Genomic DNA, 913267 nt, shown 5'->3' with positions numbered 1-913267 from the left:
GCTTCGGCGGTGATGAAGCCGTCGCCGACCTCGACGATCGCCTTGGCGCGGGTGGTGTCGATCACGAGGCCGCCCTGCATGGGGATCGCCTGGCCGTAGTTGCCGGTGCCCTTGCCGCGCACCGTGATCGGCACCCCGTGTCGCGCGGCGGCGGCGACGGCGGTGGCGATCTGCCCGGCATCCGCGGCGAAGACGACGAGGTCGGCCAGGCCCAGCGGAAGCTTCGCGGCGATGATCGGCGACATCGGCGAGCCGTCGACGCTGGCGCGTTCGCGCACGCGCGGTTCGGTGCTCACGGCCGCGGGGCCGAGCAGGTCGAGCAGTTCGTCCTCGAGGGAGAGGACGCGGGTGGCGGTGTCGCTCATGGGGGTGTCTCCGGGTGGAACGATGGGGCGGATGCCGAGGGGCTTGGGAGGTGGCTGAGCCTGTCGAAGCCACCGGGCGTGTTTGCGGGGTTGCGGTCGGGAGGTGGCTGAGCCTGTCGAAGCCACCGGGCGTGTTGCGGGGTCGTGGTCGGCAGGTGGCTGAGCTTGTCGAAGCCACCGGGTGTGTTGCGGGGTCGTGGTCGGGAGGTGGCTGAGCTTGTCGAAGCCACCGGGCGTGTTGCGGGGTTGCGGTCGGGAGGTGGCTGAGCCTGTCGAAGCCACCGATCTCCGCTGGGCGCGGTCCCTTCGACAAGCTCAGGGACCTGGGTTCGGCGTGATGCCGGGTTCGGGCCCTTCGACAAGCTCAGGGACCTGGGTTCTCAGGGACCTGGGTTCGGCGACCGGCGGCCCGGCCCGCACGAGGCGGACCGGGCCGGGCGGGTCAGAACGAGATCGAGGAGTCGATGAACTCGTTCGTGTAGAGGTCGGCGGGGGTGTAGCCCGATGCCGGCGGGGTGCCGAGGTCGGTGTACACCTTGCTGGCCTTGGAGAAGAAGTCCGCGAAGCGGGCGTCGTCGAAGTTGCCGTAGGTGGAGTCGGGGCCGTCACCGACGAGGCCGAGGTCGACCTGCGTCTTGACCGAGTAGTCGGCCACGCCCTGGGTGTAGGTCCAGCCGGTCGCGTACTCGTCGACGAGCTTCAGGATGAGGTCGTTGGCGGCCTTCGGGTCCTTGTAGTAGTCCACGCCGGCCTTCTGCAGCACGGGCACGAGCTTGCTGAGGCAGGGCGACAGCTCGTCGAATTTGTCGGCCTTGACCGACATCGACGACTGGTACGTCTGCCATCCGGCGTCGTGGATCAGCGCGAAGTCGACGGGCTTGCCCCACGCCGACACCTCGTTCTGGTACACGTACGGCTCGGCCGAGGCGAAGCCCTGCTGCATGTCCTTGCCGCCGGCGGCGACGAAGTTCGACGGGGTGCCGTCGTACGAGCCGTCGAGGATCGCCGAGTCGGCCAGGCCCGCGCTCTTGAGGTACTCGATGTAGGCCGAGCCGTCGAAGTAGCGCCACACGCCGCCGGTCGCCGTCAGGGCGCCCTTGACGTCGTCGATCGTCTTGACGTTCGGGTAGGTCGCGGGGTCCCACATGACCATGGTCGGGCTGATGTCGAGCGGTGCGAACACGGCCTTGGTGGGCGTGGTGCCCGAGAGCTGGATCGCCTCGTCGGTGCTGACGTAGCCGAGGGTGATCTTGTCGTCCTGGTACATCTGGGCCGACACGGTCTGGAAGCCGATCGCGGGACCACCGGCGCGGATCTCGAGGTTGACGCCGGTGTATCCGCCGTCCGCCATGAGCGGGCCGGTGACGGCCTTGGTGTTGGCGTCGATCGTGTAGTTGTCCTTGATCATCTCGTAGAGGTGACCGTGCTCGGCTTCGGGGTTCCAGTCGGTCTGCACGACGATGGTCGAGGGGCAGTCGGCCGACAGGTCGACCGAGCCGATCGCCATGTCGGTGGCGGCGGGGGCGCTTTCCGCTGCGCTGCCGGCGCAGGAAGTCAGCGTGAGGGCGATCGCGACGGCGCCGGTGACGGCGGTGCCGCGAAGAAGGGTGGAGCGCTGCATGCTGGTTCGCTTTCTGTGACGGGTGGAGCTCTCGGGTGCGGGTGTTTTCGGGTACTCCGGATGCCGCCTCCCGCACTCTCGCGCGGGAGGGGCTGTGGCATCCGGGATCTGGGGGCCTAGAGGGTGCTGTCGTACCAGCGACCGACGGCCACTTTCGACAGCCAGCCGAACAGGGCGAAGATGACGACGCCGAGGAGGCAGGCCGCGAGGATTGCGGCGAACAGCTCGGCGCTCTGCAGGCGCGACTGGTAGTTGGAGATGAGCGAGCCGATGCCCGGCTCGCCGCGGCGGAAGAAGTAGTCGCCGACGATCGCGCCGATGACCGACAGGCCCGCCGAGGTGCGCATGCCGACGAAGATCGAGGGCAGCGCCGCGGGGAGGGTGAGCTTGGTGAGCACCGTCCACTTGTTCGCCTTCTGCAGGCGGAACAGCTCGCGCTGCGACTTGTCGACCGACTGCAGGCCGAACAGGGTGTTCGACACCATCGGGAACAGCGCGATGAGCACGCAGACGATGACGCGGGCGAGGAACTCGTAGCCGAACCAGAAGCCGACCAACGGCACCAGGGCGAGGATCGGGATGCACTGGAGCATCACGGCGTAGGCGTAGGTCGAGCGCTCGACCCAGCGGGCGAGCGACATGGCGATGGCCCAGCCGATGCCGATGACCATCGCGATCGCGAGGCCGGTGAGGGCGACGCCGGTGGTGCGGAACAGCGCCACCCAGATGTCGGCGCCCACCTGCGGGTCGAAGAAGCCCAGGGTGAACATCTCGTGCGGCATGGGCATGAGGAAGCCCTTGCCCGAGGCGGCAAGTGCGATCGAGACGCCGTACCAGGCGCCCAGCAGCACGACCAGCACACCCAACGGCGGCAGGATCATGGCGACGCGCGCACCGAAGCCGCGGCGGCGGGTCGCCGTGGTGCGGGGTGCGGGCGGCTGGACGGGCGGAACGGATGCCGTGGGCTCCGACGTCTCGGTGACGACGGGTTCTGCAGACGTGGTGCTCATGAGTGTCCTTCCCGGAGGGCGTGGGAGACCTCGCCGACGAGCTTGGCGAATTCCGCGGTGTAGCGGATCTCGGGGTCGCGGGGCATGTCGAAGGGGACTTCGAAGGTGTCGACGAGGTGGCCGGGGCGACCCGACATCACGACGACCTTGGTGGAGAGGTAGATGGCCTCGGAGACCGAGTGGGTGATGAAGAGTCCGCCGAACTTCTGCGCGACGAAGATCTTGAGCAGCTCGTCGTTCAGACGCTCGCGGGTGATTTCGTCGAGGGCGCCGAACGGCTCGTCGAAGAGGAACAGTTCGGGGTCGAGCGTGAGCGAGCGCGCGAGCGAGGCGCGCATCTTCATGCCGCCCGACATCTGCTTGGGCAGGTGCTTCTCGAAACCCTTGAGGCCCACGAGGTCGATCGCCCACTTCGCCTTGGGCGTGCGCACCCGCTTGGGCTGCCAGTTGAGCTCGGCCAGCAGTTCGACGTTGGCCTGCACGTCGCGCCAGGGCAGAAGCGTGGCGTCCTGGAAGACGTAGCCGATGCGGTCGGTGGCGACGGAGGCGGTTCCTTCGCTCGCGGTCTCGAGACCCGAGGCGATGCGAAGCAGGGTCGACTTGCCGCAGCCCGAGGGGCCGACAACGCTGACGAATTCGCCGCGTTCGACGGTGAGGTCGACGCCGGAGAGGGCGGTGGTGCCGTTGGGGAACGTCATGGCGACGTTGCGGAAGTCCAGCAGAGGGGCGGTGGATGCCGCGACGTCTGCGGGAGCGGGGGAGGCCAAGGTCACGGGGGCGCTCGCTTTCCGTTCGGGTGGTCAGGAGGCCGTCGCGGGCGCGGCGGTCGGGGTGGGGACGGCGGTGAGGGTGGTCACCGTGGTGCGGCTCACGAGTCGCCCCCGGTGGAGCACGACGCGGTCGGCGTCGGCGAAGGCCACGGCGTCGCCGAGGGAGGCGGCGCGCACGGCGACGAGGTCGGCGCGGGCGCCGGCCACGGGTCCCGCGAAGGGGAGGTTCATGACGTCACGGGCGCCCACGGTCACGGCGTCGAGGGCGTCGGCGGGGGCCAGGTGGCCGGCGGCGACGAGCAGCGAGGCGGTCTCGAGGTGGTCGCACCGGCCGACGGGGTTGAAGGGGTCGCGCACGTTGTCGGCCCCGGCGGCGACGCGCACGCCCGCGGCCTTGAGGCGGCCGATCGGGGCGATGCCGCGCGGCACGGCGTGGTCGGCCTCCCACCCCTGCAGGTACAGGTTGGTGATCGGCAGGGCGATCACGCCGATGTCGGCGGCGCGCACCTCGTCGGCGAGGGCGGCGAGGTCGGTCGCGGGCATCATGCTGAGGCGCACGCAGTGACCGGCGGTGCACGGGCGGTTCCACCCGGCGACCAGGCGGGCGTACGCGGCGAGGGTGTCGGCGCCGGCGAGGCTCTCGTCGGTGTGCAGGTCAAGACCCACGTCGCGACGACGGGCGAGCGCGATCAGCCGCTCGAGGTCGGCGATCGGGTCGTCGGCCAGGTGGGGTGCGCCTCCGACCAGGTCGACTCCCGCGTCGAGGGCCGCCTCGAACACGGCATCCGGGATGTTCGGACCCCCGAGGGCGACGAGCTCGATGTCCATGAGACCGTCGAGCTCTTCGCGCAGGCGCACCAGGGCGCGCACGCCGACCAGAGCGTCGTCGCCGCGCAGCAGATCGACGTGCGTGCGGACGGAGGTGATCCCGGATGCCAACATGCGCAGCGCCGTGGAGCGTGCGCGCCGCAGCGTGTCGTCCTCGTCGAGGGTCGCCGCGAAGGCATGCCAGCTCTCGATGGCGCGCTCGAGGTCGCCGAAGGCGGGCTGGATGGCGTCCCACGACTGCGACTTGTCGAGGTGGGCGTGAGGCTCGGCGCCGGCCGTGGTGACGAGGTAGCCGTCGAGGTCGAGCACCTCGCCGTCGGTGTCGGGGAGGGGGCTGCCGGCGGGAACCACCGCGAGCACCTCGTCGCCGTCGAGCGCGATGTCGACGAGCGCGCCCGAGGTCAGGCGCACGCCGCGCAGTGCGGCGATCGAGACGGGTGGAGCGGCAGACACGAGGGCCTCCGGAGAAGTCGAGAAGACAAGCGCAAGACGGGAGCCACATCAGTGGGGCCGAGCCGCTTGTGGCGGCTGCGTCAGTGTTGGTGTGACCAACATCCGGCGATGATCCGATGCTAGGAACCGTGCGTTTCCGCTGTATTTCCCCCGCATGACCCTCTCGACAAAGTTGTCGGACAGGCGGGGCTCTCCCCAGGTGGCTGAGCGTGTCGAAGCCTCTGGGCGCGGCTGTGGGTACCGGTCCCTTCGACAAGCTCAGGGACCTCGGTACAGCGCGGGGCCTCGACCCAGGTGGCTGAGCGTGTCGAAGCCTCCGGGCGCGGCTGCGGGTACCGGTCCCTTCGACAAGCTCAGGGACCTCGGTACAGCGCGGGGCCTCGACCCAGGTGGCTGAGCGTGTCGAAGCCTCCGAGCGCGGCTGCGGGTACCGGTCCCTTCGACAAGCTCAGGGACCTCGGTACAGCGCGGGACCTCTCCCCAGGTGGCTGAGCGTGTCGAAGCCTCCGGGGTCAGCTGTGGGTGCCGGTCCCTTCGACAAGCTCAGGGACCTCTGTACAGCGCGGGGCCTCTCCCCAGGTGGCTGAGCTTGTCGAAGCCTCCGGGCGCGGCTGTGGGCGGCGGTCCCTTCGACAAGCTCAGGGACCTCTGTACAGCGCGGGGCCTCTCCCCAGGTGGCTGAGCGTGTCGAAGCCTCCGGGCGCGGCTGTGGGCGGCGGTCCCTTCGACAAGCTCAGGGACCTCGGTACAGCGCGGGGCCTCGACCCAGGTGGCTGAGCCTGTCGAAGACCCCGCGACCTCGACCCAGGTGGCTGAGCCTGTCGAAGCCCCCGGGCGCGGCTGTGGGCGGCGGTCCCTTCGACAGGCTCAGGGACCTCGGAACAGGCTCAGGGACCTCGGTGCGGGCTCAGGGACCTATGGCCCTACAGTTCGAGCGTGATCCGCGGGCAGGCCGCGCGCGAGACGCACGGCATCATCGTGCGGTTGGCGTCCTGCTCCTCGGGTGACAGCACCGAGTCGCGGTGCTCGATGTCGCCGTCGATGACAGCGACCTCGCACGTTCCGCACGTGCCGACGCGGCAGCTGGAGGGCACGACGATGCCCTGCTCCTCCACCACGTCGAGGATCGAGCGCTCGGGCGGGACTGTCACTGTGAGGCCCGACATCATCAGGTCGACCTCGAACGGCTCCGCCCACACCGGCGGGCCGAGCACCTTGGCCTCGAAACGCTCCACGTGCAGGCTCCCGCGCGGCCAGCCGGCCATGGCGGCATCCAGTCCCTCGAGCAGCCGAGCGGGCCCGCACGCGTAGACGACCTCGCGCGCGACGGGGGTGGCGAACCGCGCACCGAGGTCGAGGCGGCGCCCCTCGTCGGCGGCGAAGACCTCGACGCGATCGCCGTAGCTCTGCTCGAGCTCGTCGACGAACGCCATCGTGCGCCGTGAGCGCCCGGTGTACAGCAGGGTCCACGTCGTTCCCGCGGCCTCCGCCGCCTCGAGCATGGGCAGGATCGGGGTGATGCCGATGCCCCCGGCGACGAAGACGTACGACCGCCCCGCGGTGGGGGCGAAGAGGAAGTGGTTGGCCGGTCCCCGCACGCGCAGGGTCTCTCCGACCTGCGCGTTCTCGTGCAGCCACACCGAGCCCTCGCGCTCGCGCAGCACGCCGATGCGCCACGTGCCGCGGGCGGTGGGCGACCCGCACAGCGAGTACTGGCGCTCGATGCCGCCCGGCAGCACGACGTCGATGTGCGCCCCGGGTGACCAGTGCGGCAGGGTGCCGGTCGCGCGCTCGAGGTCGAGCACGATCACGCCGTCGGCGGCGTCGCGCCTCTCGCGGACCACCGCGTCGAAGGTCACCCCTGCACTCACGAGAACTCCTGTTCGCTAGACGTCGGTCGCGTCGTCGGCGCCGTCGCCGTGCACGACCTCTTTGACGATGAGAAGGCGGTAGGTGCGCCCGCCGGGCGAGTGCCAGCGGTGCGGTGTGCCCGACCGGCAGTAGACGGAGTCGCCGACGTGCAGCGTGCGCTCGCCGAAGGGACCGAACGAGATCACGACCGAGCCCTCGAGCACGGTGAGGAACTCGTCTTCGTCGTGAACGTAGTGATCGCCGGGCTGATCGTTCGAGCCGGTGAACTCCAGCGGTTCGAAGCGCCGGGGTCCCTCGGCCAGCAGGCGGGCGGTGCCCTCGGCGTAGGGGCCGACGACGCCTTCACCCGCGGCGACGAACGAGGGCTGCGCGTCGTGGTCGGCGCGCGGGGGCTCCGAGGCGGCGATCAGTTCGACGCGGCTCGTGCCGAGGGCGCGGGCGAGCCTCTCGAGGCTGGCCATGCTGGGGCGGGCGAGGCCGCGCTCGAGCTGGCTGAGGAAGGGGTGCGACAGGGTGGCCGCTTCGGCGAGCTGGGTGAGGGTGAGGCCGCGCGCCTTGCGGAGTCCGCGCAGGTGGGCGCCGAGGCGCTCTTCGCTCGTGGGCGTCGTCTCGGCGGGAATCGCGGGGGCCATGGTCGTCATCGTCCCACCCTCTCGAACAGCCGGGCGACGATCTCGGCCTCGTCGGCGTCGACCAGTCGCGCCTCGTCGACGACGACCCGACCGCCCACGATCACCGTGCGCGGTCGGCGCCCGGGCGCAGCCCACAGCAGTCCGGCGATCGGATCGGCCACGCCCGCGTCGGCGACTCCCGACACGTCCCAGACGCACACGTCGCCCGCCGCCCCGGGGGTGAGTCGGCCCAGTTCGGGTCGACCGAGTCCGTCGGCCGAGCCCGCCGTCGCCATCGTCAGAACCTCGGATGCCGGCAGCTGCGGGCCCACCAGGGCCGAGACCTGCATCGCCAGGCGCGCATCGGCCAGCAGATGCCCGGCGTCGTTGCTGCCGCCGCCGCTCGTGCCGAGGCCCACCGGGATGCCGGCGTCGAGCAGGCGTCGGACAGGGGCGACGCCCCAGCCCATGGGCACATCGCAGCCGGGGGCGTGCGTCGCCGTGACTCCGGCGGCCGCGAGGCGCGAGATCTCGTCGGCGGTGACGTCGCACAGGTGAGCGAGCGTCACATCGGCATCCACCCACCCCCAGTCCTGCAGCAGGTCGATCGGCCGCCGGCCGTAGCGCTCGAGGGCGACCTCGACGTCGACGACCTCGTTGGCCTGGGTGCGGCGCCGCAGTCCGTGGCGGCGCGCGACCTCGGCGAGAAGATCGAAGGTCTCGCGCGGGTCGCTGTGCACGCCGGCCGGGCCCACGGCGACCTGCAGCATGCCGTCGATGCTGACCCCGTCGGGGCGTTCGGCGACGAGGGCCTCGACGATCGCTTCGGCCGAGGCGGCGGCCTCTTGGGGGTCGTCGCGAGCGGCGCCGCGCACGAACACGAGCCGGGCCCCGAGGTCGGCTGCGGCGGCGGCCGCGGCGCGTGCCATGCCGACGTCGTCGGCGCCCTCCGGCCACGTCAGGTGGTGGTCGGCGACCGTGGTCACTCCGCTCAGCAGGGCCTCGGCGAGGCCCGCGCTCGCCGCGAGTCCGGTCAGTTCGGGGTCGACGCCCGCGGCACCGTAGGCCGCGGCCATCGCGGGCAGCCACTCGCGCATCGGGAGGCCGCGCGTGCCCGGCAGCGTGCGGAACGCCGTCTGCAGCAGGTGGTGGTGGGCGTTGACGAGTCCGGCCGTCACCACGCAGCCCGTGGCGTCGATGATGCGCGCGCCGGTGGTGTCCGCGGACTCGACCACGATCCCGTCGTCGATGACGACGTCGCCGGTGCGCACGCGACCGGGTCCTTCGAGCACGGCGACCGCGCCCGTCACGACGACGATGCTCACGCGATCCTCACCGCGCACGAGGCGGCGACCGCCTCGGCATCCGTGTCGCTGACGGCGTGGAGGTGCGGCCCGCGTCCTTCGCGGAGCGGGCGGGCGCTCGCCTGGTTGCGGCTCGCGACGATCTCGGCGATCACCGACAGGGCGGTCTCTTCGGGCGTGCGTCCGCCGAGGTCGAGGCCGAGGGGGGAGTGCAGCCGGGCGAGCTCCGCGTCGGTCACCCCCGCCGCGCGCAGCAGCGCCGCGCGTCGCGCGACGGTCGCCCGCGCGCCCATCGCCCCGACGAAGCCCACGGGCATGCGCAGGGCCGCCGCGAGGGCGGGGACGTCGAGGCGTTCGTCGTGGGTGAGCACGCAGACGGCGGTGCGCTCATCGACGTCGTCGAGCGCGGCGAGGAACTCGTGGGGTGCGGCGACGACGAGCTCGCTCGCGTCGGGGAAGCGCTCGGCCGTCACCAGCAGCGCCCAGTCGTCGCAGACGGTCACGGCGAAGCCCGCCGCGGCACCCAGCCGGCAGAGCGCCGCGGCGTGCTCGCCCGCGCCCAGGACCAGCAGGCGGGGGAGCGCCGGCCGGTGCAGCACGAGGGGGTCTCCGTCGAGGGTGAGGTGCACGGTGGCTTCGCGTCCGGCGCGTGCGGCCTCGAGGGCGGGCAGGGCGGACGCCTCGACCGGGTAGGCGACGACGTCGACGGCCCCGCCGCATGCGAGCCCGGCCGCGATCGGGGTGACGGTGCCGTCGTCGGTGAAACCGAAGCGCGCGCGACGCACCGAGCCGGTGCGCAGGGCGTCGAGCCCGAGCATGACGGCGTCGTTCTCGACGCACCCGCCCGAGATCGATCCGATCACGCGCGCGTCGCGGGTGACGGCGAGCGTCGCCCCCACTCCGCGCGGTGCGCTGCGCACGACAGCGGTCACCGTGACCGCCGCGACGGGCACGTCGGCCGCCAGCAGCGGCACCAGATCGGCGGCCAGTTCGAGCATGTCGGCGACGGTAGTCGGGGCGTGTTTCGCGCACGCTACGCTGTCGTGACCATGGCCACCGACCCTCCCGTGCCGACGTCGGGGCTCGTGCTGGCGGCCGGTGCCGGGCGGCGCTTCGGCGGCCCCAAGGCCCTCGCGCGCACCTCCGCAGGCGCCCCGTGGCTGGCCCTCGCGGTGCGTGCCCTCGTCGAGGGCGGATGCCGCGAGGTCGTCGTCGCACTCGGTGCGGCGGCCGACGACGCGGCCCCCCTCGTGCCCCCGGGCGCCCGGATCGTGCGGGTCGACGACTGGGCCACGGGCATGGCGGCGTCTCTGCGTGCGGGGCTCGGAGCGCTGGCATCCGGAACCTCGACCGCCGTCGTCGTGCTGCCCGTCGACACTCCGGGGGTGTCGCCCGCGGCAGTGGCGCGTCTCGCCCGACGGGCCGCGCCCGACGCCCTCGCGCAGGCGACTTACGAGGGCGCGCCGGGGCATCCGGTGCTGCTCGGCCGAGCGCACTGGGCGCCGCTGGCGGCGTCGGTCCGCGGCGACATCGGGGCGCGGCCGTACCTCATCGCGCAAGACGCCGAGCTCGTGGAGTGCGGCGACCTGTGGTCGGGGCGCGACCATGACACGCGCTGACCGGCCTCGTCGAGACCGCTGTCCGATGCCTGCGCCGGGCCGAAAATCACGCTCAGGTCACGGTGTGCGTAATTTTGACGTGGCTATAGACAAAACCCCACCGGATGGATATTTTTTCGGAGCCGTCATAATTCGACGGGTCACACAGCCGGGACGACGACGTACCCGATCCGACGCCGGGGAGGGCGCGGGTACGACCATGAGGGTCCCTGCAGTTCAGAGAGGAACGCAGATCACATGCTGAAGAAAATCCTGACCGGAGCGGCCATCGCCGCTCTCGCGGTGGGTCTCGGAGCCTGCAGCTCCACCCGTCCGGCCGACGGCGGCGGCGCCGCTGCCTCCGGCGGAACCGGAGAGTGCAACGTCGGCATCGCGATGCCGACCCGCAGCCTGGAGCGCTGGATCAACGACGGCGAGCAGCTGCAGAAGAAGCTGACGGATGCCGGCTGCACGGTCGACCTGCAGTACGCCGACAACAAGACCGACCAGCAGATCAGCCAGATCCAGAACCAGATCTCGGGCGGCGCGAAGATCCTCGTGATCGCCGCGATCGACGGCTCGACCCTCGGCCCGGTGCTCGAAGAGGCCAAGTCGCAGAACGCCACCGTCATCGCCTACGACCGTCTCATCAACGGCAGCGAGAACGTCGACTACTACGCCACCTTCGACAACTACAAGGTCGGCACCCTGCAGGGCCAGTTCATCGAAGACCAGCTCGGCCTGAAGGACGGCAAGGGCCCCTTCAACCTCGAGCCCTTCGCCGGCAGCCCCGACGACAACAACGCGAAGTTCTTCTTCGCCGGTGCGTGGGACGTGCTCAAGCCCTACGTCGACAGCGGCAAGGTGGTCGTCCCCAGCGGTAAGTCGCCCGCGAACGACGACGCGTGGGCGTCGATCGGCATCCAGGGCTGGGCGTCCGACAAGGCCCAAGCCGAGATGGACAACCGTCTGTCGTCGTTCTACGGCGACGGCAAGAAGGTCAACGTGGTGCTCTCGCCCAACGACAGCCTGGCCATCGGCATCGAGGCCTCGCTGAAGTCGGCCGGCTACACCGCCGGTGCCGACTACCCGATCATCACGGGTCAGGACGCCGACAAGGCCAACGTCAAGGCGATCCTCGACGGCACGCAGTCGATGACCGTCTGGAAGGACACCCGCGCGCTGGGTGACCGCGTCTTCACGATGATCCAGGAGATCAAGGACGGCAAGACCGTCGAGGTCAACGACACCAAGACCTACGACAACGGCAAGAAGGTCGTGCCCTCGTACCTGCTGACGCCCGAGGTCGTCGTCAAGGACGACGTGCAGTCCAAGCTCATCGACTCGGGCTTCCTCAAGGCCTCCGACGTCGGGCTCTGATCCACTCTGCGGCGGGGCGGGTTCGCCCGCCCCGCCGCTCCCCGTGCCGCCTTCGGGCGGCGGAGCAGTAGAGCCGCCTGCGGGCGGTGGAGCCGAACAGCCGCCCGGAGGGGCGGGAGAGGGACACACCATGACCGAACCGATCCTGCGTATGTCGGGGATCTCGAAGTCGTTCAACGGCGTGCCGGCCCTGGCCGACGTGTCGATCGACGTGTACCGGGGTGAGGTGCACGCCGTCTGCGGCGAGAACGGCGCGGGCAAGTCGACGCTCATGAAGGTGCTGAGCGGCGTCTACCCGACCGGCAGCTTCGACGGGACGATCACCCTCGAGGGCGAGCAGATGGCCTTCCGCTCAATCAACGACAGCGAGGCCGCCGGCATCGTCATCATCCACCAGGAGCTGGCGCTGAGCCCGTACCTCTCGATCGCCGAGAACATCTTCCTCGGCAACGAGAAGTCGCGCCGCGGCGTCATCGACTGGAACGCCACCAACACCGCCGCCGCCGAACTGCTCAAGCGCGTGGGTTTGCGCGAGAACCCGGCGACGAAGATCTTCGAGCTCGGCGTCGGCAAGCAGCAGCTCGTCGAGATCGCCAAGGCGCTGGCCAAAGAGGTCAAGCTCCTCATCCTCGACGAGCCGACCGCCGCGCTCAACGACGACGACTCCGCGCACCTGCTCGACCTCATCGACCAGCTGCGCGCGCAGGGCATCACCTGCATCATCATCAGCCACAAGCTCAAAGAGGTGCTGCGCATCTCGGACCGCATCACCATCATCCGCGACGGTCGCACGATCGAGACGATGATGCGCGACGACCCCGAGACCGACGAGGGGCGCATCATCCGCGCCATGGTCGGTCGCGACCTGAACAGCCTCTTCCCGCCGCGCGAGCCCGACATCGGCGAAGAGCTGTTCCGCGTCGAGAACTGGACCGTTCACCACCCGGTCGACACCGAGCGCGTGGTCATCGACGACGCCTCGTTCATGGTGCGCGCGGGAGAGATCGTCGGGTTCGCCGGTCTCATGGGTGCCGGCCGCACCGAGCTCGCGATGAGCATCTTCGGGCGCATGTACGGCACCGGCATCTCGGGCGAGGTCTACAAGAACGGCAAGGCCATCGACGTGCGCACGGTCGACGCCGCGATCAAGCACGGCATCGCGTACGCCACCGAAGACCGCAAGAAGTACGGTCTGAACCTCATCGGCGACATCCAGGTCAACGTCTCGGCATCCGCCCTCGCCCGTCTCGCGCGCCTGGGCGTCGTCGACCGGTACCGCGAGTACAAGGTCGCCGATTCGTACCGCTACAAGATGAACATCAAGGCGCCCAGCGTCGCGGCGATCACGGGGCGGCTCTCGGGCGGCAACCAGCAGAAGGTCGTGCTGTCGAAGTGGATGTTCACCGGACCCGACGTGCTGATCCTCGACGAGCCGACCCGCGGCATCGACGTGGGTGCGAAGTACGAGATCTACGGAATCATCAACGAACTCGCGGCCCAGGGTAAGGCCGTCATCGTCATCTCGTCGGAGCTGCCCGAGGTCATCGGCCTCTCCGACCGTATCTACACCATCTCCGAGGGACGCATCACGGCCGAGGTCAGCCGCGACGACGCGACCCAGGAGACGCTCATGCGGCACATGACCGCCGGAAGGAACTGAGAGCAATGGCCACCGCATCCACCCAGACGGTCGAGGCGCCGACGCAACCGGGGCCGCGCCGTCGCGGCATCCTGTCGCGCATCAACTTCCGTCAGTTCGGCATCCTCGCCGCACTCGTCATCATCATCGCGCTGTTCCAGGTGCTTACCGGCGGTCGCCTGCTGCTGCCGGGCAACGTCAACAACCTCATCCAGCAGAACGCCTACGTGCTGATCCTCGCGATCGGCATGGTCATGGTCATCATCGCCGGGCACATCGACCTCTCGGTCGGCTCCGTCGTGGCCATGGTCGGCGCGATCGCGGCGATCGCGATGAACCAGTGGGGTCTGCCCTGGTACCTCGCGGTCGTCCTCTCGCTCGTCGTCGGCGCGATCGTCGGCGCGTGGCAGGGATTCTGGGTCGCGTTCGTCGGCATACCCGCCTTCATCGTCACCCTCGCCGGCATGCTGCTGTTCCGCGGTCTCACCCTGGTGCTGCTCACCGGCGGCACGATCAGCGGTCTGCCCGACAGCTTCACGGCGATCGGGGCCGGCTGGCTGCCGCCGTTCCTCGGCTACCTCGGCAACTGGGACGCCCTGACGCTCCTGCTGGGCGCGCTCGCCAGCGTGCTGCTCATCGTGCAGCAGCTGCGCACCCGTGCGACCCTGCGCCGACTCGAGCTGCCGCGCGAGGTGGCGTGGTCGTTCTGGCTGAAGAACGCCGCGGCCGTCGTCGTGATCATGGCCGCAGCCTTCACGCTCGCGACCTACAACGGCACCCCGATCGTGCTGATCATCCTCGCCGTGCTCGTGCTGGCGTACACGTTCGTGCTCAACCGCACGACCTTCGGTCGGCACATCTACGCGATGGGTGGAAACCTGTTCGCCGCCGTCATGAGCGGTGTGAAGACGAAGTGGGTCAACTTCTTCATTTTCGTGAACATGGGCGCCCTCGCCGGTCTCGCCGCGGTGGTCAGCACCGCCCGTGCCGGAAGCGCGGTCGCCGCGGCCGGACAGAACTACGAGCTGGATGCCATCGCGGCGGTCTTCATCGGAGGCGCGGCGGTGCAGGGCGGGATCGGCACCGTGGTCGGCGCGGTCGTCGGTGGCCTGGTGATGGGCGTGCTCAACATGGGTCTGTCGATCCTCAGCGTCGATGCCGCCTGGCAGATGGCCATCAAGGGAATCGTGCTGCTGCTGGCCGTCGCGTTCGACATCTTCAACAAGCGGCGCAACGGCGGTGCGTGATCGGATGGGGAGCGCGGCCCCGGGGCCCGCTCCCCATCCGCTCGACTGCTTTCCGCCTCGCCGCTTCGTGATGCGATGATGGGGGAGGTGCGACCCTCATGACCCCCGCCGTGTTCGAGCCCGCAACCCCGCTCGCGCCGCCGACTGGCCGTACGACGAATGATCTGATCCGTCAGCAGAACCTCGCGTCCGTCCTCTCGCTCCTTCACTCCCGGGGTGCTCTCTCGCGCGCTCAACTGGGTGCGACGACCGGTCTGAATCGCTCGACCGTCACCGGTCTGGTGATGGAGCTGACCGAGCTGGGCCTCGTGCGCGAGGCCCCCGGAGGCGAACGCACCGGCAAGGTCGGGCGCCCGACGCTCGACATCGAACCCGAAGACCACGTCGCCGCCCTCAGCGTCCGCGCCGAGCCGCACGCGGTGACCGTCGCCCTGGTCGGTCTCGGCGGCGTCGTGCACGCGCGCCTGCGCCACGACACCGCGAGCGCCCCCTCGCCCCGGCGCTTCGTGCAGATCGTCGCGTCGTCGGTCGAGGCGATGCGCGCCGACATCGACCGCCACTACCGCGTGGTCGGCGCGGGTCTCGCGGTGCCGGGTCTCGTCAACGCCAACGGCTCGGTGCTCGTCTCACCGACCCTCGGCTGGAGGCGGGATCCCGTCTCGGCCCGCCTGAGCGACGAGCTCGGCATGCCGGTGACCGCGGGCAACGACGCCAGCATCGGCGCCCTTGCCGAGTCGCGCTTCGGCGTCGGAGTGGGGGTCGGCAACCTGCTCTACCTCGGCGGCGCGATGCACAGCATCGGCGGCGGCCTGATCATCGACGGAACGCTGCTGCGCGGCACGTCGGGCTACGCCGGCGAGCTGGGGCACACCGTCGTCGACCCGCGGGGACGTGCGTGCGTGTGCGGTCGTCGGGGGTGCCTCGAGGCCGAGGTGAGCCTCGACCTGCTCGAACCCCTGCTGGGCCGTCGCAAGCTCGACGAAGACGAACTCGACGTCGAGCTCGGCGTCGCCCGCAATCCCCGGGTGATGACTGAGGTGACCCGTCAGGTCGAGATGCTCTCGCTCGCCCTGACCAACTTCGTCAACGCCTTCGCCCCCGAGACCGTCGTGCTCTCGGGCTATCTCGGCGCCCTGCTCTCGGTGAGCCGCGAGCGCCTGGCCGACGCGGTACGGGTACACCCTCTCGGCGCCGAGGGTCGCACGATCCGCCTCGAGCGCGCGCACCTGCGCTCGCGTCTCATGCTGGTGGGACCCGCCGAGCTTGCCTTCGCCGACCTGCTGTCGAACCCGGCCGGCTTCCGCGGCTGACCCGCGCTCCCAGAGGCCTGTCGAGCGTCCGAGAAACGCCGCGTGCGGTCGGCTGGAACGGCGCGTCCTGGACACTCAACCGGAGGCGGCGCGGCTCAGCCGCCGAGCACCACGTTCTCGGGCTCCTCGCCGCGCAGCAGGTGATCGATCTGGCGGCGCACCAGGCGCGCCATGCGGGGGTGCATGGCATCCGTCGCCCCTCCCACGTGCGGGGCGATGAGCACGCCGTCGAGGCTCCACAGCGGGTGGTCGGCGGGCAGCGGCTCGGGGTCGGTGACGTCGAGCGCCGCGCGGATGCGGCCACGGCGCACGTGGTCGACCAGGGCATCGGTGTCGACGAGCGGACCGCGGCCGACGTTGACGACCAGCGCCCCGTCGGGCAGCGCCGACAGGGCTTCGTCGTCGATGACGTGCCGGGTCGCGTCTCCGCCGGGGAGCGAGGCGATGAGCACGTCGGTCTCGGCGAGCACCTCGTACACCTTGCCGAGGGGGAAGACCTCGACCTCGTCCTGCAGGCGGCCGTGAGAGGCGACGGCGCGGAGAGACACCTCGAACGGCTTCAGCCGCGCCGCGATCGCACGCCCCACGCCGCCGAAGCCCAGCAGGGTCACGCGCTGGTCGGCGAGGCCGGTCGCCCCGCCGCCGAGCCAGTCGCTGCGATCCTGCGCGCGCACGAACTCGGGGATCCGCCGCTGCGCGGCGAGCGTCAGCGCGACGGCGAGCTCGGCGGTCGCGGTCTCGTGCACGCTCGAGGCGTTGGCGAACCGGATGCCCTCGGGCAGGCGCCCCTCGACGTTGTCGTACCCGATCGACTGGCCCTGCACGAGGCCGACCTCGATCTCGGACAGGCGCTCGATCACGGCGTCCATGCCCATGTAGGGCGGCACCACGATGTCGAAGCGGTCGTGCGGGGCGGGCCCGGTCATGTCCCACACGACGACCTCGACGCCGTCGGGAAGCGCGCCCAGGTCGTCGCGGAGGCGGTCGGTGGGCACGGAGACGAGGAGGGCAGTCGAGGGGGTCACGACAGCGACGCTACCTCCGAAGTCGCGGCGGGCTGCGGTGCTTGCGCCCGGCGGCCGATGTGCACTCCCACCGGCACGTCGTAGGCGAGATACTCGGCGAGCAGGGCATCGGCTCGGTGCTCGAACAGGCGCCGCGAGAGCGCGGCGGCGAGCTTCGTCGCCCCGCCCACGAGTCCCGGGATCTGGTGGCTCAACATGCCCTGGCTGAGGCGCGCGCCGTGGTTGAACATGTGGATCCGCGACAGCGCCGACCGCTCGGGTGACGTGCGGCTGACGAGGCCGAAGTCGTCGTCGAGGTAAGGGAACGCCGCCAGGCCGGGGTTCTGCGCCACGGCCTCGGGCGTGAGGCGGTCGCTCCACAACGCGGCATCCGGGGCCACTTCCACCAGCTCGGGGCGCTGGGCGAGGTCGGCGGCGATCCCGGTGGCGGCGAACACGACGTCGTAGTTCCGGATGCCGTGCGGCGTGGTCACCGCGATGTCGCTGGTGGTCCACTCGACGTGCTGCCACGGCGACGAGGTGACGAAGCGGAAGGAGTCGAACGCATGGGCACGCCAGAGGGCGTTCTGCGTGGCGGGCTGGTCGACGGCCGAGAGGTGCACGTTGAACTCCCACTTCTGCGCGTCGGTGAACGAGCCGTAGTTCTCGATGAGGCCGGCGAACTCCATCCACCGGTACGGGCTCACCTGGGGCATTGCGGGGCGGCGCATGTGCACCTCGACGCTGGCCGCGCCGTGCTCGAGCGCGGTCGCGGCGTTGTCGAACGCGCCCGTCCCCGCCCCCAGGACGCCGATGCGCAGGCCCGCGAGGGCGTCGAAGTCGATGTCATCGTGCGTGTGGAAAACGCGGTCGGCGGGGAGCGATCGCAGCAGCGGCGGAAGGTGGCGGCCGCCGGCGCCCTCGATGCCCGTGGCGAGCACCACGTGTCGAGCGGTGAGGGTCCAGTCGCCGTCGGGTCCGGTGAGATCGAGCTGCAACGGGTCGTCGGCGCCGGCCGTGCGCAGCGCGGTGACCCGCGTCGAGCCCACCGTCAGAACCGACGACACCTCGCGGTACCACTGCAGAAATCCGTGCCACGCGGTGGTGGGGAAGTACTCGAGGGCCTCCCACGCCTCGACCCCGTACACGGCCTCGAACCACGCCCGCGGGCTCACGGCCGGGGTGCCCCACGTGGGCCACGCGATGTCCTTCGGCGTGCGCAGGGTGTGCATACGGGCATAGGTGGTCCAGGGGCCTGTCGCGTCTGCGGGGGCGGCGTCGATCACCACGACGTCGTCGATCCCGCGGCGGTGCAGGCCGCGCGCGAGCACGAGACCCGCTTGGCCCGCGCCCACGATCACCACGGGGTGCACCCCGTCGCGCTCGCCGACCCACGAACGTCCGTCTCCGGCGCTGAGGGCGCTCTGGTGCGCGGCCTCGCGTTCGAGGGCGGCGAGGCGCGCCGCGGCGTCGGGCAGGGGGCTCAGCACGCTCACTCCCCGACGATCACGACGCGCACACCGTAGGCGTCGTCGAGGCGGTGGTTGTGGTGGTCGCTGACGTTGGTGTCGTCGAGCTCGAGGTTGACGAAGTCCATGCTCGGCTCGGCGAAGAAGGGGCCCGCGTGCCAGGTGCCCTTGCGCATCGTGATGGCGGTGCGCGGCGGGATGCGGAACGCCCGCAGGTCGTCGAGCGTCGGCTCCTCGATCCCGGGGGCGGCGACGGCGATGGTCCACTCGACGTCGCCGACGGCCATGAGCGTCTGCGTGGTCTCGAGGTGGCGTGTCACGCGCACGAACTCGGGCGCTTTGTCGTCGAGGTGCATGAGGTAGAAGCGGGGGATCCCGTTCGAGACGTCGAGCACGGCCTCTTCGGCGGTGAACGGGGTGCCGTCCTCCATGGGGGTCAGCAGCACGCCGTACGGCTCGAAGGCCGAGGCGGTGAGCGGCTCCGCCGACAGGTGGTGGGTGGTGAGGGTGTCGGTCATGGGGTCCTCGCTTCGCATCGGGTGGATGCTGCGAGGCTACGCTTGTCCGACAAGTGGCGGGACTGCTTGTCGGACAAGTTCACCGAGCGGTTACACCCGCGAAACGCTCAGCCCCGGTGCACGCGGCGGATCAGGGCGTTGCGCAACCCCGCGGGGGCGGGCAGCTGCACCTCGCGCGACCAGTACCCCACGCGGTCGTCGGCGCCGTACCCGCAATACGTCATCTCGATGACCGGCAGGCCCGGCCGGGTCTGCAGGGCCTCGGCGCGCTCGGCGTCGAGGGCCACGGCATCCACCCACATCGTCTCCCACGCCACCTGCACGCTGTTGCCGGCCTCGGCCAGGTCGAACACCGGCAGGTGCGGGTCGAGGTCCGCCTCTCGGGTGACCGGGATGAGGTCTTCGGCGAGGGCGTAGGGCCGATCGTCGACGCTCCACATCTTCACCGTGCGCAGCACCTCGGTCCCGTCGGGCAGGTCGTCGAAGCGGGAGGGGGCGGATGCCAGCGTGCGGCGCTCCGCCGACACCACCTGCAACCGCGGCTCGTACCCCGCCGCGCGGATCGACAGGGAGTGGTCGAACTGCTCGTCGATGCGGCGTCCCACCTCGGGCAGGCGCCGGTTGGCGGTGGTGCGGGTGCCCTGCGTGCGGTGGACGTAGCCGCGCTCCTCGAGGCGGATCAGCGCCTCGCGCACCGAGGCGCGGCTCGCGCCGGTCAGCTCCGCCAGGCGCGGCTCCGACGGCAGCGTGTGGTCATCGGTGTTCCAGAGCGCCAGAATGCGGTCGATGACGGGATCTTGATCGGGTGCGCGCACACGCCCATCTTCTCCGATCGGCGCGAGAGCGAGGTCACGGCGACGGCGACCGCAGGGCGACCAGCGCGTCGGCCCGGCTCGAGACGCCGAGCTTGCCGTAGATCGACCGCACCTGCGACTTCACCGTGTTGACCGAGACCCCTCGTCGCTGCGAGATCTGCGTCAGCGAGAGGTCGGAGAGCAGCATCCGGGCGAGCTCGCGCTCGGCGGCGGTGAGGTCGATGCGTCGCTCCTTCTGCGAGGGTGCCGTGGGCAGGGGGAGGGCCGCGCGGGCGGAGTCGACCATCACCCGCAGGGCCGGTCGTTCCGCCTCGACGAGGTCGAGGAGGCGCTCGGCCTCGCCGCTGAGGATGAGCAGGAACGAGATCTTCGAGCCGCCGGTGCGTTCGATGAGGGTGAGGGCGGATGCCATGCTCGCAGCGGCCCGCTTCTCCTGGCCCAGGCGCAGCAGGGCGACCGCGCGCCGGCTCAACAGCGCCGACAACGGGGAGAGGCAGTGGTCGTCCATCGCGACGCAGGCGTCGGTGGAGTCGATGAGCTCCTGGTCGCGCCCGAGCTGCAGCAGCACGGTGGCGCGCTGCGATTCGAAGCAGATGGCGTGGCCGGGGTGACTGACCCGATCCGCGATCATCGCGAGGGCCTCGCCGTACTCGCCCTGCACGGTCAGCAGACCGCTCGTCATGCTCACGAGTCGTTCACGCATGAGCCGGTAGCTGCGGGTGCGGCCCGAGCCGTGCAGTAACTGCCGTGCCTTCGCCAGGGCGATCGCGATGTCGCCCTGCAACCACCGGCCGACCACCCGCATGACGCCGGCGGAGAACCGCCAGTAGGGGTCGTCGGGTCGCGCCCGCTCGAGCTCGTCGGCGCTCGAGAGCAGGGGAGCTGCGTCTGCGTGTGCCACCCCGATCAGCGACTCCGCGAACAGCAGGCCGTGCGAGATCTCGCTCGCATCCCACCCCTCGCCGTGGAACAGCCCGCGTGCTTCGGCGACGATCCCGCCCGCCTCACCGAACTCGCCATTGATCGCCAGGGCCTCGGCGTGGGTGGCGAGGGCGCGGTACCTGTCGCCCGGCGAGTCGGCGAACAGCAGCGCCTCGGCGGCGTAGCGGGCCGCCACCTGGGGGCGGCCGATGGCGTTCAGATACTCGGCGGCGCTCGTGAGCAGTTCGGCGCGCGCCGAGGCCGGGAGCGACGCGGGCCGGGTGAGCCGTGCGTCGTCGAAGTAGCGCTCGATGAGCGCGATCCCCTCGCCGAGGGCGTCGGTGCGGGCGCGCGCGACCAGGGCCGCCGAGAGCAGTCGCGCCTGCGGCTCCGTCCACGCCCGCGGAGCGGGGCCCAGGTCGACCTCGGCCAGCAGCGCGAGGTGCCTCAGCAGGGGGACGCCGTTGCCGGGGGCCAGGCGCGGTGACACATGGACGGCAGCGGCGCGGACGGCCGCGGTACCGCCGCCGTCGTTCTCGCTCATCCCGCCCCCGTCGCGCGTGGGGCCGCTTGTTCTCCCCCGAACCCTTCGAGATTACGTCGTCGGCGGGGGTGAGCGGGTCAGACGGAGGCGTTCACCACGGCCGCGATCGCCGAGGTGAAGAAGCTGAGTCCGTCGACGCCCGAGCGCATCGCCGCGGAGGTGCCGGGGCCGAAGCCCGGTTCGACCGCGTGCTCGGGGTGAGGCATGAGGCCGACGACGTTGCCGCGTTCGTTGGTGAGGCCGGCGATGTCGTCGAGAGAGCCGTTGGGGTTGACGCCCAGGTAGCGGAAGGCGACCTGGCCTTCACCGTTGACGCGGGCCACGGTCTCGGCATCCGCGATGTATCCGCCGTCGGCGTTCTTCAGCGGGATGACGATCTCGTCGCCCTCGGTGAAGTCGCTCGTCCACGCGGTCGACGCGTTCTCGACGCGCAGGCGCTGGTCGCGGCGGATGAACTGCTGATGCGCGTTGCGGATGAGACCGCCGGGCAGCAGGTGGGCCTCGACGAGCATCTGGAAGCCGTTGCAGATACCGAGCACGGGCATGCCCTTGGCGGCGGCGTCTTTGACCTCGGCCATGATCGGCGCGAAGGCGGCGATGGCGCCGGCGCGCAGGTAGTCGCCGTAGCTGAAGCCGCCCGGCAGCACGAGGGCATCGACGCCCCGGAGGTCGTGCTCGCCGTGCCACAGCGCGACGGGCTCGCCGCCGGCGAGGCGGATGGCGCGCTGGGCGTCGCGGTCGTCGAGCGACCCGGGGAAGGTGATGACCCCGATGCGGGCCGTCATTGCACGACCTCGATGTTCACGACGTCTTCGATGACCGCGTTCGACAGCATCTCGTCGGCGAGCTCGCGCGCACGCGCCAGAGTGGCCTCGTCGACCTCGCCCTCGACGGTGAGCTCGAAGCGCTTGCCGATGCGCACGTCGGAGAAACGGGTCTCACCGAGCCGCGACAGGGCGCCGGCCACGGCCTTTCCCTGGGGGTCGAGAAGCTCGGCCTTGGGCATGACGTCGACGACGATGGTGGGCACTTCAGCTCCAGATGTCGGGTGGCGTTGTGACGCCCAGTCTACGGGAGGCCCCGGTCGTCCCCGTCGCACTGCGCGGAGGCTCTCCAGCCCCGTGGGTGAATTCCGATAACGATCCGGATGCTTTCGCTTGACCTCATGGGAGCGATCCCATAGCGTCGACTCTCGATCGGTGAGAGCGCTCCCAAACATTGTGCGGGAGCATCCCACAGCACCGGTCCGCACCCACCACAAAGGAGTGATCTGTGAAAAACCGCGCCCTGCGTCGTGTGGCCCTCGTCGCCGCCGTCGCCTCCACCTCCGCCCTCGTCCTCGCCGGCTGCTCCGGCGGAGGCGCCGCCTCGGGCGGCGACGGACAGGTGACCCTCACCGTCGCCACCTTCAACGACTTCGGATACACCGACGCGCTCCTGAAGGAGTACACGGACGCGCATCCGAACGTGAAGATCGTGCACAACAAGGCGGCGACCAGCAACGACGCCCGTGCCAACTACTTCCAGAAGCTCGGCAAGACCGGCCTCGCCGACATCGAGGCGATCGAGGTCGACTGGCTGCCCGAGGTCATGGAGTACGCCGACCTGCTCGCCCCCGTGCCCGACGACCTGAAGAGCCGCTGGCTCGACTACAAGGTCAAGGCCGCGACCAGCACCGACGGCAAGCTCATCGGGTACGGAACCGACATCGGCCCCGAGGGCGTCTGCTACCGCTCCGACCTGTTCGCCGCCGCGGGCCTGCCGACCGACCGTGAAGAAGTCGCGAAGATGCTGCAGGGCGACTGGTCGACCTACTTCGCCGCGGGAGACAAGTACGTCGCCGCCACCGGCAAGGCCTTCTTCGACTCCGCCGGCGGCACCTACCAGGGCGCCATCAACCAGGTCGAGGACGCCTACGAGAACCCCGCGAACGGCGAGATCACCGCCACCACGAACCCCGAGGTCAAGAAGATCTACGACGAGGTGCTCAAGGCGAGCGCCACGCAGTCCGCGCACCTGGGCCAGTGGTCCGACGACTGGATGGCCGGGCTCTCCAATGGCGCCTTCGCCACCATGCTCTGCCCGGGCTGGATGCTCGGTGTCATCGAGGGCAACGCCCCCGAGGTCAAAGGCTGGGACATCGCCAACGTCTTCCCCGGCGGCGGCGGCAACTGGGGCGGCTCGTACCTGACCGTTCCCGCGAACGGCAAGAACGTCGCGGCCGCGCAGGAGCTCGCCGACTGGCTGACGAGCCCCGACACCCAGATCAAGGCGTTCGAGAACGCGGGCACCTTCCCGAGCCAGACCGAGGCGCTCAAGAACGAGACGCTGCTGAGCAACAAGAACGCCTACTTCAACGACGCCCCGGTCGGCCAGATCCTCACCGATCGCGCCGAGGCCGTGAAGGTGTCGCCGTACAAGGGCAAGTTCTACTTCCAGATCAACGACGCCATGCAGAAGGCGCTGACGCGAGTCGAAGACGGCACTCAGGATGCCGCGACCTCGTGGCAGCAGTGGGTGACCGAGGTCGACGCCCTGAAGTGACCGACGCGGGCGGATGCCGGGGGCTGCAGCAGCGGCCCTCGGCATCCGTCCCTCGTCTCGAGGAGGAGACACCATCGTGACAAGCACACTCGAACGGCCCACCCGGTCGGCCTCGGCGCCCACCGGCGCACGGCAGCCGCGACGCATCGGCTTCGGCCAGCGGCGCAGTGCGTGGGACCTGAAGTTCTCGCCGTACCTCTACATCTCGCCGTTCTTCATCCTGTTCGCGATCACGGGCCTCTTCCCCATCGCCTACACGGCCGTGATCTCGTTCATGGACTGGGATCTCGTCCGCAACTCGGGCCACTTCATCGGCTTCGACCAGTACACGTGGGTGCTCTCCCAGCCCAAGTTCTGGGTCGCGCTGCGCAACACCTTCAGCATCTTCCTGCTCTCCAGCGTCCCGCAGCTCATCCTCGCGATCTTCATCGCGGCGATGCTCGACCAGAACATCCGCGCGAAGACGTTCTGGCGCATGAGCGTGCTCATCCCCTACGTCATGGCTCCGGTCGCGGTGGCCCTCATCTTCAGCAACATGTTCGGCGACCAGTACGGCGTCGTGAACACCACGCTGCAGAACCTCGGTCTTCCCGCCGTCCCGTGGCACTCCGACGCCCTCGCCAGTCACGTCGCGATCGCCACGATGGTCAACTTCCGCTGGACCGGCTACAACACCCTGATCCTCCTCGCGGCGATGCAGGCGATCCCGCGCGAGTTCTACGAGGCGGCCACGGTCGACGGCGCAGGCAAGGCGCGTCAGTTCTTCTCGATCACCCTGCCGAGCCTCAAGCCGACGCTCATCTTCGTGATCATCACCTCCACCATCGGCGGTCTGCAGATCTTCGACGAGCCCCGCATGTACGACCAGTACGGCACGGGCGGCGCCGACAACCAGTGGCTCACCGTGACGCTGTGGCTCTACAACATCGGATGGGGCGAGTGGAACTTCGGCCGCGCGGCCGCCCTCGCCTGGATCCTCTTCATCATCATCTTGGCCATCGGCGCGATCAACATGTTCGTGACCCGTTCGCTCGTGCGCGACGAAGGCGGTCGCGACCAGCGCTCCCGCCGCGAGCGCCGGGCTCAGGCGCGCGCTGCGAAGCAGCGTCTCGAGGCCGATGCCGATCGCCGTTCCACCCCTCGAAAGGAGGCGCGTCGATGACCGCCGTCACCCCGGCCCCCGTGCCCGTGATCGACCGCGACCTGCCCGCACGTGGGCGTCGCCGCCCGCGACCGGTGCGCGGCTCCCGCCCCGGCTGGATCGTCTACGCGAGCCTCGCTGCGGTCCTGTTGGCCAGCATCTTCCCGTTCTACTGGTCGCTGCTGATCGGATCGGGCGACGCCTCCACGGTCCGCGACCCGAACATGTCGTGGATCCCGGGCGGCAACTTCTTCGCCAACGCCGCGGCGGTCATGGGCGACCCGGCCGTCAACTTCTGGCCGGCGCTCCTGAACTCCATCATCAGTTCCGCCCTCATCGCGGCATCCGTCGTCTTCTTCTCGACCCTCGCGGGCTGGGCGTTCGCGAAGCTGAAGTTCCGCGGCGGTCCCTGGCTGCTGCTGTTCGTCGTCGGCACGATGGCGGTTCCGATGCAGCTGGGCGTGGTGCCGCTGTACATCCTGTTCAGCGAGCTCGGGTGGACCGGACAGCTGGGCGCCATCATCATCCCCGCGCTCACGAGCGCGTTCGGGGTGTTCTGGATGACGCAGTACCTGCGTCAGGCGGTGCCCGACGAGCTCATCGAGGCCGCTCGCGTCGACGGCGCGACCTCGTTCCGCACGTTCCTCACCGTGGGCGTGCCGGCGGCGCGCCCCGCGGCCGCGATGCTCGGACTGTTCACGTTCGTCAGCGCGTGGAACAACTTCTTCTGGCCGTTCATCGTTCTCGACCGCCAGAACCCGACGCTGCCGGTGGCCCTGTCGCTGCTGCAGTCCAACTACTTCGTCGACTACTCGAAGGTCCTCGCGGGCGTGCTGCTGTCGACGATTCCGCTGCTGGTCTTGTTCGTGTTCGCGGGCAAGCAGCTGGTCAGTGGCATCATGCAAGGGGCGGTCAAGGGATGACCCTTGCGCCCACGGAAGGAACCCGAACCATGTCCGACGCCCGAGCCTTCCCCCAGGGCTTTCTCTTCGGTGCCGCCACGGCGGCCTACCAGATCGAGGGGGCGGCGTTCGAAGACGGCCGCACCGCGTCGATCTGGGACGCCTTCAGCCGTGTTCCGGATGCCGTGATCAACGCCGACAACGGCGATGTCGCGTGCGACCACTACCACCGCTATGCCGGCGACGTGCAGCTGATGAAGCAGCTCGGCCTGCAGACCTACCGCTTCTCGACGTCGTGGTCGCGCGTGCGCCCCGACGGCGGAGCGCTCAACCCGAAGGGCGTCGACTTCTACAAGCGTCTCGTCGACGAGCTGCTGGGCGCCGGCATCCTGCCCTGGCTGACCCTCTACCACTGGGACCTGCCGCAGGCGCTGCAGGATCGCGGCGGCTGGACCGTGCGCGAGACGGCCGACCGCTTCACCGAGTACGCGCTCGACATGCACGACGCCCTGGGCGACCGCGTCGACGTGTGGACGACGCTCAACGAGCCGTGGTGCTCGTCGTTCCTCAGCTACACCGCCGGTGCGCACGCTCCGGGCCACTACTCGCAGGCCGAGGGCATGCTCGCCGCGCACCACCTGCTGCTCGGGCACGGTCAGACCGTGCGGGAGCTGCGTGCGCGCGACGCCTCGCTGAACCTGGGGATCACGCTGAACCTCACGGTGGCGGATGCCGTCGACCCGGCCGATCCCGCCGACCTCGACGCCGCGCGGCGCATCGACGGGCAGTTCAATCGGTGGTTCCTCGACCCGGTGTTCCGCGGCACCTACCCGGCCGACATCATCAAGGACTTCCGAGACACCGACGCCGAGGCCGTCGCGCGCTGGCAGGAGGCCGTTCAGCCCGGCGACCTCGACGTCATCTCGACGCCCATCGACTCGCTCGGCGTGAACTACTACCACGGCGAGTACGTGGGCGGCACGCCCCCCGAGGTGGACCCGCCCGCCGGCGATGCGCCCACCCCGCGCCCGATCGGCAAGCCGTTCCCCGCCAGCGAGAACCTGTACTGGCACGACCGTGGCCTCTCGCGCACCAACATGGGCTGGGAGGTGCAGCCCGAGGGGCTCACCCGCCTGCTCGAGCGCGTGAGCGACGAGTACGCGGCCGAGGCCGGCGTGGCGCTGTACGTCACCGAGAACGGCGCCTCGTACGACGACGAGCCGGTCACCGAGGCGGGCGAGACCCGCGTGCACGACGCCGAGCGCGTCGAGTTCGTCGAGGCGCACCTGGGAGCGGTGCTGGATGCCGTGGACAAGGGCGTCGACGTGCGCGGCTACTTCTACTGGTCGCTCATGGACAACTTCGAGTGGGCCTGGGGCTACGCCAAGCGCTTCGGCATCGTCTACGTCGACTACGCCACGCAGGAGCGCACGATCAAGGACTCGGGGCTGGCGTACGCGCGGGTCATCGCGCAGCGCGCGCTGGAGCCTGCCGTCGTCCGCTGAGTCGGAAGAGCGAGGGCCCGGCCACCCACCCAGGGAGCCGGGCCTTCGTTGTCGGTGCCAGCTGATGCAGCGTCGTGATCCGGCCTCGCGCGTGGTCATGGGCCAGAGACATACGGTGTAAGTTTGGCCTGTTCCCGTACCCGGGTGTCGCTGCGCGCAGCGCTCTCGCCCGCAGTACGCTCGCACTATCGCGGGGCCGGTCACCACCGGCACCCGTGCAGAAGCCGTCTCACCGGCCCCCGAAGGAGGGAAGCGTTGGATCTCGCACCCGCGCGGGGCGCCGCCACGATCGAAGAGGTCGCCGCGCGCGCCGGAGTGTCGCGCTCGACCGTGTCGCGCGTCGTCAACGGCTCCACCGCCGTCTCGCCATCGGCGCTCGAGGCCGTGCGTCGAGCGATCGACGAGCTGCAGTACGTGCCCAACCGCGCGGCGCGCTCGCTCGCGAGCAGGCAGACCCGCGCCATTGCGCTGGTGATCCCCGAGCAGACCGACCGTTTCTTCGGCGACCCGTTCTTCGCCTCGATCGTCGCAGGCATCGGCGAGGTGATCGGCGAATCCGACTACATCATGAACATGCTGATCGCGAGCGACGACGCCAGCGCCAAGGCGCTCGGATACCTGCGTAGCGGCAGCGTCGACGGCGCGATCGTCGCCTCGCACCACACCAGCGACACCTTTCTCGACCGGGTCGCCGACGTCGTGCCGGTCGTTTACGGCGGACGCCCCGCGCGCATCCGCTCGGACGATTACTACGTCGACGTCGACAACGTCGAGGGCGGCCGACTCGCGACGGCCTACCTGATCGAGCGCGGACACCGGCGCATCGCCACGATCTCGGGACCGCCCGACATGCCCGCGGGCATCGACCGTCTGAAGGGCTTCCATGCCGCGATGACCGAGGCCGGCGTGACCCCCGTGGCCGTCGAGAACGGCGACTTCACCGAGTCGGGCGGAGCGAGTGCGATGACCCGCGTGCTGTCGGCGGGCGAGAGGCCGGACGCCCTCTTCGTCGCGAGCGACCTGATGGCGCGCGGCGCCTACGAGGTCTTGCGCGAGAAGGGCATCGAGCCCGGTCGCGACATCGCCGTGATCGGCTTCGACGACTCGGCCGTGTCGACCGCGGTCTCGCCGGCGCTGACCACCGTGCGTCAGCCCTCGCTCACGCAGGGGCGGCACATGGCATCCGTTCTGCTCGACATCCTCGCCGGGCGGCCCGCCGTGCACGCCACGATCCTGCCCACGGAGATCATCGAGCGCGCCTCGGCGTGACCGTCACGCCCACTCGGCGGTGTCGGGGTCGATGCCGTGCGCGCGGGCGCTCGCCTCGATCGCCTCACACAGCCACGTGGCCAGGCCCGGACGCACGCGGTCGTAGTGCGCGGTGAATCGCTCGTCGGCCACGTACATGTGCCCGAGGTGCACGTGCATCTGCCGCGAGACCGGGTAGAACGCCGACAGGGCCTCGCGGTGACGCTCGACGAGGGCGGCCGCCGTCGCCTCTTCGGGGCGGATGCCGGCGGCCATCGCCGCGCCCAGCTCGGCCTCCACCCCGGCCAGCGTCGACGTGACCGCCGCCCAGTCCTCCGCTCCCCGCGAGGCGGAGCGCTCGGCCGCCTGCTGCCACTGCGGCGACGAGCCGTGGGCGTCGCGCGCCTCGGCCGGCCAGTCGGTGTTCCAATCGGGGCCGAAGACCGCCCTCTGCTCGTCGGGCGAGAGCAGGACGCCGTGCTTCTGGGCCTCGATCATGCGGCCGAGGTCGTCGTCGAGTTCGCGGAGCTGGTCGATCCGCTGCGCGAGCTGCGCCCGCTGCACCCGCAACTGCGCCGAGACGTCGTCGCCGGGCTCGTCGAGCACCGCGCGGATGGCCTCGAGATCCAGGCCCAGTTCGCGGTAGACGACGATGCGGCGCAGGCGTTCGAGGTCGGCATCCGTGTACAACCGATAACCGGCGGCCGAACGCGCGGCCGGACGGGCCAACCCGATCTCGTCCCAGTGGTGCAGGGTCCGCACCGTCAGCCCGAGCTGCGCAGCGGTCTCGCCGACCGGCAGCCCGTCTCGTGTCATGGCGTTCATCATGCCGACAAGGCTGCGCCCTCACGTCGCGTGAGGGTCAAGCCGTCCGTCACGAGAACAGGGGATGTCACGAGAACAGGAGGTTCCGGCCGACATCGTCCTGTTCCGGGCGCGGAGCCTGTTCTCGTGACGACGCCGGGCGCGGACGCCGCTCAGCGGGCGTCGGGCAGCGGCCGCTGGTACACGTCGGGGATGTCGTCGCCGTCGGCATCCACCTCTTCGTCCTGCTCCAGCTGCTTGTAGCGGCGGTTGCGCACCAGCAGCACGGCGGAGGCGAAGACGGATGCCAGGAGCGAGGCCGCCATGATCGCGATCTTCGCGTCGTCGGTGTGCGGAGAGCCCCCGGGGAAGCTCAGCTCGGCGATCAGCAGAGACACGGTGAACCCGATGCCGGCGAGCAGGCCGACCCCGGCGAGGTCGATCCACTTCAGCGCCGGGTCGAGGCGCACCTTCGTCACGAGGGTGAGCACCCGCACGCCCAGCAGGATGCCGATCGGCTTACCGAACACGAGGCCGGCGACCACGCCGATGGTCACGGGGTCGGTGAGCGCGCGCATGATGCCGTCGCCCCCGCCGACGGCGACACCCGCGGCGAAGAACGCGAAGATCGGCACCGCGATGCCGCTCGAGAGCGGGCGGAAGCGGTGCTCGAATTGCTCGGCGAGGTCCATGCCGTGGTGCTCGGGCTGACGCCGCGAGGCGGCGACGGGGATGGTGAAGGCCAGGGCGACACCGGCGATCGTGGCGTGCACGCCCGACGCGTGCAGGAACGCCCACGCGGCGAAGCCGATCGGCAGCAGCACGACCCACGCGCCCCACGCGTGGCGCGCGAACCAGGCTCGAGCCCGGTGCGCGATCACGCCGTAGATCACGACGAGCACCGCGAACACGGCCAGGGGCAGCAGCGAGATGTCGCTGGTGTAGAAGATCGCGATGATCGCGATGGCGATGAGGTCGTCGACCACCGCGAGGGTCAGCAGGAAGATGCGGAGCGGCCCGGGCAGGTGCGAGCCCACGAGGGCGAGCACGGCGACGGCGAACGCGATGTCGGTCGCGGTGGGGATCGCCCATCCGGCCAGCAGGCTCGGCTGCGTGTGCACGATCGCGACGTAGATGAGCGCCGGAACCGCGACGCCCGCGAACGCCGCCGTGACCGGGACGATCGCGGTGCCGAAGCGGCGCAGGCTGCCGCTCACGATCTCGCGCTTGAGCTCGAGGCCGACCATGAAGAAGAACACCGCGAGCAGACCGTCGGCCGCCCACGTTCCCAGGCTCAGGTCGAGGTGCCACGGCTCGTAGCCGATGCGGAAGTCGCGCAGCGCGAAGTAGGCGTCGGATGCGGGGGAGTTCGCCCAGATGATCGCGATGATCGCGGCGACGACCAGCAGCATGCCGCCGACGGATTCGCGGCGGAGCAGCGTCGTGACGCGGTGGACTTCGCGGTAGCCGGGCCAGCTCGGCGCGCGGGTGGTGTCGTGGCTCATGAGGCCTCCTGAGGGGTCGATCGACGAAATGTCGACCAGACTTCCCGACGCACCGAGACCCAGTTTACCGTGGCGCCGCTCGTGCCTCAGGCGGTGCGACGGAACGTGACCACATTGCGCGTCGAACGGAGGTCGTCGGTGCGGCCGTAGGCGAAGTGCCCCCATGCCGTGCGCATCAGCACGCCGGTCCGGTCGAGGTCCGCCGCGGTTGCGCCGGCATAGGGGGCGAGACCGGATGCCGCGTTCTCGGAGCCGAAGACGAAGGGCACCTCGATCGCGTGCGAGGAGCCGAAGTTATTGCGCGGAGCCCGCCAACGGAAGGTGAAGCGCACGACCTCGCCGCCGGAACGCTCGTACGCGCGCGCGAAGGCGCGGGCGGGGCCGCTGTAGACCCAGGTGGTCAGTGCGCGATCGACGAGGGAGACCACCAGAGGACCGAGCACGGGGACCCTCGACACTCCGCGCAGAGCGGGAACGAGGGGAAGGAAGAGGCGTGCCTCGTGAGCGGTCGTTCCGATCAGCAGCGGAATGCGCGGCGCGACGTGCGCCCATCGCTCGCGCATCCCGTTCTCGTCCGGCAGAGGATCCTGACCCGCCTGGGGTCCGAACGCCATCAACGCGACCGGGCTCTTCCGGGCCGCCCGGGCCACCGCCGCCTGCGCCACCTCGAGGTCGAGGCCGTCGCCGTCGACCAGCGTCTCGTCGAGAGCGGCGTTCATCGCCGCGCCGATCCCCGCGCGACCGCGGATGGTGCGCAGGGGAGCGCTCTGCACGATCGCTCGTGAGAACAGCGAGGCGGCACCGTCGACCGTCATCAGATGCAGCACGGCATCGGCCCCCGCCGACTGGCCGAAGGCCGTCACCCGCGCCGGGTCGCCCCCGAAGGAGGCGATGTTGGCTTGCACCCACCGGAAGGCCGCGAGCTGATCCAGCAGCCCGAGATTGGCGGGTCGTCCCACGCCGTCGCCGACGTAGCCGAGGACGCCGAGTCGGTAGGTGACGGTGACGACGATCACGCGTTCCTGGAGGACGAGCGCGCGGGGGTCGTACAGGGGCAGATCGCCCGCTCCGCTGACGTACGACCCGCCGTGGATCCACACCATGACGGGCAGGGGCTCGTCCGCGGCGCCGTGATCGGCGGGGAGGGTGACGGTCAACCGCTGGCAATGCTCGCTCTGCGGGAGCCCGCCGGTCTGATCCCCGATGATCTCGAGCGCCTCGGTAGGCACCTGGGGGCAGGCGGGCGAGGCCTCGAAGGCGGGGAACGGATCGCTGCCGAGGTGCGTGAGCGCGCGCGGCTTCTCGAACCGGTCCGCGTGAGCGTAGGGCACGCCCGCGGCGCGCACGATGTCACCGTCGACGACGGCTTCGATCTCGCCGACGGATGTCATGAAGACGCGGGTGCGCCGACCGTGAGATGTCATGTCCCGTGTGCGACCGAGCCGTCAGCTCGGGTCGCCGCCCAACGGGCCGACCGCGGGGATCGGACCGCCGTCGTCGGCGCCGGTCTTGCGGGCGCGGGCGATCGCGTTGCCGAGGTGGTAGATCAGCAGTGCCGCGACCGAACCGAGCACGATCGCGCCGAGCTGGAAGTCGCCCCACTGCATCGTGAACCCGGCGATCGCGAGCACCAGCGCGACGGCGCCGGTGTACTGGTTGACCGGACGCGAGAAGTCGACGCGGTTGTCGACCCAGATCTTGATGCCGATGATGCCGATCAGGCCGTACAGCGCGGTCGTCACGCCACCGAGCACGCCCGGCGGGATGGTGTTGAACACCGCGCCGACCTTGGGCGAGAGGCTCAGCACGATCGCGGTCAGACCGGCGACCCAGTACACAGCGGTCGAGTAGACGCGGGTCGCCGCCATGACGCCGATGTTCTCGCCGTAGGTCGTGGTGCCGGAGCCGCCGAAGGTTCCGGCGAGGGTCGTGGCGACACCGTCGGCGATGAGGGCGCGACCGGTGGAGCGGTTGGCCGTGGCATCCGTCATCGCCGCCACACCCCGCACGTGACCGACGTTTTCGGCCACGAGCACCAGCACGACGGGAAGGAACATCGCGATGACCGACCAGGTCGCGGGCGTCGTGAAATCGGCGAACTGGAAGGTGGGCAGGCCCACCCACGGCGCCTGCGCGACGGCGTCGAAATCGATGAGCGTCTCGCCCGAGACGGCCTGGATGATCACGGTCGCGACGTAGCCCACGATCACGCCGAGGAAGATCGAGATGCGCCCGAGGAAGCCGCGGAACAGCACGCTGAACAGGATGACCGCGACGAGCGTGATGGTGCCCGGCAGGGGCTGCAGCTGGAAGTTCGACCACGCGACGGGCGCCAGGTTGAAGCCGATGAGGGCGACGATCGCGCCGGCGACCACCGGCGGCATGACCTTGTCGACCCAGCCGAGGCCGGCGAACTGCACGATGACGCCGATGACGGCGAGAAGCACACCCACGGCGACGATGCCCGCGAGCGCCGAGCCCGTGCCGGCCATGGTCGTGGCGGCGGTGATCGGCGCGATGAACGCGAACGACGACCCCAGGTAGCTGGGGAGGCGGTTCTTCGTCACGAGCAGGAACAGCAGCGTGCCGATGCCGGAGAACAGCAGCGTGGTCGAGACCGGGAACTTCGTCAGCACCGGCACGAGGAAGGTCGCGCCGAACATTGCGATGACGTGCTGGAGGCCGATCGCGACCGTCGCGCCCCAGTTCAGGCGTTCGCCGGGGGCGACGACGGCCCCGGGCTCGACCGTGCGGCCGTTGCCGTGCAGCTTCCAGCGGAACATGTGTCTCCTTGGGGGATGTGGTCGGGGGGCCCTTCGACAAGCTCAGGGGCCGTGGGCGGCTCAGGGACCGTGGGCGGCTCAGGGACCGGGTCGCGGCTCAGGGACCGGGTTGCGGCTCAGGGACCGGTTGCGGTTGCGGTGAGGCTGTCGAAGCCTTCGCGGGCGCGGGTCAGGCGCCGGTGAGCAGGCCGAGCAGCGTCGCATAGCGCTCGCGCGTGCGCTCGACGATCTCGTCGGGAAGCGCGGGCGGCTCGCCCTGCTTGTCCCAGTTCTGGGCCAGCCAGTTGCGCACGATCTGCTTGTCGAAGCTCGCCATGCGCTCCGCGGGGGTCGTGCCGGTGCGCCAGGCCTCGGCATCCCAGTAGCGCGAGGAGTCGGACGTGAGCACCTCGTCGGCGAGGGTCAGCACGCCCGCGTCGTCGAAGCCGAACTCGAACTTGGTGTCGGCGAGGATCAGGCCGTGCGCCTCGGCGGTCGCGGCGGCGCGGCGGTAGATCTCGAGCGAGAGGTCGCGCAGGGCGGCGGCCGTCTCGGCACCGACGAGCTCGACCGAGCGCTCGAAGGTGATGTTCTCGTCGTGCTCGCCCATCGGCGCCTTGAAGGCGGGCGTGTAGAGGGGCTCGGGGAGGCGGTCACCGTCGTTCAGGCCCTCGGGCAGACGGATGCCGCACACCGTGCCCTCCGCCTGATACTCGGCCCAACCCGAGCCGGTGAGGTAGCCGCGCACGACGCACTCGATCGGCTGCATGTCGAGGGAGCGGACGAGCATCGCGCGCCCCCTCACGGCATCCGGGATCAACGACACCGGGTCGTCGCCCCGCAGCGTGTGATCGGCCGCCAGATGGTTCGGGATCGCCCGACCGCCGTCGGCTCCGGCGAGCTGGTCGAACCACCACAGGCTCAGCGTGGTCAGCAGTTCGCCCTTGCCCGGGATGCCGGGGGAGAGCACGTGGTCGAAGGCGCTCACGCGGTCGCTCGCCACGACGAGGAGGTGCGCGGGGGTGGCGTCTGCGGCGGTGTCGGCGGGGACGTAGAGGTCGCGCACCTTGCCGGAATAGACGTGGCGCCAGCCGGGAAGCTCGAGCGGGGGAGCGGTGGTCACCCGCTCATTATCGCGGGTGCGACCGGCCGCCCACGACGGCGCGGAAGGCTGATTCTGTCACAACGCCTCCGGCGACGCCTGCCCCCCGAGCGCGGCGGACCCGTTGACTACCCTCGGGGGAATGACCGATGACTCCCCCCGAACCTCGGTAGCCATCGACCCCCACGCGGGGAGCAGGCACTCCACCATCCGCGGGTGGGTCTTCTGGCCCGCCGCCGCGATCGCCCTCGCCTTCATCGCGTTCGCGATGCTCTTCCCGGCTGCCGCCGAAGCGACGTTCGGCGCCGTGCAGACCTTCATCGTCTCGGCGTTCAACTGGTACTACGTGCTGATCGCGGCCTTCTTCGTCGTCTTCGCGCTCGCCATGGGCTTCAGTCGCTTCGGCAACATCAAGCTCGGGCAGGACGACGACGAGCCGGAGTTCTCGACCATGTCGTGGTTCTCGCTGCTGTTCGCCGCGGGAATGGGCATCGGCCTCGTCTTCTACGGCGTGAGCGAGCCGCTCAGCCATTTCATCGAGCCGCGGCCCGGCGTGGAGGGCACTCCCAACCAGCTCGCGCAGCAGGCGATGTCGCAGACCTTCCTGCACTGGGGAGTTCACGCGTGGTCGATCTACGTCGTGCTCGGTCTCGCCCTCGCCTACGCGTTCCACCGCCGTCGCCGGCCGCGAACCATCCGCTGGGCGCTCGAGCCGATCCTGGGTGCGCGTCTCGTGCAGGGCGGCTGGGGCAACGCGATCGACGTCGCGGCCCTCGTCGGCACCCTCTTCGGCGTGGCCACCTCGCTCGGCCTCGGTGTCATCCAGATCAGCGCGGGTCTCGACTACCTGGGCGTCGTCTCGCCGTCGGTCATCAGCCAGGCGATCATCGTCGGCATCATCACCGGATTCGTGCTGTTCTCGGTGCTGTCGGGCGTCGGCAAGGGCATGAAGTGGCTGTCGAACATCAATCTCGTGCTCGCGGGGTTGCTCATGCTGTTCCTGCTGTTCGTCGGCCCCACCGAGTTCCTCCTGCGAGATGTCGTGCAGTCGATCGGCAACTACATCCAGAATTTCGTGAGCCTGTCCTTCACCACCAGCGCGTACTCCGGTGACGAGGGCGTGGCCTGGCAGGGCACCTGGACCGCGTTCTACTGGGGCTGGTGGATCTCGTGGGCTCCCTTCGTCGGCATCTTCATCGCGCGCATCTCGCGCGGTCGCACCGTGCGCGAGTTCGTTGTCGGCGTCATTCTCGTGCCCACGCTCGTCGGCATCCTGTGGTTCACCGTGCTCGGCGGAACCGCGATCTACGGCGAGCTCACCGGCACGGTCGAACTGGTCGGCGCCGACGGGTCGGTGAACGTCTCGACGGCGCTGTTCCAGATGCTGCAGAGCGTTCCCGGATCGGTGGTGATCTCGGTGGGCTTCCTCATCCTCATCGGGATCTTCTTCGTCACCTCGGCCGACTCCGGCGCTCTGGTGATGGGGATGATCGCCACCGGCGGCGAAGAGGAGCCCAAGCGCTGGGTGCGCGTGTTCTTCACGCTCGCCACCTCGCTCATCGCCTTCGCCCTGCTGCTGGCGGGTGGGCTCACGGCGCTGCAGACCGCGGCGATCAGCATCGCCCTGCCTTTCAGCGTCGTGCTGCTCGCGATCTGCTGGGCCACCGTCGTGGCGTTCCGTCGTGAGATGAAGGCCTATGACAAGGCCGAGCGGGCGCAGCTGCGCGATTCGATCGGCGAGCACTACGGCCTCGAGGTCGAGGAGCCCAACCAGCGCGGGATCTTCGGCATCCCCGCCCGTTGGCGCCAGCGACGCGCGGTTTCGGCGCAGGCCGAGGCACGCGAGGAGGCGCGAGCGGAGGCCGAGACGGTCTCGGGCGACTCGCCGTCGGCCTGAGTCCCGGCATCCGGAACCCCTCCCGAACACGCCGCGTCCGCACCGGGCGCGGCGTGTTCTGCGTCGGGCGCAAGCCCTCCGCGCCGACGACCACCCGGGCGTTGACTGTGCGCGGCGGCGAGGGCGGTGCGATACGCGATGTTCACCCGCGCGAGTTCGCCTCAAGCGCCGCAACAGCGTATAGTCCACGTGGACTAGTCGACACGGACCATGGAAGGGGACGCATGCCGGAGCCCAGCCGCCTCACCCCGGTCGCCGTGATGATCCTCGCGACGCTGCGCGAAGGTGACATGCACACCTACGAGCTCGTTCGGCTGCTCAAGGAGCGTCGGGACGACCGCCTCGTGCCCCTGCAGAAGGGCACGATCTACCACACCGTCGCGCGCCTCGAGCGGGACGGTCTGCTGGCCGAAGTGGGCGTCGACCGCGACGGCAATCGCCCCGAACGCACCACGTATACGATCCGGGATGCCGGGCATCGGGCCGTCGAAGAATGGGTGCGCGCCGAGCTGCCCCAGATCGACCGACCGAGCGACTTCCGCGTCGCGCTGTCGGAGGCCCACAATCTCGACCGCGCCGAGGTGATCGACCTGCTGGACGCCCGCCGCGCCCTGCTCCTCGACTCTCTCGACGAACACCGCGCCGGCCTCGTGAACGCGGCCGAGCGCGAGACCCCCGAGCAATTCCTCGTCGAGCTGCAGCGGCAATCCGCTCTGCTCGACGCTGAACTCGCGTGGCAGGACTCCCTGCGTGCGCGCCTCGCCGATCGCTCCCTCGCCTGGGGCATCGCCGAAATCCCCGAACACATCAAGAAGAAGCATCGCGTCTCAAAGGAGACCACCCCATGACCGACTCCCGCGCCGCCTCCGCGGCCTCCACTCGCACCGGGTCGCACAAGACCACCGAACGCAGCCCCTGGCCGGCCCTCTGGGCCCTGGTCATCGGGTTCTTCATGATCCTGGTCGACACCACGATCGTCTCGGTGGCGAACCCCGCCATCAAGGCGGCGCTCGACCCGAACACCAGCAACCTCGACAACGTCGTGTGGGTCACCAGCGCCTACCTGCTCACCTATGCGGTCCCCCTGCTGATCACCGGACGCCTCGGCGACCGCTTCGGACCCAAGAACATCTACCTGACGGGTCTCGCGATCTTCACGATCGCCTCGCTCGCGTGCGGACTCGCCCCCTCGCTCGAAATGCTCATCGTCGCCCGCGCCGTGCAGGGCCTCGGCGCCGCGCTCATGACGCCGCAGACCATGGCCGTCATCACGCGCACCTTCCCGCCGCAGAACCGCGGTGCGGCCATGGGCCTGTGGGGTGCCACCGCCGGTGTCGCGACGCTCGTCGGCCCGCTCGCGGGCGGCCTGCTCGTCGACGGCCTCGGGTGGGAGTGGATCTTCTTCATCAACATCCCGGTCGGCATCATCGGCTTCATCGCCGCGGTGATCCTCGTGCCGCAGCTGCCGAAGACCGCTCACAAGTTCGACATCCTCGGGGTGATCCTCAGCGCCGTGGGCCTCTTCCTCATCGTCTTCGGCCTGCAGGAGGGCGAGCACTACTCCTGGGCGACGTGGATCTGGGTCATGGTCGCCGCCGGTGTCGTCGTGATGGGCGTGTTCATCTGGACGCAGGCGCGCAGCAAGGGCGAGCCCCTCGTGCCCCTCGACCTGTTCCGCGAGCGCAACTTCTCCGTCGCCAACCTCGCGATCGCGACCGTCGGCTTCACCGTGACGAGCATGGCCCTGCCGCAGATGTTCTACCTGCAGCTCGCGCGGGGTCTCACCCCCACCGAGTCGGCGCTGCTGCTCATCCCTCTCGCGATCCTCTCGGGGGTGCTGGCACCCTTCGCCGGCAAGCTCCTCGACCGCACCGACCCGCGCTTCCTGCTCGTGCCGGGCCTGCTGCTGGTCGGCGGATCGCTCGGCCTCTACCTCGCGCTGATCCTCAACGACGCGCCGATCTGGGCCTTCCTCATCCCCTCGGCCCTCATGGGCGTCGGCAACGCCGGAATGTGGGGCCCGCTCGCCACCACTGCGACGCGCAACCTGCCGCCGCGTCAGGCGGGCGCCGGCGCCGGCATCTACAACACCACCCGCACCGTCGGATCGGTGATCGGCTCGGCATCCATCGCCGCGTTCATGCAGGCGCGCCTCGAAGCGAACCTGCCCGGTGCCGCCGACGCGTCGGCGAGCTTCGGCTCGGGTGCGCTGCCGCCGCAGGTGGTCGCGGGCTTCTCGACGGCCATGGGTGAGTCGCTGATCCTTCCGATCTGCGTCATCGCGGTCGGTCTCGTCGCGGTGCTGTTCATGAAGCGCCCCTCGGTGATCCGCCCGCACGGCGCCCCACGCGATGCGGCACCCGCGCAGCAGGCGGCCCAGGCCGCCCCGGCGGCCGCGGGGGAGTAACCCTTCCGTGGCAACGCCGTCGTCCCCTCGTTCGGGGGCGGCGGCGTTTCGCGTTCATCGGAAGGGATGCTCGCGGATGCCGCGGACTCGATCCTGCGCCCGGGGAAGAAGGTCCTGAACGCGTTGTCCCGGGAGCAGGTTCTCCACATCACCGGGATCGCCTCGACGCACGTGGTTCGATCGCGCCAGCGTCGCAATCGGGGTGGTGACGCACGAGGGCGGGATGCCTTCCGGTGCGGGTAGGGCCGTGACGCTAGCGGCGCTGTTTCGCCGCTACCACTTCGCTACGGTGTGGCCGTAATGAAAACGCGTGAGCGAGGTGGGAGCGGGCAAATTCTGGACAGGTTCCGGCGACGATCCCACCTTTCGCCGGGTTGGCATGGCGACCGCTACTCCTTACCCTCTCGAAGATTGACCTATACGTGTGTATAGTCATTTCTCGATCGAGCCCCTCGACCCGCTTCCACGCCTTGCCACTCATTGAAGGAGTCACCCGTGACCGCTCCCGCCCCCGCTGTCCGACCGTCCGCGCTCGCCGCCACCGTCCGCCCCTCGTGGCCCCGGGCCGCCGGCATCCTGATCCTCACCGGGGGTGTGCTGTTGACCGTCGCCACCGCTCTCGAGATCGGAACCGACGTCTCGACGGAACCCGGCCCGGCCACCGCCTTCTGGGTGCTCTTCCTCGCCAGTACCCTCGCGCACGTCGCGGCGATGTTCCCGCTCGCCCTCGGGCGCGGTGATGGACGGGGGGCCGTCGGCTCGTCCGTCGCCGGAAAGCTCGCGCTGCTCGGATTCGGGGCGTTCTTCCTCGCGAACCAGAGCCTGTATCTGCTGGCCGGGTACCTGCTGCCGATCTCGGAACCCGTTGACGGCGCGACAGCGTTCCTGTTCGGGATGAGTGCCGTCCAGGGTCTTTTGCTGACGATCGGGGGCATCATGATCGTCCGCGCACGTGTGCTCACGGGCGCGGCGCGGTGGGCGATCCTCGTGCTCTCGCTCGTCGGCTTCGCCCTCGGTGCGGTGATCAACGCCAACTCCGTCGAGGCGCTGACGAACACCATGTACTTCGTGTCCACCGGCGCGCAGATCATCGCGGGGCTCCTCATCGCCCGGGCAGGCATCACCGCAGCGAAGTAGCGTGTGGGACGTGCCTCGCAGCTATCAGTCCCCCAAGCGGCAGGCCGACGCCGCCGCCACGCGCGCGAACATCATCGAGACGGCGGCCCGGCTCTTCGTGCGCGACGGCTACGTCGCCACATCCATCAAGGCGATCGCCGCCGAGGCGGGGGTGTCGATCCCGACGGTGCACCTCAACGGACCCAAGCACGCCCTGCTCATCGCCGCCTTCGAGCGCACGTTCGCCGGCGACGAGGGGCGGCATCCGCTCACCGAGCGTCCCGAGCTCGTCGCCATCATGAGCGAGCCCGACACGGACACGGCAATCGCGCTGTATGTCGACTTCCTCATCGAGGCGAACAAGCGCTCCGCGGCGATCGTGCGGGCGATGCTCGCCGCCGCAGACGGCGACCCCGAGGTGCGTGCCGCCTATCTCGACCTCGAGATGCGGCGCCACCGTGACATGACGATCGCGGCCGGCTGGTTCCTGCAGCGCGATCGCATCCGCATCGACCAGCTCGCTCTCGCCGCCGACGTCCTCGGCCTGATCACCGGCCCCGACCCGTGGACGCACTTCATCGTCGCCCGCGGGTGGGATGTCGCGGCCTACCGGTCGTGGCTCACCGCACAACTCACCCGCCTCGCCGACAATCTCGCGTGAGCCCTCGGCGGGGCCGTCCTCGAAAGACAGAGACATGACCTCCTCCGCCCTGATCTGCAGCATGCCCGCCGTCGGGCATGTCGGTCCCCTGCTCGTCGTCGCCGCCGAACTCCAGCGACGCGGGTGGGATGTGCGCCTGCTCACGGGCGCCCGCTATCGAGCGATGGTCGAGGCCACCGGCATCCGGTTCCTGTCCCTCCCGCCCGAAGCGGACACGCTCGACGACATCGGCATGGACGGCGACGAACGCGAACGCGGGCTCGCCACGATCAACCGCGGGGTCGAGCGCGCTTTCGTCGAGCCCGCGGCCCCGGCGGCGTCGGTGCTCGAGCGCATCCTGCGCGACGAGCCGGCCGACGTCGTGCTGCACGACATGACCTTTCTCGGGGTGCAGACGCTTTTCGCCCGGCCGCGCTCGCAACGGCCGCTCACCGTCATGTGCGGCATCACCGCGGCCGGTTTCTCGAGCCGTGACGCGCCGCCTTACGGGCTCGGCCTCACGCCGTTGCGTCAGCCCCTGCTCAATCGTCTGCGCAACCGGGCCTTGGGGGTGACGGCCAAGGCCGTCTTGCGCCCCGTGCACCGCAGCCTCGACCGGTTCCTCGCAGATGTCGGCGCGCCACGCTTGAACGGCGCGTTCTTCATGGACGTCCTCTCGCGCAGCGACCTGCTCGCGCACTTCACGGTCGAGGAGTTCGAATACCCGCGCAGCGATGCCCCCACGCACCTGCGCTTCTACGGCCCCATGCCCACGGCGTCCGCTCGTCCCACCCCGGCGCCGGATTGGTTCGACGACCTCGATCCACGCCTCCCGCTCGTGCACGTCACGCAGGGCACCGTCGCCAACACCGACTACAGCGAGGTCATCCTCCCGACCCTCACCGCGCTCGCCGACCTGCCCGTGCAGGTCGCCGTCACCACCGGCGGCCGGCCGGTCGACACTCTTCCTCCCTTGCCCGCGAACGCCTTCGCCGCGAGCTACCTCCCCTATGACGAACTCCTCGCCCGGACGAGCGTCCTCGTGACCAACGGCGGATACGGCGGTCTGCATCACGCCATGCGCCACGGTGTGCCGATCGTCATCGCCGGGGACTCCGAAGACAAGGTCGAGACCTCCGCTCGCGTGCACTACGCCGGTGTGGGAGTGAACCTCCGCACGGGTCGCCCGACCCCGGATGCCGTGCGCTCGGCGGTTCAGCGGATCCTCGCCGACCCGCGCTACGCGGCGAACGCCCGCCGGATCGGGCAGGCGATTGCCGTTGCGCCGGGCGCTGCGGGCCTCGTCGACGATGTCGCGGCTCTGCTCTCGCCTCGATCCTGACCGCGCATCGCCGCAGCCGCGCATCCGCAGAGCGCTGTGCCGAGTCGCGGCACCCGGCCGACGCGGAAATTGGGGGCGCGTCGGCCGGGCGGTCTCGGAGTCCGCACAAGCGGCACATGGGTAAGACGGGGTGACGGGCAGTTTCGTCACGCCGGGTTCGTGATCCGATCGCGCGGGACGCTCCGGAGGGGATTCGGCGAGGGGAGGACGGATGCCGCGGCGGCGGTCCTCCGCTCGCCGAAACTCCTCCGCTCGGGTGGCGTGTCAGGTCGAGAACTCACTGGCGCCGAAGTGCGAACGCACCATTCGCCGTTCCATCAGCCCCGTGCCTTCATCGAGCTGCGGATCGCCGAACGCAACGAACCCGTGGCGCCGATAGAAGCGTCTGGCACGCTCGTTGACTTCGAAGACCAGGAGGTGTGCGTCCTCCCGGCCGATCGCCTCACGGAGGAGCTGATCCGCAAGACCCGTTCCACGGACATCGGTGCGGAGGGAGAAAGAACACAGCTCCGTCGAGGGCAGCCCGTAGTGCGGAGGCGTCCCCTTCGAGGTGCTCGCCACCCCCACGATCTCGCTCCCGATTCGCGCGAGAGTCACGTCGCGTTCGCCGGTCGAGATTCGTTCCGTCCACCGTGACGTGCGGTCGGTCGAAGTCGCCGCGAGCATCTCCTCGGCGATCAACCCGCTGTACGTCTGGTCCCACACCATCGTCTGGAATGCGGCGACGGCTGGGGCGTCTGCCGCGGTGGCACGCGCGAATTGCCACGACCCGAACTCGCTCACGCGGCCCGCCGCTCGCAGGTGAACGCACCGACGGGGCGCTCGCCGCGGGTCGAACGCGTGTGCGTCTCGGTCACGTCGAACCCGGCGGCATCGAGGCGGTCGGCGAGAGTCTCGACCGGCCAACGCCACGCGGGGGCGACGGCGTGGGTGAACGGCTCGAGAGTCGCGCCAACGAAGAAGCCGAGCAGCAGCGTGCCGCCCGGCCGCAGCACCCGCGCGAACTCGCGCAGCGGGGTGCCGATGTCGGCCGGCGCGTGGTGGATGGTCGAGAACCACGACACGACGCCGGCCAGGGCGGCATCCGGAATCTCGAGGTCGTCGATGCTGCCCAGATCGAACCGGATGCCGGGATGCGCCGCCCGCGCGTGCGTCACGAACCGCGGCGCGAGGTCGACGCCCCGCACGTCGAGGCCGCGTCCGGCGAGGTGCGCGGTCCAGTGTCCCGGGCCGCAGCCGGCGTCGAGGACCGGTCCCTCCACCGCTCGTGCCCACGTGTCGACGATGCCGCGGTCGACGGGGTGCACGGCATCCATCGACCCGAGGGCGGCGATGTACTCGTCGGCCCGGGCGTCGTATGCGGTCGAACTCATCGGTCGAGGCTACGGCGTGATCTCGTCGACGAAGCCGCGGGCCTCGGCGATCAGGGCGGCCCATCGGTCGGGTCCGGCCTCGACCGTCACCTCGGCCCATTCGCGCATCGGTCGCCCCCGCATGACCATCGGCTCGGCATCGCCGGCGGCGGCGAGGTCGCCGACCCGCTTCTCGGGCAGCTTCACGACCAGCGAGCCGTTGTGCGCGACGAAGGCGTAGACCTTCGTGCGGATGCGGAGTCCTTCAGTGCCGAACATTCGCCCGATGTCGACGCCGGGCAACGCGCATTCGCGCTCGGCGATCGGGTCGAAGACCGCTCGGCCGCGTTCCATGGCGTCCCTGTCGACCATGGCCCATACGTTAGCGGCGCACGTGCCGACGATGCACGCAGGGGCGGTGAACCTGGCAGTTGGTCGCCAATAGCTCCGAATAATCCTATGAGCCAGCTGAGTGCAACATACTTCGAGAACCGGAGATCATGCGTCGTCGACGTTCGCTTATGCCTCTTCGTCATCAGACAGGGGCCACTATGGCCACGTCCCGCAACATCCGCCCTCTCACCCTGGCCATCACCGGTGTGGGCCTCGCTGCACTTCTGGGGGCCGGGTTGATCTCCCAGGCCTCCGCCGCCACCGTCGCCGACGGTCCCATCGACCTCGGCACGGCGATCGACTACGGCGTCTTAGGCGCCAGCGCCGTCACCAACACCGGTCCCACGGTCGTCAACGGCGACCTCGGGATCGCTCCCGGCACATCGATCACCGGCTTCGGTGGTCTGCCCAACGGTGTCGTCAACGGAACGGTGCACCAGACCGACGCCGTGGCCGTGCAAGCGCAGCGCGACGCGCTGACGGCATACGGCACCGCCGCTTCGCTCACACCGACCCGCACCGGGCTCGCCGAGCTCAACACCCTGTCGCTGTCGCCGGGCGTCTACTCGGGCGGGGCGCTCTCGCTGGCCGACACCGGCACCCTGACACTCACGGGTGGCGAGGACTCGGTCTGGGTCTTTCAAGCCGAATCCACTCTGATCATCGGATCGTCGAGTCGCATCGCCATCACCGGCGGAGCGACGGCGTGCAACGTGTTCTGGCAGGTGGGCAGCTCGGCCACCCTCGGAACCGCGGCCGATTTCCAGGGCACCGTCGTCGCCGACCAGTCGGTCACCGTGACCACCGCGGCTCAGGTCGAGGGGCGAGTCATCGCGCTGAACGGGGCTGTGACGCTCGACACCAACACGATCTCCGCCGCCGAGGACTGCCCTCCGCCCGGAACGCCGTCCGAGCCGAGCCCGTCGCCGTCTGAGCCGGGTGCGAGCCCTTCGCCGTCGCCCTCGAGCCCGGGTGCTGGTCCGTCGCCTTCGCCGTCGCCGTCGAGCCCGGGTGCTGGTCCGTCGCCGTCGCCGTCGAACCCGGGTGCTGGTCCGTCGCCGTCGCCGTCGAACCCGGGTGCGAGCCCCTCGCCGTCGCCATCTGCGCCGGGTGCGAGCCCGTCTCCGTCGCCGTCGAGCCCGGGTGCTGGTCCGTCGCCGTCGCCGTCGAACCCGGGTGCGAGCCCCTCGCCGTCTGCGCCGGCTGCGAGCCCGTCTCCGTCCACCCCGGGTGCGAGCCCCTCGCCGTCACCGTCTCAGCCCGTCGTGAGCCCCTCGGCATCGCCGTCGGTGCCTCCCACCTGGTCGCAGCCGAACACCCCGAGCAGCCCGAGCGGACTCGCCGTGACCGGTACCGACGCCACCGTGGCGCTGGCCCTCGCTGTCGGTCTTCTCGTGGCCGGCCTGACCACCGTGTTCATCGTCCGTCGCCGAGCGCGTCGCTCCTGAGCCTCTGAACCGAGACCCCCGGCCCCTGCGGTCGGGGGTCTTCGTCGTGTCGGCGGTCGACCGCTCGTCGGGCTCGGTCGCGCTCTCGAGGGCCGCGATGCGAGTCCCCGCGGGGGCGCTCAGCTCTGGGCGACCCGCGCTGCGATGTCGGTGCGGAACTGCCCGCCCTCGAGGCCGATGCGCTCGAGCCCCGCGTAGGCCGCCTCGCGCGCCTCGGCGAAGGTCGTGCCGGTCGCGACCACGCTCAGCACTCGCCCGCCGGTGGCGACGAGCTCACCGTTACGCGCGGCCGTAGCCGCGTGAGCGACGTGCACTCCGTCGACCTCTTCGGCCGCGTCGAGTCCGGTCAGCACCCGTCCCGTCAGCGGGGCCTCGGGGTACCCCTCGCTCGCGAGCACGACCGTCACGGCGGTCGCTTCGGCGAAGGCGGGGCGCGGCTGATCCTCGAGCGTGCCCGAAGCCGCCGCCAGCAGAAGGCGGGACAGGGGGTCGATCAGTCGCGGCAGCACGACCTGCGTTTCGGGGTCGCCGAAACGGGCGTTGAACTCGATGACCTTCACGCCCTGCTCGGTCAGGATGAGCCCGGCGTAGAGGAGTCCGATGAAGGGGGTGCCCTCGGCATCCATCTGCCGGATCACGGGCTCGGCGATCTCGCGCGTCACGAGGGCGACGAACTCGTCTTCTCCGCCGAAGCGCTCGTCGAGCCACGGCAGCGGAGAGTATGCGCCCATGCCGCCCGTGTTGGGCCCTTCGTCGCCGTCGCGGAGGCGCTTGAAGTCCTGCGCGGGGCTGAGCGGGGCGACGTGGTCGCCGTCGCTCAGGAAGAAGAGCGAAACCTCGGGGCCCGAGAGGAACTCCTCGATCAGCACGGCGCCGCTCGGCAGGTAGCTCTCGGCGTGGGCGAGGGCGGCGGCGCGGTCGGAGGTCACGATGACGCCCTTGCCCGCGGCCAGCCCGTCGGCCTTGACGACGTAGGGGGCGCCGAACCGGTCGAGGGCGGCTTCGACGGTGGCGCTGTCGTGCGCGCGCACGGCTCCTCCGGTGGGCACGCCCGCGGCATCCATGATGCGCTTCGCGTAGGTCTTCGACCCCTCGAGCTGGGCGGCCGCCTTGCCCGGGCCGAACACGGGGATACCGTGCGCGCGCAGCGGGTCGGCGACACCGGCGACGAGAGGTGCCTCGGGGCCGACGACGACGAGGTCGATCGCCTCGCTCTTGGCGAACTCGAGCACGGCCGTCGGGTTCATCGGGTCGAGGTCGACCAGGTGAGCCTCTCGGGCGATCCCGGCGTTGCCGGGGGCGGCGAAGATGGCGTGCGAGGCCTCCTCCGAACGCAGGGCGAGGATGATGGCGTGCTCGCGCGCGCCCGAACCGAGGACCAGGATTCTCACGCGGTCAGCCTATCGAGCGCGGGTCCGTGCCTTCGCGCCGCGATGCGGAAGGCGCGCACGCTCAGCGATCTGTGTAACCTCAGCCCGCGGCGGTGGGATGCCACGGAGGTTGTGCGAATCGCTGAGCTCGTGCGCGGGTGTCGGCGTGGGGAAGGCGTCACACCCTCCGTCATCTGCGCAACCTCAGCCCGCGGCGGTGGGATGCGGCTGAGGTTGTGCGAATCGCCGAGGTTCGCGCGCGCCGCGAGACGCAGACCCCCCCTGCTCCGCGGGTACCGTGGATGCCATGCCTCCCCGCCGCATCGAGATTGGAGACGGTCGCGCCGCGCTCGCCGCGGTCGCCGCCGGAGACGCCCCGCGCCCGGCGACCGCCACGGCCGTGCGCTACCTGCTGCAGCTGCTCGTCGAAAAGGCCCCGGGCAACTCGGTCGAGATGCGCGTGCCGCCCTTCGGCGCGGTGCAGGTGATGGAGGGCCCCCGGCACACGCGCGGCACTCCGCCCAACGTGGTCGAGACCGATGCGGCGACGTGGATCGCCGTGGCGACGGGGCAAGAGCATTGGGCGGATGCCGTGACCGCCGGCCGCATCGTCGCCTCGGGCGTGCGCGCCGACATCAGCGCGCTGCTGCCGCTGCGGCCGTAGCCCGGGTCGCGGCATCCGCGGCTCTCCGCCGGGTGCACGATCCGCTCGAGATTCCCCGAACGAGCTGCGCAGGATCGCGTGATCTCGAGCGGTGGTCGGGGCAGCGCCGGTCCGACCGCGTCAGCGCCGGACCGGGTCGCCGCCGCCGGTGAGGAAGCGCTCGAGGTCGCGGCGCGTGGGCGCGGCTTCCCAGTCGCCGGGCACGAGACAGGCCATCGCGCCGCAGGCGTTGGCGCGGACCAACGTGTCGGCCACGTCGAGGCCCTCGAGGTAAGCGCTGAGGTAGCCCGCGACGAACGCGTCGCCCGCGCCCACGGTGTCGAGCGGGTCGATGACGAAGCCCGGAGCCTCGGTGGCACCGGTCGCCGTGAAGGCGGCGGCCCCACCCGGGCCGCGCTTGACCACCACGTGCTGCACGCCGTCGTCGAGCAGCGACTCCGCGGCATCCGGGGTCATCAGCGCGAACTCCTCGACCCCGCCGAACACCAGGGTCGACAGCGTCGCGATCTCGCGGAGGATCGGCCCCGCGACCTCGGGCGACGCCAGGCCTGAGCGGTAGTTGACGTCGAAGCTGACCGGAACGCCGGCGGTGCGGGCGCGCTCGACGGCCGAGAGCACGGCGGCGCGAGCGGTGTCGGACAGCAGGGGCGTGATGCCCGTGATGTGCAGCAGGTCGGTGTCTTCGATCCATCCCGCCGGAACGTCGTCGGGCGCGAGGCGCGACCCCGCCGAACCGCGGCGGTAGTAGTGCACGGCGGTGGATGCCGCGGACGGGCGCTCCTTGAGCATCAGGCCGGTCGGCGCCTCGGCGTCGACGATCGCGTGCACATCGAGTCCTTCGCCCCGCAGCTCCCGCGCGATGCGCTCGCCGAGCGGGTCGTCGCCGACGCGGCCGAGCCACGCGGCATCGACGCCCAAGCGGCGCAGGCCCACGGCGACGTTGGTCTCCGCGCCACCGATGCCGAGCGCCAGGCCCGCGGCGTGCCGGAGCGAGCCGACCTCGGTCGTGCGGGCGAGCGCCATCGTCTCGCCGAGGGTGACGACGCGGGTCACGCGCTCCGCCCCGCGAGCAGGTCCGACCCCGCGCACACCGCGACGAACCGCTCGGCCCGCTCGCGGAGCGCACCCAGGTCGCCGCCGCGGAACGCGTCGCCGAGCAGCGGACCGCCGACGCTGACCGCCACGGCGCCCGCCGCGAGCCAGGCGGCCGCGCTGTCGGCATCCACCCCTCCCGAGGGGACGACGGCGATGTCGGGGAACGGTCCGCGCAGATCCTTCAGGTAGCCGGGGCCGACCTGACCGGCCGGGAACACCTTCACCGCCGAGGCGCCCGCCGACCACGAGGCGAACAGCTCGGTGGGGGTGAGGCCACCGGGGATGATCGGCATGCCCGCGGCGACCGCGTGCTCGACCAGAGCGGTCGAGGTGATCGGGGTGACGACGTAGTCGGCGCCGGCGGCGATCGCGCGCTCGAGCTGGTCGAGGTTCGTGACCGTGCCGATGCCGAGGTCGCCGTCGAACGACGAGCGCAGGTCGGCGAAGGCGTCGAAGGTGCCGGGCGTGGTGAGCGTCAGCTCGACGCTCTGCACCCCCGCCTCGGCGAGCGAGGCCAGCACGGGCGCGTAGTCCGACGCGGCGGATGCCCGGGCGACGACGACGAGCTTCGACGAAACGGTGCGGGCGGGAAGCTCACCAGTCATGGACGGTCCCATCGAGAAGGCGGTTCACGGGCAGGTACGCCTTCGTGTACTCGAACGCGCCGGCGGCCTCTTCGTCGAGCTCGACGCCGAGGCCGGGCTGGTCGCCCGGGTGCAGGAAGCCCTTGTCGAAGGTGAACGAGGTCTGGAACACCTCGAGCGTCTGCTCGTTGTGCGGCATGTACTCCTGGATGCCGAAGTTGTGGATCGCGAGATCGAGGTGCAGGGCCGCCGCCATGCCGACGGGGGAGATGTCGGTGGGACCGTGGATGCCGGAGCGGATGCCGTAGATCGCGGCGAAGTCGAGGAGCTTCTTCATCGCGGTGATGCCACCGGTGTGGGTCACGGCCGAGCGCACGTAGTCGATCAGGCGTTCGGTGATGAGCGTCTGGTAGTCGTACACGGTGTTGAACACCTCGCCGATCGCGAGCGGCGTGGTCGAGTGCTGGCGGATGAGGCGCAGCGCCGTCTGGTCTTCGCCGGGAGTGGCGTCTTCGAGCCAGAACAGGTCGTAGGGCTCGACGTCCTTCGCGAAACGCGCGGCTTCGATCGGCGACATGCGGTGGTGGCCGTCGTGCAGGATGCGCAGGTCGGTGCCGAACTCCTCGCGGATCTTCGAGAAGATCCCGGGCATGTGGTTGAGGTACTGGCGCGTGTCCCAGGTCTCTTCGGCGGGGCGGTCGCCCGAGCGCTTCGCGGGCTCGTAGTCGTACCGCACGCCCGGGCCCGCGGCCGAGACGCCGTAGATCTGCCCGAGGCCGGGGACGCCGGTCTGCACGCGCACGGCGGTGAAGCCGAGCTCGCGGTATCCGGTGATTGCGTTCGAGAGGGCCTCGAAGTCGGTGCCCGAGGCGTGGGCGTAGACGCGCACGCCGTCGCGGCTCGCGCCTCCGAGCAGCTGGTACAGCGGCATCCCGGCCTTCTTGGCCTTGATGTCCCACAGTGCCATGTCGACCGCGGCGATCGCGGCCATGGTCACCGGTCCGCGGCGCCAGTACGCCCCGCGGTAGAGGTACTGCCAGGTGTCTTCGATGCGGTCCTCGTCGCGGCCGATGAGCATCGAGGCGAGGTGGTCGGAGAGGTACGACGCCACAGACAGCTCGCGGCCGTTGAGGGTGGCGTCCCCCCACCCGACGACACCGTCGCTCGTGGTGATCTTCAGGGTGACGAAGTTGCGGCCGGGGCTGGTGACGGTGACGTCGACGGAGGCGATGCTCATGTGCGGACTTTCTGGCGGAGGGAGGCGGCGGGTCGAAGTGGGGCGCGATTCGTGGCCCCGGGGCGCTGGATGGGGCAGCGCGGCACACGCGGGGCGTGGGATCCGGTCCCGGGGCGTCGAACGTGGACCCGGGGCCACGCTGGGCGCCCCGGGAGGACGCGCGGGAGGGGAGGGATGCCGGGCGGGTCCGCCGTCACGAACCCGCCCGGGTGCGGGGCCGCCCGAGAGCGACCCCGCGGGATCACATCGCGGGGCGGGGATCCCGCAGATCGCGACCGGTCCACTCGGGGGCCACGATCGCGGCGACCAGGGCCGACGCGGTGAAGATGCCCATGAGCACCATGATCGGGACGATGCTGCCGGTGGCGGCGGCCACCCAGGCCGCGGCGACGACGGGGCCGATACCGGTGGCGATGATCGCGGCGACCTCGCGGACGACGGCGGTGAGGGTGTAGCGGTTGCGGGCGCCGAAGATCTCGGGGATCGAGATGTTCTCCATCGACGCCAGGCCCAGCACCGAGATGTTGTGGATCAGGGCGTAGCCGACGAAGATCGCGCCCACCTCGCGGGAGTTGATCATCAGCAGCGCCGGCACGATCAGCAGCAGCGACAGCGCCGACATGACGATGTACATGCGGCGGCGGCCGAACTTGTCGCCGAGGAAGCCGACGAGCGGGATCGTGAGGAAGCCGATCAGCGACGAGACGATGACGATCTCGGGACCGACCTCCTTCGAGATCGCGAGGGTGATCGTGATGAACGAGATGAGGTACGTCTGCACGATGCCGGAGTTGCCGGCCTGGCCGAAGCGCAGGAAGAACGACACGAGAACGGCCTTGAGCGGCTTCTTCTGCAGCGACTCGAGCGTGCGGATGTCGTTGGTCTCGGTGGCGACCTTGTGCAGCTCGGCGCGCGAGAGCGCCTTGCCGTCGACGACGTCGGTGCGCTCCTCGAAGACCGGGCTCTCCTTGAGGTTGAAGCGCACCCACAGGGCGAAGAGCATGATGATCGCGCTGCCGATGAAGGGGATGCGCCAGCCCCAGGCGATGACGTCGCTCTCCATCATCACGGCGAGCAGGATCGCCCAGATGCCCGAGGCGAACAGCGTTCCGCAGTTGGTGCCGAGCGCGACGAGCGAGGCGACGACGCCGCGGCGGTTGTCGGGGGCGTACTCGGCGAGCATGACGCCCGCGCCCGAGATCTCGGCGCCGGCGCCGAAGCCCTGGGCGAGGCGGAGCACCACGAGGAGGATCGGGGCCAGGATGCCGACCTGCTCGTAGGTGGGCAGCACGCCGATGAGGGTGGTCGCCGCGCCCATGAGCAGGATCGTGTAGAACAGCACCTGCTTGCGGCCGATCTTGTCGCCGATGCGGGCGAAGAAGAAGGCGCCGACCGGGCGGGCGACATAGCCCACGCCGTAGGTCGCCATCGCGAGCACGACGGCCATCGCGGCGTCGCCGCCGGCGAAGAAGATCTGGCTGAACACGAGGGCCGCGGCGAGCGAGTACAGCTGGAAGTCCATGAATTCCAGGGCGGTGCCGAGCCAGCCCGAGACGGCGGCGCGGGCGAGGTCGCCGACGGACCGTGTGGCGACGGGCGGCGACGTCGAGGCGTCGACGCCGGGGGCGGATGAGCTGCTCATCGGATTACTCCTTCGTAGGTGATGCGTAGCGGAATCGCTGGGGTGTCGGGGGATGTTCGAGGGGCTTGCTCACAGAGCGAGCAGGACTTTGGCGGATGCCGAGGAGTCCCGTGCAACGGCGAACGCGCTGACCGCGTCGGCGGCGGGGACGACGTGCGACACGACGGTGTCGAGCGCGTCGGTCGAGGCGAGCATCGCGATGGCGTCGTCGATCTCGCTCGAGAAGCGGAAGGCTCCGCGCAGCGTCAGCTCCTTCGCGAGCATCGGGGCGAGGTTCACCCCGAGCTCGGCATCCGGGAGCATGCCCACCTGCACGACGGTGCCGGCGCGGCGGGCGGCGCGGACGGCCTGCGTGAGGGCCACTCCGACGCCGGAGCACTCGAAGACCACGTCGAACGACTCGTTCTCGATCGTGTCGGTGCCCACGAGGAAGGTTTCGCCCGCACCGAGGGCGCGGGCGCGCTCGAGCGGTTCGGGGCGCACGTCGCTCGCGCCGACCAGCTCGGCTCCCGCGTGCACGGCGGCCGCCGCGACGAGCAGGCCGATGGGGCCGGAGCCGATGACGAGCGCGCGTTTGCCGGAGAGGTCGCCCGCGAGGCTCACCGCGTGGATGGCGACGGCGAGGGGCTCGGCGAGGGCGGCGCGCTCGAGCGACAGCCCCTCGGGCAGGACGCGGATCATGTGCTCTTCGACCACGAGCAGCTCGGCGGCTCCGCCCTGTCGGTGCGGGAAGCCCGCGGCGCTACCGAGGTAGTCGCCGCCCGCACGCAGGTGCGGGCGCTCCTCGAGGCCCGGCACCGAAGGGCCGAAGCGCGCGGGGTGCACGGTGACGGGCGTGCCCGGCGCGAGCCGACCCGAGGGGTCGAGGTCGACCTCGGCCGACAGCTCGTGACCGGGGGTCAGGGGCTCGCGCACCGCGTACTCGCCGTTCTTGCCGTGGAAGTAGTAGTGCAGGTCCGACCCGCAGATGCCGACGTAGCGCACGCGCAGCCGCACCTCGCCGTCGCCCGGTTCGGGGGCGGGGCGGTCTTCCCAGCGGATGTCTTCCGCGGCGTGGATCGCGAGAAGCTTCATCGCGTCTCCTTCGAGTCTGTGCGCCCGGGTGGGCGCGGATGGGTCAGGGGGCGGTGGGGGCGAGGGTGCCGGATGCCGAGAGGCTCTCGGCGATCGCACTGTCGACGCCCCGCTCGACGATCGTGTCGAGCAGGTCGCCCACGCGGTCGACGAAGGCGGTGCGGTGCGCGAGGTCTTCGCCGAACAACTGGAGATCGACGATCGCGCGGGCGGCGAGGTCGCGGCCGCCGCGGGTGGCGACGGCGGTGAGGCGCTCGCGCGCCGGGTCGGTCATCGCCGCGGCGTGGGGGCCGGGGTCGAAGCCCGCGGGCGGGGCGATGCAGGCGAGGTATGCGGCCACCGTGAGGGCGATCAGGTGCGGGAACTCCCCCCGCTCGAACGCCTGGGCGACCGGGCCGGGGACGCGCTGGCCGAGCTTGACCGACCCGTCGGAGCCGACCTGGCTCGTGCGGTGTCCGAGCGCGCTGTTGCCCCAGCGGGCGAACAGGTCGCGCTCGTACGCCGCGATGTCGACGCCCCGCGGAGCGGTGACCGAGGGCTCGTACTCGCTCCGCAGGATCGCGGTGGCGGCGGCTTCGACGTCGGCCAGGGCGATGGCATCCGGGATCGTGGGAACCCCGCGCAGGGCGCCGAGGTAGGCGATCAGCGAGTGCGTGCCGTTGAGCAGGCGCACCTTGAGCAGCTCGTACGCGCCCACCTCGTCGGTGAACACTGCGCCGCCGGCCTCCCACGCCGGGCGGCCGCCCGCGAAGCGGTCTTCGATCGCCCACATCGTGAAGGGCTCGGCCGGCACGGGGACCTCGTCGCGCACGCCGAGGAGAGCGGCCACGCGGTCGGTCAGCTCGGGGGTGGTCGAGGGCACGATGCGGTCGACCATGCTCGAGGGGAAGGTCACGGCGCGGTCCAGGTAGGCCAGGGCGTCGGCCGATTCGGCATCCGGAAGCTCCTGCAGGAAGGCCCGCACGAGCTTCTCGGTGTGCGAGCCGTTCGACAGCAGGTTGTCGCAGCTGAGGATCGCGATCGGCTCTCCGCCCGCCGCGGCCCGGCGCTGCAGGCCGCGCGTGAGCTGGCCGATGGTCGAGCGGGGGGCGCCCCCGCGCAGGTCGGCGGCGACGATCGGGTCGGCGACGTCGAGGCGCTGGGTGGCGTTGGAGTAGCTGTAGCCGTTCTCGGTCACCGTGAGCGTCGCGATGCGGATGCGCGGGTCGGCGAGGTCGGCGACCACGCGGGCCGGGTCGTCGGCGGCGACGTACGAGTCGGTGTGCACCCCGGGGATGTCGAGGGTCGTGCCCGCGGGCGAGACCGTCGCGACGGAGTAAAGGTGGTCCTGCGCGTGCAGGGCGTCGACGACCCGGCGCGAGCGCGAGGCGACGCCGACGATGCCCCAGTCGCCGCCCTCGGCGCGCATCGCGGCCGCAGTGTAGACGGCCTGGTGGGCGCGGTGGAAGCTGCCGAGTCCGAGGTGCAGGATGCCGGCGCCCGAGGGGGCGGAGGGGATTGCCGTGGAGAGGCTCGCGCCACGGCGCAGGATCGCGCTCATGCGCGGGCTCCCGTCGGGGCGGCGGGGCTCGACCGGGTGAGATCGTCGATGATCGGCATGAAAGCAGTGTGCAGGGTTTGTACAAACTTGTCAACAGTTTTCAGGTCGGCATGCACGATGATGGAACGACGGCAGAGAGACGGTGGTGATGGCGGCGAACCTGACCGAGGTGGCACGGCACGCGGGTGTGTCGATCGCCACGGCGTCGCGCGCCTTCGGCGAGCCCGACCGCCTCGCCCCCGCGACCCTCGAGCGAGTGCGCCGCGCCGCGGCCGAGCTCGGCTACGCCACGCCGCAGGCGGCCGTCGGCACCCGAACGATCGCGGTGGTGGTGCCGGATGCCGCGAACCCGGTCTACGCGACCCTGCTCAAGGCGATCCAGGGGCAGGCGTGGCACGGCCGGCATCGCATCGTGCTGTTCGACGCCGACGAAGACCTGCGCCGCGAGCGCGAGGCGATCGAGCTCGGATGCCGCACCGACGGACTGCTGCTGTGCTCCCCGCGCCTTCCAGAGCGCGAAGTGCTCTCGCTCGTGGCCGACACCCCCCACGTCATCGTCAACCGCGTGATCGACGGCGCCGTGTGCGTCGTGATGGACGCCGAGCGCGGGCCGACCCAGGCGGTCGAGCACCTCTCCGCCCTCGGCCACCATCACGTCGCGTACGCCTCCGGCCCGCACGGATCGTGGGCCGACGAACAGCGTGCCGACGCCGTGGCGCGCGCGTGCGAGCGCTTCGGCATCCGCCTCACCCGTCTGAGCAACCACGCTGCCTCGATCCAGGGCGGGCGAGCGGGAGCCGCGGCGGCCGTCGCCAGCGGCGCCACCGCGGTCATCGCCTACAACGACCTCGTCGCCCTCGGGCTCGAAGCCGGCATGGCCGAGCTCGGGCGCGTGTGCCCCGACGACGTCAGCCTCGTGGGCATCGACGACATCGAGCTCGCCGGAGCCGTCACGCCGAGCCTCACCACGGTGCGGATGCCGATCGCCCGCGCCGGGGCCCTCGCCGTCGACCTGCTGCTGCAGGCGATGTCGGGCACGGCGTCGATCGGCGAGACCGTGCTGCCCTCGCAGCTCATCGTGCGCGGCTCGACGGCCCCGCCCTCCGCCGCGCGCTGATCCGCGGCGGCGTCCCTCGCCGGGCGGAACCGCCGAATCGCCGACGCCGCGCGAATGCGGTCTCGGCGAAGGGGTGCGTCCTCGGCATCCACCCCGCGCGAACCCCCGACCCGCTGCGCGCCCGGCGGTGGGACAATGGGCCTATGGCCGAGCAGCCCGCCCCCGAACGACCGGTGTACGTCCGCGACGACATCGAGACCGTGACCGTCCGCCGCGCGCCGAAGTACGGCGTCTTCCTGGCCGCGGGTGCCTTCCTCGGCATCCTGGCCGCCCTCATCCTCACGTTCGCGATCGACGGCTCCAACCTCAGCCCCTACACGCAGGTCGTGTACTCCGAGCTGCAGGTCTTCGGCTTCACCGCGCTGATCTGCGTCGTCGTCGGTGTCGTGCTCGCCGCGATCGTCGCCCTCATCTTCGAGCGCACGCTCGGTGGCCGCACCCGCCAGGTGATGGTCGACCACGAGCAGTACGAGGTCTGACCCGCGTCACGCCAGTTCGGCGATGATCGGGTGGATCGCCGTGTCGAACGCGGCGACGTCGCCGCGCAGGCCGTCGGTCACCGCGACCGTGAGCGAGCCGATCCACCACACGCCCCGCTGGGCGAGCGGGAGCACCTGCACGTTGAGTTCGAACGAGTGCGCGCGTCGCCCCACGATGCGCTCGTGCGCCGCGATCGCGCTGGCGTAGGCGCGGTACGACACCCCGGGGCGCGCCGCCGCCTCGCGGGAGTATCGGTCGTGCGACAGGCGCGCGAACTCGACGGCGTCGTCGGCGTGGTCGTCGATCGCCGTCCGCAGTGCCTCGGCTCGCCCCTCGGGGAGGGTCACGAGAGTGTCGAAGCCGTCGATGAGCTCGAGGGGGACGGGGGAGGGGTGCGCCTGCGGTTCGACGGTCATGGCCCAGTACTCCCGCCACTCGCGTTCGAGCCGGGCCTGCGCGTCGTCCGACCTCGACACCGTGAGAGGCGTGGGCACGCGGCGCAGCGCCGGGAGCTCTTCGGGGGCCCGGATGCCGATGACCTGACGCAGATAGAGCGCGACGAGCACCGATTGCGCCGCGTCTTCGCGGATCACCCACTCCGGCTGCCCGCCCGTCATGGCGTCATTGTAGGGATTCGCACCGCCTGTGCGACCGGGCCTTGCGTCGACGCGCGGACACCCGCGCGTGTCGAGCCCGGGTAGTCTGTTGCGGTGGCTTCCGCTCCCCACGAAAACCCATACTCCGCCGCAGGCGTCGATACCGCCGCCGGAGATCTCGCCGTCGAACTGATGAAGTCGGCCGTGCGCCGCACGCACGGGCCCGAGGTGCTCGGCGGGGTCGGCGGATTCGCCGGTCTCTTCGACGCCTCCGCCCTGCGCGACTACGCGCGGCCCCTGCTCGCGACCAGCACCGACGGCGTCGGCACCAAGGTCGCGATCGCGCAGGCCATCGACAAGCACGACACGATCGGCGAAGACCTCGTCGGCATGGTCGTCGACGACATCGTCGTGGTCGGTGCCCGTCCGCTGTTCATGACCGACTACATCGCGTGCGGCAAGGTCGTGCCTCAGCGCATCGCCGACATCGTCGCGGGCATCGCGCGCGGCTGCGCGATGACCGGCACCGCGCTGGTGGGCGGCGAGACCGCCGAGCACCCCGGCCTGCTGGGCATCGACGACTACGACGTCGCGGGAGCGGCGACCGGTGTGGTCGAGGCCGACCGCATCCTCGGCGCCGACCGCGTGCGCAGCGGTGACGTCGTGCTGGCGCTGGCCTCCAGCGGCCTGCACTCCAACGGCTACTCGCTCGTGCGTCACATCATCACGGGCGCGGGCATCGCGTACGGCTCGGCCTCGGCCGAGCTCGGCGGCACCTGGGGCGAGTTACTGCTCGAGCCCACGCGCCTGTACACCTCGCCGCTGCTGCGCCTGCTCGACGACGGTGCGGTGGGCCCCGGCATCCACTCCCTCAGCCACGTCACGGGCGGCGGCATCGCCGCCAACCTCGCGCGCGTGCTGCCGCAAGACAGCTGGGTCGACGTCGACCGCTCGACGTGGAGCCCGTCGCCGGTGTTCCGCGTGCTCGCCGACATGGGCGGCCTCGAGCTCACGGCCACCGAGGGCACCTGGAACCTCGGCATCGGCTTCCTCGCGGTCGTCGCCCCCGAGGTGGCCGAGGCCGCGATCGCGGCACTGCAGGCCGAGGGCATCGCCACGTGGCAGGTCGGCGTCGTGCGCGACGGCGCCCGCCCCGAGGGCGAGTACGAACAGGGCGCCAAGGGCGTCGACGGCGGCGCCGTGCGCTTGGTCGGAACGTATGCGGATGCCGGCACGCCGGCGAACGGAGCCAGCTAACACCTCATGTGCGGCATCGTCGGCATGGCCGGGCAGGGCCCGGTCAACCAGGAGATCTACGACGCGCTCCTCCTGCTCCAGCATCGGGGACAGGATTCCACGGGCATGGCCACGGCCGAGTCCAGCGGCGTGTTCCACATCCACAAGGCCCGCGGCCAGGTGCGCGAGGCGTTCCGCACCCGCGACATGCGCGCCCTGCTCGGCGACATCGGTCTCGGGCACGTGCGCTACGCCACCAAGGGCACCGCGTCGAACGAAGAAGAGGCCCAGCCCTTCTACGTCAACGCGCCCTACGGCATCGTGCTGGTGCACAACGGCAACCTGACGAACACGCGCGAGCTCACGGGCGAGCTGTTCCACAAAGACCGCCGGCACCTGAACACCAGCAGCGACACCGAGCTGCTCGTGAACATCCTCGGCTCCGAACTGCAGTCCGAGATCACCGGCCCCGACCTCGACCCCGCACAGGTGTTCCGCGCGGTGGCGCGCGTGCACGAGCGCGTCGAGGGGTCGTACGCCTCGATCGCCCTCATCGCCGGCTACGGCCTGCTCGCGTTCCGCGACCCCTTCGGCATCCGCCCCCTCATCCTCGGCAAGCGTCCCGCAGCGCAGGTGCCGGGCGGCGAGCCGCGCGACGAGTACATCGTGGCCTCGGAGTCGTTGGTGCTCGAGAACGCCGGCTTCGAGGTCGTGCGCGACCTGCTGCCCGGCGAGGCGGTGTTCATCACCCTCGACGGGACGCTGCATTCCCAGCAGTGCGCCGAGAACCCCACGCTCGCGCCGTGCTCGTTCGAGTACGTCTACCTCGCCCGCCCCGACTCGGTCATGAACGGCATCTCGGTGTACGAGACGCGCCTGCGCATGGGCGAGCGCCTGGCCGACACCGTGGCGAAGTACACCCCGGCCGGGACCATCGACGTGGTCATGCCGATCCCCGACTCCGCGCGTCCGGCCGCGATGCAGGTGGCCCGCAAACTCGGCATCGAGTACCGCGAGGGCTTCTATAAGAACCGCTACGTCGGCCGCACCTTCATCATGCCGGGGCAGGCGGTGCGCAAGAAGAGCGTGCGCCAGAAGCTCAACGCCATGTCGACCGAGTTCCAGGGCAAGAACGTGCTCCTCGTCGACGACTCGATCGTGCGCGGCACGACGAGCCGCGAGATCATCCAGATGGCGCGGGATGCCGGGGCCAAGAGCGTGACGTTCGCCTCGGCGGCACCGCCGGTGCGCTACCCCCATGTGTACGGCATCAACATGCCCTCGCGTCACGAGCTCGTCGCCCACGGCCGGACGATCCCCGAGATCGCCGAAGAGCTCGGCTGCGACTACCTGGTCTACCAGGAGGTCGACGACCTCAAGGCGGCCATCATGGAGGGCACCGACCTCACCGACCTCGACATGAGCTGCTTCGACGGTCGCTACGTGACGGGGACCGTGTCGGAGGAGTACCTCGCCTGGGTCGAGGGCAGCCAGGAGTCTTGACCCGCCGCAGCGCGGGAACCATCGCCCTCGCCGCCACGGCGATCGTGCTGCTGGCGTTGACGCTGCGCATCGCGGTGGCGTCGTTGTCTCCTCTGCTCGATGCGATCGGTCGCGACTTCGCGCTGCCCACGGCGGTGGTCGGTCTGATCGGCATGGCGCCCCCGGTCGCGTTCGCGCTGTCGGGCATGGTGACGCCCGCGATCGAGCGACGAGTCGGGCTCGAGCGCACGGTGCTGATCGCGGCGATCGTGGCGGCCGCGATGCTCGCCGCGCGGGCGGCCGCGGGCAACGCGTTGACGCTGCTGGCGGCGACGGCCGGGGTGTTCGCGGCCGTCGGGGTGGCGAACGTGCTCATCCCCACCGTGGTGAAGAAGTACTTCCCCGAGCGCATCGGCCTGATGACGACCGTCTACAGTACGACGATGGCGGTGGCGACCTTCACGCCGCCGCTGGTCGCGGTGCCGCTGGCGGGAGCCGTGGGATGGCGCGGGTCGTTCGTGGTGTGGGCGGTGGTCGCGGTCGCGGCGGTGCTGCCGTGGGTGGCGTTGAGCCTGCGTGCCCGCGCGTCGCGCATCGACGCCGTCGACGAGCCGCGGACGGCGGTGCTCTCGCGCCTCGTGCGCGTGCCGCAAACGTGGGCGCTGGTGGTCACGTTCGCCGTCAACTCCTCGGTGGCGTACGGCATGTTCGCGTGGCTTCCGCCGCTGCTGATCGATGTGGCGGGAGTGGAGGCCGCGGAGGCCGGCGGACTGCTCGCGCTCTTCTCGTTCATGGGTCTGCCCGTGTCGCTGCTCGTCCCCCTGTTGGTGGCGCGCCTCGGGCGCACGACCCCGTTCTACGTCGTCGCGGTGGTGACCGGCGTCGTCGGAGTGACCGGATTGCTCGTCGCCCCCGGTGCCGCGACCGTGCTGTGGGTCGTGCTCATCGGCATCCCGCCGCTGCTCTTCCCGCTCACCCTCGTGCTGTTCGGCCTGCGGACGCGCCAGCACGAGACGACCGTGGCGCTGAGCGGGTTCGTGCAGAGCGTGGGATACGCCATCGCGGCCCTCATGCCCCTCGCGCTCGGCCTCACGCACGAGATCACCGGGGGCTGGACCACCGGCTTGATCGTGCTCGGCGCGGTCATCGCGTGCGCGGCCCCCGCGGGGATCATCATGGCGCGCAGCGAGAGCGTCGAAGACGCGTGGGAGCGCCGCACCGGCCGCACGTGGTGAGCCGTTCGACGCACACGAACGAAGGGCGGTGACGAGAAACGTCACCGCCCTTCGGCGTATCTGTTCATCGGGGTACGACGATCACCGCTCCGGACCGATACGGCCTCGCGAGGGGAAAGACGAACGCGAAGGCGTCAGGCCTTCTCGTTGTCGTACTCGTCGCTGTACTGGTCGGCCCACTTGTCGACGTACGCGTCTTCACCCGGAGCGGGTGCACCCAGTTCGCGCTCGAGAGCCGAGTAGTTCACCGAATAGGTGTCGTACTTCAGCTCACGGGCGATCTTGGTGTTCTTCGCCTTCTGACGGCCACGCCCCATGCGAGACCCCCTCACGATCGACGTCGAGGGCCGCTTGAGAGCCCTGCGTATTGCGGTTCCGGACCGAGCCGGTAAGAGTAACAGCCAGGATATCACGGCGCATTCCGGCCGAGCCGTCGTGGGCTCGCGGGGGAGCGCCCCGTCGCGACAGGAGCCGTCATGACCGATCAGCCCCGCCCCGAGACCGCGACCGGCGCGGTCATCGCCGGTGTCGTCCCCGGGCAGTCGCCGCGGGTCGTGCGCGAAGCGGCCCGGTACGCCGCACTGTCGAAGGCGCCGCTGATCGTGGCGCACGTCGACACCACGCGCTTCGTCGCGTTCGAAGACCCCGACGGCTACGTGCACTCCTCGACCGTCGACGTCGCGGGCGCCGCCGCCAAGGCCGCGCTCGACGAGGTGCGTCGCGCGGCGGGCGAAGCGCTGGCCGCCCGCGACCTCGACTGGAGCGTCCGGCAGGTGATCGGCGACCCCGCCCTCGCCCTCATCCAGCTCGCTGACGAGGTCGACGCCGGGCTGCTCGTGGTGGGCACTCGCAAGCGCGGGATCGGCGAGTCGTTCCGGGAGTTCCTCACCGGTTCGGTCGCCGCGCGGCTCAGTCATCGCCAGCGCCGGCCGGTTCTCGTCGTTCCGCTCGGAGAACCGGCCGCCGCCGATGAGGAGCTGCCCTGGGAGTGAGGCGTCAGCCGCGCATCGCGCGGGTCACGGCCTCGGACGCATCGCGCAGTGCCGACTCGATCTCGTCGACTCCGGATGCCGCGAGCTCGCCGCCCCGCGCGACGTGGGCGCGCAGTTCGCTGCGCACGCGTCCGCGGAACTCGTTGATCGCCGCGTCGGCGCGCGAGAGCTGCTCGCGACTGCGGGAGCGGGGATCGTCGGCGGGCACCGACTGCGCCTGCTCGCGCTCCTCGCGGGATGCCGCGGCGAGATCGGCGCGCAGGCTGCGCATGGCGTCGCGGACGCTTCCGCGCACCTCGTCGGCGATGAGCCGCACGCTGTCGGCGAGGCCGGCCTGGATGCCCTCGAGATCGCCCGAACGCGATGCGACCTCGGCGCGACCGGCATCCGTGATCTCGTACACGGTCTTGCGACCGTCGACCGACTTGGTGACCAGGCCCTCTTCCTCCAGCTTCGACAAGCGGGGGTAGATGGTGCCGGCCGAGGGGGAGTAGGTGCCGCCCGTGCGCGCGGACAACGCCTGCATGAGGTCGTAGCCGTGGCGCGGGGCCTCATCGAGCAGGCTCAGGATGTACAGGCGAAGATCGCCGTGCGAGAAGACGGGGCTCATCACCACTCCTCCTCTCCGGCGAGTTCCTCGGGACGAAGACCGGAGATGCCGCGGCGCAGCACGGTGATCTCGCCCGAGACGGTGTTGGCTCGGACGTCGACGAACTGACCCGCGAGGGCGCCGGTCGACCCGGTGTAGTTGGTCGGGCCCTTGCCCGAGCGCACCTGGCCGTCGATCTGCACGCGGCCGCTGACCGACCGCGACACGTAGTTGGCGGGCAGCGAGCGGTCGAGGCGGATTGTGCCGGTGCCGCTCACCGAGTTCAGCGAGATGGACTGCGTCGGTCCCGTCGAGTCGACGAGCATGGCACCCGAGACCGTGTCGATCGAGGCCTTGGTGATGCGGCCGGTCGCGGCGACGTCACCCGAGACGCTGTTGGCGCTGAGGGCACCGTCGAGCTCGCGCACCTGCACGTCGCCGGAGACGGCGTTGAGGTCGACGTCGCCGACGAGGCCGTCGACGATGATGTCACCCGAGACGGTGTTCAGGCGCACGTCGGTGCGCAGCCCCGAGACCAGTGCGCTCGCGCTGACCACGCCGAGGGTGAGGGCGACGTTGCGGGGGACCGCGACGCTGACCTCGGCCTTCGGGCCGCCGGCGCCGAAGTTTCGGAAGACCTCGAGGAAGTTGTCCCACCGCAGCTGCGGGTGGTCGATCTCGAGGCGGCCGTCGACCATCTCGATGCGCAGGTCTTTCACCGTGACGCCGTGCACTTCGATGCGTGCCTCGGGTTCGTCGTGGGCGATGACGTCGACCTGGCCGCCGACGAGTCCGATCTTGAGCTCGCGCAGCGCGCCGACGTCGATGACGCGGGTCTCGCCGGGGTGGACGATCCATTTCTCCATGGTTGATGCTCCTCACTCGCGATATATCGCGTTAGGTCGAGTATCGCGATATATCGCGAGTTCGTCAACCCCCGCCACGGATGAGTGGGCTGTGAGGTCGCCGACAGCGAGGTCGCTGAGCCTGTCGAAGGGACCGGGACCCGCGGTGACCTCGGCACGGATGGAAAGGTCCCTAAGCCTGTCGAAGGGACCGGGACGCGCGGTGACCTCGGCACGGACGGAAAGGTCCCTAAGCCTGTCCAAGGGACCAAGACGCACGGGTGCCCGAGCGCACGGGGAGGTCCCTGAGCCTGTCGAAGGGACCGGCGCGCGCGGTGACCTCGGCACGGCCAGGGAGGTCCCTGAGCCTGTCGAAGGGACCGGGGCGCGCGGGGTCCGGTGGCTTCGACAAGCTCAGCCACCTCTGTACGGCCGGTGGCTTCGACAAGCTCAGCCACCTCTGTACGGCCGGTGGCTTCGACAGGCTCAGCCACCTCTGTGCGGCCGGGGACTTCGACGGGCTCAGCCACCTCGGCAGGAGGGGGGTACCGCGGGGTTCCGCTGGCTTCAACAGGCTCAGCCACCTGTCCTTCTGAAACGACGGATGCCGCGCCCTCGGTGAGGACGCGGCATCCGGAACGGGTGATACCCGCGTGGTCGTGGGGCGCCCTTGAGGCGCCGGCGCGACGATCAGACGGGCTTGCGACCGCTGATGAGGCGGAACAGCAGCACGATCAGCGCGATGAGGCCGACGATGATGGCGACCCACAGCAGGAAGCTGGCCGCCTGGCTGAGGCCGCTGACGATCGCGATGACGATCGCGGCGATGATGATGATGATCAGGAAGATGTTCATGAGGGGCTCCTTGCTCGCCGCCTCGTGGGCGGCACCTGGCGAGTGGGTTTTGTCCAGCGTGTCACTGTCGGCGTCGCCCGCCCCCGGGCTTGACGCCCCTCGAAATCGGCTGATAGCCGGGCTGTTGTCAACCCCGCGGACCGCGGCGCGAGCGCGGTCGTACGGTCGAGCCATCCGTCGGAAGGAGCCGATCATGCCCCAGGGGCAAGGATCCAACAGCCTGAAAGATCCCGATCTGTACGAGGAGCTGCGCACGCAGGGCGACTCGAAGGAGAAGGCCGCGCGCATCTCGAACGCGGCTGCGGCCCAGGGCCGCGGCACGGTGGGCGCCAAGGGCGGGCACGCCGAGGGCTACGAAGACCGCACGGTCGCCGAGCTGAAGCAGCGCGCGAAAGAACTCGGCATCTCCGGGTACTCGGGCAAGAAGAAGGCGGAGCTCATCGACCTGCTCCGCTCGCACTGATCCATGGCGCGACTGATCCGCGTCCGGCCCTATGAGGACCCGGGCTATCGGCGCGTGCGCTCCGGTTCGGGGTTCCGCTTCGTCGACCACACCGGGGCTTCGGTGCCCGAGCGCGAAGCGGAGCGCGCTCGCGGTCTGGTCATTCCGCCCGCGTGGCGCGAGGTGTGGATCGCGAAGGAGCCGAACGCGCACATCCAGGCCGTCGGCACCGACGAGGCGGGGCGACGGCAGTACACCTATCACGCGGACTGGTCGAAGAGGCAGGACAAGGGCAAGTTCGCCCGCGCCCTGCAACTGGCCGAGGCGTTGCCGCGGGCGCGCTCCCGGGTGACGCAGTCGCTCCGACGGGCCGAGGCCGATCGCGAACGCGTGCTGGCGGTGTCGTTCCGCTTCCTCGACCTCGTGGCGCCGCGCGTCGGCAACGCGCGCTACTTCGTCACCAACGGCAGCCGCGGCCTGACGACCCTGCAGCGCCGGGATGCGACCGTCGAGGGCGACCTCATCCGTCTGTCGTTCCCCGCCAAGAGCGGCAAGCGGGCGGAGCTGTCTCTGCGCGACGCGGAGCTCGCCGCCATCGTCGAAGAGCTCGCGCTCGGGCGCCCCCGGGCGGCACTGCTGACCTTCAAGCGGGGTCGGCGGCGCGTGCCCCTGACCCCCGGCGACGTCAACGGGTACGTGCGCTCGCTCACGGGCGGGCCCTTCAGCGCGAAGGACTTCCGGACGCTGCGCGGAACGATCCTCGCGGCGGAGTCCCTCGCGAAGGTCGGCGCCGTCGGTGGCAAGAACGAGCGCAAGAAGGCCGAGGTCGCCGCTGTCCGTGCGACCGCAGAGGCCCTGGGCAACACCCCCGCCGTGGCGCGGGCGAGCTACATCGACCCGCGTGTCTTCTCGCTGTATCGCAAGGGCCGCACGATGGAGCTCGGCGGCTCGAAGGACGCCGCGATCCGGCGACTGATTCTGGGGGAGTGAGAGTGGGCCCGACCCCGGACACTCCCACCAGTCCGCGCGTTTCCCTGTCCCGGGGCGGGGTCGCCGGGCAGATGGAGGCTCCGACGCGTCTCTTCGGTCTGCTGACGCCGGAGGCCCGCGCGCTGTACCGTATGGTCCCTGGTGCCCAGGAGCTGTTTCGACCGACCGGCGCTTCGCGGGGGGTCCTGCGGCGGGGACTCCGTCAGGACGACGCCTTCCGAAACCTTCTGCGCGCCGCCGAGCAGAACTCCGCTGAGCCGCGCGGGTGGCGGCGCGACGAGTGGACCGACGAAGAGGTCGCTCGACTGGCCGCGGATCCGCTGGTTCTCGCGACAGCCCGGGCCATGTCGAAGAGCACGGCGCCCCGCGGCTGGAAAGCGACGTGGAAGAAGCGTCGGCAGCGTGAGACGGCGGTGCTCGCGGTCATCGCGTATTCGTTTGCGGCCGTCGCCATGGCGTTCGTGACCGGCATCGCCTGGCTCGCGCTCATCGGCGCGGCGGGGGTGCTCGCGACGGTGGCTTACGGGATCCGGCGACGATACGTCGAGGGCCGACCCGGTGGCGCGCCCCACCCCTCGGCCGCGGACGACAGCGCTCCGCCACCGGAGGACGGGATCGACCGGCCTCTCTTCGTCGTCGAGCGCGCGCCTTCGCAGCACCTGATCGCCCGCGGCACGGGTCTCGTCTTCCTCGCGGGAGCGGGCGTCCTCGCCGTCACGGAGATCGTTCAGGGTGGGCCACTCGCCGTCGTAGGAGTCATCGTGTGGCTGAGCACCCTCGGCTGCCTCGGTGCGGTCATCTTCCTCTGGGCGCTCTCGGCCGGGCGCGCGCGCATCGTCGGCTACGACGATCACCTTCTCGTGCGCCCGGGACTCCGCCGGTCGCGGAGGGTCGCGGCATCCGAGATCGCATCGTTCTCGTGGCGGTCAGGCGGACGGCTCCGCGGCACCGATGTGCGGGGTCGCACGTTGTTCACGACGATGAGCGTCTTCGACGACTTCCCGGATCTGGTCGCGTGGCTCGAGGCGAGGGTTCCGCAGCCGCCGCAGGCGTAGGGTGGCGCGGTGAGCATGTGGCGTGACGTCGTCCTCGTCGCCGTGGGCGGCGCGATCGGCACTGCCGCGCGCGCGGGGCTGACGCTCGCGTTCGGCGACGACCTGGGGCCTGCTCTCGTACCGATCGTCAACGTCGTGGGGGCGTTCGCGATCGGCATCCTGTTCGGGTGGAGAGCCCGGATGCCGGAGTCGTCGCGCGCCCAGCGGGTGCAGCTGTTCGTCGGTACGGGAGTGCTGGGCGGCTTCACGACCTATAGCTCGCTCGCCGTCGAGTCGGCGGATCTCGGGCTGCTGTGGTGGGGTGTGGCGACGGTCATCGTGGGGACCGCGGCGGCCTGGGTGGGCGTGTTGCTCGGTCGGGGTGGGCGCGCCCGCGTCTGACGCTTGTCGAACCGGTCGAGAAAGTGGTACAAATGTGCCACTTACCGACGTGGGTTCGCCGCGCCGGTGACCCGACCCCGGAGGTTCGACGATGAACGCCGCCCCCCAGATCGTCACGCTCGGCGCCCACGTGCTCGACACGATCGTGCAACCCGTCGACGAGATCCCCGAGGGGCAGGGGTCGCTGCTCGTCGATGAGATCGTCATGTCGGCCGCCGGGCCCGCCGGGGGCACCGCGCTCGTGCTGACCAAGCTCGGCGCGCGAGTCGTCACGAGCGGCGCCGTGGGAGAGGACGTCGCCGGACGCGTGCTCGTCGGTCTGCTGCGCGACGCGGGCGTCGATGTGACCCACCTCATCACGGGTGAGCTGCCCACCTCGGCATCCGTCCTCCCCATCCGCTCCGACGGATCGCGACCCGCCCTGCACGTCGTCGGGGCGAACGCGCTCGCGGCCGACGTCGTGCCCTGGGAGGCGCTCGCCGCCGCCGCGCACGTGCACGTCGGCGCTCCCGAGCTGCTCGGGCCCGAGAACGTCGTCGAGATCCTCGAGTACGCCCATGCTCACGGAGCGACCACCTCGCTCGACTTCCTCATCGGCGGCGAACCCGCCTTCTACGCCCTCATCGAGCCGCTGCTGCCGCACACCGACTACGTGCTGCCCAACGCCGAACAGGCGATGGGGTGGACCGGCGCCGCCGACCTGGTCGCCGCCGCCCGCGCCCTGCACGCGGCCGGAGCCCGCGTCGTCGCGGTGACCGACGGGGGCGGCGACGTCGTGGTGGTCGAGGAGGATGCCGTCGCGTTCGTCCCGATCGTCCCCGCCGAGCCGGTCGACACCAGCGGCGGCGGCGACGCCTTCTCGGCGGGCTTCGTGTACGCCAAGCTCCGCGGGCAGTCCTCTCGCGACGCCGCGCGCTTCGGTTCGGCCACGGCGTCGCAGGTGGTCGCGGGAGTGGGCACCGACCACGGCGTGTACGACGCGGCATCCATCGACGCCCTCCTCTCGGCGGCGGCGCGATGACGGCCGCGACCGTGGGGGATGTGCGCGAGGCCGTGGCGAGCGCGTGCCGCTCTCTCGCCGCACAGGGGCTCGTCAAGGGCACCGCGGGCAACGTGAGCGTGCGGGTCGAGGGCGGCATCGCCATCACCGCGACAGGGGTCGTGTTCGCCGAGGCCGTCGCCGACGACGTGGTGGTCGTCGACGCCGACCGGCGCGTGGTGACGGGCGCGCTCGCCCCCAGCTCCGAACTCGATCTGCACCGGGCGGCCTACACCGACGACGCCGTGGGTGCCGTCGTGCACACCCACGCGCCGGCGGCGGTGGCGGTGTCGCTGGTGTCCGACCGCCTGCCGTGCGTGCACTACCAGCAGATCGCCCTGGGCGGCGAGATCGAGGTCGTGCCGTTCTCGGTGTTCGGCTCGGCCGAGCTCGCCGCCGACACCGGTGCCGCCCTCGCCGGGGCCAACGCCGCGATCCTCGCCCACCACGGGGCCGTGACCACGGGAGGCGACCTCGCCGATGCGGTGGCGAACACCGCGGTGCTCGAGTGGGCGTGCGACATCTACCTCCGCGCCCGCGCGGCCGGCGACCCGGCCGAGCTCACCCCCGAGCAGCAGGCCGCGGTGATCGCCGCGGCCGTGGCGACGGGGTACGGACAGAAGCACGAGGTGTGAGATGGATGCCATGACCACCACGACCTTCTCGTCGACGAGCCCGCTCGACGGCAGCGTCGTCGACACGTTCCCGGTGCACAGCCCGGACGACGTCGACGCGGCGGTCGATCGTGCCCGCCGCGCGGCGGCGTCGTGGCGGGCCCTCGGCTTCGCCGGGCGGCGCCGCGTGCTGCGGGCCTGGCGCCGCGACATCGTGGCGCACCTCGACGACCTCATCTCGCTCGTACGCGCCGAGACGGGCAAGCCTCGGGGCGACGCGCGCCTCGAGATCATGCTCACGCTCGACCACCTCGCGTGGGCGGCCACGCACGCCCCGCGCATCCTGCGCCGACGGCGGGTCGGATCGGGCGTGCTCATGCTCAACCAGCACGCGAGCGTGGGATACGTGCCCTACGGCGTCGTGGGGGTGATCGGGCCGTGGAACTACCCGGTCTTCACGCCCATGGGCTCCCTCGCGTATGCGCTCGCCGCGGGGAATGCCGTCGTGTTCAAGCCGAGCGAGTACACCCCCGGCGTCGGCGCCTGGCTGCAGCGGGCGTTCGTGCGCGCCGGCGGGGCGGCCGACGTGTTCGCGGTGGTGACCGGGTTCGGGCCCACCGGCGCCGCCCTGTGCCGAGCAGGCGTCGACAAGGTGGCCTTCACCGGATCCACCGCGACGGGCAAGGCCGTCATGGCCGCGTGCGCGGAGACCCTGACCCCGGTCGTCATCGAGGCCGGCGGCAAAGACGCCCTCCTCGTCGATGAAGACGCCGATCTCGCGGCGGCGGCCGAAGCGGCCGTGTGGGGTGCGTACTCGAACGCGGGGCAGACCTGCATCGGCATCGAGCGCGTCTACGCCCACGCGAAGGTGTACGACCGGTTCGTCGAGGCCGTCGCCGAGCGCACGCGCGAACTGCGCGCCGGAACCGGCGACGACGCCACGCTCGGTCCGCTCACCATGCCGCGCCAGGCCGACGTCGTGCGTGCGCACGTCGCCGACGCGCTCGCGCGGGGCGCGACGCCGCGCGTGGGCTCCGTCCCGGGCGCGGGCACGACCGTGCAGCCGGTGCTGCTCACCGACGTCGACGAGCGGTCATCGGCCGTGCGGGACGAGACCTTCGGCCCCACCCTGGTCGTCAACCGCGTGGCATCCATGGACGAAGCCATCGAGAAGGCCAACGCCGTGCGGTACGGGCTCTCGGGCGCGGTGTTCTCGAAGCGTCGCGGCCGCGAGCTCGCGCTGCGCCTGCGCGGCGGAATGATCGCGATCAACTCGGTCATCTCGTTCGCCGCGATCCCCGCCCTGCCGTTCGGCGGCGTGGGCGATTCGGGCTTCGGGCGCATCCACGGGACGGACGGCCTCCGCGAGTTCGCGTACCCGAAGGCGCTGACGCGTCAGCGGTTCCCGCTGCTGACGCTCACGACCATGCGCCGCACCGCCACGGTCGACCACATCGTGGAGCGGATCATCCGGGCGCTCTACGGCTGAACCCCGAAGGTGCGGATGCCGCGGGCTCCCGGCATCCGTCGACGATCACCGCACCGAGCGCACCCGCATGATGATGACCGAGCCCAGCAGACCCGCCAGGCCGCTGGCGAGGAAGAGGCCCGCGAACCCGCCGAAGAGCACGACCGCCCCGGCCCCGAGCAGCGGACCGAAGGCCTGCGGACCGGCGAGGGCGATGTTCATGATCCCGACGTCTTTGCCGCGCGTCTCGGCCGAGGGGAGCACCTGCGTCGCGAGGGCCTGATCGACCGCGAAGAAGCATCCCTGACCGAGGCCGAGCAGCACGGCGCCGATCACGGCGGTCGATTCGGCCGGGGCGACGGCCAGCAGCAGAGCCGAGACGGCCTGCGCCACCCCCGAGGCGAGCACGAACACGCGTCGGCGCTGCACGACGTCGCTGAGCTTGCCGAGGGCGACGGATGCCACGATCGTGACGACCATGTAGATCACCGTCGTGAAGACGAGGAAGCCGGTCGGGTCGGCCACGCGCAGCGCGAAGGTGAAGAAGTACAGCAGCATCGTCGTGGCGATGGCGTTGCCGAGGTTGATGAGCACGCGGCTCGCGACCGTCCACGCGAAGTCGGGGTGACGCCGGGGGTCGACCCAGATCGAGGAGAGGATCGTGCGGGCGGTGAGGGGGCCGAGCAGCGCCGCCTCGGCGTCGGTCAGCGGCACGTCGCGCAGCACGAGCAGGACCGGCACCGCGAGGGCGAGATTGCACACGGCCAGGGCGAGGTAGCCCGAGGCCGTGGTGGTGAATACCGCGGTCACCAGGACGATCCCGAGCAGGATGCCGAGAGCGTTCGGGGCCGAGATCCAGCCCGAGACGAGTCCGCGCTGACCTGCCGGCACGCTGTCGGCCATCACCGCGGTCAAGGCGGCCGAGGCCATGCAGAAGCCGAGCATCACCGCGGTCCACATGACGACGGTGCCGAGCGTCTCGGTCTGGATGCCGAGGAGGGCGAGTCCGACCGACGCGACCACGACCCCGCCGAAGATCCAGGGTCGTCGCCGGCCGAAGCGGGAGCGCGTACGATCGCTCAGCGCACCGACGATCGGATACGCGACCACCACGAAGGTCCCCGCGACGGCGCTGACCAGGCCGTAGGCGACCAGCGAGACCAGCCAGTCGTCCGACGCGTGCTGGGCCGCGATCTGCAGGGGCAGCAGCACCTGCACCGGCACGAGCTGGGCCATCCACAGCCCGAGCCAGACGCCGGCGAACGCCGCGATCCACCCCGCCCGCACGGGGCGCGTCGGTTCGGCGTAGGCCGTGGGCGTCACGAGCGGAGCGTCGGGGATCACCGGCGGCCGCCCGTCCGCGCGGCCGAGAGCGTGTCGAGGGCCCACCGCCCGGCATCCGCCACCGCCTCCCGGGCGTCGCGCAGCGCTCCGCACGCGTTGAAGAAGCCATGGATCTGGTCGGTGTGCGTCACGAGCCGCGTGGGCACGCCCGCGGCCTCGAGGCGCTCGGCATACGCGACCCCCTCGTCGCGCAGCACGTCGAAACCCGACACGGCGACGTAGGCGGGAGCGAGGCCTGCGAGGTCGGCGGCTCGCAGGGGAGAGACCAGGGGATCCTCCGCGCGGCCGCCGCCGCCGCTGAGATAGTGCGCGGCATACCAGTGCATCTGCGCCGCGGTGAGGAAGAACCCGTCGCGGAACAGCTCGTACGACCGGTGTTCCCGAGACAGGTCGGTCACGGGGCAGAACAGGATCTGGAAGGCGGGGGCGCCGCCGGCATCGTCGCGCGTCACCGCCGCCACGACCGCCGCCATGTTGCCGCCCGCGCTCTCGCCGCCGACGCCGACGGTCTCGGCGGTCCCGCCGAACCGCGCCGCGTTGTCGCGCACCCACCGGAACGCGTCGACGCCGTCGTGCAGCCCCGCGGGGAAGGGTGACTCGGGCGCCAGGCGGTAGCCGACCGAGACCACCGTCAGGCCCGAGGTCTTCGCGAGCGTGCGGCACGTGGCATCCGCGCTGTCGACCGATCCGAGAACCCAGCCCCCGCCGTGGAAGTAGACGATGATTCCGGATGCCGCCACGTCGGTGCGCGCGCGGTAGACGCGGCCCGGCACGGTGCCCGCTCGCGTCGGGATCTCGATGTCGGAGCGCTCGGCCAGGCGGATGCCGCTGGCGAAGGTCCACGCCTCGAGCTCGATGTGCGCGCGGGCCTCGTCGAGCGGGAGGCGCTCGAAGTGCGCCCCGGGGGAGTCGTTCATCACGCGTAGCGATGCCTGCACCGCGGGGTGCAGGGTGTGGCCGTCGACCACGACGGGGCGGCCGTTCGCGACGCGGAGCGCGGCGCGCGGGAGTGAGCCCAGGGCGCGCGCGCCCCAGCGGAGCAGGTGGTCCTGGGGACGGGGTCGGATCATCGCGGAGCCCTTCTGTCGATCACGGCATCGGGATCGACTATCGGGTCACTTTATTGCACACACGTACCGTTTTGTGTGACGAAGACGTGAATTCGCTCGCGAGGAGCAACGATGCGCGCGAGAAACCTGTACGTTTGTGCCAACTAAGCGGGCGAGTGATCCCCTTCGCCGAGTGACGACGTCGCGGCGAGGGTCACGAACCCCACGATGGCGGCGCGCAGGGCGTGCGCCAGGGACTGGAACTGGACCTCTTCGGAACGGGCGATGCGATGCAGGGCGAAACCGTCGATCAGCGCGACGACCGCAGCGGCGGCGTGCGGATCGGTCACGCCGTTGGTCTGCAGCACGGCCGCGGCGAGCGCCCGCGTCTCGTCGAGGATCTGCGCGACGTGCACGCGCAGCGCCGGATGCCGCGACGCGAACAGGTAGATCTCGAACTGCGCGACCGTGTGGTCCTGCGACTGGCTGCGCACGATCTCGACGAACTCGTCGATCGCCGCCCCCGGACTGTTCGCGCCCGAGACGAGCACGGAGCGGAACTGCTCGAGTCGCTCGAGCTCGGCGGCCATGGCGTGCGCGACGGCCTCGCCGATCATGTCGTCGAGCGAGGCGAAGAAGTAGGTCGTCGACGAGTGCGGCACGCCCGCCGCGGCGGCCACCGCCCTGTGCGTGACGGCGGCGATGCCCCCCTCGGCGATGATCGCGATCGTGGCGTCCAGCAGCAGCTCGCGACGCGCGCGGCCGCGGGCCCGCATCGATCGACTCGTCGTCTCGCTCACGTTGTCCTCCTCGCCGGCCGCACCGGTCGGTGTCGCACCAGAAACGGAGCAAGCCTATGACCGCACCCTCGAGAGCCGTGGACGAGTCGGCCGCTGCCGACGTCGATGTCGTCGTGATCGGCGCGGGCCTGTCGGGTCTGACCGCCGCTCATCGCCTGCGTCAGTTCGGGGCGCGCGTCGCCGTGTTCGAGGCCGCGTCGCGCGTCGGCGGGCGCGTGGCGTCGGCGCGGGTGGGCGGCGTGCACGTCGACCTCGGGGGCACCTTCGTCGGTCCCGGGCAGGATCGCATCGTCGCCCTCGCCGACGAGGTGGGGGTCTCGCGCTTCCCGACGTACACGGCGGGGCAGAACGTCATCCGCTGGCGCGGTCAGCATCGCCGCTACCGCGGCACCGTGCCGCCGGTGGGGGCGAGCCTTCTCGACGTCGGGCGCGTGCAGCTGACGCTCGACCGCCTCGCCCGGTCGGTGCCCTGCGGCGACCCCGCGTCCGCGCCGCAGGCCGCGCAGTGGGACGCCGAGAGCCTCGGTTCGTGGCTGCGCCGCTCGCACGCCTCCGCCGCCGCTCGCGACCTCATCGCGATCGCCGGGCGCACGACGTGGGGCTGCGAGCCCGACGAGATCTCGTTCCTGCACGCCCTGCACTACATCCACCAGGCGGGTGGGCTGTCGGCGATGCTCGACACCGCCGGCGGCGCGCAGGAGGAGCACTTCGTCGAGGGCTCGCACGAGATCGCCGTGCGTCTCGCCGCGGGTCTCGGCGACGCGCTGCGCCTCGACTCTCCCGTGCGTCGCGTCGAGGCGGAGGGTGACGAGGTGCGGGTGTCGACCGATCGCGAGACGGTCCGTGCGCGGACGGTGATCGTCGCCGTGCCGCCGTCGCTGCGCACACGCATCGAGTTCTCGCCCGCGCTGCCGCCCGTGCAGACGCAGATGTCGCAGCGCTGGCCCGCGGGAGTGCTGTCGAAGGCCTACGCGGTGTACGACCGTCCGTTCTGGCGCGACCACGACCTGTCGGGTCAGGGGGTGTCCGACACCGGCCCTGCCTTCATCACCTTCGACGCCGGTCCCGCCGGCCCCGACGCTCCCGGCGTTCTGCTCGGCTTCATCGGGGGTGTCTACGCCCGTGAGTGGGACGACCTGCCCCTCGCCGAACGCCGTGCCCGCGCCCTGTCGTCGTTCGCCGACCTGTTCGGACCGAAGGCGCTGGATGCCACGGGCTACATCGACCAGCGATGGGGTGCCGAGCCGTGGGTCGCCGGCGGCCCCACCGCCGCCCCCGGGCCGGGAGCGGTCGTGCCCTACGCGTCCGCCCTCGCCACCCCGGTCGGCCGCGTGCTGTGGGCGGGCACCGAGACCGCGAGCCGGTGGACCGGCTTCATGGACGGCGCGGTGCGCGCGGGGGAGCGCGCCGCGCTGCAGGCCCGCGCCCTGCTCTCCGACCCCTGGACCGACGACGAACAGACGGGAGCCCTGTGATGACCTGGCGCCGCGAATACACGCACCTGACGACCGCCTCCGCCGAGGCGGTGTGGAAGAGGTGGACGACCCCGGCCGACTGGGCCGTCGACGACCCCGACCTGCGCGAGGCCGTCTTCGCGGTGCCGCCGCGCGTGGGCTCGACCGGTCGCGTGCTCAACCACGGCACTCCCGCGCAGCGCTTCACCTTCACCGAGCTGCAGCCGTGTGTCGCGATGAACTTCCGCATCGGTCTGCCCGGGGCGGTGCTGTCGTTCCCGCACCGCATGCGCCAGACGCCGAACGGCCTGTCGGTGACGCACGCCGTGGAGATCTCGGGTCCCCTCGCCGGGGTGTTCGGTCCGCTGGTCGGGCGCAAGATCGCCGCGGGTCTGCCGGCGGTGGTGCGCCTGGTGACGACGAACGCGCTCGCCGACATGGCCGCCGACGCGCGCGAGGGCTAGCCCGTGTCGGTGTCGATGACGCTCACGGCGGGGGCCATGTGGGTGAGTGCGCGGTCGGTCCGGCGGGCGCTCGCACGCGACGACTACCTCGACACCCTCGACCCCGATCGGTGGCCCGCGGAGCCGCCCGCGCGCCTTCGCCGGTCGGGTCGCGTGGTCGTCTCGCGCGAGGGCGACCTGCCGGTCTACCGCTACGAGCCGGCGGCGCGCACTCCGGGGCTCGAGCTGATGTACCTGCCCGGTGGGGGACTCGTGAACCCGCTCGTGGCCGAGCACTGGTGGATCGTCGAGCGTCTCGCCCGGGCGACGGGGGCGGCGATCACAGTGGTCTGCTATCCGCTGGCGCCCGAGCGCGGCGCAGACCACACCCTGGCCGTGATCGATGCGCGATACGAGCGCCTCGCGGCGCGGGCCTCGAGGCTCTGGGTGGCCGGAGACTCGGCGGGCGGCGCTCTCGCCGTCGGTCTGGCCCTGCGCGCCTCTCGTCGCCCCGACGCCCTCGTGCTGTTCTCGCCCTGGCTCGACCTGGGCCTCGAGAACCCCGCGATCGCCCGGCGGGCGCGTCGCGATCCCTCGTTGCGGGTGCCCGGACTCCGCGCGGGAGCGGCTGCCTGGGCGGGCGAACGGGGCTGGACGACCCGGCGATCGATCCCGCGCGCATGGATCCGACCGGTCTGCCCCCGACTCTGTTGTTCCAGGGCGGCCGCGACATCTTCTTCGACGACGCGGTGGCGTTCACTCGGCGGGCGGATGCCGTCGGAGCGCCGGTGCGCCTGATCACGGCGCCGGCCGGGTTCCACGTCTACGTCGGGGCGTTCTGGACGCCCGAATCTCGCTCGGCGTTCGCCGAGGTGGGTGCTCTGGCCCACGCGACACAGTCGGCGATGACATAACGGTACATATGTGCAACAATCTGCCGAGGGGTGCGACGATGCGCCCACCCACGGAGGAAAAATGGCCGCTCGATACGACCTCGCCAAGATCAAGCTCGGCAAGCTGATGACCGATCCGGATGCCGAGGGCATCATCCTCGACGTCATCCCCGACCTCAAGGCCAGCCCGACCTACCTCGTGGCGCGCACCCTCACCGCGAGCGCCGCCCTCAAGCTCGCCGAAGCGCAGATCGGGGCCGACAAGGCGGCCGAGCTGCGGCGGCGGGTGGAGGCCCTCGAAGCCTGACCGGGCCACGGCGACCGCGTAGATTGGCGGCGTGACACCCCTCCTCTTCCTCGCCGTCGCCGTCGCCGGTGGCATCGGAGCGGCCCTGCGCTACGTCCTCGACGTGCTCATCCGCCGGCGAACGGGTGAGGGGTTCCCCTGGGGGATCCTCGTGGTGAACCTCACGGGAGCCCTGGTCCTCGGCATCCTGAGCGCCCTTCCCGCCGACGAGACGTGGCGCTGGATCCTGGGGACCGGCCTGCTCGGCGGGTACACCACCTTCAGTGCGGTGGCCGTGACGACCGCGCTCCTGGCCGAGGAAGGGCGCACGCGCGCCTCGTTGTCGTACGCCGTCGTCTCATTCGTGGGATCGGTGCTCGCCGCCGCGCTCGGATTGACGGTGGGCTCGCTGTTCTAGAGCGGACCGCCCTCGGAAACCCCATGGGATACTGAGGTTCGATACACACCTGTATCGAATGTGATCCCGGAGGGTCCTTCGTGTCGTACCTGGCCGTTCTCAGCCTGAAGAACCGCGCCCTCATCGCCCTCGTCACGATCGTCGCCGCGATCTTCGGCGGTCTCGCGTTGACGAGCCTCAAGCAAGAGCTCATCCCCTCGATCGAGTTCCCGCAGCTCGCCGTCGTCACGACCTACCCGGGTGCGTCGCCCGAGGTCGTCGAGACAGACGTGTCGACGCCGATCGAGAACGCGATCCGCGGGGTGGAGGGGCTTGAGTCCACCACCGCCACCAGCACGACGAACTCGTCGATCGTGTCGGCGTCGTTCACCTACGGCACCGACCTGGCGGCCGCGCAGCAGAAAATCCTCGCCGCGATCGCCCGCATCAACGACCAGCTGCCCGACTCCGCCGACACGACGGTGGCGTCGGCGAGCATCGACGACTTCCCCGTCATCCAGCTCGCCGTGACGGGCTTCACCGACGCGCAGGCGACGCAGGCGACCCTCCAGACGAGCGTGGTTCCCGACCTCGAAGACGTCGCGGGCGTCAACGGCGCGCAGATCGTCGGCGGCACCGGCGAGCGGGTGACGATCACTCCGGATGCCACCCGCCTGGGCGAACGCGGGTTCAGCCAGCAGGCCATCACCGACGCGCTCGACGCGAACGGCGTGCTCTTCCCGGGCGGCTCGCTCACCGAGAACGACCAGACCCTCACCGTGCAGACGGGCTCGAAGCTCACCAGCGTCGACGAGATCTCGGCTCTGCCCCTCGTTCCGACCGACGCCGCGCAGATCGCGGCCGGCCAGACCACGATCGCCGACGTGGCCGACGTCGCCCTGCAGACCGACCCGGTGACGACGCTGTCGCGCGTCGACGGCAAGCCGGCGCTGACCATCGCGGTGACGAAGCTGCCCGCAGCCAACACCGTCGACGTCTCGCGCGGAGTGCTCGCGGCGTTGCCCGCCCTCGAATCACAGCTGGGTGAGGGGGCGACCTTCACCGTCGTCTTCGACCAGGCGCCCTTCGTCGAGCAGTCCATCGAGGCCCTCGCGCAAGAGGGTCTTCTCGGCCTCGTCTTCGCGGTCGTGGTGATCCTCGTCTTCCTCATGTCGGTGCGTTCGACGCTCGTCACCGCCATCTCGATCCCCACGAGCGTGCTGATCACCTTCGTCGGCCTCCAGGCGTTCGGCTACTCGCTGAACATCCTGACCCTCGGAGCTCTGACCATCGCGATCGGCCGTGTCGTCGACGACTCGATCGTGGTGATCGAGAACATCAAGCGCCACTACGTTGGCGACGCCGACAAGATCCCCACCATCGTGCGCGCGGTGCGCGAGGTGGCCGCGGCCATCACGGCATCCACCATCACCTCCGTCGCGGTGTTCCTGCCGATCGCCTTCGTCGGCGACGTCACCGGAGAGCTGTTCCGCCCGTTCTCGCTCACCGTGACCATCGCGATGGCCGCCTCGCTGCTCGTCTCGCTGACGATCGTGCCCGTGCTGGCGTCGTGGTTCCTGAAGCCCGGCAAGGTCATCCGCGACGACAACGGCGACCCGGTCGATCCCGAGGCCGCCGACGCCCCGCCGTCGCGGCTGCAGAAGGCCTACGTCCCGATCCTCACGTGGACGCTGAAGCACTCGGCGGTCACCCTCGGGGTGGCGGTGCTCATCCTCGGCGGCACCCTCGCCACGTTCCCCCTGCTCAAGACCGATTTCCTCGGCGATTCGGGTCAGAACACCTTCACCGTCACGCAGAAGATCGGCCCGGCACCCAGCCTCGACGCCGAAGACGCCGCGGCCCAGAAGGTCGAGGCCGTGCTGCTCGACACCCCGGGCGTGCAGACCGTGCAGACCTCGATCGGCTCGAGCGGCTCGGCGCTGCGCGACGCCTTCTCGGGCGGCGGCTCGGGCATCACGTACTCGATCACCTCCGAGTCCGGAGCCGACCAGGTCGAGCTCCGCGAGCGCGTGCGCACCGAGCTCGAACAGCTCACCGACGCCGGAGAGATCGAGGTCGCGGCATCCGGAGGCGGCTTCGGCTCCACCGACATCACCGTCGACGTGACCGCCGCCGACGGCTCGTCGCTGCAGCAGGCGAGCGATGCCGTCGTGTCGCAGCTGCAGGGTCGCGAGGGCGTGGGCCAGGTCACCAGCAGCCTGTCGGCCTCGCTGCCCTTCGTGTCGGTGCGTGTCGACCGCGCCGCGGCCGCGGAACGCGGTCTGTCGGAGCGCACGGTCGGCGCACTCGTCTCCGGGGCGCAGCAGCCCCGTCAGGCGGGCACCGTCGAGCTCGACGGCCGCGGAGTGACCGTGTACCTCGCCACCGCGAATCCTCCGCAGACGATCGACGACCTGCGCGCTCTCGAGATCCCGAGCGCGAGCGGAGCGGTGCGCCTCGACCAGATCGCGACCGTCGAAGAGAGCCAGACGGCGCCCTCCATCACGACCGCGCGCGGCCTTCGCACCGCGACGATCACCGTGACGCCGACCTCCGACGACCTCGGCAGCTCCTCGGCGACCGTGCGCGACGCGCTCGCCGACGTGCAGCTGCCCGAGGGCGCTACGGCCGAGGTGGGTGGTGTGGTCACCAGCCAGCAGGATGCCTTCGGCCAGCTCGGCCTCGCCCTTCTCGCGGCGATCCTCATCGTCTACGTCGTGATGGTGGCGACCTTCAAGTCGCTGCGCCAGCCGCTCGAGCTGCTCGTGTCGGTGCCGTTCGCGGCGACCGGAGCGATCCTCATGCTCCTGATCACGGGCGTGCCGCTCGGGGTCGCGGGAATGATCGGCGCGCTGATGCTCGTCGGCATCGTCGTGACCAACGCCATCGTGCTGATCGACCTCGTCAACCAGTACCGGGCGCGGGGTCTCAGCGTGTTCGAGGCCACGATCGTCGGCGGAGCGCGACGTCTGCGGCCGATCCTCATGACGGCTCTCGCGGCGATCTTCGCGCTCGTGCCGATGGCGCTCGGCATCACCGGCCACGGCGGGTTCATCTCGCAGCCGCTCGCGGTCGTGGTGATCGGCGGACTCGTGTCGTCGACGTTCCTGACGCTGCTGGTGCTGCCGACGCTCTACAACCTCATCGAAGGAGCGAGCGAGCGCCGCCGTCAGCGCCGCGCGGAGCGAGAGTCCGTGCAGAGTGCGCCGACGGCCCACGACGACCACCCGTTGAGCCGACGCGAGCTGCGCGAGAAGCACTGATCGCGAGCGAGCGAGAGGCGGCGGGGCCCCGAGCGGCGACGTGCGTCCGCGCGGCCGTGGAAGCCTCACCCGCGTTGGCCGTGAGGTGCCGCGCGGCGACGTGAGTCGGCGGGCGACCGTCGACACCGCGTTGCGGCGCGGTGCGGGTGTTCGCCGAGGTGAGGACGGTTCCGGATGCCACGACTCCGGTGCGGTCGCTCGTCGGCAGCGAGCGCTCGGTGCGCGCGAGCACCGTCAGGAAGCGCTCGAGGGGCGAGGCGGACAGGGGCGTCATCACAATGCGACGCGTCTGCGCCGGGCGGGGGAGTGCGCGGGCGGTGCCGAGCGGGCGCAGCGAGGCGCGCGAGCGCGCGGCGACCACCGAGCGGCTCCGGCGGCGCGGGGCGACGTGGGCGACGGCGGGAGCCGCGGTATCCGCCACTTCCTCCACGACATCGCGCGTGGTCTTGGCGGACGCACTCGCGAGGATCTGCGTGAACATGCCCGACCACGCGAACATCGCCGCGCACGAGATCGTCTCGAAGAGGGCGAGGTTGATCGTGGCCGACACGAACAGCGAGATCGAGGCGATCAGCCACACGAGTGCGATGCCCGTGCCGATCGCCATGCGCTTGCCGAGGCGGTTGAGCATCAGCGGAGCGCTGAGCAGCAGCACAAGGAAGCCGAGCACCATGGAGCCGGCGACCTTGTCGTGCAGGTCTTTGTCGGTGTTGAGGGGAATGCAGCCGACCAGGGCGAGATTCACACCGACGCAGTTGAGGCAGAGGAAAGCAACGGTTGCCGCACCGCGGCGCACGGGACCGCGACCAAGACGCGCGATGTCACGACGCACGCAGAAGGCGAAGACCACCACGATCATTCCGCTGACCTTGAGCGTGGTGTTGAAGAATGCGCTGGAAAGATCGCCGAAGATGCCGAGCTGGCTGAAGTGCAGCTGCCACCACAGCGGGTCGCTCGTGGTCGCGATCGCGAGCAGCAGGCCGCCGACCAGCGTGGTCAGTGCGGCAGCGCCGACGTGAAGCGAGGACAACGCCGCGAGTCGACGCGTGAGGCCGGTCAGACGCGGCACCGAGACAGAAACGGGGACGGCGAAGCGGAGCGCGGTGCTCATGATGGGGGATCTTTCCTTCAGACGGAACGGGGATCCCCCCTCATCGCGGGACCCTCGGCCCCCGTCGGCTCGTTCGGGTAGAAGGCAAGGGGAAACCTTGGTCCTCTGCCTCCCCCGGCCTTGACGGAAATCCGTCACCGCTCATGGTAACGTTCGCGCCGCCTTCGTAGGAAAGCCCTTGCCTGGGATTTTCCCTGGTCATATGGCTAATTCTTTGTCCCCCATTTGGGGGACAAGAATGCGTCACGCGGTGAAGCGCACGCCCCATTCCCGGCGCATCGACGACCCGGGTTCGAGCTTTTCGAGGTCGGTTCCCGTGGCGAAGGCGTTGGCGGGGGCCGTCATCGGCTCGATCGCGACGGCGAGCGGGTGACCCGGATACCGGTCGGTCGTGAACACCTGGGCCCAGCGGAAGCCCTCGTCCTGCCAGAGCTCGAGACGGCGCCCGTCGGGAGCGGTGAGCGTGTGGCGCGCGCGTCCCTCGGCGTCGCGCTCCAGCCCGCGGTAGCCGTTGTCGAGGCCGGCGTCGCCCAGGCGCTTGCCCGCGCGCAGATCGGTGGCGGCATCGACCGGCACCTCGGCGACGGGGATGTTGCGCTCGTCGACGACGAGCGTCGAGGTACCAGTGGAGTGCACCACGAGATCGGCCGTCGGCACGCCCCCGATCTGCAGGTAGGGGTGCACGCCGAGCGCCACCGGCGCCGTTCGTGCTCCGACGTTTTCGATGTCGTGAGTGACGTGCAGCCCGTCGTCGCGCAGGTCGAAGGTCACGCGCGTGCGCAGGTGGAAGGGATACCCGGTCTGGGGCACGACATCGGCCCCGAGCACGAGCCGGGCGTCGGTGTGCTCGATCGCCTGGTACATCCCGAACCGCAGCAGTCCGTGGCTGGCGTTGCCGAACTTCGGCTCGCTGATGGCCAGCTGCAGGTCTTCGCCCTCGAAGGTGTACTTGCCGTCTCGGATGCGGTTCGGCCACGGCACGAGCACGACCCCGGATGCCGCGGGCGTCGGGGCGTCGTCGGGGTAGCTCGGCACGAGATCGACCCCGTCGACGGTGAGCGCGCGCAGCGCTGACCCCACCTGGGTGATCTCGGCCGACGAGCGCTCGCCGCGCAGGCGGAAGCGGAATCCGGTGGGGTCGGCGGTCATGACTGTGCCTTTCGCGATCGGCGGGGGCGCTGCAACCAGGGCTGCAGCATGCGGGTGACCCACGGGAGCACCGCGTAGGTCATGACGGGGGTGAGCATGAGGGTCGTCGCGAGCACGCGCAGCACGAGCGGCACCTCGGCGAAGCCCGGAATGAAGCCCAGCAGCCATGACGCCAGCAGATTGGTGGGGAAGAAGCCGACCCAGATCGTCACCGCCTGCTTCCAGCGCGGGGGAGCCGGGGGCACGGGCTGCTGGATCGGCTGGGTTCCGGCATCCGTTACCGTCGCCGCTTCGAGGATCGAGCCGTGCGGGGCGTCGAACCAGCCCTCGATCCCCGTGCGGCGCTCGCTGCGCTCCTCGCGCGCGAACGGGCGGCCCGAGTCGAGCCACCACTGCCGCTGCGGGGAGCTCTCCCACTCCTCGAGCGTCGTGATGTCGCGGAAGCGGTACAGCATGTACCAGAGGTCGCTGTCTTCGCCCGCGCGCACCCAGCCCGAGCCGAGGAAGCCCGGAAAAGCGGTCGCGAGGTCGGTGCCGGCCTGCATCCAGGAGGTCGCTTCGGCGGTGCGCGTCGGGTCGATGCGCCGCTCGATCGCCACCGTGATGGGGTGGGCGTCGGTGTCTGCCATGCGTCTATCTTCCGTCAGCGCAACCCTGAGTCCCTCTCTCCCCGAGATTGTCCCGGTCCCGACCACCCCTGTCCCTCTCTCGACCACCCTCGTCCCACTTTCGGTGGGGTGATGTCCCAGGTATGGCTGTGTGATGCGTCACGAAAGCGCCATAAGTGGGACATGGGTCATCCGGGGGGGGGGGCATGGATGCCATTCCCAGGCGCCACCTGTAACGTGGTGAGGTCGGCTCTGGACACCGCGCGTGATGCGCGGATGGGTTTGTAGTCCAAGGGGCCGATGGACAGGACGCGATCGCGGCCTCGACCATCACTAGTGAATTGGCCCCCGGCCGACGAGAGTCCGGGTTTCGCACCGCCACGAGCGGTGTCGCTGTTTCGCGCGAACAGAACCCAGGAAGTTTCTCCATGCCCAAGAACAAGAAGCCCGCCGGCGGCCGCGCCGCCAAGAACTTCGAGCCCCGCTACGGCGCCAAGACTTCGTTCCAGGACCGCAAGCGTCGTCCCGGTACCGAAGGCCCCGCCAAGCCCGGCAGCAAGAGCCCCAACCACCGCGGCTACCGCCCCGAGTCGGAGGCCACCCCCGACAAGGGGCGTTGGAACGCCGCCGACCGCGCCGGCCGCACCGAGGCCCGCAACATCCGCACCTCGGCTCGCGACGACCGTCCGGCCCGTTCGTTCGACGATCGCCCCGCGCGTTCGTTCGACCGCAATGACCGTCCCGCGCGTTCGTTCGACCGTGACGAGCGTCCCCGTCGTGACGCCGGTGAGCGTCCCTCGCGTTCGTTCGACCGCAGCGACCGCCCCGCGCGTTCGTTCGACGAGCGTCCCGCCCGCTCCTTCGACCGCACCGAGCGTCCGGCTCGGTCGTTCGACCGCACCGAGCGTCCTGCGCGTTCGTTCGATCGCGATGAGCGTCCCCGTCGTGACGCCGGTGAGCGTCCCGCGCGTTCGTTCGACCGCAGCGACCGCCCCGCGCGTTCGTTCGACGAGCGTCCCGCCCGCTCCTTCGACCGCAACGAGCGTCCGGCTCGTTCGTTCGACCGCACCGAGCACCCTGCGCGTTCGTTCGATCGTGACGAGCGTCCCCGTCGCGACGCCGCTGACCGTCCGGCCCGTTCGTTCGACCGCAACGACCGTCCCGCCCGCTCCTTCGACCGCACCGAGCGTCCCGCGCGTTCGTTCGATCGCGATGAGCGTCCCCGTCGCGATGCCGGTGAGCGTCCCGCCCGGTCGTTCGACCGCAGCGAGCGTCCGGCCCGTTCGGTCGAGGACCGTCCGGCTCGCTCGTTCGACCGCACCGAGCGCCCCGCGCGTTCGTTCGATCGTGACGAGCGTCCCCGTCGCGACGCCGGTGAGCGTCCCGCTCGCTCGTTCGACCGCAGCGACCGCCCGGCCCGCTCCTTCGACGAGCGCCCCCGCCGAAACGACGGCCCGAGCCGTGACGACGGCCCGAGCCGCAGCGACTGGGGCCACGCGCCCGGAGGCTCCGCCCGACGCGACAGCGGCGGGTGGAGTGGGCGTGGGGAGAACAACACCCCGAAGCGCTCCGCCGAGCACGAGCAGCGCGTCGACGTCGTGCACGAGCGCCTGCAGGCCGAGGCCGTTGACGCCGCGACCGTGACCGGTGCCGGCTTCGCCGAGCTGGGTCTGGGCGACAACCTCGTCCGCGCCCTCGCCGGTCTCGGCGCGGCGAGCCCCTTCCCGATCCAGGCGGCCACCGTCGCTCCGATCCTCGAGGGACGCGACGTCCTCGCCCGCGGCCGCACCGGCTCGGGCAAGACCATCGCCTTCGGCGCACCGCTGGTCGAGAGCATCCTGCGTTCGCAGGCGGGTCAGCGTCGTGAGTTCGCTCGCGCCCCCAAGGCGATCATCCTCGCCCCCACGCGCGAGCTCGCCCTGCAGATCGACCGCACCGTGCAGGCGCTTGCGCGCAGCGTGGGCCTGTTCACCACCCAGGTCTACGGCGGCGTGCCCCAGGCGCGTCAGGTCGGTGCGCTCAAGAAGGGCGTCGACATCGTCATCGGCACCCCGGGTCGCATCGAAGACCTGCTGAACCAGGGCAAGCTCGACCTCTCGCAGGTGCAGGTCGCCGTCCTCGACGAGGCCGATCACATGTGCGAGCTCGGCTTCCTCGAGCCCGTGCAGCGCATCCTCCGCGCGACCAAGAAGGGCAGCCAGAAGCTGCTCTTCTCGGCCACGCTCGACCGCGAGGTGGCGGCCCTGGTCGACGAGTTCCTCGTCGAGCCGGCCGTCTACGAGGTCGCCGGTGAAGACCAGGACTCGAGCACCATCGAGCACCGCGTTCTCGTCATCGAGCACCGCGACAAGGCGCAGATCCTCGACTCGCTCGTCGACCGCGCCGGCAAGACGCTCGTCTTCGCCCGCACCCGCGCCTATGCCGAGATGCTCGCCGAGCAGTTCGACGACGCCGGGATCTCGGCCGTCGCCCTGCACGGTGACCTCAACCAGCAGAAGCGCACGCGCAACCTCGAGAAGCTCACCTCGGGTCGCGTGAACGTGCTCGTCGCGACCGACGTCGCCGCCCGCGGCATCCACGTCGACGACATCGACCTGGTCATCCAGGCCGACGCCCCTGACGAGTACAAGACGTACCTGCACCGCTCGGGCCGCACCGGTCGCGCCGGTCGCGCCGGCACCGTGGTCACGCTCATCACGCGCCAGCGTCGTCGTCGCATGACCGAGCTGCTCGACCGTGCCGAGATCGAGGCTCCTTTCGAAGAGACCGCGCTCGGCGACGACGTGCTCGAGGAGCTCTCGGGCCGTCAGCTCTCGAACGTCGACGCGTAATCGTCGTCAGGGAGGCCCTCGTCCGCATCGCGCGGACGGGGGCCTTCGTCGTTCGCCGGTCACGTCGCAACCTCAGAACAGCGTGGGCTCGCTCGCCGGCGCGACACGGGGGCGGGCGGATGCCGGGACCCCGGTCGACCTGATGGGTCCGAGGCTGCTCGCCGGCGTCGGCGTGCGTGCCGCGAGGCCGGGCTGCGGTCGACCGCGCGGGTGGTCGTCTTCGTCCCACCCGTCGAGGCGGTGCATGCGCAGGAGCGGTCGCATGCGTTTGCCGAGCCAGGTGCGGTAGGCCTTCGGGGCGGAGGTCGACACACCGGGGTACAGCCCCCGGTACGACGACACGAGGTGCGGGTGCTCGCGTTCGAGCCACTCGAAGAACCACTGCTTCGCCCCGGGGCGCAGGTGCAGCGCCCCGTAGACGACGCGCGCCGCACCCGCGGCGCGGATGCGCGCCAGGGCGTGATCGAGCGCGGCGATCGAGTCGGTGAGGTGCGGGATGATCGGCATGAGGAACACCGTCACGCGGAACCCCGCCTCGGTCGCCGCGCGCACCGTGTCGAGGCGCGCCTCGGCGCTGGGGGTGCCCGGCTCGATCGAGTGCTGCAGCGTGTCGTCGAACACCGCGATCGACATCGCCAGCGACACCTTCACCTGTTGCGCCGCCTCGGTGAGCAGGGGCAGGTCGCGTCGGAGCAACGTGCCCTTCGTGAGGATCGAGAACGGCGTGCCGTTGTCGGTCAGGGCGCCGACGATGTCGGGCATGAGGCGGTAGCGCCCCTCGGCGCGTTGGTAGGGATCGGTGTTCGTCCCGAGCATGACGGGCTCGCGGGCCCACGACCCGCGCCGCAGCTCTGTGCGCAGCACGTCGGCGACGTTGACCTTGACCACGATCTGCGAATCGAAATCGGCCCCGTAATCGAGGTCGAGGTATTCATGCGTTTTCCTAGCAAAGCAATATGAACACGCATGAGTGCATCCGCGATAGGGATTCACTGTCCAATCAAATGGCATCGCCGAAACCCCGGGAACGCGATTCAATGCGCTTTTGCACAGCACCTCGTGGAAGGTCATGCCCGCGAACTCCGGCGTCGTGACCGAGCGCACGAGGCCGTCCATGCGCTCCATGCCCGGGAGGGCTCCCGAGTCGTCGACGCCGAGTTGTTGACCTTGCCACCGCATACTCACATTCGAACACATGTTCTACATCAGGGCAAGCCCCGGCATCCGATAATCGCTCCCATGCTCGAATGCTCTCGCGATACTGTGACAGGCGTCGCTGGTTCGTCTGCCGCGATGGGAACGAGGGGCGCATGGAGACCGTGCGACACGTGCGAGGCCACGCGCTGCTGACGGCGGCCGGGCGCCGCCTCGAGCCCCTGCATCCGTCGTGGGTCGAACGTCACCCCGCGGCCGCAGGATGGATCTGGCTCGCGGCGATGGCCGTGCTGATCGTCGTCGTCGACCTCGCGGACGGCCCGGAGCCCCTGCGGGTGGCCGTGTCGTTGAGCGCCGCGCTGCCCTCGCTGGGCGCGACGCTGCTCGTGCTGTCGCAGACGCCCCGTGCGCACCTGGAGTCCGAACCGTCGATCCTCGGTCACTTCTTCGCGCGCTTCTTCGCCCTGCTCGGGGCGCTCATCCTGTGGATCGGATCCGTCGTGCTCGGTGCGGCCGTCGCGGTGCAGCTGACCGAGGATTCCCGCTCGAACACCGAAGCGGCGTGGGAGGAAGCTCTCGAGATCTTCGGCGCCGTCGTGCCCTTCATCGTCGCGGTGCTGTGGGCCGTGCTCATCTTCCGCTGCGTCGGGTACATCGCGCGCCTGCGCGGGTGGGCGCCGGTGCCGACGCGGCACCGCATCCCCGAGCAGTTCTTCGCCGAGTCGCCGCGCACCCGGCGCGTGGTGGTCGGGCTCGCGCATCCCGCCCTGTTGCTCGTCGCCGGCACGCTCAGCATCGTCCTCGTGTTCGTCGCGGCGGGCGAAGTCGCCTTCAGCGACGCGCTGTGAGGGCCGCGCGGGCGTCCATCGGGTGAGGCGGGGTCGACCGGTCCGCGGTCCCGGGAGACAATGGGACCAGTCATGTCCCCCGATTCCGAGCTCTCTCCCCGCCGCGCCGCGCGCGCGGAAGCTGAGCGACTCGCGACGGCGGCACTCCCCGTGCCCGTCGCCCCGGCCGCGCCCGAGGCCTCCGCGTCACCGACGCGCCGCGCTCTCCGCGAGGCCGGATCGAGCGCGGCCCCGCTTCGTCGTCGCTCGTTCGCGCCGGTCGAGGCCTCGCACTCCTCGTCCGAAGGCGGCCGACTCCGTACCGCGACCGAGTGGTTCTCCGCTCTGCCTACGGCCCGCCGTCGCCGGCTCGCGGTCGTCGCAGGAGCGCTCGCGGTGGTCGTCGCCACCGCGACCGTGGCCGCCGGTCTGGCGATGGGGGCGGGGGCGGATGCCACGGCTTCGACGAGCGCCAACGACGCTGCCGTGACGGCGTCGATCGCCGGTCCCCCCGCTGTCCCCTCCGAGGGGCTCCCCGTGCCCGCGGTGTCAGCGGTGGCGGCAACGGCCACGCCGTGCGACGACCCGGCCGTCACGACGGCGCTCTCTGCGGGCGACGACGCCGCCGCCATCGCCGCGGCCGGCGGAGGCAGCGCCTTCCGTGTGGCCGTGGCATCCGGGATCGCGCCCTGCGTATCGCTCTCCGACCCGAACCGCGAATGGGTCGTCGTCAACAAGCAGCGGCCGCTCGAGCCCGTCGACTACTACCCGGGCGACCTCATCATGCCCGCGAACGTCCGCGCCCTCGAAGACTCCGCGCTGCGCACGCCGGCGGCGAACGCGCTCACCGCGATGGTGAAGGCCGCCTCCGACGCGGGAGCCGGCGAGATCGGCTACCTGAGCGCGTTCCGCTCGTACACGACCCAGAAGTCCACCTACGCCGGCCGCGTGCGCGTCAGCGGGGTGGAGGGTGCCGATCGCGAGAGCGCCCGACCCGGCTACAGCGAGCATCAGTCGGGTCTGGCCGTCGACATCGTGCCCTGCAACGGTTCGTGCCGCACTCTCGACGACGTCGCCGCGTCGGCTCAGGGCGCGTGGGTGCGCGAGCATTCGTGGGAGTTCGGCTTCGTCACGCGGTACGCGGAGGGTCGCGAAGCGGTCAGCGGATACGAGCCCGAAGCGTGGCACCTGCGCTACATCGGTCCTGAACTCGCTCGCGCCTACCACGAGGGCGGCTTCACCACCCTGGAGGAGTTCTTCGGACTCCCGGCGGCGCCGACGTACTGAGTTCAGCCCCGCCGCCTCCGCGGTGTGAGACGCACGCCTGGCAGGGGCGGCGCCGGAATGCGCTCGGGGCCGTGGTCGATCACGGTCCCGAAGCGCGGCGCCTGTGCTTCCCACGCCTCGCGGGCCTCGACGATCTCGTCGTGCGAACGGCCCACGAAGTTCCACCACATGACGATGTCGGCCTCGAACGGCTCCCCGCCCAGCAGGAACACGCGGGCACCCCCGTCGCTGCGCAGCTCGACATGGTCGCGGCCGCGGCCGAGGTAGATCAAGCGAGTGTGGTCGACGGATGCCGTGGACCCCGGCTCGGCAGGAGTGCCGGGGCGTCGCGCGGCGTCGGCGTTCACGGCATCCGCCCCCGTTTCGACCTCGGCAGTGCCCGTCATGCCGTATAGGGCGTACTCCCACTCGGGGCGCAGGGGGACACGCACGGTGACGCCGGCCGGCAGACGGAGTTCGGCGCCCACGATCGGGGTGTGCACCGTCGCGGGCGAGACGACCTCGCCAAGCGTGCCCATCACCACGACCGCATCGGCCCCCTCGCCGAGGTCGAGCACCGGCAGGTCTTCGTGACGCTCGAACGCGGGCTCCCCGTGCCGCCGCGACTCGGGCAACGCCACCCAGAGCTGCAGGGCGTCGAGGGGGATGGGCCCCTCGCCGACCGAGTACTCGGAGTGCGCGATCCCCGCGCCGCTGGTCATGAGGTTCAGGGCGCCCGGGCGCACGACGACGTCACTGCCCACGGCATCGCGATGCCGGACCTCGCCGATGATCGGCCAGGTCACCGTCTGCAGTCCGATGTGCGGGTGCGGCTCGACGCGCATGAGCGTGTCCTGCGGGCCGAAGCGGTCGAGGAAGCACCAGGCGCCGACCATCGGCAGCGAGCGGTGGGGGAGGGTGCGGTGCACTTCCATGCCGCGCACGCCGCCCAGCGGCACCTCTCGTGCCTCGACGATCAACGCGCGGGGGCCGTCGCAGTCGATCGGACCCTCGGATGCCGGGGGAGCGACGTCGAGTCGGGTCACGACCGGTCGCCGCCTCCGGCCGGGTCGGTGTCGCCCTGCTCGGGCTGGTCGACGGACAGGCCGGGCACGTCGTGCTCGCTCAGGTAGTGCGCGACGAAGGGGCACGAGGGGATGATCGTGTCGCCGCGGCGAGCGAGGTCGGAGAGCGCCTCACTCGCGAGGGTCGAGCCCAGGCCGCGACCCTTGAACGCCGGGTCGACCTCGGTGTGGGGCAGCTCGGTGCGGTCGCCGCTCGCGGGGCGGAACTCCATGAAGCCCCCGAGCTCGTCGCCCACGTGGATCTCGTAGCGGCCCGCCTCGTCGTTGCGGGTCACGGTCAGTTCGTCGGCCATGGAATCTCCTTGATCGGTGTCCACAGCAACGTATGCGCTGGCATGGATGTTCCGCCATCCCCACGTCATGGCGGAAGTCGTGGGTTAGGGGGGCGTCGAGCCCTCGCCCTACCCGAGGCGCGAGCGGTGCCTCCGCACGGCGGCGCGGTTGGCGCAGCGCACCGAGCAGTAGCGCTGACGGCCGTTGCGGGTGACGTCGACGACGACGTTCGTGCACGGGTCGGCGGCGCAGCGGCCGAGGCGGTTCATGCCGCGCGTGACGAGGTGCAGAGAGGTGCCCACCGAGATGACGGCGGCGAGCACGCGGGGGAGCGCCTCGTCGCTGTCGCGGTAGTGCAGGTGCCACCCCTCGCCGTCGTGGTCGGTGAGGCGCGGGTAGGCGGTGACCGCGGCCATCTGCGCGTTCAGCAGCGCGGCGCGCGCGGCGGGGTCTGTCTCGTCGACCACGCGGAGCCACTCGTCGATGACCGCGCGGGTGCGTTCGTGATCTCCGGATGCCACGGGGAAGGTCATCGTCATCCCCATCTCGCGCGTGCGCTCCTCGATGCCGGCGCGATCGGCGGGCCAGTCGTTCGCGAGCGACGCGGCCAGCAGGACCGCGTACTCCCCGTAAGGGTTGAGATGCATAACGGCATTACATCACGCTGGGATCATGACCGCCTCAGACCTGCTCGCCCTCGCCGTCTCGGCATCCGCCCCTCACGAACACGGCTGGATCACCGAGTCGGCGCACTCGACCAGTCAGGGTCGGGTGCGGTACGTCCGCTGCTCCGCGTGCGGGGCGCGGCGCGTCGACCTCGAGGCCGCGAGCGTCGTCGTTCCCCTCGCGGTGTCGCGGATCTCGCCCCCTGCCGGCGAGGTCGGAGGCCACCCCGCACGGTAGCGTCGAGTCAGACCGTCGACGGAGGACGCATGGATGCTCTGAGCCTGATCGCCGTGACCGCGGGAGCGGTGCTGGTGCTGGCCCTCGTGCTGCACGTCTGGTACGCCATCGGCCTGTCTCGCGTGTTCGCGGGCCGCGGGGGCGAGCCCTGGCGGGCGTGGATCCCGCTGCTGAACGAGGCCGAGATCTTCCGCCTCGGCCGGCAGGACCCGGTGCGGGCCGTACTGCTGCTCGTCCCGGGCGTCAACGTCTACGGGCTCGTGCTCAAGGCGCGCGCGGCGCACCGTCTCGGCGAGCCGACCGGTCGCGGGGCGGGCACGACGGCCCTCGCGCTGGTGTTCCCTCCCGTGTGGGCGGGCGTACTCGCCGCCGGGGAGAAGACTCCGGATGCCGTGGATCATGCGACCGATGACGACGCCGAGGTCGTGACCGTAGCCGAGGGCGAGCCCGCGCCGATCACCGCCGTGCCGGGGGCGGAGGCGACGGCGGGTGAGGCGTCGACCGCGGCAGCCTCCGCGACGACTTCTGCGACTCCCTCTTCGGCTTCCGCTGCGACGACGGATCCGCCTCCGCCGGCTGCCGCGGCCGGAGGTCGCCGCGCGCGGTCGGCCACGCAGGAGACGCCGAGTATCCCGGTGCTGCCAGGGCCCGTCCTCATCGGCGAGGTGCCTGCGGAGGAGACGACCGTGGCACCGAGCGTCACCGCCCCGCTCGACGACGGAGAGGTCGCCGAGGCGCCGGACGCCGTGCCCTCCGTCGAGGTGCCGAGCTCCGCCCCCGTCGCCGAGGTGCCCGCCGTCGCTGCCGGCGCCGAGACGCCCACCATCGCGGCCGCCGGCGCGCCCGCCGCGGAGGGCGAGGAGCTCGGCCGGGTCGCCGAGACGACCGATTCCACGGCGCAGCGTCCCGACGAGCAGTCGTCGGCCGCCGCCTCGCCCATCGAGGAGATGACGCAGACGGCACGTCCGCGGTCACGCCGCCGTGGCGAGTGGAGCCTGCACCTGCCCGGTGGAGAACTCGTCGCCCTCGAGAGCCGGACCGTCGTGCTCGGCCGTCGTCCGTCCGTCGACGACGAAGGCGTGCAGTACGTCACGGTGACCGACGACACGCGCACCATGTCGAAGCGTCACGCCCGCCTCGACTGGACGGTTACGGGCTGGACCATCACCGACCTCGAGTCGACCAACGGAGTGACCCTGGTGCACGACGACGGTCGCACCGAGAAGCTGTCGGCCGGGGGCACGGCGATCGTTCCCAGCCGCTTCCGGCTCGGCGACGCGCAGGTCGAACTGCGCCCCGAACCGACGGCCTGACGTCGCGGGGCGTTCCTACTCCGCGGGGTCGGGACCGTACAGGCCGCGACCCGTCGGCGCCGGGCGCCGCGACGCGGTCTCTTCGCGACGGCGGCTGACGTACACGGCCAGTGCGCCGATGGCGCCGAGCGCCACGAGTCCCGCCACGCCGATGCCGGTCATGGTCGAGATGGCCGCGGCATCCGGACCCGGCCCGACGACCACGGCCACCGGAGCGGGCGTTCCGGTCGGCGATGCGGTCGGCGAGGCGCCGGGGAACGGGCTGTTCGGCCCGCGCAGCCCCGAGCCGGGGACCAGCACGATCGCGTCATAGGGCTGCACGAAGCCCCACCCGGTGATGTTCGAGCGATCGTCGGGCTGCGGCCGCACGGCGGTCGCCTCCAGGCGGTACGCCCACTGCGCGGGGGTCTCGCCGGGGTGCGCCGCCGCGACGAGAGCAGCCGCCCCCGACACGTACGCCGCGGCGTAGCTCGTCGCGGGTTGCTCCTTCGCCACCACGCAGTCGCCGCCCAACGGCCAGGCCGAGGCGATGGCCTGACCTGGAGCGGAGAGCCGCACGTGCGTGCCGCGGATGCTGTCGCTCGTGACGGCGCTCTCGAGGTTGGTGGCCGAGACGCCGATCGCGCCCGAGAATCCGGCCGGGTAGCGGATGCCGTCGGCGTCGCTCTGCTCGACCGCGGCCGTCGAATCGCGGTTGCCGGCGCTCGCGATGACGAGGCTGCCGTGCGACTTCGCGTAGGCGACGGCGTCGGCCAGGGCGCCGTTCTTCTCGGTCGTGCTCATCGAGACGTTGATGACCTGCGCGCCCCGGTCGGCGGCGATGCGGATGCCCTCGGCCATGCGCGCGGTGTTCGGGCCGATACCCGCGTCGATCTGCGACTTCTCGTCGCCCGCGTAGACGCGGATGGGCAGGATCTTCGCCTCGGGCGCGAGGCCCTGCACCCCGGAGCCCGAGATCACCTGCGCGGCGATCTGGCCCGCGATGACGGTGCCGTGACCGTAGGTGTCGGTGCGTCCGTTCGCGTCGGTGCCGTCGGGTACGAGGTTCACCCCCGGCACGACGTTGTCGTCGAGGTGCGGGTTCTTCGCCACCCCCGAGTCGACCACCGCGACGGTGACGCCCGCTCCGCGAGTGAGCGCCCAGGCCGCGTCGCTCTGCAGCTGGGCGAGCGCCAGCGGGGTCTGGGTCACGCGCGTCGACGCATCGCACTGCTCCTGCGTGGCCGACACGATCCCGGATGCCGGGCCGAGGCCCTGCGCCGAGATCGGGGCTCCGACTCCGGCGTGCGCCGCGGCGGGCACTCCCGCGAGCAGGATCCCGGTCGCGAGCGCGACCGCGCCGACGCGTCGGATGCCCGCGATCACTTCGTCTCCGGCGTGGTCTGCGCGGCGCCCTCCGTCAGCGACGGGCCGGTCGCGAGCAGGGCCGTCCACCCGTCGGCCACCGCGCCGACGTCGTCGGTGCTGTATCCAAGGCGGGAGATGACCTCTCCGCTCGCGCCGGGGAGGGGATACGCCGTGCCGGTGGCATCCACCAGGGTGAGCACGCTCGAGTTCTGGTCGCCGCGCCCGCCGGCCCGCACGAGGGCGCCGTGGCTGGGCTCGACCTGCACCCCGGCGGTGACCGCCGTCGACGTCGGCTGCGTGGCCAGGGCCGTGACGGCTTGACCCTCGCCGCCCTCGAGCACGGCGCACGGGCGCTGGTCCGCCGCGACGGTGTCGAACGCGGTCTCGGGCCAGTCCTGACCGAGGTCCTGCGTCGCGGTCGGGAGGTTGCGGGTCTCGTCGATCGAGACCTCGGTGACGCTCGTACCGAGGGAGCTGCCGCTTCCGAGCTGGTACAGCTGCCAGGCGAGAGGGGTCAGGCGCACGAGCACACCGCCGGTCTGCACCAAGTAACGCTCGTCGTCGGGGGTGCCCGTCTGTCGGATCACCTCGCCGACCTTGAGCGAGGTGCCCGGTACGCCCTGGCCGAAGTTCTTCAGCATGATCGGCGTCAACGGCGTGCCCGCTGTGAACAGGTCGAGCCAGGCGGCCGAGACCGGCACCGGGTTCAGCGACGAGATGCCGGCGGCGCGCAACACGGCATCCGGATCTTCGTTCGACACTGCGAAGCTGCGCTCGCCCTGCACCACGTGCAGAAGGCCGTCGACGGAGACCACGACGGCCTTGCCCGTGGCGGGAGTCGGAGCCGCGGCCGTGCTCACTCGGACGTCGACGGCGGCGTCGTCGGTGACGCACGCGCTCCAGCCCGAGTTGATGAGACCCGATGCGGGGGGCAGTTCGTCGGGGGCGCCCGTGATGCCGAGGGTGTTCCCGACGGGGGTGCCGGCGAGTGTCGCCTGGTCGGTGGAGATGACCCCGAAGTTGTCGGCGGGCAGCAGCAGGCGGGCGCTGGCGGTGTTGATCACCGGGTGGAGCACGCCGTCGACGGTGACGAAGCGTGCTCCGGTGTCGGAGACCAGCACGAGCTTGCCGTTCTCCCAGCCGGTCGGAAGACCCGGGCGGATGAGGCCGTAGAACACACCCACCAGCACGACGATCACGGTGAGGGCGATTGCAGCGATCACCGCGCGCAGGGGAGAGGTCGGCTGCAGCTCCTTGCCGCCGGGGGCGCCGCTGACGAACGCGGTGAGCAGGCGTCGGCGCGAGAAGTTCTGCGCCTCGATCAGGTCGCCCTTGGTGGCCATCGGGTCAGGCCAGTCCGGACGAGATGACCGACAGCGGCAGGAGCGAGGCGAGCACCAGCAGCTCGACGGTGTCGGCGACGCGGATGAGGCGCAGGCGCGTCTTGGGCGCCAGCAGGGTCACGGTCACCACGCTGACGGTCGCGACGGCGAGCACGATCAGGATGCCGACGCGCAGACCCGGCTGCGCGAGCGACGCCACGACGCCGGCCACGACGAGGCCGAGCACGCCGGTGGCCATCACCGTGAGCACGCCCGAGCGGGCGTAGGTCTGCCGCGAGGGGAACATCATGCCGGCGAAGGCGAGAGCGCACAGGATCGCACCGGTGGCGTTCTGCGCGGCCACGAGCGGGGTGGCGACCAGCACGGCCGCGGCGAGGGCGAGCCGCAGGGCGATGAGGATGCGCTTGCCCTGGGCGACGCGAGCGGCGATGTCGTCGGCGTCGATCGGCTCGGGGTCGGCGAACATCTCCACGTCGCTCTGGGGCGAGAACACGCGCAGCCGCGTCGTGCCCATCGCGAGCCAGGGGAGGGCGCCCGCGAGCGTGCCGACGACGCCGATCATGAGCGTCCACACCATGGCGGGAGGGAAGAAGGCGGCGAGGGTACCCGCGACGCCGATCGCGCCGCCGGCGACGAGGGGAGCAAGCTGAAGCTCGGCGTGTGCTCGTGTCAAAGCGAGCGAGACGCCAGCGATGACGAACGCACCGCCACCGGCTGCGGCCATCGGCCATCCCCACATATCGATCGCCGCGGGGATCGCGAGATAGCCCGCGACGGCGCCGAAGACGGCCGCCGCCATGCCGAGACCCTGGCCCGCTTCGCGCTGCCCGAGACGTGCGACCACGGCGGAGACGACGAGGAGCACGATGGCACCGCCGCCGGCGACGAGGGCGCCGAGGGGCAGGGTGCGGCCGGCGGCGAGGAGCAGCACCGCGCAGACGCCGAGGAGAGCGAGGCTCACGGCCAGGGCGGTGCGGGCATTGTCGCGCGTCGTCCACGGCCGGTTCTGCTGCGACGTCGCGTCGAGCACCGCTTCGACGATGTCGTCGTAGACCCGCGGCTGGGCGACGAGGCCGCCGCGCACCAGCGTCAGTACCTCGCCGTCGACGATGCCCTGGGCCGAGGCCCCGAGCGAAGGATCGACGGTCGTTCCGTCCGCGCGGTGCAGGGCGTAGCCCGCCGAGGTCATCGACGGATCGAGCACACCGAGAGAGCGCGCGAAGCCGGGGAGGAACTCGATCACCGGCACCTGGGCCGGTACGGCGATGTCGAGACGCCGCCCCTCGCTCTGCACCGACAGACGCAGCAACGCACGCGTCGCGTTCATGACGTCAGCCATCCGCGGCCCCTTCTTTCCGGACCGAAGCCCCCCTGCGGTCAGACCCCGAAAGCCTATCGGGGCGGTGCGTCACGCCCCGTCGAACCGCGCCGCGGAGGCGCGGTCGGCGCTGACGTAGTCATCGGCGATGGAGTCGGTGGCGTTCGCGATGCGCTGCAGCACGTCGCGCATCTGCTCGAGGGTCGCACTCCACTGCTGCTGGGCGTTGTTGTAGGCGACCTGGGCCATGCCCTCCCACTGGCCGCGCAGTCGTGAGACCTCGGCGTCGAGTCCACCGAGGGTCGCATCGATGCGGGCCGACTCGGCGCGCAGGCGACCCGCCGCCGAATGGAGTGCTTCCGGGGTGACACGTAGGTCGCTCATCATTCGCCTCCCAGCATCGAGCCGAGTCCGTGGATGGTGGTGCGGTGCTGTTCTTCGACCGCTTCCTGGTCTTGTGCGGTCGAGCGGAGCGCGGCGCTGAGCGTCACGAGCGTGCTGTTCAAGCGGTCGGCGCTGGCCGTCCACTCGTTGACCAGCGCGCTGTACGACGAGGCGGCGTCGCCGACCCAGTTACCGGCAAGCTCGTCGAGCTCGGCGAGCACGCGCCGGACGCTGTCGTTGACGTCAGCGTGCGCGCCCGACACCGCTTCGGCGCCCCGGACGAGCGCGCCCTCTCCGGCGGAGATGCGGTCAGACATCGTGATTCTCCTCTTTCGTGGAGTCGATCAGGCAGGGACGTGTTCGGCGAGCGGTCACTCGTCGCGACCGCCGGCCTGCGCGTTCTCCGACCGGGGGGCGATCTCTTCGTCGTCTTCCATGCGAGGAGCGATCGGGCCTCCGAGGCCGCGCGCGGCTTCGTCCTTGCGTTCGGAGCGCGAGCCGGGGCCGCCCATGCCGCCCACGCCGCGCGAGCCCGAGGCCGCTCCGCGGCCGCCGCCGGCGGCAGAGCCGCCTCCGACGCCGCGGGCCCCGCCCTTTGCGGACCCGCCTGTTGCCGAGCCGCCTCCGACACCGACGCCGCGGGCGCCGCCCTTGGCGGATCCACCGGCTGTGCCCGTGCCTCCGGCACCGCCCGCTCCGCCGAGGCCGGTCGCCCCGCCGCGTACACCGGCGCCACGGGCCGCGGTCGAACCGGGCGTGCCGCCGCCGCCGGCGGCGAGGCCGCCGACGCCACGGGCGCCGAGACCGGAGCCACCGGGGGTCTTGCCGAGCAGACCCCCAGAGCGGGCGCCACCGCCGGCCTTGGCGGAGCCTCCGGCCCCGCCCGCCCCTCCGCCGAACAGGCTGCCGCCGGCACCGGCTCCACCACCGCCCATGCGTCCGAGCGCCAGAGCGCCACCACCGCCGGCGACGAGGCCCGCGCCGAGCCCCGAACCGATGCCCGCACCGGGTCCGCCGGGTGTACCGCCGACGAGACCTCCACCGGGCATCGTCGAGATGCCGCCAGGAAGAGTCGGGCTGCCGATCACGGGACCGTCAGGCGTCGGGTCGGGCGGAACGTTGCCGATGTCGATGGGCGCCGGGCCACCGGGAACCGGGGTCGGGGTCGGGAACGGGCCGTAGTCACCGGGGCCGGGGCCGGTCGGTACCTCACCGCCACCATTACCGCCGCCGCCGATCTCGCCACCGCCGCCGATGTTGCCGCCGCCGACGTTGCCGCCTCCGCTCGAGCCGCCGTCAGGGGTCATGTCCCAGTCGGGGTACGACTGGAAGCTTCGGCCGCTGGTGGAGCCGGTACCGCCGTCGGGGTCGTACGGCGGCGGCGGGGGCGGCGGAGGCGGGGGAGGCGGGAATTCGCCCCCGGTGAACGGAGGGGGTGGATCGAGCGCCACATCGTCCAACTGGTTCGAGTGCTTCTCCACGGCCTCTCGAGCAGCCGCCTCGCGCTGCGAAGCCATGTAGTCGTTGATGGCACGGCCCGCACCCTCCCCGGCGAGGAACGCAACCGGACCGAAGATGATGGAGGCTCCGGCGGCTGCCCCGCGGACCATGGCCTGCTGCCCGGGGTCCATCTGGCCTTGAGGAAGGGACGCCGCGGAGTCACGCGCTTGCTGGCGTACCTCGTTCGCCTGGTCGAGCCGACTCGGAACGTGCTCTCGGAGGTAGACGAGTTGGTCGTCGATCTCGAGAGACGTCCGAGTGAACTGCGCTCGTGCCGCGTCGCCTGACGCGCCTGCGAGGCCCGGGTCTTCCGCGGCAGAGTCGAGGACCTGCTTGAGTGCCTCGAGCGCCCCGGCCAGCTCCCACCTGGTCGGGAGGTCCCACGGCACGCCGCCCTCGGCGAGATTCTGCAGACGTTGCTCCCAGATACCTGTCACGATCTGTTCCCCTTTCCAGCCTTGCGGCGTTGGGTGACGACGATGAGGACGATGACGACCACGGCCGCCACGATGAGGGCTCCGATACCGATCGCGGCCCACATCACCAGCGCTCCGAGATCGGAGCCGGTGGAGGTGGGCTCGGCGTCGGCGTACTGGTCGACGCTGCGGGGTTGCTCGTCGGGGGTGAAACCTCCGGCGGCGACAGCGCGGTCGATCTGCTCCGTTGTCGGGAAGCCCGCCGGTTTGTTCATGAGCGGTGTCTGGTCCGGATAGCCAGTGGGATCGATGCTGAGCATCGTGGGCAACCACGCGGCGCCGTAGCCGTACCCGTCTTCGGTGCGCGTCGGATCGTGCTGCGTCCCGTTGGTGGTCGCGATCATCGCCTGGACCAGTTGATTGCCGGTGGCCTCGGGCCACTTCTGCGCCGCGAGGGCGAGCATTCCGCCGACGACCGGCGCCGAGAAAGACGATCCGGTGGTGACCCCGCTCCTGTTCCAGTCGCCGGAGACTCCCACGGTCGGGAGGTCGACTCCCGCGGCCACGATGTCGGCGTGAGCCACGCCGAAGGGCGATGCGCCGTCACCGGGCTGGAGGGCGCCCGAGCTGTCGATGGCCGAGACCGCGACGACGCCGTTCATGGTGCTCAGATCGTTCGACGCGAGGGAGCTGGAATCGGCGTTCGGAGTGGCCACGAGCACGATCGCCCCCTTTGCGACCGCGTAGGCGATGGCCGTGGCATCGCTCGGGGAAGCCGACATCGACACAGAGGTCGTGATTATCTTCGCGCCGTCATCAACAGCGGTCTTGACCGCGAAGCCGAAATCGCGCAGGCCGGCTTCGGGGCTCTCGCAGAGTTCCTTCTTCTCTGCGGAAGATCCATACCCGTAGAACGTCACGGCCGCATCGGGCGCGATACCGCGAACGCCGCTCGGGCCGGCGCCGTTACCGATGATCATGGCCGTGATCGTGCTGCCGTGGACGGACGATTCGTTGGCGGACTCCGTCGCCGAGGCCGCACCGTTCTTGCACGGCTGAGCCTCGCTCACGGTGAGGTTGCGGCCTTCGAACACCGGGAGGCTCGGATCGATCTGCCCGTCGATGACGGCGACCTTCACCCCGGCGCCGGTGATGCCCGCGTCGTGCGCGGTCTGCACCTGGTAGGCCTCGTACCACCAGTCGTATTCGCCGCCGGCGGCGGCGGTCGCGGCCGGCACGGCCCCGCCGAGCGCGAGGGCCCCGGCCACCAACATCGCTCCGAGAGTGCGTCCGACGAGAACCTGCCGACGGGTCACCGGGGCGCACCCGGGAGGACGGACCGCACACCGGCTGCTCCCCCGCCGGACGAGGGGTCGCTTACCGCAGCGGGCTCCGCCGCCGATTCGACGATCGACAGGGCGTTCTGCGACATGAGCGAGCCAGAGGTGTCCGTCTCTTGCAGGGACTGGGCCGCTTGAGAAAGGGCCTCGGCGTTGTGAGCGACCGTGGAGCGCAGGTTCTCGACCTGATGGCTCAGTTCGATCGCCTGCTGACGGATTTGATCGGTCAAGCGCGCCGCGGCGGGCTCGGTGCCGTTGCCGTCGACGATCTCGATGGCTCCCGAGGAGGGGAGCTCCTCGGGCACCTGGGTCAGTTGCAGCACGCGCTGCAGCGCCAGCTCGAGATTGAGGAAGATCGACTCGGACATGGGGATCACTCGTTTCTCTGTGATCGGAATGTATGGAGGGCAGCAAAATGCTGCGCACGGGCGTGAGCCCGGGAGCCGGCGGCCGCCGCAGCGACCGCCGGCTCCGAAGGGGGTCAGGCGAAGCGGCCTGCGGCCGACTTGTCGGTCGAGGTGTAGCCCTGGGCGATCTCGTCGGTCTTGCCGGCGATCTGCTGGAGCAGCTCGTTCAGGCGGGTGATGGACTGCGTCCACTGGGCCTGCGCCTGGTCGTACGCGGTCTGCGCGTCACCGTCCCACGAGGAGCGGAGGGCGTTGACCTGCGACTCGAGCTCGTCGAGACGGGTGCGGATGCCGGAGGCACCGTTGCGGATCTGACCGGAGAGGGCGATGACCTGCTCGGGACGAACGGACATGGACTGCATGAGAGTTCCTTCTTTCGTGTCGAGCGGGGTCAGCCGAGCAGCGAGCCCAGGTTGCCGATGGTCTGCTGGTGCGACTCTTCCGAAGCCGCCTGGTCGCGCTCGGTGCCGCGCAGGGCGTCTTCGAGCGTGACGAGCACGTTGTTGAGCTTCGTCGTCTCTTCGTTCCAGCGCGCCATGAGCTGCGTGTACGAACCGGCCGCTGCGCCGGTCCAGAAACCGGCAACCTGGTCGAGCTCGGAACGGACCTTGCGGACCTGCTCGTCGATGCCGCCCTTGGCGGTGTTGACGGCTTCGGCTCCGCGTCGTAGCGCACCCTCCTGGGCCGCGATGAGATCTGCCACGTGTGTCTCCTCGATGTTCCTCCGGGCGAACCCGGGCGTTGCGGATCATGTCTGCACACGCGGGATTCGGCCCCGCGCGCGGGATCGATGAAGAACCGGAGCCCCCCACCGGGTCACGACCATATGTAAAGCGGTGCCGGGATACAAGCCACTTGCGCTTTTTCGAAGATGACAAAACTCTCATCTTTATTCCCGGTGGTGGGAGGAAAGACCGGAGCATGCCCGCGGGGTGGATACGCTGGTGCGGTTGCGGCGGCCCTGGGGCCGGTGGCGCGAGAACGAGGGGGACCGTTGAGCGCGGAAGTGATGCAGGGGCGACGTGTCGCGCTCATCGACGGCGCTGCGCGTTTCGACCTCGTCGTCCCGCTCCACGCTCGCATCGACGACGTGCTGCAGGCCGCCGGGTCCGCTTCCGATGGGTCGGTGCGCGTCGTCGGCGTCTCGGGGCGCGAGATCGACCGCTCGACTTCGATGGCCACCCTCGACGACGGAGTCGTGCTCGTCTTGGTCGATCCGCGCGCCACCGTCGCGCAGGCGACGGGGCGATCCTCGCGACCGGTCGCGTCGTCGCGCACTACGGCGGCCTGGTGGGTCATGGCGGCCGCCGGTGGCATCCTGGCTCTTGTCCGCCTCATCGGTGCCGACGCCCTCCCGCCCGACGTGCGCGCGGTCGTCGCCGCCGCGGCTCTGCTGGCGGCGCTCGCCGCGGCGACCGTCTTCGCCCTCCGCGCGTCCGCTCGCACCGCGACGCTCGCTCCGGTCGTGGGTCTCCTCGCCCTCGCCTTCGGCGGAGGCGTCGCGGTCGTGCCCGACCAGCCCGCTTCGACCGAGCTGGTCGCCGTGTTCACGGGGCTCCTCGCGGGCGCCGTCGTCACAGGCGTCGTGGGAGTGCTCGGCGCGACTGACACCCTGCGCGCGCAGGGGCGCACCGCCACGATCGTCGCGGCCATCCTCGCCGCCGTGTGGGGGCTCTCTCTCCTGCTACATCTCGACCCTTCGGCGCCGGCGGCGATCACCCTCGGACTCGTCCCGGTCGCGCAGCGGGTGCTCCAGGCCAGCCTGGTCGACGTCGAACCCGGCACCTTCATCGACTACGGCCGCTTCCAGAGCACCCGCTGGACGGTGCGTCAGAACCTGCCTGACGAGGTGCGCACGATCGAGGCCGACGACGCCGACGCCCTGGTCGAACGCTCGACCGCGCGGTTGACGATCGGCGTCGTCATGCTCGTGACGGCGGGCGCTGCCAGCGCGTTCACGGCTCTGCCGACCTTCGCCGTCGACAACCCCGTCGTGATGGCCGGGCGCATCGCGCTGGCATCCACTGTCGTCCTCGCTCTTCTGCTCGGTTCGCGCAAGAGCACGGTGCCGTTCCTGCGCTGGGTGGCCCGCGTGGGGGCAGCCGTCGTCGTCGCGGCGGTGCTCGCGGCCCTCGTGCCGACGATTTCGTCGGGGCTCCTCGTGGTCGTGGCGGGACTCCTGCTGGTGGGGGGCCTCGGCGCCGCGCTGCTGGTGGTGCCGGTGGGGCGCGGACTGCGCTCGCTGGGGTGGTCGCGCACGGGCGACGTCTTCGAGGCGCTGGCGACGGCGTTCTCTCTTCCGGCGGGCATGTTGGCCGCCGGAGCGGTGGAGATCGCGCGTGCGATGATGGCGACATGACGCAGACGCCGCCGTTCGGCGCGCCCGCGACGGTGGGGGTGCGACTGGGTGCCTTCAGTGTCGATGCGGCCCTCGTGGTCATCTCCTCGGGCGTGGCATTCCTCCTCGGCTCCCCGGTCCTCGGCATCGCCGTGGCCGCCGAAGCGCTCCTGGGCCTGTGGATCCTGCAGGCGCGACGCGGCCTGACGCCGGGCGCCCTGCTCTTCGGCCTGCGCGCCGCGCGCGTCGACGAGCCTGTCGTCCCGGGCGCGGGGCGGGCGTTCGTCCGCGGCTCGCTCGTCGTCCTCGGCGGTCTCGTGCTGGTGGCGGGTGCCTGGGTCGTCGTGGCATCCGCCGCGTTCGACAAGAGCGGTCGGCGACGGTCGTGGGCCGATCGCGCGGCCGGAACCGTGTTGCTGGCGGTGCCCAAAGACAAGACGACGGATGCCGACGAGGCCCGTGGGCTGTCCGAGCCCACGGTGCACGCTCGCCCCTCCACCTCGCGCGAACCGCTGCGGGTCGACGCGGCCGTCGTCGACCTCCCCGAGGCCCCCGCGTGGGAGACGCCCCTCGTCGCGATCGACGCTCCGGCCGCCGCCGGCGAGCGGGCCCCGGTCATCGCCCCCGGTCCCGTCGCGGTGACCCCCGAGCCCGCGGCATCCGCCCCGCGCACCGAGCACGCGCAGCTTCTCATCGTGTTCGACACCGGCCAGCGCGAGCAGCTCGACCTTCCCGCCGCCGTCAACTTCGGTCGTGCGCCCGTTTCGAACGAGCCCGGCGACCTGCTCATCGTCGTCGACGATCCCGACCGCCTGATCTCGAAGACCCACCTGCGGCTCGAGCACGACGGCGAGAACGCCTGGGTCATCGATGCCGGGTCGACCAACGGCTCCGAGATCATCTCCGACGACGGCACGGTGCACGCCCTGCGTCCCGGAGCCCGCACGCTGCTCGAAGACGGCGCGCGCGTTCGTCTGAGCGAACGAGTCTTCACCCTGAGTCGCCTGATCGGAGGTCCGGTGTGAGCACGGGTCCGCGCATCGCCCCGCCGTCGCAGCCCAACGGACGCATCGTCCTGCAGCCGCCGCCCGAGCTCGTGCCGAACGAGGGCGGCAGCGGCATCCTGACCTCCCTCCTGCCGATGCTCGGCAGCGTCGGCGCGATCGTCATGGTGACGATCTCGAACAGCGGCCCCACCGGCTTCCTCATCGGCGGCATGTTCCTGCTGTCGTCGCTCGGCTTCGTCGCGGTCAACGGCTGGCGCCAGCGCGCGCAGCGCAACGCCGAGGTGCTCGGCAACCGCCGCGAGTACCTCGCCTACCTCGCAGACCTTCGCGAGACGGTGCGCGTCGCCGCGCGCAAGCAACGTCGTCACGGCGGGTGGATCATGCCCGCCCCCGCGGCCCTGCCCTTCATCGCCGAGGAGCGCTCGCGGGTGTGGGAGCGCCAGCCGGGCGACGAGACGTTCCTGCTCGCGCGCATCGGCGTCACGGACCAGCCCCTGAGTCTGACGCTGGAGGCGCCGGAGCTTCCGCCGCTTGCCCAGCTCGACCCGGTGGCGGCCTCCGCCGCGCACCGCTTCATGCTCACGCACGAGATCCAGCGCGATCTGCCGCTGGGCTTCCCGCTCGCCGATTACGCGCGGGTCGAGCTGGTCGGCTCCGACGAAGAGGCCGTGCGCAGCCTCGCCCGCTCGCTCGTGGCGTCGGCGGCAACCCTGCACGATCCCGAAGACGTCGTCGTCGCGGTGCTGGCCGGCCCCGGGCAGACCGCCGCCTGGGACTGGGTGAAGTGGCTGCCGCACGCGATGTCGTCGCGGGTGCAGGACCGCCTCGGGCCGGCGCGCATGATCGCGGCATCCGTCGACGAACTCGTCGACATGCTCCCCGCGCAGCTCGCCTCGCGCCCGCGGTTCGCCCCCGGCGCCGGAGTGACCCCGCACGTCCTGCTCCTCGTCGACGGCGTCGAGATCACGGGCCACGAGCAGCTCGCGGGGCTCGAAGGGGCGCAGGGCGTCACGATCGTCGACCTGCCCGTCCGGTGGGATGAGCTCGACGACCCCCTCAGCGCGCGCGTCGCCCTGGCCGATGCCCCCGCTCCGGTGCGGGTGCGCCGTGGTGACGAGAAGGCGCCGACGGCGACCGCGGAGTTCATCGACGGTGCGGGCCGCGCGCAGACCTTCGTTCCGGATGCCATGACCGTGGCCGAAGCAGAGGCCACCGCCCGGCGGCTCATGCCGCTGCGCCCCGCTCCGATGGTCGTCGTCGATGCGCCGACGACGCAGGGGCAGCTCGAGCTGACCGAACTGCTCGGGCTTCCCGACGTGCGTTCGGTCGACTTCGACCGCGCATGGGCTCCCCGCCTCGAGCGCGATCGCCTGCGCGTGCCGATCGGCCAGGAGCCCTCGGGCACCCCGCTCGTACTCGACTTGAAGGAATCGGCGTCGCAGGGCATGGGACCGCACGGCGTGATGGTCGGTGCGACCGGTTCGGGCAAGTCCGAGGTGCTGCGCACCCTCGTGCTCGCGCTGGCGATGACGCACTCGCCCGAGCAGCTCAACTTCGTGCTCGTCGACTTCAAGGGCGGCGCGACGTTCGCCGGCATGGCCGAAATGCCCCACGTGTCGGCGGTCATCACCAACCTCGGCAGCGAGCTCGCGCTCGTCGACCGCTTCCAGGACGCTCTTCAGGGTGAGGTCGTGCGCCGTCAGGAGCTGCTGCGCGCCTCGGGCAACTTCGCCAACGTCGGAGAGTACGAGGCCGCCCGCCGCGGCGGCCGTACCGATCTCGCCCCGCTTCCGGCCCTGCTCATCGTCGTCGACGAGTTCTCCGAGCTGCTGACCGCGAAGCCCGAGTTCGTCGACAGCTTCCTCAACATCGGTCGCGTCGGCCGCTCGCTCCACGTGCACCTGCTCCTCGCGTCGCAGCGACTCGAAGAGGGCAAGCTCCGCGGCCTCGACACGTACTTGTCGTACCGCATCGGTCTGCGCACCTTCTCGGCATCCGAGTCCCGCACGATCATCGGCACCCCCGACGCCTACACGCTCCCGCAGGAGCCGGGCGTCGGCTTCCTCAAGAGCGACACCGAGAACCTCGTGCAGTTCCGTGCGGCCTACGTGTCGGGGCGCCCCAAGGGCATCGCGGGCACCGCTGTCGACGAGTTCGGCGGTACGTCTTCGGGTCCGGCGCGCGTGGAGGTCTTCACCGCGCTCGCGCAGCCCGACGACGACCAGGCCGATGAGACTCCGGATGCCGCGCCCGCGGCCATCGCGGCACCGGTGGCCGAGAAGCGCTCGACGTTCCAGATCGCCGTCGACCGCATGAAGGACCGCGGACCCGAGGCCCACCAGGTGTGGCTTCCGCCGCTGGCCGAGCCGTCGCCGCTCGACGCCCTCATGCCCGATCTCGCCGAAGACCCGGCCCTCGGGCTCGTCTCGAAGCGCTGGCGCGACGCCGGAGCGCTCACGGTGCCGATCGGCGTCGTCGACATCCCGCTCGAGCAGCGCCGCGACAACCTCACCGTCTCGCTCGGCGGGGCGGCCGGTCACGTCGCCATCGTGGGCTCGCCCCTCAGCGGCAAGTCGACGCTCGCCCGTACGCTCGTCTCGGCCCTCGCCCTGACGGGCACCCCGCAGGAGTTCCAGTTCTTCGTGCTCGACTTCGGCGGTGGAGGCTTCACCGCGATGCAGCAGCACCCGCACGTCGCGGGCGTCGCCACGCGCACCGAGCCCGAGGCCGTGCGACGCGCCGTCGCCGAGGTCGAGGCCGTGCTCGACGCGCGCGAGCAGTACTTCCGCCGCAACGCCGTCGACTCGATGGACACCTACCGTTCGCGTCGGCGCGAAGGCCGGCTCGACGACGGCTTCGGCGATGTCTTCCTCGTCGTCGACGGCTGGTCGACGCTGCGCTCGGAGTTCGAGCCGCTCGAGGCGCGCGTGCAGACCATCGCCGCGCGAGGACTGAGCTTCGGCGTGCACGTGGTCGTCACGGCCAACCGGTGGCTCGAGATCCGCGCGAACCTCAAGGACCTCATCCAGACGCGCGTCGAACTCCGCCTCGGCGACCCGACCGACTCCGACGTCGACCGCAAGCAGGCCGCGAACGTCCCGGTCGGTCAGCCGGGACGCGGACTCAGCCCGACCAAGCTGCAGATGCTCACGTCGGTGCCGCGCGTCGACGGCTCGGACGATGCCGCGACGATCGCCGACGGCGTGTCCGACATGATCGCCAAGGTCTCCGCCGCCTGGCACGGCGAACCCGGTCCGAAGCTCCGGCTGCTGCCGGAGGACATCTCGCTCGACGAGGTGCGCGCGCTCACCGAACCCGGTGACGGTCGACTGCTGCTGGGCATCGAAGAGGCGCAGCTCTCCCCGTTCGGCATCGACCCCCGCGTCGAACCGCACCTGTTCGTCTACGGCGACTCGGGAATGGGCAAGTCGTCGTTCCTGCGGGCGACGGCCGCCGAGATCCAGCGCCTGTACACGCCGACCGAGGCGAAGATCTTCGTCGTCGACTACCGCCGCGCGCTGCTGGGCGAGATCCCCGACGACTACCTCGGGGCCTACCTGACCTCGCACGACCTGGCCACCGGCGGCATGAACGACCTCGCGCAGTACTTCTCCACGCGCATCCCCGGTCCCGACGTGACGCCCGCGCAGTTGCGCGAGCGCAGCTGGTGGAAGGGCGCCGAGGGCTTCATCCTGGTCGACGACTACGACCTCGTCGCCACCAGCCAGGGCAACCCGCTCGCGGTGCTCCAGCCCCTGTTGGCGCAGGCCGGCGACCTGGGCCTGCACGTCATCCTGACGCGACGTTCGGGCGGCGCCAGCCGTGCGGCGTACGACCCGATCATCCAGCGCTTCACCGACCTGGGCGTCACCGGCATCCTGCTGGGCGGCAACCCCGAAGAGGGAGCGCTCATCGGGCGTGTCAAGCCCGAGCGCGCGGCTCCCGGCCGTGCGCAGATCGTCAGCCGCGAGCACGGACTCGTGGCCGCGCAGCTGGCGTTCTCACCGCCCGCGCACTGAGCGACGTCCTCTCCTGAGCCGCCGCGGCTTCCACGACGGATGCCGCGGCGGTCTCCGTCCCGCCCGTCCGGGGGCCACGCCTTCTCCACAGTTGCCCTGTCGTCCCCGGTCATCCCCCGACGGATGCCGGGGCGGTGTCGGTGTCGGTGGCCCGGGTTACCGTTGTCGGGTGACTTATCCCGGCGCCGCCTCCGAGCCCTACGCCGACGCGCCGCCCGAGCCGTTCGACGTCCCCGACGACCCGTACGCCGGCGCCGACTGGGACCCCGATCTGTTCGGGCCGCCCGACGACTTCGACGCCCCGCCCCCGCCCGTCGATCCCACGTCGGCATTCGCCCGCGCGGCGGCCGCGACGGGCACCGCGCGCGAACTGCCCGCGGTGCGCGACTTCACCGGGCGCGACCCGCGCGAGGTGCTGCACGAGGTCTACGGGTACGACGCCTTCCGCGGCGACCAGGCAGACATCGTGCAGCACGTGGTCGACGGGGGCGACGCCGTCGTTCTCATGCCGACCGGTGGCGGCAAGAGCGTCACCTACCAGGTGCCCGCGCTCGTGCGCCCGGGCACGGGCCTGGTCGTCAGCCCGCTCATCGCGCTCATGCACGACCAGGTCGAGGCGCTGATCGCCAACGGCGTGCGCGCGGGCTACCTCAACTCCACCCAGGCTCCGGCCGAGCGTCAGGCCGTTGAGCAGGCGTATCTCGCGGGCGAGCTCGATCTGCTCTACGTCGCCCCCGAGCGCCTCAACGGGGCGCAGACCCTCGGCCTGCTCTCGCGCGGCCGACTGAGCGTCATCGCGATCGACGAGGCGCACTGCGTGTCGCAGTGGGGCCACGACTTCCGCCCCGACTACCTCGCCCTGGGCGATCTTGCCGAGCGCTTCCCCGGCGTTCCTCGCATGGCTCTCACGGCCACGGCGACGCCCGAGACGGCGCAAGAGATCGTCGAGCGTCTGCGCCTGCGCGACGCCCGGGGGTTCGTGGCGAGCTTCGACCGACCCAACATCCAGTACCGCATCGACGCCAAGGTCGACCCGCGACGCCAGCTCGTGCAGTTCATCCGATCGCAGCCCGAGGGCTCGGCCGGCATCGTCTACGCCCTCAGTCGCAAGACCGTCGAGCAGACCGCCGCCTACCTGTCGTCGCAGGGGCTCAACGCCCTGCCGTACCACGCGGGTCTCGACTCGTCGGTGCGGGCGACGCACCAATCGCGCTTCCTCCGTGAAGACGGGGTCGTCATGGTCGCCACGATCGCCTTCGGTATGGGCATCGACAAGCCCGACGTGCGCTTCGTCGCCCACATCGACCTGCCCAAGTCGGTCGAGGGCTACTACCAAGAGACCGGTCGCGCCGGTCGCGACGGTGACCCCTCGGTGGTCTGGATGGCCTACGGCCTCGGCGACGTCGTGCAGCAGCGCCGCATGATCGACCAGTCACCCGGCGACCGCTCCTACAAGATGCGACTCGGACAGCATCTCGACGCGATGCTCGCCCTCTGCGAGACGGTCGGCTGCCGTCGGCAGAACCTTCTCGACTACTTCGGGCAGCGCTCCGAGCCGTGCGGCAACTGCGACACGTGCCTCACCCCGCCCGACACCTGGGACGGCCTCGTCGCCGCACAGAAGCTTCTGTCGACGATCGTGCGGCTGCAGCGAGAGCGCGGCCAGGCCTTCGGCGCGGGACACCTGATCGACATCCTGCGCGGAGCCAAGACCGAGCGCATCTCGCAGCAGGGGCACGACCGCCTCAGCACGTACGGCCTCGGGGCCGATCTGAGCGACCAGGACTGGCGCAGCGTCATCCGTCAGCTGCTCGCCCGCGGCATCGTCGTCGCGCAGGGCGACTACGGCACTCTCGCGCTGAGCGAGGCCTCGGCCGGCGTGCTGCGCGGCGAGACGCCGGTGCCGCTGCGACGCGATGCGCTCGGCCGCACCGGCGGTGGGGGTGGCGGCGGCAGCCGGCAACGGAAGTCGAGTGCCGATGACGTGGCCCCCGGCGACCGCGACCTGTTCGAGGCGCTCCGCGCCTGGCGCGCCGAGAAGGCGCGCGAGCAGGGCGTGCCGGCCTACATCGTCTTCGGTGACGCGACCCTGCGGGCGATCGCCGCTGCGCGGCCGGCCGCGATCGCCGATCTCGACGGCATCACCGGCATCGGTGCGAAGAAGCGCGAGGCGTACGGCGACGGCATCCTGACGGTGGTCGCCGCGAACTGAGCTCTGCGCGGGCCCCGGTCCCTTCGACGGGCTCAGGGACCTCGCTCGGTGTAGGTGGCTGAGCTCGTCGAAGCCACCGCGAACTGAGCTCCGCACGGGTCCCGGTCCCTTCGACAGGCTCAGGGACCTCGCTCGGTCGCGCGCGACCGCTCAGTCCTCTCACGGGAATGTTGACCACCCACAACGACCTCTCGCAGCGGGGCCCGCGGGTGTTGTGCGTATCGCACAGGAGGTTTGGGTTGTCGTTGTGGGACACCTACCGTGAGAGTCGTCCTTTGCAACGTCGAAAGGTGCCGAGAATGACCGACGCCGCCGTCCGTCCCACCACGCCCGCCACGAGCACGCGTACGCCCGTCGGGGGTGCGCCCACCGCGCCGCACTCCGCCGCCGAGGCCTCCGAGGCGCGTATCGATACCGAGCGGGTCACCGACCTGCTGCTCGGCACCTGGGGCGACACCCGCCGCCAGGCGCGCGAGCTGATCAAGGATCCCGCCCTCTGGCGCGACGACAGCCTCGGCATGGACGCGCACCGCGAGCGCACCCTCAGCCAGCTGCACCTGCTGGTGCAGAACAAGGCCGTGCACCGCGCCTTCCCGAAGCGTTTCGGGGGCGAAGAGAACAACGGCGCCAACATTGCCGGCTTCGAAGAGCTCGTGGCCGCCGACCCGAGCCTGCAGATCAAGTCGGGCGTGCAGTGGGGCCTGTTCGGCTCGGCGGTGCTGCAGCTGGGCACGCGCGAGCACCACGACAAGTGGCTCCCGGGCATCATGAGCCTCGACATCCCCGGCGCCTTCGCGATGACCGAGACCGGGCACGGCTCCGACGTGTCGGCCATCGGCACCACCGCGACCTACGACCCCGCGACCGAGGAGTTCGTCATCCACACGCCGTTCCGCGGTGCGTGGAAGGACTACCTCGGCAACGCGGCCCTGCACGGCAAGGCAGCGACGGTCTTCGCCCAGCTCATCACCGACGGCGTCAACCACGGCGTGCACTGCTTCTACGTGCCGCTGCGCGACGACGAGGGGAACTTCTTCCCCGGCATCGGCGGTGAAGACGACGGCCTCAAGGGCGGTCTGAACGGCATCGACAACGGCCGTCTCCACTTCGACCAGGTGCGCATCCCGCGCACCAACCTGCTGAACCGCTACGGCGACGTCGCCGCCGACGGCACCTACTCGAGCGACATCGCCAGCCCCGGTCGTCGCTTCTTCACGATGCTCGGCACGCTCGTGCAGGGTCGCGTGTCGCTCGACGGTGCCGCGGCCTGGGCCTCGGCCATCGGCCTCACGATCGCCATCACCTACGGCAACCAGCGTCGTCAGTTCGACTCCGGCAGCGGCACCCCCGAGGTGACCCTGCTCGACTACGGCAAGCACCAGCGTCGCCTGCTCCCGCGTCTGGCCACCACGTACGCGCAGATCTTCGCCCACGACGAGTTCCTGCAGAAGTTCGACGGCGTCTTCAGCGGTCGCCTCGACACCGACGCCGACCGCGAAGACCTCGAGACCCTCGCCGCGGCGCTCAAGCCGCTGTCGACCTGGCACGCGCTCGACACCCTGCAGGAGTCGCGCGAGGCGTGCGGCGGGCAGGGCTTCCTCTTCGAGAACCGCCTCGTGGGCCTGCGCGCCGACCTCGACATCTACGTGACGTTCGAGGGCGACAACAACATCCTGCTGCAGCTCGTCGGCAAGCGACTCCTCGCCGACTACGCCCGCCAGTTCAAGGGCAAGGACGCCAAGCAGCTGGCCGCCTTCGCGGTCGGTCAGACCGCCGGCAAGCTGTTCCACGGCGCGGGCATGCGTCAGCTCGGCCAGGCCGTGTCCGACTTCGGCTCCACCGCCCGTGCGGTCGAGCGGGGCCTGCGCGCCGAGCAGCAGCACGAGCTGCTCGCCGACCGTGTGCAGCAGATGATCGCCGACATCGCGGGGCGCCTGCGCCCGGCATCCAAGCTCTCGCGCGAAGACGCGGCGGCGCTGTTCAACGAGAACCAGGCGCAGCTGATCGAAGCGGCGCGCGCGCACGGCGAACTGCTGCTGTGGGAGGCGTTCACCGACGCCATCAACCGCATCACCGACCGCGACACGCTCACGGTGCTCACCTGGCTGCGCGACCTCTTCGGCCTGCAGCTCATCGAGAAGCACCTCGCGTGGTACCTCATCAACGGCCGCCTCTCCGCGCAGCGCGGGGCCGCGGTGTCGAGCTACATCGACCGCCTGTGCCGTCGTCTGCGCCCGCACGCGCAAGACCTGGTCGATGCGTTCGGCTACGGCCCCGAGCACATCCGGGCGTCGATCGCCTCGGGTGTCGAGGACGACCGCCAGAACGAGGCGGCCGCGTACTACGCCGAGCTGAAGGCGTCGGGCACGGCTCCCGTTCCGGAGAAGAAGCCCGGCAAATAACGCATCCGCACGAGAGCAGGCCGATCCGCGACGGGTCGGCCTGCTCTCGTGTCAGCCCCGTCCGCGAGGCAGGACGAGGTTCCGGATGCCGCGGTGTCGGAGGTCCCCTCTAGCCTGGGTCCCATGACCGATCTCGTGACCGGAGCCGACGGCATCCGGCGCTGCGCCTGGGCGGGCGCCGACGCCGAGTATCAGCGCTACCACGACGAGGAGTGGGGCACGGCGCTGCACGGCGACCGTCGCCTCTTCGAGAAGATGAGCCTCGAGGGCTTCCAGGCCGGGCTCGCCTGGATCACGATCCTGCGCAAGCGTCCGCGCTTCCGCGAGGTGTTCCATGACTTCGATCCGGCGGTGGTCGCCGCCTTCGGCCCCGACGACGTCGAGAGATTGATGCAGGATGCCGGGATCATCCGTAATCGCGCCAAGATCGAGGCCGTGATCGGCAACGCCGGCCTCCTCGAACGCATGGCCGACGGGGAGCTCGACGCCCTGATGTGGTCGTTCGCGCCGGTGGCGCACACCCCTCCCCGCACGTTCGCCGAGGTGCCCACCGTCACCGCCGAGTCGACCGCCTTGAGCACAGAGCTGCGGCGCCGGGGTTTCCGCTTCGTCGGGCCCACCACGATGTACGCGCTCATGCAGTCCGCGGGCATGGTCGACGACCACGTCGCGGGGTGCTGGCGCGCGGAGGCGTGACGCCCCGCTAGACTGGTCTCATCGGGAGCCTTCGCTCCCTGCGTCGTCGAACGCACCGGCCCCTTCTTTCGGGCCTTTGACCTTCACGGCGAACGGATGCGCCACTCGGCGCCTTCGCCCACTTGGCCGCAGCTTCGCGGCATCCCGAATCGCCGTGCGCGCGTGCGCCGCGGCAGGAGTATTCATGACGTCCCAGACTTTCGCCGACTTCGGCGTGCCCGCCCCTCTCGTCGACGTTCTCGCCTCGCAGGGCAAGAACGACGCGTTCCCCATTCAGGCCGACACCCTGCCCGACACCCTGGCCGGCCGCGACGTGCTCGGCCGCGGCAAGACGGGCTCGGGCAAGACCCTCGCCTTCGCGCTTCCCCTCGTCGCCCGCCTCGCCGGCAAGAACGACCGCCGTCGTGGCCGCAAGCCCCGTGCGCTCGTGCTCGCCCCCACCCGTGAGCTCGCCAACCAGATCGACGAGGTCATCAAGCCCCTCGCCGCGGCCTACGGCCTGGTCACGACCACCGTCTACGGCGGTGTGAACCAGAAGCGCCAGGTCGACGCGTTCGCCGGAGGAGTCGACATCCTCGTCGCGTGCCCCGGTCGCCTCGAAGACCTCATCGGTCAGGGCTACGCGAGCCTCGACGACATCGAGATCACCGTGCTCGACGAGGCCGACCACATGGCCGACCTCGGCTTCCTCCCGGGCGTCACGCGTCTGCTGTCGCGCACGCCCGCCGGTGGTCAGCGCCTGCTGTTCTCGGCCACGCTCGACAATGGTGTGGACAAGCTCGTCAAGCGCTTCCTGCGCAACGAGGTGCTGCACTCGGTCGACGAGGCGCACTCGCACGTCGCGGCGATGACCCACCACGTCTTCGCTCCCGCCGACGCCGACGCCAAGAAAGACCTCGTGCAGACGCTCGCCTCGGGCACCGCGCGCCGCATCCTCTTCATGCGCACCAAGCACCAGGCCAAGAAGCTCGCGAAGGCTCTGACGGCTGCGGGTATCCCCTCGGTCGACCTGCACGGAAACCTGTCGCAGCCGCAGCGCGACCGCAACCTCGCCGCCTTCGGCGACGGACGCGCCAAGGTGCTCGTCGCCACCGACGTCGCCGCCCGCGGCGTGCACGTCGACGGTGTCGAGCTCGTCGTCCACGTCGACCCGCCCGTCGAGCACAAGGCGTACCTGCACCGCTCAGGCCGCACCGCCCGTGCCGGCACCGCCGGTGACGTCGTCACGATCATGCTCCCCGAGCAGCGTCGCGACACCCTCGACATCCTGCGCAAGGCCAAGATCTCGGCCACGCCCACGGCCGTGACCCCGACCTCTCCCGAGGTCGTCGCGCTCGTCGGCGAGGTCGCCGCCTACGTCAAGCCCGAGCCCATCGTGGCCCAGCCGCAGGGCGGCGGCCGCTCGCAGGGCGCCAACGCCCAGCGCAAGCGCGCACAGCGCACGCAGGGCACGGATGCCGTGGCTCCCGCCGCCGGTGGCGGTCGCCAGCGCCGCGGTCGGGGTGGCAGCGCCCAGGGCACCGATGCTCCCGCCGCCGGACGGGCCCCGCAGGGCGGTCGCGGCCAGGGTCAGCGTTCCTCCGGTGCAGGCCGCGGCCAGTCGGCCGCCGGTGGTCAGCGCACGGGTGCAGGTCGTCCGCAGGGCGCCGGGCGCTCGGCATCCGGAACCCCCACGACCGGCATGGTCGTCGGAGCACGCAGCCCCCGCACGAACCGTCGCGCCCAAGGCTGAGTCGACTTTCCCATTGCCCCCGCAGATCCGTCTGCGGGGGCATCGTCGTCTCCGGAGGCAGCTGCCGTCGTGCGGATGTGGACCACGCCGCGCCGGATGCCGAACGCCGAGGAGCGGCGTGTCACCCGTCGGATCCGCACGGCAGCGCCTCCCGGTCCGTCGCGCCTCGCGAATGTCGGAGGTCTCCGCCACACTGGGGTCGATCCGAGGAGACGCCCATGACCGAATCCGACGCCCACGACGTCATCCACGTGCGCGGCGCCCGCGAGAACAACCTGAAGAACGTCGACCTCGACGTGCCCAAGCGTCGGCTCACCGTGTTCACCGGGGTCAGCGGGTCGGGCAAGTCGTCGCTCGTGTTCGGAACGATCGCGGCCGAGTCGCAGCGGCTCATCAACGAGACCTACCCCACGTTCGTGCAGCAGTTCATGGGCGAGCTGTCGCGGCCCGACGTCGACGCGCTCGAGAATCTCAGCGCCACCATCCGCGTCGATCAAGAGCGCATGGGCGCCAACGCGCGCTCCACGGTCGGCACGGCCACCGACGTGCAAGCGATGCTGCGCGTGCTGTTCAGCCGGATCGGGCAGCCGCACGTCGGCTCGTCGCAGGCGTTCTCGTTCAACGTGCCGTCGATCTCGGGCGCGGGTGCCGTGACCCACGCGACCGGTGCCAAGAAGGGGCAGAAGGAGCGCCGCTCGTTCGAGATCACCGGCGGCATGTGCCCCGAGTGCGAGGGACTCGGTCAGGTCAGCGAGATCGACCTCGATCAGCTCGTCGACAAGACGCTGTCGCTCAACGCCGGCGCCATCCTCGTGCCGGGCTACACCGCCGACGGCTGGATGGTGCGCGTCTTCAGCGAATCGGGCTTCTTCGACGCCGACAAGCCGATCGAGCAGTTCACCGAGCAGGAGCGCAACGACTTCCTGTACCGCGAGCAGACCAAGATCCGCATCGCGAACACCAACATGACCTACGAGGGCCTCGTGCTCAAGATCACGAAGTCGATGCTGCAGAAAGACCGCGACGCGCTCCAGCCGCACATCCGCGCCTTCGTCGACCGCGCGGTCACCTTCGTCGCCTGCCCGGCGTGCGAGGGCACCCGGCTCAACGAGGGTGCTCGCTCGTCGCGCATCGACGGAGTGAACATCGCGGATGCCGCGGCCATGCAGATCACCGATCTCGCCGCCTGGGTGCGCACGGTCGACGATCCGTCGGTCGCGCCTCTCGCGCAGGGGCTTCGCGAGACGCTCGACTCCTTCGTGCACATCGGCCTCGGCTATCTCTCGCTCGACCGCGCGAGCGGAACGCTGTCGGGCGGTGAGGCGCAGCGCACGAAGATGATCCGGCATCTCGGCTCGAGCCTCAGCGACATCACCTACGTCTTCGACGAGCCCACCGCGGGCCTGCACCCGCACGACATCCAGCGCATGAACGAGACGCTCCTGCAGCTGCGCGACAAGGGCAACACCGTGCTCGTCGTCGAGCACAAGCCCGAGGTCATCGAGATCGCCGATCACGTCGTCGATCTGGGCCCGCGAGCGGGGCGTGCGGGCGGCACGATCCAGTTCGAGGGCGACGTCGCAGGACTCCGTGCCTCCGACACCCTCACCGGGCGCTTCTTCGACCATCGGGCCCAGCTGCGTGAGAAGGTCCGGTCGGCCACGGGGTCCATGCCGATCCGCGGCGCGACCCAGCACAACCTCCGGGGCGTCGACGTCGACGTGCCTCGCGGGGTCTTGACCGTGGTCACGGGGGTCGCCGGCTCCGGCAAGTCGTCTCTCATTCACGGCAACCTGCCCGCGTTCGACGACGTCGTGGTCGTCGACCAGACCGCGATCAAGGGGTCGCGGCGCAGCAGCCCCGCCACGTACACCGGCATCCTCGACGCCGTGCGTGCGGCGTTCGCGAAGGCCAACGGGGTCAAACCCGCCCTGTTCAGCGCGAACAGCGAGGGCGCGTGCCCGGCCTGCCGAGGCCTCGGCGTGATCGTCACGCAGCTGGGCTTCCAATCGACGGTCGAGACCGTGTGCGAACTCTGCGAGGGAACAGGCTTTTCCGACGACGTGCTCGAGTACACCCTCGACGGCAAGAACATCGCCGAGGTGCTCGCGATGTCGGTCGACGAGGCGGCCGATTTCCTCACGAAGGGTCCGGCGGCCGCGGTGCTCGGTCGCCTCCGCGACGTCGGGCTCGGCTACCTGACCCTCGGTCAGTCGCTGAGCACCCTGTCGGGAGGCGAGCGCCAGCGGTTGAAGCTCGCGATCTCGATGGCGAAGCCGGGGGCCGTCTACGTGCTCGACGAGCCGACCACCGGCCTGCACCTCGCCGACGTCGACACGCTGCTGCGGCTGTTGGACCGCCTGGTCGACGACGGCAACACCGTCGTCGTCATCGAGCACCATCAGGCCGTCATGGCCCACGCCGACTGGATCATCGACCTCGGCCCGGGGGCCGGGCGCGACGGCGGTTCGATCGTGTTCGAGGGGACGCCCGCGCAGCTCGTCGAGCAGCGCTCGACCCTGACGGGGGAGCATCTCGCGCGCTACGTCGGCGCCTGAGGGGAGCCCCGGTCCCTTCGACGGGCTCGGGGGCCTTCCGTGCGACGACGGCAGCGCCTGGCGAAATGCCCGGTCCCTTCGACAGGCTCAGGGACCTTCCGTGCGACGACGGGGCCCGGTGCGCCGGTCCCTTCGACAAGCTCAGGGACCTCCCGCGCGAAGTCGGCGGGGCCCGGTGAAGTGTCCGGTCCCTTCGACAGGCTCAGGGACCTCCCCGCGCGACAGCGGCGGGGCGGCTGCGCCTCAGCCGTGCGTGTGGAGCGTCGCGTCGTGCAGGTGGCGGTCGCCGTGCGACAGCACCTTGACCATGACGCCGCGGCGACGCAGATCGGCGACCGCGCGCGTCTCGTCCTCGCGCGTGAGGCCGAGTGCGTGCACGCTCGCGACAACGAGGACGTCGCCGCGCGTAAGGGTTCCGAAGAACCGGTCGAGGCGGCCCGCCCATCCCTCGAGCGTCTCGGGGGCGGGGTGACGGAAGCCCTCGATCGGCACCCCGAAGCGGGTCAGGTCATCGCGCTGCTGCTTGACCGACTCCATGTCGGGGCGTGAGACCACAAGGCCGACCAGGCGGGATCCCGACGGGCGGGCGCGCCACCAGTCGCGGTCGCTCTGCAGCTCGGTGAAGCACTTCGGGCACTCGGCAGCCGCGTGCGCGAGGGGCACGGGGCTGGTCCCGGCGGCATCCGCAGATGACGGCATCGTCGGGATCGGATCGCTCATGGAAACCTCCACCTCCATTGTGCCGTACGGCCCCTGCGAATCCCCCTTCCCGCCCATCGGTGGCCGTCCCGGCCGTGGCCAGCACACCCGCGTCCCGACCACCCACCGACGCTACGGGCCCGCCGCGCGCTGCGCGACGGGCCCGGGAACGACGGGGCGGACTCAGTGGGCCGAGTACCCGCCGTCGACGAGGTGGTAGCTGCCCGAGATGAACGACGCGTCGTCGCTCAGCAGGAAGAGCGTGAGCGCGGCGACTTCGGCATCCGTTCCGAGGCGGCCGGCGGCGTGCTCGGTCTCGAGGTGCGCGAGCGCTTCGGGCGAGAGGCTGGCGCGCACGAGGGGGGTGTCGATGAAGCCGGGACCGACCGCGTTGGTGCGAACACCCTGCGCGGTGTACTCGAGAGCGGCGACCTTCGTGAGTCCGACGAGCGCGTGCTTGGTGGCGACGTAGGCGGAGCTCTGCGCGATGCCGACCGAGCCGAGCACCGACGCCATGTTGACGATCGCGCCGCCGCCCGAGGCGACGATCGCGGGCAGCTGGAACTTCAGTCCGTAGAAGACGCCGTCGAGGTTGATCGAGCGCACGCGGTCCCACGCGTCGACGTCGTAATCGCCGATGGTGGCCGCGGGGCCGCCGATGCCGGCGTTGTTGACGGCGAGGTGGAGGCCGCCGTAGGTCTGCTTCGCGAAGTCCACGGCTGCTTCGGAGTCCTGCCACTTCGCGGTGTTCTGAGCGAACGCGGCGGCGGTTCCGCCGGCCTCGGTGATCTGCGCGACGACCTTCTTCGCGGCGTCCTCGTTGATGTCGGTGACGACGACCGAGGCGCCTTCGCCGGCCAGCTTCCGTGCGATCTCGGCACCGATTCCGCTTCCGCCTCCGGTGACGAGGGCGACCTTCTGGGCGAACCTGCTCATGGATGCTCTTCTCTCCCGCCGTCGAGTCGCCACGACTTTCGCGGTGACCGCATGCGCATGAATGGAAACGGCGTGGAGGGGCGGGGTATTCCGCGTCAGTCGTCGTCGCCGTCGTCGATGCGCAGCTCGAGGCTGAGCTGGTCGGCGTCGAGCTCGGCGAGAGCGTGGCGCAGCGCAGCCGTGCTGTACCGGCCATCGCGACTGAGCGCCCCGAGGCGATGACGCATCGCCTCGATCGAGGCCAGGCGCAGCTCGAGCAGATCGCGCACCCTCTCGGTCGCCTCCTCGTCGGGCGGGCGCACGACGAGGGCCCCGGCGCGCTCGACCAGCTCGGGGGAGAAGGCGTCGCCGTTGCGGCGCGTCAGCGCGCCCGAGGCGACGGCCGAGACGGCGGCTTCGCGCAGCTCGAGGTCGAGAGCCTGCTGCTCCTCGCGGGACGGACCCTCTCCGCCCTTGCCGGTGAGTCCGACCGCGCGCACGACGGGCCCGAGGGTGAGTCCCTGCAGCACCAGGCTGAACAGCGCCACGAGGAACGCGACGAAGATCAGCAGCGGGCGCTGCGAGGTATTTTCCGGCAGCGTCTGCGCGGCCGCGAGAGTGACCACACCCCGCATACCCGCCCAGACGATGACGGTTCCGTGGCGCGCCCCCAGCGGGGTGTCGCGGTAGTAGTCGAGGTCGGCCATGGTGCGCGAGATGCGGCCGCGCATCCAGCCGATGCGCCGCTCCGCGCGCTCGGGGTTCGCCGCCGACGCGCCGAACTGCTCCGGCGCGTTGCGGTAGGCCTCTTCGAAGCGGTCGAGTCGTTCCTGCGCTCCGTCGATCCGCTCCTGATGGCGGTCGGCCCGCCGGCTGCGGCGACCCTGCACCCAGACGAGGTTCGACACGTACAGCGCCCGCACCGCGAGCGTGATGCCGAGGGCCGACAGAGCGAGCCACGTGCCGTGCCAGAGCCCCTCGTGCTCGCGCAGGTTGGCGGTGACGATGTCTTTCAGCTCGAGGCCGAACACGAGGAAGACCCCGCCCTCGAGGATCAGCTCGATCGTGCGCCAGTTCAGCCGGTCGCTCATGCGCTGCTCGGGGGTGAAGCGACGCGCCGCTCCCTGCCCGGTGACGATCCCCGCGACCACGGCGGCGACGAGTCCCGACCCGCCGAGGTGCTCGGTGGGGAGGTAGGCGATGAAGGGGATTGTGAAGCTCAGCGCGGTGTTCGCTGCCGAGTTGGTGACGCGCTCGCGCACGCGCAGATTCACCCAGCCGATGACCGCGCCGAGGACGAGGGCGATCACGACGGCCCAGGCGAAGTTGGCAAGGGCGTCGCCGAAGGCGAATCCGGATGCCACGGCGGCGACCGCCGTGCGCAGCATCACCAGCGCGGTGGCGTCGTTGAGCAGGCTCTCGCCCTCGAGCATGGTCACGACCCGCGGAGAGATGCCGAGGCGTTTCGCGATCGAGGTGGCCACGGCATCCGTCGGACTGAGGATCGCGCCCAGCGCGATGCCCAGCGCGAGGCCCAGCCCGGGGATGACCGCCCAGAAGAACACCCCGAGCACGAGCGAGCTGAAGACCACCAGCAGCACCGAGAGCCCCGCGATGGGGGCGAAGTCGCGGCGGAACTCGATCGCGGGCAGCTGCACGGCCGCGGAGTACAGCAGGGGCGGGAGGACGCCGATGAGGATGACCTCGGGGTTCAGCGCGAAGGGCGGAACGAACGGCAGCAGGCTCACAGCCGCGCCGATCGCGAGCAGCACGAGGGGCCCCGCGACGTTGAAGCGCGGCGCGATGACGGTGGCGAGGGCGACCACGACCACGCCGGCGACGACGAGGATGAGGGGATCGATCACCCTCCGAGGCTAGCCCTCCGCTCCCGGCGCCCTCGATGCGCGAGCCCGGTGTCGGCCCTCAGCTCTCGGCGCGGACGGCGGCGGCGACCGCCTCGAGGCCGGTGAGGGTCTCGGCGAAGCTCGTCGACAGCGGTGACAAGCCGATCCGCAGTCCATGCGGGTCGCGGTAGTCGGGGATGACGTCCTGTCGCCACAGGCGTGCCGTCACCGCGCGCATGGCGGGGTGTGACAGCGTGACGTGGCCGCCGCGCTCCGCGGGATCGCGAGGCGAGGCGAGCCGCACACCGAGCGGGGTCAGCAGCGCGTCGCTCGCGCGGAGGGCGAACTCCGTCAGCGCGATCGACTTCTCGCGCACGGCGGTGATCCCGGCCTCCTCGAGCAGGTCGAGGGTGTCCTGCATCGCGATCATCGCGAGCACCGGGGGAGTGCCCGACAAGAAGCGGCGCATGCCGTCGGCGGGCCGGTACACCGGACCCATCGAGAACACGTCGGCCGCGCCCATCCACCCCTGCACCGGCTGGACGAGGGTCCCCTGATGACGCTCGGCGACGTATGCGAACGCGGGGGAGCCGGGCCCGCCGTTGAGGTACTTGTAGGTGCAGCCCACGGCGAGATCGGCGCCCCACGCGTCGAGCTCGACCGGAACCGAGCCGGCGGAGTGGCACAGGTCCCACAGCACGAGGGCCCCGGCGCGATGCGCGATCGCGGTGAGCTCGGTCCCGTCGGCGAGGAAGCCCGAGCGGTACGACACGTGACTGAGCAGCACCACCGCGGTCCGTCGGCTCACGGCGGCGTCGAGCAGATCGGCATCCACTCCCCGCGTCGTGTCGACGTCGACCCACACGAGACGCGCACCGCGCTCGGCGGCGATGCCCTCGACGAGGTAGCGATCGGTGGGGAAGTCGTCTCGACCCACGACGATCTCGACCCGCTCGGGATCGGCGACCATCTGAAAGTCGAGCGCCGCACGCAGCAGCTTGTACAACAGCACCGTGGTCGAGTCGCCGATCACGGTCTGACCGGATGCCGCGCACAGGGCGACCCGCCCGATGCGGTCGCCGATGGCGAAGGGGAGGTCCATCCACGACTCGTCCCACCCGCGGATGAGACGACCGCCCCACTCCTCGGACACGAAGCGGGAGAGGCGCGCGGCCGTGGCCCGCGGCGGTCGGCCCAGCGAGTTGCCATCGAAGTAGACCAGCGAGGTCTCGGCTCCCACGAAGGCGTCGCGGTGGGCGGCGAGGGGATCGGCCGCGTCCGCACGTGTCGCGTCGCCGCGGAGCGAGCGGTGGGGCACCTCGAGGCCGTCGACGGAACCGAAGTCGGGGGTGGGGTCAGTCGACACGGGTGAGCTCCTCGGTGGGGACGACGGTTCCGCGGCTGAGCCACGTCGGCACGTCGTCGGGGTCGGTGGGGGCGGGGCCCGCGATGAACGTCGACACCGCGTCGTCGGATCGGACCGCCGGCCACGGATCGGTCAGCGCGTCGATGAGCGCGTCCCCCCGCACCCCGGCCTCGTGCAGGGCGAGCAGCTCCCGGCGGTTCAGGCCGACGGGCAGTGAGCCGTTGCCGAGGTCGGTGCCGTAGAGCACGCGCCCTCCGCGCGCGGCGAAGGCTCGGAGGTTCGTGATCGCCCGCGCGCGGTCGGCGCCCTTGTGGATGTCGAGCGTCGAGATCCACGCCTGTCCCCCCGACACCGCGCGCGAGATCTGCCGGCGGGTCACGGGTTCGTCGAACGGTGTGTGGGCCAGGGCGTCGACTCCGGCCGCGATGGCCCGGTCGACCTGCCCGCGACCCTGGGCGTGCGCGACGGTCGGCAGACCACGCTCCCGCGCCGACGCCACGATGGCCGCGAGCTCCTCGTCCGACACGACCGGCCCCGCGTCGGCGTGCAACGCGATCTTGATGACCGAGGCCCCGGCATCCGCCTGCTCATCCACGGCGGTTCGGGCTCCGCCCTCGACTCCCGGATGCCGAGACGCGTCGGTAATCGTGCGCACGACGGGCGCCGGCGCCCACGACCTGCCCGAGGGGTATCCGCCGGGTGCGGTCAGGAAGGCTCCGGCGAACGACACCCGCGGCAGGCCGGAGGTGCGTCGGGCGAGGGCCATGGGATCGCCGCCGAGGTCGACGACCGCGGCGATCCCGCGAGAGGGCAGGCCCGCGACGTCGATCAGGTGCAGGTGCACGTGATGATCGACGAACGCGGGCACCGCCGTGCCGAGCTCTGCGGTGAGCGCGCGGCGCACCGGCCACGCGGCGGAGAGGGTCACGCCGACCCGATCAGATCAGCGAGAGCTCGCGCAGCTTCGACTCGACGTCGGCGTTCGAGGGCTCGACGTGGTGGCTGGAGTCGGGGTAGACGACCACGGGGATGCTGGTGCGACCCGAGATCTCCTTGGCGACGTCGGCGGCCGAGGGGTCGGCCACGAGGTCGATGTACTCGTAGTCGATGCCGAGCTCGTCGAGCTGCTTCTTCGTACGGATGCAATCGCGGCACCAGTCGGCGCCGAACATACGGATGGGTGCGTCGGAGGACATGTCTCCAGCGTACGCCGCCCCCGGCAGCCGGGCGTCAGGCCGTGACTTCGTCTTCGAGGGGCTCGATGGCGTGGACGACCTTGCTGACGCGGCTCTTCTTGGGCGCGTAGACCACGAGGGCGTGGAACACGAAGCGCACGACGAACGCGGCGACGAGGGTCAGCGCGGCAGCCACGACGCTCTGGAAGTGCGCCTGGCTCACGAGCACCCAGATCACCGGGATGCGCACGATGGCCTCGACGCCGTTGAACGTGAACGATTTGATGAATCGATGCCGCATGAGACCCGACTCCGCGCGCATGTCGGCGAAGACGAGGTACTCGAGGGCGAGGAAGTTGGCCACGATCGTCACGATGCTCGCGATGACGGCGGCGATGAGGTACTGCACGCCCACGGCCTGCAGCGCCCACATGATCGCCAGGTTCGCGAGGGCGCCGAGACCGCCGACGAGCGCGAAGGCCGACATGCGGCCGAAGCGCAGCATGGTCAGCTGCGTGAGGAAGCGCATGCCCTGGCTGAACGACGCCTTGGACTCACCGGCGAAGCGCGGAGCGAACGAGAACGGCACCTCGGCCACGCGCATCTGCTTGCGGGCGAGGATCTCGAGCAGGATCTTGAATCCGCGGGGCTGCAGGGTGTCCATGTCGAGCGAGCGCCGGTCGACGAGGAAGAAGCCCGTCATCGGGTCGGAGCAGTTGTGCAGCTTCTTGGGGAACATCGCCTTGGTCAGCAAGGTCGATGCGCGCGACACCGTGGTGCGCACGGCGTTGGCCAGACCGTCGGAGGTGCCACCGGCGATGTATCGCGAGGCCACGACGACGTCGGCGTCGCCCTCTTCGGCGCGGGCGAGCAGCTCGGCGATGACCTCGGGCGGGTGCTGCAGGTCGCCGTCCATGACGACGCACCGGTCGGCCGCCGCGGCGCGGATGCCTTCGACGACGGCCCCGCCGAGACCGCCCACGGGGTCGTCGCGGTGGATGAGGCGAACGGGGATCTCGGATGCCGCGGCCACGGCCCGGATGATGTCGGGGGTGTCGTCGGTGGAGTCGTCGACGAAGATGACCTCGACCGTGCGGCCGAGCAGTGCCTGCGTGGTGCGCCGGACCAGCTCTGCGACGTTCGGGCCTTCATTGAAGGTCGGAACGATGACGGATAGATCCATGGGTGCTCGCGTTTTCGTCGGTAAGCCAGAAATACACAGCGTAGACCGGCCGACGCGTGCTCAATCTGGGATTGTGGCGGAGTTCCCTGGGAGGTAGCGGATGTTCGCCCCAGTGATCCATGAGAAACCGCCCGTGAGACGGCGAAAACGCGGCGTCGTCACCCGATGCTCGCACGCAGGTCGTCGACCGTCATGCCGTAGTTGACGCGGATGACGGGGAGCGCCAGCTTGTCGGTGCCGATGCGCACGTAGCCGTGCTCGATCGTGCGGCCCAGGTCGAACCCGGCCTGTCGCACTCCTTCTTTCCTCGTGTCGTCGTAGTGGCCGTAGGGGTAGGCGACGACCTCCTTCGCCCCCAGGATCTGCGCCGATTGCTCGAGATCTGCCGCGATCGTGGCGGCGTCGTCGTTCACCATACGCCCCCGGCCGTTCGCCCCGGCTCGATGCATGTCGTGCGTGTGCGAGCGCTGCAGGACGAACGGGTTGGGCGCGGGCGCGGTGCGGGCGGAGGTGATGACGAACGAGGTCGTGAGCACCCCGCGCGCGGCGACGATGGGGGCGGCGAGATCGAGCCACGAGCTGTCGGCGTCGTCGTCGGTGACCACGACGGATCGCTTGGGCAGGAAGAGGCGTCCGTCGATGAAGGCGCTCACCTCGTCCCACGTCGGTAGATAGAACCCACCGTCCTGCACGTAGGCCATCTGCGCGTCGAAGTCGCCGATGTCGGCGTAATTCAGGCGGAGCCAGCCGTCTTCGCCCCCGGGCTTCTGCGTGAACTGGTGGTACATCAGGATCGGCAGCTGCGTCTGCTCGGCCGCGTTGGCCTCGGGGGTGGTCCACCCGGCGTGCAGGGTGCGCCGGCGATCGGTGCACGAGACGAGGTCGGCTCCGTTGATGCGCTCCGTGAGCGAGAGGGTGCTCGCCGCGCCCGCGTCGGCGTACCAGCCGGCGAACACGCGCCCGGGCTGTGCGGGAAGGGGAAGTGCCTCGTACCGTGCGCCGATGATCTGCAGCTGCGGGGCGAGCGCGAGCGAATCGCCCTCGAACGACACGGCGCAGGCGTTCGGATCGGTGGCGGTCGCCAAGAGCTGCTCCGCCGGCGTGAGCGGAGTCTGCGTGGGCGTCCCAGCCGGGGTGGAATTCTCCGCGGTGGGCGAGGAGCCGGCCTCCGGGCGAGCGACGCCGCGGGTGACCGCGAGGGCCGTCACACCGGTGGCGATCAGGACGACGGACAGGACGGCGGCGACGACGGAGCGGCGTCGACGGACGGCGCGCGATGTGCGGCGGCGCTGCGCGACTCGGGTGCTGTGCATGGGGCCTCGGGATCGGGTGGGCGAATCGGCGAGAGCATAGTGAGATGACGCGAACGCTCGGATACGCGATTCGATCCGCGCGCACCCGTCGCGGGAGGATGAAGGAATGATCCGCATCGGCATCGTCGGCACGAGTTCCATCTCCGAGCAATTCGCCCGCGCGGTGGGTGTCGTCGACGGAGTCGAGGTGTCGCGCGTCGCCTCCCGTGACGCGGCGCGGGCGCAGGAGTTCGCCGATCGTGTGGGGGCGCCCGGCACCGCCGAGGGACTCGACGCCCTCCTCGCGGCCCCCGACGTCGACGCCGTGTATCTCGCGAGCCCGAACGCGGTGCACGCGGAGCAGGTGCGCGCAGCGACGGATGCCGGCATCCCGGCCCTCGTCGAGAAGCCCGCGGTCCTGACCGCGGACGAGTGGGATGCGGCGGTCGCGCACGCACACGAGCGGGGCGTCGTGCTGCTCGAGGCCATGCGCAGCGCCTACGACCCCGGGCTGGCGGAAGTGGAGCGGCTCGTGCCCCGGCTCGGACGACTGCGTCGCGTCTCGTTCCGGTACGAGAAGCGCTCGGCGCGGTACGACCACGTGCTCGCGGGGGAGCAGACCAACATCTTCGACCCCGCGCTGGGCGGTAGTGCGCTGCGCGACCTCGGGGTCTATCCGCTGCACGTTCTGGTGCGGCTGTTCGGTGCGCCGCGCGCGCTGCAGGGCGCACGCGTCGGCATCGCCTCCGCGACCGACGGCCTCGGTTCGGCGCTCGCCGCCTACGACGGCTTTCTCGCCGACGTCGCGTGGTCGAAGATCACCGACACCTCCCTGTTCAGCGAGATCCAGGGCGAAGACGGCTCGCTCGCGATCGATGCGATCGAGGCCCCTCGACTGCTGACCCTCACTCCGCGCGGGGGCGCGGCACAGGTCGTCCGCGTCGAGGCCCCCGACAACCCGATGGTCGGAGAGATCGAGCGCTTCCGCGAGGCGATCGGCGGCGTGGACATCGCCCGCGATCAGGAGCTCACCGGGCTCACGCTGCGGGCCATCGACCAGATCCTCGCTGTTCCGTTGGTCTGAGGATTCACCTCCCGTTTCCCCCAGAGGAAGAGAATCGGCGGATGACGCGAGACGGCCGGGTGGAAGAGGTGTTCCGGGCGTTCCTGCGCCTCGGAGTGTCGTCGTTCGGGGGGCCCGTCGCGCACCTCGGCTACTTCCGCGACGACCTCGTCGTGCGGCGCCGATGGATGGACGATCGCGCCTACGCCGACCTCGTCGCGCTGTGCCAGTTCTTGCCCGGGCCGGCTTCGAGCCAGGTCGGCTTCGCCATGGGGCTGCAGCGCGCGGGCATCCTCGGCGCGCTCGCCGCGTTCCTCGCCTTCACCCTTCCCTCCGCGATGCTGCTGGTGCTGTTCGCCGGCGGGGCGGCGCTGGTGGGGGGACCGATCGGCGACGGAGTGCTGTCGGGCCTCGAGATCATCGCGGTGGCCGTCGTGGCGCACGCCGTGTGGGGGATGGCGCGCACCCTCACCCCCGACGCCCGGCGGGCGGGTATCGCGGTGGTCGGGCTCGCCCTCGCGCTGCTGCTGCCCGCGGCGCCGGGGCAACTCGGGGCCCTCGCCGTCGGCATCGTGGGCGGGCTGCTGCTGTTGCGCGGGGTGCCCGAGGCCGAGGGGCCGCGGCTGCCGTCGTTCGGGGTGCCGAGGGCCGTGGCGATCGCGTGTCTCGCCGCCTACGCCGCGCTCCTGATCGCTCTCCCCCTCGCGGCGACGACGACGGGGGCGGGCACCGCGCAGTTGGTCGACGCCTTCTATCGCGCCGGGGCGCTCGTGTTCGGCGGAGGTCACGTCGTGCTGCCGCTGCTGCAGGCGGGCGTCGTCGAGACCGGATGGGTGTCATCGGGCGATTTCCTCACCGGCTACGGCGCCGCGCAGGCCGTGCCGGGTCCGCTGTTCACCTTCGCGGCCTACCTCGGGTCGATCTCGAACGTCGGCCCCGGAGGCGTCGCGGGTGCCGCCCTCGCGCTCGCCGCGATCTTCGCACCTGGATTCCTCGTGCTGGTCGGAGTCCTGCCCTTCTGGGACGCCGTGCGCGAGAGGCCGCGGGTACGCGCGGCGATGCGCGGCGCGAACGCGGCCGTCGTCGGCATCCTGGCCGCCGCCCTCTACGCCCCGGTCTTCACGACCGCGGTGACCGGTCCGGGCCCGTTCCTGCTCGCGGCGGTGGGCTTCGTGCTGCTGACCGCGTTCCGTGCCCCGGCATGGGCCGTGGTCATCGTGGGCGCGGCCGGGGGAGTAATTCTGGCCTTCCTCTGAGTCGGCCCGACACGTCGGGATCGATGCCAGGATGAGCACACCGCAGCGCCGCGGCGAGCATCCTCGAGGGAGAGAACCGTGTTCCACAGCCCCCACCCGAGCGTCGAGATCCCCGACCACAGCATCTACGACTACCTCTTCGCCTCCCTCGACGACGCCGATCTGGCCCGCGTCGCGCTGATCGACCCGACGTCGGGGGCCGAGACCACCTACGGCACGCTCCGGCAGCAGGTCGACGCCTTCGCCGGGGCCCTCGCGCACCGGGGGGCCGACACCGAGACGGTCGTGGCGATGCTGTGCCCGAACGTCCCCGCCTTCGCCACCGTCTTCCACGGCATCCTGCGCGCCGGGTCGGTCATCACCACGATCAACTCCCTCTACACCGAGCGCGAGATCGAGACCCAGCTCCGCGACGCGCGGGCCACGTGGCTCGTCACCGTCTCGCCGCTGCTGCCCCAGGCGCGCGAGGCGGCCCGCGCCGTCGGCATCCCGGACGATCAGCTCATCGTGCTCGACGGAGCCGACGGACACCTCGACCTGCGCTCGCTGCTCGCCGAGGGGCGCACGCCCCCGGAGGTGCGGTTCGACCCCGCCACCCACACCGCGGTGCTGCCCTATTCGTCGGGGACGACGGGCGTCCCCAAGGGAGTGATGCTCTCGCACCGCAACCTCGTCGCCAACGTGGCGCAGTGCCGGGTCGTGATCGAGATCGCCCGCGACGACCGGGTGCTCGCGGTGCTGCCGTTCTTCCACATCTACGGCATGACCGTGCTGCTCAACCTCGCGCTGCGCCAGCGCGCCGCCCTGGTCACGATGCCGCGCTTCGACCTGACCGACTTCCTCACGACGATCCAGGAGCGCCGCTGCACCTTCCTCTTCATCGCCCCGCCGATCGCGGTGGCGCTCGCCAAGCACCCGGCCGTCGAACAGTTCGACCTCTCGAGCGTGCACAGCGTGTTCTCGGGGGCCGCGCCCCTCGACGGGGAGACGGCCGAGACCGCCGGGCGACGCATCGGCGCGCGGTTCTACCAGGGCTACGGCATGAGCGAGCTCAGCCCCGTCTCGCACGCGATCCCGGGGAACTCCGACATGCCGGTCAGCTCGGTCGGCGTGCTCATCCCCAACTGCGACGCGAAGCTCGTCGACCCCGAGACCGGAGCCGAGCTCGAGGAGCACGGCGACGACGGTCTCACCGCGCCGGGCGAGATCTGGGTGCGCGGGCCGAACGTCATGCTCGGTTACCTGAACCGCCCCGACGCGACGGCCGAGACGCTCGACGCCGACGGCTTCCTGCACACCGGCGACATCGGCGTGCACCACGTCGACGGGTACTTCACGATCGTCGACCGGCTCAAGGAGCTCATCAAGTACCACGGGTACCAGATCGCCCCGGCGGAGCTCGAAGCCCTGCTGCTCGCGCATCCGAAGGTCCAGGATGCCGCGGTCATCGGCGTGCGCGACGACGAGGGCGAGGAGATCCCCAAGGCCTTCGTGGTGGCGGCTCCGGATGCCGGCCTGACGGCGGAGGACGTGATGGCCTTCGTCGCCGAGAACGTCGCTCCGCACAAGAAGGTGCGCCGGGTCGAATTCATCGACGTCATCCCCAAGTCGACCTCGGGCAAGATCCTGCGGAAGGACCTGCGCGCGCGCGAGGCCGCGGCCTGACACACGACGAAGGGCGGGGCGTCGTGCGACGGCCCCGCCCTTCGTGGGTGCGGACTACGGTGCGATCAACGCACCGGACTGGGCGGCGGCCTCTTCGGCACGCTCGTCCTCTTCCTTCTTGCCTCGGCGCTCGTCGGCGGCCTCCTGCAGCGCCGACTTCGCCCGCAGCGGCGGCGTGCGGAAGAACAGCGACAGCACGAAGGCGAGCAGCACCACGCCCATCGCGGTCCAGTAGACCGTCGTGGCGGAGTTGTTGAACCCGACGAGGAACGGCTTCGTCAGCCGTGCATCCGCGCCCACCAGGAACGAGGTGTCGTCGAGGGTCGACCCGCCGATCGAGGTGTTCTCGTCGCCCGAGGTGAAGCGGTCTTCGAGGGTGGTCGCCACGGTGTCGACGAAGGCGGCGCGATCCGTCGCGTTCGAGAAGTCGAGGCTGACCGTGCCGTCGGCGGCGACCCGTGCGACGGGCACCTGCTGCTGGATCTGCGTGGCGGCGGCCTGCACGGCCTGGGCCACGGCGGCCTGCGTCGCCTGCGCCTGAGCGGCCGCGGGGATCTGGCCGGCGGCGACCTGCGCGGCGACGGCCTGAGTCGCGGCATCCGTCGCCTGCTGCACACCCTGCTGTGCCTGCTGCGTCACGGCCTGGGTGGTCTGCGCGACGATGGGGGCGTAGATCGACGACATGATCTTCTCGTTCGCGGGCGCCGACGACACGGTGGGGTCGAACGCCGCGTCGAGCGCGTCGGTCAGGGTGCCGCGGTCGGAGAACGATCCGATGATGTTCGAGGGCATCAGCGTGAACAGCAGCGACAGCAGCACCGCGGTGCCCAGCGTTCCACCGATCTGGCGGAAGAAGGTCGAGCCGCTCGTGGCCACGCCCATGTCGCGCAGGCCCACCGAGTTCTGGCTGGCGATGGTCAGCGTCTGCATGAGCTGACCCAGACCCAGGCCGATCACGAGCATCGCGACGGCGACGTGCCAGTAGGGGCTGTCGTACTTCAGGAACGTCAGAAGGAAGAAGCCGATCGACATCAACGCCGTGCCCAGGATCGGGAACATGCGGTACCGCCCGGTGCGGGCGATGATCTGACCGCTCGCGATCGAGGCGATCATGAGGCCGAGAATCATCGGCAGCATCTCGAAACCGCTCTGCGTCGGCGAGGAGCCGAGCACGAGCTGCAGGTACAGCGGCAGGGTCAGCATCGCGCCGAACATGCCGAAGCCCACGAGCACGCCGATGATGGTCGCCATCGAGAAGGTCGGCGACCGGAACAGCTTCAGCGGGATGAGCGCGTCGTCCTTCATCGCGGTCTCGGCGATGACGAAGGCCAGGATGCCGAGGGCGCCGATGACGTAGCAGGCGATCGCGATCGGCGAGCCCCAGCCCCACTCACGGCCCTGCTCGGCCACGAGCAGCAGCGGGACGAGCGCGACGATCACGGTCGTGGCGCCCCACCAGTCGATGCGCACGGAGTGCCGCGGCTGCTTCGGGATGTGCAGGAAGCGCCAGACGATCGCGAGCGCGACGATGCCGATCGGCACGTTGATGAGGAAGACCCAGCGCCATCCGGTGATGAACAGGATCTGGCTGGCGCCGGCGAACAGACCGCCGACGAGCGGGCCGATGACGCTCGAGATGCCGAAGACGGCCAGGAAGTAGCCCTGGTACTTCGCGCGTTCGCGCGGGGCGAGGATGTCGCCCATGATCGCGAGCGGCATCGACATCAGTCCACCGGCGCCGAGGCCCTGGATGGCGCGGAACGCGGCGAGCTCGACCATCGAGGTCGAGAAGCTCGCGAGCACCGAACCGATGATGAAGATGAGGATGGCGATGAGGAAGAGCGGGCGCCGACCGAAGATGTCGGAGAGCTTGCCGTAGATCGGCGTCGAGATGGTCGACACGATCAGGTAGGCCGTCGTGACCCAGGCCTGAAGGCTCAGGCCCTGCAGGTCGTCGCCGATCGTGCGGATCGAGGTGCCGACGACCGTCTGGTCGAGGGCGGAGAGGAACATGCCGGCCATGAGGCCGAAGATCACGAACATGATCATGCGGTGTGTCATGACCGTGTCGGTCGCCCCGGTGGTGGGCGAGGCCGCACGGGCGCGTCTGGTTTGAGTGATGTCTGACATCGGGGCCTCTTCGAGAGAAGGCCTGGCGGACGGCTCGGGTGGCTCAGTCGGGCGCCAGGTGTTTGCTAAAAGTCAACAAATAGTAGCGCTGTCCGGAGGCGTCCGTAACCACCCGCGGCTGTGGGGAAGCTATGCGGGCGTTCGTCGCGGTGTCCGGCGCGGCGCGGCGCCTCCGCCGGTCACGAGAACAGGGGGATGCCACGGGGACAGGGCGATATCGCGGAGAACGGCCTGTTCTCGACGCGCGTCCTGTTCTGAGGGCAGCGGGGTGCGGTGAGGGATCCTCGCCGGGGAAAAGACGAAACCCCCGCCATGTAGAAGCTAGACGAGGGTTTCTAAGGTGACTGTAATGATCACCCTGTGGCTCCGACGGGCGTCGATCCCGTGACCTCACGATTTTCAGTCGTGCGCTCTACCAACTGAGCTACAGAGCCGAGCGACATGTCTGCCGCTTCCTAAACGAAAGGCCTCCTCGAAAGAAGGCCCGTCGCTATGGAGCGACCCTGACGGGACTTGAACCCGCGACCTCCGCCGTGACAGGGCGGCACGCTAACCAACTGCGCTACAGGGCCATGCGTTTTAAATTGTACTTCACCGGAAAGTGACCCCAACGGGATTCGAACCCGTGCTACCGCCGTGAAAGGGCGGCGTCCTAGGCCGCTAAACGATGGGGCCGGATGAGCCTGAAACCTTGCGATTTCATCCTCGCTTGCCGACGACCGAGCCTACTTCACATCTTCGGAGATTGCCAATTCGGGGCGTGGCGTGCGGCTCCCGCGCGTGTCGAGGGCCCAGGATGGGCCGCGGCAGCGGGAACTCGCCCTGTTGTACGTGTGACTCGTGTTGCTACTGTTGGCCGAGTTGCGACCGGTGAGATGAGGTATTCCCGTGACGCTCGAGCACCTCGACGAAACAGACGACTGCGGCTGCGCGCCCAGTCCGGCCGAAAAGCGACGGTTGTGGCCGACGTTCGACCGCCGTGGCGCGCTGAAGTTCGGCGTGATGGGGGCCGTCGCCGTCGGTGCGTTCGGCGCCGCGGCATCCGGCTTCAGCTCTCCCGCAGTCGCCGCCGACTACCCCTCGTGGGACGACGTCCAGGCTGCCAAAGCCAATGAATCCGCCAAGGCGGGTGAAATCGCCCGCATCCAGGGCCTCATCGCGGGGCTGCAGTCCGAGGTCGCGCGCACCCAGGCCGAGGTGCAGGCACGCTCCGACGAGTACTTCACCGCGCAGCAGGCCTACCTCGACGCCGACTACCGCGCGCAGCTGATCCAGACCCAGGCCGACGCCGAAGCCGCAAAGGCGACGGATGCCGCGACCAAGGCCGGCAAGGTCGCCGCGCAGCTGTACCGCTCGGGCGGAGACGACACCTCGCTCGACCTGTTCTTCTCGGGCTCGGCGGCCACGGCCGACGACCTGCTCGCCAAGCTCGGCACGATGGACAAGCTCCTCGAGCGCAACCGCTCGGTGTACGCAGCCGCCGTGACGGCCCGCGACAACGCGCAGCAGCTGAGCAATCAGGCCAACGACGCCCGTGCCGAGCGCGACCGCCTGCAGAAGATCGCCGAAGACAAGATGGTCGCCGCGCAGCAGGCCGCTCAGGCCGCGCAGGAGGCCCTGGCCGCGCAGCAGGCCAACCAGGTCACGCTCGAAGCGCAGCTCGCGGCCCTGCAGGACACCACGGCCAAGACGATCGCCGACTACCAGGCCGGCGTCGAAGCAGAACGCAAGGCCCGCGAGGAGCGCGAGCGTCAGGCCCGCGAAGAGGCCGAGCGCCGCGACCGCGAACGCCGCGAGCAGGAAGAGCGCGACCGCCAGAACGCCGCGAACAACAGCGGCGGTGGCGGCGGGGGCGGAAGCAGCAGCGGCGGCGGCGGCGGTGGCGGCGGAAGCAGCAGTGGCGGCGGCGGCGGCGGTGGTGGTGGCGGAAGCGTCGTCGGGTCGGGCTGGGCTCGCCCGTCTTCCGCGTACACGTCGTCGGGCTACGGCCCGCGCACCGGCCAGTGCAGCGCCAGCTACTGCGCGAGCACCTGGCACCTCGGTCTCGACTTCGGCGCCAGCTGCTGGTCGCCCATCTACGCGGCCGCAGCCGGTCGCGTCACCTACGCCGGCCGCTACGGCGGGTTCGGCAACTACATCCGCATCCAGCACGACGACGGCTCGGGCACCGGATACGGACACATCGTCGACGGCGGCATCTACGTCTCGTACGGTCAGCGCGTGGGAGCGGGCGAGCAGATCGCCGCGACCGGACAGACCGGCAACTCCTTCGGCTGCCACCTTCACTTCGAGGTCTATCCGCCGTGGGGTGGAACCACCGATCCCGCGCCCTGGCTGCGCGATCGGGGCGTCTCGGTCTGACCGAGCCCACGAGAAAACCCCCGGTCGCAGGACCGGGGGTTTTCTCGTCTGCAGAAGATCAGAGGGTGTTCGGAGCCTCGCCCGAACCCTGCGTCTTGGTCTGAGCGTCGTGCTCGTCGAAGCGCGTGAAGGCCTCGGCCACGAGACGCTCGGCCTCCGCGGCATCCGCCCACTCGTCGACCTTGACCCACTTGTTGGGCTCGAGGTCCTTGTAGTGCTCGAAGAAGTGCGAGATCTCCTTCTTGGTCCACTCGTCGATGTCGTCGACGTCCTGGATGTGGTCCCACCGCGGGTCCTTGGCGAGCACGGCCACGACCTTGTCGTCGCCGCCGGCCTCGTCGCTCATCTTCAGCACGCCCACGGGGCGCACCTTGGCGAGGATGCCGGGGTGCAGGTCGCGGTCGAGCAGCACCAGCACGTCGAGCGGGTCGCCGTCTTCGCCGAGGGTGTTCTCGAAGAAGCCGTAGTTGGCCGGGTAGCCGAACACCGTGTACAGGATGCGGTCGAGGTAGACGCGGCCGGTGCCGTGGTCGACTTCGTACTTCACGCGGCTTCCGCGGGGGATCTCGATGACGGCGTCGAAAGCGCCCATACTCGTGCTCCTTAGATCTGTGGATTTCCGCGGCCCAGCCTAGTCGGGCGGGCGCGCGACACCCACGCGCAACCAGACCGCAGGAGTTCGCGGTCGACGAGGGCTGACGAGACGCGGCGTCGGCGCGTCACCGCCCGGAACTCCTGCGTCATGTCACGGGCGGAGCAGGCGGCGCCGCCACGGCCCGGCGATAGCGTGGAGACATGGATCACCGCCCCGGCCTCGACCCGTCCGTCGCCGAGGTGCGCCGTGCCGTGCGCACGGCCCTCGACGAGATCGAGGGAGCCGTCGTCGTCGCTCTGTCGGGCGGACCCGATTCGCTCGCCCTCGCGCTGGCGACCGCGTTCGAAGCTCCGCGCCGGGGGGTCCGGGCCGAGGCGGTGGTGATCGACCACGGTCTGCAGGAGGGGTCGGATGCCGTGGCCCGGCGCGCCGCCGACGCCGCCCGATCGTTCGGGCTCGAGGCCCGGGTCGTACGCGTCGAGGTCGTGCCGGCGGAGGGCCCCGAGGCCGACGCGCGTGCCGCGCGCTACGCCGGGCTCGCGCGGGCCGCGGAGGAGATCGGGGCGGATGCCGTGCTGCTCGGCCACACGCTCGACGATCAAGCCGAGACGGTGCTGCTCGGACTCGCCCGCGGATCCGGTACGGCGAGCCTGGCGGGGATGGCTCCCCGGCGCCGCGACGAGACCGGACCCACCTGGGTGCGCCCGCTGCTGGGGGTGCGCCGCCGTACGACCGTCGCCGCGTGCGCCGCGGAGAGCGTCGAGCCGTGGACCGACCCGCACAACGCTGATCCGACGTTCTCGCGGGTGCGGGTGCGGGAGCACGTGCTCCCGGTGCTCGAGGCCGAGCTCGGCCCCGGAGTGGCCGAGGCGCTCGCGCGCACAGCCGAGCAACTGCGCGAAGACGCCGAAGCGTTCCAGGAGATGATCGACGAGACGATCGAAGACATCGTCGAGCACGCCGAGGCCGGGATCTCGATCTCGGTGGCGGCCCTCGCCGCGAACCCCGCAGCGCTGCGCCACCGGATCATCCGCTACGTGGCCGACAGTGAATTCGGCGTCTCGCTCTCGCGCACCCAGACCCTCGAGGTCGCCCGGCTCGCGACCGACTGGCGCGGGCAGGGGCCGATCGACCTTCCGCGCTGCCTGGCCCGCCGGGTCGGCGCCCGCATCGAACTGGTCGCGCGGGCGTGACCGCGCCGACGGTCGGAGTGTGAGCGTGCCGTCGTACCGCGAGGCCGAGGAGCTGGCGCAGCTTCGGGAACGCGTCTACGGTGCGCCGTCGCTCGAGGCGATTCCTCCCGCGACGATTCGCCGCCTCCAGGAGTTGGAGGACCAGGAGGTCGCGAGCGCAACGGAGCCCGTTTCCGACGAGGTACCGTCCCCTCCGCTCGCGGAACCATCCGCCGCGCGGGAGGAGGAGGCACCGGAGAGCCCGGCCGTGAAGCCGCGGCGCCGACGATCGCTCGTCGCCCTCTTCGTCGGCGCGGTCGCGATCTTCGTTGCCGGCGCCGCCGCGGGCGGTCTCTTCACTCCGCGGCCGGGAGACGGCGGCATCCCGGAACTGGAGTGGGCCCAGGCGTCGGAAGACGTGATCTTCTCGACGATCAGCGGGCAGGACCTGAGCGCGGGACTCGAGCCCGATTCGGTCCGTTTCATCGCGAACGTGGAGAACACCCTTCTGTACATCGGCCATCAGGCCGGGACGACGAACGTGTGCCTCGTCGTGATCACCACGATCGAGCCGCGCCCCTCCGTCACCTGCGGCGGCACGGGTGTGACCGCGGAGGTCCGGGACGACTTCCTCGTCGAGGTCGGTCCCGTCGACGACGGCTTCCGTGCGCGGATCGGGCCGGACCTGACCGAGCACCGCCTGTCGGCGAGCGTCACCGCCTTCTACGTCCCCTCCCCGAAGGTGTGAGGGGGTCGCCCGGGCGGCGATGGCGGATCCGCCGACGTAGACTTTCCCAATGCGCGCGGCCGACATCTCCGACGACATCAGCGAAGTCCTCCTCACCGAGGAGCAGATCCACGGAAAGCTCGCCGAACTGGCGACGCAGGTGGCCGCCGACTACGAGGGGCGCGACGTCGTCCTCGTAGGCGTGCTGAAGGGTGCGGTCATGGTCATGGCCGACTTCGCCCGTCACCTGCCGATGCACGTGTCGATGGACTGGATGGCCGTCTCGTCGTACGGCGCCTCGACCCGCTCGAGCGGTGTCGTGCAGATCCGCAAAGACCTCGACACCGACATCACCGGCAAGCACGTGCTGATCGTCGAAGACATCATCGACTCCGGTCTGACCCTCAGCTGGCTGCTCGAGAACTTCGCCTCGCGCGGAGCCGAGTCGGTCGAGGTGCTCGCCCTCCTGCGCAAGCCCGAGGCGATGAAGGTCGAGGTCGACTGCCGCTACGTGGGCTTCGACATCCCCAACGACTTCGTCATCGGCTACGGCCTCGACTACGCCGAGCGCTACCGCAACCTGCGCGACGTCGCGGTGCTTGCGCCGCACGTCTACTCCTGAGATCGGGCGCCGCCGAGGTCGGCCGAACACCGACATCGAGCATTCGGCGTACGCCCACGACGAACGCACAGGCCCGGCATAGTCCTCGCGCGTTAGCCTGATGCGACCGCTTTTCTGCGGAGCACACGAAAGGGCTGGGCTCGCCCACCATGAATTTCAAGAAGATCACGCGTAATCCGATCGTCTACGTTCTGCTGGTCGGTCTGCTTCTGGTCATCGGTTTCTCGCTCATCTCCAACCTCAGCGGCGCCCGTCAGGTGTCGACCAAGGAGGGTCTGGAGCTCCTCAAGGGCGGCACCGTGACCCAGGCGGTGACGAACGATCCCGACCAGCGTGTCGATCTGACGCTGTCGACGCCCTTCGAGGGCGCGAACGACGTGCAGTTCTACTTCAGCCAGGCGCGCGCCAGCGAGGTCGCCAGCGCGATCGACTCGGCGAACCCCTCCGACGGCTTCAACGACGTCGTGCCCAAGCCCAGCTGGTTCGATGGCTTCCTCGGGCTGATGCTCCCGCTCGTGCTGCTCGGTCTGCTCTTCTGGTGGCTGCTCTCGAGCGCCCAGGGCGGCGGCAGCAAGGTCATGCAGTTCGGCAAGTCGCGCGCGAAGCTCGTGACGAAAGAGACGCCGACCGTCACCTTCCAGGATGTCGCGGGCTCCGACGAGGCGATCGAAGAGCTCGACGAGATCAAGGAGTTCCTCAAGGACCCGAAGAAGTTCGAAGAGGTCGGTGCCCGCATCCCCAAGGGCGTGCTGCTGTACGGCCCTCCCGGAACCGGTAAGACCCTGCTCGCGCGCGCCGTCGCCGGTGAGGCGGGCGTGCCGTTCTACTCGATCTCGGGTTCGGACTTCGTCGAGATGTTCGTCGGCGTCGGCGCCAGCCGCGTGCGCGACCTGTTCAACCAGGCCAAGGAGAGCTCCCCGGCCATCATCTTCATCGACGAGATCGACGCCGTCGGCCGCCACCGCGGCGCCGGCATGGGCGGCGGTCACGACGAGCGCGAGCAGACGCTGAATCAGATGCTCGTCGAGATGGACGGCTTCGACCCCAAGGTCAACGTCATCGTCATCGCGGCGACCAACCGCCCCGACATCCTCGACCCCGCGCTTCTGCGCCCGGGCCGCTTCGACCGCCAGATCGGCGTGGACGCGCCCGACCTCAAGGGCCGTCAGCGCATCCTCGAGGTGCACGGTCGCGGCAAGCCGCTGTCGGACTCGGTCGACCTCGAGGTCGTCGCGCGCAAGACGCCCGGGTTCACCGGTGCCGACCTGGCGAACGTGCTGAACGAGGCGGCGCTGCTGACCGCCCGCTCGAACGCGCAGCTCATCGACAACCGCGCCCTCGACGAGGCCATCGACCGCGTGATCGCCGGTCCCCAGCGCCGCACGCGCGTGATGAAGGACAAAGAGAAGCTCATCACCGCCTACCACGAGGGCGGCCACGCCCTGGCTGCGGCGGCCATGAACCACACCGACCCCGTCACCAAGGTCACGATCCTCCCGCGCGGCAAGGCGCTGGGCTACACGATGGTGCTGCCGCTCGACGACAAGTACTCGATCACCCGCAACGAGCTGCAGGACCAGCTGACCTACGCGATGGGCGGCCGCGTCGCCGAGGAGATCGTGTTCCACGACCCCACCACAGGCGCGTCGAACGACATCGAGAAGGCCACCAGCATCGCCCGCAAGATGGTCACCGAGTACGGCATGACCAACGAGGTCGGCCCCGTCAAGCTCGGCTCGTCGTCGGGCGAGGTGTTCATGGGCCGCGACATGGGACACGGTCGCGACTTCTCGGAGCGCATCGCCGAGCGCGTCGACGCGCAGGTGCGCGCTCTCATCGAGCAGGCGCACAACGAGGCCTACGAGGTCATCAACGCCAACCGCGAGGTGCTCGACCGTCTGGCTCTCGAACTGCTCGAGAAAGAGACCCTCGACCACCTCGAGCTCGCCGAGATCTTCAAGGACGTCAAGCGTCTGACGCCGCGCCCGCAGTGGCTGTCGTCGGGCGATCGTCCGGTCTCGAACCAGCCTCCGGTCGAGGTCCCCCGTCGCCAGGCTCCCGCCGGCATCGCGGCATCCGCCGAAGCGGAGTCGCAGGCGACGGCCCAGGCGCAGCACCGTCCCAGCGGACAGACGCGCCCGGCAACCGCCTGAGGCGCCGTGGCCGTCGATCGAGAGCGCGTCGCCGCTCTGGTACGTGAGTTGCTGGAGGCGATCGGGGAAGACCCCGATCGCCCCGGCCTCCGCCAGACCCCGACGCGTGTCGCCGACTCCTGGGCGGAGTTCTTCTCCGGCGTGAATCAGGATGCCGGGGAGCCCTTGCAGCACACCATCTCGGTGTCGCGCGGACCCGCCCCCGACACGCTGCCCTCGGGGGCCGTGATGCTGCGCGACATCGCCTTCCGGTCGATGTGCGAGCACCATCTGCTCCCTTTCCGCGGTCGCGCGCACGTCGCCTACCTGCCGGGCGAAGAGGTCGTGGGTCTGGGGGCTCTGCCCCGGGTCATCGACATCCTGGCCGCCCGTCCGCAGGTGCAGGAGCGCCTGGGGGAGCAGGTGGCGGATGCCATCGACTCGGCCCTCGACGCGCGTGGCGTGCTCGTGGTGCTCGACGCGACGCACGAGTGCGTGACCATGCGGGGAGGGCGCCAACTCGACGCCTCGACCGTCACGATCGCCGCGCGCGGCGTGTACACCGACCCCGCCGCCCGATCCGAGCTGGTCGCTCTGATCGGGGCGCGCGCGTGACCCTCATCATGGGGATCGTCAACGTCACCCCCGACTCCTTCAGCGACGGCGGCCGCTACATCGACCCCGACGTCGCGATCGCCCACGCGCGGAGCCTGCGCGACCAGGGCGCCGATCTCCTCGACATCGGCGGCGAGTCGACGCGCCCCGGGGCATCGCGCGTGGCCCCGCGGGTCGAGCAGCAGCGCGTGCTCCCGGTCGTGGAGGCCCTGGTCACCGAGGGTGCGTGGGTCAGCATCGACACGATGAACGCCTCGACGGCCGTCGCCGCGGCGCGGGCGGGTGCGCGGCTGATCAACGACGTCTCGGGCGGACTCGCCGACCCCGAGATGCTCTCCGCCGTCGCCGGAACCGACGCCGAGATCGCCCTGGGGCACTGGCGCGGCCCATCGACCGAGATGTACGCGCGGGCGGACTACGCCGACGTCGGTCGAGAGGTGGCCGCCGAGCTGGCCGAGCGGGTCGAGGCGGCGCGCGCAGCCGGCATCGATCCGGCACGCATCGTCGTCGACCCGGGCATCGGCTTCGGCAAGCGCGGAGCGCAGAACTGGCAGACGCTGCGCGCGCTGCCGCACCTCGTCTCGTCGGGGTACCGCGTGCTCGTCGGCACGAGTCGGAAGCGATTCCTCGGCGACGCGCTCGGCGACGACGCCGATCTCGCGCGCCGCGATCTGGCCACCGCCACGACGAGCGTCCTGGCGGCGCGCGACGGCGCCTGGGCCGTGCGCGTGCACGACGTACCGACCACCCGCGACGCGCTCGCCGTCGCCCGCGCTTGGGAGGCTTGATGGATGCCGTTGACCGCATCACGCTGACGGGGGTGCGCGCCGTGGGCTTCCACGGTGTGTATCCCGACGAGAAGCGCGACGGACAGGAGTTCGTCGTCGACGCCGTTCTGCACCTGCCGCTGCGACGTGCGGCCGAGACCGACGACGTGGTCGACACCGTCCACTACGGCGAGCTCGCCGAACGCCTCGTCGCCGTCGTCGAGGGGGAGCCCGTCGACCTCATCGAGACGCTCGCGCAGCGCCTCGCCGACGAGGTGCTGACCGATCGACGCGTCGAGACGGTCACGATCACGGTTCACAAGCCGAAGGCACCCATCACGGTGCCGTTCGGCGACGTCTCGGTGACGATCACGAGGGGGCGGTCGTGAACGTGCGTCTGGCCCACGGCCTCGACGCGGCTCCGCGCTCGACGCCCGTGCCCGCGGTGGTCGCCCTCGGCGCCAACCTCGGTGAACGCGCCGAGACACTGGCCGCGGCGGTCGACGAGCTGCGGCGCTTGACCCTCACCTCGGACGTGCGGGTGTCGCATCCGATCGAGACGGTCGCGGTGACCCTCGACGGCGAGGACGAGGACGCGCCCCGCTACCTCAACGCGGTCGCGGTGCTGCAGACGCGTCTCTCGCCCGCCGAGCTGCTGGCGTCGCTGCACCGCATCGAGGCGCGCCACGGTCGCGTGCGTCGCGAGCGCTGGGGCGATCGCACCCTCGATCTCGACCTGATCGCGTACGGAGACGAGATGATCGACCGCGACGACCTGGTCGTGCCGCATCCCCGCGCGCACGAGCGCGAGTTCGTCCTCGCGCCGTGGGTGCAGATCGATCCGGATGCCGAGATCCCGGGCCGCGGCCGCGTCGCCGACCTGCTCGCCGGACTCCGGGGGAGCGACCGATGAAGCGTACGGGAGCCGGCATCCTGACCATCGCCGTCATCATCGGGCTCGTCTGCGGCTTCGTCCTCGACACCGCGCTGACGGCCATGGGGCGCGCGACGTTCTCGCCGGCCGTGAGCCTGCCCACGATCCTCGCGCTGCTGGGCGCGGTCATCGTGGTGCTCGCGGTGCCGGTGTTCCGCGCGAGCCGCGGGCGCAGCGAGCGGCGCATCGACCCGTTCCGGGCGCTGCGCATCGCGATGCTCGCCAAAGCGTCGTCTCTGCTGGGGGCGGCCGCGGCGGGATTCGCGGTCGGCCTGCTCGCCTTTCTGCTGAGCCGTCCGGTGACGCCATCGGTAGGCTCGATGGGGACGATCATCGCGACGCTCGTGTGCGCTGTCGTCCTGGTCGTCGCGGGACTCGTGGCCGAGCAGCTGTGCACCATCCGGAAGGACGACGATGACGACACCCCCGGAGACCTCCCCGCCGGCCCCGTCGGGATCTGACGCCCCCGCGCCCTCGCCGGAGGCGGTGACGCAGGGTGCCGTGCTGAGCGAGCGCACCTACGACCGCATTCTCGAGCCTCGTTCGGAGCGACGGCTGCCGCTGGGCGACGGCACCTGGTACCAGCTCGCGCGGGCCTACGTGCGGGTGCAACTCATCTCGCAGGGCGCGGTGTTCGTGCTGGTGGCCGCCGCGGCGCTCGTCGCGCAGCTGCTCACCGGAGTGATGTGGCAGTGGATCCCCGCGGGAGTGATCCTGCTCGTCACCGCCATCGGGCTGATCATCACGCCGCGGCAGGCGCGATCGGTCGGGTACCAGTTGCGCGACGACGACCTGGTCTTCCGTCGCGGCATCCTGTGGCAGCGCGTCGTGGCCGTGCCTTACGGCCGCATGCAGCTCGTCGACATCACCCACGGGCCGCTCGATCGCGGCTTCGGCATCGCGCAGCTCAAGCTCGTGACCGCCGCCGCCTCGACGGGCGTCACGATCCCCGGCTTGACGCAGGAGGCGGCCGAGCACCTGCGCGACACCCTCGTCGCCGTGGCCGAGACCCGTCGGACCGGCCTGTGAGCGACCCGGCGCCTCCGGCCGGCGCCCCGGCTGACTCGACGCCGCCGAGCCCGATGGGCGCGCCGGAGGCTGACGCTCTTCCGCCCGCAGCAGCCGCCGGCGCCCCTCCGCCCGTAGTGGGCGCCGACGCCCGTCCGTCCGCAGCCGCTGCCCCCGCCGCCGACGCCCGTCCGCCGGGCGCGGTCCCCGCCGTGCCGCGCGTCAGCGTGCGATCGCCGTACAGTGACGGCGAGTGGCACCGGCTGCATCCGCTGACCCCGCTGTTGCGTGGCGGTCTTTCACTGCTCGTCATCATCGGTGTGCTCGTCGCCAACCTCCGTGAGCGGTTGATCGAGTGGTTCTTCCCCGTGGTCACCGAGCTGCCTCCCGGCGGAATGCCGCCCGACCCGGTCGACTTCCTGTTCTCCCACAACCTGATCCTCATCGCGGGTGGGGTCGCTCTCGCCGTGGTGCTCGTGCTGCTGGTGCTCTTCCGTTTGTCGTGGCGGTTCCACACCCTGCGCATCGGTGACGACGACGTCGAGGTGCGTTCGGGCGTCCTCTTCCGCACGCATCGGCGCGCCCCGCTCGACCGGGTGCAGGGCGTGAACCTCACGCGCCCGATGCTCGCCCGTCTGCTGGGGCTCGCCAAGCTCGAGGTCGTCGGCGCGGGCCTCGACGCGAACGTGAAGCTCGAGTACCTCTCGGGCAAAGACGCCGAGGCGATCCGTGGCGACATCCTCCGCCTCGCCTCGGGTCGTCGGCTCGCCGAGGCGCGCGAGGCCGGGGGAGAGCGGTCGTCTCTCGTGCGCCAGGCGGCCGCGACGGTCGGCTCCGGGTTGCAGGGCATCGTCGATGGTGAGGACTTCTCCGACGCCGAGCCGCAGAGCATCGTGCGCATCCCCCTGGGGCGCCTGGTGGCCTCTCGCGTGCTGAGCGGGTCGACGCTTGTGCTCATCGCCCTGGTGGTCGGGATCATCGTGGCCGCGTCGGTGTCGACGCTGTGGCTGTTGTTCACGGTCGTGCCGATGTTCCTCGCCTTCGGTGCGTACTACGTGCGCTCGATCGCCCGGGGGCTCAGGTACTCGATCGCCCCCACCCCCGACGGCGTGCGCGTCACCTTCGGGCTCTTCACCACGGTGTCCGAGATCGTCCCGCCGGGCCGCGTGCACGCCATCGAGGTGCGTCAGCCGCTGATGTGGCGCCCCTTCGGATGGTGGTCGGTCTCGGTCAACCGCCTCTCGGGCCGCGCGTCCACCGACACCAGCAACGATCAGCTGGCCGCGGTGCTGCCGATCGGCACCCGCGCCGACGTCGAACGGGTGCTGGGGATCTTCGCGCCGGGGCTGTCCGACGACGAATGGACACTCGTCTTCCGCGACGGCATCCTGGGTCCGGTGGAGAACGACCCCTACGTCACGACCCCGCGCCGCGCGCGGTGGCTGCGGCCCTTCTCGTGGCGCCGCAACGGCCTGCTCGTGACAGCCGATGCCCTGCTGATGCGCCGCGGGTGGATCTGGCGCTCGCTGAGCGTGCTGCCCCTGGCCCGGTTGCAGTCCGTGGGGCTGCAGCAGGGCCCGATCGCGCGCGCCGCGGGAACCGCGACCGTGACCGGACACGTCATCGCCGGCAACGTGCAGACCTCGATCGGCGCGATCGACCGCGCCGACGCGCTGGAGATGTTCGCGCGCGCGGCGCGAGGCGGCGTCGCCGCCGCGGCCACCGATCGCAGTCACCGGTGGGCCGGATGAGCGGCGGTCGCGACGGGCGCTTGGGCGTCGGGGTGATCGGCGCGGGACGCGTCGGCCCGGTGATCGCGGCAGCCCTCGCCGGTGCCGGGCACGCGCTCACGGGGATCACCTCGGGTTCCGACGACGACCGCGTCGAAGCGATCCTGCCGGGTCTGCCGGTGCTGGCAGCCGACGAGGTCGTGCGCCGCAGCGAGCTCGTGGTGATCGCCGTTCCGCACGACGAGCTCGCGGGCCTCGTCGCCGGACTCGCTGAGATGGGTGCCTGGCAGCCCGGTCAGCTCGTGCTGCACACCGACCCCGCGTACGGTTCGCGCGTGCTGGATCCGGCTGCGCGCCTCGGCGCGATCCCCCTCGCCATCCACCCGGCGATCGTCTTCACCGGGGTCTCGTCGGTCGACCTGCGCCAGCTCGCCCAGTCGTACGCCGCGGTGACGGCTCCCGCTCCGGTGCTCCCGATCGCCCAGGCCCTGGCCGTCGAGCTCGGGTGCGAGCCCGTCGTCGTGGCGGAGGACGACCGCGCGACGTACGCGGAGGCGATCGCGACGGCCACGGAGTTCTCGCGCTCGATCGTGCGCCAGTCATCGGAGCTCCTCGGGCGCGTCGGTGTCGAGAACCCCGGCGGATACCTGTCGGCCCTCGTGCGCTCCAGCGTCGACCAGGCGCTCGTGGAGGGCGCCGGGCGGGGCGGACTCGTCGGCGACGCTACGATCGACGAATGATCCGCACCCTCGAGGATCTGCGCACCCGACTCGGCGAGATCCGAGGCGCAGACCGATCCTCCAGCGGCCCCCGCGTCGCGCTCGTCTCGACTCTGGGCGCCCTGCACGACGGCCACATCGACCTCATCCGCGAGGCGCGCGCGCAGGCCGAGGTCGTCGTCGTCTCGACGTTCGTCAACCCGCTGCGCTTCCGCACCGCCGACGACACCGCACGCTACCCGCGCTCGCCGGAGGCCGACGAGATCGTGCTGCGCGATCTCGGTGTGGACGTGGTCTTCGCCCCGAGCGCGAGCGAGTTCCTGCCCGCCGGCATTGCCACGACCCGCGTCTCGGCGGGCGACGTGGGCCTGCGCTACGAGGGCCGGGTGCGTCCGTTCTACTTCGACGGTGTGCTCACGGTGGAGGCGAAGCTGTTCCACCTCGTGCGGCCCGACGTCGCCGTCTACGGGGAGCGCGATCTGCAGCGGATCTTCCTCGTGCGCAAGATGGTGCGCGATCTCGACTTCGCCGTGTCGGTCGCGACCGTGCCGACCGTGCGGACCGACGACGGGCTGCCCGTCTCGAGCCGTGTGGCGCTGCTGGAGCCGGCCGACCGCCGCGCGGCGGCGGCCCTGCCCCGGGCCTTGGAGGCCGCGGCATCCAACGCCGACCTCGGGGTCGACGCGTGCATCGCGGCGGCGCAGTCGTCGCTGATGGGCGAGGCGCGCATCACGCTCGAGTACCTCAGCGTCGTGGATCCCGAGACGTTCCTGCCCGTCGACGACGGTCACCACGGCCGGGCGTTCGCCCTCATCGCCGCGACCGTGGGCGGGCACCGCTTCATCGACAACGCGGAGATCTCGCTGCGCTGACCTCGGGCCGGTCAGCGCCGGGACGTCGGTGGGCCACAGGGCCCTCGAGCGCGGCGAATAGACTGGAGCAGACCCCGAGGAGCCTTTCTGATGACCGACGCGCCCGCGAACGACGCCGCCGAACCGACCGAAGACGAGGTCTTCGAACAGAAGGCGGTACGCCTGGCCAAGCGCGAGCGTCTGCTCGCCGAGCGCACGGATGCTGCGGGTGGGCCGTACCCGGTCGGTGTTCCGATCACCACGACCATCCCCGAACTGCGCGCGCGCTTCGGCGATCTCGAGGCGGGGGCCGAGACCGGCGAGACCGCCGGCGTCGCGGGTCGCGTCGTGTTCAGCCGCAACACCGGAAAGCTCTGCTTCGCCTCGCTGCAGGCCGGCGACGGCAGCCGCATCCAGGCGATGGTGTCGCTCGCCAGCGTGGGTGAGGAGTCGTTGCAGGCGTGGAAGGAGCTCGTCGACCTCGGCGACCACGTCTTCATCTCGGGCGAGGTGATCTCGAGCCGTCGCGGCGAGCTGTCGATCATGGTCGCCGAGTGGAGCATCGCGGCCAAGGCCGTGCTGCCCCTTCCGAACCTGCACACCGAGCTGAGCGAAGAGAGCCGCGTGCGCAGCCGCTTCCTCGACCTGATCGTGCGCGACCGTGCGCGCGAGACCGTTCTGGCCCGCGCCAAGGTCAACGCGAGCCTGCGCCGCACCTTCACCGAGCGCGACTTCGTCGAGGTCGAGACCCCCATGCTGCAGGTGCAGCACGGTGGCGCGAGCGCGCGCCCGTTCATGACTCACTCGAACGCGTTCGACACCGAGCTGTTCCTGCGCATCGCGCCCGAGCTGTTCCTCAAGCGCGCCGTCGTCGGCGGCATCGACCGCGTGTACGAGATCAACCGCAACTTCCGCAACGAGGGTGCCGACTCCACGCACAGCCCCGAGTTCGCGATGCTCGAGGCCTACCAGGCCTACAGCGACTACAACGGCATCGCCGATCTGACCCAGACGCTCATCCAGGACGCCGCGATCGCGGTCGCCGGCTCCACCACCGTGACCTGGGCCGACGGGACGGAGTACGACCTGGGCGGGCAGTGGGATCGCATCTCGATGTACGACTCGCTGTCTGCGGCATCCGGTCACGAGATCACCCCCTCGACCTCACTCGACGAACTGCGCGCCCTCGGTGCCGAGGCCGGAGTCGACGCGCCGCCGCACGAGACGCACGGCAAGTGGGTCGAAGAGCTGTGGGAGCACTTCGTCAAGGGTGGCCTGACCCGCCCGACCTTCGTCATGGACTTCCCGCTCGACACGAGCCCGCTCGTGCGCGAGCACCGCTCGATCGCGGGTGTCGTGGAGAAGTGGGACCTGTACGTCCGCGGCTTCGAGCTCGCGACCGGGTACTCGGAGCTCATCGACCCCGTCATCCAGCGCGAACGCTTCGTGGAGCAGGCGAAGCTCGCCGCGCGCGGTGACGACGAGGCGATGCCCATCGACGAGGAGTTCCTGCGGGCGCTCGAGCACGGCATGCCGCCGACCGGTGGAATGGGCATGGGCATCGATCGTCTGCTGATGGCGATCACCGGTCTCGGAATCCGCGAGACGGTGATGTTCCCGCTCGTGAAGTAGGTCGCTCGAACACCCACTCGGGCAGGCGGCCGCCGTCGATCATGCTCAGCATGATGCCGCTGAGGCCATGAGCGCTGTCGATGTCGAGCGCGTGCTCGGCGTAGGTGGCGGCGTGCGTCGAGCGCCCCACCGCCCAGGCGAGCCACGCGCACGCCGAGAGCGACCCCGGGCGTCGTCGTGACGGTACGGTCGCGGCGATGAGGCGGCACAATGCCAGCGCGCGGAGCAGGCGGTCCGGATCGGGGTGAGCCCCCTCGCCCCACATGGGGCGCGCGAGGTCTTCGGGGAACGCCGCGCCCGCGTGGTACGCCGTCTGGGCGCCGAGCACGGCGTACCCGTCGCGGATGTCGCCCGCCCACTGCATGAGGGCGACGTCGCGCAACGACGGGCGCTCGAGGCAGAACGAGACGGCGGCGAGCTCGCGCGGCGTCAGCTCCGACGGGGCGCGCGAGATCGCGTCCTCGAAGAGAAGGGGCGGTTCGGCCAGCAGCGACGCGGTGGCCGTGGCGACGGCGACCCGATCGAGGGGCAGGCGGCGGCGCTCGGCGACCGTTCCGAGCACGTGCTCCATCGCGTCGATCGCCTCGGCCACGACCTCCTTGAGGTCGTCGTCGACCCCGGGCAGTTCGGCTGCGGCGTACTGGTCGTCGTCGATGCGGGTGTCGGGTAGCCCGCCCTGCGACTCGTCGATCTCCGGGAGCGGATACGGCCCGCTCGATGACGGCGCGCGGTGATCATCCCACCCGTCGGCACCGACGATCAGCGCCTCGGTGATGCGCAGGCCGCAGATCTCGGCTCGCGCGATGGTCGCGTCGACGAGCGGGCCGTGCGCCGACGCGGCCGCCTCGGCGAGGGGCTCGTCGGCGTAGACGACGACGGCCACGGCGTCGGCCGTCGCCACCTTGCAGGCCATGCCGATCACGGTGGAGGCCACGCTGACGCAGGCGGTGGGGTCGCTGCTCGGGGGCAGATCGACGCGCATCGCGCCGAGCGAGCGCCCGCGTGCGAACGGCACGAGGACGAGGCTCCGGCGCGGAATGCACCCGAGCAGGTGGGGGACGAGGGAGAGGAACGAGGCGGGTGTGGACGCGGGGATGATCGTGGTCATGCGCACGAGAGTGCCGGGATGCGCGGGGCGCGCGCGGCGGCCGATACCTCGATCGTGGACGAATCCGCCGAACCCGCTCCTGGGGAGAAGGGGGAGCCGGCCGGATGCCGGGGCGCCGCGGGTATCCTGGAGTCATGGACGAGACCTGGACCGCGATGCTGTGGGCGATCCTGCCGACCCTCGTGGTGTCGGTGGTCTTCTTCTTCATCCTCCGCAACGTCATCCGCATGGATCGCACCGAGCGCAAGGCCTACGCCCGCATCGAGGCGCAGGAGCGCGCCAAGCGCGGTCTCCCGCCGGTCGCGCGCACCGGCGACGGACCCGCGAACTGACACCGGCGCGGCCCGTGTCGGGGGCCGTCGCTACGCTGGGTGCACAACCCGCCCAGGAGGATCCGTGATCAACGCCACGTTCGACGCGAGCTGGCTCGTCATCACGCTGTTCGTCGTCGACCTCGTGGTGCGCATCGCCGCCATCATCATCGTGCCGCGCAACCGCCGCCCGACGGCCGCCATGGCGTGGTTGCTGGCGATCTACTTCATCCCGTTCGTCGGGGTGTTTCTGTTCCTGCTGATCGGAAACCCGCGTCTGCCGCGCAAACGGCGACGCAAGCAGGCGGCCATCAACGAGTACATCCACGACACCAGCGCCTCGCTCGAGTTCGGGACGCTGCGCCCCAACGCCCCGCAGTGGTTCCGCTCGCTCGTGAGCCTCAACCGCAACCTCGGAGCCATGCCGATCGCCGGCGACAACGCCGCGACCCTCATCTCGGATTACCAGCAGAGCCTGGATGCCATGGCCGACGCGATCCGCGAGGCGAAGCGGTACGTGCACGTGGAGTTCTACATCCTGCAGTCCGACGACTCCACCGACAACTTCTTCGGGGCGCTCGAAGAGGTCGCGGAGCGCGGCGTGGTCGTGCGCGTCCTGCTGGATCACTGGGCCAACCGCGGCAAGCCGCACTACAAGCGCACGCTGCGCCGTCTCGACGCCATGGGCGCGCACTGGCACCTCATGCTGCCGGTGCAGCCGCTGCGCGGCCGGTACCAGCGCCCCGACCTGCGCAACCACCGCAAGCTGCTCGTCATCGACGGCGACGTCGCCTACATGGGGTCGCAGAACGTCACCGATTCCTCGTACAACCTGCGCAAGAACATCCGCCGCGGCCTGCACTGGGTCGACCTCATGGTGCGGGTGCAGGGCCCCGTGGTCGCGAGCATCAACGCGGTCTTCCTGTCCGATTGGTACAGCGAGACCGACGAGACCCTCCGCCACGAGATCGACCTGTTCAGCGTGACGTCGGGCCCGGGCGATCTCGATTGCCAGATCGTGCCGTCGGGTCCGGGCTTCGACTTCCAGAACAACCTCAAGCTCTTCCTCGGCCTGCTCTTCGCCGCCCAGCAGAAGATCATCATCGTCAGCCCCTACTTCGTCCCCGACGAGGCGCTGCTGCTCGCGATCACGACCGCGTGCCAACGCGGCGTGCACGTGGAGCTGTTCGTCTCCGAGGAGGGCGATCAGGCGATGGTGTACCACGCGCAGCGCAGCTACTACGAGGCGCTCCTGCGCGTCGGTGTCGTCATCTGGATGTACCCGAAGCCGTTCATCCTGCACAGCAAGAGCGTCACGATCGACGACGAGGTCGCCGTCATCGGCTCGAGCAACATGGACATGCGATCGTTCGGTCTCAACCTCGAGGTCTCGCTGCTCGTGCGCGGCGAGGAGTTCGTCCGCGACATGCGCGCGGTCGAAGACCACTACCGGGGTCTCAGCCGCCAACTCACCATCGAGGAGTGGCGTCGTCAGCCGCTGCGCTCCACGATCCTCGACAACCTCGCGCGTCTCACCTCGGCCCTGCAGTGATCGCCCGCCGGCGCGCCGGATCAATGCGCCCGCCCGCCGGACGCGCCGACGTCACGCCGACGCCGTCCAGGAAACTCCGCCATCATGGGCGCAACTCGCCCCGGAGGTTCTCATGTCCCCTCATCGTCTGACACTCATCGCCGCGATCGGCGCCGGTCTGCTCGCGGCCGGTGCCCTCACGGGCTGCGCCACGGCCGCGTCGACGCAGGGTTCGACCCCCGCGTCGTCATCGACTCCGGATGCCGGGGGCACGGCATCCGCCGATTCGATCCAGGTCGGCTGGCTCGAGGGGGGCGCCGCGATCGCCCTCGTCACGCTCGGCAGCTCGTCGTGTCCGCCGGTCGCGGAGGGGGAGCCGAGCGTCGAGGGGACCACCCTGACGGTGGTGCTGGCCGACTCGCCGCGCACGACGTGCACGCGCGACATGGCGCCGCGCGCGACCCTCGTCAGCGTGCCGACCGGAGTGGATCCGACGGCCGGACTCGCGGTGCGCGTCACCGGTGCGGCCGAAGGGGCGGCGATGCTCCCCGGCCTCGCCGCGGCCTCCGCGAGCCCGGAGCAGTTCACCTCGAGCGCGGGATGGGTTGGCCGCGACCTGCTCGCCGTCCTCACTTACGGGAGCTCCGGCTGCCCGCCGGTGGTCGAATCGGTCACCGCGGCAGGGTCCGAGTTGTCGGTGCAGTTCGCGACGCCGCCCGCCGATCGGATCTGCACGATGGACCTCGCCCCTCGTGTGACGGTCGCCGACGTGACCGGCGTCGCCGGGCCCGACGTCACCTCGGTCGCGCTGTCCGGCGGCGGTGTCGAGGCCCCGGAGCCGATCGCCATCCTCGGCTCGCGCTGACCCCGGTCGCCGATGGCGCGAGGCGCTGACCGATGATCACTCAGGACGGGTCGATCACCAGGAGGTCGCCGACCTCGCACTCGAGCACCCGGCAGATCGCCGACAGCGTCGAATAGCGGATCGCCCGGGCGCGGTCGTTCTTCAGCACCGACAGGTTCACCACCGAGACCCCGACGAGCTCGCTGAGGCGGGTCAGCGTCATGCCTCGGGCCTCGAGCAGCTCGTCGAGACGGCAGTGGATGCCGGTGGGGCCGTCGTCGGTCGCCGCCGGGGTCATACGAGGCCCTCGGTGTCGCGCTGCAGGCGGTCGCCGACCGCGAAGGCGGTGCTCGCGAGGGCTGCGACGAAGGCGACTCCGATGAGGGAGGGCAGGTCGACCAGCTGCACGTCTCCGCGGTCGTAGGTGCGCTCGGAGAGCCATGCGATCGCTCCGTTGGCCACCATGTTCTGGAAGAACGGCACCCCGGCGATGCCGACCAGGGCGACGATGCCCGCGGCCGACACCAGGGCGGTGTTGCGACGACTGAAGATGCGCCCGCGCAGGATGTCGGCGGTGAGGACGAGGAGCAGGATCACCACGGTGATCACGACCGCGGCGAAGAGGCCCTCGGCGATGAACAGCGACCACAGGGAGGCGGGAGGAAGGGAGGGTGCGGTCACCACGCCTCCGGTGAGCTCGATCGCGACGGGCGCACCGTCGGGGCCGAGAGGGGCCTGGGCGGACGAATCGAGGAACGGCACCGCGACGCGGACGTTCTGATTCGGGGCGGCGGCGATGATGTTCGCGATGCTGCGGACGACGGCCCAGACGGCGATCGCGGCGCCGGCCACGACGAAGAACCAGAGGGACGCTGCGTCGCTGCGGGAGAGGACGCGGGGAGGTCGGGGGGATGCCATGATCGCTCCTTATCGATGATCGTTGTTATCGGTTTTCGATAAGGTAACGACTATCGATGGGTTCCGCAAGGTCGACCGCGCAGACGGTATGCCCACGGCGAACATGGGTCTCAGGCCTCCGGCCGCTGGTTACTCTCGTTGTACGGCGCGCGGAGGCGTGCCTGTCAGCCCATTTTTGGAGGGACTGAGGATGTTCGAGAGATTCACCGACCGTGCTCGTCGTGTGGTTGTGCTCGCCCAAGAAGAGGCGAAGATGCTCAACCACAACTACATCGGAACCGAGCACATCCTCCTGGGCCTCATCCACGAGGGTGAGGGTGTTGCTGCCAAGGCGCTGGAGTCGCTGGGCATCTCGCTCGACGCCGTCCGCGAGCAGGTGCAGGACATCATCGGCCAGGGGCAGCAGCAGCCGACCGGCCACATCCCCTTCACGCCCCGTGCGAAGAAGGTGCTCGAGCTGTCGCTGCGCGAAGCGCTGCAGCTGGGCCACAACTACATCGGAACCGAGCACATCCTGCTCGGTCTCATCCGCGAGGGCGAGGGCGTCGCCGCACAGGTGCTCGTCAAGCTCGGCGCCGACCTGAACAAGGTGCGCCAGCAGGTCATCCAGCTGCTCTCGGGGTACCAGGGCAAGGAGCCCGCGGGCGTCGCCTCGGGTGCCGGCGAGCAGAGCCAGGGAGCCGCCCAGGGCGGTTCGGCGGTGCTCGACCAGTTCGGCCGCAACCTCACGCAGGCCGCGCGCGACAACAAGCTCGACCCCGTCATCGGGCGCGAGAAGGAGATCGAGCGCGTGATGCAGATCCTGTCGCGCCGCTCGAAGAACAACCCCGTCCTCATCGGCGAGCCCGGTGTCGGAAAGACGGCGGTCGTCGAAGGCCTCGCCCAGGCCATCGTCAAGGGCGACGTGCCCGAGACGCTCAAGGACAAGCAGGTCTACTCGCTCGACCTCGGCTCGCTCATCGCCGGATCCCGCTACCGCGGTGACTTCGAGGAGCGCTTGAAGAAGGTCACGAAGGAGATCCGCACGCGCGGCGACATCATCGTCTTCATCGACGAGATCCACACCCTCGTCGGTGCGGGTGCCGCCGAGGGCGCGATCGACGCCGCGTCGATCCTCAAGCCCCTCCTCGCCCGCGGTGAGCTCCAGACCATCGGTGCCACCACGCTCGATGAGTACCGCAAGCACTTCGAGAAGGACGCCGCGCTCGAGCGCCGCTTCCAGCCGATCCAGGTGGCCGAGCCGAGCCTGCCCCACGCGATCAACATCCTGAAGGGTCTGCGCGACCGGTACGAGGCGCACCACAAGGTGCAGATCACCGACGGCGCGATCGTCGCGGCGGCCAACCTCGCCGACCGCTACATCAGCGACCGCTTCCTGCCCGACAAGGCGATCGACCTGATCGACGAGGCCGGCGCCCGCCTGCGTCTGTCGATCCTGTCGAGCCCGCCGGAGCTGCGCGAGTTCGACGAGAAGATCGCCAAGGTCCGCGAGCAGAAGGAACTCGCCTCCGAGGAGCAGGACTTCGAGAAGGCCGCCGCCCTGCGCGATGAGGAGAAGTCGCTCCTCGCCGAGCGTCTGCGCCTCGAGAAGCAGTGGCGCTCGGGCGACGTCGCCTCCCACGCGGTGGTCGACGAGGGTCTGATCGCCGAGGTGCTCGCCCAGGCGACCGGCATCCCGGTGTTCAAGCTCACCGAGGAGGAGTCCAGCCGCCTCATGTTCATGGAGAAGGCCCTGCACCAGCGGGTCATCGGCCAGGAAGAGGCGATCGCGGCCCTCTCGCGCACGATCCGTCGTCAGCGCGCGGGCCTCAAGGACCCCAAGCGCCCCTCGGGCTCGTTCATCTTCGCCGGCCCCACGGGCGTCGGAAAGACCGAGCTCGCCAAGGCGCTCGCCGAGTTCCTCTTCGACGACGAGGGTGCGCTGATCTCCCTCGACATGTCGGAGTTCGGTGAGAAGCACACGGTCTCGCGTCTGTTCGGTGCCCCTCCCGGATTCGTCGGATTCGAAGAGGGCGGCCAGCTCACCGAGAAGGTGCGCCGCAAGCCGTTCTCGGTCGTTCTCTTCGACGAGATCGAGAAGGCCCACCCCGACATCTTCAACTCGCTGCTGCAGATCCTTGAAGAGGGTCGCCTGACCGATGGTCAGGGTCGCGTCATCGACTTCAAGAACACCGTGATCATCATGACGACGAACCTCGGTTCGTCGGCGATCGCCGGTGGCCCCGTCGGCTTCCAGGTCGAGGGCAGCGCCCAGACCTCGTACGAGCGGATGAAGGGCAAGGTCGACGAGGAGCTGAAGCGTCACTTCAAGCCCGAGTTCCTCAACCGCGTCGACGACGTCATCGTCTTCCCGCAGCTGAACAAGGACGAGCTCCGTCAGATCGTCGGCCTGTTCGTGAAGCGTCTGGCCGACCGTCTGCTCGACCGCGACATGACCGTCGAGCTGTCGGACGAGGCGAAGGACAAGCTCATCGACATCGGGTTCGACCCGACGCTCGGTGCGCGCCCCCTGCGCCGCGCCATGCAGCGCGAGGTCGAGGACCGTCTCAGCGAGAAGATCCTGCACGGCGAGCTCGAGTCGGGCGATCACGTCAAGGTCGGCGTCGAGAACGGTCAGTTCTCGTTCGAGACCAGCCCCCGCGGTGAGAAGGTCGCGATCGGGGTCGGCACGGCCGGCGAGATCGCCGCGACCCCCGACACGCTCGCGGGCAGCTGATCGCATAGCGAAGGAAGGGCTCGGATGCCACGGCATCCGGGCCCTTCGTCGTTGCGGCGTACGCTTGTCGGATGACCTCTTCCGCGCCGTTCGTCGTCCGCCCCGCCGGAACCGCCGACGTCCGCCGCATCCACGAACTGCTCGAGCCGTTCGTGCAGAAGCGCATCCTGCTGGGCAAAGACCTCGTCGTGCTCTACGGGTCGGTGCAGCAGTTCGTCGTGGCCGAGGCCGACGGAGTGGTCATCGGCTGCGGTGCCCTGCACGTGATGTGGGACGACCTCGCCGAGATCCGCACCCTCATCGTGCACGACGACTGGCTTCATCACGGAGTGGGGCGGGCGATCGTCGAGGTGCTCGAGGCGCGGGCTCGCGAGCTGGGCGTCTCGCGGCTGTTCTGCCTCACCTTCGAGGTCGACTTCTTCACGCGGCGCGGCTTCGCTCCGATCGGCGAGCAGGTCGTCGACCCCGACGTGTATTCGCAGCTGGTGCGCAGCCCCGACGAGGGGGTGGCCGAGTTCCTCGACTTGGCGCACGTGAAGCCGAACACCCTGGGCAACACCCGCATGCTCAAGCAACTGTGAGCGTGCCGTGGCGGGGGCGCCTCGCTGCTGCGCCTACCCTTGAACCATGACCGATGCCCCCCGTAGGCGGAGGCAGTCCCCGGCGGTCTACCGTCGACGTCGTCTCGCGGCCGGGCTTCTCGCCCTGATCGTGATCGGCCTCGTCGTGTGGCTCGTCGCGGCTCCGCCGTGGCGCACCGCCCCCACTGCCGATGCTCCGCCCACCCCTGCCGCGAGCACGCCCGCCGTCGCGCCGAGTTCTGCCGCGCCCGCGGTGGCCGACTCCCCGTCGCCCACGCCGGCGGCGCCCTCCGGACCGGTGGAGTGCACGCCCTCCGACATCACGGTCGAGGCGCTGTCGGACAAGGCGGAGTACGCGCAGGGCGAGAACCCTCAGCTCTCGATCCGCCTGACCAACACCTCGGCGAACCCCTGCATCATGAACGTCGGTACGAGCGCGCAGTCGTTCACCGTCACCAGCGGCTCCGACGTGTGGTGGCGTTCGACCGACTGCCAGTCGGAGCCCAGCGACATGGAGGTCACCCTGTCGGCCGGGCAGACCGTCACGAGCTCCGCGCCGCTGACCTGGGACCGCACGCGTTCCTCGGTCGGCACGTGCGAGAGCGAGCGCCCGTACGCGCCCGGCGCCGGAGCGACCTACCACTTGAGCGTGTCGATCGGCGGGATCCCCTCGACGGGGACGGCGTCGTTCGTGCTGCGCTGACCCGAGCATGACGAGGGGGCGGATGCCGCGGCATCCGCCCCCTCGTCTTTGTCCTCAGGAACGTCGGTCGGCGCCGAACACCTCGCCCTCCATGGCGTCGTAGCCCTCCTGCTGCGGGTCGCCGTGCAGCCCGCCGGACAGGGCGTACTCCTCCTCGGGCGAAAGTACGAGGCGGTGCCGACCGTACACGGCGAAGGCCACGAAGATCACCGCGTAGACCGCGATGATCGCGACGATCGCGAGCAGGTACGCGGAGTTCAGCAGCAGGCCGAAGAACACCACGGCGGCGATGATCGCGGCCGAGTACGCGCCGAACAGGCCCCACGGGCTCTTGTAGGGCCGCACGGCGTTCGGGAACTTCCGGCGGAGCACGATGAACGAGACCATCTGCAGGAAGTACGCCAGCACCGCGCCCCACACGGCGATGTTCAGCACGATCGCGCCGGCCGGGCTGGTGTCGCCTCCCGCGGCCTGGACCACCACGAGGGCGATGAAACCGAGGACCGCGCCGAAGACGAGGGCCACCCACGGGGTCTTGCGCTTTCCGGTGAGCGAGAGCCACCGCGGGTAGTACCCGGCGCGCGAGAGCGAGTACATGTTGCGGCCGTAGGCGAACATGATGCCCATCAGCGACGCGAGCAGGCCCACGAGGGCGAGCAGGGACAGGAGCGCTGCGGCCTGATCGCCGACCATCGCGCGGAAGCCGTCGAGCAGCGGTTCGACCGATTCGCCGGTCGCGTCGGCCCCGAGTACGCCGGTGTTGAGGAAGAGCACGATGAGGCCCGTGACGATGAGCGTGCCGCGCGCCCAGAGGCCGGCGCGCGGGATGTCGCGGGCCGGGTCGTGCGATTCCTCCGCGGCGAGGGGGAGCTCCTCGATCCCGAGGAAGAACCACATCGCGAAGGGGAGGGCGAGCAGGATCGATCCGACGCCGAAGGGGAGGAACTCCGTGTTGCCGGGCTCGGGGGTTTGATTCCACAGGGAAGCCCAGTCGAAGGCCCCCGATGCCAGCGCCATGATCCCGAAGACCACGATGATGCCGATCGAGATGATCGATACGACGATCGCGAACCCGAACGAGATGTTGGCGCCCGCCGCGTTGAGCGCGATGAACAGGGCGTAGAGGATGATCCACCACACGAACGCGGGAAGGCTCACGCCGGTGAGGAGCTCGAGGGCCGAGTCGGCGTACTGGCCCGAGAAGTAGACCACCACCGCGGTGGTGGCGACGTACTCGATGGTCTCGGCGAGGCCGGTCGCGAGGCCGCCCCAGGGGCCCATCGCCGACCGGGCGAACGAGTAGGCGCCGCCGGTGTGCGGCATGGCCGCCGCCATCTCGCCGATCGAGAAGGTGAGGCCGTAGTACATGATCACGAGGATGACGAAGGCGATCAGCATGCCTCCGAAGCCGGCGAAGCCGATGCCGAAGTTCCAGCCGGAGAAGTCGCCCGAGATGACGGCGGCGACCGCGAGGCCCCACAGCCCCCACACGCCGGCGGAGCGTTTCAGGGTGCGTTTCTCGAAGTAGGTGGCGTCGGTCGCCGTATAGGTGGCTCCGGCGACCTTTTTTCGTGAGTGGCTCGCGGTGGACATAGGGCCTCCAGACGTGTCGGGCAGGCTTCGGGCTCGCCTTTGCGGAAGATCATGGCCTTCTATTGGTCGACCTGTCTACCTTTGGCGTGTAAGTTCCTCGTTACGTCCTCCGCTCGGGAGGGCGTCGATGAGGCGAGAGGGACACCATGGCGGGCAATCTCACCACCGCGGAGCTGGATGCCGCGATCGATGCGGGAGAGATCGACACGGTCGTCGTCGCCTTCCCCGACGCGCAGGGCCGCCTCGTCGGCAAGCGCGTCGCCGCGCGGTTCTGGCGCGACGAGGTGCAGGGCCACGGTGCCGAAGCGTGCAACTACCTGCTCTCGGTCGACGTCGACCTCAACACCGTCGACGGCTATGCGATGTCGAGCTGGGACAAGGGCTACGGCGACATGCTCCTCGTGCCCGACCTCGACACCCTGCGACGCGTGCCCTGGCAGCCCGGAACCGCGCTGGTGATGGCCGACCTCGCCTCGGAAGACCGCGCGCGCGTGGTGCAGTCGCCCCGCGGCATCCTGAACGCCCAGCGCGAGCGGCTGGCCGAACGCGGCCTGACCGCCTACGCCGGCACGGAGCTCGAGTTCATCGTCTTCGACGACTCGTTCCGCGACGCCTGGGCCAAGGGGTACACGCACCTGACGCCCTCGACCGACTACAACGTCGACTACAACCTGCTCGCCACCACCCGGCTCGAGCCGCTGCTGCGCGACATCCGCGTCGGCATGGACGGCGCCGGCATGTACTGCGAGGGCGTGAAGGGGGAGTGCAACTTCGGCCAGCAGGAGATCGCGTTCCGCTACGCCGAGGCACTCGAGACCGCCGACAACCACACGATCTACAAGAACGGCGCGAAGGAGATCGCCGACCGCCACGGCAAGTCGCTCACATTCATGGCCAAGTTCAACGAGCGCGAGGGCAACAGCTGCCACATCCACCTCTCGGTGCGTGGCGACGACGGCGCGGCCGTCATGGCGGGCGACGAGGAGCACGGGTTCAGCCCCCTGATGCAGCACTGGATCGCCGGCATCCTCGCGACCCTCCGCGAGTTCACGCTGCTGTACGCCCCCACCATCAACTCCTACAAGCGCTACGCCAAGGGGTCCTTCGCGCCGACCGGCGTCGCCTGGGGTGTCGACAACCGCACGTGCGCACTGCGCGTCGTCGGTCGCGGCTCATCGCTGCGCGTGGAGAACCGCGTGCCCGGGGGAGACGTGAATCCGTACCTTGCGATCTCGGCGATCATCGCGGGGGGCCTGTACGGCATCGAGAACGAGCTCGAGCTGCCCGAACCGCTCACCGGCAACGCGTACGCGGCGGGCGTGGACACGCTGCCCACGACCCTGCGCGACGCCGCAAAGCTCTTCTCCGAATCGACGATCGCCCGCGCCGCCTTCGGCGACGAGGTCGTCGAGCACTACCTGAACCAGGCGCGTATCGAGGTCGAGGCCTACGACGCCGCCGTGACCGATTGGGAGCGGGTGCGTGGTTTCGAGCGCCTCTGATCCGAGCAGGACCCCCGTCGTGGGGCTCACCACCTACCTCGAGCGCGCGAAACAGGGAGTCTGGGACGTGCGCGCCTCGTTCCTGCCCCAGCAGTACTTCGACGCCGTGACCGCCTCGGGCGCCACCGCGGTGCTGCTGCCGCCGCAGCCGCGGCCCGAGCAGGCCGCCGCGGCGGTGCTCGACGGGCTCGACGGGCTGATCCTCACCGGCGGCCTCGACGTGCAGCCCGAGCTCTACGGCGCCGAGCGCCACCCCACGACCGACCCCGCCCGCGCCGACCGCGACGCGTGGGAGATCGCGCTGCTCGCGGGGGCGCGGGAGCGCGGCATCCCGGTCTTCGGCATCTGCCGCGGACTCCAGCTCATCAACGTGGCCATGGGCGGCACGCTGCACCAGCACCTGCCCGAGGCGCTCGGCACCGAGCGGTACCGCATCGGCGGCGGCGTCTTCGCCGAGAACGTCGTGGAGGTCGATGCCGACACCCGGCTCGCCGGCCTCGTCGGCGCCGGACCCCTCACCGTCCACAGCTACCACCACCAGGGCGTCGACCGCGTCGCCGACGGCCTGCACGTCACCGCGCGCACCGACGACGGGCTCGTGCAGGCCGTCGAAGTCGACGGCGACGACTATCTGGTAGCCGTGCAGTGGCATCCGGAAGAGAACGCCGAGGACCGGCGACTCTTCCTCGGACTCGTCGCCGCCGCAGCCCGGCACCGGGCCGCCCGTTCCCCTGAACACCAGAAAGCCACCGCATGAGTTCCTTCACCGTCACCGATCCGTCGACCGGAAAGCCGATCACCACGCTCGAGCGCGCCGACGTCGCCGAGGTGGACGCCGCCGTCGCCGACGCCGTCCACGCGCAGCGCTCGTGGGCGGCCCTCGCCCCCGTCGCCCGCGCCGATGCGCTCCGCTCGTTCGCGCGCGTCGTCGAACAGCACGTCGACGAGCTCGCCGCTCTCGAGGTGCGCAACTCCGGACACCCGATCGGCTCGGCCCGATGGGAGGCCCAGCACGTCGCCCAGGTGCTCAACTACTACGCCGGTTCTCCCGAGCGCCTGATCGGGTCGCAGATCCCGGTCGCCGGCGGACTCGATGTGACCTATCACGAGCCCTACGGCGTCGTCGGCATCATCGTGCCGTGGAACTTCCCCATGACGATCGCCGCGTGGGGCTTCGCTCCCGCGCTCGCCGCGGGCAACGCCGTCGTGCTGAAGCCGGCCGAGCTCACCCCGCTCACCGCCGTTCGTCTCGGCGAGCTGGCGATCGAGGCAGGGCTCCCCGAGGGGCTGTTCCGCGTCGTCGTCGGATCGGGCTCGGTCGTCGGCCAGCGCTTCGTCACCCACCCCGACGTGCACAAGGTCGTCTTCACCGGATCGACCGAGGTCGGCACCGACGTGGCGGCCGGGTGCGCCCAGCTGCTCAAGCCCCTGACCCTCGAGCTCGGCGGCAAGAGCGCGAACATCGTCTTCGCCGACGCCGACCTCGAGAAGGCCGCGGCTGGCGTGCCCGGCTCGGTGTTCGACAACGCCGGCCAGGACTGCTGCGCGCGCAGTCGCCTCTTGGTCGAGCGCAGCGTCTTCGACCGATTCCTCGAGATGCTCGAGCCGGCGGTCGCGGCCTGGAAGGTCGGCGATCCCCACGACGAGGCGACACAGATGGGGCCCCTGATCTCGGCATCCCACCGCTCGAGCGTCCAGGGCTTCCTCGACGGCGCCGAGGTCGCGTTCCGCGGGTCGGCCCCCGAGGGCGACGGATTCTGGTTCGCCCCCGCCGTGGTGCTCGCCCAGCCGGGCGACCGCATCGCCCGCGACGAGGTGTTCGGCCCCGTGCTGGCCGTGCTGCCGTTCGACGACGAGGCGGATGCCATTCGCCTCGCCAACGACACCGCCTACGGCCTCGCGGGCTCGATCTGGACGGAGAACCTGGGGCGCGGCATCCGGGTGTCCCGTGGGGTGCGCAGCGGGGTGCTGTCGGTGAACTCCCACTCGTCGGTGCGCTACTCCACCCCGTTCGGCGGAATGAAGGCCTCGGGCCTCGGTCGCGAACTGGGTCCGGATGCCGCCGAGCACTTCACCGAGACGAAGAACGTCTTCTACGCCACCGAGTGACCGCCCCTCTCCCAACCCCGTCCCACGCGTAAGGAACCACAGCTCATGACCATCGACCTCACCCAGCGTCTGCGCGATCGCGTCGCCATCGTCACGGGAGGCGCGAGCGGCATCGGCCTCGCCACCGCCCGTCGCTTCGCCGCCGAAGGCGCCCGCGTCGTGATCGCCGACCTCGACGAGACCACCGGCACCGCGGCGGCCGCCTCGGTCGACGGCGTCTTCCGTCAGGTGAACGTCGCCGACGAGGACTCCGTGAACGCTCTCTTCGACGGCGTGGCCGCCGACCTCGGCAGCGTCGACATCGCCTTCAACAACGCCGGCATCTCGCCCGCCGACGACGACTCGATCGAGACGACCGAGCTGCCCGCGTGGGACAAGGTGCAGGACGTCAACCTCAAGAGCGTGTACCTCTGCTCGCGCGCGGCGCTGCGCCACATGGTGCCGGCCGGTCGCGGGTCGATCATCAACACCGCCTCGTTCGTCGCGCTGCTGGGCTCGGCCACCTCGCAGATCTCGTACACCGCGTCGAAGGGCGGCGTGCTCGCGATGACGCGCGAGCTCGGTGTGCAGTTCGCGCGACAGGGCATCCGGGTCAACGCGCTGTGCCCCGGACCCGTCAACACCCCGCTCCTGCAGGAGCTCTTCGCGAAAGACCCCGAGCGCGCGCAGCGCCGCCTGGTGCACGTACCGATGGGCCGGTTCGCGGAGCCGGAAGAGATGGCCGCGGCCGTGGCCTTCTTGGCATCCGACGACGCGTCCTTCATCACCGCCACGGCGTTCGTGGTCGACGGCGGTATCACCAACGCCTACGTGACCCCGCTCTGAACCCGACGTGACAGGCTGAGAGGGTGAGCGAGGCGCCCCTGGACGACCTGCGACGGGCCGTCTACCGGCCCGTTCGCACCGGCAACGCGCTCGAAGACACCACGGCGCGCATCGTGCAGACCGTGCGACTCGGACTCGTCGCGCCGGGGGAGTCGCTGCCCGCCGAGCGCGAGCTCGCCGCCCTCTACGGCGTCAGTCGCGACACCGTGCGCGAGGCTCTGCGGGAACTGTCGGATGCCGGTTGGCTCGAGACGCGACGCGGGCGCTACGGCGGGACCTTCGTCGTCGACCCCGTGCCGAGGCCGTCGGAGCCGGCGGTCGTGTCACCCGCCGAGCTGTCGGACGTGATCGCCCTGCGCGGAGTGCTCGAGCCGGGCGCCGCGTGGGCGGCGGCGGGTCGCTCCCTCTCCGCCGACGAACGCGACGTGCTGTGGGCGCGGCATGAAGCCGCCGCCGTCGCCGGGGGAGCGGACTACCGCCGACTCGACACGCTGCTGCACCTGACGATCGCCGAGCTCGCCGGCATCCCGTCGCTCGTTCCCCTCGTCGCCGACAATCGCGCGCGCGTGAACGCCTGGCTCGACACCTTTCCGCTGCTGCCGCGCAACATCGACCATTCGACCTCGCAGCATGCGGCGATCGTGTCGGCGATCCTCGCGGGACGACCGGATGCCGCCCACGCGGCCATGCGCGACCACCTCGCCGGGTCGGAGGCGCTGCTGCGGGGGTTCTTGGCGTAGACGGTCGCGCGGGGCGGGCCCCTGCGGTGGGCCAGGTGCGGTTTGGGGCGGGTTCTGCACGTTGGGGCGAGAATTGTCCGCCCCGAACGACGGGATGCGCCCCGAAGCGGCGATGTGGTCGCGGCGCCGACCGTGGGGTCCAGCGGCGCGGGGCCGCGGCTGCGGGCGTCCGCGAGGTGCGGTTTGGGGCGGGTTCTGCACGTTGGGGCGAGAATTGTCCGCCCCAAACGACGGAATGCGCCCCGAACCCTCGATGTGGTCGCGGCGCCGAGCCCGATTAGGCTCGGAGGATGGCCGCAGGCAAGAAGCGCAAGGGGAAGAAGCTCGACGTGGACTTCAAGAACACCGCGCTCAGCGACGCCCTGCAGACGCAGGACATGGCCGCGATCGCTTTCGCGCTCCGCCACGGACCGACTGTCGTGCCGCTGATGACCCCGGGCGACGCCGACAACCCGCTCAGCGTCGGCGAGGTGTGGACCTACCGCGACCCGAACACCGGCCAGCTGGCGCTGCTGCTGTTCAGCGACGCCGCGCACAAGCCCGAGACGCTGCCGCCGCACGTGGCTCTGCAGTCACCGCAGTGGCTGCGCACCTTCCTCGGAACGCATCAGGAAGCCATCACGACGGTGTTCATCGACATCGCCGGGCCGCACCCGATCCAGGCATCGCCCGCCGACTTGATCGCCGCGCTCGACGCCTGAGCCGCGGGACGGTCTGTCGACCGTCTGCGAATCTCGACGGGGTGCATGACGCAGGACGGCGAGGTGAAGGTTCGCGGGTGAAGGACGCAACTCGCGCGGGTGACCCGCGCGTGCAAGACTCGGGCTATGGAGTACCTGATCGCCGGTGCCGTGTGCGCCGCCGGACTTGTCATCCCCGCCGTGCTGGGGATGACCTCCCCGCACCGCCGTCGCCGGTCGGCTCCTCCCGGTCGCTGAACCGGGCCCGACTCTCTGGTCGGCCAGCGCGTCGGCGTCTTCCGTTCGAGTCGATGCGCGACCGCGGTGTCCTCGGCCGGTCGGCCTTCGAAGCCGGACCCGCGTCAGAACCCCGGTTCGCTGTCGTCGCGGGGCATTCCGCGCACCTGCAGCTCGTTGAGGGCCTGCGCCAGCTTGCGCGACGAGGAGTCGAGCACCGTGTGGTACCCGAGGCGCTTCGCTTCGGACGCCCGCTGGGCGGCCTGGGTGACGTTGCGGATCTCGCCCGTGAGGGTGAGTTCGCCGATCGCGGCGAGACGCTTCGACACCTTGCGGTTCTTCACGGCGTTGGCGACGGCGATCGCGATGGCGAGGTCGGCGGCGGGTTCGACCAGGCGCACTCCGCCGACGGTCGAGACGTAGACGTCGCGGTCGGAGAGCGTCAGCCCCATGCGGCTCTCGAGCACCGCGAGCACCATCGCCACGCGCGAAGAGTCGACGCCGTTGACGATGCGGCGAGGGTTCGGCGCGGTCTGGCGCACCGCCAGGGCCTGGATCTCGACGGGCAGGGCCCGCCGACCCTCCATCGCGATGGTGACGCACGTGCCGGGTTCGGGCTCGCCGTGACCGAGGAACAGGGCGCTGGGGTCGGCGACCTCGGCGATGCCGGTGCCGGTCATGTCGAAGCAGCCGACCTCGTCGGTCGGCCCGAAGCGGTTCTTCAGGGCGCGGACGAAGCGCAGTGAGGTCTGGCGGTCGCCCTCGAAGTGGCAGACGACGTCGACGAGGTGCTCGAGGATGCGGGGGCCGGCGATCGAGCCGTCTTTGGTGACGTGGCCGACCAGGATGATCGGCAGGCCGCGCTCTTTCGCGACACGGATGAGGGCGGATGCCACCTCGCGCACCTGCGCGGGCTGCCCGGCGGCACCGTCGCTGTGCGCCGACGAGACCGTCTGCACCGAGTCGACGATGAGCAGGCCCGGCTCGACCTGGTCGATGTGGCCCAGGATCGTGGCGAGATCGGTCTCGGCCGCGAGGAAGAGCTCGTCGTGCAGGGCGCCGGTGCGTTCGGCACGCAGGCGCACCTGTGCCGCGGATTCTTCACCGCTCGCGTAGAGCACGCGGCGACCCGCGCGGGCGCTCTGGGCGGCCACCTCGAGCAGCAGCGTCGACTTGCCCACGCCCGGCTCGCCGCTGAGCAGGATGGCGGCGCCGGGCACGATGCCGCCGCCCAGCACGCGGTCGAACTCGCCGACCCCGCTCGTGCGGCGCGGGGCGTCTTGCGTGTCGATCTCGGTGATGCGGCGCGCAACGCGACCGGCCCCGGGGGTGACCGGCGTGATCGACCGGACGATGCCCGTCTGCTCCGCCGCCTCGACGACGGTTCCCCACGACTGGCACTCGCCGCAGCGTCCGACCCACTTCACCGTCGTCCATCCGCACTCGGTGCACCGGTAGGGCGCGGGGGCTGCAGCGGGACGTCGGGATGCCATGTGCTCAGGCTACGCGGGGCCTCCGACATCGCTCGTCGCCGAGGTCATGGCATCCGGGATCTGCCCTTCTTCACACCCATGGGGCGGACGGGGTCGACGGGAGGGGGCGCGCGGAATCAGTCGCGCAGCGACTCGGCGACGGTCGTCAGCGCGTCGGCGGAGCGGCGCAGGAGCGTCAGTTCGTCGGCCGAGAACGGCGTCGCCGCCAGGGGCACGGCGCCGCGCGCGGAGACGATCGAGGGGACCGACAACGCCGTGCCGCTGATGCCGTGGAAGTCGTCGAGCACCGTGCTGACAGGCAGGATCGCGTGCTCGTCACGCAGGACGGCCTCGACGATGCGGGCGCTGGAGAGGCCGATGGCGTAGTTGGTCGCGCCCTTGCCCTTGATGACCTTGTACGCGGCGTCGCGCACGTCGACGGCGATCGCGTCGAGCTCGGCCTTGTCGAAGCGGGTGCCGTCGGGCAGCTCGAACTGGGTGATGGGGACCGAACCGATCGTCGCCGTCGACCACAGAGGGAACTCCGTGTCACCGTGCTCGCCGACGATCCAGGCGTGGACGCTGGAGGTCGCGACCCCGGCGCGCTGGGCGATCTTCCACCGCAGGCGCGAGGTGTCGAGCACGGTTCCGGAGGCGAAGATGCGGGATGCCGGGAGCCCGGTCGACTGCTGGGCGAGCACGGTCAGCACGTCGCACGGGTTCGTGACGATGACGTACACGGCGTTCGGGGCGACCTCGAGGAGCTTCGGCATCATGTCGCCGATGATGCGGGCGTTCGTGGCGGCCAGTTCGGTGCGCGTCTGACCGGGGTTCTGCTTCGCGCCGGCGGTGATGACGACGACGTGCGACCCCTCGGCGACCGAGACGTCGGCCCCGCCGGTGATGTCGCTCGACCCCGTAAACTGCGTGCCGTGGGCCAGGTCGAGCACCTCGGCCTCGACCTTCTCGGCGGCGATGTCGTACAGGGCGACGTGCCGCGCTGACCCGCGGATGAGGGCGGCGTAGGCGACGCTGGCCCCCACGCTGCCTGCTCCCACGACCGTCAGCTTCGAGTTCTCGATCACACTCATGGCTCGATCCTGGCAGCGGTCGGGAACCGCTTCCAGTGGCATCGTTCGACGGTGGACGAACGGGGGTCGAGCCCCGCTCCCGCGCCGATTCGCGGCATCCCGGAGAGTGTCGTAAGCTAGTCGGCGGTGACGTGTCCGAGCGGCCGAAGGTGCAACACTCGAAATGTTGTGTAGGTTCACCCCTACCGTGGGTTCAAATCCCACCGTCACCGCCACCACGAAGGCCCCGAATCCTCACGGATGCGGGGCCTTCGTCGTTTCCTCGGTCACAGCACCTTCGACAGGAAAGCGCGCGTTCTCTCGTGCTGCGGGTTCGAGAGAACCTCACGGGGGTCTCCGGACTCCACCACGACGCCGCCGTCCATGAAGACCAGCGTGTCCGCGACCTCGCGCGCGAAGCCCATCTCGTGCGTGACCACGATCATCGTCATGCCGGAGCGCGCGAGACCCTTCATCACGTCGAGCACCTCGCCCACCAGCTCCGGATCGAGCGCTGACGTGGGCTCGTCGAAGAGCATGAGCTGGGGCTCCATGGCCAACGCTCGGGCGATGGCGACCCGCTGTTGCTGGCCGCCCGACAGCTGCGAGGGATGATGGTCGCCCTTGTCGTGCAGACCGACTCTGACCAGCATCTCCTTCGCCGCCTTCACCGCTCGGGCTTTCGGGACGCGCTTGACGCGGACGGGTGCTTCGATGATGTTCTCGAGGGCGGTCATGTGCGGGAAGAGATTGAAGCGCTGGAAGACCATTCCGATCTCGCGGCGCTGCCTGGCGACCTCCCGCGGCTTCATCTCGTACAGCCGGTCGTTCTGCTGGCGATAGCCGACGACGGAACCGTCGAACGTGATCCTCCCCGCGTCCACACGCTCCAGGTGGTTGATGCAGCGCAGCAACGTCGACTTGCCCGACCCGGAGGGGCCGATGATGCACAGCACCTCGCCCGGGTCGACGGAGAGCGAGATGTCCTCCAGGACCCTGTGTGCTCCGAAGCTCTTCGAAACGTGCTCGGCGACGACCAGGGGTGTGGTCTCGGCCGCGGATACGGCGCCGATATCGCTCACTCGTCGCCTCCGTCGTGACGTGCGTTCGCGGCCGCGGAGAGGGCGAGGGTCCGCGCGCGTCGGTGGTTCTGCGGTCGCCGCGGACCGGTTCCGCGGGAGAAGCGCTTCTCGAGGAAGTGCTGCCCGATCATCAGGACGGACGTGAACAGGAGGTACCACAGCGACGCCACGATGAGCAGCGGCACCGGGGTGTAGGTCACGGCGGAGATGTCGCGGGCGACCCCGTAGAGATCGGTGGTCAGGGGGATCGCGGCCACGAGCGACGTGGTCTTCAGCATGGAGACGACCTCGTTGCCGGTGGGCGGAATGATCACGCGCATCGCCTGCGGGATCACGATGCGGGTCATCGAGTGCCACCACGACATCCCGAGGGCTGTCGCGGCCTCCTCTTGGCCGTCGTCCACCGAGAGCAATCCGGCGCGCACGATCTCCGCCATGTACGCGGCTTCATTCAGGGCCAATCCGAGGACGGCGATGAGGAACGCATTCTGCATGAACGCGAGGTCGAGAGCGATGTGCAGGTCCGTCCACGGAACGCCGAGGACGATCTGGGGATAGATCAGTGAGAACAAGCCCCAGAACACCAACTGCACGTACACCGGGGTCCCGCGGAAGACCCACAGGTACAGCCACGCCACCGACTTCACGACGGGGTTCGGAGACAGTCGCATCACCGCCAGCGCCAGTCCCAGGACCACGCCGATGGCCATCGAGTAGACGGTGAGTTGCAGGGTGACCAAGGCTGCGGCGCTGATGCGTTTGTCGAAGACGTAGGTGCCGACGTACTCCCAGCCGTAAGCGCTGCGCTGGGCGGCATCGACGACGAACCCCGCGAGTGCGAGCACGAGCACGACGGCGAAGACCGCTCGCCACGGGTGCCTGAGCCTGACGATCGGAAGCGACTCGGTGACGGGAGCGCCGGTCGGGGGCGGGATGGTCCCCGCCCCCGACCGGCTCGAGCGAGCTCGTGACACGGGGTCAGCCCTTCGATGCCGCGTTGACCTCGGCGGTGGTGACGGCGCCGTCCGAGACGCCCCACTGGTCCAGGATCGCTCGGTAGGTGCCGTCGTCGATGAGCGCCTGCACCGTCTTCTGCAGGGTCGGCGTGAGCGTCGAGCCCTTGGCCACGGCGAGGCCGTAGGGAGCGACGTCGAAGGTCTCGCCGGCCGCCTGCAGTTTGCCGTCGGTCTTCGAGATCGCGTAGAGGGTCACGGGGGAGTCCGCGCTGAGAGCGTCGGCTTTGCCGAGGATGACCGCGTTGGTGGCGTCGTCCTGCGTGTCGTAGCGGAGGACCTCGATGGCCGGCTTACCCGCCTGCGTGCACGCGGCGGACTTGGCCGGGACCTCGTCGGTGTCTTCGTAGGTGGCCGTCTGAGCAGCGACCTTCAGGCCGCAGGCGTTGTTCGGATCGACCGTCTTACCCGCTGCGGACGCCCACAGGATGCCCGCGGAGTAGTAGTTGACGAAGTCGACCTGCTGCTCGCGCTCGGTCGTGTCGGTGAAGGACGACATGCCGAAGTCATCCTTTCCTCCCGTCACGGAGGGGATGATGTTGTCGAACTTCGCGATCGCGAAGTCGGCCTTCACTCCGAGCTTGGACGCGATCGCGTTGGCCAGGTCGACCTCCCAGCCGACGGGGTTGCCCGCGGCGTCCTTGAACTCGTTCGGCGGATAGGTGTCGTCCATCCCGATGACGAGCTTCCCGGAGGAGCGGACGGCCTCGGGGAGGGCCGCGGCGAGGGCGTCGTCTTTCGTCACCTGGATGGACGGGGAGCTCGACGGCGACCCGCCATTCTGGGCGGCCGAGTTGTCGACGCACCCCGCCAGCGCCAGGGCGGCGATCGCTGAAAGTGCTGCTGCAGGGACGATTCGTGAAGTGCGCATCGTGTCTGTTCCTCTTCGCGTGGACGGTGGCCGTGTGCGACCTACGGGAGTGCCGTCGGCGCCGGCGACGAGGTGACGAGTGGCCCTCATCCGGTGCGCCAGCGAGACCGCGCGCCGACGCTATCGAGGGGGTTGTTTCCCCCGGATTTCGTATCTCCCTTCTGTGCGGATCCGGCTTCAAATCGGCGATTTACGCCCATGCCCGCGGGAGCTTTTTGGGCGAACCGCCCGCCGAATGAGCGCTTACGGGGATTCGAGTTACACCACCACAGGCGCGCTCCCCGACCCGCGACGAACGGGTTGCGCCGCGGGTGCTTGACCCGACACCATTCCCGGATGGAGAGAAATCCCCCACGAGTCGGATGGTTCTTTCTCGTGATGGGCGTCGTCGTGGCCATCGGCGGCGGCGCTATCACCGCGTTCGTGGACGACGACGACCTCGTTGGACGGTTGCAGATTCCCGCCGGCGTCTACGGACCCGTGATGATCATCGCTGGGCTCGCCATCGCCGCCTACGGCACCGCCATCGTCGTCAGAGCCCGCAGAAGCTGAGTCGCCCCCCAGGCAGCCGCGCCCAGCCCCATCCTCACCCGCCTGCGGCCTGCCACGATGAGTCCATGCCCGTCATCGAGTCCCGCTGTGTCGTCCCGGTCGATGCGCGCACGGCGTTCGCCGTCTCGCAGACCACCGGCGAGATCCGCAAGCGATGGGATCCGTTCATCCGACGCCAGTACTTCGTCGACGGCGCGACCGCCCCGGGGAAGGGCGTGCGGACATACACCGTGCAGCGTTTCGGCTTCCGGATGGAGAGCGAATACGTCTCCTACAACCCGCCGTCGAACGTCGGCATGAAGATGACGAAGGGGTCGTGGTTCTTCGAGCGTCTCGCGGGCGGGTGGAAGTTCACGCCCGTCGCCGACGACCCCGGCAGCACGCTCGCGGTCTGGCGGTACAACTTCGCGTGCCGCCCCCGGTGGCTGGCGCCGCTCGCCGAACGGATCGGCACGTTACTGCTCCAGCGCGACATGGATCAACGCATCCGAGGCTTCGCGCGAGGATGCAGCGACCCGCTCGTGCTGGCGGCTGCGCGCCCGTCACCCGCCTGAGGCGCCGCCGCGCTCGCGTCGTCTTCACCCGCTTCGCGCTTCACACCCGCGGCTGCTGCTGGGTGATGCAGTGGATGCCGCCGCCGCGGTCGAACAGCGGGCGGGCGTCGACCGTCACGACGCGCCGACCGGGGTATGCGTCGCCGATGATCGCGCGGGCGCGGGCGTCGGCGGACTCCTCGCCGAAGCCGCAGAGCACGACGCCGTCGTTGGTGACGAGGTGGTTGATGTAGCTCCAGTCGACCCAGCCCTCGTCGTCGCGGAGGGTGGCGGGGGCGGGCACACCGGTGATCGTCACCGCGCGGCCCCGCGCGGCGAACGCGTCGGACAGCTCACGGCGCACGAGCTGCGACACCTCGAAGTCGGGGTGGGCGGCATCCGTCTGCTCGTGCACGAGCACGTGATCCGGTGACGCGAAGGTCGCGACGATGTCGACGTGGCCGTTCGTGCCGAACTCGTCGTAGTCGCGGGTGAGTCCGCGCGAGAGCCACACGGCATCCGTCGCCCCGATCGTGCGGGCCATCTCGGCCTCGACGCGGGCGCGGTCGGCGAAGGGGTTTCGGCGCGGGTCGAGCTGCACGGTCTCGGTGAGGAGCACGGTGCCGGTGCCGTCGACGTGCAGGCCGCCGCCCTCGGCGACGAGAAGCGAGCCGATGCGTTCGGCGCCGACGTGCTCGGCGACCACGCGTGCGATGCCGGCCGACTTCTGCCACTCGGCCCAGTCGGGGGCGCCCCAGCCGTTGAAGATCCAGTCGACCGCGCCGAGCGCCCCGGGACGATCGGGGTCGGTGACGAAGGTCGGGCCCACGTCGCGCATCCAGAACTCGTCGAGCGGCGCCTCGACGATCTCGACCTCCGCCGACAGCATGCGCCGGGCGCGCGCGGTCTCGGTGGGGTCGACGACCATCGTCACCGGCTCGAATTGCGCGACCGCGTGGGCGACGTCGGTCCACGCGCGGTAGCCCTCCTCGCGGGCCTCGGCTGCGTCTCCGAGGGTGAAGCCCTCGCGCGGGAAGGCCATCCACGTGCGTTCGTGGGGGGCGGTTTCAGCGGGCATGCGCCACATGGCGTGCTCCTCGAGGGTCGGGGCGGGTCAGAATCCGGTGGTCAGGACGTGATCGAGGGCGTCGACGAAGACGTCGACCGACGCCTGCGTGACCACCAGCGGCGGTTTGATCTTCAGAACGTTCTGGAAGTCGCCGGTGGGCTGCATGATGACACCCCGCTCGAGCAGGCGGTCGCAGATCGCGGCGGTCTCGGCGGTGGCGGGTTCGAGGGTCTCGCGGTCGCGCACGAACTCGACGCCCAGGTACAGCCCCGAGCCGTGCACGGTGCCGATGAGGTCGTGCTTCTCGCCGAGCTTCTCGAGGCGTCGCTTGAGGTGACCGCCGACGACCCGCGCGTTCTCTTGCAGCCCCTCCTGCTCGATCACGTCGAGCACGGCCATGCCGATCGCCGACGACACGGGCGAGCCTCCGGTGGACGAGAAGAAGTACCCCTGCGTGCGGTAGCGGTCGGCGACCTCGCGCCGCGTGATGACGGCGCCGAGCGGGTGGCCGCCGCCGATGGACTTCGCCACCGCGACGATGTCGGGCACCGCCCCCTGCTGCTCGAAGCCCCAGAACCACTCGCCCAGCCGGCCATAGCCGACCTGCACCTCGTCGGCGATCGCGAGCCCGCCGTGGCGCCGGATCGCGGCGTACACCTCGGTCAGATAGCCGTCGGGAAGAGCGACTCCGCCCGCGTTACCGAAATAGGTCTCGGCGATCATCCCCGCCGGAGGGCGACCGGATGCCGCGAGCTCGTCGATGACCGCGACGGCTTCGGGGGCGTACTTCACGGCATCCGCCCCCCGGTACTTGCCCCGGTAGGAGTTGGCGGCGTCGACGGTGTGCACCCACGCGGGGCGGGTGGACAACGCGTTCGGGTTGTCGGCGATCGAGGTCGACACCGCATCGCTGGCGTAGGTCCACCCGTGGTACGCCTCGCGCATCGCGACGATGTCGGGCCGGCCGGTCGCAGCCATCGCCAGGCGGATCGCGAGGTCGGTGGCCTCGGAGCCGGAGTTGACGAAGAACACCGTGTCGAAGCCATCGGGGAGGGTCGCCGCGATGCGATCCGCGAAGTCGGTGATCGCGCGGTAGTGGAAGCGCGAGTTCGTGTTGAGCAGGTGCATCTGGCGGGAGCCGGCCTCGACCACTCGGGGGTGCGCGTGACCGACCGAGGCGACGTTGTTCACCATGTCGAGGTAGACCCGGCCGTCGACGTCGACGAGGTGCTCGCGCCAGCCGCGCTCGATGCGTGGGGGAGCGGCGTAGTAGTGCTCCTGCACCTCCGCGAGCACCTCGTGGCGCCGATCGAGGAGGTCGTCGGGGGTCGGGGCGGCGGCGGGAACACCGATCACGGCGCCGGGGTCGCCGGCCACCTCGCGCCACGCGTCGGCCAGCGCGCGGGTGGTGCGCCGCGGGGGAACGTGTGCGTCGAGCGGTCGCCGAGCCGAGAGGCGCGTGCGGGCGGGCAGGGTCGTCACGCTCTCGGCGCCCACCGTCCACACCAGGGCGTCGTCGGCGTCGGCGGGCGCCGCGAGCCAGACGAGCACATCGGTCGGCACGGTCTCGGGGGTCGAGGGCAGCGGGTCGGTCGTTCCGGTCAGGCGCGCGCGCCATGCGGGCACCGTCACGACGTCGGCGCCCGCGTCGATGGCGGCCATTGCCGCGTCGTCGAGCGTGGAGGCGTCGAGCCAGGCGCCCTCGTCGTTCAGCGGTGACTCCGTCGCGGCGTCGAGCTCGACGTGACGGCCGAGCGAGAGCACCGGAGCGCCGGTCCACGCGGGCTCTTCGGAGCGGGAGCGCCCCAGGGCCGCCCGGGTCGCGGCCGTGATCACGGGGATCGGGACGGATGCCGCCTGCTCGAGGATGCGGAACTCGCGGTCGAGCGCGACGCTGGCGTACTCGTTCTCGTCGTCGAGGCGCACCTGCGCGCGGCCGCTGAGCACGAGCACCGCGCCGCGGAGGATGACCAGGGGCCAGAGCGCGGTGAGCTCGTCGTCGGTCAGGTCGCGTACCTGGTCGAACGCGCGGATGGCGGGGAAGGCGGTCTCGGGGGTCGCATCGTCGTGGTGCAGCACCGACGAGACGGTCACCGCGATCTCACCGACGCGCCACGACGCGCACACGTCGCCGAAGTCGATGACCGCGTCGGGGACCGCGGCGCCGGGGGCGCACAGCACGTTGTCGTCGGTGACGTCGAAGTGCCCGGCCTGGACGGGGAGCCGATCGCGGACCGGGGCGAGAGCCGCTCGGGCGGCGTCGGCCGCGCGCTGCACGATCGCCCGCACCCCGGCATCCGGTTCGAGGGGGAGCAGGGTGTCGATGACGCGCTCGGCGTGGCGGAGGTCCCACTGCAGCACGCGAACGCTCGCGGGGTGGGTGAAGTCGGCGAGCGACAGGCTCACCGCCGCCGACAGCGCGCCCATGTTCTCCACCGTCGCGGGGGAGAGGTATCCCGAGCCCATCAGCGTGCGGCCGGCGATGTTCTCGATCACCCGGGCGTGGATGCGGCCCTGGCTGGACTCCCACCACGTCGACATCGCGCCCCGCGGCCCCACGACGATGCGCGGGATGCGCACCTGCGGGCTGCGCTCGGCGACGCGTGCCGCCGCGGCATCCTGCATCTCGATCTCGGCCTCGCTGAAGACCGGGTTGCTGAGCTTGAGCACGCCGAGCGGCTCGGCCGAACCCCGGGCGAAGACGCGGAAGTTCTGATCCTGCTGACTGCCGAGAGCCTGCACGTCGATCTCGCCGCCGAACGTGTCGGCGAACAGGCGCTGCACCTCGTCGTCGGAGAGCGTCGGAGTGGGCAGATCCACCTGGCTGAAGTAGTCGAAGACCGGGGTCGGCGCGATGTCGGTCATGGTGTCCTCGGGCGATTCGGGTGTCAGAGGGAAGAGTCGGATGCCGTGGCGACGGCGCCGGCGACGGCTCCACCGGCGTCACGGACGGCGACCACGACGAGCGGGCCGGAGGGAGCGACCCACGCGCTCACGGCCTCACCGTACAAGTCGGGTGAGACCTGGGCCACACCGCTCACACGGTCGCCGTCCACCCGGACGGGCACGCGCACGCCGTCGACGAAGAGCGCGACGTCGACGGCCGTCCCCCCGGCGACGGTGGCCGTGACGCTCACGCTCTCGCCGTCGCGTACGACGTCGTCGACCGTGACCGACAGGTCGCCCTCCGCCGCCGGGCGCGGGTCGGCGAACAGCGCCTCGTCGGGCAGGGCGGGGGTGCGCGGCGGCGTCGTGCGGCGCTCGCCGAGGGCTCCGATCGCCTGGGCCAGCTGCACGAGGCGGGTGTCGCTGTAGGCGGGACCGGCGAGGGTCAGGCCCACCGGCATCCGGGTGTCGGCCATCGTCCCCATCGGCACGGTGACGGTGGGGATGCCGAGGTGGCGGGGGACGAGGTTGCCGTTCGAGACCCACACGCCGTTGCGCCACGCGATGTCGGCCGAGGCGGGGTTCACGTCGGCGTCGGCGGGGCCCACGTCGGACTGCGTGGGGAAGACGACCGCGTCGATGCCCTCGGCCTGCATCCACTCCTCGAAGTCGACGCGGCGGGTGTGCTCGAGGCCGCGCAGCCCTTCTTCGAGGCTCGGCACGTCGCGCCAGTCGGGGTTCCACTGCTGCGCACGGTCGACGTACTCGCCGATGTCGTACGAGATGTCGTAGTGCCAGATGCCGTAGCGGTCGGGAAGCGCTCCCGGTGGGTGGGGGAAGATCAGGGCCGCTTCGACGTCGGCGAGGCGAGGGAGCCGCGGGTCGGCGTTCGTGCGCAGGAACGTGTCCATCGCCCACACCGCGAGATCGCCCACCTCGTCATCGAGGAAGGTGCGCGTGACGAACCCGCGGTCGAGGAAGTCCTCGTCGCCCGCGTGCAGCTTCTCGTAGCGCTCGACGACGGGGAAGGCGGTCTCGACGACCTCGGCACCCGCGGCTTCGAGGTCGGCGCGCAGGTCGTTCCAGAGGGCCATCACGCTGTCGCGCGTGACGATGGGCGAGGCGTTGTCGGGATCGCCGTTGACGTAGATGCGCGGCACGGCGAGGCGCAGGCCCGCGAGCGGCAACGGCTCGAGCGCCGCGAACGACTCGGGGCGCACCTCCGACGGGCGCGGGAGGTCGATGAACGGCTGCGTGCGCCAGAGGTCGCCCTCGGTCTCGGCGTCGTCGACGACGACCGCGTCGAGCACGAGCTGCAGGTCGGCGACCGATCGCGTGTGCGGCACGACGACGTCCATCGTCGGGACGAGGGGCCAGTTGCCGCGTACCGAGATCATCCCGCGCGAGGGCGTGTACGCCACCAGGGCGTTGTGCGAGGCGGGCGCGCGACCCGACGACCAGGTCTCTTCGCCGAGTCCGAAGGCGCAGAAGCTCGCCGCGGTGGCGGTGCCCGATCCGTTGGACGAGCCGGAGCCGAAGGCGGATGCCAAGTAGTCCCCGTTGTAGGGCGATTCGGCGCGGCCGTACACCCCGCGCTGCATGCCGCCGGCGGCCATGGGAGGCATGTTGGTGAGCCCCAGGAACACGGCGCCGGCTTCGCGTAGCCGCTCGACGGCGAAGGCGTCGTCGCCCGCGACGAGGTCGCGGAAGGCGGGGGATCCGGATGCCACGGGCAGGCCTTCGACGCGGTAGCTGTCCTTCGCCGTGAAGGGAATGCCGTCGAGGGGGCCGAGCGTCTGCCCCTGTGCGCGGCGCAGGTCGGACGCGCGTGCCGCGGCGAACGCGCGGGGGTCGAGCACCGGCACGCTGTTGAGGCGGATGCCGGAGCGGTCGTACGCCGCGATGCGGTTGAGGTAGCGCGCGACGAGCTCGACGCTCGTGATGCGACCGGCGTCGAGGGCGTGGCGCAGGCTGTCGATGTCGGCGTCGACGACGGTGAGGGCCTCGGAGGTCATGTCGAAAACCTACACTGTTTGTTTTACGGTTTCGAGAAGAATCTGCACGAGAAGTGTTTCGCCTGCTCTCGGCAATGGCTAGCCCGAATCACCCCCTTCCTGAGACGATGCGCGGATGGATGCCACCACCGACGAGCCCGCGATCCTGCCCGATCGACCGACGTCCGACGCGCGTCGCCCCATCGCCCTGATCGTGGGAGTGATCGCGACGGTGCTGTTCGTGGCCCTGCGCCTGGCCGTCGATTTGGACGGCGGGGCCCCGCTGGCGTTCGATCAGTGGTGGGACGACGCGATGGCCGCCCTGGCCAACCCCGTCCTGGTGATCGTCGCGTGGATCCCGGCCACCGTCGGCGGCACGATCGGCATGATCGTCATCGGCATCTCGACCACCATCGTCTTCCTGTTGATCAAGCGCCCCTGGGACGCCCTCAACGTCGCGGGGGCGATCGCCCTCGTCGTGCTGATCGGTGCGCCGCTCGCGTCCGTGATCGCCCGCGCCCGACCGGCCGACTCGCTCGCCGAGACCCAGGCGACCTCGTTCCCCTCGGGGCACACCGCCGTGGCGACGACCATCGCGATCACCCTCGCGCTCATCCTGCGCCGCGGGTGGATCTGGGTCGCCGGGGCGGTGTGGGTCCTGCTGATGATGTGGAGTCGCACCTACCTGCACGCGCACTGGCTCTCCGACGTGACGGCGGGCCTGCTCGAGGGCGTCGCCGTGTCGACGTTGGTGTGGGCGCTCGTCGAAGTATGGAGAGTGCGTCGCGCGCAACGGGTGGCCGCCGCGGCTTCCTGAGCGCTATCGTGCCCGGATGACTTCCGCCTCCGCCTCCGCTTCCGCCGCCGCCGACAAAGCGCAGGACTCCACCGCCTTCCGAGCGGCGGCGCGCATCGGCTACGTGGTGCTGGGGCTGCTGCACCTGTTGATCGGGGTCATCGCGATCTCGATCGCCACCGGCAGCGGCGGCGACACCGCCGACCAGAGCGGGGCGCTGGGCCAGGTCGCGAAGGCGCCGGCCGGAATGCTGCTGCTGTGGGTCATCGTGATCGGTCTCGCCGCCCTCGCGGTCTGGCAGATCGCCGAAGCCGTCGCCGAGCGCGACCCCGACACCAAGAAGCGATGGGCCCATCGCGCGAAGGACGTCGGCACCGCCGTCGCCTATGCGGCGATCGCCCTCACCGCCTTCACGGTGGTCTCGGGAGGCAGCTCCGACTCGGGGGAGCAGTCGCGCACGATGAGCGCGCAGCTGATGGCGACACCCGCCGGCGTCGTGGTCCTGGTGGTCATCGGCCTCGCCGTGGCCGCCATCGGCGTCGCCTTCATCATCCGCGGAATCACCAAGGCCTTCATGAAGAACATCTCGAGCCCCGGCGGAACCGCGGGTCGCGGCATCCGGACGTTCGGCATGGTGGGCTACATCGCCAAGGGCATTGCGATCGGTGTCGCCGGAATCCTGTTCCTCGTCGCGGCCTTCGCGCACGACCCGAACGCCGCCGGCGGTCTCGACGCGGCGTTGCGCTCGCTGGCCGGGCTGCCGTTCGGTCAGATCGTGCTCTGGCTCGTAGGCGCCGGACTCGTCGTGTACGGGCTGTTCTGCTTCGCCCGCGCGCGTTACGCGCGCATGTGAGCCGGGCTCACGCGGGAGGGCGGGGACGCGCTCCCGCGATGAGCAGTGACAGGCCGAGCTCGAACGCGCGCGTGGCCACCGGGTCGGCCGGGTCGTGGCTCGAGAGCGTGTCGTAGGCAGCCGCGAAGCGGGGGACGTCCTGCTCCTGCCCCGACGGGTCGAACATGACCGAGGGGCCGGTCATGTCGAGCACGCTGCCGATGATGAACGACTCGAAAGCAGTCAGCAGCGGGAGGATGTCGTCGCTCGACCAGCCGACGCGTTCCGCGGCGATCGCGAAGTCCTCGTACTGCGACATCAGCAGGGGAGCCGACGAGCTCTGCGACATCAGCAGGGGGATGGTCTTCGGATGCCGGCGGAAGGCGTCGCGGTAGGAGCGCGCCCACAGCAGCAGGCCCTCCTCCCATTCGCGTTCGCGGAGGTATGACGAATCGATGCGCGCCGACACGAGGGCGCGGACGTCTTCGACCAACGCGGCGAGATTCGGCACGTGGTTGTAGAGCGAGGTCGGGTGCACCTTGAGGCGGTCGGCGACCCGGCGAATGCTCGCCCCCTGGCTGCCGTCGCGGTCGATGAGGGCGAGCGCGGCACGGGCGATCGCGTCGCGCGAGAGCTTGGGCTGGGTCGGCCGGGGCACGGCGGGGCCTTTCGGTGGGGTTCGACCACGCTACGCGATGCGATGTGTTTCGAACGTGTAAGGCGTTCGTGACGAGTCGGCGAAACGGCCGGGAGCGGGGGAGGACTCGTCGTAGCGTTCAAGAAACCTACGCTGTATGTTTCTCACAGCGTGGGTCACGAGGAGGTTTTCCATGGCGATCGTCGTCTTCACCGGCGGGACGATTCGGGTCGACGGGCAGCAGCCCGACATCGACCGTCTCGTCGTCGTCGACGGTGTCGTGGTCGACGACGCGCATCCCGTGTCGTCCGACGCCGAGCACGTCGACCTCGACGGGGGGCTGCTGCTGCCCGCCTTCGGCGACGGCCATGCGCACCCGCTGCTGGCCGGTCGCGAGCGCACTGGACCCGCCCTGCGCGACGCCGCCCGTGTGGCCGAGATCGTCGAGCGCGTGCGGGAGTGGGCCGCGGCATCCGATGCCGCATGGCTCGTCGGCGGCAGCTACGACGCGACGATCGTCGAGGGCGGCCTGTTCGACGCGCGCTGGCTCGACGACGCCGTGCCCGACCGCCCCGTCGTGCTGCACGCCTGGGATTACCACACCGTGTGGGTCAACTCCGCGGCGCTGCGTGCCGCCGGGGTCGACGCCGACACCCCCGACCCCGAGCTCGGCCGCATCGTGCGTCGAGCCGACGGCTCGCCCTCGGGAACCCTGATCGAGCGTCCGGCGATCGACCTCGTGCTCGATCATGCTCCGCGCCCCTCTCTCGCCGACGACGTCGAGGCGCTCGCCGCCGCCACCGCCGCCCTCGCCGCACATGGCATCGCGTGGGTGCAGGAGGCGTGGACCGAGGCGCCCGACGTGCCGACGTGGATCGCCGCCGCGCGCGCCGGACGCCTGGCGGTCGACGTCGACCTCGCGCTGCGCGCCGACCCCACCCGCTGGCCCGCTCAGCTCGACGAGCTGCGAAAGACGGCCGCGCAGGTGTCGGCCGCGCCCGGGCTGACCTGCCGCACCGTGAAGTTCTTCGTCGACGGCATCCTCGAGAACCACACGGCCCACCTGCTCGAGTGCTACCACGACGCCCGCACGCGCGGCCTGCCCAACTGGCGGCCCGATCAGCTCGTCGACGCCGTCGCCGCGTGCGACGCCGCGGGTTTCGACGTGCATCTCCACGCCATCGGCGACGCCGCGGTGCGCGCCGCCCTCGATGCGGCGGAGGGCATCCGCGAGAGCCTGCGGCGCGGCCGACGGCTGACCATCGCGCACGCGCAGGTGGTCGACCCCGCCGACCTGCCCCGTCTCGCCGACCTCGACGTGACGTTCTGCTTCCAGCCGCAGTGGGCGATGGCCGACGACGTCATGACCGAGCTCACCCTCCCGCGCCTCGGCCCCCACCGCGAGCGGCAGTACCGCATGCGTGCGGCCCGCGATGCCGGAGCACGCCTCAGCTTCGGCAGCGACTGGCCCGTCACCTCGCCCGACGTCCTGGTGGGGCTCCGCACCGCCGTCACGCGGCAGGACGCCGCCGGCCGACCGGCCGGAGGCTGGCAGCCCGACGAACGACTCACCCTCTCCGAAGCCATCGACGCCGCCACGAGCGGCGTGGCCCACCAGGCCGGCGACCATGCCACCCGCGGGACCCTGCGTCCCGGCATGCGCGCCGACCTCGTCTGGCTCGACCGCGACGTGCGCCGCGGCCCCGCCGACCGCATCGCCGATGCCCGAATCCGGGGCACCTGGCGACGCGGTATCCGCACCTATACGGCGCCGGTCCCCGAACCCGCCGCCGTCTCACCCGAACAGGAAAGCGCGTGACCTCCACCGACACCTCGCTGCGGCGAGTCATGGGAGTTCCCTCCCTCGTCATCTTCGGCTTGGCGTACATGGTGCCCCTCACCGTGTTCACGACCTACGGCCTCGTCGCCGTCACCACGGGCGGCCACGTGCCGACCGCCTACCTCGTCACCCTCGTGGCGATGCTCTTCACGGCGTTCAGCTATGCCGCTCTCGTGAAGGCGTTCCCGCGCGCCGGAAGCGCCTACACCTACGCCCGCCGCGCCTTCGGCGGCACGGTCGGCTTCCTCACCGGCTGGTCGCTCATGATCGACTACCTGCTGCTGCCGCTGATCAACTACGTGCTGATCGGCATCTACCTCAACGCGCAGCTGCCGGGGATCCCCCCGTGGGTGTTCGCCCTGGCCGGGGTCCTGCTGATCACGGGCCTGAACATCGTCGGCGTCACGGTCGTGCGCAACGCGAACCTCGTGCTCGTGGGCCTGCAGCTCGTCTTCGCCGCGGTGTTCGTGGTGTGCGCGGTGCTGCACGTGCTGCAGAACCCGGGCGTCTCGCTGCTGCAGCCGCTGTACGACGCGGGCCTCACCTTCCCGGGGCTCCTGGCCGGCGCGGCGATGCTGGCGCTGTCGTTCCTCGGATTCGATGCGATCTCGACGATGTCCGAAGAGGCGCGCGACCCCGAGCGCACGGTTCCCCGGGCGATCGTCCTCACGACGGTCATCGGCGGACTCATCTTCACCGTCATCGCCTACGTGTCGACGCTGGTGATCCCGAACGTGGCCGACATCGAGAATCCGGATGCCGCGGCCAACCAGATCATGGAGATGTCGGCGGGCCGTTGGCTCGAGGTGTTCTTCCTCGTCGCCTACATCGCCGGCTGCATCGCGGCGGCCCTCGCCTCCCAAGCGAGCGTCTCGCGCATCCTCTTCGCGATGGGCCGCGACGGTGTGCTCCCGCGCTTCTTCGCCCGGCTCAGCACGAGGTACCGCACGCCGATCGGTGCGGCCCTCTTCGTCGGCGTCGTCTCTCTCGCCGCGCTCTTCGCCGACCTGAACACCGTGGCATCCCTCATCAGCTTCGGCGCGCTCGCCGCGTTCTCGCTGGTCAACCTCTCGGTCGTGAAGCACTTCCTCATCGACGAGCGTCGGCGCGGGGGCGCGGCGATTTTCCGGTACGGGGTGCTGCCGGGCCTGGCCTTCGCCCTGACCGCGTGGCTGTGGTTCAGCCTGTCGCCCCTCGCCCTGACCGTGGGGCTCGTGTGGATCGGTGTGGGTGTGATCTGGCTGGCGGTGCTCACCCGCGGCTTCCGCCGTCGCACGCCCGAGGTGGAGTTCGACGACGAGGCCCCGGCCCGCGAGCGGGTCGTCGCCTGACGCGCGTCGCCGCGGCGTTCCGGGCGTCGCGGCGACCATCTTGCCCCGCGGGTCCGTCCGGGCGACACCCCGGCCGGTCGTCTCCGGTCGGCATCCACGTCACCCGGTGCCGGCGAGCCAGTGGTCCTCGACCTCCGCGGCCGTCAGGACCCGGTCGTAGATCGCGCCGTACTGGATCGAGCCCGTGAAGAAGGCGGGGTCGCTCGCGGCGGGACCGGTCTGCGACGTCCAGAAGTCGGTCTTGCCGCACCCGAACTTCCAGTAGCCGTCGTACCACTGGCCTCGGGTGGCGCCGTCGGTGCCGACGAGTGCACCGTCGACGTACAGCTGCATGCCGGAGCTCGAGAGCGTCGCGACCACCGCGTGCCACGCTCCGTCGGCGTAGCTTCTGCCCGCGGGCGTGGCGATCAGGGCGAAGGCGTCGGGGAAGTTGCCGTAGACGATGCGCCCGGTCGCGTCGAGGTAGATGTGGCGGTCCCAGTGGTTCTCGTTCTCGGGTGCCGGGTCGGTGCCGAACCCCACGATCTTGCCGCTCGGGGCCGAGGTGGTCGAGAACCACGCCTCGAGGCTGTAGGTCTGCGGGTCGAGCTGGCCGGGCACGTACAGGCACTGCGAGCCGTCGAAGGTCACGGATCTGGCGGGGCTGTCGCGTCGGCATCCTACCGAGCCCGAGGTGGTGGGGGGCTTGCGCCAGGTGCCGGTGCGACCGTGGCCCGAGATGTCGGTCTCGGATGCCGTCGAGGTCGCCGACATCGCGTACGCGGCGTAGAGGTCGGAGGGGTTCTCGGCGGCGAGGCGGGTCACGGCGAAGCGGCAGTCCTGATTGATCGCCCCCGCCGTGTCGGAGGTGTTGCGGATCGATGCGGAGAGGGCGGCCTGGCTTCCGCCGACGCAGGTGAGCGCGATCACGGCGACGAGGGTCGCGATGGCCACGGGGACGAGCACCGTGCGCGCGCGACGATCGGCGCGGACGCGCACGCCCCCGGCCGGCACGACGTCGCTCTCGCAGATCAGGAGGGACGCGAAGAAGGGCAGAAGGCACAGGAGCACGAGCAGGATGCGCGCCGGCAAGTCGGGGTCGGGCACGGGAGTGAGCGAGTACGCACCCGAAGCGATGCGATGAGTGGACAGCACCGTCGCCTGCTCGCCACTGATCAGACGGGTCGTGTCGACGAGCAGGGGCAGGATGCCGGTGTTCACGACGTGCATGAGGGCTCCGTCGCCGCTGTCGGCGGCGCGGAAATCGAGCAGCACCATGTTGAACCAGGGGCGGAGCCAGAAGGTCAGCGCGGTGATCACGACGGCCCATCCGGTCAACCGAACGCTCCACGCCCAGGCGCGACGGCCGGAGCGCGCCCGCGCGAGCGTCTCGACGAGGGCCGCGCCGAGCAGGAGCCAAGGGGCGGCCTTCAGCACGAACCCGAGTCCGGGTGCGATGAGCGTGGCCGCGCCGATGATCTGATCGGGACGCACGTCCCACGGGTCGGCGGAGCCGTTGAGATCGCCACGCGTGCGGAAGACGTCGCCGTCGGTCTCGACGATGCGGTGCGTGATCGTGCGGTCGTCGTGCGTGTACGTCACGACATCGCCCACGTCGTAGTGGCTGCGGGGCTCCGTCACGACGAGCGTGCCGACGGGCGCCGCCTCGGCCATGCTCGGGGTCTCGACGACGAACAGACGGGTGCCCGTGGCCCCGAGAACGGTGGCGATCGCGACCGCGAGCAACGCGATCACGACCGCCATCGGTAAAGCGGATCCGCGACGACCCCGGGCGGGCGGAGCTTCGAGGGTGTCGGTCACGGGGCGGGGCTCAGGACGAGAACGTCCAGGTGAGCGGCTGCGACACCTTCAGGTTCGAGTAGCTGGCGTCGAGGGTGCTCGGCAGGGTCACCGCGAACGTGAAGGTCGCCGACGAACCGGCCGGGAGCGAAGAGGCCCCCACCTTGTCGAGGATGTCGATCGTCGACGACAGGCCGGCGACGGTGCCGTCGTAGAGGACGAAGGCGCCGGAGGTGATCTTGATCTTCATCTGCGAGCACAGGTCGGTGGCGGAGCCGTAGACCGTGCTCGAGGCCGACTGGGTGCACGCGCCGGGGGTCAGCGTGAAGCCCTTCGCGTCGAGCGTTCCGGCGTTCAGGATCGGGATGTTCGTCGTGACCGTCTGGCCCGGTGCCATCGCCAAGTCGCCGCCGTACTTGTTGATGGTCGAACACGTGGCGCTGTTCGTGGACACCCCGCTCGCACCGTCGGTGCTCTTGCAGACGATCTGCCCGGTGGAGTCGTTCTCCTGCATGATCAGCGAGCCCGCGCCGGCGGTGTTGATCGTGTTCTGGATCGACGCGGTGAAAGCGGCGACGGTGGGTGAGAGCCCGAGGGCGAGGATCAGCGAGGCGATGCTGCCGGCGAGGACGACGGGCAGCGCGAGGCGGCGGCGCCGGCGCGCGGGCGTGGGTGAGGACGACGATGAGGACACGGGTGCTCCTTGGTGGGCGAGGACGGGGTTGGGCATCCTCATACAAGGACCCGCGTTATCGCGGCTGAGGGGCGTGCCGACGTCGACCCGGGCGGGTGGAGTGTCGTCCGGCCCCATCACGAGGGCCGCGCGGCGGAGCGCGGCGGCGTCACCCCCACGGCAGGGTCCTCCGACCTCTCACCCGCCCGCCAGATGGAGGTCACCCGCGAACGACGCTCGCCCCCGCGCGACGCGAGGCGGCGCAACCCTCACCGAGAACTCAGGTCGGGCGGGTATCCCGGAGATCCACGGACCCCGACGAGGAGAGCCATGACCACCGCCACTGTTCCGCTGCGCGCGACCGCGGCCGCCGTCGGGGCGCTCGCGCTCGCCGCCCTCGCCGGATGCGCTGCCGAACGGCAGACGGATGCCGGCATCCCGAGCCCCGCGCCGCCCTCGTCCATTGCCCCGTCGCCGTCGCCGTCTTCCGATGCACCGCTCGCCCTCTCTCCGGAGCCGACCACGGTGGTCGAGGGGCTCACGACCCCGTGGTCGGTCGCCTTCGACGCGGACACCGCGCTGGTGAGCCAACGCGACACCGGCGAGGTGCTCGAGATCGTCGACGGATCCACGCGAGTGGTCGGCGAGGTACCCGGGGTCGCGCCCGGCGGCGAAGGAGGCCTGCTCGGCATCGCCGTCTCCGACGGGTTCCTGTACGCCTACGCGACGACGGCCGACGACAACCGCGTGATGCGTCTCCCCCTCGAGGGCGAGCCCGGCTCGCTGCGCCTGGGCGCCGCCGAGACGGTGGTCGACGGCATCCCCTCGGCGAACATCCACAACGGCGGGCGCATCGCCTTCGGCCCCGACGGTCTGCTGTACGTCACGGCCGGAGATGCCTCCGAGCCCGGTGCCGCCCAGGATTCCGGTTCGCTCGGCGGCAAGATCCTGCGCGTCGAGCCCGACGGGGCCATACCTGCCGACAACCCGTTCCCGGGTTCGCCGGTGTGGAGTCTCGGTCACCGCAACCCGCAGGGCATCGGGTGGGATGCCGCGGGCGTCATGTACGCGTCGGAGTTCGGCCAGAACACCTGGGACGAGTTGAACGTCATCGAGCCGGGTGCGAACTACGGCTGGCCCGAGGTCGAGGGCACGGGAGGGCAGGCGGGCTTCGTGGACCCTGTGCAGCAGTGGGCGCCGACGGATGCCAGTCCGAGTGGTCTCGCGGTGATCGACGGGGCGGTGGTGATCGCCAACCTGCGCGGCCAGCGCGTGCGCGTCATCCCGACGGCGGACCTGGGCGCGGCGTCGGAGTACTTCGTCGGCACGTACGGGCGGCTGCGCGACGTCGTCGTCGCCCCCGACGGTGCACTGTGGGTCGTGACGAGCAACACCGACCGTGGAGGCGGCGATTCCGACGCGATCCTGCGCGTGCCCCTCGTCGCCGACTGAGCGTCAGGGGGTCAGGACCGTGACGCCCGCCTCCGCGAGGGCTGCAGCGAGCTCCGCGGACGGCGGTGCGTCGGTGATGAGGTAGTCCGCCTTCTCGAGAGGGGCGATCTGCGCGAACAGGCGCCGGTCGAGCTTGGAGGAGTCGGCGAGGATCGCCGTGCGGTCGGCCTTCTGGATCATCTCGGTCATCATCGTGGCGTCGCCGAGGTTGCTCGTGGAGAAGCCCGACCCGTCGACCGCCCCCACCGCGATGAGGGCGTAGTCGCTGCGGATGTCGACCTCGGGGGAGTGCGAGTTCATCGCGAGGGTCACCGGGCCCGTGGTGGCCTGGGTGATCGTGCGGACCGCTCCGCCGAAGATGAAGAGGTCGCGGAACACCGACGGCGAGATCTCGGCGGGGATGCGCAGGTTGTTCGTCGCGATGGTGAGGTCGCGGTGGTTGCGCAGGGCGCGAGCGACGGCGAGCGTCGTCGTGCCGGCGTTCAGCATGAGCGTGGAGCCGTCTTCGATGAGCTCGACGGCGAGGGCGGCGATGCGCTCCTTCTCGGAGATCTGCATCTGCAGGCGCACGTCCAGCCCGCGATCACGGCCGGGGACCGACATCGCGCTGACGGCCCCGCCGTGCGTGCGCACGACGATGCCCTCGCGATCGAGCTGATCGAGATCGCGGCGGACGGTGTCGATCGAGACGCCGAAGTGCGAGGCGAGGTCGACCACCGTGACCTGTCCGGTGTCGGCGACGTAGGCGGCGAGTTCCGCCTTGCGGCCCGCCGGCAACCGCCGCTTCGTCGTGGCTGTGGTTCCGTCCATGGCGTCATCTTTAGCACGGTTCTGCTGCGGCATCCGCAGGATTTGTGAGAAAACGGCAAAGAACAGCAGCTTTGGTCGGTGATCTGCGTTCTCTGGCGCGCTTTCGTGCGTGAATTGTCACGAATCTGCATCGAACGCTTGACCTTCCCCCGCAAGGACGCGCATACTCATGCTCAAAGATGCAAGAACGCGCAGAACAGCGCGAAATGCAGCAGATCTCAACGAGGAGAAACGATGGACAACAGCGGGCGCCGGCGTCGGAACGCCTTCAAGCTCGTCGGTGTCGCAGCAGCGGCCACGACCCTCCTGGCGATGGCGGGGTGCTCGTCGAACAACGCCGCACCCGCGGACGGCGGGGACGTCACGATCGAATTCGCCCAGTGGTGGGAGCCCGAACTGGGCGACGGGCAATTCCGCGGTCTCATGGACCAGTTCGAGAAGGAGAACCCGGGCATCAAGGTCGACCTGGTCAGCGGCCCGTACGCCTCCACCAAGGAGCAGCTCTTCGCCGGAGCGGCATCCGGCACCATGCCCGACGTCGTCGGTCTCGACGGCGCGTGGGTCAGCGACTTCGCCAAGCAGGGCGTGATCGCCGACCTGTCGAAGCTCATGAGCGACTCCGGCTACGACGAGAGCCAGCTCGCCAGCCAGATCAAGGTCGACGGCAGCACGTACATGATCCCGGTCGTCAACTTCGTCTACCCGATGTTCACGAACGACGGTCTGCTCTCGCAGGCGGGCGTCTCGGCTCCGCCGTCCACGCGCACCGAGTTCGCCGACGCCGCGAAGAAGATCACCGCCCTCGGCGGCGACGTCTCCGGGTGGGTGCTTCCGCTCTCGCTCGAAGCCCCCAACGGCGTGCAGAACGACGTCATGTCGTGGGTGTGGGCCTCGGGCGGATCGATGCTCAAGGACGGCAAGCCCGACCTGACGAACTCCGACGTTTCGTCGGCGACCGACTACATCCAGCAGCTGTGGAAAGACGGCGTCATCGCGCCGGGCTCGTTCACCATGAAGGAGCAGGACAAGGTCGAGGAGTTCACGAACGGCCGCATGGGCATGATGATCGACTCGCTCGCGCACATCAACCTCATCCGCGAGTCCAACCCCGACCTGAAGTTCTCGATCTCGGCGATCCCCGCCGAGGACGGCTTCTCCGGCGAGCGCGGCATCCCCTACGCCTCGTGGGGCATCGGTGTCGCCGAGAACTCCGAGCACAAGGACGCCGCATTCAAGCTCGTGCAGTTCTTGATGGGCAAGGACGTCAACAGCGAGCTGTCGACGATGGCCAAGGCGTTCCCGGGCAACACCGAGAGCGTGCCCACGTTCGTCGAAGACGACGAGCTGTTCAAGACCGCCTTCGACATCTACAAGAAGGGCTACCCGGCGAACGAGTTCACCGGTCTGCCCGTCGCCGAGGACCTGATGCGCCAATTCGGCGAGCAGTTCCAGGCAGCCCTCGACGGTCAGCAGTCCATGAGCGACGCGCTGAAGAAGTCGCAGGACGAATGGACGTCGGAGTTCTGATCCGATCCTGATCCGGGATGCCGCACCGTACCGCCTGGCGGTGCGGCATCCCGCTCATCGAAAGCCGCACACCATGTCAATGCGCACCCTCACTCCCCCCGACACCGAGGTGATCGTCACCGGACGGCCCACCTCGCGCCGCACCCGCCAGCTCCGCAAGGCCGGCGAGGCGTACGTCTTCCTGTCGCCGACCCTGATCCTGCTCTTCGTCCTGATGATCGTTCCGATCGTGATGGTCGTGGGGTACTCCTTCCAGGACAACGTCATCCTGAACAAGAGCCCCGACCTCGTCGGCGTCGACAACTACGTCGCGATCCTGACGGACCCGGGCTTCTGGAAGGCCACCGGCAACACCCTTTTCTTCACCCTCACCAGCGTCGCCGCGCACCTCGTGCTCGGTCTGTCGTTCGCGATGCTGCTCAACAGTCGCCTGATCGGAGCGGTGCCCCGCGCGATCTTCCGCGGGCTGTACGTGCTGCCCTGGCTGTTCACCGTCGCGGTGATCGCGGTGCTGTGGCGCATGCTGCTCGCCCCCAACGGCATCGTCAACTTCCTCCTGAACACGAACATCGAGTGGCTCTCGTCGCCGCAGCTCGCCCTGGGCACCGTCACGTTCATCAACATCTGGGCCGGCTACCCGTTCTTCATGGTCAGCTTGCTCGCCGGCCTCCAGGGCATTCCGAGCGACCTGTACGAGGCGGCGACCGTCGACGGGGCGAGCCCCGCGCAGCGGTTCTGGAACGTCACGATCCCGCAGCTGCGACCCATCATCGTCAGCCTCGTGCTGCTCGACCTGATCTGGACCTCGCAGCAGTTCGCCCTCATCTGGCTGACCACGGGCGGCGGTCCGATCGACGTCACCGAGATGCTCAGCACCTTCACCTACAAGCTCGCATTCGCGAAATACGACTTCTCGATGGCCTCCACCTCGGCGGTGCTGGTCCTGGCGATGTCGATGATCATCGCGGTGCTCTACGTCCGCCAGCAGAAGGCGAGGGACTGACATGGCCTCGACGACCACCACGCCGCGTCAGCGCGTCGGCACCACCGCCCCGCGTCAGCGCGTCGCTACCACGAAGACGCGTCGCCGGCTCGCCCAGACCGGCGTGCTCATCGGCCTCGTCATCGGAGCGGTGTTCGCCGCGGGTCCGGTGCTGTGGATGCTGTCGAGCTCGTTCAAGTCGAACACGCAGATCTTCGAGCTCCCGCCGCGCCTGATCACCGACACCTTCTCGTTCGACGCGTACGTGTCGATCCTCACCAACCCCGAGACGGTGCGCTTCTTCATCAACAGCTACGTCGTGGCGGGAGCGGTGACGATCCTGACGCTCCTCGTCGCGATCCAGGCGGCGTACGCGTTCAGCCGCTTCGAGTTCCGCGGCAAGCGCATCGTCAACGTCATCATCGTCAGCGTCCAGGCCGTGCCGCCGATCACGCTGCTCATCCCGTACTTCGGGCTGATGGTCGGGCTCGGGCTCTACAACACCTATCCGGGCCTGATCTTCACCTACATGGTCTTCACGTTGCCCTACGCGATCATCATGATGACCGGGTACTTCAACACCCTCCCCAAGGAGCTCGACGAGGCGGTCCGCGTCGACGGCGCCGGCTCCTTCACCGCGCTGTGGCGCGTGCTCGTGCCGATCTCGATCCCGGGCATCGTCTCGGTGGGCATCTACACGTTCATGATCGCGTGGAACGAGTTCCTGTTCGCCCTGACCCTCACGCGCACCATCGACATGCGCACCGTGCCCATCGGCATCCAGTTGCTCATGGGCCAGCACTCGTACGAGTGGAACCAGATCATGGCGATGAGCATCCTCGGCTCGATCCCGGTGCTGCTGCTCTTCCTCTTCTTCCAACGCTTCTTCATCAGCGGCCTGACGGCCGGCTCGGTGAAGAGCTGACCGCCGCCCAACCAACCCCGAACAAGGAGTCATCCGTGCTTTACACCGGCAAGTCCATCCTCGACGTCGCCAATGCCCACAGCTTCGCCATCCCGGCCTTCAACATCAGCGACTGGGCGATGTTCACCGGGATCATGGACATCAGCGAGGAGAAGAACGCTCCGGTCATCATCGCGATCCACCCCGACGAGGTCTCGCACATCACCACCGACCTGATCCCGGCGATGCACGCCCGCGCGCACCGCTCGAGCGTGCCGGTGGCCATCCACTGGGACCACGGCGGAACGTACGACCAGATCATCACCGCGATCAAGGCCGGCTTCACCTCGGTCATGATCGACGCCTCGCTCGAGCCGTTCGAGCAGAACGTGGCGCTCACCCGCAAGGTCGTCGAGGCCGCCCACGCCGTCGGCGTGCAGGTCGAGGGAGAGCTCGGCACCATCGGCGCGAACGACAGCTACGGCGAGTCGGGAGCGGCCGAGATCATCTACACCAACGTCGACGACGCGGTGCGCTTCGTCGAGCAGACCGGCGTCGACAGCCTCGCGATCGCCATCGGCACCTCGCACGGGCTTTACCCGGCCGAGAAGAACCCCGAGCTGCGCCACGACCTGCTCGGGCAGATCAAGGCCGCCGTCGGCATCCCGCTCGTGCTGCACGGCGGATCGAGCAACCCCGACGCGGAGCTCGCCCGCGCGGTGTCGCTCGGCATCAACAAGATCAACATCTCCAGCGACATCAAGGTGGCGTACCACGACCGCATGCGCGAGGTGCTCGGCACCGACCGCCGCCTGCGCGAGCCGAACGCCATCCAGCCCGAGTGCATCGCCGCCATGAAGGTGACCGCCGCTGAGAAGATCGACCTGTTCGGCGCCGCCGGCAAGGCCGACCTCTACTGATCGGACGGTGATCGACGTCATGGCGGAAGACCTCGTGCTCGGACTCGGCGGCACCGTCGACTACGAGATCCGGTGGGATGCCGATGTGCTCTCAGCCCTCGCCGAGAGCTACGGCATCCGTGTCGACGAGTTGACCACCACGACGCCGATCATCGACGAGCGGGCGCTCGTCGTCACCGTGCTCGCCTTCCTCGCCACCGGCGGGGGAGGCGAGCGCTTCGTGCTGTCGTCGGAGATCGTGGAGACCTTCGCCGCGCACTTCGACAAGACCATCACCCTCGGCGGGACGGGGGTGCGCGCGGGGATCGCCCTCGACCGCATCGGCGTGCCCACGGTGCAGCATCTCGTGAGCATCGACGACAACGTGCGGCGTCTGCTGCCTGCGTCGATGAGCATCGTCTCGTCGGCCACGCACGACACCCTCGACCCGCACCTCATCGTGCAGTACCCCGAAGCGACGACGGTGCGTCTGGTCGACGGGGCGGTGACGGCGCGGACGTCGAACCGCATCATCTTCGCGAACGACGCCCCGAACCGCGAGATGGCGATCGCGGTCGGCCTCAGTGACGCCCTCGCCGACGCGGCGGCATTCCTGGTGTCGGGCTTCAACACGATGCAGGATGCCGCTCTGCTCGCGTCGCGGCTCGACGATCTCGTCGCGGCGATGCGGCGCCTCCCGCCCGAGGCCCTCGTCTACTACGAGGACGCGGGGTTCTACCGCCGCGAGCTGTCGGCCCTCGTGCGCGAGCGCCTCCTGGAGCGCATCGACGTCTACGGGATGAACGAGGACGAGCTGCAGGAGTACCTCGCCCGCCCGGTCGACCTGCTCTCGCCGGCCGATGTCTGCGCCGCCCTCGCCGACGCGCACGCGCTGATCCCCGCACGGGCCCTGGTCGTGCACACCCGGTACTGGGCGATCGCGGTCGGCCCCGCAGCGGCCGCGCACCGCGCGGGCCTCGAGAGCGCGGTGCGCACGGCGGCCACGCGCTTCCGGCTCGGTGACGCCTGCACGGCGGCCGACCTCGACGACACCGCGCGCCTGGGCCGACACCCCGGCGGCGAGACGGTCGTCGCCGCCACGGAGCGCGAGCTCGGCGCGACGGGAGTGGCGGCCTTCGTCGTCGACACAGCCCAACCCACCACGATCGGCCTGGGCGACACCTTCGTCGGGGGCTTCCTCGCCGCGGTGCCCGCTGCGGCCCGACGCGCCACCGCCGTCGCCCTCGATCGGGCCCTCGACGCGGCGTGCGGCCGGCTCTGACCCACGGCGGCGGGCGGGGTCAGTGCGCCCCGGTGTCGGCATCCGGATCGGAGAACGGCCCGCACGCCGCGATCACGCGGCGAAGGCTCACGGCCGCGGCCCAGGCGTCGAGGGGTTCGTCGTGCGCCTCGAGTGCGCGAAGACGGTCGGTGAAGGTCGTCAACGCCTCCTCGGCAGCGTGCAGCTGGTCGGCCGTACCGACCGGATCGGGCGGTGTCTCGACCAGGTGCGCCACCGTCGTGATCGCTTCGGAGAGGACCCGGCGCGCGTCGGCGGGGAGCTTGGCGTCGACGGAGGGACCGCTGGTGAGGCCGGCGAGGGCGGCGGAGAGTTCCCGCGTGGCGTCGGCCGTGCCCGTCAGGGCGTCGAGGCGCCGCCAGCCGAGGTCCCGCGGCGCCTGCAGCCGGCGACCGCGCGGGTTGTAGCGGCGGCTCTCGTCGGCCAGTTCGACCTCTTCGCGCACATCGGCGAGGGTGCCGCGCAGGCGAGCTTCGGCCTCGTCCGCGGCGTCGGGGTCGAACGAGTGGCCGGCGAGCGAATCGGCGATGCTCCGCAGCGACGCGGCGAGCGCGTCGCGCAGTTCGGCGAGGCGGTCGTCGGCGCGCTTCACGCGCAGGGGCGGGACGACGACGAGGTTCACGATCACGCCGACCACGACGCCGAACGCCATGGTGACGAGGTACGACACGGAGTAGCCGTCGGGGTCGGCGCCGCCCAGCAGCAGCACGAAGAGCCCGGCGATGGCCACCCAGTCGCGGCCCACGCCGAGGGCGCGGACCCCCGCGAGGAGCACGCCGATCAGGATGACGGCGGCCACGGCGGCGATGCGCGGCACGCCGAGGCCCACGACGGCGAGGCTGGCGAGCCCCAGGCCGATGCCGATCCCCAGCCCGACCACGGCCTGCACGCCGCTGGAGGCCGATCGCGCGACCGTCGGATACATGCTGACGAGCACCCCGAGCGGCGCGTAGTACGAGTACTCGCTCTGCGCCCACGGCACGTACGGCGCGAGATACCAGGCGAGAGCGGCGGCGACGGCCGTCTTGGCGGCGAGCAGCAGGCGGTCGGCGGTCACCGCGTCGGCCCACCACCGTCGGGGGTCGAGGGCGGGGGGAACGTTCACAGGCGCAGCGTGCGGGGGCGAGGCGACACCACCCCATGCTGCGTGCTCGCGCCGATCTCGTCGCGGGGGTTGCCGCCGCGCGACGGGGCGGGTAGCCCTCACCCCTTCGGGCGGTAGGCCCTCCAGAGCACCCGGGCGTGACGGGCCTTGGCGCGCTCCACGCCGTTCTCGTCCTTGCGGGCGGCGCTGATCCATTCGGCGAGGCGACTGGCCACCGCTCCGAGCACCATGCTGATGTCGGCGTGCGTCGCGGGCGGCACTGCGGCTTCGGCCGCCGGCATCCGCCCCTTTGGTCCCAGATCGTCGTCGATGTGCCGGAAGACCAGCCGCGCGACGCCGACCGCGTGGCTGTTGACGACGCAGTGCGCGGCGCCCTCGATCTCCCATCGGCGGGCGCTGCGGGCGCGCGCGACGAGACGGGAGTGCAACCGCCGCGGCGACGGGCGATCGAACTCGCCGCGCAGCAGGAGCAGGCGCGCGTGCCCCGCGCCGACGCGGTCCGAGATGCGGTAGCGGAGCATGTGGGGGAGCGCCTCGAAGAAGTACAGCACTCCGCACAGCAGGTAGGCCGAGACGGCCAGGAGGGCGATGTGCAGCGACTCTCGCACGGTCGACTGCACGAAGCGCACGGCCTGGACGAGGGCGTTGGCCTCCGCCTCGTCGACGACCGGACTCACGAGGACGGCGTGCGAGAGGTCGGGGCGCCGGGCGAGCACCTCGGTGACCACCTGCGTCCCCATCGAATGGCCGAGCAGAACGGGGTCGACGAGGTCGTAGTGGTCGAGCACGCTCTCGACCTGGTCGGCGAAGAACGCGGCGGTGGGCTGTTCTCCGGATGCCGGGACCCCACCGAAACCGGGCAGATCGAGCGCGAACACCTCTCCGCGTCCGGCGAGCAGCGGAGCGAGGAACTCGAAATAGGTCGCGGCGACGCCGATGCCGGCGATGAGGACGAAGGCGCGGTCCGCCCGCGCTCCGGTCGACATGCGCGTGACGCGCGTGCGGACCGCGCCCCGCCGGTGCGTCTCGACCTGCACGTCGATGGAGGAGGAGTCGGCCATCGATCCAGGATGCCGTACGCCACGGCATCCGCTGTCAATCCCGGACCCGACGTCGCAGGTGCGGCCTAGCCTTCCTGCATGAGCGATACTTCCCGTGAACACGAGACCCTCGGCGCACAGCGAGAGGGCGACAACCCCGCAGAGAAGGACCCGTCGGACTGGGTCACCGGTGACGAGCCGATGACCGCGCCGCAGGCCAGCTACCTCGACACCCTCGCCCGTCAGGCCGGAGAGGAGATCTCAGCCGACCTCACCAAGGCCGAGGCATCGGAGCAGATCGAGCGTCTGCAGGGCGAAACCGGCCGCTCCACGGAGTGACCCTCACCCGCTGAACGACGAGGCGTCCCCGCGACCGGGTCAGGTCGTGCGGGACGCTTCTTCGTCTGCGGAGATGTCGTCGATGTCCTGCTGCTCTCCGCGCGCGATGTCGTCGAGGAAGTCGGCGACCACGCGGCGTTCGGCGGGGCCGAGGCGCGCCGCCGCGGCCACGGCGGAGGAACGACGCACCGACAGCACACGGCGGGCGGGGGATGAGGGGTCGATGGTCTCGCGGACGACGATTGACCGGCGGTCGCCGGGGTACGGCTCGCGCGCGACCCAGCCGGCGTCGGCGAGGCGGTCGATGAGCGCCGTGGTCGCCGCCGACGAGATGCCGAGCATCGAGGCGAGCAGACGAGGGGTGACGGGTTCGTCGTCGGGGGAGCGCTGCAGCAGGAAGCGCAGCACCTTCGCGTCGTTGGGGCCGATGCCCAGGGAGTTCAGCGCCGCTCGCTCCGAAGCGATGCCCGAGTCGGTGAGGTCGTTGAGCGCTCTGACCACGTCGTCGGCGGAGGCCGTGTGTCGCATCTCTCCTCCTCAGGTGTCTCGGTGATCTAGTGGTTTCGAACCCGATCAAGTAGGCGACTGTTGTATTCCGCCATGCTACCTGTCGATCAACCGCAGGGGCAGGGGGCTGGACGAGCGGCTCTGACATAGGATGCCCAGGTGGAAAACGGGTCGGAAGCGTCGCGCTATTGGTACGGCGCGAGTGAAGAGGATCGCCGCCGTCGCGCGGTCGACGTGCTCCAGGCCTTCCGCGTGTACCGCGCCGCCGAGGTGGCGATGCGTCGTCGCACGCGCGAATCGATGTCGATGGGCGAGAACGAGCTGCTCGTGCTGCGCTACCTGCTGAGGGCCGCCGGCCAGAACCGACAGGTCTCGCCGAGCGAGCTCACCCGTTACCTGGGCGTCTCCACGGCGTCCACCACCGCGATCGTCGACCGACTCGAGAAGACCGGACACGTCACGCGCGTGCCGCATCCCACCGACCGCCGCAGCATCTTCATCGTGGCCACGACCGAGAGCGACGACGAGGTGCGGGCCACGCTGGGCGACATGCACGCCCGCATGATGTCGGCCGTCGTCGACATGTCGCCCGAAGACAGTGCCGCGGTCATCGCGTGCCTCGGGCGCCTGCAGGATGCCGTGGACCAGGTCGACCCGCACCCGGTCGAGGTCGACGTCGCCCACTGAACCCCGATCGCGAACGAGGCGAGTAGCTAGGCGGCCTTCTTTCCCCCGCAGCATTAGGCGGGCGTGACAGCGCGTGAAACCATGGGGGACATGGACGACGATGCACGCGATGCGGTGATCTCTGCGCGCTCGAGCGACGTCGTCCGCGAGGTCGACGGCGTGCTGGTCGCTCCGTTCCGCGAGGTCCTCGGTCGCCTGCGCGCGGACTACCCCGACGAGGATCCCGGCCGTATCGAGGCGATCGTGCTGCGCGAGTGGGAGGCCTTCTCGGCCGGTCGTCCGCTCGTGGTGCCGACCGCCGTCGAAGACGGGGCCCGCGAGATCCTCGGTCCGCCGCTCGTCTGAGTCACGACCCGGGGTGCTCGGGCTCGGGCACGATCAGAAGACCGCCCGAAGAGTTGGCCGAGGTGGCGAGCGCTTCGATCCACGAACGGCTCAGGAGAGCAGGCTCGGGCTCGTCGAACACGAACCGCAGCGGGATCGACGGATGCAGCCACACGGTGCTGCGGCCGACCTCCTGGTCGGGCCCGTGCGTCCACGACAGGGTGAAGCTCTCACCGCGGCGGAGCTTGGTGGCGATGACGACCTTGACGTGCGCGAGGGCGCGGTCTTCGATCTCGATCGGCGTCGCGACGTCGCCGTAGTAGAGCGTTCCCACACCCGCAACGGTAGTCGCGACCTCGAGGGCCGATCGCGGGGGTTGATTCGCGTCCGGTGACGTGGCAATGACGGGTCGTTCCGCGGAAGCGGTCCCATCTGCGTTCCTCGGATAGGCTCGTGCGCATGGGCAGATTCATCTACGACACCGTCGCCAATGCGGTCGACATCGATGACCGCACGCTCGCGCACCTGCGCATCGTCGTGATGAACAAGCTGCGCCGGTCGGAGTCGTTCATGTTCGACGTCGAGGTCGGAGACGGCAGCGGGCGTCGTAGCTTCTGGATGCACCCCTCGGTGCCCATCCAGTTCCACTTCTACGGAAGCCGTCAGCCGCGCATCAACCGCGTGTGGGTCGAAGACCTCATGCTCGCGGCATCCGGCCCCAATGGGCTGGCGATCACTCCCGAACCGAGCGAAGACGCCCTCGTCGAAGAGGGCTGACCCGCCTCAGTGCTTCTCGGCTTCTTCGGCCGGGGTGATGTCTTCGGGCACGAGCATGATGCCGCCCGAGGAGTTGGCCGAATCGGCCAGGCGCTCGATCCACTCGCGGCTGAGCATCGTCGGCTCGGCGTCGTCGAAGACGAAGCGCAGCGGGATCGCCGGGTGCAGCCACAGCGTGCTGCGGCCGCGTTCCTCGTCGTCGCGGTGACGCCACGAGAGCGTGAAGCTCTCACCGCGACGCAGCTTGGTGGAGATCACGACCTTGAGGTGCGCGAGGGCGCGGTCTTCGATGTGCACGATCGTGCCGCTGCCGCCGTAGTGAATGGTCCCCATGCGGCCCACGATACGCCAGGACACCCGGGGGGTACGCGGGGCGTCGGCGAGTGTCAAGGGCGGGGGTCGCGCACCCCGGGCGTGTCATCGTGAAGGGAATGCACGGAAGGAGGGCGCCGTGACATCTCCCCCGAATCCCTGGCACCCTGAACCTGCGGATGGCCACGACGACGATCTTCCCGACGTCTTCGACGGTCTGACCGCGATCGACGTCGTCGACGGCGAGCTCGTTCCGCGTGCTCCCGCGCCGCCGCGAGCGTGAGGCTCCCAGCGACCTCGTAGCGCTGCTGGTTACGGTCGGATCATGTCTGACCCGCTGGACGATCAGCAGATCACCGTTTCGGGGGCCGCGCTGCGCGCGATGCGCGACGAGTTCCAGCGGTTCCTCATGGAGTACCGCTTCGGGCTCGCCGAGGTCGAGACGAAGATCTCGATCCTGCGCGAAGAGTTCCAGGAGATGCACGCGTACAACCCGATCGAGCACGTCTCGAGCCGGGTGAAGTCGCCCGACAGTCTCGTCGACAAGGTGCGCCGCAAGGGCATCGACACCGACTTCGCGTCGATCAGGTCGACGATCACCGACATCGCCGGCATCCGGGTCACGTGCAGCTTCATCGACGACGCCTACCGGCTCTCCGACCTGCTCACCCAGCAGGACGACATCACCGTCCGCGACGTGAAGGACTACATCGCCCAGCCGAAGGCGAACGGCTACAAGAGTCTGCACGTGATCGTCGAGGTGCCCGTGTTCCTGTCGACCGGCAGGGTGGACGTGCCCGTCGAGGTGCAGTTCCGCACGATCGCGATGGACTTCTGGGCGAGCCTCGAGCACAAGATCTACTACAAGTACGACCGGCTCGTCCCCTCCGACCTCCTCGACGAGCTGAAGGACGCCGCCGACATCGCGGCAGAACTCGATCACCGCATGGAGCGCCTGCACCGCGAGATCCGGGGGCCGCGGCCGGGAGTCGTCTCCCTCTGAGGGCATCGAGTGGCCCGGTCGGGCCGCGGTGGCCACAATGGAGGGATGAGCGACGACGCCGCCCGCCTCGACGAGGTCGCCGCAGAGCTGCTCGCGCTTCCGCCGGCGCGCTTCACCGCGGCGCGCAACGAACGTGCCGCGGCGGAGTCGGGGGCGGTGGGCCGACGCATCGCGAAGCTGCGCAAGCCCACGGTGGCCGCGTGGGCCGTGAACCTGCTCGTGCGCGACGGGCAGCTCGGCGAGGCCGTCGAGCTGTCGCGGGCCCTGCACGAGGCGCAGGACGACCTCGACGCCGCTGAACTGTCTCGGCTGGGGCGTCAACGCCGGCAGCTGGTGGCCGCGCTCGCGCGGCGGGCCGGAGAGCTCGCGGCCGAGGCCGGAACGCCCCTCAGCGCGACGGTGGCGGATGCCGTGCAGAAGACGATCAACGCCGCGGTGGTCGACGAGTCGGTGGCGGCGGCCGTGCTCACCGGGCGCCTCGTCGCCCCGATCGACCTCGCCGATCTCGGCGAGGGAGAGCTGACGACGGCCGTCGCGGGGTCGGTTCCCGAGGCGCTCCCGGCGCCGCAGCCGCGCGACGACCTCGCCGCACGCCGGGAGCGCAAGGCCGCCGAGCGTGCGGAACGCGAAGCGGAGCGCGCGCACGCCGCCGCCGAGCGGGAGCAGACCGCGGCGGAGCGCCGACGGGTCTCGGCGCAGGAGCGAGCGGAGCGGTTGCGCGAGCGCGTCGATGGGCTCCGCGCCGATCTCGAGCGCGCCGAGGCGGAGGCCGACGCCGCCGCCCAGGAGCTCGACGAGCGCGAGAAGGAGAGGGCGGATGCCGCTGCGGCGGTGGCGTCGAGCCTCCGCACGCTCGAGAAGGCGCGCGCTGCGCGCAAGGAAGGGGAGCGCGGGTGAACACCGCCGTGGAGGGGATCCTCGCCGCCGCGCGGACGCGGCTGGCCGACGCCCCGCGCGAGCGCCTGGGGGAACTGCAGGAAGGGCGCCGCCTGCTCGGCATCCCGCGGGCCGCGCGCATCGCCCCGCGGGGGACGGCGTGGCATCTCGGAGCGCTGCTGCTCACCGACGACGCGGTGCTGAGCACCGGCGACATCGTGCGCTCGCGCGCCGAGGTGCGCCGCGGATTCGCCGCGGAATCGCAGCGGCGTCGCGCGGAGCTCTCGGCCGCGGCCGCTCGAGGAGGCGTGCCAGAGGGCGAGACGATCCACATCCAATGGGCGCCGGTGGACCTGTCGGCGCTCGGGGAGCGCAGCGCACCGCTCGCGCTCCGGGGCGGGGAGGTGCTCGTGCGCTGGAGCGCCGCGGGCGGGTACATGCCCCTGGAGCGCTACCTCGACGAGCGCATCGAGCTACTGCGGCATCCGCCCGAGAGGGCATAGAGACCCGCGCGCATAGCCGGGGGTGGGGTGGGTGTCAACTGCCGTGACCACGCAGGTTCGCGGAAACGACGCTGGTCTATCGTGAGCGACGTGCAGCAGGTATGGCCAGGATCCAGTTATCCCCTCGGGGCCACTTACGACGGTAATGGGACGAACTTCGCCCTGTTCAGTGAAGGAGCGGAAAAGGTAGAGCTCTGCCTCTTCGATGAAGACGGAACGGAGACGTGCGTCGAGCTGATCGACGTCGACGCGTTCGTCTGGCACGCCTACCTCCCCAACATCCTGCCCGGGCAGCGCTACGGCTACCGCGTGCACGGGGAGTACGATCCCGCGAACGGCAAGCGCTTCAACCCCGCGAAGCTGCTGCTCGACCCCTACGCGAAGGCCGTCGAGGGCCAGATCGACTGGGGTCAGCCCGTCTTCAGCTACGAGTTCGGCGATCCCGACTCGTTCAACGACGAGGACTCCGCCGCCCACATGATGAAGGGCGTCGTCATCAACCCGTTCTTCGACTGGTCGGGCGACCGTCAGCCGAAGATCCCCTACGCCGAGTCGTTCATCTACGAGGCGCACGTACGCGGCCTCACCCAGCTGCACCCCGACGTGCCCGAGGAGCTGCGCGGCACCTACGCCGGCATCGCCCACCCGGTCGTCATCGAGCACCTCAAGAAGCTCGGCATCACGGCGATCGAGCTCATGCCGGTGCACCAGTTCGTCAACGACTCCACTCTCGAGGAGAAGGGGCTGTCGAACTACTGGGGCTACAACACCATCGCGTTCCTCGCCCCGCAGAACACCTACTCCTCCACCGGCGACCACGGTCAGCAGGTGCAGGAGTTCAAGGCCATGGTCAAGGCCCTGCACGCGGCCGGCATCGAGGTCATCCTCGACGTGGTCTACAACCACACCGCCGAGGGCAACCACATGGGCCCGACGTTGTCGATGCGCGGCATCGACAACGAGGCGTACTACCGCCTCGAAGACGACGACAAGCGCTACTACACGGACTACACCGGCACCGGCAACAGCCTGAACGTGGGCAACCCCCACACGCTGCAGCTGATCATGGACTCGCTGCGCTACTGGGTGCTCGAGATGCACGTCGACGGCTTCCGCTTCGACCTCGCCTCGACCCTCGCGCGCGAGTTCTACGAGGTCGATCGCCTCGCGGCCTTCTTCGAACTCGTGCAGCAGGACCCGATCGTCTCGCAGGTCAAGCTCATCGCCGAGCCGTGGGACGTGGGCCCCGGCGGCTACCAGGTCGGCAACTTCCCGCCCCAGTGGACCGAGTGGAACGGCAAGTACCGCGACACCGTCCGCGACTTCTGGCGCGGTGAGCCGCAGGCCCTCGGCGAGTTCGCCTCGCGCCTCACCGGGTCGGCCGACCTGTACGAGCACTCGGGCCGCTTCCCCGTGGCATCCATCAACTTCGTCACCGCCCACGACGGCTTCACCCTGCGCGACCTCGTGTCGTACAACGAGAAGCACAACGAGGCTAACGGCGAAGACAACAACGACGGCGAATCGCACAACCGCTCGAGCAACATGGGCGTCGAAGGTCCCACCGACGACCCCGAGGTGCTCAAGCGCCGTGCGCAGCAGCAGCGCAACTTCATCGCGACGCTGCTGCTCAGCCAGGGTGTTCCGATGCTGCTGCACGGCGACGAACTCGGTCGCACGCAGGGCGGCAACAACAACGGCTACGCGCAGGACAACGAGATCACCTGGGTGGACTGGTCGAACATCGACACCCCGCTGATCGAGTTCACCGCCGCGCTCGCGCGACTGCGCAAGCAGCACCCGACCTTCCGCCGCAGCCGGTTCTTCGACGGTCGCCCCGTGAAGATGGAGGAGGGCGCTCCGGTGCCCGACGTGGTGTGGCTGCGACCCGACGGCTCGCTCATGCAGCCCGAGGACTGGGACAACGGCTTCGGCCTGGCGGTGGGTGTCTTCCTCAACGGCCAGGGCATCCGCGAGCGCGACCGTCGCGGCGAGTCGATCAGCGACGACCACTTCCTCGTGCTGTTCAACGCGGGCGACGACAAGGTCGACTTCCAGTTGCCCGACTTCGAGTACGCCCCCAAGTGGGACGCGTACGTCGACACCGCGGGCGAGCGCGCCAACACCGAGCCGCTCAACCCCGGCGAGACGCTGCCGCTGGAGCCGAAGTCGCTGATGGTGCTCCGCGAGCACCACCTGCCCGAGCCCGAGGTCGACCACTCGGTCGCGGCCTCGCTCACGGCGCAGATCCAGACGCTCGGCACCGACGACCTGCCCGGGCAGGCGCCCAAGCCGGAGCTGTGACCGAGATGCGGCATCCGCTTTCGACGTATCGCCTGCAGATCCGCGAATCGTTCACCCTCGACGACGCCGCCGAGGTCACGGATTACCTCCGTGACCTCGGGGTCTCGTGGGCGTACCTCTCGCCGATCCTCGAGGCCACGCCCGGGTCGGACCACGGCTACGACGTCGTCGACGTCACGCGCGTCGACCCCGCCCGCGGCGGCGCCGAGGGACTCTCGCGCTTCGTGCAGGCGGCGCGCGCGAAGGACCTCGGCATCCTGATCGACATCGTGCCCAACCACATGGGCGTCTCGGAGCCGCGGAGCAATTCGTGGTGGTGGGACGTGCTGCGCCAGGGACGGGCCTCGGCGCATGCCTCCGCCTTCGACATCGACTGGGAGTTCGGCGCGGGCAAGGTGCGCGTGCCGATCCTGGGCGCCGATCTCGCCGAGGTCATCGACGAGATCTCGTACGACCCGACGCCGGCCGACGACGCCCCCGATGGGCTGATCCGCTACTACGACCACGCCTTCCCGGTGGCTCCGGGAACGGGGACGGATGCCGCGGCCTCGGGCTCGCGCGACGCGATCGAGGCTCTGCTCGATGCGCAGAACTTCGAGCTGCGCTTCTGGCAGGACGAAGCGGCCGACCTCAACTACCGCCGCTTCTTCGCCGTGACGACCCTCGCGGGTGTGCGCGTCGAGCTGCCGGAGGTGTTCGAGGCGACCCACGCCGAGATCCTGCGCTGGGTGCGCGAGGGTCTCGCCGACGGCCTGCGGGTGGACCACCCCGACGGTCTCGTCGACCCGGGTGGGTACCTCGACCGCCTCTCGGCCGCCCTGCGAGAGGCGAGCGACGACGAGGTCGGTTATGTACTCGGCGAGAAGATCCTCGAGCACGGTGAAGCCCTGCCCTCGTGGTGGAAGACCGCCGGCACGACCGGATACGACGCGCTCGCCGAGATCGACCGCGTGCTCACGGATCCCGCGGGTGAGGTGCCCCTCGACGCCCTGGATGCGCGCTTGCGCACCGAGAGCGACCTGCCCGCCCTGACCGGCTGGCACGACCTCATCCACGACACCAAGCGCAAGATCGCCGACTCCATCCAGGTGTCGGAGATCCGCCGCATCGTCCGTGGCCTTCCCGCCGAGCTGCGCGAGGAGTTCGAGGCCGAGGTGCTGCAGGACGCCCTCGCCGAGATCCTCGCGTGCTTCCCCGTCTACCGCTCGTACCTCCCGGCGGGGCGCGCGCACCTCGACGCCGCCGCAGGCGAGGCCGAGATCCGCCGCCCCGAGCTCGACGACGTGATCGAGAAGCTCGTGCCGGCGCTCGCCGACACCGACCTCGAGATCGCGTGGCGCTTCCAGCAGACGACCGGACCCGTGATGGCGAAGGGCGTCGAAGACACGGCCTTCTACCGCTACACGCGGCTGGGCTCGCTCACCGAGGTGGGCGGCGACCCGGGCCAGTTCGCGCTCGACGTGCATGGCTTCCACACCGCGCAGGCGCTGCGCCACGCGTCGTGGCCTACCGCCATGACGACGCTCTCGACACACGACACCAAGCGCGGCGAAGACACGCGTGCGCGCATCGCCGTGCTCGCCGAGATGCCCGAGCGGTGGGCCGCGCGACTCGAGGAGTTCCGCGGCATCGCCTCGACCGGGCACGGTCCCTTCGACGCGCTGCTGTGGCAGGCCATCGTCGGGGCGTGGCCGGCCTCGGCATCCACTCCCGGAGGTCTGAAGGACTACCGCGAACGCCTGCACGCCTACGCCGAGAAGGCCGCGCGCGAGGCGTCGGAGGTCACCGGCTGGTGGGAGCAGGACGAGGCCTTCGAAGAGCGCATGCACGCGCTGGTCGATGCGGCCACCGGTCCCGCGGCCGAGCGCGTGCGCGCGTTCGTCGACGAGATCTCGGCCGACGGCTGGTCGAACGGACTCTCGGCCAAGCTGCTGCAGATCATGGGCCCGGGCGTCCCCGACGTGTACCAGGGCTCGGAGCTGTGGGAGCAGTCGCTGGTCGACCCCGATAACCGTCGGGCCGTGGACTTCGCGGAGCGTCGGCGCCTGCTCGCCTCCATCGACGGGACGGATGCCGTGCGCCCGCCCATCGACGGGACCGGGGCCGCGAAGCTGCTCGTGACCTCGCGCGCGTTGCGGGTGCGGAACGACGTGCCGCTGGACGTCTACCGTCCGCTCGAGGCCGCCGGCGTGGCATCCGATCACGTCGTCGCGTTCGATCGCGGCGGGGTGTTCGCGGTCGCGACGCGCCTGCCCCACGGCCTGCGCACCGCGGGCGGCTGGCGCGACACCGTGCTGCTGCTGCCCGACACGCTGGTCATCGACGTGCTCACCGGCAAGCAGTACCAGGGCGGTCCGACCCGCCTCGGCGAGCTGCTGGCGACGTATCCCGTCGCTCTGCTGATCTCCTGACCTGCGCGCGGCGGGGTGTGCGCCCCGTCGCGCGACGACCATCTCACGCGCGAAGGAAAGAACCCACATGAGCATCGACGTCTGGGCCCCCAAGGCCGAGCGAGTGCGGCTGCGCCGTCTCGACGACAGTGGCGACACCGTCGTCGAAGACGTGGAGATGTCGGCGGATGCCGGCGGGTGGTGGACCGCTCCGGTCGACCTCGCTGACGGCGAGCGGTACGGCTTCGTGCTCGGCGACGGCGACGACCTGCGTCCCGACCCGCGGTCGCGGCGCCAGCCCGGCGGCGTGCACGAGGCGTCGGCGTGGTTCGACCCCTCGGTCTACGCGTGGAACGACGCTGCGTGGACGGGCAAGCAGCTCGCGGGCGGGCTGATCTACGAGCTGCACCTCGGCACCTTCACCCCCGAGGGGACCTTGGATGCCGCGATCGGTCGCCTCGACCACCTCGTCGACCTGGGCGTGACCCACGTCGAGCTGCTCCCGGTGAACGGCTTCAACGGTACGTGGAACTGGGGTTACGACGGGGTGCTCTGGTACACCGTGCACGAGGCCTACGGCGGACCGGAGGCCTACCAGCGCTTCGTCGACGCCGCCCATGCCGCGGGTCTCGCCGTGATCCAGGACGTCGTCTACAACCACCTCGGACCCTCGGGCAACTACCTGCCCCTCTTCGGCGAGTACCTCCGCGAGGGCAGCCGCAACACGTGGGGCGACTCGGTCAACCTCGACGAAGACGCCGTGCGCGCCTACATCGTCGAGAACGCGCTGATGTGGATGAGCGACTACCACGTCGACGGTCTGCGCCTCGATGCCGTGCACGCCCTGCTCGACCACCGCGACCCGCACGTGCTGCAGCAGATCGCCGAGCGCACCGATGCCCTGTCGGCGCACCGCGGCGTCCCGCTCACGACCATCGCCGAGAGCGACATGAACGACCCGAAGCTGATCCTCCCGCGCGAGGCCGGCGGCTACGGACTCACCGCGCAGTGGTCGGATGACTGGCATCACACCGCCCACGTCGCCCTGACCGGAGAGACGATCGGGTACTACGAGGACTTCGCCGACCTCGACGCGTTCCGCAAGGTGAGCGAGGGCGGCTTCTTCCACGACGGCACCTACTCGACCTTCCGCGAGGAGAAGCACGGCAAGCCCGTCCCCGCCGACGTGCCGAACTGGCGCCTGGTGACCTTCGCGCAGGACCACGACCAGATCGGCAACCGTGCCGCCGGCGATCGCCTCTCGCAGACGCTCGACTACGACCGCCTCGCCGCGGCCGCCGTGGTCACGCTGACGGCCCCCGGCACGCCGATGCTGTTCATGGGCGAGGAGTGGGGCGCCACCACCCCGTGGCAGTTCTTCACCTCGCACCCCGAGCCCGAGCTCGGCAAGGCCACCGCCGAGGGGCGCATCGCCGAGTTCGAGAAGATGGGCTGGGACGAGTCGACCGTGCCCGACCCGCAGGACCCCTCGACCTTCGAGAACTCGAAGCTCGACTGGGACGAGGTGGGCGAGGGCGACCACGCGCAGCTGCTCGGTCTGTACCGCGAACTCGCGAAGATCCGCCGCGAGCGCCCCGAGCTCACCGACCCCTCGCGCGAGGGTCTGTCGGCCGCGGCCCGCAAGGCCGAGGGCGGGCGCGTGTACGAGCTGCGTCGCGGCGACCTTCTCGTCGTCGTGAACCTGTCGGATGCCGAGGCGTCGGCCTCCGCGGCATCCGGTGCCCGTGTGCTGCTGGCCACCGCCGAGGGCGTCGTGCTCGACGGCACCACGCTGACGGTGCCCGCCGGAGCGAGCGCGATCGTCGCACCGGCTCTCTAAGCGAGGCGGTTCTCCGAGGCCTCCAGGTCAGTCTTCCCGCAGAAGCAGCTCTCCCGCATATATGGGGCAGGCGTCGAGAAGCTCTCCGGCTCGGCTGTTCTCGGTAAGCCACGACGCGAGACCGTCGTCCAGGTACCTGGCGATCTCGATGACTGACGCGTGGGCTGTTTCGAGGTCCAGGCGCACCGGCTCATCGGAGTGGTGGCGTTCACCCACGAGAGGTATGCCCCAGATGATGTGTTCGTGGTGAGCAATCCGGTTGCGGAGGACCTGAACTCTCCGCGCGACATTCTCCACACGCTGGCGTTCGACATCTCCTACGCCGGGGAAGGCTCGACGAACGGCGGCCTTCCAGATAGTCGTGTCATAGATCCGACGCTCACGAATGCCGTTGCGTTCGGCGAACTGCCCGCGGCCGAGCAACTTCACCCAGAAACCGAACATCAGGGAAGCGACGAGCTTGCCGTGCCGCAGTGAGGGGTCATCAGGGAGCTTGCTGAGGCGGATGCGTCCTTTCGCCTCCTCGACAAGTTCGGTCCCGTCCTCGTCCAGAAGTGACCGGTCGTCGTACCACTCCAGCCCGTACCGGTCGGCGAGCTCCCTCGCCATGGCCGAGCGCATGGCGACCTCGACGTGACCGAGATCCTCGAAAACAGCGAGCGCCACAGAGTTGGCCCAGCGATAGAGATCGACACCGTCGACGTCCTGATCGTGTCGGCATGCGTCGTCGTAGCGTTGCATGCGAACCGCGGGGATCGTTGCGCGAAGACGATGCATGAGACCTCATTGCCGACGGGATCTGTTCGAAGTAGAATATCGAACAGCCCCCGACGCAGCGCACCTCGTGTGACGGTCGGGGTTTCTCTTTCGGCTGCCGCAGATTGGCGTAGTCGCGTGCGGGGAACGGCGTCGTTCAGTCGCTGAGCGAGATGCGGCCCATCGCTGCCTGGATCGCCACCGCCGCGGCTCCCCGCGCCCAGGCGGAGAAGCCCGAGCGGTCGGGGTGGATCGAGACGGCGGATGTCGAGCGCTCGCGGCCGCGCGCGAGAGACGCCTCGACCTGGTCGCGCACCAGATCGAACGCCTCCACGCCTTCTCCGGCGAGCACGATGTCGGACTGCAGCGACAGGTTGGCGGCGAGGGCGCACAGGGTTCCGAGGGCGTCGCCTGCGGCTTCCATGACGGTGCGGGCGGCGGGCTCGCCGGCGCGGGCGAGCGAGAGGGCCTCGTCGTACCCGACCTGTCGGCCGAGGGTGTCGGAGACCCGAGCCGAGATCGCGGTCGTCGTCAGCAGGGCGGCGGCGCAGCCGCGGTGCCCCTCGGGGCAGGCGGGGCCGTCGGCCATGAGCGGGAGGTGGCCGACGGTGCCGACCCCGGCATCGGGGGTGCGCACGGTACGTCCGTCGATCACGAGGCCGAAGCCCACTCCCGCGCCGACGGTCACGATCGCGAAGCCCGGGAGGTCGCGACCCACTCCGAACCAGCGCTCGGCCTCGGCGAGGGCGACGACGTCGTTCTCGAGGGCGACCGGCACGTCGAGGCGCGCCGCGAGCGCATCGGCGAGGGCGACGTCACGCCAGCCGAGGAAGGGGGCGTCGACGGCGACCCCGTCGCGCACGGCGCCGCCCAGGCTCACGCCGATCCCGCGCACATCGCTCAGCCCGAGCGCCGCGACCGCGGTGGCGATCTCGTCGATCACGGCCTCCGGCGTCGAACCCGACAGGCGACGGTCGGAGCGCTCGCGCACCTCGGCCCGGATGTCGGTCGCGACGAGGTAGAGGTGATCGCCGGTGAGCTTGACGCCGACGAACGTCCCGGCCGTGGGCGAGATGTCGAGCGGCCGCGAGGGGCGCCCGACCGAACCGTCGACGTCGTCGTCGAGCTCGATCAGGATGCCGGCGTCCACCAGGGGGCGGGTCAGGCGGGTGAGGCTCGGCGGCGAAAGGTGCAGGCGCGCGGCGAGGGCGGTGCGCGACAGGGGGCCGTGGGTCAGCACGGCGCGGGCGACGGCGGCTTCGCTCTCGGTGAGCATCGCGCCTCCGTCCCGTTCGCCCACAGCAGGCGGGCATTTGTTTCGTGGTAGAAATAATGCCATGTCGCACACCGTCGTCGCACCCGAGACCCCTCCGGCGGCGCACCTCCGCGCAGGCGGCACCAGCGTCGTCATCGACCTCACCGCGCTGCCCGCGCCCGCCATCATTCACTGGGGGCCCGACCTCGGCGCCCTCGACGGGGATGCGCTCTCGTCGATGGTCGTGGCCGCGCGTCCGCAACGCGTCTCGGGCGGCATCGACCAGACGCCCCGCCTCACGATCGTGCCGACGGCCGCGGCCGGCTGGCCCGGCGCTCCCGGATACGAGGGAGGGCGCGGCGGCGTCGTGCAGGGAACGGTCTTCTCCCTGGCATCCGTCGACTCCACCCCCGACGCCGTGACGCTGCACCTCGTCGACGCCCAGCGCGCTCTGCGTCTGCGCGCGGATCTTCGGGTGGATGCCGCGGGCCTGTTCTCGCAGACGCTCACGGTGGTCAACGACGGGACCGACGACCTCGTCGTCTCGACCCTGCAGCCGAGCTTCCCGCTGCCGTGGGAGGCCACCGAGATTCTCGACACCACCGGCCGCCACCTGCGCGAGCGCTCGTCGCAGCGCCACGCCTTCACCTTCGGCACGCACCTGCGCGAGAGTCGCCGCGGTCGCCCCGGTGCCGACGCGACCCTGCTGCTCGCCGCCGGACGACCGGGCTTCGGGTTCGAGACGGGTCTGGTGCACGGCATCCACGTCGCGTGGAGCGGCAACCAGCGCGTGTTCGCCGAGCGGCTGCCGCTGGGCGAGGCGCTGCTCGCGGGCGGCGAGATGGCCGCGTGGGGCGAGATCGTGCTCGCACCGGGCGCCGAGGTCTCGTCGCCGCTCGTCTACGGGTCGTGGGGCGACGGTCTCGACGAGCTCGCCGCGCGATTCCACGACACCTGGCGCGCCCGGCCGCAGCACCCGGAGCGCCCGCGCCCGATCACCCTCAACACGTGGGAGGCCGTCTACTTCGACCACCGCCTGCCGAAGCTGCTGCAGCTGGCCGACGTCGCCGCCGAGATCGGCGTGGAGAGGTTCGTGCTCGACGACGGCTGGTTCCGCGGCCGCCGCGACGACACCGCCGGTCTCGGCGACTGGTTCGTCGACGAGGGCGTCTGGCCCGACGGACTGAGCCCGCTCGCCGACCACGTCACGGGCCTCGGCATGGAGTTCGGCCTGTGGTTCGAGCCCGAGATGCTCAACCCCGACAGCGACGTCGCCCGCGCGCACCCCGAGTGGATCCTGCGCGGTCGCGACGAGCTGCCGCCCTCGGCGCGCCAGCAGCAGGTGCTGAACCTCGCGCACCCCGGCGCGTACGCGTACATCCTCGAGCGGATGACCGAGGTGCTGCGGGCCTACCCGATCGCCTACGTGAAGTGGGACCACAACCGCGATCTCGTGGATGCCGCGACCGGGCCCGGCGGCGGCTCGGCCGTGCACGCCCACACGCTCGCCGTGTACCGGCTGATCGACGAGCTGAAAGCGAGCTTCCCGGGCCTCGAGATCGAGAGCTGCGCCTCGGGCGGGGCGCGCGTCGACCTCGGCATCCTGGACCGCACCGACCGTATCTGGACGAGCGACTGCCTCGATCCGGTCGAGCGGCTCGAGACGCAGCGCTACACCGCCCTGGTCGTGCCGCCCGAGATGATGGGCATGCACCTGACCACCCCGCGCGTGCACTCGACCGGCCGCACGGTCTCTCTCGCCTTCAGCGGAGCCGTCGCGTTGTTCGGTCACTTCGGCATCGAGTGGGACCTGACCACGCTCGACGAGCGCGACCGCGCCGTCGTGGGGGAGTGGGTCGCCCTCGCGCGGCGGGTGCGCCCGCTGGTGGCGACGGGGCGTCTCGTGAACGTCGATGTCGCCGACCCCGGCCTCGACGTGCGCGGAGTCGTCTCGGCCGATCGCGACCAGGCGTTCTACACCATCGCGCAGACGCAGACCCTGATCGCCTCACCCGCGGGACGCGTGCGTCTGCCGGGCCTCGATCCCGACCGCACCTACCGCGTGCGCCTGGTGACCCCGGGCGGCCTCGTGCAGGAGCCCGCGCAGTCGCCCTTGCCGTGGGCCCACCTCGACACCGAGCTCACCGGGCGCCAGCTGGCCGTGGCCGGCATCCGTCCGCCCGTGCAGAACCCCCAGCAGGCGGTGGTGGTGGAGCTGACGGCTCGCTGAGCCCCTCAGGCCGAGATGGCGAACAGGCCGCCGATGCCCACGGCGTAGAGCACGAGGACGACGAACGAGTCGATGCCCATCCCGATCAGCCGCCGCTGCGGGCGGAAGATCAGGCCCACGACGTACACGAGCGTCAGCAGGGCGGCGAGAGCCGTCAGGTAGATGTCGGCGGCGTTGGCGCTGGGGAGCACGGCCGTCCCCGAGATCACCGTCGCCACGAGGAAGAGCACCGGCAGGAAGGCGTTGCCGCCGAAGATGTCGCTGATCGCGAGGTTGTCGTCACCCTGGCGGATGGCCTGCAGCCCGGTCGAGATCTCGGGCAGAGAGGTCGCAAGGGCGAGCACCGTCGCGCCGAAGAGCACCCCCGACAGTCCGATCTGCGACGACGCCGCATCTCCCGCGCGCTCGAGCACCACGCCCGCGACAAGGGTGGCGAGTGCCGAGATCGAGAACACGACCACGGCCTTCTTCGTGCTCATCGCCTTCGCCGGATCCTTCTTGTGCGGCTTCGGCGTGGCATCCGGTGCCCGACCGTCCTCGTGCCACGGCAGGTGCGATCCGGCGCGCTGCACGAGGATCAATCCCACGATCCACAGGGCCGCGATCAGCACGACGTCGGGGGTGAGCCGCAGCACCTCGAGTCCGCTCGGCAGCTGGCTTCCCGCGATGACGACGGCCAGGACGGCGACGACGACGAGGCCCTCCAGGACGAGGGTGAGGGATGCCGCGCGGTAGGTCAACGGCTTCACCCCGCGGCCCCGCTTGCCGAAGGCGTCGAGGATGACGAGCACGACCGTCTGCAGGGCGATCCCACCCAGGATGTTGCCCACCGCGACCTCGAGGTTGCCCGAGACGGCCGCCGACACCGTGATGGCGATCTCGGGGAGGTTGGTCGCCACCGCGAGCACGATGAGGCCTCCGAGCGCACTGCCCAGGTGCAGTCGGGCGTCGAGGACGTCGGTTGCTTTCGACAGCTGGATTCCGGCGACCCACACCACCGCCGCTGCGGCGACGAAGATCACGACGAGCAGGAAGAACGGCAGCGAGTCCACCGCCCGATTACACTTCCCGCGCCGTGTGCATCCGCCCCTCTTGCGGGACGGATGCAACGGGTCTAGTCGTCAGTCGACGCTCGGGCGGATCAGACGCAGTACCCGGACGATCACCGGCGGAAGCAGCACGACCGCGGCCACGACGAGAGCGGTCGCGCCGATCGGGCCGCTCTGCGGCTCGCCGGTGAAGCGCTCCACGGCGAGCCAGCTGAGACCCCAGGCGAGGGCGATCGCGGGCGTCACGCGCCACGAGCTGCGCCAGGCGATCGCGAGTCCGATGAGGGCCACCACGATCAGGACCGCGATGCCGATGGCATCCGCCCCCTGCTCCCAGCTCGGCGGGACGATCGTCGTCAGCCATGCCGCGGTATTCGCGACGGTCGCCAGGGTGACCCACCCGAGGTGGAGGCCGGTGACACCGTCGATGAGCACCGAGTCCAGGACGCCGCCCCGCGGCTCGCGGGTGGCGACCGCGACGCGGAACGTCCAGCCGAGCGCCGCGAGAAGCAGCACGATCACGACGACGGTGAGGAAGAGCGTCCCGAAGCGTGCGGCGACCAACCACAGTCCGTTGAGGGTCATCGTCAGCGCGATCAGCCAGCCGAGGGCGCGCTGGCGCGGGGTCGTGCGCTGGCGGGGGAGCGCCTGCCAGATCGAGTACGCGATCAGGCCGAGGTAGATGACCGACCAGATCGAGAACGCGGGACCGGCGGGCGCGAGGTACGAGCCGTCGGTGTTGAGCGCGCCCCCCTGCTGGTCCTGCACGGCGGAGTTTCCGAAGGCGCCCGCACCGATGACGGCCGCGATCAGCATGAACGACACGGCGGAGAGGACGACGATCTGGCGCGCGAGGTCCGAGCCCCGCCACTGAGCTGTTCCGTTCATGTCTAGAACACTAGAAAAGCTAGGTAAATGGGGTGGTCGGGGTTGACATCGCCGGGTCGGGCTGCCGTCGTGCGGATGGGGGGAGGGACACGCCGTGTGGAGACTCGTCGGGGCGGCGTGTCGTCGTCGGGATCCGCAGGACGGCAGCTGCCGCGGGTTCAGGCGCCGTCGTGCGGACGGGGACTGTGACACGCCGGGTGGCTGGGCGTCGGAGCGGCGTGTCGTGCTTGGGATCCGCAGGACGGCACCTGCGTGAGGCGCCGCGCTCGGCCTCCTGCCACGGCGGGCTCAGGCGGCGACGGCGCGGGCGGCGAACGACCGCAGCAGAAGCGTCGGCTGCTCGACCGTGGCCGTGCGCACCTGCGCCGACACCTCGTCGAAGGCGTCGGCGTCGAAGTAGCCGGCCTCGCGGTACACGCGCATGCGGGCGACGAACGCGTCGGCGGTCGGCTCGGGGTGGAACTGCGTCGCCCACAGAGCCGTCCCGGCGCGGTAGGCCTGCACGGGGCACGCGTCGTTCCACGCCAGCAGGGTGGCGCCGGGCGGGACCGCCGCGGTGCCCTCCTTGTGCGCGGTGTACGCCTGGAAGCGGGGGTCCAGGATGCCGAAGAGCTCGTCATCCCGACCGGCTTCGGTCAGCGCGATCTCGGCGGGCCCGGTGTCTTCGGGGTGCTCCAGCGTCACGACTCCGCCCAGCAGGCGCGTGACCACGCCGATGCCGAAGCAGGTGAACATGACGTTCGTGCGGCCCTCGATTCCGGCCGCGGCCAGACGCTCGAGGTCGCGCTCGAGGCGCAGCTGCTCATCGGTCTTGTCGGTGGCGGTCACGTTGAACGGGCTACCGCCCACGACCACCGCGGCGTAGCGCTCGAGGTCAGCTGGGAGGGGCTGGCGGACGAGGTCGTGGTGCACGAGGTCGTCGCCTCGCACCCCCAGCCCGTCGCGGAACGAGGCCCACTCCGCCACGGCCGCATCGCGCTGCGGGCGGGCGCAGACGTAGAGCAGGGGCAGCGGAGTCACCCAGGGATTCTATGCGGCTCGCGCCCCCGCCGAGCAGGGCTGGAAACGCGGCGACACGTGCCGCGCGGAACGGCCCGGCGTTCATGCGCGGGGTGCCCGAGCCGGCGGGGCGGCGAGGGGGCGGATGCCGAGGGCTCGGGGCGTCAGCCGGCGACGGGCCGCGTGAGCACGGCGATGTCGTCGAGGCGCACGCGCACGCGAGCCCCGACCGCCAGCCCGAGGTCGGCGCCGTGCTGCACGTGCACGTGGGAGCCCTCGGCGGTCGCCACCAGCGAGCGGCGGATGCTGCCGAGGAACGTGGTCTGCTCCACCACGGCATCCGTCCCTTCCTCGCCCGCGCCGACGAGCCGAACGTTCTCGGGGCGCACGAACACCTCGCAGGGTCCCTCGTCGGCCGCGGCGAGCAGCGGGAGGCGTCGACCCCACACCTCGACCGTGGCGCCCGTGACGACACCGGGCACGAGGCTCGACGACCCGACGAAGGCGGCGACCTCGGCGTTCGCGGGGCGCGTGTAGAGCTCTTCGGGGCTGCCGACCTGCAGGATGCGGCCGGCGCCCATCACGGCGACGCGGTCGGACACGGCCAGCGCCTCCTCCTGGTCGTGCGTGACGAAGACGGTCGTGGTGCCCAGGCGCTGCTGGATGCGGCGGATCTCGTCGCGCAGCTGCACGCGCACCTTGGCGTCGAGCGCCGACAGCGGTTCGTCGAGCAGCAGCACGCGCGGCTCGGTCACCAGGGCCCGCGCGAGCGCCACGCGCTGCTGCTGACCGCCCGACATCTGATGCGCGTACCGATCGGCGAGGTGGCCGAGGCCCACGAGGTCGAGCGCGTCGCCCGCGCGGCGGCGGGCTTCTGCCGTGCCCACGCCACGACGACGGAGGCCGAACGCCGTGTTCTCGAGCGCGCGCAGGTGGGGGAACAGCGAGTACGACTGGAACACCATGCCGATGTCGCGCTTGTTCGTCGGCACACCCGAGACATCGCGACCGCCGATGCGCACCTCGCCCGCGCTGGCCTGCTCGAGTCCCGCGAGCACCCGCAGGGCCGTCGTCTTGCCGCAGCCCGAGGGCCCGAGCAGCGACACGAACTCGCCGGGCGCGACGTCGAGGTCGACGCCGTGCAGCACGCGCGTGGAGCCGTAGTCCTTCACGACCCCGCGCAGCTCGACGCCCGAGCTCGCGCTCGGCGCAAGCGCGGTCGCTGCGGTGTCAGGGAGGGCGCGGGCGGGGGTGTCGGCGGTGGTCATGAGGTCTTCCTTCCGGGACCGGCGCCGATGCGTCCGACGCGGCCGATGATGAGCAGCAGCACGAACGCGAACGCCAGGGCGAGCAGGGTGAAGAGCGCCGCGACGTAGCCGTCCTGCTTGTTGACCACGACGAGCGCGGTCTGCAGCGTCTGGCGGTTCAGCAGCGAGGCGACCGTGAACTCGCCCAGCACGACCGCGACCGAGATGAGAGCGGCCGCGAGCAGACCCTGCCGCAGGTTGGGCACGATGACGCGCAGCAGCACCGAGCCCCAGCCGGCGCCCAGCGTGCGGGCCGCTTCGGACAGGGTCGTGATGTCGATCGCGTCGATCGACGCCTGGATCGAGCGGTAGGCGAAGGGCAGCACCAGGATGCCGTAGGCGAAGGCGAGCGTCCACGCTCCGGTGCCGAGCGTGCGTCCGATCTGCAGATAGATCGGCGTGAGCCCCACCACCAGCACGATGGCGGGGATCGAGATCGGCAGGAGGGCGACGAACTCGAACACCCGCCGGAGCCGCGGGAAGGCCAGCGCGACGAGCACGAGGGTCGGGGTGAAGAGCCCGAGCACGAGGGCGACCGTGACTGCGGCGAGGATCAGGGAGTTGCCCAGCCCCGTCCAGATCGGGCGGTACTTCGCGGCGTTGGCCGGATCGAAGATGCCCGCCCAGCGATCGAACGACAGTCCCGAACCGCCGGGCAGCGGCGTGAGGGTGAACAGCGCGGTCGCGGCGAAAGGCACGGCGAAGGCGAGGCCGACGACGACCGCGATGATCCAGCGCGCGGTGCGCGGGGGAGCGAGCGGGTTCACGCCTGCCACCTCGCCGCACGGCGCTGGATGAGCGCGTAGACCACCATGACCCCGGCCACCACGACGATCATGCCGAGCGCGAGCGCCCCCGCGAGGTTCTCGCGCCCGAGCACGGTCTCGCTGGTCAGGGCGGTGCGGATCTGCAGGGGCACGATCTGCGACCCCTGGCTCGCGAGGGCCGCGGCGGTCGCGTACGACGAGAACGCGTTCGCGAACAGCAGCAGCAGGCTCGCGAGGAACGATGGGGCGAGCACGGGGATGCCGACGTGACGCCAGAACCCGCCGCGCGTGCCGCCCAGCGTCAGGTGCGCCTCGACCCACTGCGGCTTGAGGGCGGCGAGGGCGGGCATGAACGTCAGCACCATGAGCGGGATCTGGAACACGAGGTAGGCCACGACGACCCCGGGCAGGTCGTAGAGCCACACGCCGTTCTCGTACAGCGAGATGCCGGTGAGCTGACGCAGCATCACCGTCACCACCCCCTGCGCACCGATCGCCGCGATGAGCACGAAGGCGAGCATCACGCCGCCGAACTGCGCGAGCACTCCGGATGCCGCGTCGACGGCGGTCCGCACGGCTCCGGTCTCGGCGAGCCCGAGCAGGGCCCAGCACACCAGGGCCCCGACGACGGAGCCGATCACCGCGGTCACGAGCGACACCCACGCGGAGTTGGCGAACGTCGACAGCACGAGCGGATCGCCGAGCGCGGCGACGTTGTCGAGGGTGAAGGCGCCGCCTCGACCGACGAAGCCCGAGCCCACCGCGAGCACGGTGGGCAGGGCGAGGAAGAGCAGCACGTACGCGGCGAAGGGGACGAGCCCGAGCCACGCCCAGCTCCGACGCGCCGCGCCCCGCGACGCCGGAGCGGGCTGCTCCGACGCCGCGGGGACGACGACCTGGTCGAGAACGGTCACTGGACCGCCGTCGCCCACTTCTGTCCGAGGGTCTCGCCGGCGGTGGTCGACTGAGCCTCGGTCGGCACGACGGTGTCGCTCGGCGCCGTGGGCAGTGCCGCGGCGAGCGTCTTGTCGATCGTGCCCGCCGAGGTCATGGCCTCCATGCGCGCGGGGCGGGCGCCGCCCTTGAGCCACAGGTTCTGCACCTCGTCGCTGTAGAGGAACTCCTGCCACAGGCGCGCGGCGGCCGGGTGCGGGGCGTCCTTGTTGATCGCCTGGTTGTAGTAGCCGGCGTATCCGGTGCCCGGCAGGACCACGGTCTTCCACGTCGGCACGGCCGACGCCTGCGCGGCGTTCAGGTAGTCCCAGTCGAAGACCACGGGGGTCTCACCGCTGGCGATCGTGGCGTCGGTGGGATCGACCTTGAGGAAGTTGCCGGCCTTGTTGAGCTCGCCGAAGAACTCGATGCCGGGGGTGAAGTCGTCGAGCGTGCCGTCGTTCTGCACGGTCGCAAGGCCCACCGCGGCGAAGGCCGAACCCGCCTGCGTCGGGTCACCGTTGATCGCCACGGCGCCCTTGTAGGCCGGCTTCAGCAGGTCGCTGAGCTGGGTGGGCGCGGGGAAGCGCGCGGAGTCGTAGCCGATCGACATGTACCCGCCGTAGTCGCCGACGAACAGACCCGACGACTCCTTCAGCGCATCGGGGATCTCGTCGAAGGTCTGCACCTTGTACGCGGCGAATGTGTCGGTGTTCTGCAGGGCCACGGCGAGGCCGAGGTCGAACACGTCGGGCGCGGTGTCGAGACCCTCGTTGGCGGTCGCGGCCTGGATCTCCTCGGCGCTCGAGACGTCGGGCGACTGCTCGTTGATCGTGATCTCGGGGTAGCGCTGGGCGAACAGGTCGAGGATCTCGCCGTAGTTGGCCCACGTGCGCGGCAGCGCGATCACGTTGAGCTGGCCCTCGGCCTTGGCCGCGGTCTCGAGGTCGGCGAGGGTGCCGAAGGCGGCGACGCTGGTCGCGGTCTTCGCGTCGACGCCGCCGTCGGCGGAGGAGTCGGCGCTGCCGCCCGCGCAGCCGGCGAGCGTGAGCGCCGCGGCCGTGACGAGGGCGAGTCCGGCGACGGTGCGGCCGGCGGAAAGGCTCGGGAATGACATGGTTTCCTCTCGGGTCTCTCGGGAGGGGTGACCGGAACGGCCGACGTGAGACGGAGGAAAGCTACGAGCGCGGCGTGACCGGCGGGGACGCGACGGGTGAATTCGATTCGTCCTGCGGGCGAACGAATCGCGCCCCGGGGCGTTTTTCTGCGGGCAGGCGAAGCGTCAGCGCGACGAGCGCGCGGTGCGCCCGCGCACGATGCCCACGAACTCCTCCACGTCGGGCGTCGTCCGCTCGCGCAGCCAGGCGAGGGCGACGGTCGAGACCGGTCCGTCGCGGAGCACGCGGTACTCCACGTCGCGCCGCTGGTGAGCCCGGGCGAGCGACATCGGCACCACCGCGATTCCGACCCCCGCGGCGACGGTCGCGATCGCCTCGGCGGTGTCGGAAGGTGGCGCGAAGCTCGGGGCCACGGCATCCGGAATCTCGAGATGCAGCACATCGTCGGCCGGAGTGATCTGGATCTCACCGGCCAGGTCGGCCAGATCCACCTCGTCGGCCGCGGTCAGGTGCGATTCCGTCGACATGACGACCACCGGCTGCTCCTCGTAGAGCGCGATGACGTGAAGATCGTCGGATGCCGCCAGCGGCAGACGAACCAGAGCGGCGTCGACCTCGTCGAGGGCGGCCACCTGCGTCTCGACCGCGATCTCGCGCAGTTCGAGGGCGACCCGCGGCATCCGCTCGCGCCACAGACCGATCCACTTGCCGGGAGTGGCGCCCGGGATCGCGCCGAGCACGAAGGTGCGCGGCGCTTCGCGCGGAGGCCGCGGGGCGGGCTTCGGCTTCGCCTTCGGGGCGGAAACCCGCTTCGCGGGTGCGGCTTTCGAACCCGGTGCCCGACGGGGGGTTCCGCCGCGACCTCGTGACCCGCTGCCGTTCGCCATGTCCCCAGGCTATCCGCGACGCTAACGTGGGGGCATGATCGGCATCCTGGCACTTGTCTTCGCCGGCCTCGCGGCCTTGCTCCACGTGTACATCTTCGTGCTCGAGAGCGTTCGATGGACTCAGCCCAAGACGTGGCGCACCTTCGGGATCGCCGACCAGCAGGCGGCCGACATCACCAAGCCGATGGCCTACAACCAGGGCTTCTACAACCTGTTCCTCGCCATCGGCGCGTTCGTCGGAATCGTGTTCTGGCTGGTGAACGGCATCGGCGACGTGGCCGGACGCACGCTGCTGATTTTCTCGCTGGGCTCGATGGTGGCCGCCGCGCTCGTGCTCGTGACCTCGGGCCGCAAGTACCTGCGCCCCGCATCGATCCAGGGCACTCTGCCGCTGATCGGACTCGTGCTGGCGATCTTCGCCTGACGCTGCGGGGTACCGCCTGCGCTCGCAGAATCGAGCGGGCACGGCGGGATCGCCTCTCGCGGGATCCGGGCAGGCGGCGACCCCGAACAAACGAAAACCCGCACGCTCCGAAGAGTCGTGCGGGTCGTTTGTGCCCGACGGGCGGTGCTCACGCCGCCAGGCGCAGGCCCCGTCGGTCGGTGGCGACGGCTTCCCCGTCGTTGATGATCTCGTCGTCGCCGATGAGCGAACCCACCGCGATGCGAGCGTTGTGACCCACCTGGGTGCGGACGCCGATGTGCGCGCCTGCGCCGATCACGGCACCCGCGCAGATGTGGGCGTGAGGCTCGATGCGCGCTTCCGGGCCGATGACGGCGTCGGATTCGATCCACGCGCCGCGACCGACACGAACACCCGCGGCGATCTGCACGCCGGGTTCGACGTAGGCGCCGTTCTCCACCAGCGCCGACGGGTGGACCTTCGCGCCGTGCGCGACGAGTCCGCGACCATTGACGTGCTTGCGGTAACGCAGCATCTCGCCGTGGTCGTTTTCGATGTCGATGTAGTTCTTTCCCACGATCCCCTCCGGTCGGCTCTCGGGTCCGCCGACATGTATGACAACGGGTCGGGAATGCCCTTCATTCCCTCTGACGGTTGTTCGTCGCCCCCTCGCCGATCGGTTTCCTCGATGTCGAGAGAACGTCGGCGTGGCCCGTTCGCGTCGTTGTCCCTACGTTCTCGCACGTCGTGCCGAGCGCGACGGACGGGTTGACACGGAGAGGCGGAAGACTCGTCGGCGCGGGGGAGAGGGGCGGTGCTCAACCGGGCTGGCAGGTGGGACACCAGAAGACGTTGCGTTCGCTGGTGGCCGAGGCCCCGAGCGTCGTGGCGCGGATCGGCGTGCCGCACCGACGGCATGGCGCCCCCTCGCGCCCGTAGACCCAGAAGCGGCGCCCCGGCCGGCTGTCGCCGGTGAAGGTGCGCTCGGGTCGCGGCAGGTTCGCGCGGATCATGCGCTCGCCGAGGGCGATCGTCGCCTGCGCGTCGATCTCGGTCGCGGGGGTCGTCGGTGCGATGCCTCGGACGAACAGCAGCTCGTTCGCGTAGACGTTTCCGAACCCGGCGACGTTGCGCTGGTCGAGCAGAGCGACGTGCGCGGCGCGGGTGTCGGCGGCGACGCGCCGCACGGCTTCCGCCTCATCCCAATCGTCGGCCAGGAGGTCGGGGCCCAGGTGTCCGATGACGGTGTGCTCGTCGCTGGTGCGCAGCACCTCGACCATGGCGAGGTCGAACCCGACGGCGTCGGCGCCGGTGACGCCGACGATCGCGCGGGCCTTGAACGCCGGGCGACGCCAGCGTTCGCCCGGGCGGTAGACGTCCCACCGGCCCTCCATCTTCAGGTGCGAGTGAAGGGTGTATCCGCCGATGCGGTGCAGCAGATGCTTGCCGCGCGCGGCGACCTCGTGCACCGTCTCGCCGCGGAGGTCGGCCGTCGCACTCCCCGGAACGCGGATGTCGAAGCGGGTCACCACCTTGCCGGTGAGCGCGGCCGACAGTTTGGCCGCGGCGCGGTAGACGGTGTCACCCTCGGGCACAAGTGACTCCGTCGTTTCGGGGGGCGGGGGCCGCAGGCGACTGCTCAGGCACGCGCGGCCTCTCGCAGGGTGTCTCCCGCGGTGACCTTACGCAGCGTCAGGCCCTTGGGCGACTCGACGAAGCCCGCCTCGCGCAGGGCTCGGCCGACGGCGGTGCCGTAGACGAACTCGCCGTTGACCTGCTCGACGGTCAGGGTGTCGAGGCGCCGCTTCTTCGCCGTCTCGGCGAGGTGGCGCCCGGCCGCCTGGAGTCGCGCTTCGTCATCGGTGAAGGCGAGGGCGCTGCGGCCTCCGCGTTCGAGGTACAGCGTCAACTCGCCGTCGACGAGCACCACGAGGCCTCCGGCCTTGCGCCCGGGTCGATGAGTGACACCTTCGATCGCGGGCCATCCGAGGGCGGCACCGTAGGGGTTGGCCGGATCGGTGGCGGCGAGCGTGACCGCCCGGAGCGGGGGCGGATCGGCGACGGCCGCGAACTCGCGCAGACGATCGACGGTCGCCGACGCGGCGAACTGCGCGGCGCCGAGCTTCTCGATGACGTAGCCGCGGCGGCAGTGACCGGCCTCTTCGAACCCGGCGAGGATGCGGTACACCTGCGCGAACCCGCCGGGCACGCCCTCCGACTGCACGGCCCCGCGCGTGACGACGCCGTAGCGGTCGAGCAGCAGGCTCGCCGTCGCGGTCGCGCGGGCTGCGGCATCCGCCTCCCGCTCCGGGAGGAGCGACCAGCGCCCGCCGAGCGAGGGAGGACGGGGAGCGGAGGTCGCGCGCGGGATGGACGCGCCGCGGTACATGCGGGCGCGCGGGGGACGGCGGGCCACCCGGTGCGACTGCCCTCCACCGCTGAGCAGGGTGCGGACGGGGGCGAAGGTGTCGTTGGTGACGCGTCCGGCCCACGTGAGCGCCCACAGCGCGTCGTTGACCGACTGCTCGTTCTCGGCTCCCGCCAGCTGCCGCAGCTGTGCCGAGAAGTACGCGCCTCCGCCCGCGAGCGCCGCGAGCACGCGCGTCTCGAGCGAGTCGGGCGCCGGGTCGTCGGCGTCTTCGGGGTCTTGCAGAGTGAAGGGCGCCGCTTCGGCGGGATGCAGCGCGATCCACCCGTCGCGGCCGGGAAGGGTGCCGTGCCCCGACCACACGACCTCACCCGTCGCGGTCAGTTCGTCGAGCATCGCGGGGGTGTAGTCGGCCACGCGTGACGGCAGGACGAGCGACTCCCACGCGCTGGCGGGGATGGGAACGCCGGCCAGTTGCTCGACCACGGCGAGCACCCCGTCCACTCCTTCGAGAGGGCGGCCCAGGTGCTGCCACACCGGGAGGAAGCGGGCGTACGCCGCCGGTGAGACGGGCTCGACGCTGCCGCGGATCGCCGCGAGGGAGCGCATGCGCAACCGACGCAGCACCTCGGCGTCGCACCACTCCATCTCGTCGCCGCGTCCGGAATCACCGGCCCCCGAGCCCGCCGAGGAGGCGGGAAGGAAGAACCCGCTCGAGAGGCGTCCCTGCGATTCGAGGCGCTGCAGAGTGAGTCGCGCGACCGCGATGCCGACGCCCAGGCGCTGCGCGACGGCATCCGTCGTGAAGGGGGCGTGCGTGCGCGCGAAGCGGGCGACCAGGTCGCCGAGCGGATCGGCGAGCGGCTCGAGGAAGGCGTTCGGGATGCCGACGGGAAGGGCGGCACCGAGCGCGTCGCGCAGTCGACCGGCGTCTTCGATCCCCGCGACCCGGGGGATGCCCGCGATGGTCACGCGGATCGCGCGACGGTCGTCGACCAAGGCCGCGAGATGGCTCTCGGCCTCGGCGAGGGCGTCGCCCTCGGTGTCGAGGCGGTGCGCGACCTCGCTCGCATCGAGCGGGCCGAGGATACGGAGCAGGTCGGCGACGCCCTCGACGCCCCGGGCCTTGCGGTCGGGGTCGAGGCGCTGGGCCTCGCGCTCGAACTGCGCGATGACGTCGGGGTCGAGCAGCTCGCGCATCTCGACCTTGCCGAGCAGTTCGCTCAGCAGCGCCGGGTCGACCGACAGCGCCGCGGCGCGACGCTCGGCGAGCGGGGAGTCGCCCTCGTACATGAAGGCCCCGACGTAGCCGAAGAGCAGATCGCGGGCGTAGGGCGAGGGCTGCGACGTGGTGATCTCGACGAGGCGGATGCGGCGTTCGCCGATCTGCCGGGTCAGTCGCAGCAGGGAGGGCAGGTCATAGACGTCTTGCAGGACTTCGCGCAGCGTCTCGAGGATGATCGGGAACGCGGGGTGCCGCTTCGCCACCTCGAGCAGCTGGGCGGAGCGCTGCCGCTGCTGCCAGAGCGGCGACCGCCGGTTGGGGTTGAGTCGCGGCAGCAGAAGGGCGCGCGCGGCGCACTCGCGGAACCGCGAAGCGAACAGCGCGGAACCGCCCACCTCGTCGGTGACGATCTGCTCGAGCTCGTCGGCCTCGAAGACGAACAGGTCGGCGCCGGGTGGCTCGGCCGCGGCATCGGGCACCCGGGCGATGATGCCGTCGTCGCTCGCGACGGCTGCGCCCTCGACGCCGAGACGCTCGCGGATACGCGCGTTGACGGCGAGAGCCCACGGGGCGTGCACCTGCATGCCGTACGGGGAATGCAGGATGATGCGCCAGTCGCCGACCTCGTCGCGGCTGCGCTCGACGGTCAGCGTCTTGTCGGTGGGGAGGCTCCCTGTGGCCTCGCGTTGCTCGGCCAGATACGCCAGCAGGTTGGTGATGGCGTTGTCGTCGAGGCCCGACTCGCGCAGGCGCTCTTCGGCTTTGCCTCGGTCGAGGCCCGCGACGTCGCGCGAGAACTTTCCGAGAGCCTCGCCGAGTTCGGCCGGCCGGCCGATGCCGTCACCGTGCCAGAACGGGAGCTTGCCGGGCTGGCCGAAGGCGGGCAGCACGTTGACGCGGTCGTGGGTGATCTCGACGATGCGCCAGCTCGTGGTGCCGAGGGTGAAGACGTCGTTGACGCGCGATTCGTAGACCATCTCTTCGTCGAGCTCGCCGACGCGCGCGTTCTGCGACTCTCCCGCGACGAAGACGCCGAACAGGCCGCGGTCGGGGATGGTGCCGCCGCTGGTGACAGCGACGCGCTGTGCTCCGGGTCGACCCGTGAGGGTGCCGGCGTCGCGGTCCCAGACCAGGCGGGGGCGCAGCTCGGCGAACTCGTCGGAGGGGTAGCGGCCGGCCAGGAGATCGAGGGTGGCCTCGTACGCCGAGCGGGGGAGCGAGCGGAACGGCGCGCTGCGCTTGACCGTGTCGAACCACTCCTCGACGTCGATCGCACCGAGCGCCGAGGCGGCGACGGTCTGCTGGGCGAGGATGTCGAGCGGGTTCTGGGGCACCGAGATCGCCTCGATCTGCCCGGCGAGCATGCGCTCGGTGACCACGGCGGTGTGCAGCACGTCGCTGCGGTGCTTGGGGAAGAGCGCCGCCCGGCTGACCTCGCCGACCTGGTGGCCGGCACGTCCGATGCGCTGCAGGCCGGAGGCAGCGCTCGGCGGCGACTCGACCTGGATCACGAGGTCGACCGCGCCCATGTCGATGCCGAGCTCGAGGCTGCTGGTCGCGACGACGCACCGCAGCACGCCCGACTTCAATTCGTCTTCGACCTGGGCGCGCTGTTCTTTCGACACCGAGCCGTGGTGCGCCTTGGCGAGGATCGCGGCGACGCCGGCCGACGAGCCCGCCTGCGCCATGGTCGCCGCGGGAACGGTCGGGTCGGGCACGTCGATGCCCTGCCGTTCGGCGTAGATCTCGTTCAGTCGACCCGTCAGGCGCTCGGCCAGGCGACGCGAGTTGGCGAACACGATCGTCGAGCGTCGTTGGAGGATACGGTCGACGATCGCTTCTTCGACGTGCGGCCAGACCGACCCGGCCATCTCGGTGCTCTCGGGGCGCTCCGAGAACCACTCGCCGTCGACGGCCTCGTCGGGGGCCGGCGAGCCCGGGGGTGGCGGCGGGTTGAGCATGTCGTCGATCGGCACCACGACCGAGAGGTCGTAGGCCTTGGTCGCCCGCGGGGCGACGATGTCGACCGGCTGCGCCCCACCCAGGAACCGCGCTACCTCGTCGATGGGACGCACGGTGGCCGAGAGGCCGATGCGCTGGGCGGGCTTGTCGAGCAGGGCGTCGAGGCGCTCGAGGCTCACCGCCAGGTGCGCGCCGCGCTTGGTGGCCGCGACCGCGTGCACCTCGTCGATGATCACCGTGTGCACGCCGCGCAGCGTCTCGGCCGCCTGGCTCGTGAGCATCAGGTAGAGCGACTCGGGCGTGGTGATGAGGATGTCGGGAGGCGCGGTCACGAGCTTGCGGCGGTCGCTCGAACTCGTGTCGCCCGAGCGTACGCCCACCGTCACCGAGGGCACCTCGATGCCGAGACGGCGTGCCGACTGCCCGATCCCGACGAGCGGTGAGCGGAGGTTGCGCTCGACGTCGACGCCCAGGGCCTTCAGCGGTGAGATGTAGAGGATGCGCGTGGTGGTCGGCGGCGCTTTCGGGGCAGCGCTCTTGCCGCGGCGTGCGGGAGCGGCATCCGGAACCTCGGGGCCCTTCTCGCGGAACACCCGGTCGATCGCGAAGAGGAAGGCCGACAGCGTCTTGCCGGAACCCGTGGGTGCGACCACGAGCGCGTTGCGGCCGGACGACACGGATTCCCACGCGCCCTTCTGCGCATTGGTCGGCGCCGAGAAGGCGCCACGGAACCAGTCCTGCGTCGCAGGACCGAATCTCTCCAACACGTCGGCCATGCCGACATCCTCTCCCGGACCTCCGACATCGGGTCGGGGTTGACGTTCGCCCGCCGCGGAAACGCCCGCTTAGACCGGCTCCTCGCGGAGCCTCCCCTCCCGCAGCTCGAGCCGCAGGTCGAGTCCGAGCCGCGCGAGGAAGGCGTCGTCGTGACTCACGACGAGCACGGCCCCGCGATACGCCTGGAGCGCGGCGACGAGCTGGTCGACGGTGTCGAGGTCGAGGTTGTTCGTCGGTTCGTCGAGCACGAGCAGCTGCGGGGGCGGATCCGCCAGCAGCACGCGGGCGAGAGCGACGCGGAAGCGCTCGCCGCCCGACAGCGACCCGAGCGGTCGGCTGACCGCGTCGCCGCGCACGAGGAACCGCGCCAGTCGATCGCGCACGAGCGGAACGGGAACGCTCGGCGCCGCCGCGCACACCGTATCGAGGACGGATGCCGTGTCGTCGAGGCCGTCGAGGCGCTGCGGCAGGTAGCCGACGTGCGCGACGCTCGCACGGGCGTGGATCGGTCCCTCCGCGGCCACGGTGTGGACGAGGTTCTCGAGAAGGGTCGTCTTCCCCGCGCCGTTGCGCCCCACGACGGCGACGCGCTCGCGGCCCGTGACGATCCACTCCCGCTCCCCGTCGCCGAGCGACATGACCCGCCGCCCGGCCGCGTTGCCCGGATCGGGCAGGTCGATGCGCACCACGTCGTCATCGCGCACACGGGCGGACGCCTCGCTCAGCGCCGCGCGCGCGGCATCCTCCTTCCCCTTCATCTCGGTGCTCAACCGGCCCGCGCTCACCTGGGCCGCGTCGGCTCGGGCTCCCGCGAGGATCTTGGGGACCCGCTTCTCGACCTGCGCCTTGTGCGCGACGCGCGATCGCGTGGCGAGCTTGTCGTACGACTCGATGCGCTGCCGGCGCTCACGCCGCAGGGACTGGGCCGCGTCGCGCTCGGCGCGGACGGCGGCCTCCTGCTCCGCGTCGCGGTGGGCGCGCCAGGCGCTGTACGGACCGCCGACCACATCGAGAGTGTGGTCGTACAGCTCGGCGGTGGCATCCATCAGCTCCAGCAGGCCGATGTCGTGACTGACGACGATCAGCGTGCCGGACCACCCCCGTACGAGGCCGCTCACGCGCGCCCGCGCATCGCGGTCGAGATCGTTCGTCGGCTCGTCGAGGAGTGTGATGTCGGCCGAGCGGGCGCGGAGCCCGACGAGGGCGGCCATCATCGTCTCGCCGCCCGAGAGCTCGCCGACCGTTCGATCGAGGGCTTCGGGCGGCAGACCCGCCTCGGCGAGCAGGGCATGAGCGCGCGCCTCCACGTCCCAGTCGTCGCCGACGGCGTCGAAGCGGTGCGGTGCGACATCGCCCGACTCGATCGCGCGGAGTGCGGTGAGAGCCGTTTCGACGCCGAGAAGGGCGGCGACGGGGCGATGCGGGTCGGCGGCGAGGCGTTGAGGGAGCATCGCGACCTCACCGGACGCCGAGACCGTGCCGGACGTGGGGGCGAGCTGCCCCGCAGCCACCCGGAGGAGTGTGGATTTGCCGGCGCCATTGCGACCGACGAGTCCGGTACGGCCGACCCCGATCACCCCCGAGATCTCGTCGAGGGCGACGGTTCCGTCGGGCCACACGAGGCGCACGCGGTCGAAAACGAGGGAAGAAGGAAGAGATGACAAGACGGAACTCCGATGACGCGGGGTGCGCGGACACCGGACCCGTCCGCATCAGCGGAGGGATGCCGAGAAGACGGCGGGTCGACGGATCAGCGCGCGGACAGGGGCGCGGAAGCGTCGACGTTCTTCACCGGAGGAGACCTCGTTCTCGGGGACAGGAGCATTCACGATAGCCCACACTCGTGCTGCGCGTCACCCCTGGGATCAGCTCGCGTCGGTACCGGCGCGGTCGGCCAGCCGTTCGTCGAGGAAAGCGCGCACGTCGTCGAGCTCGTCCTGCGAGATCGAATGCGTGAGACCCGGGTACACCCGGCCGCGGAGGTCGCTGTGAGCGGGCAGCCACTGCGATGTCGCGTCGACCAGAGGCGTCGGGATGACGTCGTCGGCGGCCCCGCGGCCCCAGAACACCGGTGGGCGTCGTTCGCCGAGCACGGCGTCGCCGGGCAGCTCTCCGCCCGCGGCGTACCCCGCCAGCACGACCGCGAACTGCACGGCATCCGGATCCGCCCGGAGGGTCTGCAGGGCGACGGCACCGCCCTGCGAGAAACCGAGGAGTCCGACGGGGGCGTCACCCACGGCGTCGTGGATCCAGGCGAGCACCGCCTCGGCGGCGCGGGTGACCGCGTCGGGATCACGACCGTCGAGACCCTCGATCGGGTACCACGACGCGCCCGGCATGGGCCAGGGTGGCGAGAGCGGTGCGCGCAGGCTCGCGATCACGAAGGCCTCGGGCAGATACGGCACCAGACCGAACAGGTCGTGTTCGTCGGACCCGTAACCGTGCAGCAACAGCAGGACCGGCCGGCCGCCGCGCTCTTCGGGCGGCACCGACCACCGCACGACGGACGGGTCGAGGGGGGACTCAACGCTCATGCGGCCATTGTGGCAAGGGCCTCCGACTTCGACCGCATCGCGGTCGAAGATCTGCTCCGGCGCGCGGCCCGCGGACGGTACCGTTCCGGTCTCCGTGGGCCGGACACGCGGCACCCGGGCCGGTCGGTTGATATACAGGGAGCATGCCCGTGCGCACTCCCGATCCCGAACCCGGTGACAACGGCGATGAGCGCGAGTCGCTCGGAGCCTCCTTCTCGGGTGCCCCCGCGGCGCCCAACTCCAATCCGGGGTGGCTGAGCGAGGTCGAACTCGCCGAGGCGCGGCGACGCCTGCCGATGCTCTACGTCGAGGCGCTGCCTGTGCGCACCGACGGCATGGGCGCCGTCACCCAGGTCGGCATCCTGCTGCGGGCGACGCCCCTCGGCGAGATGACCCGCACCCTCGTCTCGGGCCGCGTCCGCTACGGCGAGACGGTCCGCGACGCACTCTTCCGCCACCTCGAGAACGACCTCGGACCGATGGCGTTCCCGCTGCTCCCGCCTTCGCCGACCCCCTTCACGGTCGCCGAGTACTTCCCCCTCCCCGGGGTCAGCGCGTTCCACGACGACCGCCAGCACGCCGTGGCGCTCGCCTTCGTCGTCCCCGTCACGGGCACGTGCGAACCGCGCCAGGACGCGCTCGAGGTCACCTGGCTCTCGCCCGAGGAAGCGGCATCCGACGCCCTGTCCGATGAGATGGAGGGCGGCCGCGGCACCCTCATCCGTCAGGCGCTCGCCTCGGTCGGCGCCCTGCGCTGACCCCGGGCCGGGCTCGCGCGCCCGGATCATTGCCTGTGTCGGAGGCCCTGCCTAGGGTCGAAGCATGCCGCATCCTCCCCTGGAACCCCTGACCCTCCCGCGCGATCCCGACGGCTGGCGAGCCTTCGCCGAAGACCGTCCGACCGAGCGCCTCGCGCGCGTGGCCGAGATCGACGCCCGACTCACCGCCGAGTCCGACCTCCCGCTGCGCGAGCGTCTCGCGCTGTGGAACGAGGCCGAGATCGCCCTGAGCGAGGCCGCCGCGCCCTCGCACCTGGTGAGCGAGTCGCACCCCGACGCCGAGGTGCGAGACTCCGCCGAGAAGCAGGCGCAGGCGGTCGACGCCGTGCAGTCGCGCCGGTTGCTCGACCGCGCGCTGTGGGGCGTCTTCGGCGATGCCGCCGCCGACGGACTCGACGCCGACGAGCAGCGCCTGCTCGCCCAGATCCAGCGCGACTTCCGTCGCGGCGGGGTCGACCTCGACGACGCCGACCGCGAGCGCGTGCGCGAGCTCACCGACCGCGACACCGAGCTCTCGCTGACCTTCTCGCGCAACATCCGCGAAGGCCGTCGCGAGATCCGGGTGCCCGCGTCGTCGCTCGACGGGCTCCCCGCCGACTTCATCTCCGAGCACCCGGTCGACGCCGACGGGATGGTCACGCTCACGACCGAGTACACCGACCTCATGCCGGTGCGCGAGTACGCGCGGGACCGCGCGGTGCGGCACGAGCTCATGGGGGCCTACAACGACCTCGCGTGGCCGGTGAACGAGCCCGTGCTCGCCGAGCTGCTCGCGGTGCGCGCCGAGCGCGCGACGCTGCTCGGGTACGGCGACTGGGCCGATTACGAGACCGAGACCCGCATGATCGGGTCGTCGGCCGCGGTGAAGGCGTTCCTCGAGAAGGTGGCGGATGCCGTGGCTCCCGCCGCCGCCGTCGAGTACGACCGCGTGCTCGAGCGTCTCCGCCGCGACGAGCCCACCGCCGACGCCGTCACGATCGCCGACTTCTGGTACGTCCTCAGCGCCCTCAAGCGCGAGGAGTACGACGTCGACTCGCAGCTCGTTCGCTCGTACTTCCGCTTCGACCGTGTGCTCGAGGGAGTCCTCGCGACCACCGCTCGCCTGCTCGATGTGGAGTACGTCCCCGTCGACGCACCCTCGTGGCACGACGACGTGCGCACCTACGACGTCGTGCGCGGAGCGGAGCGCTTGGGGCGCATCCATCTCGACCTGCACCCGCGTGACGGCAAGTACAACCACGCGGCGTGCTTCGGCCTGGCGCCGGGCATCACCGACCGGTCGCTGCCCGAGTCGGTGCTGCTGTGCAACTTCTCGCGCGGCCTGCTCGAGCACGACGAGGTGGTGACGTTCTTCCACGAGTTCGGTCACCTCGTGCACGACATCCTCGGCGGCCACCAGAAGTGGGCGCGGTGGACGGGCGTGGCGACCGAGTGGGACTTCGTCGAGGCCCCCAGTCAGCTGCTCGAGGAGTGGGCGTGGGACGCCGAGGCGCTCGCCGCTTTCGCGGTGAACGACGAGGGCGAGCCGATCCCGGCCGATCTGGTCGCGCGCATGCGCACGGCCGACGCCTTCGGCCGGGCCCTGGAGGTCACGCGTCAGCTCGGGCACGCCACCACCTCGTACCGCCTGCACGTCGACCGCCCCGCCGACCTCGCCGAGGCCGTCGACGGCTACTACCGCGCCGCGAGCCCCGTCGCCCCGCTCGACGGCTCCCACTCGTACGCGGGCTTCGGGCACCTGACCGGCTACGGCGCCTGCTACTACACGTACCAGTGGAGCCTCGTGATCGCCCGCGACCTGCTGTCGGCCTTCGGCGACGACCTGTTCGACGTCGACACGGCCGCACGGTACCGGCGCGAGATCCTCGAGCCGGGCGGCACCCGCGACGCCCGCGACCTCGTGCAGTCGTTCCTCGGTCGCGAGTCGACCTTCGACGCCTACCGGGCCTGGCTCGCCGGAGCATGAACGACGAGGGCCGCGGCATCCCTTTCCGGATGCCGCGGCCCTGGGCGCGACGTGAGTGCGTGGTGGCGCGAGCTCAGGCCGTCGTCTCGCGCGCGATCGCCGCAATGAAGGCGTCGATGTCGGCCTCGGTCGTGTCGAACGAGCACATCCAGCGCACTTCGCGGCGCAGCTCGTCCCAGTCGTAGAAGCGGAAGCTCTGGCGCAGGCGGTCGGCGACGCCGGCCGGGAGGATCGCGAACACGCCATTGGCCTGCGTCGGCTGGGTGAACTTCACGCCCTGGATCGAGCCGTCGGCGAGACCGGCCTCGATGCCCTGGCGCAGCCGCTGCGCCATCGCGTTGGAGTGTCGCGCGTTCGTCAGCCACAGGTCGTTCTCGAGCAGGGCGACCAGCTGCGCCGACACGAACCGCATCTTGCTCGACAGCTGCATGTCGAGCTTGCGCAGGTAGGTGAGGCCGGTGGAGGCCTCGGGGTCGAGCACGACGATGGCCTCGCCGATCATCGCGCCGTTCTTCGTTCCTCCGAAGCTCAGCACGTCGACGCCGGCGTCGCGCGTGAAGGCCCGCAGCGGAACGTCGAGGGCCGCGGCGGCGTTCGAGATGCGCGCACCGTCCATGTGCAGGCGCATGCCGTGGCCGTGGGCGTGGGCCGCGAGCTCGCGGATCTCGTCGACCGTGTAGAGCGTGCCGAGTTCGGTCGACTGCGTGATCGAGACGACCAGCGGCTGCGCGCGGTGCTCGTCGCCCCAGCCCCAGGCTTCGCGGTCGACGAGTTCGGGGGTCAGCTTGCCGTCGTCGGTCGGAACGGTCAGCAGCTTGATGCCGCCGACGCGCTCGGGGGCGCCGCCCTCGTCGACGTTGATGTGCGCGGTGGATGCCGAGATCACGGCGCCCCAGCGGGGGAGCATCGACTGCAGGCCGACGACGTTGGCGCCCGTGCCGTTGAAGACCGGGTAGGCCTCGACGCCGTCGCCGAGGAGCGAGACGAACAGCTCCTGGAGGCGGGCGGTGTAGACGTCTTCGCCGTAGGCGACCTGGTGGCCTTCGTTGGCGGCAGAGATCGCGGCGAGGACATCGGGGTGGATGCCGGAGTAGTTGTCGGAGGCGAAACCGCGCACCGAGGAGTCGTGGAGGGTGGTCACTTCTCCAGCGTAACGACCGCCGAGCCCACCCCTCCTCCCCATCGGGAGATGTGGTCGGACTATCGACTTCTCCGCCGGTGCGGCGGCCCGATGTCGTCCGCCCCGGAGAGAATGACGGGATGCACATGGACCCCGAGGCGATCAGCATCGCCGGCGAGATGTTCTCGTCGGGCGCGATGACCCGGGCCGACCGGCTGCTCATCTACGGCTCGGTCGAGGTGGGCGACGCCAAAGCGTACGACGGCGTGGTGGTGGCGACGGCGCAGTCGTTCGGGCCGACGGGATACGAGCACCTCGAACTGCGTGTGCCGACCGACTTCTCGCGTGTCTCGGGCTGGTGCTCGTGCGGGCGCGGGCCCGAGTGCGAGCACTCCTGCGCCGCGGCCCTGGTGCTCTTCGATCGCATGCTCGCGGTCGGCCGCCCACGCCGGCCCGCGTGGCAGCGGTCGCTCGACGAGCTCTTCGAGGTCGTCCCCCCGGCTCTCGAAGAGCCCTCCGCCGACCTCTGCCTGTTCCTCTCGGTGCGCCGCACGGGCGGCTTCGGGCGCGGGGCGGCTCTCACCCCGGCCGTACGCCCCGGAATCCGCGGCACCCGCGGCACGTGGATCAAGGGCCGGGCCGGGTGGTCGAGCCTGCCCGCGCTCCCGGCCGAACCGCGTGCCCGCGCGGCCCTCGACAGCCTCGGCCGCCTGGGCCGCTCCGCGAACGGCGTCTTCCTCTCCGACGAATGGATGCCGTTGTCGGCGCTCCCTCCGCACTCGCTCTGGCTGCAGCTCGAAGCCGTCGTCGCGGCGGGGGTGCCGCTCGTCTCGGGCGGCGCAGCCCACCACCCCGTGCGCATCCCGGACGGAACCGTCACCGCCGCGGTGTCCGTCGAGCGCATCGGCGACGCGCTGGAGGTGCGCGGAGTGGTGCAGGGCCTCGCCGACGATGCTGCGGGCCTGCCGTCGTGGGTGATCGGCGACCCGGCGGTCGCCGTCGCCGTCGTCGACGATCGCGACGGCGTCGACGAACGCATCACGCTCGCGCGGTTCGCGTCCCCGGTCGCAGGCCCCGTCCGTGCCCTCCTGGCGCAGTCCGACGCCCTCTCGATCGACGCCGCCACCGACACCTTCGTGAGCGAGTACCTGCCCCGCCTGCAGCTCGAGGGCCCCGTCGTCTCGCCGAGCGGCTCCGTCGACCTCCCGCCGGCCCCGCGCAACCTGCTCGAGGTGCTCGTCGAGCACGGGGTCGGTCGGACGTCGGTCCGGCTGCGCTGGGATCGCACCCCCACGAGAGGGCGACGCGACGAGGATCACGAGGCCCGCGTCGGCGCCGCCGTTCGCGCCACGGCGGAGGAGTTCGGCCTCGAGCTCCCCGATCCGCGGGCGGTGGGGGAGTCGTCCCCCGTGATCCTGCCCGCCCCGGTCGCGGCGATCCTCGAGGGAGAGGCGCTGCCGCGACTTCGCGGTCTCGACGACGTCCGGGTCACGGTCTCCGGCGAGACCGTCCGCTATCGGCCGGCCGACGCCGAACCGTCCGTCCACCTCTCGACGGGTGATGACGACGGCAGCGACTGGTTCGACCTGCATGCGCGGGTCAGCGTGGGCGAGATCGAGGTCGACTTCGCCGATCTCTACACGGCCCTCGCGAACGGCGATCGCGCGTTGTTCCTCGGCGACGGCTCGTACGTGCGACTCGACTCGGAGCCATTCGACCGGTTGCGGGAGGTGATCGACGAAGCGCGCGCCCTCGCCGATCGGCCCGGGGCCGATCTGTCGATCAACCGCTACAACGTCGGGTTGTGGGACGACCTCGCCGAGCTCGGCATGATCGCGGCGCAAGAGGCCGATTGGTGGTTGCGCGTGCGCGGGCTGACCGACGAGGCGGCGATCGTGCCGGTCGAACCGCCGCCGGGGCTGCGCGCGACGCTCCGCGATTACCAGCGCGCAGGGCTCGACTGGCTGTCCTTCCTGTGGTCGAACGGCCTCGGCGGGGTCCTCGCCGACGACATGGGACTCGGCAAGACGGTGCAGACGATCGCGCTGATGGAGACCGTGCGCACCGCCGACGCGGACGCGCCGCCGTTCCTGATCGTCGCGCCCACCAGCGTGGTGGGCAACTGGGCTCGCGAGTGCGCGACCTTCGCGCCCGGACTCCGCGTCGCCGTCGTCACCTCGACGCAGGCTCGGCGGGGCGCACCCATCGCCGAGGTGGCCGAGGGGGCGCATGTCGTGGTGACGAGCTACGCCCTCATGCGACTCGAGCAGGAGCAGTACGCCGCCGTCTCGTGGTCGGGCGTCGTGCTCGACGAGGCCCAGCAGATCAAGAACCCCGCCTCGCGCGGCTACCGCGCGGCGCGTGCGCTGGCGGTGCCGTTCACGCTCGTGGTCACCGGCACCCCGATGGAGAACAACCTGCAGGAGCTTTGGGCGCTGGTGTCGCTCGTGGCCCCTGGTCTCCTCGGGACGCGCGAATCCTTCTCCGCCCGGTACCGCGCGCCGATCGAGAAGAACTCCGACCCCTCACGCCTCGAGCTGCTGCGCAGCCGGATCCGTCCGTTCCTCCTGCGGCGCACGAAGGAGCTCGTCGCTTCGGAGCTGCCCCCCAAGCAGGAGCAGGTGATCGAGGTGACCCTCCACCCGGCGCACCGCAAAATCTACGATCGGCGGTTCCATCGCGAGCGCCAGCGCCTGCTCGGCCTGCTCGACGACGTCGACGGCAATCGTTTCGCGATCTTCCGGTCGCTCACCCTGCTGCGGCAACTCGCGCTCGATCCCGCGCTGACCGACGAGGGCGAGGCGCCGTCGGCCAAGCTCGACGCCCTCGTCGACCTCGTCACCGAGGCCGCCGCCGAGGGGCATCGCGTGCTCGTCCTGAGCCAGTTCACGCGGTTCCTCCGGGCGGCGCGGCAGCGGTGCGCCGATGCGGGACTCGGCTCGGCCTACCTCGACGGAGCGACGACGCACCGGCAGGCCGAGATCGATCGCTTCCGCGACGGCGACGACCCCGCATTCTTCATCTCGCTCAAGGCGGGAGGCGTGGGTCTGAACCTGGTCGAGGCCGACTACGTCGTGCTGCTCGACCCGTGGTGGAACCCCGCCGTCGAAGAGCAGGCGATCGACCGCGCTCACCGCATCGGTCAGACGCGCCCCGTGATCGTCTATCGACTCGTGGCATCCGACACGGTCGAAGAGAAGGTCGTGGCCCTGCGCGAGGCGAAGGCCGAGCTGTTCGCCAAGGTGCTCGACGGAAGCGAGGGCGAGACCTTCGCGGGCGAGTCGATCGCGGGTGGGCCGCGCCTCACCGCCGCCGACATCCGCCGCCTCATCGACTGAGCGCACGCGGTTGAACGAGCGCGCCGGGATGTGGGAGTGCGCAGGGTTGCCCGAGCGCGCCGGGCCGCCGCAGCGCCCCGGGCCGCCCGAGCACACGCGACGCCCGGTGATGGTGCCGCCCGTGCGCGCGGGGCCACCCGAGCACGAGCGCGCGAGCGGTGACGGTGGTGCCCTGGTCGATGTCGGAGGTTCGGTCTAACGTGACCCCCATGTCCGAACCGCAGCCGTCCGCCGCCGTCGGCGCCGGTGCGATCGCCGCCCCGGCGGGAGGCAACCGCACCTTCCTCGCCGTGCTCATCAACACGGCCGCGGCCAACGTGACCACCAGCTTCCTGTGGTTCGCCCTGACCTTCTGGGTCTACCTCGAGACGCGGTCGGTGCTGGCCACGGGCATCGTCGGCGGTGCCTATATGCTGCTGCTCGCCGTGTTCGCGATGGTGTTCGGCTCGCTCGTCGACCGGCACCGCAAGCATCGCGTCATGGTGTTCTCGGGCGTGATCACGCTCACGGCGTTCCTCTTGGCGGGCGCGCTCTGGCTCGCGTTCCCCGAGGCCGCGCTGCTCGATCTGGGCGAACCGTGGTTCTGGCTGTTCTCCGGCATCATCCTCGCCGGATCGGTCGTCGAGAACATGCGCAACATCGCGCTCTCGACCACCGTGACGCTCCTCGTCCCCGTCGAACGGCACGCCAACGCCAACGGACTGGTGGGCACGGTGCAGGGCCTCGCCTTCGTCGTCACCAGCGTCTTCAGCGGCCTGTCGGTCGGCTTCCTCGGCATGGGGTGGACGCTCGCGATCGCCCTGGTGTGCACGGCCTTGGCGCTCCTGCACCTTCTGACCATCCGCATCGCCGAAGACCGCCCCGCAGCCGCCGACGAGCCCGGGCCCCTGGTCGATCTGCGCGGGGCCGCCCGCGCGGTCCGCTCCGCGCCGGGCCTGTTCGCACTGATCATCTTCTCGACGTTCAACAACCTCATCGGCGGCGTCTACATGGCGCTGATGGACCCCTACGGACTCGAGCTGTTCGACGTGAAGATCTGGGGCATCGTGCTGGGTGTCACGGCGACCGGGTTCATCATCGGCGGCGGGCTGGTGGCGAAGTTCGGCCTCGGCAAGAACCCCATCCGCACGATGCTGTGGATCGTCATCGGCATGGGCGTGCTCGGCGCGGTGTTCACGCTGCGCGACTGGTGGTGGCTCTACGCCCTCGGCATCTGGGTCTACATGGCGCTCATCCCGCCCGTCGAGGCGGCCGAGCAGACGGTCATCCAGAAGGTCGTGCCCTTCGCGACGCAGGGGCGCGTCTTCGGCTTCGCGGCGGCGTTCGAGTCGGCGGCCGCGCCGGTGACGTCGTTCCTCATCGCCCCGATCGCGCAGTTCCTGATCATCCCCTATATGAACGACGACAGCGGCCGGGCCACGTGGGGCTGGCTGCTCGGCGAGGGGCAGTCGCGGGGGATCGCCCTCGTCTTCCTCATCGCGGGCCTCGTCATGGTGGTGATCGGCGCACTCGCGTTCCTGACCCGCTCGTACCGGATCCTTTCGCGCCAGTACAGCGATGCGACGGTCAACGCCGAGGTGGCCGACCCGGGCGAGACGGATGCCGCCGGGGCCGAGCGATCCGCCGAACGCCAGGCCCCCGCCGAACGCCAGGCCGCAGCCCAGCCGTCCGACCCCGACCGGTCCGCGTCCTAGCCGCCGGCGCCGATCTCGATCACGACGTCGTTCCAGGCATCGGCCGCGTCGTCCCACAACGCGACGAAGGCCGAGGCCACGGCGGACTCGAGTCCTTCGAGACTCCGCACCCGCAGGATCACCGCGGCTGACGACACCTCACGTGCGTCGTCCCGCGCGGCCTTCGCGTACCCCTGCGCGACAGCGCGCACCCACGCTTCGCTGGCCGCCTTGACCGCCGCGTAGTTCGCTCCGCCCGCGAGGGGGCGGGCGACCGCGGTCGACGAGACGATCGCGAGGCGACCCGCGGGGGAGGAGCGCAGGTCGGCGTCGAACGCGCGGGTGACCAGCCGCAACGCCGTGAACGAACGCATCAGGAAGGCGAGGTCGTCGTCGTTCTGACCGGCCAGTCCGCCCCCGCCGCGCCAGCCGCCGACGAGGGGGAACAGGCCGTCGACACTGCCGTGCGCGGCGTGCACGCGATCACGCAGGGCGGTCACGGCATCCGGATCCGTCAGATCGCACACCTCGGTGAACGCCCCCGGCGCCTCGGCCGCCGCAGCGGCCACCCGTTCGGCATCGGAGCCGACGATCATCACCCGCGCCCCGGCGTCGACGAGCGCGCGGGCGCTCGCGCGACCCACCGCGCTCGTTCCGCCGGCGAACAGCACCAGCCGCCCGTTCACTCCTTCGTCGGTGCGATCGGTCATGTCGGCCCCTTCGTCAGTCCGTGCCGCGGATGCCCTCGGTCGAGGCGATCACGGGGCGCATCTTCTTCTCGAGCGCTTCGAAGAACATCGACAGCGGGAACTCGTCGTCGAGCACCGCGTCGGTGTACCCCTTCGGCAGTCCCGCGAGCACCTCGTCGGACAGTCCGCGCGCCCACACCGAGGCGGGGTGGGGCGTGACGACCCCGCGCACGAGGTCGTAAGCCGCGAGCCAGTGGGCGACCTTCGGGCGGTCGATCGAGCGCCAGTACAGCTCGTCGATCGCGTCGGCGAGGGCAATGACCGCGGCGGGCACCTCGTCCCAGTCGAACGCGAGCGAGGTGTCGGTCCAGTGCAGCACGCGGTGCTGGTGCAGCCACGCGAACAGCAGCTGTCCGCCGAGGCCGTCGTAGTTGCGCACGCGCGAGCCGGTGATGGCGAAGCGGAAGATGCGATCGAAGATCACGGCGTACTGCACGAGCTCGGCGTGCTCGAGCATCGTCTTCTCGGTGGCGTCCAGCTCCGCTCCCTCAGCCTGTCGTAGGGACAGGCGCGCCTGCAGCGAGACGCACTCGCGGAACGCGGTGAGGTCGCAACGCAGCTCCTCGAGCGAGTAGAGGAAGAACGGCATCCGCTGCTTGATCATGAACGGGTCGAACGGCAGGTCGCCGCGCATGTGCGTGCGGTCGTGGATGAGGTCCCACATCACGAACGTCTGCTCGGTGAGCGCCTGGTCGTCGAGCATGCGGGCGGCGGCGGCGGGCAGCTCGAGCTTGGTGATGTCGGCGGCGGCGCGGGTCACCCGGCGGTACCGCGCGGCCTCGCGGTCCTGGAAGATCGCGCCCCACGTGAAGGTCGGGATCTCGCGCATCGCCACGGTCTCGGGGAAGAGCACGGCCGAGTTCGTGTCGTAGCCCGAGGTGAAGTCGACCAGACGCAGCGAGACGAACAGGCGGTTGGTGTACTCGGTCTCGAGCCGCGCGATGAACTCGGGCCAGATCGCCTCGACGATGAGGGCTTCGACGTGGCGGTCGCTCGAGCCGTTCTGGGTGTACATCGGGAAGACGACGAGGTGGCGGATGCCGTCGACCCGGTGCTCCTGGGGCTGGAACGCCACGAGGGAGTCGAGGAAGTCGGGCACGCCGAGCCCCTCGTCGCGCCAGCGGCGGAAGTCGACGACCGACGCGGCGAGGTACGCCTCATCGTGCGGGAAGAGCGGCGCGAGCGCGTCGAGGGACTGGATGACCTCGTCGATGAGGGGGGAGGCGGCAGCGGTGTCCTCGATCGAGCCGTCCTTCGCCTGCAGCGCCTGCAGGGCGGTGGCGGCGGTCTTCAGCTGCGTCCATGCGGGGGTCCGTTCGACCGTGTCGACGGTGTGTCCGTCGAGCAGCTCGTGGCCGGCACGGGTGGGCGTCGCGATGGTCATGGCATCCTCCGATCGAGGGTGGAAATATTCCTGTCAAAGCGTCATGCTAACGGAAAACTTACGGCACGCGCCAGAGCGCCGTTTCCCCGCACTGCTACTGTCGAGCGCATGACCGAGGCACCCTCCCGCGCACAGCGACTGGAGGATTCCGTCGATGCCGCGATCGTGCGCGAGATCTCGATCGACGCGCGCGCCACCCTGTCGCATCTCTCCGATCGCGTCGGCCTGTCGGTCTCGGCCGTGCAGTCGCGGCTGCGGCGCCTCGAGGCCCGGGGGATCGTGCAGGGTTACCGGCCGATCCTCGACGCCGAGGCCCTCGGGCGCCCCCTCGCCGCGTTCGTCGAGATCACCCCGCTCGATCCCGCTCAACCCGACAACGCCCCCGAACTGCTCGCGCACCTGAGCGCGATCGAGGCGTGCCACTCGATCGCCGGTGAGGCGGCGTACATGCTCTTCGTCCGCGTGCCCACCCCGCGCGACCTCGAGGCGCTGATCCGCGACATCCGCGCCGCCGCCCAGGTGAACACGCGCACTACCGTCGTGCTGCAGACCTTCTTCGAGGCGCGGCCCATCGAACCCGCCGAGTTCCCCGCCTGATCCCCGCGAGGTACACGCGGATACATCCTGCGGCGGATGCCGTGTCGGAGGCCCCCGCGTAGCGTTGCGGTGATGTTCGTCCTCCGCTCTCTCACCCGCGCGCAGCTGATCACCGATCTCTCGGTCGCCGCGGCGTTCTTCCTCATCGCGCTGGCGATCGAGACCTCGGGCGCCACGAGCTTCGGTGGAATCGCCGGCGCCGTGTTCGTCACGCTCGCCTTCACCGGCGCGGTCGCCTTCCGACGCCTCCACCCGGCGCTGGGTCTTTCCCTCGCGTGGGCGGGCGCCCTGCTGCAGATGGGCTTCGGTCGCGAACCCTCGCCCACCGACGTGGCGATCTTCGCGGTGCTGTACACCACCGCCGCCTACGGCTCCCGGCGCGTGTTCTGGAGCGGCTTCGCGTCCGGCATCGCGGGAGCGGTCATCGTGCCGCTGTATCTCGTGGGTCGCGGGATGACCGCGCTTCCCTCGCCGAACGAGTGGTTCGCGCTGGTCGCTCTGCTGCTGGCATCCGGATTCGCCCTGATGCTGTCGTGGGTGTCGGGCGCGCTCGTGCGCACGGCGATGCGCGCGGCCGACACCAGTCGGGCCCAGCGCGCGGCCGAGGCGCAGACCATCGCCGAGCAGGAGCGCGTGCGCATCGCCCGCGACATGCACGACGTCGTGGCTCACTCGCTCGCGGTGGTCATCGCGCAGGCCGACGGGGCGCGCTACGCCGCGGCGTCGGATCCGGCCGCGACGGCGGAGGCGCTCACGACGATCTCGTCGACCGCGCGCGCGGCGCTCACCGACGTGCGTCTCCTGCTCACCCAGCTCCGCCACAGTCAGGGCGAGGGTCCCCAACCGACGCTCGCCGACCTGCACGCGCTGTTCGATCGCATGCGCGCCGCGGGACTCGCCCTCGACGTGCACGTCGACCCGCAGCCGCCCGGAGAGCCGCCCGCGGCCATCCAGCTGGCGGTCTACCGGATCATGCAGGAAGCCCTGACCAACGCCCTCCGACACGGTGCCGGGGGAGAGGTGCGCGTGCACCTGGGCTGGTGGCCCGATCGCGTCGACCTCTCGGTGCGCAACGCCCGGGGCACGGCATCCACCCCCTCCACGGCCCCGGTCGCGTCGGGTGGACATGGACTCATCGGCATGCGCGAGCGCGCGCAACTCGTGGGCGGGTGGCTCACGGCCGGGCCGGAGTACGGCGAGTTCGCCGTGCGGGCGAGCCTGCCGATCGGCGCGCGGGCGTGAGCGCGGCGTCGACGCGGCGAGCGTCGGCGGGGCAGAGTGGATGCCGACCCCTTCGCGATTCCAGAGAGGTGGCGCCGTCATGACCGCCCCCGTCCGCATCGTCCTCGTCGACGATCAGTCCCTGTTCCGCGCGGGTATCCGCATGGTGATCGACTCGCAGAACGACCTCGAGGTCGTCGGCGAGGCCTCCGACGGGCGCGAGGCGATCGAGGTGGTGCGCCAGGTGCGGCCCGACATCGTGCTCATGGACGTGCGGATGCCGGTGATGGACGGCCTGACCGCCACTGCCGAGATCCTGCGCGAGCCCGAGCCGCCGCGCGTGATCGTGCTGACCACCTTCGACCTCGACGAGGCGGCGGCGCGCGCGATCCAGGGCGGTGCCAGCGGCTTCCTCTTGAAGGACTCCGAACCGGAATTCCTCCTGTCGGCGGTGCGCACCGTGCACGCGGGATCCGCGGTGATCGCGGCCCAGGCCACGCGGGAGCTCTTCGCCCACATCGCCGACGCCGGGTCGACCGAGCCCGTGCCTGCGTCGTTCGGCGCGCTCACCGAGCGCGAGCGCGAGATCTTCGCCCTCGCCGCTGCGGGGTTGAGCAACGCCGAGATCGCGGAGCGCGAGTTCTTGTCGGAGGCGACGGTGAAGACCCACATCAGCCGGATCCTCACCAAGCTCGCTCTGCGCGACCGCGTGCAGCTCGTGGTCTTCGCCTATCGGCACGGGTTGGCCTGAGCCGCACCGCCTGTCAGGAGCGCGAGAGGCGTACCTGGTGAAGGGGGTCTCCCCAGCGGTCGTCGTCGCGACGGGCACCGTCGGGGCGGAAGCCGTGCTTGAGGTAGAACGCGACGGCACGGTCGTTGCCGTCGAGCACCCACAGGCTTGCGGGTTCGCCTCCCAGCGCGGCCTCGAGCAGCGCGGGCCCGACCCCCGTGCCGTGGTGCTGCGCGAGCACATAGAGCGCGTAGAGCTCGCGCTGGTCCGCGGGGAGGTCGGGATCGCGGGTGGGGCCGGCCGAGGCGAACCCGACGACGCGCCCGTCGACGTCGGCGACCCAGGCGTCACCCAGTCGTTCGGCGCCGGCAGGGGTGCCTCCGGCCAGGCGTACTTCCCAGCGCCAGGCCGACAGGTCCTCATCGAGAGCGTCCGAAAGCGATTGCGGCATGGTCCCGGCGTGCGCCTCCGTCCAGCTCCGCACGTGCACCTGAGCGATGCGCCGACCGTCGGCGGGCCTCGCGGAGCGCACCGACAGCACGGTCATGACGAGGCGGGGCTCTCGGGCTCGGGCTCGGACTCCGGGTCGTGCGCCCAGGTCGGGGCGAGGGCCTTGATGCGCGTCGCGCGCCACTGCCAGGTCGCCCACAGTCCCGGCCACAGCGCGGGCGCCGCGGCGCCGCCGATGGTCAGCCGTTCGCGCCAGAGGGTCTTCGACGGATCGCCCGGAGCCGCAGACACCGCCATCTGGTGGTCCCACACGTCGAGCGCCGCGAGCGGACCGGTCAGCGGCACGCCCCAGTCGCGGAACACGCGCACCCGGCCGTTTCCGTCGCGCGTCTCCCGATCGGCCACCGAGATGAGCTGGCGTCCGACCGGCACGAGTCCTGCCACGCTCATCTGCACGGGCACGTCATCGCCTGATTCGAACGACGTGGGCATCGTGCCGAGCGCCTCCACATCGAGCAGGGGACCGTAGAGCTCCGCCACGGCGCGCGGCGAGTGCAGGGCGCGCCAGGCGGCATCCGGGTCGCAGTCGACGACGAACTTCAGCAGAATGCGCATGCGGCCCATGCTGCACGACGACCGTCGGTATCGACCCCGGCTTGACGCGGCGGAGCCGGAGCCTGGCGTTCTAGGCTCGAAGGATGCCGAGCAGTGATCCCCACGCGCAGTCCGACTACCAGGTCCGCTTCGACTGGGGGCGGCGGGGCTCCGACCGCCTCGCTCCGGCGCACGTCGTCGTGGTCGTGCAGACCCTCGGCCTGACCGCCCACGCCCTCTCGGCGGTGGAGCACGGCGCTGCCCTCGACCTGGCGGGCGACGACGACCCCGCGGCGGCTCTCGCGCTCGCCGCAGAGGCCGCGGGAGCCCACGTCGTCGTCGGCGGTCTGCGCAATGCCGCCGCGGTCGCCGACCACGTGCTCGCGGTGCAGCGAGCGCGCGGAGAGCGTACGAGCATCTCGATCGTCGCGGCCGGGTACCCCGACGGCGACGAGGCTGTCCGCTTCGCGGTCGACGACCTGCTCGGGGCGGGAGCGGTGATCGCGGCGCTCGGCGACCTCGGCATCGACCACGCGTCGCCCGATGCCGCGGTCGCGGGAGAAGGGTTCCGCGCCCTCGGGGGCGCCGTGCGGCATCTGCTCACCGCGAGCGGCACGGGGCGGGCGCTGGCGGCCGACGGCGGTCGCGACGGCGTGCTGCACGCGGCGGCCCGCGACGCGGCATCCGTCGTCCCCGTGCTGCGCGACGGGGTGTTCGGCCCCGCCTGAGCAGGTACGCCGCGCAGAACCCGGCTCAGCGCGGCGTCGCCGCCGCCAGACGTGTCGCGGTGCTGATCTCGCGGTGCTCCCACGTCAGCGCGAAGCGCGGGTCGAACGACGGGGCGCAGCGCGCGCACGAGGTCGGCCGGGTGGCCCGGCGGTGTCGATAGGCGATGTGACCGGCCGGGCAGGTGCCCACCCACGGGGCGAGCTCGTTGGCGGTCTCGCCCGCGTGCGTCGTGCCGCCGACGTAACCGAGGTCGAGAGCGACCCGCTTCCAGCCCGAGCCGTGGCCCGCGGCCGGGCCCGCCAGGGCGTGCGCCACCTCGTGCAGCAGCGTCTGGTGGTTGGTGTCGTCGTCGTAGCGGGCGGTGAGGTAGCGCGACACGCTGATGCGCTTGCGGGTGTAGTCGCACAGCCCCGCGCGGCGCTTGGCGTTGTCGAAGGCGAACGTCCACGACGCATCGAGGTGGAGGGCGATCAGCGCCTCGGCCCAGATGCGCACACGCTGCAGGTCGGACATGAGCGGAAGACTAAGCCGAAGCTCCGACACTCAACTCGCGACGACCTCGCGAGCGCGGCGACGGTCGGCGGCGTCGATCGCGAGCAGGGTCGATTCGAGCTGTTTGTCGGTCGCGCCGGAGTTCTGGCGCAGGAAGAGTGCCTGCTTGAAGTCGCGGCGGGCGCCTTCGTAATCGCCCTCGTCGTAGTGCACCTTGCCGCGGTGCTGCAGCGCGAAGGCGGCGATGCTCGCCCAGCCCTGGCCCTCGGCCTCTTCGGCGCACATGGTGAGCTCCTGCTCGGCGGCGGCGTAGGCGCCGCGGCACTGCATGATCGTGGCGTGCAGGATGCGCGCGCGCAGCAGGTCGCGACGGGTGCCGGCCATGCGGGCGACGCGCACGGACTGCTCGGAGATGTCGAGGGCCTCGTCGAAGCGGTCCAGCACTTTCAGCAACCACACGCGCTCGAGCAGCGCGTGCAGACTGCGCTGCGAACCGATCTCCTCGAGACGGTCCGCGCACTCACGAGAGTCGGTGATCTCACGCAACGTGTCGGGGTCGTACCCGTGGATAAAGCTCACCGTCGCTCCTCTCGGTCAGGCAGGGTTCCAGTCTGCGATGCCCGCGCCCCGCGGGCGGGCGCGCCACGCGGTCACCTCTCGAAGATGGATGCCGAGGGCTTGGGCGACGGCGTCGCGTCGGCGTCGGTGGCCGGTCGGGCGTCGCGGATGAACTCGTCGATCTCGGCGCCCTGTGCGACCTTCGCGGGGTGGGGGCCGGCGGCCATGAGCCGGGGGAGCCACTCGACGGGGAGCGCCGCGGCGGAGGCGGCCACCACGAGGTTGCCGAAGCGGCGCCCCTTGAGCACCTGCACCTCGGCGAGCACGATCACCTCGGGCAGGACGGCGCGCACCGTCGCGACCTGTCGACGGGCGAAGGCGAGGCCGGGCCCGTCCGACACGTTGACCAACAGCACCCCGTCGGGGGCGAGCAGTCGCGCGGCGTCGCGGTAGAACTCCACGGTCGTCAGGTGGGCCGGCGTCTGCGCGCCGGAGTAGACGTCGCTCACGAGGAGGTCGACCGCGCCGGTGAGCCCGGCGGGCAACCGCGAGACGCCCGCGCGGGCGTCGCCGATGCGCACGCGCACGGCGGCGCCGCGGGGGAGGGGGAGGTTCTCCCGCACGAGGTCCCAGAGCGCCGGCTCGAGCTCGATGACCTGCTGGCGCGATCCGGGCCGCGTGGCCTCGACGTACCGCGGCAGGGTCAGCGCCCCCGCACCCAGGTGCACGGCGGTGAGGGGTTGCCCCGGCATCCGGAGTCTGTCGATGACGGCACCCATGCGCGCCACGTACTCGAAGTGCAGGTGCGTGGGATCGTCGAGGTCGACGTGCGACTGCGGCGTGCCGTCGACCACCAGTTCGAAGCCCGAGACGAAGCCCGAGGGCGTGACGCGGGCGAGGGATCCGTCCGACAGGCGCGCCGTCGGAGCATCGTCGGGTTCCACGCGCATCCGTGCCATGCGTCAACGCTAACCCGCGGCCCGCCCCGCGCCCGCCCGTGTCGGGCCGCCCGCCGGTACCGTGGCGGCATGCGGGTGGACCTGAACGCCGACCTCGGCGAGACCGTCGACGGTGTGCCCACGGCCGACGACGAGGCGATGTTCGCCGTCATCTCGAGCGCGAACGTCGCGTGCGGTGGGCACGCGGGAGATGCCGCGTCGATGCGGGCGTCGGTCGAGCGGGCCGCGCGCTTCGGCGTCGCCGTGGGGGCCCACCCGTCGTACGACGATCGCGCGAACTTCGGTCGGATCCGCCGCGACCCCGACCCCGCGGATCTGCGCGCGGGGGTCTCCCGCCAGCTCTCCGCTCTCGCCGCCGCCGGGGCGGACCTCCGCTACGTCAAGCCGCACGGCGCCCTCTATCACGCGGTCACCGTCGACCACCGGCAGGCGGAGGCCGTCGTCGCCGCCGTCGCCGACCTCTCCGCGCGGCTCGGCCGCGCCCTGCCCGTGCTGGGCATGCCCGGTGCGATCGCCGGGGCCGCGGCATCCGCGGACCTTCCCTTCGTGCACGAGGCCTTCCTCGACCGCGGCTACACCCGTGTCGGGGGCCTCGTCCCGCGCGACGAACCGGGGGCGTTGGTCGACGATCCCGCGGTCGTGGCGGAACGCGCGGTGCGCCTCGTGCGCGACGGCCTCGTCGAGACGGTCGAGGGGACGACGCTCGAGGTGCGCGCCGCGTCGCTCTGCCTGCACGGCGACACCCCCGCCGCGGTGGCGATGGCGCGGGCCGTGCGCTCGGCCCTCGACGACGCCGGTGTCGAGGTGCGCGCCCCGTGGTGATCCTGCGGCCGATGGGGGAGCGCGCCGTGCTCGCCGAGGTGGCCGACCTCGCGGCCGTCACGCGTCTGCACGCGGCGCTCGCCGCGGATCCTCTCCCCGGCGTCGACGATCTCGTGCCGGCCGCCCGCACGGTGCTGGTGTCCTTCGACCCGCGCCGCACCTCCGCGGCGGTCGTAGGCGCCTGGGTGCGTGCGGCCGAGACGGCGGTTCCGGATGCCGCGCCCCCCGGGCCCCGTGTCGAGGTGCCCGTGCGCTACGACGGCGTCGACCTGGCGGACACCGCCGAGCTCCTCGGCATCCGCCCCGACGACCTCGTCGCCCGCCACCGCGCCGCGGAGTGGACGGTGGCGTTCACCGGCTTCGCACCCGGCTTCGCCTACCTCGTGAGCCCGGACTGGCCCTTCGACGTGCCGCGTCTCGCCCGGCCGCGCACGCGGGTCCCCGCGGGAGCCGTCGGCCTCGCGGGCTCCTTCACCGGTGCGTATCCGCGCGACACCCCGGGAGGGTGGCGGCTGATCGCCTCGACCGACGCGGTGCTGTTCGATCCGGATGCCGCCGAGCCCGTGTTGCTGCCGCCCCGAGCCCGCGTGCGATTCGTGCCCGCGCGGGTGCGGGTGCGGGTCAAGGGAGACACCGGTCGGGTCCTTGCGCCACCCCCGGTGTCCGCCCGGCAGGCGACCCCCGCCCTGCGCATCCTCGCGCCCGGCCCGCTCGCCACCGTGCAGGACCTCGGGCGCCCCGGCCGCGCGTCCCTCGGGGTGGCACGCTCCGGCGCCCTCGACCGGGCAGCGCTGCGCATCGCGAACCGCCTCGTCGGCAACGCCGAGTCGGCCGCGGGCATCGAGATCACCCTCGGCGGCTTCCGCGCACGGGCCGAGGTCGACACCTGGGTCGCCGTGACGGGTGCGCTCGCCGACGTCTCCGTCGACGGCCGCGCCGCCGACGCCTACGCGCCCCTGCTGCTGCCCGCCGGCGCCGAGCTGTCGATCGCGCCCGCCCGCGCGGGCCTGCGGCTGTACCTCGCGATCCGCGGGGGAGTCGACGCGCCCACCGCCCTCGGCTCCCGTGCGACCGACGTGCTCGCCGGTCTCGGCCCCGCGCCGCTGCAGGCGGACGCCGTCGTGCACAGCGGAGCCGCGGTCGGCGAGATCCCCGCGATCGACGGGTTCCCCTGGTCGGTGCCGCCGTCCGTGCTCGAGGTGGGTCTCGGGCCCGGACCCCGGGCGGAGTGGTTCGCCCCCGCCGCCGTCGACGCCGTGATCGAGACGACCTGGACCGTCTCGCCCGACCTCGACCGCATCGGCATCCGCCTCGACGGCCCCGCCCTCGCGCGCGTGCGCCACGAAGAGCTGCCCAGCGAGGGCATGCGCCCCGGGGCGATCCAGGTCCCCCCGCACGGGCGCCCGGTGATCCTGCTGGCCGACGGTCCCGTGACCGGCGGCTACCCCGTGATCGGGGTGGTTCCGGATGCCGCGCTCCACGCTTTCGCGCACGTGCGGCCGGGCGATCGGGTGCGATTCCGGCGCGGCTGAACGGTGCCCGCGAGGGGAATGCCGGACGGGCGCACGCGGTTATACCGCAGGTCCGCAGACGCGTCAAGAATTGGACTGGACACGGCGAGTCCTCCCGCGTATGCTTGGACTTTGCGCTCCTCGATTCCCCCTGCCCTCATATGGTGGTCGGCTGAGCCTGCCCGTCCCCGCTTCATCGCGGTGTGCGGCGAGCAGGTTATCGGGGCAGGAACGCACTCCACCTGACGACAAGGAATCACGAGCCCCTCGCCCGGGCTTCTGGAGGTTATTCCCTTGGCTGCTGCGAGCAACGCATCCACCACCACCACCCCCAAGAGCGGACGCGGAGCATCCCGCCTCTCGTTCGCGAAGATCTCCGACAAGCTGACCGTTCCCGATCTGCTCGCACTGCAGACCGAGTCGTTCGACTGGCTCGTCGGTAACGAAGCCTGGAAGGCGCGCGTCGCCGAGGCCCAGGAACAGGGACGCACCGACGTCCCCGAGATCAGCGGACTCGAGGAGATCTTCGAGGAGATCTCTCCCATCGAAGACCTGAGCGAGACGATGCAGCTCTCGTTCACGAACCCGTACCTCGAGCCCGAGAAGTACTCGATCGAAGAGTGCAAGGAGCGCGGCAAGACGTACGCCGCCCCGCTGTACGTCGAGGCCGAGTTCATGAACCACCAGACCGGTGAGATCAAGACCCAGACGGTCTTCATGGGCGACTTCCCGCTCCAGACCGACAAGGGCACGTTCATCATCAACGGCACCGAGCGTGTCGTCGTGTCGCAGCTCGTGCGGTCGCCCGGTGTCTACTTCGACAAGACGCCCGACAAGACCTCCGACAAGGACATCGTGTCGGCGCGCGTCATCCCCTCGCGCGGAGCCTGGCTCGAGTTCGAGATCGACAAGCGCGACCAGGTCGGCGTGCGCATCGACCGCAAGCGCAAGCAGTCGGTTACCGTCTTCCTCAAGGCCCTCGGCCTGACCAGCGAAGACATCCTCGCCGAGTTCTCCGGCTTCGACTCCATCGAAGAGACGCTGTCCAAGGACACGATCCTCACGAAGGAAGACGCCCTCCGCGACATCTACCGCAAGCTCCGTCCGGGCGAGCAGGTCGCCGCCGAGGCCGCCCGTGCGCTGCTGGACAACTTCTACTTCAACTCCAAGCGCTACGACCTGGCCAAGGTGGGTCGCTACAAGATCAACCAGAAGCTCGGTCTCGACAAGCCGCTGAGCGACTCGGTGCTGACCGTCGACGACATCGTCGCCACGATCAAGTACCTCGTGCGCCTGCACCGCGGTGACGTCACGTTCGACGGTGTCCGCGGTGGCCAGGCCGCCGAGATCCGTCTCGACACCGACGACATCGACAACTTCGGCAACCGTCGCATCCGCGCCGTCGGCGAGCTCATCCAGAACCAGGTCCGCACCGGTCTGTCGCGCATGGAGCGCGTCGTCCGCGAGCGCATGACCACGCAGGACATCGAGGCGATCACGCCGCAGACCCTGATCAACGTGCGCCCCGTCGTCGCCGCGATCAAGGAGTTCTTCGGAACCTCTCAGCTGTCGCAGTTCATGGACCAGAACAACCCGCTCGCGGGTCTGACCCACAAGCGCCGCCTGTCCGCCCTGGGCCCCGGCGGTCTGTCGCGTGAGCGCGCCGGCGTCGAGGTCCGCGACGTCCACCCGTCGCACTACGGCCGCATGTGCCCCATCGAGACCCCTGAAGGCCCGAACATCGGTCTGATCGGCTCGCTGGCCTCGTTCGCCCGCATCAACGCCTTCGGTTTCATCGAGACCCCGTACCGTCGCGTCGTCGACGGCCGGGTGACCGACCAGATCGACTACCTCACCGCCAGCGAAGAGAGCGACCACATCGTCGCTCAGGCCGGTGTCGCCCTCCAGGCCGACGGACACTTCGTCGAGGACCGCATCCTCGCCCGTCGTGGCCAGGGTGGCGAGGTCGACCTCTTCCCGAACGACGAGATCGGCTACATGGACGTCTCGCCGCGCCAGATGGTGTCGGTGGCGACCTCGCTCATCCCGTTCCTCGAGCACGACGACGCCAACCGCGCCCTCATGGGTGCGAACATGCAGCGCCAGGCCGTGCCGCTCGTGCGCAGCGAGTCGCCCGTCGTGGGTACCGGTATGGAGGGCTTCGCAGCCATCGACGCCGGTGACGTGGTCACCGCCGACAAGGCCGGTGTGGTCCTGGAGGTCTCGGCCGACGTCGTGACCATCCAGCTCGACGAGGGCGGCACGCAGGACTACTTCCTGCGCAAGTTCGACCGTTCCAACCAGGGCACGTCGTACAACCAGCGCGTGGTCGTCTCGGCCGGCGAGCGCATCGAGGCCGGCGAGGTCATCGCCGACGGTCCCGCGACCGAGAACGGCGAGCTCGCCCTCGGCAAGAACCTCCTCGTGGCGTTCATGACCTGGGAAGGCCACAACTTCGAGGACGCGATCATCCTCAGCCAGGACCTCGTGAAGGACGACACGCTGTCGTCGATCCACATCGAGGAGTACGAGGTCGACGCGCGCGACACCAAGCTCGGCAAGGAGGAGATCACCCGTGACCTCCCCAACGTCAGCCCCGACCTGCTGAAAGACCTCGACGACCGCGGCATCATCCGCATCGGTGCCGAGGTGCGTCCCGGCGACATCCTCGTCGGCAAGGTCACGCCCAAGGGCGAGACCGAGCTGAGCGCCGAGGAGCGCCTGCTCCGCGCGATCTTCAACGAGAAGAGCCGCGAAGTCCGTGACACCTCGCTGAAGGTGCCCCACGGCGAGCAGGGCACGATCATCGCCGTCAAGGAGTTCAACGCCGAAGACGGTGACGACGAGCTCGGCTCGGGCGTCAACCGCCGCGTCGTGGTCTACATCGCCCAGAAGCGCAAGATCACCGAGGGCGACAAGCTCGCCGGCCGCCACGGCAACAAGGGTGTCATCGCCAAGATCCTCCCGATCGAGGACATGCCCTTCCTGTCCGACGGCACGCCGGTCGACATCATCCTCAACCCGCTCGGCATCCCGGGTCGAATGAACTTCGGCCAGGTCCTCGAGCTCCACCTCGGCTGGATCGCCCAGCAGGGTTGGAAGGTCGAGGGCACGCCCGAGTGGGCCGCCCAGCTGCCCGAGGTCGCCCGCGAGGCGGCTCCCGGCACGAAGGTCGCCACCCCGGTGTTCGACGGTGCGTTCGAGGCCGAGATCGCGGGTCTGCTCGACTCGACGATCCCGAACCGCGACGGCGACCGCCTGGTCGACTCCACGGGTAAGACGCTGCTGTTCGACGGTCGCTCCGGCGAGCCGTTCCCGGCGCCCATCTCGGTCGGCTACATGTACATCCTGAAGCTGCACCACCTCGTCGACGACAAGATCCACGCGCGTTCGACGGGCCCGTACTCGATGATCACCCAGCAGCCGCTCGGTGGTAAGGCGCAGTTCGGTGGTCAGCGCTTCGGTGAGATGGAAGTGTGGGCGCTCGAGGCCTACGGTGCCGCGTACGCGCTGCAGGAGCTCCTCACGATCAAGTCCGACGACATCCTCGGCCGCGTCAAGGTGTACGAGGCCATCGTCAAGGGCGAGAACATCCAGGAGCCCGGCATCCCCGAGTCCTTCAAGGTGCTCATGAAGGAGATGCAGTCGCTCTGCCTGAACGTCGAGGTCCTCTCGGCCGACGGCACGGCTGTCAACCTGCGCGACACGGATGACGACGCCTTCCGCGCTGCGGAAGAGCTCGGCATCAACATCTCCAGCCGCTTCGAGTCCTCGTCGATCGACGAGATCTGAGCTTCCAGCTCAGCGACCCAGCTCAGATTTCAGAGAATTCCGACACAGGAGAACCAGTGCTCGAATCAACCACTTTCGATCAGATCCGTATCGGTCTGGCCACCGCCGACGACATCCGTCGTTGGTCCTTCGGTGAGGTCAAGAAGCCCGAGACGATCAACTACCGCACGCTGAAGCCCGAGAAGGACGGCCTCTTCGGCGAGCAGATCTTCGGACCCTCCCGCGACTGGGAGTGTGCCTGCGGAAAGTACAAGCGCGTCCGCTTCAAGGGCATCGTCTGCGAGCGCTGCGGCGTCGAGGTCACCAAGAGCTCGGTCCGTCGCGAGCGTATGGGCCACATCGAGCTCGCCGCGCCCGTCACGCACATCTGGTACTTCAAGGGCGTGCCCTCGCGCCTCGGCTACCTGCTCGACATGGCGCCGAAGGACCTCGAGAAGGTCATCTACTTCGCCGCCTACATGGTCATCTCGGTCGACGAGGATGCTCGTCACCGCGACCTGGCGACGCAGGAGAACAACATCCGTCTCGAGCTCAAGACGCTCGGCGACCGTCGTGACGCCCGCATCGCGGCGCGCATGGCCAAGCTGGAGGAGGAGCTCGCGGCTCTCGAGGCCGAGGGTGCCAAGGCCGACCAGAAGAAGAAGGTCAAGGACGCCGCCGAGAAGGACATGACGGCGGCCCGCAAGAACGCCGACGAGCAGATCGCCAAGCTCGAGCGCGTGTGGGAGGACTTCCGCACGCTCGAGGTGGGCGCCCTGAAGCCCGAAGACGACGTCTTCCACGAGCTCCAGGACCGCTTCGGTCAGTACTTCGAGGCCCACATGGGCGCGGAGTCGATCAAGCGCCGTCTCGAGGCCTTCGACCTGCAGGCCGAGGCCGACAACCTGCACCTGCAGATCTCCGAGGGCAAGGGTCAGCGCAAGATCCGCGCGATCAAGCGCCTGAAGGTCGTCAACTCGTTCCTGCAGACCGGCATGAGCCCGGCCTCGATGGTGCTCGACGTCGTCCCGGTCATCCCGCCGGAGCTTCGTCCGATGGTCCAGCTCGACGGTGGCCGTTTCGCCACCTCCGACCTGAACGACCTCTACCGTCGCGTGATCAACCGCAACAACCGCCTTCGTCGCCTGATCGACCTCGGTGCCCCCGAGATCATCGTCAACAACGAGAAGCGCATGCTGCAGGAGGCCGTCGACGCACTGTTCGACAACGGTCGCCGTGGTCGCCCCGTCACCGGTACCGGTAACCGCGCCTTGAAGTCCCTGAGCGACATGCTCAAGGGAAAGCAGGGTCGCTTCCGCCAGAACCTGCTCGGAAAGCGCGTGGACTACTCGGGCCGTTCCGTCATCATCGTCGGACCCCAGCTCAAGCTCCACCAGTGCGGTCTGCCCAAGCAGATGGCTCTCGAGCTGTTCAAGCCCTTCGTGATCAAGCGCCTGATCGACCTCGGTCACTCGCAGAACATCAAGGCCGCCAAGCGCGCCGTCGAGCGCTACCGTCCCGAGGTCTGGGACGTGCTCGAGGAGATCATCCGCGAGCGCCCCGTGCTGCTGAACCGTGCACCCACCCTGCACCGTCTCGGCATCCAGGCGTTCGAGCCCCAGCTCGTCGAGGGCAAGGCGATCCAGCTGCACCCGCTCGTGTGCGCGGCGTTCAACGCCGACTTCGACGGTGACCAGATGGCCGTCCACCTTCCCCTGTCGGTCGAGGCCCAGGCCGAGGCGCGCGTGCTGATGCTCGCCTCGAACAACATCCTCAAGCCGTCGGACGGTCGTCCGGTGACCCTGCCCTCGCAGGACATGATCATCGGTCTGCACCACCTGACCACCCTCAAGGAGGGCGCGAAGGGCGAAGGCCGTGCGTTCGGTTCGGTGGGCGAGGCGATCCTGGCCAAGGACGAGGGCACCCTCGACCTGCAGGCCAAGGCGCGCATCCGCATCCCCGGCCTCACGTTCCTCGAGGGCCAGGCGCCCGAGGGCTACGAGAAGCACGGTCTGGTCGACGCGTCGCTCGGACAGGCGATCTTCAACGACACGCTCCCCAAGGGCTACCCGTTCGTCCGCGAGCAGGCCGACAAGGGCAAGCTGTCGCAGATCGTCAACAAGCTCGCCGAGGAGTACCCGAAGGTGGAGGTCGCTGCTTCGCTCGACCGCATCAAGGACGCCGGCTTCTACTGGGCCACCCGTTCGGGTGTCACGGTGGCGCTGAGCGACATCCTCACCCCGCCGAACAAGGCGGAGATCGTCGCGGGCTACGAGAAGCAGGCCGCGAAGGTCCAGGGCCAGTACGAGAAGGGTCTCACCACCGACGCCGAGCGTCGTCAGGAGCTCATCAAGATCTGGACCGAGGCCACCGACGAGGTCCAGAAGGCGATGCGGGACAACTTCCCCGCCGACAACACCATCAACCGCATGGTCTCGTCGGGCGCCCGTGGTAACTGGCTGCAGATCCGCAACATCGCGGGTATGCGAGGCCTGGTGAACAACCCCAAGGGTGAGATCATCCCGCGTCCGATCATCTCCTCGTACCGCGAGGGTCTGTCGGTCGCCGAGTACTTCATCGCGACGCACGGTGCCCGTAAGGGTCTGGCCGACACGGCCCTCCGTACGGCCGACTCGGGGTACCTGACGCGCCGTCTCGTCGACGTCTCGCAGGACGTCATCATCCGCGAAGAGGACTGCGGCACGTCGAAGGGCCTCGAGCTCCCGATCGCCGCCGCCGACTCGACCGGTTCGCTGGTCAAGGACGCCAACGTCGAGAACTCGGTGTTCGCTCGCACGCTCGCCACGGCGGTCGTCGACGCGCAGGGCACCGTGCTGGCCGAGGCCGGCGACGACGTGGGTGACGTGCTCATCAACAAGTTGGTCGAGGGTGGCGTGGAGTCGATCAAGGTCCGCTCCGTGCTGACCTGCGACTCGGCCGTGGGTGTCTGCGCGAAGTGCTACGGCCGTTCGCTGGCCACCGGCAAGATCGTCGACATCGGCGAGGCCGTCGGCATCATCGCGGCCCAGTCGATCGGTGAGCCCGGTACCCAGCTGACGATGCGTACCTTCCACACCGGTGGTTCGGCGTCGGCGGATGACATCACGCAGGGTCTTCCCCGTGTGCAGGAGCTGTTCGAGGCCCGTACCCCCAAGGGTGCGTCGCCGATCGCCGAGGCCGACGGCCGCATCACGATCGACGAGACCGACAAGGCCAAGAAGGTCATCCTCACGCCCGACAACGGCGACGAGCCCGTGGTCTACCCCGTCCTGAAGCGCGCGACGCTCCTGGTCGAGGACGGCCAGCACGTCTCGGTCGGCGAGCCGATCCTGGTCGGAACGCTCGACCCCAAGGAGGTCATGCGCGTGCAGGGTGCCCGCGAGGTGCAGAAGTACCTCGTCAACGGCGTCCAGGGCGTGTACCGCTCGCAGGGTGTGCCGATCCACGACAAGCACATCGAGGTCATCGTCCGACAGATGCTCCGCAAGGTCACCGTCGTCGACCACGGCGACACCGACCTGCTGCCCGGTGAGCTGGTGGACTTCAAGCGCTACCAGACCATCAACCGCGAGACGGTCGGCGAGGGCAAGCGCCCCGCGTCGGGTCGTCCCGAGCTGATGGGTATCACCAAGGCGTCGCTCGCGACCGAGTCGTGGCTGTCGGCCGCGTCGTTCCAGGAGACCACCCGCGTCCTGACGCAGGCGGCCATGGAGGGCAAGAGCGACCCGCTGGTCGGCCTCAAGGAGAACGTCATCATCGGAAAGCTCATCCCCGCCGGAACCGGACTTGCGAAGTACCGCAACGTCACGGTCGAGGCGACGGAAGAGGCCAAGAGCGAGCGGTACCCCAACCGCATCTTCGCCTCGGACGGCGCGTACAGCGACGCCGACCTGAGCTACGTCGACTTCGACAGCTTCTCGACGGACGACTTCACGCCCGGCACGTACAACTGATTGAGGCGAGAGGAGAGCGAGCTCGCTCGCTCGACCGAGCCGATTGAAGTTGCCGAGCGACGAAGTCGCGAAGACAGCTGATTCAGGGATGCCGCGTCCTCGACGCGGCATCCTGATCACCCCGAAGGCCCCCGGCTCGCGCCGGGGGCCTTCGTCGTGTCAGGGCGGTGTCGACGGCGTGTCGGGGCGGGGTCGCGGCGTGTCGGGGACCCGCTCCCGCGGGGTGGTGCGCCTACCGTGGATGCGGAGGAACGCATGGCCCGGATCGGTGGACGCAGCCTGTGGATGGCCTGGCCGGCGGGGTTGTTGTGCGCAGCCGCCGTCGGCGGCCTCGTCGTGCTCGCGATGCCCGGCGTGCCGGTCGCGGTCGATTTCGTCGGTGAGACCCTGCGCGCCGCATCGACGGTCTCGTCCGACACGGCGGAGACGCCCTCGACCCCGGCCTCGGATTGCCGGCACCTCTACTCCCAGCCGCTCTGGTCGTCGCTCGTGTGGTCGCCGGGTGCCCTGCTCTCGCAGCGGCACACGGCCGCCGCCTCGACGCCGGAGGCCGTCGCGGCCGCCGGAGCCACGGTGGTCGTCACGTGTCACTGGCGCGGAGAGGGGGATCGCTCCCTCGAGACGACGGTCTCCACGGTGTCCGCGCAGGGGTCCGCGGCCGTGCAGGCGACGCTGGCCGGTCAGGGCTTCGCGTGCACGACGGAAGCCGACACCGTCCACTGCGAACGCGAGGCGGGCGGGGTGGTCGAGATCCACGACCTGCGCGCCGACCGATGGGTGTCGTCGACCCTGGTCGACTGGCAGCCCCCGGACTACGCCGCGATCGTGGCGTCGCACGCCTTCTTCGGCGAGTGAGGAGTCCCGCGGACCCGCGGCGGGATTACGACCCGAAGATCGACGAGATGATGCTGGCCGTGTACCCCGTGGGCGCCAGGTTCGAGTACTGCGTGTCGATCAGCACGTCGTCGCGCCAGTAGAGCGTGCGCCCGTCGTTGACGGGGTAGGTGTCGTTGATCCAGGTCTTCTCGCAGCGCGTGCCCGCGTCGGGGGTGTAGCAGCTGAACCCCTGCGTCGAGACGAGGTCGTTGAGCATGTCGAGGGCCGGTCCGCGGTCCATGCGCGTGATGTGGGTGACGAGTCCGGTGGTGTCGGCGGCCGGGTCGCGCCAGATGCAGGTCAGCGAGCCGTCGGGCTGTGCACCCGAGGGGCCCATCGCGGGATCGTTCAGGGGAGTGTCGCCCAGCTGCGCCAGCACGTCCGCCGTGAGCATGGATCGGCAGTCCGCGGGGATGCGCACGGCCGTCGCCGTCTGGGTGATCGTCGGGATGGGGGTCGGCGACGAGGAGACGGTCGCCGACGGCGCTGGTGCGGACTCGTCGGCGGCGGGCGCGCACGCGGTGAGAGCGAGCATCGCCGCGCCGAGCGCGACGGCGGTCAGGGCCGGGCGGAGCGGTCGACGAGGCATGCTGACACCCTAAGCGCCCCCGCCGACACGGTCGAGACGACAATGCCCGGCACGCCTGCGCGGTGGCCCGCAGGTCCCGGGATAGCCTTGCGCGGCAAGCATCGCGTGAGGAGACCCCATGAGCGACCATCAGTCGTACGGCGACCCCGTCGCTGAACCCAAGGACGAAGGGCACGACGTCGTCGGCCGAGCCCACGAGGGACTCGCCGACGCCGAGGCGGCGCGCCGCGATGCGGTCGACCCGCAGGAGGCGCAGGCCGCCTGGGACGAGCGCGAAGACCACGAGCGCGAGACCGCGGCTCCGCTCGCCGCGCGCAGCGAGCACACGGCTCCCGTCGTGCACGACGCCTCGCCGGTGCCGCCGCAGTCCACCTCGCAGGCGGATCTCGACGACGAAGACGCTCGCTGGGCCGCCTACGCCGCCTCCGCCGAGTCCGAGAACGCGGCGCCGCGCACCACCGCGTACGACGCCCCCGTGGCGCAGACCGACCACGTCGACCGGACGGCAGCGACCACCGCCGCTCCCGCGGTCGCCGGAGCCGCGGCCGGTGCGGCCGCCGGGACCGGTGCCGCCACCGCATCCACCGCGCCCGTCTACGACGAGCCCGCCCGCGTCGGCGGCGGTGCGCAGCCCATCTTCGTGCAGGCGCCCGAGGCGCCCCGTCCGCGCGGCAACCGCGGCGCGGCCGGCGCCATCGGTCTGCTCGCCGCCCTCGTCTTCGCCGTGCTGTACCTCGCGGCCACGCTCGGTCTGGGCCTGCTCTCCGGAGACTTCGTCGCGGCCGACCTCGGTCGCGAGGCGCTCGCAACCCTCGCCACGGCGGGCCTCTGGGTTCCGACGGTGGCCTTCTACCTCGGCTTCTGGTTCCTCGGCGCGCTGATCAACCGCGGACGGTGGGGCCACTGGGTGGTCTGGGGCCTGCTCGTGGGCGTCGTCGCCTGGGCCGGTCACCTGCTGGGCGTGCTCCTGGGCGCTCCGTTCTGGATGATCACCGCGCGTCAGTCGTTCGAGCTGCTGCAGGACAACCTCCTCGCGCCGCTCGGAATCGTGGCCTTCGTCCTCGGCCGTGAGCTCACCATCTGGTTCGGCGCGTGGGTGTCGGCCCGCGGTCGCCGCGTCACCGAGATCAACGCCGAGGCGCAGCGCGAGTACGAGCGCACCCTCGAGGCCGGCCCTCAGCTCTCTCAGCGCTGAGACCGGATGCCATGACGAACGAGCCGCGACCGGCGGGGGTCACCCCGCCGGTCGCCGTCGTCTTCGCGACCGTCGTCTGCGTCGCGCTGTTGATCGGCGGGCTCGGGGTGGCGAGTCTCGTGCTCGACGCCGACGTCATCCCGGTGCGCGGCCTGGGGGTCGTCCCGGGTGTCATCGGGCAGGTGTTCGCCTTCGCCACCTTCGCGGGCGTGCTGCTGTGGGGTGTGCGGGCCGACCCGCCGTCGTACCTGACGGCGGTGCCGTGTGCCATCGGCGCCTATGTGGGCGAGATCCTCGGCATCGTCGTCGGAGCGCTCGTCAGCGGAGCCGATCCGGCGCGCGGGCTCTCGGCGGCGGGGAGTGTGGCCATCGGATTCGCCGGCCCCGTCGTCGCCCTCGCGGCGCTCCTGGCAGCGTTCTTCGGTGTCTTCCTCGTGCGCGCCCGCAGTAGCGGCCCGCGCTGGCGCTGGGAGGACGACGACGACGACGCGCCCTGATCTCCGCGTGCGACGGCGGCTCCGACGCGGCGCGCAGCACGGCATGCGCGTGCTTCCGGGCGTGTCGCACTAGCCTTAGGGCCGTGGAGCGCTCCCTCGAGTCGCAGGTGAGCCAGGCGGTCGACGCCTGGCTGCGCTGGCTGCCGCGCTGGGAGCCCGCCAACCACCGCGGCCGCATCGCCCCGTGCCGGCGGTGCTTCGGCTCGCCGGTCCTGTCGGCGGCAGGGCTCGGAGCCGACGTGCCCCACGGCGTGCAGCACGGTCTGTCGACCCGGGTGAAGAGCATCGTCGACCACGCCGTCGCCGAGTACACCTCGCGCAACCTGCCGATGCTGCAGGCCGAGCTCGACCAGCAGGCCGAGCGCAATCGCCGCCGCACCTATCGCCCCGCCGAAGACCTCGAGCCGGAGTTCGAGGGCATGCCGCTCGACCCCGACCCCGAGCCCGGTTCGCCGTTCCTGTTCACCCTGTCGGGTCTCGCCGCCGAGGAGGACGCGGCGCTCCCCGCCCTTCCTCCCCTGTCGGATGCCGCCAAGGCCGCGCTGCGGCAGGAGGTGGGTCTCGCCGACGACTACGCCAACATGATCGGTCGAGAGGTGTGCACGGTTCTGCTGCACCACCGACTCCGCATCCAGGCCGCGGTCGCCGAGTACGTCGAGCCGCAGATCGCTGCCCTCCTCGACGAACTGACGCGCTCTCTCGACGCTCCGTTCGATCCGCGCGAACCGGGGCCGTCGGCCACCTGACCCCTGTGGATGAGCGCGCGGGTCTCATCGGCTGCTTTGTTAGCATCGACGGGTTGTCCGCCGCGTCGGTGCGGGCGTGTCGTGCGGGGGAGGGGGCTCGATGCCGCAGCGCCTCCCGTCGTCGCCGCCCATCCTGCCCGGGCTGGCCTACATCCGTCCCCTCGGCTCCGGCGGGTTCGCCGATGTGTTCCTGTACGGCCAGGACATGCCGCGTCGCGACGTCGCGGTGAAGGTGCTGCCGAGCGACGTGCGCGACCCCGATCTCCTGCGCATGTTCAACGCCGAGGCCGACGTGCTCGCCCACCTGTCGGCGCACCCGTCGATCGTCACCGTCTATCAGGCGGGGATCTCCGCCGACGGTCGGCCCTACATCGTCATGGAGTTCTGCCCCGGCTCGCTCTCGCAGCGCTATCGCGTCGAGCGCATGCCGGTGGCCGAGGTGCTGTCGATCGGGGTGCGCATGGCGGGCGCGCTCGAGTCCGCGCACCACGCGGGCCTCATCCACCGCGATGTGAAGCCCAGCAACATCCTCGTCACGACCTTCGGGGCGCCGGTTCTCGCCGACTTCGGCATCTCGTCGTCGCTCGTGCGCCAGGGGGCCGACGAGATGCTCGCGATGTCGGTTCCGTGGAGCGCCCCCGAGGTCGTCGCCGAGCAGACCGTCGGCACCGTCGCCAGCGAGGTGTGGAGCCTGGGCGCGACGGTGTACTCGCTGCTCGCGGGCCAGAGCCCGTTCGAGCGGCGCGAGAAGGGTCAGAACTCCCGCGAGCAGTTGCGCCGTCGCATCGCCCGCGCCTCGTACACCGACATCGGCCGCGGCGACGTCCCGGCTTCGCTGCAGGCGGTGCTGGCCCGATCGATGTCGCGCGACCCAGCCGATCGCCACGCGAGCGCCCGCGCCTTCGGTGAGGCGCTCCAGGCCGTGCAGACCGAGCTGGGGCTGCCGGCGACCCCGCTCGAGGTGCCCGCCGCGGAATGGACGGCCACGGCGCGCGCCGTCGATTTCGCCGACGGCACCCTGCGCGGCCCCGCCCGCTCGCGCATCGAGCGAGAGGGCTCGCGCAAGCTGCGCAGCTCGTCCGGCATCACCGGCTATGCCCGCGACGAAGACACCGACATCGCCTCGGGAAGCGCGGGCGCCTCGCGCGCGCTGCCGTGGATCCTGGCATCCGCCACCCTCGTCACCGCCGGAGCGGTCGTCGTCGCCGCGCTGTACGCCACGGGAGTGCTGCGATGAAGCGCCGCACGATCGCCGGCCTCGGGGCCACCATCGCGGCCGCCGCGCTCGTGGTGACGGCGAGCATCGTCTGGCCCGGGCTCGACGCGCAGCAGACGCCCGAGGTCGACACCTCGGTGTGGGCCCTGCAGACCGGAGACGGGCAGCGCTACGCGCGGGTGAACACCGCCGTGGGCGAGCTCGACACCGTGCGCAGCGCCGGCAACCCGAGTCAGGTCGCGCAGTCGCCCGAGGGCGCGTTCCTCTTCACCGACAGCTTCAGCAAACTCACCCGCATCGACGAGGCCCAGCCCGTCGACCTGCAGGACGACCAGCTCGAGGCCGCCCCCGACACCCCTCCGGGAACGACCTCGGTCGTCACCGCGGGCGACTACGTCGTCTACCGCACCGATGCGGGGACGCTGTTCGCCAGCCGACTCAGCCGTGCCGGGCAGGCGGCCACCGAGCTCGACCCGTTCGACACGTCGTCGGACGACGACGCGCCGGCGTACACGGCCGATGCCGTGGCGCTCGATGCGCGGGGCATGCTGTTCGCCTATTCGTCCGCCGACGGCTCCGTCATCCGCTACGACATCGAGGCCGACGAACTCCGCGGCCGCGATGCGCTCGACGCGCAGGTGACGACGCCGCTGCTCTCGGCGTCGGGCGACACCTGGGTGCTCGTGGACGCGGACTCCGGCCGCACCTGGAGACGCGGGGCGGATCCCGTCGACATCGACGCCGGCGAGCAGCTCGTCGTCTCCGATGCGGATGCCGATGCCCGGGCCGTCTACGTCGCCGATGACCAGTCGCTGTGGAGCATCCCCGCCGACGGCTCGGAGCCGCGGCGCGAGGTCGGCGGCGGCGGCAACGTGCTGGGTCAGCCTGCGCGGCCGCTGTCGCACGAGGGTGTCGCGTACGCCGCCTGGCTCCTGCCCGGCGATGCGCGCGGCACGCTGTGGCGCTCGGATCAGGGCGAGACCGAACTCGACTACGCCGGCCAGACCATGCCCGATCAGCGTCGCCCCGTGTTCGTCGCGACGGATCACGCGGTCATCCTCAACGAGACCCGCACGGGCTGGGTGTGGACGGTGCCCGACGGTGCGCTCGTCGCCTCGAGCCAGAACTGGTCGCTCGACGACCGCACCGAGCAGACCGCCGTGCAGAGCGACGAACAGCTGAGCGTGGTGCTCGATCCCAAGCCGCCGATCGCCGAGCCCGACGTCTTCGGTGTGCGCGCCGGACGCCTCACCACTCTCCCCGTGCTCCTGAACGACCATGATCCGAACGAAGACGTCCTGAGCATCGTCGCCGAGAGCGTCACCGGCCTCGACCCCGGCTTCGGCACGCTCACCGTCACCGACTCCGGCCAACGCCTCGCAGTCCGCGTGGCCGCCGGCGCCACCGGCAGCGCGACCTTCAGCTACACCGTCACCGACGGCACCGCCGTCGACGGGCTCACGTCGGCGCCCACCACCGTCACCCTCACCGTCTCGCCCCCCGAGACGAACGCGGCGCCCGCCTGGTGCGGCGTCGAGGGGTGCCTGCAGCAGTGGCCCACGCCCGAGGTGCAGCGCGGCGGAACCATCACGGTGCCCGTGCTCCCCGGGTGGGTCGACCCCGACGGCGACCCCCTGCTGCTGCTGTCCGTCGACAACCCGGGTGACGTCGGCACCGTGGCCTCGACCCCCGGCGGCGACGTGGTCTACCAGCACGCCGACGACGGCTCGGGCGCGGAGCAGAACGTGCAGCTCGACGTGACCGTCGCCGACACCGACGGCGCCGTGACGACGAAGCCCCTCGTGATCCGCGTCCTGCCCGACCCGGCGCTGGCCGTGCAGTCGTTCGCGCGGATCGACACCGTGGGCACCTCGCTCGCGGTCGACGTCGGCCCGCACGTCACGGGGACCGCCGGCGACGTCTCGCTCACCTCCGTTCGCGTGCTCGACGACGCCGCCGCCACCGCGACGGTCGTCGGGGGGAGCACGACCTTCGACTTCACGGCATCCGCCCCCGGGGTCTACCGCGTCGACTTCACCGTCAACGGCGGGGGGCGCGATGCGACCGGCACCGCGCGCATCACGCTCCTGCCCGCTGATGCGCCGGCGCAGTTGTCGACCTCTCCGGTCGTGGCGTTCGTGCGCCCGCAAGAAGATGCGACCCTCGACGTCTTCAGCGCGGTGTCCAATCCCACCGGTCGCGTGCTGCTGCTCAGCGACGTGACCCCTGCGGCCTCCGACGGGGCGTCGCTCACCGTCGACACGGTCGCCCAGAACGACCTGCGCGTCTCGGGCAGCACCGCCGACGGAAGCGCGGGTCTCCTGGGCACCGTCGGCTACACCGTCAGCGACGGCACCGACGACGAGGGTTCGAGCGTGGTCGGCGAGGCGACGGTGTACCTGCTCCCTCCGGCCCCCGAGATCGCCCCGATCGCCGTCGACGACACCGTGACGGTGCGCGCGGGGGCGCAGATCGACATCCCCGTGCTCGACAACGACATCTCGCCCGCCGGCGGTCGACCGACGCTCGACCCCGCGAGCATCCAGGCCCAGCCCGCCAGCGACGCGCTCGCCTTCGCCTCGGGCGGCGTGTTGCGCTACCTCGCGCCGACCGCACCCGGCTCGTACGAGGTGACCTACCGCGTTTACACGACCGGCACCCCGGCGCTGTGGGACGAGGCGACGGTGCGCATCACCGTGCTCGGCGACGAGGCCAACCGCGCCCCGCTCCCCGACACCCTCGAGGGGCGCGTGCTCAGCGGGGGCACCACCACGATCGACTTCTCGGCGTTCGGCGTCGATCCCGACGGCGACGGCGTCACCCTCGACCGCATCGTCGCCCAACCCGACCGTGGCACCGCCACCGTCGCGCCCGACGGATCGTCGATCGTCTACTCCTCGATCCCCGGCGATCGCGGGCAGGTGTCATTCCGCTACCGGGTGTCCGACTCGGCGGGCGCGACCGGTGAAGGCACCGTGCGCATCGGCATCCTGAACGCCGAGGCGAACCCCAGCCCCGTCACCTTCACCGACTACGTGCAGGTGCAGGCCGGGGCCGACCGCACGATCCGGGTGAGCCCGCTGGCCAACGACATCGACCCGACGCAGGGGCGGCTGACGCTCACGGGCGTGCGCCCCGACCTGCCCGAGACCCTCGTCGACGACAGCGCCAACCCCGAATACGCGCGCATCGCGGGCTTCATCGACACCGTGACCGACACCGGCGTCGTGCTCCGTGCGGGCGAGCAGCCCGGCACGATGTCGTTCCTCTACGACGTCGCCAGCGACTCCGGCAACACCGGTCGAGGCCTGATCGTCGTGAAGGTGGTCCGCGAGAGCGTGCCCGACTACCCGGTGGTGACCGACACCGTGCTGACGGTGGAGAACCGCGACGACTTCACCGGCGGCGTCGACGTGCTCGCCGGTCGCGCGACCTGGGCCGGCGGCGAGGTCGGCGACCTCGACGTGTCGCTGTGGGGCACGCCGCAGGGCGTGCAGCTCGACGGTCGCCGCATCTCGGGCGAGCTCCCGGCGACCCGGCGGGTCATCCCCTTCGCCGTCACCGGACGCGCCGGCGACACCGACGTCACGACCTACGCCTTCCTGCGCGTGCCCGGCGACGACGACGTGAGCCTGTCGCTGCGTCCGGGTTCGGCGCAGCGCGTCGACGAGCTCGCCTCGGTCGAGTTCGACATGGCCTCGCTCGTGGCGGTGCCCCGACGGGCGACGCTCGAGGTCGGCACCGACGTGGCGTCGTCGGGCGCGCGGGCCGAGGGGAAGTGCTCGGTATCGGGCTCGGTCGTGCGCTACGACGCGGGCACCGGTTCGCCGTGGACCGACTCGTGCCAGGTGCCGGTGCGCGTGGCCGGCACCGAGGACTGGACCATCGTCTCGGTGCCGATCGGCGTCGTCGCGCGCGACCCCCAGCCCGAGCTGCGCCCGGGAGCCCTGACGGTCGGCCCCGGTGAAACCGAGACATTCGACCTGCGCAACATGACCACCTGGCAGCTGGGCCGCGAGGACTGGGACGGCATCCGCTACGCCGTCGACTACTCGGGCTCCGCGTTCGACGTCCGACTCGACGGCTCGACGGTGACGGTCGTCGGCGACGACCGGGCGGTCCCGGGCACCGAGAAGGCGGCGGTGATCTCGGTCACGAGCCACAACGCAGTCGCCCCCGCCCGACTCGTCATCCGGGTGGGCGCGGCCCCCTCGACGCTTCCCCAGGGCGGTACGACGTCGGAGCAGTGCTCCCAGGCGTCCGGAAAGAGCTGCGCAATCGACGTGGTCGGTGCCAGCGGCGAGGTGAACCCTCTGCCGCGCACCCCGCTCGAGGTCGTCGGCGTGCGTGCCGCGGCGGCGTGCACGGGAGTGAGCTTCGCCGTGGCCTCGGACTCCGCCATCGTCGCCTCGTGGAGCGACGACGCCCCGGGCGGCACCTGCAGCGCGAGCGTCACTCTGCGCGACGCGCAGGGGCGCACCACGGCATCCACCCGCGACGCCCGGGTCGTGCTCGACCTGCTCGGCTACCCCCGCGCCCCCGCGAGCGTCCGCCAAACGGCGTACGCCGACGGCTCCCTCACGCTGCGCGTCGACGCCGGCGAGGCGCGTCGCGCCTACCCCGCGTTGAGCGGCTTCGTGGTGCGGTACGGGGGAGACGTCGTCGCCCGGTGCGCCCCCGACGGCTCGTGCCCGGCGATCTCGGCGCCCAACGGCGAGCAGCGCGAGTACGTCGTCACCGCGATCAACAGCGTGGGCGAATCGCGCGGCGCCGTGCGCACCACGGCGTGGTCGTACGACGCCCCCGGCCGCCCGTCGGGCGGCGACTTCGTCCCCGTCTCGAACGGGGGAGAGGGCGGCGTCGCCGATCTGACGATCCGCGGCATCGACTCGGCCGAGACGGGCACCCTCGAGGTCAAGAGCGCGGCCGGCGAGACCAAGACCGTCTCGATCGGTCGCAACCAGGACGCCGTCTCGCTGAAGGGCTTCGGCGTCGGCAGCAACTCGTCGACGCAGATCTCGGTGACGCCGATCTCGCGCTTCACCGTGCCTCCCGGGCTCGGCGGTTCGCAGACCGGGCAGACCCTCACCTTCACCGCCCACGGCGTCGGAAAGCCGCAGCAGCTCGCGCTGACGCTGACGTCGAAGCCCACCGGAAACGGCAAGGTCACGATCGTCGCCGAGGGGTCGGCGTCGAAGAACGGCGACGATTCCGAGCTGCGCTACGGCTTCGCCCTCAACGGATCGTGCAAGACGAGCGGAACGCAGGCACGCGCGGAGTTCCCGAACCAGGACGACGGCGAGACCTACACCGTGCGCATGTGCGTCGATTCCGTCTACGACGGCACGGTCTTCGGGTCGGATGCCACGGAGAAGAGCATCGACGCGACCCAGGACTCCGCGGCTCCCCAGGGCTACACGTTCCGCGTCGACGCGCGCCCCGCCGTGAACGGCGACAAGGCGACCTGGACGATCAGCGACATCCAGGAGGGCGACAAGCCCCCGCGCAACAACCGCGTCGTCTACGACGGGTGGGGGCCCGGCACCGACGTGTTCGGACGCGACCCCGGCATCGGCGTCTTCTTCCAGCACAACCTGTGGGGGACGAGGTCAAACCGCGGCGTCGTCGAGGCGGCGGCCGGCAGCGCCCCGTACCAGGTGCGGGCATCGGCGCGCATCGGGTCGTGCGTCGCGGGGAACCCCCTGACCGTGCGCGGCGACACCACCAACGACGCCGGCCGCACCACGGTCGACATCAGCGGGGTCCGCTACTTCGACAAGAACGACCGACCCATCGCGACCACCGACCCCTCGATCGTCCCCAACGGGGCGACCCGCGTCGAGAACGCCAAGATCGCCGTGCACTGGGGCGACCAGGGCTGGAACCTCGACCCCGCCACCCTCGTCACCGGCGGCGGCTGCGACCCGGGCAAGTCCTCGCCCTCCCAACCGCCCAAGGGCAACGGCTGAGCGCCGCCCCCGTCCATCCCCCGACAGGAAGAACGCACCGACATGACGATCACCCAGGAGCAGGCCACCTGGTTCTCCCAGACCTTCTCGCAGATCGCCGACAACGTCGAGCGCGCCGTCCTCGGCAAGCGTCACGTCGTGGAGCTCGTGCTGACGGCGATGCTCAGCGACGGGCACGTGCTGCTTGAAGACGTGCCGGGCACGGGCAAGACCTCCCTCGCGCGTGCCGTCGGGCAGACCGTGCAGGGCACCAACACCCGCATCCAGTTCACCCCCGACCTGCTGCCCGGTGACATCACCGGCATCACCGTGTACGACCAGAAGACCGGATCGTTCGAGTTCCACTCCGGCCCGATCTTCGCCAACATCGTGCTCGCCGACGAGATCAACCGCGCGAGCCCCAAGACGCAGTCGGCCCTGCTCGAGGTGATGGAGGAGGGCAAGGTCACCATCGACGGCGTCTCCCGCGAGGTCGGCGTGCCCTTCCTCGTGCTCGCGACGCAGAACCCCGTCGAGCAGGCCGGCACCTACCGCCTGCCCGAGGCGCAGCTCGACCGCTTCCTGCTGCGCACCTCGCTCGGCTACCCCGATCACGCGGCGACGGTCCGCATCCTCGACGGCGCGGCCTCGGCCACGGCCGATCTGCGCCCGATCATCACGCCCCAGGCCCTCGTCGGCATGGCCGACCTCGCGGCATCCGTGTACGTCGACGCCCTCGTGCTCGACTACATCGCGCGCCTGGTCGACGCCACGCGCACGGCCGACGAGGTGCGTCTGGGCGTGTCGATCCGTGGAGCCCTGGCGCTCACCCGCGCCACCCGTGCCCGCGCGGCCGCCCAGGGGCGCACCTTCGCCACTCCCGACGACGTCAAGGCGCTCGCGGTGGCCGTGCTCTCGCACCGCCTGATCCTGCATCCCGAGGCGGAGTTCGACGGGGTGACGCAGGAGGCCGTCATCGGCCAGGTCCTGCTCGACACGGTTCCGCCCTCGCAGCGCGAGAGCGCCTGACGTGACCGTCGCCGTGGCATCCGCGAGCCGGGGAGGTGACCCGTGCCCGATGTGAACCTCACCGAGTCCCGTCTGACGCGCGCCTCCGCGTCCACGATGGCCACGGGCTCACGCACCTCGATCACCTCCACGGCCGCGCGCCGTCAGCGTCGCATCGTGCGGACGGTGGTGCGGATCGCCGAGTGGTGGCGGGTGGCGACGGATGCCGCGCGGGCCGCGGTCCGCTGGGCGGGACGCACCGTTCGCCCGGCCGGAGCCGTGGTCGTCGCGGCCGCCACGATCGGTCTGCTGCTGGGGATCGTCTTCGGATGGGTGGAGTGGATGGTCGCGGGCACCGCGGCGCTGCTGCTGCTGGCGATGGCCGTGCCCTTCCTCTTCGGTGCGCGCGCGTACGAGGTCGACCTCTCGCTCACCCACGAGCGGGTCGTGGCGGGCACGGGGGTGACCGGCGAGATCGTCGTGCGCAACGTCAGCGCGCGTCCCGCCCTGCCCGGTCGTCTCGACATCCCCGTCGGTCGCGGGCTCGTGGAGTTCGGGGTGCCCCTGCTGCGCCCGGATCAGAGCACGACCGAGCCGCTCGAGATCCCGCCCCTGCCCCGCGGTGTGGTGCGCGTCGGACCGGTGACGACGGTCCGCAGCGACCCCGTGGGGCTGCTCCGCCGCGAGCACGCCTTCGACGACGTGCACGATCTGTTCGTCCACCCCCGCACGGTGGGCCTGCCGTCCACCAGCGCGGGGCTCGTCCGCGACCTCGAGGGCAATGCGACCCGCCGCCTCGTCGACGCCGACATGTCGTTCCACGCGATCCGCGAGTACGTCCCGGGCGACTCCCGTCGTCAGGTGCACTGGAAGTCGACGGCCAAGACGGGCCGGCTGATGGTGCGGCAGTACGAGGAGTCGCGACGCTCGCGCATGGCCGTCGTGTTCGCCGCCGCGACGCAGGAGTACGCGGATGCCGACGAGTACGAGCTCGCCGTGTCGGCCGCGGCCTCGCTGGGCCTGCGTGCCGTGCGCGATGCCCGTGACATCGACATCGTCACGGGTTCCGAGATCCCGCGTGTGGTCAAGGGGCGCCTGCGCGCCATCCGCCATGTGCCGATCGTCTCGCCTCGGGCGATGCTCGACGGGTTCAGCGCCGTGCAGCGGCACGAGAACACCATGCCGGTCGAAGACGTCTGCCGATTCGCCGCCGAGGCCAACGAGCGTCTGTCGATCGCCTTCGTCGTCGTCGGGTCCGCCGTGCCCCTCGCCCGCCTGCGCCAGGCCGCCCTGGCGTTCCCCGCCGACACCGCCGTCGCCGCGGTGATCTGCGACGAGCGGGCACACCCGCGCATGCAGAGCATCGCGGGACTCACCGTCCTCACCATCGGAACCCTCGACGACCTGTCGGGTCTGCTCGTGCGCGGAGCCACCTCGTGAGCGCCGGTCGTCGCGAGCGCCCGACGCGGACGCGGGAGTCCTCCGTGACCCGGTGGGTGGCCGCATCGGCGTACACCGCGGTGTCGGTCGCCCTCGCAGCCGTCGCGGCGTGGCCGGTGTACGCCTCGGGGTCGTTCCTGCTGCTCGTGCTGGTGTCTTCGTTGGTGGCGACGGCGGTCGTCGCGCTCGCCGCGTGGCGGCGCGGCGGAGGGTGGGTGCTCGCCGCCGGGCTGGTCGGCGCGTTCGCGGTGCTCGCGGTGCCGCTCGCCGTCCCCTCGAGACTGACCTCGCCGCTCGACGTGCTGCGCGGGCTGGGTGAGGCCTTCGCGGGTGTCGTCGTCGCGTGGAAAGACCTGGTCACCGTCGACCTGCCGGTCGGCGCGTACCGCAATCTGCTCGTCCCGGCGCTCGTGGTGTTCCTGGTGGGTACCGCCCTCACACTGGCCCTCGCGGCTCGCACCGACCGGCGCGCTCCCGCAGCAGTGGTGCCGGGCCTGGCGATGACCGGGTTCGGGCTGTTCTTCGGCCGGACTTCCACCAGCGCTCCGCTCTCGCTCGGGGCGGTGTCGCTGCCGGCTCCGGTCGAGACCGCCGTCGGACTCGGCGCTCTGCTGTCGGCCGTGCTTTGGCTGGCCTGGCGTGCGCGCGACGAACGCGCCCGCGCCCTGCGGAGGGCTGCCGACGTGACAGCGGTGCAGGTGTCGCGCGGTCGCTCGCGCACCGACTCCCGGCGCGGAGCGCTCGGCGTCGCGATGATCGTCGTCGCGATCGTCGCGACGATCGCGGTGGTGCCGTGGGCCTCTCGCGACGCCGACCGTCAGGTGCTGCGATCGGCGGCCGGTCCGCAGCGTCTCATCGCCGAGGCGGTCAGCCCGCTCGCGCAGTACCGGGCGATGTTCTCCGACGCCCGCAGCGACGACGTGCTGTTCCGCGTCCGCAGCGACGACGGCGCCCTGCCGGAGCGCATCCGCATCGCCACCCTCGACGCCTACGACGGCGAGATCTTCCGCGCCTCGGGAGACGAGGGGACGGGCTTCGTGCGTCTGCCGTCCACCCGCGACGCGGGCACGGGCCGCTCCGTCTCCGCCGACGTCGACATCGCCGATCTGGGCGGCATCTGGATGCCCACCGCGGGGAGCCTGGTGGCGGCGACCTTCGAGGGCGAGCGCCGCGGGCAGCTCGCCGACCGCTTCTACTACAGCGCCGACGCCGAGGCGGGCGTGCAGACGGCCGACGGCGGACTCGAACCGGGCGACTCCTACCGGATCGACGCGGTCGAGGCCGCGCCCGACGATCTCGCCTCCCTGACGCCTCCCGGGGCCGTCGGCGCGACGGCCGGGGGCGACAACCTCCGCCGCTGGGTCGAGGAGCACGCCGATGGATCCGACGGTGCGGCCCTGCAGGCGCTCGTGCAACTGCTCCGCGAGCGCGGCTACCTCAGCCACAGTCTCGCGCCGGAGGGGGCCGCGCCCCCGGCCTGGACCGCCGACCTGCCCGGGTACCAGCTGCAGCCCAGCGCCTCCGGTCACTCGCTGGCGCGCATCGACCGCATGTTCGAGCGGTTGCTCGAACGTGAGGACGACCCCCGGGCCGCGGCATCCGGAAATTACGTGGCCGCCGTCGGCGACGACGAGCAGTTCGCCGTGGCGACGGCGCTCATCGCGCACGAACTCGGCTTCCCGGCCCGCGTCGTGGTGGGAATGCGTCTGTCGTCGCCGGACAGCGCGCTTCCGACGTGCGAGGCGGGGGAGTGCCGTGCGCGCGATCTGGTCGCCTGGACCGAGGTCGAGGGCGACGACGGCCGGTGGACGCCGATCGACGTGACCCCGCAGTGGGAGCAGTCGCCGAGCCTCGAGGTCACCCAGCAGCAGGATCCCGAGAACGTGACGGAGGTGCGCCCCGACACGGTGGACGAGGTCGTTCCGCCCGAGCCCGTGCAGGAGGACAACTCCCTCGACGACGATCAGCGCGCCGACGACGGCGTCGATCTCGCGTGGCTCTGGCCGATCCTGCGAGTGACGGGTCTCGCGCTGCTCGCCCTTCTCATCGTGTTCGGTCCCTTCCTCGCCGTCGTGATCGCCAAGGCCGTGCGCCGCCGCGGTCGGCGCCGCGACCCCGACCCCCGCTCCGCGATCGCGGGCGGATGGGACGAATACGTCGACGCCGGGGTGGATGCCGGTCGCACCGTGCCGCGCGCCCCCACCCGACGCGAGGTCGCCGACGCGTTCGCGACCCCGTCGGGGGCACGGCTCGCCGACGACGCCGACCGCGCCGTGTTCGCGGGCGGCGCGGTCACGGCCGACGAGGTGGCGGAGTTCTGGAGCATCGTCGACGCCGAGCGGCGTGTGCTGGTGCGTCAGCGAGGCTTCTGGCGGCGCGTGCGCGCGGCCGTATCGTTGAGATCGTTCCTGCGGTTCCTCGCTCCGCGCTCCCCGCGCACGAGATCCCCGCATCGCGACGAGAGGGGGAAGCGTCCCACCGCCCCGGGAGGACGCGACACGACATGACCGATTCGACCATGGTGGTTCTCGGCGCGAGCTCTCTCGCTCTCGTCGTCGTCGTGTACGTGTGGTTCGCCCTCGCCCTCGCCGCGGTGTTCCGCAAGACCGGCGAGCCGGTCTGGAAGGCGTGGGTCCCGATCGTGAACGTGGCCACCGTGCTGAAGCTCGGCGGGTTCTCGCCGTGGTTGGTGCTCATCAACCTGGTTCCGCTGTTCGGAACGCTCACCTTCGTGATCCTCTTCATCATCGCCGTGCACCGCATCACGGTGGGCTTCGGCGCCGGTGCGGGCATGACCGTGGTCGGCGCCATCTTCCCCGTCGTGTGGGCGAGCATCCTCGGTTTCGGCTCCGCGCGGTGGGAGGGCGATGCGCCCCGCGGTCCCGACGAGCAGTCGGCACCCGTTCGCCGCGGCCAGGACTTCCAGGGGCCGTACGTTCCGCTGGTCGGCGGATGGACCCCCGCGCCCGAGTCCCGTCCCGGCGACGGCAGCCGCGACGCCGAAGACCACGTTCCGGATGCCGCTGACGCGCCCGCCGAGCCCGCTCCGGTGTCCGAGCCCGTGATCGTGCCGTTCGCCGCTCCGACCGGTTCGCTCGCCGATGCCGTGCCCGCGCCCGGTGGATGGGGTCCTCCGCCCGGTCTGCGTCCCGCGGAGTTCGATGACCGCCGTCGCCCCACGCCCGCCGTCTCCGACGAGCAGATCGCGCCCGCCGAGCGCCCGGCCGCCGCCGCGGCATCCGGATCCTCGGTCTTCGAGGTGCTCGACGCCCTCCGCGACGGTGCCGACGACAACGACTCGTCCCGCAGCGCCGCCCGTGCCGTGCCGTCCGCGGCCGACGACGACGCGTCGACCCGTGCGCTGGTGATCCCCGGCGAGCCCTCGGCGTGGACCCCCGCGCCGGCCGAGCCCGCCCCGGCGCCCCCGACGGTCGACGAACAGTCCGACCCGATCGCCCCGTGGGTGACGCCCGCGCGCCGCACGACCCACTCCGACGCGGCGGCCCCGATCGCCGAGGTGCCGTTGACCCGGCCCGCCCCCGAGCCCGTGCCCGCGCCGCGCGCGTCGGCACCCGCGCCGGCGGACGAGTTCCCCGAGCTCTCCGAGGCGGTCTCCGCGGTTCCCGATGCTCCGGATGCCGGCTCCCCGCGCTCCGCACGCACGTCGGTGTCGTCGCTGTACACGCGACCCGAGGTGCCGGCCGTGGCATCCGACGACGACGATTTCGACGCCCTCGACCGCACGGTGGTGACCAAGCGCAAGCGGATCCCGTGGGCCCTCGTGCCTCCGAGCGGGGCGCCCATCGATCTGACGTCGACCGTCGTCATCCTGGGGCGCCGCCCCGCCGCCGACACCGCCTTCCCCGACGCGCAGCTCGTGTCGATCGTCGATGAGACCCGAACGGTCTCGAAGACCCACGCGCGCCTGCACCTGCGCGGCGAGACGTGGTTCGTCACCGATCTCGACTCCACCAACGGCGTCCTGTTCGCCACGCTGATGGGCACCGAGGTCGAAGCCCCTCCCGGCGAGGAGATCGAGGCGGGGGAGCGGTTCTTCCTCGGCGACGCGGAGGTGCGGCTCGCGCGGAGCAGCGCGTGAGCGGCCCGAACGACCGTCCCGACGATCCCGACGAGGTCACCCTCTGGGCCGGGCGTCTGCGCGCGTGGCCGACTCCTCCGGCGCACGACGACGCCGCGGCGGTGGAGGTCGACGACGACACCGTGCGTGTGCACGCCGCCGGACCGGAAGTCGAACCGGATACCGAACCGGATGCCGACACGGTGCTGTCCGGCGGCGCTCGAGCCGCCGATGACACGGTCGTCTCGACGAGGGACGACGACGGGATCGGCACGACCGCACCGCGGCGTGCAGCGCGGCCCTCCGCTGCTGCGCCCGACCTCGACGACGAGACGATCCGTCGCCCCGCGTCCCCGGCGGTCCCGGACCTCGATGACGCGACGGTGCGCCGTGCCCCGGCCGGGGTCGACCGCGTCGACGACGAGACGATCCGTCGCCCCGCGCCCCCGGCGCTCTCGGACCTCGATGACCAGACCATCCGTCGCCGCGCCCCCGCGGCGGCCACGGACCTCGACGAGGCGACCCGGCGCCGCCCCGGCCTCGAGTCGGCGGGCGTCGACGAGGACACCCGCCCGCGCGCCGCGCCCGCGCGCGGCGACGACGACACCGCCGCGGGGTCCCGTCGGAGCCGGCGCGAGGCGGCGTCGCGTCCGGGCCCCTCCGAGGCGCCCCTGCCGCCCGTCGTCTCGCGCGAAGCGCACGTGCCGACCGCCCTCCGGAGCGACGTCTACGCGCCCCGTACCGACGGACCCGTGCGCGTCGAACGCGCGCTCCCCGTCCCCCGTGCGTCCGCGTCCGACGCGTCCGTCGTCCGCCCGCGCTCCGAGCGCCGCGGAACAGGCCGCCTCGTGGTGCTGGCCCTGGTCGTCGTCGTGATCGTGGCGGCAGCGGTCGTGGGTGGGGCGCTGCTGCTCGGCTGAGGAGCGGCATCCGGCACACTCCCAGCCGGAGGGCCCGCGATCGTTTGCCGCGCCCCCGGAGAACGCGTATCATTGACCGGGTGTGCGTTCACGCGCGCCGTGCGTCATGCCCTCGGGCGGGTCGTACGGATCAACGCTCGCACCATCTCAGGGATCGGCCTGCGAACAGGTCGCCCCCACGGCATATCCACCACGAATCGCGTCAGATCATTCTGTCGCGGGGTGGATCACACGTGAGCCCGACACGTCACGAATCGCAAGATGACCGACATGACGGGGGAGACACGACGCTGTCACCGTGCAGCACCCTGGGCGCCCGAGAGGATCGCCCAGCCAATCAAGGAGAGAACGTGCCAACCATTCAGCAGTTGGTTCGCAAGGGCCGCTCGCCGAAGGTCTCGAAGACCAAGGCTCCCGCGCTGAAGTCGAACCCCCAGCAGGCCGGCGTGTGCACCCGCGTGTACACGACGACCCCCAAGAAGCCGAACTCGGCGATGCGCAAGGTCGCCCGCGTGAAGCTGCGCAACGGCACCGAGGTCACCGCGTACATCCCCGGTGAGGGCCACAACCTGCAGGAGCACTCGCTCGTGCTCGTCCGTGGTGGTCGTGTGAAGGACCTCCCCGGTGTCCGTTACAAGATCGTCCGCGGTGCGCTCGACACCCAGGCTGTCAAGAACCGTAAGCAGGCTCGTAGCCGCTACGGCGCGAAGAAGGGCTGAGAACAATGCCTCGTAAGGGTCCCGCCCCGAAGCGTCCCGTCGTCAACGACCCGGTGTACGGCGCTCCCATCGTCACCCAGCTGGTCAACAAGATCCTCGTCGACGGCAAGAAGTCCATCGCCGAGTCGATCGTCTACGACGCCCTCAAGGGCGTCGAGGCGAAGAACAGCCAGGACGCCGTCGCCACGCTGAAGAAGGCGCTCGACAACGTCCGTCCCACCCTCGAGGTCAAGAGCCGCCGCGTCGGTGGCTCGACCTACCAGGTTCCGGTCGAGGTCAAGCCGCACCGCGCGAACACCCTCGCGCTGCGCTGGCTCGTGAGCTACGCGAAGGGTCGTCGTGAGAAGACGATGACCGAGCGTCTGCAGAACGAGATCCTCGACGCCTCGAACGGCCTCGGTGCCGCGGTCAAGCGCCGCGAAGACACCCACAAGATGGCCGAGTCGAACCGCGCCTTCGCGCACTACCGCTGGTAAAACCCGCGGGGTGTCCGTGACCGCATCCCGGTCACGGACACCCCGATGGGCCCGGCATCAACCTCCCAACAGGTAAGGAAGACACCCGTGGCACAAGACGTGCTCACCGACCTGACCAAGGTCCGCAACATCGGCATCATGGCGCACATCGATGCCGGCAAGACGACGACCACCGAGCGCATCCTGTACTACACGGGAACCAACCACAAGATCGGCGAGACCCACGACGGCGCCTCGACGACCGACTGGATGGAGCAGGAGCAGGAGCGTGGCATCACGATCACCTCCGCTGCTGTGACGTGCTTCTGGGACAAGAACCAGATCAACATCATCGACACCCCCGGTCACGTCGACTTCACCGTCGAGGTGGAGCGCTCGCTCCGCGTGCTCGATGGCGCCGTCGCCGTCTTCGACGGCAAGGAGGGCGTCGAGCCCCAGTCCGAGACCGTGTGGCGTCAGGCCGACAAGTACAACGTCCCCCGCATCTGCTTCGTCAACAAGATGGACAAGCTCGGCGCGGACTTCTACTTCACCGTCGACACCATCATCAACAAGCTCAAGGCGAAGCCGCTGGTCATCCAGCTGCCCATCGGCGTCGAGAACGACTTCATCGGTGTCGTCGACCTCGTCGAGATGCGCGCACTCGTCTGGGCGGGCGACGCCAAGGGTGATGTCACCATGGGCGCCAAGTACGACATCCAGGAGATCCCGGCCGACATGGCCGACGTCGTCGCGAAGTACCGCGAAGAGCTCCTCGAGACCGTCGCCGAGACCGACGAGGAGCTTCTCGAGAAGCACTTCGGCGGCGAAGAGCTCACCGTCGCCGAGATCAAGGCCGCCATCCGCAAGATGACGGTCAACTCGGAGATCTACCCGGTGCTCTGCGGCTCGGCGTTCAAGAACCGCGGTGTGCAGCCCATGCTGGACGCCGTCATCGACTACCTGCCGTCGCCCCTCGACGTGCCGGCCATCGAGGCGCACGACCCGAAGAACGAAGAGACGATCATCGAGCGGCACGCCGATCGTGAAGAGCCCTTCACCGCGCTGGCGTTCAAGATCGTCACGCACCCCTTCTTCGGTCGTCTGACCTACATCCGCGTGTACTCCGGTCACCTCGACTCGGGCGCGCAGATCGTCAACTCGACGAAGTCCAAGAAGGAGCGCATCGGGAAGATCTTCCAGATGTACGCCAACAAGGAGAACCCGGTTCCCTCGGTCACCGCCGGCCACATCTACGCGGTCATCGGCCTGAAGGACACCACGACCGGCGACACCCTCTGCGACGCGCAGAACCAGGTCGTCCTCGAGTCGATGACGTTCCCCGAGCCGGTCATCGAGGTCGCGATCGAGCCCAAGACCAAGGCCGACCAGGAGAAGCTGGGTCTCGCGATCCAGAAGCTGGCCGAAGAAGACCCGACGTTCCGTGTCGAGCAGAACAACGACACCGGCCAGACGGTCATCAAGGGCATGGGCGAGCTGCACCTCGACATCCTCGTGGACCGCATGAAGCGCGAGTTCAAGGTTGAGGCCAATGTCGGCAAGCCGCAGGTGGCGTACCGCGAGACGATCAAGAAGACCGTCGAGCGTCACGACTACACCCACAAGAAGCAGACCGGTGGTTCGGGTCAGTTCGCGAAGATCCAGTTCGCGCTCGAGCCCCTCGAGGTCACGGCCGACAAGACCTACGAGTTCGAGAACAAGGTCAGCGGTGGTCGTATCCCGCGCGAGTACATCTCGCCGACCGACCAGGGCTTCCAGGACGCCATGAACGTCGGCGTGCTCGCTGGCTACCCCATGGTGGGCGTCAAGGCGATCCTGCTCGATGGCGCGTCGCACGACGTCGACTCCTCGGAAATGGCGTTCAAGATCGCCGGCTCCATGGGCTTCAAGGAAGCGATCCGCAAGGCCAACCCCGTCATCCTCGAGCCGCTCATGTCGGTCGAGGTGCGTACTCCCGAGGAGTACATGGGCGACGTCATCGGCGACCTGAACTCGCGTCGCGGGCAGATCCAGTCGATGGAAGACGCTCAGGGTGTCAAGGTCGTGCGGGCGCTCGTCCCGCTGTCCGAGATGTTCGGCTACATCGGCGACCTGCGCTCGAAGACCTCGGGCCGCGCCGTGTACTCGATGGAGTTCGACAGCTACGCCGAGGTTCCTCGCGCCGTCGCTGACGAGATCGTCCAGAAGAACAAGGGCGAGTAACACCGCTCTCACGGATGCCGGGAATCCCGGGTTCTGCTCGGGTTCCCGGCATCCGCTCAAACTGAATACCGACTCTCTAGTAATCTGAGAACCATCCCCGCGAAGAATCGGTCGCAATCCAGTGCCCGAGACGTCGCAACCAACGTCCTGAGGAGGACCCAGTGGCTAAGGCCAAGTTCGAGCGGACCAAGCCGCACGTGAACATCGGAACGATCGGTCACGTCGACCACGGCAAGACCACGCTCACCGCTGCCATCTCGAAGGTGCTCGCCGACAAGTTCCCGTCGGCCACCAACGTTCAGCGCGACTTCGCGTCGATCGACTCGGCGCCCGAAGAGCGTCAGCGCGGCATCACGATCAACATCTCGCACGTCGAGTACGAGACCCCCAAGCGTCACTACGCTCACGTCGACGCCCCCGGTCACGCCGACTACATCAAGAACATGATCACCGGTGCCGCTCAGATGGACGGCGCGATCCTCGTGGTCGCCGCCACCGACGGCCCGATGGCTCAGACGCGTGAGCACGTTCTGCTCGCCAAGCAGGTCGGCGTGCCGTACCTGCTCGTCGCGCTGAACAAGAGCGACATGGTCGACGACGAGGAGATCCTGGAGCTCGTCGAGCTCGAGGTTCGCGAGCTTCTGTCGTCGCAGGACTTCGATGGCGACAACGCCCCCGTCGTGCGCGTCTCGGGCCTCAAGGCTCTCGAGGGTGACGAGCAGTGGGTCAACTCGATCGTCGAGCTCATGGAAGCCGTCGACGAGTCGATCCCCGACCCGGTGCGTGACAAGGACAAGCCGTTCCTCATGCCCATCGAGGACGTCTTCACCATCACCGGTCGTGGAACGGTCGTCACGGGTCGCGCCGAGCGCGGTACCCTCGCGATCAACTCCGAGGTCGAGATCGTCGGCATCCGCCCGACGCAGAAGACCACGGTCACGGGTATCGAGATGTTCCACAAGCAGCTCGACGAGGCCTGGGCCGGCGAGAACTGTGGTCTGCTCCTCCGCGGCACCAAGCGTGACGACGTCGAGCGTGGCCAGGTCATCGTCAAGCCCGGTTCGGTCACCCCGCACACCAACTTCGAGGGCACGGCGTACATCCTGTCCAAGGAAGAGGGCGGCCGTCACAACCCGTTCTTCACGAACTACCGCCCGCAGTTCTACTTCCGCACCACCGACGTGACCGGCGTCATCACGCTGCCCGAGGGCACCGAGATGGTCATGCCCGGTGACACCACGGAGATGTCGGTCGAGCTCATCCAGCCGATCGCCATGGAAGAGGGCCTCGGCTACGCGATCCGTGAGGGTGGCCGCACCGTCGGTGCCGGTACCGTCACCAAGATCGTCAAGTAAGTCCTTCCAGACTTCACTCGGCACAGGCCGGGCCTTCGGGCCCGGCCTTTGTCGTTCCCGGGGGACATCTCTTCCCCCCACAGCATTCCGGCCGGGGCGCACGCGAGCCGCCCGGTAGAGTCGCTCGGGTGAATTCCTTGTCCCGTCTGCTCGGTGTGCTGTCCCTGCTCCTCGCGATCGCCGCCGTCGCGGTGCCCGTCGTGGGGGTCGCCGTGCTTCTGCTCGCGGGCTCGGGTACCGTCGTCGCGCAGGCGGTGGGCACCGGCCTCGCGATCGCTGCGGTGGGCGTGGTCCTCGCGGTCATCGGGTTCGTCGTCGGTCGCCGCGGACGCGCCACGGCCATGCCGGTGGTCGGCGGGCTCACGTCGGCGTGCGTCGCCGCCGGCATCCTGATCGCCCTGCCCTTCGTCTGAGCCGTCTCCCGCGGGGGCCGACGCGGCCCGGTTCGTCGGGGCGATCCCGCTGGTGTCCGCGGAGCGCAATCGCGCCCCAAGGACGTCCAGGGAGCCTCAACTAGAATTCATCCCATGGGTGAACGTCTGCGACGAGATGCGAGAAGTCAGGCGACGCGAGGAGATTCAGACCTCGACGTCTTCGACTCGACGCCGACGGACGACCCCCCGCGTCGGTCGCGGTACGACGACGAAGACGACGCCCCCCGGCGCCGCGTGTGGCCGTGGGTTGTCGGCGGGGTGTTCGGGGTCGTCGGCGGCGCCGCTGCCTTCGCCGGCATCCTGGGCGCCACCCTCGCCGTGCAGGCACTCGACGTGCGTGACGACCTGCTGGCGGCGAAGTCGTCGATCTCGAGCCTCGGTCCGCTCGCCGAAGCCCGTGACGAGGCCGGGCTCCAGCAGGCGGCCGCCGACCTGAGCGAGCGCACCTCGCGTGCGGCAGCCACCGTGAACACCCCGCTGTGGGACATGGCCGCGCAGTTCCCGGTCGTCGGGGTGAACATCGACGCCGTGTCCCGCGTGACCCGCGCCGCGGACATCCTTGTGAAGGACGCCCTTCCGCCCGGCATCCAGATGCTCGCGCAGACCGACCTGTCGAAGCTGACCCTCGACGGCGGCGGCATCAACCTGCAGCCCTTCGTCCAGGCGCAGGACGCCCTGCCGGCGATGTCGCAAGCCTTCAGCGCGGCCAAGGCCGAGACCGACGGCATCGATTCGGACCAGCTGCTCTCGCCCGTCAGCGGTCCCGTCGACGAGATCCGCGACGTGGTCGATCGCGCAGCGCCCGCCCTCGACATCGCGAACCGGTATCTGCCGACTCTTCTCGACATCGCGGGGGCGAACGGTCCGAAGAAGTACCTCGTGGTCTTCCAGAACAACGCCGAGAGCCGCGCGACCGGAGGAAACCCCTCCGCGAACATCATCATGGACGTCGACCAGGGTGCGTTCTCGCTGCTCGACCAGGGCGGACCGAGCACGTTCTACGGTCCCGAGGGTGCCGGCGTGCAGTTCACCGACCTCCCGGCCGAGACCATGTCGCTGTACCCGTCGTCGTTCGCGCACTACTCGCAGGACAACACCATGACGCCGGACTTCCCGACGACGGCGCAGCTCTTCAGCGACGCCTACACGGAGGTGAACGGGGGCCGGTTCGACGGTGTCATCTCCATCGACCCCGTCGTGCTCTCGCACATGCTCCAGGTCGCGGGCCCCGTCGACGTCGCGGGTCAGCAGATCAACGGCGACAACGCCGTGAAGGTGCTGCTGAGCGACGCGTACCAGAAGTTCCCCACGGCGCGCAGCTCGGACGCGTTCTTCGCCGCCGTGTCCGACAAGGTCTTCCGTCACCTCACCTCGACCAAGTGGGACCCGACGAAGATGCTCGACGCACTCACGCAGTCGGCCGAAGAGAAGCGCATCAATCTCTCGTTCACCTCTCCCGAGGCGCAGCAGCTGGTCACCGAGGTCGGCCTCGACGGCGGCCTGCGCGCCGACAACACGGTCAAGACGCAGGTGGGCACTTATCTGAACGACTACTCGGTCGGAAAGCTCGAGTACTACCTCACCCAGTCCGTGTCCGCCGTCTGCGACCCCACCGCGCGCACCATCACCACCACGACCACTCTGTCCAGCTCGGTGCCGACGGAGGGGCGCAGCGCCTACACGCTGGGTGAGCGCAACGCGGCGAACGGTCTGCCCGCGACCTCGATGATGCTGAACGTGCTGTTCTTCGCCCCTCCCGGGGGAGAGATCGTCTCGACCGATCCCGCGTCGAGCGATCGGGGCGGTTTCGACCGGTCGGGCACGGAGAAGGGCAACACCGCGGTGAACCGACTGGTCGTGCTGCCGACGGGGGAAACCCGTACGCTCACCTCGACCGTGAAGCTGCCCGACGGTCCGCTCGGCCCGCTCGAGCTGCGGCATTCGCCGACCGCCACCGACACCTCGGTGACCGTCGACGCCTCGTGCGGTTCGTTGTTCGGGCAGTGACGCGTGCACCGGCCGTGCGCGGGGCGCTCCCCGCGGGCCGGTAGTGTGACTGTCTCGTACGCCAGCGAGCTTCGACCCGCTCCCGAATGATGGAGGCTGCTCTGCTTCCCCTTCCCGGACAGGCCCCGCCGCGCAGCCATGCGCGCGTGGGAAGTGCGTCGGTGCTGCTGTCGATCTACGCGGCGGTCGTGGTGGCGATGACCATGTCGCCCACGCCGTTGGACCGCGGATACCAGGGCGCGATCTCGCGCTTCCTCGCCGTGCTGCACCGCAACGGGGTGCCGGAGTGGTTCGGGTACTCGCAGTTGGAGTTCAGCGCCAACATCGCCATGTTCGTCCCCCTGGGCTTCCTCGTCGGTCTCCTGGTCCCGCGCCGGCTCTTCTGGCTCGCGCTCGTGATCGTGCCGGCGACCTCCACAGCGATCGAGGTGCTGCAGGGGCTCTTCCTCTCGCAGCGCTTCGCGAGCGTGTTCGACGTGCTCGCCAACACGATCGGCGGGTACATCGGCGTCGCGATCGTGATCGTGCTGCGCGTGTTCGTCGAGGGTCGTGACCGCAAGATCGTGGCCCGGGCGTTGTGGGAACGCAACGTCGCGATGATGAACGCCCAGCGCGCCGCCGTCCCTCCTCGACCAGATGCCGCGGGCCCCCGCCCCGGTGCGCCGCGGGCGGATCGCCGATGACGGCCTCGTCCTCGGCATCCGCGAGTGCCTTTTCCCCCACCCCATCCCCGCGCGCCGATCGAGTCGCGCGCGAACGAAGACGGAGTTCCGATGATCGAGATCATGACCGTGTGCACGGGCAACGTGTGCCGTTCGCCCCTGGCCGCCACGATGCTGGCGACCCGGCTCGCCGACCTCGACGTGCAGGTCACCAGCGCCGGCACGTACGGACTGCAGGGCGAGTCGATGACCGACGAGACGAAGCGCCTCGCGGCGCAGCTGGCGGTCGACCCCGCGCTGATCGAGGGCCACCGGGCGACCTACCTCACCGAAGCCCACCTGCGCGCCCCCGACCTCATCCTCGCGATGAGTCGCGAGCACCGACGCCGCATCGTCGAGCTCAACCCGGCACGGCTGCGGTCGACGCTGACGCTGCGGGAGTTCGCGCGGCTCGCGGCGGAGGTTCCGGATGCCGACATCGTCGGCGATGCGTCTGCCGCGGGCGACGACGACTCTCGGCGACTGAAGGCGGCCATCGACGCGGTGACCGGGGTGCGCGGTCTGACGCCTCCTCCCGCGGACCCGGCCGACGACGACATCGTCGACCCGTACCGCCGGTCGTGGGAGACCTACGAGCTCACCGCGTCGCAGTTGGCCCCTGCCGTGGAGCAGGTCGTCCGCGTCGTGCGGCTCGCGCTCACGCGCTGACCCCGCTCCCGGCAGACGACTGCGGCCCGCGACCCTCGGTGAGGGTGCGGGCCGCAGTTGCGTGGCGTTCGGGGGGTTTTCAGCCGCCGACGATCGGCGCCGCCGCGGCGGGGGTACCCGTGGGGGTGGGGGCGGGTACGGGCTCCACCGGGGGCGTCGTGGCCGGAGGGTCCTGGGGAGGTGTCGACGGCTGCGGCTGCTGCTCTTCCTGCTGCTGCTGTTCCTGCTGCTGCTGTTCCCGCAGCTGCTGCTGACGCTGCAGCTCCTGCTGGCGACGACGCTCCGCTTCGGCGGCGGCCTGTCGGTCGGCCTCTTCGATCTCCGCCGTGCGCTGCCCCGTCTTGAGCGCGGCCACGGCGTTCACGAAGTCGCTGATGGCGCTGGGCGAGGTGTGGCTCTCGACGGTGGCCACGCGTGCCGCGAGGCTGGTGACGTTCGTGCGCAGCGTCTCGTCGGCCAGGTCGTTCTCGGCGACGAGCGTGGTGGCCACGGCGGGCAGCTCGCGGCCGACTCCGGCGACGGCCTCCTCGAAGGGCTGCACCGTCTTCTCCAGGGTGGTGCGCAGGTCGTCGAGTTGCGCCGACGCCTCCTGCGCCTCGCGCGTGCGGGTGTCGACGAGGTCGATCGCCGTTCCGACCGACTCGAGCGAGTCGCCGTCGATCGCGGGACGTCGGTACGCGGCGAGCTGGTCGGGCATCTGCACGCCGTCGATCTCCGCCAGCAGCGCTTGACGCGCGGTCTCGGCGGTGGCGACGGCGGGGATCTCGGCGATCTGCGCGAGTGAGGCGAGAGGTGCGGCGAGGGCCTCGGCGTCGCTCTTCGCCGTCTGGCGGGACTGCTCGAGGGCCGAGATGCTGCTGTTGACCCGTTCGATGCTGTTGGCCAGCACCGCCTCGTTCGCCGTGAGGGTGTTGAGGGCATCCGAGGCGGGGGAGGCGGATGCCACCGAGATGCCCACCAGGGTCGAGGCCGACACGACCGAGACGACGGCGAGGGCGGCGGCGCCGATCGACAGCCAGTCGCGGCTGCTGCGGCTGCGGCGCAGGCGGCCGGGCTTCTTCACGCCGCGCAGCTCGGGCTCGGCGACGCGACGGCTGCCGATGAGGGAGTTCAACGCCTGCACCTCGTCGGCGAAGTCGGTGGGCGCCGACGTGACGCGGGGCGCACCATCGAACATCTCCTCGAGACGCCGATCGGTCGCAGGGTCGCCGAGAGTAGTTCGGACGCGTTCGTCGCGTCGCCGCTGAGAAGCGAAGAGGTCCTGCATTCGAGTCATGAGAATTTTCTTGGCGCGTAGTGTGAAAAGATCGTGCGTCGGCATTCAATGCTAACCGGGGCGGACGGTCCCGTTCAGCGCTCGGAGGATTTGCTTTTGCTTTTGCGTGACGTGCTCGCTGCTATTCGGCGCGGCTGGCTGCTCGTCGTCGCTTGCATGGCGATCGGCGCCGCGGCCGGCACGGCCCTGGCCGTGCTGACGCCCACCACCTACAAGGCCTCGGTCGAGTTGTACGTGGCGGCCGAGACGAATGGCACGCCGAACGGCCTGATCCAGGGGCGCAGCTACGTCCGCCAGTCGCTCGAGAGCTTCGTCGACCTCGTCTCGAGCGCCGTCGTCGTCGATCCCGTCATCGCTCAACTCGGGCTCTCCGGTAATGACGACAATATCGAAAGCCGCATTTCGGCTGAGAATCCGCCGAGTACGCAGACGATCGTCATCACGGCGACGGATGCCGTTCCGAGCGAGGCATCGCAATTGGCCAATGCTGTCGCGGAGAGCTTCACGACCGTCGTCGAGAAACAGCTCCAGGCTCCTCGCGGAACCGAGGGGGTGGGACTGCTCCGCGTCGAGACGGTCAGCCCCGCGCGCGTCCCGCTGGAGCCCTCCGCCCCGGACTACCGTCTGAACCTGCTCCTGGGCCTCGCGCTCGGAGCCGGCGCGGGCATCATCCTGGCGATCATCCGCACGATCATCGACACCCGCATCCATACGGCCGCCAGCGTCGAGTCGATCCTGTCGGCCCCGATCCTCGGCGGCATCCCCTTCGACCCCGACGCCTCCAAGCGGCCCCTCATCGTGCAGGAGTCGCCCCGCGATCCGCGGTCAGAGGCGTTCCGCCGCGCGCGCACGGCGCTGCAGTTCGTCAATCTCGACGGACGCGCGCCCGTCTACGTGGTCACCAGTGCCAACCCGGGCGAAGGCAAGTCGACCACCAGCGCGAACCTTGCCCTGGCCCTGGCCGAAGACGGCTCGAGCGTCGCGCTCGTCGACGCCGACATGCGCAAGCCGCGCACCGCGCAGATCTTCGGGATCGAAGGCGGCGCCGGCCTGTCGACCGTCCTGGCGGGTGCGGCGCCGCTGTCGGCCCTTCTCCAGCCGTACGGCTCCGGCCGCCTGTTCGTGCTCCCCGCCGGCGCGCAGCCGCCGAACCCGGCGGAGCTGGTGGGATCGCCGACGATGGAGGCGACGCTCGACACGCTGCGTCAGGCCTTCGACTACGTGATCGTCGACTGCCCGCCGGTGCTGCCGGTCACCGACGCCGCCGTGCTGGCGCGCTTCGCCACCGGGGCCATCCTGGTCGCGGCATCCGGATCCACCCGCAAGCCCCAGCTCGCCGACGCCGCGAAGGCGCTGTCGGCGGCCGATGTACGCCTGCTCGGCGTCATCCTGACCAAGCTGCCGACCCGGGGGCCCGATACCTACGGGTACGGCGCCTACACGTACGGCATGACGCACCAGCCGACCGACGCATGACGTCTGCCCGATGGGGGTATGACAGGATACAAAAGGGGCGCGACAGCTGTGCCCCACGACTGTGATTGAGGGAATTCACCGTGGAGTTGCGCGACTACATACGGATCCTGCACCGAAATTGGGTGCTCATCCTGGTGCTCACGATCCTCGGCGGAGCCGGTGGATTCGGCTATGCGGCGACGCAGACGCCCCAGTACCAGTCCACGACGCGCCTCTACGTGTCGGTGCAGGCCGATAGCGCCGACCCCGCCACGGGCGACCTGGTGCAGGGCACCACGTTCGCTCGGCAGATCGTCGCGAGCTACGTCGACGTCGTCACCAGCGCGCTCGTGCTGCAGCCCGTGATCGACGACCTGAACCTCGACACCTCGGTGGGCTCGCTCGCCTCGCAGGTGACGGCCGAGGCCCCGCTGAACACGGTCAACATCAACATCACGGTCACCTCGACCAGCGGCGCGCAGAGCGCCAAGCTCGCCGACGCGATCGCCTCGAGCCTGGTGGACGCCGTCCAGACCACGCTCGAGCCGCCGGTCAGCGAGGGGGCGGCCAGCCCGGTGCGTCTGACGGTCGTGCAGCCCGCGGTCGAGCCCTCGACCCCCTTCAGCCCGCGCATCCCGGTGATCGTCGTCGTCGCAGCCCTCTTCGGCCTCGTCGTCGCCGTGCTGCTGTCGATCCTCCGCAACGCCCTCGACACCCGCGTGCGCACGCTGAAAGACCTCGAGTCGCTCACCGAGGCACCGCTGCTCGGTGGCATCGCGTTCGACCCCGAGGCGACCAAGCGTCCGCTCATCGTGCAGGAAGACCCCCGCAGCCCGCGGTCGGAGTCCTTCCGCGCACTGCGCACCAACCTGCAGTTCCTGAACGTCGAGGGCGGCCCCAAGCTGTTCGTCGTCACCAGCTCCGGCCCCGGTGAGGGCAAGTCCACCACCACGGCCAACCTCGCGATCGCCCTCGCCGAGACCGGGGCGCGCGTCGCTCTGCTCGACGGCGACCTGCGCCTGCCGCGCATCGCCGACTACATGGGCATCGAGGGCGGCGTCGGCCTCACCGACGTGCTCATCGGCCGCGTCGAGGTGGCGGACGTGCTGCAGAAGTGGGGTCGCGGCCAGCTGTTCGTGCTCCCCTCGGGTCCCGTCCCGCCGAACCCGGCCGAGCTCCTGGGCTCCGCCGCGATGTCGCAGCTGCTCGCCACGCTGACCGAGCACTTCGACTACGTCCTCATCGATGCGCCCCCGCTGCTGCTCGTCACCGATGCCGCCGTCCTCAGCAAGGTCACGCGCGGGGCGATCATGGTCGCCGCGTCCGGCAAGGCCAAGAAGCAGGAGTTCGAGGGCGCGCTGCGCACCCTGCAGACGGCCGGTGGCCGACTGGTCGGCGTCATCATGACGATGCTTCCGACCCGCGGTCCGGACAGCTACGGCTATGGCGCCTACTCCTACGGAGGCGACGCCGAGACGGGGTCGTCGTCGGGCTCCTCGTCGAAGCGTTCGGGCAAGCGCGCCTCGTCGCGTCCGAAGAAGAAGCGCAAGGTCTCCGCGAAGTGAGCTCCGAGGTCGATCACTCCACGTCCGTCGTGCACGTGGTCGATCGCCTCACCGGCGGCGTCCCGGTCGCGGTGTGCGACTACATCCGCAACTCGCCCCGCGGCATCCGGCATACGATCCTGTCGCCGTGGGTCGAGGGCCGGCCGTCGCCGATCTGGGACGACGTCGACGCGGCGCATCTCGACCTGGGCGCGTCGCGTCTGCGCCAGCCGATGCGCACGCGCGCTGCCCTGCGCGGGAGCGACGCCGACGTGATCCACGCGCACTCGAGCTTCCCCGGTGCCTTCGTGCGACTGGTCAGGCCGTCCGGCATCCCCGTGGTCTACTCGCCGCACTGCTTCAAGTTCGACGACCCGAGTGTGTCGCGGGCGCTGCGCACCGCCGTCCGCGGCGCTGAGCGCCTCCTGGCGCGCCGGACGGACGTCTTCGCGGTCCTGTCCGGGCACGAGGCCGATCTGGCCCGTCAGCTCGGCGCAGGGGCGCGCGTGGCGCGCGTGCCCAACACCGCCTCGGTGCCTCCCCGCGCGCCTCGGGCGCATGCGCAGGACGCTCCCCGCCGCATCGGCATGGTCGGGCGCCTCGCAGGGCAGAAGGACCCGGCGATGATGATCGCCCTCGCGCGCGAACTCGCCGCGGGCCCCGCCCCCGTCGAGGCGGTCTGGATCGGCGGCGGCGACGACGCCTGGATGCAGCGTCTGCAGGAGGCGGGTGTGCGGGTCACCGGGTGGCTGCGCAAAGACGAGGTCACGCGCGAGCTCGACGCCCTCTCGCTCTACGTGCACACGGCCTCGTACGAGGGATTCCCGCTGAGCGTGCTCGATGCCGCGGCTCGCGGCATCCCGGTCCTCGGACGCCGCATCCCCTCGCTCGACGAGGTGGGTCTGCTCACCTTCGATTCCGCCTCCGACGGGGCGGCCTCCGTGCGCCGGCTCCTCGATGATCCGGCGGCCCTGCGCGACGCGCAGGAGCGCGGCGAACGCATGCTCGCGCAGATGAACCCCACGACCCAGGCCGACGCGCTCGACGCCGTCTGGCGCGGGATCTGAGCCCCGCGGCATCCGCCCCCTCGTCGCGCGGTCAGCGCACCGCGACGGCCAGCAGCGAGCTTCCGCTCCAGCTCCTGTAGTCCTCGTACCGTTCGATCCTTCCGACGAGGACGGAGACCGGCCCGCCCGGAGTCGGCATCGGACGGAACAGCGGCGCTTCGGAGTCGAGGATCTTCCGGTCGTCGCGCCACAGGGAGGACGTCCCCCCGTCCTCGCCGCAGTGCCAGACGGAACCGTCGACGCCAAAGGACGCACCGCACGGATAGCGCTCGAGGTGGGCGCCCGTCTTTCCGAAGGTGCGCGACGTCGTCAGGCCGTTCTCATCGACGGCGGTCTCGGTGTACACGCCGTCGGGAGAGACGTCTCCCGGGTACTCCACGGTCAGGACCGCGGGCGCGGCGGGAGAGGCACGGACGTCGAGGAGACGGCGGGTGCCGGAGGTCTGCCCGAGCACCGGGGTGAGATCCTCCGCCGACAGATAGGTCGACGACGTGATGTCGTGCGTCGTGCGGGGCTTCATCAGGTCCGTCAGGATGCCGGTGCGCAGGTCGAGCTCGAGCAGATAGACCTCGCTGCGACCGACGGCGGGGTTGTACCCCGCGGCGATGCGCACGGTCCCCGCCGACGTGTCGTCGAAGGTCGAGGTGAGGTACGCCTGCTCGGGGAACGTGATCAGGCGGCGGTACTTGCCGGAGTAGCTCGCCTCGCCGGTGGACCAGTTCACGACCAGTTCCGCGATGCCCCAGTTGAGGTCGTTGCGCAGGAGCACCCAGAACGTGTCGGTGTCGGCGGTCTGGGCATCGGGAATGTGCAGGATCTGGCCGTACGAGACCTTGCTGCCCACGGTGATCTCGGTCACCGGACGGTCGGCGAACGTTTCGGCGCGTCCCGATCCGGGGGCGACGGAGACATAAAAGCCCTCTTCGGTGCCGTGGTGCGTCCACTGCACGAGCGAACCGCGTCCGGGGAGCGTGATGCGCGCCGGCACGTTGTGGTCGTCGACCGGGGCGGTGCCGACCACGGTGCGGGAGGTCGCGCCCGTGTCGTCGATGTCGACGGCCTCCACCTCGCCGGTCTCGCTCAGCGCCGCGGTGGAGTACCAGTCCGACTGCTGCTGCACGACGGGACCGATCCACCACTCCTGGATGGCGTCGTCGATCGTGGCGACGATCTCGGTCGAGGGCGCGGGCTCGGGCGGAGCGGGCGGCCCCGCCACGCACCCGGCGGCGCCGACGGCCACGGCCGCGAGCAGGCCGAGCGCGGCGCTGAGGCGCGCACGCGGACGGCGCCGCACGGGGGAGGTGTCGGCCGGGTCGGACCGGCGCACTTAGTCTCCGATCGCGTTCTGCAGGGCGAGGACGATGTCCGCGCGGGCATCGCGGATGCGCGCCGACGAGTTCATCAAGCGCGCGTCGTAGTCGTCGCGCACCGCCGCGTCGTTCAGCAGGTCGGCGACCTGGGTGGCGACGGTGTCGACGTCGAAGCCGTTGACGCGGTGCACCCAGGGCGAGATCCCGAGGTCGTCGAAGGCGCCGAAGCCCTTGCGCTCGTACGCGAGGTGGACGACGTAGTGGCCCGCGGCCAGAGCCATCAGGGCGGCATGCAGACGCACGGCCACCACCACGCGCGGAGTGCTCCCGGCGCCCATCAGTTCGCTGCGCTCGAGGGTGCGTGCGGGGCTCAGGGTCGCGGATGCCGGGCGGTCGTCGTTACCGCCGATCGTGCTCTGGATGTACCCGTCGTAGGGCGTCATGCGCTCCGCCAGCGCGTAGATGTCGGGGTTGATGCGTCCGTGGACGCTGCGGATCGACAGGACGGGACGGGGCTCCACCGTGGTGCCGGCCTTGCGGGCGTCGGCGATGGACGCCGCGGCCAGATCGGGCGTGCGTACGAGGGTCGGGCCGGCGACCTCGAGGAAGGTGCGGTCGTCGCGCACCATGACCACGTCGATGTCGCGGAGCAGGCGCGTGAGCACGCCGCGCGTGCCGAAACGAGCCGGCCCGATGCTCTGCGGGAGGTAGACCGACGGCGTGGTCGACCGCGCGGCCGCCCGCAGCTGCGGTCCCATGACGAGTGCCGACTTCAGCAACTCGACGGGGGTGCCCGCGCGCAGGTATCCACCGCCGACGCCGACCACGAGGTCGAAGTCGTCGATGCGCGAGAGCACGGCGCGCGTGCGCCGGTCCCATCCGCGTCGGGTCGGCACGGTGGGGAAGGTCGGGATGCCCAGGTCGGCGAAGCTGTCCGGGCGCGAGGCGAGCATCGTGGCATCCACCGCACCGAAGGCGTCTTCGAGCAGCGCCAGCGTCTCGCGCACGAGCAGACCGTCGCCGGCGTTGTCGGCGGAATAGGCGTGCAGGATCAGCACGCGGGGAGAACGGTTCATCGCAGCACCCGCCGGTAGACCTCGAGATGTTTGTCGACGCTGGCGTCCCACGTGAAGCGGCTCGCCCACGCCAGGCCCTCCGCGCGGCACTGCGCGCGGGCGGTGTCGTCGGTGACCGCCGAGACGATGCCGGCGGCGATCGCCTCGGGCTCCAGACCCGGCAGGCGCAGCGACGGGCCCGCGACCTCGGCGAGCGATCCGCGATCCGAGGTGGCCACGACGGCGCCGGCGGCGAGGGCCTCCAGCACGGGGAAGCCGAAGCCCTCGTACAGCGAGGGGAAGAGGAAGACCTCGCACGCCTGCATGAGAGCGGCGCGGTCCTCGTCGCTGACGAACCCGAGCGAGATGACGTCGGGGGAGTCGCGGATCTCACCGAGCGAGTCGTCGGCGTTCCACGCCGCCTTGCCGGCGATGACGAGGGGCAGGCCGAGCGCGCGCACCTCGGGGGTCGCGAACGCCCGCACCAGCGAGACGAGGTTCTTGCGCGGCTCGATGTTGCCCAGGTACAGGGCGAAACGCTCGGGGAGCTTCGCGCGCACCTCGGCCGACAGCTCCACGGGAGTCGAGAATCGCTCCACGTCGATGCCGTGCTCGATGGTCGTCAGACGCTCGGGCTCGACGCCGAAGACCTCGGCGACATCGCGAGCGCTGGAGTTCGACACCGTGATGACGTGGTCGGCGGCGCTGATCGCGCGGCCCACGCGGAAACGCCACGCCTTCTCCTGTGCGGGACGACGTGCGACGTCGATCCACCGACTGGCGACGCCGTGCACCGTGACCACGGTCGGGGTCCGGGTGCCGAGCAGGGGCCCCGTGTCTCCGACGTAGTGCAGCACATCGCCCGCGGCGTGCCGGCGCAGGCCCGCGGCGGTCTCGAGCGCGGCGGTCGCGACCGGGTGCGAGGCGGCCGCGATGCGCCCGACGGGCACCCCCCGGGCCTCGAGCCCCGTGGCGATGTACCGCGCGTAGGTCGTGTTGCCGCCGACGTGGCGGTCGACGAAGCGCGACGGCATCAGCACGCGCAGGCGCGACGAGCCGCTCCCGGCCGTCACGAGCGGATCCCGAGGACCGATTCGACCTCGGTCCACATGCGCTCGTTCTGCGCGAGCAGCTCGGGCACCCGTGCGTCCAGGCGGGCGGCGGTCTCGGTGTCGGTGAGGGTGCGGCGGATGCGTGCGGCGATGGCATCCGACCCGTCCGTCATCCACGCACCGGCGCCGAAGTCCTCGAGGAGCTCGGCGTACTTGTGCGACCACCCCAGCGCGACGACGGGCGTGCGCGACGAGAGGGCGCTGACGAGCGCGTGGAAGCGACTGGCCACCACGATCCGCGCGTCCGAGAGCACGCGCTTGAGCACGAGGGGGTCGGGGCTCTCGAAGATCTCGACCTCGCTGCGCTCGGACAGCGCCTTGGCCAGGGCGCGGTCGTTGTGCTCGTGCACGACCACGACGGCGCGCAGCCCCTGTGCGCGGAACTCCGCCGCACCGTCGGCGAGGAACTGGGTGTACTCCTCGAGCGAGAGCTTGGTGTGGCTGAGCATCTTCGCGTTGGGCACGATGGCGCCGAACTCGCCGGTCAAGGGCGAGGGGATGCTGCCGGGCTTGAGGCCGATGGTGAAGTCGGGGGCGAGGCGCACCTCGGTCTTGGCGCCGAGGGCCGTGACGTAGTCGAGGCTCTGACGGTCGCGGGCATAGACGAGGGCGGCTCCGTCGAGCAGCTCGCGGGTCCACTTCGCCTGCTCGGGGTTCGTGAACGGACCGAACGCCTGCGGAAGGAACACGCGCGGAACGCCGCGCTTCTTCCACGCCGCGCTGATCTTGGCCTCGCGCTTGCTGCGCTGGATGCTGAAGGAGTCGCTGTACGCGAAGCCGGCGGCGTCGAGCACTCCACCCACGTCCTTCGAGGCCACCAGGCCGAACGCGTCCTTGACCGAGCCCGGGATCAGACCGCCCACGGCGCCCGACACGGCGGGCAGCTGGTTCAGCAGGAGCGTCTGGTGGAAGCCCAGAGCGCCGCGGTCGTCGAAGTCGCTGCCGTTGGGCGAGACGGTCAGCTTCGCCCGACCCTGCAGACGGTTCGCCACGGCGATCATCATCAGGTGGGCGCCCTTGTTGTGCGTGTTGACGCCACGCAGTTCGATCCACTCAGCGGTCATAGCGAGTTGTAGCTCCTTAGGGCGTCGAGGTGGCGCTTCGCGGAGTACGGGGTCGTACCCTGCTCGTCCGCGTAGCCGTAGCCGACCAGCATGACCACGCGTTCGTGGGACTGGAGGCCGAGAAGGCGGCTCATCTTCTCGTCGCGCGAGGCGATGTCGGGCCAGTTGATGCAGACCGACGCGACGCCCTGCGACTCCAGGCCGAGGATGAACGACATCGCGGCGAGGCAGCCGTCGGTGTAGATGAGGTGGCGGTCGCGCTCGTCGATGAAGGCCGACATGTCGCCGACGATCACGGCGATGCCGGGCAGGTTCTGCCCGTAGCCGGCGGTGCCCATCGGCACCTTCGCGACCTTGGCGACCTGCTCGGGGTCGTCGAAGAAGCGGAACGAGAACGGCTGGCGGTTGCACGCGGTGGGGGCCTCGGCGGCGACCAGCATGGCCTTGTCGACGACCTCGTGCGGCACCGGGCGCTGCTCGAACCAGCGCACCGACTTGCGGCGCTTGGCGAGGGCGGTCAACGCCTCGATCTCGACCGGCGGAGCATCCACGAAGGGGGCGTGCGGGCCGCTGACGTTGTCGCGCTCAATGTTCCACGAGATGCGGCCGAAGTTCTCGCGGGCACGCGCGATCGTGGGGTCGGAGCTCGACGCCGTCGCCTCGAAGTAGCGCTCGAGCACCTCTCGCGCCCACAGCTCGACCTCGGCCGAGATGATCGGGGGCATCGCCTGCGTCAGGCGGCCGGCGAGGGTGACGGTCTCTTCGATGTACGCCACGGCGAAGGTCTCGCGCCGGGGGCGCATGGTGAGACCCTTCTCGGCCATGTGGATGTTGCGGCGCAGGAGGAACTCGAGCTTGCCGTCTTCGAGACGGCGCCAGTACTCCTGGTTGCCGCGGGCGACCACGAGCCGCTCGCGCCGGTAGGCGTCGCTCCAGAACGTGAAGTAGATCGAGCGCTCGAGGGCGTTGCCCTTGCGAAGGCGAACGCGCAGGCGCTCCCGCAGACGACCTGCGGCCTTACGGAGCTTCTTCTTCATGGCTGCCTTTCTTTCGCGTTCCGCGCACGGCGGAGGCGAGGAGTCGGAGCGGATAAATGAACGCCAACGTCATCTGAACGCCCGCGACACGTGTCGTCTTCGTCGCGAAACACGAAAGGTACGAGGCGACGAAATACGAGAACACCGTCGCCCACGCGCTTCCTAGGATTCCCCAATGCGGGATGAGAAGGAAATTCAGAGCGATGTTGAGAACCGCGCCGAGCGTATTTCTGGTCAGCGAGGCGAAGAGTGCGTTCTCGGCGATGATGAACTTGCTGAACACCGCCGCCATGAAGACGAACGGCAGAGCGAGCACGTGGATCTGCAGCACGGGACCGGATGCCTCGTACTTCGCGCCGTACAGGGTGGTGAGCACCCACGGGCCGATCAGCAGGATCACCACGGCGATGAGCACCCCGGCCCAGAACGCGCGGTCGTAACTGGCCTGCAGCTCCTGCTTGTACTGCCGGCTCTTGTGGCCGTACTCCCGCCGCACCTGCAGCAGACGGGGGAAGGTCGCCGTCATGAACACGACGGGCAGGAAGTACGCCATCTCCGACAGGCGCGCCGCGGCCGAGTACAGGCCGACGGCCGAGCTGCCCAGCAACGCCTGGATGACCACGACGTCGCCGCGGGAGTTGATCTGCGTGGCCAGGCTCGCCAGCATCAGGATCCACGAGCTGCCCAGCAGAGCGCGCGGGGTCTCGATCTCGGGCTTGGCGAACTTGGGGGAGTCGCGGTCACGGGCGTACCGCACCAGGAGCAGGCTCGAGACGACGACCGCTTCGACGACGTAGAGGATGACGAAGGTCATCAGGTCGGCACCGGTGAAGGCCAGGACGAGCCGGATGCCGAGCATCACCAGGACGACGGCGATGCGCACCGGCGCCGTGCTGCCGCTGCGCGCCTGCGCCTGGAACCACAGTTCGCTGGCATCGAGGGCGCGGGCGAACAGCACCAGCAGCGCGATCGCGGTGGCCCCGACGACGGCGGCGTCGCCGACCAGGGCCGAGATCGGCAGGAGCACCAGGTACGCCAGGATCGCGAAGAACTCGCGGATGAGGATCAGCGCCGTCATCGTGCGATGGGCGGATGCCGGCTTGTCGACGAACGCCTTGATGGCGATACCGGCGAGACCCGCGGTCAGGATCGCCGTGCCGATGCTGGCGAGGTTCGTCGCGAAGCTGAACACGCCCAGATCCGAGACGCTGACCGTGCGCGCGAGGATGATGCCGGTGATGGCCGTGCTGCCCAGGGTGACGAACTGCTGGATCGTCGCCCAGACGCCGCTCTTGATCGAGCGGCGGCGAGAGAACGGCGCGGAGGAGGTGCTCACGTCGTCGAGCCCCTGCGCGTCGAGTCCGCGAAGGCGAGAAGGCGCTTCGCCCGGTCGGCCCAGCCCATGTCCTGAGCGGCGCGACGCCCGGCCGCACGCTCGGCCTCGCCGGCTGCCGCGGCCGAGGTGACGGCGCGTGCGGCGCCGACGACGTCGTCGTAGAGGTGGACGTTCGTGTCGGCGCGGCGGCGCAGCTCGTCGGAGGAGCGCGCCACGACGGAGAGACCGGCGGCGAGGTACTCGTAGTACTTCATGGGGCTGCGACCGGCATTCCCGGGGTGGTCCGAGAGCGGGAGCAGTCCGACGGCGTGACGGGCGAGCAGGGCGGGCGCCTGCGCGTACGGGACGGCGCCGACGAGTGCGACGTTGGCGGGGAGGGCCGGGACGACCGCGGGCCGCGGGCCGGCGATGGTGAACGACACGTCGGGAAGCGCCCGGGCGAGGTCGGCCACGAGAGCCCAGTCGAAGCGCGCGTCGAGGGCGCCCAGGTAGACGACACCCGCCCGCTCTCCGCCGTCACCCGCGGAAGCGAACCGGTCGTACTCCACGCCGTTCTCGATCACGGTCGAGGGTCCGGTCCATCCGGTGCCCGCGGTGACCTGCTCGAGGGTCGACGCGGAAGCGGCGGAGATCCCGTCGGCCCGCTCGAGCAGCCGCACCTCGGCTGCGCGGGCGCGCGGGTCGTGGTGCGCGTCGGTGGGGCGGTAGATGATCTTCGCCCGGGGGAAGTCAGCGATCGCCGGACCGAGCAGGGGCTGGTCGACGAACACCACGTCGGCCGACCGGAACGCACCGAGACGCCGCCGGCGCCAGGGGCCCGTCAGGCGCAACTGCGCCTCGTTCACGGTGGTGGGAACCGAGCCGAGCGGAGCGGGGACGAGGGGGACGAACTGACGGACGCCATCGGCATCGGATCGAGGCGCCCGCGCCGATTCGAGACGCGCGCGAACGTCCTCATCGCGCATCGCTTTTCCGAGGTGGGCGAGTGACACGGGCGTCGCGACGTGCGCCACGGAATGTCCGAGGCGAGCGATTTCGCGCGAAAGATGATGGCTTCCGACGCGGAACACACCACTGGGCGCTGTGTGGCTCAGAAAGACGACCCTCACCGATCTGTCCCCGAGCAATGGCCGGGGCCAGGCATTTCGGTCATGGCCTCCAGTCTATGTGCTCCCACGTCGGAGGCCTTTCTGCGCAATGGACGTCATTGCATTGATGCGGGAGGCGTCATTCGTCCGATCCGCGCCCGGTTGGGTACGCTGACGCGGTGAGTGATGTGAGAGCAGCGTTGGCGGAGCGCCTTCCCCCGACTCTCGCGTCCAAGCTCATGTTCATCGCGGTGTGCGCCGTCCCCTTCCAGCAGGCGCTGACCATCGACGCCGGATTCCCGCTGAAGATCAGTGAGATCACCGGCATCCTGGCGGTCGTGCTCTACATGACCAGCGAGCGCACGGGCGAGCGGCGGCGGTACTTCGGCGCGCCGTTGCAGTGGGCCCTCCTCGCCCTGGTCTACCTGTCCACCACGCTGTGGCTCATCATGGGACCGCCCCGCGAGACCGCACTCGGGTACGAGCGCGGGATGAACGCCGACATGCTCCTGTACTTCGTGTACGCGGCGCTCGTCATCGTCCTGTCCTCCTTCGCCGGAACGCGACTCGGACCGGACTGGATCGCCCGCGGCCTCGGCGTGGCGGTCAAGCTCGCAGCGGCCTGGAGCCTGCTGCAGGTGGCGCTGTACTTCGTGGGAGCCGCGTCGATTCTGCGCGAGGTCCACGCCACGGTGCAGATCGGCGCCGCGTACGGCGTGGGTCTCCCGCGCAACGGCCCCTTCCTCGAGGGCAACTACCTCGGCTTCTTCGCGGGCATCGCGCTCTTCGTCGTTCTCCGTCGCCGCGACTGGTGGGGCGTCGCCGCCGCGGCCGGCTGCCTCCTGTACTCGCAGTCGACCGTCGCCCTCGTCGGCGTGGTGGTCGGCGTGCTCGCCGTCGCGGTGCTGCGACCGGCCGGTCGCGTCGTCGGCGTCCTGGCCTTCGTCGCCCTGGTCGGGATCATCGTCGTCTCCACCGTCGACGTGGTCGCGGTGTACATCACACGCCAGCTGGGCAAGCTCGGCCTCATCAGCGACGCGTCGCTCGGTGCGAGCATCGAATACTCGCTCAACAACCGCACGTCCTCCATCCAGCGCGCCATCGACATGTCCGAGGTCTTCCCGTGGCTCGGCGTGGGCCCGGGTCGCTACGGGTACTGGGACGACGCGTTCAGCGACACTGCGGCGGCCATCGGCAACCGCGGTATCGCGAACAACGCGTACGCCCAGGTCCTCGCCGAGGTCGGCGTGGTCGCCGTCGTATGTCTGATCGGACTCATCCTCACGCTGATCCTGCGCAACCTCCGATCACCCCGCAGCGTGCTGGCGATGGCGGTGTTCCTCGCCGTCGGTCTGAACGCCGCGCCGTCGTGGACGGTGCTGCCGATCTGGTTCGCGGTGGCCCTGCTCGCCACGACGCCGAGCGCCAAGGCGCCGCAGAGCGACCTGTTGCCGGAAGGCGCTCTCAAGGGTCAGGCGCTCGACGCCCCGAGTGAACGAGGCGTCGCGGTCACAACGCCGTGATGACGATCTCCTGAATCTGGGTCTCGCCCAGCCCGGTCTTGTCGAACAGCAGCCGCAGGCGGAAGTGCGTGGCCCAGGCGGGTGCACGGCGGTCCCACGTGCCGGCGCCGAACACCCGCCGGTAGTTCGCCGTGCCCGCGATCGTTTTGAGAGGGATCGACGTGGCTCCTCGCGCTTGGTTTCGGAGCACGTTCGGCACTCCCGCCGTCGTCTCCCCGCGCAGGGCCACGAACGACTCGATCAGTTCGAGCGAACCGGTCGAGGTCGTCGAGCCGAAGGTGATGGCCATCGCATAGAGCTTGCCGTAGGCGACCGGCACGTCGAACGCCACCGTGCCGGGCTTGGTGGTGCTGAGTCTCTTGACGACCAGGTTGCCCGAGGCGACGCGCAGCGAGATGCCCGGGTTGGCCGTGCGCGACGTCCGATCGGTGTTGTTGACGTAGGCCTCGACGACGGTGCTCTGCTCGAAGCTGCCGTCGACGAGGACGTTGGCCTGCGGGCTGGGCATCAGAGCGCCCATGGAGGAGCCGGACGCGCCCCCGTCGTACACGACCGGATCGCTGATGGTGATCTGGCCCGTTCCGCCGCACAGGAAGCCGGAGGTCGTGCTGGTGCGCATGAGGGCGGTGCTGATGAGGTGGATGCCGCCACCCCAGCTGGGGTTGCGGGTCTCGAAGATCGCGGGGGCCACGGGGTCCTCGTGGAAGAAGATGTGGCCGCTGGTCAGGATGATCTTCGCGCTCGAGTCGGAGCCCGTGACGAAGTGGGCGTCGGTGGACCGCGCCCCCGTCTCGTTGAACTCGATGTGCGGGGCATCGATGAAGACACCGCCGGCGAGGGCCTCCACCGCGCGTCGGCAGAAGTCGATCGACGTGGAGATCAGGTGGAAGTTACCGTCGGGGTTGGAGTTCTGCACCGCGAGATCGCACGTGCCGATCCCCCCGCCGATGAACTTGATGTTCTCGCCGTAGTTGCGGAGTCCTCCGGGCATCGAGATGCCCACGTTGCAGCGGTAGACGTGGCAGTTGAAGAAGCTGAGCAGGAAGGCGTTCGAACGGAATTCGATCCCCGTCGCGAAGCCGGAGAGCTCCATGCCGAAGATCCCGACCCCGCGCACGTCGGTGGTGGAGGTTCCTTCGAAGACGACTCCCGGAGCCGTCGTCGCCGACGAGCCCGGGCCGAGGATGCGCAGACCCGTGACGGTGGAACGGGTGTTGGGATAGCCGGCGTTGCTGCTGCCGGTGAAGACGAAGGCGGGCTTGTTCTTCACCCCTCGGGCGTCGACGGTGCCCTGGGTGAAGTCGAGGGAGACGTATGAGGTGTCGACGGTGATCGTGTCGGTGATCACCATGCGCCGCGAGATCGTCAGTCGCACCTCCTCCCGGGAGGAGACGAAGCTCGACAGCGCCACGCGCAAGCGAGCTTCGTCGGTCATGCTCGAGTCGCCGAACTCGAGGATGTTGCGGACGCCGTGCACCTGCTGCTTGGTCACGACGTCGGCGGGGTCGGCCGCCGATGCGCGCTGAGCGGGTGCGGCGACGGTGACGGCAGTAGCCGCTGCGGCGATGCCGAGCAGTGCTCGGCGGCGCGTCGTGTTCATTTCTCTCCCCCAGGACATGGGGTGAGCGTAACGTGCGGCTTCCTCATCCGTGGGGTGTTTTTCCGCGGGCCGGTGCGCCGCCGTCGCGCGGCGAGCCTGGGGGAGTGCTTAGCGCGGCGTATGATTAACGTCTGCCGACGACATGGGAGCCCATCGTGACGCGACACACCGCACCGGCAACGCAGCATCGAGATCCATCCTCGGCCGTACCCGGCGCCGGAGTCGACGATGCCCAGAATCCTGCCCCCGGGGCGGGCGAGCACCGCCCCTCGGGCAAGCGCGTCGCGCGGTGGCCCGAGCGCTACGCAAGCCGGCTCTTCTACAGCGACGCCCTCGTGATCGCGCTGTCGTTCTCGATCTACGCCCTCCTCGCGCTGCCCGAGTTGAGCCTCCCCGTCGCCTGGGACGGCGGTCCGCGCATCTCCTACGCGCTGGCGCTCTTCGTCCTCGGCATCATCTGGCTGATCTGTCTCGACGTCGTCGACTCGCGCGACCGGCACACGGTCAGCGAGGGCTTCGCCGAGTACCAGCGCATCGTCAGGGCGTCTCTCCTCGCGTTCGGCCTCGCCCTCGTCATCGCGTTCTTCCTGCGCATCGATCTCGCTCGATCGCTGTTCGTGCTCGCCCTCCCCATCGGCGCGGTGCTGCTCATCGTGTCGCGATCGCTGTGGCGCCGGTGGCTGCACCGCCGCCAGCTGCAGGGCAAAGACGTCCACCGTGCCGTCGTGATTGGCGAGCGCGCGAAGGTGGGGCACGTCATCCGGTCCATCCAGCGTGCATCGCGCGCCGGCTACCACATCGTCGGCGCCGTCACCGAGCGCGGGACCCGAGCGGAGATCGAATCGGTCCCGGTTCTCGGTTCGTACGCCGAGGCCGAGCAGACCGTCGACAGCGTCAAGGCAGACACCGTCATCGTCGCCGGTGCCGACGACCTCGACCCGCAGGCCATGCGCGAGCTGGGATGGGCCATGGCGGACCGCGACGTGGCGTGGATCGTCGCGCCGGCACTGACCGATGTCGCCGGCCCCCGCATCCACGCGCGCCCCGTGGCGGGCCTGCCGCTCGTGCACGTCTCGTTCCCCAAGCTCGAGGGCATCAATCGCATGGCCAAGCGCTCCTTCGACATCGTCGGCTCCGCGCTGCTGCTCCTGCTGCTCTCGCCCGTCATGATCGTCGTCGCGCTCGCGGTGAAGCTCACCAGTACCGGGCCCCTCTTCTACTCGCAGGAGCGCATCGGGCGTCGCGGACGACCGTTCGGCATGTTGAAGTTCCGCTCGATGGTGGCCAACGCCGATGATCAGCTCGCGGGCCTGCTCGACCAGCAGGGCACCACCGACAAGCCCCTGTTCAAGGTGGTCAACGACCCGCGCGTCACGCGCGTCGGTCGCATCCTGCGCCGGTACTCGCTCGACGAGCTCCCTCAGCTGATCAACGTGCTGCTCGGCGACATGAGCCTCGTCGGTCCCCGACCGCAGCGCCAAGCCGAGGTCGAGCTCTACGACGACGCCGCTCACCGTCGTCTGCTCGTGAAGCCGGGAATGAGCGGCCTCTGGCAGGTGAGCGGACGCTCGACGCTGTCGTGGGAGGACTCCCTGCGCCTCGACCTCTACTACGTCGAGAACTGGTCGTTCACGCAGGACATCGTCATCCTGCTGCGCACCTTCCGCGCCGTCGTCGCTCCCGGCGAAACCGCGCACTGAGCGGGAGGGGCTTCCGCGGCACCGCGCGGTCCCTCCAGAATGAGGGCACGGCCGACACCACCGTCGGCCCCGTCAGCGAGGGGGATCACCATGGGTGTGGACGACATCATCGCCAAGGGCAAGAAACTGCTCGACGAGAACCGCGACAAGATCGAAGAGGCGCTCAAGAGCGAGAAGGCCGAAGAGGTGAGCGACAAGATCCTCGACGGTGCAGCCGACGCGATCAAGAAGGTCGTTCCGGCCGAGCAGCACTCCAAGGTCGACGAGGTCCGCGAGAACGTCGACAAGAACATCGGCAACGCCTGACATCAGGTCGCCGGATCGGCGCCGTCCCCGGGAATCGGGGGCGGCGCCGTCGCGTTCGGGGAAGAGTTGCTGAGGATACGCCGCACGCGACACGCCCGGGTTTGCGACACGCGCGGGCGGTCCGTAGACTAGTTCAGTTCCACATTCCGGTGCGCGCTCGGCGCGCGCCAGGATCACTGTCTCGGCAGTGCACAGGCGGCGCGGAAGCGCAGGGTCCTGGGCCGCGGGCAGCAGAACAGACACCGAACCCCTCATCCTTCACCGGATTCGTGCGCGTGCGCACGCGGGGTGGGCCGGATGCCATGGCATCCGGTTTGACAGCTGAACAGCGGTGCAGCATCTCTCGCGCAAGCGAGGGGAAGTGCCAGGGCGCGAGAGCGCCACCGTGCGTCCAATGCCCCAGGTCGGGTAAGACGCGAGAAAGAGAGAGAGCAGACAATGGCGGGACAGAAGATCCGCATTCGCCTGAAGTCGTACGATCACGCCGGGCTCGACTCGTCGGCGCGCAAGATCGTCGACACCGTGACCCGTGCCGGTGCCACCGTGGTGGGCCCGGTTCCCCTGCCGACCGAGAAGAACGTCGTGTGCGTCATCCGGTCGCCCCACAAGTACAAGGACAGCCGCGAGCACTTCGAGATGCGCACCCACAAGCGCCTCATCGACATCATCGACCCGACGCCCAAGGCCGTCGACTCGCTGATGCGCCTCGACCTTCCTGCCGATGTCAACATCGAGATCAAGCTCTGAGGTTCGACATGGCTGACATCAACTCCAAGATCTCCAAGGGCCTCCTCGGCACCAAGCTCGGCATGACCCAGGTGTGGGACGAGAACGGCAAGCTCGTTCCCGTCACCGTCATCGAGGTCGCCCCGAACGTCGTGACCCAGCTCCGCTCGCTCGAGAAGGACGGCTACAACGCCGTTCAGATCGGCTACGGCCAGATCGACCCCCGCAAGGTGAACAAGCCCCTCACGGCTCACTTCGACGCCGCGGGCGTCACCCCGCGCCGCCACCTCACCGAGGTGCGCACGGCGGATGCCGCCGACTACGCGCTGGGCCAGGAGCTCACCGTCGACGGTCTCTTCGAGGCCGGCCAGCTGGTCGACGTCGTCGGCACCAGCAAGGGCAAGGGCACCGCGGGTGTCATGAAGCGTCACAACTTCAAGGGTGTCTCCGCTTCGCACGGTTCGCACCGCAACCACCGCAAGCCCGGCTCGATCGGCGCATCGTCGACCCCGAGCCGCGTCTTCAAGGGCATGCGCATGGCCGGCCGTATGGGTGGCGAGCGCGTGACCGTCCTCAACCTCACGGTGCACGCCGTCGACGCCGAGAAGGGTCTGATGCTCGTCAAGGGCGCCGTCCCCGGTGCTCGTGGCCGCATCGTCTACGTCCGCAACGCAGTGAAGGGTGCCTGAACATGGCTGACTCGACTCTCGCGCTCGACGTCGTGAAGGCAGACGGCAAAAAGGCAGGCTCCGTCGAGCTGCCCGCCGCTCTCTTCGACGTCAAGACGAACATCCCCCTCATCCACCAGGTCGTCGTGGCGCAGCGCGCCGCGGCTCGCCAGGGCACGCACTCGACCAAGCGTCGTGGCGAGGTCTCGGGTGCCGGCCGCAAGCCCTTCAAGCAGAAGGGCACCGGTAACGCCCGTCAGGGTTCGATCCGCGCGCCGCACATGACCGGTGGTGGCATCGTCCACGGCCCCAAGCCCCGCGACTACAGCCAGCGCACCCCCAAGAAGATGATCGCCGCCGCCCTCCTGGGTGCGCTCAGCGACCGTGCTCGTGGCCAGCGTCTGCACATCGTCGACAGCTTCGCGATCGAGGGTGCGCCTTCGACCAAGGCTGCCGCCGCCGCGCTGAAGGCCTTCGGTGCCGTGAAGAACGTCCTCGTGGTCATCGACCGCGACGACGAGCTCACGATCAAGAGCGTGCGCAACCTCGCGTACGTCCACGTGCTGACCGTCGGCCAGCTGAACACCTACGACGTGCTCGTCTCCGACGACATCGTCTTCACCAAGGCCGCCTACGACGCGTTCGTCGCGTCGAAGGCTGCGGCCACCGAGGAGGTCTCGGCATGACCGCCGTCAACAAGGACCCGCGCGACATCATCCTGAAGCCGGTCGTCTCCGAGAAGAGCTACTCGCTCATCGACGAGGGCAAGTACACCTTCCTGGTGGACCCCCGTTCGTCGAAGACCGAGATCAAGCTCGCGATCGAGAAGATCTTCGGCGTCAAGGTGGCTTCGGTCAACACGATCAACCGCGTGGGCAAGGCCCGTCGCACCCGCTTCGGCATCGGCAAGCGCAAGGACACCAAGCGCGCCATCGTGTCGCTCAAGTCGGGCACCATCGACATCTTCACGTCTGTCGGCTGACGGTCGGGATAGAGGACAACAACAATGGCTATTCGCAAGTACAAGCCCACGACCCCCGGTCGCCGCGGCTCGTCGGTGGCCGACTTCGCCGAGATCACCCGATCGACGCCCGAGAAGTCGCTGCTGCGCCCGCTGTCGAAGACCGGTGGCCGCAACAACCAGGGCCGCATCACCACGCGTCACATCGGTGGTGGCCACAAGCGTCAGTACCGTCTGATCGACTTCCGTCGTAACGACAAGGACGGCATCGACGCCAAGGTCGCTCACATCGAGTACGACCCCAACCGCACCGCGCGCATCGCGCTGCTGCACTACGCGGACGGCGAGAAGCGCTACATCCTCGCTCCCGCGAAGCTGTCGCAGGGCGACGTCGTCGAGTCGGGTGCCGGCGCTGACATCAAGCCGGGCAACAACCTGCCGCTGCGCAACATCCCCACCGGTACCGTGATCCACGCGATCGAGCTCCGCCCCGGTGGCGGCGCGAAGATGGCCCGTTCGGCCGGCGCCTCGGTGCGTCTGGTCGCGAAGGACGGCCCTTACGCGCAGCTGCGTCTGCCCTCTGGCGAGATCCGCAACGTCGACGTGCGCTGCCGCGCCACGATCGGCGAGGTCGGCAACGCCGAGCAGTCGAACATCAACTGGGGCAAGGCCGGCCGCATGCGCTGGAAGGGCGTCCGCCCGACCGTGCGTGGTGTCGCCATGAACCCGGTCGACCACCCGCACGGTGGTGGTGAGGGTAAGACCTCCGGTGGTCGTCACCCTGTTTCGCCGTGGGGTAAGGCCGAGGGCCGCACCCGCCACGCGAACAAGGAGAGCGACAAGCTCATCGTCCGCCGTCGCACCGCCGGCAAGAAGCGCAAGTAGGAGTAGAGGAAGATGCCTCGCAGCCTTAAGAAGGGCCCCTTCGTCGACGAGCACCTGCTTCGCAAGGTCGTCTCGCAGAACGAAGCCGGTTCGAAGAACGTCATCAAGACCTGGTCGCGCCGTTCGATGATCATCCCCGCCATGCTGGGACACACCATCGCCGTGCACGACGGTCGCAAGCACATCCCCGTGTTCGTGACCGAGACCATGGTCGGCCACAAGCTGGGCGAGTTCTCGCCCACCCGCACCTTCCGCGGCCACGTGAAGGACGACAAGAAGGGCCGTCGCCGTTAAGGCGACCGAGGAGGAGAGAGAAATGGTGGAGTCCATCGCACGTGTGCGACACATCCGCGTGACCCCTCAGAAGGCTCGTCGCGTCGTCGCGCTCATCAAGGGCAAGCAGGCCGAAGAGGCCCTCGCGATCCTGAAGTTCGCGCCGCAGGGCGCGAGCGAGCCGATCTACAAGCTCGTCGCCTCGGCGATCGCGAACGCTCGCGTCACCGCCGACAAGACGAACGAATACCTGGATGACGCCGACCTGTACGTGAAGAACGCGTACGTCGACGAGGGCACGACGCTCAAGCGTTTCCAGCCCCGCGCTCAGGGTCGCGCCTTCCAGATCAAGAAGCGCACGAGCCACATCACGGTCGTGCTCGCGACGCCCGAGACCGCTGAGGCGGCCCCGGCTCGCGCCAACAAGAAGGCGAGCAAGTAATGGGACAGAAGGTCAACCCGTACGGCTTCCGCCTCGGCATCACCACCGACCACGTGTCGCGGTGGTTCTCGGACTCGACGAAGCCCGGTCAGCGTTACGCCGACTACCTCGCCGAGGACATCAAGATCCGTCGCCTGCTGACCACCTCGCTCGACCGCGCCGGTGTCAGCAACATCGAGATCGAGCGCACGCGTGACCGCGTTCGCGTCGACATCCACACCGCCCGTCCGGGCATCGTGATCGGTCGCCGCGGCGCCGAGGCCGAGCGCATCCGCGCCGACCTCGAGAAGCTCACCGGCAAGCAGATCCAGCTGAACATCCTCGAGGTCAAGAACCCCGAGGCTGACGCTCAGCTGGTCGCGCAGGGTGTCGCCGAGCAGCTGTCTGCTCGCGTGGCGTTCCGTCGCGCGATGCGCAAGGGTCTGCAGGGCGCGCAGCGCGCCGGCGCCAAGGGTGTCCGCATCCAGGTGTCCGGCCGTCTCGGCGGCGCCGAGATGAGCCGCTCGGAGTTCTACCGCGAAGGCCGTGTGCCCCTGCACACGCTCCGCGCGAACATCGACTACGGCTTCTACGAGGCCAAGACGACCTTCGGCCGCATCGGCGTGAAGGTCTGGATCTACAAGGGCGACCTCACCAACAAGGAGCTCGCCCGCGAGCAGGCCAACGCGCCGAAGTCGCGCGGTCGTGACGACCGCGGTGGCGACCGTCGTCGTGGCCCGCGCAACGAGGCCCCCGTGGCAGAAGGAGCGTCGGCGTAATGCTCATCCCCCGCAAGGTCAAGTACCGCAAGCAGCACCACCCCGGTCGCTCGGGCCAGGCCACCGGTGGCACCACGGTGTCGTTCGGTGAGTTCGGCATCCAGGCGCTGACCCCCGCTTACGTGACCAACCGTCAGATCGAGTCCGCTCGTATCGCCATGACGCGTCACATCAAGCGTGGTGGAAAGGTGTGGATCAACATCTACCCCGACCGTCCCCTCACCAAGAAGCCCGCCGAAACCCGCATGGGTTCCGGTAAGGGTTCCCCCGAGTGGTGGGTCGCGAACGTCAAGCCGGGCCGCGTCCTCTTCGAGGTCGCGGGTGTGAACGAGGAACTCGCTCGCGAAGCACTGACCCGTGCCATTCACAAGCTGCCCCTGAAGGCACGCATCATCAAGCGCGAGGAGGGCGACGCGTAATGGCGATCGGCACCAAGCAGCTCGCTCCGAGCGAGCTCGACACGTTCGAAGACCAGCGCCTCGTCGAGGAGCTGCGCAAGGCCAAGGAAGAGCTGTTCAACCTGCGCTTCCAGTCGGCCACCGGCCAGCTCGAGAGCCACGGTCGCATCCGTGCAGTCAAGCGCGACATCGCGCGTCTGTACACCGTGATCCGTGAGCGCGAGCTCGGCATCCGCGCCACCCCGGCCCCGGTCGAGGCGACGAAGGCGAAGAAGAGCAAGGCGAAGAAGGCGGATGCCGCTGACGACGCCACGAAGGAAGAGGCGGAGTAATGGCTACCGCGAAGAAGGCCGAGGCGCAGGTCGCCGGCCACGAGCACGCCGAGAACGACGTCCGTGACGAGAACGCCCGCGGTTACCGCAAGGCGCGTCGTGGATACGTGGTCAGCGACAAGATGGACAAGACGATCGTCGTCGAGGTCGAGGACCGCGTGAAGCACCCGCTCTACGGCAAGGTCATCCGTCGCACCTCGAAGGTCAAGGCGCACGACGAGTCCAACTCGGCGGGCATCGGCGACCTCGTCGTCATCAACGAGACCCGTCCGCTGAGCGCCACCAAGCGCTGGCGCCTGGTCGAGATCCTCGAGAAGGCCAAGTAAGCCTCGCGGCTTACTTGGAATCCAAGGAGTAAACAGTGATTCAGAACGAATCCCGGCTGAAGGTCGCCGACAACACCGGCGCCAAGGAGCTGCTCACCATCCGCGTGCTCGGCGGCTCCAACCGCCGTTACGCCGGCCTGGGCGACGTCATCGTCGCCACGGTCAAGGACGCGATCCCGGGTGGAAACGTCAAGAAGGGCGACGTAGTCAAGGCCGTCGTCGTCCGTGTCGTCAAGCAGACCCGCCGTCCCGACGGCTCGTACATCAAGTTCGACGAGAACGCCGCCGTGATCCTGAAGAACGACGGGGAGCCCCGCGGCACCCGTATCTTCGGACCGGTCGGTCGTGAGCTTCGTGACAAGAAGTTCATGAAGATCGTCTCGCTCGCCCCGGAGGTCATCTGATCATGGCGAAAATCAAAAAGGGCGACCTGGTTCAGGTCATCTCGGGTGCCAAGCCCGAGCGTGGCGGAGACCGCGGCAAGCAGGGCAAGGTCCTCGAGGTCTTGACCGAGCAGAACCGCGTCATCGTCGAAGGCGTGAACTACGTCACCAAGCACAACCGCGTGGGCCAGTCCCAGCGCGGTACGAAGACCGGTGGCATCGAGACCTTCGAGGCCCCGATCCACATCTCCAACGTCGCGCTCGTCGACCCCTCGACCAAGAAGCCGACCCGTGTCGGTCACCGTGTCGAGGAGCAGGTGAAGGACGGCGTCAAGCGCACCGTCCGCGTGCGCTTCGCGAAGAAGTCAGGCAAGGACCTCTGAACATGAGCACCGTGACTGCCGCGGAGGCTGGCAAGATCCAGCCCCGCCTGAAGCAGAAGTACAACGCCGAGATCAAGAAGGCGCTGCAGGACGAGTTCGGCTACGAGAACGTCATGCAGATCCCCGGCCTGGTCAAGGTCGTCGTGAACACCGGTGTCGGCGAGGCTGCTCGTGACAGCAAGGTGATCGATGGTGCGGTCGACGACCTCACCAAGATCACCGGTCAGAAGCCCGTCGTCACGAAGGCCCGCAAGTCCATCGCGCAGTTCAAGCTGCGCGAGGGGCAGGCCATCGGCGCACACGTCACCCTCCGTGGCGACCGTGCGTGGGAGTTCGTCGACCGTCTGGTGAACCTTGCACTGCCCCGCATCCGCGACTTCCGCGGTCTGTCGGCCAAGCAGTTCGACGGCAACGGCAACTACACCTTCGGTCTCCAGGAGCAGTCCGTGTTCCACGAGATCGATCAGGACCGCATCGACCGCGTGCGTGGTTTCGACATCACGATCGTCACCACCGCCAAAACCGACGACGAGGGTCGCTCGCTGCTCCGCCAGCTCGGCTTCCCCTTCCAGTCGGCCGACGCGCAGGCCTGACCCTTCGGGCCCCCGGGGTTTCCGGGGGCCCGTCATCGAAGGTCGGCTGTCGTGTAACGGCAGCCGAAACCTCATGAAAGAAAGAAGCAAGACATGACGATGACAGACCCGGTCGCAGACATGCTGACCCGTCTGCGCAACGCGAACTCGGCGCACCACGACTCCGTGTCGATGCCGAGCTCGAAGCTCAAGACCAACATCGCCGCCATCCTCAAGCAGGAGGGTTACATCGCCGACTGGAACGTCGAAGACGCCCGCGTCGGCCAGACCCTCAACATGACGCTGAAGTACGGCCCGAACCGCGAGCGGTCCATCGCCGGCATCAAGCGCGTGTCGAAGCCCGGCCTTCGCGTATACGCGAAGTCGACCGAGGTCCCCACGGTCCTCGGTGGCCTCGGCGTCGCCATCCTTTCCACCTCCTCCGGTCTCCTCACGGACCGTCAGGCCGAGCAGAAGGGCGTCGGCGGGGAAGTCCTCGCCTACGTGTGGTGATCTGACATGTCGCGTATTGGACGTCTTCCCATCGACATCCCCGCCGGAGTCACCGTCTCGGTGAACGGTCGGGAGGTCAACGTCAAGGGCCCCAAGGGCGAGCTCGCGCTCACCGTTGCGCAGCCCCTCGAGGTCGCGGTCGAAGAGAACCAGGTTCTCGTCACCCGCCCCGACGACGAGCGCGAGTCGCGGTCGCTCCACGGCCTGACCCGCACTCTCATCAACAACAACATCATCGGTGTCACCCAGGGCTACTCCAAGGGCCTCGAGGTCGTCGGTACGGGTTACCGCGTGGCGCAGAAGGGCAGCTCGATCGAGTTCGCCCTCGGCTTCTCGCACCCCGTCCTCATCGAGCCGCCCGCCGGCATCACCCTCACGGTCGAAGGCAACAACAAGGTCACCGTGAGCGGCATCGACAAGCAGGCCGTCGGCGAGGCCGCCGCCAACATCCGCAAGATCCGCAAGCCCGAGCCGTACAAGGGCAAGGGTGTGCGGTACGCGGGCGAGGTCGTGCGCCGCAAGGCCGGAAAGAGTGGTAAGTAGCCATGGCTGTCAAGACAAAGTCCGTAGCCCGCTCGCGTCGCCACCTGCGTCTTCGCAAGAAGATCGTCGGCACCGAGCTGCGCCCCCGCCTCGTGGTGACGCGTTCCGCCCGCCACGTGTTCGTCCAGGTCGTGGACGACAGCAAGGGCCACACCGTGGCCTCCGCTTCCACCCTCGAGACCGACCTGCGCGGTTTCGACGGTGACAAGACCGCCAAGGCCCGCAAGGTCGGCGAGCTCGTCGCCGAGCGTGCGAAGGCCGCCGGTGTGTCCGACGTCGTGTTCGACCGTGGCGGCAACCGCTACGCCGGCCGCGTCGCCGCGATCGCCGACGGAGCTCGCGAAGGAGGGCTGAACCTGTGAGTGACAACAAGGAGACCGAAGTGACCACCGAGCAGACTGCACCGGCTGAGGGTGCGGCTGCGGCTCAGGCCCCCGCCGAGCGTGAGCGCGAGCCGCGTCGCGGTGGTCGCGAGCGCAACACCAACCAGCGCGACCGTGGTTCGCGCGACCGCAACGAGAGCCAGTTCCTCGAGCGCGTCGTGACGATCAACCGCGTGTCGAAGGTGGTCAAGGGTGGCCGTCGCTTCAGCTTCACGGCGCTCGTCGTCGTGGGCGATGGCAACGGCGTCGTGGGTGTCGGTTACGGCAAGGCCCGCGAAGTCCCCCTCGCCATCTCGAAGGGTGTCGAAGAGGCCAAGCGCAACTTCTTCCGCGTCCCCCGCTCGGGCTCGACCATTCCCCACCCCGTCCAAGGTGAGGCCGCTGCCGGTGTGGTGCTCCTGCGCCCCGCCGCCGCCGGTACCGGTGTTATCGCCGGTGGTCCCGTCCGCGCCGTCCTCGAGTGCGCCGGCATCCACGATGTCCTCTCGAAGTCGCTCGGTTCGTCGAACACGATCAACATCGTGCACGCGACCGTCGCGGCTCTGAAGTCGCTCGAGGAGCCCCGTGCCGTGGCCGCCCGCCGTGGCCTGGAGTTCGACCAGGTCGCCCCGGCCCGCCTCGTGCGCGCCGAGGCCGCCGCCCAGAAGGTAGGTGCCTGATGGCCGAGCGTCTGAAGGTCACGCAGATCAAGTCCAAGGTGAGCGAGAAGCAGAACCAGCGTGACACGCTGCGTTCACTCGGTCTCAAGCGGATCGGCGACTCTGTCGTCCGTCCCGACGACGCGCAGACGCGCGGTTACGTCAAGACCGTCGCCCACCTCGTCAAGGTTGAGGAGATCGACTAATGGCTGCCAAGAAGGACGAGACCGCCACGGTCGACGCCCCGAAGAAGGCAACGGCCCGTAAGACGGCCGCCAAGAAGGAAGCCCCCGCGGCGCGCCCCGGCGTGCTGAAGGTCCACCACCTGCGTCCCGTCCCGGGTGCTCACACCGCCAAGACCCGCGTGGGTCGCGGTGAGGGCTCGAAGGGTAAGACGGCTGGTCGCGGTACCAAGGGAACCAAGGCCCGTTACCAGGTCCGGGTCGGCTTCGAGGGTGGGCAGATGCCGCTGCACATGCGCACCCCGAAGCTCCGCGGCTTCAAGAACCCGTTCCGCGTCGAGTACCAGGTCGTGAACCTGGAGAAGCTCGCCGAGCTCTACCCGCAGGGTGGCGACGTGACCGTCGCCGACCTCGTGGCCAAGGGCGCCGTCCGCAAGAACGAGAAGGTCAAGGTGCTCGGCACCGGCGACATCTCGGTCGCGCTGACCGTTTCGGTCGACAAGGTCTCCGGCTCCGCTGAGCAGAAGATCGTCGCCGCAGGCGGCTCCGTCAACTGACGCCCGACCCCGAAGGGGCCGGCGGCCTTCCGGCCGTCGGCCCCTTCTGGGTTAGTCTGATTTGGTGTGCGCCCCGTCGCGCGCCGAGATCGTTCTGGAGGATTCTCCCTTGTTCAGCGCCATCGCGCGGGTTTTCCGCACGCCCGACCTGAGGCGGAAGATCGCCTTCACGCTGGGCATCATCGCCATCTACCGGCTGGGTGCCCACGTGCCGACGCCCTTCGTCGACTTCCCCAACGTTCAGCAGTGTCTGAACCAGTCGGGTGGGACCGAGGGCCTTCTCTCCCTGGTCAACCTGTTCTCGGGCGGCGCGCTCCTGCAGCTGTCGATCTTCGCACTGGGTGTGATGCCGTACATCACGGCGACCATCATCGTGCAGCTGCTGCGCGTGGTCATCCCGCACTTCGAGACGCTGTACAAAGAGGGCCAGGCCGGTCAGGCCAAGCTCACCCAGTACACCCGCTACCTGACCATCGCTCTCGCGCTCCTGCAGTCGACGACTCTCGTCACCGTGGCGCGGTCGGGTCAGCTCTTCGGCTCGGCCGGAGTGCCCGAGTGCCAGCAGCTGCTCACGAACGACATCTGGTGGGCGCAGCTGCTCATGATCATCACGATGACCGCCGGTACCGGCCTGGTCATGTGGTTCGCCGAGCTGGTCACCGAGCGCGGTGTCGGCAACGGCATGTCGATCCTCATCTTCACCTCCATCGCCGCCACGTTCCCCGGCGCGATGATCTCGATTCTCAACGCCCGTGGCGTCGAGGTCTTCCTCCTCGTGCTCGCGGTCAGCATCGTCATCGTCGCCCTGGTGGTGTTCGTCGAGCAGTCGCAGCGTCGCATTCCCGTGCAGTACGCCAAGCGCATGGTCGGACGCCGTACGTACGGCGGTACGAACACCTACATCCCTATCAAGGTCAACATGGCCGGTGTCGTGCCCGTCATCTTCGCCTCGTCGCTGCTGTACATCCCCGCCCTGATCGCGCAGTTCAACCAGCCGCAGGCCGGCCAGGAGCCCGCACCCTGGGTCACCTGGATCTCGCAGTACCTGACGCGCGGCGACCACCCGCTGTACATGCTGATCTACTTCCTGCTGATCATCGGGTTCGCCTACTTCTACGTCGCGATCACGTTCAACCCGGTCGACGTCGCCGACAACATGAAGAAGTACGGCGGGTTCATCCCCGGCATCCGCGCGGGTCGCCCGACGGCCGAGTACCTCGACTACGTGCTCACCCGCATCACGCTGCCCGGCTCGATCTACCTCGGCCTGATCGCCCTCCTGCCTCTGGTTGCCCTGGCGACCGTGGGGGCCAACCAGAACTTCCCGTTCGGCGGAGCGTCGATCCTCATCATCGTGGGTGTCGGTCTCGAGACGGTGAAGCAGATCGACGCGCAACTCCAGCAGCGTCACTACGAAGGGCTGCTGCGATGACCGCGCGTCTTCTGATCGTGGGCCCGCAGGGCTCGGGCAAGGGAACCCAGGGCGTCCGCGTCGGGGAGTCCCTCGGTATCCCTGTCGTCTCCACGGGCGACGTCTTCCGTGCCAACGTCAAGGACGGCACCGAGCTCGGCCTCCAGGTGAAGTCGATCATCGACGCGGGCGATCTCGTTCCTGATGAGCTGACCAGCGCTGTCGTGCGCGACCGCCTCTCGCAGGAGGACGCCGCCGACGGCTTCCTCCTCGACGGGTACCCCCGCAACCTCGCTCAGGTGATGCATCTCGACGAGTTCCTCGAGGGCCGCGACGAGGCGCTCGACGCCGTCATCGCCCTCGTCGTACCGCGCGAGGAGTCGCTGTCGCGTCTCACCGCCCGTGCCGCGGAGCAGGGCCGCGCCGACGACACCGAAGAGGCCATCGCGATCCGCCTCGGCATCTACGAGCGTGAGACGGCGCCGATCCTCGACGTGTACGGCACGCGCGGCATCGTCGATGAGATCGACGGTGTCGGCAGCCTCGACGAGGTCACCGCCCGCATCTTCGCGGCGCTCGAGGCGCGCGGCATCATCGCCACGCCGGCTGCCTGACGTGGTGTTGCGCTCCTCCATCTACAAGAAGCCCGCCCAGCTGCGGTCGATGATCGAGCCGGGGCTCATGACGGCCGACATGCTAGCCGCGGTCCGCGCGATGATCGAGCCGGGCGTGACCACGCTCCAACTCGACGCCGAGGCCGCGCGGGTACTCGGCAGCCGCGGCGCGAAGTCGAATTTTCAGATGGTGCGCGGCTACCGGCACACGATCTGCGCGTCGGTGAACGAGCAGGTGGTGCACGGGATCCCCAACGAGCGCCCCCTGCGAGCGGGCGACATCCTCTCGATCGACGCCGGCGCGGAGTTCCGCGGATGGAACGGCGACTCGGCGTTCACCGTGATCGTGCCGGGCGAAGCATCCGAAGAGTTGGTGGCGCCGCGTCGCCGCCTCTCGGAGGTCACCGAGGGGTCGCTCTGGGCGGGTATCGCCGCGCTCAGCCGCGCCTCACATCTCGCCGAGGTGGGGGCAGCGATCCAGGAGTACATCGACGACAACGCCCCCGCCGGCGGGTACGGCATCCTGCGCGACTACGTCGGGCACGGCATCGGCCGCAAGATGCACGAGTCGCCGAGCGTGTTCAACTACGCCGTCGACGACCTGGGTCCCGAAGTGCGCCCCGGTCTCGCCGTGGCGATCGAGCCGATGGTGGTCATCGGCGATCAGGCGACTCAGGTCGAAGGCGACGGGTGGACCGTCACGACGATCGACGGTACGGCCGGCTCCCACTGGGAACATAGTGTCGCCGTGCATGATGGAGGCATCTGGGTGCTGACCGCGCACGATGGCGGAGCCGAGAAACTCGCGCCGTTCGGCGTGGTGCCGAAGGAGATCGACTGATGATGATGGCCGCTGTGCGGAAGTCCACCAACTGGTTCGCGATCGGAGTCACGGCCGCCGCGGTCGTGGTGGTGTTGATCGTCGGCGGAGTGGTGTGGTTCGCCAACAGCCAGGTGGGATCGCCGGGGACTCTGCCCCAGTCCTCGGCCGTCAACACCGAGACCGGTGCGATCGCGGTGGGCACGGGCCCGAAGACGGTCGACACCTACATCGACTTCATGTGCCCCATCTGCAACCAGTTCGAGCAGAGCTACGGCCCCACGCTCGACCAGCTGGTGGCGGACGACCAGATCACGCTCAACATCCACCCGATCTCGATCCTCGACCGGGCTTCGCAGGGAACCCAGTACTCGACGCGGTCCGCATCGGCTGCGTACTGCGTGGCCGTCGACGACCCGGCGAACGTCCCGGCGTTCGTGAAGGCCCTCTACGCGCAGCAGCCGTCGGAGAACACCGCCGGGCTCGACGACGCGACTCTGGCCTCGATCGCGACCTCGGCGGGTGCATCGGATGCCGTGACTTCCTGCATCAACGACGGAACCTACGAGAAGTTCGTGACGGCGATGACGCAGAAGACGCCTGTGCAGCCGGGGCAGAGCGGCATCGCGACCCCGACGATCGCCGTCGACGGAACCGTGCTGTCGAACCAGAACGATCTGACCGGTGACCCGAAGAAGGACATCGTCGCCCGCCTCGACGGCTGACGACACTCCCGGCGAGTTGCCGGGTCAAGCGATACCACGTATGCTTGATCTTTGGTGCGTTGCGCCTTCATTGGCGTGTCGAAGCACCGAATCCCCATCCACCGCAGACCGGCCGGTCTGCAACTGAGCGTGAGCGAGTTTATGGCGAAGAAAGACGGTGTCATCGAGATCGAGGGCACGGTGTCCGAAGCACTGCCCAACGCGATGTTCCGTGTCGAGCTGACGAACGGGCACAAAGTGCTCGCGACCATCTCGGGCAAGATGCGACAGAACTACATCCGCATCATCCCCGAGGACCGCGTCGTCGTCGAACTGAGCCCTTACGACCTCACCCGCGGTCGTATCGTCTACCGCTACCGCTGAGTCCGGCCGAGAAGTAACGAGCCGCTCCCGCGGCCTCGAAGACAGCGAAACAGGAACATCATGAAGGTCAACCCCTCCGTCAAGCCCATCTGCGACCACTGCAAGGTGATCCGTCGTCACGGGCGCGTGATGGTGATCTGCAAGAGCAACCCGCGCCACAAGCAGCGCCAGGGCTGAGCTTCCAGCTCCACACCTTTCCAACTGAATACACATCGGCAGGATCAGATCCCGTTCGCTGACGCGGACGGGGGACACCTCGGGTCGGAGGCCCGAGCACCGATCCTGCTCCACACCTCCACGACACTCTGAGGAGAGCCGCATGGCACGTCTCGCCGGCGTCGACATCCCGCGCGACAAGCGCGTGGTGATCGCACTTACTTACATCTACGGCGTGGGTCGCACCCGCTCCGTCGAGATCCTGAACGCCACTGACATCAGCCAGGACATTCGCGTCAAGGACCTCACCGACGACCAGCTGGTCGCTCTGCGCGACCACATCGAAGGCACCTACAAGGTGGAGGGTGACCTCCGTCGCGAGGTCGCCGCCGACATCCGCCGCAAGGTCGAGATCGGTTCCTACGAGGGCCTGCGCCACCGCCGCGGCCTCCCGGTGCGCGGTCAGCGCACGAAGACGAACGCGCGTACCCGCAAGGGTCCCAAGCGCACCGTCGCCGGCAAGAAGAAGGCGCGCTAAGCCGCGGGCTGAGCGTCAGGATTCAGGAGAACGCACATGGCACAGGCCAAGTCCGCCGCGCGCAAGCCGCGCCGCAAGGAAAAGAAGAACATCGCCGTGGGTCAGGCCCACATCAAGTCGACGTTCAACAACACCATCGTTTCGATCACCGACCCCTCGGGTGCCGTCATCAGCTGGGCTTCGTCCGGCGGTGTCGGGTTCAAGGGCTCGCGCAAGTCGACGCCGTACGCCGCCGGCATGGCCGCGGAGTCGGCCGCTCGCCAGGCGCAGGAGCACGGCGTCAAGAAGGTCGACGTCTTCGTGAAGGGTCCGGGTTCGGGTCGTGAGACCGCGATCCGCTCGCTGACCGCGGCCGGCCTCGAGGTCGGCTCGATCCAGGACGTGACGCCGCAGGCCCACAACGGCTGCCGTCCGCCCAAGCGTCGCCGCGTCTGATGCGTTTCGTTCCCGGGGAGTGCTCGTCACTCCCCGGGAATGCCGCGCTCTCGCGCGATTCAGACTTCCGGATGCCGCGCGCGGCCGTCGAGGCCACGCGGCATCCCGCGAGTACAACTCAACACCTCACCCCATTACACGTGTCATATAGCGGGCACGTGATCGAAAGGAACACATAGTGCTCATCGCACAGCGTCCCACTCTGACCGAGGAGAAGATCGGGGAGTTCCGCAGCCGTTTCGTCATCGAGCCGCTGGAGCCCGGCTTCGGTTACACGATCGGCAACGCGCTGCGTCGCAGCCTCCTGTCGTCGATCCCCGGCGCGGCCGTCACGAGCATCCGCATCGACGGCGTCCTGCACGAGTTCAGCACCATCCCGGGCGTGAAGGAAGACGTCACCGAGATCATCCTGAACATCAAGCAGCTGGTCGTCTCGAGCGAGCGCGACGAGCCCATCACGGCGTACCTGCGCAAGACCGGCGCCGGTGAGGTCACCGCCGCCGACATCTCCGCTCCCGCGGGTGTCGAGGTGCACAACCCCGAGTTGGTCATCGCGACGCTCAACGACACCGCCAAGTTCGAGCTCGAGCTGACGATCGAGCGTGGCCGTGGCTACGTCTCGGCGACCCAGAACCGCAACGAGTACGCCGAGGCCGGTCAGATCCCGATCGACTCGATCTACTCGCCCGTGCTCAAGGTCAGCTACCGCGTCGACGCCACCCGTGCCGGTGAGCGCACCGACTTCGACAAGCTGGTCCTCGACGTCGAGTCGAAGGCCTCGATCGCCCCGCGCGACGCCGTGGCCTCCGCCGGCCGCACCCTCACCGAGCTGTTCGGCCTCGCCCGCGAGCTGAACGTGGAGGCCGAGGGTATCGAGATCGGCCCCGCGCCGGTCGAGACCGTCCTCTCGAACGAGCTGTCGATGCCGATCGAAGACCTGGACCTCTCGGTCCGCTCGTACAACTGCCTCAAGCGCGAGGGCATCAACACCGTCTCGGAGCTGGTCGCCCTTTCGGAGACGCAGCTGATGAACATCCGCAACTTCGGTCAGAAGTCGGTCGACGAGGTGCGCGACAAGCTCACCTCCCTCGGCCTGTCGCTCAAGGACTCGGTGCCCGGCTTCGACGGCGCCCAGTTCTACAGCGGCTACGACGAAGAAACCGTCTGACGCGTCAGACCCGACCGAACCTTTTCCAGGAGTAACACGACATGCCCAAGCCCACGAAGGGTCCCCGCCTCGGAGGCGGCCCGGCCCACGAGCGTCTGCTTCTCGCGAACCTCGCGGCAGCCCTCTACACGCACAAGTCGATCAAGACGACCGAGACGAAGGCCAAGCGCCTCCGTCCGCTCGCTGAGCGCCTCATCACCTTCGCCAAGCGCGGCGACCTGCACGCGCGTCGCCGCGTGCTGGGCGTCATCGGTGACAAAGAGGTCGTGCACACCCTCTTCACCGAGATCGCGCCGCTGGTGGCCGACCGTGAGGGTGGATACACCCGCATCACGAAGGTCGGCAACCGCAAGGGTGACAACGCCCCCATGGCCGTGATCGAGCTCGTTCTCGAGCCCGTCACGAAGAAGGCGTCGAACAAGGCCGCTGCGGCCCCCGCCGCCGCTGCCGCCCCGGCCGCCGCCGAGGAGCCCGCCGCCGACGAGACCGCCGCTGAGGAGACCTCCAACGACGAGGCCGCCGAGGCCGGCGCCGAGTCGCCCGAGGAGGGCGCGGCCGCCGAGGCCGCCGCCGACGACGCCGTCACGGACGACGCCAAGGCCTGAGCCCTCCCGCTCGCACGAAGCCCCCACCCGTCAGGGTGGGGGCTTCGTCGTTCCCGCGCCCCCTCCGACGCTCATAGGCTGGGGGAGTGCGCATCCGTCTCGACATCTCCTACGACGGCACGCACTTCCGCGGGTGGGCGCGGCAGCCGGGTCTGCGAACCGTGCAGGGAGTTCTGGAGGACGCCCTGTCCCGCATCGTCGGAGGGTCGCCGCGGCTCATCGTCGCGGGTCGCACCGACGCCGGCGTGCACGCGTCGGGTCAGGTGGCCCATCTCGACCTCGACGATGCGCAGACGGCTCGCCTTCCGCGACGGCGTCGCGACAACGACGAAGGCGACGCGGTCGCGGCGCTGGCCGGCCGCGTGCGCGGCGTGCTGGGCGCCTATCCCGACGTGACGGTCCGACGCACCTCCACGGCTGCGAAGGGATTCGACGCGCGCTTCTCGGCGGTGTGGCGGCGCTACAGCTACCGACTGGCCGACGCAGCCACCGGGTACGACCCCCTCGACCGCCTTCGCACGACGACGGTGCGCAGCGCGCTGGATCTCGAGGCGATGGATGCCGCCGCCTCGCGTCTCATCGGGCTCCACGATTTCGCGGCGTACTGCAAAGCCCGCGAAGAGGCGACCACCATCCGTACCCTGCTCGAGTACGACTGGCGCAGAGGCGACGACGGGGTGCTGGTCGCGAACGTCCGCGCGGACGCCTTCTGCCACAGCATGGTCCGCGCCCTGGTGGGCGCCTGCGTCGCGGTGGGGGAGGGGCGGATCGCGGTCGAGGACGTCGTTTCGATCCGCGACGCGCGCATGCGCATCCCCGAGACGAAGGTGCTGGCCGCGCGAGGTCTCGTCCTCGCCGAGGTCGGTTATCCGGCGGACGAGCTCCTCGCCTCCCGCGCGGAGCAGACGCGTGCGCGCCGCGACGCAGACGTCGCCGGTTCCTGATCCCCGAGTCGGCGGCATGCGGAATCGCCCGTTGCGGGTGTGTGCAACCCCTCGGCTCGCCCCGAGCCGACGGTCGTAGGCTGTCTTCGCCATGAAGGTCATCTCGTACAACCTCAACAAGCACCGCGCTGCCGGTGAGCTCGTCGCCCTCGTCGAGGCCCACGAGGTCGACGTGCTCTGTCTGCAGGAGTGCTACGCGAACGACATCCCCGCTCAGATCGGTGGTCTGCGCCTCGCGGAGGCGACGCAGCGCAATCGCCTCGGTCTCGCCCTGTACTACCGCGAGAACACCTTCCGTGCGGAAGAGGTGCGTGCGATCGCGCTGAAGAAGTCCCTGCACGACCGTGTGCTGAAACCGGCTGAAGAGCGGATGCTGGGGGTGCGCCTCAGCGACATCGACACGGGTCGCGACGTGATCGTCGCCTCGTTCCACGCGGCGCCCTTGACCGCGCTGAATTCCCTGCGGCGGCATCAGATCCGTACCGCCCTGACCGAATTGCAGAACCTCGGTCCGGGGCTGCCCGCCTTGATGGTCGGCGATTACAACTACCCGGTCTTCAAGGAGAACCTCGGGCAGAAAGTCCGCGACCAGGGATACGAGCTCACGCTGAGCGATGCGCGCACGTACACGAGGTACCGCGTGTTCCGCGGCCACTACGATTTCGCGACGTCGATCGGCTTCGACATCGCCCACATAAAGACCCTCCCGCAGGGGCTGAGCGACCACCTCCCGATCCTCATTACGGCTGAGGTGACGCAAGGGCACCGCGCCCCCGTCGCCGGCTGACGCGCGGGAGAGCGAACGCGAAAGGAGGGGCCGTCGAAACGACGGCCCCTCCTGCTGTGCGCGTGTCGGTGCTCAGGCCTCGACGCGGCGACGGCGTCGCACGCTGGCGCCGATCGCGACGGCCCCACCGGCGAGGACGAGTGCGCCTCCGCCGATCCACAGGCCGGTCGCGGCGCCGCCGTCGACACCGGTGACCGCGAGTCCGCCCTTCGAGGGGTTCGATGCCGAACCCGAGCCCGCGGTGGTCAGAGTGACCGTGGCGTGCAGGACGTGTCCGCTCGACGCGCCGGTGAAGGTGAAGTCGTACGAGCCCTTACCGTTCGCGGGCATCTTGACCGGGACGCGGAGCGACCCGTTCGACGACTTGCCGCGCAGCGAGGTGTTGGTCTCGACCTTGGCCGAGGCGAGGGTGATGCCACTGGCGTTGATGCCGGTGACCGAGATGAGAACGTCTTCGTCGCCGACGAAGGGGGTTCCGGGAGTGGTGAAGGTGGTGACGTCGCCGGCCGGCAGCGTGGCCGGGTTGGCGACGATGGCGCCGGCGTCGGTGTACGCGTTGGCGGCCGTGGGGGCCATCAGCGCGGCCGCGGCGAGCGAGAGCGCGGCGACGGCCCGGATGATCGTGGTCTTCATGGTGTGCCCCATCTGCTTAGCGTGGTCGAGCCGTGTGCCGTGTCGGAGGGGACACGGCGTCTTCCGCGTCCGCATGACATGGCGGCTCCTTTGCCCGAGTCTGTCGGTCGTGCCGTGTGCGACCCGGCGGAAAGGGCTCGCTTTCACGCGCCGGCGGGGCAGACTTCACCAGGGGGTCCGGCGCGGCGTCACTCACCGGACCGACATGTGCCTGCACGCGGCACCTCGTCGGGGATGCGGGTGGGCGTCGAGACCGCGCTGACCGCGGTCATGCCCGGCACCGAGACGGTGACCTCGAGATCGGCGCTCTCTCCCGGTGCGAGCTGCACCGACCACTTCAGCACCCGGCGGCCGTCGTGCACGCCGCCGGCGAAGCCCGGGGGATCGCCGTCGCTCGTCGTGCGCTGGCCGATGATCTCCGCGCCGGGCGGCAGGTAGACGTAGACGCCGGTCAGGACGTCGCCCGGGGGCACGCCGTGCTCGCCACCACCGGTCACATACGCGGGGAGTGTGGCGGGGTCGGGGGCGTCGCTGCGCAGCGTCACGTGCACGGACGCCGTTCCGTCACCGCACGACGCGGTCTCGACCTGCGGGTGCAGGTAGTAGTCCATCTTCGAGCCGGTGCCGTCGTTGAGGTAGACCCCGAAGACCCCGGTGGTGGCGCCGGAGACGGGCAGCGCCCCCTGCAGGGTGGTGCCATCGAGGAGCGCCTGCTGCGCGGCATCCGCATTCCAGACCAGCAGACGTCGCTCGAGTCCCGCGCGACGGACCGCGTCGATGAGGGCAGCCGGGTCGGCGCGACCGTCGGCGACCGCCTGGAAGACCGCGGTCGACGCGCTCTGGAAGAACGCGTCCTGCTCCCGCGAGTCGGAGTAGCGCCGGTACACCTCGTCGAGCAGGAGGGAGACGGCGTTGTCGGCGGTGAGCTGATCTCCGGAGGGGAGGGCGACGGGTCCGGTGGCGCGCAGCAGGTACGACAAGGTCACCGGGTCGACGGCGACGACGGCGTCGACCTCGGTCCCCGACAGGCGTCGCCACAACTCACGTGCGACGGGGGCTCCCACCGAGAAGTCGGGCACCTGTGTAGCGTTCTGGACGAATCGTGCCGGCCGGGTGTCGTAGATGCTCTGCACGTCGGCCGGGAGCTCGCCTGCGGGCGAGGTGGCGACGGGCTCGAACTCCGGGCTGGAGGCCTGCGCGACGAGCGCCAACCGCCCGTCGTCGGCGTCGAGTTGAGCGACGGCTCCGACGACGCCCCCGAGCGAACGCCACTCGGCGTTGTTCTCGAAGAGCACGAGCGTCGACCGGGGGCCGTCGGCTCCGAGCATGCTCGGGACGAGCAGGGTCGCCCGTCTGAGCGCGTCGGCGTCGTCGGCGGCGGTGTCGAGCTGCTGCGCCGAGGCGGCCACGGCATCGGCGAGCCGTCCGAGGAGCGGAGCCCGTTCGATGCCGGCGACGTCATCGGCGGCGGCCCGCAGTGCGGCGGCGGCCGTCGAGGCGGCGGGCGCGACCGCGGCCAGTCGTGCGACGTCGAAGGCGCCGCCCACCGGCCGGAGGGACTCGGGAGACAGTCCCGCCGAGGCCTCGGCGAGCGGTTCGAAGGCGGTCGCGGCGACGTCGTCGATCGCAGCGGCGGTGCGGGTCAGCGCGTCGAGCTGCGGCCCGACCCATGGGAGCGCCGTCGCCGCGGCCCAGATCGGATCGCTCGTCAATTCCCGCGCCGCGCGGGTGTCGTCAGCGACCGTCGACAGGCGGGAGAGTGCTGCGGCGAGATCGTCGCCGTCGCTGGCCGCGTCGGAGACGCCGGCCTGCGCGGCCGCGAGATGGCCCGCCGCGAGTACCCCTCGCGTGCCGATCCAGGCGGCTGCGGCGAGACCCAGCACGAGCACTCCCACCACCGTCCAGGCGAAGACGGAAACGGCCGGCGTGGCCGACGAGCGGCGGGTGGTGCGGATCACGCCGAAAACTGTAAGCCTGCCTCATCCGCGCACCGGACCGCGTCGACCGCGGCCACCTAGACTGGGAGGAACGACTCGGGGGAGAATCCATGGTGCGGGCGATGCGGCGCGGCAGAGCGTTCTGGAGCGCGGCGATGGTGGGCGCGTCCGTGTTCGCACTCACTGCGTGCGGGGCCCCGCCATGGGCCCAGGGCGGCGGTCAGGGCACGCCCTCGGCGTCGCCGACTGTCACGCAGACCACGGTTCCGCAGCCGGTGCGCAACGACCTGGCGAGCGGCTCGACGCAGCGGACGCTGACGGCGGGTGCCGTCGGTGCCACAGTGGACTACTGGTCGACGCTGTCGATGGACAAGTGGACGCCCACGGCGCTCAAGCCGGTGAACCTGTCGATGGTCACCACCGTCACGCCCAACGACGGGCAGAAGGTGTACCTGCAGAGGGCGACCATGACGGCCGTGCCGGGCAACGCTTCGCAGTCGTTCTCGCCCCTGTCGGCACAGTCGGATCAGACGGATGCCCCGGGATATCTGGTGCTCGCGCCGTACAGCTACTCGCAGACGTTCAACGTCGGCGAGGTCCCGGCGGACGCGACATTTGTCACCCTCCAATTCACCTTCGAGTTCTTGGTCCAGACCACCCCCACGTCCAATGAGTTCGCCAAGCAGACGGCCAGCGACACTCTGACGGTCGCCATCGCCGGGGGCGGCGAAGCGACGCCCGCAGGCTGATCAGGGTCGGACGCGCTCCCACCGATCGCCGCCCTGACGGGTGGCCTCGGCCGCGGCTTCTCCGGCCGCCAGCACGAGGGCTGCGAGGTCGTAGTCGGCGCTCTCGGCGGGCACCCAGCCCACGCTCGCCGACAACTGCACGTCGACGTGGTCGGACACGTCCAACTCGGTGATGCGGCGCAGGGTCGTGCGGACGTGCTCCCGGATCACGGAACCCGGTCGGGCGAGGACGATCACGAGGCGACCCCGCGTCTCGCGTCCGATGTCCGCGTCGGCGGGGAAGCTCTCGTCGACGACCGCCTCGAACTCCGTGACGAGCCGCAGCCACCCGTTCTCTCCGGCCGCGCTGCGGATGTGCGTGGGGTCGTCGAGCCGCACCGTCAGCACCGCCCAGGACTGCTCGCGCGCACGGCGGGCGCGACGCAGACGGTCGGATGCCGTGATCACGAAGTGCGGCCACGTCGACGCCGTGTGGCCCCCGGTCGGCGACACCGAGGTGAAGTACAGCAGCGAGACCGTGGCGCACACCAGGTAGATGAGCATCGCGAGTCCGTTGATCACCCGGGGGAGGGCGAGGTCGCCGATGTCGGCAGGGGCGGCCAACCCCGACACGAGGATCGCGGCTCCGACGGCGACGAAGCCCGCCGACACGATCGTGAGCGGCAGAGCGAGTCGCTCCAGGCGATCGGCGGCGCGCCGCAGCTCGCCGATGGTGAGTCCGGCGAACACGGCCGCACCGACGAAGGCCAGCCGGAAGGCGAGGCCGTAGGCGGCGGCGTCGGTCACCGCCGTGAACGCGATCGCAGTCAAGACCGCCTGCATCCCGCCGATCCACGGGAACGCCGGCACCCCGCGACGCGCGCGGAACCCCGACCAGATCAGGGCGGGCGCACCCAGCATGAGTCCGAGCCCCGCGCGGCGCACGGGCTCGGCATCCGCGATCGATCCCATGATCGTCACCCAGGTGCTCGTCATCGCCAGCACGAAGGCGAGCGACCACAGCAGCGCGGAGCGCGAGGGACGATGCAGGAAGCCGAGGCCGATGATCATCACCGTGGAGACGGTCGCGACAGTCGCCTGCGCGAGTCCGAGGTTCGAGAGGACGTCGGTGGTGTTCATGCGACGGCGGCGTCCGATCGCGAGGGGAGCACCACCGTCACGGTCGTACCCGCGCCCAGCTCGCTCTCGAGGAAGAGCGACCCGCCCTGGTCTTCCACGATGCTGCGGATGATGCCCATGCCGAGCCCCGTGCCGGGCGTCGGGCTCTCGCGCACCGCCTGCGCGCGGAAGTACGGGTCGAACACCCGATCGATGTCATCGGGATGGATGCCGATGCCCGTGTCGGCGAAGTGGAGGATCACGTCGTCGGGGGAGACCTCTCCGCTGATGCGGATGGTTCCCCCGGCGGACGTGTACTTGATCGCGTTGCTGAGGATGTTGTCGAAGGCCTGCCGCAGGCGGAACGCATCGCCGAGCACCTCCGCGGACTCGGGGAGTTCGTCGATCACGCTCACCCGGCGCGCGGCGGCGGCGGGGCGGAACGAGGCCAGCGACGACGCGATGATGCGGCTCGCATCGGCCGTGGCCGGCCCCGACGTCTCGCGGAACACTCCACGGGAGGTCGCGAGGATCTCGGAGATCAGTTTCTGCATGCGCTCGCCGGCCGCGGCGATGACCTCGAGCTGCTCGTGCACCTTGGGGGACAGGTTCGGATCGTCGAGCGCCAGGTCGGCGTGGCCGATGATCGCCGTCAGCGGGTTGCGCAGCTCGTGCGACACGGTCGCGGCCAGTCGCTCCCGTGCGCGCTCGGACTCGATCAGGGCCGTGATGTCGTGGATGATCAACAGCGTGCTCTCGGGCTCGTCCGACGAGATGAGACGACGCGTGGATGCCGAGAGGGCGTGCCATTCGCCGTGCGGATCGAACAGCCACACCCGCTCGTCGTCGAACTGCTCGCCGCGGGCCGCGCGGGCGAAGGGCCGCTCCGACTCGGGCAGCGGTTCGCCGCGGAGGTTCGCGTACTCGACCGCGCCGCCAGGGCGTTGCGGCTCGTCGCGCTCGACGCCGTACAGCGCGACGTACGTGTCGTTGAGGGCGAGCACCTCGCCGTCGGCGGAGAGGCGGGCGATGCCGGTGTCGAGACCGTTGAGCATCTGCGAGACGCGGCGCTCCTGGCCCGAGACACGTTGCAGAGTGCCCTGCAGGCGGCTCGCCTGGCGACGCAGGAGCTGCTTGAACGCCCGCGTCTGTCGCGCGGACAGGTAGGACGTGATCGCGATGAAGGTGAGAGACAGCAGCACCACGATCAGACGCAGCGCGGTGACGGGACCGGTGGCGTTGACGGCGGCGTCGATGACGATGATGACGCCGACCGCGCCGATGGCCGAAATCAGGTAGACGAGGGTGAAATGGGTGGCGATCCAGATGATCGGGAAGACCCAGAAGAAGCTGAAGCGCAGGTCGGTGCCGAAGCTCAAGAGACCGATGCCGACGATGTCACCGAACGGGATCAGGGCGACCGCCGCGCGGGGCAGCTTCTGCCACGGCACCACGATCGCCACCGCGGTGAGGGCGATGATGACGCCGACGCCCGAGGAGAACGGCCACAGGGCGAACAGCGACGGCTCGAGCGCCTGGACGAGCAGCACGGTGATGACGACGCTGGCGCCGAGCACGAGCTGGAGGAGCCAGACCGACCGGGTGCGGCTGCTCGGGTTCGTCGCGTCGTCGTCCGGCACGACCTCGGGAGGAACCGCCGGCGGGACGCTCCTCAGTGATGCCATGTGTTCGAGTGTATAGAGAGTGGTGTAGTCTTCTGCGCGCCATCCTGTCTCTGCTCGCCGCTCGTGGTTTCGCACCCACGCGCCCGGTCAGACTCCCCCTGAGGCCTGCATCCCGCAGCGTGATGGTCGTTCGTCGACCTCGGCGCGTCCGCGCCCATTCCTCAGGAGTCACCTGTGAGCATGACCTCTCGCCGTCGCGTCCGCGCGACCGCCCTGGCCGTTGCCCTCGCCATCGTCGCGCCGGCCACCTTGACCGGTTGCGGTCAGATCGCCGATGCATTCAATTCGCTGCCCGGCCAGCCGGGGAGCAACCAATCGGTGGTCGTGCCGACCGCCGCTCCGCAGTCGTCCGCCGACGCGAAGCCCTTCGACTCGCAATTCACCTACGACGGCTCGGTGCGGCTGACCTCCGAGGTCGCCGACGGCCTCGAGCTGCGTCTCGACGTCTGGGCGGTCGACCCCAAGCGCACCATGGAGTGGACCCCCACCAACGAGAAGCAGCTCGGCTTCGCGGTCAACATCGTCGACAACCGGGTCGACGAGAAGGCGGTCCTCGCCGAGAAGCGACGCGTGTACGTCTCGTCGATCTCGGTGACCTCGCAGACGGCTCAGACCAGCGGTCAGGTGTCGAACCCGTTCCAGTTCAGCGCCGACCCGCGCACCCTGGTTCCCACCGACACCCTGCGCTCCGAGCGCGGGCTGCTGCTGAACAGCTACCAGGGCGGCCTGCTGGTGCCCACGACCTCGATCCGCCAGCTGCCGAACGACACCTACGGCATCACGCTCGAGTTCGCGCTCAACGTGGCTGTCGAGGGGACGGCGAACACCGACACCTCGTTCTCGCAGCAGACCGTCTACCAGTACCTGCCGATCGCGATCTTCGCCGACGACGGACAGGTCGACGGAGGCAGCCAGGGGACCGGTACGCAGAGCAGCACGGGCCGCGCACCCGGCTGGGGCCAGACCAACGGGCAGGGCTGAGCGGGCGGCATCCGCCCCTCTCACTCCGCGCCGTTGTGCCCCTGCCGCGGGCGGAGGCGTCGACTCTCCATGAGCAGCGAGAGATCATCGACGTCCATGACGAGGTAGTGCTCGAACGTCAGGTCGGGAACGTCGTCGTAATCGATCGCCGGCATGCGGCGGGCGAAGGCGCGTCGCACGGCCTGCTCGACCTCGGCGGTGTCGAGAACCGACGGGGCGACGACGAAGACCGTGTCGCGCGCGGGGAGGCCGGTGGCGGCTCCGGGTAGCACGTCCTGGGCCGCCTCGCCGACCGTGCGCAGGATCGTGTCGCCCCGTTCGCCGCTGTGCGCGGCGCGGATGAGATCGATCTCGGGCACGCGCACCAGGGTCGCGCGGACCGGCACGTGCTCCGCGAGCAGCATCTCGGCCTCGCGGCGCAGCGAGCCGCGATCGTGCGCGCGGGTGCCGGGGGCGGGGTCGTCGTCGAGTTGCCGGCCGATCCACACGGCACCGACGGAGACCGAGGCGATCGCGAGCGCGCTGACGACGGCCGTCGTCTCGGCCGATACGGCTCCCGGGCTCAGCAGGGGTGCGATCCCGACGGCGGCCACCACGGCGAGTCGGGAGAGGTTGTACGCCGCGAAGAGGCTGAGCGTCCACGCCATCAGCTTCGCTCCGCCCAACTCGCCCAGCGGTCGTCGTGAGAGCTCGAGCGCGCCGAGGGCGGCGAACACCACCAGCCCCGCGGTCTTGAGCAGCGTGGCGTCGTCGAGGTCGATGAGGTACGTGACCCCGAACATGAGGATCACGACCGCGACAGTGCTCACCCCGCCGATCGCGGAGCGACCGTTCAGCCGCCGCGCGCCCGCCCACTGCAGGCCCACCGCCAGCAGATTCGTGGCGTTGCCCGCCGCCGCGGCGGTCACCCCTCCGCCCGCGGTCTCGACGACGTTCATCGCGCCGCACAGCAGAGCCGCGATGGCCGCCATGCCGAAGTAGCGCACCATGTCGGCGCGGGCACCCCCGCGGTCATCGCCGGGGCGGCCGTGGGCGAGGAACAGCATCGTTCCCGCGACGCCGGCTACGGCGATCGATGCGAGAAGAGCGAGGACGATCACAGGGGTCGTCTCCTTCGGGCGTCAGACGCAATCTTGAGGAAATCTTGCGCAGACGGGGGTGTTCGGCAGTGGTCGTCTTGCGGTGAACCTACCAGAGTAGGAACAAGCCGATACGCCGCTCCACCGACAGGAAGACCCCGCCATGACCGATGCGCGCAACTTCACCCCGCAGTCTCGGGATCTTCGCATACACCCGGGCGAATTGACGGCGACGGCGAGCGAGGAGCACGGCTTCGCCGATGACTTCGCCGCGGTCCTCGAGAACACGTCGGTGCACCGCTCCACCATCGGCTGCGTCATCCCCGCCTACAACGAGGAGGAGTCGATCGCCGATGTGATCGAGGCCCTCCTGGCGCAGACCCGCGTTCCCGACGTCATCCACGTGGTCGTGAACAACACCTCGGACGCCACGGTCAAGATCGCCTCGGAGTACAGCGGACCCCACGAGCTGCACACCGAGCTCGGCGAGCAGTTCACCGAGGTCTTCGTGCACGACATCGGCAAGAACCCCGACAAGAAGGTCGGCGCGCTCAACTACGGCTACTCCCTCGTGGAGGGCTACGACTACCTCCTCGGCGTCGACGGCGACACCATCGCCGACAGCAAGGCCGTCGAGTTCCTCGAGACCGAGGCCGTGTCGGACTCCCGCATCGGCGGCATCTCGGCGATTTACACGATCGACGACAAGCCCATCAAGGGAGTCATCGCGCGCTTCCTGACGGCCGGTCAGCGCACGCAGTTCGCCGCCTTCAACCTGCAGAACATGCTCCGCGGCCGCAATATGGCGGTCCTCGGCGGGCAGTTCTCGATCTTCTCCACGAACGCCCTCCGCGACGCCATGTCGCAGAACCACCAGTCGACCCCGTGGGTGAAGGACTCCGAGGTCGAGGACTCGCTGCTGTCGCTGCAGATCAAGAGCGCCGGCTACCTCACCAAGATCAGCCCGTACGCCCGTGCCGACGTGGGTGGCATGACCACCCTCTCGGGCTACGACGCACAGCAGGTCAAGTGGACCTACGGTGCCATCGAGCTGATGTGGCCCGGCCAGCGTGGTGACACCAAGGGCCAGCCCTTCCACCCGAACCTGCGCCTCCGGTGGTTCGAGAACTTCGGCATGCTCACGAACCTCTTCGTCCGCGTCGCGTTCCTGACGCTGCTCGCCGGTTCGCTGACGCTGAACGCCTTCGTGTTCTCGCCGCTCTGGCTGATCCCGCCCGTCATCGCCATGCTGCTGAACCTGCGCATCGCCCGCACGATGAAGAACGTCAACCGCAACGACGTGCTGTTCGCCGTGTTGTTCTTCCCGGCCGAGTTGTTCATGTGGATCCGCATCAGTCACTTCGTGCGCTCGTGGACCCGCTTCCTCTCACGCAAGAAGGTCGACAACTGGGCGATGCAGGCCAAGGCCGAGCGCGGTGGCGGCCTCGGTCACTGGACGCCGATGATCGTGCTCATCGGCGTGGCGATCGCCCTCGCCGTCATCTGGATCATGGTCGGCCCGATGGTGCAGTCCTCGATCCTGTGGATCGGATGGCCCATCGTCGGCGTGGTCACCGTCCTGCAGACCCTCCTGATGTTCTCCAAGCTCGTCCGTCGCCAGCACGGCTTCAAGGTCTGACGGACCCACGATCTGACCCGAACGCGTCAGAAAGGACGAATGCCTCGGCCCTGGGGAGGGCCGAGGCATTCGTTATGTCCGGGGCGTCAGGGCGCGGCCAGCAGCTCGGAGGTCAGACGGTAGCCCACGCCGCGCACGGTCTCGATGTACCGGGGGTTGGCGGGGTTGTCGCCCAGCTTGCGCCGCAGGTTGGTCATGTGGGCCTCGATCGCGCGCTTGTCCGCCTCGCCGACGAAGTAGCTCGTGACGTAGGACTCGCCGCGCAGGACGAGGGTGAGGTCGGCCTTGCTGCGCACGCGTCGCTTCGACTCCATCAGGGTCGCGAGCAGGTCGAACTCGGTGCGCGTGAGGTCGAGCTCCTCGCCACCGACACGCACGAGGCGACTGTCGGGGTCGAGCTGCAGGTCGCGGTGCGCCACCCAGGCTCCGCCGGTCGGAGTGAGCTCGCCCGCAGCGGCGCGCGGCACGATCTCGCCTCCGGGTGCCGCGGCGCGCGGTTCGGGTCCCTGCGACGACGGCACGACCACCGGTGCGCTCGCCGCGGGGGCCGAGGCGACCGGTGAGGGTGCCGCGGGTGCGGGCGATTCGGTGCGGGCGGCGGGGAACGAGGGGCCGACGCTGTCCTGTCGAGGGGCCGCGGATGCCGCGGAGTCGCCGGCGCGCGGACGTCGCAGCAGCGCCTCGATGCGCGCGCGGAGTTCGCGCGGACGGAACGGCTTGACCACGTACTCATCGGCGCCCGCGCCGAGACCCAGGACGACGTCGGCCTCTTCTTCGAGGCCGGTCAGCATGATGATGTAGGTGTCGCTCTGCTGGCGGATGCGGCGCGCGGCTTCGAACCCGTCGATGCCGGGCATGTTCACGTCGAGCGTGGTGATCAGCGGCTGGTAGGCGATGACCGCCCGCACGCCGTCGATGCCGTTACCGACCGACACGGTGGAGAAACCGGCCGATTCGAGCACTTCGACCAGGAGGTGTCGGATGTCGGGATCGTCTTCGACGATGACGGCTGTCTTCAGCAACTCGGTGCTGTCGCTCATTTCACCCACTCTTCCGGCTTCGCACGAGATCGTGCCCGCGTTCTCCCCCGAGACACGGCGTCGCACAGCGACGAGCGCAATCTTGACACACTTCGCGCGCGGGGAGGACGGTCCGCGCCGTCAGCGCTGCTCTCTGGTCAGCTCCGCGGCGGCCGCCGGCCACCACGTGCCGGCAACCGGGCCCCCGTTGCATTCGCCGTCGCTCTCGCCCGGGGGCTTGATCCACAGGTTCGTGTCGACGACCCCGTCGCCGTAGGAACCGCCCGGGCTCCCCACGAGTCGACCCGCGGGGTTGCACCACTCGGAGCCCGCCGGCCCGGCACCGTTTCGCGAGGTGTCGATGACCGCGTGGATGCCGCCGAGCTGGTCGGAGAGCGCGTGGGCGTAGGCGAACTCCGCCGCGGTGTCCTGGTAGTTCGACACGTTCAGCGCGACTCCGCGCACGTCGGAGAGGAGATTCGTCGCTCGCAGGAGGTCGGCCATCTCGGCCGGCGGATGCCACGAGGAGTGGCCCCCATCGAGGTAGATCCAGGTGTTGGTGCCGCGGATGCTGTCGACCGCCCCGCGCAGGTAGCCCGCGCGGTCCTGGATGGACCCGCACGAGGATGCCAGAGCGATGCTGTCGGGCTCGAGGACGACGATCTTCTGGATGTCGGAGGCATTGCGCAAGGCGTCGCCGATCCGCCCGGTCCATTCGCGGTAGGCGTCGGGGTCGAGTCCGCCGGCGGAGTGATTGCCGCAGTCACGATCGGGGAGTCCGTACACGGCGATCGACAGCGCCGCCTTCTGGTCGCGGGCTTCAGCGGCCAGGTGCGCCACGCGGTCCCACACCTCATCGACCGGATCGATCTCGGGCGTGAGCCAGTATGTCGTGGGCTGGGTCGAGAGCCACTCCGCGGCCGCGTTCTCATCGGCGTCGCCCGCGCCGGCGCGGGCCGCCTGCGCGGCCTTCGACTCGTCGGGAGCGACGATGCGCGTATCGACGGCGGGCGGGCGGGCCCCGAGGGTCTGGAAGAGAGTGGTCACGAGGCTCCCGACCACGGCGATGGCGGCGATCAACGCCGCGATGACGACGATGGCTCCGACGACCACGAGGGCGCGCGGAATCCGTCGTCGGGGCCTCTTCGGCCGGTGCGTTCGCGCCACGTTGAGGACTCTATCCGAGGTGAGCGGGGGTGGCGCCGAGGTAGTTAACTCGGTGAACGGGCATAGACTCTCTCCGTGGGAAAACTGGTTTACAACACGTCAGGTCACTCGTTCGACATCGAGGACCGGACGCTCTCTCACCTTCGTGTCGTCTTCATGAACAAGCTGCGCCGTGGCGAGCCGTTCATGTTCCACTTCCCGATGGGTGACGGCAGTGGCACGCGTTCCCTGTGGATCTCGCCGTCGATTCCGCTGGTCTTCCACTTCTACGGCAGTCGTGCTCCGCAGCTGAACCGCCGGTGGATCGACGACCTCATGAACGAGGCGAGCACCCCGCAGGGTCTCAGCGTCGTCGCCGAGCCCGACCCCGATTCGGTGCCGAGCCTCATCGGGTGACGATCGTCAGGCGCACTCGGCGTCGACGACTTCGCGCACGCGGTCGAGGAAGGCGGCGACCTGGTCGGCCAGCGCGTCGGGAAGGTCGAGGGCGAACTCGCGGATGCGCGCCGTGACCGGGTCGATCGCGTCGGCGTCGGTGTCGCGATCGAAGGGGAGCACGAACTTGCTCCGGCGATCGGCGGGATTCGCGGCGAAGGTGATGAGGCCTCCCGCGTGCAGACGATCGAGCATGCCCGTCACCGACGCCGTCGATACGGCGAGCGACTGAGCGATCTCGGTCGGCGTGACCGACAGGCCCGCGTCGGCCCGCTCGAGGATCAGGCGCATCGCGGCTCGAGCGTTCTCGCTGGGTCCGCAGTCTGTCTGGCGGCGTCGCGCGAGGCGCGCCTCCGCGAGACGCAGTCGCTCCACGGCGCGTGCGGCTGTGGTCGCGTGGTCCTCAGCAGTGTCGAACGTCATAGGTCTCCTCGGGGCTCCGGCCACCCGGGGGCCAGTCTAGTTAGGTCGTCGAGATACACGACAGGCGATGCATTCCGGTTCGAGTCCGACAACGCGAAGGATCCCCGTCGTTTCCCTTCTCTTCCCTTGCGATAGTTAGGCAATCTAGTAAAATAACGAGGGCCGAATCTCCTGGAAGGAGACGCTCATGGGCTTCTTGTATTACGGTTCCTCCGCGAGCCCGATCAGCATTCCCGATCGGGTTCTCGCGCACGTGAAGGTCGTGATCGCGACGAAGCTCCGACGCGGCGAGAGCTTCACGATGTCGTGGCGGCACCCGTCGGGCGAAGAGACCGGACGCAGCACGATCTGGATCCAGCCGTCGATCCCGCTTCGTTTCGTCTTCGGGGCGGTCGAGCCCGAGATGCTCGATCCGCAGTTGTTGCAGACCTACGCGAACTCGGCCAACTCCTCGAGTGGCCTGACCCTCGACATCGAATCGCACGACGTCCCCGTCGCCGAGCGGTCCCGCTGAACCGACTCGACCCGGTCAGACGGTGCCCGTGGCGTGACGGTGAGCGATCGCCGACATCCACTGCAGGCCCGGGCACGGAGGCGCGGATCGTCCGCGCATCCGCTCCCACGCCTCGACGTAGATCCCCTCGAGCAGGGCGTCGGCCCGCTGCGCCAGGCCGGTGAGGGCCAGCAGAGTCGCGTACACGCGCGGCGAGGTCGCATCGTAGAAGGCGACGAACGCGTCGCAGTCTCCGGAGGCCGCGCGCACCAGGAGGGCATCCAGATCGGGATCGCGGGTCGCTGCGGATGCGACATCGGTCATGGTCACGGGCACCTCCTTCGTGTGTGCACCAAGTCAACTCGCGGGCGCGGCCGGCGGCCTGGGGTTGCGCAATACGTACGGGTGTCGTAGCGGTCATCGGCCGATGTCGTGTGTCGGTGCGGAGGCCGCCGTCAAGCCCGCCGGGGTGGCCCTGGAACGTCATAACGTGGGGGTCATGAGAACTCCGGTGCGGTGGGCCCTCGCCCTGGCCATGATGTTCGCCGGTGTCGCGCACCTGACCTTCGCGCGGCGCGATTTCCAGGCGCAGGTGCCCGATGCCCTGGTCGAGAAGCTCCCTCTGGATCGGGACGCCGTGGTCGTGGCATCCGGTGTCGTCGAGGCGGCGTTCGGTCTCGCGCTCGTGGCGTTGCCCAAGGAGCGTCGGCGGATCGGAGCGGCGCTGGCTGCCTTCTTCGTTGCGATCTTCCCCGGCAACATCGATCAGTGGCGCAAGGGACGTTCGGCCTTCGGGCTCGACACCGACCAGAAGCGATTCGGACGCCTTTTCTTCCAACCTCTCCTCGTTGCCGCCGCCTGGTGGTCGACGCGCTGAGCGCGCCATGACGGACGTCGTCAGTCTCGAGCTCGTCTTCGACGACGACACGGATGCCGCGGTGCGCAGCGAGTGGAAGGCCTTGGCCGACGCCGGTCTGCCCAGCCAGGCCCAGCACAAGGGCGAGAGCAACCGGCCGCACACGACGCTGCTCGTACGGTCCGCGCTCCGCGACATCGCGGCGTCGGAGCTCGACAGGGCGCTCCCGGTGGCTCTCACCCTCGGCGCGCCGCTCCTGTTCGGCGCGGGGCGCACGCGTGTGATCGCGCGATCGGTCGTTCCGACCATGGACGTGCTCGCCCTCCATTCCCGCGTCCACGAGCTCGCGGGCCCCGGCGACGACGTCGACCACACGCGTCCCGGTGCCTGGACGGCCCACGTGACGCTGGCCCGTCGGGTGCCGCTCGACCGGGTGGGCGACGCGCTGGAGGTGCTCGCCGCGGCGGGCGGCGCCGATCTCGCGACCCGAGCCGTCGGCATCCGGAGGTGGGATGCCGCTACGCGGACGGTGTCGTCCATCGCCGGACGTGGCACGCTGTAACCGTGCTGACCGACGACGCCCTCGCCTTCATGAGCGAGTACCACCTGGCCACCCTTTCCACCGTGGGCCGCTCCGGCCGTGTGCACTCGGTGCCCGTCGGCTTCACCTACGAGGACGGCGTGGTCCGTGTGATCGGCTCGCGCGGGACCCAGAAATTCGTCAATGCCGCCCGCAGTGGTCGCGCATCGATCTGCTCGGTGGACCGGGGCAGCTGGATCAGCTTCGAGGGCCCCGCCCGGGTCACCGACGACGCCGACGCGGTGGCGCACGCCGTCGACCTGTACGCCGCCCGCTACCGCCAGCCCCGGGTGAACCCCGAGCGCGTGGTCCTCGAGCTGACCGTCGAGCGGGTTCTGGGCTCTCCGTCCTTCCGCGCCTGAGGGGGTCGTCGGCGCGCGGAGCCCCGGCGGCAGACACACCGCGCACATCTCGGCGAAGCGGCGGGGCAGCTGATCGGTGTCCTCGATGTCGATGACGTGCTCGCCCTGGACGCCGGGGTAAGCGGGGCACTCCTCGAAGGCGGACACGGTGCCACGCCTCCGATGACCTGACCGCTCAGGGGCCGGCGCCGGCAGTCCGCGCATGCTCCGGAGCCGGGGCAAGCCACGACACGTGGCCCTCGCGTCGGTCCTCGTCGTCGAAGAGGTGGCCGACGCGCTTGTAGTAGTGCAGCAGGATGGCGCGATCGAGGACGCGCAACTCCAGGCTCCGGGCCAGCTCCGCCTCCAGCGATGCGGCATCCGACAGGTCTCGGAGCCACACGATGACGTAGAGGTTCGATGCCCCGCCCGCGAGGGCGGCGCACATGCGCGTCATCGGCATGTTCGCGATCTGCAGCGCCGTCGCCTCGAGCCGTGCCGCGGGTACCACGAGCCAAAGGGCCAGAGCGTGCGGCCACATCCTCTGTTCGAGCGAGACGTCGATGCGCTGCTGGATCCATCCCGTGCCGAGCAGCCGCCGCACCACGCGACGCGCGTGAGCCTCGGAGCTGCCAAGCCTGGCCGCGATCGCCTGCGGCGACGCGCGACCGTCGCGCTCCAGTTCGTCGAGCACCGCATGCCACTGCGCGGTCGGCGCGATCGGCTCGCCATCGGGGACCGAGGGCAGAGCAACCGCCTGCGGGGGACCGACCGCGCGCCAGCGCGAACCTTCGGAGAACATGCGGGTCACCACGGTCGAGCGCACGCCGATGACCGCCTCGTGCGACCCCAACCACGACTGAATGAGCCGGCGGAAGCGCGCCATGTCCTCCGCGAGGATCGTCAGGACGAGATCGCGGTCGCCCGTCATGCCGGTGACGGAGATGACCTTCGGATGCATGCGCAGCACGGCGGCGACGGCGTCGACGCTGCCCGGTCGGCAGCGCACCTCGGTCAGCCCGAAGAGCATGCCCGCGCCGGAACCCACGTACGTCGTCGCCCATGCGGCCCCCGACTCGACGATCGCCGCCCAACGCCGTCGGGCGGTCGGGGCGCTGACGCCGACGGCGCGGCCGATCGACGCCCACGAGGCGCGTGGCGCGTCCTGCAGAGCGGCGACGAGCGCGAGGTCCGAATCCGACAGGTCGTGCGGGTGGGGCGACGACTCGATGCGCATAACCGACATCTTGGCATCTGTGGGAGTCGGAATCGAACATCCGCCACTGTTTGTGACACGCGATCGGCAAGATGCCAGGCGCAGTCTCTCCGACCGCCACGTCGAACAACACGGAGCCCCCCATGTCGACCGACACCACCCCCGCACTGACCCTCGCCGACGCCAAAGGCCTCGGCGGCCGCATCCTGCGCGGGATCGAACGCGTGGGCAACAAGCTGCCCCACCCCTTCTACCTCTTCCTCCTCATCGCCGGCCTCGTGGCCGTCGCTTCGGCGATCGCCACCCTGCTCGGGGCGGCCACGATCGACCCCGCCACGGGCGAGACGATCCCCATCCGCAGCATCCTGTCGGGCGAAGGCGTCGTCTACGCGCTCACGACCGCGATCCAGAACTTCGTCACGTTCCCCCCGCTCGGCCTCATCGTCACCGTCATGCTCGGCATCGGCGTCGCCGAGCGGCTCGGACTGCTGAAAGCCGCGATGCGCGGCGCCGTGCTCGCGGCGCCCGGCTGGGCGGTGACGTTCGTGGTCGTGCTCGTCAGCCTCATGGGCAACCTGGCGTCCGACTCGGCGATGGTGATCCTGCCGCCCCTCGCCGCAGCAGCGTTCCTCGCCGCCGGTCGGCACCCGCTCGCCGGCTTCGCGGCCTCGTATGCCGCGGTCGTCGCCGGGTTCAGTGCCAACGTCGTCCCCGCGGGCACGGACGTTCTGCTGTCGGGCATCACGACGAGCGCCGCGCAGATCGTCGATCCCGGGGCGTCGGTGTCACCGCTCGCCAACTACTTCTTCATGGCCACCTCGACCCTCCTCCTCGCCGTCGTCATCACGGTCGTCTGCCAGCGTTACGTCGAACCGCGTCTCACCCCCTACGAGGGGGGCCTTGCCGACGAAGACGCGTCCAAGCCGCTCGAGGCGATCGAGCGCCGCGGACTGCGGGTGGCCGGAATCGCCGTCGCCGCCTACCTCGCCATCGTCGCGACGGTCGTCGCCGTGCCCGGGTCGCCTCTGCAGGGCGAAGGAGGGCAGATCCTCCGATCGCCCTTCATGACGGCGCTGCCGATCTTCATCCTGTTCCTCTTCCTCGTCGCGGGCATCGCATACGGACTCGGTGCCCGCACCCTCACCTCGGCGCGACAGATACCCGAGCACATGACGGCAGCGGTGAAGGACCTCGTTCCCTTCATCGTCGTGATCTTCACGGCCGCGCAGGCGATCGCGTGGTTCAACTGGTCTCAGCTCGGCCTGCTGCTCGCGACATCGGGGGCCGAGGCGATGAAGGCGACCGGGCTCGGCGGGCTCGGCGGACTGGTGCTCTTCAGCCTGTTCTGCACGATCCCGGCGTTGCTGCTGGCGAGCGGTTCGGCGTTGTGGACCCTGCTCGCGCCGATCTTCGTGCCGATGTTCATGCTCGCGGGCATCGACCCCGCGTACGTCCAGGCCGCCTTCCGCATCACCGACTCCGCGACCAACCCGCTCGTGCCGATGAACCCGATGCTGCCCGTCGTCCTCGGTCTGCTGCAGCGGTGGCAGCCGAAAGCCGGACTCGGAACCCTCTTCAGCCTCGTCATCCCCTTCACCCTCGTGATCTGGGGCGTCTGGCTCCTGCAGTTCATCGTCTGGGGTCTGCTCGGCCTGCCGGTCGGCCCCGGCCACGGCCTCGAGCTGCAGTGACCGTCATCGCCTCTCCATCCGCCCGCCGAGACCCCCAGGAGGTCCACCCCATGTCCACCCTCACCGTGCGTTCCACCGCCGCAGCGAGCATCGACGCGATGCCGACCACGATCACCGAGCTGCGTCCCTTCCTCGAGCGCAGGCTCGCAACGCTCGTCGACGTCGCCGCAGACCTGCACGCGCATCCCGAGATCCGCTTCACGGAGACGCACGCCGCCGCGCGCCTGACGGCCGAACTCGAGCTGGCGGGCTTCGCAATCGAGCGCGGTTTCGCCGGCCTCGAGACGGCGTTCGTGGCGCGCTGGTCGACGACGGATGCCGACGCCCCGACCATCGCGATCTTCTGCGAGTACGACGCCCTTGAGGAGATCGGTCACGCGTGCGGGCACAACATCATCGCCGCCTGCGGTCTCGGCGCGGGTCTTCTCGTCAAGGACGCGTTGGAGGCGTCGCCGGTGCCCGCGAATCTCGTCGTCATCGGCAGCCCGGGCGAAGAGGGCGCCGCCGGCAAGGTGCCCATGATCGAGGGCGGTGTGCTCGACGGCGTCGACCTGGCGATGATGGTGCACCCGTCTGGGACCGATGCCGTACGCGGCTCGTCGCTGTCGCGCGTCGCCCTCGACATCGACTTCCACGGAAAGGCGGCGCATGCGGCGGCGGCGCCCGAACTCGGTCGAAACGCCCTCGACGGCGCGACGCTGGCGTTGACGGCCATCGGGATGCTCCGACAGCAGATGACCGATGACGTCCGCATCCACGCGATCATCACGAACGGAGGGCAAGCGCCGAACATCATCCCCGAGCGCGCGAGTCTGCGGATCTTCGTGCGGGCGGCAGATCGCGACCATCTGCTCTCGAACGTCGTACCGCGCGTGCGGGACTGCTTCGAGGGTGCGGCGATCGCAACCGGCACGACGGTGGAGATCGCGGAGAACACGCCACCCTATTTCTCGTTGCGGTCCAACCCGACGCTCGTCGACGTCGCCGAGGCCGCCTACAGCGTGCTCGGGCGCGATCTCGAGCCCGACCCCACCGTCGCGGGCTCCACGGACATGGGCAACGTCAGCCATGTCGTCCCGTCGATCCACCCGATGATCTGCCTCGCCCGCGACGTGGCTCCGCACACCCGGGAGTTCGCCGCGGCCGCGGGTTCGGCCGAGCTCGCTCCGCCCACGATCGCCGACGGAGCGCTCATGCTCGCCGCGACGGCGCTCTCCGCGTTCCGTGAACCGAGCGTGGTCGCCGACGCCAAGGCGACCTTCGCGCGGGACTGAGCTCGTCCGGCCCCGCGCCCCTGCGACGCCGAACGCATCCGCCGGCGGCGGGGGAGACCCTGCCGCCGGTCGGACGTGGGTCCGTCGAAGCGGGGCTCCTGCGATACTCGACCCGATGTCCCGCCTTCCTCGATCCCTCGCGCTGCTCAGCGCCGGCCTGATGCTCTCCGCATGCGCCCCCGGTGTCGCGTCGACCGCGTCGACGGCGCTTCCCGCGGCGGACGAGCCGTGCGCGCCCGGGGCGGTGCAGGTCGGTGCCGACGCCGACGCCCTGCAGCGCGCTCTGGATGACGCGAAGCCCGGGGCCGTCCTGCAGCTGGCCGATGCGACCTACACGGGGCGGTTCCGCGCCACCGCCTCAGGGACCACCGATCAGCCCATCGTCCTGTGCGGCGTCGCCGGCAGCGTGATCGACGCGGGCGGTGTCGATCACGGGTATGCGCTGCACCTCGACGGAGCGTCGTACTGGGACGTTCGCGACCTGGAGGTGCGCGGTGGGCAGAAGGGCGTCGTCCTCGACGGCGTCTCGCACACGATGTTGTCCGGCCTGCGCATCTCCCACGTCGGCCAGGAAGGGCTCCACCTGCGTGCGGCGAGCAGCGACAATCTCGTACGCGCGATCACGGTCGAGCAGACCGGGTTGACCGACCCCGAATTCGGGGAGGGGATCTACGTGGGATCGGCCGAGTCGAACTGGTGCCGCCACAGCGCGTGTCAGCCCGACCGCAGTGATCGGAACGTCTTCGAGCAGCTCGTCGTCGCGGACACCACCGCGGAGGCCGTCGACGTGAAGGAGGGCACCAGCGACGGCGTCATCCGGGCGTCCACGCTCGCCACCGCGTCCGGGGCGAGCGTCGACAGCGCGATCGACCTGAAGGGCTCCGGGTGGCGGCTTGAGGGCAGCACCGTGACCGGCCCCGTCGACGCCGTCTCGGTGCACGTCATCGTCGCGCCGTGGGGGGAGCGCAACACCGTCAGCGGCTCGGACCTGCGGGCGGCGGCGGCCGGCGTCGGCGTGCGGCTGGTGGGCGCGGCGCAGAGGGCGGGCAACGTCGTCGCGTGTGACAACACCGTGTCGGCGGGTATCGAGCTCGTTACCGGTCGCTGTACCTGACGACACGGCGGCACCGGACGCGCTATCGTTCACTGTCTCCCCTGGCGCAGCCGACGGCATTGGCCGTCAGGAGGGGACACGGTGCACGACGGCTCATTCGCTGAGCAGCTCATGTGGGTGCTGCCCTTCGGCTACCTCGGGATCGTCTCGTGGGGCTTCTGGCTGGTGCGCAAGATCCTCGCCGCCACCGCCCGTCCCGTGCGAAACGCCTTCCGCACGACCACGACCGTCGTCGTCCCGTCGTTCCACGAAGACCCCGACGTCCTCGTCCGATGCCTTCGCACCTGGGTACGGCAGGGGCCCTCGCGCATCATCATCGTGCTCGACCTCGCCGACATCGAGGCCCAACGGCGCATCGAGGCCCTCGGCATCCCGGGCGTCGACGTCGTCATGTTCCAGCACCGGGGCAAGCGGTCGGCCCTCGGCGTCGGCATCCGGATGGTCGACACCGAACTCATCGTGTTCGTCGACTCCGACACCGCGTGGGACGACGGCATGCTCGCCGCCGTGCAGATGCCCTTCATCGATCCCGCGGTCGGCGCCGTCAGCACCCGGCAGAACGTCTACCTTCCGCGATCGAGCGTGTGGCGCCGCGTCGCGGACTGGATCATCGACCTGCGCTACACCGACTACGCCCCCGCGATGGGGCGGTTCGGGGGGATCATCTGCGCCTCGGGTCGTACCGCCGCGTACCGACGCACCGTGATCCAGCCCCGCGTCGAAGACCTCGAGCACGAGATCTTCTTCGGACGCGAGTGCGTGGCCGGAGACGACGGCCGGATGACGTGGCTCGTGCTGTCGCAGGGGTTCCGCGTCGCGCATCAGGACAGTGCGCGGGCACTGTCGATGTTCCCCGGCACGTTCCGGGCGTTCGTGAAGCAGCGGGTGCGATGGAGCCGGAACTCCTACCGCTGCTATCTCACGGCGATCCGGCGCGGGTGGGTGTTCAAGGTGCCGCTGATCTCGCAGATCACGATGATGCAGATCCTGCTCACCCCGTTCACGATGTTCGTCGCGCTCGGTTACATCGCGCTCTCCGTGCGGTCCTCCCACCCCTGGCTCGCCCTCGGGCTGGCCGTGCTGTGGTTGTTCGTCGGTCGCGGCATCCGCGGCATGTCGCATCTGTGGCGGCGGCCCGAGGACATCGTGCTGCTCCCGCTCGTCACCCTCGTGATCATCCTCGTGGCGCTGCCCATCAAGGTCTACGCGCTGTTCACGATGAACAAGCAGGGGTGGCTGACGCGATCGGCGGATGCCACGGGCGGCGAGGGCCAGACCGAGGCGAGCCTCGGGGGCGAGGGGCAGTCGGCGGCGAGCGTCGGCCTGTCGGGCGCGGATGCGCACGCTGCGGCGGCGACCGGCGAGGTGAGCCGTGGATGACGATGGCGCGCTGACGGCGGAGGAGCGCGGCGACGCCCGGCCCGGCATCCGCGGCCCGGTTCGAGTGGCCATGGTGGTCGCCGTCGTGGTGCTGGTCGTGGGGGTCGTGCTCACGGGCAACTTCGTGCACACCGGCACGTTCCTGCCGTGGGTGGACGCGGCCGCGCAGTCCGACACGCCCCTCGTCGCGCCGTCTCCGTCGGGCTCGGCGGGTTCCGACGGTTCGGACACGCCGAAGACGCCGGCCGAGAGGGTCGCGGCGGAGGACGCCCGGCTCTCCGCGGTTGCGGCGCTGCCCACGGGCGATCCCGCTCTGCTGGACACCTGGAACACCGTGGTGCTTGCTCCTCGCAACGGTCAGCAGACGGGGTACCTCTTCGGCGACCTCGTGGCCCTGGGGGCCGTGCGGGTCGACGACGGCACGACCGCGACCCTCGTCCGCAACGTCGTCATCCGGGCGGGTGCCGAACTCGACCTGTATCCGAGCGCAGCTCAGGGCACGGACACCCTGCGCCTGCTCAGCACGGCGGACACCACCACGAGCATCGTGGGCTGGGGCGGCATCCTCGCGATCGGCGGAACAGCCGACCACCCCGTCACGGTGACCAGCTGGGACGACACGCTGGCCGCCCCCGACACCGATCAGAGCGACGGGCGCGCCTACATCCGTGTGCGCGACGGCATCCTGGGTCTGGTGTCGACACGCCTCTCTGATCTCGGCTTCTGGAGCGGTCGCACGGGTGGGGTCTCGGTGACGGGGAGCGGCAGCGGGTCGATCGCCGCGTTGCAGGACGTCACGACGACGGGACTGCACTACGGGTTCTTCGGATCCGACACCACCGGCATCACGATCACGGATTCCCGCTTCGACGATTCGACGCTGACCGGCGTGGAGGTCACGAACGGCGCGAGCGACACGACCATCGAGAAGACGAGCATCACCGGTTCCGGCGGCGACGGGATCGCCGTCTCGCGGCAGTCGAGCGCCGTCACTCTCGACGACGTCACGGTCGAGGGATCGGCCGGGTGGGGTGTCCGGGTCGACGGAGCCGCGCTCGCCGACGGACCGACGACCGGCGGCTACGGTCTCACCCCCTCCCAGGGGCTCACGCTCACCGAGTGCCGCATCTCGGGCAATCGCGAGGGCGGTGTGCGGGTCATCTCGACCGACGACACCGAGATCCGGCGCACCACGGTCGACGAGACGCGCACGGCCGTCCTCGTCGAGGGGCCCTCGACCGGGCTGACCGTCGCCAACGCCGATCTATCGTCCGCAGATCTGCGCGGTCTCGACATCTCGGGCGACATCACGGATGCCACGGTGTCCGACTCGCGCCTGGTGGGCCGCCGCATCGCGCTGGAGTTGACGCGCGCGGCCGTCATCGTGAGCGGAAACGACATGACCGTGGCATCCGGATACGCGGTCGAACTGGCTGACGGAGCCCGCGCCGACATCACCGGCAACGTGCTGCGCGGCGTCGGTCAGGACGCGGTCGCCCTGTGGTCGGGGGCGCGCACCATGCAGGCAGACAACGATCAGTCCGCCTGGACGTTCCAGTGGGCCTGGGTCGGGTGGATGAACGAGCATCCGATGATGTGGATGTGGGCCCTCGTGCTGCTGGTCCCCGCGATCGGCGTGCCCGTGCTGTGGCGTCGCCGTCGCGAGCATCAGCGTCTGCGCGACCTGCTGCGTGAGGCACTGCTGCGCCATGGTGAGGAGCAGATGGCCGCTTACCCGGGAGGCGTCGTCGAAGCGCCACGCCCGGTCGACGAGCAGCCGGCGGAAGCGACCGCTCCGGTGCTCGTCGGATCGCCGTCATCGACGAGCACGCGCGGAGCGGGACCACGGATGCCGCAGGGTCCGGGGTCGTGGACGCCGGGGGAGCGGTTCGCGACGTCGGAGCCGGTTGGGACCCCGCGTGGTGGGGTCCGTCCGGGGCGCGTGCGGCCCCGATCCTTCGCCGATCTGCGGACGGGGCCCCTGGAGGGGCGCACGTTCGCTTCGCTCCAGGACTTCGCCGTCGCGGCGGTGCGGGAGGGCGGTTACTCCGTCACCACCATTGCGCGCCTGTTCCGGATACAGCATTGGCGTCTGCAACAGTGGGTCGACGAGGCCGATCGCGCCTCGCGTGAGACGGGAGTGAGCGCGTGAACGACGCACCGGAGGCGGATCGCCTCGACGAAGTCCTGCACACCTTGGCTGCCCGCGTGCGCCGCATGCGCGAGGAACGCGATCTGTCGATCACGGCCCTGTCGTTCGAAGCGGGGCTGTCGGAGTCGCGGGTGCGCGCACTCGAAGCCGGTCGGACGACGGCCTCGTTGGCGACCCTGGTCGCCCTGGCCGAGACCTTCGAGGTCGACGTCGCCGAGCTCTTCGCCGACCCGGTACGCGCGGCTGCACCGGTCGAGCCCGCGAGCGCCTACGTCGTTCCCAGCGAGGTCATCTGGGGCGGCGAGCTCCCGCCCGCGCCGTGGATGCCCGAGGCTGCAGCCGCTCCGGCGCCGAGCCCCTATGTCGTGCCCAGCGAGGTCGTGTGGGGAGGCGATCTTCCGCCCGCGGCCTGGACGACCGCGGTGGCCGCACCGACGATGCCGGAGGCGACCTCGGGTGCACGCCCCGCGCCACCGGCGGTGACCCCGACCGAGACGACGTGGGGAGGCTCACTCCCGGACGCCCCCTGGGTAGCGCCGGTACCGGCACCGCCCGTGGCCTCCGTCAGCGTCCCCGTGTCGAGCCGGGTACCCGCCGGCGTGAGCAGGGACATCGCCTCGAACGCCACGTCCGCCGCGGAATCGGTGCACCGCCGTGCGGCCGCCCACGGGGTCGAACACATGTCGCCGTACGTCTTGGTGGTGCAGGGGCAGACCCCGCCCCGCCAGCCGCGGACGTTCGCCGACCTCCGCGAGGGAGTGCTCGCGGGTCGGGAGTTCCGCTCGCTCCGCGAGTTCGCGATCGCCGCGGTGGCCGAGGCGAACCATTCCCCCGTCGCCGTGGCACGGGTTTTCCGTCTCCCGGTGTGGCGCCTCGAGGAGTGGGTGCGCGAGGCGGGATACGTCGCAACCCGCTGAGGCGGATCCCGGATGCCGCCGGGGGGACGCACGAGATGCGCGCCCCCGCGACGGGTCGATCCGGGGGATCAGAGGGCGCGGAGCTTCTCCAACAGGGGAGCGGCGACCTCGTCGACGAACCGCTGCTGCTGCGCGTCGCCGACCTGCACGATGGCGATGTCGGTGAAGCCGGCGTCGATGAACGGGCGCACGCTCTCGGCGAGCTCGTCGAGATCGGGGCCGCACGCGATGGAATCGGCGACGTCCTCCGGGCGCACGAACTGCGACGCCCCCGCGAATCCGGCCGGGGTCGGCAGGTCGGAGTTGACGGCCCATCCACCGGCGAACCACCGGAACTGGTCGTGCGCGCGCTCGATCGCGGCTCCCTTGTCCGGGTCCCAACTGATGGGGATCTGCCCGATCTTGCGGGACTCGCCCTCGTGGTGCTCGTCCCAGCCGGCGATGAGGTCGGCTTCGGGTTCGGTGGTGATGAGGTGGTCGCCCAGCGGGGCGAATCGCTTGATGGAGTGCTCGCCCGACACCGCGACGCCGATCGGGACCCCGCCTTCGGGGGCGTCCCAGACGCGAGCGGAGTCGACGCGGAAGTACTCTCCGTCGTACGTCACGAGGTCGCCCGTGTGAAGGGCGCGGATGATCTCGATCGCCTCGACGAGCATGTCCTGGCGCGCGTGCACCGCGGGCCATCCCTCTCCCACCACGTGCTCGTTCAGGTTCTCACCCGAACCGAGGCCGAGCGTGAAGCGCCCGTCGGAGAGCAACTGCAGGGTGGCTGCCTTCTGAGCGACGACGGCCGGGTGATACCGGATCGTCGGGCAGGTGACATAGGTCATGAGTTCGACATCGGTGGTCGCTTGCGCGACCGCGCCGAGAACCGTCCACGCGTACGGGGCGTGTCCCTGGCTGGTGAGCCACGGCGAATAGTGATCGCTGGAGACGAGGAAGTCGTAGCCGGCGCGTTCGGCGCCGACGGCATAGTCAACGAGGGCCTTCGGGCCGCTCTGCTCGGTCATGAGGGTGTAGCCGAATCGCGTCATGCGGCCACGGTAGGTGCGACCTCGAGGGGGATCGCCGGGGTTGCGCCGACACCTCGGATGCGGCAGGGAACGACGACGGGCCCGCGGCGGCTGCCGCGGGCCCGTCGTCGAAGGGTCAGTCCTCGGGGGCGTGGATGACCTTCTCGCCGTCGAAGGTCTCGCGTTCCTTCTTCTTGTCGTCGTTGCGGGTCTTGCGCAGGCTCGCGATCGTGGCGACGGCGACGGTCGCGGCGATGAACAACAGCGAGAACCAGATGGGGATCTCGGGCACCCACAGCAGCGGCTCGCCGCCGTTGATGAAGGGCAGCTCGTTGACGTGCAGGGCGTGGAACACGAGCTTGACGCCGATGAAGGCGAGGATGACAGCGAGGCCCTGAGCGAGGTAGACCAGGCGCTCGAGCAGGCCGCCGATGAGGAAGTACAGCTGACGCAGGCCCATCAGGGCGAAGGCGTTGGCGGTGAAGACGATGTACGCCTCGTTCGTCAGGCCGTAGATCGCGGGGATCGAGTCGACGGCGAAGACGAGGTCGATGAAGCCGATCGCGATGATGACCAGCAGCATCGGGGTGACGAAGCGCTTGCCGTCCTTCTTCACCGTCAGCTTGTCTTCGTTGTACTCCTCGGTGACGGGGAGGACGCGGCGGACGAAGGTCATGAACTTGCCGTTGGCCGGGTCGCTCTCGCCGTGGGCGAAGGCCTGGCGGTAGGCCAGGACCAGCAGCAGGGCACCGAAGATGTAGAAGATCCACGAGAAGTTCTCGATGAGGGCGGCGCCGACGGCGATGAACGCGCCGCGCATGATCAGCGCGATCACGATGCCGACCATCAGCACCTTCTGCTGGTACTTCTTCGGCACGGCGAAGCCGGTCATGATGATGAGGAAGACGAAGAGGTTGTCGATCGACAGCGCCTTCTCGGTCAGGTACCCGGCGAAGTACTCACCACCGTAAGTCCAGCCCGACACGACGCCGATGCCGACGCCGAACAGCAGCGCGAGCCCGATGTAGAAGGCCGACCAGCGGGCGGATTCGCCGATCGTCGGCTCGTGCGGCTTGCGCACGTGCGCGAAGAACTCGAACACGAAGAACGCGATCGTGACCGCGATCGTGATGATCCAGATGAGGGGGGTGACGCCCATGGCGACCTCCAAGGGAAATAGGTGTACGACAAGACACCAAGGTCTCTTCCGCCCCGGCGAGAGGGCCGACGTCCCGGGATCACGATGGCGTGGTCCGTACTGACGAGATCGTCGCGGTGGGAGTACTCCCCTTGTTGAGAGCGATTGTACGGGATGCCGCTGTGCGCTGCGGGGCTGGACGCTGAGAGTCCCATCGTGGTAGTCAGCTCAGCGCGGGGGGCGGTCCGACGACGACATCGACCAGCGCCAGCATGTCGGCGGAGTCGAAGTGCTCACGGCTCAGCGCGCGCAGGATCACCGCACCGAGGAGAGCGTCGGCGGCCGCCGCGAGACGCGGGCCCCCGGCGTCGCCCATCGCTCGTGACAAGCAGTCCATCAGCGGCGCGGCCAGGATCTCGGATCGCAGGCGCCGACCGGTTTCGGCGCTGCCGGCGGAGGCGGCGACGAGGGAGCGCAGCAGTCCTTCTCCGTCGGCGCTCGCGCGCAGGGTGAAGATCTCGATCAGCCACGCGGCCAGGTCGGCGCGCGGGTCGCCGGTGTCGGGGATCTCGCGCTGGGGGCCGAGCAGGCGGCCCTCGAGGATCGCTTCGGCGAGCACGTCGCCCTTGCTCGGCCACCAGCGGTAGATCGTCTGCTTTCCCACGCCCGCGCGACGGGCGATTCCCTCGATCGTCAGGTGGTCGTAGCCGCGCTCGGCGAACAGGGCGACGGCCGCGTCGAGGATGGCCAGGCGCGCGGCTTCGCTGCGGATGGGGCCACTGCGCGGAAGTGCCATGACCCACATTCTGGACGATGTCGAGCCGAATCGAGACGAGACGGTGCGTGTTATCTTAGTCCCACTGGTCGGAGCCGACGGTGCTCCTGCGTGCGCACCGCACGAGAGGAACACCGCATGGCCGAATTTCTGCACCGTCTCGGGACCTTCGCCGCTCGGCGCGCGTGGACGGTCGTCGTGGCCTGGGTGGTCATCCTCGGCGTCGTCGTCGGCGGCTTCCTGATCGGATTCAAGGGGCTGAGCTCGAGCTTCGACATCCCCGGCACGGCATCCGGAGACGTGATCGCCGAACTCGAAGGCGAGCTGCCCGACTTCGCCGGCGCAGCGGGAGCGGTCGTGTTCCGCACCGACAACGGGTCAGCCCTCGACGACGCGCAGAAGAGCGCCATCAGCGCTCTGGTCGCCTCCGCGGGCGACCTCCCCGACGTGGCGCGCGTGACCGATCCGTTCTCGGCGCAGCAGCAGCTCGACGATCAGCGGCAGCAGGTCGCCGACGGGATTCAGCAGCTCGACGCGGCGCGCGCGCAGCTCGCCTCGGGGCAGCAGCAGCTCGACGCCGGCACCGCTCAGCTCGACACGGGCCAGCAGCAGCTCGACGCGGCTCGTGCGCAGCTCGAGGCGGCGCCCCTGCCCGAGGCGCAGAAGGCCGCGCAGCTGTCGGCGCTCTCCGCGCAGCAGAGCCAGCTCGACCAGCAGCGCGCTGCGCTCGGCGACCAGCAGACGCAGCTGACGGACGGGCAGGCACAGCTCGAGGCGCAGCAGACCCAGCTCGACCAGGGCTCGGAGCTTCTCGGATTCGCGGATGCCGTGCGACTGGTGTCCGAGGACGGCTCGACGGCCATCGTCAACGTGTCCTTCAGCGAGCCCCGGCTCGAGCTCTCGGAGGAATCGAAGCAGGCGGTCGTCGCCCACTTCACCTCGGACCCGGTCGACGGCGTCGACGTCGCGTTCAACACCGAGATCTCGCAGGGGGTGCCCGAGATCCTCGGCGTCGGCGAGGCGATCGGTGTCGCGGTCGCCGCCATCGTGCTGATCGTCGTGCTGGGCTCGCTGCTGGCGGCGTCCTTCCCGATCATCACGGCGCTCGTGGGTGTGGCCATCGGTGCCATGGCGACCCTGTCGTTCTCGGGTGTCGTGCAGATGGCATCCGTCACCCCCATCCTCGGAGTCATGCTCGGTCTCGCCGTCGGCATCGACTATGCGCTGTTCATCCTCTACCGGCACCGCCGGCAGGTCCTGCAGGGGGCGGACGTCGTCGAGTCGATCGGCCTCGCGAACGGCACCGCGGGCAACGCCGTGGTCTTCGCCGGCACGACGGTCATCGTGGCGTTGCTGGCCTTGAACATCACCGGCATTCCGTTCCTGGGGCTGATGGGCACCGCGGGTGCGGTCAGCGTCCTGGTCGCGGTCCTCATCGCGGTCTCGCTCACCCCCGCGCTGCTGGGTCTTGCGGGGCTGCGGATCCTGAGCCGTCGCGCCCGCGCCCGTGTCGCCGCGCTCGGCGCGGCCGAACACCCGCGCCGCGCCGCGCGCACGGGAGTCGCCCCGACGGATGCCGAGGAGCACCCGCGCCGCGCCGCCCGCACCGGTTCGATCCCCACCGCCGGCGCCCCCGTCGCGCCCATGTCGACCGTGCGGGCGATCGTCACGATGCTCGTCGCGACCCTCGCCCTGCTCGTGGTCGCCATCCCCGCGCTGTCGATGCGTCTGGGACTCCCCGACGGCGGCTCGGAGGCGGAGGACTCGACGGCGTACCAGGCCTTCACCTGGACCGAAGAGGCGTTCGGCGCCGGAGCGAACGCTCCTCTGCTGGTCACCGCGGCGCTGCCGGCGGACACGGCCGAAGCCGACGTGCAGGGCATCCAGCTCGACGTCGCCCGCGAGCTCTTCGCTCAAGACGACGTGGTCGCCGTGGCGCCCGTCGCCGTGTCGGAGGACCGCCGTCTCGCCGCTTTCCAGGTGATCCCCGCCGAGGGGCCCAATGCGGTGTCGACCGATCGGCTCGTGCGCGATCTGCGCGCCATCCCGCCGGTCGATGGAGACATCGTGCTCGGGGTGGCCGGGGCCGCGGCCATCAACATCGACATCTCCGAGGGGCTCGCCGACGTCCTGCCCATCTACCTCGTCGTCGTCGTCGGGTTGTCGTTCCTCATCATGGTGGCGGTGTTCCGCTCGCTGCTGGTGCCGCTGATCGCCACCCTCGGATTCGTGCTGTCGCTGTTCGCCACCTACGGCGCGGTGACCGCGGTCTTCCAGTGGGGCTGGCTCGGCGAGGTGCTCGGAGTCCACAACCCCGGCCCGATCCTGAGCTTCCTCCCGGTGATCCTCGTCGGCATCCTGTTCGGGCTCGCGATGGACTACCAGCTCTTCCTCGCCACCGGCATGCGCGAGGCCTGGGCGCACGGTGCCGCTCCCCGGCTCGCGGTCGCGCGGGGCTTCCGGGCCGGACGCACCGTGGTCGCCGCGGCGGCGATCATCATGATCGCGGTGTTCTCCGGCTTCATCGCCTCCGATTCGGTCATCATCAAATCGATGGGGCTCGGGCTCGCCCTGGGCGTGCTGTTCGACGCCTTCATCGTGCGCATGCTGCTGATGCCGGCCATCATGCACGTGCTCGGCGGAGCGGCGTGGTGGCTGCCGAAATGGCTCGACCGCATCGTGCCGAACGTCGACGTGGAGGGCTCGGCGCTCGAGCGCCGGCACCCGTCGCACCACGGCGTCTGAGCATTCTCGGCCGGGGCTGCGCAAGCCCCGGCCGATCCTCTCGCGCGGAGGGGAGGATTCGGGCACGACCCGTACCGAGGAGGACGACGATGACCGATCGCGAAGAGACCCAGGACGCTCCCGTCATGGACGGCGCCACCGACGCCGGTGTGGAGGAGAAGAAGGACGGCGCGCGCGAGCAGCGGGCCGCGGACGCTGCGGTGCAGGACGACGACCCGGCCCAGCAGGACCTGAAGGACGACCTGCGCAGCATCAAGGGCTACGGCGAAGACCGCTGAGCCGGACGACGACCCCCGTCCGGAGCCAGGTGGGGGACAGGCTCGACGAGCGGGAGTCGTCGCGGACGCCGAGATGAGGCGTCATCCGCGCCGGCGATGCCGGGGTCGGGTACGGAAACAGTACGCCCGGCCACCGGCCTCGCTGCGGGAATTCAGCCAATCCGAAGGCGGCGCCGAAGGGTTTCGCGCACACGCCAGGTCGACTGACGCACGCGGTGCCGACGTCGGGCTCGCCGAAGTGTGAGACCCCAGCGCGCGAGCACCGCGTTCTCGTCGTAGGCGCGGGCGCGACCACGCGCACGACGCCGCATGCGTTGCAGCGAGGCGGCGTCGAGGGATGAGGCGGCGACGAGGGCGTCGGCGAGGGCGTCCACGTCACCCGGGGGCACCAGCCACCCCGTGCTGCCGTGAGCGATCAGCTCACGGGGACCGTACGCCACGTCGTACGCGATCGGGAGGCAGCCCGCCGCCATCGCCTCGGCGACCACGAGCGAGAAGGCCTCGGAGCGGCTGGTCAGCAGGAGGAACCCCGTCGACGCGAGGGTGTCTCGAGCCCCGGGCTGGAAGCCGTGGAAGCGCACGCCCTCGCCCGCGCGCTGTTCGAGAGGGAGGCGCGCGGGTCCGTCGCCGTAGACGTCGAGGGTCAGATCGTCGAGGCGGGCGCGGGCGCGCGCAACGGCCTCGATCGCATCCTCCACCCGCTTGATGGGTTCGAGACGAGCGATCACCGTCGCACCCGATCGCGGCCGAACGAGGTCGGCCTCGGGGATCGTCACCGGATGCGGAACAGCGGCCAACAGGGGGAGCACCCCCACCTCGCGTCGGACGTCGCCCGCTTGGCGTGCCGTGCAGAAAACGACGGCGTCGAACGCGCTCAGGCGGGAGAAGACCTCCGCGCGCGAGGGGCGGATCGAGGTGCCGTCGTCGGTGAGGTGCGAGCCGTGCACCACGTGCAGCACGGTGACGCCGGGTCGTCGGTATCCCGCCGCGAACCGCGCCATCGCCTTGCTGTCGACGAGGAGGAAGGAGGGTTCGCCGGCGGTGAGCCGGTCGAGCCACGCCGCGTAGAGCTCCCGCACCCCCCGCCACGCCGAGCGAGGCGCACCGGTGGCGTCGCACGTCACGATCACGCGACGCCGGCGTCCGGACGCGTGCGGGACGTCCCGCCGGTCGCTCGCGGCGAGGGTCCCGTCCGGGCGCAGGTGATCGATCTGCGCGACGGCGCCGCGGGCATCGGTGCGGATCCGTCGCACGAGCGTCTCGCCGGAGTACTCGGCATCCGCGTCGCCTCCGAGGGGGGAGAAACCCGCCCCCGCGCCGACGGCCCGACCGCGCAGATCGTTCTCGCGCAGCCAATCCCACAGGTTGGTCAGTCGCACCCCGTCGGTGAGGGCTCCGCGACGAGCGAGCTCGGCGGTCACCGCCACCCGGTCGTCTCGATCGTCGCAGGTGAGGACGTGCACCGCCGTCCTGCCGAGCCCGGCGAACAGCCGCGAGCGTTGGAACAGGGCCGCGGTGAGACCGCCGTATTCGCGTGGTACGCCCCAGGTCAGAACGAATTGCCGGCCGGCGGGGAGAAGGGAACCGCGCGCCATCACGCGTCGTGGGTGGGGATCTCCCCGGCGGCGATCGCGTCGGCGTAGGTGCGGATGTCGGGGCCGGGCTCGTAGTCGATGAAGCGGTCCTTGATCCGGGCGTTGATCTGCGCGAAGGCCTCGTCCGACGAGATCCCCTCGCTCTCGCGTGCCACGGCGACGACGGCCTCGCGCAGCACCTTGTCGGCGTCGTCGAGGATCTTCTGGCGGGCCGGTTCGTTCCAGCGGATGTCCGAGGTTTCCATGGCGACACCCTACGGCGGCCGCGGCGGGTCGAACGCCGGGGTTGCGTCGCACGGAGGCCTGTGCGGAGCAACCCACCTCCGCGCTCGCGATGAGGCCGCGAGGATGGGCGGATGTCGACGGATGCCGTGCCCCCACGCGACTCGAGGACGCCCGGTGTCCGGGCGCGGAACCTGAGATGGTGGGTGCGCGACTACGGCTACGCGCTCGCCGCGCAGCGACGGGCGGCCTTCGGTCGGTCGCTCCCCGAGGGGTTGACGAGCGGAACAGGCACGCCGATCGTCCTGCTGCCGGGCATCTACGAGACCTGGCGCTTCCTCGAACCCCTCGCCCGGGTGCTGCACGACAGAGGCCACCCCGTGCACGCGGTGACCGAGCTCGGTGACAACCGCCGACCGATCGCCGAGCAGGCTCGCCGCTTGGGCTCTCTGCTCGAGACGAGGGGCCTCGACGACGTCGTGCTGGTGGCGCACAGCAAGGGGGGCCTCATCGGCAAGCACCTGATGGCGTTCAGCCCGCTCGGGGACCGCGTCAGGGCGATGGTGGCCGTCGCGACCCCGTTCGGGGGCTCGCGCTACAGCAGGGTCATGCCGACGCCGTCCTTGCGCGCCTTCGCGTCGGGGGATGCGACGATGCGGGCGCTGTCCGCGGCCGTCGAGGCCAACGCGCGCATCGTCTCGATCTACGGTGTCTTCGACCCGCACATCCCCGAGGGCAGCGAACTGGCGGGTGCGCGGAACGTGCCCCTGTCCACGGGCGGGCATTTCCGCGTCCTCGCCGACCCGCGCGTGGTGGAAGAGGTCGTCCGCGTGGCGGAATGACCCACCCGGCCGCGTGGTGGCACTCAGGCGGCGTCGGGGTGGGCGATGCGCGGTGCGAAGACGGTGTCGGATGCCGCGGACGAAGTCCGGGAGATCATGCAGCACGTGTCGCCGGCGTCGACGCACAGATCGGCGACGGCGCAGCGCATGCGGCGGAGGAACGCCGTCACTGCCTCTGTCTCGCTCTCGGTCATTCCGCGGGTGGCCTGCATCATCCGGGCGTGCATGGCGGTGAGGGTCTCGCGCATCTCGTCATCCGCGTGGGCGGTGGTCGAGACGAGCACCTTGCGACGGTCCACGGGATGCGGCCGGCGCGTCAGGTGACCGGAGCGGTCGAGGCGGTCGAGGAGGGCGGTGACCGATGCCGTGGAGACGCCCAGGTGACGGGCGAGATCGATCGGGGTCACGTCGCGCTGGGCGCTCGCCGCGCGCGTGAGGAAGCGCAGGACGAGCAGTTCGTTCTCGCCCATCGCCATCGAATCCTGCGTGCGTCGGCGCATCGTCATCTCGGCCGCGCGGTACGACCGCATGGCCTCCATGATGCGCGCCCCGCGCTCGTCTTCCCGATTCTCGCTGTACCAGTACGAGGGCGGTGACGGATCTTCGTTCGTCATCTGGTTCCTAATATCTCGCTTGCCTATTCGCTAGTCTAACTAGTAAGTTCTGAAATGAGCAACGAGCAGAGGGGTACATCATGGCGAAGCTCTACTACGGCACGACGACCGAGCCGATCAGCATCGACGACCGCATGTTGGCGCACGTCAAAGTCGTGGTCGCCACGAAACTGCGACGTGGCGAGAGCTTCACGCTCTCGTGGATCCACGGCGCCGACGAGCCCGCCGGCCGATCGACGATCTGGCTGCAGCCGTCCATTCCGCTGCGGTTCGTATTCGACTCCGAGCAGCCCGAGGCTCTCGACCAGAACCTCCTCAAGCGCATGGCGAACGACGCCAACTCCTCGCGAGGGCTGAGCCTCGACATCTCGATGGACGAGCCGGCTCAGCCCGGCTCCGCCACCCGTCCTGCTTCGCAGGGCGCCAAGGCGGCGCGCTCGCTCGCTCGAGCGGCGTGAGCGGGCCGAGGGAGCGGACGGTCGGGACCGCGAGTGGTCCCGTCTCCTTCGCTACGTGGGCGCACACTGAACAACGTCTTCGAGAAAGAGAGCAATGAACCCTCCTGCCACGTGGGACCTCCCCACCGAACCGATCTCCATCGTCACCGCGGAGGAACTCGAGGCGCTCAGTCGACGGTGACGTCTCCGTCAGTCGGCGGAGGCGCGTGCTCGCTGCGGATGCGAATCGTCCCGAGCGCGAAGAGCACCGTGCCGATCGCGAGCAGGCCCAGCTTGGGCTCCGTGGGGGAGTCCGCCGGGAAGAGGAGCGTCGGGGCGGCCAGCACTCCCGCCGATGCGACGCACAGGAGAACGGCCACCGGGCGATGCGTCGACCGTTTCGTCATCGGGCTCCCTCCGGTTCGCCGCTAGCCTAGCGAGCCGCTGAAGCGGAGGCACGGTCTCGCCGTTCGGGTTCCGTGACCGCGAAACCGTGCCTCCCTGAGCAACCGGTCGGCGGGTTGGGAACCTGGGGGAGAACCGTTCGCGCCGCTGCTCGAGGTCGAGCATCGCACGTGATGCAGACGGTCTGAGAGGCTGATCGAGCGTTATCACCCGTCAATGCGTCAGAGATCATCAGACGCTGTCGGCGGGGCCGCTTGCGAAGAAGGTGCGGGCAGAGCGTCGGCATCTTGCGTTTGCGGCCCCCCGGCTCGCATGCGCCGCGTTCGCTCTGCCCGCTGAATCAAGCATCCGACGTCGCGGGGGCAGACTGAAGCCCAAAGGCCCGGAAATCACCCTGACGGCCGCACACCTCACCACGCGGGGCGGGGCAACGGGGCGAAGCGATAGTGTGGCCGGGCGCCACCCGGGAGGACCCATGACCGAAACCGTCGAGCGGCCCGTCTCGGGAGTCCGTCGAGACGCCCCCCATCGGCCCGCTCTGCTGGCGAATGTGGGGGCCGCCGCCGCGTTCGGCAGTGCCGCCCTCATCTGGTTGTGTCGTGCTTGGGATCCGAGCGTCCAATACGTCAGCCAGTTGGGCGCGACCGCGATGCCCACGGCTCCGGTGTTCAACCTCGCGCTGCTCCTGCTCGCCGTGGCCGCGGTGCTGGTGGATCGCGCGCTCGTTGCGCGGCCGGTCGGCTACGTCGTGGGGTGGCCCGTGGCGACGACCCTGCTGATCTGCGGGCTCTGCTTCGGCGTCGCCTCCGTGGTCACGTGCTCGCCGGGCTGTCCCGTTCCCTTCACTCCCGGTTCGCTCCCTCAGGATCTCCTGCACATCACGTTCGCCGTGCTGGGATTCGTGCTCGCGATCGTCGCGATGGGGCAGGTCGCGATGATCCGCCGTCGTCCGTGGATGCGCGCGACGAGCGTGGTCACGCTCATCGCGGTCGGCGTCACCGCTTTCACCGGGGCGATGATCGCCCTCTTCCGGGGGGACACCGCGCTGGGCGGCAACCTCGAGTTCACGGCTGCCACCCTGGCGATCGCCTGGTTCGGTGTATTCGGACTGCAGGTCGCCGCCGACCATCGCCAGGCCGTCCGCCGGGGCTCGTCGGTCTGAATCGGTCCGCCGAGCGATTACCGTGTCTCGCGTGCGACTTCACCGACTCCGACGGCTGCTGACCTGGCTGCTGTCGTTCGCCGCGCTCGTGGTCATCCTCGCGGTGCTGCGCGGTGCAGGCGTTCCCCTCTCGGTGCCGGGGGTGCTGATCGTGGTTGCGGCGCTGGTCCTCGCGCGCGTCGTCATCGGACGTGCGCGTCGCCGGCGCCGCGACCGTGCGATCACTCCACCTCGGTCTCGATGAGACCCCAGGCGTGCGCGGCGCGGATCGCGCTCGATCTGTCGGAGACCTCGAGCTTGCGGTAGAGGCTCTGCAGCTGGGTCTTGACGGTGTTCGGCGAGACCACGAGCGCTCGGGCGATGTCGGCGATCGTCGAGGTCGGCGTCAGCTGTGCCAGCACGACCTGCTCCCGACGCGTCAGGTGCGGAACGCTCACCGACGAGGCGAAGAACGAGGCGCGCTTCTCCACCTGCTCTCGTGCCGTCGGCGACAGCATCCGCAGCACGAGGGCACGGTCCTCCGGCGCGACCGCACTCCACGGACTCCACAGGCCGTAGCGCATGCTCAGCGCCTCGGCGCGCTGCACGGCCGAGCGGTGCGCGGCCACGCCGTTCAAGCGGACGTCGGCGACGATGCTGACCACCAGGCTCTCCAGAGCGGCCCGGGGAGACGGCTCATGGTGCAGACCCCACTTCACGCTCATCACGAAGGCCTCGTGGGCGCGTCCGGCGTACAACTGCGAGAGCGCGATCGCCGGAGCGGTCGTCGACGATAGGGCGAAGGGCCCTTCGAACAGAGCCAGCGCTTTGCGCGCCTGGCGCAGCGCGATGAGCACCCGGGCGCGCGCGGTGAGGATCTGCGTGGACTGGAAGTGCGACGGCGGCGTGCTGCGCGCGCGTGCGGTCCACGACCGTAAAAGACCGAGAGCATCGGGCGCCGCCTCCGACAGCAGGTAGGACTGCACGTGCACGGCAGCGGCGTAGGGCCAGAGCTCGCGCGCGCCCGCAGTGGCGCTGACGTCGTCGAGGATCGATCGCGCAGCGGGAGCGTCGCCCTCTTCGAGGAGGAGCCACGCGGTCGCGATGCGCATCCCTTCCCCCCAGGGCGAAGCCGCCCAGTCGTCCTCGGCGCTCTGACGCGCGATGTTGCGAGCCTCGGCGACGTCGCCCTCCATCAGGGCGATGATTGCGCGGGCCCCCCGGGCGCGGAGTTTGCGGGCGGGGGGAGCGACCCGCTCGGACTGGGCCAGCGCGAGACCGGCATCGCGCAGCTTGCCCATCGCGAACGAGGTCATGGCCACCTGGTACCACCCCTCGGCGGTCGCGTCCGCACCGGATTCCGACGACCGGCGTAGCGCGTCGGAGAGCAGTGAGGCGGCTTCGGTCGCGAGGGCGAAACGGCCGGCCGCTCGCAGGATGCCGACGCGGAGGACGAGCGATTCGACATCGGTCGATGAGGCGCTCTTCGCGTCGGGCAGCTGCGTCAGCACCCGGACGGCGGCGGTCGGGGTCTCGGCCGAGCAGGCGGTCTGCGGATCGAGGGCGAGCAACGCGTCCATGGTCCGCGGAGTCAGCGGCGCCGTCGTCCGCAGCACTCCGACCAGCCGGGAGAAGGCCGCCTTGTCGCGCGCCCAGATCTCGGGTCCGGAGGACCGCAGGATCGAGGCGAGCATCTCCCACCGTTCGGCATCGGCTGCCATCTGCGCGGCTCGCACTTGCTCGCCGCCGCGGACGAGGTGGTCGAGCAGCTTCGACTGGGCGGAGCTGACGAGCTCGGGCTTGCGCGTGCCGATGTCGCGGAGCCACTGCTCCCGGACCGGCTCCGCGAGGGTCAAGCGCGTCGCGCTCGGCCACATGAACCCCGCGCTCTGCAGTTCGCTCAACAGCTGGCGGACCGAGCCGACCGTCGGATCGATCCCCAGCGCGTCCGCGAGGGGCACGGTGACGTACGGGGCGACCGCGAGAAGTCGGACCTCGTCGGTGATGACCTGCGACAGGCGCTCCTCCATGTCGGCCGTCAAGGTCGCCCCGGCGTGCTCCGCCGCGACGATGGCCTCGTCTCGGGTGCGTAACGGGAGGCCCTCGAGCCGGAGGCGGGCGGCGACGAGCTGACACAGCGCCGGCCAGCCGTGCGTGCGCTCGACGAGGGTCTCGACCCCCACCTCTGTGCTCTCGACGCCGTTGAGTGCGAGGACGGACGCCACCTCCTGCTGCGACATCAGCAGGTGCGGGGCGGGACGACCTGCACGTCGAACTCGAGAGCGACCAGCGGGCTCTCGAGCCCTGTCGCCTGGCGGGTGGCGACGACGATGCGAAGGGCCGTGTCGGCGCGCAGGAGGGCGAGGACGTCGTCGGTCGTGAGTCCCTCGGCCTCGTTGAAGTTGTCGATCAGCAGCACGTGCAGGCTCGGTCCGTCCGAGAAGGCGTCGAGGACGCGCGAGAGTTCTTTCGCACCCGTCACGCCGCCGTCGATGAACTGCACGCCGCGCTCCGGGTCGTGCTCCATGGAGGCCGCGAACTGGCGCAGCAGCGAGGTCTTTCCGACGCCGGCGGGACCTCGTAGGAGCACGACGTCGCTCGACATGGCCTCGCGCACGCGGGCGATCGCCTCGTGGCGCGTCGTCCAGAATCGGCTGGTCCGGCGGATCGCACGGATGCCATCGGGCGCTGTCTCCACATCGATCAGCATGAGTACCTCCAAAGTGTCGCGACGTCGGCGCTCTCGGGCGAGCGCGATCTCCACGCGGCGGTGTGCCGTGCGTGTCGAGATGATCTTCGGGGTGATGCGGCATTCGATCCGTCGAAACGGCGATCTTTCATCCCCCTTGTCATCCCCTCATCACCCCCTGCTCTTCACCCTTTTTTCTCACCCTCCGACGGTCCGGCCGGTGGGTCGGTGGTGCCTCGCAGCGCGGGACCCTATCGGTCAACGCGGCTCCGCCGACGAGGCGGCTGATCGGCGAGCGCCGTCTTTCGCCCGTCGCCGCGGTGCGAAGGCGCGCGCGAAGAGATCTCGGACTCGTGCCTATGCTGCGGCGACCCGGCGGTGTCTCCGCCGCATCGCGAAAGGCGGATCCGAGTGGACATGCAGAAGGTCGTGCGCATCTTGCGCGCCTACTGGAAGGCGATCGTCGCCTTGACGATCGTGGGGAGCTTGGCGGGGTTCGCCTGGAGCGCCGTGCAACCGCGCGTCTACACCGCCGACGCCAGCGGGTACGTCGCGGCCACCTCGTCGGACGGGTCGACGGGAGCAGCCCTCGCCGGAGACCAGCTCGCGCTGTCGAAGGTCAAGTCGTTCGTCGACATGGGCTACTGGCGCAGCGTCGCCGAGTCGGCGCGGCAGCAGTTGGGGGTCGATGACAGCCCGGAAGACCTCGTGCAGCGCATCCACGTGTCCAATCCGGTCGACACCGTGAACATCCGGGTGGATGCCACGGGGTCGACGCCCGAAGCGGCCCGCGATCTCGCCGAGGCCTGGATCCACGGCATGACCTCCGAGGTCAACGGATTGGAGACGGGCGGGAACGGTGAAGGCGCCGTGCGTCTGATCGCCGGGGATTCCGCGCGCCTCCCCGACGCTCCGTCGTCTCCGAACGTCAAGCTCGACGTGCTGATCGGCGGTCTGCTCGGTGCCGTGGCCGGTGTCGTGTTCGCGCTCGTGCGCCGGGCGTTCGATCGCCGGCTGCGCAACGCCCGCGACGTCACCGACGCCGTCGACGCGTCGGTCGTCGGTGTGCTCCCCGTCGACAAGGACCTCGCCGGCGGTCGAGCGGTGTTCTCGTTCGACGACATCAAGGACGGTCGGGGATCGTTCGCTCACAAGGAGGCCATGCGCGAGTTGCGCACGAACCTCCAGTACGTCGACGTCGACCGCCCCGCCCGCATCATGGTGATCACGAGTCCGCTCCCCGGTGACGGCAAGTCCACCACTGCGGCGAACCTCGCAGTCAGCATCGCGGCCACGGGACAGTCCGTCATCCTGATCGACGCCGACCTGCGACGACCGGTGCTGGGCGGCATCTTCGGCTTCTCCGATGACGTGGGGCTCTCGGACGTCCTCGCCGGCCGTGCACAGATCGAGCAGGTCGCACATCAGGTCGATGAGCACGGGCGCCTGTTCGTCGTGGCGGCCGGGCGCACGCCGCCCAACCCCACCGAGATGGTCGGTTCTCAGCGCATGCAGGCGCTGACCCGCAAGCTCGCCGAAGACCTCGTGGTGATCATCGATTCCCCGCCCACGTTGGCGGTGGCGGATGCGGCCGTCATCGCGAGCTGGGCGGACGGGGCCGTGCTGGTGGTCACGGTCGGCCGTACGACCGACGACATGCTCACGCGCGCGACCGAGAACCTCGCGAAGACCCGTGGCCGCCTCCTGGGCGTCGTGCTGAACCGGATGCCGCTGCGCGGCGCGGACTCGAGCTACTACGGAGCCCAGTACGGCGGCTACTACGGCTACGGCGTGCCGGCCTCGACTCGGGGACCCTGGTGGCGCCTCCGGCGCCGGGTACCGGCGGAGGCGGGCGCGGTATCGGACGCGGATTCCGCGTCGCGTCGCGCGTCCGGCGGTGTCCCGCCGGAGAACGTGCGAGGGCTGCGGACTCTCGCCCACCGGAGGACGACTGGCGCGCCTGTGGGTGAGCCGACTGGTGATCCGGCCATGGTCGGAGCCCCCTCGGGAGCGGAAGACTCCGCGCACCTGCGCCGTTCGCGGGGGAAGTGAACCTCCGCACCTGACAACGTGCAAAGGGGGGAGGCGCCGATCCGATGGATCGGCGCCTCCCCCCTTGTTCGTCAGTGCGCGGTGTCGCCGGGAGCCACGACCGCCTTGAACGTGCGGGCGAGGATCACGATGTCGCCGACGAGGGACCAATTCTCGACGTAGAAGAGGTCGAGTCGGATGGCATCGTCCCAGGCCAGCGCGGATCTGCCGCTGACCTGCCAGAGCCCGCTCATCCCCGGGCGCACCATGAGCCGACGGTGGGCGTCGTCGTCGTAGAACTCCACTTCCGCGTCGCGCTGCGGGCGCGGGCCGACGAGGCTCATCTGCCCGCCGAGGACGTTGAAGAGCTGCGGCAGCTCGTCGAGCGAGTACTTGCGCAACCATCGCCCGACAGGCGTGATGCGGGGGTCGTTGTCGATCTTGAACAGGGGAGTGCCCTCGCGCCCCTGTTCGGCGAGCAGCTCCTGCAGCCGCGCGTCGGCTCCGTCGATCATCGATCTGAACTTCAGCATGCCGAAGTGCGCGCCGCCCTGTCCGACGCGCTCCTGGCGGAAGAAGACCGGTCCCGGCCCCGAGGCGCGCACGAGCAGGGCGAGCACCGCGAAGACGGGAGCGAGGGCGAGCACGAGCACACCGGCTCCGGCGATGTCGAAGACGCGCTTCAGAACGCGCTGGGTGGCGGAGAACTGCGGCGTCTCGACATGCACGAGGGGTAGGCCTGCGACCGGCCTCGTGTGGAGCCGGGGGCCGGCGACATCGATGAGGTTCATCGCGACGATGAGGTGGTGTCGGCCGGAGTCGAGGCTCCAGCCGATCCTGCGGATGTCTGCGGGCTGGAGGACCGCTCCGCCCGAGACGAGCACGCCGTCGGCGCCGGACGTCGCCAGACACTCGCGCAGGGCGTTCGCCTCCTCGTCCGACCACGCGGGGCCCGATCCCGCGCGAGAGAGGGCGAGCACTCCGACGACGTGGAGGCCGGCGCTCGGCTGGCGAGAGAGTTCGCCGGCGACGCGCTCGTTCTCGTCTGCGGCTCCGACGAGCACCACTCGCGTGCTCATGGCCCCCGCGGCGCGACGGCGGGAGAGCCATCGCCGGCTCAGGAGCCGCCCGCACAGAAGGCCGGCGGTGCCCAGCGGGAGGCTCAACAGGAAGTAGCCACGCGAGAGCTCCGCGTCGCTCAGGTAGGCCACGATCGAGACGAGCCCGAACATCTGCATCGACGCGGCGAGGATGAGGCGGTACTCGGCTGCTCCGTAACCGATGACGCGAGGCTGGCGAGTACCCCGGAGGAACAGGGCCGCCAGCCAGGCCGCCGCGAGACCGAAGGACACCGCCGTATAGGTGACGGGCGCGGATGCCACGTGCACAGGGTCCGGGCCGAGCCAGGCCACCTGCGCACCGAAGACGGCCGCGGCGATCACCGCGGTGTCGACGGCGGCCACCACGTGGGAGTACTTCCTCTGCCAGGGCGTGCGCACGCCCCTGCCGGACCGGGTGAGATTGTCGGACTCGACGGATGAGGCGACGAGTGAGACGGAAGAGTTCATGCATACTCCGCAGTCCATGCCCGGGGGCTGATGATCCCCCCACCGCCCCGGGATGGTTTCGACGGTGGGCGCGGGGACTCTGCCACCTTCGCGGTGGTCGAAAGACCGGGGATCCGGGCGATGGTGCGGGGTGAAGCCCGTTCCTTGGTGCGCTCGTCACTCCGGTGGTGCGTCCACGCCGAGCGGCTCGCCCGCCGCCCGCACCGCACATAGCCCTCGCGCTCACCCCTGCGTCAGTTCGCCTCACCATGCCTCGAAGACCTCACTCAGAGGCGATCGAGGATGACGTAGGCATGTTTACATGTCTATGTGGGGGTGATGCACCGATCAAGCTTTACCTATGACCGATGCGCCCGACCCCTGGTCCGACTTCGTCCGCGAACTCGGCATGCGCATATTCCGCGCGCGCTCCGAACAGCACCTTTCGCAGGAGCAGGTCGCGCACGCTGCCGGGCTCGCGACCTTCACGTACCGGAAGCTGGAGAAGGGCGAGTCCAATCCGGGCACTTCCGCCAACCCGCGTCTGCGGACGATCGTGGCCGTCTCCGAGGTGCTCGGGGTGCCGCTGCCGGACCTCATTCCGACCCCGCCGAAGGGGCTGCCGCCCGAACGGTGAGGGCAGTGTCGGAGGTCTGTTGTTCACTGTGTTCGTGCCCGCCGATGTTCGGGTCGCCGAGTTCTGCGGTGGCCCCGAGAGAGAGGTGTCAGGCATGGCCGCTGATGATCGATTCGCCCGCGAGGTGAAGACCCGACGATGCTCCTACGAATGGTGCGTCACCGCGCACGGGGCGACCGTTCACCCCGACGACGAAGATCATCGCAGCGCGGGTCGCGGATTCCGAGCCTGGGTCCGCGACGGTTCCGGGCGGGGGACGGGGACGCTCAGTGACGTCGAGGTCGGCGCGCTCCGGCGCACCGACGACGATCGCACGTGGGTGGTCGTCGAGACGGGCGCGGGGATCGCCCTGGCTCTCGACGCCGACGCGGCTCGTTCGCTGGGGCGGCGGCTGACCGACGATTTGGGGCCGACCGGCGTCTTGCGATCCGTCTTCGACGACCGGTGATGTCGCTGCCCGGTGGCATGCGGATGACCCACGACGTCGTCGGGCGTCTGTGCGGCCGGAGTCAGGACGCCGCGGCTGCTTTCCGCGCGGCTCGCCGGTCGTGCACCCACGCCCACGCGGCCGAGCCCAGATAGAGCAGGCACAGCGGAAGGGCGATGATGAGCATGCTCATCAGGTCGGAGGGCGGCGTGACCGCAGCCGAGAAGACGACGATGATCACCAGCGCGACGCGCCACCCGCGGATGATCGTCCGTGCGCTCAGCACCCCGACGGCGTTCAGCAGGACCACGGCCAGGGGAGAGACGAAGGCGATTCCTACGCCGACGACGAGCTTGAGGAGGAAGTCGAAGTACTGACTCGCGGTGAGCAGGGTGGTCGAACCGGCCGGCGCGAAGCTCGCGAGCACGTGCACGATCTGCGGCATGACGGTCCAGCCGAAGAAGACGCCTCCGAAGAAGAGCGGAAGCGCCGTAGCGACGAAGACGATGCCCATCCGCCGTTCGCGCGAGGTCAGACCGGGAACGAGAAAGCCCCACACCTGGGTCAGCCAGACGGGGGCCGCGAGCACGATGCCGAGCGTCATGGCGATCTTGAACCGCAGATCGAAGGCTTCGCCGAGTCGCGTGAAGTTGAGGCTGGTCGTCGAGGGACCCTGCACGGAGCTCAGCGGCGCCGATGCCGCCTCGATCACCAGGTCGGAGAGCAGGAAGCCGCCGACGGCCGCGACGATGATGGCGATCGCAGAGACCGTTGCGCGTCGACGGAACTCGGACAGATGGGACAGGAGGGACATGGCCCCGCCGCTCCCTGTGCCGTCGGCGTGTCGGCTTCGGCGCCGATCGCGCACGCGGGTGCGGGATCTCACGTGGACGACGACGGGCCTGACGGATTGCGGCCCGGCTGGTCGTTCGCCGTCGCGGAAGAGGGCGCCGACGCGGGTTCCGTCTTGTCGCCCTTCGCCTCGCGCGTCTCGGCGCGCAGAATGCGAACCGATTCACCGACGCTCTTGGCGAGGCTCGGCAGCTTGGCGGCACCGAACAAGAGGAGGACGACCGCCAGGATGAGGAGCAGGTGCCAGCCAGAGAACGCATTGCCGAAAATACCCATGTGGGAACCCTTCGATAGACGGCGGTACTCCTCATGCTTGACGCCCGACATCATGAGAAGGGGGCGTGGGTGCGCGAACATCGCCCGGACCCCGAGGAAATTCACCCGGTTGGCGAAGAAAGGCCGATCGGCCGACTGCGCCGGTTCACGCGTTCTACTGGAGCGGCGGGGCAAGCTCTCGCAGAAGAGGGGGCGTGATGCGCGCATGCCGTTCATGACCGTCGATCGCATCCTCGTGCTGTGCACGGCGAACATGATCCGCTCACCGTTCGTGGCCGGATTGCTCTCGTCGCGGCTGCCGCAGGCGCGGGCCGGACGCCTCGCGGTGCACAGCGCCGGGACGGCGGCGCGACCCGGGCACGCGGTGCCCGAGGACGTCCTGCGGATCGGACGGACCTACGGGTTGTCGCTCGACACCCATCGCTCGCGCCGTCTGGACGAGAGCCTCCTGCGGGCGGGCGACACGGTGCTGTGCGCGGAAGCCGCTCACCGTCGCGTCGTGCTCGATCTGCGCCCGGATCTCATCGCCTCCACGTTCACGATCCGCGAGTTCGCCCGGCTGACCGAGGCTCCGTCCGTGCGTGGTTCGGCCGGTTCGTGGGCGGAGCTCGTGCGCGCCTGCGCCGGTGCCCGACTCGCCTCGGCGGGCACGAACGCCGAGACCGACGACATCGTCGACCCCGTCGACGGACCCGCCTCGGCGTGGTTCGCGTTCGAGCGCCAGGCCACCGGCGCCGTCTCGGCGATCCTGGGCGCCGTCGGATCGTTGCGACCCACCGGCCCGAGTGCCTCCGCCGCCGATCCGGCCCCCCGCACGCGGCGGGAGTACCGACAGGCGCAGCTCACGCCGTCAGACCCGCCCGCCCCGTGGAGGAAGTGACATGTTCGATTTCGGACTCGACAAACTGCTCCTCGTCGGAATCCTCGTCGGGGTGATCCTCGGACCCTCACGGCTGCGCGAGCTTCGTCAGACGATCCCGCGCTCACTGGGTCGGCTGCACGCCCTTTACCTCGAGGGGCGGTCGCAGGTCGTCGACGAACTCGACGATCTGGCGCCGGATTGGCGCGAGTATGACCCGCGCGCTCTTCATCCGCGCCGGATCCTGCGCGAACTCGCCGACACCGCCGCACGGGATGCGGCGACGGGAGGGGAGCAGACGACCGCGGACGCCGCTCAGGGTGAGTCGGAAGGTGAGGGGGGCGACGCCAACGAACGGCGTGAGTCGAGCGCTGGCTCGCCCCACCCCGTGTCCGTCACGGCGGAGGACTCGCCGAGCGAGGTGCCCTCCGCTCCGCCGGATGGCGAGACGTCAGAGGCGCCCGGAGGGGACGAGCTCGTGCGGGGCGCCCGCGACCGAGATGACCGACTCGGACTCGGCGCGGGTGATCATCCGACCCACCCCGACGCCGACGGCGACGGACGCGAGCGCCCAGACGATGACGGCACAGAACACAGCGGCGAGAGCGATCATGGGACTTCTCCTTCGTAGCCCGATTGCCCACCGGTGAGGTGGTTGATGTCACGGTAGCGCCGCGGACGGCCCGGACGCGGCATCCGGAGACCATCGATTCGCGCGTGTCAGCCTTTTCTGGTGAACGTTCTGCGGACGATGCGCAAGAGTCCGAGGAATCCGAAAAGGCCGATCACGGCGCCGAGCACGCCGAACAGCGTGATCGATCCGCCCAGAACGGGACCCCCGCCGGCGACCACGAGGACCACGGCGAGGACGACGGCGGCGATGGAGACCAGCGTCGAGGCGATCTCGGCGGTGGTGCGGCCGAGGATGCCGCCCACGTCGTCTCCGCTCTCGCCGCGGAGGGTGATGCCGATCGACCCCTTCTCGGCGCCGGCGAGGAGGTTCTCGAGGCGACGGGGGATGCGCTGCAGCCGGGCGAGCGAGATGACGCTCTGCGCTTGCAGGTCGGTGAGCATCTTCTTCGCCGAAACGGTGCGCCGCAGAAGGCTCGGCATGAGCGGGAGGGCTTCTCCGACCATGTCGAAATCGTCGACGATGACCCGGAGGCACCCCTCGAGCGTGGCGAAGCTGCGGAACGCCGAAGCCAGCTCGCCCGGGAGCGCGATGTGGTGTTGGCGAATCACATCCACCATGCGGGTGAAGATCGAACCCTGCCCGGTGGTGCGCAGGTGTTCGGTCGTGAGCACGATACCGACATCGTGGCGGAAGGCCTCGACGTCGAGGTCGTCGGGAGGATCGACGATCAGCAGCAGGGCGTCGGTGGCCGCGACGTCGTTCTCGCTCAGGGCGGCGAGCAGGAACGCGGTCATGTGCTGGCGACGGCTGCGCTCGATCACTCCGACGGCGCCGAAGTCGATGAGCCCGAGGGAGCCGTTCTCGCGGAGGAGGACATTGCCCGGATGCAGATCGGCGTGGAAGACCCCGTAGACGAGGATCTGTTCGATCACCGTCGACATCAACACCCGTGCGAGCCGTTCCCGGTCGTCGGCGGTCATCGCTGCCAACCGCTCGGCGGAATCGCTCAGTGCGGTGCCGTCGACGAGCTCCATCGTCAGGACGCGCTGATGCGAGGCTGCCGCGTGGATCCGCGGAACGGTGACCATGCTGCGGCGGTCGGGCTGCGCGCGGTCGATGAGATCGACCGTCGAGGCGACCATCATGGTGTTGCGGGCCTCGATGCGGTAGTCGAGCTCCTCGAGCAGGGTGGCGGTGAAGCCGCGCGCGACCGACTCGATGCGCAGATCGCGCCCGACGCGCGTGCGCATCTCGGCCCGGTGCGCGAGTCGGCCGATGATGTCGGCATCCGCCTCCACTTGGGCGCGCGCGGCGGGACGCTGCACCTTCACGACCACGGCGGTGCCGTCGAGAAGGTGTGCGCGGTGGACCTGCGCGACGGAGGCAGCGGCGAGGGGAGAGGGGTCCACGTCGGCGTACACCTGATCGAGGGGGCGACCGAGGTCCGTCTCGATCACCGCCCGCACGGTGTCCCACGGCAACGTGGTCGCCTTCGTCTGAAGGGAGGCGAGCGCGCTCAGGTAGGGCTCCGGGATGAGGTCTCGGCGGGTCGAGAGCACCTGCCCGAGTTTGACGAAGCTGACCCCGGCGTCGTTGATGGTCGCGACGATCGCGTTCGCGCGTTCCTCGGAGGTGCTCAACTGCTCTTCGACCCGTGAACGACCGCCGTGGAACAGCCAGCCGACGCCGTGACGCGAGGCGATGGCGAGGATCTCCAGGTACCGGCGCGTGCGCTTTCGCTGGCGCAGCGCGGCGCGTACGAGATCGACGGGGTTGGGGAGCGCGCGCGTGGGGAAGATCGCCTCGCTCGCGACCAAGGCGGCGACGCCCAACGCGAAGACCCACGCGAGGGAGAGGGCGATCAGCCCGACCCACAACCACACGTCGTCCGCGGGGATGGGCGTCGTGGCATCCGGAAGCCCTGTCTGGCGCAACGTCCACTGCGTGAACGGCACGCCGAGGAAGAAGACGAGCAGGCCGACCGCGATGCTGCGTGGCCACCCCACTGCGGTGCCGAGGACGCGGCGCGCCACGAACCCCACGAGCACCGCAGACACGATGGCGGAGATCGAGATGAGCAGAGTGGCGACCACGGGGTCAGCGTATCGGCCCGTCACTCACCCGCCACGAGGCGGACGCGCGGGCGGTCAGTGGTGGAGTTCGCGCAACAGCTTCTTCCCGCGCTTCTCCGCCGCGGACGCGACCTTCTTGGCAGCCTTGTGACGACGCTTGCGTGCCCGGGGGTCGTCCCAGAGTCGCCCCAGTTGGTGCCCGACCGATTCGCGGTTCTTCACCTGCACTCGCGACGAGCGCGCACCGACGACGTACGCGACGACCGCGATCGCGCCGATCAGGATGATCTTGTTGCGCATGGCATCCTCCTCTGGATCCGGATCCGCCGCGTGCCGACACGGAGGTCGTGGGCACGGACGAGACCCTCATCACTCAGACGTGTCGACCACCGCATTCGTCACGCGATTCACGACGGGCGACGCGCAACGACGACGAACGCCCCGACCGGAAGGGGTCGGGGCGTTCGTCATCACGGGAGGCTCAGGGGCGGCCCATGCCGAAGTAGGTCCATCCGGCCGCACGCCAGGCTGCGGGGTCGAGGCAGTTGCGGCCGTCGATGACGACGCGGCCGCGCGCGAGCGACGCGGCGTGCTCGGGGGAGAGCTCGCGGCGGTACTCGTCCCACTCCGTGACCACGATCACGGCGTCGGCATCGCGCAGGGTCGCGTCGAGGTCGGCGTCGTAGGTCAGCTGGGGATGGATGCGTCGCGCGTTCTCGATCGCGGCCGGGTCGGTGAGCGTCACGTGAGCACCGAGCCCGTGCAGGCGGACGGCGACGTCGAGCGCGGGGGAGTCGCGGATGTCGTCGCTGTGAGGCTTGAAGGCCGCACCCAGGACGGCGATCTTCTTCTCGAAGACGCTCCCGTCGAGCGCCTGCGTGGCGAGCTCGACGGCGCGGTCACGACGGCGCAGGTTGATCGCGTCGATCTCGCGAAGGAAGGCGACGGACTCGCCGCGACCGAGCTCCTCCGCGCGAGCGGAGAAGGCGCGGATGTCCTTGGGCAGGCATCCGCCGCCGAAGCCGATCCCGGCGCCGAGGAATCGTCGGCCGATGCGGGCGTCGTGGCCGATGGCGTCGGCGAGGGTCGTGACATCGGCTCCGGTGACCTCGGCGATCTCCGCCATGGCGTTGATGAAGCTGATCTTCGTCGCGAGGAAGGCGTTCGCCGACACCTTGACGAGCTCGGCCGTGGCGTAGTCGGTGACGATGAAGGGCGTGCCCTTGGCGATCGACGGGTGGTAGACCTCGCGGAGGACCTGGGCGCAACGCTCGCCCTCGGCCGTCGGGGCACCGTCGTCGGAGGGGACGCCGGCCACGAGACGGTCGGGATCGACGGTGTCCTGTACGGCCCAGCCCTCGCGGAGGAACTCGGGGTTCCACACGAGGGTCGCACCGCGCTCGGCGACGCGCGGTGCGAGACGCGCGGCCGTGCCCACGGGAACAGTCGATTTTCCGGCGACGATGTCGCCCTCGCTGAGGAAGGGCAGCAGGGCGTCGACGGCCGCGTTGACATAGGTCATGTCGGCGGCGTGCCCACCGGCTTGCTGCGGGGTGCCGACACCGATGAAGTGCACCACGGCGCCCTGCGCCGCGGACATCTCGGTCGTGAACGACAGACGACCAGAGGCGATGCCCTCGGTCAGAATCTCCTGCAGACCGGGCTCGAAGAAGGGGGCCTCCCCGCGGGAGAGCGCCGCGATCTTGCGCTCATCGACGTCGATCCCGACGACCTCGTGACCGATGGAAGCCATCGCGGCGGCGTGCACCGCTCCGAGATAACCGCATCCCACTACAGACAAACGCACGATCAGAGCCTTTCGAGTTGGTGTCGACGCGTCCCCGCGGGGCGGAGGCGCGTACCCGCGATGACGCGGGTGAACTTCACGCGGCGGTTTCGCCCGGCGCCAGGGTGGCGCGGGCGGTTTTGCCGAGGATGACGAAGTCGCCGAGGAGCGTCCAGTTCTCCACGTAGGAGAGATCCAGTCGCACCGACTCCTCCCAGGATAGAGAGGAGCGGCCGCTGACCTGCCACAGACCGGTGATCCCGGGCTTGGCCAGGAAGCGGCGGTGCACGTGATCGGCGTAGACGGCGACCTCGGACGGCAACGGAGGACGCGGGCCCACGAGCGACATCGAGCCGCCGATCACGTTGAACAGCTGGGGGAGTTCATCGAGGCTGAACTTGCGCATGATCCGCCCGATCGGGGTGACGCGCGGATCGTTCTTCATCTTGAACAGCACTTCGTTACCCGAGTCGCGGTCGTCGGCGGCCAGCTGCGCCAGCAACGCCTCGGCATCCACCACCATCGACCGGAACTTGATCATGGTGAACTCGCGTCCGCGGAAGCCCACGCGGGTCTGCCGGAAGAAGATCGGCCCCTCGCTCGAGAGCCGCACGGCGGCCATGAGGAACAGCAGGAGCGGGCTGAGCAGCACGACGCCGACCGATGCCGCGATCAGGTCGACGCTGCGCTTGAGGAAGCTCTGCCCCTTGGAGAACTTCGGGGTCTCGACGTGGATGAGGGGGAGCCCGGCGACGGGGCGCGTGTGCAGGCGCGGGCCGGCGATGTCGACGATGCTCGGGGCGAGCACGAGGTGCTGACGACCCGCCTCGAGACTCCAGGAGATCTGCTTCACCTTGGACGCCGGCAGATCGTCGGCGCTCGTGATGGCGACGGTGTCGGCGCCGGTCGCCTGCAGGGCGCGGGTCACGTCGCCGACCTGGCCCATCACGGGGATCGAGGTCCCGGGGATGACGTCGGCGACCTTTCCGTTGGGGACGCATGCCCCCACCACTCGGTAGCCGGCGCTCGGCGTGCGGGCGAACTCCTGGGCGAGGTGCGTGACCGAGGGGAGGGATCCGACCAGGAGGACGCTCGCCGAAGACAGGCCGCGCGAGCGCTGGAACACGAGCCACTGCCGCCACATCCACCGCGTGAAGATGAGTACGAGGATGCCGGCGGGGAGGCTGATGAGGAGATAACCGCGCGCGACGTCGATCTGCGTGAGGAAGGCGACGATGGCGATCGTGCCGAAGAGGCGGAAGCTCGAATCGGCGATGCGCACGTATTCCTGCGAGCCGGTGCCGATGACGCGGTCGCTGCGGGAGTCGACGAACGACAGCGACCACATCCACGTCACGATGACGATCGCCGAGAAGACCCAGTACGACAGATCCGAGATGCGGCTGTCGCTGCCTGCGGCGACCTGCGCGTTGCCGAGGCCGAACCAGAGCAGCTGCGTGCCGTAGACCACCCAGACGAGCGCGAAGAAGTCGGTGATGGCGAGGTTGCGTCGGTAGCGGCGCCGCCACGGGTCGGGGGACGGCGCTGGGGGCACACGAGGCGCGACGGTCTGCGGCCCCGGGGTCTGCGCCTGTGGGTCGTCAGGAAGCGGTGCGTCCTCGGCGGGCAGGCCCGTCCGCACGTCAAAGGCCACGATGTGATGCCCCTCCCCCGGGGTTCGAGCGCGCCGATATCGACTTGTGAAAGATAACAGGCTCGATTCGTCGGCGTCGGCGACCTTTGCGAACTGTCATTCGTCCGAAACATGAACGTTGCGTCCGTGCGCGGGACGGCCGGGTCGTGGCGGCGGGAAGGACGCGTCGTTTACACTCGGGGCGGGCCGGGGGGACCCCCGGTGTCCGTCATTCTCGGCCTCGCCAGGGCGAGACCCCCACCCGCCGCCGGAAGGCCTTCGATGTCACGCGCTGATCTGCGCCCGAGGCCTCCGCGCCGACGCCTCTCGGCGGGGCTCATCGCGGCGCTCGCCATGGCCGTGGTGGTCGTCAGCGCCGTCGCGGGTGTGTTCGCGTTCGCCCTCCTGCGACCCGGTGGCGACCCCGTCGCGGCCTCCGCGTCACCGTCGGCGTCATCCGTTCCGACGAAATCGCCCTCGGCGCAGCCGACCCCCACCGCGAGCGACACGCCGACTTCGACTCCGACGCCGCCTCCGCCTCCCGCGGTGTCTTCTCCCGCGGCTCAGCCGTGCGAGTCGGGCGCGACGATGCTGACGGTCTGGGCGCATCCCGACGACGACATCATCTTCGCCAACCCGATGATCTCCGACGCCCTCGCTGCCGGCGAGTGCGTCCGAACGGTCTTCGTGACCGCCGGCGACGCGGGCAAGGGGATGGGGTACGTGAAGGCGCGCGAGCTCGGCATCCTCCGCGCCTACAACGCCATGCGAAAGAACGACGGGCTGTGGGATGCGCAGGAGTTCGACCTCTCCTCCGGGCTGCACGTGCGACGGCTCAGCCCCCAGGGCGACGCGCGCGTGTCGGTGCTGTTCCTGCGCCTTCCCGACGGCAACATCACCGACGGGGGATTCTCGGCGACGGGCTACGCCACCCTGAGCAAGCTGTGGGACGGGCAGAGCGCGACGCTCGCGCCGATCGACGGCGGATCCGCCGTCTCGCGCGATCAGCTCGTCGCGTCGATCGCCGAACTCGGAGCCGCGCTCACTCCCGCGCAGATCCTGACGCACATCCCGCGCGGCAGCGCCTTCGCGCCCGGGGACCATCCCGACCATTCGGTGGTGGGCAGCCTCGTGCGCGAGGCGATCGGAGCGAACGCGACCTTGGCACCCGGCATCCGGTACTTCGTCGGCTACCCGTCGCAGAATCTGCCCCGCAACCTCGACGACGCGACCCTCGACGCCAAGGTCGACACGTACCGCATCTACACCCAGCAGGACGACGTCATCCGGTGCGCGGACCGATCGGCGTGCCTGAAGACGCGGAAGTTCGGCGAGTGGCTGCAGCGGTCGTACCCCAAGACCGAGGCAGAGCTCCAGCTGGGCTGAGCGGGATCAGCTCTCGTCGAGGGAGTTTTCGACGGCGGTGCGCGCGTCGCGCTCGGCGATGATCTCGACGAAGTCCTTCACGGGGGCGTCGGCGTATTTGTCGACCGCCGCCACCGCCTCGTCGTGGATGACGTCGGACGGTGCGGCGGGGAAGCGCGCCTGAACGCGCTCCTCCACTTCGGCGATCGTCTCGTCCTTGTCGAAGCCCTCGCTGCGTTTCGTCATGGCCGGACCTCAGTGCTGGTAGGTGCCGTGCAGGATCGCGCGGCCGAGCGTCTTGAACGCCAGGTTGAACGAGACCACGGCGGGGGAGGCGTCGGCGTCCACGCCGAGGGTGTCCTCGCCCACGGCGTGAACGACGAAGAAGTAGCGGTGGATCTGGTCGCCCTCCGGCGGTGCCGCTCCCATGAAGCCGGCCTCGCCGCCGTCGTTCCGCACGTGGAACGCGCCGCCGGGCAGTTCGGCGGCGGCCGCGCCCGTCGCCAGCTCCGTCACGTCGCCGGGGAGGTCGACGAGGACCCAGTGCCAGAACCCGCTCGGGGTCGGCGCGTCGGGGTCGAAGCAGGTGACGACGAACGATTTCGTCCCCTCGGGTGCCCCCGACCAGCGCAGGTGCGGGGAGGTGTTGCCGCCGTCGGCGACCTGGTCGTCCTTCAGCGGCTGTCCGTCGGTGACGTCGTCGCTGACCACCTCGAACGAGGCGACGGCGGGGAGGAGCGGGTAGGGGTCCGGAGTCTGCGCGCGGGAGAGGTCGACCATGACGGGCACGTTAGGCGGCGCAGGTGACGTGTCGCGAGGGCTTGCACCGTGCCCGGCCGACCGGTAGCGGTCAGCGGGTGACGGCGAGGAGCGAGCGGGCGACGTCGTGGCATCCGCCGGGTGAGGGAAGGCCGTAATCGACCTCGACGACCGTGCGGAGTTCGGCCGCGAGGTCGTCGGCCGTGGGGGCGCTTTCCAGAGCTCCGAGGATGGGGAGGATCAGGTCGTCGTACTCGTCGGCGGGCCAGCCACGACCGATGTGGTGCACGCCGATGGGGTCCCATTCGTTGAGGATTTCGCGGATGCGGAGGGCTTCGGGAGACAGTGACCGCGGCGGTGAGGACGTCTGCATGCCCCGAGTGTGGGCAGTGCGCTTCGGAGTGGGCTGAGCGTCGGCCCAGCGCTGGGTGTACGAAGAGTGCAGAGAGCGTCGCGAATGCCGTCGCTCGGAGGTTCTTCAGCAGGATCATCGACGAGCCGATGTAGCGTCGGTAGCCGATATCCGCCGCCGGGGGGCGCTGTACAGGACGGAGTCGCCGTGAGTGACATCGACGAGCCTTCGGGCGGCGACCCCGCGCGCGGCGGCGACCAGTCGTCGCGCAAGAGCGGACTGTCCCGGCGCACGCTCGTCTTCGGGGGGATCGCGGTCGGCGGCTTGGCCGTGCTCGGCGGGGGAGCGCTGGTGTACCGGGAGGTGCGACGCGCCGCGGGACCCGAGGGCAGCTGGGTGAAGTTGAGCCCGATCGTGCCGCTGCCCGAATCGTCGCCCGGCGCCACCTCGCCGGCGTTCGAGCAACCGGGGGCGGACACGACGGTCGCCGTCTGGGCCCACGCCGATGACGACATCATCTTCGCCAACCCGCATCTCGCGGGGATCATCGCCTCGGGCGCGACCCTGCGCACGGTCTTCGTCACGGCCGGCGATGCGGGACGGGGCCTGGAGTACGCGAAGCTGCGCGAAGCCGGCATCCGCGCCGCCTACGACGACATGCGCGGCAGCTCGGAGCCGTGGGACGAGAAGCAGATCACGTTGCTCAGCGGCGCGCGGGTCACGCGCTTCGTGCCGTCGGACGACGATCGGCTGTCGATCACCGTCCTGCGGCTGCCCGACGGCAATCTGAGCGCGAAGGGTTTCCCCGCCACCGGCGATGCGGGCCTGACGCAGCTCATCAACGGCACCGTGCCGGCTCTGCAGCCCATCGATGACGGTCCCACCCTCGACAGCGGGCGCCTGTCGCAGACCGTCGCCGAGTTGATCCACGCGGGTCGGCCCGACCGCGTGACGACGAACGTTCCGCACGAGAGCGCCTTCGCCCGGGGCGACCACCCCGACCACTCGTGCGTGGGATCGCTCGTGCGCACGGTCGCGGCGACGGCGGGGGTGGCGGCGGAGGCCATCACCTACTACATCGGTTATCCGTCGCAGCACCAGCCGCCGAACGTGCTCGGCGCGGACCTCGATGCGAAGGTGGCGGCCTACCAGACCTACGCCGCGCACGACCCCGTCGTGACGTGCGACTCCGCCGCGGCCTGTCTGGCGCAGCCGGGGTTCGGTCAGTGGCTGCGGCGCTCGTATCCCAAGACGGACGGCGAACTGCAGCTGCACTGAGCCTGTCGGGAAGGCCCAGGACGGAGCGCGATACGTGGGGCTCAGCGCTCCGCCCCGGGGGTCGAGGGGAGGTCAGTCCTCCGAGACGGTGACGGTGACCTCGATGTTTCCGCGGGTGGCGTTCGAGTAGGGGCAGACCTGGTGGGCCTCGTCGGCGAGCTGCTGGGCGAGCTGCGCCTCGATGCCCGGCAGGACGACCTCGAGCAGAACGGCGAGCTGGTAGCCGCCCTGTCCGTTGGGACCGATGTGCACGCGACCGCCGACCGACGAGTCGGCGAGCTTCACCTTGTGGCCGCGGGCCACCGCGTGCAGCGCGCTGTGGAAGCAGGCGGCGTAGCCGGCCGCGAACAGCTGCTCGGGGTTGGTTCCGGCGCCGGATCCGCCCATCGCCTGAGGGACGGCGACGTCGAGGTCGATGTAGTCGCCGGCGGTGACGTGGCCGTTGCGGCCCTCGCCGGTCGAGACGGCTTCGGCAGTGTAGAGGACGTCCATGGGGGTTCCTTTCGTGGGGCGGGGCATCACGCGGTGGTGCGTGGCGCCCGGGATGCGGCGATCACTGGTTCGGGGTGGTCCCGCAGGTCTTTCATGGCCTCGGTGAGCTGGTGCAGCGCGTCGATCAGCTCGCGCGCGCTGTCCATGTCGGGTAGGCCCGACCCGGCCGCGATGCAGCGGGGCACGTGGGCGAGTTCGGTGCGCAGGGCCGTTCCGCGCGGCGTGAGGGACACGGTGACGACGCGCTCGTCGGGGCTGCGGCGCGCGCGCGTCACGTATCCCGCGGCCTCCATGCGCGCCAGCATCGGCGAGAGCGTGCCGGAGTCGAGCTGGAGCGCCTCGCCGAGGCTGGTCACGCTCTGGTCGCCGTCGGTCCACAGCGTGACCAGCGCGATGTACTGCGGATAGGTGAGGTTCCAGGGCTCGAGCAGAACGCGGTACGCCTGCGTGGTCGTGCGGTTCGCCGCGTAGAGCGCGAAGCAGACGAGGTGGTCGACAGCGGGCATGGCAGAACTCTTGCACACAACTCAGTTGTGCACAACTTAAATGAGAATCGCTCGCCGTCCGCCATGGACGCAGACGGACCATGGGCCTGATGTCAAGCCCTGACATCCCGACCGCCGACGCCTCAGCATGGGTCGCATGACCAGCCGCAGCGACGCGAGTTTCGCCTCGCCCTCGGGATTCCTCCCCGACGGCGACGGCGACCTGCTCGCCATCAACGGGCACCACTTCGACCTCGGCACGCCTTCGACGTTCGCGGGAGGCGGCGCGGTCTGAACCCGCGTCACCCGCGGTCGGGCTCGATGTCGTCGGCGGGATGCCGCGTCACCAGCAACTGCGAGACGCGCCGACGTTCGATCGCGCTCACCTGCAGCGTCGCTCCCTCGACCTCGACGGTGTCGCCGACCCGCGCGAGTCGTCCCAGGCGCTCCACCACGAATCCCGCGACCGTGTCGGACGCGCCGCGGGGGAGGGGCACGCCGGTCGCTTCTTCGAAGTCCTGCAGGTTGAGTCGACCCTCGACGGTGCCGTGCTCTCCCTCGGACAGGGGCTGCTCGGCATCCGTGTCGTACTCGTCGAAGATCTCGCCCACCACCTCTTCGACCAGATCCTCCAACGTCACGATCCCGTCGGTGCCGCCGTACTCGTCGACGACGACGGCGATGTGACTGCCGTCGGCGCGCATCGCCGTGAGGGTCGGCAGCACTCGCGCCGTCGAGGGGATGTAGCGGATCTCGCGCATGACGGCCGAGAGCGGGCGGCCGGGCTCGTCGTAGAGGTCGCGGACGTGGACGAAGCCCACGACGTCGTCGATGGTCTGCTCGGCGACCGGGTAGCGCGAGTAGGGCAGATCGCGCACGCGTTCGGCCGCCTCGGCGATGGTGCCCCCGGCGTCGAGCGTCACGACCTCCGGGCGCGGGCGCATGACCTCGCTCACGTGCCGATCCCGCAGCGACAGGACATCGTCGAGGATGCGACGCTCGTCGTCGGGAAGCCCCTCGTGGCTGGAGACGATGTCGCGCAGCTCTTCCTCGGTCAACTCCTCGCCGGTCTTGTCGGGATCGCCGCCGAGCAGTCGGACCAGCAGGTTGGTCGAGACCGACAGCAGCCAGATCACCGGTCGCATGAGCTTCGCGAAGCCGTTCAGCACCGGCGCCACCGTGTAGGCGAACGCGGCGTTGCGCTGAATCGCGAGGCGCTTGGGCACCAGCTCTCCCAGCACGAGCGAGAGATAGGCGATCACGAGCGTCAGGGCGATCGTCGCGACCGTCGCGGCGGCGCCCTGCTCGAGGCCCAGAGAGACGAAGAGCGGGGTCACGGAGGGGGCGATCGACGAGGCGCCGTACGCGGCCGACGCAAAACCCGCCACGGTCACGCCGATTTGGACCGCCGAGAGGAAGGTGTTGGGGTTGCGCGCGAGATCGGCCACCTTCTGGCCGCGCTTGCCCCGCGACGCGAGCGCGTTGACCTGGCTCTCGCGCAGGGTGACCAACGCCATCTCGGTCGCGGCGAACACGCCTCCGATCAAGACGAACACCACGACCAGGACGATGTTGAGAGCGAGGTCGTTCACCCGCCGGCCCCGTTCTCTCCGGAGTTCGCGCCCGGGGTCACCCGGGCGTTCGGACTGTGACCGTCGGGACCGCAGGCGTGGCTCATGCGCCGAGTGTACGGAGCGTGCGCTCGGTCAGCGCCGTGAAAGCGGGGGGTTGCGCCGGGATGCGCTCGTCTGCTCGTCAGCGGATCGTGCCGTCGGCGCCCGAGACCCGGACCGTCTCGCCGCCCTCGCGTTCGATGACCCACACCGAGGTTCCGCCCTCGTCCTCGAGCTGCGCTTCGTCGACCGCGGCGTCGCCACCCTCGCCCGCGGCGATGCGCACCGCGTCGGCCAGGGTGGTCGTGATCGCGTCGAGAGCGGTGCGGTCTTCGTCGTCGAGCGCGTCGGCGTCTTGCGAGGACTGCACCGTCGCGCCGTCGGAGCTCACCCGCACCTCGATCGCGCGGTCGCCCGTCGCCACGTGCACCTGCCACTCGCCGTCGTCGGTCTCGAGCTCGAAGGCTCGGCCGCCGGCGCTCGCCTCCGCCGTGGTGATGGCCCGGACCGCCTCGCGGTCGGATGCGGCGGCATCCGTTCCTCCCGCCGGGGTGGACGCGCATCCGCTCAGCGCGAGGGCGGCCGCGGCGATGAGGGCGATGGCGGCGGGGAATCGGATCGAGGCCATGCCCGAAGGCTAATCAGCGCTCCCGCTCGACGCAGGGTGTTGCGCGCGGGGTCGTCGGTGTGCGTTCGGGGGGCATTACCAAGCGGCGGCCGACCCGTCAACGGTGGCCCGACGTCCAGCTTCGGGTTTGATCATCGCCGGCATGAGCGAGATCACCGCACACCATGGACTCCTGACCGACATCGACCTCCACGTCGACGACACGGGCGGCTCCGGTCGCCCCGTCGTCCTCATCCACGGCTGGCCCCTCTCCGGCGAGTCGTGGGCGCACCAGGTCCCCGCCCTCGAGGGCGCCGGGTACCGGGTCGTCACCTACGACCGGCGCGGCTTCGGCCGCAGCGACAAGCCGCGCTCGGGCTACGACTACGACACCTTCTCGGACGACCTCCAGGCCGTGCTCGAGGCCCTCGACCTGCGCGATGTCACTCTCGTCGGCTTCTCGATGGGCGGCGGCGAGGTCGCCCGCTACCTGACCCGGCACGGGGCGGACCGCGTGCACAGCGTCGTCTTCGCGTCGGCGGTGCCGCCGTACCTCGCGAAGACGGACGACAACCCCGAGGGCCCTCTCGACGACGCGACCGCCGACGGGATGAAGCAAGGGCTGAAGGACGATGAGAAGTCGTTCTACCACCAGTTCACGACCGACTTCTTCTCTGTGAACGGCGAGCTGGTGGTCTCGGAAGCCGATCGCGCCGAGGCGGAGCGCCTGGCCGACCAGGCCGATCACCACGCCGCGCTGAAGTCGATGGAGGCATTCGCCACGACGGACTTCCGCGACGATCTGCCCAACGTGACGGTGCCCACGCTCGTCATCCACGGCGACAGCGACGCGACCGTTCCGTTCGAGGGGTCCGGCAAGCGCACGCACGAGGCTGTCGCGGGCAGTGAGCTGCACGTCGTCTCGGGCGCCCCGCACGGCGTGAACGTGAGCCACGCCGAGGAGTTCAACCGCGTGCTGATCGACTTCCTCCAGCGCTGAGCCCTCCGGTCGCCCTCTCGATCTCGCCCGCATCCGCGGAGGGCGCGACCTTTCTTCGACGCCCTCGTCACCATCGGTGGCGGGGGCGTCGTGGCGTCCGGCCGGGTGAGTGTGATCTGCGCGAGGGGTGATGCGTCGGGCGACAGACTCCCGGGGGCCGCCGCAAATGCCGGTGAGGAGCCCGCCTCGTCCCTAGCCTGACGCGCATGTCCGACACCGACGCCGCCCTCCTGCGTCGCGGTCGTCCTCGGCGCCGCGGGTGGCGCGAGGGCGGATCCCGCGTTCGCGGCTGGGATCTCGAGATGCTCGGCTGGGCCGTCTTCGCCCTGGGCGTGGGCGTGCTGCTCGCGCACGCGGCATCCGTCGCCCTCCCCGTCGAGACGTCGTCCGACGCTTCTCGCGTCGTGTTCTGGGTGGCCCTGCTGGCGCCCGCCGTGATCGCCCTGCGCCGGTCGCGACCGCGCGGCCTGCTGCGGATCAGACTCGTCGACCTCGCGTACGGCATCGTCTTCGGTCTGATCGTGCGCGGGGTGCAAGGGGCGCTCGCCGGCCTCGAGGGGCCTGTCGCCTGGCCGTCGACGTTCACGACGGGCGACGGACTGCCGTCGTCGTTTCTGACCGACGCGGTGGGGGACGCGATCGTGGCGCCGCTGTGCGAGGAGATCTTCTTCCGCGGGGTCGTGCTGCTCTGCATCTTCGCGGTGGTGAGGCGGTGGAGCGGCCCGGTCGCAGCGGGCGTCGCGGCCGTGGCGCTGTCGACCGCCCTGTTCGTCGTCACGCACCAGATCCTCGGAGCACCGGATGCCGTGGACCTGGCCGCCCTGGCTCTGCTCGGCGTCGTCACGGGGGTCTTCGTCGTCGGCACGGGGCGCATCTGGCCGGCGGTGGCGGTGCACGTCGTCTTCAACGCGTCGGGTATCGCCCTGGTCGCCATCGGCACCCTGCTCGCGTGAGTGCGACGGCACGGTTTGGCCGTGGCATCCGGATGACGTAGTCTTGATCTTTGGTGCCTGCCTCTCTGCGAGCGGGTCGCCCGAACGTGAGCCCTCCACCGGCCCTGTTCCCCCGCCCCTCGGGCGGAGAACGGACCACCGGAGCGGGATTCACGAACTCCTCCGTTCGATCAAGAAAGCAGCACTACTGTGACGCGCACTTTCACCCCCAAGGCCGCTGAGGTCACGCGCGAGTGGGTCGTTATCGACGCCACCGACGTCGTTCTCGGCCGTCTGGCCTCGCACGCGGCGGTCCTCCTCCGCGGCAAGCACAAGGCGACCTTCGCCAACCACATCGACTCCGGCGACTTCGTCATCGTGATCAACGCCGAAAAGGTGGCGCTCACGGGTCAGAAGCTCCAGAAGAAGATGGCCTACCGTCACTCGGGTTACCCGGGCGGCCTCAAGTCGGTCAACTACGAGGAACTCCTCGAGAAGAACCCCGTCCGCGCGGTCGAGAAGGCCATCCGCGGCATGCTGCCCAAGAACAGCCTCGGCGCGGCGCAGCTCAAGAAGCTCAAGGTCTACCGCGGCGCCGAGCACCCCCACGGTGCCCAGCAGCCCACGGCATACACCTTCGACCAGGTCGCCCAGTAAGCGCCGCCGGATAAGGACGAAACAGTGTCGAACATCGACTCCAGCAACTACAGCACCGAGACGCCGGCCGAGCAGACGGCCGTCGCCACCGAGCGCCCCGTGCTCTCGGTCCCCGGCGGCGCCGTCGGCCGTCGCAAGCAGGCCATCGCCCGCGTGCGTCTGGTTCCCGGCTCGGGCACGATCACGGTCAACGGCCGCACGATCGAGGACTACTTCCCGAACAAGCTGCACCAGCAGCTGATCAACGACCCGTTCACGGTGCTCGAGCTCGCGGGCTCGTACGACGTGATCGCGCGCATCTCCGGTGGTGGCCCCTCGGGTCAGGCCGGCGCGCTGCGTCTGGGCATCGCTCGTGCGCTCAACGAGATCGACGCCGAGAACAACCGCCCGACCCTGAAGAAGGCCGGCTTCCTCTCGCGCGACGCTCGCGTCAAGGAGCGCAAGAAGGCCGGTCTCAAGAAGGCCCGCAAGGCGCCTCAGTACTCCAAGCGCTGAGTTCGAAGCTCCGTATGCCTCTTTTCGGCACGGACGGGGTGCGGGGGCTGGCCAACGGCCTCCTCACCGCCGAACTCGCGCTGCACCTGGCCCAGGCGACTGCTGTCGTCCTGGGCCAGGGTCGTTCCGCGGAGGCGCGCAAGGCCGAGGGTCGTCGACTCACGGCCGTCGTCGCGCGCGACCCGCGCGTGTCGGGGGAGTTCCTCTCGGCCGCGGTCGCCGCGGGACTGGCGTCGTCGGGTGTCGACGTGCTCGACGCCGGGGTCATCCCCACTCCCGCCACAGCTTTCCTGATCGCCGACCACGACGCCGATTTCGGCGTGATGGTTTCGGCGTCGCACAACCCCGCACCCGACAACGGCATCAAGATCTTCGCGCGCGGCGGCACCAAGCTCCCCGACGTCGTCGAGCAGCGCATCGAAAGCGCTCTCGAGGGCGAACGGCTGCAGCCCACCGGCGCAGGCGTCGGACGCATCCGCCGCTTCGCCGACGCGGAGGACCGCTACGTCCTGCACCTGCTCGGCTCGCTCCCGCACCGTCTCGACGGCATCCACGTCGTGCTCGACTGCGCGCACGGAGCCGCGGCCGGTGTGTCGCCCGAGACCTTCAAGGACGCCGGCGCCCAGGTCACCGTGATCGGCGCCGATCCCGACGGACTGAACATCAACGACGGTGTGGGCTCGACGCACCTCGACGTGCTCGCCGAGACCGTCGTGCGCCTCGGTGCCGACCTCGGCATCGCTCACGACGGCGATGCGGACCGCTGCCTCGCCGTGGACGCCGAAGGCAACATCGTCGACGGCGACCAGATCATGGCCATCCTCGCGGTCGCGATGAAGGACCGCGGCGCCCTCGTCGACGACACGTTGGTCGCCACGGTGATGAGCAACCTCGGACTCCATCGGGCGATGCAGGACCACGGCATCCGTGTGCTGCAGACCGCGGTCGGCGACCGCTACGTGCTCGAGGCCATGAACGAGGGCGGATACTCCCTCGGCGGCGAGCAGTCGGGGCACGTGATCATGAGCGAGTTCGCCACGACCGGTGACGGACTGCTCACGGGACTCCACCTCGTGGCGGAGATGGCGCGGCAGGGCAAGACCCTCGCCGAGCTCGCCTCGATCATGACCGTGTACCCGCAGGTGCTCGTCAACGTGCGCGGCGTCGACCGCGACGGAGTGAGCGACGACCAGGTGCAGGAGGCCGTCGCGGCCTCGACCGCGGAACTCGGCGATTCCGGACGTGTGCTGCTGCGCGCGTCGGGTACCGAGCCGCTCGTGCGCGTGATGGTCGAAGCCGCCGACGAGCACACGGCTCGCCTGCACGCCGATCGGCTCGCCGACGTGGTGCGGGAGCGTTTGGCGCTCTAGGGTCCGTCCCTTCGACAGGCTCAGGGACCTTCGACAGGCTCAGGGACCTTCGACAGGCTCAGGGACCTTCGACAGGCTCAGCAGTCTCCGTCCGCGGAGACTGCTGAGCCGTCGTCGTCTCAGTACTCGAGCGACTCGATGTAGCGCAGCAGGACGCCCTCGCGCAGGGCCCACGGCGAGACCTCGAGCTCGTCGACGTCCATCGCCTTCATGGCCCGCTCGACGACGACCGCCGCCGCCACGATCTGGAACGTGCGATCGGCCGTGATGCCCGGCAACGCCTCGCGGGCGTCGGCGGGGATGCGGGCGAGGCGCGGAATCCAGTCCTTGAGCTCCTTGCGCGGAAGCACCATGCGATCGATGCCCGACCACCCCGGCACGGGGTACCCGGCGAGCTTCGCCAACGAACGGATCGCCTTGGACGAGCCGATCACGTGATCGGGGCGGGGGAGAGCAGCGAAGCGCTCGGCGACGGGGGCGAGGACGGATGCCGCGTGCTGGCGGAGCGCCTCGATCTCATCGTCGCTGGGCGGGTCGTGGGGGAGGAACCGCACGGTCGATCGTCCGGCGCCCAGCGGCACCGATTCGGCGAGGTCGGGCAACTCGTCGGCGCCACCGGCGATCTCGAGCGACCCGCCCCCGATGTCGAAGAGCAGGATCTGCCCCGCCGACCATCCGAACCAGCGGCGCACCGCCAGGTAGGTGAACCGCGCCTCGGTCTCGCCGCCGAGCACCTGCAGCGGCTGGCCGAGGGCATCCTCGATCAGGGCGATCACGTCGTCGCCGTTCGTGGCCTCGCGCACCGCCGAGGTCGCGGTGGCGAGCAGCTCGTCGACCCCCTCGGCGCGAGCCCTCTCGCGAGCGGCGGTCACGGCATCCACCAATCCCCTCACCCCCTCGGGCGAGATCGAGCCGTCGGGCTGCACGTAGCGCATCAGGCGCAGGACCGATCGATGCGACGAGGTCGCGGTCGGTCGGCCGCCCGCGCGCGCATTGGCGACGAGCAGGTGGACGGTGTTCGAGCCGATGTCGAGGACTCCCAGGCGCACGGTCCGAGCGTAGTGGGCGGATGCCGCGGACCTCCGGCCGCGGGGCGCTCGAGGGTCCGCGCGGCCGCGCCGGTAGCATGGGCGGGTGTCCGCCGCCGAGACAGCCGCTCCCGCACCGTCGCTGAGCCCCTACCGTCAGATCGACCGCGAGGACTGGGCCCGCATGGCCGGTGGACTCGAGCAACCGCTGACCGAGAACGAGATCGTGCAGTTGCGCGGGATCGGCGACCGGCTCGACCCCCGCGAGGTCGCGGAGGTGTACCTGCCGCTCAGTCGCCTGCTGAGCCTTTACGCCCGCGCGACGCGTCGGCTCGGCGTCGACACGAGCCAGTTCCTCGGCGAGCCGGATGCCACGACGCCTTTCGTCATCGGCGTCGCCGGGTCGGTGGCGGTGGGCAAGTCGACCATCGCGCGTCTGCTGCGCGAGCTCATGAGTCGCTGGCCCGATACGCCGCGCGTGGAGTTGGTGACCACCGACGGGTTCCTCTATCCGAACGCCGAGCTCGAACGGCGAGGCCTGATGGACCGCAAGGGCTTCCCCGAGTCGTACGACCGGCGGGCGCTCGTGGAGTTCCTCAGCGAGGTCAAGTCGGGCGCCGAAGAGGCCCGCGCCCCCTTCTACTCGCACGTGCGGTACGACATCATGCCCGACGCGCACGTGAGCGTGCACCGTCCCGACGTGGTGATCGTCGAGGGCCTCAACGTCCTGCAGCCGCCGCCCTCGCCGAACGAGGTCGCCGTCAGCGACCTGTTCGACTTCTCGATCTACGTCGATGCCGACGCCGCCCACATCGAGCGCTGGTACGTCGACCGGTTCCTCGCCCTGCGCGACAACGCCTTCACGAACCCGACGTCGTTCTTCCGCGTGTTCGCCGACATCAGCGACGAAGAAGCGGTCGAGCGCGCGCTCGGCTACTGGCGCGAGATCAACCTCCCCAACCTCGAAGAGAACGTGCTGCCGACGCGGCATCGCGCGAAGCTCGTGCTGCAGAAGGGCGCCGACCACACCGTCGAGTCGGTGCTGCTGCGCAAGCTCTGAGCCGCGGCATCCGGAACCGTCCGTCCCCGTGAAGGGCCGGTAATCGGCGACGGATCCGAGCGGTACCGACGTCCGTCGCTCGGTATACCTACTGCCCGCGGCCCCGCATTCAAACCGGTACCACAGGTCGTTCACAGACTCCTCACAGCCGACCTAGCGTGACTGCACGGCTCTCTTTCGCGGGATGCCGTGACCTGCGCCGACGGCGGCGCCGGCGTACCGAAGGGGGAGTCATATGTTTCGCGTGAGATGGAGGGACCGGGGTTCCGGTCCCGGCAGCGGGTCGACGGAGAACGGTCGGGTGTGGACGGGCAGTCGCACCGGACGCGCCGCGATCAAGGTCGCCGCAGCGGTGGGTGCGGGATCGCTCAGCCTGTTCGGCGGGGTCACGGCCGCGCAGGCCGCTCCGACGGTGAGCGCCCCGGCGCCCATCCAGCTCGGAGTGCTCGACCTGATCGACGGGACGCTCGACCTCGACGTCACGGACGTGGTCGACGCCCTCGACCTGGCGGACGCCGTCGACACGACGCTCGACATCGACGTCGCGGATGTGCTCGACGCCCTCGATCTCGACGCGGATCTCGATCTGCTCGACGCCGACGCCGACGTGCTCGACGTCACCGACGTCGTCGACCAGCTCGACCTGGACGTCATCGACGCCTTCGACGCGGATGCCGACGTGCTCGACCTCGACGCCGACACCGTCGACGCGACGGATGTGGCCGACGCCGACGCCGCCGACGCGGAGGCGCTCGACGTGCTCGACATCGACGTGACCGACGTGCTGGACGCCCTCGACCTGGACGGCACCCTCGACCTGCTCGACGCGGACGCGGACGTGCTGGACATCGACGGTGACGCCGAGGGTCTCGACATCGACCTGATCGACGCGGATGCGCTGGACATCGACATCCTGGACGCGGACGCCGACGTGCTCGACATCGACGCCGACGGCGCCGACGTCGTCGACGCGGCCGAGGTGCTCGACGCCGCTGACGTGGTCGACGCGACCGAGGTGCTCGACGTGGATGCCACCGACGCGCTGGACCTCCTCGACATCGATGTGACCGACGTGCTCGACGCTCTCGACCTCGACGCAGACCTCGATCTGCTCGACGCCGATGCCGACGTGCTGGACGTGACCGACGTGCTCGACGCGGTGGACGTGCTCGACATCCTGGACGCGGACGCCGACGTGCTCGACATCGACGCCGACACGGTGGACGCCTCGGACGTGGCCGATGCGGATGCCGCTGACGCCGACGCTCTGGACGTGCTCGACCTGGACGTGACCGACCTGCTCGACGCCCTCGACATCGACGGCACCCTCGACCTGCTGGACGCGGACGCGGACGTGCTGGACATCGACGGTGACGCCGAGGGTCTGGACATCGATCTGCTCGACGCGGATGCGCTGGACATCGACATCCTCGATGCCGACGCCGACGTGCTCGACATCGACGCCGACGGAGCGGACGCCGACGCGGCTGACGTTCTCGACGTCCTCGACGTCGTCGACGCTGACGGTCTCGACGTGCTGGACGTGCTCGACATCGACGTCACCGACGTGCTCGACGCGCTCGACATCGACGCCGACGCGGACGTTCTCGACGCTGACGCTGACGTGCTCGATGTGACCGACGTGCTCGACGCGGTGGACGTGCTCGACGTGATCGATGCTGACGCCGACGTGCTCGATATCGACGCCGACGGTGCTGACGCCGCAGACGTGGTCGACGCGGATGCCGCTGACACCGACGCGCTGGACGTGCTCGACATCGACGTGACCGACGTGCTCGACGCGCTCGACATCGACGCCGACGCCGACGTGCTCGACGCTGACGCCGACGTGCTCGACATCGACGGTGACGCCGACGGCCTGGACCTCGACGTGATCGACGCCGACGGTCTCGACATCGACATCCTCGATGCCGACGCCGATGTGCTCGACATCGACGCCGACGGAGCTGACACCGACGTCGCTGACACCGACATCGCTGACGCGGACGTGGCTGACGCCGACATGGTAGACGCGGACATGGTAGACGCGGATGTCGCTGACGCGGACGTTGCTGACGCGGATGTCGCTGACGCGGATGTCGCTGACGCGGATGTCGCTGACGCTGACGTGGCTGACGCCGATGTGGCTGACGCCGACGTGGCCGACGCTGACATGGTCGACGCCGACGTCGCAGACGCGGACATGGTGGATGCCGACATGGTTGACGCGGATGTCGCTGACGTTGCAGACGCCGACGTGGCTGACGCCGACGTGGCTGACGCCGACGTGGCTGACGCCGACGTGGCCGACGCTGACATGGTCGACGCCGACGTCGCTGACGCGGATGTCGCCGACGCCGATGTGGCTGACGCTGACATTGCTGACGCTGACGTTGCTGACGCTGACGTTGCTGACGCTGACGCTGACGTTGCCGACGCCGACATGGTCGATGCAGACGCGACGGACGCCGCTGACGCGGTCGATGCCGCTGACGCGACCGACGCCGCCGATGGCGACGCGACGGACGGGGACCCCACCGCGGGAGCCCGAGCCGACGCGGTGAACGGTGTGGTGGTCCGCGGTACGGACGCCCGTCAGAACATCGTCGTCTCGGGCTTCCAGCCCGGTGAGACGGTCTTCGCGACGGTGTTCTCGACGCCGTTCGACTTGACCCCGGTCACGGTCGATGCCTCCGGCATGGCCCGCATGTCGTTCGCCGTCGGACCGGACTTCGAGCTCGGCGCACACCGCGTCGAGATTCGCGGATCGGTCACGGGCGACCTGCCGCAGGACCGCGAGAACACGGCCTTCCTGGTCGTCGATCCCGCGAACGCCGGCCCCAGCGGGGACGGTGGCGGTGACGGCATCCAGGGCGGTCTCCCGCAGACCGGTGCCGAGGTGAACGCACCTCTGGCTCTCGGTGGAGCAGCTCTCCTGCTGCTCTTCGGCGCCGGGCTCTGGAGCATCCGTCGCCGCGAGAACCGGAGGACGAACGCCGGTGAGTAAGACGACCACGGTGGAGGGCGCCCCTGACACGGGGGTTGCGGAGGGGCGTCCCTCCACCGAGCGGTCGACGAGGGTCGCGGCGGTCGCCGCCGCCGCGACCCTCGCCATCGTCGCCGGATACGCCTTCGTCGCCGGGTCGTTCACCGTCGCGACGTCTCCGACTCGACCGGTCGTGAGCGAGGTGTTCTCGCCCTGGTTCTCGCAGCGCTGGAACGTCTTCGCGCCGAACATCATGAAGGTCAATCGCAACCTCCAGATCCAGGTGCAGTGGCGCGACGGCAACGAGCTCGTCCACAGCGACTGGGTCGACGTGACCGACATCGAGTTCACGTCGGCCCGTGGCATCCCGATGCCGTCGCGCATCTCGAAGAACTCGTTCAACGCGACCCAGGCGATGTTCACGCGGTACCAGGCGCTGAGCCCGCAGCAGCGGGATCGGGTGCGCGACACCTTCATCCGGGGGCTCGGCGGCGGCGCGTTCGAGCCCGTGGACGCCGGAGACCTGCTCACCCAGCTCGACGGCCTCGAGGGCAGTCGGGCCGCCGCGGTGAGCTACCTGCGCTACGACTACATGCTCGTTCGTTTCGCCTCGGCCTTCGGCACCGCGTACTTCGACCGGCCGGTCGAGCGCGTGCGGTGGCGCATCGAGTCGGATCGACCGAACGATTTCCTCCACCGATTCGATCAGGAGCGGCAGACGGAGTTGTCCTACATCACATTCGGCTGGCGTCAGCCGGCCGCGGCACCGACCGACGAGGTCCAAGCCATCTACGACGAGGTCGTCGAGAGGTACACGGGACGATGAACACAACGGCATCCATCGCCCGCCCGCAACCGCTGCGCGAGAGGCTTCGGCCCTCGGCGCTGTGGCCGCGGTTCGTGGACTGGATCATGGACCGGCCGCACGCCACGATCGGCTTCTCGATCCTGCGCATCCTGATGGGGCTGTCGATGCTCATCGTGCTGGTGCCCAGCTACGCCGATCGGCAGTACCTCTGGGGAGCGGGCGCCTGGTGGGTGGAGCCCGAGGCGAGCCGGCGGGGCTGGTGGGAGCCGCTGCGCGTGTTCTTCCCGAAAGACAACGCGGTGGTCTTCGAGATCTGCTTCCACCTCCTCATCGTGCTCGCGGTGGTGTTCGTCGCCGGCTTCAAGACCCGGTGGGTCACCCCCGTGCTGATGGTGTTGTGGGTCGGCCTGTCGACGAACACGACGCTGCTCGGCAACGGCGGCGACACGCTCATGCGCATCGTGCTGGTGTTCGTGGTGTTCGCCGACCTCAGCCGGCATCTCTCGGTCGATGCGTGGGTGCGCCACCGACGCGGCGCCCGTGCCTCGTTCTGGGCACGGCGGCGACCGGCGTGGGTGCCGATGTGGCTCGGGGCGTGGCTGCACAACACGGTGCTGATCCTCTGCGTCTTCCAGATCCTGATAGTGTACTTCGTCTCGAGCGTGCTGAAGTTCCAAGGCGAGGAGTGGTTGAACGGAACGGCGATCTACTACGCGTTGAGCATCGAGCAGTTCCATGTGCTCCCGGCGCTCAGCCAGCTGGCGTGGCAGTCCGCGCCCATGGTCGCGCTGGCCACGTGGCTCGCCCTGTGGGTGCAGATGCTGTTCCCGCTCATGATCCTGTGGAAGCCCACGCGGTACGCCGCGGTGTTCCTCATCACCGGGATGCACCTGGGCATCGCGATCCTGCTGGGGCTGTGGCCGTTCTCGCTCATGATGATCGCCCTTGACCTGCTGCTGGTCAGAGACGGGTCGTGGATGCGACTGGGCGGGCGCCTCGCCTCGCTGCGGAGGGGTTCACTCAGGCCTGCCACGTAGACTCGACCCCATGTGCGGAATCATCGGTTACGTGGGTCCTCGGCAGAGCCAGGACATTCTCATCGCGGGGCTGTCGCGTCTGGAATACCGGGGCTACGACTCCGCGGGTATCGCCGTGATCGACGGCGACGGTCAGCTCGACATGCGCAAGCGCGCGGGCAAGCTCGCGGTGCTGCGCGACGACCTGGCGTCGTCGCCCATGCCCGACGGCACCACCGGGATCGGCCACACGCGGTGGGCGACGCACGGCGGGCCGACCGACGCCAACGCGCACCCGCACCTGGCCGACGACGACAAGCTCGCCGTCATCCACAACGGCATCATCGAGAACTTCGCCGAACTCAAGAGCGAGCTGGTCGGAGAGGGCTTCGCCTTCCGCAGCGAGACCGACACCGAGGTCGCCGCGGTCATGATCGGCCGCGAGTACGCCCGCACGGGTGACCTCGTCGTGGCGTTCCGCGCCGTCGTGTCGCGCCTCGAGGGCGCGTACACGCTGCTCGCGATGCACAAGGACCACCCCGGCCTCGTCGTCGGCGCGCGCCGCAACTCCCCGCTGGTGATCGGACTCGGCGAGGGCGAGAACTTCCTCGGCTCCGACGTGGCCGCCTTCGTCGAGCACACGCGCAACGCGCTGGCCATCGGTCAGGACGAGATCGTCGCGATCACGCCCGAGGGCGTCGAGGTCACCGACTTCTCGGGCGCGCCCGTCGAGGTCGAGCCGTTCGAGGTCACCTGGGACGCCTCGGCTGCCGAGAAGGGCGGCTGGTCGTCGTTCATGGCCAAGGAGGTCTCGGAGGAGCCCGAGGCCGTCGCCAACACGCTGCGCGGTCGGATCCACGAGGGCCGCGTCGAGATTCCCGAGCTCGACGGCATGGACGAGTTCCTCGCCGACATCGACCGCATCCTCGTCATCGCGTGCGGCACCGCCGCCTACGCCGGCATGGTCGGCAAGTACGCGCTCGAGACGTGGACGCGTGTTCCCGTCGACGTCGAGCTTGCGCACGAGTTCCGCTACCGCGACCCCGTGCTCTCCGCGCGCACCCTCGTCGTCTCGATCAGCCAGTCGGGCGAGACGATGGACACGCTGATGGCCGTGAAGTACGCGCGTTCGCGCGGTGCCAAGACGCTGTCGATCTGCAACACCCAGGGCGCCACGATCCCGCGCGAGTCGGATGCCATCGTGTACACCCACGCCGGCCCCGAGGTCGCTGTGGCCTCCACCAAGGCCTTCGTCGCGCAGATCACCGCCCTGTACCTGCTTGCGCTGCACGTGGGCCGTGTGCGCGGCGCCATCGACCCCGTCGTGGCCGTCGAGGCCGTGACCGAGCTCGAGGCCGTGCCCGGCAAGATCGCCCGCGTGCTCGAGACCGAGCAGTCGCGCATCGAGCAGCTCGCGCACTGGATGGCCGACACCCGTTCGGTGCTGTTCCTCGGCCGCAACGTCGGCTACCCGATCGCGCTCGAGGGTGCGCTCAAGCTCAAGGAGCTGGCCTACATCCACGCCGAGGGCTTCGCCGCCGGCGAGCTCAAGCACGGTCCCATCGCGCTGATCGAGCCCGGACAGCCCGTGTTCGTCGTCGTCCCGAGCCCGCGCGGGTCGGGTGAGATGCACAAGAAGGTCGTCTCGAACATCGAGGAGATCCGCGCCCGCGGTGCCCGCGTGATCGCGATCGCCGAGGAGGGCGACGTGGCCGTGCTGCCCGCCGCCGATGAGGTTCTGCGCATCCCGCTCGCGGCCCCCCTCTTCGAGCCGCTGCTGGCCGTGGTGCCACTGCACATCTTCGCGATGGGCCTCGCCGAGGCGAAGGGCCTCGACGTCGACCAGCCGCGCAACCTGGCGAAGTCGGTGACGGTCGAGTAGGACTCGTCGTCTTCGGGGCCGGATGCCGTGGCATCCGGCCCCTTCGTCGTCTCGGGTGCCCGCCGGCACCGGCAGAATGGAACGGATGCCGAGAGGGGAGGGCCCATGATCGTCGGAATCGGCGTCGACCTGGTCGACGTTCCGCGGTTCGAGGAGCACCTCGCTCGCACCCCGCGCCTGCTGCCGCGTCTGTTCGCCCCCGCGGAGCGCGTGCTCAAGCCGAGATCGCTGGCCGCCCGGTACGCCGCGAAAGAAGCGCTCATCAAGGCCCTCGGAGGGTCGGACGGCGTGCACTGGACCGACATCGAGGTCACCTCGGAGCCGTCGGGTCGCCCCGTCTTCGCGCTCAGCGGAGAGACGGCGGCGACCATCGCTGCACGCGGCATCACCGCTGTGCACCTGTCGATGTCGCACGATGCCGGGCTCGCGACGGCCTACGTGGTCGCCGAGGCGGCATCCGGAATCGAACCCACCCGAGAGGACACCGCGTGAGCATGGCATCCGGGGTGCTGCGCGAAGCGCTCATCGACGTCGACGCGATCACCGAGAACGTCCGGCACCTGCGCCGGCTGACCGGCTCCGAGATCATCGCCGTGGTCAAGGCCGACGGCTACGGCCACGGTGCGTTCCGCGCGGCGCAGGCGGCGCTGCGGGGAGGGGCGACCCGCATCGGCGTCTCCGACATCGACGAGGCCCTGGCGCTGCGTCGCGCCGGCATCCGCGCCCCGCTCTTCGCGTGGCTGCACGCGCCCGGCGCGTCGTTCGTCGAGGCCGTGCGACACGAGGTCGAGCTCGGCATCTCCGACCTCGACCAGCTGTTGCGGGCAGCGGAGGCCGCCCAGGGCGAGCGCCCCGCCGCCGTCCACCTGAAGATCGAGACCGGGCTCTCGCGCAACGGCATCGCACCGGCGGACTGGCGGCAGGTGTTCTCGGAGGCCGCGCGTCTGGAGCGGATCGGTCGCCTGCGCGTGGTCGGGCTGTTCTCCCACCTGTCGAACACGAGCATCGACGACGATCGGGCGGCGCTGGCGAAGTTCGAGGAGGGCGTCGTGCTCGCCGCGGGCGTCGGCCTGACCCCTCCGCTGCGCCACATCGCCGCGACGAACGCGGCGATCGCCCTTCCCGAGGCGCGGCTGGGCTGCGTGCGCATCGGCATCGGCATCTACGGCGTCTCGCCGTTCGACGACCGGACGCCCGCCGATCTGGGTCTGCGCCCCGCGATGACCTTGCGCGGCGCCGTCGCGGCCGTGCGCCGCGTGCCCGCCGGCACCGGGGTCTCGTACGGCTACGACTACCGCACGACGACCGACACCACCCTCGCGCTCGTGCCCCTCGGGTACGCCGATGGCGTGCCGCGACAGGCCTCGGGTCGGGGCCCCGTGACGATCGGCGGTCGTCGGTTCACCGTCGCGGGTCGCATCGCGATGGACCAGTTCGTCGTCGACGTCGGCGATCACCCGGTGGCCGTGGGCGACGAGGTCGTCCTCTTCGGCGACCCGACCCTGGGTGTGCCCTCGGCGCGCGAGTGGGCGGAGGCCGCCGACACCATCGACTACGAGATCGTCACGCGGGTGGGGGCGCGCGTACCGCGACGGGAGGGCGGGGCATGAGCATTCCGGACGACCTGCTGGGCGAGCGCGTCATCGACGCCCCCGGCGACATGGAGGAGCTCGGCCGCGCGATCGGTCGCGTCCTCGAGCCGGGCGACGTCGTGGTGCTCACCGGCCCGCTCGGGGCGGGGAAGACGACCCTGACCCGGGGGATCGGCGAGGGTCTCGGCATCCGGGGTCCCGTCCAGAGTCCGACGTTCGTGATCGCGCGCACGCACCCCTCGCTGGTCGGGGGGACTCCGCTGGTGCATGTCGACGCGTACCGGCTCGGGGCGGCCGTCGAACTCGATGACCTCGACATCGACGTGGCCGGATCCGCCGTCATCGTCGAGTGGGGGCGCGGGGTCGCGGAGTACTTGGCCGACCGATGGTGGGAGATCGAGATCTCGCGTCAGGTCGGCGGCCGCGGTGTCGACAACGCCTGCGGTGAGATCGCGGTGCACACCGTCGAGCTCGACGCCGACGCCCCGCGGACGGTCACGATCTCGCGTCGTCCCTGAAACGCCGCGTCTGGCCGGTGGGCCGCTGTCGGCCGCCGGCACCGCGCGCGGGTGCGCGATGCGCCGACCACACCTCGCGGAGGGCGCGCAGCGTCTCGACCGGCTGCTCGACGTGGGCGAAGTGGCCGCTGTCGGCGAGCACGCGGTCGTCGTAGTCGCGCATGAGGCGCGCCCAATCGTGTGCGTCGCGGGCGGAGACGAAGACGTCGTGCTCGCCTCGGACCGAGCGCACGGGGCAGGAGATGCGTCGCCAGACGCCGTCGTCGTGCGTGCGCGACGCCTGCATCGCGGCGAGGAACGCCGTCGGACGGATCTCCGTGGCGAGGGCGTCGGTCACCGCCCGATCCACCCCGTCCGGATGCCGGAACAGGGGCCGCGCCAAACGGTGCAGCAGACCCGTGCGGCGCAGGACCCGCAGCAGCGGGGCGGACAGCGGTCCGAGCGCGCGCAGGATGCGCATGGCCAGAACCATCCCGGCGAGCCACGGCAACCGCGCCGCCTTCGCGATCGGGCGCCGGCCGACGGTACGTGCTCCGGCGCCGCTCGGTGAGACCACGCCGACCGCGACGGTGTCGTTCGGGAAGCGTGCGGCGACGTCGAGGGCGATCACGCCGCCGAGGGATTGGCCGACGATGCGCCAGCGCGGGTAGCCGAGTGCCCGGGCGACGGCGGCGACAGCGACCGCGAGGTCGGCGGGGTCGGGGACCGGGCCCGGCGTCTCGCCCCAGCCGGGGAGGTCGATTGCCACGATGTCGGACAGCGGCAGGCGCAGGGCGTCGGATGCCGCGATGAGCGGTACCCACGTGCGCCACGATCCCGCGGCCCCGTGCAGGAGGACCGTGGCGACGGGGTTCCCCGACGCCCGACCCGCGCGCACGACGATCGGCCCCACCCCCGTCGGAACGACGACGCGGCGCAGGCCGAGGTCGGTGGCATCCATGTCCCTTCTTCGGAGCGGAGGCGGTCCCGGATGCCGTGTCGGAGGCGCCGACTACCCTGGAACCGTGATCATCGGCATCGACACCTCGCTCGGCACCGCTGTCGCGGCCATCGCTCGCGACGGCGAGATCCTCGCCGAGGAGCAGAGCAGCAACCCTCTCGGGCACGCCGAGGTGATCGGCGGCCTGCTGCGACGCGCCACCACCGCAGCTCCCGCGCCGACGCATGTCGCGATCGGCATGGGACCGGGGCCCTTCACCGGGCTGCGCGTGGGCATCGCCACCGCTCGGGTCTATGCGCTTGGTCGCGGCGTGCCGCTGGTCGCCGTGCCGAGCCACGACGGCGTCGCCCTCGGCGTGCTGCTCGCCGACGCCCTGACCGGTACCGAGACCGGCCGCTTCGCCGTCGTGACCGACGCCCGCCGCAGAGAATTCGCCTACAGCGTCTACGACGGGCTCGACGACGACGGACTGCCCGTGCGCGTGACCGAGGCGGCTCTCAGCCCTCGCGACGACCTCGACGCGCGCCTCGAGGAGCGCGGGGCACGCCGCTACGACGCCACGAGCGTGTCGGCCGCGATGATCGCGCTCGCCGCAGCGCGCGCTCTCGACGCCGATCGCACGCTCGCCGGCCCCGAGCCGCTGTACCTGCGCAGCCCCGACGTCGTCGCCGCCCACGCGCCGAAGCGGGTCAGCTGATGTCGACGCGGGTGGCGACCGCCGCCGACCTCGACGCGATCATGGCGCTCGAGCACGCGTCGTTCCCGACCGACGCCTGGAGCCCGGCCATGATGCGCGAAGAGCTGGCCTCGCCGCACGGCTGGTACGTCGTCGTCGAAGAGGCCGGGAGTCTCGTCGGCTACGCGGGCCTGCGCGCGGTGCGCGGGGCTCGGGATGCCGACATCCAGACGATCACGATCTCCGAGTCCGCGCGGGGTCGGGGGCGGGGCCGTGCCCTTCTCGCCGCCCTGCTCGACGAAGCCGCGCGGCGCGAGGTGCACGACGTGTTCCTCGAGGTGCGCGCCGACAACCCGGTCGCGCAGAGGCTGTACCTCTCCGAGGGCTTCGTCGAGGTCGGACGACGACCGCGGTACTACCAGCCCGACGACGTCGACGCGATCGTGATGCAGCTCGACCTGCGGGGCTGGAGCGCGCGGCGTGCGCAGGAGCCGGCATCCGGGATCTCCGAGACCCCCACCACCACCAGCGGAAAGGGATGGTGCTGATGGACGCGCCCCTCGTACTCGGCATCGAGACCAGCTGCGACGAGACCGGCATCGGGATCGTGCGCGGTCGGCAGCTGCTCAGCAACACCATCGCGTCGAGTATGGACGAGCACGCGCGCTACGGCGGCGTCGTGCCCGAGGTCGCCGCGCGCGCCCACCTCGAGGCGCTGCAGCCCTCGATCGACGCCGCGCTCGCCGAGGCCGGCGTGACCCTGGCCGATCTCGACGCCGTGGCCGTGACCAGCGGCCCGGGTCTCGCCGGCGCGCTGATGGTCGGCGTCGGAGCGGCAAAGGGCCTCGCGGTCGCGCTCGACAAGCCGCTGTACGCGGTGAACCACCTGGTCGGTCACATCGCCGCCGACATCCTCGACGCCGACGCGGGCGAGCTCGAATATCCGACCGTCGCGCTGCTGGTGAGCGGCGGTCATACCTCGCTGCTGCTCGTCCGCGATCTCACCAGCGACGTCGAACTGCTGGGCGAGACGATGGACGACGCCGCGGGCGAGGCCTTCGACAAGGTCGCCCGGTTGCTGAAGCTGCCCTACCCCGGCGGACCCGAGATCGACCGGGCGGCCGCCGACGGCGATCCCACGGCGATCCGCTTCCCCCGGGGCCTCTCGCGGGCCTCCGACATGGCCGCGCACCGCTACGACTTCTCGTTCTCGGGGCTCAAGACCGCCGTCGCCCGGTGGGTGGAGCAGCACGAGGCTGCCGGTCAGCCGGTGCCGGTGTCGGACGTCGCGGCGTCGTTCCGCGAGGCCGTCGTCGACGTGCTCGTCACGAAGGCCCTCGACGCGTGCGCGCGATTCGAGGTGCCGCGTCTGCTGCTGGGCGGGGGAGTGATCGCCAACAAGCGCCTGCGCGACGTCGCCCTCGAGCGGGCGGCGGCCGCGGGCGTCGCGGTGCGCATTCCGCCCCTGCGACTGTGCACCGACAACGGTGCGATGATCGCGGCGCTCGCCGCCGAACTGATCTCGTCGGGTCGCCGCCCCTCGACGCTCGCCTTCGGGGCCGACTCGACGCTCCCGGTGACCGAGATCCAGGTGGACGAAGACCCGGATGCCGTGGCTCCGATGCTCCCCTCGGGCAGCGCCCCGTGAGCGAGCCCACACCGCCCACGCGACGCGCCCGCAAGGACGCCCCGCCCGTGCCTTCTCTCGACCCGTCGGACGCCGCCCGTCTCGCCGCGCAGGCGTCGCGGTCTGCTGCCGCCCCGGCCGACGACGACCCCGAGCGACTGCCGACCGCCCAGCTCGAGATGGCCGCCTTCGGCGATCACCTGATCCCCTACGTGCCGCCCGCACCGCCGACCCCGCGGTCGCTCGCACCGGGGGCGCTCGCGGCGGCGATCCTCGCGCTCGTCGCCTCGTTCTTCACCGGCTGGCTGCTGCCGCTGGGCGCCGTCGCGGTGATCCTGTCGATCGTCTCGCTGCGGCGACCCCACGACAGCACCCGGGTGGGGGTCTGGTCGCTGTGCCTCTCGCTGCTGTCGATCGTCTTCAGCGCCGGATGGCTGATCTGGGGTTTTTCGCAGCTCGCCGTGGTCTGACGCGTCGGAGCGGGTCTGTCGTCACACGCGGTCGGCCAGCAGGGCGAGGCGCTTCGAGCCCACGCGGGTGAGGATCAGCGTCGCCGACTCGTCGCCGCGCAGCGACAGCTTCTTGCGCAGCACCGCCGGGTCGACGTCGACGCCGCGCTTCTTGATCTCGAGGGTGCCGATGCCGCGCGCGCGAAGCGCCTGCGCGAGCTTCTTGGGGTCGGCGGGCAGCTGCTCCCGCACGCGGAACGACGACACGAACGGACTCGTCAGCGCCGCATCGGAGGTGAGGTAGGCGATGCCGGGCGCCAGCATCCCGGCATCCAGCGCTCGGGCGACCTCGCCGATGAGGCGCGCGCGGATGACGGCGCCGTCGGGTTCGTGCACGAAAGCGCCGAGCTCGCGCACCTCGACGTCGGGGGTGTCGGCGGGCGCCGTGAGCTCCCACGCGTCGCTCCCGCGCACGACGAGGGCGGCGCGCCGCACGCCTTCGCGGGCGAGGGAGCCCGACCAGAGCACGAGCTCGATGGTCGAGCCGTCGGCGCTGATCCACTGCGCCTCGAGGTCGTCGGGGATCTGGGCGCGGTCGAAGCCCGGCCCGAGCTTCACTCCGCCCGGTTTCGTCTTCAGCAGCTCGAACACCCACTCGAGAGAGGGCGACCACTCGGCGGCCGACACCTGGCGCGTCTCGGAATGGCCCGCCGTGCGTCGCGCGGGGTCGAGCCACACGGCATCCGTCCCGCTGAGGTCGACGTCTTCCGCGCGCGCGTGGGTGACAGAGGCCGCATCGCCGAACGGAGCGAGGTTGTACGCCGCGATCGCCGCGGTGACCTCGTCGGCGTCGACGGCGTGCACCCGGATGCCGATGCCCGCCATCCCGAGGGCGTCGCCGCCGATCCCGCAGCCGAGGTCGGCGACACTGTCGATGCGGGCGGCGCGGAAGCGGCCGGCGTGGCGGGCCGCGATCGACAAACGTGTCGCCTGCTCGAGGCCTGCGCGGGTGAAGAGCATGCGTTCGGCGAACGGGCCGAACTTCGTCGCCGCCTTGACCCGCAGCCGTGCCTGCCCGACGACCGCCGAGACGAGGTCGAGGGAGTGACCCGCGGCGCGCAGGCGCGACACCGTGCGGGCGGCGTCGTCGGTCGAGGCGATGGGTCCGGCCTCGTCGAGGAGGCGCAGGCCCTCGGGCGTGAGCAGGGCGGTCAGCTCGCTGGTGTCCACTGATTCAGCCTAGGCGGGCGGCCGTGTTGGCACTCGCGTTGCGTGAGTGCCAACGCTTCTCTACACTCGGATTAGCACTCTCCCCGCGTGAGTGCTGACAAGTCTTCTGTAACGAGAAAGAAGAGGTAGACCGTGTCGGTTTCCATCAAGCCGCTCGAGGACCGCATCGTCATCAAGCAGGTCGAGGCTGAGCAGACCACCGCGAGTGGTCTCGTCATCCCCGACACCGCCAAGGAGAAGCCGCAGGAGGGCGAAGTCGTCGCCGTCGGCCCCGGCCGCATCGACGACAACGGCAACCGTGTCCCCCTCGACGTCGCCGTCGGCGACCGCGTGCTCTACAGCAAGTACGGCGGCACCGAGGTCAAGTTCGGCGCCGAAGAGTACCTCGTGCTCTCGGCTCGCGACGTGCTGGCGGTCGTCGTCCGCTGATCGAGTGAGATCCTCCGAAGACCCCGGATGCCACGGCATCCGGGGTCTTCGTCGTTCCCGGGATCGGCCGGGGCCTCTGGCAGGAAAGAGTGCACCGGCGTCGCTCGGCCTCTCCTCGCGCCGCGTAGGCTGAATCGGTGACCCCCGCCGCCCCCGCACCCACCGGCGGGAGCAACCGCGGAGTGCTCTACGCCTTCTCCGCCTACCTGCTGTGGGGCGTCCTGCCCATCTACTTCCTGCAGCTCGCCCCCACCGGCCCGTTCGAGGTCGTCGCGTGGCGAATCATCCTGGCGTTCGTGTTCTGCCTCCTGCTGCTCACGGTGCTGCGCACCTGGAAGGCGTTCCTCGCGATCGTGCGCCAGCCGCGGCTGATGGCGCTCACGGCGCTGGCCGGCGTGCTGATCTACGTGAACTGGCAGACGTATCTGTTCGGGGCGCTGACCGGGCACGTGATCGAGACGAGCCTCGGCTACTTCATCAACCCGATCGTCACCGTGCTGCTGGGGGTCATCGTTCTGCGCGAGCGGCTGCGCGTGATCCCGTGGATCGCGATCGGCCTGGCCGTCGTCGCCGTCGCGGTGATCGTCATCGGCTACGGCGCCTTCCCCTGGATCGCCCTGACGCTGGCGTTCTCGTTCGGCTTCTACGGTCTCGTGAAGAAGCAGATCGGGCCGGCGGTCGACGCCGTCAGCGGGCTGACCCTCGAGTCGATGTGGCTGTTGCCGGTCGCCGTGATCCAACTGTTCTTCGTGGCGAACCTCACGGGCATCACCCTCGGCACCGCGGGCGTGCTGCACACCGTGCTCCTGCTGCTCGCCGGCGCCGTCACCGCCGTGCCCCTGCTGCTGTTCGCCTCGGGCGCGCGGCGCGTGCCGCTGACGGTGATCGGACTGCTGCAGTTCGTGGCGCCGATCATCCAGTTCGCGATCGGCGTGTGGGTGCTCGGTGAGCCGATGACCATCGAGCGGTGGATCGGCTTCGCCCTCGTGTGGATCGCCCTGGCGATGCTCAGCGTCGACTCCGTCATCGCGTCGCGGCGCAACCGCCGAGTGGTCGCCGACGTCGTCGAACCCGTCTGAGCGCCCCGCGTCCCCCGTTCGGTCTACAGACGTCGGCGGCGGGGGTCTGCCAGAGTGTGAGCACCCCGCGGGATCGCGCTTCTCGAATCGGCTCCTTCTTCGTAATCGGTCCCGTCGGGTAGGTGCGATGAGGGGCTCCGTCAACGCGCGATGCCAACCGTTATGCGGCCGTGACCGCTTCGACCCACATCGTTAACGAACGGCAACACGCGGAAAATGCGCGGCCGATTAGGTTTGGGGACACCAGGCGGCCCAAAGGGTCGCCGAACGTTCATTCACAGCAAGGAGCCCTATGAACGTCTTCACGCGTACGCGCACCGCGAAGGTCCTCGGCGGTATCGCCCTGGTCGGCGCCAGCGCGCTCGTCCTCGCCGGATGCTCTGGTGGCGGCGGCAGCGAAGCCGCAGCGCCCAGCGCATCGTCCGGCGGCGGGGCAACCTCGACCGCCGACGGCACGTTCCACGTCGGCACGATCCTGCCCGCCACGGGTAACCTCGCCTTCCTCGGCCCGCCCGAGGTCGCGGGTGTCAAGCTCGCCATCAAGGACATCGAGGCCACCGGCGGCGACTTCCCCTTCAAGACCGAGCTGACCGAGCGCGACTCGGGTGACACCACCACCGACATCGCCACGCAGTCGGCCACCGAGCTCGTCGACGCGGGCGCCGACGTCGTCATCGGTGCCGCCTCGTCGGGTGTGTCGTTCACGTTCGTCGACCAGCTGGTCAACGCGGGTGTCGTGCAGATCTCGCCGGCCAACACCTCGCCCGACTTCACGACCTACGCCGACGACGGGTACTACTGGCGCACCGCGCCCTCCGACGTGCTGCAGGGCCGCGTGCTCGGAAACCTGATGACCGGAGACGGTGCCGCCAACATCGGCATCATCTACATCAACGACCCGTACGGCATCGGCCTCAAGGACAACGCGACCAAGGCCGTTGAGGCCGCCGGTGGCGAGGTCTCGGTCGCCGTTCCCTACAACCCGGGTGACACCGTGTTCACCTCGCAGGTCGACCAGCTGCTCGCGGCCAAGCCCGACGCCGTCGCGGTCATCGCCTTCGAGGAGACCTCGTCGATCATCCCGCAGCTCGTCAGCACGCAGGGCTACCCGGCGTCGAAGGTCTACTTCGTCGACGGCAACCTGTCGAACTCGTACGAGTTCCCCGCCGGCACGCTGCAGGGCGCCAAGGGCACGCTGCCCGGCAACCCGGCCGACACCTCCTTCCAGGACCGCCTGAAGGAAGTCGACCCCGCGCTGACCGACTACAGCTACGCGCCGGAGTCGTACGACGCCGTCATCGTCGCGGCCCTCGCCGCGGCGCAGGCCAAGGACGACTCGGGTACCGCGATCCGCGACAACATGCAGTCGGTCTCCGAGGACGGCGAGAAGTGCACGACCTTCGCCGACTGCCTCAAGCTGATCAACGCCGGCACCGACATCGACTACGACGGTGTCTCGGGCCCGATCACCTTCGACGGCAACGGTGACCCGACCGAGGCGTACATCGGCATCTACCAGTACGGTGCCGACAACAAGTACACCCTGCTGAACACGGAGTTCGGTTCGCTCAACGAGTGACCTGAGTTCGTACGAGAGGCCCGGATCCGTGAGGATCCGGGCCTCTTCGCATTGCCGGGGGCGGCGTTCGGGTTGCGGGCGGCGGCGTTCGCGTTGCGGGGTCGCGGTGCGGTGTTCGCGGTGCCGGTCGAGAGCGGGTCGACGGCTCCCGTGCGCGCAGCGCGTGCGGAGGACGCGCCGGGATGCCCGTCCCGGCTCTGTGCGCCTCACAGGCGGAACGGGCGGGTCCCCGGGCCCGGGGACCACTCGCGCCATCCCGACAGCTCACAGAGCGCGTACCGGCGCACGGTCCACGCGGGCGCTCGTGGCCCGAGGCCGCCCCTCGTCGCGATCCACGCGCGCGCCGAAGCTCCCGGAACCACGAGTGCCCCGCGGCCGGAGCCGCGGGGCACTGAAGAGCCGGCGTTACTCGGCGTGGGGGTTCTTGCCGCTGTCGCGCTTGGCGTCCTCATCGGCCGCCAGGGTGCCGAGGTACAGCTCGATGACGCGGGGATCATTGAGCAGCTCGCGGCCACCGCCCGTGTACGCATCCTTGCCCTGGTCGAGCACGTACGCCCGGTGGCAGATCTGCAGGCAGCGGCGCGCGTTCTGCTCGACCATGATGATCGTCACGCCCGCGCGGTTGATCTCTGCGACGCGCAGGAACGTCTCGTCCTGACGCACGGGGGAGAGGCCGGCGGACGGCTCGTCGAGCAGCAGCACCGAGGGGTCCATCATGAGCGCGCGGCCCATGGCGACCATCTGCCGCTCACCGCCCGAGAGCGAGCCCGCGCGCTGACGGCGGCGCTTGGCCAGCTCGGGGAACAGGCCGGTCACGAACTCGAAGCGCTCCGCGAACACCTTGGGGCGCTGGAAGAGCCCCATCTGCAGGTTCTCCTCGATCGAGAGGCTCGGGAACACGTTGTTGTTCTGCGGCACCATGCCGACGCCCTTGCCGACGAGCTTGTCGGCCTTGAGCGCGGTGATGTCGTCACCGTTGAGCAGAACGGAGCCCGAACGGATCTTGACCTGGCCGAAGATGGCCTTCAGCAGCGTCGACTTGCCGGCGCCATTGGGGCCGATGATGCCGATCAGATCGCCCTGGTAGGCGTCGACGGTGCACCCGTTGAGGATGTTGACGCCCGGGAGGTATCCGGCGACCAGGTCGTCGGTGCGCAGCACGGGCGTGCGCGTGTCGGTGGCGGTCTGAGACATCAGAGCTTCCCGTCCTTCTCATCGGCGGTGAGCTCCGCCTCCGCCTCGGCGGCGGCTTCGGCCTGGATGGTCTCGAGCTGCGAGGTGGTCATGTCACCGAGGTCGGTGTCGTGGTGGGCGCCCAGGTAGGCATCGATCACTGCCTGATCGCTCATCACGGTCTCGGGCGGACCCTCGGCCACGACCCGGCCCTCGGCCATGACGATGACCCAGTCGGAGATGTGGCGCACCATGTGCATGTCGTGCTCGACGAAGAGCACGCTCATGCCCTCCTTCTTCAGGTCGAGGATGTGACCCAGCAGGCTCTGCGTGAGCGCCGGGTTGACGCCGGCCATCGGCTCGTCGAGCATGACGAGCTTCGGGTCGCTCATGAGCGCCCGCGCCATCTCGAGGAGCTTGCGCTGACCACCCGAGAGCGACGCGGCGAAGTCCTCGCGCTTGGCGTCGAGCTTGAAGCGGCGCAGCAGGTCGTCGGCGCGCTCGGTGTTCTCGGTCTCCTGCGACTTCCAGATGCCGGGGATCAGGGCGCGGAAGATGTTCTCGCCCTTCTGCCCGCGGGCTCCGAGCAGCATGTTCTGCAGCACCGACAGGCGGCCCAGCGACTTGGTGAGCTGGAAGGTGCGCACCATTCCCTTGCGCGACACCTTGAATGCGGCGACGCCGGCGAGGTTCGACCCCTCGAAGCTCCAGCGCCCGGTGTTGGGCTTGTCGAAACCGGTCAGCAGGTTGAACAGCGTGGTCTTACCGGCGCCGTTGGGACCGATCAGGGCGGTGATCTGACCGCGCGGGATCTCGAGGTGATCGACGTCGACGGCTTTGAGGCCGCCGAACTGGCGGGTGACGCTGTCGGCGACGACGATCGGGTCGACCTTCGCGCAGCCTGGGCCGACCTCGCCCTTGACGAGCGGGTGGGTGACGGTCGTGTCAGACATTGAACGACAGCTCCTTCTTGTTGCCGAAAATGCCCTGCGGCCGGAAGATCACGAGCAGCATCAAACCGATGCCGACGAGGATGAAGCGCACCTGACCCGTCTGGGTGGAGGACATGAAGCCCAGGATGCCGACGTCGCGCAGACCCACGATGATGCCGTTCGACAGCGAGAGCAGCACCCAGAAGAGCATCGCGCCGACGATGGGTCCGAGCAGGGTCGCGGCCCCACCCAGCAGGAGGGCGGTCCAGATGAAGAACGTCAGCGCCGTTCCGTAGTTACCGGGCTGCACCGCGCGGGGGAGGATGAACACCACTCCCGCCAGGCCGCCCATCACGCCGCCGAGCACGAGCGCCTGCATCTTGTAGGAGTAGACGTTCTTGCCGAGGCTGCGCACGGCGTCTTCGTCTTCGCGGATGCCCTTGACCACGCGGCCCCAGGGGCTGCGCATGAGCACGTAGACGAGGATCGTCGCGAGGATGACGAGCAGCCAGCCGAACAGGCGCACCCACCAGTCGTTCGCCGAGTAGGTCCAGGGGCCGATGCCGTAGGTGCCCGCCGGGAGCGGGTTCATCGCCTGGAATTCGCGGTTGTAGCCGTTGAGGCCCTGCGAGCCGCCGGTGATGTCCGTCAGGCCGACGGTCGAGACCACGTACCGCACGATCTCCGCCGCGGCGATGGTGACGATGGCGAGGTAGTCGGCGCGCAGACGCAGCGTCGGGATGCCGAGGATGAAGGCGAACACCACCGAGGCGACGATGGCGAGGAGGATCGCGAGCCACACGGGGGCCGAGAACGACAGGGTCGCGATGGCGAAGGCGTACGCGCCGACCGCCATGAAGCCGGCCTGGCCGAAGTTGAGCAGGCCCGCGTAGCCGAAGTGGACGCTCAGGCCGATGGCGGCGAGGGCGTAGGCCGCGGTGGTCGGGCTGATGAGCTCGCCCGCGGCGTTGTTGATGATCGAAAGCCAGTCCATGTCGTCGTTCCTCAACCGATCCGCTCTTTACGACCGAGCACACCTTGCGGCCGGAACAGCAGCACGCCGATGAGCACGATCAGGGCCACCGCATACCGAAGGTCGGGAGGGATGACGATGGTGGAAAGTTCCGTGATGATGCCGATGATGAGCGAGCCCACGAGAGCGCCGAACGCGCTGCCGAGGCCACCCAGGGTGACGGCGGCGAACAGCAGGAGCAGGATCGCGAAACCCATGTCCCAGGTGACGCCGCGGTAGAGGCCGTACAGCACGCCCGAGAGACCGGTCAGCGCTCCCGCCAGCACCCACACGATGCGGATCACGCGGTCGACGTTGATGCCGGATGCCGCGGCGAGCGAGGCGTTGTCGCTCACGGCGCGCGTGGCCTTGCCGATGCGGGTGCGCGTGAGGAAGTAGGCGACGAAGGCCAGCATCACGATGCTGACGCCCATGCTGATGATCGAGGTCAGGGTCACCGTGACGGGTCCGATGGTCACGTTGTCGGTGATGCCGGTGTCGATGTTGCGCGTGCCGCCGTCGAAGAAGTACAGGTACAGGTAGCGCAGCACGATCGACAGACCGATCGTGACGATGAGCACCTGCACCAACCCCACCCCGCGCTTTCGCAGGGGTTTGAAGAGCACGGCATCCTGTGTCCACCCGAGAGCCGCCGAGAGGGCGACGGTGAGCAGGATCGCCAGGATGATGTTCCAGCCCATGGCCGTGAACACGTAGAAGATGATCGCGCCGAAGGTGAGCATCTCGCCGTGGGCGAAGTTGTTCACGCCGGTGGTGCCGAAGATGAGCGAGATGCCGATCGCGGCGAGCGCCAGCAGCAGGCCGAAGTTCAGGCCGTAGAAGAACCGCGAGAAAAGCGTGTCCCAGATCGTGGCCGTCGCGGCCGTGCCCTCACCCGTGGGGAACAGCACGTTGACCGTGTTGGTCGTGCCGATCGTCACGTCGCGGGTGATGTTGTCGGGGTCGCGCGGGGCGACTCCGTCGGGAAGGGTGTCGACCTGCAGCTGCGCGGTGTACGCGCCCGGCCCCGGGACCGAGACCGACCAGCGCCCGTCGGCGCCGGTGGTGCCGACCTCGCTGAAGCCCGAGCCTTCGACGGTGACCTGAACCCCCTCGAGTGGCTCGTCGCCGGAGCGGATGATGCCGCCCACCGAGTACTGAGTGGACACGTCGCCGGTGCCGGCCGAGGCGGCCGGAGTCGGGGCGGGCGTCGTCTGCGCGCTCGCCGGTGAGGCGAGGAGCAGGCTCAGAACGGCGATCGCACTCGCGAGGAGCGAGACGATCACAGCCATGCGGGATAGGGATCGCGATCGTATCGCGGTGGGGGAGGAATGACCCACGGAGTCTCCAGTTCGGCAGCGCTGACGAAGTCGTCCCGTCAGCTTCGACGGTCGACGCTACGAGCGTAATGTGTCGCGCGTGTTTCCAGTGACGAGTCGTTAGCGAACCGTGTCGTCGCGGCTGCGCACGGCGGACAAACGTCCGGGAATGTCACGGACCCCTTCGACGCTTACACTTTGAGACGGAGCGCTTCGCACGCGTTCCGGCCGACGTCGTCCCGAACAGAGCAGGCGCCGCGCGCGCAGGAGGATCCATGGAGCAGCACGACCCCTTCGGTTTCATCGGACTGACCTATGACGACGTGTTGCTCCTGCCGGGGCACACCGACGTCATCCCGAGCGAGGCCGATACGTCGTCGCGTCTGTCGCGCCGCATCACGGTCGCGACGCCTCTTCTCTCGAGCGCGATGGACACCGTCACCGAAGCGCGCATGGCGATCGCGATCGCACGCCAGGGCGGCATCGGCATCGTGCACCGCAACCTCTCGATCGAGGATCAGGCCGGCATCGTCGACCAGGTCAAGCGCAGCGAGTCGGGCATGGTCTCGAACCCCATCACCACGAACCCGGATGCCACGGTCGCCGAGGTCGACGCGATGTGCGCGCAGTACCGCATCTCGGGCCTGCCGGTGGTCGACCCCGACGGCGTGCTGGTCGGCATCATCACCAACCGCGACATGCGCTTCGTCTCGGGCTTCGAGCGCCAGACCACCAAGGTCAAGGACGTGATGACCAAGGACGGTCTGATCACCGGGCACGTCGGCATCCACGCCAACGATGTCATCGCGACCTTCGCCAAGCACCGCGTCGAGAAGCTGCCGCTCGTCGACGACGAGGGCAAGCTCGCCGGTCTCATCACCATCAAGGACTTCGACAAGAGCGAGAAGTACCCCCTCGCCACCAAGGACGAGCAGGGACGCCTGCGCGTCGGCGCGGCGATCGGCTTCTTCGGCGACGCCTGGCAGCGTGCCGAGGCGCTCCGCGACGCGGGCGTCGACGTGCTCGTCGTCGACACCGCCAACGGTCAGTCGGCGGGCGTGATCGACATCGTGCGGCGCGTCAAGGCCGATCCGACGTTCGACCACATCGACGTCATCGGCGGCAACGTCGCCACGCGCGAGGGGGCCCAGGCGCTCATCGACGCGGGCGTCGACGCCGTGAAGGTGGGCGTCGGCCCGGGCTCCATCTGCACCACCCGCGTCGTCGCGGGCGTCGGTGTCCCCCAGGTGACCGCGATCTACGAAGCCGCGAAGGCGGCGATCCCCGCGGGCGTGCCCGTGATCGCCGACGGTGGGCTGCAGTATTCGGGCGACATCGCCAAGGCCCTCGTGGCCGGCGCCGACACCGTGATGCTCGGCTCGCTCCTCGCGGGAACCGACGAGTCGCCGGGCGAGATCGTCTTCCAGGGCGGCAAGCAGTTCAAGCAGTACCGCGGGATGGGCTCGCTCGGTGCCCTGCAGACGCGCGGCAAGAAGACCTCGTACTCGAAGGACCGCTACTTCCAGGCGGACGTGCCGAGCGACGACAAGCTGATCCCCGAGGGCATCGAGGGTCAGGTGCCCTACCGCGGACCCGTCGCGGCCGTGGCCTACCAGCTGATCGGCGGACTGCGTCAGTCGATGTTCTACGTCGGCGCTCGCACCGTCGAGGAGCTCAAGACCAAGGGCAAGTTCGTCCGCATCACCTCGGCGGGACTCAAGGAGTCGCACCCGCACGACGTGCAGATCGTCGTCGAGGCGCCGAACTACAAGAAGTAATCGCGTCGCACGAAGGGCCGGGCCGATAGCCCGGCCCATTGTGGTCTCAGAGGGACGTGCGCGGCTACGCTGTGCGCATGATCCGACGGCGCAGCCACCCGGCGGCGTCGATGTCGGCGCGGCGGACCGAGGCGTTCACCGACGGCGTCTTCGCGATCGCGGCCACGTTGCTCGTGCTGGGGCTGACCGATCAGTCGCTGGGGTCGCCCACCACGGACGACGCGTTGGCTCGGGGTCTGCTCGATCTCGCCCACCCGCTGTTCTCGTTCGTCATCAGCTTCCTCATCCTGTGCGTGATGTGGATGACCCACGTGCGCCAGTTCGAGTGGATCGTGCGAATCGACGACACCGGCATGTGGATCAACAACATCCGGTTGCTGCTGGTCGTGCTCGTGCCGTTCACCTCGTCGCTGGACACCACCCACTCCGACCTCCTTCTCGGTCGCGTCCTGCTCCCCGTCAACTTCTTCCTCGCGATCGTCATGGGCTGGCTGCAGTGGGCGTGGGCCGTGCACTCGGGGGCGATCGCCGATCTGACGCGGGACGACGCGCGGCGACTGGGTCGCGCGAGCCTCAGCGCGGTCATCCTCAGCGCGGCGGCGATGCTGCTGAGCCCGCTGCTCGGCTCGATCGGCTTCGTGCTGTTCGCCTTCGACGGCCTGCTCACCCGCCTGCTGCGGGGCTCGGACGATCCGCTGAGTCCGCCCTCTGCGTCTGCTGCGCAGTCCGACGCGGCCGACGGCGATGTCGGAGGGCGCGGGTAGGCTGGTCGGGTGACCATGGAGATCGATCTCGGCCGCGCCAAGCGCGCCCGCCGCGCGTACACCTTCGACGACATCGCCGTCGTGCCGTCGCGGCGCACGCGCAACCCCGAAGACGTCTCGACCGCGTGGACCATCGACGCGTTCCCGTTCGAGATCCCGGTGCTCGGTGCGCCGATGGACTCCGTGGTCAGCCCGCGCACCGCGATCGAGCTCGGGCGCCTCGGCGGCCTGGGCGTCCTCGACCTCGAGGGGCTCTGGACGCGGTACGACGACCCCGAGCCGCTCCTGGCCGAGATCGCGACGCTGCCCGAGGCCGACGCCACGCGGCGCATGCAGCAGTTGTACTCCGAGCCCATCAAGCCCGAGCTCGTGCGCGACCGCCTCGCCGAGGTGCGCGCTGCGGGCGTGACCGTCGCGGGTGCCCTCACTCCGCAGCGCACCAACGACCTGTACGAGACCGTCGTCGCCGCCGGCGTCGACCTGTTCGTCATCCGTGGCACTACGGTCTCGGCCGAGCACGTCTCGAGCGTCGACGAGCCCCTGAACCTGAAGAAGTTCATCTACGACCTCGACGTGCCCGTGATCGTCGGCGGCGCCGCGACCTACACCGCCGCTTTGCACCTCATGCGCACGGGGGCCGCGGGCGTGCTGGTCGGCTTCGGCGGCGGTGCGGCCTCGACGACGCGCGCCACGCTGGGCCTGCACGCGCCCATGGCCACCGCGGTCGCCGACGTCGCCGGCGCCCGTCGCGACTACCTCGACGAGTCGGGCGGACGCTACGTGCACGTGATCGCCGACGGCGGGGTCGGAACCTCCGGTGACATCGTGAAGGCTCTCGCCATGGGCGCGGATGCCGTCATGCTCGGTGTCGCGCTCGCGCGAGCGACCGATGCCCCCGGCCGCGGTTTCCACTGGGGTCCCGAGGCGCACCACGCCAAGCTGCCGCGCGGACGCCGCGTGGCCGTCGATCGCGTGGGCCCGCTCGAGCAGGTCCTCTACGGTCCCGCGCCCGTCGCCGACGGCACCGCCAACCTCATCGGCGCCCTCAAGAAGTCGATGGCGACCACCGGGTACTCCGACCTCAAGGAGTTTCAGCGCGTCGAGGTCGTCGTCGCGCCCTACGGGCACTGACCTCCGAAAGCCCCATGACCTCCACCCCCATGACCGAGCCGGCGCCGCCGCAGATCTTTCCGCCGACGCTGCGCGAGGTCATGCTGCGCCCGCGCTGGATCGCGCTGCTGGCGTTCTCACTCGTGGTCGCGGGGGTACTCGCGTGGCTCGGGCAGTGGCAGCTGGGTCGTGCCGTCGACACGTCGCCGCCCGAGCCGGGACTGACCGAGGTCGTGCAACCGCTCGCCGACGTCGTCAAACCGGGCGACTACCTCCCCGAACCCCTCGTGGGGCAGCGGGTCGAGGTAAGCGGCACGTGGGTGGCATCCGACTTCATCGTCGTCTCGTCGCGCTACAACAACGACGTCGAGGGCTACTGGGTGACCGGCCAGCTCCGCGTCGCGGGTGCGGTCACGCCGACCTCGATCGCCGTGGCGACCGGGTGGACGAGCAGCCTCGACCAGGCGAACGCCGCGGCCGCCCAGCTCGAGGCCGACGCGGGGGCGAATCCCGCCGCCGTCGTCGAGGTGACCGGGCGCCTGATCTCCGACGAAGGGCCCTCGGTGCCGCCCGCCGGGGTCGACCCGCAGACGCTGGTCAAGATGTCGCCGGCCATGCTGCTCGGCCGCTGGCACGACACCGCCGACCTCGACGTCTACCGGCAGTACGTCGCCTCCCAGACGGCGATCGGTCCCCTCGACGACATCGCCTCGCCCGCGCCCGACGAGCGTTCCCGGGTCAACTGGCTCAACATCTTCTACGCGGCGGAATGGGCGATCTTCGCCGGCTTCGCGCTGTACCTCTGGTACCGCCTCGCGCGTGACGCGTGGGAGAAAGAAGTCGAAGACCTCGAAGACGAACAGGCCGAGGCTCTCGCGGAAAGCTCCGCGTCGAGCAGTCCGGCAGGAGCCGCGGAAAGCCGCGACTAGACTGGCATCCATGCCCCGCGCCCCCAAGCTCGCCTCGTTCCCGGCGATCCGCGGAGCCCTGAAGTTCTACCAGATCTGCTCCGTCATCACCGGTATCGGCCTGCTGCTGCTGGTCACCGAGATGATCCTGAAGTACACGCCCATTCACGTGGAGCTGTTCCTCGGCGGATCCGGCGGCTTCCTGTGGTTCGCGGATGCCGTGCCCGGTCCCGACTGCCAGTGGTTCTCGCTCTTCATGCCCGGCGGTAACGGCTGCAGCATCCTCTCGACCGGCGACGGAGTGAACGTCTCGCTGGCGATCCTCGTGGCCCACGGCTGGTTCTACGTCGTCTACCTGTTCTCGTGCTTCCGCGTGTGGAGCCTCATGCGGTGGCCCTTCAGCCGGTTCGTGTTCCTCGCCCTCGGTGGCGTCGTGCCGTTCCTGTCCTTCATCCTCGAAGTGCGCACCGCCCGCCGCGTGCGCGCCTACCTCGCCGAGCGAGAAGCCGCCCAGGCCGCCGCTCCCGTACCCGCCCCGGAAGGCAACCGGTGACCGAACAGACCGAAACGTCCCAGCGCCCCGTCCTCGTCGTCGACTTCGGCGCCCAGTACGCGCAGTTGATCGCCCGTCGCGTCCGCGAAGCGGGCGTGTACAGCGAGATCGTGCCGCACACCGCCACCGCCGACGAGATCGCGGCAAAGAACCCCGTCGGCCTCATCCTGTCGGGTGGCCCCTCGTCGGTGTACGAAGAAGGAGCCCCGAGCCTCGACTCGGGCGTCTTCGACCTCGACGTGCCCACGCTCGGCATCTGCTACGGCTTCCAGGTGATGGCCAAGGCGCTCGGCGGCGAGGTGGCCAACACCGGCCTCCGCGAATACGGGGCGACGGATGCCACTGTCGTCACCGAGGGCACTCTGCTCGAGGGTCAGCCCGCCGAGCAGAACGTCTGGATGAGCCACGGCGACCAGGTGTCGCGCGCCCCCGAGGGCTTCGAGGTGCTCGCCCGCACGGCGCACACCCCCGTCGCGGCGTTCGCGAACGACGCCCGCCGCATGTACGGCGTGCAGTGGCACCCCGAGGTCAAGCACTCCGACCACGGCCAGCAGGTGCTCGAGAACTTCCTCCACAAGGCCGCAGGGCTCCCCGCCGACTGGAACAGCGGAAACGTCATCGCCGAACAGGTCGAGCGCATCCGTCAGCAGGTCGGCACCAGCCGCGTCATCTCGGCCCTCTCGGGTGGCGTCGACTCCGCCGTCTCGACGGCCCTCGTGCACGAGGCCGTCGGCGACCAGCTCATCGCCGTGTTCGTCGACCACGGACTGCTGCGCAAGGGCGAGCGCGAGCAGGTCGAGAACGACTACGTCGCCTCGACCGGCGTGAAGCTCATCACCGTCGACGCGCGCGAGACGTTCCTCGACGCCCTCGCCGGAGTCAGCGACCCCGAGCAGAAGCGCAAGATCATCGGCCGCGAGTTCATCCGCGCGTTCGAGAAGGTCCAGGCCGACCTCGTCGCCGAAGCCAAGGCCGAAGGCGAGCAGGTGCGCTTCCTCGTGCAGGGCACCCTGTACCCCGACGTCGTCGAGTCCGGTGGCGGCGCCGGTACGGCGAACATCAAGAGCCACCACAACGTCGGCGGCCTGCCCGAAGACCTGCAGTTCGAGCTCGTCGAGCCGCTGCGCACCCTCTTCAAAGACGAGGTGCGCGCGATCGGCCGCGAACTCGGCCTGCCCGAGGCCATCGTCGGCCGTCAGCCCTTTCCGGGGCCCGGTCTTGGCATCCGCATCGTGGGCGAGGTCACCGCTGACCGTCTCGAGATCCTGCGTGAGGCCGACGCCATCGCCCGCGCCGAGCTGACCAAGGCGGGCCTCGACAACGAGATCTGGCAGTGCCCCGTCGTGCTGCTCGCCGACGTACGCTCGGTCGGCGTGCAGGGCGACGGCCGCACCTACGGCCACCCCATCGTGCTGCGCCCCGTCTCGAGCGAAGACGCCATGACCGCCGACTGGACGCGCCTGCCCTACGACGTGCTGTCGAAGATCTCGAACCGCATCACCAACGAAGTGCGCGACGTCAACCGCGTGGTTCTCGACGTGACGTCGAAGCCGCCGGGGACGATCGAGTGGGAGTGAGCGTCTAGCCTGCGCCCGCGCCGACGTCGTCGGCCGGCTCCGGGGCACCGCCTTCGGGTCGAGAGCGGGGCCCCTACCCCGATCGACCCGGAGGCGGTGCTCCTTCGCCGTCCGGCGCCGGCGTCGCTCTGTCTCGACGCGGAGGGTATGTGGCGGGGCCCCTACCCCGATTGACTCGGGAGGGCGTGTCACTTCGCCTTGCGTGCGCGGCGGCACTCGCGCTCCGCCCGCCCGGTTGCCGGGTTTGGGGCGGCATTTTTCGTTTGGGGCGGGAAAAATGCGCCCCGGGCGACGGAATCTGCCCCAAACCATGTCACGACGTGGCCCCGGGGCCACGTTTGGCGCCCCGGGGCCATGTGCGGCGCCCCGGCGACATCGGCGGCTGCACGGGCGGCGCCCGGGGCCACCGCCCGCGACCCGATGGGCACGCTGGCAGACCGCAGCCCCGGCGCGCGCAAACCGCGCACGCCAGCGCCCGGGACCCGATGAGCCACGAGGCGCCCGCGGCTCCGGCGCGCCGCGGACCGCGCCCGCCGGACCCGATGGGCACGCCGGCAGACCGCAGCCCCGGCGCGCGCAGACCGCGCACGCCAGAGCCCGGGACCCGATGGACAGGGCGGGGCGCCCGCGGCTCCGGCGCGCCGCGGACCGCGCGGCGGGTGGGGGAGGATGGGGGGCGTGACTTCCGGCGACTTCCCCGACGCGTGGTACCTCATCCTGTCGAGCCGGCTGATCCCCGACCTCGACGGCGGATACACGATCGCCACCCTCTCGCGAGCGCGACAGATGGCGGATGCCGGCGCGGACACCCTTCTGCTGACCGTCGACCCCGGTGACGCCGACGCCCACTCCGCGCAGCGCGCGACCTTCGTCGAGCGGGGGACGGCTGCGGCATCCGGGATCTTCCGAAACCTCTTCGACGAGGCCGTCGACGTGCGGGGAGGGGCGGCGGAGTGGGTGCGCGACGCGGCGCATCCCGGTGACGCCGATCCGGCACTGGAGTACCGCGGCGTGGCCGGGGGAGCGGTCGAGCTCCCCGTGGTGATCGACCCCGACTGGCACCTCACGACGGCGCCGATCGTGATCCGGGATGCCGCGGGTAAAAACGTCGGCGTGATCGACGGATTCGGGGCGCTGTACCGCGCCTGGCTGACCCACCTGGCCGGCCGGCTCCACGCCGAGAACGACCGGCCGATCGTCGTCATCTGCGAATCGCGGCAGCTCGGCGAGGTCATCGCGGGCTGGGGTGACGACGCCGTGCGGATCGTGCACACCGTGCACACGATCCACCTCGAGCCGCCGTTCCAGGCCGACTCCGACCTCAACCCGCTCTGGACGCGGTGGTTCGAGATCGCTTCGCGCTTCGACGCCGTGCTGTGGCCGACCGCATACCAGCGCGACGACGTGCGCGCCCGCTTCGGCACCGCCGCGAACGACGTGGTCGCGCCGCACGGGGTGAAGGCTACTGATGCCGTCGTGCCCGCGTCGCAGCGGGAGCGCGGCCTCGTTGTGGTGCTGGGGCGGCTCGCGCCGGGTAAGCGTCTGGATCGAGCGATCAAGGCCTTCGCCCGCGTGCTCGATGACGTGCCGGACGCCCGGCTCGAGCTTTGGGGCGAGGGTGCTCAGCGGGGTGCGCTCGAAGCGCTCGTCGCCGACCGCGGACTCGCGCACGCCGTCTCGCTACCGGGACTCACGACCGAGCCGGGGGCGGTGCTCGATCGCGCCGCGGTGTACCTGACGACCTCCGGCTTCGAGGGGCAGGGGCTCGCCCTCGCCGAAGCCCTCGCGCACGGCACTCCCGTGATCGCGTGGGACATCCGCTACGGCCCGCGCGACATGCTGGCGTCGGGTGGCGGCATCCTGGTTCCGGACGGTGACGACGACGCTCTGGTCGACGCGCTGCGGCGGGTGCTCACGGACGACGGGCTGCGCGAGAGTCTTGCGGCCGAGGCGCGGCAGGCGGCGGATGCCGTGAGCCCGGCGCGCGCGATGCACACGCTCGCCGCGGTCGTACGCGAGGTGCTGGGCAGGCCGCGCCGGCGCTGACGACGGGCAACCGCGACAGCCGCTCGACCTTTCTACCGCGTTCGCCGCATCGGCCAAAGAGTCGCGGTACGCCGGGCCGCACCCTGTCGGCATCCACGCCCGCGACACGATCCAGTGAGGCGAGCGCCTCGGTCGGGCCGTCGATGACGGGCGGCGCGTCCGCTCTGACCGACACCGGCCGAGCCGCGTCGGCGTCCGCGCCCTGCTGTGACCGGGTGAGGCGAGCGCCTCGACCCGGTCGTCGGTGAAGGGTGGAGCGTCCGCTCAGGCCGACACGGTCCGAGCCGCGTCGGCGTCCGCGTCAGCCCCGCGCGACCTTCCGCACCGCGTCGGCCGCATCGGCCGGCGAGCCGCGGAACGCCGGGCCGTGGCCGGGCAGCACCCAGTCGGCATCCAGTCCCGCAATGCGATCCAGCGAGGCGAGGGCCTCGGCCGGGTCGTCGGTGAACGGCGCCGGTCCGGGGCCGGTGCGACCGGTCAGGACGTGTCGGGTCGTGAGGGCGTCGCCGACGAACACGGCGCGAACCGCGGGGGAGAAGACCGCGACGCTGCCCGGCGAGTGGCCGGGCATGCCGACGATGCGGGGGCTTCCGGGCAGGTCGAGGGTCTCGCCGTCGGCGACCTCGCGCACCTCGGTCAGCCACTGCGGACGCATGCCCTTGCGGAGGCCGAAGGCGGCGAAGCCCAGCAGTGGTCCGAGACGGAAGGGACCCATTGCGGTCTTGGGCTTGTCGCCGCCGCGCGCCCGGTCGGCGTCGGCTGCGTGGACGAAGACGGGCACGCCGTGCTCGCGGCGGAGGCGTTCGGCGAATCCGACGTGGTCGCTGTCGCCGTGGGTGAGGATGACGCCGCGGATGTCGTCGGGCGTCCGGCCGATGCTCTGCAGCTCCCGGAGCAGGTCGGCGTACATTCCGGGGAGCCCGGCGTCCACGAGAGTGATGCCCTCGGGGGCGACGACGAGGTACGAGGCGACGATGTCGTTGCCGATGCGGTGGAGCGATGGCGCGAGTCTCATGGGGTGCCTTTCAGGATGGCTACGAGTGTTAGCCATGATAGCTTATAAGCGTAGCTATGAGGAGGGGTCGTGCCCACACCGGAACGAACGTCGCTCGACGAGATCGTCGACGCGGCCGCGGGACTGCTCGAGAAGGGCGGGCCCAGCGCCGTCACGATGCAGGCCGTGGCCCAGGCTGTCGGGGTCAAGGCTCCCTCGCTGTACAAGAGGGTGCGCGACCGCGAAGCCCTGCTCGGACTCGTCGGTGCGGCCGCGGCCGACGACCTGACGGAGCGGCTCGAGGCGGCATCCGGAGGCCTGAACGACCTCCTGGTCGCCTTCCGCGCGTTCGGGCGCGACCGGCCCGAAGCGTTCCGTCTGCTCTTCACGACGGTGGTGGATGCCGACCGGCTCGCTGCCACGAGCGCCCCGGTGCTGCGCGCGACCACCGTCGCCGTGGGCGAGGCTCACGCGCTCGAGGCGGCGAGGCTGCTCACCGCGTGGGCGACCGGGTTCGTGACGATGGAGCTCGCCGGGGCCTTCCGCCTCTGTGGCGACCTCGACGAGGCGTACCGCTACGGCCGGCGCCACCTCGTCGCCTCACTCACGCAGGATCAGGTGGCCGAGCGGCCGGCCCAGGGGTCGTAGTCGGCGATCAGATCCTCTTGCGCCGGGCGGTCGGCATCCGGAACGTGCTGCAGGTTCACGCGGACGCGGTACCAGAGCGAGCTCGACCCGCGCATGCCGTCGACGAGGACGTCGGCGGGGTGGAGCTGCGACGTCGCTTTTGGATGCCGCTGCTTCCACGTCTCGAGGGCGTCGAGCGCCTCGGGCTTGGTCTTGGTGCGCGCGACCTCGATGAGGGGCATGGTCGAGGCCCGGCGGCCCGAACCGTCGGATCTCCGCGGGGGCTTCTCGGCGGGGCCGAGTTCCTTCGCCAGGGCGAGGAGAGCGTCGAGCGAGCCTGCCGCGTCGTCGATGCCCGCGTGCGGGTCACCGATGCTGCGGAAGCGCTCGGGCACCGTGAGCACGGTGAACTCCTCGGGGCGGCGATCTCGGACCTCGTCCCACGTGAGGGGAGTCGAAACGCGGGCATCGGGGAGCGCGCGGATCGAGTACGCCGAGGCGACTGTGCGGTCCTTGGCGTTCTGGTTGAAGTCGACGAAGACGCTCTCGCCGCGCTCCTCCTTCCACCAGCGGGCGGTCGCGAGGCCCGGGGCGCGGTTCTCGACCTCGCGGGCGAGGGTCTCGGCGGCCAGACGCACGTCGGCGTAGTCCCACTCGGGGCGGATGCGCGCGAGGATGTGGAGCCCGCGCGAGCCCGACGTCTTCGGCCATCCGGTCAGACCATGGTCCTCGAGGACGTCGCGGGCGATGAAGGCGACATCGACGATCTGCGACCAGTCGACGCCGGGCATCGGGTCGAGGTCGACGCGCAACTCGTCGGGGTGATCGAGGTCTTCGGCGCGGACGGGGTGCGGGTTCAGATCGAGGCAGCCGAGGTTGACGACCCACGCCAGCCCCGCGGCATCCCGGATCACCGTCTCTTCGGCCGAGGTACCCGAGGCGTAGCGCAGGGTCGCGGTGTCGATGAAGTCAGGGTGGTTCTCGGGAACGCGCTTCTGGAAGAACGGCTCCTGCTCGAGGCCCTTCGAGAAGCGCTTGAGCACCATCGGGCGGCCACCGGCTCCGCGGAGGGCGCCCTCGGCGACGGACAGGTAGTACCGCACGAGGTCGAGCTTGGTGAGACCGCGCTCGGGGAACACGACGCGGTCGGGGCTCGTGACGCGGACCTCGTGGCCGTCGACGTCGAGGATCTCGGGCGGCGTCTTCGCGGGACTCATGGCGCGAGGCTAGCGGCGCGGCATCCGGGGTTCGAGCCCCTTGCGGGCGCCGTGCGGGGGCGTCGCGCGGTGCAGAGGGTCCAAGTAACACCCGGACGAGATCGGGGGGGGATCTTGGACACTCACGGGGTGGCGCAGGGGCCGTTCAGTGCCCACGACACGCCGCTTCCCGCGCGGGCATGCGGCGCGTTTTGGACACTCAACAGGGGGGGGGAGGGCCGGTGCGCGGGGCGTCATGTGCGGGAGCGTCGCGCGCGGGGCTCGCGCGCGCGGCCCGCACGACGAAGGGCCGCCCCGAAACGGGACGGCCCTTCATGCGAGACGCTGCGTCAGTTGTTGCCGCGCAGGATCGCGATCATGCGGAGGATCTCGACGTACAGCCACACGACGGTGACCATGATGCCGAAGGCGCCGACCCAGCCGTAGACCCGGGCTGCGCCGTTGCGGACGCCGCGCTGGATCTGGTCGAAGTCGAGCACCAGCGAGTACGCGGCCATGATGACCACCAGAACGCCGATGATCAGGCCGAGCGGGATGCCCGCGACCTTCATGCTGTACAGGCCGAAGGCGCCACCGGCGATCGGGGCGTTGAAGAGCATCAGGCCGAGGTTCAGCAGGGCGAACACGAGGTAGCCGACCATCGCGATCATGAAGATCTTGGTGGCGCGGGCCGAGGCGCGGATCTTGCCGCTCGCGAAGAGGGCGAGGGTCACGCCGACCACGGAGAGGGTCGCCAGCGTCGCCTGCAGGACGATGCCGGGGAACATGAACTCGAAGAACGCCGAGATGCCACCGACGAACAGGCCCTCGAAGGCCGCGTACGCGATGATGACGGGAACCGACGGCTTCTTCTTGAACGTCGCGACCATCGCCAGCACGAAGCCGACGAGGCCACCGACGATCATCGGGGCGGCGGACGGGTTCGGGTTGGCGACGCTGACACCGGCCATCGACCAGACCCAGCCGACGACGGCGGTCACGACGAGGATGCCGAACAGAGCCAGCGTCTTCATGACGGTGTCTTCGACCGTCATGCGACCGGTCTCGACGGCGCTCGCGGACGGGGCGGCGTACGCGCCTTCGATCGTTGCGGCGGCGGCGGGATCGACGGCCGGGGGCGGGCTGTAGCGCGTGTTAGCGCCACCGGCTCGAGGGTCCTGGAACGCCGGGGTATTGAATGCCGGGTTATTGAGGGCCACGGGAACTCACACTCCAAAGATGGTGATCACAGCACCGTGCTGTAGATAAACACTAGCCGAGCTGGTCGGCAAAATCCTTGTGCTGACTGGGATTTCGCTTTGAGCGATGCTGCCGTTCACCCCGTCTGACTAGCGTGTGCACGTGCCTCTCGTGATCGGTCATCGCGGTGCTCCCGGCTATCTGCCCGAGCACTCGCGCAGCTCCTATCTGCGTGCGATCGAGGCGGGGGTGGATGCCGTCGAGCCCGACGTCGTGCCGTCGAAGGACGGGGTGCTCGTCGTGCGCCACGAGAACGAGATCTCGGGCACGACCGACGTCTCGACGCGTCCGGAGTTCGCCGACCGCCGAACGAGCAAGACCGTCGACGGGGAGCTGATGACCGGCTGGTTCGTCGAGGACTTCACGTGGGAGGAACTGCGCACCCTGCGCTGCCGCGAGCGCATCCCCGCCATCCGGCCCCAGAGCGCCGCCCACGACGACGAGGATGGAGTGCTCTGCCTGCGCGACCTCCTCGACCTCGCTCGCGCGGGCGGAGTGGGAGTCGTCCTCGAGATCAAGCACGCCGCGACCTTCGCCCGGCTGGGATTCGACATGTCCGCTCTCGTCGAGGACGAGCTTCGTGCCGCCGGTTGGGTGGACGCCGTCGATGACCTGGTGATCGAGTCGTTCGAACCGCTCGTTCTCGCGCGGCTGCGGGAACGCGGCATCCGGATCCCCCTCGTGCAGCTCATCGAGGCCGACGGGGCGCCGTGGGACCTGCGTGAACGCCACGGAGCGGATGCCGCGAGCTACCGTTCGATGCTGACGACGGCCGGCCTCGACGCGCTCGCCGCCGAGGTGCAGGGGATCAGCCCCGACAAGAGGATCGTCCTTGCTCCGGACCGGCTGGGGAGGGCTCGCGGACCGGCGCGCGTCGTCGGCGAGGCACAGGACCGCGGGCTGCGCGTCTTCACGTGGACATGCCGACCGGAGAATACGTTCCTTCTCCCGGCATACCGACGGCCCGGCGGCAAGGCCGCGTTCGGCGACTATCGCCGCGAATGGGCGGTTCTGCGAGACGCGGGCCTCGACGGCGTCTTCGTCGACCACGCCGATCTGGGCGTGGAGTTCTTCGGCGCGGCATCCGGAACCGTCTGACGCGCGCGCGCAAGCCCGACCCGGCCCGACGGGTCTCCCGCGAGGATGGCGGCATGACGGTGGACGTGACGGTGGTCGGCGGCGGAATCTCGGGACTCGCCTGCGCGCGAGCGGTGCAGGACGCAGGGGGCACGGCACGTGTGATCGACCGCGGGCGCCGCGTCGGCGGACGCCTGTCGAGCCGCACGGTCGACGGCCGCCCGGTGGACCTCGGTGCGTCGTACTTCGTGGTCGGCGAGGCGGAGGGCTTCTCGCACGTCGTCGCCGATTGGGAGGAGCGCGGGATCGCTCGGCCCTGGACGGATACCTTCCAGGTGATCGACCCCTCCGGTGAGCGCCGGCCGAAGCCCGGACCCATGCGCTGGGCAGCGCCGCTCGGACTGCGATCTCTCGCGCTCGACCTCGCGGACGGCGTGGACGTCGAGTCGGGCCGGGTCGTCGAGAGGGTCGAGCCGCATCGCGTCGACGGCATCGAGGCGGGCGAGGTCGTGCTCGCGATGCCCGCGCCCCAGGCTGCGCGTCTGACCGGTGAGGCGCCCGGGGGCCCGCAGGAGTGGGAGCCCGTGATCGCGGTCGTGTTGCGGTGGGACGGACGGCAGTGGGACGCCGATCTGCACGGGGCGTTCGCCGAAGCGGATGCCGATGTGTCGTTCATCGCCGACGACGGCGACCGTCGCGGAGACGCGGCGCCCGTGCTCGTGGTGCACACGACGGCGGAACGCGCCCGCCGGCACCTCGACGACCCCGACGCGGCGATCGAGCCCGTGCTGGCGGCCACCCGGCGCCTGCTGCGGATCGACGGGGAGCCCGCCTCCGCCCACGCGCACCGCTGGACCTTCGCCCGGCCGACCGAGACGACGGGGGAGCCGTTCTTCCGTTCGCCCGGGCTGTCCGCGTGCGGCGACGCCTGGGGGAAGTCGGCGGCCGTTCGCACGGCGTGGACGTCGGGCGATGCGTTGGGGCGCGCCCTCGTCTCCTGACCGAGGACACGCCGGGGCCGGAGCAGCGTCGATCACGCATTCCGGCCGGGCGGTCCGGGTGGGCACGGGCGCCGTCGTGGGCTGCCTGCGCGATTCGTCCGTCGCCGAGCGGAATTCGCCCGGTCGTCTCGGGAAGCCGCCCCTATGGTGGGGGCCATGGATGTGGGGATCGACGTCGCGGGGGTCAGACGGTCGTTCGGTGCGGTGCACGCGGTGCAGGAGGTCACCTTCCGAGCGGCGCCAGGGCGGGTGACCGGACTGGTCGGGCCGAACGGCTCGGGCAAGACGACGCTCATGCTCATGCTCGCGTCGTTGCTGCGACCCGACGCGGGGCGGATGAGCATCGGCGGTGTCGATCCGGTCGCCGACCCCGCCGGCGCGCGCCGTCTTCTCGGGTGGATGCCGGACTCACTCGGCGCCTGGCCGAGCCTGACGGCCCGCGAGGTGCTCGTGGCCACCGGCCAGCTCTACGACCTCGCGCGTGACGACGCCCGTGCCCGTGCCGACCAGTTGCTCGGGCTCGTCGACCTCGCCGCTCTCGCGGGTGCTCCGGCGCGGGTGCTTTCCCGCGGGCAGAAGCAGCGCCTCGCGCTCGCCCGCGCGCTGGTGCACGACCCGCAGGTGCTGCTGCTCGACGAACCCGCGTCGGGTCTCGACCCGCAGTCGCGCATCGCGCTGCGCGAGCTGCTGCGGCGGTTGGCGGCCGAGGGGCGCACCGTGCTCATCTCGAGCCACGTGCTCTCGGAGCTCGAAGAGGTCGTCGACGACGCCGTCTTCCTCGTCGACGGTCGCACGGTGGCCGGAGAGCGCGTCGCCGCGGCAGCCACGCGGACGCGCGTGTGGCGCCTGCGAGCGGTGGCCGACGCCTCGCGCTCGCTCGAGGCGGATCGTGCGCAGGTCGCCGCAACCCTCGGCCGCGCGTTCGACGACGTCGCCGCCGACCGGCGCGACCTCCTCGTGCCCTTCGCCGACGAGGCCGCGGCCGTCGCGGGCCTTCGGGCTCTGATCGCGGCCGGGTTGCCGATCGTGGAGTTCGCTCCGGCCGTCGGAGACCTCGAGCATGCGTTCCTCGATCTGCGGGCGTCGGGGCACGCCGGCCCCACGGGCGCCCCGAGCGGGCCCGTCGACCCGCCACCGGCCGATCCGCACGCGGGGTGGGCTCCGCCGCACGCGCCCGACACCCGCCCTGACGACGGGAGCCCGGCATGAACCTCCACCGCCTCGGAACCATCATCGGCATCGAGCTGCGTCAACGCGTGCGCTCGGTCGCCTGGTACGTCCTGCTGGCCGTGTTCGCGGTCGTCCTGATCGGCATGCTCGCGCTGTCGTTTGCGGCGTTCTCGCTGTTGAGCGGCGGCAACGACTGGTTCTTCTCGCTCATCATCATGCTCGTGCTGCTGCTGACGCTGCTGGTGTCGCCCACGCTCAGCGGAAGCGCGGTCAACGGGGATCGCGACGCGGCGACCCTCGCCCCCGTGCAGGTGACACTGGCGACCACGAGCGAGATCGTGGTCGGCAAGTTCCTCGCGGCGTGGGTCTCGGGTCTCGCGTTCCTGCTGGTCGCGCTGCCCTTCCTCGCGGTCGCCACGCTCGCGGGTCGCCTCAATCCGACGGTCATCATCACCTCCCTCGGCATCCTGATCATCGAGGTCGGGATAGTCGCGGCGATCGGGGTGGGACTCAGCGCCATCGTCGCCCGGCCCCTCTTCTCGGTCGCGAGCACCTACCTGATCATCGCCGCGCTGACCATCGGCACGCTTCTCGCCTTCTGGCTCGGGGGGACCGCGCTGCGGACCACCCAGACGACGGTGACGCGCGATTTCGATTACAGCGCGCTCCCGCCGACCTGCGATCCGTGGGCCGACGTGCGCGCCGAGGGGTGCCCGTCGTTCGACGAACTCGAGTGCACTGAGACCACGACCAACTCGTTCGAGGTGGCGCGTTTCGACCGGGTCTGGTGGGTGCTCGCCGCGAATCCGTTCGTGATCCTCGCGGATGCCACGCCCCCGACATACGACAACGGGTACCCCAGCGACCTGTTCTCGCAGATCGCCTCGGGCGTGCGCCTCGCGCAGATCCCTCCGGAGCAGCAGACCTCGTATGACGGATGCGATGCCCGCGGGTGGAACGCGAGCGACCCCTACCCGACGACCGAGGAACAGGTGCGGGGAACAGCACCGAGCTGGTTCGTCGGTCTGCTCGTGCAGCTGCTCATCGCGGCCGGGCTCATGGCCTGGGGCGTCGCGCGCACGCGCACACCGGCCAAGCGCCTGCCGCCCGGCACGCGCATCGCGTAGCCGGTCGACAGGCGCTGGAGGGCAAGGGGCCCCTCGAGGGAGGGTCGCGCTCGCCGTGAGGGTTGTGCTCGCCGTGAGGGGTGCCGTCAGGCGTGGCCCTCAGCGGCGGGGAAACCCGGGTCGTCGGCCGGAGCCGCGTCGCCCTCGAGGGTCTCGCCGGTGTGGTCGTCGAGGTTCACGTTCTCTTCGGCCTGGGCGGCGTCTTCGCGGACCTCATCGGTGACCGCGTCGGTGGGGGCGGCCGCGTCGGCGCGGGCGTCATCGGAGTGGCGGGTGGGGATGTCAGGAGTGCTCATCGCTCCACGGTGCTCCTGAGGAGGCGTCGGTCGGACCGGGTTGACAGGCGCACGTCGGCCGCGTGTACCCGTCCCGAGCCGATGCTCTGCCCTGCGAATCGCGATGCGGCGGGGCCGACCGTTTGCCCCGGTGTGGCAGCGCCCCGGTAAACCTGTGCGGGTGATCGTCGCCCCGGTAAACCTGTGCGGGTGATCGTCGCGGCCGAGGTGCTGCGAAACGCGTCAACGAGAAACGTCCGGGCCGCGCGATTCGAGGAAGGTCGCCGATCGGATGCGTGCTCACCCGTTCCAGGATGGACGACACCTGAACACGAGGAAACGCCATGACCACCTTCACGCAGACACGCCGCGCGCAGACCGAGCCGCCCCGCATTCGCCGCCCCAGCGCGGTCGCTGGATACCTGCTGCTGCTGCCCGCGACCATCGTGATCGTCTTGCTGGTGATCGTGCCGACCCTGGTCATCCTGCGCGACAGCTTAGCCATCAGCGACCCGCTCGGCGGCACCCTCGGAGGCTTCACGCTCGACAACTACGCGAAACTCCTCGACCCCGTGTACGCGAAGACGTTGGGGTACAGCCTTGGCATGGCCGCACTCAATGCGATCGTGTGCGTGGTCGTGGGCTACATCGTCGCCTACTTCATCGCCACACGGTCGGCCCGCACGCAGCCCGTATTGCTCGTTCTCGTCATCATCCCGTTCCTCACCGACTTCCTCGTCCGCACCTTCGCCTGGATCACGTTGCTCGGATCGGGGGGCCCTCTCATCCCGCTGCTCCGCGCGGTGGGTATCGACGCGACCTCGCTCGTCCCCTCGCAGCTCGCCGTGACGCTGTCGCTGCTGTATGCGTTCCTCCCCGTGGCGGTCTTCCCGATCTACGCCTCGCTGCGGGCGGTCGATCCGGCCCTGCGTGAGGCGGCATCCGACCTCGGCGCCACGGCGGTCCAGACGCACCTGCGGGTGTTCATCCCGCTGGCCACACCGGGGATCGTCTCGGCAGTGGTGCTGACCTTCGTGCCCACCCTGGGGGTCTTCGTGATCCCCGTCCTCCTCGGCGGCGGCAAGGACCCGCTCGTGGGGAACCTGATCGTGACGCTGTTCACCGAGTTCCGAAACGAACCCCTCGGAGCGGCCCTCTCGATGGTGGTGCTCGCCCTCATGTTGCTGACGATCGTCGTCGCTGCTCTTCTCGCCCGCCTGCGCACCTCTCGGAAGGCCTCGTGATGGACCGCATCATCTCCTGGATCGCCGGCGCGGTCTTCGTCTTCCTCTACATCCCGATCGCCGCCGTCATCGTCTACTCGTTCAACGCCTCGGAGGTCGGGTACCGCTTCGACGGCCTGACTCTGCGGTGGTACGCCGAGCTCTTCGGCGATCGAATGCTGGGCGATGCGCTGCGCACGAGCCTCGTCGTCGGTCTCGCCGCCGCCGTGCTCTCGACGATCATCGGTCTGCTCTCCGCGTACGGACTGGTGCGATTCCGCGTCCGTGGTCGCGCCGTGTTCCTCGCCGCGATCCTCATTCCGCTGATCGTCCCCGAGATCGTGCTGGGCGTCTCGCTGCTGACGATCTTCTCGAGCGCCGGCATTCCGACCGGTTACGCGACGCTCATCCTCGGCCACGTCGTGATCACGCTGCCGCTGTCGACCCTGGTCCTGGTCGGCGCCATGAGCACGCTCGATCCGAGCCTGGGCGAAGCGGCGGCTGACCTCGGCGCGAGTCCCTGGCAGACCTTCGCCCGCGTCATCCTGCCTCTGCTGCGTCCCTCGCTCATGGCGGCGTTCCTGCTGAGCTTCGCGACGTCGTTCTCGAACATCGTCGTGTCGACCTTCACCTCGGGTGTCGGTACGACGACGCTCCCGCTGCGCATCTACAGCACGCTCCGCACGGGGCTCACCCCCGAGCTGAACGCGCTCGGGACGCTCCTCGTGCTCGCCACTCTCGGCCTCATCCTCGTCGTCGGCGTCTCACAGATGCGCCGCATCCTCGCCGGCCCTCCCACTCCCGCCGCCTGAGCGGGCCGACGACGACGTCGGACTCAGGCATCACCCGAAACATGCGCTCCACCCACCACGAAAGCAGGCACCCATGAACACGCGTCACCGGGCCGTCGGTGCGGTCCTCGCCGTCGGCGTCCTCTCCGCACTCACCGCTTGCGCCTCCGGCGCCGGCACCGACTCCGCGGGCGGCGGTTCCTCGTCGCTCAGCATCTACGCCTGGGCGGGTGAGATCCCCGACTCCGTCATCTCGGGCTTCGAGAAGGAGACCGGCATCACGGTCACCGTCGACACCTTCGACAGCAACGAGACGATGATCTCCAAGCTCGCCGCGGGGAACTCGGGGTACGACATCGTCGAGCCCAGCCAGTACGCCGTCCAGCTGCTCGTCGACCGCAACCTCGTCGCGCAGATCGACAAGAGCAAGCTCGAGGGCTTCGACAACCTGGCCGAGAAGTTCGTCGACCCCTCATTCGACCCCGACAACGCGCACGCCATTCCGTGGGCCTGGGGCACCACCGGCATCCTGTACAACCAGGCCTGCACCGGCAAGGAGATCACGGGCTGGGCCGACATGTGGGACCCCGCGTACAGCGGCAAGATCTACATGCTCGACAACATGCTCTCGGCCTACATCGCCGGACTCCAGGTCGAGGGACTCAGCGCCACCACCACGAGCCAGGACGACATCGAGAAGGCCACGCAGAAGCTCATCGAACAGAAGCCGCTCCTCGCCGGATACAACAGTCAGAACTACGCCGACCTCGTCGGGTCGGGCGATGCGTGCATCGCCGAGGCGTACAGCGGCACGACCGCGGCGAAGGCGGTCATGGCCAACTCCGACGTGCACTACATCATCCCCGAAGAGGGCGGCACGCTCTGGACCGACAGCTTCTCGGTCGTCGAGGGCACGAGCAACACGGATGCCGCGTACAAGTGGCTCAACTACACCCTTCGTCCCGAGGTGGCAGCCCTGCTCACCGACGACGCGTCGTTGGCCTCCACCAACGCCGGGGCGCTCGAGCTCGTCAAGGACCAGAGCCTCGTGAGCAACCCGGCGATCTACGCCCCCGCTGACTCCCTTACGAAGTCGGAATTCATCGTCGACCCGGGCGCGGCTCTGTCGTACTTCCAGGACGGCTGGACCCGCCTCCGCGCCTCGTGATCTGAGACCGAAATGAGCCCCATGACGATCGACAGCCCCGTGGCCGGCACTGCGCCGGCCACGGGCCCCGCCCCGGCCGTGCGCCTGCGGGGCCTCACCAAGTCGTTCGGCGCCAACCGCGTCGTCGACCCTCTCGACCTCGACATCGCGCAGAACGAGTTCTTCAGCATCCTGGGCCCGTCCGGCTGCGGCAAGACGACACTCATGCGCATGATCACGGGGTTCGAAACGCCGACCGCCGGCTCGATCGAGCTCGACGGCCGCAACGTCGACGGTGTCGCCACCCGTCAGCGCGATCTGAACATGCTGTTCCAGAGCTACGCGCTGTTCCCGCACCTCAGCGTCTACGAGAACGTCGCCTTCGAGCTGCGCGTGCGCCGCACTCCGAAGCGCGAGATCGACGACCGCGTCCGCGCTGCGCTCGAGCTCGTTCGGTTGAGCGCGTTCGCCGACCGCAAGCCCGCGGCGCTGAGCGGCGGTCAGCGTCAGCGCGTCGCCCTCGCCCGCGCCGTCGTCGGGCGCCCCGCCGTCGTGCTGCTCGACGAGCCGCTCGGTGCGCTCGATCAGAAGCTGCGCAAAGAGATGCAATTCGAGCTCAAGCGCATGCAGCGTGAGGTCGGCATCACGTTCATCTACGTCACCCACGATCAGGAGGAGGCGCTGACGATGTCGGACCGTATCGCGGTCATGTCGGAGGGGCGCATCCAGCAGATCGGAACGCCGACCGAGATCTACGACACCCCGGCGTCGCGGTTCGTGGCGGGGTTCATCGGCAGCTGCAATCTCATCGACGGTGTCGCGGATGCCGCGACCGGCCGCTTCACGATCCCCGGCGTGGGCGAGGTGCCGGTGGACGAGATCCCGGACGCCGCGCCGGGGACGCCCCTCACCCTCGCGGTGCGTCCCGAGCGGGTACGCGTGCTCCCCGACGGTGCTCGTACCGAGGGCGGCGTCCACCTGCCGGCGACGCTCACGCAACGCGTTTTCCTCGGCGACGAGTGGATCTCGCACCTCGCGCTCGATTCGGGCATCGTCCTGTCTGCCTCGGTGCCGAGCGGCGACGCCGCCCGGGCCCTCGCGGCGACGGCCGATGGTGCGCGCGTGACGGTGTCATGGCATCCGTCCGACAGTCGTGTCATCCCGACGGGAGAGCTCGCATGAACCCGGTCCTGCTGGCCGCCGTGGGGCAGATGGCTCCCACCACCGACGCCGCTCACAACCGCGACGAGGTCACCGCGCTCGCCGCCGACGCGTCGGCCGAGGGAGTGCGTCTGCTCGTGCTGCCCGAGGAGGCGATGCTCGTCGCAGGCGAGATCGACGCGTCGGAGCGTGCAGACGTCGTCGCCCGAGAGTGGCCCGCGTTCCTCGCGCACCTGTCGGAACTCGCCATGCGGCACGATCTGTGGATCATCGCCGGGGGCTACGAGCCCAGTGGCTCCGAGCGACCCTTCAACACCCTCGTCGTCGTCAACCCGCGCGGCGAGTTGGTCGACGTGTACCGCAAGCTGCACCTCTACGACGCCTTCACCTATCGCGAATCCGATTACGTCACCGCCGGGCACGAGCTGCCGCCGCTCGTGCTGATCGACGGCGTGGCCGTCGGACTGGTCAACTGCTACGACCTGCGCTTCCCCGAGCTGGCGCGCGACCTCGTCTCGCGCGGCGCCGACGTGCTCAGCGTGTCGGCGGCCTGGGTCGCCGGTCACCGCAAGGTCGAGCACTGGACCACCCTGCTCACCGCTCGCGCGATCGAGAACACGTGCTGGGTGCTGGCATCCGGATCATCCTCGCCCGACTGCATCGGCACGAGCCTCGTCATCGACCCCCTCGGGGTCGAGCAGGCGCACCTGCCCGCCACCGGTCGCGCGATCGGCATCGTGCCCGTCTCGCTCGATCGCATCGCCGAGGTGCGCGACGCGCTGCCCGCGCTGTCGAATCGCCGCCTCTCCGCCCACCTCTCCCTCCTGGACTGATCCATGCCCTACACCTCCGGCCCGACGCCGTCCGCCCTCGACCCCGACCTCGTTGCGAAACTCGAACGCGTGTCATTCCCGACCCTCGGCCACTACCTCGAGGAAGGCTTCGTCGACCCTGAGATCCGTCGACAGACCGGCGATCGTCGGGTCGTCGGGCGTGCCGTCACGGTGCGCCTCACCGCGCAGGACTCCACCGCGCTCCATCACGCCGCGGGCTGGTGCGAGCCGGGTGACGTGTTCGTCATCGACACCGGGGGAGACGTGCGGCACGCACCGGTGGGCGAGGTTCTCGCGGCCGCTCTCAGCATCCGCGGAGCGGCCGGAATCGTCGTCGACGGTGTCGTCACCGACCTCGACGAAGTGGAGGCGTTCGGCATCCCCGTCTACGCGCGGGGCACGAGCGTGCTGACCACGAAGCTGCTGGGGGTGGATGCCGGTGGCCACAACATCGCGGTCACGTGCGGCGGCGTGCCGGTGCAGCCCGGCGACGTCGTGCTGGCCGATCGCAACGGGGTGTTCATCGCTGCGGCGGCGACGGTCGCCGCGTTGATCGACACCGCGCTCGACGACGACGCCGAAGAGCCCGAGCTCGTCGCACAGCTGCGCGCGGGCGGTCGCCTGGGCGAGCTGACGGGTGCGACGGCCATGCTCGACGCCCTCACCGGCCACTGACGACGACAGCGAAAGCGCAGGAGAACCATGCTCATCAAGGCCGCCATCAACGGAGGTCGCTCGCGCGACGAACACTCCGCCATTCCGCTCACCGTCGAGCAGATCGCGGATGCCGCGGTCGCGGCCGTGCGTGCCGGAGCCGATGTCGTGCACGCCCATGCGCGCACCGACGACGGCGCCCAGACGATCGCGCCCGACGAGATCGCCCGCATGGTGCGCGGCATCCGGGAACGTGATCCCGGCATCGTCGTCGGAACCACCACAGGGCTGTGGACGTGTTCGGGACACGAGGAGCGGATGCGCCTGATCGCGGAGTGGCCCGAGGAGTGGCTCCCCGATTTCGCCTCCGTCGCATTCTCGGAAGAGGGGGCGGCCGAGGCCGCCGTGCTCGTGCGCGAGCGCGGGATGGTGCTCGAGAGTGCGGTGTGGCACATCGACGAGGTGCCCGCGCTCCTCGCCTCGCCGACCCTCCACGAGAACGTCCGCATCCTCATCGAGCCCGAAGACGAGCAGATCCAGGATGCCGTGGACCACTCGCGGCGCATCGCCGCTGCACTGCGTGAGGAGGGGGTGACGGTACCGATGCTCTACCACGGGTATGACCAGACCGCCTGGCCCGTCGTGCGCGCGGCGATCGAGGACGGATGCGAAGTGCGCGTCGGTTTCGAGGACATGCTGACCCTCCCCGACGGGTCGATCGCCCCCGACAACAGCGAGATGGTGCGGACCGCGCGGCGGTGGTCGGACGCCGAGTGAGCCGCGGGTGAGCGCCGACGCGCGAGAATGAGAGCATGAGCGCCGACGATCTGGACCGTCGCCTCGTCGAACTCCTCGTCGAGGACGGCCGCCGCGCCTACACGGAGATGGCGGCGATCGTCGGAGTGTCAGAGGCGACGGTGCGCACGCGCGTCAGCCGACTGACCTCATCGGGGATCCTCCGGATCGTCGCGCTGTGCAACCCGCTGACGCTCGGGCATCAGTCGGTGCGCCTCATGCTGTCGGTGCAGGGGCTGCGCCCCCGGCAGGTGGCCCGTTCGCTCGCGTCGAACCCGATGATCGGGCACGTCTCGCTCACCTCCGGAGCGCACGACATCTACCTTGAAGCGACGGCTCGCGACCTGACCCAGCTCGTCGAGCTGCTCGATGAGCTCCGGCGCACGCCGGGCGTGACGACCATCGACCAGTACGTGCTGACACGGTTGAACAAGGACTACTCGTGGAACGGGCTGCGCGACCAGTCAGGTCAGCGCGCCGTCGGCGGATCCGCCGGCGCCGCAGGGACCACCGGGGCGGTCACGACCCAGACGGGCGCGATCCGGCAGACGGATGCGGCCGGGTCAAACGGCCGACCGGGTCACGGAAGCCCGACCACAGATACTCGTCTTTGATCACCTCGAGGATGTTCGTCGTGTCGACGACGGCGATGCCGGGGATCGTGTGCAGGGTGTCGGTGAGGAACGCGGTGAGCTCGGTCTGCGTCTCGCAGCGCACGTCGACGATCAGGTCGTAGGCGCCGATGCACGCGCCGACGTACTTGACGGGCGCGAGGGCCGAGAGCGCGTGCGCCACGGCGTCGACCGTGGTTCCGCGCACGCGGATCGACAGGCGCACTTCGAGCAATCCGAGCTTGGGGCTGTTCGGCATGCCGATGACCTGCACCACACCCAGGTCGAGAAGCCGCTTGTACCGCTGGCGCACGCTCGCCTCGGACAATCCGACGTAGCGGGCGATCTGACCGAACGAACGACGGCCGTCGAGGCGCAGCTGATCGATGATCTTGCGATCGATCACGTCGATGGCCTCGAGCTGCACGCCTCGATCCAATCACACGAGCCGTGCGCGCGCCGCGTCAGTCATCGGCATCCGGAATCGAAGAACTCACCACGGGCCACGCGGGAAGAGGGTCGTCGTAGCGCACCCACGCGGAGGGGCCGGCGGCGAGCTCGTCGTCGGTGAGCGCGGCGGCATCGAGGAGGTGTCCGAGGCGCGGGGCCGACAGATCGAGACCGGTGAAGACGATCTCCTGTCCGAGGCCCATGCGGCCGTCGTCGGCTCCCAGAGGTTCGAGCCACATCGCGGAACCGACGTGCTCCCACCGCGCGAGGATGCCTGGCCGCGACGCCAGCCGGCAGAAGCCCGAGGAGCGCACGAGGCGTCCGGCGGCGCCGTCGTCGAGGCGGTCGAGCGCGGTCGACAGGCGGCCGGGGTGGAACGGCCGCACCTGCTTGTAGCGCAGCGTGAAGACGCGGTTGTCGTGCATGTAGGGGTCGTGCTCGTCGTTCAAGGCGCGTACCCACCCGGCGCGCTCGAGCATCTCGCCTTCGTGCACGGCCTCGGACTGCAGGTCGCTCAGGGGGTCGCGCGAGAGCCGCACGATGGCGGAGGGGTTCAGGTGCGAGGCGAGGGCCATCTGCACCGCGAGAGCGTGGGTGGGCACGCGTTCCCAGTTGATCCAGACGATGCGCGTCGCCAGCTCCAGCGCCAGCGCCGCCTGTCGAGCGCGCGCACCGACATCGCCGCGGGTGTCACCGGGCCTTGCCGATGCCGCGAGGGGAGCGTCGTCGAGAAGGTCGCCGATCATGTGGCGGGCGTCGACCACGCACACCGCCTCGACCTGCGCTGCTCCCCGCGCGGTGATCGCGTGCACGAGATCGACGTCGGTGCCCAGGTCGACGACCGCCGATGTGTCGTCGGCACGCGGGCGGGGGAGCGGGAGCGCGTGCGAGACGCGCAGGTCGGCATAGCGCAGCAGGTACAGGGGGCGCGCGAGCGCGACGGCGGTGTGCTCGGCGTAGGCGCGGCGCTCCGGGGCGCACACGCCCATGATGGCGATTGTTCGGGGCATGGCATCCGCCTCTCGTTCGTCGATGGGGCTGCAATGACTCTATCGTGTAGATGAGAACGGTTATCAACAAGGAGGATGTCATGAAGGTTCGCGCATCGCTGGCGTCGCTGAAGAAACAGCCAGGAGCTCAGGTCGTCCGACGTCGGGGGCGCGTGTTCGTCATCAACAAGGCGAACCCGCGGTTCAAGGGCCGACAGGGATGACCGCGGTCTGCGTCGGGGTGAGTCCGCGTCGCAAGCTCTTGTCGTGAGACGGAGGTGATGGTGTCGTGGGGGGCGTGGACGGCACGCGCCGCCGCTGTCCGGATTCCGAAAGACCACAGGAGTGAAGAATGAGCACGCCCGAGACCCGCGCGGAGCACACGATCGACGAGCACGCACACGGCGACGACTGCGGCCACGAGAAGATCGAGCACGGCGACCACCTCGACTACGTGCACGGAACGCATCGACACGCGCTGCACGGCGACCACTACGACGAGCACGAGTCGCACGCCGAGCACTCCGTCGACGAGCACCGTCACGGCGACGACTGCGGTCACGAGAAGGTCGTGCACGACGACCACGCCGACTACGTGCACGACGGCCACCGTCACGCGCTGCACGCCGACCACTACGACGAGCACTGAGTCGTGCGGCATCCCGTGTCACGAGCGCGGGGTGTTCGAGGCCCGCTTCCCCGTCGGGGTGGCGGGCCTTTCGTGTGGGCCGGGTCAGGCCTGAACGCGGAAGGAGGGGGTCACTACATCGACATGGCGGTGCAGAACGGACCCGTTCACGAATCGGATGGTGTCGACGCCACCCACCAGTCGGTGAAGAGCGCGGCACGGCCGTCTTCGGCGAGCCGGATGACCATCATGTTGTCGTAGTGTCTCGCTTTCGCAGTGGCGTTGGGGTAGTCCGTCCACCCGCGGATCACGGCGACGTCGCCGTCGACCGCGACGAGCTCGTGCGTGAACGACCACGTTCCCGGTTCGTCCTTCTGAGCGAGCCACGCGTCGACGATCGCGTCGCGACCCACCCACGGAGGGGTCGACGGCCCGTCGCGGTACTCGGCCTCCTCCGTGAAAAGGGAGCGGATGTCGTCCGGGTCGTTCGTCGACCACGCGCGGACGTAACGAGCGATCCAACTTTCAGCGGCGACGGCATTCTCGCGATTGTCCATGGGGGTCACGCTTCCGGAGCGGATGACAGTGCGCAAGCGCTTTGCAGCGCAGCAGGGCGGGCCGCTTCAGGTAACGAGGGGTGGCTCATCGCGCCAATGTCGGGCCGGATCAGGCCTGAACGCGGAAGGAGCGGCCCTCGAAGGTCACGACGTCGCCCACCTGCAGCTGGCGGCCTCGGCGACGGTCGACCTCGCCGTTGACCTCGACGTAGCCGTCGATGATGGCCTCTTTGACGTCTCCGCCGGAGTCGAGGATGCTGGCGAACTTCATGAACTGGCCGAGGCGGATGCCCTCGCTGCCGACGGGCACGTCTTCGGGGGCGGGGGAGGTCATGCTTTCAGTCTGGCAGCAGTCAGGAGATCGTGGCGGGTGGCGAAACGCTGCTCCACTGAGTCGGCACGTCGTGCATGAGAAGAGCGTGGTCGAACTCCGCGGCGCCGCGGGGCAGGGTGTCGAAGAAGGTCGACGAGAGGGCGGTGACGTCGATCGGCTCGACCCTCCAGGCATCGGTCGCGAGCCGGAGTCCCTCGAGCGCACCCGAGCGGGTGGGTGACCAGCCCACGGCATCCTTGCGGAAGAAGGTCGAAGACTCCTCGAGGGTCTCGAAGAGGCTGCTGCGGAACGGGATGCCGGCGCCCCGGCGTGCGTCGACGCGGACGCGCAGATCGTCGGCCTCGACGCGGACCTCGAGGGCGTCGGTGCTGGTGCGGAAGTCGACGCTCGCGGGGGCGTGCGTTCCGGGGAAGACGCGTCCGCCGACGAGTCGCGCGAGGATCGACGAGCTGTGGCGACGGGGGATGTACACGCCGGTCTGCGGGCCCTCGGCCGTGTCCCATTCGACCGCGATCCGGTGAGCGGCGTTGCGGCTCCGGTGACCGATGGCCGGAGCGAACCACGCGGGGCGGAAGGCGGTGAGGTGGATGAGGCAGACGCCCGCCACGGCACTGTCGTCGACGATCTGGGGGCGGATGCCGTCGGGGAGGAGCGACCGGGCGATGTCGGGGTCGACCCGGTAGTTCACGAGGATACGCTGTGCGATCGTCGCTGCCATTCGGGGGATGGGTGCCACGGGGCGCCCGCTCGGTGTCCACCGGCCCAGGGTGTCAGTCGGCGCATCCATGGGACCTCCTTCGCTATTTAGCGAAGAAGCTACACGCAATTTAGCTCCAGTGCTATATTCAAACTCGTGACCGACGCGGCATCCGACATCTTCGCGGCTCTCGCGCACCCCACGCGCCGTCAGATCCTCCAAGACCTCAAAGACGGCGAGATGGCCGCGGGCGAGATCGCCGCGCGGTTTGAGGCGAGCGGACCCACCATCTCTCGGCACCTCGGTGTGCTGCGCCAAGCGGGTCTCGTCTCCGAGCGACGTGACGCGAACCGCATCCTGTACTCGCTCGTCGGCGAGCGCTTGGCGTTGTCGGTGGGCGATTTCCTGTCGACGGTATGCCCCGAGCAGATCGTGCTGCGAGAGGTGCGCAAGAGGCGTCCCTCCCCGCGCAGGGGAGCGCTGCAGGCGGAGGCGTAGGCCCGAAGCGGGTCAGCCCGACGCGGGCTTCTCGCCCGCGCGTCGCCAGTCGGCGATGTGCGGGGGGAGCTCGGCCGTCAAGGTCACCCAGAAGAGGTCGTCGTTCATCGCGCGGGATCCCGTGCGCGATGCGATGTCGCGCATCGTCCGGAGGGCTGTGACGACCTCGATGGGGGTGTCGCTCACGAATGGCGCGAACTCGTCGGTCTCGAAGAGCGCCGCGGCCCGGATGATCGCCATCGAGCCGGCGGCGTACGAGGCGGAGGTGCGTCGGAAGGCGCCCCGCCCACCGCTCACCGCGTGCCCGAGGAAGGCATCGATCGCGTCGACGCTCTCGAGGAAGTTGGTGCGGGCGTGGGTCGTGGGGGAGCGGTCCGCGCGCGGCGCGCGTGTGAAGCCACCGGCCCGCTGCGGCTCGGAACCCGTCACAGCGCGACCATCGATGCCGAGTCGAGGAAGGCGGGGCGCCGGTCGTCGTTCACGGCCACATCGACTGGGAAGCCCGTGAGCTCCTCGACGGCGTGGGTGAACGCGGCGATGTCGAAGTATCCGCGCCCGACGTCGACGCGGGTGAGGAGATTGATGTCCGACATGAAGTGGTCGGCCCCGGTGGCGATCGAACCGAAGACGCGGATGTCGTGAAGTCCGTGCTTTCGACCGGCTTCGACGATCGCGTCGGCGTTCTCTTCGAGCGCGAGACTCGGGCGGTAGTCAGCCGCGCGCAGAAGACGCTCGAAGGCGTCGTCACTGGGGTTTCTCGTCCCGTTTTCGATGGCCGCCACATTGGGTTGGCTCATCCCGGCCGCTCGCGCCAGATCGGCCTGAGACATCTTGCGGTCGAGGCGCGCGGCTCGCACGAGGTGCGGCGCACGGCTGCGATCGAAGCTTCGAGTCACGGCTATACCTCCGTGATATATCCTACCGACCCGCTTGCCCTGTCGAGGGGCGTGGACGCGACGGCGGGAGTCGAACCCGCCACGCCTTCGGTTATGAGCCGAGGCCCGGGACCGCCCGGATCGCCGCGATGCGACCACGCTAACGCGGGCCATGAACCGCTCGAATGGGCGTTGCGAAGCGTGACGGGATGTGTCGTCACATGCGGGGCGAACGCGCGCTGCGTCCGTCGATGATTGCCCGCGTCGAGTGGTCGAGGTGCGCGCGCACCGCACGTTCGGGGTCGCGCAGGGCGTCGGCGACGTAGGCCCGGTGCTCGGTGGTCAGCGCGCCCGGGGCGTAGGCCGGCCGCACATGGGTCAGCAGCAGGTGCATCTCGGAGTCGAGGCGGCGGTACTCCTCCACGATGCGAGGACTGCTCGCGGCGTCGACCAGCGCGAGATGCACGCGCGCGTGGGCGGCGAGCGTGGCGGGCCAGTCGTCCGCGGCCTCCGCCCTCGCAAGCTCGTCGAGAGCCGCGTCGACGTCAGGCGGGCGGATGCCGCGGTCGCGGACGATCCGCAACGCCTCGGTCTCGAGGGCGCACCGCAGCTGCTGCAGAGCGATGAGGGCGTCGTCGTCGAGCAGCGAGACGCGCACTCCGCGGTAGGGCTCGGCCACCGCGAGGCGCTCGCCGGTGAGTGTCGCGAGCGCGGTGCGGGCGGTATGGCGTGAGACGCGGTGCGTCGCGCTCAGCTCTTCTTCGCGCAGGGGCGTGCCGGGCGCAAGGTCACCCGCGAGGATCGCCGCACGGATGGTGTCGGCGAGCAGGTCAGCCGCGCGAGGGCCCGGGGTGCCCGTTCTCCTCGGGGGCCGTGTTCCCCGGTCGGCGGGGGAGCGTTCGGCCGCGCTCGACCGTGCGGCCGTGGCGTCGTGGGCGTCAGGCTGGGGACGCGGCATCCGGAACCCCCTCACGCCGACGCGAGGGAGTCGACACCACGGCGAGACCCACCGCGATGAGGGTCAGGCCGACCGCGCTCACGGGGGTCAGCTGCTCGTGCAGCACGAAGAGTCCGAGCAGCGTCGCGGCCAAGGGCTCGGCCAAAGTGAGCGTCGACACCGTCACCGCGCTCAGGCGGGCGAGGCCCCATCCGAACAGCAGGTACGCGATCGTCGTCGTCACGACGCCCAGCCACACCGCGAGCGCGAGGCCGTTCGGGGTCAGCAGCCAGGCGCTTCCGGCGAGCAGCAGCACGGGAGCGCTCGCGATGGCGGCCACACCGAAGACGGTACCCATGACGCGCGTGGAATCCCACCCCCTCTCGATCAGCGCCTTGCCGCACACCGTATAGAGGGCGTACGACATTCCCGCGCCGGCCGACGCGAGCAGGCCGCCGGGGGTCAGCGCGACCGCTCCGCCGGTGACGCCCGACACGAGGATCACTCCGGCCAGGGCGATGGCGGTGGCGAGCATCCAGCGGCTCGAGGGAGCGCGACGGAGGCGCACGGCATCCGCGATCCCGGTCGCGATGGGCGCCGAACCGAGCGCGACGACCGTGCCGATCGCGACGCCGTTGTCGCGCGTGCCGAGGAAGAACAGCGGCTGGTACGCGAGCACCCCGACCGCGCCGAGGGCGATGAGGCCCGCGAGCGAACCGCGGGAAGCCACGACGCCGCCCGACGCCGCGCGCGCAGGTGTCGAGCGCCGCCGGGCCAGGGCGAGCAGTCCCAGGATGCCGCCGCCCACGACGATGCGCGCGGCTCCGACCGCCACGGGGGATGCGTCCACCCCCGCGAGAGCCTGCGCGGTGCCGGTGGTCGAGAAGCACAGCGCCGCGGCGAGGATCGCGAGAGCGGGAAGCATGGATGGATTGTTACACAATCCGCGATGCGGCGTCAGTTCCGTAGCGAGGTCACCATCGAGCGCAGGGCCACCAGGGCCGCCTTCTGCTCGGCATCCGTCATGCCGCTCAGCATCCGCTTCTCCACGCTGCGGACGGCGGCGCTCGCCTCCTCGAGGGCGGCGCGACCCTTCGCCGTGAGGCGCGTGGGGAGCACCTTGCCGACCGGCGCGGCATCCGGGCGCTCGACGATGCCCTCGCGCTCGAGGGTCTGCAGCAGCACGTTCATCGACTGGCGGGTGACGAAGGCGCCGCGGGCGAGGTCGGAGTTCGACAAGCCGGGTCGCTGCTTGAGCAATTCGAGGCACGAGTAGTGCGTGACCGTCATTCCGAGGGGGCGCAGCACGTCTTCCATCGCCACGCGCAGCGCGCTCGCCGCCTCCTTGAGGAGGTAGCCCAGGGAGGTGTTCAGGTCGATCGCCTCTTGCGTCATGTCAGTATTCTGACATACAGTCAATGTCAGATAACTGACACGCAAGGAGAACCTCATGCCCGTCACCGGACCCGACTTCCTTTCCCTCCAGGTGCGCGACCTCGCCGCGTCGCACGCCTTCTACGAGAAGTACCTCGGTCTGCGGCGCTCGCCCGCGGGCCCGCCTCACGCTGTCGTCTTCGACACGACGCCCATCGCCTTCGCCTTGCGCGACCTCGCCCCCGCCACCGATCTGACCGACGTCGCCCAGCCGGGAATCGGCGTCGCGGTCTGGCTCCACGCCACCGGCGTGCAGGAGATCCACGACGAGCTCGCCGCCGACGGCCACCGCATCGTGATGGACCCGATCGACGGCCCCTTCGGCCGCACGTTCACCTTCGCCGACCCCGACGGGTACCACGTCACCCTTCACGACCGCGGCTGAGGTCTCGATCGGGTCGGGCGGGCGGCGGCATCCGGGGTCTTTCTTCTCTCATTCGTCCGGGTCGCCGGGGTCGCGACCGTCGTGCGGATCAGGGGTCGACACGCCGTTTCCGGATGCCGCGGAATTGGCGTGTCGACGATGGCGCCCGCACGACGGCGAGGGGTGGGGCCTCCCGCGGCCCGCGTCCGGGAGCGGTGCCACCGGCGGGTAACGTAGGTGCATGGCGACGACGGCGGGGCGAGGCATGATGGCCCTGACCTACGCCGGAGTCCTGCTTCTGCTCGGCGTGATCCTCGCCGCGATCGTCGATCCGTTCGCCCGGCAGCCCGCCGAGGTCGACTCCACGACCGAGTGGCTCGCTCGCTTCCTCTTCGCCCTCGGTGCGGCATGGCTCGTGATCGGCATGGTCGCCGCCCGCACGCGTCTGGTTCGCCGCCCCGGCGCCGCCGCGGCCCGCGCCTCGTGGATCGCCTCGACCCGTCCGTGGCGGGCCCGCGAATCGAGCCTCGGCGTGCTGCCGCTCGATCGTTGGCTGATGATCATCGTGCCCGGCGGTCTGCTCGTGGCCACCCGCGTCGTGCAGGCGCCGCGCGACGGCTTGTGGAGCGTGCTCGTCGCGATCGGCGGCTGGCTGCTCTTCGCCGCCGTGGTGCGACTGCTGCTCGGCCGCCGTTCTCCGTGGCCCATCATCGCGGCCGTCGGTGGTGCCCTCGTGCTGCGCTGCGTCTTCGCTCTGATCGCGATCGCCCTGTCGGGGCCCGAGGGGATCTGGCCGGCGCTGTGGTCGTCGCCGGTCGTGCGCATCGCCTATCTCGCGATCGCCTTCGCCCTGGTGGCCTGGGTGTTCGTCGCCGCGGGCTGGTCGCTGTCGGCCCAGCTCGGCCGGCGCCGCGCCGCGGGTGTCGCGCTCGCCGGAGTGGGCGTGGGCTACGCGCTGCCCGCGACCACCATCGCTCTGCTCGGCGTCGGCGACGCGCTGCGTTCGTGGAACGAGCAGATCGGCGTGCTGCCGTGGGACCTGGCGCGCATGACAGCCGTGCGAGAAGGCGCTCTGCCGATCGAGGTCGTCACGGTCACCGCCGTCATCGGCGCCGTCATCACCGTGGTGGGCGTCGTGCTCGCCCTGCCGCAGCGCGTCTACGACCGCAGCCGTCGAGGCTGAGCGTCAGCGGCGCCCAAGGGTCGCATCGAACGGCCCGCCGCGGCGGATCTCGCGCACCTCTTTGCCCAGGGGCATGAGCGAGACGGGCACGAGCTTGAAGTTCGCGATGCCGAGCGGGATGCCGATGATCGTCACGCACAACAGCAGGCCGGTGATGATGTGGCCGAGGGCGAGCCACCACCCGGCCAGGATCACCCACACGACGTTGCCGATGAACGACGCGACGCCCGCGCGGGGCTTGGCGACGATCTCGCGCCCGAAGGGCCACAGCGAGTACAGGCCGATGCGGAACGACGCGATGCCCCACGGGATCGTCACGATCAGCACGCACAGCACGATCCCCGCGGCGAGATAGCCGAGGAAGAGCCAGAAACCCGAGAGTACGAGCCAGAGGACGTTGAGGATCAAGCGCATGCCTCGATTCTCGCGGGCGCAGCGGGGTGGCATCCGGGGTTTGACTCCCGGTGACTAATCGCTGCTCGCGCGCCGCGCAAGCGCCCCATCGTGCTCGGTCGGCGGCGTTAACGTGAGGCCACCGAGGGAAGGAACCCCCATGTCCGATATCACCCGCGCCACCCCCGAGCGTCGCGTCCTGTCGAGCTTCAGCGACTACACCGGCGCGCAGGCCGCCGTGGACCGGCTGTCGGATGCCGGATTCCCGGTCGAGCACACCGCGATCGTCGGGCACGACGTGCGCATCGTCGAGCAGATCACCGGCCGCCTCACCCGCGGGCGCGCGGCTCTGCTGGGCGCGGCGTCGGGCGCGTGGTTCGGCCTGATGATCGGCGTACTCGTGGGGCTGCTGACCCCGACCGGATTCCTCGGGCTGCTGCTGTTGGGCCTCGTGCTCGGAGCGGTGTGGGGCGCGGTCTTCGGCTTCGTCGGCCACGCGATGACCGGCGGTCGCCGCGACTTCTCGTCGGTGCAGGGCTTCGAGGCCGAGCGGTGGGATGTGACGGTGGATGCCGAGCACCTGGCCCGCGCGCAGTCGCTGCTGTCGGCGGGGGCCGCGGGCGAAGAGCGGGTCTGAGCCCAGGCCCGTTGACGCGGCGGTGGGTGCCGCGGGGTTGTGCGGCGCTGGGCGTGGACGCGGGGCGTTGCGGGTGACCGGCCGCGCGGTTGTGGGGCGTCGGGCGTGGCCCCGGGGCGTTGAACGTGGCCGGCCGCGCGGTTGTGGGGCGTCGGGCGTGGCCCCGGGGCGCTGAACGTGGCCCCGGGGCCACCCCGCGCGCACCGAACCGCGAGAGGGAGCCCACCGGGGGCCGATGTCGGAGGCCCCGCCTAGACTTGATCCGCCATGACCGATGCCTCCACGCCACTCATCTTCGACGGCCCCGCGCCGTCGTCGGCCCGCCCCGACGCCGACCTGCTCGAGGGCCTGAACGGCCCCCAGCGCGAGGCCGTCACCTATCGCGGGCAGGCGCTGCTGATCGTCGCGGGCGCGGGTTCGGGCAAGACTAGTGTGCTCACGCGCCGCATCGCATCGCTGCTGCGCACGCGTGAGGCGTATCCGAGTCAGATCCTCGCGATCACCTTCACCAACAAGGCCGCCGGCGAGATGCGCGAGCGCGTGCACCAGCTCATCGGGCAGAAGGCCGACGGCATGTGGATCTCGACGTTCCACTCGGCGTGCGTGCGCATTCTGCGGCGCGAGGCCGAGCAGTTCGGCTTCACCAAGTCGTTCACGATCTACGACTCGGGCGACTCGCGCGCCCTCATCAAGCGTCTTGTCAAAGAGCACGAGGGCGACTCGTTCGGCCTCACCCCGGCCGGCACGCAGAGCCGCATCTCGAAGCTGAAGAACGAGCTGGCGGATGCCGATTCGTACGCCCGATCCGCGAACATGAGCGACCCCGCCGAGCGCGTGTTCGTCGAGATCTTCGGCTCGTACCAGCGCGAGCTGCAGCGGGCCAACGCGTTCGACTTCGACGACCTCATCGCGCAGACGGTCTACCTCTTCCGCGCGTTCCCGCAGGTCGCCGATCGCTATCGGAAGCGGTTCCGGCACATCCTGGTCGACGAATACCAAGACACAAACCACGCGCAGTACGCGCTCATCCACGAGCTCACCCGGGCACCGGGGTCGGATGCCGAGCCGTTCTCGTCGGGCGGCATGATGATCTTCGACGCCGAGCCCGCGGGCGAAGACGCCGCCTCGCTCACCGTCGTCGGTGACTCCGACCAGTCGATCTACGCGTTCCGCGGCGCCGACATCCGCAACATCAGCGAGTTCGAGCGCGACTACCCGGGTGCCAAGGTCGTGCTCCTCGAGCAGAACTACCGGTCGACGCAGAACATCCTCTCGGCCGCCAACGCCGTCATCGCGAACAACTTCGACCGCAAAGACAAGAAGCTGTGGACCGACGTCGGCGCGGGCGACCCCATCATCGGCTTCACCGGCTACTCGCAGCACGACGAGGCGCAGTTCGTCGCCGACGAGATCGAGGCGCTGCACAAGAAGGGGCTTCCCTACTCCGGCGTCGCGGTGTTCTACCGCACCAACTCGCAGTCCCGTGCGCTGGAAGAGATCTTCATCCGCTCCGCGGTGCCCTACAAGATCATGGGCGGCACCAAGTTCTACGAGCGCGCCGAGATCAAAGACGCGCTCGCGTACCTCATCGCCGTCGCGAACCCCGCGGACTCGATGGCACTGCGCCGCATCCTCAACCGTCCGCGCCGTGGCATCGGCGACGTCACCGAGACGGCGATCGCCCGCTACGCCGCCGAGCACGGCATCACCTTCCGCGACGCCCTTGCGAACTCGGCCCAGATCGGGGTCGGCCCGAAGCTGCAGAAGGCCATCGACCAACTCGACGCGGTGCTGAGCGAGGCCACGGCGGTCATGCTCCCGGCATCCGGAGAGCTCGCCCCCTCCACCTCGGTCACCGAAGGCCTCACGCTGCTGCTGAACAAGAGCGGCTATTTCGATGCCCTCCGCGCCAGCAAAGACCCGCAAGACGAAGCGCGCCTCGAGAACCTCGACGAACTCGTCGCCGTGACCCGCGAGTTCGCGCGCAACAACCCCGAGGGTACGATCATCGACTTCTTGACCGAGGTCACCCTCGTGGCAGACGCCGACGACCTCGACGACGCGTCGGGATCCGTGTCGCTCATGACGCTGCACACCGCGAAGGGCCTCGAGTACGACGCGGTGTTCCTCACCGGTGTCGAAGAAGACCTGCTGCCGCACCGCATCTCGGCGAACGAGCCGGGCGGTCCGCAGGAGGAGCGACGGTTGTTCTACGTCGGCATCACCCGCGCCCGCAAGCGCCTGCACGTCTCGCTCGCGATGACGCGCGCGCAGTTCGGCGAGGTGACGGTCGCGATGCCCAGTCGATTCCTGCAGGAGATCCCCGCCGACCTCATCGACTGGAGGCAATCGCCCGGCGACGTGAACGGTCGCGGCGGTTCGCAGTCGCGCGCGCTCAACGCCCGCGGTCGGCGTCCCGGCCAGCCTGGAGCCGGGGGCAACCGTTACGGCGACGACCTCGTGCCGCTGCCGAAGCGCGCGCCGGCGGATCCGAGCAAGTTCCCCAACCGCATCCCGGCGAAGGTGCGCGACAACGGCGACATGGAGCTCGCCTCCGGCGACCGCATCCGCCACGACGACTTCGGCGAGGGCCGCGTCGATGCCGTGACCGGCGAAGGCGCGAAGCGCGTCGCGCACGTGCGGTTCGACTCGGTCGGGCCGAAGAAGCTGCTCATCAAGATCGCGCCGATCACCAAGCTCTGACGGCCGGGCTTCCCCGTTTGGGTCGGATTCCGGCGTTTGGGGCGAATTCCGGCGTTCGGGGCGTGAAATATCCGCCCCGAACTGCGGAATCTGCCCCGAACACTTGCGATCGCACTCTCAAGGCGGTCGCGGCGCTGCGTCGGCTCGGGGCTCCCCGTTTGGGGCGCATTCTTCCGTTTGGGGCGTGAAATATCCGCCCCGAGCTGCGGATCGTGCCCCAAACGTGCGCTGGAGCGCGCCGCCGGGCGATTGAGGTGACGGTCGGACCGCGCCGGGCCGCGGGCGTCCGGGTTTGGGGCGCGTTCTTGCGTTCGGGGCGGAAAATATTCGCCCCAAGCTGCGGATCCCGCCCCAAACCCGCACCCGCACCCCGCCGACCCCGCGCCAAAACCACACCCAACCCCGCCGACCCCGCCCCAAATCCACATCCCCATCCACACCCGAACCCCGCCGACCCCGCGCCGCGCCCGCGGCCTCGACCACCCGGCGCGCGCCCCGCGGACCGCGCGGGGGAACGCCCCGGCTAGGCTGAAACAATGGCTCTCTTCTCGCGCCGCAAGAAGTCCGACTCCGACGACGCATCGGCCGCCCGCCCCGACTCCACGATCGAGCCGGGCGAACAGCCCGTCGATCCTGCCGGTCCGAGCGACGCCGCTCCCGCAACGGATGCCGCGGACGCGGCCCCCGCCCAGGCGACCCCGACCGTCGGCATCTCGATGTCGTCGTTCCGCGGTGTCGGCGCCGCCCCCGAGGCAGCGCCGCAGCTGACCAACGCCCCGCCGGTGGCCGACCGCCCTTCGGCGCGTCAGCCCGGTGCGATGGAGGCCCCGGAGGCCCCCGAAACGGTTCCGGGTCTGCGCGACAACGTGCTGCTGGGCAACGCCCTTGCCGAGATCAACGGTCAGCCCGAGCCCAACCAGCTGCTCAACGTCGCTCGTCAGCTGCTGCAGGGGCACGTGTTCCTGCGGGTGAAGGGCGACGCGCGTGCGCTCGTCGCCGAGGGCAAAGACCTGCCGCTGGCCGTGGCGAACCGTGGCGACGAGCAGCTCGTGCTCGCCTACACGGGCGGACTCGCGCTGCGTGCGAGTGTCGACGCCGACGGCGATCGCGACACCTCGGCGATGGGCCAGCCCATCATGGCGCTTCTGCGGCACGTGCTCGCCGGACCCTACGCGGGCATCATCCTCGACCCCGCGTCGGAGGAGCACCGTGCCGTGCTCCCCTCGGCCCTGCTCGAGCGCATGGTCACCGAAGCCGATCCCGAACTGCGCATCAAGACTCTGCTCTGCGAGACCCGCGGCGACGAGACGCCCGGCGCCATCGTCGACGCGATCATCGCCGACGCGCCCCTGTGGATCGCCGTCAACCGCGCGGGCGAGGACGGCCCGATCGGTGTCGCCGAGTCGCGGTCGGCTGCGGGCGAGCGCTTCCTCGAGGTCTTCACGCACCCGCTCGAGCTGCTGGCCCTCGGTCGCGGCGACCAGCCTCTGCCGATCAAGCGTGCCCAGCTGTCGAAGGCGCTGGCCACCGACGGCGGGCTCACCGGCATCCTGATCGACGCCGCCGGCCCGTGGATCCGCATGACCCGCGACGAGCTCGCGCCGCTCATCGCTCTGGCCGAGGTCGACGAGGCGCCCGCTTCGTAGATTCCGGATGCCGTGGGGCCGGCGCAGCCGTCGCCTCACGGCGCTCGCCTCGCCGAGCCGTCGGTCCGCGACCGTGCGGCCGCTACGTCGCCCGTGGGTGCGCGCGGCGGGAGCTGGTCGGGTGCCCCGTGTGCAACTCCGGAGATCCGCCGCGTGGTGCCGCCGCCGCCGCGGTGTTCCGGCCCGAGTGGGGCCGTTTCTCCGGAGTTGTGACCGCTCAGACGCCGTAGAGCTCGCCCACCGGCACGGTGACCGGAAGCACGTTGCCCGCGGGCGCGAGCGGACAGGCCCACATCGGGTCGTACGCGCACGACGGGTTGTACGCGAAGTTGAAGTCGATCACGAGCGTGTCCGGCGCGGAACCCGTGCCCAGGTCGGCCCCCTTGATCGTGTCGAGCAGGTAGCGTCCGCCGCCATAGGTTCCGCCCGGGCGTCCGGCCGACGCATCGCGCACCGGAACGAACAGGCCGCCGCCGTACGAGGTGAGACGCCACACATCGAGAGAGCCGGTGTCGGGGAGCTCCACCCGCCCGATGCGCTCGAAGCCGACCTCGCCATCGGTGCCCGTCGTCGCGACGAACGACGCCTCGTCGGCGTCGAGCAGCGGCACCTCGAACCGCCACGCGGCGTCGTAGGGGGCGAGGGGCAGGCCGACGAATCCGGCCCGCTGCTCCGGAAGCAGGGGAGTGGCGGGATGATCGGCGAACAGCGCATCGCGCTCGATGCGCCAGAGCTCGTGCGCGTCTTCGGGGTCGTCGGCTTCGCGCACCGCGTCGTACAGCGCGAAAACGCGGCGGCGCCAGTCGACGATGTCGAGGGCGGTGCGGCCTGCAGCGGTGGTCATGCCCTCGAGCGTAGGACGGTGCCGGATGCCGCGGCCCGGGCTGGACACGCGTGTCGCCGAGCGTCGGGGTACGGCGCGAAGGTGGCCCCGGGGCCACTTCTGTCGCCCCGGGGCTGTGGACGGCGCCCCGATCCGCGCCGGATGCGGTGTGGCCCAGGGGCCAAATGCGGTGCCCGGGCCGAGCGAGGGCGCCACGGAGCGTACAGGTGCCGTGCGTAGGTGGCCCCGGGGCCACCTCAGCCGCCCCGGGGCCACGAAGCGTGCCACGGAACGGCGGCGCCCCACGGGAGCGCTACCCCGCAAAAGCGCCGCCCCGCCCGCTCGCCCGCAACGGGGCAGACACGGCCCCGGCCCGCGCACTAGCGTCGGGTCATGGCATCCCCCCGCATCACGTTGACCGTTCCGGGACCCGAGGGCGAGCGCGAGGTCGGCATCTCGAACCCCGACCGCGTGCTGTGGCCCGAGGTCGGGATCACCAAGCGCGAGCTCGCCGAGTACCTGATCGCCGTCGCCGATCCCTTCATCGCGGCGAACAGGCACCGGCCGGTGTCGCTCGAGCGCTTCCCCGAGGGCGTCGGGGGCGAAGCCTTCTTCTCGAAGAACCCGCCGAAGGGCGCGCCCGACTTCGTCGAGGCCGTGACCGTGACGTACAACAGCGGGCGCCGGCATCCGCAGCTCTTCCTCGGCGAGATCGCATCGGCGGTGTGGGCAGCGCAGATGAACACGATCGTGTTCCATCCGTGGGCCTCGCTCGCGACCGACCCCGACCACCCGATCGAGTTGCGCATCGACCTCGACCCGCAGCCGGGCACGGGCATCGCCGAGGCGGTCACTGCCGCGCACGAGCTACGCGCGGTGCTACGCGAGGCGGGCCTCGAACCGTGGATCAAGACGAGCGGCAACCGCGGCCTGCACGTGTTCTGCCCGATCGAGCCGACGCACGAGTTCCTCGACGTGCGGCACGCGGTCATCGCCGCGGCACGTGAGCTCGAGCGCCGGATGCCGGATGCCGTGACCACCAACTGGTGGAAGGAAGAGCGCGGCGAGCGGATCTTCGTCGACTTCAACCAGGCGAACCGGGATCGCACCATGGCGGGGGCGTATTCGCCGCGGGCGCTGCCGACCGCGACGGTGTCGACGCCGGTGGCCTGGGACGAGCTCGACGACCTCGACCCGCTCGCGTTCACCGTTCGCTCGATCCCCGAGCGACTGGCATCCGTCGGTGATCCGTGGAAGGGGTTCGCCGACAAGCCCGGACGCGTCGACACCCTGCTGGAGTGGTGGCAGCGCGACCTCGACAGCGGTCTGGGCGAGCTGCCGTTCCCGCCCGAGTTCCCGAAGATGCCCGGGGAGCCGCCGCGCGTGCAGCCTTCGCGGGCGAAGACGCCTGGCGCCTAGGGAGTCAGTGCGTCGCCCGCGGCGCTGCGGTAGTACAGCACCGCGCGGCCGTATCTCGCGCGGTTGAGGAGTCCGGCGCGTTCCATCACGCGCAGATGCTGGTTGATCGCGGAAGTCGACACCCCGAGCTGCAGGGCCAGGTCGGTAGACGATGCCGGTTCGCCGAGCGCCGCGAGCAACGTCGCGCGCGTGCGGCCGAGCAGGTCGGACACGGCATCCGGTGCGGGCTGCCCGCTCGTCGACCACATCGCTCCCTGGCCGCGCGCGGGGTACATGACGGTGGGTGGCAGATCGTCGTCGATGGGGGTCGAGACGCGGACCGTGAAGATCGACGGGACGAGAGTGAGCCCGTCGCCGCGCACCGGGCGACGGCGCATCTCGGGGTTCCACAGCCGCACGTCGAGGTGGCGGCCGTCGTAGCGGGCGGCATCCGAGAGGCCGTTGAGCACGGTGCCCATCCCGGCCTGGGCGGCGATGCGGCCGCGGTAGGCGATGTCGGCGCGCAGCACCGTGCTCATGCGCGCCCAGTGCGGGGCGAAACACAGGTCCCACGCGGTGGCGAGGGCGCGTTGCAGGCGGGCGATGACGACGTCGTGCCGGCCACGGAACACCGCGGGCACCTCCCCGTGCACGCGCTCGAGGTCGGTCGTGAAGTGGGCGCGCGTGATGCGTCCGAGCGTGGTCAGTTCGTCGTCGAGCGAGGTCAGCGGAGAAGCCGGCCGAGGGTTCACGAAGTCGGCGGTCCACTTGCGGTCGTTGACGAGCGCGAGCAGCACCTCGAGATCGAGCAGCGGGCGCACCGACGCGATCCGCTCGAGCCACGGACGCTGCAGAGGGAAGCCCTCGGGCTGCGAGAAAGCGCGTAGACCGAGCCCGAGCTCCGACAACGGCGAGATGCCGAAGCGAATCGCCGAGATGTCGGCGGCATCCAATTCGTATCGGATCATGAAGCCCCACGCTACATCGATTGAACGACCCCGCCGCGCCTGGATCAATGGACACGTGACCAGCACGATCCCCACCGTCCCCCTGAAAACCCTCGTGCAGACGGACCGGACGCTCCGCCGTCTGCTCACGATCACCCTGGTGGACACCCTCGGCCGCGGCGCGTTCTTCACTCTCACCACGCTCTACCTCACGCTCATCGTCGGCCTCGAGCCGGTCACTGTCGGGATCGGCCTCACGATCGCCGGCGCGGTCGGTGTCGCGAGCTCCCTCGTGTTCGGGCACCTGTCCGACCGCTTCAGCGCGCGGACGATGCTCGTCGTGCTTCATGTCGTGCAGGGGACCGCCCTCATCGGCTACCTGTTCGTGCGCGATCTGCCCACGCTCGTGGTCGTCGCCTCGCTGGTGCTGCTCGCCCAGCAGGGTGGCGGCAGCGTGCGCTCTTCCGTCGTCGGACGGGCGTTCCGCGGCGAGGATCGCGTGCGCATCCGCGCCACGATGCGAACCGTCACGAACGTCGGCATCGGCGTCGGCACGACGGTCGCCGCCATTCCCCTCGCGCTCGGCACGCCGTTCGCCTTCCACCTGACGATGACCCTCGCCGGCTCGCTCTTCCTCGCGTCCGCCGTGCTCGTGGCCGGCCTGGATCCGGCGCGCGTCGACGTGGCGGTCGCGGAGCCCTCGTCGGATGCCCCCGCTCCAGCGGGCCGAAGCCCCTACCGCGACCCGCGGTTCCTGTGGCTGACCGCTCTGATGGGGGTCTTCGGCATCCAGTTCGGGGTGTTCGAGATCGGCGTGCCGCTGTGGGTCGTCTCGCACACGATCGCCGCCGACGTGGTCGTGAGTCCGCTCCTGCTGGTCAACACGGTCGTCGTCGTGCTGCTGCAGGTGCGGATGAGCCGCGGCACCGGAACGTTCGCCGGCGCGGGGCGCGCGATGACGCGAGCCGGATGGCTCATGGTCGCGGCGTGCGCGCTGTGGGCGGGCGCCGGGTGGGTCGGGGGAGACGGGTGGGGTCCCGCGACGCTGGTGATCGTGCTGCTCCTTGCGGCCGCCGTCATGCACTCGCTCGCCGAGATCATGTCGAGCGCCGCGGGCTGGAGCCTGAGCTTCGACCTCGCCCCGCAGGAGCGCATGGGCAGCTACCAGGGCGTTTACGGCACCGGGTACGCGGTCGGGGCGATGATCGCGCCCGCGGTCGTGACGCTCACCGCTATCGACCTCGGCACGGGCGGGTGGGCGATCCTCGCCGCGATGTTCGCCGGGGCGTCGGCGGGAGTGGTCGTGATCGCTCGGCGGGCGGGGCGGGAGGCGGATGCCGCGGCGATCCGATGAGCCGACGTGGCTGACGCGGGGCGCTGCTCGGCGTCACCCGGCTGACGCGGGCGCCGCGCGGCGTCACCAGAACAGCACAGTGCGTCGAAAACAGGACGATTGCGTCGGTTTCCGCTTGTTCTCGTGGCATCCCCTGTTCTCGTGACGTGCGGTGCGCGGCCGCGTCGGGCGGGGGGCGGGGGCTGCCCGCCGCCGGTGTCACCAGAACAGGCAACTGCGTCGAGAACAGGACGATTGCGCCGGTTTCGGCCTGTTCTCGTGGCATCTCCTGTTCTCGTGACGCGCGCGGCCGCGTCACACGAGAGAGCGGGGGCGGATGCCACGCCCCGGGCGCGCGGCCGCACCACTTCAGAGAGCGGCGGCAGATGCCACGCCCCCGGGCGCGCCGCCAGCTCGACGAGCCGCCGGGCTCAGTCGAGCACGTCGCCTAGGTCGTATGAAGTGACGGTCTCGAGCTGCGAGAAGGTGCAGGAGCGGGCGTCGCGGTCGGGGCGCCAGCGGTCGAACTGGACGGTGTGGCGGAAGCGCATGCCCTCGAGCTGGTCGTAGCGCACCTCGAGCACGAGCTCGGGACGCAGCCGCACGAACGACACGTCTTTCGACGCCGAGAAGCGCGAGCGGTCGGTCTCGCCAACCACGGCCCCGCCGTCGGCGTCGCGCTCCACCAGGGGAGCGAGCTCGTCGATCAGCTCCTTGCGGCGCTTGTCGGTCCACGCCGAGACGCCGCCGACGCCGTGCAGCCGGCCCTCGTCGTCGTAGAGGCCGACGAGTAGCGAGCCCACTCCCTCGCCCGACTTGTGGATGCGGTAGCCGAGGGCGACCACATCGGCGGTGCGGGCGTGCTTGATCTTGAACATCGTGCGCTTGTTCGGCGCGTAGGGCTGGGCGAGGGGCTTCGCGATCACACCGTCGAGGCCCGCGCCCTCGAACTCGGCCAGCCAGCGGCGCGCGAGGTCGGGGTCGTCGGTCGTGCGCGTGACGTGCACGGGGTGCGGCACGGCGCCGAGCAGGTCTTCGAGCTGGGCGCGCCGCTCCGCGAACGGCTCGGACTGCAGGTCGCGGTCGCCCCGGGCAAGCAGATCGAACGCAATGAACATGGCCGGGGTCTCTTCGGCGAGCATGTTCACACGCGAGGCCGCGGGGTGGATGCGCTGCGACAACGCCTCCCAGTCGAGACGCTGGCCGCCCTCGGCATCGCGAGCGACGACCACCTCGCCGTCGATGAGACACGGCTCGGGCAGCAGTTCGGCGAACGCCGCCACGAGCTCGGGGAAGTACCGCGTCAGCGGCTTGGCGCCGCGGCTGCCGATCTCGACGTCGGTGCCGTCCCACGAGATCAGGGCGCGGAAGCCGTCCCACTTGGGTTCGTAGCTGAAGCCGCCCTCGACCTTGGCGTGCTCCGGAACCTCGGGCACCGACTTCGCCAGCATCGGTGCGGGGATGTCGTACGGCATGGCCGTCAGCTCTCGTCGCCCGCCAGCGGCACGGGGTTCTTGCGCTTCTTGCGGCGCGCCCACTCGGCCGGCTTGTCGGGGCCGTTCCAGACGGTGATGATGCCCCAGACCACGGCGGTCAACGGCACGGCCAGCAGGGTGCCGAGGATGCCACCGATCGCGGTACCGCCGGCCAGCACGACGAGCACGACGAACGAGTGCAGCTTCATCGAGCGCCCCATGAGCACCGGCTGGAGGAAGTTGCCCTCGAGCTGGTTCACGAGCACGACGATTCCGACGACGATCAGAGCCACGATCGGACCGTTCGTGACGAGCGCGACGAGCGCCGCCAGGATGCCGGCGGTGACCGCACCCACGATCGGGATGAACGCGAGCAGGAAGACGAGCACAGCCAGCGGCAGGGCGAGCGGCACCTGCAGGATCGCGAGGCCGATGCCGATGCCGATCGCGTCCACGGCGGCGACGGATGCCGTGCCGCGCACGTACGAACCGAGGACCGTCACGGTCTTGTCACCGATGCGGCGCGCCCGCTCGTAGTCGCTGCCGTGGAACGGACGAAGGACGAACTCCCACATGCGCGGGCCGTCTTTGAGGAAGAAGAAGAGGATGACGACCATCAGCACGAAGCCCGTCACGAACGACGCGATCGCGCTCACACCCGCGAGCGCACCGGTGCCGAAGGACGAGCTCGTGACGAAGCCCTGGATGCCCTGAATCGCCTGGTTGACCTGGTCTTGGGAGATCGCGAAGGGCAGCGTGTGGTACCAGTCCTGCGCCTGCTCGAAGCCCTGCACGGCCTGCGAGCTGAGGTAGTCCCACTGGTTGATGACGGCGTTGGCGACCAGCCATCCGAGCGCGGCGAGCACCACGACGACGGCCAGCAGCGTGAGCAGCGTCGCGATGACCGAGGGCACGCCCTTGCGGCGCATCCACATGGTGACCGGGCCGAAGGCGGACGCGAAGATGAGGGCCAGCACGAGGGGGATGACCACGAGCGTCACCTGCTGGATGCCCCAGATGAGCCCCGCGACGAGGATCACCACGACGATGATCTGCACGGCCCGCACCGCCAGACGGCCGAACCCGTCGGCCCACAGGCTCTTCGGCGGAGTCTGGACGGCCTGCGCGACGGAGTTGACGGCGTCGCGAGGCGCGGGATGACGAGAGAACAGGCCCATGCTCACAAGGTAGCGGGGGCCTCCGACATGGGTGCGGAGGTTGCGCCGTCCCCGGGCGCCGGATAGGACGACGGATGCCGAGGCCCGCACCGTTCCGCGGGACGCGGCGCAGCGCGGGCCGACGTCGACCGATCCGCGGGGTACGGTGACCGGCGCCCTGGCCGAGGCGATCGGGGCGCCGGGGTCACGGCATCCGGGATCAGACGAACGCGCTCATGCCCGTGATGTCGCGGCCGAGCAGGAGCGCCTGGACGCTCTCGGTGCCCTCGTAGGTGTGGATCGCCTCGATGTCGGCCATGTGCTGCATGACGCCGTTCTCGAGCAGGATGCCGTTGCCGCCGAGCAGGTCGCGGGCGATCGCGGCGACCCGACGCGCTGCGCGGGTGTTGTGGTACTTCGCCAGCGATGCCTGGGTGGGGCGCAGGCCGCCCGACAACTCGAGGTCGGCGAGACGGCGGCAGTAGAGCTGCATCGCAGTGAGTTCGTCGAGCATCTGGGCGAGGCGCTCCTGCACCATCTGGAACTTCGCGAGGGGCTTTCCGAACTGCATGCGCTCGGTGGCATACGTCCGCGCGATCTCGTAGCAGGCGGTCGCGTGGCCGAGCGCCGACCACGCGACGCCCGAGCGCGTGGCGAAGAGCACGACCGATGCGTCCTTGAACGTGTGGGTGCCGGGCAGCACGGCATCCGCGGGAAGACGCACGTCGTCCATCGCGATATAAGCCTGGTGGATGCCGCGGAGCGACACCTTTCCGGTGATCACGGTGCCGACGTAGCCGGGGGTGTCCTGCTCGACGAGGAAGCACCGCACGTTGCCGTGGTCGTCGCCGCCCTCGTTCTCGACGCGGGCCCACACGAAGGTGATGCCGCCGGAGGCGCCGTTGCCGATCCACTTCTTCGTGCCGCTGAGCGACCAGCCGTCGGCCGTGCGCGTCGCCGTCGTCTCGAGCGAGACGGAGTCGGAGCCGTGGTCGGGCTCGGTCAGCGCGAAGGCGCCCAGAACGGTGCCGTCGGCGAGCGGCTTCAGCCAGCGCTGCTGCTGATCGGGGGAGCCGTAGAACGCCAGCGTCCGCAGTGCGAGCCCGCCCTGCACGGCGAGGGCGGTGGCGAGGGAGCCGTCGTGGCGCGAGATCTCCATGTTGACCAGACCCGCCGCCAGGGGCGAGGTGTAGGGCAGCTCGTCGTGCTCGATGCCGTCGGTGAACAGCTCGAGCTCGCCCATGCGCTTCACCAGGTCGATCGGGTAGCTCGCGGCATCCCATTCACCCTGCATGCGCGCGCCGACTTGGTCGGCGAAGGCCTTCGCGGTATCCCACACGGCGCGGTCGGCGTCGGGGATGTCGGCGAACACCGCGTAGTAGTCGGTGTCGCGGCGACCGAGCAGGTCGTAGTGGGCGACGCGCTCTCCGGGGAGCGTGCGGGCATCGGCGTCGATGGTCATGGGTCCCAGTATCGCGCATGTTGGTACTCAGTGCCGCGCATGCCCTGGCGCTCGGGGCGAACGCTCGGGTGGAGCATGCCGGGTCGCCGGGTCGCCGAGCGGGCCTCGAGAGCGAGAGACTGCATCCGGCTGACAACTCGGCGTCAGGCTGCAGCGCAGTTGTCAGCGAGATGCAGTCTCGCGACCCCAATGGGCCGAGCGCCGAGGGCCGAGTGCCGGCTCCGAGGCTCAGTCGCCGAGCGTCGCGCGCAGGCGCCGCGTGACCTCTGCGGCGGGCATGCGGCGGGGGAACGCGGCGACGATGAGGTCGTCGCCGGCGGAGTCGTCGCCGTCGGGGTGCACGCCATAGCGGCGCAGCACGTCGTCGAGAGCGCGACGCAGAACGGATGCCGGCACCCGGGCGCCGCGCATGAGACGGCGCAGCACGTGGTTGTGCACGGCGGTCACGAGGGCCGAGAACCCGACGGCGTCGAGCGGGTCGAGGCCGGGGAGCGCCTCGCGCAGGTACTCGTCGAACAGGCGCTCGTAGCGGAAGACCGTGATGATCTCGCGGTCGCGCAGCCCCGGAACCTGCCGCACGATCGCGTACCTCCGCCGCGCGACCTCGGGGTCGGCCGCGAAGTGACGGAACACCCGCACCGAGGCCTCGCACACCGCGGCCCAGGGGTCGTCGTGCGGCTGCGCGAGGTACGCGCGGGTCTCGGCGATGAGCACCTCGTGGTCGGCGAACACGACGTCTTCTTTGCCGCCGAACTGCCGGAAGAACGTCGAACGCGACACTCCCGCGGCCTGCGCGATCTGCTCGACCGAGGTCTGGTCATACCCGTGCTCGACGAAAAGGTCGATGGCCGCGGCCACCACGGCCGTTCGACTCGTGGGAGCGGCGTTGTCGGTCACGCCGTCGAGCCTATCCGCGGGGTCGGGTCGCGGCCCGCGTCGCCGTGCGTGAGGGGTCGAGATCTGTCGCCGAGAGCGCTCCGAGGCGACACCGATCGACCCCTCACGCGGGGAATCCGCCGGGTGGGGAGGACGGGTAGACGATCGCGGCCGTCGAGGCAAGCGGATGCCGTGGCGTCGGCATCCGGAGTGGGATGGAACGATGACGTCCTCCCTGTGGCACACCGATTCCGCGTCCGTCGAGACGGCACCTCTGAAGGACGGTGGGCGGCACGATGTCGTCATCGTCGGGGCCGGGATCACGGGCCTGTCGACCGCCGTCATGCTCGCCGAGGCGGGAGTCGACGTTGCGGTGGTCGACGCGGGCGACGTGCGTCGGGGTTCGACCGGGGCGTCGGTGGGCATGGCATCCGTGCTGCAGGGGTCGACCCTCGCGGCCCTGCGCGCGCATCACCCCGCCACCCTCGTGCGGGCCTACGTCGAGGCGAACCGGGCGGGGCAGGAGTGGCTCGCCGAGAAGGCGGGGGCGGATGCCGACCGGCGCACCTCGTTCACCTTCGGTCGGGGCCTCGCGACAGACGTCGCCCTCGACGCGGTGCGCGACGCCGCGCGGGAGGCAGGCCTCGCCATCCGAGAGGACGCCCCGAGCGATTTCGGCGGACGCACTCCGGTGCGGGCCATCGCGCTCGACGATCAGCTGGCGCTCGACCCGGTGCGGCTCGCGCACACCCTCGCCCGCGCTGCCGTCGACGCCGGAGCGACCCTGCACACGGGCGTGCGCGTGAGCGATGTCAGCGTGCTGCCCGAGGGCCGCGTCGACACCGACCACGGCACCCTCTTCGGCGACACCGTGGTGCTGGCGACCGGCACGCCCATCACGCGCCGCGGGCTCTACGACCTGAAGACGCGGGCGCTGCGGTCGTGGGCGATCGCCTTCGAGATGGAAGCGGATGCCGCGGCCCCCGGCGGCATGTGGAGCGAGGTCGGCGCCGAGGGACGCAGTGTCGTCGCAGCGCCCTCGTCGTTCGGACGTGCCGCTCTCATCGTGACCGGGGCACGGCATCCGGTGGGGTCCGCTTCCTCAGAGGTCGCGCTCGCCGAGGCCCTCGCCGCGTGGGCGCGGCGGACGCTGCCGGTCGGGGCGGAGCTCGCGCGCTGGTCGGGGCAGGACTACCAGTCGCACAACCTCGTTCCCTTCGTCGGCGGGATGCCGCGGGGACTCGGCCGCCTGCGCTTCGCCACCGGATACGCGGGGTGGGGCCTGACGAACGCCCCGGCGGCGGCGATGCGGTTGAGCGACGAGATCCGCGGGGTGTCGTGGCGCGACCGCCCGCGCTGGATGCGCACGATGGGCACGCGCATGACCGTTCCCGCCGACCTCGGCCGGGGGATCGGCGAAGCCGGGAGACGTGCGTCGGTCGTGGCGGAAGCATTCGCCGACGCCACCCCCGCGCCGGTCAAGCGACCGGCCGAGGGCGCGGGAGTCGTGTCGCGCCAGGGCCTGCGCACGGCCGCGGTCTCGACGGTCGACGGGCAGACGCGCGCGATCGTCGCCCCCGCCCCGCTGACCTGGAACGACGCGGAACGCTCGTGGGACAGCCCCGTCGACGGCTCGCGCTACGCCCCCGACGGCACGCGGCTCGAGGGTGCGGCATCCACCGATCTGGGTGTGCGGGGGCGCTGACGCTGCGACGGTCTGCGTCGGAGTGGGCCGCTTCGGCGCCGAGACTGCATCTCGCTGACAACTGCGTTGCAGGGTGACGCGGAGTTGTCAGCGAGTTTCAGTCTCGCGAGAATTGCGCCCGATGCGACGCCCCGCGTTCGGCGAGACGACTCCGGTCACGCGACCAGCGCCCAGTGAGACGCCCCGCGTCAGCTCTTCGCGCCGGTGAGCGCGAGCGCGCCGCCGAGGCCGATCATCATGACGCCGCCGGTGCCCGAGAGGGTCGAGATGCGCTTCGGCGAACGGGCGAACCAGTTGCGTGCCGTGCCCGCGGCGAGGGCCCAGGTGCTGTCGCACGCGAGCGCGAGCACCTGGAAGGTCAGTCCGAGCAGCAACAACTGCAGCCAGACGGCACCCGCGTGGGGATCGACGAACTGCGGCAGCACGGCGACGAAGAAGGCGATGGTCTTGGGGTTCGTCAGGCCGACGATGAAGCCCTGGCGCAGCAGTGTCCACGATGAGGTGGGGCCGCCGGTCGCGCCCATGACGTGGGCATGGCGGTGGCGAATGGCCTGGATCCCGAGCCACACCAGGTAGACCGCGCCGACGATCTTCAACACGGTGAACGCGACGATCGATGAGGCGACGATCGCCCCGACCCCGAACGCCACGGCGAGCACCGCGGGAACAGTTCCGAGGGCATTGCCGACGACGCTCAGCACGCCCGCGCGACGGCCGAGCGCGATCGAGCGTCCGATCACGAAGAGCACGCTCGGGCCGGGGATGACGATGATGACGACCGACGCGGCGACGAAGGCCACGAGGTTCTCGATCGGAGGCATGCGTGAACTGTACTGCCGTCGCGTTTCGGGGCGGTATCGCAAGGTGGGGCGTGCCGTACTCCGGAAACACCGGATGCCGAGGTGTCGAAGAGGCGGTCCAGGCCGGGTCTCCGCCCGTCTTTCCGGAGTTGTGCACAGCGACAGCCTGGAGGGAGGTCGGAAAGGGGAGGACGCCGCAGCGCCCACCCCCTCACGACTCACAGACCGACGGCGGCGAGACCGAAGTTGGCCTGATCGGCGGTGAACTGCTCGCCGTACTCGCTCGTCAGCTGATCGAAGAGCCCGTCGTGCGAGAAGCCCTTGAAGTCGAGGTACGACTGAGCGGCTTCCGCGGCCTCCTGGTTCCAGTCGACCGCTCCGGTCGACTCCAGATAGGCGATTGCGAACTCGGCGTCCTCGGCAGCGAAACCCTCGCCGTACTCGCTGGTGAGCTGCTCCGTCAGGCCGGCACGAGAGAAGCCCTTGAAGGACAGGTAGGACTCGGCGGACCGCACGGCGCTGGACTGCGCGGTCGACATCGCGGGCTTCTCGGGCTGGGCGGGCGCGGGTGCAGGTGCGGGTGCCGCGGATGCGGACTCCGCAGGGGCCGGAGCGGCCTCGGTGACCGTCTTCTCGACGTTGACGACGATCGTGTCGCCGGCTTTGACCGTCGATCCCGAGGCGGGCGTGCTGCTCAGGACCGTCCAGTTGTCGCGATCGAGAACGACGCCTTTCGTGGCGGAGAAATCGACCTCGAGGCCCGCGTTCTCGAGCAGCGCTGCTGCTTCTTTCGCGGTGAGACCCGTGGTCTCGGGCACGGCGACTTCTTCTTCAGCAGCCTCTTCGGCGACGGGTGCGGCGGCGGCAGCGGGCGCCTTGTCGGCGGCCGTGGTGGTGGCTCCCTTGCCACCCGAGATCGCGCCGCCGATCCCGCCGATCACGATGATCCCGGCCACGATGCCGACGGGGATGATGATGGCTTTCCGCTTGTACCAGGGTGCTTTGGCGGGCGTTCCGTCGGCTGCGACGGGAACCGTCGTCGGCGCGGGGCGGGACTGATTCGTCCACGCCTGGCCGTCGTAGTAGCGCTCGGTGCCCGGCGCGTTCACGTCGGCGTACCAGCCGGCGGGGTAAGCCGGAGTGTTGTCGGTCATGTGGTTCCTTCGGATCTCTCGGTGGTGAAGGCGAGCGCCTTCGCGCTCGGCCCTGCCACCCGTCGAAGGGTGCTGAATCGAGCGCACGCGTCGAAGCCGGGAAGAAGAGCGACTGCTGCCCCCGCAGCTCCCGCCGACGCGGCCCCCGCGCTCGCCTCCCGCGATTATGGCGACGCAGCGCGCCGCCCGGCATGGCGTGAGCCGGAATGCGAAAGACCTTCTCGCTTCGCGCCAACGGTGCGTCGCCCCGGGCACTGACTACGGCGTGCCGAACTCCGGAAATCCCGGATGCCGAGCGGGTCGAGGACGCGATTCAGGCCGGGTCTGCGCCCGTCTTTCCGGAGTTGTGCACGCGCCGATGCCGCCGGCGACGCGCGTCCTCACGCCGGAACGGCCTCGCGGGCCAGCAGCTCGGTGATCCGCCCGACGCAGCCGCCGCAGCCGGTGCCGGCGCGGGTCGCGGACTTCACGCACGCGACCGTCGGCTCGCCCGCGGTGACGGCCTCGCGAATCGCCCCCGCGCTCACCCCGTTGCACCAGCACACGGTCGCATCCGCGGCGAAGGGGTCGCCGACGGCGGGCATTCCGGCATCCGCGGCGTCGAGGCGCAGCAGCGACGAGCGGTCGGCGGGCAGCTCCGACCCGCGCTCGAAGAGCAGCGTGAGCTCGGCACCCGTTCGGGGCATCCCGACCGCGACGAAGCCGGTCAGCACGCCCTCGACGGTCACGAGCTTCACGTACGCGCCGCGCGCGGGGTCGGCCCAGAGCGTGACCTGGGGGCCGTGGCATCCGGGAGCGTGCGAGAACGGATCGGCGTCGACCGCGCCTCCGGCGACCACGTCGATGCCCTCGGCCTTGAGCATCACGACGCCGGGGCGTTCGACGGCGGCGGGTCCCTCGACCCCCGACGACAGCAGGGCCGCGAGCCGGTCGGCCTGCCGCCAGCCGGGGCCGACGAGTCCGCTCGGGCCTCCCGGCACGCGGCCGTCGGGCTCGCCAGCGGCGGGATCCGCAACGTGCGCGCAGTCGCCGAGCGCAAAGACGTTCGGGTCGGTCCACGAGCGCGAGGCCCCGTCGACGAGCACGCCGGCCGAGGTGGCGAGTCCGGACAGCGATGCGAGCTCCGTCCGCGCTCCGACGCCGCACGACAGCACCAGCAGGTCGCCCGCGAGCACCTTGCCGTCGGCGCAGACGAGTCCGTCGAACCAGGCCTGACCGTGGTCGTCGTAGCGCTGCACGATGCTCTCGGCGCGCGCGTGGTGCATCATCTCGACGCCCACGGCGCTCGCCGCGGCGGCGAGCACGCGTCCGCCGTTCTCATCGAGCGTCCGATTCATGGGGGCGGCCGAGTGATACGCCACGACCACCTCGGCGCCCGCTTCGGCGGCGGCGAGGGCGAGCTCCATACCGAGCACTCCCGCGCCGAGCACGACGATGCGCTGACCCGCCGAGACCGCCGCGCGCACGTGCTCGGCGTCGGCGAGGTCGCGCAGGGCCACGACACCGCGGGGGAGCGGGGCGGTTCCTTGATCCAGGGCGGAGGGGTCGGCCGGGCGCGCGGAGCGGTGCCGCTGTGCCCGCTCGAGTCCGGCGAGCGTCGGGACGTTCGCCCGCGCGCCGGTGGCGAGCACGAGTCGGTCGTAGGGAATCCGGATGCCGTCGTGCAGGCGCACCACGCGCAGGTTCCGGTCGACGCCGACCACCGTCGTCCCGAGCGCGAACCGCACACCCGCGTCTTCGGCGACGCGGCGGTCGCTCATGTCGAGACCGTCGCGATCGGTGCGGCCGACGGCGTATTCGGCGAGCAGCACGCGGTTGTAGACGTCGTGCGGTTCGGCGCCGACGACGGTGAGGTCGATCCGCCCCTCGCGCACCGCGGGCAGGAGCCCCTCGACCAGCCGCGCCCCGACGGGGCCGTAGCCCACCAGCACCACACGCTCAGACATGGGTCTCCTCCTGGGTGCTTCGGGTCCCTGCGACGCCGACGAGCGCGGGCGCGACCCCCGGGTGCTCCGCCACGACGACGGGCGAGGCCGCAACGTGATGGACCGCCGGGGTCGTGGCATCCGGAATCGCCTCGACCCGAACCCGCGTGCGCTTGAACTCGGGCATGGCCGAGGTCGGGTCGACGATGGCCTCGGTCAGGCGGTTGGCGCACTCGTCGCCCGCGTAGTGGAACGGCAGGAACACGGTGTCGTGGCGGATGTCCGTGGTCACGCTCGCCCGCGCACGCACGGTGCCGCGCGTGTTCGAGACGGCGACGAGGGCTCCCTCGCGGATGCCGAGCCGAGACGCCGTCGCCGGATGGATCTCGAGCCGCGCCTCGGGGCGGGCGTTGTGGAGCTCGGCCACGCGGCGGGTCTGGGTTCCCGACTGGTACTGCTGCAGGTATCGGCCGGTGGTGAGGGTGAGGTCGGCGCCGCGGTCGGTCGGGGTCGGGGGAGTGGCCTCGACGGGGACGAGCCGGGCGCGGCCGTCGGCGTGGGCGAAGCGCTGGGTGAAGGGACGCGGCGTGCTCCCGGAGCGGTACGGCCAGTAGGCCTCGATGCCGGTGTCGAGCAGCGCGTGCGAGAGGCCGGAGTAGTCGGCGATGCCGCCCTCCGACGCGCGGGCGAGCTCGTCGAAGACCTCGGCCGGATCGGTCGACCAGGTGGATGCCGCGCCCAGACGCCGCGCGATCTCGGCCATGATCCACAGCTCGCTGCGGGCTCCCTCGGGTCCGGGTAGCGCGCGGCGACGGCGGATCACGCGGCCCTCGAGCGAGGTCATCGTGCCCTCCTCTTCGGCCCACTGCAGCACCGGCAGCACGATGTCGGCGAGCTCCGCGGTCTCGGAGAGAAAGAAGTCGCAGACGATCAGGGTGTCGAGGGCGTTCAGCCGCGCGCGCACGGCGTCGACGTCGGGTGCCGAGACGACGACGTTCGAGCCCGCGACCAGCAGCGTCTTGACGGGCCCGCCGAGTTCGCCGAGCAGGGCGGTGGCCGGGATGCCGGCATCCGGGATCTCGTCGGGATCGACGCCCCAGACCTCGGCGACGTGCCGGCGGGCGTCGGGATCGCGGATGGAGCGGTATCCGGGGAGCTGGTCGGCCTTCTGGCCGTGCTCGCGTCCGCCCTGGCCGTTGCCCTGGCCCGTCAGCGTGCCGTAGCCCGAGCCCTCGCCCCCGACGAGACCGAGTACGAGGGCGAGGTTGATCGCGGCGGTCGCGGTGGCGGTGCCGTCGACGTGCTGTTCGACGCCGCGTCCGGTGAGGATGAACGCGCGTCCCGCGGCGAGGCGACGCGCGGTGGCTCGGAGGTCGGCGACGGGGACTCCGGTGGTGGATGCCGTCCGCTCGGGCCACCATTGCGCGACGCTGCGGCGCAGGGCATCGAACCCGCTCGTGCGCCCCTCTATATAGGCACGGTCGGCGAGACCCTCGGCGATCGCGATGTGCGTGAGGCCGAGCAGGAGCGGAAGGTCGGTTCCGGGAGCCGCCTGCAGGTGCGTGCCGGCGCCGTCTTCGGTGAGGCGCGCGGTGGCCGAGCGGCGCGGGTCGACGACGATGAGCCCGCCCGCGGCTCGTGCCCCGGCGAGGTGGGCGAGGAAGGGCGGCATGGTCGCGGCGACGTTCGAGCCGAGCAGCAGGATCGTCGCGGCGTCGTCGAGGTCGGTGACCGGGAACGGCAGGCCGCGGTCCATGCCGAAGGCGCGATTGGATGCCGCTGCCGCGGACGACATGCAGAACCGGCCGTTGTAGTCGATGCGCGACGTGCCGAGGGCGACGCGGGCGAACTTGCCGATCTGGTAGGCCTTCTCGTTGGTGAGTCCGCCGCCGCCGAAGATCGCGTTCGCGTCGGGGCCGTGGGTGGCCTTCGTCTCGCGGAAGGCCAAGGCCACGGCATCCAGTGCCTCATCCCAGGTGGTCTCGGCGAGGGTGCCGTCGGGTTGGCGGAGCAACGGCATCCGGAGTCTCTGGGGAGACGCGAGGAGCTCCGCCGACGTCCAGCCCTTCGCGCAGAGTCCTCCCCGGTTGGTGGGGAAGTCGCGGCCGGTGACCGTGGTTTCACCCTGGTGGGTGACGGTCATCGCGCACTGCAGCGCGCAGTAGGGGCAGTGGGTGTCGGCGGAGCTCATGGCGTCAGATCCGAGTGCCGGACTTGGTCGACATCCGCAGGTACACGCCCGCGGTGAGGGCGAGGAAGATCACGTACGCGGCGACGAAGCTGCCGAGGGCGGGGACGTACGAGCCGAACGTAGTCTTCGAGAATCCGAGCACCTGCGGGATGAAGAAGCCGCCGTAGGCGCCGATCGCCGAGATGAGGCCGAGGGCCGCAGCCGCCTTGCGCTGCGCGCCGATCCCGCCGTTGGAGCGGAGGGCGAAGATCGTCGGGATCATGCGATAGGTCGAGCCGTTGCCGATGCCCGCTGCGGCGAACAGCACGAGGAAGCAGAGCAGGAAGATCGCGAAGTTCTGCGTCGGGAGGGTGAGGATCACACTCAGGATGCCGAGCCCCATCACCGTGAAGGCGCCGATCGTGATGACGGTTCCGCCGAAGCGGTCGGCGAGCTTGCCGCCGTAGGGCCGGGCGAGCGAGCCGACGAGAGCGCCGAGGAAGGCGAGGGTGACGGTCGCGGTGCCGATCGCAATGCCCTTGAAGTCGGGGAAGGTGTCGGCGAGCAGCTTCGGGAAGACGCCCGCGAAGCCGATGAACGAGCCGAAGGTGCCGATGTAGAGGACGGCGAGGATCCACAGGTGCGGCTCTTTCAGAGCGGCGAGGGATGCCGCGATGTCGGCCTTGGCTGCGGAGAGGTTGTCCATGCGGAAGTAGGCGCCGACCATCGCGACGAGGATCAGCGGCACCCAGATGAGACCCGCGAGGGGCAGATTGAGGGTCGCGGCCGCGCCGACGGTGATGACGATGGGCACGACGAACTGGGCGACCGAGGCGCCGAGGTTGCCGCCGGCGGCGTTGAGTCCGAGCGCCCAGCCCTTCTGCGCGGCCGGGTAGAAGAAGGTGATGTTCGACATCGAGCTGGCGAAGTTGCCGCCGCCGAAGCCGGCGAGAGCCGCGATCAGCAGGAGGACGCCGAACGGGGTCGCGGGATTGCTGACCGCGAGGGCGAGTCCGATGCTCGGGATGAGCAGGAGGCCGGCGGACACGATCGTCCAGTTGCGGCCGCCGAAGCGCGGAACCATGAACGTGTAGGGGATGCGCAGCGTCGCGCCGACGAGGCTCGGCATGGAGATGAGCCAGAAGATCTCACCGGTCGACAGCTGGAAGCCCGCGGCCGGCAGCGAGACGACGACGACCGACCACAGCTGCCAGACGACGAACCCGAGGAACTCGGCGAAGATCGACCACCGCAGGTTGCGGGCGGCGATGGCCTTGCCCTCGGTGTTCCACTGCGTGGTGTCTTCGGGGTTCCAGTTGTCGATCCAGCGGCCGGGGCGGTGCTTCAGGGTGCTGTCCGCTGCGGGCGCGTGGGCGGTTTCGGGGCGCGGGTCGGTGACGGTCACGGAGTCCTCCGGTGGGCGATGCGGGGAGGTGCAGCGCCCCGCATGGGCGGGACGTGCCGCCAGCGTAGGGAGGAGGGATTACCCGGGACCGCGCCGTCGGGGGCGGGGAGGTAACGACTGGCTCACCGGGGGTGGGGGTGGGGGAGAGGGGGAGTTTACGTGGGCGTTACATGAGATTGCGCTCAAGGTCATTCTCGGGTGTCGGTGATGGCCGCGACTGAGACTTGAGATGCTTGCGGCGCGGTCTCGCCGGAGGGCATCGATCCTCAATCTTTGGGTGTGGCCGGTCGCATTCTCTGGCAGGTGAACTTCGTCATCAACTGCCATGCGCAACCAGACGCCGCCCTGTCCTCCGCCGATAACTGCCAAGGGCCGTCGGCAGAACATCGCGCCGCTGACAAATCTTCGTTAGGTTTGAGTGTCGATTGGGGGACAATGATGACCGAGAAACCGCGGGACAGAGCGCAACTCGCGAAGGACTACACCGACGAGGGTTGGAGGCAGAAGCTCCTCGAACTCCTAGCGCTTGTTGATGCGCTGGGTCACTGCATTATTGAAGCTGATTTTAAGGTCACTGATGACCTCAACCGAGGTATTGTCCTAACCGCTGTTGGCAAGAAGGTACGGGATCAGCTCATCACGAAGGAGGAAGTGGATCCAAAGGTGGCGAACCTCCTCTGCCTTCTCGGATTGGTGCATCATGAACCATTGGTGGATATCGATGCGATCGACATTGATCGTCTCACTGCCCCGTTGTCGGAGTACATCAAGTCCGGAAAGTTGAAATTTCCCCTAGTTTTCGGGCGCTCCCTATATGACGAGGCTTCGACGCTAATCGCTGAAGAGCGAAACGTGCTCAAGCATGAAGACACCCTGCGACTCTTGGCGGACAAGCCGCAAGGGGTCTATCACACGGGTCCATTCCTCATCGGCCCTTATGGGATCATGCGCACAAAGCACGCGCGAAATCTGGTCCCGCGCCTCTCCGTTCCGATTCAGCATTGCTCCGATCTTTCTTGCCCTTCCGTGCACAACGTTCGCCTGACCAGTAGTCAGGAGGCAAATGTGAATAAACAGAGATCGCTGTTGTATAAGGTGCTTCATACAATCTCCGAAGATTCAGCGGACTGGAACGGGTTCGTGGTTGACATCACCGAAAAAGATTGGAACCCATACGAGGTCGACGATGGTTCGACCATGCCCTATCTGCTCGGCGACGCATTCGACGATGAGGAACTGCGGGCTCTCGTGGGGCTTGCCGTGTCCTCCACTGGCGGTCGATTGGCTGCTGTGGCTGCGAGTGTTGGCCTGGCGGGCAATCCCGCGGAATGGTGCGCAGGCCTAAATCGGGGCGAACTGCTGCAGATCTTGTTGACTGAGACCGACGAGGCGCTCACTGACCTGGTCGATGATGCCATCCTGGGCAATGAGATTGTCGTCCCTGAAGGTGAGGTCAGGCGCCCTGTTGTCAATCACCGAATGCGTTCTGGGGCTTGGCGCCTTCGTCCCGAGGCAAGCCGTCTAGGGGCGCGGTACAGTCCGGGTGAAACGACCACGACGCTGCTCCGGCTGTTCTCCCTGGCGCGCAGCATGTTCGATAAGAACTCGGCCATGGACATGGACGAACTCGCCTGGATGCTTCGAGACGTGTCGGGCGACACCCCCACGGAGCGCCTAGAAACATTCTTCAAAATGCGCACTCCCCGGGAGATCGTGGAGAAACTGCTCCTTGGCAGGCGTTCAAACGCGGAGAAGGCTGCGAAGATTCTAGGCTTGGATCTTAAAGGCGCGGATGCCCCGCTTCTGGACGCAATAATGTGGAAGTTGGGCTTTCCCATGGAGCGTCGGCTTGACGTTCGTGACGAGTACTGGCGCCATCACCAATTACTCGAAACTTTCGCGACTACGGCGTCGGCCAGCGCGGACTCGACTGAGGAGGACCTCCGTTCAATCGCCTCAAATTACTTTGTTGCCCTTGAAAAATTTCTGTTCGACTCGCTCACATTTGCGACTTGGGCCCTTCTGGAAGATCACGTCAAGGCGAATAGGCCATACGAATACAGGGCTGGTGCGGCTCGTGCGTTCACTATTGAGACACTGAACGCTTCGGTGTCTCGCAAAGCGGGCGTCGAGGTGAATGATCTGCGTGATGATCCGGATTTGAGTAGCGTGGTGCAGGGATTCCTTCGCCTCGCCGGCCATCTTTCAAGTCTGCGCGAAAACGCAGATGCGCACGTGCGGCAACTGTCGGACATTCCGCGTTTTGCGGATCAAACTGATCTGCAGCGGTTTCCGTTTCGGCACACTGCTCCATTTTTGGACCTGCTGCCCGCAAGTCAACACACTCTCCCCCGGGTTATCGCGGAGGCAGGATCGATGTTGAACGACAGCGGAATTATGACGGCAAGGAACGGTCTGCTGCATGCGAAGTCCAAGCGCACCCCAACCATCTCTGAAGTGAATGGCGCGTTGAGCATGGCTCGGAGCGCCCTGCGGCTGCTCGAAGAGATCGGATGCGTGCGGAACACCTTTGAGACTGTTTCTGTAGTTATCGACGCCTGGGGGCGCTCTACAACTCTGCTGCGCTCGAATGGCGCAGACATCAAGTTTGCAGGACCGAGCAGTTTTGCGATGCTCGGGCTGCCGTCGCTTGGAGCCCCCGTTTACCTGATGCAGGGTGCCGTTTTTGCTGAACCCAACGAAATGCTCCGTTTCAGAGAGGGCTTTGACTCGGCCTACGCCAACTATTGGTCAAACTTCCCTCACCGCCCCGAACGAGGGAGCGGAACGTCACCGGGGCAGCCCGATCAAACGGTCGGAGAACTTGCGTCCCCGGCGCCCGTAGATTGAACGCGGCACGCTGCATCTCACTCGTCGCACACGGCGGAGTTTGCGTGTTGACGAGAGAGAGCCGGAAGCGTGGGGTGGGCGCCGGCTCAAAGCGGCAGTTGACCGGTGCGGTGTGTTCTTGAAGGGCGCGCGCCTAACGGAGTGATGCGACTCTGAGGTGTTACGCCGCACTACGCCCCAGATCGCCCGCCCCCGCGGCATCCCGTAGCTTCATCACACCAACCACTCCGAAGGCAGGTGAAGCCATGTCCCGCACGATCTCGTCGACAGTCCACCCGATTCAGCGCTGCATGGCAGCCTCGAACCCGTCTGCGTGGTGGGACGGCCTCGTCATCGAGGCCGACGGCTCGACCGCAACGGTCGCACTGCTGAACGGCAGCACGGTGCAGCTGCGGATCGTCGGCCCGACCGTCGACATCGCGGCAGGGGAGCCGGTGGCGTACCACCCGGTCGCCGAGCTGCTCAGCGCGTCCGCGATCATCACGACCGCTCGCGCCGCATAGCCGAGCGGCCGCCGACGAAGCGTCAGCGGCCGCGCGAAGAAGAGAACTCAGGCGGTCATCGAGGCCATCATGGCCTCGCACTTCATGACCATGTCGTCGCAGGCCATGGCGCAGTAGCGGCACATCTCGTCCATGTCGCCGTGCGCGCGGCACTCGGCGGCGCACGCCTTGCCCATGGTCATGCAGGCGGTCATCATGGCGCTCATCACGTCCATGTTCATGCCGGCCGGACGCATCATCATGTGCATCGTCGCCTGCGCCATCTCGACCATGTTCGAGCACATGGCGCAGCACGTGGCCATCTCGGCGCCGTGCATCATGTCGCTGCCGGCGCACATGGCCGCGGCCATCGCGCACGCGTTCAGAGACTGCATGCATTCCTGCATGGCATCCATGTCCATGGTCATCTCGCCCATGTCCATCGACTTCATCATCGCCATCGTGTCCATCTGGATCTCCCGTGTTCTCGTCGGTTCGGAGGGACCGGATGCCGCGGAGGGACTCCGGCGTACCGGCGATGGTACGCCGGACAGGCGCAGGTGCGACAGAGCTCGCAGCGGGTTGCTCAGCGACCCTCGTCGTTGCTATCAGGGCCGAATGCCGACCGACCTGAGCTCGAGTCCGGCCAGGCGCTGCATGACCTCGGGCTCGCTGCGCCGCCACGCCCCCACGGCATCCGGAGCGATCTTCGCGATGACGCCCGCCTTCTGATGGGTGAGGGCACGGAGCGCGAGAAGGTCGGTGTTGAGCCCGGACCGCATCAGCGCGCGGGTGCGCGTGGCGCGTGAGATGAAGCGCAGGCGCGGGATGAGCCACACCAACAGGACGATGAGGATGGGGAGGGCCGCGACGCCCACTCCGAGCGCGATGGCCGCTTGCAGAACGAGGTCTTGCTGGGTCTGACCGGCAGCCGCGAGGGTATCGCCGGCCGAGCTCGCCGTGCTGAACGGGGCGCTGATCCCCTCGCCGATGAACGGGACCCCACCCAGTCGGGTGCCGACGTCGGTCATCGACGTGCGGAAGTCGGTGCCCGCGTTCTGCATCTGCACACCGAACTGCGCGAGCTGGTTCACCGTCGAGAACACCACGATGCCGGTGGCGATGCTGATCGCGATGAGCGCGAGCGCGACCACGTCGGCGGTCATCTGACGGGCGCGCTGCGCGGCGAAGTCGGAATACAGTTTCACGTCGTCACTCTCCCACGCGGTCCGTCGGCACCGGACGCAACCAAGGGGCGGTCGTGTCGCCGGCGGGGGAGCGATCGCAACCCTCGCCTGCGCCGACACCGGCCCACGTACGGTGGCCACCGTGCCCCACCTCGACACCGCCGACCACACCGTCGGCGATCTCGCCTTCCGCTCGTTCTCGACCCTGCGGCCGGGGCGGCCGGTGTACGTGCTCATCCACGGCATCGGCATGTCGCACCGCTACCTGAAGCCCCTGCACGAGGAGTTGTCGACGGATGCCGAGGTGCACTCGATCGACCTTCCCGGTTTCGGTGGTCTGCCGAAGCCGGGGCGCGGTTCCGGCATCCGGATCATCGCCGACGCCCTCGGCGTCGTGCTCGACGAGCTGGGCGTGAGCGACGCGGTGCTCGTCGGACACTCGATGGGCAGTCAGTGGGTGGTCGAACTGTCCGTGAGGCGCCCCGACCTCGCGCGCGGGGTGGTGGCATTCGGGCCGGTGACTGACGATCGACGCCGCGGGTTGCTCTGGCAAGCGGCGTTGCTGGCGCGAGACTCGGCGCTCGAACCGCCCCGGCCGAACATGATCGTGTTCACCGACTACGTGCGGTGCGGACCGATCTGGTACGCGCGCCAGGTGCGGCACATGCTGCGGTATCCGATCGAGGATCGCGTCGGACTGCTCGACGTTCCGCTGCTCGTGCTGCGCGGAGGCGCCGATCCGATCGCTCGGCAGTCGTGGGCGGACCGGCTCGGCGCGCGAGCCGCCACGGCGGAGGTCTCGGCGATCCCGGGCCATCATCACCTCGCGCAGTTCACCGCGTCGCGGGAGTCGGCCGAGCGCATCCGCGCGTTCGCAGGAGCGCTGCCTCAGCTCTCGTGAACCACGGCCGTCAGCTCGGGCGCGAGGTCGCGCGCGAGGAAGCCGATGCCGACCCGCTCCTGCAGCCGGTCGCCCGCCCGAGCGTGGGTCCACCCGCCCCAGACAGCCGCCCGCTCGGCATCCACCCCCAGGGCGGCGAAGCCGGTGATCGCGCCTGACAACACGTCGCCGCTGCCCGCGGTGCCCAGGCCCGATCCGCCCGGCTCCGCCTGCCAGCAGCGGCCGTCGGGGGTGGCGACGGTGCCGAAGCAATGCACGACGGCGCGGTAGTGGCGCGCGATCTCGACGATGTCGGCCGCGCGGTCGTCGCCGAGGTCGCGCTCGAGCAGCAGCTCGGCTTCTTCTTCGTTGGCGTTGATGAGCAGGTCGTCGGGCAGCAGGTCACGGTCGAAAGAGGGCAGGATGCCGAGCGCGAACGCATCGAGAACGAGCCGGCCCACCTCGGCGTCGGACACCGCGTGGAGGGCCGCGCGGGTGGCATCCGGATCATCGAAACCGGGGCCGAGGAGCACGGCATCCGCCGACTCGAGTCCGGAGCGCAGGGCGTCGTCGACCGGATCGGAGCCGACCGGCAGCTCGTAGATGCCGGCCTCGGGCATGGCCGGACCGAGCTGCGGGGCGATCGCGGACGGCACGGCGATACCGACGCGACCCGCACCGACGCGCATCGCGGCCTCGGCGGAGAGCAGGGGAGCGCCGGGCGACCGTCGCGACCCGCCCACCACGACGACCTGGCCGCGCGACTTCTTCGAGCCGTCGGCATCGGGCACGCCCCACTCGCGCAGAAGCTGGAGGGTGACGGGTTCAGGCATCGTCTTCTCCTCCGTGCACGGTGACGTCGGCGCCCTCGGTCTTCAAATGATCAACTGCCGAGAAGGTCACGACTTTCCAGCCCTCGTCGTCGCGGACGAGCTCGGTCACCGACGCGTTGCGCACGGTGTGGGTCGCGACGAAGGCCATGAGCTCCGGCTCGTCGAGGGGAAGCAGCACGTGCAGGATCAACATGATGACGGCGTCATGCGCGACCATCAGGACCGACGGTCCGGGGCGGTCGAGCGCCTCGCCGAGGAACGAGCGGAGTCGGAGCGTCACGTCGGCCCACGACTCGCCGCCGGGAGGCCGGTGGTAGTACTTGCCGAGGTGACGCCGTCGCGCGGCCTCTTCGGGGTGGAGCTCCTCGACGCCCTTCCAGGTGAGCAGATCCAGGATGCCGAGTTCCCGGTCGCGCAGCCTCTCGTCGACGAGCGCCGGCCGGTCGTCGCCGACCGCGAGGGCGAGGGTCTGCCGTGCGCGGAGGTACGGCGACACCCAGTACTCGTCGATCGGGGCGTCGAGCGACGCCACCCAGGTGCGGAGGGCCTCGGCCTGCTCTCGGCCGGTGGGGGAGAGCTCGACGTCGGCATCGCGCTCGTCGAGCGCGATCACCGGGGATCCCTCGCGTTCCGCCCTCGAAGCGGCGACGTTGCCTTCGCTTTCACCATGCCGGACGATCCAGAGTCGGGTCACTGCCATGGCGGCACGGTAGGTCGACGTGCGGGGCCGGCGCACGGGCGTTGACAGGGCGGTTATGCGTCGGCGCAGGCCGAAGCGGTGACGTCGTGAAGCCAGGGCTCCGCGGCATCCGGGATCTGTCGAAACGCGCTACTCGACGCGACGGAACCGGGGCCCGAATAGCCGTCGCGTTCGACGTGCTCGGTGAACATCGCGATCGGGCGCACCCAGAACGAGTGTTCGCCGTAGAGCGTGCGGTACGAGACGAAGACCTCTTCGGTCTCGGAGTGCCTCGCCGTGCCGAAAACCTCGTAGCGCATGCCCTTGAAGTGTTCGTAGACGCCGGGTTCGATCTCGACCGGCGTCGCGTCGTCGGACGTCACCGCAGCGCGGCCTCGGGTGTTCCGTTGGTGCGCGCCTGCAGGTATTCGCAGAGCTTGCCCGTCGTGTACAGCTCCTCGCCGAGGGCGATGAGGTTGCCGCCCGACAGGGGGAACTCGCCGGAGCGCTCGGAGAGAGCCGCCGTCCACGTGCGCTCGCAGTCGACGTTCAACGAGATCGACGCCGGGCCGTGGTTGAGGTGGATCGCCACCATGCCCGAGTTGAGGTGCTCGGGGTCTTCCTGACGGAGCACGTGCACCGTCGCGTGGGCGACGCTGTCGTGCTTCTCGTAGTCGGTGACCCACTCGTAGATCTCGTCGTAGGTGGGGCGAGCGGTGCAGGTCATGAGTTGAGCCTAGACGGCGGGGCTCCGGCGCGGTTGCCGGGCGTCGAGTCGTTGCTCAGACGCCGCGCGCTTCGCCACCTCGCTTCCTCGCCGGGACGCGAGCGGGTATCGTCGGCGGTCCCACGCACCGAGGCGACACGGGAGGCCACGCATGGGCGCATTCGGATGGATCGAGTACGTGTTCTGGGCCGCCATCGCGGTCGGCATCGTCGTGCGACTCACGATCGCGCTGGTTCGCCGGCGGCGAGGGCGCGAGGCACTGCGCTCTGCGCTGCGTCCGGTTATGGACGCGGGAGCCGTGCAGTCGGCGGCCTACGGATGGACGCCCACCACCTCGACGGACCTTCCCGCCGTCTACGGATCCGTGCTCACAGGGGAGGGCGACGACGGTCGCCCGCGCGACCTGCCGGATCGTCGGGCATGACCCTGGCGCGCGAGGGGCACCGCGTGAGCTGATGCGGGAGCCCCCGGCATCCGCCTCCTGTCGTTCATGCGGCGGAATGTGGCACGCATCGTGCGGCGGCGGCGTCGCGGGGTTCGTAGCGTCGGGTGCATGATCGTGCGTGCTTCCGAAACCCACTTGCGGGACGGCGTCGAGGACGAGTTCGTCGAGCGGCTGGTCGAGCTCGTGTCGTCATTTCCGTCGCGGTATCCGGGAATGTTGCGGCACGAGGTGCTGGTCGACGACGGGGACGCGCGACGCGTTCAATATGTCAGCGTCTGGGCCGACGAGGTCGCGCTCGAAGACTACGCGGGGCCGGAATGGCGCACGAGCCCGGTGACGTTCCCCGACGAGGAGCGGTTCTTGACGTGCCCGCTCGAGCTGCGGCACTTCGTGTCCGTCGACATCGAACGCGTATGAGGCCATGCGCTTTTCGCCGGGCTCTGTTCTGAATACGAGCGCGGTCGCGAGGAGTGCTGCTCGCTCATTATGAGAGCGGTCGGAATTCACCCGCGCCCCTGGGTGGCGGTAGAAATTCGGGGCCATACGCTGCACCCCATGTCGCTCCGATCAAACCGTCCGCGCCGCCCCCGAAACGACATCGTCTCGGCGCAGATGTGGACGGCCGTCTATCGATACTCAGCACTTCATTCGTTGGTCGGCGTCTGCGCAGGAGGGTGGCTGCTCCTGCGTTCTATCTCGATCTCCGCGGTTGACGGCTGGGGCTTCGGGCCCGATATACCGCTCGCGGCCGTTCTCGTGTGCCTGTGGGCCGCCGGCGTTTTCGTGCTCGTGAACCCGCCCACGTCTGTCGTCGCCGACGTGGGCGTTGGGCGGCGACCGGTGGGCGTTCTTTCGACCCTCGGACGTCGCTTTCGCTTCTGGAACGTCATCTCGGCGCCGATCAGCGGTCTTCTCCTGGTGTTCCTCGCGTGGCCGCTGATACAGGCGCTCACCGAACCGAAACCGGCACCCTGGATGCCATCGCTCATCGCTCCGTATGGCGTCGGGTTCGTCGTTGTCGCGACCTTCGCGGCCCGCATCGGGCGGTGGGGAGCGGAGCTCACACCCGACGTCCTGATGACTCACGGGTTCTTTCTTGATCGCCGTTATGCAAGAGATGACATCAGGGCCGTAACGAGCGCTCGAGTCACGGGAGTGCATGAATGGCTGCTCGGAATGCTGATGAACCGTCCCGCGGTGGAATTCTTCGCGCTTCGAGTGCACCTGCTATCAGGAAAGACGAAAGTCCTCTTCGCCTCGCACTCAACGGAGTACGACATCCAGAAGGCGGCGCGCATCGTCAACGCCCGGTTAGCGCCAGAGGTCGGAATCTCGCCGGATCCGTCCACCGCCGGAAACATCGATCCGCCATCATCGACGGCATGACCGACACGCTCGATTCGACCGACCTCGCCCACCTCCGCCGTGCCATCGACCTGTCGATCGCGGCGCGCGAGCACGGCAACCATCCGTTCGGCGCGCTGCTCGTCGCGGGCGACGGGCGCGTGATCGAGGCCGAGAACACCGTGCTCACCGACCGCGACGTGACGGGTCACGCCGAGACGAACCTCGTGCGGCGGGTGTGGAAGGAGGTGGATGCCGCTGAGCTGCCGGCATCCACTCTGTTCACGTCGTGCGAACCCTGCGCCATGTGCTGCGGGGCGATCTTCTGGGCGGGCATCGGCCGCGTCGTGTACGCCCTCTCGGGCACCGGCCTCATCGACATCGCCGGGGGAGAGGACGATGGAGCCGCCCTCGACCTGCCCTCGCGCGAGGTCTTCGCGCACGGCGGGCGGGCGATCGCGGTGTCGGGGCCGCACCTCGAGGACGAGGCGGCGGAGCCGCACCGGGGGTTCTGGGGCTGAGCGGGCTCTAGTGCGGGCGGTTCTCACGCAGTGAGCAACTCACCCTGCTCGATCGCGACACCTCGCTTGAGGAATTCGGCGGGAACGTTGTCGTGATCTGCGCTGAGCGGGAGAGCGCGTGAACCGCGCTGAGGCTCCCACACGGCATCCGGCTGACCGGAGTAGCCGGTGACCCATGAAGGGATCGGAGCGCGAACCTCGTGCAAGCGCAATTCCACGACAGCGGCGATCGCGTCCAGCCACCGGGAGGGCAATGTGTCTGGCGGCTCCGCTGAGAGCAGCACGCGCGTCACCGGATCGGCCGAAGCGAGATCGTCGGCCAATTGAAGGAAGCGGCGGTACGCCTGCGCATGCCGCCCGTCGGCCTCGGCGCTCGTGATCTCTTCTGCGGCGGTCGCGGCGGGAGTGCGTCCTTCGGTGTGAAAGGGCACCCATTCGATTCCCATGGTCGAGGCGAGCCGATCCACCGTGGACGAGGTCGGCTCGCGGTGGCCGTTCTCGATCGCACTGAGATTGCCTGCCCCCACCCCCGATTGCGAGGCCACGTTTCGAAGGCTTGCGCCGGAGCGTCGGCGCGCCCTGCGAAGAGTGTTCACGATGCCCATTCCGACCTCCTGTTCTCTTAAACGATAACAGGATGGGCTTGAGGGATCGCGGCCGTATTCAGGACCAGAGGGCTGATCGTGACGAGCTGTCGAACGGGTTGAGGGGCGGGGCGTCAGTCGGGGTCTGGAGGCGCCGCGTCGCGAGACATGAGCTCGCGCTCCATTTCGCGGATCGTGCGGCGATAGAGGATCGCATACCAGAGGGTGCAGACCAGCACGCTGATTGCCATCGCGGCAATTCCCCAGCCAACCGGAAATTCCAGGGCGACGAACACGGAGGTGAGTCCGAAGAGTCCCGCGCCCAGGGCGACGAGGACCGTCCAGATCACGACCCCACGGCTTGTCGATAACATCACCTGCTCGCGGAGGAGCTGGGGGCTGGCGAGCTTGAATCGCATCACGATGGGGAATGCAACAGCCATGACCGAGCTGAAGACCAGCAGGAATACGCCTTCTGCACCCCACTGGACTCCATCCACCCGCGACAACCTAGCGCCTACGGCGGAGGAAGAGCAGGCACCCTCCTCACTTCTCGCCGGGCTGAGACCATCGCTCATGCGCAGATTCCGGACGTTGCCGTTGTGGGCTCTCGCCCCGGTCTATTTCGTCTTCTTCGCGGGTGCCTATTTCGCGGGCGGGCAGTTGGCCCTGCCGGACGGCCCTCTCGCCGCCCGCCTGATCGGAACCTCCATTTTCGCCACCGTGATGACCGTCGTCTTCACGGTCATAGTTGTCCGGCAGCGAAGCGACGCCGGCGGAGCCCTCCAACTGGATCGCATCGGACACGCTCTCAAGACGGGGCGGGTGCCGGCCGAGATCGATGTCGTCGCGTGGGCGACCATCGTCGAACGTCGGCATCAACTACTGCGGCGCGCCCTCTGGCTGAATCCGGTCGTCTTCGGGTTGATGACCCCTGTCGCGCTCTCGCTCACGATCACGCGAAGCCCGTACTGGGGCCTGGCCGCGGCGTTCTTCGTCGTGATGCTCGTCGTTTCCGTCGTCACCACCCCGCGCAGTCTGCGTAAGAACGCGATCATCCGCGAGGTGCTCGCACGGCGGAGCGAGATCGACGCGACTCAAGACGGTCAACCCGCCGCCGACCCTTCGCCGGGACCGCCGGTCGCGGGCTAGCTAGCCGACGGACGCCGGCGCGAGGGGCTTCGCGGGATACTCGCGCAGCACCAGCGAGGTGGTGACCGGGCCGAAACGCGCGAGCGAATCGACGACCCTTTCCAACCGTGCTGCGTCGACGCAGTGCACGTCGAAGATCAGACAGTCCTCACCCGTCACTCGCAGAGTCGACGTGACCTCCTCCATCTGCGACGCCAGTTGCAATGCGGGGCCGAGTTGCGCGTGGGTGGTGCGCAGGCGGATGACGGCGCGGATGTTCAGGCCCACGACGGCTGCGTCGACGACGGCGTGATACCCGGAGATGACGCCCGTTTTCTCGAGCCGCGCGATGCGGGCGCTGGCCGCCGGCTGCGACAGACCGACCCTGCGGCCCACCTCGGCGCCGGTGAGACGTCCGTCGTCTTGAAGCAGCTCGAGGATTCGGCGGTCCACTCGATCCAATGCTTCCATCGCGTTTCCGTCCTACTGCTTAGGGATCGCTCGCTGCGCTCGCGTGTCGATGATGATCCCATCATGCTCGACCCGTACAGCCACCCATCCGAGGCGCCTCGCGCGCGCAAAACCGAAGGAAGACTGTGATCGGATACGTGATGGTCCCCGGGATCGGCGGGTCGGACGACGCGCACTGGCAGACGAGGTGGGAGCGCCGGTGGGGCGACGAGATCGCCGTGCGTGTCGAGCCGAGCTCGTGGTCGCAGCCGAATCTCGGAGACTGGGTCGCAGCGATCGATCGGGCGGCGGCAGACCTCGAACCGCGGGTAGACGACATCGTTCTGATCGCCCACAGCCTCGGATGCTGGGCGGTGGCGGAGTGGCTGCGGCCATCAGCCGGACGCCCTCCGCGCGGGGTGCTCCTGGTGGCGCCGCCAGACCCGACGGGCGACGCGTTTCCGGCTGCAGAGGCCCCGAGCTTCACGAGACTCGACGTGCGTTCGCTGCCTTGCCCCAGCGTGGTCGTGGCCAGCACGAACGATCCGTATTGCGACCTCGGAACGGCCGAGGGTCTCGCGCGCGGGTGGGGTAGTGAGTTCGTCGTCGTGGGTGACCTCGGCCATCTCAACTCCGCCAGCGGTCTCGGCGACTGGCCCCAGGGTCGAGAGGCGCTGCACCGAGCGTTCGCCGACGACTGAACCCAGCCCCTTACGCCACCGCGCGGATGACGCCCGTGATGAGCAGGGTGATCACCGTCGTCCACAGCACGATCGCGGCGGCCTGCCAGGCGATCACGCGCAGCGGGGGCACACCGGTCGAGGTGAGGGCGGCGGCGGTGAACTGCGTCGGCAGGAGCAGGGGGCCGAGCAGGCTCACACCGGGGGTTCCGTACCGGTGGTAGGCCTTCTCGAACTTCTCGCGGCGCGCGGTCGGGGGCTTCGCGGCGGCTCCGCGGCGGGTGGTGACGGCGGTGCGCACGCGCGAGGCGACCAGTACGACGATCGCGACGCACAGCAGGTTGCCCACGGCCCCGGCGATGGCGGCGACCACGGGGTGGATACCGCCGATGAGCCCGATCGCGGCGGCGCCCTCGCCCTCGATGAACGGCACGGCGCCGGCGAGGGCGACGATGAGCGGCTGCACGAACTCGGGCACATCGGCGACGAGGCCTTGAAATCCGAGAACGAGGTCCGAGACGGGGTTCGACATGGTCACTCCTGGGGGATGAGTCCGCGGCGTGTTCCGCGGTGATTCCATCCCATCGATCCGCGCCGCCCGGCGGCAGTGTCGCGGTGTCATGACCGCGCGGGAGGATGCGACGGCCCACCCATGACGAATGTCACGGCCGTACAGTGGCCGGGGTGAGCACCTCCACCGCCGCCTACGCCCGCGACGTGCGCGTCACGTGGTGGTACACGGCGTCGTCGATCCTGTTCCTCCATCTGTTCGCGGCGCTGTTCTGGTCGCTGTCGGTCTTCGTCGACGGCACCGTGCCCGCCCTCGTGCTGAACCTCGTCGGGGTGGCCGGGTCGCTGGTATCCGGTGTTCTGCTGCTCATCCGCTACCGCCGTGAGCCGCTCGACGATGGCGACGACGCGATCCGCCGTCGTGCGTGGCCGCTCGTCGCCCTCGGCGTCGTCTCGGCGGTGCTCATGGGCGTCAGCGCCGGATCGCTGCTGCTCGGCGTCGGCTTCACCGCGCAGGCGCTGTGTCTCGTGCGCTGGAGGCACGGCATCCGGCTGCGTCTGGTCGTGCTGCTGCTCGCCGTGATTGCGGCGGCCTGGTTCGTGGATGCCACGCGCATCCACCCCGACGGATACGAGGTCAGCGGCTTCGCCCTGCCGCTGTTCGTCGCGATGCTCGCGCCCCTGACCGCGACGTCGCTGTGGTGGTGGGACATCGTGCGCGAGCTCGACCGCGCCCGCCGCGCCGAGGGACGTCTCGCCGCCGCGCAAGAGCGCCTGCGCCTCGCCGGCGACCTGCACGACCTGCAGGGCCACCACTTGCAGGTGATCGCGCTGCAGCTCGAGCTCGCCGAGAAGATGATGGGGCGGGATCCGGATGCCGCTGTCGAACAGGTGCGCGCGGCTCGCGCGAGCGTCGACGAAGCCCGCCGCGGCACGCGCGATCTGGCCGCGCGGTTCCGCGGGGTGCCCCTTCCCGACGAACTCGCCAACGCCGCCGACCTCCTGCGCGCGGCAGGGCTGACAGTCGACCTGCTGGTGGACACCGAGGCCGATCGCGCACCGGCCGACGTGCTCGGACCTGTCGTCCGCGAGTCCACGACGAATGTGCTCAAACACGGCGGTGGGGTCTCGGCCTCGCTCTCGCTCGCCCGCCACGAGGGCGCCTGGGTGCTGGTCGTCGAGAACGACTCACGCGGTGCGGCGTCTCCCGTCGGCGACGGGGCGGGGCTGTCGGGCATCGCCGAACGCGTTGGAGCGGTGGGAGGAATGGTGGATGCCACACGGCTCGGCGACCGCTTCCGCGTGACGGTCCGCGTGCCCGAGGAGGTTCCCGCGTGATCCGCGTGCTCATCGCCGACGACGAAGACATGATCCGCACCGCGCTCGCCGCGTTGCTACGCCTGGAGGACGACCTCGAGGTCGTAGCCGAATGCCGCGACGGCGAGAGCGCCGTGACCGAGGCGCAGCGGCTGAAGCCCGACGTGTGCCTGCTCGATCTCGAGATGCCCGGACTCGACGGGGTCGACACGGCCGCGAAGATCCTGCGCAGCGTCGCCTCGCGCTGCGTGATCGTCACGCGCCACGCGCGGCCCGGCGTGCTGCGGCGCGCGCTCGGTGCGGGAGTCGACGGGTTCCTGCCCAAATCGAGGCCCGCGGATGACGTGGCGGCGGTGATCCGCGAGGTCGCGGCCGGGCGGCGCTACGTCGACCCCGAGATCGCCGCCGACGCGCTGAGCGACGAGCGCAGCCCTCTCACCGACCGCGAGCTCGACGTGCTGCGCGCGGGGGCCCGGGGAGAAACGGTCGCCGAGATCGCGGCATCCCTTCACCTGTCGGCGGGGACGGTGCGCAACCACGTGTCGTCGGTGCTCGGCAAGCTCGGGCTCGCGAGTCGTCAGCAGGCGACGATCCACGCGCGCGAGCGGGGATGGATCTAGGCGTCGACGACCGCGGCGACCGCCTCGATCTCGACCAGCTGGTCGTCGTAGCCGAGGACGGTGACGCCCATCAGCGTGCTCGGCACGTCGTGGTCGCCGAACGCGTCGCGCACGACCTCCCACGCCGCGACGAGATCGGCTTGACGAGCGGATGCCACGAGCACGCGCGTGCTGATCACGTCGGTGATCGTCGCGCCGGCCTCGCGCAGGGCGATCGTCATGTTCTCGAGGCAGCTCGCGGCCTGCGCCGCGTAGTCGCCGATGCCGGCGGTCGAGCCGTCGGCGTTCAACGGGCAGGAGCCTGCGAGGAAGATCAGGCGGGCGTTCGCCGGAGCGGTGGCGGCGTAGGCGTACTCGGCGGCATCCGACAGCGATGCGGAACGGATGAGGGTCACGGCGGAGGGCATGGTTCGATGCTCCTGCGGGCGGGTCGGGTGGCAGCACCTCGCGTTCGCCGTCGCCTCGCGCGCCGAAGTCGACCGCATGCACGCCTTAGCCCTGGATGCCGGATGGACGGCCGTGCGCGAACCCAAGGAGTACCCCCGGTTCACGCCGACGTACTACGCGTCGTTCGTCGAAGACGTCGACGGTATCCGCATCGAATTCATGCACAACCCGGGGTGAGCGGCATCCGTCAAGCTCTGCCTCCCGCCCGCCGGCGTCGCTACGGTCGGGGCATGGCGGACAACGCAGCGGGGGACGCGGGGCTGGCGCGGTACGTGATCATCGGGGTGGTCGTCGGCATCATCGCCGGGCCGCTCATCGGACTGCTCGTGCCCTCGATCGGGGTCGGATTCGGCATCTCGATCGGCCTGTTCCTCGGAATCATCGGCGCGGTCATCGCGTGGTTCGTGGTGCGTCCGAAGAAGTGAGCCGGCGCCCGCGTGCCGTCGCTGTAACCCTGAGTTCTCTGTTCTGCCGGCCACGGTGGCATCCGGGAACCCCCTCCCATCGAAGGGGCAAGGGTCGGGGGGCTCCAGCCCCGTCTAGTAGGGTTGTCGACTGGCGAAGATCTCTTGATATCGAGAGAGTTCGCCTCCTCCCACCACCGATCGCCCAGCGAAGGATTGTCCGTGGATCTCTACGAGTACCAGGCACGTGATCTGTTCGAAAAGTACGAGGTGCCGGTACTCGCCGGCATCATCGCCGACACCCCTGAGGAGGCGAAGGCGGCCGCGGAGAAGCTCGGCGGTGTCGTCGTCGTCAAGGCTCAGGTCAAGACCGGAGGCCGCGGCAAGGCCGGCGGCGTGAAGGTCGCGAAGAACTCCGATGAGGCGTTCGAGGCGGCCCAGGCCATCCTCGGCCTCGACATCAAGGGTCACGTCGTCAAGCGCGTCATGGTCGCCGCCGGCGCCCGCATCGCCAAGGAGTTCTACTTCTCGGTGCTGCTCGACCGCGCCAACCGCTCCTACCTCTCGCTCTCGAGCGTCGAGGGCGGCATGGAGATCGAAGAGCTCGCCGTCGAGCGTCCCGAGGCGCTCGCGCGCATCGAGGTCGACCCGATCGAGGGCATCACGCCCGAGAAGGCCCTCGAGATCGCCAAGGCCGCGAAGTTCGACGACGAGCTGGCCCCCAAGGTGGCCGACGTCTTCGTCAAGCTCTTCAACGTCTACAAGGGCGAGGACGCCACGCTCGTCGAGGTGAACCCCCTCATCCAGAGCGAAGACGGCGACATCATCGCCCTCGACGGCAAGGTCTCGCTCGACGAGAACGCCGGCTTCCGTCACCCCGACCACGAGGCGCTCGAAGACAAGGACGCCGCCGACCCGCTCGAGGCCAAGGCCAAGCAGCACGACCTCAACTACGTCAAGCTCGACGGTCAGGTCGGCATCATCGGCAACGGCGCGGGCCTGGTCATGTCGACCCTCGACGTCGTCGCGTACGCCGGTGAGAAGCACAACGGCGTCAAGCCCGCCAACTTCCTCGACATCGGCGGCGGCGCCTCGGCGACCGTCATGGCCGCCGGCCTCGACGTCATCCTCGGCGACGAGCAGGTCAAGAGCGTCTTCGTCAACGTCTTCGGTGGCATCACCTCGTGCGTCGCCGTGGCCGAGGGCATCGTCAAGGCCCTCGAGATCCTCGGTGACACCGCCACCAAGCCGCTCGTCGTGCGCCTCGACGGCAACCAGGTCGAAGAGGGTCGCGCGATCCTCGCCGCCGCCAACCACCCGCTCGTCACCCTCGCAGCCGGTATGGACGAGGGCGCCGACAAGGCCGCCGAACTGGCCAACGCCTAACCCTTCGACAAGCTCAGGGACCGGATAAAGAGAACATGTCTATCTACCTCAACAAGGACTCCAAGGTCATCGTCCAGGGCATCACCGGCGGTGAGGGCACCAAGCACACCGCCCTCATGCTCAAGGCCGGCACCCAGGTCGTCGGTGGCGTGAACGCCCGCAAGGCCGGCACCACGGTCTCGCATAAGGACGCGTCGGGCAACGACGTCGAGCTGCCCGTCTTCGCGTCGGTCGAAGAGGCCATCCGCGAGACCGGCGCCGACGTGTCGATCGCGTTCGTGCCCCCGGCCTTCACCAAGGACGCGATGGTCGAGGCTATCGACGCCGAGATCCCCCTGCTCGTCGTGATCACCGAGGGCGTGCCCGTCGGCGACACCGCCGAGGCGTGGGCGTACTCGAAGGCCAAGGGCGAGAAGACCCGCATCATCGGTCCGAACTGCCCCGGCATCATCACGCCCGGCGAGGCGCTCGTGGGCATCACGCCCGCGAACATCACCGGCAAGGGACCCATCGGCCTCGTGTCGAAGTCGGGCACCCTGACCTACCAGATGATGTTCGAGCTGCGCGACCTCGGCTTCTCGACCGCCATCGGCATCGGCGGCGACCCGGTCATCGGCACCACGCACATCGACGCCCTGGCGGCGTTCGAGGCCGACCCCGAGACCAAGGCCATCGTCATGATCGGTGAGATCGGTGGAGACGCCGAAGAGCGTGCCGCCGACTTCATCAAGGCCAACGTCACCAAGCCGGTCGTCGGCTACGTCGCCGGCTTCACCGCTCCCGAGGGCAAGACCATGGGCCACGCCGGCGCCATCGTCTCGGGCTCGGCCGGTACCGCTCAGGCGAAGAAGGAGGCCCTCGAGGCCGCCGGCGTCAAGGTCGGCAAGACGCCGTCCGAGGCTGCCGCCCTGATGCGCGAGATCATCGAGAGCCTGTAAGCAGCACTCTCTGCGGGGCCCGGATGCCATGGCATCCGGGCCCTTTCGCGTGTCCGTCGTGCCGGGCGGGGCGGGCGTGGACGCGGGCGGGCGACGGGGCGGACCGCGTGAGGACGCACTCGGTCGTCGAGGACTATCGGATGGGCGGCAAACGGGTGCGGTCTGAGCAAACGGGTGCGGCTTCGGTGCGGTGGGGCGGTTGCCGCGCGCCCCGCCCTGCGGCAGCGACGGAAAAGGGCCCGGATGCCGCGGCATCCGGACCCTTCCGAGAGGAATCGAACCTCAGCCGAGCAGAGCCTCGACCGGGCCGCGGGCGAAGAAGACCACGAAGCCGGCGGCGACGATCCACAGCAGGGGGCTGACTCGACGCGCGCGACCCGAGAGGGCCTGGATCAGCACCCAGCTGACGAAGCCCGCGCCGATGCCGTTGGCGATCGAGTAGGTCAGCGGCATGACGGTGACCGTGAGGAACACCGGGATCAGCACCGACAGGTCGGAAAGGTCGACGTGGCGGATCTGCGCCATCATCAGCGCGCCCACGATGACCAGCGCCGCGGCGGCGATCTCGCTCGGCACGATGCTGGTCAGCGGCGTGAAGAACATCGCCAGCAGGAACAGTGCTCCCGTCACGACGTTGGCGAGGCCCGTGCGGGCGCCCTCGCCGATGCCGGAGCCCGACTCGATGAACACCGTGTTCGACGACGACGAGGTTGCGCCTCCGGCCACAGCACCGATGCCCTCGATCACCAGCGCCGAGCGCAGGCGCGGGAAGGTGCCGTCGGGAGCCGCGAGTCCCGCCTCGCGCGACAGGCCGGTCATGGTGCCCATCGCGTCGAAGAAGTTCGTGAACACGAGCGTGAACACCAGCATGAGGGCGGCGAGGATGCCGATGCGGCCGAACGAGCCTGCCAGGTCGACCTGGCCGACGAGCGACAGGTCGGGAAGGCTCACCCACTGCGCGGGGAGCGTCGGCACGGTCAGGCCCCAGCCACCGGCGTTGCCGTCGGCCTTCGCACCGAGACCCGCGACCGCCTCGACGATCACGGCGATGACGGTGCCCGAGAGCAGGCCGATGAGCAGCGCGGCCTTGACCTTGCGCACGAGCAGCACGGCGGTGATGACGAGGGTCAGCACGAACAGGGCGGTCGGGATCGTGGCGATCGAGCCGCCGACGCCGAGGCCCACCGGGGGCGAGCTCAGGCCGGTCGAGGTGACGAGGCCGCTGTCGACGAAGCCGATGAACGCGATGAACAGGCCGATTCCGACCGTGATCGCCGTCTTCAGCGCGAGGGGCACGGCCTCGAAGATCATGCGGCGCAGGCCCGTGACCGCGAGCAGCACGATGATCAGGCCGTTGATGACGACGAGTCCCATGGCCTCGGGCCAGGTGACCTCGCCCACGATGCCGACCGCGAGGAACGAGTTGATGCCCAGGCCCGCGGCGAAGGCGAACGGCAACCGGGTCACGAGGCCGAAGAGCATCGTCATGACACCCGCGGTCAGCGCGGTGACCGCGGCGACCTGCGTGAAGCCGAGGGCGTTGCCGGCGACGTCGGGCGTGCCCGACAGGATGATCGGGTTGAGGATGACGATGTAGGCCATCGTCACGAAGGTGACCACGCCGCCGCGGACCTCCGCGCCGACGGTCGAGCCGCGCGCGGTGATCTCGAAGAACTTGTCGAGACGGTTCTTCGGTGTGGGAACGGTCGTGGTCTCGGGAGCAGAAGCGCTCATGAAGGCTCCAGGAAAAAGGGGGAGGGGCTAGACCGGAGGGGGAAGACGCCGACGTATCGTGTGAGCTATGTCACTCTCAGGAGAGTATCTACCCAGCACCAGCGAATGGGCCCGTCAGCAGGCGGAGACGTTCGAAGCCACGGGGGGCAAGGAGTCCGCCGACATGCGGGGCGTACCCATCATCGTCCTCACCACCGTCGGCGCCAAAACGGGCGGCCTGCGCAAGACCGCCCTGATGCGCGTCGAGCACGACGGCAAGTACGCGGTCGTGGCGTCGAAGGGCGGCGCCCCGGAGCACCCCGCGTGGTTCTTTAACCTCGTGAAGAACCCCCGCGTCGCCCTGCAGGACGGCGACGTGAAGAAGGAGTACGACGCGCACCAGGCCGAGGGCGCTGAGCGCGAGGAGTGGTGGGGCTACGCGACCGAGGTCTGGCCCGACTACGACGAGTACCAGAAGAAGACCGACCGCCGCATCGAGCTGTTCGTGCTGGAGCCGGTCGACTGACGGAGCCGCTGGGCTTGTCGAAGGGCCGGGGTTGTCTGCGGGTTGCGGTGGCTTCGACAGGCTCAGCCACCTCGCTGGGCGCCGCGCGGGTTGCGGTGGCTTCGACAGGCTCAGCCACCTTGGCGGAGGTCCCTGAGCTTGTCGAAGGGCCGGGGTTGTCTGCGGGTTGCGGTGGCTTCGACAGGCTCAGCCACCTCGGGCTCAGCCACCTCAGGCTCAGCCACCTCGGTGGGCGCAAACCTCACACCAGGCCCGCGCCCGCGTGAGAGAAACGTTCGCCGGGGGTAACGCGGGCGCGAGGGCGGGAGAAACCTCGGCTGCCTAGCGTCGGGGCATGGCCCGCTCGAACCCCGCAACCGGAACGAAACACGCCGCTGACGCCTCGGCAAAGTCCGCCGCGTACGGTGACGGCATGCTCCACCCCGCTCCATCCGGATCCGTCGTGGTCGTGGGTGCGGGAATGGTGGCCCACCGCTTCGTCGAGAGCCTCACGAGCCGCGACACCGACGGCCGTTGGTCAGTCACGGTGCTGGGGGACGAGGCCCGCGGCCCGTACGACCGCGTCGGCCTCACCGGCTACTTCAGCGGCAAGACCCCCGACGACCTCGCCCTCGACCCCGCCGTGCTCGAGCACGACCGGGTGCGGGTGCGCACCGACGCCCGCGTCACGGCGATCGACCGCGCGGCGCGCACCGTCACCACGGCCGGAGGGTCGACGCACGCGTACGACCGCCTCGTGCTGGCGACCGGCTCGTTCGCGGCGCGCCTGGCCCTCGACGGCTTCGACCACCAGGGCTGCTTCGTCTACCGCACGCTCGACGACGTCGCGGCGATGCGGGCGTGGGTCGCGAAGCGCTCGGCCCAGCTCGGTCGGCCCCTGCGCGGCGCGGTCGTCGGCGGCGGTCTGCTCGGACTCGAGGCCGCGGGAGCTCTGCAGGCCGAGGGCGTCTCGCCGTTCGTGCTGCAGTCGAACGAGCGCCTCATGTCGGCGCAGCTCGACCTGGGCGGGGCGCGCACCCTGCAGCGGCTCATCGAAGCGCGCGGTATCGAGGTGCGTACGAGCTCGGTGACGACCCGGGTGGATGCCGACAAGACCGGCGCCGTGTGCGGCCTCGAGCTGCGCGACGGCACGTGGGAGGCCGTCGACATCGTGGTCTTCACGGTCGGCGTGCGGCCCCGCGACGAGCTCGCCCGTGCCGCCGAGCTGCGGGTCGACCCCCGCGGCGGCGTGGTAATCGACGAGGGCTGCGACACCTCGGATCCCGCGATCATGGCAATCGGCGAGGTTGCGAGCTTCGACGGGCAGTGCATCGGTCTCGTCGCGCCCGGCTACGCGATGGCCGAGGTCGCCGCGACGCGCCTGCTGGGCGGCGAGGCCGCCTTCCCCGGGTTCGACACCTCGGCCAAGCTCAAGCTCTCGGGCGTCGAAGTCGCGAGCTTCGGCGACGCGTTCGCCGAGACGCCGAACGCCCTCGACGTCACCTACGCCGACCCGGTGTCGGGCGTGTACAAGAAGCTCGTGTTGAGCGATGACGCGCAGACGCTGCTCGGCGGCATCCTGGTCGGCGACGCCTCGGCGTACACCTCGCTGCGCCCGCTCGTCGGTCGTGCCCTCGGCGGCGACCCCGCGGCCTACCTCATGCCCTCCGACCTCGCCCCGGCCCCGCAGGGCGACCTGCCCGCCGACGCGATCGTCTGCTCGTGCAACGGCGTCACCGCCGGAACGGTGCGCGAGGCCGTCACCGAACACCAGTGCGCGGATGCCGGCGAGGTCAAGGCCTGCACCAAGGCCGGGGCCGCGTGCGGCTCGTGCTTCACGCTGGTGAAGAAGCTCGTGGCGACCGAGTTGGCGGCATCCGGAAAAGAAGTCTCGAACGGACTGTGCGAGCACTTCTCGTTCACCCGGGCGCAGTTGTTCGACGCCGTGCGGGTGTCGGGGCTGCGCACCTTCACCTCGATCGTCGAGCGCTTCGGCACCGGGCGCGGCTGCGACCTCTGCAAGCCGGCTCTCGCGAGCATCCTCGCCAGCCTGTACTCGGGGCACGTGCTCGACGGCGAGCTCGCGACGATGCAGGACACCAACGACCACGTGATGGCCAACATCCAGCGCGACGGCAGCTACAGCGTCGTCCCGCGCATCCCGGGCGGCGAGATCACGCCCGAGGGACTCGTGGTGATCGGCGAGGTCGCGCGCGACTTCGGGCTGTACACGAAGATCACCGGCGGCCAGCGGATCGATCTGTTCGGCGCCCGCCTCGACCAGCTGCCCGACATCTGGAAGCGTCTCGTCGACGCCGGCTTCGAATCCGGTCACGCGTATGGCAAGTCGCTGCGCACCGTGAAGTCGTGCGTCGGCTCGACCTGGTGCCGCTACGGCGTGCAGGACGCGGTCGGCATGGCCGTGCAGCTCGAGCTGCGCTACCGAGGCCTCCGCTCGCCGCACAAGCTCAAGTTCGGCGTCTCGGGCTGCGCGCGCGAGTGCGCCGAGGCCCGCGGCAAGGACATCGGGGTGATCGCGACCGAGGCCGGCTGGAACCTCTACGTCGGCGGCAACGGCGGCTTCACCCCGCGTCATGCGGTGCTGTTCGCCGAGGGCCTCGACGACGAGGGGCTGCTGCGGGCGATCGACCGGTTCCTCATGTTCTACATCCGCACCGCCGACCGGCTGCAGCGCACGGCGCCGTGGGCCGAGGACTACGAGGGCGGACTCGAGGCGCTGAAGGGCGTCGTGTTCGACGACACGCTCGGCATCGCCGACGATCTCGATCGGGCCATGGCATCCCACATCGACGCGTACGAAGACGAGTGGGCCGCGACCCTCGCCGACCCCGAGAAGCTCAAGCGCTTCCAGAGCTTCGTGAACGCCCCCGACAAGGCCGACCCCTCGCTCGCCTACGTCGCCGAGCGCGGCCAGGCCCGACCCGCCACGGCCGAGGAACGCGCGTCGGGCGCGGTGCTCATCGGTGGCACGACGCTGGCGGTGCGGTCATGACCCTGATGCAGACGACTCCGGATGCCGGGACCCCGGCCGTGACGTCGAGCTCGACCGGCGCTGCCGACGGGCCGGCGGCGCAGGGCTGGATCCGCGTGTGCCGCGTCGACGACCTGCTCGTGGAGCGCGGGGCCGCGGCGCTGCTCGGCGACCGGCAGATCGGGCTGTTCCGCACGTTCGACGGCCGTATCTTCGCGACCGACCAGATCGACCCGTTCAGCGGGGCGGCGGTGCTCTCGCGCGGGATCGTCGGCGACCGCGGGGGAGTGCCCACCGTGGCCTCGCCCATGTACAAGCAGGTGTTCGACCTGCGCACGGGAGCCTGCCTCGACACGCAGGGCAAGGAGCCGCTGGCCGTGGCCGTGCACCCGGTCGCGGTCGCCGACGGGGACGTGTTCGTGAAGCTCGTGACCGGCGCGGTGCCGGCGGGCAGCGCTCACGCTGATCCCGCGCACGCCGATCCCGCGCATGCTGACCTCGCAGAAGGAGACGCCCGATGATCGCTCTCGCAGGACTCGACCTCACCGACAAGCTCGTCGTGTGCGTGGGCGGCGGCTCCGTCGCCGAGAAGCGCATCGCGCGGCTGCGCGCCGCCGGCGCCCGGGTGCGGGTGGTCGCCCCCGTCGCGACGCCGGGTCTCGCCGCGCTCGCCGCCGCGGGCGACATCGAATGGCAGGCGCGCGCCTTCGCCGCCGAAGACCTCGATGACGCCTGGTTCTGCCACACGGCCACGGGCGCGGCATCCGTCGACGCCGCCGTCGTCGCCGCAGCCGAGGCCCGCCGTGTGTGGTGCGTCAACGCGGGCCACGGAGGCAAGGGCACCGCGCGCCTGGCCGCCGAGACCACGAGTGGCGACGTCATGGTCGGCGTCGTCTCCACCGCGGGCGCCGACCCCCGCCGCAGCGTCGCCGTGCGCGACGCCATCGCCCAGCGCCTCGCCGAAGGCGCCCTTCCGCTCCGCCGCCGACGTCGCCCGCTCGTGGGGAGCGTGGCGCTCGTCGGCGGCGGTCCCGGCCCGATCGATCTGCTGACGGTGCGCGCCCGCGCGCTGCTGGCCGAGGCCGACGTCGTCGTGCACGACCGGCTCGGCCCCACCGGCGTGCTCGCCGAGCTCGGCGACGACGTCGAGCTGATCGACGTGGGCAAGCGCCCGCAGCACCACCCGGTGCCGCAGCACGAGATCAACGCGATCCTCGTCGACCGCGCCGCTCGCGGGCTGCGGGTCGTGCGACTCAAGGGCGGCGACCCGTTCGTCTACGGCCGCGGTGGTGAAGAGGTCATCGCGTGCCGAGAGGCCGGGATCGCGGTCGAGGTCGTGCCCGGCATCTCGAGCGCGATCGCCGTTCCCTCGTCGGCGGGCATTCCCGTGACGCACCGGGGCGTCGCCGGTACCCTGCATGTCGTGAACGGTCAGGAGACCCCGAGCGAAGCGACCCTCGCCGCCCTGCGCGACGACAGCGCCACGGTCGTCGCGCTGATGGGCGTGAGCGCCCTGCCGCGGTTCGTCGCCGCGGCCCGCGCCGCCGGGGCTCCCGAGACGCGGCCCGTCGCATTCGTCGAGAACGGCCACACGCCCGCTCAGCGCACGATCCGCACCACGCTCGCGACGGCGATGGCGGATGCCGAGACTCACCGCCTCGCGAATCCCGCGGTGCTGGTGTTCGGCGAGGTCGCCCGGGCCGATCTGCTGCTGCCGGTCGCGGCGCCCGCTGCGGCTCAGGCCCCTGCGCCGTCGGTCGCGGTCACGGTCGGCCGGAGCGAGGGCATCGGGTGACCACACCCGCGCGGACGATCAGCACGGTGCTCCAGGGGTGCACCGTGCTGCTTCCCGTCGACCGGCGGTCGGGGGAGCTGTCGGCCGCGCTCGAACGTCACGGCGCGCGCGTGCGGGTCGCGCCGGCGCTCACGATCGTCCCGCACGTCGACGACGACGAGCTGATCGCGCAGACGCGGTCGCTGGTCGACGATCCGCCCGACGTCGTCGTGGCCACCACCGGCGTGGGGTTCCGCGCCTGGATGGAGACCGCTGACGAGGCGGGCCTGCACGACGCTCTGGCCCCCGTGCTCGACAGCGCACGGATCGTCGCCCGCGGCCCCAAGGCGCGCGGCGCGATCCAGCAGGCCGGGTTCGAGGCCGACTGGGTCGCCGAGAGCGAGACGGCCGCCGAACTGCGCGACTTCCTCGTGGCCGAGGGGATCGAGGGACTCCACGTCGCTGTGCAGCACCACGGCTCGGGGGCCGACGGTCTCGACGAGGCGTTCGAGGCGGCCGGCGCGCGCGTGACCAGCCTCACCATCTACCGCTGGGGTCCCCCGCCCGACCCCGAGATCGTCGCCGCGTCGACCCAGCAGGTCGCGCGGGGAGAGATCGACGCGGTGCTGTTCACCTCGGCCCCCGCCGCGCGCGAGTGGATCCTCGCGGCCGAACGGGCCGACGCGCTCGACGGAGTGGCCGCGCGAGCCGCCCGCGGGCACGTGCTCGTCGCCGCCGTCGGGCCCATCACCGCAAGTCCCCTCCTCGAGGCGGGCATCACCCCGCTCATCCCCGACCGCGGACGACTCGGCGCGCTCGTGCGAGCCGTGGTGACGCACTACGGCGGGGTGGACGCGGCGCTCATCCCGACGACGGTCGGGCGTCTCGGCATCCGCTCATCGGGGATCGTGCTCGACGGGGAGTTCACGCCGCTGCCGCGCACCGGCGTCGAGATCCTGCGGGCACTCGCCAAGAACCCCGGGGCCGTCGTCTCGCGCGCCGACCTGATCGCCGCGCTGTCGAGCGCGGAGTCCAGCGGCCACGCCGTCGAGGTGGCGGTGGCCCGCACGCGCGAGGCGCTCGGCGGGCTCGACCTGATCCGCACCGTCTACAAGCGCGGATACCGGCTCGACGTGATCGACGAGGAGGACGCATGACCGCCGTACTGATCGCCTGCGCCCACGGCACGAGGTTCGAAGAGGGTCGCGTCGTCGTGCGCGAGCTGCTCGAGGTGCTGCGCTCCACCGCTCCCGCGGGCGTCGAGGTGCTCGAGGCCTATGTCGACGTGCACGGTCCGTACGTGTCCGACGTGGTCGCCGCAGCGCGGGAGCGCACGGACGACATCGTGATCGTACCACTGCTGCTGTCGACCGGCTATCACACCGAGGTCGACCTGGTGGAGGCCGCGGGTGGCCTCCCGGTCGCGCCCGCGCTCGGACCCCACCCGGTGCTGGCCGAGATTCTCGCCGATCGCGTGCGCGCGGCCGGGGCCGCTCCCGACGACACCGTCGTGCTCGCCGCGGCCGGATCCACCCGCCCGGGCGCCGTGGTCGACGTCGAACGCATGGCGGAGCTGATGGCGGACGCCGGTGTGACAGGTCCCGTCGTCACGGCCTACGCCGCGGCATCCGACCCCCGCATTCCGGATGCCGTGGCGACAGCACGCGCGGACGGCCGCCGCACGGTCGCCGCGAGCTACGTGCTCGCCCCGGGGCACTTCTCGCGCGTGATCGAGAAGGCGGATGCCGACCTCACCACCGCCCCGATCGGCGCGGACCCGCGCCTGGCGACGGTGGTGTGGGAGCGGTGGGCCGCGGCGCGCCGCCCCCGGGCCTCGGTTGCGGAGGTGGTCCCGGCCCCTTCGACAGGCTCAGGGACCTCGGTCGCAGAGGTGGCTGAGCTTGTCGAAGCCCCCGGTCGTGCGTTGGTTGCGGACCCTTCGACAGACTCAGGGTCCTCGGTGGCGGAGGTGGCTGAGCTTGTCGAAGCCCCCGGTCGTGCGTCGGTTCCGGACCCTTCGACAGGCTCAGGGACCTCGGTCGCGGAGGTGGCTGAGCTTGTCGAAGCCTCCGGTTGTGCGTCGGTTGCGGACCCTTCGACAGGCTCAGGGTCCTCGGTCGCAGAGGTGGCTGAGCTTGCCGAAGCCCCCGGTCGTGCGTTGGTTGCGGACCCTTCGACAGGCTCAGGGACCTCGGTTGCGGAGGTGGCAGGGTCCTCCTCGCGCGGCCTCTGCGCCGGGCTGCGCGGCCTCTTCTCGCGCGCTCGCCGCCGCGCCTGAGCAGAGCGCTGGGGGAGCGCGGGTAGGGTTCCTCTCGCCCATGCATCGCCTCCTCGTCGCCCTTCTGGCCGCTCTCGACGCCGTTCTGGCCGCCGCGGGCGGTATCGCCGTGGTGCTCGCACCGCTCACCCTGCTGTGGGTGTTCGGTATCGGCAATCCCGACTGGTCGGCCCTCTGGCCGGCATCGGCCGCGGTATGGCACCTGGGCCACCTCGTGCCGGTGACCCTGACCCTGCCCGACACGTATCTCGCGGCGACGGGCATCGACCCCTCGTTCGCGACCTTCACGCTGTCGCTCGCGCCGCTCGCCTTCGCCGCCTTCACCGCGTTGTTCGCCGCGCGCTCGGGAGCCCGCGCCGGGGAGGCGGGAGCAGCGCTCACCGGCTGGCTGTCGGGTTCGGTGGTCTTCACCGCCCTGACCACGGTCGTCGCACTCACGTCGAACGCCGCGCTCGTGGCATCCGACACCTGGCTCTCGATCCTTCTGCCGTCGCTGTTCTTCGTCGCCCCCTCGTTCATCGGAGCGGTGCTCGGTGCCTGGCGGGTCGGTGACGACGGCCCCGTCGACGCCGTGCGGGGGTGGATCGCGCGGATGCCGCGAGACTGGGCCCTCGTGCCCGCCCTCGCGATCCGCGGCTTCGCCGTCACCGCGCTCGGACTCGTCGCCGTCGCCTCGGTAGTGGTCGTCGTGGGCCTCATCGCGCGCTCGACGCAGGTGATCGGCCTCTTCCAGGCGAGCAACGCCGACGCTCTCGGAGCGACCGTCATCGCGCTCGGGCAGCTGATGTACCTGCCGACGCTCGTGCTCTGGGCCTTGTCGTTCACGGCCGGCCCGGGCTTCGCACTCGGAACCGACACCGCCGTGACGCCGGCGGCGACGCAGGTCGGCGCGCTCCCCGGCATCCCGGTGCTCGGCGCCGTGCCCGACACCACCTCGTCGTGGCTGCTGCTGCTCGTGCTGCTCCCGGTCGCGGTCGGCGCGCTGACCGGGTGGATCCTGCGATCCCGGATGCCGCTAAACGACGACCACGAACCCGTCGCGCCCCGGCTGGTCGTCGCCCTCAGCGTCGCGGTGCTCACCGGCGGAGCGGGTGCGCTCGCCGCGGTGCTCTCGAGCGGAGCGATCGGGCCCGGACGACTCGTCGAGACCGGCCCGCAGCCCGGCCCCCTCGCGCTCGCGCTCGGCCTCGAAGTGCTCGTCGGCCTTGCGATCATGCTGCTCGGCCCCCGCGTCGGCGGAGACGCCCCGCCCGAGGTCGTCGAGCACCGCGACGAGACTCCCGCCTTCGTCCCGGCCCCCCGCGCGCACACCGCGTTCGACCACGACGAGCACGCGACCGGACCCGCTCCCGTGCTCGCGGCGCCCGGAACCGGCATCGCCTCCGACGTCTGGCCCCGCACGTTCACCGAACCGGATGCCGCGCGCCCCAGCGCGACGCCCGTCGCGACGCCCGAGCGCACCGAGGTCGGCCTGACCGACGAGGAGCGCGCCCGCATCCGCGCAGCCTGGGGCTCGGCCGACCGCGACGGCCACCGCGACGACCGCTGACCCGCTTCGGCACGCTCCGACCCACCTGCGTAGACTGAGCGCGTGCTCACGGTCGCCGTCCTCATCTCCGGCACCGGCTCCAACCTCCGCGCCCTGCTCGAGGCGGCATCCGCCCCCGACTTTCCGGCGCGCGTCGTGGTGGTCGGTGCCGATCGCGAAGCCGACGGCTTCGCCCACGCCGAGCACTTCGGCATCCCCAGCTTCCTCGTCGCGTACGACTCGTTCGAGAGCCGCGAAGAGTGGGGCGCCGAACTGGGCGCGCAGCTGGCCGTGTGGAACCCCGACCTCGTCGTGCTGAGCGGACTCATGCGCCTGCTGCCGGCCGACCTCGTCGCCGCGTGGGAACCCCGCATCATCAACACCCACCCCGCGTACCTCCCCGAGTTCCCCGGAGCCCACGGCGTGCGCGACGCCCTCGCCGCCGGCGTCGAGCAGACCGGAGCGAGCGTCATCGTCGTCGACTCCGGCGTCGACACAGGGCCGATCCTCGCGCAGGAGCGCATCCCCGTGCTGCCCGGCGACACCGAAGACACCCTGCACGAGCGCATCAAGCCCGTCGAACGACGTCTGCTCATCGACGTCGTGCGCCGCATCGCCGAGGGCGAGCTCGACCTCGCCGCCGCGGCATCCCGAACCGCCTGACCCGCGCGGCGGGCGCTCGCCCGCTGCGGACGAACCCGACTCGAGACACAGGAGCCGAAAGCCATGGCCGGACCCCGCCACGACCCCGCCGACTACCGTCCCCGCGACATCGTCCCCATCCGCCGCGCCCTCGTGTCGGTCAGCGACAAGACCGGCCTGCTGCAGCTCGGCGAAGCCCTCGCCGCAGCCGGCGTCGAGATCGTCTCGACCGGCGGCTCGGCGACGCTGCTGCGCGACGCGGGCCTCGAGGTCACCGATGTCTCGGCCGTCACCGGCTTCCCCGAGTCGCTCGACGGCCGCGTGAAGACCCTGCACCCCAACGTGCACGCCGGTCTTCTCGCCGACCTGCGCCTGGCCTCGCACGAAGCGCAACTCGACGAGCTCGGCATCCGCCCCTTCGAACTCGTCGTCGTGAACCTCTACCCGTTCGTCGAGACCGTGGCATCCGGAGCCGAGGGAGACGACGTCGTCGAGCAGATCGACATCGGCGGCCCCGCGATGGTCCGCGCCTCCGCGAAGAACCACGCCAACGTCGCCATCGTCGTCTCACCCGAGTCGTACCCCGCGATCATCGACGCCGTGCAGTCGCAGGGCGGCACCACCCTCGTGCAGCGCCGCGAGCTCGCCGCCCGCGCCTTCTCGCACACCGCCGCCTACGACACCGCCGTGTCGACCTGGTTCGCCGAGGGCACGCTCGGCGACGACATCGACCTGCCCGCGCACCTCACGATCCAGGCCGAGCGCCAGTCGACCCTGCGCTACGGCGAGAACTCGCACCAGCGCGCCGCGATCTACACGCGCGTCGGCGGTCACGGCATCGCCCAGGCCACGCAGCTGCAGGGCAAGGAGATGTCGTACAACAACTACGTCGACGCCGACGCCGCCCTGCGCGCCGCCTTCGACATGGTCAAGCCCGCCGTCGCGATCATCAAGCACGCGAACCCCTGCGGCATCGCCGTCGCCGCCCCCAACGCGCTCGACCCGATCGCCTCGGCGCACCTGCGCGCGCACGAGTGCGACCCCGTGTCGGCCTTCGGTGGAGTGATCGCCGCGAACCGCACCGTGACGCTCAAGATGGCCGAGAACCTGCGGGACATCTTCACCGAGGTGATCATCGCGCCCGACTTCGAGCCCGAAGCGCTCGAAGTGTTCAAGCTCAAGAAGAACCTGCGCGTGCTGCGACTGCCCGCCGACTGGACGCAGGAGTCGATGGACGTGCGCCTGGTCTCGGGCGGACTGCTGCTCCAGGACGCCGACCGCTTCCCCGACGACATCGAGTCGGTCGCCAAGAACTGGGAGCTCGTCTCGGGCGAGCGTCCCGCCGAAGCCGACATGGAGAGCCTCATCTTCGCGTGGAAGTCGTGCCGCGCGGTGAAGTCCAACGCCATCGTGCTCGCGCAGGCCTCGGCCACCGTCGGTATCGGCATGGGCCAGGTCAACCGCGTCGACTCGTGCCGCCTCGCCGTCGAGCGGGCCGGCGACCGTGCTGCCGGTTCGGTCGCGGCATCCGACGCGTTCTTCCCCTTCGCCGACGGGCCGCAGGTGCTGATCGACGCCGGGATCTCGGCGATCATCCAGCCCGGTGGATCGGTTCGGGATGCCGAGGTCGTCGACGCCGCGCGCGCCGCCGGCGTCACGATGTTCTTCACGGGAGAGCGTCACTTCTTCCACTGAGCCGTCGCGCTTCGCGCCGCCCTCGTGACCTCGGTTGCGGGGGCGGTGTGGTGTGTGGGGGTGTGGCGTGGATCTTGGCGGTGGCGGGGCGTTGGCGTTGGCGTTGGCGGGGCGTTGCGTGGGTTCGCGGGGTGCGGTTTGGGGCGCACTTTGTCGTTTGGGGCGTGAATTTCCCGCCCCGAACGACGGAATCCGCCCCGAACCCGGAGGGGCGCGAAGCGCCGACGGCGGGGGACGAGTGGATCAAGCGGTAACGCACTCACAAGACCCCGCGAACCGCCAGTGCGAGCTTCCGGCGCGGACGGGTCGATAGCTTTCGGTGAGCGATCGTCGGTCGCGGTGAGGAGTCCGGAGACGTGGCCGGAAGAATGTCGCGAGCGTCGCGCGTGGCGGTGTTGGTGGTCGTCATCGTCGTGCTGCTGGCCTACGCGCTGGGTGCCGGTGTCCTTTTGGGGCTGACCTCTCCTCGAAGAGCGGGCGGGGAGGTGTTCCTCGCGACCGCGGCGATCGGCGGATTCGCCGTCGGTCCGATGCTCATGGGGTCGTGGTTGACCTTTTGGGACCCCCGCAGGTCTCGGGGATCGCGCCAGATGTTCCGCCGGATGTGGATCGTCATGGGCGTCGTCGAGATCGCCTCTGTCGCGCTGATCATCGCGTATGCGGTTCTGGTGGGCGCTCCGACGTGGCTTCCGGTCGTCTTCATCGCCGGGGGAGCCGTGCTGATGGCCGCGGCGTACGCCATCGGCCCTGCGCTGCGGAACGCGGATCGTCATCAGGTCGCCGGCGAGGTGGCGTCGATCTACCCACCGGAAGAGCGACGCCGTGACATCCGTCGCATCGCGCTGACCGCCGTCATCACCTTCGTGATCATGGGAATCCTCTCGCTCTCACTCGGCCTGATCTTCGGGGCGGAGGAGAATTGGTTCCCGCTCGTCGGTCTCCCCATCGCGATGACGCTGTTCATTGGAGGCGGCGTGGGGGCGATGTTCCCGTCCTACCGGCTTGGTCGACGCGCCCGTGCGCTCGTTGACGGCGACCTCGGGCGTCTGCGAGCCATCGGCAAGGTGGTGCTGGGGAACAAGAAGGTGGAGCTCACTCCGGAAGACGAGGAGGCCGCCGCGCGGTACGCACCCGTGGCTCCCGCTCTTCTGACCTACCAGCTGATCTCGCTGGGGGCGCTGATCGCGGGTCAGGGGATCCTGCAGATCAATACTCTCCTGTCGGAGACCTCGGACCCTGCGTTCCGCGTGTTCAGCGCCATCTTCCTCGGACTGGTGATCGTCGGCCTCGCGGTCGTGATCCCGCTGCAACTGCGGCAGATCCGGCGTGCGCAGGCGTACGCGAGCGCCCATCCGGTGCCGAGGTCGGGGGCGACTGCGACTTCGACCGTTGAGGTGTAGCCGAGAAGCGAGCCCGCAATCGCGGCAACTCGCTGGACGCGAAGGCGTACCGGACCGGCGGGTTCGGTGGTGGCAGCGGTCGCGTTCGGGGCGCGTTCTGTCGTTCGGGGCGTGAATCATCCGCCCCGAACGACGGAATCCGCCCCAAACCGGAGGGGACCGCCCCAAACCGGAGGGGACCGCCGCGGGCCACGCGGGGGCGAGTGGACCGCGCGAGCGCGGCGCCCGGTCTCGCAGGGTGGGGGGATGCAGTCGGCATCCGGATATGTCTCGCGACGCGGCCTCGTGTGGGGTGGCCTCGGCGTGGTCGCCTTCTCGTTCACCGTGATCTTCACGCGCGTTGCCGTGGCGCAGCTCGACCCGCTGTTCGTCGGGGCGGGGCGGGCCGTCGTGGCCGCGGCGATCGCGGCGGTCGCACTCGCGGTGACGCGGTCGCGGATGCCGTCGGCCCGGCAGGCCGCACGCCTCGCGATCGTCGGCGGGGGAGTGGTGCTGGGCTTTCCGCTGCTGACCTCGTTCGCCCTGACCTCGGCACCCGCGAGTCATGGCGCGGTCGTGATCGCGGCGCTGCCCGCCGCCACCGCCGTGGCCGCGGTGCTCCGCACGCGCGAGCGACCGGGCCGCGGGTTCTGGATCGCGGCGGCGATCGGAGCCGTCGTCGCCGTGGCTTTCGCCGTCGGCGCTTCGGGCGGTGAGGGGCTGCATGCCACCGATCTGCTGCTGCTCGGCGCGGTCGTGGCCGCCGCCGTGGGCTACGCCGAAGGCGGGGTGCTCGCGCGCGAACTCGGCGCGTGGCAGACGATCTCGTGGGCGCTCGTGCTGTCGAGCCCCGTGATGGTCGGCCTCACCCTCTTCTCCGCGATCCGCACGCCGGTCACCGCGGATCCCGCCGCGTGGGGATCGTTCGCCTACCTCGCGGTGGTGAGCATGTTCCTCGGGTTCGTCGCCTGGTACCGCGGACTCGCGATCGGACCCATGGCGCGCGTCAGCCAGCTGCAGCTCGCCCAGCCGGTGCTGTCGCTGGGCTGGGCGGCTCTCGTGCTCGGAGAGTCGCTGACCCTCGGGACCGTGGCCGGTGGTCTCGCCGTCATCGCGTGCGCGGCGATCGCCGTGACGATCCGTCAGCGCTCGGCGGGCCCTCCGGCACCCGTGTCTCCCGAGGCGACGGATGCCGCTGCGCTCACGCGCTCATCTCGATGAGCTTCGCGACGGTGTTGGCGTTGCGCGCCGTGCCGACGACGCCGAGTCGCTTCTCGATGTAGCTCGCTTGCACCTTCGACCGTCCGATGCCGTCGGGGTAGCGGACGAACACCTCGCGCCCGTCGACCACGACTTCTTCCGGCGCGCCCGTGGGGAGCTCGAGCGTGGTCGTGGCGGCGGGCTGATCGAGGAAGACGGTCTGCACCCAGTGACCCTCGGGGTCGGACGCGAACGGATTGCGCGCGTGCGCGTCGGCGAGCTCGGCGTGGGTGCGGACGATGACGGGCAGGTCGAAGCCGAACCCCTCCCGCACCGCCGCGCGGACCGTCTTCGCGATGGTGGCGGAGCTGCGTCGCCCCGGGTCGAGCACGAGGTTGCCCGCGACCTGCAGCGTGTCGACCTCGCCCAGACCGGCGGATGCCAGGACCTCGCGCAGCGCGGGCATCTTCATCGCCGTGGGTCCACCGACTCCACGGATCAGGGCGATGAGGCGTGACATGAAGCGACCGTATTCCGTCGGCACCGGGTGAGGAGAGGGCGGATCCGGGCGCGACAGATCAACGCCCGGCTCGCTCGAGCGTCGAGCGACAGCGCGCGCCCGCCCCGCCTCAGGCCGAGTCGCGACCCAGGGTCTCGAGCAGGCGCAGCCACACCTCGCTGACCGTCGGGTACGACGGCACCGCGTGCCACAGACGCTTCACCGGCACCTCGCCGACGATCGCGATGGTCGCGGAGTGCAGCAGCTCGGCGATGTCGGGGCCGACGAAGGTCGCACCGACCAGCACGCCTCGGTCGAGGTCGACGATCGCGCGGGCCTTTCCGACGTAGGCGTCGGACTGCTCGCTCGAGCCGGCGATGCTCGCGAGGTCGTAGTCGACCACCTTGACGTTCAGGCCCTTCTCGTCGGCCTTCTTCGCGGTGAGACCGACGGATGCCACTTCGGGGTCGGTGAACGTCACCTGCGGCACGGCGTCGTGGTCGGCGGTCGCCACGTGAGCGCCCCACGGAGCGTCGTCGATCTTGTCGCCCTTCGCACGGGCGGCGATCACGTCGCCTGCCGCGCGCGCCTGATACTTGCCCTGGTGGGTCAGGAGCGCCCGGTGGTTGACGTCGCCCACGGCGTACAGCCAGTCGAAGCCGCGGACGAGGAGGGTGTCGTCGACCTCGAGCCATGTGCCCGGCTTGAGGCCCACGGCATCCAGCCCCAGATCCTGCGTGCGGGGCGTGCGACCGATCGCGACGAGCACCTCGTCGGCCGTGACGGTCGTGCCGTCGGAGAGCTCGAGCGTGGCGCGGCCGTCGTCGTCGCGACGAGCGGAGGTAATGTCGGCGCCGGTCTTGACGGTGACGCCGCGCTCGCGCAGGGAGTCGGTGACGAGCTCGCCGGCGAACGGCTCGTTGCCGCCGAGCAGGCCGGAGCGCGCGATGATCGTGACCTCGCTGCCGAGACTCTGGAACGCGGTGGCCATCTCGGCGCCGACGACGCCGCCGCCGATGATCGCGAGGGATGCGGGGATCTGCTCGACGGCGGTGGCCTCGCGACTCGTCCACGGTGAGATGTCGGCGAGGCCCGGGATGTCGGGCAGGAGCGCAGCCGACCCGGTGCAGACCGCGACCGCGTGGCGCGCGACGAGGTCGGTGGTCGTGCCGTCGGCGGCGGTGACCCGCACGGTCTTCTCGCCGGTCAGGGTGCCGTGGCCGCGCACGAGGTCGATGCCCGCGCCCTGCAGCCACTGCACCTGACCGGAGTCGTCGTAGTTGCTGGTCATGGTGTCGCGACGGCGGAGCACGGCCGCGACGTCGAGGTCGCCCGTGACCGCCTGCTTCGCCCCGTCGACGTCGCGTGCGGCGCGCAACGCGGCCGCGCTGCGCAGCAAGGCCTTCGACGGCATGCAGGCCCAGTACGAGCACTCGCCGCCGACGAGCTCGGACTCGACGATGACGGCGGTGAGGCCGGCCTGCACGGCATGGTCGGCCACGTTCTCGCCGACGGGGCCGGCACCGATGACGATGAGGTCGTATTCGCGTTCGCTCATGTCGCTCAGGCTACTCAGGGGGTCCGACATCGGGCGGGGGTTGCGCTGCCCACCCGCGCGCGGATTTCCGAGCCAACCGCACCCTGGGGGAACCCTGCAAGGTCTTGACTCCTATCCCTGAACCGGTTTAGAGTTCTGACTACTGAACCGGTTTAGGCCGCAGGCCCCCACGACGGAGTGACGGATGACGAACGACACGCGACCCACCATCGCCGATGTCGCGCGCCGCGCCGGCGTGAGCAAGGGCCTCGTCTCGTTCGCGCTGAACGGCCGCGCGGGCGTCGCCCCCGACACCCGCGACCGCATCCTCGCCGTCGCCGCCGACATGGGCTTCAGCCCCAGCCTCCGGGCTCGCTCGCTCAGCGTCGGCCGGGCGTTCGCGTGCGGTCTCGTGATCGGTCGCAGCCCCGACGTGATCGCCGCCGACCCCTTCTTCCCCTCATTCATCGCGGGCGTCGAAGACGAGTTCTCGGTCTCGGGCCAGGTGCTCGTGCTGGCCGCGGCCACCCCCGGTCGCCACGAGGAGGAGACCTACCGCGGCCTGGTCGCCGATCGCCGCGTCGACGGCGTGATCCTCTCCGACCTCCGCGCGGGCGACCCCCGCATCGCGCTGGTCGCCGAGCTCGGCATCGCCGCCGTCACACTCGGCGTCCCCGACGTCGACAGCCCCTTCACCTCGGTGTCGGTCGACGACGGAGCGGGCATCCGTCTCGCGGTCGACCACCTGGCCGACCTCGGCCACACCGACATCGCCCACGTGGCGGGCCCCACCGCGATGCTCCACGGCCGCAGCCGCACGGCGGCGTTCGAGGCGGCGGCTGCAGACCGCGGCATCCGGTCCCGGGTCGTGCCGACCGACTTCAGTGCGGCCGACGGCGCCCGGGCCACGGATGCGCTGCTCGACGCCGACGTGCCTCCGACGGCGATCGTCTACTCGAACGACAATATGGCCATCGCCGGCCTCGGTCGTGCGCAGCGCCGCGGGCTGGTCGTGCCCCGCGACCTGTCGATCACCGGGTTCGACGACGCCGAGATCGGCCGCCACCTCTTCCCGGCCCTCACCAGTGTCGCCACCGACGCGCGGGGCTGGGGGGCCGCCGCCGCTCGCGCGCTGCTGGCCGCCACCACGGGCGGTGCTGCCGAGGCCCTCGCTTTGCCTGATCCCCGACTCATCGTCCGCGCCTCGACCGGGGCGCCGCCGACCGCTTGACGCACCGCGGGGCATCCCGCACACACAAGGAGGAAGACATGCGACGACGCATTCTGACCACAGCACTCGCCGCCACCGGCGTCTTGGCCCTGTCCGCCTGCAGCGGCGGGGGAGGAGCCAGCTCGGGCATGGACGCCCGCGGCCCGATCACCATCTGGTACTCCAACAACGACGCCGAGATCGCGTGGGGCGAGCAGATGGTGAAGGCGTGGAACGACGCCAACCCCGACCAGCAGGTCACCGCGCAGGAGATCCCCGCCGGATCCTCGAGCGAAGAGGTCATCGGGGCCGCGATCACCGCCGGCAACGCGCCGTGCCTCATCTTCAACACCTCGCCCGCGGCCGTCCCGGGCTTCCAAAAGCAGGGCGGACTGGTCAACCTGTCGGACTTCCCCGACGGCGAGCAGTACATCACCGACCGCAGCGGCGACCTCGCCGACCAGTACCGCTCCGACGACGGCGGCTTCTACCAGCTGCCGTGGAAGAGCAACCCGGTCATGATCTTCTACAACAAGGACCTCTTCGCCCAGGCCGGACTCGACGCCGAGAACCCGAAGCTGTCGACCTACGACGACTTCCTCCAGACCGCGCAGACCCTGAAGTCGGCCGGGGTCGCGCCGTACGCGATCAACCCGGCGCCCACGAGCGAGTTCTTCCAGTCGTGGTTCGACTTCTACCCGCTCTACGCCGCGCAGACGGGCGGCAAACAGCTGGTCGAAGACGGTCAGGCGACCTTCGACGACGCGAACGGCGAAGCGGTCGCCGACTTCTGGCGCACCATTTACAGCGACCAGCTCGCCGGCAACGAGCAGTACCAGGGCGACGCGTTCGCCGACGGCCAGGCCGCTATGGCGATCGTCGGGCCGTGGGCCATCTCGGTCTACAAGGACAAGGTGAACTGGGGCTCCGTGCCCGTGCCGACCGAGAAGGGCACCGCCGCCTCCGACACGTGGACCTTCAGCGACGCGAAGAACGTCGGCCTGTTCACCGCGTGCGAGAACAAGGCCACCGCGTGGGACGTGCTGAAGTTCGCCACGAGCGAGGAGCAGGACGGCACCTGGCTCGAGGAGACCGGACAGATGCCGCTGCGCACCGATCTCACGACGACTTACGCCGATTACTTCTCGGCCAACCCCTCGTACCAGCAGTTCGGTGACCAGGCCGCCCGCACCGTCGAGGTGCCGAACGTGCAGAACTCCGTGGAGATCTGGCAGGCCTTCCGCGACGACTACTCGAAGGCCGTCATCTTCGGCGAGGGCGACGTGAAGACGTTCCTCTCGGATGCCAAGACCCAGATCGATCAACTCGCGGCAGGGAAGTGACATGACCACGTCCGTCGCCGGCACGGCCGGCCGCACCGGGGGCGACCCCGGGCGGCCGGGCCGTGCGGCGGGCGCGGAGACCACGACCAAGACGCGGCGCCGCCCGTTCGGTGCGCAGCCGCTCGGCATCCTGTTCTCCGCCCCGTACCTGATCTTCATCGGGGTCGTCTTCGCGTACCCGATCATCTTCGCGGTGTGGATGTCGTTCCACGACTACTTCTTCACCGCTCCGGGTGCCAACGTCGACCGGCCGTTCGTCGGCTTCGACAACTACGTCACCGCTTTGAGCGATCCCGACGTGTGGCGGGCCTTCGGCAACGTCGGCGTCTTCCTGCTCATCAACGTGCCGCTCACCGTGGTGCTCTCGATCCTGCTCGCGACGGCACTCGACCGCGCGGTGCGCGCCCGCGCGTTCTTCCGGGTGGCCTTCTACGTGCCCTACGTCACGGCATCCGTCGCCGTGGTCGCCGTGTGGCTGTTCCTGTTCTCGAACACGGGCCTGGTCAACAACGTGCTCGGGCCGCTCGCGCCGAACCCGTCGTGGCTGGTCAACTCCGCGCTGGCGATGCCCACGATCGCGCTGTTCGTCACCTGGAAGGGCCTCGGGTTCTACATCCTGCTCTACCTCGCGGCCCTGCAGAACGTGCCGCGCGAGCTGCACGAGTCGGTCGCGGTGGACGGGGGCGGGCGCATCCGCCAGTTCTTCTCGGTCACCGTGCCGGGCGTGCGGCCCGCGACGTTCCTCGTGCTGCTGCTGTCGACCATCACGGGCGCGAACCTCTTCACCGAGCCCTACCTGCTCACGAGCGGCGGCGGACCCAACGGCGCGTCCACGTCGCCCGTGCTCCTCATCTATCAGAAGGGCATCGAACAGCAGAACCCCGACGTGGCCGCGGCCATCGGCGTGGTGCTGATCATCTTCGTGCTCGTCATCGCGCTGCTGCAGCGCCGGTTCGTCGGAAGGGAGGAATCATGAGAAGCAAGATCGTCACGTACAGCGTGCTGACCGTCGGTGCGCTCGCCTTCCTGTTCCCCTTCTATTACATGATCGCCGGGTCGCTGCAGACGAGCCCCGACACCTCGATCGCGGGGGCGTTCCCGCACCCCTCGAACCTGACGGTGGAGAACTACACCGCGATCGACGGGCGCATCAACCTGCTGCAGGGCCTGGCGAACTCGGGCATCTTCACCGGCGGCGTCATCCTCGGCACGCTCGTGTTCGGCGTGCTCGCCGGATACGCGCTCGCAGTGCTGAGGTGGCGCGGGCGTTCCGCGACCTTCGCGCTCGTGCTGCTGGTGCAGGTGATCCCGTTCCAGCTGCTGATGATCCCGCTCTACGTCATGATCGCCCGCGATTACGGCCTGAGCGACAGCTACCTCGGCATGATCCTGCCGTTCTTCATCAACTCCACGGCCGTGGTCATCTTCCGCCAGTACTTCCTGCAGCTGCCCAAGGAGCTCTTCGACGCCGCCCGTATCGACGGCGCCAACGAGTTCCGGTTGCTGTGGAGCGTCGCGCTGCCCCTCGTGCGCCCGGCGCTGCTGACCGCGGTGCTGTTGACCTTCATCGGTCCGTGGAACGAGTTCCTCTGGCCGTTCCTGATCACGAAGGACGCCACGATGCAGCCCCTGGCGGTGTCGCTGGCGAACTTCATCTCGAACATCGCGGCATCCACCACCAACCCCTTCGGCGCCATGATGGCCGGCGCCGTCGTGCTCGCCGCACCCGCGGTGGCGCTGTTCCTGATCTTCCAGCGCTACTTCACCTCGAACGACCTCGGATCCGGAGTGAAAGGATGACAATGACCCCCGAATCCCCCGTCCCCTACCGCCTCACGCGCGTCGGGGTGGTGATGACCCCCGAGCCCGGCAACGCCGACGAGGCCGAGGGCGTGCTCAACCCGGCATCCGGACGCGGCCCCGACGGCCAGCTGTACCTGCTGCCCCGCCTGGTCGCGGAGGGAAACGTCTCGCGCGTCGGCATCGCCCGCGTCGTGATCGACGACGGCGTGCCCGTCTCGGTCGAGCGCGAGGGCATCGTGCTGCAGCCCGATCGCGGGTGGGAGCGCGGCGTCGGCAACGCCGGCACCGAAGACCCCCGCACCACGTGGATCGAAGCACTGGGCCTGCACGTGATGACCTACGTCGCCTACGGCCCGCTCGGACCCCGCACGGCCGTCGCCGTGTCGGAGGACCTGCGCGAGTGGAAGCGGCTGGGGCCGGCGATGTTCCGCTACCAGGACGACCTCGACATGGACCTCAACCTGTTCCACAACAAGGACACGGTGTTCTTCCCCGAGCCGGTCACGGCGCCCGACGGCACCGAGTCGCTCGCGGTGCTGCACCGCCCGATGTGGGACCTCGGCGAGACCAAGCCCGGCCAGGGCGTGCGCGTGCCGGCCGGGATCGAAGACCAGCGGCAGTCGATCTGGATCAGCTACGTGCCCCTCGAGGCCGTCCGCGACGACCTCTCGGCGCTCGCCCTCTGGGGACAGCACCGTTTCGTCGCCGGGCCGCAGTACCCCTTCGAAGAGGTCAAGATCGGTGGCGGTCCGCCGCCGCTGCGCATCCCCGAGGGGTGGCTCGTGCTGCACCACGGGGTGACCGGCGTGATCGACAGCGCGTTCTCGCAGCAGCAGAAGGTCAACTACGCCGCCGGGGCCTTGATCCTGGATGCCGCTGACCCCAGCCGCGTGATCGCGCGCACGCCCGAGCCGCTCCTGGCTCCCGAGACCGACGACGAGCGCAGCGGCATCGTGCCCAACGTCGTGTTCCCGACCGCGATCGAGGAGATCGACGGTCGTCACTTCGTGTTCTACGGCATGGCCGACTCGAAGATCGGCGTCGCCCTGCTCGAGCGCACCGACTGAGTACGGCGCGGCTCCGGCCCTCCCGGGTTCCCCTGTCGGGACCGCGTCGGCCGGGGTCGCGCACCCCACCCCTCGAAAGGATCCCCCTCCCCATGAACGCACGATGGAGTGCGCGAATGACGGCCGTACTGGGCGTCGCCGCCCTCGCCGTCCCGCTGACCACCGCCGGAGCCGCCGCGCCCCAGGCGGTCGGAGTGCCCGCCGCCGCGGCATCCGGTGCTCTGACCAACCTCGACCACCTCGACTTCCTGCTCGACGAAGCGACGCCGCCCGCCGATGTCGCCGGTCACTCGACCTACCGACAAGCCGAGGAACCCACGATCCTCGCGCCGTGGACCTACGCCGACGCCCGCGACGGCGGCACCTTCCAACGCGTGGGCGGCGGTCCGCTCGACCCCGCGACCGGCGACTGGGGCCAGGGCGCCTTCAACGCCGACGACAACACCCGCGCGGCCGTCGTCTACACCCGGCACTGGGAGCTCACCGGCGACCCCGACAGTCGGCAGAAGGCGTACGAGCTGCTGCGCACCGTCGCGTACCACCAGACGACCGAGGGTCCCTCGGCCGGCAACGTCGTGCTGTGGATGCAGCCCGACGGAAAGCTCAACCCCTCGGCCGAGCCCGTCGAGCTGCCTGATCCTTCCGATTCCGGACCCAGCTACTGGACCGCCCGCACCGTCTGGGCCCTCGGTGAGGGGTACGCTGCGTTCGCCGACGACGACCCCGCGTTCGCGTCGTTCCTCAAGGACCGCCTCGCCCTCTCGCGCGGCGCCATCGAACGCGACGCGCTGTCGAAGTACGGGCAGTACGTCGAGTCAGACGGCGAGAAGGTGCCCGCGTGGCTGATCGTCGACGGGGCGGATGCCACGGCGGAAGCGGTCCTCGGACTCGCGGCGGCCGTGCGCGCCGGTGACGACACTTCCGCCACCGCGGCGCGTCAGCTCGCGGAGGGCGTGGCCGCCATGGCATCCGGGAACACCCGCCAGTGGCCGTACGGTGCCGTCCTGCCGTGGGCCCAGTCGCCCGCGATGTGGCACGCGTGGGGCTCGCAGATGCCCGCAGCGCTCGCCGAGGCCGGCGACCTGTTCGGCGACGACGCGCTGGTGAAACCGGCGATCGCGGATGCCACGGGCTTCACCACGACGCTGCTCACCGCCGGCGGGCCCGACAACGGATGGTTCCCGAGCCCCACCGACCGCGTGCAGATCGCCTACGGCGCCGACTCGCGCGTGCAATCGCTGCTCGCGCTCGCCGACACGACGGGATCGGCCGCATTCGCCGAGCTCGCGGGCATGCAGGCCGCCTGGTTCTTCGGAGCCAACCACGCCGGGGCGCAGATGTACGACCCGGCGACCGGAGTCACCTACGACGGCCTCCAGCCCGACGGCACGGTCAATCGCAACAGCGGAGCCGAGTCGACCATCCACGGCCTGCTCACCGCGCTCGCGCTCGACGCCCACCTCGCGGTGGCGGAGCGGGCGACGGCCCTGACCTCGGTCGAGAGCCGCGTGGGACTGTCGTACGTCGAGGCCGAAGACGCCGTGCGCACCGACGGCGCCGTGTTCACTCCGGAGTCGTCGTGGACGGGGGAGTCGAGCTGGTCGGGCGACGGCCTGACGCTGGGAGCACGTCAGAGCGCCACCTGGGACATCGGCGCCTCCGACACCGGACGATGGATCGAGCCCGTCGTGTGGACCGAGCCGGGTGAGAAGTCGCAGTCGACCTGGCGCGGCGGCGGCGCGCTGAAGATCACCGGGCCCGAACAGGGCATCTCACCGACGCCGGGCGCTCTGCTGCCCTACGCGCTCACGGCGCCCGCCGCGGGCAAAGGTTCTCAGGTCGACGTGAAGGTGCAGAAGGGCGAGCTCACGCTCGACGGGCTGATCGTCCGGCCCTGGATCTCGCGCCTCGTGCTGGGTGGAGACGCTCGCAGCGAGCTCGTGCACTCGAGCGCGGTGGGGCCGCAGCGCACCGGCATCGGTGCTGCGGGAGTGGCTTCGACCGTGTCGGTCTATGACGCCTCGGGCACGCTGGTGCGCAGCACGTCGACGAGCGGAACGGTGACCGTGGTCGTGCCCCCGGGTGGATTCGCGATCGCCCAGGGGTGAGTGCGGCGGATCGGCCGGGTCCTTCGGGGCTCGGCCGATCTTGTGCGCGCTGTCGCTGGGCGGTGTTGCGGCGCCGTGGGGCCGGCGGCCTCGGGGCGTGCCCGTCAGCCGCGTCACGGCCGTGTCCGATTTCCGCCAGCGGATGTCGGAGGTCAATGACAGGGTGGATGCCATGACCACCACCGCCGCCGCCCTTCCCGGCTTCGCCGAGCGCTACCGCGTCATCCAGTCGCGCGATCGCCGGTTCGACGGCCAGTTCGTCACGGCGGTGAGCTCGACCGGCATCTACTGTCGCCCGAGCTGCCCCGCACGCACCCCGAAAGAGCAGAACGTCACGTTCTACGCGACCTCCGCGGCCGCGCACGAGGCCGGGTACCGAGCGTGCAAGAGGTGCCTGCCCGAGGCGGCACCCGGGTCGCCGCTCTGGGACGTGCGGGGCGACGTCGTCGCGCGGGCGATGCGCCTGATCGCCGACGGGGTGGTCGACCGCGAGGGCGTGCCCGGTCTGGCCCAGCGGTTGGGCTACTCGTCGCGCCACCTCACGCGCCTGCTCCAGGCCGAATTGGGCGCCGGTCCTCTCGCGCTGGCTCGAGCGCATCGCGCGCACACCGCCCGCGCCCTGCTGGTGGGCACCGACCTGTCGTCGGCCGACGTGGCGTTCTCGGCGGGTTTCTCGAGCGTGCGGCAGTTCACCGACACGATCGGCGAGGTGTTCGGCATGCCCCCGCGCGAGCTGCGCGCCCGCCGGCCGCACTCCTCGGGCGTCGAGGCCGCCGCGGGCGAGATCGACCTCGCCCTGCCGGTGCGCGGGCCGATCGACACGGTCGGGCTGTTCGGGTGGATGCGCGCGCACGCCATCCCCGAAGTCGAGGTCGGTGCCGACGCCTCCTTCGCTCGCGTCGTGCGCCTTCCCGGCGGACCGGCGTGGTTCGAGGTGCGCCTGGCCGACGACGGGCGCCTCCGCCTGCGAGCTCGACTGTCGGCGCTCGCCGATCTCGGCACCCTCATCTCCCGCGTGCGGCGCCTGTTCGACCTCGACGCCGACCCGCTCGCGATCGACGAGGCGCTCGCCCGGCATCCGCAGCTGGCGCCCGCCGTCGCCGCCATCCCCGGCGTGCGGGTGCCCGGCGCGATCGACGCCGACGAGATGCTGCTGCGCGCCATGATCGGCCAGCAGATCAGCGTGGCCTCCGCCCGCACCATGCAGGGCCGTCTGACCGCTGCGTTGGGGGAGCAGGTCGGCGTCGGCCCCGAACCCATGACGCTGTTCCCCACGCCCGCCGCGATCGCGGAGCGCGGGCTCGAGGTCCTTCGGGGGCCGGCCGCCCGCATGCGCGCGATCGTCGAGGCGGCCGAGGCGCTGGCCGACGGCAGCCTGACCCTGGGCTTCGGCGACGACGGGGTCGACCAACGCCAGCGGTTGCTGGCGCGGCGGGGGATCGGACCGTGGACCGCCGACTACGTGCGCATGCGCGTGCTCGGCGACCCCGACGTGCTGCTGCCCGGCGACGTCGCCGCGCGCGCCGGTGCCGCGGCACTCGGGCTGCCCTCCGATCCCGCGGGCTTCACCGAATGGTCCGAACGCCTGTCGCCCTGGCGCAGCTACGCCATGGCGCACTACTGGTACGCCGCCCCCGTCACCCAGGCGTGGAGGTCGCCCGCAGAGACCGCGGCGGCCGTCGTGGCCCGACCCCGGCGTGCGCGCACCCGACGAGCCGCAGACGTCGCGGCATCCGACGTCGAACGCCCCTCATCCCTCACCCGCCCCTCGACCGGAAGCGAGACCCCCGAATGACCACCGCGATCCTCGAATTCGTCGACACCCCCGACGGTCCCTTCGCGATCCTCGCCGACGAGGCCGATCGCGTCATCGTCTCGGGCTGGACGGCCGACACCGACGCCGTCCTCGCGCGGTTGCGGCCCGAGCGGCGGCCAGAGCGCGTCGTAAGCGGCGGTACGGGGGCCGCCCCTGCCGTGCGGGCGTACTACGACGGCGACATCGCCGCGATCGACGCCGTCGCCGTCGCGCAGACCGGCACGCCCCTGCAGCGAGCGGGGTGGCAGGCGCTGCGTTCCATCACCCCCGGCGCACCGCTGACGTACACCGGCTTCGCGGCGGCCCTCGGGTCGCCGACTGCCGTGCGCGCCGCAGCCTCGATCTGCGCGCGCAACGCCGTCGCGCTGTTCGTCCCCTGCCACCGCGTGCTGCGCGGAGACGGGACGCTCGGCGGCTTCGCGTGGGGCACGGGGGTGAAACAGAGCCTGCTGGCGCGCGAATCGGCGGCCTGACCAGTGGGAGAGGTGGCTGAGCCTGTCGAAGCCACCGGAGGGCTGCGGGTTCCGGTCCCGGGCGGGGGAGGTGGCTGAGCCTGTCGAAGCCACCGGTGGGACTGCGGGTTCCGGTCCCGGGTGGGGGAGGTGGCTGAGCTTGTCGAAGCCTCCGGGCGACTGCGGGTTCCGGGCCCGGGTGTGGGAGGCGGCTGAGCTTGTCGAAGCCTCCGGGCGACTGCGGGTTCGGGGCCCCGGGCCGGGTGTGGGAGGTGGCTGAGCTTGTCGAAGCCACCGGGCGACTGCGGGTTCCGGTCCCGGGTGAGGGAGGTGGCTGAGCCTGTCGAAGCCACCGGTGGGACTGCGGGTTTCGGTCCCTTCGACAGGCTCAGGGACCTGGGTCGGGGACTGCGGGTTCCGGTCCCTGGCCCGGGTGTGGGAGGTGGCTGAGCTTGTCGAAGCCTCCCGGCGACTGCGGGTTCCGGTCCCGGGTGAGGGAGGTGGCTGAGCTTGTCGAAGCCACCGGTGGGTCTGCGGGTTCCGGTCCCTTCGACAGGCTCAGGGACCTGGGCCGGAGACTGCGGGTTCCGGTCCCTTCGACAGGCTCAGGGACCTGGGTCGGGGACTGCGGGTTCCGGTCCCTTCGACAGGCTCAGGGACCTGGGTCGGGGACTGCGGGTTCCGGTCCCTGGCCCGGGTGTGGGAGGTGGCTGAGCTTGTCGAAGCCTCCGGGCGACTGCGGGTTCCGGTCCCGGGTGAGGGAGGTGGCTGAGCCTGTCGAAGCCACCGGTGGGACTGCGGGTTTCGGTCCCTTCGACAGGCTCAGGGACCTGGGCCGGAGACTGCGGGTTCCGGTCTCTTCGACGGGCTCAGGGACCTGGGTGGGGGCCGGGAGGTGCCGGGTCGCGTCGGCCGCCGCAAGAAATCCTTGCCCCCAGCAATCTCTCAGGGATAGTCTGGAGGGCTGCCGTCCCCCCGGCGGAAGCTACACCAACTGAGGAGGATTCCATGGACCAGATCGACGCCCCCGTCGCCCCGGCCGCCGCATCCTCCGTCGCTGCGCGCCCCGGCCGACGCTCCTAGGGCACCACGCCGCGCTCACGCGCGACCGTCACGCCTCGACCGACGCACTTCGTCGCGCCTCCCGGCTCCCTCTCCGCGCCCGATCCCGGCGCCCGCTCCGACCCCACGAGGATCATGACCACCTCAACGCCTCCGCAACGCCTGTCCACTCCGCGCGCGCTCGCGCGCCTGCTGCCGATCGCACGGCCGGTTCTGCCGCGCCTCATCGCCGGTGCCGTCACCGCCCTCATCGCGAGCCTGTTGGCCCTGGCGATCCCGCTCGTTCTCGAGCAGATCGTCGCCGGCCCCATCGCCTCGCTCGACGCCGGAGCCCTCGTCTGGGGCTCCCTCGCCGTGCTCGGCCTGGGCCTCGCCGAAGCCGCCATGGTGTGGCTCCGCCGCTGGTTCGTGCTCTCTCCCGCCACCAAGGTCGAGTACGACCTGCGCCAGTCGTTCTACTCCCGCCTCCAGCGCCTTCCCGTCGCCTTCCACGACCGGTGGCAGTCGGGGCAGCTCCTCTCGCGCATGATGCAGGACATCAGCATGCTGCGCCGCTGGCTCGCCTTCGGCGTGATCCTGCTCGTGGTCAACCTGCTGACCATCGCCATCGGCGCCGTGCTGCTGTTCCGCTGGCACTGGCTGCTCGGCGCGCTGTTCCTCGTCACTTCCGCCCCGGTCATCTACGTCGGCTTCCGCTTCGAGAAGCGTTACGGCGCGCTGACGCGTCAGAGCCAAGACCAGGCCGGCGACCTCGCCACCAGCGTCGAAGAGAGCGTCCACGGCATCCGGGTGCTCAAAGCCTTCGGGCGCGGCAAGCACGCTCTGCAGAAGTTCACCCGCCAGGCTGAATCGCTGCGCGAGACCGAGATCGACAAGGCCCGCGCGATCGGGTGGATCTGGTTCTGGCTCGTGCTGCTGCCCGACATCGCATTCGCGGTGTGCCTCGGCGCCGGCATCGTGCTGACCCAGCTCCAGCAGCTGCAGGTCGCCGAGCTCGTGGCGTTCTTCGCCATGGCGACCGTGCTGCGGTGGCCGATGGAGTCGATCGGGTTCCTGTTCTCGTTCCTGCTCGACGCGCGCACCGCCACCGACCGCATCTTCGAGGTCTTCGACGAGCAGAACACCATCGTCGACCCCGAGAACCCCCGCACCATCGCGGAGCCGCGCGGCGAGCTGACCTTCGAGGGCGCGCACTTCCGCTACCAGGACTCCGCCGGCACCGAGCCCGACCTGCTGAACGGCATCGACCTCGTGCTGCGGCCGGGTGAAACCATGGCGCTCGTCGGCTTGACCGGCTCAGGCAAGACCACCCTCACCACGCTGCCCGGGCGCCTGTACGACGTGACCGGCGGCCGCGTGCTGATCGACGGCGTCGACGTGCGCGACCTGACGCTCGCCGAATTGCGGCGTCACGTCGGCATGGCCTTCGAAGACGCCACGCTGTTCTCGCAGACGGTGCGCGACAACGTGCTGCTCGGTCGTGAAGACCTCACGCCCGGCTCACCCGAGGCCGAGGAGATCCTGCGCGAAGCGCTGCAGGTCGCGCAGGCGCACTTCGTGTACGACCTGCCCGACGGCCTCGACACGGTCATCGGCGAAGAGGGCCTGAGCCTCTCCGGCGGCCAGCGTCAGCGCCTGGCGCTCGCACGCGCGGTCGCGGCCCGCCCCGCCGTGCTCGTTCTCGACGACCCGCTGTCGGCGCTCGACGTCGACACCGAGGCCCTGGTCGAAGACGCGCTGCGCGAGGTGCTCAGCGAGACGACCGCCCTCGTCGTGGCCCACCGGCCCTCGACGGTCACTCTCGCCGACCGGGTGGCTCTGCTCGAAGACGGCCGCATCACCGCCGTCGGCACGCACTCCGACCTGCTCCGCGAAAGCGACCACTACCGCTACGTCATCTCGAGCCTCGAAGAGGCCGAGCGCGAAGCCCGCACGGGCGCGATCGACGTGATCCCGTCCGACGACGACGTCCTCACCGAGAAGGAGGCGACCCGATGAGCACCTCCACCGTCTCCGGGACGAGCGGCGAAGACCGCTCCGACTACACGCGCGACGAGAGCCGCGCGATCCGTCAGCGTTCGCTGCGCCTTCTCGGCTCGCTCGTCTCACCGCTGCGCTGGCAGCTCGTGCTCGCCGGCGCCGTGCTCGTCGTCTCGACCGCTCTGCGGGTCGCGGGTCCGGCGCTGATCGCGTACGGCATCGACAACGCCCTGCCGGCCGTCATCGAGCGCAGCGACTGGATGCCGACGTACGGCGTCGTCATCGTGTATCTGCTCGCCGGCATCGGCGGCGCCGTGCTCATCGGCTGGTACGTCGTCGTAGCCGCGCGCCTCACGCAGGCCGTCATGCTCGACCTGCGCAAGCGGATCTTCCTGCACACGCAGCGGTTGAGCCTCGAGTTCCACGAGTCGTACACGTCGGGGCGCATCATCTCACGGCAGACGAGCGACCTCGACACGATCCGCGAGCTGCTCGACGGCGGGCTCAACGAGCTGGTGTCGGGCGTGCTCTACGGCCTGTTCACCCTCGCGGCCCTGTTCCTGATCGACTGGCAGTCCGGGCTGATCCTCACCGTCATGGGCATCCCCATGTACTTCCTCATGCGCTGGTTCTACTCGCGCTCGCAGGTGATCTACCGCGAGTCGCGCGTGATCAGCGCCCAGGTGATCGTGAAGTTCGTCGAGACGATGACCGGCATCCGGGCGGTCAAGGCGTTCCGCAAGGAGCCGCGCAACGACGCGGAGTTCGGCAAGCTCGCCGGCGACTACCGCGACGTGAACATGCGCTCGATCAAGCTGTTCGGAACCTTCGAGCCGGGCATCATGGGCGTCGCCGCGGTCTCGGTCGCCGTGGTGCTGCTGTGGGGCGGCGGACGCGTGATCGCGGGGCCGCTCGAGATCGGTGTGCTCACCGCCGCCGTGCTGTACGTCCGCAACTTCTTCTCGCCGCTGCAGGAGGTGGCGTTCTTCCTGAACTCCTACCAGTCGGCGACGGCCGCGCTCGAGAAGGTGTCGGGCGTGCTCGAGGAGCAGCCGACGGTTCCCGACCCGACCGACCCGGTCGACCTGTGGACCGCCCGGGGCCACGTGAGCTTCGACGACGTCACCTTCGGATACTCCGACGACCGCGTCATCCTGCCGCACTTCTCGCTCGACATCCCGGCCGGGCAGACCATCGCGCTCGTCGGCACGACCGGTGCGGGCAAGTCGACGTTGGCCAAGCTCGTGTCGCGGTTCTACGACCCGACGAAGGGCGCCGTGACCCTCGACGACGTCGACCTTCGGCGTCTGCACCCGAAAGACCTGCGTCGCGCGATCGTCATGGTCACGCAGGAGGCCTACCTGTTCAGTGGGACCGTGGCCGACAACATCGCCCTCGGTAAGCCCGATGCCACGATGGATGAGATCCGCGCGGCGGCTCGCGCCGTGGGTGCCGACGCGTTCATCTCGAAGCTGCCCGACGGCTACGACACCGACGTGAACAAGCGCGGTGGCCGTGTGTCGGCGGGCCAGCGTCAGTTGATCTCGTTCGCGCGGGCGTTCCTCGCCGACCCGGCGGTGCTCATCCTCGACGAGGCCACGGCTTCGCTCGACATCCCCAGCGAGCGGCAGATCCAGGACGCCCTGCAGACGCTGCTCGCCGACCGCACGGCGATCATCATCGCCCACCGCCTGTCGACGGTCGCGATCGCCGATCGCGTGCTGGTGATGGAGCACGGTCGCATCATCGAAGACGACACCCCGGCCGCGCTCATCGCCGGCACCGGCAAGTTCGCCCAACTCCACGCCGCCTGGCGCGAGTCTCTGGTCTAGCCCGCCCCGCGGGAATGACGGATGCCACGCTGCCCCTCGGGCGCGTGGCATCCGTCTTTCTGTCGAAAGCAGTCTGCTGTCCGGTGCCGTTTCGAGTCACACCAGTCGGACCGAATGAGGGCGCCCAGCGCCCCGCCCGGATCTTCGCGCCTCAGCCGATCACACCCGCGCGCGGGCGATGACCTCGCCGTACGCCGTCTCGCCGACCGGCTCGAAGCCGACGCGCTGGAAGAACGCCTCGGGACCGCCGACACCGGGTTCGTAGATCACGTCGACGTGGTCCATGCCGCGACCGCGGGCCTCTTCGAGGACGGCGGCGATCGCGTAGCTTCCGACGCCGCGGCCCTGCTCGTCGGCGTCGACGTTGATGCGCCACAGCACCGACTGGAAGTGCTCCTCGTGGGCGTCGCGATCGAAGTTCGCGCTGACGAAGCCGACGACCTCGTCGCCGTCGAGGACCACGCGTTGCCAGGTCGTCTGCGGGTTGCTCACCGTGGCGGCGACCCCGTAGCTCACGGGCGCGAGGAACTGTTCCTGTCCGGGCTTGAGCGAGAGCGTGTTGACGGCCACGATCGTGGCGGCGGACAGTTCGACGAGACGCAGGTCAGCCATGCGCTCAGGCTACCGGCACGCCCGCCCCGCCCCCAAAGATCGCATACCGACGCATGTTCTTGCCGAGGGGGGAGCAGCGGGGAAAGACGAGGGCGGATGCCGAGAACTATCTCGACATCAAGAGACTTTGCCCATGTGCGATAGGCTGAATCGCAACCCTGGCCGCCTCTACGGAGAGATCTGACGTGCCCGATTCCACCATCATTTACACGTACACCGACGAGGCGCCGGCTCTCGCCACCGCGTCGTTCCTGCCCATCGTGCAGGCCGTCACGAAGCAGGCGGGTGTCGACGTCGAAACCCGCGACATCTCGCTCGCCGGCCGCATCCTCGCGGCCTTCCCGCAGCGCCTCACGCCCGAGCAGCAGGTCGGCGACGCGCTGGCCGAGCTCGGCGGACTCGCCACGCTGCCCGAGGCGAACATCATCAAGCTGCCGAACATCTCGGCATCCATCCCGCAGCTGAAGGCCGCGATCGCGGAGCTCCAGTCGCAGGGCTACGACATCCCCGACTACCCCGACGAGGCGTCGAGCGTCGACGACAAAGACGTGCGCGCGCGCTACGACCGCATCAAGGGCTCCGCGGTGAACCCCGTGCTGCGCGAGGGCAACAGCGACCGCCGGGCCCCGCTCGCGGTGAAGAACTACGCCAAGAAGCACCCCCACCGCAACAAGGCGTTCGCCGAGGGCTCGAAGACCCGCGTCGCAACCCTCGGTCACGACGACTTCCGCTCGAACGAGAAGTCGGTCGTGCTCCGCGACGATGACGTGCTGACGATCCAGCACGTGGCCGCCGACGGCTCCACCACGACGCTGAAGGAGGGCCTCAAGGTCCTCCAGGGCGAGATCGTGGATGCCACCTTCCTCTCGGCCGCGGCCCTCGACGCGTTCCTCGCCGACACCCTCGCCCAGGCGAAGGCCGACGACGTGCTCTACTCGGTGCACCTGAAGGCCACGATGATGAAGGTCAGCGACCCGATCATCTTCGGTCACGTCGTCAAGGCGTTCTTCGCCGACGTATTCGACCGCCACGGCGACGCCCTCGCCGCGGCCGGTCTCACCCCCAACGACGGCCTCGGCTCGATCCTCGCGGGTCTGTCGAACGTCGAGGGCGGCGACGCCATCGCCTCCGAGATCCGTGAGGCCCTTTCATCCGGCCCCCGCCTGTCGTACGTCAACAGCGACAAGGGCATCACCAACCTGCACGTGCCCTCCGACGTGATCGTCGACGCCTCGATGCCCGCGCTCATCCGCAACGGCGGCAAGCTCTGGGGCGCCGACGGGGGAGAAGACGACACCCTCGCCGTCATCCCCGACTCCTCGTACGCCGGTGTCTACCAGGCGACCATCGAAGACGTCATCGCGAACGGCCCCCTCGACCCGGCCACCATCGGCTCGGTGCCGAACGTCGGTCTCATGGCCCAGGCGGCCGAGGAGTACGGCAGCCACGACAAGACGTTCGAGATCGCCGCTCCTGGCCGCGTGCAGGTCGTCGCCTCGAACGGCGACGTGCTGCTCGAGCACGAGGTCAGCACCGGCGACATCTGGCGCGCGACCCAGACCAAAGACGTCGCGGTGCGCGACTGGGTGAAGCTCGCCGTCACCCGCGCCCGTGCGACCGGTGTCCCCGCCGTGTTCTGGCTCGACGAGACCCGTGCGCACGACCGTAACCTCATCGCCAAGGTGCACGAGTACCTCGCCGACCACGACACCGAGGGCCTCACGATCGAGATCCTCGCCCCCGCCGAGGCGACGACCTACTCGCTCGAGCGCATCCGCCGCGGCGAGGACACGATCTCGGTCACCGGCAACGTGCTGCGCGACTACCTCACCGACCTGTTCCCGATCCTCGAGGTGGGCACGAGCGCCAAGATGCTCTCGATCGTCCCGCTGCTCGCGGGCGGTGGCCTGTTCGAGACCGGCGCCGGCGGCTCGGCTCCCAAGCACGTGCAGCAGCTCGTCGAGGAGGACTACCTCCGCTGGGACTCACTCGGTGAGTTCTTCGCCCTCGCGGCTTCGCTCGAGCACCTCGCCGACACCACGGGCAACGAGCGGGCTCGCGTGCTCGCGCAGACCCTCGATGCCGCGACCGGCACGTTCCTCGAGAACGACAAGTCGCCCGGCCGTGCCCTCGGCACGATCGACAACCGCGGCAGTCACTTCTACCTCGCCCTGTACTGGGCGCAGGAGCTGGCGAAGCAGTCGACGGATGCCGACCTGGCCCAGGTCTTCGCCCCGGTCGCCGAGAAGCTGGCCGCGGAAGAGCAGACGATCGTCGCCGAGCTCAACGCCGTCCAGGGTCACCACGCCGAGATCGGCGGGTACTACCGCCCGAACACGGAGCTGGTCGAGAAGGTCATGCGCCCCTCGGCCACGCTGAACGCGGTGGTCGACGCCCTGCGCTGAGCCGGAAACCCCAGAAGGGGCGGATGCCACACGGCATCCGCCCCTTCTGCATGTCCGGGCCGCGGCTCGGCGCGTCGGCACGGCACAACTCCTGCAATCCGCGGTTGTCGGGCCTCCGGAGGGCCCGGTCGGGGCAGAGTGCAGGAGTTGTGCGCGCCGGGGCCCCGGGAGGGGAGTGTCGGGGCGGGGTGCGTGGCGAGAGTCCTGCGTTGCGTCACAGCGGTGCGACGCAGGGTGCGAAGACGCCGGCCCGCCGGCACGCTGTCCCGCCGGGACGCTGTCGCACCACGACGCAGTCCCGCCGGGAGAAGAGACAGAGGGGCGGATGCCGAAGCATCCACCCCTCTCATAAGGATCCGGGCTCAGTAATGAACCGAGACCTCCGTGCCGCGGTAGGCCCAGTCGTAGAGCTCCTTGGCCTGCGGGATGGTCATGTTGATGCAACCGTGGCTCATCGGGGTGCCGAAGTTGTTGTGCCAGTAGGTGCCGTGGAAGCCCTCGTCACCGTTGAAGTACGCGACCCAGGGGACGTCCTTGGTGCAGTAGTCGTAGCCGGGGACGCAGCCCATGTCCTGCATCGCGGTCTTCCAGCCGATGCGGAAGTTTCCGGTGTGCGTCGCGTGCTCGCCGGCGCCCGACGAGATCGTGTAGGTGCGGTACACCTGACCGTTCTGCCAGAGCGTGGTGGTCTGCGTGCTGAGGTTGACGTCGATGCGGCGCTCGGTCTTGGTGGTGTCGAACGGCGTCTCGGTGACGTTCAATGCGTAGCGTCCGTTGCCGTCGGCGAGCTGCGTCGCGAAGGCCGCGGCGATGCCGGCGGTGTCGCCGAGCGCGCGGCCGGTCTGGCCCTCGGTGAGGGTGTGGATGACCTCTCCACCGGTGTCGACGATCACGTCGGCGTTGACGGCACCGCGATCGACCGTGCCGGTCAGGCCGTCGACGACGGTCTGGATCGCGCTCTGGTCAGCCGAGATGGCGAAGTCGCCCGTGCCGTCGGGGGTGACGGTGAGCCACGAGGCGGCGGTGGCGCGGTCGACGGGCACCGTGCGCTCGTCGCCGACGTAGAAGCCGGCCGAGTCGAGGATGCCGTTGAGGGTCGCGACGGCGGCGCCGGCCTCGTCTGTCGAGACGGGGGCCTCGACGGGCACGAGGGTCGCGTCGACCGTGGTGGTGGTTTCACCGGAGTCGAAGGCCGACTGCAGGGCGGCGGCGACGGTGGCGACGTCGATGCCCTCGCCCGCTTCGGCGGGGGTGGCGACGTAGGCCTGCGAGCCCGCGTCGTAGGCGACGGTGGCGTCGACGGGCGCGCGGTACGCGCCGGGGGCCTTGTCGCGCAGGGCGGCGGTGGCCGCGGACTCGTCGATCTGGACGGCGACGCCGGCTCCCTCGGGGAACCACGCGGCGGGCTTCCACATGGGGTTGTCGGCGAAGGCCTTGTCGGCCAGGGCGGCGGCGTCGACCGTCGCGCCGAGGTCGGCGCCGGTGACGGTGACCTCTCCGGCGGCGCTCTCGACGACGACGGCGGTGTCGGCCAGTCGGGTCGAGATCGCCTGCGCGGCGGCGCCGGCGGTGAGACCGCCGATCTGCACACCGGCGACCGAGGCGCCGGGGGCGATCAGCACGAGGGAGGCCGCGATGAGGGCCACGGCCGTCGCGCCGGCGGGGATGCCGATCCACAGGCCGGAGCGGTTCTTGCGCGTCGTGGGCTCGGGCGGAGCCCAAGCGTAGGTCGCGCCGTCGGTGCCAGGTGCGCCGTCGGTCATGAGTCAAACCCCCCGGAAGTCAGTCTTCCCATGCTAAAGCCGCGGCCTGCGCGTCACCCCCGAGCAATATCACGGTCTGATCACGCCCGCGGCGTGACGCGGCCGTTCCGGCCGCGCACGACGTCAGGGCGCGAACACCTTTCCCGGGTTCAGGATGCCGAGGGGGTCGAACACCCGGGCGATGTCGCGTTGCAGCGTCCACTGGTCGTCGCCCAGTTCGTCGGCCAGCCAGCGCCGTTTGAGCACGCCGATGCCGTGCTCGCCGGTGAGGGTGCCGCCCAGCGCCAGCGCCGCGCGGAAGAGCTCTTCGGCGGCCTCCCACACGATCGGCGGCACCTCGGGCCCCTCGAACACGAAGTTGGGGTGCAGGTTGCCGTCGCCCGCGTGGGCGACCGCGGGGATGACGAGGCCGAACTCGCGCTCGATGCGCGCGATCTCGTCGAACATGACCGGCAGGGCGCTGCGCGGCACCGACACGTCTTCGATGAGGGTCGTGCCGAGGGTCTCCATCGCGGGATGCATCGCCCGTCGCACGGCCAGCAGTGCCTCGCCCTCGGCCGCGTCGGCGGCGACGGTCACCGTTCCACCGGCGGCACGCAGCACCTCGGCGACCGCGCGAGCTTCGTCGACGGCCACGGGTCCGTCGGTCTGCACGGTCAGCTGAGCGGCACCGGCGACGGGGGTCGGCAGAGACAGCAGGCGATGCACGGCCGCGAGGCTCGTGGCATCCATCAACTCCATGATCGCGGGCTGGATTCCGGATGCCGTGACCGCTGCCGACGCGACGGCGGCGGCCCGCACACCCTCGAACAGGGCCGTCAGAGTGACGTGCTCGCCCTCGACGAGGCGACGGAGCTTGAGCGTCGCGCCGACGACGACACCGAGCGTGCCCTCCGACCCGATGACGAGCGAGGTGAGGTCGAGACCCGTGACGCCCTTCACGCTGCGATGGCCGAGGTGCAGGAGCCGCCCGTCGGCGAGCACGAGGTCGACGCCGAGCACCGCGTCGCGCACGACGCCGTACTTCGCGCACAGCAGTCCGCCGGCGCCGGTGGCGATGTTGCCGCCGACGGTCGAGATGGCACGGCTCGCGGGATCGGGTGCCCACCACACGCCGTGCGGTTCGAGCTGCGCGTTGAGGTCGGCGTTCAGGATGCCGGGTTCGACCACGGCCAGCAGGTCGTCGGGGCGTACCTCGAGCACGCGATCCATGCCGCGCACCGAGAGGCTGATCTCTCCGCCGCCGGTGTTCGCGCCGCCCGCGAGGCCGGTGCCCGCGCCGCGCGGCACGACGGGGGTGCGCGTGGCGGTGGCGATGCGCATCACCGCCTGCACGTCGGAGACGGATGCCGCGTGCACCACGGCCAGGGGGAGCCCCTCGGCCGCATGGCCCGACTTGTCGGCCCGGGCCGCGTCGAGCGACGCGGGAGAGGTGTCGACGCGCGCACCCAGCTCGGCGCGCAGCAACGCGAGGGCCCGGTCGGGCGCGCGCGGAGACGGCGAGTCGTCAGCCGTCTCGTCGGCGATCACGCCAGGCGCCGTCTGCCGTTCAGAGCGCCGAACGTGACGGCGACGATCGCGAACACGAGGCCGATGAGGGCCTGGCCCATGCTCCACCACGCCACAGTGGCGGCGGCGTAGACGAAGAGCTCGACGATCGCGCGGACGAAGGGGTGCACCGCCAGCACGGCGCGCGGTGAGACGAACAGCGCCCACACGACGATCGCCAGGACGGGGGCGCCGATGCCGGCGACGATGCTCCAGGGGAAGGGCCACGCGGTGAAGCCCCAGATGGCGAGCGTGATGAAGGCGAAGAGGCCGCAGATGACGCTGCCGATCTCGACCCCCGACGGGCGCGGGCGCATGCCGGGAGCGAGAGGCGCCTGCGCGCGGACGTTCGGAGTGTCGGTCACTCCAGCATTTTACGCGGGCGCCGGGGCACGGCATCCGGGATCGCTCACCGTCGAGCCGTTCGCGGCGCGGCCGAGGTCGCTGAGCTTGTCGAAGGGTCCGGGACCCGCGGTGGCCCCGGTGGCTTCGACAGGCTCAGCCACCTCGCGAGGCACAGGTCCCTGAGCTTGTCGAAGGGCCCGGGACCCGCGGTGGCCCCGGTGGCTTCGACGGGCTCAGCCACCTGGCGCAGCCGAGGTCCCTGAGCTTGTCGAAGGGTCCGGGACCCGCTGTGGCCCCGGTGGCTTCGACAGGCTCAGCCACCTGGCGTTACGCAGGTCCCTGAGCTTGTCGAAGGGTCCGGGACCCGCGGTTGTCCCGGTGGCTTCGACAGGCTCAGCCACCTCGCGCAGCAGAGGTCCCTGAGCTTGTCGAAGGGCCCGGGACCCGCGGGGGCCCCGGTGGCTTCGACAGGCTCAGCCACCTGGCGTTACGCAGGTTCCTGAGCTTGTCGAAGGGTCCGGGACCCGCGGTGGCCCGGTGGCTTCGACAGGCTCAGCCACCTGGCGTTACGCAGGTCCCTGAGCTTGTCGAAGGGTCCGGGACCCGTGGATGCCCGGTGGCTTCGACAGGCTCAGCCACCTGGCGTTACGCAGGTCCCTGAGCTTGTCGAAGGGCCCGGGACCCGTGGATGCCCGGTGGCTTCGACAGGCTCAGCCACCTCTGCTCCGGACAGCACCTAGGTGGCCCCGGTGGCTTCGACAGGCTCAGCCACCTCTGCTCCGGACCGTACCCCTCCCGGTGTTCCCGATGAGCTCAGCCACCCCAGCATCGGGCGGAACCTGTGGAGGAACGGTGGATGCCGCGACGCGCGAGGACGCGCGCGTGATACGCGCTACAGTGGCACCGTCGCGACTGGCGTTGAGGTGGGACACCACCGGGGAGCGACCGCTTGACGGTATTCGACCGCACGCCTGGGTCGATGCGGTATCTCCGCGGACTCGCCGAGTCCGCGGCATCCGGAACCATCGTCAAGGAGATCGCATGACCGATCCGTACTTCAACGCCCCTCTCTCGGAGGTCGACCCCGAGATCGCCGAGGTCCTCGAGCGCGAGCTGAACCGCCAGCGCGGATTCCTCGAGATGATCGCGTCGGAGAACTTCGTCCCCGTCTCGGTGCTGCAGTCGCAGGGCTCGGTGCTGACGAACAAGTACGCCGAGGGCTACCCCGGTCGTCGTTACTACGGCGGCTGCGAAGAGGTCGACGTCGCCGAGTCGCTGGCCATCGAGCGCGCCAAGCAGCTGTTCGGCGCCGAGTTCGCCAACGTCCAGCCCCACTCGGGCGCCTCGGCCAACGCCGCGGTGCTGCACGCGATCGCCCGTCCCGGCGACACGCTGCTCGGCCTCGCCCTCGACCAGGGCGGTCACCTCACCCACGGCATGAAGATCAACTTCTCGGGCCGCCTGTACGACATCGTCGCCTACGGCGTCGACCCCGAGACCAGCATCATCGACATGGACGAGGTGCGCCGCCTCGCCCTCGAGCACAAGCCGAAGGTCATCATCGCCGGCTGGTCGGCCTACCCCCGCCAGCTCGACTTCGCGGCGTTCCGCGCGATCGCCGACGAGGTGGGCGCCCTGCTGTGGGTCGACATGGCGCACTTCGCCGGTCTGGTCGCCGCGGGCGTGCACCCCTCGCCGATCCCGCACGCGCACGTCGTGTCGACGACCGTGCACAAGACGATCGGTGGCCCGCGCTCGGGCCTCATCCTCACCAACGACGCCGACCTGGCCAAGAAGATCAACACCGCGGTCTTCCCCGGCCAGCAGGGCGGCCCGCTCATGCACGTCATCGCCGCGAAGGCCACGGCGTTCAAGCTCGCGATGACGCCGGAGTTCAAAGAGCGCCAGGAGCGCACCCTGCGGGGCGCGTCGATCCTCGCCGACCGCCTCACCCAGGACGACGTGAAGAACGCCGGCATCGCCGTGCGCTCGGGCGGCACCGACGTGCACCTCGTGCTCGTCGACCTGCGCGAGGCCGAGATCGACGGCAAGCAGGCCGAAGACCTGCTGCACGACATCCACATCACGGTCAACCGCAACGCGGTGCCGAACGACCCGCGTCCGCCGATGGTGACCTCGGGCCTGCGCATCGGCACCCCGGCGCTCGCGACCCGCGGTTTCGGCGACGCCGAGTTCACCGAGGTGGCCGACATCATCGCGCTCGCGCTGATCCCCGGCGCCGACGTCGAGGCCCTGCGCGCACGCGTCGCGACCCTCGCCGACGCCTTCCCGCTGTACCCCGACCTGCAGCAGTGAGCCCGCGCCGGGGCGGGGCTGCTGCGGCGGCCCCGTCTCGGCGGGTGGCCGCGCACACGGCGGGCCGCCCCCATCGACACCCAGGAAGAGGGATGCCATGACGGCGACGATTCTCGACGGTAAGGCCGCGTCGGCGGCGATCAAGGCGGAGCTCTCCGAGCGCGTCGCAGCCCTGCGCGCGAAGGGGATCGTCCCGGGCATCGCGACGGTGCTCGTGGGCGCCGATCCCGCCTCGCAGCTGTACGTCGGCATGAAGCACAAGCAGTCCGAGGCGATCGGCATGAACTCTATCCAGGTCGAGCTTCCGGCCGAGGCCACGCAGCAAGAGGTCGAGGCCGTCATCGACCGCCTCAACGCCGACCCGGAATGCCACGGCTACATCGTGCAGCTGCCGCTGCCGAAGCACATCGACACCGATCGCGTGCTCGAACGGATCGATCCGGCGAAGGATGCCGACGGACTGCACCCCACGAATCTCGGGCGTCTCGTACTCAACGTCAACGCGCCGATCCACACGCCGCTGCCGTGCACCCCGCGGGGCGTCATCGAGCTGCTGCTGCGCAACGACTACGACCTGAAGGGGAAGGAGGTCGTCGTCGTCGGCCGCGGCGTCACGATCGGCCGCTCGATCGGGCTGCTGCTGACCCGTCGCGAGATCAACGCCACCGTGACCCTCACCCACACCGGCACCGCCGACCTGGCGAAACACCTGCGCGAGGCCGACGTCATCGTCGCCGCCGCGGGAGTGAAGCACATCGTGCGGGCCGCCGACGTCAAGCCGGGCGCCGCGGTGCTCGATGTGGGCGTCACGCGCGAGACCGACCCCGAGACCGGAAAGTCGCGCGTGTACGGCGACGTGCACCCCGACGTGGCCGAGGTCGCGGGCTTCGTCTCGCCCAACCCCGGCGGGGTCGGACCGATGACCGTGGCCCTGCTGATGACCAACGTCGTCGAGGCGGCCGAGCGGGCGGCATCCGCCTGAGGGTGAACCGCGCGCAAGCACGGGCTGAACAGCCTTCGCGGCGCGCGCAAGGTGTTCCCCACAGGGAGCCGGACGTGGGATCGTTGATGCATGACTGAGTCCGTGCTGAACGACCTCCTCCGCCGCGTCACCGAGAGCGGCCTGCTCGACGACGCCCAGATCGACGAAGACAGCGTCATCGGGTCGGGACACCTGGACGCCGCCGGCGTCGAGGTGGAGGTCGACCTCGACCCCGAGATCGACGAAGAAGACGCCCCCGACCTCGACGCGATCATGAGCAACCTGAAGGACGTGCTCTCGGTCGGCGAAGAGCGCTGGCGCGCGATCGTCGAAGAGGTCGCGAGCGACATCGAAGACGCCCTCGACGACGACGAGCTCGATGCCGACGTCGACCTGCGCACCGACCTCGAGGCGATCGGCGTGGGCGTGTTCGCCGACGCCATCATCGTGGTCTTCGCCGGTCAGACCTCGTTCCCCGACGCTCTCGTGCACGTGCAGCTGACGCCCGAGCTCGAGGTCGAAGACATCGAGATCGTCGGCGACGACGACGAAGACGACGAAGACGAGGACTGACCCTCGATACCGCGAAGGGCCGGACGAGTGATCGTCCGGCCCTTCGTCGTTCTCGGGATGCGGTCGGCGCTCAGATGATCGCGGCGCGCAGCTCGGCGGCGGCGGCGCCCACATCGGGGGCGCTGTAGATGGCGCTGCCGGCGACGGCGACCTGGGCGCCCGCCTTCTGCACGTCGGCGATGCTCGATGCGTTGACACCTCCGGCGACCGAGAACGGCACGCCCGAGGCTTCTCCGTCACGCAGCAGCGTGGCAAAGGTGAAGCCCTCTTCGGCCTGCTCGTCAAGGCCGGCGTGCATCTCGACGAACTCGGCGCCGAGGGCGATGACCTCCTTGGCACGGGCCGGCTTGTCGGCGACCCCGATGAGGTCGACGACGACGCCCTTGCCGTGCTTCTTGGCGGCGGTGACGGCTCCGACGATCGTGCTGTCTCCGGCGCTGCCGAGCACCGTCACGAGGTCGGCTCCGGCGCCGAAGGCGATGTCGGCCTCGAGCTCGCCGGCATCCATCGTCTTCAGATCGGCGAAGACGATCTTGTCGGGGTGGGCCTTCTTGATGGCGGTGATGGCCGAGAGGCCCTCGCTCTTGATGAGCGGGGTGCCGAGCTCGAGGATGTCGACGTGCGGGGCCGCGGCGGCGGCGAGGTCGAGGGCGGCCTCGGTGGTGAGGGTGTCCATGGCGAACTGCAGCTTCATTCGGGGGTCCTGACTGTCGGGGTGGAGGGTCATTCGAGATTCGCGTGGCGGGGCCACAAGTCGTCGGCCGAGAGGCCCGAGCGCTGCCAGAGCGCGTCGAAGATCGCGTCGCCGATGAGAACGACGGCCTGCTCGAACAGGCCGCCGGCGTATTGGGTGGATGCCGTGCCCGAGCGATCGAGCTTCGTCGCGGCGGGCACCACGACGAGGGCGTCCGCCGCCCGTCCGAGGGGCGAGTCGGGCGCGGTGGTGATCGCCACGACGCGGGCGCCGACCTCGGTGGCCGTCTCGACTGCGCGGACGATGCCGGTCGTCGTCCCCGAGCCGCTCGCGGTGAGGAGCACGTCGCCGGCGCGGATCGCGGGGGCGGTCGTCTCACCGACGACGTGCACGGCGAGGCCGAGGTGCATGAGGCGCATCGCGGTCATCTGCAACGCGAGGCCCGAGCGCCCGGCGCCGAGGACGAACACGCGGTCGGCGCCGCCCAGCACCTCGAGCACGTCGTCCGCGTTGTCGCCGGTGGCGAGGCTGTCGACGACCGAGGTCAGCTCTTCCGAGATGCGGGTGAGGGATGCCGCGATGCCGGTGTCGGGGGAGGTCATGTCTCCATGCTTCGCCGGGGGAGCGGAGCGCGTGGCCGGTCGACCGCACGGGTCGACCTACCCGATCGGGTAGGTTCGCCTCCGTCGGCTAGGTTAGGGCGGGTGAAGTCGTCCGCCGAGTTGTCGTCTCCCGCGTCCCGCGTCCTCGTCATCGAGCACGAACGCATCGTCGCCGAGCAGGCCGACCGCCACGCCGTGACGCTCGAATCGGTGCTGGCGATCCTGCGGTCCACGCGCCTCGACGACCGGGCCGCGCGCGCCCTCGCCGTGGAGACGGCGGCCGCCGCCCTCGTCGTGCTGCGAACCTCGACCGATCAGCAGCGCAGCGCCCTGCTCGAACCCGTCACCGGGGCCTTCGCCCGGTTGCGCACCGACCTCCGCCCGCTCGTCCGTCACGGCGACCTCGATGTGCAGTTCGTCGAGCCGCCGGCGACCGGCCGCGCCCTGCCCGGCGAAGTCGCGCACGAGGCGCGGGCGATCGTCCGCAGCGCCGTGCTCGCCCTGCTCGACCGGGGCACTCCGCACCGTGTGCGCATCCAATGGGACTGCGACGGGCTGAACCTGCTCATCGGCATCCGCGACGACGGAGCCGGCACCCTCACCGCTCACGACGACTCGCTGGGACCGATCGTCGAGCGGGTCAGTGCGCTCAACGGGGCGTTCGACGTCGCCTCGACCCCCGGGTGGGGGTCGGAGCTGTCGGTCGTGCTGCCGCTCGATCCGCCCCCGCGACCCGACTTCCTCGACGAGGCGGTCGACCTCAGCCCCCGCGAGAGCGAGGTGCTCAGCCTGGTCGTGGCGGGCTCACGCAACCGCGCGATCGCCGAACGCCTCGGCATCAGCGAGAACACGGCGAAGTTCCACGTGTCGAACCTGCTGCGCAAAGCCGGCGTCTCGACGCGGGCCGAGCTCGCGGCGCTCGGAACGGCGCGCGCTCAGTAACTGTCGCGCTGCGCCGTGCGCCCGGTGACGAACCGCGCCGCCAGCGCCTCGGACGCGCGGGCGAGCAGCGCCACGTCGGCACCGACCGCGACGAAATCGGCGCCGGCGTCGATGTAGGCCTCGGCCACCGCCGGATCGAACGCGTTCACGCCGACCGGAGTACCGGCATGCTTCGCCGCGGCGAACACGCGATGCACCGCCGCCACGACGTCGGGGTGCGACTGCTGACCGAGCAGACCCATCGAGGCCGAGAGGTCGCTGGGGCCGACGAAGACGGCATCCACCCCCTCGACAGCGGCGATGTCGGCGGCGTTGTCGACGCCCGTCGTCGTCTCGATCTGCACCGTGAGAGAGACGAGCTCGGCGGCCTCGGCGAGGTAGCCCTCAACGCGGTTCCAGCGGGCGCTGCGGGCGAGGGCGCTGCCGACTCCGCGCACGCCCTGCGGCGGGTACCGCGTGGCGGCGACCGCGGCCCGCGCCTCGTCGGCGGTCGAGATCATCGGCACGATGAGGTTCTGCGCGCCCAGGTCGAGCACTCGCTTGATGGTTACGGGATCGTTCCACGGCACCCGCACGACCGGGGTGACCGGGTAGGCGGCCGCCACCTGCAGCTGGGTCAGGACCGACTCGAGCGAGGTCGCGGAGTGCTCCAGGTCGAGCAGCAGCCAGTCGAGGCCCGAGCCCGCGGCGACCTCGGTGATCGTGGCGTTGCCCGAGCACACCCACATGCCCGCGAGGGGGCGGTCGGATGCCGCGAGGGCGGCCCGGAAGGTCGGGGTCAGACGAAGCGGCACGAGATCGTTCCCATCGGTCCGTAGTCGCACAGCACGTCGTCGCCCTGCGACACCCACATCGGGCGCGTGAACGATCCTGCCAGGATGATCTCGCCCGCCTCCAGGCGCGCGCCGTGCTGGTGGAACTTGTTCGCCAGCCACGCCACCCCCGTCGCCGGGTGGCCGAGCACGCCCGCGGCGACGCCGGTCTCTTCGATCTCGCCGTTGCGGCTCAGCACGCCCGGAACCCAGCGCAGGTCGATCTCGTCGGGGCGCTTGTGCACGTCGCCGAGCACCATCGCGCCGTAGGCGGCGTTGTCGCTGATCGTGTCGACGATCGTGCGGCCCTCGAGCTCGACGTGCGAGTTGAGCACCTCGAGAGCAGGCACGGCGTAGTCGATCGCGGCGAGGGCGTCGTCGAGCGTGCAGTCGGGGCCCTCGAGCGGGGTCTTCAGCACGAACGCCAGCTCGACCTCGATGCGCACGTTCGAGAACAGCGCGACCGGGATCTCGTCTCCCGAGCGGTACACGGTGTCGTCGAACATCACGCCGTAGTCGGGCTCGGTGATGCCCGTCGCCTGTTGCATCGCCTTCGACGTCAGGCCGATCTTGCGCCCGACGAGGGTGCGCCCCGCGGCGATCTGCGTATCGCGCCAGCGACCCTGGATCGCGTAGGAGTCTTCGACCACGGCATCCGGATACCTCGCCGTGATCCGCGGGATCACCGCGTGCGCGCGGTCGGCCTCGGCGAGCTCGGCCGCGATGGCGTCGATCTGTGCGTCGGTGAGCATGGGGTCTCCTTGGTCGGTCTCACGAACCTCGTCCCACTTTTGGTGGAGCGTGTCCCACTTCTGGCTGGTTGAGGGGGTGCCCAACCAGCCAAAAGTGGGACATGGGTGGGCTGGACGGCCTGCTGCTGTGCGCGCGTCCCATTTTTGGTGGAGCGTGTCCCGAATTCGGCTGGTTGAGGGGTGCCCAACCTGCCATAAGTGGGACATGGGTGGGCGGGCGCTGGCGCTCGCTGGGCGGGCAGGCGGCGGCTTACAGCTGGTTGCCCAGCTTGAACTCGCCAGCGCCGACCTCTTCGGGCGCGCGGGTGTAGCTGAAGCCGTCGGCACCGATCGTCACGGCCATCTCGCTCGAGTCGGTGCGGGCGCGCACGGGCTGAGGCTGACCGTCGAGGTCGAGCACGAGCGAGCCTTCGGTGTACCACGACGGAACGACGGGGTTGCCCCACCAGTCGCGGCGCTGGTTGTCGTGCACGTCCCACGTGACGACCGGGTTGTCGGGGTCGCCGGTGTAGTAGTCCTGCGTGTAGATCTCGACGCGGTGGCCGTCGGGGTCGCGCAGGTACAGGTAGAACGCGTTCGAGACGCCGTGGCGGCCGGGGCCGCGCTCGATGGCATCCGAGCGGCGGAGCGCGCCGAGCTTGTCGCAGATCGAGAGGATGTTGTGCTTCTCGTGCGTGGCGAAGCACACGTGGTGCATGCGGGGTCCGTCGCCGCCGGTCATGGCGGTGTCGTGCACGGTGGGCTTGCGGCGCATCCAGGCCGCGTAGACGACGCCCTCTTCGTCTTGGATGTCTTCGGTCACGCGGAAGCCGAGCGACTGCATGAAGTTCACCGCGCGGGGCACGTCAGGGGTGATCTGGTTGAAGTGGTCGAGGCGCACGAGCTCGCCGGGGGAGTACAGGTCGTAGCGCCACGACAGGCGCTCCTGGTGCTCGGTGTCGAAGAAGAACTCGTACGGGAAGCCGAGGGGGTCGACCACGCGCACCGAGTCGCCGATGCCCTTGGTGAACCCGTTCGGTTCGCGGCGCACCTCGCACCCGAGCTCCTCGTAGAACGCGACGGCCTTGTCGAGGTCGTCGGCCGACCGCACGCGGTACGAGAAGGCGGCGACGGCCGCGACCGGGCCCTGGCGGAGCACCAGGTTGTGGTGGATGAACTCCTCGGTCGAGCGGAGGTAGATCGCCTCGTCGTTCTCTTCGGTGATGTGCAGGCCCAGGATGTCGACGTAGAAGACACGGGATGCCGCGAGGTCGGTGACCACGAGCTCCATGTACGCGCAGCGCAGGATGTCGGGCGCGGGGGAGGTGGGCGTGGGGATGGGGTTGGAGGCCTCGATGGGGGCCTCCTGCGAGACGAAGAATCCCGACGAGGTGCGGGTCATCTGGCTGCGGTCTGTCATGTCGCGTCCTTGCGTGTGAAGAGGGGCGGATGCCGGAAGGGTGGGGTATCGGCTCAGCGACCAGTCGTCGCGGAGGTCCCTGAGCCTGTCGAAGGGACCGGTGGTCGGGCGGTGGCTTCGACAAGCTCAGCCACCTGATGGCGGCTCAGCCACCGGCGGCGGGGCTCAGTGCCCCTGCGCCTTGCCGAAGGTGGGGTTGTGGGCGGGGCCGAGCGTGATGTGCACGGCCTGCTGGTCGGTGTAGAAGTCGATCGAGCGGTATCCGCCCTCGTGGCCGAGCCCCGAAGCCTTCACCCCGCCGAAGGGGGTGCGCAGGTCGCGGACGTTGTTGGAGTTCAGCCACACCATGCCGGCCTCGACGTTCTGCGCGAACAGGTGCGCGCGCGTGAGGTCGTTCGTCCACACGTAGGCGGCCAGGCCGTACTTCGTGTTGTTCGCGAGGGCGAGGGCTTCGTCGTCGGTGTCGAAGGGGGTGATCGCGACGACCGGGCCGAAGATCTCCTCCTGGAAGATGCGCGCGTCGGGGGCGACGTCGGCGAACACGGTGGGGCGCACGAAGTTGCCCTCGTCGAAGCCCTCGGGGCGACCGCCGCCGGCGACCAGGCGCCCCTCGGCCTTGCCGAGCTCGACGTACGACATGACCTTGGCGTAGTGCTCGGGGTGCACCAGAGCGCCCACCTCGGTGTCGGGGTCGTCGGGGAAGCCGACCTTCACGCGGTCGGCCTGAGCGGCGTAGCGCTCGACGAACTCGTCGTAGACCTCGCGCTGCACGAGGATGCGGCTGCCCGCGGTGCAGCGCTCGCCGTTGAGCGAGAAGACTCCGAAGATCGTCGCGTCGATCGCGGCGTCGAGGTCGGCGTCGGCGAACACGATCGCCGGGCTCTTGCCGCCCAGCTCCATCGAGAGGCCCTTCAGGAAGGGCGCCGCGTTGGCGAAGATCAGCTGACCCGTCGAGCTCTCGCCGGTGAACGAGATGAGCGGCACCTCGGGGTGCTTCACGAGCGCGTCGCCGGCGTCTTCGCCGAGACCGTTGACGAGGTTGAACACGCCCTCGGGCAGGCCCGCCTCCTCGAAGATGCCGGCCCACAGCGACGCCGACAGGGGCGTGAACTCGGCGGGCTTGAGCACCACGGTGTTGCCGGTGGCGAGAGCGGGGCCGAGCTTCCACGACTCGAGCATGAAGGGGGTGTTCCACGGCGTGATGAGGCCGGCCACGCCGATGGGCTTGCGGTTGACGTAGTTGAGCTGGCGCCCGGGCACCTTGAAGGCGTCGTCGGTCTGGGCCACGATCAGGTCGGCGAAGAAGCGGAAGTTCTCGGCCGCGCGCCGCGCCTGACCGAGCGCCTGCGTGATCGGCAGGCCCGAGTCGAACGACTCGAGCTCGGCGAGGCGCTCGTCGCGCGATTCGACGATGTCGGCGATGCGGTGCAGCACACGCGAGCGCTCGCGCGGCAGCATCCGGGGCCAGGGTCCCTCGGTGAAGGCCTTCCGCGCGGCGGCGACGGCGAGGTCGATGTCGGCCTTCTTGCCCGCGGCGGCGGTGAGGTAGGTCTGGTTGGTCACCGGGTCGAGAACGTCGAAGGTGTCGCCGTCGACCGAGTCGACGAAGCGGCCCCCGATGTAGTGCTGGATGCGCTCGGGCAGATCGGCGGGGATTCGGCGGGCGGTGGTGAGCGGGGTGGTCATGGGTGCTCCTTCGGTGAAGAGGGGTGGATGCCGGGTGGCAGGCGATCCGCGACGGCGATGTCGTCGGGGCGCGAGGTCATGGCATCCGGAACTGTCTTTCGAGGTCAGAAAGCGGGAAGGCCGAGCACCTGGTCGGGGTGCTCGTGGATCATGTACGCGTCGAGGGTGGCCGAGCGGTGGCGACGCGAGACCTTCTCGATCTCGGCCAGGGGAGCGCCGTTCTCGATGAGCACGAGGATGCTCTCGTGCTCGCGCACCGACTCCGCGGCGCGGCCCGGCACGAAGCTGAACGTCGAATCGCGCAGGTGCCCCAGGCGCGCCCACTCGGCCTGCACGAGCTCGAGCATGCGCGGATTGGCGCACTTCTCGAACAGGATCGCGTGGAACTCCTGGTTGAGCGCGGTGAAGGCGCGCGGGTCGAAGTGCTCGAGCGTCTCGACCATGAGCTCGTTGACCTGGCGGGCGCGACGAACGTCGTCGGCGGTGAGCGCGCGGGCCGACAGGGCGGTGGCGGCCCCCTCGAGCAGGCTCAGCGCTTGCATGCTGAAGCGGTAGGCCGTGTCGTCGACCATCGACACGCGCGCGCCGACGTTGCGCTCGAACATCACCAGACCCTCGGCCTCGAGCTGGCGGATGGCCTCGCGCACGGGCACGACGCTCATGTCGAGCTCACCGGCGATCGAGCCGAGCACCAGGCGGTAGCCGGGGGTGAACTCCTGCGACGCGATGCGCTGCTTGATCCACTGGTACGCCTGCTGCGACTTGCTCTTGGTGGGCTCGGTGCCGGGTCCCTGAGCCTGTCGATGGGGTCCCTGAGCTTGTCGAAGGGCCATCATGCGTTCCTCTCGCTCTCGTAGCGCGCGCGCCATTCCGCGTTCATCGGGAACAGCCCCTCGATCGGGTGACCGGATGCCACCTGCTCGGCGATCCACGCGTCTTCGGCCTCTTGCGCCAGGGCGGCGTCGACCACCTCTTCGGCGATCCCGGGCGGGATGACGATCACGCCGTCGCCGTCGCCCACGAGGATGTCGCCGGGCTCGACGGTCGTGCCGCCGCAGCCCACGGCCACGTCGGTCTCCCACGGCACGTGGCGGCGGCCGAGGACCGCCGGGTGCGCCCCGGCGGTGAAGACGGGGATGCCCACCGCGGCCACGGCCTCAGCGTCGCGGACCCCGCCGTCGGTGACGATGGCCGCAGCCCCCCGGGCGTGCGCGCGGATCGCGAGGATGTCGCCGAGCGTGCCGGAACCGGTTTCGCCGCGGGCCTCGATGACGATGACCTCGCCCTCGCCGACCGCGTCGAACGCGCGCTTCTGGGCGTTCTGGCCGCCGCCGTGCGAGGCGAAGAGGTCTTCGCGGTGAGGGACGAAGCGCAGCGTGCGCGCCGTGCCGACGAAGCGGCTGCCCGGGGTGAGCGGGCGCACGCCGTCGATGGTGACGTCGTTGAGGCCGCGCTTGCGCAGCTGCCCGCTGAGGGCGGCGACCGGCACGCGCGAGATCTTGTCGCGCAGGGCGGGGGAGAGGGCGGGGGCCGCGGGGCTGAGGCCAGCCGCCTCGGCCGAGCCCCACGCCTCGGTGCGCTGGGTGTCGTCGACCGCGGGGAGCGAGCCGATCGCGGCATCGAACGACTGCGCGCCCTGGGTCACGGTCGTGCGGAGCCGGCCGGTCGAGAGGGCGCCGGCATCCACCTGCACCTCCACCACGTCGCCGGGGACGACCACCGACGAGCCGGCGGGGGTGCCGGTGAGGATCACGTCACCGGTCTCGAGGGTGAAGTGCTGCGAGAGGTCGGCGACGATCTGGGCGAGCGAGAAGATGAGGCCCGCGGTGGAGTCGTCCTGCACGAGGTCGCCGTTCACCCACGTGCGCAGGCGCAGGGCGGTGGGGTCGACCTCGTGGGCGTCGAAGAGCGCGGGGCCGAGCGGGGTGTATCCGTCGCCGCCCTTGGAGCGGACGTTCGAGCCTTTGTCGTTCGCGCGGAGGTCGTAGAGACCGAAGTCGTTCGCGGCGGTGACGGATGCCACGTGCGACCACGCGGCATCCGGAGTCACCCACCGAGCCGGCTCGCCGATGACGAGCGCGATCTCGCCCTCGAACGCGAGGAGCTCGGTACCCGCGGGGCGCACGATCTCGGACCCGGATGCCGCGAGCGAGCTCGACGGCTTGAAGAAGTACGACGGGGCGGCCGGTCGACGACCGCGCTGATCGGCGCGCGAGCCGTACGACAGGTGGACGGCCACGATCTTGCCCGGGCGACCGCCGAGGACGGTGAACCGGGGGTCGGTGGTGTCGTTCATGAGGCTCCCTTGCGTCGTATCCGAAATCGTATACGATGACGAACGCCCCAGCAACACCGCGCCTCGTCGCCGACGACGACGTCCCGGGGTCTGACGATGACGTCTCGAAGGAGTCCCCATGTCCCGCTCTCAGCCACAGGGCTTCACGCCCACCGGCACCATCTCCACCCCGAAGGACCGCCGCCGCGTGGTCTTCGCCACCGTTGTCGGCACCACCGTCGAGTGGTACGACTTCTTCCTCTACGCCTCGGCCGCCGGCCTCGTCTTCGGCCAGCTGTTCTTCGCTCCCGCCGGCCCCGGCATCGCGCAGATCCTGTCGTTCCTCACGGTGGGTCTGAGCTTCTTGTTCCGCCCGCTCGGCGCCTTCCTCGCCGGCCACCTCGGCGACAAGTACGGCCGCCGCGTCGTGCTCATGCTGACGCTCATCATGATGGGCGCCTCGACCACGCTCATCGGCGTGCTGCCGACCTACGAGGTCATCGGCGTCGCGGCTCCCGTGCTGCTGATCCTGCTGCGCGTGCTGCAGGGCATCTCGGCCGGTGGCGAGTGGGGTGGCGCGGTGCTCATGGCCGTCGAGCACGCCCCCAAGACCAAGCGCAGCCTGTTCGGCGCCTCGCCGCAGCTGGGCGTGCCCCTCGGCCTGCTGCTCGCGAGCGGCATGCTCGGCCTGATGGCCGTCATCGCCCCGGGTGACGCGTTCTTCGCGTGGGGCTGGCGCGTGCCGTTCCTGCTGTCGTTCGTGCTGATCCTCGTCGGCTACTACGTGCGCAAGAAGGTCGAGGAGAGCCCGGTGTTCGTCGAGCTCGCCGAGCGCAAGGAGCAGACCCGGATGCCGATCGTGCAGCTGTTCCGCAAGCACTCGCTGCTCGTGATCATCGCGGCGTTCGTGTTCGCCGGCAACAACGCCGTGGGCTACATGACGACCGGCGGATACATCCAGCGCTACGCGACCAACCCCGACGGCCCCCTGGGCCTCGCCACCGCCGACGTGCTCGGCGCCGTGACCCTGTCGGCCATCACCTGGCTGATCTTCACGTGGCTCGGCGGATGGCTCGGCGACAAGATCGGCCGCCGCAACACCTACATCATCGGGTGGCTCTTGATGCTCGTGGCGATCGTCGCCCTGTTCCCGCTCGTCAACTCCGGCAGCATCGTGCTGCTGACCATCGGTCTCATGCTGCTCACGGTCGGCCTCGGCCTGACCTACGGCCCGCAGGCCGCGCTGTACGCCGAGCTGTTCCCGGCATCCATCCGCTTCTCGGGGGTGTCGATCGCCTACGCGCTCGGTGCCATCCTCGGCGGCGCGTTCGCCCCGACCATCGCGACGGCCCTGGTCGATGCGACCGGAACGACCGTGTCGGTCACGGTGTACCTCGCGGTCATGGCCGTGCTCGGTCTCGTCGCCACGATGCTGCTGCGCGACCGCAGCGGCATCCCCCTCGGCCCCGACCACGAGGCCGAGCAGGAAGTGAGCCCGATCCGCGGGCTGTCGAAGGTCTGAGTCGGTCGACGGACGGCCCTGTCGCGCTCCGGCGCGGTGGGGCCGTTCGTCGTTGCGTGGCGCGCGGTCGGCGCTCACAGCAGGGCTCCCAGTGCCATCAGCGCCGTCGAGCCACCCATCGCGGCGTGGTGCGCGCGGTCGGCGGGCGACCCGTTGCGCATCCGGTGCGCGGATGCCGCGGTGTACGCCACGGCGAGAGCGGCGCAGATCCCGGCCAGGGTCGGCCCGCCGTGGGCGTGCGTCGCAGCGGCGGTCGAGAACGGGTCGCCGTGCGTCGACGACGCGATCAGCGCGGCCATGACCACGAGGCCCGCGGGGGTGTAGGCGCCGTGCTCGCCGCGCCCTGCACGCCACCGGCGCGACGCGCTCGAGACCAGCGCGGCGGCGAGGAGGACGGCCGCCCAGGCGATCGGAGCCATGAGGTGGAGAGCGGCGGCATCGAGCATCGCGGCGGTCATCAGCACCGACGCGACGATCCGCTCCCGACGCTCGTCGGCGCGACCGGAGCGCGCGCAGCACGAGGCGACGCCCGAGCAGACGAGGGCGGCTCCGTGGGCCGCCAGCTCCAGCGTCATCGCCGGGCCTCCGCACCCACGCCCGACGGCCGCGTCGAGGGTCGTCGCTGCCGGATCGAACGCATGACGCGAGAGTACGAAGAGCGCCGCCGCGCGCGACAGGGCCCGGCATCCATCGTGCGCGCGCAGCACAGTTGCGTGCGCGGGTGAGCGAGTCGCGATGGACCGGCCGGCGTGGGCCGGACCTCAGATCGAGCGGTCGGGCGTCAGGATGCCGCGCGGATCCAGCGCGGCCTTGATGGCGCGCTGCACGTCGAGGGCCACGGCATCCTGCTGCCAGGGGAGCTCGTGACGCTTGACCGACCCGATGCCGTGCTCGCCCGAGATGGTGCCGCCGAGCGAGAGGGCGAGGCGCGTGATGTCGTCGATCACGAGCTCGGCCGCGGCGTACTCCTCGGGGCTCTCGCCCGCCTCGACCGTCGGGTGCAGGTTGCCGTCGCCCGCGTGCGCGACGACGGCGATGCGGCGGCCGTGGCGCTCGGCCAGCTCGCCGATGCCGCGGAACACCGTCGCCAGCTGCGCGACCGGCACGCCGACGTCGCACGACACCCGCAGTCCCTGCGCGGTGAGCGCGGGATTCGCCAGGCGACGGGCCTCGAGCAGGCTGTCGGAGTCGCTGATCTCGGTTTCGACGGCGCCGTGCGCGCGGCAGAGCGCGACGATCGCCTCGGCGGTGTCGAGGGCGGCGAGCCCGACGGTCTGCCCGACCAGCATCGCCGCGCCGGGGGAGGGCAGGCCGCTCGGGTGGAACGCCTCGATGATCTCGACGCTGCGCGCATCGATCAGCTCGAGCACCTCGGGGGCGGCCGGGCCCGACACGATCGCGGTGACCGCGCGACCGGCGTTTTCGATGTCGTCGAAGCTCGCGCGGAAGGTGCGGGGCTGCCCGGGGGGCACGGGCTTGAGGCGCACGGTCGCCGCGGTGATGACGCCGAGCGTGCCTTCTGACCCGGTGAACAGGCTGGTGAGGTCGTAGCCGGTGGTGTTCTTGCGCGTGCGCGCACCGGTGCGCATCACGCGGCCGTCGGCGAGCACGACCTCGAGGGCCGCCACGACGTCGGTGGTCACGCCGTGCGCGACGCAGCGCAGACCGCCGGCGTTCGTGGCGATGTTCCCGCCGATCGTCGACCACTGCGCGCTCGCCGGGTCGGGCGGGAAGAACAGGCCGTGCGCGAGGGCGGCGGCATCGAGGTCCGCCGTGATCACTCCCGCCTCGACATCGGCGAGACGGTTGGCGACGTCGATGTCGACGATGCGATTCATTGCCTCGAGCGAGACCACCAGGCCGCCGGCGTAGGCCACGGCCCCGCCCGAGAGTCCGGTGCCCGCTCCTCGGACGGAGACGCGGATGCCGCGGGCGTGCGCCCACGCGAGAGCCGTCGACACGTCTCCGGTCGAGGTCGCCCGCACCACGGCGATCGGCAGACCCTCGGGCTGTGCGCGCGAGCTGTCGACGGCGGAGGCGGCGAGGCTCGCGGGATCGTCGAGGAGGCGGTCGCCGAGCGCTGCGCGGAGCTCGGCGAGGGCGTCGGCGGGCGCGGCGTCCGCTGTCGCGTCCGTCCCTGCGCGCGGCACCGCGACGGCTGCCGCGTCCCGTACCGCGCCGGCCCCGGGCGCGGCGCCCGGCCTGGCCGCACCGCCGAGACTCACGAGTTCACCTTGATGATCTCCCGCTGGTACGGGGCGATCACGGTGCCGCTGATGCGCAGGTCGAGAAGCAGGAAGGGCCGCTCGGCGGGGTCGCGGCGGGTCCATTCCGCCAGCGCCTCGAGGTCGGCGACCTCGCGCACGACCACGCCTTCGGCGCCGAAGCCGCGTGCGACGGCGGCGAAGTCGACCTCGGGGATGAGCATCGGCTCGCGGGCGAGGCCCTTCAGCCCGTACAGGTTGATCTCGGCGCCGTAGGCGGCGTCGTTCCACACGACCGCGATGCCGTGGCCGGCGGCCGTGCGCACGGCGCTCTCGAGGTCGGCGATCGCCATGAGTCCGCCGCCGTCGCCGGTGGTCAGCACCACGGTGGAGTCGGGGCGGGCGGCGATGGCCCCCGCGACCGAGGGGAAGCCGAGGCCGATCGACTGGTACGCGGTGCCGACCATCATCACGCGGTCGGGCGAGGCGACGGGCCAGTACATGTTCGACCAGCCGAGGAAATGCCCGCCGTCCGAGACGACCACGCGATCCTCGGGCAGCAGCTCGCCGATCCGCGCGGCGGCGGAGCGGGGGTCGAGGCGGCCGTCCGGAGCGAGTCCGTCGCCGGCCTCCTGCTCGCGCAGCGGCGCGACGTCGACGCGGTCGCGCCAGCCCGACGACACCGCCCCGCGAGAGCGCAGGCGGTTCGCGATCTCGTCGGCCGCCACCGCGGCATCCGCCCGCACGAACCCACCCACCTGGGCGTGGGTCGCGGTGGTCGCCACGTCGACCTGGAAGACCTGCGTGCCCGGGGCGAAGAGCTCGCCGAAGCGCATCGTGAACTGGTTGAGACCCGCGCCGAAGACGACGGCGACGTCGGCCTCGCGCACGAGCTCCATCGCGCCCGCGGCGCCGAAGCCGCCCGTGACGCCCAGGTCGTGGGCGGTGTCGGGGAAGATCCCGCGGCCGAGGGCGGTGGATGCCGTGATCGCCCCGGTCGTCTCGGCCAGGCGCCCGAGCGCGGGGCCGGCGTCGGCGAGCCAGGCTCCGCGACCCGCCAGCAGGAACGGACGGTCGGCTGCGGCGAGGGCGTCGGCGACGCGGTCGAGCGCGGCGCTCGCCGCGGGACCCTGCGGGGGCAGGGGAGCGGGGATCGTCACGGTCCCGGCATCCGTCAGCTCTCCGGCCTCGCGCGTGACCACGTCGTAGGGGATGGCCAGCACCACGGGCACGCGGTACGTCAGCGCGTGCTCGAGCGCGATGAGCACGGTGGCCGAGGCATCGCGATCGCCGACCGTGTAGGTGCGCACGCCCACGGCCGAGGCGAGGGCGACCTGGTCGACGCCCCACGGGCGCGGGCCCGAGGTGGGCTCGTCGCCGACCACGAGGAGCAGCGGGATGCGCGCCTGCGCCGACTCGGCGAGCGCGGTGAGCGTGTTGGTGAAACCGGCGCCGTAGGTGGCGGTGGCGGCGGCGATGCGGCCCGACGCACGATAGTGCGCATCGGCGGCGACGACTCCGCCGGCCTCGTGCCGCATCGCGGTGAAGACGGCGTCGGTGTGCCGGTGCAGGGCGTCGAGGAAGTACGCGTTGCCGTTGCCCATCACACCGAAGACGTGGTCGAGGTGGCGGCCGAGGGTGTGGGCGACGTGCGCGGAGACGATGGGCATGCGAGAGCCTTTCGCGAAACAGGAACGGGAATGAGCCGTATGTGTCTCGCGCGGGTCTCGCGCTACGTGCCCCTTTTTCGAGCAGCGACGCACGACCTCGTGCGCCTGACGGGAGCGATCATATACGATCTCGCAGGCTGTGTGGGGTGGTTTCGGGTGCTGGTCGGCCGCCTGCCCCGCGAGTCTGCCCCTCGCTGACAACCCGTTGTCAGGCTGATGCGGAGTCGTCAGCGAGATGCAGTCTCGACGGACGTTCAGGCCAGCGCTCCGCCGGGCAAGCGGGCACGCCCGGTCATGGCCCGCGCACGCGCGGACAAGCGGCGCCCGGGCCACCGGCGGAGGCTGACGGGACGGGCATCGCGACACGGCCCGGGACACGAACCGAAGGAGCCGAGATGTCCGATCCCACCCCTGCCCTGGCCGATCCCGAGATCGACGCGGCCGCGCCCGCCGCCGAGTCCGCCGCCGACGCCGCGCTGCTCGCGCGCGTGCAGGCACCCGAGGGTCAGGGGCGGGAGATTCCGGATGCCGCCACCCGTGAGGTGATCGGCCGAGCCCCGGTGCACACCGTGGCCGATGTCGACGCCGCCGTGGCTCGCGCCCGCGCCGCGCAGCCCGCATGGGACGCCCGCGGCCACGAGGAGCGCAGCGCACTCTTGATGGCCGCCGCCGACCGCATCGAGGCGAACTCCGAAGCCCTCGCTCGCCTGCTCTCGCGCGAGCAGGGCAAACCCCTCGACGGTCCCAACGCCCGCTTCGAGGTGGGCGCGTGCGCCGCGTGGCTGCGCACCGCCGCGGGCACCGAGCTGAGGCCCGAGGTGGTCGTCGACGACGGTCAGGTGTACGCCGAGCTGCACTACCGCGCGCTCGGCGTCGTCGCCGCGGTCGGGCCGTGGAACTGGCCCATGATGATCACCGTCTGGCAGATCGCCCCGGCGCTGCGCATGGGCAACACCGTCGTGGTCAAGCCGAGCGAATACACGCCGCTGAGCGTGCTGGCCCTCGTCGACGTGATCAACGAGGTGCTGCCCGACGACGTGCTGATCGCCGTGGCGGGCGACCGCGACGCCGGCGCGCGGCTCGTCGCCCACCCCGACATCGACAAGGTGATGTTCACCGGCTCCACCGCGACCGGTCGCAAGATCATCGAGAGCTCCGCCGGCAACCTCGCCCGTCTCACCCTCGAACTCGGCGGCAACGACGCCGGCATCGTGCTGCCCGACGTCGACCCGGCGGCCATCGCCGAGGGTCTGTTCTGGGGCGCATTCATCAACACCGGTCAGACGTGCGCCGCCCTCAAGCGCCTGTACGTGCATGACGACGTCTACGACGCGGTCGTCGACGCGCTCGCCGGTTACGCAGCCCAGGTGCCCATGGGTTGCGGTCTCGACGAAGGGACGGTGCTCGGCCCGCTGCAGAACAAGCAGCAGTTCGACATCGTCGACCGCCTCGTCGACGACGCCAAGGCCGCCGGTGGGCGCATCGTTCTCGGCGGCGAGCCCGCCACCGATCTCGGCGAGCTGTTCTACCGCACGACGATCGTGGCCGACGTGGCCGACGGGGTCGCGCTGGTCGACGAGGAGCAGTTCGGGCCGGTGCTCCCGGTCATCCGCTACACCGAGCTCGACGACGCCGTCGCGAGCGCGAACGGCCTCGACGTCGGCCTCGGCGCCTCGGTGTGGTCGAGCGACCGCGACGCCGCACGACGCGTGGCCGCGCGCCTGCAGGCGGGCACCGTGTGGATCAACTCCCACGGCGGCGTGCACCCCCTCATCCCGTTCGGCGGGGTGAAGGGCTCGGGCTACGGCCTCGAGTTCGGCGTCGAAGGCCTCAAGGCGCTCGGCGTGCCGCAGGTCATCAACGGCTGACGCCGCCCGGGCGGGGGTCGGCTCCCGCCCGGGCCGCGGGTCGTGCGTCCTGCGTCAACCCGGGGGCACCCCTGGTCAAGCAGAGCGCGCCCCCGACGCAGATGATGTACTCACCCGCTCCACCCCGGCATCGCGGCATCCGCCCGCCGGACCCGTTCCACCCTCACCGTCGTCGCCCAGACGCCGCCGAACACCCGGGAGCCCCATGACCGTCGCCGACCTCATCCTGCACGGCGCCGTCGTGCGCACGGCCGACCGCTCGCGCCCGCACGCCACCGCGCTCGCCATCGCGGACGGCCGCCTGATCGCCGTCGGCGGCGACGACGAGGTGCTCACCACGGCCGGCCCCGACACCGAAGTGCGCGACCTCGGCGGGGCGGCGGTCGTTCCCGGACTGGTCGACGTGCACAACCACCACCTCATGGCGGGCGAGGCCGAGCTCTTCCAGCTCGCGTTCCCGCCCACCGCGGGCCTCGACGAGGTGCTCGAGGCGGTGCGCGCCTACGCCGCCGATCTCGGCCCCGGCGAGTGGGTTGTGGGCGAGGCCTTCGGCAGCGTCCTGCTCGACGAGTTCTCGACGGTCTCGACCCGCGCCCGGTTCGACGAGGCCGCGGGCGGGCGTCCGGTCGTGCTCACCGACGACAGCCACCACAACCGCTTCGCGAACTCCGCGGCGCTCGAGGCCGCCGGCATCCGCTCCGACACCCCCGATCCCGCGCAGGGACGCATCGTGCGCGACGCCGAGACGGGGGAGCCCACGGGCCTGCTCATGGAGGCGGCGACCCTCGCCGTCACCGAAGCCCTCGACCGCGACCTCGCGCGGACCCCCGAACGCTACCGTCGGGCCAGCGCCCGGGCGATCGAGATCCTGCACTCCTTCGGCATCACCGCATTCCAGGATGCCGCGGCCACCGTCGAGATCATGGGGGCCCTGCGCGACCTCGACGACGACGGCGACCTGCACGCCTGGGTGGTGTCGTCGCTGCTGTCGAGCGAGTTCCTCTTCGCGAACACCCCGGTGGGGGACGAGCTCGTCGCGCGGCGCGAGGAGTTCCGCACCACCCACCACCGGCCCGACTTCGTCAAGGTCGCCCTCGACGGCGTGCCCCCGACGTACACGGGCGCGTTCCTCACCCCCTACCTGCCGAGCCCCGACCACGGGCACACGCACTGCGGTGTCACCACCATGGACCCCGCGCACCTCACCGACTGGCTCGTCCGCACCGCGGCACAGGGCCTGGGCGCGAAGATCCACTGCACGGGAGACGCCGCGGTTCGCGTCGCCCTCGACGCGATCGCCGTCGTCCGCTCCGGCGGCGACACCTCCACGCGGTACCAGATCGCCCACGGCCAGTTCGTGCACTCCGACGACCGGCAGCGTTTCGTCGAGCTCGACGTCTCGGCCGACATCTCGCCCTTCCTGTGGTTCCCCGGGGTGATTCCGGATGCCATCGCGCAGGTGCGTCCGCAGCCCGAGGCCGCGCACCTGCAGCCCAACCGCGACCTCGTCGACCGGGGCGTGCTGGTCGCCGGCGGCTCGGACTGGCCGGTCAGCGTCTCGCCCAACCCGTGGGAGGGGATCCAGGGTCTGGTCACCCGCGCCGACCCGCTCGGCCGCGCGCCCGGCACGCTCTGGCCCGAGCAGGCGCTCACCCTCGACGAGGCGTTCGAGGTCTTCACCGTCAACGCCGCCACCGCGATGGGACTCGGCGAGGTGACCGGTTCGCTCAGCGTCGGCAAATCCGCCGACTTCGTCGTGCTCGACCAGGATCCCTTCGCCGTCGAGATCGAGCGCGTCGTGCACACGCGCGCGGTCGAGACGTGGTTCGCCGGTCGTCGGGTCTTCACCGCCTGACCGCCGCACCGTTCCTTCCGCCCTCCGATCCCCGGGGGCGGCCCTCGGCAACCCCTCGCACCACCCGCACCCCACACCCGCCCGTTCCACCCGTAAGGAGCAGCACCATGAAGCGTCGCCTCCGCCTGACCGCGATGGCCTCGGTCGTCATCGCCGGTCTCGCCCTCTCCGCCTGCAGCACCACCGCCGCCGATGACGCCGGATCGGGGTCGAGCGCGGCCCCGGCCGAGCGCGGTCCGGTCAAGAAGATCCTGTTCGACTACCCCTTCACCGCCCTCCCCGTCTACGGCGCGATCGTCAACATCGTCGAGGCGCGTGCGGCCGAGAAGGGCGTCGAGGTCACCTTCACCAACGACGAGATGGACCTGCAGAAGCAGGTCAGCCAGCTCACCTCGAACCTCACCAGCGACGTCGACGCGGTCGTCTCGTTCCCCGTCGACCCGGCGAGCCTCGAATCGGTCGCCCAGCAGTACCGCGACGGCGGCAAGTACTGGGTGACGTACGGCGGCGACATGACCAATCAGGACGCGACGCTGCAGTTCAGCTTCTACCAGTCGGGCGTCGACCTTGGAAAGGACGCCGCCGAGTGGGCGCTGAAGAACGTCGGCCCGAACGCGAAGGTCATCGTGCTCAGCGAGACCGAGCGGCAGATCGGGCAGGAGCGCACGCAGGGCCTGCTCGACGGTCTCAAGGCGGCCGGCCCCGACCTGCAGATCGTCGGTGAGCAGCAGGCGGTCACGCCCGATGACGGCCTGTCGGTCACCACGACGCTGCTCGCGCAGCACCCCGACGCGAACGTCGTCGTCTCGGCCGTCGGCGACGCCGCGCAGGGTGCGTACCAGGCTCTTGTCGCCTCGGGCCGACCCGAGACCGACACGAAGACCTACGTCGGCGGGCTCGACCCGAACCTGTTCCTGCTGCAGAAGATGAAGGAAGGCGGCTTCTTCCGCGCCGCGACCTACTTCTCGCTGAAGGACCTCGTCGACAACGTCATCGACATCCCGATCGCGCTCGGCGAGGGCAAGACCGACGCGAGCGTCGACCTGCCCGTGACGGTGGTCACGGCCGACGACCCGAACCTCTCGAGCTACATCACCGAACTGGGCGGCTGACTGCTCGGCGGGGGCGGGCGACCCGCTCCGTCCCCGCCCCCACTCGATGAGAACGGAGAAGACATGACGGTCACCGTGCACGGTCTGACGAAGCGGTACGGCGCGACCCTGGCGCTCGACGACGTCACCCTCGACATCCCCGGCGGGCGCATCCACGCGCTGCTCGGTCACAACGGCGCGGGCAAGTCCACGCTCATCGCCTGCCTCGGCGGGGGAGTGGCCCCCACAGCGGGAACGATCGAGATCGACGGCACCACGCATGACGGGCTCACCCCGCGCACCTCGATCGCGGCCGGCGTCGCCGTGATCTACCAGCACCTCAGCCTTCTCGAGAACATGACGGTCGCTGAGAACCTCTTCATCGGCCAGGAGCTCACCGCCGCCGGGGTCATCCGCCGCGGTGAGCAACGCCGCCTCGTCCGCGAGGCGCTCGACGCCGTGGGCGCCGGGGCCATCGACCCCGACGTGCGCGTCGCGACGCTGCCCATCGGGCAGCGGCAGCTCGTCGAGATTGCCAAGGTCGTGCGCCGCGACGCAAAGCTCATCGTGTTCGATGAGCCCACCGCCGCCCTCTCGCGCGCCGAGGCGACGCGGCTCGGGGCGCTCGTGCGCGACCTCGCGGGCCGGGGCATCGCGATCCTCTACGTGACCCATCTGCTCGGCGAGGTGCTCGCGCTCGCCGACGCGGCGACCGTCATGCGCAACGGACGGGCCGTCTGGTCGGCCGAGGGTGCCGGGATCACCCGCGAGGCTCTCGTCGCCGCGATCAGCGACGGTCACGGCGCGACGAACGACCGACCCGCCCCGCCGCGCCAGGGCGAGACACCGGTGCTCGAGGTGCGCGGACTCACCGCCCCCGGCCTCAGCCCCGTCGACCTCGCCGTCGCCCCGGGCGAGATCGTGGCCTGTTACGGACTCGTCGGCTCGGGGCGCACACGCTTTCTCAGCACGGTGTTCGGCCGCATCCCGCGCACGGGTGGAACCCTCGCGATCGACGGCGTCGCCCGCGAGACCCGGTCGCCGGCGCAGGGCCTGCGCGCGGGGATCGCGCTCGTGCCCGCCGATCGCGCGCGCGAGGGACTGTTCGCCGCCCTCTCCGCGCAGGACAACACCGTGATCGACGCGATGCGCCGCCTGGGCTCGTGGGGTCTGCGCTCGCTGCGCGCCGAGCGCGGCGTGTTCGACCGCATCGCCGACGGGCTCGCCCTGCGGCCGCGCGCGGCCGACCTGCCCGCGGGTCGCTTCAGCGGCGGCAACCAGCAGAAGATCCTGCTCGGCCGCTGGGTCAACGACGCCGCCCGCACGCGCGTGATCCTGCTCGACGACCCGACCCAGGGCGTCGACGTCGGCGCCCGCAAAGACATCTACGACGCGATCAAGACCCTCGCCGCCGAGAAGGGGCTGGGCGTGATCGTCGCCACCAACGAACCCGAAGAGGTCGTCGACCTCGCGCACCGCTGCCTGATCTTCTCGCGCGGCGCCGTGGTCGACGAGCTCGACGTCGCCGAGACCACGGCCGACGGCCTGCTCTCGGCCGTGCACACCGCCCCCGTCGCCCCCGCCGCTCTCCCCGAAGGAACCCGCCCGTGACCGAGAACCGCTTCCTCCGCGCCGCCGTCGAGGGCATCGTGCGCACGCCGCTGCTCGTCGTGCTGATCATCATGGTCGTCGGCGTGCAGCTGGCCACCGACTCCTTCTTCGGGTGGCAGAACATCCGCGGCATCCTGCAGGACAGTGCGGTGATCGCGATCGTGGCCATCCCCGTGGCGATGCTCTTGATCGCGGGCTACATCGACCTGTCGGTCGGGTCGAGCCTCGCGCTGGGTGGAGTCGTGGCATCCCTCGTCATGGACAAGGGATCAGGCCAACCCGCCGTCGCGATCGTGCTCGCGGTCCTGGCGGGGGCGGTGGTCGGACTCGTCAACGCTGTGGTCGTCACCATCTTGGGGCTCAACTCGTTCATCACCACGCTCGGCACCCTCACCGCGGTCCGCGGCGTCGCGCAGCTGATCAGCCCGACGCCGAAGAACAACTTCGGCGCGCAGTTCGGCCTGCTGGGCGTCGGCACCGTCGCCGGCGTGCCGATCTCGGTGTGGATCGCCGTGCTGCTGCTCGTGGTGGCCGGGGTCTTCCTCGCGCTCACCCCGACCGGACGCCACGTCTACGCGGTGGGCGTGAACCGTCAGGCGGCCTATTTGTCGGGCGTCCCGGTGCGCCGCCTGCCGTTCTCGCTGTTCGTGCTGTCGGGGGCGATGTCGGGCTTCGCCGGCACCATCGTCGTGGCGCGCCTGAACAGCGCCCCGGCCGGGCAGATCGGCGCTGGTTTCGAACTCGTCGTACTCACCGCGGTGCTGCTGGGAGGGGTGGCCCTCACCGGCGGAGAGGGCACGATCTTCGGTGTCGTGGTGGGCGTGCTCTTCTACGGAGCGCTGAACAACTCGCTCGTGCTGCTCGGCGTCACGACCTTCTGGCAGGCGGTCGCGAGCGGCCTCGCCCTGGTCGCCGCGATCGGACTCAGTGCCCTCACCCATGTCTTGCGGGTGCGGTTGGCGACGGCGCGGGCGCAGAGGCTGGTGGCGCTCGCGGCCTGAGCGTCGTTGCGCTGAGGAGTGCGTACGCTGGCCCGCTCGGGGGAAGAAGAAGGTGAGCGAACGTGTGAAGAAGAACGAACGCCACCGCTTCAGAATCGGAGTTCTGAGAGAAGTGGCGTTCAAACCCGCGTAGGGAATTCGTTGCCAACGCTAGTCTCGACGGCGTGCTGGAGCAAATCCGAAATACAGCCGACGCGATGGCCCTCAAGGATGCGCTGGCAAGACCACGGTTCCAGACTTACCAAAGCGCGACAAGCGGCTCTGTCCTCGACGCGGCCCGGCTCTACATCCTCGACGCGGAGCTTCGGGGGGCGTTTCTCGAACTGGTCCACTTCGCCGAGGTAGCGCTACGGGAGGCCTGCAATCGCGTTATCGCGGGAACCTACGGCCCGTGGTGGTTCAACGGGAAGCGAGTCGTTCTCGACGATCGGACGCGTCGTCAGTTTCGGGAAGCTGAGTCGAAGATCTCGCCCGGATCGAAGACACCCGACCGGGTGGTTGCACAGGTCAGCTTCGGCGCATGGAGCGATCTTCTTGAAGCGGGAGGCACGTCCGACGGCAGCCACGGCGCTTTGAGCGGGACCGCAGATTACGAGGTGGCGCTGTGGGACGCGGCTCTGGTGAAGATCTTCGACGGCTTGAGCACCACGCGGGCCGACGCGGCCGCGCTCACACGCAGGGTTCGTCGCCTGCGCAACCGGGTGGCGCACCACGAGCCGATCGTCTTCGGCATCCACCAGAACGGTGAACGCGACCCCGATCGAAAGTTCCGACGACAAGCACCGCTGGACGCGCTCACGGATCTGAGGCGCCTCACAGGTCACCTTCAGCCGCGTCTTGCCGGTTACCTCAACCGATGCGAGCATGTCGACGAATTGCTCGCGGATCCGCGTGCCGCGGAGGCGCTTCTGTTTGCGAAGGCGAGGCGAACGGACACGAGGTGGCTATGAGTTCACGCGAGAGGAGCATGTCTCAGCTGTCGACCATCGGTGATCGCTCAGCGGAGGCTACGCCCTGAGGTGGCGCCGTGCGGCCATGCCTGACACGCGAAGAGCCGCGCCCCCGCAGGGAACGCGGCTCTCGCCCGAAGCGACCGCTCAGCGCTCCAGCGGACGCGCGGGGTCGTACTCGGCGGGGTGCAACGTGTTCGACAGCAGTCGACCGTGCGCTCCGAAGGTGAAGTGCGTGGCTCCGGAGCCCGACTCGTCGGTGCCGAACAGCACGCCGTGGGCGCGCAGCGCCTTCTGGTCGCGGTGGTCGGCGATCGTGACCGAGCCGCAGGGGATGACCTTCTCGCGCCAGGTGAACACGTAGATGCCGGGACGCACGCGCCACACGGTGTTCTCGTCGGTGTCGGCGAGGCCCTGCTCGGGGCCGGCGAGGCAGTGCCACGAGTACCAGTGCGGCGAGAGGTACACGTGCTCGTAGGCGTGGACGCCCGAGTAGACCCACAGCACGCGACGGCCGATCAGCTCGTCGGTGGGGGCGGGGGCGTCTCCGCGCACCTCGAGCTCGGCGAGGTGCGCGGGGGAGAAGCTCATCTGCACGGCGGTGCGCCCGGGAGCGGCGGTGCCGAGCAGGCTCCGCACGGTCAGGGCATGGCCGCTGCGCAGATCCAGGATGAGCGTCACCGCCTCGTCGGGATGGGCCGCGGGCGCGAACTGGGCGTAGTAGAGCTCCTCGTCGACCGCGATGACCTCCACGTCGTCGCGGCCGGTCTCGGCGTCGCGCTCCCACGACACGGCATCCGCCTCGAACCGGTACACGGTCCGCGCGCCCGCCTCGTCGACGGTGGTGAAGGTGCGACCGGCGAGGTCGGCGCTCAGATCGGCCTTGGCGGCGTCGAAGCCGGGCGCGAGCCCGTCGAGCGGGAGCCAGGTGCGGGTGTCGGACAAGTTCAGGGTGTCGGTCGTCATGCGATCTCTTTCTCTGGGGGCAGGGGCAAGGCGGGCGGATGCCGAGACCCGGCGCGGGCGCGAGGTCGCGGCATCCGGAATCAGAGTCCCGGCACGGGGTCTTTGCCCTTCTCGGCCGGGACGATGTTGAAGGCCTCGAGGTCGTCGCTGAGCGCGGCGTAGACGGCGGGCTTGCGCTGGCGCAGGAACACGCCGTAGCCGATGCCGCCGATGACGGCCGCGAGCAGCAGCAGGGGCATCGCGCGGATCGCGGGCTCGCTGGAACCGGCGACGACGTCGAAGTTCGCCACGGCGAGCACGACGATCACGGCCAGGGCGACGAAACCGATGCCGGGGGCGATCAGCGTGCTCCACCAGCGGCGGTCGCCGCGGCGGCGGAAGAACACCACGATCGACAGCGCGGCCAGGGCCTGCAGCACGATGACGGCGAGCGTGCCGAAGCCGAGCATCGCGGGCACGAGGTTGAGGATCGGGTCGAGGCCGGCGAGGGCGAACAGTCCCGCCACGATCGCGGCGAACCCGGCCTGCACGATGCCGGCGATCTGCGGGGCACCCGAGGCGCGGGTGCGGGCGAGCGCGAAGGGCAGCACGCGGGCGCGGCCGAGGGCGTAGAGGTAGCGGGTCGCGGAGTTGTGGAAGGCGAGCATCGCGGCGAACAGGCTCACCAGCAGCAGGACCTCCATCACGACGGTCAGCTGCGGGCCGAGGTAGGTCGCGGCGAGGCTGAAGATGAGATCGCCGGTGGCGAGGTGCTCCTGCGCGGTGCCCTGTGCCTGGGCGACACCCGTCGCGCTGACGACGGCCCAGGTGGTCACGCCGAGGATCACGCCGATCGCGATGATCGCCGTGTAGGTCGCGCGGGGGATGGTCTTCAGCGGGTTGCGCGCCTCTTCGCCGAAGAGGGCGGTCGCCTCGAACCCGAGGAACCCGGTCGCCGCCAGCAGCAGACCGATCGGCAGCGAGCCCGAGAACACCGCCTCGGGCGAGAACGCCCCGAGGTCGTATCCGGTCTGCACCAGCACCGATACGTCGAAGACGACGAGCATGAGCACCTCGAGCACGAGGGCGACCCCGAGCACCTTCGACGAGAAGTCGACGCCGGTGCGGGCCATCGCGAAGCACACGATGATCGACAGCAGGCCCCAGAGGTACCAGTGCATGTCGAAGCCGGTGAGCCCCGCGATGATCGACTGCATGAAGAAGCCGCTCGTGCCGATCGTGCCGACGACGAAGAAGTTGTAGCCGAGGGTCGCGATGAGCCCCGCGATGAGTCCGCCGGTGCGCCCGAGCCCCTTCACGACGAAGGCGTAGAACCCGCCGGCGTTGACCAGCTGCTTCGACATCTGCGCGTAGCCGACCGCGAACAGCAGCAGGATCACCGCGATGATGAGGAACGACGCGGGGGTGCCGCCGCCGTTGCCGAGCGCGATCGCGAGCGAGGCGACCACGACGATGCCGGTCAGCGGCGCCACGGCGGCCAACACGAGGAAGACGATGCCGGCGACGCCCAGCGCGCCGCGCTGCAACGCGGTCGAGGAGCCGGCGGAGGTCGAGTCGGTCATGGCAGTCCTTCGGGGGTTCGGGTGCGAGCGGGCGCGTCGGCCCGTTGCAGCGATCTTGCTCCGCTCGTGAACGCCCGACTTGACCGCCGGTGAGGGGGACTGTTGCGTGCGCGCAGGGACGGATGCCGTGCCCCGGGCGCGCGCTCAGGATGAGCGCATGGAGCTTCGACTGACCTCGCGCCGCGCACTCGTCACGGGTGCGGCGGGCGGCATCGGCCGCGCGGCGGCGCAGGCGCTCGTGGGGGAGGGCGCGCACATCGCCGCCATCGATCGCGACCCGCGCGTGCGGGAGGTCGCCGCCACGGCATCCGTCGCCGATCTCACCGACGCGGATGCCGCGGCCTCGGCCGTCGACGAGTGCGCGCGGGCGCTGGGCGGGCTCGACGTGCTCGTGCTGGCCGCGGGCGTCTCGGGTCCGGTCGGCACCCCGCTCGAACAGACGTCGCTCGCCGACTGGGAGCGCGTGTTCGCCGTCAATGTCACGGGCGCCTTCCTCGCGCTCCGCGCCGCTCTGCCGTGGTTGCGCGCGTCGGACGCCGCCTCGGTCGTCGTCGTCGCGAGCGATTCGGCCCTCGTGGCCACGCCCGGCATGGTGCCGTACGGCGCGTCGAAGGCCGCCCTGCTGCAGCTCGCGCGGGCGGCGTCCGTGGAGCTCGCCCCGTACGGCATCCGCGTCAATGCGGTGTGCCCCTCGATCGTCGACACCCCGATGAGCCGCGGCGATCTCGAGCTGCCCGACGGGTTCGGCGGCGCGGGTTACCCCGTGCAGACGGCGGCCGAGGTCGCGGATCAGATCGTGCTGCTGGCCTCGCCGCGGCTGCGACCGGTGTCGGCGGCGACGTGGGTGTCGGATTTCGGTGTGAGCGCTCGATCCGGCTTTCCGGCGTGAGCGCGAGAGACGCCCGGCGCGAGCCCGGGTGGAAGGAGGAACGGATGGATGCCGACCTGAACGGTCACGTGGTGCTCGTCACCGGCGGAGGCACGGGCATCGGCGAAGCCGTCGCGCGGCGGTTCGCCCGCGAGGGCTCGCACGTCGTCGTGACGGGCCGCCGTGCGGAGCCCCTCGAGCGGGTCGCGGCCGAGATCGGCGGGACGGCGATCGCCGCGGATGCCGCGGACTCGGCCGACGCCGCCGCCCTCGTCGCCCGCGTGCTCGAGGAGCGCGGCCGGCTCGACGTCGTGGTCGCCAACGCCGGAGGGCACGGCTTCGCCACCGTCGCCGACACCGACGACGCCGCGTGGGAGAACGCGCTGCGCGCCAACGTCACCACGGCGTTCGTCATCGTGCGCGCGGCGCTCCCCGCCCTCATCGCCGCGCGGGGCCGCGTGGTCGTGATGTCGTCGATCGCGGGGCTCGCCGCGGGCCCCTCGGTCGCCGGCTATACCGTCGGCAAGCACGCGCTGATCGGCCTCACCCGCTCGCTCGCCCGCGACTACGGGCGCCAGGGTGTGCGTGTGAACACCGTGTGCCCCGGGTGGGTGGCGACCCCCATGGCCGACGACGAGATGGACGCCTTCGCCGCCGCCGCCGGCCTGTCCGACCGCGACGAGGCCTACGCGACCGTGACGCGCGACGTGCCGCTCGCCCGCCCCGCGCAGCCCGACGAGATCGCCGCGGTCGTGCGCTTCCTCGCCTCGCGCGAGTCGTCGTACATCACCGGCGCGACGATCGTCGCCGACGGCGGGGCGCACATCGTCGACGTCCCCACGATCGCGTTCGACCACGCGGGGATGTGAGATCGGGTCTGCCCAGGTCGGGGTATGTCCCACTTTCGGCTGCTCGGCGGCCTCGCAACCGGCCATTTCTGGGACATGGTCCGCGCAAAGTGGGACATTCGTGAAGCGCGAGCGCCCCGTCGAGCCGAACCATGTCCCACTTCTTGCTGGTCGGAGGGCTCCCCGCCGACCATTTGTGGGACACGGTCCGTCAGAGGGGGGACATGGGGTGCAGCCCCGCGTCAGCGCCCCGCGCGGCACTCGCTCGGTGAGAAACCGAACGCCGTCTTGAACGTGCGGCTGAAGTGCGCGGCATCCGGGAACCCCCACCGCGCACCGATCGCCGACACCGACTGATCCGCGAGCAGCGGGTCGGTCAGGTCGCGGCGGCAGCGTTCGAGTCGGCGCGAGCGGATGAGCGCGGCCACCGTCGTGTCGCGGCCCTGGAACAGCGTGTGCAGGTGTCGCGTCGAGATGTAGTGCGCCGCGGCGATCGCACCGGGGGCGAGATCGGCCGAGTCGAGGTGGGAGTCGATGTACTCCTCGACGCGGCGGCGCAGGGCCGCGTGCGGGTCGGTCGCATCGACGTCGCTGCCGAGCTCGCGCGCGTAGACGGTGGTCAGCAGGTCGAGGGCGGTGTGCACGAGGCGCGACCCGGAGGGGCTCGCGACCTGGTCGAGGTGCGTGCCCAGCTGGGCGAGGAACGGCGCGACGACCCCGCCGAGCCCGCCGTCGCCGGCGACGCGCACGGCGGTCAGCTGCGCGAGGGCCGACGAGGGCAGCGGCAGCGCGCTGGGGGCGAACATCGTGACGATCGTGCGGAAGTCGCCGCTGAAGCACAGCGTGTAGGGCCGCGAGGTGTCGTACACGGCGAAGTCGCCCGGGCGCAGCAGCGCTTCGCGGCCGTCCTGGATCAGAAGGCCCGAGCCCGCGAGCATGAGGCTCATCTTCACGGCCGGGCCGTCGGCACGGGCGATGAGGTCGGGCGTGCGCTCGACCACGTGCGCCGAGGCGGTGACGGTCGAGACGTGGATGCCGTCGGCCGAGGCCGCGCGGATGCTCCCGCGGAAGTGATCGGGGTCGGCGGCGGTGACGTGCAGCGGCACGAAGCTGTCGTCGACGGCGGCGCGGAAGGCGGCCAGGTCGGCGGCGTGGATGGCGGTGACACCCGATCCGGGTCGGGTCGTGACGATCGACATGGGAGACCTCCTCGTTTCCCTTGGCTTTCGGCTCCCGCATCATTTTTATCCGACGCTTGTAGAGCCAAAGTTTCCCGAATATTACCTCTCTGTATCGGCTGCCGCGAGTGCTTTCTCAGCGGAGCATGTCGACGAGGGCGTCGACCGTCGCTCGCATGCGCTTCTCGCGCGCCGTCTCGGGCAGCAGGATGCCGTTGGCCTGCATCCCGTTCACCGCGTGCAGGATCGCATCGCTCACGGCCTGCACGTCGAGACCGTCGCGCACCTCGCCCTGGGCCTGCGCCTCGGCGACCATCTCGGCGAACGCCTGCTGCCACTCGCGCATGAGATCGCGGAACATCGTCGCCAGCGCGGGGTCGGCGGCGGCGTACTCGAGGAAGGCGATCACGATGCGCGCCTCGAGAGCGCGCTCCTCGTCGATGGGCGCGGCCTCGAGCAGGAAGGCCCGCAGCGCCGCGAGTCCCGTCGCCCCTGACGCGGTGCGATGCGCCGCCACGCGCGCGTTGGTCGCGGCGAACACGTGAGCGAACGCCGCCGTGAGGATCGCGCTCTTGTCGGGGAAGTAGTGCGTGACGCTGCCGTTGGCCAGGCCCAGTTCGCGCGCGAGCTCGCGCATGGTCGTGGCCTCGATGCCGCGTTCGGCGATCAGGCGCCAGGTCGCCAGCACGATCTCGTGTCGGCGGGCCTCGTGGTCGACCAGTCGGGGCACGCGCGTCCTCTTTCCTCGTGTCCGGATGCCGTGGAGCATCGGCTCGACCGGCTCACCCTATCCGGCGGGTCGGGGGCGGCCGGTCCACGCTGTCGAGCAACCTCAGCGATTCGCGAATCCTCCGCGGCATCCGGGGTCTCCGGGCTGAGGTTGCGCGGATCGCCGAAGTTCTGCGGCGCCCCGGCGCCCGCAGGCGCAACCTCAGTGATTCGCGCATCCTCCGCGGCATCCGGGGTCTCCGGGCTGAGGTTGCGCGGATCGCCGAAGTTCTGCGGCGCCCCGGCACCCGCAGGCGCAACCTCAGTGATTCGCGCATCCTCCGCGGCATCCGTGATCTAGGAACTGAGGCTGTGCAGACCGCCGAGGTTCTGCGGCACCCGTCAGTGCCCGCAGCTGCAGGCCGCCCCGCCCCCGCAGCATCCCTCGCCGCCGGCCGCGTGCGCCTGCGACGACTCGGGCAGATCCAGCGCCGGGTTGCGGTCGAGGAAGCCGTAGGGCTTGAGCCAGAATCCGGCGTAGTCGACGGGCATGATCGGCCAGTCCTCGGGCCGCGGCACGTGGGTCAGGCCGAACGTGTGCCAGACCACGAGGTCGGCGCCGTCGATCGAGCGATCGTCGGCGGTGTAGGCCGGAAGCCCCGCGCCGCCCGCGTGAGCGTTGGGGTAGCGACCGGCGGGCCAGCGTTCGTCGGGGTCGTAGGCGGTGCCCCACAGGTGCTTGGTCGCGAAGGCCGCGCGCGCGGCGACCGTCGAGGCCGGATCCGCCATCAGCAGAGCCGTCGGCTCGGGGATGAGGTGGTACGCGGTGGGCTTGCCGATGTAGTTGGTGCGGGTGGTCGACTGCACCTCCCACACGCGGGCGACCGAGGTGTCGGCCTCGCGCTGCGCCTCCTTCTCGGTGCGCAGCGGCGTGTGCGACCAGGTGAAGGCGTTGCCGAACGGATTGTCGTCGCCCATCGGGATGCGCACGGCGTCCACCTCGAACAGGCGATTCTCGTCGCCGTCGATGGCCATGTCGAGCCGCGCCGAGAAGAGGTGCTGGTGCACGGGCGCGAACACGCCGGGCGCGATCTCGGGGGCGTGCCGGTTGATCGATCCGGGCTCGCCGCCGCCGACGAACACGATGCCGGTGGCCTTGGCCTCGACCTGGATCGACCCGTCGAGGTAGAAGTACCAGAAGAAGCCGTAGTCGTAGTTGCCGATCGTGGCGAAGTACGACACCACCAGGCGTCGCGAACGACGCACGTGCGAGCCGACCGGGCCGGGCTCGGTGTGCTTCCACAGCACGCCGTAGTCCTCTTCGTGCATGCAGACGGCGTTGGGGATGCGCATCGCGTGACCGTGATCGTCGGCGACGTGGCCGTCGAAGTAGTGGATGACGCCGAGGCAGTCGCACCCGAGCTCGAGGTGGTTGGCGTTCTTGCCGAGCAGGTACTCGCCGGCGTCGAAATAGCTGATCCAGAATCGGGTGTTGCTGGTGTCGCCGTAGGGCACGACCATCTCGGGCACGCTCGCCCGCGAGAGCACGGGGCGGTCGTCGAAGCGCACGTCGTGCAGCACGAGTCCCTCGCGGGCATTGAAGTCGACGCGCAGCGACCAGTTCTCCCACTGCACGTGCGAGCCGGTGACCGCGAAGCTCGGCCCCTCGGGCTGGGTGATCTCGATCGGCTTCAGCGTCGTGCGCGGGGGTCCGGTGGCCGCGGGGTCGTACCGGCCGCTGCCGGAGGGTGCGGGCACGTCGCCCTCGTCCTCGATGCCGATCACCCGGTTCGCGGTGAGGTCGATGTGCACGATCAGGCCCTCGACGGGGTGCGCCCACGCGATGTCGTCCTCGCTGTCGCGGAGGAAGGTGAGCGAGCGGATGACGCGGCGCCCGACCTCGTTCTCACGCCCGACGAACCCCGGGGCGAGCGGGGTGCAGAACGCCAAGTCGATGCGGTCGGCGAGCCCGCGACGCTCCATCGCGGCCCGCCACTCGGGCGAGGCCTTGACCAGTTCGGCGGCGCGCTCGTACTCCTCGAACAGGTACTGCGGCTGACCGTAGGGGGCGGTGTCGGAGGCGTACCGACGGCTGCTCACCACCTCGCCAGAGGTGATCGCGACGATCGCCTCGGTCACCTCTCCGGTCGCGGTGTCGAGCAGCGTGACGTCGGCGCGACGGTCGAGGGGGTCTCCCGGATGCCACGCGGCCACGGCCGTCTTCTCGGGTTCGGCGGGCAGCAGCATGGGCACCCGCACGGTTTCGCCGAGCAGGCCCGCCGCGACCAGGATGTCGCGCGTGCGCTCGATCTCCTCCGCGCTCAGGGGGTCGAGGGGATGCGTCGCCGGCCCGGCCCCCGTCGCGGGCTCGAGGTCGGGGTTCTCCATCGCCTGGTCGACGGTGGGGTGAGCGTGTTCGTGCATGTGTGTCTCCTCCATCGTCCACCCTCGTCGCCCGGGCTCGGGCGGGGTTGTCTGCGCGTGCACGGCCGATGTCAGCGCGTGCGTGGCCCGTCTGGCGGCGAGACTGCACCTCGCTGACAAGTGGGTGTCAGGCTGCAGGCCACTCGTCAGCGAGATGCAGTCTCGGCGGATTTCGGGTCGCGGAGGGCCGGGGCGCAGCGCGGGGGACAGCGCGTCGCGCGACCGACCTACAGCGCCCCCCGGATCGCGGATGCCGCGGCCTCGAGCCGCGCGGCGATCGCGGCGTCGTCGAGGTCGGTCGACACGTGCACGGCGGCCACCGCCGCGGGCTCGCGGCCCTGCACCGCGAGGGGGACCGCCACCGCGCGGAGCGTCGGGATCACCTCGTCGTGACTGCGCGCCCAGCCGCGCTCCGCGGCATCCGCCACCTCCGACGCCAGCCGGGCGTCGACCTCGTCGGGCCACCGACGCGGGGGGAGCTGCGCGAGGATCGCGCGACCGGGAGCGCCTCGGGTGATCGGATGCCGCGACCCGGGCCGCTGCGCCACCGCGGTCACCGTGTGCCGGGGTTCGACGCTCGCAAGGGTCACGCATTCGTCGTGGTCGAGCACGACGAGGAAGCACGTCATGCCGAGGTCGTTGGCGGCCGCGGTGAGTTCGGGCAGGGCCTCGGCCTGCAGGTCGGCGGCGACCCCGGCAGCCAGGGCGGCCAGGCCCGTGCCGAGGCGCACGGCCCCCGCGGCGTCGCGGGTGACGAGGCCGTGGTCTTCGAGCGTGCGCAGCAGGCGATAGGCGACCGAGCGGTGCAGGTCGACGCGCCCCGCGAGCTCGTCGATCGTGAGGGGTGTGCGGGCGTCGGCGAGCACTTCGAGGAGGCGGATGCCGCGACTCAACGTCTGCGAGGCGGGGGCGGAGTCTTGCCGTGACGTCATGGCTCGGCTAACCTCTCGTTCGATAGCGGAACGGTGCGTTCGAATATAGAACACGCCGTCTCGCGGGGCAACCTCGACATCGACGTCAGGAGAAACGATGCAGTTCCACCACCACGGCTACGTCTCGGGCGATCCGCGCGTGCAGAACGCCGCGGGCACCGGCCTCGACCGGCCCGAGCGCCTGCCCGACGAGGTCGACGTGCTCATCGTGGGGTCCGGTCCCGCCGGCATGCTGCTGGCCGCGCAGATGTCGCAGTTCCCCCAGCTGACGACGCGCCTCATCGAGAAGCGCGAGGGGCGCCTGCCGCTGGGTCAGGCCGACGGCATCCAGCCCCGCAGCGTCGAAACCTTCCAGGCGTTCGGGTTCGCCGACCGCATCACCGCCGAGGCCTACAACATCGGCTGGATGAACTTCTGGGCTCCGAACCCCGAGAATCCCGATGAGATCGTGCGCACCACCCGCACCGAGGACTACGGCTTCAAGATCAGCGAGTTCCCGCACCTCATCGTCAACCAGGCGCGCGTGCTCGACTACTTCGCCGAGGCCGCCGCAGACGGCCCCGCGCGCATCCGCCCCGACTACGGCGTCGAGTTCCTCGGCCTCGAGGTGCGCGACGACCACGTCGAGGTGCGCGTGCGCACCGCCGAGGGCGAGCGCACGATCCAGGCGAAGTACGTCGCCGGATGCGACGGTGCCCGCAGCGGCGTGCGCCAGGCGATCGGCCGCACCCACGTCGGCGCCGCGGCCCGGCACGCGTGGGGTGTGATGGACGTGCTCGTCGAGACCGACTTCCCCGACTGGCGCATCAAGTGCGCGATCAACGCGGCGGCGGGCAACATCCTGCACATCCCTCGCGAGGGCGGTTACCTCAGCCGCATGTACATCGACCTCGGCGAGGTTGCGGCCGACGACGACCACCGCGTGCGGCAGACCCCGATCGACGAGGTGATCCGTCGGGCGAACGAGATCCTGCACCCGTACTCGATCGACGTGAAGCAGGTCGCCTGGCACAGCGTGTACGAGGTGGGGCACCGGGTGACCGACCAGTTCGTCGACGACCTCGACAGCCCGCGGGTCTTCCTCACCGGCGACGCCTGCCACACCCACAGCGCCAAGGCCGGGCAGGGCATGAACGTCTCGATGCAGGACGGCTTCAACCTCGGCTGGAAGCTCGGGCACGTGCTCACCGGCCTGGCCTCCGCCGACCTCCTGCGCACCTATGACGACGAGCGGCGCCCCGTCGCCCAGCAGCTGATCGACTTCGACCGCGAGTGGTCGTCGCTCATGGCGCGCAAGCCCGGCGAGATCACCGACCCCGCGGAGCTGTCGACCTACTACCTGGCCACGGCCGAGTTCCCCTCGGGCTTCATGACGCACTACGGCCCCTCGGCGGTCACCGCAGACGCGCCCGCTCAGGAACTGGCATCCGGATTCCCCGTCGGCAAGCGTTTCAAAAGCGTCGAGGTCGTGCGGGTGTGCGACGGCAACGCCGTGCACCTCGGTCACCATGCCCGGGCCGACGGACGTTGGCGCGTGTATGCCTTCGCGGATGCCGAGGGCTCGGCGCTGCGGGAGTGGGCGACGGCGGCGCGCGAGATCGTCGAGCGTCTCACCCCCGCGGGGGCCGACCTCGACGCGGTGTTCGACGTGAAGGCGGTGTTCCCCGGTCGCTGGGAAGACGTGGTCGACGTGCCGGATCTCTTCCGCCCGCGCTCGGGGCCGCTCGGCCTGACCGACTGGGAGAAGGTCTTCGCCGCCGCGCCCTCGGCCTGGACGAGCGCCGCCATCTTCGCGGAGCGCGGGATCGCCGCCGAGGGAGCCGTGGTCGTGGTGCGTCCCGATCAGTACGTCGCCCAGGTGCTGCCGCTGACCGACCCGGCCGGCCTCGAGCGCTTCTTCGCCGGAGTGATGGCGCAGCCGGCGGAGGCGGTCGCACGCTGACGCGGGCGGCGACGTGCGCCGGGGAGGGTTGGCCACGGAGGCGAGCACGCCACTCCGTTTGTACGCAACGTATATCGGCGCACCCTCGTGTGCTGACGAGAATGGGCGGGACACCCCCGCATCGATCCAGGAGGATTCATGACCGATTCGCGCGAGAGCGAGCTGCTGGCATCCGTTCCCACCGGCCTGCTGATCAACGGGGAGTGGCGCGCCGCCACGGGCGGCAAGACCGTCGACGTCAACGACCCGTCCACCGGTGAGGTCATCCACCAGATCGCCGACGCGACCGTCGACGACGGCATCGCGGCGATGGATGCCGCGGCCGACGCGTTCCCGTCGTGGGCGGCGACCCCCTCGCGCGAGCGCGCCGAGATCCTCCGCCGCGCGTTCGACCTTCTGCAGGAGCGCAAGGAAGACATCGCGCTGCTCATGACCCTCGAGATGGGCAAGCCCCTCGCCGAGGCGCGCGGAGAGGTCGGCTACGGCGGAGAGTTCCTCCGCTGGTTCAGCGAGGTCACCGCGCACACCCAGGGCCGCTACGGCGCAAACCCCGAGGGCACCGGTCGCATGATCGTCTCGCAGCACCCCGTGGGCCCGTGCTACCTCATCACCCCGTGGAACTTCCCCCTCGCGATGGCCACCCGCAAGATCGCGCCCGCGCTCGCCGCAGGCTGCACGGTCGTCATCAAGCCCGCGACCCTGACGCCGCTCACGACGTTGTTCTTCGCGCAGATCCTGCAGGACGCCGGTCTCCCCGCCGGTGTCGTCAACGTCGTGACCACCACCAACACCGGCCCGGTCTCGGAGCGCATCATCTCCGACCCGCGCCTGCGCAAGCTCTCGTTCACGGGCTCGACCCCGGTCGGCGTGAAGCTGCTGCAGCAGGCCGCGCCCGGCGTGCTGCGCACCTCGATGGAGCTCGGCGGCAACGCGCCGTTCGTCGTGTTCGACGACGCCGACCTCGACAAGGCCGTCGAAGGGGCGATGCTCGCGAAGTTCCGCAACATCGGTCAGGCCTGCACCGCGGCCAACCGCTTCATCGTGCAGCGCAGCGTCGTCGCGGAGTTCACCCGGCGCGTCACCGAGCGCGTGCAGGGCATGAAGATCGGCCGCGGCACCGATGAGGGCGTGCAGATCGGACCCCTCATCGACGACCGCGCCGTCGACAAGGCCAAGACGCTCGTCGGTGACGCCGTCGAGCGCGGCGCGACCGTCACCGTCGGCGGCTCGCCCATTGACGGCCCCGGCACGTTCTTCGAGCCCACGGTCGTCTCCGACGTGCAGCCGGGCAGCGACATCCTCCGCGAGGAGATCTTCGGACCCGTGCTCGCGATCATCCCCTTCGACGACGAAGACGACGCCGTGCGCCTCGCCAACGACACCGAGTACGGCCTCGTCTCGTACGTCTTCACCGAGTCGCTCGCGCGCGGTCAGCGCATGATCGACAAGCTCGAGACCGGAATGATGGGCCTCAACGTCGGCGTCGTCTCAAACGCCGCGGCCCCCTTCGGCGGGTGGAAGCAGTCGGGCCTCGGCCGCGAGGGCGGCGACGAGGGCATCCACGAGTATCTGCAGACCAAGTACACGCTGACGGCCAACCCCTACGCCTGATCCGGCAGAAGAAGACACCGGATGCCACGACCCCGGCGCCCCGCGAGGGCCCGGGGTCGTGGCATCCGTCGTTTTACCTGCTCACGGCGTGAGCCGCACTCAGCCGTTCGCGTGCCGGTCGAGGAACGCGAACACCTCGGCGTCGTCGACGCCGGGGAACATGCCACGGGGGAGGGGCGAGAACATGTGCCGGTGCACCCGCGCACTCGGCCACGCCTTGCCCGACCAGCGCTCGGCCGCCTCGGTGTCGGGGCGCCGGCAGCACGACTCGTCGGGGCAGTGCGACACGCCACGCGTCGAAGTTTCGCGTCCGCGGAACCACCGCGCGTCGTCGAACGGCACGCCCACGGTGATCGAGAAGTCGCCGTCGCTGGTGGTGCCCGTCTGGGTCGAGCACCAGAAGGTGCCGGCCGGGGTGTCGGTGTACTGGTAGTGCTCGGTGGTGCGGTTGTGCTCGTCGAACGCAGCGCGCGCCGAGAACTTCTTGCACACGACCTGGCCCTCGACGGATCCCGTGACGTCGGTGGGCAACGGCAGTCCGTCGTTCTCGTACACGCGCGAGATCGCGCCATCGCCGTCGACGCGCAAGAAGTGCAGATGGATGCCGAGGTGCGTCGTCATCAGATTGGTCATGCGCATCGCGGCGGCCTCGTGGGTCACCCCGAAGGCGTCGCGGAAGTCCTCGACGGCGAGGTTGCGGTCTTTCTTCGCCTGTGCGAGGAAGGCGACCGAGCTCGTCTCGGGCATGAGGCAGCTCGCGGCGAAGTAGTTGATCTCGAGGCGCTGCTGCAGGAAGTCGGCGTAGTCGGTGGGCGGGCGGTGTCCGAGCAGGCGGTGCGCCATCGCCTGCAGGGCCATGGAGCGCAGGCCGTGACCGCCCGGGATCGATGCCGGCGGCAAGTAGATGCGTCCGTTCTCGAGGTCGGTGACCGAGCGGGCCGAGTGCGGCAGGTCGCTGACGTAGATCAACTCGAAGCCGAGCTGCTCGGCCATGATGCTCACCGTGCGGTGCGTGAGGGCGCCGGTCGAGTGTCCGGCGGCCTTGAGCTGCTTCTCGGCGAGGCGCTCGATCTCTGGCAGGTGGTTGGCGATCTCGCGCATGCGCAGTCGCAGCTCGGTGTTGGCGCGGCGGGCTTCTTCGGGGCTCGCGATGGTGGCGCGTTCGCGGCGCTGCAGTTCGCGGTGCAGGCCCAGCACGGCCTCGATCGTGTCGTCGCTCGTGCCCTTGGTGACCTTGACCGGTGGGATGCCGAGCTGACGGAAGAACGGAGAGGTCTGCGCCTTCTCGAGCTCGATCTCGAGCGCCGCCCGCCGGTTCGGGGGTTCGCGCGAGAGGAGCTCGGTGACCTCGGTCTCGGTCGCGCGGGCGATCTCCTGCAGCAGCGAGAGCTTGGGTTCGCGCTTGCCGTTCTCGATGAGGCTCAGCTGGCTGCCGGCCACTCCGACCAGGGCGCCGAGCTCGTCGAGGGTGTAGCCCCGCGCGAGGCGATGGTGCCGGATGCGATGACCCAGGGTCGTGAGTTCGAAGGTGGACGCCATTCCTTGACCATAGCGAAAGAATGCCGTTTCTTACAGCACGGAACCTCTATAAGACGGCGTTCCGCACCCGCACCATGGAGGAACGACACCGATATTCGCTCTCAACCGAGGAGAACGACATGGCACTCGCCGACTTCCTGGCCCCCCGCTCCACCGGCCGTGCCGCTGCGGCCCCCACCGCCCCCGCCCGTTCCGGCTACGGCGTGCGCCCGGCCGTCGACGGTCCCGGCCTCGCCGCCCTCACCGCCTGGGTCGACCAGGTCGCCGCTCTCACCCAGCCCGACCGCATCCACTGGGTCGACGGCTCGGCGGCCGAGAACGACGCCCTGCTCTGCGACATGGTCGACGAGGGCAAGCTGATCAAGCTCAACCCCGAGTGGCGCCCCGGCTCGTACCTCGCCCGCTCGCACCCCGGCGACGTCGCCCGGCTCGAGTCGCGCACCTACATCGCCTCGAACCGCGAAGAAGACGCCGGTCCCACCAACAACTGGATCGCACCCGCCGAGATCCGCGAGACGCTGAACGGCGTCTTCGAGGGCTCGATGCGCGGTCGCACCATGTACGTCGTGCCGTTCTCGATGGGCGCGGTCGGCGGGCCCCTGAGTCACATCGGCGTGCAGATCACCGACAGCGCCTACGCCGTGGCATCCATCGGCGTGATGACCCGCGTCGGCACCTCGGTCACGCAGCAGATCGCGAACGGAGCGCCGTGGGTCAAGACCGTCCACTCGGTCGGTGCACCCCTCGCGCCGGGCCAGCAGGACGTCGCGTGGCCCTGCAACGACGAGAAGTACATCGTGCACTTCCCCGACACCCTCGAGGTCTGGTCGTTCGGCTCGGGCTACGGCGGCAACGCGATCCTCGCGAAGAAGTGCTTCGCTCTGCGCATCGCCTCGGTCATCGGCCGCGACGAGGGCTGGCTCGCCGAGCACATGCTGCTCATCCGCGTGATCGACCCGAAGGGCAAGGCGTACCACGTGGCCGCCGCGTTCCCCTCGGCCTGCGGCAAGACCAACCTCGCGATGCTCCGCCCCACGATCCCCGGCTGGCGCGTCGAGACGCTCGGCGATGACATCACGTGGATCCGCCCGGGTGAAGACGGGCGCCTCTGGGCGATCAACCCCGAGGCCGGCTTCTTCGGCGTCGCCCCCGGCACCGGCGAGTCGACCAACGTCACCGCGATCGAGACGCTCTGGGGCAACACGATCTTCACCAACGTCGCGCTCCGCCCCGACGGCGACGTGTGGTGGGAGGGCCTGACCGACGAGGCACCCCCGCACCTCACCGACTGGGAGGGCAACGCCTGGACGCCCGCGTCGGGCCGTCCCGCCGCGCACCCCAACTCGCGCTTCACCGTCGGCGCCGCGCAGTGCCCGCAGATCGCCGAGGACTGGGAGGCCCCCGAGGGCGTCCCCCTCGACGTCATCCTGTTCGGTGGCCGCCGCGCGACCAATGTGCCGCTGGTCGTCGAGGCGACCGACTGGTCGCACGGCGTGTTCATCGGCTCGACGGTCTCGAGCGAGAAGACCGCCGCGCAGGAGGGTACCGTCGGCGAGCTGCGCCGCGACCCCTTCGCGATGCTCCCCTTCTGCGGCTACAACATGGGCGACTACTTCGGCCACTGGCTGAAGGTCGGCCAGAAGCTCCGCTTCGACCGCGCTCCCCGCATCTTCCAGGTGAACTGGTTCCGCAAGGGCGACGACGGCCGGTTCCTCTGGCCCGGCTTCGGCGACAACGCCCGCGTGATCGACTGGATCATCCGTCGCGTCGACGGACAGGTGGATGCCGTGGACAGCCCGATCGGCCGCCTGCCCAAGGTCGAAGACCTCGAGCTGTCGGGTCTCGACCTGCCCGCCGCCGACCTCGAGGAGCTGTTCTCGATCGACCGCGCGTCGTGGCTCGCAGAGGCCGACCTGACCGAAGAGTTCTACGACACCTTCGGTTCGCACCTGCCGGCCGCCCTGCGCGCCGAGCTCGCCGCGCTGCGCTACCGCCTGCAGCGCGCCTGAGACCGGCTCGCCCTCCGCGCCGTTTCGCACGGACAGGGCGAGCCCTCGAATCGACGCCCCTCCCGTTCTTGGCGCGCGGGAGGGGCGTCGGTGTTCGTCCGCTCACGATGCCGCGGGCGACTTCTCCTTCTCGCCGGGGCTGTTGGGCGTCCAGCCGTACCAGCCGTCGGTCGTGGCGATCACCGACCACGCCCCGCACGCGAAGACGCGATCCTTCGCGTACACGTCGGGGGCGTCGTCGATGTGCACGGTCGGGGCCGACTGACGCTCCATCTCGACGCAGGTCGCCGTATCGAGGGGCGAGCCGCTCCGCGCCAGAGCGGTGGCGACCTCGCCGTCGCGCTTGGTCTTGACGACGATCGCGGTCGCGTCGGCGGGCAGCCACGGCACCGTGGTGTCGGCCCGGGCGGCGACGTCGGCGGCGTCGGTGTACTCCGTGGTGACCTCTTGCGACAGGGCCTCTTCGATGCCGGTGCACCCGGCGAGCGAGAGGGTGAGGGCCCCGCCCGCGGCGACGGCCAGGGCGAACAGGAGCGGTGAGGTGCGGTGCGATGTCATGGTTCGATCGTGGCCGGGTGAGGTCGCCGGGTCGTCGTCCCCGGGGATGACGACCGTCCCTCTCGAGACGCATTTCACCCCGCCGCCCGTGCAGCGTCATCCCCGGGATGTACGACGAGACGACGCCAGGCCGATGCCGCCGGTCGGGGGTGGTTCGTAGCGTCGAAGTCATGCAGCAGAATCCTTCCGACACCGCGCCGATGGCCGCGCGAGTGCAGAACCTCACGAAGACCTTCGGTGCTGGCGAGTCGCGCGTCCACGCGCTCGACGACGTCACGATCGGCCTCCGCCGCGGCGAATTCACGGCGATCATGGGACCGTCCGGCTCGGGCAAGTCGACCCTCATGCACGTCATGGCGGGACTGGATGCCGCGACCTCGGGCCGCGCGTTCATCGGCGACACCGAGATCACCGGGCTCAGCGACCTCGACCTGACCGTGCTGCGTCGCTCGCGCGTCGGGTTCGTCTTCCAGTCGTTCAATCTCGTGCCGACGCTCGACGTGCTCGGCAACATCACCCTGCCGTTCGAGCTGGCCGGTCGGTCTCCCTCGCCCGAGGCCCGACGCCGCATCGACGCGCTCGTCGAGTCGATGGGACTGAGCGGTCGTCTGCGTCACCGCCCGCACGAGCTCTCGGGCGGTCAGCAGCAGCGGGTCGCCATCGCGCGGGCCCTGGCGACGCAGCCCGACCTGATCTTCGCCGACGAGCCGACCGGCAACCTCGACTCCCGCACCGGCCGCGAGGTGCTGGCGCTGCTGGCCGCGGCGAGCCGCGAGCACGGGCAGTCGATCGCGATGGTGACGCACGACCCCGTCGCGGCCTCGCACGCCGACCGGGTGGTCTTCCTCGGCGACGGCCGCGTCGTGGCCGACACCCCGCGCCAGAGCGCCGAGGCGATCTCGGCCTACATGCTCTCGTCCGAGGTCGGAGCGTGAGCGCCGTCGCCGAGCGGCCCGTCGGCGCGCCGCGCCCCCGCCGCCTGCCGCGCGCCCTGCCGCGCGCGGAACGCGGTCTCGGTGCCTCGGTGCTGGTCGCCGCCATCTCGAGCGGCTTCGGCACGCTGCTCATCGCCGCCACCGGTTTCATCGGCGCGTGGTTGCTGGCGGCGCCCTACCTCGCGGGTCGCGAGAGCGTCGTCGTGGTCGTGGCGATCCTCAGCGCGCTGCTGGTCGGCGTGGCGATGTTCGTCGCAGCGATCGTGACGACGAACACCTTCGCGACGATCGTCGCCGGCCGGACGCGGCAGATCGCCCTGATGCGCCTGATCGGGGCCTCGGCTCGGTCGGAGCGCGTGCGGGTCGCGCGACAGGGTCTCGTGGTGGGGGCCATCGGAGCGGTCGTGGGGCTGATCGGCGGGACAGCGGTCGCCGCCGCGCTGCTGCCGGTGGCGCGCACCGCGTGGGGGATCGACGTCGACTACGCGCTTTTGCAGCCGGTGCTGGTCGCTCCCGCCGTGATCGTGACCCTCACGACGTGGGCCGCCGCCTGGGCCGGTTCGCGCCGGGTGCTCGAGGTGACGCCCCTGCAGGCGATCTCGGGGGCGACCGAGCGCGACCGGAGTGAGGCCGTCGGCGGTCGCGCTCGCCGCATCGTCGCGGGGATCCTCTTCTTCGGCGGCACGCTGGTGCTCGCCGCAGGGATCGCCCTGGGGCTTCTCTCACCCCTCGGCGTCGTCGTGGCGTTCGTGGGCGGAATCTTCTCGTTCACGGGACTGAGCCTCGGCGCCACCGTGGTCATGCCGCCTCTGCTCCGCGTGACCGGACGTCTGTTCGGCCGTTCGGCCGAGGCGCGCCTGGCTGCCGAGAACGCGCTGCGCTACCCCGAGCGCTCGAGCCGCATGGCGATCGGCGTCGTGATGGGAGTCACGCTCGTGACGATGTTCGCGGTCGCCTCGCAGTCGGCCCGCGACCTTCTCATCCGATCGGGCGGCGGCGAACCGCCGGAGGAACTGCTCGCGCTCATGGACACCTTCGCCACGATCATGATGTCGCTCGTCGCCGTGTCGGCCGTCATCGCCGCCGTCGGTCTGGTGAACCTGCTCACCCTCGGGGTGATCCAGCGCCGTCGGGAGCTCGGTCTGCTGCGCACGCTCGGCTTCGCCGCCCCGCAGATCCGGCGGATGGTGTTGCTCGAGGCCGCACATCTCACCGTGACCTCGGTGGCCCTCGGGCTCGTGCTCGGCGTGATCTACGGCTGGGCGGGAGCGCAGTCGCTGCTCGGTTCGGTCGGCGTCCCGCCGGAGTTCTCGTCGCCGACGTTCCTGCTGCCGAGCATCCCGTGGGCGACCGTGGGGATCGTCGCGGTGGCCACCGCGCTGCTCACCGCTGTCGCCGCCGTCGCGCCCACGCGCCTGGCCACCGCGGTGTCGCCGATCGACGCCCTCGCGGGCGACTGATCCGCCGGCCGGTCCCTGACCGCACCGGGGTCGGGTATCGCGGCGGCCCGGGCCCATGCGATCGCGAGACTGCATCCGGCTGACATCTCGGCGTCAGGCTACAACGGGCTTGTCAGCGAGATGCAGTCTCGCGTTCGGAGCGAGGCACGCGCCCGCCGCTGTCCCACCGCCCGCCGCCCCGCTCAGACGAGCAGCTGGTGCTTCGCCAGATCGCGGTAAAGCGGAGTGGATGCCACGAGCTCGCTGTGCGTGCCCCGACCCACGACCCGGCCCTTGTCGAGCACCACGATGAGGTCGCTGTCGACGACCGTCGAGAGGCGGTGCGCGATGACGAGCAGGGTGCGGTCGGTCGCGACGGCGTCGATCGCCTCGCGCATGCGCTGCTCGTTGACGCCGTCGAGCGACGAGGTCGATTCGTCGAGCAGCAGCACCGGGGGAGCGGCCAGCAGCGCGCGGGCGATCGCAAGGCGCTGGCGTTCTCCGCCCGAGAGCATGACGCCGTCTTCGCCCACGGGAGCCTCGACGCCGAGCGGGCTGCGCTCGAGCACGTCGCCGAGGTTGACCGCGCGCAGCACCCGCTCGCAGTCGGCGTCGGATGCCGCGGGAGAGGCGAGTCGCAGGTTGTCGGCGATCGTGCCGGCCAGGGTCGGCGCATCCTGCTCGACGTAGCCGAAGCGGGCGCGAAGGTCATCGCGGGAGAGGTCGCGCGCGTCGACCCCGTCGACGAGGATCGCGCCGCCGGTCGGGTCGTAGAAGCGCTCGATGAGGGCGAGGATCGTGCTCTTGCCCGCCCCCGAGGGGCCGACGAGGGCGACGCGCGATCCGCGCGGCACCTCGAACGACACCCCGCGCAGCACGTCGCGGTCATCGTCGACCTCGGCGGCGGTCTCGTCGGCCGCGCGCTCGAGGTGCGCCTGCTCGAGCACCGAGCGGGCCTCCGCGGCGGCGGCCTCGCGCGCCTTCACGACGTTGTCGGGATAGCGGAAGTGCACATCGCGGAACGTCAGGGCCGCGGCATCCGGAACCGCCGCAGGCGACGAGGGACGGTCGGCGTCGTCTTCGAGGGGGAGGTCGAGCACCTCTTGGATGCGCCCCAGCGCGCCCAGCGCCTGGTTGACCGAGGTGATCGCGCCGATCGCCGAGGCCAGGGGCTGCACGAGCAGGAAGAGGAAGATCACGAAGGTGACGAGCGAGGCGACGTCGATGGCGCCGGAGGCCACGCGGTATCCGCCGACGCCGAGCACGACCAGCAGCGACACCTGCAGGGCGACGAAGGCGATCGGCACGATGAGCGCCGAGACCCGCGCGATGCGCACGCCCGCGGCGTAGGCGGCCGTGGCGTTCTCGGTCACTGCCGCGATCTCGCGCTCGGTCGCGCCCGACGCGCGGATCGTGCGGATCGAGCCGACGGCGCGCTCGACGCCCGAGGAGAGTTCGCCGACCTTCGCCTGCTGATCGGCGGATGCCGCGCGGATCCGTGTGCTCAGCAGCACGACCACCGCGAGAGAGGCGCCGACCACCACCACGATGAGCCCGAGCAGCAGCGGGTCGATGAAGGCCATCGCGATGACCGCGCCGACGAGGATGAGGGCGTTGCCCACGGCATCCGCGAAGCCCTGCGTCAGCACCGCGTAGAGCAGGGTCGTGTCGGTGCCCACGCGCGAGACGAGATCGCCCGTGCGACGCGCGTCGAACTCGCTGATGGGCAGGCGCAGGATGCGCGCGATGAGCCGCCGCCGGCTCGAGAACACCACCGCGGTGCCGGTGCGCTGCAGCAGATAGTGCTGGAAGCCCGAGATCACAGACGACAGCACGACGAAGCCCACCAGCAGCCACACCAGGGCGCCGAGGGGCACGCTGGCCTGCACGCGCGAGATGACCTCGCCGACGAGCAGCGGCTGCGCGAGCGTGGCGGCGGCGCCGAGCACGCTGAGCACGGCGACGACGACGAGCGTGCGCTTGTGCTCGAGCAGGAAGGGGACCAGCTGGCGGAACGACGCGCGCGGGCCTTCGGGCGCGCGGCGGCCGCGCCGACCACGCGCGGGAGCGGGAAACGACATGCTCACCTCGGGAGAAGAATGGGGTGCTTCGACCGTACCCCGCACCACCGACACCGCCGGTCGGTCCGCTCGACGGCGTGCACAACTCCGGAGAATTCATCGACTCACCGCGATGCGAGCAGTCCGGGCTCCTCGCGCGGTTGCGGATGTCCGGAGTTCGGCCCGTACAACGACGAAGTCCTGTCGGAACGACGGATGCCACGAGGCCTGGGCCCCGTGGCATCCGGTGTCCGATGCGAACGCGTGGTTACGGCGCGGTCGCTCCGGCGGCGATGTTGTCGTCGTAGTCGACGTCCTTCGTCTCGGGCGAGAGCACGAGAGCGATGAGCGTCAGCACGCCCATGACCGAGAGGTACACGCCCACGAGCCACGGGTTGCCGTCGCCGGCGGCCCACAGCGCGACCGCGACGATCGGCGCGAGGGCGGCGCCCAGGATCGACGAGACGTTGTACGAGATCGCCGAGCCGGTGTAGCGGGTGTTGGTCGGGAACAGTTCCGGCAGCACCGCGCCCATCGGGCCGAACGTCGCACCCATGAGCAGGAAGCCCAACACCAGGAACGCCTGCACCAGCGCTCCGGTGAACTTCGGGTCGGTCGCGGGCAGCAGGAACACCGAGAACAGCAGACCGAACACGATGATCGCGATGGTCACGCCGATGAGCAGGCGCTTACGGCCGATCGCGTCGGCGACGGGGCCGGAGAGCATCGTGAAGACGCCGAAGAACACCACGCCGATGATCTGCATGATCACGAAGTCGGTGTAGCCGAATCCGAGGCCGGGCACGTAGGCGGCGGCGTCGAACGCGGTGCCGGCCTTCTCGGCCGCGGCGGCGGCTCCCTCGGCGGTGGGCTTGGTGCCGTACGACAGCGTGAAGCTCGTCATCAGGTAGAAGAGCACGTAGGTCGCCAGCATGATGAACGTGCCGAGGATCAGCTGCTTCCAGTTGCGGCGGAGCACCTCGCCGAGCGGGAACTTGCGGATCGCGCCGCTCTTCTCGGCCTTCGCGAACGACTCGCTCTCGACGAGCTTGAGGCGCACGTAGAGGCCGACGATGACCATGATCGCCGAGAACAGGAACGGCACGCGCCAGCCCCAGGTGAGGAACTCGGCGGAGCGCTGAGCGGTGCCGTCGGGGTGCGGCAGCGCGAAGTTGATCACGAGGAACACCGTGTTGGCGATGATGAAGCCGATCGGGGCGCCCAGCTGCGGGAACGTGCCGAACAGGGCGCGCTTGCCCCTCGGGGCGTTCTCGGTGGCGACCAGCGCCGCGCCCGACCACTCGCCGCCGAGGGCGAAGCCCTGCGCGAGACGCATGATCAGCAGCAGCACCGCGGCCCAGACGCCGATCTCGTTGAAGGTCGGCAGGCAGCCGATGAGGAAGGTCGCGACACCCATTGTGAGAAGGGATGCCACGAGGGTGGCCTTGCGGCCGAAGCGGTCGCCGAAGTGGCCGAACACGACGGCACCGAGGGGGCGCGCGACCATCGCGGCGCCGAAGACGCTGAACGACAGCAGCAGCGAGGTGGTCTCGTTGCCGGTGGGGAAGAAGAGCACCGGGAACACGAGCACGGCCGCCGTGGCGTACGCGTAGAAGTCGTAGAACTCGATCGTGGTGCCGATGAGGCTCGCGGTGATGACGCGCGAACGCGGGTTGGCCGGTGCGGCCGGGGTCGAGCGAGTGGAGGGGGATGACGTGGTCATGACTGCCTGACGGGAAGGGTCTTCGTTCGCGTCCGGGGTGGGGCGCAGCGGTGGCGCGCAGCGGTCACGGGGGTGGTGGTGAGAGAGCGCACGGGCGGAGGCACCGGCGACGTCCCCGAGTGAGGGGCGTCTAGACCCTCCAGTCTATGCGCGCGCTGAGCGTGGCCCCGACGCGGGTGGTCAGCGCCAGATGACGGCGAGACCGGCGTTGAGCAGGGCCAGGATGCCGATGGGCCAGAAGATCGCCGGAGACAGCGACCCGGTGCGCTTCTGTCGGGCCGAGCCGATGCCCAACAGTGCGCCGATGATGAGCAGCACGACGAGCTTCACGCCGATCTTGGCGTAGTTGAGGTCGTGGTCGAGGCCCCACGGCGCCGAGAGAGCGAGGCCGGTCACGAGGGAGATGACCAGCGCGTAGTTCATCAGCGGGGTCACGCGGATACGGCGGGCGGCGGCCTCGACGACCCACGCGCCGAAGAGGATGGCGAAGCCGACGAGGTGGACCAGGACGACGACGTTCCGCAGGATCTCCATACCCGTCAGGGTAGGGATACCGCGGCAGCGCCGCCAGCAAGGCGGGCCTCACAGCCCGCGCGGCCGCTGAGCCCGTCCCGCGAGCGGTCCCTGAGCTTGTCGAAGGGCCGCCCCCGACCCGCGGACGTCCGGTGGCTTCGACAGGCTCAGCCACCTCGCTTCGGCCTCGACCCGCGGACGCCCGGTGGCTTCGACAGGCTCAGCCACCTCGCTTCGGCCCCGTCCCGCGGACGCCCGGTGGCTTCGACAGGCTCAGCCACCTCGCTTCGGCCCCGTCCCGCGGACGCCCGGTGGCTTCGACAGGCTCAGCCACCTCGCTTTGGCCCTGAGCCCGCGAGCGGTCCCTGAGCTTGTCGAAGGGCCGCCTCGACCCGCGGACGCCCGGTGGCTTCGACAGGCTCAGCCACCTCCCTCCGGCCCGCGAACGCGAACGGGCCCGGCGACCGCAGAGGTCGCCGGGCCCGTCGTGAAGAACGCGTCAGCCGCGCAGCTCGCGCAGCACCAGGGCGGTGCGGATCGCGGCATCCGCGGCCTCTTCGCCCTTGTCCTCCTTGGAGCCTTCCAGGCCCGCACGGTCGAGGCCCTGCTGCTCGTCGTCCAGCGTCAGCACGCCGAAGCCGACGGGCTTGCCGGCGTCGAGCGCGACGCGGGTCAGGCCGTCGGTGGCCGCCGACGAGACGAACTCGAAGTGCGGCGTGCCGCCCCGGATGATCACGCCCAGGGCCACCACGGCATCCGCCCCGCCCTCAAAGGCCGCGCGGGCCGCGACGGGCAGCTCGAACGAGCCGGGGACCCGCACGACGCGGTAGGTCGCGCCGGTCGCGTCGAGCACGCGCTTGGCGCCCGCGATCAGACCGTTCGTGATGACCTCGTGCCACGTTCCCGCGACCACGACGACGTTCAGACCCGACGCGTCGACGCCGCCGGTCTCGGGCGCTCCACTGCCGGCCATCAGGCGCTCTCTTCCTTCATGTGCGCGAGGGCGTCGCGCAGGTCGTCCTCGGCGATGATGTGACCCATGCGGTCGCGCTTCGTCTCGAGGTACTGGTGGTTGTTCGGGCCGACGCCCACGAGCAGCGGAACCTGCTCGACGACGTCGAGACCGAAGCCGCGCAGCTGCGCGACCTTGTCGGTGTTGTTCGTCAGCAGGCGCACCTTCTCGACGCCGAGGTCGGTCAGGATGCCGGCGGCGGCGGCGTAGTCGCGCGCGTCGGCGGGCAGGCCGAGGGCGAGGTTGGCGTCGACGGTGTCCATGCCGCGCTCCTGCAGGTTGTAGGCGCGCAGCTTGTTGATCAGGCCGATGCCGCGACCCTCGTGTCCGCGCATGTAGATCACGATGCCGCCGTCGCGGTCGATCGTGTCGAGGGCCGCCTCGAGCTGCGGACCGCACTCGCACTTGAGCGAACCGAAGGCCTCACCCGTCAGGCACTCGGAGTGCACCCGCACGAGCGGGGCTTCGTCGGACAGGTCGCCCGACACGACGGCGAGGTGGTCGGTGCCGGTGATGCGGTCCTTGTACGCGAGGAAGCGGAAGGTGCCGTGCGAGGTGGGCACGTTCGACTCGGCGCGCAGGCTCACCCGGCGGCGGGCGGGGGCGGTCGCGGGCAGCGGGTCGGTCTCGTTGAGGTAGCCGATGAGCTGTTCGATCGTGATGACCGGGATGCCGTCGCGCTCGCCGAGCTCGAAGAGTCCGGGCAGGCGCATCATGCTGCCGTCTTCGGCGACGACCTCGGCGATCGCGCCGACGGGCTCGAGTCCCGCGAGACGCATGAGGTCGACCGCGGCCTCGGTGTGGCCCGCGCGCTCGCGCACGCCGCCGTCGACGGCGCGCAGCGGCAGCACATGTCCGGGGCGGATGAGGCTGGTCGGAACCGACGCGGGGTCGGACAGCACGTTGAGGGTGCGCGCGCGGTCGGCGGCGCTGATGCCGGTGGTGACCCCGGATGCCGCGTCGACGCTGACCGTGTACGCGGTGCCGCGGGCGTCCTGGTTGACCTCGACCATGGGCGGCAGGTCGAGGCGGTCGGCCCACTCGCCGGGCATGGGGGCGCAGACGTATCCGCTGGACCACCGCACGGTCCAGGCGAGCCACTCGGGGGTCGCGAGCTGCGCCGAGATGATGACGTCGCCCTCGTTCTCGCGGTTCTCGTCGTCGGCGACCAGGATCGGTCGACCCTGACGCAGGGCCTCCAGGGCCTCGGGGATGGTGGACAGGCTCATCGGGAGCCCCTCTCGGTCTGTGCGGCGGTCGCCGCGGGATTCTCTGTCGTGCGGAAGGCGAGCATGCGCTGGACATGACGGGCCAGGATGTCGGTTTCGAGATTCACGGGGGTGCCGGCTTCGGCGCGGCCGAGGGTCGTGGCCTCGAGCGTTTCGGGGATCAGCGAGACCTCGAGCCACGGCTCGGGCTCGGAGGCTTCGCTCACGGCGCTGACGGTGAGCGAGACGCCGTCGATCGCGATCGACCCCTTGTCGACCACGAGCGGGGCGAGGTGGGCCGGGATACCGACACGCACGACGCTCCACTGCGCGCCGGGCCGCACCTCGCGCACGACGCCGGTGCCGTCGATGTGGCCCTGCACGATGTGCCCGCCCAGGCGTCCGTGCGCGGCGGTCGCGCGCTCGAGGTTGACCGGGAGGCCCGGGGCGACGCCCGCGAGCGTCGACATGTCGAGGGTTTGCTTCATCACGTCGGCGGTGAACCAGTCATCGCCCTGGTCGACGACGGTGAGGCACACGCCGCTCACCGAGATCGAGTCGCCGTGGCCGGCGTCCGACACCGACAGGGGGGCGCGCAGGGTCAGGCGCACGCCGTCGCCCGACGGCTCGACGGCCGTGACGGCGCCGATCTCTTCGACGATTCCGGTGAACATCAGGCGTCTCCTTCGTTCTCGCCCGCGGTCGCGGGCACAGTCTCGGGGTTTCGGGGCCCGGTCTCGGCCGGGCGGGCGACGATCAGCAGGTCGTCGCCGAGGGGGGTGACGGATGCCACGGTCAGGCGCTTTGCCGCGTCGATGCTCGGCACGCCCACATCTCCCAGAGCGAGGCGCGAACCGCCCAGCAGCACGGGGGCGACATAGACGAGCAGTTCGTCGGCGAGACCCTCGCGCACGAACGCGCTCGCCAGCGTCGGCCCGCCCTCGACGAACACGCGCTGCACGCCCTGTTCGGCGAGGTCGGCGAGCACCGCGTGCAGGTCGTGCGTCGAACAGAAGAGGGGGTCGCGGGGGTGGCGGCGCACCGCGGCATTCGGAGCCGTCTCGCTCTCGCCGATGATCACGGGCATCGGCTGGTGCTCGAGCAGCGTCCCGTCGTCCGCTCGCGCGGTCAGCGCGGGGTCGTCGGAGCGCACGGTGCCCGTGCCGGCGACGATCGCGTCGGCCTGCGCACGGCGCGCATGCACGTCGCGTCGGGCGTCGGGTCCGGTGATCCACTGGCTCGTGCCGTCGTCGGCGGCGGCGCGACCGTCGAGGCTCTGCGCCCACTTCACCGTGACGTGCGGGCGGCCGGTGCGCTGCAGGTGCGTCCAGTCGGCGACGAGTGCCTCGGCGGCATCCGCCTCGGGTCCCGACTCGACGTCGACGCCGGCTGCGCGCAGGCGATCGGCGCCGCCGGCCGCGGCGTCGGTGGGGTCGTCGAGCGCGAAGACCACGCGGGCGACTCCCGCCTCGATGAGCGCGACGGCGCAGGGGCCGGTGCGACCGGTGTGGTTGCACGGCTCGAGGGTCACGACGGCGGTCGCCCCGCGGGCGTCGCCGGGGGCGAGCTGCGAGAGCGCGTCGACCTCGGCGTGCGCGGTGCCGGCTCCGCGGTGGAAGCCTTCGGCGAGGATCTCGCCCTCGGGCGAGAGGATCACGGCGCCGACCTGCGGGTTGAGCCCGCGCGGGCCGCGCCGGGCGAGCTGCAGCGCTCGCCGCATGGCGTCGATCTCGACGGCGGATGCCATTTCCCTGTCCTTCCCGCGGATTCGGGGCAGGGCCAGCGGGAAGGCGCGTCGCGCCGTCCGTGCTGCCTCCTATCCGGACTAGCGGGGGCTGACCCTCGCATCACCGTCGGTCCCGGAATTCCACCGGATCGGCCCCACCGCGTGAGCGGAGGGGTTCGCGGACTATCACCGCCGGTTCGGATTCTCACCGACCCCGGAGCACGTTTTTGCTCTTCGGAGTCTACTCAACGCCGCTCGAGCGGTTTCATTCCCCGTCACGCTGCGACGTTTCGTGGTACTCCCGCGCCGGGGCGCGAAGGCGCACACCCTGGCCGGACGCGCGCAGCGGGGCGGCGACGCGGGCATCGTGGCTGGCCGCGCGCATCGGGGCGCCGACGCGTGCAGGGGCGCGGGCGCACGGTCCGTGGCCGGAGCGCGCATCGCGGCGCGGACGCGCGCACCCTGGCAGGAACCACCGTGGCGTCGGGTCACTTCAGCAGTCGCGACAGCCGGCGGTCGGCGAGCAGCTTTCCGCCCGTCTGGCAGGTGGGGCAGTACTCGAGGGAGTTGTCGGCGAAGAACACGCTGCGCACCTCATCGCCGCAGACGGGGCACGCCTCGCCGCGCCGCCCGTGTACGCGCATGCCTCGCCGTTTGGCATCCTTCAACTCCGCCGGCGGTTTGCCGCGGGCCGCCTCGATCGCCTCGGCCAGCGTCGTCGTCATCGCGCCGTAGAGGTGGTCGACCTCGGCATCCGACAGATTCGCCGCCAGCGCGTACGGCGACATCTTGGCCGCGTGCAGGATCTCGTCGGAGTAGGCGTTGCCGACCCCCGCGATGATCGACTGGTCGCGCAGCACGCCCTTGATCTGCGTGCGACGGCCCTCGAGCAGCGAGCCGAACGTCGCGCGGTCGAAGCCGGCGCTCAGCGGGTCGGGACCGAGCCGCGCGATGCCCGGCACCTCGGCGGGGGAGCGCACGGCGTACACGGCGAGCGACTTCTTGGTACCGGCCTCGGTGAGGTCGAACCCCGAGCCGTCGTCGAAGCCGACGCGCAGTGCGATCGGCGTCTTGCCGGGCTTGATGATCGTCGCGGGCAGCGCGTCGTACCACCGCAGCCACCCCGCCTTGGCGAGGTGGAACACCAGGTGCACGCCCGCATCGGTCGAGACGTCGACGAACTTGCCGTGGCGATCGACACCCGTCACGTGGGCCCCGACCAGCGCGGTGAGCGGCGGGTCGTAAGTCTTCAGTGCGTTGATGGCCGACACGGTGGCCTTGTCGACACGCAGTCCCGTCACCCGCCCGCGCAGGTATTCGACGAGCCCCTCGACCTCTGGCATCTCCGGCATGCGGCCATGCTGCCACGGACCTCCGACATCGGCGCAGGCCCTTGCCTCCGGCCTACAGCACGGGCCAGGGTTGCGGGTCGCGGTCGTCGGAGCGCAGCAGCCCGCCCACCCACATGTCGGAGCGCCCCAGCGAATTCGCGCCCGCCTGCCGCAGCAGCCCTTCATAGCGGAACCCCACCGTCTGCGCCACGCGCGCCGACCCGGCGTTGCCCACGACCGCACGCCACTCGATGCGCTGCACCGCCGGCCGTTCGGCGGCGAAGCCCCAGCCGACCACGGCCCGCACCGCCTCGGTGGCCAGCCCCTGCCCGCGCACGCTCGACGAGACCCAGTAGCCGATCTCGGGACCACCCGATGACAGTTTCGCCAGGCCCACCATGCCGACCAGTCGCCCTTCGAGGCGGATCGCCCACGTCGCCTCCGACCCCTCGGCCCACCACGTTCGCGTCAGTTCGACGAACGTCTCGGCGTCGGCCGGAAGGTAGGGCGACGGCACCGTCGTGAACCGCTGGATCGCGCCATCCTGACACTCCGCGTGGATCGCAGCCACGTCGCTCTCGCGCGGCGCCGACAGCTCGAGGCGGGCGGTGCGCAGGATCTCCGGTTCCATCCGGCCACGCTACCGGTCGCGGCGGGCCTGTCCGCGGCACAGCTCCCGCAGGAGTCGTGCCGCTCGCGCCGAGCACCTGCCGCCTAGCCCCGCCCCCGAACCACGACGCCCGCGCGACTCAGCGAGTCGCGCGGGCGTCGAACAGCCGAAAACTCAGCCGCGGCGGAGCAGGCCGATGCGGTCGTACACGTCGGTGAGGGTCTTCTCGGCGACGGATGCCGCTTTGCCGGCGTTCACGGCGAGCACGCGGTCGAGCTCGGCGGGGTCGTCGAGCAGTTCCGTGGCCCGCGCACGCACCGGCTCGAACTCGTTGACGACGACCTCGGCGAGGCCCTTCTTGAAGTCGCCGTACCCGCGGCCCGCGTACTCGTCTTCGATCGAGGTGATCTCGCGGCCGGTGAGGGCCGAGTAGATGACGAGCAGGTTCGACACGCCGGGCTTGGTTTCGCGGTCGAAGCGCACCGACCCCTCCGAGTCGGTCATGGCGCGCATGATCTTCTTCGCGCTGACCTTGGGGTCGTCGAGCAGCCACAGCACGCCCGCGTCGGACTCGGCCGACTTCGACATCTTGGCCGTGGGGTTCTGCAGGTCGTAGATGCGGGCGGTCTCGCGCTGGATGACGGGCTTCGGCACGGTGAAGGTCTCGCCGAAGCGCTGGTTGAAGCGCTCGGCCAGGTCGCGCGTGAGCTCGATGTGCTGCTTCTGGTCGTCGCCGACGGGCACGACGTCGGTCTGGTACAGCAGGATGTCGGCGGCCATCAGCACCGGGTAGGTGAAGAGGCCGACGTTGGTGGCATCCGTGCCGTAGCGGGCCGACTTGTCTTTGAACTGGGTCATGCGCCCGGCCTCGCCGAAGCCCGTGAGGGTCGACAGCACCCACTGCAGCTCGGCGTGCGCGGGCACGTGCGACTGCACGTACAGCGTGGAGCGCGAGGGCTCGATGCCGGCGGCGATGTACTGGGCGGCGGTGCGGCGGGTCTTCTCGCGACGCTCGGCGGGGTCGCCGGGCTGCGTCAGGGCGTGCAGGTCGACGACCGAGAAGAAGGCGTCGTACTGGTCCTGGAGGTCGCGCCACTGCAGGAGGGCCCCGATGTAGTTGCCGATCTGAAGGCTGTCGGCGGAGGGCTGCATTCCGGAGTAGAGGCGCTCGGTGGTCACCGTACGATCCTAGGCCGCGTGCGCGGGGCCGACCTTCCGTCGGAAAAGGGTCCGGATGCCGATACCCGGCTCCCGGCGACGACCACAGTGCTCCGCGCTCGGCGTCAGGCGACCGGATGCCGAGGTCGGGAGGGCCCGCGCGCGACGCAAACCGTGGCCCACGGCGCGACCCGCTCCCGGCGTACGACGAATGCGACGCCCGAGGTCAGTGCCCGAGCGTGTAGTCGACGATCACGGGGGAGTGATCGCTCCACCGGGTGTCGTACGACGGGGCGCGGTCGACCCGGTAGGAGGTGACCCGCTCGGCCAGGGCGGGAGTGGCGACGTGGTAGTCGATGCGCCAGCCGCTGTCGGTGTCGAACGCCTTTCCGCGCATCGACCAGAACGTGTACGGCCCCTCGATCTCGCCCATGGCGCGGCGGCCCACGTCGATCCAGCCGAGGCCGGTGCCGGTCGACCCGTCGACGCCCTCGACCTGCTCGCCCGCGGGGCCGAAGAAGCGGTCGAAGTAGGCCCGCTCGCGCGGGAGGAAGCCGGCGTTCTTTCGGTTGCCGCGCCAGTTCTTGATGTCGAGCTCGCGGTGGCCGACGTTCAGGTCGCCGGTGACGAGGGCCAGCTCGCTCGAGGCGGTGAGCTCGGCGAGGCGGCGCTCCATCGCGTCGAGGAACAGCCACTTCGCGTCTTGCTTGGGGGTGTCGACCTCGCCGCTGTGCACGTAGGCGCTGACGATGGTGACGGTCTCGCCGTCGATGTCGAAGTCGGTCTCGATCCACCGGCCCGACGCGTCGAGCGGCTCGGGGCCGAGGTGCGTGCGGGTCTCGACGCCGGGCAGACGGCTGATGATGGCGACTCCCGCGCGCCCCTTCGCGAGGGCTTCGTCGTTGACGATCTCCCACCCGGGGAGGGCCTCGGCGAGCTGGTCTGCGGTGGCCCGCACCTCTTGCAGGGTGACGATGTCGGCGCCGGAGGCGTCGAGCCACTCGACCATGCCCTTGCGGACGGCGGCACGGATGCCATTGACGTTGACGGAGACGATACGCACGGAACGAGCCACCCCACGAGCCTATCCACGACCTCCGACATCGAGCCCGTGCGGGCGGGACGGGGCTGCGCGCCCGGCCGCCGGCATCGGGATCCGAACCCGCTCAGTCGGGCAGCAGCGACGTCCGCCGCGGAGCGGGCACGTCGGCCTCGGCCCGCGCGAGGTTCTTCTCGGCGGCGATCACCCGACGCTTCGCACGCCAGCGCAGCGGCCATCGCGACATCGCGAACGCCTTCTCGGCCTCGCGCAGACCCACCTGGGCGGCGATGACGAGGGCGGCCTGCTCCATCGCCCGGCGGTCTTCGGGGGAGCGCAGCGGCACGTCGCGATCGCCCGCGGCCACCGCGATCCACGCCGCCGAGACGAGGATCACGATGCCGATGAAGCGGAACCACAGCAGAAATCCGATGAGCACCGTGAAGGTCGCCAGCAGCGGGTTCGAGGGGGTGTAGACGAAGAGGAAACCGGCGGCCACCTGCAGCACGACGATGCCGGTCGCCCCGACGATGGCGCCGGGCCACGCGCGCCGCCACGACAGCGTCGTGCCGGTCAAGAAGCGGAACAGCGAGGCGAGGGCGACGGTGTTGATGCCGAACGCCACGACGAGCGAGACCAGGCGCGCCCCGATCGACCAGCCGAGGGTCTCGCGATCCCACCCGATGAGCCCGAACACGAGGTCGACGGCGCCGGTGGTCACCGAACCCAGCAGAGCGCCGACGAGCAGCGAGATACCGAACAACACCGAGGCCACGAAGTCGCGGGCCTTGAGCATCACGTAGTTGCGCAGGTCGAAGGGGAGCCCGAAGGTGTCGCGCACGGCGCGACGGGTGAAGGTAACGAAGCCGATCGCCGTCCAGACGACCACCACGACGGCGACGATGCCGGTGACGGTGAGCAGGCGCCCGCTCTCCTGCGCCACGGCCTCGACCTGGTCGCGGCCGACGAGTCCGTTCTCGCTGATCAGCCCGGGGATGTAGCTGTTGACGATGCGGATGAGCCCGGTGATCGCGCTCGTGCTGCCGCCCAGCCAGATACCCACGCCCGCGAACGCGAGGTACAGCGCCGAGAAGACGGCGAACAATCCCTGGTAGCTCATGCCGGCGGCGAGCAGGAAGCCGTTGTGCTGCAGGAAGTGCCGCCAGACCCGGATCGGGAACCACTGCGCGATGCGCTGCGCCCGCGCGAGGGGCTGGTCGAGTCGCCCGCGCACCGCCGTCTGGGCCTCCGCGAGGCGCTCCCGCAACGAGGTGTCCTCGGCGCGCACCGCGGGCAGCGGACGCGGGTCGGGGGCGGTCTCGGTCACCTGGAAAGCCTAGATGAACGGATGCCGGGGGCTCGCGTCGCGCCGGGTCGCGGCATCCGGACCCCCCTTTCCACCGGCGGAAGGTCACCCGGAAACGCCGAACGGCGGGGCGCCCCCTTCGACAAGCTCAGGGACCGCACCCGCCGTTCGAGAGGCTAAGGGTCAGCGACCGCCGCGGAGGACGGCCTGCTTGACCTCGGCGATGGCCTTGGTGACCTCGATGCCGCGCGGGCACGCCTCGGTGCAGTTGAAGGTGGTGCGGCAGCGCCACACGCCCTCTTTGTCGTTGAGGATGTCGAGGCGCACGTCGCCCGCGTCGTCGCGCGAGTCGAAGATGAAGCGGTGCGCGTTGACGATCGCGGCGGGACCGAAGTACTGACCGTCGGTCCAGAACACGGGGCACGACGAGGTGCACGCGGCGCACAGGATGCACTTGGTGGTGTCGTCGAAGACCTCGCGGTCGACGATCGACTGCACGCGCTCCTTGCCGGGCTCGGGCTTGGAGTTCGAGATGAGGAAGGGCTGCACCTCGCGGTAGGAGGCGAAGAACGGCTCCATGTCGACGATGAGGTCCTTCTCGAGCGGCAGGCCCTTGATCGCCTCGACGTAGATCGGCTGCGAGATGTCGAGATCCTTGATCAGCGTCTTGCAGGCGAGGCGGTTGCGGCCGTTGATGCGCATGGCATCCGATCCGCAGATGCCGTGCGCGCACGATCGGCGGAACGACAGCGAACCGTCGACCTCCCACTTGATCTTGTGCAGGGCGTCGAGCACGCGGTCGGTGGAGTAGAGCTCCACGTCGTAATCGACCCAGCGCGGCTCGTCGTCGACCTCGGGGTCGAAGCGACGGATGTTGAAGGTGACGAGGAACGACTGGATCCCGGTGTCTTCGGGGGTCTCCACGACCTCGTCGGAGGTGTCTACGGTCTCGACGACGGTGGATGCCATCTCAGTACTTCCTCTCCAGCGGCGGGTAGCGGAGCTCCCCGGCCTCGTTCTTGGTGAACACCACGGGCTTCCAGCCGAGTTCGATGTGATCGGCCGGGTGCGACGAGTGGGGGTCGCCCGACAGGTACGCCATGGTGTGCTGCATGTAGTTCTCGTCGTCGCGCGTGGGGAAGTCGTCGCGCATGTGACCGCCGCGGCTCTCCTCGCGGTTCTGCGCCGAGTAGACGACGACCTCGGCGAGGTCGAGCAGGAAGCCCAGCTCGACGGCCTCGAGCAGGTCGGTGTTGAAGCGCTTGCCCTTGTCGTCGACGTGGATGTTCTTGTAACGCTCGCGCAGATCGGCGATCACGTCCATGACGTGGGCCAGCGACTCGTGCGTGCGGAACACCTGCGCGCCCTTGTCCATCTCGTCCTGCAGCGTCTTGCGCAGCACCGCGATGCGCTCGGTTCCGCTGTTGTTGCGCAGGTCTTCGATGAGCCCGCGCACCTCGGCGGCGGGGTCTTCGGGGAGCGGCACGAAGTCGGCGGTCTTGACGTACTCGACGGCGTTGCGGCCGGCGCGCTTGCCGAAGACGTTGATGTCGAGCAGCGAGTTGGTGCCGAGGCGGTTCGAGCCGTGCACCGAGACGCACGCGCACTCACCGGCGGCGTACAGGCCCGGGACGACGGTGTCGTTGTCGGCGAGCACCTCGGCTTTGATGTTGGTGGGGATGCCGCCCATCGCGTAGTGCGCGGTCGGCATGACCGGCACCGGCTCGACCACCGGGTCGACGCCCAGGTAGGTGCGGGCGAATTCGGTGATGTCGGGGAGCTTGGTCTCGAGCACCTCGGCGCCCAGGTGCGTGCAGTCCAGCAGCACGTAGTCGCGGTGGGGGCCGGCGCCGCGGCCTTCGGCTACTTCCTGCACCATGCAGCGGGCGACGATGTCGCGGGGCGCGAGGTCTTTGATGGTGGGGGCGTAGCGCTCCATGAAGCGCTCACCGCTCGCGTTACGCAGGATCGCGCCCTCACCGCGGGCACCCTCGGTGAGAAGGATGCCGAGACCGGCGAGGCCGGTCGGGTGGAACTGGAAGAACTCCATGTCCTCCAGCGGCAGGCCCTTGCGCCACACGATGCCGACGCCGTCACCGGTGAGGGTGTGGGCGTTGGAGGTGGTCTTGAAGATCTTGCCGAAACCGCCGGTCGCGAAGATGACGGCCTTCGACTGGAACACGTGCAGCTCGCCCGTGGCCAGGTCGTAGGCCACGACACCGGCGACCTGGGTCTTGCCGGCGTCATCCTTCACGGTGACGAGGTCGAGCACGTAGAACTCGTTGAAGAAGTTGATGCCGAGCTTGACGCAGTTCTGGAACAGCGTCTGCAGGATCATGTGACCGGTGCGGTCGGCGGCGTAGCAGGCACGGCGCACGGGCGTCTTGCCGTGGTCGGCGGTGTGCCCGCCGAAACGGCGCTGGTCGATCTTGCCCTCGGGCGTGCGGTTGAACGGCAGGCCCATGTTCTCGAGGTCGATGACGGCGTCGATGGCCTCTTTGGCGAGGATCTCCGCGGCATCCTGGTCGACGAGGTAATCGCCGCCCTTGATGGTGTCGAAGGTGTGCCACTCCCAGGAGTCCTCTTCGACGTTGGCCAGCGCCGCGGCCATGCCGCCCTGCGCCGCGCCGGTGTGCGAACGCGTGGGGTAGAGCTTCGAGATGACGGCGGTCTTCGCGCCGGGGCCGGCCTCGATGGCCGCGCGCATGCCCGCGCCGCCGGCGCCGACGATGACGACGTCGAACTGGTGGTAGTGGACGCCGTCTTTGATGATCGAGTCCGAACTGGTCTGAGTGCTCACGTGTGCAATGCCTCTGCTGTCAGGGGGAAGACGTCGGGGGAGAAGGGATGCCGTCGGCTCAGGCCGCGCGGCACACGTCCCACAGGCTGCTGGACTCGGTCACGCCGATGCAGGGGTCGAAGGTGAAGACCACGAGAGTGCCGAGCAGGATGAGGAATCCGGCCGAGACCCACAGGGAGCCGACGAGGATCTTCCGGACGGTTGCGTTGCCGACGTAGTCGTTGACGATCGTGCGCATGCCGTTGGCGCCGTGGATCAGGGCGAGCCAGAGCATCAGCACGTCCCACCACTGCCAGAACGGCGAGGCGAGCTTGCCCGCGACGAACGCGAAGTCGATCTGGTGGATGCCCTCGCCGGTCATCAGGTTGACGAAGAGGTGGCCGAAGATCAGGACGATCAGCAGCACGCCGGAGGCGCGCATGTAGATCCAGCCCCACTTCTCGAGGTTGGAGCCCTTCTTGCGCACGCTGGGCGTGCGGGGGGCGGGGATCGTGGCGGCTTCTTGGGCGACGGACATCAGTGGCTCCCGGTGACGGCGCTGAAGACGTTGATCAGGTGGCGCGGGGTGAACCCGAGCATCGTGACGACCCACAGACCCAGCACGCCCCACCACAGCTGACGCTGGTGGCGCGTGGCCCAGGGCCAGAAGTCCACGAGGATGATGCGCAGGCCGTTGAACGCGTGGTACGCGATCGCGGCCACCAGGGCCACCTCGCCGAGACCCATGATCGGGTTCTTGTACTGCGCGATGACGGCGTCATATGCCTCGGGCGAGACGCGGATGAGCGCCGTGTCGAGGATGTGCACTAGGAGGAAGAAGAAGATGGCGACGCCGGTGATGCGGTGAAGCACCCACGACCACATTCCTTCGCGACCCCGGTACAGAGTGCCGCGGGGCCTCTTCGAGGTGGTCTCTTTCACCGACGGCGTGGCACGTGCTGGTGCTGACACGGTCGTCCTCCCTGATCGAACACGGTGTGGGGCCTCGCACGGGCCCCGAGCGTCACACGGGCGCCATTGAATACTACGGCCGGGCTATGAACGGCGGGGATTAGGGGCGCCTAAGACTCTCTCGATATCGAGATATCCCGGATGCCGTTCACCCGGTGTTCCGTCCCCTGCGCGCGCGGGAAGAACGGGGTGCGAACGCTAGTGTCGGTGCCATGGCAAACCCTGCGATCGACGATTTCTACGCCGTGATCCCCGCCGGAGGGATCGGCAGCCGGTTGTGGCCCTTGTCCCGGGCCGACGCACCCAAGTTCCTCCACGACCTCACCGGCTCGGGACAGACGCTCCTGCGCGACACGTGGGACCGCCTCGCCCCGCTGTCGGGCGACGACCGCATCGCCGTCGTCACCGGTCGCGCGCACCGCGCCGCGGTCGAGCGCGAGCTGCCGGGCGTTCCCGACCACAACGTGTTCCTCGAGTCGGAGCCGCGCGACTCGTCGGCCGCGATCGGGCTCGCTGCGGCGATCCTCGTGCGCCGCGAGCCCGACGTGATCATCGGTTCGTTCGCGGCCGACCACGTCATCCGCCAGACGCGGCAGTTCGAGTTCGCGGTGCACCAGGCCGTGGCCGTCGCCCGCGAGGGCTACATCTGCACGATCGGCATCCAGCCGGCCGAACCCTCGGTCGGCTTCGGCTACATCAAGCAGGCGGCCGAGCTGATCGTCGAGGGCGCCCCCGAGGCCTACATCGTCGAGCGCTTCGTCGAGAAGCCCGACCTCGAGACGGCGAAGGAGTACTTCGCCGACCGCGCCTACCTGTGGAACGCGGGCATGTTCATCACCCGCGCCGACGTGCTGCTGGCGGAGCTCGCCGTCAACGAGCCCGAGCTGCACGCGGGTCTGCTCGAACTGGCCGAGGCCTGGGACGACCGCGAGCGCCGCGGCCCCGCGGTCGACCGCATCTGGCCGGGTCTGAAGAAGATCGCGATCGACTACTCCGTCGCCGAGCCCGCGGCCGAGAAGGGCCGGCTGGCCGTCATCCCCGGGCACTTCGACTGGGACGACGTGGGCGACTTCGCCAGCCTGTCCAAGCTCAACTCCTCGGGCGGCCGCAACGAGCTCGCCATCCTCGGCGAAGACGCGCGGGTGCTCTCCGACGCCTCCAGCGGCATCGTGGTCTCGCAGACCAAGCGCGTCATCAGCCTCATCGGCGTGCGCGACATCGTCGTGGTCGACACACCCGACGCGCTCCTGGTCACGACCAGCGAGAACGCCCAGCGCGTGAAGGGCGTCGTGGACGCGCTCAAGCTGACCGGTCGCGGCGACGTGCTCTGAGACCGGATGCCACACCACGTGGCATCCGGTGCCTTCGGGCGGAGGGCGTGTGGCGGTCTCATGACGCGAGATTGCGTCTTTGTAACCATTGGCTCGCACGGCGGCTCCCCGGTCACGAGCACCGCGACACAGTAGGTAACGTGACGGGATCGTCCCCCGAACCCGTTGGGGGCATCCGTCTTGGAGGACCATTCGTGAAGACCACGAAGAAGGCCGTCGTCAGCGGCCTCGCCATGATCGGCGCCGCGGCGCTGCTCGCCGGTTGCGGCGCCGCACCCGAGAGCAACGGCGCATCCGGTGGTGCCGCTGCCGGCGCCAGCGACTACCTGCCCTGCATGGTGTCCGACTCGGGTGGATTCGACGACAAGTCGTTCAACCAGCTCGGCAAGGAGGGCCTCGACGCCGCCGCGTCGGAGCTCGGCTCGAAGAAGCCCATCGAGGTGCAGTCGCAGTCCGAGACCGACTTCGCGTCGAACCTGCAGAACCTGGTCGACCAGGGCTGCAACACCATCATCACCGTCGGCTTCCTGCTGGCGCCCGCTGCCCTCGAGTCGGCCACGGCCAACCCCGACCTGCAGTACGTCTCGATCGACGACACCGTCGACCAGAACTTCGACGGCAAGACCGACGCCCCCAACATCAAGCCGATCATCTTCGACACCGCTCAGGCGGCGTACCTCGCCGGCTACCTGGCCGCGGGCACCTCGAAGACCGGTGTCGTGGGCACCTTCGGCGGCATGAACATCCCGACCGTGACGATCTTCATGGACGGCTTCGCGCAGGGCGTCGAGAAGTACAACACCGACAACGGCGCCAACGTCCGCGTGGTCGGCTGGGACCGCACCGCCAAGGACGGCTCGTTCACCGGTGGCTTCGAGGCCAACGACACCGCTCGTCAGACCGCTCAGGCCCTGATCGACCAGAACGTCGACGTGCTGCTGCCCGTCGGTGGCCCGATCTACCAGTCGGCCGCCGTCGCCATCCAGGACGCCGGTCGCGAGATCGCGCTCGTCGGCGTGGACGCCGACGTGTTCGAGACCGACCCCTCGATCGGCAGCCTGCTGCTCACCTCGATTCTCAAGGGCATCGACGTGGGTACGAAGGACGCCATCGTCGCCGCGGGCGAGGGCAACTTCGACGTCACCCCGTTCATCGGCACGCTCGAGAACGACGGTGTGGGCATCGCCCCGTACCACGACTGGTCCGACCGCGTGTCGTCCGACCTCACCTCGAAGGTCGACGCCCTGAAGGCCGACATCATCAGCGGCAAGATCAAGGTCGAGTCCTACCTGGCCGGCTGAGTCCGCTCGCTGTGCGGGGGAGGTCGGCGCACGCCGGCCTCCCCCTCCCTTGTGAGGCGGCGGTTTCTCCGCCTCACGCCCGGATCGGGACCGCTCACGAGGCGGGTCCCGGCCGCCGGACGCTTCCCGCGTCCGGCGCCACAGAACTTAGGATCGGGAACATGAAGCTCGAACTCCGCGGGATCACGAAAACCTTCGGGTCCCTGGTGGCGAATGATCACATCGACCTCACCGTCGAGGCCGGAGAGATCCACTGCCTGCTCGGCGAGAACGGTGCCGGCAAATCCACCCTCATGAACGTCCTGTACGGCCTCTACCAGGCCGACGGGGGAGAGATCCTGCTCGACGACGCCGTCCAGCACTTCTCCGGCCCCGGCGATGCGATGCGCTCGGGCATCGGCATGGTGCACCAGCACTTCATGCTCATCCCCGTCTTCACCGTCGCCGAGAACGTGATGCTCGGTCACGAGCCCACCAAGGTCGGTGGGCGTCTCGACCTCGCAGCCGCGCGGGCGAAGGTCAAGGAGATCTCCGACCGGTTCGGGTTCGCCGTCGACCCCGACGCCCTCGTCGACGACCTGCCCGTCGGGGTGCAGCAGCGCGTCGAGATCATCAAGGCGCTCTCGCGCGACGCGAAGGTGCTCGTCTTCGACGAGCCCACCGCCGTGCTCACGCCCCAGGAGACCGACGAGTTGATGGCGATCATGCGTCAGCTCAAGGAATCGGGCACCTCGATCGTCTTCATCACCCACAAGCTGCGCGAGGTGCGCGAGGTCGCCGACCGCATCACGGTCATCCGTCTCGGCAAGGTCGTCGGCGAGGCCGAGCCCACGGCGTCGAACGCCGAGCTGGCCTCGCTCATGGTCGGTCGTGCCGTGGAGCTCACCGTGCAGAAAGAGGCGCCGACCCTCGGCGACGTCGCCCTGCAGGTGTCGAACCTCACCGTGGTCGACCCGATCGGCCAGCTCGTCGTCAACGACGTCAGCTTCGAGGTGCGCCGCGGCGAGGTGCTCGCGATCGCGGGTGTCCAGGGCAACGGCCAGACCGAGCTCACCGAGGCGCTGCTGGGACTCCAGGAGCGCGTCGAGGGTTCGATCGTGCTCGACGGTGCCGAGTTGAACGGGCGCAGCGTGCGCGCCGTGCTCGAGGCCGGCGTCGGGTTCGTCCCCGAGGACCGCAAGGAAGACGGCCTGGTGGGGGAGTTCTCGATCGCCGAGAACCTCATGCTCGACCGCGCCGACGGGGCGCCGTTCGTCAAGGGCGGCGCGATCCAGCGGTCGAACCTCGCCGACTTCGCCCGCGAGAAGGTTTCGGAGTTCGACGTGCGCACCCCCTCGATCGAGACCCCGGTCGGGCGTCTGTCGGGCGGCAACCAGCAGAAGGTCGTGCTGGCGCGCGAGCTCAGCCGCGAACTGCGGTTGTTCGTGGCCGCGCAGCCCACGCGCGGCGTCGACGTCGGATCGATCGAATTCATCCACAAGCGCGTCATCGAGACGCGCGACGCCGGTGTTCCCGTCATCGTCGTTTCCACCGAACTCGACGAGGTCACCGCCCTCGCCGACCGCATCATGGTCATGTACCGCGGTCGCGTCGTGGGCATCGTCCCCGGCGACACCTCGCGCGACGTGCTCGGCCTCATGATGGCCGGCGAAGCGCCCCAGAACGAAGGAGTCGCCGCGTGAGCGATTCGTACAGCCCGCACGATCCGACCGCCTCGCGGGCCGATCGCGCGGCCGAGGTCGCCCAGGCCGCCCAGGCCGACGTCGCCCTCGAAGGCTCGACGGCCGTGGATCCCGCAGCGGGCGCCCGCAAGGTCGCCCCCGAACCCGCCACCGACGAGAACCGCTGGCGTCGGGCCTTCCGCGAGATCGCCACCGGCAACGCCATCATCTCGGTGCTGGCCGTGATCCTCGCGCTGATCGTCGGCGCGATCATGATCGCCGCCACCGACGAGAACGTGCAGGCGACGTCGGCCTACTTCTTCGCTCGTCCCGGCGACATGCTCTCGGCGATCTGGACGTCGGTGTCGGGCGCGTACTCGTCGTTCTTCCAGGGCGCGATCTACAACTTCCGTCGCCCCGAGTTCGCCACCGGCATCCGTCCGCTGACCGAGACCCTCACCTTCGCCACCCCGCTGATCGCGGCCGGCCTCGGTGTCGCCCTCGCGTTCCGCGTCGGCATGTTCAACATCGGTGGCCGTGGCCAGATGCTCGTGGCGGCAGCCGCCGGCGGCTGGGTCGCCTTCGCGTTCGACCTGCCGTGGGGCATCCACATGCTCGTCGCCCTCGTGGTCGGCGTCGCGGCCGGTGCCATCTGGTCGGGGATCGCGGGTGTGCTCAAGGCCCGCACCGGTGCGCACGAGGTGATCGTCACGATCATGCTCAACTACGTCGCGTTCTACATCGTGTACTACCTGCTGCGCACGCCCGGGCTCCTGCAGGCTCCGGGGTCGAACAACCCCACCACCCCGGCGATGAAGGACACGGCGGTCTTCCCCGACTTGCTCGGCTCGGGCTACAACCTGCACTTCGGCTTCATCCTGTCGCTCGTGGCCGTCGCCGTCGTGTGGTGGATCCTCGAGCGCTCCTCGCTCGGCTTCCGCTTCCGCGCGGTGGGTCTGAACCCCAACGCCGCGCGGGTGGCCGGCATCAACGTCAAGTCGATGTACGTCTACGCGATGCTCATCTCGGGCGCTCTCGTGGGCCTCGCCGGCGTCGACCAGGTGCTCGGCACCGTCACCACCGGCTTCTCCAGCGGCATCGACGCGGGCATCGGCTTCGACGCCATCACGGTGGCCCTGCTCGGTCGCTCCACCCCGGTCGGCGTGCTCGTCGCCGGCATCCTGTTCGGTGCGTTCAAGGCCGGCGGGTTCGCCATGCAGGCCGCCAACGGCGTTCCGGTCGACATCGTCCTCGTCGTGCAGTCGCTCATCGTGCTCTTCATCGCGGCCCCGCCGCTGGTGCGCGCGATCTTCCGTCTGCCGGCCCCCGGAGCGCGCCCGTCGAAGGCACGCGCCGCCAAGAAGAAGGAGGCGGCCCGGTGAGCACCACCGCCGCACAGCCCGAGGCCGCCACGCCCGACGCACTCGACACCGCCGTCGTCGTCGGCTGGAAGGCCCCCATCGTCTACGGCGTGATCACGCTGCTGGCGCTCGTGCTCTTCGTCATCGCCCGTCAGGACGGCGACGCGGTGTTCCGCATCTCGAGCCCCGGCGAGTTCCTGCAGCTGCCCGAGGTCGTGCTCGGCGGTGTCGTCACCGGCATCGTGTGCACGATCCTGCTCGCGGCCGTCACCGTGGTGAGCGTGCTCATGGTGCGCGCCCACCGGCGCCCGCCGATCTGGCTCGCCGTCATCTTCGCGCTGGTGTTCATGACCGGCTTCCTCACCTGGGCCGCCGCAGGCGCCACCACCTCGGTCATCCCTCTGACGGGTCTGCTCGCCGGTGGCCTGAGCCTCTCGGTCCCGCTGATCTTCGGCGCCATGGCCGGTGTGCTCAGCGAGCGGGTCGGCGTGGTCAACATCGCGATCGAGGGTCAGCTGCTCGCCGGCGCCTTCACGTCGGCGGTCGTCGCCACGGCGACGGGCAACCCCTTTATCGGTCTGCTGGCCGCGGGCGTCTCGGGCGTGCTGGTGTCGTTCGTGCTGGCGGCCTTCGCCATCAAGTACTTCGTCGACCAGGTGATCGTCGGTGTCGTGCTCAACGTGCTCGTGGTCGGACTGACGAGCTTCCTGTTCTCGCAGGTGCTCGCCCCCAACGCCGAGACGCTGAACTCGCCCCCGCGCTTCCCGCGTCTGCCGATCCCGCTGCTGGCCGACATCCCGATCCTCGGGCCGATGCTGTTCAACCAGACGATCATCGTCTACCTGATGTACGTCACGGTCGCCCTGGTCTACGTCGGTCTGTTCCACACCCGCTGGGGCCTGCGCCTCCGCGCGGTCGGCGAGCACCCGCAGGCCGCTGACACGGTCGGCATCAACATCGCCAAGACCCGCTTCTGGAACGTCGCCCTCGGTGGCGCCATCGCCGGCCTGGGTGGAGCGTTCTTCACGCTCGGCTCCGTCGGCGCCTTCAACAAGGAGATGACGGCCGGCGCCGGTTACATCGCCCTCGCGGCGGTCATCTTCGGCCAGTGGGACCCGATCCGCGCGACGCTGGCGGCCCTGCTGTTCGGTTTCGCCTCGAACCTGCAGAACACCCTCGGCGTCATCGGTTCGCCGGTGCCGAGCGAGTTCATGCTCATGCTGCCGTACGTGGTGACGATCTTCGCCGTCGCCGGTCTGGTCGGAAAGGTCCGCGGCCCCGCGGCCGCCGGCAAACCGTACGTCAAGGGCTGACCGGCCCGACCACCCTTCCCTTCACGAGAGGACCCACCACTCCACGATGACCGACATCGACTGGAACGAACTCCGTTCCGCCGCCACGGATGCCATGCACCGCGCGTACGCGCCCTATTCCCGCTTCAAGGTGGGCGCCGCGGCGCTCGTGGCCGACGGCCGGATCGTCTCCGGATGCAACGTCGAGAACGCCTCGTACGGCGTGACGTTGTGCGCCGAATGCGGACTCGTGTCCGACCTGCACATGAGCGGGGGCGGCCAGCTGGTCGCCTTCGTGTGCGTCGACGGTGAGGGTCGCACGCTCATGCCGTGCGGCCGCTGCCGCCAGCTGCTGTTCGAGCACGCGATCCCGGGCATGCTGCTCGAGACCGTCAGCGGCATCCGGACCATCGACGAGGTGCTGCCCGACGCCTTCGGCCCGCGCGACCTCGAGGAGGCGGCCCGATGACCGCCGAGCAGTTCGACGCGGTCGACATCATCCGTGCGCAGCGCGACGGCAAGGCGATCTCCGAGGGCGAGATCCGTTGGCTCGTCGACGCGTACACGCGCGGCTACGTCATGGACGCGCAGATGGCGGCATTCACGATGGCGGTCCTGCTGAACGGTCTCGGCCGCGAACAGATCCGCGTGCTGACCGACGCGATGATCGCCTCGGGCGAGCGCATGGACTTCTCGTCGCTCGGCAAGACCACGGTCGACAAGCACTCCACCGGAGGCGTGGGCGACAAGATCACGCTGCCGTTGGCTCCGCTGGTCGCCGCGTTCGGTGTCGCCGTGCCGCAGCTCTCGGGTCGCGGCCTCGGCCACACCGGGGGCACGCTCGACAAGCTCGAGTCGATCCCCGGCTGGCGCGCGGCGCTGTCGAATGACGAGATCATGGCGCAGCTGCGCGACGTGGGCGCTGTCATCTGCGCCGCCGGCGCCGGTCTCGCCCCCGCCGACAAGAAGCTGTACGCCCTGCGCGACGTCACCGGAACCGTCGAGGCGATCCCGCTGATCGCCTCGAGCATCATGTCGAAGAAGATCGCAGAGGGCACCGACTCGCTCGTGCTCGACGTGAAGTTCGGCTCGGGCGCCTTCATGCAGGACATCGACCGCGCGCGTGAGCTCGCCGAGACCATGGTCGCCCTCGGCACCGACTCGGGCGTGAACACGACGGCGCTGCTCACCGACATGAACGTGCCGCTGGGGCTTGCGATCGGCAACGCCAACGAGGTGCGCGAATCGGTCGAGGTGCTCGCCGGCGGCGGACCCGCCGACGTGGTCGAGCTGACCGTCGCCCTCGCGCGTGAGATGCTGACCCTCGCCGACAAGCCCGACGCCGACGTCGAAGCGGCCCTGTCGGACGGCCGCGCGATGGACGTGTGGAAGCGCATGATCCGCGCGCAGGACGGCGATCCGGATGCCGCTCTGCCCACGCCCCGCGAGACGCACACGGTGGTCGCCGACCGCTCCGGTGTCGTCACGCGCGTCGACGCCCTGCCCTTCGGCATCGGTGCGTGGCGCCTGGGCGCCGGCCGCGCCCGCGCCGAGGACGCCGTGGTGCACGCCGCAGGCATCGACCTGCACGTGACGGTCGGTCAGTCCATCAGCGCCGGTCAGCCGCTGTTCACCCTCTCGGCCGATGATGAGACGCGCTTCTCGCGCGCGCTCGACGCGGTCGAGGGAGCGTGGGAGATCGGCGACACCGCTCCCTCCGGGCGGTCGCTCGTGCGCGAACGCATCACCGCGTGATGGCATCCGGAAAGAGGAGCACCATGGCCACCGAAGACGTCCGCATCGGCGGCCGGAAGATCAGCGAGCTGCCGAAGGTCTCGCTGCACGATCACCTCGACGGCGGCCTCCGCCCCGAGACGGTGCTCGAACTCGCCGACGAGGTGGGTCTCGACCTGCCCGCCGACGATGCGAAGGGCCTCACCGCCTGGTTCAGCGACCACCTCGACGGAGGCTCCCTCGAGGACTACCTCGAGAAGTTCGACGCGACCGTCGGTGTGATGCAGACCCGCGAGGGTCTCGTGCGCGTGGCGAAGGAGTTCGTCGAAGACCTCGCCGCCGACGGCGTCGTGTACGGCGAGGTGCGGTGGGCTCCCGAGCAGCACCTCACCCGCGGACTGAGTCTCGACGATGTGGTGGATGCCGTGCAGGAGGGCATCGAAGAGGGTGAGGACGCCGCCGACGCACGCGGACACGACATCCGCGTCGGTCAGCTGCTGACCGCCCTGCGCCACAACGACAACGCGCGCGACATCGCCGAGCTCGCCGTCTCGTGGCGCGGTCGCGGTGTCGTCGGCTTCGACCTCGCCGGCCCCGAGGACGGGTTCCTGCCGTCGCGCCACCGCGAGGCGTTCGACTACCTCGCGCAGGAGTTCTTCCCCACGACCGTGCACGCGGGCGAGGGGGCGGGACTGGCATCCATCCGCTCCGCCCTGATCGACGGTCGCGCCCTGCGCCTCGGCCACGGCGTGCGCATCGCCAACGACCTCGACGTCGTCTCGCGTGAGGGCGAAGAGGTGCAGGTCACTTTCGGCGACCTGGCGCGGTGGGTGCGCGACCGCGAGATCACGCTCGAGCTGTCGCCGACGTCGAACCTGCAGTCGGGTGCCGTCACGGCCTGGGGCGACACGATGGACGCCCACCCGTTCGACCTGCTGTACCAGCTCGACTTCTCGGTGACCGTGAACGTCGACAACCGCCTGATGAGCGCGACCACGCTCACGCGCGAGCTCGGTCTGCTCGCTCAGGCTTTCGAGTACGACCTCGACGACCTCGAGGCGTTCCAGCTCAACGCCGCCGCCGGGGCCTTCCTGCCGGTGGAGGAGCGCGAGGAGCTCATCGAGATCATCAGCGAGGGCTTCCAGCGCTGAGCCGGGCTGTTGGGGGGCGCGCACCTGCGGGTGCGCGCCCCTTCGCGCATTCCCTTGGTTGAGTCTCCAGGAAACGCCGCTGCCACGTCCGGCGCGCGGTGTGTGTGGACACTCAACGGGGGTGTGGACGGGGCGCCGAGTGAGCGGGACGCTCAGGGCGCGGCACCGACCACCGTGTAGCGCGTGCTCGGCCGACCGGCCGTCGAGTAGTCGAGGCTGCGGGTGCACTCGCCGTCCTCGGCGATGTGCTCGAGGTAGCGGCGGCAGCTGACCCGCGAGAGCCCGAGGCGATCGGCGACCTCCGAGGCGCTCGCGGACCCGAGCTCGACCAGCGCCGAGCGCACCAGATCCAGGGTGGGCCGCGACAGGCCCTTCGGCAGCGGGCGGCGGGTGATCGGTCGGAGCACGGCATCGACGCCCTGCTGGTCGAGGGAGCCCGCGACCGCGGCCGACGATCGACGTTCGGCGAGCACGTCGTCGATGCGCGCGTGCAGCTCTCCCGCGGTGAAGGGCTTCACCAGGTAGTGCTGCACGCCCATGAGTCGGGCGGTGCGCACGGTGTCGACGTCACGAGCGGCGGTGACGGCGATCACCTCGGGCTGGGGCAGGCCCGCGTCGGCGCGTACGGCGCGGAGCGCATCGAGCCCCGAGAAGCCGGGGAGGTGAACGTCGAGCAACACGAGGTCGGGGCGGAGACGGTCGATCGCCGTCACGGCATCCGGACCGCTTCCTGCCGTCCCGACCAGCTCGCACGCCGGATGCGCCGAGACGAACCGGCCATGCAGAGACGCCACCGCGGGGATGTCGTCGACCACCAGCACCCGCAGCATCATGAGACCCTCTCCGCCACGGGCAGCGACACCTCGAACCGGGCGCCGCCCAGCGGGGACGGCACGACGCGGGCGTCGCCGCCGCGCCGCCGCGCCACACGGCGCACGAGGGCGAGCCCGATGCCGCGGGCACGGTCGCGGGTGTCCTTGGTGCTCACGCCCTCGTCGAAGACGTGCTCGCGCAGAGCGGCCGGCACCCCCGCTCCGCTGTCGTCGACCCGCACGTGCACCCCGGGCCCGGTGGCATCGACCTCGACCCGCAGACGATCGCCGGGGCGACAGGCCTCCAGCGCGTTGTCGACCAGGTTGCCGACGACCGTGACGAGGTCGCCGACCACCTCGGGAGCCGGGGTGCCGAGGGCCGCGACCTCGAGGGCGACGTCGAGCTCGCGCGAGCGGGCGAGCTTGACTGACAGCAGCGCCGTCAACTCGCTGCCCAGGGCCGCGGCATCCGGACCAGGATCGAGGGGACCGCCGGGCCGCACCCGCGCGATGAAGTCGCGGGCGTCGTCGTAGGCGCCGAGTTCCAGCAGGCCCGAGACCACGTGCAGCGAGTTGGCGAACTCGTGCGCCTGCGCCCGCAGTCCCTCGGTCAGCGATTGCTGGCCGTCCATCTGGCGCAGCGCCTCGTGGAGTTCGCTGTGATCACGCAGCAGCAGGGTCGCCCCCACCGAGCGACCGCGGTCGTCGCGCAGGCCGGTCGAGCGGGCGATGACGGGGCGTTCTCCGGCCAAGACCAGTCGCCCCTCGGGCTCACCGTCTTCCATCACCTGCAGCAGCGGGCCGTCGAGCGTCTCGTCCGCGCGCCGACCCACGAGCGGACCGCGGCCGATGAGCCTCTCGGCGGCGTCGTTGGCGCTCGTGACGATCCCGCGGTGGTCCACGCGCACCACGCCCTCGCTGAGGCGGTGCAGCATCGTCTCGCGCTCACCGACCATCTCGGCGATCTCGTCGGGCTCCAGACCGAAGATCCGCCGTCTGATGAGCGCCGCGACCCAGGCGGCGCCGAACACCCCCGCCACCGCCGCGCCGCCGAAGGCCAGCAGCAGGCCCGGCAGGCGCGATTGCAGGTCGGCGGCCAGCTCGGACTCCAGCACCCCGACCGAGACCGAGCCGATGACCTGCGCGCCCTCCTCGTCGCCGTCGGCGAAGACCGGCACCTTCACGCGATACGACTCGCCGAGCGTGCCGGTCTCGGTGCCCGACCAGACCTGCCCCGACAGGGGGATCGACGGATCGGTCGACACGCTCTCGCCGATGCGGTCGGGATTCGGGTGCGAGAAGCGGATGCCGGAGGGGTCGGTCACCACGACATAGGTCAGCGACGACGCCTCGCGGATCACCTCGGCGACGGGCTGGATCGCGACGGAGGGGTCGGGGTCGTCGAACGCCTCGACGATGACGGGCAGGCGCGCGATCGACAGGGCGACGCCCACCATGCGCTCGCGGTAGGAGTCGCGGATCGCGCTCTCCTGGATCCACACGGTGACGACGCCGGCTCCAAGGGTCACGACGCACACGATCAACGCCTGCAGCAGCAACAGCTGCAGTCTCAGCGACAGTGCTCGGACCACGGTTCATTCTCTCTCGTCACCCGCACCCGGCCGACGGTCGAGCGCGACCAATAGTTGCCGAACTCGGTCTTAGTTGCGCAAGCGCGACGGCATCCGCCTGCTCTGCCTACCGTGAGCGATCAGCGGGGAGGCGACGGAGCCTCCTCGAACTCGAAGAGGAGTACCGCGCATGCGTCGCACCACCTTTGCCCTCGTCCCGCTGGCCGCGCTGTCGGTCGTGGCCCTCACCGCGTGCAACCCGCAGGGTGCGGGAGCCGGGGGAGCAGCGGCGTCGCAGGATGCCGCATCCATCGACGCCGTGAACATCGTCGTCCCCGCCGACCCGGGCGGTGGCTGGGACCAGACCGGTCGCGCCGTCTCGGACGTGCTCACCGCAGGCGACCTCGTCGGCACCGCGGCCGTCAGCAACGTCGGCGGCGCCGGCGGCACCGTCGGCCTGGCCTCGCTCGCCAACGAGCGCGACCCCTACACGCTCATGGTCACGGGCCTGGTGATGGTGGGAGCCGTCGAGACCAACGCGGCCGAGAACCGCATCGAGGACACCACCCCGATCGCCCGCCTCACCGAGGAGCCCCTCGTGGTCGTGGTGCCCGCGGCGAGCGAGTACAAGACGCTGAAAGACCTCGTCGACGCCGTCGTCGCCGACGGGCAGGCCGTGACCATCACCGGCGGTTCGGCCGGCGGTGCCGACCACATCCTCGCGGGCCTCCTGCTCGAAGAGGCCGGGCTCACAGGCGCCGACATCACCACGAAGCTCAACTACGTGCCCAACGCCGGTGGCGGCGAGGCCGTGTCGCTGCTGCTCGGCAACAACGCCGCGGCCGGCATCTCGGGCGTGGGCGAGTTCGCCGAGTACGTCGACTCGGGCGACCTGCGCGCGCTCGCCGTGTCGAGCGAAGAGCCCGCGACGCTGCTGCCCGACGTGCCGACGATGACCAGCGAGGGCTTCGACGTCGTCTACACGAACTGGCGCGGACTGCTCGCACCCGGCGGGATCAGCGAAGCGGATGCCGAGGGCCTGACCAAGCTCGTGACCGACATGCACGCCTCCGACGCCTGGAAGAGCGTGCTCGAGGAGCGCGGCTGGACCGACGCCTTCCTCACGGGCGAGGAGTTCACCACGTTCGTCGACGAGAACATCGTCGACGTGTCGGGCACCCTGAAGAACATCGGGCTGGTGTCGTGACGACGACCGACGCACCGGGGCCGGCGACCGCCCGCCTCCGGTGGGACGCCGACCGGATCGGCAACGCGATCTTCGCGGGCGTCGTCTTCGGCCTCGGCGTCTTCGCCCTCGCCGGGGCCTTCGCCATCCGGGTGCCCGCAGGGGCCGCGATCGGCCCCCAGGTGTTCCCCTTCGCCGTCGCGGTCATCCTGCTCGGCTCGGGTGCGGCGCTCGTCGTCGCGGCGCTGCGGGGCCGGGTCGCCCCGCGCGAAGAGGGCGAGGACATCGACCCCGACGCCACGACCGACTGGTGGACGATCCTCAAGCTCGTCGCCCTGATGGTCGCCGTGCTGCTGCTTCTCGAACTGCTCGGCTGGTGGATGGTCGCCGCCCTGCTGTTCGGCGGCGTCGCCTGGACCCTCGGTGCCAAGCGCCCCTGGGTCGCCTTCCTCGTCGGTCTCGTCATCGGCATCGGCACCCAGCTCCTCTTCGGTGAGGGCCTGGGCCTCTTCCTTCCTCGCGGGGCCGCCTTCGACTGGTGGTACGGCCCCGGACCCCTGTTCGGCTAGGAGACCGTCGACATGGATGCTGTCAACTCCCTCATGGAGGGATTCGCCACCGCGCTGCAGCCGGAGTACCTGCTGTTCGCGCTGCTCGGCGTCGTCATCGGAACCGCGGTCGGAGTGCTCCCGGGCATCGGACCCGCCATGACGGTGGCGCTGCTGCTGCCGCTGACCTACTCGCTGTCGCCGACGGCGGCCATCATCACCTTCGCCGGGATCTACTACGGCGGGATGTACGGAGGCTCGACCACCAGCATCCTGCTGAACACCCCCGGCGAGTCGGCCTCGGTCATCACCGCGATCGAGGGCAACAAGATGGCCAAGCTCGGTCGTGGAGCGGCGGCCCTGGCCACCGCGGCGATCGGCTCATTCATCGCCGGCACGATCGCCACGGCGTTGCTGACCCTGTTCGCGCCCCTGCTGGCGCGCTTCGCGGTCAACCTCTCCCCGGCCGACTTCGTCGCCCTCATCGTGGTCGCGTTCATCACCGTGGGGGCCCTGCTGGGCTCCTCGCCCGCGCGCGGCCTCGCCTCGCTCGGCATCGGACTGCTCGTGGGCTTGATCGGCACCGAGGCGACGACCGGTCAGGCGCGGTACACGATGGGCGTGCTGGCCCTCTCCGACGGCGTGAGCGTCGTGCTCGTGGCCGTCGGCCTCTTCGCCGTCGGCGAGACCCTGTACGTCGCCGCGCGCCTTCGGCACGGTACGGTCCCGGTCATCCCCGTCACGCGCGGCTGGCGCAGCTGGATGACGCGAGAGGACTGGAAGCGCTCGTGGAAGCCGTGGCTGCGCGGCACCTTCATCGGCTTCCCGATCGGCACCATCCCCGCCGGCGGGGCCGACGTGGCGACCTTCCTGTCGTACGCGAGCGAGAAGAAGCTGTCGAAGAACAAGGAGCAGTTCGGTCGCGGCGCAATCGAGGGCGTCGCCGGTCCCGAGGCGGCCAACAACGCCGCCGCGGCGGGCGTGCTCGTGCCGCTCCTGACCCTGGGTCTTCCGACGACGGCGACCGCGGCCATCATCATCACGGCGTTCCAGTCCTACGGCATCCAGCCCGGACCCCAGCTCTTCCAGAACCAGGGCGACCTCGTGTGGGCGCTGATCGCGAGCCTGTACATCGGCAACGTGCTACTGATCGTGCTGAACCTGCCGCTGGCGGGCCTGTGGGTGAAGGTGCTGCAGATCCCGCGTCCGTACCTGTACGCGGGCATCCTCACCTTCGCGGTGCTGGGCGCCTACGCGGTGAGCTTCTCGACGCTCGACATCGTGATCCTGCTCATCGTGGGAGCGCTCGGGTACTTCATGAGGCGCTTCGGCTTCCCGATCGCCCCGCTCATCGTGGGTCTGATCCTCGGGCCCATGGGCGAGCAGCAGCTGCGCAAGGCGCTGCAGCTGAGCCAGGGCAACGTCGCCGACCTCGTGCTGCACCCGTTCGCCGCGAGCGCGTACGTGCTGCTGGCCGTGTTCCTCGTGGTGGGCCTGTGGCTGAAGCGTCGGCAGAGCCGGTACGAGCGGGCGCTGGAGGCCTCGCTCGCCGCGACCGAGGGGCACCCGCAGGCCGCGGTCGACCACCTGTGGGAGCCGGGCGAGCGCCCGACCGACGTGCGGACGGAGTCGATCCGCGCCGAGCTCGCGGCCGAGAAGGCGCGGACTGCGCGGGGCGAGCCTCCGCGGGAGTGACACCCTGTCGAGTGTCCACGACACGCCGCTACCGGGCGCGGGGAGCGGCGTGTCGTGGACGTTCGGCGGGGGGTTCGAGCACCGCGATGTGCACAACTCCGGAGATCGAGTGACGATCGACCCCTCGGGGCGGTGTGAGGGCGGGTCCCGGCGCATATCTCCGGAGTTGGGTGCCGAGGGAGCGGCGCGGGCCGACCGCGTCACAGGCCGGGCAGTAACGGCCCACGGCGAACGAGGGCTCGAGCGAGTGCCGAACCTCGTCGTGATGGAACAGCACATCTTCCGCGAGGAGTCTGATCGGAACGAAGCCGCGCTCGACGGCGGCAAGGTCACGACGTCGGTCGCGTTTGACGGTCTGCCAGTCGCCATGGAACTGCTGGCTGTCGCACTCGACGATGAGCCAGCCGTCGACCAGAAAGTCCACGCGGCCGACGCCCTTGATCCGCACCTGGAGTTCGACGTGGCATCCGATACTCCGCAAGACGAGCCGGACCAGCGACTCGATGCCGGACTCGCTGCGTCTGTCCAGCAGACCGCGGAGGACGCTGAACCGGTGAGGAAGCCTCACGAAGATGTCCGCGATGTCGCGTTCGTCGACATGGCCCAGGTGCCACGCGCTGTCGAGCGTGGCGACGGCGTCACGTGGCGTCTGGCATCGGACTGCCTGCACAAGCGCTTCCACGAGGTCGGTGACCGCGCTCTCTCGGGGCGCCGTGGAGCGACGCCAGTGATAACGGACTCCCTTCGGAGCGGCTGGACGTCGGCTGGCGTGCGACTCCTGTTGGACGTGCAGCCCGGAGCGGCGACGGACGAAGACGCCGACTGCCTCCAATAGGCTGACGCAGTCGAGACGTCCGCCGAGGCTCGCGGACTCGACGAGATCCGGCCGGGAGCCGGCGGGCACGTACGAGCCCCGACGAACGCGCTGGAGTGCTCCGCTTCGTACCGCGGAATCGATCGCCCGGCGCGACATCCCCGCGTCGCGCAGCATCGACGAATTCCATACGAGCCGGGGGAGGTCGGTCGGCCACTCGAGAGGGTTCGTCATCGCTCCACCGTGGGGTCCAAAGCGCCCCCTGCACCTGCGTCAAAGCCGGATCTGTGAACAACACGCGGCGCCGGGCACCTGGGGAGGGACTGTGTGGAGGGGGCCGAACTCCGGAGAATCGGCTGCGTGCGGCGCGGGAGGCGGGTTTCCGGTGGCCCGGGTCTTTCGATCTCCGGAGTTACGCCGCAACGGAAGGAGCCCTCCGGCAGCCGTTCACGCCACCGACGTCTCGTCGTCGCGCCGCGTCATCGGCCGGTCGTGCGCGGGGCGAGCACAACTCCGGAGATCCTGACTCGAAGACCCTGATCCGGTCGCGATTTCCGCGGAAACGCGAGGAATCTCCGGAGTTCGGCCCAGGACCGCGCGCAGCCGCTCGCGACGCTCGCCCTCACGGCCGCGGCAGAAACCCCGCCAGCTCGTCGGCGATGACGCGGTCGACCTCGGCCGGATCGGCCGTGGGGGTGCCGTCGCCGGGCTGCGGGCCGTACGCGCCGAACGACGCGTGCGAGGCACCGGGGATCTCCACGAACGTCGCATTCGCGGGGAGTTCGCCCTTGGCATCCGCGATCTTCTGGGGAGTCGAGAGCCCGTCCTCCGAACCCGACAGGCTCAGGACGGGCAGACCGGATGCCGAGAGGTCGTTCGCGCAGTACGAGGCGAACAGCACCAGGGCATCGGCGTCGGATGCCAACTGGCAGGCCCGGACGCCGCCGAGGGAGTGACCGCCGACCGCCCAGCTCGACACTCCGGGCGCGAGCTCCGTGAACGTCGACAACGGCCGCGGGTCGAAGAAGGCGAGGTTCAGCCACGGACGGGTGATGACGACGGTGATGCCGTCGTCGACGACCGTGTCGACGAAGGTCGCGATATAGCCCTCGGCCTCGACCTTCGCGCCCGGGATGAACACGAGCCCCTGCCCGGTTGCGCCCGAGGCGGGGGAGAGCACGATGCCCGTGCCGTCGGAGCTGATCGTGAGGCCGGGATTCGCCTCGGCGGCCGCGAGAGGCTCGGCTTCGGCACCCATGACACCCACCTGCGTGTAGATCAGGATGCCGCCGATCAGCAGGACGACGATCGCGGCCAGACCCCCGAGGATCCAGCGCAGAAGACGACGACGCCGGCGGGGCGCTCGGGGCGCTCCGCCGGCGTCGGACGGGGTCGTGTCGGTCACCTGTCGAGGGTAACGCGGGGCTCAGGCGGGCAGCGCCGCCCTGCGGGCCGCGACGATCTCGACGATGCGCGCGTACAGCGGGTGCGCAGCGTCCAGCCCGGTGACCTCGGCGGTGAACGCCTCGGCATCGAGCTCGCGCAGCATGCGCTGCAGGTCGACGGCCTGGGTGTCCTCGGTGTCCGAGAACTCGAGGGCGGCGGCCATGGCGGCGACGAGGGCGTCGACGGGCAGGCCCCGATCCACGGCCTCGGCGGCGGGCCCGACGAAACGCTCGTGACGCGAGAGCTTGCGCAGCGGCTGACGTCCCACGCGCCACACGGTGTCGGGGAGGGCGGCGTTGCGGAAGCGGCGCAGGATCGTCGAGCGGTACTCGCTCTGCACGCCGGCATCCAGCTCGTGCTTTTCGACCAGCAGCGCGCTGGTCTCCTCGAGTGCGGCCTCGACCTTCGCCGCGATCTCGGGGTTCGCGAGGGCGTCGGAGATGCGCTCGATGCCCGCCTGCGCGCCGAAGTACGCGGTGGTGGCGTGCCCGGTGTTCACGGTGAAGAGCTTGCGCTCGATGTACGGCTCGAGGTCGTCGACGAAGTGCGCCCCCGGGATGTGCGGCGGGGTGTCGCCGAACGGCGCGGCCTCGATCGCCCACTCGTAGAAGGGCTCGACGGTGACGTCGACGCCGCCCTGGGCCTGCGCCGGAACGATGCGGTCGACCGCGGTGTTGGCGAACACGGCACGGGCCGCCAGGGCGTCCCACGACTCGCCGGCCAGCTCCACCACGTGCTCGCGCAGCTGATCGGTCGCGCCGATCGCGTTCTCGCACGCCATGATCTGCAGCGGCGGGAGCGCGGGGTCGCGCAATGCGAGGCCCGCGACGATGTGCGGGGCGACGAACTTCAGGATCGTCGGGCCGACGGCGGTGGTCACCACGTCGGCGGTGGCGATCTCGTCGACGAGGGCCTCCGCGTCGACCGAGCTGTCGATCGCGCGGAAGTTCGTCACCTGCTTGTCGACGCCTCCGTCGCCCACCTCGTGGACCGTGTACGACGACGCCGAGTTGATCGCCTCGACGAGGGCCGCCGAGACGTCGGAGAAGACGAGGTCGTATCCGCCCTCGTGCAGCAGCAGACCGACGAATCCCCGGCCGATGTTGCCGGCGCCGAAGTGGACGGCCTTCATGCGTTGACGGAGCCCGAGAGGGCCTGGAAGAGCTCCTCGGGGGAGGAGGCGGTCTTCAGGCGTGCGACGTCGTCCTCCTCGGAGAACAGGATCGCGATCTGCGACAGGATCTCGAGGTGCTCGTCGCCCTTGCCGGCGATACCGATGACGAAGGTGACGGGCTCCCCGCCCCAGTCGACGCCGCCGTCGTAGCGCACGACGGAGAGGCCCGACTCGAGGATGGCCTGCTTGGTCTCGTTGGTGCCGTGCGGGATCGCGAGCTCGTTGCCCATGTACGTCGACACGGTCTCTTCGCGCTGCTGCATGGCGGCGAAGTAGTCGGCGGTGACGGCGCCGGTGGCCTGGAGCAGGTCGGCGGCCTCCTTCATCGCCTCCTCGCGGGTGGCACTGCCGGGGTGGATGCGGACGGATTCGCTGCGGAGGACGTTCGACATGGTTCTCGCCTTTCTCGTCGTGCTGTCCAGCCTCGCAAACCGCGGGCCGGACGGGAAGACGCCAGGGGTCGGGCTGACGCACCGACCCCTGGCGTGCTAGGGGATTACTTGGTCTCGTGCTGGGCGCGCACCATCTCCACGACCTCGTCGTACTTCGGCGAGTTCATGAAGTTGTCGACCGACACGTGGAGCGAGTCGGGCGACTGCGCCTTGGCGCGGTCGGTGAGCTGGTTCTGCGTGATGACCAGGTCGGCCGAGCCGTCGAGGTTCGCGATCGCCTGGTTGGTGACCGTGACGCCGTCGATGCCGGCCTTCTTGATCTTGTTGCGCAGGACGCTGGCGCCCATAGCCGAGGAGCCCATGCCGGCGTCGCAGGCGAACACGATGTTGTTCAGCTGCTTGGTCGCCACGGCTCCGGCGGCGCCGCCGAGGGCGGCGTCGACATCGCGGTCGGCCGCCTCGGTCGTGCCCGAACCGGTGGTGCCGGCGGCGCGGGTGCGGAGGGCGCCGAGGGCCGACGACTCCTTGCCCTTGTTCGCGGCGGTCTGGTCGATGGCGGCGGCGAAGCTGTCGCCCTCGGCCTCCTGGTCGCGCTTGCGCGAGGCGCGGAGGATGATGCCGGCCACCAGGAAGGTCACGACGGCGGCGACGACCACCGAGAGGTAGACCACCAGGAGGTTGGCGGGACCGGCACCGATCGCGGCGACGGTGACGGCGATGATGCTGCCGGGCGCGGCCGGGAAGGCCAGGCCGCCCTGGAAGATCATGTTCGTCGCGACACCCGAGGCGCCACCGGCGATCAGCGCGAGGATCGTCATGGGCTTCGCGAGGGCGTACGGGAAGTAGATCTCGTGGATGCCGCCGAGGAACTGGATGATGATCGCGCCGGGAGCCGACGCCTTGGCCGCACCGACACCGAAGAAGGTGAAGGCGAGCAGCAGACCCAGGCCGGGGCCGGGGTTCGCCTCGATGAGGAACAGGATCGACTTGCCCGACTCCGCCGCCTGCTCGATACCGAGCGGGGTGAACACACCGTGGTTGATGGCGTTGTTGAGGAACAGCACCTTGGCCGGCTCGACGATGATCGACAGCACCGGGAGCAGGTTGAACTGCACGAGGAACGCGACGATGCTGCCGAGGACCGCGCTGATGCCGAGGAAGACCGGACCGAAGGCGAAGAAGCCGATGATCGCGAGGATCATGCCCAGGATGCCGGCGGAGAAGTTGTTCACGAGCATCTCGAAGCCGGGGCGGATCTTGCCGTCCCACAGCTTGTCCATCTGCTTGGTGACCCAGGCCGCGAGCGGGCCCATGATCATCGCGCCGAGGAACATCGGGATGTTGGTACCGACGATGACACCCATCACGGCGATGGTCGCCACGACGCCACCGCGGGCGCCGTAGACGATGCGTCCACCGGTGTTGGCGATCAGCAGCGGCAGCAGGTAGGTGATCATGACGCTGACCAGGCCGACGTAGCCCTGGTAGGTGCTGCCGTCTTCGTTGGCCGTGAGCGCGGTCATGGCGCCGGGCCAGTTGATGGTCGCGGCGTTGCCGCCTCCGCCGAGGATCTCGGCGACCGGGGCCCAGTGCCAGCCGAACGGGCTGTCGGCACCGAAGAATCCGGCGGGGATGAAGAGCATGGTGATGAAGCCCCATGCGATGAACGCCGCGATGTTCGGCATGATCATGCCGGAGAGGAACGTACCGAATCGCTGGACTGCGATCCGTGCCCCTCCCGGCTTCTTGGCGGGTGACGTCGTCGTCATTGCTGTGTCTCCTTGACTGGCTGTACGGCCGGGGCCGTGTGGGGGGTACGGCTTTCGCCGCGGTGTCGACGGGGCGGCCGGAACCGCCCCGGGGTTCACGGGGTGTGGACGAGAGAGGAGGCGGCCTGGGCTGCCTCGCGGGCGGAGGCCGCGTCGTCCGCGGCCAGGGCGGCCTCGGCGATGCGGCGGGCATCGTCGAGAGTGTGGGTGAGCAGGGTCGCGCGCACGTCGGCGAGGGCCGTGGGGGCCATCGACAGCGTGGTGGCGCCGAGCCCGACGAGCACGACGGCGAGCATCGGGTCGGCCGCGGCCTCTCCGCAGATGCCGACGGGCTTGCCGTGCGTGCGGCCCGCGGCCCCGACCTCGCGGATGAGGCGGAGAACGGCCGGATGCCACGGGTCCTGGAACGACGCGACCGAGCCGAGCAGGCGGTCGGCGGCGAGCGTGTACTGCGTCAGGTCGTTCGTGCCGATCGAGGCGAAGTCGGCGATCTCGAGGATGCGGTCGGCCAGGAGAGCCGAGGAGGGGACCTCGACCATGACGCCGGTCGTCTTGAGGCCGTAGTCCTTCGCCAGCGCGGTGAAGTACCGGGTCTCCTCGACGGTCGAGACCATGGGCGCCATGACCCACAGGTCGGCGGGGCCGGCCTCGGACGCCCGGGTCGCGGCATCCGCTTCGGCGAGGGCCGTCAGCTGCTCGCGCAGGATGTCCTCGCTGGCGCGGAGGGCGCGCAGGCCACGCAGACCCAGCGCGGGATTCTCTTCGTGCGCGTCGTTGAGGAACGGCAGGGGCTTGTCGGCGCCGGCGTCGAGCACGCGCACGACGACCTTCTTGCCGGGGAAGGCGCTGAGCAGTTCGATGTACGCCGCGCGCTGCTCCTCGACCGTGGGGGCCGAGCTGGAGCTGAGGAAGAGGAATTCGGTGCGGAACAGGCCCACGCCCTCGGCGCCGAGCTCGACGGCCTCGCCGGCTCCGCCGGGCTTGCCGAGGTTGGCCAGCAGGGGGACCTTCGTGCCGTCGGCGAGGGCGCCGTCGGTGATGGGGGCGGATGCCGAGGCGGCTCGGACTGCGGCACGGTTCTCGGCCCGCGCCAGGTCGTCGGCGCTCGGGTCGACGGTCACGACGCCGGCTGCGGCATCCACGATCACCGTCTGGCCGTCGACGAGGTCCTTCGCGCCGGCGGCGCCGACGACCGCGACGATCGACTTCTCGCGGGCCAGGATCGCGGTGTGCGAGGTGGGACCGCCCTCGGTGGTGACCAGGGCCAGCACCTTGTCGAGGTCGAGCAGGGCGGTGTCGGCCGGGGCGAGGTCTTTCGCGACCAGCACGAAGGGGTGACCGGGGTCGGGGATGCCGGGGGCCGCGACGCCGCGGAGGCGCGCGATCACGCGCTGGGCGACGTCGTCGAGGTCGGCCGCGCGCTCGCCGAGGTAGCCGCCGAGGGCCACGAGCTGCTCGCGGAACGAAGCGAAGGCGTCGTGCACCGCGAACTCGCCGGTCTTGCCGGCGGCCAGGCGCGCGTCGACCTCGGCTTCGAGGGTGGGGTCTTCGGCGATCATCGCCTGCGCCTCGAGCACGTCGCGGGCGGCGCCACCGGCCTCCGCGCCGCGGGCCTCCAGCTCGCGGGCGACGGCGCCGATGGCCTCGCGCACGCGGGCGGTCTCGTCGTCGACCGAGAGCTCGCTCTTGGCGTCCTTCGGGGCGGGCAGGGGCTCGGCCATGCGCGCGATGGGTCCCTGGGCGACGCCCAGTCCGATTCCGACTCCACGGAGTTCCGTCATGGTGCTGTGTTTCCTTTACTCGGCGTCGTGGTCGGTGGTCAGAAGTTCGGCGAGGCGCTCCAGCGTCGCCTCGGCGTTGTCGCCGTCGGCGACGAGGGTCACGTAGTCGCCCTGCTCGAGCCCCAGGGCGATGATCCCCAGGATGCTCGCGGCGTTGACCGGCTTTCCGGCGTCTTTGGCGAGGGTGACGGGGATGCCGGAGTCTTTCGCGGCCTGCGCGAAGAGCTTCGCGGGGCGGGCGTGCAGGCCGTGCGACGAGCCGATGCGGACGGTGCGGGTCAGGTGGGGCATGAGTGTCCTCTCCGTCGAGTTCAGATCGTGTCCGCGGGCTGGGCGGAACGCAGGGCGTCCTCGACCAGGGCGAGGGTTCGGATGCCGCTCTGGTCGGCGAAGACGTCGTCGGGCAGCAGCACGACGGTCACGCCGCGCGGGGCGGCCTCGAGGCGGATGCGCTCGAGTTCGGGCGCGAGGTGCGGGCCCACCAGCACGAGATCGGCGGCGTCGAGGTCGATCGGGAGGGACCGCGACGTTCCCGCCGAGGCGGAGTAGTCCAGGCCCTTCTCGTGCGCAGCACGACGAACGCGTTGCGCGACGAACGTGCTCGACGCACCCGCTCCACACACCACGAGGATCCTCATCGACCGGCCTTTCTTCCTCTCGATTGTCCGCACCCGTCTCACAGCGGACAACCAGGTTCGTTTCCCACCCCCCGGAACGCGGATGCCGCGGCCGCCCGCTGCGCGCACCGTCTCGCCCCGCGCCGGGGGCGGACGGGCGTGAAAGGATGGTCGGAACGCTGCCAACCGGGGCGGTGCGGAGGACGGATCGTGACGACCAAGGCTCGCCAAGACCGCCTGCTGGCCCTGCTCATGCGGGACGCGGAGTGGTCGACCGCGGCGTCGCTCGCCGACGCGCTGGGCGTGACCCCGCGCAGCGTGCGCTCGTACGTCACGGCGATCAACGCCCGCGTCCCGGGCGGCGCCGCGATCGAGTCGGGGCCCCTCGGCTACCGCGCCGGGTCCGACGCCGCGGCGGCCCTTCGGGCGTTGACGGGGGCGGATGCCGGCACCCCGCGCGACCGCCTGCACACGCTCGTGCGCCGGTTGCTCGATTCCGCCGACGGCATCGACGTGTTCGAGACCGCCGACGCCCTGCACGTGAGCACCGCGACCCTCGAGGCCGACCTCGCGCGCGTGCGCGGGCTGCTCGGCGGCACCGAGCTGACCCTCGAGCGCTCGGCATCCACCGCCCGTCTTCGCGGCACGGAGGTCGCCCAACGCCGACTGCTGTCCAAGCTCGCGCACGACGAGATGGACGCCGGACTCTTCGACCTCGACGCCCTGCGGCGCACGCTCGGCGAGCAGTCGGTCGGTGCCCGCGCGTTCGGGCCGTTCAAGGCCGAACTCGTCGCGGAGCTCGGCGCCCTCGGCTACTACGTCAACGAGATCGGCATCGGCGACGTGGTCATGCACATCGCCATCGCCGCCGACCGCACCACGCGCGACCGGGCCCTCGGCTCTCCGGGCGGTGATTCGTCGGATGCCGCGGCCGCCGTCGTCGCGCTGCTCGACCGCCTGACGGTCAAGCACATCGGCGTGCAGCTCGGCTCGGGCGACCTGCGCCACCTCGCCACCCTCGTGCTGACCCGTATCGTCGCGCCCGGATCCCCGGCCGGCGACGACGTGCGCTCCCGCCTCGACCCGGCCGTCGAGGTGGCCGTCCGGCGGGTCGTCGAGAACGCGGCATCCGAGTTCCTCGTCGACATCGCCCACGACGACTTCATCCTGCGCCTCGCGCTGCACGTGCAGAACCTGCTGCACCGCGCGAAGGAGCAGGCGTGGTCGCGCAATCCGCTCACGCGCTCGTTGAAGTCGACGTACCCGATGATCTTCGAGGTCGCGGTGTACATCGCCAAGGGGCTGCAGGACGGCCTCGGCATCCCGATCCTCGACGACGAGATCGCCTACATCGCCATGCACGTCGGAGGTCGCCTCGAGCGCAGCCGTCGCGCCGATCAGCTGCTGACCGCGACGATCGTGTGCCCCGGCTACTACGAGCTGCACGAACTGCTGCGCTCGAGCATCGATCGCTCGCTCGGCCAGGCGATCGAGGTCGTCGGCGTCGAGACCCGCATCGACCCCGCGTGGGGTTCCATCGACACCGACCTGGTGCTCACGACCATCGACCCGCCACGGCCGGGCGACCGGTTCGTGCGGATCCAGCCGTTCCTCACCGACGCCGACGTCGAGCGCGTGCAGGCCGCCGCCGGTCGCATCCGCCGCGGGCGTCGCCTCGCCCGTCTGCGGGCAGAGCTCGAGCGGTACTTCGCCCCCGAGGCTTTCGTGCGGGGGCTGGATGCCGCGAACGGCGAGGCCGGCGTGATCCAGCGCCTCGGCGGCATGCTCGTCGAACAGGGCGTGATCGACGAGGCGTACGTGGACCGCGCGGTCGAGCGCGAGTCGATCTCGTCGACCGCCTTCACCGACGCGCTCGCCGTGCCCCACGCGATGGGCATGACCGCGACGCAGACCCGCATCGCGATCGGCATCGCTGACCCCTCGATCGAGTGGGGCGAGGGGCGCGTGCAGGTGGTCGCGCTCGTGGCCTTCAGCGAAACCGACCGCGAGGCCTTCCAGACCGTGTTCGAGCAGTTCGTCGAGGTGTTCAGCGAGCGCGACAGCGTGCAGCGCATCGTGCGCCGCGCGACCTCGTTCCCGGCGTTTCTGGATGAGCTGGTCGCGGTGATCGACGGCTGACGCGGGGCTTCGCCGGGCTGACGCGGGCTTCGTCGAGCTGACGCGGGCTTCGTCGAGCTGACGCGGGGTCTCGCCGGGCTGACGCGGGGTCTCGCCGGGCGCGGGTCGCGCTCTTCGGGTTTGGGGCGCATTTCGCACCTTGGGGCGGGAAATTCACGCCCCAACTGACAAATCCCGCCCCAAACCTGCCCAGCCCTTCTCTCCGTCGCGCCGGGCGGCGTGATCACGCCCGGGCGCGGAGTGTCGGCGCCGTGTCGTGGGACACCCGATGACGTCGGTTTGGGGCGGAATCTCGCAGTTTGGGGCGAGCAAATCTCGCCCCAAACTGCGAGATTCGCCCCAAACCGGGGGGGCCAGAGGGGCCCGCCTCAGCGCGCGCGGATCCCGAAGCTCGCCAGCCGCTGGGCGAGGGTCTCTGCCGAGCGGAGGTGGGCCCATTTCCACCGAGCGAACGGTCGCTGGGTGGTCCCTCGGATCCAGTCCTCGCGCTGCTTCTCCTGCAGCAGGACGTCCTCGAGCGTGAGACCCGAGCGCATCGCTTCGTCGCGGTACTTCTTCTCGCCATCGAACTCGCCCCAGGCCCTCGCGTCGTCGAGGCCGAAGTCCACGTAGTAGTTCTGGCCGGAAGGGCCGGCGACGTGGACTTGGAGGTCGATCCGTGCGAAACCCAACTCCGTGAGGCGGATGCGACTGATGCTCTCTCCCGGCAGGTGGGCGCGTCCGTCGGCGAAAGCGAGGGCGCGGAGCGCACGAGCGCGACCATGGGCCGAGCGCGAAGCGATCGCGAGCACCTTCGCGCGGAGTTCGTCCGCCGCCTCGATGTCGTTCACACCGGGTTCTGGGGCGGTCACGGGCCGGAACGCGGCGTCGAGCGCGCAGACCGCGGTCTCGAACGACGCGGTGCGCGCGACGTCGGCCATCGTGCGCTCGAGGCTCGTGAATCGGACGCCGTGGCGCTGCACCTGCTGGTCTTCGGGCACCTCGCCGCGGTGCCTGACGACGAGTGACTGCGCGCCGGGCCGCTCGGACGGCAGGGTGATGTGCACCTTCGGCGAGGTCGGTGCCCGAACCGGGAGCCCGTGCAGAGCGGCGGCGGTCAGGTGGGAGAACAGCGGAGGCTCAGCGCTGGTCCGAGCCAATGCGCGAGCCCGCAAGATGATCCACTCCTCCGGGGTGGGCCGGTGGTCAGGATTGGCGCGGATGTAGACACCGGGCCGGAGTCGGACCAGATCGCCCGACCGAACCATCCGTCCCGTCTGTGCTGGACCGACGCCGTCGGCCCGCAGATCCTCCCAGGAGAGAAGGCGAGGAAGCGCGAGCATGACCCGAGTCTGCGTGGCGGCGGATGCCGGCATCCGTCCATCGGCGCATTCGGGGACGGTCGTCGAACGGTCGTCGCTGGGGAGGAGCCGTCCGTGAACTGCCCTCAATGGGGTTTGGGGCGCATTCCGTTGTTCGGGGCGATCAAAATACGCCCCAGACGACGAGATGCGCCCCAAACCGGAGACGCGGCGCGTCAGCGCACCGACACCAGCAACTCCTCGGCCCCGGCGCGCAGCGCGTCGAGGCGGCGGCGCGCCTTCTTCGCCGACGATCCGCGCACGTCGAGGTACAGCTTGAGCTTGGGCTCGGTGCCGCTGGGGCGCACGATGAGGCGCGAGCCGTCGTCGAGCCACAGGCGCAGCACGTCGCCCGGGGGCAGTCCGTCGACGCCGAGCAGCAGGTCGTCGATGCGCGACACGGCGATCTCGCCCACCGCGGCGGGAGGCTGGGCGCGCAGGGCGGCCATGATCCCGGCGATCTCGCTGACGTCGCTCACGCGCACCGAGATCTGGTCGCTCGCGAACGCGCCGAACGTGTCGCGGAACTCCTGCAGCAGGTCGGCCACGGTGCGGCCCTGGGCACGGGCTTCGGATGCCATGCCCAGAAGAGCCACGGCGGCCGAGATCCCGTCTTTGTCGCGCACGGTCGTCGGGTTGACGAGGTAGCCGAGGGCCTCCTCGAAGCCGAACACGATGTCGGGCGCGCGCGAGATCCACTTGAACCCCGTGAGGGTGGAATGGAACTCGAGACCGTAGTGCTCGGCGACGGCCTGGAGTCCGGGCGACGAGACCAGAGAGCAGGCGAGGGATGCCGGCACCCCGGCGTCTCCGCGCGCCTCGGCGGCGTCGTCGGAGGCGTCGCCCGTAGGGGAGGCCCCCTCGGCCGCGAGCCGCGCCGCCCGCCAGCCCAGCAGCAGGCCGATCTCGTTGCCGGTCAGCCGGCGCCACCCGCCCTCGGCGTCGGCGTCGGGGATGGCGACGGCCAGGCGGTCGGCATCCGGATCATTGGCGATGACGAGCTCGGCGTCGACCGCGCGCGCGGTCTCGAACGACAGGTCCATAGCCCCGGGCTCTTCCGGGTTGGGGAACGCGACGGTCGGGAAGCGCCCGTCGGGGTGGATCTGCGCCTCGACGACGGTGGGCTGGGGGTAGCCGGCCTCGGTGAGCACGCGCGAGACGGTCTCCCACCCGACGCCGTGCATCGCGGTGTACACCCAGTTCAGGCCCTCGGCGCCGGCGGGTGCGGGGGCCACCGCGGCGGTCGCGGAGACGTACGCCTCGACGACCGACTCGGGGGCGTTGGCGTAGCCGACCGAGCGGGGGAGCGTGGTGATGTTGCCCCCGTCGGCGATCCGCTGGATGTGCGCGGCGATCTCGGCGTCGGCGGGCGAGACGATCTGCGCGCCCTGGTCGTCGCCGCCCAGATAGACCTTGTAGCCGTTGTCGTCGGGCGGGTTGTGGCTCGCGGTGACCATGACGCCGGCGTCGGCGCCGAGGTGGCGCACGGCGAAGGCGAGCACGGGCGTCGGCAGCAGGCGGGGGAGCAGGATCGCGTTCAGGCCCGCGCCGGCGAAGATCTCGACCGAGTCGCGCGCGAACACGTCGGAGTTGCGGCGTCCGTCGTACCCGACCACCACGGTCGGTGCGGAGCCGGACGAGCGCTCGAGCAAGTACGCCGCGAAACCCGCCGCCGCTTGGGAGACGAGCACGCGGTTCATGCGGTTGGAGCCGGCGCCGAGGGTCCCGCGCAGGCCCGCGGTGCCGAAGGCGAGCCGCGTCGAGAAGCGATCCTCGAGGTCGGCCGCCGCCTCCGCATCGCCGTCCTCGACGCGCGCGAGCAGCGAGGTGAGCTCGTCGCGGGTCACGGCATCCGGGTCCTGCGCCAGCCAGGCGCGGGCCGCGTCGACGTACCCGCTCACAACGCGCCGATCACGCGAGCGAGCAGCGCCGAGATCACCGGCTCGGCCTCGCGGCCGGCCTCGAGCACCTCTTCGTGGCTGAGGGGCGTCTTCTGGATGCCGGCGGCCAGGTTCGTGATGAGCGAGAAGCCCAGGATCTCCATGCCGGCCTGACGCGCGGCGATCGCCTCGAGGGCGGTCGACATGCCGACGATGTGGCCGCCGATGGTCTTGGCCATCTGCACCTCGGCGGGCGTCTCGTAGTGCGGCCCGCGGAACTGCGTGTACACGCCCTCGTCGAGCGTGGGGTCGATCGACCGGGCGACGTCGCGTAGGCGCTTCGAGTACAGGTCGGTGAGGTCGATGAAGGTCGCGCCCTCGAGGGGCGAGTCGGCCGTGAGGTTGATGTGGTCGCTGATGAGCACGGGCTGGCCGGGCTTCCACGTCTCGCGGATACCGCCCGCACCGTTGGTGAGGATCATCGTCTTCGCGCCCGTCGCGGCCGCGGTGCGCACGCTGTGAACGACCCGGCGCACGCCGTGGTTCTCGTAGTAGTGCGTGCGTGCGCCGATGACGAGCACGTTCTTGCCGCCGGGGGTGCGGACACTGCGGAGCGTGCCGACGTGCCCCTCGAGGGCGGGCTTGGAGAAACCGACGACCTCGGTCGCGGGGAACGACGCCGTCTCCTCGCCGATGAGCTCGGCGGCGCGTCCCCAGCCGGACCCGAGGGTCACGGCGATGTCGTGGTGCTCGACACCCGAGAGGCGGGCGATGTCGGCGGCCGCGGCGGCGGCGATCTCGAACGGGTCGACCGCGGGGTCGTCGAGCGGGTGGGCTGTGCTGTTGGACATCCCCCCACTCTAGAAAAGGCGGGGCCCGCGGGCCAGACGGCACACACCTCGGATCATCGTGTCGGGCGCAGCTGAGTGGCGCATCGGCATCCGCCCAGCGCTGACAGAATGGATGCCATGGTGCAGAGCTTCGAGCGCAAGCAGTCCGTCGCGATCGTCGGCGGCGGCCCCGGCGGGTACGAGGCGGCCCTCTCCGCCGCACAGCTCGGCGCCGACGTCACCCTCGTCGAGCGCGCGGGAGTCGGCGGCTCGGCCGTCATCACCGACGTCGTCCCCTCGAAGACCCTCATCGCCACCGCCGACGCGGCCGTCGCGATCCGCAACGCCAGCAGCCTCGGCGTGCAGCTGTTCGCCAAAGACGACCGCGGCAAGCCGCTGACCCCTGAGGTGGCGATCAACCTCGCCGCGGTCAACCAGCGCCTGCTCTCGCTCGCGCGGCAGCAGTCCGACGACATGCGTTCGTCGCTCCTCGAGGCGGGCGTCCGCATCATCTCGGGTCACGGACGCCTCGACGGCAACGGCGCGGTGGTCGTCTCGACCGAGGCCGGCGGAACCGACTTCGACCGCATCGAGGCCGAGACCCTCGTCGTGTCGGTCGGCGCCTCGCCCCGCGAACTCCCCTCGGCGCAGCCCGACGGCGAGCGCATCCTCACGTGGACGCAGCTGTACAACATGAAGTCAGTGCCCTCGCACCTCATCGTGGTGGGCTCCGGCGTGACCGGCGCCGAGTTCGCCTCGGCGTACATGAACCTCGGCGCGAAGGTCACGCTCGTCTCGAGCCGCGACCAGGTGCTCCCGGGCGAGGATCAGGATGCCGCGGCCGTGCTCGAACGCGTGTTCCAGCGCGGCGGCATGACCCTGCTGGCAAAGGCGCGGGCCGACTCGGTCGTCAACACCGGCGAGGGCGTCACCGTCACCCTGTCGGACGGCCGCACCATCGAGGGCAGCCATTGCCTGATGGCGGTCGGGTCGATCCCCAACACCGCCGGCATCGGACTTGAGCAGGCGGGGGTGCAGATGACGGCATCCGGTCACATCCGCGTCAACCGCGTAGCGCGCACCTCGGTGCCCAACATCTACGCGGCCGGCGACTGCACGAACTTCTACCCTCTGGCATCCGTCGCCTCGATGCAGGGACGTCAGGCCATCTTCCACGCCCTCGGCGACATCGTGATCCCGCTCGAGACGCGCCGCATCACGGCCAACATCTTCACCGCGCCCGAGATCGCCACCGTCGGTTTCAGCGAGCAGGACGTCATCGAGGGCCGGATCGCCGGCAAGGTGCGCAAGCTCCCGCTCTCGGCCAACCCCCGCGCGAAGATGCAGGGCATCACCGACGGCTTCGTCAAGCTCATCGCCCGCGAGGGCAGCGGCACCGTGATGGGCGGCGTGATCGTCGGCCCCAAGGCGTCGGAGCTCATCTACCCGATTGCGATCGCCGTCGAGCGCCGCCTCACCGTCGACCAGGTGGCCCGCGTGTTCGCGGTGTACCCCTCGCTGACCTCGAGCATCACCGACGCCGCGCGCGCCATGCACATCGTCGACCGCGACGACCCCGGCGAGGACTGACGCAGGTCCCTGAGCTTGTCGAGGGGGCCGGTCTTCGCTGTGGGTTCCGGTGGCTTCGACAGGCTCAGCCACCTGTGTGAGGCAGGTCCCTGAGCTTGTCGAAGGGTCCGGTCTTCGCGGCGGGTTGCGGTGGCTTCGACAGGCTCAGCCACCTGTGTGAGGCAGGTCCCTGAGCTTGTCGAAGGGTCCGGTCTTCGCGGCGGGTTGCGGTGGCTTCGACAGGCTCAGCCACCTGTGTGGCGCAGGTCCCTGAGCTCGCCGGTGGCTTCGACAGGCTCAGCCACCTGTGACGGCGCCGCGCCCCCGAGGGAGCGCGGCGCCGTGCGAACGAAAGGGCCCGTCAGCTGATCAGCAGCAGCTGGTGGCCCGCGGCGACCGTGGTGCCGGCCGAGGCGTCGATGCCGGCGACCGTGCCGTCTTTGTGGGCCTGGATGGGCTGCTCCATCTTCATCGCCTCGAGCACGACGACCAGGTCGCCCTTGACGACCTGCTGGCCCTCTTCGACGGCGACCTTGACGACGGTGGCCTGCATCGGCGACTTCACCGCGTCGCCGGTGGCGCCGGCCGTGGGAGAGGCGGCGTGCGCGCGGCGGGACGGGGGAGCGGCCGCGGGTCGACCGACCTGCGGTGCCGCCGCGGTGATGCGGTCGGGCAGGCTCACCTCGAGGCGCTTGCCGCCGACCTCGACGACCACCGTGTGGCGGCCGGGGGCCGCGGCGGGGGCTTCGAGCTCGCCGTCCCACGCGGGGATGTCGTTGACGAACTCCGTCTCGATCCAGCGCGTGAAGACGCCGAACTCGCCGTTCTCGGCGGTGAAGGCGGGGTCGCGCACGACCTTGCGGTGGAAGGGGATGACGGTCGGCATGCCGGCGACCTCGAACTCGTCGAGGGCGCGGCGCGAACGCTCGAGCGCCTCGGCGCGGTCGCGGCCGGTCACGATCATCTTCGCGAGCAGCGAGTCGAAGGCGCCCGAGACGCTGTCGCCCGCGGTCACGCCGGAGTCGAGGCGGATGCCGGGGCCACCGAACGTCTTGAAGACGTGGATCGGGCCGGGCTGGGGGAGGAACCCGCGACCGGGGTCTTCTCCGTTGATGCGGAACTCGATCGAGTGGCCGGTGGGCGCCGGGTCGTCGTAGCCGAGTTCCTCGCCCTCGGCGACGCGGAACTGCTCGCGCACCAGGTCGATGCCGGTGACCTCTTCGGAGACCGGGTGCTCCACCTGCAGACGGGTGTTGACCTCGAGGAACGAGATCGTGCCGTCGGCGCCGATGAGGAACTCGCAGGTGCCGGCACCGACGTAGCCGACCTCCTTGAGGATGGCTTTCGACGCCGAGTACAGGATGGCGTTCTGCTCGTCGGTCAGGAACGGCGCGGGCGCCTCTTCGACGAGCTTCTGGTGGCGGCGCTGCAGCGAGCAGTCGCGCGTGGAGACGACCACGACGTTGCCGGCCGAGTCGGCGAGGCACTGCGTCTCGACGTGGCGCGGCTTGTCGAGGTATTTCTCGACGAAGCACTCGCCGCGACCGAACGCGGCGACGGCCTCGCGCGTGGCCGACTCGAACATCTCGGCGACTTCGTCGAGCTCGCGCGCGACCTTCAGGCCGCGTCCACCGCCGCCGTAAGCGGCCTTGATGGCGATCGGCAGGCCGACCTCGTTCGCGAAGGCGATGACCTCGTCGGCGCCCGAGACGGGGCCGGGGGTTCCGGGGGCCAGCGGCGCCCCGACCTTCTCGGCGACGTGGCGCGCGGTGACCTTGTCGCCGAGCGCCTCGATGGCGCCGGGCGAGGGACCGATCCAGATGAGGCCGGCGCCGATGACGGCGCGGGCGAAGTCGGCGTTCTCGGCGAGGAAGCCGTAGCCGGGGTGCACGGCGTCGGCGCCGGAGCGGCGGGCGACCGAGAGGATCTTCTCGATCGAGAGGTAGGAGTCAGCGCTGGTCGCGCCGTCGAGGGCGTAGGCCTCGTCGGCGAGGCGGGTGTGCAGGGCGTCGCGGTCCTGATCGGCGTAGACCGCGACGGAGGCCTTCCCCGAATCACGGGCGGCGCGGATGACTCGGACGGCGATCTCGCCGCGGTTGGCGACAAGGACCTTGGCGATCTTCGGCATCCTCCCAGCCTAGCGAGGGGGCACCCCGGCCTTTTGACCCTCCTCGATAAGAAACGCCGAAAAACGTGTGAGGGAGTCTACGAACGGTTCCACAGGTCGGTCCACGAGCCGCCCAGTTCGCGCACCAGACGTCGGACCGTCGAGAGCGACATGCCCACCACCGTCGACGGGTCTCCGTCGACGCGCTCGATGAACGCCCCGCCGAGGCTGTCGACGGTGAAGGCCCCCGCCACGAGCAGCGGCTCACCGGTGGCGACGTAGGCGGCGATCTCGTCGTCGTCGACGTCGGCGGCGAAGGTCACCGAGGCCTCGGCGACGGCGTGGGCCTCCTGCGGCTCCGCGCCGGGGGAGAGGCGGAAGACACTGTGTCCGGAGTGCAGCACCCCGGTGCGGCCCCTCATCCCGCGCCAGCGGGCGGTCGCGGCATCCGGGGTGTACGGCTTTCCGAGGATTTCGTCGCCCAGGGCGAACATCGAGTCGCCGCCGATGACGAAACCGTCGAAGTCGGGCTCCTCCGCGCGCAGGCGGTGCGCGACGTCGGCCGCCTTGCGGCGCGCGAGGAGCAGCACGTGCTCGGGGGCGGGCAGGCGCCGCGCCTCGGCCGCCTCGACCTCCGCGATGACCGCCTCCTCGTCGACCCGGGGCGACCGCGCCTCGGGCTCGATGCCCGCCTGACGCAGCAGCATGAGACGAGCGGGGGAAGTGGATGCCAAGCACACGCGCATGCGCCCACGCTACCCACGCTCCGGAGGCGTCCGGACCCTTCGACAGGCTCAGGGACCTCCCTTCGACGGGCTCAGGGACCTCCCTTCGACGGGCTCAGGGACCTCGGATCGCGAGGTGGCTGAGCTTGTCGAAGCCACCGGCCGTGCGCGGGTCCCGGACCCTTCGACGGGCTCAGGGACCTCGGCTCGCGAGGTGGCTGAGCTTGTCGAAGCCACCGGCCGTGCGCGGGTCCCGGACCCTTCGACGGGCTCAGGGACCTCCCTTCGACAGGCTCAGCGACCCCCTTCGACAGGCTCAGGGACCCCCTTCGACAGGCTCAGGGACCCCCTTCGACGGGCTCAGGGACCTCGGATCGCGAGGTGGCTGAGCTTGTCGAAGCCACCGGCCGTGCGCGGGTCCCGGACCCTTCGACGGGCTCAGGGACCTCCCTTCGACGGGCTCAGGGACCTCCCTTCGACGGGCTCAGGGACCTCCCTTCGACGGGCTCAGGGACCTCCCTTCGACGGGCTCAGGGACCTCCCTTCGACAGGCTCAGGGACCTCCCTTCGACAGGCTCAGGGACCCCCTTCGACGGGCTCAGGGACCTCCCTTCGACAGGCTCAGGGACCCCGGCCCGGCGCTCTCCCGGCCGCGTGTGACAGGCTCGGAGGATGCACGACGGCGACCTCATCGAACTCGACATCACCGGCATCGCCCATGGTGGTGTCTTCGTCGGACGGCACGAGGGGCGCGTCGTCTTCGTGGCGGACACGCTGCCGGGCGAGCGCATCCGCGCCCGCCTCACCGACACGCGCAAGAAGTCGTTCTGGCGCGCCGACGCCGTGGAGGTGCTCGACGCCGCTCCCGAGCGCCGGCCGCACGTGTGGAGCGCCGCGGGTATCGGAGTCGACCCGTCCAACCGGGTGGGCGGCGCGGAGTTCGGCCACATCGAGCTCGCCCACCAGCGGGCCCTCAAGCAGCGCGTCATCCGCGAGGCCGTCGAGCGCGTCGGCAAGCTCGAGCTGCCGGTCGACGTCCGCGCCGCGGGAGACGCCGAGCACCCGGAGTCGGCCGACGGCACGGGCTGGCGCACGCGCGTGAGCCTGCACGTCGACGAGGCGGGCCGCGTCGGCGCCTACGCCGCCCGGTCTCACCACGTGGTGGAGACCCCCGATCTCCCCTTGGCGACGGATGCCGTGGCCCGCGCGGCCGCCGAAGTCCGGCACGCGGCGGCTCCGGGGCGTATCGACCTCGTCCAGCCGTCCGACGGTCGCGTGCGGGTCCTGCCGCGTCCCGAGGGCACGCGGGCGCACCCGGCACCGGAGGTCGTCGAGGAGCGCGTGGGCGACCGGGTCTTCCGCGTCGACGCGGGCGGCTTCTGGCAGGTGCACCGCCTCGCGGCGCACACCCTCACCTCCCTCGTCGCGGCGGAACTGGCCGAACGGGTCGGCGATCTCGATCCGGATGCCACCCACCTCGACCTCTACGGGGGTGTGGGCCTGTTCGCGGCGACCCTGGCCGAGGCGGGCGGCCCCGCCACCCGCGTGATCAGCGTCGAGTCGGACGCCCGGGCCACCGAGCACGCCGGCGAGAACCTCGCGGAGTGGATCGGCGCCCGCGCCGAGACCGCGCGGGTCGACCGCTTCGTCACCGCGCTCGCCGCCGACGCCTCCGCACGCGAGCGCGAGCGCCTGTCGCGCGGAGTCGTGTTGCTCGACCCCCCGCGCGCCGGGGCCGGACGAATCGCCGTCGAGGGGATCGCGGCCCTGTCGCCGGCCGCCGTCGTCTACGTCGCCTGCGATCCGGTGGCCCTGGCCCGCGACCTCGCGATCTTCGGCGAGCACGGGTACCGGACCGACGGCATCCGGGGCGTCGACCTGTTCCCGAACTCGCACCATGTCGAGGCCGTGACGGTGCTGCGCCGCTGACGCGCCCGCCGCGGGAGCGCTTCTGCGCGGCGAGGGTCCGCGCCGATACGATGTGGGGATGACGCGCGTCGCCCTCATCGATGACCACGAGTCGGTCCGGCTCGGGCTGGAGGCCGCCCTCGCGCGCACCGAAGCGACCGAGGTGGTCTTCTCGGGCGCCAACGTCGCCGCGTACCTCGACTGGCGCCGCGCCACCGTCACCACTCCGGCCGACGTCGTGGTGCTCGATCTCACGCTCGGCGACGGCACCACGGTGTCGGAGAACGTCGACCGCGTCGTACGCGACGGCTCGAGCGTCATCATCCACAGCGTCGCCGACCGCGCCGCCGCGGTACGCGAAGCGCTCGCCGCCGGCGCCGCCGGCATCGTCAGCAAGTCCTCTCCCACCCACGAGGTGCTCGGCGCCATCCGCACTGTCGCCCGTGGCGAGCTGCTCGACAACGTCGAGTGGGCCAGCGCCGTCGAGGGCGACCGCGCCTTCGCCGATGCGCAACTGTCGACGCGCGAGCGCGAGGTGCTGCGGCTGTACGCCGCGGGCCTTCCGCTCAAGGCGGTCGCCGACCGGCTGGGCGTGGCCTACTCGACGGCCAAAGAGAACATCACCCGCGTCCGTGTGAAATACGTCGAGGTGGGGCGCCCGGCCCCCACCAAAGTCGACCTCCTGCGTCGGGCCATGGAAGACGGCATCCTGCATGACGCGCCCGATGACGCTCCCACCCATGGCTGAAACCGATCGATCCGTGCTCGACGACGCGTGGGGGCGCATCCCCCACACCCGAGAGGGGCAGGCGGAGCAGGGATCGTTCACGCAGACGCGCATCGAACGCGTCATCACGCTCATCGTCGGTCCGGGTTCGCTCGTGCTCGGCGCTCAGGCCTTCGCCGCGGCCTTCGGCCCGGGAGACGAGGCCGAGGGGTGGCACGTGCCCCTGGTGCTGGCGGTGTTCCTGCCGCTGCTCGCCATGATCGTCGCGTGCACGATCGGGCGTTTCGCGCGCGTGTTCTCGGGCATCTTCGCCGTGGTCTTCGTGCTCGCCCTCGCCCTGTGGCCGATCGCGACGGCGGGTGGACCGCCGCCCGCGCCCACCGAGAATCCCTGGATCTTCTACCTCATCAACGTCGCGACGGTGGCCACGGTGGTGGCCTTCCCGATCTCGCTGCAGATCACCTGGACGGTGGCGGCCCCTCTGCTGTTCGGCGTGGTGCGTCTCGTGCAGGCGGGCGGGCGCAGCGAGTTCATCCTGCCGATCGCGCTCGATGTGACCTTCGCCCTCATCCTCGGCAGCGTGCTGCTGACGCTGGGGTGGATGTACCGCTCGATCGCCGCCAACGTGGACCAGGCACGCGCCTCCGCGGTGTCGAGCTACGCGTCGGCGGCGGCCACGGCTGCCACCGAGCACGAGCGCGTGGCGGTCGCCGCCCTCATGCACGACAGCGTGCTGGGTGCACTGCTGGCTGCGGAGCGCGCTTCGACCCCCCGCGAACGCACGCTCGCGGTGAGCATGGCGCGCGAGGCGCTGACCCGCCTCGCCAACGCCGAGAAGGACCCCCTCGAGGGCAGCGACGAGCCCGTCGCCGCGCTGCGGTTGGCCGACGACATCGAGGCGGCCGCCCGCGAGCTGGGCGTCGAGCTGACCGTCGCCCGCGCCGTCGAGGAGGGCACCCCGCGCGTGCCCGGCCGCGTCGCCCGCGCCCTGGTGCTGGCCGCGCTGCAGGCCGTCGCGAACGCCGTGCAGCACGCCGACGCGCAGGGGCTCACCGTGCTGTTGACCGGCTCCACGACCCCGGGCGGAGTGGCGGTGCGCGTTCGCGACACCGGACCCGGATTCGACGTCGCGGCGATCCCGGCCGATCGTCTCGGCATCCGCGGCTCGATCGACGCCCGCCTCGCCGCGGTCGGTGGACGCAGCGAGATCGACTCCCACGCCGGGGGCACCACCGTCACCCTCGAGTGGGAGAGCGGTGACCGCTGGTGACCGTCCGCTCCATCCTCTCCGTCATCGGGCTCGCGTTCACGGCCTACCTCGCCGCTCGCGGCCTCATCTGGACCTCGCCCGACACCGTGGTGCGCGGATGGCTCCTGGTGGGCGCCCTGTTCCTCTACCTGCCGGTGACCTGGCTGTGGATCTTCGCGATCGGTGCGCGCGACCCGCGCGCCGACGACTCGTCGAACACTCCCGCGCGGCTTCCCGGGTGGGGCGTCGCCCTCGCCCTCATCGTGGCGGTCCTCGTCTCGAACGCGCCGTTCCTCGCCGTCACGGCCGAAGGACGCGCCCAGCCGTTCGTCACCTGGGTGATCGGGGGGATCGGCGCGCTCATGACCATCGTCATGGTGCGTCGCCGCCCCGTGGTCGCGTGGACCGGCATGGCGATCCTCGCGGTGTCGACCTCGCTCTGGCTCGGTCCTCTCGAGGCCCTGAGCCTCGGGCTCGTGGGGTCGATCGTCTGGGTGTCGGCGGCGCAGCTGGTCATGATCGCCCTCGACCGGGCGGCGCGCGACGCCGAGCATCTCGCCGAGCTGCAGCAGGCGGCATCCGCGTGGCAAGCCTCGCAGAGCGGCCGCCAGCGCGAGCGCCGCATCCACGTGCAGCGGGCGCTGCAGGCGGCGGGGCCGATCCTCGCGCGCACGATCGAGAACGGCGGCAACCTCCGTTCCGCCGACAAGGAAGCCGCGCGTCGCGCCGAGGCGAGCCTGCGCGACGAGCTGCGCGGCAATCGCCTCCTCGACGACGTCGTGCGCTCGGAGATCGACGCCGCGCGGCGCCGCGGAGCGATCGTCAACCTCTTCGACGAGGGCGGGCTCGAGGGGATCCCCTCGGTCGATCTCGATGCGATCCGCGCCGAGTTGGCCGGGGTGCTGCGCGAGGCGGTGTCCGACCGCGTCATCATCCGCACCTCGCCGCACCACGAGATCGCCGTCACGGTGGTCGGACGCTCCAACGCCGACCAGGCCGGCGGCGACGACGACCACGTCGACCTCTGGCACGAGATCCGCCGCCCGCGCTGACCCCGCACCGACGGCGAGGCACGAGCGCCGACTCCGTCAGCGGACGTTTCCGGATGCCGAGGTGCCCGCGCCCGCGCGACGGGGGTCTCCGGCAGCGCGCCCAGCCCACGGAGCAGACCCGGGGGGAGGCCGTCGACGCAGCGGGGGAGAGGATGGGGTGAGGGGCGGCGATGCGCCGACCCCTCACCCGGGCGAACGGTTACCCGAAAACCGTCCGCACGGCCGAATCCGGCTCGAAGGAGCGGTCCGGCCGAACGCGTGATGCGTTCCAGCTTCTCCAGTATTCGCGACGGTCAACGCGGCGTCTGTAGGTATTTCGGGGGACACTTCCCGTCCGAGCGGTCAGCCCGTGAAACCGTGCCACCCCGCGGCGCGGTTCAGCGGTGCACGCAGACCGCGCGCCGAGAGCTCCCACCGCGAGCGGGGCGCGTCGTCGGGCGCCGTGGCATCCGCCACCTCGCGCAGGTACGCCTCGCTGACCACGACGATCGCCGCGGCCAGCTCCTCTTCGGTCGGGGTTCCGCGCACGACCTCCGCCACGGCGGGCGGCAGGTCGGCGGCGGATGCGGCGTCGGTCACAGCGGGATGTTCCCGTGCTTCTTGGCGGGCAGGCTCGCGCGCTTGTTGCGCAGCGCCCGCAGGGCCTTGGCGATCGAGACGCGCGTCTGCGCCGGCTCGATGATCCCGTCGAGCTCACCGCGCTCGGCCGCCAGGAACGGCGACGCCACGTTGTAGGTGTACTCGTTGGCCAGGCGCGTGCGCACGGCGGCGACGTCTTCGCCGGCCTCTTCGGCGCGCTTGATCTCGCCGCGGTAGAGGATGTTGACCGCGCCCTGTCCGCCCATGACGGCGATCTCGGCGGTGGGCCACGCGAGGTTGATGTCGGCGCCCAGCTGCTTGGAGCCCATGACGATGTAGGCGCCGCCGTAGGCCTTGCGCAGGATCACGGTCACCAGCGGCACGGTGGCCTCGGCGTAGGCGTACAGCAGCTTCGCGCCGCGGCGGATGACGCCGGTCCACTCCTGGTCGGTGCCGGGGAGGTAGCCGGGAACGTCGACGAGGGTGACGATCGGCACCGAGAACGCGTCGCAGAAGCGCACGAAGCGGCTGGCCTTCTCGCCCGCGTCGATGTTGAGGGTTCCGGCCATCTGCGAGGGCTGGTTGGCGATGATGCCGACCGTGCGGCCCTCGATGCGGCCGAAGCCGATCACGATGTTGGGCGCGAACAGCGGCTGCACCTCCAGAAATTCTCCGGTCCCTGAGCCTGTCGAAGGGTCCACGATGCCGTCGATCACGGTGTGGATGTCGTACGGCTGGTTCGGCGAGTCGGGGATGACGGTGTTCAGCGAGCGATCGGCATCCGTCGTCTCGAACTCGAACGGCGTCTCGTAGACCGGGATCTCGGCGAGGTTGTTGTCGGGCAGATAGCCGATGAGGCCGCGCGCGTAGTCGATCGCGTCGTCTTCATCGTCGGCGAGGTAGTGCGCCACGCCCGAGCGGGTGTTGTGGGTGTGGGCTCCGCCGAGCTCCTCCATGCCGACGTCCTCGCCGGTGACGGTCTTGATGACGTCGGGGCCGGTGACGAACATCTGGCTGGTCTTGTCGACCATGATGACGAAGTCGGTGAGGGCGGGGGAGTACACCGCTCCACCGGCGGCGGGTCCCATGATGATGGAGATCTGGGGGATGACTCCGGATGCCGCGGTGTTCAGGCGGAAGATCTCGCCGTACTTGCCGAGGGCGACGACGCCCTCCTGGATGCGGGCTCCGCCGGAGTCGAGGATGCCGATGATCGGGATGCCGCTGCGCAGCGCCAGCTCCATCACCTTGATGATCTTGTCGCCGGCGACCTCGCCGAGCGAGCCGCCGAAGGTCGAGAAGTCCTGCGCGTACACCGCGACGGTGCGGCCGTGGATGGTGCCGGTGCCGGTGACGACCGAGTCGCCGTAGGGGCGCGACTTGTCCATGCCGAACGCGGTGGTGCGGTGGCGCACGTACTCGTCGAGCTCGACGAAGGAGCCGGGATCGACCAGCATCTCGAGCCGCTCGCGGGCGGTGAGCTTGCCCTTCGCGTGCTGCTTGTCGCGGGCGGCGGCTTCGGCGTCGACGACCGCCTCCTGGAACCTGCTGCGCAGGTCGGCGATCTTGCCGGCGGTGGTGAAGAGATCGGGCTGGTCGGTCACGCTTTCCACCCTAGCGACAGCGTCGGCGCGCACGTTGGAGGGTGCGCACAAGCGAACCGGCGAGGCGCTGTGGCATCCGGCCATCGCGACACGAAGAGGCCGATGCCGTCGGCGCAACCGGATGCCGCGCACCGGGCCGGTTGCCTAGGGTGTGGTCATGCCGATCCCCGCAGCCGGATACCCGCTCGCCGCCGCCCATAGCCCCCGCCTCCAGGTCGTCGAGACCACCGACTCCACGAACGCCGACGTCGTCGCCGCCGTCGCCGCCGACCCCGAGGGGTGGCCGCACCTGTCGCTGCTCGTCACCGACGACCAGCGCGCCGGCCGCGGCCGCCTCGACCGGTCGTGGACGGCCCCCGCCGGAACGGCGCTCGCCGTGTCGGTGGTCGTCGACGCGACGATGGTCCCGCCCGCATTGCGAGGCTGGATCCCCCTGGCGGCGGGAGCTGCGATGACGCGCGCGATCGGCCACCAGCTGACCGGCCACGGCGGCACCGCCGAGCTGAAGTGGCCGAACGACGTGCTCGTGGACGGCGGCAAGATCTGCGGCATCCTCGCCGAGGTCGTGCCCGGCGACCCCGACATGGTCGTGGTGGGCGCGGGAGTGAACACGCGCATGACCCGCGCCGATCTGCCCGTGACCACGGCGACCTCGTTCGCCGCGATCGGTGCCGAGTGCGACGACGACCAGCTCCTCGCCGACTACCTCGACGACCTGTCGAAGACGCTCGCGCGCCTGACCCACGACGACATCGACCGCGTCAACCGCGAGATCGAGAAGCTGTGCGTCACGGTGGAGCGCGAGGTCGCGGTGGCGATGCCCGACGGGACGACCCTGGCCGGCACCGCGGTGCGCATCGATCCCGACGGACGCCTGGTCGTGGCATCCGGAACCATCGAGACCATCGTCTCGGCCGGCGACGTCGTGCACGTGCGCTGACGCCTTCGATCGATCGGGAACCATCCGCGCCCCTGCGGACATCCCCGGGTATGAACGATCCCGACCTCCTCCTGTGGCCGCGTGCGCGGGACGGCGATCGCGCCGCCTTCCGGGCGCTATTCGACCGGCACGAGCAACGCCTGTTCCGCCACGCGGTGCGGCTGCTGAGCGTGCGCGAGGACGCGAAGGACGCCGTGGCGATCGCGTTCCTCGAACTGTGGCGCAAGCGGCGCACCGTGCGACTCGTCGACGGTTCGCCCCTGCCCTGGCTGTTGAACACCGTGACGAACACGGTGCGCAACCTCGAGCGGTCGGGTCGCCGCCACCGCCTCGCGCTCAGCCGGATCTATCACGATCCGCGTCACGCGGAGATCGCTGCGCGCGACGAGTCGGGCATCCTCGGCGTGCTGGCGACCATGCCGGTGCGCGATCAGCAGGTGCTCGTGCTCTCGGTGATGCAGGGCTACACCGAGGCCGAGATCGCCGCGGCGCTCGGCGTCGCGCCGGGCACCGTCAAATCCCGCCTCTCGCGGGCGAAGGCGCGCCTGCGCGTCGCCGCGGACGGCCTCCACCCCCTCTCCGCCGAAGGAGCAGTGCGATGACGAACGACGACCACCTCACCCCTCGCGAGCGCGCGTCGCTCTCGGACGCCATCGACGCCGGCATCGACAACCTCGAGCACCGCCGGCGTCGCCGCACCCTCGCCCTCACGGGCGGCGCGGCGGCCGTGCTGGTCGCGGCCGTCGTGGGCACGTCGGTCTTCGCGAGCGGAGCGCTCTCCGGGGGCACGGTGGCGGCGACGCCCACCGTCGTCGCCAGCCCGACGCCGACGCCGACTTCCGCTCCGACGACTCCTGCGTCCACGCCACCGGCCACCACGCCACCGGCCACCACCGTCCCGCCGACCGCGACCGCCGACCCCGCCGATCCCGCGCAGTGGCGGGTCACCGACGAGGGCATCGGACCGGTGAAGCTGGGCGAGGGCATCCTCGACGCGGTGGCGGGCTTCCCCGACGCCGCGACGTGCCGACCCGACGGAGACCCCGCCTGGATCGCCGAGAACGGCTCGCTGTGGCTCGTGCGCGATTACGAGGGCGATCCCGACACCGTCGGCGTCGTCTCGTGGGACCGCTACGACAACGACGCCCCCGACTTCACGGTGGGGCCGCGCACCGATCGCGGCATCGGCATCGGGGCGACCGAAGCCGAGGTGCGCGCGGCCTACCCCGACGCGCAGTACACCGTCACCGACGAGGGCCGGCTCATCGCCCGGGACGGACTGGTGACGATGCGCACCCGCGACGGAGTGGTGGTGCAGCTGGCGGTCTCGCGAACGCTGCCCGGTGAGTACTGCGGGTGAGGTCCGCGTGGCATCGGGATCGCACAGGCTCGACCACGCACAATGAGAGCGTGACCCAGCCGTCGAGCTCGATCGGACGCCCGCGTACGCCGGCGCCGGGGGTCGCCGCGCCTGAACTGCGCATCGCGCGCCTGCGCTCGCACGCGCGGCGCCTGTCGCTCTCGGCCCTCGTGCTGATCGGCGTCGCGGGGGCCACCGCCTACTTCTACGACAACCTGCCCGAACCCTATGAGAACTGGATGCTGCTGACCGCGGCGGGTGCTCTCGTGCTGCTGCTCGTGGTGGTGCCCTACCTCGTCTGGCTCTCGCACACGTGGACCATCACCACGCGGCGGGTGATCGAGCGTTCGGGACTGTTCGGAACGAGCCAGCGCGAGATCTCGCACGTGCGCGGCTACGCGATCCAGATGCGGCGCGGCATCCTCCAGCGCCTGTGGGGAGCCGGCACCCTCAGCCTGTCGAACGGCGTCGAACCGCCGCTCCGGATGAAGAACGTGCCGAACGCCGTGCTCGTGCACGAGACGCTCGTCGACCAGGTCGAGGTGAACCAGATCCTCGCGCACCGCGACTCGCAGACCTTCGGTTCGGGCTCGATCGACACCTGAGGCGCGCCGGGGCGTCGCGGTCTGCGGGTTGCGGTCCCTTCGACAGGCTCAGGGACCTGGGTGGCGCCGGGGCGTCGCGGTCTGCGGGTTGCGGTCCCTTCGACAGGCTCAGGGACCTGGGTGGCGCCGGGGCGTCGCGGTCTGCGGGTTGCGGTCCCTTCGACAGGCTCAGGGACCTGGGCTGGGCTCAGGGACCTGAGGGCGCCGGGGCCGGGTCGCATCGCCGCGCGCGGCCAGTCAGAATGGGAACCGACGGAAGGAGCGGCATGGCGCTGCGAGTCGGAGTGGTCGGTGGTGGACAGCTGGCGCGGATGATGATCGCGCCCGCCGTCGAGCTGGGTGTCGAGATCCGCGTGCTCGCGGAGACCGAGGGCATGTCGGCGGCGCTGGCCGCGACGGCCGTCGGCGACTACCGCGACGCCGAGACGGTGCTCGCCTTCGCCCGTGACGTCGACGTCATCACCTTCGACCACGAGCATGTGCCGCAGGACGTGCTCGCCGCGCTCGTCGCCGCCGGCGTCGCCGTGCACCCCGGTCCGGCGCCGCTGGGCGTCGCGCAGGACAAGCTCGTCATGCGCGCCAAGATGGCCGAGCTCGGCCTGCCCCAACCCGACTGGGCCGCCGTGTCCTCGGCATCCGATCTGCAGGACTTCCTCGACGCCCACGGCGGTCGTGCCGTCGTGAAGACCCCGCGCGGCGGGTACGACGGCAAGGGCGTCCGCGTCGTCTCGGCCGCGACCGAGGCCGACGACTGGTTCGCCGCTCTCGCCGAAGACGCAGGCGGCGGCTCGCTCCTGGTCGAAGAACTCGTCGACTTCACACGCGAGCTCGCGCAGCAGGTCGCGCGTCGCCCGTCCGGCGAGGTGCGCGCGTACCCCGTGGTCGAGACCGTGCAGCGCGGGGGCGTGTGCGCCGAGGTCGTCGCTCCGGCGCCCCGAGCGGACGCCCGCGTGCAGCGCGTGGCGGCCGAGATCGGCGTCGCGGTCGCCGAGGGGCTGGGGGTGACGGGCATGCTCGCCGTCGAGCTGTTCGAGACCACTGACGAGCGCATCCTCATCAACGAACTGGCCATGCGGCCGCACAACAGCGGTCACTGGACCCAGGACGGCGCCGTCACGAGCCAATTCGAGCAGCACCTGCGTGCGGTGCTCGACCTCCCCCTGGGGGCGACGGATGCCGTGGCCCCGTGGATCGTCATGATCAACGTGCTGGGCGGCCCGGCCGAGGGCACCCTCGACGAGCGGTTCGCCGGTGCCATGGCCGCGCACCCCTCCGCCAAGATCCACACCTACGGCAAGGACCCGCGCCCGGGCCGCAAGGTCGGCCACGTCAACGTCGTCGGCGACGACCTCGACGACGTCGTCTACGAGGGTCGAGCGGCGGCCGCGTTCTTCGACTGAGCGCGCCGCTCCGCGATCTTTCAGCGGGCGCGCCTAGCCTGGACCGGTGACCCGGCCGCTGCATTCCTCCGAGACGCCCGTGGTCGGCGTCGTCATGGGCTCCGACTCCGATTGGCGCGTCATGGACGCCGCCAGTCAGGTGCTGACCGAGTTCGGCATCCCCCACGAGGTCGAGGTCGTCTCGGCCCACCGCACTCCTGACAAACTCGTGCGCTACGGCCGCGAGGCCCGGGGCCGCGGACTGCGCGCGATCATCGCCGGGGCCGGGGGAGCGGCGCACCTGCCCGGCATGCTGGCCTCGGTCACCTCGGTGCCCGTGATCGGCGTGCCCGTACAGCTGGCCACCCTCGACGGTCTCGACTCGCTGCTGAGCATCGTGCAGATGCCCGCGGGGATCCCGGTCGCCACCGTCTCGATCAACGGGGCGAAGAACGCCGGTCTGCTGGCGGCGCGGATCCTCGGCAGTGCCGACGCCGACATCGCGGACCGCGTCGAGGCTTACGCCCGCGACCTCGAACAGCAGGTGGAGGAGAAGAACCGCCGCCTGAAGGACTCCCTGTGACCCTCGCGGCTCCGCGCCCGCGCGCGCAGGAGCGACTCGTCGACGCACAGCCGCTGCGACACCCCGACGCCACCTCGACCGAGGTCATGACGCGCCGCGGATGGTGGCTCGTCGTGCTGAACTTCGTTCTCCCCGGGTCGGCGCAGGTGGTGGCCGGCAATCGCCGACTCGGCCGATTCGGGCTCGCTGCCACGCTGCTGATGTGGACCGTGCTCGTGCTGACCGGCCTGTTCGCGCTGCTGTCGCCGAGCGTGCTGTTCGCCCTCGCGACCGGGTCGTTCATCCCCGATTTCCTGTCGTGGTTCCGTCCGCTTCCGCTGACGATCGTGCAGATCGTGCTCCTCGCGTACGCGGCCCTGTGGGTCGTTCTCACCATCGACACCCTGCGGCTCGTGCGGCTCGTGCGGGTCGGGCCGATCGCGCGCATCGCCATGACGATCGTCTCGGTCGGTCTGCTCGTGCTGTCGGGCTCGGGCGCCGCCTGGGCCGCGCAGGCGGCCGGCACCACGAGAGACGCGTTCTCCCAGCTGTTCGCACAGTCGGCGGCGGTGGTCCCGCCCTCCGACGGGTACTACAACATCCTGCTGCTCGGCGCGGACTCGGGCGAGGGCCGCGACTCCATGCGCTTCGACAGCATCTCGGTCGTCTCCATCAACGCCGACACCGGGGCGACGACGATCACCGGCATCCCGCGCGACATGCCGCACTTCCCCTTCGCGCCGGGGCCGATGCAGGACGAGTACCCGAACGGGCACACCGGTTACGCCAACGCGACGTGCGGGTGGGGCAGCGGCATCAACCAGCTGCGCACCGAGGTCGAGATCTGCCAGGACGGCAACAAGCTGTACCCCGGCACGAAGGAGCGGGGCAGCGAGCCGGGCATCGAGGCGACGAAGGATGCGGCCGAGGGGATCCTCGGCATCCAGATTCCTTATTACGTCCTGATCGACATGAAGAGCTTCGCCGACGTCATCGACGCGCTCGGCGGGGTCGACATCAACGTGCAGGAGCGCCTGCCCAAGGGGGGACCCGCCTACGACGGCCAGCCCGTCGACGACTGGGCGTTCGGCTGGATCGAACCCGGCCAGCAGCACATGGACGGCGATACGGCCCAGTGGTACGCCCGTTCGCGTTACACCACGAGCGACTTCGACCGCATGCGCCGTCAGCGCGAGCTGCAGGAGGCGGTCCTCTCGCAGTTCACCCCGCAGAACGTGCTGACGCACTTCCAAGAGGTCGCGAACAGCACCACCAGCCTCGTCGAGACCGACCTGCCGCAGGGCCTCATCGCCCCCACGCTCGTCAACCTCGCGCTCAAGGCGAAGGACCAGCCGGTCGGCACGCTCGAGCTCACCCCCGCGGGCGGTGTCGACGAGTTCGACCCCGACTACGCCCAGGTGCAGCAGATGGTGCACGACAAGCTGCACCCCCCGACCGAAACGGAGAGCCCCGCGCCGTGACCGTCACCCTCCGCGTCGTCCTCGATCAACTCGTCGCTCCGACCTCGCGCGATCTCGCCGAGGCGTCCGCGTCGCTGACCGAGGCGCTCGTCGCCACCGCCCCACGCGGCTGCGACGTCGCCGCGATCACGCCCGCACCGGGTCTCGGCGACGACCAGCCCATCGCCGGGCTCAGCTCCGAGACCCGTCTGGCCGTGCGTCGACGCGAGCTCGCGGCGTCGTGGCAGCTCGGGGTGGCGCCGGGGATCGGCAAAGGACTCATCCACTCGCCCACGGCCCTCGCCCCGCTCGTGCGCCACGACCGCGTCAACGAGACGCACCAGATCGTCGTGACCCTCTGGGAGCTGCGCGCGTGGGAGACCCCCGACGAGCTTCCGAAGTCCGAGGTCCTCGCCGCGCGCGCCCTGCTCTCGCGGATCGGTAAGCACGCCGACGCCGTGATCGTCCCGACGCACGCGATGGCCGAGCGCCTCACCGAGATGGCCAAGCCGAAGCTCGCGAAGAAGGTGCGCGTGCTGGGGGGAGCCCCCGCCGCCGGCCTGCGCGTGCCGACCGACGCCGTGGGGCGCTTGCGCCACCTCGATCTGCCGTCGTCGTTCATCGCCGCGGCCGGGGCCACCGCGGCATCCGACGATCTCTCCTCCGTCTTCGCCGCGATCGCCGAGGCGGGCGCCGACCTCGACGTCGTGGTCCTCGACGTGCCCGAGGGCGAGGAGGCCGCGGTGAGCGATCTCGCCGTCGCCGCCGGACTCACGGCAGCGCGCGTGCATGCGCGGGGCTCGCTCGACGTTCTCGACCGCGCCGCGGTGCTCTCGCACGCGAAAGCCTTCGTCACCGCGAGCTCCCGCACCGACTGGCCGTGGCGGGCCGTCGACGCCCTCGCGCTGGGCGTGCCCATCGTCGCGCTCGACACCCCCGTGCATCGGGAAGTGCTGGCGGATGCCGCGGCCTTCGCCACCTCCGACGCACTCGGCCCCGCCCTCGCGCGCGCCCTGGGCGACGACGCCGACCGGCTGCGCGTGCTCGCGGGCGACCGTGCGAAGGGCTTCGCCTGGCCGGCGTTGGCCGAGCGCGTATGGGCCCTGCACGCCGAGCTCTGAGTCACGGCATCCGGATCAGTCCCCACCGGGGTGAAACGCGTGCCGTCTCCGCGTGACGCTCGCCGCGCGATCGGGTGAGATTACTGGCGCATGAGCTCGACGGCGCGCTTGCTGTCGCCGTCGAAGGCCACGTTCCCCTCGCGCAGCAGGATGCCGCGACCGCACAGGTTCGACACCATGTCGAGGTCGTGGCTGACCACCACGAGCGTCTTGCCCGCGTCGTGCAGCTGACGGATGCGGGCCAGGCACTTCTGCTGGAACGGCTCGTCACCGACCGACAGGATCTCGTCGATCAGCAGCACGTCGACCTCGGTGTGGATCGCCACCGAGAACGCCAGGCGCAGGAACATGCCCGAGGAGTAGTGCTTGACCTCGGTGTCGATGAACTTCTCGATCTCGCTGAACGCGACGATGTCGTCGAAGCGCTCTTCGGTCTCGCGCTTGGTCATGCCCAGGATCGCGGCGTTGAGGAAGATGTTCTCGCGCCCTGACAGGTCGGGGTGGAAGCCGGCGCCGACCTCGATGAGACCCGCGACCCGCCCGCGGGTGCGCACCGCACCGCTGTCGGGGCTGAGCACGCCCGAGATGAGCTTGAGCATGGTCGACTTGCCCGAGCCGTTGAAGCCCAGCAGCGCCACCGCCTCGCCCTGCGCGATCGAGAACGAGACGCCGTCGAGCGCGTGGAAGTCGGTGGTGAGGGGCTTGCGGCGCACGGCCGCGAGGAAGGTCTCTTTGATGCTGTGCGTGTGGCGCAGCTTGAAGTCCTTGTGCACCTCGTCGACCACGACGCTCGGCTCGGTCATGGTGTGATCAGAGGTCCTGGGCAAAGCGACCCTCCAGACGGCGGAAGACGAGCTGGCCCACGAGGAGGAAGGTCAGCGAGACCACGACGGCGACGCCCGAGTACGCGAGCAGGCCGGGGAGGACCTGTCCGCCCTGCGGGTCGAGGGGGTACCAGACGCCGTAATGGAACAGTTCGACGGCGACGGTGAGCGGGTTCAGCCGGTAGAGCACGAACAACCAGTGCGGAACCTGGTTGGCGACCATCTCCCACTGGTACATCACAGGCGAGGCCCACACGGCGCACATGACGATGATCTCGACGAAGCTCTGCGCGTCGCGGAAGGTGACGTTAATGGCTCCGAAGAGCAGCCCCAGTCCGGTCGCCAGCAGCGCGATGATCACGAGGGCGAGCAGCAGGGCCCCGATGTGCAGCAGAGTGGGCGCCCAGCCGAAGATCATCGCGATGATGAGCACCACGACGATCTGCGGCAGCGTGTTGACCGCGGCGATGAGCATGCTCGACACCGGGAACATCTCGCGCGGCAGGTAGATCTTCTTGATCAGGGCGGCGTTGTCGATGAGCGAGCGGGTGCCGTTCGAGAACGCCTCGTTGAAGAAGGTGATGATCGTGTTGCCGGCGAGCAGGTAGATCGGGAAGAACTCGACGCGGCCGTTCATGCCGAGGAAGACGCCGATGGCCAGGAAGAACACGACGAACTGCACGAGCGGCTTGACGTACGACCACAGCCAGCCCAGGACCGACCCGCGGTAGCGGATCTGGATCTCCTTGCGGACGATCAGCGACAGGAGGTACCGCCGTCGGAAGACGTCGAGGAGTCCGACGCTTCCGCCCGGTTGCGTGAGCACGGAGGGCTCGGGCGATCTGCGGGACATTGCCCTCCTTGAGGCAGTGGATGGGGGAGGGGCGGCGGGAAGCCCCGGCGCGGAACGGGCCGCCCTCGATCCTAACCGGTCGCCCACAGGGAGCCCCCCATGTGGGTTGCTAGGATCACCGGGTCGCCCCCCGCCCGACGAAGAAAGAACTCTCCTCGCTGTGAAACTCGAAAGCGTCCTGGGCCAACCGGCTCTCTTCCAGTTGACGGCGGAGGCGGACGTCCCCACCGAGCTGTCGGAGCGAGAGCGTCGACTGCTGGTCGGAGCGCTGAACTTCCACGCTCTCACCGCCCCGGGTCGCGAGATCGACGCGCACGTCTACGACGGCACGTGGGAGCTCGAGCCGCGCACGACCGACGACGCCACCTTCGACGGGTTGTCGCGCATCTTCCGCAAGCGCCTCTACAGCCTGCGCTTCCGCAGCACCGTCGAGCCCGAAGACCGCCGCCACATCCGCGCCGAGGCCGTCGCCGACGCGATGATCGATCTGCCGCAGCGCCACCTCTACGTCTCGAGCGACGCCGCCCTCGACTTCGACCCGCCCCGCCACCTCGCCCGCGATCCGCTGCGTCGCGTTCTGCGCGCGGTGCGCGCCCGCACTCCTCTGCTCTACGACGAGGCGCGCGACCTCGAGCTGCTGCGCCATCGCCGCAGCTACGCCAAGCCGGCGGCCCGTCGTCAGTACGACAAGGAGTTCACCGGCAAGGGGCATCACGCCACGAGCGAGATCGTGCCGGTCGGGCCCGCCGAAGAGGGGGCCATCCCCGCTGTCCTGATCGGCATCCACTGGTTCGAACTCGGCGGCGCCGAGCGCTGGGCGTTCGAGACCATTCGACTGGTGCGCGAAGCGGGCTTCCTCCCCATCGTGATCAGCGGCCGCGACTCTCACCAGCCGTGGATCACGCGCGCCGAGCTCGACGGCGCCGTCATCATCCCCTTCTCGGAGCACATCGCCCGCTCGCAGACGCCCGGCGTCGAGCAGCTGCTGCGCGGTCTGCTGCGCTCGTTCGACATCCGCGGCGTCGTGGTGCACCACAACCAGTGGCTGTACGACCGCCTGCACTGGATCCGGCGCTCGCGCCCCGACATCCCCATCGTCGACTCGACGCACGTGATCGAGTACCGCGGTGGCGGCTTCCCCGTCTCGAGCGTGATGGTCGACGGCGTGATCACCGCGCACCACGTCATCTCCCCGTCGCTGAAGCGGTGGATGACGCAGGTGCAGGGCGTGCCCGCCTCGAAGGTCGTCATGGCGCCCCTCGGCGGCCTCACCGTCGCCCCCCGCGACGCGCAGTTCCGCCCGCGCCGCGACGGCACTCCCTTCACGGTGGCCTTCGTGGGACGCACGGCGCGGCAGAAGGCCCCCGAGGTCTTCGTCGAGATGGTCAACCGCCTCGGCGACGCCGCTGCCGAGATGCGCTTCATCCTGCACGGAGACGGCGACATGTCGGCCTGGATCGACGACATCATCCGCAACGAGGGACTGGTCGACCGCATCGAGCGGCGCTCCTCGCGCGTGCCCGTCGACGACACCCTCGCCGAGAGCGACCTGCTCGTGGTCACCTCCCACAACGAGGGACTGACCCTCACCACGCTCGAGGCGATCTCGCACGGTGTGCCGGTGGTGTCCACCGACGTGGGCGCGCAGTCCGACCTGGTCCCCGCGCGCGCCCTCGTGCCGCGCAACGTCCACCGCGCCGTGGCGGGTCTCGCCGACAAGGTGCGCTGGCTCGCCGCCGACGAAGACGCGCGCCGCCAGCTGTGGACAGACGAACGAGAAGCAGAGAAGCGGCTCCTGGCCGCCCAGACGGCGAGCAGCTGGTTCGCACAGGAGGTGGGCTCATGGTGACGGTCGCCGCAGTCGTGGTCACGTTCAACCGACTCGAGAAGCTGAAGACGGTGCTCGCCTCGCTCGAGGCGCAGACGCACGCACCCGCGAAGGTGTTCGTCATCGACAACGCCTCGACCGACGGCACCGCGGCGTACTTGCTCGAGCGCGAGTGGACGCTGCCCTACGAGGTCGTGACGATGGCGACGAACTCCGGCGGCGCCGGTGGCTTCGCCGAGGGCATGGTGCACGGGTACGCCTCGGGTGCCGACCACGTGTGGATCATGGACGACGATTGCTACCCCCGCCCGCAGGCGCTGGAGGCGCTCGTTCGCGGGTTCGAGCAGTCGGTGGCGGAGCTCGGCGGCGACGTTCCGTTCGCGTGCTCGGTCGTCGAGTACATCGACGGCAACATCTGCGAGATGAACAACCCCGTCCCCACGTGGGACTGGGCGCGTCTGCTCGTCAAGGGGCAGTCCAACGTCATGGTCACGGCCTGCTCGTTCGTCAGCGTGCTGATCCCGCGCTGGGCGATCGCCGAGTACGGCCTGCCGTACCGCGACTACTTCATCTGGTTCGACGACCGCGAGTACACCCTGCGCCTGACGCGGCGGTGCCCGGGCGTGCAGGTGATGGACAGCGTCGTCGTGCACGACATGGGTGAGAACCGCGGTGTGAACTTCAGCATGGTGGATGCCAAGAGCGTGTGGAAGTTCGCGTACGGCGTGCGCAACGAGGCGTCGTACCAGCTGCACCACCGCGGCCTGCTGTACTTCCTCGAGTTCGGTGCGCGCCTGTTCGTCAGCCTGCACCGCGGACGCGTCTCGCTGCCGCTACGGGCCAAGCTCCTCGGCCGCCTGTTCGCGGGCATCGGGTTCAACCCGAAGATCGAGTACCCCGAGCGTCGCCCGCAGCGCGAGCTCGCGGAGGAAGCGGCCGCGTGATCGGGGAGTGGTTCGCGGCCGTCCCCGCCCTGCTGGTGGCGGCCGCCCTCTTGATCGTGCCGGGCTACGCCGCCGCGCGCGCCGCGCGTCTGGGCGGACTGCTCGCGTGGGCGGTGGCCGCCCCCGCGTCGCTGACCGTCATCGGTCTGGCCTCCGTGGTGGCACCGCTCATCGGCATGCCGTGGTCGATCGTGCCCGTGCTGATCGTGGCGGTCGTGGTGATCGCGATCGCGGCCGTGGTGGGCTTCTTCTTCCGCGCCGGGCGCTCGGCATCCGCCGTCTCCGTTCCGTGGGCGTCGGTCGCGACGATCGGCGGACTCGTCGTGGGCGCGGTGCTGCTCACCGCGCAGCTCGTGTACGTCGTCGGCGCTCCCAGCGACTTCTCCCAGAGCTTCGACAACGTCTTCCACCTCAACGCGACGCGCTTCATCCTCGACACCCAGAACGCCTCGCCGCTGCACGTGGGCCAGATGACGAGCCCCTCGGGCGGCGTGCCGTTCTACCCGGCCGGGTGGCACGCGAGCGTCGCTCTCGTCGTGCAGCTCGTCGGCTGCTCCATCCCCGTCGCCTCCAACGCGGTGATGATCGCCGGCGCCGCCCTCGTCTGGCCCGCCGGCGTGGTGCTGCTCTCGGCCGCCCTGTTCGGTCGTCGCCCCGTCGTGCTGGCGGCCGCGGGCGTGCTGGCGGCCGGGGTTCCGGCCTTCCCGCTGCTGATGATCGACTACGGCGTGCTGTACCCGTTCTTCCTCGCGGTGTGCGCCCTGCCCGCGGTTCTCGCCGTGACCCTGTCGGCACTCGGCCTGCGCGCGCCCGAGAACGGCGCGTCGCGCGGTGTCGTCGTTCTCTTCCTCGTCGGCTCGCTGCCGGGCCTGGCGCTGTTCCACCCCGGCGCGTTCGTGGGCTGGCTGTTCGCGGGCACGCTCGCGCTGCTCTTCGCCGTCTTCGCCTACCTGCGCACCCGGCCCGCGCGACGCGCGGCGATCCTCGTGCTGTCGGGCTCGGCGGTCTGGCTCGTCGTCGCGTTCGTCGCCTGGCGCATCCTGCGCCCGCCGCTCGAGGCGCGCGGGTGGCCCATCACCGAGACGCTCGGTCAGGCCATGGGCGAGGTCGCCACGCTCGGCCTGTCGGGCGGAGCCGTGCCCATCGTGCTCGCCGTGCTGATGTGGATCGGCGTCATCGCCGCGGTCCGCTCGCGCCGGCTGATCGAGGTGTACGCCCTGGTGACGCTGGTGGTGTTCGCGGTGCTGTACATCGCGGCATCCGCGTTCCCCTGGGGAAACCTCCGCGATCTGCTGACGGCGGCCTGGTACAACAACGCCCCGCGTCTGGCCGCGTTGATCCCGCTCATCGCGATCCCGCTCGCGGCCTACGGCGTCGCTGTCGTCGCCGCCGTGCTGGCGCGTCTGGTGCAGCGCACCTCGATGACTCCGCGCGCCGCCGTCGCCGCCCTGGTCGCCGTCGCGGTGGTCGTGGTCGGTGCCAGCCAGCTCGTGGCCGTGCGCGACGCGGTCGTGGGCGCGTCGGGAGGCTACCGCGTCACCCCCGACTCGGCCTTGGTGTCGACGGACGAGCTCGCCCTCATCGACAAGCTCCCCGAGCTGGTGCCCGAAGACGCCGTGATCGCGGGCAACCCGTGGACGGGAACGGGGCTGGCCTACGCCCTCGCCGACCGGCGCGTGCTCATGCCCCACCTGCTCATGGACGTCTCGCCCGACATGCAGGTCGTCAACGACGACCTGGTCGACGCCGACGACGACCCGAGCGTGTGCCCGGCGGTGGAGGCCACCGACGTCGACTATCTGCTCGATTTCGGTACGCACGAGGTGCACGGTGCGACCCATTCGTTCCCCGGCTTCGCGGGCGCCGCGAAATCGCCGTCCCTGCGGTTGGTCGACTCCGTCGGCACCGCCCGTCTCTACGAGGTGACCGCCTGTGGCCGCTGACGCCGTCGAGCCGATCGACATCATCGTGCCCTTCTGGGGCGACCCGCAGCTGCTGTTCGACACGGTGGAGTCGGTCTTCGCGCAGACGGATCCGTCGTGGCGGCTGACCGTCATCGACGACTGCTATCCCGATGGGTCGGTGCCCGCGCACTTCGCCGCGATCGTCGATCCCCGCGTCACCTACGTGCGCAACGAGCACAACCTCGGCATCACCGAGAACTACCGCGAGGCGATCCGTCGGGCCGAGTCGGAGCACCTCGTGATCCTCGGTTGCGACGACCTTCTGCACCCGACCTACCTCGAGGTGATCCGCTCGACCGTGCGGGCGGTTCCGGATGCCGATGTCATCCAGCCCGGCGCGCAGGTGATCGACGAGCACGGCACGGTCGTGCGTCCGCTGGTCGATCGCGTCAAGACGGGGCTGCTCGCGCCGCGCCGACGAGGCGACGGAGCGATCGCGGTGCTGCGCGGTGAGGCGATGGCGACGAGCCTGATCCGCGGTGACTGGCTGTACTGGCCCTCGCTCGCGTTCCGCACCGAGACCCTGCGACGCATCGACTTCCGCGAGGGACTGCCGATCATCCAGGACCTCGCCCTGCTCATGGACATCGCGTTCGACGGGGGAGTGCTCGCCTACAACCCCAAGCTGGTGTTCTCGTACCGGCGTCACGGCGCCAGCGCGTCGCAGAAGACGCTGCTCGACGGTCGACGCTTCCGCGACGAGCGCGCGTACTACCGCACCGCCCGCGAGCTCGCCGCCGCGAAGGGCTGGTCGCGCACCGCGAACACGGCGCGCGTGCGCGTGATGTCGCGTCTGCACGGCCTCGCCGAGCTGCCCGGGGTCATCCGGCACGGAACGAGTGCCGGGATACAATCGACCGTCGCGCACATCTTCGCGCTCTGAGCGGCGTCGGCCTCCCGTCGCACCGAACTCCAGGAGAACTCTTGCCCGATCACGTGCTCATCACCGGCGGCGCCGGGTTCATCGGCTCACGACTCGCGCGGCGCTTCGTCGACGCGGGGCACACCGTGACCGTCCTCGACGCGCTCATCCCGCAGGTGCACGGCGACGACCCCGCGACCACGTCGCCGATGCTCCGCTCGATCGCCGACGACGTCGAGGTCATCCAGGGCACCGTCACCTCGACCGACGACCTGCGTCGCTCGCTGGCGCGCGCGACCGTCGTGGTGCACCTGGCCGCCGAGACCGGCACCGGCCAGTCGATGTACGAGATCGACCGCTACGTCGAGACCAACGTCGGCGGTACCGCGAAGCTGCTCGACCTGCTGACGAACGAGGAGAACGAGGTCCACCGCCTCGTCATCGCGTCGTCGCGGTCGATCTACGGCGAGGGCGCGTACCGCACCGCCGACGGCCGCACCGTCTACCCCTCGCACCGGGCCGACGCCGACATGGCCGCCGGAGACTTCGAGGTGCACGTCGAGGGCGAGGACGCCCTCGAGCTCATCCCCACGGCGGAGGACGCCCGCCTGCACCCCTCGTCGGTCTACGGCATCACGAAGCAGATGCAGGAGTCGCTGATCATGACGGTCGCGCCCACGATCGGCATCCAGCCGGTCGCTTTGCGCTACCAGAACGTGTACGGCCCCGGCCAGTCGCTGAAGAACCCGTACACGGGCATCCTCTCGATCTTCTCGACCCTCATCCGCCAGGGCAAAGAGATCAACATCTTCGAAGACGGCCTCGAGAGCCGCGACTTCGTCTACATCGACGACGTCGTCGAGGCCACCTTCCTCGCCGCGACCCACGACGCGGCCGGCGGGCACGTGCTCAACGTGGGCTCGGGTGTGGCCACCACCGTCCACGACGTGGTCTCGGCGTTGTTCGCGGCGTTCGGCACCGAGGTGCCCACGCGCGTCTCGGGCAACTACCGCCTCGGCGACATCCGTCACAACTTCGCCGACACCACCGCCCTGCAGCAGCACCTCGGTTTCACGCCGTCGGTGTCGTTCCGCGACGGCGTCGAGCAGTTCGTGCAGTGGGTCCTCACCCAGCCGGTCGAGGGTGACAGCTACAAGCGTTCGCTCGACGAGATGGCCTCGCGAAACCTCCTGAAGTGAGCGTCGCCACCGCCCTGCGCGGGACGCCGTACCCCTATCGTGCGAACAGCCTGAACCTGTTCCGGCTGATCCTGGCCGCGCTCGTGCTCGTCGCCCACGCGTTCTACATCGCGGGGCGCGGCGAGGGCCCGCACCTGCACGGCGAGAACCTGGGCGGGTGGGCGGTCGCGGGCTTCTTCGTGCTCTCAGGCTTCCTGATCACACGCAGTCGCCTGCGCACGCCGCCGGGGGAGTACCTCCTGCACCGCATCGCCCGCATCTTCCCGGGTTTCGTGGTGTGCCTGGTCGTCACCGCTTTCGTCTTCGCGCCGGTCGCCGCCCTCATCGAGCACGGCACCCTCGCCGGGTTCCTCAGCACGCCCCTCACGCCGCTGCAGTACATCTGGGGCAACATCACGCTCTACATCGACCACTACTCGATCGGCACGACGCTGCAGTCGGTGCCCTATCCGGGAGCGTGGAACGGGTCGCTGTGGACGCTGTTCTACGAGTTCTGCTGCTACGTGCTCGTCTGGCTGCTGGGTGGTCTCGCCGTGTTCCGCCGGTCGCCGTGGCTCGCGGGCGTCGCGTTCGTGCTGAGCCTGATGGTCTGGATCGGTGTGGAGTTCGCGCAGCGGTGGGGGCTCGACGAGAGCTTCTTCCTCCTCGCCAAGCTCGCGCCGTTCTTCCTCGGCGGGGCGTTCGTCTTCTTCATCGTCGAGCGCGCCGGTATCAACGCGTGGGTCGCGATCGGGGCTCTGGCCGTCGCGCTGGCCCTGATCTTCCTCGTGCCGCGCTGGGGCGGACAGGCGGCGGCGCCCTTCCTCGCGTACGGACTGCTCTGGCTGTCGTCGGTCATCCCGCAGCCGCGGTGGATCGCGCGCAACGACGTGTCGTACGGCTTCTACATCTACGCGTGGCCGGTGCAGCAGCTCGTCGTCCTCGTGGCCGGGGCGTCGATGTTCTTCCCGCTCTACATCCTGATCACCGTCGTGCTCACCTTCGCGTTGGCCTACCTGAGCTGGATCCTGGTCGAGCGCCGGGCCATGCGGTGGGTGCGCCCCGCCGCCGTGCCGGGGGCTGCCGCGGGAGCCGCCCGCGACGCGCAGCGCTCCTGACGTAGGCTGGCTGATCGTGCCCCGCGTGCTCGTCGACCTGCTGTCCTACTCCGGTACCAAGGGCGGGATGGAGACCTACACCCGCGACCTGTACCGCGCCCTCGGTGAACTCGACGACGATTACGAGTACATCGGCTATCTGAGCCGCGAGGGGGCGACGCTGGACCGCTCGTGGTTCCCCGGTCGCATCATCGAATCGGGCATCAGCGGAGAGAACCGATTCCTGTGGGCGTGGGGCGAGCTGACCCAGGTGGCCCGCGCCGCCCGCGCCGAGGGCGTCGACCTCGTGCACGCCCCCGCGACCCTCGGCCCGCGTCGAACCGCGATGCCGACCGTCGTGACGATGCACGACATGCTCTACTGGTCGCACCCCGAGTACATGTCGACCCCGCTGTACACGGCACCGGTGAAGTGGATGGAGAAGGTCGCCGCCCGCAACGCGGCGCGCATCGTCACCATCAGCCCGACCTCGGCCGACGAGATCGTGCGCTTCCTCGGTGTGCCCCGCGACACCCTCGACGTGGTGCCGCTCGCGGGGAGCTCCCCGACCGGCGTCGATCGATCGCGCGCGGGCGAGGCGGGGCCGTTCATCCTGGCGATGGGCAATCGTCGTCCCCACAAGAACTGGGGCGCGCTGATCCGTGCCATCGCGCTGATCCCGGCGGAGCGTCGACCCCGCGTGATCATCACCGGAGGGCGCGGTGACGACCCGCTGACGGCGGAGGTCGATGCAACCGGCATGCACGACTGGGTGCAGCTGCGCGGATGGGTCGACGATGCCGAGGTGGTGGAGCTCTACTCGACCGCGACCGCCCTCGCGATCCCGTCGCTCGCCGAGGGGTTCTCGCTGCCGACGCTCGAGGCGATGGGCGCGGGCGTGCCGGTGCTGCTCAGCGACATCGACGTGCACCGCTTCGTCGGCGGGCCCGCAGCGCGCTACTTCGACGCCCGTGACGACCGCGCCGTCGCCGCCGCCATCGACGAGGTCTGCTCGGACGCCGACCTGCGTCAGCGGCTCAGCGTCGACGGTCTCGCTCGCGCGGCGGAGTTCACCTGGGAGCGCACGGCGCGCGAGACCCGGGCGAGCTTCGACGCCGCCCTCGGCCTCACGCGGTAGCAGTCGGGCGCCGTCGGGCGATGGTGACGGCGTGCACGACGACGCCGACGATCGGTCCGGCCACGAGAGCGACGAGAACGCGGGTCAGACCGTCGATCGGCACGAACAGCGTCGCCACGGTGACCACGGATGCCGTCGCCCAGCCCGCCAGGTATGCGGTGTGCCGCTGCGCCGAGAGCACGGCGGGTCCGGTGATGCAGAGCAGACCGGTCAGGCCCGCGCTGCCGACGATCGCGGCGTACGCGCCGGAGGGGAGCTCGTACCGCTCGCCGTAGAGCAGGCCGACGACCCACGGACCCACGTACACCGCGAGCCCGGCCAGCACCGCGGTCAGGGCGAGCAGGCCCGCCCCCCACGTGAGCACGCGTCGACGCGCCTGCGCCGGGTGGTCGCGGAGCGTCACGACGAGATAGCTCTGCAGCGCGAGCAGGGGGATGACCAGCGGGGCGCGCGTCAGCGTGATGACGAGGATCAGCGAGGCCAGCAGAGCGGCGTCGACGCCCAGCGGAGCGATACCGAGCAGGAACGGCAGTCCCGAGATCATCACGCCCGTGGCGATCGAGGCCCCCACCGTCTGCAGGCTCTGGCGCAGCAGCACGCGAAGCGTCGCGTCGACCTCGACGCGGTTCCGGATGCCGCGCCCCGTGACGATCCACAGGATCGCGGCCGCGGCGGCGAAGGGCAGGGCGACGGCCCATCCGGTCACGGCGACGCCGAGGCCCAGTACGACGGCGACACCGACCGTGATCGCGCGGAGCACGGCATCCGTCACCGTCATGCCGGCCACGCCGCGCCAATCGCGTACGCCGTACAGCGCCCCGCTGATGACGGCGACGAAGGTGTAGCCGACCGCGGCGGCCGCGAGCGCGGCGACGAGGGCGACGGCGTGGTCGCCGAACACGCGCGGCGCCCAGAAGAACGCGGACGCGGCGATGACCAGCGCCGCCCCGACCGCGTAGATCGACGCGAAGCGCCGGAGGATGGGCCACCCCCGACCCGTGTCGCTCGAGCGCGACGCGCGCGTGGTCTCCTGCTGCACGCCGGCCAGACCCGAGACGACCAGATACACGACCGACCAGAAGACGCTGAAGACGACGTACTGCTCACCCGTGAGGAACGCCGGGACCGCGGCCTGGATCAAGTACCCGAGGCCGCCGGCGACCACCGTCGCACCGAGGATCCAGGTGAGTCCGCCGCCGTTCGCGGGAGCCTGCGTGGGGGAGTCAGACACCCGTCTGCTCGATACCCGGCGTCGGACGCTCCGGCGTCGTCGGCTCGGGTGCGCGCGGCGACGAGGGTGCGTCGAGCGCGTCGACGCGCGCGGTGAGGTGCTCGAGCTGCGTGCGCAGGATCGTCACCTCTTCGGCGGTGCGCCGGATCTCGTCCTCGGCCTGGGAGAGCTCCCACGACAGGTGCAGGGCGACGGCGAGGAGCAGCACGATCGCGATCGCGAAGAGGAGGTTGGCGGGCAGCTCCACCCCGAGCACGCGGGTGAGTCCCTGCAGCAGCTGCGGGAAGATGCCGAGCACCAGAACGCCGAGGCCGATGACCAGCCACAGCGCCGCGTACTTCTCGCGCAGGCGGCGCGTGAGCAGGAGCGCCAGCACCACGACGATGAGGACGAGTGCCAGCACGATGCCGAAGAACACGATCACACCGGCCCCCGTTCCCGACCGGTGGGTCGTCGCATGATGGCCAGGCTCAGCGCGAACGCGGAACGCAGCAGGTAGACCGTGGATCCCCAGGCGCCCTGGCTGGGGCGTCCGAAGGCGCGCGGGCGCATCGCGACCGCGACCTGGGTGACGGTGAGGCCGGAGTGGCAGGCGGCGACGAGCGAGTCGAGCGTGTCGCCCAGGTACTCAGCGGGGTAGTACCGCACGTACTGCTCGATCGCGCGCGGGCCGGCGGCGCGGAAACCGCTCGTGACGTCGGTCAGGCGCGTCTTGGCGACGCGCGACACGATGGCCGCGAGCAGCTTCATCGCCCACTTGCGGGGTCCGCGCACCTGGTAGTCGCCGACGTCGCTGAAGCGCGCACCGATGGAGATGTCGGCGGTCTCGAGGCCCGCCAGCACGCGGTCGATGTCGGCCGGGTTGTGCTGACCGTCGGCATCCACCTGAATGGCGCGCTCGTAGCCCATGCGCTTGGCATAGGTGAAGCCGGTGCGCATCGCGCCGCCGACGCCGAGATTGAACGGGAGCGACAGCACGATCGCGCCGGCCTCGCGGGCGACGGCGGCCGTGGCATCCATCGATCCGTCGTCGACGACGGCCACGTCGTAGTCGCGACCCGTGGCGAGGATCTCGCGCACGGTCGTGCCGACGTTCTGCTCCTCATTCCATGCGGGAACGATGACGAGCACGGAGGAAGCGGGACGGGTCATGGTGCCTGAAGCCTATCAACCGGGCCCGTGCGCTCCCGCGTCACTGCACGCGGAACGAACCGTCGGCGCTGAGCACGAGCGTGCCCTTCTCGAACCGCTGCGACCACTGACCGTCACCCGAGCGTTCGTTCTCGATCGGCCATCCGAGCGAGCCCTTCTCACCCCCGCGACGCAGCCATTCCGCCCGGATCGCCCCGCGGGTGACGAAGCCGCCCTTGGCGGACACGAGGATGCTGCCGCCCGTGAAGTCCTGGCGGAAGCCGCCGGCCGTCGCGTACTCGTTCTTGACCGGAATGCCCAGGACGCCGCCCGCACCGCCCTGCTGGAGGTGCACCGTGCGGATGTAGCCGCGGGTGACGTACGTGGCGGAGGAGCCGACGTAGACCGTGACCTTCTCGAACGGCTGCGCCTTCCACCCCGTCGCGACCGTGGCGAGCGGACCCGTCGCGAAGCCGTAGGCGTCGACCTTTCCGTTGTCGCGGTAGTTCTTCCACACCGCGCCCGTGACGGCGGTGGCGAAGCCGGTGCGCGCGACGGTGACCACGCCCGACTCGAACGGCTGGATCCAGCCGGACGCCTCTTCACGCTCGACAGAGGTGGGGGCGCCGAGAGCGGCGAAGCCGCCCGCTGCGCGAGCCGTGTTCAAGATGGCCCCCACGATCGCTCCGGAGGCCGAGCGGTCCGCGTTGACCCAGACCTCGCCGCCCTGGAAGCTCTGGCTCTTGCCGCGCTCGGTGGTCTGGAAGGCGCCCGTCGGCATGCCCAGGCGACCCTGCACGCCACCCGCGGCATCGAGCGGCATCACGATCGAGGCCGGCACGTCGACGGTCGTCGACGTGCTGCAGTAGATGCGACCGCCCTGGAACTGCTGCATCACCCCGCCGGCCACCTTCTTCTCGGGCCCCACCGCGGCGCCGAGGTAGCTGTTCGCCGCACCCAGCGAACGGTACTGGCGCCCGATGACCCCGGCCACGGCGTAGTTGCCGCTCTTCGAGGTGGTGAGGGTGGTCGCGCCGAAGTCCTGCGAGTACGACCCGTTCGAGCCGACCTGCGGACCGGTCGGGGGACCGACCGTGGAACTGGTCCCGGCGGCCGTGAGCGCCTTCGACAGCGCCGTCACGGCGAAGGTGCCGCTGGTCGTGGCGAAGACCGAGCCGCCCTCGAAGCGCTGCATGAAGCCGCCCGTGGTGGCCTTCTCGTTGTTGATGGGGGCGCCGAGCGCGCCGGAGATGCCGCCGGCCGCCGCGTAGCCGCGGTAGATCTCGCCGCGGACCGTGAAGCGGTCGTTGGCGCTGGTGCGCAGCATCAGCCCGGCGGTGAACTGCACGTACTGACCGGCGTCGACCTTGGCCACGGCGGTGGGCCAGCCCACGCTGGCGACTCCGCCCGCCTTGGTGTACACCGTCGTCCACGCCGCGCTGAGGGCGGTGGTGGCGGTGGGGCCCTGGAAGATGCTGCCGCCGGCGAAGTCCTGCCGCGCGCCTCCCGAGAAGGAGTAGGCCCGGGTCGACGGCCACCCGAGGGTGCCCGTGACATTTCCGGCCTTCTCGTACGTGTCGCTGATCGGGGGTGCCACGGCGAACCCGCGCCCGTCCGAGGGGCGGACGTAGATGCGACCCGAGTCGAAGTCCTGGTACCAGCCGCCGAAGGCGCGCGAGACCGCGCCCGCGGGCCAACCCAGGCCGCTGTTCGCCTCGCCGACGGCGCGGTATTCGGTGCGCGTGCCGCCGACGGTCGCCTGAACGGCGGTGGTGCCGTTCTTGAGGTAGAGGTCGGCGTTCTCGAAGCGCTGCGACCACCCGCGACCGGGCCATTCCGTCATCGCGCCGGTCGATCCGCCGATCCAGCCGCTCGCGCCGCCGGAGTCCTGCCAGAAGCGGGTGATGGCCGCGCCGCGCTGGGTGGTGGTGCTGCCGAACCAGTCGGTGAAGAAGCGGAAGAAGTTGCGGTTGCCGTACGCCGAGCACGAGTCGCCCTCGCCGGCCCCGGCCCGCAGCGCCGCGGCGTTGGGCTGGTACGGCGTGTAGTAGTAGAGGTTCGCCGTGGCCTGGTTCTGGATGTACACCGGCGACGAGCCGCACGAGGCGTTCGGGTTGTACCGGATGTTCCACGTCTTGCCGGGGGCGTAGTAGGTGAAGTACTTGTTCTGCGAGTAGATCTTCAGCTGGCGGGCCGCACCGTAGACCTGGTTGAAGAAGCCGTAGTAGCGCGTGTCGCACGCCGCGGTGTCGGGGCAGCCCTGCCCCATGGCGATCGTGTAGCGCCAGTCGGACGGCCACGTGTGGGTGATGAGGCCCTGCTCCTTCTCGAGCATGACGATGAGCACCTGGGGGTTGAGACCGCACGCGGTGGCGACCTTCGACAGGATCCGCGCGGCGGATTCCGACGACGCCCCGGTGTAGGTGTCGCAATAGGTGTCGGCCGTGCGGGTCGCCGTGTTCTGCCGGAAGTCGCGCAGGCAGGTGTAGCCCGACTGGCACTTCGACACCTTGCCCTTGAGGAAGGAGTCGATCTGTCCCTCGGTCATCGTCGTGGAGTCGAAGAAGACCTCGTCCGAGATGATGTTGCCCGGTCGGAAGAGCGACATGTCGGCGGCGGGGCGCAGGTCGATGGCCGAGACGGCCGCCTGGGGGGCCGCGACCGCGGCGTCGGCCGCGGACGCCGAGGTGGGCGCGCCGGCGAGGGCGAGAGACGCCACGAGCGCGATCGTGGCCAGCGAGGCCGTGAAGATGCGCGCGGCCAGGCCGGAGATGCGTTCGGTCACCCGCCTTATTGTGACGGACGTGACGGGTGAATACCACCGTGAACCGAGAGACTGGTGATATATGAGCACTCGGCGGGTCGTCACGTGCCCCGCTGCCGGGGCGGCTGCGACCGCTGTGGCACGATTGACGCGTGAAGGGCATCATTCTCGCCGGGGGTTCCGGCACGCGTCTGCATCCGATCACTTTGGGCGTGTCGAAGCAGTTGATCCCGGTGTACGACAAGCCGATGGTCTACTACCCGTTGTCGACGTTGATGCTCGCCGGCATCCGCGAGATTCTGGTGATCACGACCCCGCATGATGCGCCGTTCTTCGAGCGGTTGCTGGGGGATGGGTCGCAGTTCGGGGTGAACCTGCAGTTCGCTCAGCAGCCGTCGCCCGATGGGTTGGCGCAGGCGTTCACGATCGGTGCCGATTTCATCGGCGATGACAAGGTCGCCCTCGTCCTGGGCGACAACCTGCTTTACGGTCCCGGTCTGGGTACGCAGCTCAAGCGCTACGCCGACGTCGACGGTGGCGCGGTGTTCGCGTACTGGGTGGCGGAGCCTTCGGCGTACGGGGTGGTCGAGTTCGACGACGACGGCAAGGCGGTTTCTCTGGAGGAGAAGCCCGCGTCCCCGAAGTCGAATTACGCCGTCCCGGGGTTGTACTTCTACGACAACGACGTCATCGACATCGCCCGCAACCTCGCTCCTTCTCCTCGGGGGGAGTACGAGATCACCGACATCAACGCCGAGTACCTGCGTCGCGGGAAGCTGCAGGTGGAGGTCCTCCCGCGGGGGACGGCGTGGCTGGACACCGGCACGTTCGATCAGATGACGGATGCCGCGGATTATGTCCGCACGATGGAGCGGCGTACGGGCCTGCGCATCGGGGTGCCCGAGGAGGTCGCGTGGCGGCAGGGGTTCCTCACCGATGACGAGGTCGCCGAGCGTGCGCACAAGCTGGTGAAGTCCGGGTACGGGTCGTACCTGTTGGAGATTTTGGAAAGAGGCCGCTGATGGCGCACCTTCTCGTCACCGGCGGTGCCGGGTTCATCGGATCCAACTTCGTCCACCACGTCGTGGAACACACCGATCACACCGTGACGGTGTTGGACAAGCTCACCTACGCCGGCAACAAGGCCTCCCTCGCCGGTCTCCCGGAGGATCGGGTGCGTCTGGTGGTGGGCGACATCGCCGACCCGGGCGTCGTGGATCCCCTGGTGGCGGAGGCGGATGCGGTGGTGCATTACGCCGCCGAGTCGCACAACGACAACTCCCTGCACGATCCGCGTCCGTTCCTGGACACCAACATCATCGGCACCTACACGCTGCTGGAGGCTGCGCGCCGTCACGAGACGCGGTTCCATCACATCTCCACCGATGAGGTGTACGGCGACCTCGAACTCGATGACCCGGCCCGGTTCACCGAGAACACCCCCTACAACCCCTCCTCTCCGTACTCCTCCACCAAGGCGGGGTCGGATCTGTTGGTGCGGGCGTGGGTGCGTTCTTTCGGGGTGCAGGCCACCATCAGCAACTGCTCCAACAACTACGGCCCCTACCAGCACGTGGAGAAGTTCATTCCCCGCCAGATCACGAACGTGCTGCGCGGCATCCGCCCCAAGCTGTATGGGAAGGGTGAGAACGTGCGCGACTGGATCCACGCCGACGATCACTCCTCCGCCGTGCTCACCATCCTCGACAAAGGCCGGATCGGTGAGACGTACCTGATCGGTGCCGATGGGGAGAAAGACAACAAGAGCGTGGTGGAGATGATCCTCCAGATCACCGGGCACCCCGCTGACGCGTACGACCTGGTCACCGACCGTCCCGGTCACGACCTGCGTTACGCGATCGACTCCACCAAACTCCGCACTGAGTTGGGTTGGACCCCCACCTACGGTGATTTCGCGTCGGGTCTTGCCGCGACCATCGACTGGTACCGCGAGAACGAGGCGTGGTGGGCGCCCGCCAAAGACGGCGTCGAAGCGTTCTACGCCAGCAAGGGACAGTGACAGTGGCGACCGCGTTCGGTAAGGCCCTCACCGTCACCCAGACCCCCATTCCGGGGTTGATCGTGCTGGATCTGCCGGTGCACGGCGATTCCCGCGGCTGGTTCAAAGAGAACTGGCAACGCGAGAAGATGACCGCCGACACCATCGGGCTGCCCGATTTCGCTCCGGTGCAGAACAACATCTCCTTCAACGACGCCGTCGGCACCACCCGCGGCATCCACGCCGAACCCTGGGACAAATACGTCTCCGTCGCCACCGGCCGCATCTTCGGCGCCTGGGTCGACCTGCGCGAAGGCGACACCTTCGGCGCGGTGTTCACCACCGAACTCGATGCCTCGAAGGCGATCTTCGTCCCCCGCGGCGTCGGCAACTCCTACCAGACCCTCGAGCCGGACACCGCGTACACCTACCTCGTCAACGACCACTGGTCACCCGAGGCGACCTACACCTTCCTCAACCTCGCCGACGACACCGCCGCCATCGACTGGCCCATCCCCCTCGATGAGGTCGAGATCAGCGCGAAAGACAAGAACCACCCCCGTCTGGGGGAGGTGGTGCCGATGCCGCCGAAGAAGACCCTCATCACCGGCGCCAGCGGTCAGCTCGGCCGGGCCCTGCGGGCGGAGTTCGGCGAGCACCCCTGGATCGAATACGCCACCCGAGAAGACCTCGACCTCACCTCACCCGAGCTAGGCACCGCACGCCGCTGGCGCGAATACGACACCATCATCAACGCCGCCGCGCACACCAAAGTCGACGCCGCCGAAACCCCCGACGGCCGCGAAGACGCCTGGGCCGCCAACGTCACCGCCGTCGCCGCCCTCGCCCGCATCGCCACCACCCACGGCCTCACCCTCGTCCACGTCTCCAGCGACTACGTCTTCGACGGCACCAAAACCGGCCCCTACACAGAGACCGACCCGGTACGCCCCCTCGGCGTCTACGGACAGACCAAAGCCGCCGGCGACGCCCTCGCCGCGACCGTCCCCCGCCACTACATCCTCCGCACCAGCTGGGTCATCGGCGACGGCAACAACTTCGTGCGCACCATGGCCTCCCTCGCCGCCCGCGGCATCGACCCCCGCGTCGTCGACGACCAGATCGGGCGCCTCACCTTCACCGACGACCTCGCCCGCGGCATCCGCCACCTCCTGCACACCCACGCCCCCCACGGCACCTACAACCTCACCGGCACCGGCGAACCCCGCTCCTGGGCACACATCGCCGCCCAGGTCTTCGCCCTCACCGGCCACGACCCCGCCCGCGTCACCGGCGTCAGCACCGACGACTACTACGCCACCGCCACCGGCCCCATCGCCCCCCGCCCCCGCAACAGCATCCTCGACACCACCACCCTCGAAAACACCGGCTACACCCCCGCACCCGCAGACACCTCCCTCGAGACCTACGTGAGCGGGTTGTCCTGAGATGAGCGGCGGTCCGACCCCCGCGGTCACGCCGCAACAGACGCCCACGCGGCGCAGTCGAGGCAGGTCCTCGTTCCGCCCCGACATCCAGGCGTTGCGCGCGCTCGCGATCGGGTTGGTCGTCGTCAATCACCTGCGGCCGCACGGGCTGACCGGGGGATACGTCGGCGTCGACGTCTTCTTCGTCATCTCCGGCTTCCTCATCACGAGCCATCTCGTCGATCAGCTGACGAAGACGGGGCGCATCGCTCTGGGGCAGTTCTACGCCCGGCGCATCCGCCGCCTCCTCCCGGCGGCCCTGCTGGTGCTCGCCGCCACCGCCGCGCTCGTGGCCGTGTTCCTGCCGTACCCGCGGTGGCAGCGCAACGCGATCGAGATCCTCGCGAGTGCGGGGTACGTCGAGAACTGGGCCCTCGCGGGCTTCTCGGTGAACTACTCCGCGCTGAACGACTCCGCCAGCGCCGTGCAGCACTACTGGTCGCTGTCGGTCGAGGAGCAGTTCTACCTGCTCTGGCCGCTGGTTCTGCTGGGAGCCGCTGCGCTGACGGCGCGCTTCGCCGCGACCACGCTGCGGCGGGCGGTGATCGTCGCGGTGGTCGCCGTCGGCGTCCTCTCGCTCGGCGCGAGCGTCTGGTTCACGATGGTCATGCCCAGTCAGGCGTACTTCGTCACCTTCACGCGGGCGTGGGAGTTCGCGGCCGGAGCGGTGGTGGCCCTCACCGCCCACCGGCTGACACTCGGTCGCCGCACGCGCGGGGCGATCGTGGCGGTCGGGGCGATCGCCGTGGCCGTGTCGGCGGTCGTCTACAACGAGACGACCCCCTTCCCGGGGATCGCCGCCGTCGTCCCGGTCGTGGGCACCGCGCTCATCATCGCCGCCGGAGGGCGCGACCGCGCGTGGCACTCGATCGTGTCGGGCTCGCGTCCCGTGCAGTGGCTCGGCGGGATCTCGTACTCGCTCTACCTGTGGCATTGGCCGCTCATCGTGATCGCCCCGTTCGCCCTGTCGATGCCGCGCACGTGGATCGTCGACCTGGGCATCCTCGCCGTCGCGCTGGTGCTGAGCTGGGCGACGAAGGTGCTCGTCGAGGACCCGGGGCAGAAGTGGCGCTTCTGGGCGCAGAGCGTGCGGCGCAGCATGCTGCTCATGGTGACGGGGATCGTCGTCGTCGCGCTGGCGGCGGGTGGACTGCTCGTCGGGTACACCGTCTCGGCGGCGCGCGACTCGCCCGAGGCCGAGATCGAGGTCGGAACCTGCACCGGTCCCGCAGCGCTCGCGACCGCCGGATGCGATCCGTTCGCGGCGCCCGAAGACACGACCATGACCGCGGCGAACGAGTACTTCTACACCCCGGCCGAGTGCGGCGAGCTGCTGCCCAAGCTCAGCTACGACGGACTGCTCACCACCCGCGAGTGCGACTTCACCCCGTCGGGTGAGGCGACGGAGGACGTGTGGCTCGTCGGCGACTCGCACGCGCAGCAGTGGCAGGGGGCGATCTTCGACCTCGCCCGCGAGCGCGGCTGGGACGTGACGATCAGCTTCTACGGCGGATGCCCCGTCGCCGACGTCGATTTCGTCGGATTCCGCGGGCCCTGGGCGCCTCAGGACGCGCAGCGCTGCCGCGACTGGTCGCGCGGCGTGTCCGACGCGATCGTCGCGGAGCGCCCGGCGCGCGTGTTCACCTCGATGGCGGCCCGCGCCGACACGCTCGACGACGGGTCCGGCCGGTCGGTCGAGGAGCAGTTCACCGAGGGGCTCATCGCGGACTGGTCGGCCTGGCGCGCGGCGGGCTCCGACGTCGAGGTGCTCGCGGATCCGCCGTTGAACGGGGCCGTGCGGGATCCGGACTGCCTCGCGATCAACGGATCCGACCCCGCCGCCTGCGCGGTGCCGCGCGCGCAGGCCCAGCCCACCGATCCGCTCGTCGTCGCGGCGAACACGATGGGCGTCGACCAGGTGGGGCTGATCGACCTCACCGACCGCTTCTGCACCGACACCCAGTGCCTCGCCAGCGTGGGCGGGGTGCCGGTGTACTACGACGCCGACCACCTCAACCTCGTCTACGTGCGTCTGCTGGCCGCCGACATCGCCCGGGCGATCGACGACGGGTCTCCGACGCCCCCCGGGTAGAATCCTCATGCCGCTCCCGCGGCCCCACCGCCACGTCTTCGGAGCTCATTCTTCTCATGGATCTACTCATCGTCGGCTCCGGCTTCTACGGCCTGACCATCGCCGAGCGCGCCGCCGCCGCGGGCCGCAAGGTGACCGTCATCGACCGTCGCCACCACATCGGCGGCAACGCCTACTCGGCGGACGAGCCCGAGACGGGCATCGAGGTGCACCAGTACGGCGCCCACCTGTTCCACACGTCGAACCCGACGGTGTGGGAGTACGTCAACCGCTTCACCGACTTCACCAGCTACGTGCACCGCGTGTACACGACGCACAAGGGCGTGGTCTTCCCGCTGCCGATCAACCTCGGCACGATCAACCAGTTCTTCCAGGCCGCCTACACGCCCGACCAGGCGCGCGCCCTCGTGCATGAACTCGCGGGTGAATTCGACGCGAAGGACGCCGCGAACCTCGAGGAGAAGGGCATCGCCCTCATCGGCCGCCCCCTGTACGAGGCGTTCATCCGCGACTACACCGCGAAGCAGTGGCAGACCGACCCGAAAGACCTGCCCGCCGAGGTCATCTCGCGCCTGCCCGTGCGCTACACGTACGACAACCGCTACTTCAACGACACGTGGGAGGGTCTGCCCGTCGACGGGTACACCGCGTGGATCGAGCGCATGGCCGATCACCCGAACATCGAGGTCAAGCTGTCGACCGACTACTTCGACGAGTCGCAGCCGCTGAACAAGAAGGCGACCGTGGGTCAGGTGCCGATCGTCTACACCGGACCCGTCGACCGCTACTTCGACTACGCCGAGGGCGAGCTGTCGTGGCGCACGCTCGACTTCGAGCAGGAGGTGCTGCCGATCGGCGACTTCCAGGGCACGAGCGTGATGAATTACGCGGATGCCGATGTGCCCTACACGCGCATCCACGAGTTCAAGCACTTCCACCCCGAGCGCGCCGACCGGTACCCGACCGACAAGACGGTCGTGGTGCGCGAGTACTCGCGCTTCGCCACGCGCGAAGACGAGCCGTACTACCCGGTCAACACGGCCGACGACCGCAGCGGCCTGTTGGCCTATCGCGAGCTGGCCAAGGGCGAGAGCGACGTGTACTTCGGCGGCCGTCTCGGCACGTACCAGTACCTCGACATGCACATGGCAATCGGTTCGGCCCTGTCGATGTGGAACAACCAGCTGGCGTGAGGAGGGTTCTCGCGTCCGTCGGACTGCTGCTGATGGCAGCGGTCACGGCCGGCTGCGCCGCGACGGCGGGTCCGACGGCATCCGCAACCGCGGAATCGGGGGCCTCGGTGTCGCCCGCTCCTCGCAGCGTCTTCGTGGTGGGGGACTCGAACTCGACGGGCTTCCGCGGCACGTTCGCCACCGGGCGGCAGTCCGGCGACGCTTGGGCCTCCCGGTTGCCGGCGGGCGCGTTCGCCCCGGTCGAGGGGTGGGCCGTCGACGGGGCGACCACGGGCGCGATGCGCGCGGGCGTCGAGGCGCTCGACCCGCACGTCGACCAGCTCATCGTCATGGCGGGCACCAACGACCTCGCCACCGGGGTCGCGACCGACACCGTGCGCGAGAACCTCGCGGCCATCGCCGCGCACGTGGACGCACCCGAGGTGCTGGTGCTGGCCATCGCCCCCTTCGACGCCCTCGCCACCGAAGCGACCGCGCTGAACGCCGAGCTGCGCGCCGAGGCGACCGCTCGCGGCTGGGACTTCTTCGACCCCTGGACGGGTTCGCGCACGGCCGAGGGCACCTGGGTGCCCGCGTCGACGGTCGACGGCGTGCACGCCACCCGTGAGGGCTACGCCGCGGCGGGCGACGCCGTCGCCGCGCATCTGGGTGCCCCGTGACCACGCCCTCCGTCGACACGACCTCCCGCCGCACCGAGCGTGCGCGCCCGACGGTGGACGGTCGACGCGCCGACCTCGACGGCCTGCGGGCCTTCGCGATCCTGCTCGTGGTCGTGTACCACGTCTGGCTCGGCCGGGTCTCGGGCGGGGTCGACGTCTTCCTGCTGCTGTCGGCGTACTTCTTGACCGGGTCGTTCCTGCGGCGGGCCGGCACCCTGTCGCTCGCGACGTTGCCCTCCTTCTGGGCGCGGCGCTTCGCCCAACTGCTTCCCGCGGCCGCGCTGACGATCGCCGCCGTGCTCGCTTTCGCCGCCCTCGCCCTGCCCAGCTCGCAATGGCGAGCCGTCTGGGAGCAGGCGTGGGCGTCGTTGACGTACTGGCAGAACTGGGCGCTCACCGAGGCGGCCGTCGACTACTACGCGCGCACCGAGACCTTCCCGAGCATGCTCCAGCACTTCTGGTCGCTGTCGGTGCAGGGTCAGGTCTTCGTGCTGTGGCCCCTGCTGCTGGTCGCGGGTGCGGTGCTCGCCCGCAGGATGCAATGGTCCGTCCGCCGCGTCCTCACGATCCTCTTCGGCGCCGTGTTCGCGGTCTCGTTCGCCTACTCCGTCGTCGTGACGACGGTGGCGCAGCAGGCCGCCTACTTCGACACCTGGGCCCGACTGTGGGAGTTCGCCCTCGGCTCGCTCGCCGCGCTGATCGTGCCGCGACTTCACGTCGGTCGCGTGCTCGGCCTGGTGCTGGGGTGGGTCGGCGTCGTCGCCCTGGTCACCTGCGGACTCGTGCTCGACGTGGGCGCGGGCTTCCCCGGCGTGGCGGCGCTGTGGCCCACCCTCGCCGCCGTCGCCCTCATCGTCGCGGGTCGCGCCGAGCGTCCGGCCGGGGCGTCCGCGCTGCTCGCCTCGCGCCCCGTCACGGCGGTGGGCGGCATCGCCTACGCCCTCTACCTCGTGCACTGGCCGATCCTCGTCGCCACGATGGTGCTCGTCGACTCCACGCGCGTGTCGATCGCGGAGGGGCTGGTCGTGATCGCGCTGTCGCTCGTCGCCGCATGGCTGCTCACGCGCGGCGTCCGCGCGGTCGCGCGCGGCATCGGCACCTCCACGGCTCGCGACGCACGGCTCGTCGTGGTCTCGCTGCTCGTGGTCGCCCTTCCGCTGGCGTCGTGGCAGGCGGCATCCGCGGTGCAGGCCGCCGGCGTCAGCCCCCAGGCCAACCCGGGCGCACAGGTGCTGATGCCCTGGACCGACGCCCGGGCCGACGACGACGCCCCCCTCGCGCCGTTGGGCACGCAGCTCGAAGACGAGTGGATCGCCCTCGACGGCCCGTGCGACGACGCGTTCGCGCCGGACGACGATCGTCTCGACGGGTCGTGCGTGCAGACGGTCGTCGACCCGGCGGCCCCGACCTTCATCGCGGTGGGCGACTCGCACGCGCAGCAGTGGTTGGGCGCCCTTCTGCCGGTGCTGCAGGACGACGGCTGGAACGTCGTCGCCCTGCTCAAGGGCGGGTGCTCGCTCGCCCCCGACGAGGACGCCGACGACGAGTGCCGCGAGTGGCGCACCGCGGCCGCGGCCTACACGGTGGCCCTCCCCGCGGCCGTCGCGATGTTCATCGGCACCAAGGCCGTGCCCGAGTCCGATCAGGAGCGCGTCCCGGCGGGGCTGGGTCGCGTGATCGACGGGGTCGTCGCCTCGGGCACCGAGGTGCTGCTCATGCGCGACAACCCGCGGTTCCACGAAGACATGTACACCTGCCTGGAGCAGACCCCCGACGAGTGCGGCCGCGACCTCGCGACGGTTCAGGCACCCGCGAACCCCGCCATCGCGCTCGCGGACGATCCGCACGTCTCACTGCTCGATCTCACCGAGTACCTCTGCCCCGAGGGGCGCTGCCGGGCCGCGATCGGCAACGTGGCGGTCTACCTCGACGACAACCACCTCACCGGCACCTACGCCCGCAGTCTCGCCCCCGCCGTCCGTGCGGCTCTCGCCGAGATCCCGGGCATCCCGATCGGCTGAGGGAGCGCTCGCGTAGAATCGTGCGGATGACCCCCGCCGCCGTCGGCGCCCCCGGATCCGTGCGGCGCTCCCTCCACTCGCTGTGGTTGCTGTCGGCGCGCGATCTGCGGGTGCGCTACTCCACCAGCGCGCTGGGGTACCTCTGGTCGGTGCTCGATCCGCTCGTGATGAGCGCGATCTACTGGTTCGTCTTCACCCAGGTGTTCCACCGCACAGTCGGCGAGGAGCCCTACATCGTGTTCCTCATCACGGCGCTGCTGCCGTGGGTGTGGTTCAACTCCGCGGTGAGCGACTTCACGAAGGCGTTCAAGAAGGACGCCCGGCTCGTGCGCTCGACCTCGATCCCACGCTGGATCTGGGTCGACAGGATCGTCGTGAGCAAGGGCGTCGAATTCCTCTTCTCGCTCCCGGTGCTCGTGCTATTCGCGGTGTTCGGCGGCGCGCAGGTGTCGTGGGCCCTGCTGGCCTTCCCCCTCGCCGTTGTGCTGCAGACCGCGCTGCTGGTGGGGCTCGGTCTGATCATCGCGCCGTTGTGCGTGATGTTCGGCGATCTCGAGCGCACCACGCGTCTGGTGCTGCGAGCGCTGTTCTACGCCTCGCCGATCATCTACGGCGTGCACAACCTGCCGGGGGTCTTCGCCGACATCGCGGCGTTCAACCCGCTGTCGGGCATCTTCACCCTGTACCGCGTCGGGTTCTTCCCCGACCAGTGGGACACCCTGACCGTCGTCGTGGGCGCGGCCGTGAGCCTCGGCATCCTGGGTCTCGGTGTTCTCATCTTCCCCAAGCTCGAGCGTCCCGTGCTGAAGGAGCTGTGATGCCCGGTCCCGCGATAGAGGTGGACGGCCTCGGCGTGCGCTTCCGGCGCAACCGCCGCGGGGGCCGCTCGTTCAAAGACCTGTTCGGCGGCGCCGAGCGACGCTCGCGCCCCGACGAGTTCTGGGCCCTGCGCGACGTGTCGTTCCGCGTCGAGCCGGGGGAGTCGATCGGCGTGGTCGGGCGCAACGGCCAGGGCAAGTCGACGCTGCTGAAGCTCGTCGCCGGGGTGCTGCTGCCCGACGAGGGGCAGGTGACGGTCGAGGGGGGAGTGGCCCCGCTCATCGAGATCACCGGCGGTTTCGTCGGCGACCTCACGGTGCGCGAGAACGTGCGCCTGACGGCGGGACTGCACGGGATGCCGCGTGCCGAGGTGTCGCGCCGCTTCGACGACATGATCGACTTCGCCGAGATCGGCGACTTCGTCGACACCCCCTACAAGCACCTGTCGAACGGCATGAAGGTGCGCCTGGCGTTCTCGGTGGTGTCGCAGTTGGACGAGCCGATCCTGCTCGTCGACGAGGTGCTCGCCGTCGGCGACCGCGCGTTCCGCGAGAAGTGCTACCGACGCATCGACGAGCTGCTGGCCGCGGGGCGCACGCTGTTCTTCGTCAGCCACAACGAACGCGACCTGCGCCGCTTCTGCACACGGGGGCTGTACCTCGACAAGGGCACCCTCGTGCTCGACGCCCCGATCGCCGAGGTACTCGAGCGCTACAACGTCGACTACGCGACGGGCTGAGGCGCGAGCGGCGGCATGGGCTTCCACGACGCGTCGCGCGCGATGCGGCGCCCGTCGCGGAGTCCGCGGAACAGGTGGCTCGTGCCCTTGGCCTTGCGCTCCACCACGACCAGGCGGATGAGCTCCTTGACGAAGGTCAGCGCCGTGCCCGCGGCGAAGGGCAGCGGCCGGTACACGCCGAGCTCGCGGTAGTACTTCTGCAGGTACGCACGGTTGCGCATGATGTAGTACCGGTACGCGTCGCTCGAGGCGTTCATGTGGCGGATGCCCATGTCCCACTGCTTGATCTCGCGGGTGCGCCGCAGCACGAACTCGTTCACGATGACCGACGGCGTCTGCCGCGAGGCGAGCCAGCCGTAGAGCTGGTCGTCCCAGTAGATGAAGAAGCGGGGGTCGGGAAGGCCGATCCGCGCGACGATGTCGCGGTGGATGAACATGCCCTCGAAGCATCCGGAGTTCATCGGCTTGTACCCCGACGAGTCGAAGCCGGCGGGCGCGAAGGGGATGGGGATGGCCATCGACTCGGCCACGCGGTACTGCCAGTAGAACTCGCTGCCGTCGTAGTCGTAGCGGCGGCCCTGGATGCTGCGGAAACGCGGAGCCCAGTGCCCCATGCGCGCGAGGCCGTCGGAGACCACCTCGACGTCGTCGTCCATCAGCCAGATCCACTCGGAACCGAGTTCGTAGGCGACGCGCATGCCCTCGCTGAATCCGCCGGAACCACCCGTGTTGGTCTCGAGGCGGCGGTACACCAGCGTCGTGGGGAGGCGGTCGCGGTACGACTCGACGACCGCGGTGGTGTCGTCGGTGGACGCGTTGTCGATGACGACGAGGTGCCCGGGCGCCGGATCCATCCGCTCGATGCTGTCGAGCAGGCGGGTCAGCAGGTGCGTGCGGTTGTAGGTGACGACGACGATGGTCGCCGACGACGGGTCGAATGCGGAATCCGCAGGGATCGGGGTGGCGTCGGCGTGCGCGGTCATAGCACGCACGATCATAACCGGCCCTCCTCGGAGCCTCCCGTCGGTGAGGACGCCATGCGCTGTTCGAGGCGTTCGCGCCACGACCGCGACTGGCCCGCGCGCACCGCGCACAGCGCCAGCAGCAGCCAGCCGGCGCCGGTGAGGGTGAAGCTCTCGAACATCGACACCGTCAACAGCGCGACCAGCGTCAGCGGCGCCCACGCGTGCACGACCGAGCGGCGATCGCTCGCGACGAGCCATCCCCGCGCGAGCCCGAGCCCGCCGAGGGCGACGAACAGCAGCAGGCCCACCGCGCCGAGCTGCAGGAGCACGTCGAGGTAGGCGTTCAGTGCGGAGGCGTGCGTCTCGCCGAGGCCGAGGGGCACCAGGGCGAACGGCACGGCGTCGTTCACCCATTCGCCGAACCAGCCGAAGCCCTGCACGGGGCGCATCTCGCTCAGGTGCACCAGCCGCGCCCACAGGTCGGTGCGCAGCGTCAGATCGGCTCCGGCGCCGAGGGTGTCGACGAGAGGGGCGCGGAAGGCCCACGCGCCCGCGATCCCCACCACGACGACGGAGCCGAGCGCGGCCTGCGCTCGTCCCCTCCAGGCGGTGGGCACGCGACGCATCGTCCACAGGGCGAGGGCGGCGACCCCCGTCGCGGTGGCGACGACGATCACGGTGGGCGAGCCGCTCAGCGCCGCGAGGGCACCCGCGAGTACGACGGAGGCGATCGCCGTGGCCACGCTCACCGACTGGGTGCGGAACTCGACGAGGAAGGTGATGAGGGCGATCACCGTCACGAAGCCCAGCGCGTTGCGGGTGCCGAAGATCCCCTGCACCGGACCCAGCTCGGCGATGGCGCCCTGGATGCCGAGGAAGGGGATGGGCAGATCGAGCAGGATGCCGCTGAGCACCTCGAGCGCGAGCGAGACGCCCAGCAGCCAGCGCAGCACGTCGCCGAGAGCCCGCACGGTCTGCAGGGCGTCGCGGACGTGGCCGAGGACGACAGCGAGGAACGCGAGCGCCGCGAAGGCCGACCAGCCGCCGAGGGAGTGGGTCGCGCTCGGGCTCCAGAACACGCTCGCGCCGGCCCACGCGACCAGCAGGACGAGCGTCGTCGGGGCGAGGCGCACGAGCTCGAGCTCATCGCGACGGACGTACAGCACGGCCGCCCCCACCGCGCACAGTCCGGCGACGATGGTGGCCCAGGTGACCTCTCCCGCGACCGCGACGATGGCGTAGCGGGCGAAGACGGCGGCGAACACCGCGAGCGCGAAGGCGCGGGCGAACGCGGGCGACGACAGCGGAGGAAGCGGTCGCCGCGCGTCCGGCGCGCCGGTCACGGTGCGGGTCTCGGCAGCTCGCCGCGCTCGATCGAGATGCTCTGCTCGCTCGGTCCCACCCCGACCAGCGGGGTCTGCTTGATCTTCGCGCCGAAGAGCACCACGAACATCCAGCCCCACAGCAGGAGCGGGCCGGACTCGGTCAGGCCCTGCACCACGAGCAGTGCACCGATCAGGGTGGGCAGCAGCGTCAGGGGGGAGTGCGGGCGGTCGTCGCGCAGGTCCCAGCGCGGGCGGTCGACGGCGAAGAACCACGACCGCCACACGTACGCGAGGTACACGAGGCCGAGCAGGGCGACGCCGATCCCGCCGAGCTGCAGGAAGACGTCGAGCCACATGCTGTGCGCCTGCACGACGGTCTGGCCGTGGTCGACGATCCATCCGTCGAAGAGGGGCTCGGTGGCGATCCAGGGAGTGGAGAAGCCCCACCCGATGAACGGGTGCTGCGAGGCGCGGGCGATCACGTCGGCCCAGATGCCCTCGCGGCCGGTGAGGTCGGCTCCGCGGCCCATCACGCCGAAGAGGGCGTCGCGGCCGAACCACAGCACGGCCCCGCCGCCGAGTCCGACCGCGGCGTACAGCAGGTACCAGCGCGTGCGCTCGCCGGGGCGGCGCGCGGTGCGCATGACCAGCACCGTGCCCAGCACGAGAGCGACGAACGCCGCGGCGATGAAGGCGGTGGCCGATCCCGCCCGCACGAAGAGGAAGGCGGCGATCGCGATCCACACCCACAGCAGGGCGCGGCGCGGCGCGCCCGCGGCGATGCGCACGGCGAAGACGATGATGGCCACGAGCATCACGGCGGCCAGCAGATTCGCATTGCCGAACACGCCCTGGATGCGACCGCCGTCGAAGAGGTTGTCGCGCGACCAGTAGACGATGGGGTCCATGCGCTCGGAGGGCACCACGAACCCGGGCAGGAGCGGGCCGCGCACGATGAGCGAGACGGCGACCTCGAACAAGAGCGAGAGGCCGACGATCCACTTCGCCGCGGACGCGACAGCCCGCACGACGTCGCGCCACGTGAGCATGGCGCCGACGAAGAGTCCCTGGAACGTCGTGATGACCAGCAGGAGGAGCGTGAGGGCGGATGCCGCGGGCCAGGCGCTCCACGCGAGCGAGGCGATCGCCCACGCGACGTAGCCGAAGGCCAGCCAGGGCAGGCGTCGGACGGCGAAGGGCGGGCGCGTCACGAGCCAGACGACGGCCGAGACGACGGCCGAGGCCACGACCACCACCGCGGTGACGACCGGACCGACGGCGTTGACGAGCCCGACGCCGCCGAGGGCGAGCACGAGCACGAAGACGCACCAGGCGCGCAGCAGCAGGTGCCCCGTCGTCTCGCGCGGGGGCGCCGTCGGCACCGCCGACACCGGGTGATTCGTGTACATCGCCATGGTGATCTCAGGGTACCCGTCGGCATCCGGAGACGAGGGGGCCCGGCCGCTAGGCTGACGCCGTGCTGATCGCCCTCTCGAACACGCCCCGCGACTACGCCTGGGGGAGCCCGACGCTGCTCGCCGACCTCGAGGGCCGCGAGCCGTCGGGGGCGCCCGAGGCCGAGGTGTGGTTCGGCGACCACCCCGGTTCGCCCGCCGAGGTGCACGACGGGTCGGGGCTCACGCTGGACCGGTGGCTGCCGGCGGCCGGCGACGGGCTTCCGGCGAAGCTGCCCTACCTGCTCAAACTGCTCGCGGCCGGAGCGCCGCTGTCGATCCAGGTGCACCCCTCGAAGCAGCAGGCGGTCGAGGGCTTCGCGCGTGAGGAGAAGGCGGGGGTCGCGCGCGACGCCGCCGAGCGCAACTACAAGGACGACAACCACAAGCCCGAGGTGATCGTCGCCCTGAGCGAGACGTTCACCGCCCTCGCGGGGCTCCGCGACCTCGAGCGCACCCGCGCGCTGATCGACGTGCTGGGCGACGCGCCCGCCGTCTCGACGCTGCGCGACCACCTGTCCGCAGCCTCCGGCCCCGAGGCGCTCCGCGCGGCGATCGGCTGGGTGCTCGGAGAGGCGGATGCCGCGGACGTGGCCCAGATCGTGGATGCCGCGGCCTCCGCCTCGTCCGACGACTTCGCCGCCGAGCTGGCGCTCGTGCGCTCGCTGCACACGGCCTACCCGGCCGATCCGGGCATCGTCGTCGCCCTGCTGATGAACCTCGTGCACCTGCGCCGCGGCGAGGCGATCTTCGTGCCCGCCGGCGTGCTGCACGCCTACGTCGACGGTCTCGGCGTGGAGATCATGGCCGCGAGCGACAACGTGCTGCGCGGCGGCCTGACGCCCAAGCACATCGACGTGGACGAGCTGCTGCACCTCGTCGACTTCGCGCCTGCCGACCCGCCGTTCCTGCGCCCCGCGCCGGCGGGCCCGCAGGCGGAGGTCTTCGCGCCGGGCATCGCGGACTTCGCCCTCGGGCATCTCCTCGCCGGCGGCGAGACGGCTGCGCTGGAGCTCTCCGGTGTCGCGATCGCGGTCTGCGTCGGGGGAGAGGCGCGTGTGACGGGCTCGTCGGGCCGCAGCATCACCCTGGCCCCCGGCCAGGCCGCGCTCGTCACCCCCGACGAGACGCCGCTGACGAGCGACGGCGGTGGCGAGGTCTTCGTCGCGATGCCCGGGAGCTGAGCGCGACACGCCGAGCGCTCGTCTAAAGGTTCACGTCGGCCTTGAGGGTTTACGATCCGCGACTTGACTCTCGCGAATCACACGGGTGTAATTATGACTGCGCGACACATCGTCACAAGACGTGTCATGGGGGCGTGAACGAGGCGGAGGACGAGATGGCGACATCGCAGTACCGGTCCGGAGTCCCGGACAACTGGTTCGTTGATCCGGTCGATCTCGGCGTACCCGGCGTCCGTCGCGACATCGACGCCGTCGAAGAGAACACCCTCGCGTGGCAGACCGACGCGCTGTGCTCGCAGACCGACCCCGAGGCGTTCTTCCCCGAGAAGGGCGGCTCGACGCGTGACGCGAAGCGCATCTGCACTTCGTGCGACGTCAAGACCGAGTGCCTCGAGTACGCGCTGCAGAACGACGAGCGCTTCGGCATCTGGGGCGGCCTCAGCGAGCGCGAGCGCCGCAAGCTCAAGCGACGCGCCTGAGCGGTCGATCACCCGCCTGAGCGATCCCGTCGGCGACGGCGCGGCGTCCTCGATCGTCCGCGACCGCGCTTAGGCTGATCCGCGTCATGCCCGCCCGTGTACACGCCCTCCTCGTCGTGCGCCCTGAAGGACGCACACCCGCCGCGCAGCATCTGCAGAGAACCCTCGCTGCACTCGCGGCGCAGACCCGACCCGTCGACGCGCTGACCATCGTGCTGTGCGGCGCCGACGCGGCGCTGACGCAGTTGGCGGCGGCATCCGGTGCCGAAGGCGTCATCACCGCCCCCGCCGGCACGCCGTTCGCCGTCGCGACGGCCCTCGCGACGCCCCGGCTCACGGGAGACGCGGTGTGGCTGCTCGCGCAGGACACCGCCCCCGACCCCGACGCGCTCGTGCGCCTCGCCGGCGCGCTCGAACTCTCGCCCTCGCTCGTGGTCGCCGCCCCCAAGCTCATCGCGTGGGACGACCGCGACGAGATCCTGTCGCTCGGTGTGAGCATGAACCGGTACGGGGGAGCCGTCGAGCTCGCCGCCGGAGAACTCGACCAGGGACAACGCGACGGCGACGCCGACGTGCTCGGCGCCGACGTGCGCGGCATGCTCGTGCGTCGCGATGCATGGCTGCAGCTCGGGGGTCTCGACCCCGCTCTCGGTGGAGCCGACGAGGGCCTCGATCTGGGCGTTCGCGCGCGCCTGGCCGGCCACCTCGTCTCGCTCGTGCCGACCGCCCGCGTGGCTGTCGCCGGTGACGGCGTCGCCGCGATGGCGCGAGGCCGGCGACGTGCGCGGCGCCGCGCGTTCGCGACCCGCACCGCCCAGCTGCATCGCCGTCTCGTCTACGCCCCCGCGCCCACGGTGCTGCTGCACTGGCTGTCGTTCCTGCCGCTCGCCCTCTGGCGCACGATCCTGCACCTCGTGACGAAGGTGCCGTACCGGGTGCTCCCCGAGTGGGGCGCCACCCTTCTCGTGATGGCGCGGCCCGCTGCCGTCGCCCGCGCCCGCCGCCGCATCCGCACCTCGCGGGTCGTCGGGTGGTCGCGTCTCGCGCCGCTGCGCGTCACGCGCGCCGAGATGCGCCTGCGCTTCGAGGGCGACGTCGCCGACCCCGAGGCCCCCGTGCGGTCGGAGCTGCGGTTCTTCGTCGGCGGAGGGGCGTGGACCGTGCTCGGCACCCTCGCGGTGTCGGCGGCGCTGTTCTTCCCGCTCCTGGCCTGGCCGGTGCTCGGCGGGGGAGCTCTGGCGCCGCTGCGCGCGAACGTCACCCAGCTGTGGCAGGACGCCGCGTGGGGCGCCCGCCCCCTCGGCCTCGACGCGATCGGCCCCGCCGACCCGTTCTCGAGCCTCGTCGCCCTCATCGGCACCCTCTCGCCCGGCGAGCCCTCGCGCGCCTTCGTCGTGCTGTGGGTGCTCGCCCTGCCGCTCGCCGTGCTCGGCGGATGGTTCGCCGCCACGCGCGTGACCGAGTCGTCGCTGCTGCGCATCGTCGGCGGACTCGCCTGGGCCCTCGCGCCGACCTTCCTCGCCGCGATCGTCGAGGGTCGACCGGCGGGCGTGCTCGTTCACCTGCTGCTGCCCTGGCTGTTCTACGCCGCGAGCGTCGCGCACCGCTCGTGGGCCCCGGCCGGAGCGGCATCCGTTCTGCTCGTGGGCGTGCTGGCGTGCGCGCCCTCGCTGGCCCCCGCCGTGGTGGTGCTGTGGTCGGCCGCGCTCGTCGTCGTCGCCCTCGTGGCCGCACGCGGCATCGCCCGCGTGGTGTGGCTGCTCGTGCCCTCGGCCGTGATCTTCGCGCCCCTCGTGTGGACGCGCCTGCGCGCCGGCGACCCGTGGGCCCTCCTCGCCGACCCCGGCGTGCCGTACCGCGGCGCCGAGGCCACCGCCGACCCGCTCGGACGAGCGCTGCTCGCGGCGGGCTTCCCCACCTCCGACCCGGGCGGATGGGTGTCGCTCACCGGCGGCTCGGTGTGGTGGGTCGGCCTGCTCGTCGCCCCGCTGGCCGTGCTCGCCGTGTTGGCGGTGCTCACGCCGCGGTGGATCACGGCATCCGGCCTCATCCTGATCACGGCCACGGGCCTGGCGACCGCGTTCGCCGCCGTCGGCGTGGCCCTCTCGTTCGACCACTCGGTCGCCGTGCCGCTGTGGCCGGGCGCGGGGCTCAGTCTCGCGTGGATCGGGCTCGTGGGGGGCGCCCTGGTCGCCCTCGACGCGGGGGTTCCGGCGCGCGTCGCCGTGCTGCGACCGCTCGGCGCTCTGGTGGCCCTGGTCGCGCTCGCCGTCAGCGTGGCTCCCGCGCTGACCGCTCAGGTGGCGACCGAGGCATCGGGCCGATCGACGCTCGTCAACGGACCCGTGTCGACCCTGCCCGCCTTCGTCGCGGCCGAGGGGCGCGGGTCGCTGAATCTGGGCACGATCGTGCTCGACCCGCGCGCCGACGGCCTGCGCGTCGACGTCGTCTGGGGCGGCAGCGCGACGCTGTCGGGCCAGAGCTCCCTGCAGGCCACCCGCACCTCGCCGACGCCCGAAGACCTCGAGCTGGCCGATCTCGCCGCCGACCTCGTCACCCCGTCGTCCGACGACGTGGTGTCGCGCCTGGCCGCCCACGGCATCGCCTTCGTGCTGCTCGAGTCGGCGCCCGCGGGCGAAGACGACGTCATCCGCGGCACGCGCCTCGGGGCGGCGACCTCTCTCGACCAGCGCGACTCGCTCGACCCGGTCGGCGAGACCTCGCGCGGCGACCTCTGGCGCGTGAACGCCGAGGTGACCCCGCGTCCCGAACTCGACGCGCACCGACTGGGTCTGCAGCGAGTGGTCGCCGCCGGCTCCCTGGGCGTGCTGCTGGTGGCTCTGCTGCTCGCCGTGCCCACGGCCGCCTCGCGGCGGACCGCGCGCCGCACGCCCCGCATCGTCGGTCCGAGCTCGGGAGGATCGCGATGAGCGAGAACCGCATGGCCCGCTTCGCCGCCACGAGCGCCCGCGTCGTCGCCGGCACCGCCGTGGCGACCGCGGCCGTCGTCGGCACGGTCGTCGGCATCGCCGCGCCGTGGCCCTCGTACACCGCCACCCCCGTGCGGGTCGAGTCGACCCCCGCCCCCGGTGACACGGTGCTCGCGTGCGACGGACCGCTGCTCGCCCTCGGGCGCAGCGCCGACTCCGCCGGAGGGCTGAGCGCCGCCGCCGCGCAGCAGCTCGTCAGCGGCCCCGCCGACGCCGACGCCCAGGCCGAGCAGCTCTCCGGAGCGACGGCGGATGCCGACGGCGACGCCCAGGCGCTGCGCGCGGCGCCCCAGGACCGCTCCGAGACGCCGTTGGCCGCCGCCGGATCGGCGACCGTGGCCTCCGACGACCTCGTCGGGTTCTCGGCATCCGCGTGTCGCCCGCCGGAGGCCGAGTCGTGGCTGGTCGGCGGAGCGTCGACGACCGGCGCGAACGACCTCGTCGTGCTGGCCAACCCCGGCGACGTGCCCGCCACCGTGCAGCTGTCGGTGTACGGCGCGCAGGGCGTGTCGACCCCACCCGGGGGCCAGAACCTCGTCGTCCCGGCGCGCGAGCGCAAGGTCGTGCCGCTCGCGGGCCTGCTTCTCGGCGAGGAGAGCCCCGTCGTGCGCGTCGTGTCGTCGGGAGCCCCGGTGCACGCCTCGCTGCAGGCGAGCCTGACGCGCCTGCTGCTGCCCGGCGGCATCGACCAGGTCGCCCCTCTCGCCCAGGCCGACACGCGTCTGGTCATGCCCGGCGTGCAGGTGCTCACCACCGGAGAGGGCCAGGCGGGCACGATCGTGCGTCTGCTGTCGCCCGGGTCCGATGCCACCGCCACCGTGCGCGTGATCCCCGTCGACGCCGCCGGGGCCGAGGCCGCTCCGACCGACGTTCCGCTCACCGCCGGCCTGCCGACCTCGCTCGACCTCTCGGGCCTCGCGGCCAGCGCATACACGGTCGAGGTCTCGGCGACCGCCCCGATCGTCGGGGCGACCTGGTCGACCACCGGGTTCGGCGAGGGGGCCGACTTCGCCTGGTACGTGCCCGCTCCGCGCATCACCGAACCCACCGTCGTCGCCGTCGCGCCCGGCGTGGGCTCGTCGATCGTGCTGGCGACCGAAGACGCCGACGCCTCCGTGACGCTCACTCCCGTCGACGGCGGCGAGGCGATCACCACCGCCGTTCCCGCGGGGGGCACGGCGGCCGTCGCCGTGGCATCCGGGATCTACCGGCTCGAGTCGGCGGAGCCGGTGCGCGCCGCGGTGTCGTACACCGGCACGGGGGCCCTGGCGGCCTACCCGCTGTGGCCCGCGGATGCCGCGGCCGGGGCGCTCACGATCCTGCCCTGACCGCGCGGGTCGGGCTCAGAAGAAGCGGAACCGCTCGGGACCGAGGTCCCACGGGTCGCGGTCGAGGTACTCGGCGGCGGCGCGGAACACGGCGCCCTCGATCATCATGCGGCGGTGCAGGTCGTCGTCGTGGTGCGGGTGACCGAGCCGCTCGATCGGCACGCGGTAGAGGATGATGCGCTTCTCGTCGCGCAGCACCGTCCAGCGCGGGATGCCGTCGGCTGCCGCGGGTGGCATGATGCCGATCTCGAACGACACCTCGCGCAGATCGGACCATGCGGAGCGCAGGAACTCGGCCGCCGCGCCGACGGCGACGTCGAAGCGCTCGACGCGGGTGTCGATCGGGGGGAGGGGCGGCCGCACGATCGGGCTGCGGTTCTCGCGACCGTGCCGACCGTGACGCGAGGGGCGGGCCACGGGTCGCGCTTCGCGGGACCGACGACGCATCATGCGTTCATCCTACGTTCGCGGGCCGACCCGCGGTCATCCGGCGGACGCCGGACGGCCCGCGGGTCGGCATCGGCGCGGGAGACGCCGAGGCGGACCGCGATCGACTCACGGGACGACGACGACCTTGCCAGCGATGCGTCCCGCCATGGCCTCGGCGTGCAGAGCGGGCAGGTCGACGAGGTCGATGCGCCGGTCGACCTCGACGGTGAGCTCTCCCGCGTCGACGAGGGCGACGATCTCGGCGAGCCGCGGGGTGTCGGCCCGGACGAAGACGGTCTTGGCGTCGACGCCACGGCGGTCGTCGCCCGGGATCGCCATGAACGCCGTGGTGCTGACCACGACCCCGCCGTCGCGCACGAGGGCGACCAGGGCGGCGAAGTCGTCGGGGTCGAGAGGGGCAAGGTTCAGCAGCACGTCGACGGGTTCGGCGACGGAGTCGAGCAGTGAGGCGCGCGTGCGGTCGACGATCTGGTCGGCTCCCGCCGCACGCACGGCGTCGAGGCTGCGCGGGCTCGCCGTCGCGATGACGTGCGCCCCGGCGCGGTGGGCGAGGCGCACGGCATGGACACCCACGGCTCCTCCGGCGCCCACGATCAGCAGCCGCTGGCCGGCGCGGAGCCCGCCGTCGTCGAACAGCGCCTGCCACGCGGTCAGTGCCACCGAGGGGAGGGCCGCTGCATCGACGAGATCGACGGCGCGGGGAGCAGCCGTGACGGCGTCGGCCGGGGCCACGACGAACTCCGCGGCGCCGCCGTCGGTCTGCATCGGGAGGAACCCGACCACCGGCTGGCCGATCTCGAGGTCGTCGACGCCGGCACCGATCGCATCGACCGTGCCCGACACGTCATAGCCGGGCACGTGGGGGAGCTCGACGGGAATGGGGAGGAACCCGGCACGCATGCCGTTGTCGGCGGCGTTGAACGCGGATGCCGCGACCTTCAGTCGCACCTGCCCCGCGCCGGGGGCCGGCAGCTCGACGTCGTCGAGTCGCAGGACGTCGGGTCCGCCCACTTCGTGGAATCGCATGGCCTTCATGGGGTGTCCTCTCGTAAGTGCTTCGGATTCGAAGCAATACCGGAACGCTATCACTGCTACGAACTCGAAGCAAGATAGGATCTCGATATGACACGGAACACCGCGGAGGTCACCCCCACGCAGCTCCAGGCGTACTTCGCCTTCACCGAGGTGAGCAGCCTGCTTCGGCACGCGGTCGAGAAGCAGCTCCGCGATGCCGGCGATCTGAGCTACGTGCAGTTCCAGCTGCTGGCGACCCTGGGCGACAGTCCCGACGGGCGCCTGCGCATGACGGATCTGGCCGACCGCGTCGTCTACAGTCGCAGCGGACTGACCTACCAGGCGCAGGTGCTCGAGGGGCGGGGGCTGGTGACGAGGGCGCCGTCACCCGACGACGAGCGCAGCGTGGTGGTCGCCCTCACCTCGGCGGGGCGCGACGTGCTCGGCGCCGTCTTCCCCGGCCACATCGATGCGTTGCACCGCCTGCTGTTCTCGTCGCTCACCGACGCCGACATCGTCGACCTGGGGCGGATCCTGCAGCGCGCCGCCGATCACCTGCGGGCGGATCCGCCGCGCTCCGCCGCCCCGCGTCGACGCAAGGCATGACGCGCCGGGCGATGCGCGGCGCGGCGTCGTCGCGGTGTCGGAGGGGGTGGCTAGGCTGACCGCGATGCGCGACAGACTCTGCTCGAAGGTGGGATGCGCCCGCGAGGCGATGAGCACCCTCACCTACGACTACGGCGACCAGATGGCGGCCCTCGGCCCGCTGGGCTCCGCCGGTGATCCGCACGCCCACGACCTGTGCGCGATCCACGCCGACCGCCTCTCCGTTCCCAAGGGCTGGGTCGTCGTGCGGCACGAGACGCTGCGCGCCTGAGCGGCTGCCCGCCCTCCCGGGCGTGACACACGCGTCGCCGCCGCGGCGACGATCACCGCCGACTTACGCGGTCACGCCTTCTCGGTGAGGGCCGCGGCCCGCTCGTTCTCGAGCAGCAGGGCGCGGTACTCCCGGTCGCGGCGCACCGACGACACCGCCCGCACGAGCATCTCGGCATCCACCGGGGGGACGGGCGAGACGTACGGGCGCACGGACTCGGCCAGCGACGCGGCGACGCGCGCCCGTGCGGCGGGCTCGAGGGCGTCGGCACCCCGCACGAACTGCGCCAGGCGCGCGGCGAGCCGGTCGGGCAGGCGTGAGACGTCGGCGAGGGCCGCCCACGCCTCCATACCCGGGGGCAACCCGGGAGCGGGCGGGGGCAGGCGGCGCGTGCGCGTGCGCTCGCTCGCGGTGCCGGCCAGCAGATCGCCCAGGCGCTGCGCGCGCGGGGTGAACATGCCCACCACGGCGGCGACCGCGCCGAAGGTGAACCAGATCTCGAGCACGCCGGTGAGCGCGCGGATGAGGGCCTGACGGAAGCCCGCGGCCCCGCCGTCGGTGCGCACGATGCGCGCGCCCACCGCGAGCCGGCCGAGACTGCGGCCGCGGGAGAGGGTCTCGACCACGGTCGGAATGGCGACCATCACGAGAACGAACAGCGAGATGACGCCGATGCCGATCGCCGACTCGGGCAGCGCCCCGTTGGTCACCAGCGCCGTGAGCAGGATGGCCCCGCCGATGAGCACCACGACGCCGACGACGAAGTCGATGAGGCATCCGACCGCGCGCAGGAAGAAGCCGATCGGCTGCACGTCGAGCGCGACGGCCTCGCCCGTCAACGTCTCCTCGGCGCTCTCGTGCACGAGAGCGACCGCGGGAACGGGGGTCGACGACGAAGCCATGCGTACAGTTGACCACATGGACCTCGACGCCCTCACGGCCGCGCGGCGGGACGAGTGGGCGCGGCTCGACGAACTGGGCCGTCGCCGGCGTCTGCGCGGGGCCGAGGTCGACGAGCTCGTGACGCGCTACCGCGCGGCATCCGCCGATCTCGCCGACATCAAGACCTCAGCCGGTCGCACGCCCGAGGGCGACTACGTCTCGGTGCTGCTCGCCCGCACGCGCCTGCGACTCACCGGGGTTCGCGAGAACGTGCTGAAGCAGCTGCCGCGTTTCTTCGTGCTGCAGCTTCCGGCCGCGCTGTACCGCGTGCGCTGGACGACGCTCGGGGTGGCGGTCTTCTTCGTGATCGTGGCGACCCTCATGGCGCTGTGGATCTCGGGCGATCCCGCCGCCGTCGCCTCGCTCGGCGCCGAGAGCCAACTGCAGAACTACGCCGACGAGCAGTTCGTGAGCTATTACCGCGAGAACCCGAACGCGATCTTCGCCGGCACCGTCTGGACGAACAACGCGTGGATCGCGGCGCAGTGCGTGCTGTTCGGCGTCACCGGCATCTGGCCGGCGATGGTCATCATGCAGAACGCCGTCAACGTGGGGCAGTCGGCCGCCATCATGATCGCCTTCGACCGGGCCGACGTGTTCTTCCAGTTCATCCTCCCGCACGGTCTGCTCGAGCTCACCGCGATCTTCGTCGCGGGGGCGGCGGGCCTGCAGATCTTCTGGGCGTGGGTCGCGCCGGGCCGGCGCACGCGGGGCGAGGCACTCGCTGCCGCCGGGCGCTCGCTGGCCACGATCGCGGTCGGGCTCGTGTTCGCCCTCGCCCTCTCGGGTGTCGTCGAGGGCTTCGTGACCCCGCGCGAGTGGCCCTGGCAGATCAAGATCGCCATCGGGGCCGCGGCCCTCGGGGTGTTCCTCTTCTACATGCTGTGGGTCGGGCGTCGCGCGGCGCGAGCGGGCGAGACCGGCGACCTCACGGAGTACGAGACCGGGACTCCCACGCTCACCGCGGGCTGACGGCATCCGATCTCTCGGGTGATCCATCGCCCCGCGTTCCCGACCGTTCCCCGGCGTGTCATTTTTGATTCACTCAAAACTAGCTAGACTGGCGACATGCTCGACAGTCAGCCGGATGCCGCCGCGGATGCCCTCATCCGCGGAGCCGGGCTGCGGGTCACGGCGACACGCGTCGCCGTGCTCGACGCCCTCCGCGCCCGGCCGCACGCCACCGCCGACGACGTCTTCGACCGCATCGTCGGCTCCCTCCCCGGAACAAGCAAGCAGTCGGTGTACAACGCGCTCGGCGACTTCGCCGACGCGGGACTCGCCCGCCGCATCGAACCCGCCGGCCACGCCGGCACCTTCGAACTGCGCGTGGGCGACAACCACCACCACGTGGTGTGCACCCGCTGCGGTCGCATCGACGACGTGGACTGCGTCGTCGGGTCGGCGCCGTGCCTGCACGTGCCGGAGGGGAACGGCTATCTCATCGAGACCGCCGAGGTGACGTTCTGGGGCGTGTGCTCCGATTGCCGAGCCGAATCCGAAGCCGAAAAACCGAGAGGATCCCGATGAGCGACACTCTGAACGGATGCCCCGTCTTCCCCGACGGCGCCGCCCCCGACGACAACCGACTGCCCGTGGGCGAAGCCCCCGCCGACAGCGAGCCCGCCGGCGCCCTGCCCCACCCCACCCAGGGTTCCGCCAACCGCGTGTGGTGGCCCGAATCCCTGAACGTGAAGATCCTCGCCAAGAACAACGCGCTGCGCGACCCGCTCGACGAGGGCTTCGACTACAAGGCCGCCTTCGAGGCGCTCGACCTGGACGCCGTCAAGAAGGACCTGAAAGAGGTCATGACGACCTCGCAGGACTGGTGGCCCGCCGACTTCGGCCACTACGGCCCCCTCATGATCCGCATGGCCTGGCACAGCGCCGGCACCTACCGCGTGACCGACGGTCGCGGCGGCTCGGGCGCGGGCATGCAGCGCTTCGCCCCGCTGAACAGCTGGCCCGACAACGTCAACCTCGACAAGGCCCGTCGTCTGCTCTGGCCCGTCAAGAAGAAGTACGGCCAGTCGATCTCGTGGGCCGACCTCATGATCCTCGCCGGCAACGTCGCGCTCGAAGACATGGGCTTCCCGACCTTCGGCTTCGCCGGCGGCCGCACCGACGTGTGGGAGCCCGACGACGACGTGTACTGGGGCCCCGAGACCACGTGGCTCGGCGACGAGCGTTACACGGGCAACCGCGAGCTCGAGAAGCCGCTCGCGGCGGTGCAGATGGGCCTCATCTACGTCAACCCCGAGGGCCCTAACGGCAACCCCGATCCGCAGCTGTCGGCCCACGACATCCGCGAGACGTTCGGTCGCATGGCCATGAACGACGAGGAGACCGTCGCCCTCATCGCCGGTGGACACACCTTCGGCAAGACGCACGGCGCGGCGAGCGACTCGCACGTCGGCCCCAACCCCGAGGCCGCCGACATCAACGACCAGGGCCTGGGCTGGAAGAACAGCCACGGCACCGGCAAGGGCGACGACACCATCACCAGCGGCCTCGAGGTCACGTGGACCTACCACCCCACCCGCTGGGACAACGAGTTCTTCCACATCCTCTTCGCCTACGAGTGGGAGCTCTTCCAGAGCCCCGCGGGTGCGCACCAGTGGCGTCCCAAGAACGGCGGGGGAGCCGACATGGTCCCCGAGGCGCACTCCGACGGCCGCCGCGAGCCCCGCATGCTCACGAGCGACCTGGCGCTGCGCGTCGACCCGGCGTATGAGAAGATCTCGCGCCGCTTCGCCGAGGACCCGGCCGCTTTCCAGGACGCCTTCGCCCGCGCCTGGTTCAAGCTCACCCACCGCGACATGGGACCGCGCGAGCGCTACCTCGGCTCCGAGGTGCCCGCCGAGGTGCTCGTGTGGCAGGACCCCGTGCCCGCCGTCGACCACCCGCTGATCGACGAGGCGGATGCCGCCGCGCTCAAGAAGCAGATCCTCGACAGCGGCCTCACGGTGCAGCAGCTCGTCACCACGACGTGGGCCGCGGCCTCCACGTTCCGCGGCAGCGACAAGCGCGGTGGCGTGAACGGCGCGCGCATCCGCCTCGAGCCGCAGAAGAGCTGGACGGTCAACAACCCCGAGCAGCTGGCATCCGTTCTCTCCGTCCTCGAAGGCGTGAAGGCGGGCTTCGACGCGCAGGGCGAGAAGAAGGTGTCGATCGCCGACCTGCTCGTGCTCGCGGGCAACGCCGGTGTCGAGCAGGCCGCCCTCGCCGGCGGCGCCGAGGTCGAGGTGCCCTTCACCCCCGGGCGCACCGACGCCTCGCAGGAGCAGACCGAGATCGAGTCGTTCCGCTGGCTCGAGCCGGTCGCCGACGGCTTCCGCAACTACGCCTCGCGCTCGACGCGGCTGCCGGCGGAGTTCCTGCTGCTCGACAAGGCCAACCTGCTCACGCTCACCGCTCCCGAGATGACCGTGCTGGTCGGCGGCCTGCGCGCGATCGGCGCCAACTGGGACGGCAGCGACTGGGGCGTGTTCACCGACACCCCCGGCGCCCTGACCAACGACGTGTTCGCCAACCTGCTCGACCTCGGCACGACGTGGAAGCCGCTCGACAGCGGCAAGCACGCGTTCGAGGGCACGAAGGACGGCTCGGGCGAGAAGGTCGGCATCGGCACCCGCGTCGACCTGGTGTTCTCGTCGAACTCCGAGCTGCGCGCGCTCGCCGAGGTCTACGCCTCGGACGACGCCAAAGAGAAGTTCGTGCGCGACTTCGTCGCCGCGTGGCGCAAGGTCACCGAGCTCGACCGGTTCGACCTGGTCTGAGCCGCGGCATCCGGAAGGCCCGTCCCCTCGTGGGGCGGGCCTTCCGGCGCGTGGAGAGCGCCGCGTTGCGAGCAGACCATGTCCCACTACTGGCTGTCTGGGCGGGGGTCGGGCAGCCCTTTTCGGGACATGCTCTGCGCGGAGTGGGACGCGGGGGTCGGGGCAGACCATGTCCCACTTCTGGCTGTCTGAGCCGGCGTCAGGCAGCCCTTTTCGGGACATGCTCTGCGCGGAGTGGGACGCGGGGGACTGAGGAGGGGGCCGGATGCCGCGCGGCTCAGGCGCGCGCGAGGCGGCGCAGGCCCTCGTCGAGCGAGACCGCGGGCGTCCACCGCAGGTCGCGGCGGATCTCGGTCTGGTCGAACCAGTGCGCGGTCGACAGCTGCTCGGCGAGGAAGCGCGTCATGGGCGGCTCGTCCTCACCTGGGCTCACGGCCCACACGCGCTCGATGAGGGAGCCTGCGGCCTTGGCGAGGCCCGCGGGCACGCTGAACCGCGGGGGTGTGACGCCCGAGGCGCGGCAGATGCCCGCCAGCAGGTCGCCGACCGGCCGCGGTTCGCCGTTGGTCAGCACGTAGGCGCGGCCGCTGACCTCGTCGACGCGGTGGAGGGCGGCGACGATCCCGGATGCCGCGTTGTCGACGTACGTGGAGTCGATGAGCGCCGTGCCGCCGTCGAGCAGCGGAAGCGTGCCCCGGCGGGCGCGCGCGACGACGCGGGCGATGAGCTGCGTGTCGCCCGGTCCCCACACGAGGTGCGGGCGGATGGCGACGAGGGCGGTGTCGCCCCCGGCACGGGAGAGGGCCAGCAGCTCGGCCTCGGCCTTGGTGCGGGCGTACTCGCCATGCGCGGCCTGCGGATCGGCGGGCTCGGCGCCGACACCGGCGAGGGCGTGACCGGCGTGAGCGACCGAGGGCGACGACACGTGCACGATGCGGGTGACCCCGGCCGCGGCCGCGGCGTCGAGCAGTGTGCGCGTGCCCTCGACGTTCACGGCGCGGAACTGCGCCGGGTCTCCCGCGAGGGAGACCTTCGCCGCCAGGTGCACGATCCCGTCGATCCCCTCGAGGGCGGATGCCACGGCATCCGGATCCGTCACCGAACCCAGGCGGTCGTCGGCTCCGTCGACACCCGAGGGGCGGCGCTGCAGGGTGCGCACGTCGTGCCCCGCATCCTGCAGGGCACGGACGACTGCGCGGCCGAGGAATCCGGACGCACCGGTCGCGAGCACCTTCACGGCGCGCTCGGCTTCTCGCCCGCGAGCATGCGCTCGGCCCACGCGGAGACGCGGGTGCGGTCGATCTTGGAGTTGTGCCGGATGTCGGTCGGCAGCGTCGGCACCACCAGCACCGCCGCGAGGCGCTGCGCGGTGGCCGCGCGCACGGCCTCGGTGAGCTCGGGCGAGGCCAGGCCCGGGCGACGGGCCCCCGTCTCGACGACCGCGACGACGACCTGTCGGCCCGCGGGGCCGACCCCGACCGCCGCCGCGCGCTGCACGGCCGGAACGGTCTCGGCGTCTTGCTCGATGCCCACCGGGGTCACGCGACCCTCGGCGGTGGTGATGACGTGGGGGAGACGGCCCTCGACCCACAGCCGCCCCTCGGCGTCGAGGTGTCCGACGTCGCCTGTGCGGTGCCACCGCTCGCCGAGCCCGCGGCGGGCCTCGCGGTCGGTGAGGTGCAGGCGGAAGTAGCCGCGCTTGAGATGCGGTGCCGAGATGACGATCTCGCCGGTGACTTGAGGGTCTGCCGTCGTGTCGTCGGACGAACGGCCGAGCTCGTCGAGAGGGGCGATGCGCACCTCGCCGGTGCCGAGCGGACGACCCACGCACACACCGCGGTCTCCCGCGGCGGCCTCGATCTCGGGCAGGGTCACGTCGGCGACGAGCAGGCACTCGGTCATGCCGTAGGGGGTGTGCGCGACCGCGTTCGGCATGAGGGCCTGTGCGCGGCGCAGCAGGTCGACGCCCACGGGCGCGCCGGTGGAGAGGAACGTCTCGACGCGCGAGAGCGCGGCCCGGTCGGCATCCGTCAGCCCTCCGGCGGTCGCGACGACGTTGGCCACCGCGGCGGGGGAGAGGAACACGATCCGCGCGTCGGAGGCGCGCACGGCGGCGGCGACGGCTGCGGCGGTGAGGGTGCGCGGGGCCGAGACGTCCATGTCGGGCGTCGCCGAGCGCGTGCCGAGGGCGGGGCCCAGCAGAGCGAACGGGGCGAAGCCGGTGACCAGCCCCGTGTCGGCCGTGACGCCGAAGTGTACGGCGAGGGTGTCGCGGAGGGCCGAGAGCTGCGCGTGCGTGTACACGACGCCCTTGGCCGGCCCCGTGGACCCCGAGGTGAACAGCACCGCGGCGTCGGCATCGGCGGCGGGAGGCGCGGGCAGGGGGCGGCCCCGACCGGCGCGAGCGAGGTCGGAGAGGCTCGCCTCGACCCCGAGCGCCCGCGACGATGCCGCGGGAAGCGCCGCGGCCGAGATGCGCCGACCCGGCCACCCGAGGGCACGGGCGGCGGCGAGGCCGGCGACCTCGCCGATGACGACGTCGGGTACCGCGCCGCGCACGGCACGGGACAGACCCCGGATGCCGAGACCCCGGTCGGCCACGACGACCACGGCCCCGATGCGCAGGCATGCGTACAGGGCGGCGGTGAGGGTGGGTCCGGGTTGTACGAGCAGCGAGACGCGGTCGCCGGCGCGCACGCCGAAGGCGTCGAGACCCGCGGCGAGTTCGTCCACCCGCGCGGCCAGCTGACGCCAGCTCACGTTGAGCGGACCGTCGCCGCGCACCGTCGTCATGTCGATCACGGCGGTGTCGTCGTCGTCGCGGCGTGCGTCCAGGGCGTCCCAGAGGCGACCGACGGGCGCCGGACGCTTCCGCGACGAGGCGCGACGCGTGCGGGCGGGTGCCGGAGCGGCATCCGTAACCTTCTCGTCGAGCCAGTCGAGAACGACGTCGGCGTAGGGGCGCTCCTCGGCGAGCAGGTGTCCGGCCCCCTCGAAGCGGTGCACATCGGCGTGGGGCAGACGCTCGGTGAGGTCGTCGAGGTGATCCTCGCCGAACACCGGGTCTTTCGGACCGCGCAGCAGCAGCGCCGGCACCTGAAGCTCGCGCAGGCCCGCCGACATGCGGTGCAGCGCGGGAGTGCTCTCGTGCGCGGGGGTCGCGGGGATGTCGCTGACGAACCCGCCGATGCCGCGCCGACGCGCGATCGTCGCGTACGGGGCGCGGAAGGCCGCGCGCACGGCCGGGTCGAGGTCGGCGAGGGCCAGCGTCACGTCGAGGAACGCCGTCGTGCCGGTCGTGCCGGCGGCGAGCATGCCGCGGGCCGTCGCTACGCGCAGCGCGAAGGGCAGCTCGGCCCCATCGGGGTGATGCACGGCGGTGTTCAGGGCGATGACGGCCGCGAGGCGGTCGCGGTTCTCGACGGCCCACCCGAGCGAGACGGGCCCGCCCCAGTCGTGACCGATCGTGACGATCGGACCCCGGCTGCCGAGCTCCGTCACGAGCGCGTCGAGATCGGCGACGCGCTGGGCGAGGGTGCGGCGCAGCGGTGTGCGCTCCGAGAAGCCCATCTCGAGCTGGTCGACGGCGACGACGCGCCAGGGCGTCGCCCCCGCGTCGGCACGGGCGAGAGAGGCGTTCACGAGAGCGCGCCACAGGTACGACCACGTGGGATTTCCGTGCACCGCGACGATCGTGCCGCGCGGCTCGACGCCGCGTTCGGCGAGGGCGTCGCCGGTGTCGAGCACGTGCCAGAGCCGGGTCTCACCCGCATCGGCGAGCACTCCCTCGACGCTCACGAGCCGCGAGAGGGCGGGATCGAGACCGGGGAGACCGGCCGGGGGCAGGGTGGCCTGCGGGCCGATCACGCGGGGGTGACTCACCAGGCCAGCTCCAGCATGCCGGTGTTGAGTCCGGAGCCCACTCCCATCAGCAGCACGCGATCACCCCGCCGCAGCGTCTTCTGCTCGGCGGCCAGGGTGATGGGGATCGACGCCGGGCCGACGTTGCCCAGTTCGGGGTAGGTGACGGGGACGCGGTCGCGGTCGAGCTTGGCGGCACGAACGATCGCGTTGGTGTGCACCGACGAGACCTGGTGGGTGACGTAGCGGTCCATGCCCGTCCAGTCGAACTCGCCCTTGGCCTCTTTCCAGGCCGAGACGACGAGGTCGAGGCCGCCCTTGAGCAGCGCCTTGGCGTCGGTGAACATGCCGTCGACGCTGCCGACGCAGAGGTCGTAGAACTGGGTCGCCGCGCGCGTCACGCCACCGACGATGCGGTGGCCCTCGGGGTGGTCGCTCGCGCGACCGAGCACGGCGGCGGCCGCACCGGAGCCGAGGGTGAGCGAGGCGAACTCCTGCATGAACGCGTCGCGGTCGAGGTCTTCGCGCACGAGACGGTTGATCGTGTTGACCTGGATCTCGTCGGCGTCCTCGCCGTTGACGATGAGGGCGTACTTGACCTGACCCGACTGGATCATGCCGGCGGCCAGACTCATGCCGTTGATGAAGCCGAGGCAGGCGTTGGCGACGTCGAAGTTGATCGCCGAGCTCGGCAGGCCCAGACCGTGGTGCAGGCGCACCGCGACCGAGGGCTCGAGGTGCTTGCGGGTCACCGAGGTGTTGATGATCAGGCCGATCTCGCGGGGATCGACCCCGGCCTCGGCGAGGGCCTGCTTGCCCGCGGCGATCGTGGCCTCGTCGGACGACTCGCCGTCGGCCCAGTTGCGGCGCTCGTTGACGCCCGCCACGCGGCGGAGCAGCCCCGGCTTGAGCTTGAGTCGCTTCAGCGCGGGAGCCAGACGCTCCTCGATGTCATCCGACGTCGTGATGCGGCTGGGCAAGACGCTAGCCACCGACACGAGGGCCACATCGTCGAAGTGCGTAGTGGCGTTTCCTGGCAAGAGAGCTCCCGCATCCTGTGCGTAGACGGCAGAGCCGCGCACGGAGGGGACGCGCAGACGGCTGGAAGGGTACCCCCCAGGATAAGCCGCGTCGTATGTCGCGGGCTGCATGCGGGCTGGACGTGCTAGAGGCGACCGGCGGCCTTGAGCGCGAGATAGCGGTCGGCCACGAGCGGAGGCAGGTCGTCGGCCGAGGCCGAGACCGCGTCTCCTCCGGCGCGCACGACCGCGTCGCGCACGCGCTGCGCGTCGTGGCGAGCGCGCTCGACGGCGGCGGCGGCGTAGACGTCGGCAGCGTCGTGATGAGCGGGAACCTCGCCGGGGCCGTCGGTGGCCGTGGCCACGAGCAGGCGCGAGCGCGCGGCGACAGTGGGGAGGGCGGCGAGGAAGGCCCGCGCGGCCTCGGGGTCGTCAGCCGCGGTGAGCAGCACCATGAGCGCGGGGCGCACCGCGAGCCCCCGCACCTGGGCGAGGGCGGCGTCCCAGTCGGTGTCGATCAGCTGCGGATCGACCGGGGCCATGGCGTCGACGAGGGCGGGCAGCAGCTGCGCCCCGTCGACGCGCGTCACGCGGGCGCGGGGCACGCGGTCGAACATCACGAGGTGCACGTGATCGCCCGCGCGCGAGGCCAGCACCGACAGCAGTAGCGCCGACTCCATCGCGGCGTCGAGGCGCACGCCGTCGCCGACGCGCGCGGCGGCCGTGCGGCCGGTGTCGATGACGATGACCACGTGCCGGTCGCGTTCGGGTCGCCACGTGCGCAGCATCGTCGTGCCGGCGCGGGCCGTCGCTCGCCAGTCGATCGAGCGCACGTCGTCTCCGCGCACGTACTCGCGCAGGCTGTCGAACTCGGTGCCCTGGCCGCGCACCTGCAGCGTGGTGTTGCCGTCGAGCTCGCGCAGGCGTGCGAGACGCGAGGGCAGGTGCCGCCGCGAGGTGAACGGGGGCAGCACGCGCAGGCGGGCCGGGGCGTCGACCACGCCCTGGCGGCCGGCGAGACCGAGAGGCCCGGCCGCCCGCACGACGACGAAGGCGCTGCGCAGCTCGCCGCGGCGGCGGGGGAGCAGGGGGAGAGGCGCCCCGCGCCGCTCGCCGGGTGGCACCGTGAACCGCTGGCGCTCCGCGGGGGCGCCGGCGGTCGGCTGCCACGCGTCGCGCACGCGCGCCCGCAGCGTGCGGGTGCCGAGGTTGCGCACGCGCAGCTCGCCCGCGACCGGCTCGTCGAGCAGGGCGCGCTCGGGGTGCGTGCGGGTGATCTCGACGCGCCGCGGATCGGCGGCCAGAGCGCGGTCGACCAGCGCGAGCACCGCGCAGAGCAGCAGCCAGCCGCCCGCCACGGCCCACGCCGACAGCCCCGCCGTGCTCAGCAGCACGAGGGGGACGACGCCGAGGGCGACGAGCAGGGCGAGACGGCCGGTGACGAACATCAGATCGGAACGCGGGTCTGCTGCAGGACCGAGGTGAGGATGGCATCCACCGACACGCCCTCGATCTCGGCCTCGGGCCGCAGGCGGATGCGGTGGCGCCACACCGGCACGAGCATGGTCTGCACGTGGTCGGGCGTGATCGCGGGATATCCGCCGAGCCAGGCCCAGGCCTTCGCCGCCGCGAGCAGTCCCGTGGTCGCACGCGGGCTCACGCCCAGCAGCACCGAGGGGCTCTGGCGCGTCGCGCGGGCCAGGTCGACGACGTAGCCGAGCAGGTCGTCGTCGACGGCGACGGATGCCGCGGCCCGCTGCGCGGCGAGGATCTCGGATGCCGTGACCACGGCATCCACCCCCGCCTCTTTCAGGCGTCGGGGGTCGAAGCCGCGCGCGTGGCGGCGCAGCACGTCGACCTCGGCCTCGCGGTTGGGCAGGTCGACGACGAGCTTGAGCAGGAAGCGGTCGAGCTGGGCCTCGGGCAGCGTGTACGTGCCCTCGTGCTCGATCGGGTTCTGGGTCGCGGCGACGAGGAAGGGATCCGGCAGGGGGCGGCTCTCGCCGTCGGACGAGACCTGGCGTTCCTCCATGGCCTCGAGCAGGGCGGCCTGGGTCTTGGGAGGGGTGCGGTTGATCTCGTCGGCGAGCAGCACGTGCGTGAAGACCGGGCCCGCGCGGAACTCGAACCCGCCGGCGCGCGCGTCGTACACGAGCGAGCCCGTGACGTCGCCGGGCATGAGGTCGGGCGTGAACTGCACCCGCGCGGTGTCGAGGCCCAGCGCCCGGCTGAACGAGCGCACGAGGAGGGTCTTGGCGACGCCGGGGACGCCCTCCAGCAGCACGTGCCCGCGCGAGAGCAGCGCGATGAGCAGACCGGTGACGGTGCCGTCCTGTCCGACCACGGCCTTGCCGACCTCGAGGCGCACGCGATGCATCGCCTCGCGCAGGGCCGCGTCGTCGGCATCCGGGGCGCCGTTGGCCGCGTTCGACGGCGACTCGGGCGCTGCGTCGGCCGGCTGCGCGGGCGCGGTCTCGGCCGGGAAGGCGGGCGCGGGCCAGGTGGGCGATTCGGGGCTGTCGGTCATCGTGTGGTCCCTTCGGGTCGGACGGCGGCGCGCACGCTCGCCTCGAGATCGCGGAGTCGGTCGGCGGCCGCGACCAGGTCGCGATCGGTGGTCGGGGTGTCGTCGACGAGGATGCCGCGCACGACCGAACGGTCGGCGCCCAGGCGTTCGGCGACGGCGTCGGCGACCTCGGTGGCGGGGGTGCGGTCGGTCAGGCCGAGCAGGCGCACGAGCCGCGCTCGGCTGGCGCGGCGCAGCTCGTCGAGGGCGTGGCCGGCGTCGCGCGCCGAGGCGTACAGACGGGCGCGGCCCTCGGTGGTCTCGTTCGCGCGGACCGTGACGGGCAGGCGTTCGACCACGAGCGGGCCGAAGCGCCGCCCGCGCCAGAGCGCCGCAGCGAGAGTGGCGGCGATGAGCAGCAGGAGGGCGGGGGTGACCCACGGCGGGGTCAGCTCGCCGAGGGTGGGCGGAGCCGAGCCGGGGGCCGCGTCGGCGGGAGAGGGCACGTACCAGACGATCGTGGCCGTCTGCCCGAGCACGCCCAGGGCCAGGGCCGCGTCGCCGTCGGCGGGCAGGGTCGAATTGGTCAGGACCGCCAAGCCGTCGAGGACCGTGACGGTCCCTCCGGCGGGGCGGTCGGCGGTCAACAGCGCGAACTCCCCGTCGACGGGGAAGCAGCCGGTGACGTCGTCGCCGGGGGTCATGAGTTCACCGGTGCGGGCGGCACCCGCGTTGTCGGCAGCGGGGAAGGAGCAGTCGGCCCGCACCGCAGTGCCGTCGGAGAACCCGCCCAGCGTCGACCCGTTCAGCAGCACCGAGAGGGCGCGCGAGCGGGGCTCGACGAGGACGACGTGGCGTGCGCGGTCGCCGAGCTCGGTGAGCGTGTCGTCGGACAGCATCGGGGCGTCGCGCATGACGAGGGTCGCGTCACCGGCGGCGAGGGCGCGCTCGGCCGCCTCGCGATCGCGGGCGACGACGACCCGTGCTCCCTGCTGCTCGAGCAGGCGGACGACGGCGCGCGTGCCGTCGGGCCCGGCCGACTCGGGGTCGAGCACGGCGCGCTGCGAGTAGCCGCCGTAGACGAACGACCCGCCGACGAAGGCGACCAGCAGCAGCCCGACGACGAGGGCCGCCCACCCGAGAGCGCTGCGGCGCCGCGAACGGACGGGGGCGGCGACGCTCACGGGGCGTCCACCGGCGTCGCGCGAGCCCGCACCGCGGCGTCGTCGAGGTCGGAGATGACGCGGTAGCGCTCGGCCGTGCCGGGACGACGCAGGTACCGCACGTCGTCGAAGATCGTCGCAGCGTCGTCGAGGGCGTCGGCGAGGCTCGGGAGGGCCCGGGCCGCCTCACGCGAGAAGGCGCGCACGGTCGCACCCGGCGGCGGGTCGACGAGCCCGCGCTCGCCGAGTCCGCGCGCGAAGGCACGGAAACGGAGCACGATCGCCTCGTCCCATTCGCTGCGCGCGGCGGCGGCGGCCGCATCGGCGCGCAGTTCCGACGCGGAGCGCGCGTCGTCGTCGTCGAAGAGCGCCTGTGCGGCGGGGGCGGCGCGGTTCGCGACGCGCGGTCGACCCCAGATGAGCACGGCGACCACGATGAGCGCGATCACGATCACACCGATCACGATGAGAGCGGCCGGACCCCACCCGTCGGTGTCGGGCACGCGCAGCAGGTCGCCGAGGAAGTTGGCGACGGCCTGGGCGATGCGGTCGATGAAGGTCGGTTCGGCTGCCTGGTACGACGGATCGCTCAGTTCCTTCTCGGCCCACTCCCGCGCCTGGTCGGGATCGGGCAGCAGGGGGAAGGTCGCGGCGAGGGCGGGGAGCGCGATCATTCGCCTCCGCCCGAGCCGGGGGCCGCCCACGCCGTGGGGGCGGGCGGTGCCGGCGGCGCGGGGGTGTCCGCCGCGGGCGGGTCGGCGCGCGGGGAGTCGCCGGTCGACGGGGGAGCCCACGAGGGATCGCGCGGCGCCGGTGCGGCCGCCGGGGTGCCGGGGGCGGGTGGCACCGGCGGGCCGGACGGGCCCTGTGCGGGAGCGCCGTAGCCGGGCTGCGCCGGGGCGCCGTATCCCTGCGCCGGGGCACCGTACGGTGCGCCGTACCCCTGCGCCGGTGCGCCGTACCCCTGCTGCGGGGCGCCAGCACCCGGCCCGTAAGCCGGCGCTCCCCACCCGGCGTAGGCCGGGGCGGACCCCACCGGCGCGGGGGCGGGCCGCTCGACCACCCGACCGACGCCCACCAGGTACGGGTCGGGCAGAGAGGTCGCCCCGGCGTCGCGCTGCTCGACGTAGGTCTGCAGGTCGTGGTCGAGGGCCTCGACGCGCATGCGGGCGTCGACGTAGACGAGTGCGGCGGAGGTCGACTGCACGACCAGGGCGATGCACTGCACGAGCAGGATGCCGAGTTGACCGATGAGTTGCACCACGAGGTAGCCCACGAACGCCTCGACTCCGGAGCTGCCCGTCGGATCGACCAGCACCGGGATGAGGCCGCTGACGAGGCCCAGGGGGATCGAGATGATCTGGGCGACGATGCCGAAGGCGATCGAGATGATCAGGAGAACCCCGAGCGTCGACCAGAACCGGCCGCGCGTCAGGCGCCATGAGCGTGCGACCGCGCGGAAGACCCCCGCGCGTTCGAGGATGATGACCGAGGGCACGAGGAAGAGCTTGGGAGCGAGCCACAGATAGCCGGCGACCAACACCATCGCCAGCAGGATCCCGACGGCGACACCGACCCAGATCACGCTGATCACGAGCAGGGTGACGATGCCCACGACCACCCCGACCACGATCAGGCTGGCGAGGGCGCTCAGGGCGCTGTAGCCCACGAGGCGCCAGAAGACGGGCTTCACCCGGGCCCACACTTCGCGCAGGCGCGGCTTCTCGGACACGACGGCGTGCGCGACCTCGGAGACCACGACGCCCTGGACCACGACGCTGAGGGCCCCCGTGGCGAGACCGAGCACGAGGGCGGTCGCGGCGGTGATGACGGTGGAGCCCGCGAAGATCGCGTTGAAGTCGTCGCTGCCGGGGGGAACGGTGTCGAGTCGGGCGAAGCTCGCGATCGCGACGCCGCCCACCGCCGCCGTGAGCACGACGTACGCGACGGCCTGCACGATGAGCGCGAAGCCCAGCAGCACCTTGGGGTTGTGTCGCAGCGCGACGAACGAACGGCTCAGGATCGTGCCGAACCCGTACGGGTGCAGCGGAACGATGCCGGGGCGGGATGCCGGGGTCCAGGCCGGATACGCGGTCACGGTGGCGCCTCCTCGTCGCGTGGCGATGTCCTCATCGTGTCATAGACCTCCGACACGCACGCCTGCCGTGCGGGCAGGTCGACTACTCTCGATACGACGTGCCCCCACCCGGGGCGTTGTGCCCGTCCCCGAGCGGGTTTCGAGACGGAAGACGTACACCCGAATGACTTCACGGATCCTGGTCGTCGACGATGACACCGCACTGGCCGAGATGATCGGCATCGTGCTGCGCACCGAGGGATTCGACACGGTGTTCTGCGCCGACGGAGCCCAGGCGGTCGACGCCTGGCGCACCGAGCGTCCCGACCTGATCCTGCTCGACCTGATGCTCCCCGGCGTCGACGGCATCGAGATCTGCACGCGCGTGCGGGCCGAGTCGGGCGTGCCGATCATCATGCTGACGGCCCGCACCGACACCGCCGACGTGGTCAAGGGGCTCGAGTCGGGCGCCGACGACTACATCATGAAGCCCTTCAATCCGAAGGAGCTCGTGGCGCGCATCCGCACGCGCCTGCGTCCGACGCAGGCCGCGGTCGACGAGACGCTGCGCATCGGAGACCTCGTCGTCGACGTCGCCGCCCACGAGGTGCGCCGCGGCGACAGCCCGATCGCGCTCACGCCCCTCGAGTTCGAGCTGCTCGTCGCGCTCGCCGAGAAGCCGCAGCAGGTGTTCTCGCGCGAGATGCTGCTCGAGCAGGTGTGGGGCTACCACTACAAGGCCGACACCCGCCTGGTCAATGTGCACGTGCAGCGCCTCCGCGCCAAGATCGAGGCCGATCCCGACAACCCGCGGATCGTGACCACCGTGCGCGGCGTGGGCTACCGCGCCGGCGCGGTGGCCTGAGCGGGCCATGACCGGCGCGGTGCGGACCCTGCCGCCGCCGAGGCGACTGTCGCTGCGCGACTGGAGATCGCTGCGCGACCGCTTCGCCACCCTGTGGCGTCGATCGCTGCGCTTCCGCACGATCGTGATCACCGTCACGCTGACGGCGGCGACGATCCTCGTCACGTGCGTGGCGATGGCCCTCGTCATCCAGAACGAGCTCTTCACCGCCCGTAAGGACCAGGTGCTGCTCGAGGCCCAGCGCGCGACAGCGGCGGCCCAGGCGACGCTCGACGCGGCCGTGGATTCCACCGACCCGGCCGCGGCGCAGACCCTGATGAACGGCATCGCGACCCGGCTCTCGCAGCAGTCCTCGAGCGACCTGATCGCGCTCTATCGCATCGGTCCGCCCTCGCCGCTGGCTCCGCAGCCGTTCATCTCTCCCGCGTTCCAGTCGAGCATCGTCACCGAGGCGATGCGCACGCAGGTGCAGTCGAGCCCCGACCTGCAGTGGTGGCAGTCGGTCGCGCTGCCCACCGACAACGGCCGCGAGGTTCCCGGCATCCTCGTCGGTCATCAACTGCGCTTCCCGGCCGAAGACGGCGTCGATTCGTACGAGCTGTACATGGGGTACGACCTCACCAGCGCCTCGCAGACCCTCGCGTTCGTGCAGGTGCTGCTGTGGGTCGTGGGTCTCGTGCTGGTGCTGTTGATCGGGGCGATCGCGTGGTTCGTGCTGCGCTCGGTGACGACGCCGATCGCGGATGCCGCCGAGACCAGCGCCAAGCTCGCCGCGGGCGACCTCGGGGTGCGGTTGCCCGTGCGCGGAGAAGACGAGCTGGCCACGCTGAACCGCTCGTTCAACGCCATGGCCGACAGCATCGAGCAGCAGATCAAGGAGCTCGCCGACCTGTCGCTCGTGCAGCAGCGTTTCGTCTCCGACGTGTCGCACGAGCTGCGCACCCCGCTGACGACCATTCGCCTGGCCGCCGACATGATCAACGATCAGCGCGCGGAGTTCGATCCCGCCACCGGCCGCGCCGCCGAACTCCTGCACGCGCAAGTGCAGCGCTTCGAGGTGCTGCTGACCGACCTGCTCGAGATCAGCCGGTACGACGCGGGGTCGGTGCAGCTCGAGCTCGAGGCCACGAGCCTCGCGCACCTGGCCGAAGACGTCATCGACTCGATGGAGCAGCTGGCCGAGGGCCACGGCTCCGACGTGCGGCTCGTCGCACCCGGCGGATACACGCCGGTCGAGATGGACGCCCGCCGCGTGCGCCGCATCGTGCGCAACCTCCTCGGCAACGCCATCGAGCACGGCGAGGGGCGCCCCATCGTCGTGTCGGTCGACAGCGATCGGGATGCCGTGGCCCTGGGCGTGCGCGACTTCGGCCTGGGCATGACCGCCGACGACGTCGAGCGGGTGTTCGACCGCTTCTGGCGCGCCGACCCCTCGCGCGTGCGCACCATCGGCGGAACGGGCCTGGGCCTGTCGATCGCCCTCGGCGACGCGCGTCTGCACGGCGGCACCCTGGCAGTGTGGTCCGAGCCCGGCCGCGGCTCCAACTTCGTGCTGACCCTGCCGCGCGACGGCAAGCCCGTGAGCAGTTCGCCGCTGCCCCTCGTCCCCGACGACGAGCAGGGCGGCGCCCTGGAGGCGCTGGGACTGACCCAGCCGATCTCCACCCGCCCCGGCGTGAGGAGGACCCCGTGAGGCGCGCTCTCGCCCTCGTCAGCCTGACCCTCGTGCTCGCGCTCGCCGCGTGCACGGGGCTGCCGACCTCGGGATACGTCAATCCGGGCCGCGGCCCGCAGACCGACGACACCCAGGCCTTCGCGTTCGTCCCCGACGGTCCGCAAGACGACGCCGCGCCCGCCGATATCGTCGAGGGGTTCCTGCGCGCCGGTTCCGGCCCTGCCGACGACTGGGCGACCGCGAAGACGTTCCTGGCGCCCGGCACCCAGTGGGATCCGCGGGCGAGCGTCACCATCGACCGTCTCGCCGACCGCCGCGCCACGGCCACTGACGACGGCACCGGGGTCACGGTGTCGCTCGCCACCGTGGCATCCGTCGACTCTTCCGGCGCGTATGCGCCCGCGGCATCCGGGACCGCTGTCAACCTCGCGTTCGCCCTCACCCAGATCGACGGGCAGTGGCGCATCACCGCGGCCCCCGATGGCGTGGTGCTGTACGAGGAGGTGTTCCCGACCGTCTACCAGTCGGCCTCGATCGCCTACTTCGACCCGACGTGGAGCTTCATCGTGCCCGACGTGCGGTGGTTCCCCCGCGGGTTCGTCGCCAGCCGCGTCGCCACCGCCCTCGTCGACGGTCGCCCGAGCCCGTGGCTCGCCGGGGCCGTGCGCTCGGCCTTCCCCGACGAACTGTCGCTGGTGGGCCGCTCCGTCACGCTCTCCTCGAGCGGCGTCGCCCAGGTGCAGCTGCCCCCCGCGGCGCTGAGCCTGGACCGCACGACGCTCGACCGCATGCAGACGCAGCTCGCCCGCAGCCTCGTCACGGCCGGCATCAGCGACGTGCAGATGACGGTCGAGGGCACTCCCGTCACCGCCTCCGAGGTGCCGGTGCGCGTCACCCGCGTCGACCCCTCGCCGGCGGTGCTGACCACCGCGGGGGCGTTCGGCTCGCTCACCGGCGACACCGTCGAGGCGATCGACGGTCTCTCCGACGCCGTGGAGTCGCTCGCCCCGACGGCCGTCGAGCTCGAGGCCGACCGGTCTCTCGCGGCGGTGCGCACCCAGCAGGGGCCGGTGGCCAGCGCCCTGGCCGACGGGCAGACCTTCCTGCTCGACGAGCGTCCCGGACTCATCGCGCCCTCGATCGACGCCGAGGGAGCCATCTGGAGCGTGCCGGCGAACGCGCCGAACCAGGTGCGCGCGATCACCGCCGAAGGTGTGCCGCGCCAGGTGGGCAACGCCTGGCCCGACGCGTCGGAGATCACCGCGATGCAGATCTCGCGCGACGGCACGCGGGTCGCGGCGATCGTGACGGTCTCGGGGACCCGAGAGGTGTGGGTCGCCGGCATCGAGCGCGAGGGAGGCGAGGTCACCCTCGGCGCCCCGCACGTGCTGTCGTTCTCGCAACAGGGGGCGTTCGACCTCGCGTGGCTCGACGACACCAGCGTCGGCGTGCTCGTCGCGGTCGACGGCGGCAGCCTGCTGCGCGAGCTCAACGTCGGAGGTCGCGGAACCGAGTCGGCCGCGCCCGACGGGGCGCGCACGCTGGCGGCCGGTAGCACGAGCGTGCGCGTGCTCGACGACTCCGGTCGTCTGTACAGCCGTCGCGGCAGCTCGTGGACCCTGGTGGCCACCGGCATCCGGGTGCTGGCGGGTCAGCAGGGCACGACCTCGTAGCGGCCGACCCCTCCTCCCCAGCGGTGTGTTCCGCCGTTCCCTCCCCGAACGGGGGAGGGTGGGCGGTGCGGCCGTGCCCTGTCGGCCAGCGTGGGGGAATGACCCTCGCCTCCGTCGTCGCCGCAGCCTTCGGCGACGCCCTGACGTTCTGGTTGCCGGTCTCGTGCGCGGGATGCGACGCGCTCGATGTGTCCCTCTGCTCCGGATGCCGCGACGCCCTCGCCCCGCGGTGCACGCGGCGTTCGCTGGCCCCCGGTCTCACCGTCACCTCGGCCCTGCCCTTCGACGGTGTGGTCGCGCGCACCATCCGCGCTCTCAAGGAGGACGGACGCACCGGGCTCGCAGGAAAGCTCGCCCCCGCCCTCGATGCCGCGCTGCGCAGCGCGACCCCGGCCGGTGCGCAGGTGACGAGCGTGCCCGGATCCCGCGCGGCGTTCCGGCGACGGGGCTACCGACCCGTCGACCTGCTGGTCGCCCGGGCGGGGTGGCGCACGCAACGGCTGCTGCACCTGCAGCGATCGACGCTGGATCAGCGCGGGCTGGGCTTTCACGCGCGCCGGCGCAACCTCGAGGGGGCCCTGAGGGCGCGCCCCGTGACGGGCACCGTCGTGGTCGTCGACGACGTCGTGACCACGGGGGCGACCCTCGTCGAGGCGGCACGTGCGCTGCGCGCGGCGGGGGCCGATCGGGTGATCGCGGTCACCCTGGCGGCCACGCCGCGTCATCACGGCGATGCGGGATGAATCGGTGAGCCGCAAGATGAATCAGGGGTGATTGCCACGTGACATGAGGGTGGCCGAGCACTAGCGTAAGGATGACTGAAGGCGACGGACGTTCCGCCCTTAGACCGGGCGGAACCCGGAACAAGGAGGTCACGGATGGACACCAACATCGTCGGCGTGGGAGTCGGTATCACCGATCGTTTCCGCTCGGTGGTCGAAGAGAAGGTCAGCCGCATCGAGCACCTGGCGCCGCGTGCGCAGGCGCTCGAGGTCAAGGTGACGCATCGCTCCTATCGCAACGGACGGATGGAAGACGATACGGTCGAGCTCACCCTCGACGGCAAGGGCCCCGTCGTGCGGGCCGAAGCCACCGACGCCGACAAGTTCGCCGCTCTCGACCTCGCTGTCGACAAGATCTCGGAGCAGGTGCGCCGCGCGAAGGACAAGCGCGTCGATCTGCGCAACCACCCGCGCGGCGCGAAGTTCGAGAAGGGCACCGGAGAGATCGCGGGCATCGACGTCGAACCCGCCTCGGTCGAGGTGCTGCGCGCGATCGCGACCGGCTCGGTGCCGGTGCAGGCCGACTCGGCCGAAGAAGAGGACTACTGCCCGGTCGTCATCCGCCAGAAGGAGTTCGAGGCGGAGTGGATGACCGTCGAAGACGCGGTCGACCGCATGGAACTGGTCGGCCACGACTTCTTCCTGTTCATCGACGCGCGCACCGATCACCCCAGCGTCGTCTACCGCCGCAAGGGCTGGGACTACGGCGTGATCGAGCTGACGACCCAGGCTCAGCCTGCCGTGCCGGTCGCTTCCTGACCTGAACGAACGACACGACGCCCCCGGCCGGAAGGTCGGGGGCGTCGTGTCGTGTGAGGGGGAGTTGCCGTTGCATGCGGAGTGATCCTTGGGGAAACAACGGTCGACGCCGTAGGATCGGTATTTGTAAGCACAAAGTCGTGCGAGCTATGCGCTCACGCGACCTGCCGGTTCCCCCGATCGAAGAGGATCGCCCCGTTTTGAGTTCTCCCGCAGCCACCGCACCGCTCGACGTGCTCGCCATCGGCCGAGCCGGAGTCGACCTGTATCCCCTGCAGGACGGCGTCGGCCTGCCGGACGTCTCGACCTTCGGGAAGTACCTCGGTGGTTCCGCGGCGAACGTCGCGGTCGCCGCCGCCCGCTACGGCCGGAGCGCGGCCTTGATCAGCCGCACGGGCGCCGACCCCTTCGGCGAGTTCGTGCGACGCGAACTGTCCCGACTCGGGGTCTCCGACCGCTTCATCGACGTGGTCCCGGGACTGAACACCCCGGTGACGTTCTGCGAGATCTTCCCGCCCGACCACTTCCCGCTGTACTTCTATCGCGACCCGATCGCCCCCGATCTGGTGATCCGCCCCGGCGAGATCGACGTCGATGCCGTGCGGACGGCGAGGGTGTTCTGGTCCACCGTGACGGGCTTGAGTCGGGAGCCGAGTCGGGCCGCCCACTTCGCGGCCTGGGACGCGCGGGGGCGCCGACCGCTCACGGTGCTCGACCTCGACTACCGCCCGATGTTCTGGGGGAGCCCCGACGAGGCGCGCTCCCAGGTGCGAGCGGCGGTCGGGCAGGTGACGGTGGCGGTCGGCAACCTCGAGGAGTGCGAGATCGCCGTCGGCGAGACCGACCCGGACCGTGCCGCGGACGCCCTGCTCGAGCGGGGTGTTCAGCTGGCGATCGTGAAGCAGGGCCCCAAGGGCGTCCTCGCCAAGACGCGCGAGCGCCGCGTCGAAGTGGCGCCGTTCGCCGTGGCGGTCGTGAACGGTCTCGGTGCGGGCGATGCCTTCGGCGGGGCCCTGTGCCACGGTCTGCTCGCCGACTGGGACCTCGAAGAGACGCTGCGCTGGGCGAACGCCGCGGGCGCGATCGTCGCGGGCAGACGCGAATGTTCGACCGCGATGCCGGGCGAAGCCGACGTCCGCCACCTCCTCGACGGGTCGGTGGCGCGTGTTTGACCTCGACGAACTGCGCCGCATCCGAGCCGAGGAGCCGGGTCGTGTCGCGCACGCGCTGCGCGACCGGCGGCGGCGGTCTCTGCTTGACGGCGACGGGCGCCTGTTCATCGTCGCGGCCGACCACCCCGCGCGCGGCGCCTTGGGCGTGGGCGGCCGCTCCGGCGCGATGGCCAGCAGGGTCGACCTGCTGGAACGGCTCGTGGCCGCCCTGGGGCGCCCCGGTGTCGACGGCGTGCTCGGCACCCCCGACATCGTCGAGGACCTCGCCCTCCTCGGCGCGCTGGACGGGAAGATCGTCGTCGGATCGATGAACCGCGGGGGTCTGCAGGGCGCGACCTTCGAGATGGACGACCGATTCACGGCCTACGACGTGCCGGCCCTGACTCGCGACGGGATCGACCTCGCCAAGCTCCTCGTGCGCATCAACCTCGGCGACCCGGCGACGGCACCGACGCTCGAGGCGAGCGCGGCGGCCGTGACGGCAGCCGCCGAGGCGCGGATCCCGATCATGCTCGAACCCTTCATGAGCTTCTGGGAGCAGGGTCGCGTCCGCACCGACCTGACGGCCGACGCTGTCATCAGGTCGATCGCCATCGCCACGGGGCTCGGCAACACGTCGGCCTACAGCTGGTTGAAGCTCCCCGTGGTTCCCGACATGGAGCGCGTGGCCGAGGCCTCGACGTTGCCGACCCTCCTCCTCGGCGGCGATCCGACGACCGGTCCGGACGAGACCTTCGCCTCCTGGCAGGATGCGCTGACCCTCCCTGGCATCCGGGGCCTCGTCGTCGGGCGCACCCTGCTCTATCCCGACGACGACGACGTGGCCGGGGCGGTCGACACCGCGGCAGCGATGGTGCACCCCCGCGCGGTCGCCGGACGAGCATGACGAACGAATGGCTCTACCCTCGCGGGTCGCTGGCCGAGGGGCCGTGGGAGAGCATCGGCGGCGCGGGAAGGGCGCCGGGGTGGACGCACACGGGGATCCGCGTCGCGGAGCTCGACGGCGAGATCCGCCTTCCCGCCGACGCCGTCGAGCGCATGGTCGTGCCCCTGGCCGGATCGTTCTCCGTCGTGCTCGGCGACAGCCGCTGGGAGCTGGCGGGGCGGGAGTCGGTCTTCCACGGGCCGACCGACGTCGCGCACGCCGGCATCGACACGCCGCTCCGCGTCATCGGCACCGGTCGGGTCGCCGTCGCGGAGGCGCCGGCGACCCGGTCCTCGGACCCCACGGTCATGCGAGCCGCGGACGTGCCGGTCGAGATCCGCGGTGCCGGGCGCTCCACCCGGCAGGTGCACAACTTCGGTGTGCCGGGGGCGATGGCCGCGCAGAAGCTCATCGTGTGCGAGGTGATTACGCCCGCCGAGAACTGGTCGTCGTACCCGCCTCACAAGCACGATGCGCCGTCGCCGACCGAGAGCGAACTCGAGGAGATCTACTACTTCGAGACGGCTCCCGCCCGCGGCACGACGCCGCCCAGCGGAGCGGAGCCGTTCGGGCTGTTCGCGGCCTACGCCTCGGATCGACGGCCCATCGACACGACCGCCCGCGTCGGCACGGGCGACATCGCGTTCGTGCCGTACGGATATCACGGACCCGCGGTCGCCGCCCCCGGCTACGACCTCTACTACTTGAACGTCATGGCCGGCCCGGGCGCGGAGCGCGCCTGGCGCATCACGGACGACCCCGCTCACGCATGGGTGCGCTCTTCCTGGGCGCACCAGCGCCCCGACCCTCGATTGCCCTACGCGGCGAAGGAGACCGACGCATGACCCTCGACCCCGAATCCGCGCCGTCCATGGCACCCCGGACGCGGACGATGACCGTCGCCCAGGCGTTGATCACCTTCCTCGCCAACCAGTGGACGGTCGACGGAGACATCCGCGAACGCACCATCGCGGGCACGTTCGGCATCTTCGGTCACGGCAACGTCGCCGGCATCGGACAGGCGCTGGTGCAGCTGCACACCGACGAGCCCGGTCTCATGCCCTACCACCAGGCGCGCAACGAGCAGGCGATGGTGCATCAGGCCGTGGGCTACGCACGGATGCACCGCCGGCGCGCCACCTACGCCGCCGCCGCATCCGTCGGCCCGGGGGCCGCCAACATGCTCACCGGGGCCGCTCTGGCCACGGCGAACAGACTCCCCGTGCTGTTGCTGCCGTCGGACACCTTCGCGACGCGCGTGGCCGATCCCGTTCTGCAGCAGCTCGAGCATCCCCACGACACCGGCCTCCAGGTCACCGACGCGTTCCGCCCCGTCTCGCGGTTCTTCGACCGCGTCCAGCGCCCCGAGCAACTGTTCTCGATCGCGCTCGCCGCGATGCGCGTGCTGACCGATCCCGCCGAGACGGGGGCCGTCACGATCGCCCTGCCCGAAGACGTGCAGGCCGAGGCGATCGAGGTGCCGGTCGAGTTCCTGGAGCCGCGTGACTGGCACGTGCGACGGCCCGTGCCCGAGCCCGACGAGCTGGGGCGGGCGATCGCGGCGATCCGCGGGGCCCAGGCGCCGTTCATCGTGGCCGGGGGAGGAGTGCTCTACTCGGGGGCCGAAGACGCTCTGCGTCGCCTCGTGGAGCAGACGGGAATTCCCGTGGGCGCCACGCAGGCGGGCGTCGGCGTGCTGCCGTGGGATCATCCCCAGTACCTCGGCGGCGTCGGCGCGACCGGGTCCACGGCCGCGAACAGACTGGCCGCCGACGCGGACCTCGTCATCGGGGTGGGCACCCGCTACAGCGACTTCACCACCGCGAGCCGCAGCGCCTTCCGACGTGACGGGGTCCGCTTCGTCAACATCAACGTCGCCTCCTTCGATGCCTACAAGCACGGCAGCCGTCTGCCGGTGGTCGCCGACGCCCGGCGGGCACTGGACGCACTCGTCGACGGACTCGAGGGGACGGCCGTCGAGGCCTCGTACGCGGAGCGGATCCGGGTCGAGAAGGCCGAGTGGGAGGCGGTCGTCGACCGCGCGCTCGCTCCCACGGGCGCGAGGCTGCTCGGGCAGTCCGAGATCATCGGCGCCGTCCACGCCGCCAGCGACCCCACGGACGTGCTCGTGCAGGCGGCCGGTTCTCTTCCCGGAGATCTGCACAAGCTATGGAGGGTGCGCGACCCACTCGGCTACCACGTCGAGTACGCGTTCTCGACGATGGGATACGAGATCGCCGGCGGCCTCGGGGTGCGTCGCGGTGCGCCCGATCGAGAAGTGCTCGTCATGGTCGGCGACGGGTCGTATCTGATGCTGCACACCGAGCTCGTCACCGCGGTGTCGGAGGGACTGAAGATCGTCGTGGTCCTCGTGCAGAACCACGGCTATGCATCGATCGGACACCTCTCCGAGACCGTGGGCGCCCAGCGGTTCGGAACCGCGTACCGCATGACGGATGCCGCGGTGCCCGACCTCGAGGGCGAGCGATACGTGCCGATCGATCTGGCCGCGAACGCACGGTCGTACGGCGTGGACGTCATCGAGGTCGCGCCCGGTGAGGGCGCTGCGCGCGATCTCGAGGCCGCGGTGAGAGCGGCGAAGGCGTCTTCGCGGACGACCCTCATCCATGTCGATGCCGATCCGCTGCGGTACGCCCCCGACGGCGAGGGGTGGTGGGACGTCCCGGTCGCCGCGCACTCGACGCTGCCGTCGACCGCTCTCGCGCGCGCCGATTACGAACGGCTGCGCGCGCGGCAGCGGCCGCTGCTCGGCTGAGCACGGTCCTCCCCGTCCAGTCGCGAACGGCGGTGGCCCCGAAGGTCCACCGCCGTTCGCCGTCGTTCGAGGCGAGCGCTCAGGGCTGCGAGTGGGACTCCCGGCCGATGATGGATCGGAGCGTCTCGAGGGGCAGTTTCGGCGTCCGGTCCTCGAAGGCGAGGCCGTTCGCCTCCTGCATCGTGTCGGTGAGCTGCGTGTAGCAGAAGCCGGACAGCACGGTGCTGTCGAGGAGAGCGCCGAAGAGGCCGCGGAGGTGATGTTCCAGCTCTTCGGGGGTCGCGCTCGTGGAGTATCCCCATGCCGGCGCCGAGGCGGAGGTCTCGTACTTCACGCCCCCGAACTCGGTGACCATGACCGGGAGGGTGTCGACGTCGGCCGTCCCCTCCGCCATCATCAGCCGGTGCGACGGGCCGTACCCGGCGAACAATCGCGACAGGGCGTCCCGATCGGCGTAGCGCCGGGCGAACGTCTCGGGGTCGGGGTCGTAGTCGTGCACCGAGAGGATGTCCGATCGGGTGTGCTCCCACCCGTCGTTCGAGATGACGGGGCGGGTCGGATCGAGCGCGCGGGTCAGGTCGGCCAATCCGCGCGTGAACGCCCGCTGCGGCTCGTCCGTGACGACGTCGCGCACGCCCCAGCTCTCGTTGAAGGGCACCCACGTGACGATCGAGGGGTGCGAGCGATCGCGACGGACGAGGTCGACCCACTCGCGGGTCAGATCGGTCATCGCGCTGGTGGTGAATTCGAACGCGGCGGGCGCCTCTCCCCACAGCAGCAGGCCGAGCCGGTCCGCCCAATAAAGGAACCGGGGGTCCTCGGCCTTCTGGTGGAGGCGGGCGGCATTGAATCCCATGTCCTTGATGAGCTGCACCTCGGCCCGCAGCGCGTCCGCGCTGGGTGCGGCGAGGTGGGACTCCGGCCAGAACCCCTGCTCGAGTACCGAGCGGACGAAGTACGGCCGGTCGTTGAGCAGGAACCGTCCGGCCGCCGTGCCGACGGTACGCAGCCCCAGGTACGACGAGACCGCGTCGACGGAGTCCCCGTCGGTGATCGTGACGGTCGCGTCGATCAGTCGGGGTGTCTCGGGCGTCCAGACGAGCTTCTCGTAGTGCTGTCCGTTGCGCTGGTCGCGCAGGGGGATGTCGAGGATCGGCGCCCCCGTGGCCGGCGACGCGACCTGCACCCGGGTGAGAGGGGAACCGGCGTAGCTCAGCTGCACGTCGATCACCGCGTCGGGGCCGAGGGGGCGGTTGCAGAGGACTTCCAGGACGACGCTGTCGGTGCTGCGCGTCGTGCGCCACGAGAGTTCGGTGACGTGGGTCGCGGGCACCTCCTCGACCCACACGGGCTGCCAGATGCCGCTCGTGCGGGAGTACCAGATCTCGTGCGGCTCCGGCAGCCACTCCTGCTTGCCCCGGGGCTGACCGACGTCGAGGGGACGGTCGATCGCCTGCACGACGAGGAGATCGTCGCCGTCCGCGGCGATGTGGTCGGTGATGTCGGCGGTGAAGGGCGTCTGCCCACCGCGGTGCGTGGCCACCTGGCTGCCGTTGAGCCAGACGGTCGCGGCGTAGTCGACCGCGCCGAAATGCAGCAGAAGGCGCCCGGCGGGGTTGGTGCGCGCGACCTCCTCGGCGCTCAGACGACGGGAGTACCAGAGCACCGCGTGGTAGGACGTGTCGCCGATGCCCGAGAGAGCCGATTCCGGAGGGTACGGCACGGCGATGACGCGGTCGAAGTCGCCGGTGCGGAACCAGCCCGCCGCCGTGCCGGTTTCGTCGTCGTCGTAGGCGAAGCGCCACTCGCCGTCGAGGCTCCGCCAGTCGGGTCGGCGCAGCTGCGGTCGCGGGTACTCGCCATCGAGGTCGGATGCAGGAGGAGTCAGGGGTTGCATGCGCAACACTGTGGCGCAGATTTTCCAGCGCTGCAAATTAGCTCGCGGTACTCCCGCGCACGACCAGGTCGAATCCGACCGTCTCGTGCCGACCGGGGCCGCCCGCTCCGTCCATGCGCTCCCGGAGCATCCGGAAGGCCGTTCGGGTCAGCGTGGGCTTGTCGGGGCGGACGGTCGTCAGCCCCGGATTGGTGAAGTTGGACATCAGGATGTCGTCCCACCCGACGACGCCCACGTCGTCGGGGACGACGCGTCCCGCGCGGGCGAGGGCCTTCATCGCCCCGATGCCGGCGAGGTCGTCGAAGCACACCAGGCCGTCGAAGCTCACCCCCGTCTCGATCGCATCGATCACCGCCGCCTCGGCCGCGAACGCCCCGAAGCGCTGCATCGGGATGAGCAGGTCGTCGCTGCGATGAGCTCCGCAGTCCTCGAGGGCCGACAGATAGCCCTCGGCGCGCAGGCTCGCCGTCGCATGGCCGGCGGCTGCCGCGTATCCGAGGAAGGCGATGCGCGTCCGCCCCGAGTGCAGCAGGTGGAACGTGGCGGCCCGCGCCGCGGCGATGTTGTCGACCATGACGTGATCGACCGTCGGCGGCGGAGGGATCTCGCCCAGCAGGACGAGAGGGGTGGACCCGCGGAACTGCTCGATGGCGTCGGCGTCGAGTTCGGTGGGCTGGAAGATGAGTCCGTCGATCAGCCCCTGCTCGCGCCCCCGCAGAACCGCTCGCTCGTCATCGAGACTGCCCGACGTCTGCTCGATCAGCAGGCGGTAGTCGAAGCCGCCGATCTCGGTGGAGACGAGGGCGGCCAGCTCCGCGAAGTAGGGCGTCTCGATCGCCGGCAGCGCGAACGCGACCATCCCCGTCGTGCCGGTGGCCAGACGACGGGCGATGCTGTGAGGGACGTATCCCAGCTCATCGATGGCGGCCTGCACCCGGGCACGCGTGGAGGGGCGCACGTGCTGATACCCGCGCACGACGTTGGACACGGTCTTGATGGACACCCCCGCGAGCGTGGCCACGTCCTGCAGGGTCGCCGACACCGCGGGCCTCATCGCTCGACGAGGGTCATCTCGAACCCGTAGAGGTCGGGGCGGTAGCAATGGCGGCCGTACTCGACGGCGGCGCCGTCGGCGTCGTAGGCGGTGCGGTCCATGGTGAGCACGGGGGCGCCGCGTCCGATGTCCAGCAGCAGCCCCTCGTCGACGCTGGCCCGACGGGCGCCGATGCGCTGGCGCGCGACGCGCAGCGTCACGCCCCGGGCATGCAACTCCTGGTAGAGGCCGACCTCGGCGAGTCGCTCCGCGGTAATGTCGGCGAAGGTGTCGGGCAGATAGTTCTCGAGGACGGCGATCGGCACGGAGTCGGCGAAGCGCACGCGGCGGATCTTCAGCACGCGGGAGGTCTGGTCGAGACCCAACTGCTCGGTCACCTCGGGACCCACCCGGGCGAAGGTCACGTCGAGCACGCGGGTGGAGGGGACGCGTCCCGACCGCTTCAGGTCGTCGTACAGGCTGGTCAGATCGATCTGCCGCGCCACCGAACCGTGGACGACCTGTGTTCCCACTCCGCGTCGGCGAACGAGCAGGCCCTTGTCGACGAGTTCCTGGATGGCGCGTCGCACCGTCGGTCGCGAGAGCGACAGTCTCTCGCTCATCGAGACCTCGTTCTCGAGCCGAGCGCCCGGGGGCAGGGCCCCCGAGGCGATTGCGGCCTCGAGTCCGCGCGAGAGCCGGATCCACAGTGGCGCGGCCTGCGCCATAGGCTGAAGCAGCTGTTCCGCCGGCAGCACGACCGGCTGTTCTCCCTCGAGCATGCGACCCTCGACTCTCGTCCGGACTGACAAAACCTGCGTATGTCATGTTAGTACAAAGTCGCCCGAGACGGTTGACGACCTCATTCCAATTGTCCTAACATGCAGACGGGATGGACCCGACAGCTCGGCAAAGCAGCCGACGGGGTGTTTCCAGGAGAGGCATCGCAATGAAGCGCAAATACGTCGTTGCTGCGTTCACGGCCACCGTGGTCACCGCGGCGGGACTCACCGGCTGCTCCGCCGGAGACGCCACGAGCGGCGACGGCACGGACGGCCCCGTGACGATCAGCATTCTGGAGAGCAAGCAGACCAACATCGACGCGATCTCCAAGGAGATCCCGGGCTTCGAAGCCGCGATGAAGGAGCAGGGCAAGGACATCAAGGTCGACCTCATCGCCGATGTGCTGACGGACGAGCAGGTGAAGACCAAGCTCACCCAGCAGCTCATCGCCGGTCAGGCGCCCGACGTGCTCGACATCGGCGAGAACATGGCCATAGCGTGGTCGTCGGCCGGTTACCTCGAGCCCCTCGATTCCTACCTCGACCAGTGGGAGGGCTGGGAGCACTACTACCCCGCCGTCAAAGAGGCCATGACCCGACAGGACGGTCAGGTCTACAACCTCCCCTCCGGCGCCGGCGTGCTGAACCTCTTCTACCGCAAGGACGTGCTCGAGCAGCTCGGCGTCGACACGACGCAGCCCAAGACCTGGGACGACCTGATCTCGCGCCTCGAGAAGGTCAAGGCGGCCACCGGTGGGACGCCCATCGTCATCCCCGCCGGAACGGCCTGGGGTGGCGGAACGTGGGGCGAGGGCTTCCAGCCTCTGCTCGGCGGGACCGACACCGGGTACTACGACAGCGAGACGGCGACGTGGGATCTCGACACCCCCGGCTGGCTCGCCGTCTTCGAGCTCTACGCCGAGCTCGTGCAGAAGGGCCTCATGCCGGTCCAGGATCTGCAGAACCCGAACCCGTGGGAGCCGACGAAGTACGTCAAGTTCCCCGCGGGCGACATCCAGGTCTCGGCTCAGGGCACGTGGGGATGGAAGTTCGACTGGGGCCCCGACGGTGCCACCCCCATCGACGGCCTCACCGAGAAGGTCTCGACGTGGCAGTGGCCGGGTCTGCGCGACGGCGACCAGCCCTACGGCTGGAGCAGCACCGGTGGCGGTTACGCGATCTCCGCCGACTCCGACAAGAAGGCCGCGGCCTTCGAGTTCATCAAGTACCTCTCCAGCGGCAAGCCGCTGGCCGAGCAGCTCGTGGCCTCGGGAGCGGCGTCCGCCCGCGACGACCTCGACGACGTGGCCCCCTACTCCGGCGAGCCGCAGCTGCTGCAGGCCGGTGAAGACCTCTCGAACAGCGTCTTCGTGGTGACCGGCGACGGCGCCGACCAGATCAGCCAGGCGGTCGCCACCGCGACCGAGCTGATCCTGAGCGGTCAGGCCGACGGCAAGCAGGCCTACGAGGCCTTCAAGAAGGACGCCACCGACCTGCTCGGACCGAGCCTGGTGAAGCAGTGACGTCGATCATCGACGTCCCCGCCGCGGTGCAGACGGCTGAGCAGCCGCCTGCGCCGCGGCGCCGGCGCGCCCGCACATGGCCGCTGGTCCTCCTTCTGCTGGGCCCCTCGGCCGTCCTGATCGTGCTGTTCATCGTGCTGCCGGCCGTGTACGGCATCTGGCTCAGCCTCACCAACACGCAGTTGACGGGGTTCGCGGCGCGAAATCCGAAGTTCGTGGGGTTCGACAACTACGCGTACCTGCTCGGCAGCACCGACTTCCTCGGCTCCCTGGGGCAGACCGGCACCTTCCTCTTCTGGTCGGCGATCGTCGGGCAAACGGTGCTCGGAATGGTCGCCGCGATCCTGTTGAGTCGGCCGTGGATCCGCGGCAAGGGCTTCTTCGGGGCCGCGCTGCTCATGCCGATGGTCGTTCCGGAGGTCGTCGCCTCGCTCACCTGGGCCAGCGTGCTGGCGACCAGCCCGGAGGGGACGCTGAACCGGCTCACCGCGGTGTTCGGCTCCGAGCCCACCGCGTGGTTGCAGACGGCGCCGATGCTCGCCATCATCCTCGTCAACATCTGGCGTGGTCTGGCCTTCGCCATGATCATGTTCCAGGCCGCCCTCGAGGACGTCCCTGCTGAGCTGATCGAAGCCGCCCGCGTCGATGGGGCCAGCGCCGTCCAGGTGTTTCGGCACGTCACCCTTCCGCTCATCCGCGGTCCGGTCTTCCTCTACCTGCTGCTCACGACCATCAGCACCGTCGGCATGTTCGGTCTCGTGTACTTCCTCACCCGAGGTGGCCCCGGCGGTCAGACGCGCATCGCCGCCATCTACATCTACGAGCGGGCCCTGCAGTTCTCGCAGATCGGCATCGGCAGCGCCGCGTCGATCATCCTGCTCGTCATCGTCGTCGTGCTGGGCTTCACATACGTGCGCCTGGCGAAGGTAGAGGTGTGACATGACCGCCATCGACAGCCGCGTCGCGGCTTCCGCGCACGTCGAACGTCGACGTCGTCTCGGTCCCGTCGACGTCCTGCAGAGATGCATCGGCTACGCGCTGATCGTCGTGCTGGCACTGTTCTGCCTCGTCCCGTTCGCGTGGGTCGTGTTCAGCGCCGTCGACGCCGATGCGGGCGCGACGGTCCAATGGCCGGCGCTCTCGTTCGAGAACTTCGTGCGCTTCTTCACGGCATCCGGAACGCCCCTGCTTCTGGTGAACAGTCTGATCATCGCGATCTCGTCGACGGCGTTGAACCTCGTCCTCGGGATCGCCGGAGGCTACGCCTTGTCGCGGTTCGCCTTTCGCGGACGACGGTTCTTCATGTTCAGCATCCTGCTGATCCGCGTCATCCCGGCGCCGGCGACGATCGTGGCGCTGTACCTGATCATGGTCAACCTGGGATTGGCCAACACCCTGCACGGGCTCATCATCGTGCAGGCGGTCAGTGGACTGCCGGTGACCCTCTGGTTGATGAAGGGCACCGTCGACGCGGTCCCGATGGAGCTCGAGGAAGCGGCCTGGACCGACGGCAACACCCGCCTCCAGGGTGCTCGGCGCATCGTCCTCCCGCTCATGGGACCCGGACTGGGCGCGGCGGCCATGCTCATGTTCATGGGTTCGTGGGGCGACTTCCTCACCCCGCTCGTGCTCCTGCAGAACCAGGAGCTCTACCCGCTCGCGATCGGACTGTTCCGCGCCTTCAGCGAGCGCAACATCGTCGACTGGGGCCTGCTGGCCGCGAGCGCCGTGGTCTATGTCCTGCCCCCCGCCGTGCTGTACATGCTGGTGCGCAAGAACCTGCTCAAGTCGAGCCTCGGCGGAGCGTTGAAGGGATGACGGAGATGTCCGAGTCGATGCGTCTACCCGTCGTGGTCGTCGGTGCCGGAGCGATGGGTGGGGAGTGGTTGCGGATGCTGTCGCGCTCGCCGCACGCACGCGCCGTCGGCGTCGTCGATCTCGACGTCGACCTCGCGCGCGAGACCGTCGCGGGGATCGGCCTCGACGCGGTCGTCGGCGCATCCCTCGTCGACGTCGTCGAGCGATCCGGTGCCCGAGCCGTCGTCAACGTCACGGTGCCGCAGGCGCATCGGGTCGTGAACGAGCAGGCGATGCGCGCGGGGCTCCCCGTCCTGTGCGAGAAGCCGCTCGCCCCGACGGTCGCCGAGGCATTGCGCCAGGTCGCACTCGCCGACGCGACGGGGCAGCTGCTCATGGTCAGCCAGTCGCGACGCTACTTCGACCACCTCGCGGCGTTCCGCGACGTGGTGGGCGCGCTCGGTCCGATCGGAGCCGTGCACGCGCAGTTCTTCCACGAGGACCACGAGCCCGGCTTCCGCGAGCAGATGGCGCACCCTCTGCTGGTCGACATGTCGGTGCACCACTTCGACATGCTGCGTTACCTCAGCGCCGACGAACCGGTCAGCGTGCGCTGCGACTCCTGGAACCCGTCGTGGAGCTGGTTCGCCGGTGACGCGGCCGCCACGGCCACCTTCGAGCTGGCCTCGGGCGCGCGATTCGTCTACTCGGGGAGCCGCGCGACGCCCGGACTGCAGACGTCGTGGAACGCCGACTGGCGGGTCTACGCCGAGCACGGCGCCACGCACTGGGACGGGGATGCCCTCGTCGAGACCGACACGGTCGGCGTCGAGGTCGAGGTGCGCAGCGACAGCGAAGGCATCGAGGGGTCCCTGAAGGAATTCGTCGCGTCCCTGCGGTCGGGTCGCACCCCGCAGAACGAAGTGCGCGCGAACGTCCGCACCCTCGCGATGGTCGAGGGCGCGATCCGCAGCAGCGACCGCGGCGGCGAGAAGGTCGTGCTCGACGACCTGATCGAGGAGTCGCTCGCGCTCGCCATCGCCGCCGAGGAGCACGATGACATCCGCGACCTTCTGCGGTCGTGGACGAGCGCCGCCGACGGCATCACCACACCGGCCTGGGGGTCAGCCCCGGCCATGATCGCGTCTGGAGGCGCTCGATGACCACTCCCACCCTGCCGAAGAAGGCCATCCGCGTCGTCGTGTGGGGTGAGAACCGCCACGAGCAGATCAACGAGGTCGTCCGCGGCATCTATCCCGACGGGATGCACAGCACCATCGCGGCCGGCATCACGGGTCTGCTGGGCGAGGAGGTCACCGTGACCACGCGCGTGCTCGACGACGCCGAGCACGGGATGACGGAGGAACTGCTCGCCGAGACCGATGTACTGCTCTGGTGGGGCCACACCGCCCACGAGGAGGTCGCGGACGAGGTCGTGGACCGCATCCAGAAGCACGTCCTCGAGGGGATGGGCATCATCGTCCTGCACTCGGGGCACCACTCCAAGATCTTCCGTCGGCTCATGGGGACGACGTGCAGCCTGCGGTGGCGCAACGACGCTGACAGCGAGCTCGTCTGGACGGTGTCGCCGCGGCATCCGATCGCCGAGGGCGTCCCGCAGCCGCTCGTCATCCCGGGGCAGGAGATGTACGGCGAGTTCTTCGACATCCCCGAACCCGATGAGCTGGTGTTCATCAGCAGCTTCTCCGGCGGCGAGGTGTTCCGCAGCGGCATCACCTATCGCCGCGGATACGGCAAGGTCTTCTACTTCAGCCCCGGCGACGAGATCTACCCCGTCTACCACCATCCCGACGTGCAGCGCGTGATCGCGAACGGCGTGAAGTGGGCGTACTCCTCTCGCGAGCGCGAGTCGTACCTCGTCACGCCCATGTACCTGACCGGGGAGTTCGACCGGCCGGTGCTCGGCTCGCCCGACGGCCTCGTCGATTACTACACCCGTGAGCTGATCGCGCCGCGGGAGAACGGCGCGTGACAGCCGAGGAGAACCCCAACGGGCGGGTGAGATTGGATGCCGAGACGCTCGCGATGCAGAGGGTGCGGCGCTTCACCCGCTTCCGCCTCGCGCCGGCCGTTCACCGCGATACCCGTCCGGTGGAGATCCGGGCATGGAGGGTCGGCGGGGAGCCCGTCCCCTTCGCGACCGCGGCGGTGCAGGAGTTCGAGCCGATCGCCCTGGGCGCGTCGTGGGGGCGGCCGTGGGACACGGTGTGGTTCGACGTGCGCGGAGAGGTCCCCGCCGAGTGGCCGGTCGACGAGGCCGAGCTGCTGGTCGACCTCGGATTCGTCGAGGAGCAGCCCGGGTTCCAGGCGGAAGCGACCGCCTACCGCCCCGACGGCACGATCGTGAAAGCCATCGAACCCCGCAACGCGTGGGTGCCCCTCCCACACGCGGGCTCGTTCCGGCTGCTGCTGGAAGCCGCGGCCAACCCGACCATCCAGGTGCCCTACGAGTACGAACCGACGTCGCTGGGCGATCCTGCGACGGCCGGCGACGACGAGCACTACCGCCTCGTCCGTCTCGAGCTCGTTCGCCGCGATGTCGTCGTGTGGGAACTGCTGCAGGACGTCATCGCCCTCGAGGGACTGGTTCAGACCCTGCCCCCCGAGACGGCGCGCCGCGCCGACATCGTGCATGCGCTGGAGCGCATGGTCGACGTCATGGATCCCGACGACGTCTCGGCGACGGCGCAGAGCGGGCGCGAGGTCCTGGCCCCCGCGCTCGCGATGACGGCGCCGGGCAGCGCGCTGCGCGTGAGCGCCGTGGGACACGCGCACATCGATTCGGCGTGGTTGTGGCCGACTCGCGAGACCGTCCGCAAGGTCGCGCGCACGTTCGCGAACGTCGTCGACCTCATCGATCGCGACCCCGACTTCGTCTTCGCCGCGTCGTCGGCACAGCAGTACCTCTGGTTGAAGCAGAGTCAGCCGGAACTGTTCGAGCGGGTCCGCTCGGCCGTGGCCGCCGGTCGCTTCCGCCCGGTCGGGGGGATGTGGGTCGAATCCGACACCAACATGCCCAGCGGCGAGTCGCTCGCTCGACAGTTCGTGCAGGGCAAGGCGTTCTTCCTCGAGGAGTTCGGGGTCGACAGTGCCGAGGTGTGGCTGCCCGACTCGTTCGGGTACAGCGCCGCCCTGCCGCAGATCGCCCGCGCGGCCGGTGCCCGGTCGTTCGTGACGCAGAAGCCGTCGTGGAACGAGACGAACCGCATTCCCTACTCGACGTTCCACTGGGAAGGGATCGACGGGTCCCGCCTGTTCACGCATCTTCCGCCCGCCGAGACGTACAACTCCGATCTCGGGGCCGCGGATCTCGCCCGCACGGAGCGCGTCTTCAGCGAGAAGGGTCGGGCCCGCGAGGTTCTTGGGCTGTTCGGCTGGGGGGACGGAGGGGGAGGGCCCACTCGCGAGATGCTGGCCCAGGCTCATCGCAAACGCGACCTCGAGGGTTCGCCCCGGGTCTTCCTGAGCGATCCGCAGTCGTTCTTCGCGGCCGCGGAGGCCGAACTCGCCTCTCCGCCCGTCTGGGTGGGTGAGATGTACCTCGAACTGCATCGCGGCACGCTCGTCTCGCAGCAGAAGACGAAGCGGGGCAACCGCCACAGCGAGGCGCTGCTGCGGCAGGCGGAGTTGTGGGCAGCGACGGCGGCGATCCTCCGGGGGACCCCCTATCCCGCGCGGGAACTGCGCGACGCCTGGCGGCAGGTACTGCTGCTGCAGTTCCACGACATCCTCCCGGGGACCTCGATCGCCTGGGTCCATCAGGAGGCCGAGGCCGCGTACGCGCGCGTGGCCGAGGTCCTCGAGAAGATCATCGCCGCGTCGCTCGCGTCGCTCGCGACGGGGGGAGACGCTCAGCTCAGCGCCAACGCGGGCCCGTACCTCCGCGACGGCGTCGAGGCGATGTCGATCGGGCCGTCCCGCCCGGTCGAGCCCGTCGTGCCCGCCGCCGACGGCGACGTCTTCGTCCTCCAGGACGACACCCTCCGCGTGGTCGTCGATCGTCGGGGAGCATTCACCTCCATCCGCGACCTCGTCGTCGGACGTGAGGTCCTTCCCGACGGCGTCCCCGGGGGCGTCCTGCACGTGCTGCGCGACACTCCGCGTGAGTGGGACGCGTGGGACATCAATGAGGAGGATCAGCGCTCCGGCCGCGCGCTGACGGATCCGGTCGACGTCCGGATCGACGGCGACGCGGTCTTCATCCGGCACCGGTTCGGCGCCTCGCGCATCGACGTCCGTGTGCGCGTTCGCGAGGGGCGCGTGGACCTGTCGTTCGACATCGACTGGCACGAGTCCCAGAAGCTGCTCAAACTGGCGTTCCCGCTCGATCTGCGCGCCGACCGCGCGGCCTCTGAGATCCAGTACGGCCATCTGCATCGGGCCATCCACCGCAACACGTCCTGGGACTCGGCCCGCTTCGAGACCGTGGCCCACCGATGGGTCCATGTCGGCGAGCCGTCGTGGGGTGTCGCCATCGCGAACGACGTGGTCTACGGCCACGACCTGCGCACGCTTCAGGCGCCGTCCGGTCGGCCGATGGTCGTCGCGCGGCTGTCCCTCCTTCGCGCACCGCGATACCCCGACCCGGGCGCCGACCAGGGTCGTCACGAGTTCACCGTCAGCCTCCGGCCGGGTGGCATTCCGGACGCGGTCGTGGACGGATATCGCCAGAGCCTGCCGATGCGCCCGTTGCGTGGTGCGGCCGTGCCCGCGCTCGTCGCCGTGTCGCACCCCGCGGTCGTGATCGAGGCGGTCAAGCTCGCCGAGGACGACAGCGGAGATCTCGTGGTGCGCCTCTACGAGGCCCATGGTGACCGCGTGAGCGCGACCCTGACCACCTCCATCGAGTGGGATGCCGTGGAGGCGACGGATCTGCTCGAGCGGGCACTGCCCGGGACGGGGGTTTCGTCGACCTCTGACCGGGCGATCGAGCTGGACCTCCGGCCCTTCGAGCTCGTGACGCTGCGCCTGCGCGGCCCCCGCTCGCCCTCCGCTCGGGCGTCCGCGTGAGCATGCACGGGAGCGCCGAGCTGATCCCCGCGGACACGATTCTCCATCTCGCTGCGGGCGGGGTGAGCGTTCTTCTCGACCTCACCGAGGGGCGCCTGCCGGCGATCCTGCACTGGGGGGCGGGTCTCGGCCGGCTGAGCGAGGTCGAGGCCGACGCCCTGCGCCTGGCGGCGATCGAACCGGCATCGGGAAACGTCGTGGACGAGCCCGTGCGCGTCGCGATGCTCCCCGAGCACCATGCCGGGTGGGAGGGCAGGCCCGGAGTGACGGGGCATCGCGCAGGTGCGGACTGGTCGCCGAAGTTCACCGTCGTCTCCGTCGCGGTCGCGGCTGAGGGGGATCCCCTCCGTCGCGATGGACGTCTCGTCGAGGCCGGCCCGGCCGTCGTGACGGTGGCCGCCGCCGACGAGACCGCGGGTCTGCGCCTCGAGCTCGACATCGAGCTGGCGGCGAGCGGACTGCTGCGCGCCCGCGCAGAGCTGGAGAACATCGGGGCGGGCGTGTACAGCGCCGACGGGATCGCGCTGGCGTTCCCGATCCCGGTGCGGGCTCGGGAGATCCTCGACTTCGCCGGACGATGGAGCAAGGAGCGCATCCCGCAGCGTCGCGAGCTCGTCGTCGGCATCCACGATCGCGAGGGCCGCAAGGGCCGCACGGGTCCGGATGCGGCGACGGTGCTCACCGTCGGCGAGACGGGATTCGGTTTCGGCGCCGGCGAGGTCTGGGGCGTCCACGTCGGTTTCAGCGGCAACCACCGTCACTACGCCGAGCGGTTGTCGGCGGGGGCGCAGGTGATCGGGGGCGGCGAGCTGCTGCTCCCGGGCGAGGTCGGGCTCGACCGGGGCGAGAGGTACCGATCACCGTGGGTCTACGCGGCCTACGGTGCGGGACTCGATGAGCAGGCTCATCGTTTCCACCGGTTCCTGCGCGGGCGCCCGACGCACCCGGCGACGCCCCGGCCGGTGACCCTGAACGTGTGGGAGGCCGTCTACTTCGATCACGATCTCGATCGGCTCCTCGACCTCGCCGACCGCGCCGCCGCGATCGGGGTGGAGCGGTACGTGCTCGACGACGGCTGGTTCACCGGGCGGAGGGACGACACGAGCGGGCTCGGGGATTGGACGGTGGATGCCGGCCTCTGGCCCGACGGCCTGACCCCGCTCGTGGATCGGGTGACGTCGCTGGGGATGCAGTTCGGGCTGTGGTTCGAACCCGAGATGGTCAACGAGGACAGCGCCCTGGCCCGGGCGCACCCCGAGTGGATCATGCAGACGGGCGGGCGGCTGCCCGTCCGCGGACGCGGCCAGCAGGTGCTCAACCTCGGCATCGACGAGGCGTATCGATACGTCCTCGACGCGATGACGGCGGTCCTCGCCGCCCACGACATCTCGTACATCAAGTGGGATCACAACCGTGACCTCATCGATGCCGGCACCGCCCCGGCGGGGAAGCCGGGCGTGCACGCGCAGACACTCGCGGCTTACCGTCTGATGGACGAGCTGCGTCGCCGGTTCCCCGGTCTGGAGATCGAGTCCTGCTCGTCCGGCGGCGGTCGCGTCGACCTCGGCGTCATCGAGCGCACCGATCGCGTGTGGGTGAGTGACTGCATCGATCCCCTCGAACGGCAGCAGGTGATGCGGTGGACCCTTCAACTGCTTCCGGCCGAGCTGCTCGGTTCCCACATCGGTTCGAGCGTCAACCACACGACCGGCCGGTCACATCCGCTGTCGTTCCGGGCGGCCACCGCGCTCTTGGGCCATTTCGGCATCGAGTGGGATCTGGCGCAGGCGACCCCGCAGGAGAATGCCGACCTCGCCGAGTGGATCCGCTTCTACCGCGACCATCGCGCCCTTCTCCACACGGGCGAGATCGCTCGGGCGGAGGAGATCGACCCCTCGTTCCAGGTCACGGCCGTCGTGGCTGCCGATCGCTCGGAGGCACTCGTCTTCCTCGCGTTCCTGACTCGTCCGACGGTGTCCCCGCGCGGCCGCTTCACCCTGCCGGGCCTGGACGCCGAAAAGACCTACCGGGTCGCGCCGGTGGTCGTCGGCACACCCGACCCGGGCCGCGCCGACCCACCGTGGTACGCCGACGGGGCCGGTGTGACGATGAGCGGGCGGGCGCTTGCCGCGGCGGGGCTGCATCTGCCGGGTTCGTTCCCCGAACGGGTCGTGCTCCTGCGCGCCACGGAAGTGGTCTGACGGGGGGAGTGGCCGGGTCAGCCGTCGAAGATGTCGCCGAGGAGCGATCCGATGACGAGGCCGCCGAGCATGCCGCCGACCATGTTGCCGCCGCCCATGCCGCCCCCGCGGCCGTAGCCGCCGCCCCGGCCGTAGCCGTTGCCGCCCCAGTCGTCGGGGCGTGACTGCTCGATGTCGCGCTGGGCGATCTGCAGGGCCTCGGATGCCAGGGAGCCGGCGCGACGCGCGGTGGCGAGGGCCGTCTCGCGGTCGTCTTCGGAGATGGGGCCGAGGGGGAGTCCGGCGCGCAGACGCTCCGCCTCGACGAAGCGCGTGCGGGCGTCGGCCCCGATCCAGCCGCGGTGGCCGGTGATGAGGCCGCGCGCGACGGCGATCTGCCGATCGGCGTCGTCGATCGCGTGGTCGACCTGGTCTTGCGAGGGCACCGGCCGGGCGGCGCGCTCGCGCGCGCGGTCGAGGTCGGCGTTCGCCTGGCGCAGCGACGACAGGGCCGCGAAGGGGTCGCTCCGCGTTCCGGATGCCGGCAGGGCGGTCAACGCCTGCTGCAGCGTCGCCATCGCCTGGGTGACGACGGGGGTCTGCGGGCCGCGTCGCGCTTCGACGAGGTCGTTGCGCGAGTCGTCGACGACGGCGGCGAGGGTCGACTCGGCGCGCAGCGCCTCGATCTCGAAGGTGTCCACGGCGTCGAGGAGAGATTCGGCCCGGCGCACGGCCTCGGTCGCGGCCTCGAGGGCGACGGACGCCTGCTCGCGCTGGCCGGCGTCGCGACGACGCTCGGAGACCGAGGCGGTGTGCACGGCGAAGTCGAGCAGCTGCTCGATCTCCTCCGGGTTGCCGCCGATCTGCGAGAGGGCGGAGTCGCTGTAGCGCCGCGAGAGGCGATCCACGACCTCGCGGGCGTTCGGGATGCGTTCGGCGAGGCGGTCGCGGTCGGCGCGGACGCGCGCGAGGATCTCGGGGGCGCGTCGCACGGCGTCGATCTTGGGCTGCAGCACCTGGGTGCGCTCTTCGAGCAGGTCTTCGGCCCACTGCGAGAGCTGGATGATGCGCGCGTTGCGCGTGCGCAGCTCTTCTTTGGTGTCGGGGATCTCGTCGTGGTTCAGCTGGTGCAGCTGGAATGCCTCGGCGAGGTGCGTCCGCACGGAGTCGAGGGCCGCCGCGAGGTCTTCCGTGGCCTTGTCGCCGAGCTCGGCACGGGCGAAGTCGAGCTCATCGGAGGTGAGGCGCACACGTTCGTCGGCCGCGACGATCGCCAGTTCCGCTCGGCGTGCCAGGTCGGCATCCGCCGCGTCTTGTTCTTCGCGCTTCCTCTTGCCCCAGAAACCGGCCATGGCTCGATCCTAAGCCGGTGTTTCGCGCCCCCAGCCGTGTGTTCGCTGCAGGCACGAGCGGCTCTTTCGGATTGCGGCCTGCTCGCAGGTCACGAACGGGTAACACGGATAACATGGGCGATGTATGCCTGTTCGCAGGCCGGTGTCCGTACGGACACCGCACCCGACCAGATGGAGATGCTCGTGGCCAATCCGCTCGAGAAACTGCTGCGCGCCGGCGAGGGCCGCATCCTGCGCCGACTGCAGGGCGTCGTGAAGGCGACCGGAGCGCTCGAAGAGGACTACGAGCAGCTCACCGACGACGAGCTGCGCAACGAGACCGTCGAGCTGCGCGCCCGCTTCGACGCCGGCGAGACGCTCGACCAGCTCATGCCCGAGGCGTTCGCCGCCGTGCGCGAGGCGGCCAAGCGCACGCTCGGCCAGCGTCCCTACGACGTGCAGATCATGGGCGGCGCGGCCCTGCACCTCGGCAACATCGCCGAGATGAAGACCGGTGAGGGCAAGACCCTGACCGCCGCCCTGCCGGCCTACCTCAATGCGATCGCGGGCCAGGGCGTTCACGTCATCACGGTCAACGACTTCCTCGCGAGCTACCAGTCCGAGCTGATGGGTCGCGTCTACCGTGCGCTGGGCATGACCACGGGCACCGTCGTGGCCGGTCAGACCCCCGAGGTGCGCCGCCAGCAGTACGAGGCCGACATCAGCTACGGCACGAACAACGAGTTCGGCTTCGACTACCTGCGCGACAACATGGCCTGGCGTAAGGAAGACCTCGTGCAGCGCGGTCACTTCTACGCGATCGTCGACGAGGTCGACTCGATCCTGATCGACGAGGCCCGCACCCCGCTGATCATCTCGGGCCCGGCATCCGGTGAGGCCAACCGCTGGTTCGCGGAGTTCGCCAAGCTGGCCCGCACCCTCGAGGCCGGGGTCGACTACGAGGTCGACGAGAAGAAGCGCACGATCGGTGTGCTCGAGCCCGGCATCGAGAAGGTCGAGGACTACCTCGGCATCGACAACCTGTACGAGTCGGCCAACACCCCTCTGATCTCGTTCCTCAACAACTCGATCAAGGCGATCGCGCTGTTCAAGCGCGACACCGACTACGTCGTGATGAACGACGAGGTCATGATCGTCGACGAGCACACCGGTCGCATCCTCGTGGGCCGTCGCTACAACGAGGGCATCCACCAGGCCATCGAGGCGAAGGAGAACGTGCCGGTCAAGGCCGAGAACCAGACCCTGGCCACCGTCACGCTGCAGAACTACTTCCGCCTGTACGAGAAGCTCTCGGGCATGACCGGTACCGCCGAGACCGAGGCGGCCGAGTTCATGTCGACCTACAAGCTCGGCGTGGTGCCCATCCCCACGAACAAGCCGATGATCCGCAAAGACCAGTCCGACCTCGTCTACAAGAACGAGACGGCCAAGTTCGCGCAGGTCGTCGAAGACATCGTCGAGCGCCACGAGAAGGGCCAGCCCGTCCTCGTGGGCACCACGAGCGTCGAGAAGAGCGAGTACCTGTCGCGCCTGCTCGCGAAGAAGGGCGTGCGCCACGAGGTGCTCAACGCCAAGAACCACGCGCGCGAGGCCGAGATCGTCGCCCGCGCCGGTCGTCTGGGCGCCGTCACCGTCGCCACCAACATGGCCGGTCGTGGAACCGACATCATGCTCGGCGGAAACGCCGAGTTCCTCGCCGTGCAGGAGATGAAGGCGAAGAACCTCGACCCCGTCGAGACGCCCGAGGCCTACGAGTCCGAGTGGGACTCGGTCTACCAGGGCATGCGCGACGTCGTCGCCGAGGAAGCCGCGAAGGTTGTCGAGGCCGGTGGCCTCTACGTGCTCGGCACCGAGCGCCACGAGTCGCGCCGCATCGACAACCAGCTGCGCGGTCGCTCCGGCCGTCAGGGCGACCCCGGCGAGAGCCGCTTCTACCTGTCGCTCACCGACGACCTCATGCGCCTGTTCCAGTCGGGCGCGGCCGAGGCCATCCTCGCCCGGACCAACTTCCCCGACGACGTCGCCATCGAGTCGGGCCTTGTCTCGCGCGCGATCAAGAGCGCACAGTCGCAGGTCGAGGCGCGCAACGCCGAGATGCGCAAGAACGTCCTCAAGTACGACGACGTGCTGAACCGCCAGCGCGAGGCGATCTACGCCGACCGCCGTCACATGCTCCAGGGCGACGACATCGCCGACCGCGTGCAGCACTTCATCGAAGACGCCATCACGGCCGTCATCGACGACCACACCGGCTCGGGTCACACCGAGTCGTGGGACTTCGACGCCCTGTGGACCGAGCTGAAGACCATGTACCCGGTGAGCGTCACGATCGACGAGGTCGTGGCCGAGGCGGGCGGCAGCAAGGGCCGCATCACGCCCGAGGGGCTCAAGCGCGAGATCATCTCCGACGCCCGCATCGCGTACGAGAACCGCGAGAAGGCCCTCGGCGCCCAGGCTCTGCGCGAGCTCGAGCGCCGCGTGGTGCTGCAGGTGCTCGACCGCCGCTGGCGCGAGCACCTCTACGAGATGGACTACCTCAAGGACGGCATCGGCCTGCGTGCCATGGCCCAGCGCGACCCGCTCATCGAGTACCAGCGCGAGGGTTACCAGATGTTCCAGTCGATGATGGGGCAGATCAAGGAGGAGTCGGTCGGCTTCCTCTACAACCTCGAAGTCGAGGTGCGCGAGGTCGAGGGCGAGCCCGCGGCCCAGGTCGAGGCGAAGGGCCTGGCGCCCACCCCCGTCGAGACCCAGCGCCTGGAGTACTCCGCCGCGAACGACGCGGGCGAGGTCGAGGTGCGCAACGACCGCGGTCAGGTGCAGCAGGCGGCGACCAACCGCGTGCGCCAGGCGGCTCAGCCGGCCGCCGCTCCCGCCGCCGAGGCGCCCGCCGCCGCCCGCGGCGCGTTCGGGCAGCGCACCGACGCTCCCGAGCAGGCCGGGTCGGGCAACCGCGCCGATCGCCGGGCCGCGAAGAAGAAGTAAGACGGATCCCCGGATGCCGCGTCCCACCCCGGGACGCGGCATCCGGCGTTTCCGGGCTCGGGTGCGGCGGGACCGCCGTCGCGCGGATCGCGGGCTCGGCGCGCCGGCGGGAACGCCCTCGGGGCGGCGTGTCGGGCTCCGGATCCGCACGACGGTTCCGCCGCGGGCGGGCCACCGGGTGTCGATTGGCTCCGAAGGGGCGGGGATATCCTGAACCGATGAGCCCGCTGCGCCCCCTCGACCAGTCATCGAAGCTGAAGGACGTCCTCTACGAGATCCGTGGAGAGGCCCTCGTCGAGGCCGACCGTCTGGAGGCCGAGGGGCACGCGATCCTCAAGCTCAACACCGGCAACCCCGCCATCTTCGGCTTCGAGGCGCCGCACCAGATCGTGCGCGACATGATCGCCTCGGTGCCCAACGCGCACGGCTACAGCGACAGCCGCGGCATCCTGTCGGCCCGTCGTGCGATCGTCTCGCGCTACGAGCAGGAGCCCGGCTTCCCGCACCTCGACCCCGACCACGTGTTCCTGGGCAACGGCGTGTCCGAGCTCATCACGATGACCATGCAGGCCCTGCTCGACGAGGGCGACGAGGTGCTCATCCCCGCCCCCGACTACCCGCTGTGGACGGCCATGACGAGCCTCGGCGGCGGGACCCCCGTGCACTACCTGTGCGACGAGGCGCGCGAGTGGCAGCCCGACCTGGAGGACATCCGGTCGAAGGTGACCCCGCGCACCAAAGCGATCGTGGTCATCAACCCGAACAACCCCACCGGCGCGGTCTACTCGCGCGAGGTGCTCGAGGGGATCGCGGCGATCGCGCGCGAGCACTCGCTGCTGCTGCTGTCGGACGAGATCTACGACCGCATCCTGTTCGACGGGGCCGTGCACATCCCGATGGCGACGATCGCCCCCGACCTGCTGTGCCTGACCTTCAACGGCCTGTCCAAGACCTACCGCGTCGCTGGCTACCGTTCGGGGTGGCTCGCGATCACGGGCCCCAAGGACCACGCGCAGGGCTTCCTGCACGGCATCAATCTGCTCGCCTCGACGCGCCTGTGCCCCAACGTCCCCGCGCAGTTCGCGGTGCAGGCGGCGTTGTCGGGGGTGCAGTCGATCGACGCGCTCATCGCCCCGTCGGGTCGACTGCACGAGCAGCGGGATGCCGCGTGGGAGGGCCTCGAGGCCATCCCCGGGGTCTCGTGCGTCATGCCGCGCGGCGCTCTCTACGCCTTCCCGCGCTTCGACCCCGAGGTGTACGAGATCCCCGACGACGGCAAGTTCGTGCGCGACTTCCTGGTCGCCGAGCACGTGCTGCTCGTGCAGGGGTCGGGCTTCAACTGGCCGGCGACCGACCACGTGCGCATCGTCACGCTCCCCGAGGCGCGGGTCATCAGCGACGCCATCGAGCGGCTCGGCAACTTCCTCTCGACCTGGCGGCCGTGACGCGGTTGACGTGACCCCGGACGCCGTGACGTGGTCACCGGGACGCGGATGCCATGGCGTGAATGCCGTGACGCGGACGCCGTGACGCGGCTGACGTGACCCCGGACACCGTGACTCAGAGGCCGTGACGCGGATGCCGTGACCCGGTCGATCCGCGGCGACCAGGGCCCGTGCCCGGCACGGCGCCCGCCGGCGTAGCTTCGGCCGGCCGGGGTGCCGCCGCAGCGCCGACCGGTCCGACCGCGCGGCTGAAGAGCTCGCCGGGCGGCGGACGGTCGACGCTGCGAATCACATCATGCCGAGCGAGGTGACGCGCCAGCGACCGTCGAGGCCCTCGATCCGCATGGCCAGGGCGCGGGTGCGCGCCCGCGCGGAGGCGGTCACCGTGGCCTCGATGATGCCGTCGCCGGGCGAGGAGAGGCGCACGCGCTGCACCTCGTACACGTCGTAGAGGCTGAGCACGCGACGGGCGCTGCGCGCGCGGGCCGACAGGTTCTTGATCGTGGTGAGGCGGTCGAGCACGTCTTCCGACATCCAGCGCGTGAGCTGCTCCGCTCGGCGGACTCCGGCGAGGACCTCGAACGCACCGCGCGCGACGTTGCGCGTGAAGACCGCCGGCGGCGGGAGCTGGGCGGTCGGGGTGCGCTGCCGATCGAAGAAGTCGGGGTCGGATGGAGCGGGCGGGGTGGGGCGAGGGGCGGGCTTCGGTGACATGGATTTCCTCCGGGCTGTGGTGCGTGCAGCGAGCGGGGGGTGATGCCGACAGTAGGGGAGCCGCGCGGAGCGACGACGGCACCGGGAGCATCTGTGGACGACACGCCACGGCGCCTGGAATGTGGAGAATCCGCGGCGCCCGGGGTTCGGGAGCGGGCCGACGACCGTGCACAGGAAGCCGGCGGAACCGCTCCCACCCTGACCCGGAGTGGTCTCGCCGCTCGCCTTGTCCCCCGTTCTGGGGGATGGGGGAGTTCACCTGCGACCCGCACGGCTCGCGGCCCGCCATGCCCCGGGGCTGGGCCCGCCGCGCCCCGGGGCCGGGCCGACCGCCCGTCGTGGGGGAGTGGCGGTCGGCGACGACGGCGTGCGAAGTCCGTCATGTACATGTATACATGTGATGCGATGCACGGCAGTCCGCCGCAGCGGGTGAAATCGATCGCCCAACGGTCGAATCTCGGCGCCCACCGGGCTCGCTCAGCCGGCACACGCCGACGACACGGCGTGGTTGACTAAGTCGGTGTCGACACTGAGTGAACTCGTCTACGCCCAGGGCCGCTCCAGCGAGGCGGACGTCGAGTGGCTGCACCGGCTCGCGGGTGACGGGCAATTGCTCGCCGACCTCGCGTTCGCCGACATCGTCATCTGGGTGCCCACCCCCGACGACTCGTTCGTCGCGGTCGCCCACACCCGGCCCGGGGGAGCGGCGACGCTGTTCTATCGCGACATCGTCGGAGACCGCGTGCGACCGCAGTGGCGCACCCAGGTACGCGACGCCTTCCAGAGCGGGCGCATCGTCGACTCCGCGTCGCCCGACTGGTTCGAAGAGACGCCCACGCGCGTGCGCGCAGTGCCGATCGTGCGCGAGCTGTCGCGCGAGGGCCACGCCGTCACCACGGTCGGCGTGCTCACCCGCCACACCAATCTCGGTGAGACGCGCACCCCCTCGCGTCAGCAGATCACCTTCAACGACTGCGCCGACGACCTGTTCGGCATGATCTCGTCGGCCGAGTTCCCCGACCTGGCCGCCCCCACGGCCCCGCGCCGCGGAGCGCCGCGCGCCTCGGACGGGCTGATCCGTCTCGACGTCGACGGCATCACGACCTTCGCCAGCCCCAACGCCCTCTCGGCGTTCAACCGCATGGGCTTCGACGACGAGCTCGAGGGCGAGTCGCTCGCCGAGGTGACAGCGCGCATCCTTCCGGCCAAGCGGCAGGACGTCGACGAGTCGCTGCCCGTGGTCGTGAGCGGGCGCGCACCGTGGCGCGCCGACATGGAGGCGCGGGGCGTGCAGGTGTCGCTGCGCACCATTCCGTTGCGCGACCGCGGCACGCGCATCGGTGCGATCGTGCTGAGCCGTGACGTCACCGAGATCCGCCACCAGGAGCAGGAGCTCATCACCAAAGACGCGACGATCCGCGAGATCCACCACCGCGTCAAGAACAACCTGCAGACGGTCGCCTCGCTGCTGCGCATCCAGGCGCGCCGCACCCACTCCGACGAGGCGCGCGACGCCCTCACCCAGGCCATGCGCCGCGTCTCGGCGATCGCCGTCGTGCACGACACCCTGTCGGAGGGTCTCGCTCAGAACGTCGACTTCGACGACGTCTTCGCGCGCGTGCTCAAGCTCGTCGCCGAGGTCGCCGCCGCCCCGAACACTCGCGCCCGCACGCGCACGACCGGTCAGTTCGGCACGCTCCCGAGCCAGTTCGCGACGCCGCTCGCGCTCGCCCTCACGGAGTTGGTGACCAACGCCGTCGAGCACGGGCTCGCCGGCCAGGAGGGCGACGTCGAGATCGCCGCGGAGCGCAACGGCGAGATGCTCGAGGTCAGCGTGCGCGACACCGGCGTCGGCCTCCCCGAGGGGCAGGTCGGTCGCGGTCTGGGCACGCAGATCGTCCGCACCCTCATCCAGGGCGAGCTCGGCGGCACGATCGACTGGCACACCCTCATGGGCAGCGGCACCGAGGTCACGATCGAGATCCCGCTGCGCTACATCGGCGGCGCGTCGGCCTGAGCCCCGCGGCATCCGTTCCGATTCCGGATGCCGCGTGCCGGCGCATTCCGCGCGGAACGGCGCCCGGGCCGAAACGGATTCCCGGGAGAGCCCCGAAACGCGGAGAAGCCCGCCCCGAGGGGCGGGCTTCTGCCGGAGACGCTGTCGTCAGGAGGCGCGGCGGGCGCGGGCGGCGCGGCGCTTGAGCGCGCGACGCTCGTCTTCGCTCAGACCGCCCCACACGCCCGAGTCCTGACCGGACTCGAGGGCGTACTGCAGGCAGACCTCGGTGACGGTGCAGCGTGCGCAGACCGACTTGGCCTTCTCGATCTGATCGACCGCGGGGCCGGTGTTGCCGACCGGGAAGAACAGTTCGGGGTCGACGGTCAGGCAGGCTGCTTTGTCGCGCCAATCCATAGAGGTGCTCCTTGTAACAGAAATTTCAGACGATTCGGCACCGGGATTCGGGTCCGGTACCCTGGTGGGAACGCGAGCGATTGCTCGCCCCACTTCGCTGTGGGAGCACACGGCTTGTTCTATGCTCCCATAGCGATTACGCCTGATCAAGAGGTAACCGCGAGGTTTCCGGAACGTAACGGCGCGGAGCTGCGCGTCGAGGAGGCCATTCCCGATGCCCGTTCGTCTCGCGGCAGCCGCACTCCTGGGTCTCGAAGCCCTCGGCATCCTGGCCCTCGCCGGGTGGCAGACGGTCGCCCTCATCGGCGGCGACACCGACTCCGCCGTGAGCTCGATTGCGCTCATCGTGCTGACCGTGATCGGCGCCGTGACGGTCGCCGGATTCGCCGTGGCCACCGCGCGAGACGTGTCGGCCGGACGCTCGGGTGGCATCGTGACGCAGCTGCTCATCCTGTCGGTCGCGATCGGTGCGATCACGGGGGAGTGGGCCGCCCCCTTCGTGGCTCTTCTCATCGCGCTGCCCGCGATCGTCGGCCTCGTGCTGCTCTTCCTCGCCGTTCGTGGTGCCGTACCGCGACGCCGCGACGCCGACACCGACGCCTGAGAACGGCAGAACCCCGCCGACCGCGGGCGCGGGGCGGGGTTCCGGATGCCGTGGCTCAGGCCGCGTCGACGCCGAGCTTCTTGCGCAGTCGCGCGACGTGCCCGGTGGCTTTGACGTTCACCATGGCCTCGACGACGGTGCCCTCTTCGTCGATGACGAAGGTCGAGCGCAGCACGCCGGTGATGGTCTTGCCGTAGTTCTGCTTCTCGCCCCACGCGCCGTAGGCCTCGTGCACGGCGTGGTCGGGGTCGCTCAGCAGCGGGAAGGTGAGTCCGTCGCTGTCGCGGAAGGCGCGCAACTTCTCGGGGGTGTCGCGCGAGACGCCGAGCACCGTGTAGCCGGCGCCCTGCAGCGAGGCGAGGCTGTCGCGGAAGTCGCAAGCCTGCGTCGTGCACCCGGGCGTCTGCGCCGCGGGGTAGAAGTACACGATGACGCGGCGCCCGCGGAAGTCGCTGAGCGATACGGGGTGCTCGTCTTGGTCCATCAGGGTGAAGTCGGGCGCGGCGGAGCCGGGTTCGAGGTTCGTCACCCCTCCAGCCTAGAACGCTCGATGCCCTGGAACGTCGTCAGCAGGCGCTGCAGCGAGTCGAGTCGCGCGGCGGCCCCGGGTCCGAGTCGGCCGGACTCGACGGCCTCGATGATCGCGCAGTCGGGGGCGTCGGGCAGGTGCGTGCAGCCGCGGGGGCATTCCTCGGCCACCGCGGCCAGGTCGGTGAAGGCGCCGAGCACGTGCGCGGGATCGACGTGGCCGAGGCCGAACGAGCGCACGCCCGGGGTGTCGATGACCCAGCCGCTGCCGGCTGGTCCGCGATAGCGCAGCGAGACGGCCGACGACGAGGTGTGGCGCCCGCGACCGGTGACGGTGTTGACGTGACCGATCGCGCGTTCGGAGCCCGTGAGGGCGTTCACCAGCGTCGACTTGCCGACACCCGAGTGCCCGACGAACACCGTGGAGTGCCCAGCGAGGGCCTCGCCGATCTCGTCGAGCGGCATCTCTCCCTGTGCACTGGTGAACACGCGCAGGTCGATGCCGACGAAGTGCGCGAGGAACTCGGTCGGGTCGGCGAGGTCGGTCTTGGTCACGACGAGCAAAGGGCGGATGCCGGCGTCGAGGGCCGCGACGAGGTACCGGTCGACCAGTCGCGCACGCGGCTCGGGGTCGGCCGCGGCCACCACGACGAGCATCTGGTCGGCGTTGGCGACGATGACCCGCTCGACCTGATCGGTGTCGTCGGCGCTCCGGCGCAGGAGCGAGGTGCGCTCCTCGAGGCCGATGATGCGGCCCAGCGTCCCCTCGTCGCCGGAGAGGTCGCCGACGACCTTGGCGCGGTCGCCGTTGACGATCGGCTGCTTGCGCAGCTCGCGGGCGCGCGTCGCGAGCACGCGCCGCTCGTCGGGGCCGTCTTCGTCGACGAGCACGGTGTAGCGGCCGCGGTCGACGCCGAGCACCCGCGCGATCTGCGCATCGGCGTGGGCGGGACGACGCTTCGTGCGTGGTCGGTTGGCCTTGGGATTCGGGCGTACCCGGATCGACGACTCGTCGAACTCCAGGTCGTCGTCGTCATCGTCGTCGAGCCAGCTCATCACTCAGTCGCCCGCCGCATCCGCGCCCAGCATGGCCTGCCACAGGGCGGCGAACTGGGGGAGCGTCTTGGCCGTGGTGCCGATGTCGTCGATGCGCACGCCCGGCACGCGCAGGCCGATCAGCGCGCCCGTCGTGGCCAGGCGGTGGTCGTGGTGCGCCTTCCACTCTCCACCGCGCAGCGGGCGGGGGACGATGCGGATGCCGTCGTCGAGCTCGTGCGCCTCTCCGCCGAGCGAGCGCAGGTTGCCGACGAGGGCGGCGATGCGGTCGGTCTCGTGGCCGCGGATGTGGCCGATGCCGTGCAGCGTGGTGGGGCCGTCGGCGAAGGCCGCGAGCCCGAAGAGCGTGGGGGCCAGTTCGCCGGCCGCCGACAGGTCGAGCTCGACGCCGACGATGCCGTCTTCGCCGCCCGCCACGGTCAGCGCCCCGCCGCGGCGGCTCACGCGAGCGCCCATCTCGGCGAGGATGTCGACCAGCAGAGCTCCCGGCTGGGTGCTGTGCAGAGGCCACCCCGTGACCGTGACCGAGCCGCCGGTGACCATCGCGGCGGCCAGGAAGGGGGCTGCGTTGGAGAGGTCGGGCTCGATCGCGACGTCTTTCGCGCGCACCGGCCCCGCCGGCACGATCCACTCGCCCGGCGCGGGGCGCTCGACGTGCACCGCGCGGTGGGCGAGGGCCTCGACGGTCATGTCGATGTGGGGAACGCTCGGCAGGCGCGAGCCGACGTGGCGCAGGTGCAGACCGACGTCGAAGCGGGGGGCGGCCAGCAGCAGGCCCGAGACAAACTGACTTGACTGGCTCGCGTCGATCTCGACCTCTCCGCCGCGCACGTGACCGTGCCCGCGCACCGAGAAGGGGAGCGACCAGTGGCCGCCGTCGTCGATGTCGACGCCCACATCGCGCAGGGCGCGGATCATCGCACCCATGGGGCGGTGCAGAGCGCTCTCGTGGGCCGTGACGTGCACGTCGCCGCGGGCGAATCCGGCCAGCGGGGCGACGAAGCGCATGACCGTGCCGGCCTGCCCGCAGTCGACCGTGCTGTCGCCGGCGAACGACGACGGGGGAGTCACCAGCAGATCGGGGCCGAAGGGCGAGTCGGTCTCGACCTCGTCGATGCCGACGCCGAGCGCGCGCAGGGAGTCGATCATGCGCGCCGAGTCGTCGGAGTGCAGCGGCGCGTGCAGCGTGCCGGGCCCGTCGGCGATGGCCGCGAGCACGAGCTCGCGATTGGTCAGCGACTTCGACCCGGGCACGGTGACGGTGGCCTCGACCGCACCCCGTGCGACGGGCGCGTCCCATTCGCCACGGGGAGTGTCTGCGGAAGGGGAATACCCGAGGGGAGTCATCGGTTCCTAGCCTACTGAAAGGGGACGACACGTGACCGCACTTCTCGAGCTCGACCGCACGGCGACAGCCGTCCCGGTGGTCGTCGACGCGCCCGACGTAGACTGGCGCGCGATGAACGACACCGCAGACGCCGGCCCGCAGGCGGAGCCCCGCGCACAGTTCGAAGAGCAGGCCCTGCCCTTCATGGATCAGCTCTACGCCGCGGCCATGCGCATGACGCGCAACCCCGCCGACGCCGCCGATCTGGTGCAGGAGACCTTCGTCAAGGCCTTCGGTTCGTGGGCGACGTTCACGCAGGGCACGAACCTCAAGGCGTGGCTGTACCGCATCCTGACGAACACGTACATCAACACGTATCGCAAGAAGCAGCGCGAGCCTTACCAGAGCGCGATCGACGACCTCGAGGACTGGCAGCTCGGCGGAGCCGAGTCGACCACCGCGAGCAGCGCCCGTTCGGCCGAGGCCGAAGCGATCGACCACATGCCGGCATCCGTCGTCAAAGACGCCCTGCAGTCGATCCCCGAGGATTTCCGGATGGCGGTGTACCTCGCCGACGTCGAGGGCTTCGCCTACCAGGAGATCGCCGACATCATGAAAACTCCGATCGGTACGGTCATGAGCCGTCTGCACCGCGGCCGGCGGCTGCTGCGCGACCTGCTGTCGGACTACGCCAAGGAGCGCGGCATCACGGCCGCGACGGGAGAGAAGAAATGAGCGACTGCGGCTGCGACAAGGCGCGACGTGACCTCGAGGAGTACCTGCGCAACGAGGTCTGCAAGACCGAGGCGAAGGACATCCGGGAGCACCTCGAGAACTGCCCCGGATGCCAGGACGAAGCCCTCGTGGCGCGCACGCTGACCGATGTGGTGGCGCGGGCGTGCAAAGAGACGGCGCCCGACGAGTTGCGCGACCAGGTGCTCTCGCGCCTGCGCGCCATTCAAGCCACGCACTGAGCCGGCCCCGGTCGCCGGTCGCTCGGCGATGTCGGAGGGTGTCCCTAGGCTGGGGGCATGGCATCCCTCGACACTCTGACGCTGCCCCTCGACCAGACCTCCGGCGACGACCTCGCCGCCGCGGGCCTCGAGTACCGGCGGGTCGACGCCGATGGCGACGACTTCCGTCCGTTCCTGCAGGCGGTCGGCCGCGGGTTCCTCGGTGGGGAGTCGACGGATGCCGAGGTCGACAACTCGCGGCTCACGCTGCGCACCCGCCGACTGACGGGCGTCTTCGATCGCGCGGGGGCCGTCCCCGCCATGCCCGTCGGAACGATCGACTCGTGGGCGACCGCGCTGACGGCGTCTCCCGGTCGCACGATCGATCTGTGGGCCATCAGCGCGGTCACCGTCGCCCCGACGCACCGACGGCGCGGGATCGCGCGCGCCATGATCGGCGGAGAGCTGCGCACGGCCAAGGCCGCCGGGTTCGCCCTCGCGGGCCTCACGGTGACCGAGGCGACGATCTACGGCCGGTGGGGCTTCTCGCCCGCGGCGTGGGCGTCCGACGTCGTCGTCGACACGCGGCGCGCGCGCTGGACGGGGCCGCAGGCTCCGGGGCGTCTCGACTTCGTCCCGAAGGATTCACTCGTCGAGCGCCTGCACGCCGTGCACGAGCGGGTGCGGGTGCGCCAGCCCGGAGCAGTGCCCGGCTGGGACGGCCGCTGGCGCGGTCTGGCCGGTCTGGCCCCCGGCGACAAGGCGGCCGAGCGCGTGCGCGCGGTGGTCTACCGCGACGCCGACGGCGTCGAGACCGGCGTCCTCGTCTACACGATCGACGAGCGCGACGACTTCTCGGCGCACGATCTCGAGGTGCGCACGCTCTTCGCCGCCGACGCCGACGCCTACGCCGCACTCTGGCGTTTCGCGATCGAGCATGACCTCGTCGGTCGGGTGAAGGCGTGGCTGCAGCAGCCGGTGCCGCCCGTGCAGTGGATGGTCGACGACCGCCGGGCCGTCACCGCGACCCTGACCGACCACCACTGGCTGCGCGTGCTCGACGTTCCGGCCGCGCTCGCCGCGCGCGCGTACGCCGCGCCCCTCGATCTCGTGCTGCGCGTCGACGACCCGCTCGGACTCGCCGACGGCACGTGGCGCGTGACGATCGGCGACGACGGAGAGGCCGCGGTCATGCCGACCGACGCTGCCGCCGCCGTGGAGATGACCGTGGGGGCGCTCGGCTCCCTGCTGCTCGGCGGCGTCCGCGCCACCGAGCTCGCGGCCGCCGGCCTGGTGAAAGCGGGGATGAACGAGTGCGCGGCGCTCGATCGCGCGTTCGCCGCTGCCGTCACGCCGCACCTCGACATCTGGTACTGACCCGCGTCGCGGGCGCAGGGGCTATCGGCGCATGATGGTCATCTGATCTGGGCCCTCATAGGAAACAGCAATACGATGCCGCCGATGTCCGAAACCGCTGCGCCCCCGCTCGAGGAGCGACCTCCGACGCGCCTGGGTGCGGTGAGTTCCGCTCTGCGCCGATACGTGCGCGCCAATCCCGTCGCCGTGTGCGCCGCGGTGCTCGTGATCGCCGCCGCCGCCGCGACGGGATCGCTGTGGAATGAGGACGCCCTGGTCTGGGGTGCCGGACCCCTCGCGACGTTCGGCAGCGGCCGGTGGTGGACCCTGCTCACGGCTCTCGTCGTGCCCGACTCGACCATCGACGCCGTGTCGTCGGTGCTGCTGGCCCTCACCGTTCTGGCGTACGCCGAACGCCTGCTCGGATCACGCCGCACCGCGGTGCTGCTGTTCGTGATCGGCTTCAGCGGGCTCCTCGTCGGCATCGGCCTGCACGCGGCCGCGTGGACGCTGACCGACCTGCGCCCCGTGGTGGCCGCCGAGGTGCCGGTGCTCGACCCGACCACTCCCCTCGCGGGCGCCGTCATGGCCGGCACGGCTTTCGCCCCCACCCTCTGGCGCCGCCGCGTGCGCCTGATCGGCTTCGCGCTGCTGGGCATGTTCGCCCTCTACGCCGGCGATGCCGACTCCTGGTACCGCCTCAGCGCCGCCGTCATCGGCCTGCTCGTCGGGGCGGTCCTGGCCCGCGGGCGCGAGCGCCGGTCGTGGCACCGCAGCTCGACGCGTGAGACGCGCACGCTCCTGGCGCTGCTCGTCGCCGTGGTCGGCAGCGGTCCGATCGTGGCGCTGGTCAGCGGCGGGGGTCGCGGTCCGCTCTCGCTCGTCGTCGAGGCGTACACCCAGTACGACGACGAGATCCTCTCGCAGTGCGGGAGCGTCGCCTCGTCGGTCTGCGACGAGCAGATCGCCCTGCTGATGACCCGCGGGGCCGGTCCCGCCCTCCTGGCGATCGTGCCCCTCGTGCTGCTGCTGGTGGCCGCGTGGGGCCTGCGACAGGGGCGCCGCTCGGCCTGGGTGCTGGCGACCGTGGTGCTCGTGGCATCCGCCGTGCTCCCGATCGTCTCGCTGCTCGACGGCCGGCTGCGCATCGACCCGTGGGTCGACGGCAGCGGCGCCGAGTATGTGCTCTGGGCGCTGGCGACGATCGTGCTCCCTCTCGTGCTCGCCGCGGCGCTGTTCGTCGCGCGGGCGCGCTTCCCCGTACGCGCCACCCGCCGGGCCGCCCGCACCGTCGCCGTGGCACTCGTGGTCGCCTTCGTCGCGTGCGCGTCTACCCTGTTCGTGGTCGAGGCCGTGGGGCGACGCGCCTTCGACCGCGAGGTCTCGGTGCTCGACCTGGTCGGACTGACGCTGCGCCGCTTCCTTCCGCCGGCGTTCGCGCATCCGGGTGGCGGCGGAGCCTTCCCGCACGGGGGCCCTGCGCTCTTCGCCTACCAGTGGATCGGCGTGCTGTTCTGGGCGATCGTGGTCGCGGCGATTCTGTGGCTGTACCGCCGCGCGCGGCGCCCCGATGCGGGCGACGAAGCCCACTACCGCGAGCTGCTGCGCCGCGGCAGCGACACCCTCGGGTTCCTCGGCACGTGGGAGGGCAACCGCCACTGGTACTCCGACGACCGCGAGTGCGCCGTGGCGTACCGCCTCGTCGGCGACGTGGCCCTCGCCGTCGCAGACCCCCTCGCGCCCGAGGGGCGGCGGCCCGAGGCTCTGCGCGCCTTCACCGACTACTGCGTTGAGCACGACTGGACGCCGGCGTTCTACAGCATCCACTCCGACACGCTCGACGACCTCGCCGCGCTCGGCTGGCGCCACGTGCCGGTGGGCGTCGAGACGGTCATGGACCTCCCCGGCCTGACCTTCGCGGGCAAGACCTGGCAGAAGGTGCGCCAGCCCCTCACCCGCGCCGAGCGCGAGGGCTACACCGCGGTCTGGTCGCGCTGGAACGAGCTCAGCGTCGCGCAGGCCTCGCAGGTGGTGGCGATCGACGAGGAGTGGGTGGCCGACCGCGCGCTGCCCGAGATGGGTTTCACGCTCGGCTCCCTCGACGAGCTGCGCGATCGCGACGTCCGGCTGCTGCTCGCCGTCGGACCCGACGACCGCATCGAGGCCGTCACCAGCTGGATGCCGAGCTGGACCGACGGGGTGATCACCGGGTGGACCCTCGACTTCATGCGGCGTCGCACCGACGGCCCGAACGGCATGATGGAGTTCCTCATCGCCAAGGCGGCCCTCGAGTTGCAGCAGGAGGGCGCTGTCGTGCTGAGCCTGTCGGGCGCGCCCCTGGCCGACGACCCCGACGAGGAGGCCGACGACGACCCCGCCCCGCTGCGCGCGCTGCTGCGATGGCTGGCCGAAGTGCTCGAGCCGGCGTACGGCTTCGCGTCGCTCTTCCGCTTCAAGGGCAAGTTCCGGCCCCGTTACCGCCCCCTCGCGCTGGCCTACCGCGATCCCCTCGAGCTCCCCGCGATCGGCGCCGCCGTCGGGCGCGCGTACCTGCCCGACGCGTCGCGCCGCGAGATGGTCGCCCTCGCCCGCACCGCATGGGAGGGGCGTCGATGAACAGGTTCGTGCTGTCGTTCGAGCTCATCGACAGTCCGTTGCTCGCCGTCTGCGCCATCCTGACGGGTCTCGGTGTCGTCGCGATCGTGCTGTGGGCCCCGCGTCGCCTCGTCGCGACGGGCGCGATCGGCCTCGGAGCGGCCGTGGCGATGTACATCGCAGCGCACGTGCTCGAGTCGATGGGCGTGTTCGAAGGGCCGCTGCCGGTCGGCGCTGCGTCGAGGGCGGCCGTCGCGGTCGGAGCAGCCGCGGTGGGCGTCGTCGGCATCTGCCGCCGCCCGTGGGCGCGGCGCATCATCGGGATCGTGACGGTGATCGCCTCGCTGCTCGCGGGAGCGCTCGGCGTCAACGCGGCATACGGCGTGACCCACAACATCGCCGCGATCCTCGGTGTGCAGGCGCTCGATCCGGCCTCGTTGCCGCCGCGTGACGACGCCGCGGGCGATCCGGCGACCCTGTACGAGCGGTGGCAGCCTCCGGCCGACATGCCCACGATGAGCTCGGTGAGCGCGCTGACCGGCTCGACCAAGATCCCGACGGGGCAGTTCGCGGCGCGTGACGCCTCGCTGTACCTCCCGCCCGCCGCCCGTGTCGCCAACCCGCCGGCGCTCCCGCTTCTCGTCTTCATGATGGGGCAGCCGGGCAGCCCCGACCCCTCGGCCCTGGCGAAGGCCCTCGACGCGTTCGCCGCCCAGCACGGCGGCCTCGCACCGATCGCGGTCGTCGTCGACCAATTGAGCGCCCCCGAGAAAGACCCGGCGTGCGCCGACTCGGCGACCTACGGCGCGGTGGAGACCTACATCAACAAGATGGTCCCGCAGTGGGCGGCGAGCAACCTCAACATCGTGCAGGACCACCGCTACTGGACCATCGGCGGCTTCTCGAACGGTGGTGCCTGCGCCGCGTACTACGGGGCGAAGTACCCCGACATCTGGGGGCAGGTGCTCGACGTCTCGGGCAACGAGTTCCCCGGGTCGGAGCACCCTTCCCAGACGACGACCGACGTGTACAAGGGCGATGCGAACGCCTTCCAGGCCTCGAAGCCCTCGGTCATCATGGCCGCAGCCCCCGCGGGGACCTACACCGGTCACACGGCGGTGTTCACGTGGGGTGGCGCGGACACCACGTTCGGTCCGGGGCAGCAGGCGAACTCCGAGGCCGCGCGGGCCGCGGGCTTCACGGTGCTGACCTACGTCGTCGACGGCGCCGGCCATACCGGTGAGGCGCTCGACAAGGGCCTCGCGTGGGCCATCCCGGCGCTCGCGCCTGCGCTCGGTCTCGCGGCACCTCCGGCGTCCTGAGTCCTGCGCGGGAGGGCTCCGCCCGCGGGAAGGTCGCCGCCGTGCAGCGGATCCGCAGATCAGCGCCGGATCCGGACTTCTCGGTGCGGAGGGTGCGATTCCTCGACGTCACGCGGATTCTGCGACGCCTCCGCGGCACGACAGGTGACGTCTCACGACCTCGGCACCGCGGCATCCGGGAACGACGAAGGGGCCCCGCCGGTCGGCAGGGCCCCTTCGTTCGCGAGATCAGCGCGCGAGCGCTTCGCTCATGATCGCGGCGTGCTCGTTCGCGTGCACCTTGGGCGAACCGGTCGCCGTCGAGGCGGCGGCGGCACGCGAGATGCGACGCACCGGGCGGCCGTCGAGCTGGTCGGCGACCTCGAGGGCGATGAACGGCCACGCGCCCTGGTTCTCGGGCTCGTCCTGCACCCACGCCAGCTCGGCGTTCGGGTACTGCGCGAGCACCTTCTTGAGCTCGTCGATCGGGGCGGGGTAGTACTGCTCGACCCGCACCAGGGCGATCTCGGGGTTCGGGTTCTTCTCGAGCTCGGCGCTCAGATCCCAGTGGATCTTGCCGGCGTGCAGAAGCACGCGCTTCACGGCGCCGCGGTCGAGACCGCGGTCGTCGTCGAGCACCGGCTCGAACCGACCCTCGAGGAAGTCCTCGACGGGGCTGGTCGCCCCGCGCAGACGCAGCATCGCCTTAGGCGTGAAGACCACGAGCGGACGACGGGGGCGCTGGTAGGCCTGACGACGCAGCAGGTGGAAGTACGACGCGGGGGTCGAGGGGCGCGCCACGATCATGTTGTCCTGCGCGCACATCTGCAGGTAACGCTCGATGCGTGCCGACGAGTGGTCGGGTCCCTGTCCTTCGTAGCCGTGGGGGAGCAGCAGCACGACGCTCGACTGCTGCGCCCACTTCTGGTCGGCCGACGAGATGAACTCGTCGATGACCGACTGGGCGCCGTTGGCGAAGTCGCCGAACTGGGCTTCCCACAGCACGAGGGCGTCGGAGCGCTCGACCGAGTAGCCGTACTCGAACGCCATCGCGGCGTACTCGCTGAGCAGCGAGTCGTAGACCCAGAAGCGGCCCTGGTTCTCGCTGAGGTTCGCCAGCGGCAGCCATTCCTGGCCGTTGTCGCGGTCGTGCAGCACCGAGTGACGCTGCACGAAGGTGCCGCGGCGCGAGTCCTGACCGGCCAGGCGGACGGGCGTGCCCTCCATCAGCACCGAGCCGAAGGCGAGGAGCTCGCCGAAGGCCCAGTCGATGTTGCCGTTGCGGCTCATGTCGTGACGCTTGTCGAGCAGCTGCTGCAGCTTGGTGTGCACCGTGAAGCCGTCGGGCTTGTTCACGAAGGCGTCGCCGATGTGCTGGACGACCTCGCGCGAGACGCCGGTGGTCTCGGGAGCGCCCACCGCGGGCTCGTCGGCCGCGTCGGTGGTGACAACCGGGTTGGTGCCCGTCTCTGCCTCGTGCGTGTCGGCGAAGGCCACCTCGAGGCGGCGCTGGAAGTCCTGCTTCGCCTGCTCGTACTCGTCTTCGGTGATGTCACCGCGGCCGACGAGCGACTCGGTGTACAGACGGCGGACCGATCGTTTGGCCTCGATGAGGTTGGTCATCAGCGGCTGGGTCATCGAGGGGTCGTCGCCCTCGTTGTGACCACGGCGGCGGTAGCAGACGAGGTCGATGACGATGTCGCGGTGGAACTCCTCGCGGTACATGAACGCGAGCTCGGCCGCGCGCACGACGGCCTCGGGGTCGTCGCCGTTCACGTGCAGGATCGGCGCCTGGATCGTCTTGGCGACATCGGTGGCGTACACCGAGGTGCGGGCGTCGGTGGGCGTGGTGGTGAAGCCGACCTGGTTGTTGACGACCACGTGGATCGTGCCGCCGGTGCGGTAGCCGCGCAGCTGCGACATCTGCAGCGTCTCGACCACGACGCCCTGACCCGCGAACGCGGCGTCGCCGTGCACGAGGATGGGCAGCCACGAGAACGTGCCGATGGGCTTGCGGTCCTGCTTGGCGCGGACGATGCCCTCGAGCACGCCGTCGACGGTCTCGAGGTGCGAGGGGTTGGCCGCCAGGTAGACCGGGAGCTCGTGTCCCTCGTCGCCGACGAAGGTGCCCTCGGTGCCGAGGTGGTACTTCACGTCGCCCGAGCCGCGCTTGCTGCCGATCGCGACGGCGCCCTCGAACTCGCGGAACACGTGACCGTAGGTCTTGCCCGCGATGTTGGTGAGCACGTTGAGGCGGCCGCGGTGGGCCATGCCGATCGCGGCTCCGTCGAGGCCGGTGGCCGCCGCGCCCTGGAGGATCTGGTCGAGTAGCGGGATGAGCGACTCGCCGCCCTCGAGGCTGAAGCGCTTCTGGCCGACGTACTTGGTCTGCAGGAACGTCTCGAACGCCTCGGCCTGGTTCAGCTTCGACAGGATGCGCAGCTGCTCGTCGTGGCCCGGCTTGGTGTACTTGACCTCGATGTTGCTCTGGAACCACTGGCGCTGGGCCGGGTCCTGGATGTGCATGTACTCCACGCCCATCGTGCGGCAGTACGAGTCGCGCAGCACGCCGAGGATGTCGCGCAGCTTGGCCACGCGCTTGCCGCCGAGACCGTTGGTGACGAACTCGCGGTCGAGGTCCCAGAACGTCAGCCCGTGCGACTCGATCTCGAGGTCGGGGTGCGTGCGCTGGACGTACTCGAGCGGGTCGATGTCGGCCATGAGGTGACCGCGCACGCGGTAGGAGTTGATGAGCTCCTGCACGCGCGCGCTCTTGTCGATGCGCTCGGAGATGTCGACGCTGACGTCGGCCGCCCAGTGGATGGGGGCGTAGGGGATGCGCAGCGCGGCGAAGATGTCGTCGTAGAAGCCGCGCTCGCCGATGAGGAGCTCGTGCACCTTCTTGAGGAACTCGCCCGAACCGGCACCCTGGATGACGCGGTGGTCGTAGGTGCTGGTGAGCGTGATCGTCTTGCCGATCGCGAGCTCGTTGAGCGTCTTGGTGCTCGCGCCCATGAACTCGGCGGGGTAGTCGAGCGCGCCGGCGCCGATGATCGCACCCTGGCCGCGCATGAGGCGGGGGACCGAGTGCACGGTGCCGATGCCGCCGGGGTTGGTCAGCGACACCGTGGTGCCCTGGAAGTCGGCGGGGGTGAGCTTGTTGGTGCGGGCGCGACGCACGAGGTCTTCGTACGAGGCGAGGAACTCGCCGAAGCTGAGCGTGTCGGCGCGCTTGATGCTGGGGACCAGCAGGGCGCGCGAGCCGTCGGGCTTGGGCATGTCGATCGCGATGCCCAGGTTGACGTGCGCGGGTGCCACGACCGAGGGCTTGCCGTCGATCTCGGCGTAGTAGACGTTCTGGCTCGGGAACTCCTTGAGCGCCTGGATGAGCGCCCACCCGATGAGGTGGGTGAAGCTGACCTTGCCGCCGCGCGTGCGCGACATGTGGTTGTTGATGACGATGCGGTTGTCGATCATCAGCTTCGCCGGGATCGTGCGCACGCTGGTCGCGGTGGGAACCGTCAGCGAGTCGTCCATGTTGGACGCGAGGGCCTTCGGCATGCCCTTGAGGACCGTCACGCGGTCTTCTTCGGTGCTCTGGCCGGCGGCCGAGGGCACCGTGCTGGGCGCCTGCGCCGGGATGGGCTGCGGCTTCGCGGGCTTCGCCGTGGTGCGGGCGACGGGCGCCTGACCGACCACGGGGATGGGGGCCGTCACCGGCTTGGGCTCGGACCCCGCCTGCGCCTGCGGCGCGGAGGGCGGGGGAGCGGCGGCGGAAGACCCGTCGACGACCGGGTGGTACGCCTCCAGGATCGGCCACCAGGCCTTGTCTACGGAGTGCTTGTCGACTTTGAACTGTTCGTAGAGTTCGTCTACGAGCCACTCGTTCGCGCCGAACTCGCCCTCGCTCGAAGTACCGACGCCCGTCACCTGGCTCGACACAGTCGATCGCCTGCTTTCCTCGATGAAGATTCCTGTGGATGCGCCGACGTCGCCGTCAAACGCGTCTTCCAGCCTAGCCGAGGTTTCTGCGGGCATCCGGGGGCTTTACGGGGCCTTTACTTTCGAATGGTGTGATGGGGTGGATGCCATGGAGTTCTCCGGCGCCCAGCCCGATGTCGACCTGACCTACTCGGACGTCTTCCTCGTCCCCCGTCATTCCGAGGTGCGCAGCCGCCTCGACGTGGACCTCGCCCCCGCCGACGGCAGCGGAGCGACCATTCCCCTGGTGTCGTCGAACATGAACTCGGTGACCGGCACGCGACTGGCCGCGACCCTCGCGCGTCGCGGCGGACTCGGCGTGTTGCCGCAGGACATGCCGCTGCCGCGCCTGGTCGAGGCCATCGCCCACGTCAAGGCGCAGCCGGTGGCGTGGGACGCCCCGCTGGTCTTCCCGCCGTCGGCCACCGTCGCCGACGCGCGCCTCGCCCTGCCTCCCGTGCCCGGCCGCGGCGTGATCGTCGCCGACCAGCGCGAGGGAGGGGTCATCGACCTCGCCGGGTTCCGGGGGATCGTCTCGGCGCAGCGCCTGGCGACGGCCCTTCCCGACGCCCTGCTCGGCGACATCGCCCGCAGCGACGCCCCCGTCGTCGAGGTCGAGCGCGTGGGCGACCCGCGCGCGGTCTTCTCCCTCGTGGAGTCGGCGGGCGCCGACATCGTCGCCGTGGTCGACGGCGATCGCGTCGTCGGCACGCTCTCGGCGCGCAGCGCGCTGCGCGACTCGGTCTACCGCCCCGCAGTCGACGCCGACGGCCGCCTGATCGTGGCCGCCGCGGTGGGCGTCAACGGCGACGTGGCGACCAAGGCCCGCGCCCTCGCCGGGGCCGGGGTCGACGTGCTGGTGGTCGACACCGCGCACGGCCACCAGGCCCAGATGCTGCGGGCCCTGCGCGAGGTGGCGGCGCTGGATCTCGGCATCCCGATCGCCGCCGGCAACATCGTCACCGCCGTCGGCGTGCGCGACCTCACCGACGCGGGCGCGACGATCCTCAAGGTCGGCGTCGGTCCGGGCGCGATGTGCACGACCCGCATGATGACGGCCGTCGGGCGCCCCCAGTTCTCGGCCGTACTCGAGACGGCCGAGGCCGCGCGGGCGGTCGGGGCGCACGTCTGGGCCGACGGCGGGGTGCGCTACCCGCGCGACGTGGCTCTCGCGCTGGCCGCTGGCGCGGCATCCGTCATGATCGGCTCGTGGTTCGCGGGCACCATCGAGGCGCCGGGGCGCCTGCGCACCGACGACGCCGGGCGGCTCTACAAGGAGTCGTGGGGCATGGCCTCCACGAAGGCGGTGCAGGGTCGCTTCGGAACGCTCGACCCCTTCGAGCGGGCGCGCAAGGAGCTGTTCGCCGAGGGGATCTCGTCGTCGCGGATCTACCTCGACCCCCAGCGCCCGGGTCTCGAAGACCTGCTCGACATGATCACCTCGGGCGTGCGCTCGTCGTTCACCTACGCCGGGGCGGCCACCGTCGCCGAGTTCCACGAGCGCGCACGGGTCGGCCTGCAGTCGGCCGCCGGGTACGAAGAGGGAAAGGCGCTCCCCGTCAGCTGGTGAGCATGCGGTCGAGGCTCGCCGCGGCCTCGAGCGTGATCCAGGCGCCCATCTGCACCGAGAGGTCGAGGTCGTCGCCGTCGGCGGTGGCCGCACGGCGCGGGTCGGCCGGGAACAGCCCCTCGCGCCGGCCCTCCCACAGGGCGTCGGCATTGCGCTCGACCAGGCGGCGGGCCGCGCGTGCGGCGGCGTCGCCCTCGGCGTCTTCGCTCTCGGACAGCTCCACGGCCGCATCGGCGAGGTAGCGGGCCAGGATGCCGCCGAACAGGCCTCCGTCGCCGCCTCCGGCCGCGGGGAAGAGGCCGTCGTCGTCGGCGCACCAGCGCTCGACCGCGAGCACGAGCTCGCGCGCCCGGCGCACGTGCCTCCAGGCGGCGTCGGTCTCGTCGATCGCCGACTCGCCCAGCAGCAGCTCGAGGGCGATCGTGGCGCCCTGGTTGTAGGTCCACAGGTCGGGGCGCACCGCGTCGTGCTCGATGCCGTCGCGCACGAGACCGGTGGCCTCGTCGTCGAGGATGGATGCCATCCAGTCGGCGAGTCGCTCCGCCTCGGCCCGGTGGCCGGTGAGGGCGAGCACCATCGCCCCGGGCGCGTTCGCGGGGGCGTTGTACAGCGCGCTGCCGACGCTCCACGGCAGGGCGCCGACGTTCGGGTCGATCGCCTCGTGCAGAACGCCGGCGATCTTGCGGAACGCGCGGGGGTTGGCGCGGCTGGAGAACAGTCCGAGACCCATCCAGGCGATGTCGTCGTAGAACGGCGTGGTCCAGCGCCCGATGGTGCGCAGGGTCACGCCGCGGCCCAGTCGTCGCAGGAGCCGGCGGCGGCGCGGATCGGGGCGGTTGCGCTCGGCGTCGGCGAGCACGTGGATCAGATGGGCGTGCCACCAGTAGTGCCACGTCCGGGCGGTGCGGGCGTCGGCGACCGAGGCGTGCGCCCAGGCGACGGGGCCGTAGCGGTGGAGGTAGCGATCGAGCACCGCTCTTTCCGCGGCGGCGGCGCGGTGCTGCGCCGGGGTGTCGGCATCCATCCGCCCATCCTCCCCGCTGCGAAAGACCTGCACGAGACGGATGCCGCAGGCCCCGGGCTGCAATAGAATCGATGTCACGATGGACGACCCTCCCAGTTGTAGACCCAGGCCCCACAGACCCTCTTCCGCCGCACGCTCGAGCGGGGGTGATGCCTGATGGATTACGTCATGCTGGGCGTGGGGCTTCTGCTCACCGTGGGTACCGGTCTGTTCGTCGCGAGCGAGTTCGCGCTCGTCAACCTCGACCGCGCCGACCTCGAATCTCGTCGCGCCGCGGGCGAGACCCGCCTGTCGCTCACGATCGATGCGCTGCGCATCACCTCGACGCACCTGTCGAGCGCGCAGTTGGGCATCACGCTGACGACGCTGCTCACCGGTTACACGATGGAGCCGGCGATCTCGAACCTGCTGCGCCCGCTGTTCCAGGGGTGGGGCGTGCCCGAGACGGTCCTGATTCCCCTCGCGGCGATCATCGGCGTCGGCTTCGCCACGGTGCTGTCGATGATCCTCGGCGAGCTCGTGCCCAAGAACTTCGCCCTGGCCATCCCGCGCCAGACCGGCAAGCTCGTGCTGCCCTTCCAGGTGGCCTTCACCGCGGTGTTCAAGCCCGCGATCCTCGTGCTCAACGGCAGCGCCAACGGCGTGCTGCGCGCGATGGGCGTCGAGCCGAAGGAGGAGCTCTCGGGCGCCCGCTCGGCCGAAGAACTGTCGAGCCTCGTCAAGCGCTCGGCGAGCGCCGGCATGCTCGAGAAGGACACCGCCTCGCTCCTCGACCGCAGCCTCACCTTCGCCCGCCTCAGCGCGGCCGACGTCATGACCCCGCGCCCGAGCGTGCACGCGCTCGCCGCGGGCGACCCCGCCGACGACGTGGTGCAGCTCGCCCGTCGCACCGGCCACAGCCGCTTCCCCGTGTACGGCGAGTCGATGGACGACATCATCGGCGTCGTGCACCTCAAGGCCGCGATCGGCGTGCCCCGCGAGCGCCGCGGCGACGTGCCCGTGGCGGCGCTGTCGACCGAGCCGCTGCGCGTGCCCGAGACGGTGCACCTCGACACCCTCGTGTCGGAGCTGCGCTCGCGCGGCTACCAGATGGCGATCGTCGTCGACGAGTACGGCGGAACCGCCGGCGTCGTGACGCTCGAAGACCTGGTCGAGGAGATCGTGGGCGAGGTGCTCGACGAGCACGACCGCTCGCGCGCGGGTGTCGTGCACTCCGCGGCATCCGTCACCTTCCCGGGCGACCTGCGACCCGATGAGGCCCTCGACCGCGCCGGCGTGCGCGTGCCCGAGGGCGAGGTCTACGACACCGTCGGAGGATTCATCATGGCCGCGCTCGAGCGCATCCCCGCCGTCGGCGACACGGTCGACCTCGACGACGGGGTGCTCGCCGTGCAGCGCATGGACGGTCGCCGCGTCGACCGCGTGCAGTTCACGCCCACCCCCCACGAGCAGGACGTCGACGACCTCGTGCGTGCCGCGAAGGGAGGGGACCAGTGATGAACGACTGGGCCGGAATCGCGTGGCTCGTGGTGCTGCTCGCCTTCAACGCGTTCTTCGTCGCCGCGGAGTTCGCGGTCATCTCGGCACGCCGCTCGCAGATCGAGCCGCACGCCGACCGGGGATCGCGCGCCGCCAAGACCGCGCTGTACGCCATGGAGCACGCGACCATGATGCTGGCGACGTGCCAGCTCGGCATCACGATCTGCTCGCTGCTGATCCTGAACGTCTCGGAGCCGGCGATCCACCACCTGCTCGAGGGGCCCCTGGGGCTCACGGGTCTGCCGGAGGCCGCGGTCGGCGTCATCGGATTCGTCGTCGCACTGCTGCTGGTGTCGTACCTGCACGTGGTGTTCGGCGAGATGGTGCCGAAGAACCTCGCATTCTCGCTGCCCGATCGCGCGGTGCTCATGCTCGCCCCGCCGCTGGTGGCGGTGTCGAAGGCGTTTCACCCGATCATCGTCGCGCTGAACTGGACGGCCAACCACGTGCTGCGCCTGTTCCGCGTCGAGCCCAAGGACGAGGCCGCCTCGACCTACACGCTCGATGAGGTCGCGACGATCGTGACGCAGTCGCGCCGCGAGGGCGTGCTCGACGACGCATCGGGCACGGTCACCGCGGTGGTGGAGTTCACCGAGAAGAAGGCCGCCGACATCGCGGTGCCGATGGCCGAGCTTGTCACCCTTCCCGAGACGACCACGCCCGCCGAGATCGAACGCGCGGTCGCCCAGCACGGGTACTCGCGCTACGTGATCGTCGACGCCGCGGGCAACCCCACGGGCTACGTGCACCTGAAGGACGTGCTGCGCGCGGCCGAGGGGGCGGATGCCGACATGGCCCGCCCCATTCCGAACAAGCGCGTGCACCACATGGTGTCGGTGCTCGAGACGACCGACCTCGAAGACGCGCTCGCGCTCATGCGCCGCTCGGGTCGCCACCTCGCTCAGGTGCGCGATGACGAAGGCGACGTGCGGGCCGTGCTCTTCCTCGAGGACGTCATCGAAGAGCTCGTCGGCGAGGTGCAGGACGCCACGGAGCGTCGCCGATTCGTCTGACCCCGGTTCGAGACACCGGATGCCGCGGCCCCTGGGGCTCGCGGCATCCGGTGTCTTCGTGTGAGGGGTCGGCCTCAGTACGCGCGGAGGTACTGCGCGGGGGCGGGGTTGGGTGCCCCCAGGGCCGCCGCGGCGCGCAGAGCGTAGTGCGGGTCGCGCAGCCATTCGCGGGCCGAGAGGATCGCGTCGGCGCGGCCGTCGGCGAGGATCTGCTCGCCGAAGGTCGGGTCGTCGATCATGCCGACGGCGGCGACGAGCAGGCCCGTCTCGCGGCGGACGGTCTCGGCGTAGTCGACCTGATAGCCGGGCCCGGGGACGATGTGCTGGTAGGGCACGAGTCCGCCGCTGGAGACGTCGATGAGGTCGGCGCCCGCGTCGGCGACGAGGCGAGAGGCCGCGACGGTGTCGTCGACGCTCCACCCGCCCTCGGCCGCGTCGGTGGCCGAGAAACGCACGAACAGCGCCGCGTCGGGTGCGGCGGCGCGCACGGCCTCGGTCACGCGCACGAGCAGTCGCACGCGGTTCTCGAACGAGCCGCCCCACTCGTCGTCGCGCTGATTGGTCAGGGGCGAGAGGAACTGGTGCAGCAGGTAGCCGTGGGCGGCGTGCAGCTCGAGCACCTCGAAGCCCGCGGCGACGGCGCGACGGGCCGCGTCGGCGAAGTCGTCGACGACCTTCTCGATGCCGCGCGCGTCGAGGGCGACCGGCTCGGCGAACGCGTCGTAGGCGATCGGCGACGGGGCGACGGTGCTCCAGCCGCCGTCTTCGACGGATACGGTGCCGCGCCCGCCCGTGAGGGGAGAGGTGGTCGAAGCCTTGCGGCCCGCGTGGCCCAGCTGCACCCCGGCCACGGATCCGCGCGCGCGGATCGCCGCCACGATCGGCGACCAGGCGTCGGCCTGCGCGTCGGTCCACAGGCCCGTGTCGTCGGGCGAGATGCGGCCCTCGGGCGACACCGCCGTCGCCTCGGCGATCACGAGGCCGGCTCCGCCGGCGGCGAACTGCGCGAGGTGCACGTGGTGCCAGTCGTTCGGCATTCCGTCGACGGCGCTGTACTGGCACATGGGCGAGACCCACAGGCGGTTGCGCAGCTCGATACCGCGGATCGTGAGAGGAGTGAAGAGGGCGCTCATGGGGGACCTTCGCGTTCTAGGGTGACGCCATGACGGCGATGGAGTTCAGCGGGCGCGATGCCGCCCGGGCACTGCGGAGGCCAACCGCGCACGACGACAAGTATTCCCGCGGAGTGGTGGGCCTGCGCACCGGATCGGCCCGCTATCCGGGTGCCGCGGTGCTCGGTGTCGAGGCCGCGTGGCGCACCGGTACGGGCATGGTCCGCTACCTCGGGCCGCAGCGCGCGCAGGATCTCGTGCTGCAGCGCCGACCCGAGACGGTGACCGCCGACGGGCGCGTGCAGGCGTGGGTGATCGGATCCGGGACGGATGCCGCTGAGCGCGACGCGGCCGAGACGGCGGCCCTGCGCGGCATCCTGAACGGCGATCTGCCGGTCGTGGTCGACGCCGGTGCCCTCGATCTGGTGCCGGCCGCGAGCGCACCCGTGATCGTGACGCCGCACGCCCGCGAGCTCACGCGGCTGCGCGAGGCCCTCGGGCTCGCCTCCGCCGCGATCGGCGACGACGACGAACGGGAGGCGGCGGCCCTCGAGACGGCGGCCGCGTTCGGCGGGGTCGTGCTGCTGAAGGGCGCGGTCACGATCGTCGCCGCGGCCGGGCGCAGCCGACGGGTCAGTGCGGGCACGCCCTGGTTGGCGACCGCCGGCACGGGCGACGTGCTCGGCGGAGTGCTCGGCGCAGTGGTCGCCGGCGCCGTCGCCGACGGGCGCGACGGCCTCGACGATCTGACCCAGTGCGCGGCGGCCGCGGCGTGGCTGCACGGAGCCGCGGGGAGTCGGGCCTCGCAGGACAGCGGAGCCGACGGGGGACCCCTGACCGCGCTCGACGTCGCCGAGGCGCTGCCGCGCGTCGTGGCATCCGTGCTCTCCGACGACCGCGACTGAAGGCCCCGCCGACGGTCCCGCCGGCCGGGCCGCGGGGGCTCGTCGGGGACCGGGGGAGCCGCCCGCTTAGGATGAAGCAGTGTTGAGGCGTGTCGTTCCCCTGTTGATCGCGTTCGTCGCCGTACACGTCGTGGTGGGGATCCTGGGCTACCAGCAGCCCAACGAGCCGATGGGCGACGTGTACCTGGTGTACGAACCGTGGTCGCGCTGCGCCCTGTTCGGCGGCATCGACGTGACCTCGTGCACCCGCAGCGACACCTGGCAGTGGCCCGGGATCACCGAGAAGTGGATCTACCCGCAGCTCGCCTTCCTGCCGATGACCTTCGCGTGGATCTTCGCCTGGTTCACCGGGTACACCCCCGCGTGGGCGATCACCGTGTCGCTGTTCAACCTCGTCGCCTTCGTCATCCTCGTGGGCACGGGCCGCTCGACGGGCCGTGTGCTCGGCGCGTGGTTCTGGCTCGCCGCGATCCTGCTGGTCGGCCCTGTCGGCCTCTACCGTATCGACGGCATCACCGTGCCGTTCGCGATCCTCGGCGGCATCTGGATGCTGCGGCGCCCGTTCCTCGCCTCCGTGCTGCTCTCGGTCGCGGTGTGGATGAAGGTCTGGCCCGCCGCGATCCTCGCCGCCGGTCTCGTCGCCATCCGTCGGCGCCTCGCCCTCGTCTACGGCGCGGTCGCGGTCTCGCTCGTGACGATCGTCGCCGTGGTGGCCCTGGGTGGCGCCCCCTACGTGTTCGGCTTCGTGGGCGATCAGACCACCCGCGGCATCCAGATGGAAGCGCCCGTTGGAGCGGTCTACATGTTCCTCGCGGCCTTCTACGTGCCGGGCAACGAGGTCTACTACGACGGCGACGTGCTGACCTTCCAGGTGACGGGGCCGGGAGCCGAGCCCCTGATCGCCGCGATGACACCGATCATGCTGCTCGTCATGGCGGGGGTCGCCGTGGTCGGCGTCCTGAAGATGCGTCGCGGCGCGACCTTCCTCAGCCTCTTCCCGCCGCTCTCGCTCGCCCTGGTGACGGCGTTCATCGCCCTCAACAAGGTCGGCTCGCCCCAGTACTACGTGTGGCTGTTCGCCCCCGTCGTGCTCGGGCTGATGATCGACCGGCGACGCTGGTACGGCTTCGCCGCGATGACCCTCGTGATCGCCGCTCTCACGCAGTGGATGTACCCGCTCCTGTACGACGGGCTCATGGCCCAGCACCCGAACCCCTTCCCGGTGTTCGTGCTCGAGGCGCGCAACGTGCTCGGCCTCGTGCTGCTGGTGTGGGCGATCGTGCGGGTCGTGCGCGTGCCGGTGGGCCGCGTGCGTCCGCCCGCGGGGCTGCGCGAGATCGTCACGGGTCGCCGGCCCCTCCCGGCGCGCGTTTCCGCGGGACGCTGACGCCCGTCAACCCACGGGTCGCCGCCGCGAGTTTCCGCCGCGCGCTGACCCCGTTCCGCCCGGAGGGTCGCCGCCGTAGGCTCGGAGCATGCTCATCGCCTTCTCCGTCGCCCCCTCCGGCGTCGGCACCCTCGCCGCCGAGAACCCCGACGCCTCGGTACACGACGCCGTCGCCGCCGCGGTCGCCGTGGTGCGGGCGTCGGGACTGCCGCACCGCACGACCGCGATGTTCACCGAGGTCGAGGGGGAGTGGGACGAGGTGTTCGCCGTGGTGAAAGCGGCGACGGATGCCGTGATGCCCTACGGATCGCGCGTGTCGCTCGTGCTCAAGGCCGACATCCGCCCCGGCCGCACCGGCGAGATCGACGGCAAGATCGACCGCCTCGAAGCCGCCCTGGAGCGTCGCGAGGACTGAACTCCGCGGGCGCCACTCCCGGGTCCCGAAACGATTCGACCCGCGCCGCCGTCACGGCTAGCATCGCCTGGTGACCTCTTCGACGACCTCGAGAGGTGCGGCGATGCGGGCGCTCCTCTCTCTCGCCATCGGCAGCTTCGGCATCGGCATGACCGAATTCGTGGTGATGGGCCTGCTGCCCAACATCGGCCGCGACCTGCTGCCCACCGCCTACGCGGCGTCGCCCGACGACGCGATCGCGCAGGCCGGGTGGCTCATCTCGCTCTACGCGCTCGGCGTGGTGGTCGGCGCCCCCACCATCGCGGGCTCGGTCGCGCGCTTCCCGCGCCACCGCGTGATGATCGTGCTGGCCGCGGCGCTCGCCTTCTTCACCCTGCTGACCGTGATCGCCCCGACGTTCGAGCTGGTCGCGGCATCCCGCTTCCTCGCCGGACTCCCGCACGGGGCGTACTTCGGCATCGGAGCCCTCGTCGCCGCCGACGTGCTCGGCCCCGGCAACCGTGCCAAGGGCGTGGCCTTCGTGCTCACGGGCCTCACGATCGCGAACGTGGTGGGCGTGCCGCTGGGCACCCTGCTCGGCCAGCAGGTCGGATGGCGCGCCGCCTTCGCGGTGGTCGCGGGCATCTTCGCCCTCGCGACGGTGTGCATCGCGTTCTTCGTGCCGAAGCACCCCGGAACCCCCGGACGACGCCTGCGCGACGAGATGCGGGTGTTCCGCATCGGACAGGTGTGGTTCGCCCTCGGCATCGGCGCGGTCGGCTTCGGCGGATTCTTCGCCATGTACAGCTACATCGCGCCCATGATCACCGACGTCGCCGAACAACCCGAGTGGGCGGTGTCGGTCGTGCTCGTCATCGTCGGGATCGGCATGACCATCGGCAACATCGTCGGAGGCGCCCTCGCCGACAAAGACCTGCGGTTCTGGCTCTTCGTCGGGCTGATCGCCCTGGGCGTGGCATCCGTCGGTCTCGCCCTGACGGCCGGCTGGATCGTGAGCCTGGTGCTGTTCGCCTTCCTCGTGGCGTTCTGCGGCTCCGCTCTCAGCCCGTCGATCCAGACGCGGCTCATGGACGTCGCCGAGGACAACCAGTCGATCGCCGCGGCCCTCAATCACTCGGCGCTGAACATCGGCAACAGCCTCGGCGCGTTCCTCGGCGGCCTCGCGATCGCCGCGGGTCTGGGGCTCGTGGCCCCCGCGTGGGTCGGCGCCGTGCTCGCGATCGGCGGACTCGCCGTGGCGTTCGTCGCCTACCGCGTCGAAGACCGCAGCGGCCGGCACCCCTCGCACCGGGTGCCGGCCGCCGAAGCCGCGCAGACCGCCATCACCGGTTCCATCCCGACGCAGCGCTGACGCGGGCGGGAGCGCGCTCGCGGGTCGACCGGACTCGCGGATGCCGCGGGCTCACGGCATCCGCGAATGCTCAGCTCGCGAAGAGGCGGCGGAGGTGCGTCGCCACCGCGGCGGTCTCGATGAGGAAGCCGTCGTGGCCGAAGTCGCTCGACAGCACGACCGCCGCGTCGCCGTCCAGGGTGTTCCGGATGCCGCGGGCGATGCGGTGCTGGCCGTCGATGGGGAACAGGCGGTCGCTGTCGATCCCGAGCACCAGCGTGGTCGCGGTGACGCGGCCGAGCGCGTCGTCGACGCCGTCGCGATCGCGGCCGACGTCGTGCGAGTTCATCGCCTCGACGAGGGTCAGGTAGCTGTTCGCGTCGAACCGGCGGGTGAACTTGTTGCCGTGGAAGTCGAGGTACGACTCCACCGCGAAGCGTCCGCCGCGCCCCAGCGGGCTGACCCCCGACTGCCACGAGCGCTGGAAGCGCGAATTGAGCTCGGTGGGGCTGCGGTAGTTGAGCAGCGCCATGCGGCGCGCGAGCGCGAGACCACGGTGGGGGCCGTCGCCGTCGCCGGCGTCGTAGTACTCGCCGCCGGCGAAGCGGGGGTCCATGCGCACGGTGTCCATCTGCACGGAGTTCAGCGCGATCTGGTCGGCCGTCGTGATCGGCGGGGCGGAGAGGATCGCGGCGCGCTCGACGCGGTCGGGGTGACCGACGGCCCACTCGATCGCGTGCATGCCGCCCATCGAGCCGCCGACCACGGCGTGCCAGCTGCCGATGCCGAGCTGGTCGGCCAGCAGTGCCTGCGCTGACACCTGGTCGCGGATGGTCAGGTAGGGGAAGCGGGAGGCCCACTCGTACCCGTCGGGGGCGATGCTCGCAGGGCCCGTCGAGCCCTGGCATCCGCCCAGCATGTTGGGGGCCACCACGAAGAAGCGGTCGGTGTCGATCGCGGCCCCCGGGCCCACGAGGTCGCTCCACCACCCGGCGGTGGCGTGTCCGGGTCCGGCCGCTCCGCGCACGTGGCTGTCGCCGGTGAGGGCGTGCAGGATGAGCACGGCGTTGTCGCGCGTGGGCGAGAGCTCGCCCCAGGTCTCGTAGGCGAGACGGATGCCGGGGAGCGTGCCCCCCGTCTCGGTGCGGAATTCGCCGAACGAGGCGAAGCGGCGGTCGCCGACGGGGTCGCCGTCGCGCCAGGCTCCGGTCGCGGGGGGCCGGCCGAGGAGGGAGCGGGCGTCCGCCTCCGTCACCGGGGCCGAGGGCACCGTGTCTTCGGAGATCTGCCAGTCCATGGCATCCATTCTCTCCGGTGTCGGAGGGGTCGACCGGACTGTTACGGTTCCCCACCACGGCGACGGGGGTTGTCAAGAACCCGTCTTCTCCCGGGTGCGGTTGTCATGATCCCGCCATGGCGAACTTCCTCCTCATCGCGGCCTCGAGCGACATCGGTCAGGCGACGGCGAAACGACTGCAGGGCGCGGGACACCGCGTCGTGACCACCGCGCGGGATTCCTCGCGGATCGAACCCGATTTCACCCTGGATGCCACCGACTTCGACGCCGTCGACCGGGTCGTCGGCGAGGCGGGCGAGCTCGACGGCATCGCGGTGTTCGCGGGCTCGATGCTGCTCAAGCCGGCGCACCTGACCTCGCGCGAGCAGTATGACGAGCTCATCGCGGCCTCGCTCACCACGGCGTTCGCCGCCGTCCGCGCCGCGGGCTCGCACATGCGCGACGGGGGAGCGGTGGTGCTGGTGTCGTCGGCGGCGGCCCTCGCGGGTCTTCCGAACCACGACGGCATCGCCGCCGCGAAAGCCGGGGTCATTGGCCTGACGCTCTCGGCCGCCGCGAGCTACGCCGCGCACGGGCTGCGCGTGAACGCCGTGGCCCCGGGCCTCGTGCAGACGCGGTTGACCGAGAAGCTCACCTCGAGCGACATGTCGCGCAAGGTGTCGGAGGCCATGCACCCGCTCGGTCGCCTCGGCGAGCCCGACGACGTCGCACGCGCCGTGGAGTTCCTGCTCGCGCCCGAGAACGCGTGGATGACCGGCCAGGTGCTCGGCGTGGACGGGGGTCTGGGCAGCCTGCGGCCGCGGCAGAAGGTGTGACCACCGCCGCGTGAGGGGTCGGTTTCTGTCGCCTCGAACGCGGCTGGGCGACACATTCTGACCCCTCACGCGCGTGGGTACGCGCGCGTGCGGCTCGGGCGCGGGTGACTCAGGCGCGGGCGGCCTCGGACAGGCGACGCGCGGCGGCGAGGGCCTGGTCGAGGTCGGCCTTGAGGTCGTCGATGTTCTCGAGCCCCACCGACAGGCGCACCAGGCCCGGGGTCACACCGGCGGTGAGCTGCTGCTCGGGCGTGAGCTGGGAGTGCGTGGTCGATGCCGGGTGGATGACCAGCGAGCGCACGTCGCCGATGTTGGCGAGGTGGCTGAACAGGCTCAGCGAGTTCACGAACTCGCGGCCCGCCTGCACGCCGCCCTTCAGCTCGAACGACAGCACCGCTCCGACGCCCTTGGGGGCGTAGTTGTTGGCCGCGGCGTACCAGGGCGAGGTCGGCAGGCCCGAGTAGTTCACGGTCGCGACGTCGGGGTGCGACTCGAGCCACTCCGCGATCTCCTGCGCGTTCTGCACGTGGCGCTCGATGCGCAGCGACAGGGTCTCGATGCCCTGGATCAGCTGCCACGCGCTCTGCGGGGCGATCGAGGCGCCGAGGTCGCGCAGCAGCTGCACGCGCGCCTTGATGATGTAGGCGAGGCCGTCGCCGACCGCCTGGGTGTAGACCGCGCCGTGGTACGAGGGGTCGGGGGTCGTGAGGCCCGGGAAGCGGTCGGAGTGCTCCGACCACGCGAAGGTGCCGCCGTCGACGATGACGCCGCCGATCGTGGTGCCGTGCCCGCCGAGGAACTTGGTCGCCGAGTGGACGATGATGTCGGCGCCGTGCTCGAAGGGGCGGATGAGGTACGGGGTCGCGATCGTGTTGTCGACGATGAGCGGCACGCCGGCCTCGTGCGCGATGTCGGCGACCGAGCGGATGTCGAGCACGTTGATCTTGGGGTTGCCGATGGTCTCGGCGAAGAACAGCTTGGTGTTCGGGCGCACCGCCGCGCGCCACTCCTCGGGGTCGTCCTGGTTCTCGACGAAGGTCGTCTCGATGCCGAGCTTGGCGAGGGTGTACTTGAAGAGGTTGTAGGTGCCGCCGTAGATCGAGCTCGACGAGACGATGTGGTCGCCCGCCTGCGCGATGTTGAGCACGGCGAAGGTCTCGGCCGCCTGGCCGCTGGCGACGAGGAGGGCGCCGGTGCCGCCCTCGAGGCCCGCGACGCGCTGCTCGACGACGTCTTGCGTGGGGTTCTGGATGCGCGTGTAGATGTTGCCGAACTCGGCCAGCGCGAACAGGTTCGCGGCGTGGTCGGCGTTGTCGAACACGTACGAGGTGGTCTGGTAGATCGGGGTGGCGCGGGCCTTGGTCACCGGGTCGGGCTGAGCGCCCGTGTGGATCTGCTTGGTCTCGAAACGCCAGTTCTCGGGTGCCGACATGACTGCTCCTCAGCTTCTGGAGGCCGGGCGGTCGCCATGGCCTGCTGCGAGCGTAGGGATGACCTCCGACACCGACAAGCGCCCCGGACACAGGCCGTAACAGCGCCCCGCGCGATGCGGACGGCGGTGTCGGAGGAGGGCGCTAGCGTGGATGCCATGACGCGACGTGCAGTGGTGACCGGGGCCAGTTCGGGAATCGGAGAGGCGACCGCACGCCTGCTCCGCGAGCGCGGATGGGAGGTCGTGGGCGTCGCCCGTCGGGCCGAGCGTCTCGACGCGCTCGCGGCCGAGACCGGCATCGTGGCTCACGCGGCCGACCTCACCGACGCCGACGCCGTCGCCTCGCTCGCGGCGTGGCTCGACGAGACGGGCGGCGTCGACGCCCTCGTGCACGTCGCCGGCGGCGCGCGCGGCAGCGACCGCATCGAAGACGGCGCGGCCGACGACTGGCGCTGGATGTTCGAGGCGAACGTGCTCTCGAGCCAGCGACTGACCGCCGCCCTCCTCCCGCAGCTGCGCCGCGCGGCCGACGACGAGGGCCACGCCGACCTGCTCTTCGTCACCTCGACGGCTGCGCAGACGGCCTACCCCGGCGGCGGCGGGTACAACGCCGCGAAGGCCGGTGAGGCGATGCTCGTGCACGCGCTGCGTCAGGAGCTCAACGGCGAACCCCTCCGCGTGATCGAGATCGCCCCGGGCATGGTGCGCACCGAGGAGTTCACGCTCAACCGCCTCGGCGGAGACAAGGACGCCGCCGACAAGCTCTACGAGGGCGTCGAGGCGCCCCTGTCGGCCCATGACGTGGCCGACGTGATCGCCTACGCGCTCGACGCGCCGGGCCACGTCAACCTCGACCTGGTCACGGTGCGTCCCGTCGCGCAGTCGGCGCAGCACCTGCTGGCGCGGGGCCCGCTGAAGACCCGCTGACCGCTCGCCGTTCGGGGGCGGATGCCGCGGGCTCAGGCCACGTCGCCGCGGGCTGCGGTGGCTGCGACCTGGGCTTCGGCGGCATCCGCGAACGCCACCTTCGGCACGAAGAACAGCAGCACCGCGGCCAGCACGCCTCCCGCGCTGCAGATGACCCACACCGCGACGTACCCCGCGAAGGGGGCGGCCGCGCCCAGCGCTGTGCCCGCGCCGCCGGCCAGCACCACGCCGAAGATCGCCGACGACATGGTGCCGCCGATGGTCTTGGTGGTGTTCGTCGTCGCCGAGGCGACGCCGGTCTGCCCGCGCGGTGCGGCCGCGGCCGCGGCGGCGGGCATCGCGGCGACGAGCGCACCGGCGCCGATCCCGGCGATCGACAGGCTGGCGAGGAATTGCCACAGCTCGTCGTGCAGCGGCAGGAGGAGCGCATACCCGATGCCGACGAGAGCGGCTGCACCGATGAGCACGACGCGGGGGCTGGCTCGGCGGGAGGTGACGGTGAACAGCACCGCCCCGACGATCAGCGAGAGCAGGTAGGCGCCGACGACGTTCGATCGCTGCGTTGCGTCGAGTCCGAGTCCGTAGCCGAGGGAAGGGTCGGTGCCGGCATACGTGACGAGCGGCCCCTGGGCGCCGAGCAGGCTGATGCCGACGAGGAAGGAGGTGGCTTGCACGGGCCACATCTCGGGGCGTCGGAGCATGCGGATGTCGATCGCGGGATCGCGTTGCCGCAGCTCGAACCGCACGAAGACGATGCCCAGGATCACGCCGACGATCAGCAGCCCGACGATGACGACGGGGCCGGGGCCGGCGGGAAGGCGGACGAACGAGAGGGCGCCCGTGATGAACAGCAGGGCCCCGGCGAGGATGACGAACCCGCGCACGTCGAGTCGACGCTCCCCGACCACACGCTCGGATTCCGGCACGCCCAGCCAGATGGCGAGACAGACGAGGGTGACGACGACGGGCGGGATGATCAGCGACAGCTTCAGGTCGCCCCCGGTGGCGGCGAAGACACGACCGGCGATGAGCGCCCCGACGATGCCGCCGAGCTGAAGCCCGACGACCAGGAGGCCCGCGGCGCGGCGGGTCTGCGAGACTCCTCGTTCCTGCCGTCGACCGCGATCGAAGATCAACGCGATCTCCAGGGGCAGCCACACGATGTACAGCCCCTGGAACGCCCACGCGACGAGGAAGGTCGCGAACGAGTCGGCGAACACCAGCGCCCAACTCGCCGCCGCCGTGGCGATCGCGGAGAAGAGCAGGATCCGCTTGTGTCCGAACATGTCGCCGAGCTTGGCGAGCACGGGCAGCACGAGAGCTCCCAGCAGCAGCTGCGCCGCCTCGAACCAGTTGACGTCGGCGTCGCGGATGCCGAGGTGCGTCACGATGTCGGGCAGCAGGGGGATGTAGAAACCCTGAAGGATCCCGCTGGCGAGCTCCACCAGCACGAACCAACCGATCAAGCCCGCGGTCACGCCCAGCGCGGACGACCGCACCCGTGAGACCGCGCCGGAAGCGCGCGACATGGCGCGAGAGTAGCACCGCCCGGCGACGGCGTCGGACGCCGTGCGGAGGGGTCTCGACGGGGCTCTAAAGTGAGCGGAGACGACGAGAGGGGCCCGCGTGGCTGAGGAACGCGAACGGTTGAGTTGGGACGAGTTCGGTGCCGCCACGAGAGACATCTCGCGCGCGATCGTCGCGGACGGGTTCGAGCCCGAGGTGGTGGTCGCCATCGCACGCGGCGGACTCCTCCCGGGAGGCGCGATCGCCTACGGCCTCGGCGCGAAGAACTGCGGAGCGCTGAACGTGGAGTTCTACACCGGTGTCGGCACCGTGCTCGACGCCCCGGAGGTGCTCCCGCCCGCCCTCGATCTGACCTACCTCTCCGGCCGGCGCGTACTGCTCGTCGACGATGTCGCCGACAGCGGCCGCACACTCGATCTTGCCGTCAAGCTGCTGAACCGTCACGGGGCGGACGTCCGCTCCGCGGTGATCTACACCAAGCCCACGACGATCATCGCGCCCGATTTCTCGTGGCGAGACACCTCGCTGTGGATCGAATTCCCCTGGTCGCACCTCGGCTCCGTGCGGGAGGAAGACGCGGCGTGAGCGCCAAGACGCTGACCGAGTTGGCGGATGCCGGTCTGATCGATCGCTCGTGGGTGCAGCCCCTCGAACCCGTGGCCGCCGACATCGCCGCGCTCGGCGAGAGGCTCCGCTCGGAGGGCGCGCCGTATCTTCCGGCCGGCGACCTCGTGCTGCGCGCGTTCCGCACGCCGCTCGAGGCGGTGCGCGTGCTCATCGTGGGTCAGGACCCGTATCCCACGCCCGGGCACCCCATCGGCCTGTCGTTCGCGGTCGATCCGCACGTGCGTCCGCTGCCGCGCAGCCTGTCGAACATCTACCGCGAGCTCTCCGACGATCTCGGGATCGCCCCCGCCGCGCACGGCGACCTCTCGGCCTGGTCGGCGCAGGGGGTCATGCTGCTGAACCGCGTGCTCACCGTGGCGCCCGGCGCCCCGGCCTCGCATCGCGGCTGGGGGTGGGAGCGCGTGACCGAGCACGCGATCCGCTGCCTCGTCGCGCGCGACGCCCCGCTCGTGGCAGTGCTGTGGGGCAAGGACGCCCAGGGGCTCGCGCCCTTGCTCGGCGACACCGCGATCGTCTCGTCTCCGCATCCCTCGCCGCTGTCGGCCAGCCGCGGCTTCTTCGGCTCCCGTCCCTTCTCGCGCGTCAACGCGCTGCTGGAGGAGCAGGGTGCCGACCCGGTCGACTGGCGGATTCCGGCGTGAGCGGCGCTGCGACGCCCTGATCGGAGCGAGCGGATGCCGCGGGCCGCGACCGACTCGTCGGGTCGGGGTCCCGGCATCCGGCCTCGTCGCCGCACGCGCGACGTCATACGCGTGAAACGGCGACGCCCGTAGAGTGGCGGGGTGCTGGAAGAGGAGTACGAGAAGAGCCGTCGCCGTCTGCCGGCGCACCTGCGCAAGACGCCCGCGCCCGAGCGTCCGTTCTCGTACGAGATCCGTCCGGCCGCTCCCGCCGACATCCCCGACATCCGCGAGATCTACAACTACTACGTGCGCAACTCCGTGGTGACCTTCGACGAGAAGGCGTGGTCGATCGCGAAGTGGCGCGACAAGTACGCCACGCTCGACAAGCTCGGGTTGCCGTTCCTCGTGGCGCAGTCGCCGAGCGGACAGATCCTGGGGTACGCCCTCGTGCAGCCGTGGCAGTCCAAGTCGGCGTACCGCTACACGGTCGAGAACTCGATCTACCTCGGTCAGGCGGCCGCGGGCAAGGGGCTCGGTCGCGCGTTGCTCGAGGCGTTGCTGGCGGCCTGCCAGGAGCTCGGCATCCGCGAGATGGTCGCCGCGATCAGCGACAAGGGCGCCGACGCCTCGATCGCCCTGCACGAGAAGCTCGGCTTCACCGAGGTCGGACGCATGGGACGCGTCGGCTTCAAGTTCGGGCGCTGGCTGGGCGTGGTGTACCTGCAGAAGAGCATCCCGTCGAAAAAGAAGCCCCGTCGGCGGTTGTTCGGCTGACGCGCTTCGCAGCCGCGCGCGAGGTGGCTGAGCCTGTCGACGCCGCCGGTCGCCGGGCGGGTGCCGGCCCCTCCGACACACTCCGGGACTTCTGATGCGAGGTGGCTGAACCGCCGGCTACCGCCGGACCGGTGTCGCGGGCGCGGCGCGGCGCACCTCGTCGACGAGCGCGCGCCAGGGGCCCGCGACCTGGGTGTCGCCGAGGCGTGCCTCGTGCACGGCCTTGTTTCCGTGGTGCACCTCGATGCGCCAGCTGTAGCGGTCGGCTCCGGGGGAGGGCTCGGCGGCGGCGTCCCACGGGCAGCTCTCGACCAGCGCGCGCCAATGCGGGGCACCCTCGGGGTCGGGCTCGGCCCGCCACTGCTTCGTCAGACCCGCGAGACCGCCCGAGCGCACGACGATGACGACGAAGCGCCCCGCGCTCTCGGTGTCGTCTTCGGTGTCAGGCTGCGGCATCCTCCTCGACGCCGACCCCGGCCCACGCGGCGCGGACGGCGGCGACCTCCTCCGACTTCTCACCGTACTCGCTAGCCGCGGCCGACAGGGTGGCGGTCGCGAACGCCGAGAAGTCGGCGGTGGGCGACAGCGTGCCGGCGGTGATCGTGCGGTACCAGATGAGGCCGGCGCGCTCCCACGCGAACCCGCCGAGCGCGGTGGCGGCGAGGTAGAAGGCCTTGTTCGGAATGCCGGAGTTGATGTGCACCCCGCCGTTGTCGTCGCTCGTCTCGACGTAGTCGCGCATGTGCGCCGGCTGCGGGTCTTTGCCGAGCACATCGTCGTCGTAGGCGGTGCCCGGCGCCTTCATCGAGCGCAGGGCCTCGCCCTGCACGGCGGCGGCGAAGATGCCCTCGCCGATGAGCCACGACGCCTCATCGGCGCTCTGGCGGAGGTGATGCTGTTCGGCGAGGGCGCCGAACACGTCGGACAGCGACTCGTTGAGCGCGCCCGACTGCCCCTGGTACTCGAGCCCGCCGGAGGCCTCGGTGACCCCATGGCCGAGCTCGTGCGCGATCACGCTGAGCGACCGCGTGAACCCGACGAACACGTCGCCGTCGCCGTCGCCGAAGACCATGCGCTCGCCGTTCCAGAACGCGTTGTCGTAGTCGTCGCCGAAGTGCACCGTGGCCAGCAGCGACCCGCCGGCGGCGTCGATGCCGTCGCGGGCGAAGGCGTCCCAGAAGAAGTCGTAGGTCTCGCCGAGGCCGTCGTAGGCCTCGTCGACGGCGACGTCGCCCGAGGGGGCGTCGTCTTCGCTGCGCACGCGACGGCCCGGCAGGTTCTCGGTGTTCGCCGCGTCGGAGATGATGCGATCGGGCGCCGGCCCGGTCTCGGCCACGAGGGTGTCGCCCTCGATCGACAGTCGCAGGCGCGACCGTGTCGGTCGTGCCGGGCGCGGCACGGCGAGGGTCTTCCGGGCCGCTTCGGCGGCCCGGGCCATGCGCGGGTCATCGGTGGAGGCGAGTCGGTCGAGCAGGAACGGGGGGACGATACCGGGGGTCATGCGCCGAGGGTAGCGCCGACCTCCGACATCGCGGGATCCCTTGATCGGCGCGTGCGCGACTGTCCCGAACGGCCGGGCCACCGGCATCCGGCACCAGAACAGGAAGGGCGCCGAGAACAGGACGATCCGCGCCGAAACGGCCTGTTCCGGTGACGTCTTCCTGTTCTCGTGGCGACGGCACACGGGACCGCCGTCCCGCCGGCATCCGTCATGAGAACAGGAGATGCCACCAGAACAGGAATTGCCACCAGAACAGGACGATCCGTGCCGAAACGGCCTGTTCCGGTGACGTCTTCCTGTTCTCGTGACCGGCACCTCGCGGCGACCGCGGCCCCCGCGCCGATCCCGGCAGCGTCAGTGCCGGTAGCGTCAGTCCCGGCAGCGCCGGTGCCACCACCCGCGGCGGAGCGTCAGGCGGGCAGCGTCGGAATCGATGCCAGCAACTGCCGCGTGTACGCCGCCTGCGGTTGCAGCAGCACCTTCTCGGTGGGCCCCTGCTCGACGATTCGGCCGTCTTTCATCACGACGACCTGGTCGCACACGTTCTGCACCACGCCGATGTCGTGCGAGACGAGCACGAGCGTGAGCTGCTCCTCGGTGCGCAGCCGCGCCAGCAGGCGCAGGATCTGCGCGCGCACGGTGACGTCGAGGGCCGACAGCGGCTCGTCGCCGACGAGGACCCGCGGCCGATGCACGATCGCGCGCGCCAGGGCGATGCGCTGACGCTGACCGCCCGAGAACTCGTGCGGGAAGCGCGCGGCCATGTCGGCCTCGAGGCCCACCTGCTCGAGCACCTCGTGCACGCGGGCACGGCGGTCGCCCTCGATCCCGAGCGCCCACAGCGGCTCGCCGACGATGCGCTCGACGTTCATGCGCGGGTCGAGCGAGGCGTACGGATCTTGGAACACGATGCCGGCCGTGCGGCGCAGCCAGTGCAGCGAGCGCGCCGATCCGCGCGCATCCACGGGGCGCCCCTCGACCTCGATGGTGCCGGCGGTGGGCACGTCGAGTCCGAGCAGCAGGCGCACGAGCGTCGACTTGCCCGAGCCCGATTCGCCGATGATCCCGACGGCGGAGCCTTCCCGCACCGAGACGTCGACGTCGCTCAGCCCGACGGTGCGCTCGGGGCGGCCGAATCCTCTGCCGCGCGGCGCGGGGTAGGTGCGCGAGAGTCCCCGCGCGCGGATCAGCGTCTCGCTCACGGCGTGTCCTCCTCGTCCGGCCCGGTCTCGGGCGGCCGCCGGCCAGCATCCCGCGCGTCGGCCGGACCCGCCGGGGTCGCGTCGGGCCGACCGGCGCCTGCATCCGGCGCGGAGCCCTGTGCCGCGGCATCCGGGGTCGATTCCGGATGCCGTTCGCCCGAGCCCTGCGCCGGCCGGGGCGTCGCGGCATCCGGGATCGCGGTGGGAGTTCCGGTTTCCGGATGCCACAGCGTCGCGGTCGCATCGCGCAGCAGGGCCTGCGTGACGGGCGACGACGGCGCGCGCAGCAGTTCTTCGACGGCGCCCTGTTCGACGACGCGGCCGTGCTCGAGCACGACGGCATGTGTGGCCACCTGCGCGAGCACCGCGAGGTCGTGCGTGATGAACACCAGCGACATGCCGGCGTCGTGCACGAGGGAGCGCAGCAGCGAGAGGATCCCGGCTTGGATCGTGACGTCGAGGGCGGTGGTCGGCTCGTCGGCGATGAGCAGGCGCGGGCGGCACGCGAGGGCCATCGCGATCGCGACGCGCTGGCGCTGGCCGCCGGAAAGCTGGTGCGGGTAGCGCGAGACGAGGTGTTCGGGGTCGGGGAGGGCCACGCGCTCGGCCTCGGCGACCGCGCGGGCGAGGGCCTCGCGCTTCGACACCTTCTCGTGGATCCGCACCGACTCGCCGATCTGGCGACCCACCGTGCGGATGGGGTTGAGGGCCGTGCGGGGCTCCTGGAAGACGATGCCGATGTCGTCGCCACGCAGGCGCGCGAGCTCGCGGTCGGGGAGTCCGAGGATCTCGCGGTCGTTCCACCGCACGCTGCCGGAGGCCACGGCCCCGTCGGGCAGCAACCCGAGGATGGCGAGGGCCGTCAGCGACTTGCCCGAGCCCGATTCGCCGATGAGCCCCACGCGTGCGCCGTCGGGCACCGCGAACGAGATGCCGTCGACGACGGCCCGGCCGCCGATCTCGATGCGCAGGTCGGTCACCTCGAGGCTCATGCGACCACCCCCGGAACATGCGTCCGTGCCGACGGCGCGCGCTCGGCGAGCGTCGGGTCGGCCGCCTCGCGCAGGGCGTCGCCCAGCAGGTTGAGTCCGAGCACGGTCAGGGTGATCGCCAGCCCCGGCCACACCACCGTGAGCGGGTGCACGGCGATGTAGGGCTGCAGGCTGTTCAGCAGCACGCCCCACGACGGCTGCGTGACGGGGGCGCCGAACCCGAGGTACGACAGTCCCGCCTCGGCGAGCACGGCCACGGCCATGCCCCACGACAGCTGCACGATGAACACGGGCGCGACGTTGGGCAGCAGGTGCCGCGTGAGGTTCTGCCAGGTCGGGAGCCCGCTGGCCCGCCCGGCGAGCACGAAGTCGCTGTGCAGTACGCGGCGCAGCTCGGGCCGGGTGACGCGGGCGACGTTGACGCCGAACCCGATGCCCACCGACCAGATGACCACGAACAGCGACCCGCCCCACACGGCCGAGATCATCATCGCGATGATCAGCACCGGGAAGGCGATGAGGATGTCGACGAGCACCGAGACGCTCTCGCGCACCCACCGGGTCGTGAGGGCGCCGAGGGCGCCGAGGGCGATGCCGATGACGGATGCCACGACCCCCGCCCCGACCGCGACGACCACCGTCGTGCGGGCGCCGGCGAGCAGGAGGCTTGCGATGTCGCGGCCGCTGTCGTCGGTGCCCAGCACGTGGGGCCACGAGGGATCCGTCCACCGCGCGCGGGCGTCGACGGCGGCGGGGTCGAACGGCGTCCACACCAGCGAGACCGCGGCGGCGAGCAGCACGAGCAGCACGATGACGAGACCGAAGCGGCCGGTGCCCAGCCCCCAGAGGCGTTTCAGGGTGTTCACTCGGCCTCCCGCTGTCGAGGGTCGATCAGGCGATGCGCGAGGTCGACCACGAAGCCCACGATGAGCACGAAGCCGGTCACCGCGAGAAGCTCGCCCTGCACCTTGGGCAGGTCGCGCGAGGCGACGTCGGTGACGAGCATGCGGCCCACGCCCGGGAGCGTGAAGAGCTGCTCGATGACGACGGCTCCCACGATGATCCCGGCGATCTGCAGCCCCAGCACCGTGATGACCGAGAGGCCCACGTTGGGCAGACCGTGGCTGAGCAGCGCGCGCGTGCGGGTCAGGCCTTTGGCGGCGGCGGTGCGCACATAGTCCTGGCCGATCGCCTGCAGGGTCGCGCTGCGCACGAACCGCAGCAGCATGGCCCCCTCGATCACGCCGATCGTCAGCGCGGGCAGCACGAGCGCGCGGAATGCGGCGGCGGGGTCGTTCCAGCCGGCGCGCGGGAAACCCTGGGGTGGCAACCACCCGAGCCCCACGGCGAACACCACCACGAGCATGAGTCCCGCCCACACCACCGGCACCGCCGCGAGCGCCTGCGCGGCGACGCTGAGCGCTGCCCCCGCCGCACGCCGGCGCCCGAGGGCGGAGAGCACACCGAACGGAATGCCGATCAGCAGCGCGATCGTCAGCGACATGATCGACAGGGGCACGGTGACCCGTGCCTTGTCGATCAGCTCGGCGCTCACCGACGTCCCCGTGAGCAGAGAGGTGCCGAGGTCGCCGCGCAGCAGACCGCCGATCCAGTCGGCGTACTGCGTCCACAGGGGAGCGTCGAGTCCGAGGCTCGCGCGCAGGGCGGCGATCTGCTCGGGGGTGGCCTGCGTTCCGGCGATCACCTGCGCGACGTCGCCGGGGAGCACCCGCAGCGAGACGAAGATCAGCACGCTGGCCACGGCCAGGCCCAGAACGAGCAGGCCCAGCCGTGTCAGCGCGTAACGGATCACTCCGACGCGACCGTCACAGCCGACAGCGGCAGTCGCACGTTGAGGGAGTTCTTCGGGAAGTTCGCCACGTTCGTGCCGACCGCGGTGAGCGGCGTCGACAGGAACAGCCAGTCGGCGGCGTCGTCGTCGCTCACGATGCGCGCGGCCTCGGCGAGCAGGTCGGACGACTGCTGCTCGTCGGTGGTCGCCAGCGCCTGGGCGTAGAGACCCTGCACCTCGGCGTTGTCGTAGCCGAAGTAGTACGAGGGGTTCGCCCAGTTGCCGAAGTCGCGGGCCTCGACGTGGCGCACGAAGCTGAGGTCGTAGTCCTTGTTCTGGTAGACGTCCTGCAGCCAGGCCGAGAAGTCGACCTGCTTGACCTGCAGGGTGACGCCCACGTCGGCGAACGACGACACGAGGAAGGTCGAGATCGCGCCGGGGTAGACGTTGGGGATCGTCAGCGTGAGGTTGAGGTTCTCGGCGCCGGCCTGCGCGAGCAGCTCGCGTGCGCGGTCGGGGTTGTACGAGATGCTGCCCGAGAGGTCTTCGTACCCGGGGTCGAGCGGCGGGATCGGGCCCGACAGGGTCTCGCCCGACCCGAGCGTCTGGATCAGCGCGTCGTGGTCGATCGCCAGGCGCAGCGCCTCGCGCACGCGCTGATCGTTGAGCGGGGCCTTGGCGTTGTTGAACGCGAGCGTGCCCTTGTCGGTGGTGAGGCCGGAATCGATCGTGAAGTTGTTCGTCCCGTCGATCTGTCCGCGCAGCTCGGGGTCGACCTCGAGCTGGACGTCGAGATCGCCGGCGACGGCGGCGTTGACGGCGGCGTTGCGGTCGGGGATGTAATCGAGCACGACCTCGGCCACTCCGGCCTTGTCGCCCCAGTAGCCGTCGTAGCGCGCGAGCGTCACGCTCTGGCCGACGTTGCGGGACTCCACGCGGAAGGGGCCCGTGCCGTTGGCCGAGGTCTGGAAGTTGGTCGTGTCGCCGTTCTTGAAGATGAGCCCCGCACGGCCCGTGAGGGCGAACAGGAAGTCGATGTTCGGCTGCGCGAGGGTGACCACGACGGTCGAGGCATCGGGGGAGGAGATGGATGCCACGTTCGCCAGGTCGGCGCTGTTCTGGATCGTCGCGTCGTCCTTCGTCGTCTGCAGCGACGTGACGACGTCGTCGGCGGTCAGCGCGCTGCCGTCGTGGAAGGTCACGCCCTCGCGCAGGGTGAAGGTGTAGGTGAGGCCGTCGGGCGAGATCGTCCACGCGGTCGACAGGGCGGGGACGATCGCGTTGTTCTCGTCGCCGTCGCGGGTGACAAGACCCTGGTAGACGTTGTCGATGAGCGCCTGCTCAAGAGAGGCGCCGCTGGTGTGGCGGATGTCGAGGTTGGTCGGCTCGAGGCTCAGCCCCACCGTGAGGGTGCCGTTCGGGTCGGCTTCACCCGTCGGAGCGGGGGAGGTGTCGGTGCCGGTGCACGAGGTGAGCAGGAGAGCTCCGATCAGGAGCGCGCTCGTGGCGAGGGCGGTGCGGCGCAGCATTGCGGGGTGTCCTTTCGCAGGCCGAAGGCATCCGAGTGCTGTGGATGCCGTGCAGGGGTGGCAACAGCCTACTTTCACCCGCATTCCCTCGCCGTCGTCTGTGACGGTGCGCGACGGCATGTGACGCGGGGCGCAGAGTCCACTAGCCCACGGCCTGCCCGGCTGATCGACGCGTCGGGGTCAGCGCGCCGCGTCGACCGCGCCGCGCAGGAGCTCCGCGAGACCCGCCGGATCCTCCTCCTGGGCGTTGTGCCCCGTCGACAGGGTCTCGATGCTCGCCCCGGGCAGGCGCCGGGCGAAGTCCGCGGCATCCGGTGCCGTGACGAACCCGCGCTCGCCGCGTACGAGGGTGACGGGCGCGCGCACGGCCTCGAGGTCGTCCCATCCCGTGCTCGCGAGCACCGCGCGCACGGCATCGGGGGTCGAGGGGTCCGCTCCGGCGTTCACCGCGGCGGCGGCGAGGTGCGCGAAGTGGTGCTTCCACTCCACGCGGCCGTCGGGGCGCACGCGCGAGTTGAGGAAGACACCCCGCGTGGCCGCCTCGCGCGAGCCGCCGAGGCCGAACGACAGGGCGCGCTCGACGAGCTCGTCGCGCGAGGCCCAATCGGTCGGGCCCGCGAAGAAGGCGCGGATCTGCGCGGGGCCCGCGCTCGGGTCGACGCCGGGGGTGATGTCGACGATCACGAGACGCGACACGAGGTCGGGGCGCGCAGCGGCGACGGCTGCGGCGGTGAGGCCGCCCAGCGAGTGTCCGACCAGCACCTGCGGACCGCTCGTCCACGCCTCGAGGGCGGCGATCACGTCGGGGGCGAGAACGCGCGCCACGTATGCGGCGTCGTCGCGCCACGACGAGTCGCCGTGCCCGGGGAGGTCGAGCGCGAGCGCGGGGACGCCGAGGTGCAGCAGCGTCGTGTCCCACGTGTGGGCGTTGAGTCCCGCCCCGTGCAGCAGCGTGATCGTCGGATCGGCGTCGCCCCACCGCAGGGCGCTCAGCCGGCGGTGGTCGGCGAGGGTCAGGTCGACGCGTTCGACGGCGGCGACCTCGCGGCCGAGATCGGCGGCCTGGGCGGGAAGGAACGAGAACTCGTCGAGCTCGGGCATCCGTCCAGCCTGTCACCGCGCGGCCTCCGCCGCCACCGCCGTCGCGTTGCCGTACCGCCGCGGGGGAAACCCCGGGTGAGCGGATGCCGTGGACTCGGCGAACGCCACGCCCCGGCCCCGCGGGGTCGCCGTAGGCTGTGGCCATGGGCGAAGAACGGCGCGTGCACCTGTCGAAATCGGCTCCCGAGGCCTACGCGGCGCTGCGCTCGTTCTCGACGACCGTCGGGCGCCTCGCCGCTGAGGCGGGCATCGACGCGCGGCTGCGCGAGATCGTGCAGATCCACGCCTCGCAGCTGAACGGCTGCGCCTACTGCGTGCGCGTGCACGTCGATGCCGCGGTCGCCGCCGGGCTCGACGCCGACGTCATCGCGCAGATCGCCACCTGGCGCGAGTCGGGGGTCTTCGACGAGCGCGAGCGCGCCGCGCTGGAGCTGACCGAGTCGTTCACCTTCATCCACGAAGACGGCATCCCCGACGAGGTGTACGACCAGGCAGGCGGCATCCTCAGCGAGCAGGAGTACGTCGCGCTCAGCTGGGTGCTCGTGGCCATCAACGCCTTCAACCGCGTCGCCATCGCCGGTCGGTACCCCGTGCCGCCGCGCCCCTCGGCCCGTGCCGCCCCGCACGTGCACGCGGACGGCACGGCATGACCGGCTCGCTGGTCTCGGGGGCCTCGAACTTCCGCGACGTCGGAGGACTCCCCGCAGGTGAGGGCACCACGCGCTCGGGGGTGCTCTTCCGCTCGGGCAACCTCGTGCAGGTCGACGACACCGGCATCGCGGATCTCCGAGCCCTCGGCATCCGCCGCATCATCGATCTGCGCGACGAGGCCGAACTCGCGAACGATCCGAGCCGGTTGGACGACCTTCCCATCGAGGTGCAGCACGAGCCGCTGTTCCTGGGATCGGTCGCGTCGTTCTTCGAGCGCGACGTCAGCCTCGAAGAGCTCTACTCCTCCATCGTCGACGACTCGGCCGACCGCGTGGTCGCCGTGGTGCGCGGCATCCTGACCGCCCAGCCCGTGCTCGTGCACTGCACCGTCGGCAAAGACCGCACGGGAGTCACGATCGGGGTGGCGCTCGCCGCGGCGGGCGTCGACCGCGAGGCCGTGATCGCCGACTACGCGCGCACCGAGCAGTTGCTGCCGGTCGCACGCACCGAGCGTGTGCGCGCCGCGATCCGCGCCCTGCACCCCGACAACGTGTACGCCGACGAGCTGGCCACGCGGTCGCCCGCACGCGCCATGCGGGCGCTGCTCGATCGCCTCGACCGCGAGTTCGGGTCGCCCGCGGGCTATCTCCGCGCCCACGGCATGACGGATGCCGAGCTCGAGCGGTTGCGCGAGGTGCTGGTGGCATGATCCACGCGTGGATCATCAGCCGAGACCAAGGTTAGGCAACCCTTCACTGCGGGTATAGTGGAGGTCATCATGGCCACCTCCACCGAGCACAACGACGCCGCCTGCCGCGCGTCGCGGCACACCCGCGTTCAGCACCTCGTGACCGCCGACGAGAACTCGCTCGCCGAACTCGAGGCCCTGCTCGCGACCCTGCCGATCTGCTCGACCGGCCGCGTGTTCATCGAGGTGCCCGACGAGTCGTGGATCGGCCGCATCGCCGCCCCCGCCCGCATGACGCTGAGCTGGCTCGACCGCTCGCGTCGCGGCGGCGCCCCCGGCACCGGTCGCGGCTGCGCTCCGGGCGAGGCCGTCACCCGTGCGGTGTCGGGCTGGGCCGGAGAGATGCTCTGCTGCGACGACGACGCCACCCGCGTCGTGCTGCTCGGCGGCTACCTGGGCACGGCCGAGATCGTCGACGAACTCGTCGCGCGCCACGGCGTCGACCCGCAGGCGATCCACACGCCGGAGCGCTTCGGTCTCTCGACCGCCCGCTGACGGGGACCGGGCCCTTCGACGAGCTCAGGGACCTGTGCACCGCGCGAGGTGGCTGAGCCTGTCGAAGCCACCGGGGCCTTCGCGGGTACCGGGCCCTTCGACAAGCTCAGGGACCTGTGCACCGGGGCCTTCGCGGGTAACGGGCCCTTCGACGAGCTCAGGCACCTGTGCGCCGCGCGAGGTGGCTGAGCCTGTCGAAGCCACCGGGGCCTTTGGGGGTACCGGGCCCTTCGACAAGCTCAGGGACCTCTGCTGCGCCAGGTGGCTGAGCGAGTCGAAGCCACCGGGACAACCGCGGGTACCGGGCCCTTCGACGAGCTCAGGGACCTCTGCTGCGCGAGGTGGCTGAGCTTGTCGAAGCCGCCGGGGCAACCGCGGGTACCGGGCCCTTCGACAAGCTCAGGGACCTATGCTGCGCGAGGTGGCTGAGCCTGTCGAAGCCACCGGGACAACCGCGGGCACCGGGCCCTTCGACAAGCTCAGGGACCTATGCTGCGCCAGGTGGCTGAGCCTGTCGAAGCCACCGGGACAACCGCGGGTACCGGGCACTTCGACAAGCTCAGGGACCTGTGCGTCGGGGCCTTCGCGGGTACCGGGCCCTTCGACAAGCTCAGGGACCTGTGCGTCGGGGCCTTCGCGGGTACCGGGCCCTTCGACAAGCTCAGGGACCTGTGCACCGGGGCAACCGCGGGTACCGGGCCCTTCGACAAGCTCAGGGACCTGTGCACCGGGGCCTTCGCGGGTACCGGGCCCTTCGACAAGCTCAGGGACCTGTGCACCGGGGCCTTCGACGAGCTCAGGGACCTGTGCGTCGCGGGTCGCGTGCCGCGCGGCCGCTCAGCTCCCGCGCGGTACGTAGTTGCCCTCGACGAGCCCCGCCTCGATCTCGAAGCGGTTGCGAAGGGGATCGCGCCCGGCCAGCCCGTAGAGCAGCGGCATGAGGAAGCCGTACCGCTGCCACTGGCGCTTGTGCACGGCCTCGTGGCCCAGCACGGCGTCGCTCGGGCGGTCGTCGCCGGTGAGGAAGCATCCGCCCACGCATACGCCGCCCCGCGGGAACGCCCACGACGGCAGCCCGCGGAACACCCAGAGCCCGTGGCGCTTCTCGATGCGTCCGGTGCTCCAGATCGAGCCCCACACCCATCCGACCGTGCAGCCGTACCAGTAGCCCACCCGGCTGACGCGGGAGTCGAGCAACGCCGCCGGGATGAAGCGGTCGAAGCGCCGGCCGCGGGCCACGGCCCTGTCGGCGCGCTCGCGCCATCCGGCGGGCGGGCGGGCGATCGGGCTCACGCGAGGGCTCCGATCAGTCGCAGGATCGTGCCCAGGTCGTCGACGGCCGCGGCGGGCGACGCGGGCGAGAACTCCGTCAGGGTGGCTCCCGCGAGCGGCGTCGTCTCTTTCAGGCGACGAATGGATGCCACGAGGTCGGCGGTGCGGGCGCCGAAGGGAACGGCCTGCGCGACGCCGCCGATCTCGGCCGGGTCGAGAGCGTCGAGGTCGACGTGCACGTGCACGCGGCTGGCACCGGTCGCGGCGACCGCGTCGGCGAGGGCGTCGGGGGAGGAGAGCTCGTCGGCGGAGACGACCGTGATGCCGTGCGCCGCGACGAAGGCCTCTTCTTCGGGATCCCACGCGCGCGTGGCCACCAGCACGAGGCGCGCGGGGTCGATCCCGGGCTCGAGGCGCAGCAGCGGCTCGCCCTCGCCCACGATGCCGCGCAGCACCATGCCCGTGAAGGCGCCGCTGGGGGAGGAGTCGGGGGTATTGAGGTCGGGGTGCGCGTCGATCCAGACGACCGCGAGATCGTCGCCGGCCACGGCGGAGACGGCCCCGAGGGCGACGCCGCAGTCCCCGCCGACCACGATCGCCGTCTCGTCGGCCGAGCGGACGGCGTCTTCGATGCGCTGCCGCATGCGCACCAGAGCGCTCATGCGGTGGATCCGCGAGCCCTGCGCGTCGCCGGCCTCGGGCGGGGCCTCGAGCAGGGTGGTCGCGGCACGGGGGAGGTCGCCCGCGACGGCCTCGGCCCCGTCGATCAGCTGCATCGCGCGGGACGACGACGAGCCCTGCCACTGCGGGGCGACGATGAATCGGGTCATGGGCGGCTTCCCTCGCACGTGTGACGAGAGTGCACCGCCCGGGGTCCGGGCGATGCACTCTCGGGTGTCTGTCAGACCTGGTCGGGGCTCGGTGCGTCGATCGCGGCGCGCTGGGGGCCGCCGACCTTCAGCGCGGCGAGGCGCGCCTCGACCTCGGTGAGCTCGCCCACGTCTTCGAGGGCGTTGAACTGCGCGTCGATGCTCGAGGCGGCGAGCTCCTGCTTGCCGGCGGCGAGGGCCTCCTCGCGGCGGATCTTGTCTTCGAAACGGCCGAGCTCGCTCGTGGGGTCGAGCACGTCGATCGACTTGACGGCGTCGTGCACCTTGTTCTGGGCCTCGGCGACCTTGGCGCGGGCGAGCAGCTCGCTGCGCTTGCCTCGCAGCTGCTCGAGCTTGCCCTTCATGCCGTTGAGGCCGTCCTTGAGCTTGTCGACGACCTCGGTCTGCGAGGCGATGGTCGGCTCGGCCGCCTTGGCCTCGCTCTCGGCGGTGATCTGACGCTGGAGCGCGATCTTGGCGAGGTTGTCGAACTTGTCGGCCTCGCTCGCGTTGCCGGAGGCGCGCAGCTCGTCGCCCTTGCGGCTGGCGGCGAGGGCCTTGTTGCCCCATTCGGCGGCTGCCTGAACGTCCTCCTGGTGGTCGCGCTCGAGCAGGCGCAGGTTGCCGATCGTCTCGGCGATGGCCGACTCGGCGTCGGCGATCGAGTTCGAGTAGTCGCGGACGAGCTGGTCGAGCATCTTCTGCGGGTCCTCGGCCTGGTCGAGGAGCGCGTTGATGTTCGCGCGGACGAGGGTCGAGATGCGACCGAAGATGGACTGCTTGGCCATGCGGGGTGTTCCTTTCAGAAGGCGACGATGTCGAGTCTGGTGGCGGTTGCTACGAATTCTCTGTGATCGGGCGATGCTCCGCGAGGGGGTGGATCAGCGGCGTCCTCCTCGTCCGCCCCCGACGCGATTGCGGCCTCCGCCGGAGAACCCGCCGCCCCCGCCGCTGCGGGAGCGACCGCCGCCGGAGAACCCTCCGCCGAAGCCGCCGCCGCTCGAGCGCCCCGAGCCGGAGAGGCCTCCGCCCAGTCCGCCGAGCACGCTGCCCAGGCCTCCTCCGCCGAAGCCGCCGCGGCGTCCGCCGCCCAGCACCGAGTTGACGGCGATGCCGCCGAGGATGGCGCCCATCAGATCGCCTCCGCCGCCACCTCCGCCGAAGCCCCCCGAACCGCCGAAGGCACCGACGTCGTTCTGGGCGAGCGAGCTCGCGTCGCCCGCCAACTGCGCGGCGCGCTGCGCGGCGGTCAATGCCGTGACGGGGTCGGTCTGTCGCATCTGCTCGGCCTGCACGAGCGCCGCGCCCGCCTCGGCCAGGCGCGTGCGGGCGGTCGGTCCGATGGCACCGCGGCGCGCGGCGATGAAGTCCTCGGTGGCGCGCACCTGGGCACGCGCCTGCGTCAGCGTGGCCTCGAGCTGCGCCTCGGCGCGGCGACGGCGTTCGGCCTCGTCGCGAGCGGCGTCGAGTACCGCGTCGATGGTGCCGTTCGCTTGCTGCAGGGCCTGCACGGCGCGGAGGGGGTCGGTGCGAGTACCGCTCGCGGCGGCACGCGCGGCGTCGAGTTGGGCCCGCGTGGAGGCGATGGCCTGGGCGATGCGACCGTCGGTGTCGGGGAGCGCCGCCGCGGCGGCGAGGTCGCCCTCGACCTCGGCCCGAAGGGACGCCGCGGTCTGCTGGGCCTCGGCGAGGTCGGTGCCGAGCGTCGTGATCGCGCGTTCGAGGGTCTCGGCCTGAGCGACCGCCGCTTGGGCGGCGCGGATCGCCACCGCAGCCTCGCCCGTGCGCCCGGCGGTGAGGGCGGCATCGGCTGCGGCCTCCTGCTCGGTCGCCAGGGCGAGCCGCGCCCGCGCCTGCGCGGGGTTGTCGGCGATGGACGCGAGCGCCTCGGCGGTGAAGAGGGTCGCGAGCCGCGTGCTCTCGGCGTCGGCGGCGGTCAGGGCCTGCTCGGCGGCGGTGCGTCGCTCGCGTGCCGCAGCCAGGGCGGCGGGGGCGTCGGCCTCGAGGGCGCGCAGCTCGTCGAAGGCCGCGGCCTTGGCGTCGAGGGCCTCGTCGGCCGAGGTGCACAGGCGCAGGATCTCGGCGTAGCCCGCGCGCTGCTGCTCGGGGGTCTCGGGGGTGCTGTCGTCGAGCTGCTGCTGAATTGAGAAGGCCCGGTCGAGATCGGCCTTGGCCTGGGCGAGCACCTCGATGAAGGGCGCCGCGGCCTCGTCGCCGAACTGCGCGCGGGCGAATCCGAGCTCTTGCTCGCTCGTCTTGACCGCGTCGTCGGTGGCGACGAGGGCCGATCCGGCGCGGCGGCGCAGCTCGTCGACGCTCTCGGCCGGGGCAGCGGTCGATCCGCCCTGTGCGGCGGCGCGACGTCGTCGCACCGCGAAGAAGATGAGACCGCCCGCGATGGCGAGCAGCAGCACGCCGACCAGCACGACGGGGACGATGGCCGGGCCGCTCTGGGTCGCGGGGGTCGGCGGCGGAGCGGGCTTGTTGCCCCCGGCGTGGGCGTGGGCGGTGCGGATGCCGTCGGCTGCGGCGATCGCGGCACCGGCGTCGTCGCCGGCCTCGAGAGCCGGTTGCACGCGGTCCTGCTCGATCGAGGCGAGCTGGTCGGCGGAGAGGTCCCCGCCGTCGACGTCGCCGGAGAGGTAGTACTCGAAGGTGTCGCCCTGGATCGCGATCGCCAGGAGGTACTGGTGGGGGCCGAGGTTGTTGCGGTTGGCGGCCTCGTTCGCCCAGTCGGCCGCGCTGGTGGGATTGGTGAACGAATCGACGTAGACGACCCACATGTCGAGACCCGTCTGGTCGGACAGGGCGAGCAGTTTCGCCTGCACCTCTGCTTCTTGGGCGTCGGTGAGCGCGTTCACGTCGTCGAGCACGAAGCTCGAGCCCAGCGACGGCGGCGGCACGGCCGAGGCGCTCAGCGGCGCCGCGACCACGCCGATGAGCGCGAGCATCACGACGCAGATCGCACGAGCCAGCATCGGCTTTCGCATGCATCCCCCTTCGGCGGCCGGAGGTTCCACCCTACAAACGACCGCCGACACCGGGGAAGGAGCGGCGCGTCCGCTGTCAGCGCACGCGGGCGCCGCCTAGGCTCGAACGCTCGGAGGTACACCATGGACGACCGTTACGGCACCGACGTGCTCGCCCGCGGGTGGCGCGACGCCGGACGCATCACGCCCGCCGAGGTCGCGACATCCGCCGATCTCGTCGTCGAGGTCGCCGGCAGTGACTTCGTCGGGGCGGTGACCCGCATCGACGGCATGAACGTCGAGCTCGAAGACCGCTTCGGCAAGCGCCGGCTGTTCCCGCTCGGCGGGGGCTTCCTCGTCGACGGCAAGCCCGTGGTGTTGAAGGCTCCCGCGGCCGCGCCGAAGGGGCGCACGCGCACGGCCTCCGGCTCGTTCGCGGCGGCCGACCAGCGCGCGCGCACCGCCCGCGCGAGCCGCATCTTCGTCGAGGGCAAGCACGACGCCGAACTCGTCGAGAAGGTGTGGGGCGCCGACCTGCGCGCCGAGGGCGTGGTCGTGGAGTTCCTCGAGGGCGTCGACCTGCTCGAAGAGAAGCTCGACGCCGAGCCGCCCACCGCCGAGCGCCGGTACGGCGTACTCGTCGACCACCTCGTGCCGAACTCCAAGGAGTCGCGCATCGCCGAGAAGATCGCCCGCGGCCGCCACGGCGCGCACGTGCGCATCGTCGGACACCCCTTCGTCGACGTGTGGCAGTGCGTCACCCCCCGCGCCCTCGGCATCGCCGCGTGGCCCGAGGTGCCGCGCGGCATCGAGTGGAAGGTGGGCGTCTGCCGCGCCCTGGGCTGGCCCGCCGAGGAGCAGGCAGACACCGCCCGCGCGTGGCAGCACATCCTGTCGAAGGTCATCACTTTCCGCGACCTCGAGCCGGCCCTGCTCGGCCGCGTCGAGGAACTCATCGACTTCGTGACCGTCCCGTGAGCGGCCGCAAGGTGCCCGTTCGGCACATTCCCGGCGACCGTCCCTCTAGCCTGGACGGCATGGACACCGCCGCGCCTGTCTTCCGCGACAAGCCGGTGTCGTTCGTGCGGCGCAGCGGCCGCATGTCGGAGGCGCAGGATCGCGCCTGGGCCGAGCTCTCGCCGTTCTACCTGCTGCCGGTCGAGCGCGCAGCCGCCGAGACCAGCGTCAAGCCGGGCACCGCCGTCGACCCCGCCGCCGTCTACGGCCGCACGGCCCGCCTGGTCGTCGAGATCGGTTCCGGCCAGGGCCACCAGATAGTTTCGGCCGCCGCCGCTCACCCCGACACCGACTTCCTCGCCGTCGAGGTGTTCACCGCGGGGCTGGCCCGCACCATGCTCGACGCCGACCGCGAGGGCGTGGAGAACCTCCGCCTCGTCGAGGCCAACGCGCCGGAGGCGCTCGAGCACCTGCTGCCCGCGGCATCCGTCGACGAGCTGTGGGTGTTCTTCCCCGACCCGTGGCACAAGAACAAGCACACCAAGCGCCGTCTCGTCGCCCCCGACTTCGCGCGCATCGCCGCGCAGGCGATCCGCCCCGGCGGTCGCGTGCGCCTCGCGACCGACTGGCAGGACTACGCCGACCAGATGCGCGACGTGCTCGACGACGCCCCCGGTTTCGAGCGGGCGTTCGACGGGGAGTGGGCCGAGCGGTTCGAGGGGCGCGTGCTCACCGCCTTCGAGCAGAAGGGTCTGCGCGTCGGCCGCGACATCCGCGACCTCACCTACACGCGGGTTTCGCCGTGACCGCGCACACCGCGGTGCCGGTCCGCGAGCGTTCCACGTGGACGCCCAAGCTGATCCCGGCGCTCGCGGTGTGCCTCGCCGCCCCCGCGCTCTTCGTCGTGCAGATCGTGTGGCTCGGGTGGATCCTGCTCGCCCTCGCCGTGGCATCCGCCGTGCTCGTCGACCGCCTGGGCGGCGTCGCCCTCGCGCGCGGCGAGGAGCCGAGCATCGCCCGCGATGTATCGCTCATCGCGATCGGGCAGTTCATCGTCAGCCTGATCCCGCTGCACGCCGAGCTCGACAACCCCGCGTTCGTGCGTTTCACCCTCGCCCTCGGCGGGGCCGTCGTCGTGCCGTACGTGGTCTCGCGCTTCGTCTACCGCGACTACGCGATCCGTTTCCCCTGGCGCGGGGGAGGCCGCTGGACCTGGTGGCAGTGGGCGTGGCTCGGCGGAGTGATCGTGCTCGGCTATCTGATCCTGCCGTTCTACTTCATCACCTCGGGCGTCTACCGCAACTGGCCCGAGGTGGTCACGGGTGACCTCATCGCGCGCCTGTTCGTCGGTGTCGGCGCGGTGGGCATCTGGGACGAGCTCTTCTTCATCTGCACGGTCTTCGTCCTGTTGCGCCGGCACTTCCCCGACCTCACCGCCAACCTGCTGCAGGCGGTCGTGTTCGTGTCGTTCCTGTGGGAGCTCGGCTACCAGGCGTGGGGCCCGCTGCTGACGATCCCGTTCGCGATCGTGCAGGGCTTCCTCTTCTTGAAGACCCGCTCGCTCTGGTACGTGGTGACCGTGCACCTGCTGTTCGACGCGGTCGTCTTCGGAGTCCTCGTGCACGCGCACAACCCGGATTCGGCATCGATCTTCCTCATCTGATCCCGGATGCCGCGGTGCCCGGGTCCTGCCCAGGTCGGTTCGCTACCCTGGAAGACGGACGCCGACCCGCGTCCCCGGACGACGGATCAGTACCCGGACTGCGACAAGACTGGCCAAGGAGCACCGTCATGTCGTGGATCGTCCTGATCCTGTCCGGAATCCTCGAGGCCGTCTGGGCCACCGCCCTCGGGCGTTCCGAGGGCTTCACCAAGCTCTGGCCGAGCGTAATCTTCGGCGTCGCCCTCGTCGCATCCATGGGCGGCCTCGCCCTCGCGATGCGCGAGATCCCGACCGGCACCGCGTACGCGGTCTGGGTCGGCATCGGTGCAGCCCTCACCGTCGCGGTGGCGATGATCGGCGGCACGGAGGCGGTCTCGGTGGTGAAGGTGCTGCTCGTGCTCGGTCTGGTGGGGTGCGTGATCGGCCTGAAACTCGTGGGCGACACCCACTGATCAGGCCATTTCGCCGAAAGTCAACCGGAGGGAACGTTCGGTTTCATCCGGTACGATCCGACCCAATTGCACTTGTCCGGGCCAGACACCGTCGTCACTCGCCCATGTCTTCCCCTGTGAAAGGTTCCGAGTGAGCGCACCGCCGAGCGAGCTTGCCCCCGCGACCCGCCCGTCACCCGTCATCGGGCGACAGCGCCGCCTTGATCGCGTGCGCGATTCGCGCCTCGGTCGTGCCCTCGTCCAGTACGGGCGCGACGTCATGCGCAAGCCCGAGGGCGTCGTCCCGGTCGAGCGCGGTGCCTTCACGAAGGTCCTGATCCTCTGGGCCATCGCCCGCGTCGTCAACTTCGGCATGCTGTGGGGCTTCTACTCGATCGCCAAGGCCGCGCGCTGGGGCTTCGGGCCCGACAGCGAGCGCCTCGGCACCTTCTGGGACTACCTCACCGGGTGGGACGCCGACCGCTACGGTCAGATCGCCGCTCAGGGCTACCCGATGTCGCTGCCCATGAACGTCTCGGGCGACATCCTCCCGAACAACTGGGCGTTCCTCCCCGTCTGGCCGACCATGATCCGCGTGATCTCCGGGGCCACCGGTCTCGGGTGGCAGCCGGTGTCGGTGATGATGAGCCTGGGCGCGAGCCTCGGCGCCACCTGGCTACTGTTCGTGCTGATGCGCACGGTCACCAAGCCGCAGGCCGCCTGGTGGGCGCTGGTGTTCTTCTCCTTCGCCCCGATGTCGTTCCTCTTCGTCATCGGGTACAGCGAGGGCCTGTTCATGCTGCTGATGTTCGCGGGCATGCTGCTCGCCATCAAGCGGCGTTACCTGTGGATCCTGCCGATCGGGCTCGTCACCGCGTACACGCGGCCGGGCGTGCTCGCCCTGGGGCTCGCGCTGGGCATCGTCTTCCTCGTGCGCTTCTTCCGCCGCAAGGTCGACCCGTTCCCGCTGCGCGAGTGGGCCTCGCTCATGGCGTCGGGCCTCGTGATCGCCGTGGCGGGCCTGTCGTGGAACCACATCGCGCAGTACGTCACGGGGACCCACAACGCCTACATCCGCACCGAGCTCGGCTGGTGGCTCGACTACGTCGGCAACGACGAGTTCACGCCGTTCACGCCGTGGTTCCGCCAGGCGGGAACGCACCTCGGCTTCGTGGGCATCGTTCTCGTGATCGCTCTGCTCGTCGCGTTCGCGGCGCTCATGTGGTCGCGGCCGGTGCGCAAGCTCGGCCTGATGGTCGTGACCTACGGCTTCAGCTACGGCGTCTACATCTTCGCGGTGTTCCTGCCGCAGCAGAGCACGTTCCGACTCCTCATGCCGATGGCGCCGCTGCTGGGCGACGAGCGGTGGTCGTCGACGCCGCGCCGCCGCACGGCCATCCTGGTCGGATGCCTCGTGCTGCAGGCTGTCGCGATCCTGCTGCTGTGGACCCGCGGCAACCCGTGATCCTCATCTGAACGGACGAAAAAGGGCGGTGCCGGAAGGCACCGCCCTTTTCCACGTCGACGGTCGGTCAGTCGGGGCGCCCGCCCGGGTCCACCGCGTCGATCATGTCCTGCTCCACGGCGTTGTCGGCGTCCATCTCGGCCGATCCCACGGCGTCGGCGTCGTCGGTGGCGAAAGCGCCGGGTTCGGAGTCATCGGTTGCTCCGCCGTCGCGGCCCGCCGAGGCCACGGCATCCGGTGACGACGTCCCCGCGCTCGGTGCCGGATTCGGCTCGGCCGGGGAAGGGACGGTCGGTTCCGACGGCGTCGGGGCGAGCGGCTCCGACGGGTTCGGCGGTGTGGGCTCGGACGGGGTCTGGGGGAAGGACGGAGTGCTCATGCCCCGACTCTCGGCGCTGCGAGACGATGGCGCGAGCCCCTTTCGCTTCGGACGGCCGCGGTGTAACCGCCGACCAGTAGGCTTTCCCGGGAACCAGATCGGGGGAACGACGTGTCCACGGCACACGATGTGAGCAGGCGTGAGGCGATCGCGCAGTACCGCCTCGTCGGCGAACCCTCCGAACCCGACCTGCAGGGTCTCGTCGAGCTCGCCGCCACCGTGTGCGGAGTGCCGACGGCGGTCATCAACATCATCGACGACCGCATGCAGCACCAGGTCGCGGCCGTCGGCATCCAGGCCGCGTCGTGCGCGCGGGAAGACTCGATGTGCGCGGCCGTCATCAGCACCCCCGGTCGCGTTGTCGTCCCCGATGCCCGCCTCGATGCCCGCTTCGCCCAGAACGCCTTCGTCACCGGCGAGATCGCGTTCACGCGCTTCTACGCCTCGAGCCCGCTCATCACTCCGGCCGGGGTGGCCATCGGCACGCTGTGCGTCTTCGACACCGAGGTCGGAGAGCTGTCGGATGCCAGTAGTCGGGCCCTCGATCTGCTCGCCCACCAGGTGATCGACGTGCTCGAACTGCGGCGGGCGCAGCGCGATCTCATCGAGTCGAACGAGCAGCTCGAGCACTTCGCGGTGCAGATCAGTCACGACCTGCGCAACCCGCTGACGGCCCTGGCCGGCTTCCTCGAGCTCGCCGCCGACAGCCCCGAGATGGTCGACGCCCCGCGTGCGGCGCAGTCGCTCGCGCGCGCGGAGGCCGCCGCCGGCCGCATGACGTCGATGGTCACCGACCTCCTCGACTTCGCGCGGATGGGCGGGGCGCGACCGCACATCACCCAGGTCGACGTCGCCGAGACGGTCGACGCCGTGCTCGAAGACCTCGACGGCGTCGTCGTGAGCGCCGGGGCCGAGGTGACGGTCGACACGTCGACCCAGGTCCGCGCCGACGACACCCTGCTGCGCGTGCTGCTGCAGAACCTCATCGCCAATGCCGTGAAGTTCACCGTCGCCGCCGACCGGGTCCCGCGCATCGTGATCAGCGTCGAGACCCTTCCCGACGGCTGGCGCGTGAACGTCGACGACAACGGCGACGCGGTCTCCGAAGACCAGCGCGAGCGGGTGTTCGAACCGATGCAGCGCGGTCACGGGGCCGAGGTGCAGGGCATCGGCATCGGTCTGGCGACGTGCCGGCGCATCGTCGAGGCGCATCGCGGCTCGATCGGCCTCGACGAGTCTCCCGCCGGTGGCACGCGCGCGTGGTTCGTGCTGCCCGCTGCCGCCTGAGTCCGTTATCCCGCGACGCGCCGGGGCGCAACCTCCGTGCCACGAGTGCGGACGGAGCCGTAGCGTAGGCCGTGCCGGGCGCGAGCCCGCCCCCGCCGACGAGGAGGAGCGACCCATGGCCCGCAATGTGCGCCTCCTGCGCTGCACGCCCGACGACGTGTTCCGCGTCTTGGCGAACGGCTGGCTGTACCCGCTGTGGGTGGTCGGCACCTCTCGCATGCGCGACGTCTCGGAGCAGTGGCCCGCCGAAGGGGCGACCCTGCATCACTCGTTCGGGTCATGGCCCCTCGTGGTGAACGACACGACGGTGATGCGCGAGTGGGACCCGCCGCGCCGCGCGGTCCTCGAGCCGCACGGCGGACCGATCGGCATCGCCCGCGTCGCGATCGACGTGAAGGCACGGGGTGACGCGTGCGTCGTCCGCATCCAGGAGGAGCCGGTGACCGGCCCGACGAAACTTCTGCCCGACACCGTGTTCGACGCGATCACGCGCTACCGCAACGCCGAGACGCTGCACCGGCTCGCCTACCTCGCCGAGGGCGGGGCGCCCGGAACCTCGGGCGGCTCTGCGGCGGCGGGCTTCGCATCCACCGCCGAGAGGGAGTTGATCCAGCGATGAGCGAGAGTTACGACGCCGTCATCGTCGGGTCGGGCCCCAACGGGTTGGCTGCGGCGGTCACCCTCGCCCGGGCGGGCCTGTCGGTCGCCGTGTACGAGCGGGCCGAGACCTTCGGGGGAGCGGCCTCCACGGCCGAGCTCACCCTCCCCGGATTCCGCCACGACGTCGGCTCGGCGGTGCACCCGCTGGCCCTGGAGTCGTGGTTCTTCCGCGAGTTCGGACTCGAGCGCCGCGTGCCCTTGATCGTGCCCGAGGTGTCGTACGCGCACCCGCTCGACGGCGGGCGCGCAGGCCTCGCCTACCGCGACCTGGCCCGCGCGGCCGACGGGCTGGGCGTCGACGGCCCCGCGTACGAACGCCTCATGCGCCCTCTGGTCGAGCACCTCCGCGGGGTCGCCGACTTCACGGGCAATGCGCTGCTGCGCATTCCGGGCGACCCTCTCGCGGCCGTGTTCTTCGGCCTGCGCGCGCTCGAGCAGGGCGGTCCGTGGTGGAACGCGAGGTTCCGCGACGACGTCGTGCCCAGCATGATCACCGGCGTCTCGGCGCACACGATCCTGCACCAGCCGAGTCTCGCCGCGGGTGGGGCCGGCCTGGTGCTCGCGACGTACGGGCACGGACGAGGCTGGCCGATCCCCGTGGGCGGCAGTCAGTCGATTGCGGATGCCATGGTCGCCGACATCCGCGCGCACGGCGGAGTGCTGCACGCCGGTGTCGAGGTCACCGCGCTCGACGAACTCCCGCCCTCGCGCGCGGTGCTGCTCGACACCACTCCGCGTGCACTGGTGACGATGGCGGGGGAGCGGATGCCGGAGCTGTACCGCCGTCAGTTGGAGCGCTTCCGCTACGGCGGCGGCGTGGCCAAGGTCGACTTCGCCCTCTCGGATGCGGTGCCGTGGGCCCACCCCGACGTCGCCCGCGCGGGGACGATCCACATCGGCGGCACGCGCGCCGAGATCGCGGCGGCCGAGAACGCCGTCGCCCGCGGCGAACTGCCCGACGCGCCCTACGTGCTGGCCGCCCAGCCCACGCTGTTCGACCCCACCCGGGCGCCGGAGGGCAAGCACGTGCTCTGGGCCTATACGCACGTGCCGTCGGGCAGCCCGGCCGATCGGGAAGAGGCGGTCGTTCGCCAGATCGAGCGCTTCGCCCCCGGCTTCCGCGACACGGTGCTGGCGTCTTCGTCGCGCACCGCGACCGACATCCAGGCGTGGAACCCCAACTTCCCCGGCGGTGACATCTCGGCCGGCGCTCCGAACCTCACGCAGTTGCTCGGGCGTCCCGTCTACAGCCCCGACCCGTGGCGTACCCCGATGAAGGGCGTCTACCTGTGCTCGTCGTCGACCAGTCCCGGGCCCGGCGTTCACGGTCTGGCCGGATGGCACGCGGCGTTGAGCGCTCTGCGCCACGAGTTCGGCACGCGCCTGCGACCCGACCTCGCTCCCCGCGACGACCAGCTGCACGCGGCGGCCTCCTCGGCGTCGTAGCCGTGCCCGAGGGCGACAGCGTCTTCCGGCTGCGGCGACGACTCGACGCCGCCACCCGGGGAGTGCGCATCGCCGACGGCGAGCTCCGCTCGGGCAACGCTGCGGGCAGGAGCCTGGCGGGTCTCGGCATCCGGAGCCACGACACCCACGGGAAGCACCTGCTGACGCGGTTCGACGACGGGTCGACGCTGCACACCCACCTGCGGATGCAGGGGAGCTGGACGATCACCCGCGCGGGCCGGACGCTGCCGACCGCCGTGCGCGAGAAGGCGCGCGTGCGGTTCCGCCTCGACGACGGGCGCGAGGTGTGGGGCCTCGATCTCCCCGTGGTCGACCTCGTGCCCACGGCCCGCGAGGTCGACGTCGTCGGCTTCCTCGGCCCGGATCCGCTGCGCGACGACTGGGACGCCGCCGAAGCCGTGCGGCGCCTCTCGGTGCACCCCTCGCGGCCCTTCGTCGCGGCGCTGCTCGACCAGTCGCTGATCGCCGGCCTCGGCAACCTGTGGGTGAACGAGCTCGCCTTCCTCCGCGGCATCCACCCCTTCGCACCCATCGGGGCGACCGACCTCGACGCGCTCGTGGAGCTGGCGGCGCGGTGCCTGCGCGTCTCGGCGACGGTGCCCGGGATGTATCAGGTGACCACGGGGAACGCGCGCAAGGGAGCGTCGCACTGGGTGGCCGGTCGAGCCGGGCGGCCCTGCCTGCGCTGCGGCACGCGCGTGCGCGTGCGCGATGAGGTGGCGAACGATCCCGAGCAGCGTCGCACGTGGTGGTGTCCGCGGTGCCAGCCGATGCCCGAGGGGCCCGATGTCGGAGGTTCCGGGTAGAACGGAACCATGGCCGTCGAACGCGAGAACCTGTTGCGGGTCACCCGCATCTACGCCGAAGACGCCGCTCTCGAGCTCGAACGCGGGCGCGAGATCGTGGCACGCTGGCCCGAGGCCGACATCGTGCCGATCACCTCGCACTGGCAGATCCCCGAGGTGCACGGCGACGAGACCAACGTCGCCCGGTGGGTGCGCATCAAGACCGAGGCGCTCGTGCTCGGGGTCAAGAAGAGCGTCGTCACGCGGGTGAACGGCCGCTCGGCGGACTTCATCGCGCCGTCGCTCTCGAACGGGTGCGCGATGGCCTGCAGCTATTGCTACGTTCCGCGACGCAAGGGCTACAGCAACCCCATCACGGTGTTCGCCAACGTCGAGCAGATCTCGCGCCACCTCGCGCGCCATGTGGCGGCGCGCGGGGCCAAGACCCAGCCGAACCAGTGCGACCCCGACGCGTGGGTGTACGACATCGGCGAGAACGGCGATTGCTCGGTCGACGCGATGATCAGCGAGAACGTCCGCGACGTGTGCGACCTGTTCCGCATGATGCCGACGGCGAAGGTGTCGTTCGCGACGAAGTTCGTCAATCGCGATCTTCTCGCGTGGGATCCCGCGGGTCGCACCCGCGTGCGGTTCTCGCTCATGCCGGCCGGCACGGCCCGCGTCACCGACCTGCGGACCACGCCGATGTCTGAGCGCATCGCCGCGATCAACGACTTCGTCGACGCGGGCTTCGAGGTGCACGTCAACTTCTCGCCCGTCATCCTCACGCCCACCTGGCTCGCCGACTGGGAGCAACTGTTCGACGAGCTCGACGCGGCGCTGCACGCGCGCGCCAAGGCGCAACTCGCGTGCGAGATCATCTTCCTCACGCACAACGAGGCGCTTCACGAGGTCAACCTCGGGTGGCACCCGAAGGGCGAAGACCTGCTGTGGACGCCCGAGGTCCAAGAAGAGAAGGTGTCGCAGAACGGCGCGACGAACGTGCGTTATCGCCACCCGCTGAAGGCGCAGAGCGTCGCCGCGCTGACGGAGCTGGTGGCGCGCAAGCTGCCGTACTGCCGGGTGCGCTACGCCTTCTGACGACGCGTTGCGGCGGTCAGCTGATGTCGCCGGCGGGCGAGCCCTCGGTCGTCGCCGCTTCGTCGGCGTCGTGCTGGGCGGCCGCGCCCTCTTCGGGCGATTCGCTGCCCGCGCCGGCGGAATCGTGGTCGGGCGTGCTCTTGTCGTGGGTGGTCATCGCTTCTCCTCGCGTTCGACGTATCGGCGACGCTCGCACGCGGGCGCCCGGGTGACAAGGGGGTCGACGCGCCTCTTCGGACACGTCGGGGGTCAGAGCGGGGTGACGCCGTAGCGCTCGCGGAAGTCGGCGGTCGCCGCCTCCTCGAAGTCGTCGGCGTCGTCGCGCAGGTCAATGTCGCCCATCGCGATCACAGCAGCGGCGCGAGGGCGCCGGCGGTCAGGGCGAAGGCCAGGGCGGTGCCGCCGACCGCGGTCGCCGTCAACACGCTCGCACGCTCGAAGCGGTGTCGACGGGCGGTGTTCGCGGGGTGGGAGGTGGTGCGCAGCGAAGCCTTCGCGGCGCTCAGGGCGTCGTAGCGCCCGATCGGAATGCCGTGCGCGTCGCGCGAGACATACCCGCCCGAAACGGCGTCGACGCAACCGAAGTACTCGCCGCCGCGGTGGGCGACCCAGAATCCGGTGTCGACGTTGGCCCAGAGCACGCGAGCGGCGCCGAGGGTGGAGGGGATGGATGCCGTGGTCATCTCAGGCCGCCACAGACAGCGAGCGGCGACGCGCAGGTGCCGTCGTTCGCGTGGGGTTGACACGAGGCGACGCCTCGCTGGTGGGGATGTCGACGCGGAGGTCGACCACCAGGCCGGCGGAGGAGTTGGCCATGTCGGCCATGTTCTTCAGCACGGTGGCGTTGAGGGTCTCCGGCTCGGCGCTGTCGAAGACGAAGCGCATCGGGATCGCCGGCTGGAGCCAGAGGGTGGAGCGGCCGGGGGTGCCGTCGACGTGCGTCCAGCTGAGGGTGAAGCTCTCGCTGCGGCGGAGCTTGGTCGTGACGACGACCTTGAGGTGGGACAGCAGGCGGTCCGGGATCTGGATCGACTCGGTTGCGGTGCCGTAGTACAGGTGGCCCATGGGGAACTCCCTTCGGAAGCGATTAGCTGTGTTTAGAACATACTCGATTAGTAACTAGTTTGTCTAACTATTATTTCGGGTGTACAGTTCCGGGAAGAGCGGGGAGGAGTGTGTCATGACAGACGTCGAAACCACGTCCCGCGGACTCACGCCCACGGGAACCGACGAGGTCACCTACTGGTACGGAGACGAGCCGAGCGATCGACGACACCGCAGCAAAGCGGTGCTCGAGGCTTTGCGCATCTATCGCGCCGCCGAGGTGGCGATGCGTCGTCGTACCCGCGACTCCATGTCGATGGGCGAGAACGAATTGCTCGTGCTGCGCTACCTGCTTCGCGACTCCACGCGGCGGGTGCGGCCGGGGGAGCTGACGAGGTATCTCGGGCTCTCCACGGCATCGACCACGGCGATCCTCGACCGTCTCGAGCGGTCGGGTCACATCACGCGGTCGAACAACCCCGACGACCGCCGCAGCATCTTCATCCAGGCCACCCCGCGCGCTCACGCCGAGGTGCGACAGACGCTCGGCAACATGCACGACCGCATGCTCGCCGCCGTCATCGACATGACGCCCGACGAGTCCGCAGCGGTCGTGGCGTTCCTGCAGCGCATGAGCGACGCCGTCGACGGCGTCGCGGTCGAGACCCCGGCGGTCGATTCGCCGTGATCTATGTGCTCGTCGGCGGCCCGCGCGACGGACAGCACGTGGATGATCTGCCCCGCGGTTACCGCCTCTCCCTCAGTGACCCGCAGCCCGCACCCTTCGGCGAGTTCGACACCGTGCGGGCGGTGTGGTTCGAGCTCGACGAGGCCATGTTCCGCACGACGCAGCGTCGCGACTGAGCCGTACTGCACGGGGAGTCGCGAGGCAACCCACCGGCGGTGCGGGGCGCGAGGCCGCAGTGTTGCAGCATGCGATGCGTGACTTATGCCGGCGAGACCGTGATCACCACCGACGACGTCGCGGCGTCACTGGTCGAGCTGACCGCGGCGGTCGCCAAGGAGGGCCAGGCCGAGGCCGTGAGCATTCCGATCGTGACCGACGACAAGAAGGTCGCACAGGCTGAGCTCGTGATCGGCGTCGGCAACGACGTCTTGTCGGCACCCCTCGAGTGGGATGACGAGCAGCCCGACTTCTCGCACGCCGCGAAGGAGCTGAAGGAGCACCGGCTGTTCCCCCGACCGCACCTGCGCGCCGTCGACCCCGATCCTCACGCCGACGACGAGCCCATCGACTGGGACTTCGATCAGCCCACGCAGGCCTGAGCACGCACCGGGTGATTTCCGCCGCCGCGCGGGTGAGCAACGAATTGATGCTTGCCCGCCGCGGAGGCATCCGTTATGTTCGCAAGTCCGTGCCGCCGGCACGGAAGGCCGAGAGGACGAGACGATGACCGCCATGCGCGATCTGCGTCAGGAGCAGCAGGGAACGAACAAGTCGTTCCCTCTCTCGTCGTACCCTCCGGCGCCGGTCGTCTAGAGCTCTTTTGCTCACGCCCCGCACCGTCAGGTCGGGGCTTTTCTCTTTCCCTCGTAGGGGAGGCGTCTCGATCCGAGGCCGCTCCCGCGACGTCTACGGGACACCCGCACGACGTCAACGCACGAAGGAAAGGAACCATGCAGAAGCTCACCGAACGACTCGTGTCGTGGGCGAGCCTGATCGACGACAAGACCGTCGAACAGGCCCGCACCTCGTCGCGGATGCCGTTCATCCACCCCCACATCGCCCTCATGCCCGACGCCCACCTCGGCCTCGGCGCGACGGTCGGCTCGGTCATCCCCACGCTCGGGGCGATCATGCCGGCCGCCGTCGGCGTCGACATCGGCTGCGGCATGATCGCCGTCAAGACGCAGTTCACCGCCGCCGACCTCGACGGACGCGACCTGTCCGAGCTGCGTCAGCAGATCGAGCGCGCCATCCCGCTGTCGGCCGGCCGCGACAACCGCAAGATCGTCGCGACCGCCGAACCGCGCATCGCCGAGCTCGAAGACCGCGCCGAGAAGGCCGAGTTCGATCCGGCGTCGTACGCGGGGCACTGGCGTCACCAGCTGGGGTCGCTCGGCAGCGGCAACCACTTCATCGAGATCTCGCTCGACGAGAACGACGACGTGTGGATGTTCCTGCACTCCGGGTCGCGGGGCATCGGCAACCGCATCGCGAAGCACCACATCGGTGTCGCGCAGCGCCTGGCGAGGCAGTGGTGGATCGAGCTGCCGCATCCCGACCTCGCGTACCTGGTCGAGGGCACGCCGGAGTTCTCGCGGTACATCCGCGAACTGCGGTGGGCCCAGCACTTCGCGCTGCTCAACCGCGAAGAGATGATGGACCGCGTCGCGAACCAGCTCGGTCGGTTCCTCGACACCCCTGTCGAAGAGCGCGAGCGGATCAACTGCCACCACAACTTCACCGAGTCCGAGATGCACTTCGGCAAGCGGGTGTGGGTCTCGCGCAAGGGCGCGATCATGGCCGACGAAGGTCGGCCGGGCCTGATCCCGGGGTCGATGGGCACCGCGTCGTACGTGGTGGAGGGGAGGGGCGACCCGGTGTCGCTCAACTCGTCGCCGCACGGGGCGGGCCGGGAGTACTCCCGGTCGGCCGCGCGAAAGACCTTCACGCACGAGCAGCTGCGTGAGGCGATGCGCGGCATCGAGTACCGCGACACCGACGCCTTCCTCGACGAGATCCCGCAGGCCTACAAGCCGATCGACCGGGTCATGGCCGACGCCGCCGACCTGGTGAGCGTGCGACACGTGCTGCGGCAGATCGTCAACGTGAAGGGCGACTGAACCGGATGCCACGGGCGCGAGCGAGCGCCCGTGGCATCCGTCTGCGATCCTCCGAATGTCGTTCTTCCGGAGGATGCGGGAGCGTCCTCGGTCGGTGAGCATGGAAGGGAGCTTGCGAAGCCGCGCGGGCCGTCACTTCCCCCCTGGAGTGCGAACCATGTCACCTGAGTCCGTGTCACCACAGCAGGTCGCCGACCGGCGAGAACGACAGCGCGCGTGGATCCGTCTCGCGAGGGAACGCCTGTCGGCGTTCGTCCTTAGCTCGGCGGGGGAGGTCGACGCCGCGTCCCGCGAGGCCGAGACGGCCCTGCGCGAAGCCGTGTCGTCGGGAGCCGCGATCGAGACCATCTCGGCCGAGCTCGAGGTCAGTCCGCGAGCTCTGCAGGCGATCGTCGACGGCTCCGTGCCGTTGCGCAGCCTGCACCCCGACGACAGCCTGCGGCCCGCCTGAGTCGACGCCGGCCGTCTCGAGCGGGGTTACGCTCTGTCGAGAGCGTGCGGCGAGGAGGCGACGGCATGAGCGAACGCCGGTTCGAGTGGGGTGGGCTGAGCGCCGACCGCGGCGACTACGTCACTGCCGCCGAGGCGCTGGCCATGCTCGAGGTGCTCGCGCTCGCGCAGGCCGATCTGGCGGTGACGACCGAGCTGCGCGACGGCGCCGCGTGGGCGCGGTTCGCTCGCGGTGACAGGTGGGCGCTGGTGTCGACCCCCGGGTCGCGCTGGTTCTCGGTCGAGACCGACACCGGCCATCGCGTGCAGATCGTCGATGCGAACTCGTCGAAGGACCAGAGCGCGCAGTTGCTCGCGGTGTACGTCGACGTCGCCGAGGCCTACGTGCGCGGTGACGCCGAGCCGGTGCGCGGCCGGGGCCTGGCCGGCTCCACGCTCACGGTCGACGTGAACGGCCGGCAGGTCATCCTCACGCAGGCCATCGGTCGACGCGTGCGGGGACTCTTCGGCCGCTAGAGCCGGCGGCGGTCGCGGTCAAGCCGGTGCCTCCGCCGGGTCGCGGTTGCGAGGCTGGAGGTCCACGCGACGAAGGGACCCGCATGAGCGACCAGCAGAACTCCACCCCCGACGACGCCGCCGACCTCGGCGACGACGACACGGTCAAGCCCAGCCAGGAGAACGACGTCGACGAAGAGGCCAAGGCGCCGTCGAAGGACGACCCCAACGCCGACCACCAGGCCACCGGCATCGGCGTCATCGGCGACGAGTGATCCGGATGCCGCGGGGTGGTGCGATCGCGCGCCCCGCGGCACCGATCCGCGTCGGGGTGGCGCCGGGCGCGGTGATAGCCTTGACCGGTCCGCCTCCGTAGCTCAGGGGATAGAGCGTTGGTTTCCGGTACCAAAGGTCGCAGGTTCGATTCCTGTCGGGGGCACCAGGCGAGACAAGGGATCGCGGGTCATTCAGACCCGCGGTCCCTTTCTTCATGGCAACAGGGTGGCAACATTCGCTGAGCGGCGGGCCTGATCGAGAGCGGCCGCGACCGCGTCCAGATCGTCGTCGAACAGGTCCGCGTAGGTGTCGAGCGTCATCGCTGCGGACGCGTGACCGAGCATTCTCTGCACGGCTTTCACGTGTGCGCCGGCCTGCACGGCTAGGGAGGCGGCCGTGTGGCGCAGGTCGTGCGGGGTGATCCTCGGGAATGTCCGGTCTGCGTCGCGCGCTCGAGCTACGGCGCCGGTGAACCACCCGTTGCGGGACGCGGGGAGCTTCACGTGGATCTTCCCGTCTCCGAACAGCAGATCGTCGCGACTCTTGCCTTCGGCGAGCTTCGCAATCGGCAGCGCGAGGAACTCGGGGTAGGGGACCGACCTCGAGCGGTGCGTCTTCGGAGTGCCGACGTGGACGAGGCCCGCGACTAGGACGGCGTTCTCCTCGACCTTCACGCGCCGTCTGAGCGCCTCTACGTGCCGCACCCGTAGTGCAGTCGCCTCGCCCCATCTGAGGCCCGTGTAGGCCAGGAAGAGGACGAGGGTGGCGTGCTGCGGGCGAGTGGCGTCGACGAGCTGCTGTACCTGCTGGTGCGACAGGTAAACGCGCGGCTTCGTGGAGCCCTTCGCTGGGAGGTCGACGTCACGGGCCACGTTGCGCGCAAGACGGCGATCGCGGACGGCGACGTCGAGGATGCCGGCTAAGACGCCATGGGCACGCCTGACGGTCGTCGAGCTCGCCGTGCGCGCGGGTGCGTCACCCTTGGCTCTGCCGGTTGTAGTGCTGGCAAGCTCGGAGATCCACGTCTGTACCTCGCTGTGCCGGATGCTGCCGACGGTGCGAGTCCCCCATCGTGGTTCGACGTGCGTTTGCCAGGCGGAGACTAGGGGCAGGTAGCTAGACGGTTTCAGCACGCCCTCACGGTCTCGGAGCCAAATTTCGCCTAGGTAACCCACCGTCGCGGATGCCGACGACGGGTCGATGTATTCGCCCCGGTCTTTCGATGTCTCGACCTCGCGCAGCCGGCGCTCTGCATCCGCCTTCCGAGCGAAGCCGCGCTCCTGGGTCTGAGAGTGATCAGGGCGCCGGTAGACGATCCGGTAGAGCTTCTTGCCAGCCTTCGTCTCGTAGGCGTAGACGCTACCCATCGGCCTGACCATAAGTGCCGAGCAAGCCCTGAGACCGCGCGCGCCGGATCCAGAGAGTCGCAGTCGGCGCCGTGAGTCCGAGGGCATTCTGTACGGCGAAAGCCGGAGACAGATTGAGGATCTGGGCGTAGCGGTAGACACGAGCTGTTGCGAGCATGGCCTCCCGCGACGAAGGTCCACCGTCGACGATCTCAGATCTCGCCGCGGACACCTGTAGCGGATCGAACAAGTCGCCGGCCGACAGCGTGACCTCCGCGTATCCGTCGAGAGCGTCTCTGAGGTGAGCCAGGATCGGCATGTCTCGGAGGCGGGCCCCCGTCACTTCGTTCGATTCGCCGTGGTTCCCGAGCGCGAAACCGGCGATGTAGTAGCGCCCGAGCTTTTCGCCATACCGAACCTCGAGCCGGATCGTTGAGCCATCGAGGGGGTCTTCGCCGACCGCAGTCACCTCTCGCCATACGACGAGATCAGGCTCCGTGTGTACGCGGCCGCCGCTGTAAGCGAGAGGTTTCCAGACCCATGTCATGAGTGAAGCCTATTACGGTGACCCGTCATGCTTGCATTATGGTCCTGTGACGTGGTTCAATTATGCACCAGTGACGCAGGACCATAAGACCGAAAGGCATGAACCATGACCGAGACGTATCTCACCCCGCACCAGGTCCACGACAGGTGGCCATTCCTATCCGTAGGGCACCTCGCCCAGCTGAGGTTCATCGGTGCAGCCGAGCACGGCAAGGGGCCCAAATTCCTCAAGCCCACACCCCGAACCGTCGTCTATCGGGAGTCGGACGTAATTGCGTGGCTCGAAGCATCCGAGCGCACGAGCACCGCCGCGGTGTCGCGGTGACCACGAAGAAAGCCCCCGGCGCCGTTGCAGCGGCATCCGAGGGCGAAGACCAGGACCCCTGGAGAGGAACGATCATGCACATCATCCCTGAAACCGACGACGCGCGCCAGATGGTGCGCGAGTGGGCTGCGAAGGCAGTCGCATCCGAGTGCTCGTGCGGGACGCCGATCGTCGACACCGTCATCGAGCGCGGACACGCAGAGCACGAATACCACGCCCCCACTTGGCCCCAGCAGCTCACCCCGTGGTGGGCGAGCAAGACCACCGTCAGCTACCAGGGCCTCGGCGAAGCGGGGGTCACGTTCACCTCGGGCTACGGAGAGACGGTCATCTCGGCGTTCGTGACGGTAATCGTCAGCCGGCGGCACGCGCACCTCAACCCCGGCAAGGACGTCGGCGAGTGGATCGAGTACGGCCTCGAGGTCAACATCTCCGAACCGCACGAGGGCATGACACTCGTCGAGGCTGAGGGCGTGCTGTTGTCGCTCTCGCGATCGGTGGCTCGCCTCCGTCAGATCAAGACGGTCGGCGCATGACCGCCCCGAAATCGGAGACGCAGGGCCAAGCCGAGGCGTGGCAGCAGGTGTGCCGGCTCGCCGAACGCGCGGGCTTGTGCTCGCGCTGCGCCGCACAACTCGCATGGGGCGCCCAGGAAGGGTCGGGCGGGTTCTCGTCGATCCACGCTCCGTGCGCACCGTGCACGGTGGTCATGCTCGAGTGGCCTGTTGCTCGGTCGAATGGGTGGCGTACCCCGCGCGGGAAGCTCTCGCTACCCCGCACCTGGTCTGAGGACGTACCGACGAGCCGCACAGAGTCGCCCACGGCCAATCCTGCGGAGGTGTGAGCGTGTGGTCCGTCCCTCAGTGCGGTGGCTGTTCCGCAGCCGCCGACTCACCCGCCTCGGGCTCACGCCCGGCCAGTCGCTCGTTCTCGTCGTCCTCGTCGACCACGCCGACGCGACGGGCCTTAGCTTCCCCGCGCAGCAGACGATCGCGGAGGAGTCAGGCATGGAACGGTCGGGCGTCCGCAAAGCCCTCACCGCTCTCGTCGACTCCGGCGTCATCGAGGTCGTTGAGCCCGGTGGACCTCGCAAGTCGGCACGGTATCGGATCTCGTCGGCGGTCGGGTTATGGGCCACTGGGTAGCCCATACGGTGGCCGCGGTTATGGGCCACTGGGTATGCCGTATCGCCCGAACCGTTATGGGCCACCCAGTGGCCACGAAGTAATAAGCACTCACGTTCGCGGCTCTGCCGGACTGTGGCGGCGCCTCCCGGCGCCTCCCGGCGCCTCCCGGCGCCTACCCGCTCGCTCCGCTCGCTTGTGTGTTCGAAGGGACCATCCATGATGCTCATCGCCACGATCGGCCGGCTTGCCGGGCGATGCCCCTCCGGCGAGGAGGCTCAGCCCAACGTCACGCTGAGAGCACGGCAGCATCGCGGACATCACATAACCGCGTGCTCGCGATCTTGCCCGCTCCCGCGGGCGCTGGCTGGGGATGACGAGCAGGAGCACACTCACCTGTCGTCGCTGGCCGACAGTCGCCGAGATGGATGTAACCCGCGGGGACGCCCAGCCCAGCCACGGTGCGCGCGAACAGCGACTCAGGCGAAGACGAGCACACACCCCACAACGACGACAACCAGGAGCGCGAGACCCGCGATCGTCCACGGCAACGCCACGCGATCGAACAGTCGCCCGCGCGCCACGCCTCGCGACCGAGCCGAACGAACCGCACCGGTGAGCATGAGCACCAAGCTGATCCACAGCGCGAACGCCAGACCGATGAGAGCAGGAAGCATGCTCCACATCATCCCCTCCCCACCGAAAATCCAGCGTCCCGACCGTGGGAACGGACCACCACCGAGGGGTGTTCCCCTCCCCCCGGGTGTGACGGCGGTTTTTACCCACCGGGGGGTCACACGCGCGAGGGGTGCGCGTTCCCGCTTCCTGACTGGGATCGCGGGGGTGTCGGAGGGTGTGACAACTCCCCCCGAAACTGCACCTGAATCAGCTTCGATTTGGGGTCGAGATGGGGGTGAGGCGCGATGACGCGCGCGTGCGAAGAGTGCGGCGGGGCGATGCCGGCGACGTCGACGCCGCAGCGGCGGTTCTGCTCGGATACCTGCCGGTATCGGAACCGGGATCAGCGGCCGGAGACGAAGGCGGCGGACAACGAGCGGCACCGTCGCCGGTATCACTCGGATGCCGCTTTCCGAGCTCGGCACAACGCAGCGTGCGAGCGTCGACGGCTCGCGCGCCTCGGACGGGAGGCGGAGTCATGAGCGCGCGGTCGGATGAGTCGCTCGCGTCCGAGGCGGCACGGCGGCGTCGTGAGCTGCGAGAGGAGCAGGGCCGGCACGCCACGACCCGGGCACTGCTCGAGAGCGCGAACCGGCTCTTGCTCACTGTCGCTCTGTGCGATCGCTTGGCCGACCCGCGCGACTTCGACCTCATCGTCGGGATGGGCCAGGTCGTCAACGCTCGCGGCTCGATCGACTGGGCGCGGGTCGACGCGCTCGTGGAGGTGTTGCTCGATGAGCGACCGCATCTCGCCGCGCCGCGCACGGAGGCTCCGTGGCGGCCGGGGTCGACGGCGTTACAGTGGATGCAGGCGGAGACGTGACGGGCCAGGGGCCGACGTTCACCGGCCAGGAGCCCAGGGGGCAACGCGCGACAGGCCAGGGGCCGGCGCGGCAGTCGTACAGACACCCGGAGGCATCCGTGTCCCACTCCACCTACCTCGGTATCGAGGTCGAAGACCCCCGCTTCGACGCAAGCATCCGCCTGAACGGTCAGCCCGTCGCCGCAGCCCGTATCGGCGGTCGCACCGCCCGCGGGGCGTCCAGCGTCACTCGCAAGGACTTCACTGACCGCCTCGGCCTCCCCGAGGACGCGACGAACGCACAGTTCATGGCTGCTCTCGATGCTCGTCTCACTGGCCGACCTGCGGCCGCGGCAGAGTCGGCTGAGGACGCGCTCTACGCCCGCGTCACCGGTCAGGCCACGGCCCCGACTCCGGCGCCGGTCAACATGACGGATGACGCCCTGTGGGGTCGTCTGTTCTCGAAGCCGGCGGCCTGACCATGGCCACGGTACCGACCGTCACGCAGCTGGGCCTGATCGAGTTCGCGGAGGCGTGCCGCGGCCTCGACCTCGAGCCACCCGCGGCCGTCACCCGAGGTCTCGCGCTTATCGACGCGGCCGAAGCGGTCGCCACCGAGAAGCCGCTGACTGACCTCCTGCAGATGGACGTCGACGACGTCGCTCCGCTCGTGGCCGAGGTGTCCCTCCGCCGTCACGTGAGCATGGGCCTCGACCCCGATGGCCTCGGCGTCGGCGTGGAGAAGTTCACGGCACAGGTGCTGCGCGAGGTGCGTTCGGCGGCCGTGCCCGACCTTGACGGGCTGATGGAGGCGCTGCGCCCGCAGTTCGACGAGTTCGCCAAGCCGCTGACCGTGGCTGCGCAGAAGCATGGCTTCACTCTCGCCACCACATCGGATGACGTGATTAACCGGTCGGCCGAGGCGATCGAGGCCTGGCGGGCGCTGCGTCATGCGGGCGCGGCGATGGAACCGATCGCGGAGTTCTGGCGCCTGACCGCGGACGTCTTCGGACTCGCTCCAAGCCGCCGCCTGAACACGTCGCGTCAAAACGCGATCGAACACCAGTACGCCGCCAACATCTCCGTGTGTTTCGCGGCCGGCGAGAACTGGTCGCTCGACGGGGAGTACGTCACCCACGAGTACCGCACCCACGTCGACTGGCTCGCCGTTGCACGGGAAGGGCTCCGCCTGAACACCCCGTCGGAGGTGTCAGCGAAGGTCGAGGCACGGCAGAAGCGGAACTTCCAGGCGGGTCTACGCGCGGCCGCAGCGGCGTCGGCGGAGCAGACCGAGGCGCAGCGCGAGACGCTCCGCCGGGGTCTCGAGTCCGGCCGGGTCGGCACGACCCGCTGACCTATGACTTCGGTCTCGCTGCCCGCCCGCCGCCCTTTCTCGGTCTGGGGCTGGCGAGACCGTCCGGGTGATGAGCATCGGTCGACCGCACACGTGGTTTGCTCACCACCCATTTCTGAGGGGCTGACGCTGGGCGGGGTCAGCCCCTCACCCATACTCACGAATACCAGCACGAAAGGGCCGGCACATGGCCATCACCAACCCGAATGACAGCCCGCTGCTGAGGCGCATCGAGGCACTCGAGCAGCTGCTGCAGGCGAACCCCAACCGGTCACTGTCCGTCGAACGCGGCGTCACCGAGTACTACGACCAGAGCATGCTGCTCATCACCGACTCGAACCTCCGTGTCGTTGGCGTCGCGTACGTCGAGGGCCGGCTCGAGGGTGAGGGGACGTTCTCCTGGTCGGGCCCCGCGCTGCTGGACGGTCCCGTCGAGATCACCGACACTCTCCGGGTGCTGGCGGCGACCACCCTCGAGGCCGTCACGCGGCTGCTGTCCGAGCTGCAGGTCGAGGGCAAGATCACCGCCGGCGATGTTCGCATCGAGGACGGCAAGGTCTACGTCGGCGATGCCATGGTGCTCGACCCGGCCGTCGACGGCGGCGCGGCCCTGTTCTCGAACGGATCCAAGCTCTACTCCAACACCACCGCGATCGGCCTCCGCAAAGGATCGTCCGCCGTCACCGTTGGCGACTCGATCGCGTCGCTGCTCGCGGGCGGGAAGGCGATCACGGTCGGCTCGGACCGGATCGACGTGCTCGGCCTGCGCGAGGTCGCCGCCGGACCCGGCGTCCGAACGCTCGGCATCACGACGTCCGACGAGCTCGTCATCGTCTCGGGCAGTGCATAGCCGCGAACCGGATGACCAACATCGCGTGTTCCTCGCGTCAGTAGCAATCGACGGTGTTGATGCGAACTGAGTCGGCACCGTCTTCCAATATCTGCAGGTGAGCCGCAGCAATCTCGCCTGCTCGCACTCCCGAGAGAAGGTCGTTGGTCATCCCCACCACCACTCCGGAGGACAAGGTGCTCCCCTCGACGTAGAGCGCGGACGGACAGCCTGTGACGGTAAGGACGTAGTAGTAGGTGCAGGCTGTGTAGCCGCACGTGTACTCCTCCTTTGCAGCGAATTTCCCGTACAGCGAACCCGACTGAATGACGCTCCACCCTGCCGCCTCCTGCGACTCATCCCGCATCTCGGCCGCCGTTTTCGCAGGCGGCGCGGCCGGGGCGGGCTGCGCACCGGATTCGGCGTGGGGCGATGCCGATGACACGCCGCCGCCCGTAGCTGCCGTCGACCCGGACCCGTTCACGCCAGCGACCGCGAATCCGATGACCATCATGAGTAGGCAGAACCCGAAGATTGATCCGATCGTGACGCCAATGACACCCATTACCGATAGCCCCTTGCGGGCGGCGGGCGGATTATTCTGCGGGCGGGGCATCGTAGCCCCGGTCCAGGCCTCTCCCGTCCACCAGCGGAGCTGGTTTGAGTGGTCGGGATCGGGATACCACCCCGGGCGCACGTTCACCATGGGCAGACCCTACCGCGCTGGGTGAGCGTCTTACGCTGCCTCCGGGTGCCCTGCCTGTACCGTCATCCCAACAGATGGGGGCATTCGTGAGTAACGGTGAGCGCTGGACAGATCATGACGACGCGCAGGTCGTCGCTGAAGGACTACCGACCCAGAGCCCAGTGCGAGCGGTGCAGGCGCTTCTCAACGCTCTGACCTCCGACGATCCCGAGGCTGGTGTTGTGCTGACATCGCTCGTCACACCCGAGAACGCCGATCAGTGGGGCCCCGGGTTCGCCGACGGCAGGAGATGGGCGGACGCGGCTGAGATCCGCATCAGCACAAGCCCTCGCTACGGCTACAACGCGCCGGACGTGGCCTACGTGAAGCTAGTCCCCGAGGATGGACGGCCGTGGGTTGTTGGCGTCGCTCGCGACGATGACGCTCTCGCCTGGGTGTCGCTGGTGTGGCGACCCGAGATATCTCACTGGGGCCCGCTCGCGAGCTGGCGGGTGCACAGCATCGGTGCCCCGATCGATGTGTCCGAGATGCCACGTACAGCTGAGGGCGTAGACCCTCGGACCCTGTGAGCGCTGAGCTATGACGTGGCAGATATTGGCGGCGTTCGCCGTTCCAGTGTTAGGTCTCCTCGGCTCTCTTCTAACCAGCAGTCGTGACCCAGGCGAGTATCGAAGGCTCAAGCACGCTGCCGACGCGCTCGGGGCGGCGCCGTCCAGCTCCTCTGCGGCGTCAGCCCTAGATCAGCTGGTGACCGTGCACGCGAACGCGCTAAGGAGTCGAGCCGAGGTGAGGATCGCGAGGAAGCTAAACGTCGCCAATCTCGTACTCGCGATTTTCTTCGCGGTCGGCGGCGCTGTCGCCGCATTCTGGCTGTGGAACTGGGCTGCCAGCGTATGGGGAATGCCTATTGCGTGGGTGGTCATCCCACTGTGCGTTTTTCTCGCCTTGGCCAATGCTCTTGTCGTCGGCGCGGCGTTCACGATGATCTACAAACCACCGCCGCCAAAAAAGCCGGGCCGGGCCGCCGCCGCCTCCTAGGACATGACCGTGGCGCGTTCCGCGCGCCACATCGGTGGGTGCCTCAGACCAATCCGCGCTCTCGATACCCCTCCACTCGTGAGACGTACTCAGCACGCCGATGCCGCTGATAAGGCGTCTGTAGGTCCGGCCGGTTGGTGATGTCTATGCCGTCGCGGTGCGGCCGTTCCCATGGGGGTTCGTCGCCGGCGCGGAGGTAGGTGAGCTCGCGGTCGACGTCGACGCGGCCGAGAATGGCGTTGTCACGGGGATCCATGGCGGCCACGGTAGGCGCGCCCTCCGACATCCCTTACGAGCGGGCTTCCGATATTTCGTCGCCCTGTGCATCGGCGTCGTTGAGGACGCGAGAGGCGCAACGGCCCTTGCATCCAGTACATTTCAGGGCATGGAAGCGGAGTGCGACGGATCAGAGGTGGTCATCCGTTTCTCTCCGTTCCTCGCCCACAGGCTGGAAGAAAACGCGCAAGACACTTTCGACGACGATCAGGATCGGGGCGTGAATCCGCCCAGGTACGGAGTCTCAGTCATCGCTGGCTACTGTGAGGACGGCGAGGATCTGGAAGCGACCATCACCCGTCTCACGAAGCAGACCACGCTCCGGGGCAAGCGGATCGCCGTCGTGACCGGAACAATGTTGCGGCGCGAGGGGTTCGACCTAGTGAAGGACCCCACGACGAAGGAGCCACTTCATCACCTCGTAGGCGAGGACCCGTTCTCGGCCCCGCCTAGGGTAGACGTACTAGCATCACTGCTGGATGATAACCGGACAGGCAATCCGGCTTGGATGGAAGGTGCCGCATGAATCGCACGCGGGTCGAGATCGACCTAAATTCGCTCCGTCCTGATGGGACTACGCGAGTGCGACTGACGCGCGCCGACGGGCCGCTCAACGTCGGTCAAATGGTGACGGCCTTCGAAAGCGAAGACGGTGTCGCCGCACTCGCCCTGGTGTCGCGGGTTGATTCTGCAACCGGTTCGGCCTTCTTGATCGTCAATCGCGAATCCATGCGCGATGACGACGGGTCCTTGGATCGTCCGGCGCTGTCGTATGGCGCCAATCGCGCGGTGGCTCACGTGGAGAACGTTCGGGCAGCGCGAAGCCAGGCCTCGTCCCACGCCCGGTTCGCATTCCGAGCAACAGGGACGCCGTAGGCGTGGCGGTTCGTTTGGGCGCCGCGGTTCTGAGTGAAGCCGCGACGGTGCACGACAATCTCCTCAACATCTTGGGTGGCGGTATCACCCAAATCGCGGCGTCTAGTTACCCGGCCCCATTCGGTAGCACTCTCGCGCTGATGTTCTACGTCGACCCAATTGATGTGGGTAAGGCGTACGCGCTTGAGGTCACGTGTCATCACGAAGGGTCGGACATCAACCTGTGGGGTTGGGCAGGTGACATGGTTTCCGAGGAACCCATGATGGATCAACTGCAGACTGTCTCTCTCCCGCTCAATTTTGCCCTGATGGGCCTGCCAGAGCCTGGGTCTTATGAGCTGGTCGTGAAGGCTAACGGAGATAAGATCGGCGCCGTTCCATTCAAAGCGGTCCAGATCGACGAACCCAGGGTCTAGCTTGAGCGACGACGCCGTCGACGCCCTCTTCACCGAACTGCCGGACGCGCTGAGCCCCAGCGACGTGTCGAAGCATCTCGGCGTCACCACGCGCACTGTGTACTCGTGGCTGAAAGAGGGCACCATCCGCGGATACCAGATCGGCTCCACCTGGTTCATCTTCAAGGCCGACCTCGTCAGCCACCTCCGCGCAGGCGCTAACTCACCGCGGGATTGATCGAGGTCTCGCCACTCCACGAGCGAGCGCCCGAGTGTCCGCCTCGAAAGAACCCGGAAAGATCCAGCACCTCGAAGGAGGGGGGACCGGAGTCCGGCGGTCCGGTCCGCTCTCCCCGATACATTTCGGCGTTTTTCTACCAGGGGGGTAACGCCTCCGCGGGGCTCGATCCGGCTGTGGACAGCGCCTGACGTGGACGCCACCGGCCACGCTCTCCCCGCGTGATATCTGGGCGTTTCGCACGGTCCGCCTGCATGACGCCGCGCCAATGCGCGAGGAGCACATCCTCGCGGACGAGACGCACCCGCTGACCCTCCCGGATACCCCATGTCACCGGCATCCCATCGGCCCTCCACCGCCACACGGTGCGAATGGACCGGCGCACCCGGTGAGCGGCTTCGCGGTAGGTGTAGAGGGGCACGGTGTCGACGTCGGGAGCGCTCATGGCCATCATCATCGATGGCGCGTAGGGAAGTCTTTTGGTGGCAACACCGTGGCAACAGAACTCGTGAGCGAGGGTTGTCGTCTGTGGCTCTGGTGATCCGATAGACCCCGGAATGACGCGACTGGCTCGCCAGCGTACGTCACCTCGCGGTGCGGACGGGGTTTCCGGTACCAAAGGTCGCAGGTTCGATTCCTGTCGGGGGCACCGAGAAAAGGCCGCGATCGCATCGATCGCGGCCTTCGTCGTCCTCCGGGCGGTCAGTCCTCGTCGGTGACGGCTCCGGTCGGCTCGGCGTCTTCGATGAGGTGCCGCGAACCGAGTTCGTCGGCGATGGCGCGACCCTGATCGACCGCCTCGTCCCGGCTCGAGAAGCTCGCCGAGAGTTCGGGGCGTCCCTCCACGGAGTTCTCCCACTGGCCGCGGTTGGATCGGGTGGTCACGTCGTTCTGGCTCATGGCATCCATGTCACACCCCCGTGCCGGGAGCCGCACCGCTCTTGACAGCCGTTGTCAAGCGCATACGGCATCCGCCCCGTCCTTGCCATGCTGGGGGCACCTTCGAAAGGGGTTCATCATGAGCATCGGAGCCGGCATCGCGCTGTTCGTCATCGGCGCCATCCTCGCGTTCGCGGTGGATCTGCCCAACCAGTTCGTCGACCTGACCACGATCGGCTACATCATGATGGGTGCGGGCGTCGTCGTCTTCCTCATCGGTGTGGTCATGCTCGTCCGTCGCCGTCAGACCGACACGGTCACCCGCACCGAAGGCGTCGGGGGCGCACAGGTCACTCGTTCGACCACGCGCTCCGACAACGACCCCCTCGTGTGACGCGGCGGGGCCGCCGCCCCGGAGGACACCCATGAGCGAACCGACACCCACCGTCGCCTACGACCCTGCCGTCGACGATCTGTTCGACGGTCGCTACCGTCTCGGCCGTACCCTCGGCCGGGGCGGTTACGCGTGCGTGTACGAGGCGGTCGACACCGCGCTCGAGCGCACGCTCGCGCTGAAGGTCATCGACGGCGACGGTGCCGACCCTTCCGACGTGGCGCGGGTGCGGTCCGAGATCCGGCTGTTGGCCTCTCTCTCGCACCCCTCGCTCGTCACCCTCTACGACGCCAAGCTCGACGCGACTCCGGCGTACCTCGCGATGGAGCTCATCGCGGGCCCGACCCTCGCGGAGCGGATCGAGCGCGGACCACTCCCCGGCCCGGAGGTCGCGCGCATCGGGCGCGAGATCGCCGAGGCGTTCGCGGTCATCCACGGCCGCGGCATCGTCCACCGCGACGTGAAGCCGTCGAACATCCTCATCCGCCCCGCCGCGCACACGGGCGCGATGCCCCGGGCCACCCTCGCCGACTTCGGCATCGCCTCCCTGGTCGGTGCGACGCGCATGACCAAGGCCGACACCGTCATCGGCACCGCCGCCTACCTCAGCCCCGAGCAGGCGCGGGGCATGCCCGCCGCCCCCGCGAGCGACGTGTACTCGCTGGGCCTGGTGTTGCTCGAGGCGCTCACGGGGAAGCGTCCGTTCGGCTCGCGCACGCCGCACGAGGCGCTCGCGGCCCGACTGGTCTCGGCCCCCGACCTTCCCGCGAACCTCCCGCATGCGTGGCGCGAGGTGTTCGAGCGCATGACGGCGATCGAAGCGAGCGAGAGACCGGATGCCACGGGCCTCATCGTCGCCCTGCGCACCCTGTCCGATGTGGCGGTGCCGCCTGCTTCGGCGGAGGCCGCCGCGCAGACGCGGACCCTGCCCGGGTCGACCGCGCCGACGCGCATCTTCGAACCGGCGCCTCGCGATGCGGGTCGGTCGACGGAGCCGCGGTCGGACCGGCGTCCGTCGCGGCGCTCGCTGATCATCGGCGCGGTCGTCGCCGCCGTCCTGGTTGCGGGGGGAATCACCGCCGCCGTCGCGATGACCAACGCGGGCGCCGCGAGCGAACCCGCTCTGCCGACACTGCCGCAGCCCCTCGACCAGCACATGAACGACCTCTACGACGAGGTGGCTCCGTGAGGCGCCGCGGACTTCCCGCGGTCGTCGTGACCGCCGCGGCGGTGTTCGTGCTCGCGGGCTGCACCCCGCCCGCCGCGACGCCGACCGCGTGGCAGCAGAGCGTGCAGACGGTCGCCGAGCAGGCCTCGACGGGCGACTACTCGACGGCCCTGACGAGCCTCGACGCCCTCGAGGCCGAGGTCACCGCGCGCCGCGACGCGGGGGAGATCGCGGCCGACGAGGCCGACGCCATCCTCACGCGCATCGCCACCGTTCGCGCCGACCTCACCTCGCTGGTCCCGGCTCCGGCGTCGACCCCCACGCCGACGCCCGAACCCTCGCAGACCACCGAGTCCGGCACCGACGATCAGCAGGACACGGTGACCGACGACGGCGGCGACGATTCGTCGAACGACGGCCCCGCCGACAAGGCGCCCGAGCCCGGGGACAACGGCAAAGACAAGGGTCCCGGCAAAGACGGCGGCGGGCCCGGCGGTGGTCCGGGCAAGAAGGGCTGAAGCCCGCTCGTCGCGGCGGCCCGTGCGGTGCGCACCGCGTGCGAGGATTGCTCGGTGCCGCGCCGCGTGACCGCCGAACTCGACCTCGATCTGGGGACGTCCGTCGACCTCATCTTCCAGATCACCGCTGCGCGCGGCGTGCCGCTCTCGGAGGAGACGCTGACCTTCTCGAGGGGTGACCTCACGTGGGCGGCCACCGAGCTCGTCGACGCCGCCGGGAGTCGTCTGCACCGGCTGATCGGCGACCAGGGTCCGCTGAGCATCCGGTACGAGGCCGTCATCGACGCGCAAGCCACGCCGCCGGCGACGAGCGCGCTCGACACCATCGCCTACCTCCGTCCGAGTCGGTACTGCCAGTCCGATGAGGTCTTCGGGCAGGCCCGTCGCCAGTTCCGCGGACTGGTCGGCGCCGACCTGATCGACGCGGTGTCGGAGTTTGTGGCATCCACCGTCACGTATTCGCCCGGACTCAGCCTCGGCACCGACAGCGCCGTCACCACGCTGGCGAGCGGTCAAGGCGTGTGCCGCGACTACGCGCACCTCGTGATCGCCCTGCTGCGCGCGATGGACGTTCCCGCCCGCTACGCCGCCTGCTACGCGCCGGGCCTGGTGCCCATGGACTTCCACGCGGTCGCCGAGGCGTACCTCGACGGACAGTGGCACGTCATCGACGCGACGCGCCTGTCGGACCGCCGGTCGCTGGTGCGGATCGCGACCGGGCGCGACGCCGCGGACTGCGCCTTCCTCAGCTATCACGGCGGGTACGTCGGCCTCGAGAGCATGCGCGTCGATGCGGTGCTCGAAGACGAGGCCCCCGTCGGGCCCGACGACCACCGCGGCCTGGTGCAGATGGCCTGAGGGCGAACGGAGGGTCGGGTCGTCCGCTCCGCCTAGAATTGCAGGGTTATGGATCCTGCAGCCCTCTCCGCCGCCCTTCTCGCCGTCATCGCTCCGCTCGCCGAGGCGCGACGCGAGGGCTCGTCGGCGGGGCTGACCGCCGCCGATCTGCCGCTGGAGCGGCCGAAGAACCGCGACCACGGCGACTGGGCGTCCAACGCCGCCCTGAAGCTGTCGAAGGTCGTCGGGGCGAACCCGCGCGAGTTCGCGGCCGAGATCGCCGCGGGCCTCGAGGCCGTCGACGGCATCGCGAGCGTCGAGGTGGCCGGCCCCGGCTTCATCAACATCCGCCTCGACGCCGCTGCGGCGGGCGCGCTGGCGAAGCTCATCGTCGAGCAGGGAGCGGCGTTCGGCACGAACGACACCCAGCGCGGCAACACGATCAACCTCGAGTTCGTCAGCGCCAACCCCACCGGGCCGCTGCACATTGGCCACACCCGCTGGGCGGCCCTGGGTGACGCGATCGCCCGCGTGCTGCTGGCCAGCGGCGCGACCCTGGTGCGCGAGTTCTACATCAACGACGCCGGCGCTCAGATGGAGCGCTTCGGTCGCTCCGTCGTCGCGGCCATCGCGGGCGAGCCGACTCCCGAGGACGGGTACGGCGGAGCGTACATCGCGGCTCTCGCGGAGCGCGTGCAGGCCGCCCGCACCGACATCCTCGACCTCAATCGCGCCGAGCAGATCTCCGTCGCCACCGAGCTGGCCTACGGATTCCAGCTCGGCGAGATCCAGGCCTCGCTCGCGCGCTTCAACGTGCACTTCGACGTCTGGTTCTCGGAGCGCGACCTGCACGCGCGGATCGAGGGCCAGCCGAGCCTGGTCGACGAGGCCGTCGACCGCCTGCGCGAGCAGGGGCACGTCTTCGACGAGGACGACGCCGTGTGGGTGCGCACGACCGACTTCGGCGACGACAAGAACCGCGTCATCCGGCGCTCGAACGGCGAGTACACCTACTTCGCCGCCGATGCCGCGTACTACCTCAACAAGGGCGACCGCGGTTTCGCGCACAAGATCTACCTGCTCGGCGCCGACCACCACGGCTACGTCCACCGCCTCAAGGCCCTCGCGGGTGCGGCGGGAGACGACCCCGACAAGGACATCGAGGTGCTCATCGGTCAGCTCGTGTCGATCAACGGCGCGCGCCTGTCGAAGCGAGCGGGGAACATCGTCGAGCTCGACGACCTGCAGGCCTGGCTCGGCACCGACGCCCTGCGGTACTCGCTCGCGCGTTACCCGGCCGATTCGCCGCTGACGCTCGACCCCGAGATCCTGCAGAAGCGCACGAACGACAACCCCGTCTTCTATGTGCAGTACGCGCACGCCCGCACGCACAACGTTGCCCGCAACGCCGCGGATTCGGGTGTCGACCGCTCGGAGTTCGCCCCCGAGCTCCTCGCCCACGAGACCGAATCGGCTCTGCTGGGCGCGCTGCAGGAGTACCCGCGCATCGTCGCCTACGCCGCCGAGGTGCGCGAGCCGCACCGCGTCGCGCGCTACCTCGAGGAGCTCGCGGGTCTCTACCACCGCTGGTACGACAACTGCCGCGTCATCCCGCTCGGCGACGCCCCGGTCGAACCCGTGCACCGCACGCGCCTGTGGCTGAACGACGCCACCGGTCAGGTGCTGCGCAACGGCCTCGACCTGCTCGGCGTCAGCGCTCCGGAGCGGATGTAACGATGACCGACGCCGCGGCCCCCGCCCGAGCGCCCCGCCGCCGTCGCGGGCGGTGGATCGCGGTGCTCGTCGTGGTCGTGGTGCTGCTGGTCGCCGCGGTCGTGGCGGCGGAGTTCATCGCGCGCTCGGTCGTGACCGGGACGGTCCGCACGCTCGTGGTCGAGAACGTCGGCCTCCCCGCCGATCAGGACGTCGACGTGCAGCTGAGCGGCCTCGTGCTGCCGCAGGTCATCACGGGGCGGCTCGACGACGTCACGGTGTCGTCCGACGACGTCACCCTCGGCCCGATCACCGGGGACGTGCGCGTGGAGCTGCGCGGAGTCCCCGTCTCGGGTGCGTCGGCGGCCGACGGGGGAGTCGCCTCGGTGCGGTTGGACCAGGACCAGTTGCGGTCGCTGCTCGCGCAGATCCCCGACTTTCCCTCGGGCACCGTCACCGTGGCTGCCCCCGACGTGACGTTCGAGACCTCGCTGTCGCTGTTCGGCATCGCCATCCCCATCGGGGCCACGGTGTCTCCCGGTGCGGGCGAGGGCGACCTGACGCTCACGCCCTCCGCCTTCTCCGTGGGCGGCAACGCGATCGACGCCGACACCCTTCGCGGCCAGTTCGGCGGCATCGCCGACCCGCTCGTGCAGACGCAGAGCCTGTGCATCGCCGATCGCCTTCCGGCCGGGCTCACCCTCACCTCGGCGACCGTGCAGGGGCAGGACCTCGTCGCGACCTTCGACGTCGCCGGCGGCATCCTCGACGACCCCGCGCTGCAGGCCGACGGCAGCTGCGGCTGAGACGCTCTCGCGCGCCGCAGGGGCATCAGGCCTCGACGTGCAGCAGTTCGGCCTCGACGAGCTGATCCAGGATGCCGCGCACCGCGGGACCCGCCGTCTCGTCGCCGAGCCCGTGCATCACCGCGTCTTCGAGGGCGTCCAGCGTCGCGCCGTCGGCGGCCTTCCACAGCGAAGGAGCCAGCCCGGCCAGCACGCGCAGGGTGCCCGCCCCCGCGGAGGTGGCGGTGAGCACGGCGAGGCGCCCGTCGTCGAACGACAGGGAGTCCACGGCATCCGCCAGCCGATATCGCGGGCCCCCCGCCGCCTCTGCGACCCGCAGCGGAACGTCGTCGAGCGGGGGCCGCTCGATCGGCGCGGCCGCGAGGTCGAGGTCGTCGCACAGCGCGAGCAGCTGCTCGGCCTCGGTGTACTCCGCCCGGAGTGCGCCTCCGGTGGCATCGAGGTGACGCGTGATCGCGTGCAGCGGACGCGGCAGAGAGGTGATGGCGCTCGAGTGCGGGGCGCAGGCGGTGAGGGCCTCGGCCGGTGACACGGGCACCAGTCGGGCTCGCCGCAGGTCGGCGCGGCGGTCGAGCAGCACGATGCGGCCCACCCGCAGACGGGTCGACTCGAGCCCGCGCAGGTCGAGGTCGCCGGGGGCGCGCTGCACTTTGACCTCGTGGCCGTCGGTGATGATCGACAGCGGCTTGCGGTAGGGATGCACGGTGCCGTCGAGGTCGATACCGACCGTCTCGTCCGAGACGTACCCCCACCGACGGGCGAGGGTGCGCGTCGCGGTGGTCTTGCCCGCACCCGAGGCGCCGACCAGCACGATCACGCGTCCGTCGGAGGCCTCAAGGCCCGCCGCGTGCAGCATCCAGCGCTTTCCGCGCCCGGCGACGATCGCGGCCTGCGTGACGGCGCTCGACAGGTCGGAGAGCATGCGTGCGCGGGAGACCGATGGGTCGGCGACGACCGTGGCGTCGGCAGTGACGACGTCACGGCTGCGGGCGTCGCGCCACGCGCTCTCGACCGCGGCCCGGGCGTCGGGGTCGAGCCCTGAATGGTCGATCGCCACGCGTGATCCGACGGCGTCGACGAGGAGCGGGGGCACGGTGGGGCAGGACGACACCGGGCCACCCTAGGTCGCGGTCCACACGCGGTCGTCGCCCGCCCGCAGGGGGGTGCCCGCGCATCGCCCGCGGCCTCACCCGCGGGTGGTGTCGCCTTGGTCCGCGATCGCTGCAGCGTTCCGCGGCGGCGCCGAAGGCGACCGCGGGGCGCGCGGCCGTATGCTGCCCCGCGCCCACCGGACCTCCCGCGACGGGCCGACCCCGATCCGGAGGCCGATCGATGAGCATCCCCCTCACCCGCCGCAGCGTGCTCGCCGCCGGCGCCTGGGCCGTCCCCGCGGTGGCCGCCGTCGCGGCCGCGCCCGCGTCGACCTCGAGCGCCGTGCGCGGCTGGACGGTGACGACCTCTCCCGCGTGGGCCTATCCCGACGAGGTGGTCGCGGTGCGCGTCACGAGCCCCGACGACGACGGCGCGCCGCTCGGGGGACGGCCCGTCGTGCTCGCGCTGGGCGACCCCGGCCAGGGGGTCATCGACCAGCCCACGGGTCTGACCGACGCGACCGGGGTGTACGAAACGACCCTGCGCGTCCGCGGCGACGCCGCGGCGGGCGGGGGCACCCTCTCTGTGGCCGCCGCCTCGGGAACCGCGAGCTGCGCGTTCGAGGTGCGGGCGCCGCGGGCCTCGACGCACGACTCCTCGGGCGCGACCACGCGTGTGATCGCGCTCGCGCACGGGAGCCAAGACGCCGTCGCCGCGGTCGAGAACCGCCAGTTCGCCCACAGCGACCTGCAGCCGACCGGGCGGTACGTCTTCGCAGGCGACGCGCTCGACGTCGTCGTCGCAGCCGACGCGCCCGCCGGCATGTCGCTCGTGATCGGGGTGCGAGGGCCGTGGCGCGCCTTCAACGCGGGACAGCAGCAGGACCTCAGCGTGATCGCCCTGTCGCCGGGTGCCCAGAGCATCACCGCACCCCAGGACGGCCTCGTCTTCGTCCGCAACGGCTCCACCGAACGCTCCGGAGCGCTGACGATCTCCGGTGGAGCCCCGCACCCGGTGTGGGTGAAGGATCAGACCAAGCCCGACGAGTTCGCCGCCCAGCTCGCCGCGTGGGCGGCCGCGCCGGCCGTGACGCTGGTGGGGGAGCGGGCCTTCGCCGACGTGCAGCGACGGGTGATCGACGACCTCGCCTCGCGTGGCGTGGCGTGGGATTCGGCCGACGTCGTCCTGCGCCTGGACCGGGTCGTGGCGTACACCTGCGACGTCTACGGGCTCTCGCGCGCCGCGGTCGGGGTCGCGCGCAAGTACCCGGGTCGCGTGTACTTCGGCGGGCCCGACTCCGGCGGCGGATGGGCGTTCGCCACCAGCCAGTGGGTGTGCTTCCAGGTCGACACCGGGGCCAGCGAGACCCTGCTGACCGACACCGACAGCTGGGGGATCTGGCACGAGGTCGGTCACACCTTCCAGGCGCCCGCGTACCGGTGGAGCGGGCTGATGGAGGTCACCGTCAACATCTCGGCCCTCGCCCTGCAGAACCGGCTGACCGGGCAGAACCGCCTCGACGACGAGGCCGACCGCAAGGACCGCGCCGCGCAGTACCTCGCCCGCCCGCTCGACGAGCGCGACCACGCGCAGCTGACCGCCGACGATCCGTTCCTCGGCCTCTACCTGTTCGAGCAGCTCCGCCGATCCTTCGGCGACTCCTTCTATCCCGCGCTGAACCAGGAGTACCGCGTTCGGCGAATCCGCGGGCTGTCGATGCCCGAGCCCGACCAGGACAAGAAAGACCTCTTCGCCGAGATCGCGTCGCGGGTCGCCGACCGCGACCTGGGTCCGTTCTTCACCGAGTGGGGCGTGCCCCTGTCGGCATCCGTGCTGTCGTCCCTCTCGGCGTACCCCGCGCTGCAGAACCCGATCTGGGCGGCCGTCGACTCCCACGACGCGGTCGTGGAGCGCTCCGTCGGCTACGACCTGCCCGTCGGATCGCTCTCGCTCGTCGACGGGACGATCGACCTGGGCGAGCACGACGGCTCGTCCGGTCGCGTGACCGGCCTGTCCACGCTCGGCGGGGCGACGAGCGCGGTCGTCGCCGCCGAGTCGACGGCGAAGGACGTCGGAACCGACGGCCGCGTCACGGTGGTGCTGCAGAGCGCCGACGGCACGCTCGAGGCGCTGTGGCGTCCCGCACCCGTCAGCGTCACCTCGGGACTGCAGTTCGTCGGCATCATGGACTGGCTCGCCGGGTGGGTCGGGATCAGTCGCGACGGAACCCACCTGACCGCGACCTCCACCGGCATCCGCCCGCACGACTACTACTTCCAGGGGCGGCTCTACTACGAGCTCACCCTGACGGATGCCGACGGCGCCGAGCTCGTGAGTGTGTCGGTGAACGGCGACGAGACGCACGACAAGGTCGTGACCGCCCTCGACGGCTTCCCCGTGGCCGACGGCTTCGCCCTCGTCGTGAACGCCGCGGAGGTCGACCGCGTGCGCGTGTACCGCGACAGCGTCCGGGTCGACGCGGTGACCACGCGGCCGCAGACCCTCGCGATCCGGGGTGGGCGTTTCGTGGTGTGACCGTCGCCCCGGCGTGGGAAAGGTGCGGCATACGACGTGCCCTAGACTGCAAGGACTGCCCGCCGCGTGACTCTCCGCGCGGGTGGGAGCCGTGATCCGCGGCCGTCGCGTCGCCGCAAAACCCGATTGGTCCCCCTGTGTCCGCCTCGCACTCCGCGCTCGTGCCCGCCTGGCTCACCGCCCCGGCCGAAGCGAACGAGCTCGTCGCCTCCGTCTGGCCCTCGTCCGCGCATCGCGTCGCCGACGGCTCCGTCGAGGTCGGCGGGGTGTCGGTCTTCGACCTCCGCGACCGATTCGGCACCCCCCTCTACGTGCTCGACGAGAACGAGGTGCGCGCCCACGCGCGTCGCGCTCGCGCCGCCTTCGACGCCGCGGCTGCGCGCCACGGCATCCGTGCCCGCGTGTACTACGCGGGCAAGGCGTTCCTCTCGACCGAGGTCGTGCGCTGGGTCGTCGACGAAGGACTCGCGGTCGACGTCTGCACGCGTGGTGAGCTCGAAGTCGCGCTCGCCGCCGGTGCCGACCCGGCACGCCTGGGCTTCCACGGCAACAACAAGAGCGTGTCCGAGCTCGAACGCGCCGTCGAGGTGGGGATCGGCTCGGTCGTCGTCGACAGCCCCATCGAGATCGAGCGTCTCGCCGCGATCGCCGAGCGTCGCGGCGCCGTGCAATCGGTGCTCGTGCGCGTGCGCACGGGCGTGCACGCCGAGACCCACGCGTTCCTCGCCACCGCCCACGAAGACCAGAAGTTCGGCTTCTCGCTCGAGGGGGCGGCCGAAGCCGTGGCCCGCATCCGCGAGCTGTCGAGCCTGCGCTTCGTCGGTCTGCACGCCCATATCGGCTCGCAGATCTTCGACTCCTCGGGCTTCCGCGAGTCGGCCGCACGCCTGGTCGACCTGCACGCCGACCTGCTGGCCGGGGGAAAGATCCCCCTGCTCAACGTCGGCGGCGGCTTCGGCATCTCGTACACCTCGGTCGACGACCCGAAGCCCATCGAAGAGATCGCCGACGGCATCGTCGACGCCATCGCCGACGAGTGCGCGGTGCGCGGCATCCCCATGCCCGACGTCGCCACCGAGCCCGGTCGCGTCATCGTCGGTCAGGCCGGCATCACCCTCTACGAGGTCGGCACGGTCAAGACCGTGACGGCGGGTGAGAACCTCGACCGCACCTACGTCAGCGTCGACGGCGGCATGAGCGACAACGCCCGGCCCGCCCTGTACGGCGCCGACTTCTCGGCGCGGCTGGTCTCGCGCACGAGCGGCGCGACCCCGGCGCTCTCGCGCGTCGTCGGCCACCACTGCGAGTCGGGCGACATCGTGGTGGATGCCGAGTACCTCCCCTCCGACGTCACCCCGGGCGACCTGCTGGCCGTGCCCGCCACCGGTGCCTACTGCTTCTCGCTCGCGAGCAACTACAACTACACCCCGCGTCCGCCGGTCGTCGCCGTGCGCGACGGTCGGGCCCGCGTGATCGTCCACGGCGAGAGCATCGACGACCTGCTCGCGCGCGACGCCGGGATCCCGGCATCCGCCCCCACGAAAACACCCCACGGAGACACCGAATGACCGACTACCGCACGCTCCGCGTGGCGCTCCTCGGCGCCGGCGCCGTCGGCTCGCAGGTCGCCGACCTGCTTCTCAGGCACGGCGACGAGCTCGCCGACCGCGCGGGCGCGAAGCTCGAACTCGCCGGTATCGCCGTGCGCGACCTCGACGCCAAGCGCGACGTCGACCTGCCGCGCGAGCTGTTCACCACCGACGCCGACACCCTGATCGTCGGCAGCGACATCGTCATCGAGCTCATGGGCGGCATCGAGCCCGCCCGCACGCAGGTGCTGCACGCGATCGCGTCGGGCGCCGACGTCGTCACCGCCAACAAGGCGCTGCTGGCCACCCACGGCTCCGAGGTGTTCGAGGCCGCCGACCAGGTGGGCGCCGAGGTCTACTACGAAGCCGCCGCCGCGGGTGCCATCCCCATCATCCGACCGCTGCGCGACTCGCTCGCCGGCGACCGGGTCGTGCGCATCATGGGCATCGTCAACGGCACGACGAACTACATCCTCGACCGCATGGACACCGAGGGCGCCGACTTCGGCGACGTGCTCGCCCAGGCGCAGGCCCTCGGGTACGCCGAGGCCGACCCCACCGCCGACGTCGAGGGCTACGACGCCGCGCAGAAGGCCGCGATCCTCGCGAGCCTCGCCTTCCACACCACCGTCCCGCTCGACGCCGTGCACCGCGAGGGCATCACCACGGTCGACGCCGCGATGATCGAGTCGGCCCGGCACGCGGGTTACGTCATCAAGCTCCTCGCCGTGTGCGAGCGCCTGGCCGGCGAGAACGGCGGCGGTGAGTCGATCTCGGTGCGCGTGTACCCCGCGCTCGTCGAGCGCACGCACCCGCTGGCGAGCGTCCACGGTGCGAACAACGCCGTCTTCGTGCAGGCCGAGGCCGCGGGCGACCTGATGTTCTACGGCGCCGGCGCCGGCGGCGTGCAGACCGCCTCGGCCGTGCTCGGCGACGTGGTCTCGGCCGCGCGCCGCCACATCGCCGGCGGCATCGGCGTGGGTGAGTCGACCCGTGCCAACCTGCCCGCCGTGCCGATCGGGCACGTCATCACGCGGTACCAGATCACGCTCGAGGTCGACGACCAGCCGGGCGTGCTGGCCACCGTCGCGGGCATCCTCAGCGAGGGTCGCGTGTCGATCGCGACCGTCGAGCAGACCGTCATCGAGGCGTCTTCGGGTGCCGTCGTTTCGACGGGCTCAGCGAACGAAGCGCAAGGCTCAGCGACCGGAGCGGGATCGGCCCGCCTGGTCATCGGAACACACAAGGCCCGCGAGCAGGATTTGAGCGAGACCGTCGAGCGTCTCGCCGCGAGCGGCGTCGTCGAGCGCGTGGTCTCCGTGCTGCGTGTGGAAGGGAACTGACATGGCACACCTCTGGGGCGGAGTCCTCCGCGAATACGCCGACCGTCTGGGTGTCACCGACGCCTCCACCGTCGTCACCCTGGGCGAGGGCGGCACTCCGTTGCTGCCCGCTCCCGCACTGTCGCGTCGCACCGGCGCCGACGTCTGGGTGAAGTACGAGGGTATGAACCCGACGGGTTCGTTCAAGGACCGCGGCATGACCGTGGCCCTCTCGCGCGCCGTCGAGCATGGGGCGAAAGCCGTCATCTGCGCCTCGACCGGCAACACCTCGGCCTCGGCCGCGGCCTACGCCGCCCACGCCGGCATCACCGCCGCGGTGCTCGTGCCCGAGGGCAAGATCGCCATGGGCAAGCTCAGCCAGGCGGTGGCGCACAACGGCCGGCTCATCCAGATCCGCGGCAACTTCGACGACTGCCTCGAGATCGCGCGCGAGCTCGCCGACCACTACCCGGTGCACCTGGTGAACTCGGTGAACCCCGACCGCATCGAGGGGCAGAAGACCGCCGCCTACGAGGTCGTCGAGGTTCTGGGCGACGCCCCCGACTTCCACTTCATCCCCGTCGGCAACGCCGGCAACTACACCGCGTACTCGCGCGGCTACCGCGAAGAGGCCGCCCGCGGCGTCGCCACGCGCGTGCCCCGCATGTTCGGCTTCCAGGCCGAGGGTTCCGCGCCGCTCGTGCGCGGCGAGGTCGTCAGGCAGCCCGAGACGATCGCCAGCGCCATCCGCATCGGCAACCCCGCGTCGTGGGATCTCGCCCTCGAAGCCCGCGAGGCCACCGACGGCTACTTCGGCGCGATCGACGACGCCCGCATCCTCGAGGCGCAGAAGATCCTCGCCGGCGAGGTGGGCATCTTCGTCGAGCCCGCTTCGGCCATCAGCGTCGCGGGTCTGCTCGAGCGCGCCGAGGCCGGCATCGTGCCCGCCGGCGCGAAGGTCGTGCTCACCGTCACCGGCCACGGCCTGAAGGACCCCCAGTGGGCCCTGCGCAAGTCCGACGGCACCGACGTGCAGCCGACCGTCGTCGACGCCGCCACCTCGGAGGTCGCCTCCGTGCTCGACCTGCAGCCGGTGACCGCGTGAGTTCAGGCCCCGGCCGTCGGGTCGCCGTCCGGGTTCCCGCCACCAGCGCGAACCTCGGGCCCGGCTTCGACACCCTCGGCCTCGCACTGAGCGTCTACGACGAACTCGTCGTCGAGCAGCTCGAGGGCGACCGCCTCGAGATCGAGGTCGAGGGCGAAGGGGTCGCCGAGGTGCCGCGCGATGCGTCGCACCTCGTCGTGCGCGCGATGGCGCACACGTACGCCTCGGTCGGCCGCACCCTGCCGGGGCTCCGTCTCACCGCGCACAACGTCATCCCGCACGGGCGGGGCATGGGCTCGTCCGGTGCGGCCGTGGTCGCCGGCATCCTGGCCGCGAAGGGTCTGCTCGAGGGCGAGGTCGCATTCAGCGACGTCGACCTGCTGCGCCTCGCGACCGAGATGGAGGGCCACCCCGACAACGTGGCCCCCGGGCTGTTCGGCGGTCTCACGATCGCGTGGATGGATGCCGCCGGCCCCCAGCACAAGCAGCTGATCGTGCACCGCGGTGTGTCGCCCCTCGTGCTCGTGCCGAGCTTCACGATGTCGACGGCGGTCGCGCGCAGCCTCCAGCCGCTGCAGGTGCCGCGGGAAGACGCGGTGTTCAACGTCTCGCGCTCGGCGCTGCTGATCGCGGCGATGACGCAGAGCCCCGAGCTGCTCATGGCGGCCACCGAAGACAAGCTGCACCAGAACTACCGCGCGCAGGCCATGCCCGAGACCGACCGACTCGTGCGCGCCCTCCGCGCGGAGGGGTACGCCGCGGTCGTGTCCGGTGCCGGACCGAGCGTGCTCGTCCTCGCCGACGGGCCGGGACAGCGACTCGCGGCCGCGGATCTTATGGCATCCGTCGTCGACACCCCGTGGCAGGCGCTCATGCTCGCCGTCGACGTCAAGGGTGGTACAGTGAAAAACGCAGAGGGTTCCGCGTAAATTCGCGAATCTGAGCCTCTGCACCACCTGCGAAATCCGCAACACATCGCGAACCCGGTATCGGCTGCAGTCTCCCGAACCGCTGGTGTCCGTCGTCTGCGATCTGCACGACGACGCGCGATCTGATCACGTTTCATCCTGAGGAGCACTCGTGGAGTCCATCTCCGAGACCCAGCCCGTCGACGCGCCCGAGGGCGCCGAGACCCCCACCGAAGAGCAGCCCACGGCTGCGGTGGAGGGCACCGACACCGAACAGACCGACGCGCCCGCTGCGGCCGAGGGCGAAGCGGCCCCGGAGGCCGACGAGGCCCCGGCCGACGCCGCCCCCGAGGCACTGTTCACCGATGACGCTCTCGCCGCCGAGGCCCCGGCCGAGACGGTCGCCGACGCGCCCGCCGCTGCGGAGGCGCCCGCCGCCGAGGCCGCCGCAGAGCCCGCCGCCGTAGAGGCGGCGCCGGTCGAGAAGCCCGCGCGCGCCCCGCGCAAGCGTGCCCCGCGCCGTGCCAAGAGCGCGACCGCCGAAGAGACGGCCGCCGCCGCTGAAGAGAAGGCCGCCGCTGAGGCCGCCGCCGCCGAGGCCGCCGCCGCCGAGGCGCCCGCCGCCGAGACCGCTGCCGCCGACGCCGTGACCGACGAGTCCGCGACCACCCCGGTCACCACGGCCGCCGACGTGGCCGCCGACGCCGACGCCAGCACCGAGACCCCCGCGGTCGACGAGGCTGCCACCACCGAGGCTCCCGCGGCCGACGCCGCGACCGCTGACGGCGACGCCGAGCAGGCCGACGCCGAGCAGGCAGACGCCGCGCCCGCCGACGGTGCCGAGCAGGCCGACGAGACCCCGGCCCGTGGCCGTGGCCGCAGCCGCTCGCGCAACCGCAACCGCAACAAGACCGACGCCGACAAGGCCGACGCCGCTCAGCCCGCCGCCGACGAGGCCGAGGCCCCGCAGCAGCAGCAGCAGCAGGGCGGCCAGCGCGAGGGCGGTCGCGACAACGGCGCACAGCGCGACGGCGGCCAGCGTGACGGTGCCCAGCGTGACGGCGGCCAGCGCGACGGCGCCCAGCGCGACAACGCGCAGAACGGCCAGCAGGCGCAGCAGCAGCAGGGCGGCGCAGCCAACAGCCGCAACCGTCAGCGCAACAAGCGCCGCGGCCAGACCACCACGGGCGACGAGTTCGAGACCGAGATCGGCGAAGACGACGTGCTCGTCCCCATCGCCGGCGTGCTCGACGTGCTCGACAACTACGCGTTCGTGCGCACCACCGGCTACCTGCCCGGCCCGAGCGACGTCTACGTCTCGCTCGGTCAGGTCAAGAAGTACAACCTCCGCAAGGGCGACGCCGTCGTCGGCGCCATCAAGCAGCCCCGCGAGGGCGAGCAGCAGGGCCGTCAGAAGTACAACGCGCTCGTGCAGGTCGACTCGATCAACGGCCTGTCGGTCGACGACGCCGCTACCCGCGTCGAGTTCAACAACCTCACGCCCCTGTACCCCCAGGAGCGCCTGCGCCTGGAGACCGGCCCCGAGAAGCTCACGCAGCGCATCATCGACCTGGTCGCCCCGGTCGGCAAGGGCCAGCGCGGCCTGATCGTCGCGCCCCCCAAGGCCGGTAAGACGATCGTGCTGCAGCAGATCGCCAACGCGATCGCGACGAACAACCCCGAGGTCCACCTCATGGTCGTGCTCGTCGACGAGCGCCCCGAAGAGGTCACCGACATGCAGCGCACCGTGCGCGGCGAGGTCATCGCCTCGACCTTCGACCGTCCGGCCGAAGACCACACCACGGTCGCCGAGCTGGCCATCGAGCGCGCGAAGCGTCTCGTCGAGCTCGGCCGCGACGTCGTCGTGCTGCTCGACTCGATCACCCGCCTCGGCCGCGCGTACAACCTCGCCGCCCCCACCTCGGGCCGCGTGCTCTCCGGCGGTGTCGACGCCTCGGCGCTGTACCCGCCCAAGCGCTTCTTCGGCGCCGCGCGCAACATCGAGAACGGCGGATCGCTCACGATCCTGGCCACGGCGCTCGTGGAGACCGGGTCCAAGATGGACGACGTGATCTTCGAGGAGTTCAAGGGCACCGGCAACAGCGAACTGCGCCTGAGCCGCCAGCTCGCCGACAAGCGCATCTTCCCGGCGGTCGACGTCAACGCGTCGAGCACCCGTCGCGAAGAGATGCTGCTGTCGAGCGACGAGGTCAAGATCACCTGGAAGCTCCGTCGCGCGCTGGCCGGTCTCGACCCCCAGCAGGCCCTCGAGGTCGTGCTCGGAAAGCTCAAGGAGACGCAGTCCAACGTCGAGTTCCTCGTGCAGATGCAGAAGTCGATCCCGGCGCCCTCGCGCGGCGGTGACGACAACAGCATCCGCTGATCGGGGCGGGAGGCGCGATGTCGGAACCCGCCATGTTCGAGTCGGTCCGCGGACTGCTCGACGAGCACAAGGCCGTCCAGGAGGAACTCTCCGACCCGGCCGTGCACGCGGACGCCGCGCGCGCCAAGCGCGTCAACCGACGCTACGCCGAGCTGTCGCGGATCGTCGCGGCCCACGAAGCGTGGACCGCGGCGTCCGACGACCTCGAGGCGGCTCGCGAGCTCGCCCGTGAGGACTCCGCCTTTGCAGAAGAGGTCCCGGCGCTCGAGGAGCGCGTGGCCGAGACGCAGGAGCGCCTGCGGCGCCTGCTCATCCCGCGCGACCCCGACGACGCCCGTGACGTGATCATGGAGATCAAGGGCGGCGAGGGTGGGGCCGAGAGCGCCCTCTTCGCGGCCGACCTGCTGCGCATGTACCTGCAGTACGCGGCATCCATGGGCTGGAAGACGGAGCTGCTCGAACGCACCGAATCCGATCTCGGCGGCTACAAAGACGTCCAGGTCGCGATCAAGGGATCGTCGAGCGACCCCGCTCAGGGTGTCTGGGCGCACCTGAAATACGAGGGCGGAGTGCACCGCGTGCAGCGCGTGCCCGCCACCGAGTCGCAGGGTCGCATCCACACCTCCACCACGGGCGTGCTCGTGTTCCCCGAGGTCGACGAGCCCGAAGAGGTCGGCATCGACCCGAACGACCTGAAGATCGACGTCTTCCGCTCCTCGGGCCCCGGTGGTCAGTCCGTGAACACGACCGACTCCGCGGTGCGCATCACCCACGTTCCGACCGGAATCGTCGTGTCGATGCAGAACGAGAAGTCGCAGCTGCAGAACCGCGAGGCCGGTATGCGCGTGCTGCGCGCCCGCCTGCTCGCCAAGCAGCAGGAGGAGCGCGACGCGGTCGCCGCCGATGCGCGCAAGTCGCAGATTCGCGGCATGGATCGCTCCGAGCGCATCCGCACCTACAACTTCCCCGAGAACCGCATCGCCGATCACCGCACCGGATACAAGGCGTACAACCTCGATCAGGTCATGGACGGCGCCCTCGGCCCGATCGTCGAGTCGGCGATCACGGCCGACGAAGAAGCGCGCCTCGCGGCCCTCGCCGACTCCTAAGCTCGGGTGGTGCTCACCGCCGCTCAGATCGTGTCGTTCGACGACACCCCGCCCCCGCCTGGACTCTCGCCATGGGTCGGCGCCGTGGAGCAGGTGCGGCACATCGAGATCGTGGATCCGGATGCCGCCTGGCCCGAGCTCTTCGAGACGCTCCGCGCGGGCATCGTCGCGGCGCTCGGCGAGCGCGCGTTGAGGATCGACCACGTGGGGTCGACGTCGGTCCCCGGGCTGGCCGCCAAGCACGTCATCGACATCGACCTGACGGTCGCCGACACCGACGACGAGGATGCCTACGTGCCGGCACTCGAAGCACTCGGCTTCGTGTTGCGCGTGCGCGAGCCGTGGTGGCTCGGCCATCGCTGCCTGGTCTCGGCCGAGCCGGCCGCCAACCTTCACGTGTGGCCGCCCGACAGCCCCGAGGCCGCACGGCACCGCATCTTCCGCGACTGGCTGCGCGCCGACGAGGCCGATCGCGAGCGGTACGCCGCGGTCAAGCGCGCTGTCGCGGCCGACGGCCTGATGAGCGAGTACAACGCCCGCAAAGAGGGTGTGATCCGCGAGATCTACGCCCGAGCCTTCACCGCGGCCGGCCTGTTGCCCTGACACCATCCCGAGACCACAACGCAGGATCCAGGGACGTCACCCCGTCTACATGCCGAGGCCGGCGCGGGGATGAAGTCGGATCTCCTGCGCTGTGTCGCAGGGAGCGTCACACGTCCCAGGCGGGCGGATGGGGGAGCGGGCCCCGGCGGGCCTCGAGCTGAGCGGCGAGCGACAGCAGCGTCGCCTCACCCCCCGGGCGGCCGACGAGCTGCACCGACACGGGGTGGTCCGCGGCATCCGTCGTCACCGGCACAGTGATCGCGGGCAACCCGGCGACGTTGACGAAGCTGGAGTACGGCGCGTACTCGACCTGCATCGCGAACGTGCGCTCGGGGCTGTGCTCCGCGTACGAGCCGACCGGCTGGGGCGGCTGCGCGAGAGCCGGGGTGAGCACGGCGTCGAAGGCCGAGAAGTCGGTGATGGTGCGACGCTCGAACGCCCGGGCGGCCGCGAGTCCGCCGAGCAGGTCGAGGGCCGACAGGCGACGCCCCTCCTGCACGAGCCAGGCCGTGAGCGGCTCGACGAGCTCGGCATCGGCGTCGCTCAGCGGAATGCGTGCGGCACTCGCCCGCCAGAGCACGTGGAAGAGCTCCGCATAGCCGAACGGATGCCAGTCGGCATCCGCCACCGCGTGCCCAGAGTCGTCGAGCCAGGCGGTGGCCGTGTCGAGGGCCGTGCGAGCGTCTGCGTCGAGGATGATGTCTTCGTCGTCATCCCACGGCGAGACGGTGGTGACGCCGAGGCGCAGGTGGCCGGGGTCGCGTCGGGCGGCGTCGGCGAAGGGTCCGGCTCCGGGGGCGACTGTCGCGTACGAGAAGGGGGCGAGGCCGACGAGGGCATCGAGCAGGAGGCCCGCGTCTTCCGCCGTGCGTGCGATCGGTCCCGTGACCGACAGTCCGTCGGGGGAGTCGAAGCCCGAGCCGATCGGAAGCCGCCCGCGCGAGGGTTTCAGGCCCACGACCCCCACGGTCGCCGAGGGGATGCGGATCGAGCCGCCGCCGTCCGAGCCGACGGCCGCAGGGAGGAGTCCCGCGGCGACGGCCACCGCCGCCCCACCGCTCGAGCCGCCCGCGCCCGCGGTGGGGCGCCAGGGATCGCGCGCCGGGTCGTGGATCAGCGGTTCGGTGAACCCGGTGAGACCGAACTCCGAGGTGCTGGTCTTACCGACGTTGATCGCTCCGGCGGCGTCGAGTGCCGCGGCGAGGGGATCGGATGCCGTGGGCACGTGGTCGACCCGCGCGCGCGATCCGTACCGCGTGGGCACGCCGGCGCGGGCGACGAGGTCTTTGTCCGCCAGCGAAATGCCCCACAGCGGTCCGTCGGCCGGTCGGGGGAGGTCGGCCGCCCGTCGGAGCGCGGCATCCGGAGTGACCTCGGCGAAGGCGCCGAGACTGCGGTGGCGGTCGATGCGATCGAGGTAGTGGGTCGTCAGCTCGGCGGGTGAGAGGTCACCGCTGCGGAGTCCGTCGACCTGGGCCACGAGCGAGAGGTCGTGCAGACGGGGCATTGTCCGAGCCTACGGCGATGCCGGCGCAGGCGGTCGCGATCAGATCCAGTACTCGGGCGTGGTCAGCAGCGCGCGGGTGTCTTCGCCCCCGCGGCGCGTGCGGGCCGTGGCCGGCACCCCCACCAGCACGCTGTCGGCCGGTGCATCCCGCGTCACCACAGCGTTCGCTCCGACCACGGAACGCGCGCCGAGAGTGATCGGGCCGAGGATCTTCGCCCCCGCGCCCACGGCGACCCCGTCGTGCAGCGTGGGGTGGCGCTTGCCGCCCTCGCGCTGACGACCGCCGAGAGTGACGCCGTGGTAGAGCATGACGTCGTCGCCGACCTCGGCCGTCTCGCCCACGACGACACCCATGCCGTGATCGATGAAAAACCGGCGCCCGATGGTGGCTCCGGGGTGGATCTCGATGCCCGTGAGCCACCGGGTCACCTGCGACAGGGCCCGCGCCGGGAAGCGCAGACCCCGCCGCCACAGGCGGTTCGCGATGCGGTACGACCACACGGCGTGAAGACCCGGGTAGAGCACGGCGATCTCGAGAGCGCCGCGCGCCGCGGGGTCGCGGAGCTTGGCGGAGGAGACGTCTTCGCGGATTCGGGAGAGGACCCCCACGTCAGTCTTCGCGCAGGTGCTCGTACAGAGCGGTCGAGAGGTAGCGCTCGCCGTACGAGGGGATGATGACGACGATGTTCTTGCCCGCGGCCTCGGGGCGACGTGCGACCTCGAGCGCGGCCCAGATGGCGGCACCCGACGACATGCCGACGAGGATGCCGTCTTTCGCCGCGGTCTCGCGGGCCAGGCGGATCGCGTCGTCGAACTCGACGTCGATGACCTCGTCGATGATGTCGCGGTCGAGGATCGCGGGCACGAAGTTGGGGCCGATGCCCTGGATCTTGTGCGGGCCGGGGTGGCCCTTGGTGAGGACGGGGGAGTCGGCGGGCTCGACGGCGACGATCTTGACCCCGGGTACGCGCTCCTTGAGCACCTGGCCGACACCCGTGATGGTGCCGCCCGTGCCGATGCCGGCGACGAAGTAGTCGACCTTGCCCTCGGTGTCGCGCAGGATCTCTTCGGCCGTCGTCTTGCGGTGGATCGCGGGGTTGGCCTCGTTCTCGAACTGACGGGCCCAGACGGCGCCGGGGGTCTCGGCGACGATGCGCTTGGCTTCGTCGACGGCGTGCGACATGCCCTTGGTGGGGTCGGTCAGCACGAGCTCGGCGCCGAACGCCTTCAGCAGGATGCGGCGCTCCTTCGACATCGACGCGGGCATCGTGAGGATGACCTTGTAGCCGCGGGCGGCGCCGACCATGGCCAGCGCGATGCCGGTGTTGCCGCTGGTGGACTCGACCAGGGTGCCGCCGGGCTTGAGCTCGCCCGAGGCCTCGGCCGCATCGACGATCGCGATGCCCAGGCGGTCCTTGACGCTCGAAGCGGGGTTGTAGAACTCCAGCTTCGCCAGGATCTGCGCGTCGGTGCCTTCGGCGACGCGGTTCAGGCGCACCAGCGGAGTGTCGCCGAAAGCTGTCGTGATGTCGGGGTGGATGCCGGGCATGGCTCGCCTTTCGCCGTCGTTCGGGTCGCGATCATCCTAAGTGAGCCCTCCGACACCGACGCCTGTGTGACGCCGTGCGGCAGGATGCGCGCAGGCGCCCCGGCAGGGGCGGGACCCGCACGACTAAACTCGACTCCCGTCATGCCTGAGACAGCTTCCGCGCCCGCGCCCGCCCCCGCCGCCACGAGCGTCGTCGAGACGGTGCGCGCGACCGCCGCCCGACTGGCCGCCGCCGGGATCCCCGACGCGCAGGTCGACGCCGAACTGCTCGTCGGCCACGTGCTCGAGACCTCGCGCGGGGGAGTGCAGGCGGCGGCCATCCGCGGCGACCGGATGCCGGAGTCCGCCGTTCGCGCTCTCGCGCCCCTCGTCGACCGACGCTGCGCCCGCGAGCCGCTGCAGCACCTCACCGGACTCGCGCCCTTCCGCGCCCTGGAGCTCGCCGTCGGGCCGGGGGTGTTCGTTCCGCGCCCCGAGACCGAGATGGTGGCGCAGCTGGCGATCGACGCGCTGCGCGTCGCGGCATCCGATGCCCCCATCGCCGTCGACCTCGGCACCGGGAGCGGAGCGATCGCCCTCGCCCTCGCCACCGAGGTCCCGCACGCCCGGGTCTTCGCCGCCGAGAACTCCGTCGACGCCTTCGTCTGGACCAAGCTCAACCTCGCCCGCATCGGCGCGCAGAATCTGCAGCTCGCCTTCATCGACCTCGCCGAGGCGTTCCCCGAGCTCGACGGCACGGTCTCGGTCGTGGCATCCAACCCCCCGTATGTTCCGGACGACGCCATCCCGCGCGACCCCGAGGTGCGGCTGTACGACCCTCCCGCGGCGCTCTACGGCGGACCGGACGGGCTGGATGCCGTGCGCACTCTCAGTCGTGTGGGTCTGCGCCTCGCGCACCCGGGCGGCACGATCGTCATCGAGCACGGCGAGTGGCAGGGCGAGGCGATCCGCGCGATCCTCTCGGCCGACGGCTGGAGATCGGCCGCGACGCACCCCGACCTGACCACCCGCGACCGCGCGACGACGGCCGTCCGTCCTTGATCGCGGCCGATCACGGCTCCCACGCGGCCCGACTAGACTGTGGCCCGACATGTCTCCCGTCTACGACTGCCGTGACGAGTCGCAACTGCTGTCCGGGATGCGCCATGCGCGTCAGGCGATCGGCAGAGGCGAACTCGTCGTGCTCCCCACCGATACGGTCTACGGAATCGCCGCGGACGCGTTCAACGCGCGCGCCGTCGCGGGTCTGCTCGAGGCGAAGGGCCGCGGTCGCCAGCAGCCGCCGCCCGTGCTCGTTCCGGGCGTCGCCACCCTGCGCGCGCTCGTCGCCGAGATCCCGCCTGCGGTCGACGACCTCGTGCGCGAGTTCTGGCCCGGCGGGCTCACCATCGTCCTGCCCGCGCAGCCCTCGCTGTCGTGGGACCTCGGTGACACGCACGGCACCGTCGCGGTGCGCATGCCCGCGCAGAAGCTCACGCTCGAGCTGCTCGAGGAGACCGGCCCCCTCGCCGTCTCGAGCGCCAATCTGACGGGTCGTCCGGCGGCCGTCGACATCGACTCCGCGCGCGACATGCTGCGCGACAGCGTCGCGGCGTACCTCGACGCGGGTCCCAGCGAGACCGGCGTCGCCTCCACCATCATCGACGCCACGACGCTCGTGGGCGGCGCCGAGCCGCAGGTGCGCGTGCTGCGCGAGGGCGCGATCTCGCGCGATCGCCTGCGTGCCGTGCTGGGCGACCTGCTCGAGCCCGACCCGGTCGACGAGGGCCCGACCCCGTCCGCATCCGCCGCCGCGTCGTCCGACGCCGCGCCGATCGCCGACGCGACCCCGGATGCCGAGGCGCCGGGTCCGTGACCCAGTACCTCCTCACCATCCTCTTCACGGCCGCGGTGACGCTCGCGCTGTCGTGGGTGGTGTGGAAGCTCGCTCTGCGGTTCAAGCTCTATCCCGGCATCCGGGATCGCGATGTGCACAAGACGCCGACGCCGCGCCTGGGCGGGGTGGCGATGTTCCTCGGTGTCGTCGCGGCGTTCGCGCTGTCGAGCCGCAACCCCTACTTCGCGATCTTCTGGACCGATCCGGTCCCCGTGCTCTCTCTGCTCGGAGCCGTGCTGCTCATCGTGCTGGTCGGAGTGGCCGATGACCTGTGGGACCTCGACTGGATGATCAAGCTCGGCGCGCAGTTCATCGCCGCCGGCGTCATCGCCTGGTTCGGGCAACTGCAGATCCTGTCGTTGCCCATCGGAGCTCTGACGGTGGGCTCGAGCTGGGTGAGCTTCCTGCTGACGGTCTTCGCCCTCGTCGTGGTCATGAACGCCGTCAACTTCATCGACGGGTTGAACGGCCTCGTCGCGGGGGTGTGCCTCATCGCCAACGGGGTGTTCTTCGCCTACTCCTACCTGCTCGTGCGCGACACCGGCGCCAGCACCTACTTCAACCTCGCCTCCTTCATCGCGGCCGTGCTGGTGGGGGCGTGCCTCGGCTTCCTGCCGATGAACTGGACGCCCGCCAAGCTCTTCATGGGCGACGCCGGGGCTCTCATGCTCGGCCTGCTGATGGCCAGCTCCGCCGTCGCCATCACCGGTCAGCTCGACCCCGCGGTGCTCGACCCCGAGAAGATCGGCCGTTCGCAGCTCCTCGGTGCGTTCATCCCGATCCTGCTCCCGGTCGTGATCGTGCTGCTGCCGCTGCTCGACTTCGGTCTGGCCGTCGCCCGCCGCCAATGGGCCGGGCGCTCGCCCTTCTCACCCGACCGCAAGCACCTGCACCACCGCATGCTCGACATGGGTCACTCCGACCGCGACGCTGTGCTGATCTTCTACAGCTGGACCGCCGTGGTGAGCCTGGCGTTCCTGCTGATGTACATCGGCACGCAGCAGAGCTGGCCCGGCGACTACGCGTTCGGCATCGCCTTCGGAGTCGTCGGCGTCGCCGCGTGCGCGGTGCTCACCCTCCTGCCCTCACAGCATCGTCTGCGCCGCCTCGCGCGGCGCCCCCGACCCACCCGACCGGAGTCCCCCTCATGAGCAGCACCGCCCCCGCCCATCGTCGTCCCCTCTCGAGCACTCCCGTGCTGCGCACGGCGCTCGTCTGGGGAGGGTTCGTTACCCTCGCGCTCCTCGTGATCGGCGGTGTCGTCGGCTTCCTGGTCGGGGGAGCGGGCGGCCTCGGCAGCGCGCTCGCCGGCGTCGCGGTCAGCGCGATCTTCCTCGCGGTCACGGCCACCAGCATCCTGATCGCCAACCGCTGGTTCGGCGACCCCCTCTACGTGCCGATCTTCTTCGGCATCGTGCTGGGCGGGTGGCTGCTGAAGCTCGTGCTGTTCATCGTCGCGATCGTCGTGCTGCGCGGACAGGACTGGGTCGACCCGGTCGTGTTCTACGTCGCCCTCGTGGTCAGCGTGATCGCCTCGCTCGCCGTCGACGTCGTGGTCCTGCTGCGCATGCGCATCCCGAGCGCGAGCGACGTGACGCTCCCGACCGACCCCGATGCGGGCGACCGACGGGACTGAATCGCCCATAACCCACCGCTCGCCGCAGCCGCGCACGTTAGTCCGGCGGCGAGACGATCGGATGCCCGGACTCATGGATCCGCCGGGAGTTTGATAGGGTTGCATAAGTACCCACCCGCGATGGGAAATCTCCTCCAGGTTCGCACTTCGGGTACTCTCACCGACCATCGTCGCAACGGTTCACACCGATGCCCCGAAGCTGGAGCCAGCGCTGTCCACTCAAGCTGCGACCCTGATCACGAACTTCGCGTCTGCGGGTGCGGAATTCCACCCGCCGTCCATTTCGGAGTTCTTCCCTGACGCGGTCATCACCTTCCCGGGGCTGTTCATCTTCGGTGCGCCGTTCGAGATCACGCGCATCAACCTGGTCCAGTTCCTCGCGACCGCCGTTCTGGTGATCCTCCTCGTGGTCGGCACCCGCCGCATGAAGATCGTCCCCGGCCGCTTCCAGAGCATCGTCGAGATGGGCCTGGACTTCGTCCGCGTCAACATCGCCGAAGACATCCTGGGCCGCAAAGACGGCAAGCGGTTCCTGCCGATCCTCACCACGATCTTCTTCATGGTGCTGTTCATGAACATCACGGGTGTCATCCCGGGCCTGAACATCGCCGGTACCAGCGTCATCGCCGTGCCCATGCTTCTCGCGATCGTCGCCTACGTGACCTTCATCTACGCCGGCATCAAGAAGAGCCCCGGCGGCTTCTTCAAGAACGCCCTGCTGCCCTCGGGCGTGCCGTGGCCGCTGTACATCATCATCGTGCCGCTCGAGTTCCTCTCGACCTTCATCATCCGCCCCGTCACGCTCACGCTGCGACTGCTGATGAACATGGTCGTCGGCCACCTCATGCTGGTGCTGTTCTTCTCGGCCACCCAGTTCTTCGTGTTCGGCCTCAGCGGGGGATGGATCGCGCTCGGCGCCGGCTCCCTCGCCTTCGGTCTCGCTTTCACCCTGTTCGAAATCTTCGTCGCCTTCCTCCAGGCGTACGTCTTCGCGATCCTCACCGCGGTCTACATCCAGCTCGCGGTCGCAGAAGAGCACTGAGCGGCCCGGCGCACGCCGAGCCACCCAACGAAAGGAAAAAACCCGTGGACGCAACTACGGTTCTCGCCCAGGTCACCGGTAACGTCGCCACGATCGGCTACGGCCTCGCCGCCATCGGCCCCGCCATCGGCGTGGGCATCGTCGTCGGCAAGACGATCGAGGGTGTCGCCCGTCAGCCCGAGCTCGCGGGCCGCCTGCAGGTCCTGATGTTCATCGGTATCGCCTTCACCGAGGCGCTCGCCTTCATCGGTATCGCGACCGGCTTCATCTTCACCTGATCCGGCCGCTCTCGACTCACTGTAAGGAGACAGGATGCTGAACGCTCTTGTCACTCTCGCCGCGGAACCCGCGGGCGAGGCGCCGTCGAACCCGCTGATCCCGGCGGTGTACGACATCGTCTGGTCGCTGGTGTGCTTCATCATCATCGTCGTCGTGGTGTGGCGCGTCGCTCTGCCCCGCATGGCGAAGCTGCTCGACGAGCGCAGTGCCGCCATCGAGGGCAACATCGCCAAGGCAGACGAGGCCCAGCGCCAGGCCGAGGCCGCGCTCGAGGAGTACACCGCTCAGCTCGCCGAGGCGCGCAAGCAGGCCGGTGAGATCCGCGAGGGCGCCACTCAGGACGGTCGCAAGATCGTCGCCGAGGCCAAGGAGACCGCCGCAGCCGAGGCTGCCCGCATCACCGCGACCGCGCACGCCCAGATCGAGGCCGAGCGTCAGTCGACCCTCGTCCAGCTGCGCTCCGAGGTCGGGACCCTCGCGGTCGATCTCGCGGGCAACGTCATCGGTGAGACCCTGACGGACGACGCGCGGGCCAACGCCGTGGTCGACCGCTTCCTCGCCGAGCTCGAGGCTTCCGAGAAGGCGGCCAAGTAATGGGCAGCGCGACCACTCAGGCGCGGACCGCGACCGCGGAGGCCCTGGCCTCCACCTCGGGCGTCGATCTCGACGTCGCGCGCGAACTGTTCGCGGCCGTCGGTGCCGTGAGCGGCTCGGCGCAGTTGAGCGGCGCGCTGTCCGACTCGTCGGTGCCGCCCGCGGCGCGAGCGGGGCTCGTCTCGGCGGTCTTCGGATCGTCGTACCGGACCCAGACCGTGTCGCTGCTCAGCAGCGCCGCGCAGCAGCGCTGGTCGAACGCCGGCGAGTTCGTCGAAGGCCTCGAGGAGCTCGCCGTCCAGGCGACCTCCGTGGCCGAGTCGGCCGACATCGAGTCCGAACTGTTCGCGTTCTCGCGCACGGTCGCCTCGAACGGTGAGCTCGAACTCGCCCTCGGCGGTCGCCTCGGCGACGCATCGGCGAAGAGCGCACTGGTGTCGAAGCTGCTGGGTGGCCGCACGAGCGCGGGCACCGAGCTCATCGTGTCGTCGCTGGTCGGGCTGGCACGCGGTCGCCGCGTGCGCGCCCTGCTGCGCCGCGCCGAGCGCATCGTCGCCGATCAGCGGTCGCGCATCGTCGCGACCGTCTACACGGCCGTGCCGCTGAACACCGACCAGCAGACGCGCCTGCAGAACGCTCTCAGCGCGCGTTACGGTTCGGCGATCACGCTGAACACCGTGATCGACACCTCGGTCCTCGGCGGACTGCGCGTGCAGGTCGCCGACGACGTCATCGACGCGAGCGTGTCCGCACGTCTCGCCGACCTCCGCCAGCGGATCGCAGGCTAAGACTTTCCGCCCGAGTGGGCGTGGATCTGGGGGCCCAGTGCCCCACGAACGAAGGAAGACAATGGCAGATCTCTCTATCAGCCCCGACGTCATTCGTGACGCGCTGAAGGACTTCGTCACCGCCTACGAGCCCACTGGCGCTGCGGCGACCGAGGTCGGCGCCGTCGTCGACGCGGCCGACGGCATCGCTCACGTCGAGGGACTCCCGGGCGTGATGGCCAACGAGCTCATCCGCTTCGCGAACGGCACGCTGGGCCTCGCCCAGAACCTCGACGAGAACGAGATCGGTGTCGTCGTGCTCGGCGAGTTCTCCGGCATCGAAGAGGGCCAGAGCGTCACCCGTACCGGCGAGGTGCTCTCGGTCGGCGTCGGCGACGGCTTCCTCGGCCGCGTCGTCGACCCGCTCGGCAACCCGATCGACGGTCTCGGCGAGATCGCGATCGAGGGTCGTCGTGCCCTCGAGCTCCAGGCGCCCGGCGTCATGCAGCGCAAGAGCGTGCACGAGCCCCTGCAGACCGGCATCAAGGCCATCGACGCCATGATCCCCGTCGGCCGCGGCCAGCGTCAGCTGATCATCGGCGACCGCCAGACCGGTAAGACGGCCATCGCGATCGACACGATCATCAACCAGAAGGCCAACTGGGAGTCGGGCGACGTCGACAAGCAGGTGCGTTGCATCTACGTCGCCATCGGCCAGAAGGGCTCGACCATCGCTTCGGTGAAGGGCGCGCTCGAGGACGCCGGTGCGATGGAGTACACCACCATCGTCGCGGCCCCCGCCTCCGACCCCGCCGGCTTCAAGTACCTCGCCCCCTACACCGGTTCGGCCATCGGCCAGCACTGGATGTACGGCGGCAAGCACGTGCTGATCATCTTCGACGACCTGTCGAAGCAGGCCGAGGCCTACCGTGCCGTTTCGCTCCTGCTGCGCCGCCCGCCGGGCCGCGAGGCGTACCCCGGCGACGTCTTCTACCTGCACTCGCGTCTGCTCGAGCGTTGCGCGAAGCTGTCCGACGAGCTCGGCGCCGGCTCGATGACGGGTCTGCCCATCATCGAGACCAAGGCCAACGACGTCTCGGCGTACATCCCGACCAACGTGATCTCGATCACCGACGGCCAGATCTTCCTGCAGTCCGACCTCTTCAACGCCAACCAGCGTCCCGCGGTCGACGTGGGTATCTCGGTGTCGCGCGTGGGTGGTGACGCTCAGGTCAAGTCGATCAAGAAGGTCTCCGGAACCCTGAAGCTCGAGCTCGCGCAGTACCGCTCGCTTGAGGCCTTCGCGATGTTCGCGAGCGACCTCGACGCGGCTTCGCGTCGTCAGCTGGCCCGTGGTGCGCGCCTGACGGAGCTGCTGAAGCAGCCCCAGTACTCGCCGTACCCGGTCGAGGAGCAGGTCGTGTCGATCTGGGCCGGAACCAACGGCAAGCTCGACACCGTCGAGGTCTCCGACGTGCTGCGCTTCGAGCGCGAGCTGCTCGACTACCTCCGTCGCAACTCGACCGTGCTCGACACCCTGCGCGAGACCAACGTGCTCGGTGACGACACGCTCGCCGAGCTCGAGAAGCACGTCGATGCCTTCTCGGAGGAGTTCCAGCCGGGTCAGGACGCCAGCGTCGTCGGTGCCGAGAAGGTCGACGCCGCCGAGGCCGAAGACGTCAATCAGGAGCGAATCGTCAAGGGCCGTCGCTGAGTAGCGACGACACGAGGACGTAAATCATGGGCGCACAACTGCGGGTCTACAAGCAGAAGATCTCTTCTGCTCAGACGACCAAGAAGATCACGAAGGCGATGGAGCTCATCGCGGCGTCGCGCATCCAGAAGGCGATGGCGCGTGTGCGTGCGGCATCTCCCTTCGCGCGAGCCGTCACGAGCGCCGTCTCCGCGGTGGCCACGCACTCCTCGGTCGATCACCCGCTGACGACCGAGCGCGAGAACATCCGCCGTTCGGCCCTCGTGGTCTTCACCTCCGACCGCGGCCTCGCCGGCGCGTTCAACTCGCAGATCCTCCGTGAGGCTCTCGAGCTGGCCGAGCTGCTGCGGTCGCAGGGCAAAGAGGTCGTCTTCTACCTGGTCGGTCGCAAGGCCGTCGGGTACTTCCAGTTCCGTCGCATGCCGAGCATCGAGCAGTGGGTCGGCGACACCGACACTCCGCAGTTCTCGACGGCGGAGGCGATCTCGGATGCCGTGCTGAAGGCCTACCGGGCCGGCGGCGACAACGACGGTGTCGACGAGATCCACCTCGTGTACAACCGCTTCGTGAGCATGATGACGCAGTCGCCCGAATCGGTGCGCCTGCTCCCGCTCGAGGTCCTCGAGGCGGACGAGGCTCCGGCTCAGGCCGAGGTCTACCCGCTCTACGAGTTCGAGCCGGATGCCGAGACCGTGCTCGATGCGCTCCTGCCGGTGTACGTGCAGAGCCGCATCTTCAACGCCCTCCTGCAGTCGTCGGCGGCAAAGCACGCCGCGACGCAGAAGGCGATGAAGTCGGCCAGCGACAACGCCGACAAGCTCATCACCGACTACACCCGCCTGCGCAACAACGCGCGTCAGGCGGAGATCACGCAGCAGATCGCCGAGATCGTCGGCGGCGCCGATGCCCTGGCATCCGGCAAGTAAGTTCCCAAGGAGAGAAGAAGCCATGAGCCTCACCGCCGAGAAGACCGACGCGGCCGTCGTCGGACGCGTCGCGCGCGTCACCGGCCCGGTCGTCGACATCGAGTTCCCGCATGACGCGATCCCCGAGATCTACAACGCGCTGAAGACCACCATCACCATCGGTGACCAGTCGACCGAGATCACCCTCGAGGTCGCCCAGCACCTCGGTGACGACCTCGTCCGCGCCATTTCGCTCAAGCCCACCGACGGCATGGTCCGCGGTCAGGAAGTGCGTGACACCCGCGGCCCCATCTCGGTGCCCGTCGGTGACGTCACCAAGGGCAAGGTCTTCGACGTGACCGGCGAGGTGCTCAACGGCGCCCCCGGCGAGACGATCGAGGTCACCGAGCGCTGGGGCATCCACCGCAAGGCACCGAGCTTCGACCAGCTCGAGTCGAAGACCGAGATGTTCGAGACCGGCATCAAGTCGATCGACCTCCTGACCCCCTACGTGCAGGGTGGAAAGATCGGTCTGTTCGGTGGCGCCGGTGTCGGCAAGACCGTCCTCATCCAGGAGATGATCCAGCGCGTCGCGCAGGACCACGGTGGTGTGTCGGTGTTCGCCGGTGTCGGCGAGCGCACCCGTGAGGGCAACGACCTCATCGGCGAGATGGAAGAGGCGGGTGTCTTCGACAAGACGGCCCTCGTGTTCGGCCAGATGGACGAGCCGCCGGGAACGCGCCTGCGCGTGGCCCTCTCGGCCCTGACGATGGCGGAGTACTTCCGCGACGTGCAGAAGCAGGACGTGCTGTTGTTCATCGACAACATCTTCCGCTTCACGCAGGCCGGTTCCGAGGTCTCGACGCTCCTGGGCCGCATGCCCTCCGCCGTGGGGTACCAGCCGAACCTCGCCGACGAGATGGGTGTGCTACAGGAGCGCATCACCTCGACGCGTGGCCACTCGATCACCTCGCTGCAGGCGATCTACGTGCCCGCCGACGACTACACCGACCCGGCCCCCGCGACGACGTTCGCGCACCTCGACGCCACCACCGAGCTCTCGCGTGAGATCGCGTCGAAGGGTCTGTACCCGGCCATCGACCCGCTGACCTCGACGAGCCGCATCCTCGACCCGCGTTACATCGGTGCCGACCACTACCGCGTCGCCACCGACGTGAAGCAGATCCTGCAGAAGAACAAGGAACTGCAGGAGATCATCGCGATCCTCGGTGTCGACGAGCTCTCGGAAGAGGACAAGATCGTCGTGTCGCGCGCACGTCGCATCCAGCAGTTCCTCTCGCAGAACACGTACATGGCCAAGAAGTTCACCGGCGTCGAGGGCTCCACCGTCCCGATCAAGGAGACCATCGAGTCGTTCGACGCGATCGTCAAGGGTGACTTCGACCACGTCGCCGAGCAGGCGTTCTTCAACGTCGGCGGCATCAACGACGTCGAGGCCAAGTGGGCGCAGATCCAGAAGGAGAACGGCTGACATGTCGTTGCGCGTGAGCCTGGTGTCGGCAGACGCCGAGGTGTGGACGGGGGAGGCGACGCTGGTCGTCGCCAAGACCGTCGAGGGTGAGATCGGCTTCATGCAGGGGCATGAGCCGGTGCTGGCGATCCTCGCTCAGGGCGAGGTGCGCATCACCCGCACCGACGGCACGAAGATCCTGGCCAACGCCGAGGACGGCTTCCTGTCGATGGCCGACGACGAACTCACCATCGTCGCCGGAAACGCCGCTCTCGTCTCCTGACGCCGCTTCATCGCTGACGCGCGTCGCCCGGTTCTCCGGGCGGCGCGCGTCGCTGCTTCTCCGGAGTACCCATGCTCGTCCTGCTTCCCCCGTCCGAGACGAAGCGCCCCGGCGGTGAGGGCCCGGCGCTCGACCTCGAGGGTCTGGCCCTGCCGACGTTGCGCGGCCCCCGCGACACGGTGGTCGACGCGCTCGTGGCCCTGGCGGCCGACGAGGACCTCGCCGCGCAAGTGCTGAAGCTCAGCGAGAAGCGACGGCACGAGATCGCCGACAATTCGGCGCTGCGGACCGCCGCGACCATGCCGGCGATCGATCGGTACACGGGCGTTCTCTTCGATGCCCTGGATGCCGCCGGCCTCGATGCCGACGCCCGCGCGTGGCTGGGGGAGCACGTCATGATCCACTCGGCGCCCTTCGGACCGGTGGGCGCGCTCGACGGGATCCCGGCCTATCGACTGGCCGCGGGAACGTCGATTCCGGGGCTTCCCCCGCTGCGACGCGTGTGGACGGGCGCGGTGAGCGATGCCCTCGCAGCGCTGCGGCCCGGCTTCGTGCTCGACCTGCGGTCGGAGGCCTATGCCGCGCTCGGGCCGGTGCCGACCGAGGTCCCCTCGGTGTACGTGCGCGTGGTCACCCCCGGCGAGGGGGGCGCCGTGCGAGCGCTCAACCACTTCAACAAGCACGCGAAGGGCGACCTCGTGCGCTCCCTGGCACTGGCGCGGCCCCGGATCGAGAGCCTGGCGGATTTCCAGGAGTGGGCTCGAGCAGCAGGGTGGGCGCTGCAAGACGCGGATGCCGGCGAGATCGCGCTGATTTTGTGACATCCTCCGACCCCTGTCAGGAAAGTCACAGCTTCGCTACCATGTGAGTCGCGGGAGAGCCCCGCCGGTGCCGCGCGACGCGCACGACTCCGTACGAGAGGAACCTCGTGAACACTTCTTATCTCGCCTACAGCGACTACGGGACGACGAGTGGAGCCGAAGCCGCTCTGCTCGGCATCGTCTACCTGTTCATCTTCTTGTTCTCCATCGCCGGGTACGTCATCAGTGCTTTCCTTCTGATGCGCATCTTCGACAAGGCCGGCGTCCAGGGCAAGTGGCGCGCCTGGGTCCCGATCTACAACTACATGGTCTTCGCCAAGCTGGGTGACCTCTCGCCGTGGGTCATCCTGGCCCTGGTCGTGGCGGCGGCGATTCCGATCCTGAACTTCCTGGCCGGCATCGCGATCGTCGTCGCGCTGATCATGGTGTCGTACCGCGTCAACGCGAAGTTCGGTCGTGAGTGGCCGATCCTGCTGCTGTTCATCCTCGGCCCCCTCGGGCAGTGGATCTTCCTTGCGATCCTCGCGTTCGGCAACAACCCGTGGAACCCCGCCATTCGTCCTGCCCCCTGGGCCAACTCCTTCCTCGCCGACAAGACGGTGTGGAACGGGATCCCCGTGCAGCCGAACCAGCAGGTCTCCGGCAACGGCGGCCCGGGCGTCGGCGGCTCCGGCTACGGCGCTCCCGGCTACGGCAGCACGCCCCCGCCCCCGGCGCCGCAATCGTACAACCCGCCGGCCACCGGCACGACTCCGCCGCCGCCGGCGACGGGCACCACGCCCCCGTCCCCGCCGGCCGGACCCGCGGTCTGACCCACCGGCCTCGTTCACGAAGGGCTCCTCGCACGCGCGGGGAGCCCTTCGCCGTTCCCGCCGCTAGCGTGGAGGGATGACCCCCGCAGACCTGCCCCTCCGTCCCGTCGGCCGTTCCGGACTCCGTGTCTCGGCGATGGGACTCGGGTGCAACAACTTCGGACGAGCGGGAACCGCCACCGAAACGCTCGAGGGAACGCGCGCGGTGCTCGATGCGGCGATCGACGCGGGAGTCACCTTCCTCGACACGGCCGACATGTACGGCCGCGAGTTCGGCCTGTCCGAGACATTGCTGGGGGAGTCGCTCGAGGGGCGCCGTGACGAGGTCGTCCTCGCGACGAAGTTCGGCCACGCGGACTTCGCCCCGCCCGTCCTCGGCGGCGCGAAGGGCTCGCGCACGCACATCCGTCGCGCGGTGGAAGACTCCCTGCGGCGGCTGCGCACCGACCGGATCGACCTGTACCAGCTGCACACGCCCGATCCCTCCACGCCCGTCGACGAGACGCTCGACGCTCTGGCGGATCTCGTCCGCGAGGGGAAGGTGCGCTATGTCGGCCACTCCAACTTCGCGGGCTGGCAGATCGCCGAGGCCGAGTACGCGGCATCCGGAGTGCGCTTCGTCTCGGCGCAGAACCAGTACAGCCTGCTGGCGCGCGCGGCGGAGCGCGAGGTGCTCCCGGCCGCCGAGCGGTGGGGGCTCGGGTTCTTCCCCTTCTTCCCCCTGCACAACGGTCTGCTGACCGGCAAGTTCACGCGCGAGGGCGGACCCGAGGGCAGCCGCATCATGCGCCAGCGCCCGCACCTGTGGCGCGACGCCCCGTGGGACGCGCTCGAGCGGTACCAGGCGTTCTGCGACGAGCGCGAGATCAGCATGCTCGAGGCCACGTTCGGATGGTTCTTCGCGCACCCGGTCGTCTCGAGCGTCATCGCGGGCGCGACGAGCCCCGAACAGGTTCGCGCGAACGCCGCCGCGGCGACCGCGTGGACACCGAGCACGGCCGACATCGCCGAGCTCGAGGAGATCCTCCCCCTGCCCGCCGACCCCGCAGCAGGCTGAACGTCGACGGTGGATGCCGCATCCGTCATGCCACGCGCCGGCGTATCCGCGGTTCGCGTGCCCTCGTCGACTAAGATGACAGGGCCGTGCGTTTCCGCCGGCGAAGCTGTCGGCCAACCGGAGGATCGTTCGTGCCCGAGGTGACCACCCACACGCGTACCGTCTCTCTCGACGGCGCCATGCTCGACCTGTCGTGGGCGGCCAGCACCGACACCGGCCGTCGCCGCGAAGTCAACCAAGACGCGGTCCTCGCGGAGTACCCCCTGTTCGTCGTCGCCGACGGCATGGGCGGGCATCTCGGCGGCGAGATCGCCAGCGCCAGCACGGTCGACCGCCTCCGCGCCGTCGTCGACAACCAGAGCGTCTCGACGAAGAACATCGAGAAGGCCCTCTCGCGCGCCGTCAAAGACATCGTCGCCCACCCCGAGACCACCGACGAGGGCACCGGCACGACGCTCACCGGTCTCTATCTCGAGACGCACACCGAAGAGCCGCACTGGGTCACGCTGAACATCGGCGACTCCCGGGTGTACCTGCTGCGCGATGGTGAGATCGTGCAGGTCACGACGGACCATTCGGTCGTGCAGGAGCTGATCGCCGCCGGGCGTCTCAGCCCCGAAGAGGCCGAGAACCACCCGTACGGCAATGTCATCACGCGCGCGGTGGGTCCGAGCGACAGCGTCAAGCCCGACTATCTCCGTCTCGACGTGCTCGACGGCGATCGCTTCGTCATCTGCTCCGACGGGCTGACCAAAGAGCTCACCGACTTCGGCATCCGCCACTTCCTCGACAACAACGCCGACCCCGCCGCGGCCGTCGAAGCGATGATGGCCGCAGCGCTCGAGAACGGCGGCCGCGACAACATCACCATCGTCGTGCTCGACGTCGCGCGCCGCTCTTCCTGAGAATCCGCTCTTGACCGCGGCTGGCCGCGGATTCTACGTTCGGCATATGACCTCCGCACCCGAACGGACGGCCGGCAAAGGCCTGGCCACCGGCACCCTGGGCCTGTGGGGCTCGACCGTGATCGGTCTGGCATCCACCGCCCCCGTGTATTCGCTCGTCGCCACCCTCGGATTCGTCGTGCTGGCCGTGGGCGCTCAAGCGCCGATCGCCTTCGTCGTCGCCTTCGTGCCGATGTTGTTCATCGCCTTCGCCTATCGCGAGCTGAACAACGAGATCCCCGACTGCGGCACCACGTTCACGTGGGGGACCAAGGCGTTCGGTCCGTGGGTCGGCTGGATGGGCGGCTGGGGCGTCGCCGTGGCCGGCATGGTCGTGCTCGCCAACCTCTCGCAGATCGCCGGCATCTACCTCTGGTCGCTGATCGGCGACGGCTCGCTCGCCGAGAACGTGCCGCTGGTGACCGCCACCGGAGTCGCCTTCATCGCGGCGATGACCTACGTCAGCTACCGCGGCGTCGAGATCGGCGAAAAGCTGCAGAACGTGCTGCTCGCGGTGCAGTACCTCGTGCTCGCCCTTTTCGTGGTGCTGGCGCTGTGGAAGTTCTTCGACGGCACGGCTCCGAACCCCACCCCCTTCGACCTGGCCTGGTTCAACCCGCTCGGGTTCACCGATTGGAGCGGGTTCACCGAGGCCGTGCTGCTCGCGCTGTTCATCTACTGGGGCTGGGACACGTGCCTGGCGCTGAACGAAGAGACCAAAGACCCCAAGCGCATCCCCGGTCGGGCGGCCCTCCTGACGACGGTGATCCTGCTCGGCACCTACGTCACCGTCACCGTCGCCGCGATGATGTACGCCGGGGTCGGCGAGGACGGGGCGGGCCTGGCCAACCCCGACAACGCCGACGACGTCTTTCTCGCCCTCAAGGACGGACTCTTCGGCCCGTTCGGGTGGCTGCTGATCGTCGCCGTGCTCATCTCGGCCGTCTCGTCGACGCAGACCACGATCCTCCCCACCGCGCGCGGCACCCTCGCGATGGCGGCGTACAAGGCGCTGCCCGAGCGGTTTAAGACGGTGCACCCGCAGTACAAGACGCCGTCGTTCTCGACGCTCGTGATGGGCATCGTGGCGAGCCTGTACTACATCGGCATGACGCTCATCAGCGACAACATCCTGCAGGACTCGATCCTGTCGCTCGGGCTCGCGATCGCGTTCTATTACGCGATGACCGGGTACGCGTGCGTCTGGTACTACCGCCGCGAGCTGTTCTCGTCGGCGAAGAGCCTGTTCTACCGCGGCATCCTGCCGCTGCTGGGTGCCCTCATGCTGACCTACGCGTTCATCCAGTCGGCGATCGACATGTACGACCCCGAGTACGGCAACACCGTGCTGCTCGGAATCGGCGGCACGTTCGTGGTGGGCATCGGCGCCCTCGCGATCGGCGTGGTGCTCATGCTCGTGTGGTTCGCGTTCCCCGGGTCGAAGCCCTTCTTCCGCGGCGAGAGCCTCAATCGCGAGACCGAGGTGCTCGTGCCCGACGAGCCGATCGCCTACCCGCGGTCGGTCGACGGCGGAATCTGAGGCGTCACGGCATCCGCTCTCGAAAAGGGCGGGCGGATGCCGTGCGGTGGCCGTGCGTGTGTTCGCGGTCGTGCCGCGAAGCGCGGTGCGGCAGGGCTCAGACGACGGCGCGGATCGAGCCGACCACGCCTCCGCCGCCCGACACCGTCAGGGGCAGCAGCGCGAGGGTGTCGGAGACCGCCTCGGGGGTGAGAGAACCGGCGCGCTCGAGGAGGCGGAGCGCCACGGCGTGCGCGGCGCGGTTGGAGCCGTCGAACATCTTCAACGCGACGGTCGTGCCGTCGGGCGCGGTCATGACCTGCACGCCTTCGGCGCCCATCTTCGAGAACACCCCGAGGCGCTCGATGACGATCGTGTCGGGGCGGCCCGGACCGTCGATGGTCCACGGGTGCTCCTTGACCGCGCGCACGAGAGCGCCGGCGCTGCGGTGCAGGGCGAAGGGCGAGCGCTCCGACGAGGTCGCGATGCGCTGGATCGCCCGGGCGAGGCCGACCATGCTCATCGCGTAGACGGGGGCGCCGCAGCCGTCGATCGCGGTGGTCGTCATGCGCTCGCCCACGAGACGCTCGAGCACCTCGCGGATGTGCACCTGCAGCGGGTGCTGCGGGTCGAGGTAGTCGGTCGTCGACCAGCCGTTGGCGACGCACGTGAGCAGCATCGCGGCGTGCTTACCCGAGCAGTTCATGCGCAGGGGGGAGGGGGCGCCGTGATCGCGCACGAGCTCGTCGCGCGAGGCGGTGTCGGTGGGCCACGCCGCGGGGCAGCCGAGGTCGTCTTCGGTGAGACCGGCCGACTGCAGGATGTCGCGGGCGAGCTCGGCGTGGCGGTCGGTGCCGCAGTGGCTCGCCATCGAGATCGCGAGCCGCTCGTCGGCGAGATCGGCTCCGGCCGACAGGCACGCCAGCGCCTGCAGGGGCTTCATGCTCGATCGCGGGAGGAACGGCGCCGACGCATCGCCGAGGGTGATCTTCTCGGTGCCGTCGGGAGCGAGCACGACGGCGACGCCGAAGTGGCGTGATTCGACGAATCCGTTGCGATCGACGACGGCGAGTTCGACGGAGGCGGGGGGCGTGGCGGGCATCCCTTCATCGTATCGCGCAGGGTCGCTCCGCCCCCGGGTGGACGCCGGTGCGAGTCGCAGGGATCCGTCGCCTCCGGTCCTCTCGAAGGGACGGATTCCGGCGACGCACGCGACGGAGAGGGGCAGACTGGAGGCATGAACGGAGAGCACCACTACCGCCTGCGCTCGACCTGGACCGGCGACCGGGGCACCGGCACGAGCGGATACCGCGAGTACGACCGCGCCGTGACCCTCGAGGTCGACGGCAAGCCCGCCATCTCGGCATCCGCCGACAAACCCTTCCGCGGCGACCCCGCCAAGTGGAACCCCGAGGAGCTGCTGCTGGGCGCCCTCAGCGAATGCCACCTGCTGTCGTACCTGCACGCGTGCGTGACCACGGGGGTCGTCGTGACCGGGTACGAGGACGACGCCTCGGGGACCCTGCAGGAGGACGGCAACAGCGGGGGAGCCTTCACCGAGGTGACGCTGCGCCCGCGCGTGCGCGTCGCCGACGAGTCGATGGTCGAGGCGGCTCTCGCCGCGCACAAGCAGGCGCGGGAGTGGTGCTTCATCGCCAACTCCGTCAACTTCCCGGTGCACCACGAGCCCGAGGTCACCGTCGGCTGATCGTAGAGTGAGCGGATGCAGCTCGAACCGACCCTGCGCCGACTCGACCGCCTGGCCGGCGGGCGGCAGGCCGACCACCGCGTCGACGTCTCGGACGACCCGAAGGTGCGCCGTGCGTTCCGAGCCATCACGCTGCTGCTGGCCGCGGGATTCGTGCTCGGCGTCGCGACGGTCGTCATCGCGCTGGTGATGACGCTGAACGGCGACGATGTCGGCTTCGCGGTGTGGATGCGGTGCCTGGTGGTGCTGGCGATCACGACGACGCTGTTCTACTTCCTCTGGCGCGCTCATGCCGGGTGGTACTGGGCGTTCCGGCGCCTGCAGCTGTTCAGTCGCATCTTCCCGATCGTCGCCCTCGTGCTCGCCGCGATCCCGGGGCTGTATCCCTTCTGGGTCGTGACCGAGCAGATTCTGTTCGCGATCCTGCTCATCGGCGTCTCGGACTACCTGCAGTCGGATCCCGTGCGTGCGGCGTTCCCCAAGCCGCAGCGCTGAGGGCGCGGCATCCGGCCCTTCGACAGGCTCAGGGACCCCCTTCGACGGGCTCAGGGACCCTCTTCGACGGGCTCAGGGACGGCTCAGCCCCCCACGAAGAACGACGGAACCCCGCCGGCGCGATGCCGACGGGGTTCCGTATCGTTCGGTGGTGCTTACTGCACGTCGTCGTCGACCCAGTCCATCGACTTGGTGACGGCCTTCTTCCACAGGCGCAGCTCGCGGTCGCGCTCGCCGCTGTCCATGTTCGGCTCCCAGCGCTTGTCTTCCTGCCAGTTGGCACGCAGGTCGTCGAGGTTGTCCCAGAAGCCGACCGCGAGGCCCGCGGCGTACGCGGCGCCCAGGGCGGTGGTCTCGGCGACGACCGGACGCACGACCGGCACGCCCAGGATGTCGGCCTGGAACTGCATCAGCGCGTCGTTGGCGGTCATGCCGCCGTCGACCTTGAGCTCGGCCAGGTCGACACCGGAGTCGGCGTTGACCGCGTCGAGCACCTCGCGCGTCTGGAAGGCCGTCGCTTCGAGCGCAGCGCGCGCGATGTGGCCCTTGTTGACGTAGCGGGTCATGCCGACGATCGCGCCGCGGGCGTCGGGACGCCAGTACGGGGCGAACAGGCCCGAGAACGCCGGCACGAAGTACACGCCGCCGTTGTCGTCGACCGAGCTGGCCAGCGCCTCGACCTCGGGGGCCGAGGAGATGATGCCGAGCTGGTCGCGCAGCCACTGGATCAGCGAACCGGTCACCGCGATCGAGCCCTCGAGCGCGTACCGGGCGGGCTGGTCGCCGAGCTTGTAGCCGAGGGTGGTGAGCAGACCGTTCTTCGAGTGGACGATCTCTTCGCCCGTCTGGAAGATGAGGAAGTTACCCGTGCCGTAGGTGTTCTTGCTCTCGCCCGGGTCGAAGGCGGCCTGGCCGAAGGTCGCGGCCTGCTGATCGCCCAGGATGCCGGCGATCGGCGTCTCGCGAAGCAGCGACGACGACTCGACCGTGCCGTACACCTCGGAGGAGGAGCGGATCTCGGGCATCATCGAGCGCGGAACACCGAAGTCGGCGAGGATGTCGTCGCGCCACTCGAGGGTCTCGAGGTCCATGAACAGCGTGCGGCTGGCGTTGGTGACGTCGGTGGCGTGCACGCCGCCGTCGATGCCGCCGGTGAGGTTCCACAGCACCCAGGAGTCGGTGGTGCCGAAGATGAGGTCGCCGGCCTCGGCCTTCTCGCGGGCTCCCTCGACGTTTTCGAGGATCCACACGATCTTGGTGCCCGAGAAGTAGGTCGCCAGCGGCAGGCCGACGATGCTCTTGTAACGCTCGGGGTCGCCATCGGCGAGACGGTCGACGATCGACTGCGTGCGCGTGTCCTGCCAGACGATGGCGTTGTACGCGGGCTTACCGGTGTTCTTGTCCCAGACCACCGCGGTCTCGCGCTGGTTGGTGATGCCGACGGCGGCGATGTCGTGTCGGGTGATGTCGGCGCGGCTGAGGGCCAGGCCGATCACCTCCTGGGTGTTGCGCCAGATCTCGGCGGGGTCGTGCTCGACCCATCCCGCGCGCGGGAAGATCTGCTCGTGCTCCTTCTGCCCGACGGAGACGACGCTCCCGGACTTGTCGAAGATCATCGCGCGCGTCGAGGTCGTGCCCTGGTCGATGGCGAGGACGTAGTCAGCCATGGATGGACTCCTTTGTCTGAATCAGTGAGAGGTGAAGAGGTGGAGAAGGGAGGCGGGGGCGCCGGGTGACGCCCCCGCGGAGGTGTTACTTGCCGAGGCCGAGCAGCACGGGGGCCAGCAGACCCGCGAGCAGACCACCGACGAGGGGGCCGGCGACCGGGACCCAGGCGTAGCCCCAGTCGCTGGAGCCCTTGCCCTTGATCGGGAGGATGGCGTGGGCGATACGCGGGCCGAGGTCACGGGCCGGGTTGATCGCGTAGCCGGTGGGGCCACCGAGGCTCGCACCGATACCGACCACGAGCAGGGCGACGGGCACGGCCGCGAGGCCGCCGATTCCGCCCGGGACGCCGATGTCGGCCACGCCGTAGTCGCCGAAGCCGAAGATCACGAAGACCAGCACGAAGGTGGCGATGACCTCGGTGAGGAAGTTGAAGCCGTACGAACGGATCGCGGGGCCCGTCGAGAACACGCCCAGCTTGGCGGCGGGGTCGGGCTCGTCGTCGAAGTGCTGCTTGTACGAGGCCCAGGCGAGTACGGCACCGATGATGGCACCGACCATCTGCGCGGCCACGGCCACGAAGAACTGCGCGATGCCGATCTTGCCGGCCACCAGCAGACCGATCGACACGGCGGGGTTCAGCTGTGCTCCGGAGTACGCGGAGACGATGACACCGGCGAACACCGCCAGGCCCCAGCCCCAGTTGACCATCAGGGTTCCGCCGCCGTTGCCCTTGGTCTTGGCGAGGGCCACGTTGGCCACCACACCACAGCCCAAGAGGATGAGCATCGCGGTTCCGACCACCTCCGAGAGGAAGTACAGCCCCAGGTTCACATCTTGCATGTCGTCATCGACCTTTCTCCTACTGCTCGGCCTCCATCGGCTCGAGCGTGATGCGGCTCGGTGATCCGAACCTATGGGTCACGTGCGGGCGCGCAATAGTCGGCGCGCCCGCACGTTCTCTCAGATTCGAGCGACCCCGGCCTGTGCCAGATCCACGCGGTGCGCGGAGCGCAGGATCTCCGTCGAGCGGGCGACCTCGTCGTCGACGCGGGCGGAGTCCCATCCGAGCGGCTCGGCGACGGCTTCGGCGACCTCGCGGAGGGTCCGCTCGGTCATGCCGCCGACGAAGGCGAGGTGCGTACGGCGCAGCAGCACGTCGATGAGGTGCACGACCTGCTCGTTCGCGGCGATCCAGGCGAGCTCCTCGCGGTAGTAGCCGGGCGCGTCGGGGACGGGCGTCGGCTCCGTGGGGAGGGCGGCGAGGATGGCGTCGGCGCGCGTGCCGTAGCGCTCGAGCATGGCCTCGACGATCTCGCCGGAGTGCGCATTCGTGCGTGCGGACACCCAGCGGCGTCGCTGCTCGGGCGTGGCGGGGAAGCCGGCGCCGCCGCCGATCGCGAGACCCTGGGTGCTCACACGGTGCGGGCGACGCAGCTTCTGCAGCGTCTTCATGCTGAGGTGCTCGGCGAGGGCGCGGAAGGTGGTCCACTTGCCGCCGACCAGGCTCATCGCGGGGACGCCGGCGACCTCGTCCTCGACGATGCGGTAGTCGCGCGAGACGAAGCCGGGCGCGGTGTCGTCGTGGCGGGGGAGGGGGCGGATGCCGCTGAACGTGTAGACGATCTGCGAGCGGTCGACGCCCACCTTCGGGAAGACGTGTCCGATGAGGTCGAAGAAGTACTCGATCTCGTCGTCGGTGCACACCACGGGCTTCGAGGGGTCGGCGTCGATGTCGGTGGTGCCGACGAGGACGCGGTCCTTGAGCGGGTAGATGAGCACGATACGGCCGTCGGAGTGCTCGAAGAAGATCTCGCGCCCGCCGGTGGCGGCCAGCAGCTCGGGGTTGTCGAGCACGATGTGCGAGCCCTTGGTGCCGCCCATGAACTTCGTGTCGAGGCCCATCGCGGAGTTGGCCAGGTCGGTCCAGGGCCCGGCCGTGTTGAGCACGACCTTCGCTTTCACGCTGAATTCCTCGCCGGAGACCTCGTCGCGCACGCGGACGCCGTTCGCGTCGGCGCCGACGGCCGAGACGTAGTTGACGGCCTGAGTACGGCCGCCGCCGGCCTCGATGCCGTCGCGCAGCACGTCGAGGGCGATGCGCTCAGGGTCGTGCATCGACGCGTCGAAGTAGGTCGCGGTGTAGCGCAGGTCGTGGTTGAGCTGCGGGAGGGCCTGCAGCGACTTCTTCTTGCCGAGGAACGTGTGGCGGGGAACCGAGCCACCGTCGCGCGAGAAGGTGTCGTACATGATCAGGCCGACCTTGATCAGCAGGGCGCCGCGCTCGTTGGGCTTGCCGCGGCCGTGTGTGACGAGCAGGCGGAAGGGCGCCGAGAGGATGCCCGAGAACGTCTTGTAGATCGGGATGGTCGTCTCGAGCGGCTTGACGTAGTGCGGGGCCGTCTTGAGCAGGTCGTTGCGCTCGGTGACCGCCTCTTTCACGAGACGGAACTCGCCGTTCTCGAGGTAGCGGATGCCGCCGTGCACCATGTGGCTGGAGGCCGAGGAGGCGCCCGACACGAAGTCGCCGCGCTCCACGAGGGCGACGCTGACGCCCTGGAGCGCGAGGTCGCGGAGGGTGGCGAGGCCGTTGATGCCCCCACCGATGATCAGGACGTCGAGGTCTTCGGCGTCACGGAGCGCCTGGACGTCGGCGCGGAGCGAAGAAGTAGGGGACGACATGTCGACTGCGACCTTTCGTAGTTGGTACGTCGACCACATTGCGCTCGTCTGCACGTTGTTGCAAGCCCCTTGAACAAACGTGCACAATGGTGTTCATGCGGGTGAGAAGACCATGACCACACAGGCCCAAGAGCGCTCCCGCGACGCGCTGCGCGCGGCGCAGCTCTACTACATGCAAGACCTCACGATGGACGCCATCGCGCACGAGATGCGGGTGTCGCGTTCCTCGGTGTCGCGGTTGCTGCAGCACGCGCGCGACGTGGGGCTGGTGACCATTTCGATCAGCCCGCCCGACGACGCGCGCGGACAGATGGCGCAGCGCATCGCCGACCGGTTCGGCATCACGGCGCACATCGTGCCCACGCCCGCGCGCACCTCCGAGGCCGAGCGCCTGGAGCGAACCGCTCTGACGGCAGCGCGCAGCCTCGCCGAGCGGGTGGAATCGTCGATGACGGTCGGCGTCGCGTGGGGCTCGACCCTGTCGGCGATGGCGCGCCACGTGCCGCAGAAAGACGTGCACGACACGCACATCGTGCAGATGAACGGCGCCGCCAACGTGCGCACCTCCGGCATCCCCTACGCGGGCGAGATCCTGTCGAAGTTCGGTGCGGCGTGGTCGTCGTCGGTGCACCAATTCCCGGTGCCGGCCCTCTTCGACGATCCCCGCACGAAGCAGGCCATGTGGCGCGAACGGTCGGTGCGCTCGGTGCTCGAGATCCAGCAGCGCGTCGGTCTGTTCGTGTTCGGACTCGGCTCGCCCCACGCCGACGTCCCCTCGCACGTCTACAGCGGCGACTACTTCGACGAGCGCGACCGCGCGGTCATCGAGCGCGAAGGCGTGGTCGGCGACTGCGCGACGGTGTTCTACCGCGCCGACGGGTCGAGCGACATCCCCGAGTTGAACGCGCGCTCCAGCGGACCCGACCTCGACACGGTGCGGCGCATCCCACGACGCTTCTGCGTCGTGTCGAGCCTGTCGAAGCTCGACGGGCTGCGCGGGGCGCTCGCCGCGGGACTGATCACCGAGCTCGTCGTCGAGGAGTCCCTCGCGCGCCGACTCCTCGCCGTCACCCGCTGACCCGCGGGCGTCCGAGGAGCCGGAACGCCCGGATCAGCGCTCGCCGAAGCCGTCGTCGATCAGCGCCCGCAGCTCGTCGAGCGCCTGCTGCGCCTGCGGCCCCGAGGCGCTGACGCGCACGCGCGAACCCTGACGCACCCCGAGGGCCATGAGCGCGAGCAGGCTGTGCCCCGACACCTCGGCGCTCCCCGTGTCGAGGTCGGCGATGCGCACCTCCGCGCCGAAGCGCGACGCGGCTTTGACGAACGTCGCGGCCGGCCGGGCGTGTAGCCCCGAGGGGTTCGACACGACCGCCTCGAACGACAGCGAGTCGCCGGCGGTGCTATCGGCGGATGCCGGGGGCGCGGCATCCGGAACCGTCGACGCCCCGTCGCCGAGCTGACGGCGCTTCGCCTCGCCCGCGGTGGCGCACTCCGCCGCCACCGCGGCGAGATCGGCCCCACCCGCGGCCGTGACCACTGCGGCGACGAGGCCCTCCACGAACGGCGCGGGACTCAGCCGAACCCGCTCCGGCGCCGTGACGAACTCCACCGCCGTCTCGGCGCTGAGGATCGCCGAGCCGAGGTCCATCAGCACGAGCACCCCGTCTCCGGAGTCGGCCTCGTCGATGGCCGCGGCGATCGCCACGGCATCCGTGCCCAGATCGTCGTCGGGCCCGCCCGCGGCCACGCGCACCGCGGGCGGCTGCTCCCCGCCCATCTGCAGGGCCAGATGCACGGCGGCCTCCGCGAGCGCGAGCGAGTGCGAGACCGCGACGATGCCGATCACTCCGCGCCCGCCAGTGTGTCGCGCAATGCCTCGAGCAGCAGGGTCGCCGAGGTCGCGCCCGGGTCGATGTGTCCGGCGCTGCGCTCGCCGAGGTAGCTCGCGCGGCCCTTGCGCGCCACGAGCGGTTCGGTGGCGTCGCGCCCGCGCGCTGCGGCGTCGGCGGCGGCGCGCGCGGCGGCGGCCGGTCCGTCGGCGACGGCGGCGTCCCACGCGTCGAGCGCGGGGGAGAGGGCGTCGATCATGGTCTTGTCGCCGAGCTCGGCCTTGCCGCGGGCGACGACGCCCTCGACGCCCGCGCGCAGTGCGGCGCCGAGCGCGGCGGCATCCGCCTCTCCGTCACCCGCGAGGGGCGGACCCATGCGCAGGAAGAGCGTGCCGTAGAGGGGCCCGCTCGCCCCGCCCACCGACGAGACGAGCGTCATCCCGACCGTCTTGAACAGGTCGGACGCGGTGGCCGGCACGGGGTCGAGCTTGGCGACGACCGCGTCGAGACCGCGCGCCATGTTCGAGCCGTGGTCGGCGTCGCCGATCTCGGAGTCGAGCTGCGTCAGCTCGTCTTTGTGCGCGTGCACGGCGTCGCGGAACGCGCGGATCCACGCGACGAGGTCGTCGGTCGAGACGGCGTCGCTCATGCGCCCCACCGCAGGCCGGGGGTGACGACCGGCGCGTCCCACAGGCGGATCATCTCGTCGTCGGCCTTCACCACGGTGAGCGAGGCGCCCGCCATGTCGAGGCTCGTGATGTAGTCGCCGATCAGCACGCGCTGCACGTCGACGCCCGCCTCGGCCAGCAGCGGGGCGATCTCGCCGTAGAGCAGGTACTGCTCGATGAGCGGGGTGCCGCCCAGACCCGACAGCAGAACGATCGCCGGGCCCACGGCCTCGCCGAAGTCGTGCACGATCGGATCGACCATGAGCTTCGCGATCTCGTGAGCGGATGCCAACTTCACCCGCGAACGGCCGGGCTCGCCGTGGATGCCGACGCCGACCTCCATCTCGTCGTCGGGCAGTTCGAAGGTGGGCCGCCCCGCGGCGGGGACCGTGCAGCTGGTGAGCGCGACGCCCATCGACCGACCGGCCTCGGACACGCGGCGCGCGAGGGCGGCGACGGCGGCGAGGTCGGCGCCCTCTTCGGCGAGGGCTCCGACGACCTTCTCGAGGATGACGGTGGTGCCGGTGCCGCGGCGACCCGCGGTCCAGGTGGAGTCGGTGACCGCGACGTCGTCGGCCACGACGACGGATTCGACCTGCACGCCCTCACCGGCGGCGAGTTCGGCGGCCATCTCGAAGTTCAGCACGTCGCCGGTGTAGTTCTTCACGATATGGAGCACGCCCGCACCCGAGTCGACGGCCTGCGTCGCCGCGAGCACCTGGTCGGGAGTGGGGGAGGTGAACACCTCTCCGGCGGCGGCGGCGTCGAGCATGCCGCGACCGACGAACCCGCCGTGCATCGGCTCGTGGCCGGAGCCTCCGCCCGAAACGAGGGCGACCTTGCCGGCGCGGGTCGGTTCGGCCCGCAGGATGACCCGATTCTCGGCATCCACCCGCAGATCCGGGTGCGCTGCCTCGATGCCGCGCAGGGCCTCTGCCAGCACGTTCGCGGGGTCGTTGACGAACTTCTTCACGCTGCCTCCTCGTTGTGGCGTCGACGGTTCGGGCCGTCAGTCACGACCCTGGTCGCCGCGCGGCTTCACGTCAAGGGTCGGTGCGCGAGAGGAGCGGGTTCGTCAGAGACGCTCGTGCGGGAGCACCTGCTTGATGCGCTCGAGAGGGTTCTGCGCGGGGGCCTCGTTGTACGCGTTCGCGAGTTCCTGCCCGCTGAGGGCGTGGATGGCCGCCATGATCTCGTCGGTGGCGCCGCGGCGCGCGCGCCCCGAGGTGGCGGGGCCGTGCGGTGAGAGATCGAGCGGCTTGCCGAAGCGCACCGTGATGCGCTCGGAGGTGCTCGGGAACTTCGCCCCCACGGGCATGGCCTTGTCGGTGCCGATCAGCCCGACCGGCACGACCGGGGCTCCCGTCTGCAGGGCGAGGAAGGCGACGCCGGTGCGGCCCTTGTAGAGGCGGCCATCGAGCGAGCGCGTGCCCTCGGGGTAGAGCGCCACGGCGCGCCCGTCATCGAGGAACGCACGCTGCTGATCGAGGGCGTCGAGCGCCTTCTGGCCGGCGCCGCGCTCGACAGGGATCGCCCCGATGGCGGTGAAGAACTGCCGCGAGGCCCACTTCTCGAAGTACGCCGACTTCGCCATGAAGTGCACCGGGCGGGGAGCGGCCACGGGAATGGCGATCGAGTCGATGAACGACAGGTGGTTGCTCGCGAAGATCACCGGTCCCGTGCGGGGGACGTTCTCGCGCCCCTCGATGCGGGGCCGATAGACGGCGCGGGCAAGGGGGGCGATGAAGAACCGCCCCAGGCCGTAGGCCGCGCCCATCTGCTGCGGCGGTGCGGCGGGGGTCTCGGCGGGCACGTCGGAACTCACTCGACGAGGCTACTCGCCGCAGCATGCCCGCGTGTGCATGGGGGTGATCGGCTGCGCTCTCTCAGCCCCGCCAAAGCCGGATACGCGAGGATGGAGCTTCCCCGTCTTCTTCGAGAGGTCACCTGTGCGCTTCCGCCCGATCGCTTCCCTGTCCGTCGCCGCCGCTGCGGCGTTGCTGCTGGCCGGGTGCGCCGGCTCGCCCGACGCCGCGGAGACTCCGAATGCCACGGCCTCCGCCGACGCCGGCCAGTGCCAGAGCGCTCTGACGGACGCTCCTGCGCCCGACGGCCTCGTCGTCTCCGGCGACTTCCAGGGCAAGGTGAACGTGACCCTCCCCTCGGGGTACGCCCCCACCGAGCTGCAGCGCACGACCCTCGTCGAGGGCTCCGGCCAGCAGGTCAAGGCCGGCGACGTCCTGAAGGCGAACTACACGCTCATCGACGCGGCTTCCGGCCAGGTGCAGCTGCAGTCGCTCGACACCGCGCCCGCCGGCATGGACACCTTGATCAACTCGCAGCAGATCTTCGGAGCCGCCCTCGAGTGCGAGAACATCGGCGCGCGCACGGTCTCGTCGTTCCCCGCCGGAACGCTCGGCGAGGGCTCGCCCGCCTTCGTGCTGGTCGCCGACGCGATCTCGGAGTTGCCCACCCGCGCCGACGGTGCCGAGGTCGCCCCCGTCGACGGCATGCCCACCGTCACCTTCGACGACTCGGGCGCCCCCACCATCACCATGCCCGACGCTCCGGCCCCCACCGACGTGCGCATCGAGAACCTCCGCCAGGGCACCGGCGACGTCGTCAACCCCGGCGACCAGGTCATCGTGCAGTACACCGGTGCGCTGTACGACGGCGGCACCGTGTTCGACTCGAGCTGGCAGCGCGGCGAGCCCGCCCAGTTCGTCACCAACCAGGTGGTCGACGGCTTCCGCCAGGCGCTCGAGGGACAGACCGTCGGCTCGCAGGTCGTCGTCGTGATCCCGCCCGCTTCGGGCTACGGCGATCAGGCGCAGGGCGAGATCCCCGCGAACTCGACGCTCGTCTTCGTCGTCGACATCCTCGGCGTCCAGCACGCGACCGCCGCCGGATAAGCAGGCCGCGTCCGGCGCCCGGCACCCGACGGGCACCGGCTCGGTAGGCTGACGGGATGCGCCGCGTCCTCATCCTCGGGTCCACCGGTTCGATCGGCACGCAGGCGCTCGACGTCATCCGGGCCAACCCCGAACGCTTCGAGGTCGTGGGCCTCGCCGCCGGCAGCGACCGCGCCGGCGTCGAGGCGCAGGCGCGCGAGTTCGGCGTCGAGCACCTCGCCCTCGGCGCGGTCGAGGCCGAGCAGCTGGTCCGCGACGTCGAGGCCGACGTGGTGCTCAACGGGATCACCGGCTCGGTCGGGCTCGGCCCCACCATCGCCGCGCTCGAAGAAGGGCGCACTCTCGCCCTCGCCAACAAGGAGTCGTTGATCGTCGGCGGCGACCTCGTCACCGCGCTCGCTGCCCCGGGACAGATCGTCCCCGTCGACTCCGAGCACTCAGCCATCGCGCAGGCGTTGCGCTCGGGCGAGGCGTCGGAGGTGCGCCGGCTCGTGCTCACGGCATCCGGAGGCCCCTTCCGTGGACGCTCGCGCGATCAGCTCGTCGACGTCACCCCCGCCGAGGCGCTCGCCCACCCGACGTGGGACATGGGCCGCGTCGTCACGACGAACTCCGCGACCCTCGTCAACAAGGGCCTCGAGGTGATCGAGGCGCATCTGCTGTTCGACGTCGACTACGACCGCATCGACGTCACCGTGCACCCGCAGTCGATCGTGCACTCGATGGTCGAGTTCGTCGACGGCTCGACGATCGCGCAGGCATCGCCGCCCGACATGCGCCTGCCCATCTCGCTCGGCCTCGACTGGCCGCACCGCGTCGGCGGCGTCGGAGTGCCCCTGGACTGGACCCGCGCCTCGCAGTGGACCTTCGAGCCGCTCGACGAGGAGGCCTTCGGCTCGGTCGCGCTCGCCAAGCGCGTCGGACGCGCGGGGGCGACCTACCCGGCCGTGTTCAACGCCGCGAACGAGCAGGCCGTCGACGCGTTCCACGAGGGGCGCCTCGGCTTCCTCGACATCGTCGAGCTCATCGAGCGCGTCGTCGACCGCCACGAGGCCCCGGCGCAGCTCACGCGCGCGTCGCTCGCCGAGGCCGAGACCTGGGCGCGCCGCACCGCCGACGAGATCATCGCCGCGCGCTGACCCCGGGGGTAGGAGGTCTCTGAGCTTGTCGAAGGGACCGGGCGTGCGTTGGACCCTCGCGTTCGGGAGGTCCCTGAACTTGTCGAAGGGACCGGGCGTGCGCTGGACCCTCGTGCTCGGGAGGTCCCTGAGCTTGTCGAAGGGACCGGGCGTGCGTTGGACCTTCGCGTTCGGGAGGTCCCTGAGCTTGTCGAAGGGACCGGGCTTACATGGGTCCCGGTGGCTTCGACAGGCTCAGCCACCTTGCGTTCGCGCGTGCGTTGGGCCTTCGCGTTCGGGAGGTCCCTGAGCTTGTCGAAGGGACCGGGCTTACATGGGTCCCGGTGGCTTCGACAGGCTCAGCCACCTTGCGTTCGCGCGTGCGTTGGGCCTTCGCGTTCGGGAGGTCCCTGAGCTTGTCGAAGGGACCGGGCGTACATGGGTCCCGGTGGCTTCGACAGGCTCAGCCACCTTGCGTTCGCGCGTGCGTTGGACCTTCGCGTTCGGGAGGTCCCTGAGCTTGTCGAAGGGGCCGGGCGTACATGGGTCCCGGTGGCTTCGACAGGCTCAGCCACCTTGCGTTCGGGTGTGCGCCGGCCCCGGTGGCTTCGACAGGCTCAGCCACCTTGCGTTCGGGCGTGCGCCGGCCACGGTGGCTTCGACAGGCTCAGCCACCTTGCGTTCGGGCGTGCGCCGGCCCCGGTGGCTTCGACCGGCTCAGCCACCTTGCGTTCGGGCGTGCGCCGGCCCCGGTGGCTTCGACCGGCTCAGCCACCTTGCGTTCGCGCGTGCGCCGGCCACGGTGGCTTCGACAGGCTCAGCCACCTTGCGTTCGGGCGTGCGCCGGCCCCGGTGGCTTCGACGGGCTCAGCCACCTTGCGTTCGGGCGTGCGTTTGCTCCGGTGGCTTCGACCGGCTCAGCCACCTTGCGTTCGGGCGTGCGTCGGCCCCGGGGCCTTCGACGGGCTCAGCGACCTCGCGTGCGAAGGGGCGCGGCCCTCGCGTTCTCAGGCGGGGAAGTCGACCGGGCGCTCGGGGTCGGACGACGGCGTGCTGTCGGCCGGGTACGGCACGGGCCACTGGGGGTCGGGCACAGCCCACCCTGCGGCCCGCAGGGCACGGCGGGACAGCTCGCGCGCCGAGTAGGGCGTGCGCACTCCGCGGATGTCGCGGTAGTCCTGGTGCCCGGGGCCGGCCCAGAGGATCGCGTCGCCCTCGCCGACGAGTTTCACGGCCTCGAGGATCGCGCGCTCGGGCGGGGTGAACTCATGGATCTCGGCATCCGGACGCGCACGACGAGCGCCCTCGACGAGCACCTCGCGGATCGTGTCGGGATTCTCGTGACGCGGGTGGTGATCGGTCACGATGAGGATGTCGCTGCCCTCGACCGCGGTGCGCCCCATGTCGTGGCGCTTCGTGGCGTCGCGGTCGCCGTCGGCGCCGAAGAGCATGACGACGCGGCCGGGCGTGACGCGGCGCACGGCGGCGAGCGTCTTCTCGAAGGCGTCGGGGGAGTGACCGAAGTCGACGTAGACCGCGGGACCCTCGGGGCCCGAGATGAGCTGCGTGCGACCCGGCAACGACGCGTCGATGCGCTCGCCGTCGAGGGTGCTGAACACGTGCTCCCAGGTGTAGCCGACCTCGAGCAGCATGACGATCGCGAGGCCCGCGTTGGCGGCCATGTGTCGGCCGATCACGGGCACGACGGTGGTCAACGCGCGACCCTTGCCGTCGCTGAGGGTGAACTCGGTGCCCTCCTGTCGTTCGTCCACGATCTCGACGGTCCAGTCGGCGGATGCCGCGGAGGCGGCGTCTTCGGCGATGGCGGGGGTCGCGATGGTCACGACGGGGATCTCGGCCCGCGCGGCGATCTCGGCGCCCGAGGCGGAGTCGAGGCACACCACGCCGCGGTGCGCGCGATCGGGGCGGAAGAGGGGGAGCTTCGCCTCGAAGTACTCGCGCATGTCGGCGTAGTCGTCGAGGTGGTCGTGCGTGAGGTTGGTGAAGCCCGCGACGTCGAAGACGAGGCCGTCGACGCGGTGCCGGGTGAGGGCCTGCGCGCTGACCTCGACGGCGACGGCTTCGACGCCTCGTTCGCGCATGAGGGCGAGCAGGGCGTGGAACTCCGAGGCCTCGGGCGTGGTCAGTCGAGAGACGATGACCTCACCCGCGATGTGACGCTCGGCGGTCGACGACAGTCCGGTCACGACGCCGAGCTGGCCGAGGATGCCCTCGAGCAGGTGCGAGACGCTCGTCTTACCGTTGGTGCCGGTGGTCGCCAACAGTTGAGGAAGCCGGTCGTCGGGGCCAGTGCCGTAGACCCAGGCCGACAGGTCGCCGAGCAGCGCGCGCGGGTCGTCGACCACGACGATGGGAAGCCCCGTGGGGGCGGCGATCTCGGCGCCCGCGTCGTCGGTGATCACCGCGACGGCGCCGCGCTCGGCGGCGGTGGCGGCGAACTCCGCGCCGTGACGGTTGACGCCGCGGATCGCCACGAAGGCCTCGCCCGCGCGCAGATCGGCGGTGGCCAGCGTGATGCCGGTCAGGGTCGTGCCCTCGACATCTCCCACGGTGCGCACGCCGTAGCGGCGGGCGAGCTCGGCGAGGTCGCGGCGGGGCGGACGCTCCGGTCGGAGGACGGGCGGCAGGTTCGAGGGGGCGTCGGAGGACATCCCCACCATTGTCTCATCCGGGGTCGCACAGACACCGCATCGCGGCCGCACGGGCGGTTCAAAGGCCCGCGGCGGTATCGTCGGCGGGTGACTGCGATCGCGTTCCTCATCGGCGTCGTCGTGCTCGTCGTCGGACTCGCCGTTTCGATCGCGCTGCACGAGATCGGACATCTGCTGCCCGCCAAGCTCTTCGGCGTGCGCGTGGGCCAGTACATGATCGGCTTCGGACCGACGCTGTGGTCCAAGCGCATCGGCGAGACCGAGTACGGCTTCAAGCTGCTTCCCCTGGGGGGATTCATCTCGATGGCGGGCATGTACCCGCCGGCCCCCGACGACGGCACCCCCGAGAAGAAGCGCTCGCGCTTCTTCGCCACGATGGTGCAGGACGCCCGCGACGCGAACGCCGAGACGTTGATCGCCGCCGACGACCGCGTCTTCTACAAGCTGCCGGTCTACAAGCGCATCATCGTCATGCTCGGCGGACCGATCATGAACCTCATCCTGGCGTTCGTGCTCTCTGCCATCGCGCTCAGCGGTATCGGCGTGGCCACGGCCACCACGACCGTCGCGGCGGTGTCGCAGTGCGTGATCCCGGCCAGCGACAACCGCACCGACTGCACCTCGACCGACCCCGTCGCCCCGGCCGCCGCCGCCGGCATCCAGCCCGGCGACAAGATCGTGTCGGTCGACGGGACCCCGGTGTCGACGTTCGCAGAAGCCGCGGCGATCATCCAGAAGTCGCCGGGCCAGGCGCTGTCGGTCGTCATCGACCGCGACGGCACGCAGCGGACGGTCAGCGTGACGCCGGCGCAGACCGATCGCGCCGTCACCGACGCGCAGGGCAAGGCCGTCACCGACGCCTCCGGCGCGCCCGAGTACGAGACCCTCGGCTTCGCCGGGCTCACCGCGCAGCAGACTTTGGTTCCGCAGCCGATCTGGGCCGGCCCCGAGGCGACCATCCAGCAGGTGGGCAGCGTCGCGCAGATCATGACGCAGCTCCCGGTGCGCGTCTACGACACGGCCGTCGACCTGTTCACCGGTCAGCCGCGCGACCCGAACGGTCCGCTGAGCGTCGTCGGCGCCGGGCGCCTGGCCGGCGAGTTCGCCGCCATCGACGCGCCGATCCTCGATCGCGTGGGCGCGATCATCGGTCTGCTCGCGGCGCTGAACATCGCGCTGTTCGTGTTCAACCTCATCCCGCTGCTGCCCCTCGACGGCGGTCACGTCGTCGTCGCGCTGTGGGACGGCATCAAGCGCTGGTTCGCGCGGCTGCGCGGCACGGTCGCCCGGCCGGTCGACGCGACAAAGCTGGTGCCCCTGACCTTCGTGGTGGTCGTGCTGCTGGTGGGCATGGGCGGGGTGCTGTTCCTCGCCGACGTCTTCAACCCGGTGCAGCTGCTCTAGCGCTCCGCGCCGCGGGTGAGGGGGGCTTCGACGGGCTCAGCCACCCTGGGAACAGAGGTCCCTGAGCTTGTCGAAGGGCCCGGGAGTTCGCGGGTGGCGGGGGCTTCGACAGGCTCAGCCACCTTGGTACGCGGGTGGCGGGGGCTTCGACAGGCTCAGCCACCTTGGTACGCGGGTGGCGGGGGCTTCGACAGGCTCAGCCACCTTGGTTCGCGGGTGGCGGGGGCTTCGACAGGCTCAGCCACCTTGGTTCGCGGGTGGCGGGGGCTTCGACAGGCTCAGCCACCTTGGTACGCGGGTGGCGGGGGCTTCGACAGGCTCAGCCACCTCGGCGCGCGTCAGAGCGCGTGGGCGATGAGACGCTCGAGGGTGCGCATGCCGTCGCGCGACAGGATCGACTCCAGGTGGCCCTGCACGCTCGCGAAGCCGGGGCCCCGCAGCGCGTAGACGTCGCCCGTCTCGGCATCCGCGGCGATGTCGACGCCCGGGGCCGCGGCATCCGTCGCCCGTGCCGTGAAGGTGTTGTAGAACCCGATCGAGGCGGGCTCGCCGAACACGTCGACGCTCTTCTGCAGACCCTGGTGGGGCTGCGCGAGCGGGGCGAGGTCGAGGCCGAGCCGGTCGGCGAGGATCTGGTGGCTGAGGCACACCGCGAGCAGCGGGGCGTCGTTCGTCAGCCGCCGCGAGACCACGTGGCGCATCGCGCTCATGCGCGCGCTGTCGTCGCGCGGGTCGCCGGGCCCGGGGCCCGACACGACGAGGTCGGCGCCGTCGACGTCGGCATCCGACGCCTCCGACCAGTGGACGATGCGGGTGTCGAGGCCGAGGTGACGCAGCTGGTGCGCGAGCATCGTGGTGAAGCGGTCCTCGGCGTCGACCACGAGGGCGGTGCGACCGGCGAAGGGACCCGATCCGTCGGGGTCCTGCGGGTTCATCCAGAACGGCGCGAGGCGTTCGTTGCGGGATGCCAGCAGCTCGGCGATCGCGGGATCCTCGGCCAGCGGCCGACGTGCGGTGGCCGGGGCGTCGGGATCGGCGTCGGCGGGGGCCACGGGCACGTCGCGGGGGATGGCGCCGATCGCACCGAGCACGCCGGCGGCCTTGCCGTGGGTCTCGCCGACCTCGCCGTAGGGGTCGGAGTGGCGCACGAGGGTGGCTCCCACCGGCACGCGCAGGCGGCCGTCCACCAGATAGGCCGTGCGGATGAGGATCGGGGCGTCGAGGTCGTGCGTGGGCCCCTCGGCGTTGCCGTTCGGGGTGAAGAGCGCGGCGACGCCGGAGTAGTACCCGCGCGGCGTCGTCTCGTGGCGCGCGATCACCGTGCACGCGTTCTGCATGGGCGAGCCGGTCACGGTGGGGGCGAACATCGTCTCGCGCAGGATGTCGCGCGGGTCGAGGTCGCTGCGGCCGCGCAGCATGTACTCGGTGTGGGTCAGGCGCGACATCTCTTTGAGGTGCGGGCCCGTGATGCGTCCGCCGTCGCTGCAGACGGCGCTCATCATCTTCAGCTCCTCGTCGACGACCATGAAGAGCTCTTCGGTCTCTTTGGTCGAGCGCAGGAATTCCGCGAGGGTCTCGGCGGTCGCCCCGCCGGCGGGGTGACGGAAGGTGCCCGAGATGGGGTTCATCGTGACGATGCCGTCTTTGGCGCTCACGTGCGCCTCGGGGCTCGCGCCCACGGCGATGTGCCCCTCGGTCACGACCGCGAAGGTCCAGTAGGCGCCCTTCTCGTGCTCGAGCAGAGCGCGGAACCACGTGAGGGCGGCGACGCGCGGATCGACGTCGACGCCGGCGACGAAGTCGCGACGGATCACGAAGTTCGCCCCCTCGCCGCGACCGATCTCGTCGGCGATCACCCGGCGCACGATGTCGGCGTAGTCCTCGTCGGCGAGGTCGAAGCCGGCGTCGTCGAGCGGCACGGGGGAGGAGGGCAGGACGGCCATGGCCTCGGCGCGCGGCAGGGCCACCCGCTCGTCGATCACGAGGCACCGCAGCGGCGCGCCGTCGTCGTGACAGACGAACCCGCGCTCGCGCACCTGGCGGTACGGCACGAGGGCGAGCACCTCGCGCGGCGCGCCCGAGGCGTCGATCAGCGGGATGTCGGCGAGCAGCTCGACGTCGACGACATCGCCGGTGAGCACCTCGACCGACTCGCCGTCACGGGCGATGAGGGCGAAGGGGGCGGATCCCGCCGCGAGGTCGGCGAGCAGGGTGGAGGGGTCGGGCCCGGTCATCGAGGTACTTCCGTCTGTGATCGTGGGTCCAAAGCGGCCGCCGGAAACAACAAGACCGCCCGGATCTCCAGGGGAGGGGCGGTCTGCGCATGCGTGCTCACCGCCTAGACGGTGGGCCACCAAGACAGGGGTGCATGCATGGCGCCGAACCTACCACAGGGGGCTCTCGGCGGCGGTTCAGGCCCCGTGCGGTGCGGGCGGCGTAGGCTGAGCCCGTGCCTGCTGTGAACCTCGGAATGCCCCGCGTGCCGGAGACCCTCGCGCCTCGTCGCAAGACCCGTCAGATCCGGGTCGGCAAGGTGCTCGTCGGTGGCGACGCCCCCGTCAGCGTCCAGTCGATGACCACGACGCCCACCACCAACATCAACGCCACGCTGCAGCAGATCGCCGAGCTCACGGCATCCGGATGCGAGATCGTGCGCGTGGCGGTGCCGTCGCAGGACGATGCCGACGTGCTGCACATCATCGCCAAGAAGAGCCAGATCCCGGTCATCGCCGACATCCACTTCCAGCCGAAGTACGTGTTCCAGGCGATCGACGCCGGATGCGGCGCGGTGCGTGTGAACCCGGGCAACATCCGCAAGTTCGACGACCAGGTCGGCGCGATCGCCAAGGCCGCGAAAGACGCCGGCGTCTCGCTGCGCATCGGCGTCAACGCCGGATCGCTCGACCGTCGCCTGCTCGAGAAGTACGGCAAGGCCACGCCCGAAGCCCTCGTCGAGAGCGCCGTGTGGGAGGCCTCGCTGTTCGAAGAGCACGACTTCCACGACTTCAAGATCTCGGTCAAGCACAACGACCCCGTCGTGATGGTGAAGGCGTATCGCATGCTCGCCGAGCGGGGCGACTGGCCCCTGCACCTCGGTGTGACCGAGGCCGGCCCCGCGTTCCAGGGCACGATCAAGAGCGCCACGGCGTTCGGCATCCTGCTGTCCGAGGGCATCGGCGACACGATCCGCGTCTCGCTGTCGGCCCCGCCGGCCGAAGAGGTCAAGGTCGGCCACCAGATCCTGCAGTCGCTGAACCTGCGCGAGCGCAAGCTCGAGATCGTCTCGTGCCCCTCGTGCGGTCGCGCCCAGGTCGACGTGTACACGCTCGCCGACGACGTGACCGAGGGCCTCAAGGACATGACTGTTCCGCTGCGCGTGGCCGTCATGGGCTGCGTCGTCAACGGACCCGGCGAGGCGCGCGACGCCGACCTGGGCGTGGCCTCGGGCAACGGCAAGGGCCAGATCTTCGTCAAGGGAGAGGTCGTCAAGACCGTTCCCGAGAGCGAGATCGTGGCGACCCTCATCGCCGAGGCGAACCGCCTCGCTGCCGAGATGGGTCCGGATGCCGCGACCGGGACGGCCCAGGTCATCACGGCCTGATTCACCCGGGCGCGACGCCCGGCCGCCGAACGCACCCGCGTCCGGGAGCGACCCCCGCGGTCCGATAGCGTCGGGATTCTCATGACCGAGACTCCCACCGCCTCTCTCGCTCGTCCCCTCGTCGCCGGGGTCGTCACCGCCCTGGTCGGTTTCACCAGCACCTTCGCCGTCGTGCTGACGGGTCTTCGCTCGGTGGGCGCCTCGCCCGCGCAGGCGGCGAGCGGTCTGCTCGCGATCACCCTCGTGGTCGGCATCGGCTGCGTGATCCTCGCGTCGCGGTATCGCATCCCGATCACCGTGGCGTGGTCGACGCCGGGTGTCGCGCTGCTCGCGGCCACCGGCACGGTCGACGGCGGCTGGTCGGCCGTGGTGGGCGGGTTCTTCGTGTGCGCGGCGCTGATCCTGTGCACGGCGCTGTTCCCGCCGTTGGGGGCGCTCATCGCGCGCATCCCGCCCTCGATCGCGCAGGCGATGCTCGCGGGGGTGCTGCTGCCGCTGTGCGTCGCGCCTTTCGTCGGCCTCGTCGACGACCCGTGGGGTGTCGCGCCGGTGCTGATCGTGTGGCTGGTCGCCTCGCGGGTTCTTCCCCGATGGGCCGTGCCGCTGGCGTTCGTCGCCGCGATCGTCGTGGTGGCGATCGAGCTGGCGCGCACGGGCGTGAACGCGGATGCCGCCTCGCTCCTGCCGCATCTGGAGTTCACCGCCCCGACCCTCACCCTCGGCGCCGTGGTGGGCGTCGGGCTACCACTGTTCGTGGTGACGATGGCGTCGCAGAACGTGCCCGGCGTCGCGGTCATGCGCAGCCTCGGGTTCACGATCCCGTGGCGCCCCGCGATGCTCGTCACCGGCCTCGGCTCGGCCGCGGCCGCGGGCTTCGGCGGGCACGTGATGAACCTCGGCGCGATCAGCGCGGCGATCGCCGCCGGCCCCGACTCGCACCCCGACCCGAAGAGACGCTGGGTCGCCGGAGTCTCGGCCGGGGGCACCTACCTCGTGCTCGGCGCGCTGTCGGCCGCGTTCGCCGCGATCGTGCTTCTCGCCCCGGCGGGGGTCATCCCCGCGGTGGCCGGCGTGGCCCTGTTCGGTGCGTTCGGCTCGGCCGTGCAGCAGGCCATCGACGACCCCGGCGAGCGGGTTCCCGCCGTGGTGACGTTCCTCGTCGCGGCATCCGGGATCGCCGTCTTCGGGGTCAGCGCGGCGTTCTGGGCCCTGCTGGCGGGGCTCGTCATGCGCACCGTGCTGCACGTGGGGCGGCGTCGCGCCGTGTGACCAGGTTGACCAAGTGCGGTTGACCGATGTCGGAGGTGGGTGCGAGTCTGCTCTCATGAAGACGTCGCGAGTGAAGGTGCAATACGCCAAGACGCATCTGTCCGCCCTCATCGCCTCCGTGCAACGCGGCGACGAGGTCGTCATCGCGCGGGGCGATACCCCGGCCGCGCGGCTGGTCGCCGTCGAGCCGCCGGCGGAGCGGGAGTTGGGCTTCGTGGCCTACGCGATCCCGGAGTCGTTCTCCGACCCCCTGCCCGAAGAGGAGCTCTCGGCCTGGGAGGCCGGTGCGTGAGGTATCTGCTCGATACGCACACGCTTCTCTGGGCGCTGACCGCCCCGGATCGCCTCGGCCCGGCCTCCTCGACGATCCTTGCCGACCCGTCGTCGACGATCGTCGTGTCCGCCGCCTCTGCGTGGGAGATCTCGACGAAGCAGCGGATCGGCAAACTCCCGCACGCCGACGCGCTCGTCGGGGGCTACGCACGCCATCTCGATCGCCTCGGCGCGGAGAGGCTCCCGATCGACGAGACGCATGCGCTCCTCGCCGGAGCCCTGCAGTGGGATCATCGTGACCCGTTCGACCGGATGCTCGCCGCGCAGGCGATGGTGGAGTCCCTCACGCTTCTCAGCAGCGACGACGCGTTCTCTCGGCTGGCAGGCCTCGCCGTTCAGTGGTGAGACGTGAGCGGTCGGACTTTTTCCTGTGAGCCCGCGCGCAGGGAGGTGATTCTGCCGCGAGAGCTGGTGAATGCTCGACTACTTCTGTGCTTCGTCGGAGGGCGTGACTCTCTCCGAGTGGTTTCATGAGCCCGCGGCGATCCGGCGAACGCCCGGTGCACGCCGTCGCTCTCCTTCCGATCCCCCGCACCCGAGGTGGCTCCATGTCCCGCTCGACCTCCGGACGCCCGGCCCGCGCCCGAGCCGGTCTTCTCGTCGTCCTCGCCCTGACGCTGACGTCGACGGGGTCGCTGGTGCGCCGGCCGCGCGGAGGTGGCGCGCGCCGTGTTCACCGCTGAAGCCGCGCCGAGCCCGACGCCCACGCCGAGCCCGTCGTCGAGCACCGGTCCCGGTGCGGGTGCCGGCACGGGTGGGGCAGGGGCCACGCCGACCTCCGCCCCGGCCACGGGATCGCCGGCGGGTGCCCTCGCGGTCATGGGAACGGATGCCGCGCCAGCCGGACCGGTGACGGCTGCGTCGCTATTGCTGGGCGGCGGGGCGGCCCTGATGGCCGTTCGACGGGCGCGGACCGCACGACGGACCGCCTCGCGTCGATAGAGGAGCGACGGAGGGGGCCGAAGCGCGATGGCGAATCGGCCCCCTCCGTTCGTGATCGCACGGGACGTGCGAGCACGGCCGTCTCGAGAGCGACGGACCCGTCACCTTTTCGTTATCGAAACCGCCACGTCGGTCGTGAACCGATCGACGGATCGTGGACATTACAGAGTGTGGATGACGACGACGCCGGGCTGTGGACCCGGGTGCGCCAAGGCGACGAGCTCGCGCTCGCCGCTCTGTTCGATCGGTACGACGCGCGGCTGTTCCGGCACGCGTCGCGCCTGCTGACCCATCGGGAGGACGCCAAGGACGCCGTGACCGTGGCGTTCTTCGAGCTGTGGCGCAAACGCGCCTCGGTGCGTCTGGTCGACGGGTCGCCCCTGCCGTGGCTGCTGACGACGGTCGCCCACTGCGCGCGGAACCTCGAGCGCTCGAGCAGGAGGTACCGCGCCCTGCTCGATCGCGCACCGGTCGCGGCGACCGCGACGTCGGGACACGACGACAGCGGAGTGCTCTCGGCGCTCAAGCGGTTGCCCGAGCGCGAACAGGCGGTCGTGGTGCTGTCGGTGCTCGAGGGCTACCCCGAGCGCGAGATCGCTCAGGCACTCGGCATTCCGGCCGGAACGGTGAAGTCGCGGCTGTCCCGCGCGAAGGCGAAGTTGCGCGACGAGCTCGCGCTGGAAGGGGTCCGGGCATGATCGACCAGCTGACACCCGACGAGCGCGCCGCCCTGCGCGCCCGCATCGTGGGCGGAGCCCGCGACATCAAGCCCGCGGGTGCCCACCGCGGCGCCTGGATCGCCGGATCCGTCGCGGCCCTGCTCGTGGTCGCGCTCGCCGGGGGAGTGGCGGCCACGACGACGCTCAGCGCACCGCCGATCGCGAACACCCCGTCGCCCAGCCCCACGGCCACCGTGGCGCCGGTGCCGACCCCGACGGCCTCGCAGACTCCGACCCCGACGGCGCCGCCGGCGCGGATCGTGGCACAACCCGCGTCGCGCTTCTCGTTCGGCTGCGCCGACGTGGCTCCATTCGTCGCGTCGTTCTTCGGTGGGGAGGTGCCCGAGATCGCTTCCACGATTCCGCGTCTCACGGGGAACGCCTGGCTGCCCGGGCCGATGCAGTACTCCTTCGAGCAGGCGGGCGCGCTCTACTGCGAGTTCGGTGAGCTCAACGGGCGCTCGGCGGAGGTTTCGATCGTTCCCGACGCCGAGGGCGTCGTGGAGCATCATCGTGCCGTGCTCGGCGACACCTGTAGCGCCGAGTTCCCGTGCGAACTCATCGAGGGCGCCTTCCTCTCCGTCGTGGGAACCTCGGATGGCGAGGTCGGGCGAACGCCCGAGGACGACGCGCTGAGCGCGGTCGCGGCCTCGCAGATCGGCGATCTCATCCGCGCGTCTCCGCCATCCGCGTCGCGATGGGTCCCGCCGACCGGGTCGAGGGCGCTCCCGGGTGAGTGCGCGACGGTCCTTCCTCCGGAACGGTTGGGACCGATCGTCGGCATCCCCGGCCTCAAATCCGTCGAAGACGGGTGGGGAGGATGGAGCGTGCAGGCATGGATGCTCGACGGCTACTGGGACGCACCTCTCTGCCACTACTACCCCGCGAGTGCCACGAACGATCTCGACACGGAGTCGGTTCGCGTGACCTGGCTGCCGGGCGGCGAGTGGGCCTTCGACGCCGCGGTCACCGGCCAGCCGATTTCGGCGACCGGCGGGCGAACGACCGACGCCGCGCGACTCAGCGAGGGGCCGCTGGGCGGGGGCACCGTCTACTACGCGGACGTTCTCGTCGACGGGAACTGGGTGCGCGTCGCCCTGCCCTGGTCCATGACGGAGGGTGATCGTCCCGCGGCGGTGAAGAGCATCGCCGAGCTGGTCTTCGAGGGCGTCTACGGCTGAGGCCTAGACTCGTCTCTCGTGGTCACCCGTCTGTCGAACTACTTCCTCCGCACGCTCCGCGAAGATCCCTCGGATGCCGAGGTCACGAGCCACCGCCTGCTCGTGCGCGCCGGTTACATCCGTCGCAACGCCCCGGGCGTCTTCGCGTGGCTCCCTCTGGGTCTGAGGGTCAAGGCCAAGATCGAGGCCGTCGTCCGCGAGGAGATGGCGAACGCCGGAGCGTTCGAGGTGCACTTCCCGGCGCTGCTGCCCCGCGAGCCGTATGAGGTCACGGGACGCTGGGAGGAGTACGGCGACGCGCTGTTCCGCCTGCAGGACCGCAAGGGCGCCGACTACCTTCTCGCGCCCACGCACGAGGAGATGTTCACCCTGCTGGTGAAGGACCTGTACTCGTCGTACAAAGACCTGCCGCTGACGATCTATCAGATCCAGGACAAGTACCGCGACGAGGCGCGTCCTCGCGCCGGCCTCCTCCGCGGCCGCGAGTTCACGATGAAGGACGCGTACTCGTTCGACGCGACGGATGCCGGTCTCGACGCCTCGTACCAGGCTCAGCGCGACGCTTACGAGCGCATCTTCACCCGCCTGGGCCTCGAGTACGTGATCGTCGCCGCCGACGCCGGCGCGATGGGCGGATCGAAGTCGGAGGAGTTCCTGCACCCGACCCCGATCGGCGAAGACACCTTCGTGCGCTCGGCCGGCGGCTACGCGGCGAACGTCGAGGCCTTCACGACCGTCGTCCCCGAGTCGCTGCCGATCGAGGGGCAGCCCGAGGCCGTGATCTTCGACTCGCCGAACACTCCGACGATCGCGACCCTCGTCGACCACGCGAACGCGCACCTCGAGGCCCCCGCGCCCGGCATCGCCGGTCCGGCCACCGCCGAGGCCACCCAGTGGACGGCCGCGCACACGCTCAAGAACGTCGTGCTCGCCCTCACACACCTCGACGGCACGCGCGAGCTCGTCGTCGTGGGCCTTCCCGGCGACCGCGACGTCGACGACAAGCGCGTCGAGGTCGCCTTCGCCCCCGCCGAGGTCGAGGCGGCCACCGAGGCCGACTTCGCGAAGAACCCGCTGCTGGTCAAGGGCTACATCGGCCCCTGGTCGCCGACCGGTCCCGTGCTGGGCGAGGAGTCGGCGACGAACATCCGCTACGTGCTCGACCCCCGCGTGGTCGACGGCACGGCGTGGATCACGGGCGCCAACATCGACCAGACGCACGTGCGCTCCCTCGTCGCGGGCCGCGACTTCGTCGGCGACGGCGTCGTCGAGGTCTCGACCGTGCGCGCGGGCGACCCCGCCCCCGACGGCTCCGGCCCGGTGGAACTGGCGCGCGGCATGGAGATCGGCCACGTCTTCCAGCTCGGCCGCAAGTACGCCGAGGCTCTGGGCCTGAAGGTGCTCGACGAGAACGGCAAGCTCGCCACCGTCACGATGGGCTCGTACGGCATCGGCGTCACCCGCATCCTCGCGATCATCGCCGAGCTCAACAACGACGCCAAGGGCCTGATCTGGCCGGAGTCCGTCGCGCCGTTCGACGTGCACGTGGTCGCGACCGGCCGCGACGCCGTGGCGTTCGAGCTCGCGGCATCCGTCTCCGACCAGCTCGAGGCAGCCGGTCTCGACGTGCTCTACGACGACCGCCCCAAGGTGTCGCCCGGCGTGAAGTTCGGCGACGCCGAGCTCGTCGGCATCCCGCGCATCCTCATCGTGGGTCGCGGCGCGGCCGAGGGTCAGGTCGAGCTCTGGGACCGCCGGACGGGCGAACGCGACACCGTGTCGGTCGACGACGCCATGGCGGCGCTCACGCGCTGAGCCTCCGCCCCGCCTTATCATCGCGAGACTGCATCTCGCTGACGACACGGCTGCAGGTTGCAACCGACATGTCAGCGAGATGCAGTTTCGCGGTCTTCGACGCAGCGAGTCGGGGCGGGTGGTCAAGCGACCCGGCACGCGCGGGCGACTCGGTAGCGTGGATGCCATGATCGCCGCACCCCGCCTGTCGCTGAGCGACGGCTCCACCATCCCGCAGCTCGGCGTCGGCACGTACAAGGTGCCCGCAGACGTCACCGCCGGTCTCGTCGAGGGCGCGCTCGCCGCCGGGTACCGCCACATCGACACGGCCGCGCTCTACGGCAACGAGGCCGAGGTCGGCGAAGGGCTGCGCGCCTCGGGCCTCGAGCGCGACGAGGTGTTCGTCACCACGAAGGTGTGGAACGACGACCAGGGGTTCGATGAAACGCTGCGGGCCTTCGACGCCAGCGCCGCGAAGCTCGGTCTCGACCGCGTCGACCTCTACCTCATCCACTGGCCGATCCCCAGTGCCGACCGCTACGTCGACACCTGGAGGGCGCTCCAGCGCCTACAGCAGGAGGGACGAGCGACCTCGATCGGCGTCAGCAACTTCTCGGTCGTGCACCTCGAGCGCCTGCGCGACGAGACCGGACTGCTGCCGGCCGTGAACCAGGTCGAGCTGCACCCGCGCTTCCCGCAGAACGAGCTGGTCGACTGGCACGTCGCGAACGGCATCGTGACCGAGTCGTGGGCGCCGCTCGCGCGCGGCGGCCTGCTCGACGAGCCGGTGCTCGCCCGCATCGCCGAGAAATACGGCAAGACGCCGGCCCAGGTCGTCATCCGCTGGCACCTCGATCGCGACCTCGTGGTGTTCCCGAAGTCGGTGTCGCTCGACCGCATCCGCGAGAACGGCGACGTCTTCGACTTCACGCTCGACGAGGACGACCACACCGTCATCGCGACCCTCGACACGGGCGAGCGCACGGGCCGCAACCCCGACCTCGACTGAGGCCCGAGCTCAGGCGTCGAGCCGTGCGTACCGCGCGCGGAAGACCGTGAAGACGCCGTAGGCGAGGAATCCCACACCGACGAGACAGGCGAGCACGGGGCCGGCGGGCAGGGCCACGACGGCGGCGGTCGCTCCGTCGAGCCCGCCCGCGGTGTCGGGCTCGACGGTGACGGCGGCGACGACCACGAGCACCCCCACGATCAGCAGGGCCACGCCCTTCGTGACGAATCCGACGACGCCGAGCACCGTGAGGGCGAAGCCGCCGGGGCCTGCCGGCGTGCGCACCTTGGAGTGGAACGACCGGCGCAGGCCCATCCAGACGAAGCCGACGCCGACCGCGGCCACCGCGAGACCGACCACGCCGAGCACGAATCCGCCGATCGGCCAGGTGAGCACGCCCTGGCTGAGGTCTTCGGCCGCCTGCTCGGCGCGTGGACGGGCCCCCAGGGCGACGGATGCCGACACCAGCCCGATCGCGACGAAGACGAGGCCCTGCGGGGCCTCGGCGAAGATCCGGCCGATCCGGCGCCACACCGAGAGGTGACGCGGGGCGAACGCCTGCAGCAGGTGCCAGGCGCCGAGGGCCACGAGTCCGACGGCCAGGGCCCACAGAGCGGCGGCGCCGAGGGGCGCCGCGGCGACCGCGCGGAACGCTCCGGTCTGATCGCTGTCCTCCTTCGCGCCGAGGCCGACCGCGATCACGAGCCCGCCGATGAGCAGGTGCAGGATGCCGTTGGCCGCGTACCCCGCGCGCGCGGCGATGCGGAACGCGGGGTTGGCCTCCGCGTCTCGGGCGGCGGCGCGGGCGGGGGTGGACACCTCTGCACCGTACGCGGTTCCGTGCCCCACCCCGCGCCGGTTGCGCCGCGCGGCTCCTGGGATGCTTGACCCTGACACCGTGTGAGGGGGGATAACGGAATCATGTTGTCCATCGGAGCGTTCGCGCAGATCGGCCAGGTGACCCACCGGATGCTCCGGCACTGGGACACGGCGGGTCTGCTCGTGCCCGCGCACGTGGACGAGTTCAGCGGCTACCGCTCCTACGACCCGTCGCAGCTGGAGAGGCTGCACCGGATCGTGGCTCTGCGCCAGCTCGGTTTCGGCCTCGACGACGTCGCCCTCATCCTCGATCAGGGGGTGGATGCCGACCGCATCGCCGGTCTGCTGCACGCGCGTCGCGCAGAGGTCGAGCGAGAGCACCGGATCGCGGCCGCTCGACTCGTCGACGTGGAGCGGCGGCTCCATCTGATCGAGAGAGAGACGCGCATGCGCGAGATCGAGACCATCCAGAAGCCCCTCCCCGCCGTCCGCCTGGCGGCTCGGCGCACGATCGCCCCGTCGTCGGCGGCCATCGCCGACATCGTCGGTCCGGCCTTCCACGAGGTCGCCGCGGTGATCGGCGACGTCGGCGGTGCACTCGAGACCCCGATCGCGCAATACACCGCGGTCGAGGACGGGCTCGAGATCGTGGCCGGGTACGTGTACAGCGGGGCGGCGCGGGAGGGGATGGACCTCGTCGATCTGGCCGCTGTCGATCAGGCGGTGTGCGGCATCCACCTGGGCCCCATGGACGGGATCGCGGAGAGCTGGCAGTCGATCCACTCCCAGATCCTCGCGCGGGGGTTCGTTCCCGCGGGTCCGTGCCGCGAGCTGTACGTGCGGGCCGAGTCCGACGATCAGTCCGACTGGGTCACTGAGCTGCAGCAGCCGGTCGCGACCGCCTGACCGTGCCACTCTCCGACCCCCGGGGGAGCGGCCGACGGCACCCGCCCGCGAGCCGGTAGCGCACGCGGCGGCCCGCCCGGGTCGCCGCGCGACGGTGCTTATCATTGCCTGATGCCCGCGACCCGCCGACCGCACCTGCGCCGGTGGAACGCCCTCCCCGCGCTCGTGCGCAACGCGCCGCCGCGGGTGCTGCTGCTAGTCGGGGCGATCGTGGTGGCCCTGGGCGTGCTCATCGTCTCGCGCCCGCTCACCTCCCTCGTGCTGCTCGGCGTGTACGTCGGCGCGAGCGCCGTGGTCATGGGCGTCGTCGAGCTCGTGAGGCGGCCCGCGGGCTGGTGGCAGCGCGCGGTCTCGGCCGCGTGGATCGTCGCCGGTCTCGCCGTGCTCGTCTGGCTCGGCCGCAGCCTCGAGCTGCTTCCGCCCGTGCTCGCGGTGCTGCTGGTGATCGGTGGTCTCGCCTCGGTGGGGCGCGCGACCGGCGCGGGTCCCGCGAGCGCACGCATCCTCGCGCTCGCGTGGGGCGTCGCTCAGATCGCGTTCGGGCTGCTGTCGTTCACGTGGCCCGATGTCACGGTGTTGGTGCTGGCGGTCGTCTTCGGTGTGCGCACGGTCGTGTTCGGCCTGGGCGTGTTCTGGCGCGGGGTGGTCGGCATCCGGCGCCCGCGGCAGCGGAAGGAGCCCTTCGACGCGCAGCGCGCGGTGCGCCGACGGGTGATCCGCGCCCGCTGGGCAGCGGCCGGTCGCTACGCCCTGTCGCTCGTGCTCGTGGCGACGGCGGCGGGCGGATGGTGGCTCAACGACTGGCTCGACGACGGCGCCCCGGTGGTCGACGCGTTCTACGACCCGCCCGCGCAGGTGCCGAGCGGGCACGGTCGCCTCATCCGCTCCGACGCCTATCTCGGCCGACTCCCCGAGAACGGCGACGTCTCGCGCATCCTGTACACCACGCGCGACGCGCTCGATGGTCCGGCCGTCGCCAGCGCGCTCGTCATCGTGCCCAAAGACCCGCCCGCCGGCCCCCGCCCCGTCATCGTGTGGAACCACGGCACGACCGGGGTGGCCCAGGGCTGCGCGCCGAGCCTGCGCGACGCTTCGGCGACGAAGTGGTCGATCCCGGCCCTCGAACAGGCGCTCAAAGCGGGGTGGGTGGTCGTGGCATCCGACTTCTCCGGCCAGGGGGCACCGGGGGCCTACCCCTACCTGATCGGCGAGGGCGAGGCCCGCTCATCGCTCGACGCGGTGCTCGCGACCGCCGAACTGCGCACCGACCTGACGCTCTCGCCCGACACCGTCGTGTGGGGTCACTCCCAGGGCGGTCACGCGGCACTGTGGACCACCGCGATCGCGAAGGACTACGCGCCCGGCCTCGACGTGCTCGGCACCGCGGTGGTCGCCCCCGTCGCCGATCCGCCCGCGCTCGCCGAGGAGCTGCTGTCGGGGCCGCCCAACGCGATGCTGTCGGTGATCACCTCCTGGGTGCTGGTGCCCTACTCCGACACGTACCCCGACGTGCGCCTCGACGACTACATCGCCGAGGGTTCGCGATCGATCGTGCTCGAGATGACGCAGCGCTGCCCGAGCGAACCCGGCGTGGTCGTGTCGGTGCTCGCCGCCCTCGGGGTGTCGGAGGACAGGCCGCTCTACAGCGCCGACCTCACCGACGGGGCGCTCGGGGAGCGGCTGGCCGAGAACGCGATGACCGCCCCGTTGGGCACGCCCATGCTGGTGGCCTGGGGCGCCGACGACGAGGTGATCCCGCCGAAGCTGCAGCGCGACTACGTCGCGAAGCTCTGCGCCGAGGGTCAGGACGTGCGCTGGGCGACCTACGCGGGCTACGACCACCTGCGCCCGATCCTGCCCAAGTCGCGATTCCTGCCCGTGCTCTACGACTGGACGAAGAAGCTCATCGAACGCAAAGACCAGGTGATCGACGGCTGCGGCCTGCGCTGACACGCGCTCCGCGCAATACGGCGCCGGAGTGAAGATCGTGTGTCGTTCCCGTTCCGCGTTGGCGCAAGGGGGCCGTACTCATTACGGTCGGAGAATGCCCGAGAACACCGCTGAGCTGCGCCCCACTCACCCGCTCGCGATCGCGCCGGTCGTCGCCCCCGCGGCATCCGTCGACGGCTTCGCGAAGCAGTTCCTGCAGAACCTCAACTTCGACCAGGGCGTCACGCTGTCGAACTCCGACGTCAACGACCAGTACCTGGCCCTGGCGTACACGGTGCGCGATTACCTCATGGCGCGCTGGTTCGACGATCGCGCGCAGCAGAAGGCCCAGCAGAACAAGACCGTCTGCTACCTCTCGGCCGAGTACCTGCTGGGACGCCAGCTCGACAACAACCTCCTCGCCGCGCGACTGACCGACATCGCGACCGAGGCGCTCGCGCAGTGCGGCATCGACATCGACGACCTGCGCCAGGTCGAGATCGAGCCCGGACTCGGCAACGGCGGCCTCGGTCGCCTCGCGGCCTGCTTCATCGACTCGCTCGCGACGATGAGCATCCCCACCATCGGTTACGGCATCCGGTACGAGTACGGCATCTTCCGCCAGGCCTTCAACGAGGGGCAGCAGGTCGAGCAGCCCGACGCGTGGCTGCGCATGGGCTCGCCGTGGGACTTCGCCCACCCCGAGGCCGCGCAGACGATCTCGTTCGCCGGCACCACCGAGACCTACGACGACGAGGGCGTCGAGCGCACGCGCTGGGTACCCGAGTGGAACGTGCTCGCCGTGCCGTACAACATGATGGTCCCGGGCTACCACAACGGCCGCGTGAACACCCTCCGCCTGTGGCGTGCGGTGGCCACCAACGCCTTCGACCTGCACACCTTCAACTCCGGCGACTACGTCGAGTCGGTGCGCGCGCAGACCTTCGCCGAGAACATCTCGAAGGTGCTCTACCCCGAGGACTCCACGCCCCAGGGCAAGGAGCTGCGCCTGCAGCAGCAGTACTTCTTCGTCGCGGCATCCATCGCCGACTTCATCGAGAACGTGCTGCCCGACGACTTCGACATCGAGAAGCTCCCCGAGCGCGTGATCTTCCAGCTCAACGACACCCACCCGGTGATCGGGGTGCCCGAGCTGATGCGCGTGCTCGTCGACGAGAAGAAGCTCGAGTGGGATGCCGCGTGGGCGATCACGCAGAAGTGCTTCGCCTACACCTGCCACACGCTGCTGCCCGAGGCGCTCGAGGTCTGGTCGGTCGACCTGCTCGGTCACCTGCTGCCGCGTCACCTCGAAATCATCTACCGCATCAACGACGAGTTCCTGCTCGAGGTGCGCGAGCGCTTCGGCGACGACGAGATGCTCATCCGCAACATGTCGATCATCGGCGAGCACCCTTCGCGCTCAGTGCGCATGGCCTACCTCGCCACGGTCGCCGGGTCGAAGGTCAACGGCGTCGCGGAGCTGCACTCGCAGCTGCTGCGCGACAACGTGCTGAAGGACTTCGCCACCATGTGGCCCGACAAGTTCACCAACGTCACCAACGGCGTGACCCCGCGCCGCTTCCTGCGCCTGGCCAACCCCGACCTGTCGAGCCTCATCACCGAGGCCCTCGGTGCCGGATGGACCGTCGACCTCGAACGCCTGCGCGGCCTCGAGGCCCTGGCCGACGACGCCGACTTCCGCGAGCGCTTCGCCGCGGTGAAGGCCTCGAACAAGCGTCGCCTCAGCAGCGTGCTCGAGGCCCGCGGAGAAGCGCCTCTCGACGACGGTCACATGCTCGACGTCATGATCAAGCGCCTGCACGAGTACAAGCGCCAGACGCTCAAGGTGCTGCACATCGTCAGCACCTACGAGGGCATCGTCTCAGGCCGCCTCGACGTCGACGAGGTGCAGGCGCGCACGTTCCTCTTCGGGGCGAAGGCCGCGCCCGGCTACGGCATGGCCAAGCGCATCATCCACCTCATCAACGCCGTCGGCGAGGTGGTCAGCGCCGACGAGCGGGTCAAGGGCAAGCTCAAGGTCGTCTACCCGGCCAACTACAACGTGACCCTGGCCGAGCGCATCATCCCCGCGGCCGACCTGTCGGAGCAGATCTCGCTCGCCGGCAAAGAGGCCTCGGGCACGGGCAACATGAAGCTCGCCCTCAACGGCGCCCTCACCATCGGCACCGACGACGGCGCGAACGTCGAAATCCGCAAGCTCGTCGGCGACGACAACTTCTTCCTCTTCGGCATGAGCGAGCCCGAGGTCGAGGAACTGTGGGCCGAGGGCTACCGCCCCGCCGACTTCTACCAGAAGGACGAACGGCTGCGCAGCGCGATCGACCTCATCGCCTCGGGCGCCTTCTCGGGCGGCGACCGCACCGTGTTCGAGCCGCTCGTGTCGAACCTGCTGTACGAAGACCGCTTCATGGCGCTCGCCGACTTCTCGACGTACCTCGACGCCCAGGACCGCGTCGACGCCGCCTACGCCGACCAGGACGGCTGGGTGCGCTCGGCCATCCTCAACGTCGCGCGCAGCGGCTACTTCTCGTCCGATCGGGCCATGCGCGACTACCTGGACCGCATCTGGCACGCCACCCCGGTGAGCTGACGCGGTTTCCGGATGCCGCGACCCGGGCGCTCGCCCGAGGTCGCGGCATCCGTCGTTCCGGCGCCTGAACCTGGGGCGGTGACGGGCGCGGTGCGTGCACAACTCCGGAGATTCGGATGCCGCGCCGACCGCGCACCCCGTCATCGCGCGTGCATCACCGCGCGCGGCGCTGTCATCTCCTGCGTTGTGCACGCGCGCTGGCGGAAAGGCTGCGAAGGCTGGCCGACCGGCGACGGCGTCGAGGGGCGACCTGCGCGAGAGTGGAAGCCTCTCGATCCCGGAGGCCCCGTGCGCATCAGCGACTTCCCCGTTCCCGACACCCTCGCCGGCCGCGGGGCCCTCTCGCTCGCCCGGCAGTACCAGTCGCCCGCGATCACCGCGCACGCGCTGCGGTCGTGGTTGTGGGCCGAGGCGTTCGCCGTCATCGACGGCATCCGGGACATCGACCACGAGCTGCTGTACGTCGGCGCGGTGCTGCACGACATCGGCACCGTCGGCTCATTCGACAACCACACGCTGTCGTACGAACACGCGGGCGGGCACGTCGGCGTCGCGCTCACCGCGGGCGCGGGGTGGGAGCAGCCCCGCCGCGAGCGCGTGCTCGAGGTGATCGTGCGGCACAACTGGCCGCGCGTGGATCCGGCGATGGATGCCGAGGGGCACCTGCTCGAGATCGCGACGGGCCTCGACATCTCGGGCGCCCGCCCCGACGCGCTGCCCGAGGACTTCCGCCGCGAGGTGCTCGCCGCCCACCCGCGCGGAGCCCTCGCCGCGGAGTTCGGCGCGTGCGTGCTCGATCAGGCCGTCCGCAAGCCCGACACCGCCGCCCGACGACTCGTCGACGGGGGAGTGGTGGCCAAGCTCGCCGCGAATCCGCTCGAAACCCTCTGATCCCCGACGTCGCGGCATCCGGGATCGCCCGCCGAGATGCGAGCGGCCGGTTATCCCGGGTATCGTAGGAGGGTTGTCGGCGCCGGTCGTGCCGACGAAAGCTGAACAACGGAGGGCCTTGTGGACATCGATCTCGCACTACTCAAGACGATCGAACGCGAGAAGGAGATCCCCTTCGACGAACTCGCGCGCATCATCGAGCAGGCGATCCTGACGGCCTACGCCAAGCACATCTCGCCGACCGGTGAGATCCCCACGGGAGCGCGCGCCACTCTCGACCGCAAGACCGGTCACGTCGGCATCTTCACCCCCGTCACCGACGACGAGGGCGCGATCGTCGGCGAAGAGGAGCAGGCCCCCGACGACTTCGGTCGCATCGCCGCCTTCGCCGCCAAGCAGGTCATCAGCCAGCGTCTGCGCGACATCGCCGACGACGCCGTGCTGGGCGAGTTCCGCGGCAAAGAGGGCGACATCGTCGCCGGCGTCGTGCAGCAGGGCCCCAACCCGCGCATGGTCCACGTCGATCTCGGCACGGTCGAGGCGATCCTCCCGCCCGAAGAGCAGGTGCCCGGCGAGACCTACGCCCACGGCTCGCGACTGCGGGTGTACGTCACGAGCGTCTCGAAGGGCAACAAGGGCCCGCAGATCACCGTGTCGCGCACGCACCCGGGCCTGGTCCGCAAGCTCTTCGCCCTCGAGGTGCCCGAGATCGCCGCGGGGCTCGTCGAGATCGTTTCGCTCGCCCGCGAGGCCGGCCACCGCTCGAAGATCGCCGTCAAGGCCAACGACCCGACAGTGAACGCCAAGGGCGCCTGCATCGGAGAGCTCGGCCGCCGCGTGCGCGCCGTCACCGAAGAGCTCGCCGGCGAGAAGATCGACATCATCGACTACGACGCCGAGCTGCCGCGCTTCGTCGCGAACGCCCTGTCGCCGGCGAAGGTCACCTCGTCGTTCGTCCTGGATGCCACGACCAAGGCCGTCCGCGCCCTCGTGCCCGACTACCAGCTGTCGCTCGCGATCGGCAAAGAGGGGCAGAACGCCCGTCTGGCGGCCAAGCTGACCGGTGCGAAGATCGACATCCAGCCCGACAGCATCCTCGAAGACAACTGAGCGTCCGATCGTCCCCACGATCGCGAGGTGTAGGATGGAGCCCGTACGAACGTGCGTCGGATGCCGCGCACGTGCCCCCCGATCCTCGCTTCTGCGTGTGGTCGCGGACGGATCCATCCTCGTCGCTGACGAGCGAGCGGTTCTTCCCGGTCGGGGCGCGTGGGTGCACGAGACGGACGCGTGTGTGAGCAAAGCGCTTGCACGTCGCGCCTTCGTACGAGCATTGCGTGTGTCAGGCCCGCTTGACACGCAGACCTTCGAATCACACCACCAGCGAAAAGGCTGAACGGCTATGGACACGAAGTGAACGGCTCGAAATGAGACCCGTCCGCAACTAACGGTCTGCCCTGTCCGGGGTAGGCCCTCAGACAGGAGAATTGTGGCAAAACCACGCGTGCACGAGATCGCTTCCGAGCTCGGCGTCGACAGCAAGGTCGCGCTTGCGAAGCTGAAGGAGCTCGGCGAATTCGTCAAGAGCCCCTCATCCACCATCGAACCCCCGGTGGCCCGTAAGCTCCGCGCTGCGCTGGCCTCCGAAGGCTCGTCTTCCTCTTCGGATGCCAAGCCCGCCGCTTCCGCGGCGCGCCCCGGCGCCCGTCCCGGTCCGGCTCGTCCGGCCGCGACCCCCGGCAACCGTCCGTCGGGTCCCACGCCCGGACCCGCGAAGCCCGCGGCCCCCGCCGCTCCCGCAGCGGCTCCGGCCGAGGCCGCCCCCGCGGCATCCGCTCCCGCGGCCCCTGCGGCCGCACCCGCGGCCAAGCCTTCGACTCCGTCGTCGCCGCCGAGCCCCGGTTCGACCCCTCCGACCCCCGGTGCCGCGGCACCCGGTGCCGGTGCCCCCAAGCCCGGCCCGAGCGCGCCCCCGCGTCCGGGTGGAGCTCGTCCGGGCAACAACCCCTTCGCTTCGGCGCAGGGCATGGGCCAGCGTCCCGCCGGCCCCCGTCCGGGTAACAACCCCTTCGCCTCGGCGCAGGGCATGGGCCAGCGCCCGACCCCCGGCAACATCCCGCGTCCGCAGGCTCCGCGCCCCGGCGCCCCGCGTCCCGGTGCCCCGCGCCCCGGTGGTGCCGGTCGTCCCGGTGGCGGCGGTCGTCCCGGCGCTCCGTTCCAGCAGCGTCCCGGCGGTCCCGGTCGTCCCGGCGGCGCCGGTGGCGGCTTCCAGCGCCCCGGTGGCGGTCCTCCGGCCGGCGGTTTCGCCGGTCGTCCCGGTGGCGGCGGTGGCCGTGGCCGTGGTCCCGGCGGTGGAACCGCGGGTGCCTTCGGTAAGGGTGGCGGCAAATCCAAGCAGCGTAAGTCGCGTCGGGCGAAGCGGCAGGAATTCGAGATGCGGTCGGCGCCGGTCGTCGGCGGCGTCAACGTCTCGAAGGGCAATGGCGAGATCATCCGCCTGCGTCGCGGTGCCTCCATCGCCGACTTCGCGGACAAGCTCGAAGCCTTGCGCGGCTACACCGTGCAGCCCGGCACGCTCGTGACCATCCTGTTCAACCTGGGCGAGATGGCCACCGCGACCGAGTCGCTCGACGAGGCCACCTTCGAGGTGCTCGGAGCCGAGCTCGGCTACAAGATCCAGATGGTCTCGCCCGAGGACGAAGACAAGGAGCTCCTCGAGGGCTTCGGTCTCGACCTCGACGCCGAGCTCGAGGCCGAGAGCGAGGACGATCTCGAGATCCGTCCTCCCGTGGTCACCGTCATGGGTCACGTCGACCACGGTAAGACGCGACTGCTCGACGCCATCCGCCAGACCAACGTGGTCGCGGGCGAGGCCGGCGGCATCACGCAGCACATCGGTGCGTACCAGATCTGGACCGAGCACGAGGGCATCGAGCGCGCGATCACCTTCATCGACACCCCGGGTCACGAGGCGTTCACCGCCATGCGTGCCCGTGGTGCGCAGGTGACCGACATCGCGATCCTCGTGGTCGCGGCCGACGACGGCATCATGCCCCAGACGGTCGAGGCACTGAACCACGCCCAGGCGGCCAATGTGCCGATCGTGGTCGCGGTCAACAAGGTCGACAAGCCCGACGCCAACCCGGCCAAGGTGCGCCAGCAGCTCACCGAGTACGGTCTGGTCGCCGAGGAGTACGGCGGAGACGTCATGTTCGTCGACGTCTCGGCCCGAGAGAACCTCAACATCCAGGCCCTCCTGGATGCGGTCCTGCTCACCGCCGACGCCGGTCTCGACCTCACGGCCAACCCGAACAAGGCGGCCCGCGGTGTCGCGATCGAAGCGAAGCTCGACAAGGGTCGCGGTTCGGTCGCCACGGTGCTCATCCAGTCCGGAACCCTCCGCGTCGGCGACGCGATCGTCGCAGGAACGGCTTACGGCCGCGTCCGCGCGATGATGGACGAGAACGGCGAAGCGGTCGACGAGGCCTACCCGTCGCGTCCCGTCTCGGTTCAGGGACTCAACTCCGTGCCCCGCGCCGGCGACGTCTTCATCGTCACCGAAGAAGACCGCACCGCCCGTCAGATCGCCGAGAAGCGTGAAGCGGCCGAGCGCAACGCCCAGCTGGCCAAGGCCCGCAAGCGCATCTCGCTCGAGGACTTCACCCGCGCTCTCGAAGAGGGCAAGGTCGAGTCGCTCAACCTCATCATCAAGGGTGACGTGTCGGGTGCCGTCGAGGCGCTCGAGGAGTCGCTGCTCAAGATCGAGGTCGACGACAGCGTCCAGCTGCGCATCATCCACCGCGGTGTGGGTGCGATCACCGAGTCGGACATCAACCTGGCCACGATCGACAACGCGATCGTGATCGGCTTCAACGTCCGTCCCGACACGAAGGCCCGTGAGCGTGCCGCCCGCGAGGGTGTCGACGTGCGGTTCTACTCGGTCATCTACAACGCGATCGACGACGTCGAGCAGTCGCTCAAGGGCCTGCTCAAGCCGGAGTTCGAAGAGGTGCAGTCGGGTGTCGCCGAGATCCGCGAGGTGTTCCGCTCCTCGAAGTTCGGCAACATCGCCGGTGTCATCGTGCGATCGGGAACGATCACGCGAAACGCCAAGGCTCGCGTCATCCGCGACGGTGTCGTGCTGGCCGACGGCCTGGCCATCGAGTCGCTGCGACGCTTCAAGGACGACGTCACCGAGGTTCGTACGGACTTCGAGGCCGGTATCGGTCTCGGCAAGTTCAACGACATCCAGATCGGTGACGAGATCGAGACCACCGAAATGGTCGAGAAGCCGCGAGGCTGATCACACCTGGCGGGAGTCGCGTCTGCGGACGCGGCTCCCGCTTCGGCCTGCGGGGTGTGCATTCCCGAGAGCAGAGCGGGGCCCCTACCCCGATGCTCTCGGGAATGCACACCCCTCCGGCCTACGCTGGTGCGGCTGCCCGTGACGGGACTCCCGCCCGGCAATGAGCCACGGGGGCACTCGACTCGCGGCGGTATGAAAGAACGAGAAGGAGAAGGCAGTGGCAGGGGAACGACAGGCCCGAGTGGCGGACCGGATTCGCGTGGTGCTCGCCGAGCGCCTCGAGAAAGGGCTGCGCGACCCGCGGCTCGGATTCGTCACCATCACCGACGTGCGGGTCACGGGTGACCTCCAGCACGCATCGGTGTTCTACACCGTCATGGGTGACGAAGCGCACCGCGCCGACACCGCCGCCGCGCTGAAGTCGGCGACGGGCATGCTGCGCAGCGAGGTCGGCAAGAACCTCAACACGCGCCTGACCCCGTCGTTGGAGTTCATCCTCGACGGCATCCCCGAGAACGCCGACCACATCTCGGCCCTCCTGCGCGAAGCGCGCGAGCGCGACCAGTCGGTCGCCGGTCTCGCCGCCACGGCCGCGTACGCCGGCGACGCCGACCCGTACGTCAAGCCGCGCGACGAAGACGAGAGCGCCGAAGAAGACGACAGCGCCGACGAAGACAACGACGACCTTGACGAGGACGACGCCCCGCGCGCCTGACCTCGGTACGACACGGCCGGACCCCGCCTCATCGGCGGAGTCCGGCCGTTCGTCGTCTCGGCGGCATCCGGACTTCCGTCCTGCGGATGCCAGGAGTGACACGCCGGTTCGGGGCGCGGGCGGGGCGGTGTGTCGGAGGTCGGGTCCGCAGGACGGCGGGTGGGGTGCGGGGCGGGACCGTCGTGCGGATCGGGGGTGTGCCACGCCGGTCCGGGCGAGGGCTGAGGCGGTGTGTCGGAGGTCGGGTCCGCAGGACGGCGGGTGGGGTGCGGGGCGGGACCGTCGTGCGGACCGGGGGTGTGACACGCCGGTCTGGGCGGGGGCTGAGGCGGTGTGTCGGGGGTCGGGTCCGCAGGACGGGGGCGCCGGACGGGGGCCGGGTCAGGATGACGGGTGGCCGGGCAGGCGCAGGTGGTCGTCGTCGGCTTCGACGAGGCCGTCGGCGATGAGCGAGTCGATCGCGCGGTCGCGCTGCGCGGCATCCGGCCACTCGGGGATCACCGCGAACACCGGAACCGCCGCGGGCGCCGCCTCGCGCAGGGTCTTGAGCACCGCCCCGCGGGTCTGGCGATCGCTTCCCTCATACGTGGCCTGCTTGCGTCGTCGGTCTTCGGATGCCGGGTACCCGGCCACCCGCCACGCGCACTGCGCCGCGAGGGGGCACGCCTCGCACTTCGGCGCGCGGGCGGTGCAGACGATCGCGCCGAGTTCCATCGCGGCGGCGTTGACGATCGCGGCCTCGGCTATGTCGGCGGGGAGTTCGGCCTCCATCGCCTCGAGGTCGCGGCGGTGGGGCGGACCCGGCTGCGCGCGGCCGCCGATCGCGCGAGCGAGCACACGTCGGGTGTTCGTGTCGACGACCGGATGCCGATCGCCGTAGGCGAAGACCGCGACGGCCCGCGCGGTGTAGTCGCCGATGCCGGTCAGGGCCAGCAGGGCGTCGACGTCGCGGGGGACCACGCCGTCATGGCGGTCGCGGATCTCGACGGCGGCGCGGTGCAGCCACAGCGCGCGGCGCGGATAGCCGAGGTTCGCCCACTGGGTCACGGCGTCGCCCGGGGGAGAGGCAGCGAGGTCGGCGGGCGTCGGCCAGCGCGTCAGCCACGCCTCGAGGTGCGGAACGACGCGGTTCACCGGCGTCTGCTGCAGCATGAACTCGCTGACGAGCGTGCCCCACGCGCCGAACCCCTCGCGACGCCAGGGGAGGTCGCGGGCCGCGTCGCGATACCACGCGATGAGCGGGGCGGCGAGTCCTGGCATCCGTCCAGCCTACGGTCGCCGGAGGGGGCCGGACTTCGCGCATGAACGCTGTCCGCGCCGATCCCGTTCCTGCGCGACGGGGAGCACTGCGCCCTGGCCGTCGCGGGGCGGCGGGAGGGGTCGAGTGTCGGTGGTCGACCGTAGGCTGGAGGCATGTCGAGTGAGAACCCCGTCGAGACCCTGCAGCGGAACCTGCGCGACCTGATGCGGCAGAACGCCCGCGCGGGCCGCGTCGTCGTGGCGGTCGACGCGCTCGATGCCGACGCCGCCTCGACCTTCGCCGATGCGTTCGCCGCCGCCATCGAGGTCGAGGGCACCGCGGTGTTCCGTGAGAGCCTTGCCGACCACGCCGACGACGTGCGCGACCGCCTCGTCGCGCCGTTCCGGTCGGGCGAGCCGTTCAGCGGGGCGTCGGCCGCGCCGGCCGACGCCGTGCTCGTCGTGTCGGGCCGCTTCCTCCACACCGTCGAGCTGCGCAAGCTCTGGAACTTCTCCGTCTGGCTCGAGAGCAACCCGCCCGTCGGCGCTGCGCGCCCCGAGCTTCCGGATGCCGAGAAGCACTACCTCAGCGAGTCGCGGCCGCGCGTCGCGGCATCCGTCATCGTCGAGAACTCCGACCCCGCGCACCCGGTGCAGGTGTTCGGAGACTTCTGCTGATGGTGCGTCCCGGAATCCTCCTGGTCGACAAGCCCGGAGGGATCACGAGCCATGACGTCGTGTCGCGGGCGCGGCGCGCGCTCGGCACCCGCAAGATCGGGCACGCCGGCACGCTCGACCCGATGGCGACGGGCCTCCTCGTGCTCGGCGTCGAGGGGGCGACGCGCCTTCTGACCTACATCGTCGGCGCCGACAAGACCTACGAGGCGACCATCCTGCTCGGAGTCGCCACCGACAGTGACGACGCCGACGGCGTCGAAACGGCACGGGCGGATGCCGCTGACGTCGTCGCCGTGACCGATGAGGCCATCGCCGCCGGCATCGCCGCCCTCACCGGTGCGATCGAACAGGTGCCCAGCACCGTCTCGGCCATCAAGGTCGCCGGTCGCCGCGCCTACGACCTCGCTCGCGCCGGCGAAGAGGTCGAGCTGAAGGCGCGGAGCGTCACGGTGTCGCGGTTCGAGGTGCGTGAGATGCGCCGCGGTGAGGGCACGATCGAGCTCGACGTGGTCGTCGACTGCACGAGCGGCACGTACATCCGCGCCCTGGCTCGCGACCTCGGGCGCGCGGTGAGGATCGGGGGACACCTGACGGCGCTGCGCCGCACGCGCATCGGGGCGTTCGACGTCTCCGCCGCAGCCTCCGTCGACGACATCGCCGAGGACGCCCTCGTCGAGCCGGCGACCGCCGCGGCCGTCGTCATGGGCGTCCTCGCGGTGGGCGCCGACGACGCACGCGACCTGCGGCACGGCAAGCGCATCGACGGCGGCGGTCGCCTGACCGGAGCCGTCGCCGCCGCGATCGACCCCGACGGGCTCCTGATCGGCGTCGTCGAGAAACGCGGTACGCAGGTGAAGAGCGTCATGAACATGCCCGTGGAGGCCGCCCGATGATCCTGTGGTTCACCCTCGTGCAGGTGGGCATCGCCGTGCTCGCGGGAGTCGTCGCGATGGTCGCCGGACTCCTCGGCCGGCGCCCCGGCGACGTCACCGTGGGCTCGCTCGCGCTCATCGAACTGCTGCTCATCGTGCAGATCGTCGTGGCGATCATCTCGCCGTTCGCGGGCAACCCGCCCTCGGGCAGCCTGCTGGAGTTCTGGACCTACCTGGTGTCGGCCGCGCTCGTGCCCGTCGCGGGAGCCGCGTGGGCGCTCATCGAGCGCAGTCGGTGGAGCACGGTGATCATGGGCGTGGCGGCGCTGGCCGTCGCGGTGATGGTGTGGCGCATGCACGTCATCTGGACGGTGCAGCTCGCCTGAGCGCGGGCGGATCGGTGCGGGCCCGAGCGAACTAGAATCGACAGGTCATGGCATCCACAGCTCCCACCCGTTCCCGGGGGATGACCGGCATCGGCCGTGTCCTCGTCGTCGTCTACGGCATCATGGCCCTCGCCGCCACCGGTCGCTCGTTCGTGCAGATCGTCCGCGAGTTCGACGACGCCCCCGTCGCGTACACGCTGTCGGCCCTCGCCGCGGTCGTGTACATCTTGGCCACCCTCGCGCTGATCTTCTCGGCGCGCCCCGCCTGGTACCGCGTCGCGTGGATCGCGATCTGCTTCGAACTCGTCGGCGTCCTCGTCGTGGGCACCCTGAGCCTCGTCGACCCGGCGCTGTTCCAGCACCCCACGGTGTGGTCGGTCTACGGGTACGGCTACCTCTTCATCCCGCTCGTTCTGCCGTTCCTCGGTCTGTGGTGGCTGATCCGGCACCGACGGACCGCGTCGTGATCGTCTTCCGCGACCCCGCCGAGGTCCCCGCCGGATTCGGGCCGTCGGTCGTGGCGATCGGCAAGTTCGACGGGGTGCACACCGGCCACCGCGCGGTCATCGACCGGGCGCGCGTCGACGCGGCGGGGGGAGCGAAGGTCGTCGCCGTCACCTTCGACCGCAATCCGCTCAGCGTGCTGCGTCCGGAGAAGTGCCCGCCCGATGTGATCGGACCGCACCAGAAGCTCGACCTTCTCGAGCGCGCCGGAGTCGACGCCACGCTGCTGCTCACGTTCGACGAACAGCTGGCATCCATCCCCGCCGAGGACTTCGTCACGCGCGTGCTCGTCGACGCGCTCGAGGCCCGCACGGTGCTCGTAGGACGCGACTTCCGCTTCGGCGCGGGAGGGATGGGCGACCCCGACCTGCTCGTGCGCATGGGTGAAGAGCACGGGTTCCGCGTCGACGTGGTCGACGACGTCCGCGCGGTGCACGCCGACCGACGCGTGTCGTCTACCTGGATCCGCGAAGCGCTGTCCGCGGGCGACGTCACCACTGCCGCCCGCCTGCTCGGACGCGCCCCCTCGGTCTGGGGCGAGGTCGTGCACGGACTCAAACGAGGCCGCGAACTCGGCTACCCCACGGCCAACCTGTCGCCCGAGCTCGAGGGCTTCGTGCCGGCCGACGGCGTCTACGCCGGCTGGCTGGTCGACGTCGACGGCGGCCGCCGCACGAGCTACCCCGCCGCGATCAGCGTCGGCACCAACCCCACGTTCGACGACGTGCACTCCCGCCAGGTCGAGGCGTACGTCATCGACGAGACCGGGCTCGATCTGTACGGCCACCACGTCGAGGTGCGCTTCGTCGAGCGGGTGCGCGGGATGACCGCGTTCGACGGCATCGACGCGCTGCTCGTGCAGATGGCCGACGACGTCGAGCGCTCGCGCGCGATCCTCGCCTGAAGGGCGGAGCGGGCTGGGGCGCGGGCCGGGCCGGGCCAGCGGGCCGGGCTGGGCGGCGGGCCGGGCTGGGGCGCCGGTCGGGCTGGAACGGCTTCGGGGCGCGCAACGTGGCCCCGGGGCGTTGGCCGTGGCCCCGGGGCCATCTGCAACCGACGGTTGCGGCGTGCTCCCGGCACCGCGCGCGAGCCGAGCCGCCCCGAGACCACCGCGCCCGACCGGCCGCGGAACACCCGGCGCCCCGGGTCAGTCCCCGCGCCTCGCGTCAGTCCTGGCGCGACAGATGATTCCGGATGCCGAAGAACGCCGCCGCGCCGCCGAGCACCATCAGCGCGGCGGTGAACACCGCGGCCCGGTGGAAGCCGTCGAGGTCGAGCGATCCGCCCACCACGGCCGAGACCGCGGCGATGGCCAGCAGGCCCGCCACGCGGGAGACGGCGTTGTTGACCGCGGAGGCGATGCCCGACCGTTCGGTCTCGATGGCGCCGAGCACGGCAGCGGTGAGCGGCGAGACGGTGGCCGTCAGGCCCAGGCCGAACACCACGATGCCCGGCAGCACCTGCGTCCAGTAGTCGAAGTCGGCGCGCACGTTCAGCAGGAGCACGGCGCCCATGGCCATCACGAGCGGGCCGAGGGTCATGAACAGGCGCGGGCCGAACCGACCGGCGAGCGCGCCCATGCGGGAGCTGAGCCCGATCATCAACAGAGTGCTGGGCAGCGAGGCGAGCCCCGCGAGGGTGGCCGACAGCCCGGCCCCCTGCTGCAGGTACACGCCGACGACGAAGCCGTTCAGCGACAGCGCGGCGTAGACGAAGACGGTGACGAGGTTGCCCGCCCAGAAGTTGCGCGAGCGGAAGAGGTCGAGGGGCATCATCGGGTCGGGCGTGACGCGCTGGCGCCAGAGGAATCCGGCGAAGGCGAGGGCGCCGATGATCCCCGGAGCCCAGATCACGGGGGATCCCCAGCCGAGGTTCGGCTGCTCGATGAGGGCGAACACGATGCCGCCGAGGCCCACCGCGCACAGGATCGCCCCGATGACGTCGACGCGGGCACCGGGTCGGCGGTGGTCGCGGTGGCCGAGGCGGGCGAGCAGCCACATCGTCACCCCGATCGGCAGCACGTTGACGAGGAAGACGAGGCGCCACGAGAGGGTGTCGACGAAGATCCCGCCGATGAGGGGACCGGCGATCATCGCGACGGTGGTCGCGCCGGTCCAGATGCCGATCGCGCGAGCCTGCGCGGGTCCGCGGAAGGTCGAGGTGATCAGCGCGAGCGAGCTGGGGACGAGCAGCGCCCCCGCGACCCCTTGCAGGGCGCGCGCGACGATGAGGAACTCCGCGGTGGGCGCGGCGGCGATCGCGACCGAGGTCACGGCGAATCCGATGAGACCGATGCGCAGCACCACGACGCGGCCCAACACGTCGCTCAGCGAACCCGCGACGAGGATGAACGCGCCCAGCGTCACGAGGTACGCGTCGACGACCCACTGCTGGGTGGTGAGTCCGCCGCCGAGGTCGCGCGCGATCGCGGGAAGGGCCACGTTGACGACGGTGCCGTCGAGGAACGACACGAAAGACGCCAGTACGGCGATGGCGAGCACGACGCGCTGCTCTCGCGTCATCGTCTCGGCCATGGCCTCAGCGTACGTCCGCCGTCGCCCCCGCGCGCGGGGTGGACAGGCGCGGGGGTGGAGGACGCGGCATCCGGATCCCCGAGATGGAAATACCCCTAGGGGGTATGCTGTTGTGAAGGGCATGACCGGAGGAGCAGCCATGGGCGAGAACACCGATGCCGCGGCGAACGACACCGCCGAGGCCGTGCTTGACATCGAGGGCATGACCTGTGCGAGCTGCGTCGCCCGCGTCGAGAAGCGACTGGGCCGCGTCGAGGGCGTCGACGCGGCCGTGAACCTCGCGACCGAGACCGCGCGCGTGCGCTACCCCGCGTCGCTCGACACCTCGAGACTCGTCGACGCGGTGCGCTCCGCCGGGTACGACGCCACCGTCCGGACGCGGAACGCCCCGCGAGCGGTGACGGCGGCTGCGTCGGCATCCGTGATCCCGGATGCCGCTGACCCGGTGCTCGCACCCGTTCCGGCCCCCGGCGGCCCGATCGACGCCGTCACCGGCCGGGCCCTGGCGCCCGACGCCGAACCGCACCCGGCGCCGGATGCCGCGGTCCCGGCGCACGGTGACGCCCACGACGACACCACCGACCACTCTGGTGGGCACGTGCACGACACCGCCGACGCGCCCGGCTCCACGCCGCTGCGCGTGCGGCTGTGGGTCTCGCTCGCCCTCGCCGTGCCCGTCGTCGCGCTCGGCATGGTGCCCGCGTGGCAATTCCCGGGCTGGCAGTGGGTCTCGCTCGTGCTCGCGACGCCGATCGTGCTGTGGGGCGGGTGGCCGTTCCACCGCGCGACCCTGCGCAACGCCCGCCACGGCGCGGCCACCATGGACACGCTGATCACCCTGGGCACCTTCGCGGCCTACCTGTGGAGCGTGTGGGCGCTGGTGTTCGGCACCGCCGGGGTCATCGGCATCCGCCACGAGGTCATGCTCTTCGGTCCGGTGCACGACGCGACCTCGGTGATCTACTTCGAGGTCGCGGCCGCGGTGACGGTGTTCCTGCTGCTCGGCCGCGTCATCGAGCAGCGCTCGACCCGCCGGGCCGGGGCCGCCCTGCGCTCGCTGCTCGACCTCGGCGCCCGCGAGGCCGAGCTGGCGGACGGTCGGCGCATCGACGTCGACGCGCTCGCCGTGGGCGATGTGTTCGTCGTACGGCCGGGGGCCACGATCGCCACCGACGGCGAAGTGCTCGAGGGGCGCGCCGCGGTCGACGAGAGCATGCTGACGGGCGAGTCGCTGCCCGTCGACGTGGGGCCCGGCTCGAGCGTCACCGGCGGCACGATCGCCTCGGGCGGCCGTCTCGTCGTGCGCGCGACCGGCGTGGGGGAGCAGACCCGCCTCGCCCGCATCGCGCGCCTGGTCGAAGACGCCCAGCTCGGCAAGAGCCGCGTGCAGCGCCTCGCCGACCGCATCTCGGGGGTGTTCGTGCCCGTCGTGATCGTTCTCGCGGTGCTGACCCTCGTCGCGTGGCTGGTCGCAGGCCAACCCGTCGCTGCGGGGTTCACCGCGGCCGTCGCGGTGCTCATCATCGCCTGCCCCTGCGCGCTCGGTCTCGCCACCCCGATCGCGATCCTCGTCGGTACCGGTCGGGGGGCGCAGCTGGGCATCCTCGTCACGGGACCGGCGGCACTCGAGTCGGCCGAACGCATCGACACGATCGTGCTCGACAAGACCGGCACTCTCACGTCGGGGCGCATGAGCGTGGCATCCGTCACCGTCGTCGAGGGGCAGGATGCCGCCGCCGCCCTGCAGCGCGTCGCCGCCCTCGAGCGCGGGTCGGAGCACCCCGTCGCCCACGCGATCGTCGAGGCCGCGGGTGACGGCGAGGTCGCCACCGGCCTTCAGGCCCTGCCCGGCCGCGGGATCACCGGGCTGGTCGACGGCGTGCGCGTCTTCGCCGGGCGGCCGTCGCTCGCCGCCGACCTGGGCGCCGCGCTCCCCTCTGAGCTGGCGGACGCCGTGGCCGCGGGGGAGGAGCGTGGCACCGTGATCGTCGCCGGCTGGGCCGACGCCGACGGCACCGCGACCGCCCGCGCGGTGATCGAGGTCGCCGACACCGTGCGGCCCGAGAGTCGTGCGGCGGTCGACAGCTTGCGCGCGCTCGGACTCGAACCGGTGCTGCTCACCGGCGACAACCCCCGCATCGCCCGCGTGGTCGCCGACGAGCTCGGCATCTCGCGCGTGCGCGCCGGCGTGCTGCCCGAGGGAAAGGTCGACGAGATCGCGGCCCTGCGCGCAGAGGGGCGAACCGTGGCCATGGTCGGCGACGGGGTCAACGACGCCGCCGCCCTGGCATCCGCCGATCTGGGGATCGCCATGGGCGGGGGGACGGATGCCGCGCTGCACGCCAGCGATCTCGCCCTCATGCGCGATGATCCGCGCGGCATCGTCACCGCCGTGTCGCTGAGTCGCCGGACGATGCGGATCATCCGCGGCAACCTGTTCTGGGCCTTCGCCTACAACGTCGCGGCCCTGCCGCTGGCGGCGCTCGGACTGCTGAACCCCATGCTCGCGGGGGCGGCGATGGCGTTCTCGAGCGTGTTCGTCGTGCTCAACAGCCTGCGCCTGCGACGCGCGGCGTGAGAGCGGGGCGCCGTCGCGGGCGCGGGTTAGGGTCGAGGCGATCCCTGGAGGTTGCATGTCCCCCCTCGCCCGCGTCGGAGCCCTCGGCGCCGCAGCAGCCGTCGTCGCCCTCGCCCTGACCGCGTGCGTGCCCGAGGCCGAGACCGGCACCGCGAGCACGTCGACCCCGAGCGCGGATGCCACGACCCCGGCCCCCGTCGCCTCGTCGACCCCCACGCCCACGCCGACGCCGACAGCGACGCCGACGACGGCCCTTCCCGCCTCGTGCGACGACATCTATTCGCCCACGATGCGCTCCACGCTCGAGGCCCAGGTGCCGCCGCTGAACGACCCCGGCATCACCCTGCTGTCGACGGATCAGGCGCCGCTGCTCGAACTGCTCGCCGCGGTGCCGACCCTGCGCTGCACGTGGGGCGCCCCGGGCGACACCGGAATGGCGACCAACGTCTCGGTCATCGACGCCGCGCAGGCGGCGACCGTGACCGGTGCCCTCACCGACGCGGGCTTCGGGTGCGAGAGCTCCGGCGACGCCACGATCTGCCGCATCGACCAGCGCGGGGTCTCGCTCGACGACAAGCCCTACGAGCGCGGTGAGACGCAGGCCCTGTCGCCGTCGACGGGCCTGTGGATCAGCACTTCGTGGATCAACGTCAACCCCGACGGGTACACCGAAGACATTCTCGCCACGCTGACTCGCTGATCGGCTCGCCGAGCGGGTAGAATGGTCGCGACCCCGTCACCGTGTCCGTGTGAGCCGCTTCCGGCTGAAACCCGCGGTCGGGTCGCAGACCCGCCCCTTTTCGTGTGCGTCGTCCGCGACGATCTGCGGGGTCACTGATCCACCGGCCTCGCGCCGGAACGTTCCGGACCCGGTTCCGGACGAACGCTCAGGAGGAGCATGCCGACCACGGCAACCGCCGCCCGTAGCTCGAGCCAGCGGCGCAGGAAGACCACGTCATCCCGACGAGACGACGAAGCCCCCGTCATCCCGATCCTCGCCCGCAAGGTGCGCGAGGTCGAAGCGAAGGCTCAGCGCGGCAAGCTCGGGCCGACCAACCGCGTCAAGTTCCAGGTGATCGCCTTCCTCGTGCGCGAAGAGCGCGCACGCGTCAAGGCCGACCCCGAGATCACCGACGCCGCCCGCGCCGAGCTGCTGAAGCGCCTCGACGGGGTCGCGACGATCCTCGCCAAGACCGCCGCGCGCGACACCTCGCTGATCCAGCTGCTCGAGGTCGACGCGGCCACCTCGCCGGTCGCTCGTCGCATGCGCCGCGACTGGCTGCTGGAATCCGGCGCCGAACTGCCGCCGGACGAGCTGATCATCACCGACAACGCGCCCAAGATCACCCCCGTGGTGCCGGCGGCGCTGGCCGAGAAGCAGGTCATCCCCGCGTCGATCGAGGCGCGTCAGATGGCCAACCCCTTCCTCGCCCCCGACCTCACCCCGCGCACGAGCGGTGACGCGCCGCGCCGCCGCCTCGACGGCTGGGAGCTCATGGGCCCGCTGTACAAGGCGTTCGAGACCGGCGCCGGCGGGTCGGCCGCGAGCATGGAGCTGCCTCCCGTCCCCGAGTTCGACCGGCTCTCGCCGCGCGGGCTCGAGGTCATGCCGCACCAGTCGCGCTTCCTCGAGGCCGTGCGCCTCGGGCACCGCTCGTTCCTGCTCGCCGACGAGCCGGGCCTGGGCAAGACCGCGGAGTCGGTGCTCGCGGCATCCGTCGCCGATGCCTACCCGCTGCTGGTCGTCGTCCCCAACGTGGTCAAGATGAACTGGGCCCGCGAGGTGCAGCGGTGGACGCCGCAGCGCCGGGCGACCGTCATCTCGGGCGGCGGCGCCGACATCGACGCCTTCGCCGACGTCTTCATCGTCAACTACGAGATCCTCGACCGGCACCTGTCGTGGCTGTCGTCGATCGGCCTCAAGGGCGTCGTGGTCGACGAGGCGCACTTCATCAAGAACCTCACCTCGCAGCGCTCGCAGAACGTGCTGGCTCTGGCATCCCGCGTCCGTCAGCAGACCCGCGACCCGCTCATGCTGGCGCTCACGGGCACCCCGCTGATCAACGACGTCGAGGACTTCGACGCGATCTGGCGCTTCCTCGGCTGGACCAACGGCGAGAAGCCCGGTCCCGAGCTCATGGAGAAGTTGGATGCCACGGGCCTGACCCCCGCCGACAAGTCGTTCTACCCCGAGGCGCGTGAGGCCGTCATCTCGATGGGCATCGTGCGGCGCAAGAAGAAGGACGTCGCCGCCGACCTGCCCGACAAGCTGGTTGCCGACCTGCCCGTCGAGCTCGACGACGAATACGGCCGCTCCATCCGCCAGGCCGAGCGCGAGCTCGGTGCCCGCCTCGCAGCGAAGTACCGCCGCATCATCGAGGCGCGCGGAGACCGCGGTCTCGCCCGCGGCGAGATCGACGAGGACATCGTGCGTCTCGTCGCCCACGGCGAGCTCGAGGAGTCCAAGGCCGCCAGCTCCGGCAGCGAGAACGTGTTCACGATGGTCCGCCGCATCGGCCAGGCCAAGGCGCACCTCGCGGCCGACTACGCCGTGCAGCTGCAGCGCTCGGTGGGCAAGGTCGTGTTCTTCGCCAAGCACATCGACGTCATGGACGCCGCCGAGGCGCACTTCAAGGCCTCGGGCCTGAAGGCCGTCTCGGTGCGCGGAGAGCAGACCTCGACCGCGCGCCAGGCCGCGATCGACGCGTTCAACAGTGACCCCGACGTCGGCATCGCCGTCTGTTCGCTCACCGCCGCCGGCGTCGGCCTCAACATGCAGGCCGCGTCGAACGTCGTGCTCGCCGAGCTGTCGTGGACGGCCGCCGAGCAGACGCAGGCGATCGACCGCGTGCACCGCATCGGCCAGGACGAGCCCGTGACCGCGTGGCGCATCATCGCCGCGCACACGATCGACACCAAGATCGCCGAGCTCATCGACTCCAAGGAGGGCCTCGCCCAGCGCGCCCTCGACGGGCTGGCGGTCGAGCCCGGGTCCAGCGACTCGGTGCAGCTGTCGGCGCTCATGCACCTGCTGCGTCAGGCGCTCGGCAAGGCCTGATCCCGTTCGTCACGAACGCCCCGGTCGCTTCGGCACCGGGGCGTTCGTGCGTTCCGGCCGGGGTGCCGTCGTGCCTCGCGGCCTCGTGGCTCGCGCCGTCGTTGCCTCGAGCCGTCGTGCCTCGGGCCGTCGTGCCTCGGGCCGCCGTGCCTCGGGCCGTCGTGCCTGGTGCCGTCGTGCGGACGTCGGGGACGACCCGCCGGGGCCGGACGCCCGAGGAACGGCGTGTCGCGGGTGGCGTCCGCACGACGGCGGCGGTGCGGCGTGCGCGGGGCGCCGGGGCCACGGCATCCGCCCGCTCTTCTTCGCCGTGTGGCAGCCGTCCCGCCCGCGGCGATAAGGTCGAAGACGGCAACGGCGCCGACCTCCACCCGAACCACAGCACTTGAGGACTCTGCCCATGAAGATCGGCATCCTGACCAGCGGCGGCGACTGCCCCGGGCTCAACGCGGTGATCCGTGGCGTCGTGCTCAAGGGCACGACCAATTACGACATCGAGTTCGTCGGCATCCGCGACGGCTGGCGCGGCGTGGTCGACGGCGACTTCTTCCCCCTCACCCGCCACGAGGTGAAGGGTCTGTCCAAGGTCGGCGGCACCATCCTCGGCACGAGCCGCACCAACCCCTACGAGGGAGCGCGCGGCGGGGCCGAGAACATCTCGAAGACCCTGTACGGTCACCGGATCGACGGCATCCTCGCCATCGGTGGCGAAGGAACCCTGGCCGCGGCCGATCGCCTGTCGAAGGACGGCATCAACGTGCTCGGCGTGCCGAAGACGATCGACAACGACCTGCGGGCGACCGACTACTCGTTCGGGTTCGACACCGCCGTGAACATCGCGACGGATGCCATGGACCGCCTGCGCACCACCGGTGACTCCCACCAGCGCTGCATGGTGGCCGAGGTCATGGGCCGCCACGTCGGCTGGATCGCCCTGCACGCCGGCATCGCCGCCGGTGCGCACGTCATCTGCATCCCCGAGGTGCCGATGTCGATCGAGGAGATCACCGAGCAGGTCACGCGCGCGCACGACCGCGGTCGCGCGCCCCTGGTCGTCGTGTCGGAGGGCTTCAAGCTCAAGGGCATGGACGAGGCGTTCAGCGACAAGGGTCTCGACGCCTTCAACCGCCCGCGCCTGGGCGGTATCGGCGAGCAGCTCGCCCCCGAGATCGAGCGTCTCACCGGCATCGAGACCCGCTCGACCGTGCTCGGTCACATCCAGCGCGGCGGTTCGCCCTCGGGCTTCGACCGCGTGCTCGCGACGCGCCTGGGCCTGCACGCCGCCGACGCGCTGCACGAGGGCGCGTGGGGCCAGATGGTCGCCATGCGCGGCACCGACATCGTGCGCGTGCCCTTCGCCGACGCCCTCGGCGAGCTCAACAGCGTGCCCCTGTACCGCTACGAAGAGGCCGCCGCGCTGTTCGGCTGAGCCTGCTGCGTCGACGCCCCGTCCTGCTGTGTGTGGGGCGGGGCGTCGCGCTGTGTGCGGGGCGGGGCGTCGTGCTGTGTGCGGGGCGGGGCGTCGTGCTGTGCGGGGGTGTCGCGCTGTGTGCGGGGCGCTGCGTCGACGCCCCGTCCTGCTGTGTGTGGGGCGGGGCGTCGCGCTGTGTGCGGGGCGGGGCGTCGTGCTGTGCGGGGGTGTCGCGCTGTGTGCGGGGCGGGGCGTCGCGCTGTGCGGTGTGGGCGTTCTGCGGGGCGGGGCAGGCGTTGCGCGCGCCGGGGCGTCCTGCCATGCAGGCGGGGCGTTCTGCTGGGTGAAGCTCGGCCTTGCGCGCGCCGGGGCGACGCGCCATGCGGGCGCGGCCTTCTGTGGGGCGGGCAAGGTACCTTGTCCCACTTTGTGTCGATCCATGTCCCACTTTTGGCTGCCCAGGCGCCCTCCAGGCAGCCAAAATCGGGACATGGTGGCGACCTCGGCGCGACTTGTCGTGCGGGCGCCCTGTGGATAACTGGGGACGGGGTCGGCGGAGGCGAGAAGCTGAGGGATGCCGCGTCCTCGACCTCTTCCCGGGCAGCTTCCCGAGCATTTCTCCGTCGGCGCCGCCGCTGAGCTGGGAGTGACGCGTGCTCGGCTGCGAGCCGCAGATTTGGAGTCGCCGTTCCATGGCATCCGGTCGTCGACGACCGCTCTGCCTTCGTCTTTGATCGAGCAGTGCCTCGCATACGCGCCGCGCCTGATGCCCTGGCAGTTCTTCAGTCACGAGACGGCGCTTGCTCTGCGGGGAGTATGCACTCCGGAGTGGCCGTACGTGCCGCGGATCCATGTTTCCGCACACCGGCCGGCGAGGGAGCCGCGGACGCAAGGAGTCATCGGCCACCGTCTGCAAGCGCGCGCACCAGCGTTCTCTGCGGGCCCACTCGACCTGCCGGTCGAGGACCCCGTGCGGGCATGGAGACAATGCGGGCGGCTCTGGCCCCTTGATGACCTGGTCGCTGCGGCCGACGCGCTCCTGAGCGGGCGGCCGCCGATGGCCGACGCAGAGCAGCTGAGGTCTGAGGTCAGTGAGATGGGCGACGTTCGGGGCGGTGTTCTCCGTACGGCGGTCGACCTCGCCCGACCCGGCGTCCGGTCGCCGAGAGAGACACGTCTGCGCCTCCTGCTGGCCCGGAACGGGCTCCCGACGCCCGAGGTCAACGCCGACATCTTCGACTCGAGAGGCGTGTTCGTCGCGGAGATCGACCTCGCCTTTGCCCGATGGATGGTCGCCGTTGAAGACGACGGACGCGTCCACGCCGAGGACGAGCGACAGTTCGCGCGGGATGCCGATCGGTGGGCCGCCATCCGGGCGGCGGGATGGGATCACGTGCGCGTGCTGAAACATCACCTTCGAGATGGAGGCGCTCCGGCCGTCGCTCTCGCTCGCGATGCGCTCGTCAGAGCCGGTTGGAGGCCGGGGCTCTCAGCCCATGTGTGTTGATCCATGTCCCGAAAAAGGTTGTCTGAGCCGTGCGCAGACAGCCAAAAGTGGGACACGGTCTGCACAAATCGGGACATGGGTTGTCAACGCAAGGCTGATCGCGGCGTGCGTCACTGCGGGGGCGGCACCGAAAGCCCCGCACGCCGAACGCCCCGCCGCGCGAGGCGACGGGGCGTTCGGCGCGTGGGGCGCGGGTCAGTCGGTGAGGCCCAGCACGTCGAGCAGCCATGCCAGCTCGAAGGCGCGCTCGCGCCAGGCGTTGTAACGACCGCTCACGCCGCCGTGGCCGGCGACCATCTCGCACTTGAGCATCGCGTCGGCGCCGACCTCGCGCAGGCGCGCGACCCACTTCGCGGGTTCGACGTACAGCACGCGCGTGTCGTTGAGCGAGGTGACCGCGAGGATGCGGGGGTACTCGACGCCCTCGCGCACGTTCTCGTACGGCGAGTACGACTTCATGTAGGCGTACACGTCGGCGTCGTGCAGGGGGTCGCCCCACTCGTCCCACTCGATCACCGTGAGCGGGAGCGAGGGGTCGAGGATGGTCGTGAGGGCGTCGACGAACGGCACGTCGGCCAGGATGCCGGCGAACAGCTCGGGCGCGAGGTTGGCGACGGCGCCCATCAGCAGGCCGCCCGCGCTGCCGCCCTCGGCGACGATGCGGTCGGGCGTCGTGTAGCCGGCGTCGACCAGGTGACGCCCCGCGGCGACGAAGTCGGTGAAGGTGTTGCGCTTCGCACGCAGCTTGCCGTCTTCGTACCATTGCCGACCCATCTCGCCGCCACCGCGCACGTGCGCGACGGCGAAGACGACACCGCGGTCGAGCAGCGACAGGCGGGGGACCGAGAACCCGGGCTCGATCGAGTGCTCGTACGAGCCGTAGCCGTACAGGTGCACGGGCCGGGGGGTGTCGCCCGGCTCGCCGAACGAGCGCTTCCACACCAGCGACACCGGAACCTGCGTGCCGTCGTCGGCGGGCGCCCACACGCGCGCCTGTCCGTAGTCGGCGGGGTCGAAGCCCCCGAGCACGGGCTGGCGCTTGCGCAGCAGCAGCTCGCCGGTCTCGATGACGTAGTCGTACACGGTGCCCGGGGTGACGAACGAACCGTAGCCCAGACGCAGGACCGGGGGAGCGTACTCGGGGTTGCCGCCCGTACCCACGCTGTACAGCGGCTCGTCGAAGGCGATCTCGGTCACGGCGCCGTCGGCGTACGACAGCATGCCCAGGCGGGCGAGGCCGTCGCGGCGGTAGCCGACCACGCCCCAGTCGCGGAAGGTGTCGACGCCCAGCAGCCGGTGGCCGGGGTGGTGCGCGATCACGGTCTCGCGGGCACCCTGGGGGTCGGATGCCGAGACCTTGACGAGCTCGAAGTCGAGCGCCCCGTCGTTGTGCAGGACGTAGAGCACGTCTTCGCCGTCGACCACGGCGTGCGAGGAGGAGTATTCGACGCCCTCGCGCCGCGGCCACACCACGCGGGGCTCGCCCCGGAGGTCGTCGGCGTCGAGGATCCACTCCTCGCTCGTGATCGACGAGCCCATCTCGATCATCAGGTAGCGGTCGCTGCGCGTGAAGTCGGCGCCGACCCAGTACCGGTCGTCGGGTTCGTGGAAGAGCTTCACGTCGGCATCCGTCGCCGTGCCGATCTCGTGCAGCCACACGGTGTCGGGGCGCCAGGCGTCGTCGACGGTGGTGTAGACGATGAAGCGGCCGTCGGGCGAGAAGGTCGCGCCCGAGAACGTACCGGGGATCTCGTCGGGCAGGGTCTCGCCCGTCACCAGGTCGCGCACGCGCACGGTGTAGCGCTCGTCGCCGGCGACGTCGATGCCGTACAGCATGCGCGTGCCGTCGTTCGAGATCTCGAAGCTGCCGAGCGAGAAGAACTCGGTGCCCTCAGCCTCGACGTTGCCGTCGAACAGCACCTGCTCGCCCGGGACCGGCCGGTCGGGCGACAGAGTCGGCGGGGTCCAGTCGTCGGGGGAGTCGAGCGGGGCGCGGCACTGGATGCCGTACTGCGCGCCCGCGACGGTGCGGCCGTAGTACCACCAGTCGCCGCGACGAGCGGGGACCGAGAGGTCGGTCTCGAGCGTGCGGCCCTTGATCTCGCCGAAGATGGCGTCGCGCAGCGGCCCCAGGTGTGCGGTGCGCGCGGAGGTGTAGGCGTTCTCGGCCTCGAGGTGCGAGATGACCTCGGCGTCGTCTTTGGCGCGCAACCACTCGTAGGGGTCGTCGAACGTGTCGCCGTGGTGCGTGCGCGGCGCGGGGCGGCGGGCGGCGACGGGAGGCGTGGGCTGCGAGGCGTGATCGGTCACCGTTCCACGGTAGTGCGCCCCTCCGACATCGGTCTCCGACGGCACCGGATGCCGCCGTGTCGGGCGTTTCCGTCGTGGGCCGTCCGCGCGCCGCGGGGGCCGACGCCCCGGGCGGGTGCCCGCCCCCGCCCGCGCGCGTTTGACCGCCGCCCCCACCGATGAAATGATGTCGAGGCGACACCGATGAACAGGTGTCGAACTCCAGGTGAACTCTTCGTTCGTCGCGCCGATCCCGTCGGCATCCCTTCTTCCTTCTCACGGAAAGCGAACGGTGGAGAGCGCAGCCCTCATCATCGTGCTGGTCATCGCGCTGGCACTGTTCTTCGATTTCACCAACGGATTCCACGACACCGCGAACGCGATGGCCACGCCCATCGCCACCGGTGCGCTGAAGCCGAAGGTCGCGGTCCTGTTGGCGGCCAGCCTCAACCTGGTCGGGGCGTTCCTGTCGACCGAGGTGGCCAAGACCATCTCGGGCGGCATGATCCGCGAGGACCAGCTCAGTCCCGACATCTTCCCGCCGATCATCTTCGCGGGCCTCATCGGCGCGATCACGTGGAACATGCTCACGTGGCTGCTCGGCCTGCCGTCGAGCTCGTCGCACGCCCTCTTCGGCGGCCTGATCGGTGCGACCCTCGTGGGCGTCGGCGCCTCGGCGATCGACACCGGCGTGGTGCTGAGCAAGGTCATCCTCCCGGCGCTCATCGCGCCGCTCACGGCCGGGATCATCGCGTTCGTCGTCACCAAGATCGCGTACGGCATCACCCGGCGGTACGACATGAAGGCGGACGGTCGGGACGGCTTCCGCTGGGGGCAGATCTTCACCTCGTCGCTGGTCGCCCTGGCGCACGGCACGAACGACGCGCAGAAGACCATGGGCGTCATCACCCTCGCGCTCATCACAGTCGGCTGGCAGTCGTCGGCGAACCCCGACCCGCAGATCTGGGTCGTCTTCGCGTGCGCGATCACCATCGCGCTCGGCACCTACATGGGCGGCTGGCGCATCATCCGCACGCTCGGCAAGGGCCTGACCGACGTCAAGCCGGCGCAGGGCTTCTCGGCCGAGACCTCGACCGCGGCGACGATCCTCGCCTCCAGTGCCCTCGGCTTCGCGCTGTCGACCACGCAGGTGGCATCCGGATCCGTCATCGGATCGGGCCTGGGCCGCCGCGGATCGACCGTGCGGTGGAACACCGTCGGCCGCATCATGATCGGCTGGGTGCTCACGCTCCCCGCCGCCGGTGCCGTCGGTGCCGCCGCTGCGCTGATCGTCGTCTGGCTGGGTGGATGGGGCGTCGCGGTCGACGCGGTGATCGCGGTCGTCATCGTGCTCGGCTTGTTCCTGCGCTCGCGTCGCGACTCGGTCACCTCGGCCAACGCGATGAGCGAGGTCGCCGACTCGGGCGCCGCCGTCAAGGTGCCCCGCAAGCCCGGCCCGACGCGCCGCCAGCGTCGTCTCGAGCGCGACAAGGCCGGAAAGGACGCCTGATGCTGATCAACTGGGAAGCCTTCCTCCAGGTCTTCGTCGCGGCCATCGTGGGCGCCTCGATCGTCGTGACCTTCTACGCGCTGGGTCTGCGTCTGCTCGTGACCGGCGGGCGCCCGCCCCTGGTCTCTCCGGCGGAGTTCACGGATGCCATCACCGTGATCTCCGACAAGCAGAAGCGCCGCGCCGAGAAGGCGGTGGCCAAGGCGGCCAAGAAGAACCCGCTCAGCGATGGCCAGAAGCGGCTGGCGCTCGTGGCCGCCTACGCGTGCTTCGCGGTGTGCGCCGCGGCGGTGCTGGGCGCGCTGCTGCTCATCCTCTTCAACCACTGAGCCGTCGACGCCGCTGCATCGGATGTCGCAGGCCCCTCCTAGGCTGAGCTCATGGCATCCGTGCAGTTCGGTCAGCACGCGCCCGCGGCGCGCGTGATCCTCCACCTCAGCGACACGCATCTGCTCGCCGGCGACCGGCTGCTCGGCGATCGCTACGACACCGCGCGGCACCTGCGGCGCACGCTCGAGGCCGCCGAGGCGACGCGAGTGAGACCGGATGCCGTGGTGTTCACCGGCGATCTGACGGACCTCGGCGAGCCCGAGGCCTATCGGGCGCTGCGCGCGGAGGTCGAGCCGTGGGCGGAACGCCTCGGGGCTCCCGTGGTGTGGGTCGCGGGGAACCACGACGAGCGTCCGGCGCTGCGCGAGGGACTCCTCGACGGGGAGCCGACGCAGGAGCCGGTGACCGGCATGTGGGACCTCGGGGGGCTCCGCCTCGTCGCGCTCGACTCCACGGTGCCCGGGTGGCACCACGGCGACCTCGACGCCGCCCAGCTGGAGTGGCTGCGCGCCGAGCTGTCGACCCCGGCGCCGCTCGGCACGATCCTGGCGCTGCACCATCCGCCGCTGCCGACGCACATCCCGTTCTTCGACATCCTCGAACTGCGCGACCAGCCGGGTCTCGCGGCGGCCATCGCAGGCAGCGACGTGCGCGCGATCCTCGCCGGTCACCTGCACTACTCGACGTCGGGCACCTTCGCCGGCGTCCCCGTGAGCGTGGCGGCGGCCTCCTGTTACACGATGGACCTGGCCCGACCGGGCGACGCGGTGAACGGCATGGACGGTGGCAGGTCGTTCCACCTGGTGCACGTGTGGGACGACACCGTCACCCACGCCGTCGTGCCCGTGGTCGACGACGAGGCCTCCGGTTTCTTCACCCCGGAATGGACGCAGCGCATGGCCGCCCTCAGCCCGCAGGAGCGGCTCGAGGCGTTCTCGCGAAAGAGGTGAGCGTGCAATAGACGCAACGGACGGTGACGATATCGTCACATGCCGCCGTGTCCAGCGAGCCCATCGCACGGGGTCGTTAGGCTCGGACCATCCCTGCTCGCCGTGACACCCACAAGGATTCCCACATGGCTTTGGACGCAATGACGCGCACCCGCACCGAGACCGATTCGCTCGGCTCGCTCGACATCCCCTCCGAGGCGTACTGGGGCATCCACACCGCCCGTGCGCAGGAGAACTTCCCGATCGCGAAGCGACCGATCTCGGTCTACCCCGACCTCGTGCGGGCCCTCGCGATGGTGAAGCAGGCGTCGGCTCGCGCCAACCGCGAGATCGGCGTGCTCGACGAGGCGAAGGCCGACCTCATCGACCGCGCTGCGCAGCGCGTGATCGACGGGGAGTTCCACGACGAGTTCACGGTGGGCGTCATCCAGGGCGGCGCCGGCACGTCGACGAACATGAACGCCAACGAGGTCATCACCAACATCGCCCTCGAGATGGCGGGTCGTGAGAAGGGCGATTACGCCTTCCTGTCGCCCATCGACGACACCAACCGCAGCCAGTCGACGAACGACGTGTACCCGACGGCGATCAAGATCGGCCTCGCGCTGACGCTGCGCAGCCTTCTCGAAGAGCTCGCGCTGCTGCGGCAGGCGTTCCTGAGCAAGTCGGAGGAGTTCCACGACGTGCTCAAGGTCGGGCGCACGCAGTTGCAGGATGCCGTGCCGATGACCCTCGGCCAGGAGTTCCACGGCTTCGCGACCACCCTCGGCGAGGACTACAACCGCCTCACCGAGAATGCGTACCTGCTCTACGAGATCAACATGGGCGCGACCGCCATCGGCACCGGCATCACCGCGCACGCCGGCTACGCCAGTGCCGTGCTGCGTCACCTGCGCGCGATCACCGGCCTCGACCTCGAGACGGCGACCGACCTCGTCGAGTCCACGAGCGACACCGGCGCCTTCATGTCGTTCTCGGCCTCGCTCAAGCGCAACGCCATCAAGCTGTCGAAGATCTGCAACGACCTGCGTCTGCTGTCGTCGGGCCCCCAGGCCGGTCTCGGCGAGATCAACCTGCCCCCGCGTCAGGCCGGGTCGAGCATCATGCCCGGCAAGGTCAACCCGGTGATCCCCGAGGTCGTCAACCAGGTCGCGTTCTCGGTCGTCGGCGCCGACATGACCGTCACCATGGCGGTCGAGGGCGGCCAGCTCCAGCTCAACGCGTTCGAGCCGGTCATCGCGCACTCGATCTTCCAGTCGATCACCTGGATGCGCCAGGCCATGTGGACGCTCCGCGTCAACTGCGTCGACGGCATCACCGCCAACCGCGAGCGTCTGGGCGCGATGGTCGGTTCGTCGGTCGGCGTCGTGACGGCGCTGACGCCGTTCATCGGCTACGCGGCCGCGGCGGCCCTCGCCAAGACCGCGCTGCTGACGCACCGCAACGTCGCCGACCTGGTCGTCGAGGCCGGGCTGATGACCCGCGACGAGGTCATGAAGCAGATCTCGCCCGCGCGCCTGTCGGGCCTGCAGGCCGTGACGGCGGCGATCCCGATCGTCCGTGCGGCCGACAGCGTCGTCGAAGAGGACTGAGCCCGCTCATCGCGAAGGGCCGGGGCGTGATCGTCCCGGCCCTTCGTCGTGCGGCGTCGCCGTCTGCGCGGCGCCGGGGCTCCGGCATCCGGAACAGACCCCGGATGCCGCGTCAGTCGAGGATGCGGCAGTGCGTGGTCAGCTCGCCGATGCCGTCGATCCCGACGGTCACGGTGGAGCGGTCGCGCAGGAAGATCTGCGGATCGCGCGAGTAGCCGGCGCCGCCCGGGCTGCCGGTGGAGATGAGGGTGCCGGGGAGCAGCGTCACCGACTCCGACAGCTTGTTGATGAGCGTGGCGACCGAGCGCACCATCTGGCCGGTGCTGGCGTCCTGCACGGTGTGGCCGTCGACGACGGTCCAGATGTGCAGGTCCTGCGGGTCGGGGATCTCGTCGGCGGTCACGACGAACGGTCCGGTCGGGGTGAAGCCGTCGAACGACTTGCAGCGCGACCACTGCGCCTCGGAGAACTGGATGTTGCGCGCGGTCACGTCGTTGACCACGGTGTAGCCCCAGACGTGGTCGAGCGCCTCGGCCTCGGGGATGTCGCGTCCCGGCCGGCCGATGATGACGCCCAGCTCGGCCTCGTAGTCGACGGCCTCGCTGAGCGAGCGGGGCCACGAGGTGGTCTCGCCGTGCGCGGTCAGGGAGTTCGGCCACAGCACGAAGACGGTGGGACCGGCGTCGGTCTTGAGCCCCAGCTCGCCGGAGTGCGCGGCGTAGTTGAGCCCCACGGCGAGGATCGAGGGCGGAGCGAGGACGGCGGAGGCGTACCGGATCCCCTGCAGCGGATGCCGCGGAGCCGACGCTGCGGCGTCCTTCACCCGCGCGAGCAAGTCGTCGCCTCCCGCGATGAGCTGCTCGAGAGTGCTCGGGGCGCCCGCGAAGAAGTCGTCGACGAACGAGAACTCCTCGCCGTGGACGCTGACGAGACGGGGGGCTTCCGCCCCTTCCTGTGAACGGACGTGGGCGAAGCGCATGCCTCCACGCTACCGGGCCTTGCGCGGTGGCGAGGGCCGCAAGCCCCGGATGCCCTGTCGGAGGCCGCCTCTAGGCTGTGCGCATGAGCACCCCCTCGCCGCTGTCGCGTCCCGGGTCGGCGGAGGCCTCGCGCATCTCGACCGCGCCGCAGCCCGCCGTGTCCGCCGCCCCGCCCCGCACCCGTCGCGGGGGAGTGGCGCTGTGGATCGTCGCGGTGCTCCTCGTGCCCCTGCTGGCGCTCCTGGTGCGGTACTTCACCGGCTTCCTCGGCACCGCCGCGACCTTCATCGGGTTGATCCTGGCAGCGATCCCGTTCGTGATCGTGTGGTTCGCCGTGCGCTACATCGACCGGTGGGAGCCCGAACCGCGGCGCCTGCTCGTCTTCGCGGTGGCCTGGGGGGCGATCGCCGCCGTCACCATCGCCCTCGGCGTCGACCTCGTGATCACGCTCCTGGTGGGCCGACTGCCCGAGGCGTTCAGCGCCGTCGTGCAGGCTCCGATCGTCGAGGAGGTCGCGAAGGGCCTGGGCGTGCTGCTCATCTTCGCGTTCGCGCGCCGCGCGTTCGACGGACCCGTCGACGGCATCGTCTACGGCGCGCTGATCGGTGCGGGCTTCGCGCTCACCGAGAACGTGCAGTACTTCGCCATCAGCTACCTCGAGGGCGGGCCCGGGCAGGTCGCCACGACGTTCTTCCTGCGCGCGGTGCTCTCGCCGTTCGCGCACGTCATGTTCACCAGCCTGACCGGATTCGCGTTCGGACTCGCCGCGCGCCGCGGGCTGCGCACCGGCGCGGCGCTGGGCTACGGCATCCCGGGTCTGATCGGGGCGATCGTGCTGCACGCCCTGTGGAACGGCTCGGCCACCTTCTTCGACTTCTTCGAGATCTACGCCGCCCTGCAGGTGCCGCTGTTCGTGCTGTTCATCCTGGGCGTCCTGGCGCTGCGCCGGGAGGAGTCGCGACTCACCCGCGCCCGCCTCGGCGAATACGCAGCCGCTGGGTGGTTCACCCCCCAAGAGGTCGACATGCTCGCGACCGGTCCGGGGCGCAGGTCGGCGCTCGCGTGGGCGCGCACGCTGCCGGGCGACCGGTCGCCGGTGATGAAGTCGTTCATCGCGGATGCCACGGCGCTCGCCGCCGCTCGCCAACGGGCGATCTCGGGTCGAGACCCGCACGCGACCGCGGCCGAACGCTATCTGCTCGAGCGCACCACGGCGGCGCGTGCGACCCTGCTCTCGCGCTGACGCCGACCGACGTGGCCGATGTCACCCGCCGGGGGTCTTGACACCGTCCGAGGTCGGGAGCACCATCGTGTCAGGCCAACTCAGCGCCCGGGAGACACGCAGGCATCGCCGCGGCACCGGGCGCTGAGTCTTTGTCCAGGGGCTTCGCCGATCGGTTCGGCGTGCTTGGATGGATGCATGACTGATCGCACCAAGCCGGAGTTCGACGCTCCCAGCGGCCCCGCCCCCTCCGACCTCGTCATCCGCGACATCATCGTCGGCGACGGCGACGAGGCCAAGCCCGGTGACACCGTCACCGTGCACTACGCCGGTGTCGAGTACGAGTCGGGCGAAGAGTTCGACTCGTCGTGGGGCCGTGGGGAGAGCATCCAGTTCCCCCTGCGCGGACTGATCCAGGGCTGGCAGGACGGCATCCCGGGCATGAAGGTCGGCGGACGCCGTGAGCTGGTCATCCCGCCGCACCTCGCCTACGGTCCGGCCGGAGGACACTTCCTCGGCGGCAAGACCCTCATCTTCATCATCGACCTGCTCAAGGTCGGCTGACCTTCCGTTCGTCACCGGACGTTCACGAACCCGAGGGGGCTGCGGCCTTCTCGGGTTCGTCATTTTCCACGATCGTGGAATACATTCGTGTGAATGGGAGTTGGCCCTCGTCAGGACGCCGAAACGGCTCCCCAGATCTCAAGGAGTGACATGACCGACACCACCGCCCTCGACATCCCCGGCTACAAGACCGGCACCTGGGTCCTCGACCCGAGCCACAGCGAGGTCACCTTCTCGGTGCGCCACATGATGATCTCGAAGGTGCGCGGCACCTTCGGCGTCAAGAGCGCCACCATCGTCGCCCCCGAGAACCCCCTCGAGGCCACCGTAGAGGCGTCGGTCGACGTCACCTCGGTCGACACCAAGGACGAGGGTCGCGACCAGCACCTCCGTTCGGCCGAGTTCTTCGACATCGAGACCTACCCGACGATGGACTTCCGCTCCACCGGCGTTCGCCTCGAAGACGGCGACTTCCTCGTCGACGGCGACCTGACCATCCGCGGCGTCACCAAGCCCGCCACCTTCTCGCTCGACTTCGGTGGCTTCGGCACCGACCCGTGGGGCAACTACAAGGCCGGCGCGACCGCCAAGACGGTCATCAATCGCGAGGACTTCGGCCTCACCTGGAACGCGGCCCTCGAGAAGGGCGGCGTTCTCGTCGGCAAGGACGTTACCATCGAGCTCGACCTGCAGCTCTCGCTCCAGGCGTGATCTTCACGAGGGTCCGGATGCCGCGGCATCCGGGCCCTCGTCGTTTCCGTGCGGTCCCGGATGCCATGGCATCCGGGACTGTCGTGTTTTCGGGGCGATGCGTCAGGCGTGCGCTCGGCGGGGGAGTCGGATCCGCTGCTGCACCAGCAGGATGCCGAGGAAGACGACGGCGGCGCCGACCGGTTCGTTCCAGCTGATGGTCTCGCCCAGCACGACGATGCCCAGGGCGACGCCGACGACGGGCGTGATGTAGGTGACGGTCGACGCACGCGTGGGACCCCAGGCGCGCAGCGTGTTCTGGTTCCAGACGTAGGCGACGCCGGTGCCGAGCACGCCGAGGGCGACGATGCTCGCCACGACGGGCAGGTCGAGGCGTGGCGGCTCGGCCAGGATGAACGGCGACAGCAGCACCATGAGGGCGGCGGCGGGGCCGATGTAGCCGAAGGCGAAGGCCACGCCCGAGAGGCCGCTGTCGCCGAGGAAGCGCCGCATGTAGGCGAGGCTGAAGCCGTAGCAGGCGGTCGCGCCGAGCAGCGCGAGCTGGGCGATGGTGCTGTCTCCGACCTCGCCGACGGCCCCGGGGGCGATGATGATCGCCACGCCCGCGATGCCGACGCCGATGCCCACGAGCTGACCGACGCGGAGCTTCTCGACGCGGAACACCGCCCAGGCCATCACCGCCGTCATGATCGGCGTGGTGGCGTTGAAGATGCTCGCCAGGCCCGACGACACGTGCTGCTCGGCCCACGCGAACAGCAGGAACGGTACGACGCAGAACGACACCGACAAGACGCACAGGTGCGCCCAGACGCGCAGGGTGCGGGGGAGTCGCTCGCGTCGGATCGCCACGATCGCCGCGAGGGCGAGGGCTCCGAACAGCAGTCGGCCGCCCGCGACCTGCGCCGGGGTCATGCCGGTGAGCGCGACGGCGATGAAGAGGAAGCTCGACCCCCACACGATGCCCGTGAGCACGAACTGCACGGTGATCGAGACGGGGGAGGGAGCGGGGGTGGATGCCACGGAGCCGACACTACGGCCGACCACCGACATCGTGCGGGCCGGTCGGCTGCGACGGCCGAAATCCGCCGACGATCGGCAGGCGCGTGTCGGGCGGCGGGTCAGGGCTGCGGGTCGAGCGCGTCGTACGCGCGGAACCGCGGCGTGAACCGCACCAGCGTGCCGACGAGCCCGAGGATGACGATCCCGCCGAACAGGGGCGGAACCCACAGCGCCGTCAGCGTCGCCAGCGTGCCGGCGTAGAGGGCTCCGATGCGGGGGCCGCCCGCCACCACGACGACGAAGATGCCCTGCAGGCGCCCCCGCATGGCATCCGGGACCGCCGCCTGCATCATGGTCGATCGATAGATCGCGCTGACGTTGTCGGCCGCTCCCGAGACGGCGAGCACGAGCGCCGCGAGCACGATCAGCAGCACCGCCCCGTTCTCTTCGCCGGTGTCGGCGGGGCGCGCCCAGCCCAGGGTCGCGGCCAGGAGCACGACGCCGAACGCGGCGATCGACAGCCCGTACACCTGGATCGCGCGTTCGATGCCGAGCCCCTGGCGACGCACGCGACCGATCGGGCCCGAGAACAGGCTCGAGAAGAACGCCCCCGCCGCGACCGCCGCGGTGAGGACACCCGTGGTGATCGCCCCACCGCCGAGGAGGACCGCGCCGATCGCCGGGAACAGCGCCACGGGCTGGCCGAAGGTCATCGCGATGATGTCGAGCACGTACTGCAGGCGGATGTTCGGCGCGCGGCGCAGGAAGCGCATGCCGTCGCGGAGCGACTCGAGACCGGGCCGCACGATCTCGCCCTCGGGGCGGAGCTTGGGAAGCGACCACAGCCCGAGGAACAGCGACGTCATGAGCAGCACGTCGAGCGAGTAGGTCCACGCGTACCCCGCGAACGCGACCAGGACGCCGGCGAGGGCCGGGCCCGCCATGACCATGATCCCCACCGTCACGCCCTGCAGCGCCGCGGCCGCGGGCAGCAGGTCGCGCGAGATCAGGCGCGGGGTGATCGCCGACTTGGTCGCCATGACGATCGAGTTCGCCGCGGAGTTCACCACGCTCAGCACGAACAGCCACGCCACGGTCTCGAGGCCGGTCCACGCGAGCACCGCCAGCAACGCCGTCGAGACGAAGGTCACCACGGCCGCGAGCAGCGCCACGGTGCGTCGATCGAACGCGTCGGCGAGCATTCCGCCGTACAGGCCCGCGACGATCATGGGCAGCAGCCCCGCCACGGCGATCATCGACACCGCGAGGGTGCTCTGGGTGAGCTCGAACACGTGCAGCATGACGGCGACGACCGTGAGCTGACCGCCGAGGCCGGCGAGCGTCGACCCGACCCACAGGCGCGCGAACGCGGGAGAAGTTGTCAGGGGGCGGATGTCGATGAAGGCGCTCTGGCGCACGCTCATGCGTCGACCTCGATCCGCTTGATGCGCGCGGAGTGGCCGCGCAGGATCTCGACGTCGCGCGGGGCCACCGCGAAGTGGGCGGCGAGGGCCCTCACGACGCCGTTGTTGGCCGCGCCGTCGACCGCGCGCTCGCGGACGTGGACCACGAGCCCGTCGGCGGTGTCTTCCACGAGGGGGCCGCGCCGGCTTCCGGGTTTGACGCGGACGGTGAGCTGCACGGATCGAGGCTACGCCAGGCCTCCGACACCATCGGTCGCGCGCGGCGTCGGGATGGCGGCATCCGGAGCCCCCCGACGAGCACCCTGCGCGGCCGGGCTCGAGCGTCGCCGACCGGTGCGGTCCCGGCATCCGGATGCTGGTAGACTCATGCGGTTGCCGTTCGATCGGCCGCGGATAAAGAGAGCTCGCACATCGTGTGACGGGCGCCGCGCAATGAGAAGGAAGGGGATCCCATCTATGGCACTCGAAGCAGACGTCAAGAAGGCGATCATCGAAGAGTACGCGACGCACCCCGGTGACACCGGATCCCCCGAGGTGCAGGTCGCGATGATGACGCAGCGCATCAAGGACCTCACCGAGCACCTCAAGATCCACAAGCACGACCACCACTCGCGCCGTGGACTCTTCCTGCTCGTCGGTCAGCGCCGTCGCCTGCTGGGTTACCTGCAGGATGTCGACATCAACCGTTACCGCTCGCTCATCGAGCGTCTCGGTCTGCGTCGCTAATCGCACCAGCGTTCTATCGCGCAAAACATTCTTGGAAGGCCGCCCCACAGTGTGGGGCGGCCTTCGTCATTCCCGGATGCGGGGAGAGAGGTCGCTGAGCCTGTTGACGGGGCCGGCGGCTTCGACAGGCTCAGCCACCTGGGTCGCGCAGGGGCCGGTGGCTTCGACAGGCTCAGCCACCTGGGTCGCGAAGGGACCGGTGACTTCGACAGGCTCAGCCACCTCCGTCGCGAAGGGGTGGGTGGCGTCGACAGGCTCAGCCACCTGGGTCGCGAACGGACCGGTGACTTCGACAGGCTCAGCCACCTCCGTCGCGAAGGGGTGGGTGGCGTCGACAGGCTCAGCCACCTCGGTCGCGAAAGGACCGGTGACTTCGACAGGCTCAGCCACCTGGATTGCAAACGGGGTTCAGGATGCCGCGCGGGCGGCGACCAGGTCGGGGTGCCAGCGCTCGGCCACGTCGGGGTGGGCGCGCAGCCGTGACTTGAGCGCGTTCTCGCCGTAGGTCGCGTGGATGGGGTTCGACGGGTCCTGCGAGACGCCGCGGGCATCGGCGGCGAGCTCGGCGGGAAGCTCGATGATCGGCAGGCGCGCGTCGAGGGCCGGGTTGAAGAAGAACGGCACCGAGATGCGCTCGTCGGGGAAGCGCGGCGAGATCACCCGGTGGTTGGTCGCCGTGAGGTAGCCCTGCGTGGCGTACTCGAGCAGTTCGCCGATGTTGACGACGAAGGCCCCCGAGACCGGGGGAGCGTCGACCCACTCGCCGTCGCGCTCGACCTGCAGGCCGCCCTTTCCGGGCTCGACCCACAGCAGGGTGAGCACGCCCGAGTCCTTGTGGGCGCCGACCCCTTGCTGGGGAGTCGGGTCGTCCTTGCCGGGGTAGCGGACGATCTTGATGAGGGTCTGCGGGTCGCCGAAGTGGCGGTCGAAGTACTGCTCCTCGGCGCCGAGCGCGAGGGCCCAGGCGCGCAGGAGCTTGCGGGCGATGCCGGTGAGGTGATCGTGCCACTCGGCCACGACCTCCTGCAGCTCGGGCTGAGCGGCGGGCCACAGGTTGGGTCCGACGAGACGGTTGTAGCCGGGGCCGTCGGGGTCGGTCACGGGCTCGCGCTCGGGGCCGATGTCGATCTGCTCGCGCCAGTCGACGCGGCCCTGCGTCAGCTCGCCGCCGACGCGGGTGTAGCCGCGGAAGTGCGGGCTCGTGACGTTCTCGATCGACAGCTTCTCGGCATCGGGCAGGGCGAAGAAGTCCTTCGCGGCCTGCAGCAGGCGCTCCTCGAGGGCCGGGCTCACGCCCGTGCCGGTGAGGTAGAAGAATCCGACGTCGTGCGTCGCGGCGCGCAGCTCGTCGCGGAACCGGGCGGCGGCATCCGGCCCCTGATCGAGGAGCGAGAGGTCGAGGACGGGGAGATTGAGCTCGGACATGGGTCGAGGCTAGATCGGCGCGAGATGGCGCGCGCGAATGTTGCCGCGGGTTACTTCCGAGGTTCTGAAGGCGATTTCGAGGTGCGCGAATCGACGAATGTGCGTAATCTGTCACAGTCAGGTGAGGCTGTCCTTACCTGATCCGCACCGTCGCGGCCCCGTCCTCTCACGAAAGTCGGAACACCCGCCCGTGCTTGCCAGCTTCTTCGCCACCTTCCTCATCGGCCTCCGCGAAGGCCTCGAGGCCGCGCTCGTCGTCGGCATCCTCGTGGCCTACCTCACGCGCGTCGGCCGGCGCGACGCGCTGCCGAAGCTGTGGACCGGAGTGGGCCTGGCGATCGCGCTCGCGCTCGCCATCGGTGCCGCGTTCACCTTCAGCGCCTACATGCTCACCTTCGAGGCGCAGGAGCTGCTCGGCGGCGGACTGTCGCTGCTCGCGGTGGCGATGGTCACCTGGATGATCTTCTGGATGCAGAAGGCCGGCCGCACGATGAAGTCGGGCCTCGAAGGCGGCGTCGACAAGGCGCTGCGCGGGGGCGTCTGGGCGCTCGTCGCGATCGGGTTCGTCTCGGTCGCCCGCGAAGGCGTCGAGACGACGCTGTTCCTGTGGGCCATGGTGCAGTCGTTCCAGGACCAGGCGATCGCGTTGATCGGCGCCGTCATCGGCCTCGGCGTCGCCGCGGTGCTCGGATGGTTCATCGCGCGCGGCATGCTGCGCCTCAACCTCGGCCGCTTCTTCACCTGGAGTGGGGGCTTCCTCGTCGTCGTGGCCGCGGGCGTGTTGGCCTACGCCTTCCACGACCTGCAGGAGGCCGGTGCCCTGCCCGGTCCGTTCGGGGCCGGCGCTCCCGTCGATCCCGCGACCGGACTCGTCGCGATCGGCTGGGCGGGTATTCCCTTCGGCTGGGCCTTCAACGTCTCCGCCGTGATCGCGCCCGACAGCGCGCTCGCCGCGCTTCTACAGGCCACCGTCGGCTTCATGCCGAAGATGACGTGGCTGCAGGTGATCGCGTGGGTGGTCTACATCGCCGTGGTCGTGCCGCTGTTCATCCGCGGCGTCCGCGGCAACCGCCGACCGCGCGCCGCGCAGGCCGCTGCAGCCGCGTCGGTCCCGGCCGCCCCCGCGGCCGCACCCTCGCCCGCCCCGGCCTCGCCGACCACCCCTGTCGCGAGGACCACCTCGACCGCGACCCCCGCCACGTCCTGACCCTTCTTCCGCGTGCGCTGGGCGCCGCGGCATCCGCCCCACATCCGAACGGAGCACCCATGAATTCGACACGCCTCCTCGCGGCCACGGCCGTGGCCGGCGCGGCCGTCCTCGCCCTCTCGGGCTGCGTCGCCAAGGCCGACGCGGCCGCCGGGGGAGCGCTCGCCGTCACCTCGACCGCGGACGACTGCGCGGTGTCGGCGAGCACGGCGCCCAGTGGCACCGTCGCGTTCGACATCGCGAACAAGAGCGACCAGGTCACCGAGTTCTACCTGCTGGCCTCCGACGGCCTGCGCATCGTCGGCGAGGTCGAGAACGTCGCCCCGGGAGCCTCGCGCACCCTCACGGTCGTCGCCCAGCCCGGTGACTACTTCACCCTCTGCAAGCCCGGCATGGTCGGCGACGGCGTGGGCAAGAAGAGCTTCACCGTCACGGGTGACGCCGTCGCGGTCGAGGGTCCGGATGCCGAGCAGAAGAAGCAGGCCGTCGACCTCTACGCCGCGTTCGTGAAGGACCAGACGGGCCAGCTCCTCCCCGCCGTGCAGAGCTTCACCGCCGCCTACGAGTCGGGCGACGACGCCACCGCCCGCGAGCAGTTCCCGCGCGTGCGGGCGTTCTACGAGCGCATCGAGCCGATCGCGGAGGCGCTGGGCGACCTCGACCCGCGCATCGACTACCGCGAGGTCGACGCGGTCGCCGAGGGCCTGGAGTGGACCGGTTTCCACCGCATCGAAAAGGACCTGTGGGTCCCCGCGCACGATGCGCTCAACGCCGACGGCGAGACGCCGGCGTGGAAGGACTGGGCGCCCTCGACGCCCGCCGAGCGCGCGACCTACGGCGACAAGCTGATCGCCGACACGCAGGAGCTGTACGACTACGTGCACTCCGACACCTTCACGCAGACCCTCGAGGACCAGGGCGTGGCGGGCATCTCGAACGGCGCGATCGCGCTGCTCGACGAGGTCGCGACCGGCAAGATCAGCGGTGAAGAGGACTGGTGGTCGGGAACCGACCTCAACGACTTCGCCGCGAACGTCGAGGGCTCGAAGATGGCCTTCTCGCTCGTGCGCGACTTCGCCGAGTCGAAGGGCGACAAGGGTGCCGAGCTCGTCACCCGCATCGACGCCGGGTACGCCGACCTCGAGGCGGCACTGGCGACCTACGGCTCGCTCGACGCCGGCTTCGTTCCCTACAGCCAGGTCACCGAGGCCGACAAGCGCCAGCTCACCGACCTCATCAACGCCCTCGCCGAGCCGCTGTCGCAGCTGACGGTCACGATCCTGGAGTGAGCATGAGCGACGCCGAGAACGCTGCCGACGAGAAGACTCCGGATGCCGGTGGCCTGTCCCGCCGCGGACTGATGGGGCTGGCGCTGGGCGCCGGCGCCACGGGACTCGTCGTGGGCGCGGGCGGTGGCCTCGTCGGCGGGCAGGCGTTCGCGCGTGAGCAGCAGAAGGCGGTGATGGATGCCGCGGCGCCGGCCAGCGGCATCCATCAGCCCGGTATCACGACGGAGGTGCAGGAGCACCTGCACTTCGCGTCGTACGACATGATGGCGCGCACCACCCGCGACGACCTGGCCGAGCTGCTGTCGGACTGGACGTACGCAGCCACCCGCATGATGCAGGGGCTTGAGGTGAGCGCGAGCGGCGCCGTCAACGGCTCGCCCGAAGCCCCGCCCGACGACACCGGCGAGGCGCTCGGCCTGCCCGCCAGCAACCTCACGATCACCTTCGGCTTCGGTCCCTCGCTGTTCGACCAGCGCTTCGGTCTCGAGGCGCAGAAGCCCGCGGGGCTCGAGAGGCTCCCGGCCTTCCTCGGCGACGACCTCGACCCGCTCCGCTCCGACGGCGACCTGTGCATCCAGGCGTGCGCCGACGACCCCCAGGTCGCCGTGCACGCGATCCGCAACCTCAGTCGCATCGCCTTCGGGCGGGCGACGATCCGGTGGTCGCAGCTCGGATTCGGCCGCACGTCGAAGACCACGGCCGACCAGTCCACGCCGCGCAACCTGTTCGGCTACAAGGACGGAACGGCCAACATCCTCGCCGACGACACGGCCGCTCTCGACGAGAACGTGTGGGTGTCGGCGTCCGAGGGTCCGGCGTGGCTCGCGGGCGGGTCGTATCTCGTCGCGCGCCGCATCGCGATGCTCATCGAGACGTGGGACCGCACGCGCCTCGCCGAGCAGGATCGCGTCGTCGGGCGCGACAAGGCGAACGGCGCCCCGCTCTCGGGTGGCGACGAGTTCGCCGCGCCCGACTTCTCGGCCGTGGGGGCGACGGACAAGCCCGCGATCGACGCGCGCAGTCACGTGCGGCTCGCGCATCCCGACATGAACGGCGGCATCCGCATCCTCCGCCGCGGATACAACTTCGTCGACGGCACGACCGATCTCGGACGCCTCAACGCGGGGCTGTTCTTCCTGTCGTTCCAGAAGAGCCCCGACCGCTTCATCACCCTGCAGAAGGCCCTGGCGACGGATGCCATGGGCGAATACCTGCGCCACGTGGGCTCGGGACTGTGGGCCGTGCCGCCCGCCGCCCCGGCCGGCACCTCGATCGGCGCGGGCCTGCTCGGGGCGTAGGGTTCCGGTCGGCAGGTGGCTGAGCGTGTCGAAGTCACCGGGCGTCTGCGGGTTCCGGTCCCTTCGACAGGCTCAGGGACCTCGCTACGAAGTCACCGGGCGTCTGCGGGTTCCGGTCCCTTCGACAGGCTCAGGGACCTGGGTACGAAGTCACCGGGCGTCTGAGGGTTTCGGTCCCTTCGACAGGCTCAGGGACCTCGCTGGGTAGGTGGCTGAGCTTGTCGAAGCCACCGGGTCCCTTCGACAGGCTCAGGGACCTCGCCGGGCAGCTGCGGGCTCGCGGCCTGCGCCGAGCGCGCGATCGCGGAAGAGCCACGGCATCCGGGGCTCGACGAGCGGGCGGAAGACGCGCCGCACCGGGCGGCTCGACAGGGCCGCGGTGATGGCGACGCTGGCGAGCATGACGACCGGGATCCACACCCACATCGGTTCGAGCCCGCGCAGCACCCCCGACTGGCGGAACGGGTAGAGCACGAACGTGTGCAGCAGGTAGACGTACAACGTGGAACGGCCGAGATGCGTCCACCGGGTCTCGCGGCGCGGGATCAGCACGAGGAACGCCGCCATCAGCACGAACGCGAGGGCGATGATCGCCAGGCGCACGGCGCCCGCCCACCAGTGCGGGGCGTCAAGATCGACGTAGGCGTCGACGAAGAAGAACCACGTTCCGAGGCGCAGATCCTGCCACGTGTCGACGAACACGAAGGCGAGCACGCCGGCTCCCGCGAGGATGCCCGCGGCGACCACCCGCATCCATACCGGGCGGCTCGCGAGCAGCCCGAGGCGTGCGACGACGTCGTGCTCGCGCAGCCACCACCCGAGGGTGAAGAACGGCAGCAGGCCGAGGAACCGCGAGACCGAGAAGGTCGAGTCGATGCTCGGCAGGTATCCCGCGGCGACCGAGATCGCCAGTGCCCAGACGACGGGGGCGCGCAGCAGAGCCAGATACGGCAGGGCGACACGGAAAAGCGCGAGCGCGAGCAGGAACCACAGGGTCCACGACGGTTGGGCCGGGTCGAGGTTCGTGCGGCCGGTGACGGCGAACTGCACGATCGTCCAGAGGGTCTCGAAGATCACGTACGGGGCGATGAGATCGGTGAACACGCGCGCCATCCGCCGCCGCGTGGGCTCGGCCGCCGACGAGAAGTAGCCCGAGACGAGGGCGAACAGCGGCATATGGAACGCGTAGACCAGCAGGTACAGTGCCTCCGCGGCATCCGAGTCGTAGGTGAGGCGCTGGATCGCGTGTCCGAGCACGACGAGCACGATCGCGGCGAAGCGGGCGTTGTCCCAGAAGGGCACGCGCGCGGTCGCGGGGATGGGGGTCACGGCATCCGTCATCTCGAGCGACGCTAGTCGCGAGCCCGTGACGGGTCGACGGGGGCGGTTTCCGGATGCCGGTGAGGTAGGCGGAATAAAGCTGGGCGTGGTGCGTTCCACCATGTATATTCAGATGCATACAAACGGAGGTCGCATCATGAACGAGACGAACACCTGGCCCGGAATGCAGTTCGGTGTCATGACGGTGAGCGACATCACCCAGGACCCGACCACCGGCACGACGCCGAGCGAAGCCCAGCGCATCAAGGACACGCTCACGATCGCCAAGCACACCGAAGAGGTCGGCCTCGACGTCTTCGCCCTCGGCGAGCACCACAACCCGCCGTTCTGGTCGTCGTCGCCCACGACGACGCTCGCGTACATCGCGGCCCAGACCGAGCGCCTCATCCTCACGACCTCCACGACGCTCATCACCACGAACGACCCGGTGAAGATCGCCGAAGACTTCGCGATGCTGCAGCACGTGTCGAACGGTCGCGCCGACCTCATGCTCGGCCGCGGCAACACCGGCCCGGTCTACCCCTGGTTCGGTAAGGACATCCGTCAGGGGCTGCCGCTGACCATCGAGAACTACGACCTGCTGCACAAGCTGTGGCGTGAAGACGTCGTCGACTGGGAGGGGAAGTTCCGCACCCCGCTGCAGGGCTTCACCTCGACCCCGCGTCCCCTCGACGGCGTGCCCCCGTTCGTGTGGCACGGCTCGATCCGCACGCCCGAGATCGCCGAGCAGGCCGCCTACTACGGCAACGGCTTCTTCGCGAACAACATCTTCTGGCCCAAGGAGCACTACCAGCGCCTCATCACGCTGTACCGCGAGCGCTTCGCGCACTACGGCCACGGCACGCCGCAGCAGGCGATCGTCGGCCTCGGCGGTCAGGTGTTCATGCGCGCCAACTCGCAAGACGCCGTGCGGGAGTTCCGCCCGTACTTCGACAACGCGCCCGTCTACGGTCACGGCCCGAGCCTCGAGGACTTCAGCGAGATGACCCCGCTGACCGTCGGCTCGCCGCAGCAGATCATCGACCGGTACGCCGCGATGCGCGAGACGTTCGGCGACTACCAGCGCCAGCTCTTCCTCATCGACCACGCCGGTCTTCCCACCAAGACCGTGCTCGAGCAGCTCGACATCCTGGGCGGCGAGGTCGTGCCGGTGCTGCGCAAGGAGCTGCAGAAGAACCGCCCGGCCGAGGTGCCCGACGCCCCCACGCACGCCAACCAGGTCGAGAAGATCTACGCCGGCGCGGCTCCGCGTCAGGCGGTCCCCGGCGCGAATCGCGGCGACAACATGGTGTCGGGGAGCCCGTACCAGGATGCCGCGCCCCGCTCGGGCAGCGCGTTCGGCGCCGCAGCGACCAAGGTCGGTGCCTGAGATGGCCGCCCGTCGCATCGCGGTCGTGACCGCGGGCCTGTCGACGCCCTCGTCGACCCGCATGCTCGGCGATCGACTCGGCCACGCCGTGCTCGCGGAGCTGCGCGAGCGCGGGATCGAGGCCACCGCCGACGTGTTCGAGCTGCGCGACTACGCCCACGAGCTGACCGACAACCTGCTCACCGGCTTCGCCCCGCCCGCCCTCGAGCAGATGATCAACACGGTCGTCTCGGCCGACGGGATCATCGCGGTGACGCCGATCTTCTCGACCAGCTACTCGGGTCTGTTCAAGTCGTTCATCGATGTGCTCGACCCGCAGGCGCTCACCGGAACCCCCGTGCTCATCGGAGCGAACGCCGGCACCGCCCGGCACTCGCTCGCGATCGACTACGCGATCCGTCCGCTGTTCACCTACCTGCACGCCAACCCCGTGCCGACCGGTGTGTTCGCCGCCTCGAGCGACTGGGGTGCCAACGCCGACGAGGTCGCCCCGCTCGGATCCCGCGTCGACCGCGGCGCCCGTGAGCTCGCCGATGCCATCGCCGCCCGCGAACCCGCGCGCGACGCCGACCCGTTCGACCCCTCGTCGTACCTCGGCGAAGGCCGCTCGTTCGGCCACCTGCTGGGTGGTCTGTCGGGGGAGTGACCCTGTGACGGAGCCCCGTCGCCCGTTCGTTCGGGTGGCGGGGCTTCGTGCTGTGCGCGCAGCGGCGCAGAGTGAGCGATTCGCGCAGGTTCAGTTGTCATCGGGGGTTTCGGGCTGAGGATGTGCGGATTGCTGAGGGTGCGCGGATCGCGGTGTGCGGGCGTGACGGCGCAGGGTGAGCGATTCGCGCAGCTTCAGTCGTCATCGGGGGTTTCGGGCTGAGGATGTGCGGATCGCTGAGGGTGCGCGCATCGCGGTCCGTGGGACGCGGTCGGGGCAGCGGATGCGGAGCGGTGAGGCGACGGCATCCGTTCTGCCGCCTCGGTTCGACGGCGACGCGGGCGCCGGGGCGCTCGCACGCGGATCTAGGGTGGGAGCGAGCCGGAGGAGACCGAATGGATGCCACGCAGTGGGACGAGCGCTACCGCGCTTCCGCCGGGGGAGTATGGGCAACCCAGCCTCCCGCCGTCGTCCGTGAGATCGCCGGCGCGCTCGCACCGGGTTCCGCGATCGACGTCGCAACCGGCGACGGACGCACCGCCCTCTGGCTGGCGCAGCGCGGCTGGACGACGACGGGCATCGACTTCTCGAGTGCGGGTCTCGCGCTCGCCGCTGCCCGCCCGGGCGGCGACGCGGTCTCGTGGGTGCGTGCCGATGTGCACGAGTTCGAGCCCGCGGCATCCGTCGATCTGGTGGTGTCGTGCTACCTGCATCTGCGCGACAACGCCGCGGCCATTGCGAGGATCGCGGAGTGGGTCGCCGTCGGCGGGACGCTCGTGGTGATCGGCCACGACGTCGACAACATCGCCGCGGGCGGACACGGACCCTCCGACCCGGCGATCCTCTACACGCCCGAGCTGTTGAGCGGCGCGCTCGACGACCGCTTCCGCATCGAGCGCTGCGAGCAGGTGACGCGAGGGACCGCCGATTCCGAGCTGCGCGACGGGCACGCGCACCCCGCGATCGACACGGTGCTGCACGCGGTGCGGGTGCGCTGAGCAGCGGCGACGGGTCGGTCGATCCGCGCGTGACCGGGGGCTTCGACGGGCTCAGTCACCTGGGGTGCGACGGGGCGGTCGGTCCGCGCGTGACCGGGGGCTTCGACGGGCTCAGTCACCTGGGGTGCGACGGGGCGGTCGGTCCGCGTGTGACCGGGGGCTTCGACGGGCTCAGCCACCTGGGGTGCGACGGGGCGGTCGGTCCGCGCGTGACCGGGGGCTTCGACGGGCTCAGCCACCTGGGTTGCCACGGGGCGGTCGGTCCGCGCGTGACCGGGGGCTTCGACGGGCTCAGCCACCTGGGGTGCGACGGGGCGGTCGGTCCGCGCGTGACCGGGGGCTTCGACGGGCTCAGCCACCTGGGTTGCCACGGGGCGGTCGATCCGCGCGTGACCGGGGGCTTCGACGGGCTCAGCCACCTGGGGTGCGACGGGGCGGTCGATCCGCGCGTGACCGGGGGCTTCGACGGGCTCAGCCACCTGGGGTGCGCCCGCGCGGCGACGGGGCGGCCGGTCCGCGCGTGACCGGGGGCTTCGACGGGCTCAGTCACCTGGGTTGCGACGGGGCGGTCGGTCCGCGCGTGACCGGGGGCTTCGACGGGCTCAGCCACCTGGGGTGCGACGGGGCGGCCGGTCCGCGCGTGACTGGGGTGCACCTCACAGCACGATGTCGTCGGCGCTCCGCAGCTCGCGTGCGGCGACCGGGCGCAGCCCGCGACGCACGAAGGTGTCGGCGTCGACGAGCGGGCCGACGTCGACGCCCGCTTCGGCCGCGATGTCGGCGATCGGCACCTGGAAGGTGCGGAACGCGCCGAGGGGCGGCACGACGAGGCCCTGCCGGGTGCCGACCAGCTCGCTCTGATCGAGCACAAACCCGGCCGACGCGAGCGTGTCGCCCTGACGCCACGCGGCGATCTTCCAGAACCGCAGCGGTACCCGGATGCCGCGGTAGGGCGGGTCGTCGCCGGCGAGCACCGGCGCGGTGAACACGGCGATGCGCTGGTCGGTCGCCTCGGCGTAGGCCAGCACGTGGTCTTCGAGTCCGAGCCAGAGCTCTTTCGACTGGTTGAAGCCGGCGGCCTGCGGAGCGGCGTTCGTGTAGAAGAACGTCGCCTCGGTGGCCTCGCGCGCCTCGTCAGTGGCGCCCCAGCCGGGATCGCGGCGGCGCACGAGATGCCCGCGGTCGAGGTCGTTGCGGCTATAGACCTCGGGCCCGGCCTGCGCCTCGGCGGGAGCACGCGAGTCGAGACGCCACTCACCCGTGCGCGGCAGATCCAAAAGGCTCGCTCCGTCGATCACCACGGCGGTGACCGCCGCGAAACGCCGCTGCTCGTCGAGCAGCACGCTGAAGCGCGGGTAGTCGAGCCGCGTGGTGGGCTGCGCGGGAGAGGGGAGGGGCAGGGGGATGCCGAGGAAGTCCGGGTCGTAACCGTCGCTCATGCCTCCATCGTGCCGGTGACCTCCGACATCGCGACAGACTGGATGAATGGAACAGCACGTGAAGACCCGCCGCGACGCCCCCGCGGGGTTCTTCGCCGCCGAGGCCGCCGGGCTCCGCTGGCTCGCCGAGGCGGCTGGCGCGCGCATCGCCGAGGTGTTCGAGGTCGCCGACCAGCGGATCGTGCTGGAGCGCATCGCCGAGACGCGTCCCTCCGCCGAGGCCGCCGACGCGTTCGGTGCCGCCCTCGCCGCGACGCACGATGCCGGGGCCGAGGCGTTCGGCTCACCCCCGCCCGGGTGGACGGGCGACATCTTCATCGGCAGCCGCTCGCAACCGGCGCGACCGAAGCCGTCGTGGGGCGTCTTCTACGCGGCGCAGCGCGTCGAGCCGTTCGTGCCGATCGCGGTCGCGGCCGGCAACCTGTCGGCATCCGGAGCCGAGGTCGTCGGGCGCGCGTGCGCGTTGATCGCGGCGGGAGCCTTCGACGACGACGAACCGCCCGCGCGCCTGCACGGGGATCTGTGGGCGGGCAACGTGCTGTGGGGCCACGAGGGTGTTGTGCTGATCGACCCCGCGGCTCACGGCGGTCACCGCGAGACCGATCTTGCGATGCTCGCGCTGTTCGGCTTCCCGTTCCTCGAGCGGATCCTCGATGCCTACGATCGCGCGCACCCGTTGCGCGACGGCTGGAGCGAGCGCGTGCCGGTGCACCAGCTGCATCCGCTCGCCGTGCACGCCGCCGGCCACGGGCCGTCGTACGGGCGCGCCCTCGTCGACGCCGCCGAGCAGACGCTCGCCCTGGGCTGAGGCGCCGGGCGCCGGCATCCGGGATCTTCGAACGGTCAGGAGCGCGCGGCCGCCCGCCGCTTCGCCCGCCGCGCGAGCACGAGGTCGATGCCGACGCCGATCCCCACGGCCACGACGATCGACGCCACCACCGCCACCACCGGGCCGCCCGGTACGAGCGCCGCGACGACCGCGCCGATCACCGCTTGGTACGCCGCCCACGCGAGGGCGGCGAGGGCTGCGACGCCGAGGTACCGCGCCGGATTCACCCGTGCTGCACCCGCCGCGAGGTTCACCGCGAGCCGCGCGAAGGGCACGAACCGCGCGGTGAAGAGCACGACCGCGGCGTTGCGCTCGAGGCGCGCTCGCGCCCAGTCGAGGGCGGCGGAGACGCGGGGTCCGCGCATCCACGCCCAGCGCTCGACGCCCACGAGGCGCCCCACCAGATAGCAGCCGAGGTCGCCGGCGAAGGCCGCGGCCCCGGCGACGACGATCACCGCGGCGAGCGGGGGAGTGCCGTGGGCGACGGCGAGGGCGCCGAACGCCGTGACCGCGGCCTCGCCGGGGATTACGACGAGGAACGCGTCGGCGAACACCAGCAGCGCCATCGCGGGCAGCGCCCACGGACTCGCCGCGATCGCCTGCAGCCACGCGTCGACACCGTCCATTCGGTCACTCTCCGCCGTGGATCGAGACGCCCCGCCCACGCGCCGGTGACGCCCGGCGGAGCATCCGGTGAACATCGCGAACGTCGGGGCCGAACGGCGCCCCGCGGGCCCCGGCACGCCTCACCCTGGTGTCGTGAGAGTCGCGCTGCTGGCCGAATCCTTCCTCCCGCACATGAACGGGGTCACCGGTTCCGTTCTCCATGTCCTGCGCCATCTGGCGGAGGCGGGCCACGAGACGCTCGTGATCGCCCCCAAATCCGGCGACGTGACCGCCGACCTGCACGGAGCCCGCACCGAACTGCTGCGCTCGGTGCCGCTGCCCTCGTACCCCGAGGTGCGCGTGGTATTCGCCCGGGCGGCGCGTCTGGGAGCGCTGCTGCGCGACTTCGACCCCGACGTCGTGCACCTTGCCTCGCCG

At 70.5% G+C, this 913267-nt stretch carries 844 protein-coding genes, 6 tRNA genes, 5 pseudogenes and 3 riboswitches (2 of these 858 running past the window's edge); of the genes and pseudogenes, 510 read left to right on the top strand and 345 right to left on the bottom strand.

The features are described from left to right. From RWH43_RS04545 to RWH43_RS04505, 9 genes are all read right to left on the bottom strand, one after another. On the bottom strand, positions 1-365 hold the 5' portion of the coding sequence (locus tag RWH43_RS04545; RefSeq protein WP_144830399.1) for an FAD-binding oxidoreductase. The gene continues 967 nt to the left of window position 1, outside the view; the window shows 365 of its 1332 coding nt (coding positions 1-365); it begins with the start codon at positions 363-365; its stop codon lies off the left edge, out of view. 442 nt (positions 366-807) lie between these two features. Beyond that, a complete protein-coding gene (locus tag RWH43_RS04540; RefSeq protein WP_154096872.1) occupies positions 808-1986 on the bottom strand; it encodes an ABC transporter substrate-binding protein in 1179 nt (392 codons plus the stop codon). A gap of 116 nt (positions 1987-2102) precedes the next feature. Further along, positions 2103-2996, bottom strand: a complete 894-nt coding sequence (locus RWH43_RS04535) for an ABC transporter permease (RefSeq protein ID WP_316000771.1) — start codon at positions 2994-2996, stop codon at positions 2103-2105. Next, positions 2993-3769 (bottom strand): ABC transporter ATP-binding protein, encoded by a 777-nt coding sequence (locus tag RWH43_RS04530; protein ID WP_222123899.1) that lies wholly within the window; start codon positions 3767-3769, stop codon positions 2993-2995. Before RWH43_RS04530 ends, RWH43_RS04535 begins: the two co-directional genes overlap by 4 nt. Before the next feature lie 27 nt (positions 3770-3796). Then, positions 3797-5047 (bottom strand): amidohydrolase family protein, encoded by a 1251-nt coding sequence (locus RWH43_RS04525; protein ID WP_316000770.1) that lies wholly within the window; start codon positions 5045-5047, stop codon positions 3797-3799. Positions 5048-5970: 923 nt separating this feature from the next. Then, entirely contained in the window at positions 5971-6918 is a 948-nt protein-coding gene (locus tag RWH43_RS04520) for a PDR/VanB family oxidoreductase (protein WP_230704040.1), read from the bottom strand. Between the two features lie 15 nt (positions 6919-6933). Beyond that, the gene (locus tag RWH43_RS04515) at positions 6934-7560 is read right to left on the bottom strand and encodes a helix-turn-helix domain-containing protein (protein WP_316000769.1); all 627 of its coding nucleotides are present in this window, start codon (positions 7558-7560) and stop codon (positions 6934-6936) included. Continuing rightward, positions 7557-8855: an amidohydrolase family protein gene (locus tag RWH43_RS04510; RefSeq protein ID WP_316000768.1), complete on the bottom strand. Its 1299-nt coding sequence runs from the start codon at positions 8853-8855 to the stop codon at positions 7557-7559. Before RWH43_RS04510 ends, RWH43_RS04515 begins: the two co-directional genes overlap by 4 nt. Next, the gene (locus RWH43_RS04505; protein WP_316000767.1) at positions 8852-9832 is read right to left on the bottom strand and encodes an XdhC family protein; all 981 of its coding nucleotides are present in this window, start codon (positions 9830-9832) and stop codon (positions 8852-8854) included. The genes RWH43_RS04510 and RWH43_RS04505 overlap by 4 nt, the downstream gene beginning before the upstream one ends. A 51-nt stretch (positions 9833-9883) precedes the next feature. Between RWH43_RS04505 and RWH43_RS04500 the strand changes: the two genes are divergently transcribed. From RWH43_RS04500 to RWH43_RS04480, 5 genes are all read left to right on the top strand, one after another. Continuing rightward, a complete protein-coding gene (locus RWH43_RS04500; protein ID WP_316000766.1) occupies positions 9884-10453 on the top strand; it encodes a nucleotidyltransferase family protein in 570 nt (189 codons plus the stop codon). A gap of 237 nt (positions 10454-10690) precedes the next feature. Next, a complete protein-coding gene (gene chvE / locus RWH43_RS04495; protein ID WP_316000765.1) occupies positions 10691-11812 on the top strand; it encodes a multiple monosaccharide ABC transporter substrate-binding protein in 1122 nt (373 codons plus the stop codon). A 130-nt stretch (positions 11813-11942) separates the two neighbouring features. Beyond that, positions 11943-13472, top strand: a complete 1530-nt coding sequence (gene mmsA, locus RWH43_RS04490) for a multiple monosaccharide ABC transporter ATP-binding protein (protein WP_144830377.1) — start codon at positions 11943-11945, stop codon at positions 13470-13472. A 5-nt stretch (positions 13473-13477) separates the two neighbouring features. Then, positions 13478-14698 carry a multiple monosaccharide ABC transporter permease gene (gene mmsB / locus RWH43_RS04485; RefSeq protein WP_144830375.1) on the top strand — a complete coding sequence of 407 codons (1221 nt, stop codon included), beginning with the start codon at positions 13478-13480 and terminating at the stop codon, positions 14696-14698. Between the two features lie 98 nt (positions 14699-14796). Next, complete coding sequence (locus tag RWH43_RS04480; RefSeq protein WP_144830372.1) at positions 14797-16008, top strand: ROK family transcriptional regulator; 1212 nt, start codon at positions 14797-14799, stop codon at positions 16006-16008. 95 nt (positions 16009-16103) lie between these two features. On the opposite strand, the gene RWH43_RS04475 is transcribed toward RWH43_RS04480, so the two are convergent. The 7 genes from RWH43_RS04475 to purS all read right to left on the bottom strand — a co-directional run bounded on the left by RWH43_RS04475 (position 16104) and on the right by purS (position 22309). Next, complete coding sequence (locus RWH43_RS04475; protein ID WP_316000764.1) at positions 16104-17033, bottom strand: 2-hydroxyacid dehydrogenase; 930 nt, start codon at positions 17031-17033, stop codon at positions 16104-16106. Continuing rightward, entirely contained in the window at positions 17030-18508 is a 1479-nt protein-coding gene (locus RWH43_RS04470) for an FAD-dependent oxidoreductase (protein WP_316000763.1), read from the bottom strand. The genes RWH43_RS04475 and RWH43_RS04470 overlap by 4 nt, the downstream gene beginning before the upstream one ends. Continuing rightward, positions 18505-18999 (bottom strand): ureidoglycolate lyase, encoded by a 495-nt coding sequence (locus RWH43_RS04465; protein WP_144830363.1) that lies wholly within the window; start codon positions 18997-18999, stop codon positions 18505-18507. The genes RWH43_RS04470 and RWH43_RS04465 overlap by 4 nt, the downstream gene beginning before the upstream one ends. A gap of 107 nt (positions 19000-19106) precedes the next feature. Further along, positions 19107-19814, bottom strand: coding sequence for a GntR family transcriptional regulator (locus tag RWH43_RS04460; RefSeq protein ID WP_222123898.1), 708 nt, complete (start codon positions 19812-19814; stop codon positions 19107-19109). Between the two features lie 34 nt (positions 19815-19848). Next, complete coding sequence (locus RWH43_RS04455) at positions 19849-21279, bottom strand: LuxR family transcriptional regulator (RefSeq protein WP_144830360.1); 1431 nt, start codon at positions 21277-21279, stop codon at positions 19849-19851. 77 nt (positions 21280-21356) lie between these two features. Continuing rightward, positions 21357-22064 (bottom strand): phosphoribosylformylglycinamidine synthase subunit PurQ, encoded by a 708-nt coding sequence (purQ, locus tag RWH43_RS04450; protein ID WP_316000762.1) that lies wholly within the window; start codon positions 22062-22064, stop codon positions 21357-21359. Further along, the gene (gene purS, locus RWH43_RS04445; RefSeq protein WP_144830354.1) at positions 22061-22309 is read right to left on the bottom strand and encodes a phosphoribosylformylglycinamidine synthase subunit PurS; all 249 of its coding nucleotides are present in this window, start codon (positions 22307-22309) and stop codon (positions 22061-22063) included. Before purS ends, purQ begins: the two co-directional genes overlap by 4 nt. Before the next feature lie 242 nt (positions 22310-22551). Here purS and RWH43_RS04440 point away from each other — a divergent pair, with 242 nt between their 5' ends. From RWH43_RS04440 to RWH43_RS04420, 5 genes are all read left to right on the top strand, one after another. Beyond that, positions 22552-23823, top strand: a complete 1272-nt coding sequence (locus RWH43_RS04440) for an ABC transporter substrate-binding protein (RefSeq protein WP_144830351.1) — start codon at positions 22552-22554, stop codon at positions 23821-23823. 76 nt (positions 23824-23899) lie between these two features. Next, positions 23900-24985 carry a carbohydrate ABC transporter permease gene (locus RWH43_RS04435; protein WP_230704046.1) on the top strand — a complete coding sequence of 362 codons (1086 nt, stop codon included), beginning with the start codon at positions 23900-23902 and terminating at the stop codon, positions 24983-24985. Then, entirely contained in the window at positions 24982-25887 is a 906-nt protein-coding gene (locus RWH43_RS04430; protein WP_154096865.1) for a carbohydrate ABC transporter permease, read from the top strand. Before RWH43_RS04435 ends, RWH43_RS04430 begins: the two co-directional genes overlap by 4 nt. 29 nt (positions 25888-25916) lie before the next feature. After that, positions 25917-27371: a glycoside hydrolase family 1 protein gene (locus RWH43_RS04425; protein WP_230704047.1), complete on the top strand. Its 1455-nt coding sequence runs from the start codon at positions 25917-25919 to the stop codon at positions 27369-27371. Between the two features lie 255 nt (positions 27372-27626). Further along, complete coding sequence (locus RWH43_RS04420) at positions 27627-28640, top strand: LacI family DNA-binding transcriptional regulator (protein WP_144830339.1); 1014 nt, start codon at positions 27627-27629, stop codon at positions 28638-28640. 3 nt (positions 28641-28643) lie between these two features. On the opposite strand, the gene RWH43_RS04415 is transcribed toward RWH43_RS04420, so the two are convergent. The 5 genes from RWH43_RS04415 to RWH43_RS04395 form a co-directional block, all read right to left on the bottom strand. Next, positions 28644-29435 (bottom strand): MerR family transcriptional regulator, encoded by a 792-nt coding sequence (locus RWH43_RS04415; RefSeq protein ID WP_230704048.1) that lies wholly within the window; start codon positions 29433-29435, stop codon positions 28644-28646. Positions 29436-29596: 161 nt separating this feature from the next. Then, positions 29597-30928: a Na+/H+ antiporter NhaA gene (nhaA, locus tag RWH43_RS04410; protein WP_316000761.1), complete on the bottom strand. Its 1332-nt coding sequence runs from the start codon at positions 30926-30928 to the stop codon at positions 29597-29599. An 86-nt stretch (positions 30929-31014) separates the two neighbouring features. Then, positions 31015-32319 (bottom strand): carboxylesterase family protein, encoded by a 1305-nt coding sequence (locus tag RWH43_RS04405; protein WP_316000760.1) that lies wholly within the window; start codon positions 32317-32319, stop codon positions 31015-31017. A gap of 54 nt (positions 32320-32373) precedes the next feature. Beyond that, on the bottom strand, positions 32374-33711 hold the full coding sequence (locus RWH43_RS04400) for a uracil-xanthine permease family protein (protein WP_144830327.1): 1338 nt from the start codon (positions 33709-33711) through the stop codon (positions 32374-32376). 169 nt (positions 33712-33880) lie between these two features. After that, a complete protein-coding gene (locus RWH43_RS04395) occupies positions 33881-34813 on the bottom strand; it encodes a phosphoribosylaminoimidazolesuccinocarboxamide synthase (RefSeq protein ID WP_316000759.1) in 933 nt (310 codons plus the stop codon). A gap of 121 nt (positions 34814-34934) precedes the next feature. Here RWH43_RS04395 and RWH43_RS04390 point away from each other — a divergent pair, with 121 nt between their 5' ends. From RWH43_RS04390 to RWH43_RS04365, 6 genes are all read left to right on the top strand, one after another. Then, the gene (locus RWH43_RS04390; RefSeq protein WP_316000758.1) at positions 34935-36689 is read left to right on the top strand and encodes a BCCT family transporter; all 1755 of its coding nucleotides are present in this window, start codon (positions 34935-34937) and stop codon (positions 36687-36689) included. 224 nt (positions 36690-36913) lie between these two features. Continuing rightward, positions 36914-37537: a PadR family transcriptional regulator gene (locus RWH43_RS04385; protein WP_144830315.1), complete on the top strand. Its 624-nt coding sequence runs from the start codon at positions 36914-36916 to the stop codon at positions 37535-37537. Then, positions 37534-39096 carry an MFS transporter gene (locus tag RWH43_RS04380; RefSeq protein ID WP_144830312.1) on the top strand — a complete coding sequence of 521 codons (1563 nt, stop codon included), beginning with the start codon at positions 37534-37536 and terminating at the stop codon, positions 39094-39096. The genes RWH43_RS04385 and RWH43_RS04380 overlap by 4 nt, the downstream gene beginning before the upstream one ends. A 495-nt stretch (positions 39097-39591) precedes the next feature. Then, positions 39592-40233, top strand: coding sequence for a hypothetical protein (locus RWH43_RS04375; RefSeq protein ID WP_144830309.1), 642 nt, complete (start codon positions 39592-39594; stop codon positions 40231-40233). Positions 40234-40243: 10 nt separating this feature from the next. Continuing rightward, complete coding sequence (locus RWH43_RS04370) at positions 40244-40873, top strand: TetR/AcrR family transcriptional regulator (RefSeq protein WP_186325431.1); 630 nt, start codon at positions 40244-40246, stop codon at positions 40871-40873. Between the two features lie 34 nt (positions 40874-40907). After that, positions 40908-42194 (top strand): nucleotide disphospho-sugar-binding domain-containing protein, encoded by a 1287-nt coding sequence (locus RWH43_RS04365; RefSeq protein ID WP_316000757.1) that lies wholly within the window; start codon positions 40908-40910, stop codon positions 42192-42194. Positions 42195-42458: 264 nt separating this feature from the next. Here the strand turns inward: RWH43_RS04365 and RWH43_RS04360 are convergent, their stop codons facing one another. Genes RWH43_RS04360 through RWH43_RS04350 form a run of 3 tightly spaced genes read right to left on the bottom strand, consistent with a single transcriptional unit; the run spans position 42459 to position 43918 of the window. Further along, positions 42459-42977 carry a GNAT family N-acetyltransferase gene (locus RWH43_RS04360; protein ID WP_316000756.1) on the bottom strand — a complete coding sequence of 173 codons (519 nt, stop codon included), beginning with the start codon at positions 42975-42977 and terminating at the stop codon, positions 42459-42461. Then, a complete protein-coding gene (locus RWH43_RS04355; protein ID WP_316000755.1) occupies positions 42974-43567 on the bottom strand; it encodes a class I SAM-dependent methyltransferase in 594 nt (197 codons plus the stop codon). The genes RWH43_RS04360 and RWH43_RS04355 overlap by 4 nt, the downstream gene beginning before the upstream one ends. 9 nt (positions 43568-43576) lie before the next feature. Continuing rightward, positions 43577-43918 (bottom strand): hypothetical protein, encoded by a 342-nt coding sequence (locus RWH43_RS04350; protein WP_316000754.1) that lies wholly within the window; start codon positions 43916-43918, stop codon positions 43577-43579. A gap of 179 nt (positions 43919-44097) precedes the next feature. Between RWH43_RS04350 and RWH43_RS04345 the strand changes: the two genes are divergently transcribed. Then, positions 44098-45387 (top strand): ice-binding family protein, encoded by a 1290-nt coding sequence (locus RWH43_RS04345; RefSeq protein WP_316000753.1) that lies wholly within the window; start codon positions 44098-44100, stop codon positions 45385-45387. 119 nt (positions 45388-45506) lie between these two features. Here the strand turns inward: RWH43_RS04345 and purD are convergent, their stop codons facing one another. Then, the gene (purD, locus tag RWH43_RS04340) at positions 45507-46778 is read right to left on the bottom strand and encodes a phosphoribosylamine--glycine ligase (protein ID WP_316000752.1); all 1272 of its coding nucleotides are present in this window, start codon (positions 46776-46778) and stop codon (positions 45507-45509) included. Positions 46779-47064: 286 nt separating this feature from the next. On the opposite strand from purD, the gene RWH43_RS04335 reads away from it, so the two are divergent. Further along, a complete protein-coding gene (locus tag RWH43_RS04335) occupies positions 47065-47421 on the top strand; it encodes a sterol carrier family protein (RefSeq protein ID WP_316000751.1) in 357 nt (118 codons plus the stop codon). Between the two features lie 120 nt (positions 47422-47541). On the opposite strand, the gene RWH43_RS04330 is transcribed toward RWH43_RS04335, so the two are convergent. The 6 genes from RWH43_RS04330 to RWH43_RS04305 form a co-directional block, all read right to left on the bottom strand. Continuing rightward, the gene (locus tag RWH43_RS04330; protein WP_316000750.1) at positions 47542-48474 is read right to left on the bottom strand and encodes a sugar kinase; all 933 of its coding nucleotides are present in this window, start codon (positions 48472-48474) and stop codon (positions 47542-47544) included. Continuing rightward, positions 48471-49121 carry a bifunctional 4-hydroxy-2-oxoglutarate aldolase/2-dehydro-3-deoxy-phosphogluconate aldolase gene (locus RWH43_RS04325; RefSeq protein ID WP_316000749.1) on the bottom strand — a complete coding sequence of 217 codons (651 nt, stop codon included), beginning with the start codon at positions 49119-49121 and terminating at the stop codon, positions 48471-48473. Before RWH43_RS04325 ends, RWH43_RS04330 begins: the two co-directional genes overlap by 4 nt. Next, entirely contained in the window at positions 49111-50337 is a 1227-nt protein-coding gene (gene manD / locus RWH43_RS04320) for a D-mannonate dehydratase ManD (RefSeq protein WP_316000748.1), read from the bottom strand. The genes RWH43_RS04325 and manD overlap by 11 nt, the downstream gene beginning before the upstream one ends. Before the next feature lie 241 nt (positions 50338-50578). Then, positions 50579-51979, bottom strand: coding sequence for an MFS transporter (locus RWH43_RS04315; RefSeq protein ID WP_144830271.1), 1401 nt, complete (start codon positions 51977-51979; stop codon positions 50579-50581). Positions 51980-52048: 69 nt separating this feature from the next. Further along, the gene (locus RWH43_RS04310; protein WP_144830268.1) at positions 52049-53053 is read right to left on the bottom strand and encodes an L-idonate 5-dehydrogenase; all 1005 of its coding nucleotides are present in this window, start codon (positions 53051-53053) and stop codon (positions 52049-52051) included. A gap of 43 nt (positions 53054-53096) precedes the next feature. Next, complete coding sequence (locus tag RWH43_RS04305; RefSeq protein ID WP_316000747.1) at positions 53097-54593, bottom strand: mannitol dehydrogenase family protein; 1497 nt, start codon at positions 54591-54593, stop codon at positions 53097-53099. 148 nt (positions 54594-54741) lie between these two features. On the opposite strand from RWH43_RS04305, the gene RWH43_RS04300 reads away from it, so the two are divergent. Both RWH43_RS04300 and RWH43_RS04295 read left to right on the top strand, forming a co-directional pair. Then, positions 54742-55710 carry a LacI family DNA-binding transcriptional regulator gene (locus RWH43_RS04300; RefSeq protein WP_154096848.1) on the top strand — a complete coding sequence of 323 codons (969 nt, stop codon included), beginning with the start codon at positions 54742-54744 and terminating at the stop codon, positions 55708-55710. A gap of 143 nt (positions 55711-55853) precedes the next feature. Then, a complete protein-coding gene (locus RWH43_RS04295; RefSeq protein ID WP_144830260.1) occupies positions 55854-56189 on the top strand; it encodes a potassium transporter Trk in 336 nt (111 codons plus the stop codon). A 6-nt stretch (positions 56190-56195) separates the two neighbouring features. Here the strand turns inward: RWH43_RS04295 and RWH43_RS04290 are convergent, their stop codons facing one another. Next, positions 56196-56807: a zinc-binding alcohol dehydrogenase gene (locus RWH43_RS04290; protein ID WP_154096847.1), complete on the bottom strand. Its 612-nt coding sequence runs from the start codon at positions 56805-56807 to the stop codon at positions 56196-56198. 93 nt (positions 56808-56900) lie between these two features. Here RWH43_RS04290 and purM point away from each other — a divergent pair, with 93 nt between their 5' ends. Genes purM through RWH43_RS04275 form a run of 3 tightly spaced genes read left to right on the top strand, consistent with a single transcriptional unit; the run spans position 56901 to position 60739 of the window. After that, the gene (gene purM / locus RWH43_RS04285; RefSeq protein WP_316000746.1) at positions 56901-58043 is read left to right on the top strand and encodes a phosphoribosylformylglycinamidine cyclo-ligase; all 1143 of its coding nucleotides are present in this window, start codon (positions 56901-56903) and stop codon (positions 58041-58043) included. Between the two features lie 6 nt (positions 58044-58049). Further along, positions 58050-59525 carry an amidophosphoribosyltransferase gene (gene purF / locus RWH43_RS04280; RefSeq protein ID WP_144830250.1) on the top strand — a complete coding sequence of 492 codons (1476 nt, stop codon included), beginning with the start codon at positions 58050-58052 and terminating at the stop codon, positions 59523-59525. Further along, the gene (locus tag RWH43_RS04275; RefSeq protein ID WP_144830247.1) at positions 59522-60739 is read left to right on the top strand and encodes an MFS transporter; all 1218 of its coding nucleotides are present in this window, start codon (positions 59522-59524) and stop codon (positions 60737-60739) included. Before purF ends, RWH43_RS04275 begins: the two co-directional genes overlap by 4 nt. A gap of 134 nt (positions 60740-60873) precedes the next feature. Here RWH43_RS04275 and RWH43_RS04270 read toward each other — a convergent pair whose 3' ends face one another. Next, positions 60874-61056, bottom strand: coding sequence for a DUF3073 domain-containing protein (locus RWH43_RS04270; RefSeq protein WP_056225789.1), 183 nt, complete (start codon positions 61054-61056; stop codon positions 60874-60876). A 159-nt stretch (positions 61057-61215) separates the two neighbouring features. Between RWH43_RS04270 and RWH43_RS04265 the strand changes: the two genes are divergently transcribed. Further along, positions 61216-61731: a universal stress protein gene (locus tag RWH43_RS04265; RefSeq protein WP_154096844.1), complete on the top strand. Its 516-nt coding sequence runs from the start codon at positions 61216-61218 to the stop codon at positions 61729-61731. A gap of 4 nt (positions 61732-61735) precedes the next feature. On the opposite strand, the gene RWH43_RS04260 is transcribed toward RWH43_RS04265, so the two are convergent. The 3 genes from RWH43_RS04260 to RWH43_RS04250 all read right to left on the bottom strand — a co-directional run bounded on the left by RWH43_RS04260 (position 61736) and on the right by RWH43_RS04250 (position 64020). Next, positions 61736-62341, bottom strand: a complete 606-nt coding sequence (locus RWH43_RS04260; RefSeq protein WP_316000745.1) for a PadR family transcriptional regulator — start codon at positions 62339-62341, stop codon at positions 61736-61738. Continuing rightward, positions 62341-63186, bottom strand: a complete 846-nt coding sequence (locus tag RWH43_RS04255) for a DUF4097 family beta strand repeat-containing protein (RefSeq protein ID WP_307208604.1) — start codon at positions 63184-63186, stop codon at positions 62341-62343. Before RWH43_RS04255 ends, RWH43_RS04260 begins: the two co-directional genes overlap by 1 nt. Positions 63187-63855: 669 nt before the next feature. Next, entirely contained in the window at positions 63856-64020 is a 165-nt protein-coding gene (locus RWH43_RS04250; protein WP_186325427.1) for a hypothetical protein, read from the bottom strand. A gap of 193 nt (positions 64021-64213) precedes the next feature. Between RWH43_RS04250 and RWH43_RS04245 the strand changes: the two genes are divergently transcribed. The 7 genes from RWH43_RS04245 to RWH43_RS04215 all read left to right on the top strand — a co-directional run bounded on the left by RWH43_RS04245 (position 64214) and on the right by RWH43_RS04215 (position 70030). Beyond that, positions 64214-64483, top strand: a complete 270-nt coding sequence (locus tag RWH43_RS04245) for a DUF7218 family protein (protein WP_316000744.1) — start codon at positions 64214-64216, stop codon at positions 64481-64483. Positions 64484-64486: 3 nt separating this feature from the next. After that, positions 64487-65452, top strand: coding sequence for a DNA topoisomerase IB (locus tag RWH43_RS04240; protein WP_144830229.1), 966 nt, complete (start codon positions 64487-64489; stop codon positions 65450-65452). 344 nt (positions 65453-65796) lie between these two features. After that, positions 65797-66507 carry a hypothetical protein gene (locus RWH43_RS04235; protein WP_316000743.1) on the top strand — a complete coding sequence of 237 codons (711 nt, stop codon included), beginning with the start codon at positions 65797-65799 and terminating at the stop codon, positions 66505-66507. A gap of 15 nt (positions 66508-66522) precedes the next feature. After that, positions 66523-66888: a fluoride efflux transporter FluC gene (locus tag RWH43_RS04230; protein ID WP_144831935.1), complete on the top strand. Its 366-nt coding sequence runs from the start codon at positions 66523-66525 to the stop codon at positions 66886-66888. A gap of 91 nt (positions 66889-66979) precedes the next feature. After that, entirely contained in the window at positions 66980-67909 is a 930-nt protein-coding gene (locus RWH43_RS04225) for a carbohydrate kinase family protein (protein WP_230704067.1), read from the top strand. Beyond that, positions 67906-68562, top strand: coding sequence for a class II aldolase/adducin family protein (locus RWH43_RS04220; protein ID WP_154096838.1), 657 nt, complete (start codon positions 67906-67908; stop codon positions 68560-68562). The genes RWH43_RS04225 and RWH43_RS04220 overlap by 4 nt, the downstream gene beginning before the upstream one ends. 10 nt (positions 68563-68572) lie before the next feature. Next, the gene (locus tag RWH43_RS04215) at positions 68573-70030 is read left to right on the top strand and encodes an aldehyde dehydrogenase family protein (protein WP_230704068.1); all 1458 of its coding nucleotides are present in this window, start codon (positions 68573-68575) and stop codon (positions 70028-70030) included. Between the two features lie 45 nt (positions 70031-70075). On the opposite strand, the gene RWH43_RS04210 is transcribed toward RWH43_RS04215, so the two are convergent. From RWH43_RS04210 to RWH43_RS04200, 3 genes are all read right to left on the bottom strand, one after another. Beyond that, positions 70076-71332, bottom strand: coding sequence for an MFS transporter (locus tag RWH43_RS04210; RefSeq protein WP_316000742.1), 1257 nt, complete (start codon positions 71330-71332; stop codon positions 70076-70078). A gap of 17 nt (positions 71333-71349) precedes the next feature. After that, positions 71350-72423: an alpha/beta hydrolase gene (locus tag RWH43_RS04205; protein WP_316000741.1), complete on the bottom strand. Its 1074-nt coding sequence runs from the start codon at positions 72421-72423 to the stop codon at positions 71350-71352. 143 nt (positions 72424-72566) lie between these two features. Further along, positions 72567-73202 (bottom strand): TetR/AcrR family transcriptional regulator, encoded by a 636-nt coding sequence (locus RWH43_RS04200; protein ID WP_154096835.1) that lies wholly within the window; start codon positions 73200-73202, stop codon positions 72567-72569. Between the two features lie 56 nt (positions 73203-73258). Here RWH43_RS04200 and RWH43_RS04195 point away from each other — a divergent pair, with 56 nt between their 5' ends. The 6 genes and pseudogenes from RWH43_RS04195 to RWH43_RS04170 all read left to right on the top strand — a co-directional run bounded on the left by RWH43_RS04195 (position 73259) and on the right by RWH43_RS04170 (position 79938). Then, entirely contained in the window at positions 73259-74677 is a 1419-nt protein-coding gene (locus RWH43_RS04195; protein ID WP_316000740.1) for a flavin monoamine oxidase family protein, read from the top strand. After that, complete coding sequence (locus RWH43_RS04190) at positions 74677-75120, top strand: SRPBCC family protein (protein WP_316000739.1); 444 nt, start codon at positions 74677-74679, stop codon at positions 75118-75120. Before RWH43_RS04195 ends, RWH43_RS04190 begins: the two co-directional genes overlap by 1 nt. Before the next feature lie 15 nt (positions 75121-75135). Beyond that, positions 75136-76013 (top strand): annotated as a pseudogene (locus tag RWH43_RS04185) (alpha/beta hydrolase fold domain-containing protein). A 61-nt stretch (positions 76014-76074) separates the two neighbouring features. Beyond that, on the top strand, positions 76075-76299 hold the full coding sequence (locus RWH43_RS04180) for a DUF2076 domain-containing protein (RefSeq protein WP_144830202.1): 225 nt from the start codon (positions 76075-76077) through the stop codon (positions 76297-76299). A 31-nt stretch (positions 76300-76330) separates the two neighbouring features. Then, complete coding sequence (crcB, locus tag RWH43_RS04175; RefSeq protein ID WP_144830199.1) at positions 76331-76696, top strand: fluoride efflux transporter CrcB; 366 nt, start codon at positions 76331-76333, stop codon at positions 76694-76696. A gap of 80 nt (positions 76697-76776) precedes the next feature. Next, on the top strand, positions 76777-79938 hold the full coding sequence (locus tag RWH43_RS04170) for an efflux RND transporter permease subunit (RefSeq protein WP_316000737.1): 3162 nt from the start codon (positions 76777-76779) through the stop codon (positions 79936-79938). 1354 nt (positions 79939-81292) lie between these two features. Here RWH43_RS04170 and RWH43_RS04165 read toward each other — a convergent pair. Next, positions 81293-82198 carry an aldose 1-epimerase family protein gene (locus RWH43_RS04165; RefSeq protein WP_316000736.1) on the bottom strand — a complete coding sequence of 302 codons (906 nt, stop codon included), beginning with the start codon at positions 82196-82198 and terminating at the stop codon, positions 81293-81295. Next, positions 82195-82827 carry an antibiotic biosynthesis monooxygenase gene (locus tag RWH43_RS04160; RefSeq protein WP_144830191.1) on the bottom strand — a complete coding sequence of 211 codons (633 nt, stop codon included), beginning with the start codon at positions 82825-82827 and terminating at the stop codon, positions 82195-82197. The genes RWH43_RS04165 and RWH43_RS04160 overlap by 4 nt, the downstream gene beginning before the upstream one ends. Before the next feature lie 407 nt (positions 82828-83234). Here RWH43_RS04160 and RWH43_RS04155 point away from each other — a divergent pair, with 407 nt between their 5' ends. Beyond that, positions 83235-85637 carry a DEAD/DEAH box helicase gene (locus tag RWH43_RS04155; protein ID WP_316000735.1) on the top strand — a complete coding sequence of 801 codons (2403 nt, stop codon included), beginning with the start codon at positions 83235-83237 and terminating at the stop codon, positions 85635-85637. A gap of 72 nt (positions 85638-85709) precedes the next feature. On the opposite strand, the gene RWH43_RS04150 is transcribed toward RWH43_RS04155, so the two are convergent. Next, positions 85710-86816 (bottom strand): Rv2578c family radical SAM protein, encoded by a 1107-nt coding sequence (locus tag RWH43_RS04150; protein ID WP_230704076.1) that lies wholly within the window; start codon positions 86814-86816, stop codon positions 85710-85712. A gap of 131 nt (positions 86817-86947) precedes the next feature. Here RWH43_RS04150 and RWH43_RS04145 point away from each other — a divergent pair, with 131 nt between their 5' ends. Both RWH43_RS04145 and RWH43_RS04140 read left to right on the top strand, forming a co-directional pair. After that, positions 86948-87640 (top strand): hypothetical protein, encoded by a 693-nt coding sequence (locus RWH43_RS04145; RefSeq protein ID WP_154096826.1) that lies wholly within the window; start codon positions 86948-86950, stop codon positions 87638-87640. A 72-nt stretch (positions 87641-87712) separates the two neighbouring features. Further along, entirely contained in the window at positions 87713-88906 is a 1194-nt protein-coding gene (locus RWH43_RS04140; RefSeq protein ID WP_316000734.1) for a M15 family metallopeptidase, read from the top strand. A gap of 2 nt (positions 88907-88908) precedes the next feature. Here the strand turns inward: RWH43_RS04140 and RWH43_RS04135 are convergent, their stop codons facing one another. The 3 genes from RWH43_RS04135 to RWH43_RS04125 are packed head-to-tail and all read right to left on the bottom strand — an operon-like array spanning position 88909 to position 90890. Then, positions 88909-89931, bottom strand: coding sequence for a pirin family protein (locus RWH43_RS04135; protein ID WP_316000733.1), 1023 nt, complete (start codon positions 89929-89931; stop codon positions 88909-88911). Then, positions 89928-90332 (bottom strand): GNAT family N-acetyltransferase, encoded by a 405-nt coding sequence (locus RWH43_RS04130; protein ID WP_367575748.1) that lies wholly within the window; start codon positions 90330-90332, stop codon positions 89928-89930. The genes RWH43_RS04135 and RWH43_RS04130 overlap by 4 nt, the downstream gene beginning before the upstream one ends. A 39-nt stretch (positions 90333-90371) precedes the next feature. Beyond that, positions 90372-90890, bottom strand: a complete 519-nt coding sequence (locus RWH43_RS04125) for a CGNR zinc finger domain-containing protein (RefSeq protein ID WP_144830170.1) — start codon at positions 90888-90890, stop codon at positions 90372-90374. Between the two features lie 25 nt (positions 90891-90915). On the opposite strand from RWH43_RS04125, the gene RWH43_RS04120 reads away from it, so the two are divergent. Next, positions 90916-91146, top strand: a complete 231-nt coding sequence (locus RWH43_RS04120) for a hypothetical protein (protein WP_144830167.1) — start codon at positions 90916-90918, stop codon at positions 91144-91146. A gap of 29 nt (positions 91147-91175) precedes the next feature. Then, positions 91176-92459 carry an FHA domain-containing protein gene (locus RWH43_RS04115; protein ID WP_316000731.1) on the top strand — a complete coding sequence of 428 codons (1284 nt, stop codon included), beginning with the start codon at positions 91176-91178 and terminating at the stop codon, positions 92457-92459. A gap of 15 nt (positions 92460-92474) precedes the next feature. Here RWH43_RS04115 and RWH43_RS04110 read toward each other — a convergent pair whose 3' ends face one another. The 10 genes from RWH43_RS04110 to RWH43_RS04065 all read right to left on the bottom strand — a co-directional run bounded on the left by RWH43_RS04110 (position 92475) and on the right by RWH43_RS04065 (position 101217). Beyond that, complete coding sequence (locus RWH43_RS04110; protein ID WP_316000730.1) at positions 92475-93824, bottom strand: S8 family serine peptidase; 1350 nt, start codon at positions 93822-93824, stop codon at positions 92475-92477. Beyond that, positions 93821-95149 carry a type VII secretion protein EccB gene (gene eccB / locus RWH43_RS04105; RefSeq protein ID WP_316000729.1) on the bottom strand — a complete coding sequence of 443 codons (1329 nt, stop codon included), beginning with the start codon at positions 95147-95149 and terminating at the stop codon, positions 93821-93823. The genes RWH43_RS04110 and eccB overlap by 4 nt, the downstream gene beginning before the upstream one ends. A 4-nt stretch (positions 95150-95153) precedes the next feature. Next, positions 95154-96488, bottom strand: a complete 1335-nt coding sequence (eccD, locus tag RWH43_RS04100) for a type VII secretion integral membrane protein EccD (RefSeq protein WP_316000728.1) — start codon at positions 96486-96488, stop codon at positions 95154-95156. Positions 96489-96557: 69 nt separating this feature from the next. After that, positions 96558-96851, bottom strand: coding sequence for a WXG100 family type VII secretion target (locus RWH43_RS04095; protein ID WP_144830152.1), 294 nt, complete (start codon positions 96849-96851; stop codon positions 96558-96560). Further along, the gene (locus tag RWH43_RS04090) at positions 96851-97168 is read right to left on the bottom strand and encodes a WXG100 family type VII secretion target (protein WP_144830148.1); all 318 of its coding nucleotides are present in this window, start codon (positions 97166-97168) and stop codon (positions 96851-96853) included. Before RWH43_RS04090 ends, RWH43_RS04095 begins: the two co-directional genes overlap by 1 nt. Before the next feature lie 54 nt (positions 97169-97222). Further along, positions 97223-98788, bottom strand: a complete 1566-nt coding sequence (locus tag RWH43_RS04085; RefSeq protein ID WP_316000727.1) for a hypothetical protein — start codon at positions 98786-98788, stop codon at positions 97223-97225. Beyond that, positions 98785-100041 carry a S8 family peptidase gene (locus RWH43_RS04080; protein ID WP_316000726.1) on the bottom strand — a complete coding sequence of 419 codons (1257 nt, stop codon included), beginning with the start codon at positions 100039-100041 and terminating at the stop codon, positions 98785-98787. Before RWH43_RS04080 ends, RWH43_RS04085 begins: the two co-directional genes overlap by 4 nt. A gap of 38 nt (positions 100042-100079) precedes the next feature. Continuing rightward, on the bottom strand, positions 100080-100475 hold the full coding sequence (locus RWH43_RS04075; protein WP_316000725.1) for a hypothetical protein: 396 nt from the start codon (positions 100473-100475) through the stop codon (positions 100080-100082). Positions 100476-100588: 113 nt separating this feature from the next. Next, on the bottom strand, positions 100589-100876 hold the full coding sequence (locus tag RWH43_RS04070) for a WXG100 family type VII secretion target (RefSeq protein WP_230704084.1): 288 nt from the start codon (positions 100874-100876) through the stop codon (positions 100589-100591). Positions 100877-100905: 29 nt separating this feature from the next. Beyond that, positions 100906-101217 (bottom strand): WXG100 family type VII secretion target, encoded by a 312-nt coding sequence (locus RWH43_RS04065; RefSeq protein ID WP_144830137.1) that lies wholly within the window; start codon positions 101215-101217, stop codon positions 100906-100908. Between the two features lie 291 nt (positions 101218-101508). Between RWH43_RS04065 and RWH43_RS04060 the strand changes: the two genes are divergently transcribed. The 8 genes from RWH43_RS04060 (at position 101509) to RWH43_RS04025 (ending at position 117478) form a co-directional block, all read left to right on the top strand. Continuing rightward, positions 101509-102873: a hypothetical protein gene (locus RWH43_RS04060; RefSeq protein WP_316000724.1), complete on the top strand. Its 1365-nt coding sequence runs from the start codon at positions 101509-101511 to the stop codon at positions 102871-102873. Beyond that, positions 102870-103877 (top strand): RDD family protein, encoded by a 1008-nt coding sequence (locus RWH43_RS04055; protein ID WP_230704086.1) that lies wholly within the window; start codon positions 102870-102872, stop codon positions 103875-103877. The genes RWH43_RS04060 and RWH43_RS04055 overlap by 4 nt, the downstream gene beginning before the upstream one ends. Next, positions 103874-107878 (top strand): type VII secretion protein EccCa, encoded by a 4005-nt coding sequence (gene eccCa, locus RWH43_RS04050; RefSeq protein ID WP_316000723.1) that lies wholly within the window; start codon positions 103874-103876, stop codon positions 107876-107878. The genes RWH43_RS04055 and eccCa overlap by 4 nt, the downstream gene beginning before the upstream one ends. 169 nt (positions 107879-108047) lie before the next feature. Then, a complete protein-coding gene (recQ, locus tag RWH43_RS04045) occupies positions 108048-110090 on the top strand; it encodes a DNA helicase RecQ (RefSeq protein WP_187358420.1) in 2043 nt (680 codons plus the stop codon). Positions 110091-110389: 299 nt separating this feature from the next. After that, positions 110390-112492: an acyl-CoA dehydrogenase family protein gene (locus RWH43_RS04040; RefSeq protein WP_144830126.1), complete on the top strand. Its 2103-nt coding sequence runs from the start codon at positions 110390-110392 to the stop codon at positions 112490-112492. Between the two features lie 123 nt (positions 112493-112615). Further along, entirely contained in the window at positions 112616-113188 is a 573-nt protein-coding gene (locus RWH43_RS04035; protein ID WP_144830123.1) for a DNA-3-methyladenine glycosylase I, read from the top strand. Positions 113189-113372: 184 nt separating this feature from the next. Next, positions 113373-114920 carry a DEAD/DEAH box helicase gene (locus tag RWH43_RS04030; protein ID WP_144830120.1) on the top strand — a complete coding sequence of 516 codons (1548 nt, stop codon included), beginning with the start codon at positions 113373-113375 and terminating at the stop codon, positions 114918-114920. 218 nt (positions 114921-115138) lie between these two features. After that, positions 115139-117478 (top strand): ATP-binding cassette domain-containing protein, encoded by a 2340-nt coding sequence (locus RWH43_RS04025; protein ID WP_316000722.1) that lies wholly within the window; start codon positions 115139-115141, stop codon positions 117476-117478. Positions 117479-117721: 243 nt separating this feature from the next. Here the strand turns inward: RWH43_RS04025 and RWH43_RS04020 are convergent, their stop codons facing one another. The 8 genes from RWH43_RS04020 to RWH43_RS03985 form a co-directional block, all read right to left on the bottom strand. Continuing rightward, the gene (locus RWH43_RS04020) at positions 117722-118198 is read right to left on the bottom strand and encodes a dehydrogenase (RefSeq protein WP_230704092.1); all 477 of its coding nucleotides are present in this window, start codon (positions 118196-118198) and stop codon (positions 117722-117724) included. A gap of 162 nt (positions 118199-118360) precedes the next feature. Continuing rightward, entirely contained in the window at positions 118361-119113 is a 753-nt protein-coding gene (locus tag RWH43_RS04015; protein WP_230704093.1) for an SDR family NAD(P)-dependent oxidoreductase, read from the bottom strand. 95 nt (positions 119114-119208) lie between these two features. Continuing rightward, positions 119209-120957, bottom strand: coding sequence for a cation:proton antiporter (locus tag RWH43_RS04010; protein WP_222123896.1), 1749 nt, complete (start codon positions 120955-120957; stop codon positions 119209-119211). A gap of 58 nt (positions 120958-121015) precedes the next feature. Further along, complete coding sequence (locus tag RWH43_RS04005) at positions 121016-122254, bottom strand: kynureninase (protein ID WP_316001109.1); 1239 nt, start codon at positions 122252-122254, stop codon at positions 121016-121018. 37 nt (positions 122255-122291) lie between these two features. Beyond that, positions 122292-123230, bottom strand: coding sequence for an amidohydrolase family protein (locus RWH43_RS04000; RefSeq protein ID WP_316000721.1), 939 nt, complete (start codon positions 123228-123230; stop codon positions 122292-122294). Positions 123231-123240: 10 nt separating this feature from the next. Further along, the gene (locus tag RWH43_RS03995) at positions 123241-123498 is read right to left on the bottom strand and encodes a glutaredoxin family protein (RefSeq protein WP_103206884.1); all 258 of its coding nucleotides are present in this window, start codon (positions 123496-123498) and stop codon (positions 123241-123243) included. 34 nt (positions 123499-123532) lie between these two features. Continuing rightward, positions 123533-124660, bottom strand: a complete 1128-nt coding sequence (locus tag RWH43_RS03990) for a glycosyltransferase (protein WP_316000720.1) — start codon at positions 124658-124660, stop codon at positions 123533-123535. Positions 124661-124818: 158 nt separating this feature from the next. Next, positions 124819-125973 carry a polysaccharide deacetylase family protein gene (locus tag RWH43_RS03985; RefSeq protein WP_316000719.1) on the bottom strand — a complete coding sequence of 385 codons (1155 nt, stop codon included), beginning with the start codon at positions 125971-125973 and terminating at the stop codon, positions 124819-124821. 106 nt (positions 125974-126079) lie between these two features. Here RWH43_RS03985 and RWH43_RS03980 point away from each other — a divergent pair, with 106 nt between their 5' ends. From RWH43_RS03980 to RWH43_RS03970, 3 genes are all read left to right on the top strand, one after another. Continuing rightward, the gene (locus RWH43_RS03980) at positions 126080-127036 is read left to right on the top strand and encodes a Gfo/Idh/MocA family protein (RefSeq protein WP_316000718.1); all 957 of its coding nucleotides are present in this window, start codon (positions 126080-126082) and stop codon (positions 127034-127036) included. A gap of 41 nt (positions 127037-127077) precedes the next feature. Continuing rightward, positions 127078-128271 carry a chromate efflux transporter gene (gene chrA, locus RWH43_RS03975; protein WP_316000717.1) on the top strand — a complete coding sequence of 398 codons (1194 nt, stop codon included), beginning with the start codon at positions 127078-127080 and terminating at the stop codon, positions 128269-128271. A 78-nt stretch (positions 128272-128349) separates the two neighbouring features. Beyond that, on the top strand, positions 128350-129936 hold the full coding sequence (locus RWH43_RS03970) for an AMP-binding protein (protein ID WP_316000716.1): 1587 nt from the start codon (positions 128350-128352) through the stop codon (positions 129934-129936). A gap of 54 nt (positions 129937-129990) precedes the next feature. Here RWH43_RS03970 and RWH43_RS03965 read toward each other — a convergent pair whose 3' ends face one another. The 4 genes from RWH43_RS03965 to RWH43_RS03950 all read right to left on the bottom strand — a co-directional run bounded on the left by RWH43_RS03965 (position 129991) and on the right by RWH43_RS03950 (position 132741). Continuing rightward, entirely contained in the window at positions 129991-132066 is a 2076-nt protein-coding gene (locus RWH43_RS03965) for an MDR family MFS transporter (protein WP_222123895.1), read from the bottom strand. A gap of 361 nt (positions 132067-132427) precedes the next feature. Further along, positions 132428-132500, bottom strand: a tRNA-Phe gene (locus RWH43_RS03960). A gap of 64 nt (positions 132501-132564) precedes the next feature. Continuing rightward, a tRNA-Asp gene (locus RWH43_RS03955) sits at positions 132565-132638 on the bottom strand. Positions 132639-132668: 30 nt separating this feature from the next. Further along, positions 132669-132741 (bottom strand) — tRNA-Glu (locus tag RWH43_RS03950). Between the two features lie 213 nt (positions 132742-132954). On the opposite strand from RWH43_RS03950, the gene RWH43_RS03945 reads away from it, so the two are divergent. Continuing rightward, positions 132955-134427: a peptidoglycan DD-metalloendopeptidase family protein gene (locus tag RWH43_RS03945; RefSeq protein ID WP_316000715.1), complete on the top strand. Its 1473-nt coding sequence runs from the start codon at positions 132955-132957 to the stop codon at positions 134425-134427. A 58-nt stretch (positions 134428-134485) separates the two neighbouring features. Here the strand turns inward: RWH43_RS03945 and RWH43_RS03940 are convergent, their stop codons facing one another. Further along, the gene (locus RWH43_RS03940; RefSeq protein WP_144830087.1) at positions 134486-135019 is read right to left on the bottom strand and encodes an inorganic diphosphatase; all 534 of its coding nucleotides are present in this window, start codon (positions 135017-135019) and stop codon (positions 134486-134488) included. A gap of 203 nt (positions 135020-135222) precedes the next feature. Here RWH43_RS03940 and tilS point away from each other — a divergent pair, with 203 nt between their 5' ends. The 14 genes from tilS to lysS all read left to right on the top strand — a co-directional run bounded on the left by tilS (position 135223) and on the right by lysS (position 147931). Further along, the gene (gene tilS, locus RWH43_RS03935) at positions 135223-136215 is read left to right on the top strand and encodes a tRNA lysidine(34) synthetase TilS (protein WP_316000714.1); all 993 of its coding nucleotides are present in this window, start codon (positions 135223-135225) and stop codon (positions 136213-136215) included. A gap of 19 nt (positions 136216-136234) precedes the next feature. Further along, the gene (locus RWH43_RS03930) at positions 136235-136942 is read left to right on the top strand and encodes a hypothetical protein (RefSeq protein WP_144830081.1); all 708 of its coding nucleotides are present in this window, start codon (positions 136235-136237) and stop codon (positions 136940-136942) included. A gap of 49 nt (positions 136943-136991) precedes the next feature. Further along, positions 136992-137543, top strand: a complete 552-nt coding sequence (hpt, locus tag RWH43_RS03925) for a hypoxanthine phosphoribosyltransferase (protein WP_251505922.1) — start codon at positions 136992-136994, stop codon at positions 137541-137543. Positions 137544-137692: 149 nt separating this feature from the next. After that, positions 137693-139696, top strand: a complete 2004-nt coding sequence (gene ftsH / locus RWH43_RS03920; RefSeq protein ID WP_154096798.1) for an ATP-dependent zinc metalloprotease FtsH — start codon at positions 137693-137695, stop codon at positions 139694-139696. A gap of 6 nt (positions 139697-139702) precedes the next feature. Continuing rightward, the gene (gene folE, locus RWH43_RS03915; protein WP_230704103.1) at positions 139703-140290 is read left to right on the top strand and encodes a GTP cyclohydrolase I; all 588 of its coding nucleotides are present in this window, start codon (positions 139703-139705) and stop codon (positions 140288-140290) included. After that, positions 140287-141078 carry a dihydropteroate synthase gene (folP, locus tag RWH43_RS03910; RefSeq protein WP_316000713.1) on the top strand — a complete coding sequence of 264 codons (792 nt, stop codon included), beginning with the start codon at positions 140287-140289 and terminating at the stop codon, positions 141076-141078. Before folE ends, folP begins: the two co-directional genes overlap by 4 nt. Continuing rightward, the gene (gene folB, locus RWH43_RS03905) at positions 141078-141446 is read left to right on the top strand and encodes a dihydroneopterin aldolase (protein ID WP_144830066.1); all 369 of its coding nucleotides are present in this window, start codon (positions 141078-141080) and stop codon (positions 141444-141446) included. The genes folP and folB overlap by 1 nt, the downstream gene beginning before the upstream one ends. Further along, positions 141443-141970: a 2-amino-4-hydroxy-6-hydroxymethyldihydropteridine diphosphokinase gene (gene folK, locus RWH43_RS03900; RefSeq protein ID WP_144830063.1), complete on the top strand. Its 528-nt coding sequence runs from the start codon at positions 141443-141445 to the stop codon at positions 141968-141970. The genes folB and folK overlap by 4 nt, the downstream gene beginning before the upstream one ends. After that, complete coding sequence (locus RWH43_RS03895) at positions 141967-142452, top strand: DUF3180 family protein (protein ID WP_144830060.1); 486 nt, start codon at positions 141967-141969, stop codon at positions 142450-142452. Before folK ends, RWH43_RS03895 begins: the two co-directional genes overlap by 4 nt. Beyond that, positions 142406-143020, top strand: a complete 615-nt coding sequence (locus RWH43_RS03890) for a PH domain-containing protein (protein WP_154096795.1) — start codon at positions 142406-142408, stop codon at positions 143018-143020. Before RWH43_RS03895 ends, RWH43_RS03890 begins: the two co-directional genes overlap by 47 nt. A gap of 191 nt (positions 143021-143211) precedes the next feature. Next, positions 143212-144750: a PH domain-containing protein gene (locus RWH43_RS03885; protein ID WP_144831912.1), complete on the top strand. Its 1539-nt coding sequence runs from the start codon at positions 143212-143214 to the stop codon at positions 144748-144750. Beyond that, complete coding sequence (locus RWH43_RS03880) at positions 144747-145469, top strand: DUF2520 domain-containing protein (protein WP_144830055.1); 723 nt, start codon at positions 144747-144749, stop codon at positions 145467-145469. The genes RWH43_RS03885 and RWH43_RS03880 overlap by 4 nt, the downstream gene beginning before the upstream one ends. Continuing rightward, entirely contained in the window at positions 145466-146320 is an 855-nt protein-coding gene (gene panC / locus RWH43_RS03875; RefSeq protein ID WP_144830052.1) for a pantoate--beta-alanine ligase, read from the top strand. Before RWH43_RS03880 ends, panC begins: the two co-directional genes overlap by 4 nt. A gap of 90 nt (positions 146321-146410) precedes the next feature. Beyond that, positions 146411-147931, top strand: a complete 1521-nt coding sequence (gene lysS / locus RWH43_RS03870) for a lysine--tRNA ligase (protein ID WP_316000712.1) — start codon at positions 146411-146413, stop codon at positions 147929-147931. Here lysS and RWH43_RS03865 read toward each other — a convergent pair. Beyond that, the gene (locus RWH43_RS03865; protein ID WP_316000711.1) at positions 147882-149039 is read right to left on the bottom strand and encodes a DUF4192 family protein; all 1158 of its coding nucleotides are present in this window, start codon (positions 149037-149039) and stop codon (positions 147882-147884) included. The genes lysS and RWH43_RS03865 overlap by 50 nt on opposite strands. A 134-nt stretch (positions 149040-149173) precedes the next feature. Here RWH43_RS03865 and RWH43_RS03860 point away from each other — a divergent pair, with 134 nt between their 5' ends. The 3 genes from RWH43_RS03860 to RWH43_RS03850 all read left to right on the top strand — a co-directional run bounded on the left by RWH43_RS03860 (position 149174) and on the right by RWH43_RS03850 (position 151746). Next, the gene (locus RWH43_RS03860) at positions 149174-149371 is read left to right on the top strand and encodes a hypothetical protein (RefSeq protein WP_144830042.1); all 198 of its coding nucleotides are present in this window, start codon (positions 149174-149176) and stop codon (positions 149369-149371) included. A 64-nt stretch (positions 149372-149435) separates the two neighbouring features. Next, positions 149436-150902: a cardiolipin synthase gene (cls, locus tag RWH43_RS03855; protein WP_316000710.1), complete on the top strand. Its 1467-nt coding sequence runs from the start codon at positions 149436-149438 to the stop codon at positions 150900-150902. Positions 150903-151014: 112 nt separating this feature from the next. After that, entirely contained in the window at positions 151015-151746 is a 732-nt protein-coding gene (locus RWH43_RS03850; RefSeq protein ID WP_316000709.1) for a hypothetical protein, read from the top strand. A gap of 40 nt (positions 151747-151786) precedes the next feature. On the opposite strand, the gene RWH43_RS03845 is transcribed toward RWH43_RS03850, so the two are convergent. Together RWH43_RS03845 and RWH43_RS03840 are read right to left on the bottom strand one after the other, a co-directional pair. Then, the gene (locus tag RWH43_RS03845; protein WP_144830033.1) at positions 151787-152023 is read right to left on the bottom strand and encodes a helix-turn-helix domain-containing protein; all 237 of its coding nucleotides are present in this window, start codon (positions 152021-152023) and stop codon (positions 151787-151789) included. Then, a complete protein-coding gene (locus RWH43_RS03840) occupies positions 152020-152643 on the bottom strand; it encodes a hypothetical protein (protein ID WP_316000708.1) in 624 nt (207 codons plus the stop codon). Before RWH43_RS03840 ends, RWH43_RS03845 begins: the two co-directional genes overlap by 4 nt. A gap of 190 nt (positions 152644-152833) precedes the next feature. Here RWH43_RS03840 and RWH43_RS03835 point away from each other — a divergent pair, with 190 nt between their 5' ends. From RWH43_RS03835 to RWH43_RS03825, 3 genes are all read left to right on the top strand, one after another. After that, the gene (locus tag RWH43_RS03835) at positions 152834-155359 is read left to right on the top strand and encodes an ATP-dependent Clp protease ATP-binding subunit (RefSeq protein WP_144830026.1); all 2526 of its coding nucleotides are present in this window, start codon (positions 152834-152836) and stop codon (positions 155357-155359) included. Positions 155360-155430: 71 nt separating this feature from the next. Continuing rightward, complete coding sequence (locus tag RWH43_RS03830) at positions 155431-155940, top strand: amino-acid N-acetyltransferase (protein ID WP_144830023.1); 510 nt, start codon at positions 155431-155433, stop codon at positions 155938-155940. Positions 155941-155986: 46 nt separating this feature from the next. Beyond that, positions 155987-156643 carry a hypothetical protein gene (locus RWH43_RS03825; RefSeq protein WP_186325422.1) on the top strand — a complete coding sequence of 219 codons (657 nt, stop codon included), beginning with the start codon at positions 155987-155989 and terminating at the stop codon, positions 156641-156643. A gap of 54 nt (positions 156644-156697) precedes the next feature. On the opposite strand, the gene RWH43_RS03820 is transcribed toward RWH43_RS03825, so the two are convergent. Continuing rightward, entirely contained in the window at positions 156698-158236 is a 1539-nt protein-coding gene (locus tag RWH43_RS03820; protein ID WP_316000707.1) for an amino acid permease, read from the bottom strand. Between the two features lie 146 nt (positions 158237-158382). Between RWH43_RS03820 and RWH43_RS03815 the strand changes: the two genes are divergently transcribed. The 6 genes from RWH43_RS03815 (at position 158383) to RWH43_RS03790 (ending at position 164113) form a co-directional block, all read left to right on the top strand. Further along, a complete protein-coding gene (locus RWH43_RS03815) occupies positions 158383-159738 on the top strand; it encodes a glutamine synthetase family protein (RefSeq protein ID WP_316000706.1) in 1356 nt (451 codons plus the stop codon). Continuing rightward, complete coding sequence (locus RWH43_RS03810; RefSeq protein ID WP_316000705.1) at positions 159719-160495, top strand: gamma-glutamyl-gamma-aminobutyrate hydrolase family protein; 777 nt, start codon at positions 159719-159721, stop codon at positions 160493-160495. Before RWH43_RS03815 ends, RWH43_RS03810 begins: the two co-directional genes overlap by 20 nt. Further along, entirely contained in the window at positions 160492-161847 is a 1356-nt protein-coding gene (locus RWH43_RS03805; protein ID WP_316000704.1) for an aldehyde dehydrogenase family protein, read from the top strand. Before RWH43_RS03810 ends, RWH43_RS03805 begins: the two co-directional genes overlap by 4 nt. Before the next feature lie 45 nt (positions 161848-161892). Continuing rightward, positions 161893-162672: a 3-oxoacyl-ACP reductase gene (locus RWH43_RS03800; protein ID WP_251505998.1), complete on the top strand. Its 780-nt coding sequence runs from the start codon at positions 161893-161895 to the stop codon at positions 162670-162672. A 23-nt stretch (positions 162673-162695) separates the two neighbouring features. Beyond that, positions 162696-163412, top strand: a complete 717-nt coding sequence (locus tag RWH43_RS03795; protein ID WP_144830005.1) for a FadR/GntR family transcriptional regulator — start codon at positions 162696-162698, stop codon at positions 163410-163412. A gap of 290 nt (positions 163413-163702) precedes the next feature. Further along, positions 163703-164113, top strand: a complete 411-nt coding sequence (locus RWH43_RS03790) for a dehydrogenase (RefSeq protein WP_316000703.1) — start codon at positions 163703-163705, stop codon at positions 164111-164113. A 341-nt stretch (positions 164114-164454) separates the two neighbouring features. On the opposite strand, the gene radA is transcribed toward RWH43_RS03790, so the two are convergent. After that, a complete protein-coding gene (gene radA, locus RWH43_RS03785; RefSeq protein ID WP_144829999.1) occupies positions 164455-165822 on the bottom strand; it encodes a DNA repair protein RadA in 1368 nt (455 codons plus the stop codon). Between the two features lie 116 nt (positions 165823-165938). Next, on the bottom strand, positions 165939-166892 hold the full coding sequence (locus RWH43_RS03780) for an L-lactate dehydrogenase (protein ID WP_154096789.1): 954 nt from the start codon (positions 166890-166892) through the stop codon (positions 165939-165941). Positions 166893-167017: 125 nt separating this feature from the next. On the opposite strand from RWH43_RS03780, the gene RWH43_RS03775 reads away from it, so the two are divergent. Continuing rightward, positions 167018-167107, top strand: a tRNA-Ser gene (locus RWH43_RS03775). 51 nt (positions 167108-167158) lie between these two features. On the opposite strand, the gene RWH43_RS03770 is transcribed toward RWH43_RS03775, so the two are convergent. From RWH43_RS03770 to RWH43_RS03760, 3 genes are read right to left on the bottom strand one after another with little or no spacing between them, the layout of a single operon-like run. After that, positions 167159-167953 (bottom strand): amino acid ABC transporter ATP-binding protein, encoded by a 795-nt coding sequence (locus tag RWH43_RS03770; protein ID WP_437127378.1) that lies wholly within the window; start codon positions 167951-167953, stop codon positions 167159-167161. Beyond that, positions 167950-168888: an amino acid ABC transporter permease gene (locus tag RWH43_RS03765; RefSeq protein WP_437127384.1), complete on the bottom strand. Its 939-nt coding sequence runs from the start codon at positions 168886-168888 to the stop codon at positions 167950-167952. The genes RWH43_RS03770 and RWH43_RS03765 overlap by 4 nt, the downstream gene beginning before the upstream one ends. Positions 168889-168931: 43 nt before the next feature. Continuing rightward, positions 168932-169837: an ABC transporter substrate-binding protein gene (locus RWH43_RS03760; RefSeq protein WP_316000702.1), complete on the bottom strand. Its 906-nt coding sequence runs from the start codon at positions 169835-169837 to the stop codon at positions 168932-168934. A 378-nt stretch (positions 169838-170215) separates the two neighbouring features. On the opposite strand from RWH43_RS03760, the gene RWH43_RS03755 reads away from it, so the two are divergent. Together RWH43_RS03755 and RWH43_RS03750 are read left to right on the top strand one after the other, a co-directional pair. Further along, positions 170216-170389, top strand: coding sequence for a hypothetical protein (locus RWH43_RS03755; RefSeq protein WP_187358366.1), 174 nt, complete (start codon positions 170216-170218; stop codon positions 170387-170389). 65 nt (positions 170390-170454) lie between these two features. Next, entirely contained in the window at positions 170455-170943 is a 489-nt protein-coding gene (locus RWH43_RS03750) for an SRPBCC family protein (RefSeq protein WP_316000701.1), read from the top strand. A gap of 40 nt (positions 170944-170983) precedes the next feature. On the opposite strand, the gene RWH43_RS03745 is transcribed toward RWH43_RS03750, so the two are convergent. The 3 genes and pseudogenes from RWH43_RS03745 to RWH43_RS03735 form a co-directional block, all read right to left on the bottom strand. Beyond that, the gene (locus RWH43_RS03745) at positions 170984-172009 is read right to left on the bottom strand and encodes an agmatine deiminase family protein (protein WP_316000700.1); all 1026 of its coding nucleotides are present in this window, start codon (positions 172007-172009) and stop codon (positions 170984-170986) included. A gap of 27 nt (positions 172010-172036) precedes the next feature. Beyond that, positions 172037-174856 carry an aminotransferase class III-fold pyridoxal phosphate-dependent enzyme gene (locus RWH43_RS03740; protein ID WP_316000699.1) on the bottom strand — a complete coding sequence of 940 codons (2820 nt, stop codon included), beginning with the start codon at positions 174854-174856 and terminating at the stop codon, positions 172037-172039. A 362-nt stretch (positions 174857-175218) separates the two neighbouring features. Next, positions 175219-176892, bottom strand: a pseudogene (locus RWH43_RS03735) (amidase); the annotation flags it as partial. 115 nt (positions 176893-177007) lie between these two features. On the opposite strand from RWH43_RS03735, the gene RWH43_RS03730 reads away from it, so the two are divergent. Further along, positions 177008-177688, top strand: coding sequence for a phosphatase PAP2 family protein (locus RWH43_RS03730; protein ID WP_316000698.1), 681 nt, complete (start codon positions 177008-177010; stop codon positions 177686-177688). 16 nt (positions 177689-177704) lie between these two features. Beyond that, the gene (locus RWH43_RS03725; protein ID WP_316000697.1) at positions 177705-178520 is read left to right on the top strand and encodes a DUF1206 domain-containing protein; all 816 of its coding nucleotides are present in this window, start codon (positions 177705-177707) and stop codon (positions 178518-178520) included. A gap of 7 nt (positions 178521-178527) precedes the next feature. Here the strand turns inward: RWH43_RS03725 and RWH43_RS03720 are convergent, their stop codons facing one another. Then, complete coding sequence (locus RWH43_RS03720) at positions 178528-179157, bottom strand: TetR/AcrR family transcriptional regulator (protein WP_144829972.1); 630 nt, start codon at positions 179155-179157, stop codon at positions 178528-178530. A 172-nt stretch (positions 179158-179329) separates the two neighbouring features. Between RWH43_RS03720 and RWH43_RS03715 the strand changes: the two genes are divergently transcribed. After that, complete coding sequence (locus RWH43_RS03715; protein WP_316000696.1) at positions 179330-180955, top strand: amidohydrolase; 1626 nt, start codon at positions 179330-179332, stop codon at positions 180953-180955. After that, positions 180952-182307, top strand: coding sequence for an APC family permease (locus tag RWH43_RS03710; protein ID WP_154096229.1), 1356 nt, complete (start codon positions 180952-180954; stop codon positions 182305-182307). Before RWH43_RS03715 ends, RWH43_RS03710 begins: the two co-directional genes overlap by 4 nt. Before the next feature lie 99 nt (positions 182308-182406). On the opposite strand, the gene RWH43_RS03705 is transcribed toward RWH43_RS03710, so the two are convergent. Together RWH43_RS03705 and RWH43_RS03700 are read right to left on the bottom strand one after the other, a co-directional pair. Further along, entirely contained in the window at positions 182407-184050 is a 1644-nt protein-coding gene (locus RWH43_RS03705; protein WP_144829964.1) for a LamG-like jellyroll fold domain-containing protein, read from the bottom strand. A 67-nt stretch (positions 184051-184117) separates the two neighbouring features. Then, positions 184118-184780 carry a hypothetical protein gene (locus RWH43_RS03700; RefSeq protein WP_316000695.1) on the bottom strand — a complete coding sequence of 221 codons (663 nt, stop codon included), beginning with the start codon at positions 184778-184780 and terminating at the stop codon, positions 184118-184120. Between the two features lie 309 nt (positions 184781-185089). On the opposite strand from RWH43_RS03700, the gene RWH43_RS03695 reads away from it, so the two are divergent. Then, positions 185090-186211: a PQQ-dependent sugar dehydrogenase gene (locus tag RWH43_RS03695; RefSeq protein ID WP_316000694.1), complete on the top strand. Its 1122-nt coding sequence runs from the start codon at positions 185090-185092 to the stop codon at positions 186209-186211. A 3-nt stretch (positions 186212-186214) separates the two neighbouring features. On the opposite strand, the gene RWH43_RS03690 is transcribed toward RWH43_RS03695, so the two are convergent. Next, positions 186215-187021 (bottom strand): DeoR/GlpR family DNA-binding transcription regulator, encoded by an 807-nt coding sequence (locus RWH43_RS03690; protein WP_316000693.1) that lies wholly within the window; start codon positions 187019-187021, stop codon positions 186215-186217. Positions 187022-187255: 234 nt separating this feature from the next. On the opposite strand from RWH43_RS03690, the gene RWH43_RS03685 reads away from it, so the two are divergent. The 5 genes from RWH43_RS03685 (at position 187256) to RWH43_RS03665 (ending at position 192615) form a co-directional block, all read left to right on the top strand. After that, positions 187256-188548: an ABC transporter substrate-binding protein gene (locus tag RWH43_RS03685; protein ID WP_316000692.1), complete on the top strand. Its 1293-nt coding sequence runs from the start codon at positions 187256-187258 to the stop codon at positions 188546-188548. A gap of 73 nt (positions 188549-188621) precedes the next feature. After that, positions 188622-189551 (top strand): carbohydrate ABC transporter permease, encoded by a 930-nt coding sequence (locus RWH43_RS03680; protein WP_144829949.1) that lies wholly within the window; start codon positions 188622-188624, stop codon positions 189549-189551. Between the two features lies 1 nt (position 189552). Beyond that, on the top strand, positions 189553-190455 hold the full coding sequence (locus tag RWH43_RS03675) for a carbohydrate ABC transporter permease (RefSeq protein WP_316000691.1): 903 nt from the start codon (positions 189553-189555) through the stop codon (positions 190453-190455). Positions 190456-190490: 35 nt separating this feature from the next. Beyond that, positions 190491-191354, top strand: a complete 864-nt coding sequence (locus RWH43_RS03670; protein ID WP_316000690.1) for a ketose-bisphosphate aldolase — start codon at positions 190491-190493, stop codon at positions 191352-191354. Positions 191355-191361: 7 nt separating this feature from the next. Continuing rightward, a complete protein-coding gene (locus RWH43_RS03665; RefSeq protein WP_316000689.1) occupies positions 191362-192615 on the top strand; it encodes an ADP-dependent glucokinase/phosphofructokinase in 1254 nt (417 codons plus the stop codon). A gap of 19 nt (positions 192616-192634) precedes the next feature. On the opposite strand, the gene RWH43_RS03660 is transcribed toward RWH43_RS03665, so the two are convergent. Next, complete coding sequence (locus RWH43_RS03660) at positions 192635-193738, bottom strand: aromatic acid exporter family protein (RefSeq protein ID WP_316000688.1); 1104 nt, start codon at positions 193736-193738, stop codon at positions 192635-192637. 98 nt (positions 193739-193836) lie between these two features. Then, positions 193837-194799 carry an alpha/beta fold hydrolase gene (locus tag RWH43_RS03655; RefSeq protein ID WP_316000687.1) on the bottom strand — a complete coding sequence of 321 codons (963 nt, stop codon included), beginning with the start codon at positions 194797-194799 and terminating at the stop codon, positions 193837-193839. 78 nt (positions 194800-194877) lie between these two features. On the opposite strand from RWH43_RS03655, the gene RWH43_RS03650 reads away from it, so the two are divergent. After that, entirely contained in the window at positions 194878-195117 is a 240-nt protein-coding gene (locus RWH43_RS03650; protein ID WP_144829936.1) for a DUF3072 domain-containing protein, read from the top strand. 39 nt (positions 195118-195156) lie between these two features. On the opposite strand, the gene RWH43_RS03645 is transcribed toward RWH43_RS03650, so the two are convergent. Further along, positions 195157-195645 carry a MarR family winged helix-turn-helix transcriptional regulator gene (locus RWH43_RS03645; protein ID WP_144829931.1) on the bottom strand — a complete coding sequence of 163 codons (489 nt, stop codon included), beginning with the start codon at positions 195643-195645 and terminating at the stop codon, positions 195157-195159. Positions 195646-195783: 138 nt separating this feature from the next. On the opposite strand from RWH43_RS03645, the gene RWH43_RS03640 reads away from it, so the two are divergent. Both RWH43_RS03640 and RWH43_RS03635 read left to right on the top strand, forming a co-directional pair. Then, on the top strand, positions 195784-196311 hold the full coding sequence (locus RWH43_RS03640) for a MarR family winged helix-turn-helix transcriptional regulator (protein ID WP_316000686.1): 528 nt from the start codon (positions 195784-195786) through the stop codon (positions 196309-196311). Positions 196312-196401: 90 nt separating this feature from the next. Continuing rightward, the gene (locus tag RWH43_RS03635) at positions 196402-196656 is read left to right on the top strand and encodes a hypothetical protein (protein WP_154096225.1); all 255 of its coding nucleotides are present in this window, start codon (positions 196402-196404) and stop codon (positions 196654-196656) included. 1 nt (position 196657) lies between these two features. Here the strand turns inward: RWH43_RS03635 and RWH43_RS03630 are convergent, their stop codons facing one another. Next, a complete protein-coding gene (locus RWH43_RS03630; RefSeq protein WP_144829922.1) occupies positions 196658-196969 on the bottom strand; it encodes a DUF7882 family protein in 312 nt (103 codons plus the stop codon). A gap of 125 nt (positions 196970-197094) precedes the next feature. Here RWH43_RS03630 and RWH43_RS03625 point away from each other — a divergent pair, with 125 nt between their 5' ends. Next, entirely contained in the window at positions 197095-197412 is a 318-nt protein-coding gene (locus RWH43_RS03625; protein ID WP_056226105.1) for a DUF7882 family protein, read from the top strand. A gap of 6 nt (positions 197413-197418) precedes the next feature. Here the strand turns inward: RWH43_RS03625 and RWH43_RS03620 are convergent, their stop codons facing one another. Beyond that, the gene (locus RWH43_RS03620) at positions 197419-197745 is read right to left on the bottom strand and encodes a DUF7882 family protein (protein WP_144829919.1); all 327 of its coding nucleotides are present in this window, start codon (positions 197743-197745) and stop codon (positions 197419-197421) included. A gap of 118 nt (positions 197746-197863) precedes the next feature. Between RWH43_RS03620 and RWH43_RS03615 the strand changes: the two genes are divergently transcribed. The 7 genes from RWH43_RS03615 to treZ all read left to right on the top strand — a co-directional run bounded on the left by RWH43_RS03615 (position 197864) and on the right by treZ (position 206640). Further along, positions 197864-198007, top strand: a complete 144-nt coding sequence (locus tag RWH43_RS03615) for a hypothetical protein (RefSeq protein ID WP_186325419.1) — start codon at positions 197864-197866, stop codon at positions 198005-198007. A gap of 42 nt (positions 198008-198049) precedes the next feature. Beyond that, positions 198050-198727 (top strand): GTP pyrophosphokinase, encoded by a 678-nt coding sequence (locus RWH43_RS03610; RefSeq protein ID WP_144829916.1) that lies wholly within the window; start codon positions 198050-198052, stop codon positions 198725-198727. 45 nt (positions 198728-198772) lie between these two features. After that, a complete protein-coding gene (locus tag RWH43_RS03605) occupies positions 198773-199624 on the top strand; it encodes a transposase (RefSeq protein ID WP_316000685.1) in 852 nt (283 codons plus the stop codon). Then, positions 199621-200106, top strand: coding sequence for a glutaminase (locus RWH43_RS03600; RefSeq protein ID WP_144829910.1), 486 nt, complete (start codon positions 199621-199623; stop codon positions 200104-200106). Before RWH43_RS03605 ends, RWH43_RS03600 begins: the two co-directional genes overlap by 4 nt. Positions 200107-200187: 81 nt before the next feature. Further along, positions 200188-202410, top strand: coding sequence for a glycogen debranching protein GlgX (gene glgX / locus RWH43_RS03595; RefSeq protein ID WP_316000684.1), 2223 nt, complete (start codon positions 200188-200190; stop codon positions 202408-202410). A gap of 5 nt (positions 202411-202415) precedes the next feature. Continuing rightward, positions 202416-204821: a malto-oligosyltrehalose synthase gene (gene treY, locus RWH43_RS03590; protein ID WP_316001107.1), complete on the top strand. Its 2406-nt coding sequence runs from the start codon at positions 202416-202418 to the stop codon at positions 204819-204821. A gap of 67 nt (positions 204822-204888) precedes the next feature. Next, a complete protein-coding gene (treZ, locus tag RWH43_RS03585; RefSeq protein WP_316000683.1) occupies positions 204889-206640 on the top strand; it encodes a malto-oligosyltrehalose trehalohydrolase in 1752 nt (583 codons plus the stop codon). Positions 206641-206667: 27 nt separating this feature from the next. On the opposite strand, the gene RWH43_RS03580 is transcribed toward treZ, so the two are convergent. Both RWH43_RS03580 and RWH43_RS03575 read right to left on the bottom strand, forming a co-directional pair. After that, positions 206668-207381, bottom strand: coding sequence for an Abi family protein (locus RWH43_RS03580; RefSeq protein ID WP_316000682.1), 714 nt, complete (start codon positions 207379-207381; stop codon positions 206668-206670). Positions 207382-207553: 172 nt separating this feature from the next. Next, the gene (locus RWH43_RS03575; RefSeq protein ID WP_316000681.1) at positions 207554-208672 is read right to left on the bottom strand and encodes an ROK family protein; all 1119 of its coding nucleotides are present in this window, start codon (positions 208670-208672) and stop codon (positions 207554-207556) included. A gap of 61 nt (positions 208673-208733) precedes the next feature. Here RWH43_RS03575 and RWH43_RS03570 point away from each other — a divergent pair, with 61 nt between their 5' ends. Further along, positions 208734-210881, top strand: a complete 2148-nt coding sequence (locus RWH43_RS03570; protein WP_316000680.1) for an alpha-galactosidase — start codon at positions 208734-208736, stop codon at positions 210879-210881. 5 nt (positions 210882-210886) lie between these two features. On the opposite strand, the gene RWH43_RS03565 is transcribed toward RWH43_RS03570, so the two are convergent. The 8 genes from RWH43_RS03565 to RWH43_RS03530 form a co-directional block, all read right to left on the bottom strand. After that, complete coding sequence (locus RWH43_RS03565) at positions 210887-211933, bottom strand: sodium:calcium antiporter (RefSeq protein ID WP_154096219.1); 1047 nt, start codon at positions 211931-211933, stop codon at positions 210887-210889. A 69-nt stretch (positions 211934-212002) separates the two neighbouring features. Further along, entirely contained in the window at positions 212003-212818 is an 816-nt protein-coding gene (locus RWH43_RS03560; protein WP_316000679.1) for a TspO-related membrane protein, read from the bottom strand. Positions 212819-213106: 288 nt separating this feature from the next. After that, positions 213107-213838 carry a glutamine amidotransferase-related protein gene (locus RWH43_RS03555; protein ID WP_316000678.1) on the bottom strand — a complete coding sequence of 244 codons (732 nt, stop codon included), beginning with the start codon at positions 213836-213838 and terminating at the stop codon, positions 213107-213109. A gap of 143 nt (positions 213839-213981) precedes the next feature. Then, positions 213982-215085 (bottom strand): ABC transporter ATP-binding protein, encoded by a 1104-nt coding sequence (locus RWH43_RS03550; protein WP_144829893.1) that lies wholly within the window; start codon positions 215083-215085, stop codon positions 213982-213984. Further along, positions 215082-215891 carry an ABC transporter permease gene (locus RWH43_RS03545; RefSeq protein WP_316000677.1) on the bottom strand — a complete coding sequence of 270 codons (810 nt, stop codon included), beginning with the start codon at positions 215889-215891 and terminating at the stop codon, positions 215082-215084. The genes RWH43_RS03550 and RWH43_RS03545 overlap by 4 nt, the downstream gene beginning before the upstream one ends. After that, on the bottom strand, positions 215888-216805 hold the full coding sequence (locus tag RWH43_RS03540; RefSeq protein ID WP_437127377.1) for an ABC transporter permease: 918 nt from the start codon (positions 216803-216805) through the stop codon (positions 215888-215890). The genes RWH43_RS03545 and RWH43_RS03540 overlap by 4 nt, the downstream gene beginning before the upstream one ends. After that, entirely contained in the window at positions 216802-217941 is a 1140-nt protein-coding gene (locus RWH43_RS03535; protein ID WP_144829887.1) for an ABC transporter substrate-binding protein, read from the bottom strand. The genes RWH43_RS03540 and RWH43_RS03535 overlap by 4 nt, the downstream gene beginning before the upstream one ends. 165 nt (positions 217942-218106) lie before the next feature. Next, positions 218107-218829, bottom strand: a complete 723-nt coding sequence (locus RWH43_RS03530) for a LysR family substrate-binding domain-containing protein (RefSeq protein WP_316000676.1) — start codon at positions 218827-218829, stop codon at positions 218107-218109. A 34-nt stretch (positions 218830-218863) separates the two neighbouring features. Here RWH43_RS03530 and RWH43_RS03525 point away from each other — a divergent pair, with 34 nt between their 5' ends. Further along, positions 218864-219253 (top strand): DUF1304 domain-containing protein, encoded by a 390-nt coding sequence (locus RWH43_RS03525; protein WP_154096214.1) that lies wholly within the window; start codon positions 218864-218866, stop codon positions 219251-219253. Between the two features lie 148 nt (positions 219254-219401). Here RWH43_RS03525 and RWH43_RS03520 read toward each other — a convergent pair whose 3' ends face one another. The 5 genes from RWH43_RS03520 to RWH43_RS03500 all read right to left on the bottom strand — a co-directional run bounded on the left by RWH43_RS03520 (position 219402) and on the right by RWH43_RS03500 (position 228098). Beyond that, a complete protein-coding gene (locus RWH43_RS03520) occupies positions 219402-219809 on the bottom strand; it encodes a transferase (protein ID WP_144829878.1) in 408 nt (135 codons plus the stop codon). Positions 219810-220050: 241 nt separating this feature from the next. Continuing rightward, positions 220051-220827 (bottom strand): DNA-formamidopyrimidine glycosylase family protein, encoded by a 777-nt coding sequence (locus RWH43_RS03515; protein ID WP_144829875.1) that lies wholly within the window; start codon positions 220825-220827, stop codon positions 220051-220053. Between the two features lie 44 nt (positions 220828-220871). Then, positions 220872-225563 (bottom strand): ATP-dependent helicase, encoded by a 4692-nt coding sequence (locus RWH43_RS03510; protein ID WP_316000675.1) that lies wholly within the window; start codon positions 225561-225563, stop codon positions 220872-220874. 69 nt (positions 225564-225632) lie between these two features. Further along, positions 225633-227228 (bottom strand): ABC-F family ATP-binding cassette domain-containing protein, encoded by a 1596-nt coding sequence (locus tag RWH43_RS03505; RefSeq protein ID WP_316000674.1) that lies wholly within the window; start codon positions 227226-227228, stop codon positions 225633-225635. A 201-nt stretch (positions 227229-227429) separates the two neighbouring features. Further along, positions 227430-228098, bottom strand: a complete 669-nt coding sequence (locus tag RWH43_RS03500) for an alpha/beta hydrolase (protein ID WP_144829865.1) — start codon at positions 228096-228098, stop codon at positions 227430-227432. A 143-nt stretch (positions 228099-228241) separates the two neighbouring features. Between RWH43_RS03500 and RWH43_RS03495 the strand changes: the two genes are divergently transcribed. Next, positions 228242-228856, top strand: a complete 615-nt coding sequence (locus tag RWH43_RS03495) for an NUDIX hydrolase family protein (protein ID WP_144829862.1) — start codon at positions 228242-228244, stop codon at positions 228854-228856. 64 nt (positions 228857-228920) lie between these two features. Continuing rightward, the gene (locus RWH43_RS03490) at positions 228921-230843 is read left to right on the top strand and encodes a M3 family metallopeptidase (protein ID WP_154096210.1); all 1923 of its coding nucleotides are present in this window, start codon (positions 228921-228923) and stop codon (positions 230841-230843) included. 73 nt (positions 230844-230916) lie between these two features. Here RWH43_RS03490 and RWH43_RS03485 read toward each other — a convergent pair whose 3' ends face one another. Beyond that, complete coding sequence (locus tag RWH43_RS03485) at positions 230917-231984, bottom strand: threonine aldolase family protein (protein ID WP_316000673.1); 1068 nt, start codon at positions 231982-231984, stop codon at positions 230917-230919. A 119-nt stretch (positions 231985-232103) separates the two neighbouring features. Between RWH43_RS03485 and RWH43_RS03480 the strand changes: the two genes are divergently transcribed. Both RWH43_RS03480 and RWH43_RS03475 read left to right on the top strand, forming a co-directional pair. Beyond that, positions 232104-235301 (top strand): DEAD/DEAH box helicase, encoded by a 3198-nt coding sequence (locus RWH43_RS03480; RefSeq protein ID WP_316000672.1) that lies wholly within the window; start codon positions 232104-232106, stop codon positions 235299-235301. Positions 235302-235510: 209 nt separating this feature from the next. Next, positions 235511-236995, top strand: a complete 1485-nt coding sequence (locus RWH43_RS03475; protein ID WP_316000671.1) for an MFS transporter — start codon at positions 235511-235513, stop codon at positions 236993-236995. Here RWH43_RS03475 and RWH43_RS03470 read toward each other — a convergent pair. Further along, on the bottom strand, positions 236992-237684 hold the full coding sequence (locus tag RWH43_RS03470) for an SDR family NAD(P)-dependent oxidoreductase (protein ID WP_316000670.1): 693 nt from the start codon (positions 237682-237684) through the stop codon (positions 236992-236994). The two genes, RWH43_RS03475 and RWH43_RS03470, sit on opposite strands and share 4 nt — an antisense overlap. Positions 237685-237697: 13 nt before the next feature. Further along, entirely contained in the window at positions 237698-239107 is a 1410-nt protein-coding gene (locus tag RWH43_RS03465) for a DUF6421 family protein (RefSeq protein WP_154096206.1), read from the bottom strand. Between the two features lie 108 nt (positions 239108-239215). On the opposite strand from RWH43_RS03465, the gene RWH43_RS03460 reads away from it, so the two are divergent. From RWH43_RS03460 to RWH43_RS03450, 3 genes are all read left to right on the top strand, one after another. After that, entirely contained in the window at positions 239216-239704 is a 489-nt protein-coding gene (locus RWH43_RS03460) for an Lrp/AsnC family transcriptional regulator (RefSeq protein WP_186325417.1), read from the top strand. A gap of 72 nt (positions 239705-239776) precedes the next feature. After that, positions 239777-240946, top strand: a complete 1170-nt coding sequence (locus RWH43_RS03455) for a sensor histidine kinase (protein WP_316000669.1) — start codon at positions 239777-239779, stop codon at positions 240944-240946. A gap of 79 nt (positions 240947-241025) precedes the next feature. Beyond that, positions 241026-241676, top strand: coding sequence for a response regulator (locus RWH43_RS03450; protein WP_154096205.1), 651 nt, complete (start codon positions 241026-241028; stop codon positions 241674-241676). 13 nt (positions 241677-241689) lie between these two features. Here the strand turns inward: RWH43_RS03450 and RWH43_RS03445 are convergent, their stop codons facing one another. After that, positions 241690-242202 (bottom strand): GNAT family N-acetyltransferase, encoded by a 513-nt coding sequence (locus RWH43_RS03445; protein ID WP_316000668.1) that lies wholly within the window; start codon positions 242200-242202, stop codon positions 241690-241692. Further along, on the bottom strand, positions 242199-242720 hold the full coding sequence (locus RWH43_RS03440) for a hypothetical protein (RefSeq protein ID WP_144829835.1): 522 nt from the start codon (positions 242718-242720) through the stop codon (positions 242199-242201). Before RWH43_RS03440 ends, RWH43_RS03445 begins: the two co-directional genes overlap by 4 nt. Positions 242721-242803: 83 nt before the next feature. On the opposite strand from RWH43_RS03440, the gene RWH43_RS03435 reads away from it, so the two are divergent. Next, positions 242804-243427, top strand: coding sequence for a 2-phosphosulfolactate phosphatase (locus RWH43_RS03435; protein WP_316000667.1), 624 nt, complete (start codon positions 242804-242806; stop codon positions 243425-243427). 25 nt (positions 243428-243452) lie between these two features. Here RWH43_RS03435 and RWH43_RS03430 read toward each other — a convergent pair whose 3' ends face one another. The 3 genes from RWH43_RS03430 to RWH43_RS03420 all read right to left on the bottom strand — a co-directional run bounded on the left by RWH43_RS03430 (position 243453) and on the right by RWH43_RS03420 (position 245437). Further along, the gene (locus RWH43_RS03430; RefSeq protein ID WP_316000666.1) at positions 243453-243941 is read right to left on the bottom strand and encodes a SprT-like domain-containing protein; all 489 of its coding nucleotides are present in this window, start codon (positions 243939-243941) and stop codon (positions 243453-243455) included. 30 nt (positions 243942-243971) lie between these two features. Further along, complete coding sequence (locus RWH43_RS03425) at positions 243972-244499, bottom strand: tetratricopeptide repeat protein (RefSeq protein WP_144829826.1); 528 nt, start codon at positions 244497-244499, stop codon at positions 243972-243974. A 71-nt stretch (positions 244500-244570) separates the two neighbouring features. Next, positions 244571-245437 (bottom strand): spermidine synthase, encoded by an 867-nt coding sequence (locus RWH43_RS03420; protein ID WP_144829823.1) that lies wholly within the window; start codon positions 245435-245437, stop codon positions 244571-244573. 69 nt (positions 245438-245506) lie between these two features. On the opposite strand from RWH43_RS03420, the gene pxpA reads away from it, so the two are divergent. From pxpA to RWH43_RS03395, 5 genes are all read left to right on the top strand, one after another. Beyond that, complete coding sequence (gene pxpA / locus RWH43_RS03415) at positions 245507-246259, top strand: 5-oxoprolinase subunit PxpA (RefSeq protein ID WP_230704156.1); 753 nt, start codon at positions 245507-245509, stop codon at positions 246257-246259. Then, positions 246253-247791, top strand: coding sequence for a 5-oxoprolinase subunit B/C family protein (locus RWH43_RS03410; protein ID WP_316000665.1), 1539 nt, complete (start codon positions 246253-246255; stop codon positions 247789-247791). Before pxpA ends, RWH43_RS03410 begins: the two co-directional genes overlap by 7 nt. A 273-nt stretch (positions 247792-248064) precedes the next feature. Next, a complete protein-coding gene (rpoB, locus tag RWH43_RS03405; RefSeq protein WP_154096198.1) occupies positions 248065-251562 on the top strand; it encodes a DNA-directed RNA polymerase subunit beta in 3498 nt (1165 codons plus the stop codon). A 56-nt stretch (positions 251563-251618) separates the two neighbouring features. Further along, a complete protein-coding gene (gene rpoC, locus RWH43_RS03400; protein WP_144829814.1) occupies positions 251619-255494 on the top strand; it encodes a DNA-directed RNA polymerase subunit beta' in 3876 nt (1291 codons plus the stop codon). A 255-nt stretch (positions 255495-255749) separates the two neighbouring features. Further along, complete coding sequence (locus RWH43_RS03395; protein ID WP_316000664.1) at positions 255750-256349, top strand: hypothetical protein; 600 nt, start codon at positions 255750-255752, stop codon at positions 256347-256349. 25 nt (positions 256350-256374) lie between these two features. Here RWH43_RS03395 and RWH43_RS03390 read toward each other — a convergent pair whose 3' ends face one another. Continuing rightward, a complete protein-coding gene (locus RWH43_RS03390) occupies positions 256375-256959 on the bottom strand; it encodes a DUF3558 domain-containing protein (protein WP_144829808.1) in 585 nt (194 codons plus the stop codon). Positions 256960-257077: 118 nt separating this feature from the next. Here RWH43_RS03390 and RWH43_RS03385 point away from each other — a divergent pair, with 118 nt between their 5' ends. The 18 genes from RWH43_RS03385 to RWH43_RS03300 all read left to right on the top strand — a co-directional run bounded on the left by RWH43_RS03385 (position 257078) and on the right by RWH43_RS03300 (position 282570). Then, positions 257078-258154, top strand: a complete 1077-nt coding sequence (locus RWH43_RS03385; RefSeq protein WP_316000663.1) for an ABC transporter — start codon at positions 257078-257080, stop codon at positions 258152-258154. Between the two features lie 11 nt (positions 258155-258165). Continuing rightward, complete coding sequence (locus RWH43_RS03380) at positions 258166-258651, top strand: DUF6121 family protein (RefSeq protein ID WP_316000662.1); 486 nt, start codon at positions 258166-258168, stop codon at positions 258649-258651. An 83-nt stretch (positions 258652-258734) separates the two neighbouring features. After that, positions 258735-259397 (top strand): spermidine/putrescine ABC transporter substrate-binding protein, encoded by a 663-nt coding sequence (locus tag RWH43_RS03375; protein ID WP_144829799.1) that lies wholly within the window; start codon positions 258735-258737, stop codon positions 259395-259397. A 100-nt stretch (positions 259398-259497) separates the two neighbouring features. Further along, entirely contained in the window at positions 259498-260634 is a 1137-nt protein-coding gene (locus RWH43_RS03370; RefSeq protein ID WP_316000661.1) for a serine/threonine-protein kinase, read from the top strand. Next, positions 260631-266582: an Ig-like domain-containing protein gene (locus RWH43_RS03365; RefSeq protein WP_316000660.1), complete on the top strand. Its 5952-nt coding sequence runs from the start codon at positions 260631-260633 to the stop codon at positions 266580-266582. Before RWH43_RS03370 ends, RWH43_RS03365 begins: the two co-directional genes overlap by 4 nt. A 42-nt stretch (positions 266583-266624) precedes the next feature. Then, positions 266625-267590, top strand: coding sequence for an AAA family ATPase (locus tag RWH43_RS03360; protein ID WP_316000659.1), 966 nt, complete (start codon positions 266625-266627; stop codon positions 267588-267590). A gap of 42 nt (positions 267591-267632) precedes the next feature. Then, the gene (locus RWH43_RS03355) at positions 267633-269009 is read left to right on the top strand and encodes a DUF58 domain-containing protein (protein ID WP_316000658.1); all 1377 of its coding nucleotides are present in this window, start codon (positions 267633-267635) and stop codon (positions 269007-269009) included. A 44-nt stretch (positions 269010-269053) separates the two neighbouring features. Further along, a complete protein-coding gene (locus RWH43_RS03350; protein ID WP_316000657.1) occupies positions 269054-271516 on the top strand; it encodes a transglutaminase TgpA family protein in 2463 nt (820 codons plus the stop codon). Beyond that, positions 271513-273108, top strand: coding sequence for a DUF5684 domain-containing protein (locus tag RWH43_RS03345; protein ID WP_316000656.1), 1596 nt, complete (start codon positions 271513-271515; stop codon positions 273106-273108). The genes RWH43_RS03350 and RWH43_RS03345 overlap by 4 nt, the downstream gene beginning before the upstream one ends. Beyond that, entirely contained in the window at positions 273105-274007 is a 903-nt protein-coding gene (locus RWH43_RS03340) for a hypothetical protein (protein ID WP_316000655.1), read from the top strand. The genes RWH43_RS03345 and RWH43_RS03340 overlap by 4 nt, the downstream gene beginning before the upstream one ends. Before the next feature lie 350 nt (positions 274008-274357). Beyond that, positions 274358-274726, top strand: coding sequence for a 30S ribosomal protein S12 (rpsL, locus tag RWH43_RS03335; protein ID WP_013584051.1), 369 nt, complete (start codon positions 274358-274360; stop codon positions 274724-274726). A 5-nt stretch (positions 274727-274731) separates the two neighbouring features. Then, positions 274732-275202, top strand: coding sequence for a 30S ribosomal protein S7 (gene rpsG / locus RWH43_RS03330; protein WP_144829781.1), 471 nt, complete (start codon positions 274732-274734; stop codon positions 275200-275202). Positions 275203-275289: 87 nt separating this feature from the next. Beyond that, complete coding sequence (gene fusA / locus RWH43_RS03325) at positions 275290-277404, top strand: elongation factor G (RefSeq protein ID WP_144829778.1); 2115 nt, start codon at positions 275290-275292, stop codon at positions 277402-277404. A 161-nt stretch (positions 277405-277565) separates the two neighbouring features. After that, positions 277566-278759 (top strand): elongation factor Tu, encoded by a 1194-nt coding sequence (tuf, locus tag RWH43_RS03320; RefSeq protein WP_144829775.1) that lies wholly within the window; start codon positions 277566-277568, stop codon positions 278757-278759. Positions 278760-278887: 128 nt separating this feature from the next. After that, the gene (locus tag RWH43_RS03315; RefSeq protein WP_144829772.1) at positions 278888-279172 is read left to right on the top strand and encodes a hypothetical protein; all 285 of its coding nucleotides are present in this window, start codon (positions 278888-278890) and stop codon (positions 279170-279172) included. Between the two features lie 114 nt (positions 279173-279286). Further along, positions 279287-281200 (top strand): DUF4012 domain-containing protein, encoded by a 1914-nt coding sequence (locus RWH43_RS03310; RefSeq protein ID WP_144829769.1) that lies wholly within the window; start codon positions 279287-279289, stop codon positions 281198-281200. Positions 281201-281346: 146 nt separating this feature from the next. After that, complete coding sequence (locus tag RWH43_RS03305; protein WP_316000654.1) at positions 281347-281883, top strand: VanZ family protein; 537 nt, start codon at positions 281347-281349, stop codon at positions 281881-281883. 90 nt (positions 281884-281973) lie between these two features. Continuing rightward, entirely contained in the window at positions 281974-282570 is a 597-nt protein-coding gene (locus tag RWH43_RS03300) for an arsenate reductase/protein-tyrosine-phosphatase family protein (protein ID WP_144829762.1), read from the top strand. Between the two features lie 79 nt (positions 282571-282649). Here RWH43_RS03300 and RWH43_RS03295 read toward each other — a convergent pair whose 3' ends face one another. Further along, positions 282650-283846: a hypothetical protein gene (locus RWH43_RS03295; RefSeq protein ID WP_316000653.1), complete on the bottom strand. Its 1197-nt coding sequence runs from the start codon at positions 283844-283846 to the stop codon at positions 282650-282652. 96 nt (positions 283847-283942) lie between these two features. On the opposite strand from RWH43_RS03295, the gene RWH43_RS03290 reads away from it, so the two are divergent. The 3 genes from RWH43_RS03290 (at position 283943) to RWH43_RS03280 (ending at position 287912) form a co-directional block, all read left to right on the top strand. After that, positions 283943-285322, top strand: a complete 1380-nt coding sequence (locus tag RWH43_RS03290) for a tyrosine-protein kinase domain-containing protein (RefSeq protein WP_316000652.1) — start codon at positions 283943-283945, stop codon at positions 285320-285322. Between the two features lie 80 nt (positions 285323-285402). Beyond that, positions 285403-286866: a tyrosine-protein kinase domain-containing protein gene (locus tag RWH43_RS03285; RefSeq protein WP_316000651.1), complete on the top strand. Its 1464-nt coding sequence runs from the start codon at positions 285403-285405 to the stop codon at positions 286864-286866. Continuing rightward, positions 286863-287912: a glycosyltransferase family 4 protein gene (locus RWH43_RS03280; RefSeq protein ID WP_316000650.1), complete on the top strand. Its 1050-nt coding sequence runs from the start codon at positions 286863-286865 to the stop codon at positions 287910-287912. Before RWH43_RS03285 ends, RWH43_RS03280 begins: the two co-directional genes overlap by 4 nt. Positions 287913-287943: 31 nt before the next feature. On the opposite strand, the gene RWH43_RS03275 is transcribed toward RWH43_RS03280, so the two are convergent. From RWH43_RS03275 to RWH43_RS03245, 7 genes are read right to left on the bottom strand one after another with little or no spacing between them, the layout of a single operon-like run. Further along, positions 287944-289239: a hypothetical protein gene (locus tag RWH43_RS03275; RefSeq protein ID WP_316000649.1), complete on the bottom strand. Its 1296-nt coding sequence runs from the start codon at positions 289237-289239 to the stop codon at positions 287944-287946. After that, positions 289240-290298, bottom strand: coding sequence for a polysaccharide pyruvyl transferase family protein (locus RWH43_RS03270; protein WP_316000648.1), 1059 nt, complete (start codon positions 290296-290298; stop codon positions 289240-289242). It lies immediately after the preceding gene. Continuing rightward, positions 290295-291350: a glycosyltransferase family 4 protein gene (locus RWH43_RS03265; RefSeq protein ID WP_222123892.1), complete on the bottom strand. Its 1056-nt coding sequence runs from the start codon at positions 291348-291350 to the stop codon at positions 290295-290297. The genes RWH43_RS03270 and RWH43_RS03265 overlap by 4 nt, the downstream gene beginning before the upstream one ends. Beyond that, on the bottom strand, positions 291347-292453 hold the full coding sequence (locus tag RWH43_RS03260; protein ID WP_316000647.1) for a polysaccharide pyruvyl transferase family protein: 1107 nt from the start codon (positions 292451-292453) through the stop codon (positions 291347-291349). The genes RWH43_RS03265 and RWH43_RS03260 overlap by 4 nt, the downstream gene beginning before the upstream one ends. Further along, complete coding sequence (locus tag RWH43_RS03255; protein WP_144829746.1) at positions 292450-293490, bottom strand: nitroreductase family protein; 1041 nt, start codon at positions 293488-293490, stop codon at positions 292450-292452. Before RWH43_RS03255 ends, RWH43_RS03260 begins: the two co-directional genes overlap by 4 nt. Then, positions 293471-294826: a flippase gene (locus RWH43_RS03250; RefSeq protein WP_186325412.1), complete on the bottom strand. Its 1356-nt coding sequence runs from the start codon at positions 294824-294826 to the stop codon at positions 293471-293473. The genes RWH43_RS03255 and RWH43_RS03250 overlap by 20 nt, the downstream gene beginning before the upstream one ends. Continuing rightward, on the bottom strand, positions 294823-295935 hold the full coding sequence (locus RWH43_RS03245; RefSeq protein ID WP_396694427.1) for a glycosyltransferase family protein: 1113 nt from the start codon (positions 295933-295935) through the stop codon (positions 294823-294825). The genes RWH43_RS03250 and RWH43_RS03245 overlap by 4 nt, the downstream gene beginning before the upstream one ends. 158 nt (positions 295936-296093) lie before the next feature. Between RWH43_RS03245 and RWH43_RS03240 the strand changes: the two genes are divergently transcribed. Then, positions 296094-297437 (top strand): O-antigen ligase family protein, encoded by a 1344-nt coding sequence (locus RWH43_RS03240; RefSeq protein WP_316000646.1) that lies wholly within the window; start codon positions 296094-296096, stop codon positions 297435-297437. Here the strand turns inward: RWH43_RS03240 and RWH43_RS03235 are convergent. Then, complete coding sequence (locus RWH43_RS03235) at positions 297424-299037, bottom strand: hypothetical protein (RefSeq protein WP_144829735.1); 1614 nt, start codon at positions 299035-299037, stop codon at positions 297424-297426. The two genes, RWH43_RS03240 and RWH43_RS03235, sit on opposite strands and share 14 nt — an antisense overlap. A gap of 155 nt (positions 299038-299192) precedes the next feature. Here RWH43_RS03235 and RWH43_RS03230 point away from each other — a divergent pair, with 155 nt between their 5' ends. The 34 genes from RWH43_RS03230 to RWH43_RS03065 all read left to right on the top strand — a co-directional run bounded on the left by RWH43_RS03230 (position 299193) and on the right by RWH43_RS03065 (position 319532). Further along, positions 299193-300737: a sugar transferase gene (locus RWH43_RS03230; protein WP_316000645.1), complete on the top strand. Its 1545-nt coding sequence runs from the start codon at positions 299193-299195 to the stop codon at positions 300735-300737. A gap of 90 nt (positions 300738-300827) precedes the next feature. After that, positions 300828-301043: a hypothetical protein gene (locus tag RWH43_RS03225; RefSeq protein ID WP_144829729.1), complete on the top strand. Its 216-nt coding sequence runs from the start codon at positions 300828-300830 to the stop codon at positions 301041-301043. 438 nt (positions 301044-301481) lie between these two features. Then, positions 301482-301790, top strand: a complete 309-nt coding sequence (rpsJ, locus tag RWH43_RS03220) for a 30S ribosomal protein S10 (RefSeq protein ID WP_013584016.1) — start codon at positions 301482-301484, stop codon at positions 301788-301790. Between the two features lie 8 nt (positions 301791-301798). Beyond that, positions 301799-302458 carry a 50S ribosomal protein L3 gene (rplC, locus tag RWH43_RS03215; RefSeq protein ID WP_055959336.1) on the top strand — a complete coding sequence of 220 codons (660 nt, stop codon included), beginning with the start codon at positions 301799-301801 and terminating at the stop codon, positions 302456-302458. A gap of 2 nt (positions 302459-302460) precedes the next feature. Then, positions 302461-303123, top strand: a complete 663-nt coding sequence (gene rplD / locus RWH43_RS03210; protein WP_144829726.1) for a 50S ribosomal protein L4 — start codon at positions 302461-302463, stop codon at positions 303121-303123. Continuing rightward, positions 303120-303419 (top strand): 50S ribosomal protein L23, encoded by a 300-nt coding sequence (rplW, locus tag RWH43_RS03205; protein ID WP_144829723.1) that lies wholly within the window; start codon positions 303120-303122, stop codon positions 303417-303419. The genes rplD and rplW overlap by 4 nt, the downstream gene beginning before the upstream one ends. A 24-nt stretch (positions 303420-303443) precedes the next feature. Further along, positions 303444-304283, top strand: a complete 840-nt coding sequence (gene rplB / locus RWH43_RS03200; RefSeq protein WP_013584012.1) for a 50S ribosomal protein L2 — start codon at positions 303444-303446, stop codon at positions 304281-304283. A 12-nt stretch (positions 304284-304295) separates the two neighbouring features. Continuing rightward, the gene (gene rpsS, locus RWH43_RS03195) at positions 304296-304577 is read left to right on the top strand and encodes a 30S ribosomal protein S19 (RefSeq protein ID WP_013584011.1); all 282 of its coding nucleotides are present in this window, start codon (positions 304296-304298) and stop codon (positions 304575-304577) included. 22 nt (positions 304578-304599) lie between these two features. Continuing rightward, complete coding sequence (gene rplV, locus RWH43_RS03190) at positions 304600-304998, top strand: 50S ribosomal protein L22 (protein ID WP_013584010.1); 399 nt, start codon at positions 304600-304602, stop codon at positions 304996-304998. Continuing rightward, positions 304998-305756, top strand: a complete 759-nt coding sequence (rpsC, locus tag RWH43_RS03185) for a 30S ribosomal protein S3 (RefSeq protein ID WP_058230882.1) — start codon at positions 304998-305000, stop codon at positions 305754-305756. The genes rplV and rpsC overlap by 1 nt, the downstream gene beginning before the upstream one ends. Continuing rightward, positions 305756-306175 (top strand): 50S ribosomal protein L16, encoded by a 420-nt coding sequence (gene rplP / locus RWH43_RS03180; RefSeq protein ID WP_013584008.1) that lies wholly within the window; start codon positions 305756-305758, stop codon positions 306173-306175. Before rpsC ends, rplP begins: the two co-directional genes overlap by 1 nt. Beyond that, positions 306175-306486: a 50S ribosomal protein L29 gene (rpmC, locus tag RWH43_RS03175; RefSeq protein WP_144829719.1), complete on the top strand. Its 312-nt coding sequence runs from the start codon at positions 306175-306177 to the stop codon at positions 306484-306486. Before rplP ends, rpmC begins: the two co-directional genes overlap by 1 nt. Continuing rightward, the gene (gene rpsQ / locus RWH43_RS03170; RefSeq protein WP_144829716.1) at positions 306486-306812 is read left to right on the top strand and encodes a 30S ribosomal protein S17; all 327 of its coding nucleotides are present in this window, start codon (positions 306486-306488) and stop codon (positions 306810-306812) included. The genes rpmC and rpsQ overlap by 1 nt, the downstream gene beginning before the upstream one ends. Before the next feature lie 35 nt (positions 306813-306847). Then, complete coding sequence (rplN, locus tag RWH43_RS03165) at positions 306848-307216, top strand: 50S ribosomal protein L14 (protein WP_013584005.1); 369 nt, start codon at positions 306848-306850, stop codon at positions 307214-307216. Between the two features lie 2 nt (positions 307217-307218). Beyond that, the gene (gene rplX / locus RWH43_RS03160; protein WP_094736303.1) at positions 307219-307578 is read left to right on the top strand and encodes a 50S ribosomal protein L24; all 360 of its coding nucleotides are present in this window, start codon (positions 307219-307221) and stop codon (positions 307576-307578) included. A gap of 2 nt (positions 307579-307580) precedes the next feature. After that, positions 307581-308171, top strand: a complete 591-nt coding sequence (rplE, locus tag RWH43_RS03155; protein WP_144829713.1) for a 50S ribosomal protein L5 — start codon at positions 307581-307583, stop codon at positions 308169-308171. Positions 308172-308264: 93 nt separating this feature from the next. Next, positions 308265-308663, top strand: a complete 399-nt coding sequence (gene rpsH / locus RWH43_RS03150; protein ID WP_094736305.1) for a 30S ribosomal protein S8 — start codon at positions 308265-308267, stop codon at positions 308661-308663. Positions 308664-308669: 6 nt separating this feature from the next. Continuing rightward, positions 308670-309206 carry a 50S ribosomal protein L6 gene (gene rplF / locus RWH43_RS03145; protein WP_144829709.1) on the top strand — a complete coding sequence of 179 codons (537 nt, stop codon included), beginning with the start codon at positions 308670-308672 and terminating at the stop codon, positions 309204-309206. 2 nt (positions 309207-309208) lie between these two features. Then, positions 309209-309568 carry a 50S ribosomal protein L18 gene (gene rplR / locus RWH43_RS03140; RefSeq protein WP_056226271.1) on the top strand — a complete coding sequence of 120 codons (360 nt, stop codon included), beginning with the start codon at positions 309209-309211 and terminating at the stop codon, positions 309566-309568. Beyond that, entirely contained in the window at positions 309565-310248 is a 684-nt protein-coding gene (gene rpsE, locus RWH43_RS03135; RefSeq protein WP_144829707.1) for a 30S ribosomal protein S5, read from the top strand. The genes rplR and rpsE overlap by 4 nt, the downstream gene beginning before the upstream one ends. Beyond that, complete coding sequence (gene rpmD, locus RWH43_RS03130; protein WP_013583998.1) at positions 310248-310433, top strand: 50S ribosomal protein L30; 186 nt, start codon at positions 310248-310250, stop codon at positions 310431-310433. Before rpsE ends, rpmD begins: the two co-directional genes overlap by 1 nt. Beyond that, positions 310433-310966: a 50S ribosomal protein L15 gene (gene rplO, locus RWH43_RS03125; RefSeq protein ID WP_144829702.1), complete on the top strand. Its 534-nt coding sequence runs from the start codon at positions 310433-310435 to the stop codon at positions 310964-310966. The genes rpmD and rplO overlap by 1 nt, the downstream gene beginning before the upstream one ends. A 109-nt stretch (positions 310967-311075) precedes the next feature. Beyond that, entirely contained in the window at positions 311076-312398 is a 1323-nt protein-coding gene (secY, locus tag RWH43_RS03120) for a preprotein translocase subunit SecY (protein ID WP_076673717.1), read from the top strand. Continuing rightward, complete coding sequence (locus RWH43_RS03115) at positions 312395-312991, top strand: adenylate kinase (protein ID WP_316000644.1); 597 nt, start codon at positions 312395-312397, stop codon at positions 312989-312991. The genes secY and RWH43_RS03115 overlap by 4 nt, the downstream gene beginning before the upstream one ends. A gap of 1 nt (position 312992) precedes the next feature. Beyond that, positions 312993-313832: a type I methionyl aminopeptidase gene (map, locus tag RWH43_RS03110; protein WP_316000643.1), complete on the top strand. Its 840-nt coding sequence runs from the start codon at positions 312993-312995 to the stop codon at positions 313830-313832. Further along, positions 313832-314536 carry a DsbA family protein gene (locus RWH43_RS03105; protein ID WP_144829693.1) on the top strand — a complete coding sequence of 235 codons (705 nt, stop codon included), beginning with the start codon at positions 313832-313834 and terminating at the stop codon, positions 314534-314536. Before map ends, RWH43_RS03105 begins: the two co-directional genes overlap by 1 nt. A 141-nt stretch (positions 314537-314677) precedes the next feature. Next, positions 314678-314899: a translation initiation factor IF-1 gene (gene infA / locus RWH43_RS03100; protein WP_013583992.1), complete on the top strand. Its 222-nt coding sequence runs from the start codon at positions 314678-314680 to the stop codon at positions 314897-314899. Positions 314900-314959: 60 nt separating this feature from the next. Continuing rightward, positions 314960-315076 (top strand): 50S ribosomal protein L36, encoded by a 117-nt coding sequence (gene rpmJ, locus RWH43_RS03095; protein ID WP_005050492.1) that lies wholly within the window; start codon positions 314960-314962, stop codon positions 315074-315076. A gap of 142 nt (positions 315077-315218) precedes the next feature. After that, positions 315219-315593, top strand: coding sequence for a 30S ribosomal protein S13 (gene rpsM, locus RWH43_RS03090; protein ID WP_056226287.1), 375 nt, complete (start codon positions 315219-315221; stop codon positions 315591-315593). A 36-nt stretch (positions 315594-315629) separates the two neighbouring features. After that, positions 315630-316028, top strand: coding sequence for a 30S ribosomal protein S11 (gene rpsK, locus RWH43_RS03085; protein ID WP_013583990.1), 399 nt, complete (start codon positions 315630-315632; stop codon positions 316026-316028). Between the two features lie 178 nt (positions 316029-316206). Continuing rightward, complete coding sequence (locus tag RWH43_RS03080) at positions 316207-317196, top strand: DNA-directed RNA polymerase subunit alpha (protein ID WP_058230893.1); 990 nt, start codon at positions 316207-316209, stop codon at positions 317194-317196. Between the two features lie 41 nt (positions 317197-317237). Then, a complete protein-coding gene (gene rplQ / locus RWH43_RS03075) occupies positions 317238-317801 on the top strand; it encodes a 50S ribosomal protein L17 (RefSeq protein ID WP_154096186.1) in 564 nt (187 codons plus the stop codon). Positions 317802-317887: 86 nt separating this feature from the next. Next, on the top strand, positions 317888-318745 hold the full coding sequence (gene truA / locus RWH43_RS03070; RefSeq protein WP_316000642.1) for a tRNA pseudouridine(38-40) synthase TruA: 858 nt from the start codon (positions 317888-317890) through the stop codon (positions 318743-318745). A gap of 91 nt (positions 318746-318836) precedes the next feature. Then, positions 318837-319532 carry an endonuclease/exonuclease/phosphatase family protein gene (locus tag RWH43_RS03065; RefSeq protein WP_316000641.1) on the top strand — a complete coding sequence of 232 codons (696 nt, stop codon included), beginning with the start codon at positions 318837-318839 and terminating at the stop codon, positions 319530-319532. A 72-nt stretch (positions 319533-319604) separates the two neighbouring features. On the opposite strand, the gene RWH43_RS03060 is transcribed toward RWH43_RS03065, so the two are convergent. Together RWH43_RS03060 and RWH43_RS03055 are read right to left on the bottom strand one after the other, a co-directional pair. Further along, a complete protein-coding gene (locus RWH43_RS03060; protein ID WP_144829682.1) occupies positions 319605-320177 on the bottom strand; it encodes a hypothetical protein in 573 nt (190 codons plus the stop codon). Positions 320178-320353: 176 nt separating this feature from the next. Further along, positions 320354-322123: a DUF4012 domain-containing protein gene (locus RWH43_RS03055; protein WP_316000640.1), complete on the bottom strand. Its 1770-nt coding sequence runs from the start codon at positions 322121-322123 to the stop codon at positions 320354-320356. A gap of 149 nt (positions 322124-322272) precedes the next feature. Here RWH43_RS03055 and RWH43_RS03050 point away from each other — a divergent pair, with 149 nt between their 5' ends. Beyond that, the gene (locus RWH43_RS03050) at positions 322273-322851 is read left to right on the top strand and encodes a hypothetical protein (RefSeq protein ID WP_262346185.1); all 579 of its coding nucleotides are present in this window, start codon (positions 322273-322275) and stop codon (positions 322849-322851) included. On the opposite strand, the gene RWH43_RS03045 is transcribed toward RWH43_RS03050, so the two are convergent. Both RWH43_RS03045 and RWH43_RS03040 read right to left on the bottom strand, forming a co-directional pair. Then, on the bottom strand, positions 322852-323970 hold the full coding sequence (locus tag RWH43_RS03045) for a hypothetical protein (RefSeq protein WP_316000639.1): 1119 nt from the start codon (positions 323968-323970) through the stop codon (positions 322852-322854). Beyond that, complete coding sequence (locus RWH43_RS03040; RefSeq protein ID WP_316000638.1) at positions 323967-325634, bottom strand: sensor histidine kinase; 1668 nt, start codon at positions 325632-325634, stop codon at positions 323967-323969. The genes RWH43_RS03045 and RWH43_RS03040 overlap by 4 nt, the downstream gene beginning before the upstream one ends. Before the next feature lie 180 nt (positions 325635-325814). Between RWH43_RS03040 and RWH43_RS03035 the strand changes: the two genes are divergently transcribed. Continuing rightward, positions 325815-326615, top strand: a complete 801-nt coding sequence (locus RWH43_RS03035) for a fructose 1,6-bisphosphatase (RefSeq protein WP_230704517.1) — start codon at positions 325815-325817, stop codon at positions 326613-326615. A gap of 20 nt (positions 326616-326635) precedes the next feature. Here the strand turns inward: RWH43_RS03035 and RWH43_RS03030 are convergent, their stop codons facing one another. Continuing rightward, positions 326636-327715 carry a hypothetical protein gene (locus RWH43_RS03030; RefSeq protein ID WP_316000637.1) on the bottom strand — a complete coding sequence of 360 codons (1080 nt, stop codon included), beginning with the start codon at positions 327713-327715 and terminating at the stop codon, positions 326636-326638. 142 nt (positions 327716-327857) lie between these two features. Here RWH43_RS03030 and RWH43_RS03025 point away from each other — a divergent pair, with 142 nt between their 5' ends. Then, positions 327858-329333: a glycosyltransferase family 2 protein gene (locus tag RWH43_RS03025; RefSeq protein ID WP_144829665.1), complete on the top strand. Its 1476-nt coding sequence runs from the start codon at positions 327858-327860 to the stop codon at positions 329331-329333. 86 nt (positions 329334-329419) lie between these two features. Here RWH43_RS03025 and RWH43_RS03020 read toward each other — a convergent pair whose 3' ends face one another. Together RWH43_RS03020 and RWH43_RS03015 are read right to left on the bottom strand one after the other, a co-directional pair. Continuing rightward, a complete protein-coding gene (locus RWH43_RS03020) occupies positions 329420-330373 on the bottom strand; it encodes a response regulator transcription factor (protein WP_316000636.1) in 954 nt (317 codons plus the stop codon). Between the two features lie 120 nt (positions 330374-330493). After that, positions 330494-331519, bottom strand: coding sequence for a glycoside hydrolase family 6 protein (locus tag RWH43_RS03015; RefSeq protein ID WP_230704170.1), 1026 nt, complete (start codon positions 331517-331519; stop codon positions 330494-330496). Between the two features lie 75 nt (positions 331520-331594). On the opposite strand from RWH43_RS03015, the gene RWH43_RS03010 reads away from it, so the two are divergent. Then, positions 331595-331915 (top strand): DUF7882 family protein, encoded by a 321-nt coding sequence (locus tag RWH43_RS03010; RefSeq protein WP_144829663.1) that lies wholly within the window; start codon positions 331595-331597, stop codon positions 331913-331915. A gap of 6 nt (positions 331916-331921) precedes the next feature. On the opposite strand, the gene RWH43_RS03005 is transcribed toward RWH43_RS03010, so the two are convergent. Next, positions 331922-332377 carry a MarR family transcriptional regulator gene (locus tag RWH43_RS03005; protein ID WP_144829659.1) on the bottom strand — a complete coding sequence of 152 codons (456 nt, stop codon included), beginning with the start codon at positions 332375-332377 and terminating at the stop codon, positions 331922-331924. Positions 332378-332564: 187 nt separating this feature from the next. On the opposite strand from RWH43_RS03005, the gene RWH43_RS03000 reads away from it, so the two are divergent. After that, positions 332565-332891: a DUF7882 family protein gene (locus tag RWH43_RS03000; protein WP_154096181.1), complete on the top strand. Its 327-nt coding sequence runs from the start codon at positions 332565-332567 to the stop codon at positions 332889-332891. Between the two features lie 15 nt (positions 332892-332906). Here the strand turns inward: RWH43_RS03000 and RWH43_RS02995 are convergent, their stop codons facing one another. Beyond that, the gene (locus RWH43_RS02995; RefSeq protein WP_144829653.1) at positions 332907-333200 is read right to left on the bottom strand and encodes a sigma-70 family RNA polymerase sigma factor; all 294 of its coding nucleotides are present in this window, start codon (positions 333198-333200) and stop codon (positions 332907-332909) included. A 169-nt stretch (positions 333201-333369) separates the two neighbouring features. Here RWH43_RS02995 and RWH43_RS02990 point away from each other — a divergent pair, with 169 nt between their 5' ends. Genes RWH43_RS02990 through RWH43_RS02980 form a run of 3 tightly spaced genes read left to right on the top strand, consistent with a single transcriptional unit; the run spans position 333370 to position 334668 of the window. Continuing rightward, on the top strand, positions 333370-333747 hold the full coding sequence (locus RWH43_RS02990; protein ID WP_144829650.1) for a DoxX family protein: 378 nt from the start codon (positions 333370-333372) through the stop codon (positions 333745-333747). A 7-nt stretch (positions 333748-333754) separates the two neighbouring features. Beyond that, positions 333755-334288, top strand: coding sequence for a 2'-5' RNA ligase family protein (locus tag RWH43_RS02985; protein ID WP_144829647.1), 534 nt, complete (start codon positions 333755-333757; stop codon positions 334286-334288). A 2-nt stretch (positions 334289-334290) separates the two neighbouring features. Then, positions 334291-334668, top strand: coding sequence for a PPOX class F420-dependent oxidoreductase (locus RWH43_RS02980; RefSeq protein WP_154096179.1), 378 nt, complete (start codon positions 334291-334293; stop codon positions 334666-334668). 175 nt (positions 334669-334843) lie between these two features. On the opposite strand, the gene RWH43_RS02975 is transcribed toward RWH43_RS02980, so the two are convergent. Continuing rightward, on the bottom strand, positions 334844-335893 hold the full coding sequence (locus RWH43_RS02975) for an Lrp/AsnC family transcriptional regulator (RefSeq protein ID WP_144829641.1): 1050 nt from the start codon (positions 335891-335893) through the stop codon (positions 334844-334846). A gap of 113 nt (positions 335894-336006) precedes the next feature. Between RWH43_RS02975 and RWH43_RS02970 the strand changes: the two genes are divergently transcribed. The 6 genes from RWH43_RS02970 (at position 336007) to RWH43_RS02945 (ending at position 344391) form a co-directional block, all read left to right on the top strand. After that, positions 336007-337554 (top strand): AbgT family transporter, encoded by a 1548-nt coding sequence (locus RWH43_RS02970; RefSeq protein WP_316000635.1) that lies wholly within the window; start codon positions 336007-336009, stop codon positions 337552-337554. Positions 337555-337604: 50 nt separating this feature from the next. Then, a complete protein-coding gene (locus RWH43_RS02965; RefSeq protein ID WP_144829635.1) occupies positions 337605-338828 on the top strand; it encodes a M20 family metallopeptidase in 1224 nt (407 codons plus the stop codon). 115 nt (positions 338829-338943) lie between these two features. Next, positions 338944-339942 carry a right-handed parallel beta-helix repeat-containing protein gene (locus RWH43_RS02960; RefSeq protein WP_144829633.1) on the top strand — a complete coding sequence of 333 codons (999 nt, stop codon included), beginning with the start codon at positions 338944-338946 and terminating at the stop codon, positions 339940-339942. 81 nt (positions 339943-340023) lie between these two features. Continuing rightward, entirely contained in the window at positions 340024-341322 is a 1299-nt protein-coding gene (locus RWH43_RS02955) for a glycosyltransferase (RefSeq protein ID WP_154096177.1), read from the top strand. Further along, positions 341315-343474, top strand: coding sequence for a right-handed parallel beta-helix repeat-containing protein (locus tag RWH43_RS02950; protein WP_316000634.1), 2160 nt, complete (start codon positions 341315-341317; stop codon positions 343472-343474). Before RWH43_RS02955 ends, RWH43_RS02950 begins: the two co-directional genes overlap by 8 nt. After that, positions 343471-344391: a helix-turn-helix domain-containing protein gene (locus tag RWH43_RS02945; protein WP_154096175.1), complete on the top strand. Its 921-nt coding sequence runs from the start codon at positions 343471-343473 to the stop codon at positions 344389-344391. The genes RWH43_RS02950 and RWH43_RS02945 overlap by 4 nt, the downstream gene beginning before the upstream one ends. 68 nt (positions 344392-344459) lie before the next feature. Here RWH43_RS02945 and RWH43_RS02940 read toward each other — a convergent pair whose 3' ends face one another. From RWH43_RS02940 to RWH43_RS02930, 3 genes are all read right to left on the bottom strand, one after another. Then, positions 344460-345425 (bottom strand): LLM class F420-dependent oxidoreductase, encoded by a 966-nt coding sequence (locus RWH43_RS02940; RefSeq protein ID WP_144829621.1) that lies wholly within the window; start codon positions 345423-345425, stop codon positions 344460-344462. 115 nt (positions 345426-345540) lie between these two features. Then, entirely contained in the window at positions 345541-346563 is a 1023-nt protein-coding gene (locus tag RWH43_RS02935) for a TerC family protein (RefSeq protein ID WP_154096173.1), read from the bottom strand. Between the two features lie 202 nt (positions 346564-346765). Next, positions 346766-347338: a TetR/AcrR family transcriptional regulator gene (locus RWH43_RS02930; RefSeq protein ID WP_144829615.1), complete on the bottom strand. Its 573-nt coding sequence runs from the start codon at positions 347336-347338 to the stop codon at positions 346766-346768. A 117-nt stretch (positions 347339-347455) separates the two neighbouring features. Here RWH43_RS02930 and RWH43_RS02925 point away from each other — a divergent pair, with 117 nt between their 5' ends. Together RWH43_RS02925 and RWH43_RS02920 are read left to right on the top strand one after the other, a co-directional pair. After that, positions 347456-350062, top strand: coding sequence for an MMPL family transporter (locus RWH43_RS02925; protein WP_316000633.1), 2607 nt, complete (start codon positions 347456-347458; stop codon positions 350060-350062). Positions 350063-350151: 89 nt separating this feature from the next. Then, a complete protein-coding gene (locus tag RWH43_RS02920; RefSeq protein WP_144829610.1) occupies positions 350152-350340 on the top strand; it encodes a hypothetical protein in 189 nt (62 codons plus the stop codon). A gap of 152 nt (positions 350341-350492) precedes the next feature. On the opposite strand, the gene RWH43_RS02915 is transcribed toward RWH43_RS02920, so the two are convergent. Together RWH43_RS02915 and RWH43_RS02910 are read right to left on the bottom strand one after the other, a co-directional pair. Beyond that, positions 350493-351935 (bottom strand): glycosyltransferase, encoded by a 1443-nt coding sequence (locus tag RWH43_RS02915; protein ID WP_316000632.1) that lies wholly within the window; start codon positions 351933-351935, stop codon positions 350493-350495. Then, entirely contained in the window at positions 351935-352180 is a 246-nt protein-coding gene (locus RWH43_RS02910; RefSeq protein ID WP_144829604.1) for a hypothetical protein, read from the bottom strand. Before RWH43_RS02910 ends, RWH43_RS02915 begins: the two co-directional genes overlap by 1 nt. Before the next feature lie 111 nt (positions 352181-352291). Here RWH43_RS02910 and RWH43_RS02905 point away from each other — a divergent pair, with 111 nt between their 5' ends. Beyond that, positions 352292-352999 carry an esterase/lipase family protein gene (locus tag RWH43_RS02905; RefSeq protein ID WP_144829600.1) on the top strand — a complete coding sequence of 236 codons (708 nt, stop codon included), beginning with the start codon at positions 352292-352294 and terminating at the stop codon, positions 352997-352999. Positions 353000-353022: 23 nt separating this feature from the next. Here RWH43_RS02905 and RWH43_RS02900 read toward each other — a convergent pair whose 3' ends face one another. After that, positions 353023-353613 (bottom strand): MarR family winged helix-turn-helix transcriptional regulator, encoded by a 591-nt coding sequence (locus tag RWH43_RS02900; RefSeq protein WP_316000631.1) that lies wholly within the window; start codon positions 353611-353613, stop codon positions 353023-353025. Between the two features lie 80 nt (positions 353614-353693). Between RWH43_RS02900 and RWH43_RS02895 the strand changes: the two genes are divergently transcribed. After that, on the top strand, positions 353694-354071 hold the full coding sequence (locus tag RWH43_RS02895; RefSeq protein WP_316000630.1) for a DUF7882 family protein: 378 nt from the start codon (positions 353694-353696) through the stop codon (positions 354069-354071). Positions 354072-354238: 167 nt separating this feature from the next. On the opposite strand, the gene RWH43_RS02890 is transcribed toward RWH43_RS02895, so the two are convergent. Next, the gene (locus tag RWH43_RS02890; RefSeq protein ID WP_316000629.1) at positions 354239-354430 is read right to left on the bottom strand and encodes a hypothetical protein; all 192 of its coding nucleotides are present in this window, start codon (positions 354428-354430) and stop codon (positions 354239-354241) included. 500 nt (positions 354431-354930) lie between these two features. Between RWH43_RS02890 and RWH43_RS02885 the strand changes: the two genes are divergently transcribed. Further along, positions 354931-355617 carry a DUF998 domain-containing protein gene (locus tag RWH43_RS02885; protein ID WP_230704185.1) on the top strand — a complete coding sequence of 229 codons (687 nt, stop codon included), beginning with the start codon at positions 354931-354933 and terminating at the stop codon, positions 355615-355617. A gap of 31 nt (positions 355618-355648) precedes the next feature. Beyond that, positions 355649-355861: a hypothetical protein gene (locus RWH43_RS02880; RefSeq protein WP_144829585.1), complete on the top strand. Its 213-nt coding sequence runs from the start codon at positions 355649-355651 to the stop codon at positions 355859-355861. Here RWH43_RS02880 and RWH43_RS02875 read toward each other — a convergent pair. Next, on the bottom strand, positions 355839-357821 hold the full coding sequence (locus RWH43_RS02875; protein ID WP_316000628.1) for a LuxR C-terminal-related transcriptional regulator: 1983 nt from the start codon (positions 357819-357821) through the stop codon (positions 355839-355841). The genes RWH43_RS02880 and RWH43_RS02875 overlap by 23 nt on opposite strands. Positions 357822-357835: 14 nt before the next feature. Continuing rightward, positions 357836-358306, bottom strand: a complete 471-nt coding sequence (locus RWH43_RS02870) for an AAA family ATPase (RefSeq protein WP_316000627.1) — start codon at positions 358304-358306, stop codon at positions 357836-357838. 396 nt (positions 358307-358702) lie between these two features. Between RWH43_RS02870 and RWH43_RS02865 the strand changes: the two genes are divergently transcribed. After that, complete coding sequence (locus RWH43_RS02865; protein WP_230704519.1) at positions 358703-360337, top strand: tyrosine-protein kinase domain-containing protein; 1635 nt, start codon at positions 358703-358705, stop codon at positions 360335-360337. Between the two features lie 71 nt (positions 360338-360408). Here RWH43_RS02865 and RWH43_RS02860 read toward each other — a convergent pair whose 3' ends face one another. Next, positions 360409-361884 carry a sugar transferase gene (locus RWH43_RS02860; RefSeq protein ID WP_316000626.1) on the bottom strand — a complete coding sequence of 492 codons (1476 nt, stop codon included), beginning with the start codon at positions 361882-361884 and terminating at the stop codon, positions 360409-360411. Positions 361885-362224: 340 nt separating this feature from the next. On the opposite strand from RWH43_RS02860, the gene RWH43_RS02855 reads away from it, so the two are divergent. Next, positions 362225-362500 carry a helix-turn-helix domain-containing protein gene (locus RWH43_RS02855; RefSeq protein WP_144829575.1) on the top strand — a complete coding sequence of 92 codons (276 nt, stop codon included), beginning with the start codon at positions 362225-362227 and terminating at the stop codon, positions 362498-362500. 94 nt (positions 362501-362594) lie between these two features. After that, positions 362595-362948, top strand: coding sequence for a hypothetical protein (locus RWH43_RS02850; protein ID WP_144829572.1), 354 nt, complete (start codon positions 362595-362597; stop codon positions 362946-362948). A 61-nt stretch (positions 362949-363009) separates the two neighbouring features. On the opposite strand, the gene tatC is transcribed toward RWH43_RS02850, so the two are convergent. Then, entirely contained in the window at positions 363010-363741 is a 732-nt protein-coding gene (gene tatC, locus RWH43_RS02845) for a twin-arginine translocase subunit TatC (protein ID WP_154096166.1), read from the bottom strand. 68 nt (positions 363742-363809) lie between these two features. Next, the gene (gene tatA / locus RWH43_RS02840; protein WP_316000625.1) at positions 363810-364271 is read right to left on the bottom strand and encodes a twin-arginine translocase TatA/TatE family subunit; all 462 of its coding nucleotides are present in this window, start codon (positions 364269-364271) and stop codon (positions 363810-363812) included. On the opposite strand from tatA, the gene RWH43_RS02835 reads away from it, so the two are divergent. Further along, positions 364270-364935, top strand: coding sequence for an arsenate reductase/protein-tyrosine-phosphatase family protein (locus RWH43_RS02835; protein ID WP_186325410.1), 666 nt, complete (start codon positions 364270-364272; stop codon positions 364933-364935). The two genes, tatA and RWH43_RS02835, sit on opposite strands and share 2 nt — an antisense overlap. 430 nt (positions 364936-365365) lie before the next feature. Here the strand turns inward: RWH43_RS02835 and RWH43_RS02830 are convergent, their stop codons facing one another. From RWH43_RS02830 to RWH43_RS02810, 5 genes are all read right to left on the bottom strand, one after another. Beyond that, the gene (locus RWH43_RS02830; RefSeq protein ID WP_316000624.1) at positions 365366-365527 is read right to left on the bottom strand and encodes a hypothetical protein; all 162 of its coding nucleotides are present in this window, start codon (positions 365525-365527) and stop codon (positions 365366-365368) included. Between the two features lie 107 nt (positions 365528-365634). Continuing rightward, positions 365635-367641, bottom strand: coding sequence for an ABC1 kinase family protein (locus RWH43_RS02825; protein ID WP_316000623.1), 2007 nt, complete (start codon positions 367639-367641; stop codon positions 365635-365637). 54 nt (positions 367642-367695) lie between these two features. Further along, on the bottom strand, positions 367696-367920 hold the full coding sequence (locus RWH43_RS02820) for a hypothetical protein (RefSeq protein WP_316000622.1): 225 nt from the start codon (positions 367918-367920) through the stop codon (positions 367696-367698). Positions 367921-368101: 181 nt separating this feature from the next. Beyond that, positions 368102-369427, bottom strand: a complete 1326-nt coding sequence (locus RWH43_RS02815; protein ID WP_144829550.1) for a UDP-glucose dehydrogenase family protein — start codon at positions 369425-369427, stop codon at positions 368102-368104. A 76-nt stretch (positions 369428-369503) separates the two neighbouring features. Further along, positions 369504-370961 carry a sugar transferase gene (locus RWH43_RS02810; RefSeq protein WP_144829547.1) on the bottom strand — a complete coding sequence of 486 codons (1458 nt, stop codon included), beginning with the start codon at positions 370959-370961 and terminating at the stop codon, positions 369504-369506. Between the two features lie 360 nt (positions 370962-371321). Here RWH43_RS02810 and RWH43_RS02805 point away from each other — a divergent pair, with 360 nt between their 5' ends. After that, positions 371322-372425 carry a PIG-L family deacetylase gene (locus tag RWH43_RS02805; protein WP_144829545.1) on the top strand — a complete coding sequence of 368 codons (1104 nt, stop codon included), beginning with the start codon at positions 371322-371324 and terminating at the stop codon, positions 372423-372425. A 6-nt stretch (positions 372426-372431) separates the two neighbouring features. Here the strand turns inward: RWH43_RS02805 and RWH43_RS02800 are convergent, their stop codons facing one another. The 3 genes from RWH43_RS02800 to RWH43_RS02790 all read right to left on the bottom strand — a co-directional run bounded on the left by RWH43_RS02800 (position 372432) and on the right by RWH43_RS02790 (position 373536). Beyond that, positions 372432-372650 carry a three-helix bundle dimerization domain-containing protein gene (locus RWH43_RS02800; RefSeq protein WP_144829542.1) on the bottom strand — a complete coding sequence of 73 codons (219 nt, stop codon included), beginning with the start codon at positions 372648-372650 and terminating at the stop codon, positions 372432-372434. Between the two features lie 9 nt (positions 372651-372659). Beyond that, entirely contained in the window at positions 372660-373184 is a 525-nt protein-coding gene (locus tag RWH43_RS02795; protein WP_316000621.1) for a YbhB/YbcL family Raf kinase inhibitor-like protein, read from the bottom strand. Positions 373185-373254: 70 nt separating this feature from the next. Further along, on the bottom strand, positions 373255-373536 hold the full coding sequence (locus tag RWH43_RS02790) for a hypothetical protein (RefSeq protein ID WP_144829537.1): 282 nt from the start codon (positions 373534-373536) through the stop codon (positions 373255-373257). Positions 373537-373722: 186 nt separating this feature from the next. Here RWH43_RS02790 and RWH43_RS02785 point away from each other — a divergent pair, with 186 nt between their 5' ends. Then, positions 373723-374793, top strand: coding sequence for a PIG-L family deacetylase (locus RWH43_RS02785; RefSeq protein WP_186325408.1), 1071 nt, complete (start codon positions 373723-373725; stop codon positions 374791-374793). Positions 374794-374865: 72 nt separating this feature from the next. Here the strand turns inward: RWH43_RS02785 and RWH43_RS02780 are convergent, their stop codons facing one another. Next, complete coding sequence (locus tag RWH43_RS02780) at positions 374866-375285, bottom strand: organic hydroperoxide resistance protein (RefSeq protein ID WP_144829531.1); 420 nt, start codon at positions 375283-375285, stop codon at positions 374866-374868. 26 nt (positions 375286-375311) lie between these two features. Further along, on the bottom strand, positions 375312-375791 hold the full coding sequence (locus RWH43_RS02775) for a MarR family winged helix-turn-helix transcriptional regulator (RefSeq protein WP_144829529.1): 480 nt from the start codon (positions 375789-375791) through the stop codon (positions 375312-375314). A 136-nt stretch (positions 375792-375927) separates the two neighbouring features. On the opposite strand from RWH43_RS02775, the gene RWH43_RS02770 reads away from it, so the two are divergent. Then, the gene (locus RWH43_RS02770) at positions 375928-376065 is read left to right on the top strand and encodes a hypothetical protein (protein ID WP_186325407.1); all 138 of its coding nucleotides are present in this window, start codon (positions 375928-375930) and stop codon (positions 376063-376065) included. Positions 376066-376072: 7 nt separating this feature from the next. Here RWH43_RS02770 and RWH43_RS02765 read toward each other — a convergent pair whose 3' ends face one another. Together RWH43_RS02765 and RWH43_RS02760 are read right to left on the bottom strand one after the other, a co-directional pair. After that, positions 376073-377362, bottom strand: a complete 1290-nt coding sequence (locus RWH43_RS02765; protein ID WP_316000620.1) for a hemolysin family protein — start codon at positions 377360-377362, stop codon at positions 376073-376075. Positions 377363-377525: 163 nt separating this feature from the next. Further along, the gene (locus tag RWH43_RS02760; protein ID WP_144829523.1) at positions 377526-378011 is read right to left on the bottom strand and encodes a hypothetical protein; all 486 of its coding nucleotides are present in this window, start codon (positions 378009-378011) and stop codon (positions 377526-377528) included. Positions 378012-378153: 142 nt separating this feature from the next. Between RWH43_RS02760 and RWH43_RS02755 the strand changes: the two genes are divergently transcribed. From RWH43_RS02755 to glmM, 5 genes are all read left to right on the top strand, one after another. Further along, positions 378154-378990, top strand: coding sequence for an alpha/beta fold hydrolase (locus RWH43_RS02755; protein WP_144829520.1), 837 nt, complete (start codon positions 378154-378156; stop codon positions 378988-378990). A 206-nt stretch (positions 378991-379196) separates the two neighbouring features. Next, complete coding sequence (locus RWH43_RS02750; protein WP_316000619.1) at positions 379197-379943, top strand: CPBP family glutamic-type intramembrane protease; 747 nt, start codon at positions 379197-379199, stop codon at positions 379941-379943. A gap of 189 nt (positions 379944-380132) precedes the next feature. Continuing rightward, positions 380133-380579, top strand: coding sequence for a 50S ribosomal protein L13 (rplM, locus tag RWH43_RS02745; RefSeq protein WP_056226423.1), 447 nt, complete (start codon positions 380133-380135; stop codon positions 380577-380579). Positions 380580-380603: 24 nt separating this feature from the next. Continuing rightward, positions 380604-381074, top strand: a complete 471-nt coding sequence (gene rpsI, locus RWH43_RS02740) for a 30S ribosomal protein S9 (RefSeq protein ID WP_144829514.1) — start codon at positions 380604-380606, stop codon at positions 381072-381074. 14 nt (positions 381075-381088) lie between these two features. Continuing rightward, entirely contained in the window at positions 381089-382444 is a 1356-nt protein-coding gene (glmM, locus tag RWH43_RS02735; RefSeq protein ID WP_154096165.1) for a phosphoglucosamine mutase, read from the top strand. Between the two features lie 119 nt (positions 382445-382563). On the opposite strand, the gene RWH43_RS02730 is transcribed toward glmM, so the two are convergent. Continuing rightward, positions 382564-383493 (bottom strand): Ppx/GppA phosphatase family protein, encoded by a 930-nt coding sequence (locus RWH43_RS02730; RefSeq protein ID WP_144829509.1) that lies wholly within the window; start codon positions 383491-383493, stop codon positions 382564-382566. Positions 383494-383578: 85 nt separating this feature from the next. On the opposite strand from RWH43_RS02730, the gene coaA reads away from it, so the two are divergent. The 8 genes from coaA (at position 383579) to tsaE (ending at position 393334) form a co-directional block, all read left to right on the top strand. Beyond that, positions 383579-384532: a type I pantothenate kinase gene (gene coaA, locus RWH43_RS02725; RefSeq protein ID WP_144829506.1), complete on the top strand. Its 954-nt coding sequence runs from the start codon at positions 383579-383581 to the stop codon at positions 384530-384532. Between the two features lie 301 nt (positions 384533-384833). Further along, complete coding sequence (locus tag RWH43_RS02720; RefSeq protein ID WP_316000618.1) at positions 384834-387539, top strand: LPXTG cell wall anchor domain-containing protein; 2706 nt, start codon at positions 384834-384836, stop codon at positions 387537-387539. Beyond that, positions 387532-388344, top strand: coding sequence for a DUF5819 family protein (locus tag RWH43_RS02715; RefSeq protein ID WP_144829503.1), 813 nt, complete (start codon positions 387532-387534; stop codon positions 388342-388344). Before RWH43_RS02720 ends, RWH43_RS02715 begins: the two co-directional genes overlap by 8 nt. Continuing rightward, complete coding sequence (locus RWH43_RS02710) at positions 388341-389363, top strand: HTTM domain-containing protein (protein WP_316000617.1); 1023 nt, start codon at positions 388341-388343, stop codon at positions 389361-389363. The genes RWH43_RS02715 and RWH43_RS02710 overlap by 4 nt, the downstream gene beginning before the upstream one ends. Before the next feature lie 10 nt (positions 389364-389373). Beyond that, on the top strand, positions 389374-391224 hold the full coding sequence (glmS, locus tag RWH43_RS02705) for a glutamine--fructose-6-phosphate transaminase (isomerizing) (protein WP_316000616.1): 1851 nt from the start codon (positions 389374-389376) through the stop codon (positions 391222-391224). A gap of 105 nt (positions 391225-391329) precedes the next feature. Next, a complete protein-coding gene (locus tag RWH43_RS02700) occupies positions 391330-391716 on the top strand; it encodes a holo-ACP synthase (protein ID WP_144829495.1) in 387 nt (128 codons plus the stop codon). 2 nt (positions 391717-391718) lie between these two features. After that, on the top strand, positions 391719-392834 hold the full coding sequence (gene alr / locus RWH43_RS02695; protein WP_144831852.1) for an alanine racemase: 1116 nt from the start codon (positions 391719-391721) through the stop codon (positions 392832-392834). Then, positions 392831-393334, top strand: coding sequence for a tRNA (adenosine(37)-N6)-threonylcarbamoyltransferase complex ATPase subunit type 1 TsaE (tsaE, locus tag RWH43_RS02690; protein ID WP_144829493.1), 504 nt, complete (start codon positions 392831-392833; stop codon positions 393332-393334). The genes alr and tsaE overlap by 4 nt, the downstream gene beginning before the upstream one ends. Here the strand turns inward: tsaE and RWH43_RS02685 are convergent. Then, entirely contained in the window at positions 393312-394274 is a 963-nt protein-coding gene (locus RWH43_RS02685; protein ID WP_316000615.1) for an alpha/beta fold hydrolase, read from the bottom strand. The two genes, tsaE and RWH43_RS02685, sit on opposite strands and share 23 nt — an antisense overlap. 64 nt (positions 394275-394338) lie before the next feature. Here RWH43_RS02685 and tsaB point away from each other — a divergent pair, with 64 nt between their 5' ends. The 4 genes from tsaB to RWH43_RS02665 are packed head-to-tail and all read left to right on the top strand — an operon-like array spanning position 394339 to position 397047. After that, the gene (gene tsaB, locus RWH43_RS02680; protein ID WP_316000614.1) at positions 394339-394971 is read left to right on the top strand and encodes a tRNA (adenosine(37)-N6)-threonylcarbamoyltransferase complex dimerization subunit type 1 TsaB; all 633 of its coding nucleotides are present in this window, start codon (positions 394339-394341) and stop codon (positions 394969-394971) included. After that, the gene (gene rimI, locus RWH43_RS02675; protein WP_154096159.1) at positions 394971-395498 is read left to right on the top strand and encodes a ribosomal protein S18-alanine N-acetyltransferase; all 528 of its coding nucleotides are present in this window, start codon (positions 394971-394973) and stop codon (positions 395496-395498) included. Before tsaB ends, rimI begins: the two co-directional genes overlap by 1 nt. Further along, positions 395498-396598: a tRNA (adenosine(37)-N6)-threonylcarbamoyltransferase complex transferase subunit TsaD gene (gene tsaD / locus RWH43_RS02670; protein WP_230704193.1), complete on the top strand. Its 1101-nt coding sequence runs from the start codon at positions 395498-395500 to the stop codon at positions 396596-396598. Before rimI ends, tsaD begins: the two co-directional genes overlap by 1 nt. A 47-nt stretch (positions 396599-396645) precedes the next feature. Continuing rightward, a complete protein-coding gene (locus RWH43_RS02665) occupies positions 396646-397047 on the top strand; it encodes a hypothetical protein (RefSeq protein WP_316000613.1) in 402 nt (133 codons plus the stop codon). Between the two features lie 21 nt (positions 397048-397068). Here RWH43_RS02665 and RWH43_RS02660 read toward each other — a convergent pair whose 3' ends face one another. Next, complete coding sequence (locus tag RWH43_RS02660; protein ID WP_316000612.1) at positions 397069-398256, bottom strand: THUMP-like domain-containing protein; 1188 nt, start codon at positions 398254-398256, stop codon at positions 397069-397071. A gap of 132 nt (positions 398257-398388) precedes the next feature. Here RWH43_RS02660 and groES point away from each other — a divergent pair, with 132 nt between their 5' ends. The 3 genes from groES (at position 398389) to RWH43_RS02645 (ending at position 401343) form a co-directional block, all read left to right on the top strand. Beyond that, positions 398389-398685, top strand: a complete 297-nt coding sequence (groES, locus tag RWH43_RS02655; RefSeq protein WP_013583903.1) for a co-chaperone GroES — start codon at positions 398389-398391, stop codon at positions 398683-398685. Positions 398686-398822: 137 nt separating this feature from the next. Further along, the gene (rarD, locus tag RWH43_RS02650) at positions 398823-399764 is read left to right on the top strand and encodes an EamA family transporter RarD (protein ID WP_154096156.1); all 942 of its coding nucleotides are present in this window, start codon (positions 398823-398825) and stop codon (positions 399762-399764) included. Positions 399765-400056: 292 nt separating this feature from the next. Continuing rightward, complete coding sequence (locus RWH43_RS02645; RefSeq protein WP_144829470.1) at positions 400057-401343, top strand: ABC transporter substrate-binding protein; 1287 nt, start codon at positions 400057-400059, stop codon at positions 401341-401343. A 405-nt stretch (positions 401344-401748) separates the two neighbouring features. On the opposite strand, the gene RWH43_RS02640 is transcribed toward RWH43_RS02645, so the two are convergent. From RWH43_RS02640 to RWH43_RS02625, 4 genes are read right to left on the bottom strand one after another with little or no spacing between them, the layout of a single operon-like run. Continuing rightward, positions 401749-402537: an ABC transporter ATP-binding protein gene (locus RWH43_RS02640; protein ID WP_144829467.1), complete on the bottom strand. Its 789-nt coding sequence runs from the start codon at positions 402535-402537 to the stop codon at positions 401749-401751. After that, positions 402537-403469 carry an ABC transporter ATP-binding protein gene (locus RWH43_RS02635; protein WP_144829463.1) on the bottom strand — a complete coding sequence of 311 codons (933 nt, stop codon included), beginning with the start codon at positions 403467-403469 and terminating at the stop codon, positions 402537-402539. Before RWH43_RS02635 ends, RWH43_RS02640 begins: the two co-directional genes overlap by 1 nt. Beyond that, a complete protein-coding gene (locus RWH43_RS02630) occupies positions 403462-404442 on the bottom strand; it encodes a branched-chain amino acid ABC transporter permease (protein WP_144829460.1) in 981 nt (326 codons plus the stop codon). Before RWH43_RS02630 ends, RWH43_RS02635 begins: the two co-directional genes overlap by 8 nt. Before the next feature lie 11 nt (positions 404443-404453). Further along, a complete protein-coding gene (locus RWH43_RS02625; protein ID WP_144829457.1) occupies positions 404454-405752 on the bottom strand; it encodes a branched-chain amino acid ABC transporter permease in 1299 nt (432 codons plus the stop codon). 302 nt (positions 405753-406054) lie between these two features. Here RWH43_RS02625 and guaB point away from each other — a divergent pair, with 302 nt between their 5' ends. From guaB to RWH43_RS02590, 7 genes are all read left to right on the top strand, one after another. Continuing rightward, on the top strand, positions 406055-407557 hold the full coding sequence (guaB, locus tag RWH43_RS02620; RefSeq protein ID WP_144829455.1) for an IMP dehydrogenase: 1503 nt from the start codon (positions 406055-406057) through the stop codon (positions 407555-407557). Positions 407558-407634: 77 nt separating this feature from the next. After that, entirely contained in the window at positions 407635-408321 is a 687-nt protein-coding gene (locus tag RWH43_RS02615) for a TMEM175 family protein (RefSeq protein WP_316000611.1), read from the top strand. 15 nt (positions 408322-408336) lie between these two features. Then, positions 408337-409452: a GuaB3 family IMP dehydrogenase-related protein gene (locus RWH43_RS02610; RefSeq protein ID WP_154096307.1), complete on the top strand. Its 1116-nt coding sequence runs from the start codon at positions 408337-408339 to the stop codon at positions 409450-409452. A gap of 14 nt (positions 409453-409466) precedes the next feature. After that, the gene (locus RWH43_RS02605) at positions 409467-410360 is read left to right on the top strand and encodes an SURF1 family protein (RefSeq protein ID WP_316000610.1); all 894 of its coding nucleotides are present in this window, start codon (positions 409467-409469) and stop codon (positions 410358-410360) included. Between the two features lie 10 nt (positions 410361-410370). Further along, positions 410371-410892 carry a DUF3817 domain-containing protein gene (locus tag RWH43_RS02600; protein ID WP_144829446.1) on the top strand — a complete coding sequence of 174 codons (522 nt, stop codon included), beginning with the start codon at positions 410371-410373 and terminating at the stop codon, positions 410890-410892. After that, a complete protein-coding gene (gene guaA / locus RWH43_RS02595; protein WP_144829443.1) occupies positions 410889-412469 on the top strand; it encodes a glutamine-hydrolyzing GMP synthase in 1581 nt (526 codons plus the stop codon). Before RWH43_RS02600 ends, guaA begins: the two co-directional genes overlap by 4 nt. A gap of 678 nt (positions 412470-413147) precedes the next feature. After that, entirely contained in the window at positions 413148-414515 is a 1368-nt protein-coding gene (locus tag RWH43_RS02590; RefSeq protein ID WP_316000609.1) for a glycosyltransferase, read from the top strand. Between the two features lie 301 nt (positions 414516-414816). Here the strand turns inward: RWH43_RS02590 and RWH43_RS02585 are convergent, their stop codons facing one another. Continuing rightward, the gene (locus tag RWH43_RS02585; RefSeq protein WP_144782685.1) at positions 414817-415530 is read right to left on the bottom strand and encodes an MBL fold metallo-hydrolase; all 714 of its coding nucleotides are present in this window, start codon (positions 415528-415530) and stop codon (positions 414817-414819) included. Between the two features lie 69 nt (positions 415531-415599). Here RWH43_RS02585 and RWH43_RS02580 point away from each other — a divergent pair, with 69 nt between their 5' ends. Further along, positions 415600-416157: a TetR/AcrR family transcriptional regulator gene (locus RWH43_RS02580; RefSeq protein WP_316000608.1), complete on the top strand. Its 558-nt coding sequence runs from the start codon at positions 415600-415602 to the stop codon at positions 416155-416157. On the opposite strand, the gene ligD (RWH43_RS02575) is transcribed toward RWH43_RS02580, so the two are convergent. Both ligD (RWH43_RS02575) and RWH43_RS02570 read right to left on the bottom strand, forming a co-directional pair. Then, positions 416124-417353 carry a non-homologous end-joining DNA ligase gene (gene ligD / locus RWH43_RS02575; protein ID WP_316000607.1) on the bottom strand — a complete coding sequence of 410 codons (1230 nt, stop codon included), beginning with the start codon at positions 417351-417353 and terminating at the stop codon, positions 416124-416126. The two genes, RWH43_RS02580 and ligD (RWH43_RS02575), sit on opposite strands and share 34 nt — an antisense overlap. A gap of 329 nt (positions 417354-417682) precedes the next feature. Further along, positions 417683-418552: a Bax inhibitor-1/YccA family protein gene (locus RWH43_RS02570; RefSeq protein WP_144829432.1), complete on the bottom strand. Its 870-nt coding sequence runs from the start codon at positions 418550-418552 to the stop codon at positions 417683-417685. 142 nt (positions 418553-418694) lie between these two features. Between RWH43_RS02570 and RWH43_RS02565 the strand changes: the two genes are divergently transcribed. The 4 genes from RWH43_RS02565 (at position 418695) to RWH43_RS02550 (ending at position 422967) form a co-directional block, all read left to right on the top strand. Beyond that, the gene (locus RWH43_RS02565) at positions 418695-419690 is read left to right on the top strand and encodes a glycerophosphodiester phosphodiesterase family protein (protein WP_316000606.1); all 996 of its coding nucleotides are present in this window, start codon (positions 418695-418697) and stop codon (positions 419688-419690) included. Between the two features lie 53 nt (positions 419691-419743). After that, complete coding sequence (locus RWH43_RS02560) at positions 419744-420670, top strand: NAD(P)/FAD-dependent oxidoreductase (protein WP_316000605.1); 927 nt, start codon at positions 419744-419746, stop codon at positions 420668-420670. Between the two features lie 156 nt (positions 420671-420826). Next, complete coding sequence (locus tag RWH43_RS02555) at positions 420827-421879, top strand: ABC transporter ATP-binding protein (protein ID WP_316000604.1); 1053 nt, start codon at positions 420827-420829, stop codon at positions 421877-421879. Then, positions 421876-422967: an ABC transporter permease gene (locus RWH43_RS02550; RefSeq protein ID WP_316000603.1), complete on the top strand. Its 1092-nt coding sequence runs from the start codon at positions 421876-421878 to the stop codon at positions 422965-422967. The genes RWH43_RS02555 and RWH43_RS02550 overlap by 4 nt, the downstream gene beginning before the upstream one ends. Positions 422968-423053: 86 nt before the next feature. Here RWH43_RS02550 and RWH43_RS02545 read toward each other — a convergent pair whose 3' ends face one another. Beyond that, positions 423054-423263 carry a hypothetical protein gene (locus tag RWH43_RS02545; protein ID WP_251504960.1) on the bottom strand — a complete coding sequence of 70 codons (210 nt, stop codon included), beginning with the start codon at positions 423261-423263 and terminating at the stop codon, positions 423054-423056. 323 nt (positions 423264-423586) lie between these two features. Between RWH43_RS02545 and RWH43_RS02540 the strand changes: the two genes are divergently transcribed. The 8 genes from RWH43_RS02540 to RWH43_RS02505 all read left to right on the top strand — a co-directional run bounded on the left by RWH43_RS02540 (position 423587) and on the right by RWH43_RS02505 (position 430460). Continuing rightward, complete coding sequence (locus tag RWH43_RS02540) at positions 423587-424486, top strand: ABC transporter permease (RefSeq protein ID WP_316000602.1); 900 nt, start codon at positions 423587-423589, stop codon at positions 424484-424486. After that, positions 424486-425277, top strand: a complete 792-nt coding sequence (locus tag RWH43_RS02535; RefSeq protein WP_316000601.1) for an ABC transporter permease — start codon at positions 424486-424488, stop codon at positions 425275-425277. The genes RWH43_RS02540 and RWH43_RS02535 overlap by 1 nt, the downstream gene beginning before the upstream one ends. 73 nt (positions 425278-425350) lie before the next feature. After that, positions 425351-426424: an ABC transporter substrate-binding protein gene (locus tag RWH43_RS02530; protein ID WP_144829411.1), complete on the top strand. Its 1074-nt coding sequence runs from the start codon at positions 425351-425353 to the stop codon at positions 426422-426424. Positions 426425-426445: 21 nt separating this feature from the next. Beyond that, positions 426446-427585, top strand: a complete 1140-nt coding sequence (locus tag RWH43_RS02525) for an ABC transporter ATP-binding protein (protein WP_230704206.1) — start codon at positions 426446-426448, stop codon at positions 427583-427585. Then, positions 427582-428397 carry a carbon-nitrogen hydrolase family protein gene (locus RWH43_RS02520; RefSeq protein ID WP_260979683.1) on the top strand — a complete coding sequence of 272 codons (816 nt, stop codon included), beginning with the start codon at positions 427582-427584 and terminating at the stop codon, positions 428395-428397. Before RWH43_RS02525 ends, RWH43_RS02520 begins: the two co-directional genes overlap by 4 nt. 3 nt (positions 428398-428400) lie before the next feature. Continuing rightward, entirely contained in the window at positions 428401-429072 is a 672-nt protein-coding gene (locus tag RWH43_RS02515) for an RraA family protein (protein WP_144829404.1), read from the top strand. A gap of 27 nt (positions 429073-429099) precedes the next feature. Continuing rightward, positions 429100-429828, top strand: coding sequence for a 3-keto-5-aminohexanoate cleavage protein (locus RWH43_RS02510; protein WP_316000600.1), 729 nt, complete (start codon positions 429100-429102; stop codon positions 429826-429828). A 35-nt stretch (positions 429829-429863) separates the two neighbouring features. Next, complete coding sequence (locus RWH43_RS02505) at positions 429864-430460, top strand: Lrp/AsnC family transcriptional regulator (protein ID WP_316000599.1); 597 nt, start codon at positions 429864-429866, stop codon at positions 430458-430460. Here the strand turns inward: RWH43_RS02505 and RWH43_RS02500 are convergent. Further along, positions 430366-430884 carry an Lrp/AsnC family transcriptional regulator gene (locus tag RWH43_RS02500; RefSeq protein WP_230704209.1) on the bottom strand — a complete coding sequence of 173 codons (519 nt, stop codon included), beginning with the start codon at positions 430882-430884 and terminating at the stop codon, positions 430366-430368. The genes RWH43_RS02505 and RWH43_RS02500 overlap by 95 nt on opposite strands. Positions 430885-430921: 37 nt before the next feature. Further along, positions 430922-431917 (bottom strand): GTP-binding protein, encoded by a 996-nt coding sequence (locus RWH43_RS02495; protein WP_316000598.1) that lies wholly within the window; start codon positions 431915-431917, stop codon positions 430922-430924. A gap of 80 nt (positions 431918-431997) precedes the next feature. Between RWH43_RS02495 and ykgO the strand changes: the two genes are divergently transcribed. Beyond that, positions 431998-432120 (top strand): type B 50S ribosomal protein L36, encoded by a 123-nt coding sequence (gene ykgO, locus RWH43_RS02490; RefSeq protein ID WP_144829392.1) that lies wholly within the window; start codon positions 431998-432000, stop codon positions 432118-432120. 128 nt (positions 432121-432248) lie between these two features. After that, on the top strand, positions 432249-432545 hold the full coding sequence (locus RWH43_RS02485; RefSeq protein ID WP_316000597.1) for a hypothetical protein: 297 nt from the start codon (positions 432249-432251) through the stop codon (positions 432543-432545). Between the two features lie 146 nt (positions 432546-432691). Here RWH43_RS02485 and RWH43_RS02480 read toward each other — a convergent pair whose 3' ends face one another. The 3 genes from RWH43_RS02480 to RWH43_RS02470 form a co-directional block, all read right to left on the bottom strand. Then, the gene (locus RWH43_RS02480) at positions 432692-433081 is read right to left on the bottom strand and encodes a nuclear transport factor 2 family protein (RefSeq protein WP_144829385.1); all 390 of its coding nucleotides are present in this window, start codon (positions 433079-433081) and stop codon (positions 432692-432694) included. A gap of 109 nt (positions 433082-433190) precedes the next feature. After that, positions 433191-433415 carry an RNA-binding S4 domain-containing protein gene (locus RWH43_RS02475; RefSeq protein ID WP_144829382.1) on the bottom strand — a complete coding sequence of 75 codons (225 nt, stop codon included), beginning with the start codon at positions 433413-433415 and terminating at the stop codon, positions 433191-433193. A gap of 19 nt (positions 433416-433434) precedes the next feature. Beyond that, positions 433435-434202, bottom strand: coding sequence for a DUF2071 domain-containing protein (locus RWH43_RS02470; RefSeq protein WP_316000596.1), 768 nt, complete (start codon positions 434200-434202; stop codon positions 433435-433437). A gap of 66 nt (positions 434203-434268) precedes the next feature. On the opposite strand from RWH43_RS02470, the gene RWH43_RS02465 reads away from it, so the two are divergent. Next, complete coding sequence (locus RWH43_RS02465) at positions 434269-434610, top strand: metalloregulator ArsR/SmtB family transcription factor (protein WP_316000595.1); 342 nt, start codon at positions 434269-434271, stop codon at positions 434608-434610. Between the two features lie 12 nt (positions 434611-434622). Here RWH43_RS02465 and RWH43_RS02460 read toward each other — a convergent pair whose 3' ends face one another. The 6 genes from RWH43_RS02460 to RWH43_RS02435 form a co-directional block, all read right to left on the bottom strand. Further along, positions 434623-435039, bottom strand: coding sequence for an antitoxin (locus RWH43_RS02460; protein WP_316000594.1), 417 nt, complete (start codon positions 435037-435039; stop codon positions 434623-434625). Then, positions 435036-435506, bottom strand: a complete 471-nt coding sequence (locus RWH43_RS02455; RefSeq protein WP_316000593.1) for a helix-turn-helix domain-containing protein — start codon at positions 435504-435506, stop codon at positions 435036-435038. The genes RWH43_RS02460 and RWH43_RS02455 overlap by 4 nt, the downstream gene beginning before the upstream one ends. Before the next feature lie 52 nt (positions 435507-435558). After that, a tRNA-Met gene (locus RWH43_RS02450) sits at positions 435559-435634 on the bottom strand. Positions 435635-435702: 68 nt separating this feature from the next. Then, positions 435703-436443 carry a GntR family transcriptional regulator gene (locus RWH43_RS02445; RefSeq protein ID WP_316000592.1) on the bottom strand — a complete coding sequence of 247 codons (741 nt, stop codon included), beginning with the start codon at positions 436441-436443 and terminating at the stop codon, positions 435703-435705. After that, positions 436424-437347, bottom strand: a complete 924-nt coding sequence (locus RWH43_RS02440) for a DMT family transporter (RefSeq protein ID WP_316000591.1) — start codon at positions 437345-437347, stop codon at positions 436424-436426. Before RWH43_RS02440 ends, RWH43_RS02445 begins: the two co-directional genes overlap by 20 nt. A gap of 32 nt (positions 437348-437379) precedes the next feature. After that, complete coding sequence (locus RWH43_RS02435; protein ID WP_144829371.1) at positions 437380-437817, bottom strand: MarR family winged helix-turn-helix transcriptional regulator; 438 nt, start codon at positions 437815-437817, stop codon at positions 437380-437382. A gap of 55 nt (positions 437818-437872) precedes the next feature. Between RWH43_RS02435 and RWH43_RS02430 the strand changes: the two genes are divergently transcribed. Continuing rightward, positions 437873-438241 (top strand): VOC family protein, encoded by a 369-nt coding sequence (locus RWH43_RS02430; protein WP_144829368.1) that lies wholly within the window; start codon positions 437873-437875, stop codon positions 438239-438241. Positions 438242-438461: 220 nt separating this feature from the next. Then, complete coding sequence (locus tag RWH43_RS02425) at positions 438462-439403, top strand: hypothetical protein (protein WP_316000590.1); 942 nt, start codon at positions 438462-438464, stop codon at positions 439401-439403. 3 nt (positions 439404-439406) lie between these two features. Here the strand turns inward: RWH43_RS02425 and RWH43_RS02420 are convergent, their stop codons facing one another. Beyond that, positions 439407-439817 carry a YccF domain-containing protein gene (locus RWH43_RS02420; RefSeq protein ID WP_316000589.1) on the bottom strand — a complete coding sequence of 137 codons (411 nt, stop codon included), beginning with the start codon at positions 439815-439817 and terminating at the stop codon, positions 439407-439409. A gap of 139 nt (positions 439818-439956) precedes the next feature. On the opposite strand from RWH43_RS02420, the gene RWH43_RS02415 reads away from it, so the two are divergent. The 3 genes from RWH43_RS02415 (at position 439957) to RWH43_RS02405 (ending at position 444782) form a co-directional block, all read left to right on the top strand. After that, positions 439957-440433, top strand: a complete 477-nt coding sequence (locus tag RWH43_RS02415) for a YflT domain-containing protein (RefSeq protein WP_144829359.1) — start codon at positions 439957-439959, stop codon at positions 440431-440433. A gap of 267 nt (positions 440434-440700) precedes the next feature. Beyond that, complete coding sequence (locus RWH43_RS02410; RefSeq protein ID WP_316000588.1) at positions 440701-443136, top strand: ATP-dependent helicase; 2436 nt, start codon at positions 440701-440703, stop codon at positions 443134-443136. A gap of 536 nt (positions 443137-443672) precedes the next feature. Continuing rightward, positions 443673-444782: an SseB family protein gene (locus tag RWH43_RS02405; protein WP_144829353.1), complete on the top strand. Its 1110-nt coding sequence runs from the start codon at positions 443673-443675 to the stop codon at positions 444780-444782. A 217-nt stretch (positions 444783-444999) separates the two neighbouring features. Here the strand turns inward: RWH43_RS02405 and RWH43_RS02400 are convergent, their stop codons facing one another. After that, a complete protein-coding gene (locus RWH43_RS02400; RefSeq protein ID WP_316000587.1) occupies positions 445000-445626 on the bottom strand; it encodes a DUF1684 domain-containing protein in 627 nt (208 codons plus the stop codon). Positions 445627-445998: 372 nt separating this feature from the next. Here RWH43_RS02400 and ligD (RWH43_RS02395) point away from each other — a divergent pair, with 372 nt between their 5' ends. Further along, on the top strand, positions 445999-447024 hold the full coding sequence (ligD, locus tag RWH43_RS02395) for a non-homologous end-joining DNA ligase (protein ID WP_316000586.1): 1026 nt from the start codon (positions 445999-446001) through the stop codon (positions 447022-447024). Here ligD (RWH43_RS02395) and RWH43_RS02390 read toward each other — a convergent pair. Beyond that, positions 447021-447971, bottom strand: coding sequence for an ArsR/SmtB family transcription factor (locus tag RWH43_RS02390; protein WP_316000585.1), 951 nt, complete (start codon positions 447969-447971; stop codon positions 447021-447023). The genes ligD (RWH43_RS02395) and RWH43_RS02390 overlap by 4 nt on opposite strands. Positions 447972-448026: 55 nt before the next feature. On the opposite strand from RWH43_RS02390, the gene RWH43_RS02385 reads away from it, so the two are divergent. Continuing rightward, complete coding sequence (locus tag RWH43_RS02385; RefSeq protein ID WP_316000584.1) at positions 448027-449304, top strand: MFS transporter; 1278 nt, start codon at positions 448027-448029, stop codon at positions 449302-449304. Positions 449305-449714: 410 nt separating this feature from the next. Here RWH43_RS02385 and RWH43_RS02380 read toward each other — a convergent pair whose 3' ends face one another. The 4 genes from RWH43_RS02380 to RWH43_RS02365 all read right to left on the bottom strand — a co-directional run bounded on the left by RWH43_RS02380 (position 449715) and on the right by RWH43_RS02365 (position 454274). Next, entirely contained in the window at positions 449715-450758 is a 1044-nt protein-coding gene (locus RWH43_RS02380) for an ATP-dependent DNA ligase (RefSeq protein WP_154096133.1), read from the bottom strand. Positions 450759-450763: 5 nt separating this feature from the next. Next, on the bottom strand, positions 450764-451936 hold the full coding sequence (locus RWH43_RS02375) for an AI-2E family transporter (protein WP_144829336.1): 1173 nt from the start codon (positions 451934-451936) through the stop codon (positions 450764-450766). Positions 451937-452135: 199 nt separating this feature from the next. After that, a complete protein-coding gene (locus RWH43_RS02370; RefSeq protein ID WP_316000583.1) occupies positions 452136-453377 on the bottom strand; it encodes an acyl-CoA dehydrogenase family protein in 1242 nt (413 codons plus the stop codon). A gap of 228 nt (positions 453378-453605) precedes the next feature. Next, positions 453606-454274 carry a TetR/AcrR family transcriptional regulator gene (locus RWH43_RS02365; protein ID WP_154096131.1) on the bottom strand — a complete coding sequence of 223 codons (669 nt, stop codon included), beginning with the start codon at positions 454272-454274 and terminating at the stop codon, positions 453606-453608. 202 nt (positions 454275-454476) lie between these two features. Between RWH43_RS02365 and RWH43_RS02360 the strand changes: the two genes are divergently transcribed. Beyond that, positions 454477-455958, top strand: a complete 1482-nt coding sequence (locus tag RWH43_RS02360) for an FAD-dependent oxidoreductase (RefSeq protein ID WP_316000582.1) — start codon at positions 454477-454479, stop codon at positions 455956-455958. Positions 455959-456146: 188 nt separating this feature from the next. On the opposite strand, the gene RWH43_RS02355 is transcribed toward RWH43_RS02360, so the two are convergent. The 5 genes from RWH43_RS02355 to RWH43_RS02335 form a co-directional block, all read right to left on the bottom strand. After that, positions 456147-456779 carry a LysE family translocator gene (locus tag RWH43_RS02355; RefSeq protein ID WP_316000581.1) on the bottom strand — a complete coding sequence of 211 codons (633 nt, stop codon included), beginning with the start codon at positions 456777-456779 and terminating at the stop codon, positions 456147-456149. A gap of 197 nt (positions 456780-456976) precedes the next feature. Next, positions 456977-457912 (bottom strand): Ltp family lipoprotein, encoded by a 936-nt coding sequence (locus RWH43_RS02350; RefSeq protein ID WP_316000580.1) that lies wholly within the window; start codon positions 457910-457912, stop codon positions 456977-456979. Positions 457913-458292: 380 nt separating this feature from the next. Next, positions 458293-459858 (bottom strand): FAD-dependent oxidoreductase, encoded by a 1566-nt coding sequence (locus tag RWH43_RS02345; RefSeq protein WP_316000579.1) that lies wholly within the window; start codon positions 459856-459858, stop codon positions 458293-458295. Continuing rightward, positions 459851-462028 (bottom strand): molybdopterin oxidoreductase family protein, encoded by a 2178-nt coding sequence (locus RWH43_RS02340; protein ID WP_316000578.1) that lies wholly within the window; start codon positions 462026-462028, stop codon positions 459851-459853. The genes RWH43_RS02345 and RWH43_RS02340 overlap by 8 nt, the downstream gene beginning before the upstream one ends. 4 nt (positions 462029-462032) lie before the next feature. Then, on the bottom strand, positions 462033-463412 hold the full coding sequence (locus RWH43_RS02335) for an MFS transporter (RefSeq protein ID WP_316000577.1): 1380 nt from the start codon (positions 463410-463412) through the stop codon (positions 462033-462035). A gap of 303 nt (positions 463413-463715) precedes the next feature. On the opposite strand from RWH43_RS02335, the gene RWH43_RS02330 reads away from it, so the two are divergent. Next, the gene (locus RWH43_RS02330; protein WP_316000576.1) at positions 463716-466262 is read left to right on the top strand and encodes a hypothetical protein; all 2547 of its coding nucleotides are present in this window, start codon (positions 463716-463718) and stop codon (positions 466260-466262) included. Positions 466263-466552: 290 nt separating this feature from the next. Then, on the top strand, positions 466553-466765 hold the full coding sequence (locus RWH43_RS02325) for a nuclease (RefSeq protein ID WP_316000575.1): 213 nt from the start codon (positions 466553-466555) through the stop codon (positions 466763-466765). Positions 466766-466812: 47 nt separating this feature from the next. Here RWH43_RS02325 and RWH43_RS02320 read toward each other — a convergent pair whose 3' ends face one another. Further along, the gene (locus RWH43_RS02320; protein WP_260979682.1) at positions 466813-467214 is read right to left on the bottom strand and encodes a four-helix bundle copper-binding protein; all 402 of its coding nucleotides are present in this window, start codon (positions 467212-467214) and stop codon (positions 466813-466815) included. 138 nt (positions 467215-467352) lie between these two features. Then, positions 467353-467952, bottom strand: coding sequence for a hypothetical protein (locus RWH43_RS02315; RefSeq protein WP_316000574.1), 600 nt, complete (start codon positions 467950-467952; stop codon positions 467353-467355). A 121-nt stretch (positions 467953-468073) separates the two neighbouring features. Here RWH43_RS02315 and RWH43_RS02310 point away from each other — a divergent pair, with 121 nt between their 5' ends. Further along, on the top strand, positions 468074-468832 hold the full coding sequence (locus RWH43_RS02310; protein WP_316000573.1) for an alpha/beta fold hydrolase: 759 nt from the start codon (positions 468074-468076) through the stop codon (positions 468830-468832). Here the strand turns inward: RWH43_RS02310 and RWH43_RS02305 are convergent. Genes RWH43_RS02305 through RWH43_RS02290 form a run of 4 tightly spaced genes read right to left on the bottom strand, consistent with a single transcriptional unit; the run spans position 468820 to position 471050 of the window. Then, positions 468820-469644, bottom strand: coding sequence for an ADP-dependent NAD(P)H-hydrate dehydratase (locus tag RWH43_RS02305; protein ID WP_316000572.1), 825 nt, complete (start codon positions 469642-469644; stop codon positions 468820-468822). The genes RWH43_RS02310 and RWH43_RS02305 overlap by 13 nt on opposite strands. Beyond that, a complete protein-coding gene (locus tag RWH43_RS02300; protein ID WP_316000571.1) occupies positions 469637-470344 on the bottom strand; it encodes a histidine phosphatase family protein in 708 nt (235 codons plus the stop codon). The genes RWH43_RS02305 and RWH43_RS02300 overlap by 8 nt, the downstream gene beginning before the upstream one ends. Before the next feature lie 53 nt (positions 470345-470397). Beyond that, positions 470398-470706, bottom strand: a complete 309-nt coding sequence (locus RWH43_RS02295) for a DUF1653 domain-containing protein (protein ID WP_316000570.1) — start codon at positions 470704-470706, stop codon at positions 470398-470400. Then, positions 470703-471050: a hypothetical protein gene (locus RWH43_RS02290; RefSeq protein WP_316000569.1), complete on the bottom strand. Its 348-nt coding sequence runs from the start codon at positions 471048-471050 to the stop codon at positions 470703-470705. The genes RWH43_RS02295 and RWH43_RS02290 overlap by 4 nt, the downstream gene beginning before the upstream one ends. 151 nt (positions 471051-471201) lie before the next feature. Here RWH43_RS02290 and RWH43_RS02285 point away from each other — a divergent pair, with 151 nt between their 5' ends. The 4 genes from RWH43_RS02285 (at position 471202) to RWH43_RS02270 (ending at position 473360) form a co-directional block, all read left to right on the top strand. Beyond that, positions 471202-471474 carry a hypothetical protein gene (locus RWH43_RS02285; protein WP_316000568.1) on the top strand — a complete coding sequence of 91 codons (273 nt, stop codon included), beginning with the start codon at positions 471202-471204 and terminating at the stop codon, positions 471472-471474. 78 nt (positions 471475-471552) lie between these two features. Then, positions 471553-471912: a putative quinol monooxygenase gene (locus tag RWH43_RS02280; protein WP_316000567.1), complete on the top strand. Its 360-nt coding sequence runs from the start codon at positions 471553-471555 to the stop codon at positions 471910-471912. Between the two features lie 138 nt (positions 471913-472050). Further along, positions 472051-472881, top strand: a complete 831-nt coding sequence (locus tag RWH43_RS02275; RefSeq protein ID WP_316000566.1) for a hypothetical protein — start codon at positions 472051-472053, stop codon at positions 472879-472881. Beyond that, positions 472878-473360, top strand: coding sequence for a nucleoside deaminase (locus tag RWH43_RS02270; RefSeq protein WP_316000565.1), 483 nt, complete (start codon positions 472878-472880; stop codon positions 473358-473360). The genes RWH43_RS02275 and RWH43_RS02270 overlap by 4 nt, the downstream gene beginning before the upstream one ends. A gap of 23 nt (positions 473361-473383) precedes the next feature. Here the strand turns inward: RWH43_RS02270 and RWH43_RS02265 are convergent, their stop codons facing one another. Further along, positions 473384-473965 carry a helix-turn-helix domain-containing protein gene (locus tag RWH43_RS02265; protein WP_316000564.1) on the bottom strand — a complete coding sequence of 194 codons (582 nt, stop codon included), beginning with the start codon at positions 473963-473965 and terminating at the stop codon, positions 473384-473386. A gap of 113 nt (positions 473966-474078) precedes the next feature. Continuing rightward, entirely contained in the window at positions 474079-474387 is a 309-nt protein-coding gene (locus RWH43_RS02260) for a hypothetical protein (RefSeq protein WP_316000563.1), read from the bottom strand. Between RWH43_RS02260 and RWH43_RS02255 the strand changes: the two genes are divergently transcribed. Continuing rightward, positions 474386-475096: a hypothetical protein gene (locus RWH43_RS02255; protein WP_316000562.1), complete on the top strand. Its 711-nt coding sequence runs from the start codon at positions 474386-474388 to the stop codon at positions 475094-475096. The genes RWH43_RS02260 and RWH43_RS02255 overlap by 2 nt on opposite strands. Here RWH43_RS02255 and RWH43_RS02250 read toward each other — a convergent pair whose 3' ends face one another. Beyond that, a complete protein-coding gene (locus tag RWH43_RS02250; RefSeq protein ID WP_260979679.1) occupies positions 475097-475528 on the bottom strand; it encodes an Lrp/AsnC family transcriptional regulator in 432 nt (143 codons plus the stop codon). Between the two features lie 143 nt (positions 475529-475671). Here RWH43_RS02250 and RWH43_RS02245 point away from each other — a divergent pair, with 143 nt between their 5' ends. Then, the gene (locus RWH43_RS02245) at positions 475672-476226 is read left to right on the top strand and encodes an RBBP9/YdeN family alpha/beta hydrolase (RefSeq protein ID WP_316000561.1); all 555 of its coding nucleotides are present in this window, start codon (positions 475672-475674) and stop codon (positions 476224-476226) included. A gap of 10 nt (positions 476227-476236) precedes the next feature. Here the strand turns inward: RWH43_RS02245 and RWH43_RS02240 are convergent, their stop codons facing one another. Continuing rightward, a complete protein-coding gene (locus RWH43_RS02240) occupies positions 476237-476737 on the bottom strand; it encodes a small multidrug efflux protein (RefSeq protein ID WP_154096109.1) in 501 nt (166 codons plus the stop codon). 152 nt (positions 476738-476889) lie between these two features. Here RWH43_RS02240 and RWH43_RS02235 point away from each other — a divergent pair, with 152 nt between their 5' ends. Continuing rightward, the gene (locus RWH43_RS02235) at positions 476890-478053 is read left to right on the top strand and encodes a sensor histidine kinase (RefSeq protein WP_316000560.1); all 1164 of its coding nucleotides are present in this window, start codon (positions 476890-476892) and stop codon (positions 478051-478053) included. Continuing rightward, a complete protein-coding gene (locus RWH43_RS02230; RefSeq protein WP_154096107.1) occupies positions 478050-478652 on the top strand; it encodes a response regulator transcription factor in 603 nt (200 codons plus the stop codon). The genes RWH43_RS02235 and RWH43_RS02230 overlap by 4 nt, the downstream gene beginning before the upstream one ends. Here the strand turns inward: RWH43_RS02230 and RWH43_RS02225 are convergent. Beyond that, entirely contained in the window at positions 478649-479059 is a 411-nt protein-coding gene (locus tag RWH43_RS02225) for a RidA family protein (RefSeq protein WP_316000559.1), read from the bottom strand. The genes RWH43_RS02230 and RWH43_RS02225 overlap by 4 nt on opposite strands. On the opposite strand from RWH43_RS02225, the gene RWH43_RS02220 reads away from it, so the two are divergent. The 4 genes from RWH43_RS02220 to sucD all read left to right on the top strand — a co-directional run bounded on the left by RWH43_RS02220 (position 479058) and on the right by sucD (position 481827). Then, the gene (locus tag RWH43_RS02220; RefSeq protein WP_316000558.1) at positions 479058-479276 is read left to right on the top strand and encodes a VOC family protein; all 219 of its coding nucleotides are present in this window, start codon (positions 479058-479060) and stop codon (positions 479274-479276) included. The two genes, RWH43_RS02225 and RWH43_RS02220, sit on opposite strands and share 2 nt — an antisense overlap. 53 nt (positions 479277-479329) lie before the next feature. Next, the gene (locus RWH43_RS02215) at positions 479330-479524 is read left to right on the top strand and encodes a hypothetical protein (protein WP_144829200.1); all 195 of its coding nucleotides are present in this window, start codon (positions 479330-479332) and stop codon (positions 479522-479524) included. Positions 479525-479725: 201 nt separating this feature from the next. Next, the gene (gene sucC / locus RWH43_RS02210) at positions 479726-480889 is read left to right on the top strand and encodes an ADP-forming succinate--CoA ligase subunit beta (RefSeq protein WP_316000557.1); all 1164 of its coding nucleotides are present in this window, start codon (positions 479726-479728) and stop codon (positions 480887-480889) included. Positions 480890-480924: 35 nt separating this feature from the next. Continuing rightward, positions 480925-481827, top strand: a complete 903-nt coding sequence (sucD, locus tag RWH43_RS02205; RefSeq protein ID WP_056226628.1) for a succinate--CoA ligase subunit alpha — start codon at positions 480925-480927, stop codon at positions 481825-481827. A 282-nt stretch (positions 481828-482109) separates the two neighbouring features. On the opposite strand, the gene RWH43_RS02200 is transcribed toward sucD, so the two are convergent. After that, a complete protein-coding gene (locus RWH43_RS02200; protein WP_230704245.1) occupies positions 482110-483561 on the bottom strand; it encodes an NCS2 family permease in 1452 nt (483 codons plus the stop codon). Between the two features lie 67 nt (positions 483562-483628). Here RWH43_RS02200 and RWH43_RS02195 point away from each other — a divergent pair, with 67 nt between their 5' ends. From RWH43_RS02195 to RWH43_RS02145, 11 genes are all read left to right on the top strand, one after another. Continuing rightward, positions 483629-484066: a nitroreductase family deazaflavin-dependent oxidoreductase gene (locus tag RWH43_RS02195; RefSeq protein ID WP_230704246.1), complete on the top strand. Its 438-nt coding sequence runs from the start codon at positions 483629-483631 to the stop codon at positions 484064-484066. A 412-nt stretch (positions 484067-484478) separates the two neighbouring features. Next, a complete protein-coding gene (gene nirB / locus RWH43_RS02190; RefSeq protein WP_316001105.1) occupies positions 484479-487058 on the top strand; it encodes a nitrite reductase large subunit NirB in 2580 nt (859 codons plus the stop codon). Then, a complete protein-coding gene (gene nirD / locus RWH43_RS02185; RefSeq protein WP_316000556.1) occupies positions 487055-487558 on the top strand; it encodes a nitrite reductase small subunit NirD in 504 nt (167 codons plus the stop codon). Before nirB ends, nirD begins: the two co-directional genes overlap by 4 nt. Beyond that, positions 487555-488832 carry a uroporphyrinogen-III C-methyltransferase gene (cobA, locus tag RWH43_RS02180; protein WP_316000555.1) on the top strand — a complete coding sequence of 426 codons (1278 nt, stop codon included), beginning with the start codon at positions 487555-487557 and terminating at the stop codon, positions 488830-488832. Before nirD ends, cobA begins: the two co-directional genes overlap by 4 nt. Continuing rightward, a complete protein-coding gene (locus RWH43_RS02175; protein ID WP_316000554.1) occupies positions 488829-489968 on the top strand; it encodes a uroporphyrinogen-III synthase in 1140 nt (379 codons plus the stop codon). The genes cobA and RWH43_RS02175 overlap by 4 nt, the downstream gene beginning before the upstream one ends. After that, positions 489965-491089, top strand: a complete 1125-nt coding sequence (locus tag RWH43_RS02170; protein WP_316000553.1) for a sirohydrochlorin chelatase — start codon at positions 489965-489967, stop codon at positions 491087-491089. The genes RWH43_RS02175 and RWH43_RS02170 overlap by 4 nt, the downstream gene beginning before the upstream one ends. Positions 491090-491129: 40 nt before the next feature. Continuing rightward, positions 491130-492638: a cell division protein PerM gene (locus RWH43_RS02165; RefSeq protein WP_316000552.1), complete on the top strand. Its 1509-nt coding sequence runs from the start codon at positions 491130-491132 to the stop codon at positions 492636-492638. 42 nt (positions 492639-492680) lie between these two features. Further along, complete coding sequence (purN, locus tag RWH43_RS02160; protein WP_154096099.1) at positions 492681-493280, top strand: phosphoribosylglycinamide formyltransferase; 600 nt, start codon at positions 492681-492683, stop codon at positions 493278-493280. Positions 493281-493343: 63 nt separating this feature from the next. Beyond that, entirely contained in the window at positions 493344-494954 is a 1611-nt protein-coding gene (purH, locus tag RWH43_RS02155) for a bifunctional phosphoribosylaminoimidazolecarboxamide formyltransferase/IMP cyclohydrolase (RefSeq protein WP_316000551.1), read from the top strand. Between the two features lie 356 nt (positions 494955-495310). Then, on the top strand, positions 495311-496354 hold the full coding sequence (locus RWH43_RS02150) for a hypothetical protein (RefSeq protein ID WP_316000550.1): 1044 nt from the start codon (positions 495311-495313) through the stop codon (positions 496352-496354). Between the two features lie 246 nt (positions 496355-496600). Continuing rightward, entirely contained in the window at positions 496601-497554 is a 954-nt protein-coding gene (locus RWH43_RS02145) for a DMT family transporter (RefSeq protein ID WP_316000549.1), read from the top strand. Here RWH43_RS02145 and RWH43_RS02140 read toward each other — a convergent pair. Both RWH43_RS02140 and RWH43_RS02135 read right to left on the bottom strand, forming a co-directional pair. Beyond that, positions 497535-498053, bottom strand: a complete 519-nt coding sequence (locus RWH43_RS02140; RefSeq protein WP_316000548.1) for a DUF1697 domain-containing protein — start codon at positions 498051-498053, stop codon at positions 497535-497537. The genes RWH43_RS02145 and RWH43_RS02140 overlap by 20 nt on opposite strands. Before the next feature lie 109 nt (positions 498054-498162). Beyond that, entirely contained in the window at positions 498163-499590 is a 1428-nt protein-coding gene (locus RWH43_RS02135; protein ID WP_316000547.1) for a dihydrolipoyl dehydrogenase family protein, read from the bottom strand. Between the two features lie 184 nt (positions 499591-499774). Here RWH43_RS02135 and RWH43_RS02130 point away from each other — a divergent pair, with 184 nt between their 5' ends. The 10 genes from RWH43_RS02130 (at position 499775) to RWH43_RS02085 (ending at position 514242) form a co-directional block, all read left to right on the top strand. Next, the gene (locus RWH43_RS02130) at positions 499775-500800 is read left to right on the top strand and encodes a LacI family DNA-binding transcriptional regulator (RefSeq protein WP_144829162.1); all 1026 of its coding nucleotides are present in this window, start codon (positions 499775-499777) and stop codon (positions 500798-500800) included. Positions 500801-500838: 38 nt separating this feature from the next. Beyond that, positions 500839-502122 (top strand): extracellular solute-binding protein, encoded by a 1284-nt coding sequence (locus RWH43_RS02125; RefSeq protein ID WP_144782547.1) that lies wholly within the window; start codon positions 500839-500841, stop codon positions 502120-502122. Position 502123: 1 nt separating this feature from the next. Further along, positions 502124-503098, top strand: a complete 975-nt coding sequence (locus RWH43_RS02120; RefSeq protein WP_144782545.1) for a carbohydrate ABC transporter permease — start codon at positions 502124-502126, stop codon at positions 503096-503098. Further along, complete coding sequence (locus RWH43_RS02115) at positions 503095-503922, top strand: carbohydrate ABC transporter permease (protein ID WP_144782543.1); 828 nt, start codon at positions 503095-503097, stop codon at positions 503920-503922. Before RWH43_RS02120 ends, RWH43_RS02115 begins: the two co-directional genes overlap by 4 nt. Positions 503923-503924: 2 nt before the next feature. Next, a complete protein-coding gene (locus tag RWH43_RS02110) occupies positions 503925-504992 on the top strand; it encodes a glycoside hydrolase family 130 protein (protein ID WP_144829154.1) in 1068 nt (355 codons plus the stop codon). 116 nt (positions 504993-505108) lie between these two features. Continuing rightward, on the top strand, positions 505109-507100 hold the full coding sequence (locus tag RWH43_RS02105; protein ID WP_262346174.1) for a hypothetical protein: 1992 nt from the start codon (positions 505109-505111) through the stop codon (positions 507098-507100). Positions 507101-507272: 172 nt separating this feature from the next. Beyond that, positions 507273-508895 (top strand): AlkA N-terminal domain-containing protein, encoded by a 1623-nt coding sequence (locus RWH43_RS02100; RefSeq protein WP_144782537.1) that lies wholly within the window; start codon positions 507273-507275, stop codon positions 508893-508895. After that, positions 508892-509389, top strand: coding sequence for a methylated-DNA--[protein]-cysteine S-methyltransferase (locus RWH43_RS02095; protein WP_230704257.1), 498 nt, complete (start codon positions 508892-508894; stop codon positions 509387-509389). Before RWH43_RS02100 ends, RWH43_RS02095 begins: the two co-directional genes overlap by 4 nt. A gap of 1176 nt (positions 509390-510565) precedes the next feature. Beyond that, positions 510566-512428 (top strand): ABC transporter ATP-binding protein, encoded by a 1863-nt coding sequence (locus RWH43_RS02090; protein WP_154096092.1) that lies wholly within the window; start codon positions 510566-510568, stop codon positions 512426-512428. Further along, positions 512425-514242, top strand: a complete 1818-nt coding sequence (locus tag RWH43_RS02085) for an ABC transporter ATP-binding protein (RefSeq protein WP_144782531.1) — start codon at positions 512425-512427, stop codon at positions 514240-514242. The genes RWH43_RS02090 and RWH43_RS02085 overlap by 4 nt, the downstream gene beginning before the upstream one ends. Before the next feature lie 159 nt (positions 514243-514401). On the opposite strand, the gene RWH43_RS02080 is transcribed toward RWH43_RS02085, so the two are convergent. Further along, a complete protein-coding gene (locus RWH43_RS02080) occupies positions 514402-514854 on the bottom strand; it encodes a GNAT family N-acetyltransferase (protein WP_144782529.1) in 453 nt (150 codons plus the stop codon). 185 nt (positions 514855-515039) lie between these two features. Between RWH43_RS02080 and RWH43_RS02075 the strand changes: the two genes are divergently transcribed. Further along, complete coding sequence (locus RWH43_RS02075; RefSeq protein ID WP_316000546.1) at positions 515040-517259, top strand: NADP-dependent isocitrate dehydrogenase; 2220 nt, start codon at positions 515040-515042, stop codon at positions 517257-517259. 362 nt (positions 517260-517621) lie between these two features. Here RWH43_RS02075 and RWH43_RS02070 read toward each other — a convergent pair whose 3' ends face one another. The 4 genes from RWH43_RS02070 to RWH43_RS02055 form a co-directional block, all read right to left on the bottom strand. Continuing rightward, the gene (locus tag RWH43_RS02070; RefSeq protein ID WP_316000545.1) at positions 517622-519022 is read right to left on the bottom strand and encodes a L,D-transpeptidase family protein; all 1401 of its coding nucleotides are present in this window, start codon (positions 519020-519022) and stop codon (positions 517622-517624) included. A gap of 123 nt (positions 519023-519145) precedes the next feature. After that, positions 519146-520552: an FAD-binding oxidoreductase gene (locus RWH43_RS02065; protein ID WP_316000544.1), complete on the bottom strand. Its 1407-nt coding sequence runs from the start codon at positions 520550-520552 to the stop codon at positions 519146-519148. Further along, the gene (locus RWH43_RS02060; protein ID WP_316000543.1) at positions 520549-520935 is read right to left on the bottom strand and encodes a YrdB family protein; all 387 of its coding nucleotides are present in this window, start codon (positions 520933-520935) and stop codon (positions 520549-520551) included. Before RWH43_RS02060 ends, RWH43_RS02065 begins: the two co-directional genes overlap by 4 nt. 9 nt (positions 520936-520944) lie before the next feature. After that, positions 520945-521076, bottom strand: coding sequence for a hypothetical protein (locus tag RWH43_RS02055; RefSeq protein ID WP_316000542.1), 132 nt, complete (start codon positions 521074-521076; stop codon positions 520945-520947). Between the two features lie 737 nt (positions 521077-521813). Continuing rightward, a riboswitch (ZMP/ZTP riboswitch) is annotated at positions 521814-521899 on the top strand. Between the two features lie 57 nt (positions 521900-521956). On the opposite strand from RWH43_RS02055, the gene glyA reads away from it, so the two are divergent. The 3 genes from glyA (at position 521957) to RWH43_RS02040 (ending at position 524786) form a co-directional block, all read left to right on the top strand. Further along, positions 521957-523231: a serine hydroxymethyltransferase gene (gene glyA, locus RWH43_RS02050; RefSeq protein ID WP_316000541.1), complete on the top strand. Its 1275-nt coding sequence runs from the start codon at positions 521957-521959 to the stop codon at positions 523229-523231. Positions 523232-523328: 97 nt separating this feature from the next. Further along, positions 523329-524213 (top strand): bifunctional methylenetetrahydrofolate dehydrogenase/methenyltetrahydrofolate cyclohydrolase, encoded by an 885-nt coding sequence (locus tag RWH43_RS02045; protein WP_316000540.1) that lies wholly within the window; start codon positions 523329-523331, stop codon positions 524211-524213. A gap of 90 nt (positions 524214-524303) precedes the next feature. Beyond that, positions 524304-524786, top strand: a complete 483-nt coding sequence (locus tag RWH43_RS02040; RefSeq protein ID WP_144829129.1) for a cytochrome C5 — start codon at positions 524304-524306, stop codon at positions 524784-524786. A gap of 70 nt (positions 524787-524856) precedes the next feature. On the opposite strand, the gene hxlA is transcribed toward RWH43_RS02040, so the two are convergent. Together hxlA and hxlB are read right to left on the bottom strand one after the other, a co-directional pair. Next, positions 524857-525480 (bottom strand): 3-hexulose-6-phosphate synthase, encoded by a 624-nt coding sequence (hxlA, locus tag RWH43_RS02035; RefSeq protein WP_144829126.1) that lies wholly within the window; start codon positions 525478-525480, stop codon positions 524857-524859. 29 nt (positions 525481-525509) lie between these two features. Next, positions 525510-526082, bottom strand: a complete 573-nt coding sequence (hxlB, locus tag RWH43_RS02030) for a 6-phospho-3-hexuloisomerase (protein ID WP_144829123.1) — start codon at positions 526080-526082, stop codon at positions 525510-525512. A gap of 102 nt (positions 526083-526184) precedes the next feature. On the opposite strand from hxlB, the gene RWH43_RS02025 reads away from it, so the two are divergent. Beyond that, positions 526185-527024 (top strand): helix-turn-helix transcriptional regulator, encoded by an 840-nt coding sequence (locus RWH43_RS02025; RefSeq protein WP_260856205.1) that lies wholly within the window; start codon positions 526185-526187, stop codon positions 527022-527024. Here the strand turns inward: RWH43_RS02025 and RWH43_RS02020 are convergent. The 6 genes from RWH43_RS02020 to RWH43_RS01995 all read right to left on the bottom strand — a co-directional run bounded on the left by RWH43_RS02020 (position 527018) and on the right by RWH43_RS01995 (position 533969). Then, positions 527018-527818: an HpcH/HpaI aldolase family protein gene (locus RWH43_RS02020; protein WP_316000539.1), complete on the bottom strand. Its 801-nt coding sequence runs from the start codon at positions 527816-527818 to the stop codon at positions 527018-527020. The genes RWH43_RS02025 and RWH43_RS02020 overlap by 7 nt on opposite strands. Then, positions 527803-528588, bottom strand: a complete 786-nt coding sequence (locus tag RWH43_RS02015; protein ID WP_316000538.1) for a fumarylacetoacetate hydrolase family protein — start codon at positions 528586-528588, stop codon at positions 527803-527805. Before RWH43_RS02015 ends, RWH43_RS02020 begins: the two co-directional genes overlap by 16 nt. A gap of 250 nt (positions 528589-528838) precedes the next feature. Beyond that, positions 528839-529987 (bottom strand): 3,4-dihydroxyphenylacetate 2,3-dioxygenase, encoded by a 1149-nt coding sequence (hpaD, locus tag RWH43_RS02010; RefSeq protein ID WP_144829111.1) that lies wholly within the window; start codon positions 529985-529987, stop codon positions 528839-528841. A 165-nt stretch (positions 529988-530152) separates the two neighbouring features. Beyond that, a complete protein-coding gene (gene hpaE, locus RWH43_RS02005; RefSeq protein WP_316000537.1) occupies positions 530153-531673 on the bottom strand; it encodes a 5-carboxymethyl-2-hydroxymuconate semialdehyde dehydrogenase in 1521 nt (506 codons plus the stop codon). 104 nt (positions 531674-531777) lie between these two features. Continuing rightward, the gene (locus RWH43_RS02000) at positions 531778-532506 is read right to left on the bottom strand and encodes a GntR family transcriptional regulator (RefSeq protein WP_316000536.1); all 729 of its coding nucleotides are present in this window, start codon (positions 532504-532506) and stop codon (positions 531778-531780) included. After that, on the bottom strand, positions 532506-533969 hold the full coding sequence (locus tag RWH43_RS01995; RefSeq protein WP_316000535.1) for a fumarylacetoacetate hydrolase family protein: 1464 nt from the start codon (positions 533967-533969) through the stop codon (positions 532506-532508). The genes RWH43_RS02000 and RWH43_RS01995 overlap by 1 nt, the downstream gene beginning before the upstream one ends. Before the next feature lie 118 nt (positions 533970-534087). Between RWH43_RS01995 and RWH43_RS01990 the strand changes: the two genes are divergently transcribed. Continuing rightward, a complete protein-coding gene (locus RWH43_RS01990; RefSeq protein ID WP_316000534.1) occupies positions 534088-535470 on the top strand; it encodes an MFS transporter in 1383 nt (460 codons plus the stop codon). A 74-nt stretch (positions 535471-535544) separates the two neighbouring features. Here RWH43_RS01990 and RWH43_RS01985 read toward each other — a convergent pair whose 3' ends face one another. The 3 genes from RWH43_RS01985 to RWH43_RS01975 form a co-directional block, all read right to left on the bottom strand. Further along, a complete protein-coding gene (locus tag RWH43_RS01985) occupies positions 535545-536045 on the bottom strand; it encodes a hypothetical protein (RefSeq protein WP_316000533.1) in 501 nt (166 codons plus the stop codon). A 186-nt stretch (positions 536046-536231) separates the two neighbouring features. Then, entirely contained in the window at positions 536232-537695 is a 1464-nt protein-coding gene (locus RWH43_RS01980; protein ID WP_316000532.1) for an FAD-binding oxidoreductase, read from the bottom strand. Continuing rightward, positions 537692-539344 carry a thiamine pyrophosphate-binding protein gene (locus RWH43_RS01975; protein ID WP_316000531.1) on the bottom strand — a complete coding sequence of 551 codons (1653 nt, stop codon included), beginning with the start codon at positions 539342-539344 and terminating at the stop codon, positions 537692-537694. Before RWH43_RS01975 ends, RWH43_RS01980 begins: the two co-directional genes overlap by 4 nt. A gap of 395 nt (positions 539345-539739) precedes the next feature. Here RWH43_RS01975 and RWH43_RS01970 point away from each other — a divergent pair, with 395 nt between their 5' ends. From RWH43_RS01970 to RWH43_RS01945, 6 genes are all read left to right on the top strand, one after another. Beyond that, positions 539740-541212, top strand: coding sequence for an aldehyde dehydrogenase family protein (locus RWH43_RS01970; RefSeq protein ID WP_316000530.1), 1473 nt, complete (start codon positions 539740-539742; stop codon positions 541210-541212). Between the two features lie 205 nt (positions 541213-541417). Next, entirely contained in the window at positions 541418-543067 is a 1650-nt protein-coding gene (locus RWH43_RS01965; protein WP_316000529.1) for an amidohydrolase, read from the top strand. Between the two features lie 107 nt (positions 543068-543174). Then, positions 543175-544179 carry a sugar ABC transporter substrate-binding protein gene (locus tag RWH43_RS01960; protein WP_316000528.1) on the top strand — a complete coding sequence of 335 codons (1005 nt, stop codon included), beginning with the start codon at positions 543175-543177 and terminating at the stop codon, positions 544177-544179. Between the two features lie 63 nt (positions 544180-544242). Beyond that, entirely contained in the window at positions 544243-545769 is a 1527-nt protein-coding gene (locus tag RWH43_RS01955) for a sugar ABC transporter ATP-binding protein (RefSeq protein WP_316000527.1), read from the top strand. Beyond that, positions 545766-546770, top strand: a complete 1005-nt coding sequence (locus RWH43_RS01950) for an ABC transporter permease (protein WP_316000526.1) — start codon at positions 545766-545768, stop codon at positions 546768-546770. Before RWH43_RS01955 ends, RWH43_RS01950 begins: the two co-directional genes overlap by 4 nt. Positions 546771-546934: 164 nt before the next feature. Beyond that, the gene (locus RWH43_RS01945) at positions 546935-547720 is read left to right on the top strand and encodes a hypothetical protein (RefSeq protein ID WP_316000525.1); all 786 of its coding nucleotides are present in this window, start codon (positions 546935-546937) and stop codon (positions 547718-547720) included. A 147-nt stretch (positions 547721-547867) separates the two neighbouring features. Here RWH43_RS01945 and RWH43_RS01940 read toward each other — a convergent pair whose 3' ends face one another. Both RWH43_RS01940 and RWH43_RS01935 read right to left on the bottom strand, forming a co-directional pair. Next, positions 547868-548686 (bottom strand): MoaF C-terminal domain-containing protein, encoded by an 819-nt coding sequence (locus RWH43_RS01940; protein WP_316000524.1) that lies wholly within the window; start codon positions 548684-548686, stop codon positions 547868-547870. 80 nt (positions 548687-548766) lie between these two features. Continuing rightward, positions 548767-550248, bottom strand: coding sequence for an APC family permease (locus RWH43_RS01935; protein ID WP_316000523.1), 1482 nt, complete (start codon positions 550246-550248; stop codon positions 548767-548769). Between the two features lie 157 nt (positions 550249-550405). Between RWH43_RS01935 and RWH43_RS01930 the strand changes: the two genes are divergently transcribed. After that, positions 550406-551137, top strand: coding sequence for an SDR family NAD(P)-dependent oxidoreductase (locus RWH43_RS01930; protein WP_316000522.1), 732 nt, complete (start codon positions 550406-550408; stop codon positions 551135-551137). Between the two features lie 44 nt (positions 551138-551181). Beyond that, the gene (locus RWH43_RS01925) at positions 551182-551985 is read left to right on the top strand and encodes an SDR family NAD(P)-dependent oxidoreductase (RefSeq protein ID WP_316000521.1); all 804 of its coding nucleotides are present in this window, start codon (positions 551182-551184) and stop codon (positions 551983-551985) included. A gap of 221 nt (positions 551986-552206) precedes the next feature. Here RWH43_RS01925 and RWH43_RS01920 read toward each other — a convergent pair whose 3' ends face one another. From RWH43_RS01920 to RWH43_RS01905, 4 genes are all read right to left on the bottom strand, one after another. Further along, complete coding sequence (locus tag RWH43_RS01920; RefSeq protein WP_316000520.1) at positions 552207-553163, bottom strand: AraC-like ligand-binding domain-containing protein; 957 nt, start codon at positions 553161-553163, stop codon at positions 552207-552209. 115 nt (positions 553164-553278) lie between these two features. Further along, a complete protein-coding gene (locus RWH43_RS01915) occupies positions 553279-553872 on the bottom strand; it encodes a TetR/AcrR family transcriptional regulator (protein WP_316000519.1) in 594 nt (197 codons plus the stop codon). A 380-nt stretch (positions 553873-554252) separates the two neighbouring features. Then, a complete protein-coding gene (locus RWH43_RS01910) occupies positions 554253-556274 on the bottom strand; it encodes a primary-amine oxidase (protein WP_316000518.1) in 2022 nt (673 codons plus the stop codon). A 227-nt stretch (positions 556275-556501) separates the two neighbouring features. After that, complete coding sequence (locus RWH43_RS01905) at positions 556502-557206, bottom strand: IclR family transcriptional regulator (RefSeq protein ID WP_316000517.1); 705 nt, start codon at positions 557204-557206, stop codon at positions 556502-556504. 97 nt (positions 557207-557303) lie between these two features. On the opposite strand from RWH43_RS01905, the gene RWH43_RS01900 reads away from it, so the two are divergent. Both RWH43_RS01900 and RWH43_RS01895 read left to right on the top strand, forming a co-directional pair. Beyond that, the gene (locus tag RWH43_RS01900) at positions 557304-559148 is read left to right on the top strand and encodes an FAD-dependent monooxygenase (protein WP_316000516.1); all 1845 of its coding nucleotides are present in this window, start codon (positions 557304-557306) and stop codon (positions 559146-559148) included. 138 nt (positions 559149-559286) lie between these two features. Then, positions 559287-560759, top strand: coding sequence for an NAD-dependent succinate-semialdehyde dehydrogenase (locus RWH43_RS01895; RefSeq protein WP_316000515.1), 1473 nt, complete (start codon positions 559287-559289; stop codon positions 560757-560759). 99 nt (positions 560760-560858) lie between these two features. Here the strand turns inward: RWH43_RS01895 and RWH43_RS01890 are convergent, their stop codons facing one another. After that, positions 560859-562298, bottom strand: coding sequence for a helix-turn-helix domain-containing protein (locus RWH43_RS01890; protein ID WP_316000514.1), 1440 nt, complete (start codon positions 562296-562298; stop codon positions 560859-560861). 119 nt (positions 562299-562417) lie between these two features. Here RWH43_RS01890 and RWH43_RS01885 point away from each other — a divergent pair, with 119 nt between their 5' ends. After that, positions 562418-564307, top strand: coding sequence for a phosphoenolpyruvate carboxykinase (GTP) (locus RWH43_RS01885; protein ID WP_316000513.1), 1890 nt, complete (start codon positions 562418-562420; stop codon positions 564305-564307). 102 nt (positions 564308-564409) lie between these two features. On the opposite strand, the gene RWH43_RS01880 is transcribed toward RWH43_RS01885, so the two are convergent. Next, complete coding sequence (locus RWH43_RS01880; protein ID WP_144829071.1) at positions 564410-564865, bottom strand: hypothetical protein; 456 nt, start codon at positions 564863-564865, stop codon at positions 564410-564412. A gap of 170 nt (positions 564866-565035) precedes the next feature. On the opposite strand from RWH43_RS01880, the gene RWH43_RS01875 reads away from it, so the two are divergent. Beyond that, entirely contained in the window at positions 565036-565800 is a 765-nt protein-coding gene (locus RWH43_RS01875) for an ABC transporter ATP-binding protein (RefSeq protein WP_144829068.1), read from the top strand. Further along, on the top strand, positions 565797-567260 hold the full coding sequence (locus tag RWH43_RS01870) for an FtsX-like permease family protein (protein ID WP_316000512.1): 1464 nt from the start codon (positions 565797-565799) through the stop codon (positions 567258-567260). The genes RWH43_RS01875 and RWH43_RS01870 overlap by 4 nt, the downstream gene beginning before the upstream one ends. 182 nt (positions 567261-567442) lie before the next feature. Here RWH43_RS01870 and RWH43_RS01865 read toward each other — a convergent pair whose 3' ends face one another. The 16 genes from RWH43_RS01865 to sdhC all read right to left on the bottom strand — a co-directional run bounded on the left by RWH43_RS01865 (position 567443) and on the right by sdhC (position 584676). Beyond that, complete coding sequence (locus tag RWH43_RS01865) at positions 567443-569320, bottom strand: ABC transporter ATP-binding protein (RefSeq protein WP_316000511.1); 1878 nt, start codon at positions 569318-569320, stop codon at positions 567443-567445. Between the two features lie 247 nt (positions 569321-569567). Beyond that, positions 569568-571022: an MFS transporter gene (locus RWH43_RS01860; protein WP_316000510.1), complete on the bottom strand. Its 1455-nt coding sequence runs from the start codon at positions 571020-571022 to the stop codon at positions 569568-569570. A 180-nt stretch (positions 571023-571202) separates the two neighbouring features. Further along, positions 571203-571556 carry a Fe-S protein gene (locus RWH43_RS01855; protein WP_316000509.1) on the bottom strand — a complete coding sequence of 118 codons (354 nt, stop codon included), beginning with the start codon at positions 571554-571556 and terminating at the stop codon, positions 571203-571205. A 478-nt stretch (positions 571557-572034) separates the two neighbouring features. After that, positions 572035-572508, bottom strand: a complete 474-nt coding sequence (gene ribH, locus RWH43_RS01850) for a 6,7-dimethyl-8-ribityllumazine synthase (RefSeq protein ID WP_316000508.1) — start codon at positions 572506-572508, stop codon at positions 572035-572037. After that, on the bottom strand, positions 572508-573776 hold the full coding sequence (gene ribA, locus RWH43_RS01845; RefSeq protein ID WP_144829050.1) for a GTP cyclohydrolase II: 1269 nt from the start codon (positions 573774-573776) through the stop codon (positions 572508-572510). The genes ribH and ribA overlap by 1 nt, the downstream gene beginning before the upstream one ends. Beyond that, positions 573773-574429, bottom strand: a complete 657-nt coding sequence (locus RWH43_RS01840) for a riboflavin synthase (RefSeq protein WP_230704280.1) — start codon at positions 574427-574429, stop codon at positions 573773-573775. Before RWH43_RS01840 ends, ribA begins: the two co-directional genes overlap by 4 nt. After that, positions 574429-575502, bottom strand: coding sequence for a bifunctional diaminohydroxyphosphoribosylaminopyrimidine deaminase/5-amino-6-(5-phosphoribosylamino)uracil reductase RibD (ribD, locus tag RWH43_RS01835; RefSeq protein ID WP_316000507.1), 1074 nt, complete (start codon positions 575500-575502; stop codon positions 574429-574431). The genes RWH43_RS01840 and ribD overlap by 1 nt, the downstream gene beginning before the upstream one ends. 56 nt (positions 575503-575558) lie before the next feature. Continuing rightward, positions 575559-575707, bottom strand: a riboswitch (FMN riboswitch). A gap of 262 nt (positions 575708-575969) precedes the next feature. Further along, positions 575970-576833, bottom strand: a complete 864-nt coding sequence (locus RWH43_RS01830; protein WP_144829041.1) for an Fpg/Nei family DNA glycosylase — start codon at positions 576831-576833, stop codon at positions 575970-575972. A gap of 52 nt (positions 576834-576885) precedes the next feature. Further along, positions 576886-577443: a GNAT family N-acetyltransferase gene (locus tag RWH43_RS01825; protein WP_316000506.1), complete on the bottom strand. Its 558-nt coding sequence runs from the start codon at positions 577441-577443 to the stop codon at positions 576886-576888. A gap of 153 nt (positions 577444-577596) precedes the next feature. Then, positions 577597-578601 carry a tryptophan--tRNA ligase gene (gene trpS, locus RWH43_RS01820; protein ID WP_154096067.1) on the bottom strand — a complete coding sequence of 335 codons (1005 nt, stop codon included), beginning with the start codon at positions 578599-578601 and terminating at the stop codon, positions 577597-577599. Positions 578602-578806: 205 nt separating this feature from the next. After that, a complete protein-coding gene (locus RWH43_RS01815) occupies positions 578807-579655 on the bottom strand; it encodes an exodeoxyribonuclease III (RefSeq protein ID WP_316000505.1) in 849 nt (282 codons plus the stop codon). A gap of 91 nt (positions 579656-579746) precedes the next feature. Further along, positions 579747-580946, bottom strand: a complete 1200-nt coding sequence (locus RWH43_RS01810; protein WP_316000504.1) for a YihY/virulence factor BrkB family protein — start codon at positions 580944-580946, stop codon at positions 579747-579749. Positions 580947-581108: 162 nt separating this feature from the next. Beyond that, positions 581109-581894 carry a succinate dehydrogenase iron-sulfur subunit gene (locus RWH43_RS01805; protein WP_154096065.1) on the bottom strand — a complete coding sequence of 262 codons (786 nt, stop codon included), beginning with the start codon at positions 581892-581894 and terminating at the stop codon, positions 581109-581111. A gap of 1 nt (position 581895) precedes the next feature. Further along, entirely contained in the window at positions 581896-583725 is a 1830-nt protein-coding gene (gene sdhA, locus RWH43_RS01800) for a succinate dehydrogenase flavoprotein subunit (RefSeq protein WP_316000503.1), read from the bottom strand. A 58-nt stretch (positions 583726-583783) separates the two neighbouring features. Continuing rightward, on the bottom strand, positions 583784-584242 hold the full coding sequence (locus tag RWH43_RS01795) for a succinate dehydrogenase hydrophobic membrane anchor subunit (RefSeq protein ID WP_144829026.1): 459 nt from the start codon (positions 584240-584242) through the stop codon (positions 583784-583786). Then, positions 584242-584676 (bottom strand): succinate dehydrogenase, cytochrome b556 subunit, encoded by a 435-nt coding sequence (gene sdhC / locus RWH43_RS01790; RefSeq protein ID WP_144829024.1) that lies wholly within the window; start codon positions 584674-584676, stop codon positions 584242-584244. Before sdhC ends, RWH43_RS01795 begins: the two co-directional genes overlap by 1 nt. A gap of 212 nt (positions 584677-584888) precedes the next feature. Between sdhC and RWH43_RS01785 the strand changes: the two genes are divergently transcribed. From RWH43_RS01785 to RWH43_RS01750, 8 genes and pseudogenes are all read left to right on the top strand, one after another. Beyond that, a complete protein-coding gene (locus tag RWH43_RS01785; protein WP_154096064.1) occupies positions 584889-586007 on the top strand; it encodes a mannose-1-phosphate guanylyltransferase in 1119 nt (372 codons plus the stop codon). A 194-nt stretch (positions 586008-586201) separates the two neighbouring features. Then, complete coding sequence (locus RWH43_RS01780) at positions 586202-587308, top strand: BMP family lipoprotein (RefSeq protein WP_230704284.1); 1107 nt, start codon at positions 586202-586204, stop codon at positions 587306-587308. A gap of 161 nt (positions 587309-587469) precedes the next feature. Continuing rightward, positions 587470-588990 (top strand): ABC transporter ATP-binding protein, encoded by a 1521-nt coding sequence (locus RWH43_RS01775; protein ID WP_144829020.1) that lies wholly within the window; start codon positions 587470-587472, stop codon positions 588988-588990. Further along, entirely contained in the window at positions 588987-590351 is a 1365-nt protein-coding gene (locus tag RWH43_RS01770; protein WP_222846062.1) for an ABC transporter permease, read from the top strand. Before RWH43_RS01775 ends, RWH43_RS01770 begins: the two co-directional genes overlap by 4 nt. Next, the gene (locus tag RWH43_RS01765; RefSeq protein ID WP_144829018.1) at positions 590348-591643 is read left to right on the top strand and encodes an ABC transporter permease; all 1296 of its coding nucleotides are present in this window, start codon (positions 590348-590350) and stop codon (positions 591641-591643) included. Before RWH43_RS01770 ends, RWH43_RS01765 begins: the two co-directional genes overlap by 4 nt. Before the next feature lie 34 nt (positions 591644-591677). Next, positions 591678-592091: pseudogene (locus RWH43_RS01760) on the top strand (cytidine deaminase); the annotation flags it as partial. Beyond that, the gene (locus RWH43_RS01755) at positions 592088-593377 is read left to right on the top strand and encodes a thymidine phosphorylase (protein ID WP_316000502.1); all 1290 of its coding nucleotides are present in this window, start codon (positions 592088-592090) and stop codon (positions 593375-593377) included. The pseudogene RWH43_RS01760 and the gene RWH43_RS01755, both read left to right, overlap by 4 nt. A 23-nt stretch (positions 593378-593400) precedes the next feature. Continuing rightward, positions 593401-594507, top strand: a complete 1107-nt coding sequence (locus tag RWH43_RS01750) for an adenosine deaminase (protein WP_144829013.1) — start codon at positions 593401-593403, stop codon at positions 594505-594507. A gap of 152 nt (positions 594508-594659) precedes the next feature. Here RWH43_RS01750 and RWH43_RS01745 read toward each other — a convergent pair whose 3' ends face one another. Continuing rightward, the gene (locus RWH43_RS01745) at positions 594660-595337 is read right to left on the bottom strand and encodes a response regulator (protein WP_187358353.1); all 678 of its coding nucleotides are present in this window, start codon (positions 595335-595337) and stop codon (positions 594660-594662) included. Further along, positions 595337-596911, bottom strand: coding sequence for an ATP-binding protein (locus tag RWH43_RS01740; protein WP_154096059.1), 1575 nt, complete (start codon positions 596909-596911; stop codon positions 595337-595339). Before RWH43_RS01740 ends, RWH43_RS01745 begins: the two co-directional genes overlap by 1 nt. Positions 596912-597080: 169 nt before the next feature. On the opposite strand from RWH43_RS01740, the gene RWH43_RS01735 reads away from it, so the two are divergent. The 4 genes from RWH43_RS01735 to RWH43_RS01720 are packed head-to-tail and all read left to right on the top strand — an operon-like array spanning position 597081 to position 601154. Beyond that, positions 597081-598097, top strand: a complete 1017-nt coding sequence (locus RWH43_RS01735) for a Bug family tripartite tricarboxylate transporter substrate binding protein (RefSeq protein WP_316000501.1) — start codon at positions 597081-597083, stop codon at positions 598095-598097. Beyond that, positions 598094-598645 (top strand): tripartite tricarboxylate transporter TctB family protein, encoded by a 552-nt coding sequence (locus RWH43_RS01730; protein ID WP_316000500.1) that lies wholly within the window; start codon positions 598094-598096, stop codon positions 598643-598645. The genes RWH43_RS01735 and RWH43_RS01730 overlap by 4 nt, the downstream gene beginning before the upstream one ends. 12 nt (positions 598646-598657) lie before the next feature. Beyond that, entirely contained in the window at positions 598658-600319 is a 1662-nt protein-coding gene (locus tag RWH43_RS01725; protein WP_144828998.1) for a tripartite tricarboxylate transporter permease, read from the top strand. 49 nt (positions 600320-600368) lie between these two features. Then, on the top strand, positions 600369-601154 hold the full coding sequence (locus RWH43_RS01720) for a hypothetical protein (RefSeq protein ID WP_316000499.1): 786 nt from the start codon (positions 600369-600371) through the stop codon (positions 601152-601154). A 78-nt stretch (positions 601155-601232) separates the two neighbouring features. Here the strand turns inward: RWH43_RS01720 and RWH43_RS17640 are convergent. The 8 genes and pseudogenes from RWH43_RS17640 to RWH43_RS01685 form a co-directional block, all read right to left on the bottom strand. Next, a pseudogene (locus RWH43_RS17640) lies at positions 601233-601310 on the bottom strand (hypothetical protein); the annotation flags it as partial. A 445-nt stretch (positions 601311-601755) separates the two neighbouring features. After that, positions 601756-602538, bottom strand: coding sequence for an alpha/beta hydrolase (locus RWH43_RS01715; RefSeq protein WP_316000498.1), 783 nt, complete (start codon positions 602536-602538; stop codon positions 601756-601758). Positions 602539-602559: 21 nt separating this feature from the next. Further along, positions 602560-603711: a mannitol-1-phosphate 5-dehydrogenase gene (locus tag RWH43_RS01710; RefSeq protein ID WP_316000497.1), complete on the bottom strand. Its 1152-nt coding sequence runs from the start codon at positions 603709-603711 to the stop codon at positions 602560-602562. Further along, positions 603708-604145 carry a PTS mannitol transporter subunit IIA gene (locus RWH43_RS01705; RefSeq protein WP_144828987.1) on the bottom strand — a complete coding sequence of 146 codons (438 nt, stop codon included), beginning with the start codon at positions 604143-604145 and terminating at the stop codon, positions 603708-603710. Before RWH43_RS01705 ends, RWH43_RS01710 begins: the two co-directional genes overlap by 4 nt. A 104-nt stretch (positions 604146-604249) precedes the next feature. Then, positions 604250-605914, bottom strand: coding sequence for a PTS mannitol transporter subunit IIBC (locus RWH43_RS01700; RefSeq protein WP_154096054.1), 1665 nt, complete (start codon positions 605912-605914; stop codon positions 604250-604252). A 95-nt stretch (positions 605915-606009) separates the two neighbouring features. After that, positions 606010-607695, bottom strand: a complete 1686-nt coding sequence (gene ptsP, locus RWH43_RS01695; RefSeq protein ID WP_316000496.1) for a phosphoenolpyruvate--protein phosphotransferase — start codon at positions 607693-607695, stop codon at positions 606010-606012. A 15-nt stretch (positions 607696-607710) separates the two neighbouring features. After that, positions 607711-607986, bottom strand: coding sequence for an HPr family phosphocarrier protein (locus RWH43_RS01690; RefSeq protein WP_144828979.1), 276 nt, complete (start codon positions 607984-607986; stop codon positions 607711-607713). Between the two features lie 20 nt (positions 607987-608006). Beyond that, entirely contained in the window at positions 608007-608333 is a 327-nt protein-coding gene (locus RWH43_RS01685; RefSeq protein WP_144828975.1) for a PTS sugar transporter subunit IIB, read from the bottom strand. A 231-nt stretch (positions 608334-608564) separates the two neighbouring features. Between RWH43_RS01685 and RWH43_RS01680 the strand changes: the two genes are divergently transcribed. Continuing rightward, positions 608565-610451, top strand: coding sequence for a BglG family transcription antiterminator (locus RWH43_RS01680; protein ID WP_316001104.1), 1887 nt, complete (start codon positions 608565-608567; stop codon positions 610449-610451). A 368-nt stretch (positions 610452-610819) separates the two neighbouring features. Here RWH43_RS01680 and RWH43_RS01675 read toward each other — a convergent pair whose 3' ends face one another. The 3 genes from RWH43_RS01675 to RWH43_RS01665 form a co-directional block, all read right to left on the bottom strand. Continuing rightward, positions 610820-611590, bottom strand: a complete 771-nt coding sequence (locus RWH43_RS01675) for a hypothetical protein (RefSeq protein ID WP_144828972.1) — start codon at positions 611588-611590, stop codon at positions 610820-610822. A gap of 377 nt (positions 611591-611967) precedes the next feature. Beyond that, positions 611968-613692 (bottom strand): phospho-sugar mutase, encoded by a 1725-nt coding sequence (locus tag RWH43_RS01670; protein WP_316000495.1) that lies wholly within the window; start codon positions 613690-613692, stop codon positions 611968-611970. After that, positions 613689-614522, bottom strand: coding sequence for a purine-nucleoside phosphorylase (locus RWH43_RS01665; RefSeq protein ID WP_154096051.1), 834 nt, complete (start codon positions 614520-614522; stop codon positions 613689-613691). The genes RWH43_RS01670 and RWH43_RS01665 overlap by 4 nt, the downstream gene beginning before the upstream one ends. 108 nt (positions 614523-614630) lie before the next feature. On the opposite strand from RWH43_RS01665, the gene RWH43_RS01660 reads away from it, so the two are divergent. Continuing rightward, positions 614631-616091, top strand: coding sequence for an NAD(P)H-quinone dehydrogenase (locus RWH43_RS01660; protein ID WP_186316529.1), 1461 nt, complete (start codon positions 614631-614633; stop codon positions 616089-616091). 340 nt (positions 616092-616431) lie between these two features. On the opposite strand, the gene RWH43_RS01655 is transcribed toward RWH43_RS01660, so the two are convergent. Together RWH43_RS01655 and RWH43_RS01650 are read right to left on the bottom strand one after the other, a co-directional pair. Next, the gene (locus RWH43_RS01655; protein ID WP_316000494.1) at positions 616432-618198 is read right to left on the bottom strand and encodes an ATP-binding protein; all 1767 of its coding nucleotides are present in this window, start codon (positions 618196-618198) and stop codon (positions 616432-616434) included. 77 nt (positions 618199-618275) lie between these two features. Further along, on the bottom strand, positions 618276-618923 hold the full coding sequence (locus RWH43_RS01650) for a Maf family protein (RefSeq protein WP_230704297.1): 648 nt from the start codon (positions 618921-618923) through the stop codon (positions 618276-618278). Positions 618924-619574: 651 nt separating this feature from the next. Between RWH43_RS01650 and RWH43_RS01645 the strand changes: the two genes are divergently transcribed. From RWH43_RS01645 to RWH43_RS01630, 4 genes are read left to right on the top strand one after another with little or no spacing between them, the layout of a single operon-like run. Then, positions 619575-620831 (top strand): class I SAM-dependent RNA methyltransferase, encoded by a 1257-nt coding sequence (locus RWH43_RS01645; protein WP_316000493.1) that lies wholly within the window; start codon positions 619575-619577, stop codon positions 620829-620831. Between the two features lie 58 nt (positions 620832-620889). After that, a complete protein-coding gene (locus tag RWH43_RS01640; RefSeq protein WP_144828952.1) occupies positions 620890-621558 on the top strand; it encodes a response regulator transcription factor in 669 nt (222 codons plus the stop codon). Beyond that, positions 621551-622807, top strand: coding sequence for an ATP-binding protein (locus tag RWH43_RS01635; RefSeq protein WP_230704299.1), 1257 nt, complete (start codon positions 621551-621553; stop codon positions 622805-622807). Before RWH43_RS01640 ends, RWH43_RS01635 begins: the two co-directional genes overlap by 8 nt. Next, positions 622804-623838, top strand: a complete 1035-nt coding sequence (locus RWH43_RS01630) for a hypothetical protein (protein WP_154096047.1) — start codon at positions 622804-622806, stop codon at positions 623836-623838. Before RWH43_RS01635 ends, RWH43_RS01630 begins: the two co-directional genes overlap by 4 nt. Before the next feature lie 342 nt (positions 623839-624180). Here RWH43_RS01630 and RWH43_RS01625 read toward each other — a convergent pair whose 3' ends face one another. Beyond that, complete coding sequence (locus RWH43_RS01625; RefSeq protein ID WP_144828946.1) at positions 624181-624417, bottom strand: acyl-CoA carboxylase epsilon subunit; 237 nt, start codon at positions 624415-624417, stop codon at positions 624181-624183. Next, complete coding sequence (locus tag RWH43_RS01620; protein WP_396652401.1) at positions 624414-626021, bottom strand: acyl-CoA carboxylase subunit beta; 1608 nt, start codon at positions 626019-626021, stop codon at positions 624414-624416. The genes RWH43_RS01625 and RWH43_RS01620 overlap by 4 nt, the downstream gene beginning before the upstream one ends. A gap of 157 nt (positions 626022-626178) precedes the next feature. Here RWH43_RS01620 and RWH43_RS01615 point away from each other — a divergent pair, with 157 nt between their 5' ends. The 8 genes from RWH43_RS01615 (at position 626179) to RWH43_RS01580 (ending at position 633448) form a co-directional block, all read left to right on the top strand. After that, positions 626179-626961: a biotin--[acetyl-CoA-carboxylase] ligase gene (locus RWH43_RS01615; protein WP_316000492.1), complete on the top strand. Its 783-nt coding sequence runs from the start codon at positions 626179-626181 to the stop codon at positions 626959-626961. Between the two features lie 50 nt (positions 626962-627011). Then, complete coding sequence (locus RWH43_RS01610) at positions 627012-627563, top strand: RNA polymerase sigma factor (protein WP_316000491.1); 552 nt, start codon at positions 627012-627014, stop codon at positions 627561-627563. Beyond that, positions 627560-628321: a hypothetical protein gene (locus RWH43_RS01605; RefSeq protein WP_316000490.1), complete on the top strand. Its 762-nt coding sequence runs from the start codon at positions 627560-627562 to the stop codon at positions 628319-628321. Before RWH43_RS01610 ends, RWH43_RS01605 begins: the two co-directional genes overlap by 4 nt. A gap of 50 nt (positions 628322-628371) precedes the next feature. Next, complete coding sequence (locus RWH43_RS01600; protein WP_144828930.1) at positions 628372-628926, top strand: PH domain-containing protein; 555 nt, start codon at positions 628372-628374, stop codon at positions 628924-628926. Positions 628927-629192: 266 nt separating this feature from the next. After that, positions 629193-630326 carry a 5-(carboxyamino)imidazole ribonucleotide synthase gene (locus RWH43_RS01595; protein ID WP_316000489.1) on the top strand — a complete coding sequence of 378 codons (1134 nt, stop codon included), beginning with the start codon at positions 629193-629195 and terminating at the stop codon, positions 630324-630326. Between the two features lie 94 nt (positions 630327-630420). Beyond that, the gene (gene purE / locus RWH43_RS01590) at positions 630421-630888 is read left to right on the top strand and encodes a 5-(carboxyamino)imidazole ribonucleotide mutase (protein WP_144831809.1); all 468 of its coding nucleotides are present in this window, start codon (positions 630421-630423) and stop codon (positions 630886-630888) included. Next, complete coding sequence (locus RWH43_RS01585) at positions 630885-632348, top strand: LCP family protein (RefSeq protein WP_316000488.1); 1464 nt, start codon at positions 630885-630887, stop codon at positions 632346-632348. Before purE ends, RWH43_RS01585 begins: the two co-directional genes overlap by 4 nt. Continuing rightward, on the top strand, positions 632345-633448 hold the full coding sequence (locus RWH43_RS01580; protein WP_154096042.1) for a glycosyltransferase: 1104 nt from the start codon (positions 632345-632347) through the stop codon (positions 633446-633448). The genes RWH43_RS01585 and RWH43_RS01580 overlap by 4 nt, the downstream gene beginning before the upstream one ends. A gap of 80 nt (positions 633449-633528) precedes the next feature. Here RWH43_RS01580 and RWH43_RS01575 read toward each other — a convergent pair whose 3' ends face one another. Together RWH43_RS01575 and RWH43_RS01570 are read right to left on the bottom strand one after the other, a co-directional pair. After that, positions 633529-634251 carry an ABC transporter ATP-binding protein gene (locus tag RWH43_RS01575; protein ID WP_154096041.1) on the bottom strand — a complete coding sequence of 241 codons (723 nt, stop codon included), beginning with the start codon at positions 634249-634251 and terminating at the stop codon, positions 633529-633531. A gap of 7 nt (positions 634252-634258) precedes the next feature. After that, positions 634259-635125 (bottom strand): ABC transporter permease, encoded by an 867-nt coding sequence (locus RWH43_RS01570; protein ID WP_144828917.1) that lies wholly within the window; start codon positions 635123-635125, stop codon positions 634259-634261. 160 nt (positions 635126-635285) lie between these two features. On the opposite strand from RWH43_RS01570, the gene RWH43_RS01565 reads away from it, so the two are divergent. From RWH43_RS01565 to RWH43_RS01535, 7 genes are read left to right on the top strand one after another with little or no spacing between them, the layout of a single operon-like run. After that, on the top strand, positions 635286-636974 hold the full coding sequence (locus tag RWH43_RS01565) for a glycosyltransferase (RefSeq protein ID WP_144828914.1): 1689 nt from the start codon (positions 635286-635288) through the stop codon (positions 636972-636974). Then, positions 636968-637897, top strand: a complete 930-nt coding sequence (locus tag RWH43_RS01560; RefSeq protein ID WP_154096040.1) for a glycosyltransferase family 2 protein — start codon at positions 636968-636970, stop codon at positions 637895-637897. The genes RWH43_RS01565 and RWH43_RS01560 overlap by 7 nt, the downstream gene beginning before the upstream one ends. Then, the gene (locus RWH43_RS01555) at positions 637894-639840 is read left to right on the top strand and encodes a DUF6541 family protein (RefSeq protein WP_316000487.1); all 1947 of its coding nucleotides are present in this window, start codon (positions 637894-637896) and stop codon (positions 639838-639840) included. Before RWH43_RS01560 ends, RWH43_RS01555 begins: the two co-directional genes overlap by 4 nt. Then, positions 639830-640744 (top strand): glycosyltransferase family 2 protein, encoded by a 915-nt coding sequence (locus RWH43_RS01550; RefSeq protein WP_316000486.1) that lies wholly within the window; start codon positions 639830-639832, stop codon positions 640742-640744. The genes RWH43_RS01555 and RWH43_RS01550 overlap by 11 nt, the downstream gene beginning before the upstream one ends. A gap of 41 nt (positions 640745-640785) precedes the next feature. Then, positions 640786-641922 (top strand): NAD-dependent epimerase/dehydratase family protein, encoded by a 1137-nt coding sequence (locus RWH43_RS01545; RefSeq protein ID WP_316000485.1) that lies wholly within the window; start codon positions 640786-640788, stop codon positions 641920-641922. Next, the gene (locus RWH43_RS01540) at positions 641919-643019 is read left to right on the top strand and encodes an acyltransferase family protein (RefSeq protein ID WP_316000484.1); all 1101 of its coding nucleotides are present in this window, start codon (positions 641919-641921) and stop codon (positions 643017-643019) included. Before RWH43_RS01545 ends, RWH43_RS01540 begins: the two co-directional genes overlap by 4 nt. A gap of 16 nt (positions 643020-643035) precedes the next feature. Further along, positions 643036-644136 (top strand): glycosyltransferase family 4 protein, encoded by a 1101-nt coding sequence (locus tag RWH43_RS01535; protein ID WP_316000483.1) that lies wholly within the window; start codon positions 643036-643038, stop codon positions 644134-644136. Here the strand turns inward: RWH43_RS01535 and RWH43_RS01530 are convergent. The 4 genes from RWH43_RS01530 to RWH43_RS01515 are packed head-to-tail and all read right to left on the bottom strand — an operon-like array spanning position 644126 to position 649283. Then, positions 644126-645367 (bottom strand): polysaccharide biosynthesis protein, encoded by a 1242-nt coding sequence (locus tag RWH43_RS01530; RefSeq protein WP_316000482.1) that lies wholly within the window; start codon positions 645365-645367, stop codon positions 644126-644128. The genes RWH43_RS01535 and RWH43_RS01530 overlap by 11 nt on opposite strands. After that, a complete protein-coding gene (locus RWH43_RS01525) occupies positions 645360-645791 on the bottom strand; it encodes a DUF2304 domain-containing protein (RefSeq protein ID WP_144828893.1) in 432 nt (143 codons plus the stop codon). Before RWH43_RS01525 ends, RWH43_RS01530 begins: the two co-directional genes overlap by 8 nt. Next, a complete protein-coding gene (locus tag RWH43_RS01520; protein ID WP_144828890.1) occupies positions 645788-646519 on the bottom strand; it encodes a glycosyltransferase family 2 protein in 732 nt (243 codons plus the stop codon). Before RWH43_RS01520 ends, RWH43_RS01525 begins: the two co-directional genes overlap by 4 nt. A gap of 40 nt (positions 646520-646559) precedes the next feature. Then, a complete protein-coding gene (locus RWH43_RS01515; RefSeq protein WP_316000481.1) occupies positions 646560-649283 on the bottom strand; it encodes an LGFP repeat-containing protein in 2724 nt (907 codons plus the stop codon). Between the two features lie 131 nt (positions 649284-649414). On the opposite strand from RWH43_RS01515, the gene rfbA reads away from it, so the two are divergent. From rfbA to RWH43_RS01470, 9 genes are read left to right on the top strand one after another with little or no spacing between them, the layout of a single operon-like run. After that, on the top strand, positions 649415-650284 hold the full coding sequence (rfbA, locus tag RWH43_RS01510) for a glucose-1-phosphate thymidylyltransferase RfbA (RefSeq protein WP_144828884.1): 870 nt from the start codon (positions 649415-649417) through the stop codon (positions 650282-650284). Continuing rightward, a complete protein-coding gene (gene rfbB, locus RWH43_RS01505) occupies positions 650284-651282 on the top strand; it encodes a dTDP-glucose 4,6-dehydratase (RefSeq protein WP_316000480.1) in 999 nt (332 codons plus the stop codon). Before rfbA ends, rfbB begins: the two co-directional genes overlap by 1 nt. A 2-nt stretch (positions 651283-651284) precedes the next feature. Continuing rightward, positions 651285-652709, top strand: a complete 1425-nt coding sequence (locus RWH43_RS01500) for a sugar nucleotide-binding protein (protein WP_316001103.1) — start codon at positions 651285-651287, stop codon at positions 652707-652709. Position 652710: 1 nt separating this feature from the next. Then, the gene (locus RWH43_RS01495) at positions 652711-654840 is read left to right on the top strand and encodes an acyltransferase family protein (protein ID WP_316000479.1); all 2130 of its coding nucleotides are present in this window, start codon (positions 652711-652713) and stop codon (positions 654838-654840) included. 56 nt (positions 654841-654896) lie between these two features. Further along, on the top strand, positions 654897-656033 hold the full coding sequence (gene glf, locus RWH43_RS01490; protein ID WP_154096032.1) for a UDP-galactopyranose mutase: 1137 nt from the start codon (positions 654897-654899) through the stop codon (positions 656031-656033). Next, positions 656030-656692 (top strand): SGNH/GDSL hydrolase family protein, encoded by a 663-nt coding sequence (locus RWH43_RS01485; RefSeq protein WP_316000478.1) that lies wholly within the window; start codon positions 656030-656032, stop codon positions 656690-656692. The genes glf and RWH43_RS01485 overlap by 4 nt, the downstream gene beginning before the upstream one ends. Beyond that, entirely contained in the window at positions 656689-658713 is a 2025-nt protein-coding gene (locus tag RWH43_RS01480) for an acyltransferase family protein (RefSeq protein ID WP_316000477.1), read from the top strand. Before RWH43_RS01485 ends, RWH43_RS01480 begins: the two co-directional genes overlap by 4 nt. Before the next feature lie 26 nt (positions 658714-658739). Then, a complete protein-coding gene (locus tag RWH43_RS01475; RefSeq protein WP_307209708.1) occupies positions 658740-659531 on the top strand; it encodes an ABC transporter permease in 792 nt (263 codons plus the stop codon). Beyond that, the gene (locus RWH43_RS01470) at positions 659531-660271 is read left to right on the top strand and encodes an ABC transporter ATP-binding protein (protein ID WP_316000476.1); all 741 of its coding nucleotides are present in this window, start codon (positions 659531-659533) and stop codon (positions 660269-660271) included. Before RWH43_RS01475 ends, RWH43_RS01470 begins: the two co-directional genes overlap by 1 nt. Here the strand turns inward: RWH43_RS01470 and RWH43_RS01465 are convergent. From RWH43_RS01465 to RWH43_RS01455, 3 genes are read right to left on the bottom strand one after another with little or no spacing between them, the layout of a single operon-like run. Further along, positions 660256-661269 (bottom strand): glycosyltransferase family 2 protein, encoded by a 1014-nt coding sequence (locus RWH43_RS01465; protein WP_316000475.1) that lies wholly within the window; start codon positions 661267-661269, stop codon positions 660256-660258. The two genes, RWH43_RS01470 and RWH43_RS01465, sit on opposite strands and share 16 nt — an antisense overlap. Continuing rightward, positions 661266-662579 (bottom strand): O-antigen ligase family protein, encoded by a 1314-nt coding sequence (locus RWH43_RS01460; RefSeq protein WP_316000474.1) that lies wholly within the window; start codon positions 662577-662579, stop codon positions 661266-661268. Before RWH43_RS01460 ends, RWH43_RS01465 begins: the two co-directional genes overlap by 4 nt. Further along, positions 662576-663976 carry an O-antigen ligase family protein gene (locus tag RWH43_RS01455; RefSeq protein ID WP_316000473.1) on the bottom strand — a complete coding sequence of 467 codons (1401 nt, stop codon included), beginning with the start codon at positions 663974-663976 and terminating at the stop codon, positions 662576-662578. Before RWH43_RS01455 ends, RWH43_RS01460 begins: the two co-directional genes overlap by 4 nt. A gap of 62 nt (positions 663977-664038) precedes the next feature. Between RWH43_RS01455 and manA the strand changes: the two genes are divergently transcribed. The 4 genes from manA to RWH43_RS01435 all read left to right on the top strand — a co-directional run bounded on the left by manA (position 664039) and on the right by RWH43_RS01435 (position 669996). Further along, the gene (gene manA / locus RWH43_RS01450) at positions 664039-665199 is read left to right on the top strand and encodes a mannose-6-phosphate isomerase, class I (protein WP_316000472.1); all 1161 of its coding nucleotides are present in this window, start codon (positions 664039-664041) and stop codon (positions 665197-665199) included. A gap of 155 nt (positions 665200-665354) precedes the next feature. After that, complete coding sequence (locus RWH43_RS01445; RefSeq protein ID WP_144828863.1) at positions 665355-665678, top strand: WhiB family transcriptional regulator; 324 nt, start codon at positions 665355-665357, stop codon at positions 665676-665678. An 86-nt stretch (positions 665679-665764) separates the two neighbouring features. Continuing rightward, positions 665765-668608 (top strand): glycosyltransferase, encoded by a 2844-nt coding sequence (locus RWH43_RS01440; RefSeq protein ID WP_316000471.1) that lies wholly within the window; start codon positions 665765-665767, stop codon positions 668606-668608. Beyond that, the gene (locus tag RWH43_RS01435; RefSeq protein ID WP_316000470.1) at positions 668605-669996 is read left to right on the top strand and encodes a DUF5719 family protein; all 1392 of its coding nucleotides are present in this window, start codon (positions 668605-668607) and stop codon (positions 669994-669996) included. The genes RWH43_RS01440 and RWH43_RS01435 overlap by 4 nt, the downstream gene beginning before the upstream one ends. 15 nt (positions 669997-670011) lie before the next feature. On the opposite strand, the gene RWH43_RS01430 is transcribed toward RWH43_RS01435, so the two are convergent. Both RWH43_RS01430 and RWH43_RS01425 read right to left on the bottom strand, forming a co-directional pair. Beyond that, positions 670012-670446: a hypothetical protein gene (locus tag RWH43_RS01430; protein ID WP_230704316.1), complete on the bottom strand. Its 435-nt coding sequence runs from the start codon at positions 670444-670446 to the stop codon at positions 670012-670014. A 105-nt stretch (positions 670447-670551) separates the two neighbouring features. Continuing rightward, the gene (locus RWH43_RS01425; RefSeq protein ID WP_316000469.1) at positions 670552-671481 is read right to left on the bottom strand and encodes an NADP-dependent oxidoreductase; all 930 of its coding nucleotides are present in this window, start codon (positions 671479-671481) and stop codon (positions 670552-670554) included. A gap of 87 nt (positions 671482-671568) precedes the next feature. Between RWH43_RS01425 and RWH43_RS01420 the strand changes: the two genes are divergently transcribed. Then, the gene (locus tag RWH43_RS01420; RefSeq protein WP_144828853.1) at positions 671569-672066 is read left to right on the top strand and encodes a MarR family winged helix-turn-helix transcriptional regulator; all 498 of its coding nucleotides are present in this window, start codon (positions 671569-671571) and stop codon (positions 672064-672066) included. 64 nt (positions 672067-672130) lie between these two features. Continuing rightward, on the top strand, positions 672131-672337 hold the full coding sequence (locus RWH43_RS01415) for a DUF3499 family protein (RefSeq protein WP_316000468.1): 207 nt from the start codon (positions 672131-672133) through the stop codon (positions 672335-672337). A gap of 71 nt (positions 672338-672408) precedes the next feature. Here RWH43_RS01415 and RWH43_RS01410 read toward each other — a convergent pair whose 3' ends face one another. After that, the gene (locus tag RWH43_RS01410; RefSeq protein WP_154096024.1) at positions 672409-673239 is read right to left on the bottom strand and encodes an RDD family protein; all 831 of its coding nucleotides are present in this window, start codon (positions 673237-673239) and stop codon (positions 672409-672411) included. A gap of 16 nt (positions 673240-673255) precedes the next feature. Between RWH43_RS01410 and RWH43_RS01405 the strand changes: the two genes are divergently transcribed. The 3 genes from RWH43_RS01405 (at position 673256) to katG (ending at position 677058) form a co-directional block, all read left to right on the top strand. Next, positions 673256-674251 carry a stage II sporulation protein M gene (locus RWH43_RS01405; RefSeq protein ID WP_316000467.1) on the top strand — a complete coding sequence of 332 codons (996 nt, stop codon included), beginning with the start codon at positions 673256-673258 and terminating at the stop codon, positions 674249-674251. Between the two features lie 96 nt (positions 674252-674347). Then, positions 674348-674809 (top strand): Fur family transcriptional regulator, encoded by a 462-nt coding sequence (locus RWH43_RS01400; RefSeq protein ID WP_316000466.1) that lies wholly within the window; start codon positions 674348-674350, stop codon positions 674807-674809. Then, positions 674806-677058: a catalase/peroxidase HPI gene (katG, locus tag RWH43_RS01395; protein ID WP_316000465.1), complete on the top strand. Its 2253-nt coding sequence runs from the start codon at positions 674806-674808 to the stop codon at positions 677056-677058. Before RWH43_RS01400 ends, katG begins: the two co-directional genes overlap by 4 nt. Before the next feature lie 277 nt (positions 677059-677335). Here the strand turns inward: katG and RWH43_RS01390 are convergent, their stop codons facing one another. The 8 genes from RWH43_RS01390 to RWH43_RS01355 form a co-directional block, all read right to left on the bottom strand. Further along, complete coding sequence (locus RWH43_RS01390; protein ID WP_316000464.1) at positions 677336-678295, bottom strand: NAD-dependent epimerase/dehydratase family protein; 960 nt, start codon at positions 678293-678295, stop codon at positions 677336-677338. Further along, a complete protein-coding gene (locus tag RWH43_RS01385; protein WP_316000463.1) occupies positions 678292-680940 on the bottom strand; it encodes an alpha/beta fold hydrolase in 2649 nt (882 codons plus the stop codon). Before RWH43_RS01385 ends, RWH43_RS01390 begins: the two co-directional genes overlap by 4 nt. Then, positions 680937-681959, bottom strand: a complete 1023-nt coding sequence (locus RWH43_RS01380; protein WP_316000462.1) for a 3-oxoacyl-ACP synthase III — start codon at positions 681957-681959, stop codon at positions 680937-680939. Before RWH43_RS01380 ends, RWH43_RS01385 begins: the two co-directional genes overlap by 4 nt. 125 nt (positions 681960-682084) lie before the next feature. Then, positions 682085-683386, bottom strand: coding sequence for a DUF58 domain-containing protein (locus RWH43_RS01375; protein ID WP_230704323.1), 1302 nt, complete (start codon positions 683384-683386; stop codon positions 682085-682087). Next, positions 683386-684465: an AAA family ATPase gene (locus RWH43_RS01370; RefSeq protein WP_144828829.1), complete on the bottom strand. Its 1080-nt coding sequence runs from the start codon at positions 684463-684465 to the stop codon at positions 683386-683388. Before RWH43_RS01370 ends, RWH43_RS01375 begins: the two co-directional genes overlap by 1 nt. After that, a complete protein-coding gene (locus RWH43_RS01365; RefSeq protein WP_154096017.1) occupies positions 684462-685628 on the bottom strand; it encodes a DUF4350 domain-containing protein in 1167 nt (388 codons plus the stop codon). Before RWH43_RS01365 ends, RWH43_RS01370 begins: the two co-directional genes overlap by 4 nt. Further along, complete coding sequence (locus RWH43_RS01360) at positions 685625-686281, bottom strand: DUF4129 domain-containing protein (RefSeq protein WP_144828823.1); 657 nt, start codon at positions 686279-686281, stop codon at positions 685625-685627. The genes RWH43_RS01365 and RWH43_RS01360 overlap by 4 nt, the downstream gene beginning before the upstream one ends. Next, positions 686278-687705, bottom strand: a complete 1428-nt coding sequence (locus tag RWH43_RS01355; RefSeq protein ID WP_313959266.1) for a glycerophosphoryl diester phosphodiesterase membrane domain-containing protein — start codon at positions 687703-687705, stop codon at positions 686278-686280. Before RWH43_RS01355 ends, RWH43_RS01360 begins: the two co-directional genes overlap by 4 nt. A 163-nt stretch (positions 687706-687868) precedes the next feature. Here RWH43_RS01355 and mtrA point away from each other — a divergent pair, with 163 nt between their 5' ends. The 9 genes from mtrA to iolD all read left to right on the top strand — a co-directional run bounded on the left by mtrA (position 687869) and on the right by iolD (position 698311). After that, positions 687869-688549 (top strand): MtrAB system response regulator MtrA, encoded by a 681-nt coding sequence (gene mtrA / locus RWH43_RS01350; protein ID WP_144828821.1) that lies wholly within the window; start codon positions 687869-687871, stop codon positions 688547-688549. A gap of 7 nt (positions 688550-688556) precedes the next feature. Continuing rightward, entirely contained in the window at positions 688557-690242 is a 1686-nt protein-coding gene (gene mtrB, locus RWH43_RS01345; protein WP_144828818.1) for an MtrAB system histidine kinase MtrB, read from the top strand. Further along, positions 690239-691897, top strand: a complete 1659-nt coding sequence (locus RWH43_RS01340) for an LpqB family beta-propeller domain-containing protein (RefSeq protein WP_154096016.1) — start codon at positions 690239-690241, stop codon at positions 691895-691897. The genes mtrB and RWH43_RS01340 overlap by 4 nt, the downstream gene beginning before the upstream one ends. Before the next feature lie 98 nt (positions 691898-691995). Continuing rightward, positions 691996-692640, top strand: coding sequence for a ComF family protein (locus RWH43_RS01335; RefSeq protein WP_316000461.1), 645 nt, complete (start codon positions 691996-691998; stop codon positions 692638-692640). 135 nt (positions 692641-692775) lie between these two features. Further along, on the top strand, positions 692776-693438 hold the full coding sequence (gene hpf / locus RWH43_RS01330) for a ribosome hibernation-promoting factor, HPF/YfiA family (protein ID WP_316000460.1): 663 nt from the start codon (positions 692776-692778) through the stop codon (positions 693436-693438). 200 nt (positions 693439-693638) lie between these two features. Continuing rightward, complete coding sequence (gene iolC, locus RWH43_RS01325; protein ID WP_316000459.1) at positions 693639-694610, top strand: 5-dehydro-2-deoxygluconokinase; 972 nt, start codon at positions 693639-693641, stop codon at positions 694608-694610. Continuing rightward, a complete protein-coding gene (locus RWH43_RS01320; protein WP_222123887.1) occupies positions 694603-695496 on the top strand; it encodes a Cgl0159 family (beta/alpha)8-fold protein in 894 nt (297 codons plus the stop codon). Before iolC ends, RWH43_RS01320 begins: the two co-directional genes overlap by 8 nt. Further along, positions 695493-696380 (top strand): 5-deoxy-glucuronate isomerase, encoded by an 888-nt coding sequence (iolB, locus tag RWH43_RS01315; protein WP_144828803.1) that lies wholly within the window; start codon positions 695493-695495, stop codon positions 696378-696380. Before RWH43_RS01320 ends, iolB begins: the two co-directional genes overlap by 4 nt. Next, a complete protein-coding gene (iolD, locus tag RWH43_RS01310) occupies positions 696377-698311 on the top strand; it encodes a 3D-(3,5/4)-trihydroxycyclohexane-1,2-dione acylhydrolase (decyclizing) (RefSeq protein WP_230704327.1) in 1935 nt (644 codons plus the stop codon). The genes iolB and iolD overlap by 4 nt, the downstream gene beginning before the upstream one ends. A 79-nt stretch (positions 698312-698390) precedes the next feature. Here the strand turns inward: iolD and RWH43_RS01305 are convergent, their stop codons facing one another. The 3 genes from RWH43_RS01305 to RWH43_RS01295 are packed head-to-tail and all read right to left on the bottom strand — an operon-like array spanning position 698391 to position 701969. After that, a complete protein-coding gene (locus RWH43_RS01305) occupies positions 698391-700208 on the bottom strand; it encodes a glycoside hydrolase family 2 protein (RefSeq protein WP_154096014.1) in 1818 nt (605 codons plus the stop codon). 37 nt (positions 700209-700245) lie between these two features. After that, a complete protein-coding gene (locus RWH43_RS01300) occupies positions 700246-701250 on the bottom strand; it encodes a LacI family DNA-binding transcriptional regulator (protein ID WP_144828797.1) in 1005 nt (334 codons plus the stop codon). An 8-nt stretch (positions 701251-701258) separates the two neighbouring features. Beyond that, a complete protein-coding gene (locus RWH43_RS01295) occupies positions 701259-701969 on the bottom strand; it encodes a GntR family transcriptional regulator (RefSeq protein WP_230704526.1) in 711 nt (236 codons plus the stop codon). A gap of 221 nt (positions 701970-702190) precedes the next feature. Here RWH43_RS01295 and RWH43_RS01290 point away from each other — a divergent pair, with 221 nt between their 5' ends. The 7 genes from RWH43_RS01290 to RWH43_RS01260 are packed head-to-tail and all read left to right on the top strand — an operon-like array spanning position 702191 to position 712575. Next, a complete protein-coding gene (locus RWH43_RS01290) occupies positions 702191-703546 on the top strand; it encodes an ABC transporter substrate-binding protein (protein WP_144828791.1) in 1356 nt (451 codons plus the stop codon). After that, on the top strand, positions 703543-704484 hold the full coding sequence (locus RWH43_RS01285; RefSeq protein WP_316000458.1) for a carbohydrate ABC transporter permease: 942 nt from the start codon (positions 703543-703545) through the stop codon (positions 704482-704484). The genes RWH43_RS01290 and RWH43_RS01285 overlap by 4 nt, the downstream gene beginning before the upstream one ends. 1 nt (position 704485) lies before the next feature. Then, complete coding sequence (locus RWH43_RS01280) at positions 704486-705364, top strand: carbohydrate ABC transporter permease (RefSeq protein ID WP_144828788.1); 879 nt, start codon at positions 704486-704488, stop codon at positions 705362-705364. Beyond that, positions 705361-706506, top strand: coding sequence for a Gfo/Idh/MocA family protein (locus RWH43_RS01275; protein ID WP_222123885.1), 1146 nt, complete (start codon positions 705361-705363; stop codon positions 706504-706506). The genes RWH43_RS01280 and RWH43_RS01275 overlap by 4 nt, the downstream gene beginning before the upstream one ends. Next, the gene (locus RWH43_RS01270; RefSeq protein ID WP_144828785.1) at positions 706503-707336 is read left to right on the top strand and encodes a ThuA domain-containing protein; all 834 of its coding nucleotides are present in this window, start codon (positions 706503-706505) and stop codon (positions 707334-707336) included. The genes RWH43_RS01275 and RWH43_RS01270 overlap by 4 nt, the downstream gene beginning before the upstream one ends. Before the next feature lie 53 nt (positions 707337-707389). Then, positions 707390-710374: an alpha-mannosidase gene (locus RWH43_RS01265; RefSeq protein ID WP_144831774.1), complete on the top strand. Its 2985-nt coding sequence runs from the start codon at positions 707390-707392 to the stop codon at positions 710372-710374. 2 nt (positions 710375-710376) lie between these two features. Next, positions 710377-712575, top strand: a complete 2199-nt coding sequence (locus tag RWH43_RS01260) for an alpha-galactosidase (protein ID WP_316001102.1) — start codon at positions 710377-710379, stop codon at positions 712573-712575. A 17-nt stretch (positions 712576-712592) separates the two neighbouring features. Here RWH43_RS01260 and RWH43_RS01255 read toward each other — a convergent pair whose 3' ends face one another. After that, positions 712593-713906, bottom strand: a complete 1314-nt coding sequence (locus RWH43_RS01255; RefSeq protein WP_154096012.1) for a coiled-coil domain-containing protein — start codon at positions 713904-713906, stop codon at positions 712593-712595. Positions 713907-714089: 183 nt separating this feature from the next. Between RWH43_RS01255 and secA the strand changes: the two genes are divergently transcribed. Continuing rightward, a complete protein-coding gene (gene secA / locus RWH43_RS01250; protein WP_144828781.1) occupies positions 714090-716891 on the top strand; it encodes a preprotein translocase subunit SecA in 2802 nt (933 codons plus the stop codon). A 218-nt stretch (positions 716892-717109) separates the two neighbouring features. Then, a complete protein-coding gene (locus tag RWH43_RS01245; RefSeq protein ID WP_144828778.1) occupies positions 717110-718336 on the top strand; it encodes a pyridoxal phosphate-dependent aminotransferase in 1227 nt (408 codons plus the stop codon). Between the two features lie 288 nt (positions 718337-718624). On the opposite strand, the gene RWH43_RS01240 is transcribed toward RWH43_RS01245, so the two are convergent. Continuing rightward, complete coding sequence (locus tag RWH43_RS01240) at positions 718625-719050, bottom strand: Rv3235 family protein (RefSeq protein WP_144828775.1); 426 nt, start codon at positions 719048-719050, stop codon at positions 718625-718627. 520 nt (positions 719051-719570) lie between these two features. Here RWH43_RS01240 and RWH43_RS01235 point away from each other — a divergent pair. After that, positions 719571-721067, top strand: coding sequence for a sensor histidine kinase (locus RWH43_RS01235; RefSeq protein ID WP_144828773.1), 1497 nt, complete (start codon positions 719571-719573; stop codon positions 721065-721067). Positions 721068-721214: 147 nt separating this feature from the next. Here RWH43_RS01235 and RWH43_RS01230 read toward each other — a convergent pair whose 3' ends face one another. Then, positions 721215-721463, bottom strand: coding sequence for a WhiB family transcriptional regulator (locus tag RWH43_RS01230; RefSeq protein ID WP_013583608.1), 249 nt, complete (start codon positions 721461-721463; stop codon positions 721215-721217). Between the two features lie 214 nt (positions 721464-721677). On the opposite strand from RWH43_RS01230, the gene RWH43_RS01225 reads away from it, so the two are divergent. Beyond that, positions 721678-722067 (top strand): histidine kinase, encoded by a 390-nt coding sequence (locus RWH43_RS01225; RefSeq protein WP_316000457.1) that lies wholly within the window; start codon positions 721678-721680, stop codon positions 722065-722067. Between the two features lie 55 nt (positions 722068-722122). On the opposite strand, the gene bcp is transcribed toward RWH43_RS01225, so the two are convergent. Genes bcp through aroA form a run of 3 tightly spaced genes read right to left on the bottom strand, consistent with a single transcriptional unit; the run spans position 722123 to position 724998 of the window. Beyond that, positions 722123-722596: a thioredoxin-dependent thiol peroxidase gene (gene bcp, locus RWH43_RS01220; protein WP_144828768.1), complete on the bottom strand. Its 474-nt coding sequence runs from the start codon at positions 722594-722596 to the stop codon at positions 722123-722125. Next, the gene (gene rsgA, locus RWH43_RS01215) at positions 722593-723651 is read right to left on the bottom strand and encodes a ribosome small subunit-dependent GTPase A (RefSeq protein ID WP_144828765.1); all 1059 of its coding nucleotides are present in this window, start codon (positions 723649-723651) and stop codon (positions 722593-722595) included. Before rsgA ends, bcp begins: the two co-directional genes overlap by 4 nt. A gap of 3 nt (positions 723652-723654) precedes the next feature. Then, positions 723655-724998 (bottom strand): 3-phosphoshikimate 1-carboxyvinyltransferase, encoded by a 1344-nt coding sequence (aroA, locus tag RWH43_RS01210; RefSeq protein WP_144828762.1) that lies wholly within the window; start codon positions 724996-724998, stop codon positions 723655-723657. Between the two features lie 31 nt (positions 724999-725029). Here aroA and RWH43_RS01205 point away from each other — a divergent pair, with 31 nt between their 5' ends. The 5 genes from RWH43_RS01205 to RWH43_RS01185 all read left to right on the top strand — a co-directional run bounded on the left by RWH43_RS01205 (position 725030) and on the right by RWH43_RS01185 (position 731204). Further along, a complete protein-coding gene (locus tag RWH43_RS01205; RefSeq protein WP_396652400.1) occupies positions 725030-725713 on the top strand; it encodes a sigma-70 family RNA polymerase sigma factor in 684 nt (227 codons plus the stop codon). Next, positions 725710-725952, top strand: a complete 243-nt coding sequence (locus RWH43_RS01200; protein WP_144828759.1) for a zf-HC2 domain-containing protein — start codon at positions 725710-725712, stop codon at positions 725950-725952. The genes RWH43_RS01205 and RWH43_RS01200 overlap by 4 nt, the downstream gene beginning before the upstream one ends. 57 nt (positions 725953-726009) lie before the next feature. Further along, positions 726010-727308, top strand: coding sequence for a GNAT family N-acetyltransferase (locus RWH43_RS01195; RefSeq protein ID WP_230704332.1), 1299 nt, complete (start codon positions 726010-726012; stop codon positions 727306-727308). Between the two features lie 84 nt (positions 727309-727392). Then, the gene (locus tag RWH43_RS01190) at positions 727393-729903 is read left to right on the top strand and encodes a bifunctional lysylphosphatidylglycerol flippase/synthetase MprF (RefSeq protein WP_316000456.1); all 2511 of its coding nucleotides are present in this window, start codon (positions 727393-727395) and stop codon (positions 729901-729903) included. Then, a complete protein-coding gene (locus tag RWH43_RS01185; RefSeq protein ID WP_154096005.1) occupies positions 729900-731204 on the top strand; it encodes an alpha/beta hydrolase in 1305 nt (434 codons plus the stop codon). The genes RWH43_RS01190 and RWH43_RS01185 overlap by 4 nt, the downstream gene beginning before the upstream one ends. Before the next feature lie 228 nt (positions 731205-731432). On the opposite strand, the gene RWH43_RS01180 is transcribed toward RWH43_RS01185, so the two are convergent. Next, positions 731433-735125, bottom strand: a complete 3693-nt coding sequence (locus RWH43_RS01180; protein ID WP_316000455.1) for a multifunctional oxoglutarate decarboxylase/oxoglutarate dehydrogenase thiamine pyrophosphate-binding subunit/dihydrolipoyllysine-residue succinyltransferase subunit — start codon at positions 735123-735125, stop codon at positions 731433-731435. Positions 735126-735273: 148 nt separating this feature from the next. Between RWH43_RS01180 and guaB1 the strand changes: the two genes are divergently transcribed. Further along, positions 735274-736734 (top strand): GMP reductase, encoded by a 1461-nt coding sequence (gene guaB1 / locus RWH43_RS01175; protein WP_316000454.1) that lies wholly within the window; start codon positions 735274-735276, stop codon positions 736732-736734. On the opposite strand, the gene RWH43_RS01170 is transcribed toward guaB1, so the two are convergent. Beyond that, positions 736724-737758 (bottom strand): glycoside hydrolase family 76 protein, encoded by a 1035-nt coding sequence (locus tag RWH43_RS01170; protein WP_154096002.1) that lies wholly within the window; start codon positions 737756-737758, stop codon positions 736724-736726. The genes guaB1 and RWH43_RS01170 overlap by 11 nt on opposite strands. Positions 737759-737914: 156 nt before the next feature. Here RWH43_RS01170 and RWH43_RS01165 point away from each other — a divergent pair, with 156 nt between their 5' ends. Both RWH43_RS01165 and RWH43_RS01160 read left to right on the top strand, forming a co-directional pair. Then, positions 737915-739255 (top strand): hemolysin family protein, encoded by a 1341-nt coding sequence (locus RWH43_RS01165; RefSeq protein WP_144828742.1) that lies wholly within the window; start codon positions 737915-737917, stop codon positions 739253-739255. Continuing rightward, entirely contained in the window at positions 739255-740310 is a 1056-nt protein-coding gene (locus RWH43_RS01160; RefSeq protein WP_316000453.1) for a hemolysin family protein, read from the top strand. The genes RWH43_RS01165 and RWH43_RS01160 overlap by 1 nt, the downstream gene beginning before the upstream one ends. A gap of 74 nt (positions 740311-740384) precedes the next feature. On the opposite strand, the gene RWH43_RS01155 is transcribed toward RWH43_RS01160, so the two are convergent. Further along, positions 740385-741443, bottom strand: a complete 1059-nt coding sequence (locus RWH43_RS01155) for an NADH:flavin oxidoreductase/NADH oxidase (protein ID WP_316000452.1) — start codon at positions 741441-741443, stop codon at positions 740385-740387. A gap of 29 nt (positions 741444-741472) precedes the next feature. On the opposite strand from RWH43_RS01155, the gene RWH43_RS01150 reads away from it, so the two are divergent. From RWH43_RS01150 to RWH43_RS01135, 4 genes are all read left to right on the top strand, one after another. Beyond that, the gene (locus tag RWH43_RS01150) at positions 741473-742327 is read left to right on the top strand and encodes an ADP-dependent NAD(P)H-hydrate dehydratase (RefSeq protein WP_316000451.1); all 855 of its coding nucleotides are present in this window, start codon (positions 741473-741475) and stop codon (positions 742325-742327) included. 79 nt (positions 742328-742406) lie between these two features. Next, a complete protein-coding gene (locus RWH43_RS01145) occupies positions 742407-743714 on the top strand; it encodes a hypothetical protein (RefSeq protein ID WP_316000450.1) in 1308 nt (435 codons plus the stop codon). 88 nt (positions 743715-743802) lie between these two features. Continuing rightward, positions 743803-744129, top strand: coding sequence for a thiamine-binding protein (locus tag RWH43_RS01140; protein ID WP_316000449.1), 327 nt, complete (start codon positions 743803-743805; stop codon positions 744127-744129). Between the two features lie 103 nt (positions 744130-744232). Then, on the top strand, positions 744233-745480 hold the full coding sequence (locus RWH43_RS01135) for an MFS transporter (RefSeq protein ID WP_285837407.1): 1248 nt from the start codon (positions 744233-744235) through the stop codon (positions 745478-745480). A 70-nt stretch (positions 745481-745550) separates the two neighbouring features. Here RWH43_RS01135 and metX read toward each other — a convergent pair whose 3' ends face one another. After that, positions 745551-746756: a homoserine O-acetyltransferase MetX gene (gene metX / locus RWH43_RS01130; RefSeq protein ID WP_251504384.1), complete on the bottom strand. Its 1206-nt coding sequence runs from the start codon at positions 746754-746756 to the stop codon at positions 745551-745553. A gap of 116 nt (positions 746757-746872) precedes the next feature. Between metX and RWH43_RS01125 the strand changes: the two genes are divergently transcribed. Then, positions 746873-747571 (top strand): SDR family NAD(P)-dependent oxidoreductase, encoded by a 699-nt coding sequence (locus RWH43_RS01125; protein WP_251504383.1) that lies wholly within the window; start codon positions 746873-746875, stop codon positions 747569-747571. 109 nt (positions 747572-747680) lie between these two features. On the opposite strand, the gene RWH43_RS01120 is transcribed toward RWH43_RS01125, so the two are convergent. After that, on the bottom strand, positions 747681-749003 hold the full coding sequence (locus RWH43_RS01120; RefSeq protein WP_251504379.1) for a bifunctional o-acetylhomoserine/o-acetylserine sulfhydrylase: 1323 nt from the start codon (positions 749001-749003) through the stop codon (positions 747681-747683). A gap of 156 nt (positions 749004-749159) precedes the next feature. Here RWH43_RS01120 and RWH43_RS01115 point away from each other — a divergent pair, with 156 nt between their 5' ends. Continuing rightward, the gene (locus tag RWH43_RS01115; RefSeq protein WP_316000448.1) at positions 749160-749930 is read left to right on the top strand and encodes an SDR family oxidoreductase; all 771 of its coding nucleotides are present in this window, start codon (positions 749160-749162) and stop codon (positions 749928-749930) included. 32 nt (positions 749931-749962) lie between these two features. Here RWH43_RS01115 and RWH43_RS01110 read toward each other — a convergent pair whose 3' ends face one another. After that, the gene (locus tag RWH43_RS01110) at positions 749963-751459 is read right to left on the bottom strand and encodes an MFS transporter (RefSeq protein ID WP_316000447.1); all 1497 of its coding nucleotides are present in this window, start codon (positions 751457-751459) and stop codon (positions 749963-749965) included. 97 nt (positions 751460-751556) lie between these two features. Here RWH43_RS01110 and RWH43_RS01105 point away from each other — a divergent pair, with 97 nt between their 5' ends. The 3 genes from RWH43_RS01105 to RWH43_RS01095 all read left to right on the top strand — a co-directional run bounded on the left by RWH43_RS01105 (position 751557) and on the right by RWH43_RS01095 (position 753481). Further along, positions 751557-752042, top strand: coding sequence for a phosphoribosyltransferase (locus RWH43_RS01105; RefSeq protein WP_251504366.1), 486 nt, complete (start codon positions 751557-751559; stop codon positions 752040-752042). Next, positions 752039-752725 (top strand): uracil-DNA glycosylase, encoded by a 687-nt coding sequence (locus tag RWH43_RS01100; RefSeq protein WP_316000446.1) that lies wholly within the window; start codon positions 752039-752041, stop codon positions 752723-752725. The genes RWH43_RS01105 and RWH43_RS01100 overlap by 4 nt, the downstream gene beginning before the upstream one ends. A gap of 141 nt (positions 752726-752866) precedes the next feature. Next, positions 752867-753481: a GNAT family N-acetyltransferase gene (locus RWH43_RS01095; protein ID WP_316000445.1), complete on the top strand. Its 615-nt coding sequence runs from the start codon at positions 752867-752869 to the stop codon at positions 753479-753481. A gap of 117 nt (positions 753482-753598) precedes the next feature. On the opposite strand, the gene RWH43_RS01090 is transcribed toward RWH43_RS01095, so the two are convergent. The 8 genes and pseudogenes from RWH43_RS01090 to RWH43_RS01055 form a co-directional block, all read right to left on the bottom strand. Continuing rightward, positions 753599-753937, bottom strand: a complete 339-nt coding sequence (locus tag RWH43_RS01090; protein WP_316000444.1) for a protealysin inhibitor emfourin — start codon at positions 753935-753937, stop codon at positions 753599-753601. Further along, positions 753924-754982, bottom strand: coding sequence for a M4 family metallopeptidase (locus tag RWH43_RS01085; protein ID WP_316000443.1), 1059 nt, complete (start codon positions 754980-754982; stop codon positions 753924-753926). Before RWH43_RS01085 ends, RWH43_RS01090 begins: the two co-directional genes overlap by 14 nt. Positions 754983-755392: 410 nt before the next feature. Continuing rightward, positions 755393-756184 (bottom strand): ABC transporter ATP-binding protein, encoded by a 792-nt coding sequence (locus tag RWH43_RS01080; protein ID WP_316000442.1) that lies wholly within the window; start codon positions 756182-756184, stop codon positions 755393-755395. A gap of 215 nt (positions 756185-756399) precedes the next feature. Further along, a pseudogene (locus tag RWH43_RS01075) lies at positions 756400-757176 on the bottom strand (ATP-binding cassette domain-containing protein); the annotation flags it as partial. Continuing rightward, complete coding sequence (locus tag RWH43_RS01070; protein WP_316000441.1) at positions 757173-758042, bottom strand: ABC transporter permease; 870 nt, start codon at positions 758040-758042, stop codon at positions 757173-757175. The pseudogene RWH43_RS01075 and the gene RWH43_RS01070, both read right to left, overlap by 4 nt. After that, complete coding sequence (locus RWH43_RS01065) at positions 758039-758989, bottom strand: ABC transporter permease (RefSeq protein WP_144828693.1); 951 nt, start codon at positions 758987-758989, stop codon at positions 758039-758041. The genes RWH43_RS01070 and RWH43_RS01065 overlap by 4 nt, the downstream gene beginning before the upstream one ends. Beyond that, positions 758986-760497, bottom strand: coding sequence for an ABC transporter substrate-binding protein (locus RWH43_RS01060; protein ID WP_154095990.1), 1512 nt, complete (start codon positions 760495-760497; stop codon positions 758986-758988). Before RWH43_RS01060 ends, RWH43_RS01065 begins: the two co-directional genes overlap by 4 nt. Positions 760498-760677: 180 nt before the next feature. Next, on the bottom strand, positions 760678-761598 hold the full coding sequence (locus RWH43_RS01055) for an alpha/beta fold hydrolase (RefSeq protein WP_316000440.1): 921 nt from the start codon (positions 761596-761598) through the stop codon (positions 760678-760680). Positions 761599-761741: 143 nt separating this feature from the next. On the opposite strand from RWH43_RS01055, the gene RWH43_RS01050 reads away from it, so the two are divergent. From RWH43_RS01050 to RWH43_RS01040, 3 genes are all read left to right on the top strand, one after another. Beyond that, positions 761742-762248 (top strand): carboxymuconolactone decarboxylase family protein, encoded by a 507-nt coding sequence (locus RWH43_RS01050; RefSeq protein ID WP_144828684.1) that lies wholly within the window; start codon positions 761742-761744, stop codon positions 762246-762248. Then, complete coding sequence (locus RWH43_RS01045; protein ID WP_316000439.1) at positions 762245-762958, top strand: tyrosine-protein phosphatase; 714 nt, start codon at positions 762245-762247, stop codon at positions 762956-762958. Before RWH43_RS01050 ends, RWH43_RS01045 begins: the two co-directional genes overlap by 4 nt. A 69-nt stretch (positions 762959-763027) precedes the next feature. Continuing rightward, positions 763028-763492 carry an SIP domain-containing protein gene (locus RWH43_RS01040; RefSeq protein WP_144828679.1) on the top strand — a complete coding sequence of 155 codons (465 nt, stop codon included), beginning with the start codon at positions 763028-763030 and terminating at the stop codon, positions 763490-763492. An 837-nt stretch (positions 763493-764329) separates the two neighbouring features. Here RWH43_RS01040 and RWH43_RS01035 read toward each other — a convergent pair. From RWH43_RS01035 to RWH43_RS01020, 4 genes are all read right to left on the bottom strand, one after another. Next, positions 764330-764785, bottom strand: a complete 456-nt coding sequence (locus RWH43_RS01035; RefSeq protein ID WP_316000438.1) for a Fe-S oxidoreductase — start codon at positions 764783-764785, stop codon at positions 764330-764332. Next, on the bottom strand, positions 764782-765594 hold the full coding sequence (locus tag RWH43_RS01030) for an arginase family protein (RefSeq protein WP_316000437.1): 813 nt from the start codon (positions 765592-765594) through the stop codon (positions 764782-764784). The genes RWH43_RS01035 and RWH43_RS01030 overlap by 4 nt, the downstream gene beginning before the upstream one ends. 71 nt (positions 765595-765665) lie before the next feature. After that, positions 765666-766421, bottom strand: a complete 756-nt coding sequence (locus RWH43_RS01025) for a PspA/IM30 family protein (RefSeq protein WP_144828671.1) — start codon at positions 766419-766421, stop codon at positions 765666-765668. 93 nt (positions 766422-766514) lie between these two features. Then, on the bottom strand, positions 766515-768623 hold the full coding sequence (locus RWH43_RS01020) for a TPM domain-containing protein (protein WP_316000436.1): 2109 nt from the start codon (positions 768621-768623) through the stop codon (positions 766515-766517). Positions 768624-768746: 123 nt separating this feature from the next. Between RWH43_RS01020 and RWH43_RS01015 the strand changes: the two genes are divergently transcribed. From RWH43_RS01015 to RWH43_RS00995, 5 genes are all read left to right on the top strand, one after another. Continuing rightward, a complete protein-coding gene (locus RWH43_RS01015; protein ID WP_316000435.1) occupies positions 768747-769580 on the top strand; it encodes a DUF3097 domain-containing protein in 834 nt (277 codons plus the stop codon). A gap of 59 nt (positions 769581-769639) precedes the next feature. Then, positions 769640-770365 carry a tRNA (guanosine(46)-N7)-methyltransferase TrmB gene (gene trmB, locus RWH43_RS01010; protein ID WP_316000434.1) on the top strand — a complete coding sequence of 242 codons (726 nt, stop codon included), beginning with the start codon at positions 769640-769642 and terminating at the stop codon, positions 770363-770365. Continuing rightward, entirely contained in the window at positions 770362-771222 is an 861-nt protein-coding gene (locus tag RWH43_RS01005) for a CPBP family intramembrane glutamic endopeptidase (RefSeq protein ID WP_186325388.1), read from the top strand. The genes trmB and RWH43_RS01005 overlap by 4 nt, the downstream gene beginning before the upstream one ends. Before the next feature lie 52 nt (positions 771223-771274). Beyond that, positions 771275-771340: riboswitch (guanidine-III (ykkC-III) riboswitch) on the top strand. Between the two features lie 10 nt (positions 771341-771350). Beyond that, positions 771351-771674, top strand: coding sequence for a DMT family transporter (locus tag RWH43_RS01000; RefSeq protein ID WP_316000433.1), 324 nt, complete (start codon positions 771351-771353; stop codon positions 771672-771674). A gap of 208 nt (positions 771675-771882) precedes the next feature. Then, complete coding sequence (locus RWH43_RS00995) at positions 771883-773118, top strand: glycosyltransferase family protein (protein WP_316000432.1); 1236 nt, start codon at positions 771883-771885, stop codon at positions 773116-773118. A 67-nt stretch (positions 773119-773185) separates the two neighbouring features. On the opposite strand, the gene RWH43_RS00990 is transcribed toward RWH43_RS00995, so the two are convergent. Then, the gene (locus RWH43_RS00990) at positions 773186-773497 is read right to left on the bottom strand and encodes a hypothetical protein (RefSeq protein ID WP_316000431.1); all 312 of its coding nucleotides are present in this window, start codon (positions 773495-773497) and stop codon (positions 773186-773188) included. Between the two features lie 129 nt (positions 773498-773626). On the opposite strand from RWH43_RS00990, the gene RWH43_RS00985 reads away from it, so the two are divergent. The 5 genes from RWH43_RS00985 (at position 773627) to RWH43_RS00965 (ending at position 778797) form a co-directional block, all read left to right on the top strand. After that, positions 773627-774784, top strand: a complete 1158-nt coding sequence (locus RWH43_RS00985) for a sensor histidine kinase (protein ID WP_230704343.1) — start codon at positions 773627-773629, stop codon at positions 774782-774784. 115 nt (positions 774785-774899) lie between these two features. After that, positions 774900-775403, top strand: coding sequence for an SRPBCC family protein (locus tag RWH43_RS00980; protein WP_154095984.1), 504 nt, complete (start codon positions 774900-774902; stop codon positions 775401-775403). Beyond that, positions 775400-776890 carry a phytoene desaturase family protein gene (locus tag RWH43_RS00975; protein WP_316000430.1) on the top strand — a complete coding sequence of 497 codons (1491 nt, stop codon included), beginning with the start codon at positions 775400-775402 and terminating at the stop codon, positions 776888-776890. Before RWH43_RS00980 ends, RWH43_RS00975 begins: the two co-directional genes overlap by 4 nt. Positions 776891-776892: 2 nt before the next feature. Beyond that, positions 776893-777717 carry a DNA-formamidopyrimidine glycosylase family protein gene (locus tag RWH43_RS00970; RefSeq protein ID WP_230704346.1) on the top strand — a complete coding sequence of 275 codons (825 nt, stop codon included), beginning with the start codon at positions 776893-776895 and terminating at the stop codon, positions 777715-777717. Positions 777718-777726: 9 nt separating this feature from the next. Continuing rightward, entirely contained in the window at positions 777727-778797 is a 1071-nt protein-coding gene (locus RWH43_RS00965; protein WP_316000429.1) for a spore photoproduct lyase family protein, read from the top strand. A 16-nt stretch (positions 778798-778813) separates the two neighbouring features. On the opposite strand, the gene RWH43_RS00960 is transcribed toward RWH43_RS00965, so the two are convergent. The 3 genes from RWH43_RS00960 to RWH43_RS00950 all read right to left on the bottom strand — a co-directional run bounded on the left by RWH43_RS00960 (position 778814) and on the right by RWH43_RS00950 (position 779862). Continuing rightward, the gene (locus RWH43_RS00960; RefSeq protein WP_186325387.1) at positions 778814-778954 is read right to left on the bottom strand and encodes a hypothetical protein; all 141 of its coding nucleotides are present in this window, start codon (positions 778952-778954) and stop codon (positions 778814-778816) included. Positions 778955-779144: 190 nt separating this feature from the next. Then, positions 779145-779480 carry a hypothetical protein gene (locus tag RWH43_RS00955; RefSeq protein WP_144828640.1) on the bottom strand — a complete coding sequence of 112 codons (336 nt, stop codon included), beginning with the start codon at positions 779478-779480 and terminating at the stop codon, positions 779145-779147. A gap of 1 nt (position 779481) precedes the next feature. After that, entirely contained in the window at positions 779482-779862 is a 381-nt protein-coding gene (locus RWH43_RS00950) for a DUF7882 family protein (protein ID WP_144828637.1), read from the bottom strand. A gap of 115 nt (positions 779863-779977) precedes the next feature. On the opposite strand from RWH43_RS00950, the gene RWH43_RS00945 reads away from it, so the two are divergent. The 8 genes from RWH43_RS00945 (at position 779978) to RWH43_RS00910 (ending at position 784036) form a co-directional block, all read left to right on the top strand. Then, entirely contained in the window at positions 779978-780529 is a 552-nt protein-coding gene (locus RWH43_RS00945) for a MarR family winged helix-turn-helix transcriptional regulator (protein WP_144828634.1), read from the top strand. Positions 780530-780567: 38 nt separating this feature from the next. Beyond that, a complete protein-coding gene (locus tag RWH43_RS00940) occupies positions 780568-780705 on the top strand; it encodes a hypothetical protein (protein ID WP_186325386.1) in 138 nt (45 codons plus the stop codon). Positions 780706-780774: 69 nt separating this feature from the next. After that, the gene (locus tag RWH43_RS00935) at positions 780775-781128 is read left to right on the top strand and encodes a hypothetical protein (RefSeq protein ID WP_186325385.1); all 354 of its coding nucleotides are present in this window, start codon (positions 780775-780777) and stop codon (positions 781126-781128) included. 351 nt (positions 781129-781479) lie between these two features. Then, positions 781480-782649, top strand: coding sequence for an RtcB family protein (locus RWH43_RS00930; protein ID WP_144828629.1), 1170 nt, complete (start codon positions 781480-781482; stop codon positions 782647-782649). Between the two features lie 157 nt (positions 782650-782806). Then, positions 782807-783100, top strand: coding sequence for a hypothetical protein (locus RWH43_RS00925; RefSeq protein ID WP_154095978.1), 294 nt, complete (start codon positions 782807-782809; stop codon positions 783098-783100). A gap of 65 nt (positions 783101-783165) precedes the next feature. Continuing rightward, positions 783166-783615 carry a hypothetical protein gene (locus RWH43_RS00920; RefSeq protein WP_144828624.1) on the top strand — a complete coding sequence of 150 codons (450 nt, stop codon included), beginning with the start codon at positions 783166-783168 and terminating at the stop codon, positions 783613-783615. 83 nt (positions 783616-783698) lie between these two features. Next, positions 783699-783869 (top strand): hypothetical protein, encoded by a 171-nt coding sequence (locus tag RWH43_RS00915; RefSeq protein WP_186325384.1) that lies wholly within the window; start codon positions 783699-783701, stop codon positions 783867-783869. A gap of 91 nt (positions 783870-783960) precedes the next feature. Beyond that, positions 783961-784036, top strand: a tRNA-Arg gene (locus tag RWH43_RS00910). Between the two features lie 46 nt (positions 784037-784082). Here the strand turns inward: RWH43_RS00910 and RWH43_RS00905 are convergent. Next, positions 784083-785237, bottom strand: a complete 1155-nt coding sequence (locus RWH43_RS00905) for a tyrosine-type recombinase/integrase (protein ID WP_316000428.1) — start codon at positions 785235-785237, stop codon at positions 784083-784085. Further along, positions 785230-785763: a hypothetical protein gene (locus tag RWH43_RS00900; RefSeq protein ID WP_316000427.1), complete on the bottom strand. Its 534-nt coding sequence runs from the start codon at positions 785761-785763 to the stop codon at positions 785230-785232. The genes RWH43_RS00905 and RWH43_RS00900 overlap by 8 nt, the downstream gene beginning before the upstream one ends. A gap of 105 nt (positions 785764-785868) precedes the next feature. Between RWH43_RS00900 and RWH43_RS00895 the strand changes: the two genes are divergently transcribed. The 3 genes from RWH43_RS00895 to RWH43_RS00885 all read left to right on the top strand — a co-directional run bounded on the left by RWH43_RS00895 (position 785869) and on the right by RWH43_RS00885 (position 787232). Then, the gene (locus tag RWH43_RS00895; RefSeq protein WP_316000426.1) at positions 785869-786087 is read left to right on the top strand and encodes a helix-turn-helix transcriptional regulator; all 219 of its coding nucleotides are present in this window, start codon (positions 785869-785871) and stop codon (positions 786085-786087) included. Continuing rightward, a complete protein-coding gene (locus RWH43_RS00890) occupies positions 786084-786623 on the top strand; it encodes a hypothetical protein (RefSeq protein WP_316000425.1) in 540 nt (179 codons plus the stop codon). The genes RWH43_RS00895 and RWH43_RS00890 overlap by 4 nt, the downstream gene beginning before the upstream one ends. 312 nt (positions 786624-786935) lie before the next feature. Then, entirely contained in the window at positions 786936-787232 is a 297-nt protein-coding gene (locus tag RWH43_RS00885) for a helix-turn-helix domain-containing protein (protein ID WP_316000424.1), read from the top strand. A 458-nt stretch (positions 787233-787690) separates the two neighbouring features. Here the strand turns inward: RWH43_RS00885 and RWH43_RS00880 are convergent, their stop codons facing one another. Continuing rightward, positions 787691-787888 carry a hypothetical protein gene (locus RWH43_RS00880; RefSeq protein ID WP_316000423.1) on the bottom strand — a complete coding sequence of 66 codons (198 nt, stop codon included), beginning with the start codon at positions 787886-787888 and terminating at the stop codon, positions 787691-787693. Between the two features lie 479 nt (positions 787889-788367). Here RWH43_RS00880 and RWH43_RS00875 point away from each other — a divergent pair, with 479 nt between their 5' ends. From RWH43_RS00875 to RWH43_RS00860, 4 genes are all read left to right on the top strand, one after another. Further along, positions 788368-788712 carry a hypothetical protein gene (locus RWH43_RS00875; RefSeq protein WP_316000422.1) on the top strand — a complete coding sequence of 115 codons (345 nt, stop codon included), beginning with the start codon at positions 788368-788370 and terminating at the stop codon, positions 788710-788712. Between the two features lie 98 nt (positions 788713-788810). After that, positions 788811-789170, top strand: a complete 360-nt coding sequence (locus RWH43_RS00870) for a hypothetical protein (RefSeq protein WP_316000421.1) — start codon at positions 788811-788813, stop codon at positions 789168-789170. Then, complete coding sequence (locus RWH43_RS00865) at positions 789137-790045, top strand: hypothetical protein (protein WP_316000420.1); 909 nt, start codon at positions 789137-789139, stop codon at positions 790043-790045. Before RWH43_RS00870 ends, RWH43_RS00865 begins: the two co-directional genes overlap by 34 nt. Before the next feature lie 187 nt (positions 790046-790232). Further along, on the top strand, positions 790233-790895 hold the full coding sequence (locus RWH43_RS00860; RefSeq protein WP_316000419.1) for a hypothetical protein: 663 nt from the start codon (positions 790233-790235) through the stop codon (positions 790893-790895). Positions 790896-790932: 37 nt separating this feature from the next. Here the strand turns inward: RWH43_RS00860 and RWH43_RS00855 are convergent, their stop codons facing one another. Beyond that, the gene (locus RWH43_RS00855; protein ID WP_316000418.1) at positions 790933-791580 is read right to left on the bottom strand and encodes a DUF2510 domain-containing protein; all 648 of its coding nucleotides are present in this window, start codon (positions 791578-791580) and stop codon (positions 790933-790935) included. A gap of 86 nt (positions 791581-791666) precedes the next feature. Between RWH43_RS00855 and RWH43_RS00850 the strand changes: the two genes are divergently transcribed. Together RWH43_RS00850 and RWH43_RS00845 are read left to right on the top strand one after the other, a co-directional pair. Further along, the gene (locus tag RWH43_RS00850; RefSeq protein WP_316000417.1) at positions 791667-792149 is read left to right on the top strand and encodes a hypothetical protein; all 483 of its coding nucleotides are present in this window, start codon (positions 791667-791669) and stop codon (positions 792147-792149) included. Between the two features lie 178 nt (positions 792150-792327). Next, the gene (locus tag RWH43_RS00845) at positions 792328-792618 is read left to right on the top strand and encodes a hypothetical protein (protein WP_316000416.1); all 291 of its coding nucleotides are present in this window, start codon (positions 792328-792330) and stop codon (positions 792616-792618) included. 43 nt (positions 792619-792661) lie between these two features. On the opposite strand, the gene RWH43_RS00840 is transcribed toward RWH43_RS00845, so the two are convergent. Beyond that, entirely contained in the window at positions 792662-792874 is a 213-nt protein-coding gene (locus RWH43_RS00840; RefSeq protein WP_316000415.1) for a hypothetical protein, read from the bottom strand. A gap of 129 nt (positions 792875-793003) precedes the next feature. Between RWH43_RS00840 and RWH43_RS00835 the strand changes: the two genes are divergently transcribed. From RWH43_RS00835 to RWH43_RS00820, 4 genes are read left to right on the top strand one after another with little or no spacing between them, the layout of a single operon-like run. Then, entirely contained in the window at positions 793004-793420 is a 417-nt protein-coding gene (locus tag RWH43_RS00835; RefSeq protein ID WP_316000414.1) for a hypothetical protein, read from the top strand. Then, entirely contained in the window at positions 793417-793770 is a 354-nt protein-coding gene (locus RWH43_RS00830; protein ID WP_316000413.1) for a hypothetical protein, read from the top strand. Before RWH43_RS00835 ends, RWH43_RS00830 begins: the two co-directional genes overlap by 4 nt. 2 nt (positions 793771-793772) lie before the next feature. Beyond that, positions 793773-794186, top strand: coding sequence for a DUF6941 family protein (locus RWH43_RS00825; RefSeq protein ID WP_437127376.1), 414 nt, complete (start codon positions 793773-793775; stop codon positions 794184-794186). A 1-nt stretch (position 794187) separates the two neighbouring features. Further along, a complete protein-coding gene (locus RWH43_RS00820) occupies positions 794188-794403 on the top strand; it encodes a helix-turn-helix domain-containing protein (RefSeq protein WP_316000411.1) in 216 nt (71 codons plus the stop codon). Positions 794404-795105: 702 nt separating this feature from the next. On the opposite strand, the gene RWH43_RS00815 is transcribed toward RWH43_RS00820, so the two are convergent. Further along, positions 795106-795312, bottom strand: coding sequence for a DUF2188 domain-containing protein (locus tag RWH43_RS00815; protein WP_262346162.1), 207 nt, complete (start codon positions 795310-795312; stop codon positions 795106-795108). 109 nt (positions 795313-795421) lie between these two features. Between RWH43_RS00815 and RWH43_RS00810 the strand changes: the two genes are divergently transcribed. From RWH43_RS00810 to RWH43_RS00785, 6 genes are read left to right on the top strand one after another with little or no spacing between them, the layout of a single operon-like run. Next, the gene (locus RWH43_RS00810) at positions 795422-795676 is read left to right on the top strand and encodes a DUF6458 family protein (RefSeq protein ID WP_144828621.1); all 255 of its coding nucleotides are present in this window, start codon (positions 795422-795424) and stop codon (positions 795674-795676) included. A gap of 31 nt (positions 795677-795707) precedes the next feature. Then, entirely contained in the window at positions 795708-796865 is a 1158-nt protein-coding gene (locus RWH43_RS00805) for a serine/threonine-protein kinase (RefSeq protein ID WP_316000410.1), read from the top strand. Further along, entirely contained in the window at positions 796862-797362 is a 501-nt protein-coding gene (locus tag RWH43_RS00800) for a hypothetical protein (RefSeq protein ID WP_316000409.1), read from the top strand. Before RWH43_RS00805 ends, RWH43_RS00800 begins: the two co-directional genes overlap by 4 nt. Before the next feature lie 54 nt (positions 797363-797416). After that, positions 797417-798220 carry a transglutaminase-like domain-containing protein gene (locus RWH43_RS00795; RefSeq protein WP_316000408.1) on the top strand — a complete coding sequence of 268 codons (804 nt, stop codon included), beginning with the start codon at positions 797417-797419 and terminating at the stop codon, positions 798218-798220. 48 nt (positions 798221-798268) lie between these two features. Next, positions 798269-799933: an arginine--tRNA ligase gene (locus RWH43_RS00790; RefSeq protein WP_316000407.1), complete on the top strand. Its 1665-nt coding sequence runs from the start codon at positions 798269-798271 to the stop codon at positions 799931-799933. Between the two features lie 2 nt (positions 799934-799935). Further along, positions 799936-800718 (top strand): LmeA family phospholipid-binding protein, encoded by a 783-nt coding sequence (locus tag RWH43_RS00785; protein WP_316000406.1) that lies wholly within the window; start codon positions 799936-799938, stop codon positions 800716-800718. A 25-nt stretch (positions 800719-800743) separates the two neighbouring features. Here RWH43_RS00785 and RWH43_RS00780 read toward each other — a convergent pair whose 3' ends face one another. Further along, entirely contained in the window at positions 800744-801829 is a 1086-nt protein-coding gene (locus RWH43_RS00780) for an ATP-binding cassette domain-containing protein (RefSeq protein WP_316000405.1), read from the bottom strand. A 221-nt stretch (positions 801830-802050) separates the two neighbouring features. Between RWH43_RS00780 and RWH43_RS00775 the strand changes: the two genes are divergently transcribed. The 8 genes from RWH43_RS00775 (at position 802051) to RWH43_RS00740 (ending at position 813364) form a co-directional block, all read left to right on the top strand. Further along, complete coding sequence (locus tag RWH43_RS00775) at positions 802051-804345, top strand: M60 family metallopeptidase (protein ID WP_316000404.1); 2295 nt, start codon at positions 802051-802053, stop codon at positions 804343-804345. A gap of 137 nt (positions 804346-804482) precedes the next feature. After that, positions 804483-805913, top strand: coding sequence for a diaminopimelate decarboxylase (lysA, locus tag RWH43_RS00770; RefSeq protein ID WP_316000403.1), 1431 nt, complete (start codon positions 804483-804485; stop codon positions 805911-805913). After that, positions 805910-807277 (top strand): homoserine dehydrogenase, encoded by a 1368-nt coding sequence (locus RWH43_RS00765; protein ID WP_316000402.1) that lies wholly within the window; start codon positions 805910-805912, stop codon positions 807275-807277. The genes lysA and RWH43_RS00765 overlap by 4 nt, the downstream gene beginning before the upstream one ends. A 1-nt stretch (position 807278) precedes the next feature. Continuing rightward, positions 807279-808361, top strand: coding sequence for a threonine synthase (thrC, locus tag RWH43_RS00760; RefSeq protein ID WP_144828591.1), 1083 nt, complete (start codon positions 807279-807281; stop codon positions 808359-808361). Further along, entirely contained in the window at positions 808358-809290 is a 933-nt protein-coding gene (gene thrB / locus RWH43_RS00755) for a homoserine kinase (protein ID WP_144828588.1), read from the top strand. The genes thrC and thrB overlap by 4 nt, the downstream gene beginning before the upstream one ends. A gap of 151 nt (positions 809291-809441) precedes the next feature. Further along, positions 809442-811652 carry a transcription termination factor Rho gene (rho, locus tag RWH43_RS00750; protein ID WP_316000401.1) on the top strand — a complete coding sequence of 737 codons (2211 nt, stop codon included), beginning with the start codon at positions 809442-809444 and terminating at the stop codon, positions 811650-811652. Positions 811653-811684: 32 nt separating this feature from the next. Then, positions 811685-812761 (top strand): peptide chain release factor 1, encoded by a 1077-nt coding sequence (gene prfA, locus RWH43_RS00745; RefSeq protein WP_316000400.1) that lies wholly within the window; start codon positions 811685-811687, stop codon positions 812759-812761. A gap of 9 nt (positions 812762-812770) precedes the next feature. After that, a complete protein-coding gene (locus RWH43_RS00740; protein ID WP_316000399.1) occupies positions 812771-813364 on the top strand; it encodes a GrpB family protein in 594 nt (197 codons plus the stop codon). A gap of 106 nt (positions 813365-813470) precedes the next feature. Here RWH43_RS00740 and RWH43_RS00735 read toward each other — a convergent pair whose 3' ends face one another. The 3 genes from RWH43_RS00735 to cysK are packed head-to-tail and all read right to left on the bottom strand — an operon-like array spanning position 813471 to position 816420. After that, a complete protein-coding gene (locus RWH43_RS00735; protein WP_316000398.1) occupies positions 813471-814871 on the bottom strand; it encodes an amidase in 1401 nt (466 codons plus the stop codon). 39 nt (positions 814872-814910) lie between these two features. Next, positions 814911-815480 (bottom strand): serine O-acetyltransferase EpsC, encoded by a 570-nt coding sequence (epsC, locus tag RWH43_RS00730; protein ID WP_144828574.1) that lies wholly within the window; start codon positions 815478-815480, stop codon positions 814911-814913. A gap of 1 nt (position 815481) precedes the next feature. Beyond that, positions 815482-816420, bottom strand: coding sequence for a cysteine synthase A (gene cysK, locus RWH43_RS00725; protein WP_144828571.1), 939 nt, complete (start codon positions 816418-816420; stop codon positions 815482-815484). 141 nt (positions 816421-816561) lie between these two features. Here cysK and prmC point away from each other — a divergent pair, with 141 nt between their 5' ends. From prmC to RWH43_RS00640, 17 genes are all read left to right on the top strand, one after another. Next, positions 816562-817461, top strand: a complete 900-nt coding sequence (gene prmC, locus RWH43_RS00720; RefSeq protein WP_230704360.1) for a peptide chain release factor N(5)-glutamine methyltransferase — start codon at positions 816562-816564, stop codon at positions 817459-817461. A gap of 49 nt (positions 817462-817510) precedes the next feature. After that, a complete protein-coding gene (locus RWH43_RS00715; protein WP_154095966.1) occupies positions 817511-818275 on the top strand; it encodes an L-threonylcarbamoyladenylate synthase in 765 nt (254 codons plus the stop codon). Then, positions 818272-819447, top strand: coding sequence for an MraY family glycosyltransferase (locus tag RWH43_RS00710; protein ID WP_144828563.1), 1176 nt, complete (start codon positions 818272-818274; stop codon positions 819445-819447). The genes RWH43_RS00715 and RWH43_RS00710 overlap by 4 nt, the downstream gene beginning before the upstream one ends. Further along, complete coding sequence (locus tag RWH43_RS00705; RefSeq protein WP_144828560.1) at positions 819444-819932, top strand: Cg1360 family ATP-synthase-associated protein; 489 nt, start codon at positions 819444-819446, stop codon at positions 819930-819932. The genes RWH43_RS00710 and RWH43_RS00705 overlap by 4 nt, the downstream gene beginning before the upstream one ends. Positions 819933-820143: 211 nt before the next feature. Next, complete coding sequence (atpB, locus tag RWH43_RS00700) at positions 820144-820974, top strand: F0F1 ATP synthase subunit A (RefSeq protein ID WP_437127383.1); 831 nt, start codon at positions 820144-820146, stop codon at positions 820972-820974. A 44-nt stretch (positions 820975-821018) separates the two neighbouring features. Continuing rightward, positions 821019-821252, top strand: coding sequence for a F0F1 ATP synthase subunit C (gene atpE, locus RWH43_RS00695; RefSeq protein ID WP_043360904.1), 234 nt, complete (start codon positions 821019-821021; stop codon positions 821250-821252). Positions 821253-821286: 34 nt separating this feature from the next. Beyond that, positions 821287-821847 (top strand): F0F1 ATP synthase subunit B, encoded by a 561-nt coding sequence (locus tag RWH43_RS00690; RefSeq protein WP_316000397.1) that lies wholly within the window; start codon positions 821287-821289, stop codon positions 821845-821847. Further along, complete coding sequence (locus tag RWH43_RS00685) at positions 821847-822635, top strand: F0F1 ATP synthase subunit delta (RefSeq protein ID WP_316000396.1); 789 nt, start codon at positions 821847-821849, stop codon at positions 822633-822635. Before RWH43_RS00690 ends, RWH43_RS00685 begins: the two co-directional genes overlap by 1 nt. A 61-nt stretch (positions 822636-822696) precedes the next feature. Next, positions 822697-824328 carry a F0F1 ATP synthase subunit alpha gene (atpA, locus tag RWH43_RS00680; RefSeq protein WP_251504178.1) on the top strand — a complete coding sequence of 544 codons (1632 nt, stop codon included), beginning with the start codon at positions 822697-822699 and terminating at the stop codon, positions 824326-824328. Positions 824329-824354: 26 nt separating this feature from the next. Next, entirely contained in the window at positions 824355-825254 is a 900-nt protein-coding gene (locus RWH43_RS00675) for a F0F1 ATP synthase subunit gamma (protein WP_251504175.1), read from the top strand. A 22-nt stretch (positions 825255-825276) separates the two neighbouring features. Continuing rightward, positions 825277-826725 carry a F0F1 ATP synthase subunit beta gene (gene atpD / locus RWH43_RS00670; RefSeq protein WP_251504172.1) on the top strand — a complete coding sequence of 483 codons (1449 nt, stop codon included), beginning with the start codon at positions 825277-825279 and terminating at the stop codon, positions 826723-826725. Between the two features lies 1 nt (position 826726). Next, positions 826727-826987, top strand: coding sequence for a F0F1 ATP synthase subunit epsilon (locus RWH43_RS00665; RefSeq protein WP_056227136.1), 261 nt, complete (start codon positions 826727-826729; stop codon positions 826985-826987). Positions 826988-827058: 71 nt separating this feature from the next. Beyond that, complete coding sequence (locus tag RWH43_RS00660; RefSeq protein ID WP_316000395.1) at positions 827059-827808, top strand: YaaA family protein; 750 nt, start codon at positions 827059-827061, stop codon at positions 827806-827808. A 107-nt stretch (positions 827809-827915) separates the two neighbouring features. Beyond that, positions 827916-828620, top strand: coding sequence for a DUF5684 domain-containing protein (locus RWH43_RS00655; protein WP_316000394.1), 705 nt, complete (start codon positions 827916-827918; stop codon positions 828618-828620). A gap of 76 nt (positions 828621-828696) precedes the next feature. Further along, positions 828697-829677, top strand: coding sequence for an aldo/keto reductase (locus tag RWH43_RS00650; RefSeq protein ID WP_316000393.1), 981 nt, complete (start codon positions 828697-828699; stop codon positions 829675-829677). A 131-nt stretch (positions 829678-829808) separates the two neighbouring features. Beyond that, positions 829809-830582: a PP2C family protein-serine/threonine phosphatase gene (locus tag RWH43_RS00645; RefSeq protein ID WP_316000392.1), complete on the top strand. Its 774-nt coding sequence runs from the start codon at positions 829809-829811 to the stop codon at positions 830580-830582. A 46-nt stretch (positions 830583-830628) separates the two neighbouring features. Further along, positions 830629-832161, top strand: a complete 1533-nt coding sequence (locus RWH43_RS00640) for an APC family permease (protein ID WP_144828531.1) — start codon at positions 830629-830631, stop codon at positions 832159-832161. 97 nt (positions 832162-832258) lie between these two features. Here RWH43_RS00640 and RWH43_RS00635 read toward each other — a convergent pair whose 3' ends face one another. Beyond that, entirely contained in the window at positions 832259-833242 is a 984-nt protein-coding gene (locus RWH43_RS00635; RefSeq protein WP_144828528.1) for an asparaginase, read from the bottom strand. A gap of 135 nt (positions 833243-833377) precedes the next feature. Between RWH43_RS00635 and RWH43_RS00630 the strand changes: the two genes are divergently transcribed. After that, a complete protein-coding gene (locus RWH43_RS00630; RefSeq protein ID WP_316000391.1) occupies positions 833378-833848 on the top strand; it encodes an OsmC family protein in 471 nt (156 codons plus the stop codon). 15 nt (positions 833849-833863) lie between these two features. After that, complete coding sequence (locus RWH43_RS00625) at positions 833864-834343, top strand: hypothetical protein (RefSeq protein ID WP_144828522.1); 480 nt, start codon at positions 833864-833866, stop codon at positions 834341-834343. A 155-nt stretch (positions 834344-834498) separates the two neighbouring features. On the opposite strand, the gene glpK is transcribed toward RWH43_RS00625, so the two are convergent. The 3 genes from glpK to RWH43_RS00610 form a co-directional block, all read right to left on the bottom strand. Continuing rightward, positions 834499-836010 carry a glycerol kinase GlpK gene (gene glpK, locus RWH43_RS00620; protein ID WP_316000390.1) on the bottom strand — a complete coding sequence of 504 codons (1512 nt, stop codon included), beginning with the start codon at positions 836008-836010 and terminating at the stop codon, positions 834499-834501. An 85-nt stretch (positions 836011-836095) separates the two neighbouring features. Beyond that, complete coding sequence (locus RWH43_RS00615; RefSeq protein ID WP_144828517.1) at positions 836096-836851, bottom strand: MIP/aquaporin family protein; 756 nt, start codon at positions 836849-836851, stop codon at positions 836096-836098. Between the two features lie 120 nt (positions 836852-836971). Beyond that, positions 836972-838690, bottom strand: a complete 1719-nt coding sequence (locus RWH43_RS00610) for a glycerol-3-phosphate dehydrogenase/oxidase (RefSeq protein ID WP_144828514.1) — start codon at positions 838688-838690, stop codon at positions 836972-836974. 112 nt (positions 838691-838802) lie between these two features. Between RWH43_RS00610 and RWH43_RS00605 the strand changes: the two genes are divergently transcribed. Then, positions 838803-839768, top strand: a complete 966-nt coding sequence (locus RWH43_RS00605; protein WP_316000389.1) for a sugar-binding transcriptional regulator — start codon at positions 838803-838805, stop codon at positions 839766-839768. 33 nt (positions 839769-839801) lie between these two features. Here the strand turns inward: RWH43_RS00605 and dhaM are convergent, their stop codons facing one another. The 4 genes from dhaM to RWH43_RS00585 form a co-directional block, all read right to left on the bottom strand. After that, the gene (gene dhaM, locus RWH43_RS00600) at positions 839802-840536 is read right to left on the bottom strand and encodes a dihydroxyacetone kinase phosphoryl donor subunit DhaM (RefSeq protein ID WP_154095958.1); all 735 of its coding nucleotides are present in this window, start codon (positions 840534-840536) and stop codon (positions 839802-839804) included. Beyond that, positions 840533-841168: a dihydroxyacetone kinase subunit DhaL gene (gene dhaL, locus RWH43_RS00595; protein ID WP_144828505.1), complete on the bottom strand. Its 636-nt coding sequence runs from the start codon at positions 841166-841168 to the stop codon at positions 840533-840535. Before dhaL ends, dhaM begins: the two co-directional genes overlap by 4 nt. Beyond that, positions 841165-842160: a dihydroxyacetone kinase subunit DhaK gene (gene dhaK, locus RWH43_RS00590; protein ID WP_144828502.1), complete on the bottom strand. Its 996-nt coding sequence runs from the start codon at positions 842158-842160 to the stop codon at positions 841165-841167. The genes dhaL and dhaK overlap by 4 nt, the downstream gene beginning before the upstream one ends. A 102-nt stretch (positions 842161-842262) precedes the next feature. Continuing rightward, positions 842263-842964, bottom strand: coding sequence for a lysophospholipid acyltransferase family protein (locus RWH43_RS00585; protein ID WP_230704530.1), 702 nt, complete (start codon positions 842962-842964; stop codon positions 842263-842265). 172 nt (positions 842965-843136) lie between these two features. Between RWH43_RS00585 and RWH43_RS00580 the strand changes: the two genes are divergently transcribed. Further along, a complete protein-coding gene (locus RWH43_RS00580) occupies positions 843137-844099 on the top strand; it encodes an FKBP-type peptidyl-prolyl cis-trans isomerase (protein ID WP_144828496.1) in 963 nt (320 codons plus the stop codon). 56 nt (positions 844100-844155) lie between these two features. Next, on the top strand, positions 844156-845238 hold the full coding sequence (gene dxr, locus RWH43_RS00575) for a 1-deoxy-D-xylulose-5-phosphate reductoisomerase (protein WP_154095956.1): 1083 nt from the start codon (positions 844156-844158) through the stop codon (positions 845236-845238). Positions 845239-846224: 986 nt separating this feature from the next. On the opposite strand, the gene RWH43_RS00570 is transcribed toward dxr, so the two are convergent. Next, the gene (locus RWH43_RS00570) at positions 846225-847889 is read right to left on the bottom strand and encodes a Mur ligase family protein (protein WP_154095955.1); all 1665 of its coding nucleotides are present in this window, start codon (positions 847887-847889) and stop codon (positions 846225-846227) included. 87 nt (positions 847890-847976) lie between these two features. Between RWH43_RS00570 and RWH43_RS00565 the strand changes: the two genes are divergently transcribed. Then, positions 847977-849293, top strand: coding sequence for a M50 family metallopeptidase (locus RWH43_RS00565; RefSeq protein WP_144828487.1), 1317 nt, complete (start codon positions 847977-847979; stop codon positions 849291-849293). 338 nt (positions 849294-849631) lie between these two features. On the opposite strand, the gene RWH43_RS00560 is transcribed toward RWH43_RS00565, so the two are convergent. Next, positions 849632-851527, bottom strand: coding sequence for an anthranilate synthase family protein (locus tag RWH43_RS00560; RefSeq protein ID WP_316000388.1), 1896 nt, complete (start codon positions 851525-851527; stop codon positions 849632-849634). Positions 851528-851763: 236 nt separating this feature from the next. On the opposite strand from RWH43_RS00560, the gene ispG reads away from it, so the two are divergent. The 8 genes from ispG to RWH43_RS00520 all read left to right on the top strand — a co-directional run bounded on the left by ispG (position 851764) and on the right by RWH43_RS00520 (position 860141). After that, the gene (ispG, locus tag RWH43_RS00555) at positions 851764-852894 is read left to right on the top strand and encodes a flavodoxin-dependent (E)-4-hydroxy-3-methylbut-2-enyl-diphosphate synthase (protein ID WP_144831737.1); all 1131 of its coding nucleotides are present in this window, start codon (positions 851764-851766) and stop codon (positions 852892-852894) included. A gap of 81 nt (positions 852895-852975) precedes the next feature. Then, positions 852976-854163 (top strand): benzoate/H(+) symporter BenE family transporter, encoded by a 1188-nt coding sequence (locus RWH43_RS00550; protein ID WP_316000387.1) that lies wholly within the window; start codon positions 852976-852978, stop codon positions 854161-854163. A 55-nt stretch (positions 854164-854218) separates the two neighbouring features. Continuing rightward, complete coding sequence (locus RWH43_RS00545; protein ID WP_144828478.1) at positions 854219-854455, top strand: type II toxin-antitoxin system Phd/YefM family antitoxin; 237 nt, start codon at positions 854219-854221, stop codon at positions 854453-854455. After that, positions 854452-854841 carry a type II toxin-antitoxin system VapC family toxin gene (locus tag RWH43_RS00540; protein ID WP_230704371.1) on the top strand — a complete coding sequence of 130 codons (390 nt, stop codon included), beginning with the start codon at positions 854452-854454 and terminating at the stop codon, positions 854839-854841. Before RWH43_RS00545 ends, RWH43_RS00540 begins: the two co-directional genes overlap by 4 nt. A 767-nt stretch (positions 854842-855608) precedes the next feature. Then, entirely contained in the window at positions 855609-856136 is a 528-nt protein-coding gene (locus RWH43_RS00535; RefSeq protein WP_186325382.1) for an RNA polymerase sigma factor, read from the top strand. After that, positions 856133-857338 (top strand): hypothetical protein, encoded by a 1206-nt coding sequence (locus tag RWH43_RS00530; protein WP_186325381.1) that lies wholly within the window; start codon positions 856133-856135, stop codon positions 857336-857338. The genes RWH43_RS00535 and RWH43_RS00530 overlap by 4 nt, the downstream gene beginning before the upstream one ends. An 18-nt stretch (positions 857339-857356) precedes the next feature. Then, positions 857357-859153: a proline--tRNA ligase gene (locus RWH43_RS00525; protein WP_316000386.1), complete on the top strand. Its 1797-nt coding sequence runs from the start codon at positions 857357-857359 to the stop codon at positions 859151-859153. 166 nt (positions 859154-859319) lie between these two features. Then, entirely contained in the window at positions 859320-860141 is an 822-nt protein-coding gene (locus RWH43_RS00520; protein ID WP_316000385.1) for an aldo/keto reductase, read from the top strand. A gap of 9 nt (positions 860142-860150) precedes the next feature. Here RWH43_RS00520 and RWH43_RS00515 read toward each other — a convergent pair whose 3' ends face one another. Next, the gene (locus RWH43_RS00515; protein ID WP_187358349.1) at positions 860151-860960 is read right to left on the bottom strand and encodes a DUF1206 domain-containing protein; all 810 of its coding nucleotides are present in this window, start codon (positions 860958-860960) and stop codon (positions 860151-860153) included. Between the two features lie 102 nt (positions 860961-861062). Between RWH43_RS00515 and RWH43_RS00510 the strand changes: the two genes are divergently transcribed. The 8 genes from RWH43_RS00510 (at position 861063) to rbfA (ending at position 872318) form a co-directional block, all read left to right on the top strand. Beyond that, positions 861063-861866: a MerR family transcriptional regulator gene (locus RWH43_RS00510; RefSeq protein WP_316000384.1), complete on the top strand. Its 804-nt coding sequence runs from the start codon at positions 861063-861065 to the stop codon at positions 861864-861866. Between the two features lie 111 nt (positions 861867-861977). Then, the gene (locus tag RWH43_RS00505) at positions 861978-863816 is read left to right on the top strand and encodes a lipase family protein (RefSeq protein WP_316000383.1); all 1839 of its coding nucleotides are present in this window, start codon (positions 861978-861980) and stop codon (positions 863814-863816) included. A gap of 94 nt (positions 863817-863910) precedes the next feature. Beyond that, positions 863911-866406 (top strand): glycogen/starch/alpha-glucan phosphorylase, encoded by a 2496-nt coding sequence (locus tag RWH43_RS00500; RefSeq protein WP_316000382.1) that lies wholly within the window; start codon positions 863911-863913, stop codon positions 866404-866406. 288 nt (positions 866407-866694) lie between these two features. Further along, positions 866695-867297 carry an HD domain-containing protein gene (locus RWH43_RS00495; protein ID WP_316000381.1) on the top strand — a complete coding sequence of 201 codons (603 nt, stop codon included), beginning with the start codon at positions 866695-866697 and terminating at the stop codon, positions 867295-867297. A 120-nt stretch (positions 867298-867417) separates the two neighbouring features. Further along, positions 867418-868407, top strand: coding sequence for a transcription termination factor NusA (gene nusA, locus RWH43_RS00490; protein ID WP_316000380.1), 990 nt, complete (start codon positions 867418-867420; stop codon positions 868405-868407). A gap of 34 nt (positions 868408-868441) precedes the next feature. Next, the gene (locus RWH43_RS00485; protein ID WP_316000379.1) at positions 868442-868693 is read left to right on the top strand and encodes a YlxR family protein; all 252 of its coding nucleotides are present in this window, start codon (positions 868442-868444) and stop codon (positions 868691-868693) included. 93 nt (positions 868694-868786) lie between these two features. Next, entirely contained in the window at positions 868787-871600 is a 2814-nt protein-coding gene (infB, locus tag RWH43_RS00480) for a translation initiation factor IF-2 (RefSeq protein WP_316000378.1), read from the top strand. A gap of 220 nt (positions 871601-871820) precedes the next feature. Then, positions 871821-872318: a 30S ribosome-binding factor RbfA gene (rbfA, locus tag RWH43_RS00475; protein WP_144828444.1), complete on the top strand. Its 498-nt coding sequence runs from the start codon at positions 871821-871823 to the stop codon at positions 872316-872318. A gap of 381 nt (positions 872319-872699) precedes the next feature. Here rbfA and RWH43_RS00470 read toward each other — a convergent pair whose 3' ends face one another. Further along, positions 872700-873578 (bottom strand): HhH-GPD family protein, encoded by an 879-nt coding sequence (locus tag RWH43_RS00470; protein WP_316000377.1) that lies wholly within the window; start codon positions 873576-873578, stop codon positions 872700-872702. Between the two features lie 153 nt (positions 873579-873731). On the opposite strand from RWH43_RS00470, the gene RWH43_RS00465 reads away from it, so the two are divergent. Genes RWH43_RS00465 through RWH43_RS00445 form a run of 5 tightly spaced genes read left to right on the top strand, consistent with a single transcriptional unit; the run spans position 873732 to position 876901 of the window. Beyond that, positions 873732-874235, top strand: coding sequence for a nucleoside/nucleotide kinase family protein (locus RWH43_RS00465; protein WP_144828438.1), 504 nt, complete (start codon positions 873732-873734; stop codon positions 874233-874235). Further along, positions 874235-875128: a tRNA pseudouridine(55) synthase TruB gene (gene truB / locus RWH43_RS00460; protein WP_144828435.1), complete on the top strand. Its 894-nt coding sequence runs from the start codon at positions 874235-874237 to the stop codon at positions 875126-875128. Before RWH43_RS00465 ends, truB begins: the two co-directional genes overlap by 1 nt. Beyond that, positions 875125-875493 carry a hypothetical protein gene (locus tag RWH43_RS00455; RefSeq protein ID WP_144828434.1) on the top strand — a complete coding sequence of 123 codons (369 nt, stop codon included), beginning with the start codon at positions 875125-875127 and terminating at the stop codon, positions 875491-875493. Before truB ends, RWH43_RS00455 begins: the two co-directional genes overlap by 4 nt. Before the next feature lie 47 nt (positions 875494-875540). Then, entirely contained in the window at positions 875541-875960 is a 420-nt protein-coding gene (locus tag RWH43_RS00450) for a hypothetical protein (RefSeq protein WP_144828431.1), read from the top strand. Further along, positions 875957-876901: a bifunctional riboflavin kinase/FAD synthetase gene (locus RWH43_RS00445; RefSeq protein WP_316000376.1), complete on the top strand. Its 945-nt coding sequence runs from the start codon at positions 875957-875959 to the stop codon at positions 876899-876901. The genes RWH43_RS00450 and RWH43_RS00445 overlap by 4 nt, the downstream gene beginning before the upstream one ends. Positions 876902-877163: 262 nt before the next feature. On the opposite strand, the gene RWH43_RS00440 is transcribed toward RWH43_RS00445, so the two are convergent. Next, positions 877164-878531 (bottom strand): MFS transporter, encoded by a 1368-nt coding sequence (locus RWH43_RS00440; RefSeq protein ID WP_144828425.1) that lies wholly within the window; start codon positions 878529-878531, stop codon positions 877164-877166. A gap of 139 nt (positions 878532-878670) precedes the next feature. Here RWH43_RS00440 and RWH43_RS00435 point away from each other — a divergent pair, with 139 nt between their 5' ends. The 5 genes from RWH43_RS00435 (at position 878671) to RWH43_RS00415 (ending at position 887085) form a co-directional block, all read left to right on the top strand. Further along, entirely contained in the window at positions 878671-881109 is a 2439-nt protein-coding gene (locus tag RWH43_RS00435; protein ID WP_316000375.1) for a heavy metal translocating P-type ATPase, read from the top strand. A 55-nt stretch (positions 881110-881164) separates the two neighbouring features. Next, positions 881165-881809, top strand: a complete 645-nt coding sequence (locus RWH43_RS00430; protein WP_316000374.1) for a hypothetical protein — start codon at positions 881165-881167, stop codon at positions 881807-881809. Between the two features lie 198 nt (positions 881810-882007). Continuing rightward, a complete protein-coding gene (locus tag RWH43_RS00425; protein ID WP_316000373.1) occupies positions 882008-884167 on the top strand; it encodes a DEAD/DEAH box helicase in 2160 nt (719 codons plus the stop codon). Between the two features lie 400 nt (positions 884168-884567). Continuing rightward, positions 884568-885596 (top strand): 6-phosphofructokinase, encoded by a 1029-nt coding sequence (locus tag RWH43_RS00420; protein ID WP_144828417.1) that lies wholly within the window; start codon positions 884568-884570, stop codon positions 885594-885596. A gap of 1039 nt (positions 885597-886635) precedes the next feature. Further along, positions 886636-887085 (top strand): putative endonuclease domain-containing protein, encoded by a 450-nt coding sequence (locus RWH43_RS00415; RefSeq protein WP_316000372.1) that lies wholly within the window; start codon positions 886636-886638, stop codon positions 887083-887085. Positions 887086-887280: 195 nt separating this feature from the next. On the opposite strand, the gene RWH43_RS00410 is transcribed toward RWH43_RS00415, so the two are convergent. Continuing rightward, entirely contained in the window at positions 887281-889395 is a 2115-nt protein-coding gene (locus RWH43_RS00410; RefSeq protein WP_154095937.1) for a S9 family peptidase, read from the bottom strand. A gap of 271 nt (positions 889396-889666) precedes the next feature. Between RWH43_RS00410 and RWH43_RS00405 the strand changes: the two genes are divergently transcribed. From RWH43_RS00405 to RWH43_RS00390, 4 genes are all read left to right on the top strand, one after another. Continuing rightward, positions 889667-890884, top strand: coding sequence for an inorganic phosphate transporter (locus tag RWH43_RS00405; RefSeq protein WP_144828408.1), 1218 nt, complete (start codon positions 889667-889669; stop codon positions 890882-890884). Beyond that, on the top strand, positions 890884-891213 hold the full coding sequence (locus tag RWH43_RS00400; RefSeq protein ID WP_144828406.1) for a peptidase: 330 nt from the start codon (positions 890884-890886) through the stop codon (positions 891211-891213). Before RWH43_RS00405 ends, RWH43_RS00400 begins: the two co-directional genes overlap by 1 nt. Before the next feature lie 51 nt (positions 891214-891264). Further along, positions 891265-892164, top strand: a complete 900-nt coding sequence (locus RWH43_RS00395) for a phosphodiesterase (RefSeq protein WP_316000371.1) — start codon at positions 891265-891267, stop codon at positions 892162-892164. A gap of 125 nt (positions 892165-892289) precedes the next feature. Further along, on the top strand, positions 892290-893756 hold the full coding sequence (locus RWH43_RS00390) for an aspartate ammonia-lyase (protein ID WP_144828400.1): 1467 nt from the start codon (positions 892290-892292) through the stop codon (positions 893754-893756). Between the two features lie 112 nt (positions 893757-893868). Here the strand turns inward: RWH43_RS00390 and RWH43_RS00385 are convergent, their stop codons facing one another. Next, positions 893869-894735 (bottom strand): fumarylacetoacetate hydrolase family protein, encoded by an 867-nt coding sequence (locus RWH43_RS00385; RefSeq protein WP_144828397.1) that lies wholly within the window; start codon positions 894733-894735, stop codon positions 893869-893871. Between the two features lie 83 nt (positions 894736-894818). On the opposite strand from RWH43_RS00385, the gene RWH43_RS00380 reads away from it, so the two are divergent. The 3 genes from RWH43_RS00380 (at position 894819) to RWH43_RS00370 (ending at position 897233) form a co-directional block, all read left to right on the top strand. Next, positions 894819-895979, top strand: a complete 1161-nt coding sequence (locus RWH43_RS00380) for a PrsW family intramembrane metalloprotease (protein WP_144828395.1) — start codon at positions 894819-894821, stop codon at positions 895977-895979. A gap of 177 nt (positions 895980-896156) precedes the next feature. Continuing rightward, on the top strand, positions 896157-896522 hold the full coding sequence (locus tag RWH43_RS00375; RefSeq protein ID WP_013583439.1) for an FKBP-type peptidyl-prolyl cis-trans isomerase: 366 nt from the start codon (positions 896157-896159) through the stop codon (positions 896520-896522). Between the two features lie 150 nt (positions 896523-896672). Further along, a complete protein-coding gene (locus tag RWH43_RS00370) occupies positions 896673-897233 on the top strand; it encodes a YceI family protein (protein WP_144828392.1) in 561 nt (186 codons plus the stop codon). A gap of 102 nt (positions 897234-897335) precedes the next feature. On the opposite strand, the gene RWH43_RS00365 is transcribed toward RWH43_RS00370, so the two are convergent. The 3 genes from RWH43_RS00365 to RWH43_RS00355 all read right to left on the bottom strand — a co-directional run bounded on the left by RWH43_RS00365 (position 897336) and on the right by RWH43_RS00355 (position 899874). Then, positions 897336-898253 carry a DMT family transporter gene (locus tag RWH43_RS00365; RefSeq protein WP_144828389.1) on the bottom strand — a complete coding sequence of 306 codons (918 nt, stop codon included), beginning with the start codon at positions 898251-898253 and terminating at the stop codon, positions 897336-897338. 98 nt (positions 898254-898351) lie between these two features. Further along, the gene (locus RWH43_RS00360; RefSeq protein ID WP_144828387.1) at positions 898352-899656 is read right to left on the bottom strand and encodes an MFS transporter; all 1305 of its coding nucleotides are present in this window, start codon (positions 899654-899656) and stop codon (positions 898352-898354) included. Beyond that, entirely contained in the window at positions 899653-899874 is a 222-nt protein-coding gene (locus tag RWH43_RS00355; RefSeq protein WP_154095933.1) for a DUF167 domain-containing protein, read from the bottom strand. The genes RWH43_RS00360 and RWH43_RS00355 overlap by 4 nt, the downstream gene beginning before the upstream one ends. A 238-nt stretch (positions 899875-900112) precedes the next feature. On the opposite strand from RWH43_RS00355, the gene rpsO reads away from it, so the two are divergent. Then, positions 900113-900382 (top strand): 30S ribosomal protein S15, encoded by a 270-nt coding sequence (rpsO, locus tag RWH43_RS00350; protein WP_013583433.1) that lies wholly within the window; start codon positions 900113-900115, stop codon positions 900380-900382. A 66-nt stretch (positions 900383-900448) separates the two neighbouring features. Here rpsO and RWH43_RS00345 read toward each other — a convergent pair whose 3' ends face one another. Together RWH43_RS00345 and RWH43_RS00340 are read right to left on the bottom strand one after the other, a co-directional pair. Next, entirely contained in the window at positions 900449-900772 is a 324-nt protein-coding gene (locus RWH43_RS00345) for a hypothetical protein (RefSeq protein ID WP_316000370.1), read from the bottom strand. An 18-nt stretch (positions 900773-900790) separates the two neighbouring features. After that, positions 900791-901807 (bottom strand): isopenicillin N synthase family dioxygenase, encoded by a 1017-nt coding sequence (locus RWH43_RS00340; RefSeq protein WP_316000369.1) that lies wholly within the window; start codon positions 901805-901807, stop codon positions 900791-900793. Positions 901808-901997: 190 nt separating this feature from the next. On the opposite strand from RWH43_RS00340, the gene efeU reads away from it, so the two are divergent. The 3 genes from efeU to efeB are packed head-to-tail and all read left to right on the top strand — an operon-like array spanning position 901998 to position 905601. After that, positions 901998-903014, top strand: a complete 1017-nt coding sequence (gene efeU, locus RWH43_RS00335; RefSeq protein WP_316000368.1) for an iron uptake transporter permease EfeU — start codon at positions 901998-902000, stop codon at positions 903012-903014. 59 nt (positions 903015-903073) lie between these two features. Next, complete coding sequence (gene efeO, locus RWH43_RS00330) at positions 903074-904303, top strand: iron uptake system protein EfeO (RefSeq protein ID WP_316000367.1); 1230 nt, start codon at positions 903074-903076, stop codon at positions 904301-904303. A 2-nt stretch (positions 904304-904305) separates the two neighbouring features. After that, on the top strand, positions 904306-905601 hold the full coding sequence (efeB, locus tag RWH43_RS00325) for an iron uptake transporter deferrochelatase/peroxidase subunit (RefSeq protein ID WP_316001100.1): 1296 nt from the start codon (positions 904306-904308) through the stop codon (positions 905599-905601). Positions 905602-905850: 249 nt separating this feature from the next. Here efeB and RWH43_RS00320 read toward each other — a convergent pair whose 3' ends face one another. Next, positions 905851-906942, bottom strand: coding sequence for an acyltransferase family protein (locus tag RWH43_RS00320; RefSeq protein WP_316000366.1), 1092 nt, complete (start codon positions 906940-906942; stop codon positions 905851-905853). Positions 906943-907078: 136 nt separating this feature from the next. On the opposite strand from RWH43_RS00320, the gene RWH43_RS00315 reads away from it, so the two are divergent. The 4 genes from RWH43_RS00315 (at position 907079) to RWH43_RS00300 (ending at position 910479) form a co-directional block, all read left to right on the top strand. Beyond that, on the top strand, positions 907079-908311 hold the full coding sequence (locus RWH43_RS00315) for an LLM class flavin-dependent oxidoreductase (protein ID WP_316000365.1): 1233 nt from the start codon (positions 907079-907081) through the stop codon (positions 908309-908311). A 1-nt stretch (position 908312) separates the two neighbouring features. Then, a complete protein-coding gene (locus tag RWH43_RS00310) occupies positions 908313-908957 on the top strand; it encodes an FMN reductase (RefSeq protein WP_316000364.1) in 645 nt (214 codons plus the stop codon). 395 nt (positions 908958-909352) lie between these two features. Next, on the top strand, positions 909353-909955 hold the full coding sequence (locus RWH43_RS00305; RefSeq protein WP_316000363.1) for a class I SAM-dependent methyltransferase: 603 nt from the start codon (positions 909353-909355) through the stop codon (positions 909953-909955). Between the two features lie 29 nt (positions 909956-909984). Continuing rightward, positions 909985-910479, top strand: coding sequence for a hypothetical protein (locus RWH43_RS00300; protein WP_316000362.1), 495 nt, complete (start codon positions 909985-909987; stop codon positions 910477-910479). A gap of 132 nt (positions 910480-910611) precedes the next feature. On the opposite strand, the gene RWH43_RS00295 is transcribed toward RWH43_RS00300, so the two are convergent. Further along, complete coding sequence (locus RWH43_RS00295) at positions 910612-911394, bottom strand: DNA/RNA non-specific endonuclease (protein ID WP_316000361.1); 783 nt, start codon at positions 911392-911394, stop codon at positions 910612-910614. A gap of 46 nt (positions 911395-911440) precedes the next feature. Here RWH43_RS00295 and RWH43_RS00290 point away from each other — a divergent pair, with 46 nt between their 5' ends. Then, positions 911441-912202 carry a fructosamine kinase family protein gene (locus tag RWH43_RS00290; protein WP_316000360.1) on the top strand — a complete coding sequence of 254 codons (762 nt, stop codon included), beginning with the start codon at positions 911441-911443 and terminating at the stop codon, positions 912200-912202. A 35-nt stretch (positions 912203-912237) separates the two neighbouring features. Here the strand turns inward: RWH43_RS00290 and RWH43_RS00285 are convergent, their stop codons facing one another. Beyond that, complete coding sequence (locus RWH43_RS00285) at positions 912238-912849, bottom strand: DedA family protein (protein WP_316000359.1); 612 nt, start codon at positions 912847-912849, stop codon at positions 912238-912240. Between the two features lie 133 nt (positions 912850-912982). On the opposite strand from RWH43_RS00285, the gene RWH43_RS00280 reads away from it, so the two are divergent. Continuing rightward, positions 912983-913267, top strand: the beginning of a protein-coding gene (locus RWH43_RS00280) for a GDSL-type esterase/lipase family protein (RefSeq protein ID WP_316000358.1). The gene runs 1683 nt beyond the window's last position; the window shows 285 of its 1968 coding nt (coding positions 1-285); its start codon is at positions 912983-912985; the stop codon falls past the right edge of the window.

The sequence above is a fragment of the Microbacterium algihabitans genome, assembly GCF_032464975.1.
GTDB classification, from domain to species: domain Bacteria; phylum Actinomycetota; class Actinomycetes; order Actinomycetales; family Microbacteriaceae; genus Microbacterium; species Microbacterium algihabitans.
This window is presented reverse-complemented; position numbering and strand designations above follow the sequence as displayed.

What these genes read in the sequence shown, in the direction of transcription:
- RWH43_RS04540 (WP_154096872.1), bottom strand. Translation starts at nt 1,986, where the DNA reads ATGCAGCGCTCCACCCTTCTTCGCGGCACCGCCGTCACCGGCGCCGTC.
- RWH43_RS04535 (WP_316000771.1), bottom strand. Translation starts at nt 2,996, where the DNA reads ATGAGCACCACGTCTGCAGAACCCGTCGTCACCGAGACGTCGGAGCCC.
- RWH43_RS04515 (WP_316000769.1), bottom strand. Translation starts at nt 7,560, where the DNA reads ATGACGACCATGGCCCCCGCGATTCCCGCCGAGACGACGCCCACGAGC.
- RWH43_RS04505 (WP_316000767.1), bottom strand. Translation starts at nt 9,832, where the DNA reads ATGCTCGAACTGGCCGCCGATCTGGTGCCGCTGCTGGCGGCCGACGTG.
- RWH43_RS04500 (WP_316000766.1), top strand. Translation starts at nt 9,884, where the DNA reads ATGGCCACCGACCCTCCCGTGCCGACGTCGGGGCTCGTGCTGGCGGCC.
- chvE (WP_316000765.1), top strand. Translation starts at nt 10,691, where the DNA reads ATGCTGAAGAAAATCCTGACCGGAGCGGCCATCGCCGCTCTCGCGGTG.
- mmsA (WP_144830377.1), top strand. Translation starts at nt 11,943, where the DNA reads ATGACCGAACCGATCCTGCGTATGTCGGGGATCTCGAAGTCGTTCAAC.
- mmsB (WP_144830375.1), top strand. Translation starts at nt 13,478, where the DNA reads ATGGCCACCGCATCCACCCAGACGGTCGAGGCGCCGACGCAACCGGGG.
- RWH43_RS04480 (WP_144830372.1), top strand. Translation starts at nt 14,797, where the DNA reads ATGACCCCCGCCGTGTTCGAGCCCGCAACCCCGCTCGCGCCGCCGACT.
- RWH43_RS04465 (WP_144830363.1), bottom strand. Translation starts at nt 18,999, where the DNA reads ATGACCGACACCCTCACCACCCACCACCTGTCGGCGGAGCCGCTCACC.
- RWH43_RS04455 (WP_144830360.1), bottom strand. Translation starts at nt 21,279, where the DNA reads ATGAGCGAGAACGACGGCGGCGGTACCGCGGCCGTCCGCGCCGCTGCC.
- purQ (WP_316000762.1), bottom strand. Translation starts at nt 22,064, where the DNA reads ATGACGGCCCGCATCGGGGTCATCACCTTCCCCGGGTCGCTCGACGAC.
- RWH43_RS04430 (WP_154096865.1), top strand. Translation starts at nt 24,982, where the DNA reads ATGACCGCCGTCACCCCGGCCCCCGTGCCCGTGATCGACCGCGACCTG.
- RWH43_RS04425 (WP_230704047.1), top strand. Translation starts at nt 25,917, where the DNA reads ATGTCCGACGCCCGAGCCTTCCCCCAGGGCTTTCTCTTCGGTGCCGCC.
- RWH43_RS04415 (WP_230704048.1), bottom strand. Translation starts at nt 29,435, where the DNA reads ATGACACGAGACGGGCTGCCGGTCGGCGAGACCGCTGCGCAGCTCGGG.
- nhaA (WP_316000761.1), bottom strand. Translation starts at nt 30,928, where the DNA reads ATGAGCCACGACACCACCCGCGCGCCGAGCTGGCCCGGCTACCGCGAA.
- RWH43_RS04405 (WP_316000760.1), bottom strand. Translation starts at nt 32,319, where the DNA reads ATGACATCCGTCGGCGAGATCGAAGCCGTCGTCGACGGTGACATCGTG.
- RWH43_RS04400 (WP_144830327.1), bottom strand. Translation starts at nt 33,711, where the DNA reads ATGTTCCGCTGGAAGCTGCACGGCAACGGCCGCACGGTCGAGCCCGGG.
- RWH43_RS04390 (WP_316000758.1), top strand. Translation starts at nt 34,935, where the DNA reads ATGACCGATGACTCCCCCCGAACCTCGGTAGCCATCGACCCCCACGCG.
- RWH43_RS04385 (WP_144830315.1), top strand. Translation starts at nt 36,914, where the DNA reads ATGCCGGAGCCCAGCCGCCTCACCCCGGTCGCCGTGATGATCCTCGCG.
- RWH43_RS04380 (WP_144830312.1), top strand. Translation starts at nt 37,534, where the DNA reads ATGACCGACTCCCGCGCCGCCTCCGCGGCCTCCACTCGCACCGGGTCG.
- RWH43_RS04365 (WP_316000757.1), top strand. Translation starts at nt 40,908, where the DNA reads ATGACCTCCTCCGCCCTGATCTGCAGCATGCCCGCCGTCGGGCATGTC.
- RWH43_RS04355 (WP_316000755.1), bottom strand. Translation starts at nt 43,567, where the DNA reads ATGAGTTCGACCGCATACGACGCCCGGGCCGACGAGTACATCGCCGCC.
- RWH43_RS04350 (WP_316000754.1), bottom strand. Translation starts at nt 43,918, where the DNA reads ATGGTCGACAGGGACGCCATGGAACGCGGCCGAGCGGTCTTCGACCCG.
- RWH43_RS04345 (WP_316000753.1), top strand. Translation starts at nt 44,098, where the DNA reads ATGGCCACGTCCCGCAACATCCGCCCTCTCACCCTGGCCATCACCGGT.
- RWH43_RS04335 (WP_316000751.1), top strand. Translation starts at nt 47,065, where the DNA reads ATGCCTCCCCGCCGCATCGAGATTGGAGACGGTCGCGCCGCGCTCGCC.
- RWH43_RS04325 (WP_316000749.1), bottom strand. Translation starts at nt 49,121, where the DNA reads ATGACTGGTGAGCTTCCCGCCCGCACCGTTTCGTCGAAGCTCGTCGTC.
- manD (WP_316000748.1), bottom strand. Translation starts at nt 50,337, where the DNA reads ATGAGCATCGCCTCCGTCGACGTCACCGTCACCAGCCCCGGCCGCAAC.
- RWH43_RS04315 (WP_144830271.1), bottom strand. Translation starts at nt 51,979, where the DNA reads ATGAGCAGCTCATCCGCCCCCGGCGTCGACGCCTCGACGTCGCCGCCC.
- RWH43_RS04310 (WP_144830268.1), bottom strand. Translation starts at nt 53,053, where the DNA reads ATGAAGCTTCTCGCGATCCACGCCGCGGAAGACATCCGCTGGGAAGAC.
- RWH43_RS04305 (WP_316000747.1), bottom strand. Translation starts at nt 54,593, where the DNA reads ATGAGCGCGATCCTGCGCCGTGGCGCGAGCCTCTCCACGGCAATCCCC.
- RWH43_RS04300 (WP_154096848.1), top strand. Translation starts at nt 54,742, where the DNA reads ATGGCGGCGAACCTGACCGAGGTGGCACGGCACGCGGGTGTGTCGATC.
- RWH43_RS04295 (WP_144830260.1), top strand. Translation starts at nt 55,854, where the DNA reads ATGGCCGAGCAGCCCGCCCCCGAACGACCGGTGTACGTCCGCGACGAC.
- RWH43_RS04290 (WP_154096847.1), bottom strand. Translation starts at nt 56,807, where the DNA reads ATGACGGGCGGGCAGCCGGAGTGGGTGATCCGCGAAGACGCGGCGCAA.
- purF (WP_144830250.1), top strand. Translation starts at nt 58,050, where the DNA reads ATGTGCGGCATCGTCGGCATGGCCGGGCAGGGCCCGGTCAACCAGGAG.
- RWH43_RS04270 (WP_056225789.1), bottom strand. Translation starts at nt 61,056, where the DNA reads ATGGGGCGTGGCCGTCAGAAGGCGAAGAACACCAAGATCGCCCGTGAG.
- RWH43_RS04265 (WP_154096844.1), top strand. Translation starts at nt 61,216, where the DNA reads ATGACCGATCAGCCCCGCCCCGAGACCGCGACCGGCGCGGTCATCGCC.
- RWH43_RS04260 (WP_316000745.1), bottom strand. Translation starts at nt 62,341, where the DNA reads ATGAGCCCCGTCTTCTCGCACGGCGATCTTCGCCTGTACATCCTGAGC.
- RWH43_RS04255 (WP_307208604.1), bottom strand. Translation starts at nt 63,186, where the DNA reads ATGGAGAAATGGATCGTCCACCCCGGCGAGACCCGCGTCATCGACGTC.
- RWH43_RS04250 (WP_186325427.1), bottom strand. Translation starts at nt 64,020, where the DNA reads ATGAACATCTTCCTGATCATCATCATCATCGCCGCGATCGTCATCGCG.
- RWH43_RS04245 (WP_316000744.1), top strand. Translation starts at nt 64,214, where the DNA reads ATGCCCCAGGGGCAAGGATCCAACAGCCTGAAAGATCCCGATCTGTAC.
- RWH43_RS04240 (WP_144830229.1), top strand. Translation starts at nt 64,487, where the DNA reads ATGGCGCGACTGATCCGCGTCCGGCCCTATGAGGACCCGGGCTATCGG.
- RWH43_RS04235 (WP_316000743.1), top strand. Translation starts at nt 65,797, where the DNA reads ATGTCGAAGAGCACGGCGCCCCGCGGCTGGAAAGCGACGTGGAAGAAG.
- RWH43_RS04230 (WP_144831935.1), top strand. Translation starts at nt 66,523, where the DNA reads ATGTGGCGTGACGTCGTCCTCGTCGCCGTGGGCGGCGCGATCGGCACT.
- RWH43_RS04225 (WP_230704067.1), top strand. Translation starts at nt 66,980, where the DNA reads ATGAACGCCGCCCCCCAGATCGTCACGCTCGGCGCCCACGTGCTCGAC.
- RWH43_RS04220 (WP_154096838.1), top strand. Translation starts at nt 67,906, where the DNA reads ATGACGGCCGCGACCGTGGGGGATGTGCGCGAGGCCGTGGCGAGCGCG.
- RWH43_RS04215 (WP_230704068.1), top strand. Translation starts at nt 68,573, where the DNA reads ATGACCACCACGACCTTCTCGTCGACGAGCCCGCTCGACGGCAGCGTC.
- RWH43_RS04205 (WP_316000741.1), bottom strand. Translation starts at nt 72,423, where the DNA reads ATGATCCGACCCCGTCCCCAGGACCACCTGCTCCGCTGGGGCGCGCGC.
- RWH43_RS04195 (WP_316000740.1), top strand. Translation starts at nt 73,259, where the DNA reads ATGACCGCACCCTCGAGAGCCGTGGACGAGTCGGCCGCTGCCGACGTC.
- RWH43_RS04190 (WP_316000739.1), top strand. Translation starts at nt 74,677, where the DNA reads ATGACCTGGCGCCGCGAATACACGCACCTGACGACCGCCTCCGCCGAG.
- RWH43_RS04180 (WP_144830202.1), top strand. Translation starts at nt 76,075, where the DNA reads ATGGCCGCTCGATACGACCTCGCCAAGATCAAGCTCGGCAAGCTGATG.
- RWH43_RS04165 (WP_316000736.1), bottom strand. Translation starts at nt 82,198, where the DNA reads ATGACCGCCGACCCCACCGGATTCCGCTTCCGCCTGCGCGGCGAGCGC.
- RWH43_RS04160 (WP_144830191.1), bottom strand. Translation starts at nt 82,827, where the DNA reads ATGGCAGACACCGACGCCCACCCCATCACGGTGGCGATCGAGCGGCGC.
- RWH43_RS04155 (WP_316000735.1), top strand. Translation starts at nt 83,235, where the DNA reads ATGCCCAAGAACAAGAAGCCCGCCGGCGGCCGCGCCGCCAAGAACTTC.
- RWH43_RS04150 (WP_230704076.1), bottom strand. Translation starts at nt 86,816, where the DNA reads ATGCGGTGGCAAGGTCAACAACTCGGCGTCGACGACTCGGGAGCCCTC.
- RWH43_RS04145 (WP_154096826.1), top strand. Translation starts at nt 86,948, where the DNA reads ATGGAGACCGTGCGACACGTGCGAGGCCACGCGCTGCTGACGGCGGCC.
- RWH43_RS04140 (WP_316000734.1), top strand. Translation starts at nt 87,713, where the DNA reads ATGTCCCCCGATTCCGAGCTCTCTCCCCGCCGCGCCGCGCGCGCGGAA.
- RWH43_RS04130 (WP_367575748.1), bottom strand. Translation starts at nt 90,332, where the DNA reads ATGACGTGGGGATGGCGGAACATCCATGCCAGCGCATACGTTGCTGTG.
- RWH43_RS04125 (WP_144830170.1), bottom strand. Translation starts at nt 90,890, where the DNA reads ATGCATCTCAACCCTTACGGGGAGTACGCGGTCCTGCTGGCCGCGTCG.
- RWH43_RS04120 (WP_144830167.1), top strand. Translation starts at nt 90,916, where the DNA reads ATGACCGCCTCAGACCTGCTCGCCCTCGCCGTCTCGGCATCCGCCCCT.
- RWH43_RS04115 (WP_316000731.1), top strand. Translation starts at nt 91,176, where the DNA reads ATGGATGCTCTGAGCCTGATCGCCGTGACCGCGGGAGCGGTGCTGGTG.
- eccB (WP_316000729.1), bottom strand. Translation starts at nt 95,149, where the DNA reads ATGGCCACCAAGGGCGACCTGATCGAGGCGCAGAACTTCTCGCGCCGA.
- eccD (WP_316000728.1), bottom strand. Translation starts at nt 96,488, where the DNA reads ATGGCTGACGTCATGAACGCGACGCGTGCGTTGCTGCGTCTGTCGGTG.
- RWH43_RS04095 (WP_144830152.1), bottom strand. Translation starts at nt 96,851, where the DNA reads ATGAGCGACCTACGTGTCACCCCGGAAGCACTCCATTCGGCGGCGGGT.
- RWH43_RS04090 (WP_144830148.1), bottom strand. Translation starts at nt 97,168, where the DNA reads ATGTCTGACCGCATCTCCGCCGGAGAGGGCGCGCTCGTCCGGGGCGCC.
- RWH43_RS04080 (WP_316000726.1), bottom strand. Translation starts at nt 100,041, where the DNA reads ATGTTGGTGGCCGGGGCCCTCGCGCTCGGCGGGGCCGTGCCGGCCGCG.
- RWH43_RS04075 (WP_316000725.1), bottom strand. Translation starts at nt 100,475, where the DNA reads ATGTCCGAGTCGATCTTCCTCAATCTCGAGCTGGCGCTGCAGCGCGTG.
- RWH43_RS04070 (WP_230704084.1), bottom strand. Translation starts at nt 100,876, where the DNA reads ATGCAGTCCATGTCCGTTCGTCCCGAGCAGGTCATCGCCCTCTCCGGT.
- RWH43_RS04055 (WP_230704086.1), top strand. Translation starts at nt 102,870, where the DNA reads ATGACGCAGACGCCGCCGTTCGGCGCGCCCGCGACGGTGGGGGTGCGA.
- RWH43_RS04040 (WP_144830126.1), top strand. Translation starts at nt 110,390, where the DNA reads ATGACCGACGCCGCCGTCCGTCCCACCACGCCCGCCACGAGCACGCGT.
- RWH43_RS04035 (WP_144830123.1), top strand. Translation starts at nt 112,616, where the DNA reads ATGACCGATCTCGTGACCGGAGCCGACGGCATCCGGCGCTGCGCCTGG.
- RWH43_RS04030 (WP_144830120.1), top strand. Translation starts at nt 113,373, where the DNA reads ATGACGTCCCAGACTTTCGCCGACTTCGGCGTGCCCGCCCCTCTCGTC.
- RWH43_RS04025 (WP_316000722.1), top strand. Translation starts at nt 115,139, where the DNA reads ATGACCGAATCCGACGCCCACGACGTCATCCACGTGCGCGGCGCCCGC.
- RWH43_RS04020 (WP_230704092.1), bottom strand. Translation starts at nt 118,198, where the DNA reads ATGAGCGATCCGATCCCGACGATGCCGTCATCTGCGGATGCCGCCGGG.
- RWH43_RS04015 (WP_230704093.1), bottom strand. Translation starts at nt 119,113, where the DNA reads ATGAGCAGGTTCGCCCAGAAGGTCGCCCTCGTCACCGGAGGCGGAAGC.
- RWH43_RS03995 (WP_103206884.1), bottom strand. Translation starts at nt 123,498, where the DNA reads ATGTCCTCCGACGCACCCATCCGTATGTTCGGCGCCGACTGGTGCCGC.
- RWH43_RS03990 (WP_316000720.1), bottom strand. Translation starts at nt 124,660, where the DNA reads ATGGATCTATCCGTCATCGTTCCGACCTTCAATGAAGGCCCGAACGTC.
- RWH43_RS03985 (WP_316000719.1), bottom strand. Translation starts at nt 125,973, where the DNA reads ATGCACAGCACCCGAGTCGCGCAGCGCCGCCGCACATCGCGCGCCGTC.
- RWH43_RS03980 (WP_316000718.1), top strand. Translation starts at nt 126,080, where the DNA reads ATGATCCGCATCGGCATCGTCGGCACGAGTTCCATCTCCGAGCAATTC.
- chrA (WP_316000717.1), top strand. Translation starts at nt 127,078, where the DNA reads ATGACGCGAGACGGCCGGGTGGAAGAGGTGTTCCGGGCGTTCCTGCGC.
- RWH43_RS03965 (WP_222123895.1), bottom strand. Translation starts at nt 132,066, where the DNA reads ATGTCAGACATCACTCAAACCAGACGCGCCCGTGCGGCCTCGCCCACC.
- RWH43_RS03940 (WP_144830087.1), bottom strand. Translation starts at nt 135,019, where the DNA reads ATGGGCGCTTTCGACGCCGTCATCGAGATCCCCCGCGGAAGCCGCGTG.
- tilS (WP_316000714.1), top strand. Translation starts at nt 135,223, where the DNA reads ATGGATCACCGCCCCGGCCTCGACCCGTCCGTCGCCGAGGTGCGCCGT.
- hpt (WP_251505922.1), top strand. Translation starts at nt 136,992, where the DNA reads ATGCGCGCGGCCGACATCTCCGACGACATCAGCGAAGTCCTCCTCACC.
- ftsH (WP_154096798.1), top strand. Translation starts at nt 137,693, where the DNA reads ATGAATTTCAAGAAGATCACGCGTAATCCGATCGTCTACGTTCTGCTG.
- folB (WP_144830066.1), top strand. Translation starts at nt 141,078, where the DNA reads ATGGATGCCGTTGACCGCATCACGCTGACGGGGGTGCGCGCCGTGGGC.
- RWH43_RS03895 (WP_144830060.1), top strand. Translation starts at nt 141,967, where the DNA reads ATGAAGCGTACGGGAGCCGGCATCCTGACCATCGCCGTCATCATCGGG.
- RWH43_RS03890 (WP_154096795.1), top strand. Translation starts at nt 142,406, where the DNA reads ATGACGACACCCCCGGAGACCTCCCCGCCGGCCCCGTCGGGATCTGAC.
- RWH43_RS03880 (WP_144830055.1), top strand. Translation starts at nt 144,747, where the DNA reads ATGAGCGGCGGTCGCGACGGGCGCTTGGGCGTCGGGGTGATCGGCGCG.
- panC (WP_144830052.1), top strand. Translation starts at nt 145,466, where the DNA reads ATGATCCGCACCCTCGAGGATCTGCGCACCCGACTCGGCGAGATCCGA.
- lysS (WP_316000712.1), top strand. Translation starts at nt 146,411, where the DNA reads ATGACCGACGCGCCCGCGAACGACGCCGCCGAACCGACCGAAGACGAG.
- RWH43_RS03865 (WP_316000711.1), bottom strand. Translation starts at nt 149,039, where the DNA reads ATGACCACGATCATCCCCGCGTCCACACCCGCCTCGTTCCTCTCCCTC.
- RWH43_RS03860 (WP_144830042.1), top strand. Translation starts at nt 149,174, where the DNA reads ATGGACGAGACCTGGACCGCGATGCTGTGGGCGATCCTGCCGACCCTC.
- RWH43_RS03850 (WP_316000709.1), top strand. Translation starts at nt 151,015, where the DNA reads ATGTCCCCTCATCGTCTGACACTCATCGCCGCGATCGGCGCCGGTCTG.
- RWH43_RS03845 (WP_144830033.1), bottom strand. Translation starts at nt 152,023, where the DNA reads ATGACCCCGGCGGCGACCGACGACGGCCCCACCGGCATCCACTGCCGT.
- RWH43_RS03840 (WP_316000708.1), bottom strand. Translation starts at nt 152,643, where the DNA reads ATGGCATCCCCCCGACCTCCCCGCGTCCTCTCCCGCAGCGACGCAGCG.
- RWH43_RS03835 (WP_144830026.1), top strand. Translation starts at nt 152,834, where the DNA reads ATGTTCGAGAGATTCACCGACCGTGCTCGTCGTGTGGTTGTGCTCGCC.
- RWH43_RS03830 (WP_144830023.1), top strand. Translation starts at nt 155,431, where the DNA reads ATGACCTCTTCCGCGCCGTTCGTCGTCCGCCCCGCCGGAACCGCCGAC.
- RWH43_RS03825 (WP_186325422.1), top strand. Translation starts at nt 155,987, where the DNA reads ATGACCGATGCCCCCCGTAGGCGGAGGCAGTCCCCGGCGGTCTACCGT.
- RWH43_RS03820 (WP_316000707.1), bottom strand. Translation starts at nt 158,236, where the DNA reads ATGTCCACCGCGAGCCACTCACGAAAAAAGGTCGCCGGAGCCACCTAT.
- RWH43_RS03815 (WP_316000706.1), top strand. Translation starts at nt 158,383, where the DNA reads ATGGCGGGCAATCTCACCACCGCGGAGCTGGATGCCGCGATCGATGCG.
- RWH43_RS03805 (WP_316000704.1), top strand. Translation starts at nt 160,492, where the DNA reads ATGAGTTCCTTCACCGTCACCGATCCGTCGACCGGAAAGCCGATCACC.
- RWH43_RS03800 (WP_251505998.1), top strand. Translation starts at nt 161,893, where the DNA reads ATGACCATCGACCTCACCCAGCGTCTGCGCGATCGCGTCGCCATCGTC.
- RWH43_RS03790 (WP_316000703.1), top strand. Translation starts at nt 163,703, where the DNA reads ATGGCCGCAGGCAAGAAGCGCAAGGGGAAGAAGCTCGACGTGGACTTC.
- radA (WP_144829999.1), bottom strand. Translation starts at nt 165,822, where the DNA reads ATGGCATCCCGACGTCCCGCTGCAGCCCCCGCGCCCTACCGGTGCACC.
- RWH43_RS03780 (WP_154096789.1), bottom strand. Translation starts at nt 166,892, where the DNA reads ATGAGTGTGATCGAGAACTCGAAGCTGACGGTCGTGGGAGCAGGCAGC.
- RWH43_RS03760 (WP_316000702.1), bottom strand. Translation starts at nt 169,837, where the DNA reads ATGCGCACTTCACGAATCGTCCCTGCAGCAGCACTTTCAGCGATCGCC.
- RWH43_RS03755 (WP_187358366.1), top strand. Translation starts at nt 170,216, where the DNA reads ATGGGCGTCGTCGTGGCCATCGGCGGCGGCGCTATCACCGCGTTCGTG.
- RWH43_RS03750 (WP_316000701.1), top strand. Translation starts at nt 170,455, where the DNA reads ATGCCCGTCATCGAGTCCCGCTGTGTCGTCCCGGTCGATGCGCGCACG.
- RWH43_RS03745 (WP_316000700.1), bottom strand. Translation starts at nt 172,009, where the DNA reads ATGTGGCGCATGCCCGCTGAAACCGCCCCCCACGAACGCACGTGGATG.
- RWH43_RS03740 (WP_316000699.1), bottom strand. Translation starts at nt 174,856, where the DNA reads ATGACCGACATCGCGCCGACCCCGGTCTTCGACTACTTCAGCCAGGTG.
- RWH43_RS03730 (WP_316000698.1), top strand. Translation starts at nt 177,008, where the DNA reads ATGGATGCCACCACCGACGAGCCCGCGATCCTGCCCGATCGACCGACG.
- RWH43_RS03725 (WP_316000697.1), top strand. Translation starts at nt 177,705, where the DNA reads ATGACTTCCGCCTCCGCCTCCGCTTCCGCCGCCGCCGACAAAGCGCAG.
- RWH43_RS03715 (WP_316000696.1), top strand. Translation starts at nt 179,330, where the DNA reads ATGGCGATCGTCGTCTTCACCGGCGGGACGATTCGGGTCGACGGGCAG.
- RWH43_RS03705 (WP_144829964.1), bottom strand. Translation starts at nt 184,050, where the DNA reads ATGGCGGTCGTGATCGCGTTGCTCGCGGTCGCGATCGCCACCGTTCTC.
- RWH43_RS03695 (WP_316000694.1), top strand. Translation starts at nt 185,090, where the DNA reads ATGACCACCGCCACTGTTCCGCTGCGCGCGACCGCGGCCGCCGTCGGG.
- RWH43_RS03690 (WP_316000693.1), bottom strand. Translation starts at nt 187,021, where the DNA reads ATGGACGGAACCACAGCCACGACGAAGCGGCGGTTGCCGGCGGGCCGC.
- RWH43_RS03685 (WP_316000692.1), top strand. Translation starts at nt 187,256, where the DNA reads ATGGACAACAGCGGGCGCCGGCGTCGGAACGCCTTCAAGCTCGTCGGT.
- RWH43_RS03680 (WP_144829949.1), top strand. Translation starts at nt 188,622, where the DNA reads ATGTCAATGCGCACCCTCACTCCCCCCGACACCGAGGTGATCGTCACC.
- RWH43_RS03675 (WP_316000691.1), top strand. Translation starts at nt 189,553, where the DNA reads ATGGCCTCGACGACCACCACGCCGCGTCAGCGCGTCGGCACCACCGCC.
- RWH43_RS03655 (WP_316000687.1), bottom strand. Translation starts at nt 194,799, where the DNA reads ATGGCCGACTCCTCCTCCATCGACGTGCAGGTCGAGACGCACCGGCGG.
- RWH43_RS03650 (WP_144829936.1), top strand. Translation starts at nt 194,878, where the DNA reads ATGAGCGATACTTCCCGTGAACACGAGACCCTCGGCGCACAGCGAGAG.
- RWH43_RS03645 (WP_144829931.1), bottom strand. Translation starts at nt 195,645, where the DNA reads ATGCGACACACGGCCTCCGCCGACGACGTGGTCAGAGCGCTCAACGAC.
- RWH43_RS03635 (WP_154096225.1), top strand. Translation starts at nt 196,402, where the DNA reads ATGGACGACGATGCACGCGATGCGGTGATCTCTGCGCGCTCGAGCGAC.
- RWH43_RS03625 (WP_056226105.1), top strand. Translation starts at nt 197,095, where the DNA reads ATGGGCAGATTCATCTACGACACCGTCGCCAATGCGGTCGACATCGAT.
- RWH43_RS03620 (WP_144829919.1), bottom strand. Translation starts at nt 197,745, where the DNA reads ATGGGGACCATTCACTACGGCGGCAGCGGCACGATCGTGCACATCGAA.
- RWH43_RS03610 (WP_144829916.1), top strand. Translation starts at nt 198,050, where the DNA reads ATGTCTGACCCGCTGGACGATCAGCAGATCACCGTTTCGGGGGCCGCG.
- RWH43_RS03605 (WP_316000685.1), top strand. Translation starts at nt 198,773, where the DNA reads ATGAGCGACGACGCCGCCCGCCTCGACGAGGTCGCCGCAGAGCTGCTC.
- treY (WP_316001107.1), top strand. Translation starts at nt 202,416, where the DNA reads ATGCGGCATCCGCTTTCGACGTATCGCCTGCAGATCCGCGAATCGTTC.
- treZ (WP_316000683.1), top strand. Translation starts at nt 204,889, where the DNA reads ATGAGCATCGACGTCTGGGCCCCCAAGGCCGAGCGAGTGCGGCTGCGC.
- RWH43_RS03580 (WP_316000682.1), bottom strand. Translation starts at nt 207,381, where the DNA reads ATGCAACGCTACGACGACGCATGCCGACACGATCAGGACGTCGACGGT.
- RWH43_RS03575 (WP_316000681.1), bottom strand. Translation starts at nt 208,672, where the DNA reads ATGCTCACCGAGAGCGAAGCCGCCGTCGCCCGCGCCGTGCTGACCCAC.
- RWH43_RS03570 (WP_316000680.1), top strand. Translation starts at nt 208,734, where the DNA reads ATGTCGCACACCGTCGTCGCACCCGAGACCCCTCCGGCGGCGCACCTC.
- RWH43_RS03560 (WP_316000679.1), bottom strand. Translation starts at nt 212,818, where the DNA reads ATGAACGGAACAGCTCAGTGGCGGGGCTCGGACCTCGCGCGCCAGATC.
- RWH43_RS03550 (WP_144829893.1), bottom strand. Translation starts at nt 215,085, where the DNA reads ATGACCACCGCCGACACCCCCGCCCGCGCCCTCCCTGACACCGCAGCG.
- RWH43_RS03535 (WP_144829887.1), bottom strand. Translation starts at nt 217,941, where the DNA reads ATGTCATTCCCGAGCCTTTCCGCCGGCCGCACCGTCGCCGGACTCGCC.
- RWH43_RS03530 (WP_316000676.1), bottom strand. Translation starts at nt 218,829, where the DNA reads ATGGCGAACGGCAGCGGGTCACGAGGTCGCGGCGGAACCCCCCGTCGG.
- RWH43_RS03525 (WP_154096214.1), top strand. Translation starts at nt 218,864, where the DNA reads ATGATCGGCATCCTGGCACTTGTCTTCGCCGGCCTCGCGGCCTTGCTC.
- RWH43_RS03510 (WP_316000675.1), bottom strand. Translation starts at nt 225,563, where the DNA reads ATGGCCGACGTGTTGGAGAGATTCGGTCCTGCGACGCAGGACTGGTTC.
- RWH43_RS03500 (WP_144829865.1), bottom strand. Translation starts at nt 228,098, where the DNA reads ATGAGCGTTGAGTCCCCCCTCGACCCGTCCGTCGTGCGGTGGTCGGTG.
- RWH43_RS03495 (WP_144829862.1), top strand. Translation starts at nt 228,242, where the DNA reads ATGCCCGTGCGCACTCCCGATCCCGAACCCGGTGACAACGGCGATGAG.
- RWH43_RS03490 (WP_154096210.1), top strand. Translation starts at nt 228,921, where the DNA reads ATGCCGCATCCTCCCCTGGAACCCCTGACCCTCCCGCGCGATCCCGAC.
- RWH43_RS03480 (WP_316000672.1), top strand. Translation starts at nt 232,104, where the DNA reads ATGCACATGGACCCCGAGGCGATCAGCATCGCCGGCGAGATGTTCTCG.
- RWH43_RS03475 (WP_316000671.1), top strand. Translation starts at nt 235,511, where the DNA reads ATGTCCGAACCGCAGCCGTCCGCCGCCGTCGGCGCCGGTGCGATCGCC.
- RWH43_RS03470 (WP_316000670.1), bottom strand. Translation starts at nt 237,684, where the DNA reads ATGACCGATCGCACCGACGAAGGAGTGAACGGGCGGCTGGTGCTGTTC.
- RWH43_RS03465 (WP_154096206.1), bottom strand. Translation starts at nt 239,107, where the DNA reads ATGACCATCGCGACGCCCACCCGTGCCGGCCACGAGCTGCTCGACGGA.
- RWH43_RS03460 (WP_186325417.1), top strand. Translation starts at nt 239,216, where the DNA reads ATGACCGAGGCACCCTCCCGCGCACAGCGACTGGAGGATTCCGTCGAT.
- RWH43_RS03455 (WP_316000669.1), top strand. Translation starts at nt 239,777, where the DNA reads ATGTTCGTCCTCCGCTCTCTCACCCGCGCGCAGCTGATCACCGATCTC.
- RWH43_RS03450 (WP_154096205.1), top strand. Translation starts at nt 241,026, where the DNA reads ATGACCGCCCCCGTCCGCATCGTCCTCGTCGACGATCAGTCCCTGTTC.
- RWH43_RS03445 (WP_316000668.1), bottom strand. Translation starts at nt 242,202, where the DNA reads ATGACCGTGCTGTCGGTGCGCTCCGCGAGGCCCGCCGACGGTCGGCGC.
- RWH43_RS03440 (WP_144829835.1), bottom strand. Translation starts at nt 242,720, where the DNA reads ATGCGCATTCTGCTGAAGTTCGTCGTCGACTGCGACCCGGATGCCGCC.
- RWH43_RS03435 (WP_316000667.1), top strand. Translation starts at nt 242,804, where the DNA reads ATGCCGAGCAGTGATCCCCACGCGCAGTCCGACTACCAGGTCCGCTTC.
- RWH43_RS03430 (WP_316000666.1), bottom strand. Translation starts at nt 243,941, where the DNA reads ATGTCCGACCTGCAGCGTGTGCGCATCTGGGCCGAGGCGCTGATCGCC.
- RWH43_RS03420 (WP_144829823.1), bottom strand. Translation starts at nt 245,437, where the DNA reads ATGGCACGGATGCGCGTGGAACCCGACGATGCTCCGACGGCGCGCCTG.
- pxpA (WP_230704156.1), top strand. Translation starts at nt 245,507, where the DNA reads ATGCGGGTGGACCTGAACGCCGACCTCGGCGAGACCGTCGACGGTGTG.
- RWH43_RS03395 (WP_316000664.1), top strand. Translation starts at nt 255,750, where the DNA reads ATGGCCCGGATCGGTGGACGCAGCCTGTGGATGGCCTGGCCGGCGGGG.
- RWH43_RS03390 (WP_144829808.1), bottom strand. Translation starts at nt 256,959, where the DNA reads ATGCCTCGTCGACCGCTCCGCCCGGCCCTGACCGCCGTCGCGCTCGGC.
- RWH43_RS03385 (WP_316000663.1), top strand. Translation starts at nt 257,078, where the DNA reads ATGAGCGACCATCAGTCGTACGGCGACCCCGTCGCTGAACCCAAGGAC.
- RWH43_RS03380 (WP_316000662.1), top strand. Translation starts at nt 258,166, where the DNA reads ATGACGAACGAGCCGCGACCGGCGGGGGTCACCCCGCCGGTCGCCGTC.
- RWH43_RS03370 (WP_316000661.1), top strand. Translation starts at nt 259,498, where the DNA reads ATGCCGCAGCGCCTCCCGTCGTCGCCGCCCATCCTGCCCGGGCTGGCC.
- RWH43_RS03365 (WP_316000660.1), top strand. Translation starts at nt 260,631, where the DNA reads ATGAAGCGCCGCACGATCGCCGGCCTCGGGGCCACCATCGCGGCCGCC.
- RWH43_RS03360 (WP_316000659.1), top strand. Translation starts at nt 266,625, where the DNA reads ATGACGATCACCCAGGAGCAGGCCACCTGGTTCTCCCAGACCTTCTCG.
- RWH43_RS03345 (WP_316000656.1), top strand. Translation starts at nt 271,513, where the DNA reads ATGACCGATTCGACCATGGTGGTTCTCGGCGCGAGCTCTCTCGCTCTC.
- rpsG (WP_144829781.1), top strand. Translation starts at nt 274,732, where the DNA reads ATGCCTCGTAAGGGTCCCGCCCCGAAGCGTCCCGTCGTCAACGACCCG.
- RWH43_RS03310 (WP_144829769.1), top strand. Translation starts at nt 279,287, where the DNA reads ATGGGTGAACGTCTGCGACGAGATGCGAGAAGTCAGGCGACGCGAGGA.
- RWH43_RS03300 (WP_144829762.1), top strand. Translation starts at nt 281,974, where the DNA reads ATGATCGAGATCATGACCGTGTGCACGGGCAACGTGTGCCGTTCGCCC.
- RWH43_RS03295 (WP_316000653.1), bottom strand. Translation starts at nt 283,846, where the DNA reads ATGACTCGAATGCAGGACCTCTTCGCTTCTCAGCGGCGACGCGACGAA.
- RWH43_RS03270 (WP_316000648.1), bottom strand. Translation starts at nt 290,298, where the DNA reads ATGAACCGTTCTCCCCGCGTGCTGATCCTGCACGCCTATTCCGCCGAC.
- RWH43_RS03260 (WP_316000647.1), bottom strand. Translation starts at nt 292,453, where the DNA reads ATGACCGCTGAGTGGATCGAACTGCGTGGCGTCAACACGCACAACAAG.
- RWH43_RS03255 (WP_144829746.1), bottom strand. Translation starts at nt 293,490, where the DNA reads ATGAAGAAGAAGCTCCGTAAGGCCGCAGGTCGTCTGCGGGAGCGCCTG.
- RWH43_RS03235 (WP_144829735.1), bottom strand. Translation starts at nt 299,037, where the DNA reads ATGAACACGACGCGCCGCCGAGCACTGCTCGGCATCGCCGCAGCGGCT.
- RWH43_RS03225 (WP_144829729.1), top strand. Translation starts at nt 300,828, where the DNA reads ATGGGTGTGGACGACATCATCGCCAAGGGCAAGAAACTGCTCGACGAG.
- rpsJ (WP_013584016.1), top strand. Translation starts at nt 301,482, where the DNA reads ATGGCGGGACAGAAGATCCGCATTCGCCTGAAGTCGTACGATCACGCC.
- rplC (WP_055959336.1), top strand. Translation starts at nt 301,799, where the DNA reads ATGGCTGACATCAACTCCAAGATCTCCAAGGGCCTCCTCGGCACCAAG.
- rplD (WP_144829726.1), top strand. Translation starts at nt 302,461, where the DNA reads ATGGCTGACTCGACTCTCGCGCTCGACGTCGTGAAGGCAGACGGCAAA.
- rplW (WP_144829723.1), top strand. Translation starts at nt 303,120, where the DNA reads ATGACCGCCGTCAACAAGGACCCGCGCGACATCATCCTGAAGCCGGTC.
- rplB (WP_013584012.1), top strand. Translation starts at nt 303,444, where the DNA reads ATGGCTATTCGCAAGTACAAGCCCACGACCCCCGGTCGCCGCGGCTCG.
- rpsS (WP_013584011.1), top strand. Translation starts at nt 304,296, where the DNA reads ATGCCTCGCAGCCTTAAGAAGGGCCCCTTCGTCGACGAGCACCTGCTT.
- rplV (WP_013584010.1), top strand. Translation starts at nt 304,600, where the DNA reads ATGGTGGAGTCCATCGCACGTGTGCGACACATCCGCGTGACCCCTCAG.
- rpsC (WP_058230882.1), top strand. Translation starts at nt 304,998, where the DNA reads ATGGGACAGAAGGTCAACCCGTACGGCTTCCGCCTCGGCATCACCACC.
- rplP (WP_013584008.1), top strand. Translation starts at nt 305,756, where the DNA reads ATGCTCATCCCCCGCAAGGTCAAGTACCGCAAGCAGCACCACCCCGGT.
- rpmC (WP_144829719.1), top strand. Translation starts at nt 306,175, where the DNA reads ATGGCGATCGGCACCAAGCAGCTCGCTCCGAGCGAGCTCGACACGTTC.
- rpsQ (WP_144829716.1), top strand. Translation starts at nt 306,486, where the DNA reads ATGGCTACCGCGAAGAAGGCCGAGGCGCAGGTCGCCGGCCACGAGCAC.
- rplX (WP_094736303.1), top strand. Translation starts at nt 307,219, where the DNA reads ATGGCGAAAATCAAAAAGGGCGACCTGGTTCAGGTCATCTCGGGTGCC.
- rplE (WP_144829713.1), top strand. Translation starts at nt 307,581, where the DNA reads ATGAGCACCGTGACTGCCGCGGAGGCTGGCAAGATCCAGCCCCGCCTG.
- rpsH (WP_094736305.1), top strand. Translation starts at nt 308,265, where the DNA reads ATGACGATGACAGACCCGGTCGCAGACATGCTGACCCGTCTGCGCAAC.
- rplF (WP_144829709.1), top strand. Translation starts at nt 308,670, where the DNA reads ATGTCGCGTATTGGACGTCTTCCCATCGACATCCCCGCCGGAGTCACC.
- rplR (WP_056226271.1), top strand. Translation starts at nt 309,209, where the DNA reads ATGGCTGTCAAGACAAAGTCCGTAGCCCGCTCGCGTCGCCACCTGCGT.
- rpmD (WP_013583998.1), top strand. Translation starts at nt 310,248, where the DNA reads ATGGCCGAGCGTCTGAAGGTCACGCAGATCAAGTCCAAGGTGAGCGAG.
- rplO (WP_144829702.1), top strand. Translation starts at nt 310,433, where the DNA reads ATGGCTGCCAAGAAGGACGAGACCGCCACGGTCGACGCCCCGAAGAAG.
- RWH43_RS03115 (WP_316000644.1), top strand. Translation starts at nt 312,395, where the DNA reads ATGACCGCGCGTCTTCTGATCGTGGGCCCGCAGGGCTCGGGCAAGGGA.
- RWH43_RS03105 (WP_144829693.1), top strand. Translation starts at nt 313,832, where the DNA reads ATGATGATGGCCGCTGTGCGGAAGTCCACCAACTGGTTCGCGATCGGA.
- infA (WP_013583992.1), top strand. Translation starts at nt 314,678, where the DNA reads ATGGCGAAGAAAGACGGTGTCATCGAGATCGAGGGCACGGTGTCCGAA.
- rpmJ (WP_005050492.1), top strand. Translation starts at nt 314,960, where the DNA reads ATGAAGGTCAACCCCTCCGTCAAGCCCATCTGCGACCACTGCAAGGTG.
- rpsM (WP_056226287.1), top strand. Translation starts at nt 315,219, where the DNA reads ATGGCACGTCTCGCCGGCGTCGACATCCCGCGCGACAAGCGCGTGGTG.
- rpsK (WP_013583990.1), top strand. Translation starts at nt 315,630, where the DNA reads ATGGCACAGGCCAAGTCCGCCGCGCGCAAGCCGCGCCGCAAGGAAAAG.
- rplQ (WP_154096186.1), top strand. Translation starts at nt 317,238, where the DNA reads ATGCCCAAGCCCACGAAGGGTCCCCGCCTCGGAGGCGGCCCGGCCCAC.
- RWH43_RS03065 (WP_316000641.1), top strand. Translation starts at nt 318,837, where the DNA reads ATGAAGGTCATCTCGTACAACCTCAACAAGCACCGCGCTGCCGGTGAG.
- RWH43_RS03060 (WP_144829682.1), bottom strand. Translation starts at nt 320,177, where the DNA reads ATGGGGCACACCATGAAGACCACGATCATCCGGGCCGTCGCCGCGCTC.
- RWH43_RS03045 (WP_316000639.1), bottom strand. Translation starts at nt 323,970, where the DNA reads ATGAACACCACCGACGTCCTCTCGAACCTCGGACTCGCGCAGGCGACT.
- RWH43_RS03040 (WP_316000638.1), bottom strand. Translation starts at nt 325,634, where the DNA reads ATGGCATCACTGAGGAGCGTCCCGCCGGCGGTTCCTCCCGAGGTCGTG.
- RWH43_RS03035 (WP_230704517.1), top strand. Translation starts at nt 325,815, where the DNA reads ATGACCTCTCGCCGTCGCGTCCGCGCGACCGCCCTGGCCGTTGCCCTC.
- RWH43_RS03025 (WP_144829665.1), top strand. Translation starts at nt 327,858, where the DNA reads ATGACCGATGCGCGCAACTTCACCCCGCAGTCTCGGGATCTTCGCATA.
- RWH43_RS03020 (WP_316000636.1), bottom strand. Translation starts at nt 330,373, where the DNA reads ATGAGCGACAGCACCGAGTTGCTGAAGACAGCCGTCATCGTCGAAGAC.
- RWH43_RS03005 (WP_144829659.1), bottom strand. Translation starts at nt 332,377, where the DNA reads ATGACGTTCGACACTGCTGAGGACCACGCGACCACAGCCGCACGCGCC.
- RWH43_RS03000 (WP_154096181.1), top strand. Translation starts at nt 332,565, where the DNA reads ATGGGCTTCTTGTATTACGGTTCCTCCGCGAGCCCGATCAGCATTCCC.
- RWH43_RS02990 (WP_144829650.1), top strand. Translation starts at nt 333,370, where the DNA reads ATGAGAACTCCGGTGCGGTGGGCCCTCGCCCTGGCCATGATGTTCGCC.
- RWH43_RS02985 (WP_144829647.1), top strand. Translation starts at nt 333,755, where the DNA reads ATGACGGACGTCGTCAGTCTCGAGCTCGTCTTCGACGACGACACGGAT.
- RWH43_RS02975 (WP_144829641.1), bottom strand. Translation starts at nt 335,893, where the DNA reads ATGTCGGTTATGCGCATCGAGTCGTCGCCCCACCCGCACGACCTGTCG.
- RWH43_RS02970 (WP_316000635.1), top strand. Translation starts at nt 336,007, where the DNA reads ATGTCGACCGACACCACCCCCGCACTGACCCTCGCCGACGCCAAAGGC.
- RWH43_RS02965 (WP_144829635.1), top strand. Translation starts at nt 337,605, where the DNA reads ATGTCCACCCTCACCGTGCGTTCCACCGCCGCAGCGAGCATCGACGCG.
- RWH43_RS02960 (WP_144829633.1), top strand. Translation starts at nt 338,944, where the DNA reads ATGTCCCGCCTTCCTCGATCCCTCGCGCTGCTCAGCGCCGGCCTGATG.
- RWH43_RS02940 (WP_144829621.1), bottom strand. Translation starts at nt 345,425, where the DNA reads ATGACGCGATTCGGCTACACCCTCATGACCGAGCAGAGCGGCCCGAAG.
- RWH43_RS02935 (WP_154096173.1), bottom strand. Translation starts at nt 346,563, where the DNA reads ATGGGCGTCACCCCCCTCATCTGGATCATCACGATCGCGGTCACGATC.
- RWH43_RS02930 (WP_144829615.1), bottom strand. Translation starts at nt 347,338, where the DNA reads ATGGCACTTCCGCGCAGTGGCCCCATCCGCAGCGAAGCCGCGCGCCTG.
- RWH43_RS02925 (WP_316000633.1), top strand. Translation starts at nt 347,456, where the DNA reads ATGGCCGAATTTCTGCACCGTCTCGGGACCTTCGCCGCTCGGCGCGCG.
- RWH43_RS02920 (WP_144829610.1), top strand. Translation starts at nt 350,152, where the DNA reads ATGACCGATCGCGAAGAGACCCAGGACGCTCCCGTCATGGACGGCGCC.
- RWH43_RS02915 (WP_316000632.1), bottom strand. Translation starts at nt 351,935, where the DNA reads ATGGCGCGCGGTTCCCTTCTCCCCGCCGGCCGGCAATTCGTTCTGACC.
- RWH43_RS02910 (WP_144829604.1), bottom strand. Translation starts at nt 352,180, where the DNA reads ATGGAAACCTCGGACATCCGCTGGAACGAACCGGCCCGCCAGAAGATC.
- RWH43_RS02905 (WP_144829600.1), top strand. Translation starts at nt 352,292, where the DNA reads ATGTCGACGGATGCCGTGCCCCCACGCGACTCGAGGACGCCCGGTGTC.
- RWH43_RS02900 (WP_316000631.1), bottom strand. Translation starts at nt 353,613, where the DNA reads ATGACGAACGAAGATCCGTCACCGCCCTCGTACTGGTACAGCGAGAAT.
- RWH43_RS02895 (WP_316000630.1), top strand. Translation starts at nt 353,694, where the DNA reads ATGGCGAAGCTCTACTACGGCACGACGACCGAGCCGATCAGCATCGAC.
- RWH43_RS02885 (WP_230704185.1), top strand. Translation starts at nt 354,931, where the DNA reads ATGACCGAAACCGTCGAGCGGCCCGTCTCGGGAGTCCGTCGAGACGCC.
- RWH43_RS02870 (WP_316000627.1), bottom strand. Translation starts at nt 358,306, where the DNA reads ATGCTGATCGATGTGGAGACAGCGCCCGATGGCATCCGTGCGATCCGC.
- RWH43_RS02865 (WP_230704519.1), top strand. Translation starts at nt 358,703, where the DNA reads ATGCAGAAGGTCGTGCGCATCTTGCGCGCCTACTGGAAGGCGATCGTC.
- RWH43_RS02860 (WP_316000626.1), bottom strand. Translation starts at nt 361,884, where the DNA reads ATGAACTCTTCCGTCTCACTCGTCGCCTCATCCGTCGAGTCCGACAAT.
- RWH43_RS02855 (WP_144829575.1), top strand. Translation starts at nt 362,225, where the DNA reads ATGACCGATGCGCCCGACCCCTGGTCCGACTTCGTCCGCGAACTCGGC.
- RWH43_RS02850 (WP_144829572.1), top strand. Translation starts at nt 362,595, where the DNA reads ATGGCCGCTGATGATCGATTCGCCCGCGAGGTGAAGACCCGACGATGC.
- tatC (WP_154096166.1), bottom strand. Translation starts at nt 363,741, where the DNA reads ATGTCCCTCCTGTCCCATCTGTCCGAGTTCCGTCGACGCGCAACGGTC.
- RWH43_RS02835 (WP_186325410.1), top strand. Translation starts at nt 364,270, where the DNA reads ATGACCGTCGATCGCATCCTCGTGCTGTGCACGGCGAACATGATCCGC.
- tatA (WP_316000625.1), bottom strand. Translation starts at nt 364,271, where the DNA reads ATGAACGGCATGCGCGCATCACGCCCCCTCTTCTGCGAGAGCTTGCCC.
- RWH43_RS02830 (WP_316000624.1), bottom strand. Translation starts at nt 365,527, where the DNA reads ATGATCGCTCTCGCCGCTGTGTTCTGTGCCGTCATCGTCTGGGCGCTC.
- RWH43_RS02820 (WP_316000622.1), bottom strand. Translation starts at nt 367,920, where the DNA reads ATGCGCAACAAGATCATCCTGATCGGCGCGATCGCGGTCGTCGCGTAC.
- RWH43_RS02805 (WP_144829545.1), top strand. Translation starts at nt 371,322, where the DNA reads ATGTCACGCGCTGATCTGCGCCCGAGGCCTCCGCGCCGACGCCTCTCG.
- RWH43_RS02800 (WP_144829542.1), bottom strand. Translation starts at nt 372,650, where the DNA reads ATGACGAAACGCAGCGAGGGCTTCGACAAGGACGAGACGATCGCCGAA.
- RWH43_RS02795 (WP_316000621.1), bottom strand. Translation starts at nt 373,184, where the DNA reads ATGGTCGACCTCTCCCGCGCGCAGACTCCGGACCCCTACCCGCTCCTC.
- RWH43_RS02790 (WP_144829537.1), bottom strand. Translation starts at nt 373,536, where the DNA reads ATGCAGACGTCCTCACCGCCGCGGTCACTGTCTCCCGAAGCCCTCCGC.
- RWH43_RS02780 (WP_144829531.1), bottom strand. Translation starts at nt 375,285, where the DNA reads ATGGACGTCCTCTACACTGCCGAAGCCGTCTCGACCGGCGAGGGCCGC.
- RWH43_RS02775 (WP_144829529.1), bottom strand. Translation starts at nt 375,791, where the DNA reads ATGCCCGCTGTCGACCACCTCGTCTGCTTCGCGCTCTACGCGGCGAAC.
- RWH43_RS02770 (WP_186325407.1), top strand. Translation starts at nt 375,928, where the DNA reads ATGACCAGCCGCAGCGACGCGAGTTTCGCCTCGCCCTCGGGATTCCTC.
- RWH43_RS02760 (WP_144829523.1), bottom strand. Translation starts at nt 378,011, where the DNA reads ATGGCCTCGATCCGATTCCCCGCCGCCATCGCCCTCATCGCCGCGGCC.
- RWH43_RS02755 (WP_144829520.1), top strand. Translation starts at nt 378,154, where the DNA reads ATGAGCGAGATCACCGCACACCATGGACTCCTGACCGACATCGACCTC.
- RWH43_RS02750 (WP_316000619.1), top strand. Translation starts at nt 379,197, where the DNA reads ATGTCCGACACCGACGCCGCCCTCCTGCGTCGCGGTCGTCCTCGGCGC.
- glmM (WP_154096165.1), top strand. Translation starts at nt 381,089, where the DNA reads ATGCCTCTTTTCGGCACGGACGGGGTGCGGGGGCTGGCCAACGGCCTC.
- RWH43_RS02710 (WP_316000617.1), top strand. Translation starts at nt 388,341, where the DNA reads ATGAACACAACGGCATCCATCGCCCGCCCGCAACCGCTGCGCGAGAGG.
- glmS (WP_316000616.1), top strand. Translation starts at nt 389,374, where the DNA reads ATGTGCGGAATCATCGGTTACGTGGGTCCTCGGCAGAGCCAGGACATT.
- RWH43_RS02700 (WP_144829495.1), top strand. Translation starts at nt 391,330, where the DNA reads ATGATCGTCGGAATCGGCGTCGACCTGGTCGACGTTCCGCGGTTCGAG.
- alr (WP_144831852.1), top strand. Translation starts at nt 391,719, where the DNA reads ATGGCATCCGGGGTGCTGCGCGAAGCGCTCATCGACGTCGACGCGATC.
- tsaE (WP_144829493.1), top strand. Translation starts at nt 392,831, where the DNA reads ATGAGCATTCCGGACGACCTGCTGGGCGAGCGCGTCATCGACGCCCCC.
- RWH43_RS02685 (WP_316000615.1), bottom strand. Translation starts at nt 394,274, where the DNA reads ATGGATGCCACCGACCTCGGCCTGCGCCGCGTCGTCGTTCCGACGGGG.
- rimI (WP_154096159.1), top strand. Translation starts at nt 394,971, where the DNA reads ATGTCGACGCGGGTGGCGACCGCCGCCGACCTCGACGCGATCATGGCG.
- tsaD (WP_230704193.1), top strand. Translation starts at nt 395,498, where the DNA reads ATGGACGCGCCCCTCGTACTCGGCATCGAGACCAGCTGCGACGAGACC.
- RWH43_RS02645 (WP_144829470.1), top strand. Translation starts at nt 400,057, where the DNA reads ATGAACGTCTTCACGCGTACGCGCACCGCGAAGGTCCTCGGCGGTATC.
- RWH43_RS02640 (WP_144829467.1), bottom strand. Translation starts at nt 402,537, where the DNA reads ATGTCTCAGACCGCCACCGACACGCGCACGCCCGTGCTGCGCACCGAC.
- RWH43_RS02635 (WP_144829463.1), bottom strand. Translation starts at nt 403,469, where the DNA reads ATGTCTGACACGACCGTCACCCACCCGCTCGTCAAGGGCGAGGTCGGC.
- RWH43_RS02630 (WP_144829460.1), bottom strand. Translation starts at nt 404,442, where the DNA reads ATGGACTGGCTTTCGATCATCAACAACGCCGCGGGCGAGCTCATCAGC.
- RWH43_RS02625 (WP_144829457.1), bottom strand. Translation starts at nt 405,752, where the DNA reads ATGGCTGTGATCGTCTCGCTCCTCGCGAGTGCGATCGCCGTTCTGAGC.
- guaB (WP_144829455.1), top strand. Translation starts at nt 406,055, where the DNA reads ATGGAGCAGCACGACCCCTTCGGTTTCATCGGACTGACCTATGACGAC.
- RWH43_RS02615 (WP_316000611.1), top strand. Translation starts at nt 407,635, where the DNA reads ATGATCCGACGGCGCAGCCACCCGGCGGCGTCGATGTCGGCGCGGCGG.
- RWH43_RS02610 (WP_154096307.1), top strand. Translation starts at nt 408,337, where the DNA reads ATGGAGATCGATCTCGGCCGCGCCAAGCGCGCCCGCCGCGCGTACACC.
- RWH43_RS02605 (WP_316000610.1), top strand. Translation starts at nt 409,467, where the DNA reads ATGACCTCCACCCCCATGACCGAGCCGGCGCCGCCGCAGATCTTTCCG.
- RWH43_RS02600 (WP_144829446.1), top strand. Translation starts at nt 410,371, where the DNA reads ATGCCCCGCGCCCCCAAGCTCGCCTCGTTCCCGGCGATCCGCGGAGCC.
- RWH43_RS02585 (WP_144782685.1), bottom strand. Translation starts at nt 415,530, where the DNA reads ATGAGACTCGCGCCATCGCTCCACCGCATCGGCAACGACATCGTCGCC.
- ligD (WP_316000607.1), bottom strand. Translation starts at nt 417,353, where the DNA reads ATGAGTCCCGCGAAGACGCCGCCCGAGATCCTCGACGTCGACGGCCAC.
- RWH43_RS02560 (WP_316000605.1), top strand. Translation starts at nt 419,744, where the DNA reads ATGACGGTGGACGTGACGGTGGTCGGCGGCGGAATCTCGGGACTCGCC.
- RWH43_RS02555 (WP_316000604.1), top strand. Translation starts at nt 420,827, where the DNA reads ATGGATGTGGGGATCGACGTCGCGGGGGTCAGACGGTCGTTCGGTGCG.
- RWH43_RS02550 (WP_316000603.1), top strand. Translation starts at nt 421,876, where the DNA reads ATGAACCTCCACCGCCTCGGAACCATCATCGGCATCGAGCTGCGTCAA.
- RWH43_RS02545 (WP_251504960.1), bottom strand. Translation starts at nt 423,263, where the DNA reads ATGAGCACTCCTGACATCCCCACCCGCCACTCCGATGACGCCCGCGCC.
- RWH43_RS02540 (WP_316000602.1), top strand. Translation starts at nt 423,587, where the DNA reads ATGACCACCTTCACGCAGACACGCCGCGCGCAGACCGAGCCGCCCCGC.
- RWH43_RS02535 (WP_316000601.1), top strand. Translation starts at nt 424,486, where the DNA reads ATGGACCGCATCATCTCCTGGATCGCCGGCGCGGTCTTCGTCTTCCTC.
- RWH43_RS02530 (WP_144829411.1), top strand. Translation starts at nt 425,351, where the DNA reads ATGAACACGCGTCACCGGGCCGTCGGTGCGGTCCTCGCCGTCGGCGTC.
- RWH43_RS02525 (WP_230704206.1), top strand. Translation starts at nt 426,446, where the DNA reads ATGACGATCGACAGCCCCGTGGCCGGCACTGCGCCGGCCACGGGCCCC.
- RWH43_RS02520 (WP_260979683.1), top strand. Translation starts at nt 427,582, where the DNA reads ATGAACCCGGTCCTGCTGGCCGCCGTGGGGCAGATGGCTCCCACCACC.
- RWH43_RS02515 (WP_144829404.1), top strand. Translation starts at nt 428,401, where the DNA reads ATGCCCTACACCTCCGGCCCGACGCCGTCCGCCCTCGACCCCGACCTC.
- RWH43_RS02510 (WP_316000600.1), top strand. Translation starts at nt 429,100, where the DNA reads ATGCTCATCAAGGCCGCCATCAACGGAGGTCGCTCGCGCGACGAACAC.
- RWH43_RS02505 (WP_316000599.1), top strand. Translation starts at nt 429,864, where the DNA reads ATGAGCGCCGACGATCTGGACCGTCGCCTCGTCGAACTCCTCGTCGAG.
- RWH43_RS02495 (WP_316000598.1), bottom strand. Translation starts at nt 431,917, where the DNA reads ATGCCCCGAACAATCGCCATCATGGGCGTGTGCGCCCCGGAGCGCCGC.
- ykgO (WP_144829392.1), top strand. Translation starts at nt 431,998, where the DNA reads ATGAAGGTTCGCGCATCGCTGGCGTCGCTGAAGAAACAGCCAGGAGCT.
- RWH43_RS02485 (WP_316000597.1), top strand. Translation starts at nt 432,249, where the DNA reads ATGAGCACGCCCGAGACCCGCGCGGAGCACACGATCGACGAGCACGCA.
- RWH43_RS02480 (WP_144829385.1), bottom strand. Translation starts at nt 433,081, where the DNA reads ATGGACAATCGCGAGAATGCCGTCGCCGCTGAAAGTTGGATCGCTCGT.
- RWH43_RS02475 (WP_144829382.1), bottom strand. Translation starts at nt 433,415, where the DNA reads ATGACCTCCCCCGCCCCCGAAGACGTGCCCGTCGGCAGCGAGGGCATC.
- RWH43_RS02470 (WP_316000596.1), bottom strand. Translation starts at nt 434,202, where the DNA reads ATGGATGCGCCGACTGACACCCTGGGCCGGTGGACACCGAGCGGGCGC.
- RWH43_RS02445 (WP_316000592.1), bottom strand. Translation starts at nt 436,443, where the DNA reads ATGCCGCGTCCCCAGCCTGACGCCCACGACGCCACGGCCGCACGGTCG.
- RWH43_RS02440 (WP_316000591.1), bottom strand. Translation starts at nt 437,347, where the DNA reads ATGCTTCCCGCTCTCGCGATCCTCGCCGCGGCGCTGTGCTTCTCGACC.
- RWH43_RS02435 (WP_144829371.1), bottom strand. Translation starts at nt 437,817, where the DNA reads ATGACGCAAGAGGCGATCGACCTGAACACCTCCCTGGGCTACCTCCTC.
- RWH43_RS02430 (WP_144829368.1), top strand. Translation starts at nt 437,873, where the DNA reads ATGCCCGTCACCGGACCCGACTTCCTTTCCCTCCAGGTGCGCGACCTC.
- RWH43_RS02425 (WP_316000590.1), top strand. Translation starts at nt 438,462, where the DNA reads ATGGCGACGACGGCGGGGCGAGGCATGATGGCCCTGACCTACGCCGGA.
- RWH43_RS02420 (WP_316000589.1), bottom strand. Translation starts at nt 439,817, where the DNA reads ATGCGCTTGATCCTCAACGTCCTCTGGCTCGTACTCTCGGGTTTCTGG.
- RWH43_RS02415 (WP_144829359.1), top strand. Translation starts at nt 439,957, where the DNA reads ATGTCCGATATCACCCGCGCCACCCCCGAGCGTCGCGTCCTGTCGAGC.
- RWH43_RS02410 (WP_316000588.1), top strand. Translation starts at nt 440,701, where the DNA reads ATGACCGATGCCTCCACGCCACTCATCTTCGACGGCCCCGCGCCGTCG.
- RWH43_RS02405 (WP_144829353.1), top strand. Translation starts at nt 443,673, where the DNA reads ATGGCTCTCTTCTCGCGCCGCAAGAAGTCCGACTCCGACGACGCATCG.
- RWH43_RS02400 (WP_316000587.1), bottom strand. Translation starts at nt 445,626, where the DNA reads ATGACCACCGCTGCAGGCCGCACCGCCCTCGACATCGTCGACTGGCGC.
- ligD (WP_316000586.1), top strand. Translation starts at nt 445,999, where the DNA reads ATGGCATCCCCCCGCATCACGTTGACCGTTCCGGGACCCGAGGGCGAG.
- RWH43_RS02390 (WP_316000585.1), bottom strand. Translation starts at nt 447,971, where the DNA reads ATGATCCGATACGAATTGGATGCCGCCGACATCTCGGCGATTCGCTTC.
- RWH43_RS02380 (WP_154096133.1), bottom strand. Translation starts at nt 450,758, where the DNA reads ATGCCGTACGACATCCCCGCACCGATGCTGGCGAAGTCGGTGCCCGAG.
- RWH43_RS02375 (WP_144829336.1), bottom strand. Translation starts at nt 451,936, where the DNA reads ATGGGCCTGTTCTCTCGTCATCCCGCGCCTCGCGACGCCGTCAACTCC.
- RWH43_RS02370 (WP_316000583.1), bottom strand. Translation starts at nt 453,377, where the DNA reads ATGACCATCGACGCCGATGCCCGCACGCTCCCCGGAGAGCGCGTCGCC.
- RWH43_RS02360 (WP_316000582.1), top strand. Translation starts at nt 454,477, where the DNA reads ATGACGTCCTCCCTGTGGCACACCGATTCCGCGTCCGTCGAGACGGCA.
- RWH43_RS02355 (WP_316000581.1), bottom strand. Translation starts at nt 456,779, where the DNA reads ATGCCTCCGATCGAGAACCTCGTGGCCTTCGTCGCCGCGTCGGTCGTC.
- RWH43_RS02350 (WP_316000580.1), bottom strand. Translation starts at nt 457,912, where the DNA reads ATGACCGACAACACTCCGGCTTACCCCGCCGGCTGGTACGCCGACGTG.
- RWH43_RS02345 (WP_316000579.1), bottom strand. Translation starts at nt 459,858, where the DNA reads ATGTCTGAGCGTGTGGTGCTGGTGGGCTACGGCCCCGTCGGGGCGCGG.
- RWH43_RS02340 (WP_316000578.1), bottom strand. Translation starts at nt 462,028, where the DNA reads ATGAGCTCCGCCGACACCCACTGCCCCTACTGCGCGCTGCAGTGCGCG.
- RWH43_RS02325 (WP_316000575.1), top strand. Translation starts at nt 466,553, where the DNA reads ATGGCAGCCTCGAACCCGTCTGCGTGGTGGGACGGCCTCGTCATCGAG.
- RWH43_RS02320 (WP_260979682.1), bottom strand. Translation starts at nt 467,214, where the DNA reads ATGGACACGATGGCGATGATGAAGTCGATGGACATGGGCGAGATGACC.
- RWH43_RS02305 (WP_316000572.1), bottom strand. Translation starts at nt 469,644, where the DNA reads ATGCCTGAACCCGTCACCCTCCAGCTTCTGCGCGAGTGGGGCGTGCCC.
- RWH43_RS02300 (WP_316000571.1), bottom strand. Translation starts at nt 470,344, where the DNA reads ATGGCAGTGACCCGACTCTGGATCGTCCGGCATGGTGAAAGCGAAGGC.
- RWH43_RS02290 (WP_316000569.1), bottom strand. Translation starts at nt 471,050, where the DNA reads ATGACCTGCACCGCTCGCCCCACCTACGACGAGATCTACGAGTGGGTC.
- RWH43_RS02285 (WP_316000568.1), top strand. Translation starts at nt 471,202, where the DNA reads ATGGGCGCATTCGGATGGATCGAGTACGTGTTCTGGGCCGCCATCGCG.
- RWH43_RS02275 (WP_316000566.1), top strand. Translation starts at nt 472,051, where the DNA reads ATGTCGCTCCGATCAAACCGTCCGCGCCGCCCCCGAAACGACATCGTC.
- RWH43_RS02270 (WP_316000565.1), top strand. Translation starts at nt 472,878, where the DNA reads ATGACCGACACGCTCGATTCGACCGACCTCGCCCACCTCCGCCGTGCC.
- RWH43_RS02265 (WP_316000564.1), bottom strand. Translation starts at nt 473,965, where the DNA reads ATGGGCATCGTGAACACTCTTCGCAGGGCGCGCCGACGCTCCGGCGCA.
- RWH43_RS02255 (WP_316000562.1), top strand. Translation starts at nt 474,386, where the DNA reads ATGACCGAGCTGAAGACCAGCAGGAATACGCCTTCTGCACCCCACTGG.
- RWH43_RS02260 (WP_316000563.1), bottom strand. Translation starts at nt 474,387, where the DNA reads ATGGCTGTTGCATTCCCCATCGTGATGCGATTCAAGCTCGCCAGCCCC.
- RWH43_RS02240 (WP_154096109.1), bottom strand. Translation starts at nt 476,737, where the DNA reads ATGTCGAACCCCGTCTCGGACCTCGTTCTCGGATTTCAAGGCCTCGTC.
- RWH43_RS02220 (WP_316000558.1), top strand. Translation starts at nt 479,058, where the DNA reads ATGGTTCGATGCTCCTGCGGGCGGGTCGGGTGGCAGCACCTCGCGTTC.
- RWH43_RS02225 (WP_316000559.1), bottom strand. Translation starts at nt 479,059, where the DNA reads ATGCCCTCCGCCGTGACCCTCATCCGTTCCGCATCGCTGTCGGATGCC.
- RWH43_RS02215 (WP_144829200.1), top strand. Translation starts at nt 479,330, where the DNA reads ATGGCGGACAACGCAGCGGGGGACGCGGGGCTGGCGCGGTACGTGATC.
- sucD (WP_056226628.1), top strand. Translation starts at nt 480,925, where the DNA reads ATGTCTATCTACCTCAACAAGGACTCCAAGGTCATCGTCCAGGGCATC.
- RWH43_RS02200 (WP_230704245.1), bottom strand. Translation starts at nt 483,561, where the DNA reads ATGAGCGCTTCTGCTCCCGAGACCACGACCGTTCCCACACCGAAGAAC.
- RWH43_RS02195 (WP_230704246.1), top strand. Translation starts at nt 483,629, where the DNA reads ATGTCACTCTCAGGAGAGTATCTACCCAGCACCAGCGAATGGGCCCGT.
- nirB (WP_316001105.1), top strand. Translation starts at nt 484,479, where the DNA reads ATGCTCCACCCCGCTCCATCCGGATCCGTCGTGGTCGTGGGTGCGGGA.
- nirD (WP_316000556.1), top strand. Translation starts at nt 487,055, where the DNA reads ATGACCCTGATGCAGACGACTCCGGATGCCGGGACCCCGGCCGTGACG.
- cobA (WP_316000555.1), top strand. Translation starts at nt 487,555, where the DNA reads ATGATCGCTCTCGCAGGACTCGACCTCACCGACAAGCTCGTCGTGTGC.
- RWH43_RS02170 (WP_316000553.1), top strand. Translation starts at nt 489,965, where the DNA reads ATGACCGCCGTACTGATCGCCTGCGCCCACGGCACGAGGTTCGAAGAG.
- RWH43_RS02165 (WP_316000552.1), top strand. Translation starts at nt 491,130, where the DNA reads ATGCATCGCCTCCTCGTCGCCCTTCTGGCCGCTCTCGACGCCGTTCTG.
- purH (WP_316000551.1), top strand. Translation starts at nt 493,344, where the DNA reads ATGGCCGGACCCCGCCACGACCCCGCCGACTACCGTCCCCGCGACATC.
- RWH43_RS02145 (WP_316000549.1), top strand. Translation starts at nt 496,601, where the DNA reads ATGCAGTCGGCATCCGGATATGTCTCGCGACGCGGCCTCGTGTGGGGT.
- RWH43_RS02140 (WP_316000548.1), bottom strand. Translation starts at nt 498,053, where the DNA reads ATGTCACGCCTCATCGCCCTGATCCGTGGAGTCGGTGGACCCACGGCG.
- RWH43_RS02135 (WP_316000547.1), bottom strand. Translation starts at nt 499,590, where the DNA reads ATGAGCGAACGCGAATACGACCTCATCGTCATCGGTGCCGGCCCCGTC.
- RWH43_RS02130 (WP_144829162.1), top strand. Translation starts at nt 499,775, where the DNA reads ATGACGAACGACACGCGACCCACCATCGCCGATGTCGCGCGCCGCGCC.
- RWH43_RS02125 (WP_144782547.1), top strand. Translation starts at nt 500,839, where the DNA reads ATGCGACGACGCATTCTGACCACAGCACTCGCCGCCACCGGCGTCTTG.
- RWH43_RS02120 (WP_144782545.1), top strand. Translation starts at nt 502,124, where the DNA reads ATGACCACGTCCGTCGCCGGCACGGCCGGCCGCACCGGGGGCGACCCC.
- RWH43_RS02115 (WP_144782543.1), top strand. Translation starts at nt 503,095, where the DNA reads ATGAGAAGCAAGATCGTCACGTACAGCGTGCTGACCGTCGGTGCGCTC.
- RWH43_RS02110 (WP_144829154.1), top strand. Translation starts at nt 503,925, where the DNA reads ATGACCCCCGAATCCCCCGTCCCCTACCGCCTCACGCGCGTCGGGGTG.
- RWH43_RS02105 (WP_262346174.1), top strand. Translation starts at nt 505,109, where the DNA reads ATGACGGCCGTACTGGGCGTCGCCGCCCTCGCCGTCCCGCTGACCACC.
- RWH43_RS02100 (WP_144782537.1), top strand. Translation starts at nt 507,273, where the DNA reads ATGACCACCACCGCCGCCGCCCTTCCCGGCTTCGCCGAGCGCTACCGC.
- RWH43_RS02095 (WP_230704257.1), top strand. Translation starts at nt 508,892, where the DNA reads ATGACCACCGCGATCCTCGAATTCGTCGACACCCCCGACGGTCCCTTC.
- RWH43_RS02090 (WP_154096092.1), top strand. Translation starts at nt 510,566, where the DNA reads ATGACCACCTCAACGCCTCCGCAACGCCTGTCCACTCCGCGCGCGCTC.
- RWH43_RS02085 (WP_144782531.1), top strand. Translation starts at nt 512,425, where the DNA reads ATGAGCACCTCCACCGTCTCCGGGACGAGCGGCGAAGACCGCTCCGAC.
- RWH43_RS02080 (WP_144782529.1), bottom strand. Translation starts at nt 514,854, where the DNA reads ATGGCTGACCTGCGTCTCGTCGAACTGTCCGCCGCCACGATCGTGGCC.
- RWH43_RS02070 (WP_316000545.1), bottom strand. Translation starts at nt 519,022, where the DNA reads ATGACCGACGGCGCACCTGGCACCGACGGCGCGACCTACGCTTGGGCT.
- glyA (WP_316000541.1), top strand. Translation starts at nt 521,957, where the DNA reads ATGACCGATCCGTACTTCAACGCCCCTCTCTCGGAGGTCGACCCCGAG.
- RWH43_RS02045 (WP_316000540.1), top strand. Translation starts at nt 523,329, where the DNA reads ATGACGGCGACGATTCTCGACGGTAAGGCCGCGTCGGCGGCGATCAAG.
- RWH43_RS02040 (WP_144829129.1), top strand. Translation starts at nt 524,304, where the DNA reads ATGACTGAGTCCGTGCTGAACGACCTCCTCCGCCGCGTCACCGAGAGC.
- hxlA (WP_144829126.1), bottom strand. Translation starts at nt 525,480, where the DNA reads ATGAAGCTGCAGTTCGCCATGGACACCCTCACCACCGAGGCCGCCCTC.
- hxlB (WP_144829123.1), bottom strand. Translation starts at nt 526,082, where the DNA reads ATGACCTCCCCCGACACCGGCATCGCGGCATCCCTCACCCGCATCTCG.
- RWH43_RS02015 (WP_316000538.1), bottom strand. Translation starts at nt 528,588, where the DNA reads ATGCTCACCGACGCACAGATCGACGCCATCGCGGCCGAGCTCGCCGAG.
- hpaD (WP_144829111.1), bottom strand. Translation starts at nt 529,987, where the DNA reads ATGACAGACCGCAGCCAGATGACCCGCACCTCGTCGGGATTCTTCGTC.
- hpaE (WP_316000537.1), bottom strand. Translation starts at nt 531,673, where the DNA reads ATGACCACCCCGCTCACCACCGCCCGCCGAATCCCCGCCGATCTGCCC.
- RWH43_RS02000 (WP_316000536.1), bottom strand. Translation starts at nt 532,506, where the DNA reads ATGGCCCTTCGACAAGCTCAGGGACCCCATCGACAGGCTCAGGGACCC.
- RWH43_RS01995 (WP_316000535.1), bottom strand. Translation starts at nt 533,969, where the DNA reads ATGAACGACACCACCGACCCCCGGTTCACCGTCCTCGGCGGTCGCCCG.
- RWH43_RS01990 (WP_316000534.1), top strand. Translation starts at nt 534,088, where the DNA reads ATGTCCCGCTCTCAGCCACAGGGCTTCACGCCCACCGGCACCATCTCC.
- RWH43_RS01985 (WP_316000533.1), bottom strand. Translation starts at nt 536,045, where the DNA reads ATGACGCTGGAGCTGGCGGCCCACGGAGCCGCCCTCGTCTGCTCGGGC.
- RWH43_RS01975 (WP_316000531.1), bottom strand. Translation starts at nt 539,344, where the DNA reads ATGCCCATCGTCTCCGCGCACGTCGCCCACACCCTCGGCCGCCACCTC.
- RWH43_RS01970 (WP_316000530.1), top strand. Translation starts at nt 539,740, where the DNA reads ATGTCCGATCCCACCCCTGCCCTGGCCGATCCCGAGATCGACGCGGCC.
- RWH43_RS01965 (WP_316000529.1), top strand. Translation starts at nt 541,418, where the DNA reads ATGACCGTCGCCGACCTCATCCTGCACGGCGCCGTCGTGCGCACGGCC.
- RWH43_RS01960 (WP_316000528.1), top strand. Translation starts at nt 543,175, where the DNA reads ATGAAGCGTCGCCTCCGCCTGACCGCGATGGCCTCGGTCGTCATCGCC.
- RWH43_RS01955 (WP_316000527.1), top strand. Translation starts at nt 544,243, where the DNA reads ATGACGGTCACCGTGCACGGTCTGACGAAGCGGTACGGCGCGACCCTG.
- RWH43_RS01940 (WP_316000524.1), bottom strand. Translation starts at nt 548,686, where the DNA reads ATGACGACCGACACCCTGAACTTGTCCGACACCCGCACCTGGCTCCCG.
- RWH43_RS01935 (WP_316000523.1), bottom strand. Translation starts at nt 550,248, where the DNA reads ATGACCGACTCGACCTCCGCCGGCTCCTCGACCGCGTTGCAGCGCGGC.
- RWH43_RS01930 (WP_316000522.1), top strand. Translation starts at nt 550,406, where the DNA reads ATGGAGCTTCGACTGACCTCGCGCCGCGCACTCGTCACGGGTGCGGCG.
- RWH43_RS01925 (WP_316000521.1), top strand. Translation starts at nt 551,182, where the DNA reads ATGGATGCCGACCTGAACGGTCACGTGGTGCTCGTCACCGGCGGAGGC.
- RWH43_RS01920 (WP_316000520.1), bottom strand. Translation starts at nt 553,163, where the DNA reads ATGTCGATCGTCACGACCCGACCCGGATCGGGTGTCACCGCCATCCAC.
- RWH43_RS01910 (WP_316000518.1), bottom strand. Translation starts at nt 556,274, where the DNA reads ATGCACGAACACGCTCACCCCACCGTCGACCAGGCGATGGAGAACCCC.
- RWH43_RS01905 (WP_316000517.1), bottom strand. Translation starts at nt 557,206, where the DNA reads ATGACGTCACGGCAAGACTCCGCCCCCGCCTCGCAGACGTTGAGTCGC.
- RWH43_RS01900 (WP_316000516.1), top strand. Translation starts at nt 557,304, where the DNA reads ATGCAGTTCCACCACCACGGCTACGTCTCGGGCGATCCGCGCGTGCAG.
- RWH43_RS01895 (WP_316000515.1), top strand. Translation starts at nt 559,287, where the DNA reads ATGACCGATTCGCGCGAGAGCGAGCTGCTGGCATCCGTTCCCACCGGC.
- RWH43_RS01890 (WP_316000514.1), bottom strand. Translation starts at nt 562,298, where the DNA reads ATGGCGTCCACCTTCGAACTCACGACCCTGGGTCATCGCATCCGGCAC.
- RWH43_RS01885 (WP_316000513.1), top strand. Translation starts at nt 562,418, where the DNA reads ATGGCACTCGCCGACTTCCTGGCCCCCCGCTCCACCGGCCGTGCCGCT.
- RWH43_RS01880 (WP_144829071.1), bottom strand. Translation starts at nt 564,865, where the DNA reads ATGACATCGCACCGCACCTCACCGCTCCTGTTCGCCCTGGCCGTCGCC.
- RWH43_RS01875 (WP_144829068.1), top strand. Translation starts at nt 565,036, where the DNA reads ATGCAGCAGAATCCTTCCGACACCGCGCCGATGGCCGCGCGAGTGCAG.
- RWH43_RS01865 (WP_316000511.1), bottom strand. Translation starts at nt 569,320, where the DNA reads ATGTCGTTTCCCGCTCCCGCGCGTGGTCGGCGCGGCCGCCGCGCGCCC.
- RWH43_RS01860 (WP_316000510.1), bottom strand. Translation starts at nt 571,022, where the DNA reads ATGACCACGTCATCCCCCTCCACTCGCTCGACCCCGGCCGCACCGGCC.
- RWH43_RS01855 (WP_316000509.1), bottom strand. Translation starts at nt 571,556, where the DNA reads ATGGAGATCCTGCGGAACGTCGTCGTCCTGGTCCACCTCGTCGGCTTC.
- ribH (WP_316000508.1), bottom strand. Translation starts at nt 572,508, where the DNA reads ATGGCCGGCAGTGGAGCGCCCGAGACCGGCGGCGTCGACGCGTCGGGT.
- ribA (WP_144829050.1), bottom strand. Translation starts at nt 573,776, where the DNA reads ATGAGCCTGTCCACCATCCCCGAGGCCCTGGAGGCCCTGCGTCAGGGT.
- RWH43_RS01840 (WP_230704280.1), bottom strand. Translation starts at nt 574,429, where the DNA reads ATGTTCACCGGAATCGTCGAAGAGATCGGCGCCGTCACGGCCGTCGAG.
- ribD (WP_316000507.1), bottom strand. Translation starts at nt 575,502, where the DNA reads ATGGCATCCGCCGTCGAGATCGACGCCATGCGGCGAGCGCTGCAGCTC.
- RWH43_RS01830 (WP_144829041.1), bottom strand. Translation starts at nt 576,833, where the DNA reads ATGCCGGAGATGCCAGAGGTCGAGGGGCTCGTCGAATACCTGCGCGGG.
- RWH43_RS01825 (WP_316000506.1), bottom strand. Translation starts at nt 577,443, where the DNA reads ATGGAACCGGAGATCCTGCGCACCGCCCGCCTCGAGCTGTCGGCGCCG.
- RWH43_RS01805 (WP_154096065.1), bottom strand. Translation starts at nt 581,894, where the DNA reads ATGGCATCCACCGTCGTCGAGACCGTAGACACCTCCGACGAGGTCGTG.
- RWH43_RS01795 (WP_144829026.1), bottom strand. Translation starts at nt 584,242, where the DNA reads ATGTCCGTCGCCCAAGAAGCCGCCACGATCCCCGCCCCCCGCACGCCC.
- RWH43_RS01785 (WP_154096064.1), top strand. Translation starts at nt 584,889, where the DNA reads ATGGCAAACCCTGCGATCGACGATTTCTACGCCGTGATCCCCGCCGGA.
- RWH43_RS01775 (WP_144829020.1), top strand. Translation starts at nt 587,470, where the DNA reads ATGAAGCTCGAACTCCGCGGGATCACGAAAACCTTCGGGTCCCTGGTG.
- RWH43_RS01755 (WP_316000502.1), top strand. Translation starts at nt 592,088, where the DNA reads ATGACCGCCGAGCAGTTCGACGCGGTCGACATCATCCGTGCGCAGCGC.
- RWH43_RS01750 (WP_144829013.1), top strand. Translation starts at nt 593,401, where the DNA reads ATGGCCACCGAAGACGTCCGCATCGGCGGCCGGAAGATCAGCGAGCTG.
- RWH43_RS01745 (WP_187358353.1), bottom strand. Translation starts at nt 595,337, where the DNA reads ATGCTGCGGGTGCTGGTGGTCGACGACATCCCCGCGGTGGCGTCTCTG.
- RWH43_RS01735 (WP_316000501.1), top strand. Translation starts at nt 597,081, where the DNA reads ATGCGTCGCACCACCTTTGCCCTCGTCCCGCTGGCCGCGCTGTCGGTC.
- RWH43_RS01725 (WP_144828998.1), top strand. Translation starts at nt 598,658, where the DNA reads ATGGATGCTGTCAACTCCCTCATGGAGGGATTCGCCACCGCGCTGCAG.
- RWH43_RS01710 (WP_316000497.1), bottom strand. Translation starts at nt 603,711, where the DNA reads ATGAAGGCCGTCCACTTCGGCGCCGGCAACATCGGCCGGGGATTCGTC.
- RWH43_RS01705 (WP_144828987.1), bottom strand. Translation starts at nt 604,145, where the DNA reads ATGTCGAACGTCCTCCGCAGCGAATCCGTCCGCATCCACCCCGGCAGT.
- RWH43_RS01700 (WP_154096054.1), bottom strand. Translation starts at nt 605,914, where the DNA reads ATGACGACGACGTCACCCGCCAAGAAGCCGGGAGGGGCACGGATCGCA.
- ptsP (WP_316000496.1), bottom strand. Translation starts at nt 607,695, where the DNA reads ATGACGGAACTCCGTGGAGTCGGAATCGGACTGGGCGTCGCCCAGGGA.
- RWH43_RS01690 (WP_144828979.1), bottom strand. Translation starts at nt 607,986, where the DNA reads ATGCCCCACCTGACCCGCACCGTCCGCATCGGCTCGTCGCACGGCCTG.
- RWH43_RS01685 (WP_144828975.1), bottom strand. Translation starts at nt 608,333, where the DNA reads ATGAGGATCCTCGTGGTGTGTGGAGCGGGTGCGTCGAGCACGTTCGTC.
- RWH43_RS01680 (WP_316001104.1), top strand. Translation starts at nt 608,565, where the DNA reads ATGCGGGACGCGGAGTGGTCGACCGCGGCGTCGCTCGCCGACGCGCTG.
- RWH43_RS01665 (WP_154096051.1), bottom strand. Translation starts at nt 614,522, where the DNA reads ATGTCCAACAGCACAGCCCACCCGCTCGACGACCCCGCGGTCGACCCG.
- RWH43_RS01660 (WP_186316529.1), top strand. Translation starts at nt 614,631, where the DNA reads ATGGATGCCATGGTGCAGAGCTTCGAGCGCAAGCAGTCCGTCGCGATC.
- RWH43_RS01655 (WP_316000494.1), bottom strand. Translation starts at nt 618,198, where the DNA reads ATGCCGAAGATCGCCAAGGTCCTTGTCGCCAACCGCGGCGAGATCGCC.
- RWH43_RS01650 (WP_230704297.1), bottom strand. Translation starts at nt 618,923, where the DNA reads ATGCGCGTGTGCTTGGCATCCACTTCCCCCGCTCGTCTCATGCTGCTG.
- RWH43_RS01645 (WP_316000493.1), top strand. Translation starts at nt 619,575, where the DNA reads ATGCACGACGGCGACCTCATCGAACTCGACATCACCGGCATCGCCCAT.
- RWH43_RS01640 (WP_144828952.1), top strand. Translation starts at nt 620,890, where the DNA reads ATGACGCGCGTCGCCCTCATCGATGACCACGAGTCGGTCCGGCTCGGG.
- RWH43_RS01635 (WP_230704299.1), top strand. Translation starts at nt 621,551, where the DNA reads ATGGCTGAAACCGATCGATCCGTGCTCGACGACGCGTGGGGGCGCATC.
- RWH43_RS01615 (WP_316000492.1), top strand. Translation starts at nt 626,179, where the DNA reads ATGCCGATCCCCGCAGCCGGATACCCGCTCGCCGCCGCCCATAGCCCC.
- RWH43_RS01610 (WP_316000491.1), top strand. Translation starts at nt 627,012, where the DNA reads ATGAACGATCCCGACCTCCTCCTGTGGCCGCGTGCGCGGGACGGCGAT.
- RWH43_RS01605 (WP_316000490.1), top strand. Translation starts at nt 627,560, where the DNA reads ATGACGAACGACGACCACCTCACCCCTCGCGAGCGCGCGTCGCTCTCG.
- RWH43_RS01595 (WP_316000489.1), top strand. Translation starts at nt 629,193, where the DNA reads ATGGCGCTGCGAGTCGGAGTGGTCGGTGGTGGACAGCTGGCGCGGATG.
- purE (WP_144831809.1), top strand. Translation starts at nt 630,421, where the DNA reads ATGGGCTCCGACTCCGATTGGCGCGTCATGGACGCCGCCAGTCAGGTG.
- RWH43_RS01575 (WP_154096041.1), bottom strand. Translation starts at nt 634,251, where the DNA reads ATGACCGAGCCGAGCGTCGTGGTCGACGAGGTGCACAAGGACTTCAAG.
- RWH43_RS01570 (WP_144828917.1), bottom strand. Translation starts at nt 635,125, where the DNA reads ATGTCCCGCAGATCGCCCGAGCCCTCCGTGCTCACGCAACCGGGCGGA.
- RWH43_RS01560 (WP_154096040.1), top strand. Translation starts at nt 636,968, where the DNA reads ATGGTGACGGTCGCCGCAGTCGTGGTCACGTTCAACCGACTCGAGAAG.
- RWH43_RS01520 (WP_144828890.1), bottom strand. Translation starts at nt 646,519, where the DNA reads ATGACCCGTCCCGCTTCCTCCGTGCTCGTCATCGTTCCCGCATGGAAT.
- rfbB (WP_316000480.1), top strand. Translation starts at nt 650,284, where the DNA reads ATGGCGCACCTTCTCGTCACCGGCGGTGCCGGGTTCATCGGATCCAAC.
- RWH43_RS01495 (WP_316000479.1), top strand. Translation starts at nt 652,711, where the DNA reads ATGAGCGGCGGTCCGACCCCCGCGGTCACGCCGCAACAGACGCCCACG.
- glf (WP_154096032.1), top strand. Translation starts at nt 654,897, where the DNA reads ATGGATCTACTCATCGTCGGCTCCGGCTTCTACGGCCTGACCATCGCC.
- RWH43_RS01475 (WP_307209708.1), top strand. Translation starts at nt 658,740, where the DNA reads ATGACCCCCGCCGCCGTCGGCGCCCCCGGATCCGTGCGGCGCTCCCTC.
- RWH43_RS01470 (WP_316000476.1), top strand. Translation starts at nt 659,531, where the DNA reads ATGCCCGGTCCCGCGATAGAGGTGGACGGCCTCGGCGTGCGCTTCCGG.
- RWH43_RS01465 (WP_316000475.1), bottom strand. Translation starts at nt 661,269, where the DNA reads ATGATCGTGCGTGCTATGACCGCGCACGCCGACGCCACCCCGATCCCT.
- RWH43_RS01455 (WP_316000473.1), bottom strand. Translation starts at nt 663,976, where the DNA reads ATGGCGATGTACACGAATCACCCGGTGTCGGCGGTGCCGACGGCGCCC.
- RWH43_RS01445 (WP_144828863.1), top strand. Translation starts at nt 665,355, where the DNA reads ATGGCGACATCGCAGTACCGGTCCGGAGTCCCGGACAACTGGTTCGTT.
- RWH43_RS01440 (WP_316000471.1), top strand. Translation starts at nt 665,765, where the DNA reads ATGCCCGCCCGTGTACACGCCCTCCTCGTCGTGCGCCCTGAAGGACGC.
- RWH43_RS01435 (WP_316000470.1), top strand. Translation starts at nt 668,605, where the DNA reads ATGAGCGAGAACCGCATGGCCCGCTTCGCCGCCACGAGCGCCCGCGTC.
- RWH43_RS01430 (WP_230704316.1), bottom strand. Translation starts at nt 670,446, where the DNA reads ATGATGCGTCGTCGGTCCCGCGAAGCGCGACCCGTGGCCCGCCCCTCG.
- RWH43_RS01425 (WP_316000469.1), bottom strand. Translation starts at nt 671,481, where the DNA reads ATGAAGGCCATGCGATTCCACGAAGTGGGCGGACCCGACGTCCTGCGA.
- RWH43_RS01420 (WP_144828853.1), top strand. Translation starts at nt 671,569, where the DNA reads ATGACACGGAACACCGCGGAGGTCACCCCCACGCAGCTCCAGGCGTAC.
- RWH43_RS01415 (WP_316000468.1), top strand. Translation starts at nt 672,131, where the DNA reads ATGCGCGACAGACTCTGCTCGAAGGTGGGATGCGCCCGCGAGGCGATG.
- RWH43_RS01410 (WP_154096024.1), bottom strand. Translation starts at nt 673,239, where the DNA reads ATGGCTTCGTCGTCGACCCCCGTTCCCGCGGTCGCTCTCGTGCACGAG.
- RWH43_RS01405 (WP_316000467.1), top strand. Translation starts at nt 673,256, where the DNA reads ATGGACCTCGACGCCCTCACGGCCGCGCGGCGGGACGAGTGGGCGCGG.
- RWH43_RS01400 (WP_316000466.1), top strand. Translation starts at nt 674,348, where the DNA reads ATGCTCGACAGTCAGCCGGATGCCGCCGCGGATGCCCTCATCCGCGGA.
- katG (WP_316000465.1), top strand. Translation starts at nt 674,806, where the DNA reads ATGAGCGACACTCTGAACGGATGCCCCGTCTTCCCCGACGGCGCCGCC.
- RWH43_RS01375 (WP_230704323.1), bottom strand. Translation starts at nt 683,386, where the DNA reads ATGTTCGTCACCGGCCGTCTCGCCCTGCTCGTCGCCCTCGGCGTCGTC.
- RWH43_RS01370 (WP_144828829.1), bottom strand. Translation starts at nt 684,465, where the DNA reads ATGACCGACAGCCCCGAATCGCCCACCTGGCCCGCGCCCGCCTTCCCG.
- RWH43_RS01360 (WP_144828823.1), bottom strand. Translation starts at nt 686,281, where the DNA reads ATGATCGCGCTCCCCGCCCTCGCCGCGACCTTCCCCCTGCTGCCCGAT.
- mtrA (WP_144828821.1), top strand. Translation starts at nt 687,869, where the DNA reads ATGACTTCACGGATCCTGGTCGTCGACGATGACACCGCACTGGCCGAG.
- mtrB (WP_144828818.1), top strand. Translation starts at nt 688,557, where the DNA reads ATGACCGGCGCGGTGCGGACCCTGCCGCCGCCGAGGCGACTGTCGCTG.
- RWH43_RS01335 (WP_316000461.1), top strand. Translation starts at nt 691,996, where the DNA reads ATGACCCTCGCCTCCGTCGTCGCCGCAGCCTTCGGCGACGCCCTGACG.
- hpf (WP_316000460.1), top strand. Translation starts at nt 692,776, where the DNA reads ATGGACACCAACATCGTCGGCGTGGGAGTCGGTATCACCGATCGTTTC.
- iolB (WP_144828803.1), top strand. Translation starts at nt 695,493, where the DNA reads ATGACGAACGAATGGCTCTACCCTCGCGGGTCGCTGGCCGAGGGGCCG.
- iolD (WP_230704327.1), top strand. Translation starts at nt 696,377, where the DNA reads ATGACCCTCGACCCCGAATCCGCGCCGTCCATGGCACCCCGGACGCGG.
- RWH43_RS01305 (WP_154096014.1), bottom strand. Translation starts at nt 700,208, where the DNA reads ATGCAACCCCTGACTCCTCCTGCATCCGACCTCGATGGCGAGTACCCG.
- RWH43_RS01295 (WP_230704526.1), bottom strand. Translation starts at nt 701,969, where the DNA reads ATGGCGCAGGCCGCGCCACTGTGGATCCGGCTCTCGCGCGGACTCGAG.
- RWH43_RS01290 (WP_144828791.1), top strand. Translation starts at nt 702,191, where the DNA reads ATGAAGCGCAAATACGTCGTTGCTGCGTTCACGGCCACCGTGGTCACC.
- RWH43_RS01280 (WP_144828788.1), top strand. Translation starts at nt 704,486, where the DNA reads ATGACCGCCATCGACAGCCGCGTCGCGGCTTCCGCGCACGTCGAACGT.
- RWH43_RS01275 (WP_222123885.1), top strand. Translation starts at nt 705,361, where the DNA reads ATGACGGAGATGTCCGAGTCGATGCGTCTACCCGTCGTGGTCGTCGGT.
- RWH43_RS01270 (WP_144828785.1), top strand. Translation starts at nt 706,503, where the DNA reads ATGACCACTCCCACCCTGCCGAAGAAGGCCATCCGCGTCGTCGTGTGG.
- RWH43_RS01265 (WP_144831774.1), top strand. Translation starts at nt 707,390, where the DNA reads ATGCAGAGGGTGCGGCGCTTCACCCGCTTCCGCCTCGCGCCGGCCGTT.
- RWH43_RS01260 (WP_316001102.1), top strand. Translation starts at nt 710,377, where the DNA reads ATGCACGGGAGCGCCGAGCTGATCCCCGCGGACACGATTCTCCATCTC.
- RWH43_RS01255 (WP_154096012.1), bottom strand. Translation starts at nt 713,906, where the DNA reads ATGGCCGGTTTCTGGGGCAAGAGGAAGCGCGAAGAACAAGACGCGGCG.
- RWH43_RS01245 (WP_144828778.1), top strand. Translation starts at nt 717,110, where the DNA reads ATGAGCCCGCTGCGCCCCCTCGACCAGTCATCGAAGCTGAAGGACGTC.
- RWH43_RS01240 (WP_144828775.1), bottom strand. Translation starts at nt 719,050, where the DNA reads ATGTCACCGAAGCCCGCCCCTCGCCCCACCCCGCCCGCTCCATCCGAC.
- RWH43_RS01230 (WP_013583608.1), bottom strand. Translation starts at nt 721,463, where the DNA reads ATGGATTGGCGCGACAAAGCAGCCTGCCTGACCGTCGACCCCGAACTG.
- RWH43_RS01225 (WP_316000457.1), top strand. Translation starts at nt 721,678, where the DNA reads ATGCCCGTTCGTCTCGCGGCAGCCGCACTCCTGGGTCTCGAAGCCCTC.
- rsgA (WP_144828765.1), bottom strand. Translation starts at nt 723,651, where the DNA reads ATGAGCTGGCTCGACGACGATGACGACGACGACCTGGAGTTCGACGAG.
- aroA (WP_144828762.1), bottom strand. Translation starts at nt 724,998, where the DNA reads ATGACTCCCCTCGGGTATTCCCCTTCCGCAGACACTCCCCGTGGCGAA.
- RWH43_RS01200 (WP_144828759.1), top strand. Translation starts at nt 725,710, where the DNA reads ATGAGCGACTGCGGCTGCGACAAGGCGCGACGTGACCTCGAGGAGTAC.
- RWH43_RS01195 (WP_230704332.1), top strand. Translation starts at nt 726,010, where the DNA reads ATGGCATCCCTCGACACTCTGACGCTGCCCCTCGACCAGACCTCCGGC.
- RWH43_RS01190 (WP_316000456.1), top strand. Translation starts at nt 727,393, where the DNA reads ATGTCCGAAACCGCTGCGCCCCCGCTCGAGGAGCGACCTCCGACGCGC.
- RWH43_RS01185 (WP_154096005.1), top strand. Translation starts at nt 729,900, where the DNA reads ATGAACAGGTTCGTGCTGTCGTTCGAGCTCATCGACAGTCCGTTGCTC.
- guaB1 (WP_316000454.1), top strand. Translation starts at nt 735,274, where the DNA reads ATGGAGTTCTCCGGCGCCCAGCCCGATGTCGACCTGACCTACTCGGAC.
- RWH43_RS01170 (WP_154096002.1), bottom strand. Translation starts at nt 737,758, where the DNA reads ATGGATGCCGACACCCCGGCGCAGCACCGCGCCGCCGCCGCGGAAAGA.
- RWH43_RS01165 (WP_144828742.1), top strand. Translation starts at nt 737,915, where the DNA reads ATGGATTACGTCATGCTGGGCGTGGGGCTTCTGCTCACCGTGGGTACC.
- RWH43_RS01160 (WP_316000453.1), top strand. Translation starts at nt 739,255, where the DNA reads ATGAACGACTGGGCCGGAATCGCGTGGCTCGTGGTGCTGCTCGCCTTC.
- RWH43_RS01155 (WP_316000452.1), bottom strand. Translation starts at nt 741,443, where the DNA reads ATGAGCGCCCTCTTCACTCCTCTCACGATCCGCGGTATCGAGCTGCGC.
- RWH43_RS01150 (WP_316000451.1), top strand. Translation starts at nt 741,473, where the DNA reads ATGACGGCGATGGAGTTCAGCGGGCGCGATGCCGCCCGGGCACTGCGG.
- RWH43_RS01140 (WP_316000449.1), top strand. Translation starts at nt 743,803, where the DNA reads ATGCTCATCGCCTTCTCCGTCGCCCCCTCCGGCGTCGGCACCCTCGCC.
- RWH43_RS01135 (WP_285837407.1), top strand. Translation starts at nt 744,233, where the DNA reads ATGCGGGCGCTCCTCTCTCTCGCCATCGGCAGCTTCGGCATCGGCATG.
- metX (WP_251504384.1), bottom strand. Translation starts at nt 746,756, where the DNA reads ATGGACTGGCAGATCTCCGAAGACACGGTGCCCTCGGCCCCGGTGACG.
- RWH43_RS01125 (WP_251504383.1), top strand. Translation starts at nt 746,873, where the DNA reads ATGGCGAACTTCCTCCTCATCGCGGCCTCGAGCGACATCGGTCAGGCG.
- RWH43_RS01120 (WP_251504379.1), bottom strand. Translation starts at nt 749,003, where the DNA reads ATGTCGGCACCCGAGAACTGGCGTTTCGAGACCAAGCAGATCCACACG.
- RWH43_RS01115 (WP_316000448.1), top strand. Translation starts at nt 749,160, where the DNA reads ATGACGCGACGTGCAGTGGTGACCGGGGCCAGTTCGGGAATCGGAGAG.
- RWH43_RS01110 (WP_316000447.1), bottom strand. Translation starts at nt 751,459, where the DNA reads ATGTCGCGCGCTTCCGGCGCGGTCTCACGGGTGCGGTCGTCCGCGCTG.
- RWH43_RS01090 (WP_316000444.1), bottom strand. Translation starts at nt 753,937, where the DNA reads ATGCCGCAGCCTGACACCGAAGACGACACCGAGAGCGCGGGGCGCTTC.
- RWH43_RS01085 (WP_316000443.1), bottom strand. Translation starts at nt 754,982, where the DNA reads ATGACCCCCGGTATCGTCCCCCCGTTCCTGCTCGACCGACTCGCCTCC.
- RWH43_RS01060 (WP_154095990.1), bottom strand. Translation starts at nt 760,497, where the DNA reads ATGCTGCGCCGCACCGCCCTCGCCACGAGCGCGCTCCTGATCGGAGCT.
- RWH43_RS01055 (WP_316000440.1), bottom strand. Translation starts at nt 761,598, where the DNA reads ATGCCCGAGCTCGACGAGTTCTCGTTCCTTCCCGCCCAGGCCGCCGAT.
- RWH43_RS01050 (WP_144828684.1), top strand. Translation starts at nt 761,742, where the DNA reads ATGGGCGAAGAACGGCGCGTGCACCTGTCGAAATCGGCTCCCGAGGCC.
- RWH43_RS01045 (WP_316000439.1), top strand. Translation starts at nt 762,245, where the DNA reads ATGACCGGCTCGCTGGTCTCGGGGGCCTCGAACTTCCGCGACGTCGGA.
- RWH43_RS01040 (WP_144828679.1), top strand. Translation starts at nt 763,028, where the DNA reads ATGGCCACCTCCACCGAGCACAACGACGCCGCCTGCCGCGCGTCGCGG.
- RWH43_RS01030 (WP_316000437.1), bottom strand. Translation starts at nt 765,594, where the DNA reads ATGACCCGATTCATCGTCGCCCCGCAGTGGCAGGGCTCGTCGTCGTCC.
- RWH43_RS01025 (WP_144828671.1), bottom strand. Translation starts at nt 766,421, where the DNA reads ATGGCCAAGCAGTCCATCTTCGGTCGCATCTCGACCCTCGTCCGCGCG.
- RWH43_RS01020 (WP_316000436.1), bottom strand. Translation starts at nt 768,623, where the DNA reads ATGCGAAAGCCGATGCTGGCTCGTGCGATCTGCGTCGTGATGCTCGCG.
- RWH43_RS01015 (WP_316000435.1), top strand. Translation starts at nt 768,747, where the DNA reads ATGGACGACCGTTACGGCACCGACGTGCTCGCCCGCGGGTGGCGCGAC.
- trmB (WP_316000434.1), top strand. Translation starts at nt 769,640, where the DNA reads ATGGACACCGCCGCGCCTGTCTTCCGCGACAAGCCGGTGTCGTTCGTG.
- RWH43_RS01000 (WP_316000433.1), top strand. Translation starts at nt 771,351, where the DNA reads ATGTCGTGGATCGTCCTGATCCTGTCCGGAATCCTCGAGGCCGTCTGG.
- RWH43_RS00990 (WP_316000431.1), bottom strand. Translation starts at nt 773,497, where the DNA reads ATGAGCACTCCGTCCTTCCCCCAGACCCCGTCCGAGCCCACACCGCCG.
- RWH43_RS00980 (WP_154095984.1), top strand. Translation starts at nt 774,900, where the DNA reads ATGGCCCGCAATGTGCGCCTCCTGCGCTGCACGCCCGACGACGTGTTC.
- RWH43_RS00975 (WP_316000430.1), top strand. Translation starts at nt 775,400, where the DNA reads ATGAGCGAGAGTTACGACGCCGTCATCGTCGGGTCGGGCCCCAACGGG.
- RWH43_RS00965 (WP_316000429.1), top strand. Translation starts at nt 777,727, where the DNA reads ATGGCCGTCGAACGCGAGAACCTGTTGCGGGTCACCCGCATCTACGCC.
- RWH43_RS00960 (WP_186325387.1), bottom strand. Translation starts at nt 778,954, where the DNA reads ATGACCACCCACGACAAGAGCACGCCCGACCACGATTCCGCCGGCGCG.
- RWH43_RS00955 (WP_144828640.1), bottom strand. Translation starts at nt 779,480, where the DNA reads ATGACCACGGCATCCATCCCCTCCACCCTCGGCGCCGCTCGCGTGCTC.
- RWH43_RS00950 (WP_144828637.1), bottom strand. Translation starts at nt 779,862, where the DNA reads ATGGGCCACCTGTACTACGGCACCGCAACCGAGTCGATCCAGATCCCG.
- RWH43_RS00945 (WP_144828634.1), top strand. Translation starts at nt 779,978, where the DNA reads ATGACAGACGTCGAAACCACGTCCCGCGGACTCACGCCCACGGGAACC.
- RWH43_RS00935 (WP_186325385.1), top strand. Translation starts at nt 780,775, where the DNA reads ATGCGATGCGTGACTTATGCCGGCGAGACCGTGATCACCACCGACGAC.
- RWH43_RS00930 (WP_144828629.1), top strand. Translation starts at nt 781,480, where the DNA reads ATGCAGAAGCTCACCGAACGACTCGTGTCGTGGGCGAGCCTGATCGAC.
- RWH43_RS00925 (WP_154095978.1), top strand. Translation starts at nt 782,807, where the DNA reads ATGTCACCTGAGTCCGTGTCACCACAGCAGGTCGCCGACCGGCGAGAA.
- RWH43_RS00920 (WP_144828624.1), top strand. Translation starts at nt 783,166, where the DNA reads ATGAGCGAACGCCGGTTCGAGTGGGGTGGGCTGAGCGCCGACCGCGGC.
- RWH43_RS00915 (WP_186325384.1), top strand. Translation starts at nt 783,699, where the DNA reads ATGAGCGACCAGCAGAACTCCACCCCCGACGACGCCGCCGACCTCGGC.
- RWH43_RS00905 (WP_316000428.1), bottom strand. Translation starts at nt 785,237, where the DNA reads ATGGGTAGCGTCTACGCCTACGAGACGAAGGCTGGCAAGAAGCTCTAC.
- RWH43_RS00900 (WP_316000427.1), bottom strand. Translation starts at nt 785,763, where the DNA reads ATGACATGGGTCTGGAAACCTCTCGCTTACAGCGGCGGCCGCGTACAC.
- RWH43_RS00895 (WP_316000426.1), top strand. Translation starts at nt 785,869, where the DNA reads ATGACCGAGACGTATCTCACCCCGCACCAGGTCCACGACAGGTGGCCA.
- RWH43_RS00880 (WP_316000423.1), bottom strand. Translation starts at nt 787,888, where the DNA reads ATGCTTCCTGCTCTCATCGGTCTGGCGTTCGCGCTGTGGATCAGCTTG.
- RWH43_RS00875 (WP_316000422.1), top strand. Translation starts at nt 788,368, where the DNA reads ATGAGCGCGCGGTCGGATGAGTCGCTCGCGTCCGAGGCGGCACGGCGG.
- RWH43_RS00860 (WP_316000419.1), top strand. Translation starts at nt 790,233, where the DNA reads ATGGCCATCACCAACCCGAATGACAGCCCGCTGCTGAGGCGCATCGAG.
- RWH43_RS00855 (WP_316000418.1), bottom strand. Translation starts at nt 791,580, where the DNA reads ATGGTGAACGTGCGCCCGGGGTGGTATCCCGATCCCGACCACTCAAAC.
- RWH43_RS00840 (WP_316000415.1), bottom strand. Translation starts at nt 792,874, where the DNA reads ATGGATCCCCGTGACAACGCCATTCTCGGCCGCGTCGACGTCGACCGC.
- RWH43_RS00835 (WP_316000414.1), top strand. Translation starts at nt 793,004, where the DNA reads ATGGAAGCGGAGTGCGACGGATCAGAGGTGGTCATCCGTTTCTCTCCG.
- RWH43_RS00830 (WP_316000413.1), top strand. Translation starts at nt 793,417, where the DNA reads ATGAATCGCACGCGGGTCGAGATCGACCTAAATTCGCTCCGTCCTGAT.
- RWH43_RS00815 (WP_262346162.1), bottom strand. Translation starts at nt 795,312, where the DNA reads ATGGATGCCATGAGCCAGAACGACGTGACCACCCGATCCAACCGCGGC.
- RWH43_RS00810 (WP_144828621.1), top strand. Translation starts at nt 795,422, where the DNA reads ATGAGCATCGGAGCCGGCATCGCGCTGTTCGTCATCGGCGCCATCCTC.
- RWH43_RS00805 (WP_316000410.1), top strand. Translation starts at nt 795,708, where the DNA reads ATGAGCGAACCGACACCCACCGTCGCCTACGACCCTGCCGTCGACGAT.
- RWH43_RS00790 (WP_316000407.1), top strand. Translation starts at nt 798,269, where the DNA reads ATGGATCCTGCAGCCCTCTCCGCCGCCCTTCTCGCCGTCATCGCTCCG.
- RWH43_RS00785 (WP_316000406.1), top strand. Translation starts at nt 799,936, where the DNA reads ATGACCGACGCCGCGGCCCCCGCCCGAGCGCCCCGCCGCCGTCGCGGG.
- RWH43_RS00775 (WP_316000404.1), top strand. Translation starts at nt 802,051, where the DNA reads ATGAGCATCCCCCTCACCCGCCGCAGCGTGCTCGCCGCCGGCGCCTGG.
- RWH43_RS00765 (WP_316000402.1), top strand. Translation starts at nt 805,910, where the DNA reads ATGACCGACTACCGCACGCTCCGCGTGGCGCTCCTCGGCGCCGGCGCC.
- thrC (WP_144828591.1), top strand. Translation starts at nt 807,279, where the DNA reads ATGGCACACCTCTGGGGCGGAGTCCTCCGCGAATACGCCGACCGTCTG.
- prfA (WP_316000400.1), top strand. Translation starts at nt 811,685, where the DNA reads ATGTTCGAGTCGGTCCGCGGACTGCTCGACGAGCACAAGGCCGTCCAG.
- RWH43_RS00735 (WP_316000398.1), bottom strand. Translation starts at nt 814,871, where the DNA reads ATGCCCCGTCTGCACGACCTCTCGCTCGTGGCCCAGGTCGACGGACTC.
- cysK (WP_144828571.1), bottom strand. Translation starts at nt 816,420, where the DNA reads ATGCCCGGCATCCACCCCGACATCACGACAGCTTTCGGCGACACTCCG.
- prmC (WP_230704360.1), top strand. Translation starts at nt 816,562, where the DNA reads ATGCCTGAGACAGCTTCCGCGCCCGCGCCCGCCCCCGCCGCCACGAGC.
- RWH43_RS00715 (WP_154095966.1), top strand. Translation starts at nt 817,511, where the DNA reads ATGTCTCCCGTCTACGACTGCCGTGACGAGTCGCAACTGCTGTCCGGG.
- RWH43_RS00705 (WP_144828560.1), top strand. Translation starts at nt 819,444, where the DNA reads ATGAGCAGCACCGCCCCCGCCCATCGTCGTCCCCTCTCGAGCACTCCC.
- RWH43_RS00690 (WP_316000397.1), top strand. Translation starts at nt 821,287, where the DNA reads ATGCTGAACGCTCTTGTCACTCTCGCCGCGGAACCCGCGGGCGAGGCG.
- RWH43_RS00685 (WP_316000396.1), top strand. Translation starts at nt 821,847, where the DNA reads ATGGGCAGCGCGACCACTCAGGCGCGGACCGCGACCGCGGAGGCCCTG.
- atpA (WP_251504178.1), top strand. Translation starts at nt 822,697, where the DNA reads ATGGCAGATCTCTCTATCAGCCCCGACGTCATTCGTGACGCGCTGAAG.
- RWH43_RS00675 (WP_251504175.1), top strand. Translation starts at nt 824,355, where the DNA reads ATGGGCGCACAACTGCGGGTCTACAAGCAGAAGATCTCTTCTGCTCAG.
- atpD (WP_251504172.1), top strand. Translation starts at nt 825,277, where the DNA reads ATGAGCCTCACCGCCGAGAAGACCGACGCGGCCGTCGTCGGACGCGTC.
- RWH43_RS00665 (WP_056227136.1), top strand. Translation starts at nt 826,727, where the DNA reads ATGTCGTTGCGCGTGAGCCTGGTGTCGGCAGACGCCGAGGTGTGGACG.
- RWH43_RS00660 (WP_316000395.1), top strand. Translation starts at nt 827,059, where the DNA reads ATGCTCGTCCTGCTTCCCCCGTCCGAGACGAAGCGCCCCGGCGGTGAG.
- RWH43_RS00650 (WP_316000393.1), top strand. Translation starts at nt 828,697, where the DNA reads ATGACCCCCGCAGACCTGCCCCTCCGTCCCGTCGGCCGTTCCGGACTC.
- RWH43_RS00640 (WP_144828531.1), top strand. Translation starts at nt 830,629, where the DNA reads ATGACCTCCGCACCCGAACGGACGGCCGGCAAAGGCCTGGCCACCGGC.
- RWH43_RS00635 (WP_144828528.1), bottom strand. Translation starts at nt 833,242, where the DNA reads ATGCCCGCCACGCCCCCCGCCTCCGTCGAACTCGCCGTCGTCGATCGC.
- RWH43_RS00630 (WP_316000391.1), top strand. Translation starts at nt 833,378, where the DNA reads ATGAACGGAGAGCACCACTACCGCCTGCGCTCGACCTGGACCGGCGAC.
- RWH43_RS00625 (WP_144828522.1), top strand. Translation starts at nt 833,864, where the DNA reads ATGCAGCTCGAACCGACCCTGCGCCGACTCGACCGCCTGGCCGGCGGG.
- glpK (WP_316000390.1), bottom strand. Translation starts at nt 836,010, where the DNA reads ATGGCTGACTACGTCCTCGCCATCGACCAGGGCACGACCTCGACGCGC.
- RWH43_RS00615 (WP_144828517.1), bottom strand. Translation starts at nt 836,851, where the DNA reads ATGCAAGATGTGAACCTGGGGCTGTACTTCCTCTCGGAGGTGGTCGGA.
- RWH43_RS00610 (WP_144828514.1), bottom strand. Translation starts at nt 838,690, where the DNA reads ATGTCGTCCCCTACTTCTTCGCTCCGCGCCGACGTCCAGGCGCTCCGT.
- RWH43_RS00605 (WP_316000389.1), top strand. Translation starts at nt 838,803, where the DNA reads ATGACCACACAGGCCCAAGAGCGCTCCCGCGACGCGCTGCGCGCGGCG.
- dhaL (WP_144828505.1), bottom strand. Translation starts at nt 841,168, where the DNA reads ATGAGCGACGCCGTCTCGACCGACGACCTCGTCGCGTGGATCCGCGCG.
- RWH43_RS00585 (WP_230704530.1), bottom strand. Translation starts at nt 842,964, where the DNA reads ATGGGCGCGGCCTACGGCCTGGGGCGGTTCTTCATCGCCCCCCTTGCC.
- dxr (WP_154095956.1), top strand. Translation starts at nt 844,156, where the DNA reads ATGCGCCGCGTCCTCATCCTCGGGTCCACCGGTTCGATCGGCACGCAG.
- RWH43_RS00570 (WP_154095955.1), bottom strand. Translation starts at nt 847,889, where the DNA reads ATGTCCTCCGACGCCCCCTCGAACCTGCCGCCCGTCCTCCGACCGGAG.
- RWH43_RS00560 (WP_316000388.1), bottom strand. Translation starts at nt 851,527, where the DNA reads ATGACCGGGCCCGACCCCTCCACCCTGCTCGCCGACCTCGCGGCGGGA.
- ispG (WP_144831737.1), top strand. Translation starts at nt 851,764, where the DNA reads ATGCCCCGCGTGCCGGAGACCCTCGCGCCTCGTCGCAAGACCCGTCAG.
- RWH43_RS00550 (WP_316000387.1), top strand. Translation starts at nt 852,976, where the DNA reads ATGACCGAGACTCCCACCGCCTCTCTCGCTCGTCCCCTCGTCGCCGGG.
- RWH43_RS00545 (WP_144828478.1), top strand. Translation starts at nt 854,219, where the DNA reads ATGAAGACGTCGCGAGTGAAGGTGCAATACGCCAAGACGCATCTGTCC.
- RWH43_RS00530 (WP_186325381.1), top strand. Translation starts at nt 856,133, where the DNA reads ATGATCGACCAGCTGACACCCGACGAGCGCGCCGCCCTGCGCGCCCGC.
- RWH43_RS00520 (WP_316000385.1), top strand. Translation starts at nt 859,320, where the DNA reads ATGATCGCCGCACCCCGCCTGTCGCTGAGCGACGGCTCCACCATCCCG.
- RWH43_RS00510 (WP_316000384.1), top strand. Translation starts at nt 861,063, where the DNA reads ATGTTGTCCATCGGAGCGTTCGCGCAGATCGGCCAGGTGACCCACCGG.
- RWH43_RS00505 (WP_316000383.1), top strand. Translation starts at nt 861,978, where the DNA reads ATGCCCGCGACCCGCCGACCGCACCTGCGCCGGTGGAACGCCCTCCCC.
- RWH43_RS00500 (WP_316000382.1), top strand. Translation starts at nt 863,911, where the DNA reads ATGCCCGAGAACACCGCTGAGCTGCGCCCCACTCACCCGCTCGCGATC.
- RWH43_RS00485 (WP_316000379.1), top strand. Translation starts at nt 868,442, where the DNA reads ATGGAGCCCGTACGAACGTGCGTCGGATGCCGCGCACGTGCCCCCCGA.
- RWH43_RS00470 (WP_316000377.1), bottom strand. Translation starts at nt 873,578, where the DNA reads ATGCCAGGACTCGCCGCCCCGCTCATCGCGTGGTATCGCGACGCGGCC.
- RWH43_RS00465 (WP_144828438.1), top strand. Translation starts at nt 873,732, where the DNA reads ATGTCGAGTGAGAACCCCGTCGAGACCCTGCAGCGGAACCTGCGCGAC.
- truB (WP_144828435.1), top strand. Translation starts at nt 874,235, where the DNA reads ATGGTGCGTCCCGGAATCCTCCTGGTCGACAAGCCCGGAGGGATCACG.
- RWH43_RS00455 (WP_144828434.1), top strand. Translation starts at nt 875,125, where the DNA reads ATGATCCTGTGGTTCACCCTCGTGCAGGTGGGCATCGCCGTGCTCGCG.
- RWH43_RS00450 (WP_144828431.1), top strand. Translation starts at nt 875,541, where the DNA reads ATGGCATCCACAGCTCCCACCCGTTCCCGGGGGATGACCGGCATCGGC.
- RWH43_RS00440 (WP_144828425.1), bottom strand. Translation starts at nt 878,531, where the DNA reads ATGGCCGAGACGATGACGCGAGAGCAGCGCGTCGTGCTCGCCATCGCC.
- RWH43_RS00435 (WP_316000375.1), top strand. Translation starts at nt 878,671, where the DNA reads ATGGGCGAGAACACCGATGCCGCGGCGAACGACACCGCCGAGGCCGTG.
- RWH43_RS00430 (WP_316000374.1), top strand. Translation starts at nt 881,165, where the DNA reads ATGTCCCCCCTCGCCCGCGTCGGAGCCCTCGGCGCCGCAGCAGCCGTC.
- RWH43_RS00425 (WP_316000373.1), top strand. Translation starts at nt 882,008, where the DNA reads ATGCCGACCACGGCAACCGCCGCCCGTAGCTCGAGCCAGCGGCGCAGG.
- RWH43_RS00420 (WP_144828417.1), top strand. Translation starts at nt 884,568, where the DNA reads ATGAAGATCGGCATCCTGACCAGCGGCGGCGACTGCCCCGGGCTCAAC.
- RWH43_RS00415 (WP_316000372.1), top strand. Translation starts at nt 886,636, where the DNA reads ATGGCCGACGCAGAGCAGCTGAGGTCTGAGGTCAGTGAGATGGGCGAC.
- RWH43_RS00400 (WP_144828406.1), top strand. Translation starts at nt 890,884, where the DNA reads ATGCTGATCAACTGGGAAGCCTTCCTCCAGGTCTTCGTCGCGGCCATC.
- RWH43_RS00395 (WP_316000371.1), top strand. Translation starts at nt 891,265, where the DNA reads ATGGCATCCGTGCAGTTCGGTCAGCACGCGCCCGCGGCGCGCGTGATC.
- RWH43_RS00390 (WP_144828400.1), top strand. Translation starts at nt 892,290, where the DNA reads ATGGCTTTGGACGCAATGACGCGCACCCGCACCGAGACCGATTCGCTC.
- RWH43_RS00385 (WP_144828397.1), bottom strand. Translation starts at nt 894,735, where the DNA reads ATGCGCTTCGCCCACGTCCGTTCACAGGAAGGGGCGGAAGCCCCCCGT.
- RWH43_RS00380 (WP_144828395.1), top strand. Translation starts at nt 894,819, where the DNA reads ATGAGCACCCCCTCGCCGCTGTCGCGTCCCGGGTCGGCGGAGGCCTCG.
- RWH43_RS00375 (WP_013583439.1), top strand. Translation starts at nt 896,157, where the DNA reads ATGACTGATCGCACCAAGCCGGAGTTCGACGCTCCCAGCGGCCCCGCC.
- RWH43_RS00370 (WP_144828392.1), top strand. Translation starts at nt 896,673, where the DNA reads ATGACCGACACCACCGCCCTCGACATCCCCGGCTACAAGACCGGCACC.
- RWH43_RS00360 (WP_144828387.1), bottom strand. Translation starts at nt 899,656, where the DNA reads ATGAGCGTGCGCCAGAGCGCCTTCATCGACATCCGCCCCCTGACAACT.
- rpsO (WP_013583433.1), top strand. Translation starts at nt 900,113, where the DNA reads ATGGCACTCGAAGCAGACGTCAAGAAGGCGATCATCGAAGAGTACGCG.
- RWH43_RS00340 (WP_316000369.1), bottom strand. Translation starts at nt 901,807, where the DNA reads ATGTCCGAGCTCAATCTCCCCGTCCTCGACCTCTCGCTCCTCGATCAG.
- efeO (WP_316000367.1), top strand. Translation starts at nt 903,074, where the DNA reads ATGAATTCGACACGCCTCCTCGCGGCCACGGCCGTGGCCGGCGCGGCC.
- efeB (WP_316001100.1), top strand. Translation starts at nt 904,306, where the DNA reads ATGAGCGACGCCGAGAACGCTGCCGACGAGAAGACTCCGGATGCCGGT.
- RWH43_RS00320 (WP_316000366.1), bottom strand. Translation starts at nt 906,942, where the DNA reads ATGACGGATGCCGTGACCCCCATCCCCGCGACCGCGCGCGTGCCCTTC.
- RWH43_RS00315 (WP_316000365.1), top strand. Translation starts at nt 907,079, where the DNA reads ATGAACGAGACGAACACCTGGCCCGGAATGCAGTTCGGTGTCATGACG.
- RWH43_RS00310 (WP_316000364.1), top strand. Translation starts at nt 908,313, where the DNA reads ATGGCCGCCCGTCGCATCGCGGTCGTGACCGCGGGCCTGTCGACGCCC.
- RWH43_RS00305 (WP_316000363.1), top strand. Translation starts at nt 909,353, where the DNA reads ATGGATGCCACGCAGTGGGACGAGCGCTACCGCGCTTCCGCCGGGGGA.
- RWH43_RS00295 (WP_316000361.1), bottom strand. Translation starts at nt 911,394, where the DNA reads ATGAGCGACGGTTACGACCCGGACTTCCTCGGCATCCCCCTGCCCCTC.
- RWH43_RS00290 (WP_316000360.1), top strand. Translation starts at nt 911,441, where the DNA reads ATGGAACAGCACGTGAAGACCCGCCGCGACGCCCCCGCGGGGTTCTTC.
- RWH43_RS00285 (WP_316000359.1), bottom strand. Translation starts at nt 912,849, where the DNA reads ATGGACGGTGTCGACGCGTGGCTGCAGGCGATCGCGGCGAGTCCGTGG.